The 922,746-nt window shown below is 41.2% G+C and carries 812 protein-coding genes, 8 tRNA genes, 1 other RNA gene, 15 pseudogenes and 1 riboswitch (2 of these 837 only partly in view); of the genes and pseudogenes, 397 read left to right on the top strand and 439 right to left on the bottom strand.

From position 1 onward, the window contains the following. Positions 1 to 356: the beginning of an ABC transporter ATP-binding protein gene (locus tag QE404_RS08125; RefSeq protein WP_307449033.1), read on the bottom strand. Its footprint begins 1,465 nt before the window's first position; the window shows 356 of its 1,821 coding nt (coding positions 1-356); its start codon is at positions 354 to 356; the stop codon falls past the left edge of the window. A gap of 139 nt (positions 357 to 495) precedes the next feature. Further along, positions 496 to 1,209 (bottom strand): AAA family ATPase, encoded by a 714-nt coding sequence (locus QE404_RS08120; protein ID WP_307449030.1) that lies wholly within the window; start codon positions 1,207 to 1,209, stop codon positions 496 to 498. 766 nt (positions 1,210 to 1,975) lie between these two features. Here QE404_RS08120 and QE404_RS08115 point away from each other — a divergent pair. Beyond that, the gene (locus QE404_RS08115; RefSeq protein ID WP_307449027.1) at positions 1,976 to 2,317 is read left to right on the top strand and encodes a DMT family transporter; all 342 of its coding nucleotides are present in this window, start codon (positions 1,976 to 1,978) and stop codon (positions 2,315 to 2,317) included. 108 nt (positions 2,318 to 2,425) lie between these two features. Here QE404_RS08115 and QE404_RS08110 read toward each other — a convergent pair whose 3' ends face one another. Both QE404_RS08110 and QE404_RS08105 read right to left on the bottom strand, forming a co-directional pair. Then, entirely contained in the window at positions 2,426 to 3,163 is a 738-nt protein-coding gene (locus tag QE404_RS08110) for a DNA-formamidopyrimidine glycosylase family protein (protein WP_307449024.1), read from the bottom strand. A 74-nt stretch (positions 3,164 to 3,237) separates the two neighbouring features. Continuing rightward, the gene (locus QE404_RS08105; RefSeq protein ID WP_307449021.1) at positions 3,238 to 3,867 is read right to left on the bottom strand and encodes a class I SAM-dependent methyltransferase; all 630 of its coding nucleotides are present in this window, start codon (positions 3,865 to 3,867) and stop codon (positions 3,238 to 3,240) included. 196 nt (positions 3,868 to 4,063) lie between these two features. Here QE404_RS08105 and dgt point away from each other — a divergent pair, with 196 nt between their 5' ends. The 6 genes from dgt to QE404_RS08075 all read left to right on the top strand — a co-directional run bounded on the left by dgt (position 4,064) and on the right by QE404_RS08075 (position 11,312). Next, positions 4,064 to 5,419, top strand: a complete 1,356-nt coding sequence (gene dgt / locus QE404_RS08100; RefSeq protein WP_307453377.1) for a dGTP triphosphohydrolase — start codon at positions 4,064 to 4,066, stop codon at positions 5,417 to 5,419. A 63-nt stretch (positions 5,420 to 5,482) separates the two neighbouring features. Next, complete coding sequence (locus QE404_RS08095) at positions 5,483 to 6,421, top strand: SPFH domain-containing protein (RefSeq protein ID WP_307453815.1); 939 nt, start codon at positions 5,483 to 5,485, stop codon at positions 6,419 to 6,421. Positions 6,422 to 6,492: 71 nt separating this feature from the next. Continuing rightward, positions 6,493 to 7,077, top strand: a complete 585-nt coding sequence (locus QE404_RS08090) for a Crp/Fnr family transcriptional regulator (RefSeq protein ID WP_307449016.1) — start codon at positions 6,493 to 6,495, stop codon at positions 7,075 to 7,077. Between the two features lie 59 nt (positions 7,078 to 7,136). Further along, positions 7,137 to 7,586: a DoxX family protein gene (locus tag QE404_RS08085; RefSeq protein WP_307449014.1), complete on the top strand. Its 450-nt coding sequence runs from the start codon at positions 7,137 to 7,139 to the stop codon at positions 7,584 to 7,586. 343 nt (positions 7,587 to 7,929) lie between these two features. Next, a complete protein-coding gene (locus QE404_RS08080) occupies positions 7,930 to 9,132 on the top strand; it encodes a GTP-binding protein (RefSeq protein ID WP_307449012.1) in 1,203 nt (400 codons plus the stop codon). A gap of 158 nt (positions 9,133 to 9,290) precedes the next feature. After that, positions 9,291 to 11,312, top strand: a complete 2,022-nt coding sequence (locus QE404_RS08075) for a DUF3857 domain-containing protein (protein ID WP_307449010.1) — start codon at positions 9,291 to 9,293, stop codon at positions 11,310 to 11,312. 206 nt (positions 11,313 to 11,518) lie between these two features. Here QE404_RS08075 and QE404_RS08070 read toward each other — a convergent pair whose 3' ends face one another. Together QE404_RS08070 and QE404_RS08065 are read right to left on the bottom strand one after the other, a co-directional pair. After that, positions 11,519 to 11,881, bottom strand: a complete 363-nt coding sequence (locus tag QE404_RS08070; protein ID WP_307449007.1) for a DUF962 domain-containing protein — start codon at positions 11,879 to 11,881, stop codon at positions 11,519 to 11,521. A 103-nt stretch (positions 11,882 to 11,984) separates the two neighbouring features. After that, on the bottom strand, positions 11,985 to 13,658 hold the full coding sequence (locus QE404_RS08065; RefSeq protein WP_307449005.1) for an APC family permease: 1,674 nt from the start codon (positions 13,656 to 13,658) through the stop codon (positions 11,985 to 11,987). 173 nt (positions 13,659 to 13,831) lie between these two features. On the opposite strand from QE404_RS08065, the pseudogene QE404_RS08060 reads away from it, so the two are divergent. The 3 genes and pseudogenes from QE404_RS08060 (at position 13,832) to QE404_RS08050 (ending at position 18,814) form a co-directional block, all read left to right on the top strand. Then, a pseudogene (locus tag QE404_RS08060) lies at positions 13,832 to 16,796 on the top strand (tetratricopeptide repeat protein). A 94-nt stretch (positions 16,797 to 16,890) separates the two neighbouring features. After that, the gene (locus QE404_RS08055; RefSeq protein ID WP_307449000.1) at positions 16,891 to 18,672 is read left to right on the top strand and encodes a TonB-dependent receptor; all 1,782 of its coding nucleotides are present in this window, start codon (positions 16,891 to 16,893) and stop codon (positions 18,670 to 18,672) included. Positions 18,673 to 18,740: 68 nt separating this feature from the next. Beyond that, positions 18,741 to 18,814: transfer RNA gene (locus QE404_RS08050), tRNA-Arg, on the top strand. A 212-nt stretch (positions 18,815 to 19,026) separates the two neighbouring features. Here the strand turns inward: QE404_RS08050 and QE404_RS08045 are convergent. Further along, positions 19,027 to 19,794 carry an alpha/beta fold hydrolase gene (locus QE404_RS08045; RefSeq protein ID WP_307448998.1) on the bottom strand — a complete coding sequence of 256 codons (768 nt, stop codon included), beginning with the start codon at positions 19,792 to 19,794 and terminating at the stop codon, positions 19,027 to 19,029. Between the two features lie 260 nt (positions 19,795 to 20,054). On the opposite strand from QE404_RS08045, the gene QE404_RS08040 reads away from it, so the two are divergent. Both QE404_RS08040 and QE404_RS08035 read left to right on the top strand, forming a co-directional pair. Further along, on the top strand, positions 20,055 to 21,197 hold the full coding sequence (locus tag QE404_RS08040) for a 1-acyl-sn-glycerol-3-phosphate acyltransferase (RefSeq protein ID WP_307448995.1): 1,143 nt from the start codon (positions 20,055 to 20,057) through the stop codon (positions 21,195 to 21,197). A gap of 66 nt (positions 21,198 to 21,263) precedes the next feature. Beyond that, positions 21,264 to 21,860, top strand: a complete 597-nt coding sequence (locus QE404_RS08035; RefSeq protein WP_307448993.1) for a hypothetical protein — start codon at positions 21,264 to 21,266, stop codon at positions 21,858 to 21,860. 101 nt (positions 21,861 to 21,961) lie between these two features. On the opposite strand, the gene QE404_RS08030 is transcribed toward QE404_RS08035, so the two are convergent. Further along, complete coding sequence (locus QE404_RS08030; RefSeq protein WP_307448990.1) at positions 21,962 to 22,381, bottom strand: VOC family protein; 420 nt, start codon at positions 22,379 to 22,381, stop codon at positions 21,962 to 21,964. A 670-nt stretch (positions 22,382 to 23,051) separates the two neighbouring features. Here QE404_RS08030 and QE404_RS08025 point away from each other — a divergent pair. The 4 genes from QE404_RS08025 (at position 23,052) to QE404_RS08010 (ending at position 26,823) form a co-directional block, all read left to right on the top strand. Continuing rightward, entirely contained in the window at positions 23,052 to 23,630 is a 579-nt protein-coding gene (locus QE404_RS08025; RefSeq protein ID WP_307448987.1) for a CinA family protein, read from the top strand. A gap of 812 nt (positions 23,631 to 24,442) precedes the next feature. Beyond that, positions 24,443 to 24,619, top strand: coding sequence for a histone H1 (locus QE404_RS08020; protein ID WP_034684091.1), 177 nt, complete (start codon positions 24,443 to 24,445; stop codon positions 24,617 to 24,619). A gap of 188 nt (positions 24,620 to 24,807) precedes the next feature. Further along, a complete protein-coding gene (locus QE404_RS08015) occupies positions 24,808 to 25,953 on the top strand; it encodes a hypothetical protein (protein ID WP_307448970.1) in 1,146 nt (381 codons plus the stop codon). Positions 25,954 to 25,983: 30 nt separating this feature from the next. Continuing rightward, the gene (locus QE404_RS08010) at positions 25,984 to 26,823 is read left to right on the top strand and encodes a GLPGLI family protein (RefSeq protein WP_307448967.1); all 840 of its coding nucleotides are present in this window, start codon (positions 25,984 to 25,986) and stop codon (positions 26,821 to 26,823) included. 67 nt (positions 26,824 to 26,890) lie between these two features. Here the strand turns inward: QE404_RS08010 and QE404_RS08005 are convergent, their stop codons facing one another. Beyond that, entirely contained in the window at positions 26,891 to 29,014 is a 2,124-nt protein-coding gene (locus QE404_RS08005; protein ID WP_307448965.1) for a Tex family protein, read from the bottom strand. A gap of 226 nt (positions 29,015 to 29,240) precedes the next feature. On the opposite strand from QE404_RS08005, the gene QE404_RS08000 reads away from it, so the two are divergent. The 9 genes and pseudogenes from QE404_RS08000 (at position 29,241) to QE404_RS07960 (ending at position 42,097) form a co-directional block, all read left to right on the top strand. Beyond that, a complete protein-coding gene (locus QE404_RS08000) occupies positions 29,241 to 29,918 on the top strand; it encodes a YceI family protein (protein WP_307448963.1) in 678 nt (225 codons plus the stop codon). Between the two features lie 560 nt (positions 29,919 to 30,478). Then, positions 30,479 to 34,669 (top strand): type II CRISPR RNA-guided endonuclease Cas9, encoded by a 4,191-nt coding sequence (gene cas9 / locus QE404_RS07995; protein WP_307453813.1) that lies wholly within the window; start codon positions 30,479 to 30,481, stop codon positions 34,667 to 34,669. Between the two features lie 10 nt (positions 34,670 to 34,679). Then, positions 34,680 to 35,560, top strand: a pseudogene (gene cas1 / locus QE404_RS07990) (type II CRISPR-associated endonuclease Cas1). Positions 35,561 to 35,603: 43 nt separating this feature from the next. Beyond that, complete coding sequence (gene cas2 / locus QE404_RS07985; protein WP_307448960.1) at positions 35,604 to 35,942, top strand: CRISPR-associated endonuclease Cas2; 339 nt, start codon at positions 35,604 to 35,606, stop codon at positions 35,940 to 35,942. A gap of 1,238 nt (positions 35,943 to 37,180) precedes the next feature. Further along, complete coding sequence (locus QE404_RS07980) at positions 37,181 to 37,741, top strand: NADPH-dependent FMN reductase (protein WP_295230286.1); 561 nt, start codon at positions 37,181 to 37,183, stop codon at positions 37,739 to 37,741. A gap of 218 nt (positions 37,742 to 37,959) precedes the next feature. Further along, entirely contained in the window at positions 37,960 to 38,190 is a 231-nt protein-coding gene (locus QE404_RS07975) for a hypothetical protein (RefSeq protein ID WP_307448958.1), read from the top strand. 121 nt (positions 38,191 to 38,311) lie between these two features. Beyond that, positions 38,312 to 38,590: a type I restriction enzyme endonuclease domain-containing protein gene (locus QE404_RS07970; protein ID WP_307448955.1), complete on the top strand. Its 279-nt coding sequence runs from the start codon at positions 38,312 to 38,314 to the stop codon at positions 38,588 to 38,590. A 22-nt stretch (positions 38,591 to 38,612) separates the two neighbouring features. Beyond that, positions 38,613 to 40,844, top strand: a complete 2,232-nt coding sequence (locus QE404_RS07965; protein WP_307448952.1) for an McrB family protein — start codon at positions 38,613 to 38,615, stop codon at positions 40,842 to 40,844. 2 nt (positions 40,845 to 40,846) lie between these two features. Then, entirely contained in the window at positions 40,847 to 42,097 is a 1,251-nt protein-coding gene (locus QE404_RS07960) for an McrC family protein (RefSeq protein ID WP_307448950.1), read from the top strand. Between the two features lie 19 nt (positions 42,098 to 42,116). On the opposite strand, the gene QE404_RS07955 is transcribed toward QE404_RS07960, so the two are convergent. Beyond that, positions 42,117 to 42,521 (bottom strand): helix-turn-helix domain-containing protein, encoded by a 405-nt coding sequence (locus tag QE404_RS07955; RefSeq protein WP_307448947.1) that lies wholly within the window; start codon positions 42,519 to 42,521, stop codon positions 42,117 to 42,119. A gap of 1,317 nt (positions 42,522 to 43,838) precedes the next feature. On the opposite strand from QE404_RS07955, the gene QE404_RS07950 reads away from it, so the two are divergent. Then, positions 43,839 to 45,461 carry a hypothetical protein gene (locus QE404_RS07950; protein ID WP_307448944.1) on the top strand — a complete coding sequence of 541 codons (1,623 nt, stop codon included), beginning with the start codon at positions 43,839 to 43,841 and terminating at the stop codon, positions 45,459 to 45,461. A gap of 29 nt (positions 45,462 to 45,490) precedes the next feature. On the opposite strand, the gene QE404_RS07945 is transcribed toward QE404_RS07950, so the two are convergent. Next, complete coding sequence (locus QE404_RS07945) at positions 45,491 to 45,847, bottom strand: hypothetical protein (protein ID WP_307448942.1); 357 nt, start codon at positions 45,845 to 45,847, stop codon at positions 45,491 to 45,493. Between the two features lie 131 nt (positions 45,848 to 45,978). Between QE404_RS07945 and QE404_RS07940 the strand changes: the two genes are divergently transcribed. From QE404_RS07940 to QE404_RS07890, 11 genes are all read left to right on the top strand, one after another. Continuing rightward, on the top strand, positions 45,979 to 46,257 hold the full coding sequence (locus tag QE404_RS07940) for a DUF1294 domain-containing protein (RefSeq protein WP_307448939.1): 279 nt from the start codon (positions 45,979 to 45,981) through the stop codon (positions 46,255 to 46,257). Between the two features lie 86 nt (positions 46,258 to 46,343). Then, positions 46,344 to 46,892, top strand: coding sequence for a type 1 glutamine amidotransferase domain-containing protein (locus QE404_RS07935; protein WP_307448937.1), 549 nt, complete (start codon positions 46,344 to 46,346; stop codon positions 46,890 to 46,892). 231 nt (positions 46,893 to 47,123) lie between these two features. Then, entirely contained in the window at positions 47,124 to 48,932 is a 1,809-nt protein-coding gene (gene typA / locus QE404_RS07930) for a translational GTPase TypA (RefSeq protein ID WP_307448934.1), read from the top strand. A gap of 119 nt (positions 48,933 to 49,051) precedes the next feature. Continuing rightward, positions 49,052 to 49,441 (top strand): hypothetical protein, encoded by a 390-nt coding sequence (locus QE404_RS07925; RefSeq protein WP_307448932.1) that lies wholly within the window; start codon positions 49,052 to 49,054, stop codon positions 49,439 to 49,441. A gap of 214 nt (positions 49,442 to 49,655) precedes the next feature. Further along, positions 49,656 to 50,765: a M23 family metallopeptidase gene (locus QE404_RS07920; protein WP_307448929.1), complete on the top strand. Its 1,110-nt coding sequence runs from the start codon at positions 49,656 to 49,658 to the stop codon at positions 50,763 to 50,765. A 92-nt stretch (positions 50,766 to 50,857) separates the two neighbouring features. Further along, positions 50,858 to 52,438: a glycoside hydrolase family 10 protein gene (locus QE404_RS07915; protein ID WP_307448926.1), complete on the top strand. Its 1,581-nt coding sequence runs from the start codon at positions 50,858 to 50,860 to the stop codon at positions 52,436 to 52,438. Between the two features lie 442 nt (positions 52,439 to 52,880). Beyond that, positions 52,881 to 53,432, top strand: a complete 552-nt coding sequence (locus tag QE404_RS07910; protein ID WP_307448924.1) for a ferritin — start codon at positions 52,881 to 52,883, stop codon at positions 53,430 to 53,432. A 182-nt stretch (positions 53,433 to 53,614) separates the two neighbouring features. After that, the gene (gene ychF, locus QE404_RS07905) at positions 53,615 to 54,706 is read left to right on the top strand and encodes a redox-regulated ATPase YchF (protein ID WP_307448921.1); all 1,092 of its coding nucleotides are present in this window, start codon (positions 53,615 to 53,617) and stop codon (positions 54,704 to 54,706) included. 109 nt (positions 54,707 to 54,815) lie between these two features. Next, complete coding sequence (locus tag QE404_RS07900) at positions 54,816 to 55,868, top strand: hypothetical protein (RefSeq protein ID WP_307453810.1); 1,053 nt, start codon at positions 54,816 to 54,818, stop codon at positions 55,866 to 55,868. 43 nt (positions 55,869 to 55,911) lie between these two features. Continuing rightward, on the top strand, positions 55,912 to 56,859 hold the full coding sequence (locus QE404_RS07895; protein WP_307448915.1) for a helix-turn-helix domain-containing protein: 948 nt from the start codon (positions 55,912 to 55,914) through the stop codon (positions 56,857 to 56,859). 87 nt (positions 56,860 to 56,946) lie between these two features. Then, complete coding sequence (locus QE404_RS07890) at positions 56,947 to 57,711, top strand: SDR family NAD(P)-dependent oxidoreductase (RefSeq protein ID WP_307448912.1); 765 nt, start codon at positions 56,947 to 56,949, stop codon at positions 57,709 to 57,711. Positions 57,712 to 57,773: 62 nt separating this feature from the next. Here QE404_RS07890 and QE404_RS07885 read toward each other — a convergent pair whose 3' ends face one another. From QE404_RS07885 to QE404_RS07870, 4 genes are all read right to left on the bottom strand, one after another. Next, positions 57,774 to 58,922 (bottom strand): methionine aminotransferase, encoded by a 1,149-nt coding sequence (locus tag QE404_RS07885; protein ID WP_307448910.1) that lies wholly within the window; start codon positions 58,920 to 58,922, stop codon positions 57,774 to 57,776. 145 nt (positions 58,923 to 59,067) lie between these two features. After that, positions 59,068 to 59,748, bottom strand: a complete 681-nt coding sequence (locus tag QE404_RS07880) for an XRE family transcriptional regulator (RefSeq protein WP_307448908.1) — start codon at positions 59,746 to 59,748, stop codon at positions 59,068 to 59,070. Between the two features lie 199 nt (positions 59,749 to 59,947). Next, a complete protein-coding gene (locus QE404_RS07875) occupies positions 59,948 to 61,114 on the bottom strand; it encodes a T9SS type A sorting domain-containing protein (RefSeq protein ID WP_307448905.1) in 1,167 nt (388 codons plus the stop codon). Between the two features lie 130 nt (positions 61,115 to 61,244). Beyond that, on the bottom strand, positions 61,245 to 61,958 hold the full coding sequence (locus QE404_RS07870; protein ID WP_307448902.1) for a LytR/AlgR family response regulator transcription factor: 714 nt from the start codon (positions 61,956 to 61,958) through the stop codon (positions 61,245 to 61,247). A gap of 275 nt (positions 61,959 to 62,233) precedes the next feature. On the opposite strand from QE404_RS07870, the gene QE404_RS07865 reads away from it, so the two are divergent. The 4 genes from QE404_RS07865 to QE404_RS07850 all read left to right on the top strand — a co-directional run bounded on the left by QE404_RS07865 (position 62,234) and on the right by QE404_RS07850 (position 67,902). Continuing rightward, positions 62,234 to 64,120, top strand: coding sequence for a DNA topoisomerase IV subunit B (locus QE404_RS07865; RefSeq protein ID WP_307448897.1), 1,887 nt, complete (start codon positions 62,234 to 62,236; stop codon positions 64,118 to 64,120). Positions 64,121 to 64,183: 63 nt separating this feature from the next. Then, on the top strand, positions 64,184 to 64,669 hold the full coding sequence (locus QE404_RS07860; RefSeq protein ID WP_307448894.1) for a hypothetical protein: 486 nt from the start codon (positions 64,184 to 64,186) through the stop codon (positions 64,667 to 64,669). Then, positions 64,666 to 67,236 (top strand): DNA gyrase/topoisomerase IV subunit A, encoded by a 2,571-nt coding sequence (locus QE404_RS07855; protein WP_307448891.1) that lies wholly within the window; start codon positions 64,666 to 64,668, stop codon positions 67,234 to 67,236. The genes QE404_RS07860 and QE404_RS07855 overlap by 4 nt, the downstream gene beginning before the upstream one ends. Positions 67,237 to 67,254: 18 nt before the next feature. Beyond that, positions 67,255 to 67,902, top strand: a complete 648-nt coding sequence (locus QE404_RS07850) for a rhomboid family intramembrane serine protease (RefSeq protein WP_307448888.1) — start codon at positions 67,255 to 67,257, stop codon at positions 67,900 to 67,902. A 43-nt stretch (positions 67,903 to 67,945) separates the two neighbouring features. On the opposite strand, the gene gwsS is transcribed toward QE404_RS07850, so the two are convergent. The 12 genes and pseudogenes from gwsS to QE404_RS07790 form a co-directional block, all read right to left on the bottom strand. After that, entirely contained in the window at positions 67,946 to 69,034 is a 1,089-nt protein-coding gene (gene gwsS / locus QE404_RS07845; RefSeq protein ID WP_307448885.1) for a grasp-with-spasm system SPASM domain peptide maturase, read from the bottom strand. 57 nt (positions 69,035 to 69,091) lie between these two features. Next, positions 69,092 to 69,973: a hypothetical protein gene (locus QE404_RS07840; protein ID WP_307448882.1), complete on the bottom strand. Its 882-nt coding sequence runs from the start codon at positions 69,971 to 69,973 to the stop codon at positions 69,092 to 69,094. Positions 69,974 to 70,074: 101 nt separating this feature from the next. Further along, positions 70,075 to 70,962 carry a hypothetical protein gene (locus tag QE404_RS07835; protein WP_307448879.1) on the bottom strand — a complete coding sequence of 296 codons (888 nt, stop codon included), beginning with the start codon at positions 70,960 to 70,962 and terminating at the stop codon, positions 70,075 to 70,077. A gap of 237 nt (positions 70,963 to 71,199) precedes the next feature. Beyond that, positions 71,200 to 72,075, bottom strand: a pseudogene (gene gwsG, locus QE404_RS07830) (grasp-with-spasm system ATP-grasp peptide maturase); the annotation flags it as partial. 128 nt (positions 72,076 to 72,203) lie between these two features. Further along, positions 72,204 to 73,160 carry a hypothetical protein gene (locus QE404_RS07825; protein ID WP_307448878.1) on the bottom strand — a complete coding sequence of 319 codons (957 nt, stop codon included), beginning with the start codon at positions 73,158 to 73,160 and terminating at the stop codon, positions 72,204 to 72,206. 178 nt (positions 73,161 to 73,338) lie between these two features. Next, entirely contained in the window at positions 73,339 to 73,965 is a 627-nt protein-coding gene (gene gwsG / locus QE404_RS07820; protein WP_307453808.1) for a grasp-with-spasm system ATP-grasp peptide maturase, read from the bottom strand. Continuing rightward, entirely contained in the window at positions 73,934 to 74,242 is a 309-nt protein-coding gene (locus QE404_RS07815) for a hypothetical protein (protein WP_307453806.1), read from the bottom strand. Before QE404_RS07815 ends, gwsG (QE404_RS07820) begins: the two co-directional genes overlap by 32 nt. After that, positions 74,239 to 75,069: a hypothetical protein gene (locus QE404_RS07810; protein WP_307448873.1), complete on the bottom strand. Its 831-nt coding sequence runs from the start codon at positions 75,067 to 75,069 to the stop codon at positions 74,239 to 74,241. Before QE404_RS07810 ends, QE404_RS07815 begins: the two co-directional genes overlap by 4 nt. 120 nt (positions 75,070 to 75,189) lie before the next feature. Continuing rightward, complete coding sequence (locus QE404_RS07805) at positions 75,190 to 75,393, bottom strand: TIGR04139 family peptide modification target (RefSeq protein ID WP_307448870.1); 204 nt, start codon at positions 75,391 to 75,393, stop codon at positions 75,190 to 75,192. Positions 75,394 to 75,926: 533 nt separating this feature from the next. Next, a complete protein-coding gene (gene prmC / locus QE404_RS07800; RefSeq protein WP_307453375.1) occupies positions 75,927 to 76,778 on the bottom strand; it encodes a peptide chain release factor N(5)-glutamine methyltransferase in 852 nt (283 codons plus the stop codon). 4 nt (positions 76,779 to 76,782) lie between these two features. Beyond that, positions 76,783 to 77,541, bottom strand: a complete 759-nt coding sequence (yaaA, locus tag QE404_RS07795) for a peroxide stress protein YaaA (RefSeq protein ID WP_307448868.1) — start codon at positions 77,539 to 77,541, stop codon at positions 76,783 to 76,785. Positions 77,542 to 77,612: 71 nt separating this feature from the next. After that, positions 77,613 to 78,224: an L-threonylcarbamoyladenylate synthase gene (locus QE404_RS07790; RefSeq protein ID WP_307448865.1), complete on the bottom strand. Its 612-nt coding sequence runs from the start codon at positions 78,222 to 78,224 to the stop codon at positions 77,613 to 77,615. A gap of 101 nt (positions 78,225 to 78,325) precedes the next feature. Between QE404_RS07790 and QE404_RS07785 the strand changes: the two genes are divergently transcribed. From QE404_RS07785 to QE404_RS07765, 5 genes are all read left to right on the top strand, one after another. Beyond that, positions 78,326 to 78,398: transfer RNA gene (locus QE404_RS07785), tRNA-Met, on the top strand. A 38-nt stretch (positions 78,399 to 78,436) separates the two neighbouring features. Further along, positions 78,437 to 78,509, top strand: a tRNA-Met gene (locus tag QE404_RS07780). Positions 78,510 to 78,546: 37 nt separating this feature from the next. Continuing rightward, positions 78,547 to 78,619: transfer RNA gene (locus QE404_RS07775), tRNA-Met, on the top strand. Positions 78,620 to 79,000: 381 nt separating this feature from the next. Next, entirely contained in the window at positions 79,001 to 79,372 is a 372-nt protein-coding gene (locus tag QE404_RS07770) for a SpoIIAA family protein (RefSeq protein WP_307448863.1), read from the top strand. A 41-nt stretch (positions 79,373 to 79,413) separates the two neighbouring features. Then, on the top strand, positions 79,414 to 79,824 hold the full coding sequence (locus tag QE404_RS07765) for a hypothetical protein (protein WP_307448860.1): 411 nt from the start codon (positions 79,414 to 79,416) through the stop codon (positions 79,822 to 79,824). A gap of 46 nt (positions 79,825 to 79,870) precedes the next feature. Here QE404_RS07765 and QE404_RS07760 read toward each other — a convergent pair whose 3' ends face one another. Both QE404_RS07760 and QE404_RS07755 read right to left on the bottom strand, forming a co-directional pair. Then, positions 79,871 to 80,077 (bottom strand): hypervirulence associated TUDOR domain-containing protein, encoded by a 207-nt coding sequence (locus QE404_RS07760; protein WP_307453805.1) that lies wholly within the window; start codon positions 80,075 to 80,077, stop codon positions 79,871 to 79,873. Positions 80,078 to 80,193: 116 nt separating this feature from the next. Next, entirely contained in the window at positions 80,194 to 80,775 is a 582-nt protein-coding gene (locus QE404_RS07755; protein WP_307448854.1) for a hypothetical protein, read from the bottom strand. Positions 80,776 to 81,056: 281 nt separating this feature from the next. Here QE404_RS07755 and QE404_RS07750 point away from each other — a divergent pair, with 281 nt between their 5' ends. The 6 genes from QE404_RS07750 to QE404_RS07725 all read left to right on the top strand — a co-directional run bounded on the left by QE404_RS07750 (position 81,057) and on the right by QE404_RS07725 (position 86,694). After that, positions 81,057 to 81,653, top strand: a complete 597-nt coding sequence (locus QE404_RS07750) for a Crp/Fnr family transcriptional regulator (protein WP_307448852.1) — start codon at positions 81,057 to 81,059, stop codon at positions 81,651 to 81,653. Positions 81,654 to 81,729: 76 nt separating this feature from the next. Beyond that, on the top strand, positions 81,730 to 82,431 hold the full coding sequence (locus QE404_RS07745) for a DAPG hydrolase family protein (RefSeq protein ID WP_307448850.1): 702 nt from the start codon (positions 81,730 to 81,732) through the stop codon (positions 82,429 to 82,431). 470 nt (positions 82,432 to 82,901) lie between these two features. Beyond that, positions 82,902 to 83,267, top strand: coding sequence for a BlaI/MecI/CopY family transcriptional regulator (locus tag QE404_RS07740; RefSeq protein ID WP_307448847.1), 366 nt, complete (start codon positions 82,902 to 82,904; stop codon positions 83,265 to 83,267). 2 nt (positions 83,268 to 83,269) lie between these two features. Then, on the top strand, positions 83,270 to 85,135 hold the full coding sequence (locus QE404_RS07735; protein ID WP_307448844.1) for a M56 family metallopeptidase: 1,866 nt from the start codon (positions 83,270 to 83,272) through the stop codon (positions 85,133 to 85,135). Between the two features lie 11 nt (positions 85,136 to 85,146). Next, complete coding sequence (locus QE404_RS07730; protein WP_307448840.1) at positions 85,147 to 86,043, top strand: GLPGLI family protein; 897 nt, start codon at positions 85,147 to 85,149, stop codon at positions 86,041 to 86,043. 90 nt (positions 86,044 to 86,133) lie between these two features. After that, positions 86,134 to 86,694 (top strand): sugar O-acetyltransferase, encoded by a 561-nt coding sequence (locus QE404_RS07725; protein WP_307448837.1) that lies wholly within the window; start codon positions 86,134 to 86,136, stop codon positions 86,692 to 86,694. Positions 86,695 to 86,749: 55 nt separating this feature from the next. Here the strand turns inward: QE404_RS07725 and fsa are convergent, their stop codons facing one another. Further along, positions 86,750 to 87,403: a fructose-6-phosphate aldolase gene (gene fsa, locus QE404_RS07720; RefSeq protein WP_307448834.1), complete on the bottom strand. Its 654-nt coding sequence runs from the start codon at positions 87,401 to 87,403 to the stop codon at positions 86,750 to 86,752. Between the two features lie 190 nt (positions 87,404 to 87,593). Beyond that, a complete protein-coding gene (locus QE404_RS07715) occupies positions 87,594 to 88,157 on the bottom strand; it encodes a tetratricopeptide repeat protein (RefSeq protein WP_307448830.1) in 564 nt (187 codons plus the stop codon). Between the two features lie 180 nt (positions 88,158 to 88,337). On the opposite strand from QE404_RS07715, the gene pepE reads away from it, so the two are divergent. From pepE to QE404_RS07700, 3 genes are all read left to right on the top strand, one after another. Further along, positions 88,338 to 89,030: a dipeptidase PepE gene (gene pepE / locus QE404_RS07710; RefSeq protein WP_307448827.1), complete on the top strand. Its 693-nt coding sequence runs from the start codon at positions 88,338 to 88,340 to the stop codon at positions 89,028 to 89,030. A gap of 114 nt (positions 89,031 to 89,144) precedes the next feature. After that, positions 89,145 to 90,518, top strand: coding sequence for a D-alanyl-D-alanine carboxypeptidase/D-alanyl-D-alanine endopeptidase (dacB, locus tag QE404_RS07705; protein WP_307448824.1), 1,374 nt, complete (start codon positions 89,145 to 89,147; stop codon positions 90,516 to 90,518). 7 nt (positions 90,519 to 90,525) lie between these two features. Next, positions 90,526 to 91,680, top strand: coding sequence for a sensor histidine kinase (locus QE404_RS07700; RefSeq protein WP_307448821.1), 1,155 nt, complete (start codon positions 90,526 to 90,528; stop codon positions 91,678 to 91,680). A 66-nt stretch (positions 91,681 to 91,746) separates the two neighbouring features. Here the strand turns inward: QE404_RS07700 and QE404_RS07695 are convergent, their stop codons facing one another. The 4 genes from QE404_RS07695 to QE404_RS07680 all read right to left on the bottom strand — a co-directional run bounded on the left by QE404_RS07695 (position 91,747) and on the right by QE404_RS07680 (position 97,480). After that, positions 91,747 to 93,603: a M61 family metallopeptidase gene (locus QE404_RS07695; RefSeq protein WP_307448818.1), complete on the bottom strand. Its 1,857-nt coding sequence runs from the start codon at positions 93,601 to 93,603 to the stop codon at positions 91,747 to 91,749. A 174-nt stretch (positions 93,604 to 93,777) separates the two neighbouring features. Beyond that, the gene (locus tag QE404_RS07690; RefSeq protein ID WP_307448815.1) at positions 93,778 to 95,406 is read right to left on the bottom strand and encodes a M1 family metallopeptidase; all 1,629 of its coding nucleotides are present in this window, start codon (positions 95,404 to 95,406) and stop codon (positions 93,778 to 93,780) included. A 140-nt stretch (positions 95,407 to 95,546) separates the two neighbouring features. After that, complete coding sequence (gene tatC / locus QE404_RS07685; protein ID WP_307448812.1) at positions 95,547 to 96,374, bottom strand: twin-arginine translocase subunit TatC; 828 nt, start codon at positions 96,372 to 96,374, stop codon at positions 95,547 to 95,549. Positions 96,375 to 96,520: 146 nt separating this feature from the next. After that, positions 96,521 to 97,480 carry a KpsF/GutQ family sugar-phosphate isomerase gene (locus QE404_RS07680; RefSeq protein WP_307453373.1) on the bottom strand — a complete coding sequence of 320 codons (960 nt, stop codon included), beginning with the start codon at positions 97,478 to 97,480 and terminating at the stop codon, positions 96,521 to 96,523. 158 nt (positions 97,481 to 97,638) lie between these two features. Here QE404_RS07680 and recQ point away from each other — a divergent pair, with 158 nt between their 5' ends. From recQ to lpdA (QE404_RS07655), 5 genes are all read left to right on the top strand, one after another. Continuing rightward, a complete protein-coding gene (gene recQ / locus QE404_RS07675) occupies positions 97,639 to 99,843 on the top strand; it encodes a DNA helicase RecQ (RefSeq protein WP_307448809.1) in 2,205 nt (734 codons plus the stop codon). A gap of 44 nt (positions 99,844 to 99,887) precedes the next feature. After that, entirely contained in the window at positions 99,888 to 100,970 is a 1,083-nt protein-coding gene (locus tag QE404_RS07670) for a glycosyltransferase (protein ID WP_307448807.1), read from the top strand. A gap of 50 nt (positions 100,971 to 101,020) precedes the next feature. After that, positions 101,021 to 101,368 (top strand): hypothetical protein, encoded by a 348-nt coding sequence (locus tag QE404_RS07665; protein WP_307448804.1) that lies wholly within the window; start codon positions 101,021 to 101,023, stop codon positions 101,366 to 101,368. Positions 101,369 to 101,374: 6 nt separating this feature from the next. Continuing rightward, a complete protein-coding gene (locus QE404_RS07660) occupies positions 101,375 to 101,740 on the top strand; it encodes a hypothetical protein (RefSeq protein ID WP_307448802.1) in 366 nt (121 codons plus the stop codon). 114 nt (positions 101,741 to 101,854) lie between these two features. Further along, a complete protein-coding gene (gene lpdA / locus QE404_RS07655) occupies positions 101,855 to 103,258 on the top strand; it encodes a dihydrolipoyl dehydrogenase (RefSeq protein ID WP_307448800.1) in 1,404 nt (467 codons plus the stop codon). A gap of 220 nt (positions 103,259 to 103,478) precedes the next feature. Here the strand turns inward: lpdA (QE404_RS07655) and QE404_RS07650 are convergent, their stop codons facing one another. Continuing rightward, positions 103,479 to 103,928 (bottom strand): hypothetical protein, encoded by a 450-nt coding sequence (locus QE404_RS07650; protein ID WP_307448798.1) that lies wholly within the window; start codon positions 103,926 to 103,928, stop codon positions 103,479 to 103,481. A 126-nt stretch (positions 103,929 to 104,054) separates the two neighbouring features. On the opposite strand from QE404_RS07650, the gene QE404_RS07645 reads away from it, so the two are divergent. The 5 genes from QE404_RS07645 (at position 104,055) to QE404_RS07625 (ending at position 111,710) form a co-directional block, all read left to right on the top strand. Further along, the gene (locus tag QE404_RS07645) at positions 104,055 to 104,879 is read left to right on the top strand and encodes a CvfB family protein (RefSeq protein WP_307448797.1); all 825 of its coding nucleotides are present in this window, start codon (positions 104,055 to 104,057) and stop codon (positions 104,877 to 104,879) included. A gap of 508 nt (positions 104,880 to 105,387) precedes the next feature. Then, positions 105,388 to 105,981 (top strand): TetR/AcrR family transcriptional regulator, encoded by a 594-nt coding sequence (locus tag QE404_RS07640; RefSeq protein ID WP_307448794.1) that lies wholly within the window; start codon positions 105,388 to 105,390, stop codon positions 105,979 to 105,981. Positions 105,982 to 106,076: 95 nt separating this feature from the next. Next, positions 106,077 to 107,444 (top strand): TolC family protein, encoded by a 1,368-nt coding sequence (locus QE404_RS07635; protein WP_307448792.1) that lies wholly within the window; start codon positions 106,077 to 106,079, stop codon positions 107,442 to 107,444. A gap of 9 nt (positions 107,445 to 107,453) precedes the next feature. Continuing rightward, on the top strand, positions 107,454 to 108,515 hold the full coding sequence (locus QE404_RS07630; protein WP_307448788.1) for an efflux RND transporter periplasmic adaptor subunit: 1,062 nt from the start codon (positions 107,454 to 107,456) through the stop codon (positions 108,513 to 108,515). Positions 108,516 to 108,521: 6 nt separating this feature from the next. Then, positions 108,522 to 111,710, top strand: coding sequence for an efflux RND transporter permease subunit (locus tag QE404_RS07625; RefSeq protein WP_307448785.1), 3,189 nt, complete (start codon positions 108,522 to 108,524; stop codon positions 111,708 to 111,710). A gap of 430 nt (positions 111,711 to 112,140) precedes the next feature. On the opposite strand, the gene QE404_RS07620 is transcribed toward QE404_RS07625, so the two are convergent. After that, entirely contained in the window at positions 112,141 to 112,587 is a 447-nt protein-coding gene (locus tag QE404_RS07620) for a KTSC domain-containing protein (protein ID WP_307448782.1), read from the bottom strand. 177 nt (positions 112,588 to 112,764) lie between these two features. Here QE404_RS07620 and QE404_RS07615 point away from each other — a divergent pair, with 177 nt between their 5' ends. After that, positions 112,765 to 113,136 carry a helix-turn-helix transcriptional regulator gene (locus QE404_RS07615; RefSeq protein ID WP_307448779.1) on the top strand — a complete coding sequence of 124 codons (372 nt, stop codon included), beginning with the start codon at positions 112,765 to 112,767 and terminating at the stop codon, positions 113,134 to 113,136. 308 nt (positions 113,137 to 113,444) lie between these two features. Here QE404_RS07615 and metE read toward each other — a convergent pair whose 3' ends face one another. From metE to QE404_RS07570, 9 genes are all read right to left on the bottom strand, one after another. Continuing rightward, a complete protein-coding gene (gene metE / locus QE404_RS07610) occupies positions 113,445 to 115,766 on the bottom strand; it encodes a 5-methyltetrahydropteroyltriglutamate--homocysteine S-methyltransferase (RefSeq protein ID WP_307448776.1) in 2,322 nt (773 codons plus the stop codon). Between the two features lie 703 nt (positions 115,767 to 116,469). Next, a riboswitch (cobalamin riboswitch) is annotated at positions 116,470 to 116,654 on the bottom strand. A gap of 248 nt (positions 116,655 to 116,902) precedes the next feature. Further along, positions 116,903 to 117,451, bottom strand: a complete 549-nt coding sequence (locus QE404_RS07605) for a hypothetical protein (protein ID WP_307448773.1) — start codon at positions 117,449 to 117,451, stop codon at positions 116,903 to 116,905. A 72-nt stretch (positions 117,452 to 117,523) separates the two neighbouring features. Beyond that, entirely contained in the window at positions 117,524 to 118,099 is a 576-nt protein-coding gene (locus QE404_RS07600) for a hypothetical protein (protein ID WP_307448771.1), read from the bottom strand. A 31-nt stretch (positions 118,100 to 118,130) separates the two neighbouring features. Continuing rightward, positions 118,131 to 118,712: a GDP-mannose pyrophosphatase NudK gene (gene nudK / locus QE404_RS07595; protein ID WP_307448768.1), complete on the bottom strand. Its 582-nt coding sequence runs from the start codon at positions 118,710 to 118,712 to the stop codon at positions 118,131 to 118,133. A 57-nt stretch (positions 118,713 to 118,769) separates the two neighbouring features. Further along, positions 118,770 to 119,690, bottom strand: a complete 921-nt coding sequence (locus tag QE404_RS07590) for a TIGR01777 family oxidoreductase (protein ID WP_307448765.1) — start codon at positions 119,688 to 119,690, stop codon at positions 118,770 to 118,772. A 19-nt stretch (positions 119,691 to 119,709) separates the two neighbouring features. Continuing rightward, positions 119,710 to 120,054: a hypothetical protein gene (locus tag QE404_RS07585; protein ID WP_307448761.1), complete on the bottom strand. Its 345-nt coding sequence runs from the start codon at positions 120,052 to 120,054 to the stop codon at positions 119,710 to 119,712. Then, positions 120,051 to 120,665 carry an HPP family protein gene (locus tag QE404_RS07580; RefSeq protein WP_307448758.1) on the bottom strand — a complete coding sequence of 205 codons (615 nt, stop codon included), beginning with the start codon at positions 120,663 to 120,665 and terminating at the stop codon, positions 120,051 to 120,053. The genes QE404_RS07585 and QE404_RS07580 overlap by 4 nt, the downstream gene beginning before the upstream one ends. A 16-nt stretch (positions 120,666 to 120,681) precedes the next feature. Next, positions 120,682 to 120,990: a hypothetical protein gene (locus QE404_RS07575; RefSeq protein WP_307448755.1), complete on the bottom strand. Its 309-nt coding sequence runs from the start codon at positions 120,988 to 120,990 to the stop codon at positions 120,682 to 120,684. Positions 120,991 to 120,992: 2 nt separating this feature from the next. Continuing rightward, on the bottom strand, positions 120,993 to 121,904 hold the full coding sequence (locus tag QE404_RS07570) for an arginase family protein (protein WP_307448752.1): 912 nt from the start codon (positions 121,902 to 121,904) through the stop codon (positions 120,993 to 120,995). Between the two features lie 168 nt (positions 121,905 to 122,072). Between QE404_RS07570 and QE404_RS07565 the strand changes: the two genes are divergently transcribed. The 5 genes from QE404_RS07565 (at position 122,073) to QE404_RS07545 (ending at position 125,824) form a co-directional block, all read left to right on the top strand. Beyond that, positions 122,073 to 122,405: a single-stranded DNA-binding protein gene (locus QE404_RS07565; protein WP_307448749.1), complete on the top strand. Its 333-nt coding sequence runs from the start codon at positions 122,073 to 122,075 to the stop codon at positions 122,403 to 122,405. Positions 122,406 to 122,419: 14 nt separating this feature from the next. Continuing rightward, a complete protein-coding gene (locus tag QE404_RS07560; protein WP_307448746.1) occupies positions 122,420 to 122,878 on the top strand; it encodes an HRDC domain-containing protein in 459 nt (152 codons plus the stop codon). Between the two features lie 130 nt (positions 122,879 to 123,008). Beyond that, positions 123,009 to 124,358 carry a histidine--tRNA ligase gene (gene hisS / locus QE404_RS07555; protein ID WP_307448743.1) on the top strand — a complete coding sequence of 450 codons (1,350 nt, stop codon included), beginning with the start codon at positions 123,009 to 123,011 and terminating at the stop codon, positions 124,356 to 124,358. 2 nt (positions 124,359 to 124,360) lie between these two features. After that, positions 124,361 to 125,008 carry a GNAT family N-acetyltransferase gene (locus QE404_RS07550; protein WP_307448740.1) on the top strand — a complete coding sequence of 216 codons (648 nt, stop codon included), beginning with the start codon at positions 124,361 to 124,363 and terminating at the stop codon, positions 125,006 to 125,008. Between the two features lie 18 nt (positions 125,009 to 125,026). After that, the gene (locus QE404_RS07545) at positions 125,027 to 125,824 is read left to right on the top strand and encodes a class I SAM-dependent methyltransferase (RefSeq protein WP_307448737.1); all 798 of its coding nucleotides are present in this window, start codon (positions 125,027 to 125,029) and stop codon (positions 125,822 to 125,824) included. A gap of 51 nt (positions 125,825 to 125,875) precedes the next feature. Here QE404_RS07545 and QE404_RS07540 read toward each other — a convergent pair whose 3' ends face one another. The 3 genes from QE404_RS07540 to QE404_RS07530 form a co-directional block, all read right to left on the bottom strand. Then, positions 125,876 to 126,145: a YtxH domain-containing protein gene (locus QE404_RS07540; protein WP_294210652.1), complete on the bottom strand. Its 270-nt coding sequence runs from the start codon at positions 126,143 to 126,145 to the stop codon at positions 125,876 to 125,878. A gap of 104 nt (positions 126,146 to 126,249) precedes the next feature. After that, positions 126,250 to 127,092: an isoaspartyl peptidase/L-asparaginase gene (locus QE404_RS07535; protein WP_307448731.1), complete on the bottom strand. Its 843-nt coding sequence runs from the start codon at positions 127,090 to 127,092 to the stop codon at positions 126,250 to 126,252. A gap of 128 nt (positions 127,093 to 127,220) precedes the next feature. Beyond that, on the bottom strand, positions 127,221 to 128,108 hold the full coding sequence (locus QE404_RS07530) for a cyanophycinase (RefSeq protein WP_307454103.1): 888 nt from the start codon (positions 128,106 to 128,108) through the stop codon (positions 127,221 to 127,223). A gap of 200 nt (positions 128,109 to 128,308) precedes the next feature. Here QE404_RS07530 and cphA point away from each other — a divergent pair, with 200 nt between their 5' ends. Beyond that, a complete protein-coding gene (gene cphA / locus QE404_RS07525) occupies positions 128,309 to 130,939 on the top strand; it encodes a cyanophycin synthetase (protein WP_307448723.1) in 2,631 nt (876 codons plus the stop codon). 90 nt (positions 130,940 to 131,029) lie between these two features. On the opposite strand, the gene QE404_RS07520 is transcribed toward cphA, so the two are convergent. From QE404_RS07520 to QE404_RS07480, 9 genes are all read right to left on the bottom strand, one after another. Next, a complete protein-coding gene (locus QE404_RS07520; protein WP_307448720.1) occupies positions 131,030 to 131,491 on the bottom strand; it encodes a hypothetical protein in 462 nt (153 codons plus the stop codon). A gap of 215 nt (positions 131,492 to 131,706) precedes the next feature. Then, positions 131,707 to 132,891 carry a hypothetical protein gene (locus QE404_RS07515; RefSeq protein ID WP_307448719.1) on the bottom strand — a complete coding sequence of 395 codons (1,185 nt, stop codon included), beginning with the start codon at positions 132,889 to 132,891 and terminating at the stop codon, positions 131,707 to 131,709. A gap of 60 nt (positions 132,892 to 132,951) precedes the next feature. Next, a complete protein-coding gene (locus tag QE404_RS07510) occupies positions 132,952 to 133,782 on the bottom strand; it encodes a type 1 glutamine amidotransferase (protein ID WP_307448716.1) in 831 nt (276 codons plus the stop codon). Positions 133,783 to 133,814: 32 nt separating this feature from the next. Further along, positions 133,815 to 134,936 (bottom strand): carboxylate-amine ligase, encoded by a 1,122-nt coding sequence (locus tag QE404_RS07505; RefSeq protein WP_307448714.1) that lies wholly within the window; start codon positions 134,934 to 134,936, stop codon positions 133,815 to 133,817. 32 nt (positions 134,937 to 134,968) lie between these two features. Beyond that, positions 134,969 to 135,925: an ATP-grasp domain-containing protein gene (locus tag QE404_RS07500; protein ID WP_307448712.1), complete on the bottom strand. Its 957-nt coding sequence runs from the start codon at positions 135,923 to 135,925 to the stop codon at positions 134,969 to 134,971. A gap of 38 nt (positions 135,926 to 135,963) precedes the next feature. After that, a complete protein-coding gene (locus tag QE404_RS07495) occupies positions 135,964 to 136,677 on the bottom strand; it encodes an alpha/beta fold hydrolase (protein WP_307448711.1) in 714 nt (237 codons plus the stop codon). 25 nt (positions 136,678 to 136,702) lie between these two features. Then, complete coding sequence (locus tag QE404_RS07490) at positions 136,703 to 137,914, bottom strand: ATP-grasp domain-containing protein (RefSeq protein ID WP_307448708.1); 1,212 nt, start codon at positions 137,912 to 137,914, stop codon at positions 136,703 to 136,705. 139 nt (positions 137,915 to 138,053) lie between these two features. Continuing rightward, positions 138,054 to 139,532, bottom strand: a complete 1,479-nt coding sequence (locus QE404_RS07485; protein ID WP_307453802.1) for a leucyl aminopeptidase family protein — start codon at positions 139,530 to 139,532, stop codon at positions 138,054 to 138,056. Beyond that, a complete protein-coding gene (locus QE404_RS07480; RefSeq protein ID WP_307448703.1) occupies positions 139,453 to 140,598 on the bottom strand; it encodes an alpha/beta hydrolase in 1,146 nt (381 codons plus the stop codon). The genes QE404_RS07485 and QE404_RS07480 overlap by 80 nt, the downstream gene beginning before the upstream one ends. A gap of 206 nt (positions 140,599 to 140,804) precedes the next feature. On the opposite strand from QE404_RS07480, the gene glgB reads away from it, so the two are divergent. The 8 genes from glgB to apaG all read left to right on the top strand — a co-directional run bounded on the left by glgB (position 140,805) and on the right by apaG (position 151,805). Further along, positions 140,805 to 142,754: a 1,4-alpha-glucan branching protein GlgB gene (glgB, locus tag QE404_RS07475; RefSeq protein WP_307448700.1), complete on the top strand. Its 1,950-nt coding sequence runs from the start codon at positions 140,805 to 140,807 to the stop codon at positions 142,752 to 142,754. A gap of 6 nt (positions 142,755 to 142,760) precedes the next feature. Further along, positions 142,761 to 144,167, top strand: a complete 1,407-nt coding sequence (locus tag QE404_RS07470) for a glycogen synthase (protein ID WP_307448695.1) — start codon at positions 142,761 to 142,763, stop codon at positions 144,165 to 144,167. A gap of 65 nt (positions 144,168 to 144,232) precedes the next feature. After that, the gene (locus QE404_RS07465) at positions 144,233 to 144,703 is read left to right on the top strand and encodes a hypothetical protein (RefSeq protein WP_307448693.1); all 471 of its coding nucleotides are present in this window, start codon (positions 144,233 to 144,235) and stop codon (positions 144,701 to 144,703) included. A gap of 13 nt (positions 144,704 to 144,716) precedes the next feature. Then, positions 144,717 to 145,985, top strand: coding sequence for a glucose-1-phosphate adenylyltransferase (locus QE404_RS07460; protein WP_307448690.1), 1,269 nt, complete (start codon positions 144,717 to 144,719; stop codon positions 145,983 to 145,985). Between the two features lie 72 nt (positions 145,986 to 146,057). Next, positions 146,058 to 147,098, top strand: coding sequence for an SRPBCC domain-containing protein (locus tag QE404_RS07455; protein WP_307448687.1), 1,041 nt, complete (start codon positions 146,058 to 146,060; stop codon positions 147,096 to 147,098). Between the two features lie 113 nt (positions 147,099 to 147,211). Continuing rightward, complete coding sequence (locus QE404_RS07450) at positions 147,212 to 150,031, top strand: 2-oxoglutarate dehydrogenase E1 component (RefSeq protein WP_307448684.1); 2,820 nt, start codon at positions 147,212 to 147,214, stop codon at positions 150,029 to 150,031. A 37-nt stretch (positions 150,032 to 150,068) separates the two neighbouring features. Beyond that, a complete protein-coding gene (gene odhB, locus QE404_RS07445; RefSeq protein WP_307448680.1) occupies positions 150,069 to 151,337 on the top strand; it encodes a 2-oxoglutarate dehydrogenase complex dihydrolipoyllysine-residue succinyltransferase in 1,269 nt (422 codons plus the stop codon). An 81-nt stretch (positions 151,338 to 151,418) separates the two neighbouring features. Further along, the gene (gene apaG / locus QE404_RS07440; RefSeq protein ID WP_307448677.1) at positions 151,419 to 151,805 is read left to right on the top strand and encodes a Co2+/Mg2+ efflux protein ApaG; all 387 of its coding nucleotides are present in this window, start codon (positions 151,419 to 151,421) and stop codon (positions 151,803 to 151,805) included. Positions 151,806 to 151,823: 18 nt separating this feature from the next. Here the strand turns inward: apaG and QE404_RS07435 are convergent, their stop codons facing one another. From QE404_RS07435 to QE404_RS07425, 3 genes are read right to left on the bottom strand one after another with little or no spacing between them, the layout of a single operon-like run. Continuing rightward, positions 151,824 to 152,378 carry a 3'-5' exonuclease gene (locus QE404_RS07435; RefSeq protein ID WP_307448675.1) on the bottom strand — a complete coding sequence of 185 codons (555 nt, stop codon included), beginning with the start codon at positions 152,376 to 152,378 and terminating at the stop codon, positions 151,824 to 151,826. Between the two features lie 16 nt (positions 152,379 to 152,394). Continuing rightward, positions 152,395 to 153,396: a glycosyltransferase family 2 protein gene (locus tag QE404_RS07430; RefSeq protein WP_307448672.1), complete on the bottom strand. Its 1,002-nt coding sequence runs from the start codon at positions 153,394 to 153,396 to the stop codon at positions 152,395 to 152,397. A gap of 6 nt (positions 153,397 to 153,402) precedes the next feature. Further along, positions 153,403 to 154,275, bottom strand: coding sequence for a lysophospholipid acyltransferase family protein (locus tag QE404_RS07425; protein ID WP_307453800.1), 873 nt, complete (start codon positions 154,273 to 154,275; stop codon positions 153,403 to 153,405). A gap of 79 nt (positions 154,276 to 154,354) precedes the next feature. On the opposite strand from QE404_RS07425, the gene QE404_RS07420 reads away from it, so the two are divergent. Then, complete coding sequence (locus QE404_RS07420; protein WP_307448669.1) at positions 154,355 to 154,924, top strand: thioredoxin family protein; 570 nt, start codon at positions 154,355 to 154,357, stop codon at positions 154,922 to 154,924. A 62-nt stretch (positions 154,925 to 154,986) separates the two neighbouring features. Here the strand turns inward: QE404_RS07420 and QE404_RS07415 are convergent, their stop codons facing one another. The 4 genes from QE404_RS07415 to rpsF form a co-directional block, all read right to left on the bottom strand. After that, positions 154,987 to 156,012 (bottom strand): DUF7151 family protein, encoded by a 1,026-nt coding sequence (locus tag QE404_RS07415; protein ID WP_307448666.1) that lies wholly within the window; start codon positions 156,010 to 156,012, stop codon positions 154,987 to 154,989. Between the two features lie 287 nt (positions 156,013 to 156,299). Further along, a complete protein-coding gene (rplI, locus tag QE404_RS07410) occupies positions 156,300 to 156,809 on the bottom strand; it encodes a 50S ribosomal protein L9 (RefSeq protein WP_307448662.1) in 510 nt (169 codons plus the stop codon). Positions 156,810 to 156,977: 168 nt separating this feature from the next. Beyond that, positions 156,978 to 157,280: a 30S ribosomal protein S18 gene (gene rpsR, locus QE404_RS07405; RefSeq protein WP_100074406.1), complete on the bottom strand. Its 303-nt coding sequence runs from the start codon at positions 157,278 to 157,280 to the stop codon at positions 156,978 to 156,980. A gap of 34 nt (positions 157,281 to 157,314) precedes the next feature. Next, positions 157,315 to 157,656: a 30S ribosomal protein S6 gene (gene rpsF, locus QE404_RS07400; RefSeq protein ID WP_294210694.1), complete on the bottom strand. Its 342-nt coding sequence runs from the start codon at positions 157,654 to 157,656 to the stop codon at positions 157,315 to 157,317. A gap of 191 nt (positions 157,657 to 157,847) precedes the next feature. On the opposite strand from rpsF, the gene QE404_RS07395 reads away from it, so the two are divergent. Further along, entirely contained in the window at positions 157,848 to 158,372 is a 525-nt protein-coding gene (locus QE404_RS07395) for a hypothetical protein (protein WP_307448656.1), read from the top strand. On the opposite strand, the gene QE404_RS07390 is transcribed toward QE404_RS07395, so the two are convergent. From QE404_RS07390 to QE404_RS07380, 3 genes are all read right to left on the bottom strand, one after another. Continuing rightward, complete coding sequence (locus tag QE404_RS07390) at positions 158,369 to 159,730, bottom strand: chloride channel protein (protein ID WP_307448653.1); 1,362 nt, start codon at positions 159,728 to 159,730, stop codon at positions 158,369 to 158,371. The genes QE404_RS07395 and QE404_RS07390 overlap by 4 nt on opposite strands. A gap of 222 nt (positions 159,731 to 159,952) precedes the next feature. Further along, positions 159,953 to 161,275 carry a dihydrolipoamide acetyltransferase family protein gene (locus tag QE404_RS07385; protein ID WP_307448650.1) on the bottom strand — a complete coding sequence of 441 codons (1,323 nt, stop codon included), beginning with the start codon at positions 161,273 to 161,275 and terminating at the stop codon, positions 159,953 to 159,955. Positions 161,276 to 161,338: 63 nt separating this feature from the next. Beyond that, positions 161,339 to 162,166 (bottom strand): SAM hydrolase/SAM-dependent halogenase family protein, encoded by an 828-nt coding sequence (locus tag QE404_RS07380; protein WP_307448648.1) that lies wholly within the window; start codon positions 162,164 to 162,166, stop codon positions 161,339 to 161,341. 128 nt (positions 162,167 to 162,294) lie between these two features. Here QE404_RS07380 and QE404_RS07375 point away from each other — a divergent pair, with 128 nt between their 5' ends. The 4 genes from QE404_RS07375 (at position 162,295) to QE404_RS07360 (ending at position 165,388) form a co-directional block, all read left to right on the top strand. Beyond that, positions 162,295 to 163,254, top strand: coding sequence for a PhoH family protein (locus QE404_RS07375; protein ID WP_307448646.1), 960 nt, complete (start codon positions 162,295 to 162,297; stop codon positions 163,252 to 163,254). 76 nt (positions 163,255 to 163,330) lie between these two features. After that, on the top strand, positions 163,331 to 163,903 hold the full coding sequence (locus QE404_RS07370; RefSeq protein WP_307448643.1) for a DUF3575 domain-containing protein: 573 nt from the start codon (positions 163,331 to 163,333) through the stop codon (positions 163,901 to 163,903). A gap of 118 nt (positions 163,904 to 164,021) precedes the next feature. Next, a complete protein-coding gene (locus QE404_RS07365) occupies positions 164,022 to 164,519 on the top strand; it encodes a hypothetical protein (protein ID WP_307448640.1) in 498 nt (165 codons plus the stop codon). A gap of 209 nt (positions 164,520 to 164,728) precedes the next feature. Continuing rightward, a complete protein-coding gene (locus QE404_RS07360) occupies positions 164,729 to 165,388 on the top strand; it encodes an outer membrane protein (RefSeq protein ID WP_307448637.1) in 660 nt (219 codons plus the stop codon). Positions 165,389 to 165,585: 197 nt separating this feature from the next. Here the strand turns inward: QE404_RS07360 and ffh are convergent, their stop codons facing one another. Next, positions 165,586 to 166,947, bottom strand: a complete 1,362-nt coding sequence (gene ffh, locus QE404_RS07355; protein WP_307448633.1) for a signal recognition particle protein — start codon at positions 166,945 to 166,947, stop codon at positions 165,586 to 165,588. 159 nt (positions 166,948 to 167,106) lie between these two features. On the opposite strand from ffh, the gene QE404_RS07350 reads away from it, so the two are divergent. The 22 genes and pseudogenes from QE404_RS07350 to QE404_RS07245 all read left to right on the top strand — a co-directional run bounded on the left by QE404_RS07350 (position 167,107) and on the right by QE404_RS07245 (position 186,152). Next, positions 167,107 to 167,376, top strand: coding sequence for a hypothetical protein (locus QE404_RS07350; protein WP_307448630.1), 270 nt, complete (start codon positions 167,107 to 167,109; stop codon positions 167,374 to 167,376). 82 nt (positions 167,377 to 167,458) lie between these two features. Beyond that, positions 167,459 to 168,586, top strand: a complete 1,128-nt coding sequence (gene atpB, locus QE404_RS07345) for a F0F1 ATP synthase subunit A (protein WP_307448628.1) — start codon at positions 167,459 to 167,461, stop codon at positions 168,584 to 168,586. Between the two features lie 35 nt (positions 168,587 to 168,621). Next, a complete protein-coding gene (locus QE404_RS07340; protein ID WP_007844726.1) occupies positions 168,622 to 168,840 on the top strand; it encodes an ATP synthase F0 subunit C in 219 nt (72 codons plus the stop codon). A gap of 104 nt (positions 168,841 to 168,944) precedes the next feature. Beyond that, the gene (locus QE404_RS07335; RefSeq protein WP_307448608.1) at positions 168,945 to 169,439 is read left to right on the top strand and encodes a F0F1 ATP synthase subunit B; all 495 of its coding nucleotides are present in this window, start codon (positions 168,945 to 168,947) and stop codon (positions 169,437 to 169,439) included. Between the two features lie 2 nt (positions 169,440 to 169,441). After that, positions 169,442 to 169,981: an ATP synthase F1 subunit delta gene (gene atpH, locus QE404_RS07330; RefSeq protein WP_307448606.1), complete on the top strand. Its 540-nt coding sequence runs from the start codon at positions 169,442 to 169,444 to the stop codon at positions 169,979 to 169,981. A 63-nt stretch (positions 169,982 to 170,044) separates the two neighbouring features. Continuing rightward, a complete protein-coding gene (gene atpA, locus QE404_RS07325) occupies positions 170,045 to 171,622 on the top strand; it encodes a F0F1 ATP synthase subunit alpha (protein WP_307448603.1) in 1,578 nt (525 codons plus the stop codon). Positions 171,623 to 171,706: 84 nt separating this feature from the next. After that, positions 171,707 to 172,571, top strand: a pseudogene (gene atpG / locus QE404_RS07320) (ATP synthase F1 subunit gamma). A 100-nt stretch (positions 172,572 to 172,671) separates the two neighbouring features. Beyond that, positions 172,672 to 174,030 carry a hemolysin family protein gene (locus QE404_RS07315; protein WP_307448601.1) on the top strand — a complete coding sequence of 453 codons (1,359 nt, stop codon included), beginning with the start codon at positions 172,672 to 172,674 and terminating at the stop codon, positions 174,028 to 174,030. 11 nt (positions 174,031 to 174,041) lie between these two features. Then, positions 174,042 to 174,347 (top strand): ATP-dependent Clp protease adaptor ClpS, encoded by a 306-nt coding sequence (locus QE404_RS07310; protein WP_307448598.1) that lies wholly within the window; start codon positions 174,042 to 174,044, stop codon positions 174,345 to 174,347. A gap of 211 nt (positions 174,348 to 174,558) precedes the next feature. Beyond that, on the top strand, positions 174,559 to 175,173 hold the full coding sequence (gene udk, locus QE404_RS07305) for a uridine kinase (protein WP_100074389.1): 615 nt from the start codon (positions 174,559 to 174,561) through the stop codon (positions 175,171 to 175,173). A 2-nt stretch (positions 175,174 to 175,175) separates the two neighbouring features. After that, entirely contained in the window at positions 175,176 to 175,535 is a 360-nt protein-coding gene (locus tag QE404_RS07300; protein WP_307448595.1) for an FtsB family cell division protein, read from the top strand. A gap of 105 nt (positions 175,536 to 175,640) precedes the next feature. Further along, a complete protein-coding gene (locus QE404_RS07295) occupies positions 175,641 to 176,798 on the top strand; it encodes a methylmalonyl-CoA mutase family protein (protein ID WP_307448593.1) in 1,158 nt (385 codons plus the stop codon). Next, positions 176,795 to 177,238 (top strand): DinB family protein, encoded by a 444-nt coding sequence (locus tag QE404_RS07290; RefSeq protein ID WP_307448590.1) that lies wholly within the window; start codon positions 176,795 to 176,797, stop codon positions 177,236 to 177,238. Before QE404_RS07295 ends, QE404_RS07290 begins: the two co-directional genes overlap by 4 nt. A gap of 47 nt (positions 177,239 to 177,285) precedes the next feature. Next, positions 177,286 to 178,464 (top strand): class I SAM-dependent methyltransferase, encoded by a 1,179-nt coding sequence (locus tag QE404_RS07285; RefSeq protein WP_371935070.1) that lies wholly within the window; start codon positions 177,286 to 177,288, stop codon positions 178,462 to 178,464. A 55-nt stretch (positions 178,465 to 178,519) separates the two neighbouring features. Next, positions 178,520 to 178,813 (top strand): hypothetical protein, encoded by a 294-nt coding sequence (locus QE404_RS07280; protein WP_307448588.1) that lies wholly within the window; start codon positions 178,520 to 178,522, stop codon positions 178,811 to 178,813. 143 nt (positions 178,814 to 178,956) lie between these two features. Next, the gene (locus tag QE404_RS07275; RefSeq protein ID WP_307448586.1) at positions 178,957 to 180,336 is read left to right on the top strand and encodes a dipeptidase; all 1,380 of its coding nucleotides are present in this window, start codon (positions 178,957 to 178,959) and stop codon (positions 180,334 to 180,336) included. Positions 180,337 to 180,426: 90 nt separating this feature from the next. Further along, entirely contained in the window at positions 180,427 to 181,302 is an 876-nt protein-coding gene (locus tag QE404_RS07270) for a T9SS type A sorting domain-containing protein (RefSeq protein ID WP_307448583.1), read from the top strand. Positions 181,303 to 181,382: 80 nt separating this feature from the next. Further along, positions 181,383 to 182,087 carry an SDR family oxidoreductase gene (locus QE404_RS07265; protein WP_307448580.1) on the top strand — a complete coding sequence of 235 codons (705 nt, stop codon included), beginning with the start codon at positions 181,383 to 181,385 and terminating at the stop codon, positions 182,085 to 182,087. 145 nt (positions 182,088 to 182,232) lie between these two features. After that, positions 182,233 to 182,979 carry an electron transfer flavoprotein subunit beta/FixA family protein gene (locus QE404_RS07260; protein ID WP_307448577.1) on the top strand — a complete coding sequence of 249 codons (747 nt, stop codon included), beginning with the start codon at positions 182,233 to 182,235 and terminating at the stop codon, positions 182,977 to 182,979. A 75-nt stretch (positions 182,980 to 183,054) separates the two neighbouring features. Continuing rightward, positions 183,055 to 184,002 (top strand): electron transfer flavoprotein subunit alpha/FixB family protein, encoded by a 948-nt coding sequence (locus QE404_RS07255; protein WP_307448574.1) that lies wholly within the window; start codon positions 183,055 to 183,057, stop codon positions 184,000 to 184,002. Between the two features lie 147 nt (positions 184,003 to 184,149). Beyond that, positions 184,150 to 184,749, top strand: coding sequence for a bifunctional nuclease family protein (locus QE404_RS07250; protein ID WP_307448571.1), 600 nt, complete (start codon positions 184,150 to 184,152; stop codon positions 184,747 to 184,749). 20 nt (positions 184,750 to 184,769) lie between these two features. Further along, positions 184,770 to 186,152, top strand: a complete 1,383-nt coding sequence (locus QE404_RS07245) for a nucleoside permease (RefSeq protein ID WP_307448567.1) — start codon at positions 184,770 to 184,772, stop codon at positions 186,150 to 186,152. A gap of 109 nt (positions 186,153 to 186,261) precedes the next feature. On the opposite strand, the gene QE404_RS07240 is transcribed toward QE404_RS07245, so the two are convergent. Together QE404_RS07240 and QE404_RS07235 are read right to left on the bottom strand one after the other, a co-directional pair. Then, the gene (locus QE404_RS07240; protein ID WP_307448563.1) at positions 186,262 to 186,846 is read right to left on the bottom strand and encodes an O-methyltransferase; all 585 of its coding nucleotides are present in this window, start codon (positions 186,844 to 186,846) and stop codon (positions 186,262 to 186,264) included. A 54-nt stretch (positions 186,847 to 186,900) separates the two neighbouring features. Next, the gene (locus QE404_RS07235; protein ID WP_307448561.1) at positions 186,901 to 187,827 is read right to left on the bottom strand and encodes a helix-turn-helix transcriptional regulator; all 927 of its coding nucleotides are present in this window, start codon (positions 187,825 to 187,827) and stop codon (positions 186,901 to 186,903) included. Between the two features lie 91 nt (positions 187,828 to 187,918). On the opposite strand from QE404_RS07235, the gene QE404_RS07230 reads away from it, so the two are divergent. Both QE404_RS07230 and QE404_RS07225 read left to right on the top strand, forming a co-directional pair. Next, positions 187,919 to 189,229: an NAD(P)-binding domain-containing protein gene (locus tag QE404_RS07230; protein WP_307448558.1), complete on the top strand. Its 1,311-nt coding sequence runs from the start codon at positions 187,919 to 187,921 to the stop codon at positions 189,227 to 189,229. A gap of 223 nt (positions 189,230 to 189,452) precedes the next feature. Further along, complete coding sequence (locus QE404_RS07225; protein WP_307448555.1) at positions 189,453 to 190,439, top strand: hypothetical protein; 987 nt, start codon at positions 189,453 to 189,455, stop codon at positions 190,437 to 190,439. Between the two features lie 90 nt (positions 190,440 to 190,529). Here the strand turns inward: QE404_RS07225 and QE404_RS07220 are convergent, their stop codons facing one another. Then, positions 190,530 to 190,886: a response regulator gene (locus tag QE404_RS07220; RefSeq protein ID WP_307448553.1), complete on the bottom strand. Its 357-nt coding sequence runs from the start codon at positions 190,884 to 190,886 to the stop codon at positions 190,530 to 190,532. Between the two features lie 257 nt (positions 190,887 to 191,143). Between QE404_RS07220 and QE404_RS07215 the strand changes: the two genes are divergently transcribed. From QE404_RS07215 to QE404_RS07190, 6 genes are all read left to right on the top strand, one after another. Further along, positions 191,144 to 191,533, top strand: coding sequence for a hypothetical protein (locus QE404_RS07215; protein WP_307448551.1), 390 nt, complete (start codon positions 191,144 to 191,146; stop codon positions 191,531 to 191,533). Between the two features lie 43 nt (positions 191,534 to 191,576). Next, positions 191,577 to 192,755: an acetyl-CoA C-acyltransferase gene (locus QE404_RS07210; RefSeq protein WP_307448548.1), complete on the top strand. Its 1,179-nt coding sequence runs from the start codon at positions 191,577 to 191,579 to the stop codon at positions 192,753 to 192,755. A 107-nt stretch (positions 192,756 to 192,862) separates the two neighbouring features. Beyond that, positions 192,863 to 194,353, top strand: a complete 1,491-nt coding sequence (locus QE404_RS07205; RefSeq protein WP_307448545.1) for an MFS transporter — start codon at positions 192,863 to 192,865, stop codon at positions 194,351 to 194,353. A gap of 218 nt (positions 194,354 to 194,571) precedes the next feature. Beyond that, on the top strand, positions 194,572 to 195,498 hold the full coding sequence (locus QE404_RS07200) for a mevalonate kinase family protein (protein ID WP_307448543.1): 927 nt from the start codon (positions 194,572 to 194,574) through the stop codon (positions 195,496 to 195,498). Positions 195,499 to 195,507: 9 nt separating this feature from the next. After that, positions 195,508 to 196,437, top strand: a complete 930-nt coding sequence (locus QE404_RS07195; protein ID WP_307448540.1) for a UbiA family prenyltransferase — start codon at positions 195,508 to 195,510, stop codon at positions 196,435 to 196,437. A 61-nt stretch (positions 196,438 to 196,498) separates the two neighbouring features. Then, positions 196,499 to 197,671 carry a proline dehydrogenase family protein gene (locus QE404_RS07190; protein ID WP_307448538.1) on the top strand — a complete coding sequence of 391 codons (1,173 nt, stop codon included), beginning with the start codon at positions 196,499 to 196,501 and terminating at the stop codon, positions 197,669 to 197,671. Between the two features lie 102 nt (positions 197,672 to 197,773). Here the strand turns inward: QE404_RS07190 and QE404_RS07185 are convergent, their stop codons facing one another. After that, positions 197,774 to 198,328, bottom strand: coding sequence for a helix-turn-helix domain-containing protein (locus tag QE404_RS07185; protein WP_307448535.1), 555 nt, complete (start codon positions 198,326 to 198,328; stop codon positions 197,774 to 197,776). Between the two features lie 820 nt (positions 198,329 to 199,148). Here QE404_RS07185 and QE404_RS07180 point away from each other — a divergent pair. Continuing rightward, a complete protein-coding gene (locus QE404_RS07180; protein WP_307448533.1) occupies positions 199,149 to 200,258 on the top strand; it encodes a M14 family zinc carboxypeptidase in 1,110 nt (369 codons plus the stop codon). Between the two features lie 187 nt (positions 200,259 to 200,445). On the opposite strand, the gene QE404_RS07175 is transcribed toward QE404_RS07180, so the two are convergent. Next, positions 200,446 to 200,961: a DUF4920 domain-containing protein gene (locus QE404_RS07175; protein ID WP_307448530.1), complete on the bottom strand. Its 516-nt coding sequence runs from the start codon at positions 200,959 to 200,961 to the stop codon at positions 200,446 to 200,448. A gap of 106 nt (positions 200,962 to 201,067) precedes the next feature. Here QE404_RS07175 and QE404_RS07170 point away from each other — a divergent pair, with 106 nt between their 5' ends. Next, entirely contained in the window at positions 201,068 to 202,483 is a 1,416-nt protein-coding gene (locus QE404_RS07170; RefSeq protein ID WP_307448528.1) for an APC family permease, read from the top strand. Between the two features lie 21 nt (positions 202,484 to 202,504). Here the strand turns inward: QE404_RS07170 and QE404_RS07165 are convergent, their stop codons facing one another. Next, positions 202,505 to 202,750, bottom strand: a complete 246-nt coding sequence (locus QE404_RS07165) for a hypothetical protein (protein ID WP_307448525.1) — start codon at positions 202,748 to 202,750, stop codon at positions 202,505 to 202,507. A gap of 161 nt (positions 202,751 to 202,911) precedes the next feature. Between QE404_RS07165 and QE404_RS07160 the strand changes: the two genes are divergently transcribed. From QE404_RS07160 to QE404_RS19375, 5 genes are all read left to right on the top strand, one after another. Beyond that, entirely contained in the window at positions 202,912 to 203,352 is a 441-nt protein-coding gene (locus tag QE404_RS07160; RefSeq protein ID WP_307448522.1) for a GPW/gp25 family protein, read from the top strand. Between the two features lie 23 nt (positions 203,353 to 203,375). After that, on the top strand, positions 203,376 to 205,250 hold the full coding sequence (locus QE404_RS07155) for a type VI secretion system baseplate subunit TssF (protein WP_307448519.1): 1,875 nt from the start codon (positions 203,376 to 203,378) through the stop codon (positions 205,248 to 205,250). Positions 205,251 to 205,279: 29 nt separating this feature from the next. Then, positions 205,280 to 206,206 (top strand): DUF3829 domain-containing protein, encoded by a 927-nt coding sequence (locus QE404_RS07150; protein WP_307448516.1) that lies wholly within the window; start codon positions 205,280 to 205,282, stop codon positions 206,204 to 206,206. Positions 206,207 to 206,410: 204 nt separating this feature from the next. Continuing rightward, positions 206,411 to 209,239: an excinuclease ABC subunit UvrA gene (gene uvrA / locus QE404_RS07145; protein WP_307448513.1), complete on the top strand. Its 2,829-nt coding sequence runs from the start codon at positions 206,411 to 206,413 to the stop codon at positions 209,237 to 209,239. 159 nt (positions 209,240 to 209,398) lie between these two features. After that, positions 209,399 to 209,533: a bacteriocin-like protein gene (locus QE404_RS19375; RefSeq protein WP_309770526.1), complete on the top strand. Its 135-nt coding sequence runs from the start codon at positions 209,399 to 209,401 to the stop codon at positions 209,531 to 209,533. A 55-nt stretch (positions 209,534 to 209,588) separates the two neighbouring features. Here QE404_RS19375 and QE404_RS07140 read toward each other — a convergent pair whose 3' ends face one another. Continuing rightward, entirely contained in the window at positions 209,589 to 210,158 is a 570-nt protein-coding gene (locus tag QE404_RS07140; protein ID WP_307448510.1) for a hypothetical protein, read from the bottom strand. Between the two features lie 917 nt (positions 210,159 to 211,075). Then, the gene (locus QE404_RS07135; protein ID WP_307448506.1) at positions 211,076 to 211,390 is read right to left on the bottom strand and encodes a DUF4286 family protein; all 315 of its coding nucleotides are present in this window, start codon (positions 211,388 to 211,390) and stop codon (positions 211,076 to 211,078) included. 146 nt (positions 211,391 to 211,536) lie between these two features. On the opposite strand from QE404_RS07135, the gene gyrA reads away from it, so the two are divergent. The 5 genes from gyrA to QE404_RS07110 all read left to right on the top strand — a co-directional run bounded on the left by gyrA (position 211,537) and on the right by QE404_RS07110 (position 218,013). Further along, a complete protein-coding gene (gene gyrA / locus QE404_RS07130; protein ID WP_307448503.1) occupies positions 211,537 to 214,119 on the top strand; it encodes a DNA gyrase subunit A in 2,583 nt (860 codons plus the stop codon). Between the two features lie 30 nt (positions 214,120 to 214,149). Further along, positions 214,150 to 215,181: a tetratricopeptide repeat protein gene (locus tag QE404_RS07125; RefSeq protein WP_307448500.1), complete on the top strand. Its 1,032-nt coding sequence runs from the start codon at positions 214,150 to 214,152 to the stop codon at positions 215,179 to 215,181. A gap of 147 nt (positions 215,182 to 215,328) precedes the next feature. Further along, entirely contained in the window at positions 215,329 to 216,165 is an 837-nt protein-coding gene (locus tag QE404_RS07120) for a 1,4-dihydroxy-2-naphthoyl-CoA synthase (protein WP_169230680.1), read from the top strand. Between the two features lie 75 nt (positions 216,166 to 216,240). Continuing rightward, complete coding sequence (gene menA / locus QE404_RS07115) at positions 216,241 to 217,173, top strand: 1,4-dihydroxy-2-naphthoate octaprenyltransferase (protein WP_307448494.1); 933 nt, start codon at positions 216,241 to 216,243, stop codon at positions 217,171 to 217,173. Positions 217,174 to 217,326: 153 nt separating this feature from the next. After that, positions 217,327 to 218,013, top strand: coding sequence for a metal-dependent hydrolase (locus tag QE404_RS07110; RefSeq protein WP_307448492.1), 687 nt, complete (start codon positions 217,327 to 217,329; stop codon positions 218,011 to 218,013). A 99-nt stretch (positions 218,014 to 218,112) separates the two neighbouring features. On the opposite strand, the gene ffs is transcribed toward QE404_RS07110, so the two are convergent. Continuing rightward, positions 218,113 to 218,210: signal recognition particle sRNA small type (ffs, locus tag QE404_RS07105), an RNA gene on the bottom strand. A gap of 131 nt (positions 218,211 to 218,341) precedes the next feature. Here ffs and QE404_RS07100 point away from each other — a divergent pair. The 10 genes from QE404_RS07100 (at position 218,342) to QE404_RS07055 (ending at position 226,646) form a co-directional block, all read left to right on the top strand. Continuing rightward, positions 218,342 to 218,938 carry a DUF4199 domain-containing protein gene (locus QE404_RS07100; RefSeq protein ID WP_307448489.1) on the top strand — a complete coding sequence of 199 codons (597 nt, stop codon included), beginning with the start codon at positions 218,342 to 218,344 and terminating at the stop codon, positions 218,936 to 218,938. 15 nt (positions 218,939 to 218,953) lie between these two features. Next, a complete protein-coding gene (locus QE404_RS07095) occupies positions 218,954 to 219,904 on the top strand; it encodes a glycosyltransferase family 2 protein (protein ID WP_307448487.1) in 951 nt (316 codons plus the stop codon). A 1-nt stretch (position 219,905) separates the two neighbouring features. Further along, positions 219,906 to 220,289 (top strand): hypothetical protein, encoded by a 384-nt coding sequence (locus QE404_RS07090; RefSeq protein WP_307448485.1) that lies wholly within the window; start codon positions 219,906 to 219,908, stop codon positions 220,287 to 220,289. 1 nt (position 220,290) lies between these two features. Further along, on the top strand, positions 220,291 to 221,001 hold the full coding sequence (locus QE404_RS07085; protein WP_307448483.1) for a GIN domain-containing protein: 711 nt from the start codon (positions 220,291 to 220,293) through the stop codon (positions 220,999 to 221,001). A gap of 85 nt (positions 221,002 to 221,086) precedes the next feature. Continuing rightward, positions 221,087 to 222,802, top strand: a complete 1,716-nt coding sequence (locus QE404_RS07080) for a phospho-sugar mutase (protein ID WP_307448480.1) — start codon at positions 221,087 to 221,089, stop codon at positions 222,800 to 222,802. Positions 222,803 to 222,896: 94 nt separating this feature from the next. Then, a complete protein-coding gene (locus tag QE404_RS07075) occupies positions 222,897 to 224,150 on the top strand; it encodes a pyridoxal phosphate-dependent aminotransferase (RefSeq protein ID WP_307448477.1) in 1,254 nt (417 codons plus the stop codon). 21 nt (positions 224,151 to 224,171) lie between these two features. Next, positions 224,172 to 224,534, top strand: coding sequence for a four helix bundle protein (locus QE404_RS07070; protein ID WP_307448476.1), 363 nt, complete (start codon positions 224,172 to 224,174; stop codon positions 224,532 to 224,534). 23 nt (positions 224,535 to 224,557) lie between these two features. Further along, entirely contained in the window at positions 224,558 to 225,280 is a 723-nt protein-coding gene (gene kdsB, locus QE404_RS07065) for a 3-deoxy-manno-octulosonate cytidylyltransferase (protein ID WP_307448473.1), read from the top strand. A gap of 114 nt (positions 225,281 to 225,394) precedes the next feature. Beyond that, entirely contained in the window at positions 225,395 to 226,060 is a 666-nt protein-coding gene (locus QE404_RS07060) for a histidine kinase (RefSeq protein ID WP_307448470.1), read from the top strand. A 10-nt stretch (positions 226,061 to 226,070) separates the two neighbouring features. Further along, positions 226,071 to 226,646 carry a glutathione peroxidase gene (locus QE404_RS07055; RefSeq protein ID WP_307448467.1) on the top strand — a complete coding sequence of 192 codons (576 nt, stop codon included), beginning with the start codon at positions 226,071 to 226,073 and terminating at the stop codon, positions 226,644 to 226,646. An 81-nt stretch (positions 226,647 to 226,727) separates the two neighbouring features. Here QE404_RS07055 and QE404_RS07050 read toward each other — a convergent pair whose 3' ends face one another. Then, complete coding sequence (locus tag QE404_RS07050; RefSeq protein ID WP_307448465.1) at positions 226,728 to 227,399, bottom strand: NAD(P)H-binding protein; 672 nt, start codon at positions 227,397 to 227,399, stop codon at positions 226,728 to 226,730. A gap of 102 nt (positions 227,400 to 227,501) precedes the next feature. Here QE404_RS07050 and QE404_RS07045 point away from each other — a divergent pair, with 102 nt between their 5' ends. Then, positions 227,502 to 227,855, top strand: a complete 354-nt coding sequence (locus QE404_RS07045; protein WP_307448462.1) for an MmcQ/YjbR family DNA-binding protein — start codon at positions 227,502 to 227,504, stop codon at positions 227,853 to 227,855. Positions 227,856 to 227,867: 12 nt separating this feature from the next. Then, positions 227,868 to 231,620 (top strand): DUF3857 domain-containing protein, encoded by a 3,753-nt coding sequence (locus QE404_RS07040; protein ID WP_307453797.1) that lies wholly within the window; start codon positions 227,868 to 227,870, stop codon positions 231,618 to 231,620. A gap of 38 nt (positions 231,621 to 231,658) precedes the next feature. On the opposite strand, the gene QE404_RS07035 is transcribed toward QE404_RS07040, so the two are convergent. After that, a complete protein-coding gene (locus QE404_RS07035; RefSeq protein ID WP_307448456.1) occupies positions 231,659 to 232,579 on the bottom strand; it encodes a bifunctional riboflavin kinase/FAD synthetase in 921 nt (306 codons plus the stop codon). 207 nt (positions 232,580 to 232,786) lie between these two features. Here QE404_RS07035 and atpD point away from each other — a divergent pair, with 207 nt between their 5' ends. The 3 genes from atpD (at position 232,787) to QE404_RS07020 (ending at position 235,543) form a co-directional block, all read left to right on the top strand. After that, positions 232,787 to 234,295, top strand: coding sequence for a F0F1 ATP synthase subunit beta (atpD, locus tag QE404_RS07030; protein ID WP_307448454.1), 1,509 nt, complete (start codon positions 232,787 to 232,789; stop codon positions 234,293 to 234,295). Positions 234,296 to 234,361: 66 nt separating this feature from the next. Beyond that, positions 234,362 to 234,643 (top strand): FoF1 ATP synthase subunit delta/epsilon, encoded by a 282-nt coding sequence (locus QE404_RS07025; RefSeq protein WP_307448451.1) that lies wholly within the window; start codon positions 234,362 to 234,364, stop codon positions 234,641 to 234,643. A gap of 78 nt (positions 234,644 to 234,721) precedes the next feature. Continuing rightward, the gene (locus QE404_RS07020; RefSeq protein ID WP_307448448.1) at positions 234,722 to 235,543 is read left to right on the top strand and encodes a hypothetical protein; all 822 of its coding nucleotides are present in this window, start codon (positions 234,722 to 234,724) and stop codon (positions 235,541 to 235,543) included. A gap of 157 nt (positions 235,544 to 235,700) precedes the next feature. On the opposite strand, the gene QE404_RS07015 is transcribed toward QE404_RS07020, so the two are convergent. After that, complete coding sequence (locus tag QE404_RS07015) at positions 235,701 to 237,887, bottom strand: B12-binding domain-containing radical SAM protein (RefSeq protein WP_307448445.1); 2,187 nt, start codon at positions 237,885 to 237,887, stop codon at positions 235,701 to 235,703. A 94-nt stretch (positions 237,888 to 237,981) separates the two neighbouring features. Here QE404_RS07015 and QE404_RS07010 point away from each other — a divergent pair, with 94 nt between their 5' ends. Beyond that, positions 237,982 to 239,307, top strand: a complete 1,326-nt coding sequence (locus QE404_RS07010) for a GDSL-type esterase/lipase family protein (protein WP_307453796.1) — start codon at positions 237,982 to 237,984, stop codon at positions 239,305 to 239,307. On the opposite strand, the gene QE404_RS07005 is transcribed toward QE404_RS07010, so the two are convergent. The 5 genes and pseudogenes from QE404_RS07005 to QE404_RS06985 all read right to left on the bottom strand — a co-directional run bounded on the left by QE404_RS07005 (position 239,304) and on the right by QE404_RS06985 (position 245,490). Next, positions 239,304 to 240,965, bottom strand: a complete 1,662-nt coding sequence (locus tag QE404_RS07005) for an MBOAT family O-acyltransferase (protein ID WP_307448436.1) — start codon at positions 240,963 to 240,965, stop codon at positions 239,304 to 239,306. The two genes, QE404_RS07010 and QE404_RS07005, sit on opposite strands and share 4 nt — an antisense overlap. Beyond that, a complete protein-coding gene (locus tag QE404_RS07000; protein WP_307448434.1) occupies positions 240,962 to 242,212 on the bottom strand; it encodes a hypothetical protein in 1,251 nt (416 codons plus the stop codon). The genes QE404_RS07005 and QE404_RS07000 overlap by 4 nt, the downstream gene beginning before the upstream one ends. A 218-nt stretch (positions 242,213 to 242,430) precedes the next feature. Next, positions 242,431 to 242,898: a glucosaminidase domain-containing protein gene (locus tag QE404_RS06995; protein ID WP_307453794.1), complete on the bottom strand. Its 468-nt coding sequence runs from the start codon at positions 242,896 to 242,898 to the stop codon at positions 242,431 to 242,433. 218 nt (positions 242,899 to 243,116) lie between these two features. Beyond that, complete coding sequence (locus tag QE404_RS06990) at positions 243,117 to 244,376, bottom strand: aminotransferase class I/II-fold pyridoxal phosphate-dependent enzyme (RefSeq protein ID WP_307453367.1); 1,260 nt, start codon at positions 244,374 to 244,376, stop codon at positions 243,117 to 243,119. A 75-nt stretch (positions 244,377 to 244,451) separates the two neighbouring features. Beyond that, positions 244,452 to 245,490: pseudogene (locus QE404_RS06985) on the bottom strand (PLP-dependent cysteine synthase family protein). Between the two features lie 220 nt (positions 245,491 to 245,710). On the opposite strand from QE404_RS06985, the gene QE404_RS06980 reads away from it, so the two are divergent. From QE404_RS06980 to purF, 10 genes are all read left to right on the top strand, one after another. Then, the gene (locus QE404_RS06980; protein ID WP_307448429.1) at positions 245,711 to 249,193 is read left to right on the top strand and encodes a protein O-mannosyl-transferase family; all 3,483 of its coding nucleotides are present in this window, start codon (positions 245,711 to 245,713) and stop codon (positions 249,191 to 249,193) included. An 84-nt stretch (positions 249,194 to 249,277) separates the two neighbouring features. Then, positions 249,278 to 250,771 carry a hypothetical protein gene (locus QE404_RS06975; RefSeq protein ID WP_307448427.1) on the top strand — a complete coding sequence of 498 codons (1,494 nt, stop codon included), beginning with the start codon at positions 249,278 to 249,280 and terminating at the stop codon, positions 250,769 to 250,771. A gap of 30 nt (positions 250,772 to 250,801) precedes the next feature. Next, positions 250,802 to 251,329 (top strand): DUF1697 domain-containing protein, encoded by a 528-nt coding sequence (locus tag QE404_RS06970; protein ID WP_307448424.1) that lies wholly within the window; start codon positions 250,802 to 250,804, stop codon positions 251,327 to 251,329. Between the two features lie 103 nt (positions 251,330 to 251,432). Beyond that, positions 251,433 to 252,242: a 3-deoxy-8-phosphooctulonate synthase gene (gene kdsA, locus QE404_RS06965; protein ID WP_307453792.1), complete on the top strand. Its 810-nt coding sequence runs from the start codon at positions 251,433 to 251,435 to the stop codon at positions 252,240 to 252,242. Between the two features lie 44 nt (positions 252,243 to 252,286). Beyond that, positions 252,287 to 254,491, top strand: coding sequence for a TonB-dependent receptor plug domain-containing protein (locus QE404_RS06960; RefSeq protein ID WP_307448422.1), 2,205 nt, complete (start codon positions 252,287 to 252,289; stop codon positions 254,489 to 254,491). A 52-nt stretch (positions 254,492 to 254,543) separates the two neighbouring features. Further along, on the top strand, positions 254,544 to 255,017 hold the full coding sequence (locus QE404_RS06955; RefSeq protein WP_307448419.1) for a DUF3347 domain-containing protein: 474 nt from the start codon (positions 254,544 to 254,546) through the stop codon (positions 255,015 to 255,017). 247 nt (positions 255,018 to 255,264) lie between these two features. Continuing rightward, on the top strand, positions 255,265 to 255,870 hold the full coding sequence (locus QE404_RS06950) for a SatD family protein (RefSeq protein WP_307448416.1): 606 nt from the start codon (positions 255,265 to 255,267) through the stop codon (positions 255,868 to 255,870). A gap of 1 nt (position 255,871) precedes the next feature. Continuing rightward, positions 255,872 to 256,591: a DUF3307 domain-containing protein gene (locus tag QE404_RS06945; RefSeq protein ID WP_307448413.1), complete on the top strand. Its 720-nt coding sequence runs from the start codon at positions 255,872 to 255,874 to the stop codon at positions 256,589 to 256,591. A gap of 12 nt (positions 256,592 to 256,603) precedes the next feature. Continuing rightward, positions 256,604 to 257,326 carry a phosphoribosylaminoimidazolesuccinocarboxamide synthase gene (purC, locus tag QE404_RS06940; protein ID WP_307448410.1) on the top strand — a complete coding sequence of 241 codons (723 nt, stop codon included), beginning with the start codon at positions 256,604 to 256,606 and terminating at the stop codon, positions 257,324 to 257,326. A 130-nt stretch (positions 257,327 to 257,456) separates the two neighbouring features. After that, positions 257,457 to 258,950 (top strand): amidophosphoribosyltransferase, encoded by a 1,494-nt coding sequence (gene purF, locus QE404_RS06935; RefSeq protein ID WP_307448407.1) that lies wholly within the window; start codon positions 257,457 to 257,459, stop codon positions 258,948 to 258,950. Positions 258,951 to 259,046: 96 nt separating this feature from the next. Here purF and QE404_RS06930 read toward each other — a convergent pair whose 3' ends face one another. The 3 genes from QE404_RS06930 to aroB form a co-directional block, all read right to left on the bottom strand. Beyond that, positions 259,047 to 259,760: a porin family protein gene (locus QE404_RS06930; RefSeq protein WP_307448404.1), complete on the bottom strand. Its 714-nt coding sequence runs from the start codon at positions 259,758 to 259,760 to the stop codon at positions 259,047 to 259,049. A 229-nt stretch (positions 259,761 to 259,989) separates the two neighbouring features. Next, complete coding sequence (locus QE404_RS06925) at positions 259,990 to 260,634, bottom strand: porin family protein (protein ID WP_307448401.1); 645 nt, start codon at positions 260,632 to 260,634, stop codon at positions 259,990 to 259,992. A gap of 238 nt (positions 260,635 to 260,872) precedes the next feature. After that, positions 260,873 to 261,919 carry a 3-dehydroquinate synthase gene (gene aroB / locus QE404_RS06920; RefSeq protein WP_307448399.1) on the bottom strand — a complete coding sequence of 349 codons (1,047 nt, stop codon included), beginning with the start codon at positions 261,917 to 261,919 and terminating at the stop codon, positions 260,873 to 260,875. 365 nt (positions 261,920 to 262,284) lie between these two features. Between aroB and QE404_RS06915 the strand changes: the two genes are divergently transcribed. After that, positions 262,285 to 263,202 carry a pseudouridine synthase gene (locus tag QE404_RS06915; RefSeq protein ID WP_371935235.1) on the top strand — a complete coding sequence of 306 codons (918 nt, stop codon included), beginning with the start codon at positions 262,285 to 262,287 and terminating at the stop codon, positions 263,200 to 263,202. Between the two features lie 288 nt (positions 263,203 to 263,490). On the opposite strand, the gene pncA is transcribed toward QE404_RS06915, so the two are convergent. Then, entirely contained in the window at positions 263,491 to 264,096 is a 606-nt protein-coding gene (gene pncA / locus QE404_RS06910; protein WP_100074315.1) for a bifunctional nicotinamidase/pyrazinamidase, read from the bottom strand. Between the two features lie 182 nt (positions 264,097 to 264,278). Between pncA and QE404_RS06905 the strand changes: the two genes are divergently transcribed. The 14 genes from QE404_RS06905 to QE404_RS06840 all read left to right on the top strand — a co-directional run bounded on the left by QE404_RS06905 (position 264,279) and on the right by QE404_RS06840 (position 275,007). Next, complete coding sequence (locus tag QE404_RS06905; protein ID WP_307448390.1) at positions 264,279 to 264,815, top strand: YfiT family bacillithiol transferase; 537 nt, start codon at positions 264,279 to 264,281, stop codon at positions 264,813 to 264,815. Continuing rightward, entirely contained in the window at positions 264,806 to 265,270 is a 465-nt protein-coding gene (locus QE404_RS06900; RefSeq protein ID WP_307448388.1) for a DUF1569 domain-containing protein, read from the top strand. The genes QE404_RS06905 and QE404_RS06900 overlap by 10 nt, the downstream gene beginning before the upstream one ends. Beyond that, complete coding sequence (ytxJ, locus tag QE404_RS06895; RefSeq protein ID WP_307448385.1) at positions 265,267 to 265,644, top strand: bacillithiol system redox-active protein YtxJ; 378 nt, start codon at positions 265,267 to 265,269, stop codon at positions 265,642 to 265,644. The genes QE404_RS06900 and ytxJ overlap by 4 nt, the downstream gene beginning before the upstream one ends. Further along, entirely contained in the window at positions 265,644 to 266,234 is a 591-nt protein-coding gene (locus QE404_RS06890) for a Crp/Fnr family transcriptional regulator (protein ID WP_307448380.1), read from the top strand. The genes ytxJ and QE404_RS06890 overlap by 1 nt, the downstream gene beginning before the upstream one ends. 583 nt (positions 266,235 to 266,817) lie before the next feature. Beyond that, positions 266,818 to 267,414: a Crp/Fnr family transcriptional regulator gene (locus QE404_RS06885; RefSeq protein ID WP_307448377.1), complete on the top strand. Its 597-nt coding sequence runs from the start codon at positions 266,818 to 266,820 to the stop codon at positions 267,412 to 267,414. A gap of 185 nt (positions 267,415 to 267,599) precedes the next feature. Further along, positions 267,600 to 268,385: a KGG domain-containing protein gene (locus QE404_RS06880; RefSeq protein WP_307448374.1), complete on the top strand. Its 786-nt coding sequence runs from the start codon at positions 267,600 to 267,602 to the stop codon at positions 268,383 to 268,385. Between the two features lie 69 nt (positions 268,386 to 268,454). Further along, a complete protein-coding gene (locus tag QE404_RS06875; RefSeq protein ID WP_307448371.1) occupies positions 268,455 to 269,066 on the top strand; it encodes a ferritin-like domain-containing protein in 612 nt (203 codons plus the stop codon). Between the two features lie 71 nt (positions 269,067 to 269,137). After that, positions 269,138 to 269,440, top strand: coding sequence for a hypothetical protein (locus tag QE404_RS06870; protein WP_307448368.1), 303 nt, complete (start codon positions 269,138 to 269,140; stop codon positions 269,438 to 269,440). A gap of 17 nt (positions 269,441 to 269,457) precedes the next feature. Continuing rightward, positions 269,458 to 269,826, top strand: coding sequence for a hypothetical protein (locus QE404_RS06865; protein ID WP_307448365.1), 369 nt, complete (start codon positions 269,458 to 269,460; stop codon positions 269,824 to 269,826). Positions 269,827 to 270,003: 177 nt separating this feature from the next. Next, positions 270,004 to 271,170 (top strand): zinc-dependent alcohol dehydrogenase, encoded by a 1,167-nt coding sequence (locus QE404_RS06860; protein ID WP_307448362.1) that lies wholly within the window; start codon positions 270,004 to 270,006, stop codon positions 271,168 to 271,170. Between the two features lie 46 nt (positions 271,171 to 271,216). Continuing rightward, a complete protein-coding gene (locus tag QE404_RS06855) occupies positions 271,217 to 271,717 on the top strand; it encodes a CinA family protein (RefSeq protein WP_307448360.1) in 501 nt (166 codons plus the stop codon). A gap of 5 nt (positions 271,718 to 271,722) precedes the next feature. Continuing rightward, positions 271,723 to 272,520 carry an SDR family NAD(P)-dependent oxidoreductase gene (locus tag QE404_RS06850; protein ID WP_307448358.1) on the top strand — a complete coding sequence of 266 codons (798 nt, stop codon included), beginning with the start codon at positions 271,723 to 271,725 and terminating at the stop codon, positions 272,518 to 272,520. A 5-nt stretch (positions 272,521 to 272,525) separates the two neighbouring features. Then, a complete protein-coding gene (locus QE404_RS06845; RefSeq protein WP_307448355.1) occupies positions 272,526 to 273,269 on the top strand; it encodes an SDR family oxidoreductase in 744 nt (247 codons plus the stop codon). 208 nt (positions 273,270 to 273,477) lie between these two features. Beyond that, positions 273,478 to 275,007, top strand: a complete 1,530-nt coding sequence (locus QE404_RS06840) for an FAD-dependent oxidoreductase (RefSeq protein WP_307448350.1) — start codon at positions 273,478 to 273,480, stop codon at positions 275,005 to 275,007. A 136-nt stretch (positions 275,008 to 275,143) separates the two neighbouring features. On the opposite strand, the gene QE404_RS06835 is transcribed toward QE404_RS06840, so the two are convergent. Further along, entirely contained in the window at positions 275,144 to 275,650 is a 507-nt protein-coding gene (locus QE404_RS06835) for a pyridoxamine 5'-phosphate oxidase family protein (protein ID WP_307448347.1), read from the bottom strand. Between the two features lie 233 nt (positions 275,651 to 275,883). On the opposite strand from QE404_RS06835, the gene QE404_RS06830 reads away from it, so the two are divergent. Beyond that, complete coding sequence (locus QE404_RS06830; RefSeq protein WP_307448343.1) at positions 275,884 to 276,678, top strand: AraC family transcriptional regulator; 795 nt, start codon at positions 275,884 to 275,886, stop codon at positions 276,676 to 276,678. Positions 276,679 to 276,803: 125 nt separating this feature from the next. Next, complete coding sequence (locus tag QE404_RS06825) at positions 276,804 to 277,754, top strand: nitrilase family protein (RefSeq protein ID WP_307448340.1); 951 nt, start codon at positions 276,804 to 276,806, stop codon at positions 277,752 to 277,754. 289 nt (positions 277,755 to 278,043) lie between these two features. Here the strand turns inward: QE404_RS06825 and pdeM are convergent, their stop codons facing one another. From pdeM to QE404_RS06785, 8 genes are all read right to left on the bottom strand, one after another. Continuing rightward, the gene (gene pdeM, locus QE404_RS06820; protein WP_307448337.1) at positions 278,044 to 278,688 is read right to left on the bottom strand and encodes a ligase-associated DNA damage response endonuclease PdeM; all 645 of its coding nucleotides are present in this window, start codon (positions 278,686 to 278,688) and stop codon (positions 278,044 to 278,046) included. 156 nt (positions 278,689 to 278,844) lie between these two features. After that, positions 278,845 to 281,244: a ligase-associated DNA damage response DEXH box helicase gene (locus tag QE404_RS06815; RefSeq protein ID WP_371935236.1), complete on the bottom strand. Its 2,400-nt coding sequence runs from the start codon at positions 281,242 to 281,244 to the stop codon at positions 278,845 to 278,847. 53 nt (positions 281,245 to 281,297) lie between these two features. Continuing rightward, positions 281,298 to 282,878, bottom strand: coding sequence for an ATP-dependent DNA ligase (locus tag QE404_RS06810; protein WP_307448331.1), 1,581 nt, complete (start codon positions 282,876 to 282,878; stop codon positions 281,298 to 281,300). Next, positions 282,875 to 283,900, bottom strand: a complete 1,026-nt coding sequence (locus QE404_RS06805) for a ligase-associated DNA damage response exonuclease (protein ID WP_307448328.1) — start codon at positions 283,898 to 283,900, stop codon at positions 282,875 to 282,877. The genes QE404_RS06810 and QE404_RS06805 overlap by 4 nt, the downstream gene beginning before the upstream one ends. Positions 283,901 to 283,950: 50 nt before the next feature. After that, positions 283,951 to 284,349 (bottom strand): MauE/DoxX family redox-associated membrane protein, encoded by a 399-nt coding sequence (locus tag QE404_RS06800; protein WP_307448324.1) that lies wholly within the window; start codon positions 284,347 to 284,349, stop codon positions 283,951 to 283,953. Between the two features lie 7 nt (positions 284,350 to 284,356). After that, a complete protein-coding gene (locus tag QE404_RS06795; protein ID WP_307448321.1) occupies positions 284,357 to 284,872 on the bottom strand; it encodes a cupin domain-containing protein in 516 nt (171 codons plus the stop codon). Positions 284,873 to 284,913: 41 nt separating this feature from the next. Further along, positions 284,914 to 285,756 carry an NAD(P)-dependent oxidoreductase gene (locus QE404_RS06790; protein ID WP_307448318.1) on the bottom strand — a complete coding sequence of 281 codons (843 nt, stop codon included), beginning with the start codon at positions 285,754 to 285,756 and terminating at the stop codon, positions 284,914 to 284,916. Between the two features lie 123 nt (positions 285,757 to 285,879). After that, positions 285,880 to 286,314: a PCC domain-containing protein gene (locus QE404_RS06785; RefSeq protein WP_307448315.1), complete on the bottom strand. Its 435-nt coding sequence runs from the start codon at positions 286,312 to 286,314 to the stop codon at positions 285,880 to 285,882. A 634-nt stretch (positions 286,315 to 286,948) separates the two neighbouring features. Between QE404_RS06785 and QE404_RS06780 the strand changes: the two genes are divergently transcribed. The 4 genes from QE404_RS06780 (at position 286,949) to QE404_RS06765 (ending at position 289,303) form a co-directional block, all read left to right on the top strand. Then, on the top strand, positions 286,949 to 287,290 hold the full coding sequence (locus tag QE404_RS06780) for a helix-turn-helix transcriptional regulator (protein WP_307448313.1): 342 nt from the start codon (positions 286,949 to 286,951) through the stop codon (positions 287,288 to 287,290). Between the two features lie 197 nt (positions 287,291 to 287,487). After that, a complete protein-coding gene (locus QE404_RS06775) occupies positions 287,488 to 288,180 on the top strand; it encodes a DsbA family oxidoreductase (protein WP_307448310.1) in 693 nt (230 codons plus the stop codon). Between the two features lie 11 nt (positions 288,181 to 288,191). Next, complete coding sequence (locus QE404_RS06770) at positions 288,192 to 288,773, top strand: 5'-methylthioadenosine/S-adenosylhomocysteine nucleosidase family protein (protein ID WP_307448308.1); 582 nt, start codon at positions 288,192 to 288,194, stop codon at positions 288,771 to 288,773. A gap of 11 nt (positions 288,774 to 288,784) precedes the next feature. After that, entirely contained in the window at positions 288,785 to 289,303 is a 519-nt protein-coding gene (locus tag QE404_RS06765) for a GNAT family N-acetyltransferase (RefSeq protein WP_307448305.1), read from the top strand. 103 nt (positions 289,304 to 289,406) lie between these two features. Here the strand turns inward: QE404_RS06765 and pdxR are convergent, their stop codons facing one another. Next, the gene (gene pdxR / locus QE404_RS06760) at positions 289,407 to 290,888 is read right to left on the bottom strand and encodes a MocR-like pyridoxine biosynthesis transcription factor PdxR (protein ID WP_307448302.1); all 1,482 of its coding nucleotides are present in this window, start codon (positions 290,886 to 290,888) and stop codon (positions 289,407 to 289,409) included. Between the two features lie 66 nt (positions 290,889 to 290,954). On the opposite strand from pdxR, the gene QE404_RS06755 reads away from it, so the two are divergent. The 6 genes from QE404_RS06755 (at position 290,955) to QE404_RS06730 (ending at position 296,451) form a co-directional block, all read left to right on the top strand. After that, positions 290,955 to 291,578: a hypothetical protein gene (locus tag QE404_RS06755; RefSeq protein WP_307448300.1), complete on the top strand. Its 624-nt coding sequence runs from the start codon at positions 290,955 to 290,957 to the stop codon at positions 291,576 to 291,578. Continuing rightward, positions 291,571 to 292,671 (top strand): aminotransferase class I/II-fold pyridoxal phosphate-dependent enzyme, encoded by a 1,101-nt coding sequence (locus tag QE404_RS06750; RefSeq protein WP_307448298.1) that lies wholly within the window; start codon positions 291,571 to 291,573, stop codon positions 292,669 to 292,671. The genes QE404_RS06755 and QE404_RS06750 overlap by 8 nt, the downstream gene beginning before the upstream one ends. Before the next feature lie 9 nt (positions 292,672 to 292,680). Next, entirely contained in the window at positions 292,681 to 293,301 is a 621-nt protein-coding gene (bioD, locus tag QE404_RS06745; RefSeq protein WP_307448296.1) for a dethiobiotin synthase, read from the top strand. Further along, positions 293,291 to 294,280: a biotin synthase BioB gene (bioB, locus tag QE404_RS06740; protein WP_307448293.1), complete on the top strand. Its 990-nt coding sequence runs from the start codon at positions 293,291 to 293,293 to the stop codon at positions 294,278 to 294,280. Before bioD ends, bioB begins: the two co-directional genes overlap by 11 nt. A 106-nt stretch (positions 294,281 to 294,386) precedes the next feature. Continuing rightward, entirely contained in the window at positions 294,387 to 295,664 is a 1,278-nt protein-coding gene (gene bioA / locus QE404_RS06735; protein WP_307448290.1) for an adenosylmethionine--8-amino-7-oxononanoate transaminase, read from the top strand. Positions 295,665 to 295,743: 79 nt separating this feature from the next. Next, entirely contained in the window at positions 295,744 to 296,451 is a 708-nt protein-coding gene (locus QE404_RS06730) for a DUF421 domain-containing protein (protein WP_307448288.1), read from the top strand. Here QE404_RS06730 and QE404_RS06725 read toward each other — a convergent pair. The 5 genes from QE404_RS06725 to msrB form a co-directional block, all read right to left on the bottom strand. Next, the gene (locus QE404_RS06725) at positions 296,444 to 298,288 is read right to left on the bottom strand and encodes a chloride channel protein (protein ID WP_307448285.1); all 1,845 of its coding nucleotides are present in this window, start codon (positions 298,286 to 298,288) and stop codon (positions 296,444 to 296,446) included. The genes QE404_RS06730 and QE404_RS06725 overlap by 8 nt on opposite strands. Before the next feature lie 143 nt (positions 298,289 to 298,431). Then, positions 298,432 to 299,250, bottom strand: a complete 819-nt coding sequence (locus QE404_RS06720; protein WP_307448282.1) for a ferritin-like domain-containing protein — start codon at positions 299,248 to 299,250, stop codon at positions 298,432 to 298,434. Between the two features lie 24 nt (positions 299,251 to 299,274). Beyond that, on the bottom strand, positions 299,275 to 299,982 hold the full coding sequence (locus QE404_RS06715) for a ferritin-like domain-containing protein (RefSeq protein WP_307448279.1): 708 nt from the start codon (positions 299,980 to 299,982) through the stop codon (positions 299,275 to 299,277). A gap of 131 nt (positions 299,983 to 300,113) precedes the next feature. Beyond that, the gene (locus QE404_RS06710) at positions 300,114 to 300,683 is read right to left on the bottom strand and encodes a fasciclin domain-containing protein (protein ID WP_307448277.1); all 570 of its coding nucleotides are present in this window, start codon (positions 300,681 to 300,683) and stop codon (positions 300,114 to 300,116) included. 142 nt (positions 300,684 to 300,825) lie between these two features. Continuing rightward, positions 300,826 to 301,341 carry a peptide-methionine (R)-S-oxide reductase MsrB gene (gene msrB / locus QE404_RS06705; protein ID WP_307448275.1) on the bottom strand — a complete coding sequence of 172 codons (516 nt, stop codon included), beginning with the start codon at positions 301,339 to 301,341 and terminating at the stop codon, positions 300,826 to 300,828. An 85-nt stretch (positions 301,342 to 301,426) separates the two neighbouring features. Between msrB and QE404_RS06700 the strand changes: the two genes are divergently transcribed. Together QE404_RS06700 and QE404_RS06695 are read left to right on the top strand one after the other, a co-directional pair. After that, a complete protein-coding gene (locus QE404_RS06700) occupies positions 301,427 to 301,999 on the top strand; it encodes an RNA polymerase sigma factor (RefSeq protein ID WP_307448271.1) in 573 nt (190 codons plus the stop codon). A 1-nt stretch (position 302,000) separates the two neighbouring features. Next, positions 302,001 to 302,831, top strand: a complete 831-nt coding sequence (locus QE404_RS06695; protein WP_307448269.1) for an anti-sigma factor — start codon at positions 302,001 to 302,003, stop codon at positions 302,829 to 302,831. Between the two features lie 42 nt (positions 302,832 to 302,873). Here QE404_RS06695 and QE404_RS06690 read toward each other — a convergent pair whose 3' ends face one another. Next, entirely contained in the window at positions 302,874 to 304,142 is a 1,269-nt protein-coding gene (locus tag QE404_RS06690; RefSeq protein ID WP_307448266.1) for an NAD(P)/FAD-dependent oxidoreductase, read from the bottom strand. A 142-nt stretch (positions 304,143 to 304,284) separates the two neighbouring features. On the opposite strand from QE404_RS06690, the gene QE404_RS06685 reads away from it, so the two are divergent. Beyond that, positions 304,285 to 305,295, top strand: coding sequence for an aldo/keto reductase (locus tag QE404_RS06685; protein WP_307448263.1), 1,011 nt, complete (start codon positions 304,285 to 304,287; stop codon positions 305,293 to 305,295). 8 nt (positions 305,296 to 305,303) lie between these two features. After that, positions 305,304 to 306,245 (top strand): aldo/keto reductase, encoded by a 942-nt coding sequence (locus tag QE404_RS06680; RefSeq protein ID WP_307448260.1) that lies wholly within the window; start codon positions 305,304 to 305,306, stop codon positions 306,243 to 306,245. Between the two features lie 158 nt (positions 306,246 to 306,403). Here QE404_RS06680 and QE404_RS06675 read toward each other — a convergent pair whose 3' ends face one another. Next, the gene (locus QE404_RS06675) at positions 306,404 to 307,006 is read right to left on the bottom strand and encodes a DNA-3-methyladenine glycosylase (protein ID WP_307448258.1); all 603 of its coding nucleotides are present in this window, start codon (positions 307,004 to 307,006) and stop codon (positions 306,404 to 306,406) included. Positions 307,007 to 307,135: 129 nt separating this feature from the next. On the opposite strand from QE404_RS06675, the gene xth reads away from it, so the two are divergent. Further along, entirely contained in the window at positions 307,136 to 307,909 is a 774-nt protein-coding gene (gene xth, locus QE404_RS06670) for an exodeoxyribonuclease III (protein ID WP_307448256.1), read from the top strand. Positions 307,910 to 307,931: 22 nt separating this feature from the next. On the opposite strand, the pseudogene QE404_RS06665 reads toward xth, so the two are convergent. Further along, a pseudogene (locus QE404_RS06665) lies at positions 307,932 to 308,168 on the bottom strand (succinate dehydrogenase/fumarate reductase iron-sulfur subunit); the annotation flags it as partial. Positions 308,169 to 308,402: 234 nt separating this feature from the next. Here QE404_RS06665 and QE404_RS06660 point away from each other — a divergent pair. From QE404_RS06660 to QE404_RS06640, 6 genes and pseudogenes are all read left to right on the top strand, one after another. Continuing rightward, positions 308,403 to 308,999: a YciE/YciF ferroxidase family protein gene (locus tag QE404_RS06660; RefSeq protein ID WP_307453791.1), complete on the top strand. Its 597-nt coding sequence runs from the start codon at positions 308,403 to 308,405 to the stop codon at positions 308,997 to 308,999. Positions 309,000 to 309,415: 416 nt separating this feature from the next. Next, positions 309,416 to 310,087 (top strand): annotated as a pseudogene (locus QE404_RS06655) (GLPGLI family protein); the annotation flags it as partial. A 432-nt stretch (positions 310,088 to 310,519) separates the two neighbouring features. Next, positions 310,520 to 311,059, top strand: coding sequence for a serine hydrolase domain-containing protein (locus QE404_RS06650; RefSeq protein WP_307448253.1), 540 nt, complete (start codon positions 310,520 to 310,522; stop codon positions 311,057 to 311,059). Continuing rightward, entirely contained in the window at positions 310,981 to 311,616 is a 636-nt protein-coding gene (locus QE404_RS06645) for a serine hydrolase domain-containing protein (RefSeq protein WP_307453363.1), read from the top strand. The genes QE404_RS06650 and QE404_RS06645 overlap by 79 nt, the downstream gene beginning before the upstream one ends. 414 nt (positions 311,617 to 312,030) lie before the next feature. Continuing rightward, positions 312,031 to 312,174 (top strand): annotated as a pseudogene (locus QE404_RS19325) (DUF4256 domain-containing protein); the annotation flags it as partial. 223 nt (positions 312,175 to 312,397) lie between these two features. Further along, positions 312,398 to 312,901: a hypothetical protein gene (locus tag QE404_RS06640; protein ID WP_307448250.1), complete on the top strand. Its 504-nt coding sequence runs from the start codon at positions 312,398 to 312,400 to the stop codon at positions 312,899 to 312,901. A gap of 212 nt (positions 312,902 to 313,113) precedes the next feature. Here the strand turns inward: QE404_RS06640 and QE404_RS06635 are convergent, their stop codons facing one another. Then, on the bottom strand, positions 313,114 to 314,154 hold the full coding sequence (locus QE404_RS06635) for a threonine aldolase family protein (protein ID WP_307448248.1): 1,041 nt from the start codon (positions 314,152 to 314,154) through the stop codon (positions 313,114 to 313,116). A gap of 82 nt (positions 314,155 to 314,236) precedes the next feature. Between QE404_RS06635 and QE404_RS06630 the strand changes: the two genes are divergently transcribed. Continuing rightward, positions 314,237 to 314,893 (top strand): metal-dependent transcriptional regulator, encoded by a 657-nt coding sequence (locus QE404_RS06630; RefSeq protein ID WP_307448245.1) that lies wholly within the window; start codon positions 314,237 to 314,239, stop codon positions 314,891 to 314,893. A gap of 76 nt (positions 314,894 to 314,969) precedes the next feature. Here the strand turns inward: QE404_RS06630 and QE404_RS06625 are convergent, their stop codons facing one another. The 3 genes from QE404_RS06625 to QE404_RS06615 are packed head-to-tail and all read right to left on the bottom strand — an operon-like array spanning position 314,970 to position 318,036. After that, a complete protein-coding gene (locus QE404_RS06625) occupies positions 314,970 to 316,109 on the bottom strand; it encodes a hypothetical protein (RefSeq protein ID WP_307448242.1) in 1,140 nt (379 codons plus the stop codon). 24 nt (positions 316,110 to 316,133) lie between these two features. Then, complete coding sequence (locus QE404_RS06620) at positions 316,134 to 317,036, bottom strand: TssN family type VI secretion system protein (protein ID WP_307448240.1); 903 nt, start codon at positions 317,034 to 317,036, stop codon at positions 316,134 to 316,136. A 55-nt stretch (positions 317,037 to 317,091) separates the two neighbouring features. Beyond that, a complete protein-coding gene (locus QE404_RS06615) occupies positions 317,092 to 318,036 on the bottom strand; it encodes a type VI secretion system baseplate subunit TssG (RefSeq protein WP_307448238.1) in 945 nt (314 codons plus the stop codon). A 346-nt stretch (positions 318,037 to 318,382) separates the two neighbouring features. Between QE404_RS06615 and QE404_RS06610 the strand changes: the two genes are divergently transcribed. The 4 genes from QE404_RS06610 to QE404_RS06595 all read left to right on the top strand — a co-directional run bounded on the left by QE404_RS06610 (position 318,383) and on the right by QE404_RS06595 (position 321,415). Further along, positions 318,383 to 319,174, top strand: a complete 792-nt coding sequence (locus tag QE404_RS06610; protein WP_307453789.1) for a S1/P1 nuclease — start codon at positions 318,383 to 318,385, stop codon at positions 319,172 to 319,174. A 210-nt stretch (positions 319,175 to 319,384) separates the two neighbouring features. Beyond that, entirely contained in the window at positions 319,385 to 320,251 is an 867-nt protein-coding gene (locus QE404_RS06605) for a sigma-70 family RNA polymerase sigma factor (protein WP_002979276.1), read from the top strand. 91 nt (positions 320,252 to 320,342) lie between these two features. Continuing rightward, positions 320,343 to 320,930, top strand: coding sequence for a hypothetical protein (locus QE404_RS06600; protein WP_307448234.1), 588 nt, complete (start codon positions 320,343 to 320,345; stop codon positions 320,928 to 320,930). A 134-nt stretch (positions 320,931 to 321,064) separates the two neighbouring features. Further along, on the top strand, positions 321,065 to 321,415 hold the full coding sequence (locus QE404_RS06595) for a VOC family protein (RefSeq protein WP_307448232.1): 351 nt from the start codon (positions 321,065 to 321,067) through the stop codon (positions 321,413 to 321,415). A 76-nt stretch (positions 321,416 to 321,491) separates the two neighbouring features. Here the strand turns inward: QE404_RS06595 and QE404_RS06590 are convergent, their stop codons facing one another. Both QE404_RS06590 and QE404_RS06585 read right to left on the bottom strand, forming a co-directional pair. After that, entirely contained in the window at positions 321,492 to 322,280 is a 789-nt protein-coding gene (locus QE404_RS06590; protein ID WP_307448230.1) for an SDR family oxidoreductase, read from the bottom strand. Positions 322,281 to 322,435: 155 nt separating this feature from the next. Further along, positions 322,436 to 324,316 carry an endonuclease gene (locus QE404_RS06585; protein ID WP_307448227.1) on the bottom strand — a complete coding sequence of 627 codons (1,881 nt, stop codon included), beginning with the start codon at positions 324,314 to 324,316 and terminating at the stop codon, positions 322,436 to 322,438. Between the two features lie 189 nt (positions 324,317 to 324,505). Between QE404_RS06585 and QE404_RS06580 the strand changes: the two genes are divergently transcribed. The 7 genes from QE404_RS06580 to QE404_RS06550 all read left to right on the top strand — a co-directional run bounded on the left by QE404_RS06580 (position 324,506) and on the right by QE404_RS06550 (position 333,299). Beyond that, complete coding sequence (locus QE404_RS06580; RefSeq protein WP_307448225.1) at positions 324,506 to 325,645, top strand: acyl-CoA dehydrogenase family protein; 1,140 nt, start codon at positions 324,506 to 324,508, stop codon at positions 325,643 to 325,645. A 229-nt stretch (positions 325,646 to 325,874) separates the two neighbouring features. Next, a complete protein-coding gene (locus tag QE404_RS06575; RefSeq protein WP_307448222.1) occupies positions 325,875 to 328,802 on the top strand; it encodes a reprolysin-like metallopeptidase in 2,928 nt (975 codons plus the stop codon). Between the two features lie 1,101 nt (positions 328,803 to 329,903). Next, positions 329,904 to 330,371 (top strand): nucleoside triphosphate pyrophosphohydrolase family protein, encoded by a 468-nt coding sequence (locus QE404_RS06570; protein WP_307448219.1) that lies wholly within the window; start codon positions 329,904 to 329,906, stop codon positions 330,369 to 330,371. Between the two features lie 5 nt (positions 330,372 to 330,376). Then, a complete protein-coding gene (locus QE404_RS06565) occupies positions 330,377 to 330,940 on the top strand; it encodes a TlpA family protein disulfide reductase (RefSeq protein ID WP_307448216.1) in 564 nt (187 codons plus the stop codon). Positions 330,941 to 330,942: 2 nt separating this feature from the next. Further along, entirely contained in the window at positions 330,943 to 331,554 is a 612-nt protein-coding gene (locus QE404_RS06560) for a DUF4230 domain-containing protein (protein WP_307448213.1), read from the top strand. A gap of 162 nt (positions 331,555 to 331,716) precedes the next feature. Beyond that, the gene (locus tag QE404_RS06555) at positions 331,717 to 333,012 is read left to right on the top strand and encodes a hypothetical protein (protein WP_307448210.1); all 1,296 of its coding nucleotides are present in this window, start codon (positions 331,717 to 331,719) and stop codon (positions 333,010 to 333,012) included. A gap of 98 nt (positions 333,013 to 333,110) precedes the next feature. Continuing rightward, complete coding sequence (locus QE404_RS06550) at positions 333,111 to 333,299, top strand: hypothetical protein (protein ID WP_307448207.1); 189 nt, start codon at positions 333,111 to 333,113, stop codon at positions 333,297 to 333,299. A 108-nt stretch (positions 333,300 to 333,407) separates the two neighbouring features. Here the strand turns inward: QE404_RS06550 and leuB are convergent. The 4 genes and pseudogenes from leuB to QE404_RS06530 form a co-directional block, all read right to left on the bottom strand. Then, positions 333,408 to 334,533: pseudogene (gene leuB / locus QE404_RS06545) on the bottom strand (3-isopropylmalate dehydrogenase). Continuing rightward, positions 334,523 to 335,122, bottom strand: coding sequence for a 3-isopropylmalate dehydratase small subunit (gene leuD / locus QE404_RS06540; RefSeq protein WP_307448201.1), 600 nt, complete (start codon positions 335,120 to 335,122; stop codon positions 334,523 to 334,525). The pseudogene leuB and the gene leuD overlap by 11 nt, the downstream one beginning before the upstream one ends. Positions 335,123 to 335,125: 3 nt before the next feature. Next, on the bottom strand, positions 335,126 to 336,514 hold the full coding sequence (gene leuC / locus QE404_RS06535) for a 3-isopropylmalate dehydratase large subunit (RefSeq protein ID WP_307453361.1): 1,389 nt from the start codon (positions 336,512 to 336,514) through the stop codon (positions 335,126 to 335,128). 10 nt (positions 336,515 to 336,524) lie between these two features. Beyond that, positions 336,525 to 337,688 (bottom strand): 2-isopropylmalate synthase, encoded by a 1,164-nt coding sequence (locus tag QE404_RS06530; RefSeq protein ID WP_307448199.1) that lies wholly within the window; start codon positions 337,686 to 337,688, stop codon positions 336,525 to 336,527. Positions 337,689 to 337,835: 147 nt separating this feature from the next. Here QE404_RS06530 and QE404_RS06525 point away from each other — a divergent pair, with 147 nt between their 5' ends. Beyond that, positions 337,836 to 339,386: a hypothetical protein gene (locus QE404_RS06525; protein ID WP_307448196.1), complete on the top strand. Its 1,551-nt coding sequence runs from the start codon at positions 337,836 to 337,838 to the stop codon at positions 339,384 to 339,386. Here the strand turns inward: QE404_RS06525 and QE404_RS06520 are convergent. Beyond that, a complete protein-coding gene (locus QE404_RS06520) occupies positions 339,279 to 340,361 on the bottom strand; it encodes a dipeptidase (RefSeq protein WP_307453787.1) in 1,083 nt (360 codons plus the stop codon). The genes QE404_RS06525 and QE404_RS06520 overlap by 108 nt on opposite strands. A 199-nt stretch (positions 340,362 to 340,560) precedes the next feature. Here QE404_RS06520 and thrS point away from each other — a divergent pair, with 199 nt between their 5' ends. The 6 genes from thrS to QE404_RS06490 all read left to right on the top strand — a co-directional run bounded on the left by thrS (position 340,561) and on the right by QE404_RS06490 (position 346,039). After that, complete coding sequence (thrS, locus tag QE404_RS06515; protein ID WP_307448190.1) at positions 340,561 to 342,486, top strand: threonine--tRNA ligase; 1,926 nt, start codon at positions 340,561 to 340,563, stop codon at positions 342,484 to 342,486. Between the two features lie 174 nt (positions 342,487 to 342,660). After that, positions 342,661 to 343,161, top strand: coding sequence for a translation initiation factor IF-3 (gene infC / locus QE404_RS06510; protein ID WP_307448188.1), 501 nt, complete (start codon positions 342,661 to 342,663; stop codon positions 343,159 to 343,161). Positions 343,162 to 343,318: 157 nt separating this feature from the next. Further along, positions 343,319 to 343,564 carry a hypothetical protein gene (locus QE404_RS06505; RefSeq protein WP_307448185.1) on the top strand — a complete coding sequence of 82 codons (246 nt, stop codon included), beginning with the start codon at positions 343,319 to 343,321 and terminating at the stop codon, positions 343,562 to 343,564. 522 nt (positions 343,565 to 344,086) lie between these two features. Continuing rightward, positions 344,087 to 344,284: a 50S ribosomal protein L35 gene (gene rpmI / locus QE404_RS06500; RefSeq protein WP_034676300.1), complete on the top strand. Its 198-nt coding sequence runs from the start codon at positions 344,087 to 344,089 to the stop codon at positions 344,282 to 344,284. A 118-nt stretch (positions 344,285 to 344,402) separates the two neighbouring features. Then, positions 344,403 to 344,747 (top strand): 50S ribosomal protein L20, encoded by a 345-nt coding sequence (gene rplT, locus QE404_RS06495; RefSeq protein ID WP_103233532.1) that lies wholly within the window; start codon positions 344,403 to 344,405, stop codon positions 344,745 to 344,747. A gap of 113 nt (positions 344,748 to 344,860) precedes the next feature. Continuing rightward, a complete protein-coding gene (locus tag QE404_RS06490) occupies positions 344,861 to 346,039 on the top strand; it encodes a M28 family peptidase (protein WP_307453784.1) in 1,179 nt (392 codons plus the stop codon). Positions 346,040 to 346,117: 78 nt separating this feature from the next. On the opposite strand, the gene hisIE is transcribed toward QE404_RS06490, so the two are convergent. The 15 genes from hisIE to QE404_RS06415 form a co-directional block, all read right to left on the bottom strand. Further along, positions 346,118 to 346,708 (bottom strand): bifunctional phosphoribosyl-AMP cyclohydrolase/phosphoribosyl-ATP diphosphatase HisIE, encoded by a 591-nt coding sequence (gene hisIE, locus QE404_RS06485; protein ID WP_307448158.1) that lies wholly within the window; start codon positions 346,706 to 346,708, stop codon positions 346,118 to 346,120. Further along, positions 346,705 to 347,457, bottom strand: a complete 753-nt coding sequence (gene hisF / locus QE404_RS06480) for an imidazole glycerol phosphate synthase subunit HisF (RefSeq protein ID WP_307448156.1) — start codon at positions 347,455 to 347,457, stop codon at positions 346,705 to 346,707. The genes hisIE and hisF overlap by 4 nt, the downstream gene beginning before the upstream one ends. A gap of 488 nt (positions 347,458 to 347,945) precedes the next feature. Beyond that, positions 347,946 to 348,671 (bottom strand): 1-(5-phosphoribosyl)-5-[(5-phosphoribosylamino)methylideneamino]imidazole-4-carboxamide isomerase, encoded by a 726-nt coding sequence (hisA, locus tag QE404_RS06475; protein WP_307448153.1) that lies wholly within the window; start codon positions 348,669 to 348,671, stop codon positions 347,946 to 347,948. Then, positions 348,668 to 349,252 carry an imidazole glycerol phosphate synthase subunit HisH gene (gene hisH / locus QE404_RS06470; protein WP_307448150.1) on the bottom strand — a complete coding sequence of 195 codons (585 nt, stop codon included), beginning with the start codon at positions 349,250 to 349,252 and terminating at the stop codon, positions 348,668 to 348,670. Before hisH ends, hisA begins: the two co-directional genes overlap by 4 nt. A gap of 5 nt (positions 349,253 to 349,257) precedes the next feature. Next, positions 349,258 to 350,349, bottom strand: a complete 1,092-nt coding sequence (hisB, locus tag QE404_RS06465) for a bifunctional histidinol-phosphatase/imidazoleglycerol-phosphate dehydratase HisB (RefSeq protein ID WP_307448147.1) — start codon at positions 350,347 to 350,349, stop codon at positions 349,258 to 349,260. Beyond that, positions 350,346 to 351,377 carry a histidinol-phosphate transaminase gene (gene hisC / locus QE404_RS06460; RefSeq protein WP_307448145.1) on the bottom strand — a complete coding sequence of 344 codons (1,032 nt, stop codon included), beginning with the start codon at positions 351,375 to 351,377 and terminating at the stop codon, positions 350,346 to 350,348. Before hisC ends, hisB begins: the two co-directional genes overlap by 4 nt. Beyond that, positions 351,374 to 352,657, bottom strand: a complete 1,284-nt coding sequence (gene hisD / locus QE404_RS06455; RefSeq protein ID WP_307448141.1) for a histidinol dehydrogenase — start codon at positions 352,655 to 352,657, stop codon at positions 351,374 to 351,376. The genes hisC and hisD overlap by 4 nt, the downstream gene beginning before the upstream one ends. Beyond that, positions 352,657 to 353,514, bottom strand: coding sequence for an ATP phosphoribosyltransferase (gene hisG / locus QE404_RS06450; protein WP_307448138.1), 858 nt, complete (start codon positions 353,512 to 353,514; stop codon positions 352,657 to 352,659). The genes hisD and hisG overlap by 1 nt, the downstream gene beginning before the upstream one ends. A gap of 254 nt (positions 353,515 to 353,768) precedes the next feature. Further along, complete coding sequence (locus QE404_RS06445) at positions 353,769 to 354,866, bottom strand: glycosyltransferase family 4 protein (RefSeq protein ID WP_307448137.1); 1,098 nt, start codon at positions 354,864 to 354,866, stop codon at positions 353,769 to 353,771. After that, positions 354,863 to 355,639 carry a polysaccharide deacetylase family protein gene (locus QE404_RS06440; protein ID WP_307453782.1) on the bottom strand — a complete coding sequence of 259 codons (777 nt, stop codon included), beginning with the start codon at positions 355,637 to 355,639 and terminating at the stop codon, positions 354,863 to 354,865. Before QE404_RS06440 ends, QE404_RS06445 begins: the two co-directional genes overlap by 4 nt. 1 nt (position 355,640) lies before the next feature. Continuing rightward, positions 355,641 to 356,573 (bottom strand): glycosyltransferase family 2 protein, encoded by a 933-nt coding sequence (locus tag QE404_RS06435; RefSeq protein ID WP_307448136.1) that lies wholly within the window; start codon positions 356,571 to 356,573, stop codon positions 355,641 to 355,643. Position 356,574: 1 nt separating this feature from the next. After that, positions 356,575 to 357,747, bottom strand: coding sequence for a glycosyltransferase family 87 protein (locus tag QE404_RS06430; protein WP_307448135.1), 1,173 nt, complete (start codon positions 357,745 to 357,747; stop codon positions 356,575 to 356,577). Between the two features lie 25 nt (positions 357,748 to 357,772). Beyond that, positions 357,773 to 358,585, bottom strand: a complete 813-nt coding sequence (locus QE404_RS06425; protein WP_307448132.1) for a 2,3,4,5-tetrahydropyridine-2,6-dicarboxylate N-succinyltransferase — start codon at positions 358,583 to 358,585, stop codon at positions 357,773 to 357,775. 132 nt (positions 358,586 to 358,717) lie between these two features. After that, a complete protein-coding gene (locus tag QE404_RS06420; RefSeq protein ID WP_307448130.1) occupies positions 358,718 to 359,290 on the bottom strand; it encodes a C40 family peptidase in 573 nt (190 codons plus the stop codon). A gap of 195 nt (positions 359,291 to 359,485) precedes the next feature. Further along, positions 359,486 to 359,857, bottom strand: a complete 372-nt coding sequence (locus QE404_RS06415; RefSeq protein WP_307448127.1) for a hypothetical protein — start codon at positions 359,855 to 359,857, stop codon at positions 359,486 to 359,488. A gap of 824 nt (positions 359,858 to 360,681) precedes the next feature. Between QE404_RS06415 and QE404_RS06410 the strand changes: the two genes are divergently transcribed. Both QE404_RS06410 and QE404_RS06405 read left to right on the top strand, forming a co-directional pair. Next, positions 360,682 to 361,113 (top strand): helix-turn-helix domain-containing protein, encoded by a 432-nt coding sequence (locus QE404_RS06410; protein ID WP_307448125.1) that lies wholly within the window; start codon positions 360,682 to 360,684, stop codon positions 361,111 to 361,113. A 69-nt stretch (positions 361,114 to 361,182) separates the two neighbouring features. Further along, complete coding sequence (locus QE404_RS06405; RefSeq protein ID WP_307453779.1) at positions 361,183 to 361,350, top strand: hypothetical protein; 168 nt, start codon at positions 361,183 to 361,185, stop codon at positions 361,348 to 361,350. Between the two features lie 67 nt (positions 361,351 to 361,417). Here the strand turns inward: QE404_RS06405 and QE404_RS06400 are convergent, their stop codons facing one another. From QE404_RS06400 to amaB, 15 genes are all read right to left on the bottom strand, one after another. Beyond that, positions 361,418 to 361,966, bottom strand: a complete 549-nt coding sequence (locus QE404_RS06400) for a cysteine hydrolase family protein (protein WP_307448118.1) — start codon at positions 361,964 to 361,966, stop codon at positions 361,418 to 361,420. Positions 361,967 to 361,970: 4 nt separating this feature from the next. After that, positions 361,971 to 363,251, bottom strand: coding sequence for an MFS transporter (locus QE404_RS06395; protein WP_307448115.1), 1,281 nt, complete (start codon positions 363,249 to 363,251; stop codon positions 361,971 to 361,973). A gap of 59 nt (positions 363,252 to 363,310) precedes the next feature. Beyond that, entirely contained in the window at positions 363,311 to 363,910 is a 600-nt protein-coding gene (locus QE404_RS06390; protein ID WP_307453778.1) for a TetR/AcrR family transcriptional regulator, read from the bottom strand. Between the two features lie 98 nt (positions 363,911 to 364,008). Continuing rightward, positions 364,009 to 364,830, bottom strand: a complete 822-nt coding sequence (locus QE404_RS06385) for a 5'-nucleotidase, lipoprotein e(P4) family (protein ID WP_307448110.1) — start codon at positions 364,828 to 364,830, stop codon at positions 364,009 to 364,011. 353 nt (positions 364,831 to 365,183) lie between these two features. Further along, positions 365,184 to 365,257 (bottom strand) — tRNA-Ala (locus QE404_RS06380). A gap of 169 nt (positions 365,258 to 365,426) precedes the next feature. After that, positions 365,427 to 365,906 (bottom strand): MarR family winged helix-turn-helix transcriptional regulator, encoded by a 480-nt coding sequence (locus QE404_RS06375; protein WP_307448107.1) that lies wholly within the window; start codon positions 365,904 to 365,906, stop codon positions 365,427 to 365,429. Position 365,907: 1 nt separating this feature from the next. Next, on the bottom strand, positions 365,908 to 366,399 hold the full coding sequence (locus tag QE404_RS06370; RefSeq protein WP_307448104.1) for a GNAT family N-acetyltransferase: 492 nt from the start codon (positions 366,397 to 366,399) through the stop codon (positions 365,908 to 365,910). Positions 366,400 to 366,554: 155 nt separating this feature from the next. Further along, positions 366,555 to 367,970: a TolC family protein gene (locus tag QE404_RS06365; RefSeq protein ID WP_307448101.1), complete on the bottom strand. Its 1,416-nt coding sequence runs from the start codon at positions 367,968 to 367,970 to the stop codon at positions 366,555 to 366,557. Between the two features lie 71 nt (positions 367,971 to 368,041). Further along, entirely contained in the window at positions 368,042 to 371,188 is a 3,147-nt protein-coding gene (locus QE404_RS06360; protein WP_307448098.1) for an efflux RND transporter permease subunit, read from the bottom strand. Between the two features lies 1 nt (position 371,189). Continuing rightward, positions 371,190 to 372,377 (bottom strand): efflux RND transporter periplasmic adaptor subunit, encoded by a 1,188-nt coding sequence (locus tag QE404_RS06355; protein ID WP_307448093.1) that lies wholly within the window; start codon positions 372,375 to 372,377, stop codon positions 371,190 to 371,192. A 1-nt stretch (position 372,378) separates the two neighbouring features. Next, positions 372,379 to 372,840, bottom strand: coding sequence for a GbsR/MarR family transcriptional regulator (locus tag QE404_RS06350; RefSeq protein WP_307448090.1), 462 nt, complete (start codon positions 372,838 to 372,840; stop codon positions 372,379 to 372,381). A gap of 118 nt (positions 372,841 to 372,958) precedes the next feature. Then, complete coding sequence (locus QE404_RS06345) at positions 372,959 to 373,471, bottom strand: GNAT family N-acetyltransferase (protein ID WP_371935240.1); 513 nt, start codon at positions 373,469 to 373,471, stop codon at positions 372,959 to 372,961. A 211-nt stretch (positions 373,472 to 373,682) separates the two neighbouring features. Further along, the gene (locus QE404_RS06340) at positions 373,683 to 373,913 is read right to left on the bottom strand and encodes a DUF2007 domain-containing protein (protein ID WP_307448084.1); all 231 of its coding nucleotides are present in this window, start codon (positions 373,911 to 373,913) and stop codon (positions 373,683 to 373,685) included. 62 nt (positions 373,914 to 373,975) lie between these two features. Beyond that, positions 373,976 to 375,301, bottom strand: a complete 1,326-nt coding sequence (gene lat, locus QE404_RS06335; RefSeq protein ID WP_307448082.1) for an L-lysine 6-transaminase — start codon at positions 375,299 to 375,301, stop codon at positions 373,976 to 373,978. A gap of 89 nt (positions 375,302 to 375,390) precedes the next feature. Further along, positions 375,391 to 376,941, bottom strand: a complete 1,551-nt coding sequence (amaB, locus tag QE404_RS06330; RefSeq protein ID WP_307448080.1) for an L-piperidine-6-carboxylate dehydrogenase — start codon at positions 376,939 to 376,941, stop codon at positions 375,391 to 375,393. A gap of 137 nt (positions 376,942 to 377,078) precedes the next feature. On the opposite strand from amaB, the gene QE404_RS06325 reads away from it, so the two are divergent. Continuing rightward, positions 377,079 to 377,273, top strand: a complete 195-nt coding sequence (locus tag QE404_RS06325; protein WP_307448078.1) for a hypothetical protein — start codon at positions 377,079 to 377,081, stop codon at positions 377,271 to 377,273. 151 nt (positions 377,274 to 377,424) lie between these two features. Here QE404_RS06325 and QE404_RS06320 read toward each other — a convergent pair whose 3' ends face one another. The 3 genes from QE404_RS06320 to ccsA all read right to left on the bottom strand — a co-directional run bounded on the left by QE404_RS06320 (position 377,425) and on the right by ccsA (position 381,960). Continuing rightward, positions 377,425 to 377,613 carry an Arc family DNA binding domain-containing protein gene (locus QE404_RS06320; protein ID WP_307448075.1) on the bottom strand — a complete coding sequence of 63 codons (189 nt, stop codon included), beginning with the start codon at positions 377,611 to 377,613 and terminating at the stop codon, positions 377,425 to 377,427. 31 nt (positions 377,614 to 377,644) lie between these two features. Then, positions 377,645 to 378,511, bottom strand: coding sequence for an SPFH domain-containing protein (locus tag QE404_RS06315; protein ID WP_307448073.1), 867 nt, complete (start codon positions 378,509 to 378,511; stop codon positions 377,645 to 377,647). Between the two features lie 197 nt (positions 378,512 to 378,708). Then, positions 378,709 to 381,960 carry a cytochrome c biogenesis protein CcsA gene (gene ccsA / locus QE404_RS06310; RefSeq protein WP_307448071.1) on the bottom strand — a complete coding sequence of 1,084 codons (3,252 nt, stop codon included), beginning with the start codon at positions 381,958 to 381,960 and terminating at the stop codon, positions 378,709 to 378,711. Between the two features lie 258 nt (positions 381,961 to 382,218). Between ccsA and QE404_RS06305 the strand changes: the two genes are divergently transcribed. Both QE404_RS06305 and QE404_RS06300 read left to right on the top strand, forming a co-directional pair. After that, the gene (locus tag QE404_RS06305; RefSeq protein WP_307448069.1) at positions 382,219 to 382,977 is read left to right on the top strand and encodes an MBL fold metallo-hydrolase; all 759 of its coding nucleotides are present in this window, start codon (positions 382,219 to 382,221) and stop codon (positions 382,975 to 382,977) included. A gap of 25 nt (positions 382,978 to 383,002) precedes the next feature. Beyond that, entirely contained in the window at positions 383,003 to 383,518 is a 516-nt protein-coding gene (locus QE404_RS06300) for a GNAT family N-acetyltransferase (RefSeq protein ID WP_307448067.1), read from the top strand. 751 nt (positions 383,519 to 384,269) lie between these two features. Here QE404_RS06300 and QE404_RS06295 read toward each other — a convergent pair. Beyond that, positions 384,270 to 384,803, bottom strand: a complete 534-nt coding sequence (locus tag QE404_RS06295; RefSeq protein ID WP_307453775.1) for a Crp/Fnr family transcriptional regulator — start codon at positions 384,801 to 384,803, stop codon at positions 384,270 to 384,272. Positions 384,804 to 385,123: 320 nt separating this feature from the next. On the opposite strand from QE404_RS06295, the gene QE404_RS06290 reads away from it, so the two are divergent. The 4 genes from QE404_RS06290 to QE404_RS06275 all read left to right on the top strand — a co-directional run bounded on the left by QE404_RS06290 (position 385,124) and on the right by QE404_RS06275 (position 390,987). Further along, positions 385,124 to 387,655, top strand: a complete 2,532-nt coding sequence (locus QE404_RS06290; protein ID WP_307448061.1) for an FtsK/SpoIIIE family DNA translocase — start codon at positions 385,124 to 385,126, stop codon at positions 387,653 to 387,655. Positions 387,656 to 387,717: 62 nt separating this feature from the next. After that, on the top strand, positions 387,718 to 388,365 hold the full coding sequence (locus tag QE404_RS06285; protein ID WP_307448058.1) for a LolA family protein: 648 nt from the start codon (positions 387,718 to 387,720) through the stop codon (positions 388,363 to 388,365). 113 nt (positions 388,366 to 388,478) lie between these two features. Beyond that, positions 388,479 to 389,933, top strand: coding sequence for an LptF/LptG family permease (locus tag QE404_RS06280; protein WP_307448056.1), 1,455 nt, complete (start codon positions 388,479 to 388,481; stop codon positions 389,931 to 389,933). 430 nt (positions 389,934 to 390,363) lie between these two features. Continuing rightward, on the top strand, positions 390,364 to 390,987 hold the full coding sequence (locus tag QE404_RS06275) for a hypothetical protein (protein ID WP_307448053.1): 624 nt from the start codon (positions 390,364 to 390,366) through the stop codon (positions 390,985 to 390,987). Positions 390,988 to 391,048: 61 nt separating this feature from the next. Here the strand turns inward: QE404_RS06275 and frr are convergent, their stop codons facing one another. Together frr and pyrH are read right to left on the bottom strand one after the other, a co-directional pair. Further along, entirely contained in the window at positions 391,049 to 391,603 is a 555-nt protein-coding gene (frr, locus tag QE404_RS06270) for a ribosome recycling factor (protein WP_307448051.1), read from the bottom strand. Positions 391,604 to 391,728: 125 nt separating this feature from the next. Beyond that, complete coding sequence (gene pyrH, locus QE404_RS06265; RefSeq protein WP_307448049.1) at positions 391,729 to 392,436, bottom strand: UMP kinase; 708 nt, start codon at positions 392,434 to 392,436, stop codon at positions 391,729 to 391,731. A 170-nt stretch (positions 392,437 to 392,606) separates the two neighbouring features. Between pyrH and porQ the strand changes: the two genes are divergently transcribed. The 5 genes from porQ to QE404_RS06240 all read left to right on the top strand — a co-directional run bounded on the left by porQ (position 392,607) and on the right by QE404_RS06240 (position 395,681). Further along, complete coding sequence (porQ, locus tag QE404_RS06260; RefSeq protein WP_307448046.1) at positions 392,607 to 393,599, top strand: type IX secretion system protein PorQ; 993 nt, start codon at positions 392,607 to 392,609, stop codon at positions 393,597 to 393,599. Between the two features lie 78 nt (positions 393,600 to 393,677). Continuing rightward, positions 393,678 to 394,346 (top strand): (d)CMP kinase, encoded by a 669-nt coding sequence (cmk, locus tag QE404_RS06255; protein WP_307448043.1) that lies wholly within the window; start codon positions 393,678 to 393,680, stop codon positions 394,344 to 394,346. Between the two features lie 101 nt (positions 394,347 to 394,447). Next, positions 394,448 to 394,795 carry a YtxH domain-containing protein gene (locus QE404_RS06250; protein ID WP_307448039.1) on the top strand — a complete coding sequence of 116 codons (348 nt, stop codon included), beginning with the start codon at positions 394,448 to 394,450 and terminating at the stop codon, positions 394,793 to 394,795. Positions 394,796 to 394,871: 76 nt separating this feature from the next. Beyond that, entirely contained in the window at positions 394,872 to 395,180 is a 309-nt protein-coding gene (locus QE404_RS06245; protein ID WP_307448036.1) for a phage holin family protein, read from the top strand. 3 nt (positions 395,181 to 395,183) lie between these two features. Continuing rightward, the gene (locus QE404_RS06240; protein WP_307448033.1) at positions 395,184 to 395,681 is read left to right on the top strand and encodes a phosphoribosyl-ATP pyrophosphatase; all 498 of its coding nucleotides are present in this window, start codon (positions 395,184 to 395,186) and stop codon (positions 395,679 to 395,681) included. A gap of 90 nt (positions 395,682 to 395,771) precedes the next feature. Here the strand turns inward: QE404_RS06240 and QE404_RS06235 are convergent, their stop codons facing one another. Beyond that, complete coding sequence (locus QE404_RS06235; RefSeq protein ID WP_307448030.1) at positions 395,772 to 396,497, bottom strand: TrmH family RNA methyltransferase; 726 nt, start codon at positions 396,495 to 396,497, stop codon at positions 395,772 to 395,774. Between QE404_RS06235 and tamL the strand changes: the two genes are divergently transcribed. Further along, positions 396,483 to 399,089 carry a translocation and assembly module lipoprotein TamL gene (tamL, locus tag QE404_RS06230; protein ID WP_307448025.1) on the top strand — a complete coding sequence of 869 codons (2,607 nt, stop codon included), beginning with the start codon at positions 396,483 to 396,485 and terminating at the stop codon, positions 399,087 to 399,089. The genes QE404_RS06235 and tamL overlap by 15 nt on opposite strands. On the opposite strand, the gene QE404_RS06225 is transcribed toward tamL, so the two are convergent. Together QE404_RS06225 and QE404_RS06220 are read right to left on the bottom strand one after the other, a co-directional pair. Further along, the gene (locus tag QE404_RS06225) at positions 399,086 to 399,703 is read right to left on the bottom strand and encodes a SanA/YdcF family protein (RefSeq protein ID WP_307448022.1); all 618 of its coding nucleotides are present in this window, start codon (positions 399,701 to 399,703) and stop codon (positions 399,086 to 399,088) included. The two genes, tamL and QE404_RS06225, sit on opposite strands and share 4 nt — an antisense overlap. Then, the gene (locus QE404_RS06220; protein WP_307448019.1) at positions 399,700 to 400,824 is read right to left on the bottom strand and encodes a flavin reductase family protein; all 1,125 of its coding nucleotides are present in this window, start codon (positions 400,822 to 400,824) and stop codon (positions 399,700 to 399,702) included. The genes QE404_RS06225 and QE404_RS06220 overlap by 4 nt, the downstream gene beginning before the upstream one ends. Positions 400,825 to 400,856: 32 nt before the next feature. Between QE404_RS06220 and QE404_RS06215 the strand changes: the two genes are divergently transcribed. The 12 genes from QE404_RS06215 to QE404_RS06160 all read left to right on the top strand — a co-directional run bounded on the left by QE404_RS06215 (position 400,857) and on the right by QE404_RS06160 (position 413,532). Next, positions 400,857 to 401,423 (top strand): TlpA family protein disulfide reductase, encoded by a 567-nt coding sequence (locus tag QE404_RS06215; protein ID WP_307448016.1) that lies wholly within the window; start codon positions 400,857 to 400,859, stop codon positions 401,421 to 401,423. A 17-nt stretch (positions 401,424 to 401,440) separates the two neighbouring features. After that, on the top strand, positions 401,441 to 402,424 hold the full coding sequence (locus QE404_RS06210) for a FecCD family ABC transporter permease (protein WP_307448014.1): 984 nt from the start codon (positions 401,441 to 401,443) through the stop codon (positions 402,422 to 402,424). A gap of 13 nt (positions 402,425 to 402,437) precedes the next feature. Further along, entirely contained in the window at positions 402,438 to 403,394 is a 957-nt protein-coding gene (locus tag QE404_RS06205; RefSeq protein ID WP_307448012.1) for an ABC transporter ATP-binding protein, read from the top strand. A gap of 169 nt (positions 403,395 to 403,563) precedes the next feature. Further along, positions 403,564 to 404,007, top strand: a complete 444-nt coding sequence (locus QE404_RS06200) for a MarR family winged helix-turn-helix transcriptional regulator (protein ID WP_307448009.1) — start codon at positions 403,564 to 403,566, stop codon at positions 404,005 to 404,007. Between the two features lie 61 nt (positions 404,008 to 404,068). Next, on the top strand, positions 404,069 to 406,474 hold the full coding sequence (locus tag QE404_RS06195) for a 3-hydroxyacyl-CoA dehydrogenase/enoyl-CoA hydratase family protein (RefSeq protein WP_307448007.1): 2,406 nt from the start codon (positions 404,069 to 404,071) through the stop codon (positions 406,472 to 406,474). Between the two features lie 82 nt (positions 406,475 to 406,556). Then, entirely contained in the window at positions 406,557 to 407,021 is a 465-nt protein-coding gene (gene tnpA / locus QE404_RS06190) for an IS200/IS605 family transposase (RefSeq protein WP_307448005.1), read from the top strand. Positions 407,022 to 407,128: 107 nt separating this feature from the next. Then, on the top strand, positions 407,129 to 408,307 hold the full coding sequence (locus tag QE404_RS06185; protein WP_307448004.1) for a thiolase family protein: 1,179 nt from the start codon (positions 407,129 to 407,131) through the stop codon (positions 408,305 to 408,307). A gap of 30 nt (positions 408,308 to 408,337) precedes the next feature. Then, positions 408,338 to 408,694 carry a four helix bundle protein gene (locus tag QE404_RS06180; RefSeq protein WP_307448001.1) on the top strand — a complete coding sequence of 119 codons (357 nt, stop codon included), beginning with the start codon at positions 408,338 to 408,340 and terminating at the stop codon, positions 408,692 to 408,694. A 49-nt stretch (positions 408,695 to 408,743) separates the two neighbouring features. Continuing rightward, positions 408,744 to 410,522: an acyl-CoA dehydrogenase family protein gene (locus tag QE404_RS06175; RefSeq protein WP_307447998.1), complete on the top strand. Its 1,779-nt coding sequence runs from the start codon at positions 408,744 to 408,746 to the stop codon at positions 410,520 to 410,522. A gap of 87 nt (positions 410,523 to 410,609) precedes the next feature. Then, a complete protein-coding gene (locus QE404_RS06170; protein ID WP_307447995.1) occupies positions 410,610 to 410,906 on the top strand; it encodes a hypothetical protein in 297 nt (98 codons plus the stop codon). A 124-nt stretch (positions 410,907 to 411,030) separates the two neighbouring features. Continuing rightward, positions 411,031 to 411,477 (top strand): phosphohydrolase, encoded by a 447-nt coding sequence (locus tag QE404_RS06165; RefSeq protein WP_307447993.1) that lies wholly within the window; start codon positions 411,031 to 411,033, stop codon positions 411,475 to 411,477. A gap of 18 nt (positions 411,478 to 411,495) precedes the next feature. After that, complete coding sequence (locus tag QE404_RS06160; protein ID WP_307447990.1) at positions 411,496 to 413,532, top strand: M48 family metallopeptidase; 2,037 nt, start codon at positions 411,496 to 411,498, stop codon at positions 413,530 to 413,532. Here the strand turns inward: QE404_RS06160 and QE404_RS06155 are convergent. Beyond that, positions 413,529 to 414,245: a DUF2490 domain-containing protein gene (locus QE404_RS06155; protein WP_307447987.1), complete on the bottom strand. Its 717-nt coding sequence runs from the start codon at positions 414,243 to 414,245 to the stop codon at positions 413,529 to 413,531. The two genes, QE404_RS06160 and QE404_RS06155, sit on opposite strands and share 4 nt — an antisense overlap. 49 nt (positions 414,246 to 414,294) lie before the next feature. Next, a complete protein-coding gene (locus QE404_RS06150) occupies positions 414,295 to 416,106 on the bottom strand; it encodes a TonB-dependent receptor plug domain-containing protein (protein WP_307447984.1) in 1,812 nt (603 codons plus the stop codon). 451 nt (positions 416,107 to 416,557) lie between these two features. Here QE404_RS06150 and uvrA (QE404_RS06145) point away from each other — a divergent pair, with 451 nt between their 5' ends. Beyond that, positions 416,558 to 419,350: an excinuclease ABC subunit UvrA gene (uvrA, locus tag QE404_RS06145; protein ID WP_307447981.1), complete on the top strand. Its 2,793-nt coding sequence runs from the start codon at positions 416,558 to 416,560 to the stop codon at positions 419,348 to 419,350. An 846-nt stretch (positions 419,351 to 420,196) separates the two neighbouring features. On the opposite strand, the gene QE404_RS06140 is transcribed toward uvrA (QE404_RS06145), so the two are convergent. The 3 genes from QE404_RS06140 to QE404_RS06130 form a co-directional block, all read right to left on the bottom strand. Then, positions 420,197 to 420,610, bottom strand: coding sequence for a helix-turn-helix domain-containing protein (locus tag QE404_RS06140; protein ID WP_307447978.1), 414 nt, complete (start codon positions 420,608 to 420,610; stop codon positions 420,197 to 420,199). A gap of 251 nt (positions 420,611 to 420,861) precedes the next feature. Then, the gene (locus QE404_RS06135) at positions 420,862 to 422,034 is read right to left on the bottom strand and encodes a serine hydrolase domain-containing protein (protein ID WP_307447975.1); all 1,173 of its coding nucleotides are present in this window, start codon (positions 422,032 to 422,034) and stop codon (positions 420,862 to 420,864) included. A gap of 209 nt (positions 422,035 to 422,243) precedes the next feature. Next, a tRNA-Arg gene (locus QE404_RS06130) sits at positions 422,244 to 422,315 on the bottom strand. A gap of 386 nt (positions 422,316 to 422,701) precedes the next feature. Here QE404_RS06130 and QE404_RS06125 point away from each other — a divergent pair. Beyond that, positions 422,702 to 423,211: a hypothetical protein gene (locus QE404_RS06125; protein ID WP_307447973.1), complete on the top strand. Its 510-nt coding sequence runs from the start codon at positions 422,702 to 422,704 to the stop codon at positions 423,209 to 423,211. A gap of 124 nt (positions 423,212 to 423,335) precedes the next feature. Here the strand turns inward: QE404_RS06125 and QE404_RS06120 are convergent, their stop codons facing one another. The 7 genes from QE404_RS06120 to QE404_RS06090 form a co-directional block, all read right to left on the bottom strand. Then, positions 423,336 to 423,983, bottom strand: a complete 648-nt coding sequence (locus tag QE404_RS06120) for a hypothetical protein (protein ID WP_307447970.1) — start codon at positions 423,981 to 423,983, stop codon at positions 423,336 to 423,338. Positions 423,984 to 423,995: 12 nt separating this feature from the next. Next, positions 423,996 to 424,631, bottom strand: a complete 636-nt coding sequence (locus tag QE404_RS06115; RefSeq protein WP_307447967.1) for a hypothetical protein — start codon at positions 424,629 to 424,631, stop codon at positions 423,996 to 423,998. Positions 424,632 to 424,639: 8 nt separating this feature from the next. After that, complete coding sequence (locus QE404_RS06110) at positions 424,640 to 425,239, bottom strand: hypothetical protein (protein ID WP_307447964.1); 600 nt, start codon at positions 425,237 to 425,239, stop codon at positions 424,640 to 424,642. Between the two features lie 230 nt (positions 425,240 to 425,469). Then, entirely contained in the window at positions 425,470 to 426,267 is a 798-nt protein-coding gene (locus tag QE404_RS06105) for a Cof-type HAD-IIB family hydrolase (RefSeq protein ID WP_307447962.1), read from the bottom strand. Between the two features lie 73 nt (positions 426,268 to 426,340). Next, the gene (locus QE404_RS06100) at positions 426,341 to 427,393 is read right to left on the bottom strand and encodes a UDP-glucose--hexose-1-phosphate uridylyltransferase (RefSeq protein WP_307447958.1); all 1,053 of its coding nucleotides are present in this window, start codon (positions 427,391 to 427,393) and stop codon (positions 426,341 to 426,343) included. Next, complete coding sequence (galK, locus tag QE404_RS06095; RefSeq protein WP_307447955.1) at positions 427,374 to 428,564, bottom strand: galactokinase; 1,191 nt, start codon at positions 428,562 to 428,564, stop codon at positions 427,374 to 427,376. Before galK ends, QE404_RS06100 begins: the two co-directional genes overlap by 20 nt. 254 nt (positions 428,565 to 428,818) lie before the next feature. Next, positions 428,819 to 429,691: an AraC family transcriptional regulator gene (locus QE404_RS06090; RefSeq protein ID WP_307447952.1), complete on the bottom strand. Its 873-nt coding sequence runs from the start codon at positions 429,689 to 429,691 to the stop codon at positions 428,819 to 428,821. A gap of 173 nt (positions 429,692 to 429,864) precedes the next feature. On the opposite strand from QE404_RS06090, the gene QE404_RS06085 reads away from it, so the two are divergent. Further along, entirely contained in the window at positions 429,865 to 430,461 is a 597-nt protein-coding gene (locus QE404_RS06085; protein WP_307447949.1) for a hypothetical protein, read from the top strand. A 124-nt stretch (positions 430,462 to 430,585) separates the two neighbouring features. Here the strand turns inward: QE404_RS06085 and QE404_RS06080 are convergent, their stop codons facing one another. The 6 genes from QE404_RS06080 to QE404_RS06055 form a co-directional block, all read right to left on the bottom strand. Next, on the bottom strand, positions 430,586 to 432,619 hold the full coding sequence (locus QE404_RS06080; protein WP_307447946.1) for an alpha-glucuronidase: 2,034 nt from the start codon (positions 432,617 to 432,619) through the stop codon (positions 430,586 to 430,588). A 160-nt stretch (positions 432,620 to 432,779) separates the two neighbouring features. Beyond that, the gene (locus QE404_RS06075) at positions 432,780 to 433,754 is read right to left on the bottom strand and encodes a glycoside hydrolase family 43 protein (protein WP_307447943.1); all 975 of its coding nucleotides are present in this window, start codon (positions 433,752 to 433,754) and stop codon (positions 432,780 to 432,782) included. Positions 433,755 to 433,933: 179 nt separating this feature from the next. Then, the gene (locus QE404_RS06070) at positions 433,934 to 435,049 is read right to left on the bottom strand and encodes an endo-1,4-beta-xylanase (RefSeq protein ID WP_307447940.1); all 1,116 of its coding nucleotides are present in this window, start codon (positions 435,047 to 435,049) and stop codon (positions 433,934 to 433,936) included. A 109-nt stretch (positions 435,050 to 435,158) separates the two neighbouring features. Next, positions 435,159 to 436,613, bottom strand: coding sequence for an MFS transporter (locus tag QE404_RS06065; protein WP_307447937.1), 1,455 nt, complete (start codon positions 436,611 to 436,613; stop codon positions 435,159 to 435,161). A 20-nt stretch (positions 436,614 to 436,633) separates the two neighbouring features. Further along, positions 436,634 to 438,553, bottom strand: coding sequence for a sialate O-acetylesterase (locus QE404_RS06060; RefSeq protein WP_307453773.1), 1,920 nt, complete (start codon positions 438,551 to 438,553; stop codon positions 436,634 to 436,636). A gap of 20 nt (positions 438,554 to 438,573) precedes the next feature. Next, on the bottom strand, positions 438,574 to 440,955 hold the full coding sequence (locus tag QE404_RS06055; RefSeq protein WP_307447928.1) for a glycoside hydrolase family 127 protein: 2,382 nt from the start codon (positions 440,953 to 440,955) through the stop codon (positions 438,574 to 438,576). A 525-nt stretch (positions 440,956 to 441,480) separates the two neighbouring features. Between QE404_RS06055 and QE404_RS06050 the strand changes: the two genes are divergently transcribed. Beyond that, positions 441,481 to 442,167, top strand: coding sequence for an NUDIX hydrolase (locus tag QE404_RS06050; RefSeq protein ID WP_307447926.1), 687 nt, complete (start codon positions 441,481 to 441,483; stop codon positions 442,165 to 442,167). Between the two features lie 242 nt (positions 442,168 to 442,409). On the opposite strand, the gene QE404_RS06045 is transcribed toward QE404_RS06050, so the two are convergent. The 16 genes from QE404_RS06045 to QE404_RS05970 all read right to left on the bottom strand — a co-directional run bounded on the left by QE404_RS06045 (position 442,410) and on the right by QE404_RS05970 (position 462,211). After that, on the bottom strand, positions 442,410 to 443,375 hold the full coding sequence (locus tag QE404_RS06045; protein WP_307453771.1) for a DUF294 nucleotidyltransferase-like domain-containing protein: 966 nt from the start codon (positions 443,373 to 443,375) through the stop codon (positions 442,410 to 442,412). Further along, positions 443,281 to 444,318 (bottom strand): CBS domain-containing protein, encoded by a 1,038-nt coding sequence (locus tag QE404_RS06040; protein ID WP_307453769.1) that lies wholly within the window; start codon positions 444,316 to 444,318, stop codon positions 443,281 to 443,283. Before QE404_RS06040 ends, QE404_RS06045 begins: the two co-directional genes overlap by 95 nt. 4 nt (positions 444,319 to 444,322) lie before the next feature. After that, entirely contained in the window at positions 444,323 to 444,967 is a 645-nt protein-coding gene (locus QE404_RS06035) for a 3'-5' exonuclease (RefSeq protein ID WP_307447920.1), read from the bottom strand. A 282-nt stretch (positions 444,968 to 445,249) separates the two neighbouring features. Beyond that, positions 445,250 to 446,710, bottom strand: a complete 1,461-nt coding sequence (locus tag QE404_RS06030) for a hypothetical protein (RefSeq protein ID WP_307453767.1) — start codon at positions 446,708 to 446,710, stop codon at positions 445,250 to 445,252. Positions 446,711 to 446,808: 98 nt separating this feature from the next. Beyond that, positions 446,809 to 448,365, bottom strand: a complete 1,557-nt coding sequence (locus QE404_RS06025) for a hypothetical protein (RefSeq protein WP_307447914.1) — start codon at positions 448,363 to 448,365, stop codon at positions 446,809 to 446,811. 148 nt (positions 448,366 to 448,513) lie between these two features. Then, positions 448,514 to 448,870, bottom strand: coding sequence for a DUF4260 domain-containing protein (locus QE404_RS06020; RefSeq protein ID WP_307447911.1), 357 nt, complete (start codon positions 448,868 to 448,870; stop codon positions 448,514 to 448,516). 71 nt (positions 448,871 to 448,941) lie between these two features. Next, positions 448,942 to 449,520 carry a Crp/Fnr family transcriptional regulator gene (locus tag QE404_RS06015; protein ID WP_307447908.1) on the bottom strand — a complete coding sequence of 193 codons (579 nt, stop codon included), beginning with the start codon at positions 449,518 to 449,520 and terminating at the stop codon, positions 448,942 to 448,944. A 35-nt stretch (positions 449,521 to 449,555) separates the two neighbouring features. Further along, positions 449,556 to 449,798: a hypothetical protein gene (locus tag QE404_RS06010; RefSeq protein WP_307447905.1), complete on the bottom strand. Its 243-nt coding sequence runs from the start codon at positions 449,796 to 449,798 to the stop codon at positions 449,556 to 449,558. Beyond that, entirely contained in the window at positions 449,795 to 450,139 is a 345-nt protein-coding gene (locus tag QE404_RS06005; protein ID WP_307447902.1) for a hypothetical protein, read from the bottom strand. Before QE404_RS06005 ends, QE404_RS06010 begins: the two co-directional genes overlap by 4 nt. Positions 450,140 to 450,257: 118 nt before the next feature. After that, a complete protein-coding gene (locus QE404_RS06000) occupies positions 450,258 to 451,985 on the bottom strand; it encodes a sodium:solute symporter family transporter (protein ID WP_307447900.1) in 1,728 nt (575 codons plus the stop codon). A 2-nt stretch (positions 451,986 to 451,987) separates the two neighbouring features. Then, positions 451,988 to 453,148, bottom strand: coding sequence for an aldose epimerase family protein (locus QE404_RS05995; protein WP_307447897.1), 1,161 nt, complete (start codon positions 453,146 to 453,148; stop codon positions 451,988 to 451,990). 23 nt (positions 453,149 to 453,171) lie between these two features. After that, positions 453,172 to 454,668 (bottom strand): L-arabinose isomerase, encoded by a 1,497-nt coding sequence (gene araA / locus QE404_RS05990; protein ID WP_307447894.1) that lies wholly within the window; start codon positions 454,666 to 454,668, stop codon positions 453,172 to 453,174. A gap of 210 nt (positions 454,669 to 454,878) precedes the next feature. Continuing rightward, entirely contained in the window at positions 454,879 to 455,577 is a 699-nt protein-coding gene (locus QE404_RS05985) for an L-ribulose-5-phosphate 4-epimerase (protein WP_307447891.1), read from the bottom strand. A gap of 20 nt (positions 455,578 to 455,597) precedes the next feature. Next, positions 455,598 to 457,298, bottom strand: a complete 1,701-nt coding sequence (locus tag QE404_RS05980; RefSeq protein ID WP_307447889.1) for a ribulokinase — start codon at positions 457,296 to 457,298, stop codon at positions 455,598 to 455,600. Positions 457,299 to 457,523: 225 nt separating this feature from the next. Further along, the gene (locus tag QE404_RS05975) at positions 457,524 to 459,503 is read right to left on the bottom strand and encodes an alpha-L-arabinofuranosidase C-terminal domain-containing protein (protein ID WP_307447886.1); all 1,980 of its coding nucleotides are present in this window, start codon (positions 459,501 to 459,503) and stop codon (positions 457,524 to 457,526) included. Positions 459,504 to 459,574: 71 nt separating this feature from the next. After that, positions 459,575 to 462,211 (bottom strand): glycoside hydrolase family 3 C-terminal domain-containing protein, encoded by a 2,637-nt coding sequence (locus QE404_RS05970; protein ID WP_307447882.1) that lies wholly within the window; start codon positions 462,209 to 462,211, stop codon positions 459,575 to 459,577. 764 nt (positions 462,212 to 462,975) lie between these two features. Between QE404_RS05970 and QE404_RS05965 the strand changes: the two genes are divergently transcribed. After that, the gene (locus tag QE404_RS05965; protein WP_307453766.1) at positions 462,976 to 464,505 is read left to right on the top strand and encodes a S41 family peptidase; all 1,530 of its coding nucleotides are present in this window, start codon (positions 462,976 to 462,978) and stop codon (positions 464,503 to 464,505) included. Then, positions 464,417 to 464,698, top strand: coding sequence for a S41 family peptidase (locus QE404_RS05960; protein ID WP_307453764.1), 282 nt, complete (start codon positions 464,417 to 464,419; stop codon positions 464,696 to 464,698). The genes QE404_RS05965 and QE404_RS05960 overlap by 89 nt, the downstream gene beginning before the upstream one ends. Before the next feature lie 167 nt (positions 464,699 to 464,865). Here the strand turns inward: QE404_RS05960 and QE404_RS05955 are convergent, their stop codons facing one another. The 29 genes from QE404_RS05955 to QE404_RS05815 form a co-directional block, all read right to left on the bottom strand. Continuing rightward, positions 464,866 to 466,917, bottom strand: a complete 2,052-nt coding sequence (locus tag QE404_RS05955) for a T9SS type A sorting domain-containing protein (RefSeq protein WP_307453762.1) — start codon at positions 466,915 to 466,917, stop codon at positions 464,866 to 464,868. Then, positions 466,910 to 467,590 (bottom strand): glycoside hydrolase, encoded by a 681-nt coding sequence (locus QE404_RS05950; RefSeq protein WP_307453760.1) that lies wholly within the window; start codon positions 467,588 to 467,590, stop codon positions 466,910 to 466,912. Before QE404_RS05950 ends, QE404_RS05955 begins: the two co-directional genes overlap by 8 nt. A gap of 878 nt (positions 467,591 to 468,468) precedes the next feature. Next, the gene (locus QE404_RS05945) at positions 468,469 to 468,855 is read right to left on the bottom strand and encodes a VOC family protein (RefSeq protein ID WP_307447874.1); all 387 of its coding nucleotides are present in this window, start codon (positions 468,853 to 468,855) and stop codon (positions 468,469 to 468,471) included. 30 nt (positions 468,856 to 468,885) lie between these two features. Next, positions 468,886 to 469,653 carry a helix-turn-helix domain-containing protein gene (locus QE404_RS05940; RefSeq protein ID WP_307447872.1) on the bottom strand — a complete coding sequence of 256 codons (768 nt, stop codon included), beginning with the start codon at positions 469,651 to 469,653 and terminating at the stop codon, positions 468,886 to 468,888. 546 nt (positions 469,654 to 470,199) lie between these two features. After that, complete coding sequence (locus QE404_RS05935; RefSeq protein WP_307447869.1) at positions 470,200 to 472,728, bottom strand: glycosyl hydrolase 115 family protein; 2,529 nt, start codon at positions 472,726 to 472,728, stop codon at positions 470,200 to 470,202. 258 nt (positions 472,729 to 472,986) lie between these two features. Next, positions 472,987 to 474,876, bottom strand: coding sequence for a sialate O-acetylesterase (locus QE404_RS05930; protein WP_307447865.1), 1,890 nt, complete (start codon positions 474,874 to 474,876; stop codon positions 472,987 to 472,989). Positions 474,877 to 474,885: 9 nt separating this feature from the next. Further along, positions 474,886 to 476,850, bottom strand: a complete 1,965-nt coding sequence (locus QE404_RS05925; protein ID WP_307453759.1) for a glycoside hydrolase family 97 protein — start codon at positions 476,848 to 476,850, stop codon at positions 474,886 to 474,888. Between the two features lie 2 nt (positions 476,851 to 476,852). Then, the gene (locus tag QE404_RS05920; protein ID WP_307447860.1) at positions 476,853 to 478,229 is read right to left on the bottom strand and encodes a glycoside hydrolase family 43 protein; all 1,377 of its coding nucleotides are present in this window, start codon (positions 478,227 to 478,229) and stop codon (positions 476,853 to 476,855) included. Positions 478,230 to 478,610: 381 nt separating this feature from the next. Next, on the bottom strand, positions 478,611 to 480,020 hold the full coding sequence (locus QE404_RS05915) for a glycoside hydrolase family 43 protein (RefSeq protein WP_307447857.1): 1,410 nt from the start codon (positions 480,018 to 480,020) through the stop codon (positions 478,611 to 478,613). A gap of 6 nt (positions 480,021 to 480,026) precedes the next feature. Continuing rightward, complete coding sequence (locus tag QE404_RS05910; RefSeq protein WP_307447854.1) at positions 480,027 to 482,045, bottom strand: NPCBM/NEW2 domain-containing protein; 2,019 nt, start codon at positions 482,043 to 482,045, stop codon at positions 480,027 to 480,029. 143 nt (positions 482,046 to 482,188) lie between these two features. Further along, positions 482,189 to 483,562 carry a glycoside hydrolase family 43 protein gene (locus tag QE404_RS05905; RefSeq protein WP_307447852.1) on the bottom strand — a complete coding sequence of 458 codons (1,374 nt, stop codon included), beginning with the start codon at positions 483,560 to 483,562 and terminating at the stop codon, positions 482,189 to 482,191. Between the two features lie 15 nt (positions 483,563 to 483,577). Beyond that, positions 483,578 to 486,022, bottom strand: coding sequence for a glycoside hydrolase family 31 protein (locus QE404_RS05900; RefSeq protein ID WP_307447849.1), 2,445 nt, complete (start codon positions 486,020 to 486,022; stop codon positions 483,578 to 483,580). 223 nt (positions 486,023 to 486,245) lie between these two features. Beyond that, positions 486,246 to 488,171, bottom strand: a complete 1,926-nt coding sequence (locus QE404_RS05895; protein WP_307447846.1) for an alpha/beta hydrolase-fold protein — start codon at positions 488,169 to 488,171, stop codon at positions 486,246 to 486,248. 541 nt (positions 488,172 to 488,712) lie between these two features. Then, positions 488,713 to 490,323, bottom strand: coding sequence for a glycoside hydrolase family 43 protein (locus tag QE404_RS05890; RefSeq protein WP_307447843.1), 1,611 nt, complete (start codon positions 490,321 to 490,323; stop codon positions 488,713 to 488,715). Between the two features lie 278 nt (positions 490,324 to 490,601). Further along, the gene (locus tag QE404_RS05885) at positions 490,602 to 492,320 is read right to left on the bottom strand and encodes a glycoside hydrolase family 43 protein (protein WP_307447841.1); all 1,719 of its coding nucleotides are present in this window, start codon (positions 492,318 to 492,320) and stop codon (positions 490,602 to 490,604) included. Between the two features lie 493 nt (positions 492,321 to 492,813). Then, a complete protein-coding gene (locus tag QE404_RS05880) occupies positions 492,814 to 495,276 on the bottom strand; it encodes a glycoside hydrolase family 95 protein (RefSeq protein ID WP_307447838.1) in 2,463 nt (820 codons plus the stop codon). 122 nt (positions 495,277 to 495,398) lie between these two features. Then, entirely contained in the window at positions 495,399 to 496,670 is a 1,272-nt protein-coding gene (locus tag QE404_RS05875) for an MFS transporter (protein WP_307453757.1), read from the bottom strand. Then, positions 496,671 to 497,309: a bifunctional 4-hydroxy-2-oxoglutarate aldolase/2-dehydro-3-deoxy-phosphogluconate aldolase gene (locus QE404_RS05870; protein WP_307447832.1), complete on the bottom strand. Its 639-nt coding sequence runs from the start codon at positions 497,307 to 497,309 to the stop codon at positions 496,671 to 496,673. Next, a complete protein-coding gene (locus QE404_RS05865; RefSeq protein ID WP_307447828.1) occupies positions 497,306 to 498,304 on the bottom strand; it encodes a sugar kinase in 999 nt (332 codons plus the stop codon). The genes QE404_RS05870 and QE404_RS05865 overlap by 4 nt, the downstream gene beginning before the upstream one ends. Positions 498,305 to 498,485: 181 nt before the next feature. Next, positions 498,486 to 499,904, bottom strand: coding sequence for a glucuronate isomerase (gene uxaC, locus QE404_RS05860; RefSeq protein WP_307447825.1), 1,419 nt, complete (start codon positions 499,902 to 499,904; stop codon positions 498,486 to 498,488). Positions 499,905 to 500,061: 157 nt separating this feature from the next. Further along, positions 500,062 to 500,877 carry an SDR family oxidoreductase gene (locus QE404_RS05855; RefSeq protein WP_307447823.1) on the bottom strand — a complete coding sequence of 272 codons (816 nt, stop codon included), beginning with the start codon at positions 500,875 to 500,877 and terminating at the stop codon, positions 500,062 to 500,064. Positions 500,878 to 500,924: 47 nt separating this feature from the next. Beyond that, positions 500,925 to 502,103 carry a mannonate dehydratase gene (gene uxuA / locus QE404_RS05850; RefSeq protein WP_307447821.1) on the bottom strand — a complete coding sequence of 393 codons (1,179 nt, stop codon included), beginning with the start codon at positions 502,101 to 502,103 and terminating at the stop codon, positions 500,925 to 500,927. 87 nt (positions 502,104 to 502,190) lie between these two features. Further along, a complete protein-coding gene (locus QE404_RS05845; RefSeq protein WP_307453755.1) occupies positions 502,191 to 504,146 on the bottom strand; it encodes a RagB/SusD family nutrient uptake outer membrane protein in 1,956 nt (651 codons plus the stop codon). 11 nt (positions 504,147 to 504,157) lie between these two features. Continuing rightward, positions 504,158 to 507,052, bottom strand: a complete 2,895-nt coding sequence (locus tag QE404_RS05840; protein ID WP_307447811.1) for a SusC/RagA family TonB-linked outer membrane protein — start codon at positions 507,050 to 507,052, stop codon at positions 504,158 to 504,160. 78 nt (positions 507,053 to 507,130) lie between these two features. Then, positions 507,131 to 508,459, bottom strand: a complete 1,329-nt coding sequence (xylA, locus tag QE404_RS05835) for a xylose isomerase (protein WP_307447808.1) — start codon at positions 508,457 to 508,459, stop codon at positions 507,131 to 507,133. 121 nt (positions 508,460 to 508,580) lie between these two features. Further along, positions 508,581 to 510,065, bottom strand: coding sequence for a xylulokinase (locus tag QE404_RS05830; protein WP_307447805.1), 1,485 nt, complete (start codon positions 510,063 to 510,065; stop codon positions 508,581 to 508,583). A gap of 16 nt (positions 510,066 to 510,081) precedes the next feature. Beyond that, on the bottom strand, positions 510,082 to 510,807 hold the full coding sequence (locus QE404_RS05825) for an NUDIX hydrolase (protein ID WP_307447801.1): 726 nt from the start codon (positions 510,805 to 510,807) through the stop codon (positions 510,082 to 510,084). 832 nt (positions 510,808 to 511,639) lie between these two features. Then, positions 511,640 to 511,987 (bottom strand): endonuclease V, encoded by a 348-nt coding sequence (locus QE404_RS05820; protein ID WP_307447798.1) that lies wholly within the window; start codon positions 511,985 to 511,987, stop codon positions 511,640 to 511,642. A gap of 165 nt (positions 511,988 to 512,152) precedes the next feature. Then, on the bottom strand, positions 512,153 to 513,202 hold the full coding sequence (locus QE404_RS05815) for a M28 family metallopeptidase (protein WP_307447792.1): 1,050 nt from the start codon (positions 513,200 to 513,202) through the stop codon (positions 512,153 to 512,155). A gap of 87 nt (positions 513,203 to 513,289) precedes the next feature. Between QE404_RS05815 and QE404_RS05810 the strand changes: the two genes are divergently transcribed. Then, positions 513,290 to 514,429, top strand: a complete 1,140-nt coding sequence (locus QE404_RS05810; RefSeq protein WP_307447789.1) for an aminotransferase class I/II-fold pyridoxal phosphate-dependent enzyme — start codon at positions 513,290 to 513,292, stop codon at positions 514,427 to 514,429. A gap of 70 nt (positions 514,430 to 514,499) precedes the next feature. On the opposite strand, the gene QE404_RS05805 is transcribed toward QE404_RS05810, so the two are convergent. The 9 genes from QE404_RS05805 to pdhA form a co-directional block, all read right to left on the bottom strand. Then, positions 514,500 to 517,235, bottom strand: a complete 2,736-nt coding sequence (locus tag QE404_RS05805) for a sodium-translocating pyrophosphatase (RefSeq protein WP_307447786.1) — start codon at positions 517,233 to 517,235, stop codon at positions 514,500 to 514,502. A 203-nt stretch (positions 517,236 to 517,438) separates the two neighbouring features. Further along, a complete protein-coding gene (locus QE404_RS05800) occupies positions 517,439 to 518,050 on the bottom strand; it encodes an inorganic pyrophosphatase (protein ID WP_307447783.1) in 612 nt (203 codons plus the stop codon). Between the two features lie 19 nt (positions 518,051 to 518,069). Beyond that, entirely contained in the window at positions 518,070 to 518,582 is a 513-nt protein-coding gene (locus QE404_RS05795) for a DUF7935 family protein (protein WP_307453360.1), read from the bottom strand. A gap of 35 nt (positions 518,583 to 518,617) precedes the next feature. Beyond that, positions 518,618 to 519,550, bottom strand: coding sequence for a phytanoyl-CoA dioxygenase family protein (locus tag QE404_RS05790; RefSeq protein WP_307447780.1), 933 nt, complete (start codon positions 519,548 to 519,550; stop codon positions 518,618 to 518,620). A 69-nt stretch (positions 519,551 to 519,619) separates the two neighbouring features. Continuing rightward, positions 519,620 to 520,486 (bottom strand): hypothetical protein, encoded by an 867-nt coding sequence (locus QE404_RS05785; RefSeq protein ID WP_307447778.1) that lies wholly within the window; start codon positions 520,484 to 520,486, stop codon positions 519,620 to 519,622. Next, positions 520,483 to 521,160, bottom strand: a complete 678-nt coding sequence (radC, locus tag QE404_RS05780) for a RadC family protein (RefSeq protein ID WP_307447775.1) — start codon at positions 521,158 to 521,160, stop codon at positions 520,483 to 520,485. Before radC ends, QE404_RS05785 begins: the two co-directional genes overlap by 4 nt. Positions 521,161 to 521,229: 69 nt before the next feature. Beyond that, complete coding sequence (locus QE404_RS05775; RefSeq protein ID WP_294204868.1) at positions 521,230 to 521,898, bottom strand: ABC transporter ATP-binding protein; 669 nt, start codon at positions 521,896 to 521,898, stop codon at positions 521,230 to 521,232. Positions 521,899 to 522,072: 174 nt separating this feature from the next. Next, the gene (locus QE404_RS05770) at positions 522,073 to 523,692 is read right to left on the bottom strand and encodes a pyruvate dehydrogenase complex dihydrolipoamide acetyltransferase (RefSeq protein WP_307447769.1); all 1,620 of its coding nucleotides are present in this window, start codon (positions 523,690 to 523,692) and stop codon (positions 522,073 to 522,075) included. A gap of 95 nt (positions 523,693 to 523,787) precedes the next feature. Next, the gene (pdhA, locus tag QE404_RS05765; protein WP_307447766.1) at positions 523,788 to 524,789 is read right to left on the bottom strand and encodes a pyruvate dehydrogenase (acetyl-transferring) E1 component subunit alpha; all 1,002 of its coding nucleotides are present in this window, start codon (positions 524,787 to 524,789) and stop codon (positions 523,788 to 523,790) included. Between the two features lie 125 nt (positions 524,790 to 524,914). Here pdhA and QE404_RS05760 point away from each other — a divergent pair, with 125 nt between their 5' ends. Beyond that, complete coding sequence (locus QE404_RS05760) at positions 524,915 to 525,517, top strand: phosphatase PAP2 family protein (protein ID WP_307447763.1); 603 nt, start codon at positions 524,915 to 524,917, stop codon at positions 525,515 to 525,517. A gap of 9 nt (positions 525,518 to 525,526) precedes the next feature. After that, positions 525,527 to 525,955, top strand: coding sequence for a BlaI/MecI/CopY family transcriptional regulator (locus QE404_RS05755; protein ID WP_307453754.1), 429 nt, complete (start codon positions 525,527 to 525,529; stop codon positions 525,953 to 525,955). A gap of 86 nt (positions 525,956 to 526,041) precedes the next feature. Here the strand turns inward: QE404_RS05755 and QE404_RS05750 are convergent, their stop codons facing one another. Continuing rightward, on the bottom strand, positions 526,042 to 526,413 hold the full coding sequence (locus tag QE404_RS05750; protein WP_307447754.1) for an RNA recognition motif domain-containing protein: 372 nt from the start codon (positions 526,411 to 526,413) through the stop codon (positions 526,042 to 526,044). Positions 526,414 to 526,775: 362 nt separating this feature from the next. Between QE404_RS05750 and QE404_RS05745 the strand changes: the two genes are divergently transcribed. The 8 genes from QE404_RS05745 to QE404_RS05710 all read left to right on the top strand — a co-directional run bounded on the left by QE404_RS05745 (position 526,776) and on the right by QE404_RS05710 (position 535,323). Further along, positions 526,776 to 527,171: an acyl-CoA thioesterase gene (locus QE404_RS05745; protein WP_307447752.1), complete on the top strand. Its 396-nt coding sequence runs from the start codon at positions 526,776 to 526,778 to the stop codon at positions 527,169 to 527,171. Beyond that, positions 527,168 to 527,728 carry a helix-turn-helix domain-containing protein gene (locus tag QE404_RS05740; RefSeq protein WP_307447750.1) on the top strand — a complete coding sequence of 187 codons (561 nt, stop codon included), beginning with the start codon at positions 527,168 to 527,170 and terminating at the stop codon, positions 527,726 to 527,728. The genes QE404_RS05745 and QE404_RS05740 overlap by 4 nt, the downstream gene beginning before the upstream one ends. A 108-nt stretch (positions 527,729 to 527,836) precedes the next feature. Further along, positions 527,837 to 530,680, top strand: a complete 2,844-nt coding sequence (locus QE404_RS05735) for a heavy metal translocating P-type ATPase (protein WP_307447748.1) — start codon at positions 527,837 to 527,839, stop codon at positions 530,678 to 530,680. A 45-nt stretch (positions 530,681 to 530,725) separates the two neighbouring features. Then, positions 530,726 to 531,454, top strand: a complete 729-nt coding sequence (locus QE404_RS05730) for a DUF72 domain-containing protein (protein ID WP_307447745.1) — start codon at positions 530,726 to 530,728, stop codon at positions 531,452 to 531,454. Between the two features lie 85 nt (positions 531,455 to 531,539). Beyond that, positions 531,540 to 531,761 carry a hypothetical protein gene (locus QE404_RS05725; protein ID WP_307447742.1) on the top strand — a complete coding sequence of 74 codons (222 nt, stop codon included), beginning with the start codon at positions 531,540 to 531,542 and terminating at the stop codon, positions 531,759 to 531,761. Positions 531,762 to 531,904: 143 nt separating this feature from the next. Further along, positions 531,905 to 532,564, top strand: a complete 660-nt coding sequence (locus QE404_RS05720) for a YggS family pyridoxal phosphate-dependent enzyme (protein WP_307447739.1) — start codon at positions 531,905 to 531,907, stop codon at positions 532,562 to 532,564. A 56-nt stretch (positions 532,565 to 532,620) separates the two neighbouring features. After that, entirely contained in the window at positions 532,621 to 533,805 is a 1,185-nt protein-coding gene (locus QE404_RS05715) for a sigma-54-dependent transcriptional regulator (RefSeq protein ID WP_307447735.1), read from the top strand. 150 nt (positions 533,806 to 533,955) lie between these two features. Next, entirely contained in the window at positions 533,956 to 535,323 is a 1,368-nt protein-coding gene (locus QE404_RS05710) for an MATE family efflux transporter (protein ID WP_307447732.1), read from the top strand. Between the two features lie 333 nt (positions 535,324 to 535,656). On the opposite strand, the gene QE404_RS05705 is transcribed toward QE404_RS05710, so the two are convergent. Together QE404_RS05705 and QE404_RS05700 are read right to left on the bottom strand one after the other, a co-directional pair. Then, positions 535,657 to 536,160, bottom strand: coding sequence for a GNAT family N-acetyltransferase (locus tag QE404_RS05705; protein ID WP_307447729.1), 504 nt, complete (start codon positions 536,158 to 536,160; stop codon positions 535,657 to 535,659). A 37-nt stretch (positions 536,161 to 536,197) separates the two neighbouring features. After that, the gene (locus QE404_RS05700; protein WP_307447727.1) at positions 536,198 to 536,794 is read right to left on the bottom strand and encodes a Crp/Fnr family transcriptional regulator; all 597 of its coding nucleotides are present in this window, start codon (positions 536,792 to 536,794) and stop codon (positions 536,198 to 536,200) included. 85 nt (positions 536,795 to 536,879) lie between these two features. On the opposite strand from QE404_RS05700, the gene QE404_RS05695 reads away from it, so the two are divergent. Continuing rightward, a complete protein-coding gene (locus tag QE404_RS05695) occupies positions 536,880 to 537,569 on the top strand; it encodes an HAD family hydrolase (protein WP_371935241.1) in 690 nt (229 codons plus the stop codon). Between the two features lie 141 nt (positions 537,570 to 537,710). Here QE404_RS05695 and QE404_RS05690 read toward each other — a convergent pair whose 3' ends face one another. The 8 genes from QE404_RS05690 to QE404_RS05655 form a co-directional block, all read right to left on the bottom strand. Beyond that, positions 537,711 to 540,113, bottom strand: coding sequence for an alpha/beta hydrolase family protein (locus QE404_RS05690; RefSeq protein WP_307447721.1), 2,403 nt, complete (start codon positions 540,111 to 540,113; stop codon positions 537,711 to 537,713). 332 nt (positions 540,114 to 540,445) lie between these two features. Then, the gene (locus QE404_RS05685) at positions 540,446 to 540,874 is read right to left on the bottom strand and encodes a DoxX family protein (protein ID WP_307447719.1); all 429 of its coding nucleotides are present in this window, start codon (positions 540,872 to 540,874) and stop codon (positions 540,446 to 540,448) included. A gap of 66 nt (positions 540,875 to 540,940) precedes the next feature. Further along, complete coding sequence (gene era, locus QE404_RS05680; RefSeq protein WP_307447715.1) at positions 540,941 to 541,816, bottom strand: GTPase Era; 876 nt, start codon at positions 541,814 to 541,816, stop codon at positions 540,941 to 540,943. An 81-nt stretch (positions 541,817 to 541,897) separates the two neighbouring features. Next, positions 541,898 to 542,737: a sugar phosphate isomerase/epimerase family protein gene (locus QE404_RS05675; protein ID WP_307447712.1), complete on the bottom strand. Its 840-nt coding sequence runs from the start codon at positions 542,735 to 542,737 to the stop codon at positions 541,898 to 541,900. A 79-nt stretch (positions 542,738 to 542,816) separates the two neighbouring features. Then, on the bottom strand, positions 542,817 to 544,220 hold the full coding sequence (locus QE404_RS05670) for a carbohydrate porin (protein WP_307447709.1): 1,404 nt from the start codon (positions 544,218 to 544,220) through the stop codon (positions 542,817 to 542,819). Positions 544,221 to 544,224: 4 nt separating this feature from the next. Then, positions 544,225 to 545,472: a sugar MFS transporter gene (locus QE404_RS05665; RefSeq protein ID WP_307447706.1), complete on the bottom strand. Its 1,248-nt coding sequence runs from the start codon at positions 545,470 to 545,472 to the stop codon at positions 544,225 to 544,227. An 11-nt stretch (positions 545,473 to 545,483) separates the two neighbouring features. Then, positions 545,484 to 546,392 carry a carbohydrate kinase family protein gene (locus tag QE404_RS05660; protein ID WP_307447703.1) on the bottom strand — a complete coding sequence of 303 codons (909 nt, stop codon included), beginning with the start codon at positions 546,390 to 546,392 and terminating at the stop codon, positions 545,484 to 545,486. 33 nt (positions 546,393 to 546,425) lie between these two features. After that, a complete protein-coding gene (locus QE404_RS05655; protein ID WP_307447701.1) occupies positions 546,426 to 547,424 on the bottom strand; it encodes a LacI family DNA-binding transcriptional regulator in 999 nt (332 codons plus the stop codon). 337 nt (positions 547,425 to 547,761) lie between these two features. On the opposite strand from QE404_RS05655, the gene QE404_RS05650 reads away from it, so the two are divergent. The 3 genes from QE404_RS05650 (at position 547,762) to QE404_RS05640 (ending at position 549,546) form a co-directional block, all read left to right on the top strand. Then, positions 547,762 to 548,325, top strand: coding sequence for a Crp/Fnr family transcriptional regulator (locus tag QE404_RS05650; protein ID WP_307447697.1), 564 nt, complete (start codon positions 547,762 to 547,764; stop codon positions 548,323 to 548,325). A 141-nt stretch (positions 548,326 to 548,466) separates the two neighbouring features. Beyond that, positions 548,467 to 548,793, top strand: coding sequence for a DMT family transporter (locus QE404_RS05645; protein WP_307447694.1), 327 nt, complete (start codon positions 548,467 to 548,469; stop codon positions 548,791 to 548,793). Positions 548,794 to 548,838: 45 nt separating this feature from the next. Continuing rightward, positions 548,839 to 549,546 carry a T9SS type A sorting domain-containing protein gene (locus QE404_RS05640; RefSeq protein WP_307447690.1) on the top strand — a complete coding sequence of 236 codons (708 nt, stop codon included), beginning with the start codon at positions 548,839 to 548,841 and terminating at the stop codon, positions 549,544 to 549,546. 30 nt (positions 549,547 to 549,576) lie between these two features. On the opposite strand, the gene QE404_RS05635 is transcribed toward QE404_RS05640, so the two are convergent. The 5 genes from QE404_RS05635 to gpmI form a co-directional block, all read right to left on the bottom strand. Further along, positions 549,577 to 550,365 carry a class I SAM-dependent methyltransferase gene (locus QE404_RS05635; RefSeq protein WP_307447688.1) on the bottom strand — a complete coding sequence of 263 codons (789 nt, stop codon included), beginning with the start codon at positions 550,363 to 550,365 and terminating at the stop codon, positions 549,577 to 549,579. Beyond that, positions 550,365 to 551,174, bottom strand: coding sequence for a type I methionyl aminopeptidase (gene map / locus QE404_RS05630; protein ID WP_307447685.1), 810 nt, complete (start codon positions 551,172 to 551,174; stop codon positions 550,365 to 550,367). The genes QE404_RS05635 and map overlap by 1 nt, the downstream gene beginning before the upstream one ends. Before the next feature lie 91 nt (positions 551,175 to 551,265). Beyond that, positions 551,266 to 551,697, bottom strand: coding sequence for a BT0820 family HAD-type phosphatase (locus tag QE404_RS05625; RefSeq protein ID WP_294204840.1), 432 nt, complete (start codon positions 551,695 to 551,697; stop codon positions 551,266 to 551,268). A 90-nt stretch (positions 551,698 to 551,787) separates the two neighbouring features. Continuing rightward, on the bottom strand, positions 551,788 to 552,765 hold the full coding sequence (locus QE404_RS05620) for an acyl-ACP desaturase (protein ID WP_307447680.1): 978 nt from the start codon (positions 552,763 to 552,765) through the stop codon (positions 551,788 to 551,790). A gap of 132 nt (positions 552,766 to 552,897) precedes the next feature. Next, positions 552,898 to 554,439 carry a 2,3-bisphosphoglycerate-independent phosphoglycerate mutase gene (gene gpmI, locus QE404_RS05615; RefSeq protein WP_307447677.1) on the bottom strand — a complete coding sequence of 514 codons (1,542 nt, stop codon included), beginning with the start codon at positions 554,437 to 554,439 and terminating at the stop codon, positions 552,898 to 552,900. 270 nt (positions 554,440 to 554,709) lie between these two features. On the opposite strand from gpmI, the gene QE404_RS05610 reads away from it, so the two are divergent. From QE404_RS05610 to QE404_RS05590, 5 genes and pseudogenes are all read left to right on the top strand, one after another. Then, positions 554,710 to 555,189, top strand: coding sequence for a DUF1203 domain-containing protein (locus QE404_RS05610; protein ID WP_307447675.1), 480 nt, complete (start codon positions 554,710 to 554,712; stop codon positions 555,187 to 555,189). 194 nt (positions 555,190 to 555,383) lie between these two features. After that, positions 555,384 to 555,707 (top strand): translation initiation factor, encoded by a 324-nt coding sequence (locus tag QE404_RS05605; protein ID WP_307447672.1) that lies wholly within the window; start codon positions 555,384 to 555,386, stop codon positions 555,705 to 555,707. 50 nt (positions 555,708 to 555,757) lie between these two features. After that, positions 555,758 to 556,613: pseudogene (locus QE404_RS05600) on the top strand (nucleoside phosphorylase). 322 nt (positions 556,614 to 556,935) lie between these two features. Then, the gene (locus QE404_RS05595) at positions 556,936 to 557,235 is read left to right on the top strand and encodes a hypothetical protein (RefSeq protein WP_307447666.1); all 300 of its coding nucleotides are present in this window, start codon (positions 556,936 to 556,938) and stop codon (positions 557,233 to 557,235) included. Positions 557,236 to 557,353: 118 nt separating this feature from the next. Next, positions 557,354 to 558,164 (top strand): annotated as a pseudogene (locus QE404_RS05590) (enoyl-ACP reductase FabI). 150 nt (positions 558,165 to 558,314) lie between these two features. On the opposite strand, the gene QE404_RS05585 reads toward QE404_RS05590, so the two are convergent. From QE404_RS05585 to QE404_RS05555, 7 genes are all read right to left on the bottom strand, one after another. Beyond that, positions 558,315 to 559,754 (bottom strand): glycoside hydrolase family 30 protein, encoded by a 1,440-nt coding sequence (locus tag QE404_RS05585; RefSeq protein WP_307447661.1) that lies wholly within the window; start codon positions 559,752 to 559,754, stop codon positions 558,315 to 558,317. A gap of 89 nt (positions 559,755 to 559,843) precedes the next feature. Continuing rightward, positions 559,844 to 560,647 (bottom strand): glycoside hydrolase family 16 protein, encoded by an 804-nt coding sequence (locus tag QE404_RS05580; protein ID WP_307447658.1) that lies wholly within the window; start codon positions 560,645 to 560,647, stop codon positions 559,844 to 559,846. 107 nt (positions 560,648 to 560,754) lie between these two features. After that, positions 560,755 to 562,977 (bottom strand): beta-glucosidase BglX, encoded by a 2,223-nt coding sequence (gene bglX, locus QE404_RS05575; RefSeq protein ID WP_307447655.1) that lies wholly within the window; start codon positions 562,975 to 562,977, stop codon positions 560,755 to 560,757. Positions 562,978 to 562,986: 9 nt separating this feature from the next. After that, positions 562,987 to 564,420 (bottom strand): glycoside hydrolase family 30 protein, encoded by a 1,434-nt coding sequence (locus tag QE404_RS05570; protein WP_307447652.1) that lies wholly within the window; start codon positions 564,418 to 564,420, stop codon positions 562,987 to 562,989. Positions 564,421 to 564,458: 38 nt separating this feature from the next. Beyond that, complete coding sequence (locus QE404_RS05565; RefSeq protein ID WP_307447649.1) at positions 564,459 to 565,313, bottom strand: hypothetical protein; 855 nt, start codon at positions 565,311 to 565,313, stop codon at positions 564,459 to 564,461. Between the two features lie 19 nt (positions 565,314 to 565,332). Then, positions 565,333 to 566,853: a RagB/SusD family nutrient uptake outer membrane protein gene (locus QE404_RS05560; RefSeq protein ID WP_307447646.1), complete on the bottom strand. Its 1,521-nt coding sequence runs from the start codon at positions 566,851 to 566,853 to the stop codon at positions 565,333 to 565,335. 12 nt (positions 566,854 to 566,865) lie between these two features. Then, positions 566,866 to 569,760, bottom strand: a complete 2,895-nt coding sequence (locus tag QE404_RS05555) for a SusC/RagA family TonB-linked outer membrane protein (protein ID WP_307447643.1) — start codon at positions 569,758 to 569,760, stop codon at positions 566,866 to 566,868. A gap of 178 nt (positions 569,761 to 569,938) precedes the next feature. On the opposite strand from QE404_RS05555, the gene QE404_RS05550 reads away from it, so the two are divergent. From QE404_RS05550 to QE404_RS05540, 3 genes are all read left to right on the top strand, one after another. Further along, a complete protein-coding gene (locus QE404_RS05550; protein ID WP_307447640.1) occupies positions 569,939 to 571,123 on the top strand; it encodes an MFS transporter in 1,185 nt (394 codons plus the stop codon). A 23-nt stretch (positions 571,124 to 571,146) separates the two neighbouring features. Then, a complete protein-coding gene (locus tag QE404_RS05545; protein ID WP_307447638.1) occupies positions 571,147 to 571,932 on the top strand; it encodes an NUDIX hydrolase in 786 nt (261 codons plus the stop codon). Positions 571,933 to 572,030: 98 nt separating this feature from the next. Next, complete coding sequence (locus QE404_RS05540) at positions 572,031 to 573,209, top strand: acyl-CoA dehydrogenase family protein (protein WP_307447635.1); 1,179 nt, start codon at positions 572,031 to 572,033, stop codon at positions 573,207 to 573,209. A 53-nt stretch (positions 573,210 to 573,262) separates the two neighbouring features. On the opposite strand, the gene QE404_RS05535 is transcribed toward QE404_RS05540, so the two are convergent. The 5 genes from QE404_RS05535 to QE404_RS05515 form a co-directional block, all read right to left on the bottom strand. After that, complete coding sequence (locus QE404_RS05535) at positions 573,263 to 575,956, bottom strand: PD-(D/E)XK nuclease family protein (protein WP_307447631.1); 2,694 nt, start codon at positions 575,954 to 575,956, stop codon at positions 573,263 to 573,265. After that, positions 575,953 to 576,489 carry a DUF922 domain-containing protein gene (locus tag QE404_RS05530; RefSeq protein ID WP_307447629.1) on the bottom strand — a complete coding sequence of 179 codons (537 nt, stop codon included), beginning with the start codon at positions 576,487 to 576,489 and terminating at the stop codon, positions 575,953 to 575,955. The genes QE404_RS05535 and QE404_RS05530 overlap by 4 nt, the downstream gene beginning before the upstream one ends. Position 576,490: 1 nt before the next feature. Next, positions 576,491 to 576,898, bottom strand: coding sequence for a hypothetical protein (locus QE404_RS05525; protein ID WP_307447626.1), 408 nt, complete (start codon positions 576,896 to 576,898; stop codon positions 576,491 to 576,493). 60 nt (positions 576,899 to 576,958) lie between these two features. Next, on the bottom strand, positions 576,959 to 577,594 hold the full coding sequence (gene rsmG / locus QE404_RS05520) for a 16S rRNA (guanine(527)-N(7))-methyltransferase RsmG (RefSeq protein WP_307447623.1): 636 nt from the start codon (positions 577,592 to 577,594) through the stop codon (positions 576,959 to 576,961). A gap of 81 nt (positions 577,595 to 577,675) precedes the next feature. Beyond that, entirely contained in the window at positions 577,676 to 578,497 is an 822-nt protein-coding gene (locus tag QE404_RS05515; RefSeq protein WP_307447621.1) for a GLPGLI family protein, read from the bottom strand. Positions 578,498 to 578,643: 146 nt separating this feature from the next. On the opposite strand from QE404_RS05515, the gene QE404_RS05510 reads away from it, so the two are divergent. The 8 genes from QE404_RS05510 to QE404_RS05475 all read left to right on the top strand — a co-directional run bounded on the left by QE404_RS05510 (position 578,644) and on the right by QE404_RS05475 (position 586,555). After that, positions 578,644 to 579,837, top strand: a complete 1,194-nt coding sequence (locus tag QE404_RS05510; RefSeq protein ID WP_307447618.1) for a pyridoxal phosphate-dependent aminotransferase — start codon at positions 578,644 to 578,646, stop codon at positions 579,835 to 579,837. Between the two features lie 18 nt (positions 579,838 to 579,855). Continuing rightward, on the top strand, positions 579,856 to 582,795 hold the full coding sequence (locus QE404_RS05505; protein ID WP_307447614.1) for a M16 family metallopeptidase: 2,940 nt from the start codon (positions 579,856 to 579,858) through the stop codon (positions 582,793 to 582,795). Between the two features lie 233 nt (positions 582,796 to 583,028). Beyond that, positions 583,029 to 583,832 (top strand): helix-turn-helix domain-containing protein, encoded by an 804-nt coding sequence (locus QE404_RS05500; protein ID WP_307447610.1) that lies wholly within the window; start codon positions 583,029 to 583,031, stop codon positions 583,830 to 583,832. A 49-nt stretch (positions 583,833 to 583,881) separates the two neighbouring features. Further along, a complete protein-coding gene (estT, locus tag QE404_RS05495) occupies positions 583,882 to 584,793 on the top strand; it encodes a macrolide hydrolase EstT (RefSeq protein WP_307447607.1) in 912 nt (303 codons plus the stop codon). Between the two features lie 93 nt (positions 584,794 to 584,886). Then, positions 584,887 to 585,108, top strand: a complete 222-nt coding sequence (locus QE404_RS05490; RefSeq protein ID WP_307447604.1) for a hypothetical protein — start codon at positions 584,887 to 584,889, stop codon at positions 585,106 to 585,108. Positions 585,109 to 585,251: 143 nt separating this feature from the next. Continuing rightward, positions 585,252 to 585,884 carry a peroxiredoxin gene (locus tag QE404_RS05485; RefSeq protein ID WP_307447602.1) on the top strand — a complete coding sequence of 211 codons (633 nt, stop codon included), beginning with the start codon at positions 585,252 to 585,254 and terminating at the stop codon, positions 585,882 to 585,884. A 114-nt stretch (positions 585,885 to 585,998) separates the two neighbouring features. Then, positions 585,999 to 586,304 (top strand): thioredoxin family protein, encoded by a 306-nt coding sequence (locus QE404_RS05480; RefSeq protein WP_307447599.1) that lies wholly within the window; start codon positions 585,999 to 586,001, stop codon positions 586,302 to 586,304. Between the two features lie 2 nt (positions 586,305 to 586,306). Further along, entirely contained in the window at positions 586,307 to 586,555 is a 249-nt protein-coding gene (locus QE404_RS05475) for a DUF6952 family protein (protein ID WP_002980002.1), read from the top strand. Positions 586,556 to 586,667: 112 nt separating this feature from the next. Here QE404_RS05475 and QE404_RS05470 read toward each other — a convergent pair whose 3' ends face one another. Both QE404_RS05470 and QE404_RS05465 read right to left on the bottom strand, forming a co-directional pair. Then, the gene (locus tag QE404_RS05470) at positions 586,668 to 587,354 is read right to left on the bottom strand and encodes a Bax inhibitor-1/YccA family protein (protein ID WP_307453752.1); all 687 of its coding nucleotides are present in this window, start codon (positions 587,352 to 587,354) and stop codon (positions 586,668 to 586,670) included. Positions 587,355 to 587,388: 34 nt separating this feature from the next. Then, positions 587,389 to 588,423, bottom strand: coding sequence for an acyl-CoA reductase (locus tag QE404_RS05465; RefSeq protein ID WP_307447552.1), 1,035 nt, complete (start codon positions 588,421 to 588,423; stop codon positions 587,389 to 587,391). Between the two features lie 59 nt (positions 588,424 to 588,482). On the opposite strand from QE404_RS05465, the gene QE404_RS05460 reads away from it, so the two are divergent. The 8 genes from QE404_RS05460 (at position 588,483) to QE404_RS05425 (ending at position 596,417) form a co-directional block, all read left to right on the top strand. Further along, positions 588,483 to 588,833 carry a 4Fe-4S binding protein gene (locus QE404_RS05460; RefSeq protein WP_294218593.1) on the top strand — a complete coding sequence of 117 codons (351 nt, stop codon included), beginning with the start codon at positions 588,483 to 588,485 and terminating at the stop codon, positions 588,831 to 588,833. A 119-nt stretch (positions 588,834 to 588,952) separates the two neighbouring features. Further along, positions 588,953 to 590,017 carry a 3-phosphoserine/phosphohydroxythreonine transaminase gene (serC, locus tag QE404_RS05455; RefSeq protein ID WP_307447549.1) on the top strand — a complete coding sequence of 355 codons (1,065 nt, stop codon included), beginning with the start codon at positions 588,953 to 588,955 and terminating at the stop codon, positions 590,015 to 590,017. Between the two features lie 116 nt (positions 590,018 to 590,133). Beyond that, entirely contained in the window at positions 590,134 to 591,099 is a 966-nt protein-coding gene (locus QE404_RS05450) for a D-2-hydroxyacid dehydrogenase (RefSeq protein WP_307447547.1), read from the top strand. 2 nt (positions 591,100 to 591,101) lie between these two features. Then, the gene (locus QE404_RS05445) at positions 591,102 to 592,346 is read left to right on the top strand and encodes a DUF1015 domain-containing protein (protein WP_307447546.1); all 1,245 of its coding nucleotides are present in this window, start codon (positions 591,102 to 591,104) and stop codon (positions 592,344 to 592,346) included. A gap of 52 nt (positions 592,347 to 592,398) precedes the next feature. Further along, positions 592,399 to 593,805: a M28 family peptidase gene (locus QE404_RS05440; RefSeq protein ID WP_307453750.1), complete on the top strand. Its 1,407-nt coding sequence runs from the start codon at positions 592,399 to 592,401 to the stop codon at positions 593,803 to 593,805. 58 nt (positions 593,806 to 593,863) lie between these two features. After that, entirely contained in the window at positions 593,864 to 594,319 is a 456-nt protein-coding gene (locus QE404_RS05435) for a hypothetical protein (RefSeq protein WP_307447540.1), read from the top strand. 33 nt (positions 594,320 to 594,352) lie between these two features. Beyond that, entirely contained in the window at positions 594,353 to 595,711 is a 1,359-nt protein-coding gene (locus tag QE404_RS05430) for a M28 family peptidase (RefSeq protein WP_307447538.1), read from the top strand. Between the two features lie 457 nt (positions 595,712 to 596,168). Next, positions 596,169 to 596,417, top strand: coding sequence for a hypothetical protein (locus QE404_RS05425; protein ID WP_294273366.1), 249 nt, complete (start codon positions 596,169 to 596,171; stop codon positions 596,415 to 596,417). A 100-nt stretch (positions 596,418 to 596,517) separates the two neighbouring features. Here QE404_RS05425 and QE404_RS05420 read toward each other — a convergent pair whose 3' ends face one another. The 4 genes from QE404_RS05420 to QE404_RS05405 all read right to left on the bottom strand — a co-directional run bounded on the left by QE404_RS05420 (position 596,518) and on the right by QE404_RS05405 (position 599,489). Then, the gene (locus QE404_RS05420; protein ID WP_307447531.1) at positions 596,518 to 597,093 is read right to left on the bottom strand and encodes a hypothetical protein; all 576 of its coding nucleotides are present in this window, start codon (positions 597,091 to 597,093) and stop codon (positions 596,518 to 596,520) included. A gap of 191 nt (positions 597,094 to 597,284) precedes the next feature. After that, on the bottom strand, positions 597,285 to 598,322 hold the full coding sequence (locus QE404_RS05415; protein WP_307453358.1) for a peptidylprolyl isomerase: 1,038 nt from the start codon (positions 598,320 to 598,322) through the stop codon (positions 597,285 to 597,287). A 78-nt stretch (positions 598,323 to 598,400) separates the two neighbouring features. Further along, on the bottom strand, positions 598,401 to 598,913 hold the full coding sequence (locus QE404_RS05410) for an FKBP-type peptidyl-prolyl cis-trans isomerase (protein WP_307447528.1): 513 nt from the start codon (positions 598,911 to 598,913) through the stop codon (positions 598,401 to 598,403). A 177-nt stretch (positions 598,914 to 599,090) separates the two neighbouring features. Further along, a complete protein-coding gene (locus QE404_RS05405; RefSeq protein ID WP_307447526.1) occupies positions 599,091 to 599,489 on the bottom strand; it encodes a Fur family transcriptional regulator in 399 nt (132 codons plus the stop codon). A gap of 115 nt (positions 599,490 to 599,604) precedes the next feature. Between QE404_RS05405 and QE404_RS05400 the strand changes: the two genes are divergently transcribed. Beyond that, positions 599,605 to 600,129, top strand: a complete 525-nt coding sequence (locus tag QE404_RS05400; protein WP_307447523.1) for a RidA family protein — start codon at positions 599,605 to 599,607, stop codon at positions 600,127 to 600,129. Positions 600,130 to 600,230: 101 nt separating this feature from the next. Then, entirely contained in the window at positions 600,231 to 601,139 is a 909-nt protein-coding gene (locus tag QE404_RS05395) for an NAD(P)/FAD-dependent oxidoreductase (protein ID WP_307447520.1), read from the top strand. Positions 601,140 to 601,453: 314 nt separating this feature from the next. Here QE404_RS05395 and QE404_RS05390 read toward each other — a convergent pair whose 3' ends face one another. Then, positions 601,454 to 602,527, bottom strand: coding sequence for a branched-chain amino acid aminotransferase (locus tag QE404_RS05390; protein WP_307447518.1), 1,074 nt, complete (start codon positions 602,525 to 602,527; stop codon positions 601,454 to 601,456). Between the two features lie 84 nt (positions 602,528 to 602,611). Between QE404_RS05390 and mnmD the strand changes: the two genes are divergently transcribed. After that, positions 602,612 to 603,295 (top strand): tRNA (5-methylaminomethyl-2-thiouridine)(34)-methyltransferase MnmD, encoded by a 684-nt coding sequence (gene mnmD / locus QE404_RS05385; protein ID WP_307447515.1) that lies wholly within the window; start codon positions 602,612 to 602,614, stop codon positions 603,293 to 603,295. Positions 603,296 to 603,501: 206 nt separating this feature from the next. Beyond that, positions 603,502 to 603,918 carry an NUDIX domain-containing protein gene (locus QE404_RS05380; RefSeq protein ID WP_307447512.1) on the top strand — a complete coding sequence of 139 codons (417 nt, stop codon included), beginning with the start codon at positions 603,502 to 603,504 and terminating at the stop codon, positions 603,916 to 603,918. Positions 603,919 to 603,938: 20 nt separating this feature from the next. Here QE404_RS05380 and QE404_RS05375 read toward each other — a convergent pair whose 3' ends face one another. Next, the gene (locus QE404_RS05375) at positions 603,939 to 604,643 is read right to left on the bottom strand and encodes a DUF4294 domain-containing protein (protein WP_307447509.1); all 705 of its coding nucleotides are present in this window, start codon (positions 604,641 to 604,643) and stop codon (positions 603,939 to 603,941) included. 51 nt (positions 604,644 to 604,694) lie between these two features. On the opposite strand from QE404_RS05375, the gene chrP reads away from it, so the two are divergent. Together chrP and rpe are read left to right on the top strand one after the other, a co-directional pair. After that, the gene (gene chrP, locus QE404_RS05370; protein WP_307447507.1) at positions 604,695 to 605,768 is read left to right on the top strand and encodes a chryseobasin maturation metalloprotease ChrP; all 1,074 of its coding nucleotides are present in this window, start codon (positions 604,695 to 604,697) and stop codon (positions 605,766 to 605,768) included. 330 nt (positions 605,769 to 606,098) lie between these two features. Continuing rightward, on the top strand, positions 606,099 to 606,749 hold the full coding sequence (gene rpe / locus QE404_RS05365) for a ribulose-phosphate 3-epimerase (RefSeq protein WP_307447504.1): 651 nt from the start codon (positions 606,099 to 606,101) through the stop codon (positions 606,747 to 606,749). 388 nt (positions 606,750 to 607,137) lie between these two features. On the opposite strand, the gene QE404_RS05360 is transcribed toward rpe, so the two are convergent. From QE404_RS05360 to QE404_RS05325, 8 genes are all read right to left on the bottom strand, one after another. Further along, complete coding sequence (locus tag QE404_RS05360; RefSeq protein WP_307447502.1) at positions 607,138 to 607,554, bottom strand: nucleoside-diphosphate kinase; 417 nt, start codon at positions 607,552 to 607,554, stop codon at positions 607,138 to 607,140. Positions 607,555 to 608,085: 531 nt separating this feature from the next. Next, complete coding sequence (gene rsgA / locus QE404_RS05355) at positions 608,086 to 609,012, bottom strand: ribosome small subunit-dependent GTPase A (RefSeq protein ID WP_307447499.1); 927 nt, start codon at positions 609,010 to 609,012, stop codon at positions 608,086 to 608,088. 122 nt (positions 609,013 to 609,134) lie between these two features. Further along, on the bottom strand, positions 609,135 to 610,214 hold the full coding sequence (locus tag QE404_RS05350; RefSeq protein WP_307447497.1) for a chorismate mutase: 1,080 nt from the start codon (positions 610,212 to 610,214) through the stop codon (positions 609,135 to 609,137). A gap of 371 nt (positions 610,215 to 610,585) precedes the next feature. Beyond that, a complete protein-coding gene (locus tag QE404_RS05345) occupies positions 610,586 to 611,083 on the bottom strand; it encodes a hypothetical protein (RefSeq protein ID WP_307447495.1) in 498 nt (165 codons plus the stop codon). A gap of 104 nt (positions 611,084 to 611,187) precedes the next feature. Continuing rightward, positions 611,188 to 612,279 carry a DNA polymerase III subunit gamma/tau gene (gene dnaX / locus QE404_RS05340; RefSeq protein WP_307447492.1) on the bottom strand — a complete coding sequence of 364 codons (1,092 nt, stop codon included), beginning with the start codon at positions 612,277 to 612,279 and terminating at the stop codon, positions 611,188 to 611,190. A gap of 101 nt (positions 612,280 to 612,380) precedes the next feature. Beyond that, the gene (locus QE404_RS05335) at positions 612,381 to 613,016 is read right to left on the bottom strand and encodes a TetR/AcrR family transcriptional regulator (RefSeq protein ID WP_307447489.1); all 636 of its coding nucleotides are present in this window, start codon (positions 613,014 to 613,016) and stop codon (positions 612,381 to 612,383) included. A gap of 131 nt (positions 613,017 to 613,147) precedes the next feature. Continuing rightward, positions 613,148 to 614,419, bottom strand: a complete 1,272-nt coding sequence (locus QE404_RS05330) for an aminotransferase class I/II-fold pyridoxal phosphate-dependent enzyme (protein ID WP_307447486.1) — start codon at positions 614,417 to 614,419, stop codon at positions 613,148 to 613,150. A gap of 253 nt (positions 614,420 to 614,672) precedes the next feature. Continuing rightward, positions 614,673 to 615,425, bottom strand: a complete 753-nt coding sequence (locus QE404_RS05325) for a response regulator transcription factor (RefSeq protein ID WP_307447484.1) — start codon at positions 615,423 to 615,425, stop codon at positions 614,673 to 614,675. Positions 615,426 to 615,585: 160 nt separating this feature from the next. Here QE404_RS05325 and QE404_RS05320 point away from each other — a divergent pair, with 160 nt between their 5' ends. Continuing rightward, positions 615,586 to 616,161, top strand: a complete 576-nt coding sequence (locus QE404_RS05320) for a DUF1349 domain-containing protein (RefSeq protein WP_307453356.1) — start codon at positions 615,586 to 615,588, stop codon at positions 616,159 to 616,161. Positions 616,162 to 616,847: 686 nt separating this feature from the next. Next, positions 616,848 to 617,264: a hypothetical protein gene (locus QE404_RS05315; protein WP_307447481.1), complete on the top strand. Its 417-nt coding sequence runs from the start codon at positions 616,848 to 616,850 to the stop codon at positions 617,262 to 617,264. 124 nt (positions 617,265 to 617,388) lie between these two features. Here QE404_RS05315 and QE404_RS05310 read toward each other — a convergent pair whose 3' ends face one another. After that, positions 617,389 to 619,116 carry an FAD/NAD(P)-binding protein gene (locus QE404_RS05310; RefSeq protein ID WP_307447478.1) on the bottom strand — a complete coding sequence of 576 codons (1,728 nt, stop codon included), beginning with the start codon at positions 619,114 to 619,116 and terminating at the stop codon, positions 617,389 to 617,391. Positions 619,117 to 619,260: 144 nt separating this feature from the next. Here QE404_RS05310 and QE404_RS05305 point away from each other — a divergent pair, with 144 nt between their 5' ends. Further along, the gene (locus QE404_RS05305; RefSeq protein WP_307447476.1) at positions 619,261 to 619,752 is read left to right on the top strand and encodes a CinA family protein; all 492 of its coding nucleotides are present in this window, start codon (positions 619,261 to 619,263) and stop codon (positions 619,750 to 619,752) included. A 7-nt stretch (positions 619,753 to 619,759) separates the two neighbouring features. Here QE404_RS05305 and QE404_RS05300 read toward each other — a convergent pair whose 3' ends face one another. From QE404_RS05300 to QE404_RS05270, 7 genes are all read right to left on the bottom strand, one after another. Continuing rightward, a complete protein-coding gene (locus QE404_RS05300; protein WP_307447473.1) occupies positions 619,760 to 622,468 on the bottom strand; it encodes a COG1470 family protein in 2,709 nt (902 codons plus the stop codon). Between the two features lie 101 nt (positions 622,469 to 622,569). Next, positions 622,570 to 623,607 (bottom strand): hypothetical protein, encoded by a 1,038-nt coding sequence (locus QE404_RS05295; RefSeq protein WP_307447470.1) that lies wholly within the window; start codon positions 623,605 to 623,607, stop codon positions 622,570 to 622,572. After that, complete coding sequence (locus QE404_RS05290; protein WP_307447467.1) at positions 623,600 to 624,403, bottom strand: fimbrial biogenesis chaperone; 804 nt, start codon at positions 624,401 to 624,403, stop codon at positions 623,600 to 623,602. The genes QE404_RS05295 and QE404_RS05290 overlap by 8 nt, the downstream gene beginning before the upstream one ends. Positions 624,404 to 624,491: 88 nt before the next feature. Continuing rightward, positions 624,492 to 625,013, bottom strand: coding sequence for a hypothetical protein (locus QE404_RS05285; RefSeq protein WP_307447465.1), 522 nt, complete (start codon positions 625,011 to 625,013; stop codon positions 624,492 to 624,494). 313 nt (positions 625,014 to 625,326) lie between these two features. Beyond that, complete coding sequence (locus QE404_RS05280; protein WP_307447463.1) at positions 625,327 to 625,761, bottom strand: hypothetical protein; 435 nt, start codon at positions 625,759 to 625,761, stop codon at positions 625,327 to 625,329. Between the two features lie 56 nt (positions 625,762 to 625,817). Next, complete coding sequence (locus QE404_RS05275; protein ID WP_307453747.1) at positions 625,818 to 626,522, bottom strand: helix-turn-helix domain-containing protein; 705 nt, start codon at positions 626,520 to 626,522, stop codon at positions 625,818 to 625,820. 634 nt (positions 626,523 to 627,156) lie between these two features. Beyond that, a complete protein-coding gene (locus tag QE404_RS05270; RefSeq protein WP_307447457.1) occupies positions 627,157 to 627,540 on the bottom strand; it encodes a Fur family transcriptional regulator in 384 nt (127 codons plus the stop codon). An 89-nt stretch (positions 627,541 to 627,629) separates the two neighbouring features. On the opposite strand from QE404_RS05270, the gene QE404_RS05265 reads away from it, so the two are divergent. From QE404_RS05265 to QE404_RS05225, 9 genes are all read left to right on the top strand, one after another. Continuing rightward, positions 627,630 to 627,968, top strand: a complete 339-nt coding sequence (locus tag QE404_RS05265; protein ID WP_307447454.1) for a MerC domain-containing protein — start codon at positions 627,630 to 627,632, stop codon at positions 627,966 to 627,968. Between the two features lie 137 nt (positions 627,969 to 628,105). Next, the gene (locus QE404_RS05260) at positions 628,106 to 629,527 is read left to right on the top strand and encodes an alkaline phosphatase (protein WP_307447451.1); all 1,422 of its coding nucleotides are present in this window, start codon (positions 628,106 to 628,108) and stop codon (positions 629,525 to 629,527) included. Positions 629,528 to 629,540: 13 nt separating this feature from the next. Beyond that, positions 629,541 to 631,670 (top strand): S8 family peptidase, encoded by a 2,130-nt coding sequence (locus tag QE404_RS05255; RefSeq protein WP_307447448.1) that lies wholly within the window; start codon positions 629,541 to 629,543, stop codon positions 631,668 to 631,670. A 123-nt stretch (positions 631,671 to 631,793) separates the two neighbouring features. Beyond that, positions 631,794 to 632,285, top strand: coding sequence for a helix-turn-helix domain-containing protein (locus QE404_RS05250; protein ID WP_307447445.1), 492 nt, complete (start codon positions 631,794 to 631,796; stop codon positions 632,283 to 632,285). Between the two features lie 112 nt (positions 632,286 to 632,397). Then, on the top strand, positions 632,398 to 633,114 hold the full coding sequence (locus QE404_RS05245) for an IS3 family transposase (protein WP_307447442.1): 717 nt from the start codon (positions 632,398 to 632,400) through the stop codon (positions 633,112 to 633,114). A gap of 358 nt (positions 633,115 to 633,472) precedes the next feature. Further along, positions 633,473 to 634,069: a Crp/Fnr family transcriptional regulator gene (locus QE404_RS05240; RefSeq protein WP_307447440.1), complete on the top strand. Its 597-nt coding sequence runs from the start codon at positions 633,473 to 633,475 to the stop codon at positions 634,067 to 634,069. A gap of 287 nt (positions 634,070 to 634,356) precedes the next feature. Next, entirely contained in the window at positions 634,357 to 635,454 is a 1,098-nt protein-coding gene (locus tag QE404_RS05235; RefSeq protein ID WP_307447437.1) for a glycosyltransferase, read from the top strand. Further along, positions 635,447 to 636,556 carry a UDP-galactopyranose mutase gene (gene glf, locus QE404_RS05230; RefSeq protein ID WP_307447435.1) on the top strand — a complete coding sequence of 370 codons (1,110 nt, stop codon included), beginning with the start codon at positions 635,447 to 635,449 and terminating at the stop codon, positions 636,554 to 636,556. Before QE404_RS05235 ends, glf begins: the two co-directional genes overlap by 8 nt. Continuing rightward, positions 636,540 to 637,733 carry a hypothetical protein gene (locus tag QE404_RS05225; RefSeq protein WP_307447432.1) on the top strand — a complete coding sequence of 398 codons (1,194 nt, stop codon included), beginning with the start codon at positions 636,540 to 636,542 and terminating at the stop codon, positions 637,731 to 637,733. The genes glf and QE404_RS05225 overlap by 17 nt, the downstream gene beginning before the upstream one ends. Positions 637,734 to 637,775: 42 nt before the next feature. Here the strand turns inward: QE404_RS05225 and QE404_RS05220 are convergent, their stop codons facing one another. Beyond that, entirely contained in the window at positions 637,776 to 638,243 is a 468-nt protein-coding gene (locus tag QE404_RS05220; protein ID WP_307447429.1) for an Lrp/AsnC family transcriptional regulator, read from the bottom strand. Between the two features lie 108 nt (positions 638,244 to 638,351). Between QE404_RS05220 and QE404_RS05215 the strand changes: the two genes are divergently transcribed. The 3 genes from QE404_RS05215 (at position 638,352) to QE404_RS05205 (ending at position 641,593) form a co-directional block, all read left to right on the top strand. Then, positions 638,352 to 638,810 carry a carboxymuconolactone decarboxylase family protein gene (locus QE404_RS05215; protein ID WP_307447425.1) on the top strand — a complete coding sequence of 153 codons (459 nt, stop codon included), beginning with the start codon at positions 638,352 to 638,354 and terminating at the stop codon, positions 638,808 to 638,810. A gap of 284 nt (positions 638,811 to 639,094) precedes the next feature. Then, a complete protein-coding gene (locus QE404_RS05210) occupies positions 639,095 to 640,339 on the top strand; it encodes an MFS transporter (protein ID WP_307447423.1) in 1,245 nt (414 codons plus the stop codon). A gap of 6 nt (positions 640,340 to 640,345) precedes the next feature. Then, positions 640,346 to 641,593, top strand: coding sequence for an arsenic transporter (locus QE404_RS05205; RefSeq protein ID WP_307447420.1), 1,248 nt, complete (start codon positions 640,346 to 640,348; stop codon positions 641,591 to 641,593). Between the two features lie 153 nt (positions 641,594 to 641,746). Here the strand turns inward: QE404_RS05205 and QE404_RS05200 are convergent, their stop codons facing one another. Further along, positions 641,747 to 642,133 carry a response regulator gene (locus tag QE404_RS05200; RefSeq protein WP_307447418.1) on the bottom strand — a complete coding sequence of 129 codons (387 nt, stop codon included), beginning with the start codon at positions 642,131 to 642,133 and terminating at the stop codon, positions 641,747 to 641,749. Positions 642,134 to 642,135: 2 nt separating this feature from the next. Further along, positions 642,136 to 643,677: a PAS domain-containing sensor histidine kinase gene (locus QE404_RS05195; protein ID WP_307447414.1), complete on the bottom strand. Its 1,542-nt coding sequence runs from the start codon at positions 643,675 to 643,677 to the stop codon at positions 642,136 to 642,138. A gap of 288 nt (positions 643,678 to 643,965) precedes the next feature. Between QE404_RS05195 and QE404_RS05190 the strand changes: the two genes are divergently transcribed. Both QE404_RS05190 and QE404_RS05185 read left to right on the top strand, forming a co-directional pair. Next, entirely contained in the window at positions 643,966 to 644,646 is a 681-nt protein-coding gene (locus tag QE404_RS05190) for a DUF421 domain-containing protein (protein WP_307447412.1), read from the top strand. Positions 644,647 to 644,695: 49 nt separating this feature from the next. Then, positions 644,696 to 645,829 carry a cysteine desulfurase family protein gene (locus QE404_RS05185; RefSeq protein ID WP_307447410.1) on the top strand — a complete coding sequence of 378 codons (1,134 nt, stop codon included), beginning with the start codon at positions 644,696 to 644,698 and terminating at the stop codon, positions 645,827 to 645,829. Positions 645,830 to 645,876: 47 nt separating this feature from the next. Here QE404_RS05185 and QE404_RS05180 read toward each other — a convergent pair whose 3' ends face one another. From QE404_RS05180 to QE404_RS05115, 14 genes are all read right to left on the bottom strand, one after another. Continuing rightward, positions 645,877 to 648,114: a xanthine dehydrogenase family protein molybdopterin-binding subunit gene (locus tag QE404_RS05180; protein ID WP_307447406.1), complete on the bottom strand. Its 2,238-nt coding sequence runs from the start codon at positions 648,112 to 648,114 to the stop codon at positions 645,877 to 645,879. Positions 648,115 to 648,137: 23 nt separating this feature from the next. Further along, positions 648,138 to 649,157 (bottom strand): FAD binding domain-containing protein, encoded by a 1,020-nt coding sequence (locus QE404_RS05175; protein WP_307447405.1) that lies wholly within the window; start codon positions 649,155 to 649,157, stop codon positions 648,138 to 648,140. Then, positions 649,154 to 649,633, bottom strand: a complete 480-nt coding sequence (locus QE404_RS05170; RefSeq protein ID WP_307447401.1) for a (2Fe-2S)-binding protein — start codon at positions 649,631 to 649,633, stop codon at positions 649,154 to 649,156. Before QE404_RS05170 ends, QE404_RS05175 begins: the two co-directional genes overlap by 4 nt. A 276-nt stretch (positions 649,634 to 649,909) precedes the next feature. After that, complete coding sequence (gene moaCB / locus QE404_RS05165; protein WP_307447398.1) at positions 649,910 to 650,818, bottom strand: bifunctional molybdenum cofactor biosynthesis protein MoaC/MoaB; 909 nt, start codon at positions 650,816 to 650,818, stop codon at positions 649,910 to 649,912. 1 nt (position 650,819) lies between these two features. Continuing rightward, entirely contained in the window at positions 650,820 to 651,260 is a 441-nt protein-coding gene (locus tag QE404_RS05160) for a molybdenum cofactor biosynthesis protein MoaE (protein ID WP_307447395.1), read from the bottom strand. Continuing rightward, entirely contained in the window at positions 651,257 to 652,366 is a 1,110-nt protein-coding gene (locus tag QE404_RS05155) for a HesA/MoeB/ThiF family protein (protein WP_307447392.1), read from the bottom strand. The genes QE404_RS05160 and QE404_RS05155 overlap by 4 nt, the downstream gene beginning before the upstream one ends. Before the next feature lies 1 nt (position 652,367). After that, positions 652,368 to 652,595: a MoaD/ThiS family protein gene (locus tag QE404_RS05150; protein WP_307447387.1), complete on the bottom strand. Its 228-nt coding sequence runs from the start codon at positions 652,593 to 652,595 to the stop codon at positions 652,368 to 652,370. Between the two features lies 1 nt (position 652,596). Next, a complete protein-coding gene (locus QE404_RS05145) occupies positions 652,597 to 653,082 on the bottom strand; it encodes a molybdopterin-binding protein (RefSeq protein ID WP_307447385.1) in 486 nt (161 codons plus the stop codon). An 8-nt stretch (positions 653,083 to 653,090) separates the two neighbouring features. Further along, a complete protein-coding gene (locus QE404_RS05140) occupies positions 653,091 to 653,825 on the bottom strand; it encodes a sulfite exporter TauE/SafE family protein (RefSeq protein ID WP_307447383.1) in 735 nt (244 codons plus the stop codon). A 70-nt stretch (positions 653,826 to 653,895) separates the two neighbouring features. Beyond that, positions 653,896 to 655,074 carry a molybdopterin molybdotransferase MoeA gene (locus tag QE404_RS05135; protein WP_307447380.1) on the bottom strand — a complete coding sequence of 393 codons (1,179 nt, stop codon included), beginning with the start codon at positions 655,072 to 655,074 and terminating at the stop codon, positions 653,896 to 653,898. Further along, positions 655,071 to 655,661 (bottom strand): nucleotidyltransferase family protein, encoded by a 591-nt coding sequence (locus QE404_RS05130; RefSeq protein ID WP_307447378.1) that lies wholly within the window; start codon positions 655,659 to 655,661, stop codon positions 655,071 to 655,073. Before QE404_RS05130 ends, QE404_RS05135 begins: the two co-directional genes overlap by 4 nt. Next, positions 655,658 to 656,476: a GTP 3',8-cyclase MoaA gene (locus QE404_RS05125; protein ID WP_307453743.1), complete on the bottom strand. Its 819-nt coding sequence runs from the start codon at positions 656,474 to 656,476 to the stop codon at positions 655,658 to 655,660. The genes QE404_RS05130 and QE404_RS05125 overlap by 4 nt, the downstream gene beginning before the upstream one ends. After that, positions 656,418 to 656,639 carry a radical SAM protein gene (locus tag QE404_RS05120; RefSeq protein ID WP_307453742.1) on the bottom strand — a complete coding sequence of 74 codons (222 nt, stop codon included), beginning with the start codon at positions 656,637 to 656,639 and terminating at the stop codon, positions 656,418 to 656,420. Before QE404_RS05120 ends, QE404_RS05125 begins: the two co-directional genes overlap by 59 nt. Beyond that, positions 656,636 to 657,772, bottom strand: coding sequence for an XdhC family protein (locus QE404_RS05115; RefSeq protein WP_307447371.1), 1,137 nt, complete (start codon positions 657,770 to 657,772; stop codon positions 656,636 to 656,638). Before QE404_RS05115 ends, QE404_RS05120 begins: the two co-directional genes overlap by 4 nt. A 322-nt stretch (positions 657,773 to 658,094) precedes the next feature. On the opposite strand from QE404_RS05115, the gene QE404_RS05110 reads away from it, so the two are divergent. Together QE404_RS05110 and QE404_RS05105 are read left to right on the top strand one after the other, a co-directional pair. Continuing rightward, a complete protein-coding gene (locus tag QE404_RS05110) occupies positions 658,095 to 659,102 on the top strand; it encodes an aldo/keto reductase (protein ID WP_307447369.1) in 1,008 nt (335 codons plus the stop codon). Positions 659,103 to 659,116: 14 nt separating this feature from the next. Then, entirely contained in the window at positions 659,117 to 660,019 is a 903-nt protein-coding gene (locus QE404_RS05105) for a helix-turn-helix domain-containing protein (RefSeq protein WP_307447366.1), read from the top strand. Positions 660,020 to 660,068: 49 nt separating this feature from the next. Here QE404_RS05105 and QE404_RS05100 read toward each other — a convergent pair whose 3' ends face one another. Then, positions 660,069 to 661,292: a PQQ-dependent sugar dehydrogenase gene (locus QE404_RS05100; RefSeq protein ID WP_371935091.1), complete on the bottom strand. Its 1,224-nt coding sequence runs from the start codon at positions 661,290 to 661,292 to the stop codon at positions 660,069 to 660,071. A gap of 889 nt (positions 661,293 to 662,181) precedes the next feature. Here QE404_RS05100 and QE404_RS05095 point away from each other — a divergent pair. Continuing rightward, positions 662,182 to 664,887: a PAS domain-containing protein gene (locus QE404_RS05095; protein WP_307447363.1), complete on the top strand. Its 2,706-nt coding sequence runs from the start codon at positions 662,182 to 662,184 to the stop codon at positions 664,885 to 664,887. A gap of 856 nt (positions 664,888 to 665,743) precedes the next feature. Further along, positions 665,744 to 665,831, top strand: a tRNA-Ser gene (locus QE404_RS05090). A gap of 405 nt (positions 665,832 to 666,236) precedes the next feature. Here the strand turns inward: QE404_RS05090 and QE404_RS05085 are convergent. The 5 genes from QE404_RS05085 to QE404_RS05065 all read right to left on the bottom strand — a co-directional run bounded on the left by QE404_RS05085 (position 666,237) and on the right by QE404_RS05065 (position 674,290). Further along, entirely contained in the window at positions 666,237 to 667,421 is a 1,185-nt protein-coding gene (locus tag QE404_RS05085; protein ID WP_307447360.1) for an NAD(P)-dependent alcohol dehydrogenase, read from the bottom strand. 89 nt (positions 667,422 to 667,510) lie between these two features. Then, complete coding sequence (locus tag QE404_RS05080; RefSeq protein ID WP_307447358.1) at positions 667,511 to 668,389, bottom strand: helix-turn-helix domain-containing protein; 879 nt, start codon at positions 668,387 to 668,389, stop codon at positions 667,511 to 667,513. A gap of 319 nt (positions 668,390 to 668,708) precedes the next feature. Further along, positions 668,709 to 669,995: a TolC family protein gene (locus QE404_RS05075; protein WP_307447355.1), complete on the bottom strand. Its 1,287-nt coding sequence runs from the start codon at positions 669,993 to 669,995 to the stop codon at positions 668,709 to 668,711. 94 nt (positions 669,996 to 670,089) lie between these two features. Continuing rightward, positions 670,090 to 673,311: an efflux RND transporter permease subunit gene (locus QE404_RS05070; protein ID WP_307447353.1), complete on the bottom strand. Its 3,222-nt coding sequence runs from the start codon at positions 673,309 to 673,311 to the stop codon at positions 670,090 to 670,092. Continuing rightward, positions 673,250 to 674,290 carry an efflux RND transporter periplasmic adaptor subunit gene (locus QE404_RS05065; RefSeq protein ID WP_307447350.1) on the bottom strand — a complete coding sequence of 347 codons (1,041 nt, stop codon included), beginning with the start codon at positions 674,288 to 674,290 and terminating at the stop codon, positions 673,250 to 673,252. Before QE404_RS05065 ends, QE404_RS05070 begins: the two co-directional genes overlap by 62 nt. A 614-nt stretch (positions 674,291 to 674,904) precedes the next feature. Here QE404_RS05065 and QE404_RS05060 point away from each other — a divergent pair. The 3 genes from QE404_RS05060 to QE404_RS05050 all read left to right on the top strand — a co-directional run bounded on the left by QE404_RS05060 (position 674,905) and on the right by QE404_RS05050 (position 677,653). Next, positions 674,905 to 675,498: a TetR/AcrR family transcriptional regulator gene (locus QE404_RS05060; protein WP_307447347.1), complete on the top strand. Its 594-nt coding sequence runs from the start codon at positions 674,905 to 674,907 to the stop codon at positions 675,496 to 675,498. 105 nt (positions 675,499 to 675,603) lie between these two features. Continuing rightward, a complete protein-coding gene (locus tag QE404_RS05055) occupies positions 675,604 to 676,512 on the top strand; it encodes a helix-turn-helix domain-containing protein (protein WP_307447344.1) in 909 nt (302 codons plus the stop codon). 244 nt (positions 676,513 to 676,756) lie between these two features. Continuing rightward, entirely contained in the window at positions 676,757 to 677,653 is an 897-nt protein-coding gene (locus QE404_RS05050; RefSeq protein WP_307447341.1) for a 3-hydroxyacyl-CoA dehydrogenase, read from the top strand. Positions 677,654 to 677,754: 101 nt separating this feature from the next. Here the strand turns inward: QE404_RS05050 and QE404_RS05045 are convergent, their stop codons facing one another. Continuing rightward, positions 677,755 to 678,528 (bottom strand): helix-turn-helix domain-containing protein, encoded by a 774-nt coding sequence (locus QE404_RS05045; RefSeq protein WP_307447339.1) that lies wholly within the window; start codon positions 678,526 to 678,528, stop codon positions 677,755 to 677,757. Between the two features lie 105 nt (positions 678,529 to 678,633). Here QE404_RS05045 and QE404_RS05040 point away from each other — a divergent pair, with 105 nt between their 5' ends. The 4 genes from QE404_RS05040 (at position 678,634) to QE404_RS05025 (ending at position 681,968) form a co-directional block, all read left to right on the top strand. Then, positions 678,634 to 679,146: a phenolic acid decarboxylase gene (locus tag QE404_RS05040; RefSeq protein ID WP_307453740.1), complete on the top strand. Its 513-nt coding sequence runs from the start codon at positions 678,634 to 678,636 to the stop codon at positions 679,144 to 679,146. Between the two features lie 39 nt (positions 679,147 to 679,185). Next, complete coding sequence (locus QE404_RS05035; protein ID WP_307447333.1) at positions 679,186 to 680,187, top strand: alpha/beta hydrolase; 1,002 nt, start codon at positions 679,186 to 679,188, stop codon at positions 680,185 to 680,187. A 129-nt stretch (positions 680,188 to 680,316) separates the two neighbouring features. Continuing rightward, positions 680,317 to 681,183 carry an MBL fold metallo-hydrolase gene (locus QE404_RS05030; protein WP_307447331.1) on the top strand — a complete coding sequence of 289 codons (867 nt, stop codon included), beginning with the start codon at positions 680,317 to 680,319 and terminating at the stop codon, positions 681,181 to 681,183. Positions 681,184 to 681,203: 20 nt separating this feature from the next. Next, positions 681,204 to 681,968, top strand: a complete 765-nt coding sequence (locus tag QE404_RS05025) for a glucose 1-dehydrogenase (RefSeq protein ID WP_307447328.1) — start codon at positions 681,204 to 681,206, stop codon at positions 681,966 to 681,968. A gap of 86 nt (positions 681,969 to 682,054) precedes the next feature. Here the strand turns inward: QE404_RS05025 and QE404_RS05020 are convergent, their stop codons facing one another. After that, positions 682,055 to 682,894: an AraC family transcriptional regulator gene (locus QE404_RS05020; RefSeq protein ID WP_307447325.1), complete on the bottom strand. Its 840-nt coding sequence runs from the start codon at positions 682,892 to 682,894 to the stop codon at positions 682,055 to 682,057. A gap of 143 nt (positions 682,895 to 683,037) precedes the next feature. On the opposite strand from QE404_RS05020, the gene QE404_RS05015 reads away from it, so the two are divergent. The 5 genes from QE404_RS05015 to QE404_RS04995 all read left to right on the top strand — a co-directional run bounded on the left by QE404_RS05015 (position 683,038) and on the right by QE404_RS04995 (position 688,406). Next, positions 683,038 to 684,147 (top strand): L-dopachrome tautomerase-related protein, encoded by a 1,110-nt coding sequence (locus QE404_RS05015; RefSeq protein WP_307447322.1) that lies wholly within the window; start codon positions 683,038 to 683,040, stop codon positions 684,145 to 684,147. Between the two features lie 248 nt (positions 684,148 to 684,395). Next, entirely contained in the window at positions 684,396 to 685,250 is an 855-nt protein-coding gene (locus QE404_RS05010) for an aldo/keto reductase (protein WP_307453738.1), read from the top strand. A gap of 18 nt (positions 685,251 to 685,268) precedes the next feature. Further along, positions 685,269 to 686,633 (top strand): amidohydrolase family protein, encoded by a 1,365-nt coding sequence (locus tag QE404_RS05005; RefSeq protein ID WP_307447317.1) that lies wholly within the window; start codon positions 685,269 to 685,271, stop codon positions 686,631 to 686,633. A 61-nt stretch (positions 686,634 to 686,694) separates the two neighbouring features. Further along, a complete protein-coding gene (locus QE404_RS05000; RefSeq protein WP_307447314.1) occupies positions 686,695 to 687,816 on the top strand; it encodes an L-dopachrome tautomerase-related protein in 1,122 nt (373 codons plus the stop codon). A gap of 41 nt (positions 687,817 to 687,857) precedes the next feature. Then, positions 687,858 to 688,406 carry a VOC family protein gene (locus tag QE404_RS04995; protein WP_307447311.1) on the top strand — a complete coding sequence of 183 codons (549 nt, stop codon included), beginning with the start codon at positions 687,858 to 687,860 and terminating at the stop codon, positions 688,404 to 688,406. 26 nt (positions 688,407 to 688,432) lie between these two features. On the opposite strand, the gene QE404_RS04990 is transcribed toward QE404_RS04995, so the two are convergent. Further along, a complete protein-coding gene (locus tag QE404_RS04990; protein WP_307447310.1) occupies positions 688,433 to 690,616 on the bottom strand; it encodes an outer membrane beta-barrel family protein in 2,184 nt (727 codons plus the stop codon). 24 nt (positions 690,617 to 690,640) lie between these two features. Then, positions 690,641 to 691,660: a CobW family GTP-binding protein gene (locus tag QE404_RS04985; RefSeq protein WP_307447307.1), complete on the bottom strand. Its 1,020-nt coding sequence runs from the start codon at positions 691,658 to 691,660 to the stop codon at positions 690,641 to 690,643. A 606-nt stretch (positions 691,661 to 692,266) separates the two neighbouring features. Between QE404_RS04985 and QE404_RS04980 the strand changes: the two genes are divergently transcribed. From QE404_RS04980 to QE404_RS04960, 5 genes are all read left to right on the top strand, one after another. Continuing rightward, entirely contained in the window at positions 692,267 to 694,639 is a 2,373-nt protein-coding gene (locus QE404_RS04980; protein WP_307447304.1) for a TonB-dependent receptor, read from the top strand. 15 nt (positions 694,640 to 694,654) lie between these two features. Continuing rightward, positions 694,655 to 695,365, top strand: a complete 711-nt coding sequence (locus QE404_RS04975; protein ID WP_307447302.1) for a hypothetical protein — start codon at positions 694,655 to 694,657, stop codon at positions 695,363 to 695,365. Between the two features lie 599 nt (positions 695,366 to 695,964). Further along, positions 695,965 to 696,771: a histidine phosphatase family protein gene (locus QE404_RS04970; protein WP_307447299.1), complete on the top strand. Its 807-nt coding sequence runs from the start codon at positions 695,965 to 695,967 to the stop codon at positions 696,769 to 696,771. A 168-nt stretch (positions 696,772 to 696,939) separates the two neighbouring features. Next, complete coding sequence (locus QE404_RS04965) at positions 696,940 to 697,299, top strand: helix-turn-helix domain-containing protein (protein WP_307447296.1); 360 nt, start codon at positions 696,940 to 696,942, stop codon at positions 697,297 to 697,299. Between the two features lie 69 nt (positions 697,300 to 697,368). Next, on the top strand, positions 697,369 to 698,142 hold the full coding sequence (locus QE404_RS04960; protein WP_307447291.1) for an SDR family oxidoreductase: 774 nt from the start codon (positions 697,369 to 697,371) through the stop codon (positions 698,140 to 698,142). Between the two features lie 314 nt (positions 698,143 to 698,456). Here the strand turns inward: QE404_RS04960 and arsB are convergent, their stop codons facing one another. From arsB to QE404_RS04935, 5 genes are all read right to left on the bottom strand, one after another. Next, positions 698,457 to 699,482: an ACR3 family arsenite efflux transporter gene (gene arsB / locus QE404_RS04955; protein WP_307447288.1), complete on the bottom strand. Its 1,026-nt coding sequence runs from the start codon at positions 699,480 to 699,482 to the stop codon at positions 698,457 to 698,459. Continuing rightward, complete coding sequence (locus QE404_RS04950; RefSeq protein WP_307447285.1) at positions 699,467 to 700,090, bottom strand: protein-tyrosine-phosphatase; 624 nt, start codon at positions 700,088 to 700,090, stop codon at positions 699,467 to 699,469. Before QE404_RS04950 ends, arsB begins: the two co-directional genes overlap by 16 nt. 26 nt (positions 700,091 to 700,116) lie before the next feature. Then, entirely contained in the window at positions 700,117 to 700,608 is a 492-nt protein-coding gene (locus QE404_RS04945) for a GNAT family N-acetyltransferase (RefSeq protein ID WP_307447283.1), read from the bottom strand. An 11-nt stretch (positions 700,609 to 700,619) separates the two neighbouring features. Beyond that, on the bottom strand, positions 700,620 to 701,084 hold the full coding sequence (locus QE404_RS04940) for a DUF6428 family protein (protein ID WP_307447280.1): 465 nt from the start codon (positions 701,082 to 701,084) through the stop codon (positions 700,620 to 700,622). Between the two features lie 83 nt (positions 701,085 to 701,167). Continuing rightward, positions 701,168 to 701,497 carry an ArsR/SmtB family transcription factor gene (locus QE404_RS04935; protein ID WP_307447277.1) on the bottom strand — a complete coding sequence of 110 codons (330 nt, stop codon included), beginning with the start codon at positions 701,495 to 701,497 and terminating at the stop codon, positions 701,168 to 701,170. A gap of 611 nt (positions 701,498 to 702,108) precedes the next feature. Here QE404_RS04935 and QE404_RS04930 point away from each other — a divergent pair. The 3 genes from QE404_RS04930 to QE404_RS04920 all read left to right on the top strand — a co-directional run bounded on the left by QE404_RS04930 (position 702,109) and on the right by QE404_RS04920 (position 705,259). Further along, positions 702,109 to 702,369, top strand: a complete 261-nt coding sequence (locus QE404_RS04930; RefSeq protein WP_307447274.1) for a hypothetical protein — start codon at positions 702,109 to 702,111, stop codon at positions 702,367 to 702,369. A gap of 217 nt (positions 702,370 to 702,586) precedes the next feature. After that, positions 702,587 to 702,991 (top strand): aegerolysin family protein, encoded by a 405-nt coding sequence (locus QE404_RS04925; protein ID WP_307447272.1) that lies wholly within the window; start codon positions 702,587 to 702,589, stop codon positions 702,989 to 702,991. Between the two features lie 57 nt (positions 702,992 to 703,048). Then, a complete protein-coding gene (locus tag QE404_RS04920) occupies positions 703,049 to 705,259 on the top strand; it encodes a hypothetical protein (protein ID WP_307447269.1) in 2,211 nt (736 codons plus the stop codon). 59 nt (positions 705,260 to 705,318) lie between these two features. Here the strand turns inward: QE404_RS04920 and QE404_RS04915 are convergent, their stop codons facing one another. The 4 genes from QE404_RS04915 to QE404_RS04900 form a co-directional block, all read right to left on the bottom strand. Next, positions 705,319 to 705,852 carry a hypothetical protein gene (locus QE404_RS04915; RefSeq protein WP_307447266.1) on the bottom strand — a complete coding sequence of 178 codons (534 nt, stop codon included), beginning with the start codon at positions 705,850 to 705,852 and terminating at the stop codon, positions 705,319 to 705,321. A 324-nt stretch (positions 705,853 to 706,176) separates the two neighbouring features. After that, on the bottom strand, positions 706,177 to 707,307 hold the full coding sequence (locus QE404_RS04910; protein WP_307453736.1) for an FAD-dependent oxidoreductase: 1,131 nt from the start codon (positions 707,305 to 707,307) through the stop codon (positions 706,177 to 706,179). Between the two features lie 24 nt (positions 707,308 to 707,331). Further along, positions 707,332 to 708,078 carry a helix-turn-helix domain-containing protein gene (locus QE404_RS04905; protein ID WP_307447257.1) on the bottom strand — a complete coding sequence of 249 codons (747 nt, stop codon included), beginning with the start codon at positions 708,076 to 708,078 and terminating at the stop codon, positions 707,332 to 707,334. Positions 708,079 to 708,281: 203 nt separating this feature from the next. Then, positions 708,282 to 710,810 carry a fibronectin type III domain-containing protein gene (locus tag QE404_RS04900; RefSeq protein ID WP_307447255.1) on the bottom strand — a complete coding sequence of 843 codons (2,529 nt, stop codon included), beginning with the start codon at positions 710,808 to 710,810 and terminating at the stop codon, positions 708,282 to 708,284. A gap of 421 nt (positions 710,811 to 711,231) precedes the next feature. Between QE404_RS04900 and QE404_RS04895 the strand changes: the two genes are divergently transcribed. Next, positions 711,232 to 711,615: a DUF1905 domain-containing protein gene (locus tag QE404_RS04895; RefSeq protein ID WP_307447253.1), complete on the top strand. Its 384-nt coding sequence runs from the start codon at positions 711,232 to 711,234 to the stop codon at positions 711,613 to 711,615. 270 nt (positions 711,616 to 711,885) lie between these two features. Here QE404_RS04895 and QE404_RS04890 read toward each other — a convergent pair whose 3' ends face one another. Then, positions 711,886 to 714,057 (bottom strand): hypothetical protein, encoded by a 2,172-nt coding sequence (locus QE404_RS04890; protein WP_307447250.1) that lies wholly within the window; start codon positions 714,055 to 714,057, stop codon positions 711,886 to 711,888. Between the two features lie 269 nt (positions 714,058 to 714,326). Between QE404_RS04890 and QE404_RS04885 the strand changes: the two are divergent. Further along, positions 714,327 to 714,548 (top strand): annotated as a pseudogene (locus QE404_RS04885) (DUF2188 domain-containing protein). A 157-nt stretch (positions 714,549 to 714,705) separates the two neighbouring features. Then, complete coding sequence (locus QE404_RS04880; protein WP_307447247.1) at positions 714,706 to 715,611, top strand: hypothetical protein; 906 nt, start codon at positions 714,706 to 714,708, stop codon at positions 715,609 to 715,611. 189 nt (positions 715,612 to 715,800) lie between these two features. Here QE404_RS04880 and QE404_RS04875 read toward each other — a convergent pair whose 3' ends face one another. The 3 genes from QE404_RS04875 to QE404_RS04865 form a co-directional block, all read right to left on the bottom strand. Continuing rightward, positions 715,801 to 717,582: a hypothetical protein gene (locus QE404_RS04875; RefSeq protein ID WP_307447245.1), complete on the bottom strand. Its 1,782-nt coding sequence runs from the start codon at positions 717,580 to 717,582 to the stop codon at positions 715,801 to 715,803. A 499-nt stretch (positions 717,583 to 718,081) separates the two neighbouring features. Then, a complete protein-coding gene (locus QE404_RS04870) occupies positions 718,082 to 718,483 on the bottom strand; it encodes a hypothetical protein (protein WP_307447243.1) in 402 nt (133 codons plus the stop codon). A gap of 121 nt (positions 718,484 to 718,604) precedes the next feature. Beyond that, a complete protein-coding gene (locus QE404_RS04865) occupies positions 718,605 to 718,865 on the bottom strand; it encodes a helix-turn-helix domain-containing protein (protein ID WP_307447241.1) in 261 nt (86 codons plus the stop codon). Positions 718,866 to 719,477: 612 nt separating this feature from the next. Here QE404_RS04865 and QE404_RS04860 point away from each other — a divergent pair. Beyond that, positions 719,478 to 720,044: a hypothetical protein gene (locus QE404_RS04860; protein WP_307447239.1), complete on the top strand. Its 567-nt coding sequence runs from the start codon at positions 719,478 to 719,480 to the stop codon at positions 720,042 to 720,044. Positions 720,045 to 720,660: 616 nt separating this feature from the next. On the opposite strand, the gene QE404_RS04855 is transcribed toward QE404_RS04860, so the two are convergent. From QE404_RS04855 to QE404_RS04845, 3 genes are all read right to left on the bottom strand, one after another. Then, the gene (locus tag QE404_RS04855; protein ID WP_307447236.1) at positions 720,661 to 720,954 is read right to left on the bottom strand and encodes a hypothetical protein; all 294 of its coding nucleotides are present in this window, start codon (positions 720,952 to 720,954) and stop codon (positions 720,661 to 720,663) included. Between the two features lie 412 nt (positions 720,955 to 721,366). Then, positions 721,367 to 721,864: a YybH family protein gene (locus QE404_RS04850; protein ID WP_307447233.1), complete on the bottom strand. Its 498-nt coding sequence runs from the start codon at positions 721,862 to 721,864 to the stop codon at positions 721,367 to 721,369. Further along, positions 721,861 to 722,970, bottom strand: coding sequence for an acyltransferase family protein (locus QE404_RS04845; RefSeq protein ID WP_307453734.1), 1,110 nt, complete (start codon positions 722,968 to 722,970; stop codon positions 721,861 to 721,863). The genes QE404_RS04850 and QE404_RS04845 overlap by 4 nt, the downstream gene beginning before the upstream one ends. A 43-nt stretch (positions 722,971 to 723,013) precedes the next feature. Between QE404_RS04845 and QE404_RS04840 the strand changes: the two genes are divergently transcribed. After that, entirely contained in the window at positions 723,014 to 723,442 is a 429-nt protein-coding gene (locus tag QE404_RS04840) for a hypothetical protein (RefSeq protein WP_307447227.1), read from the top strand. Here QE404_RS04840 and bla read toward each other — a convergent pair. The 3 genes from bla to QE404_RS04825 form a co-directional block, all read right to left on the bottom strand. Continuing rightward, positions 723,404 to 724,306 carry a class A beta-lactamase, subclass A2 gene (gene bla, locus QE404_RS04835; protein ID WP_307447225.1) on the bottom strand — a complete coding sequence of 301 codons (903 nt, stop codon included), beginning with the start codon at positions 724,304 to 724,306 and terminating at the stop codon, positions 723,404 to 723,406. The genes QE404_RS04840 and bla overlap by 39 nt on opposite strands. A 159-nt stretch (positions 724,307 to 724,465) precedes the next feature. Next, the gene (locus tag QE404_RS04830) at positions 724,466 to 724,879 is read right to left on the bottom strand and encodes a VOC family protein (protein WP_307447224.1); all 414 of its coding nucleotides are present in this window, start codon (positions 724,877 to 724,879) and stop codon (positions 724,466 to 724,468) included. A 71-nt stretch (positions 724,880 to 724,950) separates the two neighbouring features. Then, on the bottom strand, positions 724,951 to 725,532 hold the full coding sequence (locus QE404_RS04825) for a Crp/Fnr family transcriptional regulator (protein ID WP_307447221.1): 582 nt from the start codon (positions 725,530 to 725,532) through the stop codon (positions 724,951 to 724,953). Positions 725,533 to 725,716: 184 nt separating this feature from the next. Between QE404_RS04825 and QE404_RS04820 the strand changes: the two genes are divergently transcribed. Both QE404_RS04820 and QE404_RS04815 read left to right on the top strand, forming a co-directional pair. Next, positions 725,717 to 727,555 (top strand): glycoside hydrolase family 35 protein, encoded by a 1,839-nt coding sequence (locus tag QE404_RS04820; protein ID WP_307447218.1) that lies wholly within the window; start codon positions 725,717 to 725,719, stop codon positions 727,553 to 727,555. Next, complete coding sequence (locus QE404_RS04815; RefSeq protein WP_307447217.1) at positions 727,552 to 729,651, top strand: alpha-L-fucosidase; 2,100 nt, start codon at positions 727,552 to 727,554, stop codon at positions 729,649 to 729,651. The genes QE404_RS04820 and QE404_RS04815 overlap by 4 nt, the downstream gene beginning before the upstream one ends. A gap of 84 nt (positions 729,652 to 729,735) precedes the next feature. On the opposite strand, the gene QE404_RS04810 is transcribed toward QE404_RS04815, so the two are convergent. Continuing rightward, a complete protein-coding gene (locus QE404_RS04810; protein WP_307447215.1) occupies positions 729,736 to 730,680 on the bottom strand; it encodes a hypothetical protein in 945 nt (314 codons plus the stop codon). Between the two features lie 313 nt (positions 730,681 to 730,993). On the opposite strand from QE404_RS04810, the gene QE404_RS04805 reads away from it, so the two are divergent. After that, positions 730,994 to 733,573, top strand: a complete 2,580-nt coding sequence (locus tag QE404_RS04805) for a phosphatidylglycerol lysyltransferase domain-containing protein (RefSeq protein ID WP_307447214.1) — start codon at positions 730,994 to 730,996, stop codon at positions 733,571 to 733,573. Further along, complete coding sequence (locus QE404_RS04800) at positions 733,570 to 734,268, top strand: alpha/beta fold hydrolase (protein ID WP_307447212.1); 699 nt, start codon at positions 733,570 to 733,572, stop codon at positions 734,266 to 734,268. Before QE404_RS04805 ends, QE404_RS04800 begins: the two co-directional genes overlap by 4 nt. Positions 734,269 to 734,340: 72 nt before the next feature. On the opposite strand, the gene QE404_RS04795 is transcribed toward QE404_RS04800, so the two are convergent. Continuing rightward, a complete protein-coding gene (locus tag QE404_RS04795) occupies positions 734,341 to 736,143 on the bottom strand; it encodes a hypothetical protein (protein WP_307447210.1) in 1,803 nt (600 codons plus the stop codon). A 319-nt stretch (positions 736,144 to 736,462) separates the two neighbouring features. On the opposite strand from QE404_RS04795, the gene QE404_RS04790 reads away from it, so the two are divergent. Together QE404_RS04790 and QE404_RS04785 are read left to right on the top strand one after the other, a co-directional pair. Beyond that, the gene (locus QE404_RS04790) at positions 736,463 to 736,633 is read left to right on the top strand and encodes a lmo0937 family membrane protein (RefSeq protein ID WP_307447208.1); all 171 of its coding nucleotides are present in this window, start codon (positions 736,463 to 736,465) and stop codon (positions 736,631 to 736,633) included. A gap of 137 nt (positions 736,634 to 736,770) precedes the next feature. After that, the gene (locus QE404_RS04785; RefSeq protein ID WP_307447205.1) at positions 736,771 to 737,382 is read left to right on the top strand and encodes an alpha-ketoglutarate-dependent dioxygenase AlkB family protein; all 612 of its coding nucleotides are present in this window, start codon (positions 736,771 to 736,773) and stop codon (positions 737,380 to 737,382) included. Here the strand turns inward: QE404_RS04785 and QE404_RS04780 are convergent. Continuing rightward, a complete protein-coding gene (locus QE404_RS04780; RefSeq protein ID WP_307447202.1) occupies positions 737,377 to 737,841 on the bottom strand; it encodes an NUDIX hydrolase in 465 nt (154 codons plus the stop codon). The genes QE404_RS04785 and QE404_RS04780 overlap by 6 nt on opposite strands. 160 nt (positions 737,842 to 738,001) lie before the next feature. Here QE404_RS04780 and QE404_RS04775 point away from each other — a divergent pair, with 160 nt between their 5' ends. From QE404_RS04775 to QE404_RS04765, 3 genes are all read left to right on the top strand, one after another. Further along, complete coding sequence (locus tag QE404_RS04775) at positions 738,002 to 738,619, top strand: hypothetical protein (protein ID WP_307447200.1); 618 nt, start codon at positions 738,002 to 738,004, stop codon at positions 738,617 to 738,619. 142 nt (positions 738,620 to 738,761) lie between these two features. After that, positions 738,762 to 738,849: transfer RNA gene (locus QE404_RS04770), tRNA-Ser, on the top strand. 136 nt (positions 738,850 to 738,985) lie between these two features. Then, positions 738,986 to 739,327, top strand: coding sequence for a tyrosine-type recombinase/integrase (locus QE404_RS04765; RefSeq protein WP_373462390.1), 342 nt, complete (start codon positions 738,986 to 738,988; stop codon positions 739,325 to 739,327). Positions 739,328 to 739,420: 93 nt separating this feature from the next. Here the strand turns inward: QE404_RS04765 and QE404_RS04760 are convergent, their stop codons facing one another. From QE404_RS04760 to QE404_RS04750, 3 genes are all read right to left on the bottom strand, one after another. Then, positions 739,421 to 742,426: a helicase-related protein gene (locus QE404_RS04760; RefSeq protein ID WP_307453733.1), complete on the bottom strand. Its 3,006-nt coding sequence runs from the start codon at positions 742,424 to 742,426 to the stop codon at positions 739,421 to 739,423. After that, positions 742,423 to 742,779: a hypothetical protein gene (locus QE404_RS04755; protein WP_307453731.1), complete on the bottom strand. Its 357-nt coding sequence runs from the start codon at positions 742,777 to 742,779 to the stop codon at positions 742,423 to 742,425. The genes QE404_RS04760 and QE404_RS04755 overlap by 4 nt, the downstream gene beginning before the upstream one ends. Positions 742,780 to 743,013: 234 nt before the next feature. After that, a complete protein-coding gene (locus QE404_RS04750) occupies positions 743,014 to 743,616 on the bottom strand; it encodes a master DNA invertase Mpi family serine-type recombinase (protein ID WP_307447195.1) in 603 nt (200 codons plus the stop codon). A 74-nt stretch (positions 743,617 to 743,690) separates the two neighbouring features. Between QE404_RS04750 and QE404_RS04745 the strand changes: the two genes are divergently transcribed. Further along, complete coding sequence (locus QE404_RS04745) at positions 743,691 to 744,932, top strand: Eco57I restriction-modification methylase domain-containing protein (RefSeq protein ID WP_373463148.1); 1,242 nt, start codon at positions 743,691 to 743,693, stop codon at positions 744,930 to 744,932. On the opposite strand, the gene QE404_RS04740 is transcribed toward QE404_RS04745, so the two are convergent. Further along, the gene (locus QE404_RS04740; protein WP_307453727.1) at positions 744,929 to 748,144 is read right to left on the bottom strand and encodes an Eco57I restriction-modification methylase domain-containing protein; all 3,216 of its coding nucleotides are present in this window, start codon (positions 748,142 to 748,144) and stop codon (positions 744,929 to 744,931) included. The two genes, QE404_RS04745 and QE404_RS04740, sit on opposite strands and share 4 nt — an antisense overlap. Before the next feature lie 504 nt (positions 748,145 to 748,648). Further along, on the bottom strand, positions 748,649 to 749,068 hold the full coding sequence (locus tag QE404_RS04735; RefSeq protein ID WP_307447190.1) for a hypothetical protein: 420 nt from the start codon (positions 749,066 to 749,068) through the stop codon (positions 748,649 to 748,651). Positions 749,069 to 749,655: 587 nt separating this feature from the next. On the opposite strand from QE404_RS04735, the gene QE404_RS04730 reads away from it, so the two are divergent. Further along, positions 749,656 to 752,394: a fibronectin type III domain-containing protein gene (locus QE404_RS04730; protein ID WP_307447187.1), complete on the top strand. Its 2,739-nt coding sequence runs from the start codon at positions 749,656 to 749,658 to the stop codon at positions 752,392 to 752,394. Positions 752,395 to 752,970: 576 nt separating this feature from the next. On the opposite strand, the gene QE404_RS04725 is transcribed toward QE404_RS04730, so the two are convergent. The 10 genes from QE404_RS04725 to QE404_RS04680 form a co-directional block, all read right to left on the bottom strand. Further along, a complete protein-coding gene (locus QE404_RS04725) occupies positions 752,971 to 753,753 on the bottom strand; it encodes a helix-turn-helix domain-containing protein (RefSeq protein WP_307447184.1) in 783 nt (260 codons plus the stop codon). A 210-nt stretch (positions 753,754 to 753,963) separates the two neighbouring features. Beyond that, entirely contained in the window at positions 753,964 to 754,728 is a 765-nt protein-coding gene (locus tag QE404_RS04720; protein ID WP_307447181.1) for an SDR family oxidoreductase, read from the bottom strand. A 13-nt stretch (positions 754,729 to 754,741) separates the two neighbouring features. Beyond that, positions 754,742 to 755,209: a thioredoxin family protein gene (locus tag QE404_RS04715; RefSeq protein ID WP_307447179.1), complete on the bottom strand. Its 468-nt coding sequence runs from the start codon at positions 755,207 to 755,209 to the stop codon at positions 754,742 to 754,744. 10 nt (positions 755,210 to 755,219) lie between these two features. Next, positions 755,220 to 755,909, bottom strand: coding sequence for a peroxiredoxin-like family protein (locus QE404_RS04710; RefSeq protein ID WP_307447176.1), 690 nt, complete (start codon positions 755,907 to 755,909; stop codon positions 755,220 to 755,222). A 224-nt stretch (positions 755,910 to 756,133) separates the two neighbouring features. After that, the gene (locus QE404_RS04705; RefSeq protein WP_307447173.1) at positions 756,134 to 757,438 is read right to left on the bottom strand and encodes a spondin domain-containing protein; all 1,305 of its coding nucleotides are present in this window, start codon (positions 757,436 to 757,438) and stop codon (positions 756,134 to 756,136) included. Positions 757,439 to 758,197: 759 nt separating this feature from the next. After that, on the bottom strand, positions 758,198 to 761,653 hold the full coding sequence (locus tag QE404_RS04700; RefSeq protein ID WP_307447171.1) for a hypothetical protein: 3,456 nt from the start codon (positions 761,651 to 761,653) through the stop codon (positions 758,198 to 758,200). A gap of 601 nt (positions 761,654 to 762,254) precedes the next feature. Next, positions 762,255 to 762,428 carry a hypothetical protein gene (locus tag QE404_RS04695; protein ID WP_307447168.1) on the bottom strand — a complete coding sequence of 58 codons (174 nt, stop codon included), beginning with the start codon at positions 762,426 to 762,428 and terminating at the stop codon, positions 762,255 to 762,257. Positions 762,429 to 762,445: 17 nt separating this feature from the next. After that, the gene (locus QE404_RS04690) at positions 762,446 to 763,882 is read right to left on the bottom strand and encodes a hypothetical protein (protein WP_307447167.1); all 1,437 of its coding nucleotides are present in this window, start codon (positions 763,880 to 763,882) and stop codon (positions 762,446 to 762,448) included. A gap of 3 nt (positions 763,883 to 763,885) precedes the next feature. Further along, complete coding sequence (locus QE404_RS04685; RefSeq protein ID WP_307447165.1) at positions 763,886 to 764,413, bottom strand: hypothetical protein; 528 nt, start codon at positions 764,411 to 764,413, stop codon at positions 763,886 to 763,888. A 21-nt stretch (positions 764,414 to 764,434) separates the two neighbouring features. After that, complete coding sequence (locus tag QE404_RS04680) at positions 764,435 to 764,596, bottom strand: hypothetical protein (protein ID WP_307447163.1); 162 nt, start codon at positions 764,594 to 764,596, stop codon at positions 764,435 to 764,437. A gap of 280 nt (positions 764,597 to 764,876) precedes the next feature. Here QE404_RS04680 and QE404_RS04675 point away from each other — a divergent pair, with 280 nt between their 5' ends. From QE404_RS04675 to QE404_RS04665, 3 genes are all read left to right on the top strand, one after another. After that, entirely contained in the window at positions 764,877 to 765,485 is a 609-nt protein-coding gene (locus QE404_RS04675) for a Crp/Fnr family transcriptional regulator (protein ID WP_307447160.1), read from the top strand. 78 nt (positions 765,486 to 765,563) lie between these two features. After that, positions 765,564 to 766,442 (top strand): NmrA family NAD(P)-binding protein, encoded by an 879-nt coding sequence (locus QE404_RS04670; RefSeq protein ID WP_307447157.1) that lies wholly within the window; start codon positions 765,564 to 765,566, stop codon positions 766,440 to 766,442. A 224-nt stretch (positions 766,443 to 766,666) separates the two neighbouring features. Continuing rightward, positions 766,667 to 766,867, top strand: a complete 201-nt coding sequence (locus QE404_RS04665; RefSeq protein WP_307447154.1) for a hypothetical protein — start codon at positions 766,667 to 766,669, stop codon at positions 766,865 to 766,867. A gap of 41 nt (positions 766,868 to 766,908) precedes the next feature. Here the strand turns inward: QE404_RS04665 and QE404_RS04660 are convergent, their stop codons facing one another. From QE404_RS04660 to QE404_RS04650, 3 genes are read right to left on the bottom strand one after another with little or no spacing between them, the layout of a single operon-like run. Further along, a complete protein-coding gene (locus tag QE404_RS04660; RefSeq protein ID WP_307447152.1) occupies positions 766,909 to 767,103 on the bottom strand; it encodes a VOC family protein in 195 nt (64 codons plus the stop codon). A gap of 10 nt (positions 767,104 to 767,113) precedes the next feature. Continuing rightward, complete coding sequence (locus QE404_RS04655; protein ID WP_307447149.1) at positions 767,114 to 767,293, bottom strand: VOC family protein; 180 nt, start codon at positions 767,291 to 767,293, stop codon at positions 767,114 to 767,116. Between the two features lie 46 nt (positions 767,294 to 767,339). Further along, positions 767,340 to 767,816: a DinB family protein gene (locus QE404_RS04650; RefSeq protein ID WP_307447145.1), complete on the bottom strand. Its 477-nt coding sequence runs from the start codon at positions 767,814 to 767,816 to the stop codon at positions 767,340 to 767,342. A 375-nt stretch (positions 767,817 to 768,191) separates the two neighbouring features. On the opposite strand from QE404_RS04650, the gene QE404_RS04645 reads away from it, so the two are divergent. The 7 genes from QE404_RS04645 (at position 768,192) to QE404_RS04615 (ending at position 773,951) form a co-directional block, all read left to right on the top strand. After that, the gene (locus tag QE404_RS04645) at positions 768,192 to 768,788 is read left to right on the top strand and encodes a TetR/AcrR family transcriptional regulator (protein ID WP_307447142.1); all 597 of its coding nucleotides are present in this window, start codon (positions 768,192 to 768,194) and stop codon (positions 768,786 to 768,788) included. A 61-nt stretch (positions 768,789 to 768,849) separates the two neighbouring features. Then, entirely contained in the window at positions 768,850 to 770,253 is a 1,404-nt protein-coding gene (gene lpdA / locus QE404_RS04640; RefSeq protein WP_307447140.1) for a dihydrolipoyl dehydrogenase, read from the top strand. 22 nt (positions 770,254 to 770,275) lie between these two features. Further along, a complete protein-coding gene (locus QE404_RS04635) occupies positions 770,276 to 770,725 on the top strand; it encodes a GNAT family N-acetyltransferase (protein ID WP_307447138.1) in 450 nt (149 codons plus the stop codon). A gap of 135 nt (positions 770,726 to 770,860) precedes the next feature. Then, positions 770,861 to 771,328, top strand: a complete 468-nt coding sequence (locus QE404_RS04630) for a VOC family protein (protein WP_307447135.1) — start codon at positions 770,861 to 770,863, stop codon at positions 771,326 to 771,328. Then, a complete protein-coding gene (locus QE404_RS04625) occupies positions 771,325 to 772,131 on the top strand; it encodes a class I SAM-dependent methyltransferase (protein WP_307447133.1) in 807 nt (268 codons plus the stop codon). The genes QE404_RS04630 and QE404_RS04625 overlap by 4 nt, the downstream gene beginning before the upstream one ends. A 135-nt stretch (positions 772,132 to 772,266) precedes the next feature. Next, positions 772,267 to 772,797, top strand: coding sequence for an alpha/beta hydrolase (locus tag QE404_RS04620; protein ID WP_307447130.1), 531 nt, complete (start codon positions 772,267 to 772,269; stop codon positions 772,795 to 772,797). Between the two features lie 242 nt (positions 772,798 to 773,039). After that, positions 773,040 to 773,951, top strand: a complete 912-nt coding sequence (locus tag QE404_RS04615) for an alpha/beta fold hydrolase (RefSeq protein WP_307447128.1) — start codon at positions 773,040 to 773,042, stop codon at positions 773,949 to 773,951. 349 nt (positions 773,952 to 774,300) lie between these two features. On the opposite strand, the gene QE404_RS04610 is transcribed toward QE404_RS04615, so the two are convergent. From QE404_RS04610 to QE404_RS04580, 7 genes are all read right to left on the bottom strand, one after another. Further along, the gene (locus tag QE404_RS04610) at positions 774,301 to 775,215 is read right to left on the bottom strand and encodes an alpha/beta fold hydrolase (protein ID WP_307447125.1); all 915 of its coding nucleotides are present in this window, start codon (positions 775,213 to 775,215) and stop codon (positions 774,301 to 774,303) included. 7 nt (positions 775,216 to 775,222) lie between these two features. Continuing rightward, the gene (locus tag QE404_RS04605) at positions 775,223 to 775,513 is read right to left on the bottom strand and encodes a hypothetical protein (RefSeq protein WP_307447122.1); all 291 of its coding nucleotides are present in this window, start codon (positions 775,511 to 775,513) and stop codon (positions 775,223 to 775,225) included. A gap of 136 nt (positions 775,514 to 775,649) precedes the next feature. Next, on the bottom strand, positions 775,650 to 775,994 hold the full coding sequence (locus QE404_RS04600; protein ID WP_307447120.1) for a GIY-YIG nuclease family protein: 345 nt from the start codon (positions 775,992 to 775,994) through the stop codon (positions 775,650 to 775,652). A 15-nt stretch (positions 775,995 to 776,009) separates the two neighbouring features. Beyond that, positions 776,010 to 776,423 (bottom strand): MarR family winged helix-turn-helix transcriptional regulator, encoded by a 414-nt coding sequence (locus tag QE404_RS04595; RefSeq protein ID WP_307447118.1) that lies wholly within the window; start codon positions 776,421 to 776,423, stop codon positions 776,010 to 776,012. A 319-nt stretch (positions 776,424 to 776,742) separates the two neighbouring features. After that, the gene (locus QE404_RS04590; protein WP_307447115.1) at positions 776,743 to 777,198 is read right to left on the bottom strand and encodes a DinB family protein; all 456 of its coding nucleotides are present in this window, start codon (positions 777,196 to 777,198) and stop codon (positions 776,743 to 776,745) included. A gap of 137 nt (positions 777,199 to 777,335) precedes the next feature. Then, positions 777,336 to 778,079: an SDR family NAD(P)-dependent oxidoreductase gene (locus tag QE404_RS04585; protein ID WP_307447112.1), complete on the bottom strand. Its 744-nt coding sequence runs from the start codon at positions 778,077 to 778,079 to the stop codon at positions 777,336 to 777,338. Between the two features lie 677 nt (positions 778,080 to 778,756). After that, positions 778,757 to 779,005: a helix-turn-helix domain-containing protein gene (locus QE404_RS04580; protein WP_307447110.1), complete on the bottom strand. Its 249-nt coding sequence runs from the start codon at positions 779,003 to 779,005 to the stop codon at positions 778,757 to 778,759. A 600-nt stretch (positions 779,006 to 779,605) separates the two neighbouring features. Between QE404_RS04580 and QE404_RS04575 the strand changes: the two genes are divergently transcribed. Then, entirely contained in the window at positions 779,606 to 780,076 is a 471-nt protein-coding gene (locus QE404_RS04575; protein WP_307447108.1) for a hypothetical protein, read from the top strand. Positions 780,077 to 781,055: 979 nt separating this feature from the next. On the opposite strand, the gene trxB is transcribed toward QE404_RS04575, so the two are convergent. Next, entirely contained in the window at positions 781,056 to 781,997 is a 942-nt protein-coding gene (gene trxB / locus QE404_RS04570; protein WP_307447106.1) for a thioredoxin-disulfide reductase, read from the bottom strand. 703 nt (positions 781,998 to 782,700) lie between these two features. Next, a complete protein-coding gene (gene holA, locus QE404_RS04565; protein WP_307447103.1) occupies positions 782,701 to 783,738 on the bottom strand; it encodes a DNA polymerase III subunit delta in 1,038 nt (345 codons plus the stop codon). Positions 783,739 to 783,745: 7 nt separating this feature from the next. On the opposite strand from holA, the gene QE404_RS04560 reads away from it, so the two are divergent. From QE404_RS04560 to QE404_RS04550, 3 genes are read left to right on the top strand one after another with little or no spacing between them, the layout of a single operon-like run. Then, the gene (locus tag QE404_RS04560) at positions 783,746 to 784,174 is read left to right on the top strand and encodes a type I restriction enzyme HsdR N-terminal domain-containing protein (protein WP_307447100.1); all 429 of its coding nucleotides are present in this window, start codon (positions 783,746 to 783,748) and stop codon (positions 784,172 to 784,174) included. A 29-nt stretch (positions 784,175 to 784,203) separates the two neighbouring features. After that, positions 784,204 to 784,821, top strand: coding sequence for an HAD family hydrolase (locus tag QE404_RS04555; protein ID WP_307447099.1), 618 nt, complete (start codon positions 784,204 to 784,206; stop codon positions 784,819 to 784,821). A 30-nt stretch (positions 784,822 to 784,851) separates the two neighbouring features. After that, positions 784,852 to 785,595, top strand: coding sequence for a dienelactone hydrolase family protein (locus QE404_RS04550; RefSeq protein WP_307447096.1), 744 nt, complete (start codon positions 784,852 to 784,854; stop codon positions 785,593 to 785,595). A 93-nt stretch (positions 785,596 to 785,688) separates the two neighbouring features. Here the strand turns inward: QE404_RS04550 and QE404_RS04545 are convergent, their stop codons facing one another. From QE404_RS04545 to QE404_RS04530, 4 genes are all read right to left on the bottom strand, one after another. Continuing rightward, complete coding sequence (locus tag QE404_RS04545; protein WP_307447093.1) at positions 785,689 to 786,069, bottom strand: PEGA domain-containing protein; 381 nt, start codon at positions 786,067 to 786,069, stop codon at positions 785,689 to 785,691. A 192-nt stretch (positions 786,070 to 786,261) separates the two neighbouring features. Continuing rightward, a complete protein-coding gene (locus tag QE404_RS04540) occupies positions 786,262 to 786,633 on the bottom strand; it encodes a cupin domain-containing protein (RefSeq protein WP_307447089.1) in 372 nt (123 codons plus the stop codon). Next, a complete protein-coding gene (locus tag QE404_RS04535; RefSeq protein ID WP_307447086.1) occupies positions 786,630 to 787,157 on the bottom strand; it encodes a GNAT family N-acetyltransferase in 528 nt (175 codons plus the stop codon). The genes QE404_RS04540 and QE404_RS04535 overlap by 4 nt, the downstream gene beginning before the upstream one ends. A 32-nt stretch (positions 787,158 to 787,189) precedes the next feature. Beyond that, positions 787,190 to 787,795: a DUF2911 domain-containing protein gene (locus QE404_RS04530; protein WP_307447083.1), complete on the bottom strand. Its 606-nt coding sequence runs from the start codon at positions 787,793 to 787,795 to the stop codon at positions 787,190 to 787,192. A gap of 154 nt (positions 787,796 to 787,949) precedes the next feature. Here QE404_RS04530 and QE404_RS04525 point away from each other — a divergent pair, with 154 nt between their 5' ends. After that, entirely contained in the window at positions 787,950 to 788,819 is an 870-nt protein-coding gene (locus tag QE404_RS04525) for a GLPGLI family protein (protein WP_307447080.1), read from the top strand. A gap of 28 nt (positions 788,820 to 788,847) precedes the next feature. On the opposite strand, the gene QE404_RS19370 is transcribed toward QE404_RS04525, so the two are convergent. After that, positions 788,848 to 789,021 (bottom strand): bacteriocin-like protein, encoded by a 174-nt coding sequence (locus QE404_RS19370; protein WP_409013988.1) that lies wholly within the window; start codon positions 789,019 to 789,021, stop codon positions 788,848 to 788,850. Positions 789,022 to 789,170: 149 nt separating this feature from the next. Here QE404_RS19370 and QE404_RS04520 point away from each other — a divergent pair, with 149 nt between their 5' ends. Further along, entirely contained in the window at positions 789,171 to 789,503 is a 333-nt protein-coding gene (locus tag QE404_RS04520) for a helix-turn-helix transcriptional regulator (RefSeq protein WP_307453726.1), read from the top strand. 551 nt (positions 789,504 to 790,054) lie between these two features. On the opposite strand, the gene QE404_RS04515 is transcribed toward QE404_RS04520, so the two are convergent. The 5 genes from QE404_RS04515 to QE404_RS04495 form a co-directional block, all read right to left on the bottom strand. Next, positions 790,055 to 792,421, bottom strand: a complete 2,367-nt coding sequence (locus QE404_RS04515) for a TonB-dependent siderophore receptor (protein ID WP_307447074.1) — start codon at positions 792,419 to 792,421, stop codon at positions 790,055 to 790,057. A gap of 193 nt (positions 792,422 to 792,614) precedes the next feature. Further along, positions 792,615 to 795,797: a carbamoyl-phosphate synthase large subunit gene (gene carB, locus QE404_RS04510; RefSeq protein WP_307447071.1), complete on the bottom strand. Its 3,183-nt coding sequence runs from the start codon at positions 795,795 to 795,797 to the stop codon at positions 792,615 to 792,617. 58 nt (positions 795,798 to 795,855) lie between these two features. After that, entirely contained in the window at positions 795,856 to 796,206 is a 351-nt protein-coding gene (locus QE404_RS04505) for a four helix bundle protein (RefSeq protein ID WP_307447068.1), read from the bottom strand. Between the two features lie 50 nt (positions 796,207 to 796,256). Then, on the bottom strand, positions 796,257 to 797,330 hold the full coding sequence (locus QE404_RS04500) for a carbamoyl phosphate synthase small subunit (RefSeq protein ID WP_307447066.1): 1,074 nt from the start codon (positions 797,328 to 797,330) through the stop codon (positions 796,257 to 796,259). Positions 797,331 to 797,443: 113 nt separating this feature from the next. After that, entirely contained in the window at positions 797,444 to 798,334 is an 891-nt protein-coding gene (locus QE404_RS04495; RefSeq protein WP_307447065.1) for an aspartate carbamoyltransferase catalytic subunit, read from the bottom strand. Positions 798,335 to 798,576: 242 nt separating this feature from the next. Between QE404_RS04495 and QE404_RS04490 the strand changes: the two genes are divergently transcribed. Continuing rightward, positions 798,577 to 799,038, top strand: coding sequence for an Lrp/AsnC family transcriptional regulator (locus QE404_RS04490; RefSeq protein WP_100077394.1), 462 nt, complete (start codon positions 798,577 to 798,579; stop codon positions 799,036 to 799,038). Positions 799,039 to 799,144: 106 nt separating this feature from the next. On the opposite strand, the gene argH is transcribed toward QE404_RS04490, so the two are convergent. From argH to QE404_RS04450, 8 genes are all read right to left on the bottom strand, one after another. Continuing rightward, entirely contained in the window at positions 799,145 to 800,449 is a 1,305-nt protein-coding gene (argH, locus tag QE404_RS04485) for an argininosuccinate lyase (RefSeq protein ID WP_307447060.1), read from the bottom strand. Positions 800,450 to 800,524: 75 nt separating this feature from the next. Then, a complete protein-coding gene (locus tag QE404_RS04480; RefSeq protein ID WP_307447057.1) occupies positions 800,525 to 801,607 on the bottom strand; it encodes a M20 family metallo-hydrolase in 1,083 nt (360 codons plus the stop codon). Continuing rightward, entirely contained in the window at positions 801,582 to 802,376 is a 795-nt protein-coding gene (argB, locus tag QE404_RS04475) for an acetylglutamate kinase (protein WP_307447054.1), read from the bottom strand. The genes QE404_RS04480 and argB overlap by 26 nt, the downstream gene beginning before the upstream one ends. An 89-nt stretch (positions 802,377 to 802,465) precedes the next feature. Beyond that, a complete protein-coding gene (locus tag QE404_RS04470) occupies positions 802,466 to 803,425 on the bottom strand; it encodes an N-acetylornithine carbamoyltransferase (protein WP_307447051.1) in 960 nt (319 codons plus the stop codon). A gap of 169 nt (positions 803,426 to 803,594) precedes the next feature. Beyond that, the gene (locus QE404_RS04465; RefSeq protein WP_307447048.1) at positions 803,595 to 804,764 is read right to left on the bottom strand and encodes an aspartate aminotransferase family protein; all 1,170 of its coding nucleotides are present in this window, start codon (positions 804,762 to 804,764) and stop codon (positions 803,595 to 803,597) included. 67 nt (positions 804,765 to 804,831) lie between these two features. Continuing rightward, a complete protein-coding gene (gene argC, locus QE404_RS04460; protein ID WP_307447045.1) occupies positions 804,832 to 805,794 on the bottom strand; it encodes an N-acetyl-gamma-glutamyl-phosphate reductase in 963 nt (320 codons plus the stop codon). An 82-nt stretch (positions 805,795 to 805,876) separates the two neighbouring features. Next, complete coding sequence (locus QE404_RS04455) at positions 805,877 to 807,073, bottom strand: argininosuccinate synthase (protein WP_307447042.1); 1,197 nt, start codon at positions 807,071 to 807,073, stop codon at positions 805,877 to 805,879. Continuing rightward, entirely contained in the window at positions 807,045 to 807,641 is a 597-nt protein-coding gene (locus QE404_RS04450; RefSeq protein ID WP_307447040.1) for a GNAT family N-acetyltransferase, read from the bottom strand. Before QE404_RS04450 ends, QE404_RS04455 begins: the two co-directional genes overlap by 29 nt. A 161-nt stretch (positions 807,642 to 807,802) precedes the next feature. Here QE404_RS04450 and QE404_RS04445 point away from each other — a divergent pair, with 161 nt between their 5' ends. From QE404_RS04445 to QE404_RS04390, 12 genes and pseudogenes are all read left to right on the top strand, one after another. Further along, entirely contained in the window at positions 807,803 to 808,219 is a 417-nt protein-coding gene (locus tag QE404_RS04445) for an IS1/IS1595 family N-terminal zinc-binding domain-containing protein (protein ID WP_307447037.1), read from the top strand. A 224-nt stretch (positions 808,220 to 808,443) separates the two neighbouring features. Further along, positions 808,444 to 809,823, top strand: a complete 1,380-nt coding sequence (locus QE404_RS04440; RefSeq protein WP_307447035.1) for a porin — start codon at positions 808,444 to 808,446, stop codon at positions 809,821 to 809,823. Positions 809,824 to 809,871: 48 nt separating this feature from the next. After that, positions 809,872 to 811,452, top strand: coding sequence for an MFS transporter (locus tag QE404_RS04435; RefSeq protein ID WP_307447030.1), 1,581 nt, complete (start codon positions 809,872 to 809,874; stop codon positions 811,450 to 811,452). 42 nt (positions 811,453 to 811,494) lie between these two features. Continuing rightward, a complete protein-coding gene (locus tag QE404_RS04430) occupies positions 811,495 to 811,722 on the top strand; it encodes a DUF6814 family protein (protein WP_307447028.1) in 228 nt (75 codons plus the stop codon). Between the two features lie 58 nt (positions 811,723 to 811,780). Further along, the gene (locus QE404_RS04425) at positions 811,781 to 812,254 is read left to right on the top strand and encodes a GNAT family N-acetyltransferase (RefSeq protein WP_307447025.1); all 474 of its coding nucleotides are present in this window, start codon (positions 811,781 to 811,783) and stop codon (positions 812,252 to 812,254) included. A gap of 2 nt (positions 812,255 to 812,256) precedes the next feature. Further along, positions 812,257 to 812,448 carry a hypothetical protein gene (locus QE404_RS04420; RefSeq protein WP_307447022.1) on the top strand — a complete coding sequence of 64 codons (192 nt, stop codon included), beginning with the start codon at positions 812,257 to 812,259 and terminating at the stop codon, positions 812,446 to 812,448. Next, entirely contained in the window at positions 812,441 to 815,119 is a 2,679-nt protein-coding gene (locus tag QE404_RS04415) for an ATP-binding protein (RefSeq protein WP_307447019.1), read from the top strand. Before QE404_RS04420 ends, QE404_RS04415 begins: the two co-directional genes overlap by 8 nt. Before the next feature lie 22 nt (positions 815,120 to 815,141). After that, positions 815,142 to 815,507: a response regulator transcription factor gene (locus QE404_RS04410; protein ID WP_307447017.1), complete on the top strand. Its 366-nt coding sequence runs from the start codon at positions 815,142 to 815,144 to the stop codon at positions 815,505 to 815,507. Positions 815,508 to 815,627: 120 nt separating this feature from the next. Then, positions 815,628 to 817,517: an AMP-binding protein gene (locus tag QE404_RS04405; protein ID WP_307453724.1), complete on the top strand. Its 1,890-nt coding sequence runs from the start codon at positions 815,628 to 815,630 to the stop codon at positions 817,515 to 817,517. A gap of 51 nt (positions 817,518 to 817,568) precedes the next feature. Beyond that, positions 817,569 to 819,480 (top strand): annotated as a pseudogene (gene acs, locus QE404_RS04400) (acetate--CoA ligase). Positions 819,481 to 819,742: 262 nt separating this feature from the next. Next, entirely contained in the window at positions 819,743 to 820,108 is a 366-nt protein-coding gene (locus QE404_RS04395; protein ID WP_307447014.1) for a hypothetical protein, read from the top strand. Between the two features lie 109 nt (positions 820,109 to 820,217). Continuing rightward, entirely contained in the window at positions 820,218 to 822,428 is a 2,211-nt protein-coding gene (locus QE404_RS04390; RefSeq protein WP_307447011.1) for a RelA/SpoT family protein, read from the top strand. A 157-nt stretch (positions 822,429 to 822,585) separates the two neighbouring features. Here the strand turns inward: QE404_RS04390 and QE404_RS04385 are convergent, their stop codons facing one another. Further along, positions 822,586 to 823,533, bottom strand: a complete 948-nt coding sequence (locus tag QE404_RS04385) for a YihY/virulence factor BrkB family protein (protein ID WP_307447007.1) — start codon at positions 823,531 to 823,533, stop codon at positions 822,586 to 822,588. A gap of 31 nt (positions 823,534 to 823,564) precedes the next feature. Here QE404_RS04385 and QE404_RS04380 point away from each other — a divergent pair, with 31 nt between their 5' ends. Next, positions 823,565 to 824,038 carry a 23S rRNA (pseudouridine(1915)-N(3))-methyltransferase RlmH gene (locus tag QE404_RS04380; RefSeq protein ID WP_307447004.1) on the top strand — a complete coding sequence of 158 codons (474 nt, stop codon included), beginning with the start codon at positions 823,565 to 823,567 and terminating at the stop codon, positions 824,036 to 824,038. A 122-nt stretch (positions 824,039 to 824,160) separates the two neighbouring features. On the opposite strand, the gene QE404_RS04375 is transcribed toward QE404_RS04380, so the two are convergent. From QE404_RS04375 to secD, 5 genes are all read right to left on the bottom strand, one after another. Next, positions 824,161 to 824,979, bottom strand: coding sequence for a tetratricopeptide repeat protein (locus QE404_RS04375; RefSeq protein ID WP_307447001.1), 819 nt, complete (start codon positions 824,977 to 824,979; stop codon positions 824,161 to 824,163). Then, positions 824,976 to 825,542, bottom strand: a complete 567-nt coding sequence (locus tag QE404_RS04370) for a phosphatase PAP2 family protein (protein WP_307446998.1) — start codon at positions 825,540 to 825,542, stop codon at positions 824,976 to 824,978. The genes QE404_RS04375 and QE404_RS04370 overlap by 4 nt, the downstream gene beginning before the upstream one ends. A gap of 3 nt (positions 825,543 to 825,545) precedes the next feature. After that, a complete protein-coding gene (locus QE404_RS04365; RefSeq protein WP_307446996.1) occupies positions 825,546 to 825,881 on the bottom strand; it encodes a Sec-independent protein translocase subunit TatA/TatB in 336 nt (111 codons plus the stop codon). Between the two features lie 124 nt (positions 825,882 to 826,005). Further along, positions 826,006 to 827,286, bottom strand: a complete 1,281-nt coding sequence (locus QE404_RS04360) for a TCR/Tet family MFS transporter (protein ID WP_307453347.1) — start codon at positions 827,284 to 827,286, stop codon at positions 826,006 to 826,008. A 163-nt stretch (positions 827,287 to 827,449) separates the two neighbouring features. Beyond that, a complete protein-coding gene (secD, locus tag QE404_RS04355; protein ID WP_307446994.1) occupies positions 827,450 to 830,359 on the bottom strand; it encodes a protein translocase subunit SecD in 2,910 nt (969 codons plus the stop codon). 218 nt (positions 830,360 to 830,577) lie between these two features. Here secD and QE404_RS04350 point away from each other — a divergent pair, with 218 nt between their 5' ends. Further along, positions 830,578 to 831,948 (top strand): PQQ-dependent sugar dehydrogenase, encoded by a 1,371-nt coding sequence (locus QE404_RS04350; protein ID WP_307446990.1) that lies wholly within the window; start codon positions 830,578 to 830,580, stop codon positions 831,946 to 831,948. A 2-nt stretch (positions 831,949 to 831,950) separates the two neighbouring features. Here QE404_RS04350 and QE404_RS04345 read toward each other — a convergent pair whose 3' ends face one another. From QE404_RS04345 to QE404_RS04325, 5 genes are all read right to left on the bottom strand, one after another. Beyond that, positions 831,951 to 833,189 (bottom strand): hypothetical protein, encoded by a 1,239-nt coding sequence (locus QE404_RS04345; RefSeq protein WP_307446988.1) that lies wholly within the window; start codon positions 833,187 to 833,189, stop codon positions 831,951 to 831,953. 5 nt (positions 833,190 to 833,194) lie between these two features. Next, positions 833,195 to 834,553, bottom strand: coding sequence for an oxygen-independent coproporphyrinogen III oxidase (gene hemN / locus QE404_RS04340; RefSeq protein WP_307446985.1), 1,359 nt, complete (start codon positions 834,551 to 834,553; stop codon positions 833,195 to 833,197). Positions 834,554 to 834,773: 220 nt separating this feature from the next. Next, positions 834,774 to 835,685 carry a sialate O-acetylesterase gene (locus tag QE404_RS04335; RefSeq protein ID WP_307446983.1) on the bottom strand — a complete coding sequence of 304 codons (912 nt, stop codon included), beginning with the start codon at positions 835,683 to 835,685 and terminating at the stop codon, positions 834,774 to 834,776. A gap of 77 nt (positions 835,686 to 835,762) precedes the next feature. After that, positions 835,763 to 836,776, bottom strand: a complete 1,014-nt coding sequence (locus QE404_RS04330) for a WD40/YVTN/BNR-like repeat-containing protein (protein WP_307446980.1) — start codon at positions 836,774 to 836,776, stop codon at positions 835,763 to 835,765. Between the two features lie 55 nt (positions 836,777 to 836,831). Next, positions 836,832 to 838,352, bottom strand: coding sequence for an APC family permease (locus QE404_RS04325; RefSeq protein ID WP_307446977.1), 1,521 nt, complete (start codon positions 838,350 to 838,352; stop codon positions 836,832 to 836,834). Positions 838,353 to 838,515: 163 nt separating this feature from the next. On the opposite strand from QE404_RS04325, the gene pnuC reads away from it, so the two are divergent. The 5 genes from pnuC (at position 838,516) to QE404_RS04300 (ending at position 844,396) form a co-directional block, all read left to right on the top strand. Further along, positions 838,516 to 839,193, top strand: coding sequence for a nicotinamide riboside transporter PnuC (pnuC, locus tag QE404_RS04320; RefSeq protein ID WP_307446974.1), 678 nt, complete (start codon positions 838,516 to 838,518; stop codon positions 839,191 to 839,193). Continuing rightward, on the top strand, positions 839,190 to 839,804 hold the full coding sequence (locus QE404_RS04315; RefSeq protein ID WP_307453722.1) for a hypothetical protein: 615 nt from the start codon (positions 839,190 to 839,192) through the stop codon (positions 839,802 to 839,804). The genes pnuC and QE404_RS04315 overlap by 4 nt, the downstream gene beginning before the upstream one ends. A gap of 91 nt (positions 839,805 to 839,895) precedes the next feature. After that, on the top strand, positions 839,896 to 840,663 hold the full coding sequence (dapF, locus tag QE404_RS04310; RefSeq protein WP_307446965.1) for a diaminopimelate epimerase: 768 nt from the start codon (positions 839,896 to 839,898) through the stop codon (positions 840,661 to 840,663). Positions 840,664 to 840,688: 25 nt separating this feature from the next. After that, a complete protein-coding gene (gene mltG / locus QE404_RS04305; protein ID WP_307446962.1) occupies positions 840,689 to 841,714 on the top strand; it encodes an endolytic transglycosylase MltG in 1,026 nt (341 codons plus the stop codon). A gap of 168 nt (positions 841,715 to 841,882) precedes the next feature. Beyond that, positions 841,883 to 844,396 (top strand): TonB-dependent receptor domain-containing protein, encoded by a 2,514-nt coding sequence (locus tag QE404_RS04300; protein WP_307446959.1) that lies wholly within the window; start codon positions 841,883 to 841,885, stop codon positions 844,394 to 844,396. A 45-nt stretch (positions 844,397 to 844,441) separates the two neighbouring features. Here the strand turns inward: QE404_RS04300 and QE404_RS04295 are convergent, their stop codons facing one another. The 4 genes from QE404_RS04295 to QE404_RS04280 all read right to left on the bottom strand — a co-directional run bounded on the left by QE404_RS04295 (position 844,442) and on the right by QE404_RS04280 (position 847,590). Next, positions 844,442 to 844,903 carry an adenylyltransferase/cytidyltransferase family protein gene (locus QE404_RS04295; RefSeq protein WP_307446957.1) on the bottom strand — a complete coding sequence of 154 codons (462 nt, stop codon included), beginning with the start codon at positions 844,901 to 844,903 and terminating at the stop codon, positions 844,442 to 844,444. A 103-nt stretch (positions 844,904 to 845,006) separates the two neighbouring features. Beyond that, the gene (galE, locus tag QE404_RS04290) at positions 845,007 to 846,026 is read right to left on the bottom strand and encodes a UDP-glucose 4-epimerase GalE (protein WP_307446954.1); all 1,020 of its coding nucleotides are present in this window, start codon (positions 846,024 to 846,026) and stop codon (positions 845,007 to 845,009) included. A 40-nt stretch (positions 846,027 to 846,066) separates the two neighbouring features. Further along, entirely contained in the window at positions 846,067 to 846,465 is a 399-nt protein-coding gene (locus QE404_RS04285) for a hypothetical protein (RefSeq protein ID WP_307446952.1), read from the bottom strand. Beyond that, positions 846,466 to 847,590, bottom strand: coding sequence for a DegT/DnrJ/EryC1/StrS family aminotransferase (locus QE404_RS04280; RefSeq protein WP_307446950.1), 1,125 nt, complete (start codon positions 847,588 to 847,590; stop codon positions 846,466 to 846,468). A gap of 86 nt (positions 847,591 to 847,676) precedes the next feature. Here QE404_RS04280 and QE404_RS04275 point away from each other — a divergent pair, with 86 nt between their 5' ends. Next, complete coding sequence (locus QE404_RS04275; protein WP_307446947.1) at positions 847,677 to 849,281, top strand: S8 family peptidase; 1,605 nt, start codon at positions 847,677 to 847,679, stop codon at positions 849,279 to 849,281. 120 nt (positions 849,282 to 849,401) lie between these two features. Here the strand turns inward: QE404_RS04275 and QE404_RS04270 are convergent, their stop codons facing one another. The 3 genes from QE404_RS04270 to QE404_RS04260 form a co-directional block, all read right to left on the bottom strand. Then, positions 849,402 to 849,971 (bottom strand): Crp/Fnr family transcriptional regulator, encoded by a 570-nt coding sequence (locus QE404_RS04270; protein WP_307446945.1) that lies wholly within the window; start codon positions 849,969 to 849,971, stop codon positions 849,402 to 849,404. Positions 849,972 to 849,991: 20 nt separating this feature from the next. After that, on the bottom strand, positions 849,992 to 850,216 hold the full coding sequence (locus tag QE404_RS04265) for a DUF2798 domain-containing protein (RefSeq protein ID WP_307446941.1): 225 nt from the start codon (positions 850,214 to 850,216) through the stop codon (positions 849,992 to 849,994). Between the two features lie 159 nt (positions 850,217 to 850,375). Further along, complete coding sequence (locus tag QE404_RS04260; RefSeq protein WP_307446938.1) at positions 850,376 to 852,910, bottom strand: phosphoenolpyruvate carboxylase; 2,535 nt, start codon at positions 852,908 to 852,910, stop codon at positions 850,376 to 850,378. A gap of 173 nt (positions 852,911 to 853,083) precedes the next feature. Between QE404_RS04260 and QE404_RS04255 the strand changes: the two genes are divergently transcribed. The 5 genes from QE404_RS04255 to QE404_RS04235 all read left to right on the top strand — a co-directional run bounded on the left by QE404_RS04255 (position 853,084) and on the right by QE404_RS04235 (position 856,861). Further along, entirely contained in the window at positions 853,084 to 853,488 is a 405-nt protein-coding gene (locus QE404_RS04255; protein WP_307446936.1) for a hypothetical protein, read from the top strand. 36 nt (positions 853,489 to 853,524) lie between these two features. Continuing rightward, positions 853,525 to 854,130: a hypothetical protein gene (locus tag QE404_RS04250; RefSeq protein WP_307446933.1), complete on the top strand. Its 606-nt coding sequence runs from the start codon at positions 853,525 to 853,527 to the stop codon at positions 854,128 to 854,130. Between the two features lie 186 nt (positions 854,131 to 854,316). After that, positions 854,317 to 855,480: an iron-containing alcohol dehydrogenase gene (locus QE404_RS04245; RefSeq protein WP_307446931.1), complete on the top strand. Its 1,164-nt coding sequence runs from the start codon at positions 854,317 to 854,319 to the stop codon at positions 855,478 to 855,480. A gap of 193 nt (positions 855,481 to 855,673) precedes the next feature. Next, a complete protein-coding gene (locus tag QE404_RS04240; protein ID WP_307446928.1) occupies positions 855,674 to 856,135 on the top strand; it encodes a lipocalin family protein in 462 nt (153 codons plus the stop codon). A gap of 69 nt (positions 856,136 to 856,204) precedes the next feature. Then, positions 856,205 to 856,861 carry a GDSL-type esterase/lipase family protein gene (locus QE404_RS04235; RefSeq protein ID WP_307446924.1) on the top strand — a complete coding sequence of 219 codons (657 nt, stop codon included), beginning with the start codon at positions 856,205 to 856,207 and terminating at the stop codon, positions 856,859 to 856,861. A 56-nt stretch (positions 856,862 to 856,917) separates the two neighbouring features. On the opposite strand, the gene QE404_RS04230 is transcribed toward QE404_RS04235, so the two are convergent. Together QE404_RS04230 and QE404_RS04225 are read right to left on the bottom strand one after the other, a co-directional pair. After that, the gene (locus QE404_RS04230; protein ID WP_307446921.1) at positions 856,918 to 858,270 is read right to left on the bottom strand and encodes a DEAD/DEAH box helicase; all 1,353 of its coding nucleotides are present in this window, start codon (positions 858,268 to 858,270) and stop codon (positions 856,918 to 856,920) included. A gap of 142 nt (positions 858,271 to 858,412) precedes the next feature. Further along, positions 858,413 to 860,062, bottom strand: coding sequence for an ABC1 kinase family protein (locus QE404_RS04225; protein ID WP_307446918.1), 1,650 nt, complete (start codon positions 860,060 to 860,062; stop codon positions 858,413 to 858,415). 251 nt (positions 860,063 to 860,313) lie between these two features. Between QE404_RS04225 and QE404_RS04220 the strand changes: the two genes are divergently transcribed. Further along, positions 860,314 to 860,478: a bacteriocin-like protein gene (locus QE404_RS04220; RefSeq protein WP_307446916.1), complete on the top strand. Its 165-nt coding sequence runs from the start codon at positions 860,314 to 860,316 to the stop codon at positions 860,476 to 860,478. Between the two features lie 214 nt (positions 860,479 to 860,692). After that, positions 860,693 to 860,860 carry a bacteriocin-like protein gene (locus QE404_RS04215; protein ID WP_307446913.1) on the top strand — a complete coding sequence of 56 codons (168 nt, stop codon included), beginning with the start codon at positions 860,693 to 860,695 and terminating at the stop codon, positions 860,858 to 860,860. A 51-nt stretch (positions 860,861 to 860,911) separates the two neighbouring features. On the opposite strand, the gene QE404_RS04210 is transcribed toward QE404_RS04215, so the two are convergent. The 29 genes and pseudogenes from QE404_RS04210 to QE404_RS04070 all read right to left on the bottom strand — a co-directional run bounded on the left by QE404_RS04210 (position 860,912) and on the right by QE404_RS04070 (position 898,435). Next, complete coding sequence (locus tag QE404_RS04210) at positions 860,912 to 862,414, bottom strand: carbon-nitrogen hydrolase family protein (RefSeq protein ID WP_307453720.1); 1,503 nt, start codon at positions 862,412 to 862,414, stop codon at positions 860,912 to 860,914. 157 nt (positions 862,415 to 862,571) lie between these two features. Beyond that, complete coding sequence (locus QE404_RS04205; protein WP_307446907.1) at positions 862,572 to 862,952, bottom strand: hypothetical protein; 381 nt, start codon at positions 862,950 to 862,952, stop codon at positions 862,572 to 862,574. Between the two features lie 15 nt (positions 862,953 to 862,967). Beyond that, positions 862,968 to 863,612, bottom strand: a complete 645-nt coding sequence (locus QE404_RS04200; RefSeq protein ID WP_307446904.1) for an MgtC/SapB family protein — start codon at positions 863,610 to 863,612, stop codon at positions 862,968 to 862,970. A gap of 670 nt (positions 863,613 to 864,282) precedes the next feature. Next, positions 864,283 to 865,812 carry a glutamine-hydrolyzing GMP synthase gene (gene guaA / locus QE404_RS04195; RefSeq protein WP_307446901.1) on the bottom strand — a complete coding sequence of 510 codons (1,530 nt, stop codon included), beginning with the start codon at positions 865,810 to 865,812 and terminating at the stop codon, positions 864,283 to 864,285. Between the two features lie 134 nt (positions 865,813 to 865,946). Beyond that, on the bottom strand, positions 865,947 to 867,185 hold the full coding sequence (gene purD / locus QE404_RS04190; protein ID WP_307446899.1) for a phosphoribosylamine--glycine ligase: 1,239 nt from the start codon (positions 867,183 to 867,185) through the stop codon (positions 865,947 to 865,949). A gap of 133 nt (positions 867,186 to 867,318) precedes the next feature. Next, on the bottom strand, positions 867,319 to 868,836 hold the full coding sequence (gene purH / locus QE404_RS04185; RefSeq protein WP_307446897.1) for a bifunctional phosphoribosylaminoimidazolecarboxamide formyltransferase/IMP cyclohydrolase: 1,518 nt from the start codon (positions 868,834 to 868,836) through the stop codon (positions 867,319 to 867,321). A gap of 74 nt (positions 868,837 to 868,910) precedes the next feature. Further along, the gene (locus QE404_RS04180) at positions 868,911 to 869,897 is read right to left on the bottom strand and encodes a D-2-hydroxyacid dehydrogenase family protein (protein WP_307446895.1); all 987 of its coding nucleotides are present in this window, start codon (positions 869,895 to 869,897) and stop codon (positions 868,911 to 868,913) included. 21 nt (positions 869,898 to 869,918) lie between these two features. Then, positions 869,919 to 870,482, bottom strand: a complete 564-nt coding sequence (gene purN / locus QE404_RS04175) for a phosphoribosylglycinamide formyltransferase (protein ID WP_307446892.1) — start codon at positions 870,480 to 870,482, stop codon at positions 869,919 to 869,921. A gap of 71 nt (positions 870,483 to 870,553) precedes the next feature. Continuing rightward, the gene (gene purM / locus QE404_RS04170; RefSeq protein WP_294206196.1) at positions 870,554 to 871,546 is read right to left on the bottom strand and encodes a phosphoribosylformylglycinamidine cyclo-ligase; all 993 of its coding nucleotides are present in this window, start codon (positions 871,544 to 871,546) and stop codon (positions 870,554 to 870,556) included. 273 nt (positions 871,547 to 871,819) lie between these two features. Then, entirely contained in the window at positions 871,820 to 872,371 is a 552-nt protein-coding gene (locus QE404_RS04165; RefSeq protein WP_307446886.1) for an NADPH-dependent FMN reductase, read from the bottom strand. A gap of 134 nt (positions 872,372 to 872,505) precedes the next feature. Beyond that, the gene (gene ilvA / locus QE404_RS04160; RefSeq protein WP_307446884.1) at positions 872,506 to 873,774 is read right to left on the bottom strand and encodes a threonine ammonia-lyase IlvA; all 1,269 of its coding nucleotides are present in this window, start codon (positions 873,772 to 873,774) and stop codon (positions 872,506 to 872,508) included. Between the two features lie 54 nt (positions 873,775 to 873,828). Beyond that, complete coding sequence (gene ilvC / locus QE404_RS04155) at positions 873,829 to 875,310, bottom strand: ketol-acid reductoisomerase (RefSeq protein ID WP_307446881.1); 1,482 nt, start codon at positions 875,308 to 875,310, stop codon at positions 873,829 to 873,831. 91 nt (positions 875,311 to 875,401) lie between these two features. Then, positions 875,402 to 875,992 (bottom strand): acetolactate synthase small subunit, encoded by a 591-nt coding sequence (gene ilvN / locus QE404_RS04150; RefSeq protein ID WP_294206206.1) that lies wholly within the window; start codon positions 875,990 to 875,992, stop codon positions 875,402 to 875,404. A 7-nt stretch (positions 875,993 to 875,999) separates the two neighbouring features. Continuing rightward, positions 876,000 to 877,745, bottom strand: coding sequence for a biosynthetic-type acetolactate synthase large subunit (gene ilvB, locus QE404_RS04145; protein WP_307446878.1), 1,746 nt, complete (start codon positions 877,743 to 877,745; stop codon positions 876,000 to 876,002). A gap of 24 nt (positions 877,746 to 877,769) precedes the next feature. After that, on the bottom strand, positions 877,770 to 879,455 hold the full coding sequence (gene ilvD, locus QE404_RS04140) for a dihydroxy-acid dehydratase (RefSeq protein ID WP_307446875.1): 1,686 nt from the start codon (positions 879,453 to 879,455) through the stop codon (positions 877,770 to 877,772). After that, positions 879,448 to 880,356, bottom strand: a complete 909-nt coding sequence (gene ilvE / locus QE404_RS04135) for a branched-chain-amino-acid transaminase (RefSeq protein ID WP_307446872.1) — start codon at positions 880,354 to 880,356, stop codon at positions 879,448 to 879,450. The genes ilvD and ilvE overlap by 8 nt, the downstream gene beginning before the upstream one ends. 271 nt (positions 880,357 to 880,627) lie before the next feature. Then, positions 880,628 to 881,356 (bottom strand): pirin family protein, encoded by a 729-nt coding sequence (locus QE404_RS04130; protein WP_307446870.1) that lies wholly within the window; start codon positions 881,354 to 881,356, stop codon positions 880,628 to 880,630. Between the two features lie 112 nt (positions 881,357 to 881,468). Beyond that, positions 881,469 to 882,638, bottom strand: a complete 1,170-nt coding sequence (locus QE404_RS04125) for an MFS transporter (protein ID WP_307446867.1) — start codon at positions 882,636 to 882,638, stop codon at positions 881,469 to 881,471. Beyond that, entirely contained in the window at positions 882,635 to 884,170 is a 1,536-nt protein-coding gene (locus QE404_RS04120) for a GMC oxidoreductase (RefSeq protein WP_307446864.1), read from the bottom strand. Before QE404_RS04120 ends, QE404_RS04125 begins: the two co-directional genes overlap by 4 nt. A gap of 195 nt (positions 884,171 to 884,365) precedes the next feature. Next, a complete protein-coding gene (locus QE404_RS04115) occupies positions 884,366 to 885,775 on the bottom strand; it encodes an MFS transporter (RefSeq protein WP_307446861.1) in 1,410 nt (469 codons plus the stop codon). After that, entirely contained in the window at positions 885,775 to 886,290 is a 516-nt protein-coding gene (locus tag QE404_RS04110) for a nuclear transport factor 2 family protein (protein ID WP_307446858.1), read from the bottom strand. The genes QE404_RS04115 and QE404_RS04110 overlap by 1 nt, the downstream gene beginning before the upstream one ends. Before the next feature lie 65 nt (positions 886,291 to 886,355). Then, positions 886,356 to 888,215 (bottom strand): glycoside hydrolase family 13 protein, encoded by a 1,860-nt coding sequence (locus QE404_RS04105; protein WP_307446855.1) that lies wholly within the window; start codon positions 888,213 to 888,215, stop codon positions 886,356 to 886,358. A 10-nt stretch (positions 888,216 to 888,225) separates the two neighbouring features. Next, positions 888,226 to 889,269: a succinylglutamate desuccinylase/aspartoacylase family protein gene (locus QE404_RS04100; RefSeq protein ID WP_307446852.1), complete on the bottom strand. Its 1,044-nt coding sequence runs from the start codon at positions 889,267 to 889,269 to the stop codon at positions 888,226 to 888,228. 28 nt (positions 889,270 to 889,297) lie between these two features. After that, positions 889,298 to 890,284 (bottom strand): annotated as a pseudogene (locus tag QE404_RS04095) (bile acid:sodium symporter family protein). Positions 890,285 to 890,388: 104 nt separating this feature from the next. Beyond that, a complete protein-coding gene (locus tag QE404_RS04090; RefSeq protein ID WP_307446849.1) occupies positions 890,389 to 890,559 on the bottom strand; it encodes a hypothetical protein in 171 nt (56 codons plus the stop codon). Positions 890,560 to 890,748: 189 nt separating this feature from the next. Next, entirely contained in the window at positions 890,749 to 892,905 is a 2,157-nt protein-coding gene (locus QE404_RS04085; protein WP_307446846.1) for a glycoside hydrolase family 97 protein, read from the bottom strand. A 95-nt stretch (positions 892,906 to 893,000) separates the two neighbouring features. Further along, the gene (locus QE404_RS04080) at positions 893,001 to 894,074 is read right to left on the bottom strand and encodes a SusF/SusE family outer membrane protein (protein ID WP_307446843.1); all 1,074 of its coding nucleotides are present in this window, start codon (positions 894,072 to 894,074) and stop codon (positions 893,001 to 893,003) included. An 18-nt stretch (positions 894,075 to 894,092) separates the two neighbouring features. Beyond that, complete coding sequence (locus QE404_RS04075; protein WP_307446840.1) at positions 894,093 to 895,691, bottom strand: RagB/SusD family nutrient uptake outer membrane protein; 1,599 nt, start codon at positions 895,689 to 895,691, stop codon at positions 894,093 to 894,095. A gap of 5 nt (positions 895,692 to 895,696) precedes the next feature. Further along, positions 895,697 to 898,435, bottom strand: a complete 2,739-nt coding sequence (locus QE404_RS04070; protein ID WP_307446837.1) for a SusC/RagA family TonB-linked outer membrane protein — start codon at positions 898,433 to 898,435, stop codon at positions 895,697 to 895,699. Between the two features lie 327 nt (positions 898,436 to 898,762). Between QE404_RS04070 and metG the strand changes: the two genes are divergently transcribed. From metG to QE404_RS04055, 3 genes are read left to right on the top strand one after another with little or no spacing between them, the layout of a single operon-like run. Next, complete coding sequence (metG, locus tag QE404_RS04065) at positions 898,763 to 900,799, top strand: methionine--tRNA ligase (RefSeq protein WP_307446834.1); 2,037 nt, start codon at positions 898,763 to 898,765, stop codon at positions 900,797 to 900,799. Between the two features lie 53 nt (positions 900,800 to 900,852). After that, the gene (locus QE404_RS04060; protein WP_307453718.1) at positions 900,853 to 901,269 is read left to right on the top strand and encodes a hypothetical protein; all 417 of its coding nucleotides are present in this window, start codon (positions 900,853 to 900,855) and stop codon (positions 901,267 to 901,269) included. A 12-nt stretch (positions 901,270 to 901,281) separates the two neighbouring features. Next, positions 901,282 to 901,542, top strand: a complete 261-nt coding sequence (locus QE404_RS04055; RefSeq protein ID WP_307446828.1) for a hypothetical protein — start codon at positions 901,282 to 901,284, stop codon at positions 901,540 to 901,542. Positions 901,543 to 901,643: 101 nt separating this feature from the next. Here the strand turns inward: QE404_RS04055 and QE404_RS04050 are convergent, their stop codons facing one another. Both QE404_RS04050 and QE404_RS04045 read right to left on the bottom strand, forming a co-directional pair. After that, positions 901,644 to 902,348 carry a class I SAM-dependent methyltransferase gene (locus tag QE404_RS04050; protein WP_307446825.1) on the bottom strand — a complete coding sequence of 235 codons (705 nt, stop codon included), beginning with the start codon at positions 902,346 to 902,348 and terminating at the stop codon, positions 901,644 to 901,646. A gap of 129 nt (positions 902,349 to 902,477) precedes the next feature. After that, entirely contained in the window at positions 902,478 to 903,023 is a 546-nt protein-coding gene (locus QE404_RS04045; RefSeq protein ID WP_307446822.1) for a hypothetical protein, read from the bottom strand. A gap of 271 nt (positions 903,024 to 903,294) precedes the next feature. Between QE404_RS04045 and QE404_RS04040 the strand changes: the two genes are divergently transcribed. Next, complete coding sequence (locus tag QE404_RS04040; protein ID WP_307446819.1) at positions 903,295 to 904,437, top strand: vWA domain-containing protein; 1,143 nt, start codon at positions 903,295 to 903,297, stop codon at positions 904,435 to 904,437. Positions 904,438 to 904,573: 136 nt separating this feature from the next. After that, entirely contained in the window at positions 904,574 to 906,028 is a 1,455-nt protein-coding gene (locus tag QE404_RS04035; protein ID WP_307446816.1) for a sigma 54-interacting transcriptional regulator, read from the top strand. A 718-nt stretch (positions 906,029 to 906,746) separates the two neighbouring features. On the opposite strand, the gene QE404_RS04030 is transcribed toward QE404_RS04035, so the two are convergent. From QE404_RS04030 to QE404_RS04015, 4 genes and pseudogenes are all read right to left on the bottom strand, one after another. After that, positions 906,747 to 908,339, bottom strand: a complete 1,593-nt coding sequence (locus QE404_RS04030) for an MFS transporter (protein WP_307446813.1) — start codon at positions 908,337 to 908,339, stop codon at positions 906,747 to 906,749. Between the two features lie 260 nt (positions 908,340 to 908,599). Further along, a pseudogene (locus tag QE404_RS04025) lies at positions 908,600 to 909,726 on the bottom strand (HlyD family secretion protein). Between the two features lie 16 nt (positions 909,727 to 909,742). Further along, the gene (locus QE404_RS04020) at positions 909,743 to 911,053 is read right to left on the bottom strand and encodes a TolC family protein (protein ID WP_307446806.1); all 1,311 of its coding nucleotides are present in this window, start codon (positions 911,051 to 911,053) and stop codon (positions 909,743 to 909,745) included. An 89-nt stretch (positions 911,054 to 911,142) separates the two neighbouring features. Next, positions 911,143 to 911,988, bottom strand: a complete 846-nt coding sequence (locus tag QE404_RS04015; RefSeq protein WP_307446803.1) for a helix-turn-helix domain-containing protein — start codon at positions 911,986 to 911,988, stop codon at positions 911,143 to 911,145. 212 nt (positions 911,989 to 912,200) lie between these two features. Here QE404_RS04015 and QE404_RS04010 point away from each other — a divergent pair, with 212 nt between their 5' ends. After that, positions 912,201 to 912,671 (top strand): Mpo1 family 2-hydroxy fatty acid dioxygenase, encoded by a 471-nt coding sequence (locus QE404_RS04010; RefSeq protein ID WP_307446800.1) that lies wholly within the window; start codon positions 912,201 to 912,203, stop codon positions 912,669 to 912,671. A gap of 57 nt (positions 912,672 to 912,728) precedes the next feature. Here the strand turns inward: QE404_RS04010 and QE404_RS04005 are convergent, their stop codons facing one another. The 4 genes from QE404_RS04005 to QE404_RS03990 all read right to left on the bottom strand — a co-directional run bounded on the left by QE404_RS04005 (position 912,729) and on the right by QE404_RS03990 (position 917,018). Further along, positions 912,729 to 913,799: a DUF2891 domain-containing protein gene (locus QE404_RS04005; protein WP_307446798.1), complete on the bottom strand. Its 1,071-nt coding sequence runs from the start codon at positions 913,797 to 913,799 to the stop codon at positions 912,729 to 912,731. Positions 913,800 to 914,343: 544 nt separating this feature from the next. Then, positions 914,344 to 914,655, bottom strand: a complete 312-nt coding sequence (locus QE404_RS04000; RefSeq protein WP_307446795.1) for a hypothetical protein — start codon at positions 914,653 to 914,655, stop codon at positions 914,344 to 914,346. A 220-nt stretch (positions 914,656 to 914,875) separates the two neighbouring features. Beyond that, a complete protein-coding gene (locus tag QE404_RS03995; protein ID WP_307446792.1) occupies positions 914,876 to 915,565 on the bottom strand; it encodes a response regulator transcription factor in 690 nt (229 codons plus the stop codon). Beyond that, positions 915,555 to 917,018, bottom strand: a complete 1,464-nt coding sequence (locus QE404_RS03990; protein WP_307446790.1) for a sensor histidine kinase — start codon at positions 917,016 to 917,018, stop codon at positions 915,555 to 915,557. Before QE404_RS03990 ends, QE404_RS03995 begins: the two co-directional genes overlap by 11 nt. Before the next feature lie 130 nt (positions 917,019 to 917,148). Here QE404_RS03990 and QE404_RS03985 point away from each other — a divergent pair, with 130 nt between their 5' ends. Beyond that, complete coding sequence (locus tag QE404_RS03985; RefSeq protein ID WP_307446788.1) at positions 917,149 to 919,521, top strand: outer membrane beta-barrel family protein; 2,373 nt, start codon at positions 917,149 to 917,151, stop codon at positions 919,519 to 919,521. Positions 919,522 to 919,607: 86 nt separating this feature from the next. Here QE404_RS03985 and QE404_RS03980 read toward each other — a convergent pair whose 3' ends face one another. The 4 genes from QE404_RS03980 to dnaA form a co-directional block, all read right to left on the bottom strand. Continuing rightward, on the bottom strand, positions 919,608 to 919,985 hold the full coding sequence (locus tag QE404_RS03980; RefSeq protein WP_307446786.1) for a hypothetical protein: 378 nt from the start codon (positions 919,983 to 919,985) through the stop codon (positions 919,608 to 919,610). A 206-nt stretch (positions 919,986 to 920,191) separates the two neighbouring features. After that, positions 920,192 to 920,890 carry an SAM-dependent methyltransferase gene (locus QE404_RS03975; protein WP_307446784.1) on the bottom strand — a complete coding sequence of 233 codons (699 nt, stop codon included), beginning with the start codon at positions 920,888 to 920,890 and terminating at the stop codon, positions 920,192 to 920,194. A 68-nt stretch (positions 920,891 to 920,958) separates the two neighbouring features. Beyond that, on the bottom strand, positions 920,959 to 921,417 hold the full coding sequence (locus QE404_RS03970; protein WP_307446780.1) for a low molecular weight protein-tyrosine-phosphatase: 459 nt from the start codon (positions 921,415 to 921,417) through the stop codon (positions 920,959 to 920,961). Between the two features lie 105 nt (positions 921,418 to 921,522). Beyond that, positions 921,523 to 922,746, bottom strand: the 3' portion of a protein-coding gene (gene dnaA / locus QE404_RS03965) for a chromosomal replication initiator protein DnaA (RefSeq protein ID WP_307446777.1). Its footprint extends 231 nt past the window's final position; the window shows 1,224 of its 1,455 coding nt (coding positions 232-1,455); the start codon falls outside the window, past its right edge — the gene reads right to left on this strand; it ends in the stop codon at positions 921,523 to 921,525.

The following is a 922,746-nucleotide window of genomic DNA, read 5'->3' as shown; positions in this document are numbered from 1 at the left end:
GCCATTGAGTGCTTGAGTCCGTCTGTGAAGATGCTGGCACCGAATTTCTGGGTGATCACATTCACCACGTAATCCTGAAAAGCCTTGGCAATCCTGCTTACCATAGCTGTCGCAATAAGAAGCCCGAGAAAATAAAATACACCGTGATAGAGATCCGTACCGTACAGGTATTCATTCAGGGTCCTGGGAAGGCTTCTTTCCTTATCAAAAAAATTGGGATGCGTCACAAGTTGGTCCAGGATCTTTCCGGTAATGGCAGGGCCAAATAAAGAGAATACCTGGTTCACGGTTGCTAAAACAAGAGATAGGATCAGCAGCCACTGATGAGGCTTTAAATATTTGAGTAATGTTTTCATTGCTGTTGTAATAATCGGCCGTAAACTTACGGATATAAAAGACAGGTAGTATCAATAAATATCCTGCCATTCATGAAGGCAATCGGGAAATAATCCGCTGCAGGAATATAATTGACAGGATCTGAATTAAAAACAACCGCTAGAAGATGCTTTTTTCCTCCAGATTACGGATGAGATTTCCTTTTACTGAAGTCAGGGCATGGTCTCTGGCTTCTGCAAAGGAAATATTGTATTTCCGGTCAACGGCTCTTAAGTCTTCAGGAAATTGGGCTAAAATATAGTCGTAATAACGGTTCAGAAATTCCTCTGACGGTAGTTGGTATGTGATTTTTAACTGAAAACGCCTTAAAAGCGCAGTATCGATGATGTCCGCATGATTGGTTGCACAGATCAGCAGGGCATTTTCAGGATAATAATCGATTAGCTGAAGCAGCGTATTGACCAATCGCCTCATTTCACCTACATCCTTATCATCACTTCCTCTGGCTTTCCCGATCTGGTCGAGCTCATCAAGGAACAAAACAGACCTTTCCCGGGATGCTTTATCAAATATCATTTTGATATTCTGGGAAGTTTCGCCGATCCTGGATGATACGATATTGCTTAAATTCAGGATAATGATGCTTTTGCCCAGGGCATGGGCTATAGCTTTGGCCGTCATCGTCTTCCCGCAGCCCGAACTGCCCTCCAGAAGCACTTTGTTGTTGACCGGAAGGCCATATTCCCGGAGCTCATTGATATAGGTGTGCTCCTTGATCAGTTGCCGGAATTGCTCATAATTGCTTTCGCTCAGAAATACTTCATCTAATGCTACTTCTTCCTTATCCTGGATGATGAGATTGTACAGGTTCATTGAATAAAAATATTGAAGTACAAAGATAAGCGGAAATAAAAAAAGCCGGACCTGGGATCCGACCTTACGGCTATAAAAATTAAAATTGTTCTGTATGGGTCTCTTGCTATGTTTTATATGCCCTTTTACTCACTGAGTAAAAGAGCAGCCGCCGTAAAGGCTAAAACATTAACAATATAATTTCATTTGGAGATCCTTAAGATATACTTAAGAAAAGCTCACTAGTTCCCCTCTCTTCTTACGGTTGTAAAATAAGAAGCAAAAACTACTAAACAAGTTGCGATTCCGATGTAAGTGATCATTTTGATTAATTTTTAATTATTTGACTTTTTTTTTATCATTTTTTCAATGGCAAAACTACAGCTTTCAAACGGAATACCAAAACCTATAATGCTGATGTATATCAGTTTATTACGCTTTGTTAATGTTGATATGCAATGCATTTTGTTTACATTAATTTAATATATTATTGTGAATTTATTTACACTTATATTGATTTATCTGTAAAAAATTATCAACCTTTCAACGGTTCTGCGTTCTGCATTTGATAATTGATAATTTGGATTTATCCGGATTTAAAGAAATAGTATCACTATAAGTTGATAAAAATCATGTTTTATATGCAAATCAGGCAGATAATGTGAACAAAATTTATTATTGATTCCTATGGCAGTGATGTACGCTTGAAGGTAAAAATGGCTTCTCAATGCATTGTGGTTGTATTTTCCTTCAGGAAATTGCTTAATTTTGTCAGGAAGAAATCAATATGGGAAAAAGTTATATATACCTGATGCTGGCTATTGTCTTTGAAATTATTGCCACAACCTTTCTGAAAAAATCTTCGGAATTCACACGGCTGGTTCCTTCTGTAATAACTATTATCGGATATTCAGCGGCATTTTATTTCCTGAGTCTTACGCTTCGTCAGATTCCGGTCGGAATCACCTATGCAATCTGGTCCGGAGTGGGTATCGTAGCCATTACGGTCATTGGTATTGTTGTATTTAAGCAGACACCGGACTGGCCTGCAATTCTTGGCATGGCACTGATTGTTATCGGCGTCATCATCATTAATGTATTCTCTAAAATGGGAACGCATGGATCTTAAGCAGAATCATATATGATACAATAATGAATCCATCTATATTTTAGCTACAATACATGAAAATAAGATATGGGCTTAAAGTAAGAAGAAATAAAAGATCAGTTCTGGAATTTAATGATACAGCTTCTGGTCTTTCTCACAGTAAAAGCTTCTTCTTTTACCTACACCGGTCTGTTTATTGACCATTTTTTCGCCGCATTTCGGACAGGTTTTCTTAGTATGAGCCAACCAGTGCTGTTTCAGGACAGAATCTCTTTTCCAGCGCAGGAAATCAAAACTGTAATTCCGGGCTTCTTCAATCAGTTCTTTCAGTTTTTTATCTGGCATTTTTCCCAGCAGGCTTTCAGGCTGTACACCGATGCGGAACAGCACTTCATTTTTAATGATGTTGCCTACCCCTGAAAAGATGTCCTGGTCCATTAGGGCATCACAGACCATCATATCAGGATTGGACTTCAGTTTCTTTTTGGTACTGGCAGGATTCCATGCATCGCTCATTACGTCCGCTTCCCAGTCTATCGTATCCAGAAATTCAGGGTCGACCAGTTTGACGGAGCAGGTATAAAAATAAACGGAATCTTTTCCGAAAAATAAAGACAGCCTCAGGCGTGTATCCGGCCGGATCTGTTCTTCAACGCTGAAAGAACCGAACATCAGCAGGTGGATTCGGATCACCATGCTATCAAATACCAGGTATGTTTGTTTCCCGAATGTTTTGATGTCTTTCAACGTTTGGCCTGTTAAAGGCTCTTTATCAAATTTAGCATCGCCGCCCGCCTCGGTAACGGTTTTACCTTTAAAGGGTTGCAGGCTTTCTTTCATCAGTAATATGGTAGGACCTTCTGGCATGATCTGGTTTTTCCACAAAAATTCAAATAGTGTTCCATTATCATAATCTCTATTCTATGCAGAGATTAATAGGGTCAATAGGGCTTTTGGCCTACGAAACGAATAACAGAACCTGTTCCGTTATGGAATAAGCCTTCATTGAGTTCGATTTCTGTTTCTTTTAATTCTATAATAGTATAATCCGGGAAATCCGCTTTTATTTCGTCAATAGAAAATAGTGACTCAACATCTTTGGGTCCGCCAACCTTCTCATTTCTTGCGATATATTCAAGATGATTTTTACTGAAAGCTTCAAAAATAATATATCCGCCTTTACGGAGATACCGGCTGAGCATCTGGTGTATGGATGATTTAACTGCTGCCGGAAAATGAGCGTAAATAAGAGCAATGGCATCAAACTGGTCTTCGTGATAATCCAAATCAGAAAGTTCCCCGACGCGATAATCAATCGTGATTCCTTGCTGTTCAGCAAGCTGTAAGGCTTTTTTCCTGCCATTTGCACTGATATCAAAAGCAGAAACAGTCCATCCCTGGGTTGCTGCAAAAATTGCATTTCGTCCTTCGCCTTCTGCAGGGAACAATAGGGTACCGGGTTTTAATGTAACCAGTTGCTCCCGCAGGTAATTATTAGGTTTTGTGCCATAGGCAAACTCTTCGTTGCTGTATCTTTCATCCCACCTGTTGAGCCACGTGTTGTCATTCATTGTAAAAGAATTTAAAGTTGTATGAAGAAAAATAAGGAAAATTCTTTAGTGATTTAGTACTATCAAAGGTAGAATATTTCTTTAAGTTTTCAAGTCTAAAGAAGACTGTTAAAATTGATTTTTTACGGCATATTTGGTTAACAAAAATATAATTACTATTCCGTACGATTAAAATTTAAAGTATTTTTGAACAATGATGAATTTAAACCAGATTTTCACCAATCAGCGTACCGGAAACAACCCGCATACAAAAGCGTCCAGGACAGACTTTCAGAGGGATTTTGACAGAATTATTTTTTCATCTCCTTTCCGGAGGTTGCAGAACAAGACGCAGGTATTCCCGCTTCCCGGGAGTGTCTTCGTCCATAACCGTCTTACCCATTCGCTTGAAGTGTCTTCGGTGGGGAGGAGCTTGGGAAGTGTGATAGGTGAGTTCATCGCCGAACATTATACTTCTGAACTTACGGAAGAATCCAAAAGCTTTTACCTTCATAATTTAGGGAACGTTATCGCTGCCGGGTGCCTTTGCCATGATGTGGGCAATCCTGCATTCGGACATTCCGGTGAAGATGCAATTGCCAGTTATTTTGAACGCAATGAAAGCAGCCTGAAGCCTCTGTTTTCGGAAAAAGAATGGGCCGATCTGGTAAATTTTGAAGGAAATGCCAATGCCATCAGGGTGCTGGGACAGCAGCAACAGGGTAAGGATGCCGGAGGGATCCAGCTTACTTTTGCCACTCTGGCCAGTATCGCCAAATATCCTTGCGAGGCAGTGGCCCGTGATAAGAAAATCCTCCACAGGAAGAAATTCGGGTTTTTCCAGAATGAAAAAGAGATGTTTCTCGATATTGCAAAAGCAGTACACCTGATTACGGAAAACGAGGAACCATATATTTTCAAAAGGCATCCGTTTGTCTGGCTGGTAGAGGCAGCAGATGATATCTGCTATAATATTATTGATATGGAAGATGCCCACAGGCTGGGTATTGTTTCCACCGCAGACTGTAAAAACCTCTTTTTTGAACTGGTGAGGTCTGAAACCGATGATGTAGAAAGAATAGAGCGGAAGCTGGGCTCTATTTCCAATGAGAACGAGCAGATTTCCTATCTCCGTGCAAAAGTCATCAACGCACTCATTAATAAATCGATTGAAAGCTACAAGCAAAACTTTGAGGCCATCCTGTCCGGAACACTGGATAAGGCATTGCTGGATATGTATAAATCCGAAAACAACAGCCTGAAGGATATAGAAAGCTTTTCAATAGAAAAGATTTACAATCATAAAGCAGTGGTGGAAATTGAAAATGCGGGCTACAACGTTATGTATGAACTTCTTGACCACTTCATCCCGTCTATCGTCAAACCTGCCCATCAGCTCAAGTCTTACGATGCAAAGGCACTGAAGCTCATCCCGAAACAGTTCATCTACCAGGAAGGCACAGACTACCAGAAAGTGCTTGGGGTCATTGATTTCGTTTCCGGGATGACTGATAATTATGCGACAGACCTGTACCGGAAGATCAAAGGAATAGATATCGGAATGACGGTATAAAAATTTTAAAATAAAATAGGTATCTTTAGGGAGCATACATTATTTTAATCCAAAATTCAGATTATGACTTACCTTTTAGTACCTGTCCTTTTTTTCGGACTCATTATTTTCTTTGCTTCTTTTTTTGTGGTAAAGCAGGAAACCGCAGCTATTGTGGAACGCTTCGGTAAATTTCTGGCTGTAAGGCATTCCGGCCTGCACCTTAAAATCCCGATCATTGACCAGATTGCAAAAAGGCTTAACCTGAGGATCCAGCAGCTGGATGTGATCATTGATACCAAGACACTGGATAATGTTTTCATCAAAATGAAAGTTTCCGTTCAGTACCAGGTGATCCGTGAAAATGTGAAAGATGCGTATTACCGCCTGGAAAATCCCGAAAACCAGATTACTTCCTACGTCTTTGATGTGGTACGTGCTGAAGTCCCGAAAACAAAGCTGGATGACGTTTTTGTAAGAAAAGATGATATTGCCATTGCTGTAAAAAGCGAACTGCAGGATGCCATGCAGAGTTATGGGTATGATATCATCAAGGCCCTGGTAACAGATATAGATCCGGATGAGCAGGTAAAGCATGCTATGAACAGGATCAATGCTGCTGAAAGAGAAAAAACAGCCGCCGAATATGAGTCTGAAGCACAAAGAATCCGGATTGTAGCGGTAGCAAAAGCAGAAGCCGAATCCAAAAAACTGCAGGGGCAGGGGATTGCAGATCAACGCAGGGAAATCGCCAGAGGGCTTGAAGAATCCGTACGCGTACTGAACAGCGTCAACATCAATTCACATGAAGCCTCTGCATTAATCCTCGTTACGCAGCATTATGACACTTTACAGGCAGTAGGTGCAAGCAGCCGAAGCAACCTGGTATTGCTTCCGAATTCACCTACAGCTGCCAGCAATATGCTGAATGACCTTGTGGTGGCCATGACAACGGCGACTACAGTAGGAGAAGCCAGTAAAGGCAATTATCCCGCACCTGAAAAAAAGGATCATGAAAAATAATATGGGATGGCTGTCAGTTTATCCGTGGGATAAAAAAGGGTTAACTGTTTCAAACTTTAATCTGTAGGATCATGGATGATGTGGTACATATGGCCGCCATTCAGCAGTACTTCAGGGAATTGACGGATATTTCTGATCAGGACCTGCTTTTGTTCTGCTCAAAATTGCAGAGGGCAGAGTTTCCCCGAAAATCCGTCATCCTGGAAAGTGGCAAAACGGAAAATTACCTGTCCTTTATAGAAAAAGGGATATTAAGGTTCAATATACCCAAACCGGATTATGACCTTACTTTTGCTTTTGCCTTCGAGAATGCTTTCGTCAGTGCCTACGATTCTTTCCTGACCCGTAAGTCCTGCCTGTACAATGTTGAAGCGATTTCCGACTGTGTTTTATGGCAGATCTCCTACACTGACCTGAATGGGATTTATGAAAATACCCGGATAGGCGACAGGATCGGAAGGAAAGTGGCTGAAAACATCTACCTCAAAAAAATGAAACGGGAAATCTCCCTGCTTGAAGATACCGCAAAACAGAGGTATCTTGACCTGATCCGGGAACAGCCGGAATTGATACGGAATATACCGCTTAAATACCTGGCTTCCTACATTGGTGTGCGCCCCCAGTCGCTGAGCCGCATCCGCAAACAAATTTGTTAACATTTGTTCATTGACTACCGTCTGCCGCGAGCCTAATTTTGCGGATAAAATGACGTACAATGAAACCATTATTTGTTTTAGCCGGTGTATTTGCCTTGTCTTTAATTGCAACAAGGATCTTAAAGCATAATTTTGATTATAAGCTCTCGGGCAAAGTGGCCCTGGCAGTCATGCTGCTGTTCACCTCAGCCGGACATTTCCTGTATGCTAAAGGAATGGCTATGATGCTGCCTGAAGCCATGCCGTTCCGCACGGGACTGGTCTATCTCACGGGCATCATTGAAATGGCAGCGGCCATAGGAATTTTCGTTCCTGCCCTAAAACCCATTACCGGGATACTGCTGATCGTATTTTTTATTCTGATCCTTCCCGCCAACATTTTCGCAGCGATAAGGCATCTGAATTATGAAACAGGTACATTCGACGGAAAAGGGCTTTCATACCTCTGGTTCCGCATCCCGTTTCAACTGCTCCTTATTGTATGGACTTATTTTTTCGTGGTTAAATAACAGGTCATCCGGATGAAAGATTTGCCGGTATGGGATTGTCAGACTTGAACACGATAGCATCAATTCTTCATTGGCAATGCAGTTCTGCTACTAGTATAATGCTTTTAAAGGATGATCCAGTTATGTGATCCTGGTCAATCTGTGCTTGCAGTATCATAAGAGGGTTAAAAAAAATAATTGCAACTTAGTTGCATTAATTATAATTAATCTTTATTTTTGCCGTTAATTACTTCTCCCAAACTGAAATCAGAAGGGCTTATAATGCCGGGATCATTTCCTAAACTCTGTCCTTCAGCTGTGGGGGCAGTGATGGATAAATTGTAAACAAAATCAACCCCTAACGATGCAAAAAAGAATTCCTGTAACCGTGCTGAGCGGTTTCCTTGGTGCCGGGAAAACAACCCTTCTCAATCACATCCTTCATAACAAAGATAACCTGAAAGTAGCCGTTATCGTCAATGATATGAGTGAAGTGAATATCGATGCACAGCTTGTCAAAAATGAGAATTCACTTTCGAGAACGGAAGAAAAACTCGTTGAAATGAGCAACGGCTGTATCTGCTGCACGCTACGGGACGACCTTCTGCTTGAAGTTGAGCGCCTTTCACGTGAAAACCGTTTTGATTATCTCCTGATCGAAGGAACAGGAATCGCTGAGCCTGTCCCTATTGCCCAGACTTTTTCCTATATTGATGAAGAAAGCGGAATTGACCTGTCAAGGTTCAGTTATATCGACACGATGGTCACGGTGGTAGACTGCCTTAATTTCTTCAAGGATTTCGGTTCGGATGAGCTGCTGATGGACCGGGAGCTGACTGATATGGAAGGCGATTACAGGACTATTGTTAACCTGCTGACTGACCAGGTGGAATTTGCCAACGTCATCATCCTTAATAAAACCGATCTGGTCAACGGACAAACAGTGGATTTCCTAAGAGCCGCTCTGCGAAAGCTTAATCCGGGGGCAAAATTCATTACATCCGAATTCGGAAAGGTAGACCCAAGAGAAATCCTGAACACAGGTCTTTTCGATTTTGAAACCGCCCAGAGCTCTGCCGGCTGGCAAAAGGAACTCCGGAATGACCATCACACGCCTGAGACAGAGGAATACGGAATAGGATCTTTTGTATTCAGGCATAAAAAACCATTCCATCCCATGCGTTTCTGGAATTACCTGAACACGGAATATCCTACCGGTGTCATCCGTGCAAAAGGACTTTTCTGGTTGGCTTCCAGGCCGGGAGATGCATTGAATTTTTCCCAGGCCGGCGGATCTTTCCGGCTGGAAAAAGCAGGTGTATGGTGGTGCAGCATGCCGATGAGCCAGCGTGCGATGTATGCTTCCTTTGCAGAGAACCAGAAACTTATAGAAAGCAAGTGGGATAAAGACTGGGGAGACCGGCAGAATGAAATGGTATTCATCGGGCAGGATCTGAACCCGGAAAAGATGATTGCAGACCTGGAAGACTGCCTGTTGAAGGAGGATGAAAAATACCTGTTTGAACAGAATCTAAATTTTGAAGACCCTTTTCCTGTCCATATTTAAAGTTGATTCGTGCAGATAGCCGCTGAAACCTTCCGGATCATAATTGTTTGCATGATCATCATCATTTTTTAATAAGATACTTCGGCTGGCGTTTGGTTTTTATTTTTTTATTGATTAATTTAATAATTTAAAATCAACATCAACAAGAATCAACTATTATGGAAAATCAAATGGTGACGGAAAATTACAGCATTGTAAAACCTGCGGTGTGGGCGGGAAGTATGGAAGATCAGGAAATTGTTGCAGCAATCAAAGATTCTGATTTTGCACAGAAACAGATGAGTGAAGGTAGGGATTACTGTTATTTTCTCAATCGAATCCATTATACTACCAATCAGGAGAACAGTGAATACAGCTGCATGGCCTATACGCTGAATGAACCTTCCAATCTGGAGCGGGCTTCGGTGATGGAGATCGTAGTAGAGGAGAACGAAGTGTACCAGATCCACAGGATCAGTGTCATTAGGGATGGTGTCCTGATCGATAAGATCCCGGATATGAAGATCAAGGTCCTGGACAGCGAGAATGAAAGCAGCGGCGGAATCCTGAGCAGCAATAAAAAAATCAATGTTACCATCAAGGACCTCAGGTTGTATGACATTCTGGTTCTGGAAGACTCACGGGTAAAGGTTTTTACTGAACGTGATTTCATGCGTAAAAAGTTTTCAAAATATGTTTGGGTAAGCCCGGATAATTATTGGGGATACGGAAATTACAGGTTTACCTTCATCAATGAACGTGAGGAACCGGTAGCCTATAAGAAAATGTTTTTTCGGGATGAACAGGGCCATGTAATAGAACCGGAGCTGAATCAGCTTAAAAAAGGAGAACGTTTTATTTTTGAAGCTGAACATTATATCAATACCGTAGACTCAGGAAGGGAAATTTTTCCTTTTATTGATTTTGCGACAGAAAGCACCTGGAAAGATCTTTCGGATTATATTGCAGGCATTTACCAGGAAATTTTTGACACGGCTTCCCTGGAAGCATTTGCGCCGGACCTTGTACAAAAGCTGAATGCCATCAGTGACCAGGACGAAAAGTTGCAGTTTGCCATTGAATATGTGCAGAATAACATTTATTATATCTTCAATGCCGATGAAATGAACGGGCACCGGCCACAGGACCCGGCGATTACCTATCAGAACAAACAGGGGGACTGCAAAGCCAAATCCGTATTGCTGAAAGTGATCCTCGACTACATTGGTGTTGAATCTTCCGTTGTACTGGTGAATTTCCGGGTAGATTACTACATGAAATATTACCTGCCATCCCTGCTTTCCTTTAATCATGTCATCAATAAGATCAGCTATAAAGGGGAAGATTATTTTGTGGATGCTACCATGCGCGATGAATTCGGAAGGATTGAAAAACGGGGATTTATTTACTTCCTGTATTACCTGGAAGTAAAACCCGGATTGGAGCTTCAGCAGAGGAAATCCTATCGTTTCCCGTATTACTGCATTGATGAAAAAGTAGATTTCAGTGTTAAAGGGAATACCGGAACGTTAGAGATGGATACTACCTATAGAGGAAACCGGGCCAACAGCCTGAGAAGGTATTTTAAGCACACCAATAAAAGGGAAATCATTGATTCCTGGAATAACTCCCTGTTTTACACCCTGAATTATTCCGGTGACCGGAACGGGACGGATGTAAGAGGCATTTTCCGTGATGCAGCAATTGAGATTATAAGTGATGATAAGGTGCAGAATGAATTGAAAATCCGGTATACCGCGACCATCGATAATCCTTATTTTACCGATGCCCAGAATAACCGTTTCCTGATGTATTTTGACCGTAGCATCTTAAAATCCGCAGTCAGGGATTATACACACAAGGATTTCCTGTTCTGGCATAACTTCGACAGTGAGAAGTATGAAATCCATCTTTCTACCGATCAGAAAATTGATACGGCAGAAAAATATACCGTGCAGGAAAGCAATATCAATAACCCGTATTTCAGTTATACCAGCCGTAAAAATATCACTAAGAGCGGCGGAACGGTATATATAGAGTATCAGCCTCTGATTAACCTTGAAATTCCGGCCGAAGATTTTGAGCAGTTCAGGAAGGCCCATCATATAGTAGCAGACAGTAATTTCGGTTTAGGGCTGGATATTATTGAACCCGGCTTCATGAATATGCTGAAATTCGGTTTTAAAAAACACTTTAAGTAAATTACAGTTATCATAGTAGAATATAATGGTTGGCCTTATGTATGGCCAGCCATTTCTTTATTCTTTAAAATTTGAATAGGCTTCAGGGTGCTCAGTTCTAAATTCGTATAGGCATTAAAGACTTTAAATAAGAATGTATGATAAATGAAAAGTCCGGGTTTGCAAAGCAAACCCGGACCGTTTTATATATTATTTTTAATGCATTATTAATCTGCATACGCTTCAACATGCCTTACCGTATCCTTTGGTGTCTCATGGCCGGCGTTAAATTTCTGTTTTCCGATCAGCAGTTCAAAAAACAGCCTGAAATCAGAAATAAGAGACCATACAGGATACCTGAATGTAGCAGGTTTATTTCTCTCAATGACCGCATGGCTGAACCATGCAAAGCCGTATCCGAATATCGGTACATACCACAAAAACCGTTCTTTTCCTGAGCTGATCACATATCCGATGACGAAAAAAAACAGCAGTATACCAATGAAATGGAATATCCTTGTACCGGTTTTATGATGCTCAGAGAGGTAAAACTGATAAAACTCTTTATAGGTTTGTATTCTTCCAGACATGACAGTAGTATTATAATTCTCAATTATAAGTGCAATAAGTCAGCCAAAAATGAATCAGCGGAATAAAATTGCTGTTCTGTTTTGTAAGGAAGTTTCCTGTATTTTAAGACTGTTGTCCCAGCTTGCTGTTCCGGTACCCATAGCAGAAGTAGATCACCAGTCCGATGGCAAACCAAAGCCCGAACCAGAACCAGTTGTCATGGCTCATTCCCGTAAGGAGATACAGGCATGAACTTAACCCGATCAGAGGGATTAATGAAAGTTTTTTTACAAATGCAATCACGCACAGCACCAGATTGATCAGGATAAAGAAAAATATTGAGGCTCTAAATTCCCCTTCCGATGGATCTTTCCAATCCATAAGTTTTTCAAAGAAAGAAGGCTGCAGGATATAGAAACCGACCAGCCCGCCGATGAATATCACCGGAAAGATAAACCGGCCGTTAATGTACGGAAGATGGAATCTCCCTTTGATCTTCTGTTTTGCAGGCAGCATCAGGACACCTGCACAAACCAGTACAAAAGCGAATATGGTTCCTATACTGGTAAAGTCAAGGATAAAGCTCTTATCGGTAAATAATATAGGTATTCCGACAACAATCCCGGTGATTATGGTAGCAAAAGAAGGCGTTTTATATTTGGGATGCACGGTCTGGAATTTCTTAGGCATCAGTCCGTCCCGGCTCATCACATACCATATTCTCGGCTGTCCCATCTGGAATACCAGCAATACGGTGGTAATGGCAACGATAGCAACAAACGACACCGTAAGTTCCATCCAGGCTACATTGGCATTTCCTTTCTCAAAAATGAAGGATAGCGGATCACCCACTCCGTCAAACTTTCTGTAGTCTACCATTCCGGTAAGAACCAGAGTCAGGGCGATATAAATTACGGTACATAGAACCAGAGAGATGATCATCCCTTTCGGCAGGGTTTTCTGAGGATCTTTGGTTTCTTCTGAAAGCACGCTCAGTGCATCAAAACCGATATAGGCAAAAAACACTCCGGAAACTGCACTCATCACCCCGGCAAAACCGTTCGGCATAAAAGACTCCACATGCGTCTGCGGATTCATCGGTGTCCAGTTATCGGTGTTGATATAGGCAAAACCTACCAGTACCACAAGGATAATCACGGCCAGTTTCAGGATAACCAGGGTATTGTTAAAATTCTTACTTTCCTTTACACCTACATAGCATAGCCAGGTAATCAGACCGTTAATGACCAGTGCGGGAACATCTACAATACATTTCAGGCTGCCGATGAGCGGGGCTGTCTTCCATGCGTTGACCAGTTCCTGGTTTTCAGAACCGTTCATGAATGCTTTTCTGGCTTCGGTATAGCTGCACGTTAAATAATCAGGGATATGCATGCCGAGGCGTTCCAGGAAGCTGGTAAAATAATCTGACCATGAAAAGGCCACATAGATATTTCCGAAAGAATATTCCATGATCAGGGCCCAGCCGATGATCCAGGCAATCAGTTCACCGAAACTGGCATAAGCATAGGTATAAGCTGATCCTGCGGTAGGGATCCTGCTGGCAAATTCTGCATAGCACAGCGCGGTAAAGCCGCAGGCAAAACCGCAGATCAGGTAGAGTAGAATCACCCCGGGCCCTCCTCGGAAAACAGCTTCTCCCAGACTGCTGAAACTCCCTGCTCCGATAATGGCTGCAATGCCGAAAAAAACGATGTCCCAAACACCCAGAACCCTCGATAAATGAGTGGATGTATCGGTCTCCGAATAAACTTTTCTCTTAAAAAGATGACCCATCAATACCTAATTTTGTTTGAAAAAAACAAATGTAATGATTCATGGCAAAAGTATGTTAAAAAATAGCTAAATTTTCTCCTTTTTTCCTTTAAATCCTTCATCGCGCTTGTTTAAACAATAAGTTTTCAATACTTTCGTTGACATAACAGACTAATTTTTTTATTCAGAAAAGAATGAAATCAGAAAAAATACTTCTAGCGGCTGCCGTATTCTATTTCGGAATCGCCGGGGCGCAACAGTCTCAGTACTTTGCGCAAAGAGAAAACTACCGCTTCAATTTAGCAGAAAACCTTTACCAGACCAAGATATACAATGCTTCCCAGTATGAATATGCAAGACAGTATTTCTACAATCAGAATCTGTCGCGGTCCAAAAAAGAGGCAGCTCAGTTTTTTGATCAGGTCATTGGCGTTATCCTTCAGAAAAACCATGCGGAAGAAGGACTGACCGCCTTTATCAAGGAATATCCCAACTCAGCCTATTTTGCCCAGGCCAATCTTCCGCTTGCAGATTATTACCTGGCTAAAAAAGATTTCGATAAAGCCCTGGAAACTTTAGGCAAAGTAAACCAGTACCAGTTATCCAAAGAAGAGAATACCCAGTATATCCTGAAGCTTGGATATGCGAAATTCATGACCGGAGATTCCAAAGGCGCTACAGATGCCCTGGAAGAAGCATATAAGTCTGCTGACGAATCCCAGAGGGGCGATATTGCCTATATGCTTGGGCATTTATATTATTCCAACCGCCAGAACGACCAGGCTTTCCGATATTTTGATTCCATCAAAGACCAGCCGAAATATTCTAAACTGGTGCGTCCGTATTATGTACAGATGTACTATAATGATAAGGATTATGACAAAGCCATTGCAGAAGGAAATGCATTGCTTAACGAGGATATTTCGGAATCCTACAAAGCAGAGGTCCACAAGATCATAGGAGAGAGCTACTTCATGAAAAATGAATATGCTGAAGCCTACCCACACCTGAAGGATTACCTGAGTGTTCAGCAGAATCCTTCTGAAAACGATTTGTACGAAATGGGTTTTGTAGCCGCACAGCTTAAAAAGTATGACGAAGCGGTTTCCTATTACAATCAGCTGATCAACAGCAATTCCGCGCTGGCCCAGAATGCTTATTACCAGCTGGGAAATGCTTATCTCGCCGTAGACAAGAAGCAGGAAGCCCTTTCCGCATTCCGTTCTTCTTACCAGATGGACTATGATGCCAAAGTGAAAAGGCTGGCCCATGAGCAGTATGCCAAATTAAGTTACGATATCGGTAATCCGTTTGAAAGCGCTTCAACGGTTATACAGAATTATATTACCCAGAACCCGAATGCGTCCAACCTGGCTGAAATGAGGTCCATGCTGGTAAAATCATACCTGTATTCCGGGAATTATAAGGAAACATTGAATGCCATCGACAGGCTGCAGAATTCATCCCGCGATATCGATAAGATTGATCAGGAAGTATCCTATCTCTTGGGTACGGAAGAATTTAACAAAGGCAACTATGATGAAGCCGAAAAGTACTTTTTAAGGAGCCTGGAATTCAACATCAATAAAGAATTTTATAACAGGGCTTTGTATTGGCTGGCCCAGGTATACTACCAGCAGGGCAACTATCCTTCTGCGATTTCAAGGTACGAAAAGCTCCTGAATGAAAATTTCCCGGAGAAACAGCAATTGCCGTATGATTTGGGTTATGCTTATTTTAAAGCGAAAAAATTCGATCTGGCACAGACCTATTTCAAGCAATACCTCACTAACCCGAAGCCGGAGTTTTAAAAACGATGCAGAACTCCGCCTGGCAGACATCTATTATGCCAATAATGACCTGAATGACGCCATTGCCATTTACGATAAAACAGAAGATGCCACAGACTATACGCTCTTCCAGAAATCTATGGCACTCGGCTTTAAAGGCGATACCCAGGCGAAGATCAACAGCATGAAAAACCTGCTGTCAAAATATCCGGATTCCGAGTATTATGATGATGCATTATATGAAATTGGAACCGCTTACGCAGCGCAGGATGATTTCACCAATGCCAATGACTACTTCGGAAGGGTCATCAAAACATCCTCTGACAGGGACCTGGTCGCCAATGCATCCATCTACAGGGCACAGAACTATGTTGACCTGAACCAGAATGATAAGGCACTTTCCGAATTGAAAGCTTTGGGAGAACAGTATAAAAATACAGCTTACGCGGAGAAAATCGTACAGGCAGCGAAACCTATATTCACAAAGAACGGTGACGTATCAGGCTATGAAGCCTTTGCCAGAAACCTGGGTGTGAATGTAGACGCTTCTGAAATTGATGAAATCAACCTGTCTACAGCCAAACAATACTTCACGAAAAAGGATTATAAAAATGCGATTCAGTATTACGAGAAGTATCTGACCCAGAATCCTACAGGAGAAGGCCTGTACCAGGCTAAATATGAGTTGGGCGAAAGTTATTACCAGACCAACAACAGTACTAAAGCATTGCTGGTGCTTCAGGAAATAGGCAGCGTTCCGAACGACTATCAGGATGATGCACAAACCCGTCTCGCCCAGATCTACATGGCTCAGGGAAATACGGCTGAAGCCAAAAAATACCTGGAAAGCATCAGGAATTCTTCAGATGTAAGCATCAGGAACTATGCTAATGTAGAGCTGATGAAGATCTACGCTGATGAAAAAGATTTCTCTCAGGCGGAAAAACTGGCTGATGCCGTTATCGGAAATGCGAAAAACTCAGCAGCGGTCATCGAAACTGCCAAAGCCATTAAGGCCAGAAGCCTGATGAATGCCGGGAAAGATAAAGATGCACAAACCGCTTATGCAGCCCTTGAAAAATCTTCCAATACTTCCGTCGCAGCAGAATCACTGTATGCAAAGGCTTACTACCAGAATAAAGCAAAAGCTTTTAAATCATCCAATGAAACCATCTTCAAACTGGCAAATAATTATGCTTCTGAAGAATATTGGGGAGCAAAAGCGCTCGTTATCATGGCGAAGAATTACCTGGGTCTGAAAGACAATTACCAGGCGAGCTATACCTGTGACCAGATCATTGAGAACTACAAAGATTTCCCTGATATTGTAGCGGAAGCCCGGGAAGTAAAAAAACAGATTAAAAAGTAAAAAATTGTACCCTGTACCAGGCAGAATGTACCGCATGAAATCAATGACTGCATATATGGTACTTCTCACATGATACATTAATACAACCAGAGAAATGAACAGAAAAATTCAATTTTTATCCATCATATTTTTAGGGATTTCATCCGTGGCCTTTTCCCAGATCAAGGAAGAAAAACTGATTCTTAATAAAAAAAGAGAACCGGAAGTAAAAAAGATCGAAAAAAAGAAGACTTCGGTGGAAGTGATTAAAAATTATCCGCCGGAAGAAAAATCCCAGAATCCGGTACGGTATACGATTACGGATGTCCCTACAGTTTCAGACTTTAAGACCTCAACCATCCAAGGGGAAGACGTAGCCCCAAAATTTGATGCTACGGCACAGAACAATTATTTCCAGTTCGGAATGGGGAATTACGGTAAAATCCTTGGTGACGCCAATATTTCCAAGACACTGGATAATAAACTGGAAGTGGGAGGGGATGTACATGTTCTCTCTACCAATGGACTGAAGAAAGATTACGACTGGAAGTCCGGGCAGAGTACCGCTACCATAGGCGCATTCCTGAATTCATACGGGGATAAAGGTAAATTTAATCTTAATGCGGAGTATGGTCTCGATAACTACAATTATTACGGTATTTACGCATTACAGCCCTCTGCGGATGTGGACCTGAAGCAGAAAGTCAATCAGTTCAAGGTCAACGGATATTATGATTTTTATTCCAATGAGATCCTGAACGATGTACGGGTGAAATCTTCTTTCCTAAAAGACCATTTCGATGCTCAGGAAAACCAGGTTTCCATCCTGGCTAATTTTTCAAAGCACGCTGTGGATCTCGGCAAATCCGGCATCGTGATGAATGCAGACCTTGGTGTAGGACTGGAAGCCGTAAAGACAGATTTTGCGATCAGGAATCAGAATTCATCCAACTTTTTCAATACGAACCTGACTCCGAAATTGACGTTCAGGAAAGGAGAATCCTATTTAATGCTCGGTTCATCATTTACGTTCCTGAATGCGAAAAACAATAATACTCTTATGGCCGAGCAGATGAAGAATAACAAAGCCTACTGGTTCCCGCAGGCTGAATTTCAGCTTGCCGCATCAGAAGAATTCAAGTTTTACGGTGGGGTAGACGGCGGCCTGAAGCTCAATACCTATTCAGACCTGCTGCAACAGAACCCTTTTATTCTTTCTGACCAGTATCTGAGGCCGACAGAAACCCAATATCATTTTTATGCAGGTCTAAGAGGGGATTTTGATGAAACCGTAAAATATGATTTCTCTGCAGGCTACGGCAAAATAAGAAATATGATGTTCTTCCAGGCCAACGGCCTTTTCGACAACGATTATACCCTGAACCGCTCGGCATATAATTTCGCCAATACTTTTTCGGCTGTATATGATGACGGAAATGTGAGCGATATTAAGGGAAGTGTACAGTATTTCCCGCTGGCCAACCTGAGTTTAGACGGAGAGATCCGCTTCCAGAAGTATGATCTGAAAAATTATGAAGATATTTATAACGTTCCTTTGCTTACTGCAAGCATAGGAGCAAAGTATACGATGCTGGATAAAAAACTCTTATTAGGCTTCAAGGGAATTTTTGCAAGTGACAGAACTACAAATTCTTATGCTATAGAAGCAGTGCAGACTCCATTGGCTCCTTCCGGCATGATCTTCAGCAGTACGGAAGACCGGAATGATAAAGTTGGCGGTTATGCTGATTTAAATCTTTCCGCAGAGTACAAAATTCACAAAAATTTTAGTATTTTTGCACTCGGAAATAATCTTCTGAGCTCAAAGTACCAGACGTACAAAGGCTACAAAGTTTTAGGTGCACAGGTACTGGGAGGGGTGAAGATTACATTCTAGATATAATTGATAGATGATGATTGATGAATGATCATTTATAAATCATCAATCATCATTTATAAAAAAATGGCTCCGTAGTTCAACTGGATAGAATATTGGATTTCGGCTCCAACGGTTGGGGGTTCGAATCCCTCCGGGGTCACTTGGGACAGTCTTTAATAGGGACTGTCCCTTTTATTTTCATTATATTGGTCATGAGTAGATGAAAGCAGTATATAATACGGTTTAAAAACACCTGCATATCTTCTGTAATACAGCATCCTGGAATAAGAAGATCATTTTTATAGTATCGCTATCAGTCTGTCACGGACCGCTTGCCTAAATCATCCTGATAGCATTGAGATTCCAGATACATCACGATAAAAGAAAATCCTTCACATAAGTCAGGTATAATTCCGGTTCCTCATACATAGGGGCATGACCAGAGAATTTCATTTCTATAAATCGGGCATTCGGGATCAGCGAGGCGACTTCTCTTCCTTCTTCCACAGGATTTAACCCATCGTATGCACCGCTGATTACGAGTGTTTCTGCCCTTACTTTAGGCAGGTCCTTTCTAAAATCAAAACCGGCTATCGCCTTATTGGCGGCGGCAAATTCTTCAGGAGTTAAACCCGTTTCCAGAAGGTCTATATGGTCTTTCATCTTTTCCGGGTCATACACGCAATATTTAAGAAGGGCTAAGACCGAATCATGAAAGCTTTTGCCTTCAATTTCCTTTTTATGCTCCGTGAGCAGCCTTTGTACGGATGATGTAGCTCCGTGCGATTTAGGGACTGTCAGAACCATTTTTGTGATACGTTCCGGTGCTGCGATCGCTACGCCCTGAGCAATGTAGCTGCCCATAGAACCTCCGAGTATGTAAGCCGTTTCATCACTGTAATAATCCATAACGGCCAGAACATCCTGAATATGGTCCTGTAATGTATACTCGCGTGGTTTACTGCTTGCTCCGTGACCGCGGAGGTCAAATGAGATTGTCCTGAATAGTTCCGACAGCGGATTGGCAATAATATCCAGTTGTTTAAGATTTCCGCCGATGCCATGAATAAGCAGCAGGGGTTTTCCGCTTCCTTTAATTTCGGTATTCAGCTCAATACCGTTGATCTTGATAAGTTCCATTATATGTGTTTTTATTTGTGGCTGATTAATGAGTCTGTACAATAAGGTTTGATCCTCATTTAATTAAATCTCAGATATAAAGATACTGATTTTTAGCTTATTGATAATTTTGAAGAGGCCTTTAGATTTTTTGCATCAAATATTGTGCTGAGCATACTGTATGGCAGGGATAAAAATCAGGATTAATTAAATATGAATTAACCTGTTTACCCGGCAAATTTTTTGTTATTTTACAAACCATTAAATTTTTAAATATAACTATGTCGAAATTCGATGAGATCAGGCCCTATCATGATCACGAAGTGAATGCTGCTTTGAACGGTGTAGCAAGGCATCCCATGATGAAAGCACTGATGCAGTTCACATTTCCGGATGAAGAAGAAGGGTTTTGGCTAAGTCAGTTTAAAGGCATCCATTCCATAAGCGAGTTCCAGCACCGTTTTATATCGCAGACCGTCCGGCAGATCATCAGGCAAAGTTCGGAGGGTTTATCCACGTCAGGATTCGATCAGCTGGATAAAAATACGGCTTATCTTTTCATTTCCAATCACAGGGATATCGTTCTGGATACTTCGCTGCTGAATCTTGTTTTGCTGGATCATGGACTGATTATGACTTCTTCCGCTATCGGCGACAATCTGGTTCAAAAGACATTTTTACATGTCCTGGCCAAACTGAACCGTAATTTTTTGGTTCAGAGGGGCTTATCCGTTCGGGAACAGCTGGAAAGCTCAAAGCTGATGTCAGAATATATAGACCATTTGCTGCATTCAGAAAATCGTTCAGTCTGGATTGCACAGCGGGAAGGCCGTACCAAAGACGGAAATGATGCTACACAGCAGGGCGTTTTAAAAATGCTGGCTATGGCAGCATGTGAACAGCCGCTGACCCAGTTCTTTAAAAAGCTTAAAATTGTGCCGCTATCCATTTCCTATGAATATGATCCCACCGACGCACTGAAAATGCCACAGATTATGGCTCAATTCAAAAATGAAGTCTATATTAAGAGCAGCGGTGAAGACTTCAAAACCATGCTGAGCGGAATACTGGGCCAGAAAAAACGCATTCATCTGCATGCCGGTAAGGTCCTGGATTCAGAGTTAGATCAGCTGGAATGCACATCTGAAGGTAAGAACAAGCAGCTTCAGGCGATTGCAAAATTGATAGACCATTCTATTATCCAGCATTACAGGCTGTGGCCGACGAATTACATTGCTTTCGATTTGCTGAATAATTCTGGTCAATATTCAGGGCATTACACAGAAGAGGAAAAACAGCTTTTTGAACGCCGTCTTGAGATGCGGATCAATAGCTCGGATACTGAACTGAAAAAGAGCTTTCTGGCGATGTATGCCAATCCTGTTGTTAATGCCAACAAAGAAAGCAGGATGAGCATGCCATGAATGAAGACCGATAGTGCAGTTTATGAATGGCCAGTATTAAAATGGATGTGATTAAAAAATACTATTATGCTTTTCAAGGAAGTACATCTACAAGATATCAGAGCAGGAAAAATTACACTGGCATTTCGTAAATGGCAAAAGGCATCCGTTAAAAAGGGAAGCCTTCTGAATACATCTGTCGGATTATTGGAAATTGACAGCATTGAAACGGTTAATGAAAGTGATATCACAGACAAAGATGCGAAACAGGCAGGATTCACGGATAAAAAACAGCTGTTAAAATCATTTAGTCATAAGCACACAGGAGAAATTTTCAAAATATCCATCCATTATTATTCTGAAGACCCACGGATTAAGCTCAGAGAGCAAACAGATTACTCAGATCAGCAGTTTGATGCTGTAACAGAAAAGTTAGCGCGCTTAGATCAGTACAGCAAGAATGGACATTGGACGAATAAAGTTTTACTAAGCATCCGGGATCACCCCAATCTGCCTGCTGCAGGTCTTGCAAATCTGACAGGTTTTGAAAAGGAATGGCTGAAGCTTAATATCAGGAAACTGAAAAATATGGGTCTGACCATAAGCCATACGATCGGTTATGAAGTATCTCCTTTAGGAAACAATTACCTGAATAAGCGCAACGACAGTAAAAATAAAAAATAAGATGGTAGATTTGCGGTTCTATGGTCAAATTTCCTTTTAAAACCATCTGCCTGATAAAGCAGATGATTTTAATTAGTAATCATCTGTCACAGATAAAACTACTATTCTCCTATTGCATAATGCCTGAATTTTTCAGCAGCTGCTTCTGTTACAGGGCTAAAAAAGTTGACCAGATTACCATCCGGATCTCTGAACAATAGCGATTTATTTCCCCAGGGCATTATCGTAGGTTTCTGTATCAGGTAAGAATCCAAAAACGGCCGTAAGTGCTCAAATATCCGCTCAACGTCATTAACCATAAATTCTATGATTGCTGTCCGGTTCTCTGCAGGCTTTGCAACGTTTTCTCCACCGAAAAACTGGAGGGTCCTCGTACTGCCGATCGCAAGAGTGGCGGTCGGTGTTTTTAATTCTGCAAAATCAGGCGTATACCTGATGGCCTCAACTCCTGTAATCCGCTCATAAAAACGGAGTAATGCATCGATATCTGCCGTAATGATGCGTATGGATACTAAATTCATAATCTGACATTTTAATTTCCTCAAAGGTAAAGCAGTGTAATGACAACAGGCTGTCAGGAGGTTTTCACGTTTGGAATATTATATGTTCACGATGATTATTCCGTCAGATCAATAATAATACATCTGATAATCTGCTTTTTTCTGACGATTGTACCTGCAATCATCAATAATGAAATATTTTGGCGGAAATTTTGATTTATATCTGGTGTAAATTTTTTACGGGTGCTTTTTTAGCCTCATAAAACATTTAAGAAAGTAAAAATGATGAAACCAATGATCATTCCCATGCAAGATATAAAGCCATTCCATATAGATCCTTCAACGTTACAATGCATTTCCGATATCCTTATGATTATCGCGGTCCCCGTAGTCATTGTTATAATTACCCAGCTTATCCATTCCCTGAGCATCCGGAAAAAGCTTAAGATTTAAAGTTTAAATAAATCTTCAGCCTCGGCTGTGAAAAATCATGGTTAAGATGATGGGTAACAGGTGTTCAATGCTTCGCCAATTATTCTTTTTTTAAGAAATAATGGCTTGATTTTAGATGGTGCCTCTACTACAACACAAATAGCTGTATTTCCGCTCTGTTAACTATCTGCAGGATATTGTAACTGAAATATGGAGCATGTCAAATGAAAAAGAAACGGTACAATAAAACGTTAGCTGTATGATTTTAAAACCTTCCAAAATCGATTTAACCATTGAACAGATTCATGTGAAATCTTTTGTTCATTTTCTTGTAGAGCTGCAAAATCTGCTGGAATTCATAGGAGAGGAGCTCACTGCCCTGAATGAGACGGTTTCCGTTGCGGAAAGCGTAACTTCAGGATTTTTACAGTTCTCTTTTTCACAGGTTAAAGATGCAGGCCGTTTCTTTAAAGGAGGAATGACGGCATATACACTTGACGAGAACATCAGCCTTTTCCACATCAGTGATGATGAAGCTTCCTTCTGTAACGGAGTATCTCCCAATATTGCTGAGGTAATGGCTTTGGAAGTAGCCTCCAGATACGAAAGTGACTGGTCGATTGCAGTAACAGGCTATACGGTTCCTGTTAAAGAATCCCAGAATAAACTCTATGCATTCTTTTCCATATCAAGGCACGGTAAAATAATCCTTTCGGAAAAACTTGACCTGCACTCCCGCACTTTGCCCTTAAAAGCGCAATTGTACTACAGCGAATTTATCCTCGGATGTTTTAAACTGGAACTGGATAAAATAAAGTTCGATCAGCAGGCGGTCTGATCTCATCAAAGAAAAATTAGCCTGATCGTTTTGAATAAATACAAATTGACAAGAATCGGAAAAAACTTTAATATCCTTTCTTCTGTTTTTCTTTACTGATATCCTGGATCAGACATTTCCAATCCGGATGTAATGTCACTTTGGACTTGTTTACAACCAGGCAGATTTTATATGGGATATTCACAGGTGATTGGTTCTTACGTAAGCATCACTTTCTTGTATTGTCTTTAAACAATAATCCTTTTCAACACCCCTTTCAATAGATTACTCATCGTAATAGATTAAGTATAGGTTATCTTTTACGGATATCATCAAGATTTATCGATATTCTAAAAGAATGACCATTTTAATGCATGGTGACTGCCAAATAAAAATCCCCGGAGAACCGGGGATAAAAACTAATAACCATGAAAACTCAAATTAAACATGAGTATATGATAACATGTCAAAATTGTGCCATAAATACTGTGAAAATTACTTTTAATATTATTTTAAGAAAAGGTCGTTTTTAGTAATCTTTGTAGGTTTTACTTTTATGATATGAACTCAATTTTAACAAAAGCAATGCATTGTATATAATTTGTTAAAATACCCGGAATAATTTTTAAGATGATAAATTGAGATTAATTGGCATTCCATAAAAATTATGATTTTTTTGCAATTTTGAGCGGCTGGTTTCGGTCATAACTGGTCACTTTTCAAAAAATGACCTGAAACATGCATTAAATTTTATTAATTATGCTAAATTTTCGCATTACCATTAGGCTGGAATCACCATAAAACCTATATTTGCAGCCTAAATTTTATAAATAATGAAAGAATTAATTGAAAAAATCAACGCGGAATTTGAAGCTTTTACTACTGAAGCAAACCAACAGGCAGAAAAAGGAAACAAAGCAGCAGGGACAAGAGCCCGTAAGTCAGCTTTAGAACTTAGCAAACTGTTCAAAGATTTCAGAAAAGTTTCTGTTGAAGAATCTAAAAAATAATAATGAAGCCGGCTGTTCAGCCGGCTTTGTTGTTCCAGGCCCTTGCTGAATCAAACTTTCATACCGTAGATATCCTTATCATTTCAACGTTTCAAAGGTTAAAAATATTTAAATACTATTAAATATTTCAAAATATGTTGAATTGTGCTTTTTTTTGAGGTTATATTTGTCTCACTTAAAAGCTATACATGAAACAGATTTTTATTCTCTCCTTATTCTCTTCCGTTCTTTTTTATTCGCAGAAAATACAGGTTATTGATGCTGAAAATAACCAACCTGTTGCAGGAGCGAGGATCATCCTGCCGGGTCAGCTGGTGTACACCAATGAAGACGGGTATGCTCCCGTAGCAGCCGATTCCGGAAGCTTTGAAGTATCTGCCCCAGGATACCAGGCTCAGAAAGAAAGTCATTTTAAAAATACCGTACTGCTGAAACCTTCAGTAAAAGATATTGAAGAGGTGAAGATCATCAATGTGGATCTTCAGAAACTCTTTGAAGACCTTCAGAAAAATTACCACAAAAGGTATTATGATGAACCGTCCCTATACGATATTACGTTTAAATCCAGGGGGTTCAATAATGATAGCCTGTTTTTCCTTGTAATTGCAGAAGCCAAACTATGGAGCAAGAGCAATTCCTACGATTTCAGGGATGGCTACCGCAAAAACTATGATGAAATTTTACAGATGCAGCTGAATAAGGTCAGGTATTTTAAAAAAAATGAGGAATCTGTATTCAATGCGAAAAGCAATGAGTTCTCACATTCAGATATGGGTGACTTCTTCTTCAGTTTTGAAGTGCACAGGGTTCTGGCTAATCTGAAGATGAAAAATACGAAGACTTCCGGAAGGCTTCTGTCTGAAAACGGAGATATGCAGACGATCGGGATTAAAATCCTTTCAGGAAGCGGGATCACTATAGAAGGGGAGATGCAGTACAATAAAAAAGATAAGGCTGTAGCCATGTACGACGTCTATTACCAGCAGTCCGGATATCCTTCTTATAAAAGGACCAATACAGCCGGAAAAGAGTATGATTACCAGTTGGGTGATGTACAGATCGTCTATGATTTTTATAAGAAAGACGGAAGCTATATTCCTGCTTTAAAAAAGATGTCCGGAGACCGATTCAAAATTATCCATGACGGAATAACCGATGAACGAAAATTCGATACGGAGATTATCTATCATACCTTCACAAAATCAGACAGAAAGGGTCTGGTTTCTAAGGTTGACTTTAGTAAAAGCATTTGGGAAAATGTTCCTGTGAAAGAAGATAAGGAAGCCGGAATACTGCTTTCTGAAAAGGAGCAGGCCTTTATCAATGGGAATTGAACCGTACAAAATTACACAATCCTCTTACATATGAAAACAATGCTTCTTTCAGCCTTTATGACGGCTGTATTGTGGACCCAGGCCCAGACTCAGACCCACCGCTTTATCTATGATGTACAATACCGGAAAGATTCCGCGCAGCACCTTATGACAAAGGAAAATTACCATCTGGATATCGGCGATAGAGAAATCAGGTATTATCCAAGGGATTTTTATGTCGGGGATTCCCTTGCCGCGAACAATATCCCTATTCCCAAAAATCAGAAGTTCAACACCTCGGAGATCATTTCCCATCAGCCAGGATCAGAGGATTACAATCATTATGATGTTTTGGAAAATGTAATTCTTAAGCATTCTTCCAGATCTCCGCAGAAATGGAAACTGACGGGAGAGAAGAAGAATATAGGAGATCTTGCAGTACAGAAGGCAACAACTACATGGGGAGGAAGAAATTGGATGGCATGGTTTACTCCCGATATTCCTTTTCAGGAGGGGCCGTACAAATTCCACGGCCTTCCGGGACTTATTGTAGAGCTTTATGACGACAAAGACAATTACCGTTTTGAGCTGGTTAAAAGCCTGAAGCTTTCCAGGCCTTATACCAATCAATACATCGATTATATGATTGCAAGGAGTGTTGCCGTAAATGATAGACAATATAAGGAAGCAAAGCTTAAATATTATAATTCGCCGGTTGGCTACCTCAGGAATTCATCAGGCGGGACCCAGTCAAAAGAAGCGTTTTACCTGAATGACGGAACACTGGTCGGGTCAAACAACGCTCGGGAAGTGGATGAAAGGCTGAAAACGGCCATCCGGCAATACAACAATCCCATAGAACTGGATCAGGCGATACGCTATCCAAAATGAGATCAGGAACATAAATAAAAAGGCGGCTCAAAAACTTTGGGCCGCCTTTCGTTTATTTCAAATCAGATTACAGAATCATGCTCAGCTGAATCCTCTTCCTGGCTTCATCTACATCGGTCACTTTTACCTGCACATGCTGGTGCATTTTAACCACTTCGTTGACGTCGGATACAAAACCGTCTTTCAGCTGGGAAATATGGACCAGGCCGCTTTCTTTGATGCCCAGGTCAACAAAACATCCGAAAGCTGTAATATTGTTGACGATACCCGGAAGGACCATACCGGCTTTTAGGTCTTTGATGCTTTTTACATTCGGGTCAAATTCAAATATTTTGGCCGCTTTCCTTGGGTCCAGTCCCGGTTTTTCCAATTCTTTCAGGATATCCCTGATCCCTAAAATACCGATGGTATCGGTTACATATTGTTCAGGTTTAATGGCAGCGATTTTCTCTTTGTTGGCAATCAGTTCATGGGTTTTAATCCCGAGGTCCTTAGCCATTTTCTCCACGAGCCCGTAAGCTTCAGGATGAACAGCCGAATTATCCAAAGGATTTTTGCTGCCCGGGACCCTGACAAATGCAGCGGCCTGCTGGAATGCTTTTTCGCCCAGCCTGGGAACTTTTTTCAGCTGCTTCCGGTCTTCAAACGCGCCGTGTTCACTGCGGTAGTTTACAATGTTTTCAGCCATCTTTTCTCCGATCCCCGAAACATAGGACAACAGTGATTTGCTGGCTGTATTCAGGTTGATCCCGACAGCGTTTACGCATTTCATGACCGTGGCATCCAGCTCGCTCTTCAGCTGCGTCTGATCCACATCATGCTGATATTGTCCCACACCAATAGATTTCGGGTCTATTTTTACCAGTTCAGCGAGCGGGTCAGCAAGCCTCCTTCCAATCGATACAGAACCTCGGACCGTTACATCATATCCGGGAAACTCTTCCCGCGCAATTCTGCTGGCAGAATAGACCGATGCACCCGCTTCCGAAACCACAAAAACCTGCAACGGCCTGTCGAATGCAATTTTTTTGATGAAGAATTCCGTTTCGCGGCTCGCGGTTCCATTACCGATAGAGATTGCTTCAATGCCATAGGCGTTCACCATAGACCGGATTTTCTTGATGGCCATTCCGGTTTCATGCTGCGGCGCGTGGGGATAGATGGTTTCATTATGGAGCAGGTCTCCTTTTTCATCCAGGCATACTACTTTGCATCCGCTTCTGTATCCAGGATCTATTGCAAGGATCCTTTTTTCTCCCAACGGCGGAGCCAGAAGGAGCTGTTTCAGGTTTTCAGAAAACACTTCAATGGCTTTACGGTCAGCTTTCTCCTTGGCTTCCTGCAAGGTTTCATTGGAAATTGCAGGCTCCAGGAGCCTTTTATAGCTGTCTTTGATGGCTAAGGCAATCTGTTCCGAACATTCATTCCTGGATTTGATAACCGCCTGTTCTATGAAATCGATCGCTTCTTCCTTATCAATGCCCGTATTCACTTTCACAAAACCTTCGGATTCTGCCCTCAGCATGGCTAAAAGCCTATGGGAAGGCATTTTGCCCAACTGCTCCTCCCAGTCGAAATACTGGGCAAATTTCTGGGCTCCTTCATCTTCCAGTTTGGCTTTTACGGCTTTTGATGAAATAACGGCTTTACGCTGGAACATCCGGCGCAGGTTTTTGCGGACGTACATATTTTCATTGATCCATTCGGCCATAATATCCCTTGCACCCTGGAGTGCTTCCTCTTCGGAAGCTACCTGGTCATTGAGGTATTTTCCGGCCAGCGACATCAGGTCATTGCCTTTCTGGCTCATGATGATCCTGGCTAAAGGTTCAAGGCCTTTTTCTTTGGCCGCATCTGCTCTGGTTTTCCTTCTTTTTTTATACGGCAGGTACAGGTCCTCCAGTTCCTGAAGGCTGAAGCTGTCCTGTATCCTCTGCTGGAGCTCGGCAGTCAGCACACCCTGTTCTTCCATGGATTTCAGGATGCTTTCTTTGCGTTTTACAATGTCCTCAAACTGCTGGCTGAGCTTGGATATCTGTTCGATCTGGGTTTCATCCAGATTTCCCGTGGCATCTTTACGGTACCGGGAAATGAATGGGATGGTACAGTCTTCAGCTAACAATTGAAGGGTAGCCTTAATGCTTTTTTCGGAAATATTAGAGGATTGTTGTATAAAGCTTGTAGCGTTCATGGTAAAAATTAAACGGCTAAAATAAGTATTTTTCTTATGGACGGCATAGTCTATGGTCACAACTTTTCCTTATTTTAACCTGAATATTAAGATATGGTTAAAATCGTTTCTTGACGTATGATAAGAAATCAACCGGCGAAGTTCTTTAATTTTGACGCTTCTACAGCAGAAATACATGCTGTATTTTATTTTTTGATTGAATAACAACTTTTAAACAATACATAATATGAAAAAACTCAGTGTCATTGCATTAATGGCTATCGGATTGGTGGCAACATCTTGTAACAAAGACAAAGCGGCCGGAGATGCTGCAACAGCTCAGGAGCAGACGGTTGCTGAAGGAAAAGGAGAAAAGCTAGCGGTAGATACTGCTGCATCAGTGGTGAACTGGAAGGCATTCCACAAAGGCGGTATGGCACCTCGTTGGGGAACCCTTAAGGTGCAGTCAGGAGACCTTAGCGTTGAAAACGGCCAGTTAACGGCAGGAAACTTCGTTATAGATATGAACTCCCTGAAAGTAGACCCGGCTTCCGTAACGGAAAAGGATAAAAAATATACCGACCTGGAAGCACACCTGAAAACTCCTGATTTCTTCGACACCGCTAAAAACCCGACCTCAGAGTTCAAGATCACTGCTGTAACCGATCTTAAGGATGCTTCCAAAGATGCAGTTGCCGGAGCCAACAAAACCGTGAGCGGAAACCTTACGCTTTCCGGAAAAACGATGAACGTAACGTTCCCGGCTAAAGTAGAGGTAGCGGATAATGCTGCATCCATCCAGGCGAAGTTCACCGTAAACAGAGCTGATTGGGGCATCAAATTCGGAACTTCCGAAACCGATCCTGCAGAATGGATGATCAGCAAAGACATCGAAATTGGCGTTGATGTAAAAGCGAAAAAATAATATTGTTAGATATAATCTTGTAAAGCTGCCTCTTTTAGGGGTGGCTTTTTTTTGGCTTCCTGTTATCGATGATTTATGATAACGACTGTATAATTTTATAGAGGAAGACTTACGCCTTGACATTCAGATATAAAAAATGCCCCACAGATAGGCGAGGCGCTAAATGTTTTCACAACGGAATAATCCTTATTGTGAATTGCTTTCATGTACAAATGTAGAAAAATAATTTTTTATCCGGTTTATGGTTTTCCGTATTTTAATAAAAAAATTTAAGCATATCTTTCAGAAGTTTATTGTTATAAAAAAGAAATCCTAATAAGAATTAACTTATTAGGATTGAAATGAAAACAATTCACAATAGTTATCAACTGTAAATAACCATTGTATAGAAAAAGCAAAAAACCTTGGGGGATTTTAGAATTAAGTTTGGACCTTAATAACGATTTCTCTTCAGAAATAATCTTTTTCTATGAACAAAGATATAAATTTATCATTTTAGTTGATAACTAAAACGGTAATTGTTTTTATATTTGTATGTTTTTAATTATAAACCATTGAAAATGAACGTAAATAAAATATTGGGATTAGACTTAGGTATTTCTTCGATAGGATGGGCCTATGTTCAGGAAGATTCTAAAAATCCTGAAAATAATAAAATCATCAAACTTGGAGTCCGTGTAAATCCGCTGACTGTTGATGAGCAGCTGAATTTCGAAAAAGGAAAACCCATTACAACCAATGCCGGAAGAACTTTGGCCAGAAGTGCGAGAAGAAATCTTCAAAGGTTTAAATTGAGAAGATCCAATCTCATTGATGTTCTAAAGAAAAATAATATTCTCAAAGAAACAGACCTGCTTGCGGAAGTTGGGAAAAACTCAACCTTTCAAACTCAGGAATTAAGGGCAAAGGCGGCAAAAGAACAAATAGAGCTTTCAGAATTTGCCAGGGTTTTACTTTTAATCAATAAAAAAAGAGGGTACAGGAGCAGCCGCAAAGCTAAAAACGATGAGGAAGGGCAAATTGTGGACGGAATGGCTGTAGCTAAAAAATTGTATGAGGAAAATTTAACCCCCGGAGAATATTCATACCAACTTTTACAGCAAGGCAAAAAGCAATTGCCAGATTTTTACCGTTCAGATTTACAGGCTGAATTTGATAAGATTTGGGATTTTCAGAAACAATTCAATCCTGAAATTTTTTCTCATGAACTCTATGGAAGACTTCAGGGTAAAAATAGGAATGCAACCTGGAAAGAATTAGAGATTCCATTTTCCCTTGTAGGAATCAAGCAAACCGGAACGATGCAGGAGAAAAAAGCTGAAAAATACTTTTGGAGAAGTGAAGCGGTTAAAAAACAGCTGGATTTCGAAAGTTTGGCTATTGTGTTTCAGGAAATCAACAGTAATCTGAATAATTCAAGCGGTTATTTAGGAGCAATCAGTGACCGAAGCAAGGAATTGTATTTTAAAAATCAGACAGTCGGGGAATATTTATTTCATCAGTTAAAAGTAAACCCTCATACGAAACTTAAAAATCAGGTTTTCTACAGACAGGATTATTTGGATGAATTTGAGAAAATATGGGAAACTCAATCTAAGTATCATAAAGAATTAACGCAGGAATTAAAAGGAGAGGTTCGGGATATTATTATTTTCTATCAGAGGAAACTAAAATCACAGAAAGGTTTGATCAGCATCTGTGAGTTTGAAAACAGAGAAATAGAAATTACAGAAAACGGAAAAACAAAAAAGAAAACATTAGGACTAAAGGTTGCACCAAAGTCTTCTCCTTTGTTTCAGGAATTTAAAATCTGGCAGGTTCTGAATAATTTACAGTTTCAGAATGTAGATAACCAAGAAGTTTTTCCAATAGTTTTAGATTGTAAGCAATCAATTTTCAATGAGGTGAATGTGAAAGGAAAACTTTCTGCAAAGGATGTTTTGGATCTTATTGGTTATTCGGGGAAAGAATGGAAGACTAATTTCAAAGAGATTGAAGGAAATTATACCAATGAAAATCTATACAATGCTTTTCTGAAAATTATAGCCAGTGAAGGAATAGCATTTCCAAAAGAATTTAAGTTGACCATTGATGATGAAATTAGAGTTTCTAAGATCAATGCTTCTTCAGAAATCATACAATTATTTGTTAAGGAAAAGCTGTCAGGCTTGGGAATTGATACTTCTGTTCTGGACTTCAATCCGGAATTGGATGGAAATGATTTTGAAAAACAATCTTCTTACCAGCTGTGGCATCTGCTGTATTCTTATGAAGGTGATGATTCTCCGTCAGGAAATGAAAAACTGTATGAGTTACTGCAAAAGAAATTCGGGTTCAGAAAAGAGCATTCCAAAATATTAGCGGAAATTGTTTTTCCTCAGGATTATGGAAGTCTGAGTTCTAAGGCGATGCGAAAGATTTATCCCTATATTAAAGAGCATAAATACAGTACAGCCTGTAATTATGCAGGGTATAATCATTCTAAAAATTCGTTAACAAAAGAGCAATTAGAAAACCGGCCTTTAAAGGAACAGTTGGAGATCCTTCCCAAAAATTCTTTACGAAATCCGGTAGTTGAAAAGATTTTGAATCAGATGATCAATCTTGTGAATGAAGTTTCAAAAGAATACGGAAGACCTGATGAAATAATAATTGAATTGGCAAGAGAGCTCAAATTTAGTGCGGAAGAACGCGCTATAATGACTTCCGAAATTAATAAGGCGACAATACAGCATCAGAAATATGCCGAAATTTTGAAAAAGGAATTTAATATTCCTGCTCCATCCAGAAATGATATCATTCGTTACAAATTATACTTAGAACTGGCAAATAACGGCTTCAAGGATTTGTATACGGATGTGAAAATTGAAAGAGGAAACTTATTTACCGAGAAATATGATATTGATCACATCATACCACAATCCCGATTTTTTGATGATAGTTTTTCCAATAAAGTCTTGGTTCCAAGAAGCGCTAATCTTAAAAAAGGAAATTTTACGGCATTCGATTATCTTGAGATTGAAGGAAAAGACAAATTAGAAAAGTTTTTAAACATCATAAAAGATCTGTATGACAAGGGAGCAATTACCAAAGCCAAATTTGAAAAACTGCAAAAAAAAGGTGTCGAAATAGGAGATGGCTTTATTGAAAGAGATTTGCGAAATACACAATATATTGCAAAAAAAGCTAAAGAAATCCTTTTAGGAATTACAAATTATGTAACCCCAACCTCAGGACGGATAACCGAAAAGCTCCGTGAAGACTGGAATCTTGTCAATACAATGAAAGAGCTTAATCTGGAAAAATACAGAAAACTAGGGCTTACAGAAACGGTCATCAATTCAAAAGGAGAAGAGAAGCAGAGAATTATAAACTGGACTAAAAGAAATGACCACCGTCACCACGCAATGGACGCTTTAACGGTTGCTTTTACAACGCACAATCATATACAGTATCTCAATTACTTAAATGCAAGAAAAAATGAAGCTCATAAAGCGCATAAAATAATTACCAATATTGAAAATAACATTACAGAAGTCATTGAAAAGAAAAATGGTTCAAAGCAGAGAAGATTTAAAGAACCTGTTAAAAATCTTAGAGCAGAAGCCAAAAAACATTTGGATGAAATATTAATTTCTCACAAAGCTAAAAATAAAGTCGTTACCAGAAATATCAATAAAATTAAGAAAAAAGGAAGCGTAATTGAAAAAGCAGAACTGACTCCTAGAGGACAACTTCATAAAGAGACAATTTACGGAAGTTCAAAATTTCTTAAAACAAAAGAAGAAAAGGTGTCGGGAAAATTCGATGTAGAAACCATTCAAAAAGTTCAGAATGAACGATACAGAAATGCTTTGCTGAATAGGCTGCAAGAGTTTGGCGGAGATCCGAAAAAAGCATTTACCGGGAAAAATATAATTTCTAAAAATCCAATATTTCTTGATGCTGAAAGAACGGACCATTTACCCGAAACCGTAACTTTAGCCTGGTATGAAACGGGCTATACGATCAGAAAAGCGGTAAATCCTGATAATTTTAAAGATTTTAAAAATATTGAAAAAGTTATTGATAAAGGAATTCGTGATATTCTGACCGAAAGATTAAAAGAATTTAATGGAAACTCTAAGGAAGCCTTTTCTGATTTGGAAAAGAACCCGATCTGGCTTAATAAATCAAAAGGGATTTCAATAAAGGCGGTTACTATTACAGGAATTAATAATGCCGAAGCTCTGCATTACAAAAAAGATCACTTAGGAAAAGATATTTTAGATGAAGATGGTCAAAGGATAGCCGTTGATTTTGTAAGTACAGGAAATAACCATCACGTTGCCATTTATGAAGATGAAAATGGAAATTTACAGGAAAAAGTTGTGAGTTTTTATGAAGCTGTAGAAAGAGTGAACCAAAAATTACCGGCTATTGATAAAGAATATAATTCCGCATCAGGCTGGAAATTTCTTTTTACCATGAAACAAAATGAAATGTTTTTATTTCCATCAGAAGATTTTGATCCGAAAGAAGTTGATTTATTTGATGAAAAGAATCTGAGTTTTATTTCAAAAAATCTTTTCAGAGTGCAGAAAATTGCAACAAAAGACTATTTCTTTAGGCATCATTTGGAAACTACAGTCGAAGATAATTCTGCACTGAAAGGAATTACCTGGAGAAGGGAAGGATTGAGCGGATTAAAGAATGTTTGGAAAGTCCGTTTGAATCATCTGGGAAAAATCGTTCAGGTAGGAGAATATTAAAACTTTAAAAGTGATCACCCGCTCCATTTACATCGGCAATCCCGCTTATCTTAAACTCAAAGACGAGCAGATGAAAATCATCTGTCCGGAAACCAAAGCGGAAAAGGGGAGTGTCCCGGTGGAAGATTTGGGATTGCTGATGCTGGACCATTTCCCATAACCTGATCCAGAAAATGATGGGCAATAATGTGGTGGTGGTAAGTTGTGATGCGCATCATCTACCCCATGGAATCATGCTGCCGTTGCACGGTCATACTGAACATTCGGACCAGGTAAAAGAGCAGTTGGAAGCCAGTGAACCCCTAAAGAAACAGCTCTGGAAGCAAACGGTGGAATGCAAGATTGAAAACCAGAAAAATGTGCTGATGAAACTGGGGAATTATTATGAACCTATGATTGAATACCAGCGGAATGTAAAATCCGGCGATGTTACCAATATGGAAGGCATTGCTGCTCAGCATTACTGGAAATACCTGATCACCCTAGATTTTTTGAGACAGCGGTTCGGGGATTCGCCCAACCATTTTTTTTAATTTTGGGTATGCCGTACTTCGGAGTATTGTGGCAAGGGCTATTGTTGAAACAGGACTGCTTCCGGTTCTCGGAATCTTTCATAAAAACAAATACAATCCCTACTGTCTCGCAGATGATTTAATGGAACCTTATCGTCCTTTCTTGGACCTTTTGGTCATGCAGTGGCTAAAAGTAAATTCGGAGACGGAAGACCTGACCAAAGAATTCAAAGCGCATATTCTTCAGATCGCGACTAAGGATGTGCTGATTGACAATAAAACAAGACCCTTGTTGATGGCTGTAAAATATACAGCTTCATCGCTTTATAAATGTTACACGGGTGAAAAGCGACTGATCTCTTATCCTGAACTAATCTGATGAATTAAATTACTTTTTACATTGTACATTTTACAAATAAAATATGAATGCCGAAAGGTTTAATACATACCGAATTATGTGGGTTTTAGTATTATATGACCTTCCTACCGAGACCAAGGCCAACATGAAAGATGCCAACCGTTTCCGGAAAGCGTTGATCGATGACGGATTTACCCTGTTTCAGTTCTCGATGTACGTTCGTCACTGCCCAAGCCGTGAAAATGCGGAAGTTCATATCAAACGCGTGAAGTTTATGTTGCCGAAAGCCGGTAAAGTAGCCATCATGTGCATCACCGACAAACAATTTGGGGATATTGAGATCTTCTTTGCCAGGAATAAAGAAGAACCGCCTCCAACCTTCCAGCAGCTCGAATTATTCTGATTTTTTAAATTCTAAATAACAAATAAACCCACTGCAATTCAGTGGGTTAAATATTGAGGTTGTGTTGTATCACGAAGATACGATTAAATGAAAGCAATTCACAACCAACGGCTTCGTTATCCGTTCAAAATATTGGTTGTGTTGTATCACGAAGATACGATTAAATAAAAGCAATTCACAACTGTCCCAAAGCTGGTCTGATAACGTCCCGTGTTGTGTTGTATCACGAAGATACGATTAAATGAAAGCAATTCACAACTTGCGATGTATTGAATCATAACTATACAGGGTTGTGTTGTATCACGAAGATACGATTAAATAAAAGCAATTCACAACTGTCCCAAAGCTGGTCTGATAACGTCCCGTGTTGTGTTGTATCACGAAGATACGATTAAATGAAAGCAATTCACAACTTGCGATGTATTGAATCATAACTATACAGGGTTGTGTTGTATCACGAAGATACGATTAAATGAAAGCAATTCACAACGATGCATTTCCAATATGACAATTTTTAGAAGTTGTGTTGTATCACGAAGATACGATTAAATGAAAGCAATTCACAACGCACTGAACTGCATTCCTATAATACCATTGGTTGTGTTGTATCACGAAGATACGATTAAGTGAAAGCAATTCACAACTGTCTATATTATGTAGCCTTCTGGTGTTTAGTTGTGTTGTATCACGAAGATACGATTAAATGAAAGCAATTCACAACCAGATCTTTGATCTGTGTATTCAGATTACTGTTGTGTTGTATCACGAAGATACGATTAAATGAAAGCAATTCACAACAAGCGAAGGGATTCCAATTCGGAGCATGGGGTTGTGTTGTATCACGAAGATACGATTAAATGAAAGCAATTCACAACTCTGATGTAATTGATTGCCGTATTAGCTTCGTTGTGTTGTATCACGAAGATACGATTAAATGAAAGCAATTCACAACTTGCCAAAACGGATGGAGCCGGCGCAACTGGTTGTGTTGTATCACGAAGATACGGTAAAATGAAAGCAATTCACAACACAAATGAACTCGTTGCTTACAAAACAAAAGTTGTGTTGTATCACGAAGATTTTATGCCTAAAAGGTACGGTAAAATAAATTTAGTTCAAAACAGTTTTTAAAGCTCCCCAAAATCACTGCCTATACGCTGCGGCAAGATACTTGTACTGTTGTGCGGGATCGGGATACCGCCTGATCCGTTGCACAGATACCACTAAATTATATCGATATGGATAAAGTAATTGGAATTCTTGCAGGAAGCCTGCGTAAAGAATCGTTTTCAAAGAAAATTGCACAAGCCATTGTACCGATGGCACCGGAAGGTTACCGGTTTCAGATTGTTTCATTAGACGGGCTGGAAGTCTACAACCAGGATTTTGACGACCACAACCAGGTCCCGGAATCGTACAAAGCTTTCCGGGAAGAAATGCAGAAGGTAGATGGGGTCATCTTCATCACACCCGAATACAACCGTTCGGTACCCGGCGTCCTGAAAAATGCCCTCGACATCGGTTCCCGGCCGGCCGGTAAAAGTGTCTGGGACAAAAAGCCCGCGGCGATCTTCAGCAATTCTCCGGGAAATATTTCCGCATTCGGGGCCAATCACCATTTGAGGCAGAGCCTCGTGTTCCTGAATATGCCCGCTATGCAGCAGCCGGAAGTTTATATCGCCAAAGCCAATGAATTGTTCGATGACAGCGGAGCCCTGAAAGAAGGCGAAACCAAAAAGTTCATTGCAGAAGCAGTGGAAGCGTATATTGCCTGGTTTGAAAAGAATGCGGAGGCTTAAATACAGGAGTAGGGTTTTGATATAAAAACCACAAACAGAATTATAAATCTTTGCTGATCAAATGCCCGGTTTTTGCCGGGTATTTTTATGGAGTATGTTAAGAAGTTGTATTATGGTAGCTATGAGTTGCAATAGAACATAACAGCCGGAATTTATTTTTACAGCTTCCCATCTAATAGAAATTGATTTTTTAGCTATATTTGACAAAACTTTAACCCATGAAAAAACACATGCTCTGCTGTGCAGTCTTTTCTTTTGCACAGGTGACTCCCAAATTCGTTTATGCCGAGATCGTCGGTGAATCGAGATTCCTCAGTACTAAGGTGATCGTGTCTATTGATTACGGGCAGGCGACTTCGTTCTTTGAGAATACGAAAGTTAAAAATGAAGACGGCAGCAACTGGAAGTTTGATTATGTGGTAAATGCGATAGATGAGAAAAGTCAATAGGTTATAAGTTGAAAAAATAGAATATAATCATCCATCTGAAAATTTGATTTTTCCTTTCGGAAGTATCATAGAATACCGATATATTTGTGTTTTAATAGATCAAGAGTAGATTTCAAGGATCTTGGAAATTGATTATGAAGAAAAAGCGTTTTATGATATTCTGGATTCCGTTAGTAAACAATATGGGTTTGATTACGACAAAGAAAAAATGCGGGACTTAGCGCGGGAAATAAAAAAAATAGTAGATAACACCGCCAGATTCCCCGACTATAATGACAGAGAAGACATTAAAGCCCAGTTGAAAATGGAGATCATTGTAAAGCTTCATGAATACGGCTATCCGCCCATTAAACAGGATGATGTGTATAAGAATGTGCTGGAACAGGCAGGGAACTTTTAAAAAAAATAGGTAAATAAACTATATGGCAAGTCTACCCAATCAGGTTACAAAAGAACAGGTTGTTAATGCTCTGGAATTTATTACTACCAATGATGTTCTTCTAAAGGGATCTACTAAATATGATCTTGAATATAAAGGTAAAACGTTTCCTCCTAAAGAAGTTATTCGATGGGCGGCTAGATTAGCTAACATCAAAGATTGGCAGAAAAAAAGATTTTATGGCGGTGATCATACCAATGAACCATTAAGAAAAATGGGCTTTGTTATTAAAAACAGATTAATTAAAGACGTTAATTTAAACATAATTAATAAATACAAGAACATAGTCTTAAAGGGTAATAAAAATGAAATTTATAAATGGAATTTAATCAATAGATATAATGGCCGGCCAGATGTATCAGCTGTTGATTTCGCCTCTGAAATAACTTCAATTAATTTTGGCAATTTAATTTATCACAATGGTATTGCAGTAAGAAATCATATTGCTAGGGAATTTCCGGAAGACTATCGCAATGCTTTTAAAACTCTGTTCGATGAAGATCTGTCATTGGAAAATAGGATTGTAGAGTTTCAAAGCAAAGTTTCGGACATATATAAAAGGATGGGAATAAGTCTGAATCATCATCATGATGAACGTACCATTTCTACCTATCTAACATTTAAATATCCGGAAAAATATACTTTATATAAGAGTTCTATTTATAAATCTTACTGTAATCAATTAGGAATTTTACCCGAGAACAAAAATAAAAAGTATCTGCATTACCTTAGATTAGTTGATAATTTAATTTCTAATTATATCATTAAAGACCAGCAATTGCTGGACATTAAAAGTGAGTTTCTAACTGAAGAATCTTTTGCTGACACTACTAATTTAATATTTGCTCAGGATATACTTTATCAGGTCCTTCAATCTATTGATGAGACAAAAGATTTTGCTGATGAATATATACCAACTGAAATAATGAATAAAGTTTCTATACCACTTAATCAAATTCTTTATGGTCCTCCTGGAACGGGGAAAACCTATTCAATGCAAAAGAATTATTTTCCAAAGTTTTCAGTTGAAGAATCTGACTTAACTAGAGAATCTTACATCGAAGGAATAGTAGCAGATTTAAGTTGGTGGCAAGTCATTACGGTTGCTTTGCTGGATATTGTTTCTGGAAAAGTTAGAAATATTTACGAGCATGAAATAGTACAAATTAAAGAACGCCTTTCTTTATCAAAAACTGTAATGCCTACAATTTGGGGACAACTGCAATCTCATACTGTATTACATTGTAAATATGTAAATGTAGAAAAAAGATCAGAGCCTCTTTATTTTGTTAAAGATGAAAAGTCAAATTGGTCTATTGATATAGAGGCTCTGAAAAATACATATCCGGAAGCCGAAGATTTATTAATTAAAATTAAAAATTTTAAACCACAAGCAGGAAAGTTAGTCAAAAACTATGAATTTATAACTTTTCATCAATCGTTTAGTTACGAAGATTTTATTGAGGGTATAAAACCCAAACTTGACGAAGGAGATAATGAATTAAATTTTGAAATTAAAGATGGGATATTTAAAAAAATATGTTTAAAAGCTATCGCAGATCCAGATAATACTTATGCCATTTTTATTGATGAGATCAACCGAGGTAATGTCTCTGCAATATTTGGTGAACTAATTACTTTAATAGAAAGTGATAAAAGAATTGGTGAAAAGAACGAGTTAAAAATAAAACTTCCATATTCAAAAAAAGAATTTGGTGTCCCTTCAAATCTCTATATCATTGGAACAATGAATACGGCAGACCGAAGCGTGGAAGCTTTAGATACTGCTTTAAGAAGACGATTCAGCTTTGTTGAGATGATGCCTGATATTAATGTGGTAAAAAATAAAGTATTTTTAGATAATTTCAAAAGAGCTGAAATTATGGAAAAGATAAACATAAGAATAGAAGTACTACTTGATAGAAATCATACTTTGGGTCATTCTTATTTTATAAAGGAGGATTTCGAGTCATCTTTTAAAAATGAAATTATTCCTCTTTTACAGGAATATTTCTACAATGACTACAGTAGAATAGGACTTATTTTAGGAAAAGGATTTATAAGGGAGAAAGAGATTTCAAAAGTCAACCAACAAAATATTTTTGCTGATTTCGAAACAAGAAATGAAATGGATATCTCAAAGTCATATGAGTTGATTCCTTTTGATGATAAGATATTTAATTTTGAGAATGCATTGGAAACATTGCTTATGTAAAAATGACAAAGAAAAATATCATCCAAGTTTTCGAACACAGCTTTCTTGCAACTGGTGACAAAGGCTTTAATAACAATCACTTTGTGGCATTATCCAAACTCAATGCTTTGCATAATTACCAATATTTCGACTTGAAACACAACGGTGTCGTATTCAAACAATACGTAGGTGTTATCCAAGTCGATGGATTATCAATTGAGATTCTTCCTAAAATAGACCGTTATGAATCCGATACCGAAGAAAATAAAAGCAAATGGCAGAACGTACTGATCCAAATGCTGAAAGCAACCAGAAAATTGAAAATACAACAGGTCGGTCAGGCCAATGTATCGCGGCAATCAATACACCTTCTGGATATTTACTTTGAATGGTTTTTAGATGAATTATGGCTGCTCATTCATCAGGGATTGATTAAACAGTACTACAGGCAAACCGGAAATGTAAAAGCTTTAAAAGGCAAACTTGAATTTGCTGGGCATATTCAGAGAAATCTTGTTCATAAAGAACGTTTTTATACAACCCATCAGGTATATAAAAAAGACCATCTGATTCATCAGATTCTAAATCAGGCATTGAATATTATTGCTGAGTTTTCAAAAGGAACTTATATTTATAGCAAATGTAAAACCGTACAACTTGGTTTTCCAGAGGTAAAATTGATTAAAGCTAATGACAATACGTTCTCAAAAATTCCGAAATCAAGAAAGACCGCACCCTATGAAACGGCATTGTCCATAGCACGATTAATTATTCTGAATTATGCACCCAATGTTTCCGATGGATCAGAAAAAATGCTGGCATTGCTTTTCGATATGAACCGTCTTTGGGAAGAATATGTTTTAGTGAAATTGAAACAGGCTGCAGAAGGATCTGGAATTAGCATATACGGACAGAATTCTAAACCTTTCTGGAACGGTATTTATATACGCCCTGATATTGTCGTTGAAAAGGAGAGTGAGGTGAAGCTGATTATTGATACCAAATGGAAAAATATCGATCAGTCACAGCCATCTACTCATGATCTTAGGCAAATGTATGTGTATAATGAATACTGGGACAGCGGAAATTCACTTTTGCTGTATCCTGCGAATAATGTTCAGGATAATACAAATGTCTACAATCAGTTTGTCCCTTTAAAAAATAATAGCCATCATCACTGTGGCTTAGGTAAAATATCTGTTTTGGACAAAGACGGAAAGCTCGATCAGGATATAGGGAAAAAAATATTAGATACATTTATAACCAAAGCCTGAGCACTCTCAGGCTTTACTATTATTTTCCAATCAGCTTCTCCATCATTCTAATCTGCTCATCCTTAGACTTCAGCAGCTCCGTATTCAGCCTTTTAATCTCCTCCAAAGCCTCAATCCATTTTTCAATGGGATTAAAATTGAAAGTTGAGTTCGGGTTACCGACACAAGCATTATCTCCAAAAGTATTCGCAATTACATTCACTGCATGTTCCTCATCAAAATTCTGAAATGCCTCTACGGGAATATGCAGTATTTCGGAGATTTTCTGAAGGATCGCTTCTTCGATGACGTCTTTTTGTTCCAGGAGGGAAACTTTCTTCTGGTTCCATTCATCGCCTAAATCGAGGGCGAGGGCTTCCTGTTTGACGCCCAGCATTTCCCTGAAGCGTTTGACGTTGCGTCCCTGATGTATTTTCTGTTCCATGTGTTTTGTTTTTCTAAGCCGTAAAGATACAGCCAATCTTTTAAAAGTGTGACGAGTAAAGGTATAAATTATCCGGTAAAAATCCTAACCCAATGACTATGGTACTCACTTTCAGGATGTAGTTTTGATGGGTATGCCTTGTACAGAAAGGTATGAATTGACAGTGAAGGAAAAACCATGTACTTTCTGATGCATCTTTCGATCCTATGCTGAAAAAACTAATGGATAAAACTGACGGGGCCGCAGTGTTTGCCAGAGATTAATTTCCGTCTCCGTCAGTTCGAGTGCGGAACGGAGTGGAGCGTATCGAGAACTTGTTGAAAAGGATTCCACTTTTGTTTGTTAATCACCGGTTCTCGATACATTTTTCTCCGCCTTGCTGCGAAAAACACTCGAACTGACGGTGCCGCAGTGTTTGTCATAGATTGATTTTCGTCTCCGTCAGTTCGAGTACGGAACGAAGTGGAGTGTATCGAGAACTTGTTGAAAAGAATCCCACTTTTGTTTGTTAATTACCGGGTTCTCGATACATTTTTCTCCGCATTGCTGCGAAAAACACTCGAACTGACGGGGCCGCAGTGTTTGTCAGAGATTAATTTCCGTCTCCGTCAGTTCGAGTACGGAACGGAGTGGAGTGTATCGAGAACTTAGTGCGGATGATAGCCTCCGTTTGTTTGTTACTCATCAGTTCTCGATACATTTTTCTCCGCGTTGCTGCGAAAAACACTCGAACTGACGGGGCCGCAGTGTTTGTCAGAGATTAATTTCCGTCTCCGTCAGTTCGAGTACGGAACGGAGTGGAGTGTATCGAGAACTTTTTGAAAAGAATCACACTTTTGTTTGTCAATCATTGGTTCTCGATACATTTTTCTCCGCATTGCTGCGAAAAACACTCGAACTGACGGTGCCGCAGTGTTTGTCAGAGATTAATTTCCGTCTCCGTCAGTTCGAGTGCGGAACGGAGTGGAGTGTATCGGGAACTTGTTGAAAAGGATCCCACTTTTGTTTGTTAATCACCGGTTCTCGATACATTTTTCTCCGCATTGCTGCGAAAAACACTCGAACTGACGGTGCCGCAGTGTTTGTCAGAGATTAATTTCCGTCTCCGTCAGTTCGAGTACGAACGGAGTGGAGTGTATCGAGAACTTGTTGAAAGGATCACTTTTATGTTTGGCAAACTAAAAAAGAAGCAGAAAGGAAGAATAACCGTTCTGGAGGGATGGGACATCCGTTATTCCGGCTTTCATAGTCTTACAAAAACTTGGATAATCTGCTCCGGTATGGGAAATTCGTTTCACCATCTAAAAAAACACAGCAATGGACACAACAAAAAAAATGATGATTCCCCTGAAGAATGAATACCTTCGGAATCAGCTGCGGCAGGAATGCCTGAATAATCTGATACTACAGATCTATTACCATCCTGCGGATCAGAAAGGCTATAGCCATCTCTTCCTCATGACTCAATCCCATAAGGATGCTGAACTGATCCGCGAAAGAAAATGGGTCACCAAAGCCTTTTCGGAGCATCAGACAAAATTATATGTATCCTGTCCGCAAACGGTAGAATATCAGTTAAAGAAAGGCTATCCTTTGGTGTATTACTATACCCATTCGTCACTGTTGATCTACAGTAAAGATCCTGTTCCGGCCTGTCACCATATGGATAAAGCCGGAAAACATCGGATGAAAAGGTATTCTTCTTTCAGGGAAGAATTTTACCACGACCATGACCTGCTGAAGTCGGAAACAGACCGGTTCCACGCCTTGTATTCACCCATCAGCACCTATTTGATGTACATCAGGCTGATTGAACATGATCTGGATTACCTGGAATATATGTATCTGGGAGACCGGAGGGACCACAAAAATAAACACCAGAGAATAAAAGATTTAACCCTGCATATTCCGCTATTACGGAAACTGCTGGTCAGGAAAAACGGAAATACCTATTACCTGATCTCAAAACTGGAAGCTGCCCTAAACGCTGCGGAATCGGGGGATGAAATGGACATCCGGACAGAACTGTACAGCGCAATACAGCATCTGGAATCGGAATTATACCAGCGGATAGAACACAGGTTCAAAGAACTGAAAACCATGCTGGAGCCGGATGTTCCCGTTTTAGCTGTTGAAGCGGAAATTCCTGAAACCAAAACCGGCGACAAAAACCTGGAAATGATCTTCAATGCCGTCTGTAAAACAGCTGATCCGGAGGAAATTTTCCTGTTTCATACGGCAGATACTTTTGAGAACAGCCGGAAGATCAGGCTGTATTACCTTCTGGTGATCGGGGAGGGGCTGGGCAATGAGAAGATCATCCGGATCCAGGATTCGGTACAGGCGAAAAGCTGCGGTTCAGCAGGTGTTGTTATTCTAAGCCACAGCAGGATTTCCATTCAGGAGCAATTATTTAATGGCCAGCATCTGATGCGGCAGATCATGACTGGCCGGAACAGGATTTTCACAACCGATGACCTGCATCCTGATATTCACTGGGAGGAACCGCATGGTACAGAATATGGGGATATGGATTTATATTATGCCGCTTTACAGGGCTATGTCACAAAATATTTTGCCATGCGGAAATATGTTGAGGACAACAAAGGATACGGCTTTGCAGCCGTTTTTGCCCGGTGTGTGATGAAAGCCTTCCGGGTTTTCCTGTATGGTTCCCTGCATTCGTATATGCCGCATTACCTTAATGCATTCAGCATCTGGAAATTGTGCGTTTTCGCAGACCCTTCGATGGAGAAAATCGAGTTCCTGTTCGGTAAGCTAAGCCCCGATTTTTACAGGACCATAGATGCCGGATTACGATACACTGATAACATCGACCATTGTCCGGGAGAGAAACTGCTTATCATGGATGAAATTTTGGACTGCCTGATGAATAGGATCGGAAATCTTATCGAAAGTAAAAATCTACAGAATAAATAATTACATCATTGTTTTTTCAACGGAGCAAATCAATTCAGGAATTTTGAATCCCGGATCCGTACACAATATTCACTTCCCAGAAACCTCGGGTCACCATACTTCTCAGACCAGAACCCGTCCAGGACATCATTGCTGATCCACCGGTAGACTGCGACACCTTTATATATCTGGCCATCCTCGCCGGTATAATTAAAGTTAATGACTAATATTCCGTCTTTGTAAAATCCGGTCCCGTTCTGCTCATGGTCACCGATGATCCATTGGGCAATAATCCGGTTGTTTTCGTCAAGGGACAGGGTAAGGATGCCTCTGTAGGTCACCTGATCGGTTGCTTCCTGGTTGCTGCCTTCCACGGCATAACTGCCCGCGAGGTTTTGTAAGGTCATTGATTGATGGTTTAAACCTGCAAAAATAAGACATCGGTAATATAAATTCATCAGGAATTTTTTCCTTTTAATATCTGAAAGTCTGGTCTCTTCATCCGCCTCCGGATTTTTTTTATAATTTGCGCTCCTGTATGGAATATATTTTTGTAATCACAACTGTAATTACCTTTATTATTTTCGGTATGGATAAATACCGTGCGGTACGGCATAAAAGAAGAATTTCCGAGGCATTTCTGCTGGCGGTTACTTTTCTGGGTGGAACTGCCGGTGCATTGCTCGGGATGCTCATATTCAGGCATAAAGTGTCGAAAAAATCTTTCCTGTTCAAACTTGCTGTGGTGATCATGATTCAGTGCATTATGACAGGGATTATTTTTAGGCAATCCGGAAATATATTTTACCATTCCTGAGTTTTAACAAATTTTTAGCATTCAAAGGCTTTCGGCGGCATCATTTTTTCTTAGTTATTAACCGTATAACACCAAATCAAAAAATTATGTCTAAGAAAATCGCCATTCTGGCAACACACGGTTTTGAAGAAAGTGAACTGAAATCACCAAAAGAGTATTTAGAACAACAAGGCTGGACAGCCCATATCATCAGCCCGGAAGCGGGAACCATCAAAGCATGGGCAGAAAAAGACTGGGGGAAAGAATATCCTGTAGATAAAACGTTGAACGAAGCCTCCGCTTCTGATTATGATGCATTGATGTTACCTGGAGGAGTGATCAACCCGGATACTTTAAGGACCAATGATACCGCATTAAGCTTTGTAAGGGACTTTTTTGAACAGCATAAACCGGTAGGAGCCATTTGCCACGGACCACAGATCCTGATCAACGCAGAGGTAGTGCAGGGGAGAAACATGACTTCCGTAAAATCCATCAGCAAAGACCTGAAAAATGCTGGGGCAGACTGGGAAGACAGCGAGGTAGTAACTGACAACGGATTGGTTACCAGCAGGACTCCTGAAGATTTACCCGCTTTCAATAAAAAGCTGGTAGAAGAAATCAATGAAGGAAAACACGAAGAGCAGACAGTATAAGCATACTGCAATTAAACTATATAAATTAAGTCAGTTAAGGCCCGGATCTTTGATCCGGGCCTTAACATATAGCCGAAAGGAACCGTCCGGAACTTTGCCGGAAAAAGCGTTTCCTAAACTTTGTGCATATCTGGTTTAAATAATCCGCTCATTATTAAATTGTTAAATAATTATGCATCATACGTTATATTTGGTTTAAAATCACTATTTTTGCACCCGTAAAAATCCTATATGCAAAACATTAGAAATATTGCGATTATCGCACACGTTGACCACGGGAAGACCACTTTGGTTGACAAGATCATTCACGCGACCAACATTTTCAGAGAAAATCAGGAGAGCGGGGAATTAATTATGGATAACAATGATCTTGAAAGAGAAAGAGGGATCACCATCTTGTCCAAAAATATTTCTGTTACTTATAAAGACACAAAAATTAATGTAATCGATACCCCCGGTCACGCCGATTTCGGTGGCGAAGTGGAAAGGGTTCTGAAAATGGCCGATGGGGTAATCCTTTTGGTGGATGCTTTTGAAGGTCCTATGCCACAGACGCGTTTCGTACTTCAGAAAGCCCTGGAACTGGGATTGAGACCATTGGTGGTTATCAACAAAGTAGATAAACCGAACTGTCGTCCGGATGAAGTTCACGATCAGGTATTCGACCTGTTCTTCAACCTGGAAGCTACGGAAGAACAACTGGATTTCCCAACGTTCTACGGATCTTCAAAACAGGGATGGTTCAACACTTCACTGGAGCAGACAGAAGATATTTTACCGTTACTGGATGGTATCCTGCAATACGTTCCGGCTCCGAAAGTGAGCGAAGGAACCCTTCAGATGCAGATTACTTCCCTGGATTTCTCTTCTTTCCTAGGAAGGATCGCGATCGGGAAAGTAACCAGAGGGGAGATCAAAGAATCCCAGTGGATCGGTCTTGCCCAGGCAGACGGAAAAATTGTAAAAGGAAAAGTAAAGGAATTATATGTTTTTGAAGGATTAGGAAAGAAAAAAGTAACCGAAGTACAGGCCGGTGATATCTGTGCCGTAGTAGGTTTCGATGCCTTCCAGATCGGTGATTCATTCGTAGACCTTGAAAATCCTGAGCCATTGGAAAGAACGGCCATCGATGAGCCTACGCTGAACATGACGTTCTCCATCAACAACTCTCCGTTCTTCGGGAAAGACGGTAAATATGTAACGTCTAACCACCTGAAAGAAAGGTTAACCAAAGAATTGGAGAAAAACCTTGCTTTGAAGGTTCAGCAGACGGATGATGCCAACACATTCCTGGTATTCGGTAGAGGTATTCTTCACTTATCGGTTCTTATCGAAACGATGAGAAGGGAAGGATACGAAATGACCATCGGTCAGCCTCAGGTAATCCTTAGAGAAGATGAAAACGGACAAAAATTGGAGCCTTATGAATCTTTGGTGGTAGATGTTCCGGAAGAATATGCTTCCAGAGTAATCGATCTTGCTACCCAGAGAAAAGGGGACCTTCACATCATGGAAACCAAAGGTGAAATGCAGCACATGGAATTCGAAATTCCTTCCAGAGGTCTTATCGGACTGCGTTCCCAAATGCTTACCGCTACTGCAGGAGAAGCGATCATGGCACACCGTTTCACGGAGTACAAGCCTTTCAAAGGCGCTATTCCGGGAAGAAACAACGGGGTACTGATCAGCAAAACCCAAGGTCCTGCTACGGAATATTCCATTGCTAAATTACAGGACAGAGGTAAGTTCTTCGTAGATCCGGGTGAGGAAATCTATGCGGGAATGATCATCGGTGAGCAGAACAAACCGGGAGACCTTGTGGTAAACATCGTAGAAGCAAAGCAGCTGAATAACATGAGAGCGTCAGGAAAAGATAAAGACACCGGGGTAGCTCCGAAAATCTTATTCTCACTTGAAGAATGCATGGAATACATCCAGGGTGACGAAGCTATTGAGGTAACACCGAATTTCATCAGAATGAGAAAGAAAATCCTTTCTGAAGAAGAAAGAAAGAGAGTGGAAAGATCTGCAAAAGCTTAATTGCAACAATCACTGAAAACTAATGGTTTCAGGATACTATATAAGCCTTCCGTATTTATCGGGAGGCTTTTTTTAGTTTCAGTTTTTAATGTTATCAAGAGTTGAGTAAAGGAGTTAATATGAAAAAATATCATAGAATTTTTATTTTGATCTTGTACAGTTTCATGATTGTAGGGTGTCATCTTAAAGAAACAGAGCTGAAAGATTTTGATGAGTACCAGTTTGATGTTCTGATTCCGGGGGAAGGAGTTTTTAATATCGGACACTCCTTTATAATTAATGATGAAAGTTATATTAATAAACAATATAATTTCATGTATTATCCCAGGAATTTTGAAGAAAGAAGATTGCTGATTCCCGGCAGTGTTCAGAATAGTGATTTTCCGGTCTATTGGAGAGAGGTTGAGCTTCCGTTCAGAATCATAAAGAAAGCGGAAGGAGATACATTACTGGTCATCAAAAACAGCAGTGAATTTATTTTTAAAAAGGTCAGAAATTCAGATGAATAATGAAATTTGTTTTGAATTATCTTCCTGAAGCAAAATAAGCGGAAGAAGGTTTTTTTATTTTCAATAACGACAAAGATAAACCTCAAGGGTTTTCAAAACCTGTGAGGTTTGAGTCAGCCATATATGGATAAGAGCATACAGTTAAACCAGGATATTGCTTATGCAATCATCCGTTTCTTTATTGCTACGGCCACATTTTTGCATTTTCCCTGCCATGAGTACATTGAAACCTGCATCACTATTCTTTGCAATCCTGCTCCTAATCCTATCCTGTGACGGACTGAAAGTACCAAAACATATTTTTGAAACCTCAGAACGCAGGAAATATGAACGCAGCTTTTCAGGATCTGATAGTGCCATGGCTAACTGGAAAGGCAGTTTTTCTGCAGCGGTAGCCAACCGGCTTACCATTCCTGAAGGCACTTCATTTGTTGTAGCGGCAGATTCCGCAGCGATGAATGCAATAGGCTATTCACTGGAACTCAAAAAAGGAGATCAACTCATCATCGAAAGCAATACAAATAAGCCTAACGCAAAAATTTTTGTAGACCTTGTGGCTCCGGGTGCAAACATCGATGATGCCGAAAGCAGCCTGATGACCAACAACAGGTTCTCCGCTTTTATAGAAAATACCGGCTTATACAAAGTAGTTATACAGCCTGAAATAGAATTCTCTGAAAATTATGGGCTCCTGTTCTACACGCAGCCATCATTATCGTTTCCGGTAACCGGGAAAGGAAACCGTAATGTGCAGAGCTTCTGGGGTGCGAGCCGTGACGGCGGCGGCAGGAGCCATGAAGGCGTGGATATTTTTGCTTCCCGCAGAACGCCTGTGGTTGCGGTTGCCGATGGGTTCATCACCCGTACCGGAAATCAGGGATTGGGCGGGAAGCAGGTTTGGCAGCGTGATGCCTTGCTGGGGAATTCCTATTACTATGCCCATCTGGACAGCATCCTGACCGAAAGCGGCAGAAATGTAAAGACCGGCGACACGCTCGGCTGGGTAGGCAATACCGGTAATGCCGCAGGAGGGCCTACGCATCTCCATTTCGGAATTTATACCACAGGCGGAGCAGTTGACCCTTATCCCTACATCAGGATACGGCCGGTACCCAAACAGAATTCAAAAACAGCCATTCCTGCATCAAAACACACTAAAGCAGGAACCAACCTCCGTGCAGGTCCCGGAACCCAATATGAAATCTTAACCACAACAGATACCAAAACACGCGTCCGGATTCTTGCGGTAAGCGGATCGTGGTGTCACATAAGGACTCACGATGGTAAGGAAGGGTTTGTTTTGCGGGACAGACTTGATCCTTGAAAATCAAAAAAATCATCCATTAACTCATATTCAGCGCATAATTTGGAAGCGTCGCGTTTCCTAATAAAAATGAATAACATTATTTTTGCTTTATGAACATCAGAAACATTACGTATACAGCCCTGTTTTTCTCAGCTATTGCGATGGGGTCTTGCTCCTCACAGAAAGCCGTGACATCTCAGACGGGTAAAAAGCCTGTTCCGCAGGCAACCTCTCTCCCTAAACCTCCTCCTATAAAAGCAGAACCGGAAGAAACCTACAGGACCAACCTTCCGGTGATCGGCCGTGAATTCCGTGGAGCCTGGGTTGCCAGTGTGGCGAACATCAACTGGCCATCAAGGAATAATCTGTCTGTAGACCAGCAAAAAGCAGAAGCCATCGGGATGCTGGATATGCTTGCCGACAATAATTTCAATGCGGTGATCTTTCAGGTCCGTCCTTCAGCAGATGCTTTATACACCAGTGAGATTGAACCCTGGTCATATTTCCTGACCGGCCAGACAGGCCGTGCGCCTTATCCGAATTACGATCCTCTGCAGTTCTGGATTGAAGAAGCCCACAAAAGAGGCCTCGAACTGCATGTATGGCTGAACCCTTACCGTGCCCACCATTCCAACGGCGGTCCGGTGAGCAACCTGTCAATGGTCAATAAACTTCCCGACATGGTGGTGAGGCTTAAAAACGGGATGTACTGGTTCGATCCTGCCAATCCTAAAACGCAGGGACATGTTTCCAATATTGTAAAAGACCTCGTTAAGCGGTATGACATAGACGGAGTGCATTTTGATGATTATTTTTATCCGTATGCTGCATACAACCACGGTGCTGATTTTCCGGATACCGCAAGTTGGACTGCTTATGTAAACAGTGGCGGTACCTTATCCAGGGCAGACTGGAGAAGGGATAATGTCAACAGGTTTGTAGAGCGGATCTACAAAGAAATTCACGCAGAGAAAGATTATGTGAAATTCGGGATCAGCCCGTTCGGGATCTGGAAACCGGGATACCCTCAGGGGGTGGTTGGTTCATCCCAGTTTGACGAATTATACGCCGATGCCAAATTATGGCTGAATAAAGGCTGGGTAGATTATTTTTCGCCCCAGTTGTACTGGCCCGTTGATTCCAAAGGGCAGGGCTTCGGTGCACTGCTCAACTGGTGGGAATCTGAAAATACCCTGAAACGCCATTTATGGCCTGGTCTGAATACCATTGAGGTAAAGTCCAACGACCGCCCGTCTGAGATCAGAAACCAGATCGACATTTCCCGTCAGGTGTTGGGGAATGATGCCGGTGAAATCCACTGGAGCATTGCCGGGCTCACCAAAAATCCCGGAATGCTGTCTACACTTAAAAACGGGCCATACAAAGAGAAAGCCCTGATTCCTAAATCACCCTGGATCAAAGCCGCTCCATTACAGGTCCCTTCACTGTTCCTGGCGGATGCGGGAAGTACAATACGGGCAAGCTGGAGCACTCCCAACCTGAAAGAAGTTTTCAAATGGGTACTGTTCACCCAGTATAACGGAGTATGGGAAACTGAAATCCTTACCCTGGATCAGCTTTCCAAGGACATTCCGAAATCAAAAGAAGGAAGAGTGCTGAATGGCGTAGCGATTAAAGCGATCGACCGTCTTGGTAACGAGAGTGATTACACGGCCAGGAAGATAAAATAGACCCCTGTAAAAATATGCATACAATCCCGTAAATCTTTTGCGGGATTTTTTGCTGTTTAACTATAACTATTGCTTTACAGTTGAACGATCAATCATCAATCATCAATCATCAATGATCAACTATATAAATCGGCTTATATCTAAACAAAAGACTGCAATCCTAGCCCCGATTGAAGTGAAAATCCTTTTTGAAAAAAAAGATTGCAGCGGAAAGCGGGAAACAGCTCCCGAATTTACTGATCAGCAATGCTGTACAGGTTGAGACCTTAGAAAAATGGCTGGTTCAGCAGTTGAAAGAAGTTTAGAATAACTATAAACTAGAGTATAAGTAATTGTATTACAGGTAATTATTGAGTCGATGAGTATGGAGTTAAAATACAACTCCGGTTTCACGGAACTATTTTTGCATTTTAATACCCATAATCATCAAAAAATATAAATTATGAATACCAACAGACTTTCACCGAGACTTGAAAAGGCGTTAAGCGACCAGATGAATACCGAAGACTTACAGTCACGCGTTTATTTTTCATACGGAATCTGGGCTGCCGATAAAGGGTACGGTGGAATTTCAAATTTTCTGTTCCGTCATGCCCAGGAAGAAAGGGATCATGCCGTAAAATTTATGCAATATGTACTCAACAGAGGGGGCAAGCCGAAAATTACCGAATTACCAGCTCCTGGAGAGGAACCGAAAAGCCTAACCCACTGTTTCGACCTGGTTTTTCAGCATGAAGTGGATAATACAACGGCAATCTATAAACTGGTGGATATGGCTTTTGAAGAGAAAGACTGGGCTTCATGGAATTTCCTTCAGTGGTTTGTAAAAGAACAGATTGAAGAGGAAACATTTGCCATGAACCTGATTGATAAATTAAAAATCGCGGGTGGAGACAGGGCAACCGACGAATCACTATTTGCGCTGGACAAGACTCTCGAGACGCTTCCGGATGACGCAGAACAGGCGCAGGACGCTACCGGAGCCAATCCATAACATCAAGAAAATTCTATCAGATACAGACATCATCTGCCGGTCTCCGGCAGATTTTTTTATTATGAAACTGTCCTTAAAATCACTATCTTTGCGGGCTGAAAGATCAGGGTTTCTGCATCCCGTTGTGATATGGGATCATTCCAGGCCCCGGATGATAAATTTAAAACTTAGAATTTTACAATATGAAATGTGGAATCGTAGGCTTGCCGAATGTAGGTAAATCAACTCTTTTCAACTGCCTGAGCAATGCAAAAGCACAGTCAGCCAATTATCCTTTCTGTACCATCGAGCCTAACCTCGGAACGGTATCCGTACCGGATCAAAGGTTATTCGAGCTTGAAAAGATCGTAAAGCCTGAAAGGGTTTTGCCGGCGGTAGTGGAGATCGTTGATATTGCCGGTCTGGTAAAAGGAGCCAGCAAAGGAGAAGGACTGGGGAACCAGTTCCTGGCCAACATCAGGGAGTGCGAGGCCATTATTCATGTATTAAGATGCTTTGATAACGGGAACATCGTCCATGTAGAAGGTTCTGTAGACCCGTTGAGAGATAAAGAAATCATTGATATCGAACTTCAGCTGAAAGATCTGGAAACCGTAGGTAAAGCGGTTGAGAAAGCAAAGAAATTCATTAAGTCCGGTAAAAAGGAAGACATCCTTACTTATGAAACCCTGCAAAACCTTCAGAAATTCCTCGAAGACGGTAAGAATGCAAGGGAATTTGCAGTGGATGATACCACAAAATCCATTATAGGGGAAGTTCAGCTGTTGACGAATAAACCTGTTCTGTACGTTTGTAATGTGGATGAAAATTCCATTAAGAACGGCAATGAATGGATTGGCAAAATTGAAGAAATGGCAAAAAATGAAGGTGCGGAAGTCGTAGTACTGGCTGCACAGATCGAAGCCGACATCAATGAGCTTGAAACCTTTGAAGAAAGAGAGATTTTCCTTGAAGAACTCGGACTTACGGAGCCGGGCGTGAACCGTTTGATCAGAAAGGCATATGACCTGCTGAAACTTCAGACATATTTTACTGCCGGGGTAAAGGAAGTAAGGGCATGGACCATCGGACAGGGCTGGACGGCACCACAGGCCGCAGGCGTGATCCACACCGATTTCGAAAAAGGATTCATCCGTGCAGAAGTGATCAAATATGACGATTATATGACCTACGGTTCCGAAGCAAAAGTGAAGGAAGCCGGTAAGCTTTCCGTGGAAGGTAAAGAATATATCGTAAAAGACGGTGACATCATGCACTTCAGATTCAACGTATAAGGATACTATTAAAGCTAGTTATAACAGAAAACGCTTCCGGATTTGGGAGCGTTTTTTGCATTCAAGTCGGAAACTTTATAGTATGAAATTCATCTATTGTATTTTTTTCATGGTATCTCTTTACTCCTGTTCTAAAAGTATTGAGGAAAACTGCTTTGTCTCTGATCAAGAAGAGCGCGAATATGTGGAAGAAAAACCATTTACAGTAAAAGAGATCCTTGCTGAGAAACCTTCTTATGTACAGATCATAGATTTGAAGAGCTTCAGGACGTTTAAAGAAGACAGTATCTATACTCATGAATATGACGGTAAAAAATATGAACTGATCTTAAATGAAAAAGCAACTGAATATAAAAACTTCAGGAATTACTTCCATAAAGGTTTTGTGATCTACAAACAGCAAAACTATCGCAATGCTCAATACGCCCTGGCTAAAAATGATTTGGGATACTGGTTGTTGAAAATAGCCAATGGTAAACCATCCGCTTACTTTTTAGGCTTAAGTTTCAGCCATTATTACTTCAATGAAATTCAGGACCAGCCGATTATTAAAGATGGATCTTTACAAATTGAAGGGAGCCTGGTGAAGATTATCCAGGTTGCCGGGCTTCCCGGTTATGATGATTATTCTGCGATTGCCGATGGAAAACTGTTTAAGATCAATCTGACTGCATTAATGAAAGATACAGATCAGGACGGATACAATGATATTTTTGAAAAATGTTTTGGCTTAAATCCTGATCATCAGGATTCTGACGGAGACGGAGTCAATGACTTTGTTGATGTAAATCCAATGTATCAATCAGGAAAAAATAAGTTTACCGAATTGTATGAAATGCTGATTCCGAATTATGCAGGGACGCCTGATTTTCAAAAAGATCCATATCATTTTGTGGTTTTTAAAACAGACTGTGATTATTTCCACCAGATTACTCCCAGTGAGTATAAAGTTTTATTTGCACCTGAAGATAAGGACAAGGAAAGCCGTTACCTCAGGTCTACCGACGTGTATCATTTCGGAATTTCTAAAATTAAAAAGAATAAAGCTTTTCCGGAACGGTTCTATATCGAAAAGTGGGGTAGCAGTTCTTCTACCAATTACGCAGCGGAATACCGAAACGGAAAATGGGAACTTGAAATGCTTGGAGGCATTGTCATTTAATTAATCCAATACTTCGTACATTTGAATTGTACAAATCTTTATCATGGAAAAAACAGTCCATACCTCACATACTTCCCTGGAAGACTTCTACCGTGAAATGACCCTGAAACTCGGTAAAGATGTCAATAGCCTTTTTCCTAAAGGGCTTCACAAGGAAATCGGGCATTTCAACGTATTTGATATCGCACAAACCATCCGGCAGGTAAAACTGACCTCAGAGATGCCGTACAACAGGCGGAAATACTATAAGATCAGCCTCATCCGCGGAAAGAACAGGGCGGAATATGCTGATAAGGTAATCCGCATCGAAAAAAATGCCCTGCTGTTTGCCACTCCCAAAGTACCCTACCACTGGATCCCGGAAGATCCAGCTCAAACCGGGAGTTTCTGTGTCTTTACGGAAGACTTTATGGTAAAGGACCGGCCACGCAACATCCTGGAAGATCTGCCGATCTTCCGGCCAGGAGCTGTGCCGCTCTTTGAAATTGATGATGAACTGGCCGATGAAATAGAATTGCTGTATGCTAAAATCAAAAAAGAAATAGATTCCGATTACGCATTTAAGTATGACCTGATACGGAATTATGTTGCCGAACTGATCCATTACGGGCAGAAGCTGCAGCCTGCTGAAGAACTTCCTGCAACTCATGATGCTTCATTACGGGTCGTATCCATGTTCCTTGAGCTGCTGGAGCGGCAATTTCCTATTGAAAGCACAGACCGCAGGCTACAGCTGAAAACCGCCAAAGATTATGCAGACCGGCTGGCGGTCCATGTCAACTACCTCAATAAAAGATTAAAGGAAAGTACCGGTAAGACAACTACTGAAATTATTGCCGAGCGAGTGGTACAGGAAGCCAAAATCCTGCTGAGACAGACGCGGTGGAATGTTTCTGAGATCGCTTATGCATTGGGCTTTGAGGAAATAGCTCATTTTTCCAATTTCTTTAAGAAGAAGACTGCCCTGACTCCGGTGGAATTCCGCGCCTGATTTGAATTTTGCAAATTTCAGTTTGATTCGGGCAAAGGATTTGCTTCCATTATTGCAGAACTTTGTTGCATTAAAAACAATTGAAATATGGAAGCCAGAACAAAAATTGCACTTATTACAGGCGGAAGCCGCGGATTGGGAAAAAATGCAGCCCTGAAAACCGCACAAAAAGGTCTCGATATCATCGTTACGTATAAAACCAACAGGGAAGAAGCCGAGCAGACCGTGCGGGAGATCCAGGCACTCGGAAGAAAAGCAATTGCATACCAGCTCGATACCAAAGATATAAAGAGCTTTGATGATTTTGTAAAAACCGTAGGAGACCATCTGGAGCCGAATACCGGCAGCCGCAATATCGATTACCTCATCAACAATGCAGGTACCGCACTATATGCGCCGGTTCCCGACGTTACCGAAGAGCAGCTGGATGATATTGTTGACATTCACTTTAAAGGCGTGTTCTTTCTCACCCAGAAATTCCTGCCGTTCATCAATGAAGATGGCGGAATCATCAATATTTCTTCCGGACTGGCCCGTTTTCCGTTACCGGGGTCATCCGTTTACGGTTCTATTAAAGCCGGTGTGGAAATGTTAACGAAATACCTGGCCAAGGAACTGGGACCAAGGAAAATCAAAGCGAATGTAATTGCTCCCGGAGCTATCGAAACGGATTTCGGCGGAGGAAGGACAAGGGACGACAAGCAGGTCAATGCGATGATTGCTAGTGCTACGGCCTTGGGAAGGGCAGGTGTGCCGGATGATATTGGTGGTGTAGTGGCGTTCCTGTGTACTGAAGATGCACGGTGGATCAACGGGCAGAGGATTGAAGCTTCGGGCGGAATGTTCTTGTAATATCTGATATACACTGGAATAAAAATAATCCGGCGGCTGAGAATCTCAGCCGCCGGATTATCTTATAATTTAGAAAGATGCTCGAGTGCACGCTCCAGCGTTTCCTGTTTTTTGGCAAAACAGAGGCGGATCACATGCTCATTTAACCTGTTTTTATAGAAAGAAGAAAATGGTACCGTTGCCACCTTATGGTTTGCCGTAAGTTCTTTGGCAAAATCCAGATCGTTCTGATCTGAAATCCTGCTGTACCGTACGGCCTGGAAATACGTACCTTCGCAATCCAGCAATTCAAAGGAAGTGCCGGAGAGCCCCTGCCGCAAGAAATCCCTTTTCTCCTGGAAAAAGCTGTTCAGGTGCAGGTAATGTTCAGGATTTTTCATGTATTCAGCTAAAGCCAGCTGCATGGGTGTATTAACGGAAAAAACATTGAACTGATGCACTTTCCTGAATTCATCCATCAGGTTTTTCGGAGCCGCACAATAGCCGGTTTTCCAGCCTGTGACGTGGAAAAGCTTTCCGAACGAAGCTACCATAAGGCTTCTTTCCTTCAGTTCAGGATATTTACTGATGCTCAGGTGCGTTTTTCCGTCAAAAACAATATTCTCATACACTTCATCACTCAGGATAAGAATAGAAGTCCCTTTTACGATGTTAATCAGCGCCTGTAAGTCATTTTCATTGAGTATTCTCCCTGCCGGATTATTCGGGTTGTTGATGATGATCATTCTCGTTTTATCCGTAACAAGCCCTTTCACTGCATTCCAGTCAATTTCATAATCGGGAGCCCTCATCTCGAAGCGCTTAATGATACCCCCGAAAAGCTCTACGATAGGCTCATAGCAGTCATAGGCCGGTTCAAAGATAATCACTTCATCATCCTTTTTCACCAATGCCGCAATGGCCGTAAAAATGGCCTGGGTTCCGCCTGCCGTTACCGTAATCTCCGAATCAGGATGGTAAACGGCTTTATGGCTGTCTTCTATTTTCCGGGCAATTTCCTCCTTTAATCCGAGCATACCGCCCATAGGAGCATACTGATTGAATCCTTTTGTAATGAAGTAATGTACATGGTCCAGCAATGCGGAGTCCGGCATGAAATCCGGGAACCCCTGTGAAAGGTTGATGGCCTCATGCTCCTGAGCCAGCTGTGTCATCTGGCTGAAAATGGTCGTCCCCACATCGGAAAGTTTGGATAAAGGAAGTTGTATCATGAATCGGAATTTTTGTCATACCGAATTTACTCGGAATTTTTGTATCACAAAAGGAAAACCAGATACTTTTATGCTGATTTTCTCAAGTGAGGCCCGATATTGTTACAATTCCGGATCATTTAACTATCCATAGGGATTTGACTCTTTAAAAATCCTGAGGGAAAATTCCTGTCGCATATTTCCAGACTTCAATGATTTCGCTCAACGGTATGTCGTATGGCTCGTAAAAGGTATTATCAGCGGCAACCGTAATGGAAGTCGTGTTTTTAGACCTTAAGCGTTTAAACGTAATACCGTCATTCAACGTAATGAAGATATAGGCGTTTCCGGATTTCAAGTCATGGATGCCCTCCATATATTTCCCGATGATAAAAGAACCGTCCTTAAACGGCGGCATGGAATCTCCGTCCGCCGGGAAAGCCCTGAATTTACCATTCCTGAGAAATGGCAAAGAAATTCTTTCCAGGCTTTCGATATATTCCGGGTCGCTATAGCCCCTGAGATAGCCCATGGTCGCTTTCTGAGGCACAATTTCTATGCTTTCATCTCCGTTCTGGTCCACCACAACCGGCAGGACGATTCTGTTGTCCGGAAGCTTGAGCATATCCTCCAGGGCATGTTTCGTTAAATCTACTGAAAGCATGAGATCGATGCTCACATTGAATATCCTGGACATCCTGATCAGGACATCAACAGGAGGCCTGGATTTGCCGTTTTCATAAGAACTGTATCTGGAAGGGGGAATTTGTATCTGTTCAGACAGTTCGCGCTGCGTCTTTCCTGATTTGCTGCGCAAAAGCCTTATGTTTTCTGAAAAAATTGACATGATAAAAAAATCTACCGGCAAAAGTACGAATTGTTTAAGGGAGACGGCCTGTTTTACCCATTGTTGTGGATAAAAATATCGCAGTACAGGAGGGTTAATGGAAGTCTTGGGGGAATTGTATCGCTTTTGCCTTGCTTCATATCAAAGGCTGACCTCTATGGCCAGCCTTTGATATGAAACCTACATCAGAAGGATATACTTAATCTCTGATCAGCATTTTTTTACTGTCAATACTTTTCCCGTTCAGGTTCATCCTGTAAATGTAAGAACCTCCCTGAAGTCCTGTAACGGTAAGGTTGCCACGGCCTTTTTCTTTAAGAGAAACCGTCTGTACCAGCTGGCCTGAAGCACTGTAGATCGAAATGGAGGCTTCTCCGGAGCCCTCGGGAAGGTAGTAAGGTATGGTTGTTTCTCCTTTGGCCGGATTGGGAACATTCTGGAATAGTTTAGGCTCCCGTGAATTAACGGCGCTAAGATCCACAGCTGTTTTGTTCTGATTCAGGAGTTCTTTTAATTCCTGAACCTCTTTTCTGAGCTGGTCAATCTGGCTTTGCAGATCCGCTTCCTGCTCAGGCGACTGCTTATATATTGTGGTGTTGGCAATCATCACATTTCCATCATTGTCTACTACCAGGGCTCTTCCGGCTCCACTGGGCAGATCCTGTAGCCTCACAGTTCCTACAGTGTGGAAATTAGCGGTAGGGGCAGTGGTTCTGATGCCTACCTGCTGATCTTTGATGAGCATCGTTGATGTATTGGACATGCCCAGCATGATGGAATAAGGAATTGTATTTGTCAATTTCATGCTCGAATGAGTTCCGGATCCAATTACAAATGAACGGTTGCCAATGGCTATAAGGTCTACTCCAAATCCTCCTGAGTACGGAGATTTCAGGTCTACACCCACGCCTATAGCAAATTGATTGGGACCTCTCACGATATTGTTCCAGCCCACCGCTACGGATTTTCCTGCCTGGTTCAAGATGGTGTTGCCCTGTCCTGCGACAAGGTTTGCGCCTCCGGAATCTGCCAGGTTATTTTCCCATCCGCCGACCAGGGAACTATTGGCTTCGTCTCCTAAAATATTGTCTGCACCGGCTACAATGCTTCCCTTGGCTTTGGCAACATTGGAATTGTTGACGCTTTCTGTAAGGAACGATCCTGCTTCATTCAGTAAAGCTTGTCCAGGCTCGGGATCCTGTCCGTTCACTCTGAGATACAGGGGTGCGACATCAATCGTTCCGACATAATTGGTATTGTTAGTACCTCCGTTTCCGTTAACCTCCCATGCCTGGGCCTGAGCTTCCGCTGAACAGATAACGGCCACTACCCATAAGGCTTTCATAGAAAATACATGTGCTTTCATAATATTAGTTTTTATGGTTGTTGTTCTCAAAAATAAACCTCTTAAGAAAACTATTCTATAAAAACGGATTAAGTGCCGGCTGTTTTTTGAGTAAGTGTATCGGTTTTAAAGGTAAATGTAGTCGCTCATATTACAAAAATGTATGGAGGAAGTCGTACTTTTTACGAACGGAGACATCCAGGACCGAATTGTCGGTCATGACTACCTGTCCGCCTTTACCCTTGATATACTCTTTCAGGTGGTCAAGATTGATCAGGTGTTTATGGTGGATCCTGAAAAAACGATGCTCTGAAAAAGACTTTTCAAAATCGTATAACGTCCGGCAAACCACAATCCTGGATTTATCCGAAAGATAGATGAATGTGTAATTGGAGTCTGCTTCACATCGTATAATTTCATCTACAGCTACGCGCTTGAATCCTTGTAGGGTAGGAAGATTGATTTTGTTTCGGGATGAAGTACGCGTTAAAGTCCGGTTGGTTCGGATATTTTCTATGGCTTTGTTGACGCTGATGACAAATTCCAGGTCTTTAACCGGCTTCATCAGGCAGCTGCAGACTCCGGTTTTAATGGCTTTGATGGCCGATTTTTCAGAATCCGTAATGAAGATGAGACGGGAAAGATGTTCCCTCAGATTCCTGAAGATCTCTGAAGGGTCACTCATTAGCCGTGTCTCCAGAAAAAACAGGTCCGGGAAGTGTTTTAAAGGATAGTCTGAAGCACGGTCCAGCTTTCCATTCTGGAAGACAATCTCGAATTCAGGATACTCATTTCTAAGCAACCGGGCGATATACTCGCCGCCATCTTGTTCGCCAATGATGCAGGCCTGTAGTTTTGTTTTCATAAAATTTGAGTTTTGGTGGTTAGTTTTATAATGGTGGGTCTGTATTATGTTTTCATTTTTTGTCGGGTATTATGGGTAAATCAAAAATATATTATTTTACTTTTAGTTATTTACATAATGAAATTGCTGATTAAGTGCAATAAAGTGAATAATGTAAATGTAATATTCATATAGGATATATGCAATAAAAAATCGGTTAAAATTGGCGAAAATGCAATGGAAAACTGGCATCATTTTCTTTAATTTCGTATCTTTGTGTGTTCTCTAAATAACATATGTCACAACAAACTAATCCTATTTATTCCGAAGATAATATCAGAACCCTGGACTGGCAGGAACACATCCGCCTGCGTCCCGGTATGTACATCGGTAAGCTGGGCGACGGGTCTTCTGCCGACGACGGGATCTATATCCTCCTGAAAGAAATTCTGGATAACTCTATTGATGAGTTCAGGATGAAAGCGGGAAAAAGAATTGAAATAAAAGTGGATGAAGGAAAAGTAAGCATACGCGACTTTGGCCGTGGAATTCCATTGGGTAAAGTGGTAGATGCCGTTTCCAAAATGAATACCGGAGGGAAGTATGACAGTAAAGCTTTCAAAAAATCTGTAGGGCTTAACGGGGTAGGTACAAAGGCTGTAAATGCCCTTTCCGAGTACTTCCGCGTAAGATCGTTCCGGGATGGCAGGATGAAAGCTGCTGAGTTCTCCCGCGGCATGATCGTGGAAAACCATGAGGAAAAAGACTCTTCCGACCGTAACGGAACTGAAATTTCTTTCGTTCCGGATTCGGGAATATTCCTTCATTTCAAATTCAGGAAAGAATATATCGAAAGGATGCTGCGCAATTATGCATACCTTAATCCCGGACTGAAGATTATCTTTAACGGGGAAACCTATTTTTCTGAAAACGGACTGAAGGACCTGCTGGAAGAGGAGCTGGAAAGCGATATCCTTTATCCTATCGTCCACCTGAAGGATGAGGACATAGAGCTGGCCATTACCCATTCTGATAAATCCCAGACGGAAACCTATTTTTCTTTTGTGAACGGACAGAATACCACTCAGGGAGGGACGCACCTGAATGCCTTCCGGGAAGCCTATGTAAAGACCATACGGGAATTTTTCAATAAAAATTTCGATGCTTCGGATATCCGTAAATCCATTATTGCAGCTATTTCCATCAATGTGGAAGAACCGGTATTCGAGTCTCAGACCAAAACCAAGCTCGGTTCCAATGATATGGGCCCCAATGGTCCTACCGTAAGGACATTTGTAATCGATTTCCTGAAAAGCAAACTGGATAATTTCCTGCACAGAAACCCTGAGGTCGCTGAAGCCATCCAAAGAAAGATCCTGATCTCCGAAAGAGAAAGGAAGGAGCTTTCCGGAATCCAGAAACTGGCGAGGGAAAGGGCTAAAAAAGTTTCGCTGCACAACAAGAAGCTCCGCGACTGCAGGCAGCACTATAACGATCAGAAAGCTGAAAGAAAAGGGGATACCCAGATTTTTATTACTGAGGGCGATTCTGCTTCAGGATCTATCACCAAATCCAGGGATGTGGAAACCCAGGCGGTATTCTCATTGAAAGGAAAACCGCTTAACTGCTACGGACTGACCAAGAAAGTAGTGTATGAAAATGAAGAGTTTAACCTGCTTCAGGCCGCACTCAATATTGAGGAGAGCCTTGAAGATCTCCGGTACAACCAGGTAATCATTGCTACCGATGCCGATGTGGACGGGATGCATATACGCCTCCTGATGATCACATTCTTCCTTCAGTTCTTTCCTGACCTGATTAAGAACGGCCACCTTTACATCCTGCAGACCCCACTGTTCCGGGTGAGGAATAAAAAGGAAACGCGGTACTGCTACACAGAGGCTGAACGCATCAAGGCTCTCAATGAACTGGGCAAGAATCCTGAGATTACACGGTTCAAAGGACTGGGAGAGATTTCGCCTGACGAATTCAAGCACTTCATCGGAAAAGATATCCGGCTGGAACCTGTTGTCTTAGGAAAAGACCAGACCATCGACCAGCTGCTGGAATTTTATATGGGTAAAAATACTCCGGACCGGCAGACTTTTATCCTGGAAAACCTTGTGGTGGAAGATCCGGATATCGACAAAAAGGAAGTTCTGCAGGAGACCCAGAACGGATAAATATCAGACGTATTTAATTTCCGTACGAAGGTACATTACTATAAAACCATATACTGATAACAAATGAGACTAAGTAACCGCAATAAGGCATCGCTTTATAATTTTATAAATACTTTATTGCTTATCATTACTGCAGCGGGTTTCGCAGCATTTTTTCTGGAAGAGTACAAATTCAATATTATGGGTTGGGAAAGCACGCTGTTCATCATCATACCGCTCTTCCTGCTCCTGTTGTTTTATTTCAGCGGAAGGCAGATCTTTGAGTATGACAGTGACGGCGAAGCCCTTCATTTCAGGAACCGGAATGTAATCCCTTTCCTGGGCAAACCTCTGAGTGATGAGTTCCCGAAATATAAGCTGATCAGTTTTGATGTTGTAAGTATTTTCTTTATCAAAAGACTGTATGTAAGGGTTACCAGTAAAAACAGCGGTTCGGCGCTTCTGAAATATGAAGTTTCGTACCTGACCGGAAAGGAAATCAATGATTTAAAAATTTCTCTGAACAAAGTAGTGAAAGCTAACAACGATAAAAAGACTGAAAGAAGATGATAGAAGAAAACCCGCATGACAGCGAGAGCCTTAAAAAAGTTTCAGGACTGTATAAAGACTGGTTTCTTGACTATGCTTCCTATGTAATCCTGGATAGGGCCATCCCATCCGTATATGACGGTTTCAAACCCGTTCAGCGGAGGATTATGCACTCTATGCGAGAACTGGAAGATGGCCGCTATAATAAAGTGGCCAATATTGTGGGAAATACCATGAAGTACCACCCTCACGGGGATGCTTCCATTACAGATGCAATGGTACAGATCGGGCAGAAGGAACTGCTGATTGATACCCAGGGAAACTGGGGAAATATCTATACCGGAGATTCTGCCGCGGCAGCCAGGTATATTGAAGCAAGGCTTACCCCTTTTGCTCTTGAAGTGGTCTTCAACCCCAAAACGACGGAATGGGCCAAATCCTACGACGGAAGGAATAATGAACCGATTGACCTGCCTGTAAAATTCCCGCTGCTGCTTGCACAGGGAGTAGAAGGGATCGGCGTGGGGCTTTCAACGAAGATCCTGCCCCATAATTTCAATGAGCTGATCAATGCCTCTATCTCATATCTTAAAGGCAAAAAGTTTGAGCTGTATCCCGATTTTATTACTGCAGGTTTCCTTGATGTTTCAGAATACAACGACGGCCAGAGAGGAGGCAAGGTAAGGGCACGGGCAAGGATCACCCAGACGGATAAGCATACCCTGGTTATTTCTGAGCTGCCTTATTCCAAAACGACCAGTGACCTGATCGATTCGATTCTTAAGGCTAATGAAAAAGGAAAAATCAAGATCAAAAAGATCGAGGACAATACGTCAGACAGCGTAGAAATCCTGATCCACCTTCACAATGATGTTTCACCGGACAAAACTATTGATGCATTATATGCATTTACGGATTGCCAGGTAACCATTTCACCGAATGCCTGCGTTATCGTTGGCGATAAGCCGATGTTCCTGAATGTGTCCGAAATCCTGAGGATGAATACGGACCATACGGTATCACTGCTGAAGAAAGAACTCGAAATCGAGCTTCACGAGCTTCAGGAAAACTGGCATTTCTCCTCGCTGGAAAGGATCTTTATTGAAAACAGGATCTACCACGATATTGAAGAAGTGAAAACCTGGGAAGAAGTCCTTAAGACCATTGATAAAGGGTTAAAGCCTCATACCAAACACCTTTTGCGCGCCGTGACAGAAGAAGATATCCTGAGGCTCACCGAGATCAGGATCAAAAGGATTTCAAGGTTTGACCTGAATAAATTCAAAGAGAATATTGCTGCGCTGGAAGGCAAGATTGAGCAGGTAAAACATAATCTGGACCATCTTATCACCTATGCTGTAAGCTACTATCAGAACATCCAGAAGAAGTATGGCAAAGACAGGCAGAGAAGGACCGAACTGAGGATTTTTGATACCATTGACGCTACCAAAGTAGCCGTAGCCAATGAAAAGTTCTATGCCAATTTTGAAGAAGGCTTTATCGGGACGTCACTGAAAAAAGACCAGTATCTGTTTGACTGTTCAGATATTGATGACATCATTACCTTCCGGAAAGACGGAAGCATGAAAGTAGTGAAGGTGGAACCGAAGACGTTTATCGGTAAAGATCTGCTGCATGTAGCCATTTGGAAGAAGAATGATAAAAGGACGGTATACAACACCATTTACCGTGAAGGCAAGGAAGGACCGTACTATATGAAAAGGTTTTCCGTAACGGCAGTGACCCGGAATACGGATTATCACCTGGCCTCGGATAAAAAAGGTTCTGAATTCCTGTATTTCTCTGCTAATCCTAATGGGGAAGCCGAAAAAGTCACTATTCTCCTTAAGCCCAATCCAAGGATCCGCAAGAACAAAATGGATGTTGATTTTTCTGAGCTTGGCATCAAGGGACGCGATACAAAAGGGAATCTGGTAACCAAGTATGCCGTAAAGAAAGTAGACCTGAAAGAAGAGGGTGTCTCTACACTGGCTCCGAGAAAAATATGGTTTGATGATACTGTAAGAAGACTGAATGCGGACGGAAGAGGTAGTCTCCTGGGCAATTTCAAGGGAGATGACAGGATTCTGACAGTCAACACCAACGGAGAGGCAAAGCTTGTATCCTTTGATCTTGGCAACCGTTTTGATGATGATTACCTGATCCTCGAAAAATGGAAGCCGAGGCAGCCGATTACATGTATTTATTATGATGCTGACAAGGAAATGTATTTCATCAAGAGGTTCCTCCTGGAAAATACCCCCAATGTACAGACCTTTATGCCTTCCGAACATCCGAAGTCATTCATCGAAAATGTAATTGCCGCGAACAATGCGACAGCTGAAATCGTTTTTGCAAAAGATAAAGGGAAAGAACGGGAACCCGAAACAGTGAATATCGATGAGTTTATTGCCGTAAAAGGGATTAAAGCCATCGGAAACCAGTTCACCAAGTTTAAAGTGAAGGCGATTAACATCACCATTCCTGAAACTGAGGAAGAAGAAGAGCCGGAGCCTGAAGAAGAGCCTGAGACCAACGGAAATATAGATGACGAAGGAGGGATGATCGGGGATCTTTTTGAAAGTTAAAATTTAGAATTAAAGATTATGAACATTCTCATACTGATCATTATTGTTACTGCGGTTATCAGCTTCATTGCTTTTAATAATGCAGCCATTTTTGAACAATACAAGTTTAATGTAGGAGCCATCCGGAACAGGAAAGAATATATCCGCCTGATTTCTGCGGGTTTCCTGCATGCAGATATCATGCACCTTGCATTTAATATGCTTACGCTGTATTTTTTCGGTCCGGTGGTTATAGATGCTTTTGGTAATATAGGTTTTCTGATCATTTATCTTGGATCCATCCTGCTCGGGAATATTTTTTCATTGTTCCTGTATCAGAAACAGCCGTGGTATTCTGCCATCGGTGCCAGTGGAGGTGTCTCAGGCATCCTGTTTGCAGCTATCGCCATGTATCCCAATATCGGAATCTACTTTTTCTTTATCCCGATCGCTATTCCTGGATTTATTTTCGGACTGATCTATTTTGGGTATTCCGTATACATGATGCTGAATCCGAGGCCCCATGACAATATCGGGCATGCTGCCCATTTGGGAGGTGCTTTTTTCGGCGTAGTGTATGCCATCTTAAACCAGCCTGCGACAGCGATGAGCAATGCTTTATATATCGGAATCATGGCGCTGCCGCTGATTTACCTGAGCTATGAAATATTTATCAGGAAAGGATAGGATAGCTTATATTCATTTGAAATATCATAAAAAGCCAGCGGATTCAGCTGGCTTTTGTTTTATCTGATAATGCGTAATGATCCATTGCTTTTTTTTTCAGCGGATGGGTACTCCAGTCTTCCCAGATCCCTGTGTAAGGATCGTAGCCGCATTTTAAAGGCTTGGAAATATCCCGTCCGTCATGATCGGTATCGGTTCTTTCCGTATATGCCCTGCAGTCTGTACAGATATACCTGAATTCACAATCCTTACAGACTTTAATATCATCCTTGGTAACGTTCCAGTACTTTTTAAAATCCTTATGATTTAACGCTTGTTCCAATGTTGTGTTTTTTACATTGCCATAACTCTGAAGCATAGCTGGACAGTTTTTGATATTACCATGGACGTCTATTCCTATCTTTTTGTGAAGGCAGGAATTATGGTTAACAGCTTCCAGGACTTTCGGGAGATTGGTGCTGAAATAATCCAGGTTTACTTTTCCACATGATGAAATTTTCAGAGACTCACCCGTAAAAGTAACAGTAAATCTGAGACTATTTTTAGCTCTGAACGGAGCTTTTTCACAGCTATAAAAAACCAGGTTATAAATTCTGGCCGTATTTTTATCAAGAGCGTGGATGAAATCATTGTCGATGGTCTCGTGAAACTGGGAGAAAATTTCGATGCCTTCTAGTGGAGAACGGGCAAACATACGGTCAATTTCCATAAATTCTTCCAGCAGGAGCGCTCGTTGGCAATAAATGACCATATGTTTTATTTCCAGATTTTCTATGGATTGCTGCAAGGTTTGAAGAACATCAATTGTATCGAGTTCTATAAAAATATTTGACAATATATTGTAGTCCTGATATTCATAGGACAGAGGCGGGAAGTTTTTATCCCAGTCGTCTTGGGTAATGAAGCCGAATTCTTTTTCCAGCAAAAAATCGAGATAGTCCTGAACGATTGTCTTAGATTCCTCATCATAATTGCTGAGGACATCTTCAATGGAACAGGCTTTCAGTTCTTCTATGAGATCATGCAGCTCAAGCGGATATAATTCTGAAACATTCCTCTGAAGGTCTGAAATCAGTACTCTGGTGATCCCTTTGGTGATCATGATATTGCTGAATACATTGAAGTAATTCATAGCATTCTGAAGGTTTTAAAGGTGTTGTTATGATGCTGAAGTTAATTTATATACGGACTATTTGCCCTTAAAAAAATCTTTTCTGATTTTCGCACTGTGCTTCAAACTTGGGAGCCCGATACTCTTTCTGTTGCGATTTACCTGTACAGAATCCATAACAGAATTAAAACTATTATAACCATAGATTGTATTTCCCTTTTCAACATTAACATGGTAGCTGTCAAACATCATAGCATATGATAATGGAGGACAGTCTCCGGATTTAACATACTCTATTAGTTTTGTTTTAAAAGTTGGATAATACTTCTTGGATTCATTCATATGAGTTAATAAACTGTGCATCGGCATTGTTCCTATTTTTTGTACTGAAGGAAAACCATAGTTTTTAAAGGTCCACAATAGAAGTTCTGCATTTTTTCTGACATTTTTTGCCTGCACTGCAGTATCTACATGCCTTTTTTCCTGATCCCTTATCATCGCGATGGAAAAAGAGTCTATCAGTCTCTTATTTAAGTTTTTTTTCCAATCTGCAATCTCCTTCTTCACTTCCACACTATCAATACCATACTTTTTAAAAATAGGCAGATAATCTTTATAAGCATCTCCGTCAGGCGCAATCAGTGGAATAAATTTATATAATGTCTTTTTCCCTCCGAAATCTTTATGGTATCGATCAGAAAGCGTGATGAAGGTCTCAAATTCCTGAATGCGTTCCTGGTTTTTAGCAGGATATTTTTTAAAAAGCTTTTTGTACTGCTTAATAGCTTCGAGGGTGTCTTTTTCAAATCTATATATACTGTCTATTTCATTGACCCTGTTATAATAGGTAATGTAATTGAGGGGTTTGCATTTACAGGAAACAGCAATGAAAAGAATGCCTATTGATACAAGCGTGATGCTTGAAACTCTTTGCGATAGTGATGATATAAAAACTTTCATTAAATCTTTTCTGATGAAAATATTAGTGAACAAATTAAAATAGCTTATAGCATTCTGATTATTGTTTAGAATAATTTTTATTCACAGGATTTTAACTAAGCTTAGTGTTCTTTTTTTAGCTTAGCCATGAGATCCTTTCTGATTCTAGCACTATGTTTTAAACTTGGCAGCCCGATACTCTTTCTGTTGCGATTTACCTGTACAGAATCCATAACAGAATTAAAACCATTATAACCATAGATTGTATTTCCCTTTTCAACATTAACATGGTAGCTGTCAAACATCATAGCATATGATAATGGAGGACAGTCTCCGGATTTAACATACTCTATTAGTTTTGTTTTAAAAGTTGGATAATACTTCTTGGATTCATTCATATGAGTTAATAAACTGTGCATCGGCATTGTTCCTATTTTTTGTACTGAAGGAAAACCATAGTTTTTAAAGGTCCACAATAGAAGTTCTGCATTTTTTCTGACATTTTTTGCCTGCACTGCAGTATCTACATGCCTTTTTTCCTGATCCCTTATCATGGCGATGGAAAAAGAGTCTATCAGTCTCTTATTTAAGTTTTTTTTCCAATCTGCAATCTCCTTCTTCACTTCCACACTATCAATACCGTACTTTTTAAAAATAGGCAGATAGTCTTTATAATCACCTTCGTAAGGCGCAATCAGCGGAACCAATTTATATAATGTCTTTTTTCCTCCAAAATCTTTATGGTATTGATCAGAAAGCATGATATAGGTTTCAAATTCCTTTATGCGTTCCTGGTTTTTAGGAGGATATTCTTCAAAAAGTTTTTTGTACTGCGTAATAGCTTCGAGGGTATCTCTTTCAAATCTATATATACTGTCTATTTCATTAACCCTGTTATAATAGGTAATATAATTTAGGGGTTTGCGTTTACAGGAAGTAACGATGAGAAGAATACAAAAGCTTACCTGCAGAGTATACATAACCCTGGTAGGCAGGAATGAAATTTTCATTTTTGATTGATTAAAATATATATTGCTCATAATATCCTGACTAAGTGTTTATATGGTTCTTCCCTTACGTAAAAGTTGGTTTGATACTTTTCACAGGGGATATAGTATGTTATAGTTTTGCTTTTTTGCTTTAGTTTTTTTCTCTTGATCAATTCAATATATTGAAATGTAATAGGGAGCTGATTTTTTTCATTAAATAAGTGTCTCATCATCTTATGTTTTAAATATGATATAAATTTATAAATACTCTGCTATTTCCTTTTCAAGCATATAATTGCAGTCAAATGAAATGTTTCCGAACTGTCCTACCGGATTAACTTCAAGGAAATAATAGTTGCTTCCGCTTTTGATAAAGTCTAATGAGCCACAGTTTAGATCGAGGGCCTGCATCAGTCTGATAACCTTTTCTTCTACATGATCCGGAAGTTGATACCGAATATTCCTGTTCGGGTTTTCCATATTGTACTTTCTAAAATCCGTTCTTGTCTGTTCATCGTTCTGCGAAAAAATGGCCATAGACCATATCCTGCCGTTTAAATAGAAGGATCGTATTTCAAAGTCTTTCTCAATTTTTTCCTGAAAAAAAGATATGAAAAAATCCTCAATGTTTTTTTTATCAATGACAGAAGTATACATCATACCGTCTGATTCTGAATCTAATAATTCCAGCATTACATTGCCGGTAATCGATTTGGTAATGGTTTTACCTAGTTTTACATCATCAGTATTTTCTGCCAGGTAAAAGGCAGGGACGTCCAGTCCGGTTTTACGGGCCTTTTCCAATACCAGGAGTTTATTCACATGGCTGTTGCGCTGTTTGTTGATATGTTTTTTAGCCTCAAGAATATGCATGACATAGTCCTCAAGCCAGTGCTCAGCTTCATTCATGTGGATATTGATGGATGGATGGTCATATAGCTTCCGAAGGAAATAGATGCCTCCTCTTCTGTACCAGACACTGTTGATATCGTCAACAAAAAATACATTGCGTTGGCTTTCCAGGTATAATTTTCTTCCTTGTATTTTGATTTCAAAAATCTCATCCTCCTGAATGAGGATATACGGCTTACCCATCCTGCGTAACCATTTAAGGACTTCTATCGTGCTCCTGTCTTTCTTTTTAGATTAAAGATAATTTCTTTATTTTGGAAGAGGCTAAAGATAGGAGAGGATTCTTCTCCCATATTTTTGGATGCTGATCCTGCGCAGAGAAAGCATATCTATGATTATCGAATTAATTTTTATTTAAATGAATTAAAAAAATCTTTTCTGATTTTCGCACTATGCTTCAAACTTGGCAGCCCAATAGTTTTACGGTTCCTGTTAATTTTAAGGGTATCCAGTTGGGTGGTGCCATCAATATAACATCCGTATAAGATCTCTTCTTTGCTGATATATAGACGATGCCTGTCTACCATGGTGGCATAATCTCTAGGAAGGCAGTCTCCGGATTTCACGTATTCCAGTAATTTGGTCTTGAAATACGGGTAATATTCTGATCTCGACATATGGCTGAACAGGGTAAGCATAGGCATAAAAACATCATTATTTCCTATGATTCCTATTTTTTGTAATGACGGATACCCGTAGTTTTCAAAGGTCCATTTAAGAAGCTCAGCGTTCTTACGATCATTTTTATCTGTCAGTTCATTATCTGACCTGCGATCCTCCCGGTCTCTCATGAAAGCTACGCTAAACGAATCTATCAATGTTCTGTTTAATTTATCTCTTCTCCATTCTACTATTTCACCTTTCAATGTTAAACTGTCTATCCCGTATTTTTCGTAGAGATCAAGATACTTTTTATATCCTTGACCATAGGGTGCAATCAACGGAATCAATTTATATAATGTCTTTTTTCCTCCAAAATCTTTATGGTATCGATCAGACAGCGTGATGTATGTTTCAAATTCCTGTATGCGTTCCTGATTTCTCGGAGGATATTCTTCAAAAAGCTTTTTATACTGCCTAATCGTTTCGAGAGTATCCCTTTCAAATCTGTAGATACTGTCTATTTCATTCACCCTGTTGTAATAGGTAATGTAATTGAGGGGTTTGCGTTTACAGGAAACAGCCATGAAAAGAATGCCTAAGAACATAAGCATAGTGTGTGAAATCCTTTTCGATAGTGATGAGATAAGAACTTTTACTACATCTTTTTTGATGAAAATTTTACGGAACAAATTAAAATAGCTCATAGCATTCTTGTCAAGGGTTTTGAAGGTTTTGCTCTTACATAACAATCAGTTTGATAACTATTACATTCCACAAAATAGAGGATTGAATTTCTCGACTTATTCTTAGATCCCTTTTTATTAAATGCTTCTATATATTTAAATGTTAATGGTAATTTATTTTTTTCTCTAATTAATTTTTTCATAAATATTCAGCTATTTCTTTTTCCAATGAGTAATTACAGATATGAGATAATCCCAAAAATTGTCCTACAGTATTTATTTCTAAAAAGTAGTAATGATCTCCATTTTTAATAAAATCGAATGAACCACAGTTTAAGTCTAATTTCAGCATTAACAATTGCATTTTCTTCTCAATATCTTCAGGTAAATTATATCTTACATTCCTATTGGGCCGCTCGAGATTATATCTTCTAAAATCAGTCTTGGTTTTCTCATCATTTTGAGAGAAAATTGCCATAGACCAAATTTTTCTATTCAGATAAAAGCTTCGTATTTCATAATCTTTTTCAATTTTATCCTGAAAGAATGTGATAAAGAAATCGTTATGCTCGTAATCCTGTATTGTCGTAGTATACATTATCCCGTCAGTTTTACTATTGAGGTTATCGATCATAGGATTGCCGGCTATTGTTTTTATAATTGTATCATTTAATACGACTTCATTAGTATCCTCTGCTAAAAAAAAATCTGGTACAAGTAAGCCTATTTTTCGTGCCTCTTCTAACACGAGAAGCTTGTTGATATCACTATTACTTTCTTTACTGATATGCTTTTTAGATTCTAAAGATTTTTGTAACATAGTCATATAGCCAGTGTTGAACTTCTTTCATATGTTCATTAACTGAAATATTTTTATATTCAAAATGTCTAAATCTTAATCCTCCACGGCGATACCATACGGAGGTAATGTCGTCCAAAAAGAATTTATTCCTTTTGCTTTCTATAAAAATCCTTTTCTTTTCTACTCTGATATCAAAAACTTCATCTTCATGTACTCTTATAAAATTTTTATTCATTACTGAAAGCCATTTTATAACTTCTGTAGTCGTTCTTTCATTATTGTTTGAAATTATAAGTATCATTTTTTCTTAAAAAAATCTTTTGCAATTTTGGCACTGTGTTTCATGCTGGGAAGTCCTAAATTTTTACGATTCCTGTTAATTTTCAGGGTATCCAGATAGGTATTGTTTCCAATATAATATCCATATAAGATTTCTTCTTTACTGAACTGTAGATGATGCCTGTCAACCATTGTAGCATAATCTCTTGGAAGGCAGTCTCCGGATTTCACATATTCCAGTAACTTGGTTTTGAAATACGGATAATCTTCTGATCCCGACATGTGGCTGAATAGAGTGAGCATAGGCATAAAAACATTATTATTTCCTATGAGTCCTATTTTTTGTAATGACGGATAGCCATAGTTTTCAAAAGTCCATTTTAGAAGTTTAGCATTTTTTTTATCATTGGTCTCCATCAGTTCAATATTATTCCTATGGTCCTGCTGATCCCTTATAAAAGCTATACTAAAAGAATCTATAAGTATTCTGTTTAAATTTCTTTTCCATTTTGCTATTTCATTTTTCACAGTTATGCTATCTATGCCATACTTTTCATAAAGACTGAGATAGTTTTTATATTCTTCATCGTAAGGAGCAATAAGCGGAATCAATTTATACAATGTATTCTTACCTCCGAAATTCTTATGGTATTTATCAGAAAGCGTGATATAAGTCTCAAATTCCTGTATGCGTTCCTGATTTTTAGGGGGATATTTTTTAAAAAGTCTTCTATACTGTTTAATAGCCCTAAGAGTATCTTTTCTGAATCTGTAAATACTGTCAATTTCATTTACTTTATCGTAATAAACAATGTAATTAAGAGGTTTAGTTTTACATGAGGTAACCATTAAAAGAATTAGTAAAAATATAAGCGTATTTCTATTTATTACAAATATAGTTGGTTTCATATGCTGTAAATGTTTTAAAAAATTGCAAAAGAGAAATATATTCCCTTTTGCAATTATCGTTTAGCAATCTCCAACTATTAAAGTATTTACTAATTTATGATCTTTCCATGTTTCTTTATCTGGACAATCTCCTTTATTAGTTTCTACATAATTAATAGCTGTAGCTCCACCATCTACTTGCCCTCCTAGAATCTTGTTCAGATTTTGTAATCTCTTGTTTTCTAATGAAGAAAAATTATTCTTCATCCCTGTTAACTTTTTCATCTTGTAAATTTTTTGTTATAAATAAAATGCGTTGCCGTACAAACCCCGGCATTGGGATTTAAGGTTGTACAGTATTGCGCACATACGGATACAACCTTACGATGATCAGCGCTGATGGGATCAAAACTAAATATTAAAATCTAAGAGAAGGGAATTATGAATTGCGGTTTGTATGCATATTTATTGTTCAATTTGCATACAATTTCATGTGTAAGAAAAACATTGAAGGTTGGAATTTAAGGAAAAAAATGATAGCACAGCGGAATAGAAATGAGTGCCTGTAAAAGATGAGAAATAGATAAATAAAAAGGGAACGAAAGACAGTACTGTCCGTCATAAAATAATTATGTGTGCAAATTTTGCCTTGAAATCTTTGTTTGCAAAACAAATTGTACAACATTTTTTGATCCAAAAATCCTTGAAAACGAAAAAATACTGTAAAGCTAGGCATAGAATCTGAACTCAAAACGAATCCGATTTTCGATGTCTACCTGGTCTTCAATTGTCTTTTGAATATAAATTAAAGGTTTTCTTTATCTGATCCCAACAATAAACCTGTCGTTTCCTGACAGATCTTTGATGAGCTGGGCATCAGCAAAGTGGTCCGTATATAAGCCAAGGGTTTCCGGCCCCAGTTTCTGGTTGATTTCTAAAAAGAGAAGACCGTTCGGGTTCAGGTATTGTACGGAGTCCCTAGCAATCTTTCTGTAAAAGATCAGTGCGTCGGAAGTAGGGGAGAAAAGGGCCATTTCAGGCTCAAAACCTTTCACCGAATCATTAATTTCATCCCTTTCATCAATCCCGATATAGGGCGGATTGGAAATAATGATATCAAAGTTCTGGCTCAGCTCAGAATTAAGGTAATCCGCATGGATAAAGTTGATATCCAGCTTATGATACAAAGCGTTTTTTTTTGCGGTTTCTAGGGCTTCTCTGGAAAAATCAATTGAGCTTACGTCTGCTTCAGGAAAGTGTTTTTTCAGGACCAGGGGAATAACTCCGCTTCCTGTCCCGATATCGAGGATTTTCATTCCCTGTAGGCTGAGGGATGATTTGCTGATGGACTTTACAGCGAGTTCCAGCAGTTCTTCTGTTTCAGGACGTGGAATAAGGACATGCTCATTTACTGAAAAGGTCATTCCGAAAAATTCCGTTTCCCCGAGTACATGCTGATAAGGACGCCCGGACTTTAATCCGGCCACAGCATCAAGCAATTCTTCCTGGTCTGAAATCAGCAATTCCTGATCGGCAAACTTTCTCTGAAGATAAGGATTGAAGCCAACTTTCTTTTGGATAAAAACAGAACACAGGAACTTCATCTCAGAGTCCGAATACTGTTCACTCAGTTCAGCCTTAAAATAATTCTTAAAATCTGCAATCGTCATGGATCTATCGCACAAAAACCAGTTTATTGTCGTTTGACTTTTCCTCATCGATCAGGTAGCCTTCCTCATTAAAGGCTTTAACATCATTCAGCGTTTTGGCATTGGTTTCTGCACAGAACCGCGCCACCATTCCGCGCGCATGTTTGGTGTATACGACGATAGTTTTAGGCTTGCCATCCTTCAACTGGTAAAATTCAACATCAACCACAGGATGGGCGAGCATTTTACGGTTAACGACTTTGCCATACTCGTTGCTTGCCAGGTTCAGCAGGAATTCACCTTTCTTCATTTCTGAATTCAGCTGAGCCGTGACGGTTTCCGTCCAGATCTCATATAAATTTTTATACGATTCAAAGCCGAACGGCCTTCCCATTTCCAGCCGGTACAGCATCACTTTATCGGAAGGTTTCAGCAATCCGTACAGTCCTGAAAGGATGCGGTAATTTTTCTGCAGGTAATCCACAGCATTTTGATCCAGGGATTTGGCGTCAAGGCCTCTGTAGACTTCACCGGTAAATGCATATAAAGCCGGAGCAGACTCTTTAGCGGAAGGTTTGGCTTTCCATTTCTGGTTCCTTTCCCAGTTTTCATCTGCCAGCTTGGAAGAGATTTCCATCAGCTCAGAAAGGTATTTCGGGGACTTCTCACGAAGATGAGACTGTATCTGTTCTGCCTTTTCAATAAAACGGGGTGTTGTAGGCTTCAGCAGTGCTGAAGAGTACTCCGTATTCATTAATTTGGCAGGCGATGTTATAATTTTCATTGTTAAATAATCTGAATCTAATTAGCAGCTTGAGTAATTCAGTATTTCAAATATGCTGCTTGAGTTGGAAATTAAATCTGGCCTTTACCCTGTCTTATGATTTCTGGTTCACCGGAAGTAAGGTCTACAATAGTGGAAGCTACATTATCGCCATAACCGGAATCGATGACGATATCCACCAGATGTTCGTATTTCTCGGCAATCAGCTCGGGATCTGTAGAATATTCGATGATCTCGTCATCATCTTTGATTGAGGTAGAGGCAATAGGGTGGCCCAGTTTTTCTACGATAAGCTGGGGAATCGGGTGGTCCGGCACACGGATACCGATGGTCTTATGGTTTTTATAGGCCAATGGGAGGCTCTTGTTAGCCTCAAGGATAAATGTGAACGGGCCCGGAAGGTGGCTTTTCAGAAAACGGAAAACCGAAGTTTCGATAGGACGGGTAAAATCTGACAGATGGCTCAGATCATTACAAATAATGGAGAACTGAGCCTTATCAAGCTTAATTTTCTTGATCTGTGCAAGCTTTTCCATTGCTCTAATGTCAAAAATATTACATCCCAAGGCATAAACAGTGTCAGACGGATAAATAATCAGCCCGCCATTATTCAGGGTGGTAATAACTTCGTTGATAAGCTTTTCCTGTGGATTGTCCGGATAAATTTTCAATACTTTTGCCATATCACAAAGATACGAATAATCCCATAGTTTTCATAAAAGCCCTTTATTTACAAGAAAAATTAGGAATATTAAAAAAATGTCGTATATTTGCAATCCAATATCGCGGGATGGAGCAGTAGGTAGCTCGTCGGGCTCATAACCCGAAGGTCATCGGTTCGAGTCCGGTTCCCGCTACTAAGTAAACGTTTGTGGTAACGTTTTTAAAAATACACCGCGGGGTAGAGCAGTAGGTAGCTCGTCGGGCTCATAACCCGGAGGTCGCACGTTCGAGTCGTGTCCCCGCTACTAAGTTAACGCTTTCGGTAAGCGTTCTAAAATATACCGCGGGATGGAGCAGTAGGTAGCTCGTCGGGCTCATAACCCGAAGGTCATCGGTTCGAGTCCGGTTCCCGCTACTAAAGTAAATCCGGTATGGCAGTGTCATACCGGATTTTTATTTGCTGTATACCCGAATGGTATTCTGTTACTTACAGAAATCGACCTGATTTTTTAACCTATTCACTAAAATCAGTTACTGATGTTGAGTTAACATACAACCTTGTCAGGATTCCAAACCCTGACAAGGTTTGGGAATACAATAAATTTAGTCATTCGAATCGACTTCATTTTAATCTGATCAGAAATCTATGATCATAGTTAAATATTTTAGTGCATTCTATTGATTTTAAGTTTAAAATAAATATATAAAGGATAATATTGAGTTGGTTTTAATGATTTTTGATGGGGTAAGCGTATAATTTATGGCGCAGTTTATGCAGTTAAGTTGAAAAGATCATATGTTACAACCCATCGCCACAGCACCGAGGAATATCGCCGCATTTGAAGCATCCGGCGAAATTACAAAGGAAGATTTTGACGGCGTGATCAAAATCATTGATGAGAAAATAGAACAGGAAGGTGAATTGAACTATCTTTTAAAACTTGATACACCTCTTAAAAATTTCACCTTTGCTGCCTGGATGAATGATGCCTGGCTGGGAATCAAAAATATCACCAAATGGAACCGTTGCGCAATTGTCACTGATGAAGAGAGCATACAGAAGTTTACTGATATGGTCAGTAAGGTAATGATCGGGGAGTTTAGAGGGTACGATAAACACGAATATGATAAAGCAGAGCATTGGGTAGCAACAGGTCAGGATCTGTAATTGGCATACCATATAAATAATCGACAACCAAATCACAGTTTATGTATAAGAAAATACTTGCAGGTTTAGGAGGTGCTATTGCACTCAACCTGCTGCATGAAACCATCAGAAAGAATTTCAATAATGTTCCGGAAGTGAATAAAGTGGGAGAAGAAGCCCTCAATAAGGCATTGGACAAAGCAGACATGAAAATAACAAATCATGATCAGCTGTACGCGGCTACCCTGGCAGGAGATGTCATTAGTAACGGAATTTATTATGCGACTACAGCAACCAGCGGTTTTAATATTGCATCAGGACTGCTGGCCGGGATTGGTGCGGTAGCATTACCGAAAAAAATGGGACTGGATGACACTCCTGTCGCTGAGACTACAGAGAAAAAAGTAATGACAGTTGCTTATTATCTTTTCGGGGCAGTTGTCACCAAACTCATTTATGATAAAATCAAATAGGATAATATCCCTGTAAAATACAATTGCCACAATATCGTGGCAATTTTTACATTTTCTTAAGTGCTGATGCTTTGTGGACGGCCGACTTACCGGTTTTTTCACTCATTACTTCATACTGCGGTTCATCTTCGGAAGCGCGTCTCTGTCTGTTCATAAAGATAAAGTCCTTTTTATGGACGGCGGTGATTCTACCATGCGTTTCACCATTGCTGGAATTCCATCTTACCATGTCTCCTTTTTTCAGATTGCTCATTGTAGTGTATTTTAAAGATTAATATACCATACTGTTCATCTTCTGTGCCAAGAGGTTACCTCTTAAAAAGAAAAAACCGCCTGAAGAGGCGGTCTGTATTTTTTACTTAGAATGGCTTATTGGGCAATTTCAGCATAAGGTCTTAGGTTGTTGTCCTGTGAAAGGGTCTGTCCCAGGAATTCTTTTTTCTGGCTTCCTTTCATCCTGCCTACTGCATCATTGGCATTGAAATAGGCTTCGCTCAGCTTAGTAGTAATTTCAGAAGGATTAAAATCAATCTTGGTATCACCTTCTACACCTAGATAACCGTTCTTCTTGGTAAGGTAAGTGATGTAATTCTTGTAGTTGATAAAAGTATTTCTAAGATACTGAGTGTGGTACTCCATGCACTTCTTTGCTTTTTTCGAAGAATTATTAAGGATACAGTTGTTCATATTTCCTCTATACAGCATCCATTCAGATTCCAGTTTAGCGTATTCCTTTCCCAGAGCTGTTTTACCGTTGGTAAGGATATTATTGTCTCCTTCTTTGGTTGCTATGGCCTGCAGGTGTCCGATCACCAGAGGAACCGTATTTTCGATCTTCGTTTTGGTTTCCTTTACTACGCTGAGATCAGCGGCAGGAGTATTTTTCTTTTGGGCATTAGTGATGTTGAAAATAAGCAGTAACAGTACAATCAGTAAATTATATCTTTTCATGAGAAATTTTTAAAGCACTAAAATAAATATATTTTCCCACTTTAGACAAATTCATTTCATATTTATTTAATAAATTTTAACAAATTTATAATGAATGTATTCATTATTGTAAAAATGATGAATATATGATATGTATTGTTTGATTTTAAACTGCATTATTCCTCATAGGATTAACATAGCTTCAGCACTTTTTGTTTCTGAAATCTTGGGAATAACGGCCATAGATATTCAGGTCTTTTCTATCTTTATATTAGATTCACATAATATCTGTAAATTATTTAATGAAAAATAAAACTATTGAAGATCATCTGTGTACAATATTTAATCTTAAAGAATTCCTTCAGGATGCAGAGTGGAAAGATTTACTGGATCACTCCGTTCTGAAATCTTTCAGAAAGAATGAAATTATTTTAAAAAGAGATTTCCGCTACAGCGATGTGATATTTGTTGCCGAAGGTGTATTGGCTTCAGAATTTACAATAAACGAAAAAAAAGTGATCGGCAGATTTTTTCAACCGGGCAACCTCTGTACAAACTTTGACAGTTTACTTCACCATACGGTATCCAGATATCAAATTGTAAGCATTACCCCGTGTACGATCATTTCAATAGCCGGATCAGATTTTATGAGGTATTACAATAATGGTATCAGCCTGGGTAAAATACTTAGAAATACTGTTCTTGAGATCATTGCTGAAGATATTTTGATAACCGATATGAAGCTGCTATATGGCAAGAGTGAAATGATTGAATTTATCAGAACACATTATCCTGATATTGCTAAAAAGGTTCCCTATAAATATATTGCTCAGTTTTTAGGAATTACACCAGAAGCGTACAGCAGAATACTTAAGCAGAGCCACCAAAAATCTTCTTAGAAACCTTAACCAAGGTTAAGTTTTTTAGCAGGGCACTTCTGTTACCTTTGATAAACAATAATTAATCAAAGATAATATGAAACTTACTAAAGAACAACAACAGGTATTATTTTCGGATATAGACAAGCTCTTATCCCCTAAACCTTTAAGACTGGAAGCCGGTATAAAGAGGATGGAAAACGGGATGCTCCAGATTTCTATGAGAACGGATCTCCATGGCTGTAAAAGTAAAATGCTCGACTGGTGGTTCACTTTCTTCGAAACAACTCAACATTTGAAATGGTGGCATCCTCATGATCACATCCTGCACAGTGGTTGGGATAGCCAATGGGTAAAAAATAAAAACTATATTGGCGCTACGATCCATGCTACAGAAGCATTAGGAGAGATCGCACCTGTACCTGCCACGATAAAATTCCATGATCCGGCAGAAGTTTTTAATCCTGCTTTGCTAGAGGAAGCTTATGATACAGCACATGTGGGTGCCGTAATTTATGCAAGAATCGGATTTGGAAAAGACACGCCACTGGATGACAATGGTGACCCTGAAGATGGCTTCATGTTTCATGTAGCCAGAGACACACCTTTTGGGTGTACGTTGAGAAGTCACTTTTATTTGGGAGCAATAGCAGCCGATACTACAGCACCCCTGCATGAAGATATAGGTTTTGGATTGATGGAGCACTGTTATACTGAATTTACTTATCTATCACACTTCCTGCCTTCTATATATTATGCAGAAAATAAAAATGGAGATAAGGCTCCTTTACCATGGTGATGCCCATTTGAATTATGCAGGTAAAGACTGAGAATTACCATTAAGCAGCATATCGCTGAAATGGAAATTAGGATCTGCCATTGCCTTTTTCAGAGTACAGAGACACTGACAAAAGTACATCCTGGGAATTTTCACCATTAATAATTGTACTGTCCAGTTTCAAACCAATTCAACTGATAGAAAGAATTACTGTATCCCGGACTCAAATTAAACCAGTTTGTGTCCGGGATTATCTGATATTGTAAAGAAATTACACGTTGCTTGCTGCTGCCTAATGAGCATTCTCTCTTTCATCGAACATAAATAAATTCAAATAAATGAAATTTATTTATTTGATAATCAATATATTATTTAAAAAATTTGTTTATCACTAAAAAAATAGTTGTTTGAATCAGATTTATTTATACATTTGTATAACTATTTAATTAGTGATATAGCCTGAAAGGCATAGTCATACTAAAAAAAGAGATATGAAAATTCAGACATTGACAAAAGCGGAAGAACAGGTAATGCAGTATTTGTGGAAGATTGAAAGAGGGTTCCTGAAAGACCTGCTTGAACTTTTCCCTGAGCCTAAGCCGCATACCAATACCGTATCTACGATTCTTAAGGTGCTGAAGGATAAAGAATTCGTTGATTATCAGGTGCACGGGCGCCAACATGAATATTTCCCGCTGATCTCAAAAGAACAATACTCCGGGAAAACCATGAAAAGCCTGGTTAAAAATTATTTCAAAGGATCTTATAAGAGTGCCGTCTCTTTCCTGGTTGAGAAAAATGAAATGACCGTGGAAGATCTTGAACTTCTCCTTAATGAACTTAAAAACAAAGACTGATTATGGAAGCCGTAAGTCTGTACTTTATAAAAATGATTGTATGTTCCGGTGTAACATTTTTGTACTATCGGTTGTCTTTAAAAGATAAGACCTTCCATCATTACAACAGGTTTTACTTATTGTCTGCAACGGTTTTGTCCATACTGCTTCCCTTCATTAAGGTGGATGACTTTACCGTAGAGGTCAGCAATGATCTATACCTGATGATGGACAGGATCAGTAATTTTAATACCGCTAAAACCATAAATAATGACGACATTTATTTTAGAATTGCTTTTTCAGTTCTGGGCCTGGTTTCTCTCTGTTTTTCAGTGAGGCTGCTCTACGGAATCTTAAAAATACGGCAGTTTAAGAAAACATTCCCGAAGGAAAGTAAAAAAGGCATCAGCTTTTACCATACCAATCTTACAGAAGCTCCTTTTTCCTATTTCAGAAGTCTGTTCTGGAAAGATACCATTGTCCTCAATTCAGAGGTGGGAAGACAAATACTGAAGCACGAAATGGTTCATATAGAACAGAAGCATTCATATGATAAAATCTTTATGGAAATGATCACGTCTCTGCTTTGGTTCAACCCGTTTTTCCATATCATCAAGAAAGAACTTAGTTTAATACATGAATATCTGGCCGATAAAAAGGCCGTAAAGCAATCGGACACCAAAGCATTTGCGCAGATGCTTTTGGCCAGCCACTTTTCCGGAACCCAGTGGCCGGCTGCCAGTCCGTTTCTCAGTTCAAACCTCAAAAAAAGATTAAAGATGTTACAGAAACCTAAAACCAAATTCGGATATGCGCATAGAATTTTAGCACTACCCGTAGTATTTACAGTGGCGTTTGCCTATCTTGTAAATGCCAAAAATCAGGAGATTAAGGCCACTAATAAAGAAATAGAAAAAGCCGTTGCACAGATCGCAAAAGAAGAACACATCACCGTTAAAAAAGATACGATTGTTCCTGATGTTAAAGACAGCATACCAACTCCAAGAGTATATAATAGATCGGATGATAATCAAAGAATTTCAGATTTAAGCAAAAGAATTAAGCAGAAAACCGAAAATCTGCGAAAGCTGAAACCTGAGACAGACGAGTACTACAAAAATCTTGAAGAACTGGGTAAACTTTCCGGTGAGCTTGGAAAGATTGCCAGTTCACCAAATTATCTTAAATCGGCAATGGTAATTAAAATGAACGGAAAAGATATCAATATTAATGACTATTTCAAATCAAAAGAATGGAAAGATGAAGTAAACCATCTTAAAGAACTTAATATTGAAATGCCGGAAATGCCTGAAATAAAGTTTGATTATCCTGAACCTCTACAACAACTTAATTCTTCTGGTATGCGTGAGATACCCAAAGTGAAATTATACACTTTCAAAGATACAAAAGACATGAGATGGTCTCCGGATATGGAAAACGTGATCAGAATATCGCCATCCGGAAAAAAAGAATCACCTACTGTAATTAGAAAAAGAGCCAAGCTTGAAAGGGAAAGGGCCAGACTGGAAGAAAAAAGAGCCAAGCTTGAAGGCGAAAGAGCTAAGCTGGAAGCAGAAAAAAGATCACTGGACGGCAACAGATTGTCTTATTTCTATAGTACAGGTACCACTAATCCGGATGTTAAAATAATAACCGGAACGGGAAACATTCAGAATCCCAGAAGTAGGGTAATTGTAAGTACCAACAAAAATAATTTGTTTGATAAGGATGCCAATTTCAAAATTTATGTAGACGATACTGAAGTCACTAAAAAAGAAATGGATGCTTTGGATCCGGTGATTATCAAAGCGGTGAGAGTTAATAAAAAGACAGACGACGGTAAGGTGAATTCCGAAATCAGGATTGAAACTAAAAATAAAAACAACTAATCAATATCATCATGAAAAACACCGTTCTGCTTTTCATCGTATGGGGAATGCTTATCCAGGCACAAACCAATCGTTTCTTTTACGAATACAAGTTCATTCCCGATGCCAATAATAAAGATGATGTGAAAAAAGAAATGATGCTGCTTGACATCACTCCCAAAGGCTCCAGCTATTACAGCTATGACAAATTTATCTCAGATTCTACCATTGTCGCTGATGTTGAAAAACAGACTAAATCAGGATCGGGAAACATTCAAATCAACAGGAATGATAAACCGGGCCAGATAAATTATAAGGTAGTCAAGGACTATCCCGATTTCAGGACTTACCTGTCTACCAAAATTTCTACAGACAAGTATAAAGTGAAAGAAGATCAGAAACCCGTATGGAAAATTCTTCCGGACAAGCAGAAAATAGGAGAATATATGGCGCAAAAGGCTACGACATCCTATGGCGGGAGAGACTGGATTGCCTGGTTCACTGCAGACATTCCGTTCCAGGACGGTCCGTACAAGTTTTACGGGCTTCCGGGACTGATCGTAAAGATTGAGGATACGACAGGCTCCCATATCATGACACTGGTTGGGAATAAGAAAATAGCAAACCCTTCATCGGACGCCGAATTCAAGCTTCCTTCCGGAATGGTCATGCTTGGAGTGGGCGGCAAAGAAATCGAGGTTACGGAAGACCAGTTCAGAAAAGTCTGGAAAGCCTATGTGAATGATCCTTCAAAAAATATGAGGCAGATGATGGCCGGTAATGGTGATATGAAAATGACGTTCAAATTCAAAGACGCCAGCGGAAAAGAAATTTCCGACCCCAATCAGGTATTGCGGGCCATGGAGAAGAGTACCAAAGAGAGGCTGGCCAAGGATAATAATCCTATAGAACCGGATTTGTATCGTTGATACAGGTATTTAATATACAGCAGGCGGATCATTTCCGCCTGTTTTTTTATCTTTAGGCACAAACATCACATTAATATTGAACACCTTATCATGACGGAAAAAGAAAAGTGTGCACAAGGGTTGCTATACAATGCGAATTATGACCCGGAACTCATTCAAGAACGTATGGAATGCAAAGACCTCTGCCTGGAATACAACCAGCTGAAGAATACGGATACGGACAACCGCAATAGGCTGATCAAAAAGATCATCCCCAATTCAAAAAACAATATCTGCATTGAGCCTTCCTTTTGGTGCGACTATGGCTACAACATCCGGCTCGGCGAAAATTTTTATGCCAATCATAATCTGGTGATTCTGGATTGTGCTGAAGTCAGTTTCGGGGACAATGCATTTATAGGCCCCAACTGCAGCTTCTATACAGCCGGTCATCCTCTGGATGCCAAACAGCGTAACGAAGGCCTTGAATATGCCCGTCCGATCAGAGTAGGGCATAATGTCTGGTTCGGAGGGAATGTTGTTGTACTTCCGGGCATTACCATAGGTAACAATGCCGTAATAGGCGCAGGAAGTGTCGTTACTAAGGATGTTCCTGATAATGCCGTTGCAGTAGGGAATCCCTGTAGGATAGTAAAGATGATCGAACCATAAAAAAGAATCCGGCGAAACTTCGTTTCGCCGGATTCTTTTTTATGGTAAATGTATATTAAGCCAGTTTCTGTGAATCCGCAATAAACTGGGCTAATCCGTTGTCTGTTAAAGGATGCTTCAGCAGGCTCAAGATCGGAGGCAGCGGTGAAGTGATCACGTCCGCACCAATCTTCGCACAATCGATAATGTGCATGGCATGACGGATAGAAGCGGCTAAAATTTCCGTTTCATACATATAGTTGTCAAAAATAAGTCGGATTTCCTGGATCAGGTTCAATCCGTCGGTAGAGATATCATCCAGTCTTCCCAGGAACGGAGAAACATAAGTAGCTCCTGCTTTGGCGGCAAGAAGTGCCTGTCCCGGAGAGAAAATCAATGTACAGTTGGTTTTGATACCTTTATCAGAGAAATATTTCAATGCTTTGATCCCGTCTTTGATCATCGGGATTTTTACAACAATATTCGGGTGGATGGCAGCAAGTTCGTCACCTTCCTTGATCATTTCTTCATAGGTTGTGGAAAGCACTTCGGCAGAAATATCACCGTCTACGATCTCGCAGATTGCTTTATAATGATTTTTAATGGCTTCAGCACCCTGAATCCCTTCTTTAGCCATAAGCGACGGGTTAGTAGTTACCCCATCAAGAATTCCAAGGTCTTTAGCTTCTCTGATTTGTTCTAAATTAGCAGTGTCAATAAAAAATTTCATTTGTTCTATTAGATTTATTGGTGCAAAGATAAACATTCCTTGCTGAGTGGGAAATTAATTTGCTTAACGTTTAATCTTAATTTTCAGGATAAATCCGGAATAAAAAGTTTACTATTACCAGAGCTTCACTTGCGCGATCAAAAAATACGGTCTTAAAAACAAAAAGATCCGGAAATTTCCGGATCTTTTATTATGAATTTAAAGCTTTACTGAGCTTTAAGGCGTCCTGGTTGGAAGGATCATATTGCAGGGACTTGGCAATATGTTCTTTAGCCTTGTCTTTGTTACTCTGCTGTTCAGTGAAGGCCAGGTAAAAATAAGCATAAGCTAAATTTTTCTTATTCTGTTCCACTTCCTCGGGCTTTACCGTAGCAATATACTTTTCATAAGCTATTTTTGCATTGGCATCGTCCTTGGCAGACTGGTATGCATAAGCCTGGCTATAATATGAAGGCGCCCAGTCAGGTAAAATGGCTGAAATCTTTTTCCAGGTATCGATGGCGTTCGTCCAGTCTGAAGCTTCCTGGTATGCTGTGGCTAATTTCGCCATGGATTCAACATCTTTTGGATTGGCTTCAATTTTCTTTTTCAGATCTTCGACTCCGGCATTAGCCTGAGTCTGCTGTACAGCGGTAGTGGTGTTGGCTGTAGCTGCAGTGTCTGTCTGGGTATTCTGTGCCTGCGCAAAAAATGCGCCCCCGGCAAGCATGAGTCCTAATAAAAGGTTTTTGCTGTTCATTCTATTCATTTTCATAATTCCTATATTTTTAAAACTTGATTAAAGGTAGCCAATAAAAATTCGATTAAAAAAAATAAATTTAGAACCTTTAAGTTTTTTTGGAAAATATTAACGGGTTAACATATTTTTTTATATTAATTTTTGATTCGTGTTGATCCTCATTATCTTTGTGATGACCTAAATGAATTATACCATATGAATATTATACTGGCATCAACCTCTACTTTGTTCGGGGGATCTTATCTGGAATACTTAAGGGAAGAATTGATTGATTTATACAGCGGAATCGATGAACTGGTGTTCATTCCGTTTGCCAGGCCGGGCGGAATCTCCCATGATGGGTATACAGAGAAAGCAAGGATGTTTTTTGAAACCCTTGGCATCAAAGTAAAGGGAGTGCATGAATTTGAGGATATGAAGCAGGCGGTTAATGATGCCCAGGCATTTTTTACCGGTGGCGGAAATACGTTTCTGCTGGTGAAAACGCTTCATGAAGAAGGCCTGATGACACTGCTCAGGGAAAATGTACAACAGGGAAAACCCTATCTGGGCTGCAGTGCCGGAAGCAATATCGGAGGGCAGAACATGAAGACAACGAATGATATGCCGATTGTATATCCGCCGAGCTTTGAATGTATGGGGCTAGTTCCCTTTAACCTCAACCCTCATTATCTGGATCCGGATCCTGGATTAAAGCATAACGGTGAGACGCGTGAAACAAGAATACGGGAATTCCTTACGCAAAATGACCTTAAAGTAATTGGATTGCGTGAAGGCAACTGGATCAGGAAGAAAGGAGATAGAATCAGGGTTGAAGGAAGTGAGCTGACCCGGATTTTCGAGCCCGGAAAAGAACCGTATGAAATAGGACCAGGTAGTGAACTGTAAGTCTTCTATCAATTTAAACTCTGTAGTCATAGGTATTGATGCTTATCCTGAACGGTATCTTTCTAATTTTTTATTACATTTGGGTGAAAGCGTAATTTAATCTGAAAAATTTCCATGAGAAAGACTTTGATATTCCTGATATGTTCCGCACCTTTTGTTTTTGGCCAGGATACCGCACAGAGGCTTGAGAAAGCTACCATGAGCCTGATGGATTCTCCGGCAGCAGTTGCATCCGGGCTCTCATTCTATGTCTCTGATGACAGCGGGAACAAAATATATGAATACAATGGGAACAGAGGCCTTTCAACCGCTTCCACACAGAAGATCTTTACAGCAGCGGCAGCGCTGGAAATATTGGGAAGCAATTATACGTATACAACGACCGTAAGCCATTCGGGAAATGTTGCCGGTCAGGTGCTTAACGGAAACCTGTTTGTGGCTTCCAACGGAGATCCAACCTTAGGCAGCTGGCGGTATGATGGCTATAAATCCGAAAACTTTAAGAAAAAGCTGATCGAGGCCCTAAACAGTTCCGGAATCAGGAAAATTACCGGTGACCTGATCATCGATGATTCTTATTTCGATCATCAGACCATTCCGGGCGGCTGGCCGTGGGATGACCTTGGAAATTATTACGGTGCAGGTGTATGGGGAATCAACTGGCGCGAAAACCAGTTTGACATCAACATCAAAGGAACCGAATTCAAAAGTTTTTCTTACCCGCTTGAAGGGGTTAAATGGCTTAACGACCTGAAGGCTGACGGGAATTCGGACCACAGCCTTATTTTTACCGCACCGCATTCCGATGTGGCACTGATCAACGGGACATTGCCCGCCGCAAAGACGGTCACCGTATCAGGAGCAACACCGGATCCTCCGCTCCAGTTAGGAGCAGAGATCAGGCAGTGGCTTCAGGAAGCAGGAATAGAATATTCAGGTAAAGTAAAAACCGTTTCAAGGATGCAGGCGGATGGAGAAAAACTGCCGTCTGATGTAAAAAAACAAACTGTTCTGACGTATAAATCCCCACCTTTAAAAAATATCATCTATTGGTTCCTGCGTAAAAGCATCAATCTGTATGGAGAGACCCTGCTCAAGACTCTGGCAAAAGAAAAGACCGGAAACTCTTCTTTTAAAAGTGGCGTAGCCTACCTAAAGGAATTCTGGAGGTCTAAAGGGATCAACGGCAATATGATCAATTTTGCGGATGGCAGCGGCTTGTCTCCCCAAAACTACGTTTCTGCCAAAGCGGAAGTGCAGGCCCTGTTGTATGCAAGGAAACAGCCATGGTTTGAAGTCTATTATGATGGTTTCCCGGTTCAGGATAACGGGATGAAAATGAAAAGCGGGACCATGCGCGATACCAAATCCTATGCAGGCTATCAGACCGCAAGTGACGGCAGGAAGTACGTGTTTTCCATTATCATCAATAATTACCAGGGCAGTGGCAGTACAGAGCTGCAGAAGATCCTGAATGCATTAAAATAGAAGTGTTTTGAGAAAATCCATTTTAGCGAGATTGAATAACTGGATCATCTTTTCCCTGATGACCCTGATTGTTCTTACCATTGTTATCGCCTCAACCATTCTCTTCAATTTCCTCAGAAAAGAAGAGATCAAAAGGGTGGATATCCTGGTAAGCGCCCTCAAATTCCAACAGGAGGTAACCACACCAAGCCTGGAAATCCAGTCGCTGATCCTTCAGATTTACAGTTCAAATACCACAATTCCGGTCATCATCCTAGATAAGGAGGACCAGATTATTGATTCTAAAAATATCCCCAGGGAAATAGAAAATAATTCCCGGGAAATTATCCTGCTGGCCAAACAGATGGCCCAGCATTATCCGCCTATTGAACTGAAATTCCCGAACCAGAATAACCAATTTGTCTATTACGATAACTCCAGGCTGCTGAACAACTTGAGGTATTCCCCGTATATCCTGGGTTTTTTCATATTGAGTTATTTCCTTTTCTCTTTCTGGTTCCTCAGGACGATTAAAAAGACCGATGAAGGATATCTTTGGGCGGGCCTTGCCAAAGAAACCGCACACCAGATTGGAACTCCTCTGTCTTCCATGATCGGATGGATCGAAATCATGAAACTTGAACATCCGGATTCTGAGGGCGTCTATGAAATCGAAAAAGATATTGAAAGACTCAGGACCATCTCGGAAAGGTTTTCCAAAATCGGTTCCGTACCAGAGCTTAATGACACCGATTTCAATACAACAATACAGGACAATTACAATTACCTCAAAACGCGGATTTCGCGAAAGGTTAATTTCAGCCTTCAGCTTCCGCCTGACGACATCCAGGTGCCCCATAATAAGATCCTCATGAGCTGGGTGATTGAAAACCTGGTTAAAAATGCAGTGGATGCCATGAAAGGAGATGGAACATTAACCATGTCTGTATTTGAGAAGAATAAAAACATTCTGGTTGAAGTGAAAGATACAGGAAGCGGCATGACCAAAAGACAGGCGGCCAATGCCTTCAAACCAGGATACTCCACCAAAAAGAGAGGATGGGGACTAGGCCTTTCACTGGCGAAAAGAGTAGTACAGGAATACCACAACGGTGATATCAAGATTGCCCATACGGAAGTGGGAAAGGGAACAACCTTCAGGATTACCATCAGAAAATCATAAGCAAAACAGAAAAGCAGGGATTCATTTCCCTGCTTTTTGTTTATAACAACCGTTGGTATGGTGTGGTTATTTCTTACCGGTAAGCCACTGATCGCGCAGCTTTTGTTCTTCCGGACTAGGATTAGCCTTCCACTCAAGGGTTTCTATAGTCAGTTTATCCAGTATTGCTTTTCCTTTCAGCTCGATCTTATCCATTTTATCCCCGTTCTTTCTCAAAACGGTTACCGTCACAGGCTGGCCTTCTTTGATGGTCTTGGAATAATTGATGAAATCCTGCACGTTCTGGATATTCACGGTTTTACCGTCCAGGGCAAGGACCTCATCCGTAATCCTGAACCCTATACTCTTTGAAAAAGGAGAAAGCGGTGAATTCTCATCGAATATAAAGGTCTTGTTCTTTTCATTGTAACCGGTCTGATTAGGATCTTTGATGAACCAGAATACCGGCGGCGTCTCCTGCTTTTTCACTTCCACACCTACCATGCTGAGGTATTGCTGGTAAGGCGTTGGCTGGCTGCCTGCAATATATTTGTTATAAAAATCCTTTATCTGGGGATAACCGGTAATGGTTACCAGCTCATCGATCAGCTTGTCATCTTTGAAAGGTTTGTTTTCCCCGAACCGTTGGGATAATTTACGGATCATGTCGCGGTAGCCCATTTCGCCGTTGGAAAGTTTCCTGAGCTCAATATCCATGCACATGGCCAGGAGCGTCCCTTTCTCATATACATTCCTGTACTGGTCTTTATAAGGCTCTTTAAGGACATTTTTACTCATGACCGTAAACGGCATCGTATCATCATAATTTTTAGAGTTTGTGATCTTCTCATTCATCCTTTTCAAAAACTCATTTTTATCGATCAGCCCCTCCTGGATCTGGAACAGGTTGGCAAAATATTCCGTTCCCCCTTCATACATCCAGAGGTGCTGGGACATCTTAGGATTGGCATAATCAAAATAATGGATTTCCTCAGAATGGGTCTTCAGCGGATTCACTGTATGGAAAAACTCGTGGGAAACAACATCGGTAAGCGTTTTGTCAATCATATCTTTCGGCATCATTTCCGGCAATACGACGCTGGTGGATTCATGATGTTCCAAGGCTCCGAAGCCTTTGATCTGCGGACCTTGCGGGCCTGCCAGATACAACATGATCGCATACTTTTTATTGGTATTCATATCGCCCAGGAATTTTTTCTGTGCTACCACCATTTTTTCCAGGTTGTCTTTGAAATCTGCCGCTTTATATGTTCCTGAAGGTGAATAAACCCCCAGAACGAGATCCATTCCTCCTGCATTGAAAGTGATATAATCAGGCTTGGTGTACATAAGCGGAGAATCTGTTACTTTCGCGTAGTTGGCCAGTGTGTAGGTATCGGTAGCATCAGACTGATCCTGATCAACCAATGCCGTGGTTCCGTAAAAATCTGAAGGCTTCTGAATCACGAGCTGATAGGGTACATCCTGCATATTGTCAATATATCCGATGAACCCATGAGTGTTGATCAGATATACTTTACCTTCCTCAATGTCTGTTCCGGAAGGTGAGAAAACCGCTTTATGCTTGGAGGTATCCATTTCATCATCAAAACTGTCATTCACAAGGTAGGTAACTTTGCTCAGGCCTTGGGCATTTTTCAGGGCATAGGTATTATCGTTGACTTTGGTATAGGCAAGCTCCTTTCCCTTACGGTCATAAAATTTAATCCCTTCTATAAATCTTCCGTAATCATCTTCCGAATATGTTCCCGGAACCGTTTTGGGAAAATGGAATTTTACATCACCGGATTTCATGGCAGGAAACTCCATGGTTACAGCCACTTTGTCGTCCTTTACATTCACCAGGTCGATGGTGGTCTTTACAGATTGTGCATGGGCCCAGAAAGCGGCCAGTATTCCTGCACTCAGTGCTAATTTTTTCATTTAAGGATTATATTTATTAGGTAAGTTATTTAAATTCTGGTTTTGTTACAGAAGGCAATATTAAACTTTTCTTAATTTTTTCTTTAATAATTGCGGCATAAACGCTGATCCTTCAGTGCGGATGAAAAGTATAAAAGCAAATCCCGTAAAGGATTTGCTTTTATATTGTGGTTGTTACTGTACTTTTTTGTAATCGATATAGTAATTTTTATCAAAGCTCACCGGTGTTCCGCTGTTTAACTTTACCGTCTGCCAGTCTTCTGTTGGATTGATGGTTTGTCCGGAGTCTGTTCTTATCGGAAGCCTGAAATTTTTAATGGTATTCGTATAGCGGAATTTCAGTTCTTCTCCCTTCTGGGCATATTCCAGGACAGGAACTTTTGTCGTTCTGAGGTATTGGTTAAAGACGGAAGAAAAATCGATTCCCGACTTTTTGGAGATGTACTGTTCTATCTGCTGTGTACTAACGGTCTGATGATAGAAATCTTTGTTCAGTCCTCTTAAAATCTGCCTGAATTTTTCATCATCATTAATCACCTGGCGGATGGTATGGATCATACTTGCTCCTTTAGGATACATGTCTCCGCTGCCTTCGTTACGTACCCCGTATTTGCCGATAATCGGGCTGTCGTTCTGAATAAGTTTCCTGATTCCCTGGGCATAGGTTTCTGCTGATTTTTTATCCATATACCGTTCGGTAAACAGGACTTCCGAATAATTGGTAAAGCTTTCATGGATCCACATGTCTGCCTGGTCTTTTGCCGTGATATTGTTGGCAAACCATTCATGCCCGCTTTCATGGATGATGATAAAATCCCAGTTAAGCCCTACTCCCGTTCCGGAAAGATCCCTTCCCAGATAGCCGTTTTGGTATCCATTTCCATAACCTACATTGCTTTGATGCTCCATACCGAGGTAAGGCGTTTCCACCAGTTTGTAGGAATCCTCATAAAAAGGATATGGCCCGAACCAGTATTCAAAAGCAGAAAGCATCGGCTTCACCTGTTGAAACTGTTTTTTAGCCTTGTCGGTATTGTAGCCCAGTACCCAGTAATCGAGGTCCAGCTTGCCTTTTTCACCTTTGAAAGTATCCTTGAAATTGGCATATTTACCTATGCTCGGAATGATGGAATACGCATTGATCGGATTTTTCACTTCCCAGGTGTATATGGTTTTATCTCCTTCCGTCCTGGTATTGGTCAGCCTTCCGTTTCCTACGCCTGTAAGACCCTTCGGAGCAATGATTTTCATAATGATGCCCTGGTCCGGTTCATCGCTCCAGATATCTTTGGTAGGAAGCCAGACGGATGCCCCGATGCCTTCGTCGGCAACACTCATCCACGGATTTCCCTTTTCATCATGTGTAAAAATCCAGCCGCCGTCCCATGGCGGTGTTTTAGCAATCCTGGGATTTCCCGAATATTGGACATCAATGGTATATTGTTCTCCTTTCTTAAAGCCTTTTTTAGCCGTAATAAAGATAAAATCCCCATCCTGTTGATACTCCATCGGGAAGGACGCCTGAACTTTGTCAGCCTTCATAGGCTGCTGCAGGTCGATCTGAAATACAGGGTTGGTAATATCTTTGATGATCTGCAAGCTGATGGTATTATTGCCTTTGATACTCTTGGAATCAAAATCAGGCTCAACAGACAGGTCATACTTTTTTACATCCCAGAAATCACGGAATTTCGTATTCGATCCTTTCAGGGTATCCTGTTTGGTAAAAGCCTTGTTTTTCTCGAACAACTGCCCAAAGGCCAGCCCGGAAATTAAAACAAGGGTAAACGTCAGCTTTTTCATCGCAATTAAATTATCAGGATCAAAAATATAAAATTAATTTATGTAATCGGGTCTTGCTAAGCGTAAATGCCGGCTGCCGACAATAAAAAAATCCCGCAGGATGGCTGCGGGAATATTATTTTTAAGCCTGATCTAATCAGTTAGTCTCGTACAGCGGGTAAATTGGCTGCTGCTTTCTGAATCTTTTTATAGGTATACGAGCACATCATAATACTGAATTCGTAAAGGATGATCAGCGGGAGTGCAGCCATGATCATACTCAGGACATCCGCAGGGGTAATGATTGCTGCTACCACCATAATGAGTACAATCGCATGGCGGCGGTAAGTTTTCATGAATGTCGGGGTAAGTATGCCCAAAGTAGTCAGGAAGTAAATCAGTACCGGGAAAAGGAAAATTACGCCCATCCCCAGGATTACCTGTAAAAACAGTGTGGTATAGTCGCTCAGGTCATACAGCGGGACAATGATATCCGAAATCTTAAAGATAACCCCGAAATTCACGGCAAAAGGCAGAATCAGGAAATACCCGCATAATACTCCGGTCATGAAAAGGATCCACACGGAGTTGATGATGAAAATAGAGTTTTTTCTTTCCTTCGGATGCAGGGCAGGGCTCACAAAACGCCACAATTCCCATACAATATACGGAAAAGCAGCCACGATGCCTCCGAAAATAGATACGGCCATCATCACGTTAAACTGCTGGTAAAGCCTCTGCACACGTACCGGGAAATCTTTCGGCAGATGGATGCTGTCTTCACCGAGAATCATTCTGGAGTAATGGTTAACTACCCTGAAAGTAGGGAAATCATTACGCGTAGGACCGAAGAAGATATGGTCCATAATCCAGTTGATGTTGAAACCGATAACGAACGCAGCAATAACAATTGCCAGGATTGAACGGATCAGATGACCTCTTAGTTCCCCGATATGTCCCCAGAAAGACATTTCTTTTCCCTCACTCACAGAATACAATTTTTAAGACCCAAATGTATGAAAAAAAGTTCTTATTAAGCAGCAAGTTGAGCACGATATCATAGAAAAAAGTCAGTTGTATTGATGATTTTCTTTGCTGAAGATTTATCATGGTTTAAAACTGCACTTTTCCCGTTTTAATTGATGCCTTCGTCCAGTAATTTATGAAGGTCTATGATTCCGAAATACTTCCCGTTGTCGGTTACCACAAGCTGTCCGATATTATTATCCTTGAGAATTTTTAAAGCTTCACGGGCAAGGGCATCTTTTTCAATGGTTTTGGGATTCAGGGACATGATTTCCTTTGCAGTGATGGTGGAGATGTCTTCTCCTTTCATCAGCATTCTCCTGAGGTCGCCGTCGGTAATCACGCCAACAATTTCATCTTCTCTCGTCACTACGGTAATTCCATGCCTCGAAGCACTGATCGAGATGATGACATCCCTGATGGATGCCGTCTCGGAAACCTGAGGCTTTTGGGAAGACAGGAAATCATTTACCCTGGCCAGAAGGTTCTTTCCAAGGCTTCCTCCCGGATGGAATTTGGCAAAATCATGGGCTTTGAAACCCTTCAGTTCCATCAGTACGATGGCAAGTGCATCACCCAGAGCCATCTGCAGGGTAGTGGAGCTTGTAGGAGCCAGCTGGTTCGGGCAGGCTTCTGTGTCTACGTGCGTATCAATGATCACTTCAGAAAATTCGGCAAGCTTGCTTTTTCGGTTTCCCGTCATGCCGATCAGTGCTGAAGAATAGTTTTTAAGGTATGGGAGCAGGTTGATAATTTCCGGTGAATTCCCGGAGTTGGAAATGCAAAGCACCACATCGCTTTTCTGTATGACGCCCAGATCTCCGTGGATGGCTTCGGAAGCGTGCAGGAACTGCGAAGGTGTGCCGGTAGAATTAAGGGTAGCAACGATCTTATTTGCTACGTGGGCCGATTTTCCGATGCCTACAACAATCAGTTTGCCTTGTGCCGACCGGATGATGTCAACGGCTTTTACAAATTCGTCATCCAGCCTGTTCTTTAATTTCTGAAGTTCTGAGATTTCTATTTCAAGGGTGTTTTTCGCTATTGAGATAATGCCGTCTTTTTCCATTTTCATACGTTTGGTTATATAAAAAATCCATTAAAAACTGTTATAACATTAGAAGGAAATTTTATATAAGTTTTATTTTTTATAAATTCGTTCGCTTTTATTTTAGACAAAAATTTATTAACTTTGGAATAGATGCAAATTTAGCAATAGAAAATTAGATGAACGCAAAAAAAGCCAATTTATCCGGCGAGTTGAAGAAATATTTCGGTTTTTCAACATTTAAGGGTCAGCAGGAACAAATCATACAAAACCTTTTGGATGGAAACGACATATTTGTTCTCATGCCTACAGGCGGAGGTAAGTCTTTATGCTACCAATTGCCGGCGTTAATTTCAGAAGGTACTGCTATTGTAGTATCTCCCCTCATCGCGTTGATGAAAAATCAGGTGGATGCAGTTAACGGACTTTCATCTGATGAAGGGGTAGCCCATGTACTGAATTCATCATTAAACAAAACTCAGACCAAACAGGTTTTCGATGATATTAAAAAAGGTAAAACCAAACTTTTATATGTAGCTCCGGAATCTCTGATCAAAGAAGATTACCTTGACTTTCTGAAAGAAGTGAAAATTTCCTTCTTTGCCATTGATGAAGCGCACTGTATCTCGGAATGGGGGCACGACTTCCGCCCGGAATACAGAAACCTTAAAATGATCATCGACAGGATTGCTGATGTACCGGTAATTGCCCTCACGGCAACCGCTACGCCTAAAGTCCAGGATGACATTCAGAAAACCTTAGGTATGACCAATGCACAGGTGTTCAAAGAAAGCTTTAACCGTCCAAACCTGTATTATGAAGTACGGCCAAAAGTGAACATCGATAAGGAAATTGTTAAGTTTATCAATCAGCATAAAGGCAAATCCGGGATCGTGTATTGCCTCAGCCGGAGAAAAGTAGAGGAATTTGCCCAGCTTCTCCAGGTTAATGGCATCAACGCCCTTCCATATCACGCCGGTCTCGACCAAAAGATGCGGGTGGCCAATCAGGACAAGTTCCTGATGGAAGAAGTTGACGTTATTGTAGCCACCATAGCCTTCGGGATGGGAATTGATAAACCGGATGTTCGCTTCGTTATCCACTACGATTTCCCGAAATCCCTGGAAAGCTACTACCAGGAAACCGGACGTGCCGGAAGAGACGGCGGAGAAGGCTATTGCCTCGCTTTCTATGATCCCAAGGATATTGAAAAACTGGAAAAGTTCCTTGCCCAAAAGCCTGTTTCGGAAAGGGAAATCGGACTCCAGCTGCTGAATGAGGTAGTAGGATATGCAGAAACCTCTATGAGCAGGCGGCAGTATATCCTGTACTATTTCGGGGAAAACTTTGATCCGGTGAATGGAGACGGAGCAAGGATGTGTGATAACGTGTCCAACCCTCCGAAACTGAAAGATGCCACCTCTGATCTTGAAAAAGTGCTTGCACTGATCCAGGATACCGGCGAAAAGTTCAAAGCAAAAGATCTAATTTCCGTCATCGTAGGAAAAGAGACCGCGGTGACGAAATCCTATAAGCTGGAACAGCATCCACAGTTCGGATTCGGAAAGGAGGAAAAGGACAACTACTGGAAAACGATATTGCGCCAGGCGACCGTGCAGGGATTCCTGTTGAAGGATATTGAGACCTATGGTGTGCTGAAAATTTCGGATAAAGGCAAAAAGGTCATCGGGAATAAGAGCAAAGAAACTTTCCTGATCGCAGAGGACCGTGAGTTTGACCTGAACCAGACCCGTGCTGAGAATGAACAAACCCAGATGCAGGCCGGCGGAGGACTGGATCAGAACCTTTTCGGCCAGCTCAAGGAGCTGAGGAAAAAGGTAGCTAAAAAATACGGAATTCCCCCTTATACGGTTTTTATGGATCCAAGCCTCGAAGATATGACCGTCCAGTATCCCGTAAGTTTGGAGGAAATTGCCAAAATCTACGGCGTAGGCGAAGGAAAAGCCAAGAAATACGGGAAAGAGTTTGCCGATTTCATTAAAGCCTATGTTGAGGAAAACAATATTGAACGTACCCAGGACATGGTGCTGAAGCAGGTGGCCAATAAATCCAGCCACAAGGTTTTCATTATCCAGAGTACCGATAAAAAAATTGATCTTGAAGATATTGCCCGGGCTAAAAACCTTTCGATGGATGAACTCCTGAAAGAAATGGAGCGCATCGTCTATCAGGGGACAAAGCTGAATATCGATTACTATATTGAAGATAATTTTGATGAGGATATCGTGGACGGATTTATGGAATTTATGAACGAATCTGAAAGCGACAGCATGAAAGTGCTGCTTGACGAGTTTGGCGATGAACTTTCTGATGAGGAAGTAAGAATGCTCAGGATTAAGTTCATCAGTGATGTAGCGAATTAACTTAAAACAGGACCTTATCTTTTTATGGGTAAGGTTTTATATAGATGAAGAAGATTTCCATCATATTTATATTGCCGGACCTGGAAACCGGGGGTGCAGAGAGGATCGTGACAACTGTTGCCAATCATCTTTCCCGGGATCTTTTTGAGCCCAAAATCCTGCTCTTGCGCAAGGAAGGAGGTTATCTCGATCTGGTAAAAAAAGATGTTGAAATCATTGACATCAAAACACCCAGGATCAGGCATTCCCTGAAGCCTATATTGAAGGAGATCTACAGGAGGAGGCCGGATATTGTCTTCTCAGGTTTTGGGGAAGTAAATGCTTACCTTTCCTTATTCATTAAAATTTTTCCTAAAGTAAAATTCATAGCCCGGGAAACCAACGTGGTTTCCGAACATATTCAGCGTAAAGAAATCAGGTTTTTTTATAACTTCTATAACAATTACCATCAGATCATTGCCCAGAGTAATGACATGAGACACGACCTGATTGACAACTTCGGCATCAGCCGCGACAAGATTGTTAAGATCAATAATCCCGTCGATTTTGAATTTATCGATGACAAGCTGGCGTTTTCAGAAAAGCCTTCATGTTTCAAATACAACTATAAAAATGTAGTGGCCATCGGAAACCTGTCTGCACGGAAAGGGTTTGACAACCTCCTGAAAGTATTCTCAAGGTTAGACAACGAAAATATCCTTCTGCACATCCTGGGTGATGGGAAGGATCGGGAAGTACTTCATCAGATGAAGGAATTCATGGGCCTGAAAAACGTGATCTTCCACGGCAGGCAGGATAATCCATATAAATTCCTGAAATATGCGGATTTGTTTGTGCTTTCGTCAAGGTATGAAGGTTTTCCCAATGTGCTTCTGGAAGCGGGAGCATGCGGTACCTATGCACTGGTCAATAACTGTCCCGGAGGAATCAACGAAATCATTCAGGAATCCGTGAACGGGGAGATTTGTGATATCAGCAACCATGATGAATTTGCACAAAGGATTATCCAGGCATTACAGACCGACCATAATCATGAAGCGATTCAACGCTCTATCAGATCAAGGTTTTCAAAACATATTATTCTGGATCAGTATGAAAAAGCGCTGCTGGATCTGGCCAGAAAATAGTAGATAGCGATGTTGATCATTTCTTATTTTAGCAAAAATTAAATCATTCAATGAAACAAATACCGAAGTTAGGCTGCGCATGTGAAAAACCGCCTCTCAATCATACGGATTTCAGAAGCTCAGTATTAGGAACAGACCATACCAATGGGCGGAATGCCGAAGTAAGCATTCTGCAGTGCAGGCTTTGCCAGAGGATATGGATCCATTACCTGCTTGAATGGGAACATTTTTCCAATTCTGGAAGGTGGTACAGAGGGATCGTGTCTAAGAAGGAGCGTCCAACAATCACACCTGAAAATACGATAGACTACCTGGAAAGCCTTGAATGGTATTTGTACGGCGGATCTTTTTTCAACAGTTCGGGCATGATGGGTGAAGGAAAGATCAATCTGGGCTAATCTGTTATGAACGGATTGGATGCATTAAGGCGAAACAGGCTGATTAAAAAATTGCGCTCCAATGCTATTGCCATTACCACGGGTCAGATTGACGTACATGCCGGATATTTTAAGATGAATTATCTTTTAGGCAGGATCGAAAATATCAAGGCATTGGAGGATATTGATCTCAGTATATTCAAAAAATACTACCTCGAAATTCAGTTTCATCCTATTGGTCAGGAAAGGAAATTATACCGTAAGGATTTTCTGGAAAGGCTTGACAGGAAGTTAAAAGCTGTGGATGAGAGATACAGCGATTTGCTGCATGAGAAATGTTTGGAAATTATTGAAAAATATAAAGACATTAAGGATCTTTGCCAGGGTATCTGATAACCACATGATGGGCGTCATGAAATTTGAACCCGTCTCACTTTCTCAGGTGGTAATTAATCAGTAAATTTGTAAGATCAAGTAAGATAATAATAAACAAATTCATACAATAACATGAGTCAATTCGATGTTACCGTAATCGGTTCAGGTCCCGGTGGTTATGTAGCTGCCATCCGTGCCGCACAATTGGGCTTCAATACTGCCATTATCGAGAAATATCCAACCTTAGGAGGAACGTGCCTTAACGTAGGTTGTATTCCGTCCAAGGCGCTTCTGGACAGTTCCGAGCATTTCGAGAATGCCAAGCATAACTTTGCCGGCCACGGAATCATTATCAATGAGCCTAAAGCAGACCTTGCCAGAATGGTTGAACGTAAGAATGAAGTTATCAAACAGAATACAGACGGCATCAGCTACCTGATGAACAAAAACAAAATCACTGTTTTTGAAGGGGTGGGAAGCTTTGAATCCGCTACTCAGATCAAAGTAACCAAAAATGACGGTTCATCAGAAACCATCGAATCTAAATATACCATCATCGCAACCGGTTCCAAGCCTTCTTCTCTTCCTTTCATCACTTTGGATAAGGAAAGGGTAATCACTTCTACCGAAGCATTGAACCTTAAAGAAATCCCTAAGCATCTTGTTGTTATTGGAGGTGGTGTAATCGGTCTTGAACTGGGATCGGTATACCTGAGACTGGGCGCTGAAGTAACCATAGTTGAGTTCATGGATAAGATCATTCCGGGAATGGATGGAACCTTAAGCAAAGAACTTCTGAAAGTGCTTAAAAAGCAGGGAATGAAATTCATGCTTTCCACTGCGGTTTCTGCCGTTGAAAGAAATGGAGACACAGTAAAAATTACTGCCAAAGATAAAAAAGGGGAAGAAGTGACCGTAGAAGGTGACTACTGCCTGGTTTCCGTGGGAAGAAAGCCTTATACAGATGGTCTTGGCCTGGATATAGCAGGGGTAGAGCTTGACGAGAGAGGACGGGTGAAAGTAAATGATCACTTGCAGACCAACGTTGCCAACATCTATGCTATCGGAGACGTGATTAAAGGTGCTATGCTGGCTCACAAGGCCGAAGAAGAAGGGGTGTTTGTAGCTGAAACATTAGCTGGTCAGAAACCTCACATCAATTATGACCTGATTCCTGGTGTTGTATACACATGGCCGGAAGTTTCAGGAGTTGGTAAGACCGAAGAGCAGCTTAAAGAAGCAGGTGTGGCCTATAAAGTAGGATCTTTCCCGATGAGGGCATTAGGAAGAAGCCGTGCCAGTGGTGATGTAGATGGCCTGGTAAAAATCATCGCGGATGAAAAAACGGATGAAGTTTTAGGAATGCACATCGTAGGCGCAAGAGCGGCTGACCTTATTGCAGAAGGCGTAATGGCCATGGAATTCCGCGCCAGCGCAGAAGATATCGCAAGAAGCTCCCACGCGCACCCTACCTATGCTGAAGCCATTAAGGAAGCTGCATTGGATGCTACGGCAAAAAGGCCCATCCACATGTAAGGTTTTGAAGATTTAAGGATTTAAAAATTTAAAAATTTAAAAATTAAGGCTGCCGTTATTGTAACGGTAGCTTTTTTTATGGTGATGGTGGAAGGGATTTAAGAATTTAAGGGTTGAGGCTGCTGTTATTGCGATGGCTGCTTTTTTATAAAAATCTGTGAATTTGTTTTTTCTGATAGAATGATAGTCTTTTGAAAATGAAATTTTAACTATAAACAGATCACATTATTTTTATCTGATCATAAAATTTTGAATTTCTTACAGGGGCAATATTCAACTGTATCCCAAAAGTTATTCCCTTGAAATACTTGTTTTTGTCTATAGGGAAAGAATATCCGGTGTTGAGAAAGAAAATATTAAGTAGGGAAACGCCAACTCTGGGTTCTATTGAATACTGATTAATTGAAACTCCGTAAAGCTGACCGCTGGTGGTATAATATACATTGGCCTCCGGTAAAAGTTTGTCTTCTTTTTTGGCACGGGTATACAAAAGAGAAGGGCCAAGGATAACTGAATGACCGCCTGAATCTCCGATTCTGAATTCTAACCCTGCTTGTAAAACATTTCTTCCGGTATAGCGGTATCCAAGATTAATTGCTGTTTTTTCAAATATTTGTGCATTTGCCAGCAAGGCAAAAAAGAAAAATATTGTCATCCAGTATTTTTTCATGTCTTTGTATTTACAGTCAAATGTACAAGTTTTTAAAGAACTAATTAACCTGTAATAAATTCTTTAAAAAATTAGAACCTTTATACTCTTCAAATTTCCGTACCTTTGTCAGCTAATTTTTTATCTATGCAACCGGGAAAGACACAGACTTTAACAATTTCAGAAAAGAACACTTCGGGGTGGATCTTAACGGATGGTTCCGGAGAGAAGGCTTTTTTACCTAAAATTTTTACCCGCGATGACCAGGAGATCGATGATGAGATTGAAGTTTTTGTGTATCAGGATGACGGAAAGCTGAAAGCGACTACCGAAATTCCTTTGGCTGAAGTAGGGGAGTTTGCGGTGATGAGCTGTGTCCAAAGCCTGCCGAGCGGTGCGTTTATGGATTGGGGAATTATTAAAGACCTGTTTATCCCGTATAAACAGCAGAAGACAAAGATCATCGAAGGAAAAAGGTATCTGGTATACATTTATGTTGATGAAGAACTGGAGCTGATTACCGGAACCACCAAGTTTAAAAGAAATCCTCAATATGAAGATCTGCCGTTTCAAAAGGGTGACAAAGTAGACCTCATCATGATGAATGAAAGCGAACTGGGCTGGAATGTGGTAATCAATAAAAAATATATCGGGCTGATCTATGCGTCCGATGTATTTAAGAAACTCTATCCCCTGTCTGAAGAAAGTGGCTACATCAAGGCCATCCGTGAAGATGGAAAAATTGATGTCTCCCTGCAGCCGGAAGGATTTGAAAATATTGATGAATTCAAAAAGAAAATCCTCGATAAACTGGAAGAAAATTACGGATTGCTTTACCTTTCGGACCAGTCAAGTCCGGAGGAGATTAAGGAAGAGCTCCAGATGAGCAAGAAGAATTTCAAGAAAGCCATTGGTGGATTGTATAAAGATAAGATCATTGATCTTTCAGAAGACAAGATCAGGTTATTATAAAAAACGGGCAGAATTTTCTGCCCGTTTCTTTATTATAGGACCAATGGTAAAAGTTAAGTCTCATGATCTGCAAGCTACTAATCAATTCCCATATTGCTGAGCTCACATCTCCGATCCCAAATACACTCAAACTACGGCTGGAGATATGCAAAACTATGATTGTATTTGCCGACAGCTGTTTTCGAATATCTTTTGTTAGTCCCAGAGGTAAATATTCCCGGTGAATTAGTGCTGTTTTCCTTACAAACGGTACTAAAATCTTTCTTTATATTCATCCAGGTCTGATCAACCTATTCATTGCCGCTGTTTTTCAAGAATAAAAAAGCATATCAAGCTGTAGTTGGTAGCACCTATTGTTCTGTGTTTTCTATGACATCTGAAATGTTCATGATTACACTGCTGAAATAAACCTGATGCATATCATATTTTTTCCTTAATAATTTTGTTTAACAATTTTGTCAAAAATAAAATTTGACTTATTTTTGCTCCACAAATTTGTTTAACAAAAATGTCAAATCAAACAAAAAAAGACCAGACGCAAGAGCTGATTAAAGAAACAACTAAGAATTTATTCTTTGTTAAAGGGAAATTTGATGCTACTACACAGGAAATTGCCGATGCAGCGGGAGTCAACCGTACACTCATCAATTACTATTTCCGCTCCAGGGATAACCTTATTCAGATCATTTTCGATGAAGCCCATAAGGTGGAGCATGAGAAATCTGAGATCATCATGAACTCGGATCTTCCCTTTAAGGAAAAAATTTCCCAGTTTATCGAAGGGAGCTTGTCCACCAGCCTGCAGTATCCTTATCTGGAAACGTATATTGTTTCACAGATCAACAAAGGAAATTGCCATAAAAAAGATATTGAGGAAGGCGAGCTTGAAAAATTGTATAAAGATATTGAAACGGAAATGGAACTGGGAAATATAGAAAAGATGAAACCCATTCAGTTTGTCCTGAATATGATTTCCCTGTTGGTTTTCCCAAGTGCCATAAGGCCTTTACTCATGGAAAATTTAATGATCGGCGAAGAAGAATTCGACAAGATTATTTCAGAAAGGAAAGACATCATTCTTAATATGTTGTTTAAAAAATAAAGAACTGTTAAAGTAATTTAAGAAATGAACCGTCCTTTAGAAGTAAAAACTGTTAAGAACACAACTATATTAAAAAATAAACGAAGTATTACATTATGAAAGGAAAACGAATAACTGCTAAAAGGCTTAGATTAGGGATAGCCGCAGCATTTATGATTTTCGGCTTTTCATCCCTATCTGCACAGCAGCAGGTGTCTCTTCAGGAGGCCATCAAACAGGCCCTCCAGAATAAGGCAGAAGCTAAAAAGGCGGCTTTGCAGGTGAAAAAGGCGGAATATAAGATAGATGAGGCAAGAGCTGGAGCACTTCCTCAGGTCAGTGCAAACATCAGCAATACATTCAATCCCATTCTGCAGAAATCTGTGCTTCCGGGAGAAATCTTTGGTATGCCCGGGCAGATGATCCCTGTAACATTCGGAACCAAATGGCAGTCTGTGAATTCTGTGTCATTATATCAGAACATTTTTGACCAGAGGGTTTTCACAGGGCTTAAAGCTGCAAAATCCACCAGGGAATTTTACATTCTCAATTCAGAGCTTACCAATGAGCAGATCATTGAAAATGTAGCGACGGCCTATTATCAGGTATTCGTCCAGGAGGAGAACCTTAAAACCGTAGAATCAAGCTATGCGAATACGGAAAGGGTAAGGAATGTGATTAAAAGCCTTGTAGATAACGGATTGGCCAAATCCATTGACCTGGACCGTACCAATGTTCAGCTGACCAATATCGGATCAAACAGGCAACAGCTTGTGAATGCCGTGGAGGTTTCAAAAAACGCCCTGAAATTCTATATGGGAATACCCATCAGTACCCCGATCGAATTGGAAGAAAAAACCATTGAGCCTAATACCGCTTTGCTGAGTACTGCGGCAAATCTGGAAGAACGTTCTGAAATTAGAGTACTGAACAAGCAAAGAGAGCTTTTACAGTACAATAAGAAAGCTACGGAAGCTTTATTGTATCCAACGGTAGGCCTTCAGGCCAATTACGGATGGCAAGGGTTGGGAAATAAATTCCCTTATTTCACAGGATCTTCGCAGGGGACCAATTGGAGTGATTATGCTTCCATCGGTCTGGCTATTAAAATCCCGATTTTTATGGGGGGATCTACCAAAGCCCAGATTCAACAGGCAGAAATTGATATTCAGGACCTTGACCAGGATATCAACAATACCAGACAGAGCCTGGATCTTGACTATAAAAATGCCATCAGCAATATGGAGAATGCCATCATCAATATCCAGAGCATGAAGGATAACGTAGAGCTGGCTGAGAAAGTGCAAAAAAATACCCAGTCCAATTACCAGTACGGTCTTGCTCCGCTTACCGAAGTATTGGATACCGAAAATGCGCTGACGCAGGCCAAACAGAACTATGCGAATGCGTTACTGGATTATAAACAGGCAGAAATAAAACTCATCAAAGCAAAAGGACAACTGAACACATTACAAAACCCATAATAAACTATAATGAAAAAAACTTTAATATATATCATCGTAGCAGCTGTACTGGTCGGCTTAGCCGCATATAAGATTGCAAGCAATAAGGAAAAGCAGACGAAGGAAGTACAGGAAGTAGCCAAACAGGTAGATAAGATCAATGTAAATGTGGTTACGGTTTCCAGGGAGAATATCGATACAGATTATTCGGCTAACGGAACCTTTATCCCTAAGCAGGAATCCAACCAGTCTTCTGAAATTTCCGGCAGAATCGTAAGTGTTCTGGTAAAAGAAGGCTCAAGGGTAAACGCCGGGCAGGTGCTGGCAACCATCAAGAAGGATGCGATCGAAGTGGATGTAGCCCAGGCTCAGAATAATTTACAGAATGCGATTATAGATAACCAGCGATATGAAAATGCCTTCAAAACCGGAGGGGTTACCAAACAGCAGCTGGATAATTCAAGGTTGCAGCTTAAAAATGCGCAGGCCGCAGTTCGTGCACAGGGCGTAAGGGTAAATGATACCAGCGTACGTGCAGGGATCAGCGGTACCATCAACAAAAAAATGGTGGAACCAGGAATGGTAGTGGCTCCCGGAACCGCATTATTTGAGATCGTAAACATCAACTCACTGAAGCTTTCTGTACTTGTGGATGAAAGCCAGATCGGAAAGATTGCGATTGGCCAGGAAGTCCCGATTAAAGTCAATGTACTGCCGGATGATTCTTTCAGCGGAAGGATTACCTTCATCGCTCCTAAAAGTGATGCTTCTTTAAATTTTCCTGTGGAGATTGAAGTTCAGAACAGAGGAAACCTGAAAGCAGGGATGTATGCTACCGCAACATTCAAAACCAACAATGGTGCTGAAACCCAGAATATGCTCACGGTGCCTGCAGAAGCCTTCGTGAATGGAGTAAGCTCAGGACAGTTATTTATTGTCAATAATGGAACGGCAAAATTAATTACCGTTCAAACCGGTAAAGTGTATGGTGATAAAGTTGAGATCTTAAGCGGCCTTAAAGGCGGCGAACAGATAATTACCAGCGGACAGATCAACCTGGATAACGGCTCCAAAATCAATATCGTAAAGTAAGACAAGATGAAGTTAGCAGAAATATCCATTAAAAGGCCGTCTTTGGTGATCGTACTCTTTACGATCCTCACACTGGGCGGTTTATTAAGCTACTCCATGATGGGGTATGAATTGATTCCGAAATTTGAAACCAATGTGGTAACCATTTCTACGGTTTATCCCGGAGCTTCGCCTGCAGAAGTGGAAACTTCCGTAACCCGGAAAATTGAAGATGCCGTAGGTTCTCTGGAAAACGTAAAAAAGGTAGAATCCTCGTCTTACGAAAGCTTATCGGTGATCATGGTTCAGCTGAATACAGGAGCCGATGTCAACTATGCTCTGAATGATGCCCAGAGAAAGGTCAATGCTATTCTGGCTGACCTTCCGGATGATGCAGATCCGCCATCTTTGCAGAAGTTCTCACTGGATGACCTTCCGATCATGACGCTGAGTATTACCAGCAACAAGCTGAATAACAAAGAACTTTATGATCTTTTAGACAAGAAAATTGAACCTATCTTTTCCCGTGTAAACGGGGTGGCCCAGGTTACCTTAGTTGGTGGTCAGGAAAGAGAGATCCAGGTGAACCTGGATGAAAAAAAACTGCAAGGATATGGACTTTCCATAGGGGATGTACAGCAGGCTATCCTTTCTTCCAACCTGGATTTCCCTACAGGAGCATTAAAGACAAGGACATCGAGATCAACGATTCGTCTGTCCGGGAAATATAAAAATGTGGCTGAACTGAACAACCTGGTTATTTCCAATAAAAACGGTGCCCAGGTACGTCTTTCTGATGTTGCCACGGTTTTCGATTCACAGAAAGATGTGGAGAAAATTGCACGGTACAACCAGAATTCAACCATTTTGCTTCAGGTAAAAAAACAATCTGATGCCAATGCGGTAGCGGTATCGGAACTGGTTCAGAAAACCATTGCGCAGGTTCAGAACAACTATAAGGCTCAGGGACTTCAGCTGAATATTGTAGATGACACCACAGATTTTACCCTGGAAGCAGCCGATCACGTAATTTTCGATTTGTTTCTGGCGATTATCCTGGTAGCGGTGGTGATGCTATTGTTCCTCCACAACATCAGAAACGCATTTATCGTAATGGTTTCCATCCCTATGTCCCTGATTGCTACGGTAATTGGAATGTACCTGATGGGCTATACCCTTAACCTGATGAGTTTACTCGGACTTTCACTCGTGGTAGGTATCCTGGTGGATGATGCGATTGTGGTATTGGAAAACGTGTACAGGCACATGGAGATGGGGAAAAGCAGGATCCGTGCGGCGTATGACGGAGCTTCGGAAATCGGGTTTACCGTAACGGCTATTACCTTGGTAATTGTAGTGGTATTCCTACCGATTGCGATGAGTTCCGGCTTGGTATCAGACATCCTTGCCCAATTCTGTGTGACGGTAGTTATTGCGACCATGCTATCCTTGCTGGCTTCATTTACCATTATTCCATGGTTATCTTCCAGATATGGTAAGCTGGTGCATCTTACAGGAAAGAATGTTTTTGAAAGATTTATTCTTTGGTTCGAAAAGCAGTTGGAGAAATTTACCCACTGGATTACAAGCATTCTGGAATGGGTTTTAAAAACCACTTTAAGAAGGGTAATGACTGTGATAATCACTTTTATCATCCTGATTTCATCCTTTATGCTGGTCGCTTTTGGCTTTATCGGAGGAGAATTCTTCCCTAAAATGGACAGAGGACAGTTCCTTGTTCAGATGGAATTGCCTAAAGACGCTTCTGTGGAAAAAACCAACCAGGTAACCCTGGAAGTTGAGAAATTCCTGAGAAACGATAAGGATGTTGTGGATATGATTACCACCGTAGGACAGCAGTCTTCAGGATTTGGAGGGGCGCAGGCTACATTATACCAATCGGAGATCCAGGTGATCCTCGTAGATAAATCCAAGCGTAATGAAAGTACGGACATCAAGTCTGCGAAGATCAAAAGAGCGCTGGAAGAAAAATTCACCGGAGTGGAATTCAAAACAGCACCGATCGGATTGATGGGAGCGGATAATGCTCCGATTGAGCTGGTGGTTACCGCTCAGGATAACGAAACGGCAAATAAGGAAGCCAACAGAATTCTTGGACTTCTTAAAAAAGTTCCTGGTGCTGTAGATGCGGAATTGTCAACGGACTCCGGAAATCCGGAAGTACAGGTGAATATCGACCGTGATAAGATGGCGGCTTTAGGTTTAAACCTTTCCAGTGTAGGACAGACGATGCAGACGGCTTTCAGCGGAAATACAGACGGTAAGTTCAGAGCCGGGGAATATGAATATGATATCAACATCCGTTTCGGTGATGCAAACAGGCAGTCAATTGATGATGTGAGAAACCTGATGTTTACCAATCCTCAGGGACAACAGATCAGGCTGAGCCAGTTTGCTGATGTGAAGATGGGTTCCGGGCCGAGCTTGCTGGAACGTAGGGATAAATCTCCTTCTGTAAAGGTTAAATCCAAGGTTGTAGGCCGCCCGGTAGGAGACGTGGCCAACGAATGGGCCGCCATGTTCATGGATAATGAAAAAACAAAGCCTGCCGGAGTATCGTATATCTGGAGCGGGGATATGGAAAACCAGACCGAAGGTTTCGGTACGTTGGGAATTGCCTTGCTGGCAGCCATCGTATTGGTATATCTTGTAATGGTTTCCTTATATGATTCCTTTGTGTACCCGTTTGTGGTATTGTTCTCCATTCCACTGGCATTGATCGGAGTTATGGTGATCCTGGCCATCACCGGAAACTCACTGAATATCTTTACCATGCTGGGGATGATTATGCTGATTGGTCTGGTAGCGAAAAACGCGATCATGATCGTCGACTTTGCCAACATGAGAAAGGCAGCGGGGTTCAATACACATGACGCGCTGATCCAAGCGAACCATGCCCGTCTTCGTCCGATCCTGATGACCACCATTGCGATGATCTTCGGTATGATTCCAATTGCGATTGCAAAAGGAGCCGGAGCAGAAATGAATAACGGACTTGCCTGGGTAATCATCGGGGGTCTGACATCATCACTATTCCTGACCCTGATTATCGTACCGGTAGTATATTCTCTGTTTGACTCCATTTTAAGAAGAATGGGTAAACATGAAAAAATAGATTATGAAGCCGAAATGAAGGCCGATTACGATCACAGAGAACTCAGTGAAGACGGATTTACTCCGAAACACATCGACTAATATACCCACCTTTTAATTAACCCTAAGCGTATCAGAAATGATGCGCTTTTTTCGTCTTTAAAAGTAATTCTATAACACCTCCGTTACTTCGAGTAGCTTTTGAAAAAAGCGTATCGGGAAGTATTTTAACAGAGAACTATTGCTCAAAAACTTCTCGATACACTCCGCTTCGCTGCGTTACTCGAAGTGACGAAGGATACATTTTGAAGTCAAAAAATTTGTAATAATAAACTTACCGTCACTTCGAGTATCTTTTGAAAAAGCGTATCGGGAAGTGTTTTAACAGAGAACTATTGCTCAAAAACTTCTCGATACACTCCGCTTCGCTGCGCTACTCGAAGTGACGGAGAAGATCATTTTATGGCATTAATTTTTAAAACAAAAAGGCTTCCGGAATTCCGGAAGCCTTTCAAATATGTTTGGCCGAGGATTAAGCCTCCATAGCTTCTCCTGCTTTTCTATACACAAAACTTCCGTAAATATGCCTTCTGGCAAAACGGCTCGGAGAATCGGCATTTACCATTTTGATGTAGGTGTTTCTCGGTACACCAAGGTATTCGTAGATATTTCCGTTCAGGTGCTGTACGGTAAGTATAGCCTTCTCAAGATAGAAATCCTGGATGTTGGAAGTGGTAATTGTTTCCGTATATTCTTCTTTGTATTTTTCCTGTGTTTCCGGGTTGATGCTTACCAGGAAATGATAGGCTTCAATGACAGATTTGCTTTTTTCTTCCGCTTCCAGTTTGCCGGCTTCATCATTGATGAATTTATCAGGATGCGTATCTTTCATCGTATTCCTGTAAATGGTTTTCAGCTCCTTTAATGTTACGTTTTTATCTACTTCCAGAAGCTTTCTGTATTCGCCTAATTTTTTCATATGGTTGGATCCTTATTTCGGGATGCAAAATTAGGGCTTTTAATTTGAAATGAAGTGTTATTTAATGTTAATTATTTGTGTATCATACCTTTTGTACATGTCTGGTGGCAAAATGAAAATCGGTTGAAAGCATTTGAAAAACAAAAGTCTTTTTTTATATTTGTAAAAAGCAGAATTATGCAAAAAGAAAAATTACGTTCGATAAGAAAAAAGAAAGGGTATACTCAACAGCAGATTGCCGAGGTAATTGCTACTGATGTATCCAATTATTGCAGGAAAGAAGGCGGTGACGTGAAGATCATACATGAAGAATGGGAAAAGATAGCCAAGTTTCTTAATGTTCCTGTAGAGGATATTTATGAGGAAGAGGCAGGTGATACGGTTATCAATAATAGTAATGCAACATTTTATGATAGTCCCGGAGCAGGATCTGGTTCAGTACAAAATACTTTTAACAATCATCTAAGCATTGAGATTATTAAAAATCTGCAGGAGTATATCAGCCTGCTGAAAGATGAAGTCAAAAGGCTGAAAGACAATCAGAATTAAGTTACAAGAAATAAAAGCATCCTCGGGATGCTTTTTATGTTTTTTTGCAGTATATGGTTTCCTGAAAATTTTTTGATAAATCAAACCTCACAGGTTTTTAAAACCTGTGAGGTTTAGGCAGCGTTTAGATTTATTATTGAGTAAAAACTGAACAAATCTGATTTCTGCCTTTGGAAATAAAACAACGCTTTATGATTTTAAACCTCATAGGTTTTCAAAACCTATGAGGTTTAGGCAGCGTTTAGTTTATTAAACAGCCTTACATTTAACAATAAAATAAAAACAGGAGCCCTAAAGCTCCTGTCATTCTAATATTCTATTTTTTCTTTTTTAAATTGTCCGCTCATTTCCTTTGAGGCTTCCACCATGGCAATCAGGGCTTTTTCGGTTTCCTCCCAATGCCTTGTTTTCAGACCACAATCAGGATTTACCCAAAGCTGTTCTGCCGGGATAACGGCCTGAGCTTTTTTCAGCAGTTCCACCATTTCTTCTTTGGAAGGAACTCTCGGCGAGTGGATGTCATAAACGCCGGGACCAATCTCGTTCGGATATTTGAAATCGGCAAAGGCATTTAACAATTCCATCTGGCTTCGGGAGCATTCTATGGTGATAACGTCGGCATCCATATCGGCAATATTGTGGATGATATCATTGAATTCAGAATAGCACATATGGGTATGGATCTGGGTGGCATCTTCCACGCCGCTGGCTGAGATCCGGAACGCTTCCACGGCCCATTTCAGATAATCCTGCCAATCGGATTGCCTTAAAGGCAGGCCTTCCCGGATCGCCGGTTCATCAATCTGGATGATGCGGATTCCCGCTTTTTCAAGATCGCAAACCTCATCGCGGATGGCCAATGCAATTTGCCTGCACGTAAGCGAACGGGGCTGATCATCACGTACGAATGACCACTGAAGGATAGTGACCGGTCCGGTAAGCATTCCTTTTACCCATTTTTTGGTTAAAGACTGTGCATATTCAGACCAGTAGACCGTCATCGGATTCGGACGGTGCACGTCTCCGTAAATCACCGGTGGCTTTACACATCGGCTTCCGTAGCTCTGTACCCAGCCGTTTTGCGTAAAGGCAAATCCGGCAAGCTGTTCCCCAAAATATTCCACCATGTCGTTACGCTCAAATTCACCATGAACCAGTACATCGATTCCGATGTCTTCCTGCCAGCGGATGGTTCGCTTGGTTTCCTGTTTCAGCAGTTTGTCATATTGTTTTGCATTCAGTTCACCCTTTTTAAATTTAGCGCGCCAGTTCCTTACCTCTTTGGTCTGTGGAAAAGATCCAATGGTTGTGGTAGGAAACAGGGGAAGTTGCAGCACATGATGCTGGATTTCCTTCCTGATGGAAAATGGATGTTCCCTCCGCGTTTCTTCTTTTGTTATCACTTCTGCCCGGGCCTTTACATCATCATTATGGATCAGGGAAGAAACGGTACGGTCTTCAACAGCTTTCTGATTGTAGGCATATTCAAGTAAGGCATCATAATTTGCATTTCCGGATGCGAGTTTTTTAAGGGTTACCACTTCGCTTAGCTTTTGTTTGGCAAAAGCCATCCACTGCTTGATTTCCGGGTACAAAACATGCTCATTCTTTTCCAGATCCAGGTCAATAGGCGTGTGGAGCAGTGAGCAGGATGTGGCCAGAAAAATCCTTTCAGCCCCGATTTTCCTGATCGCTCTTTCAATGATCTGTAAAGATTTCTGGAAATTGTTCTTCCAGATATTCCTTCCATCCACAATTCCCAGTGACAGGCTCAACGTCTTCGGAAGTACTCTCAAAACATCATTCAGCTGTTCGGGACAACGGACCAGGTCAATATGCAGGACATCGGCAGGAAGCGAAGTGGCCAGGGTAAGGTTATCTTTTACACCTTCAAAATAAGTCGCAATGATCAATTTCAGATCCGGAAACTGTTTTCGGAGTTCTGCATAGATGAACTGATAAGTTTCTTTGGCTTTCTCAGTGAGATCCATGGCCAGGAAAGGCTCGTCAAACTGGATGTATTCTGCACCCTTCTGTTCCAGTTCCTTTAAGATCCGGATATACACCGGAAGTAAATTTTGAGCTAAATCCAATTTATCAAAACCCTCTTCTTTTTCCTTGCCAAGGAGAAGATACGTCACCAAACCAATGATTACAGGCTTTGCATTGATGCCCGCCTCTTTAGCCCGGATAAACTCCTGGATGATCCTGTCTGAAAACAGGGTAAATTCCTGATTTTTATAAAACTCGGGAACGATGTAATGGTAGTTGGTATCAAACCATTTGGTCATTTCCATCGCGGTGATGTCCAGTCCTTCCTGCTGAAATCCTCTGGCCATGGCAAAATACAGGTCAGTTTCTGTTTTACGGGAAGCAATTTCCTGGTAACGTGGAGGAATGGCTCCTACGGCCAGCGTCATATCGAGCACCTGGTCGTAATACGAAAAATCGTTGCAGGGAATCAGGTCGATGCCTGTTTCCTGCTGAAGTTTCCAATTGTGTAGGGTGAGGGTCCTGCCGGTTTCCAGCAGTTCATCCAGTGAAATTTTGCCTGACCAATACTGCTCGCAGGCTTTTTTGAGTTCTCTTTGGCTACCAATACGCGGATAGCCCAGAATGTGCGTTTGCATGTTCTTAAACTTTTTAAATAAAACAATTATCAAAAAGCTCTTCAGATGCTTCGCAATGCCAGCGCAGAAGGATGTAGGGATCAGCAATGATATCGTGAAAATGTATTTTCCCATACCGAACGGCATGGATCTCTTAAATGCAAATTTGTCGTGAAATTTAAATCAGATTTTTAATAATAAGAAGGCAAAGGATGAGTTAATCAAAAAAGTTCATTTGATGAAGTTTCCGACTTCCTTCAGCAGCATAGCCATTTAGCCTTTCTCTAAAAACAAAGAGTCTTCAAAAAATCTGTGCATAAAATTCAACTTCCTGAATTTAGTACCTAGATTTGACGTAAAGCCCGAATCCTAATTTTCCATTATTAAAAGCAAAAAATGAATCAATAAGATCATTATATGAAGCTTCCGATTTCCTCATTAGCAATTTGCCTTCCGCATTAAGAATAAAGAATCTTAAAAATCATTGCATAAAATTCAACTTCCTGAATTTGGTCACTAAATTTTTGACGCAAAGCTGAATCTCAATTCTTCACTATCAAAATGCAAAAAGATCACTAAGGATTATTTAATGAAGGTTCAGACTTGCTTCTTAGCCTTATCAGCTGTGCAGCTACAATGCTTTTCCCTTAAAATAAGCTATCCGAATTTAAACCAATACATTCCGGTATCATCTCTATGGCCAAAAACTCCAGACCGCGAGAGCATTGTCAATCCGGAACAGGCAGGTCTCCTGGCTTGTAACAGTTTTTGTCATCCTTCCCGTTGATACAGTGGATATGCGCGGACAAAAACCTTTGGGGTATTACTTACAGTTGCGCGACAGCCCGTGATTCTCACACGGTTCCCTATTAATCTACTTTACGTAAAACCTTTTCCGTTTGATGAAGTATGTTAAAGAACTGTTTCTGGAACAAATGTAGGAAATATTTGTTTTGAAAAACCGGATGAAACCTGTTTTGGCTCTGTTTTATTCAAATACTTTCAATAAAATTGTGTTTTTCGTCACTTATAAAGGCAGCGGAGCGAAACGTATCGAGAAGTCTGTGAGCAATGGTCTTCTATAAAACCACTTCTCGATACGCTTTACGAACTACCTGAAGTGGTGGCCATTTACATTATAAATAGTAAAAATAAAGTCAGATACTTAGGAATCCAACCGCCAGTTGTATTGAAGCTTTAATGTGCGCATCCAATTCTGTATCATCCTCCTGAGGATAATAGAATTCTTTCGGGTTGACAAAGACATTGTTGTACTTTGTCCTCTCACTGGCGCCGTCTACGTCAATATTCAGGGGATTGCCGTTTGTCTTCCGCTGTACAGTAGATAATCCTTTCGCTGTGACTTTAGATTCAACACAACCTACCAATGCACCTCTGCCCAAAATATCAAAACAAACAGCCGTGTAAATACCATTCGGAACCACCTGGCCGGGCGGAAGGATGCAGGAGTATAAAATGTTGGGAAGATTGGTAATTCCCCTTGAAACCTGAATGGAAAAATCAATATCTTCTACAGCATTGTATCGATGCTCCAAAACTTGCTTTAATCCAAGAAGTGCATCACGGATAGTCATCATTCCCGGATCATGAGTCCGTAATGGCTGCCCTTTAACCACAGGATTCAGCTGCCTGAACTTACAGATGGCATTGAAATATGAATTGATGTTTGAGTAACCGGTAATCATGAATCTAACTGGTCAATGATTTACTTTATCATAACTATTAAAACCAATATGATTGTTTTAATGCAAGATTTATTACTCCTGCTGATAAATATGCGTCAGCTTTGCCTCTTTGATGAACTGTTCTGCAGTAGTAGCATTGGTTGCATTTTTATCTGTAAGTTCAATAAAATAGATAATGGAATTCGGAAACCTGCTGTCTTTGCAGATCATCTTGAATCGCCTAACCTGTGGCCCGGCTTTCAGGAAATTAGCTTCAGTGGTGGGACCGAGTTTAACCTGATTTACATCAAAACCGGCTCTGGGATCTTTCTGAAGCTTTAAAAATCTCTTTTGGGTACGGTCTGTGGTTTCATCAATGAATTTCTGCATCTGATAATCCGTTAACAGTTGCGGATATATCAGTCCCTCTTTTAGCAGCAGGGCAGTGGTTTTATCCGAAGCGTCGTAATAGACCACTTTATCATCAAACCGGACCTCATTAATGCCGGGGATTATTTTACCGTCAAATTTTTTATAATTTTTCTTTTTATAACTGTTTTGAAAATGTTCTGTTGCTGCCTTGTCTTTCGTGCTCAGTTTTTCTGTCTTCTGAGCAAAAGCGTGTGCGCAAAAAAGAAAAGAAAGGCTAAGGGTATACCATAATTTCATGAGAAAAGATTTAAAGTGAAAACGTAAGAATTTATAAAATATTTTTAACCCTGAGATGCTGGATGAGCATAATGGTTTTCGCATCCCTGATTTCTCCGCTGTCAATCATCCGGAGGGCATCTTCATAGCTGAATTCCAGAACTTCGATATCTTCCCCTTCTTCTTCAAGACCGCCGCCTTCTGCTGTTTTCATATCCTGGGAGTATTCGGCAATAAAACAATACAGGATCTCCGTTACGGCACCGGGGGACATATAGGCTTCAAAAACTTTTTCTACGTGAGAGATTTTATAGCCGGTTTCCTCTTCGGTTTCCCGGCGGATGCATGCTTCCGGATCATCATTGTCCAGCAATCCGGCACATACTTCAATCAGCATTCCGGTAGGATTGCCGTTCAGGAAAGAAGGCAACCGGAACTGGCGGGTCAGTATTACCGTTTTCCGTTCTTTATCATAAAGCAGAATGGCAGCACCGTTTCCGCGATCATAGGCTTCTCTGCTCTGGGTCCTGACAGTTCCGTTATGCATAGTCTTGTCATAGGTGACTTTTTTTAATGTATACCATTGGTCTGAAAGGATTTCTGTTTTTGTAATATGAATTGTATTATCTAGCATAAATGGTTTGTTTTAAATAATAAAGTGCAGGTATTATCATGAGAGATTCTTATGATCTCATGATTTTTTTATTTTATCTTTTATTAAATCTTCTAAAGCATTATGGAGATCAGGAAACCTGAAACTGAATCCGGTATTCTGTATCTTTTTTGAAGAAGCCCTTGAACCTTCCAACACGGCTGCGGAGAGTTCACCGAAAATAAATTTCAGCAGGAATGCCGGTACATTCGGCATGATAAACGGCCTGTTCAGAACTTCGGCCACTTCTTTTGTGAAAGCAGCATTGGTCACATGCTGTGGGGCAACAGCATTGTAGGCTCCATCGATGGACTCGTTTTTTACTGCATATACGTACATCAGGGCAATATCATCAAGATGGATCCAAGGCATATACTGCTTTCCGGTGCCCAAAGGAGAACCAATACCATATTCTACGGGAATCATAAGCTTTTTCAACGCGCCTTCCTTTTCAGACAGTACTACTGCTGTACGGAGCTTTACTACTCTTTCTGCCAGTCCGTTTTTTTTGAATTCATCTGCAGCATGTTCCCAGAGTACAACTACTTCGCTGAGGAAATCCTTTCCCGGCGAATCTTCTTCGGTGTATATTTTTTCAGTAGTTTCTGTACCGTAATAATTGATTCCCGAAGCGGAAATGAAGGATTTTAATTTGATATTCTGTTTTTTAACCCCTTCCATAAGAAGCCGGGCAGAATCCACACGGCTGGATATCAGTTCTTTTTTTCTTTCATCTGTCCATCTTTTTTCAGAAATATTCGCCCCTGCGAGATGAATGATATGGGAAATGCCTTCAAAGGCGGCATAATCGACAGTTCCTTTCTTCAGATCCCACTCAAATTCATGTTCTTTCCTTTTTTTTCGGGTGAGAAATCTTACACTATAGTCTTTACTCAGCTTTTCACTCAGTTTGCGGGCAATTAATCCGTTGGCGCCGGTGATCAGGATAATTTCTTTCATAATAGGCATTTTTGTCGGGCTATCCTTGGTTTCTGACAATTAAAACAAAATCTTCTTCCAGGATTTTGTATCCGTAATCATAGATGAATTTATATTCCGAACCGTTTTTATATACTTTAAGATTTGTGAAATAATCAAAATCAAAACCTAAGCCATCAAGTTTTGACCTGGCTATTTTTGTTTTTCCTTCGGTATTCACTTCTTTCAGGATACGATAGTTTTTACGCAGTTTGTTGTTCACATTCCGCATCAGGTTGCTGGAATCTTTATTCTGCTTATTGTTATAGGCATTCCGGCAGGCATCATTACAGAATTTTTTGTCTGACCGGCCGATGATTTTTTCGCCGCATTCTAAACAGTTCATGGCTGATCTTTTTTAATAATAGGATGTGAAAGTTGGTGTTTTTTTCTCAACAGCCTCTTAAAGCGGCTGTGTGCAGGGTAGCTCCTGTTCGGAGTAAGGTTGTTAAAAAATAATGCGGCCAACAGAAGGATAAGGCAACCGCTTAAAACCGGGGAGATTACATACCAATAACCCAGCTCGGGAATTTTTCCTGTGGAGCTCACTGCAATGAGGGCTGTAGCACCTCCCGGCGGATGCAGGGTTTTGGTGTACTGCATCAAAACAATGGAGAAAGCGACTGCGAGAGGCGCAGAAAGCCAGATAATATCCGGAACAATTTTATAGATCGTTACGCCTACCAATGCCGAAATCACATGGCCGCCTACAAGATTTCTCGGCTGCGCAAGAGGGCTCTGGATCGCTCCGTAAATCAGGACACTGGAGGCACCGAAGGATCCTATCAGGAAAATGTTTTCGGTAGCTGCCAGAGAATGAGACTGGATAAAAGCAATGATGCCGATTCCAAAGAAAGCTCCCAGGAAAGACCAGAAATGCTCCTTGTAATCAACCAGTGTTTTACGGTAAATCACATACTTTGAGACTCTGAGTGTTCTTTTAATTGTTTTCTTCAAAATCTATTTTTATTAATCAATATTCAAACGTTTCATAATGGCTGACATTTTCTTCAAATTCCAGTAAAAAATTTTTATCTTCAGGATAATATTTTGCCTTTTCATAATCATCTCCAGCAAATTTCTTAATACTTTCATAAGAGTCCCACTCTGTAACGGTCAGGAAATGACAGATTTCCTGATCCCTTTTTCTCAGTATTTTTGTCGAAAGATTTCCTGAGGTGTTTTTATATTGTACGATACCTGTTTCTTCAACATATCTGAGATATTCATCAGCTTTTTCAATATGGACAATCCCATGCCATATTCTTGTAATTTTTTTCATATTTAGATTCTTTTAGTTGGTTCATTTATAATCTGAATTAAATTTTCAATGAAAGGTTGGGTATAAATCCCTTCTTTATCATAGTCAGGATCAAGGATGGTTATTTCTAACCCGAAACATCTTTTATCTACTATTAATGGCTTCAGTATCTCTTTTAAATTTTCATAATCTATTCCGTCTTCCATCCTGCTGTCTACAACGGGCATAATTTCATCTTTCAGCACATCTACATCAAAATGGATAAAAAATCCGTCAAGATTCTTTTCATCAACCATTCTCAGAAAATCTTCTGTAGTTTTTCTGAAGCCGTTCCTCCTCAGATTCTCCAGGTCAAGATAATGAATTTTTGAATTTAGGATTTCCCCTACATATTGATCATCATCCGTTTCCGCATTTCCTACACAAAAAATATGTTCTTCCTGGAAATATGGTTTGAGATCATTAATATTAGTCAGTTTTTGATGGCCCAATCCTGAAGCAATTGCCAAATCCATTCCTGCAATACCTCCACTGGGGGATAGCTTTGGCAGGATATAATCTGTGTGACCGTCAAGATAAAATAAACCGAAATTCCCAAGCTGCTTTAATGCAAGAGCACTTCCAATCAGTATACTGCAATCACCACCCAACATCAGATGAAAGGTATCTGTGTTAAAATGCTTTAGAATAAGCTCTGATTGCTTTTTTGCATATTCAATAACCTGATAAGTATTTTTAACTCCCGTTTCTTCATCAAAATCCATTCTATATTCCGGAGCTTCCAATCTGAAAATATTTTTAGGATTGATTCTTTTATGAAAACCAAATTTTCTGAACCAATCAGGAAGTTTTTTTACTCCCGGTTCTGTTTCATGCTCTTTCTTGGTGAGTCCGAGATTAAAAGGAAACTCGAAAATGTTGATATCCTTTTTCATAGGTTAATTTTATCAAATATACGCAATTATCCGTTTGCAAACGACTACAAATGAATTTAAATAGTTTTTAACCGGATCCGGGTGTGAACATCTGCAACCTTTGCAACAGAGATCCGGAAAAACAGTGAGCGTCAAGGATCTGAATACTAACTTTTTAAAATTTATATTATGTCACTAAGAAACAAAGTAACCCTGATCGGGTACACAGGAAAAGAAGTTGAAATGGTAAACTTCGACAACGGGAATGTAAAGGCTCAGGTATCGCTTGCCACGAGCGACCATTACACCAATGCAAAAGGTGAGAAAGTAGAGGAGACCCAATGGCATACGCTGATAGCCTACGGCAAAGTTGCGGATATCTTCCAGAAATATGTACATAAAGGGAAAGAAATTTCCGTTGAAGGCAAGCTGATGTACCGGTCTTATGACGATAAGGAAGGCATCAAGAGATATATTACCGAGATCAGAGTAGATGAAATACTGCTGTTAGGAGGAAAATAACCATAAAAACAGGAATGATGAAAGTAAAAGTTTTTAAAATCAGGCTCCCGGAAGAATTCCTCTATGATGATCAGAGCGCATTGGACCGTTTTCTGGCAACCCGGGAAATCATAAAAGTGGAAACGGCATTTGTACATGACGAAAACTACTGGTCTGTCGTATTGTATTTTGAAGATCTTAAAAGCTCCCAGAATACAGTTAAAGATCCGAAAACGGTAAAATATTCTGCTGCGGAAAGTGAACAGCTGAACACCGATGAAGAAAAAATCCTGGATGCTCTTAAATTCTGGCGTTCGGAAAAAGCACGGGAACAGAATCTTCCTACTTATTTTATTGCTACCAATAAAGAACTGCTTTCAGTGGCCAAATACAAACCAGCCAAAAAAGAAGAACTATTGGATATCAAAGGCTTTGGAAAACATAAAATTGAAAATTACGGAGCGGAAATCCTTGAGATTCTTGAAAGCATATGATTCTATAAAACACAAATGATAATCAGGCCGGAGTAGCTTTTGCACTCCGGCTTTTATTATGCCGGTAAGTCCGTTCAAATCACTATTTTTGCAGAAGTATTAATATTAATTATCATTCATCAATTATATAATGAAACCAGGTTTAGCAAAAGGAACAAGAGATTTTACCGCTCTTGAAGTTTCCAGAAGGAGATATATCATCAATACTTTACAACGCAATTTTGAGCTGTTCGGATTCCAGCCGTTGGAAACCCCAAGTTTTGAAAATCTCTCAACTTTAACCGGAAAATACGGAGAGGAGGGAGACCGCCTGATTTTTAAGATTCTTAATTCAGGGGATTATACAGCTAAAGTAAATCAGGAAGACTGGGAAGATAAAAACCATCAGAAACTCACTTCCCAGATTTCAGATAAGGCACTCCGTTATGACCTTACCGTACCTTTTGCGAGATTCGTGGCTATGAACCATAATACATTGACATTTCCTTTCAAACGTTACCAGATCCAGCCGGTTTGGAGGGCAGACCGTCCGCAAAAAGGAAGATTCAGAGAGTTTTATCAGTGCGATGCTGATGTGGTGGGTAGTGAAAGCCTGTTGCAGGAAGTTGACCTGGTTCAGCTGTACCTGAAATCATTTGCAGATCTTGGTGTTTCTGTAGCCATTCATATCAACAACAGAAAAATCCTTTCCGGACTGGCGGAATATGCAGGAATTACAAATCAGTTGATTGATTTCACCGTAGCTCTGGATAAACTGGACAAGATAGGAAAAGACGGCGTAACCAAAGAGCTTCTTGAAAGAGGCATCAGCCAGGAATCCATCGATAAGCTCGATTTCCTGTTCACCCAGTCTGATAACGCTTTGGAAAACCTTAGCCAACTAAAAGAAAAGTTTGTAGGTAATGAAACCGGCCTGAAAGGAGTTGAGGAGCTTGAATTTGTTCTCAACCAATCCATACAGCTTGGCGCGGATGCAAACAAACTTGTTTTTGATATTACCCTAGCCAGAGGTCTAGACTATTATACCGGGGCCATCTTTGAAGTTAAAGCTCAAAATGTACAGATGGGTTCCATTGGCGGAGGCGGGCGATATGATAACCTGACTGAAGTTTTCGGGGTAAAAAATATCCCTGGGATCGGAATTTCTTTTGGTCTTGACAGGATTTATCTGGTGATTGAAGAACTTGGGCTTTTCCCTGAAGGTGCTGACTCAAAAACAGACTATCTGTTTGCTAACTTTGGACCGGAAGGGACGCCAGAAGCCCTGAAACTGATTGTGCAGCTTCGTGCTAAAGGAATTTCGGCTGAATTATATCCTGAAAATGCGAAGATTGCCAAACAGTTTACCTATGCAGAGAAAAAAGGAATAAAGAATCTGGTCTTTTTGGGAGAGGAAGAAATCAAAAATAAAACAGTAACGTTTAAGAACCTTGAAAAAGGTGAACAGAAAACGGTTTCTGTTGATGAATTCCTGGCCTAATTGTGAAACCGGAGGAATCTGAAGGGATCGTTGAAAAATGGCTGAGAGCATGGTCTTTGTCAAGAGACCTGCCCATGCCTCAAAAATATGCTTCCGGATACCGTATCAATGTCGGGGAGCCGAAACAAAAAGTCCGTTATGTATTCCCGGAATTGAATAATGATTTTTTCTCGCTGGCTAAAACTGTTGATGAATCATGGGTTTTTCTGAAGGTATGTGCTCCGTATGAAGAATTCAGGCCCCTGATTCCTACCCATTGGATCGTACAGCCTCAGGGATACATGATGTACTGCAACAGCAGAATGAATTTCGGCAATAATGCTATGCCTGATGGTTACAGCATGGACATTCAGCGTCATAGTCCTGAAAAATGTATTGTCAGGATCATATATGAAAACAAGGAAGCTGCAATCGGAAGGCTTATTATTATTGATGGGATAGCGGTCTATGATCGTATTGTTACAGAAGAGAAACACCGGCGAAAAGGGCTCGCAAAAAAAATCATGGCTGTATTGGAAGATATTGCATTCTCAGAAGGTACACAATATAACTTTCTCGTAGCCACAGAACAGGGCAGACTTTTATACGAGTCATTAGGTTGGAAATTGTATAGTGTATACACTTCGGTGGTGATCCCATCTAATAATTAATAAAAATAAAAATGCATTATGGAAAATTATCTTGAAATCAACAGGAAATCATGGAATGCGAAAGTAGAACCTCACCTGAAATCAGATTTTTATTTTGTAGATGAGTTTATACAAGGTAGAAGTTCCCTGAATTCTATTGAACTGGAACTTCTGGGAGATATTAAGGGTCAGAAGATTCTTCATCTGCAATGTCATTTCGGTCAGGATTCTATTTCACTTTCCAGGCTGGGTGCCGATGTCACAGGAATTGACCTGTCTGATCACGCCATATCAAAGGCTGTTGAACTTGCTAAGCAATGCCGGACAGATACCAGATTTATATGTTTGGATGTATATAGCCTTCCGGATGTTTTGGATGAAAAATTTGATCTTGTTTTTACCAGTTACGGAACAATCGGCTGGCTTCCCGACCTTAAAAAATGGGCTGATATCATAACGTATTTTTTAAAACCCGGCGGCAGATTCATCATGGCAGAGTTTCATCCCGTAGTCTGGATGTTTGATGATGATTTTGAGGGAATCAATTATCATTATTTTAATGAAAAACCCATTGCTGAAACCTATGTGGGAACCTATGCAGATCCTTCTGCAGATTTGGTACAGGAGTATGTGATGTGGAACCATTCTCTGGCGGAAGTACTTCAAAACCTGCTTTTATGTAGGCTGGAACTGAAAGATTTCAAAGAGTTCGACTGGTCTCCGTATCCTTGTTTCAGACACGTGGTTGAATTTGAAAAGGGCAAATGGTGCATTGAAAAATTCGGGAATAAAATTCCATTAGTTTATGCATTGAGTGCACAAAAAAAGTCATCGTAATAAAAAATTACGATGACTTTTTCTATATATGAATGTTAAAAAACTAGTCTACTAGTTGATGGCATTTTCAGCCTGTGACTTTACGTCTTCAGCTTTATTCTGTACCTGGGAAGCTACGTCATTAGCTTTATTCTGAACTTGAGAAGCTACATCATTAGCTTTGCTTTTAAGATCATTTCCCCACTTGTTAAAATTGTCCTTTGCAGTGTTGATTTTATCTTTCACCTTTTGCTGCTCTTCAGGAGTAGATTTTTTGTATTTCCAATATGCTAATGCACCTAAACCTACTAAAGCCAATAAGCCTTTCGTTTTATTTCCCATGATTTCTTCTTTTTAGAGTTAATATTAAGATTTGTTGTTACTTATCATGTAAAATGCATGCCAAAAAACAAAGGAGATATATAAAAAAATGTTAAAATTTTATATTAGCTGAAAACTTTAAAATTTGTACCGTCAAAACTTGCAAATACCATAGTTGGATAAGAATCCTGATGATAAACATTTCCGTTGCGGTCAATAGCAATAGCTCCTGCAAAACCGTCCACTGCTTTTAATTCTTCAAAAGTCTTGTCAAAGGCCGTTTTAAGATCCATTCCGTCCGTTACCCGGGTTACGATTTTTGTAGCGGTAGCATTGCTTACAATATCTTCCCCCACACCTGTACAGCTGACTGCACAGAACGGATTGGCATAATTTCCGGCTACAGTGGCAGAATCTGAGATCCTTCCAGGGATTTCAAATCCTTTCCCTCCGGTTGATGTTGCCACAGCCAGGTTGCCATCGCTGTCGATGGCTACACAGCCTACCGTGCCTTTTCCTCCATTCTTCAGTTTTTCTTCGTACTCTTTTCTTCTCTGAGGGATCTCGGTGGAATAATCACTGAATCCGTGCTTTGCAGCATAAGATTTTGCCCCTTCTCCGCCAAGGACCCTGTCATCTTCCTGCATGAGTGCTTTAGCCACAAAGACCGGATTTTTTACATCCTGGATGTTGATGACCCCACTCAATTTCTGGGTTTTCCCATCCATAATTGCAGCACTCATCCTGATCATACCGTCACTTTGGATCTGTGAGCCTGTACCGGCATTGTATAAAGGGTCGTCTTCTAAGAGTGAAACCGCATAGGCCACTGTATCAAATGCAGAATTGGACTTCAAGTATTCAAATGCTTTTTGCGCGATGTGCTGTAAAGAATCCTGTTTCGCTTTCTTTACTTCGCTGCTCTGGTCGCTTTCCGAAAAAAAACCGCCGTGAATAATAATTTTCATAGGTGATAAGGATAAATGATGAATAATTTAGGAAGTTACATTAAAAATTTAGACAGACAAAAACAATGTGCTGAATCATTTCAGCACATTAATTCTGATTTTATAAAAACTGTTCTCTGTAACAGCCGTTATTTCTCCTGTGGTATCGGGTTGAATTGTGAATTCTCAATGGTGAGTGTTCTGGTGGTAAGGTCATAATGGTCATTCATTGACATCACATGCACCGTTAAGTTATCTATGGAAATAGGTTCTCCAAGGTTGATGTTGGTCAGGTTAGTATCTTTAATGAACCTTCCGTCTACAATAATTACCAGTCCGGAGCCTACAGCTGTCATCACATCATTATAGATGAAAAGTCCCGTATCTTCTCCAAGTCCGATTCCAAGTGTTCTCGGATTATTAACGACGGCCTGAAATAACCTGCCGATTCTTCCCCTCTGTACGAAGTGGGTATCGATAATCACATTATCAATTAATCCGAGTCCCTGTGTGGTTTTGATTTCTCCTTTCAGCAAAGCTTCGGAGCTGCTTCCCTGGTAAATCATATTTTCAGAAGCGGCAGCAGCGCCGGCTGAAGTACCGGAATAAATAAAATTCTGTTCCTGATATTTTAAAAGTATGGTATCATGAAACCGCGTTCCTCCTAAAATAGATGTAAGCCTCAATTGGTCACCGCCGGTAAACATGACTACATCCGCTGCGTTGGCTCTGGCGACCATAGCATCAGAATTGGCCTCTTCCCGGTTATGGATGTCAAGGATATTTACGTTTTTGGCACCCAGAAACTCAAATGCCTTTTTATATTCGGAACCTACGATCTGAGGGATTTGGGAAGCCGTAGTAATGATCTCAATCACAGAATTCTCCTTATGCTTGGATTCATTAATAATTTTCCTTAAGATGCCTCTTTCAAAAAAATTGAGGTTTTTTTCAATATTCTGGTCGAAATCGGTTTCTGAAAAACTCCCTTTGTTTACAGCGCCTCCGATAACGATTAATTTTCCAACGGGTTTCATCATGGCACAAATTTAAAAAATAATTAATAGTTGGGGAAATATAAGGGCAAGCAAATTGATTGTGAGGATTTTGAATTTGTTAATAATTTTTGCTCTTTTTTTTGAAAAACTTGAATGTAGTATGGTTTTTGTTATAGGGTTTTGCATTATCTTTGATAATATTATACGGATAGTTAACTAGGAAAATTTGAGTATTACATATGAAAATTGAGAAAATACAGGCACTACGCGGCCCGAATATTTGGAGTATCAGAAGAAAGAAGCTGATACAGATGAGGTTGGATCTTGAGGAAATGGAAAATTTTCCGACCAATAAAATCGATGGATTCAGGGAAAGGATTGAAAAACTGATTCCTTCACTCATCACGCACCGGTGTTCTGAAGGAAGAGAAGGAGGATTCTTCCACCGGGTAGAGACAGGAACCTGGATGGGACATGTGATTGAGCATATTGCCCTTGAAATCCAGACTCTGGCGGGTATGGAAGTCGGTTTCGGTCGCACGCGCGAAACCAAAACTCCCGGCGTATATAACGTTGTATTTAATTATATTGAAGAAAATTCTGGTATCTATACCGCAGAAGAATCCGTAAAGATCGCAGAAGCCCTGATTGTAGGCGAAGAATATGATCTGAACGCCTGTATAAAAAGGCTTAAAGAAATCCGTGAAAGAGAGCGGCTTGGGCCCTCTACGGGAAGCATAGTTCAGGAAGCGGTTTCCAGGAAAATCCCATGGATAAGGCTGGGCAACAATTCCCTTGTTCAATTGGGATATGGAGTAAACCAGCAGCGTTTCCAGGCAACAATCACCGGTAAGACAAGCTCTATTGCCGTAGATATTGCATGCAATAAGGAGCTGACGAAGAAAATGCTACACGATGCGGCCATTCCGGTACCTCTGGGGGAGCTTGTGATGCATGAAGAGGACCTGGACAGGGTCATCAGAAAAATAGGCTATCCAATTGTGCTGAAGCCATTGAACGGAAATCACGGAAAAGGAGCTTCCATCAACGTTACAGATTGGGAAAATGCCAGGATAGGACTTGAACATGCCCAAAAGTACTCTCAGAAAGTCATTGTTGAAAAATATATTACCGGATATGATTTCAGAATCCTGGTCATCAACAATAAAATGGTAGCCGCTGCCCGAAGGGTTCCTGCACATATTATAGGAGATGGTGAACTTAATATCCAGCAGCTTATTGATAAAGAAAATACAGACCCGAGAAGAGGGTATGGACATGAAAATGTTTTAACAGATATTGCCGTAGATAAAGATACTCTTGAATTGCTGGCCAAACTTCAGTATACCATGGATACGGTTCCTCAGAAAGGGGAAGTAGTATATCTTAAATCTACCGCCAACCTTTCTACCGGAGGGACTTCCATTGATGTTACCGACATGGTGCACCCTGAGAATATCACAATGGCTGAAAGAATATCTAAAATTATCGGACTGGATGTATGCGGGATCGATATCATGGCGGAAAACTTAACCCAGCCCCTGAAAGAAAGCGGTGGTGCCATTATTGAAGTCAATGCTGCTCCGGGATTCAGGATGCATCTGGCTCCTAGCGAGGGACTGCCGAGAAATGTAGCAGCACCTGTTGTTGATATGCTGTATCCGCCGGGAAAACCATTTACCATCCCGATTATTGCCGTAACTGGAACCAACGGGAAAACCACGACAACCAGGCTTATTGCCCATATTGTTAAAAGCAATGGACACCGGGTAGGCTTCACCACTTCTGATGGTATTTATATTCAGAATACAATGCTGACCAAGGGCGATACCACAGGACCCGTCTCAGCTGAATTCATTCTGAAGGATCCTACCGTTGAATTTGCAGTCCTGGAAACTGCCAGAGGAGGAATCTTACGTTCCGGACTGGGTTTTTCACAATGTGACATCGGTGTATTGACCAATGTTAAAGAAGATCATCTGGGTATGAATGATATTCATAACCTTAAAGATCTTACAAGAGTAAAAAGAGTAGTGCTGGACAGCGTTAAAAAGAACGGCTGGAGCGTGATGAATGCCGATGATGAGTATTCCATGAGGATCCTTCATGACATCGACAGCCAGGTTGCTATTTTCAGTATGGACGAACATAATCCCCATATCAGAAAATTCGCTAAAGAAGGAAGGATTACGTGCGTATACGAAGAAGGCTTTGTTACCATTAAAAAAGGTGATTGGAAAATAAGGATCGGGAAAGCAAAAGACTTTCCGATTACTATGGAAGGAAAGGCAAGATTCATGATCCAGAATGTTCTGGCAGCCAGTTTAGCCTGCTATCTCCATGGCTTCGGCATCGAAGATATTTCCAATTCCCTCAGGACCTTTATCCCAAGCGCACAGCTCACTCCGGGAAGACTGAATATTTTCAAGTTCAAGAATTTTAAAGTGTTGATTGATTTTGCCCATAATCCTGCCGGTTATGAAGCAATTGAAGATTACCTGAAAAATGTAGAATCCAATAAGAAGATCGGGATTATTTCCGGTGTGGGAGACCGAAGGGATAATGACATCCGTGAATGTGGCAGGATTGCAGGAAGGATGTTTGATTATATCATCATCAGAAATGAAAAACACCTGCGCGGAAGGACAGAAGATGAAATCAACGGACTGATTATTGAAGGAATCCAATCTTCGGGAAGGGATGTCAGTTATGAGATCATTCCTAAGGAAATTGAAGCATTGAAACACGCGATCAGCATGGCCGAAGAAGGTACCTTTATCACGGCGCTGAGTGATGTTATTTCAAATGCCATCGAACTTGTGCAGGAATATCAGACACGTGAACTGCTGGAAGACGGTAAAATACTTTAAATAACCCTAAAAAATTCCGGGCGGATTCAAAGAATCCGCCCGGAATTTTTATTTTAACAGGATGAATCTGCGTCCATGGATCTATCCAGATTATATTGCTTCCCAGATATTCTGAATCTGCCTCATTTTCTTAAAATAGAAATACAGCGGGATTAGCTCGAGCCTGATGGTAAAACTGATATGATCTACCGTAAACGGAATGAAAAACATCATGATTACGCATATGGCAATACCTAAACCTGCATCAGCAATCGCGGCTTTCACTGCCCATTCCTGTTCAAACCATAAACCGTACGCAACAATACCTTTGAAAACAATAAGGCTGATGACGAATATCCCGGCAGGTGAATACATCTGTGTGCTTTCGATGCCGTAAATAGACAGATTGGTATGATCCGAAAACATCAGGCCTTTCAAGGGTAAGAATACGGCTATTGTACCCATTACGATAAAGATCCATATGAAAATTTTAATCCAAACAGGCAATAGTTTTCTTCTTGCGTTCGGCTGATAGATTTTTTCAAATTCTTCAAAAGTAGATTTTTCCTCCATTAAGTATGTAGATTTAAAGTTGATGTCAGATCTGTTTCAAAGATAATATATTTTGCTTTCCGGAAAAGAAAAGTTCTGGTATTTTTCAAATATTAATGAATTATCTTTTATTTCTCAATAACTGTAAAGCTGCATTCATAAGCAATTACCCTCTACCGAAGAAATAGCAACTGATAGAAAATTTAAGGAAATCAATCGATAGAAGCAGTGTATGTTTATTCCTTTATAAAAAAAGCATGAGAACTTCCGATCCAGATGGCATCCTTCTTATTGAAGCTTACATTAACCATATCCGCTTTGGTCATCCTTGCCAGATTATTGAGCAAAACAGGTCGTTCTTCATCTTCATGCCATACATAGAGCAGCCGGATTTCCGCTTTTGAATAATCACCGTTGATATCCTTGAATGCCGGTTCATACTGTACCTTTCTCTGCAGGATATAATTTTCCTTATCCTTAATAGCTTCTACAACAGCGGCAGCAGGGTGGAGGTCTACACCGGACCCGGCAAAGGAAAACAGGGGTTTCAGGACAAAATTGCCCAGATCCTCGTAATCCGGAAACTCATGAAGGAAATAGCTTTTCGGGACAAGCGGATGCTTTAAAAGGGGTAATATGAATTTTGAGATCTTAAAAAACCAGTTGGGATGGGTTACCCACTGAACATCGAGGTCTTCACGGAAATCAAAGCCTGCTTTAAGATCAGGAATATGCTCCAGCTCATCAAAGATAACGCGGTTGTAGATCCTCCTGATCTCGGTTTGTTTGCCATTATTGTCATAGAACAGTTTCCTGCCTTGCTTTTTGATCTGGGTAAGGCATACCGTTTTAATGCCCAGCATATTTTCAGTACATAAGAAATCAATCGCTGTTTTCTGCTGTTCAGGAAAAATTTCGAGGAGAATAACGTGTTCAGGAGATTCATCTCCGAGAATGACTTTTTTTAAATGATGGATGTAGAGCTCCTCCGGCATGTCATTCCTGATTTCTGAAAGAAAAGGATATGTTTCACAGAACGCATCTTCATACACTTTTTGGAAAGTGTACAGGGAAGGGAAAGCCTGAAGTTCAATTAGCCTGGGAACAACAGTCCCTTTTTCATCAGCACAAATTCCGAAGTCAATGGTGAAAAAATGAGGGTGCTGTGTATCGTTCGGCACATTGTATCTTTCAGGTACCGCCTTACGCAATATTTCAGGTGCAATGGCTTTGATCTGATCAATGATGCTTTCAGCAGCCTCAGTAAGCTGAATCTTCAGTGCATGGCTCAGGAAAACAGGACTTTCTGAAATTCTGAATGCCGGTTCTGTACCGCTTTTTTCTTTCAGGATGCTTTTAAGTTTTGCATACTTTTCCTGTGAAAATTCCCGGTTGAACTGTTCTCTGTATTCTTGGATCATATGTTCAGGCGTTTACAACAAAATTTTTTCTGGTATATTTTTTACAGTGTGGCCGGATTTTCAGTAAGCTCCGGCCCGTTTCAGGATACTTTTAACCGCAGACTGAAGGAAGCCTGGAAGGATCTGTGCCTGTGTCAGCATGATTTTATCTTCGTCGTCCATCCTGTCCAGCGTTTCAAGGTATTTTTCGATCCCGAAGTTTTCAATCATAGCGTTTTTATTCTTCTCATCCTTAAGGTTTTCAAGCATGCCTTCAGGATTAGCTTCAGGATGAAACTGGGTGCCGAAAATTTCATCAGAAAAGCGCACCGCCATAACAGCTCTTTCCAGATCGATATGGGGGCGGGATTTTTCAATGGCCACTATTTTCATGCCCAGCTCCTCCAAGCGTTGATAGTCCGGTTCAATAAACTGATACGCCCTGGAATCTACCGCAAAAAAAGGGTCCGGCAGATTCATGAACAAAAATTCAGTTTCACCTTCCTCTGTCTTGTGCACGGGCATGATGCCAAAAGAATAAGATTTTCTTTTGCAGATATTGCCCAGCCTCCAATGGATGGCTGCCAGCTGAAAGGAATGGCAGATCAGAAACAGGTATTTCTTCTCGGAATGAGTCCGGTTATGGTTAAAAATAGAATCCAGTAATCCGGCGAAACGGTCTTCCCATTCCAGGCCTTCCCGGTGTGGGTCTCCCGGTCCTCCGGAAGATATGAAAATATCAAATGCCGCGGCATCCGGCATCTCATTTTTGTGCCGGACATCAAATGTTTCAATGCTTACGTGTTCCCCGGATTGCTGCCGGAAAGCTTCCGAAATCTCGAGGATGTTCTTGAATCCCTGATTGATATGGTTGTTGTTCATATCCAGCAGGGCAATGCGAATATCGGTCATGCTGATTCGTGTTTCTGCAAAGGTATTAAATATTATGAAGCAGGGAGGCCGTGGGTGATTCCATATTCAGTTTCAGAAATCATATAATCAACTACTTTGGTCAGGTCTCCTGTTTCCCTGAAAATGCTCAGCTGACGGTCTGCTCCGGTTCCGTATTCAAGGATTTTCCAGGCATATTCCACTTCTTTCCTGCATCCTAGCTCATCCACCACATCATCAATAAACTCAAGAAGCTCTTTGAGGAGCACCGGATAAGGAACAGATTCCTCCTTTCCGAAATCGATGAGGTGCGCTTCAATACCGCTCTTGGAAGCCCTCCATTTGTTTTCGTTCAGCAGAAGCCTTCTGTAGCTCCTGAAGCTCAGGTTTTGCTGGTGCAGCTTATAAATTTTTGCCACAAGGCTTTGCATGATGGCGGCCAGGCATACGGTTTCATCAATTCTCATCGGCATGTCACAGATCCTGAATTCTATGGTAGGATAGAAGGGATGGACACGAAGGTCCCACCAGATTTTTTTTGCATTGTCGATGGTTCCTGTTTTTACCAGCAAATCTACATAGCTGTCAAACTCTGCAAGAGAGTTGAAATAACTTGGGATTCCGGTACGCGGGAATTTCACGAAAATTTCCTGCCGGTAAGATTTAAAGCCGGTATACCTTCCGATCCAGAACGGCGAATTGGTGGACAAAGCATATACATGCGGAAGGAAATACCGCATCACATTCTGTATCCGCACACCTTCTTCCCGGTTTGGGATCCCGATATGGACATGCAGCCCAAAAATTAGATTTTCACGGGCGACATCTCCCATATCATCTACAATTTTGGTATACCGCTCTCCCTGGGTTATGGTATTGGCAGACCAGTGTGAAAAAGGATGGGTTCCGCCTCCGGATACCCTAAGTCCCTGTTCATGGGCAATCTGGATCAGATGCCTACGAAGGTTGGTGAGCTCCGTTCTGGCTTCCTGGATATTCTGGCAGATGCCCGTTTCCATTTCAATCATGGATTCATGCATCTCGTGCTTTAGATTCTCACTGAGGATCGCCTTTCCGCCTTCAATGATCTTGGAAACATGGGAAATGAGATCACGGCTTTCCACATCGATGATCTGATATTCTTCCTCAATGCCTATGGTAAACTGATGCTGCATAAGATTTTCATGTTAATTTGTGTTCCGTATTCTTATTTTTCCATCGAATCCTGTACAAAAGTTCCCCAACTGATGTGCGCTTCTCCTGGAACGTAATCTTTTGCCTTTTCTATGGCAAATTGAGCTGCATGCTCTACGATCCACTCAAAGTTCTCTTCCCCTACAGAATTCCTATCGGCATCCGGGGCAGGATTGCAGAAGTCAATGGCGTAAGGAATCCCGTCCCGCACGGCAAATTCTACGGTATTGAAATCGTAGCCCAAAGCTTCGTTCATCAGAATTGTATAATCATGGATGGTTTTCAGCAGTTTCTCCAATTCTTTGCCTTGGGTCTGATGCGTGGTTGCATACCTGAGATGCGTAGGATTCCGCGGTTCGTAAGGCATAATGTGCACATGTTTTCTGCCCAGGCAATATACCCGGTAATAATCTGTAAACACAATTTCTTCCTGAACCATCATGACCAGCTGTTCCGTTTCAGAATGCTTACTCCAGAGATCCTCGGGACTTTCCACGCGATAAACATTCCGCCATCCGCCGCCATCATGGGGTTTCATGTAAGCCGGAAAACCAATGTAATCAAAAATATACTCCCAGTTATGGGGATACTTCAGGTTTCTGAATGAAGTTTCCGAAGTATTTGAAGGCCTCTCAAAAGACGGTAACAGTACGGTTTTCGGCAAAGGAATTCCAAGCTTGGTCATCAGAGCGTTATTGAAAAACTTTTCGTCTGCACTCCACCAGAACGGATTGTTGATCACATAAGTTCCGTTTAATGCTGCATTTTTAAGATATGCCCTGTAGAACGGCACATCATGTGAAATCCTGTCGATGATAACCGCATAGCCATAATCTGCGCCCTGTTCCAGTTGATCGATCAGTACAGGTTCGGCAGTGATTTCTCCTTTTCCGAGTTCATTCACCCGATCGATGAATGCCCATGGGAACGTATCTTCCATGCCGAATAAAATACCCACCTTTTTTGCCATAATTGTTGTTTTTATATTAATATTTTGATAATCCATTATCAGGAGAAGAAACGTCCCATAAACATAGGGAAAACCATTCTCCAGAGTGGCCAGTCATGACTGATCCATTTTCTTTCGTCATACCAGAAATCAATGCCTTTGGATCTCAATATTTCCGCCATTTCAATATTCTTGTCCCTGCAGATATCCTGGTCTGAAGTGCTCAGTACAATATGCATGTGCTTATACTTCCATGCTGCATCATTTTTTACAAATTCATTGGGACAGTTGAAGTACACAAGGTCATCAGAATAGCCATCCATAAAATTTCTGATGCTGAAAGCACCCGAAAGGCAGATCAGGTGAGAAACCAGATCCGGAAACCTGAATGCAAAATTAGCAGCATGATATCCCCCGAAACTTGCTCCTGCAACAGCTATGCGATGGGTTTGATGAAGTTTCTGTATATAGGGTACAAACTCCTGAATCAAAAACTGGATATACCGTTCATAATTTCTGATCCTGTCCTGCGGGGGAATGTTATTATCATAAAAGCTGCTGCTATCTATGGTCTGGATGTTATACAGCTTTATTTTTCCCTGTTCGATCAGCCAGTTGACACTTCCGTTCAGGTGGAAATCATTATTCTGAGTATAGGATCCCTGCGAAGTAGGAAACATAATGACCGGATAACCATAATGCCCCGTAATTTCTACAGGGACATGCATATTTAAAATATGCGAATAATAATCAGAATGTTCTATATGAGGCATGGCAAAAGATTAAGGTTCATTTGGTTTAACTGGTCGGCTTTGTTTTCGGAGGAAGGATGCTCAGCATTTCTGCCTGTATCCTGACAGCTGCATTGTTCAGCTTTTCCTGGATGATGTCCGGATCATCCGACCGGTATACAATCCCGATGTGATGGTCTATAGGAAGGAATTTTACGGCTTCTTCAGATTCAAAATCACGGTAATCCGGGTTTTGATCTTTGATGAGCGCAATAATCAGTCCTGCATAGTGTCCTGCCGGATCAGCTATCTTATATTCCTTGTTTTTTAAGAGTGCATCTTCAATCCTGGCCCATTCACGCCAGATGTTGATATGGGTGGCTGCCTCCACCAGGTCGGGAATATGCGCACCTCCCACTCTGGATGACGTTTCCAGGAAATACCATTTCCCATCTTCTTTTCCTTTGATGAATTCTGTATGGGTAGCGCCGTTTTTTAACCCGAAGGTTTTAAGCAACAGACTGTTCAGATGGTTTAGATCCTTGAAATCTACGGAATCTTTTCCGAGAGTCTTGGTCATGAATACACCGCCTTCATGGGACACCTGCATCGGAGGGGCAAGATACTGGGATGCGGATGTAAAAACAGTGCTGTTATTGTATGTAAGACTGTCAACATGGTACACATCTCCCGGCTTGAAGCTTTCCAGTAAGAAAAGATGGCGTTCATCACCGAGGGCGTTCAGTGCCTCCCAGAGCTCATTTTCCGACCGGATTTTCCTGATGCCTGAAGCGGAAGCTTCAGAACGTGGTTTCAGAACCCAGGGAGCCGGTACTCTCTGTGTAAAATCATGGATCTCATCATTATTAAAAACAGCTGTGAATTCCGGAACCTCTATGGCAGATTGTTCAGCCTTCTGCCTCATGGCGAGCTTATCCCTGAAATAACGGTGGGTTGTCTGTCCCATGCCCGGAATACGAAAGGTTTCACGTACGAGCGCTGCTTTTTCGACATCATAATCGTCCAAAGCGACAACGGCATCTGCCTTCCTGGTCTGCATGAGGTAAGAAAATCCCTGCACAAGATGATCGAGGTTCCAGACAGAGGGTTTCGTTTCAGGCATGTAGAAGGTTTCTTCAATGGCATGCCATGGCCAGTTCTTGTCCTTCAGATTTTCTGAAGTGATCAGGATAACCCTGTTACCGAGTTTCTGCATTTCATCCATGAAATCATAACCCTTGTAGTAGCAGGAAATGCATACAATGATTTTCTCCTTCATATCATGTTTTTTAATATTTGGTGAATTTTCAGAAATGAAAAGCTGTTAGGAGTGGTAATTCAATAACAAAACTTCCGGGAAGTTAATGATCTGAAAATTCATATCAATGATACAGAGAATTTTTGTAATACCCTAATTTTTAATGATAATTTTCAATTAAATCAATCAGCAGCTGGACTCCGAATCCGGTCGCTGCTTTTTCTTTGGCATAACCAACATTTCCGAACGCCACGCCGGCAATATCAAGATGAGCCCATTTTGGATGGCCTTCAATGAAGTGCTGCAGGAATTTAGCTGCTATAATGCAGTCGCCAATAGGTTTCATAGAGATATTTTTGATATCTGCTACGTCCGACCGTATATCTTCGTTCCAGATGTCCCACAAAGGAAGATTCCATAAGCGCTGATGTGTTGCTTCACCGCTTTTCAGCAACAGGTTTTGAAGCGACTCATCATTAGAGAACAAGGCTCCACAGGTATCTCCGAACATCCTAACAGCACTTCCGGTTAAGGTAGCCAGATCAATGAGGAGGTCAGTGGTGTAGTTTTTAGCAAGATAGGCAAGGCTGTCAGCCAGGATCATCCTTCCTTCAGCATCCGTATTGAGCACTTCGATGGTTTTACCGTTGTAAGCCGTTACTACATCACTGGGAAGGAAAGCCTTTTCAGATATGGCATTGTCTGTTACAGGCAGTATAGCAATGATATTTACCGGAAGCTGCATCTCGGCAGCATAGATCAGTGTTCCTAAAACAGCTGTAGCTCCTCCCATGTCAGATTTCATGTAATGCATATTATCGGGATTTTTCAGGGAGATCCCGCCGGTATCAAAAAGCACACATTTTCCGACGAGGCCGAATGTTTTTGCGTTTTTAACATTGCTCTTGTATTCCAGGATGGTAAAGGCGGCATCATAGGCGCTGCCCTGATTAACAGAAAGATAAGCCCCCAGTCCCAGTTCTTCACATTTTTTCCGGTTGAATGCCGTGTATTTAAAATCGTATTTCTTCGCCGTATTTTTAAGATAAGTGCTGAATATATCTGGTTTTTTAAGGTTAGCAGGTTTGTTCAGCCATTCCTGGCAGGCGGTTTGTCCATTGCATAACGCATAGGCGCGCTGTGCAATGATATCCAGTTTTTTCTGGCTGATATTCTGGGAATGTATTTCAAATGCAGGATCCCAAACTGCATGTTTTTTCTCGAAAGGATATTCGTATGTCCCGATAAGAAGGCCTTTGACCCACTCTTCAAACTGTCTTTCACTCAGGAAATCAGCTAAAATCAATGTCGGTACGGCTTTCAGGGTTGCTTTTTGAGTCTGGGAGAATTTTACCGCAGCCTGCTGGACCTCAAAATTCCGGATATCCGCTTTTCCTAGACCGATAAAATAGACGATGCCCTCTTCATGCACATGGATAAAGACCTCATGTTTTTTTCCGTTAAAGAATGCAGAGATGCCAGGATTGAAATTTTTGTGCACTTTGGCCCACTCTTCTTCGCTGAAGAGATGAAATACCTGGGCGTATTTCCTGTTTTTTTTATTGATCAGTTTCATAGGATTGTTTTTTAGCGCTTTGCTGTTGTGGCGGAACTTCCGCGGGATTTTCGCTGTTATCATAGAACAGCCATTCTATGGCTCTGGGGAATTCCCGGGACCAGTAGAACTCGCTGTGGGTTCCTTCAGGGTTGATGCTGGTACGAAACTCGAAGTCAAACAGCTTATGGTCTTCCCATTTCTTTAGGGATTCTTCAAACATCTGTATTCTTCGGACCATCTTAGATCCTTCCTGGCCGCCACCATACAGGTAAATTTTAGTTTTGAACGGTACCCTGAAATTCATCATCGGAAAATTATTGTTCGGTTCCACCCATAAGGAAGGTGAGAAAATCAGCAATTTTGAATAGACTTCAGGATAGAGGAAACCGCTGTAAATGCTGATGAGTGCTCCCAGTGAGCTGCCTCCGATTCCGGTATTATCCCTATCCTTCAGTGTTCTGTACTTCTGGTCGATATGAGGTTTCAGGGTATCCGTGATAAAACGGATGTATTTTTTGCCTTCCGAACCGTTGGAAATATGGTCATTATCAAAAATATATTCTTTAATTCGGTCTTTGCTTCCGTGGTCTACAGCAATAACTATGAGGTCTCCGCGGCCATATTCTGCCAATACAGATAGTTTTTTATCAATTTCCCAGTTTCCGTATTCGCTTCCTTCATTAAAAAGGTTTTGGGCATCCTGAAGGTACAGTACAGGATATTTTTTTTCAGAATTGTAATAATCATGGGGGATAAGTGCCCAGATCTTACGGTAGCGGTCAAGCTGTGGGATATAAAATTGCTCCGAAACCACTTCCACTATAGGAAAGTATTCTTTTTTAAAAGGACCCCAGTTGAGTCTCCAGTTTTCTACGGTATCGGTAGTTTTACCGGCCGACTTCAGGACTCTTCGGTTAGGGGTGATATTGCCGCTGTTATCCAGTTCAACATTTTCCCATCCTCCCCGGGTAAATTTGTATTCTATATGGTCCGGTAAAGTTGCAGCATCTTTTTCAATATAATAAATGCCTGAATCCAGAAGTGTCATTCGGTAACGCTCGTCCAGGGGGTTCCAGCTATTGAAATTTCCGGTGATGTAGACCGGCCTTTCATCCTTTTCACCGGTATGCAATTCAAACCTCATCATAAGCGTTTCATAAAAGTTAACCGTTAAATTTATGAAAAACTTTATAAAGAAGGGCATCCGAATCCACAAATCCCTCAAAGTAAAAATGATATATTTGAGAAGCCTTTGATGCATGCAAGCAGTACGGTAAATATTCATTAAAGATTAACAATTGGTGATGATATTTTTCGTATTTTCAAGGAAAATATAATACAAGATCACAACTGATGGATTCGGTTACAATACACAGTCTTTTTACGGAACAAGATATTTATCTTTTTAAAGAAGGCAAACATTATAAGCTGTACGATAAATTCGGGGCACATTCCATAGAAAACGACGGAATACAGGGTGTTTATTTCTCTGTCTGGGCGCCCAATGCCGCAAAGGTTTCTGTTATTGGGAATTTCAATAGCTGGAATCACCGTGAGCACGTCCTGTATCCCCGATGGGATGGTTCAGGAATCTGGGAAGGGTTCATTGCCGGGCTTACCTGGGGAACTTTGTACAAGTATGCCATAGAGACTGCGCATGGTGAAATCCTGGAAAAAAGCGATCCGTACGCGCTGAGCTGGGAACAAAACCTGCAGGCCGCTTCGCTGATTTCAACAACCTGGTATGAATGGGGAGATGAGGAGTGGATGTCCAAACGTTGGGAAAAGAACAGTATCACGGCACCCATTTCAGTCTATGAGATGCATCTGGCTTCCTGGATGAAAAATGAGTACGATCCTGAAAAGGTTCTTAACTACAGGGATATTGCTGATAAGCTGGTTCCCTATATCCTGGAAATGGGCTTTACCCACGTGGAATTCATGCCTCTGATGGAATATCCGTATGATCCGAGCTGGGGATACCAGATTACCGGTTTCTTTGCTGCCACATCGCGTTTCGGTTCTCCTCAGGACCTGATGTACCTTATCGATACGCTGCACAAAAACAATATCGGTGTGATCCTGGATTGGGTGCCGTCCCATTTTCCCGGTGATGCCAATGGCCTGCACCGTTTCGACGGTTCTTACCTTTACGAACATGAAGATCCGAGAAAGGGGTTTCATCCCGACTGGAAATCCTATATTTTCAACTATGGAAGAAATGAAGTTAAATCTTTTCTGATTTCAAATGCCATGTTCTGGCTGGACCGCTATCATGCTGACGGATTGCGGGTAGATGCCGTAACTTCCATGCTTCACCTTGATTATTCCAGGAATGAAGGGGAGTGGGAACCCAACATCTATGGTGAAAATGTGAATCTGGAAGCCAAAACTTTCCTTCAGGAATTCAATACAGCCGTTTACGGAGTGTTCGGCAACAGCATCATGACGATTGCCGAGGAAAGCTCAGATTTTCCCATGCTTACCAAGCCGGTCTATGCCGGAGGGGTAGGCTTCGGAATGAAATGGATGATGGGATGGATGCATGATACCTTAGATTATTTTAAGGAATCCCCTTCGGACAGAAAATTTTATCATCATAAGCTTACTTTTGCTTCCATGTATGTATTTAATGAAAACTACATGATGCCTCTATCCCATGACGAAGTGGTACATGGGAAATCCAGCCTGATTTACAAGATGGCAGGAGATGAATGGCAGAAGTTCGCCAATCTGCGCGCACTGTACGTTTATATGTTTACCCACCCCGGCGCAAAGCTTTTATTCATGGGAAATGAATTCGGGCAGACCCGGGAATGGAATTTCCGGCAGAGTTTGGACTGGCATTTGTTGCAATACAGCGTGCACAAAGGATTGCAGGCATTGGTAAGAGATCTGAACCATCTGTACAGAACTGAGAAAGCAATGTATGAGAGCCAGTTCAGCAGTGATGGCTTTGAATGGGTACAGGCCGATGATCAGGACAACTCCGTGTATATCTATCTTAGAAAAGGAAAAAATAAAGATGAAGTATGCATGGTCATACTTAATCTCACGCCCAAAGTTATGGATTATAAGATCGGGGTTGATGCGGGAACGCACTGGAAAGTAATTTTCAATTCCGATGATGAACAGTATGCAGGGAGTGGCGTGCATCCCGACATTTTCCGGGAGGATCAAGAAGACTGGATGAATCACCCGAAATCCATCAGCATCAGAATATCCCCTCTTGCCGGAATCGTGCTGAAAAAGAAAAAGGAAAAAACATACCCGCAAAAAAGAATTAAATTACACAAAAGATAAAGTATAATGGTTATTTATCATCTCAGTACGGAGTGTTATCCGGTGGCAAAAGTCGGTGGACTGGCGGATGTCGTAGGAGCACTTCCCAAATATCAGAATACAATTGAGAATATTTATGCAAAGGTTGTAATGCCCTGGTATAACAAACCTTTTGTTCATGAACATGAATTTGATGTTGTTTTCGATGGCTTTATCCATCAGGGGTCAAATATGCTCCGGGCACTGGTCATGAAAGAAAAGACCAATGCATTGGGATTCGAATTATATATGGTGAAAGTTCCCGGTCTTCTGGACAGGGACAATCCTTATGGCTACCAGGATGAAAACTTCCAGTTTATCGCGTTTCAGCATGCCGTATTGCATTGGCTTAGCGCAATGCAGATCCGCCCGGACGTATTGCACTGCCATGATTATCATACCGGCCTGGTGCCTTTCATGATTGAGCATTGTCCGGAATTTTCCTTTTTAAAGGGAGTAAAAACCATCGGAACCATCCACAACGGTGAATACCAGGGGATGATGAGCTGGGAAATGGCGAAATACATGCCGGGGTTCGATTCCTATCAGTGGGGCCTGCTGGACTGGAACGGGCTGATTAACCCTCTGGCTTGCATGATCAAATGCTCGCATGCCTTCACTACGGTTTCACAGGGATATCTTGAAGAATTGTATGTAAGTTTCCATGGCCTGGAACATCTGATCCGTAATGAATATGGAAAGGCTTACGGTATCATCAATGGCATTGATACAGAAGTGTGGAACCCCGAAACGGACCCGATGCTTGACTATAATTTCAACATCCGCAATGCCGTAGAAAAGAAGAAAAAGAACAAGGAAAAACTCTGCAAAGAATATGGTTTACGGCCGGAGCTTCCTCTTTTTGCCTTTATCGGAAGGTTTGCCACCGAAAAGGGAGCTGATCTGCTGCCGGATATGGTCTGGAGGAGCATTACACAAACAAGCGGAGCATTAAATGTTATGATCCTGGGATCCGGTAATATGGCTATTGAGAATAAACTGAAGGAATTCGATTATGTCTATTCCAATTTTGCAGTAGATCTGGGATATAAGGAATATCTTTCCCATAAAATCTATGCTTCTGCCGATTTTCTGCTGATGCCATCAAGGGTGGAGCCTTGCGGCCTGAACCAGATGTATTCTATGAGATACGGAACGGTTCCGGTGGTACGGTATACCGGAGGGCTGAAAGATACGGTACAGGATGTTTCCACAGGCGGAGCTGGCCTTAATTTTACTTATCCTGGCGTAGACGATATTGTTAACGCTATAGAAAGGGCTTTGAGCATTTACAGCCGTAAGGATATGATGAACAGCCTGATTCATACCAATATGAGTTTTGATTTTGCCTGGGAGAAATCGGCAGAAAAATATATTGCTTTGTACAGAAAGTAATCATGTATAGAGGAACCGCTTGTTTATTGCTATGTATATTCTTATGTTCCTGCAGGAAGGAAGTAATGAAAGACAGTGCTGGATATTACAGGATTTTAAGTTATGGGTATCCCAATTTAGCTGTGATAGAAGCCATGGACGGAATTTCTTATAAATGGAAGATAAAACATGATATAATGGCTGAATGCTCGGTTAATCAGAAGTTAATTGACAGTATCAATACCGTTAACAAGGCTACCTATGCTGCAATCGAACAGGAATACGGAAAAGACTGGAGGATAAGATATGATCAAGATATCAGAGATTTTCCGCTGACGAGTGCAATGGTTATGGATATCCTCATCACAAACAGCATGTTCAGGAAAGAATTGGAAAAATATTGCATTAAAATTGATAATGTAGACAAAATGGTAAGAATGTTGAAGGGTAATAGGTATGAGGTCATCATCTACAAAGAAGAACTTAAAGCTAATAACAAAAGATGCTTTACGGTGCATGTAGATACCGGAAGCAGAACAGTAAACTTAATAAAATAAACGCAAGATATTTATGAAACGCAATGTAATTTCCATTGTTTTAGGCGGAGGCAGGGGAACCAGATTATTCCCACTTACATACACCAGATCAAAGCCGGCAGTACCTATCGCCGGAAAATACAGGCTCGTGGATATTCCCATTTCCAACTGCCTGAATTCCGGATTAAACAAAATCCTTGTTTTGACGCAGTTTAATTCAGCTTCTTTAAATTCGCATATCAAAAATTCGTACCATTTTGACATCTTCAGCAAAGGTTTCGTAGACATCCTCGCTGCAGAACAGAATGTAGAGAACGAAAATTGGTACCAGGGAACGGCAGATGCTGTGAGACAGTCGATGAAACATCTTGAAAAGTATGATTATGATTATATTTTGATTCTTTCCGGAGACCAGCTTTATCAGATGGATTTCAGGGAAATGCTGGATTTCCATATTGAAAAGGGAGGTGATGTAACCATTGCAACCATTCCCGTAAATGCCAAAGACGCTACAGGTTTCGGAATCTTAAAATCAGATGATGAGGGGAATATTACTTCTTTCTATGAAAAGCCATCATATGATGCATTGGCTGATCTCAAATCCGAAGTTTCCGATGAAAATAGATATCAGGGGAAAGAGTTTCTCGCTTCCATGGGAATTTATATTTTCACAAAGAATATCCTGAAAAAAATGTTTGAAGAAGGTGCAGGAGATGATTTCGGGAAAGATATTATACCAAGCTCTATCGGAAAATATACGACACTAAGCTATCAGTATGAAGGTTACTGGACAGATATCGGTACTATTGAATCGTTTTATGAGGCCAACCTGGATCTCTGTCAGGACTTTCCTAAATTCAACTTATTTTCCACTTCACCTATTTATACAAGGGCGAGAATGCTTCCGCCATCCAAAATCAATGGTTCTTATGTGAGCAAAGCGGTTTTCGGGGACGGATGCATCATCATGGCAGACAAAATAGAGAATTCTGTAATCGGTAACCGGATGAGAATTGACAAGGGAAGTACCATTGTTAACTCCTATGTAATGGGTGCGGATTTCTACCAGACAACAATGGATATTGTTTCCAATGACAAAAGCGGGTTCCCAAATATGGGAATCGGTAAGTACTGTTACATAGAAAAAGCCATTATCGATAAAAACTGCTATATCGGAGACAATGTCAGGATCATAGGCGGAAGGCATCTGGAAGATGGTGATTATGGGACTTATGCCGTTCAGGACGGTATTGTAGTTGTGAAGAAGGGTGCCGTTCTACCTCCCGGAACCCATATCGGATAAGAAATTAACATACAGCGATAACAAGAGTGATCAGATATTGGTCACTTTTTTTATTTGTCTTACTTTTGTGTGATGCGTGTTTTCAGAATCCTAAGTGTACTTGTCATTATCCTGGTGGGAGCTTATGCCCTTTCCATGTATTATTTCGTTGATGAAAGCAAGAGCTTTACCATCGAAAAAGAAATTGATTATCCGGTAGAGAAAGTTTTCTCCCAGTTCAATAACCTTCAGAATTTTACCCGCTGGAACAACTTTTTCAGCAGCTCTCCTTCCATTGATATTGATTATTATACGCCGTATGAAGGGCAGGGAAGCTCCATAAGTTACGTAGATCCGAAAAATGAAACGGATGGCGAAATGTTCATCCGGTATGAAAATCCCGGCAAAACCCTTCGTTACCAGCTTTTTGAAGACCGAAATGAGAACCCTACTTTGGTTGATGTAAAATTCAAATCCCTTTCGCCGCAGAAAACAAGCATTACCTGGCGGGTACATACCCCTAAACTTTCCCTGTTCAGGAGGGTAGAGAATTTCTGGACGGAAGACCGCTTTGCAGACAATATTGATAAAAGCATGGCTAAGCTCAAAAATGTGCTGGGGAATAAAGTTGAAAAAGACAATCAACTGGCTTCGATAAAGTATGACAGTATCATGGTGGAAAAGGACGAATCCCAACTGCTGTTGGGGGTCAACGTAAGTGCTTCAAATAAAAAAGATGCTTTATACAAAAACATTGTCATGAACTATAATAAAGTGTACAATTATGTGACGATGGACCTGGGTAAGAAAGATGATGAATTCGGGTATGCTGTCCTGATAACGGATGCCGACAATTATAAAGATAAAGAAGTATCTTATTTCATTGGGATTCCGCTTTCCAATAAAACCGGAGTTACGGATAACAATTTCAGTTTCAGGACTATTAACGCGACGGAGAATTATGTGATGTACTATAAAGGAACCTATGCAGGAAGGGTAAAAGCCATCCAGCAGCTGATCCAGCAGGCCAAGAAAGATGAAATGCGTTCCGGAGACATCCGCCAGATGTTCATAGAACGCCCTCTGGATGATCAGGAAGTCAATATGAAACTGTCGCTCTCTGTCTATAAATAGTTTCCGTATCCATAGTTTTTTTAAATGGTTTGAGCCTGTGCCACCTCGGTTTTTTTTATTACATTTGAAGATTAATTCTACAAACAAATTTTAATAACAGATAAACTGTAATAATGGACAGATTTTCATTCCTAAACGCAGCTCATTCTCAGTTAATTGAGGATTTATACCAACAGTATTTAAAATATCCGGACTCTCTCGAACCATCGTGGAAAGCCTTCTTTCAGGGCTTCGATTTTGCTTTGGAGAACTACGGTGATGAAGATAATATCCAGTACATCCAGGCACCTGCTGCCCAATCATCTCCTGCAGTAAATCAGATGGCTCAGGCTGTATCCAACGGAGAGGTTCCTGAACATATTAAAAAAGAGTTCAAGGTTGTTAACCTAATCGAAGCATACAGAACAAGAGGACACCTGTTTACCAAGACCAACCCGGTAAGGGAAAGAAGGCATTATACGCCGACTCTTGATATTGAGAATTTCGGTCTCAGCAAAGAAGACCTGAATACTAAGTTCAACTGCGCAACAGAAACCGGAATGAAAGGCCCTGCTACATTGCAGGAACTTATCCACCACCTGGAAAATATCTACTGTGATTCTATCGGGGTAGAATATATGCATATCAACAATGTTGAAGAAAAAGACTTCATCAAGCAGTGGCTGCAGGTTAACGAAAACCATCCGAACCTTTCCGCGAACGAAAAAACGGAGATCCTTCTGAAACTGAACCAGGCTGTTGCTTTTGAAAATTATCTTCATACCAAGTTTGTAGGCCAGAAAAGATTCTCGCTTGAAGGAGGGGAGACCCTGATTCCTGCACTGGACCAGCTGATTTCAAGATCATCCCAGCTGGGTGTGGATGAAGTGGTTCTGGGAATGGCTCACAGAGGTAGGCTGAATGTGCTTTCCAATATTTTCGGGAAATCTTATAAGCAGATCTTCTCAGAATTTGAAGGAAAAGAATTTGAAGAGGATGTATTTTCCGGTGACGTGAAATACCATTTAGGTTCTTCTAAAAAAATAAAGACTGCTTCCGGAGAGGAAGTATCCATTAACCTTACTCCGAACCCTTCTCACTTAGAGACGGTGGCCGCACTCGTAGAAGGCATCTGCCGAGCTAAAGTAGACGATAAATACAAAGGTGACTACTCCAAAATTTTACCAATCGTTATCCATGGTGACGGAGCTATTGCCGGACAGGGGATTGCTTATGAAGTTGCCCAGATGATGACACTGGAAGGCTACAGAACAGGAGGTACCGTTCATATCGTAGTGAACAACCAGGTATCTTTCACCACTAACTATGCCGATGCAAGGTCTTCAACTTACTGTACCGATATTGCCAAAGTAACAGAGTCTCCGGTAATGCACGTAAATGCAGACGACGCTGAAGCCGTAGTACATGCCATCCACTTTGCCGCAGATTACAGGGCTAAATTCGGGAAAGATGTTTACATCGATCTTTTAGGATACAGAAAATACGGGCACAATGAAGGTGATGAGCCAAGATTCACACAGCCTAATTTATATAAACTGATCTCCAAGCATCCTAACCCGAGAGAAATTTACAAAGACAAGCTGATCAATGACAGCGTTATTTCCGATGATGTGCTTAAAAACATGGAAGTAAACTTCAAGCAGCTTTTAGATAAAGATTTTGATGCCTCCAAGGAAATCGAAAAGAACGTTATGGATGTCTTTATGGCAGATGACTGGACGAATTATCCTATTGCCAAAAGAGGAGCTGTTCTGGAAAAGGTTGATACGCAGTATGATCTTGAAAAACTAAAGGAACTGGCCATTAAAATGTCCACACTTCCGGCAGACAAGAAATTCATCAATAAGATTACAAGACTTTTCGAAAACCGTATCAAAGCAATTGAAGGCAATTCCCTGGACTGGGCTCTAGGGGAATGGCTGGCCTATGCCACCCTGCTTACGGAAGGACACAATATAAGGATTTCCGGTGAGGATGTGGAAAGAGGAACCTTCTCCCACAGGCATGCAGTGGTAAAGACAGAGGATACGGAAGAAGAATACATCCCGTTAAGGCATGTTTCAGAAAACAGGTTTGATGTATATAATTCCCACCTTTCAGAATATGGTGTGCTTGGATTTGATTACGGATATGCGATGGCCTCACCGAATACTTTGACGATCTGGGAAGCACAGTTCGGGGATTTCGTCAATGGAGCGCAGATTATTGTTGACCAATACCTGGCTGCTGCAGAAGAAAAATGGAAAATCCAGGACGGACTGGTAATGCTGTTGCCACATGGTTCAGAAGGACAGGGTGCAGAGCATTCTTCAGCAAGACTGGAGAGATTCCTTACTCTCTGTGCCAATGAAAATATGGTGGTTGCCAACATTACATCTCCGGCCAACTACTTCCACCTGCTAAGAAGACAGCTGAAATGGGGCTTCAGAAAGCCGCTGATCGTTATGAGTCCGAAATCATTGCTAAGACATCCGAAAGTAATTTCTCCGCTTGAAGATTTTGCTACGGGTTCATTCCAGCCTATTCTGGATGATACGACAGCAAATCCTGATAAAGTTGAAAAACTGGTACTGTGCTCCGGTAAACTTTATTTCGAACTCCTTGCGAAGAAAGAAGAGCTGAATGCTGAAAATGTAGCATTGGTGAGATTTGAGCAGCTGTATCCTTTACAGACTGACGTGATTGAACAGATCTTCAGCAAGTACGGAAACAAAAAACAACTGATCTGGGCTCAGGAAGAGCCGGAAAACATGGGTGCATGGTCTTATATCCTGAGAAACTTCAGAGATACGGGAATCCAGGTGATTGCGCCTGTACCAAGTGGAGCACCGGCACCGGGAAGCCACAAAATGTTTGAGAAAAATCAGAACTTGGTTATCAACAGGGTTTTTGACAGAGAAGATATGCCTGCTAAAAGACCGGTAACCGCTTAATTAATAACAATCCATTAAAAAATAAAAAATACTCGATATGTCAGTTTTAGAAATGAAAGTTCCTTCACCGGGCGAATCAATTACAGAAGTTGAAATTGCAACCTGGCTTGTGAAAGATGGTGATTATGTAGAAAAAGATCAGCCAATCGCTGAGGTAGACTCAGACAAAGCCACCCTTGAATTGCCTGCTGAACAAAGTGGTGTAATTACTTTAAAGGCAGAAGAGGGAGACGTGGTACAAGTAGGCCAGGTCGTTTGTTTAATTGATATGGATGCTGCTAAACCTGAAGGAGGAAATACTGACGCTGCCCCGGCCGCTGAAGCTCCGAAAAAAGAAGAAGCTCCTAAGGCCGCTGAACCGGCTAAACAGGAAACACCTAAACCAGCCGCTCAGCCAGCAGCTGCAACACAAACCTATGCTACAGGTGCTCCTTCTCCTGCAGCAAAGAAAATTTTAGACGAGAAAGGTGTGGATGCAGCTCAGGTATCCGGAACCGGAAGAGATGGCAGAATTACTAAGACTGACGCAGAACTGGCTGCTGTTCCTGCTATGGGAGGAACTTCTCTTACTGCAACGGGTTCCAGATCCACTACTACCACAAAACTTTCTGTTTTAAGGAGAAAAGTAGCTTCAAGATTGGTTTCTGTTAAGAATGAGACTGCCATGCTGACTACTTTCAATGAAGTGGATATGTCTGAAATCTTCAGAATCAGAAAGCAATATAAAGATGAATTCGCTCAGAAACACGGAATAGGTCTTGGTTTCATGTCTTTCTTCACGAAAGCGGTAACCAGAGCCTTACAGCTGTATCCTGACGTGAATGCATCCATAGATGGTGATTTCAAAGTGAATTATGATTTCTGCGATATTTCCGTAGCCGTTTCAGGTCCTAAAGGATTAATGGTTCCGGTATTGAGAAATGCAGAGAATATGACTTTCAAAGGGGTAGAAGCCAACATCAAGAACCTTGCTGAAAAAGTAAGAGACGGAAAGATTACCGTAGATGAAATGACCGGAGGTACCTTTACGATTACCAATGGAGGCGTATTCGGTTCTATGCTTTCTACACCAATCATTAACCCGCCACAATCTGCTATTTTAGGAATGCACAATATCATCCAGAGACCGGTAGCGGTAGACGGACAGGTGGTGATCCGTCCAATGATGTATGTGGCGATGTCTTATGACCACAGGATCATTGACGGAAGAGAATCTGTAGGGTTCCTGGTGGCTGTAAAAGAAGCTATCGACAATCCTGTAGAAGTATTGATGGGAGGTGATGAAAGAAAAGCATTAGAACTTTAATTTTTCATCAATATCATATAAACTTATAATCTCGCCTTGCAAAAGGCGAGATTTTTGTATAGATTTGGTAAAATACCTGTTATGTTCTCAAAAACGACTTCAAACATTAAAGTTTCAGTGGTTCCTGAATACGACACTAAAAACAGTTATCCCTCGGAAAACCGCTATGTTTTTAAATACAACATCACCATAGAAAATTCAGGTAATTTTCCTGTTAAGGTTCTGAAAAGGAAATGGCTGGTTTTCGATGTAGGGTTCGGCTATACGGAAATTGTGGGTGATGGGGTGATTGGCCTTACGCCTGAGATTGCCGTGGGTGAAAAATTCGACTATTTTTCCAATGTCATGCTCCGTTCTGGAGTAGGCAACATGAGCGGAAAGTATCTTATCAGAAATATGGAAACGAATGAAAATTTTGAAGTGGATATCCCTAAATTCAATCTGCTTTCGGAAGTTTTAAGCAACTAAATAACCTAAATAGGAAGGTTAAAGTTTTTTAATCTTCATTTTCATCAGGTCATGAACTTCATCATTACTCGTAAGGAATAATTTTTCAAAGGCCAGTAAAGAGATTTTAGCACATACTTCAGCATCAGCACCGGCACGGTGGTGGTTAAATTGAATCTGATGGTATTCAGCCAGGTGTTTCAGGCCATATCTTGGCAGGTAATTCCACGACTGTTTTGCCAACTGGATACTGCACAGATAATTCAGCTTGGGAGAAAACATTCCGTAATGGCCCAGGCATCCTCTTAGCACTCCGGCATCAAAGCTTGCATTATGGGCAATCATGAGAGTTCCGTACATCATTTCTTCAGCTTCATACCAGATTTCATCAAAGGTAGGCGCATCCTGTACATCTTCTGGATTAATGCCGTGAACTGCAATATTCCTTGGATTAAAATAAGGAAAGCTTGGCGGTTTGATCAGCCAGGTCTTTGTCTCCACAATTTTAGAGTCCTGTACAATGCAGATGCCCATCTCACAGGCAGAGCTTCTCTCGTGAGTGGCTGTTTCAAAGTCTATAGCGCAGAAATCCATTGTGTAGGGTTATGAATTAGGGATTATGAGTTATTTTTCTACCTGAGAAATGTTTAAAGATCAGCCACCTGGACTGGTAGAATTTTTTTTCCTGATGGTTCTGTCTCCGTTTCCATGTTCCCGGGATCTGTCCGTAGAAGGCGAAGTGTGCCCTTACTACAGCCCAAAAGTGCGGGAAACCGTATTTAAAGCCGAAATAAAGCGCAGCAAAGGCATCGAGGCACATTCTTAAAAACAATGTCAGAATAAGCTTGGGAAAAGGCATGTTTTTAAGCAGCATGGAAAGATTGTTCCGGATGTTCAGATAGGTCTTTGCCGGGCTTTGTTTATTTAGCGTACCGCCACCTACATGGTAGACCCGGGACTTCCCAGTATAATAAATCTTTTTTCCTAAGTTGATAAGCCTCCAGCACAAGTCAATCTCCTCCTGATGTGCAAAAAATCGTTCGTCAAAGCCCTGTTGCTCCCGGAAATCTTTCACCCGGATGAAAAAACAGCAGCCTGATGCCCAGAAAATTTCGGTTTCGTCATTATATTGGCCATAGTCTTGTTCCAGGTCATCAAAAACCCTTCCCCGGCAGTAAGGATAGCCTAAATTATCTATAAGGCCTCCTGCGGCGCCGGCAAATTCAAAATATTCCGGACGTTCATATGACAGTATTTTTGGCTGTACAGCAGATACTTCCGGCATGGTATCCAGTAACCTGAGAATAGGTTCAGTCCAGTTTTCCGTGACCTCCACATCAGAATTCAGGAGACAGTAATACTCAGCCTCTATAGATTTCAGCCCCTCATTATATCCTCCCGCAAACCCATAGTTTTTAAGGTTGCGTATCACTTTTACCGAAGGAAAATTCGCCTCAAGGTAGGCTATGGAGTCGTCTGTGGAAAGATTATCTATCACATAAATATCTGCATCCTGAGTATAACGTACAACGCCAGGCAGGAATTTTTCCAACCAGTTCCTCCCGTTCCAGTTAAGGATGACAACAGCCAGTTTTTGCTGTATCTGAGCCATAATTGTTTAAATCATGTTTTTAATTGAATCTTCGTATTTCCACTTGCGGTGCGACCAGAGGTAATTATCCGGATGTTTATGCAGGGTGTTTTCCAATAGTTTATGAAACTTTTTCACGACTTCATGTTCCTGGAATTTCTCGCCGTCAGGATAGATCCTATGGTAATTAACCTGGTAAAATCCCCGTTTTACCTTTTTCATTTCACAGTAGATAAAGACCAGGTCCATGCGGGTGGCCAGTCTGTCATAGCCTGTAAATACAGGAGTCTTCTGGTTCAGGAACTCAGTTCCGTAAGTAATGTGTGCAAAGTGCGGAGTCTGGTCTGCCACAAACATATAGGCAGAGCTTCCGTCATTTTTGGATCTGAATATATTCAGGATTACGTCATTGGCTTCAAGAGCTTCATTCCCGAATCTGTTTCTCAGCTTTTTCATCTGGTTTTCCCAGAAATTGCTGTTAACCTTGCGGTAGACGGGATGGCAGTGGTCCTGCGGGACAATGGTGGCCAGCGCGTTAATCCACTCCCAGTTGAACACGTGCCCGGCCAGAAGAATGATGTTCTTACCTTCTGCTTTGGCTTCATGAAAAAGTTCCTGATTGATGTGCTGCATCCTTACCCTGGATTCCGTTTCGGAAATACTGAAAGATTTTATGGTCTCTACCAGGTAATCCGAAAAATTCCGGTAGAACTTCTTTTTGATATCACGGATTTCAGTTTTGCTTTTATGCGGAAATGACCGTTCAAGATTCCGGGTAATGACATTCTTTCTGTATCCTATAATATAATAGTTCAGGAAAAAAATGATGTCTGAAAAAACATACAGGATTTTCAGGGGAAGTTTTGAGACCAGATAAATGATTTGGATGAGAAAATTCATAAAACGTACAAATTTACGCATTATAAAATTATGGTGCCCTTTTTGCTGCAAATAAGTATTATTTTTTTACATTTATACAATGAAAAAGTTATCATTAATTGCTTTCTTGAGTTTCAGCGTTGCCGTTTTCTCACAGAAAGTGAACGGCAGTGCGGAAAATAAAAGCAAAGTCTCAAATACCGTAACAGCTAAGGCTGACGCAGAGAATGAAGCCAAGATGAAAGCTGCTCAGGAAAAGGCACAGCTGCCTAAACCCTACGATGCAAAAGCAGATGCGGAGGCAGATATTCAACGGCTGATCGCAAAAGCAGGAAAGGAGAATAAAAATATAATGATCCAGGCAGGAGGAAACTGGTGTATATGGTGCCTGCGCTTTAATAATTTTGTGCAGACCACTCCGGAACTGAAGAAGTTGGTGGATGACAATTACCTGTATTACCATTTAAATTATTCCCCTGATAATAAGAATGAGAAGGTATTCTCACAATATGGCAATCCCGGGGACAAATTCGGTTATCCGGTATTCATTGTACTGGATAAATATGGTAAGATGATCCATATACAGCCAAGCGATGTTCTTGAAGAAGGTAAGGGGTACAGTTTAGAGAAAGTTAAAGCATTTTTTCAGAGCTGGACATCAAAATCATAAAAAAACCGGGATCATCCCGGTTTTTTTTATTTTAATACAAGAAGGCATCTTTTCTGTTATTATTAATTTTCAGGTATCTCATACCAGTTGGTACCGTCACAAAAGAATTCTGAAGTAAAATAAACGGAAACATAGGTATTGGCAGGAGCAACAGAATTTCCCGCATACATGGACCCTGAAGGTGTTCTAGCATTACAGGCCCAGTTGGTACCACCCTGAAAAGAAGTATAGGAAATTTTAAATTTTACTCCGTTTCCCGCAGTTGCAGGATCTGGTAATGTTAAATTGATGGTTCCCGTATTATTTCCCTGTATGGCTGCCCAGTCGAAAAGCAGGATACCGCCTAAATCCGCTGTGGTTACGGTGTAATAATTATTACCGGTAGTCATTGTTATTTTTTTGAATGGTATTGAGGAGGAGCTTCCGCCGCCTGCCGCCGCCCATGTCCCGTCTCCCCGGAGGAAAGTGGTAGAACCCGGTGTACCTGTTGCTGAAATTTTGCCAATGGTTACGGACTGATTGGCCAGCTTCGCTGTAGTAATTGCATTGGCTGCAATAGTGGCTGCTCCGCTCTCGGTAATACTCAGGTCTCCCGTTACCGTTTTAGGCGTTTGTGGCGCATAAGGGGATGTTGCTGATGTAAGGTAAACCTGGCCACCCGCTGAACCGCTGGAAAACCCCTGGCCATTGCTTCCGTTACAGATATATCGTGTATCAGTGATTTCTGAAGCATCGAGAGTTCCGTTTCCGTCGTTGTCAAGACCGGTTTCAATTTTTAAGCCTCCGTTACTGCAATTGTTGCCAGCAGATTCCGGTGTGGTTTTCACCAAAGCGTTTTTGCCGTTGTTTCCTCCGCCAAGATTTGCTAGAACTGATCCGGAAGCCGTACCGTCATCATTTACGGTAAGCAGATTGGTCCCTGCTGAATTTTCAATTTTTAAGCTTTGGGTAGTGTTGTCGGCGCCTTTTCCTTTGAGGTGCAGGGTAGCCGTTGGGGTAGAAATATTGATTCCTACATTTTTTTCATACTGAGCATGCAGGAAAGCTATGCTTCCCAATAATAGAACTCCTGATAGATGTACTTTCATTAGCCGGGTTATTATATTTTTTTAATGATAAAAACTTTTAAGTATGGTCATCTAATCACAGTCTTTGTTATAAAGTGGATACCATTTTTCCTAAAAGATGTGACAAAAATATCGAAAACAGGAGTTTCTTTGGGCCGGGTTTCAGGGAGGATTTTTATCGGGTGGGCCTGACGTTATATTATGTATATTCCAGTTGGTATCTGTTTGTTTTTTCAGCATGGGCGCAAATAAAAAATGCTGCCTCCGGAGAGGCAGCATGGTATGTGAATATACTATTCTGCTTAATATTAAGCTTCTTCAGACGGAGCTTCTTCCTTTTTAGGAGCAGCAGGAGCCTGAGGTGCAACAGGAGCATCAGATACAATATCAAATTCGAAATTGTACTCAACATTTCTGTGAAGTCTGATGTTTGCAGTAACTTTACCGGTTCTCTTGATGGTGTTCCCTGGAATTTTGATGTATTTTTTCTCTACAGAAACACCAGCTTTTTCAAGAGCAGCAGAAAGATCTGCATTGTTGATAGATCCGAATAATTTATCACCTGAACCTACTTTTGCAGGAATTGTGATAGATGTTTTCTTTAATTGATCTACGATTCCGTTAGCTGTTGCGATTAATTTAGCTTCCTCCTCTTTTCTTGCTTCTAAAGTAGCTTCAAGAGCTGCTCTGTTTTTAGGGGTTGCTAAAAGAGCGTATCCTTGAGGGATTAAGAAGTTTCTGGCATAACCAGGCTTTACGCTTACTGTATCAAACTCAAGTCCTAAGTTTTCTACGTCTTTTTTTAGGATAATGTCCATTGTTGTTGTCCTTTTTTTAGATGTTAGAAGTTAGATGTTAGAAATTTAGATGTATGGCAGTGCCTCTATCTTAAATCTGTATCCGAAATCTAAAATCAAGTTAGAATTAATGATGTATTCAGCAACAAAAAGCCAGAAGCGGAGTGCTCATGGCTAATTGCAATATTTTTATTTTAATAAGTCAGCTACGTAAGGAAGCAATGCAAGGTGTCTTGCTCTTTTGATTGCAGCAGAAACTTTTCTCTGGTATTTCAAAGAGGTTCCGGTATATCTTCTTGGTAAGATTTTACCCTGCTCGTTTACGAACTGTAATAAGAAATCAGCATCTTTGTAATCAACGTGCTTAATTCCGAATTTTTTGAATCTACAATATTTCTTCTCAGATTTTGTATTGATATCAAGCGGAGTAAGGAATTTTACTTCAGATTCTCCTCCAGCTGAGGCTTGTTTAGCCATTTCGTCTATTGCCATGTCTTGTCTTTTTTAATAAAATTGGGTTAATAAATTAAGCTCTAGCTGCTTTTGCCTTAGCTCTTCTTGTTACAGCGTACTCAACAGCATGCTTGTCTAGTTTTGTAGTAAGGTAACGGATCACTCTCTCGTCACGTTTGAATGCCAATTCAAGATCAGCAACAACGTTTCCTTCTCCTTTAAACTCAATCAGCGTGTAGAATCCGTTCTTTTTCAGTTGGATCGGATACGCAAGTTTCTTTAATCCCCAGTTTTCTCTGACAACGATTTCGCAGTTTCTTTCTTTTAAAAGATCTTCAAATTTTTTCACTGCTTCCTCCACCTGTGCGTCAGATAGAACGGGAGTTAAAATGAAAACAGTTTCGTAATTGTTCATAATGTAAATAAATTTAGTAATTATTTCGAGGTGCAAAAGTAAGGTAATTTTATAATCCATACAAGTTTTCAGTAATTTAATTGCACTTTTCCGTATTTTCGTATTTCTTAATAATGACCATGAAAAACAAAAATTATATTGTACCGCTAATGTGCCTATGTTCACTATGCTTTAGCCAGGATAAAATCCAAATGAAAAATGGTGAGCAGGCTGATGTCAGAATTATTGAGGTAAACCCGGATTTGGTCACCTATAAGGAGATCGATAACACGGATGGGCCTCTTCACTCTATTCATAAATCGGATATTTACCAGATCATCTACCAGAACGGAAAGACCGATGTTTTCGGAAAATATGCCAATGCTGAAGAAGCTCGGCGTTTCATCGGTAATGCCATCAACGAATTCGGGATTGACAGAGATTATGATTGGCAAGGGTTACGGGCCGAATTTGAAGGCGGAAGGGTTAAAATCAATTCCATCAATAAGAAAGGGCGTGTTGTGGATGAAGGTGATTTCTGGGACCTGGATAAAGTGATTAAATTCCATAAAATTTCATTAAGAAGCAACAATATTTGTTACCTGAATATTGTAACAACCCGATTTCGGGGCTCAAAGTCTGAAGTGGATAAACTGGTTATTAAAATGACCGATTATCAGGCTGCAGAAGGCGTATTGAATGCAATGAAAGACCTGCAGCTGATGCATAAAGACTAATCCTTTTGATCTTCCGCTCTTATCTCTGCCAAAAAGCTCATTTTTAACAGGTCATATAGGGAATGCCGGCTCACCAGAATCGATGCAATGGAAGAAATCATCCCAGCCAGCATCAGATGAAAGATCAGGGAATGCCTGTCGGTCATTTCAAGGACAATGATAGCAGAGGTAAAAGGAGCCCTTGTAATTCCCGTCAGAAAAGCCACCATACCGCCAAGAACCACAACGTTGGTTTCATGTGATGTTAAATGAAGTGCGCCCGAAATTACAGAGCCGATGCTGGCTCCGGCTGTAAGGGCTGGAGCAAAAATCCCTCCGGCTCCTCCTGAAGTGAAAGAAAGGGCAGGACCTAAGATTCTAAGTACGGGAATATACCATTCTTCGTGCTTGTTTTCAGTAAAAAGGATTCGTTCCATGATTTCTTTTCCGGATCCCAGGATTTCCCGGCTGATGAATACAGATACAGAAGCGATCATCATGGCACAGCCAATTAAAAACCATATTTGAAAACGGTCAGATTTCAGGGCCTTCTTTTTCCAGGAATTGATCTTCATCATACTTACCGACAGCTGGCTGGCCAAGATGCCGGCAATCCCTGCCACAAGGATGATCGGGAACATCACCATCAGAGAGACGTCATTCGTCTTGGGATAACCGAGATAAAGATAAGAGCCGGCAAGCGTTTGTGCGGTGAGTCCTGCAATAATTACAGCGGTGAAGAGTGCTGTCTTGAAGTAATTGATATGCGTTTTAGACAGCTCTTCCACGGCAAATACAATTCCACCGAGCGGGGTGTTAAAAGCAGCGGCAAGTCCTGCTGCAGCACCTGTCATGATCATATTCTTTTTGGAAATCTTCGGCCACCATTCCGGTAGGTATTCGTTTACCTTTCTGAAAACCGATCCGGCAATCTGAATAGTCGGGCCCTCGCGTCCGACGGCACCACCGCCGATCACCAGGACTACCGACGAAAGGATTTTAAAGACAATGATTTTTAAACTTAATAAACTTCGGATTTTCCGGTGCTCCTTAGGATTGGCCAGTTCCACGGCAGCCATTACCTGAGGGATTCCGCTGCCTTTGGCATTAGGCGCAAACTCTTTTACCAGCCACCAGGACAGGACGAATCCCATAGGAGCCATAATAAAAATCATCCAGTCGTGCCAGTTCAGGATGAAATGCAAAAGGCTCTCTCCCCATGCGAAGATCTTAGCATACATCACTGCTATAAAACCGGTAATCACAGATCCGATCCAGAACGGGATAGCCTGAAGCAGGTTATGTTTCAGCTGCTCATTCCTGATATTGTCAAATGATCTCCTGATGCTTTCGCGAAGGCGGGTGATGTATTTCAGCATTGTCTTTATGGTAAAGGTAAAATGTAGCGGTGTTAAAGGTCTGTTATATTTTTTTTGGTTCAGGTAATCTTCCGGATTTAAATTCCGGGAGATACAGTTTGATTAAAGATAAAATTATTTTAATGATAATTCAAATAAAAAACCTCCGGATTTTCCGGAGGTAGTCAGTTATGATATTGATGATCTGATATTAATAATCAATTATTATTCATTTTTTAGTATTTATATCTCTGTGTTCAGATCCCAGTTTTCCAGGTAATCGTGAACATGTTTCAGCATCATTCCTCCTAAAGATCCGTCCACCACTCTGTGGTCATAAGAATGGGACATGAACATCAGGTTTCTGATGGCAATGACGTCACCGTCCGGAGTTTCAAGAACAGCCGGTTTTTTAACGATCGCTCCGATGGCCAGAATGGCAACCTGAGGCTGAGGAATAATCGGTGTTCCCATCAGGTTTCCGAAGCTTCCTACGTTTGAAATAGTGTATGTTGCGCCCTGTGTATCTTCTGGCCTTAGCTTTTTATTTCTCGCCCTATAGGCTAAATCATTGATGGCTTTTGCCAGTCCTGAAAGTGACAGTTGGTCAGCATTTTTAATAACCGGAACAATAAGGTTTCCGTCAGGAAGCGCTGTAGCCATACCGATATTGATGTTTTTCTTCTTGATGATGTTTTCTCCGTTTACCGAAACATTGATCATAGGGAAATCCTGGATGGCTTTCACGACAGCTCTTACAAAAATTGGCATGAACGTTAATTTTTCGCCTTCACGTTTTTCAAAAGGAGCTTTGTTTTTATTTCTCCATTTTACTACATTGGTCACATCCGTTTCAATAAAAGACGTTACGTGCGGAGCGATCTGCTTAGCCTTAACCATATTTTCAGCAATAAGCTTTCTCATTCTGTCCATAGGAATGATTTCATCGCCTGCGGCTGCTGTTACTGTAGATGCAGGAGCAGAAACGACAGCATGCTGTGGAGTAGCAGGTGCAGTCTGAACTGGTGCGGCTTGTTGGGATTGTGTCCCTCTGTTGGCTACGTAAGCCAGAATATCTTCTTTGGTAATTCTTCCTTCCAGGCCGTTACCTTGAATGGATTTAAGCTCAGATTCGGAAATGTTTTCCTGTTGTGCAATTGATTTTACTAGCGGAGACAGGTAAAGGTCACCTGAAAACTCCGTTTTCTGACCTGAAGTAGCTTGTAAAGGCTGCTCGATGGCCTTAATTGTTTCAGTGTCCGGAGTGTCCTGATGAGCAGCTGATTCTGCAGCAGGTTCCTCAGAAACGGAAGTTCCGCCTTCTCCTTCAATTTCTAAAATAGCTATGGCTTCACCTACTTTGGCAACTTCGTCCTTTTGTTTTAAAATTTTAACAATCTTTCCCGAAACCGGTGTAGGAACATCTGAATCTACTTTATCTGTTGCAATTTCCACTACAGAGTCATCTTCTTTAACGCTGTCACCCTCATTAAATAACCAGGTGATAATTGTCGCCTCCATAACACCTTCTCCCATGGAAGGAAGCAATAATTTGTATTCTGCCATTTTTAAATTTTAGATTTTGACAAATATATAAAAAAAAACGATTTTTTTATGAAATATTTAATTTTAGGAAAATTCAATATAAATATTTTCTCCAACATTCAGTCCGAAAAGTGTTTTTGCTCCGTTCTTCCGGCTGCCTTTATAAATGGTAAGTTCCAGCAGCTGGCTGTCATTAAAAATAGCCGCAGACTGCCCGTGGAATTCAGTTTCCCTTTCCCAGTCGGACACAACTTCCGTGTGGCTGGAAAAGACCCTGGAAAGGCTCAGGTTGCGGAATTTTATGGTAAAATTGTCGTAATTCTTACTGATGGTTTCAAACAGGTCCTGATTGATATTGGAAATAATATTTCCGAAATTATCAATATAGGTCACTTCCCCGATAATCATTTTTTCAGATTCATTGAACACTGGTTTTGGAAAAAGCAGCTGCTTGGCAGTATCTATTTTCCTCCCGATCACTTCAGGAAGCCCTCCGTTGGCCAGATGCACCGCAGCAGGGACGAGTATGTCGGTAGAGGTGAAGTTAACGATATCGTCAAATCTGTTGTTCAGTGTAATCTCATAGATGCCTTCCGGTTTGATGTCAAAAAAAACCAGGCTCAGCAATCCGTTGTCGGCAGCCAGGAAATAAGAGCCGTCTGCCTTATACAGGATGTTCTTTCTTGATTTATGGAAAAAGCTGTCTACAGAAAGGATATGGATGGTTCCTTTCGGAAAGTATTTATACGCGTTCCTGACGATGTAAGAGGTCTGGATCAGATTAAAAGCCTGGATATCATGGCTGATGTCAACAATGCTGACCTCCGGATGCAGGGAAAGGATTTTACCTTTCATAGCCGAAACTCTGTAGTCTACATTTCCGAAATCTGATGTAAGCGTTATTATTGACATTGTATCTGATAGAAAGTCGTTATGCAAATTTATTTAAAATTAAAGAAAGCTCTTAAGATTGTGGATAAGAATTTGATATTAATTTAGAAAAAAACTTTAAATTTAAAATCTAATATAAAACTATTTGCATGTTTGAATTGACGTATGATTTGGAAGATATAGACGCAAAAATCTTCTATGGAGTTAATAACCAATATTTCAATGTAATTAAATCTACTTTTCCCACTCTGAAAATAACCGGGAGAGACCATTATATCTTTGCAATGGGTAATCAGGAGGCTCTGGATATATTCAGGCAGAAACTTGATGATATTGTAAAATTCATATCCAAAAACAATTCTATTGAGCTCAAAGACGTGGAAAACATCCTTAATATTAAGGATGAAAACGAGAAACAGCTGGTATTCGACCAGGATATCATTGTAAAGGGGGTTAACGGAAAGATTATTAAAGCCAAAACCACCAATCTGAAAAAGCTTGTTAAGGAAACGGAAAAAAAAGATATGGTTTTCGCGATCGGACCTGCGGGAACAGGGAAAACTTATACCAGCGTTGCACTGGCTGCGAGGGCCCTCAGAGATAAGGAAGTAAAGAGAATCATCCTTACAAGGCCTGCTGTGGAAGCGGGGGAGAGCCTTGGATTCCTGCCCGGCGATCTGAAAGAAAAGCTGGACCCTTATCTACAGCCTTTATACGATGCCCTCCGTGATATGATTCCTCATGAAAAGCTGGAAGGATTCATGGAGAAAAAAGTCATTGAAGTTGCACCTCTGGCCTTTATGAGAGGAAGGACGCTGGATGATGCTTTTGTCATTCTTGATGAAGCACAGAACACTACCCACTCGCAGATGAAAATGTTCCTTACAAGGATGGGGATGAATGCTAAGTTTATCATCACCGGCGACCCAAGCCAGGTAGATTTGCCGCCGAAGCAGCAATCCGGACTGAAGGAGGCTATGAGAATCCTTAAAAACGTAAAAGAAATTGGCTTTGTACACCTTACTGAAGAGGATGTAGTAAGGCATCCTGTGGTAAGAAAAATTATTCTGGCTTATAATGATGAAGAAAAAAGAGTAAAAAACGAATAATTTATAATATTCTCATGCTATGTTGAGTTTTTTTATATATTTGCCATCGAATTAAACAATATATTAAACTTTTATCATGAAAAAACTATTATTAGTTGGTGCTTTGGTAATTTATGGAATTGCTATGGCACAGGAAAATTCTATTAAGGCAAATCCTGCCGCGCTTCTTGGCGGAACAGACCTCGTATCGTTTGAACACAAGTTCGGAGACCGTATCTCCGGTGTTGTAGGAGCGGGTTACGGAGGATTTAAACTTGGAGGATATAAATACAACAGCTATGGAGGAGGATTACAGGGAAGATATTATTTCGATGAAGCCATGACCGGTTTTTATGGAGCATTAGTTGCTGATTATTTAAGCGGGAAAGTTGAAATCGACGAAAATGGATTCAACTTTAATTTTGGGGATACAGAGGCATCCGGAGGTTCAAAGACGGAGATTAATTTTTCCGGATTTGGCGGTGGACTCAGGGTGGGATATCAATGGATATTTGATTCAGGATTTACATTGGACCTTAACGTTGGTGCTTCATACAGAGCTTATAATTATAAATGGAACAACAGTGCAGAAGAAGCTGAATATGAAGGAAGCCTGAAAGGAAACGGCATCCTTCCTACGGGTTCCGTAGGACTTGGATATTCTTTCTGATCTGTTAATTGTTATAACGTCTAAGGCGGAACCAGTCGGTTCCGCTTTTTTTATTGACCCAGATTTCTATTGTCAAAAATTATTCTTATTTTTGAGCATCAAATTAAATTATTAGAACATGAAAAAGTTATTATTACTAGGAGCTTTTGCACTGCTCGGAGGAACAGCTCATGCACAGGAAGGCTTTAAACTTGGCGGACACATTGGTATTCCTGTTTCAGATGCCAGTGATGCATCATCATTTACACTAGGTATTGACGGTGCTTACATGTGGAACATCGTGAAAGGACTTGATCTTGGGGTAGCAACAGGATATTCCCACTTTTTCGGGAAAGACAATTTCGATGATTTCGGATTTATTCCTGTAGCCGTTGCCGGGAAATATAAATTTTCCGGAGCCCCAATATTCGTAGGATTAGACCTGGGTTATGGTATTTCAGTGAAGGACGGTGTAGACGGCGGTTTCTATGCACAGCCGAAATTCGGGTACCAGATGTCAACAGGAGAGCTTTATCTGGGCTACCAGACCATCAGCAACAAGCGTGATCTGGGACCTGTACGATACAGCTGGAATGTAGGTGCGATAAATATCGGGTATAATTTCTTCCTTAAGTAGAAGAATTAAAAACTCAGTCATATTGAACTCCAATTGAAAAATTGGAGTTTTTTTATTGTAAAAAATGACAATACATAAACAGACAGCAGGGGATAGGATTAAATGTTGAAAATGCTAATATTAAAGGGTGATTTCAATCATGTTAACAAATTTTAATATTAGAGCTGACCATTCTAAATTTGCCTCCTGAAAGTATTAAATTTTATACAATGAAAAAAGTATTATTAGCAGGTGCAGTAGCACTATTCGGTTTATCTAACGCTCAGATTTCTAAAGGTACAACTTATCTTTCAGGATCAGTTGGGTACTCTCAGGAAGAAAGAGAAAACGGAAACATTAAACAAGAAAATTTCAATGTATTGCCAACAGTAGGGTATTTCGTAGGAACAAATGTAGCGATTGGTGTTGGTATAGGATATCAGACTAATAAAACAACAACAACTTCTACTACAGTATTGGGTAATACAACAGCGACTAGCAAAAATGAAGTAAAAACTCCTGCTTTTGTAGCAAGCCCTTTTGTAAGAAAATACTGGACTTTAGGAGATAAATTGTACATTTTCGGACAATTGGCAGTACCAATGGAATTCGGAAAAACTGAAACTGAAAACAGCACTACCCTTACAAATACAAATGGTACAGCTGGTACAAGTTCAACTTCTACTGAAGCTAAATACACTAAAATCGGTGTAACCGTAAAACCAGGTCTGGATTATTTCCTTAACAAAAACTGGTCTATTGAAGCAACTATCGGCGAATTTGGTTACAGCAATACAAAACCAAAAGATGGTGAGGCAATCAACAACTATAACTTCGGTTTAAAGCTTTCTTCTGTAACATTCGGAGTTAAATATGTATTCGCAAAATAATAAACGAACATATATCTGTAAAGGTCCCGGAATTTCCCGGGGCTTTTTTTGTTGGATAGAGTAGAACAATTTCTTGTTTTATGACTAGATAAATGCTCTTACATGGTTCAGATTCTGCAAGCAGATGTAAGGGAATATGCAAAAATAAATCCGGCTCTGCTGAACCGGATTTGATATTATTTTAAAAAGTCTTTGTCCTATTTTCCGAACATTCCTCCCATGCCAGGCATATTCGGCATTTTGCTCATCATCTGCATCATTTGTTTTCCCTGTGGCCCCTGCATCATTTTCATCATCTTACCCATCTGGTCAAACTGTTTCATCAGCTGGTTGACATCCTCAATTTTTCTCCCTGCGCCTTTGGCAATCCTTTGCTTTCTCTGCATATTAATGATGGAAGGTCTTCTTCTTTCATCCGGAGTCATAGAGTAAATGATGGCCTCAATATGTTTAAAGGCATCATCGCTGATCTCTACATCCTTGATCGCTTTTCCAACTCCCGGAATCATGCCCATAAGGTCTTTCATGTTCCCCATTTTTTTGATCTGATTGATCTGCTTTAGGAAATCGTCAAAACCAAATTCGTTTTTGGCAATCTTTTTATGTAGTTTTTTGGCCTCTTCTTCATCAAATTGCTCCTGCGCTCTTTCTACTAAGGAAACAACGTCTCCCATTCCAAGGATCCTGTCAGCCATCCTTTCCGGATAGAACAGGTCCAGTGCTTCCATTTTTTCTCCTGTAGAGATAAATTTAATCGGCTTTTCAACAACGGAACGGATCGTTAGGGCAGCACCACCTCTGGTATCACCGTCCAGTTTGGTAAGGACTACACCGTCGAAGTTCAGGGCTTCATTAAAAGCCTTAGCTGTATTTACAGCATCCTGGCCGGTCATGGAATCTACCACAAATAAAGTTTCGTTAGGCTTGATGAAATAATGAACCGATTTGATCTCGTTCATCATCTGCTCATCAATCGCCAGACGTCCGGCCGTATCCACGATTACAACATCGTGGCCATTTGATTTTGCGAAATTAATTCCGTTTTCAGCGATAGTAGAAGGATTGGTTGCTCCTTCTTCGGTATATACGGGAACTCCGATCTGGCCTCCCAAAACCTTAAGCTGGTCGATGGCCGCAGGACGGTATACATCACAAGCTACCAATAAAGGTTTTTTATTTTTCTTCGTTTTTAAATAATTCGCCAGCTTTCCTGAGAATGTGGTCTTACCGGAACCCTGGAGTCCTGCAATAAGAATGACAGACGGCTTACCCGAAAGATTGATGCCCTCCTGGGAACCTCCCATCAGATCCACTAGTTCATCGTGAACAATCTTGGTCATCAGCTGCCCCGGAGTAAGCGACGTAAGGACATCCTGTCCCAACGCTTTATCCTGAACCCTTTTGGTAAGATCCTTGGCTACTTTATAGTTAACATCGGCATCTACCAATGCTCTCCGGATTTCCTTCACGGTTTCCGCTACATTGATTTCCGTAATTTTTCCTCGTCCGGAAATATTATGAAGCGCCTTGTCTAATTTTTCCTGTAAACTATTAAACATAATCTATTGTACATTATAGGTGTGCAAAAATACGGAATAATTTTTAAAATATTTCAAATGCAGTATTTTTAAATGATTGAAACCTGTATGGCTTCAGCTAATCTACCATAACAGGTCACCAGACTTTTTTTATATCTATTATAATATTAATTTCGCATCATGAATATTGGGAACTGTTTAATTATCCTGCTCCTGGCAGTGCTGCTGAATTTGGCTGTATATATGGTTTTCCGGAAATATCTCTATGGAAAGCCCGATGCAGGGATGAAGTTTCTGGCGGTTAATATTTCCAAGGATCTGGTCTGGCTTGTTATTTCACTGATGGTCATTGATAAGACCCGGGAGAATTTTTTGTTTATTGTGATTTGCTTCATCGCTGCTTCCATACTTATTTACGGATCAGTAATAAAACTCATTAATAAATCCTGATTTTTTTGATGATAAAAATCAATTTTTAATATTGGTAAAGTTTAATAAAATCAATATATTTGCACACGATTAAAAAAGAGATATGAACAGAAAGATTTCTTCATTATTTTTCGCATTTTTATTGGTATTGGTGAGCAGTTTTGTTACTGCCCAGCATACTTCTGAAGGCGAAATGCCGGCTGAAAAAATTGAACATAAGGAAGGTTTTAATGCTACTGAAATGATTATGGAACACATTGGAGATTCTAATGAATGGCATTTGTGGACTACAAAAGATGATCAGGGTGAGGAGCACCACTTTTCTATTCCGTTGCCGGTGATTATTAAAGATAATGAAGGATGGCATACGTTTCTTTCCAAAGATATTGCCCATGGTCATGAACATGACGGATACACTTTAGAACACGGGCAGATAGTATCTACTAAAGGAATTCAAAAAGCAACTCTTTTTGCTCTGATCAGCGGGAAACAGAAATCAAATGAAGTTTTCTTTGATCTATCAATTACCAAAAATACAGCATCTATGTTACTGTCAGTTATTTTTATGGCGGTAGTATTTATAGGAATGGCAAGAGGATATAAGAAATCACAGCTTCCTAAAGGGATCGGGAAAGTAATGGAGCCTGTTATCGTGTTCATCAGAGATGAAGTGGCTATTCCGAATATCGGATCTGTGAAATACAAAAGATATATGCCTTATCTTTTAACCGCATTTTTCTTTATCTGGTTCAATAACCTTTTCGGATTGATCCCGTTCTTCCCTGGAGGAGCTAACCTTACCGGAAATATTGCTATAACGGCTGTATTGGCAATCATTACGTTGTTAATTACATTATTCAGCGCCAATAAAGATTACTGGAAACATATTTTTATGCCACCGGTTCCGATCTTATTGTATCCTATTATGGTTCCTATCGAGATCATCGGAATATTTACAAAGCCTTTCGCCTTGATGATGCGACTTTTTGCCAACGTTACGGCAGGTCACATTATGATCTTAGCGATCATTTCCCTGATCTTCATTTTCAAAACGCCATATTTAGGATTTGCTTCTGTACCATTAGCCCTGTTTGTATCTGTACTTGAATTATTGGTTGCAGCATTACAGGCATATATTTTTACAGTTTTATCGGCATTGTTTATCGGTATTGCTGTAGCAGAACATGAGCACGAACATGGTCATCATGAAGAGCATTCAGCAGCTCATTAATAAAAAATAAATTTTAACTATAAATATTTATCATTATGGATTTATCAACTGGAGCAGGATTAATTTACGTAGGTATCGGTTTAGCAGTACTAGGAGTAGGTCTTGGTATCGGTAAAATTGGTGGTCACGCAATGGACGCTATCGCTAGACAGCCGGAACAAGCTGGTAAGATTCAGGGAGCAATGCTTATTGCTGCTGGTCTTATTGAAGGTGCTGGTCTTATTGCGATCATCTTCGGTGCTTTCATCAAGTAATTGATCCTCAGAAAAAAATATTCTTAGCAGTATAGCGGTTGGCTGCTGCTAAGAATTTTTAAAAAATCCATAAAAAATTAGTATTAAAAAAAGAATTTACAGATATGGGAATTATTGAACCTGGAATTGGACTTTTGTTTTGGATGACGCTTACCTTTGTTATCCTGTTGTTTCTTCTGGCAAAATTTGCGTGGAAGCCTATCGTTAACGCTGTTAATGACAGAGAGACTTCTATTGTGGATGCCCTTAATCAGGCTACTTTAGCCAGAAAAGAAATGGAAACACTGAAGGAAGACAATGAAAGAATCATCCGTGAGGCAAAAATCGAAAGAGATGCTATTCTTAAAGAAGCAAGAGAGATCAAGGACAGAATCGTAGGAGAGGCTAAAGATGCGGCTAAAGCAGAAGGAGACAGAATGATTGAAGCTGCTAAACAAACGATTCAAACTGAGAAAAATGCAGCGATGGCTGATATCAAAACTCAGATCGGAACTATTTCTGTAAATATTGCCGAGTCTATCCTGAAGCAAAAGCTGGATAACAGTGAAGCACAAAATGAATTAGTTCAGAATTATTTAAACAAATCAAACCTTAACTAAGCATGCTTACCTCTAAAGTAGCTAAAAGATACGCCCAGGGCTTGCTTGATTTTACGAATGAATCAGGACAGACTGCTACCGTATTTTCTGAAATGAAAGATGTGGCAAAACTGATGTCTGAATCTCAGGATTTAAACAAGTTTTTCCTTACGCCTTACATTGATACCAAAAAGAAAGTGGAAGTAGCATCCCTGATTTTCAAAGGACTGTCTGCTTCTTCCCAAAATCTGATTACCTTAGTGATCAGACATGGACGTGAAAGCCAGATTAAAAATATCGCTCAGGAATTCATCAAGAAAGTTGAAGACATCAACGGTGTGCAAAGAGTAACCCTTACCACGGCTACGCAGTTGACCAAAGAGAATATTGACCAGATCCTGAAGTCTACCAATCTTGTTAAACCGGATTCTAAATTTGATCTTAAAGTGAATGTGAATCCTGAAATTCTTGGTGGATATATCCTTAGAGTAGGAGACCAGCAGGTAGATGCTTCTGTAAAATCTAAGCTTAACGGGATTAAGAAAGATTTCCGTTTGAACTAATAAATATTCAAAATAAAATTTGGATATACATTATCGAAATAATTAAGAAAAAACAACCATACAATGGCAGAAATAAATCCGGCAGAAGTATCTGCGATCTTAAAACAGCAATTGGCCAACTTCGACACTCAATCCAACGTTGAGGAAGTAGGTACAGTTTTAACCATCGGTGATGGTATTGCCCGCGTTTACGGGTTAGAAAACGTACAATACGGAGAGTTGGTAAAGTTTTCTAGTGATGTGGAAGGTATTGTACTGAACCTTGAAGAAGACAACGTAGGTGTTGCTTTATTGGGGGAAAGTAAATTGGTAAGAGAAGGGGATACCGTAAAAAGAACAAACAGAATCTCTTCTATCAAAGTAGGAGAAGGGATGTTAGGAAGAGTAGTGGATACCCTTGGTAACGCTATCGATGGTAAAGGCCCTATTACCGGGGATTTATATGAAATGCCATTGGAAAGAAAAGCTCCTGGGGTTATCTACAGACAGCCGGTAACTGAACCATTACAGTCAGGTATCGTGGCGATCGACTCTATGATCCCTGTAGGAAGAGGACAGAGAGAGCTGATCATCGGGGACAGACAGACCGGTAAAACCACAGTGGCGATCGATACAATCATCAACCAGAAAGAATTCTATGATGCAGGTAAACCTGTATATTGTATATATGTAGCGATCGGGCAGAAAGCTTCTACCGTAGCACAAATTGTTAAGACGCTTTCCGATAAAGGAGCTTTAGCCTATACGGTAATCGTTGCTGCTAACGCATCAGATCCGGTTCCTATGCAGGTATATTCTGCTATGGCAGGTGCTGCGATCGGTGAATTCTTCAGGGATACAGGTAGACCGGCTTTGATCGTTTATGATGATCTGTCTAAGCAGGCGGTTGCTTACCGTGAGCTTTCCCTTCTGTTAAGAAGACCACCGGGCCGTGAAGCATATCCTGGAGACGTATTCTATCTTCACTCAAGATTATTGGAAAGAGCAGCGAAAATAATTGCTGATGACAATATCGCGAGCCAGATGAATGACTTACCTGAATCTCTTAAGCCAATCGTGAAAGGAGGAGGATCTTTAACGGCACTTCCGATTATCGAAACTCAGGCAGGTGACGTTTCCGCATATATCCCAACGAACGTAATCTCCATTACAGACGGACAGATCTTCCTTGAGTCTGATCTGTTCAACTCAGGGGTGCGTCCTGCAATCAACGTAGGGATCTCTGTATCCAGAGTAGGAGGTAACGCTCAGATCAAGTCTATGAAGAAAGTATCCGGTACATTGAAGCTTGACCAGGCTCAGTACAAAGAGCTTGAAGCGTTTGCTAAGTTCGGTTCTGACCTTGATGCTTCTACTCTTGCGGTAATTTCCAAAGGAGAAAGAAACGTGGAGATACTTAAGCAGCCTGTAAACTCTCCGCTTCCGGTAGACAGCCAGGTAGCGATGATCTACGCAGGTACTGAAAACTTGCTGAGAAACGTTCCGATCAGAAAAGTAAAAGAATTCCAGATAGAATATATCGACTTCTTAAGATCCAAGCATCCTGATACCATGGCTGCGATTAAAGCAGGTAAGATTGATGATTCAATCACCAGCGTTCTTAAGCAGGCCGCTAACGATCTGGCTTCAAAATATAACTAAAATTAGTTGATGATTGTTGGCTGATAGTTGACAGAATTTTCTAAAACTAGCAGCCAACAGCCGACAACCAACAACTAACCCAATATGGCAAACTTAAAAGAAATACGAGGCAGAATTACGTCCATTACATCTACGATGCAGATTACCCGTGCAATGAAAATGGTTTCCGCAGCGAAACTTAAAAAAGCACAGGATGCCATCGTAATGTTGAGACCGTACTCAGAAAAACTGCAGGAACTTATCGAGAATGTAAATTCAAGTTCAGATCCTGATCAGGTTTCCGTGTATGCCGAGAAAAGATCTGTAAAAAGAATACTTTTCATTGCTGTTACTTCAAACAGAGGTCTTGCAGGCGCTTTCAACTCATCCATCGTGAAAGAACTGAACATACAGTTTCAGAACCATTCACAATACGATGTTGAGGTGCTTTCCATCGGTAAAAAAGCGTATGATGCAGTAAGAAGGAACCGTAAGGTATTTGCTAATGAAAGTGCGGTTTATGACAATCTGAACTTTGATGTTGTGGCCAACGTTACCGAAGGGGTAATGACGAGCTTCAGAGAAGGGAAGTTTGATGAAGTATACCTTATCTACAATAAATTCGTTAATGCAGCTACGCAGGAAGTAACTACAGAGCGACTCCTTCCGATTTCAATGCCTGAAACCACAGAACCTCAGGTGGAAACAGATTATATTTTTGAACCTAACAGGGCTGAAATCCTGGATAACCTTATTCCTAAGTCTATCAAGACTCAGGTATTCAAGGCCATCCTTGATTCTGTAGCTTCTGAACATGGGGCAAGAATGACAGCAATGCATAAAGCGGACAGATAATGCGCAGGCACTGAAGAATGATCTTGTGATCTATTATAACAAAGCAAGACAGGCGGCTATTACCAATGAAATCCTTGAAATCGTTTCCGGAGCGGAAGCCCTTAAAGGATCTTAGAAGATATACCGATAAAATACTAAAGCACCGATGACCCGGTGCTTTTTTTGTTATTTTTATTTTGTATATATTTGTACCTATAAATTTATATCATTTCTAAATGGACTCGGACATAGTCAGGCTTTTGTTGGCCGTATTTCTTGTTTTACTTAATGGCTTTTTCGTAGCCGCAGAATTTTCGATTGTTAAAGTTCGTTACTCACAAATCCAGATAAAAGCCGCAGAGGGAAATTCTATGGCAAAGCAGGCAGAACATATCATCAAACACCTTGATGAATACCTTTCTGCCACCCAATTAGGTATTACTTTAGCTTCTCTAGCCTTAGGTTGGGTAGGGGAAAGTGCCCTTCACCATATTGTTGAAAATATCTTCAATTCACTTAATGTAAATCTGAGTGGTTCTACCATTACTTCCATTTCAATCATTATCAGTTTTGTGCTGATCACCATTATGCATATTGTATTTGGTGAGCTGATCCCAAAATCTATTGCGATAAGGAAATCTGAAGCTACTACTATGGCAACTGCAGTGCCATTGCGAGGTTTCTACACCGTATTCAAACCGTTTATCTGGTTGATGAATTCTATGTCGAACGGTTTTTTAAGGCTCATTAAAATCCATCCTGCTTCAGAACAGGAGATTCATTCTACCGAAGAACTGCAGCTGTTGGTAAAACAGAGTGCCGACAGCGGGGAAATTGAGGAGGAAAATTATGAGATTATCAAAAACGCCTTCGACTTTACGGATCATTCTGCAAAGCAGATCATGGTTCCCAGACAGAATATCACTTCTATTGATTTTGAAGAGGACGTCAATGAAATCATCAATACCATTATGGAAAGCGGGTATTCCCGTATCCCGGTATATCTGGATTCCATAGATAATGTCATCGGGATTTTATATACCAAGGAAATCATAAGGGAATTTGTAAGGAGAAAAGGGGAACTGACCCATGAGGACCTTAAGGAACTGATGCGTGATCCGTTTTTCGTCGTGGGAAGCAAGAAAATTTCCGACCTGCTGAAAATTTTCCAGCAGAAGAAACAGCATTTAGCCATTGTTATTGATGAATTCGGAGGTACTGAAGGAATTATAACGTTGGAAGATATTTTGGAAGAACTTGTAGGGGAAATTCAGGATGAAGAAGACGAAGAGGATAAGGTGGTAGATAAAATTGGTGACAATACCTATTGGGTACAGGCTACACAGCCTTTGGATGAGATCAATGAGCACCTGCCTAAAAAACTGACCCTTTCTGAAGAGAGCGAATACAATACCCTGGCAGGATTTATCCTTCATGCCCTGGAAGATATCCCTGAAGAGAACCAGGAATTTGACCTTGAAAACTATCATTTCAAAATTCTTAAAATGAATAACAAAAGTGTAGAACTGGTGGAACTGGTCTATGAAGAACCTAATATCGTTAATAATTTGGCCGATACAATCGGTGAAGTATAAACTTTTTCTGTATGATTTTTTATAATAGTATAAGAGATTATGATGATCCGAAACGCCAGTACGAAGAAGAAGTCCTGGTGCTGGATGACACGGATGATGTGTACAAGCTGATTTTACATAATGATGATGTTCATACTTTTGACTATGTGATCGACTGCCTGATAGAAATCTGCAAACACACCCTAGAACAGGCCGAACAATGTACTATGCTGGTGCATTATAAAGGTAAATGTACCGTAAAGACAGGCTCCATGGATCTTCTGAAACCCATGCATGAGAAACTGCTTTCAAGGGAACTGACAAGCGAAATCGTATAAAAACTTTCCGGCATCACAGTATGCCGGATTTTTTTATATAACCCCTAATGTAGATCCATAAAAAAGCAAGATTTCCGATTATTCAGTAATTATTCAATGTATTAAATCTTTCAATTTTTCGATTTTAAATAATTTGATCTTTTAATTTCATGCTCTTCTCCCGTCTTACCTAAAATACTATATTTGTAAAAAGATAAGAAAAGATAAAATAATGCTTGTAATCGGAATTGCAGGAGGAACAGGATCCGGCAAAACTACGGTTGTTGATAAAATCATTCAGCAGCTTGACATTGAAGGAATGAATATCCTTTCACAGGATAATTATTACCATGATAATCATAACCTAACCCTGGTAGAGCGGGAAGCGTTGAACTACGACCATCCGAAATCCATAGATTTTGATCTCCTGATACAGCATGTAAGAGCGCTTAAAAACAGCCAACCCATTGAGCAGCCGATTTACAGCTTTGTGACCCATTCCAGGACCGGAGACCATGTAACGGTAGAGCCTAAAAATGTTTTGGTGGTAGAGGGAATCCTTGTTCTTACCAATAAGGAGTTGCTGAAGGAATTTGACCTGAAAGTTTTTGTTCACGCCGATTCGGATGAAAGGCTGATCAGGAGGATCAGGAGGGATACACAGGAGAGGGGAAGAGACCTGAATGAAGTACTGCACCGGTATCAGACTACCTTAAAGCCGATGCATCAGGAATTCATCGAACCCTCAAAAAATGAAGCGGATCTAATCATTCCGAATATGAGACAGAATTCCGTTGCGATTGATTTTTTAACGACAGTTATCAAAAACTCACTCAGAAAACACTAGACATGTCAGCAAAAGATTTAATTAAAGACATCCAGCCCAAGTCAGAAACACTGAAACTTATTCAGAAATATGTTCTGAATAAATATACGATTACTATAGTCCTGTTTCTAGTATGGATGATTTTCTTTGACAAAACTTCATTCCTTGTAATTAACGAGCTTAACGGCGAAATCGGGAAGTATGAAGAGCAGCTGCAGTACTATAAAACCGAATACGAGAAGAACGACGCGTTTTATAAAAAACTGATGAACAACAAATCTGAAAAAGAAAAATATGCAAGGGAGAACTATTTCATGAAGAAACCGAATGAGGAAATTTTCATCCTGGTCGCAGATAGTACTCATATTGCAAAAAATAAGTAATTGCTGGAAATCAATAGTGAACGGTCAATTTATATCAACATGCTAGTTCACCACTGACTATTCACTATTATCCATAACCTGCCAATCATAAATCACAAACAAACCATGTCAGATACATTCACCCGTTGGGAAAGCCTGGTAAAGAAACAGCTGAAGACAGAAGATATTGATGCCGTGCTCAGGAAAGAAAATCTGGAAGGACTTGAAGTAAAGCCTTTCTACGATACTGTCAGCAAACCGCTGCCTAACATCCCCAAGGTTGAAGAAAATACCCACCTGGTAGCTCTATATCACGAGAGCCTGGAGGAAGATGTATTTGCCTTTATGCTCGAGCATAACGTGGAGCATCTTGAACAGAAGACCATTTTCGTCAACAATAAAGATCTGGCCGGTCACATCAGCCCCGAAGAAGAAGATCAGTATTTTTCCCTGATTGATGTTTTTGATGAACAGAATGCGCTCATCGATGATCAGCTGACAAAAGAACTGCTGGCCAAAAATTTCAGGAGGAATATCGCCGTGGATGTTTCATTTCATCAGAATGCTGGTGCATCCATCAGTCAGCAGTTAGGAATAGCCTTGGCCAAAGCAAAAGAACTGATTGAAGTATACGGACCGGATATCCTGGATCGGCTCATATTCAGGCTGGCCGTAGGAGCCAACTACTTTTTTGAAGTAGCTAAGCTTAGGGCTTTCAGGCTGGTTTTTAATCAGCTTTCAAAAGAATACGGAAGGGATGATATTCCTTATATTTTCGCAGAAACATCGCTTAGGAACAAATCTGTGGCAGATCATGAGAACAACCTTATCAGGTCTTCCCTGGAATTAGCAGCGGCCATGATCGGCGGAGCAGATGCGGTATTCAGCAATAACTATCTGCTAGAGAAAAGTACGGAAAATTCAGAAGAGATATCATTCAAACAGCAGATTGTTCTGGCTTACGAAAGCATCATTAACGTATTTGAAGATGCCGCCAATGGCAGTTATTATGTGGAAGACCTTACGAAGCAGATCGCAGAGAACTCCTGGGCCTTTTTTGTGGCTATTGAGGAAAAAGGAGGATATCTGGAACTCCTCAAACAGGGCTGGATTCAGAAAGAAATCTACAACCATGCTGTAGAAGAACAGCAATGGGTGGAAGAAGGCAGGATAAAGTTGATCGGAGTCAATCTGTACCCGAAATTAGACGTTAAAAAAACAGTGGGTGAACTCTATAGTGAAAAAGAGATAAAACCTGTCCGATGGGCAGAAATGTTTGAATGATGAAAGAAAAACTGATTGATTTATTTGACTACACCCATTATTTCAACCGGGAAATTATTGAGGTGATTGCCGGAAATATAGCAAAGGTAGATGAAAGAATCATCAGGCTGATCAATCATACCCTGAATGCCCAGCAGATCTGGAATGCAAGGATTATTGGTGAAAAGACCTTTGATGTCTGGCAGACCAATCCTTTCGAAAACCTGGAAGGAATAAACAGCAGCAACCATCAAAAAAGTATTGGGATCATCAATGATTCCGATCTTGATCAGAGAATAGAATACCATAATTCAAAGGGAACAACATTTGAAAACAGCATTTTTGAAATGCTTTTCCATGCTGTTAACCATTCTACTTATCACAGAGGGCAGATTAATATGCTGCTGAAAAACAGCAGTATTGATCCCGTACCTGCAGATTATATTTTTTATAAGCGATAATTATCAGCAAATAATCCGTAACCCTAGTAATATGGGACTTTCCATATATGATTGCTGCTAACCGTTTTTACAATACATTAGTGATTAAAATTTTAGAACATACCATTCAGGAATATATTCAGAAAAATCTCCATGCTGATCTTCCTGCATTGCTTTTAAAAAAATCTCCATTTCCTGAAGTAACCATGCAGGAGATCGTCCAGCAGATTAAAGGTAAGCAGGTGGCAGAAAAGAAATTTCCTTTCCTGCTCAAAGAAGGCATTATTTTTCCGCCGCAACTGAATCTTGAGCAGGCCTCATCGGAAAAAACAGCCAGTTATAAATCAACGTTTTTAAAAGGGGAAAAATTCATTGATCTTACAGCCGGCTTCGGCATTGATGCGTATTATCTTTCAAAGGACTTCAAAGAAGTCACGCTTGTAGAGCAAAATTCCGGTCTGCTGGAAACAGTTGAACATAACTGGGGTGTGCTTGGCAGAAAGGCACGATTCATCAACAATCATCTCGAAGATTTTTTACATCATAACAGAGAACATTTTGATGTCATTTATCTTGATCCGGCAAGGCGTGACCAGCAGAAAAATAAAGTATTCCTGTTGGAGCACCTTTCTCCGAATGTACTTGATATTCAGAAAAGACTATTGGCGATTTCTGAAACATTGGTGATCAAACTCTCTCCGCTGATAGACCTTAAATATCTTATTTCGGTGGTTCCTGCCCTGTTCAGAATAGATATTATTGCTGTGAAAAATGATGTAAAGGAGATTGTCATATTCCTTTCCGGCCATCCAAATCAACACGTTAGCGTTTGCTGTATCAATCTTGAAACCGGTGAACGACCTTTTAACTATACCATTGGTGATGAAGAAACAGCCCATGTTGAATATTCTGAACCGCAGAAGTACCTGTATATTCCGAATAATGCCATACTCAAGGCCGGAACGTTTAATCTGGCCTCACAAAGGTTTAATCTGAAAAAACTGCATCCCAACACCCATTTCTATACTTCGGATCACTTTGTAGAAGACTTTCCGGGGCGGATTCTACAGGTGGAAAGCATTGATGGTAAAGAGATTAAGAAAAAAGGGCAGTTTAATATTATTTCCAAAAACCATCCTTTGAAGCCTGAGGAAATCAAGAAAAAATACCAGTTAAAGGATGGGGGAGACCAGTACCTTATTTTTACACAATCCAAAAAAGGTAAAATTATTTTAAAATCAGTGTGAAAATGTTGCCGAAAAATGCAAGATTTCTTACTTTTGGACAATCAAAAATTGGAGCATGAGAAAATTAATCATATGTGCAGCTGTTGCAGCTATGGCCGTAAGCTGTAAGAAAGTACAGGCCGGCGGTAATAAAAAAGTAATCAAGCTGGAAGAAGGTGTAGAAAGGTATTCAGATGATGAGCAAACCAGCGGTGAACAGGATAAACTTTCAGACTATACAGCAGATATGCACGGAGGTCATGAAACGCCTGCCAAAACGGATACTGCAGCAACAAAACCAGCAGATGAAGCTAAACCTGCGGAAGCTGGGAAGCCTGCTGAAACGCATACTCCACAAGCCGGACATTAATAGATATCCATCAAGCATAACTATCCTGCACATCTGCAGGATATTTTTTTGTCCGAAACTCTTTAAGTTTACAGACCAGAATTCTTAGTTTTTTGTTGCCCGAGCAGGGCATTTTTTTTATTTTTAACGAAATAAATTTTACGATGCAAGAGACCTTACATTACATTCACGAAAATAAACAGCGTTTCGTGGATGAATTATTTGAATTACTGAGAATTCCTTCCATTTCCGCAGATCCTGCTTATAAAAATGATGTCTTACAATGTGCCGAAGTATGCGCTCAGCACCTGAAAAATGCAGGAGCAGATCATGTTGAAATTTGCCAGACTAAAGGTTACCCAATTGTTTTTGGTGAAAAAATTCTGGATCAGAGCCTGCCTACAGTACTGGTTTATGGCCATTATGATGTTCAGCCCGCAGATCCGCTTGAATTATGGAAAAAACCTCCTTTTGAACCTTATATTGAAAAAACCGAGCTTCATCCTGAAGGGGCTATTTTTGCCAGAGGATCAGCCGATGATAAGGGACAGTTCTTTATGCATCTGAAGGCATTTGAAGCTATGATGAAAACCAATACACTTCCTTGCAATGTTAAGTTTATCCTGGAAGGAGAAGAAGAAGTAGGTTCTGTAAGCCTGGGTGATTTTGTAAACGAAAATAAAGACAAATTAGCGTGTGACTGCATCCTGATTTCTGATACCCATATTTACAGTAATGAGCAGCCGACTGTTACCACAGGACTGAGAGGATTAAGTTATGTGGAAGTAGAAGTGGAAGGACCAAACAGGGACCTTCATTCAGGACTGTATGGTGGAGCTGTGCCTAACCCTATCCATGTGCTTTCCAGAATGATTGCGCAGCTGATTGATGAGGATGGTCAGATTACCATCGATGGTTTTTATGATAACGTTCAGGATGTTTCAGATGAAGAAAGAGCTGAAATGAACAAGCTAAAAGACAATCCTGAAGAATTTAAGAAATCGATCGGACTGAGTAATGTGGAAGGTGAAATAGGATATACCACTTTGGAAAGAACATCGATCCGCCCTACGCTGGACTGCAACGGAATCTGGGGCGGTTATACAGGAGAGGGAGCCAAAACAGTAATTCCTTCCAAAGCATTTGCCAAGATTTCCATGCGTCTGGTACCTTATCAGACTCCTGAAGAAATTACTGAGAAATTCACTGCCTATTTCAAAAAGATAGCCCCAGATACGGTAAAAGTAAAAGTAACGCCTCACCACGGTGGAATGCCCTACGTCTTGCCAACCGATACAAAAGAGTTCCAGGCGGCCAAAAAAGCAATGGAATCTTCATTTGGTAAGGAAGTTCTTCCATACAGGGGAGGAGGAAGCATCCCGATTACGGCCATGTTTGAAAAAGTACTTGAAGCCAAATCTGTCCTGATGGGATTCGGCCTGGATTCTGATGCCATCCATTCCCCGAACGAGCATTACGGCCTCTTCAATTTTTATAAAGGAATTGAGAGTATACCTTTGTTTTTTGATAATTATGCAAAATGATTGAAATTCAAAAATTTATATAAAAAAATCCCATAAATATTATGGGATTTTTTTATATTTACTAAGTATATCAATAAAATAAAAAATATTATGAAAAAAACTTTTACATTTTTATCTGCATTAGTATTTGCAGGAACGGCTTTTGCACAGGTGATTACGCAAAGTTCTACACCTACTACAGTTAGTCCAACAGGTTCAGTTGCTTGTGGTAGTCAGACAAACGGTTATACAGCGGATAATTCTTACATTAGAGTTTTTAAATTGTCAGATTACGGGATTAATTATACTTATAAGATTACCAATGTTGCCTTTGGAGTTCAAACGGCTAATTCTTCATTTCCCGTTCAAGTACTTGTTTATAACTGGACAGGAGGTACATTTCCAACAGGAACTCCTACTTTACTAGGTACAGCAAATGTAAATATTACTACAGCAAGTGCTGGGACAATAGTAAATACAGGAACAGCTTTAAATGTTAATGTTCCAGCAGGTGGTACTTTTGTTCTTGAAGTCTTTCATGATGGCGATGTTACCCCTCCCCAATCTTTCTATATGGGTACAAATTCTGGCGCACAAACAGGCCCGTCATATCTTGCATCTGACACATGTGGTATTACAACACCAACAGCAACAGGAACGGGCGCTTTAGCGAGCTTTTCCACTGCCAGATGGGTAATGACTGTTACAGGACAAAATTCGACTCTAGGAACTACAGAAGTAATCAATTCAAGGGATTTGCAGATTTATCCAAATCCTGTGAAAGACATTTTAAGATTTAAGTTTGGAAATAATCTAAGATCAGAATCAATAGAGATTAATGATGTAACAGGCAGATCTATTCTTTCAATAAGCAATAGTAAAAATGTAAATGAGGTAAATATGTCATCGTTTGTTAAAGGAAATTATATCCTGAGAGTAAAAGCTAGTGATGGTAAGGTATATATTCAAAAAATTATTAAAGAATAAATGCTGACAAATGTTAGTTAGTAAAAAACGCTCCAAACGGAGCGTTTTTCTTATTTTTAAGAACTAAATTCAAAAATATTATGCTAGAAAACAAAGTTGCCTACATTACAGGAGGAACCAAAGGAATAGGTTTCGGCGTGGCGAAGACCTTATTGGAAAACGGAGTGTCGGTTGCCTTTTCGGGAAGGAAAAAAGAAGATGTGCTTAAAGCAGAAGAAGAACTGAAACAATATTCCGGCAGTGTCCTGGGAATTGTTTCCGATGTAAGAAGCCTGGAAAGCGAACAGCAGGCCATTGATGCTGTAAAAGAAAAATTCGGCAGGCTGGACTTCGTGATAGCTAATGCTGGACTGGGTATTTTTAAACCTGTTGATCAGCTTACAGCAGAAGAATGGAACGACATGATAGGAACCAATCTTACCGGTGTGTTTTATACTCTTAAAGCTGCTGTGGAGGAACTTAAGAAAAGCGAGGGATATTATATTACCATTGCCAGTCTTGCCGGGGCGAATTTCTTTGAAAACGGAACAGGTTATAATGCATCCAAATTTGGAGTGGTAGGCTTTACACAGGCAGCGATGATAGATCTCAGGAAATATAATATCAAATCTACAGTCATCATGCCTGGATCCGTTGCCACCCATTTCAACGGAAATATTCCTTCAGAGAAAGACAGCTGGAAAATTCAGCCGGAAGATATGGGAAACCTTATACTGGATATTTTAAAGATGAACCCAAGAGTTTTACCAAGCAAGGTTGAATTCAGGGCAACTAAACCGGCCTGATTGAACTTCTAATGTATTGAATAATAAATCTATAAGTATTATGCATGCATAATATATATTTTAATTATATTAGCAGAAGTTAAATATAAGAATTTCCGCATGCGGCCCCAGGGTAGCATAAGGCAATAAAAAATTAAAACAACATATGAAAATATTAGTTTGTATCAGTAGTGTTCCGGATACTACTTCCAAAATTAACTTTACAGCAGATAAGTCTGCGTTTGACAAAAACGGTATTCAGTGGGTGATCAATCCGCTTGATGAGTTCGCTTTAACAAAAGCCGTAAAGCTTCAGGAATCTCAGGGAGCCACAGTAACGGTGCTCAATGTTGGCGATGCCACCACAGAGCCTGTAATCAGAAAAGCCCTGGCGATCGGTGCGAATGATGCCGTACGTGTAAACCTTGATCCTAAAGACAGCTTCTCTACAGCTAAGGAAATTGCTGCAGTGGCTCAGAATGGAGGATATGACGTGATCCTTTGCGGTAAGGAATCCATTGACTATAATGGAGGTTCTGTTCCGGGAATGTTGGCACAATTGCTGAACCAGCCTTTCGTAAACGCTGCGGTTGGACTGGATATCAACGGAAGTGAAGCAACAGCCGTAAGAGAGATAGAAGGAGGAAAGGAAACCATTTCTGTGAAGCTACCTGCCGTTATCGCGGGACAGAAAGGATTGGTAGACGAGAAAGAATTGATCATCCCGAATATGAGAGGAATTATGTCTGCAAGAACAAAGCCTCTTCAGGTGGTTGAGACTTCAGCCTCAGAAGTGAAAGTTCAGGGAGTGTCGTTTGACAGTGTTCCGCCTAGGGCTGCGGTAAAGATGGTTTCTGCTGATAACCTGGACGAACTGGTAAGATTACTGCACGAAGAAGCTAAAGTAATCTAAATTTAAAGTTGAGGACTGATTGTTTAAGTCTCTCAATTTTTAATATGTTAATTTTTAATTATTAAATCAAAAAAAATGGCAGTATTCGTATACGCAGAAAATATAAACGGAGTTTACAAAAAAGCGGCTTTTGAAGCAGTATCTTACGCGAAAGCAGTAGCAGACCAGACAGGAGATACTGTAACGGCAGTAACGGTAAACCCAACCGATTCTTCAGACGCATTGTATAAATATGGTGCATCCAAAGTAATTAACATCAAAGATGAAGGCCTTAAGAGCTTCTCTGCAAAAGCTTATGCTCAGGCAGTCAATGAGGTGGCAGATGGTAATATCATCGTATTCCCGCACACGACCGATGCGTCATCCATTGCACCTATGCTTGCTGTAATGAAGAATTATGCTTTGATTACTAATGTTCTTGAGGCTCCGGAAAGCACATCACCGTTTCAGGTGAAAAGAAGAGCGTTTTCCGGTAAAGGATTCATGCATGCTAAAGCTGAAGGGGCCGGAGTGATTATTACCGTTTCCCAAAATGCTTTTGGAGTAAAGGAAAATGCCGTATCAGGTTCAGAAGAGGTAAAAAACCTTTCTGTTGCCAATGAAGATACGAAAGTAATTTCCCATGAACAGAGCTCAGGAAAGCTGGACCTTAAAGAGGCAGAGATTGTAGTTTCAGCAGGAAGAGGAATGAAGGGGCCTGAAAACTGGGGTATGATTGAAGATCTTGCTAATGTATTAGGCGCGGCTACAGCATGTTCCAAGCCTGTTTCAGATATCGGCTGGAGGCCGCATTCTGAGCACGTTGGGCAAACCGGTAAGGCTATTGCCCCTAATCTTTATATCGCCATTGGTATTTCCGGTGCTATCCAGCATCTGGCAGGGGTTAACTCATCCAAAACCATTGTAGTGATCAATAATGATCCTGAAGCACCGTTCTTCAAATCCGCAGACTACGGAGTGGCTGGAGATTTATTCCAGATCGTTCCTGCATTAACGGAGAAGATCAAAGCATTAAAAGCATAAAGGTGAATTGGCAAAAGCCAATTTGCTTTGCCTGTCAATTTAAACCCATTGGTAAGGCAAAATTCACACATAAAAGCCCGTTTTTGGGCTTTTATTTTTGTCTAAAAAGTAAAAAAAACTTTGAAAAATTAATCTATATTTGTACTTATGGATTATAAACAGTTAATTATTCGCGGAATATCGTACAGCCAGACACAATCAGGAGCGTACGCATTGCTATTGGAACATGAAGAATCACATATCAAATTACCTGTTGTGATAGGAAATTTTGAGGCACAATCCATTTCTCTAGGACTGGAGAAAGACATCCATCCACCGCGTCCGCTTACCCATGACCTTTTTTCAAAATTCATCGCATCCACAGGCTATGAGCTGGTTTCAGTAATCATTTACCAGATTGTGGACGGTGTTTTCTTTTCAAATATCAATTTCAGAAATAAGGTGAATGACGAAGAGCTGATCCTTGATGCCAGAACTTCGGATGCCGTTGCCATGGCAGTACGTTTCGATGCACCTATTTTTACCACCCAGCAGGTCCTTAATGAGGCCGGAATTCTCCTGGAACTTGAAGATGTTTCAAAAGAGGAGGAATCGTTCTCGGAAACGCTGCCTGCTGAGGATAACCTGAAATCTATTTCAATGGAAGAACTGCAGAAATTGCTTGATGAAGCCGTAAAGGATGAAGATTATGATACTGCATTGGAAATCCAGGAGGAGATCAAGAGGAGAAAGAGAAAAATAGATTAAGATATTTTGATTACTGAATTATGAATTTAAAATTACGTTTGACCATCCTCAGCTTCCTCCAGTTTTTTGTCTGGGGAGCATGGCTGATTACGATGGCCAATTTTTGGTTCGGAACGAAACATTGGGACGGAACCCAGTTTGGAGCCGTATTCGGCACTATGGGGATTGCTTCCATTTTTATGCCGACCATCACCGGGATTATTGCAGATCGCTGGGTGAATGCGGAAAGGATTTTCTCGGTGCTGCATATTCTGTATGGAGTGGTATTGTTTATACTGCCGCACACCATGACACCGGATTCCTTTTTCTATGTGATGCTGCTTGCCATGTGCTTTTACATGCCGACAATCGCTCTTGCCAATTCCATTTCCTATACGATCTTAAAAAACAGTGACCTGGATGTCGTTAAAGATTTTCCGCCTATCCGCGTGTGGGGAACCGTTGGTTTTATCGTCGCAATGTGGATCACCAATCTTACCGGTAACAAAGCTACGGAAGGACAATTTTATATTGCAGGGGCAGTAGCTGTTTTCCTTGGAATATATGCCCTGACCTTACCAAAATGCCCTCCGCAGAAACTGATTGACCAAAATGCTCCGCTGTATCAGCAGCTGGGACTGAATGCCTTTAAGCTGTTCGCCAACTATAAAACTGCTTTATTTCTGCTTTTTTCCATGCTTTTGGGCGCTGCCTTGCAGCTTACCAATGCTTACGGGGATGTTTTCCTCAGTGAGTTTGAGCATTTTCCTAAATATGCAGATTCTTTTGTGGTGCAGCGTTCGACTATCATCATGTCCATATCGCAGGTTTCCGAAACCCTTTTCATCCTTGCGATTCCGTTCTTTTTAAAGAAATTCGGAATTAAAAAAGTGATGCTGATGTCCATGCTTGCATGGGTTTTGAGGTTCGGCTTTTTCGCTTACGGAATTCCGGAAGGTTTTGGCCTGATGCTTATCATTGCTTCTTGTATCGTCTATGGGATGGCATTTGATTTCTTTAATATCTCAGGTTCTCTGTTTGTGGAAACTACCACAGATAAAAAGATCCGTTCATCTGCACAGGGATTATTTATGATGATGACCAATGGTTTCGGGGCCGTACTGGGAAGCTATATCGCAGGCTGGGCTATTGACCGGTTTTTCACTCATAAGTTCACCAGTGTTTCAGAACTGTCTGCCTATCTTCAGACAACGCCGGATAACCCTACTTTTCTGGGGATCCTCAAAAAGAGCTTCAATGCGGCAGTTAATCCTGATGGCACATTATCATCCATTGTCATGGTAAAAGACTGGCACCAGATATGGCTGTCCTTTGCAGTTTATGCATTGGTTCTGGCTATTCTCTTTGCTGTTTTATTCAGACACAAACATCATCCTGAGGACATTTCTGAGGTGAAACATTAATAGAAATACTTAGATTTAAAATACAAAATGCACTTTATTCAAAGTGCATTTTTTTATTTATGTAATAAATCAGAAATAGGTTGTAAGTATATTTCAATATGGTCTGAAGTTAATCTTTAGTTACCAGTAACAGTCCGGCACCGATGGGCAGTATCGAAAGCGAAAAAGCCTGTTCCTGTTCGATGAGTCCAATAAAACCCTGTACTTCATTGCGGTGAGAAACTACATTATCAACGATCAGCATAGAACCTTTGAAGCTGAGCAGCCTTTTCAGGTCTTTCCAGTAGTCCGTATAGTATCTCCTTTCTGCATCCAGGAATATGATATTGAAAAATGGGTCCGCGTTATGCAGGTATTCTTTTGCATCACCGGTGATGAATTCTACATCAGATTGAATAGAATAGGCTGCAAGGTGATCTTTGGCAAGCTGTGTGCGCTGAGGGTCTATCTCAACTGTAATTAATTTTCCACCCGTGTTTTTCAGCGCATCGGCGAACCATAAGGTAGAAAAGCCGTTGGAAGTGCCCAACTCCAGCATATGGCGGGTGTTTTGCCCTTTGATGATGATCGATATAAATTCTGCCGATTCGGGCTCAAGATTCCTCCAGCGGTCCAATCTGTTTTCTTTGGTATTATCTTCCTCCTTTAACGTCCTGTAGAGCTGAAGAATTTCATTTTTAAGTTTGGGATTCATATTAGATGATTGGATTTATTGGTTTTGTACGTAAGAAGTTTAAGGGCATTCACATCAGTGCTTCATCTTCCCTGGTGATATGCCGAAATTCCTTTTGAAGGCAGTAATGAAATGCTGCGCATTCTGGTAGCCTACATCCCGTGCTATTTCATTGATATGTTTATCTGTATCCATCAGAAGTGTTCTGGCCGTCTGCATTTTTACATGTTTAATGTGCTGGTACACTGTACAGCCAAATAATTCTTTAAATCCCTGCATCAGCTTTCTGGGGGTAAGACCGGATTGCTGAGCGAGTTCAGAAACAGTTAAAAATTGATCTGTATGATGCTCAATCAGTTGTTTTGCATACTGAAACTTATCTTTTTCAGAATTTCGGATCGTCATGGAACGACCAGAAGCGAGTGTCCGGTTCTGCTGAAGTTGAAGGAGGAACAGTTCAGTCATCTTAGCTTCCAGGAACAGGGACTTCATATGACCGGTATAGGCAGTTCTGGTCATCTGAGAAAGCAACAGGCGCATTTCCGGGGTAATCTGTAAAGGGGTCCCTGAAAAATATTCCGGGGAAGGCTGGTAAAAATCACTCATCAGTTTTTCAAAGTGTGAAATGCCGATCCGGATCTCATAAAAGTATCCGTCCTGTACCGGCCGCATATGTACCTTTTGCTGGCTGTCTTTCTGAAAGGTCAGCATATTGTTGGCCTGATGAAGTTCTACCGATGTATTTTCCCGTTGGATACTGCTGGATCCCTGTAATCGGAAATGCATTTCCAGCACCTCATTTTCAATATCAATGCAGATCTGTTCCTCATCATGAAACTGATAACTGCACTCAATAAACTGAAGATGGTTAAAACTTGTTTCAAAAAAAGAAAATGAACCTTCGGAATCTGTTATAATTGAATGCTGTTTTTCTGTATAAGGTGTGAAAGATCTGTCCTGCAAATTTTGCCGTTCAATAAATACATTTTTACAGTTTTGCATAATCGCGTAATTTTTAATCATTTATGCGTTATCTCCATCCCAACCTTAACGCCCAACTTTGTACAAAAATAATAATTTATTCTTTAATCAAATGGATTTTAATAGAGATGTTATCGTGATAGGAGCAGGACAGGCAGGTTTAGCGGCCAGTTATTTTCTTCATAAAAAAGGCATTCCGCACTGTGTACTGGAGCAGGATACAATCGGCAGTTCATGGAGCTCCCAGCGTTGGGATTCATTCAAAATGAACACGCCCAACTGGATGACTTGGCTACCCGGAATGGAACTTCCCGAAGATATATGGGATCAGTTTATGACGAAAGATGGATTTGTAGATTACCTTAAACGATATGTACATGCTTTTCAGCTTCCCATAAAGGAACATTGCAAAGTGGTACGGATTCATGATGAAAACGGCCGTTTTATAATTACGGCTGAAAACGGGAGGCTTCAGAGGCAATGGAGTGCTAAAGCAGTCATTATTGCTTCCGGGATGATGAACCGTATCCGACTTCCGAAGTTATCTGAACGTATTCCTCCTGCGATCCTTCAGCTGCATGCCTCCGAATACAAAAATCCGGATCAGCTTCCTAAAGGAAGTGTTGTAGTTGTTGGAGCTGGCCAGTCGGGCTGTCAGATTGCAGAAGAACTGGCGGTTTCTGGACGCAAAGTGTATCTGGCAAGCAGCAAAGTTCCCCGTGCGCCAAGGCGCTACAGGGGAAAAGATATTATGGAATGGATTGAGATGATGGGCATTCATGACACCACAGCAACCCAGCTGAAGGCTGATCCGAAGCTTGGCGCAACACAGCCGCAAAGTTCAGGGGTAGGTCTTATGGGGCATACCGTAAGCTATCAGTCTCTGCATAAACTGGGTGTAACGGTTTTGGGAAGCCTGAAAGATATAGGAAACGGGGGACTGTATTACCTGGGTGTGAGTGTCCTTGGAGGCCCGAACGATACAGAAAATACAGTGATGTACTTTGCTGAAAATGCAAAAGAACACATTTGTTATGCCGATGCAGCCTCAGCAGCAGTTAAAAAAGCGGTTGATGCCTATCTGGAAAGTCAATCTGATATGATTTCTATCTCCCTTAAGGAGCATGATGAAGCGGATATACCGGATGAAGATTTTCATGCCGCTTCCGATATTAATATGTTGTCTTTTGATTCGGATGGTATCAGTACAGTAATCTGGGCAACGGGTTTCGGGTATGATTTTACGTATATGCCCGATACCTGGCTTGATGCCAATGGAACTCCTAAACATACCGATGGAAAGATAAAAGACGGTGTATATTGCCTCGGTTTTCCATGGCTGAGGAAAAAGAAATCAGGACTGGTGCATGGAGTAAAGGAGGATGCGGAAATAATAGTAAATGATCTATCTCAGATCCTTTAGCCAGGCAATTACAGCAGAATCTGTGTCGTGCTTAGATAGGTATGAATTAGGTTCTGCTGTTGTATTGTCCTAGTTCATGCTGCAATGGAGGTCTATCGGACTGATCTTTAAGAAAAATGTTTAAAAGCAAAGCGCTGCATATTCATTGTAGGACGGGATACGCCGCTTCAACAGGCATAATTTTTGATTCTGGAAGCAGAAATTAAACAGACGGAGCAGTAGTATGATTAAAAGATTTTTTGGATTTTTTTGGGTGATATTGATTTTGTATTTCATTTTTATCCACCCTGCAATTATCTATTACAGTAGTGTAGATTATAGTGACCTGGCAGACAGGAACAGCAGTACAGCCATGCTATACCTTGTTACAAGCATTCTGCTATGGACGGGTATTCTCATACTGGCATTATATACAATCTATAGATATTCTTTCAAGGCACGGCGAAATATCCGCTATATTTCAAAACACGGACAAAAAATTGAGGCACAGATTATTGAATGTAACACATTGGGCACTCTGTCCGATTCGTTTGAACGTAAATCCGTTGTCCTGGAGTTTGAAAATCTAAGGGGTGCTACAGTCTGGCATAAAATGGAGATTAATGATTCAAAGCCCACACAGAAAAGGTTTGAAACAGGAAATAAAATAAGTCTGTGGATTGATAAGACCTTTGAAAAATATCCTTATATTATACTGGATGGCATCCAGACGAGAATCAATTACGGGCTTTATTTGGCCTGGTTGCTCTTTACTTTTTTGATAGCAGGATATTTCCTATATGCATATTCTTTTGAAAGTCATGGATATGGTTGGAATTTCCTGGAAATCGGACATCCATTAATCATATCTCCCTTGGTGATCTATTTCATTATCTTTTTAGGATGGCTGATCTTTTTTAAACTGATAGGAAAAGCTGGGAATGGTTTTATAGTTAGTAAAGATTACCTGAAGCTGAAATGTGCAGGCCTGCAGGCAACAGCAAAGATCCTGAAAACGGAGCAGACAGGAACCTACATCAATGAAAATCCACAGTTCCGTTTTACGCTTGAATATGTGGATGCATCAGGAAAGACGAATCAGGTAGAGCTGACCAAAATTGTCCCGTTTATAGAACTGCATACGGTACAGCATAAAGAAAGAGGTATTTTTTATCTGCCGGAAAACCCGGATCATGTAGCTTTTGTAGAAGATATCAATTCAATTGCTTAATACAGGCTGTAGTGAATTTATCCATTTCAATGCACTGGATTTTGAATATCACAGACCTCCTATACCAATACAGGAGTAGTACAGAAGATTTTAAGTGTTTCTTTTTACCACATCTACCATGTGATCAATGTCAAACGGCTTTTCGATAAAGTCGTCCGCTTTACATTCTTTGGCAATTTGCGGGAGCTCGGTAGAAGTAGATGTTAATACAGAGGATACATCTTCCGTTTCAGGATCCTCTTTCAGGTCTTTGATTACTTCAGAGCCTTTTTTATCCCCTTTAATATAATCATCAACGATAACCACATCGGGATCAATCTCCTCAATGTTTTCAATAGGTTCAGTAGTAAGGGATGAAGTAACATCAAACCCCTTATCTTCCAGGATTTCATCCATAATATTGAGGATGTCTTCATTATCCTGAATCAGCATCACCTTTTTTTTCATACAGCTATAATTTTTAAGCAAAAGTATGAAAAATGTCAATGCAGTGCTGCGGGTCCGTACATGATTATGTCTATTTGCACCATAGCATTCATAAAGTCTCTGTTTTAAATTCTCAATAATCAGGGCGTTATATTGCGGAATATTTAATTAATAAGGAAGTGTATTAATGTATTATTGTGAATTGTACCACAAGGTTCATTTTTAAAATACCCTTATGAGGAATATAATTTTTTTTGTATTTTGGCAAGATAAGAAATATGAAAAATATTCAGTTAGCAGCAGTCTTATTGGTGGTTATCGGCAGTTTTCTTCCGCTGGTGCATATTCCTGTCATCGGGAACTGGAACTATTGGAAGCTTGATCATTTCCTTGCTTCGGGATGCTGGATCCTGTGTGCATTGGCCTTATGGGGAATCATAAACAATCACATTAAGATCATAAGGTATTCAGCCGTCCTGCTTATCATTTTGTTTATTTTCACGCTCTTCGCCGTTAAGGTGCAGGCCTTCCAGTACTTCAGCTTTATGCCGTTTAAATCATGGGCAGAAACCCTGGCGGGAGTTGTAAAATTACGTTGGGGATGGATCGTGGAATTCGGAGGGGCATTGCTGTTGCTTTTGGCTAAAAATAAGAAGCCGGTAGAATAATCAGCATTTCTGATCATTAATAAAGTAAAAGATTTATATACACATGAAAGAAGTATTCATTGTTTCCGCAGTAAGAACGCCTATGGGAAGCTTCATGGGGAGTTTATCCACTGTTCCGGCTACCAGATTGGGAATCGTTGCGGTAAAGGGAGCATTAGATAAGATCAGCCTTGATCCTAAAGAGGTTCAGGAGATTTATATGGGGAACGTTTTGCAGGCAGGAGAGGGCCAGGCACCGGCACGCCAGGTAGCGATAGGAGCCGGACTTTCCATCCAGACCCCTGCTACTACCATTAATAAAGTATGTGCCTCAGGAATGAAAGCCGTAACCATGGCTGCACAGGCCATTAAAGCCGGTGATGCTGAGGTAATTGTAGCCGGAGGTATGGAGAACATGTCCATGGTTCCGCATTATTATAACGCCAGAACCGCCACCAAACTTGGGGATGTGAAAATGCAGGATGGTATGTTGCTTGACGGGCTTACCGATGTCTATAATAAAGTACATATGGGGGTTTGCGCTGAAAAATGTGCTGCGGATTATGGTTTCTCCAGAGAAGACCAGGATAATTTCGCGATTGAATCTTATAAAAGATCAGCAAAGGCTTGGAGCGAAGGCAAATTTTCTGATGAGGTAGTTCCTGTGGAAATCCCTCAGCGAAAAGGGGAGCCGGTGATCTTTGCCGAAGATGAAGAATATAAAGCGGTGAATTTCGACCGGATTCCTACATTGCCTACTGTATTTAAAAAAGAAGAAGGCACCGTAACCGCAGCCAATGCATCCACGCTGAATGATGGAGCTTCAGCCCTGATCTTGGTGTCAAAAGAAAAAATGGAAGAGCTGGGACTGAAACCTCTGGCTAAGATCATTTCTTACGCTGATGCTGCCCAGGAACCGGAAAACTTTACCACTGCACCATCCAAAGCACTGCCGATTGCCCTTAAAAAAGCAGGACTGGAAATCTCCGATATCGATCTTTTTGAATTCAATGAGGCGTTTTCCGTAGTGGGTCTTGCCAATAATAAAATCCTTGGACTCGATGCTGCGAAAGTGAACGTTAACGGAGGAGCTGTTGCATTGGGACACCCGCTGGGAAGTTCAGGATCAAGGATCATCGTTACCCTGATCAATGCATTAAAGCAGAATAACGGCAAATACGGTGCTGCAGCCATCTGTAACGGTGGTGGCGGGGCTTCTGCCATTGTTATTGAGAATATATAACACACTGCTTAGGAATATACTACCATTAAGAAACGGATAATTTTTACAAAACTTTATCCATTTCTTAATGGTTTTTCTATTTTTGTGCAACTAATACTTTATTTGAAATGTCTGAAATTGAGAATCCGCAACAGCAGAATATAAAAAATAACCCGAAGATCATGAAGGCATGGGCCGTCTATGACTGGGCCAATTCGGTGTATTCACTGGTTATTACATCAACCATATTTCCTATTTACTATTCCATTCTTACTACTGCCTATGAGAAGAAAGAATATGTGGCAGAAACCAAACGCTGGATTGATGTTCCGGTGCGGCACCTGATCACCATATTCGGGAAAGAATACCAGCCGGATGCGGTCTATGGGTATTCACTGACCATCTCGTTTCTGGTCGTGGTATTCTTGTCGCCGTTTCTGTCTTCACTGGCAGATACCATAGGAAATAAAAAGTCTTTCCTTCAGTTCTTCTGTTATCTTGGGGCGACTTCCTGTATGGGGCTTGCCATGTTTACCGGTATGCAGAATGTTTTTCTGGGGCTTTTATTCAGCATCACAGCGAGCGTGGGATTCTGGGGAAGCCTTGTTTTTTACAATTCATTTTTACCGGATATAGCCACGCAGGACAAGCAGGATGCCCTGTCTGCAAAAGGATACGTTTATGGCTATATCGGTTCCGTTATCCTGGTGATCATCTGCCTGCTCCTGATCCAGGTTTTTGCCAAAGGTGCTGCCCAGCAGCTGTTGTTTACGAGGATCAGCTTCCTGCTTACAGGAGCCTGGTGGTTCGGTTTTTCACAATATACTTTCAAGCATCTGCCGCAGTTCGGGGATGTTAAAGATAAACTTCCTAAAGACCTGGTATTGCTGAATTATAAAAACCTGTTTAAAAGGCATGAAGAGCAGGGAGGATTTCTGGAAGTACTGAAAGACAACCTTTGTTTTTATAAGGATATTGCCAAAGAAAGTTTCCATGAATTGTTCAAAGTGGGGAATGAGCTTTTCAAGGACAGGAACCTGAAGTTTTTCCTTTCAAGTTTCTTCTTTTACAGTGTAGGGATGCAGACCATCTTCCTGATGGCGACCTTATTTGGAAAAAGTGAAATCAATCTGGCACAGGACAAATTGATTGGGACCTTACTGGTCATCCAGATCGAAGCGATCATCGGTGCTGTCATTTTCTCGAGGCTGTCCAGGAGGATCGGTAATAAAAACGTAATCTCCATCGCCGTATTTTTATGGATCATTGCCTGTATCTGGGCCTTTTTCCTGAACAAGGAAAACCCTACGGTAGAATACCAGTTTTACGGAGTAGCAGCTGTAGTCGGCCTCGTGATGGGAGGACTTCAGGCCATGTCGCGTTCCACCTATTCCAAGCTTCTGCCACAGGATTCCATGGAAAACACAACATTCTTCAGCTTCTATGATGTGCTGGAGAAACTGGCGATTATCCTGGGAACATTCATTTTTGCGACTTTAATCGAGCATTTCAACAATATGCGGATTGCAGCACTTTCCATGACAGTATTCTTCGGGGTCGGACTCGTGCTTATACGGTTTTTGAAATTAAAAACCCTTAAGAATAAGGAAACACTATAAAATTAAAGGCTGTTGTACAACAGCTTTTTTTTATGGGCTGTACTGAAAAATATGGGGCGCAGTATGGAATCGGCACACTCTATTGATCACCCTTATGGATTATAATTGAATTTAAATATCAAAAATGTGTGCAAAACAGGACTTCAATCATATTCGGCGCGGATTTTGCGGTAATGAATGGAATAATTGCTAAATTTGCAAAAAGATTTATTGCCGGTATGACCAACCCTCTATTTTACGCTAAGATCATCTTATTCGGGGAATACGGAATGATAGAAGATTCCCAGGGACTTGTGGTACCTTACAGTTTCTATAAGGGAACTCTCAAGTTTTCGGAGAACCATTCGGAATTTGAAGCCAAATCCAACGGACATCTCCGTAAATATGCTGATTTCCTTCAGGAACTCAAACTTCCGGAAGATTTTACATTAGATGTACAGCGTTTTAAAGATGATATCGATGCAGGGCTTTTCTTTGATTCCAATATTCCTCAGGGATACGGAGTAGGAAGCTCAGGGGCGCTGGTAGCCGCAATTTTTGAAAAATATTCCCTTACCAGACACGATCCTGAAAATATTTCCAAAGAGAATCTTAAAAATTTAAAGGCTGTTTTCGGGGAAATGGAAAGCTATTTCCATGGGAAAAGCTCGGGTATGGATCCTCTGATCTGTTACATGAACCTTCCGATTCTTATTGAAAACAGGGAAAATCTTGACAGGGTGTCTATTCCGGATGGTGAAGAAGGCAAAGGGGCTATTTTCCTTATTGATTCAGGAATGACCGGAGAAACCGGACCGATGATCCAGATTTTCTTTGAAAAAATGAAAACAGAAGGATTCCGCAAAACACTGAAAGAAGAATTTATCCGTTATAATAACGCCTGCATAGATGCTTTCCTAAAAAAAGACATGAATCCGTTTTTCAGGAACCTGAAAAAACTTTCCCATTGGGCTTACGAACATTTCCGCCCGATGATTCCGGAAAGTATTTTCAACATCTGGAAAAAGGGCCTTGATTCCAATGCATATTACCTGAAACTTTGCGGAAGCGGAGGCGGTGGCTATATCCTCGGGTTTACTAAAGACTACGAGAAAGCTGAGAAGATGCTTGAAGGATTCCAGAAAGAGGTGATTTACAGATTTTAATAGACCTGAATGAATTCTGAAAAAGAAAATTTCCGGACTCAGGCTCCTGCATCCAAATCTCTTTTTTACAGATTTTCACAACTGGTGGGCTTCCTGGTAGGAGCAAGGTTTTTTGTGGCTGCATTGCTTACATTTGCCTTATATGTTTCTACATTTTTTCTCTTTAACCAGGATGAATCTTTCAGGAAATTTGTCTTCGATTTTAAAGTTCACGGCATCATTTTCTGTACTGTACTCACCATTTTAGCAGGGGGTATCATCAATCAGTTTTACGATTTCGAAAAAGACCATGTAGTAAAACCATTCCGCACAAGGATCCAGAGTTTTATATCGCAGCGGTATTTCCTCTATGCTTATTTATTTTTAGGAATTATTTCCCTGGGTGTAGCCTTCATAATTTCATACAGGGTATTTATATTTTTCCTGATTTATCAGTTTTTTATGTGGTTTTACAGCCATAAACTGAGCCGTATGCTCATCCTGAATAACCTTACTTTTGTCAGTTTGACGCTGTATCCGTTTTTCGGAATGATGGTGTATTATGAGACATTTTCCTGGAAAGTACTGCTGATGGCTGTTTTTCTCTTCCTGGTCCTGCTATGTATTGATATAGTCAAAGATACGCTTACCAGAAGCGTTGATAAAGCTTTCGGGTACGATACCATCCCAAACAGTTTCCAGCCAAATACTTCAAAAACAATTATCGGGGCACTACTCGTTGTAATCATGGCTGTTTCCGTCAAGCTGATCTGCAGGCAGGGAATTTCAGGCATTATGGGATACTATTTTGAAGCAGGATTGGTAATCATGGCTTTATGCATTTACCTGGTAATCAAATATACCAGGAAGACTAAATTCATCACACTCAATATTTTACGGTTCTGGGTTTTCATCGGCATCCTGGCCATGCTCTTCAACGGAATTGAGAACAAATTGTAAAAAAATCCTTTAATAAAAGAGGTGTTATTATTACCTTTGCAGAACTAATTTAATAATAGTAATGCCCATTTTTAACGATACTAAAATTGCTTTTGCAGACAAATCTGATGCACAGCTTAGGAAAGCTTACTGGATGTTCAGAATGATTGAGCAGCCTTCCCTTACCAAAATAGGAACATCTGTCCTGAATTTTACTGTTCACAATAATTTTCCGATGGTTACCGGGATTGTAAAAAATACCCTATTTGAACAATTTTGCGGTGGTGAAACCCGTGAGGAAAGCATGAAAGTTGTGAAACAGCTTTTCAAAAGAGGTGTAGGAAGCATTTTCGACTATTCCATTGAGGGTAAAGAAGATGAAGAAACCTTTGAAGCTGTATGCACAGAAATTAAGGATATCGTGAAATTCTCGGTTGGTAATCCTGCCATTCCGTTTATTGTATTCAAACCAACGGCTTTCGGAAGAATAGACCTTTATGAAGCTGTAGGAAAAAATCTGGAGCTTACTTCCAGCCAGAAAGAGGAATGGGCCAGAGTGGTGAGAAGGTTTGACGAAGTATGCAGCCTTTGCCATGAGCACGATAAAAAAGTAATGGTAGATGCAGAGGAAACATGGATGCAGGATGCTGCAGACCATCTGTGCGAAGAAATGATGGAGAAATACAACCGCGAAAAACCTATTGTATGGAATACCATCCAGATGTACAGGACCGGAAGGCTGGAATATATGGAAGCCCATCTTCAGAAAGCCCATGAAAAAGGCTATTTTATAGGATATAAAATTGTTAGGGGAGCCTATATGGAAAAGGAACGCGCGAGAGCAGCAGAAAAGGGCTATGCAGATCCTATACAACCGAACAAGGAAGCTACCGATAAAAACTACAATGCAGGAATTGATTTCGTGATGAATCATCCGGACAGGGTTTCTGCGTTTTTCGGTACCCACAATGAAATCTCTTCTGAGCTGGTAATGGATAAAATGAAGCTCAAAGGACTTGAAAATGATAATCCTCATATCTATTTCGGACAGCTATACGGGATGAGTGACAATATTACTTTTTACCTTTCAGATAAAGGATATAATGCAACCAAATACCTTCCGTACGGACCGGTTAAGGATGTTGTTCCTTACCTTACAAGAAGGGCTCAGGAAAATACTTCCGTGGCAGGGCAGACCGGCCGGGAGCTTGGACTGATCAAAAAAGAACTGGAAAGGAGGAAAAGAAGCAGATAATTTTTAATCTTTGTATATAGTAAACCCCGCAGCAATGCGGGGTTTACTTTTTATATAATAATATTTACGAACAGGAATACATATTGAGCCTTATGCTTACTTTTATGGCTCAAAACTTTCAAATTTTCCATTTTCATAAAAAAGTACAATACGTTTTATTTTACTGGTCTGCTTTTCAATGACTTGACTAATTATCTCTTCGTTCACTGGTGCTAATCGCTGAGAATCGGATATTTTAGTCGCATCTTCAGTCCTGGGCGGTATAACGGATTCTCGTGGCGTCTGTACAGGCTGCTCTATAACAGGTTCATCTAACCTGAAATCTTCTTCTTCATTCATCATGCTGAAAAGATCAGACAAGGGAGTAGGTTTTGTCTTTTCCTCAGCTATTACTTCTTCCGGTTCCGGCTCTAAATCCGGATCACTGTTTTCAGGCAATTCAGATTTCAGCATTTCACCTTCACCATTCACCAGCCAGTCCCAGAGGATTTCGGGAAAACGGGATTTAATCTTGATGATAAATTCTAGAGATGGTTTATTTCTCCCTGATGTAATATGGGAAATGGAAGAGCGTTGCACATCAACTTCGTCTGCAAATTCAGAAGGAGTCAGTTTAGAATATTCGATGACTTTGGAAATCCGTTCGTTTAAGCCCATTACATTTGTATATTTATGTATTTACAAATGTAAAGAATAAAGGAAGACAAACAAAATACAATTGTAAACAAATGTAAATAGTAGAAATATACAGTTGTAAACATTATAAATAACTGATTATGAATATATAACGATGTAGATAAAATTTTACCGCTTATTTTATTGCACATTTTTTCCGCAATCACTGTTACTAAATTTTTTCTTAAAATCATAAATGATCTGATACTTTTGCACCAGTTGACTCCTGATGAATAGTCTGCATTTCAACAGGCAAGGTGAATCTTTACAGGCTAAAACCTTATTACGGGGCAGGGGACAGGCATCAGGTATATTAGGCGCTATTCCTGGCTATATAAAGGATGTTTTGATTGCGGTATCGTAGGATGGATACAATATTTAGATAATAAGCTTCATAAGCCCGTACTGGATCATCTGAAAAATTGAAACACAAAGAAGATGCATAAACTGACTGAAAATTTATACACATTTCATAAACGGAATCAGTAAATTATCAGCAATTTACATTTGTATATGATAGTTATTCACAATAATTATCCGCATTTCTGTGTTTAAGTGAATAACCACCAAATATGGATAAGTATTGTATATTACACTTAAAGTAACATTCAATTAAAAATTAAAATAAAGATTATAAAGTATTGATTTAAAATGTTTTAAAGGTATACTATTGAAAATATGTTAATCCACAATTTTATCAACAGTCAATCTGACAATTCCTAATGTTTAATTAAATTACAAATGTAAATCAATAATGTGCTTATTAAAATTTTTTATCTTTGAACGCAATAAACTTTTGTAAATGCAATTTGAACACGCTTATACTTCCTATCCAGGCTTTTTACATCGCTATATTCTGCCTGAAAAATTATTTGATTACCTCCAGGCCAATTTCAGCAACTCAATTCAGCAGATTGGTACCTCATTTTTAGGAAAACCTATTTATAAGCTTACCCTTGGCTCTGGTGCTATTAAAGTGCTTGCCTGGTCCCAGATGCACGGCAATGAATCGAATGCAACCCATGCCATGCTTGACCTTCTTGAAACATGGACCAGGTACCCTGAATTTTCAGAGGAATTGCTTGACCGGTTGCAGCTTGATTTTATTTTCATGCTGAATCCTGACGGTTCGGAAAGATGGACAAGGCTTAACGCCAGGGATATTGATCTCAACCGGGATTACCATAATGAAGCAAGTGTAGAGATCAAATACTTGAAACAGGCCGTTGCTACGAAAAAATATGATTATGCACTGAACCTTCATGAGCAGCGGACCATATTTACCACAGACGGCATCCATCCTGCCACACTTTCATTTTTAGCACCTTCTGAAAATGTTGAGCGTACCGTCACTGAAAACCGGAAAAAATGCATGGCCGTGATTGCAGAAGTTTATAATCATCTTAAAGATCTTATTCCGGAGCAGATCGGAAGGTATACGGATGAGTTCTATCCTTCTTCCACAGGCGATAATTTTACCAGGGAAGGGCTGCCGGTCATTTTATTCGAGGGCGGGCACTTTGCAGAGGACTATTCCAGGAAAGGGACGAGGAAGTATTATACGATAGCTTTGTATTATGCCCTGAAAGCAATGGCAGAACTCAACTCTGGTACGGAAGGCTGGGAGACTTATTTTGATATTCCGGAAAACAGGGAAACGCATTACGATATCATTTACCGCAATGTAAGGCTGAATACGGAACATGAATGCATCCTGGATATTGCCGTACAATACAAAGAAATAAAAGAGGAAGGAAAAGAAGATATATCATTTGTGCCCTATGTGGTGGAAGCCGGCGATGTAAAGGAGAAGAAGGGCTGGCTGGAAATAGACTGTACCGGAAAGAAATTTATTTCAGGAAAGAAATATCCAAAGCTGGATGCGGTGGTTGACTTTAGATTTGAAGATTAAAAAACCTTCTCAAGTATCAAATTTTACAGAGCATTCAATTTTAGCCGTAAACGGCGGAAAAATCAAATAAAAATTAAAAAACCGGCTTTACCCTTACGGTAGCCGGTTTAATTGTTTTATTAAGCCCTGAAGCGGGCCAGTAAATAGTTTTTAGTTCCTGTACCGTAGAATTGAACGGACTTGTGGATTAATCAACCACTTTTATTCCGTTAGCCACAAACCGGATTTCTTCTTTCGGCTGGGTAATGGCATCAATTTCAGCTTGCGGTTTCTTAGCATCTTCAGCATAATGTTTCTGCTCATCCACCGAAGTTACTTTTCTTTCCGCACTTCCTTCCAGGACTACATTTTTACCTTTCAAAGCAGTAGGTACAAAGAAAGCATAGTCTTTCATCTTAACAAAAAACTGGGAGTTGTCTTCCGTTTCTATAGTTAACCAGCAGCCCTTTTTGTCGCACACATCCGTTACTTTTCCTTTGATGGCAACGTTTTCTACTTTCTTGTTATCTTTTTTAAGCTTTTTGTTCAGCTTGTCCACCGTAATGGCTTTTGATTCTGCAGAAGCGTTTACTCCCGATCCATAGGTGTCCCCTACAATGGCATTGCCGGCAGGCGGTGCTATTTTCTTTTGTGAAGTTTCCTGTGAAAAAGCCAGTGCCGAAACACTCAGGGCAGCGGCGACTAATACTGCTTTATATTTCATGTTTTAATATTTTTTCAAAAATACTAATAAAATTTGAATCTGAATCAGATAACGAATTGATAAAAAACACTCCATAATTGTTTATATTTGGCACCTATATTTGAATATGCATAAAAAACTAAAACTTTGGGACGCCGTTATGCTCGTGATGGGATCCATGATCGGGAGCGGGATATTTATTGTAAGTGCCGACATCATGAGAAACCTGGGCTCCGGATTATGGCTCATCATTGTCTGGGTAATCACCGGGATCATGACGATTGCCGCAGCTATCAGCTATGGCGAACTGTCAGCGTTATTTCCTAAGGCCGGAGGCCAGTACACTTATCTAAAAGAAATCTTCGGGAAAAAAATGGGTTTCCTCTATGGATGGGGGCTTTTTACAGTAATCCAGACCGGAACGATTGCTGCCGTTGCCGTAGCTTTCGGAAAATATACTGCTTACCTTATCCCGGCGCTCAATGATGCAGCACCTCTTTTCCAGAGCGGGGAATTTAAAATTACCTGGATACAGATTGTAGCCATACTCGTGATTATGGTGCTGACGTATATCAATACGCGGGGCGTGGAAAGTGGCAAGCTATTGCAGAATGTATTTACAGGCTCTAAAATATTAGCCTTGCTGGGGCTTATCGCTGCCGGATTCTTTATCGTGAATGTTTCCCATCTGTCTGAAAATTTCAGCTTTGGATGGGATGCTTTCAATAACATGAGAAAAGATGCGCTGGGCAATCTCACCAATTACGGATGGGAACGCATCGGCGGCATGACTTTGCTGGGTGGGATTGCTGCTGCCATGGTTGGCTCTGTATTCAGTTCCGTTGCCTGGGAAAGCGTAACATTTGTATCCGGGGAAATTGAGAACCCGAAAAAGAATGTGGTAAAATCCATGATCTACGGAACTTCTGCCGTAATGGTTTTATACATCGCAGTGAACGTGGTTTACCTGAATGCTCTTGATAGGGATACCGTGGCGTTTGCTGCCAACGACAGGGTAGCGGTGGCCGCTTCACAGAATATTTTCGGAAGTGCAGGCACCATTATTATCGCATTGTTGGTGATGATCTCTACTTTCGGATGTAATAACGGGTTAATTCTGGCCGGAGCAAGGGTTTTCCAGACTATGGCCAAAGACGGTATGTTTTTCAGGTCTGCGGCTAAAAACAACACCAATGAAGTTCCCGGCAATGCATTATGGATGCAGGGCATCTGGGCATCATTGTTATGCCTCAGCGGACAGTATGGAAACCTTTTGGATATGATTTCTTTTGTTATCGTGCTGTTTTACATGATTACCGTATTTGGCGTAATTTACCTCAGAATAAAACAGCCGGAGCTGCCAAGGCCTTACAGGACATGGCTGTATCCCTTAACACCGGTAGTTTACCTCATCATTGGGACAGGATTCTGCATTCTTCTGCTGATTTACAAACAGCAGTATACCTGGCCTGGGTTTATTATGGTATTGTTGGGACTTCCGGTCTATTACCTGATCAACCGCAAAGCATCTTCTGCTAAATAATCTCTAAACTGCTGCCCTTGGTCAGCAGTTTTTACTTTCAGCTCCCCTGGAAGCTCCTGTCTTGAGGTTATAGGTATAATTGTCTGTAAGGATATGTACCTTTAAGTTTTCACTTTCAGATTCGGTAAGAAATCTTAGGATTTCATGGGGTGAAAAATTATGGTTGTTATGCTCTATTTCCAAAGAAGATCCGTGACGGTCTTCTTTTCCACCAATAATCAATAGCTTTCCTTTTGGAGCCATCATCATAGTTTGAGATTTGTACATTCAGAGAACCACTATAGGACCAGCAGTATTGAGGCTGTGGTATTTGTGGTACCCATCGTGTATGTTTATTTGAATATTTCTGTTTCGGGTTTCTTTAATTATCCGAATTTGCTTAACTTGGTATTCCATTTTGCTATGATATACCAATAAAAACACAGTTTATGGACACACCCAATTACAGAATGCCCTTTGTGCCATCTACATTAATGACGGAAGGCGGGAGTATTGATACCTGCGACATGGGCGAAAGCATCGCTCACAATATCATGCTGCTCATTACTACCAAAAAAGGGGAAAACAGATATGATGAAAACTATGGCAATGATGTCTGGAACCTTGAGTTCGATAACGGAGTAACGAGTGCTGTCTGGGAAAGCATCTTTGTAAAAAGCCTCAGACGGCAGATTCAGGAATACGAACCCCGGATTATTCAGCCCCAGATTGATGCTCACATCCAGTTTGTAGAGCATAATTACGACACTAAGGAACACACGGAGATCAAGAAAAAAGTAAAAATTGCCATCAATGCTAAAATGGAGGCTAGCGGCGAACGCTTCACCTTCTCCACAGAGTTGTTCCTGAGCCCGATGTCCATAGATTAATATTCCACCACACCTATATTGATATGAATTTAGATCAGAATATCTATTCCAAAGAATCTGTAAAAGCCAGAATGCTTCAGAATGCCACTAAAGTATGGGGCCTGAAAAGCCCTCAATCTCTGGATCCTTTTGTCAAGCTGCTTATTGATGCGTTCAGCACCGAAATCTTTAAAGCCAACAATGAAATCCAGACGGTCAATGCGCGGATCCTGGAAAAGATGGCCAAGCTTCTTACACCATCCATCTATACCCATCCGCTTCCGGCACATGCCGTAGCTTTTACCCATCCGCAGGAATCTTCGGAAATTTTGCTGGAACATACGGAATTCTTCTTCAGGAAGCAGATGACTTCTACGATAAAATCAGAATCGGATAAGCAGATCAATATTCCCTTTACGCCGGTAGGTAATATAAGGATCCATAAAATGCAGACGGCTGTGATGTTTGTGGGAAATACTTGTTACAGCATAGATGAACGGCTGAACAAAATTCCTGTTGCAAGATTCCAGGGCCGTCCTGAAGATTACCGAAAAGTGACAATTGGTATTGATGCCTCAAAATACATCAGTGAGAACTTCCCCAAGTCACTCAGCATATTTTGTTCAAATCCTGCTTTTGAACACCTCGATTTTGTCTACAAGCTCCTTCCGTATATGACCGTAACGGCAAACGGAAATCCGCTGTTTGTAAAAGAAGGCATTACCTATCTTAAAAGCCAGCAGGCTGAAGGTTATGAGCAAATCTTTCATGAGCAGTCCATCAGGGTAAAAACCGTTCAGGATATACAAAGCATCTACCGTCATAAATTCATAGAAATAACAGGGATTTCAGACAGTCTGCTCTCGGAAGCAGGAGCCCTTCCGCATAACCTGGATTTTCTAGACTATAAGGATGATATCCTGAAATACCTGGAAGGCAAACGCTACCTGTGGCTGACATTTGAATTTCCCCCGCAGTTTTCAGCCGAAATCCTGGATAATTTCTCTTTTGTACTAAATGCTTTTCCCGTCTATAACCGTGGCTGGAAGAAAACAGAATACAGCCTTGATATCATGGGCAACAACATTCCGCTTGTGACAGATGAAGGAGAACATTTCCTGTATGTTGACGAAGTACAGGACGGAGAAGGAAGGAAGTACAGGGAAATCCCTTTTACACCGGGAGACCATCTGAGTAAAGGATTGTATACCGTTAGAAAAGGTGGAATGGAACGTTTTACCAACCGGAATGCGGTAGATATGATCGCCAATGTCCTGGAGCTGACGCGGGATGAGATTGCCGCGTTTTCACTCCTGAACCGGGATAATGTAAAAGGCATTCTGAGTGAAATGTCAGACAAAATGAAATCCATGGTCCAAAAGGTAAACAATGCCAAGAGAAATATCAGGCAGGAGCTGAACTATGTGATCATGGAGCCTGTAGAAAAAACGGATCATACTTATGCGGCATTCTGGGTGACGCACTGCACACTGGCCAATCATATGCGCCCGGGAACCGAACTGTCTAACCAGCTAAAGTCCCAGTCCCTGATACTGCTTACTGAAAGCATCGGCGGGGCGGAAGAGCAAAAAGGGTCGGACAGCATCCAGGCATACCGGTACGCACTGACCACAAGGGATAAGATTATTTCCCTTGAAGACGTAAAAAGCTATTGCAGGATGATGCTGAAAGATGAACTCCGGGAAGTGCGTGTAAAAAGAGGAACGATGATCAGCAACAAGCCTAAGGAAGGATTTATCAGAACTGTTGATGTTGAGATCATTCCTCAGAACTATACGTTTTACGGACGGGCTTATTGGGAAAACATGGCCCAGATTTTGCGAAACCAGATCGTTACCAAAGCTATTGACGGCATTGAGTACCGCGTTACCGTTTCCAATGAGGATGCGGAATCATAAGGTAAAATTTCAACCTAAATATCACATATATGAAAAAATTATTGATGCTTGCTGTAGCACTGTCGTTAAGTGCTGTACCGGTAAGCTGTAAAAAAGAAATCGGAAAGTTGGGGAATACGGTCCTCAACGCAGGGAAAAATGAAGCGGATGCCGTGATTGGTTTCAATAATGATTTTCTTGATTCTTACAAAAGAACTTCGGATCATGTAGAAAGTATCCTGAAATATTCAGATGCAGCCGTTACGAAAGCTAAGGGCGGAGACGTGCTGATCATGCCGATGGTAACCGGATCTTTAGATTATGCCATAGGTAAAATCAAAGAGGTTCCTTCAGGTTTTGATAAAAATAAAGCAGCAATTGAAAAGGATTTCCAGACTTACAAAGCTAAAAAAGAAAGCATAGACAAAAAGTTTGAAGAACTCAAATCCTATATGAATGCTGAAGATTTCAAGGATGACAAAGGCGCGAAGGCAGAAACCCTCAATAAAGAGATCCAGGCTGATGCTCAGGTTCTGTTTGAGGCAGGAGAAAGGATTGTGACCAATATTAAACCAGCAACGGATGCAGCCGAGGAAACCATCCTTAAAGATCATCCCATGAAGGAATATATCATTTCCTCCAAAAAGGTCATGAATGCCCTTGATAATGCATACGACACGCTGAATAAACAGCATGACAGTAGTTTCAACGCTGCAGAAGCCCAGAAAAGATATGATGAGCTGGCTGCGGCTGTTGCACAGAACTCAAAACTGGATTTCAAGGTGAAGGGTACACAGTATACATATAAGAAAACTGATTTCGAAAGCATCAATAGGAATGCGGAAAGTTTCTTGGATACGTATAGAAGGCTGATTAGGAATGCCAAGGATTCTGGAAAAATTTCAGACAGTGATATCCGGAGCATAGGGTACGCTTATGATGCTGTACTGAACTCTTATAACATATTTGTCAAGTAGTCCTTTTAAACAAATACCCGCCGGTGATTTTCACCGGCATTTTTTTTGAATACCCATTGTGACTTCCTCCCATGAACAGCAGCCCGGACTATGGTCATAGAATGTGTTAATGGCTTTAATTCATAACACTTTTTAACACAAAAGATTCCATAAAAATTCCGTAATTTTGCACTGCGTGATTTTAAGGTAGGATCGCCACAAATTATGAGTAAATCAACTGAATATATTGAAGTTTACGGAGCCCGTGAACATAACCTGAAAAACATCAATGTAAAAATCCCCCGCAATGAGCTGGTTGTCATTACCGGACTTTCGGGAAGCGGAAAATCATCACTGGCATTCGACACCATCTTTGCCGAAGGTCAGCGCCGGTATATCGAAACTTTTTCTGCCTATGCACGACAGTTCCTGGGCGGGCTGGAGCGGCCGGATGTAGACAAGATCGAAGGATTGTCGCCGGTGATAGCCATTGAACAGAAAACCACCAATAAGAATCCTAGATCTACGGTAGGAACCGTTACGGAGTTGTATGATTTCCTGAGGCTGCTTTTTGCAAGGGTTTCAGATGCATATTCCCTTTCTACCGGAAAAAAACTGGTAAGTTATACCGAAGACCAGATCCTGGATGCTATCAAAGAAAACTATCAGGGAGAGAAAATCATGCTGATGGCTCCCGTGATCCGTTCCAGGAAAGGACATTATCATGAGCTTTTCGTACAGATGGCTAAAAAAGGATACGGACAGGCCAGGATTGACGGCGAACTTCAGGATATTGAATACGACCTGAAACTCGACCGTTACAAAACCCATGATATTGATATTGTGGTAGACCGCTGGATTATCGGGGAAAGTGCTTCCGAATCCAGGATGGAAAAATCATTGCGTACAGCGATGGATATGGGAGAGGGAATTATCGGGATCCAGAAACTCGGCAGCAAGGATATAGAGTATTTTTCCAAAAACCTTATGGATGCAGAGACCGGTCATTCACTGGCGCTGCCGGAACCCAATACTTTTTCATTCAACTCGCCCAAGGGCAGCTGCCCGTCCTGCAAAGGTTTGGGAACCATAAAAAAAATCAACACAGATTATTTCGTAGATAATCCTAAACTATCCGTTAACCAGGGAGGGCTGCTTCCGCTGGAGGATATCAAGTCCAATAAATGGATCCTTTCACAGATTAAAAATATCCTTGAAATTTTTGGTCTGGGATTGGCCACGCCTATCCAGGATATTCCAGAGGAAGCCCTTGACTACATTTATAACGGCTGTCATAAAGAATTCAATAAAGACCTGAAGTATGCAGGCATTACCAAAAAGATCAAAATCAGTTTCGATGGTCTTATTTCTTTTATGGAAGAAATCATTGATGAAAAAGATTCTTATGAAGCCGTGATGCTGGAAAGGCATTTTACAACAGAAGAAACCTGTCCTGAATGCAAAGGCTCACGTCTGCAGGCATCCAGCCTCAGCTTTAAAATCGATGGTAAGAATATCGCCGAGGTGAATGCATTGAGCCTTTCAGACCTTAAAGAATGGCTGAATGATGTTAAAGGTACGTTTTCAGAAAAAAAACAGATCATTGCCCATGAAATCCTGAAAGAAATTGAAACCCGGCTCCAGTTCCTTCTGGATGTCGGATTGGATTACCTAAGTCTGAGCCGGAGCTCTAAGACCCTTTCCGGAGGAGAATCCCAGAGGATCCGTCTGGCAACACAGATCGGTTCGCAGCTCGTGAATGTCCTGTACATTCTGGATGAACCGAGCATCGGATTGCACCAGAGAGACAATGAGCGGCTGATCAATTCCCTGAAAAACCTCAGAGACATCGGGAACTCTGTGCTGGTGGTAGAACATGACAAAGACATGATCCTGGAAGCGGATGAGGTATTGGATGTAGGTCCAAGAGCCGGTAAATTCGGGGGCGAAATCCTTTGGCAGGGCAAACCTAAGGATCTTGTGAAGGCAGATACCATTACAGCTCAGTACATCAATGGTAAAAGAAAAATAGAAATTCCTGCGGAAAGAAGGGCAGGAAGCGGTAAGCATATCATCCTGAAGGGAGCGAGCGGAAATAACCTTAAAAATGTTACCTTGAATGTTCCTTTGGGTAAACTGGTTGTAGTGACGGGAATTTCCGGAAGCGGGAAATCGTCCCTGATCAACGGGACATTATATCCAATCCTTAACAAACATTTTTACCGGGCTGTCCAGGAACCGCTGCCGTATAAATCCATAGAAGGATTGGAACATATTGACAAAATCGTAGATGTGGACCAGACCCCGATCGGAAGGACGCCGCGTTCCAATCCTGCAACCTACACCGGAATGTTTACTGATATCAGGAACCTGTTTTCGGAACTTCCGGAAAGTAAGATCCGGGGGTATAAACCGGGAAGGTTCTCTTTCAATGTTAAAGGAGGAAGATGTGAAACCTGTCAGGGAGGTGGGCTGAAAGTTATTGAAATGAACTTTTTGCCTGATGTGTATGTGCATTGCGAAACCTGCAATGGAAAACGGTTCAACAGGGAAACTCTGGAAGTACGGTATAAAGGAAAGTCCATTTCCGATGTGCTGGATATGACCATTGATGAAGCTGTAGAATTCTTCCAGCCGATTCCGAAGATTTTTGCGAAAGTGAAAACCTTACAGGATGTCGGCTTAGGATATATTACTTTGGGACAGCAGTCGACCACATTGTCAGGAGGTGAAGCGCAGCGTATCAAGCTGGCTACGGAACTGGCTAAGCGGCAGACGGGAAATACACTGTATATTCTGGATGAACCAACTACGGGACTTCACTTTGAGGACGTAAAGATCCTGATGGACGCCATCAATCAGCTGGTTTCGTTAGGGAATTCATTCATCATCATTGAACACAATATGGATGTGATCAAACTGGCAGACCATATCATTGACGTAGGACCAGAGGGTGGAAAGCACGGCGGTCAGATTGTTGCGCAGGGAACTCCGGAAGAAATTGTAAATTCAAAGAAAAGTCTCACAGGAAAATTTTTAAAAAGGGAATTATAAACCCTCCTGTCTGAATAATGTTAAAAGCTCAACATCATGTTGAGCTTTTTTTAGTAAATATTTAAATTACAAATTTATTTTTTGATATAATTTTAATTCAATTGGTAATAATTGAATTTTATTTTCGTTTTCTATAGACTAATCATTAAATCAAAACTTATGAAAAATCTGAAAAAGCTTAATAAAGCGCAATTGAAATCCGTATACGGAGGCGAGCCGAAAAAATATTGTGTATTTTGTGAACGGCTGAACAAGCTGGTGTGTAGTGAAGCTCAAATTGCTCAGTGCCCATAAAAATATAAGGCTGCCCTGAATTTTCAGGACAGCCTTTTTATTTGAAAGTGAATTTTTAATTTGCCTTCGCGGCATCAATAAAATTTCTGAGTTCAGTTTTCAGGTCTGAAGTACTGCCGATACTGTCAAAGTTGATATTGTCTATCTTCCATTCCGTATCAGGTCCGTCGGTTAACAATACCGTATCCGTCCATTGTACTTTAGGGGAAACAGCTGAATTTTCTATTTCCACTTTTACTTTTGCCGTGTATACGGAAGGAATGCTTTCGGAAACATCAATGGATTGGATGTGGTAAGCGGTAAACCCTTCATACAATCCTGTAAACACTGAACCTTCCAGCAATAAAGGCTTATCTTCAGGATGAAGGCTCTTTTTAACCCGTTCAGTATCAATCTTCGATATTTCGAGCGATTGATCCAGCATCCGGTTTAGTTCCGAAGTAAATAAATCCCCGGGCACAGGATGGGAATAAATATCTTTTCCGGCTTTTCCATACAGGGTATAGAGCTGGTTGACTTTTCTTGAAATTTCAGCTTTGGCATTGGCTGCCTCAGGCTTTCGCTTATCGGGATTACAGCTTACGAAGGTTAAAAAGGCAAAAAAAGAGTAGAAGAGTGCTTTCATTATTGTGTTGCAGTTAAATTTTAGAAATTAATTTATTTTGATACTAAGATAGAACATTTAATCTGTTTGCTTCTATCGGACAAGTATATTTTACGGATTACATACCGAATAGTAATGATTACACAATATGAATCATATTTATGGAAGATGTATGTAATAAATGGTCCGTCACTGAAAACTTCCTTTCTGATCCGGTTGAAATCTGCCAAGGAAGCTGTAACAAGATTGGTTACTGGTGTTTATACTTCGAAATCTTATGATCAAAATCAGCTTATTCTTTCCGAAAATTAAATAATTTCATGTAAGAAGTTGATTTTTTTATATTAATTAAGAATTTATACTTAATAAATTTTACATTATTCATTAAGTAACCTGACCTCTTTGGCATCAGCCTTGATCCTATTCATCCCGAATTTGAAAAATGAAAATAATGAAAGGTTTAATGAAAATGATCAGTCTGATGACGCTTATCTTTATTATGGCATCGTGCGTGGCACCTCCGCCTCATCCGCATCGTGGAGTACCGCCCGGACACCGCAAGCATATGCATAAAAAATGGCACCGTCATCCGGGGCCTCCCAGAGGTCCTCACCATCCGGGGCCACACAGGCACAGATAAGAAAAACATCCGCATCAGCTCAAAGCTGATGCTTTTTTATTTCAATCTTTGGCATCAGTGTTGATATCTTAGAAAGACCAAACTTACACCTATGAAAAAGTTGACAAAAATTTCTGTTTTAGCAGCAATAATATTTGCTTTAGGCTCTTGTGCCGCACCACCAAGACCACCGCATGGTAAACCACCGGTACCACCGCATGAAAGAGGACTGCCGGATCATCCGCATCCGCCAGGACCACGTTAAAATTAAAACGCTGCATCGGGATACATCCGTGCAGCGTTTTTTTTGGTATCTATCTTAAAGTTTGTTGATCCGTGGGTTCAGGAAGGTATTAAAGATCATCACTTCCTGCCCGAAGCGGCTTTCTATTCTTTCTGTAATATTAACCAGTTCGCTTTCTATAAAATCATTCCTGAGCTCATCATTATCAAATACCAGAAGAAGGTTATAATTTTTTCCATCCTCAATATAATCACTGCCAATATCAGACAGGATATACTGGCTAACATCCATCAGGTTTTCTGCCATCAGGGCCAGGGTATCATCCATATAATTTTCCCATTCCTGGAGATTATTTTTCGTGCAGTGAAAGGTAATGCTCAGTACGCTCATTTTTTATGACTTTTTAATATTTTTAAGACAAATTCTGAGCCAAAAATCGGTAATTTTTTCGTAAATTAGCCCGTTAATTAAAATGGAAAATAAATAATTTTCAGGTGTCCTGCTAAGGGCCTGACGATCATTGTAATAATTTGTTTATGCAAAAAGAAGGTGAAAGACTGATTCCCATCAACATTGTTGATGAAATGAAGTCATCTTATATCGATTATTCGATGTCTGTAATTGTTTCCAGAGCATTACCGGACGTAAGAGATGGCTTAAAACCCGTTCATAGAAGAGTTCTTTACGGTATGTATGGATTGGGGGTTTTTTCTAACAGGAAATATTTAAAATCCGCGAGAATTGTAGGGGATGTTTTGGGTAAGTATCACCCGCATGGGGACTCATCCGTATATGATGCCATGGTAAGAATGGCTCAGGAATGGAGTTTGCGTTATCCTCAGGTAGACGGACAGGGTAACTTCGGTTCCATGGACGGCGACCCGCCGGCAGCGATGCGTTACACCGAAGCCAGGCTGAAAAAGATCTCCGATGAAATTCTTTCTGATCTGGATAAAGAAACGGTTGATTTCCAGAACAACTTTGACGACAGTTTACAGGAACCTACTGTTTTACCTACCAAAGTACCGAACCTGCTGGTCAACGGAACATCTGGTATTGCAGTTGGTATGGCGACCAATATGGCTCCGCACAACCTTTCAGAATCAATCAACGCGATCTGTGCGTATATTGATAATAAAGAAATTTCCATTGATGAGCTTATGCAGCACATCATTGCCCCGGATTTTCCTACCGGAGGAATCATTTACGGCTACGATGGCGTAAGGGATGCCTTCCATACAGGAAGAGGAAGGGTGGTATTAAGAGCCAAGGTGAACTTTGAAGAAATAGGCAACCGCAATGCGATCATCGTTACAGAAATTCCTTATCAGGTCAATAAAGCCGAGATGATTGCCAGGACGGCAGAACTCGTAAAGGATGAAAAAATCCCGGGCATTTTTGAAATCAGGGATGAATCGGACAGAAAAGGACTTCGTATCGTATACGAACTGAAGAACGACGCTATTCCTAATGTTGTTCTGAACCTTCTGTATAAGTATACCTCTCTTCAGACTTCATTCAGCGTAAACAATATTGCCTTGGTTAACGGAAGGCCGGAACAGCTGAACCTGAAAGACATTATCCATCATTTTGTAGAGCACAGACATGAGGTGATCGTAAGAAGGACCAAGTTTGAGCTTAAAAAAGCAAGAGAAAGGGCCCATATCCTTGAAGGATTCATGAAAGTGATCGGAAGCCAGGCTTCCCTGGATAAAGCGATATCCATTATCCGTCACAGTGCCAATCCGCAGGCTGCCAAAGAAGGACTGATGGAAGCGTTCGAGCTTTCTGACATCCAGGCTCAGGCAATTCTTGACCTGCGTCTGGCACGTTTAACCGGAATGGAGCTGGATAAGATCCGTGATGAGTATGAGGCAATCATGAAAGAGATCGAAAACCTTGAAGATATCCTGGCCAACGAAGAAAGAAGATTCCAGATCATTAAAGATGAACTGATCGAAATAAAAGAAAAATACGGTGATGACAGAAGGACGGAAATCGACTATTCAGGAGGTGAAATGTCAATTGAAGATATCATTCCTAATGAATCTGTAGTCCTTACCATTTCCCATGCAGGGTATATCAAAAGGACCTCCCTTTCAGAATATAAGATCCAGAGCCGTGGCGGTGTAGGAAACAGGGCTGCTACTACCAGGGATGAAGACTTCCTGGAGTACATTGTATCTGCAACCAATCACCAGTACATGCTGTTCTTTACGGAAAAAGGAAGATGTTACTGGCTGAGGGTATTTGAAATCCCGGAAGGTTCCAAAACTTCTAAGGGAAGAGCCGTTCAGAACCTGATCAATATAGAACCGGATGATAAGATCAAGGCATATATCCGTACCAACAACCTTAAAGATGCCGAATATGTCAACCAGATGAGCGTGGTGATGGTAACCAAGAACGGAACCATCAAGAAGACTTCGCTTGAAGCGTATTCAAGGCCTAGGGTAAACGGGGTAAATGCAATTGAAATCAGGGATAATGACCAGCTTTTAAGTGCATATCTTACGAATGGTACATCCCAGATTATGATCGCCACCCGAAAAGGTAAATGTATCCGCTTCCCGGAAGAAAAGGTAAGGGAGGTTGGCAGAAGCTCCATCGGGGTTCGCGGAATTACGCTGGAGGACAACGATGAAGTAATCGGCATGATTGTGGTAAATGATCTTGACAATGATACGGTTCTTGTAGTTTCTGAAAAAGGATACGGTAAAAGAACAGCCGTCCTAGATTACAGGGAAACCAACAGAGGCGGAAAAGGGGTCATTACCCTGAATATTACTGAAAAGACAGGAGATCTTATCGCTATCCAGAATGTAACGGATGAAGACGGTCTGATGATCATCAATAAATCCGGTGTTGCCATCCGTATGGGAATGGATGAAATGCGTGTGATGGGTAGAAATACCCAGGGGGTAAGAATGATCAACCTTAAGAAAAACGATGAAATTGCAGCCATTGCCAAAGTGGAGAAAGATAAAGATGTGGAAGATGAAGCAGAAGAAAATGAAGAAGGCACTGCTGTAATAGATAACCAGGAAAACATTTCAGTTTCTGATCCGGAAAATGAAAATACAACAGAGAACACTGAGGATTCAGATTCCGAAGAATAATATTGTACAATTAATTATAAAATAGTGATTATGAAAAAGCTGATTTTAGGAATGGCGATTATAGCATCATCATTTGTTTTTGGACAGAAAGGGGATGTAAATGCCCAGTTACAGGCTGCCAACAAAGAAGCTATGGATGCCTACAATGCTAAAAACTACGCAGGAGCGGCTCCCAAGTTTATGGAAGTTTACAACCTGCTGAAGACTAACGGGCAGGATGATAAAACATATATGTATTACGCGGGACTGAGCTATGCTTTGGCAAATAACTCAGACCAGGCGATCAAAGTATATACTGATCTTATCAACTCCGGATACACAGGTGTTCAGACCACATATACAGCAAAAGATAACAAAACAGGTCAGGTTATGACTTATGACAAGAATACCTGGGACCTGCTTAAGAAAAGCTCCAAGGATTATTCTGATTTTAAGACAGAGCAGACTCCAAGCGTGGAATCTGATTTGTATGAAACACTGTCTACCTTGCTGATCAACGCTAAAAAGAATGATGAAGCACTGGCGATCATTGAAAAAGGACTCGCTAAATTCCCGAATAACACCAAGCTGAAAGAGTATCAGGGATCTGCATTATACGCTTCCGGAAATACGGATAAGTTCATGGCTAACCTTAAGGAGCAGTTGGCTAAAAATCCTAATGATGCCACTAACTGGTATAACCTTGGGGTACTGCAGTCTAAAAATCCTGCTACCGCTGCAGACGCAGAAGCTTCATTCAAAAAAGCAATCGAGCTTAAGCCTGATTTCTCCAATGCCTACCAGAATCTTGTGCTTACTTCCATCGGTGACGATTCAAAAGCAGTAGAGGAGATCAATGCATTAAGAAAAACCAAACCGGATGAAGCTACAAAGCTGATCGAAGCCAGAAAGGCAAGGTTTGATAAAGCCCTTCCTTATGCTGAGAAATGGTATCAGTCCAATCCTGAAAACCTGGATGCCGTATCCATGTTGAAAGACATTTACGGGATTACCAAAAACCAGGCAAAAATGACTGAAATGAAGGCTAAAGAAGCCGCACTTCAGGCCAAACAGCCTAAATAAGAATTCTTTAAAGAAAACCATACGAAACCGGGACGTAACAGTCCCGGTTTTTTGTGTTAAAAAAAGCGCAAATTACCGGTGATAATCCTGCAATTACAATCCCGAAATTCTTTCCAATTCCGTATCTTTGAGAAAAATTTTTAAAAAATGATCGAGTGGAAAACCGCTAAAGAATACGAAGATATTACCTATAAAAAATCCAATGGGGTAGCAAGGATTGCCTTCAACAGACCTGAGGTCAGAAATGCCTTCCGTCCTAAGACCACTTCTGAATTGTACGATGCATTTTATGATGCCTATGAAGACCCTTCTATAGGTGTGGTATTGCTTTCCGGCGAGGGACCGAGCCCAAAAGACGGAGGCTGGGCGTTCTGCAGCGGAGGAGACCAGAAAGCCAGAGGCCATCAGGGATATGTAGGAGAGGACGGCAGGCACCGTCTTAATATTCTCGAAGTTCAGCGTCTGATCCGATTCATGCCCAAAGTGGTGATTGCTGTAGTTCCGGGATGGGCTGTAGGCGGCGGTCACTCGCTTCACGTGGTATGCGACTTGACCTTAGCCAGTGAAGAGCATGCGATTTTCAAACAGACCGATGCGGATGTCACCAGCTTCGACGGCGGTTACGGATCGGCTTACCTTGCTAAGATGGTGGGACAAAAGAAAGCCCGTGAAATTTTCTTCCTGGGAAGGAACTATTCTGCACAGGAAGCCCTTGAAATGGGCATGGTAAATAAAGTAGTTCCCCACGCCGAGTTGGAAGATACTGCTTATGAATGGGCCCAGGAAATCCTGGCTAAATCTCCTACATCCATCAGGATGCTGAAGTTTGCCATGAACCTTACCGATGACGGAATGGTTGGGCAACAGGTATTTGCCGGTGAGGCTACCCGCCTGGCATACATGACGGAAGAAGCAAAAGAAGGAAGAAATGCATTCCTGGAAAAGAGAAAACCAAATTTCGGGGAAGATCAATGGATATCTTAACATGATTGATTAGTGATGAATGATCATTGATAAAAAAATATCATCATCAATTATCAATTATCAATTATCAATTATATGAAGGATTGGATTAAAGCCGCAAGGCTGAGAACACTGCCGCTGTCGTTAAGCGGAATTATTATGGGGTCTTTCATTGCCAAATGGAGGCTGTACGGAGAAGGCGGTACCTGGGACTGGAGGATATTTGCTCTGGCTCTTCTGGTAACCTTATTGTACCAGATTCTGTCCAACTATGCCAATGATTATGGCGACGGAGTAAAAGGAACCGATGCCAAAAGGGTGGTGGAAGCAGAATCGAGAGCAGTAGCTTCAGGAAGGATTACAGCCGGACAAATGAGAAATGCAGTGATCATTTTATCGGTTATTTCATTTCTGGCTACGGTGGCACTCCTGTACATTGCCTTTATCCCAGGGGGATACCTGAATGAATTTTATATATTCATCGGATTGGGAGTGGCCAGTATTCTGGCGGCCATCGGATACACCATCGGAAAGAAACCTTACGGATATATGGGATTGGGAGATGTATTTGTCTTCATCTTTTTCGGGCTTGTTTCGGTATGCGGAAGTTATTTCCTGTTCACCAAGACATTCAGCTGGGACATGCTGCTTCCGGGGACAGCCGTGGGAATGATGAGTATGGCCGTGCTAAACCTGAATAATATGCGCGATATAGAAAGCGACCGCTTATCCGGGAAACACAGCTTTGCCTTAAGAATCGGCTATAAGAATGCCATGATTTATGAAATGGTGCTCTTGCAGCTTCCGCTGATTTTAATGCTGATGTTTTTAGGAGTCAACGGATTCTTTCAGTCCCAGAATTATTACGTATTCATCGTGATGATCCTGCTGCTGCCGATGATGAAGCTCAGAAGGAAAATAATGACCATTAAAGAACCTAAGGAATTAGACCCTTTTCTGAAGCAGGTAGGCATCCTGACGTTTGCGATGGCTTTGCTTACGGCTTTCGGACTTAATTTCTTCAGGTAGATTCTACATTGATTTTACAGAAAAGATTATGCATGGGGATATTCTAACCGTCTTTCATATCGCTCTCATGCTTATTTCTGGCTGGGCGCTTAATGAAATTTTAATCCGGAATCAGTATCCACCGATGCAGTAACTTTTAAATAATAATAAAAAATGAAAATACAATTTTTAGGACAAAGCTGTTTTTTGTTCACGTACAAGGATAAGACCATCCTGGCAGATCCTTTCTACAGCTACAAAAAAGCGGAATCAGGATTTGATATTACCGCACAGAAGATTGATTATATCCTCCTGACACATGCGCACGGAGATCACACCGCAGATGTGGAAGAAGTATTGCAGCACCATCCGCAGGCAGCAGTAATCGGCGTTCCGGAGATCTGTGGCTATTTTAAAAATGCAGCAAACAAAATTGACCTCAATCTTGGAGGTGCAGCAGATATTGACGATCTGAAAATTTCCATGGTGCCGGCACAGCATACCAGTTCATTTTCCGATGGAAGTTATGGCGGCGTACCGGTAGGCTATATTTTCAGGCTTCCTGAAGGTAAAAACATATATCTGGCAGGAGATACCGGAGTTATGGCAGATATGAGCCTTTTCCCGAAGATTTATGGTCATCTTGATGTTTCTGTTCTCCCGATCGGTGGTCATTACACCATGGATGCTGAACTGGCGGCGTTTGCAGCTTCAGAATTGCTTCAGACCCCTAAAGTAATCGGTTGTCATTTTGATACCTTCCCGGCCATTGAAATCAGCCATGAGGCGGCATTGAAGCATTTTGCTGCTAAAAATACAGAGCTTGTTTTACCTGAACTGGGACAGGTGTTCGAATTTTAATACAGAAATAAAAGGTAATTTGAAAATGAAAAAGCTGGATCGTATAGAAACAAAAAAAGATAATTTTCAAATTACCTCTCTTCACTTAGTACCAATAAAAAATGGCAAGCTATCTACATCACACCGCTACGACCAATTACCTTTGCTGCGTTCCCACCCTGGAGGATTCTCAGGAGCTGGTTGTGTAGGACTTGCCGGTGCAAAGATAGGAATAAATTATAAACTTAAAAATATTATTACAGAAAAATACACCTGAAAATAGGCTTTCAAAGCTAAAATGCTGAGATTAAGCGCAATAATTTTTCAGAATTTTTCTAAAACAAAAGACATGACAAAAAGCCCTTCTACATTAGGAATTATACTTTTCGCAGCCACCATGATCATCTTTTTTGTGGTCTATTCTTTTTTCTCAGGTGTTGAGTATTTTGATACTACCCTGAAAGTGAATGCCTTTGTGCTGCCTGTACTGTATGCCGGTACAGCGTTCTGGTCTGTGAAATCCTATTGGAATAATCACAGGACGGTAAGTTTCAAGGAAGCATTCAAAAGGGCTTTCGTTCCGATGTTTATCGGAGGCATCCTTTCCATCGTCAGTATTTATGCATATCTGAATTTCGCGGATCCCGATGCAAAAAAACTTTTGAACTACCAATATGTGCAAAGGCAGAAATCGGAACTTGACAAAGAATATACGTCTGCCCGTAAGATCCTGAAGCACCAGAAAGACATTGATGAGCTGGACCAGAAATACAAAGAAAGGGTTCAGAGTTTTTCACCGGATGCCGTGAAAGGAAAAGATATGCTTACGGCGAGTCATTTTTCCGGATATTTTGCCGCAATACTGATATTTTACGTAGTTTTGTCATTGTTTTTCGGAGCATTTTTCAGAACGAGAACCGTGTACCAGGAAAACACTCAAGAATAAATGTATTACCATTCAATGAATTTATCCATCATTATTCCGCTGCTGAATGAGGAAGCTTCCCTGGAAGAACTTTTTTCCAGGATCGATACTGTGTGCAGAGCCAGTCAGTTAACCTATGAAATATGGTTTGTAGATGACGGGAGCACAGACCTGTCGTGGAATATTATTGAAAACCTTAAAATACAGCATCCGCAGATCCATGGCATAAAATTTTCCAGGAATTATGGGAAATCACAGGCCCTGCATGCCGCTTTTGCCCGCGCCAACGGAGAAGTGGTGATTACCATGGATGCCGATCTTCAGGATTTTCCCGAAGAAATTCCCGAGCTCTATGCTATGGTGGTACAGGATAACTATGATATTGTTTCCGGATGGAAGAAAAAACGTTATGACAATGTCATGACGAAAAATATCCCGTCCAAACTTTTTAATGCGGCGGCGAGAAAAGTATCCGGTGTCCACCTTCACGATTTCAATTGCGGGCTGAAAGCCTACAAGAAACAGGTAGTAAAATCCATAGACGTCTATGGCGACATGCACCGTTACATTCCAGTACTGGCTGCCAATGCAGGATTCAGGAGGATTACCGAAAAAGAGGTTCAGCATCAGGCAAGGCCATACGGAACATCCAAGTTCGGAACAGAAAGGTTCATCAGGGGATTCCTAGATCTTGTAACCCTGTGGTTTGTCAGCCGGTTTGGAGGCAGGCCGATGCATTTTTTCGGTGCCGTAGGAACGATTATGTTTATCGTTGGGTTTCTGTCTGCATTATGGCTGGGGATATCCAAGCTGATTGATGTAGCCAGAGGGATTTACGGACACCTGATTACCAATAATCCATGGTTCTTCATCGCTTTAACAATGATGATCATGGGAACATTGCTCTTTATTGCCGGTTTCCTCGGGGAAATGATCATCAGGACCAACAGAGAGCATAAAAACTATAATATTGATGAAGTAATCTAAGATGGAGCACAACAGACCAAGAATATATTCCAAACAGGCCATCATCGGATTTTCTGTATTTTTCTCTACAATTTTTGGTGGGGTTTTATTATTCCTGAATCTTAGACAGGCTAAAAAAAACAGAGAATCATACATTGTCCTGGCTGTTTCTGCATTGGCGACCATCATTACGATTCTAATCGGTAACCTACAGGAAAATCCGAGAAGCACATATGCCTATTTTTGCGGGTTCGCGGGAGGATGCTTACTGGCTTACTACTTCTTTCCGAAATATTTTCCGGATGAAACGCAGTATGATAAAAAACCTATCTGGAAGCCATTGATTATCGGCATTGTATTGACTGCGATTTTTGTAGCAGTTTTAATTTATTCTACTATTCACTAACATGACTAAAAGATATTTTTATATACTCCTTACCGTATTTTTATGCATTATTTCCTGTGGTAAAATGTCACCGGAAGGAAATATTACGAAGAAAGATATTAATGTAGCCGATTTTAACAATATCAGCCTGGAAGGGAAATTCCGCGTGTTCTATGCCAGAGGACCGAAAAATTTTGTGGAAATAGAAACCTATCCGAATATTGCCGGTAACCTGGATGTTGATGTTGACAATAAAACGCTTTCGATCAAAGAAAAGAGAGGTGTAAAAGGAGTAGACTTCTACAATGTGACGGTGTACTCAAAATACAGCCCGGCACAGATCAGCATTTCAGATTCCGTAGAGATGAACATTTCCAGCGAAATCAAAACCGATAATTTTAAGCTCAGCCTTAAAAACAACGCCATTTTCATGGGTTCTATCAATACCAGGAAAGCAGAAGTGGAGATGATGAATAAAAGCAGGGCCAATTTCCTGGGGCAGACCAAAGATGCGGTGATTAAAATTTCAGATACGGCAAGCCTTATTGCTCCTTACTGGAAAATAGATAACCTCAAGCTGGATTCCAAAAACGGAAATTATGCAGAACTCAATGTGAAAGATTCATTATCCGGAAATATTCAGAATACGGCAAAGCTATTGTATTATAATGAGCCGATCAAAGCATTCAAGGCAGACAAGACAGCACGTATCGAGCGTAAAGTACTGAACTGATTTTATTCAGTGTTGCTTGAGATCTTAATAATGATACCATTTGATTTTAAATTCATATCAATTACAAACGACTACAAAATATAATATGACAACATTAGAAAAAGCACAACTTTGGTTGAACGAATCATTCGATGAAGAAACAAGAAAAGCCGTTCAGCTTTTGATTGAAGGCAATTCCCCGGATCTGGAAGACTCCTTTTATAGGGAACTGGAATTCGGAACAGGAGGGATGCGTGGGATCATGGGTGTAGGAACCAATCGTTTAAATAAGTATACGTTAGGTCAAGCTACACAGGGACTTGCGAACTATATGTTAAAGCAATTTCCCAATGAAGAAATTAAAGTTGCTATCGCCTATGACGTACGCAACAATTCCAAAGAATTCGGAAAGCTGGTGGCTGATGTTTTAACGGCCAACGGAATAAAAGTACTTCTTTTCAAAGATCACAGGCCGACGCCGGAACTTTCTTTTACCGTACGTGACAGGAAATGCAACGGAGGGATTGTCCTTACCGCTTCCCATAATCCACCAGAATACAATGGCTATAAAGTTTATTGGAATGATGGGGCACAGATTGTTCCGCCGCATGATGAAGCCATTATCAGCGAAGTATATTCTGTAAAATTTGATGAAATCAAATTCAATGGCAACGATGACCTGATCGAATGGATCGGCGAAGAGCAGGATGATGTGTATATCGATGCATGTATCGAAAATTCCACCTATCAGAATGTTGGCAAAGAAAATTTGAACATTGTTTTCACATCCATCCATGGAACTACCTACACCACCGTTCCGAAAGCGCTGAAAAAAGCAGGATTCAAAAAAATAGATCTGGTAACCGAGCAGATGATCCCAAGCGGAAATTTCCCAACAGTGGAGTCTCCGAATCCGGAAGAGCCTGCTGCCCTGGAAATGGCGATGGATTTGGCTAAAATCACCAATGCAGATATTGTAATCGGTACCGATCCGGACGGGGACCGTCTCGGAATTGCCGTAAGGAACCTTGATGGTGAGATGCAGCTGCTGAATGGCAATCAGACCAATGCTATCCTTACTTATTACATCCTTAATGAGTGGAGAAAGCAGGATAAAATTACCGGAAAAGAATTTATCGGTTCTACCATCGTTACTTCCGATATATTCTTTGATATCGCCCAGAAATTCGGAGTTGGCTGTAAAGTAGGCCTTACCGGATTCAAGTGGATAGGGAAAATGATCCGGGATTTTGAAGGCAAAGAAAAATTTATCTGCGGAGGCGAAGAAAGCTTCGGTTTTATGACCGGTGATTTCGTAAGGGATAAAGATTCATGCGGTAGCATCATCCTGGCCTGTGAAATTGCAGCATGGTGCAAAGCCAACGGAAGGACCATGTATCAGTACCTGATCGAGATCTATCAGGAGACGGGAATGTATTATGAAGCATTGGTTAACTTGGTTAGGAAAGGAAAAGAAGGTGCTGAAGAAATCCAGAATATGATGAAAAACTTCAGAGAAAACCCTCCGAAGGAACTTGCCGGTTCACCTGTAGATGAAGTAAAGGATTTTAAAGAACAGACCAGCTTCCTCATCTCTAAAGGAGAGCGCAAAGCAATACTGGATATCCCTAAATCCAATGTGCTGATCTATTATACTCAGGACGGAACGAAAGTATGCGTAAGGCCTTCCGGAACCGAGCCTAAAATTAAATTCTATATTTCTGTCAAGGAAGACCTGACTTCCGAAGCTGAGTTTGAAGATACCCTTCAGGCCCTCGAAGAAAAAGTAGAGCAGGTAAAAAGAGACCTGCAATTAACATAAAAATGTACCGGTGTGGCCGTTTAATGATATACCAATGATTGTTGAACGGTTATACTGTTAGATTGTTACATTAATAACATTAAATAAAAATAAAGTGAAAGTTTCAAAATTAGCGGCGAACCTGATTGGTTCTGAAATTGTAAAAATTGGTAATGAAGTCAATGATTTGAAGGCAAAAGGTGCTGAAATTGCCAACCTTACCATTGGAGACCTGAATTCTAACATCTATCCGATACCGGCAAAACTGAAAGAAGAAATTCAGAAAGCCTATCAGAATAACCTGACGAATTATCCGCCGGCTAACGGACTTTTATCTTTAAGAAAAGAGGTTTCCAAAGACCTTAAAACCAGATGGAACCTGGATTATGCTCCTAATGACATTCTTATCACAGCGGGTTCGAGGCCGTTGATTTATGCCGTATACAAAACTATTGTGGATGAAGGGGATAAAGTAGTATATCCTATACCTTCATGGAACAATAACCATTATGCATACCTTACCTCTGCAGATGCTGTAGAAGTGAAGACTACGCCTGAGAATAATTTCCTTCCTACTGCTGCCGATCTTAAGCCGCATCTGGATGGCGCTGTACTGGTAGCACTTTGCTCTCCGCTGAATCCTACCGGAACAATGTTCACCAGGGAACAGCTTTCTGAGATCTGCGAACTGATTCTGGCCGAAAACCAGAAAAGAACCGAAGATGAAAAACCGCTTTACCTGATGTATGACCAGATCTACTCTAACCTGACTTTCGGAGCAGAACACGTAGATCCTGTTTCTCTTTTCCCTGAAATGAAAAACTACACCATCTACATCGATGGTATTTCCAAATGCCTTGCTGCAACTGGAGTACGAGTAGGATGGGGATTTGGCCCGGCGCATGTTATTGATAAAATGAAAGCACTCCTTACGCACGTAGGTGCATGGGCACCAAAGCCTGAGCAGGAAGCAACAGCCAAATATTATGAAAATCCTGAAGAAGTAAATGCTTTTGTAGAAGATTTCAAAGGAAAACTGGAAGAGAGCCTGAAAGTTCTTCACGGCGGAATTCAGAACCTGAAAAGTAAAGGGCTTGCCGTAGACAGCATTCAACCAATGGGAGCGTTGTACCTCACGATTAAACTTGATTATATTGGGAAAACAAAACCTGACGGAACAGTTATTGAAAATTCTTCAGACCTGGTTTTCTACTTAATCAATGAGGCTGGAGTTGCCCTGGTGCCATTCTCTGCCTTCGGGGAAGAAAAATCTGAGCCTTGGTTCCGTGCTTCCGTAGGAGGACTGGCCACCGAAGAGATTTCAGCGATGATGCCGAAGCTTGAAAGTAGTTTGAATAATCTTAAATAAGTTAGTTATAAGTTATGAGTTATGGCTGAGAGCGTTATTGGGAAAAAGAGTTTTGATTTTGCTGTAAACATCATCAATTTTTATAAAAGATTCAGTTCTGAAAAGAAAGAATTTATACTTTCCAAACAGATTCTGCGGTCCGGGACTTCTGTAGGTGCAAATATTAGAGAAGCCTTAAATGCTCAGAGCACAATGGATTTTATTCATAAATTGTCTATCTCTCAAAAAGAATGTGATGAAACTATTTATTGGCTTGAACTCTTATCCGCTACCGATTATATTTCAAAAGAGGAATTTGAAAGTTTGAAGGCTCCGGCTACAGAAATCTTAAAAATGATCAGAAGCATTATTATAACGACCAAAAACAAGACTCATAACTCATAACTTTTAACTCATCACTATACGAAATGAAAATCATCGCTGTAATTCCTGCACGGTACGAAGCCAGCCGTTTTCCGGCCAAGCTGATGCAGACCTTAGGAGATAAAACTGTTATTGCCACAACCTATCAGAATGTGGTAGAGACCGGTTTGTTTGAAGAAGTTTTTGTAGCTACGGATTCGGAAATCATCTTCAATGAGATTGTAGGTAACGGTGGAAAAGCGGTAATGACCGGACAGCATGAAACTGGCAGTGACCGCATTGCTGAAGCCGTTCAGCACATAGACTGTGATATTGTCATCAATGTACAGGGCGATGAGCCGTTTCTGAAACTGGAACCTTTACGGCAGCTGATCGAAGTTTTCAGAGAAGATCATAACCAGGAGATCTCCCTGGCTTCCCTGAAGATCAGGCTTAGTGAAAAAGAAGAGATTGAAAACCCGAATAATGTGAAAGTAATCACCGACAATAATGGGTTTGCGTTGTATTTCAGCCGCTCTGTCATCCCGTTTCACCGGGAAACATCTTATGAGGTGAGCTATTTTAAACATATTGGTGTATACGCTTTCAGGAAGCATGCGCTCATTCAGTTTTCTAGCTTGGAAATGAAGCCGCTGGAAATAGCTGAAAAGATAGAATGCATCCGCTACCTTGAATACGGAATGAAAATCAAGATGATTGAAACCAATTTTATCGGAGTGGGCATCGATACGCCGGAAGATCTGGAGAAAGCCAGAAAATTAATTTGAAAACTTGAAAGGGAAACGATTTGAATAGACCAGACAAGCGTTACATTTTCAAATGATCCGATTAATAAATTTTCAAATTAAAAAGCATTATATTTGAACTTATAAAAAGAATTAATGAAGAAATTACTGTTGGCATTTATTCTGGTTTGTTCCCAGTGGTGTATGGCTCAGACGGCAAAGGAGATTATTGATAAAAACATCGAACTGTCCGGAGGGCTCACAAACTGGAAGCTTCTAAATTCAGTACTGCTTCAGGGTAAGGTCATTTTGGGTATCAAGGATGAGTATCCGATCAAAATCTACCAGGAACGTCCCAATCTCACCAAGACGGTGATTACCATCGGTAATAAAGAGACGGCAATTGAGGGATATGACGGTACGAAGGGATACGCTATGAACTACGCAGCCAATAAACTGCAGGAGTATGCGGAATATGTCCCGGAAAGTTTTGACAATGATTTTATCGACTGGGAAAATAAGGGCTTTACTGCAAGATACCTCGGTAAAGAAAAGATCGGAAATATGTACTGTCACAAAGTTGAGTTGACTAAGAATGTCAACAAGAATATATATTATTTTGACACCAAAACATATATGTTGCTGAGGGAAATTAAGAAAGATGAAACCCTGGACTATTCCGATTACAAAAAAGTGGGTAATCTGATGATGCCGTTCAGGATAGAATCTTCCAGTACAAAGAAAGATGGGGATTACGTGATGCTGATCAACAGAATAGATACGAATAAGGTATTTCCGGCGAATACTTTCAAATTTAAATAATACCGTTATCATGAAAAAAATTTTTTTACTGCTGCTTTCTTTCATGGCGTTCTTCAACAGCTGTGCCCAGAAGAAAAGTGAAGCATCCAAAACAAAAACCAAAGCGCTTATGGGAAAAACCATTTATGACTACAAAGTAGAAAGCCTGGATGGGAAAGAAATCAACTTTGCAGATTTCAAAGGGAAAAAGATCCTTGTGGTGAATACGGCATCCCAATGCGGGTTTACGCCCCAGTATGCTGATCTTGAGAAACTCTACGAAGAATACAAAGACAAACTCGTCATTGTTGGGTTTCCTGCCAATAACTTTGGAGGACAGGAACCGGGAACCAATACGGAAATCGGTGCTTTCTGCCAGAAAAATTATGGGGTAACGTTCCCGATGGCTGCCAAAGTTTCCGTAAAAGGAGATGATACTGCACCGATCTTCAAGTATCTCACTGAAAAGGAACTGAACGGTGTGAAGAATACCACCATCCTTTGGAATTTTACCAAATTCCTGATTGACGAAAACGGTAAGTTAATTGATTCTTTCGTAAGTACTACAAAGCCTACCGACGAAGCAATTACGAAATATCTGAAATAGATCATTCAATCTAACAATGTAACAGTGTAACAATATAACAATGCCAAGATTGGTAAATTATTACACTGTTACATTACTACATTATTTCATTGTTGCATTATTATTAGCTTTTTCTGCAAAACCAAAAATATTCCCCAGCTTGATACTGGAGTATCCATTGCTTTTTATTTTCGAGGAATTGATCATGGCTTTGGCCAATACTTCAGTTGGCAATGGCTTCTGGCTTTCCAGAAGGCCCAGCTTATTGGCAAACTTAATAATGCGGCTTCCCAGGACTTCTCCTGTTCGGTCTGAATCTTTTCTTTCGAGCATACCGGGTTTAAAAACAGTGATTTTATTGAAATGCAGCCTTTTTACAGCCTCCTCAAGCTCTCCTTTCATCCTGGAATAAAATATTTTCGATTTTGGATTGGCTCCATAGGCTGAAACAAGCACATAATCTTCTACATTATTTTCCCGCGCTGCTTTGGCAAACTGATACTGATAGTCGTAATCCACTTTATGCTGTGCTTCTTTGCTACCGGCTGCTTTAAGCGTAGTGCCGAGGCATGAAAATGCTACATCACCGGTTACGAGAGACTTCCATTGCTCAGGAGCATCAAAATCAATAACGTGTGCGGTAAGCTTCGGATGCCGGATATCAACGGGCTTTCTCACAAAAATATCAACACGGTCAAAATCATGATCGTGCAGCAACTGCTTTACCAGATCTTTTCCTGTGGCGCCTGTAGCGCCAATAACCAGAGCTTTCATATCATTTAGTGGTTGGGTGTGAAAATTAATCTCAAATTGATTACTTCAATTTACAAAATTTTAATAATATTGAGGTTTTAATTTTCAAACTAATTCATTGAAATGGACACTAATGAAATTCTGGATTACTGCCTGGCCAAAAAAGGTGTCACAGAAAGCTTTCCCTTCGATAATGAAACCCTTGTCTTAAAAGTTGGCGATAAGATGTTTCTCCTGATGCCCTTAGAAAGAATTCCATTGCAGATCAATGTAAAAACCGATCCGGAATGGAGTGCCGAGCTTCGGGAGCAATATCCGCAGATCAACGGAGCGTTTCACATGAATAAAACGCACTGGAACTCCGTACAGGTAGATGGCCTGAAACGGGATCTTATCCTAAAGCTTATCGACCAGTCCTATGATCTGGTTTTCAGATCCCTGACCAGGAAAATACAAAATATAATAACTAATGCATAATTATAAAAATACATGAGGAAAATCTTTATTTCTGCGGTCTACTTCTTATCCGTCAGTGCATTTGCACAGTCAAAAGAACAGTCCAAAACCTGGGAACTGCTCCTGAACAATAACAGAGGGGAAGCCAGAGCCTATTATGACAAAAATCTGAAAGAACATAAAACAAAGGATTTTGAAAATCTGTTTCTTGACGCTATGATCGATGAAGAAATGGGACAAATGATTTTTGATGATACATTCATCAGGCGATTTTCAGAATTCAATCTGGACGAATCTTATTTATATCCGATTTTCAAAAAATCCTTTATGCTTTCCGATTATGAAACGGAAGGACTGGATGATAATTCGTATAAAAAAATAGATTTCCTGGCACAGCATCCGGTGTACGGCAACAATCTTTCTGTAATTGAATATAAAGCCACCTTAGACAGAATCAGGAATAATCCTAAGAGCGCGGATGAATATTTATCCAAAATAAAACGCATTGATCACTGGCAGTTTGCAGGAGTTTTTGAAAACCTTAACGGAAGCGGGCTTTATAATGAATATGAGCCGGAAAATCATGCTAACAGCGACCGTTTGTTTAATGCGAACAGTCTTGGAAACGTAGGCTGGTACAACAGGAAGTTTCCGTCAAACGACGGTTTTGAGTTTTTCATGAATGAGACAGAATACGGGAGAGGCATTATGTATGCACAGAGTTTCATTGAGAATCCGGCAGAAAGGAAAATGATATTCGAGGTGGAGATCAACACCGAATTCAGGTTGTTTTTGAATGATGCAGAAGTTCTTTCAAGCACAACAGATGGCTATTCTAATCTGGGCGCTCATATGGTGGAAGTCACTTTACCGAAGGGGATGAACAGGCTCCTGCTGAAGTTTGACGTAAAAGAATCAAAAAATGCCTTTATGGTGGTTCCTTTTGATACCAATTTACAGAGGATATCCGATCTTAAATATTTCGACACATATAAAGACTACCAGAAAAGCTCCCCGGCACAGCTGCAGGCAAAAGAGCTTCCCCTGAAATTTGAACGGTTGCTGAAAGAAAAAGTATCTCAGAATCCGGACAGCTTTTTTTATAAATATCTACTGGCTTCCGGCTATCTTAATAACCATCAGAACGACCAGGCAAAAGAAATCATAGATCAGATGCTGAAATCATATCCGAAATCTTCTGTGGTGCAGGGACTTTTGGCTTCTTATTATACCAATATCGATGACAAGGAAAAAATAAATGAGGTCTTCAAGAATGTTGAAATCAATGATTCTGAATATTTTGTTGTCCCGATCATGAAAATCGGAGACAGTGAAAAATTTAATCATATGTCTATTCAGGAACTGGAAAAATACAGGGACATCCTAAAGAAAACCAAGGCCAAACCTATGGCCAGCTTCTTTGATATGGCAATTGCACTGAGAAACAGGAATATGGATGAGGCTAAGATACATATTGCCGACCTGAAAAAAAACTTTGCCAATAATGAAAAGTTCTTCAGTATTTTCACACTTATGGAAGACATGGACAAAAAGGACCAGACTTCCACAATTAAAAAATTTGAAGACGTGTATGCGGTTAAGAGCAGCCCTGAAGTAATGAATTATCTTTTCAGCCTGTATAAGAAATCAAACAGGGTGGAAGACCAGAAAAAAATCCTCCGGAAATATATAGAAATCTATCCTTCAATTAATACCTTCAGGACACAGTACATTGATCTTCTTGAAGATGACGTTCAAAATTCCGAATATGGGAAGGAACTTGAAGACGCCTTGGCCAATTTTCCATATTCTTACTCACTTCTTGCCACAAAGGCTGACTATCTTGCAAAAATGAACAAAAAGACAGAGGCTGTACAGTTTGCTAAGCTTTCTCTGTCCCATAATACGCAAAATGAACAGATGCACAAACTCATCCGTGATCTTGACCAGACACAGGATGAGATTGATAAAGCAGGCATCAAAGATCTGTATAAGCTGGTAAAAGAACGCAGGAATACGACTGCAAAAGGCAAGAGGGGAGTGACCACACTGCTGGATGAATATATTGTAAATGTTTATCCGGAAGGAGGATTTAAGAAAAGGAGCACCTATGCTTATGAAATCACTTCAGAAAACGGTATTGAGGAATTGAAGGAATATGCAATCAATTACGATGACGACATCATAAAAGCTGAAATTGTAAAGCCGAACGGAAGCATTATTCCCGGAGAAAAATCTGAAGACCAGATCGTCTTTACCAATCTTGCAGTAGGCGATGCGATTGTAATCCAGAAAGAAAGCCTGGAGAGAAATAGCGGCAGGTTTTACAAAGATTTCAATCTCTGTTCTTATTTCAATTCAGAATATCCTGTGGTAGAATCCACTTTTACCGTAATTACTCCGGAAAACCTCAGTTACCAGGTAAAAAGCAATACCAGGGAAGTCCCATCCACAAAGAAGATCATGGGTGGTAAACTATACCAGACCTGGAAGCTGGATCACCTGGATGAAATAGACCTTGATGAATATTTCGGACCGAGTTTCTATGACGCCACCATTTCTGTAACCGCAAATTCGATCAGGACATGGCAGGAGATAGCTAACTGGTATGCAGACCTCACAAGAAAAAGTCTGGTTACGGATAAAGTGGTAGAGAAGGCATTTAAAGAAATTTTTCCTGCCGGTATTTCGGGAATGAGTGATACTGAAAAGGCTGAAAAGATTTACAATTATATTGAAAAGAATATTACCTACAGTTCAGTAGATTTTCGGCAAAGCGGTTATATACCGCAAAAACCGTCAAAAACGCTCAGTACCAAACTGGGCGACTGTAAAGATCTTTCTGCTTTATTCGTAATCCTCGGTAACCAGGCGGGTTTACAGTCTAATTTAGTATTAGTACAGACCAATGATAATTCGGCACAGCGACTGATTTTACCGAATCTAAGCTTTAATCACTGTATTGTTAAGACAAACCTGAATGGCAAAGAAACATTCCTGGAGATGACGAATAAGTTCCTTCCGTTTAATTCTGTGGTCAAAGCAAACTACAGGGCAAAAGCACTCGTTATTTATACCGATAAGAATGCGGCGGGAACTGCCGGCCTCATTGAGATTCCGGCAGATAACAATACCAGGTCGCTGTTCAAGACAGTGAGTGAAGTCAATGTAAGTGGTGATAGCCAGAATTTCATTACCAAACAGTACCTGACAGCGGAATCCAAAAGCTTTTATAACGATTTCTTCCAGGATTCCCAGACCGATGATTCACGTAAGAAGAGCATAGAGGAAGAATTCGGCTCGCTTCTGGATAAGGTCATCAGTGTGAAGACGGTTAAGCTGATTGACGGAAAGGATCTTACTGCCAAACCGCTTTCTTATGAGGTGCAGTTCAGCATCAACGATAAACCACAGTCCGTGGGAAGCCTGAAGATCATGAAAGTACCCTTTATGACCAAGCCTTTCACAAAGGAAGTGGTGGCTACGGAAAACAGAAAGACAGATATCCTGTATACGAAATATGAAAAGCAGAATAAATATACAGAAGAAATTTACCTGAATATTCCCGACGCCATGAAGTTTGTGGAAATCCCTGAGAATAAAACCCTGGTGTACCAGAATTTCACCTATTCGGTTAATTATGAACTGCAGAAAAATAACAGGTTAAAAATCACCAGAACAGCAGATACTCCTTGGAATAATATTAAAGCAAGCCAATATCCTGAGTTTAAAAAATTTGTGGAAGAGGCTATTAATGCAGAAAATCAGATATTAGGTTATAAGTAATCAAAAAAGCTTGCAGATCAATCTGCAAGCTTTTTATTTTAAAAAGGAAAAGTTTTTGTCAGCCTTTTGTCTTCATCCAGTCTTTCAATCAGTTTGTCCATGCCTTCAAACTTGATTTCGTCATGGAGGAAATCCCGGAATTTCACCGTGATGTCTTTCCCGTAAATGTCTCCTTCAAAATCAAGGATATAAACTTCTACAGTGAGTTTTTCTCCATTTACCGTAGGATTGGTTCCAACGCTCAGCATCCCTTTGTATTGCTTGCCGTGTACAAAAACTTCAACAATATAAGCTCCTTTTTTAGGCAGAAGCTTAATGGAATCTGTTTCAATATTAGCGGTAGGGTAACCTATGGTCCTTCCGATCTTTTTCCCGTGAACAACGGTTCCTGAAACAGAATAGGAATATCCCAGCATTTCATTGGCTTCCTTAATGTTTCCCGTTAAAAGTGCTTTGCGGATTTTGGTGGAGCTGATGTTATTTTCGTGAATATTGATCGCTTCCATCTGTTCCACTTCAAAATCCAGTTCCCCGGACAGCTTCTGGAGCAGTTCAAAATTCCCGCTTTTATTTTTACCGAAAGAATGATCGTAGCCGATGATCAGGTATTTCACATTCAGAATATCAATTAAGATTTTCCTTACGAATTCTTCCCCGGTCAGGTTTCGGAATTCAGCGTCAAATTCTTTCAGGAAAAGATTTTGGATACCGTATCTTTCCATCAGGCCGGTCTTTTCTTCCAGCGTATTCAGGAGCTTCAGGTCTTCATCAGGATTGAAGACAAATCTCGGATGGGGCCAGAAAGTTAGAATGGCGGTCTCCAGATTTTTCTCCTGTCCGGTCTTGGTCAGTTCATCAATGATGCTTTTATGCCCGATGTGCACACCGTCAAACATCCCTAAAGACAGGGCCAGAGGCTTGTGTGAAGTGTATTCGGTGAAATTTTTATAAACGTTCAAAACGGAAAAATTTTGACTGCAAATATAGGAAATAATGTATGAATGTATGTGCCTAAGACCAGACCATTAGCATTCATAAAATTTGTGCAGGATAATACCGCTGAATCCTTACGTTACCGCATTCGTAAAAGTATGATAAAAATCTGTTTTTTACCAATTGCGGGTTAATGAAGAATCATTATATTTGCACCAAGAAAAAATTTAGCAATGGCAAACCAAATTAAAGGAAAAATTTCTCAAATTATTGGTCCGGTAATCGACGTAGTCTTTACTGATGTGGAAGCTGTTCCAAGTATTTATGACGCGTTAGAAATTACCAAAGAAAACGGTGAAAAAGTAGTTTTAGAGGTAGAGCAGCATATTGGAGAAGATACAGTAAGATGTATTGCAATGGACGCGACTGATGGTCTCAAAAGAGGTCAGGATGTAATCGGATACGGAAATCCTATTACCATGCCTATCGGTGAGGCTGTAAACGGAAGACTTTTCAACGTAGTAGGTGATGCTATCGACGGAATGCCTAATATTTCCAAAGAAGGAGGTTTACCAATTCACAGAGAAGCTCCTAAATTTGATCAGCTTTCAACTTCTGCAGAAGTTTTATTTACGGGTATTAAAGTAATCGACCTTGTTGAGCCTTATGCAAAAGGAGGTAAAATTGGTTTGTTCGGTGGTGCCGGTGTAGGTAAAACTGTATTGATCCAGGAGTTGATTAACAATATTGCTAAAGGACACGGAGGTCTTTCGGTTTTCGCCGGTGTAGGGGAAAGAACGAGAGAAGGAAATGACCTTTTGAGAGAGATGCTTGAATCAGGAATCATAAAGTATGGTGAAGATTTTATGCACTCTATGGAAAACGGAGGATGGGATCTTTCTAAAGTGGATACAGAAGCCATGAAAGATTCTAAAGCAGCTTTCGTTTTCGGACAGATGAACGAGCCGCCAGGTGCAAGAGCGAGAGTAGCCCTTTCAGGTCTTACATTGGCTGAATACTATAGAGACGGTGGAGAAAGCGGACAGGGAAGAGACGTATTGTTCTTCGTAGATAATATCTTCCGTTTCACACAGGCAGGTTCTGAGGTATCTGCACTTTTAGGACGTATGCCTTCTGCGGTAGGTTACCAGCCGACACTTGCTTCTGAGATGGGAGCAATGCAGGAAAGGATTACTTCCACTAAAAACGGATCTATTACTTCCGTACAGGCAGTATATGTACCTGCGGATGACTTAACTGACCCGGCTCCTGCAACAACGTTTGCCCACTTGGATGCAACTACGGTACTGGACAGAAAGATCGCTTCATTAGGTATCTATCCTGCGGTTGATCCTTTGGCTTCCACTTCAAGAATCCTTGCTCCGGAAATCATCGGTGAAGAGCACTACAACTGTGCACAGAGAGTAAAAGAAATCCTTCAGAGATACAAAGCACTTCAGGATATCATTGCTATCTTAGGTATGGAAGAACTTTCCGAAGAAGATAAGGCAGTAGTATACCGTGCAAGAAAAGTTCAGAGATTCTTATCTCAGCCTTTTCACGTTGCAGAACAGTTTACAGGTATCCCGGGATCACTGGTAGACATCAAAGATACCATCAAAGGTTTCAACATGATTATCGACGGGGAACTGGATCACTTGCCGGAAGCAGCTTTCAACCTTAAAGGAACCATTGAAGAAGCTATTGAAGCCGGACAAAAAATGCTAGCTGAAAACGCTTAAGAAATTTTAAATTTTAGATTGACAATATCATTTAAAATTTAAAATCTAATCTATAATTCATAAAAAATGAATATAAAAATTTTAACACCAGAATACGTAGTTTTTGAAGGAGAAGTAGATTCTGTACTGCTGCCGGGTAAGCACGGTGAATTTCACATCATGAAAAACCACGCAGGCATCGTTTCTTCTTTAGTGGGAGGCAAAGTAAAATTGTATGCGAAAGCCATCAATGAAGCTTATGCTAAAAACTTCACCAAAGAAAATGAAAAAGACTCTGTTTTTTCTTATCCTATTATCAGTGGTGTTGTAGAATTTAATCATAACAAAGGGATTATCCTTTGCGAATAATTAAATGAAAAGCTAAATATATTTTCAAGAAAGTGTAACTTTGGTTACACTTTTTTTTTGATGTAGAAATCTGATTGTATGAAACGAGGTATTATCATATTCCTTACAGTCCTGGGGCTATTCCTCAATGCCCAGAATATTAAAACAAAGCATGGTGTTATACAGCTGGATGGCGTTCCGGTAGCTAAAATTGCCCACAGGTCCAATGAATATACCTTTATGGATCTTAAGGAAACACCTACATATACTATGGAGTTTGTGGATAAAAGCGTTGTGGACTCTGTCCGTGACAGTTATATTAAATTAACCAGGGTATACAATAATGATAAGACACTGGAGCTTGACTATATCTCGCCGTCTGCATTTTCAGGTGAGGAAAAATCAGCAGTATATACTTCCGTAAAAGGATTTAAGATCATCGATAACCGGGGGATCAACATCAAAAACCTCGATGAGCTGTTTAAAAATCCGCCCAAAAGAAAGCTGGATACAAAAACAAAAGATGCCTATACCGTAAGGAGTAAAATTGATAAGCTTAAAATTGAAGTCAATAACGTCGGTGAAATCCTGAGCAATGGTGTGCCGGTAGGATACTTCACTAATCTGCCGGTTAGTTTCGGATCGGATGATACCATTTCTGAAAAAACATTTGTTGACCTTGAGATATACGATGCCAAAAGCAAATACATCGGCAAATACATCACGACTACCAAACAGATTAAGACAGCCGGAGGTAAAACCTTTACCTTATACCGCGAAATATCCGGAAGGCCGTCAATCCTCAAATTCCCAACCTATAAAGCCATCGCGGAACGTTTGGCCATCATGGATCCGAACTTTATTAAAGTTCAGGAAAAAGTGATTGTAGGAGAAGTGACCAAAGACGGTGTTCAGAAATAATAAGGACTAAAATTGATCATACGAATTCCCGGAAGAGCCGGGAATTTTTATTGATCCGATATTTGCTCCCGGATACAAGTCAAAAAGGGATGCAATTTTGCAGGATTCCGGGAAAAATATCCCAAAAAAGAAAATTCAGGTAAAATTTTGTCAAAACTTACAGACACAGAATCACTCCGTTTTCCTTTAATTGCTGCATCGGTTTTGAGAACCAGAACAGCTCGAAATTTTCAAACTGTTCTTCAAAATAAGTTTTAAGTTGCTGAAGCATAAGCTTTTTAGGATTTTCTACCGTATGCTCTTTTAGAATTCCCATCAGCCATTCCGCATGGTCCTGTTCCATTTCCGCCTTCACAATATTGGTTTTTAAGTGGAATGTAAGCAGTGTATACGCACCAGAGTATTTCTTTTTTATTTTTACGCGATTCTCAGCGATTACGTTTTTGGCTAAAAAGATGATTTTTGAGTTAGGTCTGAATTTGAAATCATCATTTTCCAGTAAACAGTCATGGATGTAATCCGGATGTATGGTGGTAGGCGGAATTTTAAAATCAAACCAGTCCTGAAGCGGCAATTCAAAATTAATTCCATGCATATAATTGAACAGGGATTTTTTCAGTCCGAAGCTGAAACGGTTGTGGTCAATACCTGTCCGGTCTTTAAAATCCACATCATTGTGTGCGAACTGAATATCCTGCCGAACCGGAATGACACCGAAGGCTTCCGGGTTCAGTCCGACAGGGGAATGGGCAGTCATCGCAAACTGATGCCAAAAGCCACTCTGTACAATACCCATTTCAAAAAGCTGTCGTACCATCTCTAGGGAATCAACCGTTTCCTGGACCGTTTGGGTAGGGTAGCCATACATGAGATACGCATGGACCATAATTCCGGCCTCGGTAAAATTCCGTGTTACATCGGCCACCTGGGCTACGGAAACCCCTTTATCGATTAATTTCAACAGGCGGTCACCGGCTACTTCCAGTCCGCCGGAAACGGCAACGCATCCGGATATCTTCAAAAGAAAACAGAGATCGCGGGTAAAGCTTTTTTCAAAACGGATGTTCGTCCACCAGGTAACTACAAGGTTCCTTCTCAGGATTTCAAGGGCTACTTCACGCATCAGTGCGGGTGGTGCGGCTTCATCAACAAAATGGAATCCTGTTTCCCCGGTCGTCAGGATCAACTCTTCCATCCGGTCTACAAGGATCTTTGCCGAAATTGGTTCATAGATCTTGATGTAATCCAGGGATATGTCGCAGAACGTGCATTTTCCCCAATAGCATCCATGAGCCATGGTTAATTTATTCCATCGCCCGTCGCTCCAAAGGCTGTGCATAGGATTGGCAATCTCAATTACGGACACATACCGGTCCAGCAATAAATCCGAATAATCGGGAGTACCGATGTCGGCCTGACGGTAATCATGCCTTGGAGAATTATTTTTATAAGTTACCTGACCATTTTCTATCAGGAAAGTTCTTTTGAATTCCGGATTTTCCTGTCCCTGAAGGCTTTGATGCAAAAGTTCAAGAGGAAGTTCACCATCATCAAGGGTTATGAAATCGAAAAACCCGAAAACCCTGGTATCTTTGATTTCCCTAAGCTCCGTATTCGGAAACCCGCCTCCCATGGCAGTTTTTACATGAGGAAAATATTCTTTGATCCACTGTGCACATCTGAATGCGGAATAAAGATTTCCGGGGAAAGGAACAGAAAAACAAACCAGCTTTGGTTGTACCGTATCCATCTTATCTTTAAGGATTTGCAGCGTGATCTCATCAATAAAAGTGGTATTTCCGTTGAGTTTTGCATATAATTCATCAAAAGAATAAGCACTTTTACCCAGTCGTTCCGCATATCTGCTGAACCCGAAATCAGCATCTATATTTTCAACAATATAATCTGAAATGTCCTCCAAGTACAACGTTGCCAGGTGTTTGGCCTTATCCTGCAATCCCATGTTCCCGAAAGCAAATTCCATATCATCCAGCTGGTTGAAACGGGATGCTTCCGGAAGAAAGTTCATACTGCAGACCTGACGTGCCAGGGTTGGGTTTTTTCCCTGAAGAAATAAGATGACCTGATCGATGGTCTTTAGATATTCATCTTTTAAGGTGAAAATTCTCTGTGAATTGTCTGAGACTTCGTGGAGAGCAATGGGAACATCAAAAATATCTGCAAGCCCGTTTTTTGAAAACAAGGACAGGATTACTTCAATTCCGAGATCAGCCTGATAACATGAAACACCTTTTGTATTCAGGAAACCTTTGATATAAGCAGTAGCCGGATAGGGAGTATTCAGCTGGGTAAAAGGGGGAGTAATCAGGAGCAGATCTTTCAACAGGAAAATTTTTGCAAAGTTAAGATTTAAAATTCAGACTTACTTATTTTGTTTCCTGATGTAGGTTTTGCAGAAAAATGTATAAATTCACGGTATGAAAATTACCCGAAAAAGCATCAGCTTTCTTTTTGTATTGTTCTTAATCAACGGCCATGCGCAGGAAATTGAAAATAGTGATGTTCTGAAACCCTTTACGGAAAAACTGAAACAAAATACCGTTTCCACCATTCTGTTTATGGGAGATTCGCATATCCAGGCCGATTGGCTCACTTCCTATTTAAGAAAGAAATTCCAGGATCGTTATGGCAATGCGGGCCGGGGCCTTGTTTTTCCGTATAATGTGGCAAATACGAACGGTGCCGAAGATTTTGAGTCTGCAAGCAACCAAGCATGGGAAACATTCCGTCTGGTGCATGAGCAAAAGCTATTTCCTGAAATGGGAGCAAGCGGTTTTGTTATTGGCAGCAAAGAAAATCCTTTTCTGGAGATCACCTTCAAAAATCCTGAGGACCGTTTTGACAGGCTTTTTATTTATCACGATAAAAATATGGATGGGCAGGAATTCAGTGTCTATACTGAGCAGCAACCGCTGAAGAATTTCATCATCAAGAAAACGGAGCAGCTGAGCCATACGGCTGCAGAAGGGGAAACATTCCATGAAATGGTTTCTAAGTACAATAATACAACGACCAGGTTCAGGCAGCTTAATGGAGACAAAATCCTGAATCCGGTAGCAGGGAACGTATATAAAGTAGAAAGAAATTATTTCGATTACAATCCGGATTTTGAGCATTACATCACGCTCATCCGTAAACAGAAATTCACCGGGTTCAAAACCGAAGTGGATTTTGCACAGCCCCAGAATGTCTTTCTGATGCGCACTAATCTTCCCGGAGGTATATTTTACGGATTCCAGTTTTTAAAAAACACAGATAGAGGAGTCGTTTTCAATACAGTAGGCGTTAATGGAGCCACTTATGGCGATTTCCTTAAATATCCTTTACAGGTGCAGCAGCTGAAGACAATTGCTCCCGATATCCTTATCATTGCCCTGGGAACAAATGAAGCTTTTGCACCCATTGAAAAAGAGGAATTCCAGAATAATATTGCCACATTGATTCAAAAATTCAGGGAAGCAGCACCCGGCCTTCCGGTACTGCTCATTTCCCCTCCGGACAATATGCCGAAGCAGAACCGTGTTCCTGAAATCATTAGCTGGCTTAGGGAATCTGCAGCAGCGAACAAGGCCGCCTTCTTTAATCTGTACACCGCGAGTGGAGGAAAAGGATCTTTCAGGAAGGCACAACTGAAAAAGCAGGCAAGCGGAGATGGCGTACATTACGTAAAGCCCGGCTATGAAAACCAGGCTGAACTGATCTGGAAAGCCTTTTCCAAACTGTTTACCGGGGGCAGGAACTAGAATTGCAGATAGATTGGCAGCACCTGTTCAGCAGACTTGAAGTATCCGTACAGCAGAAGGAAGGCAAAGAAAATGATGATATACATGATCATCGGGAATCTTTCCCTTCTGGCGATCAGTTTGTCCACGGTACCTTCCGGGATAAGATGGATAGCCATTGCCAGGACAATCATTCCCAAAACACCTTTATAATTTTCATAGAATGGTGCAAATGCTTGTACATCAAAGTTAAAGAAGATCTGTTTTAGCATGGAAACTGCCATATCAAAGTCCTCCGCCCTGAAAAAGATCCATCCGAAGCAGACAAAGTGGAAGGTAACAATCCCCATAAAAATCCGGTAAACAATATGGTTATTGAACCCGGAAAATGCTTTTCCGGTGATCAGCATCCATATCTTATGCAGCCCCAGGCCAACGCCGTGAATGGCTCCCCAGATAATGAAATTCCAGCTGGCACCGTGCCAGAATCCACCCAGTAGCATGGTCGTCAGCAGATTGAAGTTGGCTGCGATACCTTTGGTATTCTTTGTGATGATCGCCGGAAGGATAAATATGATGAGCATCAGCAATGTAATGAGGCCGGCATAAAGAGGGGCAAGCTTGAAAAGATTTACGGACATGAAATACGTGCCGGACAGAAATGCCAGGACGAAAATAAACGAAGCTACAGAAAATTTCCGGTTTCCTCCCAGAGGGATGTACAGATAATCCTTCAGCCAGGAAGACAGAGAAATATGCCACCTGCGCCAGAACTCCGTAATATTCTTACTTTGATAAGGCGACCTGAAGTTGGCAGGAATTTTAACTCCCAGCCACAATGCAATCCCTATGGCAATATCACTGTAGCCGCTGAAATCACAATAAATAACCATCGCATAACCGTAAACGGCAAACAGGTTTTCCAGGCCTACATGCAGCGCAGGATTATCAAAAATATAATTAACGAGATTCAGCGTGATATAATCAGAGATGATCAGTTTTTTGATCAGCCCGGAAATAATCAGATAAAACCCCATAGCAAAATCCCTCTCAGACAGGTAATACGGCTGGTTGATCTGCGGCACAAAATCGTGTGCACGGACGATAGGCCCCATCATCAGTTTAGGGAAGAACGAAAGGAAGAGTAGGTAATCCGTAAATTTTTTAGCCGGTTTGAAGTCTCCCCGGTAGACATCTATGGTATAACTTAAATTTTCAAACGTGAAAAATGAAATTCCTATCGGCAACAGGATGTTCAGCGGATGAACATGAGCGCTTGTAAATTCATTGTACAGGGTAATGAAGAAATTGGTATACTTATAATAAAACAGGAGGCCGAGATTAAAAATAATGCTCAGAACAAGAAGCATGGTCTTACCGCTTTTCTTCCGGCTGTGATAGATGACATTGGACAACGCATAATTAACGATAGCCGAAACAATCACCAAACCTACAAACCATCCGCTGGCCTTATAAAAGAAGTACAGGGAGAAAAAGGTAAAAACATACCTTCTTGCCATATAGTGATTCCTTAAGATATAAAAGAGGAGGATGAACAGGGTGAAAAAATACACAAAGAACCCGTTGTTGAAGAGCAAAGGGTTTTTACTGTCATATACAAACTGGTGCAGAAACATGTTCCAGTCGAACGTAGAAAGGAGATCTTGTACCCGGTTCATTGTACGGTTCTTTTTTTAGAAGTGTAATTATGGTAATCTTTCATCATAGCGCGGTATAGTTTTTCGGCGAGGATATCTGCTCCTTTACCGTTCGGATGCACATAATCTTTATTGGCCAGCGGCGGATCTGCGGAAGCCCATTGCACAATGGAATTGTCACCGCCCATGGTTTTGAAAAGGTTAAAAAAGGACAATCCGTTATCAAACGCCATTTTAGCCTGGGTTTCCACCAGCTGATGGATCCCTTTTGCAGACTGGTATTCTCCGTTGTAGCGGAATGCACGGTCGGCAGTACTTACCATCAGGATATCACTTCCCGAAAATACGCTTTTGAATTTGACCAGGTTGGGCGTCATGATTTTGGCATAATATGAATAATCGGTATCATTAGGCCTGAAGAGCAGATTTACGCCATACTGCATGACAATAAGATCATAATGGTTCTTTTCCTGTACTGCTTTCAGGAAATCTTCATCAATTTTCTTGAACTCTACGCCTGTGATTCCACGGAAAGAAAAATTATCTACAATAATCCCGTTATCGGATTCAAAGCTTACCCCATAATAAGGAACCTGGGAACTGCTGCTTCTCAGGGTGTAAGACTGAAGAGTATCCTTTGCCAGCAATTGCCTGTTAACGGCATCAGGCCCGTTCAGGGAGATGCTGCTGCCGTTGTAATCAATGGCTGCTCCTCCTGAGGCATGCCCGAATATAAAATATTTATTGGTTACAATACCTTTTTGCAAAGTTTTATCGGTGAAATGAGTGCTTCCGGGGCCGGTAAAGCTAAACCCTGATATATACATATTATGAGCACTTTTGTCCATGAAGTTCACGATCTTCCATCCGGTTGCTTTGATCTCTGCGGATTCACGTACAGGAGCTACCTTGCTCTGAACAGGAAGAAAGCCTACACCGTAGCCTCCGAATTCCTGTTGAAGCAGTTTCCGTAAGGTACGGGTCAGGAGATCTCCTTCAATCATACTGTCCCCGAAATAAGCAATCCTTATTTTTCCCTTTCCGGTTTTTTTAAGCTGGTATAATTTTTCTGCCAGATGCGGCAATGCTGTAATGCTGTCTCCTTTGGTAAAGTCTGTAATAAGGTTTGGATTCTGATACAGCTCAAAATCCATTTCTTTACTGGCATGTAATGACGCCGCATTTTTAAGGCTGTCCTGTACAAGCTGGTTATTATTATTTGCCTTATCTGGATTGATGATTTCCGATATCAGATTTACATTCTGCAAAGGCTTCCAGTGTATATCAAAAACAGATATGAATATTGAGATAACAAAGTATATGACAAAGCATAAGGTGAGTAAAACAACTACCCGCCAATTTCTGTTTGCATTCATAAAGCTCCAGGAAATTTTTAGCTAATTTAATCAGATAATTTAATCCTTACAATAGCAATCAAAAAAATAAGCCCCAGTCTTGGGGCTTATTTTTATATTCTTAAAATTGTTTACTCGCCTGCGAGTTTATATTTTGAGATAATCAGGTTGATTCTGCGCATCCATTCTTTAGGGCGTGTGGAATATCCTGCTGAAGCAATGGCTCTGATCCATTTGGAGAAATCCAGGTTGCCTTTCAGGGCTGAATAATAATCTTTTTTAATGATGAGCTGGCAAAAAGCTTCGTAAGATTCTCTTACTGAGGAAAAGCTCCTGTATTTGGAATGGGAATTGTTATTTCCAACGATGCCGAAGTGATTGTTGTAAACGGTAGAACTTTTACTGGTACCGCCGCCGGTTTCAACGAACGCTATAGAAAGAATGATGGCTGCGGGGATTCCGTACTTTGCAGAAAGCTCAGAAGCAATAGCTCTGTTTTTCTCTAAGTATTTATGGGTCTGCGCCTGGCTTACTGTAGAAGTTAAACTTAACACTAAACTCAAAATTACAATTCTTAAGTACTTTAAAGGTTGTTTCATAATTGTAGGTTCTGAAATTATGCCAGCAAATGTACCCCTCCTAATGTTAAGAGCCTAATTTTTAACAGAATATAACATGATTTCAATCATATTCAAGAATATTTAGTTAAAAATAGTTAAAATTTTGGAATTGTTAATTGTTTAATAATGTAAGCTAAAATAAACAAAAAGCCGCTGAAAATCTTCAACGGCCAGGTATTTTTAATGAATAATGCAATTTACATCTGCTTGTATTCGATATTCATCTGTTTTTCCATTTCCCTGTAATAACCGGAAGTTAATTTTTCACGGATGCCATCAAATGCAGCCAATGTCTCATTAATTTCAGAATCAGTATGAGAAGCGGTTGGGATTAATCTCAAGAGAATCATGCCCTTAGGGATCACAGGATATACGACTACAGACGTAAATACGCCGTAATTTTCTCTTAAATCTTTAGCCAGAAGCGTAGCTTCAATAGTGGTCCCCTGAATAAATACAGGCGTTACACAGGTATTGGTATTACCAAGGTTGTATCCTCTTTCTTTAAGACCATTCTGAAGTTTACGTACATTTTCCCACAGCTTGTCTTTGATTTCAGGGCGTGTGCGTAATAATTCAAGTCTCTTCAGCCCTCCGATTACCATAGGCATCGTAAGGGATTTTGCAAAAATCTGCGAACGAAGGTTATATCTAAGGAACCTGATGATATTCTCATCCCCTGAAATAAATGCACCGAAACCTGCCATAGATTTGGCAAATGTGGAGAAATATACGTCGATCTGGTCCTGACAGCCCTGTTCTTCACCTGCTCCTGCACCGGTTTTACCCAGTGTCCCGAATCCATGTGCATCATCTACGAGCAGTCGGAAACTGAATTTTAATTTAAGTTCGCATATTTCCTTTAGTTTTCCCTGCATTCCGCGCATTCCGAAAACGCCTTCCGTAATCACAAGGATTCCGCCTCCGGTTTCTTCCGCTACTTTGGTTGCACGCTCCAGGTTTTTTTCCAGGCTGGCAATATCGTTATGTTTGAAAGTAAAACTTTTTCCCATATGAAGGCGTACCCCATCCACAATACAGGCATGTGAGTCTGCATCATATACGATAACGTCGTGTCTCGTAACAAGAGCATCGATCGTGGAAACCATCCCCTGATACCCGAAGTTAAGAAGGTAAGCAGATTCTTTCTGGGTAAATTCCGCCAGTTCTTTTTCCAATTGCTGGTGTTGCTCTGTTTCTCCAGACATTGCTCTGGCTCCCATCGGGTAGAACATTCCGTATTCTGCTGCTGCTTTGGCATCAGCTTCCAGAACTTCCGGGTGGTTACAAAGTCCCAGATAATCATTGGCACTCCAGAAAATTACCTCTTTACCCTGAAACTTCATTCTTGGGCCAATAGGGCCTTCCAGTTTAGGAAAAACAAAATAGCCTTCAGCATAATCAGCAAACTGTCCCAGAGGACCAGGATTTTGTTTTATTCTTTCAAAAATATCCAACATTTCAATAATATTTTTTTAATTAAAAAAGCCTTTTATAATCAAAAGGCCTGATTTGTATCGTGGTTGTTTTTATTATTTGATGAATTCTGTTTTAAAAACTTCATCATAATTGTGAACACAGTTGTTGATGAAGCCTTGTTCAGCCATCCATTTATCGCTGTATACTTTGGTAATGTATCTTGAGCCGTGATCAGGATAGATCAATACCACAAGATCATTTTCAGCAAACTGATGGGATTGTGCATACTGGATCAAAGCCTGTGTAACAGCACCGGTAGTATATCCGCCCATAATGGCTTCTTTCAAAGCGATCTCCCGGGTTCTATAGGCTGACATTTCATCGTTTACCCGCACAAATTCATCTATTTTATCAAACAGAAGGGCAGAAGGGATCAGGTTTTTCCCCATACCTTCAATCTGGTAAGGGTGAACATCTTCTTTATGGATCTCTCCGGTTTCATGATAGCTTTTCAGAATAGAGCCGTCGGCATCTACTCCAATGATTTTGATGTCAGGATTCTTTTCTTTCAGGAATTTTGCAGATCCGGACAGTGTACCTCCTGTTCGCCGTACAGGCAAAAAGATGGGTGATCTTTCCCTGGGTCTGCTCCCAGATTTCCGGACCGGTAGTCTGATAGTGCGCATCAATATTCAGCTCGTTGAAGTACTGATTGATATAAACAGAGTTCGGAGTTTCTGCAGCTACTCTTTTGGCTACTTCATAATAAGAACGGGGATCGTTGGCAGGAACATTGGCAGGGCATACATATACGGTAGCGCCTAATGCCTTAAGATAGGCAATCTTTTCCGGCTTCGTCTTATCGCTTACTGCGAGAATACATTTATAACCTTTGATGATGCATACCATGGCAAGAGAGAATCCAGTATTTCCGGAGGTGGTCTCTACAATTACAGAACCTTCTTTCAATAAACCTTTTCTCTCAGCGTTGTCTATAATATGAAGTGCAATTCTATCTTTAGTGGAATGTCCAGGATTATATGACTCTAACTTGGCATAAACGGTTGCAGGAATATCTTTAGTAACAGTATTTAGCTTCACCATAGGAGTGTTTCCTATAAGGCCAAGGATATTATCGTAAACATTGCTCATTAGTGTATTATTTTCAATAAAAATCTGACGGCAAAAATACAAAAAAATAAATAATTTCTAAACTTTTGTTTGATTTCTCAGCATGCAGGAGATAAAATTTATTTTTACAGCTGTCATCAAAGAGGAAAGTTTTCAAAAAGTGAGCCAAATTTTTAAATTTTGTTAAAAAGAATCTAAAATCATAGAAAAGCCTTATTTTCGCGTAATTGATATTACTATTATGAAAAACTGGACCTTTAGGCAATGGAATACCGTCTCGGGATGGATCATTTTCTTCATTGCATTTTTCACCTATCTGTCAACCATAGAACCCAACTTCAGCTTCTGGGATTGCGGCGAGTATATTTCATCTGCCGTAAAGCTTGAGGTAACACATGCTCCGGGAGCAGCTTTATTTCAGATTGTAGGTGCGGTTGCGGCCATGTTCGCCTTTGGAAGCGGGGAGAATTATTCAATCGTTATCAATGCGATGTCCGCTCTTTTCAGTGCACTTACGATCCTCTTTCTGTTCTGGACCATCACACATTTTCTCAGGAGGTTGCTGAACAAAGACTTTGATCAGGTGAACAGGCACCAGGAAATATCGATCTTATTTGCAGGGGCTGTTGGAGCTTTATGCTTTACTTTTTCAGATACCTTCTGGTTTTCTGCTGTAGAGGGGGAAGTATATTCTATGGCTTCTATGTTCATTGCTTTGCTGGTGTGGCTGATCACTAAATGGGAGAACGAATACCAGGAACAGGGAAATGAAAGATGGATCATTCTTATTTTCTTTATTCTTGGGCTTTCCGTAGGGGTTCACATGATGTGTATGCTTGCGCTGCCGGCTGTATGCCTGGTGTATTATGCCAGAAATTACACCTTTACCTGGAAAAACTTTATCTGGGCGAATGTAATTACACTGGTTATTCTTGCTTTTGTATTTAAAATCATTTTCCCGCTGGTCATGACGATGTTCGGGAAACTTGAGATATTTTTCGTGAACGGGCTGGGGCTGCCGTTCCACTCCGGAACCATAGCCGCATTTGTTTTAACTGTTGTGCTTTGCTATCTGATCATCAAATATGCAAGAAAACTCCAGAAGAAAATTTACCAGACCGCGGCACTGTCTATTGTATTTATGCTGATCGGCTTTTCTTGCTGGATGGTTATTCCGATCCGTGCCAATGCCAATCCGCCGATGAACCTGAATGATCCTGATACGGCTATCGGGATGCTGGATTATTACAACAGGGTACAATATGGTGACTGGCCGACATTCTACGGACAAAACTATACCGCTTTCCTTGATGCCAACGGAATTGAAAAGAATGAAGACGGAAGTTTCAAGACTACAAAGACCGGAGAAATCTATGAAAAAGACGAAAAAACAGGCACTTACAGAAAAACGGGAGACCGTTTTAACTATGTATTCAGCAAGTCTCAGGTGAGCCTGATGCCGAGAATGTTTAGTGAAGACAAAGATGTAATGGCCAATTACATCTCTATGTACGGTGCACCGGATTTTACGTTTAACTATGATAATGAAGACGTGGCGAACAGCCCGGAAGCCAAACAGATTTTTGAGGAACTGAGAAAGAAATATGAAGACCGGTCTATCACCGCTTCAGATTATCTTAAAGTAAAGCCTTATAACCTGATCAATGTTCAGAAGCCTTCATTTGCGCAGAACATGGATTATTTCATTAGCTTCCAGAACAGCTATTATTTCATCCGCTACCTGATGTGGAACTTTGTGGGCCGCCAGAACGACCTTGAAGGAAATATGGAAAACACTAAGGGCAACTGGATTTCAGGGTTCTCTTTTATTGACAATGCCCTGTGGGGAAATCAGGATAAGATGCCGGCAAAATTCAAGAATGAAAGTACGGTGAAATTCTTCTTCCTGCCATTGATTTTAGGACTGATCGGTTTCTTTTTCCAGCTGAATAAAGATTTCGGAAGGTTCTATGCTTTGTTGTCGCTGTTTATCCTGACCAGTGTCGGGATCGTATTCTATACCGGTGTGAAGCCATTTGAACCTAGAGAAAGAGATTACGCAATGGTTGGTTCCTTCTATGCTTTTGCGCTATGGATCGGTCTGGGAGCGGGTGCTATTTTATGGTTCCTGCAATCCAAGGTGAAGTCCAACGCTGCCAATATTGCGGTAGGAGTTGTATTGCTTGGGGTTCCTTTTATGATGGGCTTCCAGAACTACAATGTTCATGACAGAAGCAACCGCTATACTGCGTATGATTATGCGTATTCAGTACTGAAGTCCTTACCTAAAGAGGATATCCTGTTTGTGTATGGAGATAACGATACGTATCCGGTTTGGGCCATTCAGGAAACGCAAAGGTTCAGAGACGATGTAAAAGTAGTGAACTTCACACTGGCTTCAACACCGTGGAATATTGACCAGATCAAAAGAAAAACCTACAACGCGGAGCCTATTCCAAGTCAGCTGACCCATGATGATTACAGGGATGGTGTAAATGACCAGATCTATATGATGAAGAAGGAAGACTGGCAGGGACTTTTCTCTATGGCCAAAGAGCAGGGCGCAGAATCTACTTTTGCAGAATTCAGGAAATACCTGGTTCAGGATTCCATGACACTGAAAGATGCCATGAGATTCATCAAATATAAATCTCCGGCTAAAGATGAACTGCTGAAGCTGTATTTCGGAGAGGAAAAATATGAAAAATACAACATCCTTCCGGTACACAAATTTATCCTTCCGGTTAATAAGGACAATGCTTTACGTGCAGGAATTATCAATGCTTCAGACCTGGCGAATACGGCTAACCAGATCATGATAAATTATAAAGCCAATACCCTTTATAAAAATAACCTGATCATGATGGACATCCTGGCGAATTTCGACTGGAAGAGACCAATCAACTTTTCTTCAGGAGGGATTTATGACAGTGAAAATGTTTTCTACCTGGATGAGTACCTTCAGTTTGACGGGTTCAGTTACCGACTGGTACCGATCCATACGCCACAGACGCCTGACGGTGAAATAGGAAGGGTAGATGCAAACTCATTATATAATATCGTGAAAAACTTCCGATGGGGTAACTTCAAAGACCTGAATGCCCATTTTGATGAAACGGCAACGTCCAATATCATCAGCTACAGAAGTTCGGCAAGCAGGGCAGCAGCTGCCTTGGCAACGATGGGGCAGAAAGCAAAGGCCATTGAACTTCTTGATCTTGCTGCCAGGGAAATTCCTGCTGAAAAATACAACGATCCGCGTTCTTTAAGTTCCATGGTATATGCATACATTGTTGCCGGACAGGAACAAAAAGGATTGCAGCTGGCGGAAATCCTCAAAAAAGGAATTTTCAGTGAGTACGACTATTATCTGAGCCTGAACAAAGCCGACCAGACTTATGTAAGAAGGCAGATGAGGGCAAAACCAATGGAGTATTCACTTGTAGTTTCAGCAGTAACCGATGCCTACAAAAAACTTGGACAGAAAGATAAGGCCTATGAATATCTGGTACAATCGATAGAGCCTATTGATAAGAAATTCAATGTCTTCATAAAGGATCTTCAGCAGATGGGTAAGGAAAAGGCCATGTCGGAGTCTGAAAATGTCCAGAAGATCACGCCATTCTATCAGTATCTGTTTGATATTATGGAGCCTTTTGATTCCACATATTCCAAAGAAAAAGAATCGGAAATTACCAATGCCATCATTAAGGCTACTCAGTAAAAAACTTAAAAACGGAACTTCGGTTCCGTTTTTTTGTTATGGGATTCAAAAATTTTAGGATTATATTTGCAGCAACATACATACATGATGACAGGAATTGATAATCCCAAGCTCCCTTATTATGCTGTAATTTTTACGGTGCTGTTTAAATTGCTTTTTCTCCTTACCCATTACATACAGGAAGATGCGTTCATCACCTGGAGGGTGGCCCAGAACCTTATGGATTACGGCGTGATCGGGTTTAACGGAGACATTAAAATATCAGCTTCCACCACGCACCTGTATGTTATTATTTCTTACCTGTTCAATCTGGTATTCGGGAAAGAGCATTTTATAGAGCCTTTATTGATTTTTAATTCTGTGCTTTTCACACTGGGAACCTTACTGCTGTCCCATCTTATCCTCAAAAATCCTTTACATAAAGCGTTGTTGATCTTCCTGATCGGAATCCTGCCTCCAGCCATTAAGATTTCCATCCTAGGAATGGAATATGGGCTTCTTTTTTTCCTGGAAATGGCGATGCTGTATTATGGATTTAAGAATCATAAAAAATGGGCATTGATTTTATTTCCGGTCTTGATTATACTCACGCGCATTGATACGCTCATATTTTTAGGAGTGGTTTTCCTGGTCGATATTGTCTATTCTAAAAAAATCAGATGGAGTTATATCCTGGGAGGATTCATCGGGCTGGTTTCCATCGTGGCTTTCAACTGGTTTTATTTTGGTGAGATCGTTAACAATACCATTATTGCTAAAAAGCTGATGTACGGCAGCGATTATACCTTTGCCCAGAATGTCGATTATTTCCTGGTGAACTACGGGAATTTCTGGGGAATGCTGAAACTGCCGGACAATTTCAATCCTTTCACTGTAGTTGTTCTGGTCTTTGAAATCTTGTGCTTTATCTATCTGGTGCGGCAGCCGGAAAAAAGAAACTATTTTTTATGGATGATTTTTATCTTCGGATGGGTCAAACAACTGATCTTCATTTCTCAGAAAAGCCTTTTCGACTGGTATTATTGGGTGCCGCAGATCCTTCTTTTTGTTCCGGGGGTAATTTTTATCTTGGAACAGAAAACACGGAAATACCTTTGGCTCGGACTGTTTGTGTTGTTTTATATGATTCCTATGCTGGCTTTCCAGACGGTGCATTCCATAGCAACGGGTAATGGTGAATGGAACTACCGCAGGACAATCGGGCTGTTCCTCAACCATTATGAAAAAGACAAAAACCAATGGATTCTGCTGGAACCCGCCGGCTATGTCCCTTATTTCTCGGGTCTGAAAACTATTGATGAAGTGGGGCTTGTAGACAAGGAAATCCAGAATGAGATCAAAAAAGACAGGCAAAATTACTGGATCAATACCGTTAAGAAGAGAAAACCCAAATATCTGCTCTCTTACGATAATCTGTTTGAACGGAAGGACGGAGCATATTATACAATGCATTACAGGCTTCTGAAAGAGTTCAGGGTTAAGAATCATCTGAAAAGCAGCAATCCATTGCTGGAGAAGATTTATATCCTGAAGCCTTCAGGTACAGATTACAATCTTTATGTAAGAATCAAGGATTAAGAAAACAATGACACCATTAAAAATCAAATCATGAAATACTGTGCTTTTCTCCGCGGCGTTAATGTAAAAGGGACGAATATGAAAATGGCAGACGTCTGTCAGGTATTTTCCGGTGCAGGCATGGAAAATGTCAGTTCCGTATTGGCCTCCGGAAATATCGTTTTTACGTCTGATAAAAATGCTGTAGCATTAAGAGCCGTTCTTGAAAAATCAATGTCAGACCATTTTTCTTATGAAGCATTCCTGTTTGTTAAATCCCGGGAAGAAACAGAAAACCTCAGGAACGGGAATCCTTTTAAAAAAAATGATGATCTTCATGTCTATGCTTTTATCGGTAATGAAGGCATAGAAGAAATACTGATGAAAGAATTCAACGATGCATCCAAAGCAAAACACGAAGAGGCTGCAATCATTAATCATATCTTTTACTGGCAGGTTCCCAAAGGAAGTACTTTAGACTCTTCTTTCGGGAAAATTTTAGGAAGGAAAGATCTTAAAGACCGGGTTACCACCCGGAACATCAATACATTTGATAAAATCCTTAAAAAGATGGCTTGATATATAAGGTAATCGTAAGCATGAAATACCCCACATAAGGAAATTAATTTCCTATTCTATAATTTTTCCAGTAATTTTACTGAACTTTTTAATTACAATAAAAATGATCCAGTATTTAGATAACATCCGTCACAAAGATTCCAAAAACTTTTTCCTGATCGCCGGTCCCTGTATTATAGAAGGAGAGGACATGGCATTGAGGATCGCCGAAAAAGTAATCCAGATTACCGATAAATACAACATTCCCTATATATTCAAAGGAAGCTTTAAAAAAGCCAACCGCAGCCGCGTAGATTCTTTTACATCGATAGGAGAAGAGAAATCCCTGGAAATTCTGAAGAAAGTGGGTGAGACCTTCAATATTCCTACTACAACAGACATCCATGAAAATGAGCACGCAGCTTTAGCGGCGCAATATGTAGATGTTTTGCAGATCCCGGCATTTCTGGTACGTCAGACAGACCTCCTCGTGGCAGCAGCCAAGACAGGAAAATGCGTGACCCTTAAAAAAGGACAGTTTTTATCTCCTGAATCCATGAAATTTGCCGTACAGAAGGTAACGGATTCCGATAATAATAAGGTAGCGATCATCGAACGGGGAAATTCATTTGGATATACGGATCTGATTGTGGATTACCGTGGAATTCCTACCATGAAACAGTATGCCCCTGTTATCCTGGATGTCACCCATTCTTTACAGCAGCCTAACCAGAGTTCGGGTGTTACCGGAGGAAGGCCGGATCTTATTGAAACCGTAGCCAAAGCAGGAATTGCTGTGGGCGCAGACGGGATTTTCATTGAAACCCATCCAACACCGGAAACTGCCTTATCAGACGGAGCCAATATGCTAAGGCTGGATTTATTAGAAGATTTGTTACAAAAATTGACAAGAATTAGAGAATCGATTTTGTAATTGTTAAAAATTACTTAATTTTAGAAATTCTTAAAACATTTCTTTTGAAAAAACTAGTTTTACCACTAAGCCTTATGGTTCCCGTACTGGTGTTCTCCCAGACTAAAAAAAGAGATACCGCAAAAGTAACCGATATTGAGGAAGTTGTTTTCCAGAAAAAAGTCACAGGACAGACCAGTGATATTACAACGGTAAAAATTTCCGCGAAGGATGCTCAGAATGTGGCCAGTATTTCAGGAGGGATTGAAGGGATCATCAAGACCCTTCCTTCCGTTAACTCCAATACGGAGCTTTCTTCCCAGTATATGGTGCGTGGTGGAAACTATGACGAAAACCTGATCTATATCAATGATATTGAAATCTACCGCCCTTTCCTGATCCGGAATTCGCAGCAGGAGGGGCTCAGCATCATCAATCCTGATATGGTATCCACGGTAAACTTTTCTGCAGGAGGTTTTGAGCCCAGGTATGGTGATAAAATGTCTTCAGCTCTGAATATCTATTACCGTGAACCCGAAAAATTTGAAGTTTCCGGGGAGGGGAGTTTGATCGGCGGAAGACTGACGACCGGGTTTGCTACGGAAAACAAGAAGCTTACTGCCATATTTTCAGGCCGGTACCGGAATACCAACCTGGTTCTGAATACGCTGAATGAAGATACGGATTTCAATCCAAAGTACTATGATTTTCAGTCGTATATCAACTACCATCTCAGCCCTAAATTCACCATGTCATTCATCGGGTATTATTCCAAAAATGATTATGAGATGGTCCCTAAAGAAAGAAGTGTGGACTTCGGGTCGCTCCAGAGGCCGATCAATGTAACGGTAAACTATGCCGGGCGCGAAGATGACAAATATAAAAATATGATGGGGACCTTCTCCATGAATTATAAGCCTTCTGACAAATGGCGGTTTACGCTGGACAGTTTTGCCTATCAGAACCGTGAGCGGGAATATTATTCCATTGCTTCTGCCTATATCCTGCAGACCTTTGATCCTATTACAGGAAACCCTGTAACGTCTTATGATGCGGGTGGCCAAATTGAAAGCGCAAGGAACGACCTGTTCGTAAGGACTTACGGGACCCAGTTCAGGACCCGGTTTTCTCCTAATGTAAATACCGATATTGAGCTTGGATTCAAATATGAGAAAGAAAACCTGAAAGACCTTACGAATGAATGGAAGCTGGTAGATTCTGCGGGTTACAGCACTCCGATTCCGGTAGACGACCCCAGGATCGGTAATATATCCGACCTTAAACTGTTTTACAGTATTGCCGGAAACAACCATATCCAACCTACGCGTTTATCAGCTTATGCCCAGTATTCACAGAAATTTTTCTGGGGTTCGAGTAAAGTTTTCGTCAATGCAGGAGCCAGGGTTGCCCACTGGAGCTTCAATAACGAAACCATTTTCTCACCACGGGCACAGTTTGCCATCAAACCGGATTGGGATACGGATATGTTATTCAGGCTTTCCGGAGGGGTCTATTACCAGGCGCCTTTCTACAAGGAAATAAAAGATCTGGAAGGAAATTTCAACAGCGATATCAAATCCCAGCGTTCCATTCAGGTCATCATGGCTAATGATTATGAGTTTCAGATGTACGACCGGCCATTCAAGCTGACTACTGAAGCTTATTATAAAAAAATGGATAACCTGATTCCGTATTATATGGACAATGTGAGAATCCGTTATACAGGAAAAAATAATGCGACCGGCTACGCTTACGGTATCGATACCCGCCTGTTCGGGGAATTTGTACCGGGAGTGGACTCTTGGCTTTCAGCGAGTTATGCAAGGGTGTATGAGAACATCAATGGTCAGGGCGATATACCGAGGCCTACGGATCAGAGATTCAGATTTGCCATGTTTTACCAGGATTATATGCCGAAGTTTCCGTCTATGCGGGTTAACCTGACACTGGTCTATGCAATGGGACTGCCGACCGGAGCACCGGTATTTACCAATCCGTATACGTATCAGAAAACGCTTCCCTCATACAAAAGGGTAGACATCGGACTTTCCAAAGTATTTATCGATCCTAAAAGCAAAGACAAAGCATATGGCTTCTGGGGGAATTTTGAAGAACTAACCCTCGGCGTTCAGGTATTCAATGCATTCAACATCAGAAATACCGTATCCAACCAATGGATTACCGATGCGACCACCAGCCTGATGTACCCGGTTCCGGTGAGGCTTACCGGAAGGTTTTTTAACGTAAAGCTTGAGTTCAGAATTAAATAAAATATCAATCAGCCCGTACTTGCAAAGTTTGTGGGCTCATGAGTATCATACAATGAAAAAACAGATTATTACAGCATTTTTTACCGTATTGGCAATAAGCTTTGCCACGGCGCAGAAGAAAAAAGATGCACAGGTCTCAAAATTGTACCAGAATTACATTGCTATCAAATCTGCTCTGGCTTCCGATGATGCAGGAAAAGCGGCGAAATCTGCCTCAGAATTTGTTCAGACGGCTTCGGCTATGAAGAGCAATACGATACCCGCAAAGAACCTTGCTGATTTAAAAAATGAAGCTTCAGGCATTGCGAAAACAGGTAAAATAGCATCACAGAGGGAAATGTTTCACAATTTATCAAATGATATGTATGCTTTATCGAGGCAATTCATCTTTTCCGACAAGCCGGTATACCTGCAATATTGCCCTATGGCAGAAGCGAGCTGGCTGAGCAATGAAGAGAAAATTGTAAATCCGTATTACGGAAACTCCATGCTTACGTGTGGAACCGTAAAAAGTACCATCAAATAGTCATTGATTATTTAAACATAACAGAATCCGGGTCAGAGTAATCATACTGATCCGGATTTTTTTATATAATTTTTCTAATCAACTACTCAAATATTCATATCAATCAATAGATGAAGTATGCTGTATTAAGTGATTTTTCAGGCCTCATTATAGATCATCGATAAAAGAAGAATGGTCGATAAGGATTTTCTATAAGTCTTCTTTATAATGTATTTTTTATATAAGTAAATATGCTTATATTTGCAACATGATAGCGGTCATTACCGGTGATATTATAAATTCGCAACAGGCAGATACAGAAGTTTGGATTACCAGACTGAAAAATCTTCTGCAACATTGGGGAAGTGCACCGGACGCATGGGAGATCTACAGAGGAGACGAATTCCAGCTCAAATGCGGTATAGATGATGCGTTCTGGCGGTTTCTAGCCATAAAATCTTTAATCAGAAGTCAGGAAAACCTTGATGTGAGGATTGCCATAGGCATCGGGGAAGAGAATTATTCAGCAGAAAAAATTACGGAGTCCAACGGTACTGCCTATATCCATTCCGGAAGGCTGCTGGACGAGCTTAAAAAGGACGGCTGTACGGTAGCTGTAAAAACTTCCAGCGATTCTGTCAACCGCGACCTCAATATCCTCCTGAAATGGTCTTCCAAAGATTTTGACAGCTGGACGGTAGCTACTGCAGAAATCATCCATGAGATGATCATGAACAACACCAGCACGCAGGAAGATCTTGCCAGAAAATTTGCCATTTCCCAGTCATCCGTAAGCCAGAGGCTGAAACGGGCCCATTATGACCTGATCGTGGAAACCAACCAGTATTTCAAAAAGAAAATTGCAGAACTGTAACATGATTTTTACTCAACTCATATTGGCCCATTTACTCGGAGACTTTGTTCTGCAGCCGGATTCATGGGTACGGGATAAGGAAAATCATAAGTTAAGAAGCCGGTACCTCTATATTCATGTGCTGTTGCATACTGCCCTGAGCTTTATCTTCCTATGGGACAAAGATCTCTGGTGGGTAGCTTTGCTGAATGGGGCTTCACATTTCATCATTGATGCCTGCAAGTTGAGTTTCCAGAACATCAAAACCAAAAAGCGTTGGTTTTTTGCAGACCAGATCATGCATATCCTGGTTATTGCAGGTTTCTCGTTCTACTTCGGAGAAATCAGCATCAACATCCTTATGAATAAAGAATGGCTGAAGATAGCTGCTGCTGCTTTGTTTTTAACAGCACCGGCATCTGTTTTCATCAAGATACTGCTGTCATCCTGGACTCCGATTCCGGATACGAAGGATCACCTGCAGACCGAATCTTTAAGCAATGCTGGTAAATACATCGGATATTTGGAGCGCCTCCTGGTTTTTACCTTTATTATGGTGAACCATTGGGAAGGCGTAGGATTTATGGTAGCTGCCAAATCTGTATTCAGATTCAGCGACCTTGCCCAGGCTAAACAGAGAAAGCTTACGGAGTATGTACTCATCGGAACGCTGCTCAGTTTCGGCCTTGCTGTTTTAACAGGAATTTTAATTAAACAATCAATAAATCTAACGACAATCTAGAAAAGTAAAATTATGAGTCAAAAAAAAGAAATGTTGTATGAAGGTAAGGCAAAACAGGTATTTGCTACTGATAATCCTGATGAAGTAATCGTACGCTTCAAAGATGATGCTACAGCATTTAACGCTCAGAAGAAAGGACAGGTGGATCTGAAAGGGGAAATGAATAATGCCATCACGACTTTGATTTTTGAATACTTAAATGCCAAAGGAGTTAAAACCCATTTCATAAAGCAGCTTGATGAAAGGGAGCAGCTGGTAAAGAAAGTATCTATCATTCCATTGGAAATGGTGGTAAGAAATTATTCTGCCGGAAGCATGGCCCAAAGACTGGGTGTGGAAGAAGGAATCAAATCTCCGGTAACCATATTCGATATCTGCTACAAGAAAGATGAATTGGGCGATCCGCTGATCAATGACCACCATGCGGTTTTCCTGGGTGCCGCTACTTATGAAGAGCTTGACGAGATGTATAAACTTACCGGACAGATCAATGAAATCCTGATCGATCTTTTTGACAAGATCAACATCATCCTGGTAGATTTTAAAATCGAATTGGGTAAAACTTCAGACGGGCAGATCATCCTTGCTGATGAAATTTCTCCGGATACATGCAGGCTATGGGATAAAGACACTATGAAGAAACTTGACAAAGACCGCTTCAGAAGAGATCTTGGTGAAGTAACGGAAGCCTATGTGGAGATTTACAACAGGCTGAAAAATTTACTGGCTCAGTAATTCAGCATTATACAGATATACGGGTGATCTTTCAGCGTGGAACAGACCTGTTCATCAAACAAAATTAAATTTGAAGTTAACTTAGCCGCCATTCAGGCATCTAATACCTAACTTCTAACATATAGAAAAAATGGAAAGTTTAGACATTCATAAAAGTGAATATTTAAAACAGTTTAAAGATCATCCTTACGGACGGAATCTTTTCAGGACCCAGGAAGAGGAAAGACTGGATGCACCTAATGAAGAATGCGGGATCTTCGGAATGTATTCGGATAATGATCTTGATACATTTTCCCTTTCCCAATTCGGGCTCTTTGCGCTGCAGCACAGAGGACAGGAAGCCTGTGGTATTTCGGTATTAAAGAACGGAAGAATCAGCAACCTGAAAGATGAAGGTCTTGTATTGGACGTTTATAAAGAAATTCAGGACCCTGAAGCTTATATGGGTAACTCTGCGATCGGACACACAAGGTATACCACGGCAGGAGATAAAAAGAAATATAATTTCCAGCCGTTCTTTGCCAAGAACGAATACGACCAGATTATCCTTTCTATTGCCCATAACGGAAACCTTACGAACGCCAAAGAACTGAAGGCGGAGCTGGAAGCGGAAGGTGTTGTCTTCCGGGCTACGTCAGACTCTGAGGTTATCCTGAGGCTGATCCAGAAAAACCTTGACCTTGGACTTCGGGCTGCAATCAAGATCACTATGGAAAAAATCCAGGGTGCTTATTCTGTAGTAGGAATGACGAGGAATAAGTTTTTTGCATTCAGGGATTTCAATGGCATCCGTCCTTTGGTTTTGGGAGCTATTGATGAGAAATCATATGTTGTGGCTTCGGAATCCGTAGCATTGGATGCCGTAGGAGCACAGTATGTACGTGATATTTTACCTGGAGAAATCATTTATACCAATGAAAATGAGCCTGGTAAGCTGCATTCGTATATGGTAAGCGAAAAAGGAAAGCAAAGGATATGTTCTTTTGAATACATTTATTTTGCAAGACCCGATTCTACACTGGAAAATATCAATGTATATGAGATCAGGGAGAAATCCGGAGAGAAAATCTGGGAACAGGCACCGGTAGAAGCCGATGTCGTTATTGGGGTTCCGGATTCCGGTGTTCCGGCTGCGATCGGTTTTTCGAAAGCATCAGGGATACCTTTCCGTCCTGTCTTAATTAAAAATAGGTATATCGGAAGGAGCTTTATTGTTCCGACCCAGGAAATGAGGGAGAGGGTAGTAAACCTTAAGCTGAATCCTATTATTTCTGAAATTAAAGACAAAAGGGTAGTTATTATTGATGATTCCATTGTACGAGGGACCACTTCCAAGAGGCTTGTAAAAATCCTTAAGGAGGCGGGAGTAAAGGAAATTCACTTCAGAAGCGTATCCCCGCCTATTATTGCGCCATGTTACCTTGGAATTGATACACCTTCAAAAGATGATCTTATTTCCGCCAATATGACAACGGAGGAGCTCAGAGATTATCTTGGGGTTGATTCCCTGGAATTCCTGAGTACGGATAACCTGAAGGAAATTTTAGGATCTTCAGATCACTGCTTCGGATGCTTTACAGAACAATATCCTGTAGCAAAAGGCGAGGAGATCGAACTTTTTTAAGGCCAGATTTTCAGCCCGCTGAACATAATTAAAATCCGGATCTGCAAACATGCAGATCCGGATTTTTATAAAAGGTTAATTGGGTATCTGTTAAAATTAGAACTTATAATTTAGTCCTAACTGGAATACTCTGTTGGTATTTGGGTTCTGTCCTACAGGAGTATCTTTATAGATATGGGTAAGACTGTTCACATATCGTGCATTAATGCCTAAGTGATCGGTGAAGTAATATCCGAGACCAAGTCCTAAACCGAAGTTAAAACGCTGGATCGCATCCTTATCAATGTCCCTTGAAGCTGATTGAATCTGCGTTGATGTTGTTCCATTTGTAGTAGATGAAACTATGGATTCTCCCTTATCTTTACCATCAATGAAATAACTGAATTCAGGGCCTGCTTCAAAATAGAAGTTTTCTGTAGGTCTGAAATGAACCATCAATGGTACTGAAATGTAATTCAGGGTAGTGCTTACGTTCTGTTCTGTTTTTACCGTAGTGTTTCCGGTTTGTACTTCTGAGGAACTAAGAACGCTTTTTGCGCCTATCTGGTTGTATAAAACCTCGGGCTGTAATGCGAATTTTGTTGACAGGGGAATATTAACGAAAACACCTGCATTAAATCCTAACTTCTGATTTTTGGTATTCAGTTGCTGTTCACTGAACTGAGAAGCGTTCGCTGCTCCTTTAATACCGAATCTTACCGGCTCTTTTTCTTTCAGGGTAGACATAACGGCTACCGTAGTCGTTGTTGTTTCCTGTGCATAGGTAAAAGCACCGGCTATGACAGCCAGTCCTAGAAATAACTTCTTCATAATTTTACGTTTAAATTTTACTATTTGAAATGCGTGATATTTCAATCACACTGGATGTATTTTGCAAAACACTTGCCAAAATGCGTTCTGAATGAGCTTTTTAAGATTTTTATAAGAAATTAACCAGTTATTGTTATGCCCTGCATTTTATGTATTTTAGAAAAAAGCCCAGGCTTACGAATAAACCTGAGCCTTATTGAAATCAAAATTCTTTGTTCTTGCTCAGCAATTAGAATTTATAAGCTAAACCAACTTGGAATACATTGTTTTTCACAGAGTCACCGTTATTGTTCTTGTAAATATCGGTAAGACCTGCTGTATATCGTAAGGTAACTCCTAAATTTGGAATAAAATAATATCCTGCACCAATTCCAATACCAAAATTGAAAGTTTGGAAGTCGTTTTTATTTAAAGATGCAAATTGTGTGTTTGAACTGTTATTAACAGTGCTCTTCATCTTATCTTTTGCACTTACCAAGAAACCAAATTCCGGACCTGCTTCAAGATAGAATTCTGGAGTTGCATTATACTGGAACATTACAGGAACAGCAATATAACCTAAATTTCTGGAATATTCTGCTTTATATGTATTTCCTAGAACATTACCTTCTCTTGTTACCTTTGATCCAAGATCATTATAGATAACCTCTGGCTGTAAGCTGAATGAGCTTGCTAATGGTATATTTGCAAAAACACCTGCGTTAAATCCGATTTTAGATTTTGAATCACTTAAATCTGCACCGTCAGACAGAGAGGAAACGTTCATTCCCGCTTTAATACCGAATGTTGCGGAACCTGTTGAAGATGTAGATGTTGTTTGAGCAAATGCTAAAGATCCAGCTGTAATAGCTAATCCTAAAATTAATTTTTTCATGACCTAAATTTTTTAATATTTACTATTTCTCTAATTTTAAATTCTACTCTTGTCCTTTTGGACGAACAGTATCTTTCAAATTGCTTGCCAAAATAGGTTTTCATGATAAATATCACGTTGTTTTGAGCTTGAAATATAAAATAATTTAAATTTAAATGACTGAAAATTAAATAGTTATATATGAAACCTTTATATTGGAGGTAAATTCAGTTTTTGATGATTTTTATGTTTTAAAACATCAAATAGTATTGATTTCACGATAGAATTTCAATGCCTTTCTGATCATTTTTTCACTACATTGATAGTCAAAATTGCATGAACCTATACTGGTGAGCAATGAAAAATTGATTTTGCGGTCAGTGTTCTTTTTATCATTAAATAACAGCGCGAAAACAGCATCATCGCTGAAGTCACTGATGTCCAGATAAGGATAATATTTTTTCAGAGCGTCAATAATGATACCTGACTCTTCTTCAGAAATAAGTCCTTCCAGGTACGATAGATGGGTTTCGCAAATCATACCGGCAGCTACGGCTTCCCCGTGCAATACAGGATTTCCCTGCTCCAGGCAAAGGCTTTCAACAGCGTGGCCTATGGTATGCCCGAAGTTAAGCGTTTTCCTGATATTCTTCTCCTGGAAATCTTTATTCACCACTTCCTGCTTGATATCCATGGAAGTCTGGATGTGCGGGATCACAGATTCACTGTCTGGCTTTGGTAACTGGGTAAGTTCGTTCCAGTGGATTTTATCGGCAATAAGACCGTGTTTAAGCATTTCTGCAAAACCGCTCCTCACTTCTTTGAAAGGAAGGGTTTCAAGAAATTTCGGATAGACAAAAATTTGTTCAGGAAAGGAAAAAGTTCCCACCATATTCTTATAATGCATCAAGTCGATGCCCGTTTTGCCTCCTATGGATGCATCGCACATGGAAAGCAGGGTGGTGGGGATATTGATGAACCGTATGCCCCGTTTATAGGTTGACGCTACAAATCCGCCCATATCCGTAATAACGCCGCCCCCGAGATTGATGACAAGCGCCTGGCGGTCCGCCTGCATTTCCGTAAGGATTTCCCAAAGCTGGTTGGCGGTCTGTACGTTTTTCATTTCCTCACCGGGTTCTATTTCAAGGATTTCAAAAGCAATGTCGGTATCCAGGTTTCCCAGCAATACCGGCAGGCAGTACTCGTGGACATTTTCATCCGTGAGAATAAAAATTTTACTGAAAGACTTTTCAAGGAGAAAATCATTCAGCTGAGAGAAATGATCATCTAAGAATGTTATCATGGGTTCGGTATTTCTTCAGATTATTATTGTATAAAGTACAAAGTTATGATTCTTAATTTTTAACTCGTAACTAAATTACTATCTTTGCAGAAATTTTTAGAATGAGCAGAGACAATAATAATTCAGAAAAACCGAAAAGACCAAGAATTTCAGCCAGGAAAAGTTCTGAAAGTTCTCGTGGTTCTCAGTCTGGAAATTCTTCAGGACAGAAATCGTTTAAAAAATCTTTCCCTAAAGCAGGAGAGAGAAACAGCGAACATAAAGGCAGCAACAGCAAGTTCCCTAAAACAGCTTTCAAAAAGCCACAGGACAGCGCTGAAAAGAATGATGCAGCAGGTGAATCCAAATCGGAGAAAAGATCTTATATCACCCATAAAAGCGAAGAACGTAAGCCGTTCGGGAAATCAAGATCCGGCGGAAGGGGCGGTAAGGATTTCGACAGCAGGGATAAATATGAGCGCGGCAACCTGAAATTCGGCAAAAAACCTTTCGGTAAAACGGATAGGGATGATGACCGTGCAAAATCTTACATCCAGAAGAGAAAGCTGAATAAAATAAGTAAGGATCTTCATAAAGATACCATCCGTCTCAACAAATACATCGCCAATTCCGGGATCTGCAGCAGGAGAGAAGCGGATGACCTGATCATACAGGGGCTGGTCGAAGTAAATGGCCAGGTAGTGACGGAAATGGGATACCAGGTGCAGAAGACAGACCGTGTGGTTTTTGACGGGCAAAGTATTACGCCTGAAAAACCGGTATATGTCCTTCTGAACAAGCCCAAAGGATATATTTCTACGACTAAAGACGATAAGGCCAGAAAAACAGTAATGGATCTGGTAGCCAATGCATCGCCTTACCGCGTATTTCCTGTCGGAAGGCTGGACCGTTCCACCACGGGGGTCATTTTGCTGACCAATGACGGACATATGACGAAGAAACTTACCCACCCGTCTTTCGACATTAAAAAGATCTACCATGTAACGCTGGACAGAAAGCTTTCCGGTGAAGATATGAAGGCTATTTCCGAAGGGATCCGTCTTGAGGAAGGGGTAGCCACCGTTGACCAGATTTCTTATATTGAAGGAAAGCCTAAAAACGAGATCGGGATTGAAATTCATATCGGTTGGAACCGTGTCATCAGAAGAATTTTCCAAAGGCTTGGCTATGAAGTGGAAGCACTGGACAGAGTGATGTTTGCAGGTCTTACCAAGAAAAATATCAAGAGAGGCCACTGGAGAATTTTAACGGAACTTGAGGTGAATAACCTTAAAATGCTTTAAGAGTTATGAGTTAAAAGTTATGAGTGATGAGTTAGCTTTCACTTTGTAATTGTTACTTCAAAATAGAAAAAACCGCGGGAAAATTTCCTGCGGTTTTATTTTTATACTTTTATGACTGTACAAAGTTTAAAAAATTAGCCGTATTGCAAAAAATCGTCACTCTTAACTTATAACTCATAACTCAATACGTAGTCTTATTTTAGATAATCAGGATTGTATAAGGTTTAAATAATTATGTTCATTGCAAAAACTCATAACTCATAACTTTTAACTCACAACTAAATAAGGCTATCCCAGTACAGTAACGCCCTTCTGGATCATTTCATACAGTGCATCCCTGCCATTATCCGGTTTTACATTCACTGCCTTGGTGCCGTTGAAGTGAAGGCAGGTGACATAACCGTTGGCCACAGCATCCAGGCAGGTAAATTTCACACAATAATCCATGGCAAGCCCGACGATTTCAAGCAGCTGGATGTCATGGTATTTCAGGAAATCATCCAATCCGGTTTTCATAAAATGGTTGTTGTCCTGGAATCCGCTGTAGCTGTCGATTTCAGGATTCTTGCCTTTCTGGATGATATGGGTTACCTTGTCACGGTTCAGGTCCTTATGGAATTCTGCCCCAAAGGTTCCCTGCACACAATGATCCGGCCACATGAATTGCGGAATGCTGTTCAGGATGATGCTTTCACCTACTTTTCTGCCGTTATTGCTGGCAAAGCTTTTATGGTTGGCAGGATGCCAGTCCTGGGTAAGAACAATCTGGTCATATTCGTTTTCCTCCATAAGCAGATTGATGTACGGGATGATCTGGTTGGCCTCAGGAACTGCAAGGGCACCGCCTTCACAGAAATCATTCTGCACATCTACGATGATTAACGCTTTTTTCATATTTAGATTTCTCGAATTTTTGATAAATTTACAAAAACTAACTTCAAAAAATTGTCCAGAACGGAATAATCGGACAAATCGGCCATTTGGGAAGAATATGCGCCTGTCCTTCTTTTATTCAAAAAAATTGCAGCCGGAGATGCCGAAATAACAATTCAATACCAGCAATAAGATCAATAAAAATGAATGATTTAGAAAATAAGAAATTTCCCATCGGGCGATTCAACGCACCGGCATCCATTTCAGATGCGGAACTGGAGCATTACACCAGAGTCATCAGGAACTTTCCGGGAAAGCTGAAAAACCTGATTGAAGACTTCACAGACGAACAGTTGGATACCCAGTACCGGGAAGGAGGATGGACGATAAGGCAGCTGATTAACCATCTTGCAGACAGCCATGCCAACAGCTTTATCCGCTTTAAGCTGGCACTCACGGAAGACAATCCTACCATTAAGCCTTATGACGAAGCACGGTGGGCAGAACTTCAGGATAGTACCGCAATCTCCATCAAACCCGCAATGAGAATGATCAAGGGAACCCATCAGAGATGGTATGTACTCCTGAAAACCCTTACCAACCGGCAGTTTGAAAGGACTTTCCACCACCCTGAACATCAGGAAGACCATGACCTGAGATATTATCTTGCTTTGTATGTGTGGCACTGCAACCATCATTTTGCCCATATTGAAAACCTGAAACGCGATCAATGCTGGTAAATAAGAGCCTGCATGATCCTGCCTGTTTCGGAGAACTGGTCCGCAGGATTTCATATATAAGGGAAGATGCACAAGCACAGTGGGGGAAGATGGATGTCTGCCAGATGATGAAGCACTGTGACCTTGTTCTACAGATTCCTTTAAACAAAATAAATCTTCCTGAAATTAATCTGTTTTTTAGGATGGTTGGTATAGCCACGAAAAAAGAAATGAAGATTTTTAACAACGGAATTCCGAGAAACATGCCTACTTTTCAAAAACTAATCGTTAATTTTGAATGTGACTTTAAGGAATCGAAAGAAAGCCTGCTGAATACTATGAGAGAATACCTGAATGCCTATGAAAAACAGCGTTTGCCAGCCCGGCATGTTCTTTTCGGCAACATGACGGCCGAAGACTGGGGTTTTCTGGAGTTTAAACACCTTGACCATCACCTTAAACAATTTAATGTATGAGTTTTTTTAATAAAATATTTGGCGGTAGTGAAGATAAGCCGGAAACAAAATCCTTCTGGAAACCGATAGAATCTGGACAGGAACTGGCAGAAGCCATTGAACGTTCTCATCATAAAAAAATTGCTATATTTAAGCATTCTACAAGCTGCTTCATCAGTAAAACGGTCTTAAGGAATTTTGAGAAGGAAGTAGCCGAGGCCGCTCCGGATGCAGAACTGTATTATCTTGATCTGCTGGCGTACCGGCCGATTTCAAATAAAATTGCGGAGGATTTCGGAATTACCCACCAGAGCCCTCAGCTGATTGTTGTTGAACACGGGAAAGCTTTGAACGACGCTTCCCATCAGAGTATATCTATAAAACAGCTCGACTGATGAATAATATTAACACCTATCTCGCCAGGGTACTGGAAGTCCCTCTGGAAAAGCTGAATCTGTGCAATCTGCACTACGAGGCAAAAAAAGTTTCCAAAAACCAGTTTCTTCTGCAGTACGGTGAAATATGCAGGAATATTTATTTCGTGGAAAAAGGATTGCTGAAAATGTACTCCATTGATAAAAACGGAAAGGAGCACATTATACAATTCGCTCCGGAGAGCTGGCTGATTTCTGACCGCAGCAGTTTGTACTTCAATGAGAAATCCATTTATTATATAGAAGCTGTGGAAGATTCAGAAGTTCTTTTCCTGCATCCTGATTTTTTCAGCCGTCTGGTAGAACAGTTTCCAAACAGTATTGAAAAAAGCGACATTATTGCCCAGAAACATATCAGGAGCCTGCAGGACAGAATCAATTCCCTGCTGGGAGAGACTGCGGAAGAGCGGTATATGAAGTTTATCAAAATGTATCCGGACCTTCTTTTAAGGGTACCTCAGTGGATGATCGCTTCCTATTTAGGCATCACTCCTGAAAGCCTGAGCCGCGTAAGAAAAGAACTGGCGCGCAAAAATTTCGTTCCTGATTAATGTAATAAACTAAGATAGTTGATATAAGCAGAGTTCATACTCTGCTTTTTTATTAATATTTTACATTCAATTGCTGAATTGAATTGAAATATATTAGATTACAAGCTTTTATGATTTAGGTCATAAATATTTTAGAGAGATCTTCATAATTTTGATTTACACCACCAAAGTAAAATATTATGAAATCTGCTCCAAACCTTATGCTTTATAAGGGTATGTCTTTCCTTGACGCATCTCACTACAATGGAAAAACTTCTTCTTTATTTCTAACAATTTGGCTGCCTGATTATTTATAGCAGTAGAATTACTATAATCAACAACTATTTTTCACGTCAGTCACAGAACTTCATCATGATGCAATATTCAAGATCTGTGACCATCTAAATATTTGTTATTGAAATTAATTATAAATCAAATAATTATTGTGTAATTAATTAATTTATCCTAATAAAATTAATTTATTTAATCATATTTAACTTTATATAGTATAAATAACGGTTTGATTTTTGTACTCGTTTTTAATGTATTTCCCAGTGAATTTACTTAATGATTAAGTAAATGTTGCACAACTAAAAGCAAAGCTATGGTTATTCAAGAAGAAATTTTATATTCAATGGGAGCTACTGCAAAAGACTATACTCCTTCGGAATTCATTTTTAATGAAGGTGAGCAGCCCCACTATTATTATCAGATTGTAAGCGGAGAGGTAAAGCTTAATAATTACAGCGAAGATGGCAAGGAGTTTATCCAGGATATCTTGTCTGCCGGCCAAAGTTGCGGTGAAAGTATCCTTTTTATCGATAAACCTTATCCCATGAATGCTGAAACGATTACGGACTGCCGGGTCATACGGCTGAAAAAGTCTTCTTTTTTCAGTCTTCTGGATAGGTCACCCAAATTATGTATGGAAATCAGTAATGTCATCTCACAGGGCTTATACCATAAGTTCATCATGATGCAGAACATTTCCTCTCAGAATCCTACCACCAGGCTGAAAGGACTAATGGATTACCTGAAGAGTTTCGAGAGTAACAAAAAACCTTACTCATTTATGGTTCCTTTAACCAGGAAACAGATGGCCAGCCTTACCGGATTATGCGTAGAAACCGCAATACGGACGATTAAGGCAATGGAGAAAAACAAAATATTAAAGATCCAGGACCGTAAAATTTTATATTGAAACGGAATCCTTATAACTGAAGTCATATAAATGTGATTTATTTGTTTTTATATTTGAGATAGACATTTCTCATATTTCTTCACCTGTTATCGGGATATTTATCCATTTAAACCAAATCTATTGCCGTCCAATACTAGTTACGGATTGCAGTAACCATCACTTAATATTAATATAAAAATTCAGTTATGAACAACAGAAATTCAAACAATCGTGGTTCAAGAGCAAATTCAAATGCATCAGACAGCTTTGAAGAGATTTACCAATTGGGTTACGAGCATGGCTATGAAGACGGCTCCAATGATGAAGAATATGATGATGATTTTTCAGATTATGAAGATGACTTCAACAACAGTTATGATGACGGAGATTATGATAATGAGGACTACGATGATGAAGATTATGACGACGAAGACTATGATGATGAGGAGGACGACGATGATAATAATGGGGGCAGAGGAAGTGGAAACCAGCAGAGGGACAGCCAGGGAAGATTTTCTTCCGGCAGCGTAAGAGGCCGTTCAAAGTCTGGTTCTGGATCCGGATCTGGAGGATCACGGTCCGGTGGAGGAAGAGAAAGATCGTCTTCATCCGGCAACGGCTCTTCCAGAAGAGGTTTTGCTTCAATGAGCAAAGCTGAACGTACAAGGATTGCCCGCATGGGCGGACAGGCTTCCCACAGAGAATCAGGCTCAGGAAACAGCAGCTCCGGTAACTCGGGCCGTGGTGGATCAGGTTCAGGACCAGGAAGAGGAAGATCGGGATTCAGTGGTAACTCTGGACGCGGTTCTAATTCTGGTAGCAGCAGCTCAGGCAGAGGATCTAATTCAGGTTCGGGTTCTTCAGGAAGAGGTTTTGCTTCAATGAGCAAAGCTGAACGTACGAGAATAGCGCGTATGGGGGGCCAGGCTTCCCATGGAGGCGGAAGAGCATCAGGCAGATCAGGATTCGGAGGCAGACGTAATAATTCATAATTCTTTTTAAACGAGTACTTCTTTATTTTTTAAAGAGGTCATCTTATTCATCAAACATCACTTCACATTATGGCAACCAAGACAACAGAAACCAATACTACAGCTGGGAGTAATTCTTCAGCTACGGCTTCTTCTAAAAAAACAACTCAGGTAGACAACGCAACGGTTAATGAAGATAAAATGAAAAGCTCACCGCTGCATAAGTTCTTTCTAAGTGCCCTTAAAGACATTTATTTCGCAGAGCATGCCATTATCGAGGCATTGGAAAAAATGCAGCAGGCAGCAACGACAGAAGAACTTAAAGAAGCCTTTGAAGATCACCAGCTTCAGACCCAGAAGCATGTAAGCCGCCTGGAGAAAATATTCAGGCTTCTGGAAGAAACTCCTGAGAAAAAAGAATGTGAGGCCATCAAAGGCATCATCAAGGAAGGTGAGGAAATCATCAAATCAACAGAAGAAGGCAGTATGACCCGTGATGCCGCATTAATCATTGCTGCACAGAAAGTTGAGCATTATGAAATCGCTACTTATGGCGGCCTGGCCCAACTGGCCATTACCATGGGACATGACAAGGTAGCGGACCTTCTGGAAAAAACACTGCAGGAAGAAGAAGATACAGATTATAATCTAACCGATATTGCAGAGACCTTCATCAATTTTGATGCAGAACAAGAAGATTAGTTTTATTTAAAGCCATATAGGGTGAATTGTACTGCTCTGTATGGCTTATTTCTAACCCTGAAACTTCCGGTATGAACTGCCAGCAAATAGTCAGAACACTAAAGTCCGAGCATTTTACCCGGGTGATCCACCAGGGAATATGCTTTGAAAAAGACGCCACAGTCTATGCAAAAGAGATAAAGGATCATGTTTTCCTGCTCTTTATCATTCTCAAGGAAGCGGGTATAGAAAACGTCCAGGCACAGATCGCCTGCTTCGATTGTTTCCAGAATATAGGCTTTGAAGAACCTGAACAGATCATATTCTGCCTTACGATTAAAGATAAGAAAGACCTCAGGCATTTTGAGACTTTCCTGCACGCATCCGATAATTGATAAACCTGATAAAATATATGAACCCTGAAAACGACGCTTTACCTCTTTCCGGAATATCTGAACAGAATAATGAATACCAATCATCATTCCCGGGTACTGTTAACTCCTATGGAGTAACAGCTTTTCTAATTCAGTCCCTGGAGAAAATCAAGACCAGTACGCATTGTGAGGTCATCAGGGGAGTGATTGATCATTATATTCAGGAATATATTCTGGATGTAGGCACGCATGAGCATCCTGAACTTCCGGACTTAGAGGCGGAAATACAAATGAACAACCCTTCTTTTTCACTTTATGCCAGAACAGCCTATCGAAAAGTCTTAAAAGAAGAGGAATACCTTAATAAAATCATCAGCAGGCTCATCCATGATGCAGAAAATAAATAATACAACATGCCACACCAAAATAGGAAGGGTAGGAAAGACTCAATCCAAATAATTAAAAGCCTAACCACCCGTTCAAATCCATTAATGATGAAAGCAAGACATTTCTAGATTCCACAGCCAAGAGGTATGGACATGAAATTGTAAAAAGATACACACCAAACACCAAATATTAACATTATGAAAGCAGCAGTTTTTCATGCACCTGGCAACATAGCGTGCGATACCGTAGATGATCCGCAAATCCAGGATGCCAATGACATTATCTTAAAAGTAACTTCTACCGCGATATGTGGGAGTGACCTTCACATTTATTCAGGCGGGATTCCGCAGGCTCGTCCGATGGTGATGGGCCATGAATTTATGGGCATCGTGGAAGAAACAGGAAAAAATATTACCAATCTTAAAGTCGGGGACAGAGTCGTTGTTCCGTTTCCAGTGGCTTGCGGTAGCTGCCATTTCTGCCAGAATGACCTTCCTGTAGCCTGTGAACACAGCAATCCGGAATTTTACGGTCCGGAAGGCGGTATTTTCACTGAAAAAGGAGGTGCCCTTTTCGGGTATACGGACCTTTATGGAGGATATGACGGCGGCCAGGCGCAGTATGTCAGGGTGCCTTACGCTCATTTCGGTCCACGGATCGTTCCGGATAATCTTACGGATGAGCAGGTATTGTTCCTTACCGATATATTCCCCACTGGCTATACCGGCGTTAAGTGGGGAGAACTGAAAGGCGGAGAAAGCGTAGCTATCTTCGGAGCTGGACCGGTAGGTTCCATGGCCGCAAAAAGTGCGATTCTTTATAACGCCAAAAAGATTATTGTTGTGGACACCTTACAGTACAGGCTGGACCAGGTTAAAAGGCTTACCGGTTGCGAAACGATCCTGTGGGAAGATGCCGAAAGCACGGTGCAAAAGATCCGGGACCTTACGCATGGAAGAGGCGCCGATGTATGCATTGATGCTGTTGGGTTTGAACCCGAAAGGAATCTTCTGGACAGAGCGAAAGCGGTCGTAAATTTTGAAAAAGGCTCTATTAAGGTTCTTGAAGCCTGTATGAGTGCGGTAAAGCGTGGAGGGATTGTTTCCATAGTAGGAGTCTATCCTGTGAATTATGATAATTTTAAGCTTGGGCAGATTTTTGATAAAGGAATAACCATCAAGGCTGGCCAGTGCAGCGTGCATCCGATCATCGATGAACTGATGGACCATGTACAATCCGGAAGGGTAGTCCTGGATGATATTATTACCCATCGTCTCTCGCTGGATGAAGTTGCCAAAGGCTATGAAATTTTCGATAAGAAAGACGACGGCTGTGTCAAGGTAGTCCTTGATCCGTGGAAGTAAACTCGCAGGCGATATCCATTACCCAAAAGCACCTAAATATCATATTATGGAGTTTCAGAAGAATCTTTTAGATTATATAAGCCATTCGTTAATTACTGCCGGTCAAACCGTATCTGTATCGGAAAGCGTTACATCAGGCTTCTTACAGTTAGCATTTTCACAGATGCCGAATGCGTCCATGTTTTACAAAGGAGGTGTCACGGCCTATGCATTATCTGAAAAGGTAAAACTGCTTCAGGTGAACAGACAGGAAGCAGAAGAATGCGACTGTGTATCGGCAAATATTGCAGAGACGATGGCCCTGAATGTAGCCAGTCTTTTTGAAACCGACTGGTCTATTGCCACTACAGGATACTGTACGCCCAACCGCAATTCGATGTATAAGATTTTTGCCTATTACTGCATTTCCTTCAGGGGAGAGGTGATAGTAACTAAAAAACTTGAGCTCCACCCTAAAACCCAGGCCCAGAATGCCCAGTTGTACTACACGGAATTTATTCTGGGTTGTTTTAAGAGTGAGATCAATCAGCTGTTAATTTTAAAATAAACCACATGGAACGTAAAAATGAATACGCTCTGATCACCGGTGCCACAAGCGGTATCGGGTATGAGCTGGCCAAACTGTTGGCCAAAAACGGATATGATCTTGCTATTGTATCCCGAGACGAGCAGGAAGTGAATCGTAAAGCCGATGAATTTAAGTCATTAGGTGCCAAAGTAACCGTCATCTGTAAAGACCTTTTCAGTCAGGATCAGGTGTATGCCGTGTATTCTGAGCTGGAAGCGAATGGTATAAGCCCTTCAGTTCTGATTAATGATGCGGGGCAGGGTGCTTATGGCAAATTCATTGAAACCGACTTACGGAAAGAAATCGGTGTTGTCAACCTGAATATCATATCAGTAATCATACTGACCAAACTCTTTCTTAAGGACCGGATAGCAAAAGGCTCAGGAAAGATCCTGAATCTGGCATCGGTAGCCAGTAAGGCGCCGGGGCCATGGCAGTCCGTTTATCATGGAACCAAAGCATTTGTATTGTCATGGTCCGAAGCCATCCGTGAAGAGCTTAAAGATACAGGAATCACAGTAACAGCATTATTGCCCGGACCTACAAACACCGACTTCTTCAATAAAGCGGGGATGAACGAAAGTAAAATACTGGAAGATCCGAGCAATCTTTCTTCCCCGGAAGAAGTAGCCCGGGACGGCTTTGATGCCCTGATGAACGGTGATGACAAAATAATTTCAGGGGTAAAAAATAAAATGATGGTAGCCATGACCAACATTACAACAGACAGTATGGCTGCGCACAGAATGTCAGAAATGCAAAAACCAAAAACAGAAAAATAGATTTTATGAGATTAGAGAATAAATCGGTACTTATTACAGGAGGAGACAGTGGAATCGGTAAAGCAGTTTCTTTACGGTTCGCCAAAGAAGGAGCTGATATCGCCATTGTTTATCACGAAGACAGGGAAAGAGCTGAAGAAGTACAAAAGGAGATTGATTCTATGGGCCGTAAGTGCGTCATAATCCAGGGAGATATCAGCGAACATGAATTTTGTAAGCAGGCGGCAAAACTGGCTGCTGACCAATTCGGGAAAATAGATATTCTCGTTAATAATGCAGGAACCCAGACTCCATGCGATGATATTGAGAAACTGGAGGTAGAAAACATCAGGAAAACTTTTGACGCTAACATCATCGGGATGATTATGCTGACCAAAGAGGTTTTCCCATACCTTACTTCCGGCAGCAGTATCATCAATACTACCTCTGCCACAGCCTATCAGGGGCATGAAGAACTGCTGGATTACTCAGCAACCAAAGGAGCTATCGTGGCATTTACCCGTTCTCTGGCTCTGCAGTCCAAACCTAAAAATATTCGTGTTAATGCCGTTGCTCCGGGCCCGGTGGCTACACCGCTTACCAAAGACACCTTCGGAGAGGAAGAAGATGATCCGAATAAACCGCCATTTGAGAGAAATGCAACTCCGGAAGAGGTGGCATCCAGCTTTCTGTTTCTGGCTTCAGATGATGCCATACAGATTACCGGTCAGGTACTTCATCCTAACGGCGGCATCGTAGTAAATGGATAACATTAATGATACAATAAGAGCTATCATATGAAAACAACAACATTAATTTTGAGTGTCCAGGTTGTTGAGCATAAGCTCATGTACGGAATACGATATATAGGAAGATGATCCAGTACAAACAGAACAATCAGACCTCGCTGAAAAGCTGGTGAATGAAACGATAGGGATCAAGCGTTACTGACCAATTTATAAACCAAACAATATAAGCATGTACAGAGACGGTGCAAGAAAAAGCATATGGCAGGAAGAAATTAAAAGATTTCCTTCCGAAAGTGCGCTGGGACAACTATTTGATGTGGCCATCGTAGGTGGAGGGATCACGGGGATCTCCACTGCCATCAAACTTCAGGAATCAGGAAAGAGGTGCATTATACTGGAAGCTTCCAATATAGGATTCGGAACAACAGGCGGAACAACAGCACACCTGAATGATTTTTTTGATACTACCTATTCCCAGGCCATCAGCGATTTCGGACTGGAAAATGCGAAGTTATTTGCAGGGGCTGGTCAGGAAGCGATTTCCATCATAGAAAACAATATTCGGAAATATGGAATCGACTGTGATTTCATGAGGAAAAAGGGCTATCTCTTTGCACTGGATGACAAACAGCAAAAGGAACTGGCTGATATTGTGGACGGGGCTTATAAAGTAGGGCATGAAATGTTATATACCCATGAAATCCCGTTTCCCATTCCTTTTAAAGAGGCAGTCATGATTCCCAATCAGGCGCAATTCCATCCTGTAAAATATATCAGGGCCTTATGTGAAGCATTTCAGAATGCAGGTGGGGTTATTCATGAGCAATGCCTTTGCGAAAGCCATGATGAACAGAAAGGTTTTGTGCAGCTGAATACGACAAAGGGAACCGTACAGGCTATGCATGTGGTGTATGCTACACATATTCCGCCTGGAATCAGTATCCTTCACACTATGAATGCTCCGTATAGGAGCTATGCGATGGCTTTCAGCATGAAGGGAGAACCTCAGGAAAAAGAATTGGGGTATGATCTCTGCGATCCTTACCGATATTACCGGTTCCAGGAAGTTGACGGACAGCAGCTGCTAATCGCAGGTGGCGAGGATCATAAGACAGGACATGAAGAAGATACCGGAGAATGTTTTTCAAGGCTTGAAAACTATGTACGTGAACATTTTGACGTGGAGACCGTGCATTACAGTTGGTCCAGCCAGTATTACGAACCTTCTGACGGATTTCCGTATATCGGGAAACTTCCGTCCAGCAGTGGCAGAATCTACGTATCAACGGGATTCAGGGGCAACGGAATGATTTTAGGAACCCTCACTTCACAAATTTTGAATGATCTTATTGTCAGCGGGAGCAGTAAATATGAGCATTTATTCAGTCCTTCAAGGATTAAGCCCGTTGCGGGGTTTACGGATTTTGTAAAGGAGAATGCTGTTGTTGTCTTCGATTTTGTAAAAGATAAACTTTTCAGGGAAAAAATCACTTCACTGGCCAAAATTAATGAAGGAGAAGCTAAGGTGGTGACATACGAAGGTGAATCCTTTGCTTTATACAAAGAAAAAGGAGGAACAGTGCATCTGGTAAAAAGCACATGTCCCCATGCGCTGTGCGAAGTCCGGTGGAACAGTGCAGAACTTTCGTGGGACTGTCCGTGTCACGGTTCAAGATTTAATGTAAATGGAAAAGTACTTACGGGACCAACGGTTAAAGACCTTCAGAGAATTGACCCTGAAGAAGGCTCGGAAATTTAATTAAAGCCTGTCTTTTTTACCTCAATGAGCTAATATATCGACCGTGAGATCAGAGAAAATATAAATTTCAATTGATCAATACATAAGAAAAGCAGTGAAAATTTTCACTGCTTTATTTTTGATAAGTGGTATTTATCTATACTGTTGCGTTTCCTTCCACACCATCTGAGTTATCAGCTTTTTTTCCGGTGATAGCTGCTGCTACAAAAGTCAGGATGCTCACCAGTTTTCCGGCTTTTGTATCCCAGTAATAACTTTCTTTTGGTTCTACACGGATAATAGAAACGGTAGGGTCATCTTTTCCGTCGAACCAGGCGTTGGCCTTTTCAGACCATTTATCGTCGATAGTCGCTTTATCTTTGTATACGGTAGCATCCCCGTATACAGAAAGATACTGGTAATCCCCATTGTTCATGAAGAAAAGCTGAACTTTCTTATCTTCCTTGATCTCAAAATTTTTATTGCTGGTATCGCTGCTGATGAACCAAAGGTTTCCTTCTTCATCCGTCTCCTGTAAGCTCATAGGGCGTGAATTGATGGGGGCTTTATCCAGTTCAGTACAGAACATACAGATTTTTGCATTTTCGGAAAGTTCCTTGATTTTTTTGATAGCGTCAGCGTGTGTAAGGTTTTCTGTTGACATAATAGTAATATTTAGTGATTGTATTTATCACTGTACCATTCAAAAATCTGACCAATCGGAAACAGGGGAATGAAAGCGGTATACAATCGGCTGGTATGTAAATCTTTATAATACTTAGTGCATCAGGATAGCTTACTGATCCCTTATAATATATCCGTTAGAAAATTACAGTCAGATTTCAACAGGGTATTTTTAAGAAGATAATCTATCGTTTATTTTGTTTAATTTTGACTATGCAGATTTCCCCGCCAAAGCATTTAGCAGGATTTATTAAACATTATATCTTTCTGGAAAATTCTCAAGAGGACACTAGAAATATGCGTTTGTTTGCCGATGGAAATACAGGATTGATCATCTCGGCTGACATGAACATGCACGATGCGGACGGCAATTGCCTGCCGTTGTCATTTTTTTATGGCCAGCCCACTTCCTATAAGAATATTGGGGCGAAAGGTTCCTTTTCCGTGCTGGCTGTTATTTTCCAGCCTTACTTTTTTAACCTTATTTTCGGTATTGCAGCGAAAGAAATCAAAAATGAGATCATTTCTGCAACAGATATTTTAAAAGATCGCCTGGTTCCATTCCAGGACGCCATGGACAGGAAGTTGAGCCCTCGGTATTTAATTTCTTTACTCAATACATTCTTTACCCGGCTAATTTCCTCAAAAAGCAATCCGGAGCTTTGGATAATACAGCTCCAGCAATATATGCTTCTGAATAAAGGGACTTCACCGATGAAGATGCTTGAGCATTTCACAGGGTATTCCGAACGTCATATTGAAAGGACATTTGAAAGCCATATAGGAACCTCTCCCCATAAATATAATTCGATCATAAGGCTTCATCATTTTTTAAGCCTGCTGAAAAATAAATCGGATAAAGAAAATATGGCAGGCCTGGGCTATGAAGCAGGCTATTCCGATCAGTCCCATCTGATCAAAGAATGTAAAAATATCATCGGATTAACGCCCAGTCAATATATAAAAACAAAAAGCAAGCTGGCCGTCAACTTTATTGAACTGGGCTGAATCCTGCATAACGACCATTCATCAACCTCGTCTATCGTAAGATCTAAAAATGTTTTATCGATTGATTTTCATGTCGGGTTTTTACAATTTTTCAAGATCAGGATCATTTAGTTTTACCTGAAAAAATGGTCAATCTTAAAATTGCTACGGCACAGTTTGAAAACAGGAGCGGCGACAAAGCCTATAATCTTTCGGTCATCGAAAAGCTGAGCGGTGAGGCAGCAGCACAAGGCTCAAAGGTCATTCTTTTCCATGAATGCTCTGTAACCGGCTATACATTTGCCAGAAAGCTCAGCAGGCAACAGATGCTGGACATCGCTGAAATTATTCCGGAAGGGGAAAGCATCCGGAGGTTGCAGGAAATTGCTGCACGCCACAATATTACCATTCTGGCGGGCCTGTTTGAAAAGGATGAGAAGAATAACCTTTTCAAGGCATTTGTCTGTGTGGACAAAAACGGACTATCAGCAAAATACCGGAAACTGCATCCTTTCATCAATCCCTATCTTCATTCGGGAAATGAATACTGCATTTTTGAGATCCACGGATGGAAGTGTGGGATTTTAATCTGTTATGATAATAATATTATTGAAAATGTACGGGCGACAAAGCTTTTAGGTGCAGACATTATTTTTATGCCTCATGTCACCATGTGTACCCCTTCTTCCAGGCCCGGAGCAGGATTTGTGGATCCTGTACTCTGGAAGAACCGGGAAACAGATCCCACATCTTTACGGCTGGAATTTGACGGAATGAAAGGTAGAGACTGGCTGATGAAATGGCTGCCTGCCCGCGCTTATGACAACGGCATCTATGTGGTATTTTCCAATCCGATCGGGATGGATGACGATCAGCTGAAAAACGGCTGCTCCATGATCATTGATCCTTTTGGGGATATCATTGCAGAATGCCGCTCATTTGAGGACAGTTTTGCTGCGGCAGTCATCAACCCTGAAAAACTGTTTCAGGCAGGAGGCTACCGCTATCTTAAAGCCAGACGGCCGGAGCTGTACCGGGACATCATCGGTATGGAACACAAGTCTGAACAGAAAGTCGTTTGGCTGGAACCGGAATAGGAACCGGACTAATTTCTCATCACCATAAAGCTTAGCATTTTTGTAGATATAACGAAAAAGCATTTCAGATGTTTTCTCTTACAGCAATTGTATCGGAAAGGTAATCAGAGCCTTTCCGATATTTTTAATTCAGCTTCAGGCTTTGCTGGAGGTCGATTCAGGAAGTTGACAAAGGAACGATTAATTTTAATAAAAGTCAAATACAGGTTCTATTTCAAAAGATGAATAATGCAACAGGAAGAATTCACGGATTATAAATAAGACCTGACAGCATTACATTACCCTATCTTTAAACTTCATGGATTTCGGAATCCGTAAAAACGAAAAATTTCCCGTTTTTAGGTGTATTCACAGTATCGAGACCGGTAAATTCACTGAAAGCGGGGAGGAGGAGCTGATTCGGCGTCAGCGCAAAACACGGCAACCTGAACCGCCTGACTTTTGAATGGAGCACAATACCGGGATGAATATGTCCTGTTACCTGAAATTTCGGATGTCCTTTTCTGAAATCATGCAGGAATGCAACATCATCAATTTCCAGAATATTCTGTTTAAATTCAAGACACAGCTTTTGTTCCAGGGATTTGGAAATCTTGTCGTGGTTTCCTTCAACCAGATAAAAACAAATATCAGGATATTGTTCCTTCCATGCACAGAACTGGTCTACATCTGAGTTGTCACCGGCATGCAGAAGGTCTCCCACGACAATAAATTTATCCGGCTGAAAATAACTGATCAACTGCGATAAGCGGTCGAGGTCTTTTTTCATCACCTGATCGGAGAGGGCTATGCCGTTTTTCCTGAAATGAGCGGTCTTGCCGATATGAAGGTCTGACAGGATCAGTGCTTTTTGCCCGGGCCAGAACGCGGCCCGCTGATTGGTGAGTATAAAAGTCTGCTGTTGGATGGATATGGGTTTGGTTGCAATATTCATAATCTGGGCTCAACGGTCAGGTCTTCATTTGCATTTTCATTTTTACTGGCCTTAAAATCACCGTTGATAGGATTGCAAAATTAATCATTCACAATAACATCTGAAAGAGCCGGTTCATTGATTTCATATATCTGTATTTTTAAGGCCATCCATGCGTTATCCGCTTCGGTTGGCCTGTTGCAGCAGTCGCTGGATCCTTGCATCCAGGCCTTCACTGGATAAGGTTTGCCTGAGGCTGTCGATCTTAATCGGAAAGCTAAGCGGAGTAAAGGTTTTGGCATATTTAAGAATGATCCTTGAATTTTCGATCCTTCTGAAAGCTTCTACAAGCCTAGGCTCCTGAAGCTGGATATTGAAGACCTCAGTATATGCCTGCCTCACCAGGAAATGGTTCGGATCATGATCTTCAAGGACTTTGAAAATCAGGCCTGCTGAGCTCTGCAGCGATTTGTTGGAGCGTTGTTTCCCTGCATAATTCTGGATGACCATTCCCGAAATAACGGCAATATCCCGGAATTTTCGGCTTGCCATTTCGGCTGCGTTTATGCTGGAGATCACATCTGTCATCAGGTTGTCTCTTGTGAGTATACGGTTCAGGTTCTCTTCATTCAGAGGAATTTCCTTATCACTGAAAAGCTCAAATCCGTAATCATTCATCGCCATGGAAAATGAGATCGGGGCAAGCTTGGAAATACGGTAGGCAATAAGGGCGGCCATTACTTCATGCACGAGCCGGCCTTCAAAAGGATACATGAACAGGTGGTAGCCTTCCCGGTTTTTGATCAGCTCTACCAGAAATTCATCATCTTTGGGTATGTGTGACCGTTCTTCCTGCCTGGCGAGCAAAGGATGGAGGAATTTCAGTTCCTTTTCTGATGCTTTGGGATTCAATGCACCGGAAAGCTTTTCCCTTAAAAATACACTGAGGTTGGAACTCAACGGCAGCCTTCCGCCGAGATAACTCGGGACCAGGGCTTTCCCGCTTGCTGCCCGTACAAATACCGTCATATCTTTAATCATCGCAACTTCCAGGGTACGGCCTGCAAGGATGAATTTTTCATCTTTCTTGAGCCTGGAAATAAAATATTCTTCAATCATCCCGATATAGCCACCGGATATGAACTTTACTTTGAGCATGGCATCGCTGACAATCACTCCCATATTCATGCGGTGAAGCATGGCAATTTTCCGGGAGGTTACTTTGTACAGGCCCTCATCTGTAATCACCACTTTATGGAATTCCTCATAGCTCTTAAGGACACTTCCTCCGATCGTCAGGAATTCCAGCATGCCTTTCCACTCTTCATCATTTATATCCCGGAAGGCAAAAGTCTGTTTGACCCTGCTGTAGACTTCATCCGGCATAAAACCGTCTCCCACGGCAAGCGTCATGAGAAACTGCACCAGAACATCAAAGCATAAAACCTGAGGTTCCCTGGGCTCAATGACTTTCTGCTTTACCGCCTCTTTCAGCGCTGCTACTTCGATCAGTTCCAGGGAGTGTGTCGGGACACAATAGATCCTGGAAGTCTCAAAGGGGGAGTGCCCGCTTCGTCCCGCACGTTGTAGAAACCTGGCCACTCCCTTGGAAGACCCGATCTGGATTACCGTATCTACAGGTTTGAAGTCAATGCCCAGGTCCAGGGATGAGGTGGAAACAACCGCTTTCAGCTTTCCGTTGCTGAGGTTTTCTTCAATCCAGATCCGCAGATGCGCATCAATGGAGCTGTGATGGATGGCCAGTTGCCCGGCAAAATCCGGATAAGCATCCAGCAGCAGTTGGTACCACATTTCACTCTGGCTCCGGGTATTGGTAAAAACAATGGTAGATCTGGAATTCAGGATGATCGGAACAATTTTATCCGCCATTTTGGCACCCAGGTGTCCTGCCCACGGGAGGATTTCAATCTCATCCGGGAAAACCGGCAGGATATCAATTTTTTTATGCTCCTTAGCTGTAATCTTTGCTTTTTTAATGTCATATGGAATGAGGACCTCCATTGCTTCATCCAGATTGCCGATGGTTGCGGTAATTCCCCAGATCTTCAGCTTTCTGACATATTTTTTGAGCTGGGCAATCCCCAGTTCGATCATCACCCCGCGCTTTGATCCCAGTAATTCGTGCCATTCATCGACGGCAATACAGTGCAGGTTTTTGAAAAACCGTTCGTGGTTCTTCTGGGCCAGTAGCAGATGTAGGCTTTCCGGGGTTACCACGAGTATTTCCGGCATGCTTTTCACCTGTTGCTGACGTACTTTAGGATCAGTATCACCGTTTCTTACACCGACTACCCAATCCAGCCCGATCTCATCCATGGCTTCCTGCATCGCTTTGGCAATATCCTTGGCCAATGACCGGAGGGGAGTGACCCAGATCATCTTCAAGCCTGTGCCGTATCGTTCGGGATGGCTTAAAAAATCACTGATGAGCGCAAGGAATACAGAAAATGTTTTTCCGAACCCGGTAGGGGCAATCACCATTCCACTATACCCATTGCCGAATTTTTTCCAGGTATCCACCTGGAATTTGAACGGATAATTCCCTTTGTCCTCCATCCATTGGAGAATGATCCTGTAGCCGTTGGTATCTTCGAATGCAGCCAAGTTATTTATTGTATCAGTTTTTTAATTTCTTCCAGGTCATCTATGTCATTCACTGTCTTATCTTTCCGCCATCTCATAATCCTCGGGAAACGGAGGGCTACACCGCTTTTGTGGCGGTTGCTGAACCCGATGCCTTCAAAGGCAATTTCAAAAACAAGCTCTGCTTTGACGGTACGCACGGGGCCGAATTTTTCAATGGCATTTTTGTTTACAAAACGGCTGACTTCCATAATTTCTTTATCGGTCAGACCTGAATAGGCTTTGGCAATGGTAACCAGCGAGTCGCCGTTTTTTACGGCAAATGTGTAATCGGTATAGTAGGCACTTCTCCGGCCGCTTCCTTTCTGGGCATAGATCAATACGGCATCTATGGTTAGTGGGTTGATTTTCCATTTCCACCAGTCACCTTTTTTCCGGCCGGAATGGTAAGGGGAGTCTTTATGTTTCAGCATCAGTCCCTCACTGTTAATATCCCTGGAGCCTTCGCGGATCAGGTCCAGGTTTCCCCATTCATTAAAATCTACGGTTTGGGAAAGCGTTATATTTTCAGGAGACTGGTTGATCAGCAGTTCTTCCAGCATAGCCCTCCTGGCTGAAATAGGTTTTTCCCTGAGGTCGTTATTTTCAAGTTCAAGAAGGTCATAGGCAAATACTTCAACCGGGATTTCCGACTGCATTTTTTTAGTCAGGGTTTTCCGGTTCAGCCGTTTCTGGAGTTCATTGAAATTTAAAACTTTTCCGTTGCTTACGGCAAGTATTTCCCCGTCAATCACAAAATTGCCTTTCATAGCTTTTACGGCCTCTTCAATTTCAGGAAACTGAGGGGTAACAAGCTCTTCTCCACGCGACCAGATGAATACCTCGTCGTTCCTGCGGATGATCTGTCCCCGGATTCCGTCCCATTTATATTCCACCAGCCATTCGTCCGGGCTCCCCAGGTCCTGAAGGTCTTTTTCCAGCGGATAAGCAAGGCAGAAGGGATAGGGTTTGGAATTATCGGGATTGATGTTTTCCGCAGAGATCAGCTCACGGAAGGAGGCATCTTCAGGCTGCCATTTTCCCATCAGGCTGTGCATAAGCGCACTGGATTCCTGTCCGGAGAATTTTGTCAGCGCATTGATCAGCGTCTTATCTGATACGCCGATCCTGAAGCTGCCGCCTAACAGTTTATTAAAGATGAGGCGTTCCGTATAATCCAGGCCATCCCAGGAATTCAGGACAAATGCTTTTTTTTCTGCGTCTGTTTTCTGCTTTAATTCAAGGATATCTGTCATCCATTCTGTCAGGGAACGGTCTATTTTCTGTGTCGGGGGAGGCAGGATCAGGGAAATAGTCTCTCCGAGGTCGCCCACGGAAGAATAGCTTTCCTGAAACAGCCAGAAGGGGAGCCCGGTAATTTCCAGGGCCCATTCTTTCATATAGTTGGTATTGACGTTTCTTTTTGGCCTTTTTCCTGTGAACAAGGCGATAAACCATACTTTGTCTTCATCCGGGGCACGTTCAAGGTAATCGATGATGGCATCGATTTTAGCATTGGTTTTATTCGTGCTTTCAAGGGCATTGATGAGATCTGCAAAATGTTTCATGGCTGTTCCTTTTGGGTTTCAGAGATTTCTGCTTCTTCCTCATCATCATCGCCATATAAGGTTTCCACCACATCTGCTTTGATTCCGATTTCATTCAGGTATTTTGAAAATACTTCCGTTTGTCCGTGGGTTACGTGGACAATCTCGGCTTCTGTTGCTTTGATAGCCTGCAAAAGCCCTTTCCAGTCGGCATGGTCGCTCATCGGGAAACCGGCATCTGCACTGCGCCATCTTCTGGCTCCTCGTACCTGCATCCATCCGGAACAGATTGCCGTGGCTGCCTCCGGGATTTTTTTTATCACATTGCTATCAAGCAAAGCGGGCGGAACAATGACGATCTCTCCCAGAAGATGTTTCACACTTTCCCTGAAATCTGGAATTTCATATTCGGGTAGATCGATCCCAACAGTCTCAAAAGCTTCGTTTAGTTTACCGATAGAGTAGTGTACATGGATCTTGCCTAATTCTTCCACCGCTTTCATGATCCTTTGTGCCTTTCCCAGGGAATACCCCACAAATACAGAAGTTTTTCCGTTCTCTTTGTTTTTCAGCACCCAACTCTGGAGCTTTTTATTAAGATCATCCACCTCAAGCCAATTATAGATCGGCAATCCGAAAGTACTCTCAGAAACGAATTCATTGCATTTTACCAGTTCAAATGGTGTGCTCAACCCGTCTTCCTGTACTTTATAATCTCCGGAAATGACACTTACATAGCCTTTGTATTCCAGCCGTATCTGGGCAGAACCAATAATGTGACCCGCAGGATGAAGCGACACTTTTACCCCATTGATATTGATAACTTCACCATATTCTACGCTCTGGCATACTATATCCGGACTGATCCGCTGATGGAGGATCGGCTTGGTAAAGTGGTGGCAGAGGTACTTTTTCATTCCCCAACGAGCATGGTCGGCATGTCCGTGCGTTATCACAGCAAAGTCTACCGGCCTCCAGGGATCGATATAGAATTTCCCTTTCGGACAGTAAATGCCTTTATTGGTAAAAGTGATCAGTTTCAAGGTATCATTGATTTTAGTATGATGCTTCAAAAACCTAACCATCGATATAATCAGGTAGAAATTTTATCTGTTGTTTCACCTGAATACCTGATGAAAAACCAGAATAAACCCGCCAGGTAAGCTGAATGCAGCAGCTGTGCTTCTATGGCGGTCCAGTTTTCTATGGAACAGCTTCCCATAATCAGCATACTCATGAGTACCAGGCCTGAGTAGATCGCCAGTTTGCTTTTGTACCCAGTTAGCAGTAAGATACCGATGGCTGCTTCTGCAACAGGGAGAAAATAGCTAAAAGGGACAATCACAACCTCTGGTAGGGCAGATTTTTCCATGGTCTTCACCATCCAGTCGCTGAAAGCCTGAAGCTTCGGGAGCCGTACCAGTCCATGGCCTGCCAGTGATACAGCAATGGGAAGGCGCAAAAAGAAAAAAGCTGTTTTAAAATCTTTCATATTTAAGTTATATCCAAAGTTTAAGTAATCCTCCTGCATTTCCAAGTACCGGGTCCTGTTCGGGAACGGTAACCTGCTGTATACGCAGTACTGCCGTATCATGATTGGATTCTTCAGCCCTGATCAAATCAGGACTTTTACCTTCAGGATAAGCACCCACTACAGTAAAACCATCAGACGAGGAAATGCATTTGTGGGCAACACCGGCCGGAATAACAAGGATATCTCCCGCTTCAATCATGATCTTTTTCCCCGTAGGGCCGCCAAGGCATATTTCTGCCGATCCCTGAAAAACACCCAGGACTTCATGGGTATTGCTATGGTAATGATGGAAAGAGTAGATGGTCCACTTCCAGAAATTATGCCATCCGTTTTCTTTGAAAAGGTGTTCCAGCCAAAGGGCACCCTCTGTTCCACGACCGGAAAAAACATTTCGGTACACCAGAATCGGATAGTTGCTGTTAGGGATCTTTCCGTCATCCCTAAATATATAGGTCTCAGGAGAAATGCTTTGAGGTCTCATGTGAAGTGGATTTGATTGTACATAGCTGAGTTCCGAAGCCTTTAAAGTGTTTTAAGATAATTGATAATGCCAATGACATCATCCTTCCCGAAACCGGCATCATGCGCTGACTGGTAGGTTTTAATCAGTGTCTCTGACAGGGGATAATCAGCACCTGCTTTACGGGCGAGCAGAACATCCTTTAACATCAGGTCCAGGGCAAATGCCGGCTTGTAATTATCTTCAGTAAGCAAAGGGGTTTTTACTTTCGTTGCTCCGCTTCCGCTGGCACTTTCATTAATAATTTCAAGCATATCTTTTCGGTCCAGCCCTAAGCGTTCCGATAACAAAACCGTTTCTGCCAATCCCTGATAAATCGCTGATATAAAGTAATTGACAGACAGCTTGGCAGCAATGCCTTTACCGTTTTCACCAAGATGCTTAATGAGTTTCCCCATTTTCTGAAGGTAAGGTTCTGCCCGCTGAAGATCTTTTTCTTCACCGCCAGCCATTATGATCAGAGTACCTTCTGCCGCAGGTTTGGTACTTCCTGCTACCGGAGCGTCTATAAAAGAGGCTTCCTTCACAATAACGGCAGCTGCTGTGTGGGCTGTTGCTTCCAGGGATACGGTACTCATATCCACGAAAAGCTTTCCTGTAACATTCAGGGAAAGTATTTCTTCATAGACCGCCTTCAGGGCATCATCGTTGGTGAGCATAGTAAAAACAATATCACTGTTCTCAACCAGGTCTGCAATACTGCTGCACACCCTGGACTGTGCCTTGAAATCATCTGCCTTTTCCGGTGTCCTGTTGTATACCGATAGCTGAAATCCTGCTTTTTCCAGGTTTTTTGCCATTGGATACCCCATATTCCCTAATCCTATAAATCCTAACTTTTCCATATTTCACTTTTTTAAATCCTCTTCAAGTTAAAAATTAACATACAGATAACCAAACGGGAGGGTGAAAATTAGTATTATTTTAATATATGAAACAGGTAAGTTAGCGTAAAGGCTGCCGAAAGATCAGTTGCAGAACGGATCGCCGTCGTCAAAGATAGTAATAACGGTTTTAGGAGGATGAATGATAAATTCCATTTTGTCATATACTTTGGCATCAATAAGGCGGCCGGAAAGGCTGGTGTCATTTGAGGTAAGCCTCGCATTCAGGTGAATTTCTGCTGATTCTCCATTATGATTGATGGTACCGGAAATTTCGGGAACTTCCATGATATCTTTTGTAGCCGCATCAATAGCCTTTTTTGAAAATGGATCATGTAAGCGCAAACGGGCCTCCTTAACCAGGCCCATACCCGAAATACAGCCGGAATGAATCTTTTGGCGGATCATAAAATCTTTAAATGCAGCAATAATGCTGATGTTATCTTTTATACTGAGGATATAAGTGCTTTCGATTTTTTGAGCCGTCCAGAAACTGGTATGTAATAGGTGAATGTCCATAATGAGTTATGATTGGTTATTGTTTTTACTATTAATATGGGTTTGATGTGTACTTTTTCTTAACTTTCCCGATTACAACTGATAAAAAAGGTTGTTCAGCAGGATACGTTTCAGAACCTAATAATAAAGAAATAACATTTTACAATAATAACCATAAAAAAGCATACCACAAATCTACCACAAAATATGATGTTATGAATTTTTTTAATGAATTTCGTGTATATATTTAACAAATTAATAAACATTGATCATAATCATAAAAAATAAACTCCGATTAAAATACATTTGTATAATTAAAAAAATAATGACTGTCACATGCTAAAAAATCATCAAAATTAAAGAATTGTGAGGTTTCGACAGGACGCGTGGTACCTATGTGGTATTTTAATTTAACAAAAATCTAATCATTTTTTTTTTCTTTGTCTTCACTTATAATTCCGGAATTTTCATTCCAGAGAGGAGTTAGCTTCAATAACAGATAAAGAAACTAATAGTGATAGAATGTGAAATTAATGTCAGATGAAGTATGTACCCCTTGCCTGTATTCATGAAGAAACAGAAGAGGTATCAAGAGAAAAGCGGATTTATTTTAGAGGATAAAACTGCGAGAACTAGTAGAGATGAGAAAAACATTATGAAAAACGAAAAACCTGAATTCAGTTTGGAAGATTTAAACCAGAAAATTTTTGTTCAAGATGAAATTATTACACTGGCCAAGGACAATTCCCCACGCCTTTTGAATAAATTCAGATTGGTTTATCCAGATTTTTTCAAAAAAATATCTGTTATACAGCCTAATCTTAAGAATTCTGAACTTATTTTCTGTATCTACCTGAAGTTAAATTTAACGACAAAGGAAATAGCGACCTATACATTTGTAACTCCTAAAGCCATCCAGAACCGTAAGAACAGGCTGAGAAAAAAACTTTCTATTCCTTCGGAAATGGATATTTACAAATGGTTTAACGATTTATAGTTCATTATAATCCCGGGACACTGTCCTGAATGTCAGATAAAGAAGGCAGCATAAATCCTTAATACGGATTTGTGCTGCCGTTTTCACTTATTAAAGGCTGTTTTATAGGAAGTGAACATCGGATAACAATTACAATATCATTCGCAGGTATGGAATTTTTGGGCTAAATTTGATATTTTAAATAATGATATCATGGCATGAAAATAGAGATCTGGTCTGATGTGATGTGCCCGTTTTGCTACATCGGTAAAAAGAATTTTGAAGCGGCACTGGAAAAACTGCCGTTCAGAGATGAGGTTGATGTGGAGTGGAAGAGTTTCCAGTTGGACCGGACTTTAGATCCCGCAAAAACCATCAGCACACTTGATTATTTTAAACAGAAAAAAGGTTTTGCCGAAGCGCAGGCCGAGCAGATGATTTCCCAGGTAACCCAGGCCGGTAAAAATGCAGGGATCGATTTTAACTTCAACGATGTTCAGATTACCAATACGTATCCTGCACACAGGCTGCTGCATTTATCAAAAAAGTATCACTGCTCATCTGAAACGGAAGAAGCACTGTTCAGCGCTCATTTTACGGAGGGTAAAAATGTTGCCGATACGGAAGTTCTCCTTAGTATAGCATCATCGGTAGGTATCGACAGGGACGAAGCCAAAATAGCCGTGACATCCCATCAGTTTGACGAACAAATAGATCAGGATTTAATGGAAGCGGAACACCATAATGTAAGGGGCGTTCCTTTCTTTATTCTGGATGGCAAATATGCAGTTTCCGGTGCCCAGCCGACAGCCCTTTTTGAGGATGCCCTTCAGCAGACCTATGAAGAAACAGGATCCGGCAGTCCTTCGGCACAGGGCGGAACCTGTGACACTGATGAATGTAGTATGTAAGATTTTGTACGATGATAAGAATAAATGAACATCTTCATTTTCCCGTTTCGGAAACCCTGTTTGTTTTTGCTCTGGACTCTGAAGCCGGAAAAGAATTTGACCATACCCATAAACTGATCACAGGCATAGGAAAAGTAAATGCAGCAATGGCCCTTACCGAAAAGATTCATAGCAGGAAACCTTCCCTGATTGTCAATCTGGGTTCGGCAGGCAGCAAAGGCTTCCATAAAGGAGAAGTAGTCTGTTGTACAAAATTCATCCAGCGGGATATGGATGTAAGAGGGCTGGGCTTTGCCCTGTATGAAACACCGCTCTCCGGAGTTCCGCCTATTCTAGAATATGGTCTGCCTGTTGATCGGCTGCCTCAGGGCATCTGCGGGACCGGCGACAGTTTTGAGATGAACTATGCCGAAACCGTTTACAATATTGTGGATATGGAAGCATATCCTCTTGCACTGATTGCTCAGAAAGCCAATATCCCTTTTGTCTGCCTGAAATACATTTCTGATGATGCCGGAAGCGATGCCGCAACAGACTGGGCAGTACAGGTACATTTGGCGTCAGTAGCTTTTAAAAAAATATTGTTTGATTAAGTAAACGTGTAATGTCAGTGATCATAAAGAAGGCTTCTGTAGCAGATATCGAAATCTTACAGCAGACAGGAAGGCAGACCTTTGCGGAAACGTTCTCAGAAAGCAATGATGAAGCACAAATGAAAAAATATCTGGAAGAAAGCTTTGCTACGGAAAAAATACATTCCGAGCTCAGCAATCCTGATTCTCATTTTTTTATCGCCTGGGAAGAAGGCCATCCCGTTGGATATCTCAAACTGAATTCCGGGGCCGCCCAGACTGAGCTTCAGGACGGAGCAGCCCTGGAAATAGAACGGATCTATGTAAAAAAAAGCCATCAGGGCAAAAAGATAGGGCAGCTGTTGTACGCAAAGGCGCTTGATGTTGCCCATGAGCTTCAGAAATCATACCTCTGGCTGGGTGTCTGGGAAGAAAATCACAAAGCACTCAGTTTTTACCGTAAAAATGGCTTTTACGAATTTGAAAAACATATCTTCAGGCTCGGAGATAATGAACAGACCGACCTGATGATGAAAAAAAACTTGGAATAATTATTATATTTAAGATCAAATATACCTGCCTGATTCTTTAATCAGGCAGTTTTTTCAGACAAATATGAGTGGTAGCCAAACTGCACAGATTTATTGAAGCTGGTCAGATCAGGTCTGCCGCACATTCTGAGAGTATCCTCACGCTGTGCTCCATCTCCTGTTGATTAAGATTGCCGAAACCTAATCGCATAGCGGTGAGATTCCTGTTCTGGTAAAGCAGCGTTTTGGGAATAAACAGATTATTCTGTGCACAAAGACGGCTGAGCTGCATGAGGTTAACAGGGGCTTTCCATTCTGCCCAAATGGCTAATCCGCCGGACGGCTGCTCAAATTGAATATAATTTCCTAAATATTCTTCCAGCAGCAAAGTGAATGCCTCCTTCCTTTCCCGGTATACTTTAACCGATTTTTTCAGGTATCGGTGAATCTCACCTTCGGCTATCATTTCGCCTAAAACCTGTTCCATCAGGATGTCACCCTGTCGGTCTATAATACCCAAGTATTTGCGCATTTCATCCATCAGGTTTTCCGGTGCAACGATGAAACCCGTACGGAATCCTGGTGCCAGAGATTTTCCGAATGAACCGATGTAAATGACCATGCCGGAAGTATCTGCACTGGCCAGAGGCAGGATGGGGGATTTGTCATAGTGGAAATCATAATCGTAATCGTCTTCCAGAATTATGAAACCGTAAGTTGCTGCAAGGCGGAGAAGCTCCAGCCTGCGCTGTGCGCTCAATGTAACTGTGGTTGGATAATGGTGATGGGGCGTCAGGTAGAGCATCCGCACTTTTTGCCTGCTGCAGATTTCTCGTACAGCCCCCACATCAATTCCTTCGCGGTCCACTGGTACACGGTGTATGGCGACTTTCGACTGCTGGAAAATCATATTAACAGAAAAATAACTCAGTTCCCCTACGAGTACCACATCACCTTCAGCCAGCAGGATCTGAGAAGCGATATAGATGCTCATTTCTGTACTGCGTGTGATCAACAGGTTGTTTTTACTGATGGGAAGACCCCTGGAAAGGTTGAGGTATCTTGACAGGTTTTCTTTGAAGAATTCACTCCCGTCATGATTATACTGGTTGATTTTATGGGCTTTGCGTTTGAGGATAGAGCTGTAAATCCTGGAATGCTGGTCGATCTGTGTCAGCCTGATGTCCGGAATACCATCATTGAAAATGTAGTCACATCCCGACTTTTCAAATGGGTTATCCAGGATACTTGAATGTTTAAAGGTAAACCCGGTTGTTTTAGGGTACCGTTGAAGGTCATTCTTTTGGAAATTTATGTCGGGGTTTTGTGTTTCCGGATCACTTCCATGAACGAAAGTACCTTTGTTAGGCACACTTTCTATCCATCCCTGGGCCAGGAGTTCATCATAAGCGGCAACAATTGTGTTCCTATGTACCGTAAGAAGCTGGCTCATCGAACGTGTACCGGGAAGTTTGGTACCGGCCGGGAGAATCCCTCTTTGAATGGCATTGATCAGCTGGTTGCTGATCTGCATATATACGGGAGCATTAGATTTTCGGTCTATATTAATGAAACTGGTATAAGGGACGGTAACCGGACTATCCATAATGTTAAAACTGGCACTGTTGAACCATCCGGCAATATACTACTTTTGAAAACAAAATAAAAAACTATGGATTTACATAGCCTGTTAGAGAAAATAGTTTCTGACCATACTATTCATGCACGATGGCTCAATACCCTTTCTTTTATGGAAAATGCAGGTGCCAGAAAAATTTCGGCCTGTGAACATGTTTCCGAAGTAAGCCTCATCCAGCTGAAACATGCCGCAGAAGAACACCGGCATGCCTATTACCTCAAAAAGCAGATCGGTAAACTTAATGCTGAACTGTGCATGACCTACAAAAGCCATGAACTGCTTGCGGCTACAGCCACCAGGCACTATCTCCATGCTCTTGATATAAGGGCCTGCCGTTATCTTCTTCATCATTTCAAGCTTAATCCCGATGAATTACGATATGCTGCCTACCTTTTTGTCACGTATGCTATAGAAGTCCGGGCAGACCAGCTCTATCCGGTCTATCAGCAAATCCTTACTGAAAATAATTCGAGAATCATGGTAAAATCCATCATACTGGAAGAAGAGGGCCATCTGGAAGAAATGATCAGCCAGCTTTGTGGATTCTCTGCTGATTGGAAAGACCATGCTGATTGCATCGTAAAAATAGAAGAAGAACTGCACCGTGAATGGCTGAATTCCATCGGCCAGGAAATCACTGATCATCATTATGCTTAAACGTTGGCAGAAAGAACTTGGTAAAAGAATTGAAAACGGTACATTCAGGACGCTTAATCCTAAAGCTGAGGGCATTGATTTTTATTCCAATGATTACCTTGGTTTCGCACGCAGCAAAGATCTGCGAGAGCTCATCCTGATGGAAATCTCACAACATCCTGAATGCCTGTCAGGAAGTACGGGGTCAAGGCTGATCAGTGGAAATACAGCTTACCTCACCGAAACTGAAAAGTATATTGCCCGGCAACATGGCTTTTCATCCGCTTTGCTGTTTTCTTCCGGATACCAGGCTAACCTGGCGCTGTACTCTTCTCTGCCGGGCAGGCATGATATCATCATCGCGGATGAACAGATTCACCGTTCGGTCCATGACGGCTCCAGGCTTTCCTTTGCAAAAAAGATCAGATTCAGACATAATGATACCGGTCATTTAGAGCAAATATTAGAGCAAAAGCCGGGTAATTGCCTCATTGCAGTTGAGAGTTTATATTCAATGGAAGGAGATCTTGCACCCTTAGAACAGATAGCAGCCCTTGCGGAAAATTACGGAGCCGGCCTGATTGTGGATGAAGCGCATGCTTTCGGGGTATTCGGGCATGGATTGGTAGGACAATACGGGTTACAGGACAAAGTCGCAGCAGTTGTTATTACGTACGGAAAAGCTTTAGGAATGCATGGAGCCGCCGTGTTAAGTACCGATCTTATCAGGAATTATCTGATCAATTTCGCTTCACCGCTGATCTATACTACTTCATCCCCGGATGTACAGTGGGTGAGCATTAAAGCCGCTTACAATTTTTTTTCAGAGAATAGGCATATTCAGCAGGCGTTGAAAGACAACATCAGGGTATTCAGGCAGCAGGGATTGGTAACGCCGTCTGCGGCTGACAGTCCGGTACAGGCTGTCATTATTCCGGATATAGAACGACTGAAATCATTACAAAAACATCTGGCTGATTTAGGGTTCCTGACGTATGCTGTGTACAGCCCTTCGGTTAAAGAAGGCACGGAAAGGCTCAGGATATGCCTGCACAGCTTTAACACAGAAGCAGAAATCATCAGGCTTTGCGAAATAATACGGGAATCAGCATAACAAAAAAATATGGAAATTTTTATCACTGGAATCGGTACAGAAGTAGGCAAAACCGTCTGCTCTGCGATTCTTACGGCTTATTATAAGGCAGATTACTGGAAACCCGTACAATCCGGGGACCTCCATTACACCGACAGCATGAAAATCAGAGAATGGGCAGGAGAGGATGTGATCCTCCATCCTGAAACATACCGCTTACAACGGGCAGCATCTCCGCATCAGTCTGCAGCGGAAGAAGGACTGAGCATCCGCCTGAGTGATTTCAGGCTTCCGGAAACTTCACATCCCCTGGTCATAGAGGGGGCCGGTGGGCTCATGGTACCGCTTTCTGACGATGCCCTGATGATTGATCTTATCGCAGAACTGAATATTCCGGTAGCACTGGTCATCAGAAATTATCTGGGCTGTATCAATCATACGCTGTTGTCTATGGCGGCCTTAGCACAATGCCAGATCCCCATAAAACATCTGATTCTCAACGGATCTTTCCCTCCCGATACAGAACGGATCATTCTTCATCACACTGCCAAGGAGACGAGCATAATAAGAATCCCGGATATGGAAAATCCGGACAGAGAATCTATTAATAATACTGCAAAAAAAATAATTATTGAAAATTATGAATACTAAACCATCATTAAGAAACGACTGGACCAAACAAGAAATAGAGGAAATTTACCACTCACCGCTACTACAGCTGGTTTACCGCGCTGCTACAGTACACAGGGAATGGCATAATCCTGAAGAAATACAGATGTCTACCTTGCTGTCCATCAAAACCGGCGGATGTCCTGAAGACTGCTCCTACTGCGGACAGGCTGCAAGATACCATACCAATATCAAAGTCCAGGCACTGCTTTCTATTGAAAGCGTTTTAGAACATGCCAGAAAAGCAAAAGACAGCGGTTCATCACGCTTCTGTATGGCGGCTGCCTGGCGGGAAGTGCGCAACAACAGAGATTTCGACCGGGTTATAGATATGGTGAAAGGGGTGAATGACCTGGGTCTGGAAGTATGCTGTACATTAGGCATGCTCACGGAAGAGCAGGCAGTGAGGCTTCAGGAGGCGGGATTATACGCCTATAACCATAACCTGGACACTTCAGAACAATATTATGAAGAGATCATTTCTACCCGAACTTTTGATAACAGGATCAATACCATCAATAATGTACGGAAAGCGGGTATTACAGTCTGCTCAGGCGGGATTATAGGACTGGGGGAAACTCATGCCGACCGTATTTCCATGCTGCTGACACTGGCCAACATGCCAAAACATCCGGAATCTGTCCCGATTAATGCCCTGGCAAGGGTAGCAGGAACACCATTGGAAGAAAATCCTAAAGTGGATACCTGGGAAATGGTGCGTATGATTGCTACTGCACGCATTGTTATGCCGTCATCAATGGTGAGGCTTAGTGCCGGAAGGATCGAGATGACCGAATTTGAGCAGGCCTGGTGTTTCATGGCAGGAGCCAACTCCATATTTACAGGTGAAAGAGAAACCCTTCTGGTTACCCCGAATCCCGGAGTTTCGGAAGACATGCAACTGCTCAATACGCTGGGCCTGAAACCGATGGGAAAGCGGGAAGAGGTAAGAGTTGATTAATTTTAGATTATAAATTTTGGATTCTGATTTCAAAATCATATCATCTATTTATTACCCATTACTCATCGATCATCAATCATCAATCATCATTTATCATTAGCCATCCATGCTCAATTTACAACAACGAGACACTGCCGTGATCTGGCATCCGTATACGCAAATGAAAACAGCCGGAAAAAGCATTCCCATTACCAGAGGAAAAGGAGTTTACCTGTATGACGAAGACGGAAGAAAATACATAGATGCCGTATCATCATGGTGGGTTACTCTGCATGGCCACGCGCACCCGTACATTGCCCAAAGGGTATCTGAACAACTGCATACGCTTGAACAGGTCATCTTTGCCGGCTTTACCCATGAACCGGCCGTGAAACTGGCGGAAAACCTGCTTGCTCTTCTGCCCGGAAATCAGAAAAAAGCCTTCTATTCGGATAATGGATCGACTGCCGTTGAGGTTGCCCTTAAAATGTGCATCCAGTATGCATTTAATTCGGGCAGCAGGAAGAAAAAAATCATGGCATTCCGGAATGCTTATCACGGGGACACCTTTGGAGCGATGTCCGTAAGCGGCAGGAGTACCTGGACAGAACCTTTCGGGGAGATGTTGTTTGAAGTGGTATTTATAGACCCGCCTAATCCCGGAAATATGAAGGATATCCTATCGCAGATTGAATCTATGGCTAATGATACCATATGCCTGATTTATGAACCTTTAGTGCAGGGAGCTGCCGGAATGCTTATGCACAATCCTGAAGAACTTTCACAGCTGATGAAATGCTGCAGGATGCATGGAATACTTCTGATCCAGGATGAAGTATTTACAGGTTTTGGAAGAACGGGAAAGCTCTTCGCAGCAGATTACCTTACGGAAAAACCTGACATCATGTGTTTTTCAAAAGGTCTTACCGGTGGCACGATGCCGATGGGGATCACCAGCTGCTCAGAAGACATCTTTAATGCTTTCCTTTCGGAAGACCAGCACAGGACCTTATTTCACGGCCATTCATTTACTGCCAATCCTTTGGCCTGTACCGCTGCGCTGGCAAGCATGGAGCTGTTGCTGCTGGAAGAAACACAAAGGCAAATCAGGATGATTACAGAGAAACATGCCCGGTTTGCAGAGGTGCTGAAAAGCCATCCGCTTGCTGAAGAAGTGAGGCAGACCGGTACTGTTTTAGCATGGAACCTCGCATCCGGCCAGGCGGCTTCTTATTTCAGTAATGACAGGCAAAAGATTTATGAAGCATTTCTGGTAAGAGGCATTATCATGCGTCCGCTGGGAAATATCATGTATCTGGTACCTCCGTATTGCATTACTGAGGACAAACTGGAATTTTTATATCGGAATATCCTTGAAGTGCTTGACCTGTTCCAGGGTGGTTAAACAAAGCAATAATACAATGAAATGCCTTGAAAAAGGCTATTGATTGGCGTATTTTTTGAACTTCTGTCTTAAAATCTTTATGCAATCATTACTTCTTCTGCAGCTCAACTTAAAAGAGCTTTTACTCGGACAGGAGGACTGGCCTTTCCTGATTGAAATCGTATTGCGTACCGTCATCATGTTTCTCGCGATTATCTTTGGATTGAGGTTGCTGGGGAAAAGAGGGGTAAAGCAGCTGTCAGTTTTTGAGCTGGTGGTCATCATCGGCCTCGGCTCTGCCGCAGGCGATCCCATGTTCTACAAAGAAGTAGGAATTGTTTCATCCCTGGTCGTTTTTGTGGTGATCATCTTTTTATACAGCGTCATTACCTTTTTTATTGCTAAAAGCAAGAATTTTGAAAAAGTAGTGGAAGGTAAACCAATGTGCCTGATCAAAAATGGAGAGTTTTCCATCGGGGATTTCAGGAAGGAAAACTTTGGTATTGACGAATTTTTTGCTGAATTAAGAATCAATAATATTTCCCACCTGGGACAGGTGGAAGAAGCTATTGTAGAGATTTCTGGTGAAATCAGCATCTTTTTTTATGATCCTGAGGAAACAAAATATGGTCTTCCTATTATGCCAGATTCACTGGATCATCCGTATACACGTGTTCCGTCAGAAGGGCATTATTCCTGCATATTTTGCGGCAATACAGAGCTTAAGACTGCAGGAGACGAAATCCAATGCGGAAAATGCGGAAAAGATGAGTGGGTACAGTCCAGCAACAAAAAGAGGATCAGTTAGAATATTCTTTCAAAAGCTGCCTGTAACTCATCAGGATTGATGATTTGGAGATAAATCCTATAAATACATTGTTGCTGTCTACTACAGGAAGGTTCCATGCTCCTGTAGTATCAAATACCTGTAATATTTCCAGCGGCTTGCTTTCCGGGCTTATCAGCGCAGCCGGAGCCCTCATGATCTGACTGATGTTTTTCAAAAGATCGCTGTTTCCAAATAAATACGGACGGATATCATCAATGCTGAAGATGCCTTTTAAAACACGATTTTCATCAACGACCGCAAAAATATTACGGTCTCCTTCTTTAAGCTGTACAAACAATTCTGGTACGGATATATTTTCCGGTACGGTCTGGGAATGATAGTCAATGAAATCCTCTGTCCTAAGTGAGAACAGTAGGTTTTTATCATGCTCGTTAGTAAATATTTTTCCCTGGTCGGCCAGAGATTTCAGTTCCGGAGAGATAGGAGAGAACCATCTGGCAATCAGATAGGAGATAACGGAAACAATCATGAGAGGGATAAAAAGATCATACCCTGAGCTGGACTCTGCAATCAGGAAAATAGCGGTTAGCGGAGCATACAATACACCGCTCATCGCACCGGCCATGCCTACAAGGATGAGATTGGTTACCGGAACTTCCTCAAACCCTATCTTACGGCAGATCACGGCAAACAAGAAACCTACCGTGCCTCCGGCAAATAAGGAGGGTGCAAAATTCCCCCCGTTTCCGCCGCTGAAAATGGTGATTGATGTGGCAAAAGCTTTCAGGAGTACGATCATCAGCAGGAACATAATGACGGTCCAGTCCGTAATGTCGAAATACTTGAACAGGCTGTTTTCAATGATGGAAATCGTATCGCCGTTGGTAAAATCCTTGACCGTTTCATATCCTTCCCCAAAAAGTGGCGGAAAAAGCACGCAAAGCAGTGAAAGGATGGCACCGCCTACCATTGCTTTACGGAGGCGTGACATATTCAATCCCTTCATAAAATGCTCGACCCTTTGGGAGATGATTACGAAATAGCGAGCATAAAGCCCGGTAACTATACCCAGGATAAGATAATACGGAACATTTTTATAATTAAAAGCTTCGCGGGTATAAAACCTGAAAAGAATATCTTCCTGCAAAAGGATCCTTGATAAAAGGCTTCCGCAGACTGCTGCAACGACCAGGGGAATGAAATCCGTGAAAACAACACCGGTTAGCAGGATCTCAAAAGCGAACATAATTCCTGCAATGGGTGCATTGAATGCCGAAGCGATTCCCGCAGTAGCACCTGCTGCGAGCAGAAGTGTCCGTTCTTTATAGCTTAGCCGGTAAGTTTGTGCATAATTGGAACCTATGGCAGCTCCCGTAACTGCAATCGGACTTTCCAGTCCGGCAGATCCACCGAGCCCTACTGTTATGGCACTCTGTACGATCTGTGAATACATTTTTACCGAAGATACAATGCTTGAATTCTGCGCAATCTCATAGAGGATCGCGCCGATGCCTTTCTTATCCTGTCCTTTGAACAGGGTAAGCACCACCATTGTGGTGAGTACGATCCCAAGGAAAGGAAAGACAATATAGAACAGGATTTGATATTCAAAGTGTACTTTATTAACGATAAAATAATGGATATCATGAACAAGCGTTTTCAGCAGGACGCCCGCAAGTCCTGCAGTACATCCCACAATGATCCCCGATAGGATCAGGAACTGATTCCTGCTTAGCCGGTTGCTCAGCCAGTGCAGCACAAGCTCATAACTGCGTGCCTTTTCCAGTCCGTACTTTTGAAAATCTCTTTTAAATTTAAGAAAGCTCAGATATTTCTTCCTGTTATGAATATTCACCTGCGTAGAATTAGGGTAACCGAATTGTTATAATCAGTAAATGTAAGGAATATTATCATACCGTTACAAATATCACTGATGCACAGAATAAAAATCCTTCCCCGGACACCGGGAAAGGATCACACCTAAATATTATGAAAGTATCAGACAATAAATAAAGATGCTATTGCCTGAGCGTCACTTCCAGTGAGTATTTCGTCAAATGAAGCGGAACCTGCTGCTGCTCCGAATGCTGCTGCGGTATTGTAACCCGCCTGGTTGGTATTATCTTCACCGCTGTACACAGGGTTGGTTGCTGAAGGCATATTTCCTCCATTGGCAAGTTCTATCCAGCCCTTGTTGGCTCTCATTCTTCTTACCTGGGATGCATGCCTGGCCTCTACAGAATGGATCTGCAACGCAGCCTGTAAGACCGTTTTGTTGGACATCACGTTTCCAGCCTGGCCTTTGTAGGCCCTTACCCCAGTATCTTCAAATGCCTGTGCAAGAATCAGGAACTGGTTGTAGTTGGTAAAAGGTGTAAAATTACCACTGGCCGTAAAGTCAAAGGTAGGTTTGGCACCCGGAGTTACACCAAGGGATGTCAATGTGCTTTTCAGGAAATTAACGTGGGCAGATTCATGCTTGGAAATCTGCATGAAAACCGTTCTGTCCGAATTTGGGATCAGTCCGGCTGTGGAAAGTCCGATGGCGTAATATTCATTTTCCAGGTATTCCAGTACCAATGCCAGCTGAAGGGCATCTGTAAGTGCAGATTTCAGGAATGTTGAAGAAGCGGCTGTGGTTTCAGTCTCTGCTGCTTTTGCAGGGGTAGACAGTAAAGTTCCCAGTCCTAGCGGAACGGCAGCGACAGCTGCTTTCTTTCCGAATGACGATATTTTTGTTATGGTTTGCAATCTGGTAGCTTCTGTAGAAAAAAACTGATCGTCAGAAAGCTTATCGAGTAATTTAAGAATGTTCATAATAGTGATTTTTAAGGTGGTTAATTACATGATACCTCTTTCTATCCAGGTAAAAGGAGTTTTTATGAAGCCGCCGGCTACTGCAACAATGTCTTTTGGTTCTTTCGCCAGATCCAGTCCGTTGGAATCAATGACATCATCACCGGAGAATGCTGCCGTTCCAGGATTGATAAGGTCCCTGATCGCTGATGCGTGCCTTGCTTCTACAGATACTATTTTACCTGCGATAACCAGATACGCTGCATTGGTGATATATTTTCCGGCACCGTTGTATGCAGCCACACCAGTATCTTCCAGAGCCTTCGCTGTAGCAAGTACAGAATCCCTGCTGTTAAAGTTTACATTCGGATACTGGAATTCAAGCGTAGGAAGAACATTGGATGTCGCACCGCTGATGGCAGCCTTGAAGAAATCCCTGTGGATCACTTCATGATTGTAAAGATCCGTGAAAACCTGCTTTTCAACACTTGAAATGCCGGAATAGAAATTGTTTACTACTTTAGTATAAAAATCTGCTTCAAGCTGTTCAAGAGCATAAGCATAGTTCAGTACTCCTACATCACCGCTTCCAAGGTCAAAAACCTTTCCGTTCATATCCTCGAAATCGTCGTCGTTACAGCCAACCAAGGTAAGTCCTGCCATGGCAAGCCCTATACCGCTGAGCTTTAAAAAGTTTCTTCTGCCTGTATCCAGAGTTGCTCCCTGGTTAGACACGCTGATCGTTTTTTTCATAATATTATTTTTAATGGTTAAGTATGCTGAGACCAGTCTGTATTAAGGTAAAGCTGATCCGTACAATTGTAAACGATAATGGAAAAAACAGCATAAAATGGATTTATGCTGTTTCAATTAACAAACCACTCTTACGGCATCAACACCGTATCTATAACATGAATTACACCATTGGACTGATTGACATCAGCGATGGTAACTTTTGCACTGTTCCCTTTGGCATCCTTTACATACAGGTCTTTGCCTTTAGTCCAGAAAGTAAGCTCTTCACCTTCAACCGTCTTCATCATACTTTTTCCGTTTCCTGCTTTTACGGCTGCCCAGATTTGCTTGGCGCTGTATTTTCCTGGCAGAACATGATACGTTAAGATTTTGGTCAGCATTGCTTTGTTTTCAGGCTTTACCAAAGTCTCTACAGTACCTTTAGGAAGTTTGGCAAATGCTGCATCCGTTGGTGCCAATACGGTGAACGGTCCGGCTCCCTGAAGAGTTTCTACCAATCCTGCGGCTTTTACAGCTGCTACCAATGTTTTATGGTCTTTGGAATTAACCGCATTTTCAATAATATTCTTGGAAGGGTACATAGGAGCACCACCTACCATTACTGTTTTTTCTTTTGACATCTGAGCATTGACATGTCCGCTGAATACGAATGATAATGCTACCATGCTCAAAGCTGTGATTTTTGTTCTTGTGTTCATCTTTATTGAATGTATTAATGTGTTAAACTATTATTCTACTGAGCTTTCGCTCTTACTGTCATTTACGAGACCGGTTTTCATCCGGATTTCTTTTATTTAAAATTTCACCTATATTTTATGTAAAGTATTGATAAACAGAATTTTATTTTTTATTGAGCGGAACGAAATCAAGGCAAACGGAATTCATACAGTACCGTTTTCCGGTGGGTTTGGGACCGTCATCGAAGCGGTGTCCCAGGTGGGAGTCGCATCTTCCGCATAAAACTTCCGTTCTTTCCATATTATAAGAGGTATCTTTTCTGTACTTTACACTGTTCTTACGTATCGGCTGGTAAAAGGAAGGCCATCCGCATGTTGTTGCGAACTTGGAAGTGGACACGAAGAGGGGATTGCCGCAGACTGCGCAGTAATAAGTCCCTTTCTCATCAAACTCGCTGTACTTCCCTGTAAATGCCATTTCGGTAGCGCCTTCTCTGGCCACCTGATACAGTTCAAGCTTCAGGATTCTCTTCCATTCACTATTGCTTACTTTCAGTGGAGTGGTGGCAGTACGAGAGTAGTAAGGGTTATTGGTTTTAAAGTGATTATTTTGTGCTGTAGCTGTAACCGCAATATTCAAAAAACCGATTGCTATTGCTTTTATAAGGATATTTTTCATTTCGCTTGAATTAAATTCTACAAAATTTATGTACGATATAAAAGATTGCCCGGTTTTTGCATGATGTGATTTTTATTCACTACATTTGAACGGAAATACTTTACTTATTAAAACAAATTACTATTCGGAAGAGCAGCTTATCCTTCTACTTAAGGATAAAAACGAAAATGGTTTTCATTATCTGTATGACCATTATTCGGGCGCTTTGTATGGGGTTATCCTCCGGATCGTACAATCCAAAGAGTATACAGAAGAAATCATCCAAGACGTTTTTGTTAAAATATGGAATTCCATTGCCCAATATGATGCCGGCAAGGGAAGATTTTATACATGGATGATTAATATTGCAAGAAATACAGCGATCGATTATTTAAAATCTAAATCATTTCAAAACGAATTGAAAAACCAATCGCTTCCGGATTTCGTATATGATTCTGCAGAGCTTTCTGTTCAGGATAATACATCTGATCATATCGGATTCAGCAGTATACTCGGAAGTCTTGAAGAAGATAAGCAGCAACTTATTGATATGGCCTATTACCAGGGATATACGCAGAATGAAATCTCCGAAAAACTGAAAATGCCGTTGGGAACTGTAAAAACCAAAATGAGAAGCGCACTGATGAAATTAAAAGACTTGCTAAAAGATTACCAATAAATTGAATACTAAAGAATACATATCATCCGGAATCATAGAATCCTATATTCTAGGTCTTGCTTCTCCTGACGAGGCAAGCATTTTGGAGTGTGTGATGAAGAACAATGCTGAAGTGAAAGCAGCATTTGAAGAAGCACAGAAAATATTGGAAGATCTTGCTACAGCTCAGGCTGTCGCACCACCTGCCGATCTGAAATCTAAAATCTGGAATAAGATCCAGCAGGAACAGATTACCGAACTTCCAGCAACTGCTGTTTCTGAAGAGCAACCGGAACATCACATTAAACCGGTTAATGATACCTTTACAGCTGCTCCTGAAAAGAAAAGCGGTTGGAAAACCTATGCTGTTGCTGCAACGGCATTATTCCTTGTAAGTACGGCCGCCAACATCTTCTGGATGAATGAGCGCGCAGAGAGTAAAAAACAGATTGCACAGCTTGAATCTCAGCAAAAAAACAATGCCATTGCCCTGCAAAATATGCAGCAGAAGTGGAATATGATTTCCAGTCCTGAAATGAAAATGGTCATGCTGAAAGGAGTTGAAAAACATACCGAATCTAAAGCTATGGTCTTTTGGGATACTAAAACAAAAGAAGTATACCTTTCCGCAGATACGCTTCCTAAAGCTCCTGAAGGCATGCAATACCAACTTTGGGCTATAGAGGGGGGTAAACCTGTAAGCGCAGGAATGTACTCAGAGGATAAAGATGCTAAAATTGCGCTCTCTACGATACCTCAGGCGCAGGCCTTTGCGATTACCCTTGAAAAGAAAGGTGGCAGTGAAGTTCCTACGATGGAGAACATGTATGTAATGGGAGAAGTTAGTTCATAGTCATATTCTTATGTTATTGAGTGTTCATGGTCAATTAGGTTTTTAATCCTTACTGGTATTTTTCTTGGGCCTTAAAATAAGCCTTATAGAAGGATTGTTCGTTACAAATAAGCGCATCCAATCTAATGCCAAACGTATTTTACTTCCGAAGGTTACCAGAGGAATAATATGGATAAAAAGCCAGGTAAGCCACGCGATAAAGCCTTTGAAGGAAAATTTAGGAAGATCTACCACGGCCCTGAATTTTGAAATGATGGCCATGCTTCCTTTATTATGGTAGCTAAAAGGTTTGAGTTCCTTGTTTTCTTCCATCCGGATCAGGTTTACTGCCAGGTTTTTTCCTTGCTGTATGGCGACCTGGGCAAGCTGCGGATGCCCTTTCGGATACTCTTTGTCTGTCAGCTGAAGCGCAATATCCCCTAAAGCATAAATATCTTCCGTTCCTTGTACTTTATTATAAGCATCGGTGAGAATCCTCCTGCCTCGTCCCAAACTTTCTTCCGGCAACCCTTTTACTTCCCTTCCGATCACTCCGGAGGTCCAGATCAGGGTTTCGGTTTCTATGGTTCTGCCGTCGGAGAGAATTACTTTGCAGTCTACATAATCTTTTACCGATACGTTCAGCAGGATCTTTACCCCGAGCTTTGTCAGGGTTTCATAGGCATCCTCCTGAGCCATTTTGCTCATAGGGGACAGCAGGGTAGGTAGCGCATCAATCAGATAGAGGTTAGAAAGGCTCATTTTAATTTCCGGGTATTCCTTCTGGGCAATATACTGTCCCATTTCTGCAATCATTCCAGCCAATTCCACACCCGTAGGGCCGCCGCCTGCAATCACAATATTCTGTAATCTCTCTGCTTTTTTAACATCTTTATTCCGGGCTGCTTCTTCAAGGGTAAGGAGCATATAATTCCTCAGATAAAGGGCTTCCTCGATGGTTTTCATAGGCAGGGCGCAGCGCTGTACATTTTCCATCCCGAAGAAATTGGTCTCGGTGCCCAATGCCAGGACTAGATAATCGTAGGTTATATTTCCGGTATCTGTTTCCAGCACATGAGCGGCAGGGTCTATCCGTTCAAGGCTTCCCATATGGAAGTGCACATTCTTATAATTGGAGAACATTTTACGGAACGGATAGCTGATATTGGACGATTCTATAAAAGAAGTGGCTACCTGGTAGATCAGCGGAGGAAAGAAATGGTAATTATTCTTATCGACCAGCGTGATGCGGAACCTGGAATCGTTTTTCAGAGATTTGATCAGGTTAATTCCTGCAAAACCTCCGCCTACGATCACGATATGCTTTTTCATATGATTAATATTCTTAGGTGTGCCTAATTTCCTTCAATAATAAGACCAAACGACCGGTAAAAACATGAAATTAAATCTCTGATATTGCATATGTGCACGATGTTTGCAGACCTATAGTAGCCAAATTTTTAAATATAAGAATATGAAACCAGAAATTTTAAATGAAAACCACAGACTTGGACTTGGAGGAGTCGCCATAGGAACCGCTTTCGGAGATATTACTGATGAACAGGCCAATGAAATCTTCAGCAAAGCATGGGATTTAGGCATTCGTTATTACGATACTTCGCCATGGTATGGTCTTACCAAAAGTGAAAGGAGATTCGGCTCTTTTTTAAAAGATAAAAACAGGGAAGATTTTATTCTGTCGACCAAAGTGGGACGAATATTTACCGAAGTACCGGAAGCGGATGTCCCGCCAACGATGTGGCAGAACCCGCTTAATTATGATTTCAAACACGACTATACCGCCGATGCGATCAAAAGATCGATTGAAGAAAGCCTGCAAAGGACAGGACTTGACCGTCTGGATATCGTTTATGTCCATGACCTATCCGAAGACCAGGTGGGAGACCGTTATCCGTATTTCCTCGAGCAGGCTAAGAAGGGAGCTTTCAAAGTGCTATCTGAGTTGCGTGACCAGGGTGTTATCAAAGCCTGGGGAATGGGCGTCAATAAAATAGAACCTATTCTCGACTGTATCGATAATGCGGATCCGGACATATGCCTTTCTGCAACGCAATATTCCATTCTTGACCATGATTTTACGGTGGATGTTTTATTGCCGGCCGTAAAAAAAGCCGGCGTGAAGCTGGTTTCCGGAGCCGGTTACAATTCGGGATTTATAGCCGGCAGGAACCGGTACAATTATAAAGAACTTATTCCCAAAGGTATGACGGAAAAGCGTGACAGGATTAAAGCGATAGCACAGAAATACAATACCAATATTGTGCATGCAGCCCTGCAGTTTGTATTGGCAGCAGACGAATTCGTATCTATTATACCGGGCGCGAGTAAGCCTGAACAGGTACAGGATAATGTTGATGCCCTGCACGCTGATATCCCAGCAGAGTTCTGGAAAGAGCTGAAATCTGAAAGATTAATCTATGAGAAGGCACAGGTTCCGGGTGATCATTCCACGTCTAATCAGTAAAATATAGGATGAAAAAGAGAACGATCAACCATACCGATCTGACAGTAGCGCCGATGAATTTCGGAGGAAATGTATTCGGGTGGACCCTGGATGAGAAGCAATCTTTTGAAATTCTTGACCGATTTGCTGATGCCGGCTTTAATTTTATTGATACCGCAGACACGTATTCCTGGTGGGTCAATGGAAAAGGAGGGCAGTCTGAAGAAATCATAGGAAAATGGATGAAGAGCCGCTCGAACAGGAACGATATGATCATTGCAACCAAAGTGGGCTCTGAAACCCGTGAACATGATTTTGACATCAGCAAAAAACACATCCTTAAATCCGTCGATGAATCACTGAAAAGGCTGGGTACCGATCATATCGATCTTTATTATACCCATTTCGATGATCATAAAACACCGGTAGAAGAAACGCTGGAAGCCTACGATGAAATTATCAGGGCAGGCAAGGTCCGGTATATCGGAGTATCCAATGTTTCTCCGGAACGGATCCGCGAGTCTTTTGAAGCAGCAGAAAAGCACAATCTGCCAAAGTATGTTGCCCTGCAACCGCATTACAACCTCATGGAAAGGGAGAAATTTGAAAATGATTATAATCCGGTGGTTAAGGAATACGATCTGAGTGTCTTCCCGTATTTTTCTCTGGCAGGAGGATTTCTGACCGGTAAATACCGTGACGAATCCGACTTTGATAAAAGTGCCAGAGGAGGCATGAACAAATACCTGAATGATAAAGGCATGAAAGTATTACAAGCGCTGGACGAAATCAGTGAAAAACATCAGGTAGGGCAGGCTTCAATTGCATTGGCCTGGTTGCTGGCAAATCCGGCAGTCACCGCTCCCATTGTAAGTGCCACCAGTGATTCTCAATTGCATACTTTGTTTAAAGCAGTGGATGTAAGTCTTGATGAACAAGATTTGCAGATACTCAACGATTCAAGTAAATAGAATAAATGTAGTACATCAATGAGTAATTGGGTAATCAGTTTTTAAAAAGTTTAAAACTTTAATGATCATCAATTAAACTTGATATAAAAGCCGCTGAAAAATTATTTTCCAGCGGCTCTTTGTATTAATATCATTATTCCTAGTGGTAATGGCTTTGATCAGCTTCTGGGCTTACTGACATACCGGTTGCCTCTGACATAAAATCGCCACGCTAACAGCGCATCTTCCCCGGCATACGCTACCCCGATTCGCGGTCCCGAAACAATCAGCTCAGCAGCATAGGAAATTCCATGGTCTTCAATCCAGATTTCATCTCCGGTCAGATCTTTTCCGTTCAGGGATCGGTCAATTCCCAGTGCCTTGGCTGCCGATCCCGGTCCTGAAGAAATGGCCGGTTTGGAAGCCTGCATATTCCTGCGTAACTGCATCAGTTCCTGTCCTGATAAAGGTTCTACAGCTCTGATCAGCACTGCCTGAGGATCATCTTCCCAAGAAGTAACCACATTGAAAAGGTAATGGATACCATAACAAAGGTATACATAAGCGACACCTCCGTTCTGGTACATGGTTTCTGTCCTGCCGGTACGCCGCCCGCCGTATGCATGGGATGCTTTGTCTGCTATTCCGCCATAGGCCTCAGTTTCCACAATCATTCCCGCAGACATATTTCCTTCCGTACACGTATACAGGATCTTTCCTAAGAGGTCTTTGGCAAGAAAAAGGATATCAGGATTTCGGTAGTAAATTTCAGGTAACTTCATATGTACTGATCGGTTGTTTATGTATTGTAACTTTGAGTTCATAGCAAAAATAATGCACAACAGGACTGTTTTCACCTTACTGCTGGAATACTTATTGCGTTTTCAAATATCCCATTTAAAACAGAGCAAATGAAAATCGCAACCTATAATGTCAATGGAATCAATGCCAGGCTTCCCGTACTGCTGCGTTGGCTGGAGGAAGCTAAGCCTGATATTGTCTGCCTTCAGGAACTGAAAGCTCCACAGGAACGTTTTCCGGAAAAGGAGATCAATACGGCAGGATATCAGGCAATCTGGAAAGGTCAGAAAAGCTGGAACGGCGTAGCTATCCTCACAAGAAACCTGGAGATTACCAAAGTGCAGGATACGTTGCCTGGAGATCCCGGCGATGAACAGAGCCGTTATCTTGAAGCAATCATAGATCAGATGGTGATCTGCTGTCTTTACCTGCCCAACGGAAACCCTTATCCCGGACCTAAATTCGATTATAAGCTGTCTTGGCTGAAACGTCTGAAAAAAAGAACCGATGAACTGATTACCATGGACCTTCCCGCAATAATCATCGGCGATTTTAATATAATCCCTGAACCTATTGATGTCCATAAACCCGAACGCTGGGAAAATGATGCCCTGTACAGGATAGAAATAAGAAAAGCCTATCAAAACCTGCTGAAGAAGGGATGGCTTGATTCTATCAGAACTCTTTTTCCGGAAGAGAAAATATATACCTTCTGGGATTATATGTATAGATCCTATGACCGGGACGCAGGAATCAGGCTTGATCATATTCTTCTCAGTCCTTACCTGAAGTCTGCTTTAAAATCCGGTGGTGTAGACCGGAATGTACGCGGATGGGAAAAAACAAGTGATCACGCTCCAACATGGGTCTGCATCGAAAAATAAAAGCAGGAGATGGGGAAGCCGTTTACCCTCTGTTTACCCACGCCTTCATATATTCCCTGTTCAGGCGTGCAATATTGTCCAGCGAAATGCTCTTCGGACATTCCACTTCACAGGCCCCGATAACAGAACAGTTCCCGAAACCTTCTTCATCCATTGCCTTTACCATATTGAGAACGCGCCTTTGTGCCTCCACCTTATCCTGAGAGAGAAGAGCAAAATGATAAACTTTCGCACCTACGAAAAGCATGGTTGCTCCATTATCATTTAATGGTAAGAATAATTGTGTACAGATCGGATAAACTAAGGAATACAGCAGTCCGGTTCAGTAAATAGGCATCGATATGATCATTCATCGTTCGTGACTAACAGGCTAAAGCCAGTATTTGATGCGTATTTTAGGTACCACATCTTTTCAAATAAGAAAATTATTCTATAATCTGGTCTTATAATTGTATAATTACCAGCAATCACAATTAATCACCAAAATAGTATTATGGAAACGAAATCATCAGCTAAAAAAGCACCTGCGAAAACTGCAGCAAAAACAACACCGTCTAAGACAACCGCAGCTAAAGCCAGCTCAAAAACACCTGCTAAGAAAGATGCTGCCAAAGAACTGAAGGATCTTTTTGAAGATTCACTGAAAGATATTTACTGGGCTGAAAAAGCACTTGTAAAAGCTCTGCCGAACATGATGAAAAATGCTACCGATGAAAAACTGAAGAAAGCGATTGAAGATCACCTGGCAGAAACAGAAACCCACGTGGAGCGTCTTGAAGCCTGTTTTGAATCATTAGGAAAAAAAGCACAGGCGAAGAAGTGTGATGCCATGCAGGGTATCCTGGATGAAGGGAAAAGCATTATTGAAGAGACAGAACCCGGAGCAGTAAGGGATGCAGGCATCATTGCCGCTGCACAGAAAGTGGAGCATTACGAGATTGCTACCTACGGAACCATTTCTGCTTTTGCCAAAGTTTTGAAAGAGGAGGAGTGCCTTCAGCATCTTCTCCAGACATTGAAAGAAGAAAAGAAATGTGACGAACTCCTGACAAAGGTGGCCGACACCAATTTAAACAGCAAAGCTTTATAGCTAATATTGCTGAATATATATTGAGAGATCCGTAAATACGGGTCTCTTTTTATTTATTGTTAATGATGCTGATCGATAAGAAAATATCAATAATCAACGGATGAGTTTACACTTTAAAATCTCATTAAAGTGATATATTAATTGTATATTTACTTACCACCTTTAAACTATGTCCATGAAGCACTTAGAAAGAATTTTAAGAAGCGAGATGAAAAATATACATACAGAAGGATGCATAGAAGAATCACATCATAGGTACTGTTGCAATTTTACCGGATGCAATACATCTATATATTATAATGATAAGGATTTGTTCTGTTTTGATGCTGGAACCCGTTTGAAAAAATATTAAAATGAATGGTCTTTAATTTTAAATTTATATCAGCCTGTGAAAAGTATACTTCTTTTCTGTCTGCTTTTACCATCCATTTACTATTCACAGGATTATTAGATTTACTTATAATTACAAATTTGTTGCGGACACCTTAGAAAAAGATACTGTTTCCGAAGAGCTCGTGGTCTTAGATTTTAATGAAAAAGAAAAATACTCTGTTTTTACCGGCCTTAGGCATATCATTTCCGATTCAACCATGAGGGTACAGGCAGAAAGGGGAGTGATGGCGTTTCCTGATCCTTCCATGAAAGTCAGGTATGTAGTAGAAAAATCTTCTGATGGCCCGGTATATTTTTACAGTCCCAATCATGCGCCGGATGCCGTTATGAAAGTTAAGGAACCAAGAGCGCTAACCTGGAAAATATCAGATGAAAAAAGAAACCTGATGGGTTACAACACTCAAAAAGCAACAACAACATTTGCCGGAAGGCAATGGATCGCTTGGTTCACCGCTGAAATTCCCATTTCGGACGGGCCTTATAAATTTCACGGATTGCCAGGACTAATTCTTGAAGTATCTGATCATACAAATACCCATAGATTCAGCATCGTATCCATACAGAAAAATAAATCTCATTACCTTGTTTTGAATGATCCTACGTATAAAGTGGCGAAAAGTATGACGCTGGAAGAATATGAAAAAATATCACAAGAAAGCCCTCTGGAAAGGTTTAAGAAAAAGGCTTTTACATGAGATATCATCTTTAAGACTGATGAAGAAAAACAAGGATTTTTAAAAAGTATGGACGATAAAATAATGGAAAGTAAAATACATGACAATAATCCTATTGAATTAATTCCAAGTAACTACAATCTATAATGATATAATTCAAATTAATTAAAAATTCTTATAAATAATAATGCATCATCAGGATTTAAAAATACCTGCTAAGAAAACAGAAATTTCACTTACAATTTAGTTCAACATGGTATTAGAAAAACAGAAGGATAGCACCAAACTTTAATTTCTGTGCTTTTTGATTTGAAGGCATTCCGAATTCACTTTATTTTTGTAAGTTAGCCCTGTAAAACACATAGGTTAACTGTCGGTCTGAATAGATTTTCAAGCCAAATCCGTTACTATCGCCAGTCTGCTTTTCCTTATAAATAATTTTAAAACAGAACGATGAGAAGAATATTTTCACTAGTCTTAATCATAACAATTTCAAATATTTCTTTTGGACAAAAAACTCAAAGCCAAAGAATTGATAGTGTATTTACATCACTATACCAGAAGAAAATGTTCAATGGAAATGTATTAATTGCAGAGAAGGGGAAAATCATATTTGAGAAAAATTATGGTTTAGCGAATGAAGAGACCAAACAAAAACTTGATAATAATACAATTTTTGAATTAGCATCAATTTCTAAACAGTTTACCGCTATGGGAATTGTTTTATTGGAAAAACAAGGAAAATTAAAATATGACGATAACATTTCGAAGTATATTCCTGAATTAAGTTTCTACAGAAACATCACGATAAGAAACCTACTTAATCATACCAGCGGGCTTCCTGACTATATAAAGCTTTTTGAAGAACATTGGGATAAAACAAAAATTGCTACCAATCAGGATATTGTCAATCTATTTGTACAATACCAACCAAAGTTATATTTCAACCAGGCGAAAAATATGAGTACAGTGACACAGGCTATACTTTATTAGCACTTATAATAGAAAAAGTGTCACAAAAGACATTTGGACAGTTTCTGAACGAAAGCATTTTTAAGCCATTAAAAATGAACAATACCTTTGTTTACAGAAGGAGATTTGAATCAAAACAAATAAAGAATTATGCTCTTGGTTATATTAATGATAATTTAGGTCAAAAAGTACTTCCAGACAGTATCGAAAAGGAATCTTACACCTATTATCTGGACGGCATTGTGGGCGACGGAACCGTAAACTCTACTACGGAAGACTTGTTAAAATGGGATAGAGCACTTTATACTGATACATTGATTAATTCAAAAGATAAAGAACTCATGTTCAACTCTGTGAAAACAAAAGATGGAGAAGAAACTCAATATGGATTTGGCTGGTTCATAGGAAATTCAAAGAAATATGGCAAAATCGTCTATCATTCCGGAGGCTGGCCAGGATATTCCACCTTTATAGAAAGGCATTTGGATAATGACAAAACAATAATAATCCTTCAAAATACTTCAGATACAAAAATAAATTCTGCATTGCAACTAATAAGAATGATTTTGTATAATTGATTGCTTAATAAATAATTATAGGATTTATTGTAGAAGCAATTGCTTTTTAAAATGAAGAATTAATTTTTAGCAGGACAGATTGGAAGCATCTTTTTGCTCAAAGTATATATAATTTAACATAATATAAATTATAGGATTTTTTGTTATTGTATTGTAGAGCTTAAATATGCGCTCAACTTCTACATATTTATACAGCATAACCATCGTGAGTATCATGCACAAGTTCTATCTACCGCCATAAAGACCCAGATCCTGCTTAAACTGGAACGACATCCCGAAAAGCTTTGGTCTTTGGATCAGATGTAAATTTCCGGCGGCAAATCTAATGTTATCATTTGTAATCCGAATAATTATTGGAAAGTCAGAACATCTCCAGCTATGAGGATTGAAATCCTGACTTAAGATCAATACCGTGAACTACAGTCACAGAGAAAATTTGACCACAAGACTTCCGGCTGGATCAAAACCCCTGATTATGTAAGGAATCTCGTCGCCATTTTATTTTGTGACTTTGGTTATGATGCGCTCTTTATCTATCATAATTTCCGATTTCTATAATGCAGCCAGATGTTTTATAGCATACCTAAAGACATGATCATTCTATGATTACATGCCATCTTAAGAATAATTACTGATTATCAATTCCTTAAGCTAATTTAGAATACATCTCATGTCTATAACTTAACATAATATTATGTAAAATATGTTATTTTTCATTCATATTCATGGTCATAATGTTCAGGATGACTATTTTAGCAGAACAATTGAAATAAGATAAGGTATGAGAAATTTGGTTTTGCTGAGTGCCGTGGCGGTTATTGCATTCAGCTGTAATAAAAAAGCAGAAGCTCCGGTTCCGGAAGAAAAGCCGGATTCTTCGGCAATAGTAGAGGAACCTGTAGTAGATACATTGGGCCCGAAAACATACTGCTATATGGGAGTGACGGGGAAAGATACCGTTTTTGCAAGTATTGACGACAATCTGGGAACCATTACCGGAAAACTAAGGTATAAAAATTCTGAAAAAGACAGTTCTAAGGGAGATATCACAGGTTTTAAATCAGGAGATACCCTGAAACTTACCTACGAATTCGCCTCGGAAGGGACCAAGAGTAAGAATGATATTTATTTTCTTCAGAAAGGCAATACCCTTACAGAAGGCATAGGCGAACATAAGACAGAAAATGGTCAGATGAAATATGCAAGTGATAAGAAAATCAGTTATAAAGACGGCCAGAAACTGCAAGCTGCTGACTGTGCTCTTGTTTCCAAAGCATTACAATAAACCAACGGGAATACAATATCAAAATCCTCCTGAAATTTTTTTTTGACTCCCCTACTTTCTTTTCTGTTTGAATATTAAAACTTAGTTGAGTAAGTAAATAAAATGCATTAATGTCTTGATTTTTAACTATTTATAAAATTGCAACCTATACATTGTATTAAAAATTTCAGAGGGATTTTGCCCTATTAAAACAGCCCCTACCGGCTGTTTTTCTATATTTCTGGCATTTGATGTTCTATGGCCTCTGTAAAACGTATGACCGCTTCATCAGCAGTATTCCATGAAGTTATGAGGCGGATGGCTGAAAAATGCTCGTCCATTTTTTTCCATACGTAAAACTCAAAGTCCTCGGACAAACGCTCAATAAGAGTATTGCTGAGAATAGGGAAAATCTGGTTGGTATAGGTATCAGACAGAAACTCCACTCCCCGCTCTTTCAGGAAATTTTTAATCTTCATCGCCTGTCTGTTGGCATGTTTCGCCAAATCAAAGTACAGGTCTCCTTTCATCAGTTCCAGAAACTGGATCCCAAGCAGCCGGCCCTTGGCCAGCAATGCGCCTTTCTGTTTAATGTTGAATGCAAAATCCTGTTGTAGCAAAGGATTATTAATGACTACTGCCTCTCCTATCAAAGCTCCGTTTTTGGTTCCGCCCAGATAAAAAACATCTGTCAGCCGGGCTACGTCTTCCAGCGTAAGATCACTGGTTGCGGCAGTTAACCCATGCCCCAGCCTTGCCCCATCCATGAAGAGATACAGATCATGAAGTTTACAGAATTCAGATAAGGCTTCCAGTTCTCCCCTGTCATATATGGTTCCCAGCTCTGTAGAATTGGAGATATACACCAGCTTCGGCATTACCTGGTGCGGCCTATTACGGTGGGACTCAAGTACAGGTGTAATATCGGACGGTTTAAGCTTTCCATCTTCAGTCTCCACACTTAACACTTTATGGCCTGTCGCTTCAATAGCTCCTGTTTCATTATTGAGAATGTGGCCTGTAGAAGCAGAAACTGCACACTGATAGGGCCTGAGAACGGAAGAAATGACAATAAGATTGGCCTGTGTTCCACCTGAAATAAAATAAATATCTGAGGCCTTGCTGTTCATGCGCACTTTGATCAGTTCTTTGGCTTGCAGCGAATATTGATCTTCTCCATAACCAGCCTGCTGATCTTCATTATGTTCTGAAAGCGCCCGCAGGATATTGGGATGGCAACCTTCAGAATAATCGTTCTTGAATGAAAATTTCATGGTACAAAATTAAAAAAACTTAAAATAGCAAGGCTGCATTTGACTTATTATTTTGTTAGATTTGTAATGAAAACTGTCTAACATGCCGAAAATAACCTTAACCGAAGAAAATTACCTGAAAGCCCTGTTTCATGTTGTGGACTCAGAAGGTAAAGTGACGATCAATGAACTCAGTAAATTTCTGAACGTGAAAATGCCAAGTGTCAATAATATGATGAAGAAATTTGCAGAGAAAGGCTGGGTAGTCTATGAAACCTATAAACCTCTCCTGGTAACGGAAAAAGGACGGAGAGAAGCGGCCCTGGTGGTTCGTAAACACCGGCTGACAGAAATGTTCCTGGTAAAGAATATGAACTTCGGATGGGAAAATGTGCATGAAATTGCGGAACAGCTTGAGCATGTTCACTCACAGGTTTTCTTTGACAAGATGGACGAAATCCTCAATTATCCTAAATTTGATCCGCATGGCGAACCTATTCCTGATAAAGATGGTAATATCATTGCCCAGGATTTACAGAAACTCAGCAGTTGCGAGACCGGAGAGATGGTTATTTTCACTTCTGTGACGCTTTCTGATGATGCTTTCCTGAGCTACCTGAACGAAAGGAGCCTTTTGCTGGATACTCAGATCAAAGTAATTAAAATTGAGGATTTTGATAAATCAATGACGATTGAGATTGAGGGGAAAAAGGAAATACTCAGTAAGAAAGCTACTGAAAAAATCCTTGTCAGGAAATAGCCTGATCCCTGATAATTTTTTATCATGCAAAAAAAATCCCGGCATAAACCGGGAAACTTATAGATATACAGGGGTTTTAATCCAGAACACTCCACCCTCTTTTCGGGGTGTTGTTCGATGAAACTTCCTGTTCGTTGACGATGATATTCTCTTTTCTCTGACCAATGTAATCCAGTTCGCTGAGTTTGGAAAAAATAGTTTCCAGGCTTTTGAGCATCTGTTGGATGTAAATCAGCGGCTCACCGCAGTTATGATGGTCGTAATTCGTTTCTGCAACAATAGAAAGCTGGTTCAGCAAAGTGTGGGGCGCAATCTCACTCCATTCAAGGCTGTAATTCAGCATTTCTTCCAGTTCTGCCGGAACCATCACCTGGGTGGAATTGTATAGGTGAAGGGCGAGTTTGGCAAAGCATTCGATAAGAAATACCGGCGGTTGCCACGGAATAATATTCCTGAACTGGAAATACATATCCCCGAAAGTATTCACCATCGTTGTACATAAAAACTTAACGTTTTGCGCCAAAGCCGTATTCTGATTTTTATGGGAAGCTTTCTGAATGATCTTGAATGCATACTGTTGCAGGTTACCGATGGACTTGGCAAATCCGTTATAATAATCCAACAATGCCGGATGGCTCTGGATGGATGTACATGGCGGGATAAATGCCGAATCTACCTGGGCAATATTGCCCTTCAGGTCTACCTTGCCGATGATCAGGTAATTCCCTCCTGAGAAACTGCTGTTCAGGGAAGTTACCGGAAGCAGTTCAATATGGTAGTTGGGCTGTGCATTCGGATGGCGTGGCGGAATTTCCTCAGGATCGATGTCGCCAAACGGGACTTTATCAAAAGGATTGACAGAAATCAGGATATAATAGTCTCCGTCTGCCTGTTCTTCGCTCATGGAACGGGCAAGGGACTTTACGCTCACTCTTCTGTCCGTCAGCTCAATCCGGTATCCGGCAAGCGTAAGCGCACTGCACCGTTTGATCACCAGCTGCACATCATTGGTCGCCGTATTGTGAACATCAAAGATCGTACGGTCTGTAAACTCATTGGAAATCGGCAGCAATCCGTAATTGTAGTTGGTAATTTCCAGTGAGTTGGAATCCCGGATCATATCCGTCAGGAAATTATCCTGGTCATTCAGATGCCGCTGGGAAACCTTCATGCCGTCTACCCAGTTGATTGCAAAATGTTTTATTGGCTGTATCATATTATATCCTTTTAAAATGTGTGATTATGACTTTTTTCTGGCTCCCTCCTCTTCATGCTGGATCACTCTCTTGCAGATCACCACTTCATTTTCAGAAATGCTGTTGGCTGTGATATCCTCATTGAAGTCGATGTATTTCCGGAAGCTGAAAAATGACTTTTTGGTGTAAAAAATCCAGTAATAGGGTTCTTTCTGCTGGTCTGTAAGATGGATGATGGAATTGGGGTTTTTATGGTTGTAATCATCCACAACACGGTAGAACCAGTCCCCGAATGTCACCCCCGTCGGCAGCGTTTTAGCTTTGATCCTGAACCGGTTGGCATCTTCCAGATTTTTGCTCAGTTCCACATTCAGTACCATCAATCGATCGAAATCTGCTCCCTCAAAATCAGGAAGTTTCTGGTCCGGGGAATACCTCCATGTCTTGTAAATATCGAACGGGATACTGATGAACTGAATATAGCAGTAGTAAAACACCAACGGAACCAGGAAGATCAGCATGCTCGTTGCTGCCATGGCCGCATAGCCTGTCCCTTTGCTCATCCAGTTGAATATCAGGGTGAAAAGATAGCCTCCGACAACCATACAGGTAATAGAAAGCAGCGATTCAAACAGGATGCTCATGGAAACAGACTTAATATGCTTTTTGAAGTAATAATCCGTCAGGTTCACATGGATAATCCCGAAAATCAGGTAGATGATCTGTGCAATCAGGTACCAGTAAGGATTGAAAAGGTTGCCGGCAAAACCGAAAAATCCGGGCAGTGCCAGGCACAGGCCGCATAACAAAACATATACGATAATCACCCTTATTTTGATGGCCGGCTTGTTCCTTCGGATCACTCCGAGAACCGTCATCATAATAACCGCCAGAAGCGGCATAAGAATATACCTTAAAAAGACTCCTTTAACTGAAGAAATTTCCATGCTTTGTTTTTCAAATTTATATTTATGTTGGTCAATGTAAATATACTAAAATATTTTACAGGAATGTAGAGTATCCGAGGCGGCTGGCATTTCTTTCATCGTCTTCCAGGGAGAAAGAATATTCCTGCTTTTCTGTGATGAAGTTTTCCTCCACTTCCACGGTCACCGGAAGGAAGTGGTTGTATAAAGCCTTCAGTACATTCCTGAACGGGCTGCCGTCTATATAATTTTTCATTTCCTCATATGGGATAGGCCCGATATTCACTACCCAGTTCCGTTCGCCGTCCATATGCCTGCCGCTTGGAATATAGGTAACACCCAGCCTGGAATTGCCGAGCAGCATAGAATCATCTTCCTCTTCGATCCTGTCAATCACGTTCGGAGCGAAAGTTACTTCAACCGTAACCTGTAAAAAGGCACTCATACACCGTTCAAACCAGGCTTTATCACCGCGGATCTGATGGAAGAACGGCAAAATATAGATGAATATGGAAGCGTGATGTCGGTCCAGCATCCGGAGCAACGGCCAAAGTTCACTTACCGTATTCAGAAGTGTGTGGGTATCACTGGCGATGTCAAAGTCAAACTCCTTTAGCAGAGCACTGATCTCCGTAAAGAAAATTTCAAGTTCAAAAGGACGGAAAAATTTCCGTGCATCCTCTTCCACTTTTTTCTGTTTCCGGATTTCCCTTACAATGTGGTCTACATTCTTTCTGGAAGCACCCAGTGATGGCGGATGGAAAAGACCTTCCGGAAGGTAATCGTAAATGCCTTCCCGGTAGGTTTCTATGGTGAATACCTCCTCGTCGAATCCCAGGTACTGGCTGGTAATTCTTCTGATATCTTTGAGATAAGCACGGTCATTAATCCCGATCCGTTCTATAAATATATTGCTGACAGCCCTGTGGTATTTTAAAAGGTTTACCGCCACGGCCTCTGCCCTGAAATCAGTTTGGAGCTGATTGTAATGCAGGGTTGCAATAGAATTTTCATACATCATAGTTTCTGTGATAATTTGGCTGATAAAGGTAGTATTTCTCTTGCTATAGAAAAACACTTTTCCTCTATATCATCCTAAAATTAATGATTTTTTATCAATCTAAAAATAGTCAGGCAAAAAAAAGAGTATATCGATAACTGCATAGTTACAATTAATTATGATTATGAAGACATTACATTATCTCTGCATGATGATTACCTTTAAATAATTTTAAAAGCGTAATCTGAAATACATACAAAACATCATCTGCCGGTATATTAATAATTATTATTACAATAAATTGATCGTACAGAATGCATGGTACCCTTGTGAAACGTATCTTTGCACTTCAAAATGTTACTGAACAATGAAAAGTATGTATTCTAAATTACTGATGCTTGCATTTATCTCCTCATCGTTATACAGCTATGCGTGGGGACTTACCGGGCACAGGATTATCGCAGAAATTGCAGAAAACCACCTTTCGGGAAAAGCGAGAAGGGAAATAAGAAAAATGATGGGCCGGGAAAGACTGGCATACTGGGCCAACTGGCCGGATTTTATTAAATCTGATACCACAGGCGTATGGAAGCAGGCATCAGCGTGGCACTATGTAAATATTGATCCGCAAACTGACTTTAAAACGTTTGAACAAAAGCTTAAAATGCAGGCCGGACCGAGCCTGTATACTCAGGTCAACACCCTGTCCAGCCAGATCAAAGACAGCAAAACACCTGAAAAAGACCGTAAGATTGCCCTGATCTTCCTGATCCATATTATGGGTGACCTCGCCCAGCCGATGCACGTGGGAAGAGCGGAAGATTTAGGCGGAAATAAAATTAACGTGACCTACTTCGGGGAAAAGACCAATCTGCATTCCGTATGGGATGGCAAACTGGTAGATTCACAGAAATACAGCTATACTGAATACTCAAAGCTTCTGGATATAAGATCTGATGATGAAGTGAAAAAAATCCAGTCAGGAACACTCGAAGATTGGTTGTATGATTCCCACACCATTGCCAACAGGATTTATGCGCAGACACCAGACGGTTCAAAACTGTCTTTCGATTATCAGTATAAATTCAACGATGTCATGGAAAGACAATTGCTATACGGTGGCCTGAGACTGGCGAAGTGGCTGAATGATCTTTTTTAGGAAACCCGTTTTAAGACTAAAATTCAAATATAATATAGTGAAGCAGATGCTTCACTTTTTTTATTGTGTAAAATGCTCATCGGTGCCCAGGGCATAAATTACAATATATTTCGTCGCACGTCAACAAAAACAAATATTTTTAAAAACCGTGTAACCTTTTCACCTTTTCAGACGTATTATATATACTAACTCTTTTTTGAGGAAAAATAAATGAGACAGTTAAAAATTACTAAGCAGGTAACCAACAGGGAAACTGCTTCATTAGACAAGTATCTGCAGGAGATCGGTAAAGTGGAACTGATTACCGCAGACGAAGAGGTGGAATTGGCACAAAGAATCCGTGCCGGCGACAGAGCCGCATTGGAAAAGCTGATCAAGGCCAACCTTCGTTTCGTGGTTTCCGTATCCAAGCAGTACCAGAATCAGGGTCTTTCCCTGCCCGACTTGATTAATGAAGGAAACCTGGGGTTGATGAAAGCGGCTAAAAGGTATGACGAAACCAGAGGTTTCAAATTCATTTCCTATGCCGTATGGTGGATCCGTCAGTCAATCTTACAGGCTTTGGCAGAACAGTCCAGAATTGTAAGATTACCGTTAAATAAAATCGGTTCAATCAACAAAATCAATAAAGCATATGCCCACCTTGAACAGGAAAATGAAAGACCGCCTTCTCCGGAAGAGCTGGCTGAAGTCTTGGACATGAGTGAGGAAGACATCAAGGAATCCATGAAAAATTCCGGAAGGCATTTATCGATGGATGCTCCGTTGGTGGAAGGAGAAGATTCCAACCTTTATGATGTACTGCGTTCAGGAGAATCTCCAAGCCCGGATAAAGACCTGATGCTGGAATCCCTTCAGATTGAGATTGAAAGGGCCCTGAATACCCTTACGCCAAGAGAAGCTGACCTGGTAAGACTGTATTTTGGTCTTAACGGAAAGCATCCGATGACGCTGGAAGAAATCGGGGAAACATTTGACCTGACGAGAGAACGTGTGCGACAGATCAAAGAAAAAGCAATCAAGAGATTGAAGCACAATACCAGAAGCAAGATCCTGAAATCTTATCTGGGTAAATAAAATACATAACCATTCAGCGGAGCTTGATTTTTTCAGGCTCCGCTTTTTTTTATATATTAGTCTGATCTACTTAAAATATAAAAAACCGGATATGAAAAAAATAATAATTTCACTTGTGCTTCTATCGATGCTTTCATGCGGAGGCCCTGCTACTGAAAATAAGACTACGGTAGACCAGGCAATCGATAAATCAGAATCCATCTCTTCGGTCGGAAGGTATTCCCGAGATGTTAATCGTGTCATTAGTATTTATAACGAACTTGTAAAAAAAGACCCGCAACTGCAGGCTCTTGAGAAAAAAGTTGATGCCATAAAAGAAGAGACCTCAGCGGTGACCTCAAAATATATAGACATCATTACCCAGTCCGAAACATATTATGAGGATGCACATGCTTTAGCAAAATCCGTTACCGATTCTGCCTCCCGGCACGTTGTTGAAAAACAGATTTCATTCAGTTCAGAACAATATGATGCTAAGATCAAGCCTGTCCGGGACCTGATCAGTAGGATTCAGAATAATGCGGTCAAAATACACGATCAGCACACCCTCTTCATGATTTCCAAAACCCTTCCTGAAATCCGGAAATACCAGGATGCCCACATTTTAAAACCGGATAGCCTCATCAGTTTTATAGAAAAACAAAATGGTTTGCTTAGTGAACTGAAGAAAATGAAGTAGAAAGATTGGCTATTGCATACTTTTACATACATATTTTATACTGGTAACCACTGCTGATATTTACTGAATAGATCAATATTTGACGCAGCCATCTGACAACAAATATCAAGGAATAAAACCTTAAACACAATATAATGAAAATTGGATCAATCGTTATCAGTTGCTACGAGTTTGAAAAGATGCTCAGCTTCTGGCAACAAGCTTTACACTATACTCCCCGGGAACCAGCAAGCGAAGGATGGGTTGTCCTTTGTGACCCACAGCAAAAAAGCCCCAACATTTCATTGAATAAAGTTCCTGAAAAACGTTCGGGAAAAAGAAGCAGACTCCATCTTGACCTATATACGGACGACCGGGAAAAAGAAGTGGCGAGATTATTAAGCATCGGAGCTAAATCTTATCCCTGGCGTTATCCTCCCGGTGCAGATTATGTTGTGCTGGAAGATCCGGATGGCAATCTTTTCTGTGTAGTTGAGAAGCCATAGCTCAGCAGCAAAGGGCGATTTGGGACATTCAGAGTGTACTAATGTCAATCATGTTTACACCGATAAGCTGCAAAACTTAGTACGTGCTGCTCATCCCCCCATCCAGCGGAATACTGGTTCCGGTTATATACGATGCATAATCTGAAGCAAGGAAAGCAACCAATTGTCCATATTCTTCAGGTTTGCCCAGTCTTTTCATCGGGATCTTATCTTCCTTAGCCTTTTTAATCTCTTCAACGGATTTTCCGGTTTTCCCGGCTTCCTCATTGATCAGGCTTTCTATCCTCTGCGTATCGAAGGAACCTGTAAGGATATTGTTAACGGTAATCTGGTGCTGCGCTATCTCAAGAGATAGTGTTTTGGCCCAAGCAGCCACGGCAGAACGGATGGAATTGGACAGCGCCAGATTCGCGATCGGTTCTTTCACAGATGATGAAGAAACATTGATAATGCGCCCACTTCCCTTTTTTATCATTTTGGGAATGGCCAGATGGGTCGTCTCACAGACGGTTTTAAAAAGAAGATCGAATGCAGATTGGTAATCTTCAGTGTTAAGATCAGAATCCTTACCCGGTTTTGGGCCATTGGTGTTATTGACAAGAATATCTACTTCATATTCTCTGAAATAGTCATTGATGATCGTTTTGAAATTAGAAAAATCGGAAAAATCGGCTACCAGGTAACGGTGATGCTGTCCGGCATGTACTACAGGAAGCGATGCTGTAATGTTTTTAAGTTTCTCCTCATTCCGGGCCATAACGGTTACATTGGCTCCGCATTTGGCCAGTTCTGTTGCTATACCGGCTCCGATCCCGCCTGTTGCGGCACCGACCAAAGCATTTTTTGAATTAAGTTGTATGTTCATGAATGATAATTGATAATAGATTAAATGCAGCAATGCGCATACCATTGCAAACATCACGCGTCAGAATAAAAAAAGACTGCCTCTGATGAAGCAGCCTGTTATCTTTGCAGCCCCCAAGATCAGGGAGTGTTTAAAATTAATTGTAAAGGATCGCCTTATTTTTTAATAAACGGATAGGTTTTGCCGTCCAGCCTCAAAAGATAGGAACCGGCAGGTAATCCCTGGACAGAAATACTGCTTTTGTACCTGAACGGGTCTTTCTCCCTATAAATCAGTTTGCCGGAATAGTCAAGAACTTCAGCACTATGGACTTCGCCTGTTTTTCCGGTCACAAAAATAGTTTCGAAAACAGGGTTAGGATACATTTTCAGGGTGTTTTCATTCGAGGCAAACAGTATATCGGAAGTTCCAAGAACACCTAAATTCTGACAATAGTCTGTTCCGTATATATTCCACTCATTGATGTTGAATGTTGCCGTAGGCTGGTTGATGGTACTCTTTCTATACAAAGAAACATTTGCAAGAACCTGGGAATTATTTTGTCCTGTGACCCCTAAGGCATCTACCGTACTGCTGCTTTTATACCTTAGCTCAATATATTGATTCCCCGAAAAGGTCATCTGGGGCGCTGCCGTAACAAATCTGGCCTGATTAATGGTATAGCACGAGAAATTGGCCCCAGGATTCAGGATGACAGCTGTTTCGTTGTTCTGAAGGATACCTTCAAGCTCATAAGGATCCGGAAAATAGTAACTGCTGCTGCTAGGCATCTGGATAGATAACCTGTACTCGCTCAGGTTAACCGGATGCCCCGTCTTATTGGTAATTTCAAGCGCCTTGTTATTGGAAGTCCCCTCCAGGTATTTTGAAAAAAACAGGTCCTTCGCATAAGCATCAGATGCTGTTGTGGTCACGGATGCCGTATTGCTGTCCGCAGAATAAAGATACCCGTTATCATAGGCTTTTACCGTGAAGTTATAAACTGTGGAAGGCGTAAGGTGATCTATGCTGATGGATGTACCTTTGGTAGCACCTACCAGGTTGCCGTTCTGATAGATCTTATATCCAATGACATCACTGCTTGCACTGGCAGACCAGCTTAAAGTTGCAAAATAGGCTCCCGTCTGGCTGACGGTTAAATTTCCCGGGACCTGTGGAGCAACAGCATCAGGAGTCTGTCCCCAGATGGCGCTGACCCATGAAGGATTATCAATAAAAGGATTTCTGTTGTGCTGAATGGCATATACAGCATTATTGCGGTCAATTTCCCGCTGCGAAACCGGATCCTGGGCATGCCATTGCAAAAGCATTGCGATATAGGCAGGATCAAAAGCCCTTTCTTCTGTGCCGTCAAGCGGATTGGTATCTGAAGGAGGGCTCATATTATTATTATAATTGAATGTACCCAGTTTCCCTTCATACCTTACAGCAAAATATAAAAGGCTTCTTGCTATATCACCTTTAAATTCATCAATGGGCTCATAGACGCGGCCGGTATATACCCAGTTAGGAATGGCGCTCTTCCCTATCTTCGACGTATTGGTAAAAGTATAATAGATGTTGGAAGCTGTAGTAGTAGAGATCCCGTACGGGTAGTTGCTTCTGAGCTGGTTGATCCTGGCGTCCGTAGGCACCACATAGAAAAGGTCAGAATACATGGGATAATTGCTGTAGAAAGTACTTTGAGGCATCATATGTTCTCGGTTCCACCCCTGTCCTTCTGCGCTGGCACTGCCGATGATATTGGCAGTAGTATATTCGTAAGCATCCGGTCCGGAAGGAATTTCAGAATACATATCCAGGAGGATGGTGGTATTGCTGGCACCATGGTCATAATACCGGTCCAGATCAGTCTGGTTGTAATAATTGGTGAGATCACCATAATTCCAGTTGATATTTTTAGCTGAGATAATATCATGAAGTTTAGACTTCAGCATGTAGCCGGTAAGGCCTGCTGCTCCGTCGTAATAACCTGCAGGAGCCTGTGCCTGCAGCACTGATGATAATATAATGACAGGAAGTAGTAATTTTTTCATGAGACAAAATTGGGAGGCTAAAATAGTAAATTAATTAACTCAAAATACTTTATTTTCATTAAGAAAGTATTAAATCTTTACACACAAAAATTTGAGAACGAATAGCTTATGCGCAAAATCTTATGACAGGAATAATTTTCTTTGGCATTTCAGCAATTTAAGTATCTTTGGGAACTAACTATAATCTTTATGAATACAGAGACTATTGACAACATTAAAATGATAGCGGAAACGGCAAAAGAGTTTGCTGAAAAAAACATCAGACCCCATATCATGGAGTGGGATGAAAGCCAGACTTTTCCGAAAGAACTGTTTCATCAGCTGGGCGAAATGGGATTTATGGGCATTGTAGTTCCTGAAGAATATGGCGGGTCCGGATTGGGGTATCATGAATATGTTGCAATTCTGGACGAGATTTCACAGGTTGATCCATCCATCGGGCTTTCTGTAGCGGCACACAATTCACTTTGTACGAATCATATTTACGAGTTTGGAAACGAGGAGCAGAAAAACAGGTGGCTTCCCCAGCTGGCAACAGGAAAAGTTATCGGAGCCTGGGGGCTTACCGAACACAATACCGGATCAGATTCCGGAGGGATGTCTACCACTGCGGTGAGAGACGGTGACGAATGGATCATAAATGGAGCCAAGAACTTCATTACCCATGCTATTTCCGGTGATATCGCTGTAGTAATGACCAGAACAGGTGAAAAAGGAGCTAAAAATAATTCCACAGCATTTGTATTGGAAAAAGGCATGCCGGGCTTCAGTTCAGGTAAAAAAGAAAATAAACTGGGAATGCGTGCTTCTGAAACTGCGGAACTTATTTTCGATCATGTTAGAGTTCCTGACGCTAACCGTTTAGGCGAAGTAGGCGAAGGATTCAAACAAGCGATGAAAATCCTGGACGGAGGAAGGATATCCATTGCAGCCCTGAGTCTGGGAACAGCAAGAGGAGCTTACAAAGCAGCCCTTAAATACGCGAAAGAAAGGCATCAGTTTGGTAAGCCGATTTCAGATTTCCAGGCAATCAACTTTATGCTTGCGGATATGGCCACAGAAATCGACGCGGCCGAGCTACTGATCCAGAGAGCAGCAACCTTGAAAAATACCAAGCAGAAAATGACCAGAGAAGGTGCAATGGCTAAGCTGTATGCTTCTGAGGCCTGTGTAAGAATTGCCAATAATGCGGTTCAGATCTTCGGGGGATACGGATATACCAAAGATTTCCCGGCAGAAAAATTCTACAGGGACTCTAAATTATGTACCATCGGAGAAGGAACTTCAGAAATTCAGAGGCTTGTTATCGGGAGGGATATTATCAAATAATCTTTAGACTTTTTATAAGCCGGTTTCTGTATCAGGCTTATCTCTTATCATAAAAAAACAGCACATGCATTTTTGCATGTGCTGTTTTTTTATGATGCTATAAATCCAAACACATATTATACACTACATAATGATTTAAATGAAATATCTAAATATTTCTTAAAAAAATTGCTTTTTCATACTGATTAATTCATTAGATTTGATAATCCACAATCAAGATAAATATTTTATGAGAAAACAATTATTATTGATTGGAATGCTTGTTATATCCGGCATTTCATCAGCACAGACCGACCGGCTTTGGTCTGCATCATCTCCGAAAAGCCCTTCTGCCGTCTTTGAAAATAAAACCGGGATCATCCAGCCCAGGATTTTCAGCCTGGATATTAATGGCTTAAAGAATTCATTGGCAAGAGCACCGAAAAGGCTATCCGCCGGAGAAAAATCAGAGGTAATCATATCGTTTCCGAATTCCGAAGGGAAGATGGAACATTTCAAAGTTCGCGAAAATTCCAATTTTGACCCTCAACTGGCCGCAAAATATCCTGAAATAAAATCTTATGTAGGTGAAGGGCTTGAAGATCCCTCCTCTACCGTCTATTTCAGTATCTCGCCACTAGGCTTGTCATCCATGGAAATCTATGGAGATAAATCAGCTGTTTTTATCGAGCCTTACACCAAAGACTTGTCGACTTATGTGGTTTACAAAAAATCTGACAAGAAAGATAACCTCAGCAAATTTGAATGTACGGTCATCGATGTAGCCCAGAAAGGTGTTGCAGGGAGCGACCTGGCAGCTAGGCCTAATGCAGACGATGCCAAACTGAGGACTTTCAGGCTTGCATTATCCTGTACCGGAGAATATACTTCCTATTTCGGAGGCACGAAAGCCAATGCCCTGGCTGCCATGAACAATACCATGACCCGTGTGAACGGTGTTTTTGAGAAGGATTTTTCTGCCAGGATGGTGCTGATCTCCAATAATGATGCAGTGGTATATACCAATGCATCCACAGATCCTTATTCGCCGGCTTCCGGCATGAGCAACTGGAACTCTCAGCTTCAGAATACGTTGACTTCCGTTATCGGTGAAGCCAATTATGATATAGGACACCTTTTCGGTGCTTCAGGCGGTGGCGGGAATGCAGGATGTATCGGTTGTATCTGCGTTAATGGTTCCAAAGGAAGCGGATATACTTCTCCGGCAGATGCCATTCCTTCCGGGGATAATTTTGATATCGATTATGTTGCCCACGAAATGGGACACCAGTTCGGAGGAAACCATACCTTCTCCATGAGCAATGAAGGAACAGGCGTAAATATGGAGCCTGGATCCGGATCTACCATTATGGGTTATGCCGGGATTACCAGCCAGGATGTACAGCCGCATTCGGATGCCTTTTTCCATGCAGTAAGCATCCAGCAGGTAACTAACAATATAAAATCCAAAACCTGCCCTGTAAGCACGAGTACAGGAAACTCCATTCCTACCGCCAATGCAGGTGCAGATTATACCGTTCCTAAAGGAACGCCTTTTGTACTGACCGGAACAGGAACTGATGCCGATGGAGATGCCCTGACTTATGTATGGGAAGAGATGGACAACGCATCGAACTCCCAGACCGGAGCCAGCTCGGCAGCCAGCGGAACCAAAACTTCAGGGCCAACGTTCAGGTCATGGACCCCTATCGCCTCTCCGGTACGGTATTTCCCGAGAATGGCTTCTGTACTGGCAGGGTCAACAACTACTGCGGGATCTGAAATTACCGTTGAAGCAGTACCAACTGTAGCCCGTACCTTAAACTTTAGGTTTACCGTGCGCGATAACAGGTCTGGAGGTTCCGGAAACAATTCAGATGATATGGTGGTTACCGTTAACGGTACGGCAGGGCCTTTCAGTGTGACTTCACAGAATTCTGCCACCACCTACAGCGGCGGTACCAGCCAGACCATCACCTGGAACGTAGCGGGAACCACAGCCAATGGCGTCAATGCGTCCAATGTTGATATTTTATGGTCAACAGACAGTGGGACGACCTGGACTACCCTTTTATCCGGAACTCCTAACGACGGTTCTCAGGCAGTGACCATCCCGAATGTATCCACATCCACAGGAAGAATCATGGTAAAAGGTTCCAACCATATTTTCTTTGATGTAAACAATGCCAATATTACCGTTAATGCAGGTTCCGGTACTGTTGATACTACAGCGCCTACGGCTCCGGTACTTTCAGCTTCAGGAACCACGGCAACCAGCACCAATCTTTCATGGTCCGGCGCTACAGATGATACCGGTGTTACCGGATATGACGTATATCAGGCAGGAAGCTTATTGGGCTCTACTACCTCTGCATCTTATACCGTTACCGGCCTTAGCCCGTCCTCGACCTATAGTTTTACTGTGAGAGCGAAAGACGCGGCCGGAAATATTTCATCTTCAAGCAATACAGTATCGGTGACAACGAGCACGGGAAGCACCGTAACGTACTGCTCTGCATCGGCAAACAATACGGCTGATGAAAGAATTGGCAATGTGAAGTTCGGATCCATCAATAATTCTTCAACGGGAACTGCAGGATATGAAAACTTCACATCAGTTTCTACGAATGTAACCAGAGGAACGGCATATACCATTTCCGTTACTCCGGTATGGACTTCTACAAAATACAATGAAGCCTATGCCGTATACATCGACTATAACGGTGACGGAGACTTTACCGACAGTGGAGAATTGGCCTGGTCTAAAGCCGGATCAACAACTTCTCCGGCGACAGGAAGCATCACTATTCCGTCTACAGCCGTATTAGGATCAACCAGAATGAGGGTAATGATGCAATACAACTCAGTCCCTTCATCTTCATGCGGAACTTATACTTACGGACAGGTAGAAGATTATACCTTGAATATCGTTTCATCAGGAAGAGGAGAAATCAGTTCAGCCGACCTTCTGACCGATGTTAAGCTTTACCCGAACCCGGCTAAAGACGTCCTTAACATCTCTAATGCTCCCGTTAAGGAATACAAAATTTTCGATATGGGCGGAAAACTGATCCAGTCCGGACAAATAGAACGAGGAGCTGTCAACATCAGCAGCCTGGTCAAAGGAGTCTACACGATCAGCATTGGCGAGGTAAGCAAAAGATTCATAAAAAATTAATCTTAATAACTTAATTGATGTAAGAGGCTGTCCGGAAACGGGCAGTCTTTTTTTGATTTTTGAATTATAAATTTTAGATTATGAATTATGAATTATGAATTATGAATTATGAATTATGAATTTTAAATTTTAGATTTTAGATTTTGAATCTTGACGAATATTGAATAGCAGGCAATAAACTACGACCTAGGAAAGAAAGGCGTTAAAAAAAAATAAAGGCTGTGAACGTTAAGAAAATTCTTATGTCCGAAGCGCGGCACAGAAAATTCAAAGACAGTGCTCATAGCTGATCCGCGCAAGTTTAGAATTTTTAGAGAACAGCGTTTATTTTTAGCCTTTCTTTCCAGTCTTGATCTTTTGTTTCTTTTGTATCAAGACAAAAGAAAGGAGAGTAAGATGATGTAAATTTAGATGATAGACGGGAATCTTGAATTTTAAATTATAGATTATAAATTTTAGATTTTGAATCTTGACGAATATTGAATAGCAGGCAATAAACTACGACCTAGGAAAGAAAGGCGTTAAAAAAAATAAAGGCTGTGAACGTTAAGAAAATTCTTATGTCCGAAGCGCGGCACAAAAAATTCAAAGACAGTGCCCACAGTTAATCCGCGCAAGTTTAGAATTTTTAGAGAAGAGCGTTTATTTTTAGCCTTTCTTTCCAGTCTTGATCTTTTGTTTCTTTTGTATCAAGATAAAAGAAAGGGAGAGCAAAATGACGGGAATCTTGAATTTTAAATTTTAGATTATAAATTTTAGATTTTGAATTATGGATTATGGATTTTGAATCTTGAATCTTGAATCTTGACGAATATTGAATAGCAGGCAATAAACTACGACCTAGGAAAGAAAGGCGTTAAAAAAATAAAGGTTGTGAACGTTAAGAAAATCTATGATTTAGCAATTCATATATAAAATGCAGATCACGCTAGAACTTTACTGACGATTCAAAATCCATAATCTAAAATCTAAAATTCATGCTTAAAATAAGATTACCAGAAGACGGATGATACCATTAAACAACAATTAGCAAAAAGTAACACTCAATTTCTGGCATGTCATGCCTTAAAATTTTATATTTGTCCTTTAATAAACTTACTCATGGATAAAATTGACAGCCTGAACCAAGTAGCAGAATTCCATACTACTTTCAAAGCTCCTATTCTCGAAACCCCTCAGATCCCTTCCGAAGATCGCTGCAACCTAAGAGTGGCATTGCTGCAGGAAGAGCTGAATGAGCTTAAACAGGCGATAGAAGATAAAAACATTGTTGAAATCGCAGATGCGTTATGTGACCTTCAGTATGTATTGAGCGGTGCCGTACTTGAGTTCGGGCTTGGCAGCAAATTTGTAACGTTATTCAACGAAGTCCAGCGTTCCAATATGTCGAAAGCGTGTGACACTGAAGAACAGGCACAGGAAACCGTAGCTTTTTACAAAGAAAAGGACGTGGATTCATTTTATGAAAAATCAGGAGAAAAATACAATGTATACAGAAAGGCAGACCATAAAGTACTGAAGAACAAATACTATTCTCCTGCCGATTTAAAATCAATTATAGAAGATTAAATCTTATGAAAAAATTCATTACCCATATCATCTTTGCCACCGCTTTCATAGGGTCGCTGCAACAGTTCAGTGCTCAGAAAGTTGTTGTTAACCGTGAGGTGGAAACCCAAAAGGATGGCAAAATGCTGTTGGGAGTCCAGACGAAAGACCAGTTTACGAAAGTACCGTATGCCGATTGGTATACCAAGGAGCATGATGAATATGCTCTTGACCAAAAAGCCATCAGCGAGCTTAAAAAACGGAAAATAAATTCGTACAACCTCATTGTTTTCATGGGTACGTGGTGTGAAGACAGCCACAGGGATTTTCCGAGGCTTATGAAAATCCTGGAAGAAGTAAAATATCCGGAAGATAAAATGACAATTATTGCGGTCAACCGTAAAAAGGAATCGCCTTCAGGGGAAGAAGCTACCTACAATATCCAGAAAGTACCGACGATTATTGTACAAAAATATGGAAAGGAAATCGGACGTATAATCGAAATGCCTACTACCGGATATGTTGAAAGGGACCTGGTGGAAATCCTGAACAAAGATGACCAGTCTGTTATTAAAGAAATATTTAAATAAGTTTGAAAAAATATAGATTACCTCTTGCGTTTGTGGCAGGAGCATTGGTGATGCTGATGCTATTTTTTGGCATCCGTTCCTGCCTGAATTTAAGTCCTGTGGAGAAAAAGGAACAGTCGGATTATTATATCCTGACCAACCAGATTTCCAAGATGAATAAAATGGTGGTGATGGAGCAGGATGTTTCCAGCATGCAGAAAACCAAGATGAGCTATGAGCTTTTCGGCAAGGAGCTTTCTGCAAACAACATCATTACCTACACGAAAACCAATGCACAGGTATCTTATGATCTCAATAAGATGAAGATGGTGGTGGATTCAGTCAATAAAAAGCTGATCATTACCGAACTTCCGGATGCCGATATCAGGATCACGCCAAGTGTGGAAATCCAGTCGCTTGATGATTCCTTTTTTAACAGGATTTCTGAAAAAGACATCAAAAATGTAACGCAGAAAGCCAAAGCAACTGCGATACAGTCCATAGACCAGAACCGGCTGAGAAAAGAAGGGCATCAACAGCTGATGGATAACCTGAACCAGATTTTTGTACTGGCAAAAGCATTGAATTATACGATTGAGGACCAAACCGGAAAGATAGGTGTGCTGCCTCTTTAAGTATTAGAAAAAGATTTAGAGTTTTTTCTTACGAATTCATAATGCATTATTTACAGTAGAGAATACACTCATATTTTTTTTTATAAAAAATTCTCGTAAATATTTTATTAGCTTATTTAAGCTTTTTGAATATATTTGATTTATAAAAAATACAAATAAAAAGTGAAAAAATCAGCATTTGTAGCTCTATTATCTGCTTCAATCACCAGTCTTTTCGGACAAGACTTTCAAAATAATAAAACTGATAGCATCTCTTATTATTTCAGAGAAATTAAGGAAGCTACTGCAAAAAGAACCAAGATTTGGAATAAAGATTTGTATGGAGAAATATTGCTTGTAGATCCAGAAAACCGCCAGTTTTACAGCAATGAGAAAGATATAACTTTTGATCCCAATGATTTTAAAAAAATCAGTGAAGGAAAAATACCTGATACTATAAATATAGCGAATACTTCTATACAATGGAGAGGAAGAAATTGGGCAATGATTATGCTTCCACTTCCTGCAGATAAATATGATCGTATAAATCTCATGTCCCATGAGCTTTTTCATAAAGCACAAAACTCATTAGGGTTCACCCAAGGAAATAAGCAAAGTGATCATTTGGATCAGAGAGATGGAAGGGCTTATCTTAGACTTGAACTTGTAGCATTATTGACAGCCATTCTTTCAGATTCGTCAAAAGAGCAAAAAAAATATTTAACTGATGCTATTTCTTTTAGAAACTACAGGCACAGCCTTTTCCCTAATTCTGCCTCTATTGAAAATGAACTTGAACTTAATGAAGGTTTGGCTGAATATACAGGATTTATGATAAGCTCAAGAGATCGAAAGCATATCAAAGATCATTTTACAAAAGCCGTCAATACATTTATCAAAAACCCTACTTATGTACGTTCATTTGCTTATCAAACAATTCCTATGTACGGCTATCTGCTTAATTTAAAGGAACCCTACTGGAATCAGCAGATTACCAACGACTCAGACCTTACAAAATTTTTTATTAATCATTTGCAGATTAAGACACAAAACCTGTCAAAAAAAGATATCGATAAACTTGCTGAAAATTATAATGGACCTTTAATTTTTAAAGAAGAGCAAATTAGGGCGGATAAAATTAAAAAACTCATTCATAACTATAAACTTAAATTCATTGATAAACCCCACCTGGACATACATTTTGAGAAAATGTCCGTATCTTTTGATCCTAGAAATATTTTGCCTATAGAAGATAAAGGTACAGTATACCCACAAATTAGAGTCACAGATACATGGGGTATTCTTGAAGTCCATAATGGTGCGCTAATGAGTAAAAATTGGGATAAGATCACTATTACAGCACCTTTAAGAATGGATGATCCGAAAATTGAGGGAGATGGTTGGACATTATTGCTTAATAAAGCTTATACTATTAGGAAGGATGATAAAACTGGTAATTTTACTATTTCTAAAAAATAAGTTATTGTATTGAAGAATAATCTTTATAATATATAACTCATATTCAATCTTTTTTGGCAAACGCTTTGAATACATTTATACATATAAAATTTACAGCGATGGACCCAAAAGAGAAAAATAAGGATCATGAGTCTGCGAACTCTGCAGAAACTAAAAAGCAAAACGAGGATTTCCGCGATATTCCTGCGGCATCTGAAAAAACCAATCCGTCTGATATTGACAAGGAAGATGTAAAAAAGTCATCTGAAAACAATGAATCAGGCAAAACAGACAATACAGAAGAATGATCTTCATACAGAAAGTTCAGGACCAAAGGTCCTGAACTTTTTTAATAAGCATCACTTAAAAATATATTGAATCCTGTTAATCATAAGAAAGTCATTCCATCAATAATGTCAGACAATGGTGGACTTCCCTATTTTCACATTTTCAAAAATTATAATAAGACTTTTCGGAATACTTGATGTAATCGGCGATGAAGCTTCCTACTTCAGTGGTTGAACAAGGCTGCTCCGCTTTAAGGTCCACCGTTACATACCGGTTCTCAATAGCGTGTTCTACAGATTCCCTTAATTTATCCGCTGCCTGGTCCAGCTGAAGGTAATCCAACATCATGGCTGTACTCAGAATTGACGCGATAGGATTGGCAATGCCTTTACCTTTTGCCTGCGGATAAGATCCGTGGATCGGTTCAAACAATGCATTTTCTTTACCTACAGATGCAGAAGGCAGCAATCCGATAGACCCGCCGATAACGCTGGCCTCATCAGAAATAATGTCCCCAAACATATTTTCCGTAAGGATTACATCAAACTGCTTAGGATTAAGGATCAGCTGCATCGCTGCATTATCTACAAACATATAGTCCAGCTGAACATCAGGATATTCAGCAGCAGCTTCCTGAACAATTTTCCTCCACAGTCTTGAGGTATCCAATACATTCGCTTTATCGATCAGGGTCAGCTTTTTACGTCGCCTCTGGGCTTCCTTAAATGCCATATGCGTAATCGGGAGAATATCTTCCCTGCTGTACCGGCATACATCATAGGCATAAGCGCCGTTTTCTTCCGTAAACTTTTCCCCGAAATAAATACCGCTGACCAGTTCCCTGAAGATCTGGATATCGGTTCCTTCTATGATCTCTTTTTTCAGAGGGCTTTTTTCAATCAGTGAAGCATACGTCTTTAAAGGGCGGATGTTGGCAAAAAGTCCCAATTCCTTACGGAGTTTCAGTAATCCCTGCTCAGGCCTTACCTTTGCGTCTGGGTTATTGTCAAAAGCCGGGTCGCCGATCGCTCCGAAAAGAACCGCATCGGATTCGCGGCAGATGGCCAGTGTTTCATCCGGAAGAGGATTTCCTGTTTTATAAATGGCATCAGCACCCATCAATCCATACTGGTATTTGAAAGTGTACTGGAATGCTTCGCCGATGGCATCCAATATCTTGATGCTTTCCGCTACCACTTCAGGTCCGATCCCGTCTCCCGGTAAAACGGCTATTTTAAAAACATTATCGCTCATATACTTTTTGTGTTTTAAGTTCAAATTCCTGAATTGCTTGTTTCCTGCTGATCAGGAAGTCTATATCATCGTACCCATTTAACAGACATATTTTTTTGTAGGAATCCAGTTCAAAGTGCTCTGTCCTGTCATTGAATGTTATGGACTGCTGTTCCACGTCAACTTTGATTTCAAGTTCAGGATCCTGTGTGATCCCATCCAGGATAACCTTCAGGAAATCCTCGGAAACTTTTACGGGCAGCAAACCGTTATTCAGGGCATTTCCCTTGAAGATATCCGCGAAATAACTGGATACAATAACTTTAAAGCCATAATCGGTCAGTGCCCATGCCGCATGCTCACGGCTGCTCCCACAACCGAAATTATTTCCGGCCACCAGGATTTCACCGCTAAACCCGGAATCATTCAATACGAATTCCTGATTTGGTTCTCCTGTATGGACGTTAAATCTCCAGTCCCGGAAGAGATTGTTTCCGAAACCCTTTCTGTCTATACTCTTTAAAAACCGGGCCGGGATAATCTGGTCCGTATCAATATTTTCTGCGGGCAAAGGAATAGCCCTTGATTGTATGGTAACTAATTTCTGCATGGCTTAATTTAAATGTTGAATGATTGAAATTTTGCCTTCTACGGCTACTTTTGCAGCAGTTAAAGGACTGGCAAGTATGGTTCTCGCTCCCTGCCCCTGCCGGCCTTCAAAATTCCTGTTGGAAGTGGAAACACAATATTGTCCATCCGGAATTTTGTCATCATTCATGGCAAGGCATGCGGAACATCCGGGCTGCCTGATCTCAAAACCGGCTTCCCTGAATACTGCATCCAAACCCTCCTCATAAATCTGCTTCACTACTTGCTGTGAACCGGGAACGATCAGGGCATGAACATGTCCGGACCTGCTTTTTCCTTTGATATATTCCGCTACAGAACGAAAATCTTCGATCCTCGCATTGGTGCAGCTGCCGATGAATACATAATTGACCTGGATATCAGACAGAGACTGTCCTGCATGTAATCCCATATACTGGAGCGCCTTGGCTTCAGATTCATTTCGTGGTGCCGGAATATTTTCATGAACGGAAATACCCATTCCCGGATTGGTGCCATAGGTAACCATAGGCTGGATTTCAGAAGCATCGAAGGTAAATTCACAGTCAAAGACTGCTCCTTCATCTGTTTTCAGGGTTCTCCAGTACGCTACTTTCTCTTCCCATTCCTCTCCTTTAGGGGCAAAAGTCCGGCCTTTCACATAATCAAAAGTAATATCGTCAGGAGCAATCATTCCTCCCCGGGCACCCATTTCGATGCTCATATTACACACCGTCATCCGTCCTTCCATCGACATGTTTTCAAATACGTCTCCTGCATATTCGCAGAAATACCCGGTTCCCCCGTCTGTCCCTATTTTGGAAATGATGTATAAAATCACATCCTTTGGCTGAACATCCTGATTGAGGGTTCCTTTTACGGTAATCCTCATGGATTTTGGCTTATTCAGTAAGAGGCATTGGCTGGCAAATACCTGAGCTACCTGACTGGTTCCAATTCCGAAAGCAATGGCACCAAATGCACCATGCGTAGATGTATGGCTGTCTCCGCATACGATGCTCATGCCCGGCTGTGTAATGCCTAATTCCGGTGCAATGATGTGAACAATTCCCTGGTACGGGTGTCCTAGTCCGAATAGCTCAATACCGTTCTTTGTACAGTTTTCTGTAAGCTGCTCTACCTGGTTTCTGGACAGTTCATCCCGGATTGGTAATTCCTGATGCTGTGTAGGAACATTGTGGTCGGCAGTGGCCACAATCTGTGCAGGCCTGAATACTTTCAGGTCCCTGGCCTCCAGCTCGGCAAACGCCTGAGGGCTGGTCACTTCATGAATGAGGTGTTTATCGATATAAATGATCTGGGGTCCGTCCGGTACCGTTTCAACAACGTGGGCATCCCAGACTTTATCAAAAAGTGTTTTCTTATTGTTATTCATGTTGGTCATCTTATCCTATTTTTCTTGCGAAAACTTCCATCATCATATTCAGGTCGTCATTATTGACTTCTTTTTTACGGTCGGCGATTTTCAGGAATTCCTGGTAAAGGATGTCCAGCTCGTTTTTAGTAACTTCAAAACCGATATGTTTGAACCGGTATGCCAGTGCAGACCTCCCGCTTCTTGCTGTAAGGACAATAGACGATGAGCTTACCCCCACATCCTCCGGGTCAATGATCTCATAGGTTTCCCTGTTTTTGATCACGCCGTCCTGGTGTATCCCTGAGCTGTGTGCAAATGCATTGGCACCTACAATAGCTTTGTTAGGCTGAACAGGCATGCCCATCAATTCAGAAACCAGAGCGCTTATCGGGTTAAGCATTCTGGAATTCACATGGGTATGCAGGTGCAAATCTTTATGTTGGTTGAAGATCATGACGACTTCTTCCAATGCTGTGTTCCCTGCTCTCTCGCCCAGTCCGTTAATGGTACACTCTATCTGTCTTGCCCCGTTGATGGCCCCTGCAATGGAATTGGCAGTAGCCAGGCCGAGGTCATTGTGGCAATGGCAGGATATAACAGCTTTATCAATGCCTTTTACATTTTCTTTTAAATACCTGATTTTAGCCCCATATTCTTCAGGAAGGCAATAACCGGTGGTGTCGGGAATGTTGATTACTGTGGCCCCTGCTTTGATCACAGCTTCGCAGACCCGTGCTAAATATTCATTATCCGTCCTTCCTGCATCCTCTGCATAGAATTCTACATCCTCAACAAACGTCTTGGAGTATTTTACTGCTTTAACCGCACGGTCTATAATATCTTCACGCGTAGAATTGAATTTATATTTAATATGGGAATCGGAAGTTCCTATCCCCGTATGGATCCTGGGTTTTCGGGCAAACTTCAGGGCCTCGGCAGCCACTTCTATATCTTTTTGATTGGCTCTTGTCAACCCGCAAACCGTTGCATTCCTTACCAATTTTGAAATTTCCGAAACGGAATGGAAGTCGCCCGGACTTGAAACCGGAAAGCCAGCTTCAATAATATCAATCCCTAGATCATCAAGCCTTTCAGCTATAATCAGCTTCTGCTCCGTATTCAACTTACATCCCGGAACCTGTTCCCCATCCCGTAAGGTGGTATCAAAAATTTCAACTTTTTCCGAATTCATAATCGTATTTTTACCTAATTTTGAATCAAAACTATGATTTGCATTTGTGTTTATCCATGCGCTTCTTATGAAAATTACAATGCTCGATAATGGAAATAAAAGCTTTAAATAACTAAAAATCAATAGTATAAATACCATAAATTTACAATGGCAGAATTGCAGAAAGATTTTTTATTTGTCCTGATCAAGTCGATGACAACATCCGAAAAGCGGCAGTTTCGGTTATTCGTGAACCGGCTCGGCATTAATACGGATGCAAAATTTCTTTTGCTGTTTTCTGAAATGGACAGGATGAAAGAATACGACGAAAACGTCATCCTGACAAAGAAAATCTCTACCAAGCAGCAGCTTTCCAACCTGAAAGCCCATCTGTACAAACAGATCCTGGTAAGCCTCCGCATGAATCCCAGCCACCAGAATAACAGGATACAACTCCGGGAGCAGCTTGATTTTGCCAATATCCTTTATCAGAAAGGACTGTATAAACAGGCCCTTAAAATTTTGGATAAAACCAAATTGTCGGCACTGGAACTGGACGAAAAAAGTATTGCCATGGAAATCATTGATCTTGAAAAGGTCATTGAATCGCAATACATTACCCGCAGTATTGAGGGACGGGCTGATGAACTCATCCGCCAGTCCAAGGTCATCAGCAAGCAGAACCAGTACACTACGGACCTCTCTAACCTTTCCCTGAAATTATACAGCGAAATGCTGAGCCATGGTTATGTGAAGAATGATGAAGACCGTCTGAAAATCCTGGAGGTATTCAATTCCCAGATCAGAAAAATTAATTTCAATAAACTGAAGTTTACGGAAAAGCTCTGGTATTATAAGGCCCATGTATGGAAAAACCAGTTGCTTCAGGATTATAAGTATACCCTCAAATATGCTTATTTATGGGTGGATCTGTTTCACAACACCCCAGACATGATCCTGAACCATCCCGTATGGTATATTAAAGGGAATACCTATCTTCTGAAAATCCTTTTCCTGTACGGCAATGTAGATACACTGGAACAGCATTTCAGAAATTTCAATGAGACGGTAAGCGCTCAGAACTTCGTACAGAATGAAAACCTCCAGGCACTGATTTTTCTGACCCATTCCAATACCCTGATGAATATTCATTTTATCAAAGGTGAGTTTTTCTCAGGAACAAAGCTGATTCCGGAGATTGAACTTAAAATGAATAAGTTTCGGGATAAGATCGATGAGCATCATTTCATGATCCTTTACCTGAAAATGGCAGCTATGTTTTTCGGGAGCAAAAAATACGCAGAATCCATAGCTTATTCTATGAAGATCATTGAATCCAAAAGGAATGTTCAGGAAGACCTGCTGTTCCACACCCGAATACTGATCCTGATGTCCAAACACGAATCCGGCAATGATGAAGATTATGACGAATTTATCAGGTCAACATTAAAGTTTGCCATGAAAATGAAAAAACCGGAAACCTTCCACTTTGAAAGTATCAATTTCTTTAAAAATCTCAATAGCCTGGTTTTAAGCAACAAACAGGAGGCATTTGAAGCTTTTGATCAAAAGCTGGAAACCTTTTCAGAAAACCAGTACTACCGGAGATCCTTACTGTACATTGATATCCATGGATGGGTAAAAGCCAAGGTGCAGCATGTAGATGTTATTGAAATCATCCAGCGGAAGGTCAAGTATACAAGACGACTGAAAAATTAAATACCGTTCCTGGCTAGAAAATCCAGGACATTCTGATGGCTTATCTTTTCCATGATTTCCTGGGGAAAAATCTTCCGATATCTTTTTATTGATGGTATTATAAGCTGTGGCATCCTTAAATTCATCAAAGAAAAAAGGGATTCTTGATTGGTCAGGATGTTCTTTGTCATAAAAGAAATCACCTCCGTAAGCAATACAGTTTTCTGCTCCCAATGACAGGGCGTACTGTATATGCTCATAAAGCCGTTCAGGGTGGCCGTGATCTATATAATCTTTAATAAAGTTAAGCCCTATCAGGCCTTTTCTCCGGATCAGTTCCTGGACAAGCTCATCCGGAAGGTTCCTTTTGTTGTCGTATACGCTCCTGTAATTGGAATGGCTCGCCAGGATAGGGACAGAATAATTTTTACGGTCAAGGTAATTTAGGATATCATAAGCCAGTTGATCACTGGTATGGGCAAGATCGATGGCTATTTTCCGGTCTGAGATATAGTCAATCAGGACCTTACCATCTTCCTTAAGGCCTGTATCTGTGAAATTACCACCACCAAAACGGTTTTCCGTATGATGTGTGATTCCCATATAAAATATTTTCCTGGTATTTTGAATGATCGTCTCCAGGTTTTTAAATCCGGCGTCGAGATCCATATCTTCCTCACAGAATGCAGACGCATTCTCTATCGCCGAGATTACACCTACTTTGTCCGCATATTCAGGAATATTAATGTTATGCTCATAGAACAGGAAAAAATCGTTGCTGTTCAGGAATTCTCTAAAAATTTCGCTCTGGCGGATCCCATTATGAAAGCTTCCGGATCCTGTAGAAGCATAGATGGCCATCACCTGGAGCTTCACATGGCCTTTTTTAAGGTAAGGAAGTGAGCAGCCCGGTTGCCCGTCATCAACAGAAGTATTGGCTCTCAGCAGATAAGCCAGCAGATCACAATGCAGATCGGTATTAAAAGTATTCATCATATTATAGATTGATTGGGTTTAAACTGAAGAGTAAAAATTAAAAATTCCGGGGTACATAACCCTAACGATACAGCTAAGTGTAGTTTTACAAGCCTATATTGATGGGCCGGCATCATTAATTCTCAATTCAAATATACGCTTATATAGCATATTATCTAAAAAATCCGTATTTTTGCTTTTTAAAATTTCTTAGTAAACAATGATAAAAATTACACTTCCAGACAATAGTGTCAGAGAATTCGATTCAGGGGTAACTCCCCTGGACGTGGCAAAATCTATCAGCGAGGGACTGGCAAGAAATACCATCTCCGCAGTTGTAAATGATAAACAAGTAGAGGTAACCACCCCTATTACCACGGATTCTACGGTACAGCTGTTAACCTGGAATGATGATCTTGGAAAGAAAGCGTTCTGGCATTCTTCGGCCCACCTTTTGGCGCAGGCCATCCTTGAGTTTTATCCTGATGCTAAGCTTACCATTGGACCAGCCATTGAAAGCGGATTCTACTATGATGTAGATTTCGGAGACGAATCATTGTCTGAAAAAGACTTTGAAAAAATCGAAAAGAAGGTCCTTGAAAATGCCAAAAAAGGTTCAACATTCTCTCTATATCCGGTTTCCAAAGAAGAAGCCCTGAAAACGTATGCCGATAACCCATATAAGGTGGAGCTGATCTCCAACCTCAATGACGGGGAAATCACTTTCGTGACCCATGATAATTTTACCGACCTTTGCCGCGGAGGACACATCCCGAATACCGGAATCGTGAAGGCGGTTAAAATTCTGAATGCAGCCGGAGCCTACTGGAGAGGAAATGAGAAAAACCCTCAGCTGACCCGAGTATACGGAATTTCTTTCCCGAAACAGAAAGACCTTACCGAATACCTTGAAAGACTTGAGGAAGCGAAAAGAAGAGACCACAGAAAGCTTGGAAAGGAGCTTGGCATTTTTGCCTTCTCCGAAAAAGTAGGTGCCGGACTTCCATTGTGGCTGCCGAAAGGGACCGCTTTAAGAAGAAAGCTTGAGAATTTCCTTACCGATGCTCAAAAAAAAGGAGGATACGAATTTGTAATGTCTCCGCACATCGGGGCCAAAGAATTGTATGTAACCTCAGGACACTGGGATAAATACGGTGAAGACAGCTTCCAGCCGATAAAAACCCCGAATGAAGGAGAAGAATTTTTGCTGAAGCCTATGAACTGTCCGCACCACTGCGAAATCTACAAGACTTCCCAATGGAGCTACAGGGACCTGCCGAAGAGATATGCGGAATTCGGAACAGTATACAGGTATGAACAGTCCGGTGAGCTTCACGGCCTTACAAGGGTACGTGGGTTTACTCAGGATGATGCACACCTTTTCTGTACTCCGGACCAGCTTCTGGAGGAGTTTGAAAGTGTAATCGACCTTGTACTGTATGTCTTCAAGTCTTTAGGTTTTGAAGATTTCGTGACTCAGGTTTCATTGAGGGATCCTGACAATAAGGAAAAATACATCGGTTCTGATGAAAACTGGGAGAAAGCCGAAAGCGCGATTATCACAGCAGCTAAGAACAAAGGCCTGAGAACCGTTGTAGAATACGGTGAAGCAGCATTCTACGGTCCTAAGCTTGATTTCATGGTAAAAGATGCATTAGGAAGAAGATGGCAGCTGGGAACAATTCAGGTGGATTATAACCTACCTGAAAGATTCGACCTTCATTATATCGGAAACGACAATGAAAAGCACAGACCGGTAATGATCCACAGGGCACCTTTCGGATCAATGGAGCGGTTTATTGCCATCCTTTTGGAAAATACAGCAGGTGATTTCCCTTTGTGGCTGAGCCCAGAGCAATACATCATCCTTCCTATCAGCGAAAAGTATTCAGATTATGCAAAAAAGGTTTCACAATTTTTGGAAAATCACGATATTAGCGGCCAGATTGACAACAGAAATGAAAAAACGGGTAAAAAGATCCGTGATGCCGAATTAAATAAAATCCCTTTCATGCTTGTGATCGGGGAAAATGAAGAAAAGGATGGCACAATTTCTGTTAGAAGACGTGGTGAAGGAGACCTTGGAGTCATGAAGATGGACGATTTCGTTACTTACTTTAAAAAGGAGGCGGCGATAAAATTTTAGATTGAAAGATTAAATAATTAGCAGATTGAAACTTTCTTTTAATCATGGCATTTTTAAATGCTTCAATCTTTCAATTGAACTTAATTAGATATTAACCCATAAAATTATAATACAATAGCACAAAGATTTAACAACAGGGGCCCACAGAGACGTCCACAACAGGAGGACGCTCATTTGATCAACGAAAAAATTCGTGTGAGAGAACTTCGTTTGGTGGGCGATAACGTAGAGCCGGGAGTTTATCCTACGGATAAGGCCAGACAGATTGCTTCAGAGCAGGAACTTGATCTGGTTGTGATCTCAGATAAGGCCGAACCTTATATTGCAAGAGTACTGGACTATAAAAAGTTTTTGTATGAGCAAAAAAAGAAACAGAAAGAGCTTAAGGCTAAGCAGGTAAAAGTGGTGGTGAAAGAGATCCGTTTCGGACCTCAGACCGATGAGCACGATTACGAATTCAAAAAGAAGCATGCCGAAAAGTTTCTGGAAGAAGGTTCGAAGCTGAAGACCTACGTATTTTTTAAAGGGCGTTCCATCATTTTCAAAGATCAGGGGGAAATTTTACTCCTTAAGCTTGCACAGGATCTTGAACATGTAGGAAAAGTAGACCAGCTTCCTAAACTGGAAGGTAAAAGAATGATCATGATGATGAGTCCTAAAAAACCAGCTAAATAATCAATCGGCAGATTTGAAAAAAATCTGACATCCATATAAACCTCAAAGCAATTTGAGGTTTTTGTTTTTTTGATGGATGATGATTAACCGCAATGATCACAAAGATTTTTGACACATAAGAATCATGAAGATGATGGCTTTAAAATAAGAATAACATATGAGTTTTAAAACCTGCGGTTTTTATGGGGAATATAAATTAGCCTCATATGCCAATCTGCGAGCGTTGGATATTTTTACAGGAAGTTTAAGTCACAATAGTTTTTTGACACTTAAGAATTATGAAGATGATAGCTTGAAAAATAAAGATCACATAAGTTTTAAAAAACCTGCGGTTTTTATGGGGAATATAAATCAGCGTCATTTGCCAATCTGTGAGCGTTGGATATTTTTACAGGAAGTTTAAGTCACAATAGTTTTTTGACACTTAAGAATTATGAAGATGATAGTTTTAAAAATAAAAGAACACATAAGTTTTAAAAAACCTGCGGTTTTTATGGTGGGTATAGATCTGCGTCATCTGCCAATCTGCGAGCGTTGGATATTTTTACAGGAAGTTTAAACCATAATAGTCACGAAAGTTTTTTTATACATAAGAATCTAAAGATGATAGCTTGGAAATAAAAAATTTTCACTGAGCATATGTACTGTTTCTCAATAATAAATTTCGTGTTTACTTCTGGAACCCTGACAAGGTTGATGATCTGGATCTGTAATAGATGAACCACCAAAATCGAAAAGTTATTTACAGGGATAGTTTTGATCTTTTGTATGATTGAACAATACAGGGCATAAGTATCTTCCTCTACTCTATTAAATAAATCCTTTTCAGTATCAATAATTTTCCTTAATTTTGCAGACTATTATCCTCAGGTATTTTGAGGAACCAAAACAGATATTGATAACAAAATAATAAAAAAGCAAAACAATGCCAAAATTAAAAACGAAATCAGGTGCTAAAAAGCGTTTTGCTCTTACCGGAACCGGCAAGATCAAAAGAAAAAATGCTTACAAAAGCCACATCTTGACTAAGAAAGAAACTAAGCAGAAGAGAAATCTTACTACTACTTCTTACGTAGCTAAAGTGGATGAAAAAAGTGTTCAGCGTCAATTAGCCATCAAGTAGTTTTTATAAATCTATATCCGGTTTATAAGAATTCAAAATTCAACAATTTAACCCTGAAACGGAGCAGCTAAGTACAATGAAAAAAATTGTCGCCCTTTTCAAAAAAACAATTTAAATTATGCCAAGATCAGTAAATGCCGTAGCCTCAAGAGCTCGCAGAAAGAAAATTTTTAAGCACGCTAAAGGTTATTTCGGAAGAAGAAAGAACGTTTGGACAGTAGCTAAAAACGCGGTAGAAAAAGCAATGCAATATGCTTACCGTGGTAGAAAAGAGAAAAAGAGAAATTTCAGAGCCCTTTGGATCACCCGTATCAACGCAGGAGCCAGAGAGCACGGAATGTCTTATTCTCAGTTTATGGGAACTCTTAAAAAGAACAACATCGAATTGAACAGAAAAGTTTTAGCTGATTTAGCAATGAATCACCCTGAAGCTTTCAAAGCTGTTGTAGATCAAGTAAAATAATGTAGAATTTTTTGTTATCAATATAGTCCCGGGTTTTGCCCGGGATTTTTTTATTGTTACATTTGTGTCCTATCGTTGATTCTCTTTAAAGAAACGCTAAATTAAGTGAAAAGGTGAAAAAATTAAGCACATTCCTTATGACTGTTGCTGCGGCATACAGCTTTACTGCACAGACTTTTATCCAGGCTTACCAGAACAGGGCGAACCAGGTCTCCCAGACCAATATTACCGGCAACCTGCAGGAATTTGGTAATCTGGGTGTGAAAACCACAGGGTCTGCCAATAATACGAATGCCCTGAACTGGCTGAAAGCAAAATACCAGTCCTATGGATATTCCGTCAGCCAGATGCAGGAAGATAGTTTTACTTATGGCAGCAGTACTTCCAAAAACCTTATCATTACCAAAACAGGAACAGTTTACCCGAATGTATATGTCATTATCTGCGGGCATTATGATACGATTACCGGTCCCGGAGTTAGCGACAACGGAAGCGGTACTTCCATCATCCTTGAAGCAGCGCGTATTTTAAAGGATGTTCCCACAGAATATTCGGTAAAGTTCATCCACTTTTCAGGAGAAGAACAGGGATTGGTGGGCAGCTCCCACTATGCCAATAATGTTGTTTTCCAGAATGGCGTAAGGCAACTCAATATAAAACTTGTTTTTAACATAGACCAGGTAGGCGGTAAGATCGGCAACAACAATAATGCGATCAAATGCGAGAGCGACCAGAGCGGTCAAACCGGAAATAATGCGGCTTCCAATGCAGTTACCCAACAGCTGGCTACCTGCACAACCCTATATTCTCCTTTGCAGACTGTTATGTCCAATGCTTATTCATCAGACTATATGCCTTTTGAGCAAAACGGTGATGTGATCACCGGTTTTTATGAAAATGTAAGGAGCTTCAATGAACATACGGTGAATGATACGTTTGCAAATGTGGATCCTGTATACGTTTACAATGTAGGAAAAGCTGCCGTAGGTGCACTTCAGCATTTTGCCGTAGCCACTTCCACACTGGCTGTTAAGGAAGCAGGTGCACAAAAGACACTGGAATCTTCCGTAAAAATCTATCCCAACCCGGCAAAAGATATGATCTATATAGACCTTACGGATCCGGCGGTTAAAAATTTCAGTTTTGAATTAACAGACCTTTCCGGTAAGCTGCTTTTGAAAACGGAAAATGAAAAGAAAATCAATATCTCAGAAGTAAGCAACGGAGCCTACCTCGGGACGTTGAAAGCCAATGACCAGATCGTCGTAAGAAAGATTTTGGTAGGAAGGTAATCATTGAGATTATTTAAAACATACTATAAGAAAAAGTCCGGATTATTTCCGGACTTTTATGTATAGGGCCTTAAGCATTTATCTTGACCTGTCCATAAGTATTTTCTCAATGTCCTGTATAGACATCCCTTTAGCCTTAAGCAGGATCAGGTAATGGTATAAAAGATCCGCTGCCTCATTTTTGAACAGCTCATCCTGGTTGTCTTTGGCTTCAATTACGAGTTCAACAGCCTCCTCACCTACTTTCTGTGCCATTTTATTGATGCCTTTCTGAAATAAAGCGTAGGTATAGGAATTTTCTGCCTTTTCATCGATGCGCTGGCTGATGGTTGCTTCCAGTTCGTATAGAAATCCCTTGGGATCCTTATCCCCGAAGCAGCTGAAGCTTCCGGTATGGCAAACCGTATTTTTTGGAACAGCCCGGATCAGGATGGTATCATGGTCACAGTCGGTGGTAATACTTTTCACGGTAAGGAAATTTCCGGACTCTTCCCCTTTGGTCCACAGCCGGTTTTTGGAGCGGCTGAAGAACGTCACTGTTTTTTCCTTTGAAGTCTTTTCCAAAGCTTCCGCATTCATATATCCTAACATCAGTACCTGAAGGGTTCTGTCATCCTGGATGATCACCGGCACCAGTCCGTCATTATTTTTATTAAAATTAATTTTCATCGTACGGCTATATTTTTTGATTGTAATTCTTTTTTCAGTTCTCTAATCCCAATTTCTCCAAAGTGGAAAACACTGGCGGCCAGGGCTCCTGTGGCTTTCGTTTCAAGGAATACCTGTTGAAAATCCTCCGTTTTTCCGGCTCCTCCGGAGGCGATGACAGGAATACCGATGTGTTCGGCTACCTGCCGTGTAATCCTAAGGTCAAACCCATTTTTCGTACCATCGCCATCCATGGAAGTCAGAAGGATTTCCCCGGCCCCTGCTGCTTCCGCCTGCTGTACCCAATCCAAGGTTCTGAGCCGGGTACGCTCCCTGCCGCCTTTGATATGTACCCAATCCGTACCATTAACTAACCGGGTATCTACCGCGACAACGATGCATTGACTGCCAAATTCTTTAGCCAGCACGGAAATTAAATCAGGATCCCGGACGGCCGAAGAATTGATGCTGATCTTATCGGCTCCTGCTTCGAGAAGAAGCCTAACATCTTCTACAGAAGAAATTCCCCCGCCTACCGTAAAGGGAATGCTGAGTTCCGACGCAATTGTACGGACCAATCCGGCAAAGGTCTTGCGTTCTTCCAGTGTAGCGGTAATGTCCAGAAAGACCAATTCATCTGCACCCTCCAGTTCATATTTTTTAGCCAGCTCCACGGGATCTCCTGCATTCCGGAGTCCTTCAAAATTGACTCCCTTAACGGTTGTTCCGTCTTTGATGTCAAGACAGGGTATGATTCTTTTTTTTAGCATTTTCAATGTTTTCTTTAAAACTTTTATAAGTTTCTGATCCGTCAATCTTTAGTTTGTAGTTATTCCCTCGCAGGTTTGCAGATACGCAGATTTGTGTCCACCATAAAAACCGAAGGTTTTTAAAACTTATGTGTTCTTTTTATTTTCAAGCTATCATCTTCATAGTTCTTATGTGCCAGAAAACTTTTGTAACTGTTGTGGTTAAATATTCTCTCGCAGATTACGCAGATTTATATTCACTATAAAAACCGCAGGTTTTTAAAACCTTATGTGTTCTTCTTATTTTCAAGCTATCATCTTCATAATTCTTAAGTGTCAAAAAACTATTGTGACTATTGTGGTTAAATATTCCCTCACAGATTGGCAGATTACGCAGATCTATTCCCACTATAAAAACCTAAGGTTTTTAAAACTTATGTGTTCTTCTTATTTTCAAGCTATCATCTTCATAATTCTTAAGTGCCAAAAAACTTTTGTAACTGTTGTGTTTAAATCCAAATTTCCATAAAGTCCCGCAGTTCATCCAGGCGTATCTTCCCTTCGTAAATCGCTTTCCCGATAATGGTTCCCGAACAACCAATTTCTTTCATCTTATAAACATCTTCCATGCATGAAATCCCGCCGCTTGCTGTCAATTGAGCTGATGTACGGTTTAAAATGTCCTCATATAATTGGGTAGACGGACCTTCCAGCATCCCGTCTTTGGCAATATCCGTGCAGATGACATTGGCAATTCCTTTTTCCTGATACTGAAGGATAAAATCAATGACATCCAACTGGCTTTCCTCCAGCCAGCCGGAAGTTTTTATTTTGCGCCGGTCACAATCGGCACCGAGAATAATTTTTTCCGGACCAAACTTTTCGATCAGTTGGAAGCAGAATTCAGGATCCTGAACGGCGATGCTTCCAATGGTAATCTGGCTTGCCCCTGAGCTGAAGGCGGTTTCAATGTCTTCAAGGGTTTTCAGACCTCCTCCGAAATCGATCTGAAGATTGGTAGTACGGGCGATTTTTTCTAGCACTTTCTGATTCACGATATGCCTGGATTTCGCTCCGTCAAGATCTACAAGGTGCAGATAGCGAATGCCATGGTCTTCAAACTCCTTTGCTACTTCTGCCGGATTTTCATTGTAGACTTTTTTAGTCTCGTAATCGCCTTTTGACAGCCGGACACATTTTCCACCGATGATATCTATGGCGGGAATAATTTTCATAATGGTAATTTTAAAAAGTTCTTCAGGATTTCATTGCCTGCATGGCCTGATTTTTCAGGATGAAACTGTACTGCGAAGAAATTATCCTTCTGCAAAGACGCACTGAACGGGAGGATGTAATCACAGACGGATGTGGTATATTCCGATAATTCGCAATAATAGCTGTGCACAAAATAGCAGTCGTTTTCCTGTTCAAATCCGGCAAAAAGCGGTGACCGGCGGTTGTGCAGTATATTCCATCCCATATGGGGAACTAAATCTTGCGGAGGAAATCTTTTAACTTCCAGATCAAAAATTCCCATTCCCCGGGTATTGCCTTCTTCATTATTTCCGCACATCAGCTGCATGCCGAGGCAAATACCTAAGACAGGCTGCTGTAAGGTAGGAATGAACCGGTCAAGCCCTTTTTCCCTTAAGAGCGCCATTGTAGATGATGCTTCGCCTACTCCCGGAAAAATGACTTTATCTGCGTTATGGATGGTTTCAAAATCATCAGTCACCACCGAATCGGCATTAAGCCGGTTGAGCGCATTTTGTACGGAGTTTACATTTCCTCCGTTGTATTTAATAATCGCAATCATATGTTTTACAGGCTTCCTTTGGTTGAAGGAATATTAAAATTGGTATCAGTCTGCTGAACAGCCATTTTCAGGGCTTTGGCAAACGCTTTAAAGACAGCTTCAATCTTGTGGTGTTCATTGCCCCCTTCTGCTTTGATGTTCAGATTGCATCGGGCAGAATCAGTTAATGATTTAAAGAAATGAAAGAACATTTCTACGGGGACATCGCCAATTTTTTCCCTATTGAATGCCACATCCCATACAAGCCACGGCCGGCCTCCGAAGTCCAGAGCAACCTGGGCCAGGCAATCATCCATCGGTAATAAAAATCCATACCGTTCAATGCCCTTCTTCTTGCCCAATGCCTTGAGGATGGTTTCCCCTAAAACAATGCCCGTATCTTCTATGGTGTGGTGTTCATCAACATGCAGGTCTCCATTGACTTTAACTGTCAGATCAAGATTTCCGTGCCTGGAAATCTGTTCCAGCATATGATCGAAGAAATGCAGTCCGGTAGAGATATCGGATTTTCCTCTTCCATCGAGGTTGATTTCTATTTCAATCTCTGTTTCATTGGTTTTACGGAGTACCTTTGCTTTTCTCGGGATCTGCTTCAGGAACTGATAGATATCTGCCCAGCTTTCCGTACTTAAAACGGCTTCCTGATCGGTCGTATTACTGATAAAAATGGCTTTTGCCCCTAAATTCTTTGCCAGCCTGATATCCGTAAGGCGGTCTCCGATGACAAAGGAATTTTCAAGGTCGTAGTCACCGTATATGTATTGGTTGAGCATACCGAGACCAGGTTTTCTGGTTGGCAGGTTTTCATGTTCAAAGCTCCTGTCGATAAGGATGTCCTGAAATACAATACCTTCATTCTTAAACGCTGTAAGCATCTTGTCGTGAGGGCCTTTAAAATCATCCATAGGAAAGCTCTCTGTGCCTAACCCGTCCTGGTTGGTCACCATAACCAGTTCATATTCGAGTTCACGGGCGATCCTGGACAGGTTTTGGAATACTCCAGGATAAAATTCCAGTTTTTCCAGGGTATCGATCTGAAAGTCTTCCGGCTCTCTGATCAGCGTACCATCCCGGTCTATAAATAATACTTTCTTCATAGCCTTATATTTTTTAATACATTGATAAGCTTTTGGTTTTCATCCCTGCTTCCTACATTGATCCGGATGCATTGTGGGATCTGCGGCATCCTTTTGCTGGTGAGTATATTTTCATTCAGCAATGCCTGATAGATTATTTCCGCATTGTTAAAGCGAATCAGGAAAAAATTGGCATCGGTTGGAAATACCTTATCAATGCAATCCATATCTCTTAACGACTTCTCCAGCCATTGCTTTTCTGCAAGGATATTTTTAAGGTTTTCATTAAAAAGGGTATTGTCGTCAAGCATCTCTATGATGAGTTCCTGACTGATGCTGTTGACATTGTACGGAGCTTTTACACTATTAATCAAAGTAATTATTTCTTCGGAAGCATAGGCAACGCCTACCCTTGCGCCGGCCATTCCCCAGGCTTTTGAAAAGGTCTGTAGAATGATAAGGTTAGGATATTTTTCCAGAAGTGATAAAGCAGAGTCTTTTCCGGAAAATTCAATGTATGCTTCATCCACTACGACAATGCCATTATAGTTCCGGATGAAAAATTCCAGATCATCTACACTGTTTCCTGTAGGATTGTTGGGCGAACAGATAAAGAATACTTTTGAGGGATTGTTTTTCGTTGTCTCAATAAAATCTTCTTTTTTTATTTCAAAGCGATCATTGAGGTTCAGGCCTATCACCTTATTTTCATTGATGGCGGCATAAAATCCGTACATGGCAAAAGAAGGATTCATGATCATTATCGCATCTTTTTTAGGCTCACAGAAAATTTTTATGACCAGGTCGATCAATTCATCACTCCCGTTTCCGATTGCAATGCATTGTGGGCCTATATTTTTATATTCCGAAAGTTTGTTTTTAAGCTTGCTCTGAGTAGAATCCGGATACCGGTTATAGGCCCCGAAAGGGCTTTCATTGGCGTCCAGCAAGACGGGGTCTTCAAGAGGAAGCTGATCGCGATAGCTTATATAGGGCTGCAGCTGAAGGATATTTTTCCTTACTAACGCATTGATGGTAGATGTTGTCATTGTCTTGATTTTAAACGGATGGTTACGGCATTTTTATGGGCCATCAGGCCTTCGGCTTCTGCCATGATCTCTATAGTATTTCCCAGGTTTTCCAGCCCTTCCTCCGTTAGGTGCTGAAAGGTGATTTTTTTCACGAAACTGTCAAGCGAAACCCCGCTGTAACTATTCGCAAAACCATTTGTAGGAAGCGTATGATTGGTTCCGCTGGCATAATCTCCGGCACTTTCGCAGGAATAATTGCCGAGGAATACCGAACCCGCATTCTGAACATTAGGAATATACTTTTCAAAAGAATTCACTGCCAGAATAAGATGTTCCGGGGCATACAGGTTACTGAACTCCAGGGCTTCTTCCATGCTGTTCAACACAATAAAATGGCTGTTGGCCAGGGATTGTCCCGCAAATTCATTCCGTGAAAGTTCTTTAAGCTGTCTTTCCGTTTCTTCTATAGTCTGATCGAATATTCTTTCATCTGTGGTGATGAAGACCACCTGGCTGTCACTACCGTGTTCCGCCTGGGAAAGAAGGTCGGCAGCACAGAATCCGGGTATGGCATTTTCATCGGCGATAACCAGCACTTCGCTGGGGCCCGCTGGCATATCCATAGCCACCCCGAAACGCTGGGCATATTCTTTGGCAGCCATGACGTATTGATTACCGGGTCCAAAGATCTTGTTGACAGAAGGGATGCTTTCTGTTCCGAATGTCATGGCAGCAACGGCCTGTGCCCCGCCTGCTTTGAAGATCCGGCTGACTCCACACAGCTGGGCAGCATACAGGATAGCAGGATTGATATTTCCGTTCTGATCCGGCGGCGTACAGAGGACAATTTCCCTGCATCCTGCAAGCTGTGCCGGAATGGCCAGCATTAAAACCGTGGAGAAAAGCGGTGCAGTTCCGCCGGGAATATAGATGCCGACTTTTTCAATTGCCCTGTTTTCCCTCCAGCATATTACTCCTGCCGTAGTTTCAATTTTTTCAATTTTGTTCTGCTGCGCAGCATGGAAGAGCGTGATATTTTGTTTAGCCTGAACAATGGCAGCTTTCAGGTCTTTGCTGACCATTTTTTCAGCGGCTTTAATTTCATCATTTGAAACAGCCACTGTTTCCAGATCGGAATCGTCAAACTTTCGGCTGAACTCCAGAAGAGCCCGGTCGCCGTTTTGCTGCACCTGCTGGAATATTTCCTGAACAATCGCCGAGAGTTCTTCCCGTTGAATAACGGGTCGCCTGGTCATTGATTTCCATGCTGATTTTGCGGGATATCTATATGTCTTCATTAGATCACCATTTTATCGATTGGAATAATTAAAATATCCTGGGCTCCTTTTGCCTTAAGCTCATCAATGACCTCCCAGAAGCGGTCTTCATCAATGACAGAATGGATGCTGCTCCAGCCTTTTTCAGCCAGGGGAATCACTGTTGGGCTTTTCAGGACCGGAAGTACAGAGGAAATTTCCGCAATTTTACCATCCGGTACATTCATCAAGATATATTTTGAATTTTTAGCTTTCAGAACCGCTTTGATCCTGAAGAGGAATTTTTGAAGGATGAGCTCCTTTTCAGCACCAAGACGGGTATTTTTCGCCAGGACGGCTTCAGACTGTAACAGTGTGATGGTTTCCCTTAATCCGTTTTTAAAGAGGGTGCTGCCTGAGCTGACGATATCACAGATCCCGTCTGCCAGTCCGATATTCGGGGCGATCTCCACTGATCCGGAGATCACGTGGATATCAGCGGTAATTCCCCGCTCATCCAAGAATTTTTTAAGGGTGTTGGGATAGGACGTAGCGATTTTCTTTCCCTGGAAATAGCTCAGTTCATCAGTATCTACATCTTTCGGAACTGCTAACGAAACGCGGCATCTGGAAAATCCCAGTTTCTGAACGACTCCGCTGTTTTTCTGTTTTTCTGCCAGAAGGTTTTCGCCTACAATAGCCACATCTACTACTCCATCTTCCAGGTATTGCGGGATGTCTGAGTTGCGCAGGTACATAATTTCCATCGGGAAATTGTTGACGGAAACCTTCAGCTGGTCTTTTCCGTTATTGGTATCAATGCCGCAGTCCCTGAGAAGCTGAAGTGAATCTTCATACAGCCGGCCGCTTTTCTGAATGGCAATTTTTAATATACTCATTTTGATGCTTTTGGGCCTGAGCAAATAAAAACTGGTTGAATTGTAGAAGAAAATTCCCGGGATGGTCAAAAACAAAAAAACCGTCTATTTACTCAGACGGTTTTTAATTATTTTGATTTTTAACATGTAGTATCGATCAATCAGTCCCGTCTTAGCAGAGATGATGATGGTGATGTACTGTTAAAAAATTCGGTTTCATTGTTGAAATTTTGTATGGCAAAGGTAAAACATTATTTTTAAGACTAGCAAATTTTTTACAATAATTTTTGATAAAGGTTCATCAGCTGATGTGCTATCGGACGGTCATTGAATTTCTGAACGAACTCAAAACCCTTTTCAGCACGGCGTTTCCGCTCAGATTCACTGTTCCATAAAAAGGTGATTTTTGCTTTTAGATCAAGTTCATTTCCGGGATCGATATAAACGGAATCCGGTCCGCCGGCTTCCGGAAGGCAGCTGGTATTGCTGGTAATGACTACGGTTTTTGAGAAAAGCGATTCGATCACGGGGATCCCGAAACCTTCAAAAAAACTGGGGTATACAAAAATATCCGCGAGTTTATACAAAGCGGCCAGTTCATCCATCGATACCCCTTCCAGGAAAAGGACCTGTTGTTCCATCTTGTTTTTGCGGATGAAAGCCTCTGCTTTTCCGGCATATTTTGTTTTCCTGCCGACAACAACCAAAGGAATAGCCGTATTCCTGATGCTCTTCACGATACTGAGCAGGTTTTTGCGCTCTTCAATGGTGCCTACATTAAGGATGAATCTTTCGGGAAGGCTGTATTTTTTCTTTACAGACTGAATAAAGTCTTCAGGCTGCTGCTCCTTGAATGCCTGATGGCAGCCCTGGTACACCACTTCGATTTTATGTTCCGGAACTTTCAAAAAATGGATGATATCCTGTTTCGTCTTCTCGGAAATCGCAATGATTCTGTCTGCAGCATTCGCTGCTTTCTTAAACTTCCAGAGATGGATCTTACGGTCGAAAAAAGAATAATACTGAGGATATCGCAGGAAGATCAGGTCATGAATGGTCACTACCTTTTTGATAGGCCTGCTGGTCCACTTTAAAGGCAATTCACCCGACAATCCATGGAAAATATCAGCATGCTGGTCCTGTGCATCCTTCCCCATTTTAAGCTGTCTTGACAAACTTCCTTTAGAGGTTTCCACAAACCGGACATCAGGCCGATCAAGGATATCTTGGCCTCTTTGAGATTTATTCTTATTGAGGAGCAGGTATTCATTTTCAGGAAAATATTCAGCTAATATCCGGACCAGATCGCGGGAATAATTTCCCAGTCCTGAAGTATTGTGGAAAAACCTTTTGGCATCGTAAGCTATCTTCATAATCCCATCTGTTTTTGAAATTCCCTGAACGTCCCGAAGGTATGATTATTTTGCTTAAGCCATACAATAAAATCCTCAAAACGATTTACCATATCCAGCCCTGAATTTTTAACCGTAAATCCCGGTAGTTTGTAAGCTTCATCCTTGATTTCAGCGAATTCCCACGGATGGAAATACACATTGAGATATCGGTCTTTTTTAAGCGTATCTGAAGCCAGTTTTTTATATAATGTTAACGGGAAGTTATGGAAACTCAGCCAGAAAAGCGGAATCCTGAAATTTGGCGAAACCGAGGCAGGAACCTGGGTAACCTTCCCTTCCTTAAAATAGGTTCTTGAAACTTTCAGATTATTATATCTTCCCGGAAGAAATGTAGGGTTAACGGATGAATTGTAAGAATAACCCGCCTCTTCCACGGCATTTTGGCTTACCGGCATCATGCGCGGCATCCTCAAACCGGTAACCTGGGTAGAAAACAGTTCCTCCAGCCTGTCTTTGGATTCCTTAAGGTGTTTTTCCTCAAACTCGGAGTGGAACCAGGTGTGGGAAGCCAGTTCATGTCCCTCATCCAGCAATCTTTCAATTAATGGCTTACTGTGTTCCGCAAAAACAACGGTAGAAAAGAAAGTGGCTCTTACCTGGTGTTTTTTAAGGAGATCTAAAATTCTTCCGAGTCCGGTCTGGGAAACGGATATCTGTCTGTCGAAGGGAATTTCACCCTGATATTCCAATGGCATATCAAATTCTTCGATGTCAAAACTCAATAAAACCATGTTAAAATTTTTTGTTTTTGATGATGTAATTAGGGCGGTCTTTTACCTGTTTAAAAATTTTCCCCAAATAGATCCCTATAATGCCTAAGATAATCAATTGTAATCCGCCAAAAAAAACGATGGTCATTATCAATGATGCCCAACCTGAAATTTCTGTTCTGGCAACAAAGGAATAGATGACGTACAGTACATACCCGATTACAGAAATCCCGGAAAAAAGAAATCCCAGATAAGCTGCAATATACAATGGTTTGACGCTGAAAGCCGTAATCCCCGTAAAGGCAAAGGTGATCATCTTTTTAAGGTTGTAACTGCTCTGTCCGGAAAGCCGCTCGTTGGCAGTAAATTCAATTCCGGTCTGCTTAAAGCCCATCCAGCTGGTCAGTCCCCTTAAAAACAGATCGTCTTCATTGAAGTTCCTCATCACCTCCACCGCATTGGCATCCAGCAGCCTGAAATCAGAGCCGCCGCCTTTAGTAAGGTCTACATCGGAAAGTCCGGACAGGATTTTATAGAAAAAATCGGAGGTCTTGCGTTTAAAATAAGAGATCTGCTTAGGATATGTCCTGATCGTGTACACCACATCATACCCCTCTTCCCATTTCCTGATCATTTCCGGGATAAGTTCCGGCGGATGCTGAAGATCGCCGTCCATAGAGATGACAGCATTGCCGTGGGCATGGTCCATCCCCGCTTTCACAGCAGGCTGATGACCGAAATTCCGTGAAAATTCTATAAACTTCACTTCAGCAGGATACTGCCGTGAAAGTTCCTCAAGCTGCTCCTGTGTATTGTCCCGACTGCCATCATTAACGAAAATGATTTCAAAATCATAATTCCTGAGCCCCGAAAATACGTCCTGTATTTTCCGGTGGATCATAGCAACATTTCCTTCTTCGTTGTAGGCAGGAATAACGATGGAAATTTTCTTCATATTAAGAATTCAGACTGTAGTTTTTTTCAAAATCTTTGGTCAGGAGCTCATAAACAACCCTTAGCCAAACGATAATGCAAGGTACAGCTTTTAAAGAATATTTTTTGATATAATTCAGCCTGATATTTTTCGGAAACAGGTCTGAGGTAGAAAAACAGGTAAAAATAATCACAAAAACGAGCAGGGCTATAATCCACGGACTCCTCTCCTTCTGAAGAAAAAACCAGACCATAACTCCCGTTACAGCAATGATATACGTAGGAGACTCGGAACTTGAGCTGAAAAGCACCAGGAACAAGAGTGTAGAAGCAAGGATCATCAACTGGAACGCATAGTTTTTGTACTGGCTGATCCGTAAGTACGGAGCAGCGAAAAGGGGCAATCCGAAAGCAAGGAATACCAGGTTGGAAATAGAAGCATCTCCAAGGATCCTCCTGAAGAAGCCCATCAGGGAAATATCCTGCATATTGCCTAAAACCTGGTTTTCATTGTTTTTTTCAACGATGGAATGGAACCAGTCTGCATAACTCTGGATAACAAACTGCGGGCTTGAATACGCCATCGGCAACACAAAAAACAATCCCGCAATCAACAGTCCGGCGAGGATAAATCTGATTTTATTTTTAATGAAGAAAAACTGTGACAACCCTACGATACCATATATTTTAACAAAAACCCCTATCATGATCGCTGTAGCAGATTGCACTTCTTTCCTTTCATAGATAAAAATTGCGGAAAGCATCAACAGCCCGGTAAGCGCTACATTGAACTGCAGGCTTAACGCCGCTGTGATGTATTCCTGAAGGCAGAGCAATGCAAACAGGGCTTTTTTAGGATCGGAAAGCGGTAACCTGTGAATGGCATAGACAAAAATAAATGTATTGGCCAGGTTCCAAAGCGTAATACCGAGCCAGTCCGGCATTACTGCAAACGGAGCAATCAGCAGGCTGAAAAATACCCCGTAATGGTTCAGGTCAAAGTACAGGTCCGGATAGTGGATGAACAGGTTTTTACCATGAAGGGTATTAAAAAAAACGTTCTTAAAAATCAGGTAATTGTTGATCGCATAATTTCCACGGAAATACTTGGAAATAGCCGTAACCACGGATATAATAAGATAAACCCCAAATATATATTTAGGGTTTAGGATTATTTTTAAAAATTTCTCTTTCAAGATCGTAGATATTGGTGGTATTGAATTAAACCGCTACATTATTCTCTCTCAAAGCGTCATTCAGGGAAGTCTTCTTATCTGTAGACTCTTTTCTTTTTCCGATGATCAGTGCACATGGCACCTGATATTCTCCGGCAGGATACTGTTTGGTATAGCTTCCAGGGATCACTACGGAACGGGCCGGAACCCTTCCCTTGATTTCAATCGGTTCATCACCGGTAACGTCAATAATTTTCGTTGATGCAGTAAGCACTACATTCGCCCCCAAAACAGCTTCTTTTTCTACATGAACGCCTTCTACAACGATACATCTTGAACCAATGAAACAATCATCTTCAATAATTACCGGAGCTGCCTGTAAAGGTTCGAGAACACCACCGATTCCAACGCCGCCGCTCAGGTGAACGTTTTTACCGATCTGTGCACAGCTTCCTACGGTTGCCCAGGTATCTACCATGGTTCCGGAATCTACATAAGCACCGATATTCACGTAAGAAGGCATCATAATTACCCCGGGAGCAATGTATGCACCTTCCCTGGCTATTGCATGCGGTACAACCCTCACCCCTTTTTCAGCATAGTTTCTCTTCAAAGGCATTTTGTCATGGAATTCAAAAGGGCCTACCTCTATCGTTTCCATTTTCTGGATCGGGAAATACATTACGACTGCTTTCTTAACCCATTCATTGACCTGCCATCCGTTTTCCGTAGGCTCGGCCGTACGAAGCTCTCCTTTGTCTACCAGAGCAATAACTTCCCTGATAGCTTTCTGACTGTCTTCATTTTGTAATAAGTCCCTGTTGTCCCAGATATTTTCAATAGTTTGTTGTAACGACATGTTTCTAGTATATATTAAAAAATTATGCGCCCAAAGATACAAAAAAGTTCAGCAAAATATTTTCACTGCTGCGGTATTTGGAAAGTATGGGTTTATTGAGCCCTGTCAAGGTTTTGAACCGTTCTTCCTATTCTACAAAACCCTTTGAGCATGCAGATAAGCCTTATTCCAGTATTTTTCGTTCAGGGAAGAAATAATGACCCCTTTGCTGGTGGAAGAATGGATGAACTTTACTTCTCCGTCCTTGCCAATATCGTGAACTATCCCCACATGGGAAACCCGGTTCCCTCCCGCAGTGGCAAAGAACAGCAAATCACCGGGCTTTACATCACGGATGTCGATTTTTTTTCCGGTTTCGGATTGGTCTGCAGATCTTCTGGGAAGCTTATAGTCATTTTCTTCAAAGACTTTAAGGGCAAGTCCGGAACAGTCGAATCCGGACGAAGTATCGCCTCCGAACTTGTAAGGAGCACCGAGATACTTTTCTGCATCTCTCAGCAATTCGGCAACAGATTGGGGAATTTTACCGCTGAAATCAGAATTCAGAGTTCTCAACTCTTCCGATTTCGATACGGTTACGGTGTATTTTTTTCTTTTTACGGGCATATTTTTAGAACTCCCGCATGAAACAGCCAGTACAGAGGCGATCATGAGAACGCTCATATGCTGTATGGTCAGTTTTTTTTTACTCCATCTGAATTCCATATATGATCTTGTTATTTATTCCGCAAACGGTTATTACAAATATAAAATTTTAAATTTGAATTGTAGAGTAACCAATAATCAAGTTAATTTCAGGATCTGCGGTTTGAAATTCAGAAGCGTTCAAGTAAGCGCAATATGATTGAAATGCATAAAAAAAAGCCTCATGATGATGAGGCCTTATGATGTTCAATTTTATTATTTATCCTTTTTTCCGGTCCAGTCACCAGCCCTGTCCGGGTTTGGTACTGAATTTCTCCATGTACCACTTGCGTTCTTATCTCTTCCTAAGTTTCCTCTGAATTCACCGTCTGAAGGCAGTCCTACTGAGGCACTCAGTTCACCGGACTCTGTAAGATGCCCTGAAATATTGTAATTTTCATTATTCTGATCAGAATGCATGGTTCCGGTAACTTTTCCATCGGTAGCGACAACAATATTCCAGGTTCCTTTATCATTTCCGGTATAGCTTCCGGACCAGGTTCCTATGAAGTCATAAATCGTATCATCATCTGAGCTGCAGCTGAATAAGGTAAAAGCAGTTAAAAAGAGTAAAAACAGTTTCTTCATAGAGGGTTACATTTTTTATTACTGAGTGGTTTAGATTTTAAGCTTCTACAGTAATGAGTTTGTTGATATTACATTTGCCTAATCACCGATATGGATCATAATTGTAAGGCCGGATAGCCCGGAATCATTCACAATCGCGTTAAACGGCGTAAATATAGGGATATTTTTTAATTTGAGAAATTTTATCTTAAAACTTATTTTCTTTTTTAGATTCGTATTTTTTTCTTCGTGTATGATTATAATAATATAGAAATCGAATGATCTTTTTACAATTTGATTTTTAAAAAAAAATTTTGGAATGATCAATAAAGTTTAAGACAAAATGACTGACACCAATCCACAATTTAAAGAAAAGATAATTAAAAATTAATCAGTCACGATTTGCCAGAATAAGAATCAAACCAGTACAATACAAAGCCGAAGATGCAGAAAGGCAATTGCAGCTCAGAAAAAATTATTCATTCGCATAGCTTTGCTGAAAATAGTCAGGTATAATCAATCCAGGACTATTTTAGCTGACATTTAAGGTATGATAAACATTGGTATTCATTCAGGTAATATTTTAAGATTAAAATGAAAATCATGGATTGCTTTTCTGCTCTTTCCTCTCTCATACATTTTCAATTCATAAAATATTTATGCGCACACATCTGCAATGGTACATGTAATGAGTACGTTGTGAAAAACAGGGACATAATCCTTTTTAAAGAAAACCAGGAGAACCACACACGCTGCTGCATCAAAAACCTTACAATGTTCAAAAATACTTACCTCTCTCAATTACATTCACCCTTCAATACTAATTAAACACTATATCTTATACCATGAATTTTAAGAATATCCATATCGGAAACCTGATCGAAAAAAAAGCTGCTGAAAAAGAAATAGAAATATCCCGGATATGCAAATTCATCGGCTGTACGGAAGATCAGGTCTCTGAAATGTATCAGATACGATCGCTGGATACTGAGCTCCTCCTGCGATGGAGTAAACTTCTGGAATACGATTTTTTCCGGCTTTATACCCAGCATATGATTCTCTATGCACCTCCGGCATCAGATGAAAATAAGTCTGCGCTCAACAGGTCTTCCAGCCTTCCGGTTTTCAGAAAGAATATCTATACAAAGGAAATCATTGATTTTATCCTGGAACTGATCACAATGGGTGAGAAAACCATACCTGAGATTATACAACAATACAGAATTCCCAGAGCCACAATATATAAATGGATCAGTAAATACCATAAAAAAAGCTGATACAACGAATGCAAAGCCGGATTATAAAAAAAATATCCTGATAAAGCTTGCCAATGCAGGACGATATTCATGAAAAAAGTCATCAGTATTATGAATGTTATCAAACTTGACCGGATAATCAGCGGTGCAAAGAGCAGAACCGACTCTCATCTTGACCAGAAGCTTAAATCTTATGATCAAAAAACTATTTTAGAAATCCTGGAGTACCAGAAAAAGAACGGGCTGAACAACAGCTAGCTGGCCAGGCATTTTAAGCTGAGCAGAAATACGGTAACAAAATGGAAAATACTTTTTTGTTTCTGATTTATCTCAGCCACTCATTTACAGAGATAACATCGGCCTGTCTTGGGAAAATTTTGTTTATCAGTACGCTGTGCACCTCTTCGTCACCATCTTTACAGCAATCTCTAATCACAGTAAGCTGATAATCCTTATCTGAAGCCTCTCTTATTGTAGACAAAACAACTCCGCTGGTGGAGACCCCGGTCACTACCAGATGTTGAATATCCAATCCACGCAGAACAATTTCAAGGTCACTTCCCGTAAAAGCACTGAATCTTTTTTTAGCAATAATAATATCATGTTCTTCAGGAGTGAGTTCCGGATGTATTGTTGCCCATTCTTTCATGTCAAGATCTGCCATACGGGTCTTCATAGCCGAAAATGCTTTATTGTTCGCACTGATCTCCGGCATTCCCTTTCTGAAGTTTACAGTGATATAAATTACGGGAATCTGATGGTTTCTTGCGGCTTGAATAGCCTTTTTAATGTTAGATACCAATTCTTGTGTATCAGGTAAGGTACTTAATATTGATGACTGCATATCCATCACCAATAGGGCTGTGTTTTTCATTGTATTATATTTTATTGATAAATTGTTCTTCAGATTTTTCTAATAATTCTTCGTCGACGGCTTTTGTTTTCTTATTTTTAAATAATAAATTCCAAAATACGACAGCAATTACAATTCCTGCAATACCTTCCAGCAATAAGGTTGTGGGAGCGCCTATCCTCTCTGAAACAAACCCGATCAGCACACTTCCCAAAGGCAGCATTCCAAATATAGCAGTCAGCAGGATGCTTATAGCTCTTGAACGCATTTCAGGGATGACTTCAGATTGCACAATGATATTGCAGGTGGTAAATTGAGCAACGCCTCCCAATCCCGTTAGCGCAGCAAAAAACATAGACCAGTAAAAGTTTGTGGTATATGAAAAGAGGATCAGTCCGATACTCAGGATCATTGTACTCAGGATGAGGATATTCCTCATGGAGGCACCTTTCTTTAACGAAGCAAGAAATACCGTTCCCAGAACAGCCCCGATACCAATAAAACTTGAGATATAGCCAAATGTTTTAGCATCACCTTTAAAAATCTCCTTTGCATACACCGGAATTAAAGTGTCATAAGGTAAGATCAGTAATCCTGTAATACTCAGCATAATGATTACCATACTGATGGAAGGCTCTTTTCTTAGATACCTGAAGCCTTCTGCCAATTCTGTAAAAGTTCCTTTTTTGGTTTGCTTTTTAGGTATGACAGTTATTTTCATCAGTGAAATGGAAGCCATGACGGCTGCAAAGCTTGCAGCATTGATCAGAAAACATGCTCCTGCACCGAATTTCTGAAGGATAATTCCCGATAAAGCGGGACCAGCTAACTTTGCGATACTCGCCATTGCCGCACTCAGTGAAAGCGCACTCGGAAGGTCTTCATCATCTGTTACAACTTCATTGATCATTGCCTGGCGCGCAGGAACATCGTAAGCATTAATAATGCCCAGAAAGACACTTAATATAATAAAGCTCCAGATATTCTGGTGTCCGGTCATGACCAGAAAGGCCAGCAGAGATGCCTGGATTAATGACAAAATCTGAGTGATCTGTATAATTCTATACCGGTTATACCGGTCTGCTGCAACCCCTCCGAAAGCTGAAAATAAAAAAGACGGAAACTGCTCCGCAAAAATGGTCAGCCCCAGCATGAATGCAGACTGCGTCATGCTGTATACAACCCATACTACTGCTGTACGCTGCATCCATGTCCCAAACTGCGATACAGAACGTCCAAAAAAGTACAATGTATAATTCGTACTTCTGAACGCCCGGAATGTACTGATATTACTTAATTTGTTCATGTTTTAAATTAAACTTTTTGACATATTACGTTAAAATGTCAAAATTTAAATAAAAAATTTTACTTGATATATTTAATAACCATTGATGTCAAAGTGTTTACTGTAGTATTTAAACTTTCAAAACTTTTCTTTAGGCCAAATTCACGCCTGATACCTCTGATACTGCTCTGCAGAATAAAAATAATGGTTTCCTGTTCGTCAACAGAGACTGCCGGGATTTCATGGTTGCTGATACTTGTAGAAAATAAATTGAGCAAAAGACTTCTCTCTGCTTCCATCATTCGGTTGTGGGCATCGGTCATGTGCTTTGACTTTTCTTCATGATCCATTCCCGCTTCTATAGCTCTGAAGAATGAAGACCTTTCTTCCGATGTTTTAATTTTAGAAAGACAAAACTCCTCAATTTTTTCTTTGAACGTGTTTCTCTTCTTCATATTGGCATCAATCTCTGAAATAACTCCCCTGATCAGATTGGCCAGAACTGCCTGGAAAACCTCCTCACGGTTTTTATAATAATAATAAATAGATGTTCTGCTTTTGCCAACCGCTTTGGAAATATCATCCATCGTTACTTTCTTCAAACCATACTTCAGATACAGTCCTGAAGCGGTTTCCAGGATTTGCTGTGAAAGTTGGTCTTGTTCGGTTTGAGATGACATTGTCTGAATTGTGGATACAAAAATACAACATTTTGACGAAAAAACAAATTTTGTCAAAATGTTGTATTGCTATAAGAATTAATTTTTATGTATGATTCTTAGGGATTGGCTTTAACAGCATTATACATCATAGAATCTTTCTGTTGATTGGTATAATCGTATTTGTAATGGTAAAATGATGATTCCCAGTCGCCGTATCCTACGTTGGGTATCATAATGAATCTCTTACCAAAATCATCAGCGGAGCTCTTCACGGCTGCTGAACGCTCAGCTTCTGATTTGTTATCAAACAGGCTGGAAAAGTCAGCTAGATTGTCACCTAACAGCAGAACAATATTGTAATCTTTGGCAATATCTTTTCTTCGGTTCTCCTTACTGCTTTCTTTAGTACGAAGGATAAGATTGGAGTCGCTTTGAAGCGGGAAATTGTATTTTTTTAAATTCTTTACTGTTCCTGCCCGTTCCTGTTCTTTGCGGTTGGTCACATAAAAAACCTGGACACCTTTGCCTGCTGCATACTGATAAAATTCCTGAGAGCCTGTAAGAGGGGTCGCATTGCCTTTTGCAGTCCATTCTTCCCATGTTGCCTGATCATATCCTTTGCCTATTTTTGAGCGCTCAACGGCATAATAGGAATTATCTAGGAAAGTCTCATCAATATCCGAAACAATAGCCAGAGGCTTGTCCGATTTCCTTGCCAAAGCTTCGTCCAGGCGAAGTTTTGCAATATTATATGCCTGAAGGCAAAGTGCCTCATATTCTGCCGCTCGCTGCTGATAAAATGCACTATAAATTTTTCCATGAAGTCCAAGATTTTGATACGGTGTATCCTGGATGGAAGCTTTTGAAACCGGTGTTGCCGTTTTGCATGATGTCAGTGCAAATAGGCTGCCTGCAATAATGAAGGTAAGATTTTTCATTGGAATAAAATAGTAAGCAAATTTAGGATAATTTGATTTTAGGGCAAATATTTTCTGATTGTGGATGTTTTTGGAACCAGATAAAAATAAAAAAGACTCACTATTTATAGTCAGCCTTATGGTGAGCGCGAAAAGATTCGAACTTTTGACAGTCCCGATTAAAACCGGGATGCTCGATTTTTGGATCAATCTCAAAAGTTGGGGGAAGTTTTGTAGATGTATCTTGTATAATGATGAACAATCACGCAAATATTATCTGGGTATCTGAGCTTAATTTTAAACCTGATCAACCTGGGTTTATTCAATACAAAAAGAGTTGCAGATGAATATCATGCAACTCTTTATTATTAATGTGGAGAATACGGGGATCGAACCCGTCACCTTTAGACTGCCAGTCTAACGCTCTAGCCAGATGAGCTAATTCCCCAACTTTCTTAAAGCGGTACAAAAGTAAGTATTTAAACTGCATCTTCAAACAATTTTTCACTTTTTTATCACTTTTTTTTAAACTATTTTCTTATGGTCATCCTGCATTAAAATCTTTTTAAATAAAAGTGTGAAATCTATATTCAGTAATCCACTGGCAATCAAATAAGTTAAGTTTCTTTTTTTATTTTCAATGCTCTCTGGTAAAAAGACTGTTCAGCAATTTTTTCTTCTGCTTCAATAATCGCTTGCAGAAGATTGTTTTTATTATCTGCAATTTCGCCAAGTACTTTTGACATCAGTTCCCAGACCGGCTGCATCTTTTCAATCAGCTGGACGCCTTTCGGAGCCAGTACAATCAATCTTTTGCGCTCATCCTGTTTGTCTTTTCTGGATTGAATAAACTTTTGTTTTTCAAGTTCTTTCAGTAAGCTGATGGTAGATGGATGGGTATACCCTATTTCATTGGCAATTTCCACAACACTCATTATATTTTTATGATGGAGCGTAAAAATCACAGGGAACCACTTCGGTTCAAAATCGATATCAAAAGACTGATAGATCATAGCCCCATCTTTTCTCAATTGCTCACTAAGGCGCTGCAGCCTTGTAGATATAGCCAGAATGCCGGATTTATCTATTATATTCATACTATTGGTTTACATCTAAATAATAAAAAACATTATCTGCATTCATCAATGGAAATCGGGGCGGCAGATCTTCCTTTTTAATCTCTACAAAATAATTGCGTTCATAAAAACGCATGGCTGCCTTTAATATATTAACGGTTCCTAAATATATCTTTTCTATACCATTATTTCGACAAAAAAAAATTAAAACTTCTAGAAGCTTCTGTGCAATATTAAGCTCTTTTCCCCTGAATTCCTTTTTTACGAACATTTTTCTCACTGCTCCTGCTCTTGCATCAAATTTAACCAAAGCTATTGAACCTACAAGTTCACCGTCTACAAAAGCTCCCCAGAAATTTCCTCCTGATTCTATATAAAAAATCTCAATTTCTTTAAGATCCGGTTGATCTTCTATCGTGATGGGTACATTAAATTCTTTTTGCTGTATGGTAAGAATTAAGTTGATCAGTTCTTCAGAATAAGTGTTATCTAACTGTTGTATGCCCATTTTCATATGCGTGTTTATTTATGATCAAAACTACGTAGTTTACTACATATATACGAAATGTTTTTTGCATTTTATAAAAAATTTAACACTCGATACCCAATCTTCAGCAACAAAAAACGTATGCCATTTCTGACATACGTTATTATTTTATGGTTTAATTTTTATTTCCATCCTCCGCCAAGAGCCTGGTACAGCTCAACGGCAGCCTTCATTTTGCTGTATTCCGCATTGGCAATATTCAGTTCCGCATTTAAGGAATTGACACTTGCATTCAATACTTCCAGATAGTTGGCCATACCGTAGTTAACCAGTTCCTGGGAATACTCCACTGAGTTTTTATATGCATTCAGTTCTTTCTGCTTCAATTCAATGTAAGAATCCTGTACAGAGAATACACGGATGGCATCAGAAACTTCTTTACCGGCAGTAAGAACCGCCTTTCTGAAGTTCAGGTAAGCGCTTTCCTGATTGGCCAGGCTCACTTCATAATTGGTTTTGATCTGCCTTCTGTTCAGAATCGGTTGTGCCAGTCCCGTAACGATATTAGCAAACAGTGAATTGACACTGAAAAGATGGTCAATATCCACTGACTGTAATCCACCGCTTCCAGTAATCTTTAATGTAGGATAAAACTGGGCTTTTGCAGAATTGGTCAGTTCAAAAGCATTGATCAGATTATATTCTGCTCTCATAACATCCGGACGGTTAGCCAGGAGCTGGGCAGGATATCCCAGTTTCAGGTCAATCGGCAGCTTCTGGCTTTCCAGCGTTGATCTGGCTATGGATTGAGAAGGTTCACCCATCAGAAGGCTCATGGTATTTTCCAGCAGCTGTATCTGCGTATCAATATCAATCAGCAGAGATTGGGCATTGAAAACCAGGGCTTCACTTTGCTGTACGGCCACTTCCGTTAAAGTTCCGGCTTCTTTCAGTGCCCTGGTGGTTTCCAGATTTTTCTCCCTTAAGGCAATGGTTTCGGTAATAATCTTTTTCTGGGCATCATACGTCAGCAATTGATAGTATGAAGTGGCAATAGAAGCGACCAACTCACTCTTAACGGCTTTATGGGCCGCTACGGTTCCCAGATAGGTGGCCAGCTGCGCTTTTTCCTGTGCTTTCAGTTTGCCCCAGATATCCGCTTCCCAACCAATGGTTGCTGTGATATCAAACTGGTTGATGTATCTTCTTTCCCCGATGATCTGCCCGAACTGGGTATTGATAGATTGGGTCTGGAAGGTATAGTTAGGGCCTACCGACAGGGTGGGCTGATAAGCTGCTTTGCTTTGCCTTAGGTAAGATTCTGCGGAAGCTATATTCTGAAGGGCAATCCTGATGTCCAGGTTATTTTGTAGGGCTTTTGTAATATGTCCCTGAAGTATGGGATCCGTAAAGATATCCTTCCATGGAATATTGGCGACATTGGTACTGTCCGAGGACAGCATATCGGTACGGTATAACTTTTCATCAACCACATTTTTGGGCCTTTCGTACTCCCGTCTTGCCATACACGATGCCACGGTTCCCAGGATGATTGCTGAAAAAGTTATTCCTTTTATAATGTTTAATACACTTTTCATGATAAAAAATTACACGTTGTGAAACCGGAAACTGCAGCCTTAATTTCAGCTTGCAGTTTCCGAGTTAATTTTTATTCTGCTAAACTGATCTCTTCTTTTTTGATAGGTTTTACCTTTTCCTGCAGGGTCTGGAAGATCACAAAGAGCACAGGGATCACAAATAGTCCTAAGACTGTTCCGATCAGCAACCCGATCGCTGCTCCCGTGGCAATAGACCTGTTTCCTACGGCTCCGATTCCGCTTGCCAGTACCAGCGGCAATAATCCGAAGATAAAAGCAAATGAAGTCATCAGGATCGGTCTAAGCCTTGCCTTCGCTGCATTGATAGCGGCCATAACGATGCTTTCACCATGGTGCCTTCTCTGGATGGCAAATTCCACAATCAGGATGGCATTTTTAGCCAATAACCCTACCAGCATGATGAGGGCGATCTGGAAATAGATATTGTTTTCAAGTCCCATGATCTTCTGTCCGAAATACGCTCCCATTACCCCCAGCGGAAGTGAAATCACAACAACCAGCGGAAGGATGTAACTTTCATACTGTGCAGAAAGGATAAAATAGACGAAGATCAGACTTAAAGCAAAAATCAGAACGGTCTGGGAACCTGATGCCAATTCTTCCCTTGATAAACCGGTGAACTCTACCCCATAATTCTGGTTAAGCGATTCACTGGCTACCTGCTGTACCGCAGCAATGGCATCTCCGGAACTGTAACCGGCTGAGTTGGCTCCGGTAATTTTTACTGATGTAAACAGATTATAGCGGCTCACCGACTGCGGTCCATAAGCTTTGGTAAGGGTTACGAACTGGGAGATTGGTGACATGACTCCTGATCCTGTCCTCACGTACAATTCATTAAGGTTGTCAATGCTCTTCCTGTTTTCGGGAAGCGCTTGTATCATTACCCTGAACTGCTTTCCGTATTTGGTGAAGTCGGCACTGTAGATCCCTCCGATATATCCCTGCATGGTACTTAAGATATCACTCACGGATACGCCAAGCTGTTTCGCCAAAGGAACATTGATCTCCATCTGGTATTGAGGATATTTGGTATTAAAGGAAGTCTGGGCAAATTCAATTTCGGGCCTCTGCATCAGTTTCCCGATAAACTCATTGGTTTTATTGTCCAGGTCAGTATATTCACCTCCCGATTTATCCAGAAGCACCATCTCGAAACCGGCACTGCTCCCGAATCCGGGTACACTTGGCGGCTGGAAGAATACGATTTTCGCATCCGGCACTTTTCCGGAAATGCCGAAAAGCTTTTTGGTAATATCTTCAGAATTCAGTCCGTCTTTTTTACGGTCTTCAAAAGGTTTCAGCTTAATAAAGGCAAGACCGTTGTTGCTTCCGTTTCCGGATAAAAACCCTCTTCCGGTAGAAATCGTAACATTCTGTACACCCGGAATCTGTAAGGCATTTTTCTGAAGGGTCTTCAATGCATTATAAGTCCTTTCCATAGAGGCTCCCGGAGGAAGCTGAACATCGGTAAAGATGATTCCACGGTCTTCTGTAGGTACAAATCCCTTCTTCATGGTAGATGCTGCCCAGTACAGAATTCCTCCCGTGATGGCAAATATAATCAGGGTTACCCATTTATGTCTCAGGAGGAAAACAAATCCTCTACCATAACGTTCGGTCGTTGTTCTGAATGCAAGATTGAACTTATAGAAGAACTTCTGAAGGAAATTGAGTTCTTTATATTCTGCATGATGGTGTTCATTCGGTTTCAGGAAAAGAGAACACAATACCGGGCTCAGCGTCAAAGCATTCACAGCAGAAATAACAATCGCTACAATCAATGTAACCCCGAACTGTTGGTAAAATACACCGGTAGGCCCTGTAATGAATGTCACCGGAATAAATACAGATGCCATTACCAGGGTGATTGAGATGATAGCTCCTGTAATTTCATTCATGGCCTCCACCGTTGCTTTTTTGGCATCGGGGATTCCGTGCTCCATTTTGGCATGGACCGCCTCGACGACGACAATCGCATCATCCACCACAATACCAATTGCAAGAACCAACGCAAACAGCGTCAATAGGTTCAGGGAATACCCGAAGAGATTCAGGAAAAAGAATGCCCCTACAATGGATACCGGAACGGCAATCGCCGGAATCAAGGTAGATCTGAAATCCTGAAGGAAAATGAATACTACAATAAATACGAGGATAAATGCCTCGATCAGGGTATGCACCACTTTTTCAATAGACGCTTCAAGGAATTCGTTTGTATCGAAGTTATAGGTATATTTAATTCCCTGTGGAAATGTACTTTCCGCAGACTTCAGATAAGTTTTGATGTTTTTGATGATCTCCTGGGCATTGGATCCAGGAGTCTGGAAGATCCCCATACTGATGGAAGGATAATTTCCGTTTTCTCCGATCCCGGAGTATGAAAGGCCTGCCAGTTCTACCTTCGCTACATCTTTCAGCATCAGGTTCTGCCCGTCACTCAAAGATTTGATGATGATATTGTCATACTGTTCCTTTTCGTTGAATTTCCCTACATACTTAATGATATATTCAAAAGAGCTTCCGCTGTTCTGTCCTATAGAACCTGCTGCTGCTTCCCGGCTCTGCTCATTGATGGCATTGGTTACGTCGGTAGGCGTTACTCCGTAGGCAGCCATTTTCGCAGGATCAAGCCAGACCCTCATGGAATAATTTTTACCCCCGAAAACGTTGGCATCTCCTACCCCGTTAATCCTTTTAAGACTAGGGATTACATTAATATTCAGAAAGTTCTGGAGATAAACATCATCCAGGTCTTTGTTCTCAGAATAAAAAGACATGTACATCAGGGCACTCGTCTGCTGTTTCTGGGTTACCACCCCGGAACGCGTTACCTCACTCGGCAGCAAAGGGGTTGCCCTGGCTACCCGGTTTTGTACGTTTACAGCTGCAATATCCGGATCAATTCCCTGTTTAAAGAAAATCTGAATGTTGGCAGATCCGTCGTTTCCGGCAGAAGAAGTAATATAATCCATCCCTTCCACACCATTGATCTGTTCTTCCAGGGGTACTACTACACTCTTCATCACCGTTTCCGCGTTAGCTCCGGTATAGTTTGCCGTTACACTTACGGTAGGCGGTGCAATATCCGGATACTGCGTAACCGGCAGCGAGACTAGTCCCAAAATACCGAGTATCACAATGAGGATGGATATTACGGTAGATAAGACCGGTCTGTTGATAAAATTCTTAATCATCTTAAAATTTCGGTTTAATTGATTGAACAAGGCTATCCATCTTCACAGGCTGCTTTTTAATGGCCGTTCCCGGCTTCAGTGAGCCGATACCGGAAGCCACTACCGTTTCGCCTTTATTAAGTCCTGACCGGATCAGGGCAAGATTGTCTATCCTCTCAATGACGTTTACAACAACATTTCTGGCAGTATCTCCTTTATCCACTTTATAAGCGTAAACGATTCCCTGCTGCTCATACGTAGCACTTTCCGGGATGACCAGGACGTTATCGTAACGTTCAGGGAAGCGTATCGTTCCGCTGTTTCCGTTACTCAGCAGCTTTTGTGCATTGGTAAAGGCTACCCTGAACTGGATTGTTCCGGTAGTTGGGTCTATCTGCCCGGTAATGGCTTCAATCCTTCCCTTTTCAGGATAGAGGCTTCCATTCGCCAACTGCAGTTCAACCATCGGCAGGTTTTTAATTTTTTCTTTCATGCTTGCACCCGGCGCTTTCTCAAGAAAATCAAAGTACTCCTTTTCATTCATGGAGAAATAAGCGAAGATTCCTGATGTATCTGAAATGGTAGTGATCGGAGTCTGATCAGAAGGTCCTACCAGGCTTCCTACTTTAAGCGGAAGTTTTCCTACAACCCCTGAAATAGGGGCCCGGATAATGGAATATTCAATATTGGCTTCAACCCCTTTGTATGTAGCGGTAGCCTGCTGCTTTGCCGCAACAGCCTGTTGCAGTTCTGCCTGTGCACGGGATAAGTTAGCCTGTGCCGTCTGCAGCTGTACATTGCTGATGATATTTTTAGCAACAAGCGGCTTCAGCTTATTTACTTCCACCTGGGAAGCATTTACAGCAGCCTGAGCGGCAGCTATATTGGACTGAGCAGCACCAATCCCTGCTTTTGCTGCAGCAGCATTCTCATTGAGTATATTGGTTTCCAGGCGGAACAAAGGCTGCCCCTTAGTCACATATTGCCCTTCATCTACCAGCACCTGAGTAATATACCCCTGTATTTTTGCCCTTACATCATTATTGATCCTTCCCTGGATGGTAGCTGGGAAAGTCTGGTAACCCACAATGTTTTTAGTCTCTACAGAAACAACAGGATAAGGTTTCGGCCCATCCTGTTTCGGTGCTTCTTTCTTACAAGCCGTCAACGACAGGGCTGCAACAGAAAGTATGAGTAACTTGTTATTCATTTTATAGTTTATTAAGAGATTCCTGAATATTTTTTATATTTTTATTGAGAAGTTTTTTGTATTCTTCTATTTTTTCGTCACACCGCTTGGGATAGCCCTGATTTTCTTTGAATCTGTCAAGTTCATCAAATAATTCCAGCTCATCATGCATCTTTTTGACGATTTTTTCAAACCTGATCTTTTTATACTGATCATTGATGAAAAAATATCGTTTCCTCTCATCCATTTTATTATGATCTATGATAAGTTCAGCATTCAGCAACAGTGAGATGTTAGTGGAAACAGAACTCTTGCTTGCAGATAATATGTCGACAAACTCATCAAAAGTTACACCTTCCTTATCAAAATCAAAAAGAAGGTATGCGTAAATCTTTGAAGCCAAGGGGGGTATATTAAAAACTGTCCCGTAGAATTTCACAGCATCCTGGAAAATCTTCTGATCAATTTCTATCCTTTTATCCATTTATAAAATTTCATCAAAAATATAAATTAGTTCGGAACAAAACGAACAAAGATAATAGAGTTTATGAATAGATGGTGTTTTATAAATTCAATTGCATTGTGCTTTAACCTTGCGGCTGTTAAGTAATCAATTTCTCATAAGCCTTGCGTATACCGCCGGCAAGACAGACTTCTCCACAGTAAGAATAGCCTTTGCTTTCCAGTATTTTCAGCATCGGGACATTATCGAAATTAGTATCAACCTTAATGCTCTGGATCTTATGAGACCTGGTAAAATCTTCAATATGATCAAAAAGTTTTTTTACCATTCCCTGTCCTGCAAAGCGCTCGTCAACACCTACCCTGTGCACTACCACAAATTCTCCCTCACTGAGCCATGCGCCATCAATAGTGCTGTATGCCGGTTCATCATTCAGGATGAGCGCGGTATATACAGCGACAACACCATCTACTGTCAATACATATCCGAATCCGTTGGCAATATCAGTTTCTACGGTACCCAGATTCGGATAGCCCTGTTGCCACTGACTGCTGCCATCTTTTTTACGCCTGGCAATGGCCTGCTGCAAAATATCCCAAATGATATGTTTATCTTCTTCCTGCGCCTGTCTCAATCTGATTTCCGGATGCATCATAATGTTATAATGTTTTTTAGAAGTGTTTCCTGGTTTTTATATTCTGACAGACTATTAACATGATGCTAATCTGAACGAAGAATGATTATGCCTTAGATTGCCATTCTGATCTATCATAATGTACTACGTGAGGAAACATTAAAAACCGAAAATTAACTAGATTAATTTTCGGTTCGAAGTAGTAAAATTTAAAATTATGAAATTGTTTTTAATGATTTACATTTTGCTGAAGATAAGCGTCAATGACATCAAATGCCTTTTTCTCATCTTCGAGGGCTACCAATAATTTCAATGATGTAGCGGTAGGGGTTGTAGTGAAAGTTAGGTAATTGTTTTCAACACTGTTTTTGATTTTTGCATCGTCCAATTTCGATTTTATAAGCTGGATTTCTGCCGGCTTATCGCTTTCAAAAACTGATACTCTTGTACTTCTTTCCATGTTTCTTTCCTTTTTGAGTATCTAAAAATACAATTTTATTTTTAAAATGACAAATCAGGGTTTTAAATTTTGTTCAAATTGCGTTCAATTTTATCAATGGCAAGATCAATTTCCGCAGGGGAAACATTCAGGTGCGGCCTGAAGCGGAGCGACTGTTCCCCACATCCTAAAATGATCATCCCATCCTTAAAAAGTTCATCTCTAAGAAGGTTTCTCTGCTCATGGGTGGGCAGGTCTATGGCACACATCAGCCCTCTTCCGCGTGCATTAGAAATGGTCTCGGGATGTTTACGGGCCAGTTCCTGTAACTTTTCCAGAAGGTATTCACCCACTGTCCGGGCATTGTCAATAAGGTTTTCCTTCTCAATAACCTCCATTACAAGCTGGAATCTGAGCATATCAATAAAATTTCCGCCGAATGTAGAATTAATCCTGGAACTTTCCCTGAAGACGTTATCCGGAACTTCATCAAATTTTTCACGGTTAGCCAGGATTCCGCATACCTGGGTTTTCTTTCCGAAAGAAATGATGTCCGGTTTGGCCGTGAAATGTTCAAATGCCCACATCTTGCCAGTAATTCCAATTCCTGTCTGCACTTCATCAAAAATCAGCAGGATCTCATTGTCATCGCACAGCTTCCTGAGCTCAGTAAAAAATTCATTCCTGAAATGATTGTCCCCTCCTTCAGCCTGGATCGGCTCAATGATCACACAGGCTACTTTATCCGGGTTGGAAAGGATAGCTTCTTCAATATGAAGCAGTGCCATTCTTTCATTTTTGATGGTTTCCTCCAGGTTTTCTTCCGTAATCGGGAAGCTGAGCTTCGGATTGAGGATCCTTGGCCAGTCAAACATCGGAAAGTATTGGTATTTTCTAGGATCAGCCGTGTTTGTAAGGCTTAAGGTATATCCGCTCCTTCCATGGAAGGCCTGCCTGAAATGGATGCATATTCCGGCTTCTGTCTGAAGACCCTTGGCAAAATTCTTACGGGTTTTCCAGTCGAAGCATGCTTTCATCGCATTTTCCACAGCCATGGTTCCGCCTTCAATGAAGAACGTATACTGCAGCTCTTCAGGGATAGCTACCCGCTCAAAAACTTCCAGGAACGTTGCATATTCTTCTGAATACACATCGGCCAGTGTAGGTTTATTGATGGCCATTTTTCCCAGCCATTCCGATTTTTCCATCAGGTAAGGATGATTGTATCCTATGGAAGCAGAGGCAAACATGGAAAACATGTCCAGATACTCACGGCCGGTAAGCTTATCAAACAGCCACGATCCGTGGGATTTTTCAATATCCATTACAAAATCGAAGCCATCTGCCAGTACGTGTTTTCCTACGGTTTCTTTTACTTTATTAGGATGTATATCAATGATTTGTTGCATTTTTTGTGATTTTAAATGATTAAAAATTCAGAAGTCCGGAATACCGCAGCAGATCATTTTACCTTCCGCAGCGGTTTATGTTTAGAAGTTTATAAATCAAATTTGATTCCCTGGGCCAAAGGAAGCTGAGCAGTGTAGTTGATGGTGTTGGTCTGCCTTCTCATATAATATTTCCAGACATCCGATCCGGATTCCCTTCCGCCACCTGTTTCTTTCTCGCCCCCAAATGCGCCTCCGATTTCAGCACCGGATGTACCGATATTGACGTTGGCAATTCCACAGTCGGAACCGGCATGGGAAAGAAAAAGTTCAGCCTCTCTGAGGTTCTGGGTCATGATTGCTGAAGATAATCCCTGAGGAACATCATTCTGGATGGCAATCGCTTCTTCCAGCGTGCTGTATTTAATCAGGTACAGGATCGGAGCAAATGTCTCATGCTGCACAATTTCGTATGAATTTTCCACTTCGGCAATACATGGTTTCACATAACAGCCCGATGCATACTCTTCTCCTTCCAGAACGGCACCCTCTACAACGAAGTTTCCGCCTTCCTGCTTACATTTTTCAATAGACTTCTGGTATTGATCTACAGCATCACGGTCAATCAGTGGTCCAACATGGTTATTCTCATCCAGAGGATTGCCTATTTTCAGCTGGCCATATGCTTTTACCAGCCTGTTCTTCACTTCGTCATAAACACTTTCGTGGATGATCAGCCTTCTTGTGCTGGTACATCGCTGGCCTGCCGTTCCTACAGCACCGAATACAGCACCGATGATTGACATATCAAGATCGGCATCTTTGGAAATGATGATGGCATTGTTACCGCCCAGTTCAAGGATTGATTTTCCGAACCTTTCAGCCACTTTGGAAGAAACCATCCTTCCTACTCTTGTAGATCCGGTAAAAGAAATCAGGGAAACTCTTTTATCATCCACCAGCTTCTGACCGATTTCATGGTCTGCCACCAGTACACTGGAAATACCCTCCGGAAGATTATTTTCCCTTAGCACTTCAATCATGATGTTCTGGCAGGCGATGGCGCACAACGGTGTTTTTTCAGACGGTTTCCAGATGGTTACATTCCCGCAGATCCAGGCCAGTGCCGTATTCCAGGACCACACAGCCACCGGGAAGTTGAATGCGGTAATAATCCCTACAATGCCCAGCGGATGGTACTGTTCATACATCCTGTGTCCCGGTCTTTCCGAATGCATCGTGAAACCATGCAGCTGTCTGGAAAGCCCTACTGCAAAATCGCAGATGTCTATCATTTCCTGAACCTCTCCAAGCCCTTCCTGAAGGGATTTTCCCATTTCATAGGAGACAAGTTTTCCGAGGTCGTCTTTATACTGTCTTAATTTCTGTCCCAGCTGGCGTACCAGTTCTCCCCTTTTAGGAGCCGGGATTAACCTGAATTCCTTAAATGCGTTCTGAGCAGTCTCAACCACCCGGCTGTAATCACTTTCAGCAGAGGTTTCCACTTTCGAGATCAACTCACCGTCTACCGGAGAAAAACTCTCTATCATCTTCCCGGAAGCAAAATATTCTCCACCTACGGATGTCCCTTTGTTTTCATCTTTTATCCCTAAATTCCTGAGTGTTTTTTCGATTCCGAAATCTTTGATTTTTTTAGACATACACTATTACTTTTCGTTTGCCCTTAAAGTTAAAAATATTATGCGAACCTCAAAATTTAATTTTTTTAACATATTTTTTATTTGGACTAATTATAAACATACTTATCTTTGTATGGTAATCATTCGAAATTTCAGCAATGGAAAAGCAACAGCCTCTGAATGAGCCTGCAGAAGAGAAAAGCTCCAAATGGAAACAGTGGGTAAAGCGTTTCGGGATTGGGGGCATCATTTTTTTTACCGTGAAGGGGATCATCACCTCCACGCTCATCTATTTTCTGGGAAAAAATTTCTGGACGGTGATCAGTAATTACTTTACCACCATTTTTGATTAAATATATTGATATAGTTAAGTAAAAGCAGGGAAAACCTGCTTTTACTGTTTTTAGACGCAATACATAAAAGTAAAATCCCTTCAGAGTATGATCGCTGAAGGGAATTTTGTATCAGGCAACAGATTTCTCATCTGTATGACCGGCGTCGATCTTAGTCTTTCTTTTTCCTTCCGGACTGGAGGAGGCTCTGATTCAGCAGGTATTCTATCTGTCCGTTGACGCTCCTGAACTCATCACCCGCCCATTTTTCCAGAAGCTTGTACGTGGATTCATCAATCCTGATCACAAAGAATTTTTTATCTTTATTTCCGGGCGTTTTTTTAGGAGAATCAGACTTCATTGGACAATCTTAGCGTAATAATAATGGGGTATTAATTGTATAATGTTCCGGCATTCAGGATGGGTGTTGCCGCTTTTTCACCGCAGAGCACTACCATCAGGTTGCTGACCATCGCTGCTTTGCGTTCATCATCCAGCTCAACGATATTTTCTTCGGAAAGCTTTTTCAGTGCAAGGTCAACCATTCCTACAGCACCCTCCACAATTTTGGTCCGTGCGGCCACGATAGCGGTAGCCTGCTGTCTCTGGAGCATTGCACCTGCAATTTCGGAAGCATAAGCGAGATGGGTAATCCGTGCTTCCTGAATAATGATGCCAGCCGGCGCCAAGCGGTCTGTAAGTTCCTGTTCCAGGATTTTATTTACCTGATCGCCGCCATCCCTAAGTGTGATATTAGCATGCTCGTCCTCCAGGTTATCATAAGGAAAGCTTACTGCCAGATGTCTCACGGCTGCTTCACTCTGCATTTTCACATAATCGGTATAACGTTCCACTTCATAGGCTGCTTTATAGGTGTTCCCTACTTTCCACACAATAACGGCTGCAATTTCAATAGGGTTTCCCATTTTGTCATTCACTTTTAACGTCTGCCCCTGCATATTTTCAGAACGCAGGCTCATTTTCTGTGATGAATACAGAGGGTTGATAAAGAAAAGTCCGTTTTCCTTTACAGTCCCGACATATTTTCCAAAAAAGTTCAGGATCCTGGAATGATTAGGCTGAATGATCATGAGTCCTTTTAGGAAAAAACAGGACAGGAAAAAACACAGGAAACCGATAATAACAGAGGTAATACTGCCATCAGTCCCCAGGATAAAGAGGTACAATGAAACAGTAAACAGAATCAGGCATATTACCAGAGCAAGGTATCCTGACATAGGCTTTAATGATTTTTCCATACATGTAATTTTTAAAATGATATTATTTTGATATCATAAAGATAAGTATTTTTTTGATACGCAAACTTTTTTAATTAAAAGTTAAAGGTTATGAGTTATGAAATTATTTGGCCGTTGAGAAGTAAGTACTATCCAACACAATAAAAATCCCGGAAAATTTATTTTCCGGGATTGTATGTTTATCGATTGATTGTATCTTATTTTTTGGTCAGCACCTTAAATTTAAAATAAGATGCGGCAGATAGAAGAGTCATCGTAGCCAGGCCTATATATACCCATGCCGGAACCGGAACAGGATCACCCGCAGCATAGGAGTGAAGCCCGCTTAAATAATAGTTCACCCCGAAGTACGTCATAACCATGGAGCAGAATGCAAACATAGTTGCTACATGGAATGCCCACCTGCTTCTTAATCCCGGAACCAGCCTCATGTGAAGTACGAAGGCATAGACCATGATGGAAATGAATGCCCAGGTTTCTTTAGGATCCCAGCTCCAGTACCTTCCCCAGGATTCATTGGCCCAGATCCCTCCCAGGAAGTTTCCTACGGTTAATGCAAACAAACCGATCGTCAGGGACATCTCAGAAACAATCGCCAGCTCTTTTAAAGTGGTATCATGATGTAGGCTGTAAGTCTGCTTATTGGATATAATATAAAATACCAGACTGATAACAGCAATAATCATAGAGAGTGCGAAGAAGCCGTAACTTGAGGTGATGATCGCTACGTGAACAATCAGCCAGTACGATTTCAGGACAGGTACCAGCGGTGTGATCTGCGGATCCAGTGCTGAACCTCCGTGCGCAAATCCCATCATAATAACCGCTACCATAAATCCGGCTGCCGGAATCAAGGCATTGGAATTTCTGTACAACAGCAATCCGGCAGTAATCCCCACCCAGGAGATGAAAATAATGGCTTCATAACCGTTACTCCATGGAGCGTGCCCGGAAATATACCATCTGGCTACCAGGCCAAGGAAGTGGCAGGCATATCCTACGATTCCCAAAGCAATAATTACCTTAATGATCTTGTTTAAGACCTTGTTAGGTTTGAAGAGTTCAACGAAACCGATGATCAGCAACAGACCACCGATTAATGTATAAAATATCAGAAGTTTGAAGTTGATATTCAATGTATTCATAAAGACTTCCAGATCTACTTTTGATTTGGAAGGCACTACGCTTTTGCCCCATTTCTGCTGGTACTCTGAAAGTTTCTCCAGTTCTTTGTCTGCTTTGCTCCAGTTTCCGGTCTGCTCTGCAGCCAGTACCTCTGCGAAATACGGCCCCATTACTTTCTGGGATTCCATATCCGGTTCAAATTTCTGGTCCAGCCAGGAGTGCCAGGTATGGTTCGCATCATTTTTTACCGGTACAATCCTCATGAACTGTCCGCTGAAAAATTCATTGAAGATCTGAACCCTTTCATTTACGGCAATTACTTCTTTATCATAATTCGTCTGCTCAGCCGGCTTTTTACGGAATGCAGTATTGTAGTCATGTTCCAGGATATAGGTCATGTTTCCGTTGGCATCGGCCGGGAAAAGATTCATTAGCGACGTATAGCCATCATCGTTGGCTTTGGTTTTATTTTTTAATTCATCACCGCCTTTGGAACCCACTTTGATCACCGGAACCATGGTCCAGCTAGGAGTATCGGTATTAACTGAAAGGAACCATTGATTGGCGGTAAGGTATTTCCCGTCCGTTCCTTTGAATTCATCTTTTTTATACAGCTTTCTTAAAACATCCAGGGCTTCGGTATTGATCGGGACAATTCTTCCTTCATAATTCTGTACCAGAAGATACCCGAATTTGTCCGCATGCTCTTTACTGATCCTGTTTCTCGCAATGATTTCATCAGGTGAAATAGACCTCATTTTAGTAAGAGGGGCTGCCAGGGAATTCTGTTTCGGGGCGATATCCGGTGAGGCTGCATGGTTGTGCTCTTCCCCCTCCACATGGATGTGCTCACGGCTGCCGTCTGTGGTGCCGTGGGTTTCAATTTTCTGTGCGTTCAGTCCGAAGCTTAACAAAAGAAGGACCACTAATGCTGTTTTTTTCTTATTGACATCAGAAAGTATCTTATTCAGCTTCCAGAAATGCGTGCCTTTCCAGAAGAAGATCACAAACATTCCGATGAATAAAAATGCATATCCGATATATGAAATAAGTGTTCCCCAGAAATCATGGTTAACCGAAAGCACAGTTCCCATTCTGTCCTGATCGAAGCTTGACTGGAAAAAACGGTAGCCTTTATGGTTTAAGACGTGGTTCATATAAATTTTATAAGGAGTCTGTTTACCTTCATCAATAATCTCTACATGGCTTTCGTAAGCGCTGGGTGAAGAACTTCCCGGATAGGTTTCCATAATGAAGTCATCCAGCTTCAGGGCAAAAGGGGTATTATAGATTTTAGGTCCGAATCCCACCATAATGTTCATACCGTCTATAGCAACCTGCTTATAAGCATTGGGATTGCCTTTTTCTACGGAAAGGTCTACCAGCTGCTTGGTTTTAGGTCCCTGTATTTCGATGGTAAGCATATCCGGAACACTCATATCTTTTTTACGGTCTCCTTCATAAGCCATGAGTCTGCCTTTTTTCAGTCCTTCCGGAACTACGAGTTTTAGCTCGTTGATACTGTAGAGGCTCCTCAGTGCCAACGGTTGGAATTCATCCTTCTTTGTGTTGCCGGTGGCCTGTGTTGCCATGGTCATATAACTGGCGTCCACAGGAGTTTTGATGTATAGTTTTCCGTTATCATTGCGGAATTCTACGGCACCGTCAATAGCCCTGTTAAAAGTGACTAATGTCCCGTTGATGGATTTCGCTTCGCCCGGCTTGATGTAAATATTCTGTCTTCCTGTCTGCCCTGTAGAAACCAGCTGCAGGTATTCTGAACCGTTGGGATCTGCAACCAGGCTGTCTTTTTTACGCTGGATGTATTCTTTGGCTGCTATTTTAATTTTCTTTCCGTGGTATTCATAGACTGCATTGAAATCTTTGTGCAGCGGGGACATCAGGTAAGGAATATCCTTGTAATCCAGTGCTTCGCCGTTTTCTTCGATCTTGATTTTAAAGAAATTTTTGTCAGTAACGATTTCATTGGAAGTTTCGCCTTCACGGATGTGCATGGTTCCTTCAAAGCTGATGTACCTTGTAATGGCACCCCCGATGAAAATAAGAATAAAGGCAAGGTGAAACACCAGTACCGGCCATTTCTCCCTTTTCCACAGTCTGTATCTTGCGATGTTGCCCACAAAGTTGAGAATCAGCAGAACCATGATCAGTTCGAACCATTTCGCTTCGTAAATAAGGGCCTTTGCCGTAGGCGTTCCATAGTCGTTTTCTAGGAATGTTGCATAGGCCATCGCAAATGCATACACCAGCAACAATACCGCCATTGTCCTGGTAGAAATTAGAATATCCTGAAGTTTTTTCATGTACTTTTTACTTGACATGCAAAAATAAGGATGATTAATCAATGAAGGGATAAAAAAACCTGTTATTTGTCACTTCAGAAGGCATAACTCCTTATTTTGAATCATTCTTAATAGTGTTTTTTAAACTTTTTTCCCAGGCTAAAGAATACACTATATAAAACAGTCATTATTATAATAGTCATCACCAGAAAAACAGCCTTATACCTTTTTATATCTGAAAAAAAACAGTTATTTTTATGATTATTATTTACACATATAATGGCAGAATTATTTCACCTGAATTGCGTTAGGATTGTATCCCCTTACCGCGAAAATGTCTGCGGGCACTGCCTGCTGATCCGTGAAGGTAACCGGTTAGTATTGGTTGATACGGGCATTGGTCTAGCAGATATAAGACATGCTGAAGAAAGAATAGGCAAAGAGCTGATTGAAATGGTTGGATACCGGTTCGATGAAAAACAAACGGCTATCAGGCAGATGGAACATTTAGGCTTTAATCCTGATGATGTAAGTGACTGTATCATTTCGCACCTGGACAATGACCATACCGGCGGGCTGGCAGATTTCCCCAATGCTACCGTACATGTGGGCAAAGAGGAATATGATTACTATCTCTCCGGAAATCCCCGCTATTTAAAGACATCTTTATCCCACAATCCATTCATAAAAACATACGGAACATCAGATACGCAATGGTTCGGTTTTGAAGCGAGAAAAGTATCTGTTGCTATCGACACAGAGGTATTCCTGATTCCTATGTTCGGACATACCCTGGGCCATTGCGGAGTCGCCATAAAGGCAAACGGACAGTGGATCCTCTATACAGCTGACGCCTATTATCTCCGGGAAGAGCTGGATCATCCAGACCATCCGGTTAATGAATTAGCAGAAGCGCGTGCCGATGACAACTATTTACGCAAACTTACCTTAGATAAGATCCGTAAACTCATTACTCTGCATCCGGAAATTGAAGTCTTCGGCTACCACGACATCAATGAATTTGAAAAGTACATATGATCAATCAAAAAACACAAACACTTACATGACAACAGAAATAAACAACAGCACAACAGAAGATATTGATGAAATCTTCAGACTCTACCGCATCGCAACAGATTTCCAGAAGGCGAAATCTGCCGTACACTGGCCGGAATTCGACCGCCGGATGGTCCTTGATGAAATCCTTGAAAACCGCCAGTGGAAGATTGAGATAGATGGAAAGATTGCCTGTGTGTGGGCCACAACGTTCAGCGATCCACTAATCTGGGAAGAAAAGAATGAAGATCCGGCGCTGTACATCCACCGGATTGCAACTGATCCTGATTTTCGCGGTCAGAACCTGGTAGCCGGAATCGTACGCTGGGCCAAAGATTATGCAGTCCTGAACAGAAAGAAATTCATCAGGATGGATACTGTTGGAGAAAATAAAGGGCTGATCAGTTATTACGAGAAATGCGGATTCAAATTCCTCGGGCTTTCAACGCTGAAGAACACTGAGGGGCTTCCGGCCCATTATGATAATGCTACAGTATGCCTTTTTGAGATGAAGCTTGATTAAAAGATTAAATCCGGATGAAACATTTTACAGGTTGGTGATGTATGGACAAAAAACGCAGCAGGATTACAAAGGAAATTCTTTATTCTTAAAATATAAGGATAAACATATACCAAGAAATAAACCAGCAACTTTGATCAAAGTTGCTGGTTTCAAAAAATAAAACGGATACAAAAATGAAACATTTTATGCATCCGTCCGATTGAATTGAAGATGTCTCCACTGGCATGAAAAATAATGAGGCAAATTTAACTCAGCTTCATCAAGTCTAATCAAGATGCCATTGTACCTGTTGAACAGCATACAGATGATAAAACAGATTTCGTGTAAAGGATGATCCTGCTGTTTGCCCGGTCCACGAAGACAGACTGCCTGAAGGCCATCATTGCTCATCATGAGAGCACCGAAGATCTGTTCGTATATGGCGGGCATATAATAGATTTTGTGTTTTAAGACAGCCCGGATCATCTTGTAAATCTGTGCAATCACTCCTATCATTACTGTAATGACAGGTCCGGCATGATTTCTTTTCCCTGTTAAACTTACCTCAGACCAGCCGTATATAAAGAAACAGTTTAAATCACCTATGGTAAAATGAAATAAATCAGCATGATTATGATTTTTTCTTTCGGTGCATCTTTATAATATAAGTCCCGATTTCTGCTCCTACAATTGCTACGTCCATCTTTTAATTTTACCAAACAAAGATAAATGCAACAAGGCATAAAAAAAATTAACTTAAGTTTATAAATGCTTATTTCGAAATTCTTTTTCTGATGCGACTCAGGGATTGTGGAGTGATGCCAAGATAGGTTGAAATATATTTTTGTGGGATTTTCTGTAAGATTTCTCTGGATTTACCCAACAGGTTTAAATAGCGTTGTTCCGGTGTATGGAGCAATAGGTCTTCAATTCTTCTTTTTGCTTCTATAAATGCATAGTCTGACATTGTGGTTTTGAAGCGCGTCCAGAAAACATCGGCCTTCTCAAGTGCATCAATAGCCGATCTGGATATTACAAATAGCTCCGTATTGATCAAGGCCCTGATATGAAATCCAGCTTTCCCGCTGGTAATAAATCCCTCGTAATCGCCGGTAAAATCACGGCTAACCAATAGCAACATATTCATCTCTTCTCCTTTTTCAGTTATGATGTAAGATCTCATGGCACCTTGGATAATCAAAGCCAGATGATCTGCCGGATCTCCTTGAGAAATCCATGCTTCACTCTTTTTCAAAGTAATTACAGCTCCCGCTGCCGCCAGTTCCATCGCTTTTTCTTCAGGCATAGAGAGGCCTTTCTGTAGCATCATGATATATTCTCCGTCCATTGTATCTTTTATTGTACCGCTGCTTACCCAATAAATTTTAATCACAAAAATAAAAAATTACACTTCTCTTATCATTAATCAGAAGATGAAAAACAGCACTCTTCTATATAATGATTCATGATCTTTCAGCAAAATTGGCATGCATTTCAGGCCGTCTATCTGAATATTGATCGCGAAATTGTCAAACAACTCCGGTCAGCCTGCTTTTCTGTTATTTTTTGCATGAAAAAAGATGCTTTCAATATTCAAAAAATGCTAAATTTGCCAACACCCATATTATGAATAAAAAGACACAACCTAAACAGACCATAGCACCTGAAAAGGGCAGAATTTTATCTAAACCCCGAATTTTTTTCGGGCTTATGTTTATTCTTTTCTCTATTGTCCTCACATTTTCTTTTGTCTCCTACCTGATGAACTGGAAGGCAGACCAGAGCCAGGCCGGAACAATGCTGGACAAAAGCATACAATCCTCCAACGTCTTTGGGAAAGTCGGGGACTGGCTGGGCAATCTTTTTATTTTTGAAAGCATTGGCGTGGCCTCCTTCATCATCGCATTCCTGTTTCTGGTTTTCGGGCTGATCATTCTGAAGAAAAAAATGTTCAAGCCATGGAAAACAGTAGGACATTCCCTGTTTTTCATCTGCTGGCTGCCTGTTTTTTTTGGAGCTATCACCAAAGGGCAAGGTGTGCTGGGCGGCGTGTATGGGTATCAGATCATGGACACACTGAATTCATTGATCGGTATTGTGGGGCTTTGGCTGGTGCTTGCCGCAAGCATCCTGCTGTATTTCATCCTCGAATTCAATTTACGTCCGAGTTCGATCAAATCCAGGCTGGATGATATCAATGAAAATACCATTGGCAAAGTGAAATCCATGCTTCCAAAATCTGAGGAAAATTTTGAAGCTGATGATGATCTGATCGAAGAAGCAGAGGAAGCCGGTCCGAATGTAACCGTTACCGACATTCCTCAGCCGGAAAAGATCCAGGAACCTGTGGAATTGCCCAAAGGTTTCCCTGAAGTACCTGTAGCACCTACCCTTGCACCTATCGAAACGCCTAACCAGACGTCATTTGAACAGGAAAAGAATACGTTTTCTCAGCCACTGAATGTAGACATGAACTTCAGTTCAAAGCCTGCCGTTCCTATGTCAACTCCTGCTGAAGCTTTTGATATGGATATCCCGTCAAAATCTTCCGGTAAAGAGGAGATCAAATTCAATATAGAAGTAGCTCCCGTTATTGACGTGCTGGACGATTCAGATAGAAAATCCCAGGAATTGGTGGAAAAGCACGGCCTTTACGACCATAAACTGGACCTGGCAGGTTTCCAGATGCCTACGGTGGAACTGCTTAAAGATTACGGTAGCGAGGAAATCCAGATCAATAAAGAAGAACTCGAAGAAAACAAAAATAAGATCGTCGGGCTTTTAAAGAACTTCAATGTAGGGATCTCTGAGATCAAGGCAACAATAGGGCCTACCGTTACTTTATACGAAATTGTTCCTGAAGCGGGAATCCGTGTAGCAGCCATCAAAAAGCTGCAGGATGATATTGCATTGAACCTTTCTGCCCTAGGCATCAGGATCATTGCACCAATGCCGGGGAAAGGGACGATAGGAATCGAGGTACCCAGGAAGAACCCGACCATGGTATCCATGCGTTCGGTTATTTCATCTCAGAAATTCCAGAATTCGGATATGGACCTGCCGGTGGTTTTCGGAAAGACGATTTCCAACGAAATTTTCATGGCCGACCTCGCCAAAATGCCTCACCTTCTGATGGCGGGTGCGACGGGTCAGGGGAAATCAGTCGGAATCAATGCCATCCTAACTTCCCTATTGTATAAAAAGCATCCGAGTGAGCTGAAATTCGTCATGGTAGACCCTAAAAAAGTAGAACTTTCTTTATACTCAAAAATAGAACGGCATTACCTGGCAAAGCTTCCTGATGTGGATGAAGCGATCATCACAGACACCAATAAGGTGATCAATACCCTGAATTCTCTCTGTATTGAGATGGATACACGGTACGACCTCCTGAAGAATGCTTTCTGCAAAAACCTGAAAGAATACAATAAAAAATTCACGGAACGAAAGCTGAATCCTGAAAACGGCCACCGCTACCTGCCATATATCGTGTTGGTTGTTGATGAGTTTGCAGACTTAATCATGACCGCCGGAAAAGAAGTGGAACTCCCTATTGCACGACTGGCGCAGCTGGCAAGAGCGGTAGGTATTCACCTGATTGTAGCGACACAGAGACCGTCCGTTAATGTCATTACCGGGATGATCAAAGCAAACTTCCCGGCAAGAGCGGCGTTCAGGGTAATTTCAAGTGTGGATTCCAGGACGATCCTGGATTCTCCTGGAGCAGACCAGCTGATCGGTAAAGGAGATATGCTCTACTTCAACGGAAATGAAATTTTAAGGTTGCAGTGCGCCTTTGTAGACACTCCGGAAGTGGAAAGGGTTGCAGAATATATCGGCGAACAGAAAGGTTATGCTTCAGCATTCATGCTCCCTGAATATGTTTCTGAAGATTCTTCCAATTCCGTAGGGGCCTTTGACCCTAATGAAAAGGATGCTTTGTTTGAAGAAGCTGCAAGGATTATCGTTTCTACGCAGCAGGGTTCTACGTCTATGCTTCAGAGACAACTTAAGCTGGGATATAACAGAGCGGGAAGGATTATGGACCAGCTTGAAGCCAGCGGTATCGTAGGCGGTTTCAATGGTGCCAAAGCAAGAGAGGTCATCATCAGCGACCTTCATTCTTTGGAACAGTTTTTGGAAGACCTGCGCAGATAAAAAAAAGCGTATTTAACTTTTGAATCCGCCGCTTGTCTAAATAGTATTAAACGTTAAAAGTAATGAAACATTTTATTTCAAAAATTATATTCGGAAGTTTTGCCTTAGGAGCACTTACCCTTGTTAATGCCCAGAAGATTGATGCCAAAGCAAAAAAAATACTGGATGAGGTAACCGCCAATTATAAAGCTAAAAAAAATACTTACTTTAAATTTTCCTTTGGAAGCGGCGTCAATGGCCAGGTGAGTAAAACAGAACCCGGGATTTATTACGCATCCGGAGATAAATATAAGCTGAAGATCATGGATACGGAACAGATCTTTGACGGCAGCAAAATTTACAACATCAACGCGGACGATATGGAAGTTACAGTGGCCAAACCAAACGGAAGCAGTACCATGTTCTCCCCTATCAACTACCTTTCCACCTACAGAAATGATTATAACGTTACGTATAACGGCAGAAAATCCGTTAACGGTGTCAATACCGATTTCATTAAGCTGACTCCGGTAAAATCCAACGGGATCAAATATGTCTATCTTTTCGTAGATCCGGTGAAGAAGCAGATGGTAAAACTGGAGCAGCATGGCAACAACAATGATGTTGCAGTAATTGCAATCAAAGACTATAAAGAAAACCAGAATCTGGATGCGGATATGTTCACCTTTGATAAAAGCAAATACAAAAACTATATTGTAACGGAACTATAATCAGGGAACAGTCTGCCGGTACACGAATGTATCTTCACTGCAAAACTGATAAAAATATAATAAAATTAAAGTCACAAAGTACACTTTGTGGCTTTTTTGATTAATTTTGGCGCATGTTAAAAATACTAGACCGATATATCATAAAAACCTTCTTTGGACCGTTTTTCTTTATATTCAGTGTACTGTTTTTCATCTTTATCGTAAACATCATCTGGGTGCAGCTGGGGCAGTTTATGGGGAAAGGGTTAAGCTACTGGCAGATCATTAAGCTTCTGTTCTATTTGGGGGTCAGCGTTATCAGTATGGTACTTCCTTTGACCATCCTTCTGGCGAGCATCATGTCTTTCGGTGAATTTGGGGAACGGTATGAGCTTGCTGCCATGAAAGCGGCAGGAATTTCCCTGACCAGGGTAATGATGCCTTTGCTGGGCGTTACCGTAATCCTCTCTATCCTGCTGTACTTTTTCTCGAATAACATTATCCCGGATTTCCAGCGGAAAGCCAGGAATATGCTCTTCAATATCGCACAGACAAAACCTGCCTTGAATTTTACCCCGGGACAGTTTATCGACCAGATTCCAGGATATATGGTGAAGTTCGACAAGCTTTACGGGGAGAATGCGGAGAATATTGAAGGGGTATTCGTCCACAGAAAGGCAAGCACGTATGAAAACCAGCAGACCATCCTTGCAGAAAAGGGAAAATTTGTCCCTGCTGCCAACAAAAAGTTCCTGAAGCTGGTGTTATATAACGGATATGTGTTTGAAGACGATTTTGCCGGAAAAGGAGAAAACGCAAGGCTGAAGCAGCCGGACCAGGCAATTAAATTTGATACGCTGACCTCGCATTTTGACATCAGTGAAATCATCAGCAGAGCGATTGAGCAGGAACAGATTACGGATGACTACCGTTTCCAGAGCTACAGCCAGCTTAATGAAACTATTGCCAAAACCAAAAAAGAAAATATAAAGTCCATTGACAATGTAACGGGTGACGTGCTGAACCAGACCAACTCCGTGATTACCTATATGGACAAGAACAAATCTAAAGCAGCTCCTAAAGCACAGCTGAAACTGGATACCGTGAAGAGTGAGAAGAAACTTGAAATTCTTTATAATGCCTATAACAGGCTGGATAACCTTAAAACAACCGCGGATAATAAAGTGAATGATATAGCCCCGAATGTAAAATATTTCAGCAAAGTCATCATTTACCAGCAAAGGATTGTTACCTATTCTTTTACCTGTATCATTTTCTTCCTCATTGGTGCGAGCCTTGGCTCTATCATCAGGAAAGGGGGAATGGGCCTTCCGGTAATTATTGCCATTGTTATATTCATTATCTTTTATGTCATTAATGTAGGTATAGAGAATGTTGCGTGGGCGGGTAAAATCAATCCATATCTTGCGGCATGGATTCCTAATATGATTTTATTCCCTTTCGGAGTGTGGATGACTTACAAAGCGCTTACGGATTCGCAACTCTTCGATGCGGAAAAATACAAAGCATTATTTAAGCCGATCACCAAAAGGTTCTCCAGGAACAAAGAGCATCAGAGATATCAGTAATTGTTATCACATAAATAGATCACAGTCCGGAAATTTCCGGACTTTTTTTATTGGTTTGCTTTTATACATGCAGGCTTACTGGATCCTGTGCCGTTTTAAGGAATTTAAATTTATAATTCAACAAAGAAAATACAACCAGCAGTGAGGCATTTTAAGGACTTGATCCTATTTAGCATACAGTTGATTTTCAAAAATTCACATTTTAGGGTAATATTTTACTGTGGTTATCCGAAAAAAATTATCTTTATGAAAATTTTAAATTCAATATATGAAGAAATTACTACTTATTGCTTTATTAGGTTTTTCCGTACTGTCTTATGCACAGGAAGACAATACGGATTATGAAATCTGATCCGGTGAAAAATACGGATACATTATTGAGAAAAACGGTAAAAAGACGGAGGGCGTTGTCAGGCTTAACGGATCAGAAATGAGTCCTTGGCAAAATCAGAAAAAGGTAAAATTTATTGCTGCCACCGATATTGACAAGTCTAAAAAAAGACAGAAATTCAAAACGTATGATGCCGATGATCTTAAAGGCTATATGGCGGTGGATGATAATACGGAGAGGGTTTTTGAATCCATCAGATATACCAATACAAAGGAAGGTTTCAATACAGCAACTACAGGACTTAGCGGAGGAATAAAAGCGTTTAATAACCTTACAAAAAGCGATCAGTTTGCAGAGGTTGTTACGGACGGGAAAATCAAGATCTATAAGCTATACGGTTATCCGACAACATTTTCAGCCGGAAGCCAGGTAGCTGTTGCTGAAGAGGAAACACAGAGGCTGAGAAACAACCCGTCTTATATCTACTCCAAAAAGAATGGTAAACCGGAGGAGCTTACCATTGCAAAAGCAAAGATGATCGTGGCAGACTGTCCTTTCGTAAAAGGAAAGATTGCCGCAGGTGATTACGGTTCGTTGAAAAATGACACGAAAAAAAGATCCGCATTGGGAAAATTCATTAAGAATGAAATCGACAATGCCATGTCTGATAATCTTTCTATTGTCAATGAAGTAATTTACGATTATAACCAGAACTGTAAATAACGAACAAACGGCGGCTTCAGATGAAGCCGCCGTTTATATTATATAGTCTGAAAAAATGAAATTAAACTTTCATAATTTCAGCTTCCTTCGTTTTAAGATGTTCATCACAAAGCTTTACATACTTATCCGTAAGCTCCTGAATATCTGCTTCCACTCCCTTGATGATATCTTCGGAAACACCGTCCAGTTTTTTCAGTTCCTTAAGACCGTCCTGTCTGGCATTTCGTACAGTTACTTTTGTCTGCTCCACTTCTCCTTTAGCCTGTTTTGCCAGGTCCCTTCTTCTTTCCTCCGTTAAAGGCGGTACGTTCAGGATAATGTTATCTCCGTTATTGGATGGGGCAAAACCTAAGTTGGAATTGATGATCGCCTTTTCAATTGCATTAATGGCACTTCTGTCCCAAGGCTGAATGGAAATCGTCATAGCATCCGGAACAGAAACATTGGCCACCTGATTGATCGGCGTCATGGCACCATAATATTCAACCATTACATCCTGAACCATATTAGTTGATGCTCTTCCGGCTCTGATGCGCTGGAAAGCGTGGTCCAAATGCTTCACGGCAGCTTCCATATCCTGTTTTACAGATTCTAATATAAGATCTAATTCTTCCATTATATAATAAAAATTTGATAGGTTACACATGTATTAAAGATTCAAGTTAAAAGAAAAAGTTAAAAGTATATCGGTCTGCAACTGTATCACCTTGGCTCTTTTTGACTTTTTACTTGGCTCATCATTTATAGGTCAACTAAAGTACCAACATTCTCCCCTTCCACGATTTTTTCGAGATTGCCTGCCTTATTCATATCGAATACAATGATCGGCAACTTATTTTCGTGGCTTAAAGTAAATGCGGTCATATCCATTACTTTAAGGTTTTTCTCAAATACTTCATCGAAAGAAAGAGAATTGTATTTTACGGCATTTTCGTTTTTCTCAGGATCGCTGTCGTAGATTCCGTCAACGCGGGTTCCTTTAAGGATGACATTGGCATCAATTTCTATAGCTCGTAATGTTGCTGCCGTATCGGTAGTAAAATAAGGGTTTCCCGTACCGGCCCCGAAAATCACAACCCTTCCTTTTTCAAGGTGCCTTACCGCACGTCTTTTGATGAAAGGTTCCGCTACTTTATCCATCTCAATGGCAGACTGTAGACGGGTTTTAATCCCTGCATCTTCCAGGGCTCCCTGCAATGCCATTCCGTTGATTACGGTAGCCAGCATCCCCATATAATCGCCCTGCACCCTGTCCATTCCCTTGGCAGCTCCTGCTACACCACGGAAAATATTTCCTCCTCCGATTACGATGGCTATTTCACAGCCTTTGTCAACCACTTTTTTGATCTCTGCCGCATATTCCTGTAGCCTTTCATTGTCGATACCGTACTGTCTGCTTCCCATTAAGGCTTCACCACTGAGTTTCAGAAGGATTCTTTTATATTTCATCTTTATATAGGTAATAACTTTTTTAATCAGGGCATATTTTCCCTGAAATTTAATTTTGCAAATATAATCATTAAAAATATTGCTTAAAGAAAATATTTGAGCAGAAATAATAGGAGAAATATTTTGAAAAGTACTAAAAAGGATTATTTTTGCATTAATTATAAATTGCGTTGAAGAAAATTATCTTTTTTTCATTATTTCTGTCAGGAATTGTTTCTTATGCACAAACAGGAACAAATGTTTATCCTTTCTTAAATATCCCTGTCTCCGCACGGCAGGCAGCTTTGGGCGGCGACGCCATTACCATCCGGGACTATGATGTTTCTTTTGCGATTGCCAATCCTGCCTTGCTTAACCGCGATTCAGACAAGCAGCTGTCCGTTAATGCAGCCTCTTACCTTGCCGATTCCAAGTATGGGACAATTGCTTTTGCCAAGGATTTTGACAATGGCCATATGGCAACGATCAATGCACGGTATATGAACTACGGTGATATTCCGAGAACTGACGAAAGCGGTTTTGAAAACGGGACATTCTCAGCGTCCGATGTTGCCGTAGGTGCAGGATACGCATATCAGTTTGAAGAAGACTGGACCATCGGTGGAGGCATCAATTTCATTACCTCTAAAATTGATAATTTCACATCATCAGCCATTTCAGGAACTGCAGGGATCACCTATCATAATAAAAAGAGCAGAGAGGTAGCATCAGTGGTATTCAGGAACTTCGGATACCAGTTTAAATCGTTCAACGGAACCCGTGAGAACCTTCCGTTCAGGGTGGATCTAGGATATACAAGGACGCTGACAGCCATTCCTCTGGCAATCACCATAACGGCACATGATCTTCAGCAGTTTGATATTTCTTCAGAATATAATGTTAATGGACAGGAAGTCAATGTAGGGAGGAAGATTGCCGACCACTTTTCCATAGGTGCGGAACTGTTCCCGGATAAGGGGTTCAATATACGTCTGGGCTATAATGTTAGAAGAGGAAATGAGATGGCAGTAGCCGATCAGAGGAATTTCTCAGGAATTTCCGGCGGTTTCGGAATTAAGATTTCAAAATTCCGCCTGGATTATGCCCATGTACGGTACCACAATGCCTCCAACGTGAACCAGATCGGTATTTCTGTTGACCTTAGCGGACACCGCGGGGAATAATATTCATACTTTACCCCTCTTGATAACAAATTTTAAGACAGCCCTTGATTTTTAAGAAAATTTCTTGAAATTTGTGGCATGAAAAAACCTGTAATAGCTATCGATGGGTACTCGTCTACCGGAAAAAGTTCAATCTCCAAGGTTATTGCCCAAAAACTAGGCGTCATCCATCTGGATACCGGAGCCCTGTACAGAGGAATCACCTGGTTTGCGCTTCAGAACTGTACCGATGAAGACCATAATATTAATCTCAGCAGGCTTTTTTCATCTCTTCCACAGATCAGCCTCGAATTTAAGAATGATAACGGAGAACTGATCCTCTATCTCAATGACCAGGATGTATCTAAGGAAATCCGCACCAATGAGGTTTCGAGCCAGGTAAGCCTTGTGGCCAAACAAAAAGAAGTCAGGGATTTCCTGCTCAACACCCAGCGCTCTCTGGCCGGAAAAGGCGGGATCATCATGGATGGACGCGATATTGGCACCGTAGTTCTGCCTGACGCGGATTATAAATTTTTCCTTACTGCCAGTATTGATGAACGCACCAGAAGAAGGTACCTGGAGCTCCTGAGCCTTGGAATGGAGGCAGATGAGCAGCAGGTAAGGGAAAACCTTATCCAGCGTGACAGGATAGACAGTGAAAGGGAAATTTCACCCTTAAGACAAGCTGAAGATGCGATCGTTATAGACAATACCGCCCTTGACAAAAGACAGACAATAGATAAAATATTGTCTTACATCAAATAGATCTGACTGTTTTTTTATCTTTCATTTAACTTTTTGGTATGTTAATTGTAGCCTAGTACATTGTAAAAACTAGTGTTTATTAACTATTAAAAAATCAAGAAATGTCTAGAAAATCAAACAATACAGCAGGTGTTTTGGCCGGACTTTTGGCAGGTGCCGCTGCGGGAGTAATTTTAGGAATGCTTTACGCTCCTGAAGAAGGTAAGGAAACAAGAAAGAAAATCAAGACCAAAGCCAACGATTTTAAAGATCAGGCAAAGTCTAAGTATGATGAAGTTTCTGAAAAGGTAAAAGACCAATACGGAAATATCTCTTCCACTTTTAAGGAAACGGCTGAAAATGTAGCCAATACCGTAAAAGACGGATATGATAAATACAAAGACCAGATTGTATCCAAAACTACCGACATGGTAAAAAATGTAGAATCTGAACTGAACGATCTTAAGTAAGACCGTTCTATAAAGTAAATAATAAAGGAACTTTGCGTATTAAAGTTCCTTTTTTTGTAACTTCAAAGGAAAAACAATGATAGAAACTATTAAAGAATATGCTTCCAAAAGAATTGATCTTTTGAAGATTGAAGCTACAGAAAAGTCTTCTTTATCCGCAGGCTTGATAACGTATTTTATCCTGATATTGGTCTCTTTCACTTTTTTTATCGTCCTTTTCAACTTCGGACTTGCCTACCTTATCGGTAGGGCTCTGAACAATACATCGTACGGATTTCTGATCGTTGCCGGTTTTTATTTTCTGATCATGGCTCTTGTAGTTTTGTTCAAAAAGAAAATTGTCAACTTTGTGGCAGATCAGGTCATTAAATTTTTAAATCAGTAAGCTATGGGAATAAAATACGACAGTCTGGAAGAACTAAGAAGGAAGAAAAACCTTTTAAAAAGTGATATCAGCAATCTTGAAGAGCTTCTGACCTTTAAGAATACAAAAGAAAGCTTAAGTGCATTTACCAACGGTCTTACGGATCAGTACCTTCAGGAAAAAGTAGATGAGAACGGAGATGAAAAAGTAGTGCTCCGTAAAGATGTCATTGCCAAGCAGGTCACTTCTGAGGTGAAAGATTTGCTCATCAGTAAAAATACAGCCATGGGCATCGCCGGTTCCGCACTTAAAGGGAATGCCGTAGATGCACTTCTGAAGCTGGCAGTGACTGCCATTGTGGGAAATGTAGTCAAGAAAAATATCAAAAGTTCCAACTGGAAGAAAAAAGTACTCGGCATTGCTCTGGTATACCTTGCTCCTGTAGCCCTGAAATTCATCAGGAAAAAACTGGAGAACTATCAGAAAAATAAAAGTGTTTCCAGTATGGAACAGTTAATATGAATTCGGGAAACAGGATTTAGCAATACGGCAGTTAGCCATTCCTGACTATGTTGTATTGCTGGATCCTGAAATCCGTAAGCGAATGTGCATTTACTTTGAATACAGCTGGCCTAAAATAATTCCTGCGGCCATAGAAACATTGAGGCTTTCCGTTGATTGCGACAGGCCGAAACGCGGGATACTGATGCTTTTATCAAGCAGTTTTTCCGTTTCCGGACGCATTCCGTTGCCTTCATTTCCCAGAATGAGGTTCAGTTTGCCCGGCTTCTCAAAAGCATAAATACTCTCCCCTTCCATATCAGTCCCGATATTGGAATTTTTTGTTTCTGAAAGGTAGTTTACAAGATCGGTATAGACAATATTGACACGGGTAAATGAACCCATGCTTGCCTGGATCACTTTCGGATTGTAGAAATCTACGGTATCTTCACTGCAGATGATCTGTTCGATGCCGAACCAGTCAGCCAGCCGGATGATTGTGCCCAGGTTTCCAGGATCCTGTATCCCATCCAGTACCAGCTGTACATCTTTATCCTCTTCCTGCTTCTCAGGATTGAGGTAACAAACTGCAACACTGTCTTTCGGAGTTTTCAGAAAGCTTATTTTTTTAAGCTCATTTTCAGAGATATGGGTTGCAGGGATATCTGTACGGCCGGTTTTTTGCGGATCCGTTGAAAATATTTCCTTAATTTTAAATTCAGAATCAAGAAGTTCAGCGATAATTTTATTACCTTCAACCAAAAACAAATTGTATTTTTGTCTGAACTTTTTTTTATCCAAAGACTGTAAAACTTTTATTGTATGAGCTGTAAGCATTATAAGAATTCTCCTCAAAAATATTATAAAATTATCTCATTTGCAACATTTGTCGGTCTTCTTTATGCATGCAGTACTACCAAAAAAGTTCCTGACGGTGAGTATCTGCTAACTTCCAATAACTTCAAGTTCGAAGACCAGAAGGAACCTTTTGATGGTGAACTGAAGGGTTATGTACAGCAAAAGCCCAATAAAAAGCAATTTTTCTTCCTGCCATTGGGATTGCTGTTTTACAATGCTGCCAATCCGAAATACGATACGATCCTTAATGAATACATGACGTATCCCAATGAAATGAGGAATCAGAAGCTTAGGGATTCGCTGTTCATTAAATACAATATGAAAAGCAGTGTAGGCAAAAGCCTTTTCATGGACAGACTGTTTCACAGCTGGGGATCTCCGCCGGTGATCCTGGATCAGGCCAGAACGGAAAAAAGTGCTGAATCCATTAAAAAAAGACTTGTATACAGAGGATTCTGGGACGGAGAAGTAAAATTCAGCCACAAGCTGGATTCCGCTGCCAAGAAAGCATCCGTTGACTATTTTATTACCCACAAAGATCCCACGTACATCAAAGAATATTACTACAATATACCTGATGAGCGCATAAAAAATATTTACCAGCAGAAAATCAACGGAACGCTGATCCGTTCCGGTCAGATTCTGGATCAGACCGTCCTGGAAAAGGAGGTCACCAGGCTTAATGATATTATGAGGGATTACGGATATTACAAGTTCAATAACCTGAATGATGAAATCTTCTTCGTAGCGGATTCCCTGAAGAGCAGAAAACAGGTCCCTGTGACACTTGAGATCCATAAAGATTCTCTTGACTCACCATATAAAGTGGCTACCATCGGAAATATTGATGTCGCCATCGTTGACAGGGCCAGCGATTATCCTAAAAATACAAAGAAGGACAGCCTGAGAGGCATCAGGTTCCATAAGGTAGATGAACAGTACAAAACAAGGGCATTGTGGAGGGCTATAATTGTAGCCAACAAACAGGTTTACGATCAGAAAAAGCTTGACCTTACGAAAAGGAACCTTATTGCCATGAACAATTTCAGCATCCTTAAAGCAAGAGATTCTTTAAGGAGAGGCGGCGACGCGGCTCCCAACGACAGTATCATCGATGTGCTATACGTTCTGAAGCCACTGCCAAAATATGACCTTAAAATAGGAACAGACATCAACTATTCTCAGCTACTGAACCTGGGAGTCTCCCCTTCTGTTGATCTTATTACCAGAAACGTTTTTAACGGAGCAGAAAACCTCTCCACGAGTGTATCCGGGACCTTCGGATCTATCAGGAGTACGAAGGACATTGATAAAAGGGTCCTCGCTTATGAGATATCGGCACAGGCATCTCTTAATTTCCCAAGGCTATTATTGCCATTCGATTATTATAAACTCATCCCGAAAAGATACAGCCCTACGTCATCCATTATACTGGGAGCAGGTATCCAGAATAACATCGGATTGGGAAGGACCAACTTTACTACCGGACTGAATTATTTTGCTACGGTAAATGATAAGGTTTCGCATCGTTTAACGCTGTTCAACACACAGCTGAGTTTAACGAAAAACAAAGAAGCTTATTACGACTACTTTGTGAATGACGGAAGGATCCGCGATGAAGTTTTTGCTGATTACTTTCAGTATAACACGAACATTGGGCAACAGTTCGCTGCCGGACAGCTGACTTCCGATGAGGTTTCGCAACGTATTACCCAGGATATCGGATACCAGCAGAACCTGAACCCGGAAGGATTCGGACGGTATTCGGCATTTGTAGGAACTTTGGTTAATAAAGACCGGCAGACCCAGGATGTCCTTATTTCATCCATGATTTATAATTTCATCTATAATGAAATCGGGAAAAAGGATTATCCTAATGCTTTCTACTTCAACGGTAAGGTTGAACTGGCCGGAAATATCCTCAGTGCTTTCAATCAGCGCAGCAATAATGGCGGGGGAATCATTTCCAGCCCTCAGAGAACCATATTCGGCATTCCGTATGCCCAGTTTGTGAAGTTTGATTTTGATGTACGGAAATATTTCAAGTTTTTCAACAACCAGACACTGGTATTACGCCAGTTCATCGGATTGGGTATCCCTTACGGAAACTCATCGGATATGCCTGTGATCCGTTCTTATTTTAACGGGGGCTCTAACGACATCCGTGCTTGGGTGGCTTTCGGAGGACTCGGACCGGCAGATTCGCAGGTAGACGAAAGAGTGAGGACGTACATGACCGATAATATGAAACTGACCACCAATATTGAATATAGAATTCCATTTAACGATATGTATGAAGGAGCTATATTCACCGATATTGGAAACACATGGAGTCTTCGGGGGAACAAAGAAAAATATGTGGATGACCAGTTTAAATTTAACAGGTTCATCAGGCAGATGGGTGTTGGTAGCGGTGTGGGGCTCAGGGTGAATGTAGCTTATATTACATTAAGGTTGGATCTTGCTTACAAAATCTATGATCCGAATAAGCCGGATGGTGAAAAATGGAGGTTCAGAGATTTCCAGCCCTTCAAACCTACGCTTAACATAGCCTTCGGATATCCGTTCTAATCCGGGGATATTCCCAATGCAAAATAGACTACCGCAACCGTTCTGGCGAGAATCTCCCTGAACTGGTTGCGGTAATAGCTTTCAGGCTTTGAAACATCCTGGGCATCGAAGCCCAACGCGTTCATATTGTTGTTCCTGGCAAAAAGCAATGCCCGAAGATTATGGAAACCCTGGGAAACAATGATTATATTGTCTTTTTTGTACACATCTTTGCAGCGCAGAATACTTTTGTAAGTATTGAACCCTTTAGGATCCTCCATAATGATATCTTCCGGGACTCCTTCCTGGTAAACAAGGTAATTTTTCATAGCGGCAGGCTCGTCATACCCTTTACTTTTTTCACCGCTGACAAGAATTTTCCTGATCTTTCCGTGATGGTACAGCAATGCTGCCGCATCCATTCTTTTGGTAAAATACGGATTGGACACCCCGGATCTCATCCTGGGCGAAGTTCCTAATACCAAAGCCACTTCACGCGGCGGAATCTTGGAAATTTTAGTATACGTCCTGCCATCGGTAAGAGCAAACACCCAGGCATTGGCAAGGCATATCAGCAATACCCCGATCTCTGCCGATATAAAAACAAGATTGAATATGTTTCTCAGAATTCTCAACTCAGATCAAAGTTAAGCTTTATTTTCGGGCTTTTGGCAATAGACATGCAAGCTAAAATATGATTTTTTGCTTCTTCATTCTCAGTCAGGTATTCATTTTCCAAAAGCTCGACATCGCCTTCTTCAAGAATACATTCACAGCTGCCGCATATCCCCGACTTACAGGAGTACGGTACAGGATAACCTGCTATGAGCAGCTGCTGAAGGATTTTGTCCCTGTTATCAGGCAGTTCAGCAGTATATGTTTTTCCGAGGCTTTTGAATTCAAGCTCGATATTTTCTAACAGCGGAAACTCTTTTTCTACGGGATAAATATCATCATTAAACTCTTCAAAAAGCTCAAAATGGATGTTCTTCTTTGGAATCCCATGATGGTAGCATGCATTGGCCAATGCTTTGATCATCTCGCCTTTCCCGCAGATCAGCACTTCATCCACAGCATCCCATATGGTAGACTCCTCGTCTGTATCATCCAGGTGAAGGATCTGGTTGATGATAAGGTTTAGTTTCTTTTCGTCCAGTCTTCCATAGAAAAAATGGTTGGAAGGTTTTTCCTGAGAAAAAAAATAAAAGACCTGCAGCCTGTCCCCATGCATGCGCGCCAGGTTATCCAGCTGCTCGCGGTACGCCAGTTCTTCAACAATTTTATTACCGAAAAACAGGAAGAGCCTGGTCCTGCGCTCGTGATGCAGGATATTTTTAAAATGGCTTAGTATAGGAGTTATGCCTATCCCGGCGGCAAATGCAACGATAGTCCTGAATTCGCTGGGCTTGGAGACAAGGGTAAATCTTCCGGCAGGCTCGCTTACCCATATTTCATCCCCCTCATTGTAATGGCTGCAAAAATAGGCGGTACCTCCATCAGGAGAACCGGCCTTTATTCCGAGGCAGATTTTCTTTTCATAAGGAGCAGAGGTGATGGAGTAATCGTGGATGATTTCTTCTCCGCGATGGCGGAACTGTATGCTGACATACTGCCCTGCTTCAAATTCAAAATTTTTCTGTAAATCCCCGGGAACCTCCAGCTCCAGGGAAAAAGTATTTTTGGTCAGTTGTTGCTTTTTCGCTATTTTTAACCGGTAAAACTGCGTAAGTTTACCTTTATAGATTTGTTGTTTCATACTGCAATTCAAAAATAGACAAAATATCACTTATGAAAAAGATAATTTTATCCACGGCCATCCTGATTGCCCTTTCAGGCTGCAAAAAAGAAACCAAAACCGCAGATGCAGATACTGTATCTGCGGCAGCAGATTCAATGGCTGTAGAAAACAATACAGAACCGGCAGCATCTTACGCTTCTAAAGAGGTAGCTCCTGAAAATATAGGGCAATACCTGGCGCAGAAGAACGATACACTATACGTTACCAATTTTTTTGCAACATGGTGTGGCCCTTGCATGCAGGAGATCCCGCATTTCAAAAAGAAGATAGAAGAACTTAAAGGACAACCCGTAAAATTCACTTTCGTAGATATGGATGACTCTTCCGAATGGAACGGTGCCGTAAAAAAATTCGGTGAAGAAAACGGGCTTACCAACCATATCATATTGCTGGACGGCAAAAAACTGGATAAGAATTTCTTTCCCAATAACTTCCAGAAATGGGACGGAGGATCTATTCCGTTTACTTATATGAGGAAAGGTGATAAAACGGATGAATACCTGGGAAATATGTCGGAGGAAATACTGACCTCTAAAATCAATTCGTTTATCAAATAAATCCAGGACTTCCCGGAATGTCAAACCATTTTAAAATCCTGTGTTATGTATTTTTAGTGGCTGTTGCCATTACTGCAATCATCAACCTGAACACAGGATTTTTAACGCTTACGCAAGAAGATTTTTTTTCAGATTCACAGAACAGCCAGATTGCGGAAATACGCATCAACCGGGTACTGGTTATGCTGCTGGCCGGTGTCTCCATTCCGAGTTCCGGGTTCCTGATGCAGGAATACTTCCAGAATCCGCTTGCAGGCCCGGACATATTGGGCATTACTTCAGTCGCAAGCCTGTCCGTAGCTTTCTATATTTTCTTTTCCCATAACATTTTTCTGCCTGATGTTCTTCAGAACGGATTTCTCAGTTTATCTGCCATTGCCGGAAGTGTATTGCTGATGCTGGTCCTGTTATCCGTATCCGGCAAGTTCCAGGATAAATCGTACCTGATCATTTTCGGATTCCTGATATCTGCACTGGCAGGCGCCGTGGTTTCCCTGCTTCAGCTGTATGCGGAAAACCAGAGCCTGAAGAATTACGTCCTGTGGTCTTTCGGGGCCAATAATATGGTGACAAGAAACCAGATTTATGTGCTTGCGATACTGATAGCTTTAGGGCTGGCAATCTGCTTTAAAGCTATTAAACCTCTTATCGGAAATGCTTTAGGAACTTCTTATGCACAAAGTTTCGGGGTTAATCTCAAACACCTGAAATTACTGATCATCACGGCTTCTTCACTGCTTTCCGCGTCTGTGACAGCATTTCTGGGCCCTATCCTATTCATTGGTATTATTGTTCCGCACTTCTGCAGGATGATCTATAATCCAGCAAAGCTATGGCAGCAATGGATCTTAAATATGCTGTTGGGTATGCTGATGATGATGCTTTTTTCGGTAGTTGGCGAGATCACCCAGATACCTCTAAATGTAATCAGTTCGGTGTTCGGGATTCCTGTGATCCTCTTCATGGTACTCAGACAGAGAAATGCTTCAATCCAGGGATAAAACTGTATATTGTATGGATCAAAAAATAGCCGACACCAATCATACGATGCAGTTAAAAATCAGCCAGGCAGATATAGGCTACAAAAATACCCTCATCTCTGAAGCAAACGCTCAGCTTCAGTCAGGAGAAGTATGCCTTCTGATTGGCAACAATGGCGTGGGCAAAACGACACTGATCAGATCCATACTGCATCAGATCCCCCTTCTGCGCGGCACACTGACTATCGGTGATAAAAATATACAGCAACTTTCTGTTAAAGAAATTGCCGAACATATCGCTGTTGTCTTTTCTAAATCTGTGATCCCGCAGAATTATACCGTCAACGACCTTGTTTCACTGGGCAAGTACATCCATTACCCTTTTTACTTCGAGCTGACCGAAAAAGACAAAAAAGAAGTCAGGGAAACCATTGAGGATCTGGGATTGCAGCAGTACCATAACACCCTGTTAAAAAACCTGTCGGATGGTAATCTTCAGAAAGCATTGATCGGCCGGGCCTTGATCCAGAACTCGCCTGTGATTATCCTGGACGAGCCGACCACTCATCTTGATGAACAGAATAAAATCATCATCCTGAAAACCCTCAGAAAATTAGCACGGGAACACCGGAAACTAATCCTGTTCTCTTCTCATGACTGGAGGCTGGCTAAAGAATTCGCAGATAAAATATGGTATATCAAAGACCGTATGCTACATGCAGGAATAGTGGAAGATGTGCTCATTCAGCACCACGAACTTACCGATCCTTCATTATTCCATGTGAACGAATATTTTAAACCTCCCCGAATCATTGCTCCGCCTCTTCAAAAAGAAATGCTTTATTCCCTGCTCCAGAAAAACAGCACTGCGGACCTTTCTCTGTTATCCTTTGAATTCACTGATTACCGATGGAAGATTTCCATTAATGAAAGCAATTATCAATATGAATCTTTCGAAGAAATCCTCTCTTTCATTAAAAAATTGCATTAATTCCACTTTTTTATTATGTAATCCATATACTATGCATGCATAGTGTTATGCTTATCATATAATTTAATTACTTTATTATCAATCCATTAACAAAATTTAACGGAAATAAATGCTATGCATGCATAATATTTACTACATTTGGAATAAACCATTGAACAAAAGAATACTCATGGATCATAAAGACAAAATAGAAAATGTAGACCTGATATTGAAGCAGACCTGGCTGGCAGTGTCCAAAATGTATACTGAAATGGCGCAGGAACATGATTCTACTGCCGTACAGGCACTTACTCTTTTAAAAATTGACCCTAAAGAAGGAACCAGAAGCACGAATTTAGGCCCTAAAATGGCTATTGAGCCCACATCCCTTACCAGAATCATCAAACTGCTGGAAGACAACGGCTATATCTACAAGGAAAAGACGACTACAGACAAACGGGAAGTAATCATTAAGCTTACTGATAAAGGACTGAATTCAAGAAATCTTTCTAAGGAGGTCGTGGTGAACTTTAATAAAAAGGTCATGGAAAAGATATCGCCTGAAAAACTGGAGACTTTTAAGGAAGTCATGCAGGAGATCATGAAAATTGCAGGAGATCTTAACAGGAAATAACATGGCGGACATTCAGCCGCCTATTTACACATAAAGAAATTAAATCAATAAATTATTATCAATGAAAAGAAGAATCAAACATGTTACGGTTCTCGGTTCAGGAATCATGGGAAGCGGTATCGCTGCGCATTTCGCCAACATTGGCGTTCAGGTGTCGCTGCTGGATATCGTTCCTTTTGAGCTGACAGAAGCAGAACAGAAAAAAGGTTTGACTAAAGATGACAAGGCGGTAAGAAACCGTATTGCTACAGAAAACTTTGAGAAACTGAAAAAAGCAAGCCCTGCCCTGCTCTATTCTCCGAAATTTGCAGACCGGATCAAACCGGGGAATTTTGATGACGACCTTCCTAAAATCAAGGATACAGACTGGATTATTGAAGTAGTCGTTGAAAAACTTGATATCAAAAAATCGGTTTACGAAAAAATCGAACAGTTCAGGAAACCGGGCACCCTGATTTCTTCCAATACCTCAGGAATCCCGATCCACCTTCTCACCGAAGGAAGAAGTGAAGATTTTAAAAAATATTTTGCCGGAACGCACTTCTTTAACCCAGTACGGTACCTGCCGCTTCTTGAAATCATTCCGACAAATGATACGCTGCCTGAAGTAGTGGATTTCTATATGTCCTACGGTGCTAAATTCCTCGGAAAAACTACCGTAGAGGCCAAAGATACCCCGGCTTTTATTGCCAACAGGATCGGAGTATTCTCCATCATGGACCTTCTTCATAATGTAAAAAAGCTCGGACTGAATGTTTCAGATGTAGATAAGCTTACCGGTCCGGTTATCGGGCGTCCGAAATCAGCCACGTTCAGGACTGCCGATGTAGTAGGACTCGATACTCTGGTTATGGTAGCCAACGGCGTGCGTGAAAGCGGTGTTGAAAAAAATGATTTCTACAATGTATTCGAGCTTCCGGACTATATCCAGACCATGGTGGACAACAAATGGCTGGGTTCCAAAACAGAACAGGGATTCTATAAAAAAGTGAAGAATGCAGAAGGTAAATCTGAAATTCAGGGATTAAACCTCGATACTCTGCAATATGAACTTCAGGGCAAATCTTCCTTCCCAACCCTGGAACTGACCAAAAATATCGATAAGCCTCTTGACCGTTTCAAAGTATTGATAGGCGGTAAAGATAAAGCAGCAGAGCTGTACAGGAAATCCTTAGGTTCCCTGTTTGCCTACGTTTCCCATAAAGTACCTGAAATTTCCAACGACATCTATAAAATCGATGATGCCATGAAAGCCGGATTCGGTTGGGAAAACGGACCATTTGAAATCTGGGACGCCGTAGGCGTAGCCAAAGGAATCGAACTGGCCAAAGATGCCGGTTATGACGTTTCAGACTGGGCCAAACAGCTGGCTGAAAAGGGCGGCACTTTTTACAAGGTGAATGAGGAAGGACAAAGCATCTACTACAGCAAAGATTCCGGAGATTACAGCAATATCCCTGGACAGGATTCCTTTATCATTTTAGATAACATCAGGAAAAATAAAACGCTCTGGAGCAATTCTGGCTCTGCTATTGAAGATCTTGGCGACGGCATCATCAATTTCGAGATCCGTTCTAAAATGAATTCTTTAGGCGGTGAAGTCCTGGACGGCCTAAACAGAGCCATTGATCTTGCAGAAAAAGAATATGACGGACTGGTAATCGGTAACCAGGGAACCAATTTCTCCGTAGGTGCCAACCTCGCCATGATCCTGATGATGGCCATCGAACAAGACTGGGATGACCTGAATATGGCCATCGCCTATTTCCAGAAATCCATGATGAGGGTACGTTACTCTTCTGTTCCGGTAGTGGTTGCCCCTCACGGCATGACCCTGGGAGGCGGATGTGAGATGACCATGCACGCAGACCGCGTTGTAGCTGCCGCAGAAACCTATATCGGACTGGTGGAAACCGGAGTCGGTGTCATTCCTGGTGGCGGAGGTACCAAAGAACTTACCCTGAGAACCTCCAGGGAATTCCATAAAGACGATGTGAAAAATAACAGGCTGCGTGAAGCTTTCATGAATATCGCCATGGGTAAAGTTGCTACGTCAGCATATGAAGCGTATGATATGGGGATCCTGGAAAAAGGAAAAGATATTGTTGCCGTGGACAAAAGAACCCAGATCATGACCGCAAAAATGCTCGCCAAGAGTCTTGCCGAACATGGCTACACCCAGCCAATCGAGCAAAAAGTCAAAGTTTTAGGAAAAGATGCCCTCGGAATGTTCTATGTAGGTACCGACCAGATGCTTACCGGAAACTACATCTCCGAACATGATAAAAAAATCGCCGACAAACTGGCCTATGTAATGGTCGGAGGAAACCTGTCTGAAGAAACCGTAGTCACCGAACAATATCTTCTGAACCTTGAAAGAGAAACCTTCCTTTCGCTTTGCGGAGAACGGAAAACCCTGGAGAGGATTCAGTATATGTTGCAGAAAGGGAAGCCGTTGAGAAACTAAAAAGAAGCTTCGTAGAAGCGACCTGTTAATAGTTATGAATCGTTGATTTTAACAAGCCCTGTAGGGGCGACCTGTTTATTTCATGGCAAATACATACACTCAAATTTATATTCAGATTGTCTTTACCGTAAAGGGAAGGCAGAATTTAATCCTGAAAAAATACAGAGAAGAATTGCACAAATTTATAACTGGTATTGTTAACCATAGGCGTCAAAAATTATTTGCAGTGTTTGCAATGCCTGATCATATACACATGCTGGTAAGTTTAAGTCCAACAATTTCAATTTCTGAACTGGTAAGAGATATCAAAGCAGGATCTTCCAAATTTATTAATGAAAAAGGATGGACTAACGGAAAATTTAATTGGCAGGAAGGTTATGGTGCATTTTCTTATTCAAGAAGCAACCTGGACTCTGTTGTAAATTATATTTTAAATCAGGAAGAGCATCATAAAAAGAAAACGTTTAAAGAAGAGTATTTGGATTTTCTTCAAAAATTTGAAATTCAATATGATCCGAAATATTTATTCGAATGGATTGATGATTAGCAGGTCGCTCCTACGGAGCTCCGGAAATCACAAGCCATAAAAGCTATTAACAGTTTGCCCCTATGAGGCAAATAATTCTCAAAAACAATTTTTAATCAAATAAAAAAATGAAAACAGCATACATCATAAAAGGATACAGAACAGCGGTAGGTAAAGCACCTAAAGGATCGCTTCGGTTTACCCGTCCGGACGTTATGGCGGCAACGGTCATCGAGAAGCTGATGGCCGATGTACCGCAACTGGATAAGAACAGGATTGACGATCTGATCGTCGGCAATGCTATGCCGGAAGCCGAACAGGGACTGAATGTAGCCCGTCTGATTTCCCTGATGGGATTAAACACCGATAAAGTTCCCGGTGTAACCGTAAACCGGTACTGTGCTTCAGGAAGCGAAGCCATTGCCATTGCTTCTGCTAAGATACAGGCCGGAATGGCCGACTGCATTATTGCCGGAGGTACAGAATCTATGTCGTTTATTCCGATGGGCGGTTATAAGCCGGTTCCGGAAACGGATATCGCCAAGAGCAATCCGGATTACTACTGGGGAATGGGATATACGGCAGAAGAAGTAGCCAAGCAGTATAAAATTACCCGTGAAGAACAGGACCAGTTTGCTGTTGAATCGCATATGAAAGCCTTAAAAGCCAACGCTGAAGGCCGGTTTGCCGATCAGATTGTTCCGATCCCGGTAGAATATAATTTCCTCGATGAAAATCAGAAAATGCAGACTAAAAAGTTTGATTTTTCCATTGATGAAGGCCCTAGAGCAGACACCTCCCTGGAAGGCCTTGCCAGGCTGAAACCCGTTTTTGCCAACGGAGGAAGTGTAACTGCCGGAAACTCCTCCCAGATGAGTGACGGAGCTGCTTTTGTCATAGTAATGAGCGAAGAGATGGTAAAAGAACTCGGACTGGAACCACAGGCCCGACTGGTTTCCTACGCCGCAGCCGGACTGGAACCAAGGATCATGGGTATGGGTCCTCTATATGCCATCCCAAAAGCATTGAAGCAGGCCGGACTTGATTTGAAAGATATCGACCTGATTGAAATGAACGAAGCTTTCGCGTCCCAATCTGTAGCCATCAAAAAAGAACTGGACCTCAATCCTGACATTTTAAACGTCAACGGAGGCGCGATTGCCCTCGGCCACCCACTGGGCTGCACCGGTACCAAACTCACCGTTCAGCTGCTCGACGAAATGAAAAAACGCGGCAGCAAATACGGTATGGTCACTATGTGCGTAGGAACAGGACAAGGCGCAGCGAGTGTTTTTGAACTTCTATAAAAATTATAGATTTTAAATTATAAATTTTAGATGAAGAACTTTAAGAATAATTTAATTCAGATAAAAACATTTGATTTCGCGTTAAATATCATTCAATTTTACATTCAATGTAAGTCTATGAATGAATTTATTTTATCAAAACAAATTCTTCGTTGTGGAACTTCAATTGGCGCAAATGTAGAAGAAGCTATTGCTGCTCAATCCAAGAAAGATTTTATTTCAAAACTTTCTATAGCCAATAAGGAAGCCAGAGAAACAAAATATTGGTTAAGGCTTTATGAATCGTCGAATTTGATCGAAATTGAAACAGATTCGTATTTACAAGAAATAGAAAGCATCATCAATATTCTGACTAAAATTATTAAAACTTCATCAGAAAATTTATAACGACGATCAATAATTTAAAATTTATAATCTAAAATTTAAAATAGCTAACATGAACAATATATTAAAAGGCGGTGAATTCCTCATCAAGGAAGTTCCTGCGAACGAAATTTTCAGTCTTGAAGAACTGAATGAAGAACAGAAAATGCTTCGTGATTCTGCGAAGGAATTCATTGACCGGGAAGTAGTGCCACAGAAAGAGCGTTTTGAAAAAAAAGACTATGCATTTACCGAAGAGGTAATGCGTAAGCTGGGAGAAATGGGGATGCTGGGGATTGCCGTACCGGAAGAATACGGAGGTTTGGGAATGGGCTTTGTGACGACCATGTTGGCCTGTGACTACCTTTCCGGAGCTACCGGTTCACTGGCAACGGCTTACGGAGCACATACCGGAATCGGGACCTTGCCGATCGTACTGTATGGTACCGAAGAACAAAAGAAAAAATACCTTCCGGATTTGGCAGCGGGAACGAAGTTCGGAGCGTACTGCCTGACGGAACCGGATGCCGGATCTGATGCCAACTCCGGAAAAACGAGGGCTAAGCTTTCGGAAGACGGAAAACATTACATCATCAACGGACAGAAAATGTGGATCTCCAATGCCGGATTTGCTGACACCTTTACTCTGTTTGCGAAAATTGATGATGACAAAAACATCACCGGATTCGTGATCAACAGATCCGAACTGGAAAACCCGGACAGCCTGACTTTCGGAGAGGAAGAACATAAACTGGGCATCCGTGCCTCCTCTACCCGACAGGTGTTCTTCAATGACATGAAGATCCCTGCTGAAAACCTTTTAGGAGAAAGGAACAATGGTTTTAAAATCGCGCTGAATGCGCTGAATGTAGGCCGTATCAAGCTTGCTGCAGCCTGCCTGGATGCCCAGAGAAGAATTTTAAACCATTCCATCCAGTACTCGAATGAAAGAAAACAGTTTGGCGTATCCATCGCTACCTTTGGCGCGATCAGGAAAAAAATCGCTGAAATGGCTACCGGTACTTTCGTCAGTGAAGCCGGGTCATACAGAGCGGCCAAAAATATCCAGGACAAAATCGACGAGCTGGTAGCTGGCGGATTAGACCATCAGGCAGCCGAGCTGAAAGGTGTTGAGGAATTTGCTGTGGAATGCTCAATCCTGAAAGTATTCGTATCTGACCTTGCACAGCATACCGCTGATGAAGGAATCCAGGTATACGGCGGAATGGGATTCTCTGAAGATACCCCTATGGAATCTGCATGGAGAGACTCAAGGATTTCCAGGATCTATGAAGGAACGAATGAAATCAACAGGCTTTTATCGGTAGGAATGCTGATCAAACGGGCAATGAAAGGCGAGCTTGATCTTCTATCACCGGCTATGGCAATCAGCAAGGAGCTGATGGGCATCCCTTCTTTTGATGTGCCTGACTATTCCGCATTCATGAGCGAAGAAAAAGCGCTTATTGCCAACCTTAAGAAAGTATTCCTGATGGTTTCCGGAGCAGCACTTCAGAAATATATGACGGAAATTGAAAAACAGCAGCATTTATTGTTGAATGCATCTGAAATCCTGAACCAGATCTACATGGCAGAATCTGCTGTATTAAGGGTTGAAAAACATTTCTCACCGGATTCTGTTGAAGCGGCAATGGCTCAGCTAAACCTTTATAAAGCGGTTGAAAAAATCATTGCAGCGGCTAAGGAAGGAATTGTATCCTTTGCCGAAGGCGATGAACAGAGAATGATGCTTTCGGGACTGAGAAGGTTTACCAAATACACCAACCATCCGAATGTGGTAGCGCTGACAGAGAAGATCGCAGCACACTATATCGGAAAAGGAAGTTATTAGTCTTTTATATAAGGGATATTTGATTCCGGCGCCCCATCAGGGGCGCTTTTTGTTGGAATATTTTTATATTTGATAAAAATATTGCAGATGAAAACACTATTATTGATCCTGAGTCTTGGTTCTGTCATGACTTTTGCCCAAAAGAATCCGGGCCAGAAAAAAAATAACGATAGCATCTGGCTGTTCAGCCCTAAGGATACAGCCCAGAGCAAAAAGGAAACACGGTCTATGGGCGGCATGCCTGTTGCCAAGCCGGATACCTCCGTATATTCGGGATTAAATGCTCCGGTAAAGAATGAAAAACAGTACCGCATACTGAATGGTATGGAACCCAAAAAGCAGGCGAAGCCCATACTAAAGGCAGCACCTAAAAAACCAAAATAAAAATAGGGTGATCACCGTCAGATCATGATGCCCGGAAACAATAATAAAATTGTACAATAAAATGACTCGGAACATACCTTCTTTTGAGTCATTTTTTTATTTTTGTACCACTATTGCTACCTTAATGACAAAAGAAGAGCTGCTGAATAAAGCCATCAAAATTGCTGACAAAGCGCATAAAGGTCAGACCGACAAATACCACACTCCGTACATTGCCCATGTGATGCGTGTGATGGAGTACGGCAAGACCATGGACGAAAAGATTGTAGGTGTACTGCACGACGTGGTAGAAGACCATCCTGAAGAATTCAGTATAGAATACCTGCGAAGTGAAGGCTTTCCGGAATATATCCTTTTTGCCATCAACTGTCTCACCAAACTAGATCCGGAAGAAGATTACGAAGATTTCGTACGCAGAACCGAAAGATCACCGCTTGCCGTTGCAGTAAAACTGAATGACCTGCGTGACAATATGGATCTGAGAAGGGTCAACCGTGAACTGACTCCGAAAGACATTAAAAGATTCAATAAATATTTGAAGGCGTACAGGTATCTGATTGAAAAATACTAATTAAACCAGCAAACACAAATGAAACATGACCTTCCTAAAATCTCTTCAGCTTACCAATCCAAGCTGACGCGTTCCGTTATTTCAGTCACTGTATTTTTTATCGTTTATCTCATACTCATCCTGTTTTCACTCGTGATGATTTGCCTTCTCGGGTATGGTGCCTTAGAAGTTATTTCCCTGAAGGCGGGATTAGTCAGTTTCATCATTGCCATTGGCCTGGTAAGCATTGGTGTTTTCGTATTTATTTTCCTGGTTAAGTTCATTTTTAAGAAAAGGAACTATGTCAAGACAGATTTAATAGAAGTCACGCAACAGATGCAGCCTGAACTTTTTGCTGTCATTAATGAAGTTGCATCAGAGACAAAAGTCAGGCCTCCGAAAAAAGTATACCTTTCACCTGAGGTCAATGCAAGTGTAAGCTATGATTCCGTTTTCTGGAGCATGTTCCTGCCGGTTAAAAAAAATCTTACGATTGGTTTAGGCCTCATCAACACCTGCAGTATCGGTGAGCTGAAGACGATCTTAGCGCATGAATTCGGGCATTTTTCGCAAAGAAGCATGGTTATCGGAGGCTACGTCAACCAGGTGGAAAAGATTATCTTTGAAACGGTATACAACAACAAAGACTATGAAAATTTTGTCCTGGAGGGTTCCGGATATCCGGTCCTTAAATTCTTCGGTGCCATTTCCATACTATTTATCAATGCTTTTCGCCATATTTTAAAAAGTGTTTCAGACTTCCTGTTCAGAAACCATGCCTCGCTCAGAAGGGAAATGGAATTTCATGCAGATGCTGTTTCAACCTATGTCACCAACCCGCATGAACAGATATCAGTACTGCTCAGATCGGACCTTGCTGCTGCTGCTTTCAACGGGACCGTACACTTTTACCAGCAAAGTAAATCATATCCGATGCGGAATATGTATCAGAACCAGGCTTCCCTGATGAAGCTGTTCAGTGAAAGAAATAACCACCCCTATGTCAATCAGCTTCCAAAAGTCGATATAGAAGATCTGAACCGTTACAACAAAACTAAAGTTGAAATTGAAGATCCCTGGGCCTATCATCCCGAAACCAGTAAAAGGATCGCAGCGATTCTCAGGAATGCCACCAAGAATGTGGAAGCAAATAATGAGCTGGCAGAAAAGCTGATCAGAGGATTCGACCAGATCTGTTCGGCCATGACGGCAAAAGTATGTGAGATCAACAATCTTACTGCTGATCCGTCTTATGATGAAGCCCAATTCCTGAATCTGTACAATGAAAAATTCCCCTATCAAAGCTTTGGTTTCAACGGATATTATGAAAACTACAATCCCGTGATTGAAGATCCCGATGCTGCCGTTGCAGAATGGCAGGATGTGCAGATCGATGAACTGTTTCAGGATAATAACGTTGCGCTGGTTTATGAGAAAAATGGTCTTGAAAACGATATCCGGGTTCTGCGCTACCTCAAGGATAATCCTAAAGTGATCAAAACATTTCGGTATGACGGAAAGCTATATAAATGTAGCCAGGCAGGAAAAATGATTCCGCAACTCGAAAAAGAACTCGAAAGAATCACCCGCGTGCTCTCTGAAAATGATCAGAGGATACTGAATTATTTTTACCATCAGGCCGAAACCGGTGACAGAGAGACCCTAATCGGGAAATATCGCTTATTCTCCGTTCTCGATAAGGAATTTGATGTTGTGCAGAATGCGGTCAATGAATTTTCAGGTTATATGCAGTTCATGACTGTTACCACCTCTGTGGAAGACATTCCCAGACACCGGGCATTGCTTTTGAGGCATGAGAAACCTTTTAAGCAACAGATAGCGCATTTCCTGAATCATTCTGCCTATAAAGAATTTTTCACTGAGGAGCAGAAAGATGTATACCGTACCTACGTAGAGTCAGATTATATTTATTTTAACAACAACCGTTATCTTCAAACTGAAGTTGATACCCTGTTTACTGTAGTCAATACCTGTCAGGAAATCCTTAATAAAACATATCTGGATTATAAGCGTGAACTGCTGGATTTCCAGTCAGGACTTTATAAAGTCTCTTAATCTGCTCCCGGGAAATCAAAGGTCTTCACATGATGGTTTGTTCCGTCGATATTAACGTTCAGGGCAAGATAGATAAAATGGAGGTTCCTGTTTCCGGTGGCTTCAAATTCCCTTTGCCATAAATAGCCTGTCAGGATACCGAAATAATCATCGATCTGGTATCCGAACCCACCGTATACCCTGTTTCTCGCAAATGTAGGCTTCATAGGGCTGATAAAGAAAACTTCATCGTAAGCATTGGTAAAAACCGTTCCTTTTTTGACGGTTTTGGAGTTGAGCGGAACCGTAACGTTCAGGCGGTAACGATAACGCATCCTCTGGAAAGTTTTATCGGTGTTCGGTTCAAAGAACCAGCTTTTTTCCACCCGGAAACGGTTCTCAAACTTAACGATCCCTTTTTTAACATCAATGACATCCTGTAACCAAACCCTGAGTTCTTCCCTGCTCAGGTCATGGTTTTTGTAATTAACATACCTTCCGGCACCGATAAAGGGCTTATGGTTCTTGGTAAGGTTGTATCCTACCCCTCCTTTGATCTCATAGTAGTCCGGATACGAATAATCTTCGTTGCCGCGGAGCTGTCCTTCCGCGTAGAGGAAAAATTTAGGATGAAACTTATAGGTAAGTGTTACGGCATTAAAGCTGGAAATATGATCCTGTGCTTTGAACAAACTCATGCCTGCCAGAAGGCACAGACCTAGGAAACGCTTCATAAAAAATTTTTGCAAAAATATCTTTTTTAACAAATCCGTAATATTAAGTTTACTTAACATTAATATTATAGGAAATCCCTACCCTGAACCATCTTCCAGGCATCTGAACACCAAAGGTTTCAGAATAGCGGGCATTGGTGATATTGTTAACAGCAAGATATGCCGTAAAGTCTTTCTGAACAAAATTTAACCTTGAATCCAGCAGATTGTAGCTTCCAAGATTCAGCCTTTCATTGTACCGGTACATTACCTGTGCATTGAAATTCCTAAGGAACGTAAAATGAGCGCCTACAATTACCTGGTGCTTCAGATTGTCCAGCACATACCGGGAAACCAACTCATCGGACTCCCTGAACGTGGTATCCAGATAGGTATAGCCTAAAGAATATTTAAACCACTGCGTCACTTTATGTGCGGCTTCCACTTCGATCCCGCGGGTATTGATTTCATTGACATTGCGCGCATACCAGATCGGGTCGTTCAGGCTGTTCTTAATCCAGTCGATCGGTTGGTCTGCATTCCTGATAAATCCGCTGATTTTGGCTAAGATTCTTGAATTCTGGAACTGGTACCCGATTTCCGCTGAAACGGCTTCTTCAGGCTGAAGGTTCGCATTGCCCTGTTCCGTTTTGCTTGAATAATACAATTCTGTAAAAGTGGGTACACGGTACACCTTTGCAATATTCCCGTAGATCTTATTGGAAGCATTGAAATGATACCCCACATCCAGTCCCGGATAGAAAAAATTACCCTGTGTAGAATAATTGGCCCATGAAATGCCCGGAGCAATGTTCAGCTTATTGTTTAGCAGGGAAAAATGATGTTCAAAGAACAACTGGGATACAAAACGTTCCCTGCTCCCGAGATTGTTGCTGGCGAGGAATTCCTTCCTCAGTTCCACCCCCAGTGCAGTAGTTCCCAGGGCCCATTGATAGCTTGAGTTGACCTCACCGCCAACATTATTCCCGATATGCATATTCCTGTAGATTTCGGGCTTTTCGCGGTTAAAAAGGTACATGTCCTGGCCTCTTCTCCAATATACATCTGAATTGATCTTGAATCTGCCGAATGTCTGATGGTGCGCCACGCTGATGACGGAAGCCTGCGTTTCTTCATACTGTTCGGTAGCTTTAGGCGAAGAATAGAAACCGTTAGCTCCGAATTTCTTCTCTGAAAATCCTGCCTGCAGCCTCACGTCTCCGTTATGGATGGCCAGCCTGCTCTGGTAGAACACGTTGCTGATCTTATAATCCGTATTGTGCATATAGCCCTGCGAGCCCGAAGTATTGGCCTGAAGGGAGTTCGAAAACTTTTCATTACCGGCCTGTGCATTCATACCCAGTCCGTAAGTGCTGAAATCGCCTCCTTCGGCACTGATCTTCACTTTTTCCCCCTGGCTGACCTTGGTAATGATATTGATCACCGCGGCATAGGCATTCTGCCCGAATCTTCGGGCTGCAGGACCTTTAATCACTTCTATCCGTTCCACATCATCAAGGTCTACAGGAACATTCATGGTGTTATGCCCGGTCTGCGAATCATTCATCCGAATGCCGTTCAGTAAAAGCAGTACCTGTTCAAAAGAACTCCCCCTGAATCCCAGGTCACTTTGCACTCCGTTGGCTCCCCTTCTCCTGATATCCATTCCCGGGATTTGCTGAAGCACTTCATCAATACTCTGAGCCGGGGAATGGGCAATGTCTTCTCGGGTAATTAATGTGATGTTCTGATTGGCGTTTTTAAAAGGTGTCGAAATCAGTTTTCCCTGAACTTCTATGCTTTCAATATCAGCGGATTTCTCCTGGGCTTCTGCACAAAGGCAGGCACCGAGGAAAAATACAGGAAGTATTTTCTTGATCATATTCCGGTTATTCTTAATCTTTTGCAGGCGCAAATGTAAGAAGTAAAAGGTCATGAATCCATGACAGATATCATAAAAAAAGATGCAGCGGCTGCATCTTATATGGGAACAGGAAAAATTCATCTTTTCCTCATCAGATGTGTAATTAAATCTCTGAATAATTTTACCATGGCTTAATTACTTATCTAACTGTTACAATTTTATTAAAAATTATGACATGAAACAATACCACACGGCTGAAATCTGTAAAATATCATGAAATTTATCTTTTCGAGGTGACATTTTACTATCCTATAAAACCATGATTCACAAAATACTATCCTAAAATTCATCTTTTATCTCCATTTGAGACTTTAATCCTGTTTGTCTCAGTTTTAATCTGTGGTCTGCGAATTGTACAAATTCATCTTTTACGCTAAAATTTCGTAACTTTGTTAGTCTCAATTTTACTATGGCTTCAATTAAAGATATAGATATAAAAAAGCAGGTTTTCGTTAAAAACGCACACCTCAACAATCTCAAACACATCGATGTACTCATTCCTAAAAATAAGCTGATCGTCATCACCGGAGTGTCCGGAAGCGGGAAATCATCCCTGGCTTTCGATACCATTTATGCGGAAGGCCAGAGAAGGTATGTGGAAAGTTTGAGTTCTTATGCCCGTCAGTTCCTCGGTAAGCTGGAAAAGCCGAAAGTGGACGATATCAAGGGACTTGCTCCTTCCATTGCCATCCAGCAGAAGGTGATTTCTTCTAATCCGCGGTCTACCGTTGGGACTTCCACAGAGATCTACGATTATCTGAAACTGCTTTTCGCCAGGATCGGGAAAACCTATTCCCCGGTTTCCGGTGAGGAAGTAAAAAAAGATTCAGTATCTGATGTAGTGGATTTCATCAAGGCTTCTCCAAAAGACGTTTCTTTTTTGCTGACAGCTCCGCTGGAATATGATGCCGAAGCATTCAATGAAACGCTGAACGTGCTGAAACTTGCCGGTTTTACCCGGCTTGAGATCAACGGCAATGTAGCAGGAATAGAAGACCTTGAAAGCTTTGGGTTTACGCCTGAAAAAGGCATGGCCATCAATCTGGTCATCGACCGTTTTTCTTATGAAGAAGATGAAAGTTTCCTTCAGAGGCTTGCCGATTCCATCCAGATGGCTTTTTATGAAGGAAGAGGATATTGCTCGCTTAAAAATACCGAAACCGGGAAAGTAAAGGAATTTTCCAATAAATTCGAGCTGGACGGCATAGAGTTCCTGGAACCAAATGTCCATTTTTTCAGCTTCAATAACCCTTACGGAGCCTGCCCGACCTGCGAAGGTTACGGCAAGGTGATCGGGATCGATGAAGACCTTGTAATACCGAATAAAACGCTTTCCATATATGAAGATGCGGTAGTTTCCTGGCGCGGCGAAAGCATGAGCGAATGGAAGAAAGCATTCATTAAGGAAGCAAAAGGCTTTCCGGTGCATAAACCGTATCATCAGCTAACAAAAGAACAGAGGACTTTCCTCTGGAAAGGTGACGGTGACAAAAACTTCCCGTCCATCAATAATTTCTTCAAAATGCTTGAAGAAAACCTTTACAAAATACAGTACCGTGTGATGCTTTCCCGGTACCGCGGCAAAACGCTCTGCCCAACCTGCGAAGGCATGAGGCTGCGTGAGGAAACCAGCTGGGTGAAAATAGACGGGCACAACATCCAGTCGATGATCGACCTTCCGCTGGATGAGCTCTTCCCGCTGATCACCGGATTAAAGCTTTCCGATCACGACCAGGAAATCGCCAAAAGGCTGCTGTACGAAATCACGACTAGGATTGAATTCCTGCTGAAAGTAGGTTTGGGATACTTAACGCTGAACCGTACTTCCAATACGCTGTCCGGCGGAGAAAGCCAAAGGATCAACCTGGCCACCAGCCTGGGAAGCTCACTGGTAGGTTCGATCTATATTTTAGATGAACCGTCTATCGGCCTGCATTCCAGGGACACAGAGAATTTAATTGAAGTGCTGAAGAACCTTCGGGATTTGGGCAATACCGTAATTGTGGTGGAGCATGATGAAGACGTGATGCGGGCTGCCGACTATATTATCGACATCGGCCCGGAAGCCGGTTACCTTGGCGGCGAACTGGTTTTTGCCGGAGATTACAAGGAACTGAAAGATGCCGATACACTGACTTCAAAATACCTCACCGGCCGACTGGAAATCAAAATTCCGGAAAAAAGGAGAAAGGCCAAAGAATGGATCCACATCAAAGGCGCCCGGCAGAACAACCTTAAAAATATAGATGTCGATATTCCACTGGAAAGTCTGGTGGTGATTTCAGGTGTTTCCGGAAGCGGAAAATCAACGCTGATGAAGGAGATCCTGACGAATGATATCATGATCCAACTGGGGCTCGGCGGTAAAAAAGGCGATTATGATTCAGTGGAATTCCCTAAAAAGCTGATCAAAAACATAGAGCTGATCGACCAGAACCCGATCGGGAAATCCTCCCGCTCCAATCCGGTGACCTACCTGAAAGCCTATGACGATATCCGCGACCTTTTTGCCAAGCAGAAGACCGCCAAGATGATGGGCTACAAACCGAAGCACTTCTCCTTCAACGTAGACGGCGGAAGGTGCGACGAATGTAAAGGTGAAGGCGTGATCAACGTATCCATGCAGTTTATGGCAGACATCGAGCTGGAATGCGAGGTTTGCAAAGGAACGCGTTTCAAGAGTGAAATTTTAGAAATCAAATACGACGAGAAAAATATTTCGGATATCCTCCACATGACCGTGGATGAAGCGCTGGAATTTTTCGGGGACAATAAGGAAGATAAGATCGTGACCAAGCTGAGGCCGTTGCAGGAAGTGGGATTAGGCTACCTTCAGCTCGGACAGAGCTCCTCTACCCTTTCCGGCGGCGAAGCACAGCGGGTAAAGCTGGCTTCTTTCCTGGTGAAAGGCGTAACGACGGAGAAAACCCTGTTTGTCTTCGATGAACCCTCTACAGGGCTGCATTTCCATGATATCCAGAAGCTCCTTAAATCGCTTCAGGCATTGATTGACCTTGGGCACTCGGTTATTGTGATCGAGCATCAGCCGGACATCATCAAATGTGCAGATTACATCATCGATATCGGTCCGGAAGCCGGAAAACACGGCGGCGAGGTGGTCTTTAACGGAACCCCGGAAGAGCTTGCGAAAAACAAGAAATCCCATACCGCCTACTACATCAAAGAAAAGCTGGAACAGTAAAAACACAGAGCACCGTCCAGGTGCTCTGCTGATTTTATGATGTTACCCGCATAATTTTGTGGATAATATGTGAATTTTAACATTCCGTTTATATGGAAATTAAAAATAATTTTCTACATTTACTATGTAATACAACTGAAGTGGAAATATATTTTGCCTTTTTCATTCCTGAAATTGCAATTAAATTTATAAAAATTTAAGCATAGCATTGTCGGCTATGCTTTTTTATTGTTGTCTAATTAAAAAAATGAGATGTTTTTATCTACTGGATCCGCCTCTAAAGGGCGGATTCTTTTATGGGTGGATATTATTTATCTAAAACTAAACTTCTTCTATATTTAAATTGCCACCAGACTCCATTATATATTCTCAGATATTGTGATTATCGAAGATTTATTAAAAACCTTTAGACTACGGGAATCCGTATTTTTTAACAGCCATCATCCTCTACTTTTACAAAAAGTTAAATTTATTATTTTATTGAATTATGAAAAAATTACTTTTACTATTTGTGCTGGCAATGGCAGTTTGTTCATGTGAAGGATCTGGAAGTTCAGATTATTGTTCCTATAATGGTCATAGTTTGCATACAGGTGAGAAAGGAGGATGTTATTATTACTCAGGAAGCAAAAAGGTATATGTGGATAAAAGTTATTGTAACAGCTGCTATTGATGCTTAGTACTGTCTAAAATAATTCTATACAAATCCATTATATAACATTAGAAGCAATAAAAAATTGGTTCACTGAAAGTGATTACATTTTGTTAAATAATCAATTTACCTGTATATAGATACGGCTCAACCAAAACAGTTGAGCCGTATCTATAAATAGCAATCTTCTAAAATCAGTCGTGCTTACTTTTAATCAAACCTTCCAATCTTTCCATCATATCATCCTTCTCCTTCAGCATCCTCTCATACAGAGCAATCTTCTCTTCGTGCAACTGGATAAATTTATCAATAGAATTAATATTTTGAACGTCAACCCTATTATTAAAGATGGCGTTATCTGAAAATGTACATGAAATTAAATTCACCGCATGCTCCTCATCAAAATTCTTAAAAGCTTCAACGGGGATGTTCAGCACTCCTGAGATCTTTTTAAGCAGGTGATCTTCGATCACGTCTTTCTGTTCCAGCAGGGATACTTTTTTCTGGTTCCATTCGTCGCCCAAATCAAGGGCCAAAGCTTCCTGTTTGATCCCGAGCATTTCCCTGAAGCGTTTTACATTTCTTCCCTGATGTATGTTCTTTTCCATGAGTATCAATTAAGGTTAGTCATTAGGTTGTACGTTACAACCGTAAAGGTAAAAAATATCCAGCACAAATGGTATCCTGCTAATCTATTTATTGATGTTTTTTATGATGCTCTGCTATTACAAGTCGGTTCCAGGCAGCTTTATTCAAATCTCTAGCTATATTTACGCAGATAACGACGTTAAAGCATAGGCGTGAGATAAAATGGATCATAAGATGTGTTTACTTACTATAAAATTATTTTTGCGGGGAATTACCTGGAAGATCCGCCTTTTGTTTTAACCGTCTTTAACCAGCTTTGATAGATGGGAAACCAAACCCGATCACCGTTGGATCCATTACATAGGATAACAAGGCCGCTTTTTGTGGGCAGATCCAGGAACAGAGCCGCACTCCAGCCAGCATTTTCACCGGTATGGCCTATGGTTCTGAAACCTTCGTAATTCATAAACCGGTATCCAAGACCGCTTCCGCCTTCGTCCGAGGATGGAAGAACGGGCGTTTCCATTAACGTTATGGTATTTGGTTTCAGGACTTTGTTCAGTTGATGGGAATCCGGTGTAATAGACAGCTCCGCAAAATGGGCCAGGTCTTTAATCGTGGTCTGAAGCCCTGCCGCTGCTTTTTCAGTGAAAATCCGGTTTTTTATAGGCTTTCCCTGTTCGTCATATGCCGTTGCTGAGGTCGCCATCATATCGGCAGTCCATTCATAACTGGTATGTTTCATTCCAAGCGGCCGGAAAATATTCTGTTTCATATAGGTGGCGAAACTTTGGTGGGTCTTCTCTTCGAGAAGCAGTTGTGCCAGCGTATAGCCGCCTCCTGAATACTCCCATTTGGTGCCCGGATCATTGATCAGATGCACCGTTTCACCATTCCGTTTGGTTTTTCCATTCAGTGATTCTTCCAGGCTGAGCAGAGCCGTACCCTGCTCTGATCCGCCATATCCGTGTACTGAAAGTCCAGCGGTATGGCTTAGGATCCGTCTGAGTGTTACTTTTGATGGGTCAAATTCGGATTTTGGCAGATGCCAACGGGTGAGATACGGATCAACGGGATCGTCTAATTTTACAAGGCCTTTTTCTGTGAGTTGCATAAAGCCCCATGCAGAAACCAGCTTCGAGATAGAACCAATGTTAAAAATCGTTTCAGGCGTTACGGGTTTTCTGCCTGCAAGATCCGCATAGCCTATCGTCTGTATCCAGGCCATCTTCCCATCCCGGAGCACAGCGACGGCAACTCCCGGAACATGGTTCTTTATAGTAAGTTCCCGACCCGATGCTTCAATTTCCATATACAGCGGATCTGCCTGGTAAAGAACTGCATCTTGCGACGGTCTGGTTGCTGAACAGGAAAAAATCATGCCTAAAAAAACATTAGGTAAGGTACCGATGAAGAACGTTTTAAGTCGGATATTATTTCTCATAGATTTTAATTAGACACTACTCAAATGTCCGAAATAATAACCACTTACAAAAAATAATTGCCGTTCATCTTTTCCTTTTGGTTTATACAAAGGATTTAATAGTCATCAATTTTAAGTTTAAAATACAATGCCTGGCTATATACGATTTCTGCCGGCCCTATTCCAAAATAGAAACAGGAGAAGCGATATCAGTCACTTCTCCTGTTGTGTAGCCTCACCAGGAATCGAACCTGGATCTAAAGTTTAGGAAACTTCTATTCTATCCGTTGAACTATGAGGCCTCTTTTTTTGAGTGCTCAAAGATATTAATTTTAATTGGAAAATGCCAATACCTTATGGAGGGCTGCATTAAATTTTATGCTTATAAATTGATTTCAAGACAGATTATTTTCTGAGGGTTTATATATTAAGCAGATCAGGAAGGCAAAAATCCTGAAAAATAAGTTGCTTATAAGGTTGAAATCAGGTCAACTATTCCTGTCTTTGCGTCTACCAATGCAACAGACGAGGTCCCTTCATTTGTCCCAGATATTATAGAAAAAAATTACTTAAATATTTAAAAAGTGGTCCGCAAAAACGAAATTTTACAATGGCACAATATTTTCTCCAAAACCGGAAATCCGTATATTTGTCCCTTTCATTATGATTATAAACCAATAACCTTCGTATGACAGACGATTCCTTGCACAAACTGATCCCTATGACCGATTTCGTCATTGAATATTATGCCAATGAAGGCTATGCCGATCTTCAGACCCTGAACCTGATGAATAATTATGCCGTGTTCCTCAAAAAGCCTTTGCTTCTAGGCATGTTTGTCCCTGTAGATGCTCAGGGCAATATCCTGAAGGAACCGAAAAATTACGCGGCATGGAAAACTTTGGAACATAACCAATTACCCTCCAGTCCGGAATCTGATACTCCTTCATTCCGGGAATACCGCATTTACCAGGAAGCAGAACGACGGTGTTTTTTTCATGGCTTTACCATTGCTTACAACGGCTATTCCGTGGTGAGGATCACAGCCTCGTATGATGAATCTATTGAGCTGTCATTCAATAAATCGGATATGATGTCCCAAACCTTTAAAGACGTGGAGTCACTGCTTCATTTTGAAAACATTTACCTTAATTCCGCCGCCGTTAAGCAGCTTGGTATTTCAGATCATACACCATAAAAGAGCGGATTATTCCGAAAGATATGGAATGAAATAATAATTGGATTCTATATCGGACAGATATAAAAAATCCGGAATAAGGGTATCTTATTCCGGATTTTCATTGATTACAATAATGGTATTTTTACGGTAATACCGGTGCCGGGGCAGATCCTGTCCCTGCCGTATTAGCGCCCATATCCACCGTGATAGTATTGTTTACTGTTGTAAGCATGTCTCTTCTGTATACACTTACACTGAGCCTTATTTCGGGATTCTGATCAAATACACGCCCGTTATTAGGCATGAATTCAATACGCCAGGTTCCGTTCTGTACAAATGCCCGGCATGAATACTGAGGAATATACTGATTGGTGTTCCCAGGCTGTGTAAGTTTAATATTTGAGTTGTTGTTTACACCCCGGATGATAAATCCACCTATCACAACATAGTAGTCGGCTGAAGAAATTCCGGTATCAAAATTGGAAAGTCCCTGAGGATTGATATTGGTAATGAAATATACCGTACTGTTGATCGCGCTGTACCGTGCCGTTGCAGGAACATATCTTTTCAGGACCTGATCACTGTTGTCTCTTACCAGAAGGTAAGAATCGGCGGAGTTACCGGTATGATTCCCTGGATTTTCAAAATAAAGGTCACCGCTAAGCTTCATATTTCCATTCACTTCAAGCGTGTGTGTGGGGGTATTTGTTCCTATTCCTACTCCTGTGGTCTGTGCCCTGCCGATAAAGGCAGCGAATAACAATAGAGCTAAACTTATAGTATTTTTCATGTGTTTAAATCATTAAATTCCACTAGGTGCAGACGGTGCACTTCCGTTATTGCTTCCTCCCAGATCATAGGTAATCGTACCAAGATTTTTATAAAATCTTCTGGAATAAAGGATGACATCAAAATTATACGTATACCGATCCGTGGTGTTCTGCGTATTAAGCGTAGGATACGATATGCTGATATGCCAGGTTCCTCCGGATTCGAAAATGTTAAACACGAAATGTCCTTTATTGATAGGGCTTACCGAAGTATCTGTATAAATTCCGTTATTTCCGTTACTTGGAATGGCCTGGAAATTAGCTACGGTAATAAAGAATTTATCTGTAGAAATATTCAGATTGAGATCGGTAAGGTCATCCCTGTAGATATTGGTAATGGAATACGGCTGTACGATAAGCGGCGTATACAGGTTTTCTACTGCGAGAATTTTCCCGTTCACCACACTTGATTGCGGATCTGTACCCAAAATAGTAAATCCTGAAGCGTTGTTTGCATAATCTACCGGATCGAGGAAAACTGAAGATTGAACGGCCGTGCTTCCTACCACTTCAAGCTTCTGTGAAGGAGTTGTTGTTCCTATTCCAATTTGGGCCTGCATCTGAGATCCTAATCCCAGAATAGCCATTGCAATGATACTTTTTTTCATGTTTTTAATTATTGGAGAATTGGAGAAGCGTCTGTTCCTGTTGAAGTACCTTGTAGGTTGAAAGGGCCCTTTTCGGAATAGATTTTTACATAGGTTTTAGGATATACTGCGCATACAACGGTCCAGGTACCGTTAGTTGTAGAAGCGAGCTGAGAATAATCTGCGTAGATGATCCATTCATTATTTACACTCTTTACGCCGTAGGATGGAATAGCGGTAACATTGCCAACCACATCGCGGTCAAAATATGCAGACAAAACCATTAGGGAATAATCAGTAGAATTGATTTTCGTATTGAAACTTTCCACCCAGTCCAGATCGGCATTAGTCAGCTTATAGGTAATAATACTTGCAATACCGGGAGCATTTCCCTGGCTTGGGTCTATTCGTTTTACACTGTTATCGATATTGCTTTGACCTAATAAGAGATAACGATCTTTTTCGCCGGCGCCTACATTGGAGATATTTCCTGAAATAATTTCCTGAGATTTATAGGTTCCGTTAACATCGAGCTTAACTCGGGGAGTGGTTGTGTTAATGCCTACATTCCCTACTTGGGCGTGGGCAATACAGCAAAGAAAAAATGCCGCAATACAGTAAATTCTCATTTCTATATTTGGTTTTTAATTAGAACAATGGATTAAAATAATTTCGCGGCAAAGGTAATTATTTTAAACTGACATGCAAGCAATTATAAATGAATTAATTATAAATTCATTGAAAAAAATAAATATCCGTAAAACATCGCTATGATTTGTAGAATTTTTTCTACAAACAAGGCAGTAGAATTACGATATCTGTAACACGAAAAATAGATTTACGGGAATTTGAATCTTTTTTATTGCTCAAGAAGTGTTTTAATCGTTTGCAAAACCCCAAAATTGTCATTGGAACAGGCTTCATAACTCGCCGCTTCTTTTACTGAAGGGTGTGCATTTTTCATGGCGAAGGAATATTGTGCGTTTTTCAGCATTTCGATATCATTCATATAATCGCCGAAAGCCATGGTCTGTTCAGGAGAAATATCCAGTGCCTGCTGCAGTTTTTCCAGAGCATTTCCCTTGTTGATGTTCTTATTCATAATATCCAGCCAGTGCTTACCGGAAATCACGATTTCAAGATCATATTGCTCAAATTGTTTTACAAATGGATAGAGATGCTCCTCCGCACCATCCGGATGGTACACTGCAATTTTAAACGCAATGTCATCCACCTCTTCTGTCAGGTCATCCTTTTTCTGGTTTTTAGTATAATACTTTGAAAAGAAGTCTACGAAATCCTGATCATCCGTTTCATAGTAAGCCGTCTTTTTTGCAGACAATACTGCTCTGGCTTTGGGAATATCACGAATAGTCCTGATGATATCTACAATATGTTTATGCTCCAGCCGGTCGGTGAAGAGTTCTTTATTTTTATAGATGACATAGCCTCCGTTTTCTGCAATGAACCCGATTTCATCTTCAATATCTTCGAAATACTGTGTGATTCCCGGCATCTGTCTTCCGCTGGCGGGCACAAATAAAATATTCTTTTTTTTCAGTTCGCTGTAGATGGCTGGGAATTCTGGACTGATTTCATAATTGGAATTCAGGAAGGTCCCATCCATATCGGTTACTATAAGTCTGATATCTTTCATAAAATGATTTCTTTTTTCATCCTGCTTACAGGATGGTTTACAGAGATTCTAATATCTTGCCAAATCCCGATCCCTATTTATCTTTATTCTTATAATGCACTAAAGGAAGAGCTTTCAGAACTTCTGCACTCTGTTCCGGACTTAAGTCACGCTGGGGCTCGGCAAGCATCTCATACCCCACCATAAATTTCTTAACTTCAGCGCTGCGCAGGAGCGGTGGATAAAAATGCATATGGAAATGCCATTCCGGATGATCACTTCCGTCCGTAGGTGCCTGGTGGATCCCTGCAGAGTATGGAAAAGAGGTATTGAAGACATTATCATACTTCACCGTAAGTCCTTTCAGGATTTCTGCCAATGCTGTTTTTTCCGGTTCTGAAAACTGATTGATATCAGATAGTTTCCGCCTGCTTATAACCATTGTTTCATACGGCCAGGATGCCCAGAATGGAACCAATGCCACAAAATGTTCATTTTTGAGAATCACCCGTTCATCCGTCTCAAGCTCCTTTTCCAGGTAATCCTCCAATAATGACCTGCCATGACTGTCAAAGTATTTTTTAAGGTTATGCTGTGTTCTCTGTACAAGGGTGGGAATGGATGACTGCGCCCAGATCTGTCCGTGCGGATGCGGATTGCTGCATCCCATGATCCTGCCTTTGTTTTCAAAGATCTGGACATGGTTGATGAAATCCATGGCGCCCAGCTCCCTATACTGTTGCTGCCAGAGATCCACCACATTGCGGATGTCACCGACTTCCATTTCGGGTAACGTCAGGCTATGGTCGTCAGAGAAACAGATGACCCTGTTGATTCCGCGTTCGGGCTTCATCACAAAAAAATCAGTTGTTCCGGCAGGGTACTCCACTTCTTCCCTCATCAATGATCCGAAATCATTGTCAAAGACATATACTCCTTTGTAATCAGGATTCTTTTCACCACTGATCCTGGTGTTTCCGGGGCAAAGATAACAGCCCGGATCATATGAAGGCTGCTGTTCATGGCCGGAATCTTCAGTCTGTCCCTGCCACGGCCTTTCAGACCGCTGCGGAGATACCAGTATCCACTCATCCAAAAGCGGATTATAGCGCCTGTGCGGATTTTTCTTAGGATTGAATGTATTCATCACTCATGTATTCATGGATTCCATCTGAAATTTTAACGGAATAAATATTCATCGGAATATTAAATCTATCTTTATATTTTTTGCTTATGGCTTCAACGACTCTTTCCACCTGATCCTTTTCAATAAGGTTAATGCTGCAGCCACCAAAGCCTCCGCCCATCATTCTTGACCCTAAAACACCTTCTTCTTTCAGGGTTTCTTCCACGAGAAAATCAATTTCTTCGCAGCTGACTTCATATTCACGGGAAAGCCCGTCATGGGTTTCGTTCATCAGCCGCCCGAGTTCTTCAGGACGATTTTCAGATAGTGCCTGAACGGCCTGCTCTACCCTTCTGATCTCTTTTAAAAGATAACTGCAACGGATATAAGGGATATCCCCCATTTCATCCCTGCATTCTTCCAGCTTTTCCAGTGTAAAATCCCGGAACTTATGTACCTGCGGGAATTTTTTCCATAAAACCTCTTTTCCACGGTCCACATCCTTTCTGCGGTCATTATATCCCGAAGTAAGATGCGTGTGCTTTACACAACTGTCGAACAATACCCAGGCATATCCGTCCAGTTCTGCATCATAGTATTGATAGTCCAGCGAATTGCAGTCCAGCATGATCACCTTATTTTCCTTTCCGAATACGGATGCAAACTGATCCATGATCCCACAGTTGACCCCAACAAAAGTATGTTCCGATTTCTGGCCGATTAAAGCCATTTCACTGTTAGAAAGTCCGAGATCAAACAAAGTATTTAAGATATAAGCAAACCCGCATTCCAGTGCCGCAGATGAAGATAATCCGGAACCCATGGGAATCGTGCTGCTGAAGGCTACCTGGAGGCCGCCGGTACTTTTCCCGTTTTCCTGGATGGCATTGAAAACGCCCAGGAGGTAATTGGCCCATTGCTGATCAACCGGAACCTGTTTTTCATTGGTGTTAAAGCTGAAAAACTGATCAAAATCCTGTGCAAAAAATGTACTGGTATCTGAATCTTCCTGTTTTTTAACGGCAAAGCAGATGTATTTATCGATCGCAGCAGGAAGTACAAAGCCGTCATTATAATCAACATGCTCGCCGATGATGTTGATCCTGCCCGGAGCCAGGAACAAGTACTCGGGTTCTGAATGAAATGTTTTCCGGAATGCCGCTTTTGTATCTTCAATTAATTTTTTCCGCATACACTGGTGTGTTTAAATCGTTTCATTTTTAAATGTTAAAAATACAGCTAAATTCCGGGATTAACAATATTCCTTCCATTTAAATCAGCATGCTTTCAGCTGTAAAACGAATCATCAAGACAAAGTTTTAATGATATGAAAAAACCTTATGAACATATCTAAAAATCAACTGTAGAGTTATGACCTGGCCTCCGTAATTGCCACAGCGATCATTGACAAAGCCATCACAGTTTAATACCAGAGGTCTGTATTATTTACTCAATCAGATAATTGAATTCTTTTCTGTATTGTGACGGACTTTTTTTAACATATTCCTTAAACGTCTTATTGAAATAGCTGAAATTGTTGAAGCCGCTTTCAAAGCACACCTCTGTAATGCTTAAAGGCTGCTCTGCCAGCAGTTTTAAAGAATGGGTGATCCTGTACTCGTTGACAAACTGCGTAAAGGTTTTGTTGGTGATCTTCTTAAAGTAACGGCAGAACGAAGGTACTTTCATGTTGGCAAGATCAGCGATTTCCTCCAGAGTCATCTGCTCCCGGAAGTGGTCTTTTACATAATTGAAAATCACATTGATCCTGTCATTGTCCTCCACCTGGGTCTGAAGATAGTACTTACCCGCATTCAGGATCCTGCAATCCTGAGTAACCGCAAGCTCATCGAGGATTCCCAGAAACCGGATCAACCTGTCCAGAGATGATGAGTCATGCATATCAAGGATTTTTTTTCCGACTTCTTTTTTTACGGTATCCCCGAATACAATGCCGGCTTTTGATTTTTCCAAAAGGCTGACTATACGCTGCATCTCCGGGGTTTCCCAGATTGCTTCCCCTAAAAAATCCGGTTTGAACTGAATGACCATTTCATATTCATTATTGGTGTTTTCATTGGTAAGCCCGCAATGCGGAAGATTACTTCCGATGAGCACCAGGTCTCCATCCGAGAAATAGGATATATTACTTCCGATCTGTCTCTTCCCGGACCCCTTACAGACATAGATCAACTCTATTTCCGGATGGTAATGCCATACATGGGATTTGATATTCTCATTGGTCAGGAATTTCAGGCTGGTAAAACTGCTCCCGATATTGGGTTTAATGGCTTCAAATGAAGGATGTGAATGTTTCATAACCGTTGCAATTATGGTATATTGATCAAATAATGCACAAAATTAACAATTAATATTTAATTAACATACATACATGGTTAATATAAAGCATATATATGAAAATTGTATGGTAGGACACCTCATTTGGCGGCTGTACATTTGTACTATAATTAACTGATCTAAAAAACATTATCATGAATGCAGTTTTAAAATCCGGTTTTCTTCTTGCTTTCTCTCTTATGTCAGCAGGGTTGATGAGTAAAGACAGAGATTTTTCTTTGTCCGTAAAGAAGGCAGAAGCCAAGACACTGCACTTTGAGGTATCCAATGCTAAAAACCTTTCCCTTTTCATTTATAATGATGCCGATGGGGAGATATATGCTGAAAACCTCAATGATGAAGACCAGATCGCCAAATCATATGATCTTCAGGCACTCGCTCCTGGAACCTATTATCTGGTAGCCGAATCTGAATCCAAAGTTGAAAAATACAAAATTACCATCAGTAAAACAAATACTATTGAAATGGATAAGACGCCGGTAAGCAGTGTTACCAAGCCGGAGTTTACCGTTTCAGGCCATATGGTAAAGCTTCATGTGGAGGGCCCGAAATATCCTGTTAATGTTTCAGTATATGATTCATCAAACAATGTTCATTACAGCGGAAACAAAGTTGCTGAAGACGGAGCGGTTGACCTGACCTTCGACCTGAATCCGCAAATTGCAGAAACCTATACCATAAGAGTAGAGGAAAACGGAAATGTCTTCAACAAGATCATTTCTTTAAAATAGGATAGTCCATAACTATTATTATATATACAACCATTCCTGGTTAAACAGGGAAAATTTTACGTACAGTCAAGTTTTGAGGCAACTCTTCTTTTAATCACGGAGAAAGAGTTGCCTCATTTTTTTATCAATTATGATGTCCCATATTCAGCTTGATTTTCTTCAGATCCTCCAGCTCGTTTACCGGACGTTCGATGTCGTACGGAATCGGCCGTTTTGAGAAAGTCTGGAAATATAACAGGCAGGCATCCTTCCACCACACGGAATCTTTTGCCTGGATTTTCAATTTTGACTGAACTTCTGAAAACCGCTGTTCATCAATATAAGGCTGCATTTGGTCCCAGGTTTTCTGGTATTCCCTCACCTGATGAACTCCTGAATCGTATTTGTAGCACAGCTCGTCCCAAAGGGTTTTGCCGTCTTTCATTTTATAATCCCAAGGCACATGGTGGAACCAAAGAAGAAGATCTTCCGGGCAGGTTTCGATGTTTCCATAGATTTCATTCAATGGCGGAAAATACTGGGAAACGGCATTGCTTCCGGTTCTGGTTCTGTCGAAGCCGATTCCTCTTGCATCTGCCTGATGATAATACACTGGAGACCAGTCCGGTCTTCCACCTTTATAGTCACCCCAGGGTTCCGGCCCGTAATGGTGGTTGCCGGCAAAGATATGGTGAAGGCCTAACGGCATCATATAATCCACCACGGTTTCGCGGGAAGTGAGCATGATCTGTTTTACCGGATTTACAAACTCCGGCCTGTCGGTAAAGGTCATTTTAATCCATTCATCGGCGATCTGTTCGGAGGTCAGTTCATGGTTCCAGGCCAGTCTTCCGAAGGCGTACCAGTTGGATTGTGCAAACTGATGGCCGGTCCAGTCCGTATCCTCCCCGATGTTGGCTACTCCGGATATCGCTGTTATTTTGCCCGGTCTTAAAGTACCATCCGTAATCTTCGCAATGGTAGATCCTTTGCCGTCTGCATAAGTATCGCTTTCAAGGGTTTCCTTAAACAATGGTGACAGAAACACCAGGTGATTGGACTGTCCCAAATACTCCTGGGTAATTTGAAATTCCACCATTTCCGGGGTTTTTCTCAATGCTCCGAAAAGGGGATTGAAAGCTTCTCTCGGCTGAAAATCGATCGGCCCATTTTTAATCTGGATGATCACATTATCCCTGAATTTTCCGTCCAGCGGAACAAATTCCAGATAGGCCTGCTTGGCCCGGTCTTCTTTGCTCGGACTGTACACAAACGCCCGCCACATCACGATTCCACCGTAAGGCTTCAGCACATCGGCCATCATATTGGCACCATCGGCGTGGGTTCTTCCGTAATCCTGCGGTCCCGGCTGCCCTTCCGAATTGGCTTTCACCAGAAATCCTCCGAAGTCCGGAATCAATTTGTAAATTTCAGCCGCCTTGTCTTTCCACCATTTCTGTACATCTTTGTTTAAAGGATCTGAATTTTCCGTTTTTCCCAATACTTTAGGGGAGGAAAAGTTCACGGAAAGGTAAACTTTAATCCCATAAGGTCTGAAAATGTCCGCCAGTATTTTCACTTTTTTCAGATAGTCCTCCCGAAGCATATTCGGCGAAGCATTCACATTATTCAGTACGGTTGCATTGATCCCGACAGAGGCATTGGCTCTTGCATACGCTTCATATCTTGGCGAAACGGTGTTGGGCAGATCTTCCCATTTCCATAATGAATGCCCTGCATAACCACGTTCGATACTGCCGTCCAGATTGTCCCAATGGTTAAGAACCCGTACATCAAACGAAGGCTTTTCGGTGATGTTGAGGTTTGCCGTTGAAACATTGGTCTGCTGAAGCCTTAGAATATGATATACACCATACAACAATCCGATTTCTTTCCCCGCAGAAATTACAATTTTGTTCTGAACGGATTTGATGGTGTATCCGTCCTTCAGGTTTTTCAATGATTTTTCCGTGCGGAGTTCCACGGTCTGTCCCTGCCAGTGGCTGCTCAGTTCTTTGCGGGCAATGTTCAGCGTCGGGCTGTTTCCTCTGGAAATGATTTTATCTGCCGAAATGCCGTTCTTCGCCGGAAACCGCAGCCAGAGCTGACTGCCATCTTCTGCGAAAACCGCTAACGGAATCATGAATAATAAGACCAGGTACATTCTGAAATTATGCATCGGGATTTACTTTAATTTTGATTTGAATTAAACAGGGTTTGTCTGTTGTATTTTTTCCAAAGGTTTCACCTGTGGCTATTGTTATTAAACCGTACGGGTTTCGATAATGAGTGCTTAAAACCATGTCAGGATTTAGACTCCTGACATGGTTGATCCAAGATTACTGATTTTCTTCCAGCCCTTCTATGGTTTTAATCTTGCCATCGTTATCATATTCGATTTCAATGACCTTCATGCTTCTCAGCCACGTCCTACCGCCGCTTGGAACGGAATCATGGAAGAACAGATACCACTTCCCTTCAAATTCCACAATGCTGTGGTGAGTGGTCCATCCTACCACCGGTGTCAGGATTTCTCCCTGAAAGGTAAACGGACCGTAAGGATTATCACCGGTTGCATAGCAGATCAGGTGCGTATCTCCCGTGGAATAAGAGAAATAATATTTATCATTGTACTTATGCATCCACGAAGCTTCGAAAAAGCGGTGCTTGTCGCCATGAAGCAGCGGATTTCCGTTTTCATCAAGAATAAGAACGTCTTTTGGCTCTTCGCCGAATTCCAACATATCGTCACTCAACATCACCACTTTTGATGGAATGGCAGGCTCGTCGTTATTCGGGATCACCGCAGATTCCAAAGCTTTGTTGTTGCGGTACCGCTGCAATTGCCCGCCCCAGATTCCTCCGAAGTACATATAATGCTTTCCGTTGTCTTCAAAAAGGCAGGGATCGATGCTGTAACTGCCCATCATCGGATGTTTTTCCGGAACAAACGGCCCGTATGGTTTGTCGCTCACCGCGACTCCAATTCTGAAAATGTCGTTTTTGTCCTTTAGCGGAAAATACATATAATATTTACCGTCTTTATGGGCTACATCGCAATCCCACAACTGTCTTCCCGACCATGGAATATCCTCTACCGAAAGCACTACGCCGTGGTCTGTAATGTCACCGTTTTCCAAGTTATCAAGGGAAAAAACGTGGTAATCATTCATATCGAAATGGTCGCCGTTGTCGTTTTCTTCGATGCCGCTTTCACGGTCGTGGGACGGATAGATATACAGTTTGCCTTCAAAAACGTGTACAGAAGGATCAGCCATATAGTCTTTCGGGAAAAGGTATTTTGCTTTGTTCATTTTTTATAGTTTAGACTTTTAGATAATTGATTTTGTTTTCAACCACAAAAGTCACAAAAGATTTCATTCTGCTTCAAGCTATTCAAAAGTTCAGAAAAGAATTATCATATCGCTTTTTTGTTCTATTGAACCGCTCTATTTTCAAGCATTTCTTTTGTGTCTTTTGCGGTTTATTAATTTTACTTTGTTAATTCAATAATTTTCTCTACTACCGGTTTTGCCTGGTAATTACGGTCGAAAAGAAGCGGATAATCGGTTCTGCCTTTTACCGGGAAATCGTTTTTCCAAGACTGATTGTCGGTAACGCCCCATAAAGTAACCCTCCGGATTTCATTTTTATGCTTCAGGAACAGTCTGAAGAAATCCAGATAACGGGTTTCCCATTCTTTCTGAACATTTTCAGGAAGCCCTTTGGTATAAGGATTCATTTTCGCTTCGTATTCCACTTTGTCGGAAACGTTGGCCGAAGTTCCCCACGGCGAAGGAAGCGCACTGATTTCCATTTCGGTAACATTTACTTTTACGCCGGCCGCGGCATAATCCGTTAAGGCTTTCTCGTATTCTTCCAGTTTCGGATTGTCCAGTCCTACGTGGGTCTGCATTCCTACTCCATCGATCCGGATTCCTCTTGATCTTAAATCCTTAACGATTCTGGTAACGGTTTTCACTTTTTCCGGAAACCATTCGTTGTAATCGTTGTAATACAGTTCGGCATTCGGATCCGCTTCCTGTGCGTATTGGAAAGCAAGCGGAATAAATTCTTCGCCCAGAATCTCGTAAAACTTGGATTTTCTATAAGTTCCGTCTTCCATAATGGCTTCGTTTACGACATCCCAGCCTTTTACCCGGCCTTTGTATCTTCCAACCAACGTGGAAATATGGCTCTTCATCCGCTGTTTCAGGACTTCCGGTGAAACGTCTTTCCCGTCCTTGCCTACAAAAAACCATCTCGGCAACTGGGAATGCCAGATCAGCGTGTGACCGATGATGAACATCTTGTTTTTCTCTCCGAAAGCTACAAACTTATCGGCATCATCAAAGAAAAACTTCCCTTCCTCAGGCTGGATGAACATGGATTTCATACAGTTCTCCGCAACGATGGAACTGAACTGCTTTCTGATGATGTCATCCGATTTTACATCGGTCCCATCAATCTGCGGAAGGCTCATTGCGGTTCCGATATAGAATTTATTGTTGAATGCATTTTTCAGGGAGTCGCCGGAAGATGTGGTCTGTGCCGTTTTACACGACACGGTGAGGGCTAAAATTCCTATTACTGCAATGGCTTTCTTCATAATTATTTTTTATAATTTATTTATTAACAGGTCGCCTCTACGAGGCTTAATTGATGGTATCCTGTAATGGCTATTAACAGGCCGCTCCTAAGGAGCTTAAAGCATGATATCAATCCTCCTTTCTCCTCCTTTCTTTAAGATCGCGTTCGATCTGCACCTCCATTTTTTTATTGATTTTATAGAACATCAACAATCCGCAGGCTGCAAAAAACGGAATGGCCGGGAAAATACTCACCAGCATTTTCGCACCGCTGGCCACCGTTTCCGGCTGAATGACATTTTCCGTTCCTTCGGATGAAATGTAACCGTAATGTCCGATAATGGAAGAAACCAATGAGCTTCCAATACTTAATCCCACTTTTAATCCGACCATCATGGCTGAGAAAATAATCGCTGTAGCGCGTCGGTTGTTTTTCCACTCGGAATAGTCGGCTACATCGGCAATCATTGCCCAAAGAAGCGGTGTGCTGATTCCGTAGAAAAAGCCGTGCAGGATCTGCGAAAGGAACATTAATCCCACCGATTTTGGCGGATAGAATATAAAAGCAACAATGAATAAAGTCGAAATAAAGAGGGAAGCAATAAATGCATCTCTTTTACCGTATTTATCGGCAAATCTTTTAGAAAAGGTAATCCCTACAATCATCATGATGATCCCGCCGGCATTGAACAGTCCGAAACCTGCTGATCTTGGGTCTTCCCCGAAGAAATTCATCCCGATGGAATTGAAAAAGTTCGTAATCGGTGAAATGAATGAAGCCAGAGCCGGCTCGTCTACATAATTGTTGAAGTAATAGACGTACGAACCTCCCTTCATCGCCAGGGTGATAAAAATAAGAGCGGTTACGGTAAGCATAATGATCCAAGGCTTATTTTTGGAAAGGTCTTTCAGGTCTTCTTTCAGGCTTGATTTCTGTTCGGAGGTTGGAATAATCCTTTCTTTCGTCGTAAAAAAAGTAATCAGCAGCATCACCGAGCCGATAACAGCCAGCCAGGTCATTACCGTTTCTATACCGGCTGCTTTGTCGCCATGCCCTACGGAAAGGATAATCGGAAGCATAAATACCTGAACAAAGAACTGGGCAAACATTACCGCTACAAAACGGTAGGAAGAAATGCTGTTTCGCTCTCCCATGTCACCGGTAATTACTCCGCTCAGTGCGGCATACGGCAGGTTATTGGCTGCGTATAGTAACAAAAGTATGGAATACGTAATGGCTGCATAGATCATTTTTCCTTTATATGAAAAACCGGGTGTGCTGAAGGCCAGAAGAGCCGCAATCCCCAACGGAACGGCTGTAAATAAGATCCACGGACGGAATTTCCCCCATTTGGTTTTGGTACGGTCTGCCAGAGCACCGATGACCGGATTGAATCCGAATCCTGCGATAAGACCGACAATAAGAGTAATGATGGAAGCATCTTCCGGCTTGAGTCCGTAAATATCGGTATAAAAATACGCGAGGTAGGTAACCAGGGTCTGAAAAACGAGGTTGGCCGCAAGGTCACCTAAGCTGTAGCCTATTTTTTCGGATACTGATATTTTCTGTGGATGATTATTCATTTTTAAATATGAGGATTAAATTAATTTTTTTCTGTTGTAAAAGGTGAAGCAGGAAGCCCGGCTGTATTTTTGAGATTGCCGTCCGGATTGTCGGCCCAGTCGTAGCGTACGGCTACCGGATTTTTAACCGCATCGTTCCATACAATAACTTTCTTACCTTCCGTTTTTGCCTTCGCCCAGGCCCAGCTTCCGTCTGAATCTTTGATGGCAAAGCCTTTCAGTTCGGCTACTCTTGCAAGATCATCTGTCCCGGTTTTGAAAGAAAGTATGATTTTATTTCCTTCCGTCTTCATCGACTGATATACTGGTCCGTCTGCCACGATATTCTTTTTATCGGCTATTTTCAAAGCCTGGAAAGCCAACCGGTCTCCGACTGCTTTTTTATTCAGCGGGTGGATGTCATTCCACTCTCCTACGTCGATGGTTACGGCCAGTCCGGTATTTGGAACGGTCTGGGAAACTAAGCGCTGCTGATCCCTCAGTTCCGCCCAGTTGCTTTCGATCGGCTGGCTTTTGCTTTCCATGAAGTTGGCCAGCTGCACAATCAGGAATGGCGCGTTTTGCTCATTCCATTTATTGCGCCAGTCGGTGATCATAGTCGTCAGCAGGTCGCCGTATTCTTTCGGTTTTCCGGTATTGCTTTCACCCTGATACCAAAGGAATCCTTTTACCTTATAGTTGGTGAGCGGATTGATCATTGAATTGTACAATCCGGTCGGTTTCCAGCGGATAAAAGTCTGTCCGGGAGCTACTCTCGACATTTTTGCGCCGACTTTATATTTCCAGTCTCCGGTAAGATCTATTTTCTGTCCTCCCACTTCCAGGTAGTACGGTTTGTCAGCAATGAACTGTCCTTTTCCGCTTCCGTTGGTGATGCGGACCGTAATGATGTTCTTTCCGTCCTTCAGTACACCTGCCGGAATGTCGTACCAGCGTGGCGGATATTCATAGGTTACATTTCCGACTTTTACTCCGTTAATGTAAGTAACATCGGCATCCTTTATTCTTCCTAAATTTAAAAATGCCGGTTTACCGGATGATCCGGCCGGTACATTGATTTCTTTTCTCAGCCAAACCGTTCCGTCAAAAGATCCTTCCTGATCTTCCCATGATCCCGGAACCTTCAGGGTTTTCCATCCTGAGTCATCGACATCCGCTTTTTCCCAATGCTGTGCCAATCCGGGATCGTTCTGATCAAGCTCGGTATACCAGGCTCTGCTGGCTGCCTGCTCACCGGATTCGGTAGATTTAATCAGGTCATCGTTCTGCCATTTTTTAGCTTCATCCAGATATTCAGGATATTTTTTCAGGGAATTCGTGTCCATCCAGGCCTGAACCGGAGATCCTCCGAGGCTGGTGTGAATGATTCCCACCGGAACTTTATCTTCGGCATTGATTTCTTTGGCAAAAAAAAACGCTACTCCTGAAAAATCAAGAATGGTTTGCGGATCGGTGGATTGCCATTTACCACCGTCCAGCTCCGTTTGCGGAGTTTTGAAATTGTATTTTTGCGGTACCGTGAAGAACCGGATGTTTTTATTGTTGGCATTTTTAATTTCGTCACTGTACAACGGCGTCAGCCTGCGCATCGGAAGCTCCATATTGGATTGTCCGGAAGCTACCCATACATCACCGATCAGGATGTCTTTCAGGGTAATTTCGTTAATGGTCATTACGTACGGTCCGCCGGCTTTCAGTTCGGGAAGCATGATGTTCCAGTTCCCGCTTTTATCGGCGCTGGTAGTGTAGGTTTTATTTAAAAATTTAACATTTACCTTTTCACCTGCATCAGCTGATCCCCAGATTTTCAGCGGCATGTTTCTTTGCAGGATCATCCCGTCCGAAACCAAGGCAGGAAGCTTTACTTTGGCTTCCATCATGGAAATACTGAAAATGCTGACAAACAGGAAAGAGGCCGTTTTAGACTTAGAAATATTCATGGAATGATCTGTTATATAAATTACTTGATGGATTTTTCATAATTTTGGGTAAGAAGCCGGACTTCAATAATCCTTGAAGTCATGGCCTGGTCCGCCGCAAAGAATTTTACGGTGAGGCTTTCTTTGCTTTTTTCCGAATCCGGTATAGGCAGAAGCAGATACTGAGGCGAATTTCCGGCTTTACCTTCGAGTGTTTTAGCGAAGACTTTCTTACCGTTGATTTCAGCATTCAGCATACGCCCGGCATTATTATCGAAGTACAGTACATACAGGAAAGCTGCGTTTTTACCGGAATTTTTCATACTGTAGCTGAACCAGCCTTTGGCATCACGGAAATGCCGGTCTTCCATATATCCCGTGTTGGAATCTTTGCTTTCGAAGAAATGATCGGATTCCGGCTGCTGTTCTCCGAGCTGGATCTGATCGATGGTAATCTGATCAAGCCTGCGCGTTTCGGCTTCTTCTTCTGCCTTCTGCCTTTGTAAACTCTCAATTTTGTTCTGATCCGCTTGAGGCCAGTACATAATGTACCGCTCTTCCCGGATCTTGTAAAACGGCACAAGCTTGAGTCCCTGGCTGAATTGAGCCGCAGGATAAAGTCCCGTAAGGTTAAAGGTTAGTTTTTCATCTGGCACAGGCTGAACATGGCTGTTTACCATTGTTGCTTCTCCTATAATTACAGGAATATCATTTAGTGGAATCTGCGGACCGTGGGCGATATGTCCGCCGCGGCTATCATCGGCAAACATTCCCTGCTGCTCTTCGGTGCCGTACCGTGCCGCCAGAACTACCGGGCCATATTTAAAGGCATAATATCCTGAATGGTCAGGAAGCTGCTCTGATGAAAGGTGCATCGGCATGTTCATTTCAATGACATCGCCTTTCTTCCATTTCCGGCTCAGATTAAAATACCCGTTACTGTCCGGAGACACATTATATTCTTTTCCATTTACCGTAACTGTCACTTCTGATGAAGCAGTCCATTGCGGGCAGCGGAGCCTGATATTGACGATTGAATTTCCGGCCTGGTCAAAGACCAGTCTGGTTTTTGCGGTTTCCGGATAGTTGTTTTCCTGCCTTAAAACTATCTTTTTCTCTTGCCATCTGAGTGTGGAAGGAATAAAAAGATTTACATACAGATCCTGTCCGGAGTGCGCGTAGATCATTTCACCGTATTTCGCGTGGTTTTCCATTCCGGAGCCTACACAGCACCAGAAACTTGTTTCCGGTTGAGAATATACTCTGTAATGTCCGGGACGCATCGGCGTAAAGTATACAAACCCTCCCTTTTCCCTGTTTTCCGTGGAAAGGATATGGTTATACAATGCCCGTTCATAATAATCCATATAATAGGATTTGGGCAATGTAGCAAATAATGCCTTGGTTAACTTCAGCATATTATAGGTATTGCAGGTTTCCGGGCCTTCAACACTTTTAATCATACTGCTGAAATCATTGATGGGATTGAAATGTTCCCCTACGCTGTTTCCTCCGATGATGGAAGATCTTTTTTCAGTCACATTGTGCCAGAAGAAATCTGCGGCATTGCTCCATGCTGTATTGTTTTCCAGGTCAGCCACCCGTTTATAACCAATCACTTTAGGGATCTGCGTATTGGCATGGATTCCTGTAAGTTTATCTTCGCCATTCAGCAGCGGGTTCAGGATCGCCAGGTGCGAAAACCGGTGGGCCAGCTGAAGGTATTTTTTATTTTTGGTAATGTCATAAACATCGGCAAATACTTCATTGAGTCCGCCATGCTCGCTGCGGAGCATTTCCTGAATTTGCTCATCGGATAGATGTGAAACTTCATTGACCATCCAGTCCGTTAATTTAATCAATATTTTTTCCGCCTTTTTGCTGTCCGTATATTGATAAGCGTCATAAAGTCCGGCATAGAGTTTATGAATATTGTATAAAGGTACCCATCGGTCATTCAGTCCGAAACTGGAAGCCCGGATATTGCCTTCCGCAATTTCCTTCCAGATCTTTTTCCCATTTGGAACACCCGAAACATAACCCTCTCTTGAGGCATTCTGACAGCGTTCCAATTCACTGATCATGTAATCTAGCCGCTGTTTAACCTTGGGATCGCCCGTTGAAGCATATAATAATGATAATGCAGACAGATAGTGTCCTCCGATATGTCCGTCCAGACCTGTATTTTCCCAGTTCGGATAATTAACAGCCTTAGCGGGTAATCCCGCCTCTTTCAGGTAAGGAGCCAGCAGCCTGTCCGGGTCCATGGACATGATGTATTTTTTATCGGTATCCATGGTTACACTAAATACACTTTCTGACAAACGTACATCCTTCAGCGGAAAATAGCTGACTTTACGGTCTGCCTGGCCGAATGAAAATGTAGCGTAACCCAGGAATAGAATCAGTGCTTTTTTATTCATAAATAAATGTTATTTCAACATTTCTAAAAATAGCAGAAAGAATCAACATACAAAACAATACATTGATAATGGTAAAGTAAAGACCCGGACAAAAGGTCAGAAAATGGTCTTAACTGTGTTTAAGGAGTCGGACCTTATCATAAAAAATAAGATTAGAGACGGATCAGCCGACAATCCTCTAATGTTACAATTGACTGTATACAAAATAAACACAGCGTATTGCTTGAGAATATTTAAAAATCACCTCAATAACTTATCGTATTTTTAAGATTAAGGCCGCAAAGATATTTTTTTGATTTCAGAACTATTTCATTGTTAAACTTTAACATAATTTTAACATTGAGTTCATACATATTTAATCTTTTTACTGGTAATTTCATCATGTCAGAGCAATAAGTAAATTCCCAAAAACACACTTTAAAAGGTATTTTTTTGTTGATTAATTTTTTTAATTGAAAAGTGTAAAAAACACATTTATGTAAAATCTTAATTTACAAAAGCTTTATCTTTGCATAAAATATTTCGATGAAACAAGATTATTCACAATATCCCAGACATCTGGTCGCAGTAGACTGTATTATATTCGGATTTGACGGTGAACATCTCAAAATTCTTCTGGTCAAAAGAAATTTTGAACCCCAATTAGGAGAATGGTCCTTAATGGGAGGGTTTGTAGGCAGCGAAGAAACTGCAGATGAAGCAGCCAAAAGGGTGCTCAATACACTTACAGGCCTGAGCAATATTTATATGGAGCAACTGAACTCCTACACTGAAATTAACCGCGAACCCACAGCAAGGATTATTTCAATTTCTTATTATGCGCTGATCCATATCGAAAAGGATTTCCAGCTCAACGAAAACTACAGTGCACAATGGTTTGAACTTCAGAATGCACCCAATCTCATTTTCGACCATAATGAAATGGTAAAAGATGCCGTTCTGAGACTAAGAAGACGGGCATCGACACGGCCAATCGGATTCGAGCTGCTGCCGGAAAAATTCACGATGAAGGATCTTCAGAATCTGTACGAAGCGATTTTCAGTGAAACCTTCGACAAAAGGAATTTTACCAGTAAGATCAATGGAATGGATATCCTCGTAAAAACGGATGAAAAAGACATGACTTCTTCCAAAAAGGGATCTTTCCTCTACCGCTTTGATGAAAAGAAATACAACAAAAAGATTTCCCAGGGATTTATGTTTAAAATGTAGATTTTATTTGGCTCATTACTCAACAGTAAATAGTCTGCAGATAAAACGTTCTTAAAATAAAACTGCTACAAAACCTGAAGGTTAACGATGAATAAGACTAACGCAAAGTCTTATGATCATACCTCATATTGTAAGGGAGCAAAGCAAAGCGGGAGAGCCGCAATGAAGCGGACGGATGATGTATATGCTTCATTAGATCAGATCGCTGATCCTTTCTTTCCTCCCTTTGCAATTCGAGAAAACTACGACAAACTTCCGGTAAATTTCATCCGGATGCCCTGCTGGAAGTTGCTGATGGTTTTAAAAATTTCGGTCAGCGTTACGCGTTCAATTTTAGTGAGACGGCTGATCTCGATGTAATTGTCCGGCATTTTCTTTTCGATATTGATTTGATGAACCTGGTTTTTTAGGCGCAAGGCCATCAGGTAATAATACGAATGATGCAGTTCCTGGTACTGTTCTTTACTGAATACGCCCACTTCCTGTAGTTTTTTCATCCTTTCACCGGTATTTTCATTATTGATACCGTTCTTCAACGCATATACCCTAAGCAGGTCGACAATCGGGCTCATGGCCGTCTTGATGTCGAAAACTTCAGCCTTACCGATCGTCTGGGTTTTAATCCTTTTAAAAAAGGTTAAAGGGGCTTCGTATTGAAGGGCGTTTTTGGCAATAAAGGTGAAAAATCTTTCGTTCGGAACGCGAAGCTGGTCTTGGATGAAATCTTTTAGTTCATTGATGATCGCTTCTTCTCCATAGATATAACGGCAGTCGAAAAGGGTAGAAAATTTCATGGCATTTTCGGGAACGGTTTCATTAATCCATTCTTCGTAGTTCCGCTTCCAGTGGGACAGCGAATGCGTCCATTTCGGATTGCTGGCCATAAATTCTCCTTTGCAGTAGACAAAACCGATGGTATTAAGATCGTCGGAAACCCTTTTGGCAAAGTCCAGGAAATATTCACGAACCATTTCACGCTGTTCATTGGCTTTGTCTTCGTAGATGATGCCGTTGTCCTGGTCGGTGCTTAAGGTCTGCTCTTTCCTACCTTCACTTCCGGTGACCATGAAAACAAATTTCGCCGGCGGTTTCCCGATCTGGCGGATCACGTTTTCAATTACTTTTATGGTGATGGTATCGGCAATGGTAGTAATAATCTGGCTGGCAATTTCCCCGTGAACGCCGCGGCCCAGCAACTGGTTGATCATATCCGGGACCTGAAGCCACTTTTTCCGGAGTTCCACGGTTGTACCGGCCTGCTTTACCGACTGTATAAAAAACCAGCGGCGACTGTGCCTGCTCGCTCAGCAGCCGGTTCCTGCTGAGAAATCCTGCCATTTCACCGTCCTTCTCTACCAATAAGTACCGGGTTTTGGTTTTAAACATCATCAGAACCGCCTCATAGAGATAGGCATCGCTGGAGATGGAAACAATGGGATTATCCATTACTTCTTGTATAGCTTTCTGCGGATCAATGCATTGGGCAATAACGTTGTCCCGCAGGGTAATATCCGTTACGTAGCCTATGATATTCTGATCCTGCTCGTTCCTGATAAATAAACAGCTTATCTTGTTTTTCGCCATGATCCGGGCAGCTTCAAAAATAGGGGTGCTTTCGGTACACGAAACGATATCTTTAAAAGCAATGCTTTCTATTTTCCTGGAATACAGCTGGTCTGCGGCAAAATAACTTTCCTCAAAAGACGCCGGTGTTTTTACAAAATGCGCAAACTCTTCATCCAACATTTTCTTCCCGAAATCTGCGGTGAAATAATGGAAAAAATCTTCATAAGCGTTGCAGAGTTCGGTAAATTCTTTTTTAGGAAGCGTATATACAATGGTTCCTTTTTTCGCCATTACTGATTTTAAAGCCCGGACCCTGTTTAGCACCACGGAGATCCCCCCGAAACAGTAAGGAGGATGGTGAGTTTCAATACATCTTTTATTCTGGGAAGCGTCAAAGAAAAACGTCTGATACTCTCCTTCCATGATCACATCCACGCCCTGTAATTCGGTGACCTCCTGTCGGTAGGCCAATGTTTCTTTAGGAAATGTTTTCTTCTGCATGCTTTCGGAGACTTCCTGCAGCACGCTTTCCGGCAAAAGGCTGAAAGGTGGTGTTTTCTGTAAAAGCGGGATCAGATGTTGCATAAATTTATAGTGGTTTTAAAAGGGGAAAATGTAGTTTTTCTGCTATGAGATGGTGTTTTTCCTCAAGATCTTTTTGAGACAACTCATTCCGCCGACGGATTTCAAAAAAGCAGCGGGCAGTCATTTCTGCATCAATAACAGCATTATGGGAGGGCTCTATCGTTTCGTTCAGAATGTAACGGCAGAGTTCCGGTAAACGCAGACCGGTTTTTGAAGTACCGGATGTATATTGCCGGCTTTTCAGCATCGTACAGTAAAAAGAGCTGTTTTCAAAAGGATTCTGCAGCCCTGCTCTAAGGTAATCAGCAGATAAAATATGAAGGTCAAATTCCAGGAAATGACCTACGATGAAAGGTTGGTATTTAATTATATCTTCAGCAAGATCCGTTAATACTTCCCTTCGGCTCCTTCCTCTGGATCTCAGGAATTCTTCGGTAATGCCATGGACCCTGAATGATCCTTCACTGATGACCAGGTCTTCTTCAAAAATGTACTGATCAGACTTTTTAATTTCAGTTCCATCTTGCGAACAGATAATCCAGGAAACCTGAACGGCAGAGGGCCAGTTTCCGGTGTCAGAATACGGAAGATCCCAGCGTCTGGGAACAGCCGTGGTTTCCGTATCGATAAACAGGAGGTGAGAATTCACAGAAAATGCTTTTGATACAAATGTAAGTATTAAAATACAGTCTTCAATCCTGCTAAATCCATAAAATATAAACGGCAATCATTTCGAAACAACTTTTCGATATTTTCTACACGATCTTACGAATGACTGAACCAGAATCCGTTTTAAATTTTATGCTTTTGACAGAAATTTGCCAGGAGTTGTACAGATTATTATGTATGCTGAAAGCTGCCTAACATCATGTTAAGCAGCTTTCCCTTACATCAAAAGAAAAAAGAAAAGTTACCGTGACATCCGGGATCCTTAATGTACCACCTTCAGAATGTCTCCCGTGCGGTACAGTGCCCCTGAAGGCAATCCGGCTGCCAACGCTGCTGCATTATCACTATACTCGTTACAGCCTGAAATAATGGCCGGAGTAAGATCCGAAGTACTTTTTACCACATGCAGTTTGGCTACGGGTGCATTGGTTCCGAGCCCAACTCTTCCCTGGAAATAATTTTTTGTGTTTTCACCTTCCGAATACAGATTATACGCATTGGCTTCCGTATCCCCGGTAAAGCGGAACGGCTTAATATAAATCCCGTACGACTTCCCGATGGTATTCTGCGACTGTCCGCTGGTTCCTTCAACTAACAATCCGTATAATGCATTGATATTGGCTGAAATAAGATTAGTGGAAGCAAAATCAATATAGGACCTTAAAGGAGCGGCGTAATCGGATACATTTAAAGTTCCACTGGTTCCTGCTACTTCAATGCCCGAAGTTGTCCCTGTAATGGTAGTCGCGTTAACCGTCCCGCCTCTCATATCTGTCTGAGCAACAAGCTTGCCGCCTGAAGCGCTTCCTGATGCATTCAAAACGTATCCCGGCTGGGCATTGAGCGTCCCGTAACCGCTGTAACCATTTAGATCACCGGTGAGGCTCAGATTTCCAGTATTGGCACTAAGCAGTGTGGTAGCAGCATTACCGGATACTGTTCCAGACTTCAGCTCTCCTCCCACTGCTGATACAGATACTAAAGAAAAGAGTCCTGATACTAATTTGGATGAATTGTCTTTCTGACCGGTAAGATAATACGAGAAGCTTGCACTCTGCCCTCCTCTAGCCACTTTTGATACATCGACAGCTGTATTATCTAATCCGACAACACTTCCTGTTCCCGATTCCGAATTATCCAGCAGATAATTATAAATTCCTGTTTTAGTTTCTTCTTTATTTGAAATGAGCCTGTTCTGTATCCCGAATGAAGTTCCGGATCCTCCTGAAGATGTATTCTCATTAACATAGAGATTAGTATTAGGATTTGCCCCTGGATTCAGTCCTATACCAATTTTTCCCTTCTGGTAAATATTCTGTGTATTTGAAGCCGCTGGAAGGTTGGTTCCGGAAATATTCCATGGACCGGCACCTCCTATCTTTTTCCATATATTACCATCGAAATAATAATATCCGATAGTGGTAACCTCTGCTGTCTTTGTAGTAACATCATCGGCAGTAGTAGAACTTGTGGAGTTGGAAGCATCAAGGGCTTCAGTAACATACACCATCGCTCCTGTCTGATCTGTTGCATAAAGCTGATCTTTTGCTTTAAGCTCCGTACCTTTCAGCTTAGGCGCTATAATACCATCTGTTTTGGTAAGGTCTGCCGGGACAGACCGTACATCTAATGTTGCTTTCGGGGAATCTGTATTGATGCCCACTTGTGACATGAGCATACTGCTAAAAAGAATTCCGGCTGTAAGTGTTAAATTTTTAATCATAATTGCTTTTTACAGCAAATAACGATCTACCAGGTCAAGCAAAAAAGAATCACACCTCTGAAATAAGGTATTTCATAGCACAAATAAAAAAATAAAATTTATAAAAACTTATCAGTCAACTCTTTATCTACATTCATTTGTTTAATGAATGAGGAAGGAGATATTCCCGTTATGGTCTTGAAAACGGAGGTAAAAGAACTGTATGGCAGACCGCATTCTTCAGCCAGATAGGTAATCTTGTAATTACGGTAATTGGGTTCGGTGTAAAGTTTATTAACAATATAGGAAATCTTAAGGTTGTTGATGTAATGATTGAAATTGGCAGCCTTATGTCTGTTGATGACAGTAGACAAATAAGTAACATTGGTTCCCAGCGAACCTGCAAGAGACGCGATCGTCAGTTTTTTATGGATGATCATTTCTGATTTTTCAAAATCTTCCAGTTTCTGAAGAATCTCCTGTTCTTTTTCTTCCGAAAGTGATACCACAGGGCAAGTAACCTCCCTTTTTTCCTGAACGGGACGAGTATCCTCAATGAAATGATGCACCAGCCGGTCAACGGCCTGCATGTATAGTTCCCTGTTTTTTTTAGCTTTCTTCCTGTACAGAAAAATAATCATGCCTGAGATGAGCAGTATCAGTAAGAGTAACCATCCCAGAATCATTTTTCCATCTTTCTGAACTGCGATTTCTTTTGTTAGTCCCTCCTTCGATTGTTTGAATGCCAGAGACACGGCATTGTTTTTTTCAGTAGTGTAATTGTTGTTAAGCGTTACATATATATTGTAGTTTTTTCTCGCATTGGCAACATCCCCTAACTCCCCATAAGATTTGGCCAGCACTTCATGCAGAGAACTTCTAAGCTTCGTATCTGGAAAATCCATCAACTGCACCCCCTTTTCAGCATAATTCACCGCCCGCCTGTAGTCTTTTTTTTCATCATAAAGCTTGGCATAGCTTTCCATAAGGTAGGGAACAATAAACTTATTTTTGTATGCAGAAGCAATATTCTGGCTGATCTTAAAGCATATTTCGGCAGAATCATATTTTTTCATGAACAGATAAGACCCGCCCAGCAACAAATAATCCTGGGCTTCCTTCTCTGCCCTTCTGGCATCTTTCTTCAGGTCTTTCAGGATGGCAATGGACTTTTTATAGTTCCCGGCGGCAGAGCGGTATTGATTTTCACCGTATCTGGCATTCCCGATCTCATAAAAGACAGATGCCTTTGTATGGAGGCTTTTATATGTTGCCGGAAGCTGATCGAGCATTACCAACGCCTTGCCGTAATTTTCCAGGGCTTCATGATTGAGGTCCAGGCGCCTGTAACATTCTGCTACCGAACATAATGAAACTGCTGATGAATACGTATCATTAAGCTGGTCCGCAATTTCTTTTGCCTTGAAAGAGGAATGGAGCGATAATCTGTTTTTGCCCATGACAGAATAAGATCCGCTCATCAGCTGATATGCCCTCATTTTCTGCCGGGCAGTGGCTTCCGGGTTCGCAATAATTTTTCTGGCATCAGATATCGCTATTTCAGGATGATTGCACTGATGGTCTGAAAATCCTTTTTCCAGGATGCTGTCAACCTGAGTCTGGGCACAGGACAGCTGAAAAACAACCAGGGCAAGCAGTATGTAGAGTTTCATCATAAATCTTCAATGTTTTGCACAAATATAAAATAAAAGCCTTTATGTAAGCCTAAAATGCTTGTTATGATCATAGGCGGAAAACATTTTTGATGAGCTGATGATGATTTCAAAAAATTAACAAATTAAACTGATTCATTAGAGGGTACCATTAGTTTCTTTTACCGATCCATACCAGATGTGTATGCCTGAAATCATCAGTGAACTTCAGTCCGTAGCCGAAAATCCGATCCATGGAAGAATGCCCCAACAGGATAATTCCTGCCAATTCTACAATCGGAAAATGAAGAATAAACCCGACAATCAGAACAATGACCGCTGTCATTTTATGATGGAAAATATTATACAGCCATGCTCCGGATTTAGGATTGAACAGATAGCCAATCATGGAAAAGTCGGGGAGCAGGATGCAAAGGGGAAAAAGCCACCAGGAAAATTCCAGCTGACTGAACAGAAAGACAGATAAACAGAATTGTGCAATTTCTTCAAGTATCAGGAGATTTTTCATTGGATTTGTGATATGTTGTTTTTGAATGATACAAATATCCGTCGCCCTGAAATTTTTTCGCTTGACAAAAGTCAAGATTTTTCTGCCTGCCGTTTCCTGATCCTGCTGAACGTTTCAGGCGTCATTCCCAATACGGAGGCAATATATTGGAAAGGGACCTGGGTAAAAAGCTCTTTTTGATGGTCAAAATACCTGTTATACCGCTCTTCTGCTGTCATTGACAGGTGAGAAAAAATCCGGTCCTCCATCATCATGAAGCATTTGATGATGAACTGTTTTTCGATTTCGTTCCACTTCGGAAATTCTTTACAAAGTTTCTGATAGTCCGTTTTCGTGATAGTCAGCAATTCTACCTCTGTAAAAGCCTGTATATTCCACCGGTTAGGCTGATTGAAAAAGAAACCCACTGCTTCCGTAATAAAGGAATCGGGAACAGAAAGCCACTGGGTGATTTCCTTACCGTCTGAAAGCGCATAGCTCCGCAATATTCCGGATTTCACCATGCTCAAACGGTTACATACCAGATCCGACTTTGTGAAAAATTCATTCTTCAAGAGCTTTTCTTCCCGGAAATACTTACGGATTGTATTTAAATCCTCAACGCTGAGGGGCCCGAAATGTTGTTGGATGAGTTGGTTGAAGTTGCTCATTTCTTACATTTTCAAGACAAAAATAGACATAACAGTTATTTAAGATCGTCTTTTAAATTTTGCAGAATTTCTGATGCTGAAGGCATGTTTCCGAGATTAGCTTTCAGCTTCTTAAACAAATCGCTAAAACTGGCTTCTCCATTTAAAACTTTAAGTGAATATTCGAAAGGATAGAGTGAAATAACACCACCGTTTTTATTATACTTTAAAGTCATAAATCTTAGAGGAAATTCAGGAGTTTTATCATTAAAAAGCTTAAAGTTCCATTCATTTATCAAAAATAAGAAAATGCAATGGTCAATGTTAAACCAATTTGTTTGTCCTCTTGTTCAAAGATCTTACAATACTCATAAAAGCCCATTCCCTCTTCAATTGCCTGATCAATATTTGAAGGATGGTAAATTGGCTTTTCAATAAGCGGTTTAATCTTATTATCAATAAAAAAGCTTTCAAGCATTTTAAATGACCCACCCACTAACAAATCATCTTCGGATAGTTGCTGTTCAATATATCGATCATTAAAATAGTCATCAGTATATATTTCTTGTATCTTCGGCATATCCTGTCTATCACCATTCGAGCTTTTGTTTTTTGAAAAAATCTTTTTAAAGAAACTCATTTGATTATTTTTTAATAATAGTTTATTACCAAATATATTAAAAACTACAAGGAAATCTATAAAAATAAAGCAGAATGCCATTATTGACATCCTGCTTTATTCTTTATTAAATTAAATATTACCACAATCTTACATAAATAGCAGTAAGCAGCAATAAAGTAATGACAATTAAAACCATCGTTCTTGAGTCTACCTTAAACATTTTGCTGTCGATGGCAAAGGCTTTCGGATTGACTTTCGGTCCGGCAAGGCTGATCAGAACCATTACGACGATGGTAATGAAGAACGACCATCCCATATTGATCAGGAACGGGATTTCGGTGATGGTATGCACTACACCGTTTTCCAGTTTTTCATAGGTAAATGCCGTATACAGCCAGGTTTCTTTTCCGAAAATGCCGATGGCAAAGCTGTTGAAGAAGATTGCTAGTACGAACCCTAAGATTACCCCTACCAAAGCGGCAGTCCCGGTGGTTCTCTTCCAGAACATTCCCAATAAGAACATGGCAAAAACCCCGGGGCTGATAAATCCGGTGTACTTCTGGATGAAGGTAAATCCACCTTCCCCACCAATGCCCAGAACGTCGGTCCAGGTGAAGGCCAGTGCAATAATCATAGCTGAAATAATTACCCATCTTCCTGTTCTTACCATCTGGATTTCGGTAGCATCCGTTTTCAGGTATTTTTTATAGATATCCAGAGTGAAGATCGTTGAAATACTGTTTACTTTTCCAGCCAGGGAGGCTACGATAGCAGCCGTTAAAGCTGCTACGGCAAGCCCCTTCAGTCCTTCAGGTAAAAATCCTAATATTGCAGAATAAGCACCGTCTTTCACTCCACTGAAACCAGGAAGCTGCCCTTTCGTGTACAGCACGTAGGCTGCAATCCCCGGAAGCATTACGATGATGGGCATAAATAATTTCAGGAATCCGGCAAACAGGATCCCGGTCCTTGCCGTTTTCAGGTCGGCTCCCAGCGCACGTTGGGTGATGTACTGGTTACAGCCCCAATAGTTCAGGTTAACGATCCACTGTCCGGCAAAATACATCGCCAGTCCCGGTAACACCACGTATTTCTGAACGTCCATATTCTGAGGCATCCCTAAAGTCGTTGTGGTGGTCGTTGGTTTATTCAGCATTAATTTAAAATGTCCCGGTGCTTCATTCATCAGGGTATTGAATCCGGCCAGGGCATTTCCTACTGCGGCACCGTTGATTCTCTGGTCAACGATCTGCAGGGCCATGTATACGGTAGCAAAACCTCCGATGATCAGTACAGCTACCTGGATTACGTCGGTGTACCCGATTACTTTCATTCCTCCTAAACCGATCAGCAAAGCCATCAGCAGCAGGACGATCATAATGATGTGAAGGTGCTCGCCACCCAATAAGGTATCAATCGCCAAAGCTCCAAGATACAGGATGGAAGTCAGGTTGACAATCACATACAAAAACAGCCAGAATACGGCCATGATCAGGGAAACCGATTTGTTGTACCGGGTTTCCAGAAACTGCGGCATGGTGTAGATCTTATTTTTGAGGTAGATCGGGATAAACCATACGGCGATGATGATCAGGGCAACAGCGGCAATCCATTCGTAGGCGGCAACGGCCACTCCCACGAAAAATCCTTCACCGCTCATCCCGATAAACTGCTCCGCCGAAATATTGGAAGCGATCAAGCTGGCTCCGATCGCCCACCAGGTCAATGAACCTTCGGCAAGGAAATAATCTTTACTGCCCGTAGACTCGGATTTCTTCTTTTTGTAAATCCAGAGTCCGTAGGATGCTACCACCACAAAATAGATTAAGAAGATGATGATATCAATGGTTGCGAGTTTTCCCATACTTATTTTTTAACAGAAAATTTATAAATGGTTTTGGTCTGATATTTTTGTCCCGGCTTCAGCTCCGTGGAAGGGAAAGCAGGCTGGTTCGGAGAATCCGGATAGTGCTGGGTTTCCAGGCAGAATCCGCTTCTTTTTTCATATTTGCCACCGGTTTTGGTATCGAATTTTCCGTCCAGGAAATTTCCGGAGTAAAACTGCACGCCCGGCTGATCGGTAATTACTTCCATTACCCTTCCGCTTGCAGGATGGTACACCGTAGCGATGGTTCTCATTCCGGTTCCGTTCAGGATCCAGTTGTGATCGTATCCGCCACCTAATTTCAATTGTTCGTCTTCTGCATTGATGTCTTTGCCGATCGCTTTGGCAGCCGTAAAGTCAAACGGGGTTCCTTTCACGCTTTTTTCTTCTCCTAAAGGAATAAGCGTCTTGTTTACCGGTAAGAATTTATCTCCGTTGATCTGAAGTTCATGATCCGTAATCAGATTGGAAAAGTTCCCGGAAAGATTGAAGTAGGAATGCTGTGTAAGGTTTACGACAGTCGGTTTATCGGTTTCCGCTTCATAAGAAATTTCCAGGGCATTGTCGTCGGTAAGGGTATAAAGAACCGTAGTTGTTAGTTTTCCTGGATATCCTTCTTCACCGTCAGCACTTACATAGGTTAATTTCAGAGTCGGAAGTTTGGCATCTTTCACCTGTTCTACCGTCCATATTTTGGTATGGAACCCTTCTTTTCCTCCGTGAAGGCTGTTTGGGCCGTCGTTTTTGTCGATGTCATATGTTTTGCCATCTAATGTGAATTTGGCATTGGCAATCCTGTTTCCATACCTTCCGATCAATGCGCCGAAATAATACGGATTCCCGTTGAAATAATCTTCAGGTTTGGTGAATCCTAAAACCACGTCCTGGTATTTCCCGTCCTTATCGGGAGCGGTAAGCGAAGTGATGATTCCACCATAATTGATGACCTCCACCTTCATCCCATTTTTGTTGCTTAAGGTATATTTCTTAATGGAATCTCCTTTTGCGGTAACTCCGTAATCTGAAACCTGTACATTTTCCATGGTATCTGAGTTCGTTTTATTGTTGTTTTCCTTTTTATTGCAGCCGAAAATACATAAAACTGCTAATAAAATGAATAAACTGCCTCCTATTTTTTTCATAATATATGATATTTGTTAAAGAATTAACGGTAATAGATTTCATTCCATCGAAGGGTGTTCTTAAAATCACGGATTTTCGTGTGCTCATCGATCACCAGCGATTCAATTCCCGCCATTTCTGCGAAATCCTCCAGCTGATCCACCGTCAGGTTTTCACTGTAGCAGGTATGGTGCGCACCACCGGCCAGGATCCATGCTTCAGCAGCCGTATAAAGATCCGGAAGCGGTTTCCAGAGCACCCTTGCTACCGGAAGTTTCGGAAGATCTTCGGTAATGTCCAGCGATTTTGTTTTGTTGATCAGCAATCTGAAATGGTTTCCGAAATCCATCAGTGCCGCAACCAGCGAATCGGTATTGCCTCTTGAATTAAAAACCAGTCTTACGGGGTCGGCCTTTCCACCGATTCCCAGCGGGTGGATTTCACATGATGGCTTATCAGCAGCCAGCACCGGATCTACTTCCAGCATGTGGGAACCTAAAATAGATGGGTTGGAAGGATTTAAATGATAGGTATAATCTTCCATGAATGCGTTTCCGCCTTCCAATCCCTGTCCCATGGTTTTCATGGCTCTCACCAGGGCTGCCGTTTTCCAGTCGCCTTCGCCGGCAAAACCATATCCTTTTTCCATCAGTCGCTGTACGGCGATTCCCGGAAGCTGTTCCATCCCGTGAAGGTCTTCGAAAGTATCGGAGAATCCTTTAAAGTTTCCGTCTTTCAGGAATTTTTCAAGACCAAGCTCAATTCTGGCAGCGGTTTCCAGCGATTTTCTGTTGGCACCACCTGAAAGCAGGGATTCTGCCATTCTGTAGGATGCTTCATATTCTTCGATCAGGGTTTTTACTTCGCCCTCTCCGATTCCGTTGATCACACTTACCAGGTCACCGATTCCCCAGGTATTTACGGAGAATCCGAATTTGGTTTCCGCTTCTACTTTATCACCATCGGTTACGGCCACATACCGCATGTTATCTCCGAAACGGGCGAACTTAGCACCCTGCCAGTCATCCCAGCCGGCAGCCACGAGGCTCCAGTCACCAATCTGTTTCTGTACCCTTTCTTCTGCCCAGTGTCCCACCACCACTTTTCTGTTTTTACGTAGGCGACTCACCATAAATCCGAATTCACGGTCGCCGTGCGCGGCCTGGTTCAGGTTCATAAAATCCATATCCATCGTTGACCATGGAATATCCTGGTTGAATTGGGTATGAAGGTGAAGCAAGGGTTTCTGCAAAGCCGACAGTCCGCGGATCCACATTTTAGCCGGTGAAAAGGTATGCATCCAGGTCACCACTCCGATACAGGCTGCGGTATGGTTGGCGGCTACAAGGGTTTCGAAAATTTCTTCCGTTGTTTTCACAGTAGGCTTTAAAACCACTTTTACAGGAATCTGTGACGAAGCATTGAACGCTTCTACGATTTTCGCTGAATGCTCGGCAACCTGCGCTAATGTTTCAGGGCCGTATAAATGCTGGCTTCCCGTAATGAACCAGATTTCTTTCGTATTGAGAGGTGTTAACATAGTTTATAAATGATGATTGATAATTGATGATTGATTTTTAATGCTGTTTCTTATAAAACCTAACGGGTTTTGGAAACCCGTTAGGTTTAGATGATTATTTTATGTTGAACCTTTTGGATTCGTTTTTCGCCAAACCTCATAGGTTTTAAAAACCTATGAGGTTTATATTTTAAAGCAGCCAGAAGCTAAAAGCCAACAGCCAGCCGCCTGCTACTGTCCGTAATAAGCATCTTTGCCGTGCTTTCTTTCGTAATGTTTTTTAATTAACGAATCTTTTAAACGAAGCGCGTCCGGATTGATCTGTCTTGTGAGGTAAGCCATTTCCGCTATGGTTTCCAGGACTTTGCTGTTATACACCGCTTTTTCTGCATTTTTTCCCCAAGTAAAGGGACCGTGGTTCCCGATCAGGACCATTTCCACTTCCTGCGGTGAGAGGTTTTTCTCTCTGAAACAGTCGAGGATCTGGATGCCGGTGTTGTATTCGTAGTTGCCCTCGATCAGGCTGTCGTGCATCGGTGGTGCACATGGAATATCGGAAGTCAGGTGATCCGCATGAGTGGTCCCGAAAATAGGGATGTCCATCTGTGCCTGTGCCCACGCCACGGAATAGATGGCATGTGTATGGGAAATCCCGCCGATGTTTTCCCAGTTTTTGTACAGGTACGCATGGGTCTTGGTGTCGGAAGACGGCCTCAGCTTTCCTTCGATGACATTCGCATCGTAATCCAGGATCACCATATCTTTTGGCTTTAAATCGGCATAGGGAACGCCGCTCGGTTTGATGGCAAAAATGCCTTCGTTGCGGTCAACAGCGCTTACGTTTCCAAAAGTATAAACCACAAGCTTCAATGCATCGAGCTGCATATTGGCTTCGTAACACTCCCGTTGAAGTTCTTTATATTTTTTCATGTTGTTTGTTTTTTGGTGATTTAAGCCCTGTTAAGGTTGAGAACCTTAACAGGGCTCTTAATTACGCTTTCCGTAAAGTCGGCAAGCTGCTGGTATTGCTGCATCAGTCGGGCATACTCCTGCACCTGTTCCGGCTGCGGATGGTATTCCGCTTCAAAATCGGAACCCATCTGACGGCTGGCTTCCTGAACATCAGGATAAACACCTGCGGCCACAGCAGCGTAAATGGCAGCGCCCAAAGCCGGTGCCTGGTCTGAAGCCGCAACAATGATCGGCATATCCAGCACATTGGCCAATGTCTGCATAATAAACGGGGATTTTCGGGCCACGCCTCCGATTCCGATTACTTTATGGATAGAAACTCCTTCTTCCTCGAAACGGTCTACGATTTTCTTGGCTCCGAAGCAGATGGCATTTACCAGTGCTTTGAAAATATGCGGGGCTTTGGTTCCCAGGGAAAGGTGGCTGATGGCCGCCTTCAGTTCCTGATTGGCATCCGGAGTCCTTCTTCCGTTCACCCAATCCAGGGCTACCGGAATGGCTTCACCAACAGGAATTTTTTCTGCTTCCAGGGTTAAATTTTTGATCAGGTTATTTTCAAATTCTTCTTTAAGCTGTGCTTTCTGTTCCGGTGAAATGATCTCGGAATGCTGCAGCATGTTGTTTACCGGCCACATCAGAATGTCGCGGAACCAGGCCAATACATCTCCGAAAGCAGATTGTCCTGCTTCCAGTCCGGCCATTCCCGGGATCACGGATCCGTCTACCTGGCCGCAGATTCCTTTTACGGTTTTGTCGCCAATGATTTCGGTTGGGGCTACCATAATGTCGCAGGTAGAGGTTCCCATAATTCTCACCAGGGTATTTTCCTCGACCTTAACTCCTATCGCACCGGAATGGGCATCAAAAGTGCCGACAGCGATCACTGTAGAAGTGGTTAATCCTAATTTTTGTGCCCATTCTTCATTAAGATGGCCGGCGACTTCGTCCGAAGTATAGGTTTTATCGTATAATCTTCCTCTCAACTGTCCTAAAGACGGGTCGAGCCTGTTGAGAAAATCCTCAGAAGGCAGTCCGCCCCAGCTTTCGTGCCACATGGCTTTATGCCCGGCCGCACAACGGCTCCTTTTGAACGTTTTGAGATCCTGATGATCTGACAACAGGAAAGTAATGTAATCGCAGTGTTCCATCCAGCTGTGCGCTGCATTTTTCACTTCTTCATCCACACGATTGATGTGCAGGATTTTCGCCCAAAACCACTCGGAGGAATAGATACCGCCTTCAAAACGGGTGTAATCTTCACCGCCCCAGGTTCTGGCGAGGGTATTGATTTCTTCAGCTTCAAGAATCGACGTGTGGTCTTTCCACAATACCATCATGGCATTCGGGTTTTCTTCAAAGCCCGGTGTCAGGGAAAGGGCTATTCCGTCATGATTTACGGGAAGAGGCGATGATCCAGTGGTATCGATGCAGATACTGACAATTTCTTCCGGCTGTACACCGCTTTGCCGAACCACTTCGGTGATGGTTTTTTCCAGTCCTTCGATATGGTCTGAAGGATGCTGCCTGAACCTGTTTTTTTCAGGACTGCAGAAACGGCCTTCTTTCCATCGTTTATAATAACTTACCGAGGAAGCCAGCTCTGCTCCGTTTTTGGTATCGATGAGGACTGCCCGAACAGAATCGGTTCCGTAGTCTAATCCTATAACATATTTTTTCATTAATGTATATGCTTAATTTTGATAATCTGTTTTAAATCAGTCTGAATCTTTTTTAGTTTAAACATTTCCGATGAAGTTAATGAAGGTCTATTTAACATCTTCATTTGTTGACCGTATGCTGTTCCACCTCCATTTTAGAGATTCAAACAAATATAAGATTCTTTTTAATTAAATGTAATAAATACACTTAATTTTTATTATTTACTGATTATCAATTATTTAAATTTAATTAATCTTTAAAATTACCAGTGATTGAGATGGAATATCCACAACTACTTTCCCTTTTTTCAGGCTCAAGGTTTCTTCTTTAGGCTGAATGGGTTCATTTTCAAAGCTGTTCTCGGTAGAAAGCTGCGGTGCTGTCAGGGTAATTTTCGTCAACCTGTTCCCTAGCTTTAAGCTTTCCGGATTGATGGTTACGGATTTACTTTCGGCATCCGTATTCACGATCTTGATAATGGTTTCTCTAGTCTTTGCATCTTTTACGGCCGTGGCATACAGCTGATCATGCCCTGTTACCGGTTTTCCGTTACCGGTTATTTTCAGAACCTCTGTTCCTTTGTTGTTGGAAAAAAGTTTCTGAACATAATAATTAGGCGTTGCGTAAGATTTTAAGTTATTGAACCAGATCAGGTCCGGCGTCCACTGCCATCCTTCCGCATGGGCAAACAGCGGCGCATAAGACGTCATGGTCACCACATCCGCATTGCGTTCGAGTCCGGTCATGAAAGCGGCTTCAGAAAGTGCGGTAAGCCAACTGTTTTTATTGTCAGGCTTCACAACGCCAACCGATTGCGCTGCATATTCCCCGGCAAAAACTTTAGGTCCGGAACGGTCGTATGTATCGTATCTTCCTGCATTTTTCATAAACCATTCCGGGGAATTGTAGTAATGCTCGTCGACAATCTGGGCGTTAAGCTTTTTCAGCTCTTTCCATCCGTAATCAAAGAAATCGCCGTCTGGAGAAGGCCCGCTTCCGGAAACGATCTTAATATCCGGATATTTGGTGTGGATGGCCTTTTCAAAAACTTTATAGCGTTCGATATAATCTGCTCCCCATTGTTCGTTTCCAACCCCGATGAATTTCATGTTAAAAGGTTGCGGATGTCCCATTTCAGCACGGATTTTTCCCCATTTGGTATGGGAATCGCCGTTGGCAAATTCAATCAGGTCCAAAGCGTCCTGAACATACGGATTCAGATCTTCCATTTTTACGAGTTCGGCGGTATTAAACTGGCAAGCCATTCCACAGCTTAAAATCGGAAGCGGTTCTGCACCCAAATCCTCTGCCAGCTGGAAATATTCAAAAAAGCCAAGACCGAAAGACTGCCAGTAATCAGGGGTGAGGCGATGCGCAAATCCGTTGTTCCATTTATTGATCAGGTTTTCCCTGTCTTCCACTTTACCAATTGTTTTTTTCCACTGGTACCGTTCTGCCAATGTCCTTCCTTCTACGATGCAGCCCCCCGGAAAACGTAAAAATCCCGGCTGTAAATCATATAATTTCTGCACCAGATCTTTTCTTAATCCCCCTTTTCTTCCTCTCCAGGTATCCTGGGGAAACAGTGAGATCATATCCATATTCACAACGCCTTTTCCGGTAAATGTGATCTGGAGCTTTGCTTTTTCAATGGTTTTGGAAGGATTGAAAACCGCATTGTACTTTTGCCAGCCTCCGCCTTTTATGATGTTGGAAACTGAAGAAACCACCGTTCCTTTTTCGTCGACAAGACTGATGTTGATGGCAGAAATGTTTCCTGAAACGTTTTCCAAATTAAAACTTAAGTCATATTTTTCACCCTGATGCAGCCCGATTCCTCTGAATCCTTCATTTTCCAGCAGATAGTTTTTGTCGTTCCAAACCGTAATTCTTGCGTAATTTCTATTAGATTTAGACTTATCGGTTATGATTGTCAAAAACCCGGAATCCAGGTTTGGAGACAATGTTTTCGTGTTAGGCTGCTTCCATCCTGTCAGCGGTTCGTCGAATTCGAAGCTGCGGTTTTTGATGAGTTCAGCGTACAATCCGCCGTCTGCTGCAAAGTTGATATCCTCAAAGAAAATCCCGTACATCGTTGGCTGGATCTTAATTCCGGTAGATGCACCGTTCAGATCAAGGCTGAAGCTTGATTTTTGAGACTGAGCGGAAAAGAAAGTGGCCGTCAGGAAAAGTGCGGCGGCACAAATTGTATTTTTTGTTTTCATGAAGTCTGCTTATCAAACCTCATAGGTTTTTAAAACCTATGAGGTTTTGTGAGGTTTTGTAAGTTTAATTATTATTTTACCTTGAGCGGAAGGCTTTTTAATCCTGAATCGGCAGAAGTTCCGCCGTACAGGATGGTATAATCGCCGGGTTTGGACACCAGGTCATCCGCTTTTTCGTCATAGAACATAAAAGAATCCGGAGACAGGGTGAGCTGGACAGTTTTAGAGTTTTTGGACGGAACGGATACCCTTTGGAAGGCCCTGAGTGTTTTTACAGGAGCCAACGGATCATTGTTCCGTTTAACATAGACCTCAACGACTTCTTCTCCGTTTTTTCCGGACGTATTAGTTACCGGAACTGAAAGGGTTACAGTTTCATTCGTACCGATGCTGTTTTTGCTGAGGGTCGCATTTCCATAAGAAAATGCTGAATAACTAAGTCCGTGACCGAAAGGATACAACGGTTTTTCTTTCATGTAACGGTAGGTTCGTCCCTGCATGTCGTAATTTTCAAACCCCTCATGCTTGCTGGTTTTAGACAGGGCATTATCCAGCTGTGCGATATTTTTATAGAAAGTAACCGGAAGCTTTCCGGATGGGTTGTAATCTCCGAACAATACATCGGCTACGGCTGTTCCGCCGGATTGTCCGCCGTACCAGGCGTTTACCAAGGCATCGTAATTTTTTTCGTCCTGCTCAAGACCGAGGGCACTTCCGGTACACAGTACAAAAACAACCGGTTTTCCTGTCTTTCTCAATTCGGCCAAAAGCTCACGCTGAACTTTCGGCAGTTCGATATTGGTTTTATCCCCTCCTTTGAAACCTTCGGCATTCACCAGCATTTCCTCTCCTTCAAGGCTTGGGGAAAGTCCGCCTGCAAATACGATCACGTCGGCGTCTTTTACTTTTTCTTTTACGTCGGCAAAATTCACCGGATCTTTACGGTATACCTCAAAACCGATACTTACATATTTTCCTTTCTGGCTGTGACAGAGTTCCACCTGGTATTCTTTTCCTTTCTGCATCTGTACCGGAAATTCCGACGGATGTCTTGCGTCCGGGCCTTTGCGGGTGGCGATTTCCTTTCCATCGATCAATAAGGTGTACACATCGGAGGTAAATGCGGAGAATACCACTTCTCCGGTGTAGCTGCTGGTAAAGGTACCGGAAATCCTGGCGGAAGTATTTTCGCGGTTAACGCCCGGAGCGAGCTGGGTTCCGCCGAAGCTGCTGTAATTAATAGCAGAATTGTTTACTGAAGTATTCGCCGGGGTTCCCTGCCAATCGGGATTGTTGAAGAATTCTACCTTCATTCCCGGTGCCCCGTTTTTCTGGCTTTTAAAATTTTTGGCAAGCAATGTCCTTGCGGAAGGGTCTGCAATTTCGCATCCTTTTTCATAGATGATTTCCGTACTGGGAAGCTTGGCTCTAATACCTTCCAGGATAGTAACCGTAGAAGAAGGGGTTCCGTTGTAGTTGCCCAGCTGCATGATTCCATCATCGGCATTAGGGCCTACAATTGCAATTTTCTTTATGCTTTTATTTAAAGGAAGAACACTTTTCTCATTTTTCATGAGCACGATCGACTTCCGGGCCATTTTCAGTGCTTGTTGCTTATGCTCTTCGGAATCGACTACCGTATACGGAATGCTGTTCCAGCGTACGGCTGATTTCGGATCGAGCATACCGAGTTCAAACCAGCCTTTCAGGATCCGGCGCATGGATGCATCGATGTCTTTTTCAGTGATGAGGCCGCTGGCCAAAGATTTATTAAGATTGTTGTAGGTATCTCCGCATTCAAGGTCGGTAGAATGTTTCAGCGCATCGGCTGCCGTGGATTTTTCATCCGGATGGGTTCCGTGGTATTTTTTCTGATAGAAATCGGCAAGTGCCCAACAATCGGACACCACCATTCCGTCGTATTTCCATTTTCCTCTCAGAATATCGCTTACCAAAAAATCATTGGCGCAGCATGGCTGACCATCGAATGCGTTGTAGGCACACATCACTTCCCTTACATTTCCTTCGATCACCAAAGCTTTGAAAGCCGGTAGATAGGTTTCATAAAGGTCGCGGTGGGAAATTTCAGCGTTGTAAGAGTGCCGGTTCCATTCCGGGCCGCTGTGTACGGCGAAATGCTTGGCGCAGGCGTGGGTTTTGAAGTAGTCGGGATCATTTCCCTGCAATCCTTTTACAGCTGCTACGCCCAGGCTTGCCGTCAGGAACGGGTCTTCTCCATAGGTTTCCTGTCCTCTTCCCCATCGCGGATCACGGAAGATATTGATGTTGGGTGTCCAGAATGTCAGTCCTTCATATCGTCCGGTTTTTCCTGCTTCGTCGAAAGACCTATTGTATTTGGCTCTGGCTTCGTCAGAAATCATTTCAAAAGTTTTCAGATGTTCCGGTACGTCCCAGCTTGCTGCCAACCCGATGGCCTGAGGAAAAACCGTAGCGGTTCCCGCCCTGGCCACACCGTGCAGGGCCTCGTTCCACCAGCCGTATGCGGGAATACCCAACCGGGGAACGGCTTTGGAATTATCCATCATCATTCCTATTTTTTCATCTACGGTAAGCAGTCCGAGAAGGTTTTCAATTCGCTGTTCTACGGATAATTTTGTATTTCTGAACGGTTCTGTACCGACGGTCTGTGCAGATACTGCCGATACCGTACTGATGAGGAGGCCGATGCCTAAAGTGATCTTTTTCATATATGAATGTCAATGGTCAAACGTTCTGTAAGCTTTTTCATCATTTAAAATTCATCAATGGTTTCTTGTAATCTTTGTGAGAAGCACAAATATAGGATTCTCTTTTAAATAAATGTGTAATGAACACTTAATTTTTGAGAATAATATTGATGGACTAGAATTTTTAAAAGTGATGATTTTGATAAATTTAAGTTTAGAAACGTTTAAGCAGGTTTTTTGACGCAAAGCTTTCGTTTCTTTTTCTGTTTTAAGCAGGCAAAGAAGGAATTAGCAAGCTGATTTGATGAAGTGGTTTTATTTTAACCGCAAAAGTTACAAAAGATAGGCTTGCTGATTACCTGGTCTGCTCCATAGGAGCAGTATGTGTGTAGGATGAATGAAAAAAAACAACCGAACTCCGGAGGAGTTCAATCTTTTGCAACTATTGATAAGATGGCACTCCTACAGAGTGCTGTTTCCATTAAAATTTCCCCCTGCTACACGGATGGTATTCCTATGGAATACTGCTTTTCTGAATGATCAGGTCTGATGTTTTATGATACATAAAAGAAAGTAGACCCGATTCCTGATTTTTATCTGCTGATGGAGACCTAAACTGAACTTACCATTTAATCTTTATAAATGTTGATCTGCTTAAAAGGTCATATTTCAAACGCTCTTGTAAACAATAAAAAATAAATGATCGCAGTTTCACAAAATACCACTAATTTAAGCCCTGAAAATTATGACCAGTTATTCATAAATAACAAATTCCCAATATAAACATGAAATCCATTATCCTGATCTTATCTTTAATCACCTCTACCCTGTCTGCCCAGTTGAACACCTTTTCTGATCGTGACCTTTATGAAATGGGAAAAGTCTGGGGATTAATCAAATATTATCATCCTGCCGTTTCCCAGGGAAAAACAGATTGGGATGCCGTTTTATTAGCAAGTTTTCGCCAAGATTCAAAAGCAGGAACCGATGGCCTCATAAAAAATTGGCTGAACACCGCGGATGAACAGAAGTTTGATAAAATTCCTAAGCAGGAGAGCGAATGTGACAGTATTACCCTCCGGAATTTTGATGCATCATGGATCGAAAAATTAAGAAAAGTGAGCCCTGAGAATAAAAACCGTCTCCTCCATCTGGTTAATATACCCGAAAATGTTGGCAGCTTTTATTCCAATACAGCTAAAAGCGGCATCTATTTCAGCAGTGCCAATGAAAAAGTGTACGGTACTTTTTCAAAAGACGTTAAAATGCTGGATTTATTCAGGATCTGGAATGTGGTTGAGTATTTTTATCCTTACAAATACCTGCTTGACCATCAATGGGATGATGTCCTGAAAAAATACATTCCTTTATTTAAAAAGATCAACAATGAGAAAGAGTATGAATCGGCAGTGATGCAGCTGGCTGCTGAGTTGCAGGATACCCATGTCGGAATTGAAAAGACCTACCAATATGATGTGGTCGGGAAGCTGTCCTCCCCCTTTACTTTTCAGATGGTTGAAGATACTGTGCTTATCACCGGAATCAAAGATGAGGCGAAGATGAAAAAAGCCCATCTGGAAGTTGGTGATCTAATTACTAAAATTAACGGCAAATCAATTCTTAAAAACATCAAGGAAAGGTCGAAATATTTTGCCTTTTCCAATGAATCCGTAAAACTGCGTGAGGCATACAGTTACCTTTTTAGCGGGGATGAGGAAACCTTCGTAGTGGAAGGAGTTCACAAGAACGGGGAAAACTTCCGGACCACCGTGGAACGGATGAAGCGCATTTTTAACAATGAATGGGATAAAGACGGAATCCCGGATCTTCACCTGGTATACAAAGGAAAAACCTATAACTATTTAACTTATAATGAGAAAGAAAGCCGCCTAAACCCAAGCTTCCCCATCGATGATAAAGTGTATTTCGAATTTGCATCATTGAAGGGAGCAGAAATCCCTGCCCTGATGGAACAATACAAAAATACCAAAGGGATGGTTTTTGACCTGCGCGGCTACAATGACAATGGTTCCCTGCTTAAAGTGTTTGATTATTTACTCAGCAAGCCCGTTGTTTACGGAATAAAAACCCAGCCCAATTTCACTCAACCGGGTAGATTTTGTTTTGTAGACAATATCGTGAATAAAGAGTATAAGTTTGCAGGAAAAGAGAATCCTGATCCGTACAAGGGACAGGTGGTCGTCCTTATCAATGAACATACCGTAAGTGCGGAGGAAATGTGGGCCATGGTTTTCAAAGAAAGTCCCCAATGTTATTTTTGTAGGCAGCCAGACCGCAGGAGCCGACGGCAATAAAACATCTATAAAACTGACTGACGGCAATAAGATCATTTTTTCTGGACTGGGTATTTATTATCCGGACGGAGGGGAAACCCAGCGTATTGGTATAAAACCGGATGTCGTAGTACGTCCTACCGTTGAAAGCATCCGGAATAAAGAAGATCTTCTTCTTTTAAAAGCGCTGGAACTGATTGATCAGAAAAAATAAATCAGCACTTAGTAAATCGGGCTTACATTAAACCTTATTAATGAGTTATAATGCCTGATAGCACTAAAAACCTCACAGGTTTTGAAAACCTGTGAGGTTTGAACTTCAAAAAACAAAGCCACCGGTTATGGTGGCTTTGAAGTATAAAAAATAATCCTGGTTTAAATTTACTGTTTAATAAACTTTTTCTGAACGGATTTATTTCCGGATTGGGAAATTTCCACTAGATACATTCCTGCAGGAAGATGGCCGATATCGATACGGTTTTTACCGGAATGCAGCGGCGTTTCCCTGATTACCAGGCTGCCTTTGGCATCGAATACGGAAGCTGCGCCCGAAGTTTTCAGGTCGATGAAAATTTCATTTTTTGCCGGACTTGGGTAAAGATTCGTCTCGTTTCTTTCTGCAATAAGGTCTCTCGCTGCCAGTGTCGTAAAACTTAACGGAAGGACTGATGCCGTGTAAGTATTTTCCTCGGTAAGATACGCTCTGAAAGGATTTATCATCGGTTCACTTCCTGCTGCTACTTTAGAGAATTGCGGTGTTCCGTTGACGGTCTGTAAAACATAGCTGTTGGCCGGAACTTTAATGGTGTTGTATACCCCGTTCATCTGGTTGACAGTGATGGCTTTCGGCGTGGAAACATTTCCGGTTCCCTGGAAAGTAATGGCTCCGGTAGCATTCACCAGTACCGGTGTATTCGCCGGAATGGTTCCGGTGGTAATCGCGGAACAGCTGATTCCGGTAGCACTTGGCATCAGCTGATAAACGCTCACGCCGGACGGAATTGTAGCCGTGAAAGGCAGAAGCAGCATTTCAAATCCGTTAAACGTACGGGAATACGACGCTGCCGCAGACGTAAAGGTAAACGGAACCTGGAAATCTTTACCCTGATCTGAAAGAACGAGATTAGAGGCAGCGGTTCCGGAGATCACATTGTTGTTTGAAGAAGTTACCGAAGCTGGTACATAATAAATGTTGTTAGAATTGGCGCTTACCGGCTGCCAGTTGTTGGCGGAGGTTGTTCCTGTCGTATTCCTGAAATCCACCGAAGTGTAATAGCCGTTTTCCAGAGCATCCATCAGGTTGCTGTCGCCATCGGAATAAGAGCCTGCAAATTTGGAAGCCACTTCGTTGCCTACATTGAAATAGACGTCGCCTAAGTTCAGCGTCAGCACGGAACTGTAATTGGAATTGCGGATTCCCAGAATGCCTTTACAACCGTCGGTCAACACCTGTCTTGAAATATCCAGCGTAATATCGAAATTGCCGCCTGCCGGGAAGGTGATCTTTCCGTAATTGTAAGACTTTGTAAGCCCCTGGCTGTTGATGTAATACAGCGTAGTATTATCCGAATAGCTCTGTCCTGCCGTAGTAAAACTGTTTACATGCAATACCATTTTGTTGTAGCGGTCGTTAAGCTGCAAATAGCCGTTGGCTGCCGTCATGTTGTTGCTGATCAGCGGACTGGCATTGGAGAAAGTAGCAGTAGTATTGCTGATGTTGTATCCTGTTCCGAAAGACGAATTGGTCGTCGTCATGGTTTCGATCTTGTTGTACCGGATGTCGCTTCCGGTCATCTGGGAAACCGGGCGGTCGGCACTTTTGTTGAAAACGAAAGTCATCACACTGGAAGCATTGATCGTTACACCCGGACGGAATGTCTGTGCCATTGTGATGGGCGTGGTGGCCATATTATTCTGCGCATCGGTCAGCACTTTGGTTCCGGAAGTGGAATAAAAAGGAAGATCCACTTTAAGGTTATAGGCATTGGCTGAAGGATTAATGACCATCAGCACTACCTGATTCCCATCCAGGGAAATATAGGAAGAACCCTGAAGCACACCTGTATTGTCGCCCCAGGTTGCGGCGATGCGTGTTTTTCCGGTGGTATATTTGGCATAATGGGAAAGAATGTAGCCTCTTTTTGTCATTACACCGGTCGTGGTTCCGTTGCTTCCGTCGCCCATCAGCGCGTAATACCGTTTGGCAGCGTAATGGATCCAGGCATTCACGTTTCCGAGCATGGCATTGTTGATGCTGGATGCGAAATTAAAAGCATCCAGGTTCCAGCTGAAATCGCGCGGGGTCGCGTTGGAAGGATTCCAGTTGATCAGGTATTCCGTCTGCCAGATTTCTTTGTTGTTGTTCTGAAACTGCTTGTAAGCAGACTGCATCAGGCCGTACTGGTGCCCGCCATAGACTTCAAAATTATCCATGGTCGCCTGGTTGAGCATGGCATTGGCGAAAATTGTCTGTAAAGCCTACGCTTTCAGGAGCAATCACTTTACAGTTGATCAGCTGGCCGTAGTCCCGTACGAAATTGGCAATTTGCGCCGGCGTCCAGATGCATCCCTGGTACTGCGCCATTTCGTCAGGCTCGTTCTGGATGGAAATATAATCCAGGTTTACGCCGTTGTTCTGCAGGTAGGTAACAAAACTGTTGAGATACAGGGCATAATCCTGATAATTGGCCGTTTTAAGATAACCGATCTGCTGTACGCCATTAGCATCGGTGTATACCGCGTTCACATGGTTGTTGGTTTTCCAAGCTGCCGGCATGGTCCACGGACTGGCGAAAATCGTTAAGCCCATCGACTTGGCGAGCTGCGCTGTTGCCAGTACCGAGCTCCAGTTGTTACTGTCTTCCGGGATGTAGAGTCTCATGATGTTGTAGCCGGCCTGGCTGTTGGCGCCCCAAAGGGTCTGGATTTCCGAAGTCGTCATGTGGTTGTACCCAAACTGCGGGCTGCAGACAAATCCGCCGAAACCCGTAACTTTCTGGTAAGTAGTGTTTTTGTTGATTCTTACCGTGGTAAGCTGTCCGAACGCGTTAATTCCTGTAAGCAGGGAAACTGCCGTGAGGACGATCCGCTGAGCAAGTTTTTTCATATTCTTATTGTTTTAGGTTAAAGCTTCAGCAAGTTGCTGAAGAATAGTTCATTTTTAATCCGAAATGACAAACCGTTACATGCTGTCACTAAGAAACCTTCCTGGCTGTTGAAAAGCCAGGCTGAAATCGTTCAATAAAGTTGTGGGAAATGTTCCTTACGTATCTTCGGATAGGTTTAAACCGTATCTACATACGAAAGGAAAAGAAGAGTCATGTATTCATAGTATTCTGTTTATCTGGTTCGTGTTTGTATATTATTTTCAGTGAAGTCATTGTATTTCAGAAAACCTTTATTGAATAGACCCCTTCATTATCAGAAAATCACAATGGTTATGAATCATATCTGAAGAAAAACACATGCCCTTTATCGAAAATTCAATAAGTCTGAAATGATATTCTGTTATGAATAAAATTTCATATTCCGTTTAAAACAAATATAACATTCTATTTGAAATAAATGTATAAATTACACTTTATTTTTTAAAACCTTTACAACCTGATATTGAACCCGTTAAGATTAAAATGTATATATCTGAAAATCAAAATTATAAATATCATAAATATAATGATTTAAATTTCATACATTCTGCTTTAAAAAGTCTAATACAGGTCATTTCCATCACCAAAAGTCTTATTTTAATGAAAAAAAATTAACCAAAAACAGGGTCTGTCACTATAAATCAGGCAAGACTTGAAATATGCTGTCGGATTAAGAATGGATGTACAGGATGAGCATTAAGCGGGATTATCCGTCCGGGATTTTTTTGTTCATTTAATGACAAACAATCATCAAAAAAAACTTCCATCAAATGACTTTAATGGAAGTTCGTTTTAGTTAAACTTAAGATCTGCTGAAATTGGTAGTTACAGCTTAATTCTAAGCAGTCTTTTCCTGAAACGGATTGACGCTTATTTCAATCATCAATTGTTCAAAGTAGAAATAAAACCCGAACGTATTCCTGATTTTCCTGGGTTCGGCTTCCAATTTCAGACTTTCTTCCTCTTTGAGTTTAGTGTACATTTCCCAAACCGCTTCTTCATCCGGCTGATAAAATCCGATATGGAAATTCTCCGGATATTCCGGCACTTCTTCTTTCTTATTCAGGACCTGTCCCCAAATAACCAGGGCGAAGTTATGGTCGTTTTCCAGTATGGCCATTTTGCTGTTGCGGTTCACTATTAAGCTGAATCCTAAACAATGGGTAAACAGATGCACGGCCTGATCTACCTCTTTCACGACCAGATTGATATGATTTAAATTCATGATTTCTTTTGTTTGATTAACAAGACAAAATTAGCCTTCAGGCATCATGCTCAATTGGATAAATCGGTCGTTTTCGTTTTTATTTAAAAAGGTGGGATTTACGCCTGCGAATTTCCTGACTTCCCGGATAAAATGGGACTGGTCCCCGTAATTCAGTTCCGGATAAAAATCACCTTTTTTCAGCTGTTTCAGGGAATTTGAAAAGCGGATCATGTTGAGGTATGATTTTAAGGAAACCCCCAGCCAATGATTGAAATACCGGTTGATCTGCCGGCTTTTCCAGCCTACTTGTTCGGATAATTCCTTTACGGTAGTTGCTCCTTTCGAGGAATAAATCAGTTCAAACAGTTTGAGTTTGCGGGGATCCACTTCTTTTGTTAATTGCAATTCAATACGGTTGCAGGCTTTTTCGTAAAAGTGTTCAAAATCCGCAAGATCGTTTGTACAGAATCCCCAGTAATCGCCGGGAAGTTTTTGCCTGTTGTTTTTTAAATCTGCAAAGGACCGTTGAAAAATATATTCAGCGGCTATCGGGTGAAAACTCATTACTCCCATGGTCGATTTTGGAAACGGTGGCTTGATCACCGGACCGGTAAAGATCCCGGATATGAATATGTCAAAACTTCCGTCCTCCATGGCTAAGAATGCTACATCTATTTTTCCGTCCGGAACAATCATGCTTCCTTCTGTTTCATCCGTATGATACTTCATCATCCAGATGCTTTCCACGAGGTCTTTCAGTACGCCATCAGGTTTCAGTGAGGCATATTCCAGTTGATTTTTTGTTGAGTGTATCATAACAGGATGCTTTTAAAGGACGATAAATAAATTTAATTTTAACCCGTTTTGTTTTTAACAATATTTAATTGCTATTTTTCATTTTGCCTTTTAAAGACTGAAGGTGTTTTTCAGCATCAAAATCTTTCGCGATTCCACTGTCGATTTCTTTCTGAATTGCATCTTTGAGGATTTGAATTTTGTTTTCTTCGCTTTGATTTCATTTTATTTATTTTTAATAGTTTCGGTGTAGGATATTATTAATAGGAATGGGCTTTAGCCCATTTACCCTACGATGCATCATAATCGGCTTTAGCCAAAACCTATCATAATTTGGCTAAAGCCGGATTTTAACGACATTCTTTACATCGGGCTAAAGCCCGATGCTATTGATAATCACCTAACGCACTAGTTATTACAGGTTTTAAATTATTTAAACATATAATTTACGTAATTTGACATCGATAGATTAAAGTTACCGAATTTTCCGGTTGAATTGAATTGCATATTAAAATTACCAAAAGAAAAACCACCGGAAAAATTCCGATGGTTTTACATTTTATAACATTATTTTCCGGTGTAATCACTTTCCGGGGCACCGAGATAGCTTGGTTTCAGTCCGACGGTATCGATCAGGATTTTCTCCAGTACGATTCCCGGTTCCAGTACCCTGAACCGCAGCGTATGCTTTCCGGGCTGTGCAATCTGGTGTTTGGTCATCGATCGGATGATGTGTTCCGATTGCCATCTTCCCAATTCTCCTTTGTAATGGCCGTTGAAATTCACCACCTGCGGAGCTTGCCCATCGAATGAGATTTCGTAGCGTAATCCTTTATTGTGATTGAAATTCAACGTTGGAGCCAGCAAGAGTTGTACTTCAAATTCACCTTTGGACTCGAAATTCATGTCGTATTCCAGATACACGTTTTCGTCAGCTTTTGGATAAGCATTTTGTGGAAAAGTCGTTACGCCGGATTTGGTTTTTCCGAAATCGGGAATGACTTCCCAATGGATACGATCCGAATTGTGCAGCCGGGCAAAGTGTTCCGCTTCTATCGAAACATAGCCGTTCTTCTCCTGAAAAACCTTTTCTTTCGGAATATCCGCTTCGGAAACGTAGGTTACTTCAGGCATGATATTTTCCTTTCCGTCGGCCCAGGTTTTGTAACCGATCCGCATCTGGTCCATCATGTGCTGCCATTTTCCGCCGGCCATCACATTGTTATAATAGTTGTCCAGCTCAGCATTTCTTTCAAAACATTGTTTTACCTGATTGGCATATTGATTGGCTTCGGGATCTTTTTTAGCAGCCAGTTCCCTGTTTTTGGCAACGGCATAATACATTTCGTACAGGTTGCTGCAAGCGTCAATTGGGTACAGCACCAGCTGGTAATAGGCATCCTGATATTCCGCCGGAATGTCCTGTTTCAAACGCAATGCTTTTAATGCCAAAGCCCGGTAATCATTGAGAACCGTTTCAAACTCGTTGTAATTCTCGAGGCTGTAGGTTTTCCAGTTCAGGGTTTCAGGTGTTACCCTGCGGTTGTATTTTGCGTAAGTATTGATCATTTCCGCAATTTCTTTTGCGTGTTTTTCACCGAACTGCTGAGCCGACCATTTTTCGGTATACTGGAACAGGTTATTGGCATTGAACTGTTTAGGGTTCCAGGCCATGTCCAGGAAAAAGCTGATCGGGAATTCCATTGGTTTCAGGTCACCGACATTCACGACCCAAACCTTATCTACTTTATGCTCGTAGGAAAGGTTCAGCTGCTCCCAGACGCGCTGGATCGGACTGATGTTGATCCATTTGGAGTTTCTCGGTCCGCCCACATAATCGAAGTGGTAGTACATTCCGTAACCGCCTTTGTGTAGTGGTTTGGAAAGGTCCGGAAGTTTTCTCACATTGCCCCAGTTGTCGTCGCAGAACAGCAGAATCACATCATCCGGTACCCGCATACCTTTGTCGTAATAATCCTGAACTTCTTTGTACAACGCCCAGACCTGCGGTGTTCTTTCCGGTTTTTTCCCGGTGACATCTGCAATGATCTTCCGTTGGTCTTTCACGATTTTCTCAAGTAAGGAAATATTGGTACCCTCTCCCATCGCTTCATCACCGTCGCCCCGCATTCCTACCGTTACCAGCTTTTCCCAATTCTTGCTTCTTTCCAATCCGGATTTCCAGAATTTTTGCAGGGCCTCAGCGTTTTTAGAATAATCCCAGACATTCGGCAGGTTGTTTCTCTTGATGTACCGGTGCCAGTCGGTCTGCGCCAGGGCCATCGGTTCATGATGGGAAGTTCCCATCACGATGCCTATTTCATTGGCCAATGGTCCGCTCAAAGCATCATCGTCATAAAACGCTTTCCCCCACATCGCCGGCCAGATGTAGTTTCCTTTCATCCGCAGGATCAGTTCAAAAACTTTCTCGTAAAATTTGGAGTTGATTCCGCCGAAAGTGGCTCTTGCCCAACTTCCTAATGAAGGTTCTTCATCGTTTAAGAAAATTCCACGGTATTCAACGGCAGGCTCTCCGTCGGTATAGATTCCTTTTTTAAAGTATACATTTTCCTTTTTCGCAACCGGAACATCTGCCCAATAATACCAGGGCGAAACGCCGATCTGCTGCGACATTTCATAGATGCCGTAAATCGTTCCCCTTTTGTCGCTTCCCGCAATTACAATCGCTTCGGAAACACCGGGAAACGGATCGCTTATGTTTTGAATGATAAATTTCTCATTTTTTCCCATCAGGGATTTTCCGTCAATCTTCTTTTGCTTAATTAAAGCATCGATGGTCTCGCTCTTACCTGCCTCGCCGATGATGATCAGCATCCCGTTGACCCCGGAATTCTGGGAAATGAGATGAGGCTGAATGCCGGTAACTTTCTGGAAATCGGACTGAAGGTTCGCCACTGCACGGAGAATCCCTTTATCCGAATCGCTATCCGAAAACAGCGTCAGTCCTGAACTGCCTTCTTTCAATACCATCGAATTTTCCGTCTTCACAAAAGAAATAAACGGGTCGGCGGCTTTTACCATGGTCGTCAAAACCAAAGTGACCAAAAGAGAAAAATAGTTGAATATCGTCTTCATAATCGTTATTTATTGCGTATTTATTTAATAGATCGTTTAAACTTTTTATTTAATCACAAAGTCACAAAAGCTTTTTGACACATGAGTCACATGCGATATATGTTAAAGTATTACGGATATTTTAGACCACATGAGATTAAAAATCAAAAATTTTTATCCTTTTAAGAACTTTCCATATTCTCGTCATTGCGGTATTGTCCTTTGTAACTTTTGTGGTTAATTTTTGAAATTAGTTTAAATAGACTAAGTAATCAAAACTTACCAGTCATCGGTTCTGAACGGCGATGCCAGCAGACCTTCTGCATTTTCCAGATTCGCCTCTTCGGGATTATTGCTCCATGCATACCGTACCGCTACCGGGTTTTTGATTTCATTGCTGCTGACCACAACGGTATTGCCTTTGATTTTGGCTTCGGCCCAGACAAATTTTTTATCGCTTCCGGCAATGGCAAAATGTTTCAGTGCTCCGTTTCTGCTTTTCAATCCTTTTCCTACGTTGTCGAATGAAAGGATCACCGTTGAATTTTCGACCTTCATCGACTTAAAAACAGGGCCGCTGCTGACCAGCTTTTCACCGTATACCAGTTTCCGGGCAGCCAGGAACAGGCGCTTTGCCATATCTTTTTTATTGAGCGGATGAATGTCATTCCACTCCCCGAGATCATAATTCACGCTCATTGCTGTATACGGAACGGTTTGTGAGGTTTTAAACTGAGCTTCGCGGATTCCCGCCCATCCGCTTGGTACGTTGGGATCGTTTGTTTTTTCCATAAAATTGGGAAGCTGAACGAGTAAAAACGGCATCTGCTCCCATTGAAATACTTCCCGCCAGTTTTCAATCAGATTTTTCAGTAAACCGGCATAGTTTTCAGACTGACCGGCGTTGCTTTCCCCCTGGTACCAGATGGCTCCCCGGACTTTATAATCCCGGATCGGGTAAATCATCCCGTTGTACAATCCGGAAGGCGTATTCCGCAAGTTTTTCAGCTTTGATTTATAGTCTTCATCCTTACTCATATCCCGGCCGATGTTGTATTTCCACTCGCCTGTTAGATCGACCACAACACCGTCTCCTACGATTTTATAAGGCTTATCGGCAACGAATTCACCGTTCCCGAAGTTGGAAGTCAGCTGGATGGCAATAGTATTTTTCCCCTGTTTCAATATTCCGCCGGGAATATCATATTTCCTTGGCGGATACGTATATGAGGTGGCGCCTACGAATTTTCCGTTGACGAAAACCGAGTCGCTGTCGACCATGACGCCCAGGTACAGCCGGGCAAACTTCCCGTCCATGGAAGCCGGAAGTTCAAAATTTTTCCTGAACCAGACTGTACCTTTCGCCTGGATGCCGTTGTCTTTCCACTTTCCGGGAACTTTTGCTTTTTGCCAGTCTGCATCGTTAAAATCCTTCTGATTCCAAAGATTCCTTCCTTTGTCGAGTTTTGAGGAATTGAGTGCGGACAATGCCTGCTTGTCAATCAGGTCATTGGGAAAATCCTTCAGATGCTCCTGGCTGACCCAACTCTGAATGGCCGAACCGCCCAGACTGGAAACCAGCATTCCCTGCGGAATTTTGGTATGTTCATACGCTTCAAGCGCGTAAAAATAAGCAAAAGCGGTCCAGTTCATCACTTCTGAAGCCGTTCCGGTGAACCATTTTCCACCGGGTGCAATGTTCTCCTGAACGGATTCCACATTGTTCTGAGTAGGGACTTTGAAGTACCTGATTTTATTGAAATCCGAAACATTGATTTCCGGGAAACGGTCGGTTAGCCGGGCAATAGGCGTTTCCATATTGGATTGTCCCGAAGCGAGCCAGACATCGCCCACCAGGATATCCCGAATCGTAATTTCATTGATTTCCATTACGAACGGACCACCTGCTTTCTGCGGCTTCAACTGTACAGACCATTTCCCGTTCTTATCCGGCGAAGTATTGTAAGTTTCATTCCGGAACCTGATGGTAATGTTTTCGCCCTGATCCGCCCAGCCCCAGATTTTTAGCTCCACATCACGCTGCAGCACCATTTTATCACTGACCAGATCCGGGAGCTTTATTTTCCCGAACAAGAGCTGATGACTGAAAAAAGCCATCAGGAAGAGTATTTTAAAAGTCAGGAACGATCTGAAATATCCGGTTTTCATTTTTAAGATTTATTTTAAGTTGTAAATCAGGATTAATGAATAACAAATCCGCCTTTGGACTGGATTTCTATTTATTAATTCCCCGTTTTTATTGATGGTCACGGATTTCTCTGAAGTCATTCCTTTTGAGTCATCATTGATGAGTTTCACCGTCTTTCCGGCCAACATCGGAAGTTTCAGCGTTAATTTCTGAGCGTTGTTTTCAGCATTTACGCCGACAACATACCATTGGTCCTGATGCCTTCTGGCAATAACGGAATATTTTCCGGGGTAGCCGTCGATGAAAACCGTTTCGTCCCACAAGGTCGGGATTTCCTTCATAAAATCAAGCTCGAATTTCGGAGCGTCCTCCAGGTTGTTCGGCATTACCGCAAACATCTGAACCGGGTTCTGAAATAATACCGCCGTAGCCAATTGGAAGCCGTCTGTCGTGTAGCGTTTGTTTTTTTCTTTATTGGATTTGGTTAAATAGTTGTTCAGGAAAGTTCCGCCGAATTCCATACTTCCGACTGTGTTCCGGATGAATGGGTGAAGTGACGCAAAAAAGGCTTCCTGTTTACGGACATCTTCTGAAAAATACAGCATTTCGGAAGCCAGGACGGCTTCACTCCCGGCATAATTCGGGTACATGACTTCCCAACCTCTCGGTAAAGTGGCCCCGTGGAAAATGATGGTAATACCGAAATCGTTGGCATCGGAAAGGATATCTTCATACAAGCGCATCGTTTCCTGTTTATCACCACCAAAGAAATCCACTTTCAGTCCTTTGATACCGATTTCTTTCAGCCATTTCATTTCTTTTTTACGTTCGATGGCAGAGCTCATTTTATTCCTCGGACCCATTGGTGCATCATTCGCCGCTCCGTTGGAATTATACCAAAGCATAACGCCTACATTTTTAGATCGGGCATACTGAACGAGTTCCCTCATCCGTTCTTTTCCGATATTTTTATCCCAAAGCGCATCCATCAGGATGAACTGGTAGTTCATGGCCGCGGCCAGGTCGATGAATTTCTTTTGGTCGTCGTAATTCATGCTGTTGTCCTGCCACAGGATCCAGCTCCAGGTTGATTTCCCGAAACCGTATTTTTGCGAAGGCGCATACATCGGCTCCACAACATCGAAAGAAACGGTGGTTTCTACAATCGGTTTCAACGATTCCCCAACGGTAATGGTTCTCCACGGTGTTGTTCCCGGCAGTGAAATGGCCGCTCCGGTGCTTCCGAAACCGTTGTTTTCCGCCATATTCGGGTACGCCACCTGGTAGAGATTTTTTTCGGCGGTTGTATCGAGATGGGACGCGCAGTACAGGCTGTTCACACCGGTTTCAGACAGTAAAATCCAGCCGTCGTTCCCGATATGGAACAGTCCCGGGAAAACGTAACCGTAATCCGCTTTTGTTCCCAGTTCCGCATCTGCTTTATAGCCGCTTTCATAGCTTGGGGCGGTTCTCGCGAAACCGGTCATCGGCTTCATCATCGGAGAAAGGAACGTCGTGGTTTGGGAAGGAAAACGATATCCCGTTATTTCCGACTGTACCACAGCGCTTAAACGGTCTTTCATTGGCTGAAGATCATACCTGAAAGCGATGTTGTTGTTGCTTACCTGAAAATCTATACCAAGCTGGTATTGGTCGGCATTGGTAAAATGAACGGCCAGGGTATTGGCGTTGTAAGCCACCTGAGATTTTTTGATTTTTTCGTTGGTGTAGGTTTTTGAGACCCGGTCTGTTTTGCTGTCGGCAAATTTCAGGTTTTGGGAAAAGTCGGATTCGTTGGTTACAAGGCCCAACGGGGATTTTTCCAGCATGGCTTTTCCCTGGAAGGTTACGTTGTACAGCGCTTTCCCGTTCTCCGAATACACGCTCAGTTTCAGTTTTCCATCAGGGCTCGAGACTTCGGCAACCTGCGCCGGCATTGTATTCACTATGAGAATACCCAGGGTAAATGATAGTTTTAAAAAAAGTTTATTCATAATCAGTTATTTTCAAGAAAAGTCCAGTAATCGAAAAACATCACATCCTTTGCTGCTTTCCCATTGAATATAAAATACAGGTCGTGAACCCCGGTGATTTTTTCTTTCAATTGGGTTTTCACGGTTTCCCAACGGTCGTCGCCTCCGGTGAGCGGTACTTTTACCGTAGCAATCACCGGCCCGGTAAGGCTGTCTAGGCAGACATCCATCGTTACATCGCTGTTATGCGTAGTTCCTACCCTTGCGGTAAAACCCGCTGCTCCTTTTTTGCCGAAATCTACATTTTTCACACGGGTGTAAGCGCCACTTTTTTTAGCCTTGACAAATACACCGGCTTCTTTGTTCTGATAGGATTTGACGTTTTCCGACCAGGCGATGGTCTCAGCCTGGTTGAAGCAGTACGGATTGACGGAAGCAATAGCTTTGGTAATTCCATTCGTCATTTTGATAGGCGAAATAGAACCGTCTTTATTAAAGTTAAGTTCCTCTATGCTTACCGACCTTGTAAACCCACTTCCCCCGGGCAAGGCGCCGTTGTGATAGAAAAAGTAGGTTTTGCCTTTGAAATCAATCACTCCCGGATGGTTGGTAAAGGATTTCCCTTCGGTCGGCATCACGATTCCGCCGTATTTCCAGGGTCCCTGCGCACTTTTGCTGGTGGAATAGCCTATGAATTCAGGAAGCGGACCGCCCGGCCAGAAGAGGTAGTACAGGTTTTTCCTTTTGTAGAGCCACGGGCCTTCTTCGTATTTGGTCGGCCTCTCCGGGTTTTCTTTTCCTTCCCTTTTTCCGAAAGATTCTACAGTCATCGGAACTTCCACAATATCGCCTGAATAGGAAATCATATCCTGATTCAGTTTTACATATTTCAGCTTCGGGTTTCCCCAATACATGTGGGCCTGACCGTCATTGTCCACAAAAATGGTCGGATCGATATCGCCCCATTCGCTCTGCACCAGAGGTTTTCCCAGCGGGTCATGAAACGGTCCGAACGGACTGTCACCTACCGCAACACCGATCGCGCCTTTGTTATTGGTTTTGGACCACATCGGAACATACATGAAGAATTTTCCGTTCCTTTCGACACATTGTGCTGCCCAGGCATCGCGTTTGGCCCAGTCGAAATCCTTATAGGAAAGGATGGTTCCGTGATCGGTCCAGTTCACCATATCGTCGGTGGAATATACCTTCCAGTCATTCATCGTAAACCACGTGGAATCGTCTTCATCGTGGGTTGTATAGACGTACAGCCTGCCGTTGTAGACCATCGGTGCCGGATCGGCGGTATAGTTGGTCTGAATGATGGGATTCTGGGCAAATGCATCCGCTGAATATCCGATCAGGAAGAGACAGAGTATGGATTGTAGAGTCTTTTTCATATTTTCTATTTCATTGTTTATTGTTTGAATACTGAATGTCTATTTATAACCACCAACTTTAACACATGAGTCACATTAAATTTTCTTAGTTTTAATTATTGTGTATATTTTTAGAACACATCAGATTAAAAATCTTTGATTTTTAAAAACTTTGTGAGCTTGTTTAACGTATGACATACATCTTTAATAATCGGCGTCACTATCTTTTGTGGCCTTTGTGGTTAAGATTTTCCTTTAATGGTTCAAGTCATCTTTTGGCTGCATTACTGAAAATCTTTGATTTTCTTCTTCTGTGATCTAAAATACTCGCAACGCATAAAAATCTAATCTCGTGTGTCTTATGTGTTAAAACTTTTGTTGATCAAATTCAGACGTTTCATTTTATTTTTTCTTAAAGCTCCAGGAATCGAAGTTGAACAGCTTTCTTCCGGCGGTGATGTTTTTTCCCTGGAATACAAAATAGACATCGTGGACGCCGGAAACAGGCTCTGCTATCGTTGTAGTTAAGGTTTTAAAGTCTTCCCAACCGCTTGTTCTCGGGATTTCGATCTGGGCGATCTTTGTTCCTTTTACCTCATCCAGATGAACTTCCAGGATTCCGCCGTCGATTCCTGCAGCCACCGAAGCTGAAAATTCAGCAGGCCCATTGGTTCCGAAATCCACCGCCCTGACTTTGATGTAGCCTCCGGTCCGGATATCGGAAACGTAGACACCGGTTTTCTTATTTTCGGAAGTGCTGCATTTTTCCGACCAAGCCATGGTTTCGGCTTCGTTTTTCTGATATGGATTTAAGGTTCCTAGAGGATTTACTCCTTCTTTGGTGATGGTGATTCTTGGGATGGTGCCATCGGCATTGTATTTAAATTCTTCGATGGCTGTTGCCCGCCCGTAACTTCCGCCGTTCGGCAATAAAGCATTGTGATAAAACAGGTAGGATTTTCCTTTGTAATCGATGATTCCGCCGTGATTGGTAAAGCTGTTTGTCGGCTGATCGGTCATGATTTTTCCACGGTATTTCCATGGTCCGGTGGGTGAAGCACTGGTTGCGTACGACAGGCATTCCGTTCTGTTGGTCATTCCCGCGTACATCATATAATATTGTTTGTTCCGTTTATAAAACCACGGACCTTCCACATAAACATCGTCGAATTTTTCCTGTTTCTGCAAAACTTCATTGCTTTTTCCGGGCCGTCTGAGTCCGCCGAAAGCTTCCACCGACTGCGGAACTTCCGTGATGGATCCGTTATAGGTGGTCATGTCTTTATTCAGTTTAACGTAAAACAATTTACTGTTTCCCCAATAGAGATAGGCCTGCCCGTCGTCATCCACAAAAGCCGTCGGATCGATATTGTCCCAGGTTCCGGTAGTCACCAACGGCTTCCCCAGCGCATCTTTGAAAGGACCGGTCGGGCTGTCTGAAACGGCTACCCCGATGGCCATATTGTTATCTACCGTCTGCGCGCAGATGTACCAGTAGAATTTGCCGTTACGCTCTACACATTGTGCCGCCCATGCCCGGTCTCTTGCCCAACTGAACGATTCGAGCGAAATCGGAGACCCGTGGTCGGTCCAGTTCACCATATCATCCGATGAATAGACATGCCACCTGGTCATCGTATAAAAATCGAATCCCGGCTGGTCGTCTCCTGTGTAAAGGTACATCTTGCCTTTGTACACCATCGGTGCAGGATCGGGTGTAAAATGCGTCTGGATTACGGGATTCTGGGCAGAAATACCTGAACTTACCAACAACAATGATAATGCTATATATTTTGATTTAAATTGAATCATATTTTATTATTTTGATGAAATAAATTTATAATAAGCCACACCGTGCGCCGGAATATCCAATGATAATGCCTGATTTGATGTATTGATTTTTGCAATATCCTGCTGTCTCCAGATATCTCTTACGGTTTGACGACCGGAAATCCTGAGCTGCCTGAAATCTTTGTAAGACATATTCACTTTTTCCATTCCGAAATTGGCAAAAGCCACCGCTTTTCCGCCGTCTTCAAGGTCTTTGACATAAATTTTCAATTCGCCAATGGTCTGCAGACAAACGCCCTGTTTTCCTAAAGCATCCTGATTTACAGCAATGACCTCATCATTCGTTAAAAGATTTAAAGTAAAATCATCCAGCTTTTCAAGGTCGCAACCAATCAGTAATGGTGCTGAAAATATGCTCCAAAGACTGATGTGTAAATATTGTTCGTCCGGTTTCAATCGGCTCTGGTGCGGATTTCCCCAACCTACGACACCTACCACCAGCATATCCGGGTCGTTCCAGTTGCCGGGTTTTGCGTAAGGTGCGGCTTTATCCTGAGCCAAAGCAATATTTTTAACACTTGCCCAGGTATCGGTAATGTCGTTAGTTGTTCGCCAGGATTGTGCATCGGCATCATTTCCCCATTTCCAGACATCGCCCATCCCGTATTGACAAAGATTGTACACAATATCACGAGGCTGATTTTTTAGTAGATTTCCCATTAATTTGAATGGTTTCACGCCTTTATCCAAATCTCCTCCACCCTGAAAATTGAGGGAAGAAACTTTGTTCGGGTCGTTATCGGGCAAACCGTCAATCACGCCTCCGTAGCTGCACCAATCGTATTTCAGATAATCAATTCCCCATTTGGCATAGCTTTCGGCATCTTGCTTTTCGTAGCCGTAGCTTCCTGCGCAACCGCCACAGGTCCAAGGTCCGGGAGAGGAATAGATTCCTGCTTTCAGACCTATTGAATGAAAGTAATCGGTTAATTCCTTCATATCCGGAAATTTGGAATTGGTCAGAATATAACCATCATTATCCCGGAATTGCCCTTTGAAAAACGGGTCTTTTCCGTCCCTGTTAAATTGCCAGGAATCATCGATGTTGATGTAATTCCAGCCGTGGTTTATAAGCCCTGTTTTAACCAAAGCATCGGCAGCGCGTTTTACTTTGTCGGCAGAAACCTCGTGTCCGAAACAGTTCCAGCTGTTCCATCCCATTGTTGGTGTCAAAGCTATTTTGTCTCCGCTTTCTATTCTTATTTTTTTTGAAACTGAACCTTTAGCATTTTTAGCGGATAAAAGGACTTCATAGGTTGCTTTCGTATCTATTTTTCCGGTAATAATTCCGGTTTTGGAATCTATTGTTAAACCTTTCGGAAGATTTTTTGCTGTAAAAGTCATCGGTCTGTCACCCGTTGCCGCAATCCTGAACAAAAAAGGTGAGCCGGGACGAACGCCGTAAACGCCTGCAGAATTAATTTTTGGTGTTGCCGCAGGTTTTGGTGTCAAAATATATGGTACTGATGAAATCGGGTTAAATGTGATCAGCTGTGCACCTTCTGAAGTTTCAAATTTGGCATCTGCCCAATCGGCGTGGTCATAATACGGTCCGTTTCCGCCATCTGCTACGACCAATTCTAACTGTTTTACACCTTCCAGCAAAACGGAAACAGGCTTTGCCTTATCGCCCAGATGCATAACGCCGCTTGACCAGAGCTTTTTGTTGTCGCCGTAAATCTCAAATTCCACAGCGGGATTTTGACCTTTCATTTCGTCATCCAATCCTACCAAAGCTGAAAAGCTCTTTGCTTTGCCGTTTAATTTAATCAGTAGAGAACTTTCGGCATGGGTTCCGAAACCCCGGTCGAACGTTTTTCCGGCAATGGTCAGTTTTTTTCCGTCCACCGAAGTATTGATGCCGGGTTTTCCATTTCCTTGTGTCGCAACGCTTAAGTCTAATTTATCTAGCCAAACGGTTGACTGCGCATTTAAATAGCATCCGGCAATGAGAAAGCTGAGAACAAAAAGTTTAAATCTGAACATTTTTAAAATTTTAACTAATAATTAATGTAACTCATAACAATAAGTTTTGGCTAAAGCCAATTACCTCTTCTGTATAAAATGGGCTTCCTTCGACTGGCTCAGGATGACAATGCCCATTTCTATTGATATTCCTGAATTCAGCTTTAATTTTCATTAAATTTCCACCAATCAAAATAGAAAAGGTCTTTTTCACCTTTAAAAACAAAATATAAATCGTGGATTCCTTTTACACTTTTCAGAGGTGTATTAATGGTCTTATATAAGTCGCCATCACCTTTTCCTGTAACGTTTACAACTCCCAGCAATGGCCCATTAAGAGCATCTGAACGCACTTCTATTTTCCCTCCGTAAAGAGAAGCAACATTCACATCCAGAGATTTTACGCCTTTGGAAAAATCTACCCCCTGGATTTTAATATAATCACCATTGTTAATTGAGGTAACGATGACACGGTCTGTGATTTTTTTACCTCTGTTATAGGGTTGATTGCGTTCCCATTCTGTGACCATTTCTGTTTTCAGACCTTCGCTGTAAGCCATTGTTTCTGCTTCCACTTTTTTATAAGGGTCCAGAGTACCCACTCTTTTTGCACCATCCGTAGTCCAGAAAGGAAGTTTCTGAATGGTTCCATCTGCATTGTAGGTAATTTCTGTGACACTAACAGACCGGCGTTCGTAATGTTTGCTCATCGTCTGCATTCTAAGCATATGATTGAATCCGAAAACATAAGATTTGCCTTTGAAATCTATGATACCGGGATGATTTCCGCTGGATCTCTGGTCGCCATCCATGATCACACCTCCATAATTCCAAGGACCTGTAGGTGATTTTGCCATTGCATAACCAATTCCTTCCGGACAACATTTAGAAGCGTAAGCCATATAGTAGATTCCGTTTCGTTTCCACGCCCAGGGTCCCTCCTGATATTTGAAAGGATCTGGCTGGTCTTTGACCTTCGCAAACGAAGGGTCTTTGGTAATTGGTCCGGCAAGCGAGATCATATCTTCGTTGAGTTTAGCATACCAAAGATTGGGATTTCCCCAGTACAGATAAGCCTGCCCATCGTCATCAATTAAAACTGTGGGATCGATGTCATCCAGAGAATTTTTGATCAAAGGCTTGCCGATAGGATCGGTGAAAGGACCATACGGACTGTCCGCCACCAAAACGCCAATACCCATATTGTTGGGCATTGGACAGTACATATAGAATTTTCCTTTTCTTTCAACAACCTGTGGCGCCCAGGCACCGTTGTCGGTATTTACCCATTTAAAATCTTTAAGAGAAGCCACTACACCATGGTCTGTCCAATTGACCATATCTGTGGAAGTGTATAGTAACCAGTCTTTCATTTTGAATCCGAAAGCATCGTCTTCATCGTGGCTGGTATAAAGGAAAACCGTGTCTTTGTAAACCATCGGCGCAGGGTCGGCAGTGAATTTGGTCTGGATGATGGGATTCTGGGCAAATGCGGCCTGGAAGCATCCGAATATCATGGTTAAACTTAAAAATTTCATTGTCATACTTTAAGATTATTTAAAACTTACGTTGATCTTTTTCCCGGAATAATTCACGGTTTTCTGCTGACCGCCCGGAAGAAGTAAACTGAAATTTCTTTTTTCAATCATCCCGTTAAATTTACCTTTCCGGGCTTCAACGGTAAGTGTTTTTGATTTTTCGTTCCAGTGAAAAGGAATTTCAGTAAAGGCTCCTTTTTCATAATTGTAATTGTCGAATTCATCTTCGTACAAAACAAAATCGGCATCGGCTCCGGGATAGATTTTTACGGTAAGGTAATCCCATTTTTTCTCCGTTGCATATTGTACATCAGGACCAAACGGAATAATGCTTCCTGCTTTCACGTATAATGGAATGCTCTGGAGGGTAACGGATTTTTCAATCTTCTGACCGCCGCTGTGCTTCTGATTCGTCCAGAAGTCGAACCAATCGGTTCCGGCCGGAAGATAGACTTGCACGGTTTTATTTTGGGTGAAATCGATCCCGGAATCCTGATTTTCTTTCTTTGTACCGTTATCTTTATTCCAGCCCTGGTTTTCATCGGTGGTTATGATTTTTTCCGGGGTGTACTGCGCATGGAGAACAGGTGCTACCAGCAATGACTTCCCGAAAAGATATTCATTATTGATATCCCAGGTATTTTTATCTGATGAAAAATCCATTGACACTGCCCGGAGAAAACTCGAATTGTTTTTGGAAACGTCATGGGAAACGGAATAAATATACGGCAGCATGCTGTAGCGCAGCCTGATGAATTTTTCTATTGCATCATACACGACATCACCTTTTTTTCCGAACTGATAAATTTCCCTGGGAACATCGGTCCCGTGGGAACGCATCATCGGAGTGAAAGTTCCGTACTGGAGCCAGCGAACATACAATTCCTGGAACACCGGGCTCTTCGCACCACCGTTCTTTCGGTAAACACCGGCAAAGAAACCGCCGATATCTGAATTGAAATTCGGGTTTCCGGTAAGGCTGAAATTTAAACCTGCCGGCACCTGGTTGCGCAACATTTCCCAAGAAGAATTGACGTCACCCGACCAGGTGTTGGCTCCGTATCTTTGCTGGCCGGCAAATGCTGATCTGGTGAGAATAAAAACCCTTTTATCGCCTGTCGTTTCGCGCTGATGATCATAAACACCGCCTACCGTCATTAACGGATAGGCATTTCTCACTTTTCTGAATGATCCTAAATACGTTTTGGTATCGAGGTCTTCCGGTTTCTGGCTGAGGTGGTCGGGCTCGGTAGAATCCATCCACCAGGAATCTACTCCTAAGCTGAAAAGGCCCTTATTTAAATATTTCCAATACATATTCCGCGCTTCGGGGTTGTACGCATCGTATACACGCACGCCGGAAGGATAATTCATATCCGGCGGCCATACATCACGTCCCGATTCCGGCCAGGTTTTAAAGTTGAACAGCATTCCTTTCTGATCCATTTCCCGGTACGGATGAGTCATCGGGCCGAATGACGACCATATGGAAACGGAAAGGTGTGCATTGTTATCATGAATATCCTGAATCATTTTTTTGGCATCAGGAAAATCAAGGCTGATGAAATCCATCGCATTCCACTGGTAATTGTTTCCCCAATATTGCCAATCCTGGATGATTCCGTCAAGAGGGACTTTTAATTCCCTGTATTTTTTTACTACATCTACCAGTTCATCCTGACTCTTGTAGCGTTCTTTGCTCTGCCAATAGCCGTAAGTCCAGAGCGGGAGCATCGGCACATTCCCAGTCAGGTTCCGAATTCCGGCTACAACACCGTCGGCATTTTTTCCATAAATAAAATAATAATCAATGCCCTCGCCCACCTCGGAAGAGAAAGACGTCTGCTGCGGCGTATCGGTAAATTGGGTCGGCGATTCGTTGTCCCAGAACACTCCATATCCTTTCACCGACTGAAAGAACGGAATAAAATCCCAGGTGTTGTTCTGAATCATTTTAACATCGGTATTCCGCTGAGACATTTTCCCGTTCTGCAGAATTCCCAGGCCATAGATCGGCTCTTCTTTCTCCAGCTGAAAAGATTGAGAAACGGATAAAGTTTGATTCCCGACATCGTTGAATGGCTTGAAATTACTTCCGGTTTCTTTCAAAAGTTCCTGTCCTGACGGTGACCGGTAACTTATTTTTCCGGTCTTAACATCAATGGAAAGCTGTAGATGATCCGATTTTAATAAAATAACATCATTGTTTTCGGAAACCGAAAACCGGGTCTGCTGTTCCTTTTGGATGATTGCCAGACTGTTTTTCACCCATGATTTTCCGACAGGATATTTCATTACCCTTACCGTGTTCCCACCATACCATTTTACTTCAATAGCCAGATTTCCCGCAGAAAGGCTCAATCCGGAATCCGTTTTTTTATAGGATTGCGCATCGGTATTTCCTGAGAGCATGACCACCGTAAGGAAAAATATTCTGGTTTTTACTGTGTTAAAATTCATTTTTTGTGATTTGGAATAAGACTGAATTTTTACAGACTTAAAGTTTATTTATCTTACCGGATTTTTGTTAACGCAAAGGTTAAATTTTCCTGATGTTTAATGTAAGCAGGCAAAGAAATAATCAGCTGGCTGACCTGATGAAGCGTACATATCATCGATCTGCTTCATCATCGGCACTGTCGCTCCGCATTGCTCCCTTTAAAATGTACGCTTGTCTCCGGATTTATTTGAAAAGCAGCTGCGCAAAGTTGTACAGGTTATTCCTCCATACCGGCCAGGTGTGACCGCCCGGATATTCGGAATAAGTATATCTAATGCCCAGATCGTCCAGTTTTTTCATCATCACCTGGCAGTTTTTGTAAGCGATATCTTCTTTTCCGCCCATCGAAATCCAGAAGTTTTTGATGTTGGAATTGATCTGCGATTGGTTATCGGTCATAAACTGATATTCTTTGTCCGCGACTTCCTGAAGTGAAGGCAGGATCCACCCTGAGCTGAAAACACCCAGCGAGGAAAACATATTGTAATTCTGAACACCTGTGTGCAGCGTGTAGATTCCGCCCATTGAAAGTCCGGCCAATGCCCTGTTGGCGGCATCTTTTTTAATCCTGAAGTTCGCTTCGGCAAATGGGATAACTGATTCTTTCAGTTCCTTGTCAAACATCTGAAGATTACGGTCTCCGAAGCTTCCGAATCCCACAGGTCCGATATTGGCATCCGGCATCACGATGATCATCGGTTTAGCTTTGCCTTCGGCAATCAGGTTGTCCATAATCAGGTTGGTTTTTCCCTGCATCGCCCATCCGCTTTCGTCCTCGCCGCCGCCGTGCAGGATATACAGTACCGGATACGATTCAGCAGTATTTTTATCATAGCCCGGCGGCGTGTAAATAAACACCCTCCTCCAGGAATTGGTTACTTTCGAGAAAAGATTCTGAATCCTGATGTCTCCGTGCGGGACGTCTTTCATCGCATAATAGCCATCGCCAGCAAAAGGCACCTCGATTCCGCTGGCGTATCTTCCCATTCCGTAAAAAGTCTTGCTGGAAGGGTCTGCCACCAGTACATTGTCGATTACCATTGAATAGTAATGGAATCCTTCGCTTAAAGAATCGGTCGTTGTTTTCCAGACACCGTCTGAATCTTTGGTCAGGTCGTATTTTTTTCCAAGATCGATCTGGACTTTCTGCGCTTCCGGCGCTTTTACCCTGAAAATGGCCTTTCCGTTAGGCATGATCTGTGGGTACTGTGCATTCCTTATGTTGGATTCTGCAGGAAGACCCAATACGGTAAAATCGGAGAACGTGGTTTTGTCAACAGGCTTGAAAATCAGCTGAGAGAAAATATACAAATCGTTTTTCCATACCTTGAAATCATGGCCGCCCGGTTCGATGTAGAAAATGTGCGGGATTTTATTCAGGGCCAGGTAATCGTGGGTCCTTTTGCTGAACGGCATCAGTCCGTCGGCATCACCACAAGAAATCCAGAGCAATTTTAAATTCTTTGCTTTAGCAGGATCCGGAAGCAACTTCTGCGGTTCTTTTGTATTCGGAGCGGATGAAAACCCTCCTACCCAGGCAAATTTGTCGATGTTTCCAAGCCCGAAGTTCAGGGTTTGTCCGCCGCCCATCGAAAGTCCCGCAATCGCTCTGTTGTCACGGTCTTTTTTAACCGGAAATTTCTTTTCTACATACGGAATGAGATCGTTCAGCAAATCTTTTTCAAAAGTAGCAAATGCTTCCACTTTGTCTTTGGCCATGATGTTGCCGGTCGCCCGGTCGTCTTTCATCGCTCTTCCGTTTGGCAGCACGACAATCATCGGGGTAAGTTTTCCCTGCGCATACAGGTTATCGAGAATAATCTGCGGCGTCCCGTTTTTATACCATTCTTTTTCGTCCCCGCCTATCCCGTGAAGCAGGTACAGGACCGGATATTTATTCCCCTTTTTGAAGCCCGGCGGCGTATAAATCAGTGCTTTTCGGGTTACGCCTACGGTCTTTGAGGGATATTGAATCGAGTCGATTTTACCATGAGGAATTCCGGTATTGGCCACATCAAATCCTGCAGGAGCCTGTCTTTGTGTATTCTGGGCTGTTAACGGCACCACAATCAATGATGCGCTTATAATAAGTAGAGATGTAATCTTCATTGGTTTTTATTTGTAATTTTTACACTTATTAATTTAGACAAAAAAATAATACCGGCAAGGGTTTATTTTTTTCGCTTTATTTGTAGTTTTTGCAGTTGTTTATTAACAGGTCGCCTCTACGAGGCTTGTGTTAATTTTAATACTATTTGCTATTAACAGACCGCTCCTACGGAGCTTTGATGGATGGTTATTTCGCGCTTTTTATCATAGGCTAACACCTTATTCTGATTTAAACCTTCCTTTCAGGAATTGGTTTTTTCGTTGTGCTTTTTTGTCATAGGGCTAACACCCTATGCTTATTTAAGCCGCCCTTTCAGGGCTTTCAATTTGGTCTGTTACTTATCCTATCTATTTTTCCATAAATTTCATAGGGCTGCACCTTACGCTCATGATGTCGCCCTTTCAGGGCTTAAAGATTCTATCCTTTCATTGCTGTTATAACGCTGTATTCTATGTTCTAATGGTTTTGCTATTTTATGGCTTATCGCATTTTTATTAGTTGAACATCGTAGCATTTAAATTTTTCCGAAATTATTCAATTTTATTTTAAATCTGTTTTAACCCTGAAAAAATCAACATCCACAAAACCGCCCGGATCTTGAGTGGCATAATTGAAGATCGCAAATTTGGAACCCATAAAGAATCTGCGGTAGTCGAAGATCATTTTGTAATCTTTCGCCATTTCCGTCCAGTTTTTCCCGTCGGTGCTGTAATAAAAATCTGCCAGGTCTTTTCCCAGGTTGAAATCAGCATCGATTTTAAAATAGACTTTGTCAGCGTTCAAAGGAATCCGTTTTTTCTGTTCTTTTTTAGCCTCCGTTACCGCCTTGGTTTTATTGTCCAGACTCACTTCGTTGGTTGAGAATACCACATACTTTTTGCCGCCTTCCATTACCACAGATAAAATCCCGGAATCTCCGTTGAAGGCACTGAAACCGGCAACATCGCCGTCCTTCATTCCTTTTACCTCCAAAGCCACTATGCCGCTGGATGTCGGGCCTTCCATTCTTTGGGTCAATGTATTCGGAGCGAGGTACAAATTATCTCCTATTCTGGATGTTTTCAGCCTTAAAAATCCTTTCCGTTCGGATAATGACCATGCGGAATTGACAGGATTGTGGTTCCACTGCCACTGGATTTTCATTTTTTTACCGGAAAATTCATCGCTCTCTACCAAATGATTTTTTGGTTTAAATGGTGAAAGCGGAACCTCTCCTTTCAAAGGCACTCTTCCGTTGTCGCCCAGCACCGGCCATCCGTTCTCCCATTTTACAGGAAGTAAAACAGGAACCCTTCCTACTCCATTTCTGTCCTGAAAGATCAGTGAATACCAGTTGCCATTTTTGTCATCTATCAGGGCACCCTGCCCGGCATAGGAAAATCCAAGGAAATTATCTTCCAGAACGACTTTCTTTTCGAAAGGCCCGGTGACTTTATCAGACCGGTACACGACCTGCCTCCGTTTTCCGCCTCTCGGCCAGGAAATCATCATCATGTAATATTTCCCGTCCTTTTTGATGATCTGGTTGCCTTCCAGAAGTCCTGTTTCAGATTCATCTTTTTGAAAGACCTGCGTACCGTCGGGGTTTCCGATAACCGTTTTAAAATCAGGGCTCAGCTCAAAAACTTTATTGGAAGTAAACACATAGACGCGGTCATCGTCATCAAAGAACAAAGAGGCGTCGTGAAAATGCCTGGTCCTTGTAATAAGTTTCCAGTTGCCTTTTTCGGGATTATCCGTGACATAGAAATAGGATTTGAACGGTTCGTCATTCGGAGAAAACAAGACATAATATTTTCCTTTATGATACCGGATGGACGATGCCCATTGCCCGCGCCCGTAAACGGTTCCGTTCAGCAGGTCATATTTTGAATTGTCATTCAGAGTGTCAAATACATAGCTTGCCACTTCCCAATGCACCAAGTCTTTGGAATGCATTACCGGAGCACCCGGCATCAGATGCATGGTGGTACTGATAAGGAAAAAGTCATCGCCGTTTCTGGTGATCGACAAATCCGGTGCATCTGCCCAGATGATGGGATTTGTAAATGCCGTTGTTGCTTTATGAGCAGGATTTACCTGGGCTGAAAGATCATTCAGCCCGATAAATCCCAAAAAAGAAACTATATAAAATGATTTTTTAATATTCAAAATTTGAAAATTTTATTTTTATACGCAATACCCGCAAAGATTTTTTGATTGCCAACTGCTTTTAGATTTAAAAGCAATTCGGCAGGCTCAGTATAGACTTCAACTCAGCAAAGCAATGTATCAATTTATTGCATCCACTTTGGACTGATAACCAATTTCTGTTTATCATTGGCTTTATTTCAAATCCTGCTTTAGATTTTGGCTAAAGCCAAATGGATGCTGTTTTTTTGAAAACGGGCTAAAGCCCGTTCCTATTGATTATGCTTAATTACTCATTATTAATTCGGTACAATATCGTTAGACGACGTGCTGTACAGACCGATTAAACTTCCGGTGAAACCGCCTGCCACATCGGTTGATAGGATGTCTCCTGAAACCGGTCCGCCCAGATTTTTAAAGTTTTTACCGTCTAATGCATAGTTGAAGCTGATGTTGTCGTTCTCACCCATTAACTGCAGTTTAATGGTTTTTGACAATGAAATTTTCTCACTGGCGATCAGTCGGGATGCTCCTTTCTCTGTTCTTTCCAGAACGATATAATAGTCTTTGCCTTTTTTGGTAATTCCGAAAACATAATTGAACCTTTCACTTTGATAGCAGGTAATTCCGGCCAGTTCTTTTTCAGATTTCGGCTTAAAATCCAGGGTTACGGAAGTTTCAAAATCTTCGTGTTGCAACCTGTGGAACAAGGCGGAAACCGGAGCTAACGCTTTGATATTTGTTTCCATAGGATTCACTTTTACCCCATTTTTAGTGGAAGTGATGAAGTTCTCACGCGGTCCGCGCATGGCGATCCAACGGTAATCCAGGTTTTTATCGGTCAGTTTATCATTATACGTAAAGTTTCCGTTCGGGAAGAATCCGTTCTGTCCGGTCTGGTTTTGAGTGCCTTCGGGTAATTTCAGTTTCGGTTTCATCGGAACCAGCCCGTTCTGGAAAACCGGATACGTTCCGCTCCAGTCTACTGGTAATACGAAGGTTTCCCGGCCTTTGGTAACCCTGTTGTTGACATTCGGACGGATGGCCAGGAATACGCCGTACCATTGTCCGTTCGGGCCTTCCACTAGATCGGCATGGCCTGCCCAGTCTACTTTTTCCTTGCGGTCTTTCGGGAAATAACGCTGCGTCAGGATCGGGTTGTTCTTTGCCGGAACAAACGGTCCTTTCGGCGAATCGGCCATAAAGATCACTTCGCTGTGCCATCCTCCGGTTCCGCCTTCGGCGCACATCAGGTAATATTTTCCTTTGTATTTGTATAAATGCGGACCTTCGATCCAGATCGGTTTTTGGGTGATATCGACACCGGCATTAACAATAATCCTATCAGATCCTGCTACTACCTGGTCTTTTTCCAGATCGTAATCCCACATTTTGATGACGCGGTGCCCCTGATACTGCTCGGTTCCCTTTGGCGGCGCATCGTTGTGAACGATGTACGCTTTTCCGTCGTCGTCAAAGAAGATCGCAGGATCGATCCCGTCAAAATTCAGCTTCTGCACTTCGCTCCAGCCTTTTGCAGGGTCTTTGGTTTTGACGACCATGTTTCCTACTCCCCCCGCAATCTGCGTGGTGATCATGTAGAACGTGTCGTTGTATTTGTTATACTTGATGTCCGGTGCATAAATTCCCTGGGAAACGCCTCCTTTTTCTACTTTTAATTGAGACGGGCGATCCAGTACGTGGCCGATTTGTTTCCAGTTGACCATATCTTTCGACGTGAAGATCGGAACGCCCGGAAACATCGAAAATGAAGAATTCACCAGATAATAGTCGTCTCCTTTTTTGGTGATGCTCGGGTCCGGATAACAGCCCTGAAGGATCGGCGAGTAGAACTCGTCCGGTTTCAGTGGATTGTCATTGTATATTTTATCGTTTCCACGGTAGTTGAAATCGGAAAAGGTCTGAGCAGAAATGTTGCTCACGCTTAAGAACGCTGCTGCCGTCAGCAGGGTGAATTTGTTCTTTAAAAAATTCGGATTCATGGGTCTCTTTTTCATATGTAGATATTAATTATTTTCAAAGGTCATATGGAATCGCTGTATCTTCATTGGTGTGTGCGTTTGCTGCTAATCATCGCGATTTCATATATAAATTTCTTAATTTTTATTTTATTAATTCCCACGGGTTGCGCGTGTGGTTTTACTTATTTGTTATTTATTCCACAGGTTTCACCTGTGGCTATTGTTGTTGAACCCTTCTGTTCTTGTTATTAACAGGTCGCCTCTACGAGGCTTTGATTGCAATTAACTTTTTTCTATTATCAGGTCACTCCTACGGAGTTTTTGTAAATTTTTCTTGTGACTAACATGTTTCAAACCTTTCTACCATAATTATCCGTTGAATCACTCGCAGCCCGGCTTGAGCGGAAATCCTTTTTTGCTTGTATTAAAATTCTTTTTAGTCTGAATCGTCTGCAAAAAAGATTGGGAGCGGAAGACGGATAAAGCTGCCCAAACCTAACAAAGGAGTTATACATAGTCAAATTATTATCTATTTCATTTTTAAAATATATGTTTTTCCTGCTTCAGTCGGGAAATCGTACACCAAACCGTTTTTAATTTCAATCGAATTCAATTTAGCTTTGCTAGAAATCATTGGTTCCTTAATTTCAGGTGTCTCAAAAAAGGGATTCGGATTTTTGCCTTCTGCTTTTTTAAGTTTTGTTTTTCCTCTTAATTCCATTTCGTCCGGAATTCTGATTCTGCAATTTCCGCCTAATGCTGATTGTATGGTAATTTCTTTCGCTTTATGATTTTCCCAAACGATGCTCACTTCAAATCCGCCATAGGTTTTCAGTCCGGAGATATTACCGTTTTTCCATTCGTCGGGAAGTGCGGGAAGAATATCGATGAAACCGTTCTGTGTTTGCAGCAGCATTTCGGTAATTCCCGAGGTACAGCCGAAGTTTCCGTCGATCTGGAACGGCGGATGGGCATCGAACAGATTCGGGTAGGTTCCGCCTTTGCTTCCCCAACCGTCTTTTTCTACCAGGGTCAGTTGATCTTTGATTAATTTATTGGCATGGTTCCCATCCAGTAATTTGGCCCAGAGATTGACTTTCCAGCCCATCGACCAGCCAGTGGAAACATCGCCTCGATGAAGGAGAACGGTTTTGGCGGCGTCTGTCAATTCCGGTGTGGTGAAGGGATTGATTTGGTTGGAAGGAAACAGACCATACAGATGCGAAACATGCCTGTGGCTGTCTTCCGGGTTATCCCAATCGCCCATCCATTCCTGCAGTTGACTATATCTTCCGATTTTCATCGGTGGTAATTTTGAAATGATATTGTTCCAAACCGGGATTTTATCTGAGTTTATATTAAGAATTTCTGCCGCTTTTTTTGTCTTAGTAAAAAGGTCAAACATCAGCTGATTATCCATCGTATTTCCTGCTGCCAAAGCACTTCCCTGATGTCCGTCCGGAATATTCTCGGGAGACATTGAAGGACTCACAACCAGCCAATGATGCGTCGGTTCTTCTATCAGAAAATCTTCATAGAATTGAGCGGCAGATTTTAGAATTGGATAAATGGATTGAAGATAATTTTTATCGCCATTGTACAAATATTTTTCCCAAAGATGCTGGGAAAGCCAGGCTCCGCCCATCGGCCACATTCCTGCGTTGGAAAAATCTACAACGCCTGTGATTCTCCAGATATCCGTATTGTGATGTGCGACCCAGCCTCGGCTTTTGTACATCGTTTTTGCCGTTTCTTTTCCTGATTCGCTTAAGTCTTTTATCATCTGAATCAGCGGTTCGTGCATCTCGGAAAGATTGGTCTTTTCGGCAGGCCAGTAATTCATTTCCGTGTTGATGTTGATGGTGTATTTGCTGTCCCAGGCCGGTTTGTTGGAATTGTTCCAAATGCCCTGGAGATTGGCAGGCTGACCGCCCGGCTGTGACGAGGAAATCAGTAGATAGCGTCCGAATTGGTAATATAATGCAATGAGCTCCGGATCGTTGGTGGTTGCAAAGTTTTTAACCCTGATATCGGTCGGATTTTTTGCTGCCTCCGAAGTGCCTAAATTGAAATCTACTCTTTTGAAATATTTCTGATAGGCCGCCAGGTGATTTTTGAATAAGCTTATAAAAGATTTATTTTGTGCCGCTTCGATGTATTTTTTGCTTTTTGAAACTTCGTCTGCCTGTAAGGTTTTGTAATCTGTGAAATTGGTGGCGATCGAAATGAGGACCAGTACTTCATTGGCATTACTTACCGAAATTCCGTTTCCTGAAACCTGTGTTTTTCCACCTTTGTTGATGAATTTTGCCAGTGCATTGAATTTCACCCGACCCTGAACACCATCCAATGTAGATGATAAACCATCCATCTGTAAAGTATTGGCATCAATGGCCTTCACGCTCTTTTTAAGTTCACCATTGAAGTGAGCGGTAAAATTGAGTGCTTTTTTTTGGTCTGAACTCAGTTTAATAACAATAACATGATCCGGAATGGAAGCGAAAACTTCTCTTTTAAATGTAATTCCGTTTGAAGTAAATATTGTGGTGGCAATGGCTTTTTCGATATCCAATTCCCTGTAGTAATTTTTAACCTCTTTAAGATCGTTAAAATCAAGAATAAGATCGCCGATATTCTGATAAGCTGAACCATGAAGGCTTTTCGCTGTTAGTCCCTGGTCTGCAAGAATCTGCGCCCGTTTATAATTTTCGTTGAATAAATAATACCGGATAGAATCCAGGACTTTCGGCCCGTCCGGGTTATCATTCCGGGAAGGACCGCCGGACCAGAACGTGCTTTCATTGAGCTGAAGCTTTTCTTTGGAAGGATCACCGTAAACCATTGCCGCAAGCCTTCCGTTTCCGACAGGCAATGCTTCCACCCACTGCTTGGCAGGCTTGTCGTACCAAAGCTTGTTTTTCCCTCCTTTCTGGGCAAAGGAAAACAGGCTTGTGAAAAGACAGAATGTGAGTATGCAAGGTTTGAGATTCATTAATTTAAATATTCAATTTTACATTCGTTACGTACTGAACATTATTCTTTCTTCTCTTGTGTTTTTTGCTTCTGCCATTGATATAAGGCTATTCCCTTCTGATCAATGCTCCGTTCCGACAGTTATTTCTTGTTCCTGTTGATCAACCGTATGATTCCCCAGGCTGCGATATAGGAAATTCCGGCAATAAAAAAGATAATGTTGTATCCGCCGTTGATATTGCCTGATTTTTTAAATGCGTCAAGAACAATCCCGATAAATAGCGGGAAAATAATTCCGGCCACTGAACCGAGCATTCCGCCAAATCCGATAACAGAACTAACGTAATTATTCGGTAATTTATCCCCTACTGTAGTCATCAGATTGGCCCCCCAACCCTGGTGTGCAGCTGTAGCAAAGGCAATGATAATTGTTATCAGCCACATATTGTCAACATATTTCGAAAACATTACCGGAACAACCATTAAGGCAAATAAAAGCATGGTAAGGCTTCTTGCTTTTTTAATATCCCAGCCTTTTTTAATCAGCATAGAGGAAAGATATCCTCCTCCAATACTGCCTATTGTGGTTCCGCTGTAGATAATAATCAATGGTATTGAAGGTTTGGTGAGATCCATTTTAAATACATCGGCAAAATACGCCGGAAGCCAGAACATGAAGAAATACCAGATGGGATCTGTCATGATTTTTCCGATGGCAAAAGACCAGGTAACTTTGTATTTCAGGATTTCGGAAAGGGGAACTTTGGATTGCTCTTCGGTCTTTCCATCCTGATCGCTTTTGATGTATCGTAGTTCTTCAGGACTCAGTCTTTTTGTTTTTTCAGGAATGGTATAGAATCTCCACCATAGAATAATCCATAGCAATCCCAAAGCACCGATCCATACAAAGGTTTGCCTCCAGCCGTAATGGCCCAAGATGAATGGAACCAGAAGCGGTGCCAGAATTGCTCCCACAGTAGCCCCGGAATTGAAAATACCGGTTGCCAAAGCCCTTTCTTTTTTCGGGAACCACTCAGCAACAGATTTGATGGCTGCAGGGAAATTTCCTGCCTCACTGATTCCCAGCGTACTTCTTGCCACCAGAAATCCTACGGTACTTTTTACAAAACCATGCCCGATGGAAGCAAGACTCCAGACAATCAGTGAAACCGCATACCCGATCTTGGTTCCTACCCGGTCGATGAACCTTCCCATTGCTAGGTAACCGACAGCATAGGTAGCAGTAAAGGCCATTACGATGTAGCTGTAATCTTTTTCGTCCCAGCTGAATTCTTTTTCAAGAACGGGTTTCAGCAGCCCCATGACCTGACGGTCAAGATAATTGATCGTCGTAGCCAGAAAGACGAGGGACAGCATGAACCATCGTATGTTTTGGTTTTTAGGAGCCTGCATTTAATTTTGATTAAGTTGTTCTAATAAATCCTTCACTTTTTCAGTCAGCTGTTCTGCGCTGAAATCTGCCTGGATCAGGGAACTTCCCAATCCTACTGCTGCGGCACCCCCTTTGAACCACTCATTGATATCCTCAGCATCGGCATGCACTCCGCCGGTCGGCATAAAGTTCATTCCCGGAAATACAGGCCTGATGGATTTGATATAATTCTTTCCCAAAGCATCGGCAGGGAATATCTTTACCATGGTTAATCCGTTCTGAAAGGCGACATTGACGTCGGACGGTGTAAAGCAGCCCGGAATGAGCAGGATATTTCTCTCTGAAGCCTTCTTCACCAGCTCTTCGCTGATTACCGGTGTAATGATGAAATCTGCCTTCACATCGGCATAATCGTCAAGTTCTTTTGTATTTTTTACCGTTCCGATACCCAATAAAAGTTCAGGAAACTCCACAGCGGAAATTTCTTTCAGCCGGGTGAAATTTTCAAGTGCCTGACTGCCGCGGTTGGTATATTCTATAGCCCGGATCCCGACTTTATATAAGGCTTTTATAATATTTTCTGAAACTTCAAACGACTCGTTGTAAAACAACGGAACGATTTTCTGGTTTTTTATCTGCTGAATAACTGAGAGGTTCATAATTGTTCGATATTGATGGTTTCGTTGATGGTATCGCCTTTTACAAAAAGTTTCAGGAAAGCGACTTTTGTGGCATCTTCCAATATTTTAGGTGTAGAATTTCTTTTTAAGATTCCGTGGATGAGTGCGGCCATAAATGAATCTCCGCTGCCTACCCTTTCCTCCACTTTTTCGGAATAGTACTGTTCTGAAACAAAGAGCTGCTGATCTGCATATAATGTTGCATAATAATTCACCTCATCTCCTTGGGTAAACCGGAAAGTATTGGCAATTATTTCAACATTCGGGTAAGCATGTTGAATTTCAGCGGCAGATTGTTCTGCCTGTCTTAAAAGGTTCTGATCGTTGAAAGTTCCGTCTAGTTCATATACTACCGGGATTTCCAGAAACTGCTGAATCGACCAGATGTTTCCCATCAGGACATTGACGAAAGGCATCAGTTCCTTAATGCTGGCAGAAGGGTTTTTTCCTTGCCATAATGCTGCCCTGTAATTCAGATCCAGTGAAACCTTGATCTTCCTGGATGCCGCTTCTTTCATCAGTTCCACACATTTCTGATGGGCTTTTTCACTTAATGCCGGTGTAATGGTACTGATATGGAGCCACTGAACGCCACTGAATACCTCCTCCGGACTGTAAGACGAAAAATCCGATGCTGTAAATACGGAAGGAAAACGGTCATAGATCACCTGTGCATGCTGCATATCGCCATCGGACGACAGGTAAAATGTTCCGAGCCTGCCACTGCTTTTTTCTGCCAGGACTTCTATTTTCTGATCCTGGAGCTTTGACTCAAGCTGTTTTCCGACAAAATTTTCAGGCAGGGCTGAAAGCAATTTTACCGGATGATGCCATTGAGCGAGTGCAGAAGCAACATTGTATTCGGCGCCCCCCACAAAGATCTTCAGAGATTGTTCCCCAAGCCAGTTCCCTCCTAAATCCGGAGCAAAATGGAGAAGCAATTCCCCGAAACAAAGTACTTTTCCTGAATCCATCGTCTTTATTCTTATGCAACCTTTCCGGCTTACACACCGTACAGGTTATTCTTTCAATTAATTTTCATTATCGGCAGGAGCTTTACTGAAAGCTCCTGCGGGATAACTTCTTTCATTAGATTTATTCCAAACCCTTTTTGATAGAGTCTTGTCAAGGTTTTGAACCTCGACAAGGCCTTGCTCAGAATCCGAAATAGTTTTTTGTATTGTAATAGCAAATGTCACGGATAATTTTTCCTACCCATTCTTCATCGTTGGGTAAAAGGCCTCTCTCCATTTCGGAGCCAAACATATTGCACAGCAGCCTCCTGAAATACTCATGCCTTGAGAAGGAAAGGAAACTTCTGGAATCTGTCAACATTCCTATGAAGGTGCTGATTAGTCCTAAATTGGAAACGGCATTCATCTGTTTTTCCATCCCGTCCAGCTGATCCAGAAACCACCAGGCTGCCCCGAACTGCACTTTTCCTTTGATCCCTTCTTCATTAAAGTTTCCTGCCATGGTAGCCAGTACTTCATTGAGGGTAGGATTCAGGGTATAAATAATAGTTTTAGCCAGTTGGTCACTGGCGTTGAGCTCATCAAACATGATGCTCATCCTTTGGGCAAAATAAGATTCGCCGATAGCATCATATCCGGCATTCACACCTATTTTATTAAGCATTTTGGAATTGTTGTTCCGGGTAGCGCCTACATGGAACTGCTGTACCCAGCCTTTGGCAGCATACATCCTGCAAAGTTCCTTCAGAAGATATCCGGATAAAGCTCCAGGATCTGAGAATGTTTTGCGGTCACCACTCAGGAATTCACGGAATTCTTTATCTAAGGTATCATTCCATTTCTCCGTATCGGGGAAAAACTCAAAACCGTGGTCTGAAATCCGCGCTCCGTGAGCATGGAAATAATTGATTCTTAATTGTAATGCTTCCAGAAGATCCGAAGCTGACCTGATGCTGATTCCGCTGGCTATTTCAAGCTTCTGAAGATTGTTCCTATAGGCTCGCCCATCAGTAAACGCAATATAGGCATCCGGTCTGAATGCCGGAAATACACCGATTGTAAAATCTGATTCTTTGATAGCCTGATGGAATTCCAGACTGTCTGAAGGATCATCAGTAGTACAAAGGGTTTCCACATTAAAATGCTGAAGGAGCTGCTGCGGCCTGAAAGGGTCGGATTGCAAGGCATCATTCATTTTGGAATAGACTGCATCCGAATTTTTCCCGGAAAGATATTCTGTGATTCCGAACGGATTTTTAAGTTCCAGGTGGGTCCAGTGGAATAAGGGGTTCCGCAGGGTATAAGGTACTACCTCCGCCCATTGTTGAAATTTTTCTTCGTCCGAAGCACTTCCGGAAATGAATTTTTCTTGCACACCGAAGTTCCGCATGGCCCTCCATTTGTAATGGTCGCCATCCAGCCAGATGGCGGCCGGCGAGCGGAAGTTCTGATTTTTAGCAATGACATCCGGTTCAAGGTGATTATGATAATCGATTACCGGCAGGTCTTTCGCATAGCCGAAGTACAGGTTCTCCGCCTTTGCCGATTCCAGCAAAAATGATTCTCCGAATACTTCTTTATGATTAATGAAATTACTCATTATGATTTTATTTAATTCTGACAGACATTGTTTATTCTTTACTCTTATCCGTCACCAGTACTATTAAAAACAGATTTCTTTAAAAACAAGACCCATCGGACCAATTTTTCCACAGGGTCCTGTCATATAAGAAATAATTAACTCAATCGCGTTCAGGTTAAACACCGCTGAATGCGCTGAAACCTCCGTCTACAGGCAGTAAAGCACCAGTAATAAAACTGGCGGCATCAGAACAAAGGAACTGTACGGCACCATTGAGCTCTTCTACATCACCGAAACGTCCCATCGGAGTTTTAGCAATTACTTTTTTACTCCTGTCGGTTAATGAACCATCCGGATTCAGAAGAATCGCCCGGTTCTGGTCACCGATAAAGAAACCCGGGGCAACAGCATTCACACGGATTTTATCCCCGAATTTCAAAGCGACATCCGATGCCAGCCATTGGGTAAAATTGGTGATCGCCGATTTTGCTGCCGAGTATCCGGCCACTCTGGTAATTGCCGAATAAGCTGCCATGGAAGAAATATTGACAATACTTCCGCTTCCCTGCTCTGCCATTACTTTTCCGAAAACATAGCTCGGATAGACCGTTCCGTTGATGTTCAGATCGGTGACTTCATTCCAGCCTTCTATGTTCATATCAAAAAATGACTGATCCGGAGACAAAGTAGCTGCAGGAATATTTCCGCCTGCAATATTCAGGAGAATATCTATTTTTCCGTATTCTTCAGTAATCTTTTTTGCTGCTTGCTCAAGGCTTTCAATATTCATCACATTTGCTTCTACGGCAAGGGCTTCCCCCCCGTTGGCAGTAAGTTCTCTTACCCTGTTATCAAGGGTTTCCTGTTTTCTTCCCAGCGCTACTACTTTTGCGCCTGCCTCTAAGAAGCTCTTTGCCAGGCTGCCTCCAAGGACGCCTGAAGCTCCTGTAATAACGGCTACTTTATCTTTTATGCTGAATATTTCGTTCATTTTTTATAGCTGATAATTGATGATTGATAATTGATCAAAAACGAATGCTAGTTCTGTCTTGCCATTTCGTTTTGTACGGTGGCCATCACGCCTTCGATTTGTCCTAAAGCCAACATTCGGCCTAAGAATGAATAACCCGGATTATATCCTTTATCGATATCATCCGTTAAAAGCCTACCATGGTCGATTCTCATCGGCAACTTAGGGTTTTCTTTCTCAAAAATGCGCACGACATCAATTAATTTTCCTCTTCCATCCAAATGGTGGGCTTCTATAAAGTCTCCATTTTCAAAGACATTGGTACTCCTCAGATGGACAAATCTGGTACGGCTTGCAAATTTCTGAGCCAGTGCCGGAACATCATTCTGAAGATTCGCACTTAAGGAACCTGCACAGAAGGTAAGTCCGTTGTGTGGATTGTCCACTGCATTCAGGAACCAATCGATATCTTCTTCATTGGTTACGATTCTCGGTAATCCCAGTAAGGCAAAAGGCGGATCATCGGGATGCACACACATCTGAATATTCCATTCCTCACAGACTGGCATTATTTTTTCAAGGAAATACTTCATATTTTCCCGAAGCTGGTCTTTATCAATTCCATTGTATAAAGCCAAAAGATTATTGAACTTTTCTATCGGGTTCAGCTCGCCTTCTTTAATATTTCCATTGACGAATCCCTGGGTCTTTACAATGACAGAATCAATCAGGTCATTATTGTCTTCTTCAGTCAGTGTATTTTTCAGCTCTGCTACTTTCTGAAGGATCTCCGGCTGATAATCATGCTCGGCTCCTTGCCTTTTCAGGATATGAATTTCGAAATAGGCAAATCTTGCTTTGTCAAAATACAGTGATGATGAACCGTCTTCCCATTCGTGAAACAGATCGGTCCTTGCCCAGTCGAGCACCGGCATAAAGTTGTAACAAACAGTTGTTACTCCGGCCTTTCCCAGATTTTCCAAGCTCTGAATATAATTTTCGATTAAAAAATCTCGGTCTTCACCTCCGTATTTGATGGCTTCGCTTACGGGAAGGCTTTCCACTACAGACCAGCGAAGACCGTGATTTTCTATGTTTTGCTTATATTCCTGAATGGCATCCAGCGGCCATACCTGCCCGTTCGGAACATCGTGAAGTGCGGAAACAATGCCTTCCACGCCGATCTGACGAAGCATATTCAACTGTATTTTATCTTTTTTACCAAACCATCTCCATGTCTTTTCCATAATCGTCTCTAAAGTTTTATTCATTAAACAAAGCAGGTGTCTGAAACACCTACTTTGTATGTAATATGAATGTAAAATGTATTTAAATTAATACCCAGGGTTCTGGTATTTTGCTTTCACATCAGCACTAACTTCCATAGCATCCAGCTGGCTCTGAGGAATTGGTCTCAGGTAATGGAACGGCTGTATTGTTCTAGTTACTGTCTGCGGCGTATGATCTCCATACGAAGCTCCTCCAATCTGGTAAGTAGCTGCATATTGCGACCATTTCTGCGTACGTACAAGGTCATACCATCTGTAGAATTCTCCGTAATATTCTCTTGATCTTTCTGCAAGGATATAATCAATAGTAATGGTAGCAGGAGTAGCAGCAATCATGGCAGCACTGTTATCGGCCGTATACGCTACATTCTGTGCATTGTTAAATTTCCATTTTCCAGCTCTGGCACGGATCACATTGATCAGATCTCTCGCGCTCATAGACCCTGAAGCTCCTTTTACAGCTGCTTCAGCTGCGATAAAATAGAATTCAGAGAATTTAGCAACGTTGAACGGACGTGTTAAACCAGCATTCGGGTATCCCAGTCCGTTTGGATCGTCGGTACGGTAAGTTCCGATCTTCCAAAGTCCAGGATATACGATTCTGTTGATCCCGTTTGGTGCAATTACCCAGTCAGCCCTTCCCGGCAATGTACCGGCACCTACACCGTTCTGTCCGGATCCTGTAGGATATGTTGGCGTCTGAGAATCATCGTTCAGGAAGCTTAAAATAGCTCCTCCCGGTTGTACAGGAAGATTATTCGCATTGTACAATACAGGTACAGCAGTTAAACCAGTACCCTGCTTCTGCCAGTTTCCTCTGTAAGTGGTCACGAAGGTACCATCATAACGGGAGTCATTGGTTTTATCTGCAAATGTATTTTTAATCACCCCTAAAGTAGGACACATACGTACCCAAGGACGTCCTAAAGACTGGGCAGCTTCACGCTGTACCGGGCTTACCACATCTGCTGAAGCCCATGAAGTTGTTTTGCTGCTTTTAATAGCTGTATAGTTCCAAGTCTGCATCCATGCGGCAAAGTTATCAGGAGCCCATCCTGACCCGAATCCAACCGGATCACTTTCATTATAGAACACACTTGACTGGGTATGGTCTGCATAAAGCATACACTCGCTGTTACGGTCATTTGCCCCTGCATTAACATCATAAAAAGTAGGTTGCAGACCGTACGATCCAGGATTGTTGATCCCCGCCATAGCCACATCATAAGCCTGCTGGAAGTACCACTGTGCATTATGACCATTTGGGTCAACACGCTGTGCATCCGGATAAGTAGGAATATTATTAGGGTTCTGTAACCACCATCCGTAAGTAAGGTATGCTTTCGCCAGGAATAATCTGGCTACATTCTTCGTCACCCCACCTGTAACTCTTGGTGTCGTAGGTAAATTATCAACGGCCTTTATAAGGTCGGGGAAAATGGCTTTTGTATATACTTCAGGAACGGTGTTTCTAACAGAAGTTGTAGTCGGTGAGCTATTGAATTTCAGCTCTCCGGATCCTAAATCCAAAGGAACTCCTCCGTACGTCTGTACCAGCATGAAATAATCAAATCCCCTGAAGAATCTGGCTTCTGAAATCATGGATTCCGCAATGCCGAAACCAGGGCCTTTTTCAATGATACCGTTGGAAGTATTAATGTAAGGAAATACAGCTCCCCATACCATGCTGGTAGGAAAACTTGCGGCATTGATATTTCCATTACCGGACATATCCAGATCCTTGAAGTTTCCGTCAGCACTCTGGGCGAATGTAGATTCATCCGTTCCGTTCTGGCAGTTACTCATAAAGTATCCGTTACCATATAAAAGTCTCAGCTGTCTGTACAGTGAGGTAAAACTCTGATTAACACCATCTGCCGTACTGAAATAATCTACAGTGTATATTGATCTGGGCTGTTCATCCAGGATTTCATTACAACCGGTAAATGTCAGCGACATAAATATCGCTCCTAACAACAATTTTTTATTGAAATGTATCATGATTGTAAATATTAAAAAGTTAAGTTAATTCCCATTAAATAATTTCTGGTAGAAGGGTTATTGGTTCCGATAACCAACTGACGGGACTGGTATCCGTTTACAGCCTGGTTCTGGTTACCAAAAGAGTTAGGTTCAGGATCCATTCCGGAGAATTTATGGTATGGAGAGAATAGTACTACCGGATTAGTCACTGTGAAATAAACTCTGAAGCTATTGATTTTTAAATCTTTTAAGAAATCTTTGTTGATGTTATACCCTAAGGTAATGGTACGAAGTTTAACATAAGAGGCATCAAACATAGCCAGTGTGGAAGAATATTTCGGGTTGTCACCACTTAAATGTCTTCCCGGACGCGGAAAGTAAGCATCCGTATTGTCTTCTGTCCAGTAATCAACATCAACGTTATTTCCTCTACCGGTCATTCTGTTCAGGTAGCTCGCAGATCCATACAGCGTACTGATCAGGATTCCGCCATGTTGGAATGCTCCTACCGTGCTTAGATCAAAGTTTTTATAAGCGAAACGCATATTGAATCCTCCCTGAAATTTAGGAGCAGTATCGAAAATCTGACGGTCTGCAGGACCAATCGCTCTTACCGGTGTCCCATCTGCATTGTATCCTCCTGTATAAAGGACTTTGATAGATCCTATTACATCTCTCGGATCCCCAGGCTCCAGAATTCCCATGTACTGATCTCCGGCCTGCCATAATCCGATGTACTTATAATCATACAGCGCATTAATATTATGGCCTACAAACCACAGGTTGGATTCATCTTTATCAATTCCTGATGCAAGAGCTAAGATTTTGTTTCTGTTGGTATAGAAATTTACGCCTGCTTCCCAGGTAAACCCTTCAGGATTGTCTAAAATAACACCGTTCAAAGCCACTTCAAATCCCTTGTTTTCTGTTTCAGCAACATTGGAAATCACGTTGACAAGACCGGATGACATCGGAAGGTTTTTGGACGTCAATAAGTCGAACGTATGCGTTTTATAATATTCTACACTACCGGAAAGCCTATTGTTAAACAATCCGAAATCCAAACCGTAATTCTGAGTCTTTGAATATTCCCATCCTAAGCCCGGATTGGGTGCCTGGGTTACATACACCCCTGTGCTGCTTCCGGATCCGAAATTATACGGAGCCACAGCCATCTGGCCTAATGTGGAATACGGCGCTACCGCCTGGTTGGATGTTTGTCCCCATCCTGCTCTTAGCTTCAATAAATTGATCGCTTTAATATTCTGCATGAATGACTCATTCGTCACATTCCATCCTAATGATAATGCAGGATACGTATGCCATTTATTTCCCGGTGCCAGTCTTGATGATCCGTCAGCACGTAATGTTGCTGTAATCATATACTTATTGTCGAAAGTATACATTACCCTTCCCATCGCAGACAGAAGTCCGTTTTTGGTATACACCTGATCTTCCGGTCTTACGGTTATATCCGCCTGAGGAGATTGGCCTAGGTTATAATACTGGAAGAAATCGGCAGGTACATTCTTTGCGCTCATATAAGAGCTGGTGTACTTGTTATCTTCTGCAGAATATAAGGCAACAGCGTTAATTTTATGCTTTCCGAAAGTACGGTCATATGTCAGGAGGTTTTCCAAAACCCAGTGGTATGTCTGGTTGTTTCCTCTGCCTGCAGATGAAGGCCCGAGAGGATTGGTATTGAATACCCCTACTCCTGCATAGTTACCGCTGTTGGAAGTACGGTAGTCCAATCCTACGTTCAGTCGGTATTTCAATCCGTTCAGCGGTAAAGTGAGTTCACCATACATATTGTTATAGGAAGCAAAGGATTTGGTTTCGTCAACGTATTTATCGCCTAAACTTTCTATGGACTGACGGGTATAAATCCATGTCTGATCGATTCCTCCGGCCGTAATCATGGTTCTCTTAAGACTGCCGTCTGCATTGTACGGATTAACTAGTGGAGAATATCCAAGAACAGCTCCGGGGTTCAGCCCGTTGCCTTCTGATTGAGAGTAATTGGTATTGGTGGTGAATCCGAATTTGAAATTCTTACCTACCTGCTGATCAACAGCCATACGCAAGGCAAATCGCTCATAGTTCTGAAGCGGAATCAAGGCATCCTGTTTGAAATAGGATAAGCCAACATTATAGTTTCCGCCTTCCGTTCCACCGGATACGCCGATATCGTGGCTGGTGATCATAGCAGGCTTATAATATAGATTCTGCCAGTCTGTATTATTGTTTACAGATTCGTCCCCGGTAGTGGCGTACAATGGATTCGAACTGTTAAAAGGAGTAGCATAAGCACGAAGTTTCGCAAACTTAGGGCCGTCCATCATCGGGTATTTAGAAAACAGCGTCTGAACTCCGGTGAAGTTATTATAGGTAAAACGCGGTTTCTGGCCTTTAGAACCTCTGTTGGTCGTCACTAAAATAACCCCGTTGGCTCCTCTTGATCCATAAATTGCTGTTGCGGAAGCATCCTTTAAGATATCAATACTCTTGATATCGCTGGAGCTGATGTCACTCAACGCTCCTACAAACGGAATTCCGTCCAGAACGATCAGAGGATCATTGCTTCCGGTTAAAGACCTTGTTCCACGGATACGGATCTGCATGGAAGCTCCAGGTTTTGTGGAAGACTGCGAAATGTCAACCCCTGCTGCTCTACCCTGTAAAGCCTGGGTAATGTTGGCAGAAGGGACTTCTCTTAAAGCATCACCTTTTACAGTGGCTACAGATCCGGTAACCGCTTCTTTTCTCTGGGTACCATATCCGATGACAACAACTTCCTCTATCTTTTTCTCTTTAGGCAGGGTATCTCTCTTGGCTTGTGAATAAGCAAGGCTGGAAGGCAGTAATGCCATAGCAAAAAATACCGTTGCCTTATTAATTTTAATAGGTTTAAATCCTTTCATAATTACTCGTATTTTAATTATACATCCAGGATGAAGTGTTGTGTAACGGCTTCATTCCAAAGTTTTTTGTACTCATGGTTAGATATACATGTTAATAATGGCCTCGAATAATTCCTGCTTACCGCTTTTCGGCTGTGGCTCCCCTATTTCGTGAGCAATTTTCTGAAGGTCTTCCAGTGTAAGTTTACCTTCCTCAAATGCTTTTCCGCTTCCAAGGTCAAAAGAAGAATATCTTTCTGTTCTCAATGATTTATAATCTGAATTTTCCAGGATATCTGCAGCTACAATCAAACCTTTGGCAAAAGCATCCATACCAGAAACGTGAGAGATGAAAAGATCTTCGGCATCAATTGAATTACGACGGATTTTAGCATCGAAATTCACCCCTCCGGTTCCTAATCCTCCTCCCTGAAGAATAACCATCCATGCCTGAGCCAGTTCATAATAGTCGATTGGGAACTGGTCTGTATCCCATCCGTTCTGATAATCTCCTCTGTTGGCGTCAATGCTTCCCAGTAATCCTGCATCCACAGCTGCCTGTAGTTCATGCTCGAATGTATGTCCTGCCAATGTAGCGTGATTTACCTCTAGGTTTAGTTTGAAATCTTTATCCAGTCCGTAATGTCTCAGGAATCCGATTACTGTTTCCGCATCATAATCATACTGGTGCTTTGTTGGCTCCATAGGCTTAGGCTCGATCAGGAAAGTTCCCTGGAAGCCTTGCTTACGGGCATAATCACGGGACATGGTAAGGAAACGTGCAAGGTGCTCTTTTTCACGTTTCATATCGGTATTCAGAAGGCTCATATACCCTTCTCTTCCTCCCCAGAATACGTAGTTTTCTCCTCCGAGTGCAATGGTAGCATCAATAGAGTTTTTCACTTGTGTCCCTGCACAGGCTACTACATCAAAATTAGGGTTGGTAGAAGCTCCGTTCATATATCTTTCGTGGGTAAATACGTTGGCGGTACCCCATAGAAGCTTGATCCCGGTTTCTTTCTGCTTTTCTTTGGCATATTCTACTACAGCCTGAAGATTGCTTTCGTATTCCTTCCAGTTTCCTGCAGGCTCTACAAGGTCAATATCATGGAAACAGTAAAAACCGAAGCCCATTTTCTTCATGAATTCGAAACCGGCGTCCATTTTATATTTCGCTCTGGAAACTGCATCAGTACCCGTGTTCCACGGATGGTGAATCGTTGCACCTCCGAAAGGATCGCTTCCGTCTGCACATAGCGTGTGCCACCATGCCATAGCAAAGCGCGTCCAGTCTTTCATAGGTTTCCCCATTACGATTCTTTCTGCATCATAATAGCGGAATGCCATAGGGTTTCTGCTTTCTCTGCCTTCAAACTTAACTTCTTCAATACCAGGGAAAAACTCTTTCGTTTCTTTTAAAATGTTCATATATATTTATTTTTTTGTTTTGTATTTAATTTATGATGATGCCACTTTAAGGCATATAATTCCCCCTTCCTGCTGATTTTTGCTTCACCACAGGATCAGTTTTTTGCTTTAATATTCAGGTTTATATGATTTCTTTAAGATGTTCTTTCCATCTTGAATAGGCTTCTAAATACTGTTCTCTTTTTTCTGTTTCCGGCTCAAACACGGCTATTTTTTCCAATGAAGAAAAAGCTTCATCAGAGCTGGCGTAAAATCCGATCCCCATTCCGGCTGCCCTTGCAGCTCCTACCGCTCCGTCGGTATCATAAAGTTCAATAACAGCATTGCTGACACTGGAAAGGGACTGCCTGAAAATTGAACTTAAAAACATATTGGCATTTCCGGCACGGATTACGTTGATCTCCATGCCCATATTCCTCATGATATTCATCCCGTACTCATAGGAAAATACGATTCCTTCCTGTGCCGCACGAAGGATGTCTCCTTTGGAGTGGATATTGAAATTGATACCGTGAATAGAACAGTGGGTATCTTTATTTTCCAAAACACGCTCTGCCCCATTTCCGAAAGGTATAATGCTCAGACCTTTTGATCCGATAGGAGATAAAGAGGCCATATCATTCATGTCCCCGTAAGACGACAGTGAAGTGGCAAAGTTATGTTTCATCCAGGAATTTAAAATTCCGGTTCCGTTGATGCAAAGCAGTACGCCCAACCGGGTAAGCTCTGCAGTATGGTTAACGTGTGCAAATGTATTGACCCTTGACAGATCATCATACTCCAGTTTATCCAAAACACCGTAGACCACGCCTGAAGTACCTGCAGTGGAAGCAATCTCTCCCGGGTTGAAGACATTCAGTGAAAGGGCATTATTAGGCTGGTCACCGGCTCTGTAGGAAATCGGGGTTCCTTCTTTAAGCCCCAATTCACGGGCTGCTTCAGAAGATACCGTAGCCTGAATCCCGAAAGTGGGTACAATTTCAGGGAAGAAGCTTGAAGGAATTCCATAATAATTAACTACATCTTCTGAAATACAGTTGTTTTTGAAATCCCAGAAGATCCCTTCCGATAAACCTTCAACCGTCATCCCGATCTGTCCGGAAAGCCTCATAGCGATATAATCTCCGGGAAGCATGATCTTATCAATTTTCTCAAAAATTTCAGGCTCATTCTCTTTTACCCACGCTAATTTAGAAGCGGTAAAGTTTCCGGGAGAATTTAAAAGATGAGACAGGCATTTTTCAGGACCAATCTCCTGGAATGCTTTTTCACCGTAAGGTACCGCTCGGCTGTCACACCATATAATAGAAGGCCGTAGCAGGTTCTGGTCCTTGTCTACCAGGATCAGCCCGTGCATCTGCCAGGTAATCCCGATGGCTTTAATGTCTTCGGCATCTACTCCGGATTCATCCATCACAGATTCGTGGGCAAGTTTAAGGTTGGTCCACCAGTCTGAAGGGTTCTGCTCTGCCCAGCCAGGATGAACAGCAGTAATTTTCATTTCTTTTTTAGGAGAAAAGTCTGATGCAATAATTTTTCCACTGGATGCCTCAATGAGACAAACTTTCACAGAAGAACTGCCGATATCGTAGCCTAGCAAGTACATAATTTCAAAAAGTGATTTATTTTATAAGTTTAGTATTGTTTTTCTTGTACACTTTGGCGTCGAATTTATAGTATCTTGCCGCACGGTGTGCCACATTAGTCTCTATCTCATCCAGAGGGATGATATAATTGAATGAGGAAATCTTTTTATGGAAATTTTTGATATCGATCCGTTTTTCACTGAGGGCACTGTACAACTGATACAGCTGCCTGATGGTAAATCTTTTCGGAAGGAGTTCGAAAATAATGGAAAAGTCTGATTCTATCCATTTTCGGATCTCAATCAGCGACTCGCTGATGATTTTATTATGATCGAAAGGAAGCAAAGGCACTTTGTCAATCGGGCACCAGTCTACCGTGTCGTATTTTGTACTGTTGATCTTATGATCTATTTTACAAAGGGAAAGATAAGCTACGGTAATAATCCTGTCAATATTATGCTTGTACTCCTCTCCCATCCACCTGATGTCATCATTACTGCTGGCCCGCATAGGATCTGCGAAACATTTGAATTGCTTCAATACCATTTTCTTAATACCGGTAAGTTCATGCAGCACCCTTTGTGCGGCATCGTCTACATCCTCTTCGCTAAGAATAAGACTTCCCGGAAGTTTTTTCTGTCTTTCTATTGGTACGTTTTCAAAATGTCGCTGGGCCAGTAAAATATTTAGCCTGTTTTCGTGGTCAAATCCAAAAACAACACAGTCAACAGAAACATACGTATGAATAAAGCTTGGGCTCATTTGATTGTTAACATTTACGTAACATCACAAATATAAAAATTCAAACGAGAAAAAAAAATAAATTTAATTCTATCACCTGCTTATCAGTAGTTTACATATCGATTTTCAATGATAACAATGCCATACAAAATATGATAAGGTTATCATATTTATGATAGTATTAGAATGATAACGCATTCATAAACAGGAAATAAGTTTAAAAATTACACTTAAAAAATCCATTGAAAAAATACAGATAAAAAATGATAAGAAAAATTATAAATTTTATTATAATTTTTAAAAATTAGTGTAAAAAAAGACTATTTTATTGTTAATATCGGGTTAAATATCCAACAAAATTTTACATTTTTTGAATGCTAGTCCAGCATTTTGCCCATATTTCAAAAATCGTCAGCCGTAATCCTGAATTCTCCGGATTCTTCAAGTTAAAAAAGACTTAGCTAAGAACTGAACCCAATTTTTGATCAAACCTGTATAGATGGGAGCTGGCCTATTTGCTTACAACTATTAGAGCATTTAAAACAAAACCGGTAAGATACAGCCCTACCGGTTAAAAACAAAAATTGATATGGATATGATAATTGTGTTTTTGTGTATAATGAATTACTGATGCAAATTTATATTTATTTAGAATTAATAAAAATAATAATCGCATGATATATGTCAGTAAATATATTCACACACTCCGGGACAGCTGATCAAGCTTTTTAAGCAAACTGGGGATTCTGTAGTTTCCGGACATTCTTTCAATACATTTACCTGCCCTATCCACGTCAATTCCCATAGCGGTTACAAATAATGGCGTCTTGCTTTCACCACGATAGACCTTTCTTCATTGATTATTATCTTCCGAGAATCGGTTTTTGGCAATGCCTACAATGGGATATTCCTGATGCATTGCTTCATAAAGATAGCCCCCCAAACCTATTTTCCCATTATTGCCGAGTGTAACATATCCGTCAACAATGATCACATCTCCCTTTTGAACGGGAATTTGACTAAGCAGGCTCAGGATACATGGTAGTTCTCTTTTGTAAAAAGCTCCGCTCTCATAATCTGAAACAACTGGTATCTTTTCACTGTATATCTCTGATTCTGATTCTGATTCCCAGTGTTCAAAAGCAATGCATACAGTATAAGCATATTCTTCATAATAGTATGTGTCAAAAGCATAGATCATGACATTTTTTCTTAAATTCTTAAAATGTATTATTTGAAAAGTTCATTTCAACTCATCTGAATCTACCTATTTTATAGGTTACAGCCCATAAGCTGCTTTATCATTACCGATTTGATAGCAATTGAAAAGCCTGTAATTCTTACAGGCTTTTGCTTTTAGTTTTGATTATTTTTTATCTACCGTTATCCTTTCCGGCCTGTTGGCGATGTCCCATGCTGTAGTAAAAACCAGCTGTGTTCTTTTTTCAAGAAGCGGATAATCTATTTTTTCGGGATCATCCGTAGGCTTGTGGTAATCTTCATGAATGCCGTCAAAGAAAAAGGCTACGGGAACATTATTCTTGGCGAAATTATAATGGTCGGACCTATAGTATAAACGCTGCGGATCGTTTGGGTCATCATATTTATAATTCAGTTCAAGGTTGTTCGTCTTCTTGTTTGCAGCCTCATTAATCACTTTCAGTTCCGAGCTTAACATTTCCGACCCGATAACATAAACATATTGTTTACCCCTATTTTCCGGGTCATCCCGCCCGATCATATCAATATTAAGATCCACAACGGTATTGGCCAGAGGAAAGACAGGATGAGAAGAATAGTATTCCGAACCGAAAAGCCCATGCTCTTCACCGGTTACATGAAGGAACAAAATTGATCTTTTTGGCCCATGACCTGCTTTTTTAGCAGCTTGGAATGCTTTTGCGATCTGCATTACAGCTACCGTTCCGCTCCCGTCATCATCAGCACCATTGTAAACCACACCATTTTTTGTTCCAACATGATCATAATGGGCAGAAACCACTACAATTTCATCCGGCTTTTCCGTTCCTTCAATAAATGCCAGGATATTTTCAGAGTCAGGCAGATTGGAACCTCCTCTTTCCCTCATGAAATCTGCCGGTACTTTCTGGTAATAGGATCCCAATGCTTTAGGATAGGGTATGCCGAGATTTTTATAATAGTTAACCATATAAACTCCTGCTTTCTTCTGACCTGGGCTCCCGGTGTCGCGGCCTTCCATTTCTTCAGAAGCGATTACATAGAGATTTTTTTTCAGGTCCTCTGCTTTAATGGTTTTATAAGCAGAAAGAAATGCTTTATCTACCGAGCCGGCTGAAGCCTCTGACCGGGAAACAGTCTTTCCGTCAGAAACCTTTGCAGTTCCGCAGCTTACTGTTAAAGCGAGCGAAAAAAGAGGGATGATCAGTTTTCTCATTTTAAATAATTTGTTTAAAAATAAAGAAATTTATTTAATTCTAAATGGATGGGTATTTTTATTATATTTGATTTAAATGCATTACGGATGAAAAAAATTTACCGTTTTAGTGATTATTCTTTTTTTACGGAAATGTCTGAGCTTGCGAGGAAAAACAACAGCTTCGACCTTTCGCTGGGTCTTCCTGATTTTGATATTGATGAACGTCTGAAATACTACTTAAAGGAATCAGCGGAAAGTCTCGTGCACCAGTATGAGCCTCTGTCAGGAAATCCATCATTAATTCAAAACATCATCCGTTTTAATTCAGATAGGAAAAATGGCATTAATGTCAACGAAAATGAGATCAGCATTATTCCATGCGCTACTTTTGCCTTGCATACTGCACTTAAAACTGTATTGAATCCCGGAGACGAAGTTGTGATCATACAGCCTTCCTACTATACCTATGGACCTTCGGTGGTGATGAACGGCGGAATACCGGTCTATTATGAGCCGGAGGCGGATTTCTGTACTGACTGGGACCGACTGAAATGCTGTATTTCGCTCAAAACCAAAGCTGTTATCGTTAATTCACCCCAAAATCCAACCGGAAAAATATGGAGCCAAGCAGACTGGAGCCAGCTGTACAATCTTATTGCTGACCGGAATATTTACCTGATATCAGAGGAAATTTATGATCTTTACTGTTATGACGGTACAGAACATTACAGTTCTTTCCTGCATCCTGAACTCAGGAAAAGGACGTTCTGCATTTTCTCGTTTGGAAAAATGTTCCATTGTACCGGGTGGAAAGTAAGTTATATGCTGGCCCCAGAAGACCTGACCACAGAATTCCGCTTTCATCAGCAATACCTCTCCTACGGGGCGAATGCTCCTGCACAATATGCGCTGTCAAAATACCTGGATGGCTTTGATTTTCATCAACATCAGGGTATAATGCAACATAAAAGGGATCTGTTTAATGCACTGATTGCGGACACTCCTTTATACACAGACCACCCATGCGAAGGAAGCGTTTTTCAGACCGTCAATTTCAGACATGTATCAAAGACAATGACTGATGTTGAATTCTCAAAGTGGCTTACTGCAGAAAAGCAGGTAGCCTGCCTGCCTTTATCCGCTTTTTATCATTTAAGGCAAAATTCAGATTATATCCGCTTCAGTTTTTTAAAGAAAGACGAAACCATTATCCAGGCTATGGAACACCTTAAAAAAGTTTTATAATTAAAAAAGCACTGCCTAACGACAGTGCTATATTGTTTATTTTGATATTAATGATCTTGAATTCCCGGAATCAGAAAGAGAGCACACGTATATCAATCCTCCTGTTTCTGGCTTTACATTCATCGGTATCGTTAGCAATACAAACCGGATGTTGGGATCCGTAGCCTTCCGCTTCCATACGGTCTGCAGCGATTCCCATTTCAAGCAGTTTCAGTTTAGCAGTCTGAGCACGCAGATTGGATAAACTTTGATTGCTTTCTTCGTTTCCAGTATTATCTGTATATCCTCCTAACTTTATTTTCAGGTCGGGATAAGCAGTCATGATTTCAGCCAGGTTGAGGAGCTGAGCTTCAGCACCTGCTTTCAGATCACTGGAACCATTCTCAAAATACAGGTTTTCAATAGTGAACCATCGATCCGGATTGAGAAGAGCCTGGTCTTTGCGTTTTAACAGGGTATACATTTGATAGAGCTGAGTGCCGTCACCAATAGAAATTGTTTTTCCTCCTTTCAGCTTAACCTGTTGTACGTTTCCTGTTTCATAGACAAAATCGCCGTTTTCATTTAAATGACCTTTTGTTTCTGGTACAGCAGTTGGAATGGCAGATGCTCCCGCAGGAGCCTGAACGGGCTGGGTTCCCACTGTTCCGGTAAGACGCTCAATTTTTGCCGCCCTCTCCGCCTCAATCTTATCTTTATGAATCACAGCCAATGTAGGGGCTATTACCAGGGAAACAATAGACATCAGCTTGATCAGGATGTTCATAGAGGGCCCCGAAGTATCTTTGAACGGATCGCCCACCGTATCTCCTGTTACCGAAGCTTTATGAGGTTCAGATCCTTTATAATAGGTCTGCCCGTTGATATCCACTCCCTTCTCAAAGGATTTTTTTGCATTGTCCCAGGCACCTCCTGCATTATTCTGGAACATTCCCATAAGAACGCCGGAAACCGTAGCCCCAGCCAGAAAACCTCCCAGAACTTCAGGGCCAAAAATAAACCCGATCAACAAAGGAGAAATAATGGCGATGGCTCCGGGAAGCATCATCTTCCTAATAGAAGCGTCTGTAGATATTGCTACGCATTTTTCATATTCCGGCTGAGCTTTTCCTTCCAGTATCCCGGGTATTTCCCGGAACTGCCTCCTTACTTCCTCTACCATGGCCATGGCCGCCTGACCTACCGCTGTGATGGCTAATGATGAAAAGATAAAAGGGATCATGCCTCCTATGAAAAGACCTGCCAGTACATCGGCACGGTAGATATCAATACCGTCAATTCCAGCAATGCCTACGAAAGCTGCAAAAAGGGCCAGTGCAGTTAATGCAGCGGAAGCAATAGCAAATCCTTTTCCTGTAGCGGCGGTCGTATTGCCTACTGCATCGAGGATATCAGTTTTCTCACGCACTTCTTTGGGAAGTTCGCTCATTTCTGCAATACCTCCTGCATTATCGGCGATCGGGCCAAAGGCATCAATAGCCAGCTGCATAGCCGTTGTGGCCATCATTCCGGCAGCTGCAATTGCAACTCCGTATAATCCGGCACAAAGGTAAGATCCGTAGATCCCGCCGGCTAAAACAATAATTGGTAACAATGTAGATTCCATTCCTACAGAAAGTCCACCGATAATATTGGTCGCATGTCCGGTAGATGACTGCCTCACAATACTGGACACGGGTCTTTTGCCTATGGCTGTATAGTATTCCGTAATAATGCTCATAAGTGTCCCTACAACAAGGCCTACCATAATAGCACCGAAAACGCCCATCTTTGAAAATTCGTATCCTCTCAGTACCATGGTTTCAGGCAAAAGATAGGTTACCAGAAAATAGGATGCGATGGCAGTTATGATGATACTCCCCCAGTTTCCAAGATTCAGTGCGCTCTGTACACTGGAAGTTGAGGAATCCTCGTGATCGTTGATCCTCACGAAAAAAGTTCCGGCAATAGAAAAAAGGATTCCGGTTCCGGCAATCAGCATCGGTAAAAGTATCGGGGCAAAACCACCGAATGCGTCATCAGATACGGTTTCCCTTCCCAGCACCATGGTGGCAAGTACTGTTGCCACATAAGACCCGAAAAGATCTGCTCCCATGCCGGCAACGTCTCCTACGTTATCTCCCACGTTGTCTGCAATGGTAGCAGGATTTCTGGGATCATCCTCCGGAATTCCTGCCTCTACTTTTCCTACGAGGTCAGCCCCAACATCTGCCGCTTTGGTATAAATACCTCCGCCAACCCTTGCAAATAGCGCAATGGATTCAGCTCCCAGCGAAAATCCGGTAAGAATTTCAATAGTTCTCTGCATTTCAACAGAATCCACAGGAGCATCGGAGGCAAAAATCTGCTTGATGATCAGGAAAAGACCTCCTAATCCCAATACAGCCAGTCCTGCTACGCCCATACCCATCACAGAACCTCCTGTAAAAGAGACCTTCAGGGCTTTGGATAATGAGGTCTTTGCCGCCTCAGCCGTCCTTACATTGGCTTTGGTGGCAATTTTCATCCCGATAAAACCTGCGGAAGCGGAAAAAACCGCTCCAACAATGAAAGCAATTCCTATTGTCCAGTGAGAATCCGGATTGGTCATGCCCATAACCGCAAGCAAAACAGCTACAATAATGACAAAATAAGTAAGAATTCGGTATTCGGCTTTGAGAAAAGCCATGGCACCATCAGCAATATGTCCGCTGATCAGTTTCATTTTTTCGTCCCCAGCATTCTGCTTGCTGACCCATTTACTCTGGAAAAAGGTGTAAAGCAAAGCGATAATACCGAAAACGGGTACTAGTGCAAATAGATTCATAGTTTAATATTTTGGTTATAGAAATATAATGAATAATTCTCATACAATATAAAAACATTTTGATTATTTCCACGTTGGCACCTGTAAAGCAGCACAGTACATCAGCTTAAAATGAAATATAATTCAGAATTCCGAAAATCTATATAACAGAATAGGGATAAACAAAATGTTTATCCCTATCAATATATCGGTAAGCCGGCAGATTATCCTCCGAACTTGTCTGCGTAATCCTGTTGGGAAGCCTTAATAACCAATTTGGCATGCTCAGCTCCGTAAATCTCCTGGATTCTGCATTTAGCCGGTTCATCCGGAAGATTTTTATACGTAAGGAAATAGTGCATTAATCGGTTTACTTCCGCCTGTGGCAGTTCAGAAATATCCCTGAAATGTCCGAATGCATGATCATTGATCATCACAGCAACAATCTTATCATCCGCTTCACCCCCATCAATCATTTTAAAACCACCGATTGGAATCGCTTCCATCAGCAGACCTCCTGCATGGATGTTGTGAGAACTAAGTACGCATATATCCAATGGATCATGATCTCCCATAGTCACATCCTGTGCACCTCTCTCCACTGCAAGTTTCATAACTTCATTATTACAGTATGTTCTCGGAACAAAACCATATAAAGCAGGAATGATGTTGGAAAATTTCTGGGGTCTGTCTACTTTAAGATACCCCGTCTCTTTATCAATTTCATATTTAATAGTGTCTGAAGGAACGATTTCTACAAAAACGTTCACTACGTTCGGCGCATCTTCCCCTGCAGAAATTCCATGCCATGGATGTGCTTTAAAATTTGGAATCATTTATTTATCTATTTTTATTTTAAATTAGTATTAAAATTTCTCTTCTAAGATCTTCCATGGTTGCAGCAATATAGTCTTCACCATTGATGTAATTCATGATAAAAACGGTTTTGAACTCCTCCAGGCTCGGGTTGTTGTTCAGATCTTCGTAGGTTTTATGAAGCAGCGCTATGACAGCTGCTTTAGAATCAGCAATATTCTTCCATGCATTTTTTGTAAGATAAAGCTGCTGTGAGGCATTATATTCAAACTCTTCCGTAATAGCTTTCTCAGTAAGGAAAATAAATTCATGAACGGCTAGGTCCCTGTCGAATTTTTGGATCAGGTTAGATGGCTTGATCCTTTCCATAAATAATGTCATCCTTTCGTAAGCGTGGGTCTTGTTTTCAGAACCTGATTTTACAGTAAGAAGCTTAAGTTCCTGATTTTTTAGATTAACGTAGGAATGTACAAATTGCCTTAGCAAAACCAGAAAAGGAATTGCAACAATGAGCGCAAATGCATAGGGCAGATATCCTGAAAAACTTGTCATCATTTTAGGACGCAAAATTAGTAATATTTTCTGAATTACAGCTGAAATAATGCAGGTCTTTGCGTCACTTCATGATAACAGATACTGTCTTTATCAAAATAGTGGTATACAAGGCTTTTCCGTGTTCTGCTTTTATCTAGATGGGGCTCTCCGCCGTGCAGAATATTAGCATGCCAAATGAGAAGATCACCTTTTTTTGCTCTGAAAATTTCTTTTTGAAGACCAAGCTCTTTTACTTTTGCTTCAAGAAATTCCTCATAAGCCTTATAACTTTGTTTGCCAATCTTGAGAGCTGATCCTTCATTATCATAATCAGAATTCAGGAAATAAGGAAGCTTGTGACTCTGTGGAATATAGTGTAGTGCTCCGTTATTCTCATCTACATCTTCAAGAGCAATCCATACTCCCAATAAACCACCTAGAGGATAAGTAGTCATATGAATGCTGTCAGAATGGGTTTTTTGCTGACTTCCGTTAATGAAATTAATACTTTGGAACAGTTTTGCATTCCCATCCAATAAAATAGATAAGAACTCGAGTAATTTTTCATCGTTTCCAATACTACGAATGATTTCAGAATGGTGAATCGCAAACATAAGTTTTCCTCCATACCGGAATTTAAGTGTTCCCTCATTCATCAGCTTTTCAATTTCAGTATTGATCTCATCTGCTGTATTTGTATCTATGTAATTTCTAAGAACTATAAATCCATTTTTATCGTACTCCTGCACACTAGCTTTGTTTTCCTCCGATAGATTGCTGTACAAATCCGTACCTATCAACTTCTCAAAATTTATTTTTCTTTCTGAAAGAGGAAGATGTAAAAAATTTTTGCTTGATATACTGGAAAAATAACTTTTGCGGATGCCAAATTTTCTGTACAGTGGTATGTTATGCTTCAATTTTTTCTTATTGAAAAAATTGTAAATAACATAAGTTAATTTATAATTACGGATCTGCTTTAACATGCTGTAGATTTAAACTTTATAAATTTATAAATTAATAATCGTAATCAATATACATATCAAATTGGTTTATTAAGAAAACTTTTTCATAAATTTATTCTCAATTATTGGAAAACTCTTTAACTCTCCACCAAAACTTTTAAAAAACACTTCTATCCCGCGAATATTCCCTCCCATGAAGTTTAAGGTTTTTTCATGGATATAATTCTTTAGAATTTGGTCAATAAGAAATGATGGTCCATTTTCATCTTTAAATTTCTTATCATTAATCAATGATAATAAAGAAAACTGCTTATCTTCCGATATTAAAACAGCAAGACTGATTAATTGGTCATTAAGATAAGCACAACAAAGTTTAAGAGAATTATTTGTATAAAGAAAATCGAAATAATTCTTAAACTTTTCAAGATCTCTATACTTTGATATTCCTTTGGAATTCTCTGTAATAAACTGCTTAATCGTTTGATCTGGTTGCAATTCCCTATAGATAAGGTGTTGGGACCACTTAACCGTTGATTTTCTTCCTTTGAAATATTTCTTTCTTTTCAATAATAGATAGTCTGAAATAGGAATAATATAGTTCTTCCTGTTTTCAATCTGAGTTGTGAAAGAGTTGCTATGATTAAAACAATACAGAAATATTCTGTAATTATTCTTTAAAAAAATTAAAAATTCACCATTGATTTGCGGATCATCAAATAAGGAAAAGATACCCAGTTGCTGACAGAACAACGGCATATGAACAAAATTAAGTCCGTACTTCTTCTTTATATTAACAGGCATTACAGCCTCGTAGTCATTCAATACCAGGATATGCCAGTTGCCGGAAAGCTCATCAAGAACTTCTCTGCGCGCATACCAGTTTTTCTGTACGGAAGATTCCAGGCAGGCCGAATATTTGTCAAAATCAATTTCGCTGTAGCGTATTTTCCTGATCATATTAATCTTTCGTCTGAAAAACTGAAATAAGCATTTTCGGTAATGATAAGATGATCAAGGAGCTGAATATTCAGGAAGCTTCCCGCTTCTCTGATCTTACTCGTAATGTTCATATCTTCACGGCTTGGCTTCAGGCTTCCTGAAGGGTGGTTATGTGCAATGATAATGCCTGTAGAAAAATGTTCCAGAGCTGTTTTAAAAAGAATCCTGACATCTACAATAGACTGACTGATGCCGCCATGTGTAAGTTTAGAAATATGAATTACCTTATTGCTCTGATTGAGGAATACCGCCCAGAATTCTTCTGTGCGAAGATCTGACAGGTATGTTTTTAACAGGTGATAGGCATCGTCACTATTGCTGATAACAACTTTATCAGGAATTTCCTGATGGGCCCTTCTTCTGCCGATTTCCAAAGCGGTAGCAATGGAAATGGCCTTTACCTCTCCTATACCTTTAAATTTCATCAGTTCTTTTGCAGAAAGCAGGCTCAGCTGATGCCAGCTGTTGTTAACCGAAGCGAGAACTTTCCTGGCAAGTTCTACTGCCGATTCATTCCTGCTCCCACTTCCCATGATAATTGCCAGCAGCTCAGAATCAGAAAGTGAGCTCCTGCCTTTCAGCATAAACTTTTCTCTGGGCCTGTCATCTTGTGCAAGAAATTTTATGGTCATGGATTAAAATATTTATAATGATGAAGTTGAAGTTACAAAATTTGTTTACAATAAGATCAGATGTCATTATTATTCGATGATCATACCGTCTTTCATGACTAATTTACGATCAGTGATTTCAGCTAAGTTAGGATTATGGGTCACAATCACAAAGGTCTGGTTATATTTATCTCTTAGATCAAAAAAAAGTCGATGAAGGTCATCCGCATTTTTAGAATCCAGATTTCCTGTAGGTTCATCAGCAAAGATAATTTTAGGGGTATTGATTAAAGCTCTTGCTACGGCTACCCTCTGCGCCTCACCGCCGGAAAGCTGGTTAGGCTTATGATGCAGCCTTTGTTCTATCTTAAGGTCCTCAAACAGGGCATATGCTTTTTCCAAAGCTTCTTTTTCCTGAGCTCCCGCAATTTTCGTGGGAAGCAGTACATTTTCAAGTGCTGTAAATTCCGGCAGAAGCTGATGGAACTGAAACACAAACCCGATATTCTGATTCCTAAAGCGGGAAAGCTGCCTGTCATTCATATTGATAAAAGATTCTCCTGCAATGCTTATTTCCGTATCATACTGTTTAGAATTGGTCGGCTGATCCAAAGTTCCTAAAATCTGTAGCAATGTAGATTTTCCTGCACCGGATTCTCCTACAATAGAGACTACCTCACCTGTTTTGATGGTGATATCAACACCCTTTAATACATTCAGATTCCCGTAGGATTTATGAATATTCCTTGCTATAATCATATTTCAAAAGTAATGAATCTCAACAGAATTTCCAGCATCCAACCCACCAAATTTTATGATTTTATTCCCCTACTTAATTTTTTAAACCTGATGTTTTCGAGAAGTTTACAGCTTCCTTTAAAAGCATAAAAAAACCTCCCTTTAAGGGAGGTTCATATGATTGAATCTGAATAATTACAGTAACAAAGTTAAAGGATTTTCCAGATAAGTTCGTAAAGTCTGTAGGAATTCAGCTCCTGTAGCACCATCTACCACTCTGTGGTCACAAGCTAATGAAAGCTTCATGGTATTGCCTACAACAATCTGTCCATCTTTTACTATTGGCTTTTCTATGATAGCGCCTACGGAAAGAATGGCAGAGTTCGGCTGATTGATGATACTGGTGAAAGTCTCGATTCCGAACATACCCAGGTTGGAAATTGAGAAGGTAGAACCTTCCATCTCGTTCGCTTTAAGGCCTTTGGATTTAGCTCTTGATGCCATATCTTTTACAGCAGCAGAAATCTGGGTATAGTTCATCTGATCTGTATTTTTAAGAACAGGAACTACCAGTCCGTCCGGAATGGCTACCGCTACACCGATATTGATATTGCCTCTGTGAATGATCTTATCTCCCGCCCAGCTTGAATTTACCTGTGGGTGTTTTCTTAAAGCCACAGCAGTTGCCTTGATAATCATATCATTGAAAGAAACTTTGGTATCCGGTAAGGAATTGATCTCTTTTCTTGCCGCAATAGCTTTATCCATATTGATTTCCACCATCAGGTAATAGTGAGGCGCAGAGAATTTGCTTTCGGAAAGTCTTTTTGCAATGATGTTTCTTACCTGAGAATTTTGAGTCTCGGTATCTTCACCCTGTACAAAGTTTACGGCAACCTGAGCAGCTGCACTGGCCGCCGGAGCTGATGAAGAAGGCTTAGCCTGTGAAGGCTGATAATTTTCTATATCTTTTTTAACGATTCTACCGTTTTCACCGGACCCCTGAATAGCGTTGATATCAACACCTTTATCCTGGGCCATTTTCTTTGCCAGAGGTGAAATCGCAATACGATCTGAAGACGCATGGTCTGCAGCCGGCTCAGAAGCTTTTTCCTCTTTAGGTTCTGTCTTTTCTTCAGCAGCAGGCTTCTGTGATTCATTTTTCGTTTCCGATTTAGGAGCACCTACTGAAGAAACATCAGTACCTTCAGGGCCAATGATGGCCAGTACGGAATCTACCGGTGCAGCACCACCTTCTTCCACACCCTGCTTCAATAGAACACCGTTGAATTCAGACTCAAAGTCCTGAACAGCCTTATCAGTTTCAATCTCAGCAAGAAGATCACCTTCTTTTACCTGGTCTCCAACATTTTTGTGCCATTTAGCCACTTTCCCTTCTGTCATGGTATCAGAAAGCCTAGGCATCGTAATCACTTCCACACCGGCAGGAACTTCTGCATCAGTTTGTTCTACGCTGGTGGCATTATTTTCTGTTTTCAGCTCCTCATCCACTTTTTTCTCTTCAGAGTCACCGGATGCAGGAGCACTTCCACCGGTTAATCCGGAAATATCTTCTCCTTCATTACCGATGATGGCTAGTACAGAATCCACAGCTGCTGCGCCGTTTTCTTCCACACCTACATATAAAAGCGTACCTTCTACCTCAGATTCGAAATCCTGAACGGCTTTATCAGTTTCAATTTCAGCAAGAATATCGCCTTCCTTTACTTTATCGCCCACTTTTTTATGCCATTTTGCCACCTTTCCTTCCGTCATTGTATCGGAAAGACGCGGCATTGTAATTACTTCTGCCATAATTTATTTTAATTTGAAAATGCGGTAATTGGTTAATTCAAAGGTGATAAAATACATGATCCACCTTCCAATTAACCAATTGACTCATTATTTTTTTAGTTTTCTAATTTATCTAAGAACGGGTAGTTTTCCTGAGCGTAAACATACTCATAGATCTTTTCCGGATCCGGGTATGGAGAGTTTTCCATGAATTCTATGCACTCTTCTACAAAGTCTCTTGACTTATTGTCCATAGCTTCCAGTTCCTCTTCAGAAGCCCAGTTGTTAGCTAAAATCCTTTGCTTGATGAGTTCAATAGGGTCATCATTTTTATGAATAGCAACTTCCTCTTTGGTTCTGTACGGTTCAGCATCAGACATGGAGTGCCCTCTGTATCGGTACGTCCTTGCCTCAATGAATGTAGGACCGTCACCTCTTCTTGCTCTTTCAATAGCTTCGTAGGCTGCTTCAGCCACTTTTTCAGGATCCATAGCATCTACGGCAAGACAAGGCATTTCATATCCCAGTCCTAATTTATAGATGTCTTCATGGTTCGCCGTTCTTTTAACGGAAGTTCCCATAGCGTACTGATTGTTTTCTACTACAAATACCACAGGAAGTTTCCAGTTCATGGCCATATTGAATGTTTCATGCAGGGAACCCTGTCTTGCAGCACCGTCTCCGAAGAAACAGATGTTTACTGCCTTTCTGTCAAAATATTTATCGGCAAAAGCAATTCCTGCTCCTAAAGGAATTTGTCCCCCTACAATACCGTGCCCGCCGTAAAAACGGTGTTCTTTGCTGAAAATGTGCATAGATCCACCCATACCTCCGGACGTACCTGTTGCCTTCCCGCAAAGTTCGGCCATGATTCTTTTAGGATCTACCCCCATCGCCATAGGGTGAATGTGGCATCTGTAAGCAGTAATCATACTGTCTTTGGTTAAATCCATTGCATGGGTAAAACCTGCAGGAATAGCCTCCTGACCATTGTACAAATGTAAAAAACCTCTGATTTTTTGCTTTAGATAGAGAGAACGGCATTTGTCTTCAAACCTTCTCCACATTGTCATATCTTCATACCACTTCAGGTATACCTCTTTGGAAAATTCTTTCATGTGTTAGCTGTTGCTTATTTGTAATGAAATAGTAGAGCAAAATTATAAAAAAAACTTTGTTTTTATTGTATTGATGTCAATTGTTTTTTTGGTTATAGTATTATCTTTGGATTTTAAATTGAAGCATGCCAGAAAAGCAACCCTCTTTTGTACAGAAAATATCAAAAATCATTTCAGATTTTTTTAATCCGCTGATTTCTTTGTTTATTTTTTTTATCCTGATGAGCATATGGAAATATTCGCTCACAGACTCCCTGTATTATTTTCTGCCTATTTTGCTGATGGTAATTTTACCCGTGATCATCTGGATTGTATGGAACGTCAAAACAGGAAGGTATGTCAACATGGATGTATCCAACCGTGTACAGAGGAAAACACTGTATATCTTTATTGTTATATGTGTAATGGCATATATGGTGTATTCCTATCTAAAAAACGGGGCTGTTGATCTGGTGATGCTGTTTATTCTCATTCTGTTGCTGGCACTTCAGATCAGCAATTTCTTCATTAAAAGTTCTATGCATACCGCTTTTAATGTGTTGGTGGCTGCCCTGTTTGTACCCATGAGTTGGATAACGGGCCTTATATGGCTGGGAATTGCCGTGTTGGTAGGGGTTACAAGGGTAATCCTGAAAAGGCATACTGTTCGTGAAGTGTTAACCGGAGCAGGAATTGCTTTTGTGGTATCTTTAATTTATCTATATTGCAGTATGCAACTTCAACCGTAAACCCATTTTATGAAAATAAACCATCTTACCGCTGCGGAAGAAAACCTGATGAAACTATTCTGGAAGCTGGATTCATTTTACCTTAAAGACGCTATGGACAGACATCCTGAGCCGAAACCCCACCAGAATACGGTATCTACCTATCTGAAAATCCTTACTGAAAAAGGCTTTCTGTCTACTGAAAAGGAAGGAAGGATCTTTAAGTATACAGTAATCATCCCCTTTGCAGAATACAGGAAATTCCTTCTAAAAGAGCTGTGCCATCATTTTTTTGACAATTCAGGAAAGGAAGTGCTGGAAGTGCTGCTGGACGAAAATTTAATTTCCAAGAACGATTTTGCCGATTACCTGGATCTTAAAATTGAGCTTAAACCTGCTAAGAATAAACAGCCTGATTATGAATTTGCCAATGAGATCCTGAAGACTAAGAAAAAATAAGAAGGAGAAAGACAAGGATAAAAAGAAGAAAAAGAAAAAGATCAACTAAAAGACATAAAAAAAAGCGGCCTGAGCCGCTTTATATTTTACCAACGGTTTCCACCGCCGCTACGGTTATTACTACCACCATAGCCGCCGCCATTACCTCTGTTGTTACCGTAACTTCCGCCACCTCTGTTGTTTCCTCCATTGTTGCTGAAAGTTCTTCTAGGCTTTTCCTCTCTCGGTTTAGCTTCAGAAACGTTTAATACTTTTCCGTTAAATTCTTTTTGGTTAAGAGCTTCAATAGCTTCCTGCCCTTCTTCATCGCTCATCTCGATGAAACCAAAACCTCTGGATCGACCAGTTTCTTTGTCTGTAATAATCTTAGCAGAAGAAACGTCTCCAAATTCTGAGAATAGATCCTGCAACTCATACTCTTTAGTTGCGTAATTGATGTTAGAAACAAAAATGTTCATTTTGAATAAAAAATTAAAAATTAATAACGATTTGGTATATAAAAGAAAAACAACATAAAGAATGAACAAATATTGATTCCAAATATAAACAGGTGCAAGATACGATTAATAATGTCACAACAAAATATTTTTTTAAGAATAGTCTATATATTTTGTATTCTGTCTGTTAAAGCAGTCTGAAATAAGGCATTCCGAGAATAAATTTCTATCCAGAATGGAAAAATAAAGCAGTCTGAACCCTGAAAATGATGAAATAAGAGATCCTTTTGGAGGTATTGATGAGTCCATTTAGTTTGGTGAATCCTTATTTTTTCACGTTTAAACATTATTAATAGTAAATTTGTACTGAAAAACTATAAGAGATGAACTACCATACCAGAAAATGGGTAAAACCCGAAGACCTCAATCCTAATCACTCTTTGTTCGGAGGAAGACTATTGCAATGGATCGATGAAGAGGCGGCACTTTATGCCATCATTCAGCTCGAAAATACCAAAGTGGTAACAAAATTTATTTCTGAGATTAATTTTGTAAGCTCAGCCAAGCAGGGTGATATTGTTGAAATCGGTATTGAAGTATCTTCGTTCGGATCTACCTCCATTACTTTGAGATGTGAAGTACGGAACAAAATGACGCACCAGACGATTATTACGGTAGAAAAAATTGTAATGGTAAATCTTGATGAAAACGGCCTTCCTGCGGCACATGGAAAGACCAAAGTAGAGTTTGTAAAGGACAGGCTCAGCGGCCGGCTATGAAAATCTTCATTAAAAATATGGTCTGCAACAGGTGTATATCTGCCGTTGAACAGGTCTTTAACCTGTCTGGTATATCACTAAAATCTGTAAAACTGGGCGAAGCAGAAACGGATGCTGATCTGAGTAATCATCAGCTGATGCTTATTGAGAAAGGACTTTATGATGCAGGTTTTGAGAGGCTCAAAGATGCTGCACACCAGCTTACGGAAAAAATCCGTACCCTGGTGATCCTGAAAATCAGCGAACTGGATATTGAAGAAGGATTTGTATTATCTGAATTTCTCAGTACTGCCCTTCATAAGGAATACAGCTCATTGTCAAAGACCTTTTCACAGCATGAGAGCACTACACTGGAACAGTTCTTCATTCTTCAGAAGATTGAAAAAGTAAAGGAACTCCTGCTGTACAATGAATTTACCCTGACGGAAATCGCCGGCAAGCTAGGTTATAAAAGCGTTCAGCATTTATCTGCTCAGTTCAGGAATATCACCGGCTTTACGCCTACAGAATTCAGAAAGCTGAAAAACCACCACCGTAAGCCTCTCGACGAAATTTAAATACACTATCGTGATTAAGGCTCCTGGAAGAATTCTGTAACTATTATCCCAATATCTGTAACAGGCTTCGGCATTCATTTTGGAAATTTGTTGTAAATTGATACTGCAATGCAAAAACAATATACAATTCTTGGGATGAGCTGTTCGGGCTGCCAGAAAAAGGTTTCTGAAAAACTGAACAGTCTTGAAGGGATACAGGCAGAAGTAAATCTGGAAGACCATACGGTTATACTGAAATCTGATCAGCAAATTGATCTGGGCACCATAAACAAAAGTTTACAGGAAGCGGGGAATTATATATTGAAAGACCCGGATGTCCCTGAATCTGAGTTTGTCAAACCACAAGACAGGGTTTCTCCATCTTCTGTATACTACTGCCCTATGGAATGCGAAGGGGATAAAGTATACTTCCAGCAGGGCAAGAGATGCCCGGTCTGCCATATGTATCTGGTTCCTGTAGAAGAAAAATTATCCAAAGATCCGAATCATAAACCTGCATTTTCCAAAACCCACCTTCCACAAAACTTCAAAGAGAATATAGGCAAATATTATTGTCCGATGTTTTGTGAAGGAGATAAGGTCTATGATGAAAAGATTGATTGTCCAGTTTGCCATATGCATCTGGAAGAGATTACGGAAGCGCTTGTTCACAATGCCGACTCTCAGCATAACCATCATCATACGCATCATCATGAAGCGAAGGAAATATCTGATGATATGGCGGGAAGATATTATTGTCCTATGTATTGCGAGGGAGATAAGACCTATGAAACAAATGTCGGCTGTCCGGTCTGCGGCATGGACCTGGTGAAATATCCTGAAAAGAAGGTAGCACAGTATACCTGTCCCATGCACCCGGAAGTCATCCGTAATGAACCCGGAAGCTGTCCGATATGTGGTATGGATCTGGTGAAAGTTCCGGATCAGAATGATGATGGTGAAGACAAAACCTACCAGACCCTTAAAAAGAAGCTGATCACCTCCCTAGTTTTTACTATCCCTGTTTTTGTACTTTCTATGGGGGGAATGGTGATTGACCTTCCTTTTTCCCACACCATTCAGGGATATATTGAACTGATACTGACTCTTCCCGTGATTTTTTATTCCGGATGGTTCCTGATGAAAAGGGGCTGGACTTCATTCAAAACCCGCAACCTGAATATGTTCAGCCTGATCGCACTGGGTGTTGCAGCAGCGTTCCTGTTCAGTATAACGGCCTTATTTTTTCCGGATATCATTCCTCATGAAATAAGCAATCACAATCATGAGACCCCGCTTTATTTTGAGGCAGTCTGTGTGATTTTAACACTGGTTATTTTAGGCCAGCTTATGGAAGCGGCAGCCCATAAAAAGACTGGAAATGCTATCCGCGAACTGATCAGCCTCTCTCCCGACGAAGCTCATCTGATTGTAAACGGAGAAGAAAAAAAGGTCCTGCTATCCCAGGTAAAAAAAGGTGACCTGCTCAGGGTGAAGCCGGGAGAAAAAATTCCTGTTGACGGAATCATTACGGAAGGCAATTCATCCATTGATGAAAGCATGATTACCGGTGAACCTGTTCCTGTGCAGAAGGAAAAAGGTGATCAGGTTTCTTCCGGAACCATCAACGGTAATCAGGTATTCATTATGAAAGCTGAAAAAGTGGGTGAAGAGACATTACTCGCCAACATCATCAGAATGGTCCATGAGGCTAGCAGAAGCAGGGCACCCATCCAGAAACTGACGGATAAGGTGGCTAAAGTTTTCGTACCTGCAGTCATTGCTATATCAATACTCACGTTTATCCTGTGGCAGTTTTTCGGGCCCGAAGGCAAAAGGACGTTATTTGCTTTTGTGAATGCAGTGGCCGTCCTTATTGTGGCCTGCCCCTGTGCATTAGGCCTCGCGACGCCAATGTCCCTTATGGTAGGTATCGGGAAAGGTGCCGGAAACGGAATCCTGATCAAGAATGCCGAGGCGCTGGAACATATGAATAAAGTCAATGTCCTGATAACGGATAAAACGGGGACTTTAACGGAAGGTAAACCTTCTGTAGAATCTGTTGAGACTATCGATCGTTCAGATCGTAATGAGGTTATTACCATAGCCGCTTCTTTAAACCGGAACTCCGAGCACCCATTGTCAGGTGCAGTCCTAAGAAAAGCTCAGGAAGAACAGCTTACTTTAGAAAAAGCGGACAGTTTTGAAAATATTTCAGGTAAAGGCGTCAAAGGGAAAATTAATGGGAAAACGGTTTACCTTGGCAATGAAGACTTATTGATCTCAAATGGAATCGAAATCCCCGCAGCACTCAGGCAAAAAGCCTCGGAAGTCCAGTCTGGAGCGCACACAGTTTCTTATGTGGCTCAGGATACTGAAGTCATAGGTTTTATAAGCTTTACGGATAAAATAAAAGACACCTCTGCTAAAGCCGTGGAACAGCTTCTTAAGGAAGGTGTAGATATCATTATGATGACCGGTGATAATGAACATACTGCCAAAGCTGTGGCAGATGCATTAGGCATCAAGCATTTTAAAGCCAGCTGCAGCCCCGAAGATAAACTGAATGAAGTGAAACGGCTGCAAAAGGAAGGTAAAATTGTAGCGATGACTGGAGACGGTATCAATGACTCCCCTGCCCTTGCCCAGGCTGATGTGGGCATAGCTATGGGTACCGGAACCGGTGTAGCCATCGAAAGTGCGGAAATTACTCTGCTGAAAGGCGACCTTTCAGGCGTTGCAAAAGCTAAACTCCTGAGCGAAAAGCTTTTAAAAAACATTAAGGAAAATTTATTCTTTGCTTTTATTTATAACGTACTGGGTATACCTGTAGCGGCAGGATTATTGTACCCGTTTTTCGGAATCCTGCTTTCACCGATGATTGCCGCTGCGGCAATGAGTTTTAGTTCATTGTCCGTAATTCTGAATTCCTTACGGCTGAATTCCGTGGATTTAAGTGGCAGCAAAGGGTAAGCATCAACACCTGCCTCAGGCAACCACTTAAATAAATTAAATTCTATGAAGAAAGACCATCTTTATATTGGATGTTCAGGATTTTATAATACCGACTGGAAAGGGGTTTTATATCCTGCCGATGCTACGAACAAAGATTTTCTCAGCCTATATTCCAAGACGTTTAATGCCGTAGAAATCAATTCCACTTTTTACAGGAAACCTACTTTAAAAACGTTGCAGAAATGGGCAGATGACACACCGGATGAATTCAGCTTTTTCATCAAGATACCGAAAACCATAACCCATGTAGCACGTTTGGAAAACTGCGATAATGAGATCAGGGATTTTTGCAGCCATATTTACGGAGGCCTTAAGGATAAGCTGGCGGGATTTCTGTATCAGTTTCCTCCTTCCTTCAGTAATACCCCTGAAAATATGGGTTTAATCATAAAAACCATTGATCATAACTATCTGAATGCTGTTGAATTCCGGCACGAATCCTGGTGGACCGACGAAGTTTTTAAAACCATGGCAGCGCATAAGATTGTTGTTTCCGGAGTAAGCTTTCCAGGGAATCTGCCCGAAGAAGTTATCAGTAATCATCCCGAAGTGTTGTATTACCGGCTGCATGGCAAACCTGTGCTCTATAAATCCGAATATCCTGAAACGTTCCTCAGAAATCTGGCTGACGAAATCAAGTTGCACAATAAAAAGACGTTTATATTCTTCAACAACACCTGGGGAAGCGCGGCGATCCACAACGCACTGTATCTAAAAAAAATAACAGGATAGTTGTAATTTTTACGTGCTGTAACAGGCAAGATCTAAAGAATAGCCCTCTTTTTGCTTTGGTAAGAACACACTAAAACAAAATATTATGCAATTTATTGATTTTACCACCGATCATCTGACGTATGATGACGGATCACAGAAGTACTACATTGAAATCCCGAAAGATGAAATTGGAGACGCCGACATTACCGTACAACTGAAACAGGAAGACGGCACTTATGCAGAAATGGACTCTGACATTGAGGCAGATTTCAATACGGTGAGAATTTCTATGGACATCCCTGTTGATTTCCGGGTACAGTTCTGACCATTTCTGAATCCATAAAGACGTCAGGATAATCTGACAAAATACACCTTACAGGAAACAATACCTGTAAGGTGTATTGGTTAATTAAGATCTAAACGGTGAAAACGATTGTTTTTTGCCTTTAAAATTCAGAAATTTGCGCTATGAGCATTCAGGAAAACTATCATCATATCAAAAATCAGCTTCCGGAGCATGTGCAGCTGGTTGCCGTTTCCAAAACCCATCCCGTTTCAGCCATCAGTGAGGTTTATGATCTCGGACAGAGAATATTTGGAGAGAATAAGGTTCAGGAGCTGACAGAAAAGCATTCTGAGCTTCCACAGGATATTCAATGGCATCTTATAGGCCATCTGCAGACCAACAAAGTTAAATATATTGCCGGTTTCATTGATACGATCCAAAGTGTCGATTCCGAAAAGATTCTAAAAGAAATTAATAAAGAAGCGGCCAAGCATAACCGCATCATAAAAGTGCTCTTGCAGGTAAAGATTGCCGAAGAAGACACCAAATATGGATTAACTGAGGATGAAGCACGGGAACTGTTCCGGCAGTTTCTGAAAGGGACATTTCCCAATATTGATATTACCGGACTCATGGGCATGGCAACATTTACAGATGATAAGGCACAGATCAGGAAAGAATTCATGAACCTTAAAACGCTTTTTGATGATTTCAGCCGAGATAAAGTATTGGAAACACTTTCTATGGGAATGAGTGATGACTTCCCTGTCGCAATAGAATGTGGTGCCAATTCGGTGAGGGTGGGCTCTGCGATTTTCGGGCAGCGGGATTATGCCTCATAGACATTTAGGAATAGTTTTTGCTGCTCATGAATGAAAAAAATTCTAAATTTGCACCTATGCAAAAAATCCTTATCGTAGAAGACGAAAAAGCCATATCCGGAGTTCTCCAGAGTATTTTATCTGATGAGCTTAGCGGATATGAGTTTACAATTGCCGAAGATGGTCTTGAAGGCTATAAACAGATCGAAAAAGAAGACTTTGCGCTTGTTATTTCAGATATAAAAATGCCTAAACTTTCCGGGACTGAACTGCTGAGGCAAAGCCTGAACCTAAAACCTGAAAGTACTTTTATCATGATTTCCGGGCACGCGGATATAGATTCTGCAGTATCCTGCCTGAGAGAAGGAGCGTACGATTTTATCTCCAAGCCAATCGATATCAACCGATTGATCACCAGTGTTAAAAATGCCTTAGCTAAAGAAACGCTAAAGAAAGAGAATAAAAACCTACAGACCGAAAATAAGACCTTAAAAAGAAAAGTCAGCAAAAAATACCAGATGATCGGTGAATCTCTTGCATTGAAGAAGATTCAGGATATGATCGAAAAGGTAGCTGCTTCTGATGCAAGGGTACTGATTACAGGCCCTAACGGTGCCGGTAAGGAACTGGTAGCCCATGCTATCCACAGTCAAAGTGACCGTGCCAAAGGCCCAATGATTGAAGTAAACTGTGCGGCGATCCCTTCTGAACTGATCGAGTCTGAGCTTTTCGGACACGTGAAGGGTTCCTTTACAGGAGCGATCAAAGATAAGCAGGGGAAATTTGAACAGGCGACCGGAGGAACCATTTTCCTGGATGAGATTGGTGATATGAGCCTTATTGCACAGGCTAAAGTACTGAGAGCTTTGCAGGAAAGTAAAGTTTCGCCGGTAGGAAGCGATAAAGAGATTAAAGTAGATGTAAGGGTTCTTGCAGCTACCAACAAAAACATGCAGACGGAAATAGAAGCCGGAAGATTCCGTGAAGATTTATACCACAGATTATCTGTTATTGAAATCTATGTACCGCCATTGGACGACAGAAAAGAAGATATCAGATTGCTGGTGGAACATTTTTCCGGTATTATTGCTGATGAACATGGTACAGCTGTGAAAAAATTTGACGACCAGGCCATCGACGCACTTAAAGCATTGTCCTGGACCGGAAACATCAGAGAATTAAGAAACGTTGTGGAAAGATTGATCATCCTGGGCGGTAATACCGTTTCGGCAGACGATGTTGCAAGTTTTGTAAGAAAGTAAAAATAATTCTTATACATTATAAAAATTGCAGTATCATTGATTACTGCAATTTTTTTGTTTACACTACTAAACAGAGATACCAAAAACCATCATACAGTCTGATCTTAAAAAAAGACTTGCAATCTAAACCATTATGAATTAAAAACACTCATGAACTTTTTAAATAAAAACTATACTAAAGAATGCTTAACCCTGGCACTTCCAGTTATGCTGACGCAGGTAGGACAGGTTTCGGTAAACCTGTTTGATAATATCATTGTCGGGCAATTGCTGGGCGCTGATGCACTGGCTTCCGTTTCATTGGGAAACGCAGTATTTTTCTCCATGTTTGTGCTTGCCCTGGGATTTTCTTTGGCCATCCCGCCTCTGGTATCTGAAGCGCACTCCAAGCATGACCACGCTACGATCAACTCGGTGTTCAGCCACGGATTTGTTATAAATCTAACCGTAGGAATTCTGCTTATGGGAGTATTGCTGTTGGGAATGCCCCTACTCTATCATTCGGGGCAGCCGGAAAAGATCATTCCGGGTACAGTGGACTTCCTTACGATTATGGCCATCAGCATCGTTCCTTTTATGGCGTTTCAGACGTTAAGGGAGGTATCTGAAGGATTGTCGTACACGATAGGCGTAACTAAGGCAACCATTATTGCCAACATCATCAATATTGTGCTGAACTATATTTTTATCAAAGGGCTTTTCGGACTTCCGCCAATGGGTGTACGGGGATCAGCGCTGGCCGGGCTGATCGCCAGGATTTTCATGGTGGTTTTCCTGTATATCGTACTTCTGAAAGAAAAGAAAACGCAGCGGTATATCAAAGATTTCACGCTGAAACTCGAAGTCTTTTCTAAAAAGATGTTTGACAGGATGGTGAGACTGGGGCTTCCTACTGCCATGCAGATGTTCTTTGAGGTAACGGCTTTTGCCGGAGCAGCCTTCATCTGCGGACTGATTTCCGCACATGATATTGCTTCCCACCAGATTGCCCTGAGCATGGCTTCTTTTACCTTTAATTTATGCGTTGGGTTCAGTGTCGCCTCTACCGTCATGATCGGTAGAAAACTTGGCGAACAGAATTATGTAGAACTAAGAAAAGTAGGCATTAATAACCTGAAAATCGCTTTTATTTTCATGTGTGTCTGCGGGATCACTTTTATTCTCGGACGGCACATTCTGCCGACCTTTTTTACAAAAAGCGAGGAAGTGGAAGTAATTACGTTGGCGTCCAAACTGATGATCATCGCAGCCCTGTTCCAGCTTTCAGACGGTATCCAGGTGACTGCACTGGGCTCATTGCGGGGCATTCAGGATGTTAAAATCCCGTCTATCTATACGTTCATTGCCTACTGGGTCATTACGGTTCCGCTCGGTTATTTTCTTTGTGTCACACTAGATATGGGAGCCTTCGGAATGTGGATCGCTCTGGGACTGGGCCTGACAATTTCTGCGGTGATGCTGGTAAAACGGTTCCTGAATATGTCTGAAAAGAAAATCAGGCAGGCGGAAGGAATTTAGATTTTGGATTCTAAATTTTGAATTCTAGATTTGAGAATATATAACTAGGCGGTCTTCGGACTGCCTTTTTTAATAGGATGCATCAGTGTTGAGAAGGGACATTCTATTTGAAATCAATGGATCTCAGATTCACCATATGATCCGGCTGCTGCATGAAAATCTTATAGAATGACAAAAATGTCGGACCGTCATCAGCCTAGCCCCGATTGAACGGCATGTCTGAGCTCTTTCACCTGTTTTGCGGCGGCTTTGCCGCCGCAAAACAGGTGAAAAGCGAGTAGTGAAAGCGGGAATCAGCTCCTGAAAATCTACAAGCAGGCTAAGAACTGTAATTTATCCGATTCTCTTCCCTAAAATGACCAGTGTACGCTCTACTCCATCCAGTACCGCCACATCCGGAAATACGCCCCAGTCCTCAAACCCGAAATGCCTGAAAAGCTTTAAACTGGGTTCGTTATGCAGGAAAATAAATCCCAGCAGCGTCTTCACCCCAAATTTCCCTGCTTTATCAATGCAATACCGAAGTATTTGCTTTCCATATCCTTTCCCGCGGCAGTTTTCATCCATATAGATGCTTACTTCCACAGTCCCGCTGTATGCCGGACGGCCATAAAATGAAGAAAAGCTGACCCAACCCAGCATATTATTTTCCGCATCTTCCACAATCCAGAGCGGCCGTGTTTCTGTATTATGCTCATGAAACCACTGCACCCTGCTCTCTACCGATACAGGTTCCCTATCAGCCGTAACCATTCTGGAAGCGATGGTAGAATTATAGATCTCAACAATTTTCGGCAAGTCACCAGGAACGGCATTCCTGTACATTAGTTCATTCATAAAGAGCAATAGTTTGATGCAAAGATAAGAGAAGATTTTATTTTTCCCCAGCTTCCTTTTCAGCATTGCTGTTATCCTGAATCTCTTTTAAGGCCCTGTTCAGGCTCCTTACGGTGATCCCCAGGTAAGCCGCCATATCTTCTTTGGAAATTTCCATTTCACGGGATTTCAAATCAAGCAGCTGGCTAAGCGTGTGTTCTGTGGTGTGGAGCTGCTGATAAGACGCTCTGCTTGATGTATTGACGATACGTTCGGCAAAAACATCCAGCAGAAAATGATTCAGCGTCAGATCCTTTTTCAGCAAAGTCTGGAAATACGGTATCGACATAGCGTAGACGGAAACCTCGGTCATAGCCTCGATACTGCATAGGCAGGAAACATTTTTAATGACCTCGATTTCACCGATGATTTCACCTTTTCCTAAAAACTCAACAATATATTCCTTATCATTTTCTTCAACAAAATAGCATTTGGTAATCCCGCTCTTTATAAGCATAATCTTTGTGGATTCCTGGTGCTGGGTGAGGATTCTGTCCCCTTTGTCGTAAGACCTCAGCGTAATATGTTCCTTATGAGCCTGATTCTGATACAGCCCTTCCATATAATCTAAAAACGGTTGATTGGTTCGCAGCATATACTTGTCGGGACAAATGTCCTTTTCTGATTTGTTTTTTATTCTGAATTTTATGCCCGAAAAATACAAAATCTAAGTTTAACATATTATGAATTCTATCAATACCATCGCTTTTGATGCAGATGATACACTCTGGGTCAATGAGCCTTATTTTCAGGAAGCCGAAATTGCGTTCTGCGAACTTCTTGAAGAATACCTTCCTCACGATACCGTTTCTAAAGAACTGCTGGACACTGAAATCAGGAATCTTCACCTGTATGGATATGGGGTGAAAGGATTTATGCTGTCTATGGTGGAAACAGCGACCAGGATTTCAAAAGGAGCCGCTCCATTGTCGATGATAGATAAAATTATCGCCATTGGACACGACCTGCTGCAGAAACCTGTAGAACTTCTGGACGGAGTAGCTGAAACGCTGGACCAGCTGAAAGGGAAATACAGGCTGGTGGTAGCCACGAAGGGTGACCTGCTGGATCAGGAACGGAAGCTGAAAAAATCGGGATTGCAAAACTATTTCCACCATATTGAAATTATGAGTGATAAAAGAAATACAGACTACCAGAAGCTGATCAGGCATCTGGACTGCCGCCCGGAAAATTTTCTTATGATCGGGAATTCAATCAAGTCAGACATCCTTCCTGTCCTGGAAAATGGAGGATATGCAGCCCATATTCCCTATCATATCACCTGGGCACACGAGCATCATGAGCATAAGCCTGAATCGGAGCGATTTATGGAATTTAAAAACATCCGGGAGGTTTTGGAATGTCTTTAACCCTAATGTATGAGCCGCTTAATCTAATGTATGGGAAGAATCTTATTTTATTAGATGAAAAGATGAATCAGTACAATAGGATCAAAATTGATCTTAAAGCTTATGTAAAACAAAAAACCGTTCATATGAACGGTTTTTTCTCTATTTCTTCAGGCATTTCTCCAAGAACTGATCCTGTTCCCAAAGCAGATGCAGGATATTTTCTTTGGCAGCATAACCATGCGCTTCTTTTGGTAACAACACCATTTTTACCGGTGCACCCAGGTTTTTGAGGGCCTGGAAATACCTTTCGGTCTGCAAAGTAAATGTTCCCGGGTTGTTGTCGGCATCCCCGTGAACCAGCAGTAAAGGTGTTTTCATTTTATCGGCATTCATAAACGGCGACATCGTATTATAAATTTCCGGCACATCCCAGTAATTCCTCTGCTCGCTCTGGAATCCGAATGGCGTCAGTGTCCTGTTGTAGGCACCGCTTCTGGCAATTCCGCAGGCAAAAAGTTTGGAATGCGTCAGAAGGTTAGCGGTCATGAACGCACCATAAGAATGGCCTCCCACGGCAACTTTTTTACGGTCGATGTACCCTAACTGGTCTACCGCGTCAATTGCAGCTTGGGCATTGGCTACCAGCTGTGGAATGAATGTATCATTCGGCTCTGCCTTTCCTTCCCCGATGATCGGGAACGCAGCATCATCCAGGACTGCATATCCTTTTGTAGTCCAGTACACGAAAGATCCGTAATACGGGAATGTGAAGTCATTGGGGTTCTGGGTATTCTGTCCCGCCGTGTTTTTATCTTTATATTCGGTAGGATATGCCCAGATCAGCAGCGGAAGTTTTTCTGTTTTCGCTTTTCTGTCATAGTTGGCAGGAAGGTAAAGCGTCCCTGTTAGCGTCACGCCGTCATTTCTTTTATAGGTAATTACCTCTTTATACACATCTTTAATGCTTTCAAAAGGATTGGCAAATGCCGTTACAGCTGATGCTTTTCCGGACTTAATGTTTTTCCTGAAATAATTCGGATACTGGCTGGCTGACTGCTGGATCGTCAGGATTTCCCCTTTCGATGGATTCAGGATGTCTATGATCTCTTCCTTGGCATTTTTGATATTCGAGGTATACAGCCTTTTCTTTTTCAGGCTGTTCATGTCCATTTCATCGATGAACGGATGCTGGCCGTCTTTAGTGAACCCCGCACCGATCAGATATGATTTTCCGCCTTTCATATCCACAACATATCTCCCGTACTGGTTCTTCGTGGTATTGAAATTTCCCGGGTCGCTGTATACATCCTGATAATTGCGGTCATCGATAACTTTTGACTGACCATTGTTCAGATCTATCAGGTAGGATTTTGTATTTCTGGTATCATACCAACCTTCGGAAACAATTGCGTAATGATCGTTCGTCCAGCTTACATCTTCATATCGCTGCCTGGTTTTGAAAAATGATTTTGGGGCCGTATTGAATGGTGCCTCCCAGGTGAAAATCTCGTCCCTGAAATCCGCACTCTTAGACTGGTCGCCACCGTCAAGGGCTTCAGTATACACCAGGGTGGCAGGCATGTCGCTTCTCCATCCCATATCCCTTTTTCCGGTTCTTACGGAGGAGAATCCTTTCGGCATGATTTCATTCAGCGGGATTTCGTTCACAACCTTTACGGCATTTCCATTCAGATCATAGACTGTTGTGGTCATCGGGAAACGGCTTAAAGGCACAATATAGGAAAACGGTTTTTTAATGGTGGTGGCCATCAGGTAATTCCCGTCCGGCGAATAGCTCAGTCCGGTATACATATCCTGATCTTTGATTTTTTTCGTATTTCCGTTGAGATCCACATTGTAAATCTCGGAAGCTGTCAGGATTTCAAAATTTTTCTCATCCTGCGGGTTTTTTAGAAGATCCTGGTAGGTTCTGTTCTGGGAAACTTTACCATCGGAAGTAGAAACTATCGGGCCTGTCGGAAGATCCTTGCTTGCATCTATCAGAGCGGGTCTATTTTGCGGAAGCATTTTGATCAACAGGTTCTGGGAGTCTTTATTCCATACATACGGGCTCCCCAGGTTGGCATTCAGGTTATCGGAAGTGATTTTTTTTGCTGTTGCCGTTTCCAGATCTACAATCCAGAGTTCCACTCCTTTGGCTGTGGTATTTGTAAATGCCATCTTCTTTTCATCCGGTGAGAACGAAGTATAGGTGATCTTCGGATTGGATGGCAGATTTTTAACCTGGATTTCCGTTTTATCATTCAGTTTTCTAACTTTCAGATTGTTGGCATAGCTGGCTGTACTTGAAATATTGGTTACCGGGTTGATCCTTAATCCGCCGAGCTTCATTTCCTGCTGGCTAAGGTCTTCCAGTGTTTTGTAAGTCGGGCGGTAGGTGAAAACAATCCAGTCTTTTTTACTGTTCATCAGCACGCTTGGCGGGCGTTCATAATCGGCAAGTTTCAGGATTTCTGCCGAAGGTTTCTGGTAAGTGATACTTTCCTGGGCATCATAAAAGTTAAGGAAAGCCAGAAGGCAGATGGTTAATTTTATTTTCATTACGATCTTCTTTTGCAACGAATTTAATGAATTTTATGGCGAACAGCAATAGAGGAGATGAGATTCAGCAGATATAAAGACGATGCGAAAAACTGTGATCTATTGGCAGTGAAACAAAAGATGGTTTTAATTTGAATCGGGATCCCGAAAGATGTTTCTTTCATTTTAATACAAAGAGTTTGTGAAACGAGCATATGATCAGAGCAAACCAGGCAACCAACCAGCTTCAAAATGATGGGAAGAAATACTCATGCTTCCAGCCTTAATCTGTCATTCTATAGAGCATAAAAAAACAGCAGGGAAAAACCCTGCTGCTTATATTTTAAAACGGATCACCAGTCACTGGCTCTTTTTCTTTTTTCAATCATATGATCTACTGAAAACTTACCGGCCCCGAATACCATCAGCATCAGATAGATGGAGAGGTAAACCAAGCTCATTTCCTGTTTTTCAAAAGGATCGGCTGAATGAACCACAAACCCTGCAATCAGCATCGTAAAGATCTGAAACCCTAAAGCAATCCTGGAAAACAGGCCCAGGATAAGCAGGATCGAGCAGACAAACTCAGCAAACACCGTAAGGCCCAGAGTAACCTGCGGCCCCATTCCCAGGAAGTTATAGAAATCTGTTTTGCCTTCAATAAGCATCTGGAGCTTGGGAAATCCGTGCGAGAGCATAGCAAAGCCGATAAATACCCTCACTGCCAATAAAATAATATCTTTTACAACTGAATTGGAGTTTGCCGTGTTTAAAGAGTTCATTAAGCTAAAATTTGATTAAAGATAGCGAAAAATCTTTTATTAGAACGGGATATCAGGCAGTTTAGTCTACCTGTAGCCGAAATTCTTCAGATCCCGGTCGTTTTTCCTCCAGTCTTTTTTCACTTTCACAAAAAGGTTCAGGTGGATCTTTTTATTAAAGAACTTTTCAAGGTCCAGTCGGGCTTCTGTTCCCACTTTCTTAATGGCTTCCCCTTTATGACCAATGATGATCCCCTTCTGAGTATCCCGTTCCACATAAATGATGGAATCGATGAAAATAATCCCCTCCTTTTCCTTGAACTGCTCAGTGACCACTTCTACGGAATAAGGAATCTCTTTTTCATAATTCAGCAGGATTTTCTCACGGATGGCTTCATTCACGAAGAATCTTTCCGGCTTGTCTGTATACTGGTCTTTATCATAATAAGGCGGGTTTTCAGGAAGCATGGATTTCAGCTTGGGAAGGATGATATCCGTGTTGAAAGCATTCAGTGCAGATATAGGAAGAATTTCCGCTTTTGGAATCCTGCTGTGCCATTCTTCAACCAGTTTTTCAAGACCCTCCTGATCAGTCTGATCCACTTTATTAAGCAGGAGCAGTACAGGTACAGGAATCTTGTTGAGTTTTTCAATCAGGAATTCTGAAGGCTCTGCTTTATCTGTAACATCAACGATAAATAAGAATACATCCGCATCCTGCAGGGAATCCTTTACAAAATCCATCATTTTTTCTTGAAGCCCGTATTTCGGGTCCAGTACTCCTGGTGTATCCGAAAATACGATCTGCAGATCCTCTTCATTATAAATTCCGAAAATCCTGTGTCTTGTGGTCTGAGCCTTCTGCGTAACAATCGCCAGTTTCTCCCCCATCAACTGGTTGAGCAAGGTAGATTTTCCGGCATTGGGCTTACCCACTATATTTACAAATCCTGCTTTGTGCATAAAAAATTATATTGTGAGCTGCAAAGTTAAGAAAAACAAAATTGGTCTCCTGAAATTAAGTCCGGTTTTACCGGGTAAAAACTAAAGGCAGTTCGATTTCATAAATTCCAGGCTTCCTGCGGCAAGCTCATCCGCATCATATGGAGATGTTTGCCATAAGGAAACCATCTGCTGCATTCCGGGAACGGATGATGAAAAATTTTCGAGCACCAGGTTTCCTTTAAAATCAATGGCTTTCAGTGCGCTGAACAATTCATCCCAGTTGACGGTGCCTTCCCCCAGCATTCCGCGATGTGATTCTGTCATATGGATATGCTTCAGCTTATCCCCTGCTTTCATGATGGGATCATAAAAATTATTCTCCTCAATATTCATATGAAATGTATCAAGGTGCACAAAGAGGTTGTCTTTTCCTGCAGCATTGATCAGATCAAGGACATTCTGCGCAGTGTTGCAGACATAGCTCTCATACCGGTTAATGGGTTCAATGGCGATTCCAACGCCTTTTTCCCGGGCATAATCTGCTGCGTGGCTCCAGACTTCCGTAATGATGCCAGCTTCCTGATCCGTCAATGGATTTCCGGAAAAAACACCGATGCCTCCATGCAGCACACCACCCAGCAGATCAGATTCGAGTGCCGCCGTAATATCGATGGCCCTTTTTATCAGTTGTTCAGCACGCTCAGGATAAAAAGCAATATGGGCTTCTTTGGGCAGGTTCAGGGAGCAGACCACATTTAAATGATGAGAGTCGAGCTGTTTTTTAACTTCAGCCGCATTGAAATCCATAGAAGGGGGAAGCAGGATTTCAATCAGGTCAAATCCTGCATGTGCCGTCTTTTCTATGGCGTATTTTCCTGCTTCAGGCGTCCAGACCGGTGTGATCCATGAGAGCAGCGAAGCCCCGAATTGTATGTCCATACTATTATTTTTTGGTTTATTTATCGATCAGCAAATTTGTTAAGTAGCCTATTCGCTTATTTGCTTTTTAGCTTATGCTCTAAAACACCCACCATTCTGTTCTTACACCCAGATACGTTCCGTATCTTTTAGCACCGGAATGTTGGAGAAAAGGCGAGTAAAGGGTTTTCATCGCTTCATCATTGTACCGGGAAAGCTCGGCGATCAGCCTGATGTGCGGTCTTGCCCAAACACTTCTTTCAGCAGTAGGAACAATAGTAGGAGCCAGCACAAGCTTCACCATGGAAGCCGGATCCTGGGTTCCGTTTTTCCGGACTCCATAATGAAGTTCAGACAGGATATGGAACCAGTTGTTGAAGTAGTACGTTGCCCTCACCCCTGTATTGAACTCGGATTTTTTATTAAAAATATCCCTTTTATAGTAGTCAACAGCCTTATCATTGCTGTCTGCTCCGCCTTTACTGGCGGTAAAAACAGCATATCCGTTCAATGACCACCGGTTTGAAATATTGAACAGCACATGTTCAACCGCGGTAAAGGAATAGGCTCCCTTATACGTTTGCGTCTGCGCATCCGGAGCTCCATAGGTCCTCCAAGTCTGGGTATTTCCGTTATCACCACCATTAGCTATTCCGGTTCCATACCGTACAGAGAACTGATTGAAGGATCCCGGAAGAGCTGTCTTTATTCCGGTATTAAGCTTCGCACCGATCACCCATCCGTTATCTGACGGATATTGTTCTACGGCATTTTTTCCTGTATTGTCCACATGGTGGAATTCTGCCAGCAGTTTCAGGCTGTTATTTTTAAACGGAAGGGTATGTTCCAGGACAAAAACTTCCCGTTGACGGTAGATCAGGTTTTTGGCTCCGCTGATGATATTGGTGTACGAGTACGGCGTTGAATTGCTCGATGCCGTATCAATCACTGCCGGGAAGAACATAGAAAATCTTGTGTTCTTATGTTTTACTCCCCAACCCGTCGCCGAATGGTCATCAAAATAGAAATAATCGGCAATATGGATGTCGTCATATCTCAGCCATCTTGAACCGGCCCATACATCCCAGTCACTTCCCATGATATTTCTGGCTTCTACGAAAGCTTCCGGTAAAGCGACGATCATTCCCTGGTTGGATTTGGTGTCCACATTTCCAAGAAATGTTCCTCCGGAATAAAAGCTAAGCCTGGCCTGCATGTCTATTTTGGTGCTTCGGGAACTGTCTCCTCCTGCTACCGGTGTAAAGTGGAAAGCAGGCAGGAAATCCACATAATCCCCCTGATCCATCCTTCCCCCCAGTGATCCCTGATTGTTCAGATTCAGCTGACGGCCTGTTTTCCCATCCGCATTGGGTGAATATCCGGCTCCTATTCTTCCTGTCGTTCCGAAAGAAAATTTCTTATTGGTAATGACAATCTGGGCATAGGCAACCTGGCTGATCAGCAATACAATAGCCAGGCAGCCTTTAAACATAATATGTTTCATCGGATTACTTCAGGGTTTTAGGACGGTAATATTTTAAAGCAAACAGAATGATAATAACGTAACAGATGATCGGCAGTAAATAAGCATGAGCTACATCAGTTTCTGCTATACGTCCCATAAGCGGCGGAAAGACAGCTCCTCCGAACATCGCCATTACCAGGAATGAGGAAGCCTGCTGAACTTTGCTGCCGAGTCTCTTTAGACCAAGGCTGAAGATAGTCGGATACATCACGCTCAGGAACAGGTTCAGCATAATAAGGCTGACAAACGATACCCATCCAAAGCTCTGCGAAATGATCAGGCACAGCACAATGTTGCAGGCCGTGAAAATCGCCAGCAGCTTATTGGGTGCAATATACCGCATCAGAAAAGTCCCGATAAACCTTCCGATCATCATCATAGCCATGCTTAAGGAAAAGTAATACGATGCCTGGGTCTCCTGAAGGTGCATTTTTTCTACACCGTAATTGATAAAGAAAGCCCAAGTACCTCCCTGTGCTGCAATATTGAAAAACTGTGCGATAACAGCCCAGATAAAATGCCTTTGTTTCCATAACGGAGCATCAGGATTGCTTTCTGGTACCCCGGCATCATTACCTGCGGCATGGTCCAGCAATTCAGCTTCTTCAGCGTGGGGATCTTTGAGGCTCGGTACTTTTATAAATGAAAAAGTAATGGCCAGGAAAAGGATAACAATCCCGATACACGTATACAGGCTTTTTACAGAATCCAATGAATGGTCATCACCTGCTCCTCCGAAAATGAACACTCCTCCTAAAAGCGGCCCGACAATAGCACCTAGACCATTGAAAGACTGTGCAAAATTAACCCTCTGGTCACTCGTTTTTTCATTCCCCAGGGCAGCGACAAAAGGATGGGCAACCGTTTCAAGGGTAGCCATTCCCAAAGCCAAAATAAACAGGGCTATTCTGAAGAAATCGAATGAAGCATGGTTGGCTGCAGGAACAAACAGGAAACATCCGCCGGCGAACAGCACCAGTCCCAAAATAACGCCCATTTTATATCCGAATCTTTTCATGAAATATCCTGCCGGAATCCCCATCAGGGCATAAGCACCGAATATGGACAGCTGCACCAGCCCGGACTTTGACTTGGAAATATGAAGGACATTCTGGAAGTGTTTGTTCAGGACATCCCCCATGGTAAGGGCAATGGCCCAGAAAAAGAAGAGTGAGGTAACGAATGCCAGTACGATCACATATTTTTTTTCGGTAAATTTAGCTGAGTTCATAAGATGATCCGTTAGGTTAATAGGATGTTTGATGCCTTAAACTTCTGAAATTCTTCAACGTCATAATCCGGACAAGCGCCCGGCTTTGACGTTATGAATGCGCCTAATGCAGTTGCTTCGTTCATAATCTCTTCGGGGCCCGCATTCAGGATTCTTTTGGATATGAAGCCCGCCAGGAAAGCGTCACCGCTTCCCACAGTATCTGCAATAGTTACGGGAACGGCCGGAAAGCCGTAATTTCTGTTGCCTTTAAAATACCTTGCGCCTTTGCTTCCTTTGGTAAGGATAATTTCCTGGATATTGAAATGTTCCTGCAGGTATGATGCGCTTTCATCCTCACTTTCAAATTCCTCGCTGAGGAACTGCATGATTTTCCTCATCTCCGCTTTGTTCATTTTAACGATATCGGCACGGTGCAAAAGTTCTTTAACAACTGTAATATCAATGAAAGGCGGCCTGAAATTCACATCAAAAATCTTAAGTTTTGCATGCTCAAGAAGTTGGAATAATGTATTCCTTGTTTTTTCATTTCTGGCCGAAAGGCTCCCGAAGACGAAAGCTCCCGCTTCCGACACCAGTTTTTTATGCTCAGGAAGGAAATCAATATAATCCCAGGCTACATGATTCACGATTTCATAGCTGGCTTCATTATGATCGTCTATACTGGCAATTACGGTACTTGTTGGATGCTGGGTATCTTTCTGGATAAAGTCTGTGGTCATTTCCCAGCCGCTGATCTGTTTCAGCAGCTTTTCGCCGAGTTCATCGTTGCCTACCCTGCTGAGCACTGTTGCATCAATTCCCTTTTTATAGATATTGTATGCTGCATTAAAAGGGGCGCCTCCAGCACGTGATCCCTGAGGAAAGATATCCCAGAGCACTTCTCCGAAGCAAACGACGTAAGGTTTTTGTTCAATCATAGGTTAAACGTTTAAGTTAAATAGTAAAAAATTTTATCGTACAGATTTTTTATGAATTAAGCGGGCTTGAAAAATCATGCTTTGCTGTAAAGATTGACCTCCGATCTGTTCATCCAGCAACTGAACTGCTGCTTTGGCCATTTCGTTCAGCGGCTGCTGAATATAATCTATCTCCACAGGGAAAAGTGAATAGGCATCTGTTTCGTCAAAGGCAATGACGGAAACATCCTCCGGAACACTGATATTATTTTTTATAAAATAGCCCAGTCCTGCCACAGCAAGCTTGTTACTGGAAAAATATACGGCCTTCCTGTTACTGCTGTTCTGAAAATACCGGTCAAGACCCTGATGTACTTCTCCGGCAATATTGTCTAATCCCACGAGGATTTCCTGTAGCTCCACACCATTCTTGGTGCTCTGCTGCTCGAATCCCTGCTGTCTGTCAAGCAGATGGGGCAGTCGGGTATCATATCCTACATAAGCGATATCCTTAAATTTTTTTCCGGCAAGGAAACTGCAGACCTGTTTTGAAACCTCGTCATTGTTGATCCTGACTCCTGCTACTTCAGTATCCTTAAGATAGCGGTCGACTGTAACTACAGGGAACTGATCATTCACCAGTTTCTGCACCGTCTCATCCGAATCCATTACCGGTGCGATGATCATCCCATCCACCTGCTGTTCTGAAAAAAGTTCTGTCAGTTTTTTAAATTTACTCGGATTTTCATCTGAGCTGCCAATCAGGAGCGTATAGCCGAGTTTCATGGCTTCATCTTCGATACACCGGGCCATTCCGGAATAAAAGTCATTGGAAATATCTGCTACTATGAGTCCGATAAGCTTGCTCTTGCTGGTTTTCAGACCTCTGGCCATTTTATTGGGAATATAGTTAATCGTTTCAGCAATTTCTAAAATTTTTTCCCGGGTAGCCTCCCCTATTCTGCTTCCTTCTTTTTTGTTCAGGACATAGGAAACCGTTGCCACAGAAACACCGGCCAATTTTGCTATGTCTTTAATCGAAGCTCTTTTCATTGTAGGAAGTCAAGTGTGCAAAAATATTTCATAAATTGGTAACAAAACAATACACCGTTTTTTTTGCCAATTCATAAAATAAATGTATTTTCGCAACTTTTTACTTCCAACGCCCAATCACATATAAACAACTGATTAATAAGTATTTAAAAAGGGAAAATTTTAAAAATTCAGACATCTGTGCACAGGCTTTACAGTCCGATTGCTGTCTGGATATTATATTTAGGTTAAACGTTTATGCAAATATTTTTAACAATCCTGCGATTTTGTTCAAAACCACCTGTAAGATTGCTAATTATTCCTTGATAAAACTCTATTTTTAACCTAAAAATTAATAATGGATATCGAAGAAATTCTAGACAGGATCTATAGTCTTCCCCAAGCCTCTAAAATCCGCCTGAAACAGGCTGTTACCGAAGTTTCGTATCCCAAAAATTTCATACTGATGGAAGGAAGTAAAGTTATTCCTTACGTCTATTTTATCAAGAAAGGAATGGTGCGGGCCTACGCTGCTGCAGAAGACAGGGATATCACATTCTGGTTCGGTAAAGAGGGAGAGCCTGTGGTATCGATGAAAAGCTATGTTGAAAAACGACCGGGATATGAATATATTGAACTGCTTGAAGACTGCATTTTATACCGGATAGAAACGGAAAGCCTGACAGATTTATATCAGGAAGATATCCATATTGCCAACTGGGGCAGAAGATTTGCCGAAAAAGAGCTGGTAAAAACCGAAGAGCTGATCATTTCCAGACAGTTTAAAACCGCTGCCGAATGCTACAGGGATCTGATACGGGATAAGCCGGACCTGTTGCAGCGTGTTCAGCTCGGACATATTGCGTCGTATCTCGGGATCACGCAGGTAACGCTGAGCAGGATCAGGGCGGAGATGAAGTGAGGGGTTTGAGGGTTGGAGAGTGAAGAGGATTAGGGTTGAGGAGTGTTGTAGGTGGTAAGGTAAATGAATAGGATGATTTTTTAACAATTGTAAAATAGTGTTGCCGTTTAAATCCTGAACTTTGCCTTAAAATTTAGCAATATGAACTGGTTGATCTTAGTAATCGCAGGATTGTTTGAAGTGGCTTTTGCTTCCTGCCTGGCCAAAGTAAGGGAAACTTCCGGAAATGAAATGTATTATTGGTTTACAGGATTTCTGGTCTCATTGACGATCAGTATGCTGCTGCTGATCAAAGCTACCCATACCCTGCCTATCGGTACGGCTTATGCAGTATGGACCGGAATCGGAGCGGTGGGAACCGTTCTTATGGGGATTTTCTTTTTTAAAGATCCGGTAAGTTTCTGGAGGATATTTTTCATCATCACTCTGATTGGTTCAGTAATCGGATTAAAGGCCGTTTCCCATTAAGTACCAAAACAAACTTTTTTCACTATATTTGGAAAAAATCCTCTTATGAAAAAAGCTTTATTTTTGATTGTGATGGGCATATTATCACAAGCCCAGACTCCCGATCTTATTTCTACCAATTGGTATATTTCAGGCATTACATTAAACAACCAATCTATCAGCACTCCCGTAATGGACATTCCTTTAGGCATGTCTTCATTCATGGCAAGCAACACGTCTAACAACTATATCTTCACTTCAAAGTACTTCAATTCCGCACCGGTATCCATTACTTTTATTGCCGGAACCAATACCTTTTCCAAAAACGGTTCAGGCTGCACACTGGCCTATTACACGGGAACTAATCAGGTAGCTGTAAACAGTTACGACCAGAAGAACTGTGATATGTTTGAAAATACGCCTGCCGGAACCATTTATTCTTATCAGCTCGTACCGAATGGAACCGGAAAAACGCTTATCATTACGGCTCCTTCAGGAAACAAGATTTCCTACAACAGTTTTATTTTGGGAACAGCGGACATCAAAACGCAGAAAAAAACATTCAAAGCCTATCCAAATCCCGTACACGAGAGCCTGACCTTAGAAGGCATTAAAAAGACTCTTAGCATAAAGATTTACGATGCTTCAGGAAAACTGGTTTCTGAATCCAGAAGTACGGGTGAAAAAATAAAATTAGACACAGGATATTTGCCGAAAGGACAGTATATCATTGCCATAGATACGTATGAAACGTATGCTTTTATCAAAGAATAAAATACAACCGGTTAAAAATGAAAAACGTCTTCAGTAGGAAGACGTTTTGTTTTTGCTTTTATATACTACAGGGAGAATTTCGTTGTGCCTCAAGCCATATTTCCTGATTTCTTCCTCTGAGAACTGCCGGGAATAATAATTGGGTTCTGCCTGGAATCCTGCTTTCCTAAGCCGGTCAAAATAATCCATCCCATACCAGCGTACATGGTCGTATTGGCCAAAGTGTTTCTGGCGTTCTTTAGGATCTGTAATCGTGAAATCCTCATAGGTCTCCTCCAGGTTGTTTTTCATAGGAACCTGAAAGATTCCCCATCCGCCGGGACGCATCACCCGGTAAAGTTCACTCATGGCTTTGGCATCATCCTGAATATGCTCCAATACGTGATTGCAGAAAATGATATCAAAACTCTCATCTTCAAAGGGAAGATCAAGGATATCAGCTTTCACATCTACAATGGGCGAATAAAGGTCTGCTGAAATGTAGTTCAGATTGCGCATTCTTTTGAACTTCCTGAGAAATTCCTGTTCAGGTGCTATGTGGAGTACTTTATGGTTCTTAATGAAAAAATCGGTTTCATTCTGAAGGTACAGCCACATCTGCCTGTGCCTTTCGAGGCTCAGGGTACCTGGAGAAAGGGCATTTTCCCTTTGCTTTCCGTATCCGTAAGGCAGGAATTTCCGGTAAGATCTACCGTCAATAGGATCATAAAATTCATCTCCCTGGAAAAGGCGGTAAATCACAGGCCTTGCCCAGATACTCATTTTGATGAGCATCGGACGGGGAATTTTATTCAGCAGCAGCCTGGTTAACTTTTTCATTAAAAATCCAATTGAAAAGGCTTTTCCTCATCGCTTTCGATTCCCAAAGCCTCATAAATATATTTAAATGTAGACAGCAATACAGGCTTACCATTGATGACAGCCACATCATGTTCAAAATGGGCGGAAGTCTGATTATCCAGTGTGGTTACGGTCCATCCGTCATTGTGGAACTTCACTTTTTCCGTTCCCAAATTAATCATGGGTTCAATGGCAATGGCAAGTCCGTCTTTGATGACTTTCCCGCTCCCTTGTCTCCCATAATTTGGAACCTGTGGGTCTTCATGCATCTTTCTGCCTAGTCCGTGGCCTACGAGTTCTCTTACCACTCCGTATCCATGTCCCTCACAATAAGACTGGATCGCATGGGAGATGTCTCCGATTCTTTTTCCTCGGACACACTGCTCAATACCTTTATACAGGGATTCTTTGGTTACCTGAAGGAGTTTTTTCACCTCAGGTTTCACTTCACCGATTTCAAAGGTATAGGCATGATCTCCTACAAAACCATTGAGTACTGCTCCACAGTCTACAGAGAGAACATCTCCTTCTTTTACCACTTCCTTATTGGGAAACCCGTGCACTACCTGTTCATTCGGGGAAATGCACAGTGAATTGGGAAAACCTCCGTATCCCAGGAATGCAGGTTCGCCACCGTTATCTTTAATAAATTCGTATGCTAATTTATCCAAATGCAGCGTGGTGATCCCGGGTTTTATTTCTTTAGCCAGCATACCCAGCGTTCGGGATACCAGATGGGCACTCTGCTTCATCAGACGAAGCTCATCTATTGTTTTTAAATGAATCATAAATAATGTAACAATTTATAAATCCAGCAGTGTAACAATAACCAATTAAAAATTTGATGTACTGCTACACTGATAGATGATCAGGTTATTCTTACCAGAACAATCCTTTTTTCTTTTCTTTTTTTAGTTTGGAATATGCCAGGACTTCCTTTCCTTCCACACGGAATTCTATTCTTTCCTGAATGATGTTGTAGATCTCTCCCCATCCCGGGAAACCGCCCAGGTTCCTGTCATCAATAAACCAATCGGCATCCAGTTTTCTGGACTGGGTCTCACAATCGAATACTTCTCCTTCAAAACTTGAGTTCACTGCATAAAATTCAATGCCGTTTTTTCTGCAGAATTCTACAGCTTCATCAAGGGTTTTTCCGTGCCTGTAGGTCCAGAGGATCAGGCGGTACCCTTCAGACTGTAATCTTTTTAATGTTTCAAAAGCGAAGATTTTCGGCTTGCCGATAGCGGGATAGGCATCATCAACAATGGTTCCGTCAAAGTCTACGGCGATTTTCTTATTGTTCATCATTTCGATTATGATTTAGATGGGCAAAGATACAAAAAAAGAGTGCCATGTATATGCAGGCACTCTCAGTTTTATTGTTAACCGGTTTTGGAATTAACTTTTCACCCAGCTGAACTGGAACTGAAGATCCGGAGTAGATACTCTATCGGTGATCTTCTGCAGCCTTCCCGGAAGTTTCATCAGGTATTCCTGTGCTTTTTCAGCTTTTTCTGTTAAACCTTTGATGTGTTCAATTTTCCATTCATCCAGCAGGTCTTTCAGAATGTTGATGTAATCCTGTCCCGTATACACCATGCAACGCTGTGCCGCATCAGAAAAATGCCCCCACAGCTCTCCGGCCTTTTGTCCCGACTGCCTCATCAGGTGAGCCGGCATAACGATTTTCTTACGCATCATATCTTCAAAGGCAAGAATCATTTCAGATGGATCTATCTCAAGGATTTTCTCCACAAAATGCTTGTAGGCTTTAGCATGTCTTGCTTCGTCAGCAGCAATTACACCGCACATTTTAGCGAGTTTTCCGTTTCCGGACTGTTTTGCAAGGGTTCCTACCCTTCTGTGCGAAATATTGGTAGCAGTCTCCTGAAAGCTTGTGTAAACAAAATTCCTATACGGATCCATGCTTGTACCGAGATCGAAACCGTCGTTGATGAGGTATTGTGTGGTAATCTCCACCTCTCTCATGTTTACCCTTCCGCACAGGTACAGGTATTTATTTAGTAAATCTCCGTGTCTGTTTTCTTCAGCTGTCCATGCTCTTACCCAATTTACCCAGCCTACCTGTTCTTCCTGGTTTACCCCGTCTACACCCATCAGCCAGGATTCGTAGGAAGGCAATGCCTCTTCGGTAATACAGTCACCGATTAGGGTTACAAAAAGGTCATAGGGCATTTCCCGGGCAAAAGTCTGTATTTCCTCCAGGTCATATCTGAAATCTTCGCTTGCCGGATCCGGAAGCATATCAGAGGGCTGCCAGATTTTTTCAATCGGCGTTAAAAATTTTTCAAGAAAAGATCCCACTTCCTTTTCCAAAATCCCCATTACTTCTTTCCTTACGAGCTGCTGATACATTATTACTATTTAGAATTAATTGACAAAGATATAACTTATTATTGTAAGCATAACAAGCATTGCTGTGATATTCATCATAAAAAAATACCGTTATGACTTAAATAACGGTATTTTTACAATTATATTGTTATTCTAACTTACTAATATGTCTCCTGTCATTACAGCAGGAATCTCTACCCCCATAACTTTCAGGATCGTAGGTGCCACATCTCCCAGTTTACCCGGTTTCAGGTTCCATGTATGATCCTTATCCATCACGATGAAAGGAACCAGGTTGGTGGAGTGCTGGGTATTTGGTGTTCCGTCCGGGTTGATCATTACATCAGAATTCCCGTGATCGGCAAGAATGAAAACGGCATATCCGTGCTCATAAGCGGCTGTAGCCACTTTTCCGATGCACTCATCTACGGTTTCCGCGGCTTTTACAGCTGCTGAGAAAACACCGGTGTGCCCCACCATATCCGTATTGGCAAAATTCAGGCAGATGAAATCAGCCGTTTCATGCTCAATTTCAGGAATGATAGCGTTCGTAATATCGTATGCGGACATTTCAGGTTTAAGGTCATAAGTAGGCACATCCTTCGGGCTTGGGCAAAGCAGCCTGCGTTCGCCTTCAAACTCTTCCTCACGGCCACCGGAAAAGAAAAAGGTTACGTGCGGATATTTTTCAGTCTCGGCAATACGGATCTGGCTTTTCCCGTTTCTTTCCAGCACTTCTCCCATCGTCTCTTTCAACACTTCCTCATCAAATACCACATGAACATCTTTGAAAGTCTTGTCGTAGTTGGTTAAAGTCACATAGTATAGAGGCAGTTTCCTCATGAAATACTCCGGAAAATCCTGCTGGGTAAGTACTTCGGTGATTTCTCGGCCACGGTCTGTACGGAAGTTGAAACAGATCACCACATCATTGTCATCAATTTTAGCCATCGGCACAACATTACCTACAGGCGTTGTTTTGGTGAGGATGATCGGCTTTAAGAATTCATCGGTTACATTTTCCTGATAAGAAGCCTTGATAGCTGCAACAGCATCGGTAGTCTGAAGTCCAACACCTTCTACCAGCGCATCATAAGCAAGCTTAACACGCTCCCATCTCTTATCACGGTCCATTGCATAATATCTTCCGACTACGGTGGCCAGTCTTCCGACAGTAGTTTCCATATGTTTTTCCAGGTCCTGGATAAACCCGACCGCAGAATGCGGATCACAGTCCCTGCCGTCTGTAAAGGCATGAACATAAACATTTTCTTTAAAACCAAAGGCTTTTGCTGCGGTAAGCAATCCTTTTAAGTGGTTGATATGTGAATGTACACCTCCGTCGGAAACCAAACCGATGAAGTGCACCTTTTTATTTTCTCTCAGTGCATATTCAAAAGCATCCTGAATGACTTTTTCCTGTCCTAAAGTACCGTTTTCCACGGCCATATTGAGCTTTACGAGATTCTGGTAGACCACTCTTCCGGCTCCCAGGTTCATATGACCTACTTCAGAATTTCCCATCTGCCCGGCAGGCAGTCCTACAGCAAGACCGCTCGCCTCAAGGGTTGTATGCGGAAATCTCTGATAGCAGCTGTCTATGAATGGTGTATTGGCTTTATCCAGAGCTGAAACATCAGGGTTGGTGCCCAGCCCCCATCCGTCAAGGATGGCTAATATTGCTTTTTTCGACATTTTGTATAAACTTTATATGACAAATTTATTCAATTTTAGATGAATTCAAGAATCAGGCGTTCTTAAATTTTGATTAAATCCTTTTATCCGGCTCCAACTGATCTGATATTTCTTTTATCTCTGTACATAATATCCTATCTGATTGATGTATACAGGTACTGGTGATAGCATTCATTATACTCCATATGAAGCTTATTGAGATCCTACAACAACATCACAGGATTCGGATTTCATGATAACCATATTACATTCAAATTTGCATAAAAAAAGATGGAAATACATTTCAGATTAAAAGCACTTAATGCAGAAGGCTTCAAAGCATTTTTCACAGGATCAGATTCTGAATTGGAAAAATCAGGAGCCAAAAGAATAATTATTGACTCGTGTCCCGGCTATCCGTGCCGTATCAGCCTGAAAGACCTTGAGCCGGGAGAAGAAGCTCTACTGATGCCTTACCTTCATCATGATGTGCATTCACCTTATCGTGCCAGCGGGCCTATATTTGTAGGAAAAAATGCTGAAACCGCAAATATGGCTGTCAATGAAATCCCACTGATGCTTCAGCACCGTCTGCTTTCAATACGGGGCTACACCAGTACAGGGATGATGAAGAATGCCTCCGTCGTCGAAGGAAAGACACTGAAAGATGAACTGATAAGGTTTTTTAAAAATAAAGAGATAACCTACATCCATATTCACAATGCCAGACAGGGCTGTTATCTGTGTCTTGCAGAAAGGGAAAATGATTGATGTATAATCAGGCCGCTTTACTTGGAAGTAAGATCATTACTTGATTTTAATCATGACAGAATGATTAAAAATGATTCAAGGCAATGTATTGGGAATAACATAATTCTGTTTTGAAGGTCGCTACGGAAGCTCATCAGTATTCGGATCCTATCTAAAAAAGCCTTTTGATAAAAACTTTTTTATACTTTTGCTTCATGGACTTACGAGATCAACTGAAAAACCTTTTTCCTGATCATGAAGAGCAGGAATTTGAAATGCCGGAAGAACAGTTCAGGCAGAAAGAACCACTGATATGCAAATTTGAGAAGAAAGGCAGGAACGGCAAACCCGTAACCCTGATTGAAGGATGGGAAGGCAGTGAGGAGGAACTTAAAAAAATTTCAAAGAAAATCAAGACCACGCTGGGAATCGGCGGTTCGGAAAAAGACGGAATTATCGTTATTCAGGGTGACAACCGTGATAAAATCATGGCTATCCTGAAAGATATGGGATACAAAACAAAAAGAGTCGGCGGATAATTTAAGGAACCTCCTTATAAACGCCTTACCAACAAATACACAATAAATATATGCTTAATAAACTGGCCGCTTCAGAACTTGTTCTGAACGATGACGGAAGTGTTTACCATCTTAATCTTCTCCCGGAAGACATTGCTGAAAAAATTATTCTTGTAGGAGATCCGGACCGGGTAGCCAAGGTTTCTGCCTACTTTGATTCTGTAGAAATCAGAAAAAATAAAAGGGAATTTTACACCCACACCCGGGACCCTGAGGGGCGAAAGGATTACAGTAATGTCCACCGGTATCGGAACAGAGAATATCGACATTGTAATGAACGAACTGGACGCTCTGGTGAACATCGATCTTAAACATAAAGAATTTAAGGCAGAACATTCTTCACTTCAGCTCTTCAGAATGGGAACATGCGGAAGCGTAAACCCTGAAGTACAGGTAGACAATATGCTGGTGACACAGAATGTTGTGGGGCTTGACGGGCTGATGCATTTTTATCAGGACTACCGTTTTGAAAACGAATTCTCAAAAAATTTCATGGACAAATTTCCGTATCCGAATATCAAACCGATGCTTTATTTCTCTGACTGGTCAGAAGAACTGGGGAATCTCTATCAAGATGCGGCATACCACGGAAATACCGCTACGTTCCCTGGATTTTATGCTCCGCAAGGAAGGCAGCTTCGTCTGAAGGCACTCGATAACCGCTTCCTGGAAACACTGAATGATCTCGGAGTTACCAATTTTGAAATGGAAACATCTGCGATTTATGCTTTATCCAAATTATTGGGCCATAAAGCCATTACCGTAAATAATGTCATAGCCAACAGGAGACGTGGCGAGTTTTCCGCCGATCATCATGCTTCTGAAAAGAGGCTGATTACCTGGGTACTGGACAGGATCATTCCATAAATAACCCATTACATAACAGTCTTGGCCGTTTAAGCTGAGCCAATGATGCCGATATTATATTAAATCATTCATTCTACAATGAATGATTTTTCGTTATCCCAATTAACCCAATATGCCAGGAGTTAAAGTAAGACTGTTTCCATAAATCCCGAACAGTAAATGCATTCATCATATTGTTCAATACATCGATTTTTTACAAGCTGACTGGTCAGATAAATATTTCACTACAGCATTAAAAATATTATGAAAATTTTAACAGACTACCCTGTTTTTAGGAACGGTTATTGTTTAATTTCTAATACAATACACAAATATATTTATTATGAACAATTCAGATTATAACAAAGCAGAGAACGCAGTAGAAAGAACGGAAAATTCTTTAAAAAACGCTGCAGACAACACAAAGTGGAAAGTTGAGGATTTAGCTGACAGAGCAAAGGATTATATCAACGAAAAAAGAGCTAATGACCAGGAAGCAAGCCAGGAAGACTGGTTCGATAAAGTAAAAAACAATGCTTCAGACGCATGGGACAATATTAAAGATAAAGCCAACGATGCCTGGGAAAAAACCAAAGATGCCGCAGAAGATGTAAAGGCAGAATGGAACAAAAAAACCAATTAATTTCAGTTTTATAAATATTTTCAAAAAAAACGGAGCCTTTTTATAAGAGGCTCCGTTTTTTATTATGCTGTAAACACAAAATATTGCTACATTTGTAGCTAAATAAACATTAGAAAATATGTCATACGGTTTACTTAAAGGCAAAAAAGGAATTATTTTCGGAGCTCTTAATGAACAGTCTATCGCATGGAAAGTTGCAGAGAGATGCCATGAGGGAGGGTGCAGAATTTATTTTATCCAACGCACCTATCGCCATGAGAATGGGAGAATTGAATGCTCTGGCAGAAAAAACAGGTTCGGATGTTATCGGAGCTGATGCAACTTCTGTGGAAGATCTGGAAAAACTTTTTGATGCTGCAGTTGCCAAATTCGGTAAAATCGATTTTATCCTCCACTCTATAGGAATGTCCGTGAACGTAAGAAAGGGCAAACATTATACTGAAATGAATTACGATTGGTTAGAAAAAGGCTGGGACGTTTCAGCGGTTTCTTTCCATAAGGTAATGCGTGTGGCATGGGAGAAAGACTGTATGAATGAATGGGGAAGCATCCTGGCATTAAGCTATATCGCTGCCCAGAGAACATTCCCGGATTATAATGATATGTCTGACAACAAAGCCTATCTTGAAAGTATTGCCAGGACATTCGGTAACTACTGGGGAGAAAGAAAAGTGCGTGTAAATACGGTTTCACAGTCTCCAACTCCTACTACAGCCGGAAGCGGTGTAAAAGGTTTCGGTGGGTTCCTTGGCTATGCGGAAGACATGTCACCGCTTGGCAACGCTACCGCTCTGGACTGTGCGAATTATTGCGTAACGTTATTCTCGGATCTTACGAAAAAGGTTACGATGCAGAACCTTTTCCATGACGGAGGCTTCAGCAGCTCAGGCGTTACCCAGAAGGTCATCAGCAAGTACGATGCGGAATAAGATCTTTGATTGAAAAATATAGAGGCCGGAAAACTTTGTTTTCCGGCTTTTTTATTGGCTATATATTCAATCAGAAAAAAATACCGGCGGCACTTTCAGTGCCGCCGGTACCGCAAAAATAACTGTTAATATGAAGTTTTGTTATTTGAATTATAATAATACCGTCTGAATGGAGTGGGCAGGTGCCGTTAATGCCGCAGCCATGCCTTCGATCCAGAGGTTGGTTTGAATATCGGTATCGGAATCGTTCATGATAACGGTAACCAGCTGCCCGTTTTCATTCATAAATGTCGTTGAAGTGAGCGCGGCCCTGTTGGAGGAAGTCCCGATCCTCCGTGCAGCAGGTTTTACAAACTTGGAAACATGCCCAATGTAATAATATTCATAGGTATAATGCACTTCTCCGGTCCTGGTATCTGCAATAATCGGTGCAAAGCAGAAATTTCCCACATGGTTCGGACCTCCGGTTTCATCCAGCAATACATTCCAGTCTGTCCAGAGTGCAGTACCTTTATTGAAATCGTTGATCATATTTCTCCCGTACAGCTCACCCAGACTTACTTCGTAAATTTTATCCAGGTTGAATTGCTCTTTGCACCCTTCTGTAAATGCTAAAAATTTATCCGGGAATGCGCGCTGGGTTTCCAGAAGATTATCAAAAAGCTGGGTTTTGTTGTTCCAGGTTTCATACCAGTGGTAACCGATTCCGGAAGCATATTTGGATGTTTCCGGATCACTTAGCGTGGTAGTAGCCCTCTGATAGATCAGGTCACGGTTATGATCCCAGATCATGACTTTTTTATCTTTGTAGCCATTTTTCCAAAGCGTAGGTCCCAGGTTGTTTTTCAGGAATTGCCCTTCTTCTTCAGCTGTATAAATGCAGGATTCCCAGCTCTGTGTAGCCATCGGCTCATTCTGGACGGTTAATCCCCAAACATTGATTCCCCTCTTTTCATATTCCCTGATGAATTTAATATAATAATCTGCCCAGGTCTGGTAATACTGATTTTCAAGCCTTCCGCCCTTCAGCATGCTTTTGTTGGATTTCATCCATGCCGGAGGGCTCCAGGGTGAAAAGAAAAACGTAAAATCTTTACCAACGGCTTTCTGCGCTTCTTTAATCATCGGAATTTTATACTTCTCATCGTGTGCCACATTGAATGACTTCAGCGAATTGTCATTGTCCTGGACGTAGGTATAGGAATCACTTGAAAAATCACAGGAATTCATATTGGTACGCGCAACCGTGTAACCCAAGCCGTCTTTTCCGTAATAGGCTTCAATAATTTCTTTCTGCTTATTCTTTGGTAATTTGTAGAATGTTTCTGCAGATGCATCTGTAATGGCGCCTCCAATTCCGATCAGTTTCTGGTATTTAAAATCAGGATCTACAAAAACACAGGCATCAGTTTCTTTGGGCTGATCCATTTTAACAAATTTCACTACGCCCTTATCCACCATCTTTTCCTGGGTTTTAGCTTGGGTAAGAATAACCCGGGCTGTTTTTCCTGCATTCTTCTTCCAGTAATTTTGTGCACTTGCATTGAAAACCGCCCCCATTAACAGGCAGCTTACGACTATTTTCCTCATAAATTTCTTTTTCTTTTTATATTGCTCCCTTATCAAAAACTTTTCCGATTTGTATTTTTATCGAAAAGAAGAGAATTTTGCTCACTAGTTTATCTGTTCTGGTACACCCGTACATAGTCAATCTCAAACTTTTGCGGAAATATACGGTCATCTATGCCCTCTTTACCGCCCCAGAAACCGCCGATGGCCAGGTTAAGGATAATGAAATACGGCTGATCGAACGGCCATGATTCATAGGTTTTTTCATTGTTTTCATACGTGAAATACTTCTGTTTATCCACATATACATCAATCTTTTCCGGAGTCCAGACCGCTTTGTACACATGGAATTTTTCGCTCGCATCTTTTACGATGAGGGTATCAGTTTTCTGGGTTCCGATGATATGATTGTACTTTTTCGTATGGACGGAAGCATGGATATACCCCTGATGGTAACCTACATGTTCCATAATATCCAGTTCACCGTCATCAGGCCATTTTTTCATGCCCTCACTCATCATCCAGATCGCAGGCCATGTTCCGCGCCCTTTGGGCAGTTTTGCCTTCACTTCCACTGTACCATACTGAAAAGAGAACTTTCCTTTGGTAAGAAGCCTTGCAGAAGTATATTTATTGTCTTTCCACTGTTCTTTCCGGGCTTCGATGATCAGCTTTCCGTTTTCCACCCTGGCATTTTCCAGGCGGTTTTTAGTATAAAACTGCGCTTCATTATTTCCGTAGCCATGCCCACCCACATCATAATTCCATTTCGTGGAATCCGGCAAACCAATCCCGCTGAATTCATCATTCCAGATGAGCCTGCTTCCGGAATGCGACGGACCTGAAATACAGCCGCAAGCAGAAAAAAACAGCAATCCTCCGCCGAGAAGGTTAAGCATATGTCGAATCTTCATCTTCAAAATTTAAGTTCATTATTAAATCCTCACTATGGGATGTATCAGAATGGGATATCCTTTACCGCCAAAAGCGGGTGTTATCCCGCTTCTGATGTAAAAACTATTTATTTTAACCATGTTATTCTTTTGGTCTGCACCTGTTGGGAATCCGTTCCCAACATGATATCAAACTCGCCGGGTTCCCAGTCATAATTAAGTGCATCATCATAGAACCTCAGATCCTGGGTACTGAGTTTGAAATGAACTGTTTTCTGTTCCCCTTTCCTGATGAAAACCTTCTGGAACCCTTTCAGTTCTTTTACAGGCCTCACTACTTTTCCAACAAGATCCCTGATGTACAACTGTACGACCTCTTCGCCATCGTATTTTCCGGTATTAGAAACGGTAACACTGATATCCAGCGTCTGATTTCCTTTAAGGTTTGATGAGCTCAGGTTCATATCGGAATACTTGAAACTGGTATAGCTGAGTCCGTACCCGAAAGGGAATTTCGGATCATTATCAAGATCGATATAGGCAGAAACGTAATTCCTGTCGGTATTATTTTTTGCCGGTCTTCCCGTATTGTAATGGTTGTAATATACCGGAATCTGACCCTCAGTTCTAGGAAAGGTCATCGGCAGTTTACCGCCCGGGTTTACCGATCCGAAAAGCACATCTGCAATAGAGTTTCCAGCTTCTGTTCCCAGCCACCATGTATACATGATCGCCGGAATATGATCTGCTGCCCAATCGAACACCAGGGGTCTTCCTGCATTGATCATGAGGACAATAGGTTTACCGGTTTTAGCAACTTCTTTCAACAGGTCTTCCTGAACACCCGAAAAATGAAGATTGCTCCTGCTCTTCGCTTCACCGCTCATGGCATGCCCTTCACCTAAGGTCATGATAACCACGTCGGCTTTTTTAGCAGTTTCAACAGCCTCAGCAAACATGGATCTGTCCTGGTCATCTACATTGGCTCCTTTTGCATACAGCAAGGTTGAATTTTTATCCAACTGATTCCTGATACCATCGAACTGACTGATAATCCTCTGATTGTCATCTTTAAATGCTACTGACCAGAAGCCATGGTTTGCCGTTGTCTCTTTTCCGAAAGGGCCGATTAAAGCCACTGTCTTTACAGATTTTGAAAGTGGCAGGATGTTTCCCTGGTTCTTCAGCAACACAATACTCTTTGAACCGAATTCCCGGCCGAATTTCCTGTTTTCCTTATTATTGGTCTGTTGCTGCTGTCTTTTTTCATTGCTGAAGCGGTAAGGATCGTCAAATAAACCCATCTCGAATTTCTTGATCAGAATCCTGCGCGCAGCATCATCAATCAGCTTAGGATCAACCTTTCCTTCCTGAACGAGCTTTGGCAGTTCAGCCATATAGGCACGGCTTTCCATATCCATATCACTCCCGGCAATAATGGCTTTTTCCGCCGCCTCTTTATTGTCTTTTGCATATCCGTGCGCTACCATTTCTCCGATGCTCCCCCAGTCTGATACCACAAATCCTTTGAAATTCCACTGCCCTTTCAGCAAATCCCTTAAGATATACCGGTTGGCTGTAGCAGGAATTCCGTTGATATCATTAAACGAGTTCATGAAAGTAGCCACTCCGGCTTCAGCGGCAGCCTTAAACGGCGGCAGATAGGTTTCGTTCAGCTGCCTGAGGCTCATGTCTACAGAATTGTAATCCCGGCCACCAACTCCTGCACCGTATGCAGCAAAATGTTTTGCGCAGGCCATAATTGCGTCGAGATTGCCTAATCCTTTTCCCTGAAACCCTCTGATTCTTGCCAGACCTATTTGGGTTCCCAAATAAGTATCTTCGCCGGAACCTTCCATCACCCTTCCCCACCTCGGATCCCTGGCGATATCAACCATCGGGGCAAAAGTCCAGTGGATCCCGTATGCGGAAGCTTCCGTTGCTGCAATCCTTTCTGACTTTTCAATGAGCGCCAGGTCCCAGCTTGCTGCCTGCCCGATGTTAACGGGAAACGTGGTTCTGTATCCATGGATAACATCCTGACCGAAAAGCAACGGGATTTTAAGCCTGGACTGCAATGCCAGTTTCTGGAAATTCCTGGTCTCCTCGGATCCGGCAACATTGAGCATGGAACCTACTTTTCCTTTTTTTATTTCTTCCAATACGGTTGCAGAATTGGTATTTTGGGGTCCGGTGGCATACTCAAAACCACTGTATTGCACCAGCTGCCCTATTTTTTCCTCCAAAGTCATTTTAGATAACAATTCGGAAACTTTCTGCTCTGCCGTTTTCTGTCCGAATGCATTCATGCCGAATGCGGCAACGGCCAGTAAGAAATAAACTCTCTTCATATGCTGCTTTTAAAAGATATACGTTGCTGCCGAGCTCCCTGAAATGGTTACAGGAGCTGATTTCTGATTATATTTGATGTTAAATGTCTTATCTGTTGAACTACTGTTCTGTACAATAAGAACCGTCTTTCCTGCAGGTGTCCTGAAAGCTACCGTTGAAAGATTATCTGCCTCAGTAGAAGCGATTCTCTGGGAATTTACCGGAACAAATTTGGACGCATGAGCAATGATGTAATAGGCAATATTCTTTTCATAAGTATTTCCTCCACTGATGGTAACTGCTCCTTTGCATTGGGTGCATCCTCCGGGCGTATGTGGCCCGAATGAGGCATTATTGGCGACATTCCATTCCAGTGCGGTTTTGCTCCAGTTTCTCATAGACCCAATAATAATGTTTTTCACGTGCCAATCCAAATCTCCGGAGAAGTTTCCGGTAGAACTGGTCCATTGCTCGGTGAAGTACACATTTTTATCCGGAAATAAATTATGCACCGTACTCAAAGCTGAAATATCACCTGCATAGAGGTGAAATGCAGATCCATCCACATAAGGATTAGCGGCAGCATCATTCAGAACCGCCAGAGGATAAGCCGGATTGTCACAGTTGTGATCGTATGCAATAATTTTGGTGTTGATATTGGCCGCCTGAAAAGCAGGCCCAAGGCTATTTTTGATGAATGCAGCCTGATTGGCAGCTGTCATGTACAGACTGGGATTATTTCCGGCATGCAAAGGCTCATTCTGAGGCGTAACAGCGGTAATATTGATTCCCTGAGCTTTCATTGCCTGGATGTATTTTACGAAATACTGGGCATAGACGTTGTAATATTCCGGTTTTAAACTTCCGCCGATCGTACTTCCGTTGTCTTTCATCCAAACCGGTGGTGACCAAGGCGTTGCCAGAATTTTGATGTTAGGATTGATCACCAGAATATCTTTTAGCATCTGGATGACCGCCTGATCCTTTGTCAGGCTGAACTGTGACAGCGTAAGATCGGTTTGACCTGCCGGCATATCATCATACGAGAATACTTCGCTGTTAAGGTCTGAAGCTCCGATGCTGATCCTCAGATAGCTGATTCCGATTCCGGAACTGCTGAACAAATCATTCAGTAATTCCTGTTTCTTAGCCGCATTCAGCTGATTGATCACTTCCACGCTTCCGCCTGTCAGGGTATAACCGAAACCATCCACTGTCTGAAATACTTTGGAAGCATCGATTTCTATGTTCGGATAGCTATTGGATGCTGATGTAAAGTAAACTGCGGTCTGCTGTTGCAGTTTTACCGACTGGTCTCCTTTCGTGAGCCATACATCCACAGGATCTCCGGTAGTTACACCGCCTCCGTTAGCCGGATTTTCATTATTGGCCAAATCTGATGAAGTGCTGCTGCACCCCAAAAAAGAGAGAAGCGCTACACCGCAAAGTGCAGCACTTCTCATAAATAAACTATATGAATTGTGTGATTTCATAATGGGAATTATTGTGTTCTGCGGAATTCCACCTTATCTACGCTAAGGCTGTTGACTGTTGTTCCTCCGCACTTGATTTCCAGATAAACGGTTCCTGTTGTAGTTGCGGTGAAAACACCTCCGTTTTTAGGACTGTCACAACCTACGGATGACACTTTACCTTTGAATGCCGACTTTCCGCATCCTGCCCAGGTATTGATATTGCGGTAGATCGTTCCGCTGATATCCTGGCCTGTAACCGGCATGCTGTTAAGAACATATACTTCAAACCAGGTATCTACAAGGCCAGAGTCGGAAGACACCACCATATCGATGGAATATTTCTGTCCTGCCACAACGTTCACAGCCTGATAAATACCCTGCTGGCTTCCTCCATTGGCTACAATAGTTGCTTTTCCGTTGGCAAAAACCCATTGGGCTCCGGATGAACTGATGGTATGTTTAGACCATTTGGAAATTTCATCCGGGGTATCAAACCTTCCTCCCTGGATCATATTCCCTGCTACAGGATCGGATGTAGGCACCACGATGGTCCCGCTTGAAGTACCTGTCACAGTACCTCCGACTCCTACAGTCTGGTGCTGGATGACATACGTACCGGCGTCAGGCAGGAAAAGATTTTCTTCATTCTTTCCGGCATTATACCCGTCATCATCGATGTTCCATTTAGAGAAAATATAATTGTTGGAGTTTGCTTTCAGGTTGTACCTGTTTTCCGCTGTTTTGGTTATTTTGAATGAGGCATCTGCAGCAGAAGGTGTAATACCGTTACCATCACCATCAATGGTATCAGGTGTACAGCTGGCCATGAAAAACACAGCTGAGCTAAGCAGAAATCCCTTATTGATAAATTTAGCGATCATACTTGTAATAGAATTTAGATTAATAGCCTGGGTTTTGTTTAAGGATAGTTCCCGTAAGTTCGGTATAAGGAATCGGCAATATTTCGTTTTTGCCCGCAACGAAACCTCGGGCTCCTAATTTAGCAGGAGCATCTCCCCATCTTACCAGATCAAACCAACGGTGCCCTTCACCAATCAGCTCCCTTCTTCTTTCATCTTTTATAGCCTGCATGGAAACCGGTACGGAAGCCAGGCCCACTCTTGCTCTTACCGCATCCAGCAACGCCTGAGCCCTGGATCCTGTTCCGTTAAGTGCTTCAGCCTCCATAAGATACGTATCTGCCAATCTGATGTAAATGTAATTCTGCCTGTAGTTCAGTTCAGAGGCACCCGGTAATGTGGTTACTTCGTCTTTCGTAGGCATATATTTATTCAAAAAATATCCTGAGTCCATGTATGCAGGTGAATATACTGCCTTACCCTGCTGCTCAAGAGCCTTTACATTCAGGATGCTGGCATCCATTCTCGGATCACCCTGCATAAAGTTGAAAAGATCTGTTGAAACAGGATTGAATGCCCAGCCAGCAACAACGTCAGGAGCATCAGATGTTTTTCTGGTGTATCCTCTCGGGGCAACCATAATATTAATTGAATTCCCTTCATCATTTCCTTGTCCCCAGAATCCCCAGTCTGAGTTTCCTTTGTTGGTATGCATGACCTCGAAAATTGATTCTGAGGTAAATTTATTATCAGTTACCCAAAGGCTTGCAAAATCGCTGACAAGTTTATATCCGTACTGACTTGTCCCGCCCGGAGTTCCGTTAACTTCAGCAAACTGCGCTGCTGCCTCTGCTTTTTTATTCTCATACAGATATACCTTACCCAGTAACGCTCTTGCTGCACCTTGGGTAAACCGGCCTCTCTGATCACCGGATACGGTCATTGGGAGATTAGGGATGGCAGCGAGAAGATCAGCTTCAATCTGTGCATACACTGCTGTAGCAGGAGACTGAGGAATGTTATAGTAATCATCAGTCGCTTTGATCTCCTTGGTAATAAGAGGAATATTTCCGAACATTCTTACCAGTTCGAAATAATATAAAGCCCGTAAAGTCTTTGATTCTGCCGTAAACCTGTTTTTTATGGCATCACTCATATTGGCCTGAGGGATTTTCTCGATCAGAACATTGGTCCTGGAAACCCCCTGATAATAATCTCTCCAATAGCTTACCGGCATTGTATTGGGATTCAGCTGGTAATTAGACAGACCCTGTATTCCGGCTCCGTCTGTGGAACTTCCTCCTCCGGCGTAGAAATCATCAGATCCTGCATTGAAAAAAGTTACCATATTTTCAAAGCCGCCTGCATATTTTCTTACCGGGTCATACGCTCCTACAAGTGCGAAAAAGCATTCCTGTTCATTTCTGAAGAAATTATTGGTATCAAATGCCCCAAGATTTTTAACATCTTCAAGGTTATCTGTATTACATGCAACGTTAATCAGTCCTGTCCCTACAAATAATGATGCTGCTATGCTTATTTTAAATATTTTGTTTTTCATTTTAAAATCATGTTAGAATGTTAAATTAGCTCCGAAAAGGAATGTCTTGGCCTGAGGATAGTAAGCCCTGTCGATACCGAAACTATCACCGGCTGCAATTTCAGGGTCATACCCTGTATATTTGGTGAACGTGAAAAGGTTTTCAGCAGTAATATAAAGGCGAAGTTTGCCCATTCCTAAATTTTGCGTCATCGTCTGAGGTAACGTGTATCCCAGCTGAACCAGCTTTACTCTCACATAATCTCCTTTCTGAAGATAATAATCCGACATCCAGGTATAGTTGTGGTTGGTATCGTTCGTAGTAAGCCTAGGCGTGGAGGTACCTTCACCCGTCCATCGGTCAAGAATAGCCGTCTGATAGTTTGCATTCAGAATATCCAGACGTCTCAGTCCCTGGAAAATCTTGTTTCCAGCCTGTCCCTGAGCAAAGACCATCAAGTCCCAGTTTTTGTAATTCATGTTTACCGTTAAACCAAAGGTATATTTAGGCACTGAATTTCCTAAGTTCACTTTATCGGCGTCCGTGATTTTACCATCACCGTTGGTATCCTGCCAGATAAAATCCCCAGGTTTTGCGTCCGGAAGGATCAGCTGTCCTGCAGCGTTCCTGTAAGCGTTGATCTGATCCTGATTCTGGAAAATACCCAATGTCTTATAACCGTAGAATGAACCATACGATTCACCCACCTGTATTCTGGAAACAGGGCCCATAGACTGGAATCCAGGTCCGTCAATATACAGCCTTCCCTGCTCCAGACTTGTAACGGTATTTTTAAGGTAGGCGAAGTTTCCGTTTACCGATACTCCAAAATCCGTCCAGTTCTTTTTGTATCCAAGTTCTACTTCCACCCCTTCATTCTCCATGTCTCCGATATTGGCAGTAGGCGCAACGGTTACCCCCACATATCCCGGAATCTGAACCTGTCTGAGGATATCAGAAGTTTTCTTTTTATAATAATCTACCGTTAAGTTGAAATTGCTCAGGAATCTGATGTCTGTTGCTATATTCAGCTGGGAAGTAGACTCCCATTTAAGATCCGGATTAGCAAGCGTATTTGGAATGTATCCAGGCATAATCACGTTATTTCCGTTGGTATAGTTAGCACCCGGAACATAGAAATTGGCAAAAAGGAAATCACCGATACCGTCGTTTCCTAGTACACCATAGCCACCACGCAATTTTAAAGTATTAATCACTTTATTTTCAGGCCAGAAATTTTCCTTGTCTACATTCCAACCTACTGAAAAGGCAGGGAAAGTACCCCAATGGTTATTGGCACCGAATTTAGAGGATCCGTCACGTCTTACCGTACCCGTGAACAGGTACTTGTTGGCATAGTCATACACAATTCTACCGAAATAAGATGCTTTGTGGGTATTGATATTATCCCATGCATTCAGGTTCTTCTGATCCTGAGGGATGTAGAAATTGAAAGAAGCATCCTGATAACTGCTGATCGGTAAGTTGGTGTGGGTTACCGTCTGACCAAAACCAATATTGTACTCATAGTAACCGGTACCGGCAAGAATATTCAGGTTATGTTCTCCGAATTTCTTCTGCCAATTGATTGTATTTTCAAAACTCCATTCAAGCTTCTGCTGTGTCGTTCTGCTCAGGCTGTTGAAATTCAAATTACTGTAGTTGGGGTTGAGATAGAACAGCGGCGTAAAGCTCTGATTCCCCCAATATGATTTCTTTCCGTTAATGGATGATTTAAAAGTGAAATCTTTCAGAAACTTTACTTCTGCAAAAATATTCGCGATGAAATCATCAGACCATCCGGAGTTTCCAAGCTGGGTATAACGGAAAGCTAACGGGTTAGACATTTCCTGGCCAACCAGTGTAGAGATTCCATATGGATTTCCGTAAGGGTCTCTTACGATATTAGGATTTGAATAGGTATTGGAAGCTGCCATTGCAGGATCTGTTACCACTACAGGAGTTGTAGGATCCAGGTTCACGGCAGAACTTAAAGGTCCTCCGAATTCCCCGTTGGAATTGATCCCCTGAGATTTGGTATGGGTATAGGCAAATGTCTGGCCTACAGTTAACCAGTCCGTTAGTTTGTGGGTAGAGTTCAGACGGCCCGTTAGTCTTTTGTAGTAGGAAATATCGCTCATGACAATACCGGTCTGATCGAAATATCCGAACGATCCGTAGAAAGTCGACTTTTCATTTCCTCCGCTGATGCTGATTTCATGGTTTGACCGTTCGCCGGTACCGAAAATCACATTCTGCCAGTCGGTGCCCGCACCTAAAGACTGCGGATTCTGGAACACAGGAGCCTGCCCTCCGTTCACATACGCTTCATTAAGGATTGTTGCATATTGAGTAGCATTAAGAAGGTCCAGTTTTCTGGCCGCTCTTGCTGTCCCGTAAGATCCGTTATAGGAAAGATTCAACCTGCCTTTACGTCCTTTTTTGGTAGTAACCAGGATAACCCCTCTTGCCGCAGAAACTCCATATATAGCAGAGGAAGCACCGTCTTTAAGCACTTCTATGCTTTCGATATCAGACTGGTTCAGCCAGCCGATTCCATCCACTACAATCCCATCCACTACCCAAAGCGGATCATTGTTGGAATAATAACTGGTAATCCCTCTTACCCGGATCGTTGCTGATGAACCTGGCTGGCCGGAGTTGGTAATCACATTCACCCCCGCAGCACGTCCCTGTAATACCTGTTCCGGTTTTCCGGCAGGAATATTTTCAATATCACTGGCTTTGATACTTGAGATCGCTCCCGTTACGTTACTCTTCTTTTGGGTACCATAACCAATCATCACCACTTCCTCTATTTTGGTTTCTTTGGAAACAGTGTCATTCGTTCTGTTCTGGGCATTGAAATTTGCCGTAAAATAAAGCACGGCAACCATCCCTAAACTTCTTGATAGTTTTACATTCATATACAGTTAAGTTTTTTAATTCTCAAAATGAGACAATAAAAATATATTTTTTTTTAATTATTTAACATTGTCTTAATAAATATTTTAATTTTTCCTTTATTTTTGGGAGTTCAAAGGCATAAATTTTACCTAACTTTTCATAAAAAAGTTAAAAAAAACATTAAAATCAATCCCCAAAATGACGACCAAGACAGGCAATTTGTCGCTTCCGCTAAAGTTGAGTTTTCTTATATTTTCGATGGTGCTAAACTGCATGGGCATTGTCATTCTTCAGCTTTCGGAGGCAAAAATCACCTATGAAAAGCTGGGTTTCCTGGAATCGTTCAAAGACCTTCCTATTGCTTTTATTTCGCTTTTCGCAGTAGGCCTTATCAGTAAAACGGGGACAAAAAAAGCACTGCTTACGGCGCTGCTTACCGTTGGCATATGCTCGGCAGTTTTGCCTTTTGTGGAGGTATTCTGGTTTTATAAGCTATGGTTTGCTATTATCGGGGTATGCTTTGCGATCGGAAAGATCTGCATCTTCGGGATCATCCGGAACAATATTGCGGATGAAAAGTCCCTGGCTAAAACCATGAACAATGTAGAAGCATCTTTCATGATCGGTATCTTCGTTGTAAATACGGGCTTCGGATGGTTGATATCAAGTTCATATTCAGAATTCTGGAAGCTTGGATTCCTGAGTGTTTCCCTCCTCTCATTCATCACTGTATTTCTGTTTTCAAAACTGGATATCTCAGAACCGGCAAGTGATGGTAAAGGGCTTATTGAGGGCATATCTGCAATGATAAAACTTCCGATACTGCTGTTTTTCCTGGTGATTTTCTGTATCGTATTTATTGAGCAAAGCTTTAATTCCTGGCTGCCGTCCTATTATAAAACGCATCTGAAGGTGAACTCCTTTTTTGCCCTCCAGGCGACATCGTTTATGGCTCTTTTTTCGTATTCAGGCAGGGTTGTTACAGCCCGCCTGATCCACAGGTTTTCCCTGGTCAGATATTACTGGATATGCCTGGCTTTCATCTTGATCCTGCTGTGCATCATTTCCGGTATCCAGTATTTTTATTCTGTGCAAAGCGAAATCCTGCTCTACCTGTTCCCGGTAATAGGCCTCTTCCTGTCTCCGCTCTACCCTGTGATCAATTCTAAGATGATTGCAGGTATGGAAAGGGAGAAAATCAGCCTTCTGACTTCCTGTATTGTCATTTTCTCCTCCCTGGGAAGTTCTGTAAGCTCCATTATGATGTCCATACTGTTTGGAAACAGAATGCTTGACTGGTATTCCCTCTACATTTTAGCTACTGTTATTGTGCTACTTACGGTAAGTTCATTATATTTTTATGCCGCAAAGAAAAACTTATAAAAAATAATTTTATTTTTACTCCCATGAAAATTAAAGACACAAAGAATAAACAGACGCTTCGTGAACTCATTGATACAAAAGACTTTGTAGCCCATGTATCTGTTGACTGCACCATATTTGGTTTTCATAATAATATTCTCAAGGTTTTACTGCTAAAATACCATGATCTTGATCTGTGGTCTCTTCCGGGAGGATTTGTCTTCACAGATGAGGACCTGCGTGAAGCAGCTGCCCGTGTACTGTATGAAAGAACCCACCTTAAAGACCTGTTTCTGAAACAGTTCCACACATTCGGAAGGATTGACCGGACGGAAAATAACGTCCATCAGATCCTGCTGGAAAATAAAGGAATCACAGTGCCGAAAGACCACTGGATTTTCCAGAGGTTCATCACTGTTGGGTATTGCAGCCTGATCGATTTTTCCATCGCCAATACTTTTCCGGATGCTTTTAACGAAAGCTGCGAATGGTTTGAAGTGAATAACCTGCCGAAAATGGCTTTCGACCATGACCGGATTATAGAAACAGGGCTGGAGTACCTCCGTATGAACATCAACACAGAAGTGGCTGCCAGTAACCTGCTTCCTGAAAAATTTACAATGAAGGACCTTCAATGCCTCTACGAAACCATCTTGGGTGAAAAATTCAGAAGGAACAACTTCCAACGTAAAATTTTAAGCCTTAACATCCTGGACAGGCTGGAAAAGCTGTATGACGGTTCGGCCAACAAGGCACCCTATCTCTATACTTTCAAAAAAAGATTCAGCACGGACAGCCCTAATCCTATTTCCGGCAAGGAAAATAAATAACCGCTGCCCATCAGACTTTAGAAAGCGTAAAATCAGGCATAGAAAAAAAATTTTTACGGAATACTGAAAAGTATTACTTTTAGGAAAATTAAAATCATATGTCATACTATCCTCTTACAAGCATTCCCGATTACTACGGAATTGATGCTTTGCTTACAGAAGAACACAAACTGATCCGCCAATCTGTAAGGGACTGGGTGGAAAGCTTTGTTATGCCGCAGATTGACCAGGCAGCTCAAAACCATACGGATTTACCGGGCTTGATGAGAGAATTGGGAAACATAGGAGCACTGGGTCCTTACATTCCTGAAGAATACGGCGGTTCCGGACTAGATCAGATTTCATACGGACTCATCATGCAGGAACTGGAACGCGGAGATTCTGCGGTGCGCTCTGCTGCATCCGTACAGAGTTCATTGGTGATGTTCCCTATTAACGAATACGGTTCTGAAGAGCAGAAAAGAAAATATCTTCCCAAGCTCGCTTCCGGTGAAATGATCGGTTCTTTCGGGCTTACCGAGCCTAATCACGGATCAGACCCGGGATCTATGGAAACGAATTTCAGGGATATGGGAGACCATTACCTTCTTAACGGGGCTAAAATGTGGATTACCAACGCTCCACTCTGTGATATTGCCGTAGTATGGGCAAAAAATGAAGACGGAAAAGTACAGGGACTTATTGTAGAACGCGGGATGGAAGGCTTCACAACGCCTGAAACCCATAATAAATGGAGCTTAAGGGCTTCCAAAACAGGAGAACTGGTTTTCAACAACGTCAAAGTTCCGAAAGAAAACCTGATGCCGGGCGTCACGGGTTTAAAAGGACCGCTTTCCTGCCTTAATTCTGCACGGTACGGGATTTCCTGGGGTGTAATTGGTGCTGCCATCGATTGCTACTGCACAGCCGTACAGTATTCGAAAGAAAGAAAACAGTTCGGAAAACCGATCGGTTCATACCAGCTTCAGCAAAAGAAACTGGCAGAGTTCCTGACCGAAATTACCAAAGCTCAATTGCTCTGTCTGCAACTGGGAAACCTTAAAAACGACCATAAAGCAACTCCTGCCCAGATTTCTATGGCTAAAAGGAATAACGTGAAAATGGCCATTGACATTGCCCGCGAATCCAGGCAGATTTTAGGTGGAATGGGAATCATGGGTGAATTCCCGATGATGAGGCATGCAGCCAACCTGGAATCTGTTATTACGTATGAAGGAACACATGATGTGCACCTGCTGATTACCGGTATGGATATTACAGGCATCAATGCTTTTTAGCAGAAAATAACACTATAATCCGGTCCGGCTTGCCGGACCTTTTTATTCTTTTTCTAATTACTATAGGACTGGATATTCTCCGTAAAAGGAATATCAGGATTCAGTATTTCTTCGATCAGGTACTTAACAGCAATCATAGCTTCATCAATACCCCCTTTTTCAAACTGCAGGGACCTTACGCCTTTTTTTACTTCAGCAAAGCTCCAGATTCCCGTTTCCACAGGAAGACCCCAGAATTCGGGCAGGCTCTGGATGACATACTGGTAAATACAGAGTTGCAACGCCTGTTTCCTGTCGCTGTTATGGAAATACTCACTACAGTTATCCTGGTCAATTTTTACATTAAGGTTTTTAATTTTGGCAGTTTTGTAATCAATGATCCTCAGTGTCCCGTTGAGGCGGTCAATCCGGTCTATGAATCCGAAAAAAGAAACTTTGTCCTGACCGGCGAGATAAAAATCTACATTTTCAAATCTCTTTTCAATGTCAATAATCTCAAGGGAATTTCCGCTCTGGATGAGTTCAAGATCATAAGTAAGGACGCTTTCGATGACTTTCTTGGCAATGGCTTTATGAATGAAGTTCATCCCTTTTTCATAGAATTCAGGCTGGTGTTTGAGCTTTTGTATACCGATCTCTATGTATTGATCAACTGCTTTAATTGATTCTTTTAAATCACTTTCCTTTAATATTTTACCTTTAAGCACTTCATATACTTCCTGAAGTGAATAATGGACCAGGTTGCCGTAATTTCTTACAGACAGTTCTTCTTCTATTTCATCCGTTTCGGATGTATTCAGGATCTTTGACAGGTAAAAATCTATCGGATTATACAGGTAACTGGTGAGATGGGACGCTGATACTTTTTCTTTCCATTTCAAAAGCCGCTCCATCACCACCGGAGTTTTCCTGATCTCTATTGGTTGGGTAACGATGGGTTCTGAGGAGTTTTCAATGATCAGGTGTTCGATCTTATGAGAACTCTCCATTTCGATCTGGGTGATAAACCTGCTCTTTTCACCGGTATTGATGCCGGAACTCAGCGCATTAAACAGAAGATGCACATTCTTGGCATCCTGAATCAGCCTGTAAAAATGATAGGCATAAATACCGTCATTTTCCAGGAAGGTATGCATATTGAAAAATTTCCTGATATCGAAAGGAACATAAGTGTTGTGCGAATTCCCCAACGGCAGCTTACCCTCATTGACGGAAAGCATAATGACATTCTCAAAATTCAGCAGACGCGTTTCAAGAAGCCCCATTACCTGCAATCCCCTTAAAGGCTCTCCCTGAAAATCGATGCACTCCGAATTGATGTGTTGGTTAATAAGGATTTCCAGGGTTTCCATCCTGATTTCAAAAGAATAAGGCGTCAGCTGGTTTTTCAGCACCCTGAATGCATTTTCAAAATGGGAAACATTTTCATACTGGATGTCGTCTATTTCCAGCCATTTTACCTGCTGGCAGAATTCCACCAGAAGATCAAGGTATTCGTTGGTGGAATCGGCCTTTTGGAGCAGCCGGTAGTACGAAAGAGTACCCAACAGTTCCTGGAGAAGCTTGCGGGATATATAGACAATATTCCGCTCCTCTATTTTCGCTTTAAAGTTATTGATGATTGCCTCATCCTCGGCAGAACGGGGAAGCTCTTCCAATATGGGATAAATATCCCGGTAATAGTAGGAAGATTTATTCTTTTCGAGCTGCTTCTGAAGGTAAAAGAGCTGCTTCACCGCATTGGAAAACGAAAGGTTTTTCAAGGGGAATCCCATGGTGATATTCAGGTACTCAATCTCATGCATCACATCCAGTGTGGCAGGGAGAAGGTTTTCATCCAACAGCACTACAGCGGTATTGGAAAAGGTCTTATCTTCTATTTCACTGAAAATTCCCGGCAATATCTTGGTTTGGGTGATATTTCCGGAAACTTCGTATACTTTAATATTCTTGGGCTGAACGAAATCATCTTCGATCCATTGGAAAGGCCTGTAATCGCTGAATTCTTTCCAGCTTTTATGGTCACGGAGGAATTTTCCGGCCTCCTGCCTTTCATCCTCAAAATAATACCGGTCGGCCTGGAAAAAACATTGGCCTTTGTCCCACTGGAGCATTTTACGAATCAGGGATTCTTCTGCGGGAGTCATTGCATTGAGGCCACAGAATACAAATTTCTGTGAAGTATTTTTCACAAAGCTGTCCAGCCCCGATTTCGCAGCTTCATTGATCATGCCGTGGGTAGCCCAGTTATTCTCATGCAGTTTTTTTTTCAGCACAGGCAGAAAGATATTCATATTCCGCCAGAAGTTGAGGAACTTTTTCCTCGGTGCCTCGTCATCTTCGCCAAGGTCCTGTGCCCATTCCTTGATGCGCTCTTCATCAAACATATACTGAAGCACCGCCTCATCGCTATCAGAAAACATCATCATATCATCCCAGTCCTTCTGCAGGGTCGGGAACCATTTCAGGAATTCTGAAAAATCCTCTTTTGGGGTCAGGTTCAGGTTTTTATAAACATCAAAAGCAAACAGCCACAAGGCAATGCCTTTGATTTCCTGTCGGTCTGCAATGACGTCGATAAGTTCTGAAATCGTAAAGAAATCAGGGAGAAATCCTGAATAGTTCCGTTCGGCCAGGATCTGCCTGATAAAAACAATGGGACGCTTGCCGGGCAGGACGATACTGAACACAGAAAGATCTTCACTTTGTGCCAGAAGCTCGTCCACTATTTTGTTCAGGAATTTCAAGAGGCAGCGTAGCTTTTAAGGTTTTCCAGCTCTTCACTGACCAGCCGGTTGTATTCCGCCTGTTTTTCTTCGTTCATCCCGTGGCGGGTCTCACGGTCATACACAGCCTGGAATTTTCGGTAATCATTTAAAACCCTGTTGTAAACAGCCTGAAAATATTTGGTATAGTCTCCTGAAGTCCGGATCTTTTCCGAAATTTCTTTCCTCAGTTTACGGGCGTGGATTTCGGCAATATCAAAATGTTTCTGCTCATGAAGGAGCACATAATCATTAATGCGCTTGACATCTTTCCATGACTGATTCTCATTGAAGATCGTCGTTACCTCAATCCTTACAGGAATTTTAGGATCACTGGACTTGACTACTGAATACTCCCAGCCACAATGGGTATAGGCAACCACATTGTCACCCTGTTGGCTGTTGATTTTGCTTTTGAAATTTTCCCATTTCAGCCTGTTATTTTCCTTCCAGATGATTTTCTGGCTGAAAAGGCTTCCGGAGATCAATACCGGAACTAAAAAAATCCACTTCATTTTACTGCACTACAATCGTTTTGGTAATCCAGCTGCTTCCGCCGTTCCAGAACTTGAAAGTATATGTTCCGGTTGTCTGGGGGCTGAAATTAATCTGGTTGGCACCGGTGTACGTATTTGGGGTACACGGTCCGTTGGTAATATATTTATAAGCCGTTACGGTACGGGTCTGGTTATCACCATAGATATAATCATATCCATAAAAACCCTGACAATGGGACGGATACGTTGAATAAGTCCGGATGCTCTGTACGGCAAAGACACTCATGGTGTCATTAACGATCTTCACACTGTCGATCTTTATCTTATCAATGGATTCAATGGTCTCGTAGTCGTCATCCGAGGTACAGGCCGTCATCAGAATTGCTAAAATAACGGCTGAGAAACTTATAGAGATCTTTTTTTTCATGTTATAAAATTCTGATTATGTTGATTAATTGATCAAAGCATATTCCTAAATGATGTTAATTTAAGAATTAAAATTACCTTTTGAAAGATAAACCACTTTTTTGGTTTCAAAAAATTCTTCTTCAAAATAATTTTTGAGGCTGATGATTTCACACTTAATCCCGGCAAGTTCCTCTGCCAAATCTCCTCCTTTCAGGTAAAGTACCCCGTTGTGCCTAGGATTAAACTGTTCCTTCTCAAATTTCCCTTTCAGCCACCGCAGGAATTCTGGCATCTGCGTTACCGCACGGCTCACCACAAAATGGAACTTTTCCTTTACTTTCTCGGCCCTTCCGTGAATAGCAGTTACATTGGTAAGTCCTACGCCTTCAGCAACCGCCTTCACCACAGTGATCTTTTTACCAATAGAGTCAATCAGCGTAAATTTAGACTCCGGGAAAAGAATGGCCAGCGGAATACCGGGAAAACCTCCGCCGGTTCCGATATCCAGGACCTTTGTTCCGGGTGCGAATTCCATAGCCTTCGCAATCCCCAGGGAATGCAGGATATGTTTTTCATACAGGGATTCCATATCTTTTCTGGAAATGACATTGATTTTTTCATTCCATTCATGATACAGTGCTTCCAGTCCGGCAAACTGTTCCTTCTGAGTTTCTGTAAGATCCGGGAAATATTTTAATAGTAACGGTATAGACATGAGAATTATTATAAAAAGCAAAAATAAGTTTTTTATTGCGGGAATTCAAGATGAGTTTCCGTAAACATTCTAATACGGTCATCAGTCCTTTTCAATAGGGTTATTGGTTCTTCTTAGCCGTTTTGAAATTTCAGCATCCATGTTCTTAAACTTTTTCATTTCATCAAGCCCGAACCTGGCTGTATAACCGCCTTTAAGCTGTAAATCTGCATTTCCGGTTTGCTTATCGATATTCATGCCTTCAATATCCTCAATACTGAACGTAAAACCGTTCATGATCTTCCTGTATTCCGCGAAAGAGACTTTCTTACCTGATTTGGGAAGCAGGGAAAAAACAGAAGGGATCTTTTTAACCTGGGTGAGGGTAAAAATATGATCCTGGTCAGAATCCTGAATCTGCACCACGATCCCCGGAAGGCCTGTAAAGGTGTAAGGTCCGTCACTGACAGGATATTCCTTGCTGAACCAGGCTTCCCAAATCCGTCCCTTGTACTGCGCCGTTGCTTTCTGACAGTAGATATTATGGAGAGTCCTGAACTCTTTCTGGATGTTCCAAACCGGAGCTTCAAGGCCAGAAACTGAAAGGTTGGCCGTTTTAAAACGGTCGTATAACTGGATGGCCTTCCCTGAATAATCTTTCTTGATAATATAACCGAGATTCTGATCAAAGGTTTTGGCTGAAAGCAGTTTTGCATAACTTTTATCTTCCTGGTATACGGAATCCCGTTCATATTTTGCAGCATTATAAAAATAGGAGGTTCTGCCATCGGTATCGAGGTTCATATAATCAGTGACCGCTGAATCTTTTTTATGGATGTCCGGCTTCATGGTATATTCATACACAAAACGGTAATACTGGGCAGAAACAATAGAAAACAGAAAAAGGAATAAGACTTTGTACATTTCAGATGGGATTAGGGTGATAATTCATTTTATAACTACAAATATAGTTATAAATTCATTCTGTACACTCCTATTTCAAACAAGTTTGATTTTAATTTTTCGACCAATAGTTTTTATTATATTTGTTCCTATTTCAAAAAGACAATATGAACAAACTTTCAGACCGGGTAAACAGACTGGGTTATTCGCAGACTTTCGTGATGTCCAACAGAGCCAGAGAAATGAAGGCCAGCGGAATAGACGTCATTAGCCTTACTTTAGGCGAACCCGATTTCGATGTACCGGACACGATCAAACAAGCAGCTTTCGATGCTATTAATGAAAATTACAGCCATTACTCTCCCGTTCCCGGATTCCTGGAACTCAGGCAGGCTATTTCAGAAAAACTGAAAAGAGACAATAAACTTGACTATAAACCATCGCAGATCTGCGTTTCCAACGGAGCGAAACAAGCAATCCTGAATGTGCTTGCCGCACTGATCAACGACGGCGATGAAGTCCTTCTTCCTGTACCTTACTGGGTGAGCTATGATGAAATGGTAAAAATGATGGGCGGAATCTCTGTCATGCTTCCTACCTCATATGTCACCGATTTTAAAATCACAGCGGAACAGCTGGAAGAAGCCATTACAGATAAAACCAAAGTGATCCTGTTCAGCTCACCGTGCAACCCGTCCGGAGGATACTATACCTATGACGAATTATGGTCACTGGCTAAAGTGATTGCCAAATATCCGCATGTAACCGTGATTTCAGACGAAATCTATGAGTTTATCAATTACGAAACCAGCACCACTTCCATCGCCCAGTTCCCCGAAGTTTACGAACAGACGGCCGTAATCAACGGAATGTCAAAAGCATTTGCCATGACAGGATGGAGAATCGGGTATTCTGCCTGCCCTGAATGGCTGGCAAAAGCCTGTGAAAAAATTCAGGGGCAGATGACCAGCGGCGCCAATACCGTTGCGCAGAGAGCCTCTATTACAGCTTTACAAGCTGATCCTTCGGAATATAAATACATGATTGATGCCTTTAAATCCAGAAGGGATCTTGTATATGACCTGATGAAGGAAATCCCTGGCTTCAAAGTTCTGCTGCCGAAAGCCGCCTTCTACTTTTTCCCGGATATATCCTATTACATAGGGAAAACGCTAAACGGCGTTGAAATTAAGGATTCCGATGACTTTGCCATGTTTATTCTGGAACATGCCCATGTAGGATGTGTAGGCGGAGTTTCTTTCGGAAGCCCGGAATGCATCCGGTTTTCCTATGCCGCTTCGGAAGAAGAACTGAAAGAGGCCATGAGGAGGATCAAAACCTTGCTTGATCAGTTTAATTAAAAAAATACAAATTTATTTATGAACATCTTAAAAAGAATAACCATTGTTTCCAGTATTGCTGCGGCGAGTTTCTGCGGATATGCATACGGACAGGACTTCCAGTGGAAAGAAGCCACTTCCAATGGATATACCTACCGTTACGTAACTAACGACCCTACTGCTGCGCGATACTACAAACTCAAAAACGGACTTACCGTAATCCTGAGCCCCACCAAGAAGGATCCCAGGATACAGGTTTATGTAGCCACTAAAGCAGGAAGCAAAACAGATCCTGCAGACCATACCGGACTTGCCCATTACCTGGAGCACATGCTTTTCAAAGGTACAGACCAGTTCGGGTCTAAAGACTGGTCTAAAGAAAAGCCTCTGCTGGACCGTATCGACGCTTTGTATGAGCAATATAACCAGACAAAGGATGAGGCTAAAAGGAAAGAAATCTACAAAGAGATTGATAAAGTATCCGGGGAGGCAGCCAAATATGCGATCGCCAATGAATATGACAAAATGATGTCCGGAATGGGCGCCGATGGTACCAATGCCTTTACATCATTTGAGCAGACGGTATATACCGAGGATATTCCGGCCAATGTGGTGGATAAATTCCTGGCCGTTCAGGCTGAGCGTTTCAGGCAGCCGGTTCTGAGGCTTTTCCATACCGAGCTTGAAGCCGTATATGAAGAAAAAAACAGATCCCTGGATGACGACGGTGACAAAGTGTTTGAGGTAATGTTCGCTAATTTGTTCCCGAATAACAATTACGGTAAGCAAACGACTATCGGGACTATTGAGCACCTTAAGAATCCATCCCTGAAAGCGATCCGGGAATATTTCAACACATATTACGTACCGAATAATATGGGAGTAATCATGTCCGGAGATTTCAATCCGGATGAGATGATTGCCAAGGTGGACAAAGCTTTCTCCTACATGAAGCCTAAAACCATTCCTGCCTACAACATCGGCCAGGAAAAAAATATTTCAGCACCTGTTGTGAAGGAAGTGGTTGGCCCGAATCCGGAGAATATCATGCTTGGATTCCGTTTTCCCGGAGCTACAACCAGAGATGCCAGAATGCTGAACCTGGTAGGCAATATGCTTACCAACGGACAGGCCGGCCTTATAGACCTCGATCTTGTTAAAAAACAAAAACTTCTTTCCGCCTACGCTTTTCCTTACGTCCTGAAGGATTATTCTGTCCTCCTTCTTCAGGGAAGACCTACGGAAGGACAGTCGCTGGATGAGGTAAGGACCCTTTTATTACAGGAGATTGATAAGCTGAGAAAAGGGGAATTTTCAGAAGACCTGATCCAGTCAATCGTCAATAATGAAAAGAAAAGCCTAATTGAGAAAAGCGAAAAATATTCTTCCAGAGCAAGCATCCTGATGGATGAATTCACATCTGATATCGACCACAGGACTTCGCTGGAGTATATTGAAGAAATTTCCAAAATTTCTAAAAAGGATATTATGGATTTCGCTGCAAAATACCTTCAGGACAATAATTATGTAGCGGTATACAAACGTAAAGGTGAAGATAAAGGGATTGTAAAGGTAGATAAGCCGACCATCACCCCTGTTTCTGTAAACAGGGAAGATCAGTCACCATTCCTGAAAAAGATCGATGCCATGCCTGAAAACAGCATTGCACCGGTATGGCTGAATTACGATAAGGATATTGCTAAAAATAAACTGGGCAGCATAGATGTGCTTTCGGTAAAGAATACGGATAATGATCTGTTCAGGCTATATTATCATTTCGATTCTGGTAAATGGAACAATAAAATACTTCCACTGGCTGCGGAATACCTGCAATATTTAGGAACGAAAGACAAATCATCAGAAACCATCAGCAAGGATTTCTACAGGCTAGCTTCAAGTTTCAGGGTAAATGCCGGGAATGAAGAAACTTATGTGACACTGGAAGGGCTTAATGAAAACTTCAGCCAGACCTTATCCCTTTTTGAGGACCTGATTAAAAACTGCCAGGCAGACCAGGCTGCACTTGATGCCTATAAAACAAGGCTGAAAAAAGCCCGCGCCAATGCCAAACAGAATAAAGGGACCATCATGGCCGGATTGAGAAGCTATGCTCAGTACGGACCACAAAACCCTTTCAATAACGTTTTAAGCGATGCCGAACTGGATGCCCTTAAGGCAGAAGACCTGATCAGGGTGCTTCATGATCTTTTCAGCTATCAGCATAAAGTATTGTACTACGGACCGAAAACAGGAAATGAACTTACGGCTTCCCTTAAACCGATCCATATTTTGCCTGCTAAACTGAAGGAGCTGCAGAAAACCAAAACATTCGTTCAGATTCCTACGGATAATAACAAAGTGCTTTTTGCGCATTACGATATGGTGCAGGCAGAGATTTTCTGGGTGAGGAACTCCGATCCTTACAATGTTTCTATCACACCTACCGTAAGCCTGTTTAACAACTATTTCGGCGGCGGAATGGGATCTATCGTATTCCAGACCATCCGGGAATCCAAAGCACTGGCCTACTCTACTTATTCTTATTTCTCGCTTCCGGGCAAAAAAGAAGATAAGGATATGATTATGGCCTATGTAGGAACCCAGGCAGATAAGTTCAATGAATCTACTACTGCCATGAACGAACTTTTAAACGATCTTCCGAAGTCTGAACAGCTGTTTGAAACTGCCAAGAGCGGATTGAGAAAGACCATCGCTTCTGAAAGAATCACACAGGACGGTATTATTTTCAATTATCTCAGAGCACAGAAGCTCGGCAACAATTCCGACATCAGGAAAACGGTGTATGAAACGGCTCCAAAGCTGAGCTTTGCCGATATTCAAAGCTTCCATGATAAGGAAATGAAAGGTAAAAATTATACCTACTGTATCGTAGCCTCTCAGGATAAAGTAAATGAAGCTGAAATGAAAAAGCTGGGCGAAGTGAAAAAGCTGAACCTGACTGAAATTTTTGGATACTAAATAAATGAAAGCCGGTGTATGATCTACACCGGCTTTATTTATAGATAAAATTTGTCAATTCTCTATCAAGGGCTTTGAGTCAGACATGCTGATTATTGTTGTCAATGAAATCGAGTGCATTAAAAATGACTCAAACCTGCAGGATTTGGTACCATGATAATGATTCTATATCTAATAACATTTGGTCATCACATTATATTGTTGTACATTCTGATTTCAAAATAATACAAGTGATGGAATACGAAAAGATATATCCTAAATCAAGCATTAGACATCTAGTCCATTTCTTTTGGAATTTTGAGGGAGATTTTACAGAAACATCACTCTATTCTCATTCATCTGTTGCATGTGTTTATCCTAAATTGGCATTTCAATATATTCCTGGGATGATGATCATGGAAAATGGTGAAAGTAAAAAGTTGTTTGTAAGTGGTGTTCAGTCACAAACAAACGCTTATTATGAATTATCATCCAGCAAAAAAGCGGGGATCTTTGGCGTTTATCTTCAACCTTATGCTATCCCGATACTTTTTAACATTCCGGCAGATGAAATGACTAACCAAAACATTGAAATAACCGAACTTTGTGGGAAAGAGGGATTATTTTTAGAAGAACAAATATTAAATTGTCGAAGTACTCAGGAAAGAATTGAAACCATTACTTATTTTATTGAAAAAAGAGTGTCTGATTTACCATTTAATTTGCAAATGATGATGAATGCTATACATCATTTAATTATGAATAATGGAAATATAAAAATGCCCGAATTGCTTGCAGACCATTTTTTATCTCAAAGACAATTTGAACGTAATTTCAAAACCTTAACAGGATTTTCTCCTAAATATTTTTCCAGAATTATTCGATTTGAGAAGAGCATCACAGCTGCATATCATAATCAACAATTATCATTAACAGAACTTGCTCTGCATTCAGGATATTTTGACCAAGCACATATGATTAGAGATTTTAGGGAATTTTCTGGCAAAAAACCGTCTGCATATTTTTCTCAAGACCAATCTCTTTTTGTTATCGAATAAATGTCGAATATATACAATTTCAGTCTGTCTGCATAAAATAATTTTGCGTATGAAAAGATTTGGATTTTTTGTACTCATTTTTATTTTGACGAACAGCTGTATGAAAGCACAAAAAGAAAAGATAATTAATAACGGCAATGTATCTATTTGCACTGAGAGTTTTGGGAACTTTAATAATCCTGCAATTTTATTAATTGGAGGAGCAACTGTTTCTATGCTGTATTGGGATGCCGACTTTTGCAATAAATTAGCTAACAAAGGATATTTCGTAATTCGTTACGATAACAGGGATGTAGATAAATCTACTACCTACAGTCCTGGCTCTATTACATATAATATTGTTGACCTTGCAGATGATGCTGTTAATATTTTAGATGCTTATAAAATTAAGAAAGCGAATATTATGGGAATTTCCTTGGGGGGCCTGATTGCACAGATTTTAGCAATTAAAAGTCCCAATAGAGTTAATTCACTTATCTTGATGTCTACGGGCATCTGGGGAACACCGGATCCTACAATACCAGAAATGGATAAAGAGATATTCAACTTCCAAAGTAAAGCAGAAAGTATAAACTGGAATGATAAAAAAGAAGTAGTCCACTATATGTTGCAGAACTCGCATCTTATGGCTGGCCGTAAACCAGTGGATTATTCAAGAGAAGAAAAACGCATTGAACATGAAATTGACCGAGCAGTCAACTACCGTAGCATGTTTAACCATTCTTTGATACAGGGTGGAGAAGCTTACTATGATAAAATGGATGAAATCAAAATGCCTACTTTGATTATTCATGGTACGGATGATAAAATCTGGCATTTCAAAAATACTGAAAAACTATTGGCAGATATTAAAAATTCACAGCTTTTAAAATTGGAAGGGACCGGGCATGAATTGAATTATAATGATTGGGACATTATAATAACTACGATAAACAGGTTTATAAGTAATTATCCAGCATAGTTACTATTTATTTATGCAAAAAATCCTGTGTGTACATTTTTCCATAAAATAAGCGGTAAAATCGGAAATTCTAAAAAAATAGATTTCTTACTAATGGACAAAGTTTGTCAATTTTTTGATAAGGATTTTGAATATTTTTTGGATGCAGGAATGGTTAACAATGTACATGAAAATCATGGGCAGGTTGGTGAAATTGGGATCGTGAATAATTTTCCAGAAAATTTTTTAGAAGAATTCAAAAAATTAGTTGAAAAAAATCAGGCAAACGAAATGGTAATTCAAGATCTAAAGCAAAAACTAAATACTAAAAATTAAAACAAAGCTCTTAAAACAGAGCTTTTTTCTTTTACTTACCATCAAAAACACACATAGATTTTATTTATCAAAAACATTAGGTTCGATAGATGGTCTGTTTTTAAATTTGCAGCAGAAAATTATAATATAAAAAATATACAATTATGTCTTTAGTAGGAAAAAAATTCCCGAGTTTAACGGTAGATGCGATGTCTGAAATGGGTGATGATCTTAGAATCAACATCTTTGAAGAAGCTACTTCCAACCAGCAGAAAGTTTTGTTATTCTGGTATCCGAAAGATTTCACTTTCGTATGTCCTACGGAACTTCATGCTTTTCAGGAGGCTTTAGGTGAGTTTGAAAAAAGAAACACTAAAGTAATCGGTGCTTCATGCGACACCAACGAAGTGCATTTCGCGTGGCTGAATACCCCAAAAGATAACGGAGGAATAGAAGGTGTTACCTATCCCCTTCTGGCAGATACCCACAGACAACTGGCGAATACTTTAGGTATCGTAGACCAGGATTTCGAATATGATGAAGAAGGAAATGAAACGTTCACAGGGTCTAATGTTACGTACAGAGCTACATACCTGATTGACGAAACAGGAAAAATCTTCCATGAATCTGTAAACGATATGCCACTGGGAAGAAACGTAAAAGAATATTTAAGACTGATCGATGCTTATACCCATGTACAGAAGCATGGAGAAGTTTGCCCGGCAAACTGGGAAGAAGGAAAAGAGGCTATGAAAGCAGACCGTTCTTCTACTGCCGAATATTTAGCAAAAAATTAATGTAACAGTGTAACAAATCTAGCGGTGTAACAATAATGTAGCAGGAAGTAATATTGGTAAACTGTTGCATTGCTGGATTTGGTACATTGTTAAATTTATTCTAAAATTTAACTTATGTATACAGAATTAACAGAAGATACACTGCAAAACATCGTGAACGACAATGAAAAGGTAGTGGTACAATACGGTGCTACCTGGTGCGGGAACTGCAGGATCATGAAGCCGAAATTCAAAAAACTGGCAGGAGAAAACGACAGCATCCCGTTTTTATATGTGGACGCAGAGAAACTGCCGCAAAGCCGTAAGCTTGCCAAGGTGGATAACCTGCCTACGTTTGCCATTTTCAGGAACGGTGAACTGGTTAACCAGGTGCAAAGCAACCAGGCAGAAAGTTTAATCAACTTATTTAACGAATTATAGTTATGAAGTTACCTGTAATTAGACAATTCTATCAGAACCAGACTCCGGAAAACCTTGAGAAAACGCTGGAAGTGCTGGAAAGCTTCTGCGAGTTCAGGGGAACCAGTGAAGAGGACCTGAATGTTGCCGGAGAACTGATTACCAATATTTGCGGAGCCCTTGAAGTGCATGCCAATGTACAGAACGGAATGAGTGAAAAGGATGCTTTGAATTCATTTGCCCAAAAGGTATTAGGTTCTATCGATAAGTAAACATTCTGAATGCATTTTCAGATCCAATAAAAAATCCCGGTACTATTGAATAGTACCGGGATTTTTTATGTATAGCGGCTACAAGCATTCATAGCTCATAACTTAAACCCTACTAGCTTCTCCTGCTCATTAAAATCCTCAGAATATACCAGAACAACAGCATAATGGAAGCGAACAACTGTAAAGAAGCTCCTACGTACTGTCCCGTAGTATATGTGTTCTGAAGCTTATTGGTTTCGTAAAGGATTCCTGCAGATGCCAGGATCACCATTCCTACGGAAAACCAAAGGCCAAGGTCAAACCCGAAGATCGAGCCGGCAACAATCAGTCCGATAGCAATAAATCCTCCGATAATCATGATATTCCTTAAAAAAGAAAAATCCCTTTTGGAAGTGAACGCTACAATAGACAGTCCTGCAAACATCGCGATCGTCAGCATCGCAGCCTGGAAGATCACCTGTCCTCCTGCCGTAGCGGCAGCCATATAAATCAGTGGTAAAAAGATTACAGCTTCAAGAACGATGTAAAATCCTAACCCGAAGTACTGTGTGCTCCTGCTCTGTGATAAGGACCAGCGGCTTGCCAGAACGGAAGCGAGCCAGAATACCCCAATAATCAGCAGCCAGGTATACCTCTGGCCAAACATCATGGCGATAACTTCTACAGGCACTGTACGGAGAAGAATGGTTTCAACCCCGATAAATGCAAGCACAGAAAGGGCAAGATGCAGATACGTTTTCTTATAAAAGTCTGCCTTTTCGGTATCCGAAGAATGGGCGACTAAAGTGTTTGTCAACATAGTGTATATTTTTTTGTCTAAGATATTAAATTTTTCAGAGTACTTCAAGAAATTTCATGGTGTCTACATTGTCGGCATAGGTATTGAGCCCCGGATGCTGAGCTTCTCCCAGCGGAACGGAATCCAATCCCAACTCATCCTTCGCCACAACACACTGGATGTCCTCCGAATGTTCTGCGAGGAATTCTTTAACCTCATCCAGGGACTCATACCGGCTGAAATTGATTACGGATAAAGGGCTGAAAAGTTTCTCATCCTCTTTCAGCATCACAAAATTATTGTCCCAGAACTGATCCTGGTTCAGCAGGTATACTGCACGGTTATAGTCATAATTGTTCGCATACTTGTGATGGTTGATGATATCACTGAAATTCAGGAAGTTTTCAAAGAGACGGTCTATAAGGAAATCTTTTGGAATAAACAGACGGGTTACATTCCTGCACCCCAACCCGAAATAGTGGAAAATATCTTCTGCCAGAAGCTGAAGCTCCTCATTGGTTTCATCCCCTTTCAGAACAGCAACTGAGGTCCTGTTCTTACGGATGATGCTCAGGTGGTTTTTAAAGTAATATTCCAGGTATCTCGCCGTATTATTGCTTCCGGTGGCTATCACAGCATCAAAGCTTTCAAGCTTTTCAACCATTTCATACCGGATTCCGCCATCGGTAAATTCATTCCATTTTCCGAGTAGAAAAGGAATCATATGGCGGTCTTTAGAGGAAAGTTTGATGAGTGGGATATGGTTGCTGAGGATCACAGAGATCACATCATGAAATCCAACGAGCGGAATATTGCCGGCAAGGATCAGGCCTACCTTTTTAGGCGTTTTGGAAACTGTATAGCCCTCCAGCCAATGGCGTAACGTACCTTCCGTAAGAAGTCCGGCCCACTCTTCAAGGGCAAACTTCTGGCTTTCAATGGTAAACCACGGATTTTCCATCTGTGATTTCCTAATCACAGTTTCCAGTTCAGAATAGTTCTCTGCCTGGCTTTCAGGATCTTCCGTTAAGTAGGTATGGATATAGCGGCCCAGCTTCGTAAGCCCTAAAACTTGATTTTCGGTATGCATAATTACTGTAAATTTGGGGAATATTTTGTAATTTTGTGCAAATTTAAAAAAAATTAGCGATGGCTATTAAAATAACTGATGAATGCATTAACTGCGGCGCCTGCGAACCGGAATGCCCGAACAATGCGATATATGAAGGAGCCGTAGACTGGAAAGCTTCTGAAGGGACCGCTCTCAAAGGAACGGTGACATTACCGTCCGGACTTACGGTAAATGCGGATGCACCGCAGGAACCGGTGAGTGACGACGTATATTTTATTGTTACAGACAAGTGTACAGAATGTAAAGGCTTCCACGAAGAACCTCAGTGTGCCGCGGTTTGTCCGGTAGATTGCTGTGTTCCGGATGAGGACCATGTGGAGTCTGAAGAAGCACTGCTTAACAAAAAAGCATTTTTACACGGTGAATAATACATGCCGTCTCATCCAGTATGAGGCGGTTTTTTTAAGTCTTTCACTATTGTAAGCACCCTAATATCCAAATAATAATGAATCTACAGGCACACCAGGTCCTGTAAAAAAATAAAAATATGAGTAAAAAACATAATTTTAGTGCAGGACCATGCATCCTGCCTCATGAAGTATTTGAGAAATCTGCAGAAGCTATTTTAGACTTTAACGGCATAGGGCTTTCCATCCTGGAAATCTCTCACAGAAGCAAAGATTTCGTAGCCGTAATGGATGAGGCAAGAGCCATCGTAAAGAGACTGATGAACCTTGGTGATGAATATGAAGTACTTTACCTGGGAGGCGGTGCAAGCCTGCAGTTTGCCATGGTACCGTACAACCTGCTGAAAGTTGGCGGGAAAGCCGCATACCTGGATACAGGTACCTGGGCTGCCGGGGCGATCAAAGAAGCCAAAAAACTGGGAACGGTTGATGTTGTAGGTTCTTCAAAGGCAGATAATTACTCATACATCCCGAAAGACTATACGGTAGGTGCAGAATATGATTATTTCCACTGTACTTCCAACAATACCATTTACGGAACCCAGATGAAATCCTTCCCAGACGTGGATACACTGATGGTTTGCGATATGAGCTCCGATATATTCTCAAGGCAGTTGGACTTTTCAAAATTTGACCTGATTTATGCCGGTGCCCAGAAAAACATGGGTCCTGCCGGAGTAACACTGGTGGTTATCAAAAAAGATATTTTAGGAAAAACCGGAAGGGAGAATATGTTCTCTATACTGGATTATTCCCAGCACATTGCCAAGGAATCCATGTACAATACCCCACCGGTATTCCCTGTATATGCATCTCTTCTTACTCTTCAATACCTGGAAAGAAACGGAGGCATTGCGGCAGCTGAAGAGAGAAATAAAGCAAAAGCACAACTGCTGTATGATGAAATCGACAGGAATCCTTTATTTGAAACTTTCTGCGCAAAAGAAGACCGTTCTCTTATGAACGTATCTTTCAGAATTACGGATGACGGCAGGAAGGAAGAATTTGATGCCGCCTGGAAAGCAGCAGGTGTAAGCGGACTGAACGGCCACAGGAGCTTGGGCGGTTACAGAGCAAGCCTTTATAACGCCCTGCCTATCGAAAGCGTTCAGGTTTTGGTGGACGTTATGAAATCTCTCGGATAATATCTGCCTTAAAGACAGGAGATTAAAAATAATTTGAATTATTTTAATTTTTCTTAATTTGCAGACCGGTCAATTCCTTACATCTTAATAAATTATAAACCCTAGATCCCGTACATATGAGAGTTTTAGCAAACGATGGTATTTCCGAAGCCGGAGCATCCGCCCTTAAACAGGCCGGCATTGAATTGCTTGACCACAAGGTTGCCCAGGACCATGTTATTGGTTTCATCAATGAAAACCAGGTAGATGTCCTGCTCGTAAGAAGCGTGACCAAAGTGCGTCAGGACATTATCGATGCCTGCCCCGGACTTAAGGTGATCGGCAGAGGTGGGATCGGGATGGATAATATTGACGTGGAATATGCCCGGAGCAAAGGAATCCGTGTCATCAACACACCCAATGCATCGTCGAAATCTGTGGCAGAACTTGTTTTCGGGCATTTCTTTTCCCTGGCCAGGTTCCTGCATGAATCCAACAGGCTAATGCCGCTGGAAGGTGAAACCCATTTCAACGCGATGAAAAAGTCATTCAGCAAAGCATATGAGCTTTCCGGAAAGACTTTAGGCGTCATCGGTTTCGGAAGCATCGGACAGGAAGTTGCCAAAATGGGGATTGCCCTGGGTATGAAAGTAAAGGTCCTGACCAGAAAGCCAAGAACAGAAACACTTACCCTGGAGTTTTTCGATGGACAGTCGGTAAGCTTTGAGATTACCTCTTCCAATGATACGGATGAATTCCTTAAGGATACAGATTTTATCAGCATCAATACGCCTAAAACGAATGAATATATCATAGACACCGAACAGTTTGAAAAAATGAAAGACGGCGTCTATATTGTGAACACTGCAAGAGGCGGTGTTATTAACGAAGTAGCTTTAATCGACTTTATCGAATCCGGAAAAGTGGCCGGAGCAGCACTGGATGTTTTTGAAAACGAACCGGCGCCGGAACTGCCACTCCTGATGAATCCTTCCTTATCGCTTTCCCCGCATGTAGGAGGAAACACAGTAGATGCCCAGGAGAAAATCGGAATCGAACTTGCCGAACAGATTATCAAACTTCAAAAAGAAACTATACACTAAATATGCCTGTTTTTAAACCTTTTCGCGGAATAAGACCTCATAAAGACCTTGAAAGTACTTTCCCTACCCATCCCCTGGATAATTTTACCCAGGAGGAGATTGCAGAGAAAGCTCAGGTTGAGAATACCTATATTCACATGATCAAGCCTTATGTAGTAAGCAAATCAAAGGATGTTGACCGGAACCTCAGAAAAATCCGCGCAACATTTGAAGAGCTTCTGGATGAAAATAAGCTCGTTCAGGACAGTTCCGCTTATTACCTTTATGAGCAGATATACCCGAACAAGCAGGTTTTCAGGGGGCTTTTAGGACTGGCCAGCATTGAAGATTTCTGGAACGGAAAGATCAAAAGGCATGAAAGTACCATTCCCCAGAAAAAAGAGAAACTGGCCCATTACCTTGAAAAAGTAAACCTGCAGGCCGAACCGGTACTGCTTACCTACCCTTCCAATTCCAAGATCGAACTGCTCATGAACCATGAGGAGAAAAATGTCCCGATCTTCAACCATGTTGATACAAAAGGCATCCGCCATAAAATCTGGAAGATCGACAACCGCCTTAAACTTCAGCAGTTTAAGGAAGTTATAGACCAGATTGACTCATTTTATATTGCAGACGGCCACCACAGGATCGGCTCCACGGCATTGAATGCCAAACATCAGAAAGATAAAAACAAAAGGCATAACGGTACGGAACCATATAATTTTGTATACAGTTTCATCGTATCCAACCAGTCCATCAAGATCCATGATTATAACAGGATGGTCAGTGACATCGGGGAACTAAGTACTGAAGAATTCCTGAAACAGCTGGAAGAGTATTTCCTGATCCATGAAAAAGGCGAAACCCCTTATTACCCTTCCCAGAAATTCCACATTTCCATGTACATGGATGGTAAATTTTATTCGCTTCACGTGAAGCATGACCTGCGTTCACAGGAAATGTCTCTGGATAACCTGGACCACCACCTTCTGGATAAATATATATTTAAAAACATCCTGAAGATTGAAGATCCGGACAGTTCTGAAAAAATCAGCTACGTTAAAGGGACTTCAAATCTTGAAGGTATTACCCTTTTGAAAGAAAAAGTGGACAATGGTGAAGGTAAGGCAGGATTTGGGATTTACCCGGTAAGCTTTAACGACATGATCAAAATATCGGACCTTAAACTAAGCATGCCCCCTAAATGCACATTCATTGAGCCTAAATTGGTTACAGCCCTTTTAATGTATGATATGAAGTCCTGATATTCCTGTTTTTTTCCTACTTTTATCAATGGAAAAGATAGGTTGATAAAAAATGAAAAAAGCATTCATTATAATTCCACTCTTTTTGAGTGGATTTTTATTTTCTCAGAAAAAACCGCTGAAGAAATCATCAAAAAAACCTTATTCATCAGTAAAGTTCAATTATCATGATGAATTCAAAAAGATTTCCGATGAGATCATGACCAACGGCACAGCATATGACAATCTGGGGGAACTGACCAAAGGAGTCGGACCACGGTTCAGCGGGACGCCCGGCTATGCCAGAGCTGTGGAATGGGCAGAAAAAAAGCTTAAAGACATCGGCATTGAAATGATCTGGAGGCAGGAAGCAAAAGTACCCATGTGGATCAGAGGAAAGGAATCCTTACAGATCAAAGCCGGGAATGGAGACTGGAGAAATATCAGGATGCTTTCATTCGGAAATTCTGAAGGTACCGGCGGAAGAGACCTTACAGGAGAAATCGTCCTGATCAGTAGCACTGCTGAGCTTAATGCGTTGTCAATAGGAAAACTGAAAGATAAGATTGTTTTCGTCAACCTGCCAATGGACCCCACAGTCATTAACACCAGTGATGCGTATCTTGCTGCTGCCAAATCCAAGTTGATTTCAGCCTCGGTCATTGCCAAAACTGGAGCCAAAGCGCTGATCATACGGTCTCTGACTACTGCTTTCGATGATACACCCCATGCCAAGATGGTTTATTATGAGCCGGATGATAAAACACGGATTCCGGCTTTAACGATTGGTGTGAGATCTGCGGATGAACTGGAAAAACTGCTGAAAAAGCAGAAAGTTACCGGAAAGATTAATATGTCTGCTGAACCCAAAGGAGAGACAACCAATCCCAATATCATTGCAGAAATTCCCGGAAAAAAAGATTCTAAAGTCATCATGATAGGTGCACAGCTGGATTCCTGGGATTTTGCAGAAGGTGCCCATGATGACGGCTCCGGTGTAGTACAGTGCATCGAAATTCTGCGGACCCTTAAAGCACTTGGAATACAGAATAACCATACGATCAGAGTAGTCCTGTTTGCGAACAGTGAAAATGGCGGCCAGGGCCATGATCTCTATACTGCCTATGTGAAGAAAAAAGAAGAAAAGCACGTTATTGCTTTGGGAACGGATGCCGGAGGGTATTCCCCGAGAGGTTTTTCCCTCGATATGCCGCCACAAAGGAGAAGGCAAATCTTTGAGTGGAAAAATTATTTCCTTCCTTATGGCGTCTATGACTTTGACCAGACCAATGCCATTCAGGATATTTCTCCCCTGAAGCAGCTGGACATCCCGCTGGCTGAGCTGGTGGTAGATCCGCAACGGTATTTCGATTACCACCACTCCACTGAAGACAGTTTCGACAAAGTGAATAAAAGGGAACTTTTACTGGGAGCAACAGTACTTACCCAAATGGTCCTGATGATTGATAAAAACTGGTAAACAACTACTTCAGAAATTTGAAATATTGTACATAAAACCAAATCAGATAAAAAAAATAATGACACTCCGGCTTGATCCCGGACTTTTAACAGATAAGAGATCTGAAATGCTGTATCAGCAATTGCAGGCCTTACTGAATGAACTTGAAAAGAAAGAAATATCCGATCAGACCAAAGATACTATTAATAAGCAGGTAGAAGCAATGAATTCCACTTCTTTAAAGGATAAAGCCTTATCAAAACTCTTAAAGGACAAACAGACTGGCATCCTAAAAATGCTTGAAAAAGAATATAAGCTGGTTCCTAAAAATTATTACCGTAATATGTGGCTGGCGGCGGGTCTGGCAACATTCGGAGTGCCAATCGGAATCGCCTTCGGGTTTTTATTGGGCAATATGGCATTTCTCGGTATAGGACTTCCGATAGGAATGACCATAGGAATGGTGCTGGGTGCTTCAATGGATGAAAAAGCAGCGGCAGAAGGCAGGCAGCTTGATGTCGAAATTAAATATTAAAACAGGAACAACAATAATTATGCATGACAGATCATGAAGAATATACTATGCACTGCTGTGCTCATCAGCAGTATGATGGCTTACGGCCAGCAAAATGAAGATTCCCTGCAGTTTGCTAAAATTTCCACCGAAATCCTGAATAACGGAAAAGCCTATACCGAATTAAGGGATCTGACCCAAAATATAGGCCATCGCCTCAGCGGTTCAGCATCGTATGAAAAAGCAGTACAATGGGCAGCAAAAGAGCTCCGGGAAGCCGGTGCTGATAAAGTCTGGCTGCAGGAAGTCATGATCCCTGTATGGGAAAGGGGAAAGGAGTCTTTACAGATCCGAACCAGAGATGGCAAGTGGAAACCCATAAAAATGCTATCATTAGGGAATTCTGAAGGTACCGGAGGTAAAGATATTTCAGGAGAAGTAGTCATGGTGCATTCATTGGAAGAATATGAGAAACTTCCGGCAGATCAGGTAAAGGGTAAAGTTGTCTTCTTCAATTATCCGTTCAGTCAGTCTTTCGTGGAAACTTTCAGAGGCTATAGCGATGCGGCAAAGTACAGGGTCAATGCTGCTTCTCTTACCGCAAAGAAAGGCGGAAAATTTGCCGTGATCCGCTCTCTTTCCTCAGCTTTTGATAATGTACCGCATACAGGAGGCATGCGTTATGACGAACAGTATCCTAAAATTCCTGCCGTAGCAATTGGTACTGCAGCAGCAGATGAGCTTGCAGAGCTGCTGAAAAGCCAGAAAATAACCCTCAAACTGAACTCCCACTGCGGCATGAAAGGGGAAAAGCTTTCGCACTCCGTAATTGGTGAAATTACGGGCCATCAGGACCATGAAGTTATTGTAGCAGGAGGACATTTAGATTCATGGGATGTGGGTGAAGGCGCTCATGATGACGGTGCAGGAATCGTACAAAGCATAGAAATCCTCAGGACATTCAAAAAACTGGGCATCAACAACCGGCATACTATTCGGGTGGTATGTTTTGCTAACGAGGAAAATGGCGTAAAAGGCGGAATAGCATACGGTAAAGCAGCAAAAGAAAACAACGAAAAGCATCTTTTCGCTATAGAATCGGATGCAGGAGGATTTGCGCCGCGGGGAATTTCCATGGAAATGGACGCACAGAAGATCAATCAGATCAAAAGCTGGGCGAACCTTTTCTTCCCGTATGGAGTATATAATTTTGAGGGAAGGTTTTCGGGAACCGATCTTTATCCGCTTCACGATATGGGCGTCCCGACTGCCGAACTGGTTCCGGATTCCCAGCGTTATTTTGATATTCACCATACGGAAGAAGATACGTTTGATAAAGTTAACCGGAGAGAGCTTTTGCTTGGGGCAGTAACCATGACCCAGCTGATCTATATGATTGATAAGAATTGGTGACAAAATAAAAGATACAGGTGTATCGAATTATCCATACATGCCCGCTGATGTTCAGCGGGCTTTTATATTAAGAATTCAGATCTGCGATCAGATACCGATCAGATACCGTATAATCATCATTTTCACCTCTGTTTTCGGCAAAATTCTCTGGTTTAATGAAATTTGGCACGGAAATGGCTGCATAATGCCTTAATAAAACAAAGCTATGATGATGAAAAATAAGGTCTTACCACGGATGTTCCGTATCAGGCTCTGAAAAATTACTGGCTGTTTTAAACGGCCGTTTTCTGAGTTTAAAAACCACATTGCTATATCATGAATCAACTTTCTGGAATATCTATTCCATGAGAGTAGGTATATTATAAAATAAAGTCAGACCGAATAACCCTATCTATGGCTTTAGAACCCTCCTCATCAAGACACCAAAATTTTAGTTTAATTTTTAAAATAATTAACAATGAAGAATGTAAAAGAAATGACGATCAACACACCAAAAAGTTTAACTCAGACTCACATGTTGAGTATTGCCTTATTATTTGTATTTGCGGTATTTTCCGTTTTACTATACGTATCCAACATCAGTTTTAATAACCTGATGGTTTACCTGGTAGCTTTGCTGGCTTACGGAGGATTCAGTGCCCTATTCATCAGTTCACTGAACAGAAAGAGAATGCAGATCAGAAAAAAATTTGAGAGGAATACATAACTCTACAATTTCAGTTTTTCAAACCAAAGGCTGTCTCGTACGAGACAGCCTTTTTAACGGATATGGATTGTGGATTAAGATTATCTCATCATAAATAAGGTTAAATTTTATCAATGATTTTCCTGGGCAGTATCTTGGACAGCTTTGACTGGTATTCCTTGTCTGCAAAAACGAGTTTCCATGATTTCCTATCCTTAGATATGGCGCAGGTTTTCATAGAGGCATTAATCAGATACGAACCTTCAGCCGGAAGGTACTTTACATTATTCTTGTCGTATTTGCTGACCAACATGGTAGCAATATTCTTCTTCATTTCATCGTTCAGCGATCCGGTATTGCATTTCAGCTTTAAATAATAGTCAGCAATGGAATAATAAGATCCGTTGATAAGCTCAGGCTTGGTAACGCTTCCCGGCTGCATGCCCAGTATATCAACCTTCATAAACGGATTATTATATGTCATTTCAAGGATCTGTGTCAGCTGATCCTTAGGAATAATTGTAAAAAACTTCGGATCAATATAGCCTACAGCCTGGTTTGTATTTTTAGCTTTAATAGAGTTAAAAAAATAGGTTACTGATTTTTTTATGGCTGCCTCATCGGGATTCACCTTCGTCTGGGAAAATACTGAAAATGATAGCAGGATAAACAGGAACAGAAGTGTTTTGGTTTTCATTATGTTTGAGATATTATAATTTAAAAATATTAATTTTTCAAAAGCTAATACTGTAACAATCTAAGATCATTGTAATGATATTCTTTTGATGTAAAATCTGTCGAAGGTTAATGGCAGATCGTTACAAAATATAATTCAGGAAACGAAAAAGCCATCCTTACGGACGGCTTTCAGATTATATTTTAGTTCTATTAATGTACTTTTACAAGCTCAACATCAAACACCAGCCATGCATTCGGCGGAATTACGCCTCCTGCACCTCTTTCCCCGTAGCCCATTGCAGGCGGGATCAATAAAGTAGCTGTTTCACCTTCTTTCAGCAAAAGGATTCCTTCGTCCCAGCCTTTGATCACTCTTCCCATTCCGATCGGGATGTCGATCGGCTCATTTCTTTTGAATGAAGAATCGAATTCCGTTCCGTCAACCAGTTTTCCTGCATAATGTACCGATACATTATCTCCGGCTTTCGGAGCTTTTCCGGAAGTGGTCTTCGTAATCTTATAATACAGTCCGGATTCTGTTTTCTGCATTCCAGCCTTCAGGTCTTCCACCATTTTCAGCTGGTTAGCTTTAAACTCCTCCTCTTTTCTTTTTTTCTCAGCTTCTTCCTTGGCAATATATGCTTTATTGTTTTCTGCTATTTTTGCTTTTCCTTCATTGAAAGTCTTTGCAGGATCATAGTTCTTGTATTCGTCCCCTTTGCTGAATACGGATACCTTTTCAAGAACAACATCGGTTTTAGGCTTGTCCTGAGGTCCTTTTTCAACATTGGCAATCGCGTCGATCACATCTTCTCCTTTTACAACTTTACCGAAGATGGTATGTCTTCCGTCCAGCCAAGGGGTAGCTACTTCTGTAATGAAGAATTGTGACCCGTTGGTATTAGGTCCTGAATTTGCCATGGAAAGCGTTCCTTTTCCGGTATGCTTCAGGTCGTTTTTTTCATCCTCGAACTTGTATCCCGGATCTCCCATCCCGGTTCCCTGAGGGTCTCCTCCCTGGATCATAAAATCCTTGATCACCCTGTGGAAGATGGTTCCGTCATAGAAAGGAACACCTTTCGCCTTTGCCTTATTATCAATTTTACCCTCAGCAAGACCGATGAAGTTGGCCACGGTAACCGGAGCTTTTTTATCCTCGAACTTTACAATCATGTTTCCTTTGGACGTCTGCAGATTAGCATAGAGTCCGTCATTAAGACTTTCGTAAGTTTCTTTGTCTACGTTCATTTTTTTATAAATTGGTGTACAACTCATCAGCGAAACGCTTGCCGCTGCCAGAATTATATTTTTGTTAAACAATTTCATTTATAATGCTTTTAATTTTATGATCAGGGGAATGTCGTTATCTATTTTCTTCTCATCTCCGTACGTACCGTAGGCCAGAGCAGACGGAACCAACAGGGTAACTTCCTCACCATTATGGATATACCGCAAAGCATTTTCTACCGCTTTCAGTTCATCAAAGTGTCCGAATTTTGCCTCTCTCCGCTCAATGGGCTGATCATAAATCTTGGTCTGGTCAAAATCATAGAGATCATAAGAGTAAGAGATCAGCGTATTGTCTTCCCTTCTCGCTCTTCCGCTGAAATCCTGTACATCCACCCAGTAATTAAGCGGCATGGCATAAAACTTCACCGGTTGAGTAGCCATCCATTCCTGGATCTGCGTCCTCTCTGTGGCATTGAGGTTTTTCATCCTTTCCCTGGAAATATCCAGGTCGCTGCGGCTCAGGACTCCTCCTACGGGAGGATGTGTTTCGGCAGCTTTCCGGTTGCATCCGGCCAGTAGAAGAATGGATAAGAAAACAATGTTTTTCATAGGTTGTGCGAAAATACACATTTCGGGAATGAATTACAAAAACAAAGACTTTAAAATAATAAAACGTGCTGTAAAATCTTCTTTCGCTTCACAAAAAAGAATTTCCACAGGAATCTTCAGAGAAATACAAGCGTAAATGATCTGAACTAATTGCTGTTCTTCTTATTGTACTAAACATTACTTAAAAGTCTTGTCATCTTTCATAGAGCAACGCTTACAAAGTCCTGTGAGGATACAATTCACACTTTCCACATGATAGCCATCGGGAACCGAAAAGTGAACTGCTTCAGGCAGGCATTCTATGGTCTGGCAATGGGTACAGCGGAAATGAAAATGATTGTCTGTAAAACTATTCTCATCACATTTCATACAGACAGCAAAATACTGCTTGCCATCTTCGGCTACTATTTTATGGATCACTCCATCTTCACAGAAGCGGTTTAATACTCTGTAAATAGTGGCCCTATCAATTTTGACATCAATTTTTTCCTCGATAGCGTCACGGCTCATCGCCTTCCCGGCTTTTATCAATAAATCCAGGACTGCTTCTTTTGACGGTGTATTTCTGCGTTTCATTTCTTGTCTTCTTCTGCTACAAATTTAATGCAAATTATTTGCAATAAATTATTGCAAATTTGTCGCAATAGTAAAAACTTGTGTACCTTTGTGAAAACCATTTAAAATTAAAATTATGAAGAAATACATCCACTTAACAAACCTTGTTTTTAAAGGCATATTCGTCTTTCTGTTAACCTTTATACTTTTCAGTTGTTATCAGCAACCTCAAAAAGCCAGTGAAACTTCCAGTAAAACTGGAAAAACAGAAAAGCCGGAGTATTTTCTTCTTCATCCCGAACTGGAAAAAACATATGGTTATACACAAGCCGTCAGAGTTGGCAATATTGTAAAAATAGGAGGAGTAATCAGTATTGATGAGAAAGGAAATCCAACCGCCAAAGGCAATTATCTGCAGCAAATGAAAAATTGTTATGAAAACCTGGATAAAGTCTTGCAACATTACGGTTGCACTTTTGATGACGTGATTCTTGAAAACATGTATACCACAAGTATGACAGAACTTCAAAAAAATGCTTCGTACAGACGGGAAATTTACAAAAATCATTTTCCTACAGGAAGCTGGATTGGCATTAAAGAACTCGGTATGCCGGAAGCGATGATTGAAATTGAATTAGAAGCATTAATAAATAAAAAATAAATCCGGCTGTTAATCAGTCGGGAATCTACTTAAAAAGATGGGATTGTCAATAGTTTTTATCCCTTGTCTTTCCATTGACCACATTAAAAAAAATCAACAATATGACAGGCAGCAAAAAATTCGATGTAATCATCATTGGCGGAAGTTATGCAGGGCTATCATCGGCAATGGCTTTAGGCCGTTCCATGCGGGATGTTCTGGTTATCGATAGTGGTTTGCCATGCAACCGGCAGACACCGCATTCACATAATTTCATCACCCATGACGGAGCGAAGCCCAGCGAAATAACTGAACAAGCCAAGGCCCAAGTTTTAAAATATGACACAGTACGATTTCTTGACGGCCTTGCTGTGAGAGGAACGCAAAACGAGGAGGGTTTTGAAATTACCGTTAAAACCGGCGAGATATTTAGGTCTGAAAAACTCATTTTCGCCACAGGTATAAGCGATACAATGCCTGATATCAAAGGATTTTCAGACTGTTGGGGTATTTCCGTTATCCATTGCCCGTATTGCCATGGCTATGAATTCCGCGATCAGAACACTGCAATCATGTCAAACGGAGAAAAAGCATTTCACATCACCTCTCTGGTTAATAACCTGACAAATAAAATTACAATTCTAACCCGGGGAACGGCGGAATTTACTCCTGAACAAACTGCAAAGCTGAATAAACATAACATTCAGGTCATAGAAGATGAAATTACAGAAATAGAACATGAAAACGGGCATGTTAAGAATGTAATCTTCAAAGACGGAAAAAAAATGAGTTTTGATGCTGTTTATTCACCTCTTCCGTTCCGGCAACATTCTGATATTCCTGTTTCTCTAGGCTGCGAACTGACCGAGCAAGGGTATATCAAAGTAGATCATTTTCAGAAAACAACAGCGAAGGGGGTTTTTGCCTGTGGAGATAACTCAGCCATGATGCGTTCTGTTTCTTATGCTGTTGCCTCAGGTGGAATTGCAGGAAGTATGGCCAACAAAGAACTGACTGATGAACAGTTCTGAATTCAGATTTTACATGGTAAATAAAAGAAAAAACCTGCTTAAAAAGTCGGTTTTTTTACTTAACAAACTTAGTACCTGATGGCTACATTCTGATCCGGAAAGTTTAATATTTTGTCACCTGAACTCTCTGTAATGAAAATATCAAGAGTACTATGAATTATGAAAAATGTCATCTTATCATATGAAAGATGACATTTTTTATAATCAAAGGCTGTCTCAAAAAAATTTCCGTTCGCAAATTCCTTTCAAGAAATTCTCAGAGCGATATTTTACCTTTTGAGACAGCCTTAGTATAATATAATCGTTATATAACCTTATACCGTTTCAAGAATATTTTTTTCTACCAATACCCTCCATCCGAAAGGATCTTCCGAAAGGTTGCTCTGCAGGTCTACCAGGTCTTTCTTAAGCTGTGCCGCATAACTTTCATCATCGGAAAGCTGAGGAAGAGGCAGTTTTTCACCTTTATACCCCAAAGCCTGGAAAATTGTAGTGACTACTGCTGTTCCTACACCCCAAACTTCTTTTAGTGTACCGTTTTGCTGGGCCTCAATAACATCAGTTACTTTAATAGGCTCTACTTTCACATCGATTCCTTTCTTCTTGGCAAGCTGGATAAAACTGTCTCGGGTAACTCCGTCAAGGATTTTTTCAGAGGTAGGCGGGGTATAGATTGTATCATTGATTCTTACAAACACATTCATGGTTCCGCTTTCTTCAAAATACTCGTGGGTAGAATCATCGGTCCAGATGATCTGCTCATACCCCTCTTCAATAGCCAGCTGGGTAGGATAAAAAGAAGCTGCATAGTTTCCTGCTGCCTTGGCAGAACCTACTCCACCGTTTGCCGCTCTTGAATAGTGATCGGAAATCTTTACAGAAACCGGCTCAGTATAATAGCTTTTTGCCGGAGAGGCAACAATGGCAAACATATATTTATTGGCTACTCTTGCTTTAAGAGCTTCTTCCGTAGCAAAAATAAGGGGTCTGATATATAAAGACATACCTTCTCCGGATGGAATCCAGTTTCTGTCGATATCTACCAATGCCTTAAGTCCGTCAATGAACATCTCTTCCGTTACTTCCGGCATGGCCAGACGCTTAGCTGATTTATTGATACGTTCAAAATTCTTTTCAGGCCTGAAAAGGAAAACCTGCCCGTCCTTGTCTTTATAAGCTTTCATTCCTTCGAAACAAGCCTGTCCGTAATTTACCCCCATCATTGCAGGTGTAAAAGGGATCGGACCGTACGGTACCAATTTTACATCGCCCCACTTCCCGTTCTCATACTCACAAATGATCATATGATCGATGAAAGTATTTCCGAATGAGAAGTTTTCCGGATCGAATGCAGAAATCCTGGAGTTTTCAGTTTTTTGAATTATCATTTCTAAAATTTTTTATGATGTTCCACAAATTTAATATAATTTTCCAAATATAAAAATTTTGGAGTAAATTTGGCAAAAAAACGATTGAAAAGAGAAATAAAAACTACTAACGACGGCAGCAAGACACTGTATATCAATGATTTGAATGAAAACTATCATTCACATCACGGAGCGCTACAGGAAGCCGAACACGTGTTTATTAAAAATGGAATGAATCTCGTTAATGATTACGAAATTAATATTTTAGAACTCGGTTTTGGTACAGGTCTAAACGTTTTGGTAACAATTAATGAATATTTAAGAACTGACAAAAATCATATAATACACTATTTTTCTCTTGAAAAATATCCGGTCAGTGAATCAGAAGTTAATGATCTTGCTTATTTTGAGCTCTTTGATAACCCTGAATTCAAAAATATTTATCATAAAATTCATGACGCGGAATGGGAAAAACCGGTGGAAATCATTAAAGGCTTTTATCTGCATAAAATACAATGCGACTTTTTCGATCTGAAAACCATCGATTTACCGAAGATCAATCTGGTCTATTACGATTGCTTCGGAGCAAGAGTTCAGCCCGACCTCTGGGAAAAACCATTATTTGAACTTGTTTCGGAAAAAATGAGCATCAATGGATTGTTAACCACATATTCATCTAAAGGCAGCGTACGAAGGATCCTCCAGGAATTAGGCTTCAGTGTTGAAAAAAAACAGGGTCCTCCCGGAAAAAGGGAAATGATCAATGCGGTGAAGGAAAGAGAGGCATGAGTAATGAGCAATGAATAATGAGTAATGAGTAATGGTAAATAGTTCTTAGAGCTATAAAAGTAAATTTTTACTTTTTACTTTTTACTTTTTACTTTTTACTTTTTACTTTTTACTTTTTACATTATACATTATTACGTAAATACATCAATACCACCACCATCCACTTTAATCATTTTTGCGTATTTTAGCCTTACAAAATAGGACATATGATAGACAACATCAACATCAGGGTGTATGCCTGCGTTGTAAAAGACCATAAGGTACTAACCTTATTTGAAGAATATGCCGGTGAACCGCTGATGAAATTTCCGGGCGGCGGACTGGAATACGGAGAAGGAGTGCTGGACTGCCTCCACCGTGAATTTGACGAGGAGCTTAATGTAAAAATAGAGGTTGTAAGCCACTTATACACCCAGGAGAACTTCCAGGTTTCACGTTTTAAGGAAAATGAGCAGCTGCTGACGATTTATTACCTCGTTAACATCATCAATGAAGAAGACTTCCTGATCCTGGATCCGTGCATAGAAAAAACGGAATGGATCGATATTAGAAGGCCGGATAATCCATTTGTCCTTCCGATAGATAAAATTGTATTTGATCTGCTAAAAGAAAAATTCCTGTAATGCTACAGGAATTTTTCTTTTTATTTTCTTACTCTGAACTCGCTGGCTCCCGGATAAGGCTGAAGATAGCCTGAATTCCAATTGGATTGCAGCAATGATTCGAGGAATTCATCGGTACGGTTGACGTGAGGATTATACTGGTCCTTGAGGTCTATATCGGCCATTTTACCTTTCACATTCCACCAGAAAGCACTCCATCCTCCCCTGAGTTCCTTGATAATTTCATACACATTTTTACCGGTAGCGCGGTTCATCAGCTTTGCAAATACCTGCCCTTCTGTAGTGGTAAGGTCCCTCAGTTGTTTTTCGTACTGATCCGCAAGCATATTCTGCCGGTCCTTCATAAACTTCCTTTTGGTCTTGCTATCCATATTAGACATATCTTTCTGGATATCCCTGTATTGTTGTAAAGCAGTGAGGAATAATGGATAGACCCTGTATAATTTTTTATTGAGAAAATAATAGTAATTCCTGTCAAGCTGGTTGTTAAACCGGGGTTTATTCAGCAGGATCAATTCATCCATAACCACTACTGTTTCTCCGTTGATTTCATAGATTTTGGCTTTCTGCTTTTCGTCGTAATAATATCTGTTCCCGAATTCATCTGTTTTCAGCAGCTCCTGTGGATACTGGCTTAACGGCTTGGCAATGACAGAATCCCGTTGCCCGAAAACAGCTGTACTAAAAAACAGCAGGAAAAGGCAGGTGATCTTGTTAAAATTCATTATTTTTACATTCATAATAACAAATATTCATATCAAAAATCATTCCTTCTTATGAAATTTGAAAAGAAATCTTTAGGATTTTTAAAAAATTACTTAAACACTTCATCACCAACCGGTTACGAACATCAGGGACAAAAAATATGGATGGATTACATCCGGCCTTACGTAGATAAAATTGAAGTGGATCATTACGGAACCTGCTATGGAATCATAAATCCCGAAGCTGAATTTAAAGTGGTCATCGAAGCTCATGCTGATGAAATTTCCTGGTATGTTAATTACATTACGGATGACGGGCTTATCTATGTTATCCGCAACGGAGGATCAGACCAGACCATAGCGCCTTCCAAAGTTGTGCATATCCACGGAGAAAAAGGTATTGTAAAAGGCGTGTTCGGATGGCCGGCTATTCATACCCGGACCAACCAGAATGAGCCTGTTCCTAAAATTGAAAATATTTTTATCGATTGTGGCGCCACTACGAAAGAAGAAGTTGAGGAACTCGGCATTTTTGTAGGCTGCATGATTACGTATCCGGATGAGTTCTTTGAAATGAACGACCGATATTTTGTATGCAGGGCTCTGGACAACAGGATCGGCGGATTTATGATTGCTGAAGTAGCCAGGCTGTTAAAAGAAAACGGAAATACACTACCTTTCGGCTTGTATATCACAAATTCCGTACAGGAAGAAGTCGGTTTATATGGTGCAGACATGATTGCCGATACCATAAAGCCTAATATCGCCATTGTAACAGACGTCACCCATGACACCAGTACACCGATGATAGAAAAGAAAAAAGAAGGTGACCAGAAATGCGGAAACGGTCCTGTTGTATTCTTTGCACCAAGTGTTCATCACACAATCCGGGAGCTGATCATTGAAACAGCCAAAGAAAAAGAAATACCATTCCAGAGAGCCGCTGCAAGCCGTGCCACAGGAACAGATACAGATGCTTTCGCCCATTCCAACGGCGGTGTGCCTAGCGCCTTAATCTCTTTGCCATTGCGGTATATGCACACCACGGTAGAAATGGTAGCTAAGGAAGATGTAGGAAATGTCATTCAGCTTATTTATGAAACACTGCTAAAGATCCAGCCGGAAATGAAGCTGAAGTATCATTAAGATGAAAAGGGTCGTTCACTTTTTAATCCGCAAGCCTACTTTAATATCGGTTGCTGTTGGACTATACTTCATCTATATTCTGTTTCTGATCATATATAAACAGTTTAACCCGCCAAAAATTGGTTCAGCGTATAATATGATCCTTGAAACATTGTTAATTGTTAGTTTTTTCCCACTAGGATTATTGGTCATCGACAGATTATTGGTACTTAAAATAAAACCTATTAAACTGACAATCATAGAAGCTCTGATATTGGGAAGCTTTTACCTTTATCACTTCCCGATTGTTCATCTGTTTTAAAAAAAAGAAAGTAAACTATATAAGTAAAAATGAAAACAAAACTTATTGCTCCTTCCCTGTTAGCCGCAGATTTCGGGAACCTGCAGAGAGACATTGAAATGATTAATCATTCACAGGCAGATTGGTTCCACGTAGATGTAATGGATGGAAGGTTTGTCCCGAATATCTCATTCGGTTTTCCGGTCATGAAAACGGTACAGCAGCACGCCAAAAAATTTGTTGATGTCCATCTGATGATTGTAGAGCCTGAAAAATATGTGGAAGAGTTCATTGATCATGGTGCCGACCTGGTTTCTGTACATTATGAAGCCTGTACGCACCTTCACAGGACCATTCATCATATCCAGAGCAGAGGAGCAAAAGCCGGCGTTGTATTAAATCCTTCTACGCCTGTTTTGTTGCTGGAAGATATCATTGCAGACGTAGACCTGGTACTCCTGATGAGTGTAAACCCGGGATTCGGAGGGCAGAAATTCATTGAGAATACCTACAAAAAGATTTCTGAAACAAAAGACCTGATCCTCAGCAACAATTCCACAGCCCTGATCCAGATTGACGGAGGGGTTAATCTTGATAATGCGGCAAAGCTTTTTGAAGCGGGAGCTGATGTACTGGTTGCCGGAAACGCCGTTTTTTCTGCTGATAGTCCGGAAAAAACAATTGAACTGTTAAAAATATAATCTTTATACTGTAAAGATAAAATAAAAGGCAGCCTCCAGGCTGCCTTTTTCTTGTGTAGAGTAGTAAAATTAAGCTTACATGGTTATCAATCTATATAAGATTGAATGCTTAAAAGTTGTTTATTGTAACACAAAGATGCATATATAGATCCGAAATTACATCCGTATAAATACGTAATTTCAGATTACGTATTTTTCCATTTACCTTGAAAAAAGTCATGACAAGCATGAACCCGTTAGGTGTTTAAAGAACAATGAAAAAGTGAATTATGTTATTCTTTGTCACATTTATGCCAGTGTGACACAAAGCAATACAGGCTTTCATATTGACAATATGTCACAAAAAAGCCGGGAAAATTCCCGGCATTCTTTATCATATAGAATATTCTTAGAATATTTCTCTTCCTGAAAAGTGGAATTGCGCTTCGATCAGTGCATTCTCATCAGAATCGGATCCGTGTACTGCATTCTCACCTACGCTTCTTGCAAACATTTTTCTGATGGTTCCTTCAGCTGCATCAGCAGGATTAGTAGATCCGATCAGTGTTCTGAAATCTTCTACTGCATTATCCTTTTCCAATACTGCCGCTACAATAGGACCTGAACTCATAAATTCTACCAACTCCCCATAGAAAGGCCTTTCTGAATGTACTTCATAGAATTTTTTAGCATCAGCAACAGTAAGTTGTGTCAGTTTCATTGCTTTGATTTTGAAACCTGCCTCAGAAATTTTCCCTAGTATTGCACCAACGTGACCATCAGCAACCGCATCAGGCTTAATCATAGTGAATGTAATGTTAGACATAAATATAGTATTTTTTTAGTGGCGCGAAATTACGAAAAAATATTCTTGAATTGTGCTTTAATTTTATTTTGCGTGAAAAAAGCATAAAAATCCAGCCAACTTAAAATATTTTGGCACAGTAATTGTTTAATCATTTGCGATTCTCATGTTTAATTTGAGTTTTCATGGTTATTAGTTTTTACCCAGCTTCGGCTGGGTTTTTTATTTCTGTTTATTTTCACATCCTTATCATAGCATATGAAATCTCGTTAAAAACAACGTGGTTATGTAAACTACAACAAGAAGAAAGGCAAATTTTATGAATCCCGACTGAGAATCAAATAGTTTGTTTATAAACTAAAGATAAGAAGTACAGGTTACGCAAATTTCCGCTGTCATGTCTGCAAAAATATCAGTAATAACCTTTGAATATGTGAATATTAAATCTGAACGATTATTTCAGTAAATACAGTCTTTCTTTCACATGAGGAACTTCAAAAGAATCATTTTTCAGGAATACATTGTACGTTTTACATTGTACATAAATACAACTTACTTCTGCACCGCCTCTTCAGCCTCATCCATCAGCTTAATATAAGTCGCATATCTCGATTCGAAAATTTCTCCGGATTCCAGGCCTGCAATCACGGCACATTTCGGTTCATTGATATGAAGGCAGTTATGGAATTTACATTCTTCCCTTTTTTTAAAAATTTCCGGGAAATAGTGCTGTACCTCTTCTTTCTCAATATCAATCATGGCAAATTCACGCACTCCTGGCGTATCGATAACATTACCCCCGAAGTCCCAGAAATACATTTGGGCAAAAGTGGTCGTATGTTTGCCTTTGAGGTGTGTGTCCGATATTTCAGAAGTCCTGAGATTGAGTCCGGGCTGAAGCGCATTTACGAGTGTAGACTTACCACATCCCGAATGCCCGAAAAATACGGAGGTCTGATCCTTAAGCAGATCCTGCAGATGGTCAAGGTGGAGGCGTGTATAAGAAGAGATTTCCAAAGTACGGTATCCGATATTTTGGTACAGGAATTCAATATCTTTCACCAATTCTGCCTCTTCTTCATTAAGGACATCCATTTTATTGAAAAGAATCAATGGTGTAATATTATAGGCTTCGCAGCATGCCAGAAAACGATCAAGGAAGCCTAAGGAAGTTTCCGGATGTTTAAGGGTAAAAATGAAACAGGCCAAATCGATGTTGGAAGCAATGATATGCGCTTCCTTGGAAAGGTTAACAGATTTCCTGATCAGATAATTCCTGCGGGGTTCTATTTTAGTGATCCAGGCGATATCATCTTTCTCCAGCTGAAATTCAACATGATCTCCTACAGCAAGAGGGTTTGTAAGCCGTGTTTTCAGCAGTTTAAACTTGCCGCGTATCCTGGCTTCAAAAATGGCACCGGTTTCAAGATCGAGGACCTGATACCAACTTCCTGTGGATTTGATGATTTTTCCTTTCATATTTTACAGGTACAAATATAGGAAATTAGAAAATAGCAATCACGGCAGAAAATCTGACTATAAAGCAAAAATACCCTCTATACCCTGATTTTCTGACGTGATCGATGTATGATGTTAACGGCTTACCGTTCAATCATGATATTGTTCTGAACCTCGATCGACTCTTCATGGATCGCTTTGAATACTTTTTCCATGAACTCCTGAGACATTCCGGTTTCGCCGGCTTTCTGTCTTGCGTATTCGGTAATAACTTTCCATCGCTCAGGCTGGAAAATAGCGATATCATTTTCCTTTTTCAGCTTTCCTATTTTTTCAGAAACTTTCATTCGCTGGGCCAGGAGTTCGATCAGCTGGAAATCGATGTCTGAAATCAATGTCCTGTGACGTCCCATTTCATCTTCAAAACCAGCCATTTCCGTAGTCCTTATTTTAAGGTTGGAAATCATCTCTGCAAGCACTTCCGGTGTAATCTGCTGTGCGGCATCGCTCCAAGCTTCATCCGGATTGCAGTGACTCTCTATGATCGCACCCTGGTAGCCCACATTCAGGCCTTCCTGGGTAATATCTGCCAGACCCGTCCTGTTGCCGCAGATATGGGAAGGATCAATCAGCATTGGAATATTGGGAAACTGGCTTTTGAAATCCAGGGCAATCTGCCAGTTTGGGTTGTTTCTGTATTTTGTTTTCTGGTAGGTTGAAAAGCCTCTGTGAATGGCTCCGAGTTTTGTAATTCCCTGTCCCAACAGCCTTTCCAGTGCACCAATCCATAAAGCGAGATCCGGGTTTACCGGGTTTTTCACAAACACCGGTTTATCTACCCCTCTCAATGCCATAGCGATTTCCTGAACCGTAAAAGGGTTAACCGTTGAACGGGCACCAATCCACAGGACATCCACATCCGCTTCAAGGGCAGCAAAAACATGATGGGCATTCGCGACTTCCGTAGCTGTTTTGAACCCGTATTCCTCTTTTACTTTCTTCAGCCAGTTCAGCCCGATTACCCCTACTCCTTCAAATCCGTTCGGCTTAGTCCTGGGTTTCCATATTCCGGCACGGAATACAGGTACAGGCGCTCCGCTTTCTTTGATCCTGCGTGCGGTTTCCAGCATCTGTGATTCACTTTCTGCGCTACAGGGACCGGCAATCATCATCGGCTGCGGAAATTCGTTGATCCAATCGCTGTTTAATTCTTTTAAATTCATATTTGTCTGTTATGTTTAGATTAATGTCAATAGTATAATGATTATAAACTTACTTTATAATTCTTTTCAAAAAATGCCGTTAAAAATTATTTAATGAATGCGGAATACCTGAAGATATATTCCTTTATTTTTTGAGAAAGAAAAGTCAGTTAGCAGTACCAATAAAAACGGTAATACGTTCTGAAGTTTCTGTGATAGGAAGTAAAAAAGCTAAATCGTCCGCTAAAATTATTAGCGGAAGCAAAACCGAATCGGTTTTCAGCGGACTGATATGATAGCAATTTTGTATTCACTGGTTATGGCCGGCTTGCGGCTCCTCCGGAGCAGCATTAGATGATCCGGATCAAATTATCTGACAAATATATAAAAAATTATGACAAATCAAACTTCATGAGGTTATCAAGTTCTTTAAGGAGCGGATTTTTTTCGGCCAGCTTTTCAAAAATCTTCCTTTTGGTCATTACTTCAATCTTCAGGTTTTCAAAATCGCGATGGTAATCTACCTTAATCATGTAGTTGTGAACCTTTCTTTTGAAATGATTGAAGAATTCCCCGCTTATCTTATCAAATTCTGCTTTGGCAGACTCCGAAGGATACAGGACACGTACCGTATGTTCTTCGGCTTTGACCAGACTGAATGTTTTTATGGCATTAAAAACAAACGGGTCTTTAGACTGCAGCTGTTTAAGAAAGAGATTCCACTCCATCTGCAGGTCTGTTTCGGTAAAGTGGCTTTGGGGAAGGTTTTCATCTTTTACAATAGTTTCTTCCTGCTTTTCCTCTTTGTCTTCTTTGCTGAGAAATGAATTGATGCTGAAGCCGGAAGAAATTCCCTGTTTTGATAGTGGCTTGGTGGTTTTTTTAACCATGACTTCACGAACCTCCTCTACTAAAGGTTTTTCCTGAGGTTTTTCTATAACCTCACGTGGTTTTTCCTGGGTCTTCGGTTCTGTAGCTTCGCTGGGATGCGGTGCTAAGATGATAAACTTTTTTTTTTAGGACCGTCTGTACCAGCGGTAAGGGAAGACAGCTGCATCAGGGCAATTTCCACAGTCAGCCTTGGGTTTTTGGAGTTTTTATAGTTGATGTCCGCATGGTTGCAGATTTCAATGGCATCTACAAGTTGCTGGGCATTCCATTTGCCAGCCTGTTCTACAAACTTGGCCTTGGTTTTCTCCCCTACTTCGATAAGGTCCATCGTGGAAGTATTCTGAGCCATCATGAGATCCCTGAAATGATTGCCAAGACCGGCGATAAATATATGCGGGTCAAAGCCGCGCTTTACGATTTCGTTGAAAGCAAAAAGCACTTCCGGGATCTTGCCCTCTTTAGCGAGATCAACAATGTTCAGGTACTGGTCATAATCCAGGATATTTAGCACCTCTGCCGCTTTCGCCAGTGTAATATTCTTCTGAGAGAATGTGGAAAGACGATCAAAGATCGATAAGGCATCCCTTAATGCCCCATCTGCTTTCTGGGCAATAAGATACAGGGCATCATCTTCATAAAGGATATTCTCTTTTGAAGCGATGCCCCTTAAATGGTCCTGAATACCCTCAATGGTAATCCTTTTGAAATCATAGATCTGGCAACGTGATAAAATCGTTGGAATGATTTTATGCTTTTCAGTAGTTGCCAAAATGAAAATAGCATGCGCAGGAGGTTCTTCAAGTGTTTTCAGAAAGGCATTGAAAGCCGCTGAAGACAGCATATGAACCTCATCAATGATATATACTTTATACTTACCTACCTGGGGCGCAAAACGCACCTGGTCGATCAGCTCCCTGATGTCATCCACGGAATTGTTGGATGCTGCATCAAGTTCATAAATATTATAGGCAAATCCGTCTTCTGAAACAGAGCCGTCCTTTTCATTGATCTTCCTTGCGAGAATTCTGGCACATGTGGTTTTACCCACACCGCGGGGCCCGCAAAAAAGCAATGCCTGTGCCAGCTGATTTTCTCCGATTGCATGCTCTAAAGTATCCGTAATATGGGATTGCCCAACAACGGTATTGAATTCCTGTGGGCGGTATTTCCTTGCAGATACTATGAAATTTTCCATTGGTCAAAAATAAGGAATAAAGTTTTAATCTGAAAATTTTAGGTTTTCAAATTTTGAATAAACAATAATCTTTTTAATGGGGTAACTGATGCCTGATCCTCTTATTTATTTTTCCTTTTTTCGTAGGCAGAATCTATGATCTCTTCAATTGCCAGTTCAATTTCTCTTCTTCCCGCCTCTGTTTTCAGATCGATTCCACAAAACTTACTTGCATTATGCCCGGTATACATATTAAGATAGTAAGCTCCTGAAACCAGCAATGCCGTAATGGCTCTGTAACGAGTAGCTTCTTCTCCAAAATGAGGGTCAATAGCCGTAAATAATTCTTCTCCCACTTCTTCCCTTTCGTCAGCAATTTTTTTAAGGATAGGCTTGGATTCAGAAAGTCCCCAAAGAATAATCTTCTGGAGTTCTTTATTTTTCTTAAGCCTGTCATACTGAGCAATGATCGCCATCTTAGAAAGTTCCTGCCCTCCGTCTGACATATCAATTTCAATAGGTTGCTGATCCAGTCTACTCCAGTAATCCTGAGACCTGATGTATTCATCGATCAGTTTTTCCGTACTTCCGAAGTATTCATAGATGAGCTTTTTGTCAAAACCGGCTACGGCAGCTATCTTACTAACCTTTAATCCGGAATATCCTTTAACTCTTAAGATTTTACCCACTGCAGCAAGCAGTTTCTGTTTGGTTTTTTCTTTATCCCTGATAGGGCCCTGTACAACTTTTCTAGGCATTTTCATTGTTTTATCCGCTAGACGCAATTTTTTATTTATATGTGTTCTGAATCTGACGGCTAAAGTACAAATAATTTAGTGAATTATTTAATGTTTTTATGATGATTTATAATACATTCGAGTATAATATTTCACTTTTTGACTCTCCTTTTTTTTTCGGTAATAGGAAACATTTTACTGATGCCCTCAAAGGCATTCAGGGTTTTATCCAGATGTTCTTTTGTATGTGTTGCTAATACGCTCATCCTGATTCGTGCATCTTTTCTTGCTACCGCAGGATAAATAATAGGATTGGTATAGATTCCCTGCTCGATAAGCAGCCTGCCAACATCACCTGTAATATGAGGATCACCGATTTTTACCGGAATTATAGCCGAACAGGTTGTACCTGTATCTAACCCTATGCCATTAAGTTCTTTTTTAAAATAATTTATATTCTTCCAGAGCCTCTCGCGCCACTGCGGTTCTTCATCAATAAGTTCTAAAGCTTTGATGATTCCCATGGAAGAAGGCGGAGCCGTTGCTGAAAATATTTGTTGCCTGGACTGGAACCTTATAAAATTAGCCAGTGTTTTATGGGTGATGATGTAACCGCCGAGATTACCGAACGTTTTACTGAATGTACCGCTGATAATATCTATATAATCCAGCAATCCGGTATCTTCTATGGTCCCTCTTCCTGTTTCCCCTAAAATACCTACACCATGTACATCATCTATCATCAGGTACGCATTGTATTGTTTTACCAGACTGTAAATTTCCCTTATAGGCGCAATATCGCCATCCTGAGAATATACGCCATCAATTACCACAAGTTTGGTACGGTACTGCCTTTGGGCAGCCTTCAGGATAATTTCCAGTGCATCGAGATCATTATGCGGGAACGTTTTCCTATTGGTAAGGATACATCCTTCGTAGACGCTCGCATGCACTGCTCTATCCACAATCGCAATATCTTCTTTCTGCAACAGGATCTGAAGTGTAGCACTGTTAGCCGTATACCCGGTTGTAAAAACAACAGATTCGTCCCGGCTTCGGCCAAAAAAAGAGGCTATTTTTGCCTCCAGTTCCTGATGAAATGAATAATAACCTCCTATGAGCGGGGTCGCCGCCGTACCCGTCCCGTATTTCTCTATGCCTTCAATTGCTGCCTGCTTTACTTTGGGGTGCTGGGTGAAGCCCAAATAATCACTGGTAACAAAACTGATGTAATCTCTGGGTGATTTTTCACCGACATTGATTACAGAACCACAGCCAGTATTATTTTGCAGGCGGTAATGATGCCTGCCTTTATATTTCATATATTCCAGAAATTCATAATAATAATCGGCACGCTGCATCATATCGTAGCCGGGAATATTCTCAAAGTCCTTAAACGATGCGTTTTCAAAGTTAATGTTCATCCTTAGTTTATTTTTAGTGTGTATTAACAAATATACGATATACCCATATTTTATATTGTGAATTTTAAATATAAATTTATTATGGGTGAAATATTTAAATATTATTCCCGGAAAACAAGATTATTTCATATTTAGCAGCCATTTAATTAATAATTTACCTAATTCATATAAAATCACGATAAAATTTAGTCTAAACGCTATAAAAACGCATCATTTTGGCTGGTTTACAATCTGGTATTATAGACAGGGGATTTCAGGGCAATTGCGTATATACTGCCTTAATAGAGTTTTTCACGCGTAATTTTTCAAGAATATTCTGACGATGGCGGTTGACGGTATTGATACTGATACAAAGTTGTGCTGCAATTTCTTTACTTGTATAGCCTTCGCCGATATGTTTTAGAATTTCCATTTCTCTTGAGGTAAGAATATGGCTGTAATCCAGACGGTCTTCATAGATGATTTCGCCAGAAATACTGTTAACGATTAAAAATTCAGGGTTCTGCAATTTATCTTTCATATGGTTTTCCATATGATAAAGGCAGAGTGCAAACCGCAAATGATGATTAACCGGCGAGTAGACGTAGAACATTCGGTGACGTACATTCATATACTCAGCAATGCTATCTTTCATTCGGATTCTTGATGAAACATAACATGGCGCATGCTCCGAAAATTGAATTGTCTGCAGGTAGGTAAAGAAACGCAGTTCATGAACATACTTTTTAAGCCTGTCTTCAGGGTGTATCCTGCTAATAATTTCCTCTTCCCAGATAGAATCGATCTCTGTAGGATGATCGGCGAGGCTCAATCCCAATCTCCGGGAAAGAGCAGAACCATAAATAAAGCTTTTTCCAGCCTGCATATCACTTAAAACTACCATGGCATTTTCTATACGTGAATACATAAGCGCCATCTGTTGATAGGTATTGATATCCAAATGGCAGCCTTTTCCGTTGGGACTGTTATTGAGTAAAGCCTGATTGAGGGTTTCAAGGATCTCCATAAAATGGTTATTTATCAGTATTGACGAAACAGTATGTGCAGGTTAACTTTGCAAAATTAATCATTTATATTCATCTATGTTCAGATCATCAGTATGCAAGATTGCAATTTCAGGGCTTTTATGTACGTTCGGTTCGGGCTTTGCCCAGACACTGGAAAAAATGACATGGTTCAATGAGCCTGCGCAATGGGAAATCAAGAATAGTACTTTATCGATGTTTGTTACTCCGCAAAGTGATTACTGGAGAATTTCACATTACGGCTTTACGGTTGATGATGCACCGTTTTACTATGGTACGTATGGCGGAGAATTTGAAGCTAAAGTAAAAATCACGGGTCAGTATAAAGCCAGATTTGACCAGATGGGACTGATGCTTAGAATCGATAAGGAAAATTACATAAAAGCAGGAATTGAATTTGTAGACGGAAAATACAATTTAAGCACGGTAGTTACCCATCATACCAGCGACTGGAGCGTCATTGCCCTGGATAAGATCCCTCCGGCGGTATGGATCAAAGTGGTAAGAAGACTGGATGCGGTTGAAATCTTTTATTCATTCGATGACCGCACTTATACGATGATGCGTAATGCTTACCTGCAGGATAACACGCCTGTTATGGTTGGGCTTATGGCAGCCTGCCCGGACGGACAGGGATTTAAAGCGCTGTTTGAAAACTTTACCGTACAGCATCTGCCCGATCAACGCCGGCTTCAGTGGCTTAAAGATCACAAATAAGATTCCTTACTTTATGTTGTTTTCTGTATAAATCCAGCCGGAAAATGACGGCAGTACGCCGAAGAAGAACAACAGGTTTAAGTTTAAATAAGGAATCTGAACAGGAAAGACTGAAAGTACATTATGGGGAACTTTACCAACAGTCTTATCATATTGCGTTTTTAGAATCTATCTTCGGCGACGTCATATCATCTGAAGTTTCCTATATAACAGAGTCTTTAGGGCAGCTCAGAATAACACGGCAAAAGTAAGACTGTTTAAAGAAATGGAAAAATAATTACTGTAGAATTAAATCCGTACCGCGTAGAAAGATTTCTACAGACTTTCGCAGATAAGACCGGCAGTCTTCTATTAAGTTATACTTTGACTTATACCTATCTTAACATAGTTTATCCTTATCTGAATCTTCAGATAGGGATGAATGCTTTTCATATACTTCTATGTAAAGGTAATTTCCCTGAAACTGTTGTAGATAAACAGCTGAATCATTCCCGGAAAAAGCATTTTAGGACTATCCTCCCGGTATTTTTTTACCATCATTAAATTTTATCCCTATACATTTTATATTTATTCACGTTATATTTATTTATTTTTTCCTTAAATAGTATATCAGGCATAGTATTTGCAAATTAAACATAATATAAAACAAACTCAATTACTTAACTACCATCTTAACACAGAATATTATGAACGTTGCTGATTTAAAAATTAAAAATCTTGTTGAATACAAGAATGATACTTTCAGGATTACTGAGATATTTCAGAATCATGAAAAGGATTATTTTGTAAGAATTGAAAATGATATTCGCAGTGTTTCGGTTCCGGCAGAGTCCATCAAACCGATCCAAATTACAGAAGAATGGCTGGAAAAATTCGGTTTCTCAAGAACTTATACTTCTGAACAGAGAATACGTTACGAGAGACCAGAACCTTTCATCAAGTATGACATTGATCTTAATTCAAGAAAGATTGTGGAAGGTTTAAAAATTTATGGAAATGCAATCAAATGCAAATACATCCATGAATTTCAGAATATCTTTTCTTGTCTTTTTGGAAAAGAACCTGCTGTGATGACGTATGATATGTTACAGACCGGATCTTAGCAGCATCATTACATCATTACAACAAGACCCGCAGCTCAAATCTGCGGGTCTTGTTGTATCCTTTTTTATACTTACGCCGTAATCTAAGTTTAAATTGTCACGGCATAATTTCAGAAATTATGGATCAGGCCATTTCCTTCAATCTGTTTTTCAATGCTTTTACAACTACCTTCCCGGCAGTATCACAGAAATCCAGCCCAGAGTAATCAGGATTTAAACCTCCTATGTAAGGGACAGCCATAATGAAGAGCTCCGGCGTAGGATGTCCGTAATAATCTAGGGCCTGAAAATAATCATTGATATTAAGTCCTTTCACTCTCAGGTAATAATTTTCCTGGTCTGCTTTGATGATATTGGAATGGTCTTTCTCGTAGCTTTCTTCCCCTTTTTCAGCACTTTTAAAGCGAAGGTATCCGGAGCTGATGGTTCCGCTGTCCTTGAGGCCTTCAAAAGGGACCTGGTTAAACTCTATCGGCTTCTGACCTGTTGCATCAATATACATTCTATAGTACTCCTTTTTTTCATTTCCATTTTCATCTGTAAAATGGTATACTCCTCCTTCTTCAGGATGAGGCTCTACATGGCTTTTTTCATCTACATCAATAAGACGAACTTTCCCTGCATTGTAAAGGGCAATCAGTTCACGGTATGAAGATTGCGGAAGAGAAGCGATAATAATAGAAATAAGAGGCATCAAAGTTTTGCGCAGCCTGAGCATATCTTCCGCAGAGAAATGCTTGGCAGGATAATTAACTGCATAACTGAACGCAGAAAGCGCCTCTTTCCAGGTGATGGACTGATGCCTTCTGATCGACTTTTCCGCTTCTGCATATTCTGCCTTGAAAAGTTCAAAGCCATCCAGCTTATCACGGATCTCCATCATGGTTTCCACAAATTCCTCTATGCTAAGCGATTTTATCTTCTCATAAAAATCGGGATCGCGTTTTTGAAGCGGCTGCTTGAAATTGATCTCAAACACATAATCCAGGTCGACAAATCCATTATGGGATTTCTTATATTCATAAATATCATCCAAAGACATAATCCAGCCCTCCGAATAAGCGCTTTCTTCGGAATGGAATCTTAAAGCGGGAAGATATCCACCCAACGAAAACAGGCTGATCGAAAAATTCTCACTTCCTTCATGGGTAAAATACTGAAGTTCGTCCCCCTGAAAATCAAAATATCCATTTTTACGGGCAAGGGTTTTCACCGCATCCACGGCCGTAAGTGACGTTCCTTTTATGGCTACAGGATAATTTGTCGGTCCGGTAAACTTGGACGGAGGATATGGAGAATCGTACCACCCTTTGACCTTCTCTTCATTTCGTTTCGGCCAGTAATGTCCTGTGCAGATAATGATGTTACCGGTATGATGATGGTCCCCGTTTTCAGTTACAACCTTAAAGCAGGTTTCCTTTTCTACCCTAATAATGTCTACTACGGTTGAATTGGTAAAAACCTGCACATCAATCCCCAGTTTTTTTGCTTTGGAAATATAGTGGCTGAATTGTTCCTCAAGATAATTCCCCAGCAAAAGCCTCGGAATTACCTGGTATTCATTGATTCCGTCTGAATGATAGAAGTCTTTGAATTCAGCAGCAGGATGTCTGCTGATGTAGCTTGTAAAGTCCTCGGCAAGCTCCGGAAGTTCATTAGCCGAAACATTGGCCACATGCTCTATACCGGCGCCATACTTTCCATATGGCATTCCTGCACCCAGCCGGTCATTCTTTTCAAAAATACAGACTGTTTCAGGTTTTAGGTCTTGTTCTACAATGTGTTTCATGACAAAAAGAGATGCGGGACCTCCTCCTATCAATGCTATTCTTTCAGAATATTTGTTTTTCATAGCGTGTTATGGTATCTCAGGCAGTCCTTCAAAACCCATTCCTTTTTTATCAATTTAAAGAAAAGATGTAAATTTTTAACCAGCACTATAATAATACAGAATATTGGCTTGCTTATTGTATCCTGATTTTTAATTACAAAGGTTATGGAACTGAACAACAGACTACTGAATTTCATTAATGATATGCTTACTACAGAACACGAAACAGTGTCTGTTGCAGAAAATATAACTTCCGGGTTATTGCAGTTTTCATTTTCGCAGATGCGAAATGCCTCAACTATTTTCAAAGGCGGATTTACTTATGCCAACAATGGAGTACATGCTCCCGAAATCTTTAATGAACAACCTGACATTACTGGGGATTCTTCCGATATGCCAATAGCGGAACGAATGGCACTAAATATTTCCAGAATATTCCGGTCAGACTGGGGCATTGGTGTACATGGTAACCTGATTTCCGACGGATTAAAAACTATTCATGCACATTACTGCCTTTCCTATCGCAATGAGGTCGTACTTTCCAAAACACTGGAACTCCACCCTAAAACTTCTGCCATGAGTGCCCAGATGTATTTTACCGAATTTATTTTAGGATGCCTGAACTGTGAACTGAAAAAGCTACTTGTTCTAAAATAACACGGGACTAGTCTTCACCGAATTTTTTCACCCGTATATTTTTGGTCTTTACCCTGATCATAAAGGGTTCAAGGTGTTTGATCTTACCGGCCTGAACGTTCACCTCCACTGCAGTACGCTCGCAATAAGTATTGGCAGGCAATGAATTTTGATTGAGTTCTATCCTGTAAACTCCAGATTCCAAAAAGGAAACAAATTCACCGTTATCATCGGTAATCGTTCGCTGTAAAAGCTTATCATTCCTATATATATTAAATACGATACCGCCTGTCTTCGGGCTGAATTCCAACGCGGTTTTTGCATCGTAGTCATACAGGATGCTGCCCTGGACCGTTCCGTTCTGATGCAATGGAATATCCATAGAATAATTGTACTTATTTAACTCAACATCGCATTCATCGTAATACCATCCCTGCTGAATAATCTGCTTCATGGGATATTTTCCAAAAGGAACGGAATTATAGGCCAACGTTCCCTCCTTATCTGTTTTAAAGGAAATATTATTCAGCATGATAAGGTAACCCTCTGCCGGCTTATCCCCATCATCATAGATATTATTATCATTGTAATCATAATAAACAAAGGCATGAATGTCTCCTTTTTTGCCTGCATTCAGAGTATTGGACGCGAGATACAGGCTAACCCCCGCTTCTATGGTAAAAATATTATTTCCTGTACTTCTTGATGCATAGTTGAACCATGAGGAATTCAGGAAGACTCCATACCGTTCTTTATTGTATTTCAGATTGACAAAACCTGATGGTGATTTTCCGTACAGGATATCATCTGTATAGGAAAGCCCCGAATTGAGATTAAGCGTATGATTGAAAAAATTCTGGTTGACAAATGCCGAAGCGAATACCTTTTTATAGGTATTGGCCTGGTTAAAAAGTTTTGAAAAAGCATATTCCGAAAGAAAATAGCTGCCGTACTGATACGAAAAGCTTACACTAAGCCACTTATAATTATAATTTCCAACCGCTTTCATCTGGTATTTCGGTCGTTGCATATCAGGATAATTGACCAATCCGGCTTCAAGTCCCAGCCCTGCTGAATGCCTAAGGTCCGAACTGGACCAGTTGAGGTATTCCGTTAGCCTTCTGGATACAAGCTGTTTTGATTCCTCATTTAAGGTGGTATCGAAAAAATTATTGTAGGTATTGGACTTTTCCTGCTGGTACTGAAAGCTGACTCCAAGCCCGAAATTTCCTTTCCTCGGGAAGTTAAGACCTCCGTCAAATCGTGTACTGTTGGATTGAAGGTTGGTATTTAAAAAATAATATTTTGGTGAAAAATCGGAAATTGTGAGGTTACCGTACACTGAATATTCCTTATACAACTGAGCTGAAATATTCTGCTGGATCTGCAGGACTCCCCGGCGGTTCCCCGGATAATAATCTGAGCTGTAAAAATAATTACCGTTAAGATTTACTTTTTTGATGATTCCGGAATATTGAGATTCCACAGCAAGGGAAGGTTTGGTAAGTTTGAGGTCCTGGTAGGAACTTAGTCCTCCATATATTCTTCCGTTCATCCTCCAGTCTTTGTTGAAGGCATACCGGAAATCTGAACCCGCGAGATTATGGTCCGCATGTTCGTAAGGATCATTCCTGAACACATAGCCTGCAGAGATGCCGCGTTTGTCGTTCAGCTCACCAACAGCACCGCGTACATAAAAGCCGTAGCCATATTTAAGGAAAGCATTCCGCTCGATAAGACTGAAGGTCTGGTCTACAAAGCCCATCTCCAGTTTTCTGTTTTTATCAGGTGTGGTATAAGAGTATTCAGCTCCCCTTCCGAACAGGGACATTTCCATCAGCCTGCTGATATTTCCTAATGTGAAGGTACTGCCTCCGCGATGGTAGGATATATAGGTATTGTTGACAATAGGATCATTCTGATTGTTGATGGTATAAATGTTCCCTCTGGCAAAAAGATAACCGGAGGGCAGATTAAATCCTCCGGAACCCGTCAGCTGATACATGTTAGATGTCTCACCTATCCGTCTGTAACTTGCCGTAATCGTGTTTTTTGTGGAATTAGCAAAATCGCTGTTCTGCTCGTACCGGTACCGCTGGCTTGAAGAGACATTCTGAATAGATATTGAAGCATTGCCGAAAATTTCTTTATCGGGCTCCCTGAATGCTGCAACATTAATCGTAAATTCAGGATTTTTAAGCATATTTGGCGTAGGGAGAAACCGGACGATAAAAACAGTATCCTTCTGCACGCCAATACTCCCCTTTTGTTCTGTGAACAGATTGCCCTGATCAGCATCCGGCAGTTTGAAAACAACCGTAACATCCTGTTTTTTGTTTCCCAGATTAGCTACCCTTGCACGGACAATGATAGAATCGTGTTCACTATTAATAAATATCACCGGATTTTCTGCAGTGATCCTCATGGTGGTGTTCTCAGCAACCCGATACTCTATTTTTTCTCTGTCCACTACTCTGCCCTGCATATCCCTGAGGTCAAAAACAACATTTGAAAGCCCGGAAGAAGCATTGTTGGTGACAATTATTTTTACCGGCAGGAAAGCACTTTCACCAGGCCCAAGATCAGCTTCCATATCTGTATCTAAAATATTCCTGAACCCGGAAGGTACGGAAATGTGCACATGGCCTTTAAAACGGTTGTTACCCTGGTTTTTCAGAACAACAATAAGATCAAGGATACCAGATCTGTCTGTACTGGTTTCGTTGCGGATCTCCATCGTGACCCCGGAAAGATTCTGCGCAGGTATGTAAATGCACAGAAGTAACGCAAAAAATACAAATATTATTTTCCTAAACAGATAATCGGGCATTATAGTATTTATTGGGGTGTTATTTCATACTGTAACGTAGTGGAATAATCTGCAGGTTTAGCACTAATAAATCTCTGATCATTAGAGCCCGTGGAATACGTAATATCAAAATAGACACTGGAGCCCTGGGTATAGCCGCCTTTGGCGACAAGCTGGGGCATTGTGCTTAACGTAACAGGATATACGGTAGCCGCATTTCCAGATACTGCCTTTAAAGCGAGATTAACCGTTTCAAGCGGAAGCGTATCTCCCGCCTGGGAAACAAACTGGCTTTGAAGCGATCTCATTTTGATCTGGTAATTGGTATTGCTTTTTACGATCAGCGAGCTTGGATAGGTGGTACTTACACCATTCATATAATCATTCCTGCTGTTGAATTCCAACAGGCCATTAACGGCATTTCCTGAAAACTTCAGCGAAAGCTCGGGAACATCCGGAGGCGTACCTGAAAGCGTCCCGATCTGGAACTTAAAATAATGGTCCATCCTACCGATCACATTGTTATACCGGTCATAAGCAGTAAACTGCATAGGTGCCACAAAATTAGTCCATGATGGATAATTTCCAAGGTAAGCACCACCCAACAATGTTAAGCTGTATTTAATCTGAAGATTATAATAATAACCAAAGAAGAGGAATGGGAAATTGTACAACGCAGCATTGGATTGAGGAACAAGGAAAATTTCCTGTCCTTCCTGAAGCGTCACATTAAGGGGCATCCCGATCTGAGAAATCGTGGGTACATTATAAGGATAGGCGGTCCCGGAAGTGGAAACAGGCCGGAATGCTATCTTATTAGCCGGAATTGTGTAATTCCCGTCAGCAGAGGTAACAGGAGACATCAACCGGACGGAAAGCCTCCAGTAAGGTATATTGATATATCCATTTCCTGATAGGTTGACAGTATAGGCTTCGGTATTGGTATTACCGCCAAAAGAATTAATCATCAGGTAATCATTGACCCAGGAATTGTAAGAAATCTGCCCGAAACAATTCAGATAAATACCCAATAATAATATGATATAAAATAATTTCTGCTTATTCATATGTGAATTTTAGCTCTCCAACCTCGAGGTTATTGCTGTCACCATAGTCAATCAGTACAGACGCAGTATATTTTCCTTTTTCCAGAGAAGCAGGAAGTGGGATGTCCATTTCTCTTTTATTTCCGGGCATGGTGTAAAAAATAATCTGGTCCAGAGAAATCTTTTTACCGGTCTGTGTATTCACCAGGTCCCCGGACACTTTTCCATCTACCCATACATTCCCCTGATTTTCAAAAAAGAGATTCAGCGTCTTTGCTGATTTTTCAAAGGTGAGATTTTTAATTTCTATTTTCTTCGTATTGGCAGATGGCAGCTTATGGAATATCTTAATTCCTGAGCGGATGCTTACCTTAATATTGGCTCCTTTATTATCCACATCATCTATCGGGTTCATCTGGCTTACATACAGCACTGCCGTGTGAGCTCCCAGCTGATCTGATAATGTATTGGGTACCGTTACGGTTACATCGATATCCTTTCTCTGGCCCGGTGCAAGCGTAAAATAATTATCTTCTTTTTTCACTGAAATCCAGCCGGCACATGACACAGGCAGGGAACCCGCTGCAGACATCAGATTCTCTCCTTTGTCATTGTATTCCCAATCACCCAGGCTGATCGCCAAATCCAGTGAATTTTTTGCACTTACATTGGTTACCGTTATCTTTTGTGTACCGCTGTTTTCGAGCCCGGATTCAAAATAAAGTCTGGGAGGAGATACGGAAATACCTGTTTGTGCGTAAGTTAGAGAATACAAAGAACAGATAAGGCAGAGAATAATAAAATGCAGCTTCTTCATTAATAGTTATTTAATATTAAAATTACAGAAAAAGTGTTACAATATTACTTGTAACACTTTATATTTTTAATATTTTGAACAGTTTCTGTTATTGAGAAATGATCGTATAGGTAAGTTCTGTACTATATACTGTAGGTGTCTGTCCTGCAATATAATTGTCCAGATATGCATTAGCACCCGCCCCCTTATATTCTATATTGATTTTTTTATCCACACCACCTACAGTAGAAGTTACCAAGGTTGCTTCCGTTGCGGATAACTGAACATTCTGGGCATACTGTGCTCCTGTAACAGCTTCCGATCCTGCTGTAGCTTTGATCTGGATACTACTGGCCTGAATACTTTTAGCTCCGTTCTGAAGAACAGCATTGGCACTTTTAACTTTCACCTGGAATCCACCTGTACTGTAGACGCTTAAGTGGTCTGCATTTACCGATGATACTCCATTGGCGTAATCATCTTTAGTAGTATAATCTAAATTTACTACTTTTTGGGCACTGTTGATCACCAAAGTTTGGATTGGTTTTAATCTCACATTAAGAGTTACGCTTTGAGCGTTTACAGTGACCAACCCGAAAAGAACTAGAGAACCGAAAATGATCTTTTTCATAATTAAGTCTGATGTTGTATTAAGTTATTGTTAAAAATTCTGTTGCAAAATTAAACAGAAGTAACATCAGCGCTTTTGTGAAAAAATACTTATGATTTGTAAATTTGGTTTTTAAGGCTGTAATGAACAGTGAGATAGTATTCCGTAACAAACGGCATAAAGTAAATTTTCATAAATATTTATAATTAAATATTAAATAATAATAATACGCTTATATTAAAAATTATTCAATACAAAACATTAATTAACAGTCATAATTAGTTAAAAACTGCTATTCAATACATATAAAAATCACACATATTATGTTAAATTACTATTGAGAAATTAGAGTTAACACCAAATGGTCGGAATTTTCATTATCAGAACAGCCGATTTTCTGTATTATTTTCTCCATACTCTTATCAATGCTGTATTTTTTTTCAACAGCCCCTCTCGCGGTCTCAAAAAGATGATGCACCCTATTGCATAATGTCTTTACTGAAGACCTTTTTGCTCGAAGATCATGCATTTTTTTTGTATACTCACTACCATGGCTGGCATCTACTTGAAATCCTGAAGGACTTGAGATAATCAATTGCCTTTTTTCAGGCATCACCATATCCATATTCTCATCAACTTCGGGCTGAGCCTCTAAAGTCAGCATTTGTACAGGATAAAGATTGATAGTCAAACGAATGGCATCATTCTGCGCAAAAACCCTTATACAAACGAAAAAGAACACAACTAACAAAAAATATTTTATACCCATATAACCAAACTTATCATTTTACGGTTATTAAAGTAAATATACAATATTTTTCATTATTATTTCATTTCAGAAGGATTTTTTCCTGTATGTTTTTTAATAAAGTTACTAAAATTCCCTTCGTTACTGAAACCCAGCTCATAAGAAATTTCAGAAATGGTCTGGTTTGAGAAATGTACGGCTTTTTTGCATTCACTGACAATTTTTTCAATTATTATATGTTTTGCTGTTTTTCCTAAAACATATTCCGTCATTTCAGTAAGTTTTCTTGATGATATATTAAGCTCACCAGCATAATGAGAAACTTTTTTAGCCTTCCTGAAATCTCTTTGCAAAAGAACTTTAAACCTGTTTACATAGTAGAGGTAATCAAATTTAATATCCTTCTTCATTTCATCAGCAGGTATATGCAAAAATGCGTCCAAAATAAGCCTTTCTATCGCATTATGGGCAGCAGAAATATAAAGGCTCTCATCCTTAAGCTGAAAACTTTCCATACGTTCCATAAAAACGGCTCTTTTTTCTTCTAGATTGGTAAATGGGGCAATGAAAATTTCAGAATTATAATTAAAAAAAAGCTGTGAATTAAGAAATAAACTATCCTTAGAAGAACGCTCATAGAAACTGGAAGAAAATACAATGATATAGATTTCTTCTCCTAAAGCTTCACCAAAAGTAACCTGTTTGTGAGGACCTATAAATGCAATGTGCCCGGATTTTATACTGTAATGCATATTTTCAACCTCAAGGCGAATATCCTCCATGATAATGTAAATGCAAAAATAATCAAGTGTATTGAATGTTCTGATATGATTATTCCTGCTTATAAGGTTATTAAGTTTGTTAACGCTGAAACCCAAACTTCTCAGCTGATCTGTAATAATATACATATATAATAGCCAGTATTATTTAAGCACTTATCTTATGAATATAAAATTTCATCTAATGTTCTATGTGTTCTATAGGAAAATATTCAAATCCATTTTAAAATCATAAGAACTAAGTTAGACAGGTCAAATACCAACTTGTTAAATAATAACTGTTAAAAATCCTTGAAACGTTACAAACATTTCATTAATATATCTTAAATCATAAAAAATGCATTTATTAATAAACACAAAACATGCCAGTATAAAATTATCTGTGAACAAGTTTGTTTCTGTACTTAAAACACCATAAACGAATTAGGAGAAAAAACATCTTATAAATCACTATTTTATGATAAGGAACGATGTTTTAATTAATATGATCATTCATATCATGAGGTAAACACATACTATATTAATGAGAAGCCCCTCAAAATAAAATGATTACATCAAAAAGTGTTGATTTAAAATATATATAAGCCTAAATCGAAAAAAAATAGTAATTGATAGACAAAAAGTCAGAATATATGATTCACGAGCACTTTGGACAAATGCCGCTTATGACAAAATTGTACTCTTTCGCAATATAATTTTCCGGGAGGCTTATAGCAGGAATAACATTTTCTATACAGGTTACCGAATGGCATATTTCACAATTAAAGTGAAGATGGTTATGTTCATGGTGCTTTTCAGAACAGGTTTCGCTGCATCGTGCAAAATTGATCACACCGTCAATATTGGTCACTTTATGAATCTGCCCCTCTTTTTCAAGACGTTCAAGCACTCTGTAAATAGTGACACGATTACAGAGGTCCCCCACCTTCTGCTGAATATCCGAATGTGAGAGCGCTATGTCAGAATGATTAATAAGATTAAGTATTTCTGTTTTTGCCTGAGTATTCCTTACCTGTTTCATATGTCGATCTAAAGCAACAATGTTGCATTATATAATTATTTTAAATAGATTTGCAACAAAGTTACAATACTAATTTAAATATTTTTGATATGAAAAACAAGATTCTGGATGCGGTAGGAATATCTGCTGCTGTTCTATGCTTAATTCACTGCATTATTTTTCCTCTACTGATGGTCATTCCTTTAGGAATATCTCATAATCCTTATATCGACCTGTTTTTTCTACTTACAGGAACGGTGGTTGTTTTACGGATCATAAGAAGAATCCATAATAAAAAGCTGAAAGCACTTTTCTGGTTATCACTGCTGCTGATTGCAGTTTCGGTATTCATAGATCTCATTTTTGAAATACATGTTCCACTGATTTATGTTGGTGCTGCAGGCCTGATCACGGCTCATATTATTAATTTCAGGTCTCATCAACATTGAGTCAACTTCACAAATTATAATGCATTATCCTTATTAGTTATGAATATGGCAACTATATATGTATTTTAATTTTTTTTTAACGATCACCCATAAGTAGCAATCAAATATATATCTTAAATTGCAATACCATTATTATCATGAATCGAAGAAAATTCTTACAAAGTTCTGCATTATTTTCAGGAGCATTTGCATTAAGCCCTCTGGAGCTTGCAGCTATTCCAAGACCCCAGGCTTCATTAAGAAGTCCTGAAAAGGCAAGGAATATCATTTTTATGATCAGTGATGGCATGAGCCTGGGTACTTTAACCATGTCTGATCTTTATTCCAGGAATATTTTAGGGAAGACCAGTCATTGGATCAGCTTATATGAAGATAGAAAAGTATCCAGAGCACTGATGAGTACCGCTTCAGCCAGTTCCATTGTTACAGACTCGGCAGCAGCGAGTTCGGCTTTCGGTGGTGGTATAAGGGTAAAAAACGGAGTCTTAAATACAGGACCCAATGGTGAAAAGTATTTACCGATATGGCAGCAATTCAAAGAGAATGGTAAAAAAGCAGGTTGTGTGACTACGGTTACCATTACCCATGCTACTCCCGCAGGGTTTTGCGTTAATTCAGAAAAAAGGAATGCAGAACCCGCAATAGCAGAAATGTATGCAGAACTAGGGATGGATGTAATGATGGGTGGCGGGGATGAATTTTTCAATCCTGAAAAAAGAGAAGACCGAAAAGATCTCTATTCTGTCTACAGACAAAAAGGTTATCAGGTGATCCAGGATGCATCGGGCCTCGAAAACTTGAATCGGAATCAGAAAACACTTGGCGTTTTTTCTACCGGAGCGCTTCCCTATAGCATAGACCGGGCAAATATGAATGAATTAAAAAATACGCCTACCCTGGCAGATATGACGAAGGCAGCGATCAGTCAGATGAAGGATCACCCTCAGGGGTTTGTGCTACAAGTAGAAGGCGGAAAGGTAGACTGGTCAGCCCATGCGAATGATGTGGCAGCCCTTATCCATGATCAGCTGGCTTTTGATGAGGCTGTAAAAACAGTCATAGATTTTGCTGAGCGTGATGGAAATACTCTGGTCATTATCACAACAGATCACGGGAACGCAAACCCGGGAACCATTTACGGGCCGGATGCCACACAGAACTTTAATAGTATTGCTGATTATAAATATACCAATGAATATCTTTTGAATAAGATCCATGCGGACTTCAATCTGCAGCAGGTTAAAGACTGGATTTACGAAGGTAACAGCATCAGGCTGACTGATGATGAGGCACGGCAGATTCTTGGATTTTATACCGGGATTGAAAAGGAAGACGGGCTGTACAATTATAAGAAACTTCCTTTTAAATTGTATTCTGAAATCCAGAAAAAACATAATTCAGTGGGCTGGATCAGTATGGATCACTCCGGGGATTATGTTGAAGTAGCAGCGTATGGTCCAGGCAGTCAACTGCTGAAGCCTTTTGTAAAAAATACGGAGCTCCATGATCTGATGCTGCATGCTGCTCAGATCCCTCAAAAACAGAAAAAAATATCTTAATTTAATATTGTCAATGAAAAAATACCTACTAACGGCAGCCGCACTAATGGCTGTATTGGTCCAAGCACAGGATAAGAATACAATCCTTAAGCAAGATTTTGCAAAGCAGAATCAGGAAAATAACCGGAAATTTGATGCTTACGTGGCTAAAAAGTATGGGAATGACAAATCTCCGGAGCTGCTACAGTCTTTAGAAGAAAAAAGAAGCAATCTGGCAGGATTTACACCCGATGGAAAGCCTTTCTTTTATAAAACCCAGGATCTCCGGCAGGTAAAAAATGCCAACGCAGACCTTATCAATACAGCAGGAGGCGTAACCGGCCTTACCAATGCCTATAATGGTGAAGGCATAAAGTATACTATTTTTGATGGCGGCAGGGTTTATGCAGCTCATACTGCATTTAACAATATTCCCGGAAGAATTACGAACAAAGAAGCTTCCTCCCAGATTTACAGTTCGCACTCTACCAGCGTAGCCGGATTTATCGGTGCCAAAAGTTTTACGGTCAGTGGTACTGTTGGTGGCACACCTGTTTCAGGTGACATCAAGGGAGTTGCTTCCTCATCTACTATGGATTCTTACCGTTTTGCCACCACCACTTTACCTGGAAACACAGCTCCAAGCACAGTATTTGATAAAATCCTGACTGCACAGCCTGCTATTTCCAACCATTCATACGGAAGCAATCTGGGTTGGGATATAACAACGGTTAATGGAGCAAATGCATTAGTATGGAACGGTGCTTTCAGCAGCCCTTCAACATCCTATGACCTTCAGGGAACTTATTTTACTAATGATCAAAACTATGATAATATTGTTTATCAGAATCCTTATTATGTTATCGTGAAATCTGCCGGGAATTCATATGGTATGGGACCGGATTATCCTAACGCGGGTTCACTTCCTAAATATTATGAGGATGATAATGGAAACGACGTGCAATTTACATCCACTGATGTACTGCCACAGTCTAACTGCGCACAAGGCTTCGATTGCATTGGGCCTGGTTCACTGGCTAAAAACATTATTGTTGTAGGAGCTACGGATGTGATCTCTACCAATAACTATCGGTATACCTCTCAATATGATGTGGTACATTCAGATTACAGCAGTGCAGGGCCAAGGGATGACGGTGCTATAAAACCGGATATTGCTACTACCGGTACCAATGTATTCTCTCCGGCAACGGCAGAAAATACTACAGGAAGTAATACATATGATTATGGCAGCGGGACCTCATATTCTGCACCGGTAGTGACAGGGGTTATCGGGCTCTGGATGCAGATCAGCAAAGATCTTTTCTCCGGCCAGTCGCTCAATGCCGCCAGTGCCAAGACCCTGATGGTGCATTCTGCTTCCGAAGCAGGTAATATAGGCCCTGATCCATGGTTCGGATGGGGATACATTAATGCCAAAAAAGGTGCTGAAATCCTGGTAGGAAAAGCAAACAATACCGTTATTTTCAAGGATGAAACCTTAACCAGCGGTACGGTCAATGCTAAAAATATCATTGCATCAGGCAGCGAACCGATTAAAGCTACCATTTCATGGATTGATCCTGAGTATGTTGTTCCATCTAACCTAACCTGGCAGACTGCCTATAATAATAGGATTTCAAGGCTTGTCAATGATCTTGACGTAAGGATCATCGATACGACAACCAATACCGTGTATTACCCATGGAAGCTGGATGCCAACAACCCGATGACTCCTGCCACCAAAGCAGACAATAAAGTCGACAATGTAGAACAGGTAGTTATCGACAACCCGGTAGCCGGAAGGAAATACAGGATAGAGATTACCAACAAAGGTACTTTGGTGAACAATTCAGGAGCTGCAGCACCACAAAACTATTCTGTTATCGTAACGGGATACAGCCAGTTGCTGGGAACAAACGACACCGGCTCGGTAAAAGATGGCATAGCTATAGCCCCATCCGTCACCCATGATGTGGTTAATATTTTAAAAGCACCTGAAAAATCCGTATTCAATGTATATGACACATCAGGTAAAAAGCTACAGAGTGGAAGCATCCGTAACAGCAAGGAGCCAGTTGACCTGTCATCCTATCCTAAAGGTATTTACATCATTGAAATAAAGACAGAGCAGGGCACTGTTTCAAAGAAAGTGATCAAAGAATAGCATATCAATTAAAAAGATATAAACATAAAATCCTCCGGTATGTGAACTGCCCCCAAAAAGTTAGACACTTTTTAAGGGCAGTTTTTTATGTATAGAAAAGAAAAATTTAGCGTTGCTTTCAAATTGGAATGTATCGAACTTCACAAAAATTCTTATCGTTCGATTGAATCTATAGCAACAGAAAAAGGATTTAACGAGAGTAATCTTCGCAAGTGGATCGGCTTTTATAACAAGTACGGAATATCGGGATTAGAGCCGAGAAAAAACAAAAGCTATTCCGCATGGTTCAAGCTTAAAGTGTTGAAAGCCATCAATACGGAGTTCATCTCACAAAGAGAAGCTTGTGTCAGGTTTGATATCCCTGCCCAGTCTACCGTCTTGAATTGGCAGCGTGATTACGAGAAAAGTGGTATTTTAGGTTTGGAAAACAAACCTACAGGAAGACCAAAAAAAATGAGTGATTACAAACGTAAGAAAAGGAAGTCCGACAAGCCATTGACAAGGGAAGAAGAACTTTTATTGGAGAACGAAAGGCTGCGTGCCGAGAACGATTTTCTAAAAAAGCTAGACGCCTTAACTCTCAAAAAGAACAAGCAGAGGCCATCGAAGAATTAAGGCAAAAATATGATCTGTCAGTCCTACTGGATTGTACAGGTATGGCCAGGAGCAGTTTCTATTACCATCAGAAAATGCTTCAGAAGAATGATAAATATGCAGAGATTAAACCTTGATAAAACAGATCTATCACAGGCACAAAGGGCGGTTCGGATATCGTCGCATCACTTTGGTAATGAAAGAAAAAGGAATTATCATCAATCACAAGACAGTCATGAAACTAATGAAAGTTCTGGGACTCAAAAGTATCATAAGGGTCAGGAAATACCAGTCCTATAGAGGCGAACAAGGCAGTATAGCGCCGAATGTTTTGGAGAGAAACTTCCAGGCAGACCGCCCGAACAGCAAATGGGCAACTGATGTGACGGAGTTCAATGTCTCTGGAAATAAACTGTACCTGTCCCCGATAATTGACCTTTATAACGGAGAGATCATCAGTTACGATCTTTCAGAAAGGCCAGTCTTTGCACAAGTGGTGAATATGCTCAAAAAGGGGCTTAGGAAAATCAGAAATACGGAAAATCTCATTCTCCATTCGGACCAGGGCTGGCAATATCAGATGAAAGCCTATCAGATACTTTTGAAAGAAAAAGGAATCATCCAAAGTATGTCCAGAAAAGGAAACTGCCTGGACAATGCCGTGATAGAGAATTTCTTCGGGACGTTAAAATCTGAGATGTTCTACACCAAGAAGTTTGGAACAATTGATGAACTTAAAAAAGAAATAAAAGAATACATTAATTACTACAACCACGACAGGATAAGACTCAATCTAAAAGGAAAGAGCCCGGTAATGTACCGAACTCTTTCATCTAATAATATTGTTTAATTTTGTCTAAAATTTTGGGTGCAGTCTAATGACCGGAGGATTTTATGTTTATATTATTGAATGCATTATATTGAATTGCAACAAATGGCCTTTGTTTTTATTTTAAAGTCATACATTCAAAAATCAATAATTAAACTGTTATAATTCGTGCTCTACCAGTACTGAACAGAGATATCAGACAGTAAAGTCAATCAGATAATCACAAAACTTAAAATCCGGTATAAATTTGGCTTTATTTTATTTAATACGAAATAATTTTATCTTAATTGAAATGTAAACGAATAAACAGATCCGGATATGGTTTTTTTGTATAAAAAAACAATAACTTGCATGATCAATACACCTAAAAACTGTCACAATGCTAATCGAAGAAGAACTTTTGCTTTCCTACGGAGCTGTTATTGAAGATTATGGCCGTTCGCACATTATTTTCGACGAAGGCGATATCCCCAAATTTTATTACCAGATCGTTAAAGGCCGCATTAAGCTTAATCATTACAATGAAGACGGAAAAGAGCTTATCCTGGCTATCTTAAGCCCTGGACTCAGTGTATGTGAGCTGTTACTCTTCATTGAGAAAAAATACCCCGTTAATGCTGTGGTTTTCGAGCAGTGTACTGTTTTGAAACTTCCCAAATCTAATTTTGTACGATTAATGGATGAAAATCCGCCAATTTCTCGAGACGTTAATAAGTTCCTGTCTGAAAGATTATATTACAAATACATTATGCTGCAAAACAATTCCTCTATGTATGCAGACGTACGGATCATAGGCGTATTGGATTATCACAAAAGTTTTTATGAAGATCAGAGAAAATTCTCTTTTGAAGTGCCTTTAACAAGGCAACAACTGGCTTCCATGACCGGACTTCGGGTGGAGACCGTCATCAGGACCATAAAAAAACTGGAGCAACAGGGAATTGTAAAGGTAATCAACAGGAAGATCTATTACTGATACCATCATTAAATTACAGGCCCAATCTATTGATCAAAATCTATTTTGTTAAATTGTACTGAAAATGTTTGATAAAAGATAAAAATTCCGGACATTTCATGAACAGAATTCTCCATACCGGATATGACTCTAATCATATCCGGTCTTTTTTATTTATAAGTACTTTTACTTACAGCTAAGACCTTTTGAGGCCTTATTTACACATTAATTAATATTGATTATGTCGGTTTCCTCAAGAGGTCATCTTATGATTCCGGAGAGGATATTGACTCAAACACCACCACTTTATGCAAAATATATTATGTTTCAGCCACCTGTCGTGGAATTTTGTCTATCAGCGGCCTCAACATTTATTGAGCCGTTTCGCCAGAAACTATCACATTTATTATTTCGAGGAACCGCGTTTTGGAGAGTGTGATGAACTGACGGTAAGTTCGCAGGACGGGATTTCCCTTGTTCAGTTCACTATAACGCATGAAGGTGAAGAGCGCAACCTAAAGCTCAGGAATATGATCGATCTTTTCCTGAAGCAGCAATCCATCAGACATTTCTCCTGCTGGTACTATACTCCGATGGCTCTTGAATATACCGCTCATCTGGAACCGGATATTGTTATTTATGATTCCATGGACGAGCTTTCCGCTTTCCGTTTTGCTCCGCCTCAGCTTATTGAGCTAGAAAATGAACTTTTCAAAAAAGCGGATGTCGTATTTACAGGAGGACATACGCTGTATCAGGCCAAGAAAAACAGACACCACAACATTCATCCGTTTCCAAGCAGCATCGATAAAAAACATTTCGAAGCTGCACGTTACAACAGAGTAGAGCCGGAAGACCAGAAAAACATCCCACATCCGAGATTCGGGTTTTACGGGGTTATTGATGAAAGGTTTGACATCGAGCTCCTGAAAGAGGTTTCAGCCAAAAGACCCGAATGGCAATTTGTGATCATCGGACCGGTAGTGAAAATAGATATTAATGATCTTCCAAAGGCAGAAAACATCCACTATCTGGGTTCTAAAAAATATGATGAACTCCCTGTATACATCAGTCACTGGGATATTGCACTGGTTCTGTTTGCGCTTAATGAATCTACCGAATTCATCAGTCCGACAAAAACTCCAGAGTATCTGGCCGCAGGCCTTCCGGTTATTTCCACACGCATAAAAGATGTAGTTAATCCTTACGGAGATGCCGATCTGGTATATATCGCTGATGATGCCAATACATTTATCCAGCATGCAGAAAATGAACTGAATAAAAAATCTCGTGAAGAGTGGCTGATGCAGGTAGACGAATTCCTTTCTGACAATTCCTGGGACCATACCTTTGATAAAATGAATAAACTGATTAATAACCTTAAAATCCCCGTAGCGAATGTATGATTTTCTCATTGTAGGCTGCGGATTCGCAGGTGCCGTACTGGCAGAACGACTGGCCGATGCAGGAAAAAGAGTACTCCTTGTTGACAAGCGTGACCATATAGCGGGTAACGCGTATGATTATTATAACAAAGACGGAATCCTGATCCATAAATACGGTCCCCATATTTTTCATACCAATTCGGAGGAAGTATTTAAATACCTAAGCCTTTTTACAGAATGGCGGCCTTACGAACACAGGGTCCTGGGAAGTGTAGACGGACAACTGGTTCCCATTCCTATTAACTTAACTACCATAAACAAACTTTACGGAAGAAGCCTGACATCTGACGAGGTTAAAGATTTCCTTGCATCTAAAGCCGAAGAAAGAAGACCTGTATTAACTTCGGAAGATGTTGTATTGAATGCTGTAGGTAAAGAGCTCTACGAAAAATTCTTCAGAGGGTATACCAGAAAGCAATGGGACCTGGATCCTTCGGAACTGGATGCTTCGGTAACGGCAAGAGTTCCTACCCGCACCAACAGCGATGACCGTTATTTCACAGATACCTATCAGGCCATGCCAACAAACGGATATACAGAAATGTTCAAGAAAATGCTCACGCACAAGAGTATTCATGTTATGCTAAATACAGATTACAGGGATATTACGGAAATAATTCCCCATAAAAAATTAATCTATACCGGTCCAGTTGACGCATTTTTTGACTACCGGTTCGGAAAACTCCCCTATAGATCCATTAATTTCCGTTTTGAAACACTAGACCGGGAAAATTACCAGCCGACCGGAACGGTCAATTATCCTACGTCTAACCTCTATACCAGAATTACAGAATTCAAACATCTTACAGGACAGACCCATCATAAAACCGCAATCGTCTATGAGTACCCTACTGCTGAAGGCGATCCCTACTACCCTATTCCGAGAAAGGAAAATCAGGAAGTATACAATCAGTACAGAAAACTGGCAGAAGAAGAAAAAGATGTTTATTTTACAGGACGCCTGGGAACATACAAGTATTATAATATGGACCAGGTGGTTGCTCAGTCACTGGCTTTATTCAGAAAGATCATAAAAGAAGATTTAGATGGCCTACAGCAATGATTTCACTTATGGTGGTAATCCATTCAAATCTTTCCTTATGGGAGGATTTGAGTGTGCCGACCATCAAAATGCCTTCGGAGAAAGAATCGATATGATTAAACTTACCGGCCACAATGCATTTCTTAAAGAGGATTATGAGCGGCTAAGGGTGTTCGATATCCGGACAGTGCGTGAAGGCATCCGCTGGAGCCATGTGGAAAAACACCCGTATCAGTATGACTGGACGGAGGTGGATACAATGATCATGTATTCTGGTGAAGCAGGCATACAGGTGATCTGGGACATCTGCCATTTTGGTTTCCCGGATGATCTTACTCCTTTGCATCCCATGTTTCCAAGGCGGTTTGCACACCTTTGCAAAGCATTTGCAGAGCATTACAGGAGCATGGTCCCGGACGACACCTTAATTATCACGCCAATCAACGAAGTCAGTTTTTTATCCTGGTTAGGCGGTGACGCCAAAGGAACTTCACCATACTGTACTACACAGGGATGGGAAGTAAAATACTGCCTGATGAAAGCATATATCGAAGGAATCGAAAGTATGAAAGAAGTTGATCCTGGAATCCGCATTATGACAACGGAACCACTTATCCATGTGGTATCTCCTTATCCTTCAGATGAAGAATCGATTCTGAAGGCTGCGGCTAAACATGAGCAGCAGTTCCAGGTCCTTGATATGTTAAGCGGGAAAATCTGCCCGGAGCTCGGTGGGAAACCTGAATACCTGGATATTATGGGTGTTAATTTCTATTTCAATAATCAATGGACCAGTACTCATCACGACCTGATCCCATGGGGCGAACTCCCTCCACATCATTTATGGAAACCTCTCCATACGTTGATTGAAGAAATGTTCCTGCGGTACGGAAGACCTGTCGTTATTTCAGAGACCAGCCACCCCGGCGAACATCGTCCCCAATGGCTGGATAGCATAGCTGAAGAATGCCTTTCTATGCTGAAAAACGGGCTGCCTTTGTATGGCTGCTGTATTTATCCCCTGATTGACAGACCAGACTGGGATTTTCCGGCTCTGGAATGGCATCATAGCGGAATATGGGATATATATAATCCGCAAGGCCTTGAAAGAATCCCACATGCGGAAAGTATACGCAGTCTTGAAAAGTTCAGCCGTGCTGTTTCTGATCTTGTCCTCTCTACCTCGTACGAGCAATAATATACTACCAATCCATCCTTCATACAATGGACGGTATGATCTTTATGACTTTTTCAGTTTACTTTTATGAAGAGTAAAAAAATTAGGCATTCCGACCTCTGAAAGGCGGATTGCGGTAGAAGGAATCCCATAACGGATCAGTCTGTCAATAAGATGTTCCAGGTGGCTGTTATCTTTTAGAACCGCTTCCGCGACAAGGCAGTATTCTCCGGTAACCCTTTTACAACTTGTAATTTCCGGAAACTGCTGCAGCTGATTGAGAAATATTTTGAAATCATCATTTCTGAATTTCAGATGGATTAAAACAGGCAGTGAATACCCGATCAGGCTGTAGTCCACTTCTATTCCAAATTTCTTAATCACACCCCGGTCTACCAATGAAATGACACGTTCTTTAGCCGCTGACTGCGAAAGCCCAATCAGCCTGCCAATTTCAGCATAACTAAGCCTTGCATTATCATTCAGCAATTCCAGAATATTATAGTCATAATGATCTAAAACGATTTTCACTTTACAATTATTTTAAAAAAGCGAATTTAGTTTAAATTTTATATGATGGCAATTAAAACCATTTGACCGAAGACTTTTTTAAGTGGAACTTTGCTGAAAATAAACAAAATGACAAGAATTGAATTTTCAGACAACGGCAATACTGCATTTGAAAAATTATTAGGACATAACCCGCTGATACTCGATCAGTGGAACAGGCTTGAAGGAATATTCTGGAGAGATACTACTCTTGATTCATTGCTATTGGAGCAGGTACGACGGGCAATGGCCTTTGAAAACGGCTGTGAATACTGTATGGTTAAAGGAGGACGACCGGATTTTGATCCTGCCCAGCTTAAGATGTCAATCGCCTCAGGTTTTGCTGAGCTCTTCTGCAAAGATCACCGTGCTATACAAAAGGCCCATTTCGATATGCTGAAAGAATATTTCAGCGACCGGGAAATTTCAGAACTCTGTGCATTCATCGCTTTTATCCATGCTTCACAAAAACTCGGCAGGATTTTCAACCTTACTGAAGAATATCAGCAACATGCGGTAACCAACATGAATGCACTCAATAAGGATTAGCATGAAATCTATACTGATTTAAATTTTAAAAGACGATGCCGGGAATAGTATTTTTCGGCATTGTTTTTGAACCGAGCCAATGCGGAAGGAGTGATCAGGAGGTAGCTGACGGAATATGTACAAGAAAGAATAAAACCCAACTCCATATGTTTACCTAGGGAAATAACCTCTGAATAATATAATGGTTGGCTAGTTATTTATTATGGCTAAGGGTACAGACATAATCATCTCCATCTTCTGCGTAACCATACGTCAATACAGCACAAAATACTGATTATACATTTATGAAAACAGCTTCTCCAAATGCACCGCGCGTGCTGTGGGCATTGCAGGCCTTAAATTTCTTTATGGCAGATATGCAGGCAGGAATCGGACCTTTCCTGGGTATTTTTTTACTGGCCAATGGCTGGAAAAGCGGGCCTATCGGTACTGTGATGACTATAGGCGGTGTAGCCGGAATGCTGATGACGGCACCCGCAGGAGCTGCTATCGATGCCACCACCCATAAAAGGCGGTATGTTATTATTCCCGGCATCTGTACCGTTCTGGCATCAGCGCTCATCCTGATCTCACAAAATTTCTGGCTGGTAACACTTTCTCAGGTCGCCACCGCGATTGCCGGTGCAGCTATAGGGCCTGCCGTAGTGGGGATTACCCTAGGGATTGTAAAGCAGAAAGGCTTTAACCGCCAAAATGGATATAACCAGGCTTTTAACCACGCCGGTAATGTGGTAGGAGCAGGTCTGTCCGGTTATCTGGGAATGAAATTCGGGATGCCGGCCATCTTTGCGCTCTCTGCACTATTTGGCGTTTTGTCTATGATCAGTATTCTGATGATCCCTGCCAAAAGTATTGATGATAAAGCCGCAAGAGGCCTTAAAACAGATGAGTCTGGTGATGAAAAGGCCAGTGGGCTAAAGGTCCTGCTGAACTGCAAGCCTTTGCTGATCCTGGCAGCGGCCCTGGCGTGCTTCCACCTTGGAAACGGTGCACTGTTACCTCTGTATGGGATGGCTGCGGCTGAAAAAATGCAGAATAATGCTTCTATGTTTGTAGCCCTGACCGTCATTATTGCGCAACTCGTTATGATCGTAGCTTCTATTGTTGCAATGAAAATGGCAGAAAGCAAAGGATATTGGCTTGTCATGCTCATTTCATTTGTTGCTTTACCACTCAGGGGATTCATTGCCTCACATATGATCAGCCATATCGGCCTGTATCCTGTACAGATTCTGGATGGGATTGGTGCAGGTCTCCAGAGCGTTGCGGTGCCTGGACTGGTGGCTCATATCCTTAATGGAACGGGAAGGATTAATGTGGGACAGGGAGCGGTAATGACCGTTCAGGGGCTGGGTGCATCCCTTAGCCCGGCTATCGGCGGTTGGATAGCCCAAAAAATTGATTACAGTTCTGCTTTTCTCCTCCTGGGCGGTTTTGCTCTTGTTTCCATCGCACTCTGGCTGGTTTATTCCAAAACCATGATCCGGGAATGTGGTCATACTGTTAAAGAACAACTTATCAAAGAATAAAATCCCATGGATTCTACTATTTTTATCTGCATCATTGCTGCATTGGCTACGGCAGGCGTCATCATCAGACCGTTTAAACTTCCGGAAGCTGTCTGGGCCGTAAGCGGAGCCGTATTGATGCTTCTGTTAGGCTTAATTTCATGGTCGAATGCGTGGACCGGGGTAGCAAAAGGAACGGATGTTTACCTCTTTCTTATCGGAATGATGATGCTTGCAGAATCTGCTCGGCAGGAGGGCCTTTTCGACTGGCTGGCCTGCCATGCGACCAAGGTTTCCGGTGGCTCCGCAGTTAAACTCTTTATACTGATCTACATAGTTGGACTGGTCGTTACTACTTTTATGTCTAATGACGCTACCGCAGTGGTTCTTACACCGGCAGTGGCAGCAGCCATGCAAAGCGCCAAAGTAAAGCAGCCACTTCCCTATCTTCTGATCTGCGCCTTTATAGCAAATGCCGCTTCTTTTATCCTGCCGATTTCCAATCCGGCCAATCTTGTGATTTACGGAAGCCATATGCCTACCCTTACCACATGGCTCAGTACCTACCTTCTTCCATCTTTCTTTGCAGTAACCATAACCTTTATCATGCTGATGCTTACCCAGCGGAAACATCTTCGTGAATCCATCGCTACAGATATTATGATCCAGCCTCTGCAGAAAGGCGGCCGTATAGCACTGGCAGGCATTATTATCACGAGCATTGTACTGATCACGGCGTCTGCGCTCAATTGGGAACTTGGACTTCCAACCGCTATTGCCGGAGTCGGTACGGCATTTATTGTTGCTCTTGGAGCACGGCAGAATCCATTACGGCTGATACGCCATATTTCATGGTCGGTACTTCCGTTGGTAGCCGGGCTGTTTGTTTTGGTGGAAGCATTAAACAGTACAGGACTTATTGGTTCCCTGAGTAGCATTTTAGCCGATCACGCACGCACCTCTCCCGATACTACGGCCTGGGTAAGCGGTTCTGCCCTGGCCTTCGGCAGCAACCTGATCAACAATCTTCCTGCCGGACTTATTGCAGGCAGCACAGCTTCAGCTGAACACTTTCCAGCCATTGTAAGAAGCTGTATCCTTATTGGAGTGGATCTGGGACCTAATCTTTCTGTAACAGGATCCTTAGCCACCATCCTTTGGCTTACGGAACTGAGGCGTCACGGGCATTCCATCAGCGCCTGGCAATTCCTGAAAATAGGCTCACTGGTAATGATCCCTGCCCTGATTGCAGCGTTTGCAGCATTGTGGATATAACCTGCTGAAATCAATAGTGAAGTATAAGGCCTGGATTTTAATCACAACAAGATACAATACCATTTATCTATCATAACAAATCCTGCCTTCTATCAGAAAGCAGGATTTTAATTTTGCAGATTTTAGGAACGGCCTGTATTCCAGAGAATCGATTTATAGACTTATACTTCCTTGTTTATTTTTTAACAAATCTTCAATGGTATCAATCAGTTCGTCCATATCAAAAGGTTTGGAGAGAAATGCATCTGCTCCGGCATCCATAGCGATGTCATCCCCGTCCCTGCTGGCTGAAAGGATGATCACCGGCAAGTGGCTGATGTTCTGATCGGCCCGAATAGCCCTTACTACCTGGTCACCGGATAATACCGGCATCCATAGATCCAGAAGGATCAGATCTGGCTGATTTTTTTTAATTTCAGAAATAAGATTGGTACTGTTGATTTCCGTAAAAGCAGTGTAACCGCTGGAATCAAGCATCATTTCAATAACGTCCAGCACTCCCTGGTCATCATCACAAACCATAATTTTTTTAGCTTCCATATTTATTTTTTGCTTATCGGTAATGTAAAACTGAATGTCGAACCTTCTCCCACCTCACTTTCCACCCAAAGGGTTCCGTTATGGTTGGCAATGATCTCATGGCTGATATACAGCCCTATCCCCATGCCAGGAAATTTTTTCTGTATATCTCCTGCCCTGTAAAAGCGTTCAAAAATCCTCGGCTTATCCTGAGCACTTATGCCCATCCCGAAATCCCTGATTGAAATTTTAACAAAATTGCTCACCTTGGCAATATGGATTTCTATTTTCTTGGACCCCGGAGAATACTTGATAGCGTTGGAAACAAGATTATTAACCACTTGGGAGATCTGGGATTCGTCACCCCTGATAATTGCCCCTGATTTTCCTGAAACATTGATTTCGTAGCCCGGAACCGTCAATGCAATATTATCCACCGTATCTTTAACAAGATGATCGATATCAAACGGCTCGATATGCAACTCAATATTCCCGGACTGTATCCTTGAGGTATCCAGCAGTTCAGAAATCAGGTTATTGAGCCGGTCTACATAAACTGCTACCTTCATGAGGGTAGCCTTGTACTTTTCTGTAATTCCGCCTTCCTGCATCCGCTGAAGGAGCTGTACCAGGCCCTTTATCGTAGTGAGTGGCGTTTTAAGCTCATGGCTGGCAATAGAAAGGAAATCATCTTTGCGGCGCTCTATTTCACGGCGATCCGTAATATCTTCTATAGCCAGCAAAATCCTGTCTTTGTACTGACCGTCATGTTCTATACGATAGGCGTTAAGCAGCATCAGCTTTTTTCCGATATGGGGAAAGTTGTGCTCTACTTCAAAGTCAATTACCGGATTGTTGGTAGGGAGGATCTTTACAAGGAGTTCTTTCAGCAAGTCGATATCCCATTGGTGATTTCCAAGTTCGTACAATATCTTGCCCACTGTTTCCTCGGATGAAACCTTAAAGGTCTTCAGAAAATGGCCGTTGGCACTCAGCACCCTGAAATCCGGGTCAAGTACCAATAGGCTTTCCCTTACCGTCTGGATGATACTGGACAGAAAGATTTGATTTTCCCTCAGCTCCTTGGTCCTTTCCTGAATTTTATGTTCTACGGATGCCTTCTCTTCAATAAGGTCGTGCTCAGCTTTCTTGCGCGCAGTAATATCATTCTGGACCCCTATAAAGTGTGTAATTTCTCCCTGTGGATTTTTTACCGGAGAAAGGTAAAGTTCATTCCAGAACAAATCCCCGTTTTTCTTGTAATTACGGATTTCTACTTTACAATCAAGACCCTTTTCAATGCAGTCGCTCAATAATTTACGTTCCGGCTGAGACCTGTCCTGCGCCTGTAGAAAACGGCAGTTGTGCCCTATGATTTCATTCCTTGAATAGCCTGTAATTGTTTCAAAAGCACGGTTACAGTATACAATGGGATTGTCAGGTTGGTTGTTGTCTGTAATGATGATCCCTGAATTAGCTGAATCCAAAGCCTTGATATAGAGATCAAGGTGGTGATCGCCCTGGCTTCCGGATAATTCATGGAAATTGGTTTGTGAAGTATTCAATATGATAATTTTTACTGTGTTTATACAAAAATCCGGAACTGAATTTTATGACTCGGATCAGGAAAATCATCAAGTCCTAACCAAAAACTATGCCTCAAATGAGCTACCATTCAGAAAAATGTAAAGTCCTGAGAACAGACGATATACTGGTTTTTCGATATCCGCAATTCTTTTTAAACAAACCTCTTGTATCAATGCTGAAGCCTCTTCACGGCATATATCTTGTAATATGATGAAGTACTGCAACAGGTACAGGATTTGCCATTCTGTACTTTTAAAACAAAAAAAATGAATTGGGATGAAGTTTTCGTCGGTGACCTGAATTTTGATTTTGCCATTGAAATCATCGTCCGGACATTGATCATGTTTAGCATGGTTTTAATCGTGCTGCGGTTATCAGGCAAGAAAGGAGTACGTCAGCTTTCCTTATTCGAAGTCGCTATTATTATCGGATTAGGTTCGGCAGCAGGCGATCCTATGTTCAACAAGGAAACATCAATCCTACAGGCTATTGTTGTTTTCATTACGATTATTCTCCTCTACCGCGTCATTACCTTCTTTGCCGGCAAAAGCGAATTTTTTGAACGTATTGTTGAAGGCGATCCTATTTATGTTATTGAAAACGGGGAATTTGTACTGAAGAAAAGCGGTGATCATACTTTTGCGAAAGATGAGTTTTTTTCTGAAATGCGCCAGCAGAGCATTGACCATGTAGGACAGGTGAAAACCGCGATACTGGAGACTACCGGAAACATCAGCTTTTATTACTTTGCTGATGAAGATGTAGATTACGGATTACCGGTTCTTCCCAAGTTATATGCCAAAAAACTGAATGTTATTGATGAACCGGCTGTCTATGCATGTTCTTATTGCGCAAAGCCGGCCAGGCTGGAGCAAGGTAAAAATCGGTGCCCAAGATGCAATCGTCATGAATGGGTACTTGCCATCAATGACAAAAGACTGAACTGATAAAGATTCTCTCCTATTTTTTATCCACTTCTAAAAAAAGAAAATACCATTGAATCCTGAAAAAATCTACCTTGATAACAATGCCACGACCAGAATGGATGACCGTGTTCTGGAGGCTATGATCCCTTTCTTTACAACATATTATGAAAACGCAGGCAGTAGCCATCTTTCAGGAATGACTGTACAGGAATATGTTGAGGAAGCAGCCTGGAATATCGCTGAGCTTACCGGAGGACAACCGGAGGAATATATTTTTACATCCGGAGCAACAGAAGCAATTAATCTTGCCATTTCAGGCCTCGAACATTCCGGGCGGAAGCATATTGTTACACTATCTACAGAACATAAAGCAGTCCTTGATACCTGCCGCAACCTTGAGGATAGGGGTTATAATCTAACCGTACTGAAAGTGGAAACTACCGGCCTTATTGATCATGAAATCCTGAGAGCAGCCATTACGGATGAAACGCTTCTGGTCTGCGTGATGATGGTTAATAATGAAACCGGAATCATACAGGATGTGCAGACCATCAGTTTAATGGCGCACGAAAAAGGAGCGTTATTTTTGTGCGATGCTACTCAGGCTGTAGGCAAGATCCCGGTGGATGTATCCTCAATGGGAATTGATCTCATGCCTGTTTCAGCCCATAAATTCTATGGCCCGAAAGGTTCCGGGGCATTATACGTTTCAAGAGCGGCAAAAATAAAATTACAGCCGCAGATCCTGGGTGGCGGACAGCAGAAAAACAGGCGGAGCGGAACATTAAATGTACCCGGAATCATAGGATTAGGAAAGGCCTGTGAAATTGCAGCCCTCGAGATGGATACTGATGCAGCCAGAATCAGAGATCTCCGGGATACTCTTGAAAAAGAACTGCTTACCGTAAAAGGATCATTCATCAACGGAGTTCCTGAACACAGGCTGCATACAACTGCCAACATTTGTTTTCCTGGTATCAATGCGGAACAGATGATTATGGGTCTGCAGCATATCTCTGTATCCAACGGCTCGGCATGTTCTTCCGTTACAAGCCAGCCTTCACACGTTCTGACGGCAATGGGCCTGAGTGACGAAGAGGCACTCAATTCCATCAGGTTCAGCCTGGGAAAATTCAACACAATTACGGAAATCCTGCAAGCCGCTGCCAAAGTAAGGGAACTCATTGCCCAGTTCAGTTTATAAAAAAATCCTGCTTATAAAAAGCAGGATTCTCAAAGGTCTTTTATTTTTTAAAGTAATTTATCAAAATGTATGGGAAGATCATAAATCCTTTTTCCCGTAGCATGATAGATTGCATTGGTAACAGCAGGCGGCATTCCCACTCCACCAATTTCCCCTACTCCCTTTACGCCGAGATCATTAACAAAATCATCATTCTCCTCAACGAAAAGCACCTGTAAATCATGCACATCCGCATGAACCGGAATATGATATTCCCCAAGGTTCTGGTTCATGTATTTACCAAGCCGGTCATCCAGAATGGTTTCTTCATGCAATGCTTTGCTGAGTCCCCAGATCATTCCTCCCAACACCTGGCTTTCCGCTGTCTTAGGATTGATGATCCTTCCTGCTGCTACAGCGGTCAAGGCTCTTTTCACTTCAATCATGCCCAGTTCTTCATCCACTTCCACTTCTACAAAAACAGCACTATGAACGGCTCTTGCTTTCTTTCCGTAAGTCAGAGGATTGGGCATTGCCGTACTTTTGACCTTGATGGGTTCATGGTTATTTGCTGCCATAACATCTTTAATGCTGATTCTCTTTGAATAGTCACTCCTGAGCATGATAAAGCCCTCCCTGAAATCAACGTCTTTCAGCTTGGCGTCTTTCAATACAGAATTTGCCATATTCCTTGCTTTTTTAAACAGCTTCTTATTCAACGCCTTGCAGGCTTCCTGAACGGCAGGACCAACCGTAGCGGTAGTAAAGGAACCTCCCTGGATGGGTGCAAATGGCATTTTACTGTCTGCATATGAAAATGTAATTGCCTCTATCGGAAGCCCTAGCTCATCTGCTGCAATCTGGGTCATAACAGTCAGTGTACCGGTTCCGATATCGGTAACGGCATTTTTTATCTCTACCGTTCCATCAGGTTTCAGAATGGCTTCTGCGCGGCCCAGCATCCGGTTGGCATCCCACATTCCTGTTGCCATTCCGTATCCTACGAGTTTATTGCCCCTCCTCATGCTCCTCGGTTCAGGATTTCTCTGGCTCCACCCGAACTGCTCTGCCCCTTTCAGGTAGCATTCCCGTAATTGCTTGCTTGAAAACTCCTTATCGCTGCTTTTATCAATTTCAGAGTAATTGATGAGCCTAAGCTCTACAGGATCTATATTCAGTTGATAAGCGATCTCATCCATAGTCACTTCAATCGCATGCATACCGGTACTCCCTCCGGGTGCCCGCATATCAAGCGGCGTATAGACGTCCAGCGGCACAACCTGATGCTCCAGCAAAGTATTTTCTGCCGGATACAGCATATTGGCCCAATTGACTACAATTTCAACGTAATCTTCAAACTTTGAAGTTTCTCCGGTCGCCTTATGGTAAATCGCATTCACCTTCCCATCTTTATCTGCCCCGAAACGGGTATGCTGCAAAGTCGGCGGCCTGTGCCCGATCATATACATCTGTTTACGGTCAAGAGTAACGCGTACATTCCTTTTCAGATCCAGTGCTGCCATCACGGCCATAAACAACTGCTGCTGAGGGCGCAAACCTGAGCCGAATCCACCCCCAACGAATGGGGAAATGACCTGCACATTTTTCATTTTCAGCCCAAAAACATTGGCTACATACATCTGTGAATTGATGGTTCCCTGGGTCTTGTCAAATATTTTAAGCTTATCTTTTCCTTCGTAAATGACGGTACTGGCATACATCTCCATCGGATTATGATGCTCGGTACCGTGGCTGAACATCAGGTCGGTTTTTACAAATGAATCTTCATAGGCCTTATCAAAATCGCCGGTGGGCTCCGGCGGTGGCGGTTTAAGCAGTGAGGCCAAACCTTTCTTAGGATCTTTAGATTTCTCCAGATTGACTTCCAGATCGGTTTCAAAGGTTTCTTCTTCATATTCAATACCCAGTTTTGTCGCTGCATAGCGGGCCATTTCAAAAGTTTCGGCTACTACCAGTGCAATGGGCTGTCCGTTGTAACGGATTATATTATCTTTCAGAGGTTTAAAGACGGTTCCCGGAGGTGCGTCCATATCTGCATACTGAAAGTCAAACCAGGCCGTTGAAGGGCGGTTTTTATGGGTGAACACTTTGATTACACCGTCCATCTTTTCAACTTCCGAAATATCAACTGATTTTATTTTTCCTTTGGTAATAGTACTGTTGACAACGTATCCATATAACAGATCCGGAGCATCATATTCACCTGCATATTTGGCAGTACCCGTTACTTTCAGGCGTCCTTCGAGCCTGCTTACAGGAGTTCCTATTGATGGTGCTTTTTCCATATTTTTGTCCTTAGATTAAATAGTTATAATGATGGTTTGGCACCGGGTCTCTGGGATTCCGGATGCAGAGCCATTGCAGCATTACGGATAATCGCCTTTTTAGCCAGGCCTATTTTGAATTCATTATGTTTAAATGCGCTTGCTCCCTGCAAAATAATGTCTGCAGCCTGGGCAAAGTTCTCTTCTGAAGGTGTTTTACCAGCGAGAAACTGTTCAGCCTCTTTTATCCTCCACGGCTTATGGGACACTCCTCCCAGGGCTATCCGGACTTCTTTGATAAGCTCATTTTCCAGGGTAAATGCCGTTGCCACGGAAACCAATGCAAAGGAATATGAGCTTCTGTCCCTGAGTTTAAGGTAAGAATAATGATCTGAAAATGTTTCAGCAGGCAAATCAATGCCTATGATCACTTCACCTTGTTTCAGGTTATTGTCGATTTCAGGGGTATCCCCAGGTAACCTATGAAAATCCGCAAATTGGATTTCCCTATTTCCATCCGGACCCGAGATCTGTACTACAGCATCCAGTGCGGCCAGTGCCACACACATGTCTGAAGGAAAAACAGCAATGCAGTTTTCACTATGCCCTAAAATGGCATGGATCCGGTTATGCCCTTCTTTTGCAGGACATCCTGAACCTGGCAGACGTTTATTGCATGGAACTGCAGGATCATAAAAATAATAGCACCGGGTTTTCTGCAATAGGTTACCTCCGTTGGTGGCCATATTCCTGATCTGTGCAGATGCACCGGCCAGAATAGCTTTTGACAACAGCGGATATTGCTGTTCTATAACTGGGTGATAGGCTGTGTCAGCATTTGTCATCAGGGCTCCTAAGCGTATCCCGCCTTCGGCATGTTCCGTAAGGCTGCTGAGTTCTTCAATTGTATTGATGTCAACAATAGTCTCCGCCTCTGTAACAAAATATTTCAGCAGGTCCAGAATATTGGTTCCGCCTGCAACGATTTTATGTCCGGCATTGCCGTTAATGAGATCAACTGCCTGGCCGATATCGCATGCTTTGGTATACGAGAAGTTATTCATACGTAATTTTGTTTTACATCCATAATTGCATTGATAATCCCTCTGCTGGCTCCGCAACGGCAAAGATTTCCGCTCATGAGTTCCTGGACCTCTTCCCTTGTTTCCGCCTTGCCTTCATTCAGCATTCCGATAGCACTACAGATCTGTCCGGGTGTGCAGTACCCGCACTGGAATGCATCATGGTCTATAAATGCCTGTTGTACAGGATGTAAATCATCTCCGTCTGCAATGCCTTCAATGGTAGTAATTTCAGAGCCATCTCTCATCACAGCAAGATTGAGGCAGCTTAATACACGTTTCCCGTCTACCAGAACCGTACAGGCCCCACATTGACCGTGATCACAGCCCTTCTTTGTTCCAGTGAGGTGAATCCTGTCACGGAGGGCATCAAGAAGCGATACCCAGGGCAAGACTTCAAGATGGTAATCCTTCCCGTTTACCTTAAGTACAATAGATTGTTTTTCGTTGTAGGTCATAGAGTTGTTATTTGGTGTATCTGTTACGATACAAAAAAAGAACCGTTATTACGGAAGAAATACTGAACAGGCAGCCTTTTAATGAAAAAAAAATGCCCCATACATTGGGGCAATATCAGATAAATCGTTTTTAAAAGACAGTATAGTTAATATAAAGGGCTATGACAAGTGAAATCAAATAAGTATAAAATAAATTAAAAACCGCATTTCAATAGCAAAATATTAATTTAGAATAAAGAAAAATAAAATATAACTCAAATTATTTTAAAAATCTGATTAATGTTTATAATGATCATTCAGCTCAAATACATGAAGGATTTGCGGGAATAATGCTTCCATATTTTCCTCTACTGCCTTTCTCGATCCTGGAAGGGTAAGGATCAGTGTTTTTCCCGAAAAACCGGCTACACCTCGTGAAAGCATAGCTGTTTTGATGCGTTGCTGACCGTAGTTCCTGGCAGCTTCCATGACTCCGGGGATTTCCCGGTCGATAAACGGCATCACTGCCTCTGGCGTTATATCCCGCGGAGAAAGTCCTGTACCTCCCGTAAAGATCAGTAGGTCAGTATGGTTATCTTTATTTTGTCTGATAATAGACTGTATGGTTTCAAATTCATCGGGAATTACCTGATAGTTAGCATCAGGAATACCATGTTTTTCAAGGGCAGCCAGAATCGCTTTCCCTGAAGTATCTTCCTTCTCTCCTTTATATACGCTGTCTGAGCAGACAATTACAGCTGATTTCAGTCCGGAACCGAGATTTTTAGGATCTGAAGACTTTCCGCCCCGTTTTTCCTGAAGCCTGATATTTTCTATTTCTACCTTTTTATCTATAGGCTTCAGCATATCGTACATAACCAGCGCAGCAACGGATGCTCCATGCATGGCTTCCACCTCTACACCGGTCTTGTAAATCGTGTGAACCTCAACAGTAATGATAACAGACAGATTGTCTATGGTATAGGTAATCGCTGTGTACTCAACAGGCAGCGGATGGCAGTCGGGAATCACATCGCTGGTCTTTTTTACGGCAAACAGCGCAGCCGCCCTGGAAAATTCAAAGATGTCTCCTTTCGGTACCTTTCTCTGTTCAATAGCTTCGATGGTGGAAGCAGATGATGTTTTCACGGTTGCTGTTGCCACAGCTTTCCGCAGTGTAGATGTTTTATGTGTAATATCAACCATATCAATTGTTTACTTTCCACTGATGGGTTTCGTCGTTAAAAATTTCCTTTCCCCAGATCTGGAGTTCAGATTTGATGCGTTCCACCAATTCATCACAGGCATCCATGGCCACTTTCCTGTGCCGGGAAGAAGTGAATACAAACAGGCAGATTTCACCGGCATTCACGGTTCCCAGGCTATGGTAGACATGCATGCAGGTCAGTTCATATTTTGAAAAGATGTCTTCACGAATTTCATGCATTTTCTCCAGTGCCATTTCTTCATACGTAGTGTATTCAATCGCCCGGACCGTCCGGTCATCAATGACATCCTCCCGGATCTGGCCAAGAAAAATGCTATGGGCACCGATATTCTTTTTCACAGAATGCTTGGCAATGCTGTCTGAGATGAAATCCGGGGTAATGGCACCCTGGACAAAAATATTTTTTATTTCTTTATTCATAGTTCAGTATTCTGTAAAGCCAGTATTCCGTTTTTGAGGTGGCTGATCCTTTTTTCAGCCCCGAAATGATGCATCAAAATCCCGGCCGCTTTCAGGCTACGTTTTCCGCTCTGGCAGAAAAGGATAATGTCTGAGCTTCTGAATTCTGACAGGTTTTCGTTGAGACGGGACAGCGGAACTGATCGATGAGGAAAATCTGCCAAAGGAAGCTCGCCCTGCTCACGGACATCTACGACCATTGTTTTTTCATCTTTCATCCTTTCATAAAATTCTTCGGGACCCAGGTCTTCAACCCCGCTGGCTGAAAGGCCGCAAAGCAGTCTGTAATCAGTAGTTTCCAAAGTCTCCCGGTCTTTAGGAATCAGGTTTGAAACCTGATTCTCATCCGTGAGTTCTGCTGTGAAGAGATCATAGGTAAGCATGCTGAAGGTCAGTAATTGTCCTTTCAGGGCCTTACCGATGCCTGTAATAAGTTTGATAGCTTCATTAGCCTGCATTATCCCGATCATTCCCGGCAAAACACCGAGTACACCGGCTTCATTGCAATCCGGGATTTCATCAGGCGCAGGAGGTTCCGGAAACAGGTGCCGGTAATTGACTTTACAGCCATTTTCCCCGGCTACATTGAAAACGGCTACCTGTCCTTCGTACCGGTATACAGCCCCGAAAATCAAGGGTTTATCCAGCAGCACGCAGGCGTCGTTAATCAGATATCTTGCGGAGAAGTTATCCGTACAGTCGATAATCAGATCGTATCCGGCAATAATTTCCCAGGCATTCTCAGGTGTGAGCGCCACAGGATAAGTAATCAATGATACCTCAGGATTCAGTTTCTTCAGGCTCTCCGAAGCACAATCCACCTTTAAAAGTCCTATGTCATCACTACGATAAAGCGTTTGCCGTTGCAGGTTGCTGATTGAGACGGTATCATGGTCTATGATCCCTAAAGTCCCTGTTCCTGCTGCCACAAGATACTGAAGCACCGGACAGCCCAAACCTCCGGCACCTATGACAAGTACGCTGGCTTTAAACAGCTTCTGCTGGCCCTCTATTCCAAAATCCCGAAGCGAATAGTGGCGTATATATCGTTCATTATCAGCATTCATACTATCCTCCTGAATATGGCGGCATCAACGCAATGGTATCTCCTTCATGCAATGCCAGGTTTTCTTCTGTAATTTTTTTATTGACTGCTACTGCAAACTTTTTATATTCCAGTTCAGGAAAACGCTCTTTCAACTCCTTTTTCAGTGCCGAAATATCTACGGCATCCAAAAGGAGTTCTTTTCCTGTAATCTCGGCAATCTGTCCGAAAGCTATAATCCTGATTTCCATATTAGTGTATTTGCTGAATAATGATTTCTGATAGGTTTTTCACATACCTTCTGCCTGTGGCCCGGTCTGTAGGCGTAACCAAAGCAAATCCTTCTTTTAGTCTTCCTTCAGCCTGTATAATGATCATAGCCTTATCCCCTGCTTCACCATTAAAAAGTTCATTCCACGAATATACGACCTGATATCCGTCTTTTGCCCTGCACACCAGATAAAAAGTGCTCAGCTCCTTCGGAGAGGCGGTTTTAAAAATGGCCTTTGCCAGAACATCCTTCAGAAGGACTCCCCTGAGTTTCCTTAGGGTGCTTTTATATTGCATTGCGTGGTTCAGGATAACCAAACTATCGAGCTCGTGTACAGGAAGTGTTGAAAGGCTTTTCTGTGTAACGGTAAACGGCTCCTTAATATTTCCGCTTACTTGCACTGTTTCAGAATACTGCGCATGTGCAAAGGAAAAAAGAAGCAGCATGATGATGGTAAAAATTCTCATATTGTTTTTTATGCTTTGGTGAATAACAATTTGTAAGAAGCCATAAGCAGCACAATGGCAAGAATATATTTCAATACATTCTGATTGAATCGTTTAGCTCCGAAATAGGCACCTAGCAATCCGCCGGTAAAAGCTACTGCAATATACATCAGCATATTGCCGGTAAAACTGATGCCCTGGGTCAGCATTCCGCCCAGGCCTGCCAGTGAATTGACGAATATAAATGCAGCACTGATGGCCGCAGTCTGCTTCTGATTGGTCCATTGCAAAAGAAGCAGTACCGGAGAAAGGATGATTCCACCACCGATACCGATCATACCTGACAGAAAACCGATGATCCCACCAATGATAACTGCAACAGCAAGGTTCTGGTCCTTAAGGTCACTGTCTTCCACATTACGGAAAAAGAAAAACCGGAAAACCGGAAAAAGTAACAGGACTCCCAGAATTCTTTTATAAATATTTTCTTCCACCGTGATCATTCCGCCGATGAATGCCAGCGGAACCGAGGCGGCTGCAATCGGAATAAAGAGTTTTTTAAGGAAATACCCTCCCCGGTAATACTGTATGAAAGAAGTTAATGATACAAAAAGGTTAAGCATCAGTGCAGTGGATTTCATCTCTTCAGGAGCGACTCCGTACAGGGCCATCAATGCAAGATAGCCACTGGCTCCTCCATGGCCTACAGCAGCATAAAAGAAAGCAACCAGAAATAAAATACCATAAAATAGTTCTACAGGCATAATTCAATTAAATTTCATATAAAATCTATAAATATCTTTAAAATAAACAGTTAACATACATAACTTCATGTTAACCAGGAAGTACATGTACTTTTACCCAATCACCCGCCGAACAGCCTGTTGATTCTTCCGGCAAAACAATAAAGGCATTGGCCCGGGCAAATGAATGCAGCCGAAAAGATTCCTGAGCATGTAATGGCGTTACCTTGCCATCTTGATAAAATGCTTTAAGGAAATGAGTAAGTCCCGAAGGTTTGGAATAATCGTGAGTGACAGTTGCCTTAATCTTTTTCAGGTGACTATCATGACGCATCCATTGTTCCAATGCAGGCAATACATACTCATAAAAACAGGTAAGTGACGAAGAAGGATTCCCCGGAAGCCCGAAAACCATTTTATCTCCCATAATGCCAAAAAATAAAGGCTTCCCGGGTTTTTGTCTGATTTTATGTATCTTTTTTGTAATTCCGCAGGCTTCAGCAGCCTGGACTACAAAATCATAATCGCCCACGCTTACACCACCGTTCAGCAATACCAGGTCACTTTCGGCAAGAGCAGCTGATAAAACTTCCTGCAGTTTTTTTGGGTCATCCTCAGCGGTACGAACTCGGATATTGCTGATGCCGACCTGGTGAAGGACTGCTTTCAGCTGAAAAGAATTGGCTTCGTACACCTGTCCAAAGCGCAATGGATTTCCCGGCTGCTGCAATTCGTTTCCCGTAAGGATAATAGTAACATCAGGCGGATAATATACCTCTACTTCATGACAGCCTATTCCTGCCAGAAAGCCGATAGCCGCGGGCGTAAGTAAGGTATCTGGAACCATGGCCGTTTCTCCCTGCTTTATTTCGGAACCCTTCGCACGCACATTCATACCGCTTGTAAACTGCTCATCCTGAATAGATAAAGTATTTCCTGAACATTTAACTTTTTCCTGCATAACTACAGTATCCGCTCCTTCAGGCAGAGGTGCTCCGGTAAAAATGCGGGTTGCCTGTCCTGGCCTGATAACCAGCTGACAGGATGTTCCTGCCGCCATCTCCCCGATCACGGAAAGATTTATATCTTTATCTTCATAGCGGAGTGCATAACCGTCCATGGAAGACTGGCTGAAATTTGGGATGTCGACAGTGGCAACCACTTCCGCTGAAAGTACCTTTCCGGCAGCTTCAGAAAGGCTGATCCTCTTTGTTTTCGAGATCGGGACAGATGCTGAAATAATCCCATGTGCTTCGTGTACTGAAATCATAATGTACCGGTTAATTTTTGGTAATCTTCCATTGTATCGATATCGATAGCTCCTTTTTCGAACCGGACGTCTGCTGTGTCATGCTGATATTTGGCAATCAGCATTTTAGCTCCTCCCGAATCAGGTAGGTTCAACAGATCATCAAAATATCCGGAATTAAACAATACCGGTACGCCGGAAGTAGCAGCATAAGCAGAGGCTACGATCCCTTTTCCCGAAGATTCCTGCTTTTCAATGAGGCTCTGAAAAATACATGCATTGATAAATGGCTGGTCACAGACGGTAATAATGCATCTGTCAAGGCCCGGATGCAACAGAAGCATTTCCTGCAGCCCTTTGCAGAGTGAAGACCCCATTCCGCTTTCCCAGTCTTCATTACTGATATTCACAACAGAATTCAGCTGCTGTTCAATTTCTATTGGTTGGGCACCGGATACTACGATCACATTATCCGTTACTTTAAGTGCCTGCTCAACTGTATGAAAGAGCAATGTTTTTCCGTTAAATTCAAGGAATTGTTTGGGTTGGCCAAGCCGGGAAGAGCTTCCCGCAGCCAATATAATAATACCTGTTGTTCTCTTTTTCATCCTCCTATGGTTATCATGCTCCGGTTCTCGAGTGCGGCCGTGTCTATACTTTCAAAGACACCGCTGAACTGCCCTCCCAGAGCTTTAGCTTTTTCGTTAATGTTCTGCTGGATCAGAGGCAGAATCTCTTCTCCATTTCGCAACGCCGTCAGCAGGTCTGTTTCACCTTTTGAAAAAAGGCAGTTTTTCAACTTTCCGTCTGCCGTGAGACGCATACGGTTACAGGTTCCGCAGAAAGGTTCACTCATGGTGCTGATGACAGCAAAAGACCCTATATAGCCGGGAACCTTGTATTTTTTAGACGTATCATTGGGTTCCTGTGGTAAAGGAATGATTTCATATCTTTCAGCAGCTTTTAAAAGAATTTCCTGCAAAGTAAAAACCTGATTGCTTGTCCATCGGTTTCCACTGAAAGGCATGAATTCAATAAACCTGATTTCAAGGCGGTTATCCCTTGTCAGTTCAATGAAATCTAAAATCTCGTTTTCATTAAGGCCCTTCATAACAACGACATTGATTTTAAGCCTGATCTGATGCTGCAAGGCAAGATCAATATTCCGTTTAACCCTGTCAAAAAGGTCCCTTCTGGTTATTTTCAGGAATTTCTCTCGCTCCAGGGTATCCAGGCTGATGTTAATGGCTTTTACGTTTGCCTGAATCAATTCATCCATCATTTCATCAATACGTATGCCGTTGGTCGTAATAGCGAGTTCAATACCCAGCTGGCCGAGGCAAGCTATGATTTCAGGAGCATCCTTACGTACAAGCGGCTCGCCGCCGCGTAAGCCGTATCTTTTTAACCCCCTGTGAGACAAATAATTTTGCCAGGGTATTGATTTCTTCTGTCTGCATCAGCCGGGAAGCCGGTGCAAAAGCATATTTTTCTTCCGGCATGCAGTAAAAGCAACGAAGGTTGCAGTGATCAGTCAGTGAGATCCTGAGGTAATCATGTACGCGTCCAAAGCGATCCTGTATCATACTTTGGTATTTATAGTTTGGTTAATCCCGGTATGGATTTTACCGGTCCTGTATTTCAGTGAGGTTCCCGTTCTGCCGTTCAAAACGGCCATAATTTCGGAAACCACCGAAACTGCTATTTCTTCCGCTGTCTCAGCACCGGTATCCAGTCCAACAGGACCATAGATGCTGTTCAATTGTTCTTCATGCATGGTAACCTGATTATTATTCAGGTCTTCCAGCATTCGCTCCAGTTTTGTCTTCGGTCCCAATACCCCGATGTACCGGCAACCCCTTTCGAGGAGTGCTGAAAGAAGACTAAGGTCATACTGATAATTATGGGTCATCAGCACAAAAAATGTAAGGTCATCAATAACTATATCATCCAGGAAATCTGAAGCTTTTACTGTCCTTACCTTCTTTGCAGCAGGAAACCTGCGCTGTACGGCATGGGTGGTTCTCCCATCACCTATATGTACTTCCCAACCCAGAATGGCAGCCATTTCCGATAAAGGAATGACATCATTGCCGGCACCGGCTATGACAAGGGATATATTAGGCGTCTGATATTCAATCAGAGCCTCATAAGATATTCCATCAACCGTAATGGTCTTCACTGAGGATTCTTTTTTGTCAAAGGCTTCTTTAATATCAGAGGAAATGATTTTAAATTCAGGACTCTTTACCGATACATCCGTTCCGCCTGAAAAAGCGACCGTTCCCGGCTGTGAACTTCCTCTTTTCATTGAGAACAGGTTGACCAGAACCGTTTCCTGACGTTTCTCCTGTAGTTTCCTGAGAAAATATATAGGATTATATTCCTCCGAGGAATCAATATATTCAAATAATATGTGTACGATTCCGTTACAGCCCAGCTGTACACCAAATTCGGCGTCGTCTTCATTAGTCGTATCATACGTTACAAGCTTATTCTGCCGCTGACTGATGGCCAACAGGGCCTTCTTTAAAGCATCACCTTCCAGGCATCCTCCACTGATGGCGCCTGTAAGTTCTCCGTCTTCGGTCACCAGCATCCGTGCGCCGGGCTGACGGTAGGATGAACCTTCCACCTTAACCACAGTGGCCAAAGCTGATTTTTTACCCGCCGATTCCGCTCTGGAATAAGCCTCAAGAATGGTATTGATTTCTTTCATGCAAGAATATATCTCTCCCCGCAGGACATGCATCATATGCTTTCTACATTGAAAAACGGCAGTCCTGGACGGGTTTAAACAGGGAACAAAAATAATGCTAGCTTTCCGAATTGGTCAAGATAAATAAAAATTTTCACTGGAAGAATGTTCCAATTTAAATTTTAATCCCGCTACTGATAAGACCTGATCGTTTTAAATCCCAATACATCAACCGTTTATTAATCTTTATAAGATATCAGGGATTTACATTCAATCCTCTTGGTTTTGCATACAGCCGTTAATCTATTTCTGCAGAATTTTACACCAATAAAAAAATAACAATATGAATCTGAAACAAATTCAATTGGGCAGTCAGGGACTCATCATACCTCAAATTGGTTTAGGCTGCATGGGAATGACCGGCTTTGAAGAAGCTGATACATATGGCAAAACAGACGAAACTGAAGCTATTGCTACTATTCACCACTCTCTTGAACTGGGCGGAAATTTCCTTGATACAGCAGACCTTTACGGCCCGCTGAAAAATGAGCAGCTGATTTCCAAAGCAATTGGAAACAACCGTGACCGCTATATCATTGCCACCAAATTCGGCTGGGAAATTGATGATCAGAACAAAATTACCTGGAAGATCAACGGGAGCAGTGCTTATGTAAAAAAAGCAGTGGAAAGATCACTCAGAAATCTTAAAACAGACTATATTGATCTGTATTACATGCACAGGCTGGATAAAAATATCCCGATTGAAGAAACCGTGGGGGCCATGAGCGACCTTGTGAAAGAAGGAAAGGTAAAGTACATCGGTTTATCAGAAGTATCTTCCGAAACCGTTAGAAGAGCACACGCTATACATCCTATTACAGCAGTTCAAAGTGAATATTCCCTTTTTGAAAGGACAGTGGAAGAAAAAGGAGTCCTGAAGACGCTTCAGGACCTGGGAATCGGCTTTGTAGCCTATTCACCTTTAGGAAGAGGATTCCTGTCCGGACAGATCCGTTCTGTGGATGACCTTCCTGAAAAAGACTTCCGCAGAGGAATTCCCCGTTTTCAGGAAAAACACTTTCATAAAAATATAGAGTTGCTGGAAGCCATTGAAACCATGGCAAAGGATAGACAGGTTACCTCATCTCAACTGGCGTTAGCATGGATCATGAACAAAGGCATTGTTCCGATTCCAGGAACAAAACGAAGGACCTACCTGGAGCAGAATATTGAAGCCTGTTCCGTTAGGATCAGCGAAAATGACATGGAGAAACTGGAAAGTATCTTACCTTTAGGAACAGATACCGGCGCCCCGTATGATGAGTTCAGCATGGGCCTGCTGGATTATTAAAAAGGATTACGGTTATGAATATTATCCACTCGCTTTCTGCGTTTCACCGCCTGCTGTCTTTGCCTGAGCCCAAACATCCGCTGGTCAGCGTCATCAACCTTTCCGAGAGTATCTTCCTCGAGGATGAAGTATGGAAAGGCTTCGTGAACAGGTTTTACTGCATTGCCCTGAAGCGGGATGCTACCGGCAAGATCAAATACGGACAGCAGCACTATGACTATGACAAAGGGGTTTTAAGCTTCACCGCCCCCAATCAGGTACAGTATTTGGATGTGCAACACATGGACTGTGGGCAAGGTTACCTTCTGGTGATCCATGAAGATTTCTTGCTTAAGCATCCTCTTGCAAAAACCATATCAGGATACGGTTTTTTCTCTTATGCCGTCAATGAAGCCCTTCACCTTTCTGAAGACGAAGAAAACGACCTGATCAGTATTCTTCATAAAATAGACAAGGAGTGCAGACATATCGACCGGCATACACAGGAAATCATTGCATCCCAAATAGAGCTGTTGCTTAACTATTCCAAACGGTTTTATGAGCGCCAATTCATTACCCGCAAAAGCCATAATCATCAGCTGCTGGTTAAATTTGAGAAATTCCTGAATGATTATTTTGATGAAGAAAAAAATATGCAATCCGGACTTTTAACTGTTCAGCATGCTGCCGAATCCATAGGGCTTTCACCTAATTATCTGAGTGATCTGCTGAGGATCCATACCGGACAGAACACCCAGCAGCTTATCCATGAAAAACTGATCAGTAAAGCCAAGGAAAAATTATGCACGACTCCTTTATCCGTTAGTGAAATCGCTTATATGCTGGGATTTGAACATGCCCAGTCTTTCAGCACACTGTTTAAGAAAAAAACCAAGCTTGCACCTTTGGAATTCCGGGCAAAATTCAAATTTAACTGAGACCTAAAAAAATACCTGGTTTCCCAGGTGTTTTTCTACATGTTACATATTACTGTTTACGGATCCTGTACAGCTTTCCGCCGTCCGTTACCGCATACAATGCATTGTCTTTCCCCTGGGTAATATCCCTGAAACGCTGGTTTTCACCCACGAGAAGACGCTCCTCACCTACTACTTTATTATTTTCGATCACCAGCCTTGCAATGTGCATTCCGCTTAACGATGCTATAAAGAGGTTATTCTGCCATTCCGGCATCGCATTTCCTCTATAGAATGTCATCCCGCTCGGAGAAATCACGGGATCCCAATAGTATACCGGCTGCTCCATACCCTGCTTTTGCTGTATTCCATCGCCTATTACTGCACCACTGTATTCTATGCCGTATGTAATGGTCGGCCAGCCATAATTGGCTCCTCCCTGCACACGGTTGATTTCATCTCCGCCTCTCGGTCCGTGCTCACTCTGCCACAATTCCCCGGTCTGCGGATGGATTGCCAGACCCTGTGGATTCCTATGACCCATGCTGTACAATACAGGCAATGCTCCCGACTGGGAAAATGACGGATTTCCCGGAGCTGGCTGGCCACTTGTAGTAATACGAAGGATCTTGCCCACGGCAGCTGTCACAGACTGGGCCAGCGGACGGGTAGAAAGATCTGAACGCTCTCCGGTACTTACAAAAAGGTTTCCGGTACTGTCAAACAGGATCCTTCCTCCGTAATGCAGATTACCTACATTAGCAGAAGGGGTTGCACGGTAAATAACAACAGGATTTTCGATCATGGTCTCGGAATCGGAAAGCCTTCCTTTTGCTACTGAAGTCAGGTTTCCTCCGCTTACGTTCTCAGAGAATACCCAATATACCATCCGGTTGGAGGCAAACTGAGGATCTACACACAGGCCTAACAATCCGCCCTGTCCGGCAGAATTAACAGCGGGAATTCCTGTAATGGCATTGCTCAGAGTTCCGGTTGTGCTCATAATGCGCATCGTTCCGGCTTTTTCAGTGATCAGAAGCCTGCCATCAGGCAATGCTGTAATTCCCCAGGGAGAAGACAGTGATGAAGTAAGTACTTCACTCACAAAGGGTGTAGATGTCCTTACACCGTTGGCTCTGGTCTGACCCGGAAATGCAGGAGGATAACTGGTATTGGCAGGATTGTTTTCTACCGGCGGAAGCACAGGTTCCTCTCCGCTGCCATCCATGGTGTCTGAACAACCGGTGAATAATACTGCTGAAGCGATCAGCAAATGATAAACTTTTGCATTCATACTACTAATATTTTGGTGATTTGGTGAATAATTTTCATTTTTAACAGCAAATTACCTGCCGTAACATCCTTATCGGTATCATTTTGTTAAAACCATTTCATATTATTGTCAGCATTTACTTCTAACGATATCGCGAATCATTTCAGTAAATTCTGCCGTGGCTAGGAGTAAGGCAGCTGACAGGCCCATCCCATTGTGGAACTCTTACATCTATAAACAAGAGTAATAGCAATATCAAACTTTTAGTCCATTCCTTTATGGTGAGACAGCGTCCTTGGTAGCTGCGCTAATAGCTGCAAGAATAATCTTTATTGATTGTCTTGGAATTCTATGCATTAGAAAACAGCAGAAGGATTAAAGCCTTGCTTTAATATTGACAGGAAGCAGCGCAGGCTATTCCCGAATGATGATTTTTTTTCATTGAATGAATCAAGCCAGAGCTATTACAGCAACACCGACTGTTAAGAAAAATTAATATTAAAAAGTTACGATATCATAGTCCGGTTCCTTTCAGATGCCTATCTATTTCTTGTTTTAATTTTGAGTGTAATTATCCAGTGAAACTTCAGTATATCCAGACCTGTTAATGAAAAATATTCTACAATACATCCATTTTAATAGTGCTTTTTGGATTTTGTACATTAAAATTATTAATCATGATGTTTTTTTATTTCTCCTAAATGTTTAAATTTGTGGTATAGCAGTATTCTATTTAATAAAACAACGATTATTTTTCAGTGCTCAATATCAGCAATTGGTATTGTTATTTTCAGCTGATATTCGGCCACAGAGATTTGTGTTTCAGAATAAGGCCATATTGTATATTTTGCAGTCCCGGATAATTCGTTTTACAGGGTTGCTGGAAAAAAACTAATTTCTTTTTAAATTGATGGTAAACTTTTCTTCCTCTCCGGATCATAATACCCTGTTAGAGATCCTTAAACAGTCTGATGATGCCACGGCCATCTACACGGGGCAGGACCTGATCATACAATTCGCCAATGATGCGATGCTCAGGATCTGGAGGAAAGACTCGTCCGTATACGGAAAAAAATTCGGAGATGCATTGCCTGAAATGGAAGGACAGCCTTTTATCAGTATCCTTCAGGACGTATGGAAGACAGGCAAAACATACCAGGCACGCGACACGCCGGCTGACCTGGAAATCAACGGGATAAGCACTACTTCTTACTTCGACTTCATATTTAAGCCCATCAAAGACCAGCAGGGATCTGTGTATGCTATACTGCATACTGCTGCAGATGTCACTGAACGGGTACATGCCTGGAGGCTAATACGTGAAAAAGAAATACGTAAACAAAAGCTGAATGAAGATCTTATCGCTGGCAATGAAGAACTGAACAATGCCAATACCCAACTTAATACCATCCACAAACAGCTTGTTTCTGCGGAACACCGGATAATGCAGCTCATCAACACCTCTCCTATCGGACTTGCCCTGTTGCAGGGAAAAGACATGATCATTGAAGCAGCGAATGAAGAGATGCTGAAGATCTGGGGCTACCGGGAGAACATGATTATCGGTAAAGCCCTGTTGGATGTTTTTCCGGTACTGAAAGGTCAGGCATTTTTTGATCAGCTGAGTCTGGTCTATTCATCCGGGGAAATTGTCTCCCTGGAAGAAATGGTCTTTGGCTTCAAGGACAAAAAATACCTCAACATCAATTTCCATCCGCTTTTAAAGCCGGACGGTATGGTAGATGCTGTAATGGCTACCGTACAGGATGTAACGGAAAAGGTAATCGCAAAAAAAATCCTGGAGAAAAACGAAATCCGTTTGCAGGAATCCAATGAAGAACTCGGTACGCTTAACGAAGAGCTGAAGACCGCCAATGAAGAGCTGGGAGTCCTGAACGACCAGTACTCTGAAGTGAACAAAAAGCTGGAAGAAGCTAACCGGACCACCATCCTCCTCAATGAAGAGCTGGAACAGAAAAATATAGACCTCCGCTTTTCCAACAGAGGTTTCAAGGAAATCAACCTCCAGCTTACCACATCCAATCAGAAGCTTAATGTAAGGAATACGGAGCTGAAAGCCTCCAACGATACCATTACATACCTCAATAAAAAACTGACGGACAGTGAAGCCAGCTTTAAAAACCTGATCGCCCAGGCTCCTGTAGCTACCATGCTGTTGAAAGGGGAACAGTTTATCGTTACCATGATCAATAAATCCATGCTGGATCTGATCGGGAAAGATGCCAACCTGATCGGGAAGCCTCTCTTTGAAGAACTCCCTGAACTCAGAGGCCAGAAGGCAGCAGATATGCTGATGGAAACCTATACCCGGGGAATTCCCCATTCAGATTTTATAAATCCGATTGCGATCAACCGGAACGGAAACCTGGAAACCGGATTCTTCAATTTCACTTATACACCCTATATAGAGAACGGAAAAGTAACCGGCGTTATCGATATGGCAGTTGAAGTAACCCATCAAGTGCTTGCCATCCAGGAGCGTGACCAGATCATCGCAGAAAAGAGCCAACTAGAGGAAACACTGCGCAAAAGCCAGCAGCGCCTCGAAGGCATTCTTGAAACCATGGCCGAAGGTGTAGGCGTTATTGATGCTGCGGGCCGTATGGTATATGCCAATCCTATGGCACAACAGATTCTTGGACTTTCGGAAAGCTGCATCAAAGAACGCACATACGATGACCCACGATGGCAGAATCTCAGGCTGGATGGCTCTCCGCTTCCTTCTGAAGAACACCCAATGTCCATTATGATGCGTACGCAGCGCCCTGTTTATGACCATGAAATTGCCGTACAGCCTCCGGACCGCGACCGTATGTATATTTCAATCAATGCTGCGCCTATATTCGACACTGAGGGCAATCTTACCGGAGGTATCGGAACCTTTATGGATGTCACCACAAGAAGGATGATTACTCAAGGCAAAGAAGATTTCATCAGCATAGCCAGCCACGAACTGAAAACGCCGGTTACTGCGTTAAAAGCTTCCCTACAACTGCTTCAGCGCTCCCACCACAAGCTTCCGGAAGAGTCCAGGACGAAGCTGGTGGAACAGTCAATCCGCAGTCTGGATAAGTTGTCTCATCTTATTACGGACCTTCTGGATACCAGCAGAATTGAGCAGGGACATATGAAGCTTAATCGACAGCCGTTTTCGCTTTCTGAACTTTTTGATGATTGCTGCAAGACTCTGGCTCAGAATACCGGCCAGAAAATCCATTTCGAAGGCGATACACAGCTTACTGTGGAAGCAGACCACCAGCAAATCGGCCAGGTGATGGTCAATTTCATTACCAATGCCCTTAAATACGCCCCGGAATCTGAACAGATCCTCATCCGGGCACAAAAACTGAATGATCATGAAGTGAAGGTAAGTGTATCCGACCAGGGACCGGGCATTCCACAAGAAAAACTGACGCATCTTTTTGAACGGTATTACCGCACAGAATACAAAGGCCAGAAATTTACCGGACTCGGATTAGGGCTTTACATCAGCGCACAGATCATCAAGCATCATGGGGGTCATATTGGAGTGGAAAGTGAAGTCGGGAAAGGAAGCGAGTTCTGGTTTACTTTGCCGTTACAGGAGTTACAGTAGTGTTTTTGGTGGTGATTGGGGGCTTAGAATCAAGATTCAAGAACCAAGAACCAAGAACCAAGAATCAAGAGCCAAGATTCAAAATTCATAATTCATAATTCATAATTCAAAATCTATAATTTATAATTTAGGATCTCAGTCTATCATCTCTCATCTAAACTATAAAATCAACTTCTCTCTCCCTTTTCTTTTGTCTTGATACAAAAGAAACAAAAAATCAAGACTGGAAAGAAAGGCTAAAAATAAATGCTGTTCTCTAAAAATTCTAAACTTGCGCGGATTAGCTATGTGCACTGTCTTTGTATTTTTTATTCCCGCGCTTCGAACATAAGAATTTTCTTAACGTTCACAGTCTTTATTTTTTAACGCCTTTATTTCCTAAGTCGTTATACCTACTGTCCAACATTCGTCAAGATTCAAAATCCAAAATCCATAATTCAAAATCTAAAATTTATAATCTATAATTTAAGATTTCCGTCTATCATCTCTCATCTAAACTATGAAATCGACTTCTCTCTCCCTTTCTTTTGCCTTGATACAAAAGAAACAAAAGATCAAGACTGGAAAGAAAAGCGTTATACCTAATGTTCAACATTCGTCAAAATTCAAAATCCAAAATTCATAATTTAAAATCTAAAATTTATAATCTAAAATTCAAGATCCCCGTCTATCATCTCTCATCTAACTTATAAAATCTATGTCCAACCTCTGAAACCTTACATCCTATCTCAAAAAATCCACCTGGTTTTTAACACCTTATTGTAGTCTCTTAAAATTTATGAAAGAAATATTTTGCATTAACGTAAAATGATTTTATATTTGCACCACTGAAAACGACGGTATCACCGGAGTTCAGGGAGAGTTGGCAGAGTGGTCGATTGCGGCAGTCTTGAAAACTGTTGACTGTAACAGGTCCGGGGGTTCGAATCCCTCACTCTCCGCCAGTTGGGAAACCAAAATAAGCTAAAACGCTGTAAACATCAATGTTTACAGCGTTTTTTGTTTTAGCGCAAGTATCAAAAAAAATCAAAATAGGTCACGATTTTTATATCTTACTTCGTGACCCATTCGTAAAATTTAAAAATGGGCACGAAAAATCAAGGGAAAACCGACCAATAGGCAGTCTGATGACTGTACATTTTTTCAGAAGTCAGTTTTGAATGTAGTCCGTTTGTTTGAAAATATCATTATTCCTTGCAGTAAAATCAAATTTACCAAAATTTGCGTTGAGCCCCAGATTTATCAGGTACATTGCATTGTATTCAAAAACACCTCATTTATCATCTTTAGGGAGTTAGATTAAACGGTTTGAGATTTTGTAATTATACGGATTCAAAATGTTGCCTAAGTTAAAATGTTGCTGCATCAATCACATACCGGTAGCGCGCTTCTTTATTCACGACTCTGTCCCAAGCATCGTTGATTTCACTGGCCTTAATAATCTGGATTTGCGGGTAGATCTTATTATCCGCGCAGTAATCCATCACTTCCTGTGTTTCAGGAATTCCGCCAATCAGCGAGCCGTTAAAGTTGACCCGATTGAAGATCATATTAAAATTATTGATCGTCAATTCTCCGTTGACAGGCTGCCCGACCTGTGTAAAATAACCGTACTTTTTCACACAATCGATGTAGGGTGACATATCATACGCATATGGAACTGTAGAAATCATAAAGTCCAATTTCCCTTTGTAAGGCTTTAAATCTTCCGCCGATTTCACAACGATCACTTCTTTTGCACCGAAACTTTTAATGTCATTTAATTTTGAAGGTGAAGTGGTAAAAGCATAGACTTCAGCGCCTTTGGACACTGCTAATTTAACAGCGAGATGTCCTAAACCACCGATGCCGACTACTCCAATTTTGTCACCTTTCTTGAAATTGACCTTCATCATGGGCGAGTACGTGGTAATTCCCGCACAAAGCAGTGGTGCCGCATACTTCAGGTCAATGCTTTCCGGAATTTTTATGGCAAAATGCTCTGTTACCACAATATTGTTGGAATAGCCACCTTGCGTAATTCCCGAAGGCGATGTTTTATCCGGTGTGCCGTATGTGAGCACCGTTTCATTGTTTTCACAGTGCTGTTCTTCGCCGTTCTTACAGCTTTCACATTTCATACAGCTATTAACCATACAACCAACGCCCGCTTTATCACCTACTTTAAATTGGGTTACATTTTTCCCTACAGCTGTTACAATTCCTGCGATTTCGTGACCCGGAACTTGTGGATAAGGCTGTTTTCCCCAATGTCCTTTGATGGTATGAATATCGGAGTGACAGATTCCTGAAAACTTAATTTCAATTAAAATATCATTGTCGCCCACTACTCTGCGCTCAAAATTCCAGCTTTCAAGTTTTCCGCTTTCGTCTTTTCCTGCGAAGCCTCTTGATTTTATATTTTTACCCATATATTTTGATTGATTATTTTTTGCTAAGATCTGTAAAGGGTTAATAAGCATTAAACCAGTGCCGGCCAAAGCCGTTTGCTGAATAAATTTCCTTCTTGAATTCTGATTGTTATTTCCTTCCATTTCTATTTATTTTAAAGTGATTACTGACACAAAATTAGAAATGGCAGAGAATTAACCGTTAACGATAATCAAACCAAAAACTAAGAAAATCAAACATCGCCTAAACGAAATGTCTTAGGATTAGTTCCTGTTTGTTTCTTAAAGAAATTATTAAAATAAGTAGGATATTCATACCCGAGCGAATAGGCAATTTCTGAGATGCTCCAATCAGTATGCAGCAGTAAAGCTTTGGCTTCGGTAACAATACGTTCTGTGATGTGTGCGGTTGTTGATTTTCCGGTGGTCTCTTTTACAGCACGATTTAAAGAATTGACATGCACATGCAGATGCCGCGCGTAATGCTGTGCGTTTTTTAGCTTTAGCGGCGTATTTACCGTTTCAATCGGAAATTGCCTTTCAAGCAGCTCTATAAAAACAGAAGTCAGCCGTAAAGAAGCATTCTTGTTTTTTTCATAATTTTCAGAAGGTTCCAGCTTTAGCGATTCATGTATGATCAGGCTGATATAATTTCTAATCAGCTCATCTTTGTATACATACCCGCTTTCTTGCTCGGCAATCATTTTTTGGAAAATCTTAATGAGGAACTCGCGTTGTTCGGTTGTGATCTTCAAGACAGGCGTACCTCCAATCTTAAAGAATGACGATTGCTGAAGGCTTTCAGACCGTTCTGAATTTTTAAAGAATTCCTCAGAAAACAGAATAGCGTAGCCAACATAAGACCTAGAAATGGATTCCCAGGAATAAGGAATGTGAGGGTTACCAAAAAACAGGATGGTTCCCTCCTGCTCAAAGCTTTTATCTGAATAATGGATTTTGCTTCTGCCTGTTGTCAGGCAGATTTTATAGAATTCTTTTCTGCTGTATACCCGGATATCAGCATCTTCCTCTTCTATTTGAAACGCCTTGAATCCTTGTAATTTAAGCTCGCTGTTAAATTCCGACACAATTCTTTTGACCTTGCCTTTCATTTGTTCAAAATTAAGAAAATCAAACCAATCTAAGCTTAAATCCTCACTTTCCTTATAAAAATGCCTTAAATGTTACTGACAAATATTTTTTAAAGAAATTATTAAAAGCCTAGTTTCTTTAAAACCAACTGGGCAGGCATTTTCCAAGCCATTTCATGCCAGATCGCATCAGAAAAAAGATCTCGCAAATCACTGGCTTTGCGAGATTATTCTGATGACTTTTAGCCAATTATAAATATATTTCTAATTTGAGAAGCCCATGTTAAGAATAAAAGAGTTTTAAACCAGATCAATGAAGATGTATACCTTTCTAAATTATTTAATACTCAACATTTGTCCCTGAAGCTTTTTTGTATTTAGCCTCATTGATCTTATATTCTGCCTTGGCATCTAAAATTTCAGATTTAGCTTCCTGCCAAAGAACCTGGGCTTTCAATACTTCCTCTGCTAAAACGGTTCCGGCATCATATCTGTCCTGATTCAAACGTAGATTTTCCGTCGCCTGGACAAGAGATTTTTCAGCAAGCTCAATACGTTTAACAGACTGATTGAGTTGCATAACTGCATTCTGTAACTCCAGAACAAGTAGCTCACTTGTTTCTTCCATTTCAAGCTTCTGAGCATTGGTTTTATACTGCTGTTCTTTCACTTTCTCTTTTCTTGCCCCCCAGTCATAGATCGGAATGCTCACAGACAACATTCCTATGAATCCCTGCATATTATTTTTCAGGTTGACAGGGTTAATATTTTTACCAAAGCTCGTGAAACCAATTCCCGAAAGAGCTACCGTCGGCTTTCGGTCTCCATCCAGTAATTTTTCCTGAAGTTCATTCATTTCTACTGCTTTAGCAAGAATGGATAATTCAGGACGGTTTGTTGGCTGTACCTGATTATCTGCTAAAATACCGTTGAAGCTGCCGCTTACAGAATCTTCCACATCAAAATCGGAATTGGGAAGTCCTGTAATTTGGGCAAGATTTAATTTGGTGATGCTAAGGCCATCTTCTGCACGTTTGAGATTGAGCTGTGCCTCGTTCTGCTGGACTTCTATTTTCAATAGATCATTTTTATATGTCAATCCTGCATCAAAGGAATTCTTCACATTGGTATGCAGCTGATCCAAGAGTTTGATGTATTCTTTTGCCAGTGCTATCTTTTCCTTGGCATTTACAATTTGCCAATACATGCTTTCCGCAGAAAGTTTTACCTCCTCTTTGGTAAGGTCTTTCTGCGCCATCTGCAGATCGACTGCCGCTGAAGAGATCTTTTTCCCGGTTTCTACTTTCCCACCGGCATATAGAACCTGGGTAGCATTCAAATTGGCGCTTCCAATTACTTCCGGCACAAGGTTTGAGAGCGGTTTGGAAATATAATACCCTCCAGCACTTCCGTCCAAAGTGGGTTTTCCTCCTGTTTCCGCAGCCGTTCTGGCAGCTTTGGCGGCTTCTATATTCTGTTGTGCTTTTTTGATCTTCTTATTGTTCTGTAATGCCAGATTTTTGACTTCATCCACTGAAACCACACGTTCTTGCGCCTGAGAGCCTATTGCCGCCGTGAACATCAGCACCATAACTATTTTTGATATCGTATCGTATATGATTTTCATTTTTTTTATATAAAGGTTGTCCTGTAACACTAAATGACTGATATTATGAACAAGGATCTATACAGGACAACCGGTTAAAAAATTGATATTGTAATTATTCGTGATGAGGTTTTGGCTTATATAAAATGACCTCATCGTCCAATTGATCTTCAGGGGTTTCATCTTTTGGTACAGGATCTTTCAGAAGCTTGTAATACATTACCGGAACAATGAAAAGCGTAAAGATCATGGAGAAGATCAGCCCGAAGGCAAGCACACTTCCCAAAGGTGCCCACATCGGAGATTTACCAAGGATCATCGGAACCACCCCTACAGCCGCAGCAGCTGAGGTAAGGAATATCGGACGCATTCTTCGTTTGGCAGCTGCCATCGCTGCCGCTTTGTGTGTGTACCCATGATCGCGAATCAGTTCATCGGCATAATCTACCAGGATAATCCCGTTCCTTACAACGATGCCTATCAGACTGATGATTCCCATAAAGCCTGTCATCCCCAATGGATTTCCGGTAATGAAAAGTCCGAAGAAGGCTCCGAAGAGACTCAGAAGAAAGGTACACAGGATAATGAGCGCTTTCCCCAGACTCTTGAACTGGAACAGCAGCGTAAGGAAAATCAAGATAAGGCTGACAGAAAGCGAGAGCATCATTCCCGGGCTGTTGTCAGCTGTTGATTCCGCATCTCCTCCATATTGGATGGTCGTGCCCGCCGGGAGCGCAAGCGCCTCAATTTTTGGTTGCGCTTCTTTCAGGATTCTTGACGGCTTGGGGCCAAGTTGCGCTTCTGCCAATACACTGACGTACTTGATGCCGTTCCTCCTTGAAATTACTCCTGTGTGCCATTCCGGCTGTAAGGTCGCCACTTCTTTCAGCGGAATCTTTCCACCGAAATTAGACTGTATATGCAGGTTTTCCAAAGCATTCATATCTTTCCTGCTTATGGAATCATATCTCAGAAAAATATCTACCGGTTTGTCTCCTTCCCACAATGTAGAAACAGAATATCCTTTCAGCCCTGTACCGAGTGTTTGTGTAATGGCCTGATTCGTTACACCAAGGCGATTGGCTTTCACATCATCTACATTCAGCTTAACGCCCATATAATCATATTCACTGCTCAGACGTACATTATTCGTACCGGGTGTATTTTCGAGAATCTTTTTAATCTCCAGTGCGACTTTCCTCTGATCGGATTCATTATCACTTACCACGCGGATATCAATGGGTGAACCTTCCTGAAAGCTGAGCTGCTTCAATTTAATATAACCATCAGGTATAAAGTTTTTCAGTTTATCCAGGTATTCTTTGACCATTTCATTAGATGCATCGCTACTGATCGTCGTAATGAAAACCTGTGCAAAATATTTTTTTGGAGATTCCGGTGCATAGGAGGTATGAAATCGTGGTGAGCTCGTTCCCACAAAGCTGGTGACATCAGTTACCCGACGATCTTTTTTAAGGATCTTTTCAAGTTCTTCTACCTTGACTTCAGTTTTCTCCAACGAGGTTCCGTTAGGCATCCAGACTTCCATATTGAACTGGTTTCGCTCAGTAAGCGGAAAAAACTCCGGATCTACTTTGGTAGCAATGAATATGGCGCTGATCACTGACAGCACGCCAATAAACATCGTTGTTTTCGGCCATTTGAAAGCCAGCCCTACCCCATTATCGAATGCTGTCTGAAGATAGTCCAGCATATTTTTCTTCAGGGGCCTGTCGCTTACTTTATGCTTTAATCCTTTTTTAATGAATACATAGCAGGTGTATGGTGTAAGGAACAGGGCGACCAGCATTGAAGTGATCAATGCAATAGCTACCGTGACAGGAAGTGAAAGCATAAAATCTTTTGCAATGCCATCCATAAATAAAGCTAATGGAGCAAAAGCAAATATAATGGCCATCGTTGCCGTAAAGATCGGAAGAGATAGCTGCTGGGCAGCCTGCCAGGCTGCTGTCCATGGTGTTGTCCCTTCATCAAGCTTTTCAATATAGTTATCTACTACCACAATGGCGTTATCCACCACCATTCCAAGGACAATGATCAAAGCTGCAAGTGTCACCTGGTGAAGCTCCAGTCCTACGATCTGCATGAGACCAAATGTAATAATGATCGATATGGGCGCTGCCGCAGAAGCCACACCGGCCACCCGTATGGGAAGCAACAACATCACGACCAACACTACGGAGCCTATAGCCATCGCAAACTCAACCATGAAATGACTGATACTTTCGCCTACTGCTTCCGGCTGGTTTACGATCGTTTTCATATGAATATCCGGTGGAAAGTTTTTCTGGATATCCTCAATCTTTTGTTCCACTCCTTTCCCGAAAGCCACAATATTGTTTCCGGGCTTCATATCTACCGTCAGTATCATTGCCTTTTCGTCACCTGCACGTACCAATGAAGTTGGTTCTTCAAAACGTCTTTCAAGTTCAGCAACATCTTTAAGGCGTACTACATTACCGGCCGGCGTAGTGTAGACGATCTGCTCGGCAATATCGGATATATTCTTGTACCGGCTGTTGGTAAAGACCGGGATGATCGCATTGGAACCGGAGGATATTTCTCCATTATATCCGGTCACGTTCTGCTGTTGTATGGCACTGACCAATGTGTTAATTCCAAAACCGTACTGCTGTAGCTTCTGATCGTTGATCTTAATGTAGATCTGCTGTTTCTGCCCACCGGAACGGTTGATCTTGGAAACCGTAGGGATTACCTTCAGACCATCTTCCAGCTTATCCAAATATTTTTCGATCTCAGCGTAAGTCCTTTCTTTGGAAGATACGGAGATGATCATTGCCGTTACGTTGGCAAAATCACTGTTGATAAACGGCCCCACCACTCCGGCAGGAAGCTTTGAACGGAGATTCGCATCCATATCAAGCTGAAGCGTATGCCAGAATTTCTTACGGTCTTTGACATCAGTATACATTTCCACGGTGAAAAATACCTGTCCTTCTTTCACTTCAGCTTTAACCTTTTTCTTTTTGATCTCTTCAAAGGAGAAAAGGTATTGTTCTATTTTTTTTGCCACTTCTTCCTCAACCTGATGCTCATCGGCTCCGGGATAAAGAGCGTACACAGCAGCAGTGGGAATCTCGATCCGTGGATTTTCGCTTCGGGGCATATTCATGAGGGAATTGATCCCCATCACCATCAACAAGACTACCAGCACGATCACTACCTGCTTGTATTTCATCGCAGCTTCCAGAAAATGCACTTTTTTATTCGTCATTTCTTCTATTTCTTTTGAATTAAAACTTAACAGGCTGACCATCTTCCAGACGCGTCTGCCCGGAAATAATGACCTGGTCATCCGGAGCCAGTCCGCTTTTGATAACTACATCGCTGGCGCCTGCCATGCTTTGCATCTCTACCCTCTTTTTAAATGCTGTGGCCTTATTTTTAGCAGATTTTACTGCATAAACATAGCTTGAACCGTCAGCATCTTTGAGTACTGCCTGAGCAGGAAGGATGATTGCATCTTTGCTTTTACCGGTATTGATGTTGATATCCGTGATCATCCCGGGAAGGATCTGGCCTCCGGGATTGTCGAGACGTATCTTTATCGTATAAGTTCTGGAATTGTCATCCGCCTGAGGATTGATAATCGTAATATTTCCATGGATCATACGATCGAGACTGGGAATAGAAACCTCAACGGGAACTCCGATTTTAAGGGAGCTGATCTCATTCTCCGTAATCGATGCAACGGCATATACCTTATCGGTTTTCACAATCGTAAATGCAGGAACTCCTGGTGCTGCCGTGGCTCCGGCTTCGGTAAGTTTCTGGGAAATGATGCCTGAAAACGGAGCGTACAGCTTGGTGTCTCTTAGGTTTTTCAGGGCAATATCCCTGTTGGCTTTAGATTGTGCCAGTTCCACTTTTGCGGCGATATAATCCCTTTCCGGTAAACTTTTTTTAAGATAAAGCTGGTTAAGACGGTTGAAATTGTCCTGCGCCTGCTCCATTCCTGCACCGGAAACGGCCAGGGCATTCTGATAGGCATTGGTTTCAATGGCTGCCAAAAGCTGACCTTTGGATACGCGCTGCCCCTCCTGAACATATACCGCGGTAACACGGCCGGAAATCCCAAAACCAATGTTCACACTGTTATCCGCCAGAATATTTCCACTGTAAGACAATGTCTCAGGGCGGGAAACCGTTTCTATTTTCTGTACGCCCACCTTTACAGGAGCGGCCTTGACCGTAGGTTGCTCTTTTTGACCACACGCTGAAAGCAACAGCAGGCTTCCTAACAAAAAAAGACTATTCTTTCTTTTGACTATCATAAAATTAATTTTTACTCTAAGAGAATTCAACTGTAGAATTGTTCACCGTGCAAATTTGAGGTATGGTAATACAGGATAAAAGGTCTGTTTATGCCTGATATTGGTCTATAACGAAACATTTCCTTCCAGTGCTCACCACTATCATTTCAGATCGTATCAAAATTTAAAGGAAAATGAAAATCCTGTATTTCTGATGGTCCTGGAAATACTCTTTGAAAGAATCAGCAATAAAGATTTAGTTCAGATTTTGACCATTTTCAACCGTATTCTGACCTTTTATTTTAACATTTTAATAAAGAAATTCGCATTATCAACCAGTATGGTGGCAAATCCCGGAAGATCATACCATAATCGTTGATCAGATAAAAAAGATATGATAAATAGTATACTTTTTAAGACTAGATTTAAAATAATAATAGATGCTTTCTGGCTTAGAGAAGATATTCTGGAAACAATCCCCAACTGCCGGTGCGAGTATCTCGATAATAGTTTCAAGCTATTATATGTAGCTTCTGAAACCTTATTTTCTGAAAATGATCTTAAATGGTTATTTGAACTGTATAAAATGGAGTTTTCTATTATAGAACAAAGTATCTCAAAATTGAAGATCAGTTATGTTACAGCAGGATAATCGGCCGCTATCTATTTCAGGTGCGAAAGAAAAAATAAAGGATACCGCAAAATATCTTTTGTTTACAGATGGCAGGTTCAGTGCCACCACACAGCAGATAGCACAAACTGCTCATACGGACAGAACGGCAATACACTATTATTTTCGTACCAGAACAAATCTTGTCCGTACCATCATTAAGGAGATCACCAATGAGTTTCCGGCTCCTTCCTGGTCAGACATTAAAGATCTGCCCCTGAAAGAGAAGCTCATAAGATATGTCATTTACAATGCCCAAAAAAGTAGAAAATATCCTTACTTAAATATTTATATGATTACTCAAAAAGAATTTGCAGAGTACACAGAGAAATTGTTTTTCCCGTTGACGGAGATGATTCCCGAGATCATGGTCTGTATTCGTGATGGAAGACTACACTATACCAGCCCTATCGAGTTTTTGGCCGATCTGATTTCCATAGTTTCCGGATATCAGATCTCTGCCAACTATTTTCAGAGAAGATCAGAAAGTGTGATGTCGCCGACACCCCATCATCACCGAACTGAAAGGATCATAAATTTCTTTTTAAAAGATATTTGAATCCATGATCATTTTCATCAGTAAAATCATCATGCAGGATTTCCAGAAATATCAAATGAACCGTCTTTTATTCAGTAACTTTACTAATACTCCTATTACTATCATATGATCCATAAAGATATAGTCTTCCATAATCTGCATGATCTTTTCAAAATGTTTGATAAGAATGATGATCATCAAAAAACCAACAATGACTTCTTTATCATTAGGGAAACTTATGGTCTTGATGAAAATGATTATCAGTATCCTTTCAGGACGGATAATACTGCTATTATGCTGATCACAGACGGTGAAGCGGATTTCCAGATCAATTTTGAACTGATAAAACTTAAAAAAGATGACATCCTGATCGTGACGCCAAATTCGATATTCTATCCCGTTAAAACAAATTCCCTCCTGAAAGCAACTGGTATTGTCTTTAACGATTCATTCGTACAGCAGAATGTCCAGCTTCACATGCATTACATTAATGAAATCATCTTCTTCTCAGAAAGAAATACTCCGGTTTTACGCAGCGGTGCCAATGAAAGGGCTGCATTCAGGTTTTTAATTGATAAGATCCGTATCGCTGATGAGCAGGAAAATTATTATTCCAAGGATATTATCAGTCATTATTTCAATGCTTTGCTTCTGGAGCTGATGGTTATGTACCGTTTCAATGATAAAAGAATGATCGATATGAAGACATGGAGAAAAAAAGACCTGATCAATCAGTTTTTGGTCCTTCTTTCCGAGCATTCAAAAAAGGAGCGGGCCGTTGAGTTTTATGCAGAGAAACTTTCTGTGTCCCCAAGTTATCTGACACGCATTATAAAAGAAGCCTCGGGTGAATCTACACGGACCATTATTACCAATTCGGTCATTATGGAAGCCCGTGACCTACTTCTGTATTCAAACCTTTCGATCACACAAATCGCAGAAGAACTCAATTTCAGTGACCAGTCTTTCTTCGGCAAATTCTTTAAAAAGAAAATGAAAATGTCTCCCAAGATGTTCAGGGCAAGAAACAAATGAAAATTACATCAAAGGAATGCTTTAAACTACAAATCATTTGTATGGGCTGAATTTCTACAGTCATGAATGATCGTTGCATCATTGAAAGAATATAGCATTATTTAACACCCATATAACCCTGAATCAGGGCTTTATTTCTTTGTTTAAAACTATAACAAAGTATCTGAAAGCAAGAAAAAATTGTCAACATAGATCATGGATTTCCCATAGGACAAATAGTATTAACAATAAATTTTTTTTAATTATGAGCATTAAAAATGTAACCGTTGCAGGAAGCGGCGTTTTAGGTTTTCAGATTGCCTTTCAAACTGCATTTCACGGATTTAAAGTGTCTGTTTACGATATCAGCGATGAAGTTTTGGAAAAAGCAAAAGCAAAATTTCAAAATTTGGCAGAACGCTACACAGCGGATATTCACGCTACACAGCAGCAAATAGATGCTACATTTACCAATTTAAGTTACACATCAGACCTGGCAGAAAGTGTAAAAGATGCGGATCTCCTGATAGAAGCCGTTCCCGAGCTCCCGGAAATCAAAATTGAGTTCTACAAGAAATTGGCTGGCGTAGCACCGGAAAAAACAATTTTTGCCACCAATTCCTCAACCCTGTTACCAAGCCAGTTTTCAGAATTTACGGGCAGGCCTGCAAAATTCATTGCCCTGCATTTCGCGAACGAAATCTGGAAATATAACACCGCCGAAATAATGGGACATCCCGGAACTTCGTCCGAAGTATTCGATACATTGGTCGCTTTTGCAAAATCAATTGGAATGGTTGCTCTACCCGTTTACAAAGAGCAGCCGGGCTATATTATCAACTCGCTGTTGGTTCCGCTTATAAACGAAGCAACCCAACTTTGGGCTAACGAAGTTTCTGACTATAAAACGATAGACAAGACCTGGATGATAGCCACAGGTGCGCCTAAAGGACCATTCGGATTTATTGATATGGTAGGCATCAATACCGCCTATAATGTCACTAAAATGACTGCCGAAAGAGAGCATAACCCTGTTTTACAGAAAGTAGCAGAATTGTTCAAAAACGATTTCATCAACAAAGGAAAATTAGGTGCTGCCACAGGCGAAGGTTTTTATAAACATCCCAATCCTGAATATCTCGAACCAGATTTCCTAAAATAGTTCAATATACTCAGCTAAGATATCAAGGGCGGCAATGAATCATTACTGCCCTTTGACAATCTCTTGTTGAAATATGTGTGTTCCATTGTACCGGAATGATCTTATTTAATACTCCAGGTTCGGTTGTTTTTTACAAAATAGCTTGGAGAGTGCCCCGTAAATTTTTTAAACGCCCGGCTAAAATTGCTTGCCGAATTATATCCCACTTCATAAGCAACAGAAGAAATATCCCCATGGTTTTCTGATAATAGCTCAATGGCTTTTACGATCCTCAGATAATTGATATAGCTTACAAAACTGATATTCTCTTTTTTGAAAATACGTGTCAGGTTGCGGGGCGTAAATCCAAAAATACCTGATATTTTCTTCAAAGAATTTTCTTCATGAAAGTGCTCTTTAAGGTAACTAAGAACAGCTTGCAACCTTTCGTTTTTAGGAGCAATCATGCCTCTTACAAAACCTGTATCTGACTCCCGGGCCATACTGCAAAGTAAAACTGAAAAAGCATAACAAAATTGATAATGCACAGCATCCTCATCCGGATTCAATTCACGTTTCAGTTTGTTTAAAAACCGCATATTCTCTATAATAAAATCATTTGCATTTAAAGCCGAATAGTCATTATTCCCGGTTATTGGAGGGACATATAGTAAGAACATCTTTATTTTTTCATTATTACTTTTAAGGCTATGCATTGTTCCCGATGGAATAATTCCGATAAATCCCTCCGGCAGAAAGAACTCCTTATCACATAAGTTTATCCTGAGTGTCCCTTTTATCATATAAACGAACTGATGATGGTGGTTGTGAACGTGTACAGGCATGTTCAGGTATTCAAAATCTGTTGTCTTGGTGTATATATGGTTGGTTGTCATCAATTGTCCTTTTTTGTCAATTATTTGTCCAAATATACGACAAAGGACTTATTTAGGGTACGTAACTTTACTTTATTAAATTATTAAACCTTAAAAAGTACGAAAATGAGCAATATTAAAAACTTGGAAGACTTCATTGGCCTACATCTTATATACACCTATGACAATGGCTGGAATTATGAAATATACGTTAAGAATGAAGATACGATAGATTACCGAATCCACTCAGGAATGGTGGGAGGACGCTGGGTAAGAGACCAGAAAGTCGATATTGTAAAACTGGTGGACGGAGTGTTTAAAATCTGTTGGACAGAGCCTACGGGAACCGATGTTTCCTTGGATTTCATGCCCAATGAAAACAAGCTTCACGGCGTTATTTTCTTTCCAAAATGGGTACACGAACACCCCGAAATTACGGTAAGATATCAAAACGATTTCATTCCTTTAATGGAAGAATCCCGAGAAAAATACGAGACCTACCCCAAATATGTGGTTCCGGAATTCGGTACAATTTTCTATACTAAAAACGAAGGGAAGAACAATGAAAAAGTGATTTCGGAAGCTCCTTATGAGGGAATGATCGATAAAATGGTGAGCGGAGAATTGTCTTTTTCTTAAATTATCAGGACAGAAATTACTTTAAATAAAATCCTTATTATGAAAAATATTGTCCTGGGATTTTTTTTAACCTTAAGTCTTCACACAATGGCGCAAAGCATTCCGAACACAGAAGAAACCATCCAGGTACCGCTAAAAAACGGCATGATCGATTTGCTTACGGGAATTACCTATACGCAAATCATAGATCAGCGAAGGGTAACACCACTGAAGATGACGATTCTGGTACCCCGTACTGACCGTCTCAAGCCGGCAATCGTTTATTTTCCGGGAGGAGGATTTACTTCTGCGGACTACGATAAATTTTACGAGATGAAGGATGCCCTGGCAAAAGCCGGTTTCGTAGTGGCGGGCGCTGAATACCGTGTGGTTCCCAATCTTTTTCCCACATTGCTTCAAGACGCAAAAGCCGCTGTGCGTTATCTAAAAGCGCATGCGTCAGAACTGGGGATTGATCCTGATAAAATCGGGGTTTTAGGTGATTCTGCCGGCGGTTATCTGGCCCAGCTCATGGGCACAACCAATGGCGAAAAGGCTTTTGATGTAGGCGAAAATTTAGACCAGAATTCTACGGTTCAGTCTGTGGTAAGCCTGTACGGGATTAGCAATCTGACCAATATTGGCGAGGATTTTCCGGATAAGATTAAAGCGGTGCATCAAAGTCCTGCTGTTACCGAGGCGCTTCTTGTTAACGGACCTGCTTTCGGGGATTTTGCCGGAGCACCCGTTCAGAGTAATCAGAAAAAAGCTTTGGAAGCAAGTCCGATTGGACACCTAAAAAAGAACCTGCCCCCGTTTCTTTTGATGCACGGAGATGACGACCAGCTGGTTTCTCCAAGCCAGAGCCGCCAGATGTACGAGGCATTGCTGAAGGATGGCAATACCGCACAGCTTATCACGGTGAAAGGTGCCGGACACGGAAGTTTCCATTTTTATCAGCCGGGCATCATCAAAAGAGTGGTAGACTGGTATCTTCTGACTTTGGGCGACCCTGTAAAAGCCAAAAAGAATCCTCAAAAAGTAAAAAACTCCAATCTTTAAGATTTTGAATCTTTTACGGATACGAACAACGTTTCTTCAGATAGGCCCTTACTATAATATCAGTTAGTGAGATCTTGTATTTGAAGTTGCGGAACAAACATTTATTAATACCTTAAAACAATCATCAATATGTCAAATTTAAAAATCAAAGTATTTAATGGCGGTGATACGCCGGGAGGTTTTGCAGTCAATTCCACCCTTATATATGGCGAAAAAGACGCCATCCTTCTTGATGCCCAGTTCGCTGAATCCAGTGCCCACCGTCTGGTGGCAATGATTACTGAAAACGGAGTGAAACCTTCACGGGTGTACATCAGCCATTTCCATCCCGATCATTTTTTGGGATTAAGCGTTCTCAAGAAAACATTTCCGGATATCCGGGTTTTATCATTGCCCTCCATTGCAGACGACATCAACTCGGCATTCGATTTTAAAATTAAATACTGGGGAAATACCGTTCTTGGTCTGGATGGTGCCAAAGAAAAAGTTCTGGTGGAACCTTGGGACAAAGATCATCTGGAACTGGAAGGGGAAAAAATAGAAATCCTCGGCCCTTTAAGAGGTGATTCGGACGATGCTTCTGCACTGTGGATCCCTTCTATTAAGACATTGCTGGCTGCTGATACCGTTTTTGCCGATGCCTATGTATGGATTGCTGATGCCAAAACGAAACAGGCCAGAAAAGACTGGTATGATATACTGGACCGTTTGGAAAAATTACAGCCTGAAGTGGTGATACCGGGGCATTCCCCAAGCAATGACCCGAAATACTTTCATCCGGACAACATCAAATTTACCAGAAAGTACATCCGGGATTTTGAAGAGACCTGGAGAGAAGCTTCAGACAGTCAGGAAATCATTGACAAAATGAATGCAAAATATCCCAATCTTGCTGCCAAAATTTGTCTGGAAATGAGTGCTAAAATACTGAAAGACAGATTTGACTGGCCAGGAGAATATCCGCCATCGCTAAAAGATACTGTGCCGGAAATTTAAACCTTTAAAAAGAAAATACTATGTCAAATACAACCTATAATTATTCAGGCAAAACAATCATCATTACAGGTGCGGCGACAGGAATCGGGCGTGCCACCGCCGTGGCTTTTGCTGCCAACGGCGCCCAGGTCATCATTGGCGATGTAAATTTGGAAGCTGAGGAGACCGTTCGTCTAATTACAGAAGCAGGTAACAAGGCTATCTTTATTAAAACCAATGTGGCAGATGCCGTATCCGTACAAAACCTTATTAATGAAACTGTCTCACAATTCGGTACAATTGATTTCGCCTTCAACAACGCAGGTATCCTTCCGCCTTCGGCACCCTTAGCGGAAATGGAAGAAAGCGATTTCGATAAAGTGATCGCGGTAGATCTTAAAGGCGTGTTCCTTTGCATGAAATATGAAATCCAGGCCATGCTGAAAACAGGGGGCGGAGCTATCGTAAACACAGCTTCCGTGGCGGGAGTAGTAGCAGATCCGGACATGTCCCCTTATGCTGCGGCCAAACACGGCGTAATAGGGCTGACCAAAGCGGCCGCTTTGGATTATGCCACCCAAAATATCCGCATCAATGCCGTTGCACCAGGCCTGATCCGCACACCAATGACCGAAAGGTGGCTTGCCGATCCGGATATAAGCGCATCCCTGATGAACAACAGCCCGATGAAAAGACCTGCAGAACCTACTGAAGTAGCAGCACCGGTTTTATTTCTGTGTTCTCCTGAAGCATCATTTGTAAACGGATCTGTATTTGTAGTGGATGGCGGACAAACCGCTCACTAAAAATACTATTATGACCGATAATAAAATTTAAGTGATACGTTGTTTTCACCTGGAAGAATTAGAATTGAAAAAAGTAAGAGATATCATCATCCCTTACTTTTAATTTTTTTTAACTGGCCGATGGATTGATTCCTCCTTCTTTTATAATAATGTGAGAGATGACTTTCATCGTTAAACCCAAACTCATCGGCAATTTGCTTTAAAGTCCCCTGCCCTGTCTCTACACGCTTTTCAATAAGTGAGAGCCGGTAGCTGCTGATGTAATCCCGCAGGGAAATTTCAAAATTCCTTTTGAAGTAATTGCTGAAATAGCTTTCTGAAATATTAAAGTGGGCAGCCAAATGGTTGATCCTGGTTTTTTCAGGTTTATAGATGTTATGATGAATATAAGTTATAATTTCTTCCTTTCCGGGTAAACCGTTATCTATCCTTATATCCATTTTAGAGATAGTTTCTCTGACCAAAGCAAAGATTGAAAAAATCTGATGCAGTATTATTGGCGAATTGGATATATTTTCCTGATCACTATAGTCCAGAATGTTTTCGATAATGCGTCGTAAAATGGCTTTGGACGGGTTATCGAATTTCAGTTTAAGTTCTTTCAGCATTCTATGGCGCATTATTTTTTCAGGGGTCGTATGGAAATTATTCTGAGAAAAAGACCTTAATGTTTCAAAGTACTGATCGGTGAATTTAATAAAAACCATTCTGGAAGCTGATGCAAATTCAAAATAATGCTCATCTTCCAGGGAAATAAAGAACAGATCACCGGGCTTATACGATGTTACAAGATTATTCAGGTAATGCCTGCCTTTTCCCTTTAAAACATAAACCAGTTCATAGTAGGTATGGCTGTGGTTAGGCAGATGAAAAGTATCTGCTACAAGGTCGTGAATGACCAATGTACTGAACTGTCTTTTCTTCACAGGACTTCATTTGTAACAAATGTACAAAAAGATACATTATTTATACAAGATTCTCCTTTTCAGTTCTCTTTAACTTTATCTTATACAATTTCCGGTTTTTTCTTCAAATACAATCACATCGTATCACTAATACAATATCAGGTATGAAAAAATTTAAATTTATCATTCTGTTCTGCGCCACTATCACGATGATACGGGCACAAAACTCCAATGCACAGATCATCGCATCAATTAATCCGCCAAATCCTGATATGTCCGGTATCGCGGTAAGTTCCGATGACCGTGTTTTTCTTGGTTTCCCGAGACACGCAGACAACCACAAGGAATTCGCATTGGCAGAACTGAAAGACGGAAAGTTAATTCCCTGGCCAGACAAAGAATATGTTTATCCGTCAGCCAAACCCGTGAAGGAATGGCTGGTTTCCCCACACGGAATGTATATGGACAAAAATGATGTGCTGTGGATCATCGATGATGGCAAACGCTCCGGAACGGAAGAAATTTCCCAGGGCGCTGCAAAAGTGGTTGCTATTGATATCAAAACAAAAAAGATCGTCCATAGCCTGGAAATCCCAAAAGGTATTTTAAGAAGTACAGCACATTACAATGACCTGCGGGTAGATCTGTTGCACGGAAAAAATGGTATGGTTTACATTGCCAATTCGGGTTTTGGCAAAGATTTTTCCCTGGTCATCATAGATGTTGCTTCCGGAAAAGCTAAAGAGGTTTTGAGGAATCATAAAACAACATCGCCGGACCAAAACTATATGGCATTCCTGGAAGGGAAGCCAAGAAGAGGCGATAACAAGCAGCTCACACTTCCGGGCGGGGGTGCAGATGGAATTTCCATAAGTCCTGATAGCCAAACCCTGTACTGGACCACTATTTCCGGGCGAAATATGTACAGCCTGTCAACGGCAATTCTCAGTGATTTTTCTAAATCGGAAACGGAAATCGAAAATGCTGTAACGTTTGAAGGCCAGCATCCGGCTTGTGACGGCATAGCGGAAGATGAAAACGGCAATATCTATTTTGGGGCTTATGAACAGCAATCACTGGTAAAACGGACACCCGATGGCGAATTTGAAGTGGTTTCCCATGATCCGGCAAATTATGTCTGGCCGGATGGATTGGCCTTCAAAAACGGCTATCTGTATGTGACTTTGGGTCAATGGAACCGCTTAGCCAGCTTTAATAATAACAAAGATCTGCGTAAGCCTCCTTATTTAGTCGTTAAAATTAAGATCAATTAAATTGTCCAGGTTTATGATTACAAAAATAAAATCTAAAAAAGGGCTTTTAAAATAATTCAACCGTATCGCAACAACAATTGGTCTTGATGTATATAGACTTAACGGCTGCATTGAGGATATTGGTCCTTCCGATGTGCAATATTCAGATCAAAGATGATAATTTGGCTTGAAACCTGAAATACCGGCTGCTCTCTCAGAAGGTTTAATTGACGAAGAACCCCTTATTCCCTGTTAAAAAATTTAAAATTATGATTGAACTTACCACACTAAACGACGGAAATCAAATCCCGAAACTGGGTTTCGGAACCTATAAAGCGACTGAGCAGGAATGCATAGACAGCGTGAAATTTGCATTGCAAAACGGATACAGACTACTCGATACCGCAGCGATATACAAAAATGAAGAAGCTGTAGGAAAAGGAATCGCGGAAAGCGGTATTCCGAGAGAAGAGGTATTTTTAACCACGAAACTACAGCGTGAAAATCTGGGGTATGAAAATGCCAAGGAAGATTTTCAGGAGTCTTTGGAAAAGCTGAAGCTGGACTATGTTGACCTCTACCTCATCCATTGGCCTGCTAATGCCAAAAATTATGCTGACTGGCAGAAAACCAATGCTGAAACCTGGCGGGCAATGGAAGAGCTGCAAAGAGAAGGCAAGATCAGGTCCATTGGTGTCAGTAATTTCTGGAAAGAGCATCTGGATGCCCTTTTACAGACAGCAAGGGTCGTTCCGGCGGTTAACCAGATTGAGTTTCATCCTGGTTACTGGCAACCGGAACTTACTGAACTCTGCAAAGATCTGTCAATAGCTATAGAAGCATGGTCACCTCTGGCAAGAGGAAAAGTTTTCGATAATAATGTATTGAAGAATATCGCGGAGAAGCATGGGAAATCCGTTTCTCAGATTACATTAAGATGGGTTATCGAGCAGGGTGCCATTCCCATCCCGAAATCTTCAACCAAGGATAGAATCCTTGAGAATCTGGAAGTTTTTGATTTTGTTTTGTCACAGGAAGAAATTTCAGCCATCAATATCCTCCCGGAAATGGGTTTCAGTGGCGAACTGCCAAATGAATGGCCGGATGTTTTAAAATTTGATTAAACGTTAAATAACATAATTATGAAACAAATATTTTATTCATCAGCAATAGCTTTCGTTCTTATGACATTTTTGATTTGCTGCAAAGGCAAAAAAGACAACGAGGGCAGAGCTGTTTTATACAAGAATGCGACTGTTATTTCCGGCAACGGAGACAATCCGAAAGTGTGCGATATCCTCGTAGAAAACGGAAAAATAGTAAAAATTGAAGCGAATATCTCCGATGAGGCTGCTGAAACGGTTGATCTTACAGGGAAAACCATAATGCCGGCAATCCTTTCAGCCCATATCCACCTGGGATTACTGAAAGGAACCAAAAATGCGGCAGAAAATTATACGGAGCAAAACATTCTATCTCAGTTAAAAAAATATCAGGATTATGGTATTCTGAACGTTTTGGCAATGGGAAGCGACCGTCCCCTGATTTTTGAAAACGGTTTCCGGGATAAGTCTGCCGCTGGCAAACTGGATGGTGCAAGAATGTATAGTGCCGGTTATGGCTTCGGCGTCAAAAATGCTGCTCCGCCTTATGAGATGGGAATGGATAAAGTATACCGACCTGAGTCACCCGGGCAGATCCCTGCGGAAATGGATAGTCTTACCAAAGTAAAACCAACCGTCGTAAAACTCTGGGTAGATGATTTCAACGGGAAATACCCTAAAAAGATGGATCCCTCCATCTATAAGAAAATCATTGATGAAGCCCACAAACATAATTTGAGAGTGGCTGCCCACGTCTATTATCTTGCTGATCTTCAGCAATTGGTTGAAGCCGGCATTGACATCATCGGCCACAGTGTCCGGGACAAGATTATTGATGATGCCACTCTGATGCTAATGAAATCGAAAAACGTCACTTATATCCCTACGTTATCTCTGGATGAATTCGCCTACATCTATGCCAAAAAACCGGAATGGATCAATAACGAATTTTTCAAAAAGTCCCTGGAGCCTGGTGTCTACGAAAAAATTACATCGCAGGCGTACCAGGACGAATTGAAAAACAGTCCGCTTTTCCAAACCAATACCAAAGCATTCGCTACCGCTTTGCAAAACGTGAAAAAAGTCTATGATGCGGGAATTCCGGTAGCTTTCGGAACAGATTCCGGTGCAATGTTTCTCCGGGCTCAGGGTTTCAGCGAACATCTTGAACTTCAGCTCCTTGTCGAAGCGGGCTTAACGCCAAACCAGGCGATAACCATTGCTACCAAAAATGCGGCAAAAGCCATTGGCATTTACAAAGACTTCGGAACGCTTGAAGCCGGAAAGACGGCTGATTTCCTTATCCTGAATGCCAATCCGCTGAACAATATTAAAAACACAGAGCAAATCTATGCCATTTACAAAGCGGGCAAAGAAGTAAGCAGAGGGCCTTTGGCAAAATAATTTTAATGATCTGATGTGAGGATCAACCCTGCCGCAAGAGTTTTCACAATACTATAACATTATGAGAAAGACAGTACCATTAGCGATAGCGACATGTTTGCTTTCAGCAATATCCGTTATCAGAGCACAGATGCCGATCCAGGTACCTCAAAAAATCAGCCTTGAATACCAGCTTCAAAAAGAAGCCGCAGGCATTGCTGTAAGCGATGACGGGCGTGTTTTCCTTGCTCTTCCCAGAGGCGGTGAAAATCACAATCTCCCATCTGTTGTAGAAATGACCGGGCAAAAAATGACCGCATTTCCGAATGAAGAAATCAATAAAAACATTAATTCAGACTATGACAGCCACCTGGTTTCCGTGCTTGGGATTACGATCTACCAAAACACGCTCTGGATTCTCGATCAGGGAAAACGGGCAGGCTTAGAAGACATCCCCGATGGCTCCACAAAGGTAGTTGCGGTTGACATCAATACCAGGAAGGTGATTAAAAACATCCCTATTCCGAAACCTTTTTTCCGTGAAACAATGCAGTTGAATGACTTGCGTTTTGATCCTACCCACGGTAAGCAGGGGATGGTATATATCACGAACAACGGATTCTCAAAACCTGACCAGTCGATCATCCTTTTGGATGTGGCAAGCGGAAAATTACGGGAACTCTTCAAAAATATTCCCGAAGTTTCCCCTGCCCCAGGCTTCATCACTTATGTAGAGGGAAAGCCATACCTGCTGGATATGGAAAAGCCGACAATGCCACAAGGCGGTGTCAATGGGATTGAATTATCTGCCGATTTCAAAAAGCTGATCTGGACCACACCTACAAACCCTAATTATTACAGCATTTCAACGGATAAAATCAGTGATTTTCATGCATCTGAAGCCGATTTAAAAAAGGAAATCACATCAGAAGGACAGATTGTTTCCAATGGCGGAATAGCAGTTGATGAAGAAGGCAGCATCTATTTTGGAGACGCTTCCCGCTACAGCATCATCAGGAAAAACACAAAAGGCGAAGTGAGCCTGGTGGCTTACGATCCAAGGCTGATCTGGCCAGACGGAATGGCCGTTAAAAACGGCTCTCTCTACGTTACGATAGGCCAATGGCATCGCCTTCCAAATCTTAACAACGGAAAAGATGTCAGAACACAGCCCTATCAGGTACTGAAAATTCCGTTGAAATAATAAGTAACACTTCTCTATTTTAATCATACAATTTAATGAAAATGAATTATCAAACTTCCGAAGTAAGAGCAATTGACCATATAGGCATCACTGTGCCTGATCTGGAAGCCGCGGCACTATTTTTAGAACAAGCCTTTGGCGCCGTTGCAATCTACGACAATGTGATTCCAACGGATGAACCGCAACAGGGTGCAGATGCTGAGGCCAAGCTGGGCTTGGCAAAAGGTTCGGCCATCATCCATATGCGGATGATGAGAATTGGTGACGGCGCCAGCATTGAACTTTTCGAAATGAAGGTTCCGGGCAAACGTAAAAAAGACATAATCCCGTCAGATATCGGGTTACAGCATTTTGCAGTTTATACCGAGGATATTGATGAAACCAAAAGAAAATTCACAGAGGCCGGCGGAAAAGTACTGAAAGGCCCTAATAAAATGCTCGGCAGAGAAGGCGGTGATGGCAACTGGTTTATGTATGCAGTAACGCCCTGGGGAACTTTTGTAGAATTCATCACCTATCCGTCTGAGCTGGAAATTGAAAAAACAACAACTCTAAGAAGATGGAAGCCCCAGCCCGGCAAAGATGAATAAACGGGTAATCTACCTATCTTTAAACATTAAAGCCTTTCCTGCTCTTCAGTTTTTCTGTTGTTTGATTTGATAAGCTCTCCTCCAAAATGGTATTTCAATGATAAACTCACTACCCTGCTGTACGGTTTGTCGTTATAGTAGTAATCGGCAATATCAGTCTGGGATTTCGCTTTGTAACGAGTGGTATTGAATAGGTCGCTGACAGAAAATTGCGCAACAAATTTTTTGTTAAAAAACGATTTTTTAACACCAATGTTCACAAAGCCCATAGGTTCTGTACTGTAGATGCCCCGCAATTCTGATGTGGTAAATGAGGCAACGAGATTAACTGAAAAATCTTTTGGCAAAGTAAAATCCTGTTCCAGCATTGTTGTCAATGACCATTTTGAGACCTGCTTTTCGCCCAATTGCAGGGAAATAGGATAAGCAGTGTAGCTTAAGTCGTTGAAAAGCTGGAGATCCCAGAATTTTAATGGTTTTACGGAGACCGACGTTGTAAAATCAAAACGCTGCCTCTTCCCGAAGTTATCACTCATGCTTCTTACGGTGAACCCGTTATCGTCAATGGCCAGCCTCCGATTAATAAAATGATTGCTCCGGTTATAAATAGCAGTAAAGATATATCTGCTTTTCAGACTGTAGGTAAGGGAAGAGACCCACGTCATTTCCGGTAAAAGATTTGGATTGCCCGAATAGTAAAAATACTGATCCGTATACCAGCGGACAGGATTTAAGTCACTGTAAGACGGGCGGTTTATCCGTCGGCTCACAGAAAAATCCAATTTGTGATCATCACTGATAATTTGTTCTACGGTAAGTGAAGGAAACAGCTTGGTGTATTGCCATTTGTTGGTGAGATCCTGTTTTATCATATAGCCATCGGCATTCGTATATTCCAGGCGTAAGCCGGCTTCAATGCTGGTTTTGCTGAAAGTTTTAGATCCGGACAAATAAACCGCCGCAATGCGTTCCCTGTATTTAAAATGATTGCTTAAAGCATCAATTTTCACATAATTTCCGGCCTGCAAACTATCGAAACGGAATTGGTTATCATTCTCTACCTCCGCATATTTTACACCCGTTTTGATGCGGAATTTTTGGAACGGCAAATCGGCATCGGCTTTAAAGGATTTGATCTTTACGAATCCCGGCTGATGCGATTTCTGAACTTTCCGATTCAGGAAAACGTCGTTTAAAGTGTAAATGTCAGTTGTCATAAGCCCGTCAGAAAAATTACGGTTTGAAGTATAATTGGCATCAGCTGTGATATTTTTGCCAAGCGAATCAATGTCAAATTTATATTTCATACTGACGTCATCGTAATGGTACGGCTCGATCTGTGTATTTTCGGAGCGGATATACGATTGCAGGTTTCCCGAATGAGCCAGTCGGTCTACGGTAGAATAATTGAAACTTTTGAAATCATCAAAATAACCGTTGTAGCTTATGCCGATGCTGTGCCTGTTCAAAAACTGCCAGTCTGCCCCTACTCTCCAGGTGTAATATTTGACTTTATAGATGCTTTCATTGTTACGGCTCAGCTGCAACACATTACCGTTGTCATTGATGGTATTTCCACTTTGATTTTTCGAATAGCTGTGGGGAGTATTAAAATCGAAAGAACCATAAAGACTAAGCTTTTTAGTGCGAAAGCTTGACGTGATATTTTGGTTGTTCATCCAGTATTTTCCTTTTGAAACTGAACTGCGCAGATCAATCGCATAGCCCTTTTTTATATTTTTTTTGGAAATGATATTGATTATTCCGGCATTTCCGGCAGCATCAAATTCCGACGATGGCGTGGTCATGATTTCAATTTTGCTGATGTCTTCAGCACTCATCCCCATCAGGAAGCTGGCTAACTGGCTGCCTGACAGATAAGTCATTTTTCCGTCAATCACTACATTGATGCCCGCTGAGCCGCGAAATAAAATCTGGTCGTTCTGCCCCACACTAACGCCCGGTACCCTTTTGAGCAGATCCAAAGCCGTTTGCCCTGTGCTGAGTGCAGAATTTTGTACATTGAAGATCAGCTTGCCTTTATCGGTTTCAAAAACTTTTTTCCTGGCATTGATGCTTACTTCCTTGATAAGTTCAACTTTTGCCACCGTATCTTTTCGCACCCCTGTACTGTCCGTTTGCGCAGATGCCCAGCTTGCCGAAAACAGCAGGCATAGAGCAAAAATAATAGTGTTTTTATGATCATTCATGTTATTCATCATTTATGTTTATATTTATTTATGTGTTCTTTTAGCCAATAACTGCTTTAACATTTGCTCAATACCTTTTGATTTCAGATCCCTGCCGATAAATACCATGCGGCTCCTGCGTATTTCATCCGTTTTCCATTCATTGCCCTGGCTTATTGCCAGCATTTTGCTGACAGACTGCACAATGACTTTATGTTTTTCCTCCATTGCCCAGATAACACCTTTTATCCTGTATATATCTTTTGCCTGAAAACGGAGGAACATCATCAACCTGTGCTGGAACCATTCAAGGTCAAATGGCTCATCAAATACAAAACTTAATGAACTGAGACCTCTGTGATGGTGTTCCTGATGACCATTTTCAATTTCGTTCTCAGCAGCATTTCCGGATGAACATTCCATGGCTATTTTATGATCAAAATCATTCCTGCTCAGTGCCAGCAGTTCTGTGAACGGGTAGCCTGTTTCTCTGTTTCCCGATCGTATTACAGCAGACGGGTTGATGCTTTGCAGCAGCGCTTCCAGGTGTTTATTATGTCCATTCCTTACGGTATCGACTTTATTCATAAGTATAAGGTCTGCAAAAACAATCTGCCTGCGGGCATCTTCCGTCTCTGCAAGCTGCTGCTCTATAAGCTGTGCATCTACTACACAGATAACACTTTCCAATCGGTAGCTGCTTTCTATGTTCGGATTGGCTAAAAAAGGCAGTGCCACCATGGCGGGATCGGCGATGCCGGTAGTTTCAATAACCAATTCATCAAATTCACTTTTTCGTCTCCATATTGTTTTCAGCAAATCTGAAAAGCCTTCATTAAGGCTGCAGCACAGGCATCCGTTATTGAGCTCAAATATACCATCATGAGGAGCTGCAATCAATTCCGCATCGATCCCTTCGCTGCCAAATTCATTTTCAATAATGAACAACCGCCGGTTTTTCTTATGTACAATCAGCTCATTGAGGAATGTTGTCTTCCCCGCACCAAGAAAGCCTGATATAATGGTAACAGGTTTTGCTTGTTTTCTGTCTGATTCACTCATCATAAAGATTATTGTTAGTGTATAGCTTGCAAAAATAATAATTGCATCTTTAAATGCAACAAAGTTGCTTTAATATTTAATAAAAAATTGATGGATGATTAAACATTATTTCTGAAAATATAAGGGACCATAATTGACCGCATTTTTCCAGCCAGGTTTGGCTATTCCATTTTTCACACTTATCTTTATTTGCTGCCTTTATATTCCACAGTTTAAAAAATCCATCATTAGTCTGATATTGGTTATGATTTTTTTGCTGGCTGAAAAGGATGATGAAATATATTGAAAAACATGCTGATCAGGCTTTCTGAGTTCCTCTGATAAGCATTCTTTTCAGACAGCATTGTTTCGGAGCTGAACCATTTTCCTTCCGTTAAAATTTTATTTTTATTTTCCGGACATTATTCATGATTCGGAACATTTTTTTATTTACATTTGCACCTTATTAATAATTGGTCTAAATAAATTTAATAAAACACTTCATGACTCAACCCAAAAGGAATTGAAGTTCCATGTAAGCATCCACCTCATCACAAAATATTTTGAACGATATAAGTCTCACTGATTCCTCTCCATAAAAGAGAATAAGGAATGTATATTTTATAAATTATGATGAAACGTTTAATCTTTTTGATTTCTTTTTTGTGCTTTTCATTTTTTATTGCACAGACCAACACCGGATCGATCTCCGGAACCATTACCTCAGTTGATAACGAACCCTTGGAACTTGTTTCCGTTTCACTTGTAGATCAGGATAGAAATACCATCACTGATATTCATGGAAATTTCAAGTTTTCTGATATTACACCCGGGAATTATATTGTTAAAATCCAGATGTTGGGGCTTAAAGAGCAGCAAATCCCCGTTCAAGTAAAGCAGGATGAGGATACCGCAATCAAATACCAGCTGTCCAAAGAAAATATTCAGGTATTACAGGAAGTAAGAATTGTGGGCAATACACCTAAAATCACAAGGAAAGAAAGTCCTTATGTTGCAAAATTACCTATAAAATACCTTGAAAATCCACAGGTATACAATACCGTCCCTAAAGAGCTGATCACTCAGCAAATGGCCGTTGACCTGGGAAGTGTTTCCAAAAATGTTCCCGGAGCCGGGATTCCGGTGATAGCCAATCAGGGAAGGGTAACCTTTCGTTCCCGGGGTTTTGAAACCGAGCCTAATGCAAGAAATGGTGTTGCCGGAGCCGCATTTTCATTTTTAGACAATGCCAATCTGGAAAGGATAGAAGCTATTAAAGGCCCTTCCACTACCCTTTTCGGGACACAAGTGTCAAGCAGCTATGGAGGATTATACAACAGGGTTACTAAAAAACCATACAACGGAAAAGGAGGAGAAGTAAGCTATACGGGCGGAAGCTGGAATTTCAACAGGCTTACTTTTGACGCCAATACTCCGATTAACGCAGATAAAACAGCACTGTTCAGGCTGAACGGAGCGACAACATTTGAAAAAAGTTTCCAGGATACTGGCTTTACAAACAGCCTGGCCCTTGCTCCAAGCTTTTCCTATCAGATCAATGACAGGTTAGCCTTATTAGTGGATGTTGAATTCGGGATTGCAAAGGGAACTTCGGTAGTCCGTTTTAATCCTTACACAAAAAGCAACAAAATCCAGTCTATTGCCGATATGAATTTCCCTTACAACAAAACATTTTTGGGAGACGATATCACCTACTCTACCCAGATGATGAACATCTTCGGGCAATTGAATTATAAAATATCATCCCAATGGACTTCCCAAACCATATTCTCCAGGGCAAGATCTACCATCAACGGCTATATTACCGCTCTGAACGGCCGCTCTGATACCACATTACAGCCGAGTGTGATTGTAGGAAATACCAATTTTATTGCAACTGATCTTCAGCAGAATTTTATCGGAGATTTTTATATCGGCAAGTTCCGGAACAGAATGGTTTTCGGACTGGATTACTACAACAATTTCAACAGTTTCGACAGGACTACCGTCAATGCACCCGTGGTTGATTTTGTGAATACGCCAAGCACCTACAGGGTGACAAGAGATATGCTGGACAACCTTACCAATACCGGTACGCCGAGAAAAGAAAAAAGCAGCGATAACACATATGCGGCCTATATTTCTGATGTATTTGATATTACTGACCGGCTGAAAATAATGGGAAGCCTCCGCGTCGATAATTTCCATTACAAAGGAGTCTATAACATCCTTACAGGCCAGACCGCCGGAGGACTCAGTGTAAGCGGGCTGCAGGCCGGGCCTTACACACAGACGGCACTGTCTCATAAATCAGGTTTGGTTTACGAAGTTGTGAAAGATAAAGTATCACTTTTCGGAAACTACTTAAACGGGTTCTTTAATATCAGCGGAGTGGATAAGAATGGAAATAATTTCGTTCCCCAAAGAGGAAATCAGCTGGAATTCGGAGCTAAAGCAGATCTGTTCAACCACAAACTTGTAGGAACCGTGAGTTACTATGACATTAACGTTGACCATGTGTTGAGGACAGATCCGGATGATGCCAATTTCTCCATCCAGGACGGCTCTCAGTACAGCAAAGGTGTAGAGGTGGATATTACAGCCAATCCTGTTGCGGGCCTGAATATCATTGTAGGATATGCGTACAATGACAGTAAATTTACAGAATCGGATGCTTCTGTTCTGAATTTACGCCCTGCTGCTTCAGGGCCTCAGAATATGTATAATTTCTGGGTAAGCTACAGCTTTGTAAAAGGAAAATTAAGTGGCTTAGGCGCTGGTTTCGGCGGAAATATCGGAAGCATGTCTTACCAGACCAATACGCAGACCGCAAAAGTAATTATCCCGTCATACAAAATGTTTGATGCCAGTGTTTTCTATGACCGACCGAAATACAGGCTGGGTCTGAAGATTGACAATATCACAAGCGAGAGAGCATGGTCTGTACGATTAACGCCTCAGGCTCCTATCAGATATTTAGCCAGCATTGCTTTAAAATTTTAAATACTCTTTAACCGCATGCATAAACTTTTTTATCTTGTTTTGTTCCTGTTTCTCGGTAATCTGGTTTATGCTGACGGATACTGGCTGGAACTGGAGGGTTCCGGAAAAAAGGGCGACCTGCTCGCTATAAAAATCCGGTACGGAGGAGTGAGTGACAGTAAAGAAAGATATATCAAAAGTGGCCATGACCTTGACAAAATGAAAGGCTTTACCTTGACCGTCATTGATCCGGATGGTAAAACAACGGATATTTCTATCCGGCAGGAAAAAGATTACTGGCTGGGCAGCTATATCCCTAAAATGGACGGAACCTATCATATTTATGCGGTTAACAATCAGCTGCCCGTTGTCGAAAGAGACGAACAGAAAAACAATATCAGGCCCGTTCAATACCTGCATACGGTTTATGTAATCGCCAAAAACACAGAACAGCCTATTAAAATGCCGTATCTAAATGTAGAGGTAAAAATCAAACACAAATTGGCAACCGTTTTTGCCAGTATTGATGGCAGACCTGTAAAAAAAGATACGCCGTTGCGGGTTTTCCTGCCGGACAATCACGATATCAGAATTAATACTGATGAAAACGGAACAGCATCCTTTCCGTTGGCCTCCAGAGGCAGGTATCTGATCAGACTGGATCAATACATTCCGCATGAGGATGTGTTTGAAGGCAAACAATACTTTTCAGAAAGACACAGGTGTGACTATAGCCTTACATACTAAACGATACAGAGACTGCCCCGGAAGGCAGTCTTTTTTTATTCTTTACACCAATGATTTTAAAAGAATTTTTCTTTGAATATGCATGATCAGCTTCATTTTTAAAATCTGAAATGCATGGTTATAGTCTGCCTAGGCCCTTCAATACCATTCTTTAAACTGTTGAAAGATTACTGGTCCAACCCCAATTTACCTGATCACTGTATCTTTCGGAATATTAACATTCCCCGGCTGTTTAAGAGTAAAATTCAACTACATCTTACGATACTTGAAAAACAGAATTTTTTACAATACATCACCTAATGGATAGTAAATTTTTGCATCCAATGCATTGATTTACCGGTTTTAATCTATATTAATTGATTTTGCTAATTATTGTTTGCGAATCTGACTGAAATCCGATAATATTGAATCGCTTCTTAATGAAGCAATGAAGATAACAGACACAACTATAATGAATAGGATTCCTAAGATATAATCTGTCTGAATTGTATGGAGGTTAAATGAATCAAATTATGCAAAACCCTTCAAAGAATAAGTATTCCGATCATGATCCTTATTGCTCATAGCAAACCATCAATCTATAACTAATTATTGAAAATATGAAAAAATTACAGTTCATTCCCACACTTCTTTTTATGATGTTTCACACCTGCTTATTTGCCCAGTCTCAAAAGGCTGCAAAACCCGCTAAAGACAATACCGTTGTATTCTATTTTGTACGCCATGGAAAAACCATCCTCAACACCATGGACCGCGTACAGGGATGGGCAGATGCGCCATTAACCCCTGAGGGAATCAAAGGAGCAAAAGATCTTGCCAAGGGGCTCAGGAGTGAAAAAATCAATTTCAAAGCAGCCTATTCCAGCGATCTGGGACGTGCACGACAAACAGCCCGTCTGGTTCTTGATACGAAAGGGCAGCAAGATATATCCGTTCATGAAGTACCCGACTTACGGGAGACCTGCTTTGGCAGTTATGAAGGTGGCGAGAATACAAAAATGTGGACAGACGCAGCATTATACCTCCATTACAAATCATCCGCAGAGCTGTTCGAAGCGCTAAAGACGAAACATGAAAGTATCGAAAATGTAATGGCCGCTTTTAAGGCCCTCGAAACATTGGGCATAGCAGAAGATTACGACCAGGTTAAATCAAGAGGTCAGCATGCCATTCTTGAGATAGCGCAAAAAGAGCAGAACAATGGGGGTGGTAATATCCTGGTTGTAGGGCATGGCATGTCCCTGGTGATATTCTTGTCAGATCTGGATAGTTCGGGTAAGAAAACCACAGGTGGCCTCATGGCTAACGCAGCCGTATCCAAAGTAACCTATAAAAATGGCAGGTTTACGGTGGAAACCTTTGGCGATGTCAGTTACATTCAGAAGGGGGAGAAAATTGCAGACTAAATTCTGCAACAGGATTAATATGCTTTAATGGATTAATTGACCAGGAATCAACGGCGATCATTCGTACTGTAGAAATTTTAACGTCTGATTCAGGATTTATATCAATCTGAAACATGTATTTTAAACTTTAAAATGTATATTTAGCTTTACATTACAGACATAAAATCAATGACCCGGCCATCTGACATTACGGAATCTTTTGTGATCCTAATTGAGAAGCATCTTGATGATTTAACAAATTCAAAAGAAGAAACCATGTTTGAAATCGAAAAGTTTGCCGAGCTGTTGTGCATCCATCCTACGCATTTAAGCAATACCATTAAACAGGTAACAGGGGAAACACCTTGCGGCATCTATCAGATGAAAATACTGGAAACGGCGAAGAAACTGCTTTCCGATGAGAATTTAGCCATTAAGGAGATCGCCTATATCCTGTCCTATGATCCGTCACAGTTCACCAAATGGTTCAAGCGGTTTACCGGTGAGACCCCGAAGTCTTACCGACGGTCTATTGCCGAAAAAATTTGAAATACTGAAATCATGACCATTTTTTCTGGTCCGGCCGATATACCTTTGCCTTAAAATACCATTCAAATTATGGATCTAAAGAAAAAATCGGTTCTGATTACCGGCGGCAGCGACGGTATTGGAAAAGGCCTGGCTATCCGGTTCCTTAAATCCGGCAGCAAAGTACTGGTTACCGGAAGAAACAGGGAGAAACTGGACAAACTTGCCCTGGAAAATCCGGGCTTACATACTGTCGTTAATGATATCGGCAAGGCAGAGGAGCGCGAATTGCTGGCAAAATACGTAAAAGATCAGTTCAGTGATCTCAATTTACTGATCAACAATGCTGGTATCCAACGCAGAATTGCCCTCGCTGAGGATCATTCGCCCTGGGATGAAAGGCAGCAGGAAATAGATATTTTGTTATCTGCTCCCATTCACCTGAATGACCTGCTGATACCGCACATCCTGAAAAATGATCAGCCCGGCATGATCATCAATATTACTTCAGGCGGAGCATATATACCCCAGGTGTTCGCGCCGGTCTACAGTGCCTGTAAGGCAGCACTCCATAGCTATACCCTAACACTGGCACATGCATTGTCCAGGACGAAATGTAAGGTTGTTGAACTCATTCCGCCCGCAGTGCAGACGGCCTTAGCAGGACCGGGGTTACGTCACGGCGTGCCCCTTGAAGAATTTTGTGACCACGTTTTTGAAGAAATAACCAACGGAAAAAATACCACAATCGGCTTTGGCCCTACAGGTCATTTAAAAGTGGAAATTTCCGGCCGCCCCGTTGATGATTTACTTGCTGAAAGTGCAGAGAGATTCCCGGTGAAGACTTACAGCGATTTTTACTGAACTGCACAACAGGAAATGTTGTATAGAAAAGTTTTTTTAAATGAAAAAGTAGCACAGCAACAGAAAATGACTCTGCTACAAACTTTGCCGGAATTGAGTGTATTCAAAATCAAATCTTTTAACTTGAATTTACATTACTCAGTGGGCAGCCTGAAGAATGAACCGGACCAGATTCTGTTTAAATAGGGGTAACGAAATCTGTTATGGTGAAAAATGGAAAGGTCTTTAAAAATGCTAATCTTTATATTATCTTGAAAACTGACGGGCTGTCAGGTACCAACAGCACCATTTTAAGATCAAATACTTCAACCGCATTAATACCTTTCTTTTAACCATAAGCTCACCTTTACCAATACGATCAGCACCGGAACTTCGATCAGCGGTCCGATGATGCCCACAAATGCCTGCTGGGAATGAATACCGAAAACAGCGATGGACACAGCGATCGCCAATTCAAAATTATTTCCTGTGGCAGTAAATGATATGGATGTGTTCTTATCATAAGGGATCTTCAGGGATTTATTGACCATGAACGATACAAAGAACATAAGTATGAAATAAATACTTAACGGTACGGCTACCTTAAGCACATCCATAGGCAATTCCAGGATCTGGTTCCCTTTCATACTGAACATGATGACAATGGTAAAAAGCAGAGCATACAGGGTAATAGGTGATATCCCGGGAATAAATCTCCTCCTGTACCATTCGCTGCCTTTTGATCTGATGAGGAAATAACGGCTCATAAAACCTGCCAGGAAAGGAATGCCCAAATAGATCAATACGCTTTCGGTTATCTCTTCTACAGACACCCTGATATTGAAATCTGTCAGTCCTAATTTTCGCGGCAATACATTAATGAACAGCCAGACCAAAAAACTGTAGGCAAGGACCTGGAAGATACTGTTCAAAGCGACCAGGAGCGCAGCATATTCGTGGTCGCCTTTTGCCAGATCGTTCCAGACAATGACCATGGCGATACATCTGGCAAGACCAATCAATATCAGGCCTGTCATATAACCGGGTTCATCCCGTAAAAACAGGACAGCCAGCCCGAACATGAGCATTGTACCAACTACCCAATTGAGCAGCAGCGATATACCGATTGATTTTTTATCCTTTAGCACATCCGGCAGGAGCGTGTAATCGACTTTCGCCAGCGGCGGATACATCATCAGGATCAGCCCTGCGGCCAATGGAATATTGGTAGTTCCTACGGAAAGGCTGTTGGCGAGTCCTGAGATCTCCGGAAAGAGATAGCCCAATCCTATCCCTGCCGCAATGGCAAGGAAGATCCATAAAGTCAGGTAGCGGTCGGTAAATTTCAGTCTTTGCTGCATGGGTTATTTTTAACGGAGGAAAAAACGTGGAACATTTCCGATGCGATCTGTAAGCTCCTTTCTGCGTATACTTCAGATTGCCATTGGGTGTGGTCTGAACTTTTAGGGTCTTCAAAAGTTAACGGTATCCTTTCCTGGGCTCCTGCAATAAAAGGACAGCCTTCGTCTGCCTGGGAACAGGTAAGCACAGCGGCAAACCCCGATACAGGATTGAAAGGACTGTCATATTTTTTAGAAAACCCGATGACAGGTAAAGCATTGTCTGCATACTTTATAGCATATACAGCATTGTCTGCGGACGTGATTTTAAAAACCTTGAATCCCTGACCGGTTAATGTTTCCGCGACTTTAGGAAATAAAGCCGTTTCCTCCGTACCGCCGGAGTAGCAGTAGACATCGCGAATGCCGTAATGTGATGCTGCTGCCTGTGCCCATACCTGCGCCAAATGGCTTCTGCGTGAATTATGGGTGCAGATGAAAGTAAGGATCACGTCCTCCCGGATGTTTAGTTTTTGCTGTATAAAGCGGACCAAAGGCTCCAATACAGTTTTACGTTCTTCTTTAACGTCCTGTAATTGTGCTATGGTTTCTGATAATGCTGGATACATGATTATTTTTTTGATTGAATACCTGTTTAGTCTGTCCCGACTATTTTGCTTCTGCGTTCCATGAATACCGTATCTTTCCAGATACCGTTTTTCTTTGCTATCCGCTCCCGGTAGCCTACTTGCCTGAAACCGCATTTCTCGTGCAGCCTGATGCTGCCTTTGTTCTCTGAAAATATACCGGATTGCAGCGTCCATATTCCGTTGGCTTCACTCTGCCCAATCAACTCATTCAATAGCAGAGTACCTATCCCCTTTCCTCTTTCTTCCTCTGCAATGTAAATGCTTACTTCAGCAACTCCTGCATATACAGATCTGCCAGAGGCCGGTGTTAATGCGGCCCATCCCAGAATCTTGTCGTTTTCGCTTACGGCAATCCTGCAAAAGGCAAGATGGCCCCTGTCCCACTCTTCCCACGACGGCACTTCGTTTTGAAAGGTAGCAATCCCGGTAGCCAGTCCCTGTCTGTAGATTTCCGCTACTTCGGAAAAATGGTCTTGGGTAATAGTCTTTATTTCCATAGGAATGGGGTTTAGCAGCAACCGGAATCCGGATTGCAGCGGGGTTTACTCAGGTCTGATAATTTGACCCTTTGTTTTTCCGCAGGAATACCGCAGGCATCCCCGGCCAGGCAGGCCGTCTGCCTGTTTTTCAGCAGGAAATTCTTCCCGTTGAATTCCAGATCATATTTCCCGATTGTCTCGGTCTGGTATTCCACTTCTATCCCAGCATCTTCGATGCCCAGCTTTTGTTCAGACAGCTGAATGATGTTCAGGAGTTTACCAGGTTTTAGACGGTGCTCGAAATCGTCAGCGTTCCACAACTGGAAATTGACGGCTTTTTCAGTTCTGATTTTGCCTCCGCAGTCTATGAAATGTTTGGTTACCATGCACACTTCTGTCACATGGAAATGCTCCGGAACATACATTCCGTTCTCCAGCTGGAACTCAACATGATCCAGGGTGGGCAGAATCGCTTTGATTTGTGATAATGTCATACGCATTCAGATGATGATTATTGATTATATTTTAATGATATGTCATATTGCAATATAACGATATTAAAGCTTAAAAAAAGCGTTTAACAGCATTGATTCACCTTCACATCCTGATTGAAAAAGACATTGAATTCATCCTGGATCCCTTTCCAGACTTTTTCGTCAATGCAATAGCAAACAGATTTACCTTCAATAGACCCTTTGATGATGCCCAGGTTTTTCAGCTCCTTCAGATGCTGTGATATGGTAGCCTGTGCCAATCCCAGTTCTTCCACAAGGTCATTGCAGATACATGCCTTCTGGCTGATAATATACTGAAGGATGGCGATCCTGGCGGGATGCCCTAAAACTTTAAGGAGCGAAGCCAGCTTATTCTGCCCGTCCGTATAAATTTCTGTTTTAGTAATTCCCATAATGAATATTTTAATATCGCAATATTACGATATTAAATTTATATAAGCAAATGTTGCGGTTGCAATTTCAAGGCTATTTTCATGTGGTCAGAGGCAATTTAAGCATCCATACAATTCATTTCTGTACCCGAAACAATAAGAACTCTTATTGTTCGATGAAAAAGGTTTGAAACATGATCTACAATTAGAAAAATACCTGACCGGGCCGCTTCAGAGCAATATTGATATGGTTTGACACCTTAGATCTGATATTGATATGCCTGCAATATTAAATATTCTTTATTTTATTTTTAAGAAAAATAAAATTTTAAAGAGTTTATATCTTATAAACAAAAAAAATATCTAAATTTGAATCATCACGATCTGCTGGTTGAAGACACCATAGCAAGATCAATAATCAGAGCCAGGGAACGAGCTGCTATTTTATCCGTTGACATATGCAGCTGTACCTCAATTCTAAATAATGATACAGAATATTTAAAACTACGGTTTAAAGACGGGCTGACCACCCGAAATGATATCAAAACCAAATGGTAAAGCTTACACCACTGACCAATGGTTTTGCCTGTAAAAATTATATTTACAGAAATATTTATAAAAACTAACCACCCATGAAAACAACCCATTTAAGCCTCCCTATTTCCAATAGGTGCATCTGGGGTCCTGTGAGAACAATTCAACAGGAAATTCCCGCAGCAACTAAACTTCCGGAAATCAATAGTAATCCTGTTGCAACCGGCCTTTATTTTCACCATACAATATTCGACTGCTTGTCTATTCCGGACCAATATAGCCCTGTTCTGCTGTATGATAGTATTTACAGGTGCTGTCTGAAAAGTCCGACAGTCGCTTTCCTTAACCATTACAACTGATAATTTTCATAGCAGACCTCTCAGGCCCGGCAAATTCCGGGACTTTAGCATGGCAGCCTAAGGAAAAATTCAGATTACTGCATCATCGCTTCTTTTAGGCGTTGAAGATCGCTCACAGACTAAAAAAATAATTTACATACAGTGGAGCAGCCCCCACTTAAAAAAACGGATTAACATTCCTGAAAAACAAAAACAGGAATTAAAACATTACAAAATTATGGCATACGCACAATGGATTGAAGTTAAGATCGTATCAGAAAATATGACCTTACAAGTAAAAAATGCAACCTTACAATGGGGCAAATTCTATCAGGAGGGTGATAAGGATAAAGAAATCAGCACTGATGACATCAATAAGATTACCGTGGATTCAGGCAAAAGTGCCTCAATCTGCTCATGCGGAAGGTCAGACGCCTCTTCCGGCACGCAGGGAAGCTTCGAGCTGTATAACGGGGATACCAAGATCGGGAAATTTGTATGGGAGTGCCCGTGGGGTAAAAAAGACAATAGCTTCAGCTGGACCCAGGATGCCAGTGACAAATCTTATTATTCGAACAGGGAGGGCGGCAATAAAAACTCCGGTGCCATTGGTAATGTAACCATCAGCTGTATCAAACTCTAGGCCCCTGCAAAAGCAATCAATTGAATCTATTTTCTAAAACTAATAACAATAATAATCATGAGTAATATAAAAAGTACAAACGGAACAATCAATCCTTTTTACGCTGTTGAGATCGGAAGCATTGTAAAAAGTGATACAGGCCGTTTCTTCACCTCCGTCATAAAAGGAGATATCACCAAGATGGTTCCGGACAAAGAGGTTAAACAAACCATGACCGGAGGCAGCTCCTATGTCTATACAGACCGCCTGAACCAGGGTTCTATAGGTGTATCGGGATCATATGGTATTTCCGGGCTTGCAAGTATTAACGCAGGTTTATCCGTGTATGCAGGTAATTCAGCGGCAGAACTGACGAAAAAGGTAGCCGTTAATTATAATGTACAAATGCTTTCCGGGGTAGAATACATTAATTTCAATGATTTAAAAGCAGAGGACTTAATTAATTCGCTTCAGGCAAATCCCAAGCAGATGGCATTGCAGGCATTGGACAATTATAATGCTTTGATGAAAAAATTAGGAACAGATAATCTTTTAACCGTTATGCAGTCACCGGATGCTCATCCGGAAATTGTGAGCCTGGTCAATGCATGGGTTAAATCTGTCCAGCTTTTCTTTCAAAAACACGGTGATGGGATGGTAGTAGGCGTAGTTTGGGGAGGCATGGGTACCGTGTCTCTTGAAATGATCAGCTCATCAGGTGAAAGCAGCTGGAAGTATGGTGGCAAAGGAAACTTTACCTATTCAGGAGTCGGAAAGGCGATTACTGTAGAAGCGGCTTATGACGGAAGTAATTCCCGCAGGGAATCAACCGTGAATGTGACCACATCTTCCTGGTCAAGCGGCGGATGCGTGCAGCAACAGATTGCTGCGTGGAGCCAGGTGGTAGAAGGCAAGGCATTCAGTGACATCAGTTCAATCAGCCTGTTGGAAAAAGCGCCGCCGGTAAGCTCAGTAGCGAATGCACCCAAAATACCCGAATTCAAAACACCGGAAAAGGACCCGAAAGTGACCGAAAAGGTAAACGAAATAAAGAACCTGACTAATCTGGATGCACTGGCAAAGACCTCCGCCTTTGAGGAAGCTAAAAAGAAGGAAAAAGACCTGACCTTAGAGGAGTTTTTGAAACGCTCAGAGAAGAAGGCAGATCCGAAACCGGTTGATGACCTTAAAAAAGAAGTTGCAAACAACAACCTTGATGTCCTGAAAAGAAATGATGCTCTGAAAACGTTAGTGCCCGACAACGAACTCATGGTAATGAGGCCATCAGGGGCTGCTCTTGCTAAAGAAAAAGTCCAGTTGGGGAAAAAGGACGACAACTATACCGTGCTTGGGGTATGGATCAGCAACTGGCCGGACCTGTTCCCGTGGATGGCCACCGGATACCTGAATGCCATAGATGACCTGAGTTCCACACAGGAACTGCTGAAAAAACAATCCATGATCCAGGATTTCCTTTCACTGGGCAAAACATATTATATGCTGGATGCCAGCGGAATATCCGCTTCCAATTTTAAAATGTCCCCGTTCAACCAGATTGCGGCATCGTTCAGCCAGCAGGCAGGATATATCAGGGATAATTTTGATGATGAAAGTGTTATTGAGAACGCTTATAACCAGCTAAGCACAGATGCCCAGAAAATTTATACAAAATGGAATGAAATCAAGTTCCTGCGCAGTGCAGAACTGGGATTGGGTGTATTGTATAAAGGAGAAAAATCCATTACAAACGATATTGTAAAAACAGAATTTAACTCCGGATATACCAATGTATGGTACAAGACTGAGGACTGTTCTTTTTTACCGAATAATTACAGTGCCTTCAGTGGATTTTTAAAAGTACTTCCGTTCTTAACGCCTTCCGGGGATATTTATGCTTTCGGTCCTTCTCAGATGGTTTTGAATCAGATCAATAGCGATGGGGCAAAATTTTCTAAAAACCCGTTAATTGCAGCAAAATTCGAAGTGGATATGGAGAAGCGTGTATTGAAAAAGGGAGATGTTGTTCTGTATCCGGTAAAATTCAGTGCGGCTAAAGATATCTCATCTACATGGCAAGGCCAGAGTATCAGTACCAATATCGCATCCATTAAAAATATTAATGAGCACCTTGAGAATGCGGTGAAAAAAATGAAAGACCTGAACGTGTACAGTTTCAGCAGCAGCAGCTGGCAGCCGGACTGGACGCCTGAAGACTACTACAGCATCAATTCCATTAAAAAGCAATATATTGGAATTGTGGATGAGCTGCACAATGTGTTTGGCAATTGATACCCGGTATTAATTAAACAATACAATCATCAGGAGAATGATCTTTCTTCTGATGGTTTTTAATTGGTATCAAGCAGATCTGTTATTTTTTCCTTTGCATCCGGCTCCTGCTGTTCATATTTTTTATTAAGGATCAAATAGGAACCTCGCTGGTCTGAGCATGAATGAGTAAAATGGTCGGAATCGAAGAAAAAAACGGCAAAGTACTGATATACGGAAAGCCGCTTGTTCCTTCCCTTGCCTTCTTTGCCCAGTTTATCAGCAGTTGGTCTTGCGGTAAAAAAGAATGATGCCAGGGGATTTTCTCTGAGAATGGACAACCCAATGGATGCACAGGTCACAAGAACCTTTTTTGCAACGGCAGGTCCTACGTTGGCAATCCGGTCAAATTTATCGTCAGTTTCACTACTTTCTTCCAGACAGAACTGAAGGACATAAACATGGCGCTCATATTCCTCAAAGGTAGCCAGATAGCGTGTGCCGCCAGCATTAAATTTATAGACATGCACTGCTTTAAAATAATGGTCCGGATCATTGGCCTTCAGGACTTCATAAAATTCAACCGGATAGAATGGCAGTTCAGAAAGCGACATAAGAACGGTTTGAATCGTTAAGCATTGGATTAGTTTGTTATAAATATACAAAAAAAGATATGCTGAACCGGAATTAGCATCCAATAGAATTTTAAAAGTGGTAAATCACTTTCCCATGCAGCTTTTTGCCTACTCTCCTCTACCAGTGATTACTTTCTGATGATGCAAATTTTTAGCAAAAAAGAAACAATAAAATCCTAGTGAGGGCCTCTATACAGACTATCCAAAAACCTTTCTGAAAGCATTAGCGGAAAAAGAGCTGATGCCAATGGCTTCCATAGGATCAAAGTCACTCCTTCACTGCCCGGATGTATTCTTTTAGAACTACCTTTTATCCCTCAGCCTTTCATCAAATTCCTTTTCGGAATGTACACTTTCTTCTGCCTTCGCGCCATCTTCCTGTGCTTTTGATGCATAGATAAACATCTTTTCTTCATAGGCCTGTATGGCTGCATCAATGTTTATGAACGATTCATCCAGAAGGTTTTCAGACAGGTACAAGGCATCCAGAAGACCGATGTTCACTCCAATACCCGAAAATGGAGGCATTACATGGGCCGCATCTCCTATCAGCGTGATGTTATGGTGAGGCTTCCAGTGTTCGGGATGCAGCCGCCGCATCGGCAGCAGGGTGTATTCATCCGTTGCCTTAAACAGCTCGTGGTATACCTGATTCCAGTTTACAAACAGGCTGCTCAGGAACAAAATGGTTTCCTGACGGTCATTAAAGTTGATCCCGCTTTCCCCGATCCAGTGTTCAGGTTTCCGGAAGGAGATGTAGTAGGTTAACGCTCCGTCGGATTTGGTCTGGGAAAAGAAAAAGATGCATTCTGCATTGGCTGCCATATTTCCGGATCCGCACAGCAGTTTAAATTCCGGGCATTGAAAATCCGGCTGCCGGACCTCACCCTGGATCACAATGGTTCCGGTATATTGCGGAATGGCATCCGTCACCAGTTTCCGGACATTGCTCATTCCTCCGTTGGCACCTACTACCAGATCGGCATAGGCTGTATCGCCGTTTTCAAAATGCAGAAAAAAGGTTCCGTTGGACTGTTGTTCCAGGGAAATCAATCTGCGGTCCCAGCAGACCGTCCCGGGATCCAGGTGTTCCAGAAGCATTTTTCGCAAATCATTCCGGTCTATTTCCGGCCGGTCGTAGAGATGGCCCTCTGCCGGATAATCTTCAAGCAGCAGGGTGCCGTGTTGATCAACCGAGCGTTCTCCCGTTGGCCTGGAATACCTGTAAAATTCGTCTAAAAGCCCCGCTTTTTCCAGAGCGAGCTGGCCGTAATCGTGATGGATGTCCAGGGTACCGCCTTTAATGCGCGTATGTTGATCCTTATCCCGTTCATACACACTGATATCTGCCCCGGATTGCTGCAATAATCTTGCGAATGTAAGGCCTACCGGGCCTGCCCCGATAACGGCTACTTTTTTATGTTGTAAAACCATAACATCTTTTTAGTTATGGCAAAATTATTTCAGATGACGTCCTGAAAATTGAATAAATCGGTCATTTTCGTTCTTGGAAAGCTCTTTGGGCGAGACGCCGGATAATTTCCTGACTTCCCGGATGAAATGCGCCTGGTCTGAGAAATTCTGTTCCGGATACAGCCTTCCCTCTTTCAGCTGGCGGTAAGAAGACCTGAAACGCAGAAAATTACAATAGGATTTAAGGGAAACCCCAAACTGGCGGTTAAAATACCGGTTGATCTGCCGGCTGCTCCAGCCTGTTTTTAAAGATATTTCAGAGACCGTAACAGAACCATTGGATTCGTACACGAGCTTAAACAGCTGCCTTTTCCTGGTATCGGTTACCGCCGGGATCAGATGCCTGATTTTTTGGGTGGCCTTTTCAATCAGGCGGACGGTATCATCCAGGTCGTCCTCACAGAACCCCCAGAAGTCCTTAGGCAAACCCTGTGCAGAATCCACAAGGTCCGCAATGGGATGCCCGAAAATATATTCCGAAGCCATAAGTGTGAAGCTGATTCCAAACATTCTGGTGACCGGCATTTCGATATCGGCTTCAAACCTGGTTCCCAATCCTACTAAGGAAACTTCAAACTCCCGGCCCTCCTCTTTTGATAAGATCAGTTCAAAATAGGCATCCGGAACTACAGTGACTACAGACCCGTTCACCGCATTTTCCACCGTCCAGTAACAGCTGACAAAATCGCTGATATCCGGATCGGGCTGATAATAAATGGCTGTAAAGCTCATGGAGTAGATTCAAATGCTCTGTAAAAATACGCAATTCGGCATATACCTGTTCTGAAAATCAGCGTAAGGAATGCAGTTTCCGATATCAGGATTTTTTTCAGGAATATTTTTTTTGCTCAAAATTTTTACATTAGCCAATACATCTTTTTGATACCACAAAAAAGGGTGGCCTTTTGGGCCACCCTCAGAAAAAATCTAAAAATTTACTTTTTAATGGTTTTAATGCTTTTTGTTGTTCCGTCATTCATTTCGATAATGATGGTATAGAAACCGGCGTTGAGGTCTCTGAGTTGAAGCACGGAACCCGGACGGGCAATCTTCTTGATGATTCTGCCGGAAGCGTCTACCACAAGGACATTTTTCGCTTCTGCTGTACCGGAGATATTCAGCACGTCTGTAAACGGATTCGGATATAGGCTGATACCGTTTTTATGGCCTGAAATATCAGAGGTACTCAGAGAGGCAGGCTCCCAGTTGACATCGTCCCAATAAATGTTTGGTGAAGTGGTTTGCGCAGGCATTCTCACAGCTACCCTTGCATTAGCAGGAACAGAAGTCGGGAAAGGGACAATGGTGTCTGGACCATAGGATGTATTCGTGATATTCAATGTGTTCACTAATGTAAACGTACTTTCATCCGCAGGATTCGTCATGTACCCGATTTCCAGAACGGCGGCAAGGCTTGCTCTCACCTTAAACCTCAGCTGATATCCTGAGTTGATCGTGCTGAACGGCGGCAGTATCACAATATTGGTTTGTCCCGGGATACTGTTGCTCTGGTATAAATTCCTGCTTCCGGATGCCGGAGTTGTAGAATTGATTGCCTGTGTGGCAGCACTTCCGGCAACCAGCCTGTTCCAGCAAGATGGGACAATGGCTGCTATGGAATACGATTCAAAACCTTCTGTCATGGTTGCCACTGCGTTGCATAAAGTAGTCAGGGTAACAGCAGGAGACCATTCGCTCTTATCTGTTGAGCTGCATACTGACCGTACCCATACATTGTAAGTGGTTGCTGATGACAACGTCAATGAAACCGATGTACTGGTAGTGATTCCGGACGGAACAGTGGTAGCGGTAGGCGCTGTACTGTTGTCTGCATAGTAATATTCGTAACCACCTGCAGGCGCAACAATAGGTGCGGTCCAGCTAACAGTGGCCGAAGTCTGGGTGACATTGGACGCTACTAAAGAATATGGGAACAGACAAGAAGGCGAAGGGGCCCATCTTACATCATCCCAATAAATGGTTCCCGCGGTAGCCTGTGGAGGCATTCTTACCGCCACCCTTGCACTGGCAGGAACGGAAGTAGGAAAAGGAATAGTAGAGGCATTTCCATATGAAGTATTCGTTATATTGAGGGTTTGCACCACAACAAAACTACTGGCATCAAACGGATTGGTCAGATATCCGATGTCTAATACAGACGGTTGGGTTGCGCGCACTTTAAGTGACAGCTGATAACCTGCATTTACGGTATTTAATGGTGGAAGTGTTACGATATTCACCTGACCTGCCGTATTGTTGTACTGGGAGATATTCCTGGTTCCAGATGCAGGTGTTGATGAGCTGATGCTTTGTGTGACATTGGCTCCGATAAGTATTTTATCCCAACAGGTCGGTACGATAGATCCCGTGCTGTAGGAATCGAAGTTTTCCATGATGGTATCCACGGTATTGCATAAGGTCGTGAAGGTACCCATAGGAGACCATCCGCTTTTATCGCTGGTTGTACAGAGCGAGCGCACCCAGATGTAATAGGTGGTTCCGGCAGTAAGGCCGCCGATGGAAACGTTTAAGGCAGTCGTAGAATTGGAAGGTACCGTAGTACTGGTAGGCGGCGTGTTGCTGGTGGAATAATAATATTCATATCCATTGGCCGGTACGGGAGCCGGAGCTGTGATCTGGATGTCTGCAGACGAAGATGTTGCGCCTGTCTGGGCTACACTGGAAGGAGCCAGGCAGGTAGGAGGAGTCCACGTATAGGTAAGTCCGTTAGCTGGTAATCCCGGTGTTGCACTGGCAAAACTGAATGCCTGTGATGAACTGTTGGAGGTTCCTGCGGTAGAACTGCCGAAGCTTACCGTGTTTGAATTCAGCCGGTTGTTGAAATCAGTATTGGTAGATCCGCGGAGGCCTATCTGTCTCGAACCTGTATTGGTAAGCGTACCTAATGCGATACCGCAATCGTTGTAGACTGTGGTTATTTTATTGGTCGTTTCTTCGAGCCTGATCTGGAAGCTGATTTTAGCAATGTTGGTGGTACTTAAATTGTAAAATGGCCTCCATTCCTTAAACTGGATCACAAAAACCCTGTTGGGAGCCGATCCTACGGTTTCATACCTCAGCTCGCTGCCGATGGCACCAGATACAAAACTGGCATTAAGGTCACCGCCGAATGCTGAGACGGCTCCGGCAAACTGGTTGGTGGAACTCAGCGGAACCGTATTAAAGGTTTGAGGCAGGTTTGACCCGAAGGTTATAAATCCGTTACTGTTGATCGTCAGTCCGGAATAGAAAACACCATTAAAATTGAAGTAGAACGGAATGGTTCCGGTAGGCAGCGTCCAGTTCTGGGAATCAAAATCATTGGCTGTGGACGCTGTGGCCAGCACGGTACCTCCCGTGATGGGCGTATAGGTCCCCGAAGTCTGGGTAAACGTATAAGCGTTCACCTGCGCCTGGGCAATTCCTGTTGCCAGGAAGAGGCAAAAGAATAATAGTTTTTTCATTCATGAAAAGTTTAAAAGTTAAGTACCAAATGTATTTAAAATAATTAATATTTACTAAAATAAAAGTCAATTAAATACAAAATTACCAATTTAAGTAACAATTATTTTACAAATATTCAAAAATAAGAAAAATTTTAAACCTAAAAACACATAATTATTTATATTATTTATAACCTTACGTTATGTTTTCGGGGAATTTAACCTATTTCAAGACCTGAAATTTATAAAAAAACACCAGATTATACTTTTATAAAAGTTTTTTTAACTAGCAAACAGCATTATTTCAAAATACTTATCTGTGAAAAAAATCCATGGAAAAGGAAGTTTGATCTGATGATTTTTAGACCTGGTGACCGGATCCGGCAGCGTGCTTTTCAGGATGATGTAACCGGCAGAAAAAAGTGGAATCCATGCTGACATTATGTTGTCAATCCCCTGCTCTATTTTTGTATCAGCATCCACGAATGATGAAAAAGAAAAAACCTTAGTTGACAAAACAGCCGTCCTTGAAAAATTCCAGGGAAAAGGAGGCTGGACCTTCGTCCGGATTCCTGAAGTGGAGCCCGGTAAAGATACACCCTTCGGCTGGGTACGGGTCTGCGGAACCGTCGACGGCTGCGAGATCAGGAGTTATCATCTCCAGCCGATGGGCAGCGGCCTGCTTTTCCTTCCTGTGAAATCTGAAATCAGGAAAAAAATTAAAAAACGGGAAGGCGATACCGTGCACATTACGCTGTATGAAGATCAGGCTCCCGCTGAAATCCCGGATGAAACAATACTTATTATTAGAATTAAGAAAATCTAAATAAAAAAAGAAGCAAAGTAATTAAACTCTGCTTCTAATTTCTGTGTTGACCTGATAAAGATCTGCAATGTTGGATTACATTTTCTAAACGGCCTAAGCGCATTCTAGTATAAGCTCTCACGAACACTGGTTTCCCACCAGCACATTGTACACATGTTGTCATAATAAATGGGGTTTAAGTTAATAATTATAACATCCACCCTTATGACTTGTCTGCATTTACAAATGTATTTTTATTTTACCACTTATCAAATAGATTATAAAATATTTCTATTTCAGATTTTTGGTTTCCTGATATAAATTAAGTAAATGATAAACGGACATATCTATTAATGGTTCGTACATAAATGAATTTACATGTATATTTTCAGGTGTCATTAGGTTAACCTTGTCTATAATTCCTAAGTTGAGACTTGTAGGATATTTTTTCTTGTACATATTAGACAGTACTCTTGTTTGAACATGATTTATTTTAGTAAGGTCTGCTTCTGGCAACTTAGATATCATATATTGTTCAGCTTTTAATCTACTAGCAATCGCCAAAGTAATTTTATTTTCCAACAAAATTTCATTGATGTTTTTTTCTTCAATTATTGAATCCGCAGTATCGAAAATAAAATTCTGAATTTTAATAGTTTTATCAAAATCAACTTCCTTGTCCTTCAATTTAGTGATTCTATTCTTATAAATAGTAAAAACATCATCAATTGTAATATCTTTTGAATTCGTTTTTTCGTGAAGGCAGCTTGTAAGTTTTATGCAGTCATCTGTCTCCGATGAATCTGAATAATCAATTATATTACGAATAAAAGAGATAAGACTTATGAAAACTTTGGGATCATGTGGACTTTTCAAAAACTCTTTAAAAAGATCTTTTTTATACAAACCTTCAACAATATTTATCGTTCGATTTTCATCTTTTGATGTCATATATGTTTGCTTATCCATGTTTAATCGTGATGCAATTGTTCTATAAAAATCGAAGTTATGTGTAAGAATGAGTGATTTAAATTTTTCTGATTGATGAAGTTCAATAATATATTCGATTATAGCATATTTATTTTTATAATCAAAAGAGTCTGCTATGTCATCAAAGATTAGCAATGTTTCCTTAGAATTATTTTTTCTTGATTCTATCTCAAACAAAAACTGCAAAATAAAATATGCCCGTTGTTCACCTTTACTAAGTATTTTTAATAAATTTTCTTTTGTCTGGGGTTTAGATTCTTCATTTTTATCTGTAAAAATAAACACCAAATTAGCTGTTTCTCTTTTTAAAATTACGTCTTGCAGATTCCCCATTTTTACTTCAAATGGTACATAAAATCTATCATTAAATTTTTTAATTATATCTTTCCATAGTTCTACCTCTTTTTTAGATTCTGAGATAATAATATCTAATTCTTTCTTTTTCTCTTCGTACATTTCAGATAATGCTTCAGCATCATTCTTAACCTCAGACACGAAGCTAGTCCAAACCTTCTTTTTGAACCCTTCATAATCTTTTAAATTTACCAATAAGGAATTATCTTGCTCAATAACCTGTTTGAATGCCCTCAGATCTACGTTTGCTCCAATAGCTTTGTCGACTTTGTTAAAAGATTCTTTTAACTTCTCATCAGCTAAAATTCTTTCAAGCTCTGCATTATATATTTCTTTTAATTGTGATGATTCTGTAATTTCTGTTCCATCTTCCAAAACAAATTTATGACCGGCATCAAAGTAAGAGTTATCTTCTATGGATTTCATAATTTCATTTGCCTGATAGGTTCCGAAAGTATTATCACCGGATAATTTAAATAACTTGGAATTTGAAAGGATTTGATTGTAGTTTTCTACATAATCATCTAACAAGTTCTCATTTTTATCTAAGAATTTTTTTACAATTCCTTTAGTATCAAATACTGTATTATACTTAAATGTAACCTTATCTGAGTCCTCAGTAAGCTGATCCACATTTGAGGATAATACGTCAAAGAAGTTTTTATCAGAATCGTTGCTAAAAGTTCCCATGTATTCAACTTCACAATCAGTACTCTTTGATATTGCTTTAAGCTTTTTTAAAAGTTCAGCTTTAGCAGTATTCAGTTCAGAATAAATTTGATCATATTTTTCTTTAAGTTCCTTACGAGCTATAAATGATGTTATTTTATTTGTCGCATCATACGAGTTGTCTTCCGCATTGATAACAAAAATTGACTCTGGATTTATTTCTAAGTCATCTGATAATATTTCAAATTTTGACTTCTTATTATACACAACATCTTTTGGAAGATCTTTTTTGTCATTCTTAGAAATCAAATCAAATGTTTTAGCGAATGAAGTTTTCATTGTTCCGTTCGGCGCATAAATAAGGTACGAATTAACCTTACTAAAATCAAATTCATGTTTTAGTTTTCCTATACCGAAGCAATTTTCAAAATCTAATTTTATAATTTTCATGGGTTTTTATTTTAAAAAATATGAGTTTCAATAATAAGATTTATTTCGATAATAAATATACGTGAAACCGTAATATGGAATTTTTCTTCAAAAAAATTCCATAAAACTTTCATGTACGCAAAATCATTGCGTAGTATAGTTCTAATTTCGTATTATGATTAGAAAGTGTAATAGATAACTCATTTTTTTTTAAAATAGTCGAATTATCTGATAATATGCACTTGCTTAATTACTGAAAGTAAAATTGTAATAAATTAAAATTTTCTATCATGAAAAAAAATCAACACGTCGTGCCGCATCAAGGAAAGTGGGCAGTAAAAGGAGCAGGTAATCAAAAGAATACCGTAATTACAAATACACAGAAAGAAGATATTGATAAAGCAAGGAATATTGCTATCAATTAAGAATCTGAGCTCTTTATTCATGGAAAAGATGGCCAGGTCAGAGCTAAAAATAGTTATGGTAATGATCCAAGTGATATAAAAGGCTAATTATCAAAAATGAATGAAATCAAATTATCAGTGACGTTTTTCCACTGTTGGTGAAAAGCAAAATTTAAAAATAATTAGGTATGAGTTATATATATATATATTAAAAATAGATGATGAACAAAAGTTCAGAGAAATAACAATTTAATAAAATAACAAAATGGAAACATTTAATACTTATTTTACAAAGTTAAGAAATCAAGATATAGACTTTGTAGATATTCCTTTAGGGGAAGATTTAGAGGCATTTATTTGCCCATTCTTAATTGAAAATAATAAACATAGTAATCCTGTTGCTCTTAAAGTCTATGAAAGAGTACATCAGTTTTTAATAAAACTCAATAGAGATTTTATTAAGCCAAACAAAAGAAATGAGGGAATAGAATTTCTTTCTCATCTGCACGAACCAAATGAATATCATTTAGGATATTCCGATAGAAACAAAGGCAAAGCAGTTTCAGATGTTAGAGCAGAAGTAATTTACGATGCTTTGAGAAATAACTCATTGGCAAAACAAAATATTGCAATTACAAATGAAGCGCATTTTGTCTTACTACTTGTAAAAGGCATTGGTCAAGATATTATGTCAGATATTATCGCAAATGTTTGTAGAGATATTTTTGCTGAATCAACTTTGAAAATATGTAGAAGGCATAAAGTTTCTACAATTTCAGTTAAGATTGAGTTTTATAATGCAATTGCTAAAAAGTGGGAAAAAAAATCTGCTGATTTACCAAATTTTGCAGGTAAATCAATCATATTATTACCAAAATTTATTATTAGTGGAGGAAGAGCCTACTCAAATTTATATAATTGGTTTATTGCAAGAAATTATCTTGCTTTTGAAATTCTTAATAGAAAAAAACCGCTTTCTTCAGATGGTAAGTTTATCTTCAAATTGAAGAATGGCACACAGAAAGCTATTATTAAGAAAATTTACAAAGCGTACAGAAAACCTAAGGATGAACTTATAGATTTCGTTAAAAAATTTAGAGGTTCACTGGATGAATTTGTGTGGTATGCAAAGGAAAATTATCCGGAGCTGAATTTAGATGATTTAAGATAGAATATTGATTAAATAATTGCGGTCAAAAAGCCGCAATTATTAATTTGAATTAATCAAATCTTAAATAGTGAGATGATAACTATAAAATAATCATTTCCAATTTGAACAACAAATATCTATATTACTAACAATTATTTTTAAACCATAACTGTCAGATAAAATCGTGGCTACTACAATTCATATTTCTAGTTAACTCTCGATTCCTAAGATAACTTCTTTATAATTTTTTATAGTTAATTCTTCACTAATATGCTTTTCTAGTAATTCAGAATGATATTCAATATTAATTTTCATTTCCAAAACTATTTCTTCTATCGAGACAAATTTTTTTTGACTAGAATAATATATGATTTTTGATAAAAAAATATCTAGATAATAATGTAGATGCTCTATTAAGATTGTTGTGTAAGATGGGTATGTTCCTGAATGTACAATTAAACTTCTTGTTCTATAAATACGTCTTAAATGCCACTCTAATTTTTGCTTATGACTATTTAAAGATTTTTTGATTGTTGCAGGAGATTTGAATGCGCTATTTAACTCAAAAATTCTAAATTTTAATAATGGAAAATCATCTAAATCATTATATATACTATTCCTAAAATTTGAATTCTCTTTAAGAGTTATTAGTGCAACTGTTTTTTCAAAGTTGTTTTTAGCATTATCATGTTTTACTTTATTAAGAATTGATAACATTTTTGCTTTATTCCAACTTTGTAGGTCTTGGAATATTTGCCTAAATAATTTATCAGTATAATTAATTTGTAAGAAAGGAATTAACTTTGATGTGATTTGTACTATTCTATCTTGATTTAGCTCTGATGATTTGGGAATTAACGTTTCAATAGATGCCCACAAATCAAGTATTTGATTTTCAATAGCTGAAGTAGATAACGCAGCACTATGTAAATCAACACATCTTAAAAAACGATATAATGAATCACTTTTAAGCTTTAGATCTTTAAGTACGCGTTCAACTTTTATTGCAGCACTTGCAGGGTTCTCCTCAAATTTTGTTTTAAGAATTGACTTTAATGGTTCATTTATTACTACAACATAATTATCTTCTTTTCTTGCAACAACACTTTTTTTTCTTAATTCCGGTTTCTGTTTATGATGATAAAAGTTAAACAAATTTACAGCTTGTTCAAGGAATTTCTCGGCCTGTACTTTAGCAGAATGATGATCAAAATCTTTAATTTTACTACTGATGATAAATGATTCGTTATTCTTTCGACTTTTTTTGAAGTTTTTATCCTCTTGCAAGTTAGAAAAACATGAGTAATTTTTAGTTACTACTATATCAAATCTATTTAATGTATCTTTAAATTGGGTAAATATATAGCTACCAATAAAAACAACAGTAAACTCCTTTACTTCAAAGTCAAAAATGTTAAAAAAATCATTAATATTTTCAACTTTATCGATAATTTTTGATTGATTAAAGAAAAAATTATTATTTTGAAAATATATCTGATTTGGATTATATCCATAATTGATTAATTCAGAAACATAGTAGCTAGCTAGCTTTTTTATATTTTTCTTTTCCTTATTGCCTTTAATTAATTTGATTAAATTTATTTTTATTTGCTCTAAGTATTTTTTATCATCAAAAAAACCGTATATATGATTTATTATTATTTCAAGCTCTTTTAACCTAATTTCATTTGGATTTAATTGTCTTAAATAGTACTCAAATTTTTTACCTAGTAATTCTTTAGCAGCAATATCTCGATTAAGGCTCCACTTTAACTCTTCTATGATGGATGATAGATTTCGCTTAGGCATAAAATCTCCTTTAATCTCCTCAAGTATATTTAAACATTCTATACACAATAATCTACTATTTAGCGCCAATGGTTTATAGGAATCTAAAGTATAATCAAAAAGCATTTCATCAATAGATTGAGCGAAAAAAAGCAAACAATCTAAATTAGGTTGTTCCCAATGCTTATTATTAGTTTTTCTCATGAAAATAATTAACTATAGGATAATTTAAAATTTAACCATTTTATTAACACAAAGTAACCATATAATCAGAATAAATTTGATTATTATCAAGTCTATTAATAAATTTCCTGCAGAATTCAATAAAGATATAAGAATCTTCTAGATTCTTGGTAGTTATATCTTCAATCAGATTTCTCAGTAAATTACGATTGGTTTTTTCCAACATTTCTATTTACTGTATTTAATTTTATTATATATGCTGAAAGTTTTGGTTCATGTGCCATCTAATGTTTTTTTACTCTTTAATAGTTTTAAAGCTTTGTATTCTATCCAAAAATACAAAACCACCAACTCACCTTATTGCGGCTTTCCGTAAAACACAAAAATAAAAACCATTACAAAATTCCCGTTCAGTATTTTCACTGAATTTCATATTAAACAAGTAGACATCTTCCATCTAAAAAACAAAAAACCTGGCATAAGCCAGGTTTTAAATTTTATTTATCTTGAATTGAATTCATTATCTTCTTCTTGGAGCACTTCTTGTGTGCGAACTTACACGAGTTCCATCTTTTTTAGTGTAGCCTTTTACATGAACCGTTCCCCCGCTGCTTGTGCTTGGCGTATAATGATAGGAAGGTGTTGATGCATTATAGCTTTTGGCTGGTGAGTATGCACTATAAGAAGTATAACTTGGATTATAAGCCAGACCATAATAATTTCCCCATTTTATTCTTTTGTAGTTTTTTTTATTTGCTTTAGTGGAAATGTAAACTTGGGTATCTTTAGGTATTGTAGTTATAATACTTTCATTACTACTACCTGCATATACATTGGTATCTTCTGTTAGTAGTACCGTATAGTAATTTGTACAAGAGACCATTGATACTAGAATGATTAAAAAGAAAGCGATTTTTTTCATGGATTTATTATTTAGTTATAATTAAGATATCTTCATGTTTATTACTGCAAACTTATTTCATTATTTCTTTTAAATATTACGGGTTTCCGTAAAGCAAAAAAAATCCTGACTTTCGTCAGGATTATTCTTCAATTTTATACTTCTCAATATCGAATTCAAAGTCAAACAACTCTTTAGGAGGGATTTTAAATGCTGAAGCCATTTTAAGTATGGTTTCAATAGTAGGATTTCCCTTACCGTTTTCATATTTATTATAATTACTGGAATCAAAAACTGAATTTTGTGCAACAGCATCCATAGAATTATATTTTTCCTTTCTTATCTCTCTGAGATGTTCAGAAAAACACTGCATATACAATTTTAAAACGTCTTTGCTATCCATTAATTTATAATTAACAGCAATTTTGTAATTTCATCAAAATATTTCATGGTAATATATTACCATATCTCAGATTTTTTCTTATATTTGTAAATGTATTACATCCAAAGATGTAATTTTGCGATACTTCAACGATTATTAGAAGCTATTGCTTAGAATCTCAACTTGAAAACTGGTAATTTAAAAGGAACGAGACGATAAGCAGGAAGCTCACGACCTAGGCGTGAGTTCTCTTATTTGTTCCAGGGTATACCAGTACCTCAAGTTAGATATTGTAGAACTCCACGCCGTTTTTATTTCATGCAGTCCGCTGTATCTACAAATGTTCTAAGCCAATCCTTCTCAACGATAAAGTGTTATATAAGTGTTAAGTGTGTTTTTTAGGATGTACCGGCTTGCAGCCGTGTATGTCTGCTTTCCGGTGCCCGGAGGCCACTGTTTTTGATCCTTTGGTTACCCGGTTCTTTTCTCCGCCAATGGGCATCAGGAAAGCTTTTTTAAAACATCAATAACTTGTTTTTAAGTTTGCCGTTACAAAAGAACAGTTCATAAAAACAAACCGTTCCGGGAATTCCTATGCACAACCGGAACCTCATCAACACAAAAAAACATAGTATGAAAAAAGAAACCACAGATTTACAATCCCGGCTTAAACCAAGCCCTAAAAAGCATTCCAGCCTGAAAATGATGGAACATTTCTTTCAATCTGTTGACCTCAACACAGCCAAAGACCTTTTGAACACCATCATGCAGTATGCCGTGCAGAAAAGAGACTGGATCAATGAAGACCTTTCCGTGATGGTCCATTTCCACCAATCGATGCGATCATTCATCCGTGCCGGGTATTTTCTTCGGATGAAAGCCAAAAAATGGATGCTCAGCAATTCAGCTGAAATCTCATCCCCACTCATGCAGGGCTTTCTTTCCGATGCAGAATACCAAAATCCCCTGCTGGTTTTTCATTCCGCTTTCATCGATTATAGAGTCAAGGAATTTGATTATTTCCTGGGCGGGATGGTCTACTTTTCCCTCGGCGCCTACCGCTGCGGACCGGAAAAGAATATGGTGGGTCCTTATATCCATCTGATGAAGATGCTGGATGCCGGGTTTATCATTCTGGAACGGAGGAAGGCTTTTTTAGAAAGTAAAGAGGGTGAAGAAGGTGAAGAATGCGAAAGGTGAAGGTTTGGTAGATGGAGATTGTCTTTCATTTTATCTGTACAGGCTTGTGTTGCAGTGAGAAAAACCTCATAGGTTTTGAAAACCTATGAGGTTTGAATACCTGTCAGATCATTTTATTTTTGCTCGCTGATGGTGCAGATTGCGCAGATTTTTTATTTATATCCCGGACAGAGGAGATTGATAAAGTAAAGGGTGGAATTTTTCTAATGAAATGTGTACTCAGTATTTCATTTTTATAGGCTTATTTGCAGTAAAAAAAACCTAACGGGTTTCCAAAACCCGTTAGGTTTAGAAATAGATGATCTCTAATTGGGAAACCTTGAAGGTTTAGAGAGGAAAGAACAGATGTTTTCATCATCATTTTTATCCTGCACCTACCTCTGTTGTCGTCTTAAATTTTGCTGCGATGGGAAAACCTCATAGGTTTTGAAAACCTATGAGGTTTGAATGCCTGTCAGATCATTTTGAAATGTGTACTCATTATTTCATTTTTATAGGCTTATTGGCAGTAAAAAAACCTAACGGGTTTCCAAAACCCGTTAGGTTTAGAAATAACACAACACCCTAAGCAAACTGATTTTTGCAGAAGATATTTGCCTGCATTACATTGTCTGTTTTAAACCAGGCCCTTATTCCAGTTTTCTGCTACAAATGCATTGAGCTTATCCCGCATCACTATAGCACTGGCTTGCGGAAGCCTGATCAATTTTTCCACTTTTTGAAAACTTTCCTTAGTTTTGGGAACGTCGTATTTTTTTACAAATGCATCGCAAAAATAAACCACTTCATAGCGTTCTCTTTTGCTGACACGTTCCCGATCACGAATAGCGATGTAATCCGGGTTATCTGCATTAGTTGTGGTGTTAATGTAATCGTGGTGGAGCAAATCCTCCTCAGTGTAATTTACCATAATGTATCTATTTTGTGCAACAAATATATTCTGGTCTTTTTTCACAACCATACGGAAATCCGTAAGGCAGTTTCAATATATCAGCTTAATGCCATACCTTCATATTTCAATGAAAAAATATTCGCGGTCTCTGACTTGGGAAAATAATGTAAATCAATCCAGAAAACCCAAACCTGAAAAATAATTGCTGTATTTTTTTTATAGTTCGCAGATGGCACAGGTCTCACAGATTTTCTTTATTTACATCCTGGACAAAGGAGGCTGATAAAGCAAATGATGGAGTTTTCTGATGAAATGTGTATCCGGTATTTGACTTTTATAGGGTTAAACCTCATAGATTTTGAAAAACTATGAGGTTTGAATGCCTGTAGATCATTTTATTTTTATTTTTCCGCTCGCGGATGGCGCAGATTTACTCAGGTTCCGGGAAAAATTTTGCGTTTTCTATAGAATAAATAACACTCACAATTTTCCATTTTCCTGCTGCTTTGATCAGGTGCCAGGATTCACAGCCCCAATTGGTGACGGTCTGGCCTTCACGAAAGGTATAATCGAAAGTTACGCTTGCCACAACATCATCGTTGATGATGCGGATATTCCTGAATTCTTCTTCCTTCTTTCCCGGTTTCAAAACATAGCGGAAGAAGTTTTCATACGTATCTTTAAAGTCATTTTTAATGTTCAAAGGATTCACTTCCAGACGTTTTGCCTGCGATCTGTTTTTAACCATACCGATCCATACCACTGGATTTTCATGGAACAGGCTGTAAAATGTTGCCGAATCTTTCCTGATGATGCTTTCTTTAACCTGCCGGACAACGGTTTCGATTTCCTTTTTTTCTGTGGTGTAGTTCTGAGCCGTCGCAAAACCGGACAGCAGCATGAAGATGAGCAGATGAATGTTTTTCATAAATGGTATTTATTAAGGATTTTATTTTTGATCTGAGCAGACGGCTTTTCGATGGTATACCGGTACAGCAGCCCAACCATGACACAGCTGATCAGGCAAAGGAGCAATACGATAGTATCTGAAACCGGGATGTTATACTGATCCAGAAAGCGCTGTACCAGATGGATGATTCCTTTGTGGGACAGATAAATGGCATAGGACAGGACAGCCAGTTGCGATGTGATCATATTGGGATTCCGGCCGAGGAACGAAGACCTTGAAAGCGCTCCCGCTACCAGGAGCCCGTAACTGGCTGCCACCAGAGTAAACCCGAAAACCGAAGCCTGTGCGGAATACTGGTCTTTACAGAACCACAAGGAAAAAACAATGGCCAGAACTCCTGCAACAGTCAGGAGATTTCCATTTGTATGGATGATAGCTTTAAACCTGGATGAAAATTGATACCAATATCCCATCAGCACGCCGATGGCCAATCCGTCCAGGCGAGTATAGGTGGGATAATAGATCTTCATATACCACGCTTTCCAGAATTCAGGCGTTTCCCGGAGCGGAAGGACAGCATGCGCCCAGAAAAAAAACCTTAACAGCATAGTGAGAATAAGCAGGAAAAGAATGGCGGACTTCACATATTTCATCGCCTTGAGCCGCACCAAAAGCAATAACGACAACGGAAGCACCAGGTAAAACTGTTCCTCGATGCACAATGACCAGGCGTGCGAAAATGTCCCGTTGTCAATCACATTCAATCCATAGTTCTGCGTAAAGGAAAGGAATTTCCACAACGGCGGAAGCGCTTCCCTTTCCCGGAATGCGGGAAAGCAGAAATACAGCAACAACGTTAACGCGTATGGCGGAATGATCCTGAAAAACCGTTTGGTAAAAAAACTTTTCAGCCGGATAGTACCGTATTGGCTGATTTCCCCGAACAACTGGCTGGAGATCAGGAAGCCGCTCAGCACAAAAAACAGATCCACGCCGGTCCAGCCAACCCAGCCAATGGTATCAATCCACGCCGGATGTTCAAACATTCGGTAATGATACAACAGCACCAGCAGAATGGCAACAGCTCTCAGGTGGTCCAGCCCGTAAAATTTTTCTCGCTCCATTATTTTTTTGAGCAAAATTGCTCTTATTGACAATACCAAATAGATGGAAGATGCAGAATGCCTCAGACTGGATGCAGATGCCTATATTTTCTGTATGAATGTAAATTGTTGTAAGCGGATGTTAAGAGAGAAATGCAATCCTACTCAACAGGAAAGAACTGAAAATATAACCAACAGGCACGGAGCCCATGTTTCTGCTATAGCTGGCCGTAATGCTTATGCCATCTGCTGTAATGGATGCCTCATCTTTGTTGATGAAAATAATAATCCTCCTGACTTTCCATGTGGAGAAAGGAATGAGGATCCCGCAGCCGGCGGTTTGAAGTACATAAAAAAATTAGCATACCTTCATTTCAGGTATGCTATATTCTTTTATAAATGCCGTGTAAGTAACTGTTTAAAGTTGCTGACTGACTATTTTATACGCATGATACTATTTCTTTCTGTTGAAATAATCCCAGGCTGCCTTTGAGATATCGGCGATGATTTTCTCGTTCGTTTCTGCATTTTCCGTGGACTTTGTGACAAAAACAGTAATGAAATAATGCTTTCCGTTAGGCAGAAAGACAATTCCCATATCATTAACAGCAGCAGTAATGCCCTCTTTATTGGAGCCTGAAGACCCTGTCTTATGTGCCACCACTGTTTTCTTAGGCAGCTGTCCCCGGAGCCTGTTCTCTCCCGTTTCAGTTTCCCGCATCACCTTCCAGATGAAATCGTAACTCTTCTTCGAGAGCAGTTTGTTGGGATTGGCATAGAAAAGTTCCAGGATTTCGTTGCCTGCTTTCGGGGTAGTCCAGTTCAGGAATTGGAGGTCCCAGTTGGCCTGTTGGGTTTCTTCATTGATTTTAATGGAAATATCTTTCACTCCGCTGTCCTTACAGTACTTTTCTACTACTTCCGGGCCGCCGATCATTTTCAGCAAAAGTTCACAGCCCACATTGTCGCTTTGTGAAACTGTATATTCCAGTATTTTAGACAATGGGAGCGTTACCCCGTTAGGATACTGATCTCGGATCGGGCTGTACAGATCCGGTAATAAATCCTTCTTCCCTATCTTTATTTTCTGGTTGAGGCTGAATTTACCCTGGTCAACTTGTGAAAGGACCGCTAATGCAATATGGAACTTAAACACGCTTTGCAGCGGAAAATGCCTGTCGCCGTTAATGGATAAGGTATCCCTGCCGTCCTGGCTTTTAATGGCAACGCCTACTTCAGCATTCTTTGATGAAATAATCTGCTGTATTCTTTCTTTCAGGTTATCTGTAGTCTGGGCAAAAGCCTGGCAGCAGATCATAAAGGCAAACAGAACGGTGAGTCTGAATCGGTGTATCATTGTGGTATGTTTTTATTGTAAAGTGCAGCTCAATTACTTTCCGGAAATGTTTTTACAATATTCTATCCGAAATAAACATTGAAACAATTTTCAAATATAAACATACCAACTCAAACCACATCATTCCCTATGCAGGCAGCAGCCTAAATGCCCTTTACGTCATGATTCCGAATGCAGACCGATCCTATTGCCCTCACTGTCAATGATCACAGCAATCAATCCTACGGGGCCGAAAAGCTGCTTCGGTTCCGCAATCTTTCCTCCGGACGGCACTACCCTGTCCAGGACGGCCTGAATACTCGGGCTGGCATTCAGGTAAATGATGGTCCCCTGATCTGAAGGATGGTTTCCGGCAGATTTGGCCAACACTCCGGTTACCCTTCCGGAAGTAGCCTGAACCACATCAGGATCAGCAGGAAAGAAAATGCCTTCATCTTCACCGTCCCCTTTCCTGACCATTTTGATGTCTAAAATAGTTTCATAAAAACTTTTTGCCCGGTCCAGGTCTGATACCGGGATTTCAAACCACGTGATCACATTGGTGTGTTCGTCGATCTTTCTTAATTTTTGCATAATGACTTATTTTTTTGTACAAAGGAAGATCTTTTAAGAAACAGTGCCCTGTGACAATCGTCACATAATTTTCACCTTGAAACCCTGCGCCTCCTGATGCGGCTTAGAGTTTCCCTTCGGACTCCAAGAAATGAAGCCAGCTGGGAAAGCGGCACCCGCTGTACAAGTTCCGGCCTGTTCTTCTCGAGGTATTCCAGCCTTTCTTCAGCAGAATACAGCTGAAAAACGGTCAGCAGTTCTTCCTGCCGAACCGCATACCTCCGGATGCAGCTCCTTCCCAATGCTTCAACCTCCGCCGAATGTTTTGAAATCTCAAACAGCTTTTCCCGGTCAAAGACAACCGCTGACAAGTCTTCACAGGCAACGATGTTGAAGTCAGATTTCTGCCCGGAACCGAAGCTGTTGATGTTCGTTACGATTTCATTCTCAAAGAAAAAACCTGTATTTTTAACCTCACCTTCGATCTCATAATACGTCTTGCAGTAGCCTTTTACTACAAAAAACAGGGAACGGCAGACCGCTCCTTGCTCCAGAAGGAAATCATTCTTCCTGAATTCACGGCTCGTAAGTGCAGGCCTGAGGATGTCCCAGCCCTGGTCTGAAAACGGCATCAGCGAACGGAGGAAATGCAGCACTTCTTTTTCTCCAGTCATTATTTGAGTATTTTTAAGGTTTAAATGTAAAAAATTCCGGCTGGATGACCATCTGTACAGGTAGCTTTTATTGCTTTATCTGACATCCCGTTTTCATATTTGTTCCGGATTCGGTAATATTAGTATCTTGCCATACGCATTCCGGCCTCTGATACAGGCTTGGACAACAGCCCAACAACCCATTATGAAAAGACTTCTTTTTATTCTCGGCAGCCTCTTTTGCTGTATTATTACACCCTGCTACAGCCAGCAGGCACATCACACGTTCACCCTGGGCGATTCCGACTTTTTACTCGACGGAAAGCCTTTACAGATGATCTCCGGGGAAATGCACTGTGCCCGCATCCCAAGAGAAGCCTGGCGCGACCGGATGAAAATGGCCAAAGCCATGGGACTGAATACAATAGGCACCTATGTGTTCTGGAATGTACATGAAGAAGTACCGGGAACTTATGATTTCAGCGGGAACAATGATATTGCCGCATTTGTGAAAACCGCTCAGGAAGAGGGTTTATGGGTAGTGCTTCGGCCCAGTCCATATGTCTGTGCTGAATGGGAATTCGGGGGTTATCCGTGGTGGCTTTTAAAAGACCCGCAAATGAAAGTAAGGAGTACCGATCCTAAGTTTGTGGCTGCTTATACCCGATATATCAATGCTCTGGCAAAGCAGCTTGCTCCGCTTCAGGTTACCCATGGCGGCAATATTCTGATGGTGCAGGTTGAAAATGAATACGGATCCTACAGCGATGATAAAAATTACCTCGACCTGAACCGGAAAATATTCAGAGAAGCCGGGTTTGACGGGATTTTGTTTACCTGTGACGGAGCAGACCAGATGCCGAAAGGCTACCTGCCCGGCTATCTGCCGGCAGTCAACGGTCTGGAAGACCCTGCAAAAGTGAAAGCACTCATCAACCAGTACCACAATGGTAAAGGACCGTATTATGTCGCGGAATGGTATCCCGGATGGTTTGATGACTGGGGTAAAAAGCACGCGCATGTTTCGGCAGAACAATCTGCCAAGACGCTCGATGCACTTTTATCAGCCGGCATTTCCGTGAATATGTATATGTTCCACGGCGGTACCACCCGCGGATTTATGAACGGAGCCAATATGAATGCACAAAATCCGTATGCTCCGCAGGTATCCAGCTATGATTATGATGCTCCCCTTGATGAAGCGGGAAACCCGACTGAAAAATTCTTTGCCTTCAGGAATGTCATTGAGAAGCATCTTCCTAAAGGACAGGCTATTCCGGACGTCCCGGCAAAGAAACCTGCCGTTAAGATCGCCGATATTCCACTGGACGGTTTTGCCAATATTTTCAGTCAGCTCCCTAAACCGCAGCAATCAGCAAAACCACTGTCTTTTGAGGATCTGGGACAGGCGTATGGTTTCGTACTCTACCGGACAACGCTTAGCAAAGGCGGATTGCTGAAAATCAGGGAGCTGAGAGATTATGCCCTGGTCTATGTTAACGGAAAGTACATCACCACTCTGGACCGGCGGCTGAAACAGGACTTAGTAGCGTTATCCGGCATCCCTTCAGGAGCCACCCTGGACCTTTGGGTAGAAAACAACGGCCGCATCAATTACGGTCCATACCTCGCAGATAACCGTCATGGCATCACAGAATCCGTTTCCGTTGACGGACAGGAGATTTCAGGATGGAAAATGTACCGCTTCCCGTTTAGTACTGTAAACAACTTCTCTTTCAGCCGGACAGCTGAGCAAAAAGACGGGCAGCCTGGCCTGTATAAAGGAACTTTTACCCTAAATCAGCCTGCAGATATGTACCTGGATATGCGGGATTTCGGAAAAGGATTTGTATTCCTGAACGGACATAACCTTGGAAAATACTGGCAAATAGGTCCGCAGCAGACGATCTATGTGCCGGCTTCCTGGCTTAGGAAAGGTAAGAACGAGGTCATTGTTTTCGATGAACTGAAAAGCGGACACACCCGTCTTTCTACCGTCGACCATGCCATCCTGGATCAGAACAATACACCGGAAAGTAAATGAAAAAGTGGATCTTCCTGAGCGGACTGATGGCAGGTATCCTTCCCTGTGCCGCACAAAATGCTCCCCAGCCTTACGGAGCCCTTCCTACCCAAGCTCAGCTGGACTGGCATGAAATGGAAATGTACTGCATCATACACTATGGCGTAGACACGTACACTGACCGTGAATGGGGCTACGGAGATGAAGACCCCGCACTCATCAATCCTGCACGGTTTGATGCACGCCAGATCGTGGCAGCAGCTAAAGCCGGCGGGTTCAAAGGTGTGATAGTCGTGGCCAAACATCATGACGGGCTCTGCCTGTGGCCTACGGAAACTACTGCACACAGCATCCGTAAAAGTCCGTGGAAAAACGGAAAGGGCGATATGGTACAGGAATACCGGGAAGCCTGTGAGCAGCTGGATATGAAACTGGGCATCTACTGCTCTCCCTGGGACCGCAACAGCCCTTATTACGGCACACCGGAGTATGTTGAAATATACCGCAGGCAGCTGAAAGAACTGTATAGTAGCTACGGTAAAATCTTTATCTCCTGGCATGACGGTGCTAACGGAGGAGACGGATATTACGGCGGCAGCCGGGAGACCCGGAAAATAGACCGTTCATCCTACTACGGCTGGGAAACCACCTGGGCAATGATCCGGAGCATGCAGCCGGGAGCGGCGATTTTTGGCGATGTGGGTCCGGATGTCCGCTGGGTAGGCAACGAAGAAGGCCATGCCGGCGAAACCTGCTGGGCTACCTACGAACCCCAGGCTCCGGAACAAGGAAGGCAGCCTTCCAACGGCTTCACCCGATATGAACTGGGTACCGAAGGCACCCGGAACGGAAAATACTGGATGCCGGCGGAGTGCGATGTCTCCCTCCGTCCGGGATGGTTTTACCACGCCCGTGAAAACAGCCGCGTCAAAACACCCGATGAACTGCTGGATCTTTATTACAAAAGTGTAGGCCGCGGAGCCAACCTGGATCTTGGACTCTCCCCAAACCCTGATGGACAGCTGAATCCGGAAGATGTGGCATCGCTTCAGCAGTTCGGATATCTCCTCCGTAAGACTTTTTCCAAAAACCTTGCAGCGGGTGCTTCCCTGTCCGCCAGTAATACCCGCGGAAATAATCTTTCCCAATACGGGCCGCAGCACCTGCTGGATGATGACCGCTATTCTTACTGGGCAACCGATGACAACGAAACCACACCGGAACTTACAGTATCACTCCCCGCCGAAACAACTTTCAATGTCATTCGGCTGCGGGAAAATATCAAGCTAGGCCAGCGCATTGAAGCTTTTACAATTGAAGCTTTTTCCGGAGGAATATGGAAAAAGATCGCTGCTGCTACAAGCATCGGTCCCAACCGCCTGATACGGCTTCAAAATCCGGTTACAGCCTCCAGGATCAGGCTTATAATTACCATTTCTCCCGTAGCTATTGCGCTGAGTGATTTCGGATTGTATTATGAACCTGAATTGCTCAGAAAACCAGTTATTACAAGGAATCAGAACGGGCAAATCAGTATCGAATCTTCACAAAATGGTTCAAAAATCTATTATACGCTGGATGGCAGTACACCTACCCGCTCCTCTTCAAGGTACCGCAAACCACTCCGGTTACCTGATGGCGGATTGGTAAAGGCTATGGCCTTTCTCGAAGACCAGCAGAGCCAGGTGGCTGTCCTACAGTCAGGACCCGTAAAAACAGGATGGAAACCCGTACAGCCGAAACCTTCGGGCAAGACAAATCCTGCTGAATATGCTATCGATGACCGTCCCGAAACATTTTATCAGGCTTCATCCATGCCTTCTGAAATAGTGATTGACATGGGCCGGAAGCAGAACGTAAAGGCCGTTACCTATCTGCCACGACAGGACGGAGACCTATCCGGGACCGTTACTCATTACAGTATAGAAACAAGTGAGGATGGCATACGGTGGCAAAGGGCAGCAGACGGAGAGTTTTCAAACATTAAAGCGAACCCGGCTGAACAGGTCATGATCTTGAAAAAACCGGCTTTGGTACGCTTCATCCGTTTCAAGGCTTCTGAAATTCTGTCCGGAAAAGGGATGACTGCCGCAGAAATCGGTATACAGATGAAGTGATTGAAAAATTAAGATACCTCATTAAAATATAAAAACTGCCTTAATTACTAAGGCAGTCCCATGTATTTTTTCATCTTAATAATATTAATCCTGGATCTGGAAAGTCTGGTTGCCCCAGCATCCTCCGATCGTAGCTTTTACATTATAGCTTTTGAGTGCTTTCCAGTGTTTGTAAATCGTAAAGGAAGCCCTGTTACCGTTATGAATATAATCTGGTCCGAAGTTAAGCGGATTTCCGCTCCAGCTCTGGGTATATCCGCATCTTTGGGTTAAAGTGTAAGATACATAAGGGATAGTTGGATACTGGCTGTAGTCATTCCACCATATCAGCCATTTTTTCTGGGCCCTGGCCTCTGCTTTCACTTCAAAATAAATGCCCGCATGCTGATAAGCCAGCATCTTCCTGGTCCTTTTCCTGCTGCTGCAATAGGTATTCGTGGTGATGTTTTTATACAATGCCCAACGGTCTTTACATAAAACAAGATGGAATAGGTAGCCGATCATCTCCTCCTTGGTACTGAACGGCTTAACGGCACTGTTCGCAGGATCATTGAGAAGGATATGTACGGCATTGGCATTACCGGCATCCACGGCATAGGCTTTTTCCGCAGGCACATCCACACGCACAATATAATCGCCCATTTGTACCAGTTTATCACGGTTCAGGATAAGAGGCAACAGTTCAAAATCTTCGTAGATGGTGTCGTTTATCGCCGGGTCCTGATCGATATCCACGGTATCGGCAGACTTAAATCTGGCATCGAATTCATCGAGGGAACTCCTGAGTGAGGAATAATCGGTATTGGCTATTTTATCGTTCCTGAAATCTGCATCCGATAAAAAGTTATCGTATTCGTCCAAACTCGCGAACTTCAGCATCTTATTGGGGTCAGGTGCTGCTTTCATGGATGATTTGGCCGTATTCTGTGGATTTTCTTTAGCAGGATCTTCGAGGTTCTGCTGACAGCTGTATAGGAACAGCCCTGTCATCAATGCAAAAACTGCATTCATTAATGATGTTTTTTTCATGATAATTAGTTTGTTTATGGTTGATGTATTGTGAAAAAATACATGTATTTAAATGTACACATTATAATAACATCACAACAGGGAGAATTCACATTATAGAAAAATTCATTTAACTCTGTCAAACCGATTGAATAACACAATAAAAGTCAAGACATTACAATCTAAAACCATTCAAATTCAACGTAAATAACTATGGTCAATGACTACTATCGCATCTTACGGAAAAATATTTAACTCATGAAAATTAATCCCGCAGGTCTTGGGATTTTATTTATTTTTATGCCTGCAAATAAGAACAGATAAAAAACTGTACATGAAAAAATTCAAACTGTCGGCAATGTTCAGGCAGATCCGCTGGAAAGAGCTGCTCGCTTTCCTTGTTTTACTGCTTGCCTTTGTCTTCTTCAGAAGTGAACGGCATGAGCTTGCTTCTATTGGGCCGCAGCTTAAAAGTTCCAAAACGGAATGGATACTCGCAGGGATCGTCCTGTCCGTGATCTATATTATTCTACAGGGCCTTATGTATGTTACCAGCTTCCGGAGTGCCGGCCTTGCCCTGAAACTGCCTGAAGCAGTCAGCTTATTCCTGAAGCGCAATTTTCTGAGTGTTTTCCTGCCGGCCGGAGGCGTAAGTTCTCTGGCTTATCTGCCGAGAAACATCAGGACCAAAGGTTACAATACGGCTTCTATTCACCAGGCCAGTGCCGTGTATGGTTTTGTAGGGCTGCTTACCGTTCTGGTTGTTGGCCTGCCGCTGATGGTGTATGCGCTTTTCATCAATAAAAACTTCAGCAGCAGCTGGTCCGGAATTGCGGTGCTTGGTATTTTGGTATTCGCACTGTACGGTATTTTTATCTCATTCCGGAAAAAGAACGCATTGTACCGTTTTACGGAGAGAAAATTTCCCCGGCTGATCCGTTCATCTGAAGAAATCTTCAACAGTGAAATAGACCGGAAAAGTTTCATGATTACCGTATTGATCTCTGTAGGAATAGAATTTTGCGGGGTATTCCACCTGATGATCGCCATGTACGCCTTAAGTACACCGGCATCTTTTTCAGCCGCTGCCATTTCTTATGTGGTGTCCGTTGTACTGATGATTATTTCGCCTTTCCTTAGGGGATTGGGAGCTGTGGAATTTTCTCTGACCTACATTCTGGTTAGCTTCGGATACGAGCATGCAGACGGACTCGGAATTACTCTTTTGTACCGGTTGTTTGAATTCTGGCTTCCCCTGCTGGCCGGTATTGCTGCCTACCTCTGGAGCGGAAGGAAGCTTCTTGCCCGCATGATTCCGGTGGTCATGATTTTTTTTCTCGGCATCATCAATATTCTTTCTGTAATCACACCTGCCCTGGCAGACCGTCTTCACATTATCAAGGGTTACCTGGCTCTGGATGTCATCCACCTTTCCAAGACACTGACGCTGATTGCCGGTGTGCTGCTTCTGGTTACCTCAGCCCATCTGTTTAAAGGTACCCGGAGAGCCTGGTATTTCGCAGTAGCTTTTACGGTGATGTCTATAGTGTTCAACCTGGCAAAAGCCCTGGATTATGAGGAAGCCCTTTTTGCCCTGGCTACCCTGGGACTGCTGATCTACAGCCGAAAAGAATATATCCTCAGGACGAAAAGGATTTCGCTTCAGCGCGGGTTCGGCTGGTTTACGGGAATCTTCGTCGCTATTTTTATTTTTAATTACCTCAGCTTCTATTTTATCAGCAAATCCCATTTCGGAATAGATTTCACCAAAGAGGAAGCTTTTTATTATACCCTCCATACTTTCCTTTTGTTCAGCGATTCCGGACTGGTGGCCCGTACAGGTTTTGCAAGGGACTTCCAGAACCTGAACTTTATCCTGGGTGCCATTTCCTGGCTGATCCTTATTTTTTCCCTGTACAGGAGCAATATACACAAAGGGACGGATGACAATACGGAAAAATATGAGGATGCCGAAGACCTTGTGGAAGAATATGGGGCCTCATCCCTGGATTATTTCAAACTGGCGCAGGATAAGCAGCTGTTCTTTTCCGAAGAGGCAGAAGGATTCGTATCATTCCGGACCGCCAACGGCTTTGCCGTTGTTCTGGAAGAGCCGGTATGTGCCGCAGAAGATAAAGTGACCGTGATTGAAGAATTTGAAAATTACTGCCGGAAGAACAGCCTTAAAACCTGCTATTACCGGGTAGGTGAAGATGGACTCTCCTATTTTCCGTCTTCAGGGAAACAAAAGCTCTTTATCGGCCAGGATGCATTGCTGGATGCTGAAAATTTCAGCCTTTCCGGAAAAGAAAGGAAATCGATCAGGAATGGCGTCAACGGGCTCGAAAAAGCCGGATATACCACAGAAATCAGGTTTGCGCCCCAGGATGATGCCACGATAGACCAGATTCAGGCGGTTTCGGATGAATGGCTGACAGAATCTGACAAGAAGGAAATCGTGTTTGCAGAAGGGATGTTTGACCGTGAAGTGGTCAGAAACCAGGACCTGATCCTTATTCTTGATCCTGAAGGCCGCTGTGTCGCTTTCCTGAATATCATCCCGCACTGTGCGCCGGATGAATGCAGCTATGACATGATCCGTAAGAAGGAGGATACCCCCAACGGAAGCGTTGATGCCTTAATCATCAAGCTCGTTGAGTATGCCCGCGCCAAAGACCTTAAATTTATCAATATGGGAATGACGCCGATGGCCGGAGCCCGCCATCCTGATAATACGGCTGAACAGCTTTTAAAGATTGCCTATGAAAGACTCGGAAGCTTTAAGCATTACCAGAGCCTGAGGAACTTTAAGGAAAAATATGCTGACCTCTGGGAAAATAAATACCTGGTGTATAATAATGACCTGGACCTGCTGCTGCTCCCGGCTGCCTTAAATAAAGTAATGAAACCATGAGCGAAGCATTAAGATTGTCAAGGCTGGGTACTTTTCTTTTTTTAATCTTTATTCTTTCCGGTTGCGGAAAGGGAACGGATTTTAAGGTAACGGAATGGAATGACGACTATGATACCCGTCCCATCATTTTTTACCTGAGCGGCGATGCGGGGTTCAATACCTTTTCCAAAAATCTGGGGAGGGATCTTCACCGTTTCGGCTACGATGTTTTTGCCCTGGATACCAAAGCGTATTTCTGGAGCAAGAAAACACCCGTACAAACCTCTTCAGATGTTGAAAAGTATATTAACAAACAGCTGAGGGGCCGTAAAAATAAAGAGGTCATCATTATTGGGTTTTCCTTCGGTGCAGATATTACCGCATTTGTATACAACCGCTTTACCCCGGACCTGAAAAATAAAATTGACAAGGTATTCATTATCGGGCCTTCCAAAAGCAACGATTTTAAAATCCACCTTACGGAATATTTCGGCGAAGAATTCAAGGGAAGCTTTGAAGTGATCCCGGAAATCAACAAAATGAGGGGTGTACCACTGACGCTGGTGCTGAGCGATTTTGAATTTGCCCATTTTCCGTACCGGGAAATTACGCTCAGTCCAAGGACCTATCAAATGGTACATATCAAAGCAGACCATCATTACGGCGGAAATACGGAAATGCTGGCCGGCTTTATCCATCAGCATATTCCGAAGTAGATTATAAAATGAAATATCTTACAATATAAAAGGTTTCGGCTGCCTCCGGCAGCCGAAACCTTTTTTAGAACACTACTGAGCTTCCGGGATTTCTATCTCAGACAGCATATTCTTATAATCTCTGAGCTGCCTGTTGATAACGTTGATCTCAGTCCAGAAAAAGCCGGTATTGGCAAACATGTCTTCATAATAGGCAATCCCTTCAAACAGATTGTCTCTGAATGTTTTCCATTTTTTCTGCTGAACGCTGCTTATACCATGAGTGCAGGCTGAAACCTCCTTCAGATGCCGGACATACATTTTAAGTTCATTGATAAACATATTGGGGCGATTGCGTACGGAAAGTACGTCACCGTTACCATAGATATGGCGTACCATCTCCGACAGGGAAACTTCTTTATCAAAATAAGCCAGATTAGGGCCAGGGCATACCACTACACCCTGCGGTTCGCCTTTGATTTCCATATCCTGTTCAAGATAAGCGGCATTAACCAATCCCACACACAGGCAAGCTTTCTCGGTGATGGTGTTCTTTTTCTGCTTAAACTGTTCGGGGCTGAGATGAGGTTTCTCTGCATCCAGCTCTGCAAGCCTCATATCCTGGTATTTTTTTGATGCCGTGCAGGTTCCTTCGGGAGAGAATTCCTTGCTGAGGGCCAGCAGTTTTTTCGGGCATGAGCTTCCATACCGGCCTGCTGCACCTCTACGAGTTCTGATGATCTCATTGGAGGTCCCTTTAACGGTATTAAAAAGGACGCCTAATGGCGAAAGGTTGCTGACGTAAAAGTCATTTTCTCCGGACTTTCTAAGCAGTTCCCTGGTTTCACGGTCCACGGAAGTGGCTTCCGGAACCAGCAGGAAGGGTGATCCCCATCCTACGCTGTCTACATGGAACTTTTCAAGCAGGAAGGCGTGTTCTTCGGAAGTTCCTACCCCACCCTGTACCGTAATCTTCATTTCCGGGGGACCGGACAACGCAGGTTTGCCCTTCTGCTCCAAAGCTGCACACATCAGGGAATAGGCGGAACGGATCAGCTCCTGTTTTTTCTGCATGAATTCCTCCATAATGGGTCCCAGCAATAAACCATCGGTCGCAAAAGCATGGCCGCCACAATTGAGTCCGGATTCAATTCTGTATTCCGATACCCAAAGGCCTTTTTTGGCCAGGAAATTCCCCTGGATCATGGCAGACCTGAAATCGCTCACTTTCAGGATAATTTTCTTTTTGATCCGGCCCTGGTCATCCGGAAAGAAATCATCAAATGTTTCTATGTAGCTGTACAGCCTTGGGTTCATCCCCGCAGAAAGTACAACAGAGGCGGATAACCTGCTGTTGGCAAAGCCGCGCAGCGAGGCATGGGCATCATTGTACATGACAGGCAGCTGTTCATGGCCCCTGTAATTGTCCTTGTCCACTTTGGTCATGATATTCACATCGATACTGCCCGGACTCAGGTAAGTTTCAATACTGCGTCTGATGGAAGCAGTGAAATCACCGCTTTGCCCCAGAAAGCTTTGCAGGCTTTTCCTGAGCTCTGAGGTGTTAGGAAGCATTTCTGTAAATTTGTTGAGCACTGCTCTGTTTTTGACCAGGTCTTCTTTAAAGGTACTGAACTTTTCCGTGACGATATCATCTACCATATTCAGGTAATCCGTGATCCTCCTGGCCCGGTAATCGTCTGTTTTCACAGGAATTTCAGCATACTTCAGATTGAATTTTCTGCTGTAAAAATTTTTCATTTTTTCTATAATCTCATCATCGATTATAGAAATGACGGAAGATATTCCGTACTGTGCCACACGGATAGGACTGTCTATCGTGTATGCCAATCCCATGACGGGAATATGGAAATTGTGCAAAGGTTTGTTGATCATTTTTATATTGAATAAAATAATTGTCCTTACCAATTCCCATCAACTATTCACTGCTGCAAAAGTATCGGTTTCCTATGAATTATGCACTAAATAGCATGCGAATTATTCTTAAACCTGCATGAAATCATTATCCCATTTTAAATACTATAAAAATTGTAAAACAAAAAGTCCCCTGAAATCCATTTCAGACCGTAATCTGACAGATTAATGAATAAAAAAATGAAAAAATCTTGTTTGTCAGATACCACATTTTGATGTTGAGCTATAAAAGGCATAAAATATGCTATAAATCTCATATATAACTTTAAATTTTACAGTCATGAGAAGTATTTTATGGTTAGTTGCAGTGATCTGCATCGTCGTTTGGCTTTTAGGAATTTTAGGAATTGTACCGGGTATGGATACAGGATATCTTGTTCACATATTATTGGTCATCGCAATTATTGTAGTCCTTTATAACCTGATTTCAGGCAGAAGGCCGCTTGATTAGCAAACTGCAACTTTTTACAACACCACACCAGTCATTGTATTAATATGTCAATGATTTAAGCAAGAACAATTCATAGTGTTACTCTACTTTAAGTAACACTATGATTTATTTAGAACCTATAATTTCTTTCTACTGCAATGCAACAGCTCAGCCTTTTCAATTCTGACGAATTTTACCGTTTTCCTGACCAACTGCTGGATTATACAGAACATTTTCTATCCAAAGAGGAAGCGGACGGGCTTATCAGGTTACTCATTGATACGGTTCCATGGGAGCAGACTTTGCAGAAAATCAGGGATAAAACTGTGATCACTCCCCGCCTGACCGCCTGGTACGGAGATCCTGAAACCTCTTATCAGATCGGGAAAAAGGCAGTGACCGCCCATCCATGGCTTCCGGAACTCTTGGCCCTGAAAAAACGGATTGAAAACGAAACAGAATTCCGGTTCAATTCTGTACTGCTGAATTTATACCGTGACGGAAATGATTCCGTTGCCTGGCACCGCGATAAGACCCATGCAGCGGAGACTTTGTCCTCTATTGCTTCACTGAGCTTAGGACAGGTAAGAAATTTCGATTTCAGGAAACTGGAGGACCACAGTCAGAAACACTCCATTTCTCTGGCCCATGGATCTCTATTGATTATGAAAGGGAATTTACAGACGGAATGGGAGCATCGCATCGCCAAATCTTCCGAGCTCATGCGTCCCCGCATCAACCTTACCTTCCGTATGATCAGGGAATTATGATTTGTTCATCAGTTCTTCAAGTTCATCAATGAATGCAACCTGCGCAGGATTGATTTTAATCCGGGCCTCTTCCGGAGAAAACCACTCCCATCTGTCAACCTCAGGAATTTCCATCATTTTTCCGGACCTTGGCGGCCACTGGATCTGGATAGTGTTGCTCGACAGTTTGGAGGCTTCCAAATTTCCTTCCACAGCCCAACAATAAACCTTTTTCCCACCTTTTTGCGTTACAGCAGCCAACGGAATATAATTTCCGGTAATCTCCTGGCCGGTCTCTTCTGAAAATTCAGTACGCGCACGTTCCAACGGATCTTCATCCTCCATTATTTCCCCTTTGGGAACTGACCATGCTCCGGCATCCTTATTTTTCCAGAAAGGCCCGCCGGGATGCACCAGGAGGACAGACAGCTGACCTCCGTTTTTTCTGAACAATAAAATACCTGCACTTTTTTTAGCCATAGATCGTATTTTTAAGGCATTGATAACCGGGTTCTGTTTCCGGGATTTCTCCATCCTGTATGAGGAAGCCGCGCCGTCCGTAACAAAGATAAATATTATATTGTGACCCTGCTCATAATCTGCTTTGTCTATTTCCTGTATTTTTAGGGAAACAAACGATATGAAGCCTAAAAAGATAGCCGGTGTTCCACCACAAAAAACGGGAGGCTTCCACGATACGGAAAGCCTGAAAAAGTTCGACAGTCCGGAAAAAGCTGCTGAAAACTTCCATCTGCTGAAAGAGCGGCTCTTTTCCGTTAATGAATGGAAAAGTTACTGCGGCAAAGGTTCGGCAGACTTTCAGCTCTATGATTCCGCCGGCCATCCGGTACAGCGCATTCCTAGAATAAGTGATTTCATCAGGATCAATATTCCCGGCCCCGGAGACCAGGCGGGAAAAGGTTTTGACTGGGTAGAGATCATCCAGATCACCCACCAGAATACTGATCAGAAAGAAAGCATCTTAATCACTTCCAGCCCCTGCAGCAACCCGGAAGAAAATAAAAACTCTTATATCGCCCACTTCTATTCTGAAAAAGCGACTTCCAATTTTCGCATCTCCCATTCAGGGTCTATCCTTAAAGCAGGAATCCATGGCCGTAATGAATCCCCGAATTTCAAGGCAAAGCTGACAGACAAAATCCGTAACCTGATGGTAGCCCTGGTCGGCATCTTCGGATTCTCAAAAATTCAGTGGAAATGCCTGACCGACGGACTGCTGGATTTCGACAGCCATTGATGTCTGCTTCTCCGATTAGTTATAATACCCTAAAAATCAATTGATTTGGATTTAAAAATCTTCGGATGCAAAAATATTTTTGTAATACAATAAATAATCCTATATTTGCACCACTGAAAACGACGGTATCACCGGAGTTTAGGGAGAGTTGGCAGAGTGGTCGATTGCGGCAGTCTTGAAAACTGTTGACTGTAACAGGTCCGGGGGTTCGAATCCCTCACTCTCCGCCAGTTGGGAAACCAAAATAAGTTAAAACGCTGTAAACATTGATGTTTACAGCGTTTTTTGTTTTAACGCAGGTATCAAAAAAAATCAAAATAGGTCACGATTTTTATGACTTATTTTATGTCCTATTTGTAGTTGCCTGTGGCTCAGGAACTGGTTTTAAAATATGAGAACCATCTGCAATGCGTCAATTCAGATGTGCTGTTTCCTGTTTTGAGTAATCAGAAAATGAATTCATATCTGAAAGAAATTGCGAGCTGTCGGCGGGATCAACAAAGATTTGACATTCCATATCACAAGGCATACATTTGCCACTACCGTTACTTATCTAATGGGGTTCCAATTGAAAGTGTGAGTAAAATGCTGGGTCATATGAATATAAAAACGACACAGCATTATGCGAAGATTCTGGATAAGAAAGTGAGTGATAATATGGCGGTTTTAAAGAAAGCTTTAAATAATAAATTTGGAATATCAGATTAGTTGAATTAGCCAATACAAAATCACTTAAGTTCTTCAATTGAATATAATTATCATATTAAGTATTGGCTAAAATTCTAAATAATAATAAATTAATTATAACAATTCTCTCAAATCATTATTCTCAATAGCAATAATTACTTCTTTACTTTTATATTTTGTTCTGGATTCAATATCATCCAAGTAGTTTTCACCCAGATTATGTTTCAGATATGCTATTTCTTCTAAAAAGTAACGAACTGACTTCTTATCATCAGATAATTCCTGAGCGCCAATACGTCTAACACTTTTTGTTGAAAGAGTATGATAATAACGTAGGTCTTTAATCAGCATTTGTATAAAATGAAGATTTTCAAAGTTTAAGTCTTTTAAAATTCTTAGTGATTTTTTGAGATTCGCTTCTGCTTTTTGTTCCAAAGAGATTTCACTTCTACCCATTTTATATTTAGGTTTAAATTCTTTTACTTCATCGTACAAACCCCAAAATACAGACGAAAGTTTTAAAGTCGGTTCGTCGATTGAACACGCTATTTTTACTAAAAGTTCTTCAAAATCAATCTCTCTGACTGTTCTGTTTTCTTCTTTTCCAATAGTCTGAGCAAACAAACTTAGACCTTTACGTCTTAGTACATTTAATTCGTATTCCGGATGTTTTTTAGCGGTTTTAACACGAGGGGGAAGCTGACTAATTTTATCTATGATCTCAGGATGTTTCTTCTGTAAGTCCGCATAAAGGTTTCTTATCTTGGTAATTGTATTTACTTCTCCTTCCTCTTGGGGATTGCTATTAATTTTTGAACCTAATGCAGCTGGTGTAGGCTCTTCGTCCTCATCAAAAATCTTTGCATCTTCTCCTAGAGCATTATGAATTAAAAACATTTTTTGCTGGGCAATTTCTCTTGATTTTACAATATCAGCTCCTTTTAATGAAGGAAAAAAATTAAGAATGAATAATTCATCATAAACTTTGGAACCAATACGATTGATACGTCCTACACGTTGAATAACTCTAGTAGGATTCCATGGAATGTCATAATTGATAATAACACCAGCTCGGTTTAAATTGAATCCTTCAGATAACTTATCGGAGGTTAGCAATATTCTAAAGTGATTTGTTTTTAAACCTTTGTTATATTGTGCATTAAAATCACTATTCAAGTGTTTTGCCAAATCTTTTGAAACCTTTCCATTACAAACTAACACCTCATTTTTGAATTCATTTTTAAACCTTTTCTCAAGGTGAAGAATGGTATCTACATATTCTGAAAACAGAATAATTTTTCTTTCCGGCTCTTTATTTAAAAGAATTTTAATTTTTTTTATAATTTCTTCCTGTTTAGGATCTTTATCAACTAATTTTAAATCTTTCAAACGTGTCTGAATTTGTATAAACAGCTGTATATCCGAATCAATATCATCTAAAAACTCCTGCTTTCTTTGAAAATTGCTAACATCATAAACTTCATTATTCTTAGGTGTTTTACGTTTTAAATCGCCTGCAGCATATTTTTCAAGATTGGCTTCAATATCTTCGATTTCATAATCTTTAATTCTGTCAATAAAAGAACGGTCTAAAATAAATTTTCCTGTTTTATCAATAAAATCTTTCACCAATAAATGTACTTGCAAAAATCGATCTATAGATTTTTCAAAGGAACCAAAAGATGATTCAAAACGTTTTACCAGAATACGACGCATAAAATCATATAGGTTTTTCTGTTGATTATATTGTCGATTTCCAAATTCGTCAAGTTTATCACTCAATATCTTTTCATAGCTAAATGGCTGATAAATAGCTCCCGTAAATGCCCCGTTTTCTGCAAAGTATTTACTAATTATATTATCGTAAAACTCGTCCTGCTCTGCATCCAGATAATAAAATACTTCTTCCGGATCTTTTACAACAGATAAATTACCAACCTCTTTGGAGTATACATAATCTTGCTTTAAATCCAAACGATTTCTTCGTATTACCACAGGGCTTATAATACGTTTGATATCATTTGAAAGACGTTGTGTTTCAACCTTTACTTTTTTAATATCGATTGGTAATTTATCATCGATTAATTGCACGTATAATCTTTCTGCTGCTTCTCTTTTCAAATCGTCGGCAGAGTTCCAATTCTTAAAAATAGTAGATAATTGTTTATATTCATAGTTAAGACGACTGAATTTTCCTGCCAAGTTATCCTCTAATGATATGGTAGATTTCCCTGGGACAATAAATAGCTTTAAAAGAGAGAAAATATCAGCCGGAGAATTATTAAAAGGTGTAGCCGATAAAAGAATTACTTTTTTATTGCGACAAATCATTGATAACGCTTCGTAATCGGAAGTGTCCTGATTACGAAAATAATGTGCTTCATCTACTATAACTACCTCAAAGTCCCTTCCTTCAATATTATCTGCAATACGATCGATAATTCCACGGCTGTAAACCTGCCAGTTATGTAATCCAAATTTTTCTAAATATTCCCACCAACCACTATCTTTTTTTTCAGCATCACCCATTAGACCAGGAGGACAGATAATAATGCCCCTTTTGTTCATCTGCCGAGCAATCATGGAAGCTATGACCGATTTACCCAACCCTACCACATCAGCAATAATACAGCCGTTGTGCTCTTTAATCATTTGGATGGCTTGGTTAACCGCGTCTGATTGGTAACTGAATTTTTTAAGTTCTATCTTATCCAGTAGAGCATCCAAATCTACTTCTTCGTTCTCTTGATTTTGTAGATCCAAATAGGTTTTTATTACCAAACAATAAGCTTCAAAAGGCGTTATAGTTGCAACTTGTGTTTTATTTTTGATAAAGTCAATTAATATAGCTCGATTTTCTAAATGGTCAGTAATAGAAATTGCTCGATCCCATAATTCATTAAAGTATTGGACAGCGTCAGCATAACCATAGTCTTTAATCTCTACATTAAATTCTTCCTGATTATGTAAACCAGAACGTGTGAGATTACTACTGCCGGTGATAAATTGTCCTGGCATACCTTGCTTCTCTGCTTGATCTTCATTGAGATGAAAAAGGTATAACTTTGCGTGATTAGGGTTTTCAGTCTTGCGTATTTCTAACCTACCTTCTTCAATCATTTGCACAAAGAATCCCACACCTGATTGTAAAATTCTTCCGTGTCCATCTCTTCGTTATTTAGTGCAAATCCAAGAGAGACAAGATATTTCTGAAATTCTTCATCCATTGAAGTCTCTTCCTGTTTCTCAGCATATTCAATGATATTCCCAAGGTAATTACAAACTTGCAACCCTACTAATAATTTTAACTTTTGATGTGGATTTTTTTGAAGGTTTAAATAAATATCCGACCAGCCTGAAAAATAGAAATAACCTACTAAGAATTTCAACTCATCACTAATAGAAATCAAAGTATTCAACCTACTCTTTAGAGTCTTTTGCTGTTTATTATTGGTAATAAAATTATTTGCCATTATGTTTATTTTATAAAATTTCATCCCATTTGGATGAACCTCAAATTCAATAATAATTTAGTTGATTAAATTACACCCCTGGTATAATTGCTAAAGTTATTTAAATTTACTCATTAAGTTATCCGTCAATTTTATATTATTTAGATTATGAAAAAAACAATCCTAAAATTTTATCTTGTTATTTTTTCTCACTACTAATAAATTAATTATACGAAAATACTAAATTGATTAATCTTATCCTATTTCGCTTTGACGTTTTACAAAACTACTTACCGTTAGGCGATGCACTCCTAAAATTCTACCAATAGCAGAATAAGATACTTTCCTATCCAATAATTCTTGTATCTTCTTTTCTTGACCCGTTAATTTTGTTTTGGAGGATTTACTACCGACCGGACGACCAAGAATAACACCTTCAGCACGTTTCCTGGCCAGCGCTTCTTTAGTACGTTGTGAAATTAAGTTTCTTTCGATTTCCGCGGATAATCCAAAGGCAAACGCCAAAACTTTGGAATTGATATCACTTCCTAACCGATAATTATCTTTTATAGTCCATACCTGAATGTCACGATTCATACATTCATTGAGTACACCCATAATCATTAAAAGGTTTCTGCCCAAACGGGAAAGTTCCGAACAAATAAGTATGTCGCCAGTTTCCATTTTTTTCAAAATTTTACCCAATTCTCGCTCCTCTACCTTTTTTGTTCCGGAAACGGTTTCATCTATCCATATATCGACAAGCAATGAATTGGATTGACAAAACTGGTTGATTTCAAATCTTTGATTTTCTACATTTTGATGGTCTGTGCTGATTCTGATGTATCCGTAAGTCATTTTTATATTAATTTATACAATTATTATGAACAATAAATGTATAAAAGAAGTTTTAATAACCATTTTTTAATGAAATTAACTCTATAAAATATGGTGGTTTAAATTCTGCAGACGATGGATATTTTGATATTGTGATTGGCAATCCGCCGTATGTAGACTCTGAAACGATGATAAGATCGGGACAAGAAGTTTTTCGTAAATATTTAAAAGAAAACTACAGTTATGCTGAGGGAAATTGGGATTTGTTTATTGTTTTCATTGAGTTGGCAAAGAAACTTACTAAAATAAACAGTATATTCTCTTACATTATTCCTAATAAATTAATTTCCGCCAAATATGGAACTAAGGCGAGAAGCGATTTAAAAAGAAATGATATTATAGAAATTAGAGATTATTCTCGTTTAAACGTATTCACTTCGGCAGATGTTTATCCGGTTACATTCGTCATCAAAAAAAGTAATAATCCGTCTGACATCTCTCCTAAGTTTACTATAATGAATGATATTAAAAGTCCTCAGTTTAGTAATAATATAGGAGATGTAACATTAATTACTGATAACAGTTGGGATATTTGTTTTTATAATACAGATGTCTTTAATCTATTAATGAAATTAAGGACTAATAACAATGTTTTAAAAAATTTAGGTAGTAAGGTATTAGGTGCGGCAACCGTGAATGAAGCCTATTTAATAAAAGATAAATTGAAAGATAGTTCATATCTTCCAACGTCATTTAAGCTTATCAATACGGGTACTATTGATTCATTTATATCACTTTGGGGAATAAAAAAGACACAATATATAAAGGGGCAATACAATACTCCTGTTATAAACAAAGAAGAAGTAAAACTTATTAATGAAACAAGATTTACACAATCATCAAATCCTAAAATAATCATTGCGGGAATGTCATCTACCATAGAGGCTTTCCTCGATGTTAAAGGAGAATATTTAGCGGGAAAATCAACATCAATAATTACGGATACAATAGAAAATTTAAAAGTATATTTAGCAATATTGAACTCCAAAGTAGTCCATTTTTATGTTAATCAAATATATAACTCTTTAAAAATGGCAGGAGGTTATTTGAATATTACGCCTGAAATCATTAAAAACATACCCATTCCTCTTGAATACAAAAATTCAAAACTTATTGATATTGTTAATCTAATAATAAGTAATGATAGTCCGTCATATTATATTGAAGAACTGAATAAAGTGACATTTAAGTTATATAATCTCACTTATGAAGAAGTAAAAATCATAGACGTTGATTTTTCATTATCTAAACAAGAATATAATGAATTTGAAATTTAAGTATTTTCTATAATAGATATTTCCTCACTGGTTAGTTCATACAATTTGTAAACTAATTTATCAATTTTATTTTCTATTTCTGTGGTATCAGATTTTGGATTTTGTTTTTTGGAACTAAGAATTTTTTCTACCAATGATATAATAGGTTGTTGTTTTTCTTTACTTATTGTTGGAATTGGAATTTGCTCTAATTGATATGCATAAATATCTTTATTAAGAAAAGATTTCAAGAAAAGATAATTAATCGTGTTAGAGTTAAGGATTCCTAATATAAATTTTATCAAGAAGTCTTCGTTTCTTATAATTCCAATCCTCAATGTATTCGTACACAGATAATTATTATCATCAAAACAACAAACAAGTCTTTGTTTCAAAGACAGATTCCGTATTCTTTGAATTAATATTTTATTTGATTTATAAATTGAAATATCTTTATAAACAGATTTATTTGTACAATCAAACTCAATAAACCTATTTTTAAATTCTATTGTATATCTTGAAATATCTTTCCCTACTAATAATTTTTGTGCGTTCTGTGTGTTTTCATCACAAATTAAATCAGAATTTGAACCGATTTCAATTCCTCTGGGAAGTTCCATTATTGAAGATAGTAAAGTTTTATCCCTATAAATCTTTTCAATAATTTTAAAATCTTTTTCTGTACAATTAAGTTTAAATTCAAACTGATTTTGCTTTATATTATATTTTTGTTGTTTAATCAAGTCATAATTTCTATTTATAAAATCGTTTTTACAACGACTTATTCTAATAGTATTATTCTCCAAAAAAATCCCTTTTGTTAAAGTAGTTATAGCAACATCGACTTGGGCTGTCTCAAATATTGATTCATCTAAATTAACAATACTTTGGATATTTGTTTTATTTAATAAATATTCTCTTAAAGTTGAAAAATCTTTATTGTTCAAAAATGTGTTAGAAGTAATAAATGATAAAACTCCTTTTAATTTCAAAAAATCAATACTCTTTTCAATAAATAATCCATAAAGATCAAACTGACCAACTGCAGTCTTATAAGTTTTTGAAAATATCAATTTATCTTCTATGGAAATTTTTTTTACACTTACATACGGCGGATTGCCAATCACAATATCAAAATATCCATCGTCTGCAGAATTTAAACCACCGTTTTCTTTCGACAGCCCAAACATCCATTCAGGGTCAAAGAAAGGAGAACTTGCATTTTGGTCATAAGGATTCCATTGTGAAAATTGTATAGCGTCTTCGGGTGCAAACTCATCGTTATCCTGTAAAAGTTTTGAGAGTTCTGCCCTCAATTTTGCATCTTTTTCCCGTAGTTCTTTTTTCTTATAGGCAGATTTAGCATAGAAGTGTTCTTTTCGCACTTCCATTAATTCCTGTTTGGTTTCGTCTATACGAGGGTCAGTAAACAGACTATTTACAAAATCGCCCTCTTTTTTCTTTTTCATTCCAATCAATGTATTCGCTGCCACAAACTTTGTTTCCAGATTAGGCAAAGTCAATACACCATAGTTTTCTACCGGCTTAGACAAATCCATTGCTTCCTGCTCTACAATCAAGGAGATAAAAAAACGCAATTTACTGATTTGCGCCGCAATAGTCTGTATATCAACACCATAAATACATTCTTCAATCAAATGCAGTTTCAAATCGTGGTGCGATGCTTTGTTTTTAGCGTCTAATTTCTCCAAAACCTCAACCATTCGGTTCAGTATTCCCATTGGGAAAGCTCCTGAACCGCAAGCGGGGTCAAGGATTTTTACACAGCGGAGTGTAGCCGCTATTTTTTCACATAAATTGTGGTCATTAACCAAAGATTCCGGTAAATCCTCCTGTTCAAAAAGTTGACGAACGGTTTCCTCATCTAAATCGGATAACACATTATTTAAATAAGCAATTAAAGATTCATCCACCATATAGGCAACAATCTCTTTCGGTGTATAAAAACTACCGGATTGTTTACGTGCCGATTCCTGTGTTTCAGGATTGAAAGCCCCCAAAAGGTTTTCGAAGACGTTTCCCAATAATTCTGGATCTAATGCCACCTGGACTTCATTAGGCACATTTTCTTCAACGGTAAAATTATAGCGCTCTAATAGAGGAATTAAGCCCTCATTCTTATCATCACCAAAGAAAACAGCGTTGGGTATAAATGCCCGGTGCTTGAAATTCCCATTTGGAAATCTCTTATCACTTCTACTAAAGCCATCTAAATGATATTTTATACCGTCTGTGCTTTCTTCTTTATCCAGGCACTCGAAGAGTCCTCCGTTCAAAAACGGAATAGGACGGAATAAATTCAGAACTTCCTCTTCAGAGATTGTAAACATTTCTGCGTAACGATACCTGGTTTTAATATCCCTCTTATCAACTAACTTTGCAAACTCCCTTTCTGTAACAGCTTTGTTTAAAGTCGCAAAGAAGAGGTTTTGTAAAACAGCATTGTAATAACTTCCATCTGCAGTATCTTTAGGATCAAATTCTTTTAAAATCTCGGATAATTTATCTGTTTTAAATAATACATCCGGTACCAAATGTTTTTGTTTAATAAACCATACAAACAGTAATCGTGTAATCAACCTAATCATCTGTTCTTCCAACTTCAAGCGATCATCATCGGATGTTGTGGTATTATTTGGAAACGTGATGCCCACTTCTGGGGTAAGTGTCCACTGATACCATTTAAACAAATCATTGTAGAATTCCTTTGTCAGTTTTTCAACCGAAAATGCCTCCTGAATACTATCCAGATCTTTAAATGTACAATTTCCTATTCTTTGTTTGAAAGTCTTATTTGTATCATCAGGAGTAACAAAGTAAGTAAAGCGTTTCCAGGAAGAATATTTTTCATTAGCTTTTCCGTCCCAATTTCTTCTAATAAAAGAAAATCTAAACTTTCCAGCTTCATCATAAAAAACAAAAATAGCCCCATCCTTAAAATCTTCTTTCAAAACTATTTTTGCAATCTCAAATTGCTTTTTCTTGGAAGAACGTTCCGACAATATTCCATTATATCTACAGGTAAAAACAATGAGTTCATCAGAATTTTTGAATGGTACATTTCCAATTCTAGTTAGTTCAGAAAATTGTTGAAAATCTTTATCCTCTATATAATAATCTAAATCTTCTGTTTCAATTTTAAAAGAAGGAATAGCATTCCTGAAAAAAGCTGCTAATTCTTTTACTGAAAAATGGTTTATAAGTTTATTCATATTTGAGCTCAGATATGTTAGTTTTATTTGATAAAGATAGTAAAATCTTTAATTAGATAACAGAACCACATTTTCATCTTGGACGGAATAAAACTACATTGTAAGCTTCCCAACTTTGTTATCATTTTAAAAGATTGATTGTTTTAATTTTTATTTATATTTTGTAGGACTCACATTTCCTAACTATTCGTGAGGTCTGTTATAATTGTATTCAATCCACTTATATCAATTTCCATATACAGTAGTTCCCTGTTATAGTCATCTACAATATTTAATATTATAAACCTTCTCCCGTCATATAACCGGTCAATCAAGCACAACAGATCAAATCTGTTTATTTGTATAAACAACTCCTACGTGATTTGAATCAGAGACAAAATACACTAAAGCTGATGTGATATCAACATAATTTTGCTTCGGCTAACATCAATGAATTTCCTTTCGTTTTATAAAAGAGTAAGGTAAGCGATAGCATATGGTAAGACTGGTACTGAAGCTATCTTTTCATTTTTCTATAAATACGTTCAATTCTTTTATTTTTAAGCCACCAAAATCTTTTAAACAATGATCACTGTAATCTTCAATTTCTTTTTTAGCTAATAATTTAAAAGCCTCATTGGCCGATGCTTCTTCGGTATCAAAATAAACTGTTATCAATGATGGGGTTTTGTCTCCTGCTCTTTTTTCGAAATAAGTTTCCTGGTCATCAAAGTACAAAATTATAAATGCATGGATATCGGTCATATTCAATTTGTATGATCTTATATAATCATTAAGATCACTAAGCAGTATCTTGAAATCTTTTCCAATATATTTATTTTCAGCAGATCCCACCTTTGCTATTTGATTCTTAACATCAACTTTTGCTTGCGCAAATCCCAGGGTACAACATAGGCAAAAAAATAGGATACTTATACTTTTCATTATTATGTACATGTAGTTTAAGTGTGAATATTTCAATTTTAAAAATTCAAAAGTAGAGCTTTTATAAATGCAGGACAGCAATGTTGTAAAACTTGATGTAAAGTTAAAACTCCTCGGCCTGCCTGCATTTTTCTTACTAAAACTGTTTTTTTAGAACGGGTTTGCAATTACGGGAAGAGTATTTCTCCTTTTTTAAAGATAATAGATCTAACATCCCTACTATCTGCTTTTTAATTGACAGGAAATGGAGCGAGAGGCTGATTCAGATTTTGTTTAAATGTCATATCATATTCTTTGCAGCCTGCTTACCTAAGCCTCTTACAAACAACAGTTTTCAAATTTAACCACAATCCATTATCCTTGAAAATTTAAACAGTTTCTCAAGGATTATGATGACAAGGATGTATTTGCTTTTATTAGATATAGCATCAGGGACAACATCATGTCATAATTGACTTACTGTTAAAGCATAAGCAACACATAGTTCATATTCCGAGCCTACTTTTGCTGAGTCTGATCATAAAAATCTTCCCTAACATATTTCAACTATATAACATTTCATCTATACCTAACTAAAACCAACAATAATGAAGTACATCTCATTTTTCATTTTTTTTATTGTGCAGTGGGCATTCGGCCAAGCCTTGTATCCTTATTTACAGAATCCGACACCAAACTCAATGATCGTCAATTGGAAAACGTCGTCAAATAACGAAACCACGGTACTTTATGGAACTAGTCCAACCAATCTGAATGTTACCTTTACCGGAACGACAAACATCTTTTCGGATACCGGGTATAACAATAATTATTATTATCATACCGCAAAAATTGCCAATCTACAGCCTAATACCAAATATTACTATAAAATTAAAACCGGCACCAGTGAGTCTGCCGTGTATAATTTCAAAACGCTTCCATTGCCAGGACAAGCGGCTACTGCAAACGGAAAAATCCGATTTTTCATAATGGGAGACAATCAGATAAAAGCGGAACCAAGATATGATACGCTGACCCTGAATGCTTATAAAAAATTAAAAGAAAAATTTGGAGCATCTTCAGATCCCTCAGACAATATCGCCTTAACATTTATGGTCGGTGATCAGGTAGATGTTGGAACGCTGGATCATTATGAAAATGTTCATTTTAAAAAGAATATTAAATTGTCACCTTATATTCCGATCCAGACCACTGTAGGAAATCATGAAACCTATGGCAGCCTGGGGATGAATGCATATAATGCCCACTTTTACACGGACGAAGTTAAATATCAGGGGATTGCTTCCGGAAGTAAAAATTATTATGCGCAACAGGCAGGCAATGTTCTATTTATAAGCCTGAATACCGAAAAGACGGAACCCGCTCAAATGGCATGGCTCCAGCAGGTTTTAACTGCAGCCAACAACGATTCTACAGTCGCCTGGATTATTTCTCTGGCACATAGGCCATACCAGGCTGAGCAATATGTAGGTGATATTTCAACCTGGGTAAGAAATACGGCGGTTCCTCTAATGGCAACTTCCTCCAAATATCTAATGCATATAGGAGCACATCATCACTTATACCACAGAGGCCAACTCAAAAACTCACCTACCTATCAGCTTATCTCAGGTGGGGTTGCCTGGGACCAATATTGGGGAATGTCAACAGAGCAGGATTTTGACGATGTCCAAAAGACATTGACAGACTGGACCTATCAGATTGTGGAAGTTGATGTACCTGGTGGTAAGGTTGATGTAGAGTCCTACTCGATTGGAGGAGTATATCATAAGAAAAATAATGAATTGATCGATAGTTTCCACAGGTATAAAAATATGCCTAAGCCTGCGAAGCCATCCATCTCAAATACCTTTACAGGTCCAGTTACCCTACCTTTAACCCTTAACGGAAGTGCTTTCTCTTCAGCGAATGGAGAGCTGCTGAATACAACACAGTTCTTAATCAGTAAAGTCGCCGATTTTTCTGTTGTAGACAAAGAAATATACCGCGACTTTGAAAACTGGTTCGGAAAAGATGGAAACGGTACACCGGATATTACAAAGAACCAAAATGCTAATGTCGACATTACCAAAGCAACCATTGCGGGGAATTCCATAACCAACGGAAATTACTATGTTAAAGTTCGGTATAGGGATAGAAATCTGGAATGGAGTGACTGGAGTGACGTTAAGCAGTTTACTGTGACTGGAAGTGTAGTTTCAAATCCTTCTTTCACACTTAACAAAACCGAATATCTGCAAAATGAACCGATCATTGCCACTTATACAGACGGTCCTGGAAATAATCAGGATTGGGTCGGAATATACAAAAAAGGGCAAAACCCCTCCTCAACCACTTCTCAGGCGTATATTTATACTAATGGCCAGACAGCCGGAACAGCTGCTTTCACAAATGGTATCGCTGCTAAAGGCCAATACTTCGCAGGTTATTTTGCAAACAATGGTTACACGGATATTGCACCGAAGAAAAATTTCTATGTTGGGCCGAAAGTACAGCTTCAGACTACAGCAGATACCTATCCGATAGGCGGAACAGTAATTGTAAATTTCAGTAATGGTCCGAATCTTACTAAAGACTGGATTGGTATTTATAAAATGGGACAGACTCCCGGTAGCATTGGTGCTTCAAAATGGAGCTATGTGACTACTGAAGCAGGAACACTTAATTTTACCGGACTATCAAAAGGTTACTATTATGCACAGTATTTTCTGGAAGACGGATATACTCCCATTGGCGAAAAGGTCTTCTTTAAAGTAGGAAATCTTATTACTGAGCTTCTGACCAATAAACCAGTATATACATTGGGGGAAAACATTACTGCTTCTTGGACAGATTCCCCGGGAATCGTTAAAGACTGGATCGGGATTTATCCTCAAAATATTTCGATTCCGGATGATAATTTTGTTTCATACACCTATTTCGGCGGAATAACTGAAGGTACAAAAACAATCAGCGGTTCTGCCCTACCGGCGACACCTGGAAATTACTACATGGTAATGTTCACCAACGATTCTTATACGGAAGTTTCAAACAGAGTTCAGTTTCAGGTAACGGGAGCAACATTAGGAACCGGAGAAGCAAAAAGCACTGAAAAAAATGTGGTTTTGTATCCTAATCCTGCGAAACCCGGCGAGCCAACTTTCATCAAAAGTGATTATCCCATTGAAAAGATTGAGTTACTATCAGCCAATGGAGATATGCTCTACGAGTCTAAGAACATTAACAACCAAAAATTTTCGTTAGTGAATGAAAATCTTCCACAAGGCGTTTATTTTGTAAAGGTCTACTCCAGAAAATTATTCACTTTGAAATTAATTATTAAATAGTATAAGCTTCAAATTACATAGTATACCCACTGATAATATTCTAATCCTCACTGTTTCAATAATAGTGGGGATTTTTAAATGACCTCTACCCTTTTTTCCATGATCTGAAAATAGTATTGATAGTAAAAACAGCTGCATTTGAAATTTTCTTTATCAAATGAGTTTCCCAGGAAGGTTCATAATGCCCAAATTATTTGATATATGCTTTGGATTAGCAGCGGATGACGATCTGTTTGTATTTCTGAATAAACTTTAAATCAATGCTTATCGTCCATTCTAACGATGGTTGAGTCTACCCCAGGCTCCGCAGCTTTACCGTATAGAATCTCTCTTGAGCGTGGAAAAAGCTTCAAAGCCTGTAATTTTTGAATTGCAGGTTTTTCTTTTTTATTAAAAGATTCGCCAAAATTTCCAAAATCGCTGATAATCTTTATGGCACGTTCTTGCCGAAGTTTTGAGTAATTTATAAATAGATCTTAAAACATCCATATCGGAAGACTGATCAGGCAAGCCGTTACAGAGCGCGAGATAAAAATATCCCGCACCTGTAATTTTTTATATCATATGCAGATCATTTTATTCCTCCGTTTTATTTTTTTGAAGGTTCATTTCTTTAAATTCGGAGATACTTAATCCGACATGGAGCTTAAAGAAACGACTAAAATGCGCAGGACTTTCAAAACCGATCTCATATGCAATTTCCTTTGCCGATTTATCAGTATAGTGTAGGTATCTTTTAGCTTCCAGTATTATTCTGGCCTGAATGATTTTGGATGGAGAAGGCTGGCCCAGGATGGCAAAAATATTACTCAATGTCTTAGCAGATTTATTAAGTTGTTCCGCATAATATTTTACCCCGTGCTCGGTCTTAAAATTCTCCTCTATAAGCAAAGAAAATTTGCGAACAATGTCCATTTTTTCATCCGGGAACTTCTGGTAGCTTTCGCTTTGAAATTTAGCGGCTCTTGTCGTTTTTATAATAAGGTATTTCAATAATGTTCTCAGCATCTCTCCCTGAAAATTATCTTTTGAAGGCCATTCCAAAGTGAACATCTTTTGCAGCTGTTCCATTTCTTCAATTTCCGATGGGCTGAGTTGAATAAACATTGGATGCTCAATACCATAAAATAAGAACCCCACACAGCCTACCTCTGCATCATGGTCTACAATACAGTAAAATTCTCTGTTAAATTGCCAGGCTACAAGGCGGTCCGGTTGTTCAAATACAAAATTCTGGTTGGCAACCAATGGCAAAATAGAACCCGCCGGCATTGTATATTTGATTTCATCAATCAATACCCATTGTTCATCACCTCTATTGTAAACAAAAGTATTTATCGGCTTGGTTGGCTTTAGCAAACCGTCGCCTTTTAACCGGTGACAATTAACATGCATTAAAAACTTTGCGAGAATATTATCCTTATATTCCTTTACCATTGTGTATCATTTGTATTTAACATCTTTCCTTTCAGATTTATTAGACTGATAACTTTTCCATGTATTAGAAAAGAAGTCAAAATCTGCTGATTTTATAGATGGCAACAGAAAAGCATTCAGTTAGCGTTAAATTTACAAAATTGCCGCCGTTGCGCCACCATCTACAACAATATTTTGCCCATTTACAAAAGATGCCTTATCCATTGACAGGAAAGCTATTACCGCTGCTATTTCTTTATCCTCCGCTACCCTTTTTAATGGTGTTCGATCGATTATTTTTTTTAATTTTTCCTCGTTTGATAAAACACGCTCTGTTGCAGGTGTCATGGTAAACCAGGGGGATACCGTATTTACTCTTATATGGTCAGCTGCCCATTCATTGGCTAAATTTCGCCCTAATTGAATTAATCCTCCTTTGGACATTCCATAAGGAGCTCCGGTGCGGGCATCCATGATACCCGCTACTGAAGCAACATTAATCACCACGCCCAACTTGGCCTTTTTTAAGTAGGGATGCAATAACATAGCTAATTCAAATGGAGCAATCAGGTTTATTTCCAGCAACTGCCTGTATTCACGCTCTTGGTATTCCATCGTTGGTTTCCGGATATTAATACCCGCATTATTTACCAAAACATCCAGAGATTTCCAGTTTTTCCCAATCCACTCGGTGATTTTATGGCGATGGTCGCTGCTGGTAACATCCGCCATTATTCCGCTCACTTCTAATCCCATCTCCTGTAACTCCTTTTCTACAAGGTTCACGGATTCCTGATCCCTTCCGGTAAATAATACCTGTGCTCCTAAGTCTGCTAACTCTATTACCGTAGCCTTTCCTATTCCTTTGGTTCCTCCGGTAACGAGAATCCGTTTATTGTTCAGATTCCAATGGCTCATTTGTATTTACTTTTTATATTTTTGCCATTGATTGTTTTCCAATCTCAATGAGTTTCTTTCCTTCTACAAATCCTATCTGCTTCATAACCAGTTTACCGTCAGGGGTGAAAAACAACAGTGCAGGATAAGAATTTACATCCCATTTTTGGGCTAATGTCAAACCTTCACCTTTCTCCATATCAACAGTTACATTAATGAAGTTTTTATTAAAGAAAGTAGCGACTTCCTTTTCTTTAAAAGTATGTGATTTCAGCAGTTTACACGGCCCGCACCAAGTGGTATACGCATCCACAAATACATACTTTTTATTCTTTTTAGCCATTGCTGCAATATCCTTCCACGTACCATCGGAGAACTTAATTTCTTTAGCAGTAGTCTCCATTTTCTTATTGGGCATCTGCTGTGCTATACCCGTATTTCCTAAAGCAGTCAATAAGAAGAATGCAAGGACGAGCGGTATGATTGATTTTAAACTTTTCATTTTTTTGATTTTATAAATCGTTGATAATAGTTTCAGCAACTACCTTAAGTAATTGCGGCTTTAGCCTTTGGGTAAAATCAGGATTGATGTATTCAAAATTGATTTTACCTTTACGATCGAGAATAAAAACAGACGGTACCGGTAAAAGTAAATCTTTGTTTTTACCCCCACTTGACTTCGGGAGCAGGTCCCAATATGACTTTGGAGCCTTAAAAGCAATTCCGAACTTTTTAGCCAGAGACACATCAGCATCTGAGAGTAAAGTATACGTTAAATTTTCTTTTTGTACAGAGGCCATTAATCCGTCCGGCTTATCTGTACTAACGGCAAGCAGTTGATAACCCGTTTTGTTCAAATCTTCAGCTATACCTTCCAAACCGGCCAATTGCTTCGAGCAGTAAGGACACCAGCCACCACGGTAAAAAATCAGAATAGTTGGTTTTTCCGAAACCAATGTATTGAGGTCAATCATTTTCCCAGTCTGGTCTGCTAACGTAGCCATAGGTATTTTTTCACCCACCAGTAATGGACTTATATCCTCTGCCTTCTGAGGAATCATAGAGGTGCCCATTTCCACGTGCTCCATTTTCATATCCTTCTGCATAGACCTCTTTTTTTCTTGCGCATTGACTGTTTGTCCTACTATTAAGAAGAACAGACATCCCATTAGGACACTGATTTTTTGTCTGATCTTTTTCATTTGATTGCTTTTTTTAAACTGATTTTGCAATTGGGAAATCGATAGGAACCTGAGTTACGGCATTCTAAGTATTTTCTGAGTATGCTGTGACGTTGTATGAATTAGGGACCTTTCTTTATTTTACCAGAAACTCCTTTGTTCTTTGCTGATCATTGTCCTTTATTTAAAATACCGAATTGATTTTTCCACTTTTTTATGCATAAATGTTTGCCGGTAATATATCCTTACTCCAGTGTAACTTTAATGATATTGGGTATGGATGGTAGCGTGGTAAATGCATTAGGATTAGGGACCTCCTCAATATTTTTATCTTCTGCGATAGGTGTCCCAGCTAAATTGAACTGGGTGATGCTTGCTCCGGGAAATTGATTTACTGCTGTTCCATTATCAAATAGACTGATCGTGTTTGAAATGTCACCTTTTAACATCGCATCTACGCCATTCCCTTTGGAAGCAAAAAACCAATCATTGGATAGACCATACATGGTAGCTACGGCAATTCTATCACCATTAGAGACATCAAGTTTTTGCGACACCTTACTACCGTCCTGATTACCGATTCTTGGCAACAATACTGTACTTCCCTCAGCACTTAATACATACACATTCTTAACGCCTTTAACGGTTTTCAGATAAGCTGCAAGATCAGCGGCATTTCCCATTTGTGCCAATTTTTTCAAACCTTTCCCGGCGTCTTTTTGTCCAACGGTATAAATTGGGTTTTCTATTCCGTTATAGACTACAACAAGTACCGGAGATAGCGGAGTAAAAATCCCAGTCTGTTCCTTCACATAGTTGCCAATAAGGCTATTGTCTCCCATTTCAGAAAGGTTGGTCAATCCATTGGCGGTAAGCGTACCTGCTTCAAAAAGAATTTTTGGATTTAGTAAATTTCCCCCTGCTATATAAGAAATAGCCCATACACCGGGACTAAAAGGTGTAGGATTGGCTGTATTACCGGATGTGTTTTTTATGGTTAAGGTAAAAAGAGAATTTCCATCATAGTGTAACGTAGCATTCAGCAAATCCTTAGCAGGTGCATAGGTGTTTCCCTGATCATCAGTACCGTTTACCTCTTTGATGTTCTTACTACTTGCTTCCGCAACACCCGGATGTGAGACTGATTGTCCTGGATGCTGGTTAATTCTAGTACCATTATCCCAAAGTTTAATTTGAGCCGATATATCACCTTCAATAGGTGTACCATCCTCTTTATACAGTTTGATTCCCGGATTCTCTGGTGCAAAAAATAAATCATTTGACCAACCGTACATCGTTGCAAAAGAAATAGCCTGACCTTTACCCGCCGAAAACTGAAAGGATACAGATTCCCCAGGCATGATTAACGGAGAAGCTCCGGTATTTTTAAAGGTTCCTGATTCTACCAGTGGTTTTGAATCTAAAACATTCTGAATTGTAATGGTATTGGATAAAGCCATATTATCCATTTCATCCTCATTTTTGCTACAGGCAGTTATCAATAAAGTAAGTCCTAAAATTGAAAGCAGGCCAAGTGATTTTGGTTTCATGTTAATCTTGTTTAATAATTATGAAACAAAATTACCCTGAACCTATCTTGCAATCGTTGTCTGTTTTTCCCAAGAATATGACAGATTTTCCCGAATGCTCAACTTTCTTAGTTTTTGTTTGATAGACCGTATCGAATAGATGTAATTCATTCAAACCATATCCTTTTCTTATTTGTATATAGCTTATTACGAAACAATAGGAATGTTTAATAAAGATTTTTAGCGTGTGAAATAATGGTCATCGATTCAGGGAATCAGTCATCGACAAATTCGACGTTAGCTTTAACTTTGTAAATATCCATCATAAGCACCTAAATAAACTCCTTTATTCTTTTCCCAAACTTTCCTCGGAACCAGCATATAGTCAGACTTCTCATAATGTATTGCAGCGACGCCAGGAATAATTGATCCGGCATGCCCTCTTCTAAAATGAGTAAAACTTTGAATTCAGTACACTTAAAAGCTCGTTGAGAAAGCGATAAGAACACTGAAAACACTAATAAAATGATATCGCAGAGACTACAGAATTATGTATATTTAGTTATGCCAGATTCCCAATAGCACCACTTTCAACTCCTTCTATTACAGCCAGCTTAAAGGGTAAGCTGTAATCTTTCTGGCTACGTCTTACATACCGATTTTTAAACTGTTCCATAAATTTAATTCATTTGTATAACGATATGTTAGGATCAGACATAATATTGATTTAAAAAAGGGCGGCTAAGAAAACCGCCCTTGAAATGGATTAAACAAAAATTATTATTCTAAAGCTTCTTTAAGATCATCCAAAGATAGCTGTGCAATGACCTGGTGTGGATTGTCATTATTCGTCAACTGCAGATAATCATTATTGATCTCTATATTCTCTACCAGTCTGCTTTTCTCAGCTTCCATCTGATCGTCGGATGTATAGAAGCTACTTTCGATAATAACCTCCTCGGGGTTTTCAAAATCCAATGGATCTTCTTTTGTAAATGGTAAAGCATGCTGCACTTCCAAACCAATGTTCTGCGCCTGGAGAATGGTAAGTGATGTCGGGATCCTGGTGATCCAAGCTTTTCCTTGTGCTTCTGCTTTGATATCTTTCATTTCATCTACGATAGACAGATACATCGGATCTCCGATAACCGGTACCTCGCCACCGTTCCATAATCTGCCGGTTGCCATATAGAACTGAACGGCATCTTCGAAACCAGGACGAACGGTAACAACCACTCTTGCCATACCACTTCTGAGGAAAGATCTGAACAAAGGATCTATATTTTCCTGCTGGTACATATCATCCCAGTCATCTCTCTTGCCCCAATAGTAAGGGTAATAGTTGTATGCCATCAGATCCCACTCGAAGGCCTGCTCCATAAATTTGGCGAGTGAAGCATAATCATCCAGTCCGGTTCTTGCAACTTCGAAGCCTGCAACTGTTGTCCCATTGTAAAGGGTTTTTCCCAATACTTTGTTAGATGTGCTGTCATCTACCAGGTAGGCAATACTGTTGTGTTTCAGTACTTCCTGCTCGATCTGGCGGTAGAACATCGGATTGGCGTCTTTGATATTGCCGGCTTTGGCTTCTTCCTGAGCGACTTTATCGTTATAATCTGCCAATGCCTCTTCGTAGGCTTCGATGATGGCGTTGAAGGTTTTTTGTTGCCATTGTTTTTTTGCTTCATCAGTGAGTTGACATTTGATATTAATATTTACACTAGATGCTAAGAGTCCTAATTGAGAATAGGAAATAGGAATTTTGCCAATAAAAGTATTAATATCCTTATAAGTATCATTAACTAAGGTATTTCCAACCAAAACCTGAGCGTCTTTCCATAAATCTGGATTATTCTGATCCCAATAATCTCCAGAATTTTTAGTAATGGCAGAAGCTAGAAGGGTTTGATATCCTGTTGGAATTTCTAAATCTGCAGATTCTGAAGCGAGTTCTGAAGGATTTCCTTTAGGCTCGCCTGTTGCTTTATAATTAAAACTTTTTCCAATAAAAATTTCATCTTGTGGTTTATCTTCCATTTCTACATTATAGAAACCGGACCAGTATCTTACCGTGTCATCAGAAATTTTGGAGAAATCCGCTAGTGTAAATTTGTCAGCTATTCTTGGATCAACAGGCTTTTCAATAATCTTTTTCACAGATGCTGCTGCAAGTGTATGTAGTTTGGAAGGCTGAGGAATTGCAAACTCAAACATCATACGTTTCCCATAGTTCCAAACCTGGTTTTTCATCAGTTTATCTACCCATCTGTATACACCGACCACGTGCTGGTCTCCTTTCCTGTTATCAAAACCGTGGGAATTGTTTTCCTCAAATTCTTCAATCATTTTTTCCACACGCTCCTGATGCACTTTTGTAACCACTCTGTCTAAAGCCCTCGCAGTCACTTCCTGTGCCTGGGACACGGCCTGTCTCATGCTCTCTTCTTTTGATCTGTGGTTGGCATAGCTTCCGGCAACATTCATACTGAATCCTGTAACCTGATTACTGTATCCAACATTTGCATTAATTCCCATATCGGTAGCTTCCTGAAGAATCTTTGCTATCTCGGATTGCATCTCGAAACGGCTGGATGTGGTGGTATCTGTGGATCGTTCTCTTTCCGTATCGGAAGATTGGGTGTCAATGGTTTCGCTTCTTCTTAATCTTCTTGTAGACTGGCTGCGGTATTCACGGGCCATAATATTTTCTATAGCAGCTACTTCGCCTTCCACATAGGCGTGAGTGGTTTGCTCTACTTTCAGATAATCTGCAATTCCTAATCTTTTGATTCCGAAGCCTTTTGGGATGAAGGAGTTGGTAGATTTAGGTGGCGTTGTAGTTCCCGGATTGCTCGGCGTTCCTGTATCGCCAGGATTGGTAGGGTTGTTTGGATTGCCGGTTCCTGGATCAGTCGGGGAATTAGTTGGTGTAAGATATGAATTATACCCCCTATTATTATATTGATTTTCAGACGCATCAATAGCAACGGTAAAATCTCTAATTAAAGTAGTATCTAACCTATAATAATTGCCATCTGACATTTTAAGGATACCATTTACAATAAATCCGCCTTCACTAACATCTGTTGGTTTGATAAATTTTAAATCATTAAATATGGTGTAAACTCCATTTCCTAATTCTGCTAAATAGTCATCACTAATATCTTTTATTTTTCCTTTTGCAGTATAGTTTGCATTTACAATTTTAACAGTTTTATCCTGAAACGTAAGCATAACTTTCCAATAATTAGCATTTGCAGCAACTGTTTTGATATTAAAATATAAATTTTGTGCACTGACCGATGCGCCTCTATTCACCGGAATCAAAACTCCACCAACACTTGCATACTCTTGTTTTTCAATTTCGGTATTCTGGTAGATTTCTTCGTTTACTTCGGATAACCTTGCATTAAGCGTTTCCAGCATCTCTTCAAAACTCAGATTTTCATCTGCAGGAAGAATGTATTGATCCTCGCCAACTGCCAGAATATTTTCTGCCAGAACATCCCCGTTGGAAAGCCTGTCGGAAACATCTTCTCCGGCTGGTTCCGCAATAAGCTTTGCAAACGACTGTAATGAAGATTCGGATAGCTTAGTCTGCAAATACGTAGTATCTCTCTCTGCACGGAATTCGAATTCGAAGTCAGGAAACTGTGGTTTGGTTACCTGACTCAGTGCTAACCTTTTAGCTGCGTCATTCATCTCTTCTGTAAAGGTTGCCCGTACTTCCAACAATCTCTGTTCATAATCTTCCCGCTCCGGCATAATTGATTTCTGATACTGCTTTGTAGCCAGATCGTATGCCTTAGAGTATTCTTTATTATAAAGCTTTTGTGCTTTGGAAAGTTCCTTTTTCAGTTTTTCCAACTGCTCTTTTTCCACATTAGCCAAAGCTACTTTCTGACGCTTAAGCATAGATTCTGTTGGAAGAAATACTGCTGGATTTTCTAAAGTATTGTTTTCTGATTCGGTTCTCAATATTGCATTTTTATGATTACCATCACTAATAGTATCACTGGAACCTACTTCGGATACACCAACCGTGAAATCCTTACTTTGTATAAATGTAGGAACTGCTATATTATCTACGAAAAGATAATCCGGAATTACCACCTTGGCATTAGAGACTTCTTTTTCTTTTTCTAGTCTCTTTTTTGCATTGGATTCTGTAGAGATAACATTGTAATTTTTTACATAATGAATTAGCTGTAAAAGCTGGGACACTAATTCCTTCAAATAAAAATCTTCTTGTAAAACAATTTGATAAAAAATAGTATTCCAAACGTACATCATATTCGGATGAAAATCACGCAAATATTGCAAATACGATTCTGACAGAGATTCTATACCTTCTGTAGAAAATTTCTTAACTATCTGGTATAGCTCCGGATATAGTTCGTCGAAGTGGCTTTCACTTTTTATCCTATTCTGAAACCATTCAGGATTACTATTTAATTTTTTCAGATAATAATCTATTTTACTTTTTGCAAGTGTTGGATGCTGATCCCACTGAAAGGCTAAAAAGTCGAAAGTATCTATAATATTATCCTCTCTGAAAATAAATTTCAGATTACCTTCTTTTTTCGCCAATTGTGGATTCCTAAGGCTAACAAATCTGAATAAAGTTTGTGTAGCAGGATTTGCATCTGTTTTTTGATTTTGATCTACCGGAAGTGCTGACTCCGGATTTGTGTTGTTTTCTGTTGTCATTGTTGTTTTGATTTTAATTGTTGTTTTTTTGACATTTCTCTGGCTGTTCCAGTAATTTTTATTATTGGATGTTTGAGAATTTATTTTTGTTATTGATTAGTTTTCCTTCTATAAAAAGAAGAGTTAATTATTCTACAAGATTATTTTCTGATATATAATCTTCCAGCTCCTGCGCAGTGTCGAATTCTGCCGACTGATAATTATTGGGACAATAAGTTGTTACATTATCTGATAATTGGACTATGATTGCTTTGGTTTCTTCGTCATAGATCACAATAAATTGCTTTGTCAATATTTTCATTACTTTGATTTTTAAAATTAATTTATTGAGACTATTACGCCACTTCCCTTTGATGCTATAATTGATGCATAGTTTTTACCGGTGGCACTTGGTGTAGAACAATTACCTTTAATGGTACAAACTCCGCCAGCTGGATTCCAGCTTGCCTCTGACAAATCTTTCAGCAGCTGATCAACCTTTGCCTGATCCAATTCTGCCAAACCTTGCAGAATGAACCTTGACATCGTTGGATATGTTCTGGAGGTGTAGTTATTAACTTTATTGTTCCCTTGAATAACAATAGTTCTAGCTTTAGGAAGATACTGGAAAGGATTTCCTGAAATTGTATTATTACCCTGTAAAGTAAAAGAAGTACAATTACTTAATAATTCTAAGCCCTCTATCTGATTATTCCCTGCAATATTGAGTGTTGTAATTTTCGAGCTTGTCTTTATAACGCCAGATAACATACTGATTCCTGTCACATTGATAGTTTCTGCATTTGGTAAATTAATATCATTATTAAGAAGCCCACTAATGTTGCAATTAGAGCTCATAACAGAAAAAGATGTGCATAAAGGCATCGGTTTTAGAGTCCCTGAAATCGTGTTATTACCCTGTACATTAAAAGTAGTACACAACGGAAAACTTTTTAGATTTCCAGATAAGCCATTATTTCCCAGCACGGTTAAATATTGTAGATTATCATTAAGCCCCTCAACATTAGCCGTAATGGTATTTCTACCCAATCTCGAAAAATAAGTTACCCAATTTGGTATAACACCACTAACACTATTAGTTGTATTAGCCGGATTATCACCTCCTAAATTTATTATTTTCAAAGTATTAGGAATATTACTAATATTACCTTTAACAATAAAATTAGCTCTAAATGTAGTGGCATATCCAGGTAGCGTTAAATTTTCTAAAATAGAATTTGTCGGAATTAAATCGAAATCAAAAGTAGGATCTGATGTCGGATAATCTGATGAAGCAAAAGCAAGAACTTTTAATTTATCTCTGCATTTCGTTGCCCATTCTCCAGTAACTTTTCCTTTTAAACTGCTATGGATACTACCATAACTATAATGGTTGAAATAAAAATAATCTGCATTAGGGAAATAATCTAAAATTTCTGGGGTCAAGACCACGTTTTTAACCGTTAGATAATCAGGATCCGAGGAATGCCCATCCAAACCAAAATCTATTACAATCTTTTTAATTTTTTGGGGGTTATTATAAATCTTTATCTTTCCAGTGAAATAATCTGAATAAGTTTTGCTACTTGTGCCCACATAAGATCCTGAGCCAATAATTCCAGTACCGTTTCTTGTAACGCCATCTCCAAAGTCCACCTTGGTAATATAGATATTGTTATCCTCTGATTCAAATCTAAGTCCGTGAATACCTTTGGTATCGAGCACATCCAATGCATAATAGCTATTATTCGCATCATATTGTTCAACTATATTCATGATCTAGGTGTTAAAAATTCTTAAGTAATAATCATTTCCTATCCGTTGCAACTTGGCGGTACTCCCTACTCCACCATTCAAGACGTTTGTATAATCCACAGATTTGATACTTACTCCTGAACCATTCTTGATTGTAATGCTTCCTGTACCAGCCTTTGTAATGGTACACATAAAATCCTGTTCAGAAGATTGCAAACATTGCAGCTCAATATTTGCATTTCCATTTTTGACTACCATGTTCTTTCCATGCATTTTCATCCCGTTTATCAATTCGTTCGTATGAATGTTTGATGATGTTTCTATCGTAATTTGCGACGGCTCATTAAGCTTTGCCTTCCAACTTGCAATGTTTTCCGCAGAAAGATTTTCCGCTGTTCTGTCCGCTTTTGTAGATACATCAATGTTCAGGTTATCCATTGGGATTTTCTCATCCTTATGCCAATAAGAATCCATCCAATCTTGAAAATCAGCTTGTTCGGGCGTATCATTTGTTTCAAATTTTTCTTTTAAGTAGTTAATGTCTCGTTTCATAATTGTTAAAATTTTAAAAGGTTAATAAATAATGTTGTTGTCAAAATCTTTCCTGAAAAATCTTTTAATCTTATTCAGGTAGAAATCATAGTCTGATTCCTTATTCTTAATATCTTCCCAATCGACACTATAGATCGGATTTTGGGAAAACTTTTTGTTTATTATTTCTTTTTGGGTTCCCATATTATATTTTGGTTTTGGTAATAGTTGTCCTTACCAGCTATTTTGCTGATATCATAATTGGTTTTTGTTAAAAATGACTTAAATTAAATTGAGGCCTTAATTAGAATCTAAATGTAGTTGCCTCTGACGCCAGAACGCGTCGTATTAAATTTTATTTTTAATTAATTTTTCAGCAATTTTATTCAGTAATTTAAGCAATACGTTAGTTAAAACCCTATCATCAATCTACGGTATAAAAGTGTGGAAATTTATATTGGTCAGATTAATGCAATGCGTAACTTTGGGAACTGCATGCGGTTTAACAAATTATAAATTTAAAGTGTATCACCAATTAGAAGAATATTTTAAAGCAAGAACTGAAATTGACGATAAGACCCTGTCTCATATTGCTTCATATTTCAAATTGAAAAAAACCAAAAGAAACGAATTTCTTTTGAAAGAAGGCGAAATCTGTAAACACTTCTATTTTATAAACAAAGGTTGCATCCGGCTTTTTAACGTGAATAAAGAAGGCGAAGAGGGAACAAGATATTTTCATTTTGAAGATGCTTTTGGGAGTGCGCTATCAAGTTTGATCAATCAAAGACCTGCATTTGAATTTATGCAGACTATTGAACCTTCGGAACTCTTATTGATCAACCGCGAAGACTATTTTCATCTGGTTGAAACGGTTCCACAGTTTGGCTTTGTTTACAGGCAGATTTTAGAATTGGCTTATATAAAATCCCAGGAACGCATTTATTGTTTTCAGGGTTTGGAAGCAATAGAAAAAGTTCGGTGGGTTCTTACAAATCAGACAAAATTACTGACCAGACTATCCAACAAAATGGTTGCATCCTACTTGGGACTTACCCCTCAAACCTTAAGCAGATTGAAATCAAAGCTCTAAAAATGTGAACATAGGACAATGTTTTCAAAATATACTCTCATCATCTTTGTACTGCACTAAACAATTAAAAGTTCAATTATGATTTTAGTAACAACGCCAACAGGCAATACAGGTTCAATGGTTTTACAGCAATTGCTGGCACAGGGACAGCAGATCAGGATTTTTTTGAGAGACCCAAAAAAAATATCGGCAGATGTTTTGGAAAAAGTAGAAGTCGCCACGGGCTCCCTGCTGAATGAATATGAATTCACACAGGCGTTGCAGGGTTGTGATACCCTTTATTTTTGCGTGCCTCAAAGCAATACTCAGGAAGATGTACATGCCTATTATGAAGGTTTTGCAAAAGTAGCTTCACAGGCCATTAAAAAGGCAGGTACAAAAAGAGTGGTTTATCTATCCGGCGGCGGTAAAGCAAGTAATTTGCAGGCAGGCCTTATAACAGCACTGCACAGAGGCGAGGATATCATCAGCCAATCGGAAGCATCAGTAAGAGCATTGCGTTGCCCGGTATTTTTTGAGACCCTTCTGTATCAGATTGCATCTCTAAAAAAAGCCGGAATATTCTCTTTGCCAATTGACGGAAATCACAAATCGCCTCAAATCGCAGTAAAAGACATAGCATCAAAAGCAGTAGAACTTCTCATTGATAAAACCTGGACAGGCGTTGAAGGATGTGCGATTCATGGTCCGGCAGACATAAGCTACAATGAGATTGCGCAACTAATGAGTGAATTAACAGGTAAGCCTATTCGTTTTCAACAGGTTTCAAAAGAGGACTATATACAAACGCTTTTAGGGCAACATCATACAAGCGAAGCATTTGCAATCTCTTTAACAGAAATGTTGACAGCCATTGGTAACGGTTTGTATGACACAGAACCGAGAACAGAATCAACGACCACACCAACAACCATTAAGGAGTGGATGATTGAAAATTTAGTTCCTAAAATAAATTAAATCCAACTACCACAGAGAAACCGGTGAAGTGGCAAATGCTACCCTGCTTTTGCATTAAATATTTTACTTTTCAGACTTTACCGTGGTCACTTAATCTTAAAAGTTCTGCCATGATGGATTTTTATGTATATTTATAGATCTCAGATATATCTGAACATACTTTTAAAAACCAATCCTCTACGCTATGAAAAACTTAAAAGAATCATCAAAAAAACTTACTAAAAATGATCTTAAAAAGATCACCGCAGGCAATGGCCCAGATTTGTCGCATCCTATGTGTACACCTGCACAGTGCGAAACTTTGGATGCAAAATGCGATTACCAGAGCTGCCCGGGCTTATACCCTGATCCCGGATAAAAGGTCTGCAATGCAGCCTTTCAATTCAACCTATACTTATAATGGTCCTATCAGAATCAGGAACTGAACATACAGTTCCTGAAATTCTTAGGGCCTTTATTGTGCGGCCTAAAATTTTCTTTCAATCAGATCCCATAAATTACCATATAAATCTGTAAATACAGCTACGGTTCCATAAGATTCAACGATGGGTTCGCGGACGAATGAAATGCCATTCTCCAGCATAGAATGATAGGACTGATCAAAATTATCCGTCTCCAGGAACAGGAATACTCTTCCCCCACTCTGATTTCCTACTGCCAAAAGTTGCTGTTCATTCGCTGCCTGAGCTAATAGGAGGCAGCACCCTGAGGAACCGGGAGGTCACCCACCGTTTAGTATCTGAAAGGCAGGTATCTTCAATAAGATCAAATCCTAATTTTTTGCTGTAAAAATCAATGGCCTCATCGTAGTCCCTTACTAAAAGTGAAATATGAATTATGGACTGTTTCATTTTTATCAATACACTGCATATTTAATGGAAAGCATCAGGCAGGCAATTACTTTTTTAAATACTTCACAGAGATACCCAGCTGACCAAGATGATACAGGTCATGATGTACAAGTCCCTGTAAGAAATACCTGAAATCTTTTTCGTAATCAACCGAAAAAGTATCGAGATAATCATCATCTTTATCGTTGAGCAAGTCGATGATCTCCTGTTTGCTTTGGTAAAAATCTTTTTTGAGCGCTTCCCATCCGGCAAGACGCAGCTCATCGTTGGTTTTCCAATTGCTGGGATCATCCAATTCCAGACGGACCACCTGACCATTCAGTCTTCCCATAACTGCCCTACGCCAGACAATAAGGTGAGAGAGCAGTTCTGCAGGACTGTGCAGATCAGGAAGCGGCCGGGTAAAGGCCTGGATCTCATTTACCTGGTCTATTTTCTTTGCAAAAGTTTCATCCAGCCATAAATCGCCGTCATGGAGATCATGGATTTGCCTGATAATATCTTTGATAAGGGTTGTTGCCATACCTTGTTATTAACTGATAAAGTACGGAAAAAATTTAAAACAGGTACTCGGTTTCTATCAGTTTTCTAAGGATTTCGGACGAAATATACCTTCCTTAAGCTGAATTCAGCCCATGTTAATTGCATGATCATACCAATACTTTCCAATGACTCATTTTACGGTTTCGGCTTCCGGTATAATCGTGTTTTTACCGGCCCTAACCATTATAACTGATCTTGTACACCATCTCAATAATGACATATCGTCAACATTCATTCCCTGAAAAAGAAAATAGCGGATCAGAAAAGGACCGATAAATCTGAATGGCTCAATAAAAAAAAGACCGATTGTTTTATTTTTTTATTTACCTTTGTCACAGATTAGAATTTCTGCTGCATGAAAACTGCAAAATCCGAGAATACCAAGCGCCTGATTATCGAGAAAACCGCATCCGTATTTAATACAAAAGGCTATGCGGGCACATCGATAAATGATTTAATGAACGCCACAGGGCTTTCAAAAGGCTGCATCTACGGTAATTTCGAGAACAAGGACGAGATTGCACTGAGTGTGTTTGACCATAACTTCGCCAGGATTACTCAGCATATGAAAGAACGCATACTCGCTACGGAGCATTCAATAGAACGGTTACTGGTTTATCCGCAGACCTATAAAAATTATTTCAGGTATCCTTACCTTCAGGCAGGCTGCCCGATTTTAAATACCGCTACAGAAGCAGATGACACGCATCCTAAACTGAAAGAAAGCGCACAGAAAGCACTGGGCTTCTGGAAAACGTCTATTGAAAACCAGATAAAGCGAGGCATACAAAGGAATGAAATCAAGGCAGATACCGATCCAACTGAAATGGCCGTGATCATGATTTCAATGATCGAGGGGGCATTCATGCAGGCGAAGGTCAACAGCCATATGGCAGAGCTTACTATAGCCATGTCCTTTTTAGAAAAACTGATTAAAGGCATTAAAGCATAATTTTTTTGCCTTAAAAAAGACCAATCGGTTTATTTTATGGATATAATTTTAGATCAATACAATGGAAGAATTTGATATTACCGTTATCGGGTCAGGTCCCGGCGGATATGTAGCTGCGATCAGGAGCGCTCAATTAGGTTATAAAACAGCTTTGGTTGAAAAATACAGTACATTGGGAGGCACCTGTACAAACGTTGGCTGCATTCCTACCAAAGCATTGCTGGACAGCACGCATCATTATGCAGAAGCGGCAAAGAGCTTTAATGCGCATGGAATTGAGTTTTCCGGCCTCGGGCTCAATTTTGAACAGATGTACAACCGAAAAAAAGAGGTAGTGGCTAAAAATACACAGGGCCTTGATTTCCTAATGCGAAAAAACAGGATCAAAGTTCTACAGGGCTCGGGATCTTTCCTCAACAATGATTCCCTGAAAATATTACATGCTGATCAGACGGAAACCGTAATAAAGTCACAGAAATTCATTATTGCTACCGGATCAAAACCCGCCACGATTCCCGGGGTCACCATTGATAAAAACAGGATCATTACCTCTACCGAAGCCCTGGCTCTGAAGGAACAGCCTGAGAGCATTGTGATCATCGGCGGAGGCGTGATTGGTGTAGAAATGGCTTCCATATTCAATAGGATCGGCACAAAAGTAACGATTGTAGAATATGCTGACACTCTGATTGCCAATATGGACCGTGAACTGGGAGTAACCTTAGCAAAAATATTAACCAGAGAAGGCGTAGAAATACAATGCGGGGAAGCCGTCTACAAAGCCGAAAACCTCGGCAATGCAGCTAAGGTTTATTTCAGAAATAAACAAGGTGAAGAACAGGAACTTACTGCCGACTATATCCTCGTTGCTGTCGGCAGAAAACCTTATGTGAATGGTCTGGGGCTGGAAAACACCAATGTGGAATTGAATGCCAACGGTACAATTAAAGTCAATGAACTGCTTCAGACAACAGTTTTAAATATTTTTGCCATCGGAGATGTAATCGGCGGCGCCATGCTGGCCCATAAAGCAGAGGAAGAAGCGGTATTTGTGGTGGAAAGAATCAATGGTCAGAAACCTCATATCAATTATGGCCGTATTCCTTCGGTAGTGTACACCTGGCCGGAAGTTGCTTCTGTAGGAGTTACGGAAGAAGAATTAAAAAAACAGGGACTGGAATATACTATTGGTAAATTTCCATTTGCCGTAAATGCCAGAGCAAGGGCGGGTATGGAGCCTGACGGTTTTGTAAAGGTGCTTTCCGATCCGAAATATGGAGAACTTTTAGGAGTGCACATTATCGGCGCCCGGGCGGCGGACCTGATCGCACAGGCAGTTGTCGGCCTGGAATACGAAGTAACAGCAAGCGATATGGCTTCCCTCTGCTATGCCCACCCGACGTATTCAGAAGTGCTGAAAGAAGCCTATACCATCGCAGCCGGGAAACCATCTGTGAATATTTAAGTATACCATCAACTTTAGTATTATGTCACAACAAATCAGGCTCGCAACCTTTGACGATTATACCAGAATAATGGAAATCTGGGAATCTGCGGTACGGGCAACGCATGACTTTCTTAAGGAAGAGGATTTGATCCATTTCAAAAAAGCGATTCCGGCAGATTACCTGCCCAACCTAGATGTATTCCTGCTTATTGAAGAAGGCGTCCCCATCGGATTCTCAGCCGCCTCCGAAGGAAATCTTGAAATGCTTTTTATCCATGACGGAAAGCGTGGAAAGGGCTACGGGAAGAAACTATTTTATTTTATGAAGGAGACGCAGGGCGTTACCCGGGTGGATGTGAATGAACAAAACCAACAGGCTATAGGCTTTTATGAGCAACTGGGCTTCAGAAAAGCAGACCGGTCGGAGAAAGATGGCTCAGGTAAAAATTACCCCATCATCCACATGCTTCTCCATGATAACAAAACATAACCTATTTTAGTATTTTTAAGAACGGAATCCGGATCAGATGCGTGTTGCCGGACTGCTCAAATTAATAGTGGCTAAAGGTGATATTTAATATATCCGGATAAATCATCTAATTTTTACTCATTAAACATATAAAAAATGATCGAAGGACTCTATGAAACGCATGTTCAGGTAAAAAACCTGAAAAAAGCGGTGCAGTTTTACACTGAAGTGTTGGGACTCGCATTGGCGCATTATGATGAAACCAGGCCTATCGCCTTTCTCTGGATCGGAGAAAATAAGAAGGCGATGCTTGGTTTGTGGGAACAGCCGGAGAATCTACAGAAGAGGCATTTCGCTTTCAGCTGCTCTAAAGATTTTATCTTACAGGCTGCCAATATTTTCCTGGAAAACAACGGATTGCAGGCGTATAATTTCCTTAAGAATGGTACCCAAGCGCCAATGGTCTTTGCCTGGATGCCGGCTCTTGCGCTGTATTTTGATGATCCGGACGGAAACCAATTGGAATTCATCCATATCCTGGAAGGCGAAGGCAGGCCGGAACTGGGTGTCGTAAGCTATGAAGAATGGATCAAAATCAATTCAACCCATCAGAATAAATCATGAATATCGAGGATAACTACGTAGACATCAACCGGAGGTCCTGGAATGACCGCACAGAAACCCATATCAAATCCGGTTTTTATGATGTGGACGGTTTCTTAAAGGGCAAAAATTCGCTAAAAGATATCGAACTGAATATACTGGGAGATCTTTCCAATACCTCTGTCCTGCATTTACAATGTCATTTCGGGCAGGACAGCATATCGTTAAGCCGTCTAGGAGCCGAGGTAGTGGGCGTTGATCTCTCGGATGTGGCGATTGCGAAAGCCCGGGAACTGGCAAAGCAGGCCCACTCCACTGCATCGTTTATCTGCAGCGACGTTTACGACCTGCCCAATCATCTGGATCGTCAGTTTGACATTGTTTTTACGAGCTATGGGACCATCGGCTGGCTTCCCGACCTGGATCGGTGGGCAAAGGTGATTTCAAAGTTCCTGAAACCCGGCGGTAGATTTATCTTCGTGGAGTTTCATCCTGTGGTGTGGATGTATGATGTCCGGTTTGAAAAAATCGAATACAGGTATTTTAATTCCGGTGCCATTATAGAAACGGAAAAAGGAACCTACGCAGATAAAGAGGCGCAAATTGAAGTAAAAACAATTGGCTGGAACCACAGCTTAGGCGAGGTAATCAGCAGCCTGATACAAAACGGCCTCGGCATAACCTATTTTGAAGAGTTTGACTATTCACCATATAGTAACTTTGATCATTCGGTAGAATCTGAGCCCGGCAAGTTCAGAATTGCTCACCTGGAAGACAAAATCCCGATGGTTTACGCGTTGTCGGCAACAAAAACCAATATATGACAACACTGATTAATAATTATGTAAAATGATCTGATGCAGAAGCTGTTATTTTTATGGGTATTGTTTTTTTCATGGAATATCAATGCTCAGAAGTCTTCCGGAAAGGAATACGTATTTTTTTTGCATAATAAGTTTTTGGAGGAGCATAGGCTGGATGAACTGCACCCTAAATACGGATTAGCGGCCTATTTAGCAATCTTACATAAACTTCAAGAGAAAAATACCTTGATACTATCTGAAAAGAGAAAGCCCGATACGGACCCTACCGTGTATGCAAAAAAAATTGTCCTTAAAATTGACAGCTTACGTGGCCACGGAGTTCCTTATGACCATATTTCAATTGTCGGGACTTCGCAGGGAGGCTATATCGCACAATATATTTCGTATTATGCTAAAAATCCAGATTTGAAATTTGTTTTTATCGGCGCAAGCTTTAAAAATGATTCGATGAATAAAGATCGGGAGCTCAAACTTTACGGCAAGGTTTTATCAATTAATGAAAAAACAGATGCCGGCGCAGAGTTATTATCAAGGCAACTTAGATTTAAAAATTCTGATTTAAAGTCTTTTAAAGAAATCACCCTTGACACAGGTTTGGAGCACGGCTTCCTGTTCAGGGCATTGGACGAATGGATAATCCCCACCAAGGAATGGATACAACAATGAAAAATACGCTAATCATCAGGGCGCCATGTAGGTAGGATTGCTTTGCAAATTGGCAAACACCTCCATCGAAACTGCCCAGTTGATCCTCATCAGGAAGGCTAAACTTTTACATCGCTAGAATGGAAAATCAATTCTTACAGACCGATTTTCAATAATGGACTTGAGGGAAAAAACTTAAACCTAATCAAAGGATATTTTTCGGCAGTGATGGAAGAAAAGCCACTATGTTAACCTGTATAGTTATGACCTTAAGAGGTGGTCAAGCGAAAGAGCGTTACTATAATTCTTATTATACAGAAATATTTATGAATAAAGCAGTCTTTAAAAGCCCTGAAGGGAAAAATAAAATTATCCGCGCCTACGAAGATGCGATAACGAATTCATCATTGAATTTGAAAACCAATAGGTTGAAAACAACTTATGGAGACACCTATTTTTTGGAGGCCGGCAGTCAACAGCAAGAAGTTTTAATTTTATTGCATGGCGCGTCCTCTAATGCGACGTCATGGATATCAGACATTGCCGAATATTCAAAACAATATAAAGTCATAGCAATAGATATTATCGGAGAAGCGGGAAAAAGCGCAGAAACCAGACCTTCTTACCAAACAAGAGATTTTGCGGAATGGCTAAAAGAAATTTTCGACATGCTCAATATCCGTAAAGCAAGTATAATCGGATTATCGCAAGGGGGTTGGCTGGCATTACGTTTTACAATAAGCTATCCTGACCAAGTCGATCGGCTGATTTTGCTGACACCTGCAGGGGTGATTCCTACTAAAACATCATTCATCATAAAAGCCCTGTTTTATTCCCTCTTGGGAACAAACGGACGTATCAAGATTAATAGCCTGGTTCTGGGAAAGCAGCGTGTGGATAGTAAGATTATCTCATTTATGGATTTAATACAAACCAATTTTAACGCGAGGATAGAAAAAGAATATATTTTTTCGGATGATGAACTCAGCCGTTTAACGATGCCTGTTTTACTTATTGGCGGAGATCAAGATGTAATCCGATCGACTCAGGCAATTGCCGCCCGATTGCAAAATATTGTCAAGGATATTACCGTAAACATCATTCCTAAGACGGGACATGTCTTGGTTGGATTGACATCACCAGTATTAACCTTTTTAAAAATGACAAAAAGCTGATAAATCGCACTACTTTATTGAAAACGTAAACCACCAACAGTCACCTCAAGGTTCCATTTGATAGTTTGAAAATCTACATTCTTTCCTATGGATTTTTTGATATTGGGCCATATCAGCACGTTATTACAACTGATGCAGCATCTATAGAGCTTCAATAGGAGCTCAAGTGACTGCATTTGCGTGCTGATATTTACGAACTTCCTTTTAATGCTATGCTTATCCGAAAAAATGAAGATTAATACTGGTAGATACTTACTGGAAAGACTTTTAGGATAAAAAAATGTCGAGAAGTTACTATTATAGTCTCGAAAGTACCGGATTCAGAGCCGGTGATATTCGGATATGCTTATTACGATTGCTCACCTTGATCATATTGTGTAGCGATAAGATTTGAAATATCCTGCACCAATGATGGAAACAGTGCCTGCGGTATCGCGTGCCCCATCCCTTTTTTGATGATAAGCTGACAGCCGGGTATATTGTTTTTTAAATCAATCGCATGTTCAATACTGAACAATGGATCTTCGTTCCCGTGTATAACCAGTGCAGGTACCTGAAGATCTGTGAGAAGACCTGGATTAAATACATAACTGATGAGGGCAATGATCTGACGATAAGGCCTGACTGCAGAAGATTGCCGGACTTGATCTTCAATAATTAATGTCCGCTCTTTTTCTTCATTGAGAATATATCTGCTGCCATAAATAGCTTTCATAAAGTCTATTCTTTCTTTCAGGTATGCTTCCGGATTATCTTCAAAATTTACAGATGAGCTGGTCATTTTTCTTACCAGTGCATCATCAGGTTTCGGAAGAGCCGGATTAAAGCTTGAAGACATCAATAAGGTCAGTGTCTGAGTCATTGCCGGATACCGTGATGCAAATAACTGCGCAATGATCCCTCCCATGGATCGCCCGACAATGTGTGCCTTTTCAATATTCAGCGATTGCAGCAGATCCCTGATGTCATCCGCCATATCATGTAAAGAATAAGCAGGAGGATATTTTTCGGGGTCCTGTAAAAAACTGTTCAGCGAAAAATTGAACGTATCGCTATGGCGATCTGTTGTAAACGTACTTTTTCCGCAGTCCCTGTTATCAAAACAGATAACCAGGAACCCTTCGTCGGCAAGCATCTTAACGAATGTTGCTTCCCAGCGTGTCATCTGCGTATTCAGACCGCTAACCAATACAATAGTATCCTTGTTTTCAGCACCGTATATCTGATAATATATAGCGGTATTTCTTAGTTCAATATAACCCATCTGTTATTTAAAATGATAGCATTTCTAAGGGCAAAAGTCTGGAATCCAATATAGAAGCCGAACGATGCCCTGTAATCTTCATATAATCTGGGTTCTGCTCGAAAGCGAAAAAATCTGATACGCTTTTTTGCTTGATCAGCATACAGATATCCCACTGCCCATTTTCCGGACCGATAAGAAACCGGTCTCCCTTTCCTACCAAAAGTATTTCTCCTCCACCCTGCTCCACAAATGGTTTAGCGAGTTGTATGTAGCTCATAAAAGCATCATACCCGGAAATCGCTGTTTCCGGTGCCATATCAGGAAAATCGGAATAATCTGCGAATTCTTTTAACCGGATCAGGTTCAGGTTTACGATAGAACCCTGGATTTTCTTTAACGCCAGATGCTTCCCGGCTTCATACGTGGGGTAAGTATAGGTTTTGTTTGGCGTATCAGTATATATCTATTGTTTTACTCAGCTTTTCTTTCATATCATTTCCGGCTTTTTGGACCTGTTTTTTATAGTCAATCATTTTATTCTCCTCAGGTGCAATGATGATGGGATGATCAAATACGAAATTCCCTTCACCAAGCCGTTTCCAGTCTTCCTGTAAAGTTACGTTGTCAAATTGCCCGCTGTTCAGTGTAAATTTTATCTTATTGGAAAGAGCGGTTAAATGCATGCTTCCGGCAACGTATATCTTATTTTCTGCGGTATTGAGAATGGTTAAAACTCCCATCAAAGGCTTATTTTCCAGAAACCTGGCTTTCAACTGTTTTTTATAATTTTTATCCATGTGTTTGTTTTAATATTACAGGTCTCCTCCTAACCCTTTCAATTGAGAAGCGAAAACTTTTAGTTCATCGTTGGATATTCCAGCTAAAAGGTTTTTAGAAATGTGAGCCGCAGTAACCTTTGCTTCCTTAAACACACGCTCGCCGGCAGAGGTGAGTTTCACATAGCTGACTCTGGCGTCTCTTTCGTTTGCTTCTTTTACAACAAGCCCCATCTTTTCCATAGGCGAAATAATCCGGGTAATGCCGGATGCCGTTAAACCAATGCCTTCTGCCAGATCAATTCTCTTTAAGCGATTGCCGGGAACACTGCTTAAGATATGCAGGATCATAAAATCTGTAAGGCTTATTCCATGAAGGCTCAGGCCATCAAACTTTTTTGTGATGAGAGACTGAACTTTCAGCATGTTTAATATAATATTAACTTCCATATTTAATTTGCATAATACTTGACTAGTCAAGTATTATGCAAATATAAGAGATTTTATTGAATGATGAAATAAAATGATAAAATCAGCCTCATCTCTGGAAAGTCAAGAAATAGAATAATGAAAATCAGTATGGGATAAGGCATCGTTGTACCAGCAGAATTCAGTTTTAAATTCAGCAGTGGAAAATCCGTATCCGGCGCAATGAGATGGTATTTAAAGCTAGCCTGATACCGAAAATAGAAGTTATATTCTTCTGTGTAGCAATAGTACAGCCAAATGTTGATCATTCGTTCTCAGCCGTATTATGCCAGTCTGGGTTTTAAATAAATTTTCTTATGCCCATCATATAACCTAAGTGCAGTCCCTCATGGAAATTATTACACTCAAAGGCATCGTAGACAGATGTCAGATGAAAGCCTATACCGGTTGTACGCTCGGTATAGCTTCCGAAAATACCTTTGTTGAAATCACGGATCGTGGGTTCAATCTGTGAAATCAGCAGTTCCTGTAGGGTATCCGCCTCTTCCTGAGCAACGGGTGATTTAGGAAATGTGCCGGATTGATACCGATTAAAAAGTTCATCCGAAAGATACCCTTCCTGGCCCGAACCGATATAAATCAGTTTATGCTGCGTAGCGATGATGTGCCCGATATTCCAGATAAGGTTATTATTAAAACCATCCGGAATCGTATTCAGCTGTTCTAACGAATACTTTTCGAATAAACCCAAATATGTCCTTCTGCTCGTTTCCCACGCTTTAAAGACTGCATCCATGTTCATATTTTTTTTACAAAGCTAAAAAATATTACTATCAGATCTGTGCCGCATTAGCCATGCTTATATTGCATCCCAATCCCTGAAAGTTGATAGGAACCCTCAGCATGATCAACCGTAAAGGGTCCTGTCTAAAGTCAGGTCAGCAGATATCCACCGTCCACCAGATAAGAAGACCCGGTGATGAAACTGGCTTCATCGGACAGTAAAAATAATGCCAGTGCAGCCGCTTCTTCAGGTTCGCCAATGCGTTTCAGAAGAAGTGTTTCGGCCAGGTGGTCCTCCAGTTCTTTTTTCATTTCAGGGGGCAGCCCGGCACGCAGGTTGGATTTGATGGGACCCGGAACCAATGTATTTACGCGGATCTTTCTGGGAGCAAGCTCGGACGCCCAGCTTCTGGCGGCCGATAAAACCGCTCCTTTCGTTGCGCTGTACAATGAAACGCCGGCCAGGCCTTCGTACACCGCCGTTGATGAAGTCACCAGGACAGCACTTCCCTCTTTCAGCAAAGGGGACAATGCAGCCAGCTGAAGCATCGGGGCAAAAACATTGACATTAAACATCCCGGTAATGGTTTCCATATCCAGCACCTGCAGTTCTCCTCCGGAGGCAAAGCCGGCATTCAGCCAAAGCCCATCGAGCCCGCCTATTTTTTCCACCACCGGAACAATTCTTTCCGCAGACTTCCCGTCTGAAAGATCATCTTCAATAACAATGGTATTGCTGCCCAGAAACTGTTTGGCCTCTGCTAAGCGTTCTTTGTTTTTACCGGTAATAATTACCGTTGCTCCTTCTTCAGTCAGGCGTTTTGCCCCGGCAAGACCAATGCCGCTGTTACCGCCAGTAATAAGAATCTTCTTGTTGTCGAAACGTTTATTCATCACTTTGATTTTTAATTGTTTATGTGTGTATAAGATCCTACTAAATTAAAAAACATCAGGATTAACCATGATATAGAATTCAAACAGAAGTTTATAAAATTCAAACGAAGCATTACCGGTTTTGTAGAAATATTGGCGGCACAATGAACGTATGAGATAAAAAGTACGCTTAAAATATCCGGGTTTTTACGGATGTTGCGGTATCATTATCTCTGCTATCTTTGCATCATCACGACTTCATTCCGTGGTTTTATTTAAAGTTTAAGTTATTGACCCTCCCTGCCCGGAGGGTTTTGTTTTGATGGTAAGGCTGTTTGATTTTGGGCTGAGTATATTTAAGCCTGTTTATAGAAATTTATTCACTAATTTTTTTCATTAAAATCATATCTTAAAAGCTCAACAGGTAAAATACCTAAGCCTTTAACTAAATCTTATAGTGGTAAATTCCGGATTTGTTTTTCTGTTTTCTATATCATTGAGCTTTGCTTTAGCCCATGTAGAACTGTTTGCCACAACTATATCTTGACTTAAGCCTTTCCTTTCTAAGTTTACGAACATGATTTCCAAGCCTTAATAACAAATTATCCTTTTCAGTCATATATAGATTTTTTCTAAAAAATCATGAGAAAGCTATTTGGAAATATCAAACCTAAAAAGATCTTAGTTGTTTTCAGGACCTATTTAAATAGTGGGTCATCAAAAAAGTCTTTCAATGTTATATTGATGATTTTGCAAATTCTATTTATACTATAAATAGTCATACCTCTGTCATTGTTGGTATTCTCCCAACTATTCAAAAGTTGACGGTCCATTTCATTTTCAGTGGCAAACTTTGCTTGAATATCTCCTGAGTTCTCTCTCAAAGATTTTAAGCGTTTTGCAATCTGAATTCTTAACACTTTATCTTCTTCGCTTAATCTTGCCATACAGCAATTTTGTAAAATAATTAGAATTATTTGTAATGCACTTGCATTACGATATTATTTTTACTTATATTTGCTAAATCATTACATCTAAAGATGTAATTTTGCGATACTTCAACGAACAAAAGAAGCTATTGCTTAGAATCTCAAACTGAAAACTGGTAATTTTTTGACACGAGACGATAAGCAGGAAGCTCACGACCTAGGCGTGAGTTCTCTTATCTGTGTCAAGGTATACCAGTACCTCAGTTTAGATATTGTAGAACTCCACGCCGTTTTTATTTCATGCAGTCCGCTGTATCTACAAATATTCTAAGCCGATCCTTCTCAACGATAGAGTGTTATATAAGTGTTAAGTGTGTTTTTTAGGATGTACCGGCTTGCAGCCGTGTATGTCTTATGCTTTCCGGTGCCCGGAGGCCACTGCTTTTGATCCTTTGGTTACCCGGTTATTTTCTCCGCCAATGGGCATCAGGAAAGCTTTTTAAAACATCAATAACTTGCTTTTAAGTTTGCCGTTACAAAAGAACAGTTAATAAAAACAAACCGTTCCGGGAATTCCTATGCACAACCGGAACCTCATCAACACAAAAAAAACATAGTATGAAAAAAGAAACCACAGATTTACAATCCCGGCTGAAACCAAGCCCTAAAAAGCATTCCAGCCTGAAAATGATGGAACATTTCTTCCAATCTGTTGACCTCACCACAGCCAAAGACCTTTTGAACACCATCATGCAGTATGCCGTACAGAAAAGAGACTGGATCAATGAAGACCTTTCCGTGATGGTCCATTTCCACCAGTCGATGCGATCATTCATCCGTGCCGGGTATTTTCTTCGGATGAAAGCAAAAAATGGATGGTCAGGAATTCAGCTGAAACCTCATCCCCAATCATGCAGGGCTTTCTTTCCGATTCAGAATACCAAAATCCCCTGCTGGTTTTTCATTCCGCTTTCATCGATTATAAAGTCAAGGAATTTGATTATTTCCTGGGCGGGATGGTCTACTTTTCCCTCGGCGCCTACCGCTGCGGACCGGAAAAGAATATGGTGGGACCCTATATCCATCTGATGAAGATGCTGGATGCCGGGTTTATAATTCTGGAACGGAGGAAGGCTTTTTTAGAAAGTAAAGAGGGTGAAGAGTACGAAGAAGGTGAATAATGCGAAAGGTGAGGGTTTGCGGATGGAGATTGTCCTTCATTTTATCTGTACAGGCTTATCTTGTGGTGAAAAAAACCTCATAGGTTTTAAAAACCTATGAGGTTTGAATGCCTGTCAGATCATTTTATTTTTTGCTCGCTGATGGTGCAGATTACGCAGATTTTTTATTTGTATCCTGGACAAAGGAGATTGATAAAGTAAAGGGCGGAGTTTTGCTGATGAAATGTGTATTCGGTATTTAAACTTTACAGGCTTAATTTGTGGTAAAAAAAACCTAACGGGTTTCCAAAACCCGTTAGGTTTAGAAATAGATGATCTCTAATGGAAACCTTGAAGGTTTAGAGAGGAAAGAACAGATGTTTTCATCATCATTTTTATCCTGCACATACCTCTGCTGTCGTCTTAAATTTTGCTGCGATGGGAAAACCTCATAGGTTTTTAAAACCTATGAGGTTTGAATGCATATCAGATCATTTCATTTTTTTGCTCGTTGATGGTGCAGATTACGCAGGTTTTTTTTTTATATCCTGGACAAAAGAGATTGATAAAGTAAAGGGTGGAGTTTTGCTGATGAAATGTGTATTCGGTATTTAACCTTTACAGGCTTAATTTGTGGTGAAAAAACCTAACGGGTTTCCAAAACCCGTTAGGTTTAGAAATAGTTGATCTCTAGTTGGGAAACCTTCAAGGTTTTAAAACCCTTGAAGGTTTAGAGAGGAAAGAACAGATGTTTTCATCACTATTTTTATCCTGCACCTACCTCTGCTGTCGTCTTAAATTTTGCTGCTACGGGAAAACCTCATAGGTTTTAAAAACCTATGAGGTTTGAGAAGAAAAAAGGCCGCTTTTCAAAAAGCAGCCTATCTTGTATATCAAGAGAGCATGTATTACTCCAATTCGCCTAAATATTTTTCAGCATCCATCGCCGCCATACATCCGCTTCCGGCTGCCGTAATGGCTTGTCTGTAGATATGGTCCTGAACGTCTCCTGCAGCAAAAACTCCCGGAAGGTTGGTTTTTGCCGTTCCTTTTTCTGTCACGATGTATCCGTTTTCATCCAGGTCAATCTGTCCGGCAAAAACATCGGTATTCGGTTTGTGACCGATGGCGATGAAGATACCATCTACACTGATGGTAGAAACCTGCTGTGTCTGGTTATCGATCACGATGGCTCGTTCCACCAGGTTGTTTTCTCCTTCAATCCCGATCAGTTCATGGTTGAATTTCACCTCAATATTCGGGGTATTCTCAACACGGTGCACCATGGTTTTTGAAGCCCTGAAAACATCTTTCCTTACCAGCATCGTTACTTTATTGCACAGTTTGGACAGGTATGTTGCCTCTTCTGCGGCAGTATCTCCAGCACCTACCACAACTACATCTTTTCCTCTGTAGAAAAATCCGTCGCAGGTAGCACAGGCGGAAACCCCTCCTCCAGCATATTTCTTTTCATCATCCAGTCCGAGATATTTGGCTGTAGCGCCGGTAGAGATAATTACCGTTCTGGCCAGGATTTCTTTATTTCCTGCGTATACCTTGTGGATCCCTCCTACTTCTTTGGAGAATTCCGCTCTGGTAATCATTTCGTAATGTATTTTGGTATCAAATCTTTCTGCCTGCTTCTGCAAATCCATCATCATTTCAGGGCCGGTAATGCCGGCTGGATATCCAGGGAAATTTTCAACTTCTGTAGTGGTGGTCAGCTGTCCGCCCGGCTCCAGGCCTGTATACAATTCAGGTTTCAGGTCTGCTCTTGCCGCATAAATGGCTGCTGTAAAACCGGAAGGTCCCGATCCTATGATCACACAATCTAAAATGTTTTGCTCCATAATGTCTTTGTCAAAAAGATTTAAATTCAGGCCGCTAATTTCGGAATTTTTATCCTTTATTTAAAGTTATTTTAATGATAGTTGTCAATATGAGATATGTTTGCTGTCAATGGAGGTTTTAAATTTTAAATTTTAGATTTTGGATTTTGGATTTTGAATCTTGACGAATATTGAATAGCAGGCAATAAACTACGACCAAAGAAAGCAGAGGAATGTGATTTTGAATTTTAGATTTTAAATTTTAAATTTTAGATTTTGAATGATGGATTTTGAATCTTGACGAATATTGAATAGCAGGCAATAAACTACGACCAAAGAAAGCAAAGGAATGTAATTTTGAATTTTAGATTATAAATTTTAAATTTTGGATTTTGGATTTTGAATCTTGACGAATATTGAATAGCAGGCAATAAACTACGACCTAGGAAAGGAAGGCGTTAAGAAAATAAAAGCTGCGAACGTTAAGAAAATTCTTCTGTCCGAAGAGCGAGGCGCATTGAATCTTCAATTTAGAGACAAAAGAAAAGAAGAAAAATAATACGATTTTGATATCTAAAATTAAAAAGCCAAAATTTAAAATCAAAGTATACGGTCCATCATCTATCCGTCTATCATCTTTAATCTAAAATCTTGACTCTTGGTTCTTGATTCTTGGCTCTTGGTTCTTGGCTCTTGACTCTTGACTCCTGGCTCTTGACTACTCCTACACTTTCATCTTAATCTTATCCACATGAATAATCTTATACACAAGCTCCTTGATGAGCTCCGCTTCCGTCATGTTCACGGCACCGAGGCCCTTCCCTTTCATATCGAACTCCCGTAAAATAGAGATAACCCTCGTTGCGTGTTTCAGAGGATACAGCCTGGCAGATTCTGCATAATCCTTGATGAAATAAGGATGGACTCCCATTTCGGAAGCAATGGCCTGTTGCGGCTGCCCGGTCATGGTCTGGTAGATGATGACATTGGAAAAATAATTGTAAAGGCTGGACAGCATCATGACGAAAGGATTATTTTTCGGGTTTTTCCCCATAAAGTAAGCAATCCGGAATGCGGCATTGGCATTTTTGGTACCTAAAGCTTTCTGAAGCTCGAAAATATTGTATTCCTTACTGATCCCGATGTGGTTTTCAACGATGGTTCCGTCCAGCACCTGTCCTTCTTTCACGATGATCTTCATTTTATTCAGCTCATTGGCAATCCTGGAAAGGTTGTTCCCCATATATTCTGCAAGGAGGTGAGCGATATTCGGGGCGGTTTTGATGTTCAGCTTTGTGCATTCATCGGCAATCCATTTCGGAAGGTTGTTTTCCTTTATTGATTCACTGAGGAAGAGTGCTTTGGCTTTGTCCAGGGCTTTGGCCGCTTTCTTACGGCTGTCGAGTTTTTTGTGCTTGTGGGCGAATACGAGTACGGTGGAAGGAACGGGGTTTTCCGCATAGGCTTCCAGGATCCTGTTTTCTTCATCGTTCAGCCTCAGGTCCTGGGCTTCCTTCACAATGATTACCTGCTTATCCCCCATCATGGGAAACTGCCTGGCGAGTGAAAGGATGTCCTGGTAGGACGTATCTTTTCCATAGACTACGGTCTGGTTAAATGCTTTTTCATCTTCGGTAAGAAAGTCGTGTTCCAGAGCTTTCACAGCGACATCAATAAAGTAAGGCTCTTCTCCGTGAAAAAAATAAATCGGTAAAACTTCTTTATTTTTAATATTTTTGAGGATTAAATCTAATTCTTTCATCGTATTAATGGAACTTCCAAAACTGAATTTTCAGGAAACTTTTGATTTTAAATTCAAGCAGGACAAAGATAAGTTTTTTATTTATGATCCCATCCGGAAAACCTACCTTTTGCTTACTCCTGAAGAATGGGTGCGCCAGCACTGGATCCATTATTACCTTACCGTAAAATCTTATGCCGCTTCGGCACTGATTACGGAGAAAAAGATTATTTTGAACGGACTCACCAAGAGAATAGACCTTATGGTAACCGAAAAAACACAGCCCAAGATCCTGGTGGAATGTAAGGCACCCCAGGTTAAATTAACGGAAAAAACATTTGAGCAGACCGCCCGGTACAATTCAATCATCGGGGCGGAAGAAATTATACTCACCAACGGCCTGCACCATATCCATGCACGGTATGAAGACGGGCAGTACAGGTTTTACAAGCAATAAAAAAACACAACAGATTAATAAAAACAATTATGGCAATCAAAAACATTATTTTCGATTTTGGCGGAGTCCTGATGGACTGGAATCCAAGGTATTTTTTTAAGACCTATTTCAACGATGATGAAAGGATGGAATATTTCCTGGAAAACATCGCCCAGACAGAATGGAACGAAGAACAGGACCGCGGGAGAAGGCTTGCTGAAGGCACAGAAATCCAGATTAAAAAATTCCCTGAATGGGAAAAGGAAATCAGAGCTTATTACGATAACTGGCCGGTAATGCTGAAAAGCGACATCCCTCATAATGTGGAAGTTCTGAAAAAACTTGCGAATACGAATTACGAACTGTTCGGACTGACCAACTGGTCTGATGAAACATTTCCGTATGCGCTGGAAAATTATGATTTCTTCAAGCTTTTTAAAGGCAAGATCGTAGTTTCCGGAACGGAAAAGCTGATCAAGCCTGACCCGAAAATATGGCATCTTCTTCTTGACCGGTACCAGATCAAGGCAGAAGAATCCGTGTTTATAGATGACAATGGTAAAAATATAGAAACCGCAAAGTCATTGGGTTTCCATACGGTGCATATCACGCCTGAAACAGACCTGGAAAAGGAACTGATTGATTTAGGCGTAAAATTTGATCAGTAGCAATACAATCAACCCACACAAATTACCTATATGATACGTTCAATTTTACTTGCCGGAATTTTGATGGCTTCAGGGACTGTATTCAGCCAGAAGCTTAAAACTGTAAACTACCAGGACGGTGCTCAGAAACTCAGCGGACTGGTAACATCCAATGCCGGAAAAAAGCTTCCGGGCGTCCTTATCCTTCCTGCATGGAAAGGAATTGACGATGAGGCCAGAAATGCAGCCACGGAACTTGAGAAAGAAGGCTACGTGGCATTTATCGCAGATATTTACGGTGTAGGAAATGTTCCTGCCGACAATGCTGCAGCGGCGAAAACTTCAGGATATTACAAACAGAATTTTGAAGCCTATCAGAAAAGGATCAGTCTGGCACTGGAACAGCTGAAGAAAAACGGGGCTATTCCTGAAAAAATTGCCGTTATCGGTTATTGCTTCGGAGGTACGGGTGCCCTGGAATCTGCGAGGGGAAAACTTCCTGTTGTAGGTGCAGTATCCATCCACGGAAGCCTGGCCAAGGACCAGTCCAGAACCAACGGACCATTAGCTGCAAAAATCCTGGTGGAACATCCGGCAGATGATCAGAGCGTTTCCAGGGAAGATTATGACAATCTGGTAAAAGAGATGAATGAGGGAAATGCCGACTGGCAGATCATTACCTATGCGCACTCCAAGCATACGTTTACAGACCCGAAATCCCCCGACTATAATCCTGTAATGGCCAAAAGAGCCTGGAACCATACATTGATGTTTCTGAAAGAAATCCTTAAATAATGAAGCAATGGATCAGTGTAACAGTGTAACAGTGTAACAATACATCAATTTTCATCATGGGTATACTGTTACACTGTTATATTGTTATACTGATTATTGTTTTGCCTCCAACTCTACGGTATAGGCTTTAGGGGAATACTTGGTCAGTGATCCTGTAGCAGCATCAATTCCCACTCCAATAGCTCCGCCTAAAACGATATTAACCAATGTTACCGGATTAAAGGTCTTCGTAAGCTTCATTTCTTTGCTGTTGTATCCTTCTTTTTCGAAGGTTACCATCTGCTTGCTCAATGATCGCGGGATTTCAGCTGTACACGGAGTGATGCACTTTTCAATTCCTTTGTGGATCACTTTGGCACCTTCCGGGCTTGAGGTAAAAGATATTTTATCTTTCGTACCGGTAATGATAGTTGCACACGAGGTTAAAGAAACAGCAACGCCCAGCAACAGGGCAACGGGTAAAATGTTCTTCATATATAGAAAATTAGTTGTCAGTTTTTCAGCCGCGAACATACGAAATAATTCACATCCCTGAAACATAATTAATGAAAAACTCTTATTTAAAAGCTATTTAAGAAGTTTTCCCATTCAGCACAACTAATTTTAATCCAATTTAAGTGATTTAAAAATACATTAATTACCGTATTTAATCCGTATTATGTTCCCTCAATCTACCCCCTCTTCTTCCCTGTGTACAGATTCCATAGAAAATGCAGGAAGGCATACCGACAGATACTCGCATTCTTCAGGGAAAGGATTGCTGTATCGTATCCTCGCTCCTTTACCGATCCTGATGCTCTGTCCCTTCTCAAGGACAACCGTTTCGCCATCAATTTCAAACTGCTTTTTCCCTGAAATAATAAATGTAAACTCATCAAATTCCGGGGTCTGATGCGGTTCGCTCCACCCGGCTGGTGCAACCATGTGGGCAATGGATACTTCCGCATTTCCGGTTGAATTTCCCCAATGCTCTTCGATCAGCTTGCCGTCTGTAGTGGGAACTACAAAGGGCGTTTGCTGGATGGTGTATTTTTTCATAGCCAATTTTCTTTTTTGATTTGATAAACAATATTCGTCCTTGTTGGTTCACCGATGTAGGCTACTTCCAGTTCACCAGTATTTTCTGCCCCAAGCCTCTCCACCGCGATACGGGAACGCATATTATCCTTTCCTACGTGTAAATGAACCTTATCCACAAACTGGAAAACGTAATCAAGCATCAGTTTCTTGATCTGCGGGTTGATCCCTTTTCCCCAGAATGCTGTCCCGTAAAACGTATATCCTACGAAGATGCTGTTGTCTTCTTCATTGTAAGCGTAATAACGGCTGCTTCCAATGATATTTCCGGTCGCTTTTTCCACAATTTTAAATGCTCCCTTACTATCCATGGCTCCTTGAAAAAAAACCTTGAAGACTTCCCGCTGATAACGGTCTTTGTTAGGGTGCTGCTCCCAGACGTTAGGATCTGAAGCTACTTCGTATAGAGATTCAAAATCCCCTTGCTCTAAGGGGATTAATTTATAGTCCTGATTTTCAAGGATGGTCTGAACTGAAAATTTCATCTGTATTTGTTGTTTTTTTATGTGAATAATGTCTAGCCTTTTGTTTTGGCTGCGTCAGCTTCAATTTTCTTAATTTCCTTCAACTTGTCGGCAATTTTGGTTACGGCTTCTGGTTTTGCGGGTTTAATAGGAACTTCTGCCTCTGCCATATCCCATTTAATCACCAGGTTTCCTGAATTTTCATCCATAGGATCCAGGGTAATTTCAAACCATTCCTGCTTATCTGCTAACTTGTTCACCGGAACGGTAACATCTACCACATCCTGTTTAGGATCGTAGGTATAGGCACCCCACTGCTGAAAGTCTTTATTAAGAATTACCTTCCATTCTTTTTCAGTAGGAACAATAAACAGTCCGTATGTTCCGGCCTGAACAATCTTTCCGCCAAAATTCACCGACTGCCCGAAAGTAATTTTAGTAGACGAGTTGGCTCCCGCTCTCCAAACCTGTCCGTAAGGCACCAGTTCCCCAAAAATTTTTCTTCCTTTTACCCCCGGTCTCCCATAATCCACAGTAATTTTAGACATGGAAAATTGTTGCTCCACTTTCTGGCGCGGACTCACCGCAGGCACTGAATAATCCTGAGCAAAACTTAATGCAGATGCTGATATGCAAACTGCGAATACTAACTTCTTCACGTGATAAATTTTTGTTTAAAAATACGAATTCAAAAAAGAATATCATTCCACAACTCAGATAATTTTAACTTTCGGAAAAATTCTCTTTATAATCGTTTTTTAGAAGTTAAATATGCATACCTGCTCTTACACTAGCATAGTAACACATCCATATATGATAAAAATAAAATATTTTTACAAAAAAAATATGATTTCTCATAGAGTCAGAACGTTATTAATTTCTTTTGTCTTTTTAGCATCCAATCTAATTGCTCAAAATAGCAGGTTTGCATATGAATATACTTTTATTCCGGATTCTACCGATATAAAAAGCAAACGATCTGAAATTATGATCCTGGATATCATGAAAAACAAATCAGAATTTTACAGTCTGGATAGGATGAAATTAGATTCTGTCCGGGTGGAAGATCATAAGAAGAAAATTTTTAAACCTTACCAATTGGAAAAGGAAATGATATCTGATAGAGTTATTAAGTATTCAGATAATAATGACATCGATTATATAACCTTTGTAGGTACAAATCGTTTTTTAGTTAAAGATGATCGAAAATTAACCTGGAAACTTTTGCCGGAATTCAGTACAATATTAGATTTCAAAGTTCAAAAAGCAACTGTTACTTTTGCGGGAAGAAAATGGATTGCCTGGTTTTCGGCAGAAATTCCAATCCAGGATGGACCTTATAAATTTAAAGGGTTGCCTGGACTTATTTTAAGAATAGAGGATGATAAAGCGCAACACATCTTTGAATTAAAGAGCATTGGGAAATTTACTCAAGACTTTGTTTATCCCGGTACTGACTATTATCAAGCTCCCCCTAAAATAAGCTATTTACAATATGTTCAGGCTTTTAATAATTTCAGAAAGAATCCTATTGCTGATCTCATAGGTAAAATTCAAGATCAGCCAGATAAAAATGGAAAGATGCGCACGGCAAATGAAATTTTAAAGGAAATCGAAAATAAAGAAAAGGAAAAAATGAAAAAAGAAAATAATATTATTGAAATTGATTTATTAAAAAAATAGAGTTGTAAATAATTACAACTCTACTTTTTTATTTGCAACTGCCTCCTTCATTTTGGCAATAATAATAATCATTTTGCATACAACATGTTGCCGTATCGTAGCAATAAATTGGACCACATTTCTGAGTTGGATCTGTCGGAAGTTTTTTGCCACCAGATATTGACTTTAACTCATTTCTTGAAATTTTTTTTAAATTTCTCATAACTTTTTCTTTATTGTTCTGTACCAGTATTGGTATTTCAAAACTAAAAAAAACGCATTATAATGGAAGTAATTCTTATGCAAAACTTATGCATATTTCATTCATATTAGAATTATTTATACATTTGTTCCAATAAGTATAAACGGCATATGTTAAAATCAAAATTGCATGAAGTAAGGATTAGAAAAGGATTATCTCAGGAACAAGTGGCTCACTTAGTAGGCATGACTCAATCAAACTATAGCAGAAAGGAACGCGGAACCACAAAAATTTTCAAAAGGGAATGGATATTACTTGCAAAGAAACTAGAGGTAACGCTTGAAGATATTTATGAAGAAGAGCTAATCATTGTTATTAATACGGATAAACAATCTTCACAGAAAAACGATTTTGAAACTGTTGATGTAAAAATCCCACAAATTTTTAATAGATTACATAGAAATGCTAAAGGCAAAGAACAAACAGTTAGAAGAAGAAAATAAAATTTTGAAAAGTTGTCAATAACAGGTAAAAATATCCTAATATCCACTCTTTTGTGGTTCCACAACGCAATTTTAACATCAATTATAGATTCCTGATCTATTCTTCTTTTAATAACCCTGTTATGATTTCAGCCTTAATTTTATGATCAGCCAGCCAACGTATTTTTGCCGCTTTTTTCTCTCCCTTTTCTTTTGTCTTGAAATCGAAGATTTGACGTAGTCAAACAAAAGAAACAAAAGTTCAAGACGGGAAAAAAAGGCTAAAAATAAACGCTGTTCTCTAAAAATTCTAAACTTGCGCGGATAAACTGTTTGCACTGTCTTTGTATTTCTGTGCCGCGCTTCGGACAGAAGAATTTTCTTAACGTTCAAAGCCTTTATTTTCTTAACGCCTTTATTTCCTAAGTCATTATACCCCCTTTTCAATATCCGTCAAGATTCAAAATCCAAAATCCATCATTCAAAATCTAAAATTTATAATCTAAAATTCAAAATCCAGCGTCTATCATCTTTAATCAAATTCTGTCATCTAATGTCTGCCATCTATTCAACTAAAATTTCAGTGCAACACTTCCCACAACCTGCCTCGGCATCTGCGGGTAGATCGTTGTATATCCCGTCCAGATATTGGCATTGGTTAAATTGTTGATCCTTACTGTGAATGAATACGAAGGCTTGTCATAGGATATTTTCGCGTTGACAAGGGTATAAGCGGGAGACACAAGAGCTCCATCGGGATACTGATTCATCACTAAAGTTTCGCCTACATAGTTTGCCCCGGCACCGATACTGAAGTTCCTCATAAAATTCGTGTTCTCGAAATGGTAGTGGACCCAGATATTGGCCTGGTTTTTTGCCCCTGCAGAAACCGGCCTCAACCCGTTCACGGAAGAATCCGCTTTCTGGTAGACACTGTCGTTGTATGCATAGCCGAACATGACATTCAGGTTTTTGGTCACATTTCCTAAAACTTCTGCTTCAAAACCTGAACTTTTCTGGGTTCCGTCCTGAATATTGAACAGGGCATTATTAGGATTTGTCCTTACTTTGTCTTCCACTTTTATGGTATAGTAACTCAAAGTACCTGTAAAATTTCCGTTGAAAAAGGCGTATTTCACTCCGGTTTCAAATTGGTAAGAATGTTCCGGCTTAAAGACATTTCCGTTTTCATCATTGCCACCCACATTGGAGAATCCGGTCTGGTAATTTCCGAAGATTGAAATCTTATTTAAAACCGGCTGATACACGATACCAAACCTGGGCGAGAATGCGCTCTGATTATATCCGTTTTTATACTCATTCTTGGTACCGTCAAAAATTCCTTTAGCATTGAAGCGGTCAAAACGCAACCCTGCATTAACCAACAGATTATCAGTGATATTCAGGACATCATTGATATAGGTGCTGTATATATTTGTAATGCCCCCAAAAATGGTGGCTGCCACCTGCGAACTTTGGTACAATCCATCCAGCCTGTTTCTCTCAAAGTTGTAATAGTTGGTATTAGGCTCTTTGATGTTAACCGTATCGAAAATATTCTGGTACGGATATCCGAATAGTGAACCATATTTGTTGCTCTGGAAGTTTCGCCAGGTGGACTGAATATTCTGATGGTAGTAATCGAGCCCTATTACCATCCTGTTTCTCAGTTCTCCGATTTTGAAATCTCCATTGAAGTTCTGCTGAATCTGATGGGATTCAAAAGCATCTTCAAACCGCCTGGACATCCTGGCCATATAATCGGCTCCAGGTGTGCCGTAATTAATGCCTGCCAGATTTCCGGACAGCAATCCTGCAACAACGCCTTTTACCACATTGGGGAGAAGAATCATCCTGGTTTCATATCCGTCATCGCTGCCCTGCGTGAATTTTATAGAGGTTAAAGATTTCCACCGGTCAGAAATCTTGTATTCCACATTTCCGTTCAGATTTAATGTCGTGGACCTGGACACAAGATTTTTATCATAATAGGACATTTTCCTGTCTAAATTGAAATCTGAAACACTGTTCGTTCCGAAACCTTCCTGAATCGTTGAGGGCATTTTTGAAGTTACCGAACTGATGTAGGAAGCCGGGACACCATTCCCTGCCAGCAGCGCAGCAACATATTGCTTCAGTACTGCGGGGGTAAGGGTAAACATCACATTAGACCCCATTCCGGAAACTTTTTGAGCATTGAATTCTGTATTCAGGTCAATTTTAATTCTGTCATTTAACTGATAGGAAAAAGATGGTGCTACAAAAATGTTCTGAGTATAACCGCCGTTATCCGTAAATGTTCCCTGATTATTATAGGCAATATTGGTCCTGGAAAGCAGGGTTTTCTCTTTATTGACGGGTAGGTTTAAATCCACTCCAACCCTTCCGAAATTGAAGCCTCCTGCACTCATGTCTACCGAAAGGCTTTGCTGCTCATACGGCATTTTGGTTACCCTGTTGATCAACCCGCCATAAGAAGTAATGATACTCCCGAACAGGGTTGCCGAAGGGCCTTTAATAACTTCTATTTTTGAGACGTTCTGAATATCCCCTACCACAGCAATATTATTGGCCAGGCCGTTCAGGGCCTTTATCTGAGTCTGAAAGCCACGGCTGGTATATTCTGTACCGCCATAAATCACATTTCCTGCCCAACCTTCTGCTCCTTTGCTGATCCCCGGTGCGTTTCTTACCACATCATCAAGGTTGTAAATTTTCTGCTGGGTGATCAGCCGGCTCGTAATGCCTGTGTATACCTGAGAATTTTCCAGGTTTTTTAGAGGTATCCTTCCTACACTTTCACTTTTGTCGGTAATCACGGATTTTGTTCCTATGATCTCTACCTGATCAATATTAGCCGATTTTATGGAATCTGATGTTTCTTGCTGTCCATAGCATAATCCGGAAAGCAATACACAAGGGATAATGATTTTATTCATAAATATAAATTTCCGTAAATTTATTATTTTTATTTTTTCTAAATAAAATCTATTAATGATTTTTATCATTATTTATATTAAATTTTAGCAATATTTCAATCATATACCAAAATTAAAGCACTGTCGTTAATCTGACAGTGCTTTATTTATAGATTGAAGATCGAGAATGATGTTATCTATTCTTCAAGATAAGTTACATAGTCTCCATTTTGAAACTCATGCTTTCAATCACTTTCAGGATGGCTTCCACAGTATCCATGGAGGTTAAGCAAGGAACCCCGTTTTCAACGCTCATCCTTCTGATCTGGAATCCGTCTCTTTCAGACTGCTTACCTTTGGTCATGGTATTTACCACATACTGTACTTTTCCTTTCTGGATCAGGTCGATCAGGTTAACATCTTCCTCTCCGATCTTGTATCCTATTTTGCAAGGAATCCCTTTTTCTTCAAAGAATTTAGCCGTTCCTTCCGTAGCCCAGATCCTGAAGCCCACTTCATGGAACCTTGCCGCCAGATCAGCTGCTTCTTCTTTATGCTTATCTGCTACCGTGAACAGGATGGAGCCGTGCATCGGCACTTTTCTTCCTGCCGCTACCAGTCCTTTGTAGAGGGCTTTTTCCAGGGTAGTATCTTTACCCATAACTTCTCCGGTCGATTTCATTTCCGGTCCTAAGGAGATGTCCACTTTTGTGAGTTTTGAGAAAGAGAATACCGGAACTTTTACAAACACCCCTTCTTTATTCGGAACCAGCCCGCTTTCGTAACCTAAATCCTTCAGTTTCTGGCCCAGGATTGCTTTGGTCGCCAGGTTAGCCATCGGAACATCCGTGATTTTAGATAAGAAAGGAACCGTTCTTGATGAACGCGGGTTAACCTCGATCACATATACATTGCCTTCAAATAAGACATACTGGATGTTCATCAGTCCTATTACATTAAGTCCTTTGGCAAGTCTTTTCGTATAATCTACCAGCGTGTCGATTTCGCTTTGTGAAATATTCTGGGGAGGATATACTGCGATAGAGTCTCCGGAGTGCACTCCTGCTCTTTCGATGTGCTCCATGATTCCAGGAATCACTACCGTTTCACCGTCGCAGATGGCGTCTACCTCAACTTCTTTTCCAACCATGTATTTGTCGACCAACACCGGATGTTCAGGGCTAGCTTCCACCGCATTTTCCATATAGTGGGCCAGTTCCGTTTCCGTATATACGATCTCCATGGCACGTCCTCCTAAAACGTAGCTTGGCCGAACCAATACCGGATATCCGATTTCGTTGGCAATCTTGATCGCTTCTTCTTTTGAAACAGATGTCTTCCCAAGTGGCTGAGGAATCTGCATTTCCTGAAGCGCCTTTTCAAATTTATCCCTGTTTTCCGCTCTGTCCAGATCTTCCAGCGTAGTCCCTAAAATCTGGACTCCGTGTGAAGCTAATTTATCTGCCAGGTTAATTGCGGTCTGACCCCCGAACTGCACCACGACTCCTTTTGGCTTTTCGAGTTCGATGATGTTCATCACATCTTCCTCTGCCAGCGGCTCGAAGTACAATTTATCTGAAATGGAGAAGTCTGTGGAAACCGTCTCCGGGTTATTGTTAATGATAATCGCTTCGTAACCCATTTCTTTAATTGCCCAAACTGAGTGAACCGTCGCGTAATCAAACTCAACCCCTTGTCCGATCCTGATCGGTCCGGAGCCCAGTACGATGATTTTTTCTTTGTCTGAAACCACACTTTCATTTTCTTCTTCGTAAGTTCCGTAGAAATAAGGGGTTTCAGATTCAAATTCAGCAGCGCAGGTATCTACCATTTTATATACCGGCATGATTCCGTTTTCCTTTCTGAAATTGAATACTTCTCTTTGCGTAACGTCCCAGAGGTGAGCGATATTTAAATCTGCAAAGCCTAATTTTTTAGCTTCCAGCAAAATTTCTTTGCTGAATTTATTTTCGGCAATCGTTTTTTCGAAATCCACCAGCTTTTTCAGCTTCCAGATGAAGAACTTGTCTATTTTACTCCATTCTACGATCTGTTCCCAGTCATACCCTCTTCTTAAAGCATCACCGATGATGAACAATCTTTCGTCATCACAGACCCTGATTCTTCTTTCAATCTCTTCTGCCGTTAAAGCCTGAGCCTGTTTGGTTTTCAGTCCTAAGTGCCTGATTCCTGTTTCCAGGGAACGGATGGCCTTCTGCAAAGATTCCTCGAAATTTCTTCCGATAGCCATTACTTCACCGGTGGCTTTCATCTGGGTAGACAATCTTCTGTCTGCCGTTTCAAATTTATCGAACGGGAACCTAGGGAATTTTGTTACCACATAATCCAGAGCCGGCTCGAAGCAGGCGTATGTTTTTCCGGTTACCGGGTTCATAATTTCGTCAAGGGTAAGTCCTACCGCTATTTTCGCAGCAATCTTTGCGATCGGGTAACCTGTAGCCTTTGATGCCAAAGCGGATGAACGGGAAACCCTAGGGTTTACCTCGATGATATAATAGTTGAATGAATGCGGATCCAATGCCAGCTGTACGTTACACCCCCCTTCAATTCCCAACGCCCTGATGATTTTCAGGGAAGCGTTCCTCAGCATCTGATACTCTCTGTCTGAAAGGGTCTGGGAAGGCGCAACTACGATGGAATCTCCTGTATGCACACCCACCGGGTCGATGTTTTCCATGTTACACACTACAATCGCATTGTCGTTGGCATCACGCATTACCTCATATTCAATTTCCTTGAAGCCTGCGATTGACCGTTCAATCAGACACTGCGTTACCGGGCTGTGTTTCAATCCCAATTCTGCAATTTCTTTCAGTTCTGTTTCATTGGAAGCGATTCCGCCTCCTGTTCCACCCATGGTGAAAGCCGGACGAACAATTACGGGATACCCTATTTCTTCTGCAAACCTTAAGGCTCCCTCTACAGTATTCACGATATCCGATTCAGGCACCGGCTCGTTCAGCTCCCTCATCAGTTCACGGAACAGATCCCTGTCTTCCGCTCTGTTGATCGCTGAAAGCTTGGTACCCAATACTTCTACCTTACACTCTTCCAGGATACCGGATTTCTCCAGCTCTACCGCCATATTCAGTCCGGTCTGTCCTCCCAGCGTCGGTAATAACGCATCCGGACGCTCCTTTCTGATGATGTGACTTACAAACTGAAGGGAAATCGGCTCGATGTAAACTTTATCCGCGATTTCAACATCCGTCATGATCGTTGCCGGGTTGGAGTTGATCAGGATAACCTTATAGCCTTCTTCTTTAAGAGAAAGACACGCCTGCGTTCCCGCATAATCGAATTCAGCCGCCTGACCGATGATGATAGGTCCGGAACCGATAACTAAAATTGTTTTTATATCTGTACGTTTTGCCATTTTTCTTTTTTATTAGAGAGTCAAGATTCAAGAACCAGGAGCCAAGATCTTAGACTTTTTATTTTAAATTATTTTTAAATGAATAAATCATTCGTTGAATTTCAGCAATGTCACCTAACAATACATTTACTTCGTCTTCAGATAAAAGATTTAACTCTTTAATCAGGATTAACTGTGTTTGTACTTCAAATGCAGAGCCTAAAGCAATTGCCAGGAAATGATTGAATTCTTTATTACTGTTTCTACCTGAGCCTTCTGCAATATTTGACGGAATAGAGATAACAGATCTTTTAATTTGAGCAATCAATCCAAATTTTTCATCATTATGGATTTTTTGACAGACCAGATAAATATTTTTTGCTAATACAATAGATTTCTGCCAAAACAATAATTTTTCAAAATGATGCATATGTAATCTGTTAATCTTAATTCTTGTGTCTTGCTTCTTGGTTCTTTGCCTTATTTCTTAAAATCCTCCATCATCTGGATAAAATCATCAAACAGATAGTTTGCGTCTTCCGGGCCGGGGCTGGCTTCCGGGTGGTACTGCACGGAGAAACAAGGGTGGATCTTGTGTTTCAGACCTTCATTGGTCCGGTCGTTCAGGGCGATATGCGTTTCAACAAGATCGGTATCTTGTAAACTTTCCTGATCTACGGCATATCCGTGGTTTTGGGAAGTGATGGCCACCTTGTTCTTTTCCAAATCTAAAACCGGGTGGTTTCCTCCCCTGTGCCCGAACTTCAGCTTGAATGTTTTTGCGCCGCATGCCAGACCGATCAGCTGATGTCCCAGGCAAATTCCGAAGATTGGAACTTTACCTAAGATCCCGCGGATCATTTCCAGGGCGTGCTGATTGTCTTCAGGATCGCCGGGACCGTTAGACAACATTACTCCATCCGGATCCATCAATAAGATTTCTTCTGCCGTTACATCCTGGGAAACCACTGTGATATCGCAGTTTCTTTGGGAGAGCTCGCGGATGATCCCTAATTTGGAACCGAAATCTACCAGGACTACTTTGAAACCTCTTCCCGGGTTAGCATAAGATGTTTTGGTAGACACCATTTCCACCTGATTGGTTGGGAATGTTGTTGAAGCCAGTTCCGAAACCACTGCATTTTCATCTGCATCGGCATTCACAATCTTTCCTTTTACTACCCCGTGGTTACGGAGCACTCTGGTCAGCCTTCTGGTGTCGATGCCGGAGATTCCGGAAAGATTTTTCTTTTTAAACAGTTCATCCAGTGTAATCTGAGTACGGAAGTTGGATGGAAAATCGCAGAGTTCCTTTACGATCAGCCCCTTGATAGCCGGCTCAATACTCTCATAATCATCACGGTTAATACCATAATTACCGATAAGCGGATACGTCATGCAGACGATCTGCCCGCAGTAGGAAGGGTCGGAAATAAGCTCCTGATACCCTGTCATTCCGGTATTGAAAACCACTTCTCCTGCCGTTTCCAATTCTGTTCCGAAACCTTCTCCATGAAACACTTCACCGGACTCCAGTATTAATTTTTTCTTCATTGTAAACTTTTATCTCTTATTATTTTTTATTTTATACTATGTCGGTTGTAAGATGTAGAATGTATTTTAATCATGTTGACCTCTATATACGTTGTACATCATACATTTTACAGTTATTTAAACGTATGCCCCTCTTTCTCCAGTGCTTCTTTTAAAATCGCCATTCTGGCAAAGACACCGTTCTGCATTTGCCTGAAGACCCTTGACCGTTCACATTCCACCAGGTCGGAATCAATTTCCACTCCCCTGTTGATCGGTGCCGGATGCATGATAATAGCCTCTTTTTTCATGGCTTTCTCTCTTTCTTTCGTCAACCCGTATTTTCTATGGTATTCGGCAGCAGAGAAACTCATTTTAGCATCGTGCCTTTCGTGCTGTATTCTCAGCAGCATCAGCACATCCACTTCATGAATCATTTCGTCAACGCTTAAGTAGGTTCCGTTGATTAAAGCTCCTTCATCGAACCACTGTTCCGGACCTGAAAAATAAACTTTTGCCCCAAGCCTCCTGAGGGCTTCCGCGTTGGAATTAGCGACCCTGCTGTGCTTTACGTCGCCTACGATGCCTACTTTCAGGCCTTTAAATTTCCCGAATTCCTGGTAGATCGTCATCAGGTCGAGCATACACTGCGATGGGTGGTTCCCGGTGCCGTCTCCTCCGTTGATCATAGGAATGCTGATGTTTTTCAGCTCATCAAAATACCGGTCTTTTTTATCCCTGATTACGACGAGGTTTACGCCGAGGCTTTCAATGGTTTTCACTGTATCATATAAGCTCTCCCCTTTGTTTACCGAACTGTTGGATGCATCAAACGGAACCACCTGAAGGCCAAGTTTTCTTTCGGCGATATCAAAGCTGGTCTTGGTTCTGGTGCTGTCTTCAAAGAATAGGTTGGAACAGAAAACCTCGCCTTCAATTCTTGCTGTCTTCCCTTCCGCAAATGCCAACGCTTCTTTTACTATACGGTTGATCCTCTCTGTACTTAGTTCTGTAATCGTAAACATAATTTTTAAATTTTTTACAAAAAAAAAGCGAAGAAAATATCTTCGCTTAAAATAAATAAATATCGTAAAGGGCGTCTTCGCCCGGTAATCCTAATGATATAAATACTGTGTTATTCATTAGGTGCAAAGATACAACAAACAGCGAAAACAGCAAAATCATATGACAATAATTTAAAGAAATTTATCAATTTTATTTCATTTTTTCTTAATACTTTTGTTGCTACCCATTGTTATTCTTATTTATGGACTTAAAAGACAAAATGATTCTCAGCATCATCCAGAATGATTCTACTCTATCTGTTAAAGAAATCTCGGAAAAAATAGGGCTTACCTTCACCCCTACTTACGAGCGCATCAAACAGCTTGAAAAGCAGGGCATCATAGAAAAATACGTTGGGCTGTTAAACCGCGAAAAACTGGGACTGAATATTGTAGTCTACTGTAATGTGCGCCTTAAAGAGCAATCCAAGAAGGTCCTCGAAACCTTTGAGAAAAATATCGGGAAATACGATGAAGTCCAGGAGATCATCAGCCTTTCCGGCGAATATGATTATATGTTGAAGATTATTGCCAAAGACATCAATTCCTATAATGATTTCGCCGTAAATGTCATTTCCAATATCCCGAATATCGGTCAGTACCACAGCTCAATCGTACTTCACGAGGTGAAAAAATCGACCCGGTTTAAGATTGACCTGGAGTGATTTCAGGATTCAGTATATATAAGAGGTTAAAAATCCACTGAGGAAATCAATCAGGTTTATTTTCGGTTTATCTGTTAACCTCTTATACGATTGCAATACCGGACGGTTATCCCAGCAATTTGTGCTTTACTTTATTAAACTGGTATTCGATCTTATCCAGGCACAGGTTCCCGATGCTTCCCTGATGGGTATGGTTCAGCTCCTTTGCTTCAAAATCAAACGCATTGTTTTCAATTTCCTGTCCGACTTTAATATAAGCGTCCCGGAATGAACTCCCCTTTTTTACTTCTTCATTAATCTTTTCCACGCTGAACAGGTATTTGTATTTTTCATCTTCTAAAATTCCGTCTTTCACCTGAATGTTCGGCAATGCATAATTCAGTATTTCCAGGCATTCTTTTAAGGAGTCAATAGCCGGAAAGAGAATTTCTTTGGTCAGCTGCATATCACGATGGTATCCTGAAGGCAGATTGTTGGTCAGCAGGATAAACTCATTGGGCAGGGACTGGATTCTATTGCATCGTGCGCGGACCAGTTCAAAGATGTCCGGGTTTTTCTTGTGCGGCATAATGCTGCTTCCGGTTGTAAACTCTTTCGGAAAGCTGATGAAATCAAAGTTCTGGCTCAAATACAGGCAGACATCATATGCGAATTTCCCCAATGTTCCTGCCAGAGCAGCCATGGCCATGGCCAACAGTTTCTCTGTTTTACCCCGGGTCATCTGGGCATAGACTGAATTGTAATTCATGGACTGAAATCCTAAATGGTACGTTGTACTTTCACGGTCAATCGGGAATGAGGAGCCATAGCCAGCTGCAGAGCCCAGAGGATTTTTATTGATGATATTTTTAACCGAAAACAACAGTTCAGCGTCATCCAGCAGTGCCTCTGCATAAGCACCGAACCAAAGCCCGAAGGAGGAAGGCATCGCAATCTGCAAATGGGTATAGCCTGGTAACAGGACATTTTTATGCTGTTCAGCCAGCTGAATCAACAACTGAAAGAATTCATCTGTCCGTGCTGTAATTTCACGGATTTCATCCAATATATAAAGCTTGATATCCAGCAAAACCTGGTCGTTCCGTGACCTTGCCGTGTGGATTTTCTTTCCGGTATCTCCCAGCCTTTCAATCAAAACAGATTCAATCTGCGAATGGATGTCTTCTGCTCGGGGATCTATTTCAAATATCCCGGCTTTAATATCCTGCAGAACTTCTTCCAGCACTGCAAGCATCTGTTGTGATTCTTCGGGAGAAATAATCCCTATTTCAGCCAGCATGGTACAGTGGGCCATAGAACCTTTAACATCATATTTTGCCAGGCGTTCATCGAACTCAAGGTCTTTTCCTACTGTAAATTTGCTGACGAGTTTATTGGCGGCCACATCGTCTTTCTGCCATATCTTTTTCATATTCTTTTAATTTAAAGGGTTAGATTTCAGATCTCCGATAACAGATTTCAGGTCTACTATCTTCTGTTTTGCGGTTCACAAAACCTTTTCCAAAATCCTGATGTAAATGTCGATCCCTTCTGCAATTTCATTGATGAACACAAATTCATCCGCAGTATGGGAGCGCGTACTGTCTCCGGGCCCAAGCTTAACCGATGTACAGGGAATGATAGCCTGGTCCGATGATGTAGGCGAGCCGTAGGTAGTCCTTCCGATCTCCAGTCCGGCCTGTACAAAAGGATGGTCCATAGCGATCTTTGATGAATTTAACCTGAATGAACGCGCCGTTAAAGCAGATTCCATCTGAGATTGTATGATCTCAAACGCTTCCCGGTTGGAATATTCATCCGTCACCCTTACGTCAAGCGTAAATGTGCAGGATTCCGGAACCACATTATGCTGCATACCGGCATGAATTCCGGAAAGGGTGATCTTTACTTCACCCAAATGTTCAGAAACCTTTGGAAACCTGAAATTCAGGATATTCTGAAGATCCGCCATGCATTTTACGATTGAATTATCGTGGTTAGGATGCGCTGCATGAGATGCTGTTCCTTTCATTTCTCCGTCAATCACCAGAAGCCCTTTTTCAGCAATTGCAAGATTCATCTGCGTAGGTTCCCCGACAATAGCCAGCTCGATATTCGGAAGTTGAGGAAACAATGCTTCTATTCCGTCAAAACCGGAAATCTCTTCTTCAGCAGTGAGGGCAATGATCAGATTATAGGTAAGATTTTCCTGTTCATAAAAATGCAAAAAAACCTGTGCCATAGAGACGAGGGAGGCACCAGCATCATTACTCCCGAGCCCATATAATTTGCCTTCTTTTTCCACTGCAACAAAAGGATCCAATGTATATGCCTTGTTAGGCTTTACCGTATCATGATGCGTGTTCAGCAATATTGACGGCTTGAAAACATCAAAATGTTTGTTTACTGCCCAGATATTATTTTTAAAACGTTTGGTCGGAATCCTGTGTTTTTTGAAAAAATTTTCAATCTCTACAGAGGTGTTAAATTCATCTTTACTGAATGAAGGGATTTCAATCAGTTTCTTCAGCAATTCAACGGCGTTATTCAGCAATTCCTCTCTACTATAGACAGATTTCAGTTCCTGCATGATGGTTTTCTATATGGTTTTTAAGTTCGGTCTCTTTGATCAGGAATACTCTGCCAACATTATTTTTTACGGCTCCTATGGCATTTTCAAGCTTAGGCAGAATTCCTTTATGCAGCTTACCTTCGTTTTTAAGCTTGGAGAATGCCTCCTCAGAGATATTTTTAATAACGGATTCCGGTTTATTAACATCTTCCAAAACTCCTTCTTTATCAAAGCAATATAATAACTCCACATCAAACTTTACAGACAGGGCCTGTGCAAGCACTGATGCAATCGTATCGGCATTGGTATTGAAAAGATGGCCTTTTTTATCATGGGTAATGGCCGAAAATACCGGAACCAGCTTTAGCTTAAGCAATTTTGAGATCAGTTTCCTGTTTACGCTTTTCTCCGTAATATCACCTACAAACCCGAAGTCAATTTCTGCATGCACTCTTTTTTTTGCTTTAATGAGATTTGCATCCGCACCTGAAAAACCTATTGCCTTACATTTTTTTTGCTGTAGTTTTGCGACAATATTTTTATTGATTCCGCCAGCATAGACCATAGCGACAATATCCAGTGTATCTTTATCGGTAATCCTACGCCCGTTGACCATTTTCTGTTCCACACCCAGTTTATCAGCTAATGTATTGGCCAGCTTTCCGCCTCCGTGAACCAGGATTTTTTTCTCCTGAATTCCGGAAAACTGCTCAAGGAACTGTTCCAGCAGCTCCTCATCATCGATGAGCGCGCCCCCTATTTTAATAATGTATAATTTTTCTTTCATTACTGATGCATTAAATGTCTCCTGATATCCTTGTCAAGTTTTTTTAACCTTGACAAGGACCACTTCAGTTCAAGTCCTATGTAAAGGTGCTACTGGGAATCCAGTCCATCCAATATTTCGGAAAATACTGCCTGGGCTGAAAATATCCTGTTTTTTGCCTGCTCATAAATGATGGAATTTTTTCCGTCCATCACCTCATCACTCAGTTCCACATTCCGGCGTACCGGAAGGCAGTGCATGACTTTAGCATTGTTGGTAACAGAAAGCTTCTCATTGGTCAGCATCCAGCTATCTTTTACTTCAGGCATGGCCGCATACTCATCAAACGACGACCAGTTTTTTACATAGATAAAATCTGCATCTTTCAAAGCTTCTTCCTGATCATGGATCACTTCAACATCTTTTGTGAAATTCCTGTCCAGATCATAACCTGCCGGATTGGCGATAACAAAATCCACCTCCATTTCCTGCATCCATTCTGCGAATGAATTTCCTACTGCATGAGCGATAGGTTTGATATGCGGCGCCCACGTAAGTACCACTTTCGGCTTTCGTTCTTCTGTCCAGTTTTCTGTGATGGTGATACAGTCTGCCAGGCTCTGCAAAGGGTGTCTCGTAGCAGATTCCAGGGAAATGACCGGGACTTTCGCATGTTTTTCAAACTGGCTTAAAATACTTTCGTTAACATCATCTTCCTTGCTTTTCATTCCTGCAAAACAACGCACTGCAATGATATCGCAGTACTGGTTCAGAACTTCAATAGCGTCTTTGATGTGTTCCACTGTATCCCCGTTCATGATAGCTCCGTCGGCAAATTCAAGGTTCCAGGCTTCCTGGGCAGCATTTAGAGTCAGGACATTCAAGCCTAAATTCTGTGCTGCAATCTGGCTGCTGAGGCGGGTTCTCAGACTGGAATTCAAAAATACCAGTCCGATGGTTTTACCTTTTCCCTTCTCTGTTTCCGAGAGGGGATCTTTTTTGATCTGTAACGCTTTTTTTATGATTTCCTGTAAGTTTTCTACATCACTTACACCGGTGAATTTTTTCATTGTAATACATTTTATGAGCTTTAGCCATCAGGATTTTAATTATAACACAGATATCCCTGATATATCAAAGCTGTTGCTAAGTTGTGGTTAAATTATGCCCCACAGGTAACACAGATGTTCACAGATGCCTGTAGTCTGTGTTCTTTTTATATTGAGATCAAAACTGTTCTTAATGTGTCAATGCTTTTGCGGCTTCTGTGGTTAAGCCTTCCAAAACTGTTTTCAGTGCATTTATAAACAGATCAGTTTCTTCTTTTTTAATATTGAGTGCCGGAAGAATCCTCAATACAGCCTTATCATTGGAATTTCCTGTGAAAATATGATGGTCATACAAAAGCCTGCTTCTCACTTCCGCGCAATCTCTGTCGAGTTCAATTCCAATCATCAGTCCTTTGCGCCTTATGGAGCGGATATGCGGCAACATTTTAATTTTCTCTTCGATATAATCACCCATAATCCGGGCATTTTCCATCAGGTTTTCATCCTTCATCACATCCAGGACGGCGATGGCTGCTGCACAGGCCAGATGGTTTCCTCCGAATGTGGTACCCAGCAATCCGTTCGTAGCCTGAAATTCAGGATGGATCAGGACGCCTCCGATCGGGAATCCGTTGCCCATTCCCTTCGCTGTGGTAATAAGATCCGGCTGGATCCCATATTCCTGGTGGGCAAAGAAATAACCGCTCCTTCCGTAGCCCGACTGTACTTCATCCAGAATCAGCACGGCATCATATTGTTGGCATAATTCCTTGATCCGCATTAAGAATGCCGCATCAGGAATCATTACTCCTCCTACACCCTGGATTCCTTCAATGATCACAGATGAAATTTCAGTTCCCTCCTTTTCAAAAATATCTTCAAGCTGTCCGGTATTATTCCATTCAGATCTGATGAATCTTTCATCATAATTCACCGGAGCTACTATTTTCGGATTATCTGTTACGGAAACAGCCGCTGAAGTCCTTCCGTGAAAAGAGCCGGAAAAGTACACAACCTTGCTTTTACCGTTATGAAACGAAGCGAGCTTTAATGCATTTTCATTGGCTTCCGCACCGGAATTGCAGAGAAAAAGGCTGTAATCCTCATATCCTGATATCCGGCCGAGCTTTTCAGCCAACTCAGTCTGCAGTTCGTTCTGCACAGAATTGGAATAAAAAGAAATCTTGTCTAACTGCTCTTTTAAGGTCTTCTGATAATGCGGATGGTTATGCCCGATGGAAATCACGGCATGGCCTCCGTAAAAATCAAGGTATTGCTGTCCTTTGTCATCCCAGAGAAAAGAGCCCTGAGCTTTTACAGGATTAATGTTGAATAATGGATATACGTTGAATAAATTCATGTTTTGTTATAAATAATGATTGATAATTGATGAATGATAAATTCACTATTGATTTATTGCCATTCACCTAAAACACTACTGCTTTCAGGTTCAGTGCCAGGTTTTCTTCCCAGCCCATGGCAATATTCATATTCTGCACCGCCTGTCCTGAAGCACCTTTCAGCAAATTGTCAATCGCTGAGTGAACTACCAAAACATTTCCACTCATTTCTATATGAATCACACAGCGATTGGTATTGACAACCTGCTTGAGATCAATTGCTTTTTCACTTACCTTTACAAAAGGTTCTCCTTCATAAAACTCTTTAAACAATTGCTCGATATATGAACGTCCTACTTCTGTTTTTACGGTAGAACTGGTAAAAATCCCCCTTGTAAAATCGCCCCTCCACGGAACAAAATTCAGCTGTACATCGCTATGATTGAAAGCATCCAGCTGCTGCACGATTTCATCCACATGCTGATGGGTCAAGGTCTTGTAAGCCGAAATATTATCATTCCTCCAGGTAAAATGCGTCGTAGACTGTAATGATTGGCCGGCTCCTGTAGAACCGGTAATTCCTGTGGTATATACCTCCTTCAACAATCCCTTTTCAGCCAATGGCAGCAATGCCAGTTGGATCGCAGTGGCAAAACATCCCGGATTGGCAATGCTTTTGGCACCTGCGAGCTGTTTTCTGTTGATTTCCGGCAATCCGTAGATAAAATCCCTGTTCCCGAAATTCGCATCAAGACGGAAATCATTGCCCAGATCTATAACCAGTACCTCATCTCCCACCGGATTCTGACTGAGCCAGTTCCTGCTTTCTTTATGTGGCAGGCAGAGAAAAAGAATATCGACTTCTTCCGGCCGGTCTGTCAGCTCCATATCACATATTTCCACCAGATCAGGATAAAAATCGGAGATTTTAGTTCCAGGATGCGAACGGCTGTATAAAAAACGTAATGACACCTGAGGATGAAAAGCCAGAAGGCGGATCAGCTCACTGCCTGTATAGCCGTTAGCGCCTATAATTCCTGCTGTTTTCATATATTTAAAATGATCATTTTGCTTATCAGAATCAAATTCTGCATTTTTTAAAATTTATTTTTTAAACCCATCTATGTTCCGATCAGTTATTCGTCTTATTGATCTGATGATAGATATTCAGCGAATTACTTAGAATTTTGGTATATCCTTTTACATCATCTCCCGTCCAGGCCCTGTTAGCTTCTCCATAGCTTCCGAATTGATCAGACATCAGATCATGGTCAGATTCTATTCCGTTCAGGATAAACCTGTAGGGATGAAGGGTTATGAAGACCTTTCCGGTCACTGTTTTCTGGGAATCGGTCAGGAGGCATTCTATATTCCGCATCACCGGGTCAAGGAAAAGGGCCTCATGAAGCCAGTTACCATACCAGTCGGACAATTGCGACTTAATCATCTGCTGGTATTTTGAAAGCGTGTGCTTTTCCAATAAATGATGGGCTTTAATAATCACCGAGGCCGCCGCAGCTTCAAAGCCTACCCTTCCTTTGATCCCCACAATAGTATCCCCTACATGGATATCACGTCCTATTCCATATGCTGAAGCCAGTTTCTCAATAGCCTGTATCGCATAGACCGGATGATCATAGGGTTGTCCGTTAACAGACTTAATCTCTCCGTTCTTAAATTCAATTTCCAGCTCCGAAGGCTCTCTCTGGCTGATCTGTGAAGGGAAAGCCTCTTCCGGCAGGTAATTCCTGGAGGTGAGCGTTTCTTTTCCGCCTACCGAAGTTCCCCAAAGCCCTTTATTAACAGAATACTGCGCTTTTGCAAATTCCATTTCATAGCCATGATCTTTCAGAAATTCAATCTCGTCCTCACGGGATAAAGCCAGATCACGGATTGGCGTGATGATTTCCACATCCGGACACATCACCTGAAAAATCAGATCAAAACGCACCTGGTCATTTCCTGCCCCCGTACTTCCATGAGCAATGGCATCAGCTCCGGTCTCAATAGCATATTCGGCAATTTTCTGCGCCTGAATGGTTCTTTCTGCACTTACGGAAAGCGGATAGGTATTATTTTTCAGCACATTCCCGAAAATGAGGTATTTTACACATGAATTATAATAATCCTCCTGAGCTTTAACGCACCTGTACTGTCTTACGCCGAGATTCAGGGCTTTCTGTTCCAGTTCTTTTTCCTCTTCCTCAGAAAAACCTCCGGTATTCACGGTAACGGCATACACTTCATATCCCAAGGTTTCACTGAGATATTTGGCGCAGTATGAGGTATCTAAACCTCCGCTAAATGCTAAGACGACTTTTTTCTTCATTATATTCATTTTTGGGCTGAACTTTTTCAGCAGCTTTCGTTGTATGTATTTCCGGAACAAACAGCATGGCTGTGCACAGGCAGTTTTTACGTTCCTTTTTCATTAATATTTCATAGTTTACACAGCTTTTACAGCCATTCCAGAAGTCCTCATCCTGAGTCAGCTCAGAATAGATCACCGGCTTGTACCCCAGTTCACTGTTGATCTTCATCACGGCAAGACCTGTAGTCAATCCGAATATTTTTGCATCCGGATATTTTTCCCTGGACAGCTTAAATACCTTCTTCTTGATCAGGGTGGCAACACCGCCGTTCCTGAATTCAGGAGAGACAATGAGCCCGGAATTGGCCACAAACTGCCCGTGAGACCAGGTTTCTATATAACAGAACCCTGCCCACTTCCCATTCTGGGTAGCGACTACGGCATTGCCTTCCGAAATCTTTTTGCTCAAATATTCCAGTGAACGCTTGGCAATTCCTGTTCCTCTCCGCTGCGCAGAGTCATACATTTCCTGCTGTATTTCATGTACATACATCAGATGTTTGCATGAGGAAATTTCTATTTCCATTTATTTATCTGAATTTTTCGACAAATTTAAAATATTATTACTTTAAAAAACAAATATTAGAGATAATTTTTAGCTTAAAATATTATTAAAAAGTTAATTTATCTTTGTGTTAAATTAATATATTGCTAGATTATTATATATTTGCTAAAAAGATATAGGTTATGGAAAATATTTGCCCGAAATGCGGAAGCAGCAACACCGTAAAAAGCGGTATCATTAACGATAAACAACGGTTCCACTGCAAAAACTGCGGGTATTACTTTACAGTCAGGAAACTTGGAAAGCAAATTGATGACTATTATGTAACCAAAGCGCTTCAACTGTATCTGGAAGGCTTAAGCTACCGTGAGATAGAACGCATCCTGGGTGTTTCCCACGTCACCATCAGCTCCTGGATCAAAAAATACAACATCACCCGGCCGCCGCATTCTGAATTTCACCCGGTCTACAAAATCCTGAAGCAAAACGAACTTACCGAATATATTTCTAAAGAAGAAAACCTTACCAACGCCGGCCTGATCATTACGCAGTTTGCAGATAAGTATATGCTGATCAAATGGGAAAGATTTAAACGCTGAGCCATGAATAATTATGGATTATGGATTTTATATGGTGTTACGATAATCAACCGTTGTTGTAATTATAATAATATCAATCATTATTCATCATTTATCAATCATCATTTTAGTTATTGCTTATCACCCACCTATACCATTACCACTAATATATATTAAATTTTCATAACTAAATTATTAATTACAATTTGGCATTCATAAAAAACAATGCCAAATATTAATAATTTATGAAGAAAATACTCACTTGCATTGGATTGGCTCTAATGGGCACTTCCCTATATGCACAAGGTTCTCCTGATTATGGCAGCGGACTGAAACTCAACCTGAACCAACAGGGAGATAAATATGTCCGGTTCATTTTATGGGACCAGTTCTGGCTGAGAAATACCGAAATGAATCCGGGAAGTATGGTAGGCGGCGAACCTACTGACAACTCCTGGAACGTGGGAAACCGCAGACTAAGAGCACTGGCATATGCACAGATTTCTAAAAGATACATGATTCTCCTGCACTTCGGGATCAATAATCAAACCTTTATCAATGGCGGGGCACCCGGAACTACGGGAACCGGAGGAAACGGAAACGGGAAAAAGACCCAGCTGTTTTTTCATGATGCCTGGAATGAATATGCTGTATTAATGCCGGGAGAAGCCGGAAAATTCAGTTTATCTTTGGGTGCAGGGCTACATTATTATATGGGACTGTCCCGGATGACCATGGCATCCACGCTTAATTTTCTGACGCTGGACTCTCCTGTTTTCAGCTGGCCACTGATCGATAGCTCTGACCAGTTTGCTAGACAGCTAGGCTTTTTCGCCAAAGGAAAATGTGGAAAATTGGAGTACCGATTCAGTCTCAATAAGCCTTTTGCAACAGATTTAACACCGGTTAATGCAACTGATCCTGCCCGTGCAGTAGCGGTAGACAACAACGGAAACCCTAGTTTTTCAAAAGCAGGTTATATTGAGTACCAGTTCCTGGATGAAGAATCCAACACATTGCCGTTCAAAGTTGGTTCTTACCTCGGGACTAAAAAAGTATTTAATCTGGGTGCCGGATTTTACCATCAGGCTGACGGAACCAGGACCTCAGTGAATTCCAATATTGAAAAGCATGACATCACCCTTTTCGCAGTGGATGCATTCGCCGATATCCCGTTGGGGAATGCCAAAAATAAGATGGCTGTTTCCGCTTATGCAGGATACTATAATTATCAGTTCGGACCCAATTACGTCCGCAATCTCGGAACCATGAATATCGCAGCCTCCGATCCGAATTTTGTAGGGAACAGAGCCATTGCAGGCCCCGGAAACCTTCAGCCGACGATTGGAACAGGGAATATTATCTATGCACAGGCAGGCTTACTGTTACCAAGCCAGGCAGAAAAACCAAAGATCAGAATTCAGCCTTTTGCGGCATTTACCCATAAGGATTTTGAAGCATTCACCAAATCTTCCTCCCAGTTTGATGTAGGAGCCAACTGGTTCATCGATGGCCATCATGCGAAAATCACCACTCAATATTCCACCCGGCCCGTCTACACAAGTCCAACGGAAAGTCCGACCTCCAAAGGAGAGTTCATTGTCCAGTTTCAGATTTACCTGTAACAATTCCGCATAACCCTTTAATTTATTAACAAAACAAAATCAAGCACTATGAGCGAAAAGCACTATGAAAGCTACGAAAATATGACCGAGAAGCAGAAGAACCGCACCATCTGGAGCGTGATCACTGCTTCCTCACTCGGTACCCTGATCGAATGGTACGACTTCTATATCTTCGGAAGCCTGGCTGTGGTCCTGGCCACTAAATTTTTTCCGGCAGACAATCCTACTGCTGCATTTTTATCCACTCTGGCTACTTTTGCGGCAGGATTCGTGGTAAGACCCTTCGGCGCCTTGTTTTTCGGGCGGCTGGGCGACCTGATCGGAAGAAAGTATACTTTTTTGGTTACCTTACTGATCATGGGGTTCTCTACCTTCCTTATCGGATGTATCCCAAGCTATGAAACCATCGGATTTTTGGCTCCCGTACTGGTACTGATCCTGAGATTACTGCAAGGACTGGCTTTAGGGGGCGAGTATGGCGGTGCCGCTACCTATGTGGCAGAATATGCACAACCCCACCGGCGCGGTTACTGGACCTCATGGATCCAGACGACTGCCACGGCAGGGCTCTTTATTTCCCTGATTGTCATCCTGGTGACCAAAACCACCCTTTCTGCAGAAGAATTTGATGGCTGGGGATGGAGAATTCCGTTCTGGATTTCGATCCTTATGGTAGGGATTTCCTATATCATCAGAAAAAACATGAAAGAGTCTCCGCTTTTTGCTAAAGCTAAAAGTGAAGGGAAAACATCCAAAAATCCTTTAAAAGAAAGTTTCGGGAACAAATTCAATTTCAAATTCGTTTTGCTGGCCCTGTTCGGAGCGGCCATGGGACAGGGTGTAATCTGGTATACCGGACAGTTCTATGCGATGAGCTTCTTGCAGAAAGTCATGAATGTGGAATCTGCACAGGTGGATTCCCTGATGGCTACGGCCCTGTTTCTGGGAACTCCCTTTTTCGTGTTCTTTGGATGGCTTTCGGATAAGATAGGAAGAAAAGCCGTGATGATGACCGGAATGCTGGTCGCCATTTTAGCCTACAGGCCGATTTATGGCTCCATGTTCAAAAGCGTAAACTTTGAAAACAAAACCGTAGCCGCCAATGGCATTACGGAAAAGAGGACCGCAAAAATTCATGATAAAATCACAACGGACAGCTTGATTACCTTCCATAAAGAAACGCTTTATACCGATGGGACATTAGCGAAAAAAGACAGTATCGTACACTGGTCTCCAAGCGGTCTGGTAATAAAAGAAGGTAAAGCTGAAGAACCTAAAGTCACCCAGTCGGTAAAGCTTAGTGATGACACAAAATGGTATTTGGTTCTCATGGTATTCCTCCAGGTGATTTTTGTAACGATGGTATATGGACCAATTGCGGCCTTCCTGGTGGAAATGTTTCCTGTACGCATCCGTTATACGTCGATGTCGTTACCATACCACATCGGAAACGGGGTGTTTGGCGGACTGCTTCCTGCCGTAGCCACTTACCTTGTGACAACCGGAAAAGAAGCGGGGCATAGCAGCTGGTACCTTGAAGGACTCTGGTATCCTATCGGTGTTGCAACCGTCTGCCTCATCATCGGATTATTTTATCTTAAAAATAAGAACAATAATCTCCATGATTAGTACTGAATCACTCAAATTTTTATTAATTTTAAAACTATTAAAATGAATATAGTAAAAAAGTTATTAGGCATCCTCTGGATTGCTGTCGCAGTAATCGTGGGCTATTTCGGAATTACAGTATTGGGAATCCCGAAAATAGCATCCGGAAAACAGGAAGACCTGGTGTTTGGCATCATCATTCTCTTTGTACTGATGCCGATAATATCAGGCGGGATGGCGGTTTTCGGATATTATGCCTTAACAGGAGAATATTCCGACGATAAGATTTAACAACAATATAAACAGATAATTGATGAATGCCCCATTCATCAATTATCTTTTATCAAACATGACCAGTATAAAAATGGACATCACCATTAAAGCAATTTCTCGTCCCTCTGATGACAACAGAGTTCGTGATCTGATCCACAGATTAAATGATTCTCTTATTACAATCTCTGGTGAGAGCGGAAGCAAAGGTGCAAACCTTGACGACTTTGCTCAGGAGAATGCTCTATTTCTCATTGCTTTACATGATGACCAGGCTGTAGCCTGCGGAGGTTTGCGCCCTATTTCATCGGAAGTATGTGAAGTTAAACGAATGTTTTCCCTTAAAAAAAACATAGGATTAGGCGGAAAAATTCTTTCAGCATTAGAAATGGCGGCAAAACAATTTGACTACAAATACATCTGCCTGGAAACCCGCAAAAAAAATGATAATGCCGTGAAGTTCTATCTGAAAAAAGGATATGAAGTCATTGAAAATTATGGTATTTACATTGGACGTGAAGAAGCTGTATGCTTCAGGAAAGAACTAAAATAGTTATGAAAAAGAGACATGAACAGAAACTGATCTTGCTGAGTATCGGATTGATGGTGGCTTTCAGCATTCCGGTCTCTTTGCTTTTTAACAGTGAGCAGGAGGTCCTGGGATACCCGATGCTGCTGGTGTATATTTTTGCTTTATGGATGGCTGCGGTCATCATCGCCTTTGTAATCGTGAAAAAATATGAGTAGTTTCGCACTGTTCTCCGTGGTTTTGCTGTATCTGGCCCTTTTGTTCTTCGTTGCCTACCTGGCAGAGAAGAAGAAAAGCAAGCTCTGGATCAACAACCCGTATATTTATGCCTTATCCCTTGCCGTGTATTGTACAGCCTGGACGTATTACGGAAGTATTGGCGTTGCGGCGACCAGCGGACTCAACTATCTCCCGATCTACATAGGACCTATTATTGTGATTCCGGCCTGGATCTATATCAATACCAGGATCGTCCGGATTTCCAGGATCAACAAGATCAGCAGCCTGGCCGATTTTATTTCCCTCCGTTATGGTAACAGCAGAAGCCTGAGTGCAATTATTACCCTGGTCTGCCTTTTTGCCATCATTCCGTACATCGGATTGCAGATCAAAGCCATTTCTGAAACATTCCACCTGGTTACGGAAACCAGAGTATCAAAAAATATTTTAACAGACAGCGCAACATTTGTCGTAGTACTGATCGCCGTCTTTTCTTCTTATTACGGAACAAGGTATGTGGACGCTTCTGAAAAACGACTGGGAATTGTCTCAGCCATCGCCCTGGAAAGTTTTTTAAAGCTTTTTTTCATCATCATCCTGGGATTATTCGTTATTTATTTCGTATTTGACGGATTTTCAGACATCTATCAAAGAGCCAGCCGGTTCAGCGACTTTAAAGCCAAAAATACCTTCAACGGAATCGAGGGAGCCTTAAACTGGATGGTCCTGTGCATGATTTCCGGTACCGCCATCTGTCTTCTGCCAAGGCAGTTCCATACTGCCATTATTGAAAACAGGCAGGAAAAACATATCAAGACTGCCATCTGGTTTTTCCCGCTCTATCTTTTGGTCTTCACTTTATTTATCTTCCCGATTGCCTGGGGAGGAAGATTGATTTTTAACGGACAGAACGTTAACCCGGAGTTTTACTCGATCCTCATTCCACAGTACTTTAACAATACATTAGTTACGGTACTGGTGTTTCTGGGAGGGTTAAGTTCCAGCATTTCCATGATCATCATTTCATCCATCACCTTATCCATCATGCTTTCCAATAACATGATCATTCCGTACGGGCTGCTGGGGAAATTCAAGGCAGAAGATGAAGCCAATAATAACCGGAATATTACACGGATCAGGAAGTTCAGCATTTTTGGGCTGATCATCATGGCATTCGTTTTTTATAAATATTTTATCCTGAAAACGTCCCTGGATTCGGTGGGACTGATTTCTTTTGTGATCATTGCCCAACTGGCACCTGCTTATTTCGGAGCTATTTTCTGGAGGCGCGGAAGCTATAAGGGTGTGCTTGCGGGTCTGGTGGCAGGAGTGGTTATCTGCTACTTCGGATTGATCATCCCGCAATATTATTTCTCCTACAACCAGGAGTTTAAAGGGGTCCTGAGGATCATGTACGATTCATTCCGTTTTTTTGACATTCCTTACCTGGGAAGGATCCCGGAGATTTTTTTCTGGTCATTACTGGTCAATACCGGTCTTTTTGCGGTAATCTCGGTAAGTAAAAGGGGCAATTACCGGGAACGGAATTTTGCAGAACTGTATGTGGATATCGACAAATACATCCAGAACCATGAGAATGCCTTTATCTGGCGCGGAACTGCCTATGTATCGGATATCCGGAATATCCTTGTCCGTTTTTTAGGCCCGAAGAAAACCGAACAGGCGATGCGCATATTCAATCTGAAATACAATATTGATTCAGAGGCTGAAACGGCAGATTCCCGGTTCATTAAATTTTCCGAAAACCTTCTCGCGGGAAGGATCGGGACGGCTTCAGCTAAAATCCTTATTGAGGGCGTAACCAAAGAAGATAAAATTTCACTTAAGGAAGTACTGAATATCCTGGAAGAATCTAAAGAGAACATTATTTTAAATAAAAAACTGACAGAACAGTCTCAGGAACTGAAGAAGCTTTCTGATGACCTGAGGAATGCCAATGATAACCTGATCATCAAGGACCGGCAGAAAGACGACTTCCTGGATTCTGTAGCCCATGAACTGCGGACACCGATTACCGCTATCCGCTCTGCCGGAGAGATCCTTGCTGACGACGATGATATCCCCCCGGAAATCAAAAAGGAATTTTTAAACAACATCATTACGGAATCGGACCGGCTAAGTGAAATAATCAACGATATCCTGTACCTTGACAAACTGGAGCACGGGGAAATTGCTCTGAACATCAGTGAAAATAACATCCTTGAAACCTACAGGAAAGCCCTGAATCCCCTTCTGCACCTTATTCAGCAGAAAAATATCCACATCAGTGAGGTTAATCTCCTGAATCATTTTATCTTTGAATATGATGAAGCCCGGATGATCCAGCTTTTTCAGAATATTTTGGGAAATGCCTTAAAGTTTACCGATGAGCAGGGAACAATACAGGCCAAGTTTTTCACACGGGAACAGGAGCTGATCATCACCATCTTCAACACAGGAAAACATATTCCTGAAGAAGACCTGGAAATGATTTTCGACAAATTTTACCAGTCGAAAAACCAGAATATTTTAAAACAGGCCGGCAGCGGGCTCGGGCTGGCCATCTGCAGGAAAATCATCCAGAATCATGGCGGAACAATCCGGGCAGAGAACAGCGGGCTGGGTGTCACTTTCATCATACACCTTCCCGCCCAGACACAAAAAACATGAAGTTGAACGATAAGAAAACGCTATGAAAAAGATCATTATTGCAGATGATGAACACAAAATATTAATGTCACTGGAATACAGTTTTAAAAAGAACGGTTATGATGTCTATATTGCACGCGACGGAACAGAAGTCCTGGATTTCCTTAAAACCATGGTTCCGGATGTCATCCTCCTGGATATTATGATGCCGAATCTGGATGGATACAGCACCCTGGAAATCATCCGTAAGGAAGAACGGCTGAAAAATACAAAAGTGATTTTCCTGAGTGCCAAAAACAATCCGAAAGATATTGAAAAAGGCCTGGAAATGGGTGCAGACGCCTATGTCACGAAGCCTTATTCAATCAAGCGGCTGATGCAGCAGATTGAGGAGATGAGCAATGGATAATGGGCAATGAGCAATGGTTAATGAGTAACAAAGCGAATTAAAGGAGTTTTAGCATTCTGTCGGATTCATTACTCTGCAGGTAACCAGACAATAAAAGCTGCCTAAAAACACAAAATTATTATGGATATGGAAGATTTGTTTAACAGAAGCATAGAACACAAAGCACAATTCTGGAAAGAACAGGCCGGAGAAATCCGCTGGACGAAATTTCCGGAACAGATCCTTACGGACGGTGAAAACGGTTATCCACAATGGTTTGCTGATGGTGAACTGAATATCTGCCACCTCTGCATCGATCAGCACATCGAAGATGGCTTCGGCGACCAGCCTGCTGTTATTTACGACTCCCCGGTAACCGGCAAGAAGTCAACTTATACATTCAGCCAGGCTAAGGAAGAAATCTCAAAACTGGCCGGCGGCCTCATTTCACTGGGTTTAAAGAAAGGCGATACCGCTGTTATTTACATGCCGATGATTCCGCAGACCCTTTTTGCCATGCTGGCCTGTGCGCGGATTGGCGTGATCCATAATGTGGTTTTCGGCGGTTTTGCACCGCATGAACTGGTAGTACGCATTGACGACTGCAAGCCCAGGGCTCTGATTACTGCCACCGCAGGCATAGAAATAGCAAGGAGGATTCCTTATCTGCCGCTGGTGGAAAAAGCCATCGAACTGGCACAGGATAAGGTGGAACATATTATCGTATACAACAGACATCTTACCGAGAACCGGCATGAATTGTTTGAAGGGATTACCGATTACGAAGACCTCGTTCAGCGTTCGGAGCCGGCAGATTGTGTTCCGGTGGAGTCCACCCATCCGCTTTACTTACTGTATACATCCGGAACCACCGGAAAACCGAAAGGCATTACCCGCGACACCGGCGGCTACGCAACTGCACTGAAATTTTCGATGAAATATATTTATGGAGTTGCACCGGGAGAAACCTATTGGGCCGCTTCGGATTTCGGATGGGCAGTTGGACACAGCTTTTCCGTGTACGGCCCGTTAATTAACCGCAATACCACGGTTATTTTTGAAGGGAAGCCTGTGATGACTCCTGATGCAGGAACGTTTTGGAGAATCATTTCGGAGTATAAAGTGTCTGTGATGTTTACGGCTCCCACTGCCATCCGTGCCATTAAAAAAGAAGATCCGGATGGCGAACTGGTAAAAAAATATGACCTGAGCCATTTCAGGAAACAGTTCCTGGCCGGAGAACGATGCGATGTGTCTACCCTCGACTGGTTTGAGAAACACATTGGTGTTCCTGCCATAGACCACTGGTGGCAGACGGAATCGGGCTGGCCGATGCTTGGGCTCATGACCTTTGATGAGCAGTATAAGATCAAAAGGGCTTCTGCCGGTAAGCCCATTCCAGGTTACGACATCAAAATATTTGATGAAAACGGTTACGAACTGGATGCCCATCACGAAGGATATCTGGTTATTAAACTCCCCCTTCCTCCAGGTGCATTGCTCGGGATCTGGAATGACCATGAACGCTTTTTTAACAGCTATCTATCTCAATATAAAGGCTATTATTTCTCAGGAGACGGAGCGATCCGAGATGAAGACGGCTATGTATTTATTACAGGAAGAGTGGATGATGTGATTAATGTTGCTGGACACCGATTGTCTACTTCGGAAATGGAGGAAATCGTTTCATCCCATCCCGATGTTGCAGAATGTGCTGTGGTCGGGATTGATGATGAACTTAAAGGCCAGATTCCCTTTGCCACCGTTGTGGTGAAAAACGGATCCGCTATTTCAGAAGAAGCTTTGGAAGCAGACATTGTAAAGATGGTACGGGAGAAGATCGGAGCAGTGGCATGCCTTAAGAATGTGATGACGGTAAAACGCCTGCCGAAAACACGTTCCGGCAAAATCCTGAGGAAGCTGATCAGGACACTGCTGGACGGGAAGGATTTCCAGGTGCCATCCACCATTGATGATGAAAAAATTATTGAGGAAATTCAAGAAAAAATCCAATTGTACAGGTCTAAATAAGAAATTATATATACATTAAATAAACAAACATTCAAAAAAAACAAACGGGATATGAGAAATTACCTGATAGAAGATTTACCGCATTATTTTGAAGAATATAAGAAATCCATTAAAAACCCAAAAAAATTCTGGGACAAAATTGCAGACCAGAACTTTGTATGGTATCAGCGATGGAGCAAAGTGGTAAAATATGACATGAACGAAGCCAAGATTGCTTGGTTTAAAGGAGCAAAGCTGAACATCACCAAAAACTGCCTGGACCGCCATCTTTCCGTACGCGGAGAAAAAACTGCTATTATCTGGGAACCTAATGATCCGAAAGAAGAAGCGCAGCATATTTCCTACAACGAATTATACACGAGGGTTAATAAAACCGCCAATGTGCTCCGGGATATGGGCATTGAAAAAGGCGACAGGGTCTGCATCTACCTTCCCATGATCCCCGAACTGGCAGTAGCTATGCTGGCCTGTGCAAAGCTGGGTGCCGTACATTCGGTAATTTTTGCCGGCTTTTCCGCATCCGCAGTTTCCTCCAGGGTTAATGATTGTGGTGCTAAAATGGTGATCACTTCAGACGGCAGCTACAGAGGCAGTAAGGTCCTTGACCTGAAATCCATCGTAGACGAGGCCCTTGAAAAATCGCCCAGCGTAAAAAAGGTACTCGTTGTAAAAAGAACGAAGAACGAAATTAAAATGAAGGACGGCAGGGATTTCTGGATGGAAGACCTGTACGAAAAGGCTTCCCCGGATTTTGTTACAGTGATTATGGATGCGGAAGATCCGCTGTTCATCCTGTATACATCCGGCTCCACAGGCAAGCCGAAAGGCATGCTGCATACCTGCGCCGGCTACATGGTGTATACCGCTTACACTTTCAAGAATGTGTTCAATTACAAAGAAAACGACATCTACTGGTGCACAGCAGATATCGGATGGATCACAGGGCACTCTTATATCCTGTACGGACCGCTGCTGAACGGCGCAACAACGGTTATTTTTGAAGGGGTTCCTACTTATCCCGAACCTGACCGTTTCTGGGAAGTGATTGAAAAGCATAAGGTAACACAGTTTTACACCGCTCCTACTGCGATCCGTTCCCTTGCCAAGGAAAGTTCGGAATGGGTGGATAAGCATGACCTCAGCACTCTGAAAGTCATCGGCTCAGTAGGTGAACCCATCAACGATGAAGCCTGGCATTGGTTCAACGATCATGTAGGAAAGAAAAGATGCCCGATCGTAGATACCTGGTGGCAGACTGAAACCGGAGGAATCATGATTTCTCCGCTTCCGTTCGTAACCCCTACCAAACCTACCTACGCTACCCTTCCCCTGCCTGGAATACAGCCGGTGCTGATGGATGACAAACGCAATGAAATCATGGGTAACCAGGTTACCGGAAACCTGTGCATCCGTTTTCCATGGCCGGGAAATCGCAAGAACCATCTGGGGCGACCATCAACGCTATAAGGAAACATATTTCACCGCTTTCCCGGGCAAATACTTCACCGGTGACGGTGCCTTACGTGATGAAGTCGGATATTACCGGATCACAGGGCGCGTGGATGATGTGATCATTGTTTCAGGACACAATTTAGGGACTGCTCCTATCGAAGACAGCATCAATGAGCATCCGGCGGTGGCAGAATCTGCCATTGTAGGATATCCTCACGACATCAAAGGAAACGCATTGTACGGCTTTGTCATTCTTAAAGAAACCGGGGAAAGCCGCCAGAAAGAAAACCTTAAAAAAGAAATCAATCAACTGATTTCCGAGCAGATAGGACCTATTGCCAAGCTGGACAAGATCCAATTCGTTCCAGGGCTTCCGAAAACACGTTCCGGTAAAATCATGCGTAGGATTTTAAGGAAAATTGCCGAAGGTGATTTCAGTAATTTCGGGGATATCACTACCCTGCTTAATCCAGAGATTGTAGAGGAAATTAAAAACGAAAGACTTGATTAATACACAAACGGGCTTATGCCCGTTTTTTTAGAAATTTTAGCCGGTTTTAAGAGTGTATGACGCAGCGCAGAAAATAGCCAAATACGGAATAAAACATATTTAAAATTAAATTTACAATTTTTAAACAATAGTTTAATAGATTTCATCAAACAAACCATTAAAATGTATAGAACATATAATTAATACCGTTAATTAATATAAATAAATTAAAAATAAACTTATATTTTCATATATTTAAATAGAAATTATTAAATCTTTAGCTATGTCGAATATAGTAGCCGGGTTATTTGCCCCCAACAGCGATTACAAAAAACTCGAGACAGACCTTGAAAATTCAGGATTTGGAAGTTCAGATTACATTGTTTACCTCGATGACAACCATCTTCATTCACAGTATATGGCCAGCGTAGCGGTAAAAGACCTTGAACAGGCAGAAAATGCCAAATATATTTTCAGCCGCAACGAAGCTCTTAAAACCTATACTTTCGAAAATATGAATATAGAGCAGGCTCATTATAATACCATTAAAGGATATATTGATGCGAGGAATAAGGCGGAAATCCATACCAGCCCCGATATTAAAATCAAAGGAACGAGTAATGGAATGGATTCCGAAGTGAAATTTTAAAATTACTTCATGTCACCTTTTATATAATCCGTAAGAACGCTTACGGATTTTGTTATTTGAAAAGTCTGGAAAATTTCGTATTTTCGTTAGAATATAGGCTTTTGAACCGATGAGTTACGACTTAGAACAGGAAAATAAAGAGATTCTTGCCAGATATAAAGATCTGATCTCGAATACATACAGGACTTTGGATGAGGAGAATAATAAACTTATCCGAAAGGCATTTGATATTGCATTGGATGCCCATAAAGATCAGAGAAGAAAAACTGGCGAACCTTACATTTACCATCCTATTGCCGTAGCAAAAATTGTTGCGACCGAGATCGGATTAGGAGCCACTTCCATCGCATGTGCCCTGCTGCATGATGTCATTGAGGATTCCGATTATACCTATGATGACCTGAAAAAGATTTTCGGGGAAAAGATTGCGGATATTGTTAATGGTCTCACGAAGATCTCCATCATGAACCATCAGAACATTTCGGTACAATCTGAAAATTACAGGAAGCTGCTTCTTACACTGTCCGAAGATTTCCGGGTGATCCTGATTAAAATTGCAGACCGGCTGCACAATATGCGTACGCTGCAGAGCATGGCTCCGGATAAGCAGAAGAAAATCGCTTCTGAAACCGTATACATATACGCACCCTTAGCTCACCGCCTGGGCCTGTATAACATCAAATCTGAACTGGAAGACCTTTCCCTGAAATACAATAATCCTGAGGTTTATAACGAAATTACCTCCAAGCTTGAGCTGGCAAAGGAAAACCGTGAACGGTATATCGAGGAATTTAAAAAAGAAGTTTCGGAAAAACTGAAGGAAGAAGGCCTTAATTTCACCATCAAAGGTCGTGCAAAAGCCATTTCTTCGATTTATCGGAAGATGCTGAAACAAGGGGTAACTTTTGAAGAGGTTTTCGATAATTACGCCATCAGGATCATTTATAAATCGGATGCGAAGAATGAAAAATTCCTGGCCTGGAAGATTTACTCTATCGTAACGGATGTATACCACAGCAATCCTTCCAGGATGCGGGACTGGATTACACAGCCACGCTCCACCGGATATGAAAGTTTACATTTAACGGTGCTTGGACCTGATAAGAAATGGATCGAGGTACAGATCCGTTCCGAAAGGATGGATGAAATTGCTGAGAAAGGGGTCGCTGCACATTACAAATACAAGGAAGGCTACAAACAAAGTTCGGAAGACCGTAATTTCGAGAAATGGGTAACGGAAATCCGTGAAGTGCTGGAACAGCAGCAGAACCTCACCACTTCAGAGCTTCTGGATAATATCAAACTTAACCTGTACTCCAAAGAAGTATTTGTCTTTACGCCGAAGGGGGAAATCAAGATCCTTCCTACAAATGCAACCGCACTCGACTTTGCCTTTTCCGTCCACTCAGACCTGGGCATGAAATGCCTCGGTGCCAAGATCAACGGTAAACTCGTGCCCATTTCCTATAAATTGCAGAACGGAGACCAGGTAGAAATCCTTTCTTCCCAAAACCAGAAACCTAAATCTGACTGGCTGGAATTTGTTGTGACCTCCAAAGCGAAGTCCAAGATCAAAAGCTATCTAAATTCACAGAAAAATCAACTGGTAGATGACGGGAAGGAAATCCTTCAACGGAAACTCCGTCATGCCAAGATTAACTTTAATGATGAAGAAGTCAATAAGCTGCAAAAATTTTTCAACCTGAAAACATCCCAGGAACTGTTTTTAAAATTCCAGAGCAATGAACTGGATGCCAGCAGCCTGAGGAAGTACATCGAAAGCAAGAATGTATTCAACAACCTGCTTTCCAGGTTTAGGAAGTCGCCTACGAAAGCCCAGCATATCGAGGAACCGAAACAGCAGAATCTTGACATGATTGTCTTCGGAAAAGATGAAGAAAAACTGAATTACTCTTATGCCAAATGCTGTACGGTAATTCCCGGAGATAAAATTTTCGGCTTTATAACCATTTCCGAGGGCATTAAGGTGCATAGTGACAACTGCCCGAATGCCATCAATCTCAGGGCCCAGTATGACTACCGCGTGATCCCCGCCAAATGGGTGAATGAGGAAAGCTTTAAAAACAGGGTGAAAATAGAGATTGAAGGGCTGGACCGTATGGGAATGATCAACGATATTACAACCGTAATCAGCGGCTCCATGGGAATGGATATGAAGAGCATGTCTATTGAATCCAATGACGGTGTATTTACCGGAAGCATTAACCTCGAAGTGAAAAATAAAAGCCAGCTGGAACAGACATTTAAAAAGCTGAAAGACATCAACGGCGTTTCCAGAGTAAGACGGCTTCAGTCATAATGGATTATATAATCCCCATCATCTAAAATTTTAAACAGCAGCAGCAAATTTACCTGCTCTATTTTACTTGCCGGTTGATGGATTTCTTCCGGAACGTATTCTGCATCTATCGGAAAGCCTGAACTATGTATCTGACAGTTCTGGATCCGTAAACTATTTACGCTTCCGAGTGGTCTTTGTTTTCCTTTTTAAGCTGGTCAGAAAGGATCTTCTCCGTTCTCAGTTTTCTGATTGCCAGATTGAGCTCATTTCCGAACAGCAGCAGATAAACATTTACGTTGATCCAGATCATCAGCAGGATCATACTTCCAATGGATCCGTACAAAACGTTGTAACGGGCAATATTTTTAACATACAGCGCAAACAGGTAGGTAGTAAGGACAAATAAGACTGTCGTTAAAATAGCCCCCGGGACAGCCTGCCTGAAACGGGTAATCTTCACCGTTCCCAACCAGTAAAACATCGCCAGAAGGATAAAATAAAACAAAGGGAAAGAAACAAACCCGATGATTTTGGAGAGGTTTTTTACCAGCCAGGAAATGTCATAGGATGGGGTAAACAGCTTCAGCACCACCTCAGAATAGTAAATCCCGAAAATGGCAAGGAACACAATAGTGATAAAGCCGATGGTGATAAAAAACGATAGGATGAACTCTTTTACATCTGGGAGTTTCTCTTCCGAATTTTCATTGAATCCATTGATGAGGGAAAAGGTTCCATTCGTGGCAAATACCAGGGCCAGGATGATTGTAAAGTTGCTGAGCCCTTTCATGTTCGGAATAATGCTGTCTTCGATATACCCTTTGACATCACTTTCCATATTGGTAGGAATAATGTTATGCAGCAGGACTTCAAAAATATAAAACTGAAGCTTATCGTAATGCGGCATATAAGGCAATACCGATAACAGGAACAGGATCATGGGAAAAAGACTTATGGTAAAGCTCCAGGAAATAGCCGCTGCCTTACGCCCTATTTTATCTTTGAATATCCCTGTAAAGTAAATCCTGAACATTTCCAGAAGGGATATCCCCAGAAGAGGGATATGGATGCTGTCGAAAAAGTCTTGAATTTTCAAGATAAATTTAGGAAGTTTTATACCCATAAAGTATATTTGCGCTTAGCAAATATAAGAAATGCAGATTAATTTACTTTGCATCGGCAAAACAGACGATAAAGAGATTACGTCACTCATCAGTTATTACCTTAAGCGGCTGCCGAAACACTGGAATTTCGACATCATTGAAATCCCCGATGTGAAAAATGCACGCAACCTGTCCCCGGAACTCCTCAAAAAGGAAGAAGCCCGGCTTTTCCTCTCCCATACGGATAAAAATGACCTGATCGTTCTCCTGGATGAAAAGGGGAAACAATACACAAGCAGGGAGTGGGCGCAGAAGATAGATTCGTGGATGGGTTCTTCCATAAAAAAAATCCATATCCTGATCGGAGGTGCTTACGGATTTTCAGAAGAAATCTATAGCAGGGCCAATGAAAAGATTTCCCTCTCTAAAATGACTTTTACCCATCAGATGATCCGCCTGTTTATTGTGGAACAAATCTACAGGGCAGATCAGATCCTGCAAGGAAAACCGTATCATAATGATTGATGTACAGTGTACAGTGTACAGTGTACAATGTATAATGTATCTAGGATATTAAAAAGGCTGTCTCACTATTGTAAGGCAGCCTTTATTTATGTTTTGAAAGCTTAGAAACAGTTTATATTCTCCTACTTGGATTTCGCAGCGCATTTAGCATAATAGTCTGCAAGGACTGCTTTCTCATAGCCCAGGCTTACAGCCTTATCAAGTGTTGTGCAGGCTTCTTTAGGCTTAGCCGTATCAAACAGAATCATGGCTTTGGTCACATAAGACTGTGCAAACTTAGGATCTATGGCAATAGCTTTATTAATATCCGTAAGCGCTTCCTTAGACTTTTTCATCTTAAGATAGATGTCCGCTCTTCCGTTGTAAAGCAGAGATTCAGGTTTTTCGGAAATCAGCTGGTTATAATCTTTTAATGCGCCTTCAAGATCTCCATTGTTTTTTTTGAGATTAGCCAGTCCGGTCCTGGCATAAATATTATCAGGCGCGAAACTTAACACCTGGTTGAGGTCTTTCATCGCAAGATCTTTCTTTCCCTGGCTATCGTAAATCTTTGACCGGGTAAGGTACATGTCGGCATTTTCCGGATCTACTTTCAGTCCCTGGCTGATGTATTGCAACGCTTTCTCTTTACTTCCTTTCTGGCTGTTCAATGACGCTAGATTGGCATATACCGATGCAGACATAGGATTTGCTTTCAACGCATATTCATAGGATTTAAAGGCCTGGGTAATTTTACCGAGCCTTCTCTGCGCAGTTCCGAGATTGTTATAATATTCCGACTGGAGTTTCTGGATGTGTTCCTTTTCAGCCAATTGGGTATACTGCTGTTCGGCACACTGATAATCTGCCTTTTTGAAACATTCCTCTGCCTGCTTGGCATCCTGTGCAAAGCCATACCAAGAAATGCATAAGAAGGCTAAAGATAATAGATGTTTTTTCATTCGGTTATTTTTTGTTTGTGGATTACTTTTTTGGCCAGTGCAGCAAAAGCACCTCCCAATAAAATTCCAACAAACGCCCCCACCAAAATATCTATCGGGAAATGCACACCTAAATAAATTCGGCTGTAAGCGACTGCCGCTGCCCATACAAATATAGCATAAGGAAACCATTTAAGTTTCTTTCTCAATAAAATACTTAAATAGGTCGCAAGAAAAAATGTATTGGAGGCGTGCGCGGAATAGAAACCATACTGCCCACCGCATTTCACAATTCTCATATGGTGCTCCAGAGAAGGGTCATGGCAGGGCCTTAGCCTGGCCACACCGTATTTAAAAACTCCGGCAAGCTGATCTGATACCACAGTACCGATCGCTACAAAAACAAGGATGAAAACCAGAGCTCTCAGCTTGTAATTTTTATACAGGAAATAAAGGAATATAATGTATAATGGAACCCAGACCCATGTTCCGGAAATCATCATCCAAAACTGGTCAAAAGACGAGTTTCCCAGATTATTGAGAAATAAAAAGACTTTTTTGTCTTCCTGAATAATCTCTTCCATGGGTTATCTGCTTACGGGGCCTTCATGCGTCTCATCTTCTGAAGGTTTAGGCTTTTCCGGCTCAGCAGTTACCGGTATATCACTTACCGTACTTTTCTGAAGCTCGTGCATAGGATTATACTCTTTCGCAGCGTCTTTTACCTTTTCGATTTCGCGCTTGATCTCGGAAACAGGATTATCCGTTTCCTTCATGATTTCGGTTTTGATATCTTCCACAGCACCACGCATTTTTCTTACCCCTGCCCCAAGGTCACGCGCAATCTGCGGGAGCTTATCAGGCCCGAATAAGACTACGATTGCAATGGCAATTAGTGCCATTTCTCCAAAACTTAGTTCCATGAAGTAAAATTACAAAAGATTATACATATAATGTACTTAATCTTAAATTTTAAAGAAATTTTAAGACCGGTAGGTATCCTGTTCGTATTCAATGCTACAGCTATGCATACCATGCAGACTGAATTTATTCTATTTTCTTCTCAATTCCATTGGTTTTCCTGAAAGCATAATAGGTCATCACCACACTTACAGCCATCAGGATAAACGCAAGAAAGAACGGTGCCCCCGAAAATTTAAATGGTGCATCTTCGTGTGTAAAATAGTAGAACAGATTCGTCATCAGTGGCGGACCGATAATGGAGGTAGCACTCATCAGGCTGGTCAGCGCCCCCTGCAATTCCCCCTGCTCATTGGACGGAACGCTTTTAGTAATGACAGACTGAAGGGCCGGACCACAGATACCACCCAGACAGTATGGAATCAGAAACACAAACATCATCCATCCCTGTGAAGCAAATGCAAACAGCAGCATCCCGATCGCATAGAGAATAAGTCCGTAATAGATGCTTTTCTGTTCACCTAGTTTTGGTGTTGTCCACCGGATCAGCACTCCCTGTACAAGCCCTACCAGAAGGCCAACTACGCCGAGTGAAATTCCCACCATCCGCTCTGTCCAGTTGAACTTATACATGGCAAAAAAGTTCCAGTTGCTCTGTACGGCATGTCCTGCAATATAGATCAGGATCAGTGCGGCAATCAGTCCCGAAATTTCAGGATGCTTACCCAGGAATCTAAATGAACCTACAGGATTAGCCCTTTTCCAGCTGAATTCTCTTCTCTTGTCCTTATCTAGACTTTCAGGAAGGATGAAATACCCATACAGAAAGTTGAGCAGGCATAATCCCGCTGCTGCATAAAACGGTACCCTTGCACCATAATGGCCAAGCAGTCCGCCGATCACAGGCCCGATAATGAACCCAAGGCCAAAGGCAGCACCAATAAGCCCGAAATTTTTAGCCCGGTCTTCATCCGTAGAAATATCAGCAATATAGGCACTCGCAGTCGTAACGCTTGCTCCGGTAATCCCGGCAATCACCCTTCCGAGGAAGAGCCACCCGATGGTGGGAGCCAGTGCGAGGAATATATAGTCTACAGCAAACCCGAACAGGGATATCAGAATAATTGGCCTGCGCCCGTATTTATCGCTCAGGTTTCCTACAACCGGTGAAAATACGAACTGGGTGAATGCATAGGCGAAACCAAGCCAGCCTCCATACTTGGCAGCTTCGCTGATGTCGCTGTGGATCAGTTCCTCAATCAGTTTGGGAACAACAGGAATGATGATTCCCCAGCCGGTAATATCAATCAGTAAAGTAATAAATATGAAGCCGATAGCCGCTTTTTTCTTTGTGTTTTCCATAATGGTGCAAAAATAATGATTTTGGGGATATGAGAAATAAGTTATGAGTAGAAGTTAAGAGTTTTACAATCTGGCAAACTTCAGATATTCAAATGAGAACTGAAATAGAGGTTTATCACCCAATCTATCATCTATAATCTATAATCTATAATCAAAAAAAACAGACCACCTTTTCAGGCAGTCTGTCTTATCTTATTTATTGTAGTTCTTATTTTGAAGCAAGGACTTCTTTACTGGTTGTTGATTTACCGTGTACTTCATCTTCTTTTCCTGTTTTAAGGAAATCGTAGGCTATAGCCGAAGCGATGAAGATGGATGAATAGGTACCGAACGCAATACCGATCAGCATGGCAAACATAAATCCTCTCAGGTTGTCTCCACCAAAGATGAAGATGGCCAGGATAACAAGGATCGTTGTAAATGAAGTATTGAAGGTTCTTCCCAGTGTACTGGAAATGGAATCGTCAAACAGCCCTGCCAGCGTCAGTGACTTTTTCTCTTTCAGGTATTCACGGATACGGTCAAAGATGATTACCGTATCGTTGATGGAATATCCTAATACCGTAAGGATCGCCGCAACGAAATCCTGGTTGATTTCCATGTTGAACGGCATAAATTTATGAAGCAGTGAATAAGCACCCAGGATAATAACCGCATCGTGGAACAATGCTGCTACGGCACCTAAGGAGAACTGCCATTTTCTGAATCGTACAAGAATGTAGATAAAGATTCCGGCTAATGCTGCAACAACTGCCAGGATACCGTGTTTCTGAATATCGTCCGCTACTGTAGGTCCCACTTTTTCGGAAGAAATGATACCTGCATGGTCTTTATCAGCAGATTTGAAATCAGCAAGAGTCATATTAGCCGGTAAGCTGGACTTTAAGCCTGTGAACAATTTCTGCTCTACAGTCTGGTCAGCTTTCAGAGATTCATCCCCGATCAGGTAATCGGTAGAGATTTTCAGCTGCTTATCGTTTCCGAAAGTCTTGGCTTCCACAGAAGAGTTTTTACCGTCTTCAGTCTGGAACACCTTCACCAGGTTACCTTCAATATCCTCCGCATTAACAGCTTTATCGAATCTTACCACGTAATTTCTTCCTCCTGTGAAGTCGATACCGTATTTAAATCCGTGTATAGCGATCGAAGCGATACTTACTACGGTTAAAACCGCAGAAATGATGTAGGCATATTTTCTTTTCCCGATAAAATCGATCCAGGTATTTCTGAACATATTTTTCGTAGGAGCCGTCCAAACAGAAAGATGTTTTCCTTTGTCCAGCCTGGAGAAGATCATTACTCTGGAAATCAATACTGACGTAAAGAATGTCATTAAGATACCGATACCCAGTGTAAGGGCAAATCCTTTAATAGGTCCTGTTCCGAAAAGGAAAAGAACACCGGCCGTTAATAATGTAGTTAAGTGACCATCAACAATAGCATTTAAAGCGTGTTTGAAACCGTCTTTATAAGCTTCGAGAATACTTTTTCCTGCGAAAAGTTCTTCTTTGGTTCTTTCATAAATAATTACGTTCGTATCTACTGCCATAGCCATGGTTAATACGATACCTGCAATACCAGGAAGCGTAAGGGTAGCATCTACGGAATCCATGATCCCGAAAATGTAGAACAAGTTGATCATCATGGCAATAACCGCATATACTCCGGCACCGCCATAATAGAAGATAATGTAGGCAATAATGATTAAGAAAGCGATGGCAAAGGACATCATCCCCGCATCAATCGACTCCTGCCCGAGTGACGGACCTACCTGAGTCGCCTGAACAACTTTCGCTCCTGCCGGAAGTTTACCGGCACCCAGAACGTCTACCAGTTCCTTAGCTTCCTCCTGTGAGAAGTTACCGGAGATCTGGGTTCTACCGTTCGGGATGGCATTCACTACATTCGGAGCAGTATACACTCTGTTATCCAGAGTTACCGCAACCGGTTTGCCAACGTTTTTCTCGGTAAGGGTTTTCCACTCTTTGGCTCCCTTGGAATCCATCTGCATGTCTACCACTACCCTTCCCAGCTCATCATAGCTGATGTTGGCACTTTCAACTGCACCGTCTACCGGGGCTTTCTGATTGATATTACTTCTGATGGCATACAAAACCAGGCTTTCAGGATCGTTAGCTTCAGGTTTGTATCCCCACATGAATTGTGTATATTTAATATTGGCCGGACGTAAAGACTGGGCTACTTTGCTGTTCAGAATCTTGTTCACAACAGCAGTATCAGACAGTTTCACATTGGCTACACCATTGGTTCTCAGTTTATCGATATGCAAGAGGTTCATGAAGTTGGTGTTTTTTGCAACCCCCATAGAATCCGCTTTGGCAGCAACTATCGTACCCAGAGTCTGGAAATAAGGTGCCACCTCAGGAACTTGCTGTACTTCCCAGAACTGAAGTTTAGCGGAAGTCTGAAGCATTTTCTTCACTTTGTCGATATCTTTCATCCCCGGCATTTCCACAGAAATCCTGGCAGTACCCGGAACTCTCTGAACGTTAGGCTGCACAGCACCCATCTTATCGATCCTTGTTCTGATCACCTCAAAAGCGGTTCCTACAGAAAGATCGATCCTTCTTTTGATGATGCTCTTTACCTGATCATCGGTGGTGTTGTACTTGATCTCGGAAAGATTCGTATTTCCGAAAAGCTCAGGATCAGCCAGTTTCAGGTTGGTCCCTTTTGCCTTGTTGATCGCATCGAACTGCTCGAAAAAGTTGTCGATATACGATTTGGTGGAATTTTTCTGCACTTCATCTGTCTTATTCAAAGCCTCGATCAGTACAGGATTGGTAGAATAATTGGTTAAATCATTCACTAAGTCTCTCTGATTGATTTCAAGAAGAACGTTGATCCCTCCTTTAAGGTCAAGACCCAGTTTCATTTCCTTGTCTTTCGCTTTGGTGTAATACAGTTGGGTAAACCCTAAGTTTAGCGTATCCTTAGAAAGCTTTGCAATCTCTTTCTGATACTTTTCCGGATTGTCTCCTGCGACAGCAGCTGCCTGCCTTTCAATTTTGCTCGCGTACCAGGTGGGTAACAGCTCATTTAAGCAAATTAGCCCCAGTACAATAGCAACAATTGTAATAAGTCCTTTTCCTTGCATTTTGTTATAAACTACGTTAAATTAAGTCGGCAAATATAATGATTTTCTTGATAGTTTATGAATTTTTAACAGCAGAAATGGTTTATTTCCAGATATATCGGCCTTTTCACCTGTATTAGATATTTATTAAATATTCCGCTGTATTTTCACCGATTTTTCAATTTCACTTGGTATGGATTTTTCATACTTATTTTCAAACCATTAAATATCAAAATATTATGAAAAAACTACTTTTTGCGGGGAGCGTATTTTGTTCTCTAATTTTTAACGCGCAGACCATCAATCTGCAGGAGTTTGCGACAGGGCTCACCAGTCCCGTGGAGATCGCCCACGCTAACGACAGCCGCCTTTTCGTGGTACAGCAGAATGGAATTATTAAAATCATACAGCCCAGCGGAGCAATTAATGCCGCTAATTTCCTTAACATCAGCTCGAAGGTCACTTATGGGGGCGAGAGAGGGCTTTTGGGACTGGCATTTCATCCGCAGTATTCTACAAACGGATATTTTTTCGTGTATTATAACGATACTTCCGGCAACCTTACCGTATCCAGGTTTACGGTAAGCGCTTCTGACCCCAATGTTGCTGATCCTTCAACGGAAAAAATACTGCTCAACATTCCAAAGCCATTCGATAACCATAACGGAGGCAGCATCCATTTCGGTTCTGACGGCTATTTGTGGATCGTTACCGGCGACGGGGGCAATGGTGGAGATCCTAACAACAATGCCCAGAACAAGAATTCTTTGCTGGGGAAAATGCTCAGGATCGATGTCAATACCAATACCGCGCCTTATAACATACCCTCAAATAATCCTTTTGTAGGCGTGGACGGTGCCGATGAAGTCTGGGCTTACGGGCTCAGGAATGCCTGGAAATTTTCTTTTGACCCGGTAACCGGTAATGCCCTGATTGCGGACGTAGGACAGGGCCAGATTGAAGAGATCAACAGGGTTCCGGTAACTCAGGCAGGCATAAACTACGGCTGGAGGTGTTATGAAGGAAACAATGCTTATAATACTTCCGGTTGTGCGGCTGCATCCACCATGACTTTCCCGGTGGCGGTGTATGATCATTCCGGAAACAGATGCTCTATTACCGGAGGATATGTATACCGCGGATCTGCTTACCCTGCCCTGAGCGGAAAATATATCTTTGCCGATTACTGTTCTACTCAGATCGGCATGCTGAATGCTGATAATACCATTACCTGGACACCGGCTTTCAGCGGAAATAATTTTTCAACGTTCGGGATCAACAATCAGAATGAACTTTTTGTGGCAGCGGTAAACAACGGAAAAATCTACAGGATTACCACCGGAACATTGGCAACCCAGGAAAATGAGGGGTTTGCAACACCGGTAAGGCTATACCCTATTCCGGCCTCCGAAAAAATATTTATTGACGGTTTTTACGGAACCGATATGACCGCAGATATTAAAACAACCGAAGGAAGAAAGGTGCTGGATTCTGCAAAGGTCGAAAGTGACTATAGTGTTAATATCACCGGCATCCCGGCAGGAACTTACTTCATCAATATCAAATCCGGGGACCTCAGATCATACAGCCAGAAGATCATCATCAAATAGCTTTATTTTTTAATACTTTCATGCACGTCCCGGCTGTAAACGGCCGGGACCTGTTTATTCAGATAGAATACCGCTGCCAGCATAGGCAGGTCAATGATCAGCCTCACAGGAAGGGAAAAACGTTCGCTTTGACCATCGAACAGGAAATTCGGAATCAGCGTGATCAGCAAAAACGCAACCGTAAAAAAAACAGTTTCGGCAATAGTCAATCTCCTCTTGTCTGCCGGCTGTGTCCTGAGTTGGGAACCTGTGATATAAAACCCCAGGAACAGGACCATAAACGGAAACGCCCATATCCTGAAGGTATCCCAAGCAATGGCATGCAGCAGCAGCGGGACAACGGAAACAGCCAAAATGAAAATGAAAATTGAGATGTAATCTTTTTTCATGATCTTAAACAACATCAGCATCATAAAAAGGATCGGCAGTCCGTACCAGACGCTGCACCGGGAAACGAATATACGCTGAAAAAAATGTTTGCTTTCATCAGCAAAATAATAACTGAAGCTCTTGGTGTAGGCAGAGGCCACGGAATCGGCATATTTTGGTGTAATAAATCCTGTGTGGATCAGGTACTGGTGGATCAGCGGATAGAGGTTTCGTTCGTTGGATTCCTGAAACGCATATACTGAAATAAGCGTTAAAACAGGCAAAACAGAAAACAGCACAATCCTTTTTATAGCTCCGCTGTTCCGCAAATGCAGAAAGGATAGCTTTTCACCCGAAAGAAAAGGTATCAACAGCGCGAGAACGCTTATCGGAAACATGATAAAAAAAGAGATCTCATGAACCAGGATGCTTACTGAAGCCAGAAGCGACGGTAGAAAAACCTGTTTTTTCCCGATGAGATAAAGGATCAGAACTGCCATCAGAAAAACCACATGGTCCAAATATCCTATAAGGTGTGCTGAAAAAACCATGTACTGTGATAAGAAAAATATAAGGCAGAACGCAACACTGTACATGCTGCAGTTCTGCCTGTAGGTTTCTTTTACGGCAATCAGAACTATACAGAGGTATAAAAGCCCGAGAATCACGGCTGAAAGAATTCCGATACTGGATTCATTCTTTGTAAAAAACAATCCGAAAGTTTCTCCGGCCAATCCTCTTTTAATAAATCCAAACCGGTAATCCAGCATCCAGTGTGCTACCGCCCATTGATTTGGAAGGCGTAGGGTTTTCAATACGCTGAATGCAAGGGCATACAGGTACAGCAGCGGGATAAGGACCTTCCTGCTCATATAACCTAGATGGTCATCGAGAAAATTCTCGTCTCCGGCTTGTTCCTCATCATCCTGAGGTCAAAAACCATGGCAACGTTTCTGGTGAATGCCCTTCCTTTTTCAGTAATTTTTATCTGATGGTCATGGAGTTCAACCAGTTCATCTCGTTCCATCTCTTTAAGCATGTCCAGTGCATTGCTCAGCTCAGGGAAAGCATTCTGCAGGTCCCAGGAAGTCTCCAGCTGACACATCAGGTTCAGGATATGCCTTCTTATGACCAGGTCTTCCTCATTCAGGATATGGCCTTTAACAACAGGGATCTTACCCTGTTCTACCATAGCCTGGTATTCTTCAACGGTTTTCACATTCTGGGCAAAGGCATACCAAGAGTCTGAGATCGCTGACATTCCAAGGCCTACCATCAGCTGGGTCTTGCTGGAAGTATACCCCATGAAGTTCCGGTGAAGGTTTTTATGGATAAGTGACTGGTACAGATCGTCATGCTCAAGGGCAAAATGGTCCATTCCCACCTCTATGTATCCCAGTTCCTGCAATAAACGTTTACCATCTTCATACAGCCTTCGTTTCTCTTCTCCGCTAGGAAGATCGTTTTCATCAAATCCTCTCTGTCCCACACCTTTTACCCAGGGAACGTGTGCATAAGAATAAAATGCCAGCCGGTCCGGTTTAAGCTCCATTGTTTTGCGGATGGTGTATTCCATCGCATCCCAGTGCTGGTGAGGCAAGCCAAAAACAAGATCGTGGCTGATGCCTGTATACCCTATTTCGCGTGCCCATTCTGTCACCTGCTTTACATTTTCAAAAGGCTGTATCCTGTTGATGGCCTTCTGAACTTTAAGGTCATAATCCTGTACCCCGAAGCTCACTCTTCTGAACCCCAGATCATATAAAGTCTGAAGATGGTCTCTTGTGGTATTGTTGGGGTGTCCTTCAAAAGAAAATTCAGGATGGTCTACTATATCAACGCCGGCAAAGATCCCCTCCAGCAATGTTTTCAAATTCTTAGGGGAAAAGAAGGTTGGTGTTCCTCCTCCCAGGTGCAGTTCTTTCAGCTTCGGTTTCTCATTAAAAAGATTCAGGTAAAGCTTCCACTCTTTCAACACGCTTTCCAGATAAGGAATTTCCACGCTGTGCTGCTTGGTGATTCTTTTGTGACAGGCACAGAACGTACACAAAGCCTCGCAGAAAGGCAGGTGGATATAGATGGAAATGCCTTCCTCCGCATTGCTTTCCCGGAATGACCTGATCACCGTTTCTTCCCATTGCTGAGGCGAGAAACTGCTTTCATCCCAATACGGAACCGTAGGATAAGAAGTATAACGGGGCCCGGGAATATTATATTTATCTATTAAAGAATTCATTGTAAGTTAAAATTTAAATCCCGTTTAAACGCATACGGAATTCTATTCTGCAAAATTAACCATTACTGATGAATTTTAAATGGTGAAATGCCGGAGACTTCATTGAAAAAGTAAAATATCATGATTTGCTGTTATGATTAAGGATATCTCAATAATACAAAACCCTTTCAGAAGTCTTATCCTGAAAGGGTTTTGGAATTAAAGTTCTACCACTCGGCGGCTAAGGGCGTTGCTCAAAACTGATCAAAAGCCTGTGAAGCTCTTCGGCAAAGTTTTTCCCGAGATCAATATATCCGGCACTGTCATAATGCCATGGATCATTACCATAGTTGTATTTTTTGGTGGTACGGACAATGGCAGCATGCCTGTCTGTGGATGCAAATTTTTCCTGTGCATACTGTACCAGCTCACCCATCGGCCATACTTTTCCGGCTTCGTTTTTTCCTGAATCTGAAATTTTTCCAATGACTACGGGCAGATCATCGGTCAGTAAAGCAGCCCTCATCTGGTTCATCAGCGTTTTAAGGTGCATGTAATAGCGGCCTGCGATTTCTTCGGTATAACTGGCATCGCCTTCGCCCTGCATCCAAACTATGCCGGAAGGAATTATTTCATCTTTCTTCCCGTCTTTATCAATATCCGTTTCGGACAGTGCATTTTTTAATGTTTTTATAAAATGGTCATACTGATTGAGTCCGTTTTTACCTTCAAAATCAGCATCCCAGCATCCGAAACCAGCCGCCGCAAGACTGTCTATGGACGTGCCTTCACGGGCGTATTTAATCAGGGCTATCTTTTCGCCCGGGAAAAGTTCTTTCATCTTTTTAGCAAAAGACAACTCCGGCCCGAACCGGTCTGAAAGCGTATTGGTTTTACCGTCTGTCTTGAAACCTGTGCCATTACCAGGCCTAAGTACGTCCCACTTACCTCTTCCTCCGCCGGAATCCCCATCCGGAACGGAGCTGCCCTGAAAGATATACACATCTTTAAAGGTCTTCAGATCTTCCGGAAGGTCTTTATTATAGCCAAATCCATTCATATTGGATTGCCCGGCCAGAATAAAAACCCTGATTTTCTGGCTGTATAGTACCACCGGAAATATCAGTAAAAGAAAAAATGCTTTATTTCTCATAGGTATTTTTACTTAAAATTAAATATTCCGGGCGAGAAAACCTATTGCATTGATGAAGAATGAATGCTGAGGCTGGTTTAGAACCTGAGTTGCAATAATGCTATCCTATCTTTTCCGGCTAGCACTACTGTATCTTTACCGGTCCATTCGCAGACATACAAATTCTTTTCATCAGAAATTTTGGTCCAGCTCTTCCCGTAATCTGAAGAGTAGCTGATATGCCGGTCACCTACAGCAATCATCTCCTTTCCTCTTGAACCCGGCCTGATCCTCACACAGGTCATATACCCTGCATTCTTTCCTGATGCCTGGATCTGCCATGTCCTTCCTCCATCATGCGTTGTTGCGATATTGTTGATATTCGCCTCCTGTTGGGTATAATCACCACCAACTGCAACTCCGAATGCATCGTCAGCAAAGTCGATGGAATAAATTCCCTGGGAAGATGATCCCTGAATGAAAGGGGTACTGAATATTTCAGGCTGATCGTTTTTCAGGTTTATCCTGATAATCCTCGAAGATTTGCCCCCGGTGGCAATCCATATATAATTTTTTGTTGAGGATATATTGGTATTACTGGCGGCAAATGCGGCTTCACCTTCATTTAGCTTTTGATTATTCTGGAACATCTTCCATTTCCCGTTTTTGAAAACAGCTAATTTTAAGCGGTTATCCTTATCGGAATCACTCAGGGTGAAAGCCAGCTGATGATTGACAAAGTGTAAAGCATCGTAAAATGCTGTTTTTGCCGTATCCCTGAATACGACTTCATGTTTCCAGTCTTTTTTACTGATTTTAAAAAATTCAGCTGGGTTTTCGATATTGATGGTATAAAATGCGTTCTTATCCTGTCCCAGGGTACGGAACTGTAGCTTCTTATCAGACAATCTGATCTGCTTCCGTTCTTTCGGGTCTTGTAAATCTACGAACCCAAACTTAGAGTCGGTCCCGCTGTACCAGACTTTGTGATCGTAGATTTCTAAGGCACGGATGCTTATCTTATCGTTCAAAATGGTTTCAAAGCTTGTTACCTGTTGAGAAAACACAGCCATTCCTAAGAACGAACACAGAAGAGGAAAAATCTTTTTCATAGAAGGCAAAAATAAAAAATCCACAGCGTCCGCCGTGGATTTAAAAGTATGTTTTTTATAGATCTATATCTGTTTTCTGCAATGGTTCCTGTTCTGCTTTAAAAGTTTCTCCGTAGCCTACTTTATGAAGCTTGCTGTTGCTCAAACTGTATGTGAAATAGATAATCACTCCCAGGAACAGCCATGCCATTGACAAAAGCTTTGCTTCGTGGCTCAGATTCCAGATCAAATATACATTGATGCAGATTCCCAAGGTTGCGATTACAGGCAATGCAGGAACTTTAAAGTTTCTTGGCAGCTGAGGCTCTTTCTTTCTTAGGATCCATACCGCTACACAAACCATTGTGAATGCAAAAAGGGTCCCGAAACTCGTCATATCGGCCAGCTTGCTGATCGGTGTGAACGCCGCTACGGTAGCAATAACAATTCCCAGCATCATAAGGCTTTTTGCCGGTGTTTTCCTTACCGGATGTACATCGCTGAATATTTTAGGAATTAGACCGTCTTTGGACATTCCAAGGAAAATCCTGGATTGCCCCATGATCATTACCATTAACACAGAAATCAAACCTACCGTTGCAGCAATCGTAATAATATATCCAGCCCAGCCTTGTCCTGCAATTTCAAAAGCATAAGCTACCGGTGCCTTTATAGCATCCGGATATTTGCCATGAGGATCGAAATCACTGTAATTCATCATCCCCGTAAGAACCAATGAAACCAGGATGTAAAGTGCTGTACACACCAAAAGAGAAACAATAATGGCAAAAGGCACATCTTTTTTAGGATTGATGGCTTCACCAGCCTGGGTAGATACCGCATCAAAACCAATATAAGCAAAGAATATGGCAGCAGCTCCGGAAACAATTCCCTGAAAGCCGTACGCTTCTTTCATCTGGTCTCCTTCCATCACCATTCTCTGTGCAGGAACAAAAGGATCCCAGTTTGATGTATTGATAAAGAATACTCCAGCAATGATCACGAACAATACAGCAGATACTTTCATCATTACGATCAGGTTATTTGCTTTTGCAGCTTCTTTCGTCCCTTTGATCAGAAGACCGATCACTACAAGCACAATAACAAATGCCGGAAGGTTCATGGAAAATCCTGTGCCGGTATAACTTGCCGGATCTGACGTAAGATATTCCGGAAGGTGAAGACCGAACATCTTCAGCAGTTTATTGAAATATCCGGACCAGGATACGGCAACCGTCATGGATCCCATTGCGTATTCCAGAATGAGCCCCCATCCGATAATCCAGGCAAAAATCTCCCCTACCGTTCCGTAAGCATACGCATAGGCAGATCCTTCCACAGGCAATATAGAGGCAAACTCAGAATAGCAAAGCGCTGCAAAAATACAGGCAATGCCGGCAATGATGAACGAAACTGCCAATGCAGGTCCAGCATGGTAATAAGCACCAGTACCTGTCAGTACAAAAATTCCCCCTCCGATAATCGCTCCGATCCCGATCGCTGTAAGACTCCATTTACCGAGTACCCTTTTGAGCTGACTGCTTTTCATATCGTTCTCGAAAGCGCTCATGGGTTTTTTGGTCCATATTTTAGACATATTCATTTTTTTTAAAGATTTACGAAAATATAAAAATTTTAGAAATCTTAACGTTTATTGACAAAATATAAATATTATTTTTAAATTCCGAGAATTAAATCACTGTGTTTCACGATATTCAAACCATTTCCTGGTCTGCTGATTTTTCATTATTTTTGAACACATGAATGCATACGATCTATTCGTAAAACCTTATGAAAGCTACCAGACAGGGCAGATCTTTCTGGAAATTGCCGGAACCTTTTTCGGAATCCTGAGTGTCTACTTTTCCATAAAAAAAAATATCTGGGTGTATCCCACCGGTATTGTTTCCACGCTTATCTATGTTTATATCCTTTTCCAGTTCGGGCTCTTCGGAGACTGCCTGATCAATGTATATTACACAGCCATGAGCATCTATGGCTGGATATTATGGGCAAAAAGCTCACAGGATAATATTCATGTAGAGGTAAGCTGGGCCACCGCAAAAGAATGGCTGATGGCAGGATTGCTATTTACAGCCAGCCTGATCCTTGTGACCATAGTATATTATTACAAGCCTTTTATAGACCATCAGTTCTCTATGGAAGGGGTCAGCTTGGGACTTTATCATCTGGACTGGGCCAACTGGATGGACGTATTTACCACATCTGTCTTTTTGGCAGGTATGTGGCTGATGGCTAAAAGAAAGATTGAAAACTGGATATTCTGGATCATTGGAGACCTGATCTGCATTCCTATGATGATTTTTAAAGGTCTGGGAATCACTTCGGTTCAATATTTGGTATTTACTATAATGGCGGTCTCAGGATACGTCAACTGGAAAAAAAGTTTTAAAGAAAAAAATGATGTAATATTATGAAAAGTGTATTAAAAATAGCATTCAGTATTCTCACTATAGCTAGCTTAACATCCTGCGCGATGTACTCAGACAGCGGATACTCTTACGGAGATCCTTATTATAACGACGGATATTATTACGCTCCCCAAGGTTATTACGGAGGCGGCGGATATTGGGGCAATGACGGTTATTATTACCGTAATGACATCAACTACTATTATGACAACGGCATTCCTTATTATTTTTACAACAATGGGAATGAAAGAAGAAGAGTCTACGTAGAAAGGAGGGGCAATGGTACGGTATCCCAAAGACCTAACAACGGCTTCAGAGGTTCGACCAATAACGGTAGCGGTTTTAACAACGGAAATTATAATAACAGAAACTATAACAACGGGAATTATAACCGCAGGAACAACAGCGGAGGATTCAGGAACCAGAATTCAGGCACTTCCAGCAACCAGAATAGCGGATTCAGGAATACGGCTCCTCAGCAGACCGCTCCACGACAGGACAACAGCGGAGGATTCAGAAATTCAAATCCAGGAAATACCAATACCAATTCAGGAAGCGGTTTCAGGGATGCACCGCAGAACAACTCTTCCAATCAGGGAAGCGGATTCAGAAGATAATCATTCTAAATAAGCAAAAACGGACAGCTCAGCCTGTTCGTTTTTGTTTTAAATGCAGTAATTTTGCAGCTTCATTGTTATATTAATAGTTATGGAATTTTATAAATACCAGGGTACAGGAAATGATTTCGTTATGATAGACAACCGTTCCGGTGAATGGGATGGCCTTGAGATTTCGGACATCCGTAAACTTTGTGACCGTCGATTCGGCATTGGTGCAGACGGGCTCATCAAAATCAATACTGCGGAAGGATATGATTTTGAAGTGGATTATTATAATTCAGACGGGTCTAAAAGCTTTTGTGGAAACGGTGCCCGCTGTTCTGTAGCTTTTGCATTCTTCCTGGATATGTTTGAAGGCAATTGTAAATTTGTCGCCATAGACGGACCCCATGAAGCGGAAATCCATAACGGTATTGTAAAACTGAAAATGAGCGACGTGGAAGTAATTTCCGCAGACGGAGGAGATATGGTAATGGATACCGGTTCACCACATTATGTGAAGTATGTGGAAGACCTCATCAACTATAACGTCTTTGCAGAAGGAAAAGGCATCAGGAATTCTGACAATTACAGAGAAAAAGGCATCAACGTCAATTTTGTGGAAAAAACAGAACAGGATGAAATTTTTGTAAGGACCTATGAACGTGGCGTTGAAGATGAAACTTACAGTTGCGGAACCGGAGTTACGGCTGCTGCTTTAACTTTTATGCAAAAAAACAATCTAATCTCTGTAAAAGTAAAAACTCTGGGAGGTAACCTTGCCGTACATGCCGAAAAAGATGGGAACTCTTTCCGGAATATATGGCTTGAAGGTCCTGCAAAACAGGTTTTTAAAGGAAAAATCAATCTTATTTAATTATAGATACGTTTACTCATCGTTTATGAAAAAAGCTCTTCTCGTTATCATCCTGATTATCTTTGTTGCAGGTGGGTTTTTCGGATTCAGATTTTATTCGAAATACTACAGGAACAATATTGCTAAAGACGGATATGTACTGATTTCGCATAAAGCAGATTTTAGCAAAATCCTGGATTCTGCAGCACGATATGTAGATAACAGAGCATCTTTTGAAGCGGTGGCGCGCGAAAAAGATCTTGAAAAGTATTTCAAGCCGGGACGTTACCATTTTCAGAAAGGTATGGGAAACTCGGCGCTGGTCAATATGATCAAGGCCGGTAACCAGTCTGAGAACAGCTTCAGGATCGGGGATTTCGGCGATGTGTACCAGATGCTGGGGAAAGTAACCAAAAAAACCGAACAGGATTCTCTGCAGTTTGTGAATGGCCTGAACGGAATTGCCATAAAGAAAGGATATAACAATGCTGAGGACCTTAAAAAATATTTTTTTATAGATACCTATAATTTCTTCTGGACCGTTACTCCTGAAGAATTCTTCAAGAAATTCGAAAACCAGTATGATGAATTCTGGAACAGTGAAAGAAAAGCTAAAGAAAAACAATCCGGCCTTAACAGGGATCAGATTTACGCTCTGGCCTCCATCGTCTATAAAGAATCCGGGGGGAAACCTGATGAAATGAAAAGAATTGCAGGCTTGTACCTCAACCGGTACAGGAAAGGGATGAAACTTCAGTCAGATCCTACTGTCATCTATGCTGTTAATAAGGAGACGAATTTTAAGCAACCTATTAAAAGGGTATTTTTTAAATATCTTTCTACCCCGTCGCCATATAATACCTATGCAAATAAAGGTATTCCTCCGGGGCCCATCTGCATCGTGGATAAAAATTCTGTAGATGCTATTTTAAATGCTGAAAACAATAACTATATATTCATGTGTGCCGATCCTGCGAGGCTGGGATACCATAAATTCACAGACAACGCTGAAGAGCATGCCATCAATGCCAAAGCATATCAGGACTGGCTGAATTCTAAAAATATCAAATAAGAATTTAATTTAACTTTATTTTAACAATTCAGCAATTAACATTTGAAGTTTTAAAGCGACATATTTCTTTAGAATAATAAAATCATCTTAATCTTTTGAAAAATAGCATATTATTAATTTCACAGGATTAAGAGGGAACCTTTCACGATTTTACACAAACAATACCTTATGAATCAGACGGAAATCATTAACATTTTTACAAAGAAAACCTTAGGGCTAACTTTTGTACTTTCGGCAGCAGCGCTGGCCTTTGCACAGGAGAAAGTAGGTATTTCCGGGACGGTGGTCAATAAAAATAACCAGCCTGTACCTTACGCTTCTGTTACCTTCAGTAACAAGGCCAATAAATTATTAAGCGATGCTACGCTCACTGATGAGAAGGGGCAATATACGCTGGAGCTTACACCTGGAAATTATGATATCAGCATAGAAGCTATTGATTATAAAAAAGCTGTGGTCAACAAACAGATTGCTGCCGCAGGAAATATCGGAGCTTTTTCTATTGAACCTGAAGCCAGTGCCACTAATCTTAAGACACAGGATATTCAGGCTGTGGTTATTACCGCACCTTCCACAAAGCCTTATAAAGTTGAGCTTGATAAAAGGACATATGATCCGTCGCAGGATATTGTAAGCAGAGGAGGAAACCTTCAGGATGTACTTTCCAATGTACCTTCAGTTTCTGTAGATACAGATGGTACGGTATCCATGAGAGGAAGCTCCAATGTGAAATTCCTGATTAATGGTAAGCCTTCTGCCCTGCTTGGTATCGATGACGGAGCCAATGCGCTGCAAAGTATCCCGGCAGACCAGATTGAAAGGATCGAAGTCATTACCAATCCTTCCTCTAAATTTGAAGCCAGCGGAACTGCCGGTATCCTGAACATTATCCTGAAGAAAAACAAGAAAATGGGCTTCAACGGAAGCGTTACGGGAACACTGGGCTATCTTCCGCAAACTAATATGAACACCAATCTCAGCTGGAGAAAAGGTAAATTTACCTGGTTCCTGAATGGCGGTGGCGGATACAGAGAATCCAAAAATACCAACCGCAATACCAACTGGTTCAACAATGCCGTAGCAGCTACAGACGAAACCTACACAGATCAGGAGTCTATAACGAAGAGCAAAAGCAACAACTATAATGCTTCAGGGGGTTTGACATTTGATATTACAGACCGTACGTCTGTTAACGCATCAGGAACGGTGAGAACTTTTGACAGCGAAAATGATGGCAGAATCAATTATCTTTACCAATACCTTAACACTCCGGATGCCTTCAGGCAGCGACTGAATACGGGAAGCAACAATAACCTTGCATTTCAGGGAGATTTTGGGCTGGACCATAAATTTGATGATAAAGGACAAAATATATCCTTATCCTTAAGCATTCAGAGAAACAGGTCTTATAACGATACGGATGTCAATGACCAATCCAACAACATTTTCCTCTTACAGGATGACATCAGCCAGAAAACCGTTAACAAAAGTATCGTAGGAAAAGCTGACTATGAATTACCTATTGGGGAAGCATCCAAACTTGAAGCAGGGTACAGACTGGATGTCAATAATAATGACTACAACAATATGGTACTGGAAAGTACAGCGACCAATCCCATCCAGACGTATTTAGGCAATTACTCATATAATGCTATATATAAGGAAATGTTTAATGCTTTTTACCTGCAGTTTAAGAGCAAGATAGGCAAGCTGGGCTATCAGTTAGGTTTAAGAGACGAAATTTCCAAGATTGATATTGATTACCTTAACCTAAACGGCCTAGGGAAGACGCAGACAAAAAATTACAACAACCTGTTCCCAAGTGTTTTCTTAAGCTATGACATTGCAAAGGACAATCAGTTCCTGGTTAATTATTCAAGGAGAATTGACCGTCCGCGCTCATTCTTCCTGATTCCTAATCCGAGCTATAGCGATAACCAAAATATCTTTGACGGAAATATTGATCTGAACCCTTCTTATGTGGATTCTTATGAGTTCGGATACAGCATTTCAAAGAAAAGTTTCACCATTAATCCTACCCTATATTACAGACATTCTACTGATGATGTGAAAATGCTGGTATACAGAACGAATGAAAACGATCTGCCTGTTTTCCATACCAAACCTGTCAACCTTGGAACTGATGACCGTTATGGCCTCGATTTCAATTTCAACTGGGATGCCACCAAATGGCTCAGGCTAATGGGTAACCTGGATTTATTCGGGTATAAAACGACAGGCTCCTATTATGATGCAACAGTAATGGATAAACCAATGTCTTTTGAAGGTAGCGGGTTCTCTACCAGAGCAAGGCTTACATCAACATTTAAAATAGACAAAACTTTCAACTTCCAGCTTCAGGGCTTCTACAGAGGAGGACAGAAGACGCAAAGCCAGGACAGAAAAGATATGTATGCCATCAATTTCGGAGCCTCAAAAACAGTACTTGACGGTAACGGAACGATCAGCTTTAACATCCAGGATATTTTCAATACCCGGGCGATGAGATCTACCACCTACTCTGCAGATTTTACCAGAGATTCTTATATGCAATGGCAGCCAAGACAATTTGCCCTCTCTTTTACCTACAGGTTTAAGCAGGGTGAAAAAATTGACCAGCCAAAACGGAAAAAAGATATCAACTCCAATGCAGCGGGTGACGACCAACAGGCACCAATGTAATAAAAACTCAAAAAAATATCCCGAAACTTACTTCGGGATATTTTTTTATTTAGCAGTTTCTGCTACTTCTTTCTCGCTGACTTTATTCTTTTCAGCTTCAAAGATTCTTCTTCTCAGGTCGCTGGATGAAAACCGGTGGTCTCTTTTATTGTAATAGATCTCGATTCCTTTTTCTTCGCAGTATTTCTTACCTGTAAAATCCCTGTCCATATAATCGTCCCCAATAATCCTTACATCAATCACAAACGATTTCAGGATATCCAGAAGATCTTCTTCAGTATAATAAGGGATGATTTCGTCCACAGCGTTGACAGCTTTCAGCTGAATGTATCTTTCTACAATGGTCTGCGTAGGCTTATTTTTGTTGGGACGGTCGTGGGAAGGATCGATCTGTAAACCTACAATAAGGTAATCACAAACGGTTTTGGCTTCTTCAAGCATTTTAATGTGCCCTGCATGCAGCAAATCAAATGAGGAGAACGTAATACCTATTTTATGTGTTTTCATAATTTTGTTAATTTGTGCCGGTTAGCTGCTGATCACTGAACTCCGGCGGTTAAAATATTAGTGTAGTGTGTAATCTATTTTTATTCATCTGTGTTTTCTTCCGTTAGTTTCTTGAAGCCAGGTACTTCTGCCATTCCCATACTGTCCTCAGAGCTTCCTCAAGGGTAGTTTCCGACTTCCATCCCAATTCCTGTGCCGCTTTATCTGCATTGGCATAGGCTACCACAATGTCTCCCTCTCTCCTGTTACAGATCTGATAAGGCACTTTAACATTATTGGCCGCTTCAAAAGCTTCTACAACTTCCAGTACAGATGATCCTTTACCCGTTCCAAGATTGTAGATATCAATGATAGTTTCCCCTTCAGGATGTCCCATTAATTTTTTAAGGGCAGCCACATGGGCTTTGGCAAGATCTACAACATAAATATAATCACGAACAGCCGTACCGTCATGCGTATCATAATCATTTCCCCAGATGCTCAGCTTCTCTCTGATTCCTGCAGCCGTCTGAGTCACGTAAGGAACCAGATTATTCGGTATACCTACAGGAAGTTCGCCTAATAAAGCTGAAGGGTGTGCGCCAATGGGGTTAAAATATCGCAATAAAGAGATTTTTCTCCGGTAAGCTTTAGCAAAATCCGCCAGTATCTCCTCTCCCATCTGCTTTGTTTTTCCGTAAACACTTTCCGGTAGTTTCAGGGGTGTGTTTTCATCTATCGGCATCACATCTGCCTGACCATAAACCGTACATGATGAACTGAAAATGAAGTTGGAGATATTTCTGCTTTTAAATTCCTGTAAAATATTGATGAGCGAAAATAAATTGTTCTCATAATAGTCTACCGGTTTTTCCTGGCTTTCACCCACAGCCTTAAATGCAGCAAAATTGATGCATCCATCTATCTTGTGTGCGTCAAAAACCTGTGCAAGAAGTTCCTTTCTTTTCAGGTCAAAAGGATAAAATACAGGCCTCTTTCCCGTAATCTCCTCGATATTATGTAATATAAATTTTTCAGAATTGGATAAATCGTCCACTATAACGACTTCAAAACCGTTATGTAGAAGTTCCACTACCGTGTGGGAGCCGATGTATCCCAAACCTCCTGTTACAAGTATTGCCATTAGTATAATATATTTTTACTATTCGTGTTTTTTTCCTATTTCATTGATATCTTATCTCTGACACTTTGAATCTATTAAGAATATATAATGATAATACCAGCAAAACAATTCCGAAAAGTATGCCATTTGTATCATTATTGTATATTTTCATACGCATTAAATCAATAAAATTATGAACTGATTCGTAAATGAACAAGCAAAGTAAAGCTCCAAGATGGATATTGGTGAGTAAAATGGCTTTCCGATCCTTCATAATCAGAAAGTAAATTTGTAAACCGCTCAACACGGCCATTGAAGCAAAAGCCAGCCAAGCAATCCCCTCATTAGGTGTATTTAATATTCTTGCAAATAATACTGTCAGATAAATAAAAAAGGTGAATGTCGTCAGCATTAAACTGACCACATACACCCATTTATTAGAAAAAAGCTTCTTTCTCATTTATTTCATGAATTCCAGCACAGCATCTGTAATAAACTTCAGCTGTTCGTCGTCCAGTTCCGTATGCATCGGAAGGGAAATTACCTGATCCAGGAGCTGGTCTGTATTCTTAAAATCAACATCATTACTATCCTGGAAGTAAGCCTTCTGCTTTCTCAAAGCTACCGGATAGTAGATCATGGCCGGGATATCTTTTTCAGCAAGGAATTTCTGCAGTTCATTGCGCTGCCCGTTAAGGACCCTTAAGGTATACTGGTGGAAAACATGGCTGGAATTTTCCGCTCTTTTGGGAGTGAGGATATGTTCATGACCTGCAAATGCTTCGTCATAATATTCTGCGGCCTTTCTTCTGGCTTCATTATAAGTATCCAGGTGAGGAAGCTTTTTTCTCAGAATAGCTGCCTGAATACTATCCAGACGTGAGTTTACCCCCACTTCATCATGGTAATAACGTTCATACATCCCATGGTTTACAATTCCGCGTAAACGGTGTGCCAATTCATCATCATTGGTAAATATAGCTCCTCCGTCCCCGTAACAGCCCAGGTTTTTAGACGGGAAGAAAGATGTCGTACCTAAGGTACCTATTGTTCCGGATTTCTTCACAGAGCCGTCTGCTAAAGTATATTCTGCACCAATTGCCTGTGCGTTGTCTTCAATAACATAAAGGTTATGTTCCTTGGCAATCTTCATTATTTCTTCCATATCGGCACATTGTCCGAAAAGGTGTACAGGAATAATGGCTTTTGTTTTTGGGGTAATGGCTTTTCTGATCTGTTCCGTTGAAATGGTAAAAGTATCATAATCCACATCTACCAGTACCGACTTAAGCTTTAGCAGGTGAATAACTTCAACGGTAGCGGCAAACGTAAAATCGGCTGTGATCACCTCGTCCCCTTCTTTCAGATCCAGTGCCATAAGGGCAATCTGAAGGGCATCTGTCCCATTACCGCAGGGAATAACGTGTTTTACATCAAGATAAGATTCCAATTCATTCTGGAAAGACTTTACCTCAGGGCCATTGATGAAAGCCGCTGAATCCATTACATTTAAAACCGCATTATCTACATCATTTTTTATTTTGTAATACTGACTCTGTAAGTCGACCATCTGAATCTTTTTCATAAAATAATATTTGTGTAAAAATAAGGAAATTAAAATCGTGTCAAAAATTTTATTGATTTTGTTTTATCTTTATCCAAAAGAACCGTATGAAAAAAGCTGTACTTCTGGGACTTCTCGTAGCCTACTCGGTAATTTTTGCACAAACCCAGCTGGTGTTTGTGTATTTTACCGGGAAGCCTAATAAAGCTGCCTTTTATGCCAACCCGCTTTCTGAACTCAGTCAGAAATCCCTCAACCGGCGTACAGCGCTGGGAATTGCTCTGAACGACCAGGACGCTCCTGTTGAACCTGCTTATATCCAGAATATCCAGAATCTGGGATTTACCGTAGTCGATTACTCCAAATGGCTGAACGGTGTTGCCGTCAATGCTACGCCGGCACAGATCCAGCTGCTGCAATCCCAGACATATGTACAGTCAGTGGAAAGTTTTGCAAAAAACACCTCCGGCACCACTAAAACATGGCAGACTGATAAATGGCAGACTCAGACAGACATCCAGAGCCTTCAGACCACCTTTGATTATGGTTCCGCTACCCAACAGATCGATCAGATCAACCTGAAGCCTTTACATCTCGCAGGATATACCGGCATAGGAGTTACGATAGCTGTAATCGACACAGGATTTCCCTATGTAAATACCGGAGCTGCTTTTTCAAGATTATGGACCAATAACCACATCAAAGGCGGATATGATTTTGTTACGAAGGGCACGGACATTTACAATACAGCTCTGAATAACCATGGTTCCGTAGTTTTAGGTGCCATAGGAGGCTATATCACCAATTCGTTTGTAGGTTCTGCTCCTGATGCAGATTTTTACCTGTACCGGAGCGAAAACGCCACAGTAGAAATCCCGGAAGAAGAATTGTACTGGATTGAAGCAGCGGAAGAAGCCGACCGGAAAGGGGTTGATATGATCACCACTTCTTTAGGCTATTCTACTTTTGACGATTCCCGGTACAATTATACGTATGCCAATATGAACGGAACCACTTCCTTCATTGCCAGGGCAGCCGGCATTGCTGTTAGTAAAGGTATTTTTGTACTCATTGCTGCGGGGAATTCCGGACAGACCAGCTGGCATTACATTACCACACCGGCAGACAATGCGCAGGTATTTACGATAGGCTCTGTTGATTCAGCCGGTGCATCTTCAGGATTTTCTTCATACGGGCCCAATTCCGTCGGAGTCATTAAACCGGATGCCAGCGCGAGGGGAACCTTATCTGCAACAGTGGACAATAATTCAACGGTCACCGTGAGCGGGACCTCCATTGCCACGCCTATTGCTGCGGGCGGCGTTGCCTGCCTGATCCAGGCTTTTACAACCATGAACAGGGATCTCATGCGCAACCGGCTGAGGCAGACAGCCTCTCTTTTCCCCGGGCATACCGATCAGATGGGTTACGGAATCCTGAATTTCGGGCAGTTTTATAATATGACCCTAAACACCTCTGAGCTTACAAAGGAGAACAGCATTACCATATTCCCGAATCCTGTCCGGAATGTTTTACATATCGCATCAGAAAGCGAAATCATGCATCTTGAAATATATGATCGTTTGGGTAGGCTGATCGCGAAAACGGATCATCAGAAATCATTGTCAGTCGAAGATCTTGCAGTAGGAATATACTACCTGAAAATCCAGACGAAGGATGCTGTGTATTATGAAAAATTCATTAAAGAATAACCCTGTTCAAATGTTTTTTTATCGTTGCTGCTCCGTTTAACTGTATATCCCCGGTCTTCTTTGACTTATTTAGCATCCATTAGCATGTACTCTCATAGACTTTCTACAAACCTGAAACTGTCAGACTTTTGATTTCACGCGGCTGAGTGTTTCATGGGAAATATTGAGAAAAGAAGCAACCATTTTGTTCGGTAACCGCCTTACAATATCCGGATTTTCCTCAAGAAGCATACGGTATTTTTCGGTGGCATCCTGCGTCAGAAAAGACATCAGCCGTTTTGTATTGTTTACGTAAGCATGCTCAAGATAATAACGGTAAAACTTTTCCCACTGTGGGATCATCTCGAGCAAATGATGAAAGTCCTGATGCCTAATGTATAATATCTCCGAATGTTCAACAGCTTGTATGAATTCTTCAGACGTTTCTCCTGTAATGAAACTGACCAAAGCAGTAGCAAACTGATTTTCAAAAGCAAAATACCGGGTGGCCTCCTGCCCGTCTTTATTGATAAAGAATATCCTTAGGCAACCGTGACCAACGAAAAAAGTTCGTTGGCTGGTTTGTCCATGTGTTACTAAAAGTTCATTTTTCTTTAATTTCATAGGACTGAAATAAGAAATAATCATCTTCAATTCATCTTCACTGACTGTAATCTTGCTGCTGATGTACTGTGCAAGTTGTTCGTGCATATAATAACCGAATTGCTAATTCATTCTTTTACGGCTAATTTTTCCGCCAATTTTCTGGCATTGGGGATAATCAGGAAGGCCACGGCATATGCGACCGGCAGCATAACGCTCCATGCCTTCATAAATTTTAAAAACCAGCCTTCACCAAAACCGTAATTGCGCATCAGACCTACAAATGCCATGATTAAGGTCATTGGTATCACCACAAACAAAGTGTTAATGTACTTAAAATGTTTCTTTTTCATTTTCGAATTGTTTAATAAATTAATTAACCATGCAAAAATGCAATGATTGCCAATTTTAAACTTTGATATAAGTCAAAAAATGAATAAATCTGAATTTTTAATACAAACACCCTATTTGGATTTATGTGATAGGGCCTAATATTTCTGAATTAAAGAATATTAAGCCGAATTCCTGCTCGCATTAATATTCCCGAAAAGGGATCTTGTCACCAGTTTTTCATAAGCCTCCTTATTGCCTTCCCCTTTCTGAATTTTCATCAGCGCATACTGCTGGATGCTTAAGAGCGGCAGTACTATACGTTCTCTGATTTTCACAGATTTCCTGGATAGTGTATCTTCCTGCTGAAGCATATGGAAACCGGTAAGCTCGAGCATTATCTCTTTGGAAAGCCTGTATTCATGGAAAAGGATATTCCAGAACTCCCCGAATTTCGGGTTATTCCTGATATAATAGGTCAGCGGGAAATAGGTTTTGTTCATGCTCATCATGGAGTTCAGAACGAGTGTCTTGAAAAAATCCGATCCTTTATACAATTCTATCACTTCCTCAAACCTTCCCTGCTCTTTCATCTGCTGCATGGCGTAGCCGAATCCGAAAAACCCTGGCACATTCTGTTTCAGCTGAGACCAGGAACCCACAAAAGGGATCGCACGAAGATCTTCAAACTTCAGCTCGTTACCGTTTCCGCGCTTGGAAGGCCGGCTTCCGATATTGGTTTTGCCATAATATTCCAAGGTACTCATTTCCTGGAGGTAAGGCACAAACATAGGATGCGCTTTCAGGTCAGAATATTTCTGATAACTGATTTCTGCCAGTTCAATGATCAGGGCTTTTTCATCATCCGTAAGATCTTTTTTTGAATTTTTAAACACATCATTTTCGATTCCTGCGGTCAGCAACTGCTCAAAATTGAAGGTAGCCTGTTCCTTATTTCCAAAAATACTGGTAATCGTCTGCCCCTGGATGGTCAGCTCAATCTTATGGTTGGCAATGGTTTTTCCCTGGGATGCATAGAAATCATGCGTCTTTCCGCCACCTCGTGCCGGCGGGCCTCCCCTTCCGTCAAAGAATACAACCTTAATTCCGTTTTCTTCCGAAAGCCTGGTCAGCACTTCTTTGGCTTTGTAGATTTCCCAGTTGGCTTTCAGATATCCGCCGTCTTTTGTTCCGTCTGAAAACCCGAGCATGATGGTCTGCTGATTTCCTCTCCTTTCCAGGTGTCTCTGATATACCGGATGTTCATAAAGGTCGCGCATCACTTTTTCAGCATTGGCAAGGCCTTCCATCGTTTCAAAAAGCGGAACAATATCCATTTTGATCTCTTCATCCTTGTACCCGCAAACCTTAAAGAATGCATAGACGTTCATCACATCTTTTACTGCATCGGAATTGGAAATGATATATCGGTTCATGCCTCTCATTCCGTTCTGCTGCTGGATTTCTGCAACCTGGGAAACCGTAAGCAGGGTATCTTTAACGATATCTTCAAAATCATCGGGATTCACCTTCTCCTGCTGTTGGATCAGCTGGCTGAATTTTTCTTCAAAGCCGGCTTCCCGCTCGCCATGCAGCTTTGCAAAGACCTCATCAATCACTTTCTGATTGATCCTGCTGTCCTGGCGGACATCGAGGGTAGCAAAATGTGTCCCAAAAATCTTAACACGGTCCCTGAAATTGATCAAAAGATCCAGAAACAGGCCATTGTGCTGGTTAATAAGTATATTTTCTGCCTCTTCTGCCCTTTTCAGAATGTCTTCTGCGCTGATGTCCCGGCCATTGAAAATGGCTCCGTACAACTCGTCATTCAGCTGATTCAGAACCTCAGAAACGCCCCGGAAGCTCAGCCTTCTCCTGATGTATTTCAGATGGCTGTAATAAGATTTCAGGATGGCAATATGCAGTTCACACGCCACTGTTTTTGTTACTTCAGCGGTTACAAAAGGGTTTCCGTCCCGGTCACCGCCAGGCCAGAAGCCCAGCTGTATAATATCCTCAGGCAGATGGAAGTTACCGTTTCCGAACATCTTCCGGATCTTGGTGAATAATTCTCCGATGGTATCATAATAGACATACCTCAGATATGAAATAATGCTCATAGCCTCATCTACAGGCGTAGGCTTTTGTTTATTGACGAACGGGGTTTTTCCCAGCTGCTGCAACAGCATATCGATGTTGGTAACGGAATCTGCAGCAATAGCCCTTCTCAGGTCCTGGATGATCCGTTGTACCGAACTTGGATAAAATTGGGTGGGATGCGCCGTAAAGACCACTTTTACAGAGAAATCTTTCAGCTTTTCCCTCACTTTATCCAGTTTATTGTCCTGCACAGAGCGTTCATACAAATTCGTTATCGTCCCGCTGTCGCTCTCCGAATGAAGATTGGGAAACGCAGCATCTTCTATACTGTCAAACAATACCACCTGGCGTTCGATATATTGGATGATCTTGAACAGCAGCTCAAGTTTCTGCTCTTCCGTCTGCAGGTCGGTATGGTTTTTAAAAAATTCTTCGACAATTTCTTCAGGGGTTTTCCCGGCTTCATAGCCTGCCTTGCTTTCTTCGCTGAGGAAGGGCAACAGCATCCCGATATTAGTCATTTTATCATAAGGCAAACTCATGAAGAGTGAGTTGTAGATCTGGTATTTATTTTCAACGATCTGCCTGAATTTTTCTGCGCGCTGGTCGTGTATCATATAACAAATGTAATGGATTTTAAAGTGAATTCAAATGGTATACCGCTGAAAGCCGATTAAATTTTGATTAATTTCTTTTTTATGATCTGCTATTTACATTTTATCCGGAAAAAATAATTTTAAGGTTAAAATTTTATTGACTAATTTTAATTGCACAGAAATCAGTGCACCACATGAAACAACTGCTATTATTTCTCTTTGCATGCTTAATGCTCACGGCGTGTGGCGAGACGTGCTATAATGCGCCTCAGCCCATCATTTTTGAATTTGTGAATTCAAATAATGAAAACCTGATCACCAACGGAAGCCTTTCTCCCTATTCTGTAACTGAGGAAAACCAGAATAATATACAGCTGACCAAAACCTCCGACGACAGGATTATCCTTGAAAATGTAGGGGCTTATAACGGCACAAAAAACTATACCTTTCAGTCTGCCTTAAAAAATTTCAATTTTTCGATCCAGTCATCCGAATTCAAAGGAGGTTGTGACGGATACCAGATTAATAAACTGACATTTACCGGGATTGGCATCGATGTTAAGGATGAAAATGGATATTACAAAATCATATTGGAATAATATATGCTTAACTACCTCTGCAAAAATGTATTTCCAATGAAATTACTTCTTCCGGTTCTTTTTTTATATTCGGTTTTAGCCTGTGGTCAGAAATCCATTCCTTCTGATTTTAAAAGAATCCCGGAAATTCTCGATAATACGGAACTGCTTTATCCTTTTGTAGTTCCAGATCAAAAATACGATTACTGGTCTGTACTGCACAATAATACAGATCCGGATAAGGCCGTGATCTACGAAAGCCAGATGCCTCCCTACATGACACTTAATGACCCGGCTCCGGAAAAAGGTTTCTTCCAGCAATGCCTGGGAGAAAACTGTTATTCCTATCTGATGGCCTGTGAAAGCGGAAGGACAAAATATTTTTCTACCGAGCGGCAACTCAGGGATTTCATCGGTTCTGTAGATAACCTGCCAGAAGCCGTCCTGATCGCCAATACGTACGGATTTCTCGTGGATACAGCCGATATCCTGGGCAGTTCTTACAGGATGGATGATCAATATGTCTTTCTCTATCTTTCAAAAATGAAAAAATGCCCTTTTACCAAAGAATCGTTTTTCATCACCATCAACAGAAAGACCGGCCATTTAAAAAGCAAAAGCAACGGGGTCTATTTTAAAGGGGAAGACTGCATAAAGAATTAAGATATTGTTGAACCTTGTCAGGGTTCGGAACCCTGACAAGGTGTAATGGGCTTAAGAATAGTATATTTTACATTTCCTAATCCATGCAATAGCTTTCATAAAAACGTGTCATATCAATTTTAAAACTTTATTAACTCAATTTTCATCGGGCATTGCGTACATTTGGTCTATCATAAATTTAGAACAATGCTTAATTTCGAGTTTAAAAATCCAACTAAAATACTTTTCGGAAAAGGCGAAATTGCCAAGATTGAAAAAGAAATTCCTGAGGGAGCTAAAATATTAATGATTTACGGAGGCGGAAGCATCAAAAACAATGGCGTGTACGACCAGGTAAGAAAAGCTCTTGCTGACTTTGAATTCTATGAATTCGGCGGTGTGCCGGCTAACCCGGAATATGAAGTACTGATCAATGCCCTGACCTTCATCAAAGAAAAAAACATCAACTACCTCTTAGCTGTGGGTGGCGGTTCTGTAATCGACGGAACAAAATTTCTATCCGCAGCAGCACAATATGAAGGTGAACCTTGGGAAATACTGAAGAAACCGGTTAGGACTTTTGAAGGCCAGGGAATGCCCTTCGGAACCATCCTTACGCTACCGGCTACCGGCTCTGAAATGAATTCCGGATATGTGATTTCCAGGAGGGAAACGAACGAAAAGCTGTCTTCCGGCGGTCCAGGATTATTCCCGCAGTTCTCCGTGCTTGACCCTGAAGTGGTACGTTCTATCCCGAAAAACCAGATTGCCAACGGGATTACGGATGCCTATACCCATGTCCTGGAACAGTATATGACCGCACCTTCATCAGCAGACCTGCAGGAAAGGATCGCAGAAAGCATCCTGATCAGCCTGCAGCAGACTGCGCCTAAGGTGATGGAAGAAGACTTTGATTATGATGCCGCTGGAAATTTCATGTGGTGCTGTACCATGGCACTGAACGGGCTGATCCAAAAAGGGGTTATTACCGACTGGGCAGTACATGCTATGGGACATGAACTGACCGCATACTACGGTATTGACCATGCCAGAACACTCGCGATCATCGCTCCGTCGCATTACCGATACAATTTTGAGACGAAAAAAGAAAAACTGGCTCAGTATGCGGAAAGAGTATGGAATATAACTGAAGGTAGTGTGGAAGAAAAAGCAGAAGCGGGAATCAGAAAAATGGAAGACTTTTTCCACAGCCTGCACATCCAGACCAGGCTTTCAGACTATGTGGAAGACTATCAGAATACCGCTGAGCGGGTGAAGAAAGCCTTTACGGAAAGGAACTGGCTGGGATTGGGTGAATATAAAGCGCTTAGTCCGGAAGATGCCTATCAGATCGTAGAAATGAGTTATTAATACATCATGAATTCAGATCAGGATTCAAAGGTAAAACCATTATTTTTGAAAATTCTGATCTGGATGATGTGAAATTTCCCATCTATACTTCTTTTATATATCTTTTATCTGTATATATTCATTTAAAAAACCGTTATTTCATTACGGATATTTCAAATTTATTTATATTTTAGCATATTCTAAATTTGTAAAAATGAAAAAACAGCTACTTTTATTTGCCTTTTCCGCATTGGCTCTTACTTCATGTAATGATGATGACATCCAGGGATATGAATTAGATATGATGAAAGGAGATTGGAAAGAAGTTAAAAAAGAAGTTATTTCCGGAAAAGACAATAAAACAGTACTGTCAACTTCCACACCTACCGGATGTGCTGCAAATGACACATACTATTTCAGTATTGATTATTCTACTTCTTATACTTATTATTCAGGCAACGGTACCAACTGCCAGATAAACGGAAAAACGGAAGGAACGTACACCTATGATACAGACACGAAAGACTTGAATATCAAGTACCTGAATGACAGTGAAAGAAAATATAAAGTAGTGATCCTCACCAGCACGGAACTGAAACTGATGAAATTATTTGATAATATAGATGAAAACGGAGACCAGGTTGTTGATGTCACCTATATTTCTTACAAAAGATAATAATAAATGCTCCCGAAATATCGGGAGTTTTTTATGAAACGAAGAATTAATGTATTAAAACAGTAAACAATGAAGAAGATCTTATCAGCATTCCTTTTGCTAGCCTTTGCCTTTTTCTTTACCCAGGAAAAAAAACCGATGTACTGGCAGGACATCCAGAATTTTAAAAAATTGGATCAGGAAAACCCGCCGCCAAAGGATGCCATCCTTTTGATCGGGAGCTCGTCATTTACGAAATGGACTGATGTTGCCAGCTATTTTCCTGATAAAACGATTATCAACAGAGGTTTCGGAGGATCCAGATTAACGGACCTGAATAACTATGCCGATGACCTCCTGAACCCTTACCGGCCTAAGCAGATTATTATCTACTGCGGCGAAAACGATTTTGCTGATGATAAGGATTTAAAAGCCCAGGCTGTTGTAGACCGCTTTAAGACTTTTTATAAAAAGATCCGGGCACGGTTCCCAAAAATTGAAGTCGATTATATTTCCATAAAGTATTCGCCAAGCCGCGAAAACCTTTGGCCTCAGATGAAGGAAGCCAACAGGGAGATAGAAGCTTTTATGAACAGGGAACCGAATGCTGAATTCATTGATATCACCAAAGTGATGCAGGATGCTTCGGGAAAGGTGAGGAAAGAGCTTTTCGTAGGAGATATGCTCCACATGACGCCTGAAGGCTATCGCCTCTGGACTTCTGTAATGAAGCCTTACATGAAATAATATTGCTCTCCATCTGCAATAAAAAACTCCCGGAAAATTTTTCCGGGAGTTTTTTATTATTTCTTTCTTTTGGATTTCGATTTTGCTTTCTGCTGTGCACGGTTGGCTCCGAATTTCTTGGGAGCTTTTCTTTTGGAAGGCCCGCCCCAGTTTTCTTTCTTATTTTTATCCTTTTTATCATGGAATGCGCCTCCTCCATCATTCAGTTTTACCTGAGCAGGATTTTTCATCGCAATATGCTCTTCTTCATCAGCGATCTTTTTTGGATTGATCTTAACCGCTTCAGGAAATTCAAGATACTTTAGTTCCTTATCCATCAGCAATTCAATATCCAGGATGAGTGTTTCCTCTTTTTTAGTCACCAAAGTAATGGCTTTACCATCCTTATCTGCCCTACCTGTTCTTCCGATCCTGTGAATATACTGTTCAGGAACATCCGGAACTTCAAAATTGATTACATGGGTAATGTCTGAGATATCCAGTCCCCTGGCCATCACATCTGTGGTAATCAGCCCGCGGATTTCTTCATTTTCAAATCTTTTCATGGCTTTCAGCCTGTAATTCTGTGATTTATTGGAATGGATCACATCAAACTGCTCCGGGAAAAGCTCATCTATTTTGTTGAATAAAAGATCGGCATGCCTTTTATTATTGTTAAAAATCAGGACCTTGGACATTTCTGCATCGTTTTTCAGCAAATGCTCGAGGAGATTGATCTTGGTATTGAAGTTTTCTACCTTATAGGCAGACTGTTCTATTTTTTCCAGCGGAGTTCCGGATTTGGCCAGAGAAATCTCTACCGGACTGGCAAAATACTCGTCCAGCATTTCGTCTACAGCTTCCGTCATGGTAGCGGAGAAAAGAATGTTCTGCCTTTTCTCTTTCATCATTTCAAAAATATGGGTCAGCTGTGGCCTGAATCCCAGGTTCAGCATTTCGTCAAACTCATCAATAATCAGCTTTTGGACTTCCCTGAGTGAAATGGCATTGTCAATGGCTAAGTCCATAACCCTGCCCGGTGTTCCCACCAGAATATCACAGCCATCATTGAACAACAGTTTTTGGGTATTGATGTTTTTCCCGCCATAGATACCGATTACTCTTGCCGTAATATTTTCGGTCAGTTTTTCCAGAATTTCCGTCACCTGTACCACGAGTTCCCGAGTAGGAACCAGGATCACAACAGTAGGATTGCCGTTTTTATTATATTTCCAGGTTTTGAGCACCGGTAAAAGGTAAGCTAAGGTCTTTCCGGTTCCGGTCTGGGCAATTCCCATAACGTCTCTTCCGGAAAGTATAGGTTTTAAGCTTTTTTCCTGAATAGGGGTAGGCTCAAACAATTCCATATCCGCCAAAACATCAAGGATCTTAACCGGAAGATCAAAATCTGCAAAAGTGAGTTTTTCCATGGTGCAAAGATAGGTATTAATTATTTGTCATTCACAGCAGCCTGATTACCTTGCACAAGCCACCGCTACATTTTAATTTTAAACCCGATCATTCCTTAAACCAACATTGCCTAATGATTACTCATTACTACTTACTCATCCCTTATTTCCTGTTAACCCTCAGCAAAAGCACCAGAACCAGGAAAACAGAAAAGACAAATCCTAATATGGCAATCAAAGACATCTCCCCTATTTTCGGTCCTTTTTCCGAGACCATAACAACGGCTGTTGCAATGATGTTGGCTCCCAGTACAATGGCTAAAATAATATTGGTAACGCTTGACCTGATCAGCTTTCCGATGGTATCCATATTCTTAATTTCGCTGGAAATGGTGAACTTATTCTCATCCAGTTTCTGAAGGACAGACCGAAGTTCTCGTGGGATCTCATCTACGCTGTCTGTAAAATCCATCATACGGTCCATCCCGCTTTTAAGAAGATTTTTAGGATTTATTTTCCGGGCAAGGATTTTTTTGGTGTACGGATGCAGGCTTTTCACGATATCCAGATCCGGATTGATGTTGCGCCCTACCCCTTCTATCAGGCTGATGCCTTTAAACAAAAGGTAGAAATAGCCGGGCATATACAAGCGGTTTTCCTGCAGTACGTCCTTCATGGTATTGATGATATCCTGCACATCAATGTCCTGCAATGAGGCACTATGGATATAATTGATGATTTCCTGTACATCGGATTCAAACTTTCTTTCATCGGGAATTTCATACCTGATGGCCATTTTTTTGAGGGACCGTACGATCTTGCGTGCATTTTTAGCCACGAAACTTACGATAAGCTCTTCCAGGATCTCCTTGTCATTCGGCTGAATTTTACCTACAGCCCCAAAATCGATGAATACTACTTTTCCGTCTTTTTTCACCAGGATATTCCCGGCATGCGGGTCTGCATGGAAAAAGCCGTAATCCAGGATCTGGGAAACGAAAAGCCTCAATCCTACTTCGGATATTTTTACCGGATCCAGCCCGTGGTTCCGAAGCCCGGAAAGATCCGTTACTTTGATCCCGTCGATGAACTCCATACACAGCACATTGTTATTGGAAAGTTCCTCGTAGACCTTCGGGACGTAGGTTTCAGGTTCATTTTTAAAATTCCTTGCAAACTGCAGGATATTTTCTTTTTCGTTAATCAGGGAAATTTCTTCCAAAAGAGATTTTTCAAAAGTGGAAATCGCCTGTTTCAGGTTCAGCCGCTCCCCTATATCGGAATAGGAAGAAACCAGCTTTTCAAGGTCTTTGATCAGCAGCAGGTCATCTTCAATAACAGCCTGTACATTAGGCTTTTTAATTTTAAGGATAACCGGGCTTCCGTCTTTCAGTACGGCACGGTATACCTGGGCGATGGATGCGGTAGCCAGTGGCTTTTCATCGATTTCAAGAAAGTGATCCTCTACGGAAATATCAAGCTCATTTTCAAGGATTTCCCCTACGTTCATGGCTACTGTTTCCACTTTATCCTGAAGTTTTTCCAGTTCGCGGATCAGTTCAATCGGCAACAGGTCCTCCCGGTTACTGAATGACTGCCCGAGTTTAACAAAAGTAGGTCCCAATTCTTCCAGAACCATCCGTATTCTCTCATATACTGTTCCTTTTGAACTATCCAGGTCGACATCTCCGCCGGCATCCTCCTGTTTATTGCCGCCATTCATTCTGGCAAGCAGATCCCTGAATCCGTATTTGCTGAGCACTGAGATCAGCCGCGCTGATCGTTTCAGCTTTCTTTGTTGCTTATCAAACATAAGTGTTTATTAATGGCTGCAATGTAATTCAAAAATTGTTCCCAAGGGTTGGATTCTGTATTTGCTGCGTTAAGTTCATTGATTTTAATATAATACGACAAGTTTTTGTTAGTTTAACTGAAAATTAATACGAATCATAAAACCACTTATCCTGCTAATTAATCAATAGAAATTTCAATTATTTCCCACCCGATTGATACTGCGTCAATTTTTTTTATATTTATAGGAATTAATACACAAATATTTGTCTTATGAAAAATTTAAAAAAACTTTCAAGAACTGATCTCAAGAATGTAACTGGAGCCGGATCTGTAGGGCCGGTTACCTCTAAATGTTCTTACAAATGCTGCCCTGATGAAGGTAGGCCAAAATGCCCGGGACTGATCTGTCCCCCTGTAGCCTGCCCGCAGATTTAACAAACTTTGTAAAAGAGAAAACAGAATGCCTGAGCATTCTGTTTTTTGCAGAATATGATGCAGCAGGTTTTATCGGTCTATGATTAACTGAAAAATTAATAATAACCATAAAGCCACTTAATTTATCAATAAAGCCACAATTATTTCTATCCAACTAAATACTATTCTAAAATTTATTATATTTACAGAAATTAATTCACAAAATATTTATCCTATGAACAATTTAAAGAAACTTTCAAGAACTGAACTGAAGAATGTTACCGGAGCCGGATCTGTAGGACCGATAGCTTCTAACTGTTCCAACAAATGCTGTCCTGATGACGGAAGACCAAGATGCCCGAGACTGATCTGTCCGGCTGTAGTTTGCCCGCAGGTTTTATAAGCTTTGTCAATAATAAAAAGAACCAGAATGTCATAGACATTCTGGTTCTTTTTATTTTAAGTAAGTTTCATACAAGTCCTTTCTCCGGTCTTTCATGACCTGTACGGAGCCGTTATGGTGGAGGTCTTTCAAGAGGTTCAGGTCTACGTCTACAATCAGGGTCATTTCTGTATTCGGGGTTGCTTCTCCCTTGATGGCGTTGGAAGGGAAAGCAAAGTCGGATGGCGTAAACACAGCAGCCTGACCGAACTGGATATCCATATTGTTTACCCCCGGAAGGTTGCCGACACAGCCTGCAATAGCTACATAACATTCATTTTCAATCGCTCTGGCTGCGGCGCAGTGGCGAACCCTCATATAGGCATTCTGGGTATCGGTGAGATATGGAACAAACAGGATCTTCATGCCCTGATCCGCTAAAATCCTCGGAAGTTCCGGAAACTCGACATCATAACAGATCACAAGTCCTATTTTTCCGCAATCCGTATCAAACACCCTGATTTCGTTTCCGCCTTTCATTCCGTAGTATTTCCTTTCGTTTGGCGTAATATGGACCTTGCGGTATTCATCTATCCTTCCGTCACGGTGAAGAAGGTAGCTCGCATTATACAGTTCATTATTTTCAAATACAGGCATGCTGCCAGAAATAATATTCACATTGTAGCTGATGGCGAATTCGGAAATTTTTCTTTTGATTTCATCCGTCATCTTCGCAAGTTCAATCATACTGTCCCGTTCAGAAAGATTATTAAACGGAGCCAGCAACGGAGTATTAAAGAGTTCCGGAAACAGGACAAAATCAGATTTGTAATCGCCCATCACATTCACAAAAAACTCAACCTGCTCATAGAACGCATGGATGTCTTTAAAGTGCCTCATCTGCCATTGTACCAATCCGAGGCGGATGATGCTGTCCTGCATGGTATTTGGTTTCTTGCTGTAATAGATGTTGTTCCATTGCAGCAATACCGCGTTTTCTCTTGAAGATTCGTCTTCAGGAAGGTATTTTTTCAGGACGCGGATCGGTAAAAAATTGTTGGAAAGCTGAAATGACAGCACGGAATCATAAATTTCCTTATCCCGAACCTTACGGATGTATTCCCTTGCCGACAATTCGTGGCTGTATTTATGGTAATCAGGGATTCTGCCGCCCAGGATAATGGATTTAAGGTTCAGCTGCTCACACAGTTCTTTTCGGGTATCATACAGCCTTCTGGCCAGCCTTAGTTCACGGTATTGAGGATCTACAAATACTTCGATCCCGTACAGGACATTTCCGCTGGATGTATGGGTATTAAAAGTATAATTCCCTGTAATATCCGCATATGTATGATCGTCTCCGAACTCATCATAGTTAACGATGATGGAAAGGGCTACTGCAGCCAGTTTTCCGTCTACGGTAATACAGATCTGTCCTTCAGGAAACATTTTAGTCAGCTTTTCAATGCTTTTTTTAGACCAGACATATTCTGACATATTAGGATAAGCACGCCTCATGGTAGCTACCAGTTCTTCATAATCCCCGACATTGAGGGCTCTTGTTTCTATTTGCATCTGATGTATTGTAAATTTACATTAAATATAAGTAAAAAAAATTCAGCTAAAGTTTTACCGGTTTTACGATGATCTTTATTCATCATTTATAATATATCATAAATAGCCATCTTTGATTAGATAATCATTCTATATAGATGTATGATCATTACAGAACTTAAACCAGCCTGCAGGGAACTTCCAGGTCTTCTGTGAGATAATAACTGCAACACAGCCTGTGGTAACCGTCTGCTATGATCAGCCTTTCCTTACCTCTGACGAGCAGAATGGGAGAAAGTTTTTTCTTGTTCTTAACTTTTTTAAGGTTTTCCTTCACATGGATATTATCCCTGGGAAGCAACGGAAGCCTGCTGGCCCGGAAAAGATCTTTAGCTTTTTTCCGGATGGTTTTGGCCTGCTTGAGCTGCGTTACCAAACCGGCAGCAGTTTCGGGTTCAAAAAGAAGTTCCAGATAATCCAAAGCAGCGGGAAAATCATGTTCTTCCGGTTCTTTAAGCCATAGATCATTATACCGGATGCTTTTTTCTTTGATGTCCATAAATATATTTTTGAATTAAAATTGATACGCACGAATGCGGCTGTCACGCATCATCTGATTTACCATTGCATCATGATTTTGCATATTGCCCGTGATTTTCCATGTTGTGGAAAGGCTGTCCGGACTATACTGCTGCCTGAGTACAGAAAATTTCAGGTGATGCCTGATAAAAATATTTTCACAATATTCAAGTCCATCCTGAACATCTACGGTAATGTGGTACTCCCGGATTTTATGCCGGCTGTCAATATAATCCTGAAGATAAGTGAGCGATGTAAGGACCAGCAATACCAGCACCATCCCGAGTAAGGAAAGGTAGATATGCCCTGACCCCAGGCACATACCTAAAGAGGCAGTAGCCCAGATGGTGGTTGCCGTAGTGATCCCTCCTATTTTGTTATCGTCTTTGAAGATAACCCCTGCCCCGAGAAATCCGATTCCCGTAATAATATTGGCAGCAAGACGATCCGGATTGGCAATTCCGATTTTCAGGGAAAGTATGGTGAACAGACAGGAGCCGAAGCTCACGAGAATAAACGTCCTGAGCCCGGCCGATTTATTCCGGTATTCCCGCTCAGCCCCGATCATAAGCCCAATAAGAACAGAAATAAAGATCAGTAAAAAATCATTGCCCAGTGTGAATGCTCCCAGTAATTTCATAATAGAATAAAGATTAAAATTATGAAATAAATGATTACGATCATATGCTGACAACATCAAAAAAATGTAAAATTTCCGGATCGTAACACTGAAACAATAAGGCCATATATGAATGATGATTAACATACAAGAAAATTTAAGATACAATTTTGAAAACAAGAAGAACACATCCTAGCAAACTTCTATGAAATTTGTGAAATTCTTTACGAGTGAAAGGAGATGATCTAGGTTTTAGAATAAAAAATATCTGCATAATCTCCGAAATCCGCGAGACATCCATAAAATAAAAACCACAGCAGATTTAACATATAAGAAAAATAACGATAACAGGAAGAACAAATCAATGAAAATCCTCTATGTGATTAACGAATTTCTTTATGCGTAAAGTGAAAATGATGAAGGTTTCAGAATATCAATTCAAAAATCCGCTTAATCATCTTATCCTGTGAACGATAAAAAAATCAATATATAATCTATAGATCACATAAAAAAGAAATTTCTAAAATGTGAAAAACATATTGGTTTTCAGGCATAAAAAAACCTCCCTTACGGGAGGCAAAAACACAAATGATGAAAAAAAAATTATTTCGGATTGAATTTCTGTTACAAAGATAACAGCTATAAGACCGAAATTTTATGAGCGTGGTCATAAAACACCACTTTTTTTATATTATTCCCATTCTATGGTTGCTGGCGGCTTACTGGAGATGTCATAGGCAACCCTGTTGATTCCTCTTACTTCATTAATAATTCTGTTGGAAACCGTTTCCAGGAATTCATATGGCAGCTTGCTCCAGGTGGCCGTCATAAAGTCTATGGTATTGGCGGAACGTACCACTGCAGTATATTCATAAGTTCTTTCGTCACCCATAACGCCTACGGATTTTACCGGTAAAAGAACTACAAATGCCTGTGAAACCTTTTCATACAGGTCATTCTTATACAACTCTTCAATAAAGATGTCATCAGCTTCCTGAAGGATCCTTACTTTTTCGGCATCTACAGCGCCTAATACACGGATTCCTAATCCCGGGCCTGGGAACGGATGCCTGTGCACCAGGTGATGAGGAATTCCAAGCTCCTCTCCTACCTTTCTCACTTCATCTTTAAAGAGCTCTCTCAAAGGTTCCAGCAGCTCAAATTCCATTTCTTCAGGCAATCCGCCTACATTATGGTGGGATTTGATCACTGCTGAAGGACCGTTCACCGACTGGCTTTCGATCACATCCGGATAAATGGTTCCCTGCGCCAGGAACTTAGCTCCTTCAATTTTATGGGATTCTTCATCGAAAACATGGATGAATTCATTTCCGATGATCTTTCTTTTCTGCTCAGGATCATCAACACCTTCCAGTTTGGAAAGGAATCTTTCGGAAGCATCTACCAATTTGATGTTCATGTGGAAATGCTCTCCGTAATTGTCCATTACTTTCTTCCCTTCGTCTTTTCTCAGCAATCCGGTATCCACAAAGATACAGGTTAGCTGGTCACCGATGGCTTTATGGATCAGTACCGCTGCCACGGAAGAATCCACGCCGCCTGAAAGTCCCAGAATAACTCTGTTGTCTCCCACTTTTTCACGGATTTCCGATACTGTTTTTTCAATATAGTTGGTCAGCTTCCAGTTTTTCTCCGCATCGCAGATGGCAAAGACAAAGTTTTCCAGCATTTTCCCTCCTTCTTCGGTGTGTGACACTTCAGGGTGAAACTGTACGCAATAAATCTTTTTCTCTTCATTGGAAATAGAAGCAATAACACCTGATTTAGCATTCAGCTCAAATCCGGGAGGCAGCATACCTACTTCATCGAAATGGCTCATCCATACAATAGAGTTCTGCGCTACTCCCTTAAGCAAAGTGCTCTCTTTTACAATATCCAGGAGAGCTTTTCCGTATTCCCCTTTTACACCTTTATGCACCGTACCTCCCAGAAGGTGTGCAGTAAGCTGCATCCCGTAGCAGATACCCAGTACGGGGATTCCCTGCTCGTATAATTCCTTTTCAATCAGGTGTGCGTTTTCCGCATTGACGGAACTCGGACCTCCGGAAAGGATGATCCCTCTCGGTTGTTTTTCCAGGATGGTCTGTAAAGGAGTGTTGAATGGTAAGATTTCCGAATACACGCCCATCTCACGGATTCTTCTTCCGATAAGCTGGTTGTACTGTGATCCGAAATCCAATATGATAATACCGTTGTTCATTTTTTGAATTATGAAATTTTTTGAATTATGAATAATAAGTAATGAGCAATACTGCTATTCAGCTGCAAATGTACTCTTATATGTTGTACAAAAAAAGACCTGGAAGTGATCCAAATCTTTTTTTGCAGCTGCTATCAGAACTTTCCGATGTCTTCTCTGTAGAAGCAATAGTCAAAATGCACATGGCCGGCGTCTTCGTAGACTTTTTTACGGGCATCCTCGAAGGTCTCTCCCGTAGCCACGATATTTAGCACCCTTCCGCCATTGGAAACCACTTTATCTCCTCTTCGTACGGCTCCGGCATATAATAGCTTGCTGTGTTTTACTTTATCTTCTCCTACGATCTCGAATCCGGTTTCAATGTTTCTCGGATATCCTCCTGAGCACATCACCAGGCAAACCGCTTTTTCATCTTTGAAAGTAAGGTTGAGGTCTTTTCCGCTCATACAGTCATTGATGACATCCAGAAGGTCGTTTTCCATAAGAGCCATCAACACCTGAGTTTCAGGATCTCCGAATCTCATGTTGTATTCCAACAGGTATGTTCCGTTCTTGGTCACCATCAGTCCGAAGAAAATAATTCCTTTGAAGCTGAATCCTTCCCCTTTCAGACCTGTGATTGTAGGTTCTAAAATATTCTTTTCAAAATCAGCATAATGCTCCTGAGTAAATTCCGGGCTTGGTGCCACGCAACCCATTCCGCCTGTATTCGGTCCGGTATCTCCGTTTCCTGCTTTTTTATAATCTTTAGCTGCGATACATGGGAATAATTTTTCACCATTGGAAAATGCAATGATAGAAGCTTCAAATCCCTGTAGATATTCCTCGATCACCAGACGGATCCCGGCATCGCCGTAAATTCTTCTGATCATAAAGTCGTGGATGGTTGCTTCCGCTTCTTCCACATTATCACAGATCACCACGCCTTTTCCGCCTGCCAGTCCGCTTGCCTTGATTACCAGAGGATATTCATGGTCCTGAACATAGTCTTTAGCATCGTTATAGGAATCAAATACCACAGCCTTTGCCGTTTTAATATCATAGGTCTGCATGAATTTCTTAGAAAATGCCTTGCTTCCCTCCAGGCTTGCTACTTTCTGGTTCGGACCGAAAACTTTCAGGTCATGCTTTTTAAATTCATCCTTAAGGCCGGCTACCAGAGGTGCTTCCGGGCCAACAATCGTGAGGTCTACTTTTTCCTTGATTGCAAAATCCCTAAGTTCCTTAATTTCTGACAAATGAACATTTTTCCCAATGACATCTGTAGTAGCATTTCCGTTGGCAAAAAACATTTTGGTCACCCTGGAATCGTTCTGAAGCTTTGCAGCCAGTGCAGATTCCCTACCACCTTCACCTATGATTAATATTCTCATACTTTATTTATTATCTAGTCTATAATTTACAAATATATAATTTTGAATTAAAATATGAAGCGATTCAGAAGCCGGGAAATCGGAAAAGTCCAAATTCCTGCCTCCTGAACCCCTCATGGTTCTGATTGATTTATCAATGTAAAAAATGCCTGATGCCGGTAAACATCATAGGAATACCGTGCTCATTGGCTGCTTCGATGCTGTCCTGGTCTTTCACACTTCCGCCGGGCTGTATAATCGCTTTGATACCTTCCTGATGACAGAAATCTACGACATCACGGAACGGGAAGAAAGCATCCGAAGCCAGAACAAGATCTCCTGAGAATTTCTCTTTGGCTCTTTCAACAGCCTGTTGTGTTGCCCAGATCCTGTTCACCTGTCCGCCTCCGATCCCGAAAGCCTGGATCCCGTTGGATACCACAATGGCATTGGACTTTACATATTTCACCACCCTCTGGGAGAACAGCAATGCTTTTCTCTGTTCTTCCGTAGGCTGGATATCTGTCACTACTTTGATATCATCCGAGAATACGGAATCATTATCCTGAACCAGAATTCCGCCGTCGATCTTCACCCAGGTCTGCTGGTCTGAAACCGGATTAACGATTTTGATGATCCTCAGATTTTTTTTCTTTCTTAAAACTTCCAGGGCATCCTCATCAAATTCAGGAGCCATTACGATTTCAAGGAATGTTTTGTTCAGTTCTTCTGCTGTTGCTGCATCAATCTTATAGTTCATGGCAACAATTCCGCCAAAGATGGAAACCGGATCACATTCAAAAGTTTTCTTGTAGGTTTCCAGTGCGGATGTTCCTATTGCAACTCCGCAAGGTGTTGAATGCTTCACGGCGCAGCATGCCATTTCTTCTTTAAATTCAGTCACCACCTTCCAGCACAGGTCCATGTCCCGCAGGTTATTGAAAGACAGCTCTTTTCCGCCCAGTTGCTCAAAATCCTTCATCGCCCCGTTTTCAAAAGTGGAAACATAGTAGGCTGCTGTCTGATGAGGGTTTTCACCGTAGCGTAAGTCGGAAACTTTTTTGTAAGAGGCATTAAGATAAGCAGGATACGCTTCATCCAAAAGCATTCTGGAGATGGCAGCATCATACGCAGAAGTAAGGTTGAATACTTTCCCGGCCAGTTTCTTACGGGTTTCAATATACGTGTCCCCGTTCTGCTCCATTTCGATTTTTACGGCTGCGTAATCTGCCACATCGGTAATTACGGTTACAGAATCAAAATTCTTGGCTGCAGAGCGGAGCATGGAAGGCCCGCCAATGTCGATAAACTCAACTTTCTCGTGCAGGGAAATGTCTTTGTTCACATTTTCAAAGAACGGGTAAAGGTTTACGATCACCATGTCGATAAGGCCGATACCGTGCTCTTTAACCGTATTCATGTGTTCCTCATTGGAACGCACGGCCAAAAGGCCTCCGTGAACTTTGGGATGTAAAGTCTTAACTCTTCCGTCCAGCATTTCCGGAAAATCCGTTACTTCATCGATCTGGATCGGATTCAAACCTGCTTCTTTCAGGTGTTTGAATGTTCCTCCGGTAGAAATCAGCTCATAGCCCTGTGCTTCCAGAAACTGTGCGAATTCCGTTAGTCCGCTTTTGTCCGACACGCTGATTAAAACTCTCTTTTTGCTCATCTTTTCTTTCAATTTTTTACTTTTTACAGCTATTCCAAACTGTAGACCGGTTCTTTCACCTCCGGTCTTTATTTTTACTTAGATTTCTTATTGATCACTTCCGGGTTGGCAATATTCTCCGGATAGCCGTTCAGGAATGCCATAACATTTTCAAACGCCTTCCCGAAATACAGCTCATATCCATTTTTTTCAACATATCCCAGATGCGGGGTGCAAACCACATTCTTCATATTCAGCAGCTCAAAATCCGTATGGTATACAGGTTCCTCTTCATAGACATCGACTCCTGCATATCCCGGTGTTCCGTTTTTCAACGCATTAACCAGCGCATTCTTTTCTATCAGCTCAGCTCTTGCGGTATTGATCAATGTGGCATCTGGTTTCATCATCATAAGATCCGTTTCCTTTACAATACCCGATGTGGCCTCATTCAGCCGCAGGTGGAGGCTAACCACATCAACATTTTTAAAAAAGTACTCTTTGCTTTCAGCTCTTTCAAAGCCGTCATGTACTGCAGCTTCCCTGGAGTTTTCACTACCCAAGACCAGGACATTCGCCCCGAAAGCTTTTGCGTATTGCGCAATCTTCTTTCCTATTTTTCCATAGCCCCAGATCCCAATCGTTTTACCGTAAATGGTTTCTCCGATTTCACTCTGCCATTTTCCTTCTTTCATGGATTGTATGGACTGAGGGATCCTACGCACGGTATTCATGATCAAAGCCCAGGTAAGTTCTGCCGGAGCAATGGGAGAACCCACGCCTTCTGCAACGGCTACTCCGAACTTTGTACAGTCTGCCAGTTTCAGATGACTGGATATTTTCCCTGTCTGGCTGATCAGTTTCAGATTAGGCAAGCGTGAAAGGAGGTCTTCATTAATCTCTGTCCGTTCCCTGATCAGTACCAAAACTTCCGCATCCTTCAGTTTTTCCGCTAAAACGACAACATCTTTATATGTTTCAGTAAGCACCATCACGTTCTGCTCTCTTATGATGTCAAAACAGCGTAAGGTTTTTACGGCATCCTGATAGTCATCCAAAATAGCGATGTTTGCTTCCTTCATACTTTTATTTGTGTTTTAATTTTAAGGATTCAGAACCATGTCGATCGCTTTGGGAAAGATCTCATACTCCACTTCATGAATCTTCTGGGTCAGGGTTTCCGGTGTTTCATCTTCATTCAGCGGAAATGATTTCTGCATGATGATTTCCCCTTCGTCAATACCCGGCGTTACAAAATGAACGCTTACCCCACTTTCTTTTTCCCCGGCTTCAATCACCGCATGATGAACATGGTGCCCCCACATGCCTTTCCCCCCATACTTGGGAAGGAGTGCCGGATGGACATTGATTATTTTCCCGCTCCACTTTTGACAGAACTCAGGTTTTAAAATCGATAAAAATCCTGCCAGGACAATTAAATCCGTATGTTCCGGGATGGTTGTGTCCAGTTCACTGCTGAAATTTTTCCCTCTTGGGATCAGCACATGGTCTATGTTATGTTTTTTTGCCCTTTCCAGCCCGTAGCAGTCTCTGTCTGCCACTACCAAAGATATCTTGGCATTGCGGATTTCTCCCTGGTCAATGGTATCGATAATCCTTTGCAGGTTAGTTCCTGAACCAGAAACAAGTACAACAATGTTTTTCATAATTAAGATGCTGTACCTCAGGCCTCAGGTGTTAAATACAGTCTGAGGTCTGAGATCTCATATCTGATGTCTTAAAATTTCAAATCTATTTTTTCACTTCCCTCTGTAATTTCTCCGATCTCATACGCATCGTCCAGAAGGTGGAGGATTTTTTCGGCATGTTCTGCATCCACTACCAGCGTCATTCCGATTCCCATATTGAAGGTACCGAACATTTCTTCACGGGCAATTCCGCCTCTTTTTTCCAGCTCAAGCATGATATTCGGGATCCTGATTCTGGAAGCGTCAATAGAAGCACACAACCCTTCAGGGATAATCCTAGGAACGTTTTCGTATAAACCTCCCCCTGTGATATGGGCGATACCGGCTACCTCAACTTCTTCAAGGATTTTATGAATATCCTTGAAATATAATCGCGTAGGAACCAATAGGGTTTCATAGAGAGGTTTCCCTTCAAATTCTTCTTCAAAATCCGGGAATATTTTTCTTACCAGTGAGAATCCGTTGGAATGGAAACCTGAACTTGGCAATGCAATGATTTTATTTCCGGCTTTAATCGCTGAACCGTCAATGATCTGATCTTTTTCTACAATACCAACGCAGAACCCTGCCACATCATAATCTCCCGGCTGGTACATGCCCGGCATTTCAGCCGTCTCACCACCGATAAGTGCACACTGGTTGTCTTTGCAGGCTTTCACCATCCCCAGTACAATTTCAGCTGCCACTTCAGAATCCAGCTTTCCGCAGGCCAGGTAATCTAAAAAGAAAAGTGGTTTTGCTCCGTGGCAAAGGATGTCATTGGCACACATCGCAAAACAGTCGATCCCGATAGAGTCATACTGCTTGGTATCCAGAGCAATTTTCAGCTTTGTTCCTACCCCGTCTGTTCCTGAAACCAATACAGGGTTTTTGTACCCTCCGATTTCATAAAAGGCTCCGAAGCTTCCCAGCTGGTTCAGCACACGGGAATTGTGGGTTTCCCCAACCGCTTTTTTGATTTTATCAACCGTTTTATATCCTTCTTCTTTGTCTACACCTGCAGATTTGTAAGTATTGCTCATTGTATTCGGATTTTTAGATGTCAGATCCCAGATTCCTGATGCATGTCCCGGCCTGGTTTCCGATCTTGTATTTCTACTATTATTTACGTTTCAATTTTAAAATTTCGGAAACAAAAAAGCCGACAATCTTAGTAGATTATCGGCCGTTGTTTTATCTCAGAATTTCAGAGCCCACAATTTTGCCTTTTCCGGAAAAACATAGCTTGCAATAGGTCTGAATTTTCATCTCTTTTCTTTTTGCAAAAATAGTAATTTAAAATGAATATTCAAATTCTATTTTTCAAGGATCGATTCGATTGCAGAAATCTTCTGTACCATTTCCTTTAATTCATTGTCTTTCTCTTCGTTCGATATTTTCTGATTTTCTTTATCGAAATTATCATTGAAGAACGGAAGGGAAAATGTACCCACAATATTTCCTCCATGAAGCGGGAATCGTTTTTCTGCGGCTTCCAGAACGCCTAAACCACCTCTTCCACCTGGAGCGGTAGACATCAAAAGCATCGGCACTTCATTCCATACTGCGCGGTTTTTGATCCTCGAGGTCCAGTCGAACACATTTTTAAATGCGGCCGAATAGGTGCCGTTATGTTCGGAAAGAGCGACCAGAAGCACATGGGCTCCATCGATTTTGGATGCCAGATCCACGGCCTGCTGCGGCACTCCGCTTTCCACTTCACGCTGATGCTTATACAGCGGCATTTCGAAATCGTTCATGTCAACAGTTTCAATTTCTGCATTTTCAAATAACGAAGCGGCATATGTTACCAATTGTTTATTAATGGAGGTCTCTGAATTGCTTCCTGCTATAGCTAAAATTTTCATTATATATTTTGTTTAAAATAAATTATCCTTTAAAAGTTAATAATATCCGGCGATTACAACCGGTTATTTCCGGCAAAATTACGCAAAGCGAATCATTATATTCTTGATATAGGATAATTATCTGAAAATTTTGATCAGATCAGGAGGTTCAGCACCTGTGGACTGCTGTTGAGGTAGGCTTCAAAGTATCCCTGTTCCTGCATCCTCTGCTTCAAACCTTCAAAATCGGATGAATTGGCCAGCTCGATGCCTACAGTTGCCAGAGCAGTTTCCCTTGAATTTCTTTTGGTATACTCAAAAAAAGCAATATCATCATGGGTTCCAAGGACGTTCAGGACAAACTCTTTCAGGGAGCCCGGACGTTGGGGAAATTTTACAAGGAAGTAATGCTTGATGCCTTTGTACAGCATAGCCCGCTCTTTGATCTCTTCCATCCTGGTAATGTCATTGTTGCTTCCACTAATGATGCATACTGCTGTTTTACCTTCCAGTTCTACGGTATACTGCTCCAGTGCCGAAAGTGACAGGGCGCCGGCCGGTTCCAGGACCACGGCATCTTTATTATACATTTCCAGAATCGTGTCGCATACTTTTCCTTCATCTGCCGTAATGCTGTCGCTGAGGTAATCCTTACAGATTTCAAAAGGCAGGTCACCGACTTTCTGAACGGCAGCACCATCCACAAATTTATCAATGAACGGCAGTTCCACATTTTCACCGGCTTCAAGAGCCGCTTTCATAGAGGCGGCGCCTTTTGGTTCCACCCCGATGATTTTGGTATGTGGCGACAGCAGGGAAAATACGCTGACAATGCCTGAAATCAGGCCTCCCCCGCCAACCGGTGCAAAAAGGTAATCTATTTTTGTATCGGCCTGCTCGAGGATTTCCATGGCCAGAGTAGCCTGCCCTTCGATGATTTGAGGATCATCAAAGGGATGGATAAACATGGTATGATTTTGCCTGCTGTACTCCAGCGCTGCCTGCTTGGACTCGTCAAAGGTATCGCCGGTCAGCTGTAAGCTGACGTATTCGCCCCCAAACATTTTGACCTGTTCCAGTTTCTGCTTCGGAGTGGTTACCGGCATGAAGATCACCCCGCTGATCTTCAGCTCGTGGCAGGCAAATGCAACCCCCTGCGCATGATTTCCTGCACTGGCGCATACCACTCCACAGTCGGTTTTTCCCTGATCGAAAAGGGTTTTGATTTTGTGGTATGCCCCCCTCAGCTTGTAAGAACGCACAGGCTGCAGGTCTTCTCTTTTCAAGAGGATTTTTGCTTTCAGGTTTTTGGAAAGCCGGAAGTTTTCCTGTAGTGGTGTAGTGACTACAACACCGGCAATATTTTGCCTGGCTTTGTTGATGGCATCTATCGTTAAACGATTCTGACTTTCTGTCGTCTTCATTTTTTCATTCTTTTTTTAATTTTCTGCGGCCTGAAAAGGCCTGTAAAACCTACTTTATGCAGTTTTTATGGATTTCATAGCGGTCATGGCTTTCCTCAGTTTCCTTCCCACCACTTCCACAGGATGGTTTCTGAGTATTTCATTAACCTTAACAAGCGTTGCATTATCTACGGAACCGTCTTTGCCTTCATTGAAATTCCTGCCGGCCAGATCTGCATCCACGCTTTTCATAAAATCCGCCAGCAGAGGCTTACATGCCTGATCGAACAGATAACAGCCATATTCTGCGGTATCTGAAATAACGCGGTTCATCTCAAAGAGTTTTTTCCGGGCAATGGTATTGGCGATCAGCGGCGTTTCGTGTAAAGATTCGTAATAAGCAGATTCTGCTTTGATCCCTGCGTCCACCATGGTTTCAAAAGCCAGCTCTACCCCGGCTCTTATGAAAGCCACCATCAGGGTATAATGGTCAAAATACTCCTGTTCAGGGATAGGAGTAGTGGCTGCCAGAGTTTTTTCAAAGGCTGTTTCTCCTGTTTCTGCCCTCCATTTCAACAGCTGGGCATCGTCATTGGCCCAGTCTTCCATCATGGTTTTAGAAAAATGTCCGGACATGATATCATCCTGGTGTTTCTGAAACAGCGGACGCATAATATCCTTAAGTTCTTCGGACACTTCAAAAGCTTTCAATTTTGCAGGATTGCTCAACCGGTCAAACATTCCACTAACCCCTCCATGTTTCAAGGCTTCAGTGATAACCTCAACACCGTATTGCACGAGTTGCGAAGCATAGGCAGGATCAATCCCTTTTTCCACCATTTTATCAAATGAAAGGATGGAACCGGTCTGTAATAGACCGCAAAGAATGGTCTGTTCGCCCATTAAATCAGATTTCACCTCCGCTACGAAGGAAGATTTAAGCACACCGGCTTTATGCCCGCCAGTTCCTGCACAATAGGCTTTTGCTTCTGCCCAGCCTTTCCCCTGAGGATCATTTTCCGGGTGTACGGCAATAAGGGTAGGTACCCCGAATCCTCTTACAAATTCTGCCCTTACTTCTGAACCCGGTGATTTCGGAGCTACCATGATAACCGTTAGGTCTTTTCGGATCTGCATACCCTCCTCTACGATATTGAATCCATGGGAATATGATAGAGTAGCCCCCTGCTTCATCAGAGGCTGAACGGCGTTGATCACGGAAGTATGTTGTTTATCCGGTGTAAGATTAATAACCAGGTCCGCCGTTGGGATCAGTTCCTCATAAGTCCCTACAGGGAAATTGTTTTCAGTGGCGTTTTTCCAGGATGCCCTTTGGCCATCAATAGCTTCCCTTCGTAAGGCGTACGATACATCCAGGCCGCTGTCCCTCAGATTAAGGCCCTGGTTGAGGCCCTGTGCACCGCATCCTACAATTACGATTTTCTTTCCCTTAAGCGCTTCCACTCCATCTGAAAATTCTGAAGAGCCTAAAAATTCTGCCTGTCCTAATTGTAATAATTGTTCACGAAGTGAAAGTGTATTGAAATAATTTGTCATTTTTTTAGTTTTAAGTTGAAAAAGTCAGAGCATTTTTGCCAATGACTTCATAATGAATATTTATGGTAATAATAAATTGAATACTGAAGGCTTACATGGTAAAAACACTTCCCCGCTGGTCCAGGTATTCGTTTTCCACCAGATTCGGAGATGGCTCACGATGGTCAAACTCCATTAGTTTCTCATGGAATCCTGCACTGTTTTTAATAATGGCAATCCTTGCTCCCCGGACAAATTCTATGAGTCCGTATTTGTTCAGTTCTTCCGTAAGCCGGTCAATTTCTTCCCGGTGGCCTGCCGTTTCAAACACAATATAATCCTGGCGGATCACTACAGTACTCGCTCCATACTGCCGGAGAAGGCGTTCCACATATAATTTTTCAGTAACAACATCTGCGGGAACCTTGTAGAGTGCCTGCTCCTGCCAGACAATTTCCTCATCTGTATTATAGTATGCTTTCAGCACATCCACCTGCTTTTCCAGCTGACGGCAAAGTTTTTTCACTACTTCTTCGGATTCATTGATAACAATGGTGAACCGATGGATTCCCTCTGCCTCAGACGGCGATGTATTTAAGCTTTCTATATTGATTTTCCTCCTGGAGAAAATTCCGGATATTCTCCCTATCAGCCCGATTGAATTTTCTGTGTACAGGGTGATGGTATATTCTTTTTTTTCCATGATCGTATTATTTTAAACGGATATCTGAAACGGATGAACCCTGGGTAACCATCGGGAAAACATTGTTTTCCTTACCTACCATTACTTCCAGCAGGTAAGCTCCGTCATGGTCAATGGCTTTTTTAAGTGCTTCTTTGAGGTCTTCCCTTTCCGAAACTTTCTGCCCTTCGATATGGTAGGCTTTCGCAAGAGCTACGAAATCGGGGCTGGTAATGTCTACAAAAGAATAACGTTTCTCATTGAACAATTGCTGCCATTGGCGCACCATGCCTAAAAATTCATTGTTCAGGATGATGATTTTAACTTTGGCCCCGAACTGCATAATCGTTCCCAGTTCCTGCAGGGTCATCTGGAAACCTCCGTCTCCCACTATGGCAATAACGGTTTTCTGAGGAGCACCATACCACGCTCCGATCGCTGCCGGAAGCCCAAATCCCATTGTTCCGAGACCTCCGGATGTTACGCTGGATTTTGAATGGTTGAATTTCGCATACCGGCTGGCCACCATCTGGTGCTGTCCTACATCTGTCGTGATAATAGCGTCACCGTTAGTGAGCTCATTCAAAGCTTTGATCACTTCTCCCATGGTCATTACCGGTCCGGAAGGATTCAGTTCATTATGGATCACTTCTTTTATTTCTTCTTTCTCCAGTTCCCGGAACTGATCAAGCCAGGCTCCATGATTATTGGATTTTACCAATTCCGTAAGCAACGGAAGGGTCTTTTTGCAGTTTCCCCAGACTGGTACTGTTGTCTTTACATTCTTGTCAATCTCCGCAGGATCAATATCTAAATGAATAATTTTGGCCTGCTTGGCATACTGATCCAGACGGCCGGTTACCCGGTCATCAAAACGCATTCCAACGGCGATAAGGACATCGCATTCATTGGTCATCACATTAGGAGCATAATTTCCATGCATACCAAGCATGCCAACGTAAAGACTATGATCAGAAGGCAGAGCACTCAGCCCTAACAGAGTAGATGCTGAAGGAATACCTGCTTTTTCTATGAATGCCTTGAATTCAGCTTCAGCCTTACCGAGAATCACACCCTGGCCGAAAAGTACGAACGGTTTTTGAGCCTGGTTGATAAGTTCTGCAGCTTTTTCAATATACTCATTCCTGATTTCAGGTTCCGGACGGTAACTCCTGATATGGCTGCATTTCTTATATCCCATGTAGTCAAACAGCTGCAGCTGTGCATTTTTGGTAATGTCAATTAAAACAGGACCCGGACGGCCGGTTGCTGCAATATGGAAAGCCCTTGCAATGGCTTCAGGAATTTCGGAGGCATCCGTTACCTGGTAATTCCATTTGGTAATGGGCGTTGTAATGTTGATGACATCCGTTTCCTGAAACGCATCCGTTCCCAACAGCGAGGCAAAGACCTGCCCCGTGATACAGACAATTGGATTGCTGTCGATCATGGCATCTGCCAGTCCGGTCACCAGGTTGGTGGCACCGGGACCGCTGGTGGCAAAAACCACACCCGTTTTCCCGGAACTCCTGGCAAAGCCCTGGGCGGCATGGATGGCTCCCTGCTCGTGCCGGACCAAAATATGTTTCAGCTGACTGTTATAATCGTACAAAGCATCATAAATGGGCATAATAGCTCCTCCCGGATATCCGAAAACGGTATCCACGCCTTCTTCCAGCAATGCTTCCAGTACGGCTTTAGAGCCTGAAATCTCTATCGCCTTACCGCGTTCCTCCACCTGTGGCTTATAGCCTGTTTTCTGAATGGTGTTCATATATATTCTGTTTAGTTTTTCTATTTAAAGATCGGTTACACATCCCTGTGAAGCATCCGCTACGGATTTTGCATATTTATAAAGCACTCCGTATTTCACTTTATAATCAGGCTGTACAAAAGCGGCTTTTCTTTCCGCAATTTCTTCCTCGGGAACCATGAGGTTGATGGTATTCTTCTCGGCATCAATTTCTATGATATCTCCTTCTTTTACCAGTCCGATGAGCCCTCCGTCAAAGGATTCAGGAGTGATATGCCCTACCACAAATCCATGCGTGCCTCCGGAAAATCTTCCGTCTGTAATCAGGGCTACATTTTTCCCTAACCCTGATCCCATTAAGGCGGAAGTCGGCTTCAGCATTTCCGGCATGCCTGGTGCTCCTTTTGGTCCTTCATTTTTAATCACCACCACATTGCCTTCCTTCACTTTCTTTTCTTCAATTCCCTTAATGAATTGTTTTTCGCCGTCAAAGACAACGGCAGGCCCTCTGAAAAACCGGCCTTCCTTACCGGTAATTTTAGCTACACAGCCTTTTTCAGCAAGGTTTCCGTACATGATCCTGATGTGGCCGGTATCTTTTATGGGATTGTTAATATCCCTGATGATGTCCTGTTCCCTTTCTATTACTGATGTTACCAATTCCAGGTTTTCGGCAACGGTTTTGCCGGTAACGGTCATACAGTCTCCGTGAAGCATGCCCAGGTCCAGCAGGTATCTCATTACTGCCGGAACTCCGCCTACCATATGCAGATCCGGCATCAGGTATCTCCCGCTCGGCTTCAGGTCTGCAAGAAGCGGCGTTTCGTCACTGATCTTCTGGAAGTCGTCAATCGTAAGTTCTACACCGATGCTTTTGGCAATAGCCAGAAAATGCAGTACAGCATTGGTGCTTCCTCCGAGTACCATAATAAGCCTCAATGCGTTCTCAAAAGCTTTCGGCGTCATGATGTCTGATGGTTTGATATCTTTCTCCAACAGGTTTTTGATATAATGCCCTGCGTACGAACATTCTTCCTTTTTTTCCCTGCTCAACGCAGGATAGGAAGAAGAATACGGGAGGCTCATTCCTAAAGCTTCGATGGCAGAAGCCATGGTATTCGCCGTATACATTCCTCCGCAGGCACCCGCACCCGGACAAGCATGCTGTATGATCCCTTTATAATCCGTATCCGAAAGTTTGCCGGCAAGTTTATTTCCCAGGGCTTCAAAAGCAGATACAATATTCAGGTCCTCTCCTTTATAATGCCCTGCTTCTATGCTTCCGCCGTATACCATAATTGAGGGGCGGTTCAGTCGTGCCATAGCGATCAGCGAGCCCGGCATATTCTTATCGCATCCGGGAACGGTGATCAGGGCATCGTAATACTGCCCGGCACATACCGTTTCTATACTGTCGGCAATAATATCCCTGCTGACAAGTGAATAACGCATGCCGTCTGTTCCGTTGGTCATCCCGTCACTGATCCCGATCGTATGGAACATAAGCCCCATAAGGTTTTCTTTTTTTACCCCTTGTTTTACCAGTTCCGCCAAACTGTTTAAGTGCATATTGCACGGATTACCGTCATAACCCATGCTTGCGATCCCTACCTGAGCCTTGTCAAAATCCTTATCGGTAAATCCGATCGCGTAATACTGTGCCTGAGTTGCCGGCTGGGTAGGATCCTGGGTAAGGGTCCTCGAATATTTATTTAATGCTGAATCAGGCATATTTCAATTTTAGTTGTGATTTTAAATAAGTATAGTCTTCTTCCACTACGAGATGCCTGTAAGCTTTCTGAACTACTGACGAAAGGGTGTCTTCCCACGGCAAAGAGAAAGGCACGCTGTCCATGGATCCCAGAGCAACGATTTCAGCTGCGGTACCACAGAAAAATGCGGCATCGGATCCTCTCATTTCCTCAGGAGTGAAGAGTTTTTCTGTATAAGGAATTCCCAGTGCGTCGCAGATTTCAAATACTGTTGCCCGGGTAATTCCTGGCAGGATACTTCCTTTCGGAGGTGTATAAAGGACTCCGTCCTTTTCGTAAAATACGTTGGCACCGGAACTTTCCGCAACAAAACCCTGATGATCCAGTACCACCGCTTCATCAAAGCCTTTGTCTTTGGCTTCCTGACAGGCCAGGATAGAATTCACGTAATGCCCGCTTACTTTAGCCTCTACCTTAAAAGCTTTGGGATTCGGCCTTTCAAAAGAGGAAGTCATTACATTCATCTGATTGGCCAGGTAACCGTTGTCCCAATTCCATACTTCAATGGCGAGATAGCTTTCTTTGCCTTTGGACAGCGACATATTCGGTGAGCAGACCACGATAGGACGGATATAAGCATTAGACAGCCCATTTTTTTCAAGCAACTCATAAGTGATTTCCACCATTTCGTCTGCTGTATACTCAAAAGGCATCAGCATCAGCTCTGCAGACCTTTTCAGTCGTTCATAATGTTCTTTTGCTTTGAAAATTCTGGTTCCCTGAGCGGTGCTGTAAGATTTTATACCTTCAAATACGGCATAGCCATAATGCAGGGATTGGCTGTACAAATCTGTTTTTGCTTCTGCTGCCTTTACATATTCCCCATTAAAATAGAGGACGCTGTTCTCATTGTAATACATGTATTGCTGTTTTGATTAAAATTCTGATCATAAAAAAAACCATCCTCACACGAGGATGGTTGAAAATATTTTATACATTATTATTTATAAGCCACCTCGCATTATTGGATTCCAATAATGATAATGACAATAATAATAAGGTTGAATATCCTGTTCATTTTATGTATAATTCAATACAAATATAGGAAGTATATTGAAATAAACAATATGTAAATGCATAAATTATCATTTATTTTGTTTTCACGAACATTCGTTAGGGATATAGTATATTCTATTTCAGGTATTCCGGTAATTCCATGGGAACTTCCATTAACAGGATTTCTGTGTCCTCTACTGCTTCAATATTGAAGCTCTGGGTATCCCAGATTCCTAGCCCGTCCCTTTCATTCAGAATTCTATCGCCGATTCTGGCACTGCCTTTCAATACAAATGCATACACCCCGTTCCCTTTTTTGTTCAGCGTGTAATTTTTCCCGTTTCCTTTCGTAAAATTAGCAAGATTGAACCAGGCATCCTGATGAATCCATACCCCATCATCATTTTTATCCGGTGAAAGAATCTGCTGGAAACCATTAATTTTCTCCCCTTCCCTGATGCTTTTCTGATCGTATCTTGGCTGAACACCTACTTCTCTGGGAAATACCCAGATCTGCAAAAATTTAACAGGTACGTCTTTATTCTTATTATATTCGCTGTGCATCACTCCGGTTCCGGCACTCATCACCTGGATTTCGCCTTTTCTGATCACCGCTGTTGTGCCCATAGAATCTTTATGCTCAAGGTCTCCTTCCAGCGGAATGGAAATGATTTCCATATCGCGGTGCGGGTGCGTGCCGAATCCCATTCCCTGGGTAACGGTATCGTCATTCAATACTCTCAACACACCGAAGTTCATCCTGTCCCTGTTCTGGTAACCGGCAAAACTGAAGGTGTGGTAACTGTTCAGCCATCCGTGATCAGCATGGCCTCTTGAATCTGCTTTATGATAAACTGTTTTCATATCTTTTATTGTATGGTACAAAAGTACATCAGGCCTTCGGAGATCCTGTTGACGTAAGATAAGAAAGGATCATTTATGGTCTGCCGCTGCATTTTGAAACCTCATTCGGATATCAAAACGCCTCTTTTATCTTAGAGTTCTTTTTCAGCAGAAAAAGACAAATACAGATCAGCGCAGACAGAATAGCAAGTCCATAAAGAATAAAGGAGGTCCGGCTTGCAAAGTGTCCTAAAACATTGGTTACAATACCGGTTCCGACCTGGTTGGCTGCCATCAGAAATCCCGACACCATTACGGTAAGCGTAGGAAATTCCACAGTACCCCATCCTATTGTTCCCGGGAATATGCTTCCCATGAAAAAGCCTGTAAGGAACATCAGTGAAAGCATCCACCCGGATCCGGAAAGCAGCAGCAGCAGCAATACAATGCCTGCCCCGACACCTATAGGTGACAGCAGATAAATCAGTGACAGGTCATTTTTCCTGGCAAAAATACCGAAAAGCAGGCGGTTAACTGCTATGCCTCCCCAGAACAGCGACAGCCCGAGGCTGGCTTCCGAATTGCTTAGCCCGCGGCCCTTCAATATAATCGTCCCGAAACTTCCAAAAGTCCCTTCAATGAATCCGTACAAAACGATCAGTCCGAAAAATAGCCATAATTTTGGCGGTATCCGCAATTGTGCCGGAAGCTCAAAGAACTTTTCTTTAGGCAGGCTGATAAACAGAAAAGCAATAAAAGAACAGCCCACTGCTATGACAATAATTCCGGGGACATACATCCAGTGATGCACATCTCCGGCAATGCTCATCATAAGTGGTGAGGCGGAAGTTCCCAAACCTACCAGAAACTGAAGGATAAGAATCGCCGATGAAGGGTTGTCCTTAAACAGGCTTGCTGCTAATGGGTTGAGGGTAGTAATGGAAAGCCCGAATCCGGAACCAGTGAAGGCTACCAGCACCATAAGCACCGGAAAGAGCAGGCTTTTATCCTGCATGAAAAATTGTAATGACCATAAAACTCCTGTTGAAAGAATCATGAGCGCAATACCGGCTGCCAGGATGACTTTAGGCCCGAACCTGTTCACCAGAAACGGTGCTGAAAGGCATGAGATAATAATACAGACTACCTGCGGAAGAAAGAGACTGCCAAATTGTGAAGATGAAAGAGCGAAAACCGAAGGATCGGTAAATGCTGTTCCCAATGCCGGAAATACCACAAAATTAACTCCGGTAAGGAAAGCAAGTAAAAAGATCAGTCCGGTTTTCACAATTTCAGTTTTCATGATGCTAAAACATTATTTTTGATATGTTTTCCTACGCGCAATGCCATTGCAATAATCGTAAGTGCAGGGTTCACTGCGCCACTGGATACAAAAAACCCTCCGTCTACGATGTATAAATTATCCAGGTCGTGGGCTTTGCAATAAGGATCCACTACGGAAGTCCGTGGATCGGTCCCCATCCGGGTGGTACCATTCTGGTGTGCAGGGGAACCGATATCCATCCCTTTACTAAAGTAGATGCCTTTAAAGAAAAAAGAATCAAATTTCCCGGAAGCCTTAAGGGCCTTGATCAGCTCTTCTTTAAGAAGCTTATGTCCTTCGGTATTGTTTGGGGTATAGCTAATCCTGATCTGCCCGTTTTCTTCAACGGTTACTCTGTTTTCGGGATCCGGAAGATCCTCTGACGTGAGCCAGAAATCTACCGCATGCTTGGCCATCAGCTCAAATGTAAATCCCGGAGCCGGAACAGGGCTATCTGCCTTGATCTGATGTTCATCCGACTTCCCGAGCATCTGAATGTGTCCCAACGGGAATTCGTATCCTCTGGCAGCATGGTAAAAATCATTGATCCCAAAAGTTTTCCCGAATTTGGTATAGTTAGGCTCCGTATATAAGGCTACGAGTGCGGAATTCTGATGGAACATATAATTCCTTCCCACCTGGTCGGAAGAATTGGCGAGACCGTCAGGAAATTTTTCACTTCTGCTCTGTAAAAGCAGAGCGGCAGAATTGATAGCCCCTGCAGAAAGCACCACATAACCGGCTTTCAGGGTTTGGGTTTCTCCGTCTTTTTCCACGATAATTTCTGAAATCCTTTTCCCGTCTTCGTCGGTGACCAGCTTCAGAACTTTGGTATTGATCATCAGTTCCACATTCGGATGTTCGAGCGCTTTGGAGAGCGAACAGAGATGGGCATCACCCTTTCGCTCTGCTGCATCGGGAAATCCGTCGAAACGGTCTAAAGTATAAGGCGCATTGATAAAGGGATGCGGTGTGAAATTAACCCCGATTGGCAGTTCAAAAGGCTTCAGCCCATACTGCTTTAATTCATCAAATATTTCCTGAATCCTGGGTTCGTGGGGAAGTGCTTCATAAGGATAAGGTTCAGAATCGTAAGGTTCAGTAGGGTCTGATCCTCTTTTTCCGTGGACATAGAATAATTTTTCCGCTTCCAGGTAATGGTCTTTCAGGTCTTCGTATCCTATAGGCCAGGCCGGTGAAGTTCCGCCATAATGCCTGATCTCTTTAAAATCCTCTTCTCTTAATCTGAACAGGGCCGCACCATAAAATTTGGTATTGCCCCCTACATTGTAATGCATGCCCGGCCTGAATTCTTTTCCGTGTTTATCCAGCCAGAGATCTGTGGTCGTATACCTGTCCTTCTGGAATACTTCCGTGGAATCCCAGTTTTCTTTTTCTACGGGAACATAGCCTCCCCGTTCTACAATCAGGATCTTTTTTCCGCTGTCGGCAAGTGCATAAGCCATGGTGGCACCTCCTGCCCCGCTTCCTATAATAATGATGTCATACATTTTTCAAAATTTGGTATTTGTAATTAAGATTTATGTTTTGAAATACCTGATCGCTTTAAGAATTACATCCCTAATTGTAAAAAGTATTCCTGCAATCTGAGAATCTAAAAGCAGGCCAGAACGGATGTTTTCCGCATAAAAAAAAGAGAACTTTTTCAAGCCCTCTTTTTCAGGTTAAATTACTATTCCCATACATCAGAAATGCACCTGCTGAATTTCCTCTCCGATCTCTTCAGGAGTTTCATGATCAGGCTTAATAAAGACCAAGGTCATCACTGCTCCGATGATCATGCACACTCCTCCCACAACGATATAATCTATTGCGTAGTTCCCAAAGAAACGGCTGACTACCGGTCCTCCGAAAATCCCGTTAACGATCTGCGGAATAACGATGAAGAAATTAAATATCCCCATATATACACCCATTTTTTTCTGCGGGATCACTTCAATAAGCATCGCATAGGGCATGGCCAGGATACTTGCCCAAGCAAACCCCAATCCGATCATCGAGATCCAGAGCAGGCCTGTGTCTTTTATAAAGAACATGGAAATAAGCCCCAAACCTCCACACAGCAATGCCAGTGCATGCGTCTGCTTCTTTCCGATGGCTTTTGCCAACGGTGTCAGCAGGAAGGCAAAAGGAATGGCCCAAAGGTTATACATTCCGAACAGCTTGCCGGTAAGATCGCCTGCATCATTGAAAGCTTTGGAATGGGTATCCTGGGGAGAAAGCCCGAAATGATGCGTAGCCAGTGCACTGGTGGTAAACACCCACATGGTAAACAGCGCAAACCAGGAAAAGAACTGCACAGTACCGAGCTTCTTCATCTGAGACGGAATATTGGAAAAGTCTTTAAATATATCAGAAAACTTAGAAACATGAACGGCTTCCGGGTTCTCATTGGCAAATTCAGCGAACTGCCGCGGCGAATATTCTTTTGTGGTGATAATGGTATACAGGATGGTGAAAAGCAATAATGCCGCACCTATATAAAATGAATAGATGACATTATCAGCGACGAAACCTGCCGGTGCCGTATTGGAAATTCCAAGTTTTGTAAGCCAGTCCGGCATGTAGGATCCAATAACCGCTCCGATCCCGATCAGGATTGTCTGTACGGAAAAACCAAGCGTCCCCTGATGTTTCGGAAGCATGTCACCCACCAAAGCACGGAAGGGCTCCATAGCGACATTAATGGATGCATCCATCATGGCCAGGAATATGACGGCCAGCAGCAATACATTGGCTGCCATCATGTGGGTGGCAGAAGCTGCATTCGGGAGCATAACCAGGCCGATGGCACACAAAACTGCCCCGATCAGAAAGTAGGGTTTACGCCTTCCCAGCGGGCTCCAGGTATTATCTCCCATATGCCCGATAATCGGCTGAACGATCAATCCGGTAACCGGTGCAACCAGCCAGAACCATGACAGTTCATGGACGTCTGCCCCGAAATTGGCCAGTATACGGCTAGCATTACCGTTCTGCAGCCCGAAAGCCATCTGAATACCCAAAAATCCCATGCTCATATTAATGATCTGAAGCATGGATAGATCAGGTTTCTTTTTTGCTAAGCGCTGGCCTGATACATCGATATGTTCCATTATTTAGTTTTCAGTTTTTGAATTAATACATCTTCCATAGGGGCTTTTTCTGCTACTACCTTATCCACGATTTCATTGGGAACTGTCATGGAAAGGACATACTGCCTCACTTTCCACTGCCCGTTGATTTTTTCCACGACTCCGGAACCACGGCAGATTTTCATCTGGGTATCCAGCAGTTCATCAAACCAGGCCAGCTTTCCGTCTTTGCTAAAATAAATATTTCTTTTGAGGGCGCTGAAATTCCAGGTCTTCTTTTTATCGAAGTATGGTTTTGCCCACACCATAAAGGCCTTTTTGTCCCAGATTTCCGTAGCATCAGTGCCTATAAAGGTTGATTCATCAGCAAAGTAGCCGAAATAGGTATTGAAATCCGCCTTTGCTGCAGCGGTATTAAACCCATCGAGCATCGTGCTGATCGCCGTCTTTTCATTTTCATATTTTGCCTGTGCTGAAACTGCCGAAAAGTTCAGCATCATCAGAAGAAAGGCAAACATCAGGGGTATTTTTTTCATTTTAAATGTAATAAAGGATCTGTATTAAAATTGTCAGGATTAACTGGTCCTGCTCAAATTAGTGATTATTTCAATTCTATGATCATGGAGCTTTTCGGAGGGATGATCAGGTTACCCTGAAAGGAAATCTCATTGCCGGAAATAATATCTTTACCGCCTGAAAATCCGTTCAGTGATTCTGCAAATCGCTTTAAGTCCAGTTTCTGTTCTTTTTCATTATTATTCAGGACAACCATGACGCTCTCCCGGCCATCATACCTGAAATAAACGAACGTATTATCCTGCGGAAGGTAATTTTTGGTTTTACCGGTATGGATTACTGCCTTATTTTTCCTCCAGTTCAGCAGTTTCCGGGTAAAATCATGGAATTCTTTCTGTTCAGGAGTCTGACCGGAAGCATAGAACGCATTCTTAGGATCCGACTTCCATCCTCCAGGGAAATCGCGTCGGATATCTGCATCGCCGCCTTTATTTTTATCGCCTCTCATTCCTATTTCCGTCCCGTAGTAGATCTGCGGGATCCCACGAACGGTTGACAGAATGGTCAGTGCCATTTTATAGGCTTTAGGATCTGCGTTGAAGATTTCATTCCACCGTGCCGTATCATGGTTTTCAATGAAGACAAGTACATTATTGATATCAGGATAGAGGAAATCGCTGGTAAATCCGTCATACAGGCGCATCATGCCGGTGTCCCATCCCTGCTTTTCAGTGAGCGCGGCTGGGATATTTCCGTACAGGATAAAATCCATTACCGAAGGCAGGTTGGAATTGTAATGGGCCGCTTCCCCGGTTTTGGAATCTTTCTGCCAGGCTGAAATGTAGGCGGGGCTGCTTAGCCAGGTTTCCCCGACAATATTAAATTTAGGATATTCATCGGTGATGGCTTTCGCCCACTTTGCCATCGCTTCTTTATCATTATACGGATACGTATCTACACGGAAGCCACCTAATTCAGCGTATTCAATCCACCAGATGGCATTTTGGGTAAGATACTTCAGGACCAGCGGATTTTTCTGATTGATATCCGGCATAGTGGTATCGAACCATCCGTCCAGTGCAATTTTTTTGTCCGCTTCAGCGGCATTGCTATCGAACTGAGTAGTGATCTTGTAATTGGAACGTTTAAATCCGTTTTCCCCATCATTAAACCAGTGGATCCAGTCTTTTGAAGGCAGGTCTTTGATCATCCAATGGGAAATTCCCCAGTGATTGGTCACATAGTCCATCACGAGTTTCATATTTCTTCTTTTAAGCTCACGGGAGAGCTCACGGTATTCCTCATTGGTACCATACCGGCCATCGATTTTATAGAGATCGGTCTGAGCATACCCGTGATATGAATATACCTTTTCGTTATCTTCATTTACAGGGGTAAGCCAAACTGCCGTTGTACCCAGATCCTGTAGGTAATCCAGATGATTGATAATGCCGCGCAGGTCTCCGCCATGTCTTCCGTTTGGCAGACTCCTGTTGGCTTTTTCCGTCAGATTTGGCATAGAGTCATTCTTCTCATCGCCATTGGCGAAACGGTCTGGCATGATGAGGTACATCACATCTTTGGAAGAGAAGGATTCCCGGTCTGCGGAACCCTGATTCCGCGTTTTAAGCTCATAGGTATAGGAACCTACATTTTTTCTTCCGTTTTTAAGGCTGATCTTAAATTTCGGAACGTTGATTTCATTGGTATTGACGGTCACAAAGACGTAATTTGGATTTTCAACTTTCTGAATATCCTTAATCTGAATTCCATCTGAAAGCTCAACCTGGTAGTTGGCAATATCTTTTCCATACACCAGTATCTGGAGGTCTGGGTTTTTCATGCCTTTCCACCAGAATGCAGGCTCTACTTTTTCCAGAGGCTTGGTCTGGGAAAAAGCTAAAGCAGCGGCAGAAAGCGCACAGAGTACATATATCTTTTTCATATTATTTATTTTATTGATGGTAGCCGATACAGAACAGGGTTTCTCCCTGATTAACCGGCGGGGTGCCTATTTTATAGAGGATGATTCCGTCTGAAGTAGCGATGATATCCTGTTTTCTATGACCGAATTCATCGGTGATGAAACCAAGTACTTCACCCTTTTTTATGGTATCGCCACTTTTAAAGCTGCTGTAGAATATTCCTGACTGTGGAACACGGATATATTCCTGGCGGTTCAGTAGGATCGCTTTTGAAGTTTCCTTTTTTGTTTTTTTGCTGGTGATGTAGTTTCCGGTATGTTCAAGCATGCGGTAAACAGCATTTTTAATCAGGGCTACCTGGTCTTCCTGAACATTTCCCAGTTTTCCCGCTTCTATGCTCAGTGCAGTAATGCCCTGCTGTACGGCCTGCTTAAAGGCATATTTTGCCGGTTCTGATGCAGTAATGGTATAAGGATAGGAAATAATATAAGGTATTTGCGACTTTACGGACAGTTCGTATGCCGCAGCGGTCTGCTCCGGTGTGTCTGTCCTGTTGTAATAGCACACAAAAGGAATCAAATCTTCATTGGCATCACCTCCGTGGATATCCAGAAATACATCGGAGTTTGAGATGACTTCTTTTGTAATCAGATGGGCGATCAGGTCTGTAGGTGTACCTTCAGGTGAACCCGGAAAGGCATTGTTTAAATTCTTGTTGTCCAGCGGGCTGATGAATGGTGTCCTCTTATTAAAGGCTTCGATATTGGCGATCGGAATGATGATGAGCGTCCCCCTGACTGAATCGGAACTGATTTCTTTAAGGAGTTCCTGCACAGCAATCACAGGCGGATATTCATAGCCATGGATTCCGGCAACCATAGTGAAAACGGGACCTTTCTCTTTTCCTTTGATAACGGTAACAGGAATGTGGGTATCATATTGTCCGCTTTTAACAGCAAGAATGATATCTTTCCTGAAGCTTCCCGCACTATTCATCACAGACGCTACCTGTTGCGAGGAGAGCGATGAAGCCAGAGCCAACATAGACACTACAGCCGCCTTACTTACTTTCATACTGTTTAAAGATAATCAAATAATTTTTTTAAGCGGTAATTTCCGCAGTTCTTTTTGCTATTTTGCTGGCAAGCCAGCTTACATAAAAGAGCTGAAAGCTATGGTAAATCATTACCGGGAGCAGAAAAAGCACTTTCTGGTCATCCGGAATACCGAGTACCAAAAGGAACAGGCTTCCATGAACCAGAGATTTTTTGGATCCGCAGAAGGTCGCCGTAATAATGTCCTGCCGCTTAAATTTCAGTTTCTGTGCCACATATTTTAGGATATGGTATACCGAAAAAAATAGAAACACCACGCTGGAAGCCAGTATAAGGAAAGTTACCGGAGGAACCGATGCAAAAATATGCTGTGAGAAGGCGGTAGAAAAACTTTCATAAACGATCAGCAGGATAATCAGCCGGTCGAATTCAGCAATGACCGAGGAATACCTGGTTACCTATCTTTTAAAGACAGGATTCAGCAGAATTCCCAAGACAATGGGCAGCAGGACCTTTATAAGTAACTGCTGAATGATTGCTCCCTGATCGCCTGAACCTTCTGCCGGGATAAGAAAAAAACTCATGAGCAAAGGCGTCATCACTATACCTATCAGTCCTGAAACGGATGCGTTAAAAATAGCTGATGTCACATTTCCCCGGGCTATGGAAACCATCACTACGGATGATGAAACTGTGGAAGGCAGGCAGGCCATAAAATATACGGACAGCCATACGGTGGTGTATTGTGAATCTTTCACAAGCGGGTAAAACAGCAATGCCAGTAACGGAAACAGGATAAAAGTCCCGGACTGGATAAGGAGGTGCAGCTTCCAGTTGGCAATGTCCTTCACCACTTCCTTCAGGTTCAGTTTAAGGCCGTAAAGCAGGAATATCCCTGCAATTCCCCAGTCTATGAAGCCTGAAAGGTTAAAATATCTGTTGTAAGATTCCAGAAACGGGAAAAATCTTGCCAGAACCACCATCATGATCAGCAGGAACAGAAATACGTTCTGTTTGTTAAAAAGTCGGGTCATCATCTTTAATATATCCGGGATAAAATCATTAAAACAAAAATCCTTAAAGGAATAAAGCCTTCAAGGATCATAAAGTTATGAAATATTAATTCTACAGCCTATTATTATTCTTTTTCAATATAGCTGTCATTAAATAATTTATTGGGTTTGAGATAGACTGCGTTATGCTGAAAATCCAGAAAAACATTGAACCGTTTCAGAATTTCGTTGTCCGGAATATTCATCATCTTACTGTAAGAAATCAGTAATGAGATAAAGGCTAAAACATATTTCATTTCATATTTTGATTAGGAATACGAAATGCTGAAATTAGATTTTTAAAACAGCTTCCTATCTATCTAATAAAAATCTCTCCGCTCTAACCCCTGTAGGTATTATTCAGAATGAGAATAAACCTGAAGATAGGAATAAGAGCGGAGAGCAGCCATCAGCTTTTGAAATTAGTTCTTTTCGTCAGCTTTTATTTATTGTACAGGCTTTACAGAGATTGCAAAACCACCACTTCTGGCCATATTGACCTTAATTTTAGATTTGCTCGTTACTGCCTTTTTGTAAATATTATAGCTTTGTGGATTGTTGATGTAGTCTGCATCCTTACCGTCTTCATATACTGTCACCTCATATTTCCTGCCTTTGTCCAGGAATGAGAAATCAACGGTGTAATCACGTTTGTTCTCATCGGTAATCCCACCTACAAACCAATTCTCCGTGCCTTTTGCCTTTCTGGCTGTAATGATATAATCCCCAGGTTCAGCTGACAAGATTTTCGTATCATCCCAGTCTGCGGCTACGTCTTTGATGAATTGGAAAGCATCCATATGCTTCTGATAATTCTCCGGTAGGTCTGCGGCCATTTGAAGCGGCATATACATCACCACATACAAAGCCAGCTGTTTGGCAAGGGTGGTCTTTACAAAACGTTTGTCTCCAGGGAAATAATAATCCAGTTTCGTCTGGAAAATTCCAGGTGTATAGTCCATTGGTCCGCCCATCCATCGGGTAAACGGAAGGATAGTCTGGTGGTCCGGATTGTTTCCGGCAAAAGCCTCGAACTCGGTTCCTCTGGCGGCTTCCGCTGAAATCCAGTTTGGATATGTCCTGCTTTCCCCTCCAGGACGAACGGACTCATGGGAATTCACCATGATCTTATATTCATTTGCTTTTTGGGCAATCCTGTAGAAGTGGTTAATGGTCCACTGTGAATAATGGTGTTCCCCTCTTGGGATGATGTCGCCTACATACCCGGTTTTTACAGCATCGTAGCCGTAATCATTCATCAGTTTGAAGGCTTTGTCTGCCCATCGTTCATAATTGGTTGCTGAGCCTGAGGTTTCGTGGTGCATGATCAGCTTGATGCCTTTGGAATGAGCATAATCATTCAGCATTTTAAGATCGAAATCAGGATACGGCGTGATGAAATCGAAAACGAATTCCTTAGAGTGTCCGAACCAATCTTCCCAACCTATATTCCAGCCTTCGATCAGAAGACCTCCGAAGCCGTTGGCTGCGGCGAAGTCAATGTATTCTTTCACCTTTGTATTGTTGGCAGCATGCTTCCCGTTTGGTGTCAGTTTGCTGAAGTCGGTTTCTCCGATATGTACGTTTTCTGCCGTGGAATACGCCCACTGTGATTTTCCAATGATCATTTCCCACCATACACCCATGTATTTTGTCGGATGGATGTAAGAAGTATCCTTATATTTTGTCGGTTCGTTCAGGTTGAACATCATTTTGGAAGCCAGTACTTCTTCTGCTTTCGGAGAGACGATAATGGTTCTCCACGGTGATACGGTTGAAGTCTGCATGTAGCCTTTCGCACCTTGTCTGTCCGGTGTCAGATGGGTTTTGAATTTGAAATTCACGGCATCTACTTCAAGGTTGGAAGCAGGATAATCCAAAACGGCAGCTTCTCCCAGATTGACGTATAGCGGATCTTTACCTTCCTTTTTAAGCATCAGCGGCGATTGTACCGCATTCTGAACCATCTGCTGTGATGCATTGCTGTCAAATGAATTCGGCCATCTTGCCGGAATTTCAGAAATTTTTGTGGTCTGCGGCTGGTATTCCTGGGAATCATAGTCGGCTGCGATCCACCAGGCTTTCATATCAGTCGGGAAATCAATTTCTGAATCTTCTTCACGGATCACAAAATAATTAAGATTCTTCTGCTGCGGGAATTCATACCTGAAGCCCAATCCGTCATTAAACAGTCTGAATTTTAACACTATATCCCTATCAGTAGCATCCTGGTGAAGGGTTACCGCCAATTCATTATAATGGTTGATATAACTTTTCTTCTCACCCAGTACCGGCTGCCAGGTTTCATTTTTGGAATCCCTGTTCTCAGCTTTTTTGGTGAAACCATTGTTCAGGTCGAATTTTGCATCTTCAGGCTTGGCAATTTCAGAAGCAAACTTAATGGCGGTATCTTTGAATAACCTCAGCCCCAGCTTTGAGTCTTCTACTACCACTGCTCCGTTGTATTTCAGGTTGTAATACGGTACCCCTTGCTTCAGCTGAAAGTTCATTTCAAACTTCCCGTCAGGCGACTGTAAAGTCTGGGCATTAACGCCTGCAAACATCATCGAGAACAATACTGCTCCCATCGTAATTTTCTTCATAATGACTATTTATACGCTTTAAAAATAGAGAAAGTGCTGCCGAAAAGCAACACTTTTCCCTAAGTATTCTATGTTACTTATTATTTATATTTATATTAATTCACCGGGATCAGAGTGTAGTCCCCTGTAGCATCATTAAAATAAACATCGTAATGGAATGTTGTGGTTAAAGGGATGTTAGCTCCACCTAACGCAGCTGTCCCGAAAAATTCCTGAGCTACCCCCCAGCTGGTTCCCCAGTCATGATTGGCTCTGAATTTAAATTCTCCTGAACTCAGCATTACGTTTTTCCTGGTCCATACGTGCGGATCAAAAGTAGATTTCTGAAGATCAAGATCTGTACTCCATCCTCCTGCTGCAGGCCCGATCATGGAAATCGCAGTGTATGTAGCCGTTGGTGTTGCAACCGGCACAAAAGTATATGTAAGCGCAGAGGTGTTTACCGTAAGTTTGTAATATCCTGCTGCAGCCACTGAAATATTCCCTGAACCTCCGCTGGTGTCCAGCACTCCTGCTGAACTTCCCGAACCATATTGGGTAGCCCAGCTTCCAGGGGTTTTTATGATTTTAAATCCTCCCTGTGCAAAATATCCTGTATAGGTATAGATGCCAGCTGTGGTAGTCTTCACAAGCGGATAGATTTTGGTATTGCTTGCAACATTATCCCACGCTCCTGCTGTAGCATCACCGATGAGGTAGAGGTCTGTGAAATTGTACACAGGTCCTAAGATGTAAGGCGTAATCTTTAAGGTTGTTACATTAGAGTAGAAAGCAGCAGCTCCAATTAAAGTTTTTAACCTAACTTCAAGCTCAATAACAACATCCGGGCTTCCTCCAAAACTTAAAGCCATACTGTTAAGTTGTTTATTGGTAAATGTTATAGGCGATGTCACAGCATCCATAGCTGTAGCTCCCACAAAATTTTTACCTTTAACTGCAAATTGCAGTTGCTGACTTGAAACTACAGGCAAATCAAAAGCCGATTTATTCCATGTAATATTTAATGCAATATTATCCTCATTATTTTTATCTAAAACAAGTGTTGTCTTATCTGCAGAGATATTACTTTTGGTTGTTTCAGTAATTACCGCCTGATCTTCATCTTTTTCACATGAAATGACAAAAAAACCTAGTACAGCAATAATTAATATTTTAAATAAATGTTTCATTTTAAGATGTTTTCAAAATTAATAACCAGGATTTTGAACTAGATTAGGATTGGCTACGATGTCGTTAGCAGGTAACGGGAATAGATTTCTGTAATCTTCGACTGCTTTACCTTCTTTTACGCCACCTTTCCAAGGCCACAGGTATGATCCGGAAGTAAATTTACCATATCTGATAAGATCCGTTCTCCTTGTTCCTTCCCAAGATAATTCTCTCGCTCTTTCATCCAAGAAAAAATCAGTATTAACAGAAGAAACAGTATTCGCGCCAGCTCTTGCCCGCAATGCATTGACGTATCCTAAAGCAGTGGTAAGATCTCCGCCAGATCCACCTCTGGAAACAGCTTCTCCATACATTAAGTAGATATCAGCCAAACGATATAAAGGAATGTCTGCATCCACAAAATTACCTGAAGGATCTGAACCTGGAGCATTGTTAGAATATTTTATATTCTTGTATTTAATGAATGCATATCCGTCATTAAAAGAACTGATGGTATTAATTTCGAGGTTCTGACCATTCGTATAGAAATTTCCTCTTTGATCATTAGGTGAACCTGAGAATAAATTAACGAAGGATTTGGTAGTTCTAAGACCACCCCAGCCTCCGTTAATACCAAACTGAGAAGCTGGCATAGAGCCTCCTACTGCTGCATGTACCATGAAAGTTGAGCCTCCGTAGGTTTTTGTACTGGTCCCATCATAATTAACTGACAAAATAACTTCAGGATTATTCACATTATTATCCGCCATAAATAATGAACCATAATTTGATTTTAATGAGTACCCAGAGCTAATAACTTTATTACAGTAAGTTATACAATCTGTATATCTGCCTGTCCCGGTATAGGTCTGAGCATTCAGATATAATCTCGCTAATAACGCCCAGGCAGCAGCTTTGTCTGCTCTTCCGTATTCATTTGTTCTTGCATCTTTTAATTCATTAGCACATGCTAAAAGTTCAGATTCAACAAACTTAAATAGTTCCGCTCTTGCAATCCTAGGAGGAGGATTGCTGATAATATCGGTCGTTTCGAGTACATAAGGTACATTTCCAAACAGATCCAAAGCATGGTAATAGGACTGCGCTCTCAGAAAACGTGCCTCGGCTCTCATATATTTAGCTTCTGTAAGATTGTTTCCGGAAATACCATTTGATGATAATTTTTCATCAGTCGTATTTTTAATAAATTCATTACTTATAGCAATCACATTGAATATTCTGTAATAAATTGCAGCAATAAAAGGATTGGATGAATTCCAGGTCATATTATGCATTTCAGGTAATCCTGCATCTGCCCATGCTATTACTGCTTCATCAGTCGTAAGTACCTGTGTACTATAAATCTGACGGAGATAGTTTGAAAATCCTCCATCAATACCTCCAATATCGGTATTGGCATCACCATTGTTTTGGTCTCCCTGCCCACCAATTGCCAAACCTGCATAAATTTTAGCCAATGCCGGTTTATAATTATTGAAATCTTTATAGAGAACAGCAGAAGTAAGCCCTAAAGAAGGTTCTCTTTCAAGATCCTTTGTACAAGAGGCTGTAGAAATAAGGGTTCCTAATGTAATAGTTCCCAAAATTATTTTTTTATATAAATATCTATTTTTCATTTTGATTAAAATTGGAAGTTAAAGCCTACTGAATACACCTTTGGTCTCTGATAGAATCCATTATCAATTCCTCCGAAAACCTCAGGGTCTACCCCTTTATATTTAGTAATTACAAATACATTCTGAGACATTGCATTGACTCTTAAATTGGTCCCTTTACCCATAAACTCTCCTGCATTATATGCAACGCTGAAATTATCCATTCTCAGGAATGATGCATCTTCAATAAACATATCGGAGAATAGTTGTGTCGTGGCAAATTGAGTATTTAGAATACTTGTATTGGTATTGCTCAAAAAGTTATTGGCCTGAATATTAGCTATAGAACTGTTGGAAGCTGAATTGTTATAAACATAATTACCCAGTACAGCTCTTAATGATGTGGAGATTTCCCACTTTTTATAGTTGACTTTAGTTGAAAAACCTAAAATTACATCAGGCGTCGGAGATTTATAAAAATATTTATCATCTTCTGTAATTTTCCCATCCCCATTTCTATCTATATAAGCACCTTCCAGTGCTTTTCCATTAGCATCATACACCTGTTGATAGACATAAAATGCATTCAACGGCTGACCTACACTAATGGCTTGGATATAGTTATTAATACCTGAGATAGATCCTACAGGAATTTTGTAAGAAGAATCCACATATTGTGAAAGACTGGTAACTTTAGGATTAAATTTAGTGGCATTTACATTTACGTCCCAGGTAAGATTTTCATTTTTTACCGGAACAAAATTCAAACTGGCTTCAATACCTTTATTTTCTATTACACCTACATTTTTAACATTGAAGTTATTTAAATCTCCGGCCCAAGTAGGTACTCTGGCAATCAAGTTTTCAGACTTTTTATCAAATAGGTCAACTGAACCGCTAATTCTATTGTTCAGGATACCAAAATCAAGACCTATATTCTTTGTAGTAGTTGTTTCCCAAACCAAATTTGGATTATATACATCAGGACGAAGCAAAGTATAAAAATTACTTCCGAATTGGTACTGTGAAGTACTGCTGTTACTATAAGAATAAGATCCGAAAGCAGGATAAAAATTACCTGTTTCCTGTTGTCCCGTTTTTCCCCAGCCAGCTCTTAACTTCAAAGAATTGATGGTGTTAATATTCTTCAGGAAGCTTTCCTCATTAATTTTCCATGCAAGGGACACCGCCGGAAAGTTGCCCCATAAATTATTTTTATCTGTTCCGTTCCAGAATGTGGAAGATCCGTCCCTTCTTACTGATGCATTGATCACATATCGGTCAGCAATAGTGAATATACCCCTTGCATAAAAAGAGACTAAAGTTCTCTGAGTATCACCCGGTGTTGAAAAGTCGGTTTTCTGTCCATTCCCATAATATGTGGGTGCCTCAGGAGTAATGGATCGCGTATCCTGATAAGAATATCCACCAATGATATCTACAGTAGTATTAATTGCATTGATGTTTTTTACATAATTCAAATAGGACTCGAACAATTTACTTTTTATTTCCTGAGAATAAGAACGGTAGGATCCCAAAGTACCAATTCCCTGAGCAAAATTTCTGGAAACATTAACTGAACCATCACTTTTTGCATAATCATAAGACCCTGTTATATTTAATCTTAAATCAGGTAAAAAATGAAACTTATAGTCTAATTGCAAACTGGGAATAACTCTGAATACGGAAGATAAATCTCTCTTACTGTACAATAACCCTAATGGATTTCTTGTTCCGTTAACATTTAATCCTGTTGCAGAATTCGAAGCATCCAGCCATTCATAATATCCTCCATAGTTTGAATTTCCTGAATATACAGGTTGTGTAGGGTCAAAATAAATGGAAGCACCTATCGCTCCTCCATCAGGAAATCTGTTTTCAGTGAAGGTACCTTTGAAATTACCATTAACAGTTAAGTGGTTATCAAAAAATTTTGGAGAAAAGTTTAGACCTAAGGACGTTCTTCTAAATTCATTGGTTCTTACAATACCATTTTGCTCATTATAGCCTAAAGAGACTCTGTAAGGCAAACCTTTCACACCACCCGAAAAAGCTACATTATTATCGGTTCCCCAAGCCTGTTGATAAATCAGATCCTGCCAGTTTGTATCAGCAGAGCCTAAATAAGATTTTTGCTGCGCAGTACCGTATGTATTAACAAAATCTCTGAATTGCCCTGCATTAAGCACATCAACATTTCCCATTTTGGTAGAAACAGAGAAATTGGTATTAAAATTTACTCTGAATTTTCCTGATGAACCTTTTTTAGTTGTAATCAAAATAACACCATTGGAAGCTCTGTTTCCGTATATTGCTGCAGAAGATGCATCCTTTAGGATATCAAATGTTTCAATATCGTTAGGGTTAATAAGGGATAAAGGATTTGTTGCACCGCTTAAACTATTGAAATCAATGGGTACTCCGTCAATAACTATCAAAGGATCGTTATTAATAAATGATGAACCACCTCTCACCCTGATGGTAGATCCGGCTCCTGGAGCTCCGCTATTCCCGGTAATTTGTACACCCGGCGTTTTTCCGACAATTAACTGATCTGCTGTAGAAGACCCGGCATTAAAATCTTTGGAAGATACGGAAGTAATAGAACCCGTTAAATCAGTTTTCTTCTGCCGCCCGTACCCAATCAATACTACCTCTTCAATTTTTTTCTCTTTTGTAGCTGAGTCCTTTGTTTGTGCATGGACCATTGTACCGGCGAGTAAAAATGCCGGAGCAATTTTTAATACTGTTGTAAATTTTTTCACAATATCTTTTTTATATAGTTTATTCTTCTTTTATAAAAGCTAAAGCTTTTGCAATTTATAAAAAAAAGTTAACGATGGTAATTTTATTTTAAATTAAGTTAATTTTGTATATATTTAACAGGTTCTGATACATTAATATATTGATTGTCAAAATGATAAATTTAAATATGCTTAGCATAACATATGGTTTATTCCATCAAATAGTTAAACAACTGTTTAACTATTTGGTAACATTCCGTTAACATTCCAGCTTATGGATGCCAAAAAACCGTCCATAAATTTTCCACGGATATTCCTTATCTTTGCCCTATAAAACTAAACGATAAAATGTCGAACAGAAAAATGATTACGGCGGCGTTGCCTTATGCCAACGGGCCGGTTCATATAGGACATCTGGCAGGGGTTTATATCCCGGCGGATGTTTACGCTAGATTTCAGAGAAGATCAGGAAAAGAAGTTGCCTTTATATGCGGTTCAGATGAACATGGGATTCCTATTACCATCAGGGCTAAAAAAGAAGGGGTAACACCTCAGGATATTGTGGACAAGTATCATGAAATCATTAAGAAATCTTTTTCAGATTTAGGAATTTCATTTGACGAATATTCCAGGACCACATCTCAGAAACACTACGAAACCAGCCAGGAATTTTTTAAAGTATTATATGAAAAAGGAAAATTCACCGAAGAAGTTTCTGAACAATACTTTGATGAGCAGGCCGGTGAATTTCTGGCCGACCGCTATATTGTAGGAACCTGCCCAAATTGCGGCAATGAAAATGCCTATGGCGATCAATGTGAAAAGTGTGGTTCTACCCTGTCCCCTTCTGAGCTGATCAATCCGAAATCCATGCTCAGCGGAAATGTACCCGTCCTTAAAGAAACCAAAAACTGGTACCTGCCACTGAATGAATATGAAAGCTTCTTAAACGAATGGATCATCGAAGGCCATAAAGACGACTGGAAACCTAATGTGTACGGACAGGTGAAATCCTGGTTGAATGACGGGCTGAAACCAAGGGCGATGACCCGTGACCTTAACTGGGGTGTTCCGGTTCCTTTACCGGGTGCAGAAGGTAAAGTGCTTTATGTATGGTTTGATGCCCCGATCGGGTATATCTCATTTACCAAAGAATGGGCAGAGAAAAACGGAAAAGACTGGAAAGACTACTGGCAAAGCGAAGAGAGCGACCTGGTTCACTTTATCGGAAAAGATAATATTGTGTTCCACTGCATTATTTTTCCGTCAATGATGAAAGCCCATGGCGATTTTATCATGCCAGACAATGTTCCGGCATTCGAATTCCTCAACCTTGAGAACGACAAGATCTCCACCTCCAGAAACTGGGCGGTGTGGGCACATGAATATGTAGAAGATTTCCCGGGACAGCAGGATGTGCTGAGATATGCACTTCTGTCTTCCGCTCCGGAAACCAAGGACAATAATTTTACATGGAAAGATTTCCAGACAAAGAATAATTCTGAGCTGGTAGGAATTTTCGGGAATTTTATCAACCGTGTTGCTGTTTTGATGCATAAATATTATGATGGCGTCATTCCACAGGGTGATGCTAATGCCCCTGAACTTCAGGAAATCAACAAATCAGCCAGAGAAATTTCAGAATTCCTGAACCGCTATGAGTTCAGAAATGCATTGTCTGCGCTGATGAACCTTGCCCGATTCGGAAACCAGTACCTTCAGACCGAAGAGCCATGGAAAACCATTAAGGACAATCCTGAAAAAGCTGCGCATTCCTTATTTGTGGGTGCCCAGATCGCTGTAGCTTTGGCCCAGCTGTGTGAGCCTTTTATGCCTTTCAGTTCCGATAAGCTTCTCAATATGTTCAATGTCGGAAAAATAAACTGGAATGATGTTGAAACAAAGCAGGTCTTAATTGAAACCGGACATCAGATTAACGAAGCTTCTCTTTTGTTCTCCAAAATTGAAGACGACGTTATCGAAGCCCAGATCCAAAAGCTCGAAGATACCAAACAAAGCAACAAAAAAACAAACCCTAACGCCAATCCTATGAAAGAAGAAATCACTTTTGATGATTTTACGAAAATCGATCTGAGAACTGCAACCATTCTGGAAGCCGAAAAAGTAGAGAAAGCAGACAAGCTGCTGAAACTGAAAGTGGATACCGGAGTGGATGTAAGAACCGTAGTTTCTGGGATTGCAGAGAGCTTTACACCGGAAGAAATAATTGGAAAGCAGGTAATGATCTTATTGAACCTCGCTCCAAGAAAAATCAGAGGTATAGAATCACAGGGAATGTTATTGCTAACGACCAAACCGGATGGAAAACTGTCTTTCGTAACACCGGACGACAGCACTGTAGAAAATGGTATTGAAATCGGATAATTTTTTTATCGCAATATTTTGAAATGGGCATTTTTGCCCATTTTTTTATCGGTATGGTACAGAGAAAAGTTTTAGGAAAACGTACAGACTCCGAACTTGAGTGCTACCTGAAGGAAGGCAACAGGTTTACACCGGAAGCAGTTAAGATGGCTTTTGAAATCCTGGAAAGAAGAGGAAGAATTTTCAGTGAAGAGGAAAAGAAGTCGGTTCAACGGATGATCAGGGAGAAGACGGAATCAGAATCAGTCAGTCTGGATGCAGAAAAGGAAGTATGGAAAGACTATATCACAGATGATCCGGATGCCGTACCGCTCTATCCGAGAGAACTGATCATGATCTTAGGTTTTTTCCTCGGCACTGTTCCCGGCGCTGTCTTACTGGGTATGAATCTCATCAGGCTTAAAAATACGTTCCGGCCATTTTTACCTTCATCATGGGCTTTGCTTTTATTAAGCTGCAGAATATTGTAGTCCCTATCCTGTATGAGCGGCATTCAAGGGAAATTATTATTTAAAAAGAGTCCGGAGTTTTTTGTTTCAGCAGCCGGCGCAATTATCCTGATGATCTTATGGGTGGTATTCATTCCTAAAAAGCTTCCTTACCGGACGGCTTCTTATCTATTACCAATCATCATCTCATGTATTATGCTTTACCTGATTGCAGTGAATGATCACAATTTCTTTTCGTACAATATCATCAACAGTCTGATCCGTAATTATCATGAACTATTTGCGGAATCATAATGATGTACAATTACGGGATCCCGGTTTTATTAAATATACTATAAAAACTTTTAAATGTCTTGATAAGTATGAGTCAGCACATCTAATTTACTTTTTGTACGTTACTTCTTTGTCAGCCTTGCAAGATAAGAATCGTCTTGCTGCAAAACTTTTTCAATCCTGAAGCCGTTGTGTTCTGCAGCATTTTTCAGGGTATTGAAATCAAGGTAAAGCCATTTAATCGGGTCTTCCGATTGCCCTTTATAATGTACGATGTAATCCAGTTCGCCGTAATAGCCTTCTGCCGGGATGTAGACCCCACCGTCTTCATCTTCATCAAACATATAAATAATATCCGTACTGTCGATCAGGATCTGTCCGTTTTTAGCCAGAAGCGCATAGAGCTTTTTGAGGTAAATATCAATTACCTGGAGGCTCTGGAAAATCCCGGTACCGTTCATCAGCAATATAATAGTATCAAATTCTTCTTCCGGGAACTGCAGCATATTTCCGCAGACTGCCTGCCGAACGCCTCTTGATTTACAGATCTCGATGGATTTAGGTGAAATATCGAGTGCCGTTACGGCAAGACCTTTTTTATCCTGAAGGTACAGGGAATGTGAACCGGCACCAGCACCGATATCCAGAACTTTTCCCTTGGATAGGTCAAGTGCTTTCTGTTCAAGGATATTCATTTCCTCAAATTCCCGGAACAGATACGCTACCGGCATTTCATCAAGTTCCGAAATGGATGTTTCGGTCTGTAAATCTTCAGGATTGTTGTTATGATAATAGTCGTGGATGGCTTGGCCCATCAGGTCTTTCATGATGCAATTTTAATGAATGCAAAGATAAGGCTTTAAACAGGAAAAACGAATACCCATACTTTTCTCCGGTTAGAAAGTACTTCTATCATACATAAGTTGGAGCAAAGATTCCCGTCTTTAAAACTTTCTCTATTTTACTTTTTCAAGCAGATACAGTTTAGCCCCGGAAAAGGCCAATTTCGGCATCAGATTCCCCTCAAGGACCATGGTTTTATTAGTGACATCAATCACCGAAATATAATTATCAGAATTGTATTCTATATAATTCTCTTTCTCTTTAGTTACAGGATTTTTACCGAATTCAAAAGAATATTTTACCCAGTCTTCTTTTTCCGAGCTGCAGTGAACCGGCTGAAATTTGGATCTTTTGGCTTTGAAAATTATCTGATCATAAGCGTCCGTACATTCTGAAGTAAACGAACTTTCTGGATTCTGGTCTTTGGTAAAGTCTTCAAAAGAGCCATGATAAACGCCTACCACTCTCCAGGTTCCGTCGATACGGTCTCCGTCAATTTTCCCATTGGCTTTGCGAACGGCCCAACTGATTCCGTTAACAGTGCCTTTAACGGCCTTGTAACTCAGGTTGACCGCTCCTTTTACCGCTTTAGCGGCTGTAGATACGACACAGGAATTCAATGTTAAAACGGATAAGGTAAGCAATACTGTTTTTTTCATTATAATCAGATCTGGTTGATACAAATATAGCAAATAGAAATTTTGGTTGTTATCATTACAAGCATTTTTACACGTCACGCTCCGGAGGTATTCAGAAAATTATGTTCAGTGATAATGAACAAAATAATGATATTTGATGGAGGGCGTATGTACAGGATGTTCAATATAGATTTTTCGTTCCCATCACCATCATAACCAAATTCTATCTTTCAGACCACAAAACTTATCATAATATTCCCTAACTTGTATTGTTCAAAAGAAGATTGATTGAATGAATAATAAAGAGTTTAATTTTCAGAAAGGATACATCTTCAGTAAACATATACCGGAAGAAATGTCTCATTTCGACCGGGTTTTTGATGTATTCAAAGATCTGCTGACACATACTTCCGGAGATATTGAGGAGGCCTTTGAATGGCTTGATATGCTGGATCAGGAGTATGATATCTTCACGGATGAATACACCCTGGAAGATTTTGAGGAAGACCTTAGGAAGCGAGGCTACATACGGGAAGAAATTGATGAAGAGGACGGAAATACCGGAACGGGAAGAGGAAAGAATGTCCTGACTCCCAAACTGGAATCCGCACTGCGTGAATATGCCCTGGATCAAATATTCGGAAAGCTGAAAAAAAGCGGGATCGGCAACCACCGTACTTCCAAAACAGGTATTGGTGATGAAAAGGATGGCGACCACCGGTCATTCCAGTACGGCGATGACCTGTCACTGGTCAACATGACAGAAAGTCTTAAAAATGCCCAGGTCAATAACGGCATTGGTGACCTTCAGCTGACGGAAGATGACCTCATCGTAGAAGAAACGCGCCATAAAGCCCAGATGAGCACGGTACTGATGATTGATATCAGCCACTCCATGATCTTATATGGCGAAGACCGGATTACTCCTGCCAAAAAAGTAGCCATGGCCCTTGTAGAACTGATCCACCGCAAATATCCGAAAGATTCGATTGATATTATTGTTTTTGGAAATGAAGCATGGCCGATCAAGATCAAGGACCTTCCCTACCTGAAAGTCGGGCCTTATCATACCAATACGGTGGCCGGACTGGAACTGGCGATGGACATCCTCCGCAGGAAAAGGAATACCAATAAACAGATCTTCATGATCACCGATGGAAAGCCCAGCTGCATCCAGCTACCAACCGGGGAATTTTATATGAACAGCGTCGGGCTCGACCAGATGATCGTGTCGCAATGCCTCAACAGAGCTGCGCAGGCCCGGAAACTTAAAATACCGATCACCACCTTTATGATCGCCCAGGATCCTTACCTCAGGAAATTTGTGGAAGAATTTACGGAACAGAACCAGGGGAAAGCATTCCTGACGGGACTTTCCGGATTGGGGCAGATGATTTTTGAGGATTATGAAAAGAACAGGAAGAGAAGGATATGATGGATAGATTTCAGATATCTGATGCAAGATACCAGACTTCAGACTTGAGGTGTTAGATTTGAAATCTGATATCCATATAAATTTTAGGATAATTAACAATGTACTATATTATTAAATGATTACTGCTCAAAATACAATGAAAAACGATACGACATTTAAAGAATTAAAAAACTCAGGATATACCCACAAAACCATTAACGAAGAAATCCAGGAGAACCTGATAGCAAAGATCAGAGCAAAGGAACCTGTATTTGAGGGACTTTGGGGCTATGAAGATACCGTAGTTCCGCAATTGAAGAAAGCATTGCTTGCAGGCCATCATATTAACCTTCTCGGATTGCGCGGACAGGCCAAAACCAGGATTGCAAGAAGCATGGTACATCTCCTCGATGAATATATGCCGATTGTAAAAGGCTCTGAAATCAACGACAGCCCGTTCCAGCCTATTTCTAAATATGCCAGGGACCTCATTGCCGAAATGGGTGATGAAACTCCAATTGCATGGGTACACCGCTCAGACAGGTTTTTTGAAAAACTTGCTACACCGGATGTGAATGTGGCCGACCTGATCGGAGATATCGATCCGATTAAAGCTGCAACACTGAAACTTCCGTATTCCGACGAACGTGTACTGCATTACGGCATGATCCCGCGTGCTAACCGCTGCATATTCGTGCTGAATGAACTGCCGGATTTACAAGCCAGGATCCAGGTTTCCTTGTTCAACATCCTTCAGGAGGGGGATATCCAGATCCGCGGATTCCAGTTAAGGATGCCATTGGACATCCAGTTTGTGTTTACAGCCAATCCGGAAGATTATACCAACCGGGGCAGCATCGTTACACCACTGAAAGACAGGATCGGTTCCCAGATTTTCACGCACTATCCACAGACTATTTCCCTGGCGCGTCAGATCACAGAGCAGGAAGCACAGGTTCCTGCCGAGGACCAGTCTAAAATCCATATTCCGGACCTTGCAAAAGACCTCCTGGAGGAAGTATCTTTTGCCGCCCGCGACAGTGAATATGTGGATGCTAAAAGCGGGGTAAGTGCCCGTCTCAGCATCAGTGCCATGGAAAACCTGATGGCCGCCGCCAGGCTCCGCCTGATTGAATCCGGGGCCGAACGCACCACTGTCCGCCTGCTTGACTTTTTATCTATTGTCCCTTCCATTACCGGAAAAATAGAACTGGTCTACGAAGGTGAACAGGAAGGCGCCGATTACGTTGCCAAGATCCTGATTGACAAAGCGGTGATGACTCAATTTGAAAGCCTTTTCCCACGCATTTCCAAGCTGGAGAAAGAGAGCATCAAAACACCTTACACCGATCTGATCAAATGGTTCAATAAAAACCAGCTGGAACTGCATTATAATGATACGGACGAAGAATTTTACCGCAAGCTGGACAGCATTGCTCCATTATCAACCGTAGTGGAAGAAAACGTTCCAGACCTAAGCCCGGAAGACCAGAATTTCTGCAAAGAGCTCGTTTTATGGGCACTGACGATCAGTAAAAAGCTGGATAAATCTGAAAACAGCAATGCCTTTACTTTTGATTCTGCGGAAATCAACCCGTATTACAGGAATTAAAATTTTTGGCTTAACTTATAAATTCTGTCCCCTGAATATTTCGGGGGATATTTTTTTGACTGTCATTAAACCTTATAGGTTTTAAAAACCTATAAGGTTTATTATTATGATTATTGTTGTACCTGACAGCCACTTTGTCTCCAGTCAGACGTCTATTAACTCTTCAAAGCCAGAAAATTTAACCTGCGTAATTTCGAATAATAAAATCTTCCAGCTTTTTCATTATCAGAATCATATTATTCTCTGCATCAACATCGTTGATGATAAAACGGTAATACTAGAATAGCCACTCCGTCTCCTGCCTGCGGCCGGATCCACCCCTCCAAGAGAGAGGATTTTTTTTGCAGATATACAATTAATAATAGTATAGAGCATTATATAATTCCCCTCCCCTCGCAAAGGTGGCGAAAATTCGAAGAATTTTTTGACGGGGTGATCTTATAATTGAATTTTGCTCCGAAAAGCGAATCCTTAACAGTCAATTTTATTGCATTTAGTATTTTGGAAATATACTTAAGATGACTTATAATTCAAAAAAGGAGTATACCCTAGCCCCGATAGGAACGGCATCCTTTTTTGTTGCGGCCGGAGCAAAGCGGAGGCCGTAATAAAAAAGATACAGTGGATAGCGGGAAAAAGCTCCAAACCAAACCCCATTACCAACGCAAAGCCCCACTCTTATCATAAGAACAGGGCTTTGCTGGAAAACAAGGTTTCTTCAGACGGCAGGACCTGCAGCGTCTCTTATTTCTTCAATTAATTTTTTCCTTTCGCGGAGCCTTCTCCTGGCAATCACTGACTTTCCGGTCAGTACCCTGATGAAGCGCAAGTATTCAAACCGCTCTTTACCGAAATGGTGGGTAAATACATAGATCAATACACCGCAACCGGCCAGGATAATGTATCCGAACAGTTTTTTACCCGCAATAATGATGGCATTGAGCTGGACAGTTTTCATATTTCCGGCGACATTCTGAGGCGTGATCGTCATCCCGTCCAGATAAACCGCAAGATCTCCCACCGCAATCACCTGAAAGCGATACTGGAACCATGAATACAACGCCGAGAATATTCCTACTGCCAGAAACGTTCTCCAAACCAGCACCAATCCGATCGCAGCCAGCATCTCATCCATTTCCAGCTTGTCCAGGGTATAAAACCAAACAGAGATGAACAATGAACACATTCCGTAGCCTTTCAGGAACATCGGCAGGTACCAGTAATCATAGTTGAATTCCAAAACCATGGAAAAGTACATGATGATGGAGTACCCCATCATGGCCGAAAAACCAGAAAAAATGAACATTTTCAAGGGAATTTCTTTTTTGAACCAGAATATGGCGGTTACCCCGGCCAAAATAAGCCCAGGAATCATCAGGAGATTAAGGCGTGCGTTAGTCAGCTGGTCATATCCCAATACGCCTACAGCAAAAGTATTCTGGATGGAAGTCGTTCCCAGGAACATCCCGAGGCAGAACAGCATGAACAATCCATGCAATACATTGTTTTTGGAAAATATTTTAAATGACAGGTACGGCCGTTTTAAAGTCAGCTGGCGGATTACGAGCAGGGCAAAACTTACAAAGGCAGCTATGCTGGCGTCCACAATTTTCTTTGAATGAAGCCAGTCCTGCTGTTTGCCGAAGGAGAACACATACGCCGAAAACATAAATGTGGACACGAAAAGCAACGTGCTGAGCCAGTCGATGTAATGCAGAGGAACTTTCAGGGCAAAATATTTATCGTGCATTAAAAGCCAGTGCACCAACGCTAATGCAAAACATCCTACTGCAACAATAATATAGAACTGCTGCCAGTTATACCTGATAGAAATATCTACGGCATAATAGGCTGATATTTGGTTGAGTACCAGTACAAAAGTATAAAAAGCACCGTAAAACATCCCGCGATTGCCCATCATAGCCATCAGGGGAAGGAACAGTTCTATCGTAACCATCATTTTAAAGAATCCGATGATTAATGAGCTGAATACAAAAATCATCGGTTCGTAGGTTGTGGAATTGATGTAACTCAGCAATCCCAACATCACCAGGAGCAACGTCATTTTATCCCGTACCTTGAACCTCATCTTCATTCTGAGGACGATCGGCATGCAGGCTCCCATCCCAATCGTGGAAGCGTAGTTGGCCCACATGAAATATTCTGTCATGGAACCGGTTCCGCTGACCAGGTAACTGATGTTCCCGGTGTACACACCCCCGATTGGCATCACTACAGCAAGCAGCAAAACGATCAGCAGGAGCTGTATGGGTTTCGGTACCCAGTCTTGGTAAAGTCCTTTGTTGTACATTGTTTAGTTTTTAGAGGTAAGATATCAGATTTCAGATACCAGACATCTGATTGTCAGATTTTAAAAATTCTGTTTTTTATTAACTGGTGATTTTCTATTTTTTCAATATTAATTTGATGTTAGATATCAGATTTCATATTTCAGACGATAACATTTTTAAATTCTGGTTTATGTCCAGCTTTATCGCAGATAATCAGATGTATTTGTACATATGAGATTCATCTCACTTATCTGACATCTGAAATCTAATATCTAAAAAATCATTTCTGGCCCTTATTGATATTCACATTCATATTCATCCCTGCGCTCAGCCTTGCAATATCTTCTTTTTTGTTGGAGGAAGTAAATTCAATCCTTACCGGGATACGCTGCTGTACTTTGATGAAGTTTCCGGTGGAATTATCTGTCGGCACGCTGGAATACCGAGACCCGGTTGCCGCTGAAATGGCGGTTACTACGCCTTCAAAAGACTTTCCGCCTAAAGCGTCAGCAGTCATCATCATCTTTTCACCGATTTTCACATCCGGCATCTGACTTTCCAGGAAATTGGCCGTTACCCATTTCTGTCCGTTTAAAACGATTGTGGCTACCTGTTGCCCGGGCTGGATCAGCTGGCCCTCGGAAATCGTCCTTCTTCCCATCACTCCATCGTAAGGAGCCGTAATCACGGTGTACGATAAATTTATTTTTGCCATATCCAATGCAGATTTGGTCCGTTTGATCTCCGCATCGATAATTCCGAACTTACTTTTTACTTCCGTTGTAGAAAGATGGGCGGATTGCCTCTGGTTCAGCAACGTTTCATAAGCTGCTTTCTGTGCATCATATTCCGTTTTTACCTGATCGTATTGCTGTCTGGTTACTGCTTCGGAGGCCAGCAGATTTTTATAACGGTTCAGGTTCTGTTCGGCATTCCATAAGCGGGCTTTGGCACCGGCAATATTGGATTCCATTACGTTAACGTTATTAGAAACGGTGTTGACGGATGAGCTGGTCGCATTACGCTGCGCCAGTGCATTCTGATAAGCGGCTTCCGCCTGCCCGAGCTGAGTCAGGATTTCACGGTCATCTAAAATCACAAGGGTATCCCCTTTCTTCACCCGCGCTGATGCTCTATGAATTTAATCTCTTTAATATAGGCAGAAACCCTGGTATTGATCGGGTTGATAAATTCCTCCACCTGCGCGGCTTCCGTATATGTTTTGTCACCTATGTGAAAATATTCCCTTACCAGCCAGAACAGGCCGAATCCAATCACCAGGAATACCACGATGTTTGAAATAATGGCCCTGATCTTATTTTTCTTAGTTTCTTTTTTCTTCGCTGCCGTGCCTGATGAAGCAGGAGTTGGCTGAGCGGTGGTCGTATTATGTTCCTTATTTTCCATTGTTTTCCTTGTTGAATTAAAGTGTTCCGGTTGTTTTCAGAAGGTTGTAGTATTGATATAAAACGTTGATTTCCGCATTGGCAAAATCAAGTTCGGACTGGAGCTTCTGGTTCTGGGCATCAATCATTTCTGCCTGCACAGCAAGCTGGTTCAGGTATTTGGCTTCCGTAATCTTGTAGTTTTCTTCAGCCAGTTTCTTAGCATCGTTCAGTATTTCTGCCTGCTGGATTGATTCTTGATATTTCACATAAGCTGCATTCACCGCCATATCAATATTCTGTTGGGTAAGTGTCATGGCATCGTAAGCCTGATTTTTCTGGAGTTCCCCTAATTTTACCCTTTCCTTCGTTTTGTACAGGTTATCGATATTATAAGTCAGGGAAACCCCGGTTTGCCATCCTCCGGAATACATGTCCAGGACAGGATTCCTTGTGGTGATGGGCTTTTGCAGGGAATAGCCTCCAAATCCGGCTATTGTCGGTATCTTGTCTGTTTTAATAATGTCGATATTCTTATCGGCGACATCAATGTTGGTCTTCGCTGATTTCATAACCGGATTACTGTCGTGGGCAAGGTTCAGGTAATAGTCCATTCCGATTCCCGCTTCTTTATTTTCCAGATTTTCTACCGGAACAATTTCGGTATCTTCCGGTAATCCCAGGGCTATATTGAGATTATAGTTTAATATTTTACGGTTATTTACCAAAGAGAGGATGCCCTGATCCAGATTTTTGATCGCCAGTTCTCCACGGATCACCTCATTCCGGGTCACCATGCCCTGCTCATAGAACTTCTGAATGTTTTTCAGGCGTTCCTGAGCCAGTTTTTTGTTGTTCCGAAAAACTTCGTATTGATTGACAATCTTGTAGACATCCAGATAATTGGAAATAACCAGAAATTTCACATCCTGCTTATTTTTCTCTAAATCAAGCTCAGAAAGCTGTTCACGCAGTCCGGCCAGCTCAATTGATTTGTTTACCAATCCGCCTTTGAAGATCAGCTGGGTAGCCTGAACCGCATATGAACTCCCGTAATGGGGCATCTGTACCGTTGTTGTATTTGAAAAATCCTTGTCGATAACCACTGCATTCCCCAGATAGAACTGGCTCGTAGAGGCAGTTATCGTTGGTAGTTTCTGGAGTTTTACTACCTGGGTGTTCTGCCTGGCTATACCAATATTTTGTGCTGCGACTTTCAGCTGCTGGTGATTTTGCACCGCGAGCTGCGCCACCTCTTCTGCGGTCATCTGCCTGATATGCTGTGAAAAAAACAGCGCAGGAAAGACCGCTGCCACAATTGACAGTGCTGTTTTTATATTCTTTACCATTGTACCTTGTTTTACGGTTGCAAAGTTAGGGCACAAAGAAAGTCAAACAAATGTTTGAAGTTTGGAAAAAGATGTTCAAATGTAAGATTTCAGCTTTCGAACTGATTTCTGTATTGTGAAGGACTTTCGCCTAAATGTTTCTTGAAAAAATGTGAAAAAGAATAAGGATCGCTGAATCCAAGGACAGAAGAAATTTCTGAAACCGGCTTTTTGGAGGAGTTTAATAAGACTTTAGCTTCATTGAGGACGACAAGTGCGATGACCTGGCTCGCAGACTTCCCCGTCACTTCTTTTACAACTGCCGACAGATGTCTGGTTGTAATCGACTGCCGTTCTGAATAGAATTCCACACTGCGCTCCGTATGATGGTATTTAGCCAGGTCATTCAGGAAGGTAAAAACAATCTCCTCCTGCCTGGTCATCTGATTCATTGCATTGCTGTCTTCTTTGGAGATAATTCCTGCCATCTGGTAGCAAAACACGGAAAAAAGGTGCTCTACAATCTCTTTCTTATAAATCATGTCTGTCTCCGAATCCAGAATGTATTTCAAAAAATTGACGCTTTTCCACACCACTTCCATTTCATCAGCCTGAAACGGAACACCGATATTCATCTGCTGCCGGAAATACCGGTAGGTAATCAGCCTGTTAAATTTTAATGACAATGCTGAAATGAATTCCCGCTTGTACGATACCATCCTGGACTGGAAATCATCGCTCACGGAAATCATTTCATAGACCGTTTGCGGATCTGTTACCATAAACATATTGGCGGAAAGCTCCAGGTCCCTGAAATGCTGTTTCATCTTAATGGTTCCGGTCTTGATAAAAATGAAGGCCGGATTATCGGTACGGAAAGGTTTATCAAGCGCAATACGCTCGAAAATATTGTGTTGTGTGAAAATTTCAACGCCGAATTTTTCCAGGACAGACATACCGCAAATGTAAGGAATTCAAAGGAGGTGATGATTGATTGTCTCCCTATTTTTCAGCAGTTGTGGTCTGGAGTTAAAGACGATTATTTTTATTGGAATTCGTATGGATTATTACTATTTACTTTCTTTTTTGAGTAATCCTGAGTTTTCAGCATAGATCATTTAATTCAATTATAAAATTTTATTATTTTAGTGTTTTCCAAATGACCGATATGAGAAAAATTGACCTGCTTTTTGCTGAATATGCGGAAAGCCACAGAAATGCAACCAACAAACTGATCCACTGGATCTGTGTGCCCCTGATATTCTGGACTATCCTGGGCTTCATTTCGCTGATTCCATCCAAGTCCATATGCTTCATCTATATCGGATGCATCAGTTATGTAAGTCTTGTGGCCATGGCTCTGGTCACCCTATTCTATATGCGGCTGTCTTTTCTGATCGGCAGCATCATGCTGCTGTTGATGGTCTTGATGGAAAGTTTTGCATTCGGGGTGAATACCCGTTCGGAAAGGCCATGGCTAGTCTACCTTTCCGTATTTATTTTGACGTGGATATTCCAGTTTGTAGGCCATAAAATAGAAGGTAAAAAACCATCCTTCCTTAAAGACCTCCAGTTTTTGCTTGTTGGGCCCATCTGGCTGCTGAGCTTTATCCTGAAAAAAGCGGGCATCAGATACTGATGTAATCTACCGCCGATTTCCATCCTGAAATCCAATCCATAGTATTTATGTAATCATTTACTCTTCTTCCAGCGCATAAACCGCAAAACTGGCAAGCCAGTGGTCGCCGCCGTAATTCCCCTGAAACAGCAACGGTAAGCCATTGGACAAAAATGTGCCGGCTATGGCATTGAATTGCTTTTTCAGCGGATGGCCTGCAGGAAGTGATTTAGCAATGCCTTTCATGCACCAGGCTTTGGAAAACGACAGTCCTACCAGGTGAACCGTCTGGTAATCGCTCAGGTCGCTCACTACAGGAATCTTTTCAATATTCTCCAGGCTGCGTTTTTCATAAAATTTATTCAGCCACAATACAAATTCTTTCTGAGGAAGCACCCTTCGCATCAGGTCTGCGATTTCCAGGCTCGGGGAAAAGAAATCTGAGCCATCGGGTTCCAGATAAGCCGGTGTTTTTTCATCTTTCAGGTAAAAATATTTCGCCTTTTCCATAAGCTGGGTTTCAAAAGCTTTGTCACGATTGGCTCTGGCCCAGTCAATGGCAAAAGCCATGGCAAATGCTGTGTTGGGATGAACGCCGGTCCGGTTCGGATAGGTCTGCTTAGGCAGGAACGTTTTCCACGAGTCCAGGATTTTATCCGTCAAAGGCTTAAGGTTCTGGTGCCATAGTTTAGCCTTGGGATGGTTCCAGGTGGTGAGTTCTTCATCCAGTTTAAGGAGCCAAGCCCAGCCGTAAGTTCGTTCAAAAGTGGTGGTAAGCTGATATTTAGTGAAATAATCTGCCTCTGCCTGAAGGTTTTCTTTGGTCAGGGAACGGTCGAGAATGGCCTCAATTTCTTTGGCCGCTTTCAGATTAGGTTTTGTTTTCAGCAGCCGGACCAGCATCCAGTGGCCGTGTACAGAGCTATGCCAGTCGAAACATCCATAAAAAGCGGGATGCAGGTCCCTCGGGCTCAGCGAAACCTCAGCTGAATTGTTGATGATATGGGCCGTTTTATTAGGATATTCCTGATTGATGCAATGCACAGGCTTTTCAGCCAGTTTCATCGCCATTTCATCTGTAAGTTTCTGCGTTTCCTGTGCACAGACTGAAAACGGGATTCCCAAAAGGATTAAAAGACTGTTTTTCATAGGATAAAAATAGAAAAATATATGGTTGATTGTATTCCTTGACAGTGGTTCTGGGTAAAAACCTTTTAAATTGATCAAGGATCAAAAGATTTTCAACATATACTGCTAAAATCTCTTTTAGGAATATCAGTATTCAGCAGAAAATAATTTGCGTGAAAAAAATAACGATAGGCCATGTAAGAAAGGCTTATGATTACATCAATTCCCTGTCCAACATGAATTCATGCCTGGAAATATATAAAACTCACGCAAAGTATGATAATCATGAAGCAAATTAAAAGGAGGAAAACTGAGCAGAGAGTCGCTGATAAAGCCTATATGCTTACAGTATGCATGGTAAAAGCCAGCTTTGCATTAACAAAAATGTGGACCTAATGTAAACTGGAAATGGACGAATACTTTAGCCAGATTAACTTATCCTATCTTATTTTTCTTTAATATTGTAAAAACAGTATTATGAAAAAATCTCTACTGCCTATATGTTTTCTGATGTTTGTCCATTGCAGCAAATCCGGAGATAAAGTTGCATTAAATGCTGACTTTGTCAACAGTGCCCCTGAAACTGTTGTCGCGAAGAATGAAATGCCTCCACCGCCTCCACTGGAAGAACCTTCACAGGATAAGGCCATAAGCACTGCTGTTTCCAATGCACCAAATGATGGACAAAAATCTTGATGCTGTCAAGATCTTCCTGTTCGAAAGATTTAGCATTGAACGACTCTACCTGCTGCAGGACAATGAGCCGGATCAGGCTTTCTACCGAGAGCTGTACTTCTTCAGAGGAAATGGACATTTTTTCTTCATTGAGAAGCGGGTGCTTTCTTCCTAGCTGCTTTACTGTTACGCTTATTTCCATATCTAAAATATTATAACTAATGTATCAAAATTTACTGAAAACTGTATTCCGTGTTTGATAAATGGCAGGTTTCAGCCTGTATATAAACGGTAATCATTCATATTTTTATCATGGATTTAATGAAATGACTGAATTTTATCAGGAACCAGCATCAAGATACCGTGTGCATCACATAAAATCTGTATTCTGGAAAGTCTAATAGCGATATCGGTAATGTATATCAGCAAATCAGCTTATACCCTACTCCCCTGATACTCATCAGTTCCACATCCGGATCATCTCTAAGCATTTTCCGCAGGTGCGACATGAAGACATCCATACTTCGGGCGTTATAATAGCTGTCATCACCCCAGATTTTCAGGAGTGCTGCCTGCCGGGGCAGCAAATCATTGCAGTTTTCCAGCAGCATTTCAAGAATAGCGGTTTCCTTGTAGGAAATTTTATAGCTTTCTTTTGGCGTTTTCAATTCCTGGCTAACGAGATTCAGCTCACAGCCACCAAATATCCGGGTATTGGAAGACGAAGCGTGCTGCGGAGGAGCACTCCCAAACCTGGTGAGAAGGGCCTCCATACGTACCAGCAGTTCACCCATAGTAAAAGGCTTTTTCAAATAATCGTTTCCACCGCTTCTGAATCCTTTTACCACATCCTCACCCAGAGATTTGGCACTGAGAAAAATAATCGGGACTTTACTATCCAGTTTGCGGATATCTTCTGCTAAGGTATAGCCATCCTTTACAGGCATCATGATATCAAGGACGCAGATATTAGGTGTTCCGGACCGGAATAGTTCCAGAGCCTTTTGTCCGTCAGTTGCCAATTGCACATCATAGCCGCTGGTTTTTAGTCCATCAGTGATAATTTCAGCCAGGGTAGCTTCATCCTCGGCATACAATACTTTATATTTCATGGTAAGCGGGTAAATAAATAATAAAAGCGGCTCCTCCTTCAGGCCTGTCTAAAACCTTGATGCTTCCACCATGCATGGCAATAATCTCTTGTACATAATGAAGGCCGAGACCGGTTCCTTTTACGGTATGGATATCAGCATGTTCAGGAATCCGGAAAAACCGTTCAAAGATACGCTCGTGATATATCTTTGTAATCCCGGGACCATTATCCTGGATTGTTACCACAATCTGGTCATCCACCGATGTACACAAAACCTGAATGCGTACTTCAGGGCCACTGTATTTAATGGCATTATCCATCAGATTATAAAAAACATTGGTGAGATGAACGGGATCCCCATTCACGAAACAGGGTTCTTCAGACGGGATATATTCAATATGTACCGAACCATTGCTGTTACGTAATCTCATCGAGGATACTACACTTTCTAATCCCTGCTGCACATCGTACAGTTCAGTTCGCAGGTTGATTTTACCGTTGTCCAGTTGTTCCAGGCTCAATACTTTATCAATCATCAGGTTCAGTCGGTTAATTTCGTTTTTACTGATGGCCAGATAATTTTCCATCCGGACAGGGTCTTCAGCCAGCTTATACCGGGTAATGGAATCCAGGGCCGCTTCGATGACAGCAACTGGTGTTTTCAGCTCGTGCGTCATATTTCCGGTAAAGGCAAGGCGGGCTTGGGTATACAGCCGCTGGCTGCGCATTACTTTAAAAAGAAACCGGAAAACCAGGCCGGTGAGCAGGATCATCAGCAATGAAGAAATCAGGTAATACCGCATCCGGTAAACCACTGTATAAGTAATGGAAGGCACCACCAGCTGATAGGTATGGATAAAAAAATTAAGGTTATACCCTAATTGCCTGCTTTGATAATCTGCATTCTTTGCTCTCTTAAAGTCTTTTTCAGATTCAGGCCGGCCTGTGTTATAATCGTACAGGATGAAAAACCGGTCTTCATTGATATTCTGCTTTCTGCATTCAACTTCTACCAGACTGTCCATTCGCCGCATGTCTTTTTTATCTGCCGCCATCACTGATCCGAGGGTTTCGCCATCATCAAAAACAGAAATCACCTTCCTTTTTTTCGGACCGGATCTTTTATTGGCAATCAGCAATCTGATATTAATCAGTGTACTGTCGTTTTTCAGTTTCGTCTCAAACCGGCTGCTGACTCCCATATTCAGCATACTGGCATAGGCCTGCTTCAGCTGTAACCATTCCGGAGAAAGGAAGAAATTCCGGAAATTGTCATTGTTTTCATGGCCCGGAGCTACACTGAGGTATTCGCTCATGCGGGCAGCATCGGCTACGGCCTGGTCCAGGTCTCTCTTCACCTGTACCTGTTGGGCATGGAAAAGCTGGATCAGCCAGGCAGTCTGTAGACCGATACTGGCGATCATGGCGAAAATAACAAGAGGATAAGCATATCTGTTGGAGAGCCATTTCATACCGCTAATTTGATGATAATTAGCCAAAATAAACAGCCTTCCGGTGAAGATTTAACCTTAATTAACCTTGGTTAATGATGTTTAACCCTGCTTAACGGGCCTTAACATGGAACTGCCGTAGGTTTGCCTTATGAAAAATACAATTTTATCTCTCCTGCTATTTTTATCAGGACTTCTGTACGCCCAAACCGTTCAACCAGGCATCATACAGGATGCCGAAGGACGGATGCTGGATGCCGCAACGATTACGTTATCCAAAGACCAGAAAAATGTAACCACAGTATTTTCCGATCTTGGAAATTTCAGCATGTCTTATCCTGCCCCCGGAACTTATACCCTGATTGCTACACTTTCTGGCTATCAACAGGTAGAAATACCTCTACAGCTTCCAAAAGAAAATCTGGTTATTGTTTTGCAGAAAAAGGAGCATGTCATAGAGGAAGTAACCATGACCAAAAAAAAGCCTCTGATCGAAAGGAAAATCGACCGGGTAAGCTTTAATGTTGAAAACAGTATAATTGCTTCAGGCGGAAGTGCCTGGGAAGCCCTCATGAAAGCGCCGGGCATTCAGATCACGTCTGCCAATGACGTAACAGCCAACAGAAAGAATGTCCGGATTTACCTTGACGGAAAGCCGTTGCAGTTATCGGGAGATGATCTGGCAGCCTATCTACAGGGAATGCCTTCGGACCAGGTCGCCCAGGTGGAGATTTTTTCCAATCCTCCGGCAAGGTTCGATGCTGAAGGAGCTTCAGTCGTCAATATCATTACTAAAAAAGCAAAGAAGCAGGGCTTTAACCTGAGCCTGAATGGCGGAATCAATCAGGGCACTTACACCGGCTATACAGGAAATACGACCTTCAGTTACCGTAAAAACAAATGGAATATCTATGGAAATTACGGATTTACCCATCGCCAAACCATCCAGGATCATAATATTTTCGTCAATTACGGGAATTCTTTATGGAACAGCACCAGCCGTAGTGTATACCGTTCAAACACCCATGATTACCGTCTTGGGGTTGATTACCAGGTTTCTGATAATCAGGTACTCGGTTTCCTCATGACTGGAAATAACCGGAAAGGTAAATTCGGGGGCAGCAGCCCTACCCAGATCACTTCGCCGGCCATGAAGCTGGATTCTATTTTAAATACGGATAACTATGCTACTACCCTGGGAGACCAGTATGCTTATAACCTGAATTACAACCTCAAACTCGATTCTGCAAAAAGCAGCCTAAATATTGATCTCGATTATTCTCCTTTCCGGAATACCAACCGGTCTTTTACAGACAATGTCACCCTGCTGCCCGATGGTAGCAAGACATCCTATTTTTTCAATATTTACACCCCAAGTTCACAGGATATCAGCCTTTTGTCAGGGAAAGCGGATTATCATTTTAAATCTGTGAAAGGGCTTGAAATAACATCGGGAATCAAATACAGCAGCACAAAAAGCATCAGTATTTTCGATTATTTCAACCGTGATGGCAGCACATTGACAGCAGTGGAAGCCAACCGCAACCATTTCACTTACCTTGAAAATGTAGCTTCGGCATATATCAGTGCATCGGGCAGTGTTGGACCCTGGAGCTTCCAGGGGGGACTGCGGGGTGAATATACCCGTACCAGAGGATACGAGCAGAATATGGACCTTTTGAATGAAAGGAATTATTTTAAACTGTTCCCGACAGCTTTCATTCAGTATAAACCTCATGACAACCATGAGTTCCAGCTTAATTATGCCTACCGCATAGAACGCCCGGAATACAACCGGCTGAATCCAGCCAAACGTTTTTCTTCTCCGTACAGTGTCTATGCAGGAAATCCGGCTTTGCAGCCTGCATTTGTCCACAGTGTGGAAGCAGGATATACCTACAGGCATAATTATAACCTTACGGTATATTACACCTCTACCCGCGATGTATTTACCAATATTAACATTCAGGATAACGAGACGAAAAGATATTATGGTACCCAGGCTAACCTCGGCCTCAGTGCCATGGCAGGCATGCGTCTATCGGGACAGGTAAAGCCTGCGAACTGGTGGGATGTGAATGTCTTAGCCGATGTTTACCGCCAGCGTGAGAAGTCTGATTACTTATCGGGCAGTTATGACAACCATATGATTTCCTTTTCCGGATCGATCAACCAATCTTTTTCGATTGATAAGAAGACGGGACTGAAAGCTGAAATCAGCGGAACTTACAATAGTGCATGCATCCAGGGCATCTATCGTGTTCGTGCCAATTCTTTTATAGATATCGGAATTAAAATGAATGTACTGAAAAACGCCGGGACACTTAAACTTACTGCCACTGATGTCTTTAATACCAACAATAATTTTGTCAGCATCAACTTTAGAGATCAGCAGAGCCACTTTTTCTATCAGCGCGAAAGCCGGTTCGTCACACTCAGCCTGCTGTACCGGTTTGGAAACACTACCGCTTCTCCCCGAAACAGAAAGACGGCAGGCGAAGAGGAACGTAAAAGGATGCAGTAATTTTCCTCTCATATGATTTTTTAATACATAAAATAAAAATCCGGATGTCTTCGACATCCGGATCCGTTAATATTGCATTATCATTTTTAAGCATTGAAATATTCCTTGACTTTTTCAAGTACCTGCTCATCACTCATCTGCTGTGCAGTGTCGAGATGAACTTTTAAATTTTTGAATTGTGCCGTCTCATGGAGGTAGTTCTTAAACTCTTCCTGAATGTTCCCCGGACCGGTAATATACACTTCCTGGGAATTAATCAACAGGTGTTCAACCTCTTTGAAATATTTGGCTTTATTTGTTTTTTCAGCATTGTTACCCGCATTCTCACTGGAGTTTCCATGCTGTATTTCAGCTTTCACAGGGTTACAGAGGAAGAATTTAAATGCATTCTGCGCATCATGGTTTTTAACGACAATAGCCTTTTCTTTATCCATCCAGATCCCTGCTAATTTTTTTTCTGACATAATTTTGATTTTTGATGTTATGTGCTAAGATTAACAAGAATGATGCAAAGCATACGTTAACAGCCTGTTAAAAAGTAGTATTATTTATGATAAGTTAGATTAAGTGAAGGATATTGCTATGTTGTTCTGATAAACGATGCTATGACACATTTTTAATGAGCAATCCGTTCAAAAATGCCACCCTAGTATTATTTTTTATAAAATTGTTATTTCCCCAGTACAAATACTGCCGGTATCTTATGCAGCTCTGGTTTTTGTTTCTGCCAGTCTTTCATTGTTTTTGTTTTGATGAACTCGTCTTCCGGATCGTTGATATTGGCCGCGATGCAGAGTCTGGTATTAGGAGACAGGAATTTGATCAGGTCTTCCAGCAGCTGATTATTGCGGTAGGGTGTCTCCATGAAGATCTGGGAATATCCGGTTTTCTGCACCATGGCTTCCAGATGCTGGATGTGTTTTTTCTTCTCGCCCTTATCAATAGGAAGATAACCGTTGAAAGTAAATTCCTGACCATTAAATCCGCTGGAAATTAAAGCCAGAATAATAGAGGAAGGGCCTGAAATGGGAATAACCCTGATGTTTTTCTCATGGCACCACTTTACCATCAGGTTGCCGGGATCTGCAATACAGGGAAGTCCGGCTTCAGACAGCAACCCGAAATCCTGCCCTTTCAGCATAAGTTCCTGAGCCTCTTTAATGTCTGCATTTTCCGTATACTTATCCAGAAGAAAAAGCTTCAGATCAGACTGTTTTTTTTCAGGGGCAAAGAATTTCACCACTTTTCTTGCTGTCTTTTCGTTTTCAACAAAGAAATAGTCGGTCTGCATGATGTAATCTCTGATCACCGGTGAAAAATGAGTGATGGACGTGTTTTCGGAAAGGTAGGCAGGGAGAAGGAAAAGCATTGGAAGTTATGAGTTGTGGGTTATATAATCAATCTTAAATGGTGAATGGTAAATTCAGATGTTGAAATTTATAATGAACGGCTTTGTAACTGACGGGCAATCTGTTCACAACCTCTGTCGAGCAGCTGGTATACGTCTTCAAAATCTTTCATATCGCCCCAGTAAGGATCTGGTACTTCAGCATTCTCATGGTTTCCGGCAGCCTCAAGGAAAAGGGCTGTTTTCCGGCGCTGTCCTTCATCAGCGGCTTTGGATATCACATCTTCGTACACATCAATATCCATGCAGTAGATTTTATCAAAATCCTGAAAATCCTGGGAAGTAATTGGCCTGGAAACCTGTCTGGAAATATCTATTCCATGATTGGCGGCAGTTTTAACAGCTCTTCTGTCCGGGTGCTCGCCTTCATGTTGTGAAATGGTTCCTGCAGAATCTACGAAGAATCCTTCCGGAAGTTTGGTTTTCATAATTCCTTCGGCAAGCGGGCTACGGCAGATGTTTCCCAGGCAGACCATCAGTATGTTCATCAGTTCGTTACTTTTTAAATGTTAAATCATTTTTAGCTTACAAAACTAAACAAAAAATGAAGAATACGGATATTCTTCATTTTTCGATGTATGCAGATGCAAAGTTTAGTGCTTTATTTTTTCAGTAAGCTCCTTTACATATTTTTTTACTTCCTTATCGATTTTAGAGACATCTTTAATGGTATCGCAGGCGTACATTACCGTTGAATGGTCTTTCCCTCCCATCTCTTCACCGATTTTAGTAAAGGTGGCGTTGGTGAATTCTTTGGCAAAATACATGGCCAGCTGTCTTGGAAGGGCAATTTCCCTTTTTCTGGTTTTTGAAAGCAGCTGCTCTCTTTTGATTCCGAAATAATCGCACACCACTTCCTGGATATACGGGATGTTGATGACTTTTTTCTGGTTGGCCGCAATCTTATTGATGGTATCCTTCAACAGTTCCAGGCTCAGGTCAGACTTATAAATGGTTGAGTAGGCAATCACGGAATTGATCACCCCGATCAGCTCTCTTACATTGGTCTTGGTTTCAGAAGCAAGGAAATCCAGCATGTCGTCGGTAAGAACGATACCGTCTCTGCTCAGTTTGTTGATGATGATCTTTTTACGGGTATCATAATCCGGGGATTTGATCTCTGCAGAAAGACCCCATTTGAAACGGGATACAATCCTGTCCTGAATATCCATAATATCTGCCGGCGCCTTATCGGAAGTCAGGATAATCTGTTTTCCGTTCTGGTGCAGGTAATCGAAAATATGGAAGAAACTGTCCTGGGTAGCAGATTTTCCGGAAAGGAACTGAATATCATCGATAATCAGCACATCTACCATCTGGTAGAAGTTGGCAAATTCAGTTTGCTTATGGGCTTTCGCCGCAGAAATAAACTGTTGGATAAATTTCTCTGAAGAAAGGTATAAGACCACTTTATCCGGGAACTGGTTTTTTACTTCCAGACCTACCGCCTGTCCAAGGTGGGTTTTCCCTACTCCATATCCTCCGTATAAGAATAATGGGTTGAATGCTGTAGCACCAGGCCTTTTTGCAATAGACCTTGCTACGGTTGCCGCAAACTTGTTGCTTTCTCCTTCTACATAGTTATCAAAAGAAAAATCGGACTTCAGATTGGAATCAATATTAACCTTTTTTATTCCGGGAACAACAAAAGGATTAACGATATTGGATGAAAAGCCCGGTGGCAAAGTTTCCTGAACTTTGGGCGTAGGAACACTTTTGCCTTTCATATTCATAGTGACAGGTTTTTCCAGCCCTGCCGGCTTGTTTTCCATAACAGAATACCACAGCTTAACCCCTTTTCCGATGTTTTTCTTAAG

The sequence above is a fragment of the Chryseobacterium camelliae genome (assembly GCF_030818575.1).
In the GTDB taxonomy this organism is placed as follows: domain Bacteria; phylum Bacteroidota; class Bacteroidia; order Flavobacteriales; family Weeksellaceae; genus Chryseobacterium; species Chryseobacterium camelliae_A.
This window is presented reverse-complemented; position numbering and strand designations above follow the sequence as displayed.

What these genes read in the sequence shown, in the direction of transcription:
- QE404_RS03985 (WP_307446788.1), top strand. Translation starts at nt 917,149, where the DNA reads ATGAAAAATACAATTTTATCTCTCCTGCTATTTTTATCAGGACTTCTG.
- QE404_RS07280 (WP_307448588.1), top strand. Translation starts at nt 178,520, where the DNA reads ATGAGAAAATTAATCATATGTGCAGCTGTTGCAGCTATGGCCGTAAGC.
- QE404_RS04205 (WP_307446907.1), bottom strand. Translation starts at nt 862,952, where the DNA reads ATGGACATCAAAGAAAAAAGCATCCGGTATAATGATCTATGGCTTAAA.
- QE404_RS07500 (WP_307448712.1), bottom strand. Translation starts at nt 135,925, where the DNA reads ATGGCAAAAAAGGTGGGTATTTTATTCGGCATGGAAGATACGTTCCCA.
- QE404_RS04755 (WP_307453731.1), bottom strand. Translation starts at nt 742,779, where the DNA reads ATGGCAAATAATTTTATTACCAATAATAAACAGCAAAAGACTCTAAAG.
- pepE (WP_307448827.1), top strand. Translation starts at nt 88,338, where the DNA reads ATGAATATTATACTGGCATCAACCTCTACTTTGTTCGGGGGATCTTAT.
- QE404_RS05880 (WP_307447838.1), bottom strand. Translation starts at nt 495,276, where the DNA reads ATGAATCTCAAACCTTGCATACTCACATTCTGTCTTTTCACAAGCCTG.
- QE404_RS06155 (WP_307447987.1), bottom strand. Translation starts at nt 414,245, where the DNA reads ATGAAGCGTTTCCTAGGTCTGTGCCTTCTGGCAGGCATGAGTTTGTTC.
- QE404_RS04005 (WP_307446798.1), bottom strand. Translation starts at nt 913,799, where the DNA reads ATGAAAAACAGTCTTTTAATCCTTTTGGGAATCCCGTTTTCAGTCTGT.
- QE404_RS04105 (WP_307446855.1), bottom strand. Translation starts at nt 888,215, where the DNA reads ATGAAAAAGATATATGTACTCTGTGCGCTTTCTGCCGCTGCTTTAGCT.
- QE404_RS07945 (WP_307448942.1), bottom strand. Translation starts at nt 45,847, where the DNA reads ATGACCTTACAAAACCTCGCGGGCAGTTATGCCGTGGAAGGCAGCAAC.
- QE404_RS07725 (WP_307448837.1), top strand. Translation starts at nt 86,134, where the DNA reads ATGACGGAAAAAGAAAAGTGTGCACAAGGGTTGCTATACAATGCGAAT.
- QE404_RS07865 (WP_307448897.1), top strand. Translation starts at nt 62,234, where the DNA reads ATGTCACAACAAACTAATCCTATTTATTCCGAAGATAATATCAGAACC.
- QE404_RS05475 (WP_002980002.1), top strand. Translation starts at nt 586,307, where the DNA reads ATGAAGTTACCTGTAATTAGACAATTCTATCAGAACCAGACTCCGGAA.
- QE404_RS03970 (WP_307446780.1), bottom strand. Translation starts at nt 921,417, where the DNA reads ATGAACATACTGATGGTCTGCCTGGGAAACATCTGCCGTAGCCCGCTT.
- QE404_RS07365 (WP_307448640.1), top strand. Translation starts at nt 164,022, where the DNA reads ATGAAAAAGTTATTATTACTAGGAGCTTTTGCACTGCTCGGAGGAACA.
- argC (WP_307447045.1), bottom strand. Translation starts at nt 805,794, where the DNA reads ATGAAAACAGCAGGAATTATAGGCGCTAACGGCTATACAGGCAGTGAG.
- QE404_RS06900 (WP_307448388.1), top strand. Translation starts at nt 264,806, where the DNA reads ATGCTGGTAAATAAGAGCCTGCATGATCCTGCCTGTTTCGGAGAACTG.
- QE404_RS06675 (WP_307448258.1), bottom strand. Translation starts at nt 307,006, where the DNA reads ATGAAGTTACCTGAAATTTACTACCGAAATCCTGATATCCTTTTTCTT.
- QE404_RS05215 (WP_307447425.1), top strand. Translation starts at nt 638,352, where the DNA reads ATGACAAGAATTGAATTTTCAGACAACGGCAATACTGCATTTGAAAAA.
- QE404_RS04230 (WP_307446921.1), bottom strand. Translation starts at nt 858,270, where the DNA reads ATGGAAAAACTCACTTTTGCAGATTTTGATCTTCCGGTTAAGATCCTT.
- QE404_RS05490 (WP_307447604.1), top strand. Translation starts at nt 584,887, where the DNA reads ATGGACAAAGTTTGTCAATTTTTTGATAAGGATTTTGAATATTTTTTG.
- QE404_RS06785 (WP_307448315.1), bottom strand. Translation starts at nt 286,314, where the DNA reads ATGGACATTCACCTATTACATACCAGTTTCTGGACGGCTCAAAAAATC.
- QE404_RS05625 (WP_294204840.1), bottom strand. Translation starts at nt 551,697, where the DNA reads ATGATGAACAATAAGAAAATCGCCGTAGACTTTGACGGAACCATTGTT.
- QE404_RS06420 (WP_307448130.1), bottom strand. Translation starts at nt 359,290, where the DNA reads ATGGAATTCAGATGGAGTAAAAAAAAACTGACCATACAGCATATGAGC.
- QE404_RS05785 (WP_307447778.1), bottom strand. Translation starts at nt 520,486, where the DNA reads ATGATCAGGAAAATACGCTACAGCGAAATTGATTTTGACAAATATTCG.
- QE404_RS05035 (WP_307447333.1), top strand. Translation starts at nt 679,186, where the DNA reads ATGAAAAATATTGTCCTGGGATTTTTTTTAACCTTAAGTCTTCACACA.
- ilvB (WP_307446878.1), bottom strand. Translation starts at nt 877,745, where the DNA reads ATGAACACCATTCAGAAAACAGGCTATAAGCCACAGGTGGAGGAACGC.
- QE404_RS07935 (WP_307448937.1), top strand. Translation starts at nt 46,344, where the DNA reads ATGTCTAAGAAAATCGCCATTCTGGCAACACACGGTTTTGAAGAAAGT.
- QE404_RS06060 (WP_307453773.1), bottom strand. Translation starts at nt 438,553, where the DNA reads ATGAATATTTCTAAGTCTAAAACGGCCTCTTTCCTGTTTGTCAGCATT.
- araA (WP_307447894.1), bottom strand. Translation starts at nt 454,668, where the DNA reads ATGTTAACACCTCTCAATACGAAAGAAATCTGGTTCATTACGGGAAGC.
- QE404_RS04615 (WP_307447128.1), top strand. Translation starts at nt 773,040, where the DNA reads ATGACCTTAAGAGGTGGTCAAGCGAAAGAGCGTTACTATAATTCTTAT.
- purD (WP_307446899.1), bottom strand. Translation starts at nt 867,185, where the DNA reads ATGAGAATATTAATCATAGGTGAAGGTGGTAGGGAATCTGCACTGGCT.
- QE404_RS04085 (WP_307446846.1), bottom strand. Translation starts at nt 892,905, where the DNA reads ATGAAGAAAATTACGATGGGAGCAGTATTGTTCTCGATGATGTTTGCA.
- QE404_RS04490 (WP_100077394.1), top strand. Translation starts at nt 798,577, where the DNA reads ATGGACTTAAAAGACAAAATGATTCTCAGCATCATCCAGAATGATTCT.
- QE404_RS07605 (WP_307448773.1), bottom strand. Translation starts at nt 117,451, where the DNA reads ATGATTACCGGTTACTCAAACATCAATTCATATTTCAATGCCATCTGT.
- QE404_RS08045 (WP_307448998.1), bottom strand. Translation starts at nt 19,794, where the DNA reads ATGGAACTTATCAAGATCAACGGTATTGAGCTGAATACCGAAATTAAA.
- QE404_RS06080 (WP_307447946.1), bottom strand. Translation starts at nt 432,619, where the DNA reads ATGCATAATTTCAGAATGTACCTGGTCTTATTATTCATGATTCCGTTA.
- fsa (WP_307448834.1), bottom strand. Translation starts at nt 87,403, where the DNA reads ATGAAATTTTTTATTGACACTGCTAATTTAGAACAAATCAGAGAAGCT.
- QE404_RS05180 (WP_307447406.1), bottom strand. Translation starts at nt 648,114, where the DNA reads ATGGAAAAAGCACCATCAATAGGAACTCCTGTAAGCAGGCTCGAAGGA.
- cas2 (WP_307448960.1), top strand. Translation starts at nt 35,604, where the DNA reads ATGAATGCCGAAAGGTTTAATACATACCGAATTATGTGGGTTTTAGTA.
- QE404_RS07535 (WP_307448731.1), bottom strand. Translation starts at nt 127,092, where the DNA reads ATGAAAATTATTATTCACGGCGGTTTTTTTTCGGAAAGCGACCAGAGC.
- QE404_RS06040 (WP_307453769.1), bottom strand. Translation starts at nt 444,318, where the DNA reads ATGCAACATCTGATCCCGCTTTTACAGAAAACACCACCTTTCAGCCTT.
- QE404_RS06440 (WP_307453782.1), bottom strand. Translation starts at nt 355,639, where the DNA reads ATGGTTTTATTGAGTTTTGACATCGAAGAATTTGATATGCCATTGGAA.
- QE404_RS08075 (WP_307449010.1), top strand. Translation starts at nt 9,291, where the DNA reads ATGGAAAATCAAATGGTGACGGAAAATTACAGCATTGTAAAACCTGCG.
- QE404_RS04515 (WP_307447074.1), bottom strand. Translation starts at nt 792,421, where the DNA reads ATGAATAAAATCATTATCCCTTGTGTATTGCTTTCCGGATTATGCTAT.
- QE404_RS05325 (WP_307447484.1), bottom strand. Translation starts at nt 615,425, where the DNA reads ATGGAGATCCTTGAAACCCTCAATCAGGCTTTACTCAATAACAGTCCC.
- pnuC (WP_307446974.1), top strand. Translation starts at nt 838,516, where the DNA reads ATGAATGCATACGATCTATTCGTAAAACCTTATGAAAGCTACCAGACA.
- QE404_RS05175 (WP_307447405.1), bottom strand. Translation starts at nt 649,157, where the DNA reads ATGAATAACTTCTCGTATACCAAAGCATGCGATATCGGCCAGGCAGTT.
- QE404_RS05240 (WP_307447440.1), top strand. Translation starts at nt 633,473, where the DNA reads ATGCTAATCGAAGAAGAACTTTTGCTTTCCTACGGAGCTGTTATTGAA.
- QE404_RS04550 (WP_307447096.1), top strand. Translation starts at nt 784,852, where the DNA reads ATGATACGTTCAATTTTACTTGCCGGAATTTTGATGGCTTCAGGGACT.
- QE404_RS06240 (WP_307448033.1), top strand. Translation starts at nt 395,184, where the DNA reads ATGGGAATAAAATACGACAGTCTGGAAGAACTAAGAAGGAAGAAAAAC.
- QE404_RS07300 (WP_307448595.1), top strand. Translation starts at nt 175,176, where the DNA reads ATGTCAGCAAAAGATTTAATTAAAGACATCCAGCCCAAGTCAGAAACA.
- QE404_RS05255 (WP_307447448.1), top strand. Translation starts at nt 629,541, where the DNA reads ATGAAAAAATACCTACTAACGGCAGCCGCACTAATGGCTGTATTGGTC.
- QE404_RS06945 (WP_307448413.1), top strand. Translation starts at nt 255,872, where the DNA reads ATGATTTTTACTCAACTCATATTGGCCCATTTACTCGGAGACTTTGTT.
- uxuA (WP_307447821.1), bottom strand. Translation starts at nt 502,103, where the DNA reads ATGGAAAAGACATGGAGATGGTTTGGTAAAAAAGATAAAATACAGTTG.
- QE404_RS04970 (WP_307447299.1), top strand. Translation starts at nt 695,965, where the DNA reads ATGAAAAAATTACAGTTCATTCCCACACTTCTTTTTATGATGTTTCAC.
- QE404_RS05450 (WP_307447547.1), top strand. Translation starts at nt 590,134, where the DNA reads ATGAGAGTTTTAGCAAACGATGGTATTTCCGAAGCCGGAGCATCCGCC.
- QE404_RS04930 (WP_307447274.1), top strand. Translation starts at nt 702,109, where the DNA reads ATGAAAACAACCCATTTAAGCCTCCCTATTTCCAATAGGTGCATCTGG.
- QE404_RS04685 (WP_307447165.1), bottom strand. Translation starts at nt 764,413, where the DNA reads ATGAAACGAGACATTAACTACTTAAAAGAAAAATTTGAAACAAATGAT.
- QE404_RS05205 (WP_307447420.1), top strand. Translation starts at nt 640,346, where the DNA reads ATGGATTCTACTATTTTTATCTGCATCATTGCTGCATTGGCTACGGCA.
- hisH (WP_307448150.1), bottom strand. Translation starts at nt 349,252, where the DNA reads ATGATTGCGATTATTAAATACAACGGAGGAAATGTAAACTCCGTACAA.
- QE404_RS05815 (WP_307447792.1), bottom strand. Translation starts at nt 513,202, where the DNA reads ATGAGAAAACTGATCATCCCTCTTTTTTCGCTCGCTTTAACAGTAAGC.
- QE404_RS05510 (WP_307447618.1), top strand. Translation starts at nt 578,644, where the DNA reads ATGAACAAACTTTCAGACCGGGTAAACAGACTGGGTTATTCGCAGACT.
- QE404_RS04855 (WP_307447236.1), bottom strand. Translation starts at nt 720,954, where the DNA reads ATGGTAAATTACACTGAGGAGGATTTGCTCCACCACGATTACATTAAC.
- QE404_RS05055 (WP_307447344.1), top strand. Translation starts at nt 675,604, where the DNA reads ATGATCCATAAAGATATAGTCTTCCATAATCTGCATGATCTTTTCAAA.
- QE404_RS05830 (WP_307447805.1), bottom strand. Translation starts at nt 510,065, where the DNA reads ATGTACTTGCTAGGCTACGATATCGGCAGTTCTTCTGTGAAAGTTTGT.
- QE404_RS05430 (WP_307447538.1), top strand. Translation starts at nt 594,353, where the DNA reads ATGAAGAATATACTATGCACTGCTGTGCTCATCAGCAGTATGATGGCT.
- QE404_RS04535 (WP_307447086.1), bottom strand. Translation starts at nt 787,157, where the DNA reads ATGAAATTTTCAGTTCAGACCATCCTTGAAAATCAGGACTATAAATTA.
- hisG (WP_307448138.1), bottom strand. Translation starts at nt 353,514, where the DNA reads ATGAGTATATTAAAAATTGCCATTCAGAAAAGCGGCCGGCTGTATGAA.
- tnpA (WP_307448005.1), top strand. Translation starts at nt 406,557, where the DNA reads ATGGCAAATACATACACTCAAATTTATATTCAGATTGTCTTTACCGTA.
- QE404_RS07315 (WP_307448601.1), top strand. Translation starts at nt 172,672, where the DNA reads ATGGACTCGGACATAGTCAGGCTTTTGTTGGCCGTATTTCTTGTTTTA.
- QE404_RS04590 (WP_307447115.1), bottom strand. Translation starts at nt 777,198, where the DNA reads ATGGATGCAGTCTTTAAAGCGTGGGAAACGAGCAGAAGGACATATTTG.
- QE404_RS07180 (WP_307448533.1), top strand. Translation starts at nt 199,149, where the DNA reads ATGCAATTTGAACACGCTTATACTTCCTATCCAGGCTTTTTACATCGC.
- ychF (WP_307448921.1), top strand. Translation starts at nt 53,615, where the DNA reads ATGAAATGTGGAATCGTAGGCTTGCCGAATGTAGGTAAATCAACTCTT.
- QE404_RS04785 (WP_307447205.1), top strand. Translation starts at nt 736,771, where the DNA reads ATGCAACAGCTCAGCCTTTTCAATTCTGACGAATTTTACCGTTTTCCT.
- QE404_RS07215 (WP_307448551.1), top strand. Translation starts at nt 191,144, where the DNA reads ATGAAAAATATTCAGTTAGCAGCAGTCTTATTGGTGGTTATCGGCAGT.
- QE404_RS05705 (WP_307447729.1), bottom strand. Translation starts at nt 536,160, where the DNA reads ATGAATGAACTAATGTACAGGAATGCCGTTCCTGGTGACTTGCCGAAA.
- QE404_RS06100 (WP_307447958.1), bottom strand. Translation starts at nt 427,393, where the DNA reads ATGAATACATTCAATCCTAAGAAAAATCCGCACAGGCGCTATAATCCG.
- QE404_RS04890 (WP_307447250.1), bottom strand. Translation starts at nt 714,057, where the DNA reads ATGAAAATTATAAAATTAGATTTTGAAAATTGCTTCGGTATAGGAAAA.
- QE404_RS07910 (WP_307448924.1), top strand. Translation starts at nt 52,881, where the DNA reads ATGAATACCAACAGACTTTCACCGAGACTTGAAAAGGCGTTAAGCGAC.
- QE404_RS07010 (WP_307453796.1), top strand. Translation starts at nt 237,982, where the DNA reads ATGAAAATTACCCGAAAAAGCATCAGCTTTCTTTTTGTATTGTTCTTA.
- QE404_RS08020 (WP_034684091.1), top strand. Translation starts at nt 24,443, where the DNA reads ATGAAAGAATTAATTGAAAAAATCAACGCGGAATTTGAAGCTTTTACT.
- QE404_RS04295 (WP_307446957.1), bottom strand. Translation starts at nt 844,903, where the DNA reads ATGAAAACACATAAAATAGGTATTACGTTCTCCTCATTTGATTTGCTG.
- trxB (WP_307447106.1), bottom strand. Translation starts at nt 781,997, where the DNA reads ATGGAGCAAAACATTTTAGATTGTGTGATCATAGGATCGGGACCTTCC.
- QE404_RS06650 (WP_307448253.1), top strand. Translation starts at nt 310,520, where the DNA reads ATGAGAAGAATATTTTCACTAGTCTTAATCATAACAATTTCAAATATT.
- QE404_RS04100 (WP_307446852.1), bottom strand. Translation starts at nt 889,269, where the DNA reads ATGAAAGTAAGTAAGGCGGCTGTAGTGTCTATGTTGGCTCTGGCTTCA.
- QE404_RS07740 (WP_307448847.1), top strand. Translation starts at nt 82,902, where the DNA reads ATGAAAATTCAGACATTGACAAAAGCGGAAGAACAGGTAATGCAGTAT.
- QE404_RS05425 (WP_294273366.1), top strand. Translation starts at nt 596,169, where the DNA reads ATGAAGAATGTAAAAGAAATGACGATCAACACACCAAAAAGTTTAACT.
- QE404_RS05190 (WP_307447412.1), top strand. Translation starts at nt 643,966, where the DNA reads ATGAATTGGGATGAAGTTTTCGTCGGTGACCTGAATTTTGATTTTGCC.
- QE404_RS06875 (WP_307448371.1), top strand. Translation starts at nt 268,455, where the DNA reads ATGGCAACCAAGACAACAGAAACCAATACTACAGCTGGGAGTAATTCT.
- QE404_RS07230 (WP_307448558.1), top strand. Translation starts at nt 187,919, where the DNA reads ATGGATTTTAATAGAGATGTTATCGTGATAGGAGCAGGACAGGCAGGT.
- galK (WP_307447955.1), bottom strand. Translation starts at nt 428,564, where the DNA reads ATGCGGAAAAAATTAATTGAAGATACAAAAGCGGCATTCCGGAAAACA.
- QE404_RS07165 (WP_307448525.1), bottom strand. Translation starts at nt 202,750, where the DNA reads ATGTACAAATCTCAAACTATGATGATGGCTCCAAAAGGAAAGCTATTG.
- QE404_RS05275 (WP_307453747.1), bottom strand. Translation starts at nt 626,522, where the DNA reads ATGGAGGATATTCGCCTTGAGGTTGAAAATATGCATTACAGTATAAAA.
- QE404_RS08115 (WP_307449027.1), top strand. Translation starts at nt 1,976, where the DNA reads ATGGGAAAAAGTTATATATACCTGATGCTGGCTATTGTCTTTGAAATT.
- gpmI (WP_307447677.1), bottom strand. Translation starts at nt 554,439, where the DNA reads ATGTCGAAAAAAGCAATATTAGCCATCCTTGACGGATGGGGGCTGGGC.
- bioD (WP_307448296.1), top strand. Translation starts at nt 292,681, where the DNA reads ATGGAAATTTTTATCACTGGAATCGGTACAGAAGTAGGCAAAACCGTC.
- QE404_RS03995 (WP_307446792.1), bottom strand. Translation starts at nt 915,565, where the DNA reads ATGAAATATAAAGTATTGTATGCCGAGGATGAAGCTACCCTGGCTGAA.
- QE404_RS05505 (WP_307447614.1), top strand. Translation starts at nt 579,856, where the DNA reads ATGAACATCTTAAAAAGAATAACCATTGTTTCCAGTATTGCTGCGGCG.
- QE404_RS05730 (WP_307447745.1), top strand. Translation starts at nt 530,726, where the DNA reads ATGAAGAAAGACCATCTTTATATTGGATGTTCAGGATTTTATAATACC.
- QE404_RS07695 (WP_307448818.1), bottom strand. Translation starts at nt 93,603, where the DNA reads ATGAAAAAATTAGCACTGAGTGCAGGAATACTGGCCGCTTTCTGGGCC.
- QE404_RS05545 (WP_307447638.1), top strand. Translation starts at nt 571,147, where the DNA reads ATGAAAATTAAAGACACAAAGAATAAACAGACGCTTCGTGAACTCATT.
- QE404_RS05085 (WP_307447360.1), bottom strand. Translation starts at nt 667,421, where the DNA reads ATGGAAGGAAATAACAATCAGAATTCAAGAAGGAAATTTATTCAGCAA.
- QE404_RS06000 (WP_307447900.1), bottom strand. Translation starts at nt 451,985, where the DNA reads ATGGGAAAACTCGCAACCATTGATATCATCATCTTCTTAATCTATTTT.
- QE404_RS04850 (WP_307447233.1), bottom strand. Translation starts at nt 721,864, where the DNA reads ATGAAAAACATTCATCTGCTCATCTTCATGCTGCTGTCCGGTTTTGCG.
- QE404_RS07110 (WP_307448492.1), top strand. Translation starts at nt 217,327, where the DNA reads ATGAAAATACAATTTTTAGGACAAAGCTGTTTTTTGTTCACGTACAAG.
- QE404_RS06355 (WP_307448093.1), bottom strand. Translation starts at nt 372,377, where the DNA reads ATGAATAACAAGTTACTCATACTTTCTGTTGCAGCCCTGTCGTTGACG.
- QE404_RS06625 (WP_307448242.1), bottom strand. Translation starts at nt 316,109, where the DNA reads ATGATACAGCCAATAAAACATTTTGCAATCAACTGGGTAGACGGCATG.
- QE404_RS05390 (WP_307447518.1), bottom strand. Translation starts at nt 602,527, where the DNA reads ATGATAATTCAAAAAACTGAAAACTCCAGGATTTCTGCATTCGATCCG.
- QE404_RS07485 (WP_307453802.1), bottom strand. Translation starts at nt 139,532, where the DNA reads ATGATAACAGCGAAAATCCCGCGGAAGTTCCGCCACAACAGCAAAGCG.
- amaB (WP_307448080.1), bottom strand. Translation starts at nt 376,941, where the DNA reads ATGTCTAAAAAAATCAAAGATTTCGGAATCGAAAAAACACTCAGGAAT.
- QE404_RS06980 (WP_307448429.1), top strand. Translation starts at nt 245,711, where the DNA reads ATGAAAAACTGGACCTTTAGGCAATGGAATACCGTCTCGGGATGGATC.
- QE404_RS06200 (WP_307448009.1), top strand. Translation starts at nt 403,564, where the DNA reads ATGGATCATAAAGACAAAATAGAAAATGTAGACCTGATATTGAAGCAG.
- aroB (WP_307448399.1), bottom strand. Translation starts at nt 261,919, where the DNA reads ATGATAACATTCTTAGATGATCATTTCTCTCAGCTGAATGATTTTCTC.
- QE404_RS06160 (WP_307447990.1), top strand. Translation starts at nt 411,496, where the DNA reads ATGAAACATGACCTTCCTAAAATCTCTTCAGCTTACCAATCCAAGCTG.
- QE404_RS06755 (WP_307448300.1), top strand. Translation starts at nt 290,955, where the DNA reads ATGGATTTACATAGCCTGTTAGAGAAAATAGTTTCTGACCATACTATT.
- QE404_RS04240 (WP_307446928.1), top strand. Translation starts at nt 855,674, where the DNA reads ATGAAAAAACAGCTACTTTTATTTGCCTTTTCCGCATTGGCTCTTACT.
- QE404_RS04990 (WP_307447310.1), bottom strand. Translation starts at nt 690,616, where the DNA reads ATGAATGATCATAAAAACACTATTATTTTTGCTCTATGCCTGCTGTTT.
- QE404_RS05570 (WP_307447652.1), bottom strand. Translation starts at nt 564,420, where the DNA reads ATGAGAAGTGCTGCACTTTGCGGTGTAGCGCTTCTCTCTTTTTTGGGG.
- QE404_RS08065 (WP_307449005.1), bottom strand. Translation starts at nt 13,658, where the DNA reads ATGGGTCATCTTTTTAAGAGAAAAGTTTATTCGGAGACCGATACATCC.
- QE404_RS05805 (WP_307447786.1), bottom strand. Translation starts at nt 517,235, where the DNA reads ATGAATCTATTTGCACTAGTACCCGTTTTCGGTATTATCGCTTTGCTT.
- QE404_RS05715 (WP_307447735.1), top strand. Translation starts at nt 532,621, where the DNA reads ATGCAAAAAATCCTTATCGTAGAAGACGAAAAAGCCATATCCGGAGTT.
- QE404_RS05790 (WP_307447780.1), bottom strand. Translation starts at nt 519,550, where the DNA reads ATGTTAAAGCAGATCCGTAATTATAAATTAACTTATGTTATTTACAAT.
- QE404_RS05320 (WP_307453356.1), top strand. Translation starts at nt 615,586, where the DNA reads ATGACATGGTTCAATGAGCCTGCGCAATGGGAAATCAAGAATAGTACT.
- QE404_RS04055 (WP_307446828.1), top strand. Translation starts at nt 901,282, where the DNA reads ATGAGCGGCATTCAAGGGAAATTATTATTTAAAAAGAGTCCGGAGTTT.
- QE404_RS05555 (WP_307447643.1), bottom strand. Translation starts at nt 569,760, where the DNA reads ATGAATGTAAAACTATCAAGAAGTTTAGGGATGGTTGCCGTGCTTTAT.
- QE404_RS05915 (WP_307447857.1), bottom strand. Translation starts at nt 480,020, where the DNA reads ATGATTCAATTTAAATCAAAATATATAGCATTATCATTGTTGTTGGTA.
- QE404_RS04950 (WP_307447285.1), bottom strand. Translation starts at nt 700,090, where the DNA reads ATGTATCCAGCATTATCAGAAACCATAGCACAATTACAGGACGTTAAA.
- QE404_RS04695 (WP_307447168.1), bottom strand. Translation starts at nt 762,428, where the DNA reads ATGAAAATATTGACAAAGCAATTTATTGTGATCTATGACGAAGAAACC.
- QE404_RS05375 (WP_307447509.1), bottom strand. Translation starts at nt 604,643, where the DNA reads ATGAATTTTAACAAGATCACCTGCCTTTTCCTGCTGTTTTTTAGTACA.
- QE404_RS05905 (WP_307447852.1), bottom strand. Translation starts at nt 483,562, where the DNA reads ATGAAATTTTTAAGTTTAACCATGATATTCGGATGCTTCCAGGCCGCA.
- QE404_RS05560 (WP_307447646.1), bottom strand. Translation starts at nt 566,853, where the DNA reads ATGAAAAACAAAATATTTAAAATAAGCATAGCAGCATCATTATTTGTA.
- QE404_RS05470 (WP_307453752.1), bottom strand. Translation starts at nt 587,354, where the DNA reads ATGTTGACAAACACTTTAGTCGCCCATTCTTCGGATACCGAAAAGGCA.
- QE404_RS04045 (WP_307446822.1), bottom strand. Translation starts at nt 903,023, where the DNA reads ATGAAAAAAACAGTATTGCTTACCTTATCCGTTTTAACATTGAATTCC.
- QE404_RS07850 (WP_307448888.1), top strand. Translation starts at nt 67,255, where the DNA reads ATGAACATTCTCATACTGATCATTATTGTTACTGCGGTTATCAGCTTC.
- QE404_RS04480 (WP_307447057.1), bottom strand. Translation starts at nt 801,607, where the DNA reads ATGCAGGAACTGAAATCTGTCTATAGTAGAGAGGAATTGCTGAATAAC.
- QE404_RS07375 (WP_307448646.1), top strand. Translation starts at nt 162,295, where the DNA reads ATGTTTGAATTGACGTATGATTTGGAAGATATAGACGCAAAAATCTTC.
- metG (WP_307446834.1), top strand. Translation starts at nt 898,763, where the DNA reads ATGTCGAACAGAAAAATGATTACGGCGGCGTTGCCTTATGCCAACGGG.
- cas9 (WP_307453813.1), top strand. Translation starts at nt 30,479, where the DNA reads ATGAACGTAAATAAAATATTGGGATTAGACTTAGGTATTTCTTCGATA.
- hisC (WP_307448145.1), bottom strand. Translation starts at nt 351,377, where the DNA reads ATGACAACATCTACCATCAATGCGTTAGTAAGGAAAAATATCCTTCAG.
- QE404_RS04880 (WP_307447247.1), top strand. Translation starts at nt 714,706, where the DNA reads ATGGAAACATTTAATACTTATTTTACAAAGTTAAGAAATCAAGATATA.
- QE404_RS07005 (WP_307448436.1), bottom strand. Translation starts at nt 240,965, where the DNA reads ATGAACCGGGTACAAGATCTCCTTTCTACGTTCGACTGGAACATGTTT.
- QE404_RS06775 (WP_307448310.1), top strand. Translation starts at nt 287,488, where the DNA reads ATGAAAATAGAGATCTGGTCTGATGTGATGTGCCCGTTTTGCTACATC.
- QE404_RS06565 (WP_307448216.1), top strand. Translation starts at nt 330,377, where the DNA reads ATGAAAAAATTCATTACCCATATCATCTTTGCCACCGCTTTCATAGGG.
- QE404_RS06015 (WP_307447908.1), bottom strand. Translation starts at nt 449,520, where the DNA reads ATGAGCAACTTCAACCAACTCATCCAACAACATTTCGGGCCCCTCAGC.
- QE404_RS05420 (WP_307447531.1), bottom strand. Translation starts at nt 597,093, where the DNA reads ATGAAAACCAAAACACTTCTGTTCCTGTTTATCCTGCTATCATTTTCA.
- QE404_RS05795 (WP_307453360.1), bottom strand. Translation starts at nt 518,582, where the DNA reads ATGACAAGTTTTTCAGGATATCTGCCCTATGCATTTGCGCTCATTGTT.
- QE404_RS07870 (WP_307448902.1), bottom strand. Translation starts at nt 61,958, where the DNA reads ATGAAAACAAAACTACAGGCCTGCATCATTGGCGAACAAGATGGCGGC.
- QE404_RS06110 (WP_307447964.1), bottom strand. Translation starts at nt 425,239, where the DNA reads ATGAGAATTTACTGTATTGCGGCATTTTTTCTTTGCTGTATTGCCCAC.
- QE404_RS07390 (WP_307448653.1), bottom strand. Translation starts at nt 159,730, where the DNA reads ATGCTGAAATACATCACCCGCCTTCGCGAAAGCATCAGGAGATCATTT.
- rpmI (WP_034676300.1), top strand. Translation starts at nt 344,087, where the DNA reads ATGCCAAAATTAAAAACGAAATCAGGTGCTAAAAAGCGTTTTGCTCTT.
- QE404_RS08120 (WP_307449030.1), bottom strand. Translation starts at nt 1,209, where the DNA reads ATGAACCTGTACAATCTCATCATCCAGGATAAGGAAGAAGTAGCATTA.
- pdxR (WP_307448302.1), bottom strand. Translation starts at nt 290,888, where the DNA reads ATGGATAGTCCGGTTACCGTCCCTTATACCAGTTTCATTAATATAGAC.
- QE404_RS04780 (WP_307447202.1), bottom strand. Translation starts at nt 737,841, where the DNA reads ATGGCTAAAAAAAGTGCAGGTATTTTATTGTTCAGAAAAAACGGAGGT.
- QE404_RS06610 (WP_307453789.1), top strand. Translation starts at nt 318,383, where the DNA reads ATGAAAAGTATGTATTCTAAATTACTGATGCTTGCATTTATCTCCTCA.
- QE404_RS04040 (WP_307446819.1), top strand. Translation starts at nt 903,295, where the DNA reads ATGAATAATAAAGAGTTTAATTTTCAGAAAGGATACATCTTCAGTAAA.
- QE404_RS04010 (WP_307446800.1), top strand. Translation starts at nt 912,201, where the DNA reads ATGAGAAAAATTGACCTGCTTTTTGCTGAATATGCGGAAAGCCACAGA.
- pdhA (WP_307447766.1), bottom strand. Translation starts at nt 524,789, where the DNA reads ATGAAAGAATTTTCCAAAGAGGTATACCTGAAGTGGTATGAAGATATG.
- ilvN (WP_294206206.1), bottom strand. Translation starts at nt 875,992, where the DNA reads ATGGAAAAAAAAGAATATACCATCACCCTGTACACAGAAAATTCAATC.
- QE404_RS07495 (WP_307448711.1), bottom strand. Translation starts at nt 136,677, where the DNA reads ATGCCTCATATAGAACATTCTGATTATTATTCGCATATTTTAAATATG.
- QE404_RS07310 (WP_307448598.1), top strand. Translation starts at nt 174,042, where the DNA reads ATGATTTTTTATAATAGTATAAGAGATTATGATGATCCGAAACGCCAG.
- QE404_RS04710 (WP_307447176.1), bottom strand. Translation starts at nt 755,909, where the DNA reads ATGAAAAAGATCAGACAAAAAATCAGTGTCCTAATGGGATGTCTGTTC.
- dnaX (WP_307447492.1), bottom strand. Translation starts at nt 612,279, where the DNA reads ATGGAAAATTTCATAGTATCTGCAAGGAAATACCGCCCACAGGAATTC.
- cphA (WP_307448723.1), top strand. Translation starts at nt 128,309, where the DNA reads ATGAAAATTGAGAAAATACAGGCACTACGCGGCCCGAATATTTGGAGT.
- QE404_RS07520 (WP_307448720.1), bottom strand. Translation starts at nt 131,491, where the DNA reads ATGGAGGAAAAATCTACTTTTGAAGAATTTGAAAAAATCTATCAGCCG.
- QE404_RS06520 (WP_307453787.1), bottom strand. Translation starts at nt 340,361, where the DNA reads ATGATGAATACTTTTAATACCGATCTGCATTGTGATCTGCTGGCTTAT.
- QE404_RS07195 (WP_307448540.1), top strand. Translation starts at nt 195,508, where the DNA reads ATGAATTCTGAAAAAGAAAATTTCCGGACTCAGGCTCCTGCATCCAAA.
- QE404_RS05070 (WP_307447353.1), bottom strand. Translation starts at nt 673,311, where the DNA reads ATGACCAGGTCATTATTTCCGGGCAGACGCGTCTGGAAGATGGTCAGC.
- QE404_RS04420 (WP_307447022.1), top strand. Translation starts at nt 812,257, where the DNA reads ATGAAAAAGAGACATGAACAGAAACTGATCTTGCTGAGTATCGGATTG.
- yaaA (WP_307448868.1), bottom strand. Translation starts at nt 77,541, where the DNA reads ATGAAAATTATAACATCGCCTGCCAAATTAATGAATACGGAGTACTCT.
- QE404_RS05360 (WP_307447502.1), bottom strand. Translation starts at nt 607,554, where the DNA reads ATGTCTAACATTACATTCACTATGATTAAGCCTGATGCGGTTGCTGAT.
- QE404_RS04330 (WP_307446980.1), bottom strand. Translation starts at nt 836,776, where the DNA reads ATGAAAAAGATTTTTCCTCTTCTGTGTTCGTTCTTAGGAATGGCTGTG.
- QE404_RS04805 (WP_307447214.1), top strand. Translation starts at nt 730,994, where the DNA reads ATGAAAAAATTCAAACTGTCGGCAATGTTCAGGCAGATCCGCTGGAAA.
- QE404_RS03975 (WP_307446784.1), bottom strand. Translation starts at nt 920,890, where the DNA reads ATGCTTTTCCTTCTCCCTGCCTACCTTTCCGAAAACACGTCCATCACT.
- QE404_RS05000 (WP_307447314.1), top strand. Translation starts at nt 686,695, where the DNA reads ATGAGAAAGACAGTACCATTAGCGATAGCGACATGTTTGCTTTCAGCA.
- QE404_RS06045 (WP_307453771.1), bottom strand. Translation starts at nt 443,375, where the DNA reads ATGATCAACCAGTTGCTGGGCCGCGGCGTTCACGGGGAAATTGCCAGC.
- ilvD (WP_307446875.1), bottom strand. Translation starts at nt 879,455, where the DNA reads ATGCCTGATTCAGCATTAAATAAATATTCGAGGACCCTTACCCAGGAT.
- glgB (WP_307448700.1), top strand. Translation starts at nt 140,805, where the DNA reads ATGGATTCGGTTACAATACACAGTCTTTTTACGGAACAAGATATTTAT.
- QE404_RS04000 (WP_307446795.1), bottom strand. Translation starts at nt 914,655, where the DNA reads ATGGAAATAAGCGTAACAGTAAAGCAGCTAGGAAGAAAGCACCCGCTT.
- era (WP_307447715.1), bottom strand. Translation starts at nt 541,816, where the DNA reads ATGCACAAAGCAGGATTTGTAAATATAGTGGGTAAGCCCAATGCCGGA.
- QE404_RS05800 (WP_307447783.1), bottom strand. Translation starts at nt 518,050, where the DNA reads ATGATTCCAAATTTTAAAGCACATCCATGGCATGGAATTTCTGCAGGG.
- QE404_RS04285 (WP_307446952.1), bottom strand. Translation starts at nt 846,465, where the DNA reads ATGAGAAAGAAGCTTTTTTCTAATAAATGGGTGTATGTGGTCAGTTTA.
- QE404_RS04395 (WP_307447014.1), top strand. Translation starts at nt 819,743, where the DNA reads ATGTCGAATATAGTAGCCGGGTTATTTGCCCCCAACAGCGATTACAAA.
- QE404_RS06375 (WP_307448107.1), bottom strand. Translation starts at nt 365,906, where the DNA reads ATGAATATAATAGATAAATCCGGCATTCTGGCTATATCTACAAGGCTG.
- ccsA (WP_307448071.1), bottom strand. Translation starts at nt 381,960, where the DNA reads ATGAAAAAACTTCAGGATATTCTAATTTCTACCAGGACAATGGCGGTA.
- QE404_RS06930 (WP_307448404.1), bottom strand. Translation starts at nt 259,760, where the DNA reads ATGAAGAAGTTATTTCTAGGACTGGCTGTCATAGCCGGTGCTTTTACC.
- QE404_RS07395 (WP_307448656.1), top strand. Translation starts at nt 157,848, where the DNA reads ATGAAAAATGGTGAGCAGGCTGATGTCAGAATTATTGAGGTAAACCCG.
- QE404_RS06065 (WP_307447937.1), bottom strand. Translation starts at nt 436,613, where the DNA reads ATGAATAATCATCCACAGAAAATATCAGTATCCGAAAAAATAGGCTAC.
- serC (WP_307447549.1), top strand. Translation starts at nt 588,953, where the DNA reads ATGAGTAAAAAACATAATTTTAGTGCAGGACCATGCATCCTGCCTCAT.
- QE404_RS05075 (WP_307447355.1), bottom strand. Translation starts at nt 669,995, where the DNA reads ATGAAAATCATATACGATACGATATCAAAAATAGTTATGGTGCTGATG.
- QE404_RS05970 (WP_307447882.1), bottom strand. Translation starts at nt 462,211, where the DNA reads ATGAAAAAGATCACTTTAGGCATCGGCCTCCTCATCAGTACGGTATCG.
- QE404_RS07625 (WP_307448785.1), top strand. Translation starts at nt 108,522, where the DNA reads ATGAAGTTAGCAGAAATATCCATTAAAAGGCCGTCTTTGGTGATCGTA.
- QE404_RS06885 (WP_307448377.1), top strand. Translation starts at nt 266,818, where the DNA reads ATGGTTATTCAAGAAGAAATTTTATATTCAATGGGAGCTACTGCAAAA.
- QE404_RS06530 (WP_307448199.1), bottom strand. Translation starts at nt 337,688, where the DNA reads ATGAATTCGGAAAAAGTTGAAATTTTTGATACCACCTTACGGGATGGG.
- QE404_RS04075 (WP_307446840.1), bottom strand. Translation starts at nt 895,691, where the DNA reads ATGAAAAATAGATATTTATATAAAAAAATAATTTTGGGAACTATTACA.
- QE404_RS05315 (WP_307447481.1), top strand. Translation starts at nt 616,848, where the DNA reads ATGAACGTTGCTGATTTAAAAATTAAAAATCTTGTTGAATACAAGAAT.
- QE404_RS07480 (WP_307448703.1), bottom strand. Translation starts at nt 140,598, where the DNA reads ATGATGAGGTTTGAATTGCATACCGGTGAAAAGGATGAAAGGCCGGTC.
- QE404_RS06855 (WP_307448360.1), top strand. Translation starts at nt 271,217, where the DNA reads ATGGAGTTTCAGAAGAATCTTTTAGATTATATAAGCCATTCGTTAATT.
- QE404_RS04500 (WP_307447066.1), bottom strand. Translation starts at nt 797,330, where the DNA reads ATGAAGAAAAAATTAATACTGGAGTCCGGTGAAGTGTTTCATGGAGAA.
- QE404_RS07465 (WP_307448693.1), top strand. Translation starts at nt 144,233, where the DNA reads ATGAAAGACAGTGCTGGATATTACAGGATTTTAAGTTATGGGTATCCC.
- QE404_RS07915 (WP_307448926.1), top strand. Translation starts at nt 50,858, where the DNA reads ATGAACATCAGAAACATTACGTATACAGCCCTGTTTTTCTCAGCTATT.
- QE404_RS06385 (WP_307448110.1), bottom strand. Translation starts at nt 364,830, where the DNA reads ATGAAAAATCTTACCTTCATTATTGCAGGCAGCCTATTTGCACTGACA.
- QE404_RS04935 (WP_307447277.1), bottom strand. Translation starts at nt 701,497, where the DNA reads ATGGGAATTACTAAAACAGAAATTTATACGGACGGGCAGAATAAGCTG.
- QE404_RS06570 (WP_307448219.1), top strand. Translation starts at nt 329,904, where the DNA reads ATGGATAAAATTGACAGCCTGAACCAAGTAGCAGAATTCCATACTACT.
- QE404_RS04920 (WP_307447269.1), top strand. Translation starts at nt 703,049, where the DNA reads ATGAGTAATATAAAAAGTACAAACGGAACAATCAATCCTTTTTACGCT.
- QE404_RS06605 (WP_002979276.1), top strand. Translation starts at nt 319,385, where the DNA reads ATGAGACAGTTAAAAATTACTAAGCAGGTAACCAACAGGGAAACTGCT.
- QE404_RS07515 (WP_307448719.1), bottom strand. Translation starts at nt 132,891, where the DNA reads ATGATCCAAGAATACAGAGAACAGTTCAACCGGGAATTTTCACAGGAA.
- QE404_RS06865 (WP_307448365.1), top strand. Translation starts at nt 269,458, where the DNA reads ATGAACCCTGAAAACGACGCTTTACCTCTTTCCGGAATATCTGAACAG.
- kdsA (WP_307453792.1), top strand. Translation starts at nt 251,433, where the DNA reads ATGATCCAGTATTTAGATAACATCCGTCACAAAGATTCCAAAAACTTT.
- QE404_RS04410 (WP_307447017.1), top strand. Translation starts at nt 815,142, where the DNA reads ATGAAAAAGATCATTATTGCAGATGATGAACACAAAATATTAATGTCA.
- rpsR (WP_100074406.1), bottom strand. Translation starts at nt 157,280, where the DNA reads ATGGCAATAGACGAAATGGCTAAACAAGCCTCAGCTGGAGGAGAATCT.
- QE404_RS06300 (WP_307448067.1), top strand. Translation starts at nt 383,003, where the DNA reads ATGACAACAGAAATAAACAACAGCACAACAGAAGATATTGATGAAATC.
- atpA (WP_307448603.1), top strand. Translation starts at nt 170,045, where the DNA reads ATGGCAGAAATAAATCCGGCAGAAGTATCTGCGATCTTAAAACAGCAA.
- QE404_RS04560 (WP_307447100.1), top strand. Translation starts at nt 783,746, where the DNA reads ATGGAACTTCCAAAACTGAATTTTCAGGAAACTTTTGATTTTAAATTC.
- QE404_RS08110 (WP_307449024.1), bottom strand. Translation starts at nt 3,163, where the DNA reads ATGCCAGAAGGTCCTACCATATTACTGATGAAAGAAAGCCTGCAACCC.
- QE404_RS04470 (WP_307447051.1), bottom strand. Translation starts at nt 803,425, where the DNA reads ATGAAAAAATTCACCGGTGTAAGTGATGTAGAAAACTTACAGGAAATC.
- QE404_RS06220 (WP_307448019.1), bottom strand. Translation starts at nt 400,824, where the DNA reads ATGAAACAACAAATCTATAAAGGTAAACTTACGCAGTTTTACCGGTTA.
- QE404_RS05225 (WP_307447432.1), top strand. Translation starts at nt 636,540, where the DNA reads ATGGCCTACAGCAATGATTTCACTTATGGTGGTAATCCATTCAAATCT.
- QE404_RS04405 (WP_307453724.1), top strand. Translation starts at nt 815,628, where the DNA reads ATGGATATGGAAGATTTGTTTAACAGAAGCATAGAACACAAAGCACAA.
- QE404_RS06835 (WP_307448347.1), bottom strand. Translation starts at nt 275,650, where the DNA reads ATGTCAACAGAAAACCTTACACACGCTGACGCTATCAAAAAAATCAAG.
- QE404_RS04430 (WP_307447028.1), top strand. Translation starts at nt 811,495, where the DNA reads ATGAATATAGTAAAAAAGTTATTAGGCATCCTCTGGATTGCTGTCGCA.
- QE404_RS04715 (WP_307447179.1), bottom strand. Translation starts at nt 755,209, where the DNA reads ATGAAAAGTTTAAAATCAATCATACCGCTCGTCCTTGCATTCTTCTTA.
- QE404_RS07135 (WP_307448506.1), bottom strand. Translation starts at nt 211,390, where the DNA reads ATGAGCGTACTGAGCATTACCTTTCACTGCACGAAAAATAATCTCCAG.
- QE404_RS07765 (WP_307448860.1), top strand. Translation starts at nt 79,414, where the DNA reads ATGTATAAGAAAATACTTGCAGGTTTAGGAGGTGCTATTGCACTCAAC.
- QE404_RS07755 (WP_307448854.1), bottom strand. Translation starts at nt 80,775, where the DNA reads ATGAAAAGATATAATTTACTGATTGTACTGTTACTGCTTATTTTCAAC.
- QE404_RS07255 (WP_307448574.1), top strand. Translation starts at nt 183,055, where the DNA reads ATGGCAGTATTCGTATACGCAGAAAATATAAACGGAGTTTACAAAAAA.
- msrB (WP_307448275.1), bottom strand. Translation starts at nt 301,341, where the DNA reads ATGAAAAATATCCTTATAAAAGCAATAGCAATCGGTTTTTTGAATATT.
- QE404_RS04495 (WP_307447065.1), bottom strand. Translation starts at nt 798,334, where the DNA reads ATGTTTACGATTACAGAACTAAGTACAGAGAGGATCAACCGTATAGTA.
- QE404_RS04575 (WP_307447108.1), top strand. Translation starts at nt 779,606, where the DNA reads ATGAAAAAAGAAACCACAGATTTACAATCCCGGCTGAAACCAAGCCCT.
- QE404_RS06845 (WP_307448355.1), top strand. Translation starts at nt 272,526, where the DNA reads ATGAGATTAGAGAATAAATCGGTACTTATTACAGGAGGAGACAGTGGA.
- QE404_RS06285 (WP_307448058.1), top strand. Translation starts at nt 387,718, where the DNA reads ATGAAACATTTTATTTCAAAAATTATATTCGGAAGTTTTGCCTTAGGA.
- QE404_RS06030 (WP_307453767.1), bottom strand. Translation starts at nt 446,710, where the DNA reads ATGATTAAAAATTTAACACTTACAGCCGGAATTCTTTTTAGCAGTATG.
- QE404_RS04840 (WP_307447227.1), top strand. Translation starts at nt 723,014, where the DNA reads ATGGAAGATGCAGAATGCCTCAGACTGGATGCAGATGCCTATATTTTC.
- QE404_RS05655 (WP_307447701.1), bottom strand. Translation starts at nt 547,424, where the DNA reads ATGAAAAGAGCTTCGATTAAAGACATAGCAAAATTGGCCGGTGTTTCT.
- QE404_RS07565 (WP_307448749.1), top strand. Translation starts at nt 122,073, where the DNA reads ATGTCACTAAGAAACAAAGTAACCCTGATCGGGTACACAGGAAAAGAA.
- QE404_RS04260 (WP_307446938.1), bottom strand. Translation starts at nt 852,910, where the DNA reads ATGATACACGACCAGCGCGCAGAAAAATTCAGGCAGATCGTTGAAAAT.
- QE404_RS08035 (WP_307448993.1), top strand. Translation starts at nt 21,264, where the DNA reads ATGCTTTTCAAGGAAGTACATCTACAAGATATCAGAGCAGGAAAAATT.
- QE404_RS07900 (WP_307453810.1), top strand. Translation starts at nt 54,816, where the DNA reads ATGGTATCTCTTTACTCCTGTTCTAAAAGTATTGAGGAAAACTGCTTT.
- QE404_RS07070 (WP_307448476.1), top strand. Translation starts at nt 224,172, where the DNA reads ATGGCTGAGAGCGTTATTGGGAAAAAGAGTTTTGATTTTGCTGTAAAC.
- QE404_RS04810 (WP_307447215.1), bottom strand. Translation starts at nt 730,680, where the DNA reads ATGAAAAAAACATCATTAATGAATGCAGTTTTTGCATTGATGACAGGG.
- QE404_RS04120 (WP_307446864.1), bottom strand. Translation starts at nt 884,170, where the DNA reads ATGTATGACATCATTATTATAGGAAGCGGGGCAGGAGGTGCCACCATG.
- QE404_RS06290 (WP_307448061.1), top strand. Translation starts at nt 385,124, where the DNA reads ATGAATAAAAAGACACAACCTAAACAGACCATAGCACCTGAAAAGGGC.
- QE404_RS07260 (WP_307448577.1), top strand. Translation starts at nt 182,233, where the DNA reads ATGAAAATATTAGTTTGTATCAGTAGTGTTCCGGATACTACTTCCAAA.
- QE404_RS06005 (WP_307447902.1), bottom strand. Translation starts at nt 450,139, where the DNA reads ATGAGTTTCTTTAAAAAGATTTTTTCAAAAAACAAAAGCTCGAATGGT.
- QE404_RS06600 (WP_307448234.1), top strand. Translation starts at nt 320,343, where the DNA reads ATGAAAAAAATAATAATTTCACTTGTGCTTCTATCGATGCTTTCATGC.
- QE404_RS07285 (WP_371935070.1), top strand. Translation starts at nt 177,286, where the DNA reads ATGATTGCTGCTAACCGTTTTTACAATACATTAGTGATTAAAATTTTA.
- QE404_RS05110 (WP_307447369.1), top strand. Translation starts at nt 658,095, where the DNA reads ATGAATCTGAAACAAATTCAATTGGGCAGTCAGGGACTCATCATACCT.
- QE404_RS06370 (WP_307448104.1), bottom strand. Translation starts at nt 366,399, where the DNA reads ATGAAAATGGGCATACAACAGTTAGATAACACTTATTCTGAAGAACTG.
- QE404_RS05585 (WP_307447661.1), bottom strand. Translation starts at nt 559,754, where the DNA reads ATGAGGAAAATAGTCGTAAGCTGCCTGTTAATGGGGGCGGTTTTCAAT.
- ilvE (WP_307446872.1), bottom strand. Translation starts at nt 880,356, where the DNA reads ATGTATTACAATGAGAACAGCGTCCTCTATTTTAATGGGGAATATGTA.
- QE404_RS05635 (WP_307447688.1), bottom strand. Translation starts at nt 550,365, where the DNA reads ATGAAAAAGTTAACCAGGCTGCTGCTGAATAAAATTCCCCGTCCGATG.
- QE404_RS07270 (WP_307448583.1), top strand. Translation starts at nt 180,427, where the DNA reads ATGAAAAAAACTTTTACATTTTTATCTGCATTAGTATTTGCAGGAACG.
- QE404_RS06250 (WP_307448039.1), top strand. Translation starts at nt 394,448, where the DNA reads ATGTCTAGAAAATCAAACAATACAGCAGGTGTTTTGGCCGGACTTTTG.
- QE404_RS06150 (WP_307447984.1), bottom strand. Translation starts at nt 416,106, where the DNA reads ATGATCAAGAAAATACTTCCTGTATTTTTCCTCGGTGCCTGCCTTTGT.
- QE404_RS04580 (WP_307447110.1), bottom strand. Translation starts at nt 779,005, where the DNA reads ATGGCAAGATTAAGCGAAGAAGATAAAGTGTTAAGAATTCAGATTGCA.
- QE404_RS05610 (WP_307447675.1), top strand. Translation starts at nt 554,710, where the DNA reads ATGGAAATACATTTCAGATTAAAAGCACTTAATGCAGAAGGCTTCAAA.
- QE404_RS06790 (WP_307448318.1), bottom strand. Translation starts at nt 285,756, where the DNA reads ATGGAAAAGTTAGGATTTATAGGATTAGGGAATATGGGGTATCCAATG.
- QE404_RS06235 (WP_307448030.1), bottom strand. Translation starts at nt 396,497, where the DNA reads ATGCTTACAGCTCATACAATAAAAGTTTTACAGTCTTTGGATAAAAAA.
- QE404_RS07250 (WP_307448571.1), top strand. Translation starts at nt 184,150, where the DNA reads ATGGATTATAAACAGTTAATTATTCGCGGAATATCGTACAGCCAGACA.
- ilvA (WP_307446884.1), bottom strand. Translation starts at nt 873,774, where the DNA reads ATGAAGACGACAGAAAGTCAGAATCGTTTAACGATAGATGCCATCAAC.
- QE404_RS07730 (WP_307448840.1), top strand. Translation starts at nt 85,147, where the DNA reads ATGAAAAACACCGTTCTGCTTTTCATCGTATGGGGAATGCTTATCCAG.
- QE404_RS04605 (WP_307447122.1), bottom strand. Translation starts at nt 775,513, where the DNA reads ATGGCACCGGAAACAGCGATTTCCGGGTATGATGCTTTTATGAGCTAC.
- QE404_RS07380 (WP_307448648.1), bottom strand. Translation starts at nt 162,166, where the DNA reads ATGTCAATAATAACGCTTACATCAGATTTCGGAAATGTAGACTACAGA.
- QE404_RS05030 (WP_307447331.1), top strand. Translation starts at nt 680,317, where the DNA reads ATGTCAAATTTAAAAATCAAAGTATTTAATGGCGGTGATACGCCGGGA.
- dgt (WP_307453377.1), top strand. Translation starts at nt 4,064, where the DNA reads ATGAATTTAAACCAGATTTTCACCAATCAGCGTACCGGAAACAACCCG.
- QE404_RS05745 (WP_307447752.1), top strand. Translation starts at nt 526,776, where the DNA reads ATGAACTACCATACCAGAAAATGGGTAAAACCCGAAGACCTCAATCCT.
- QE404_RS07415 (WP_307448666.1), bottom strand. Translation starts at nt 156,012, where the DNA reads ATGAAAGTACATCTATCAGGAGTTCTATTATTGGGAAGCATAGCTTTC.
- QE404_RS06690 (WP_307448266.1), bottom strand. Translation starts at nt 304,142, where the DNA reads ATGAAAAAGCATATCGTGATCGTAGGCGGAGGTTTTGCAGGAATTAAC.
- QE404_RS04350 (WP_307446990.1), top strand. Translation starts at nt 830,578, where the DNA reads ATGAAAAAACTACTTTTTGCGGGGAGCGTATTTTGTTCTCTAATTTTT.
- QE404_RS05620 (WP_307447680.1), bottom strand. Translation starts at nt 552,765, where the DNA reads ATGTATCAGCAGCTCGTAAGGAAAGAAGTAATGGGGATTTTGGAAAAG.
- QE404_RS06710 (WP_307448277.1), bottom strand. Translation starts at nt 300,683, where the DNA reads ATGAACACAAGAACAAAAATCACAGCTTTGAGCATGGTAGCATTATCA.
- QE404_RS04020 (WP_307446806.1), bottom strand. Translation starts at nt 911,053, where the DNA reads ATGGTAAAGAATATAAAAACAGCACTGTCAATTGTGGCAGCGGTCTTT.
- QE404_RS06070 (WP_307447940.1), bottom strand. Translation starts at nt 435,049, where the DNA reads ATGAAGAAAGCCATTGCAGTAATAGGAATTTTAGCCCTCACCGTGTCG.
- QE404_RS07150 (WP_307448516.1), top strand. Translation starts at nt 205,280, where the DNA reads ATGAAAAAATTATTGATGCTTGCTGTAGCACTGTCGTTAAGTGCTGTA.
- QE404_RS06275 (WP_307448053.1), top strand. Translation starts at nt 390,364, where the DNA reads ATGAGTCCTTGGCAAAATCAGAAAAAGGTAAAATTTATTGCTGCCACC.
- metE (WP_307448776.1), bottom strand. Translation starts at nt 115,766, where the DNA reads ATGCAAACGCACATTCTGGGCTATCCGCGTATTGGTAGCCAAAGAGAA.
- QE404_RS05260 (WP_307447451.1), top strand. Translation starts at nt 628,106, where the DNA reads ATGAATCGAAGAAAATTCTTACAAAGTTCTGCATTATTTTCAGGAGCA.
- hisIE (WP_307448158.1), bottom strand. Translation starts at nt 346,708, where the DNA reads ATGAAAATTAATTTTAATAAAAATAATGACGGACTGGTGCCGGTGATC.
- QE404_RS07295 (WP_307448593.1), top strand. Translation starts at nt 175,641, where the DNA reads ATGTCAGATACATTCACCCGTTGGGAAAGCCTGGTAAAGAAACAGCTG.
- QE404_RS05950 (WP_307453760.1), bottom strand. Translation starts at nt 467,590, where the DNA reads ATGAAAAAACTTGCTCAGCGGATCGTCCTCACGGCAGTTTCCCTGCTT.
- QE404_RS07665 (WP_307448804.1), top strand. Translation starts at nt 101,021, where the DNA reads ATGAAACAAATACCGAAGTTAGGCTGCGCATGTGAAAAACCGCCTCTC.
- QE404_RS04265 (WP_307446941.1), bottom strand. Translation starts at nt 850,216, where the DNA reads ATGAAAAAGAAACATTTTAAGTACATTAACACTTTGTTTGTGGTGATA.
- QE404_RS04760 (WP_307453733.1), bottom strand. Translation starts at nt 742,426, where the DNA reads ATGATTGAAGAAGGTAGGTTAGAAATACGCAAGACTGAAAACCCTAAT.
- QE404_RS07885 (WP_307448910.1), bottom strand. Translation starts at nt 58,922, where the DNA reads ATGATACAACTTCCTTTATCCAAACTTTCCGATGTGGGGACGACCATT.
- QE404_RS06205 (WP_307448012.1), top strand. Translation starts at nt 402,438, where the DNA reads ATGGATCAAAAAATAGCCGACACCAATCATACGATGCAGTTAAAAATC.
- QE404_RS07860 (WP_307448894.1), top strand. Translation starts at nt 64,184, where the DNA reads ATGAGACTAAGTAACCGCAATAAGGCATCGCTTTATAATTTTATAAAT.
- QE404_RS04050 (WP_307446825.1), bottom strand. Translation starts at nt 902,348, where the DNA reads ATGAAAGACCTGATGGGCCAAGCCATCCACGACTATTATCATAACAAC.
- QE404_RS05270 (WP_307447457.1), bottom strand. Translation starts at nt 627,540, where the DNA reads ATGAAACAGGTAAGGAATACTCAGGCAAAAACAGAAATACTTAATCTT.
- QE404_RS04445 (WP_307447037.1), top strand. Translation starts at nt 807,803, where the DNA reads ATGGAAAATATTTGCCCGAAATGCGGAAGCAGCAACACCGTAAAAAGC.
- QE404_RS06890 (WP_307448380.1), top strand. Translation starts at nt 265,644, where the DNA reads ATGAATAATATTAACACCTATCTCGCCAGGGTACTGGAAGTCCCTCTG.
- QE404_RS05685 (WP_307447719.1), bottom strand. Translation starts at nt 540,874, where the DNA reads ATGAACTCTTTAAACACGGCAAACTCCAATTCAGTTGTAAAAGATATT.
- QE404_RS07570 (WP_307448752.1), bottom strand. Translation starts at nt 121,904, where the DNA reads ATGAAAAAGGATATCAACATTTTCGAGTTTCCTTTTAATCTCGGACTC.
- QE404_RS06115 (WP_307447967.1), bottom strand. Translation starts at nt 424,631, where the DNA reads ATGAAAAAAAGTATCATTGCAATGGCTATTCTGGGATTAGGATCTCAG.
- QE404_RS04730 (WP_307447187.1), top strand. Translation starts at nt 749,656, where the DNA reads ATGAAGTACATCTCATTTTTCATTTTTTTTATTGTGCAGTGGGCATTC.
- QE404_RS05465 (WP_307447552.1), bottom strand. Translation starts at nt 588,423, where the DNA reads ATGCATACCGAAAATCAAGTTTTAGGGCTTACGAAGCTGGGCCGCTAT.
- pyrH (WP_307448049.1), bottom strand. Translation starts at nt 392,436, where the DNA reads ATGAAATATAAAAGAATCCTTCTGAAACTCAGTGGTGAAGCCTTAATG.
- QE404_RS07050 (WP_307448465.1), bottom strand. Translation starts at nt 227,399, where the DNA reads ATGAAAGCTCTGGTTATTGGCGCTACAGGCGCCACAGGAAAAGATCTG.
- QE404_RS07575 (WP_307448755.1), bottom strand. Translation starts at nt 120,990, where the DNA reads ATGAAAAAAATTACAAGAATATGGCATGGGATTGTCCATATTGAAAAA.
- bglX (WP_307447655.1), bottom strand. Translation starts at nt 562,977, where the DNA reads ATGAAGAGAGTTTATTTCTTACTGGCCGTTGCCGCATTCGGCATGAAT.
- QE404_RS05955 (WP_307453762.1), bottom strand. Translation starts at nt 466,917, where the DNA reads ATGGATAATTTTGAAGTCTATGGCGGGCACCAGTACGGCCTGATGCAG.
- QE404_RS04900 (WP_307447255.1), bottom strand. Translation starts at nt 710,810, where the DNA reads ATGAAAAAACTATTATTCTTTTGCCTCTTCCTGGCAACAGGAATTGCC.
- QE404_RS04865 (WP_307447241.1), bottom strand. Translation starts at nt 718,865, where the DNA reads ATGGATAGCAAAGACGTTTTAAAATTGTATATGCAGTGTTTTTCTGAA.
- QE404_RS07340 (WP_007844726.1), top strand. Translation starts at nt 168,622, where the DNA reads ATGGATTTATCAACTGGAGCAGGATTAATTTACGTAGGTATCGGTTTA.
- QE404_RS05820 (WP_307447798.1), bottom strand. Translation starts at nt 511,987, where the DNA reads ATGATCTATGCTTTTGACACATACTATTATGAAGAATATGCTTATACT.
- QE404_RS05015 (WP_307447322.1), top strand. Translation starts at nt 683,038, where the DNA reads ATGAAAAAATTTAAATTTATCATTCTGTTCTGCGCCACTATCACGATG.
- QE404_RS06925 (WP_307448401.1), bottom strand. Translation starts at nt 260,634, where the DNA reads ATGAAAAAATTAATTTTAGGATTAGCTATTACAGCTGGATCTTTAGCA.
- QE404_RS05410 (WP_307447528.1), bottom strand. Translation starts at nt 598,913, where the DNA reads ATGAAAAACATTGTTTTCTTATCCATTCTTCTACTGGCCGGATGCAAC.
- tamL (WP_307448025.1), top strand. Translation starts at nt 396,483, where the DNA reads ATGAGCTGTAAGCATTATAAGAATTCTCCTCAAAAATATTATAAAATT.
- QE404_RS06780 (WP_307448313.1), top strand. Translation starts at nt 286,949, where the DNA reads ATGAAAAACGAAAAACCTGAATTCAGTTTGGAAGATTTAAACCAGAAA.
- QE404_RS07955 (WP_307448947.1), bottom strand. Translation starts at nt 42,521, where the DNA reads ATGGAACAGAAAATACATCAGGGACGCAACGTCAAACGCTTCAGGGAA.
- QE404_RS06305 (WP_307448069.1), top strand. Translation starts at nt 382,219, where the DNA reads ATGGCAGAATTATTTCACCTGAATTGCGTTAGGATTGTATCCCCTTAC.
- QE404_RS06165 (WP_307447993.1), top strand. Translation starts at nt 411,031, where the DNA reads ATGACAAAAGAAGAGCTGCTGAATAAAGCCATCAAAATTGCTGACAAA.
- QE404_RS05300 (WP_307447473.1), bottom strand. Translation starts at nt 622,468, where the DNA reads ATGGAGATCCGCAACGAAACCAGTACAGACAGATCTGGTATCCTTGAT.
- QE404_RS07505 (WP_307448714.1), bottom strand. Translation starts at nt 134,936, where the DNA reads ATGCAGCATCAGTTTACCATAGGCATTGAGGAAGAATATCAGATCATC.
- QE404_RS04440 (WP_307447035.1), top strand. Translation starts at nt 808,444, where the DNA reads ATGAAGAAAATACTCACTTGCATTGGATTGGCTCTAATGGGCACTTCC.
- QE404_RS05345 (WP_307447495.1), bottom strand. Translation starts at nt 611,083, where the DNA reads ATGGTTAAAAAAACCACCAAGCCACTATCAAAACAGGGAATTTCTTCC.
- QE404_RS06295 (WP_307453775.1), bottom strand. Translation starts at nt 384,803, where the DNA reads ATGCCTGAAGAAAAAGCGATGGAACTGGCGGCAGCGGGAGCTGTAATT.
- chrP (WP_307447507.1), top strand. Translation starts at nt 604,695, where the DNA reads ATGAAATTTGAAAAGAAATCTTTAGGATTTTTAAAAAATTACTTAAAC.
- QE404_RS08085 (WP_307449014.1), top strand. Translation starts at nt 7,137, where the DNA reads ATGAAACCATTATTTGTTTTAGCCGGTGTATTTGCCTTGTCTTTAATT.
- QE404_RS05580 (WP_307447658.1), bottom strand. Translation starts at nt 560,647, where the DNA reads ATGAAGATTCGACATATGCTTAACCTTCTCGGCGGAGGATTGCTGTTT.
- QE404_RS05500 (WP_307447610.1), top strand. Translation starts at nt 583,029, where the DNA reads ATGGAATACGAAAAGATATATCCTAAATCAAGCATTAGACATCTAGTC.
- QE404_RS07490 (WP_307448708.1), bottom strand. Translation starts at nt 137,914, where the DNA reads ATGAAGGAGAAAATCATTGTATGCATTTCCTGCTACTACAAGGGTTAT.
- QE404_RS05045 (WP_307447339.1), bottom strand. Translation starts at nt 678,528, where the DNA reads ATGACAACCAACCATATATACACCAAGACAACAGATTTTGAATACCTG.
- QE404_RS07175 (WP_307448530.1), bottom strand. Translation starts at nt 200,961, where the DNA reads ATGAAATATAAAGCAGTATTAGTCGCCGCTGCCCTGAGTGTTTCGGCA.
- QE404_RS05080 (WP_307447358.1), bottom strand. Translation starts at nt 668,389, where the DNA reads ATGAAAGGCAAGGTCAAAAGAATTGTGTCGGAATTTAACAGCGAGCTT.
- QE404_RS05770 (WP_307447769.1), bottom strand. Translation starts at nt 523,692, where the DNA reads ATGGCAGAAGTAATTACAATGCCGCGTCTTTCCGATACAATGACGGAA.
- QE404_RS04800 (WP_307447212.1), top strand. Translation starts at nt 733,570, where the DNA reads ATGAGCGAAGCATTAAGATTGTCAAGGCTGGGTACTTTTCTTTTTTTA.
- QE404_RS05870 (WP_307447832.1), bottom strand. Translation starts at nt 497,309, where the DNA reads ATGAACCTCTCAGTTATTCAGCAGATAAAAAACCAGAAAATCGTTCCG.
- QE404_RS05405 (WP_307447526.1), bottom strand. Translation starts at nt 599,489, where the DNA reads ATGAAACGCAGAAATACACCGTCAAAAGAAGCAGTCCTGGATTTATTG.
- rplT (WP_103233532.1), top strand. Translation starts at nt 344,403, where the DNA reads ATGCCAAGATCAGTAAATGCCGTAGCCTCAAGAGCTCGCAGAAAGAAA.
- QE404_RS04210 (WP_307453720.1), bottom strand. Translation starts at nt 862,414, where the DNA reads ATGCAAATAGAAACAAGAGCCCTCAATGTCGGGGATTATGAAGAACTG.
- QE404_RS07940 (WP_307448939.1), top strand. Translation starts at nt 45,979, where the DNA reads ATGGAATATATTTTTGTAATCACAACTGTAATTACCTTTATTATTTTC.
- QE404_RS04790 (WP_307447208.1), top strand. Translation starts at nt 736,463, where the DNA reads ATGAGAAGTATTTTATGGTTAGTTGCAGTGATCTGCATCGTCGTTTGG.
- QE404_RS05480 (WP_307447599.1), top strand. Translation starts at nt 585,999, where the DNA reads ATGTATACAGAATTAACAGAAGATACACTGCAAAACATCGTGAACGAC.
- QE404_RS05380 (WP_307447512.1), top strand. Translation starts at nt 603,502, where the DNA reads ATGATAGACAACATCAACATCAGGGTGTATGCCTGCGTTGTAAAAGAC.
- QE404_RS07120 (WP_169230680.1), top strand. Translation starts at nt 215,329, where the DNA reads ATGATCGAGTGGAAAACCGCTAAAGAATACGAAGATATTACCTATAAA.
- QE404_RS04645 (WP_307447142.1), top strand. Translation starts at nt 768,192, where the DNA reads ATGAAAACTGCAAAATCCGAGAATACCAAGCGCCTGATTATCGAGAAA.
- QE404_RS07420 (WP_307448669.1), top strand. Translation starts at nt 154,355, where the DNA reads ATGAAAAAGTTATCATTAATTGCTTTCTTGAGTTTCAGCGTTGCCGTT.
- apaG (WP_307448677.1), top strand. Translation starts at nt 151,419, where the DNA reads ATGTTCTCAAAAACGACTTCAAACATTAAAGTTTCAGTGGTTCCTGAA.
- QE404_RS04345 (WP_307446988.1), bottom strand. Translation starts at nt 833,189, where the DNA reads ATGAGCAGGAAGGTCCTTATCCCGCTGCTGTACCTGTATGCCCTTGCA.
- hisS (WP_307448743.1), top strand. Translation starts at nt 123,009, where the DNA reads ATGAAACCAGGTTTAGCAAAAGGAACAAGAGATTTTACCGCTCTTGAA.
- QE404_RS07630 (WP_307448788.1), top strand. Translation starts at nt 107,454, where the DNA reads ATGAAAAAAACTTTAATATATATCATCGTAGCAGCTGTACTGGTCGGC.
- hisD (WP_307448141.1), bottom strand. Translation starts at nt 352,657, where the DNA reads ATGAAGACATATAGATATCCCGCAAAATCAGCATGGAAATCAATGACC.
- QE404_RS06635 (WP_307448248.1), bottom strand. Translation starts at nt 314,154, where the DNA reads ATGAAATTTTCATTCAAGAACGATTATTCTGAAGGTTGCCATCCCAAT.
- bla (WP_307447225.1), bottom strand. Translation starts at nt 724,306, where the DNA reads ATGATACACCGATTCAGACTCACCGTTCTGTTTGCCTTTATGATCTGC.
- QE404_RS05760 (WP_307447763.1), top strand. Translation starts at nt 524,915, where the DNA reads ATGCCAGAAAAGCAACCCTCTTTTGTACAGAAAATATCAAAAATCATT.
- QE404_RS07635 (WP_307448792.1), top strand. Translation starts at nt 106,077, where the DNA reads ATGAAAGGAAAACGAATAACTGCTAAAAGGCTTAGATTAGGGATAGCC.
- QE404_RS08095 (WP_307453815.1), top strand. Translation starts at nt 5,483, where the DNA reads ATGACTTACCTTTTAGTACCTGTCCTTTTTTTCGGACTCATTATTTTC.
- QE404_RS05665 (WP_307447706.1), bottom strand. Translation starts at nt 545,472, where the DNA reads ATGAACTCAGCTAAATTTACCGAAAAAAAATATGTGATCGTACTGGCA.
- QE404_RS05670 (WP_307447709.1), bottom strand. Translation starts at nt 544,220, where the DNA reads ATGAAACATATTATGTTTAAAGGCTGCCTGGCTATTGTATTGCTGATC.
- rpe (WP_307447504.1), top strand. Translation starts at nt 606,099, where the DNA reads ATGAAAACAAAACTTATTGCTCCTTCCCTGTTAGCCGCAGATTTCGGG.
- QE404_RS06425 (WP_307448132.1), bottom strand. Translation starts at nt 358,585, where the DNA reads ATGTCGTTACAACAAACTATTGAAAATATCTGGGACAACAGGGACTTA.
- QE404_RS07220 (WP_307448553.1), bottom strand. Translation starts at nt 190,886, where the DNA reads ATGAAAAAAAAGGTGATGCTGATTCAGGATAATGAAGACATCCTCAAT.
- QE404_RS06850 (WP_307448358.1), top strand. Translation starts at nt 271,723, where the DNA reads ATGGAACGTAAAAATGAATACGCTCTGATCACCGGTGCCACAAGCGGT.
- QE404_RS05285 (WP_307447465.1), bottom strand. Translation starts at nt 625,013, where the DNA reads ATGAAAAAGATCATTTTCGGTTCTCTAGTTCTTTTCGGGTTGGTCACT.
- QE404_RS07600 (WP_307448771.1), bottom strand. Translation starts at nt 118,099, where the DNA reads ATGAAATTATGGTATACCCTTAGCCTTTCTTTTCTTTTTTGCGCACAC.
- QE404_RS07615 (WP_307448779.1), top strand. Translation starts at nt 112,765, where the DNA reads ATGCAAAAAGAAAAATTACGTTCGATAAGAAAAAAGAAAGGGTATACT.
- QE404_RS04275 (WP_307446947.1), top strand. Translation starts at nt 847,677, where the DNA reads ATGAAAAAAGCTGTACTTCTGGGACTTCTCGTAGCCTACTCGGTAATT.
- QE404_RS07370 (WP_307448643.1), top strand. Translation starts at nt 163,331, where the DNA reads ATGAAAAAACTATTATTAGTTGGTGCTTTGGTAATTTATGGAATTGCT.
- QE404_RS08005 (WP_307448965.1), bottom strand. Translation starts at nt 29,014, where the DNA reads ATGAACGCTACAAGCTTTATACAACAATCCTCTAATATTTCCGAAAAA.
- QE404_RS07875 (WP_307448905.1), bottom strand. Translation starts at nt 61,114, where the DNA reads ATGAAAGCACATGTATTTTCTATGAAAGCCTTATGGGTAGTGGCCGTT.
- QE404_RS05135 (WP_307447380.1), bottom strand. Translation starts at nt 655,074, where the DNA reads ATGATTTCAGTACACGAAGCACATGGGATTATTTCAGCATCTGTCCCG.
- QE404_RS04720 (WP_307447181.1), bottom strand. Translation starts at nt 754,728, where the DNA reads ATGAGCCATTGGAATCTGAACAATAAACGGATTCTCGTTACCGGAGGA.
- QE404_RS07650 (WP_307448798.1), bottom strand. Translation starts at nt 103,928, where the DNA reads ATGAAAAAATACTGGATGACAATATTTTTCTTTTTTGCCTTGCTGGCA.
- QE404_RS05965 (WP_307453766.1), top strand. Translation starts at nt 462,976, where the DNA reads ATGAAATCCATTATCCTGATCTTATCTTTAATCACCTCTACCCTGTCT.
- QE404_RS07825 (WP_307448878.1), bottom strand. Translation starts at nt 73,160, where the DNA reads ATGAGCTATTTTAATTTGTTCCGTAAAATTTTCATCAAAAAAGATGTA.
- QE404_RS07815 (WP_307453806.1), bottom strand. Translation starts at nt 74,242, where the DNA reads ATGATACTTATAATTTCAAACAATAATGAAAGAACGACTACAGAAGTT.
- QE404_RS04435 (WP_307447030.1), top strand. Translation starts at nt 809,872, where the DNA reads ATGAGCGAAAAGCACTATGAAAGCTACGAAAATATGACCGAGAAGCAG.
- QE404_RS06810 (WP_307448331.1), bottom strand. Translation starts at nt 282,878, where the DNA reads ATGAAACATTTTGCAGATCTCATCAATGCCCTTGAAAGCACGAATAAA.
- QE404_RS06085 (WP_307447949.1), top strand. Translation starts at nt 429,865, where the DNA reads ATGAATGCAGTTTTAAAATCCGGTTTTCTTCTTGCTTTCTCTCTTATG.
- QE404_RS05995 (WP_307447897.1), bottom strand. Translation starts at nt 453,148, where the DNA reads ATGAAAAAAATAGGAGGCAGTTTATTCATTTTATTAGCAGTTTTATGT.
- holA (WP_307447103.1), bottom strand. Translation starts at nt 783,738, where the DNA reads ATGAAAGAATTAGATTTAATCCTCAAAAATATTAAAAATAAAGAAGTT.
- QE404_RS07425 (WP_307453800.1), bottom strand. Translation starts at nt 154,275, where the DNA reads ATGAATTTTCTCATCCAAATCATTTATCTGGTCTCAAAACTTCCCCTG.
- QE404_RS06345 (WP_371935240.1), bottom strand. Translation starts at nt 373,471, where the DNA reads ATGCATCCGGAAATCAGATTGAGACAGGCGCAGGAAGAAGATAAACAT.
- QE404_RS05865 (WP_307447828.1), bottom strand. Translation starts at nt 498,304, where the DNA reads ATGGATTCAGGAAAAGTACTTTGTTTCGGGGAATTGCTTCTCCATTTT.
- QE404_RS06715 (WP_307448279.1), bottom strand. Translation starts at nt 299,982, where the DNA reads ATGAAAAAAACGATCAGCGTGTCTAACCAGGGAGCAACTCTGGATACA.
- QE404_RS05840 (WP_307447811.1), bottom strand. Translation starts at nt 507,052, where the DNA reads ATGAAAGGATTTAAACCTATTAAAATTAATAAGGCAACGGTATTTTTT.
- QE404_RS04940 (WP_307447280.1), bottom strand. Translation starts at nt 701,084, where the DNA reads ATGACATTATCACAAATCAAAGCGATTCTGCCCACCCTGGATCATGTT.
- QE404_RS06215 (WP_307448016.1), top strand. Translation starts at nt 400,857, where the DNA reads ATGAAAAAGATAATTTTATCCACGGCCATCCTGATTGCCCTTTCAGGC.
- QE404_RS05485 (WP_307447602.1), top strand. Translation starts at nt 585,252, where the DNA reads ATGTCTTTAGTAGGAAAAAAATTCCCGAGTTTAACGGTAGATGCGATG.
- QE404_RS06660 (WP_307453791.1), top strand. Translation starts at nt 308,403, where the DNA reads ATGGAAACGAAATCATCAGCTAAAAAAGCACCTGCGAAAACTGCAGCA.
- QE404_RS05885 (WP_307447841.1), bottom strand. Translation starts at nt 492,320, where the DNA reads ATGAAAAAGAGACCCATGAATCCGAATTTTTTAAAGAACAAATTCACC.
- QE404_RS07890 (WP_307448912.1), top strand. Translation starts at nt 56,947, where the DNA reads ATGGAAGCCAGAACAAAAATTGCACTTATTACAGGCGGAAGCCGCGGA.
- QE404_RS07460 (WP_307448690.1), top strand. Translation starts at nt 144,717, where the DNA reads ATGAAACGCAATGTAATTTCCATTGTTTTAGGCGGAGGCAGGGGAACC.
- QE404_RS06825 (WP_307448340.1), top strand. Translation starts at nt 276,804, where the DNA reads ATGGTCAATCTTAAAATTGCTACGGCACAGTTTGAAAACAGGAGCGGC.
- QE404_RS07735 (WP_307448844.1), top strand. Translation starts at nt 83,270, where the DNA reads ATGGAAGCCGTAAGTCTGTACTTTATAAAAATGATTGTATGTTCCGGT.
- uxaC (WP_307447825.1), bottom strand. Translation starts at nt 499,904, where the DNA reads ATGAGTAATTTCATTAATCATAAAGAAGTATTCGGAGAATCATTTTTG.
- QE404_RS07745 (WP_307448850.1), top strand. Translation starts at nt 81,730, where the DNA reads ATGAAACTTACTAAAGAACAACAACAGGTATTATTTTCGGATATAGAC.
- QE404_RS07140 (WP_307448510.1), bottom strand. Translation starts at nt 210,158, where the DNA reads ATGAAAGCACTCTTCTACTCTTTTTTTGCCTTTTTAACCTTCGTAAGC.
- QE404_RS07040 (WP_307453797.1), top strand. Translation starts at nt 227,868, where the DNA reads ATGAGGAAAATCTTTATTTCTGCGGTCTACTTCTTATCCGTCAGTGCA.
- QE404_RS07960 (WP_307448950.1), top strand. Translation starts at nt 40,847, where the DNA reads ATGACAAAGAAAAATATCATCCAAGTTTTCGAACACAGCTTTCTTGCA.
- QE404_RS07680 (WP_307453373.1), bottom strand. Translation starts at nt 97,480, where the DNA reads ATGGAAAAAGACGGCATTATCTCAATAGCGAAAAACACCCTTGAAATA.
- QE404_RS07275 (WP_307448586.1), top strand. Translation starts at nt 178,957, where the DNA reads ATGCAAGAGACCTTACATTACATTCACGAAAATAAACAGCGTTTCGTG.
- QE404_RS05160 (WP_307447395.1), bottom strand. Translation starts at nt 651,260, where the DNA reads ATGAATAAAGAAATAAAAAATATTTTTGTCCAGGGTGCCATTACCCCG.
- QE404_RS07200 (WP_307448543.1), top strand. Translation starts at nt 194,572, where the DNA reads ATGACCAACCCTCTATTTTACGCTAAGATCATCTTATTCGGGGAATAC.
- QE404_RS06795 (WP_307448321.1), bottom strand. Translation starts at nt 284,872, where the DNA reads ATGAGACCTCAAAGCATTTCTCCTGAGACCTATATATTTAGGGATGAC.
- QE404_RS04630 (WP_307447135.1), top strand. Translation starts at nt 770,861, where the DNA reads ATGATCGAAGGACTCTATGAAACGCATGTTCAGGTAAAAAACCTGAAA.
- QE404_RS04740 (WP_307453727.1), bottom strand. Translation starts at nt 748,144, where the DNA reads ATGAATAAACTTATAAACCATTTTTCAGTAAAAGAATTAGCAGCTTTT.
- QE404_RS05235 (WP_307447437.1), top strand. Translation starts at nt 634,357, where the DNA reads ATGCAAAATATATTATGTTTCAGCCACCTGTCGTGGAATTTTGTCTAT.
- QE404_RS04610 (WP_307447125.1), bottom strand. Translation starts at nt 775,215, where the DNA reads ATGGGTTATATTGAACTAAGAAATACCGCTATATATTATCAGATATAC.
- typA (WP_307448934.1), top strand. Translation starts at nt 47,124, where the DNA reads ATGCAAAACATTAGAAATATTGCGATTATCGCACACGTTGACCACGGG.
- QE404_RS05330 (WP_307447486.1), bottom strand. Translation starts at nt 614,419, where the DNA reads ATGAACATTAACTTTGAAAACGCATCGTTTAAGGACTTTGAGAATATT.
- QE404_RS06175 (WP_307447998.1), top strand. Translation starts at nt 408,744, where the DNA reads ATGAACAATATATTAAAAGGCGGTGAATTCCTCATCAAGGAAGTTCCT.
- QE404_RS05415 (WP_307453358.1), bottom strand. Translation starts at nt 598,322, where the DNA reads ATGAACGTAGACAAAGAAACTTACGAAAGTCTTAATGACGGACTCTAT.
- QE404_RS07020 (WP_307448448.1), top strand. Translation starts at nt 234,722, where the DNA reads ATGAAACGAGGTATTATCATATTCCTTACAGTCCTGGGGCTATTCCTC.
- udk (WP_100074389.1), top strand. Translation starts at nt 174,559, where the DNA reads ATGCTTGTAATCGGAATTGCAGGAGGAACAGGATCCGGCAAAACTACG.
- QE404_RS05265 (WP_307447454.1), top strand. Translation starts at nt 627,630, where the DNA reads ATGAAAAACAAGATTCTGGATGCGGTAGGAATATCTGCTGCTGTTCTA.
- atpD (WP_307448454.1), top strand. Translation starts at nt 232,787, where the DNA reads ATGGCAAACCAAATTAAAGGAAAAATTTCTCAAATTATTGGTCCGGTA.
- QE404_RS06750 (WP_307448298.1), top strand. Translation starts at nt 291,571, where the DNA reads ATGCTTAAACGTTGGCAGAAAGAACTTGGTAAAAGAATTGAAAACGGT.
- QE404_RS06445 (WP_307448137.1), bottom strand. Translation starts at nt 354,866, where the DNA reads ATGAAGATAGCTTACGATGCCAAAAGGTTTTTCCACAATACTTCAGGA.
- QE404_RS04180 (WP_307446895.1), bottom strand. Translation starts at nt 869,897, where the DNA reads ATGAAGGAAGCAAACATCGCTATTTTGGATGACTATCAGGATGCCGTA.
- QE404_RS07640 (WP_307448794.1), top strand. Translation starts at nt 105,388, where the DNA reads ATGTCAAATCAAACAAAAAAAGACCAGACGCAAGAGCTGATTAAAGAA.
- QE404_RS04390 (WP_307447011.1), top strand. Translation starts at nt 820,218, where the DNA reads ATGAGTTACGACTTAGAACAGGAAAATAAAGAGATTCTTGCCAGATAT.
- QE404_RS05945 (WP_307447874.1), bottom strand. Translation starts at nt 468,855, where the DNA reads ATGAATTTAAATCATATCAATCTGGTCGTGAAAGAGGTAGATCAGGCC.
- thrS (WP_307448190.1), top strand. Translation starts at nt 340,561, where the DNA reads ATGATAAAAATTACACTTCCAGACAATAGTGTCAGAGAATTCGATTCA.
- QE404_RS06365 (WP_307448101.1), bottom strand. Translation starts at nt 367,970, where the DNA reads ATGAAAAGTGTATTAAACATTATAAAAGGAATAACTTTTTCAGCAATC.
- QE404_RS06860 (WP_307448362.1), top strand. Translation starts at nt 270,004, where the DNA reads ATGAAAGCAGCAGTTTTTCATGCACCTGGCAACATAGCGTGCGATACC.
- QE404_RS07155 (WP_307448519.1), top strand. Translation starts at nt 203,376, where the DNA reads ATGAATTTAGATCAGAATATCTATTCCAAAGAATCTGTAAAAGCCAGA.
- QE404_RS04255 (WP_307446936.1), top strand. Translation starts at nt 853,084, where the DNA reads ATGAAACAACTGCTATTATTTCTCTTTGCATGCTTAATGCTCACGGCG.
- QE404_RS04895 (WP_307447253.1), top strand. Translation starts at nt 711,232, where the DNA reads ATGTTGTCAATCCCCTGCTCTATTTTTGTATCAGCATCCACGAATGAT.
- QE404_RS06680 (WP_307448260.1), top strand. Translation starts at nt 305,304, where the DNA reads ATGAAAAAGAGAACGATCAACCATACCGATCTGACAGTAGCGCCGATG.
- QE404_RS04245 (WP_307446931.1), top strand. Translation starts at nt 854,317, where the DNA reads ATGCTTAATTTCGAGTTTAAAAATCCAACTAAAATACTTTTCGGAAAA.
- QE404_RS07090 (WP_307448485.1), top strand. Translation starts at nt 219,906, where the DNA reads ATGGAGCACAACAGACCAAGAATATATTCCAAACAGGCCATCATCGGA.
- QE404_RS04225 (WP_307446918.1), bottom strand. Translation starts at nt 860,062, where the DNA reads ATGTTTGATAAGCAACAAAGAAAGCTGAAACGATCAGCGCGGCTGATC.
- QE404_RS05875 (WP_307453757.1), bottom strand. Translation starts at nt 496,670, where the DNA reads ATGCAGGCTCCTAAAAACCAAAACATACGATGGTTCATGCTGTCCCTC.
- QE404_RS05525 (WP_307447626.1), bottom strand. Translation starts at nt 576,898, where the DNA reads ATGAAAAAAAAGATCTCTATAAGTTTCTCAGCCGTTATTTTAGCAATT.
- QE404_RS04795 (WP_307447210.1), bottom strand. Translation starts at nt 736,143, where the DNA reads ATGATCAACAAACCTTTGCACAATTTCCATATTCCCGTCATGGGATTG.
- QE404_RS06870 (WP_307448368.1), top strand. Translation starts at nt 269,138, where the DNA reads ATGAACTGCCAGCAAATAGTCAGAACACTAAAGTCCGAGCATTTTACC.
- QE404_RS06395 (WP_307448115.1), bottom strand. Translation starts at nt 363,251, where the DNA reads ATGAACAAATTAAGTAATATCAGTACATTCCGGGCGTTCAGAAGTACG.
- QE404_RS06195 (WP_307448007.1), top strand. Translation starts at nt 404,069, where the DNA reads ATGAAAAGAAGAATCAAACATGTTACGGTTCTCGGTTCAGGAATCATG.
- QE404_RS04200 (WP_307446904.1), bottom strand. Translation starts at nt 863,612, where the DNA reads ATGAAATTACTGGGAGCATTCACACTGGGCAATGATTTTTTACTGATC.
- estT (WP_307447607.1), top strand. Translation starts at nt 583,882, where the DNA reads ATGAAAAGATTTGGATTTTTTGTACTCATTTTTATTTTGACGAACAGC.
- QE404_RS06280 (WP_307448056.1), top strand. Translation starts at nt 388,479, where the DNA reads ATGTTAAAAATACTAGACCGATATATCATAAAAACCTTCTTTGGACCG.
- QE404_RS07335 (WP_307448608.1), top strand. Translation starts at nt 168,945, where the DNA reads ATGGGAATTATTGAACCTGGAATTGGACTTTTGTTTTGGATGACGCTT.
- QE404_RS06905 (WP_307448390.1), top strand. Translation starts at nt 264,279, where the DNA reads ATGAATGATTTAGAAAATAAGAAATTTCCCATCGGGCGATTCAACGCA.
- pncA (WP_100074315.1), bottom strand. Translation starts at nt 264,096, where the DNA reads ATGAAAAAAGCGTTAATCATCGTAGATGTGCAGAATGATTTCTGTGAA.
- QE404_RS07170 (WP_307448528.1), top strand. Translation starts at nt 201,068, where the DNA reads ATGCATAAAAAACTAAAACTTTGGGACGCCGTTATGCTCGTGATGGGA.
- rsgA (WP_307447499.1), bottom strand. Translation starts at nt 609,012, where the DNA reads ATGAAAGGAAAAATCATCAAATCCACAGGAAGTTGGTATCAGGTCCTC.
- argB (WP_307447054.1), bottom strand. Translation starts at nt 802,376, where the DNA reads ATGAAAGAAAAATTATACATTATTAAAATAGGGGGCGCGCTCATCGAT.
- QE404_RS04965 (WP_307447296.1), top strand. Translation starts at nt 696,940, where the DNA reads ATGACCCGGCCATCTGACATTACGGAATCTTTTGTGATCCTAATTGAG.
- QE404_RS05975 (WP_307447886.1), bottom strand. Translation starts at nt 459,503, where the DNA reads ATGAAAACAAAAAATACAATTTGTGCCGCCGCACTTTTCCTGACGGCC.
- QE404_RS07245 (WP_307448567.1), top strand. Translation starts at nt 184,770, where the DNA reads ATGAATTTAAAATTACGTTTGACCATCCTCAGCTTCCTCCAGTTTTTT.
- QE404_RS03990 (WP_307446790.1), bottom strand. Translation starts at nt 917,018, where the DNA reads ATGAAATGGCTCTCCAACAGATATGCTTATCCTCTTGTTATTTTCGCC.
- QE404_RS05150 (WP_307447387.1), bottom strand. Translation starts at nt 652,595, where the DNA reads ATGGAAATCAGGATTATAGCTTTCGGACAGATTGCCGAGATTACAGGA.
- QE404_RS06580 (WP_307448225.1), top strand. Translation starts at nt 324,506, where the DNA reads ATGAATACAGAGACTATTGACAACATTAAAATGATAGCGGAAACGGCA.
- QE404_RS05440 (WP_307453750.1), top strand. Translation starts at nt 592,399, where the DNA reads ATGAAAAAAGCATTCATTATAATTCCACTCTTTTTGAGTGGATTTTTA.
- QE404_RS06575 (WP_307448222.1), top strand. Translation starts at nt 325,875, where the DNA reads ATGAGAAAACAATTATTATTGATTGGAATGCTTGTTATATCCGGCATT.
- QE404_RS04735 (WP_307447190.1), bottom strand. Translation starts at nt 749,068, where the DNA reads ATGAAAAGTATAAGTATCCTATTTTTTTGCCTATGTTGTACCCTGGGA.
- QE404_RS04270 (WP_307446945.1), bottom strand. Translation starts at nt 849,971, where the DNA reads ATGCACGAACAACTTGCACAGTACATCAGCAGCAAGATTACAGTCAGT.
- QE404_RS05145 (WP_307447385.1), bottom strand. Translation starts at nt 653,082, where the DNA reads ATGAGAATTTTTACCATCATCATGCTGCTTCTTTTTTCCTTTGCACAT.
- QE404_RS06525 (WP_307448196.1), top strand. Translation starts at nt 337,836, where the DNA reads ATGGCAGAATTGCAGAAAGATTTTTTATTTGTCCTGATCAAGTCGATG.
- QE404_RS05010 (WP_307453738.1), top strand. Translation starts at nt 684,396, where the DNA reads ATGATTGAACTTACCACACTAAACGACGGAAATCAAATCCCGAAACTG.
- QE404_RS05750 (WP_307447754.1), bottom strand. Translation starts at nt 526,413, where the DNA reads ATGAACATTTTTGTTTCTAACATCAATTACGCAACTAAAGAGTATGAG.
- QE404_RS08030 (WP_307448990.1), bottom strand. Translation starts at nt 22,381, where the DNA reads ATGAATTTAGTATCCATACGCATCATTACGGCAGATATCGATGCATTA.
- QE404_RS05650 (WP_307447697.1), top strand. Translation starts at nt 547,762, where the DNA reads ATGGATATCGAAGAAATTCTAGACAGGATCTATAGTCTTCCCCAAGCC.
- QE404_RS05065 (WP_307447350.1), bottom strand. Translation starts at nt 674,290, where the DNA reads ATGATAGTCAAAAGAAAGAATAGTCTTTTTTTGTTAGGAAGCCTGCTG.
- purN (WP_307446892.1), bottom strand. Translation starts at nt 870,482, where the DNA reads ATGAAAAACATTGTTGTACTTGTTTCTGGTTCAGGAACTAACCTGCAA.
- QE404_RS07620 (WP_307448782.1), bottom strand. Translation starts at nt 112,587, where the DNA reads ATGAAAAAATTAGGCGAATACAGAAAGCTTCTGGAAGTAGATAAAAAC.
- QE404_RS06400 (WP_307448118.1), bottom strand. Translation starts at nt 361,966, where the DNA reads ATGAAAAACACAGCCCTATTGGTGATGGATATGCAGTCATCAATATTA.
- uvrA (WP_307448513.1), top strand. Translation starts at nt 206,411, where the DNA reads ATGAGTAAATCAACTGAATATATTGAAGTTTACGGAGCCCGTGAACAT.
- QE404_RS04540 (WP_307447089.1), bottom strand. Translation starts at nt 786,633, where the DNA reads ATGAAAAAATACACCATCCAGCAAACGCCCTTTGTAGTTCCCACTACA.
- QE404_RS07660 (WP_307448802.1), top strand. Translation starts at nt 101,375, where the DNA reads ATGAACGGATTGGATGCATTAAGGCGAAACAGGCTGATTAAAAAATTG.
- QE404_RS05155 (WP_307447392.1), bottom strand. Translation starts at nt 652,366, where the DNA reads ATGAATGCTGATAATGAACGATATATACGCCACTATTCGCTTCGGGAT.
- QE404_RS06435 (WP_307448136.1), bottom strand. Translation starts at nt 356,573, where the DNA reads ATGAAGAAAATTTCCATCGTTATTCCTGCCTACAACGAAGAAGGAAAT.
- QE404_RS06140 (WP_307447978.1), bottom strand. Translation starts at nt 420,610, where the DNA reads ATGGAAAAGAACATACATCAGGGAAGAAATGTAAAACGCTTCAGGGAA.
- rpsF (WP_294210694.1), bottom strand. Translation starts at nt 157,656, where the DNA reads ATGAACAATTACGAAACTGTTTTCATTTTAACTCCCGTTCTATCTGAC.
- QE404_RS06950 (WP_307448416.1), top strand. Translation starts at nt 255,265, where the DNA reads ATGATAGCGGTCATTACCGGTGATATTATAAATTCGCAACAGGCAGAT.
- QE404_RS07190 (WP_307448538.1), top strand. Translation starts at nt 196,499, where the DNA reads ATGCCCATTTTTAACGATACTAAAATTGCTTTTGCAGACAAATCTGAT.
- QE404_RS07545 (WP_307448737.1), top strand. Translation starts at nt 125,027, where the DNA reads ATGGAAAATTATCTTGAAATCAACAGGAAATCATGGAATGCGAAAGTA.
- QE404_RS05105 (WP_307447366.1), top strand. Translation starts at nt 659,117, where the DNA reads ATGAATATTATCCACTCGCTTTCTGCGTTTCACCGCCTGCTGTCTTTG.
- QE404_RS06340 (WP_307448084.1), bottom strand. Translation starts at nt 373,913, where the DNA reads ATGGAAAGAAGTACAAGAGTATCAGTTTTTGAAAGCGATAAGCCGGCA.
- bioA (WP_307448290.1), top strand. Translation starts at nt 294,387, where the DNA reads ATGCTCAATTTACAACAACGAGACACTGCCGTGATCTGGCATCCGTAT.
- QE404_RS06075 (WP_307447943.1), bottom strand. Translation starts at nt 433,754, where the DNA reads ATGAACAAAGCAAAATACCTTTTCCCGAAAGACTATATGGCTGATCCT.
- QE404_RS04975 (WP_307447302.1), top strand. Translation starts at nt 694,655, where the DNA reads ATGCATAAACTTTTTTATCTTGTTTTGTTCCTGTTTCTCGGTAATCTG.
- QE404_RS04655 (WP_307447149.1), bottom strand. Translation starts at nt 767,293, where the DNA reads ATGAAACAGTCCATAATTCATATTTCACTTTTAGTAAGGGACTACGAT.
- QE404_RS07835 (WP_307448879.1), bottom strand. Translation starts at nt 70,962, where the DNA reads ATGAAAATTTCATTCCTGCCTACCAGGGTTATGTATACTCTGCAGGTA.
- QE404_RS07880 (WP_307448908.1), bottom strand. Translation starts at nt 59,748, where the DNA reads ATGTCAATTTTTTCAGAAAACATAAGGCTTTTGCGCAGCAAATCAGGA.
- QE404_RS07645 (WP_307448797.1), top strand. Translation starts at nt 104,055, where the DNA reads ATGCAACCGGGAAAGACACAGACTTTAACAATTTCAGAAAAGAACACT.
- QE404_RS05095 (WP_307447363.1), top strand. Translation starts at nt 662,182, where the DNA reads ATGGTAAACTTTTCTTCCTCTCCGGATCATAATACCCTGTTAGAGATC.
- QE404_RS04545 (WP_307447093.1), bottom strand. Translation starts at nt 786,069, where the DNA reads ATGAAGAACATTTTACCCGTTGCCCTGTTGCTGGGCGTTGCTGTTTCT.
- leuC (WP_307453361.1), bottom strand. Translation starts at nt 336,514, where the DNA reads ATGAATAACAATAAGAAAACACTTTTTGATAAAGTCTGGGATGCCCAC.
- QE404_RS04335 (WP_307446983.1), bottom strand. Translation starts at nt 835,685, where the DNA reads ATGAGAAATAAAGCATTTTTTCTTTTACTGATATTTCCGGTGGTACTA.
- bioB (WP_307448293.1), top strand. Translation starts at nt 293,291, where the DNA reads ATGAATACTAAACCATCATTAAGAAACGACTGGACCAAACAAGAAATA.
- QE404_RS04870 (WP_307447243.1), bottom strand. Translation starts at nt 718,483, where the DNA reads ATGAAAAAAATCGCTTTCTTTTTAATCATTCTAGTATCAATGGTCTCT.
- QE404_RS06135 (WP_307447975.1), bottom strand. Translation starts at nt 422,034, where the DNA reads ATGAGAAATAATATCCGACTTAAAACGTTCTTCATCGGTACCTTACCT.
- QE404_RS06170 (WP_307447995.1), top strand. Translation starts at nt 410,610, where the DNA reads ATGAAAACACTATTATTGATCCTGAGTCTTGGTTCTGTCATGACTTTT.
- mltG (WP_307446962.1), top strand. Translation starts at nt 840,689, where the DNA reads ATGAAAAAAGCTCTTCTCGTTATCATCCTGATTATCTTTGTTGCAGGT.
- QE404_RS06185 (WP_307448004.1), top strand. Translation starts at nt 407,129, where the DNA reads ATGAAAACAGCATACATCATAAAAGGATACAGAACAGCGGTAGGTAAA.
- QE404_RS07045 (WP_307448462.1), top strand. Translation starts at nt 227,502, where the DNA reads ATGGACACTAATGAAATTCTGGATTACTGCCTGGCCAAAAAAGGTGTC.
- QE404_RS05310 (WP_307447478.1), bottom strand. Translation starts at nt 619,116, where the DNA reads ATGAAAAACAAATATTCTGAAAGAATAGCATTGATAGGAGGAGGTCCC.
- QE404_RS04845 (WP_307453734.1), bottom strand. Translation starts at nt 722,970, where the DNA reads ATGGAGCGAGAAAAATTTTACGGGCTGGACCACCTGAGAGCTGTTGCC.
- QE404_RS05755 (WP_307453754.1), top strand. Translation starts at nt 525,527, where the DNA reads ATGAAAATAAACCATCTTACCGCTGCGGAAGAAAACCTGATGAAACTA.
- xth (WP_307448256.1), top strand. Translation starts at nt 307,136, where the DNA reads ATGAAAATCGCAACCTATAATGTCAATGGAATCAATGCCAGGCTTCCC.
- rplI (WP_307448662.1), bottom strand. Translation starts at nt 156,809, where the DNA reads ATGGACATTATCCTAAAAAAAGACGTAGAAAACTTAGGACTTGAGTTT.
- QE404_RS08090 (WP_307449016.1), top strand. Translation starts at nt 6,493, where the DNA reads ATGGATGATGTGGTACATATGGCCGCCATTCAGCAGTACTTCAGGGAA.
- QE404_RS07810 (WP_307448873.1), bottom strand. Translation starts at nt 75,069, where the DNA reads ATGGTTACCTCATGTAAAACTAAACCTCTTAATTACATTGTTTATTAC.
- QE404_RS07210 (WP_307448548.1), top strand. Translation starts at nt 191,577, where the DNA reads ATGAAAGAAGTATTCATTGTTTCCGCAGTAAGAACGCCTATGGGAAGC.
- QE404_RS07055 (WP_307448467.1), top strand. Translation starts at nt 226,071, where the DNA reads ATGAAAAAAATTTTTTTACTGCTGCTTTCTTTCATGGCGTTCTTCAAC.
- menA (WP_307448494.1), top strand. Translation starts at nt 216,241, where the DNA reads ATGAAGGATTGGATTAAAGCCGCAAGGCTGAGAACACTGCCGCTGTCG.
- QE404_RS04690 (WP_307447167.1), bottom strand. Translation starts at nt 763,882, where the DNA reads ATGAATATAGTTGAACAATATGATGCGAATAATAGCTATTATGCATTG.
- QE404_RS04455 (WP_307447042.1), bottom strand. Translation starts at nt 807,073, where the DNA reads ATGAAGAAAAAAGTCGTCTTAGCATTTAGCGGAGGTTTAGATACCTCA.
- QE404_RS04585 (WP_307447112.1), bottom strand. Translation starts at nt 778,079, where the DNA reads ATGAATAAACGTTTCGACAACAAGAAGATTCTTATTACTGGCGGTAAC.
- purM (WP_294206196.1), bottom strand. Translation starts at nt 871,546, where the DNA reads ATGAGCAATACTTACAAATCTGCAGGTGTAGACAAAGAAGAAGGATAT.
- glf (WP_307447435.1), top strand. Translation starts at nt 635,447, where the DNA reads ATGTATGATTTTCTCATTGTAGGCTGCGGATTCGCAGGTGCCGTACTG.
- QE404_RS06590 (WP_307448230.1), bottom strand. Translation starts at nt 322,280, where the DNA reads ATGAACATACAACTTAATTCAAAAAATGCTTTGGTCGGTGCCGCAACA.
- nudK (WP_307448768.1), bottom strand. Translation starts at nt 118,712, where the DNA reads ATGCTAGATAATACAATTCATATTACAAAAACAGAAATCCTTTCAGAC.
- QE404_RS06595 (WP_307448232.1), top strand. Translation starts at nt 321,065, where the DNA reads ATGAAAATTGGATCAATCGTTATCAGTTGCTACGAGTTTGAAAAGATG.
- QE404_RS06880 (WP_307448374.1), top strand. Translation starts at nt 267,600, where the DNA reads ATGAACAACAGAAATTCAAACAATCGTGGTTCAAGAGCAAATTCAAAT.
- QE404_RS04235 (WP_307446924.1), top strand. Translation starts at nt 856,205, where the DNA reads ATGAAGAAGATCTTATCAGCATTCCTTTTGCTAGCCTTTGCCTTTTTC.
- QE404_RS05985 (WP_307447891.1), bottom strand. Translation starts at nt 455,577, where the DNA reads ATGAAAAAATATAAAGAACTTCAACGGGAGTGTTACGAAGCCAATATG.
- cmk (WP_307448043.1), top strand. Translation starts at nt 393,678, where the DNA reads ATGAAAAAACCTGTAATAGCTATCGATGGGTACTCGTCTACCGGAAAA.
- QE404_RS06405 (WP_307453779.1), top strand. Translation starts at nt 361,183, where the DNA reads ATGAAAAAAGTCATCAGTATTATGAATGTTATCAAACTTGACCGGATA.
- QE404_RS04030 (WP_307446813.1), bottom strand. Translation starts at nt 908,339, where the DNA reads ATGTACAACAAAGGACTTTACCAAGACTGGGTACCGAAACCCATACAG.
- QE404_RS04910 (WP_307453736.1), bottom strand. Translation starts at nt 707,307, where the DNA reads ATGGTTTTACAACATAAAAAAGTAGCCGTTATCGGGGCAGGCCCGGTA.
- QE404_RS04665 (WP_307447154.1), top strand. Translation starts at nt 766,667, where the DNA reads ATGATCTTAAAAAGATCACCGCAGGCAATGGCCCAGATTTGTCGCATC.
- QE404_RS07750 (WP_307448852.1), top strand. Translation starts at nt 81,057, where the DNA reads ATGAAAAATAAAACTATTGAAGATCATCTGTGTACAATATTTAATCTT.
- QE404_RS04015 (WP_307446803.1), bottom strand. Translation starts at nt 911,988, where the DNA reads ATGTCTGTCCTGGAAAAATTCGGCGTTGAAATTTTCACACAACACAAT.
- QE404_RS08055 (WP_307449000.1), top strand. Translation starts at nt 16,891, where the DNA reads ATGAACAGAAAAATTCAATTTTTATCCATCATATTTTTAGGGATTTCA.
- QE404_RS06350 (WP_307448090.1), bottom strand. Translation starts at nt 372,840, where the DNA reads ATGGATAAAAGGATAGAAATTGATCAGAAGATTTTCCAGGATGCTGTG.
- QE404_RS06360 (WP_307448098.1), bottom strand. Translation starts at nt 371,188, where the DNA reads ATGATTAAGAATTTTATCAACAGACCGGTCTTATCTACCGTAATATCC.
- hisB (WP_307448147.1), bottom strand. Translation starts at nt 350,349, where the DNA reads ATGAAGAAAGTATTATTTATAGACCGGGATGGTACGCTGATCAGAGAG.
- QE404_RS04980 (WP_307447304.1), top strand. Translation starts at nt 692,267, where the DNA reads ATGATGAAACGTTTAATCTTTTTGATTTCTTTTTTGTGCTTTTCATTT.
- QE404_RS07430 (WP_307448672.1), bottom strand. Translation starts at nt 153,396, where the DNA reads ATGGCTCAGATACAGCAAAAACTGGCTGTTGTCATCCTTAACTGGAAC.
- QE404_RS07025 (WP_307448451.1), top strand. Translation starts at nt 234,362, where the DNA reads ATGAATATAAAAATTTTAACACCAGAATACGTAGTTTTTGAAGGAGAA.
- QE404_RS07840 (WP_307448882.1), bottom strand. Translation starts at nt 69,973, where the DNA reads ATGAAAGTTTTTATATCATCACTATCGCAAAGAGTTTCAAGCATCACG.
- QE404_RS07805 (WP_307448870.1), bottom strand. Translation starts at nt 75,393, where the DNA reads ATGAAAAAGTTAACAGGGATGAAGAATAATTTTTCTTCATTAGAAAAC.
- QE404_RS07060 (WP_307448470.1), top strand. Translation starts at nt 225,395, where the DNA reads ATGAAGAAATTACTGTTGGCATTTATTCTGGTTTGTTCCCAGTGGTGT.
- QE404_RS07385 (WP_307448650.1), bottom strand. Translation starts at nt 161,275, where the DNA reads ATGGCAGAATACAAATTATTGCTTCCTTCCATGGGAGAAGGTGTTATG.
- QE404_RS05845 (WP_307453755.1), bottom strand. Translation starts at nt 504,146, where the DNA reads ATGATACATTTCAATAAAAAATTGTTGTTAGGAGCGATATTTATGTCG.
- QE404_RS04280 (WP_307446950.1), bottom strand. Translation starts at nt 847,590, where the DNA reads ATGAAAAAGATTCAGATGGTCGACTTACAGAGTCAGTATTACAAAATA.
- QE404_RS07455 (WP_307448687.1), top strand. Translation starts at nt 146,058, where the DNA reads ATGCGTGTTTTCAGAATCCTAAGTGTACTTGTCATTATCCTGGTGGGA.
- ffh (WP_307448633.1), bottom strand. Translation starts at nt 166,947, where the DNA reads ATGTTTAATAGTTTACAGGAAAAATTAGACAAGGCGCTTCATAATATT.
- QE404_RS04600 (WP_307447120.1), bottom strand. Translation starts at nt 775,994, where the DNA reads ATGGATAAAAATTATAAAAAACAGTTGAAAGCCAGGTTTCTGGAAAAT.
- lat (WP_307448082.1), bottom strand. Translation starts at nt 375,301, where the DNA reads ATGCAACAAATCATTGATATACATCCTAATAAAGTAAAAGAAACCGTA.
- QE404_RS07350 (WP_307448630.1), top strand. Translation starts at nt 167,107, where the DNA reads ATGAATATTGGGAACTGTTTAATTATCCTGCTCCTGGCAGTGCTGCTG.
- QE404_RS04415 (WP_307447019.1), top strand. Translation starts at nt 812,441, where the DNA reads ATGAGTAGTTTCGCACTGTTCTCCGTGGTTTTGCTGTATCTGGCCCTT.
- QE404_RS05460 (WP_294218593.1), top strand. Translation starts at nt 588,483, where the DNA reads ATGGCTATTAAAATAACTGATGAATGCATTAACTGCGGCGCCTGCGAA.
- QE404_RS05900 (WP_307447849.1), bottom strand. Translation starts at nt 486,022, where the DNA reads ATGAATTTTAACACAGTAAAAACCAGAATATTTTTCCTTACGGTGGTC.
- odhB (WP_307448680.1), top strand. Translation starts at nt 150,069, where the DNA reads ATGTCAGTTTTAGAAATGAAAGTTCCTTCACCGGGCGAATCAATTACA.
- QE404_RS05140 (WP_307447383.1), bottom strand. Translation starts at nt 653,825, where the DNA reads ATGCCTGTAGAACTATTTTATGGTATTTTATTTCTGGTTGCTTTCTTT.
- QE404_RS05435 (WP_307447540.1), top strand. Translation starts at nt 593,864, where the DNA reads ATGACACTCCGGCTTGATCCCGGACTTTTAACAGATAAGAGATCTGAA.
- QE404_RS04625 (WP_307447133.1), top strand. Translation starts at nt 771,325, where the DNA reads ATGAATATCGAGGATAACTACGTAGACATCAACCGGAGGTCCTGGAAT.
- QE404_RS05675 (WP_307447712.1), bottom strand. Translation starts at nt 542,737, where the DNA reads ATGGACATACAATTCGGGGCTTCGCTGCTCTCATGGATCACACCGGTC.
- hisF (WP_307448156.1), bottom strand. Translation starts at nt 347,457, where the DNA reads ATGCTAAAAAAAAGAATCATACCCTGTCTTGACATCAAAGACGGAACA.
- QE404_RS06975 (WP_307448427.1), top strand. Translation starts at nt 249,278, where the DNA reads ATGATGACAGGAATTGATAATCCCAAGCTCCCTTATTATGCTGTAATT.
- QE404_RS07895 (WP_307448915.1), top strand. Translation starts at nt 55,912, where the DNA reads ATGGAAAAAACAGTCCATACCTCACATACTTCCCTGGAAGACTTCTAC.
- QE404_RS05700 (WP_307447727.1), bottom strand. Translation starts at nt 536,794, where the DNA reads ATGCTGCGAACCAATCAACCGTTTTTAGATTATATGGAAGGGCTGTAT.
- QE404_RS07185 (WP_307448535.1), bottom strand. Translation starts at nt 198,328, where the DNA reads ATGGGCTTAAACGAACGGATTTCCAAAGTCATCGAATATTCTAAACTG.
- QE404_RS19375 (WP_309770526.1), top strand. Translation starts at nt 209,399, where the DNA reads ATGAAAAATCTGAAAAAGCTTAATAAAGCGCAATTGAAATCCGTATAC.
- QE404_RS06620 (WP_307448240.1), bottom strand. Translation starts at nt 317,036, where the DNA reads ATGGAAATTTCTTCAGTTAAAGGAGTCTTTTTAAGGTATATTCTTATG.
- QE404_RS07760 (WP_307453805.1), bottom strand. Translation starts at nt 80,077, where the DNA reads ATGAGCAATCTGAAAAAAGGAGACATGGTAAGATGGAATTCCAGCAAT.
- map (WP_307447685.1), bottom strand. Translation starts at nt 551,174, where the DNA reads ATGATTCATTTAAAAACAATAGATGAGCTTCGTCTGATGAAGCAGAGT.
- dacB (WP_307448824.1), top strand. Translation starts at nt 89,145, where the DNA reads ATGAGAAAGACTTTGATATTCCTGATATGTTCCGCACCTTTTGTTTTT.
- QE404_RS04555 (WP_307447099.1), top strand. Translation starts at nt 784,204, where the DNA reads ATGGCAATCAAAAACATTATTTTCGATTTTGGCGGAGTCCTGATGGAC.
- QE404_RS04115 (WP_307446861.1), bottom strand. Translation starts at nt 885,775, where the DNA reads ATGGAACATATCGATGTATCAGGCCAGCGCTTAGCAAAAAAGAAACCT.
- QE404_RS05605 (WP_307447672.1), top strand. Translation starts at nt 555,384, where the DNA reads ATGGACTTACGAGATCAACTGAAAAACCTTTTTCCTGATCATGAAGAG.
- guaA (WP_307446901.1), bottom strand. Translation starts at nt 865,812, where the DNA reads ATGAACAACGGTATTATCATATTGGATTTCGGATCACAGTACAACCAG.
- QE404_RS07240 (WP_307448563.1), bottom strand. Translation starts at nt 186,846, where the DNA reads ATGAATCCCAAACTTAAAAATGAAATTCTTCAGCTCTACAGGACGTTA.
- purH (WP_307446897.1), bottom strand. Translation starts at nt 868,836, where the DNA reads ATGAGCAAAAAGAGAGTTTTAATCAGCGTGTCGGACAAAAGCGGACTA.
- QE404_RS06105 (WP_307447962.1), bottom strand. Translation starts at nt 426,267, where the DNA reads ATGAAAGATATCAGACTTATAGTAACCGATATGGATGGGACCTTCCTG.
- QE404_RS07100 (WP_307448489.1), top strand. Translation starts at nt 218,342, where the DNA reads ATGACAAAAAGCCCTTCTACATTAGGAATTATACTTTTCGCAGCCACC.
- QE404_RS06415 (WP_307448127.1), bottom strand. Translation starts at nt 359,857, where the DNA reads ATGAAGAAACTGTTTTTACTCTTTTTAACTGCTTTTACCTTATTCAGC.
- QE404_RS04995 (WP_307447311.1), top strand. Translation starts at nt 687,858, where the DNA reads ATGAATTATCAAACTTCCGAAGTAAGAGCAATTGACCATATAGGCATC.
- QE404_RS04680 (WP_307447163.1), bottom strand. Translation starts at nt 764,596, where the DNA reads ATGGGAACCCAAAAAGAAATAATAAACAAAAAGTTTTCCCAAAATCCG.
- hisA (WP_307448153.1), bottom strand. Translation starts at nt 348,671, where the DNA reads ATGAAAATTATTCCCGCCATAGATATCATCGGTGGAAAATGTGTCCGG.
- QE404_RS04315 (WP_307453722.1), top strand. Translation starts at nt 839,190, where the DNA reads ATGAAAAGTGTATTAAAAATAGCATTCAGTATTCTCACTATAGCTAGC.
- QE404_RS05530 (WP_307447629.1), bottom strand. Translation starts at nt 576,489, where the DNA reads ATGAAGTGGATTTTTTTAGTTCCGGTATTGATCTCCGGAAGCCTTTTC.
- QE404_RS05735 (WP_307447748.1), top strand. Translation starts at nt 527,837, where the DNA reads ATGCAAAAACAATATACAATTCTTGGGATGAGCTGTTCGGGCTGCCAG.
- uvrA (WP_307447981.1), top strand. Translation starts at nt 416,558, where the DNA reads ATGGCTTCAATTAAAGATATAGATATAAAAAAGCAGGTTTTCGTTAAA.
- QE404_RS08015 (WP_307448970.1), top strand. Translation starts at nt 24,808, where the DNA reads ATGAAACAGATTTTTATTCTCTCCTTATTCTCTTCCGTTCTTTTTTAT.
- QE404_RS06325 (WP_307448078.1), top strand. Translation starts at nt 377,079, where the DNA reads ATGGAAAAGCAACAGCCTCTGAATGAGCCTGCAGAAGAGAAAAGCTCC.
- QE404_RS06025 (WP_307447914.1), bottom strand. Translation starts at nt 448,365, where the DNA reads ATGATGAAACTCTACATACTGCTTGCCCTGGTTGTTTTTCAGCTGTCC.
- atpH (WP_307448606.1), top strand. Translation starts at nt 169,442, where the DNA reads ATGCTTACCTCTAAAGTAGCTAAAAGATACGCCCAGGGCTTGCTTGAT.
- QE404_RS05060 (WP_307447347.1), top strand. Translation starts at nt 674,905, where the DNA reads ATGTTACAGCAGGATAATCGGCCGCTATCTATTTCAGGTGCGAAAGAA.
- QE404_RS05290 (WP_307447467.1), bottom strand. Translation starts at nt 624,403, where the DNA reads ATGAAGAAGCTGCATTTTATTATTCTCTGCCTTATCTGTTCTTTGTAT.
- QE404_RS04215 (WP_307446913.1), top strand. Translation starts at nt 860,693, where the DNA reads ATGAACAATTTAAAGAAACTTTCAAGAACTGAACTGAAGAATGTTACC.
- hemN (WP_307446985.1), bottom strand. Translation starts at nt 834,553, where the DNA reads ATGAATTCTTTAATAGATAAATATAATATTCCCGGGCCCCGTTATACT.
- QE404_RS07235 (WP_307448561.1), bottom strand. Translation starts at nt 187,827, where the DNA reads ATGCAAAACTGTAAAAATGTATTTATTGAACGGCAAAATTTGCAGGAC.
- QE404_RS06125 (WP_307447973.1), top strand. Translation starts at nt 422,702, where the DNA reads ATGACAGACGATTCCTTGCACAAACTGATCCCTATGACCGATTTCGTC.
- QE404_RS05335 (WP_307447489.1), bottom strand. Translation starts at nt 613,016, where the DNA reads ATGCCTAGAAAAGTTGTACAGGGCCCTATCAGGGATAAAGAAAAAACC.
- QE404_RS05130 (WP_307447378.1), bottom strand. Translation starts at nt 655,661, where the DNA reads ATGAAAAAGAGAACAACAGGTATTATTATATTGGCTGCGGGAAGCTCT.
- QE404_RS05825 (WP_307447801.1), bottom strand. Translation starts at nt 510,807, where the DNA reads ATGAGCCCAAGCTTTATTCATACGTATGTTTCTGTTGACTGTGTTGTT.
- QE404_RS04650 (WP_307447145.1), bottom strand. Translation starts at nt 767,816, where the DNA reads ATGGCAACAACCCTTATCAAAGATATTATCAGGCAAATCCATGATCTC.
- QE404_RS04220 (WP_307446916.1), top strand. Translation starts at nt 860,314, where the DNA reads ATGAAAAATTTAAAAAAACTTTCAAGAACTGATCTCAAGAATGTAACT.
- recQ (WP_307448809.1), top strand. Translation starts at nt 97,639, where the DNA reads ATGAACGCAAAAAAAGCCAATTTATCCGGCGAGTTGAAGAAATATTTC.
- QE404_RS07265 (WP_307448580.1), top strand. Translation starts at nt 181,383, where the DNA reads ATGCTAGAAAACAAAGTTGCCTACATTACAGGAGGAACCAAAGGAATA.
- QE404_RS07950 (WP_307448944.1), top strand. Translation starts at nt 43,839, where the DNA reads ATGGACACAACAAAAAAAATGATGATTCCCCTGAAGAATGAATACCTT.
- QE404_RS05550 (WP_307447640.1), top strand. Translation starts at nt 569,939, where the DNA reads ATGACGACCAAGACAGGCAATTTGTCGCTTCCGCTAAAGTTGAGTTTT.
- QE404_RS07590 (WP_307448765.1), bottom strand. Translation starts at nt 119,690, where the DNA reads ATGAAAGAAATTATCCTGATCACCGGCGCCAACGGATTAATTGCCCGC.
- QE404_RS07670 (WP_307448807.1), top strand. Translation starts at nt 99,888, where the DNA reads ATGAAGAAGATTTCCATCATATTTATATTGCCGGACCTGGAAACCGGG.
- QE404_RS05050 (WP_307447341.1), top strand. Translation starts at nt 676,757, where the DNA reads ATGAGCATTAAAAATGTAACCGTTGCAGGAAGCGGCGTTTTAGGTTTT.
- QE404_RS06995 (WP_307453794.1), bottom strand. Translation starts at nt 242,898, where the DNA reads ATGAAACAACCTTTAAAGTACTTAAGAATTGTAATTTTGAGTTTAGTG.
- QE404_RS07920 (WP_307448929.1), top strand. Translation starts at nt 49,656, where the DNA reads ATGAGTACATTGAAACCTGCATCACTATTCTTTGCAATCCTGCTCCTA.
- QE404_RS04090 (WP_307446849.1), bottom strand. Translation starts at nt 890,559, where the DNA reads ATGAAATATGTTTTAGCCTTTATCTCATTACTGATTTCTTACAGTAAG.
- QE404_RS07470 (WP_307448695.1), top strand. Translation starts at nt 142,761, where the DNA reads ATGGTTATTTATCATCTCAGTACGGAGTGTTATCCGGTGGCAAAAGTC.
- dapF (WP_307446965.1), top strand. Translation starts at nt 839,896, where the DNA reads ATGGAATTTTATAAATACCAGGGTACAGGAAATGATTTCGTTATGATA.
- QE404_RS04250 (WP_307446933.1), top strand. Translation starts at nt 853,525, where the DNA reads ATGAAATTACTTCTTCCGGTTCTTTTTTTATATTCGGTTTTAGCCTGT.
- QE404_RS03980 (WP_307446786.1), bottom strand. Translation starts at nt 919,985, where the DNA reads ATGTCAGAAAAAAAATTAGCAGGGATCTGGATGGATAAAGAAAAGGCT.
- QE404_RS06720 (WP_307448282.1), bottom strand. Translation starts at nt 299,250, where the DNA reads ATGAACATTCTTAAATTACTCGATAAGCTTTCTGACGATCAGTTTTTT.
- QE404_RS05100 (WP_371935091.1), bottom strand. Translation starts at nt 661,292, where the DNA reads ATGAATGCAAAAGTTTATCATTTGCTGATCGCTTCAGCAGTATTATTC.
- QE404_RS05280 (WP_307447463.1), bottom strand. Translation starts at nt 625,761, where the DNA reads ATGGGTATAAAATATTTTTTGTTAGTTGTGTTCTTTTTCGTTTGTATA.
- QE404_RS05395 (WP_307447520.1), top strand. Translation starts at nt 600,231, where the DNA reads ATGACAGGCAGCAAAAAATTCGATGTAATCATCATTGGCGGAAGTTAT.
- QE404_RS05940 (WP_307447872.1), bottom strand. Translation starts at nt 469,653, where the DNA reads ATGATACACTCAACAAAAAATCAACTGGAATATGCCTCACTGAAACCT.
- QE404_RS04875 (WP_307447245.1), bottom strand. Translation starts at nt 717,582, where the DNA reads ATGAGAAAAACTAATAATAAGCATTGGGAACAACCTAATTTAGATTGT.
- ytxJ (WP_307448385.1), top strand. Translation starts at nt 265,267, where the DNA reads ATGAGTTTTTTTAATAAAATATTTGGCGGTAGTGAAGATAAGCCGGAA.
- QE404_RS07965 (WP_307448952.1), top strand. Translation starts at nt 38,613, where the DNA reads ATGGCAAGTCTACCCAATCAGGTTACAAAAGAACAGGTTGTTAATGCT.
- lpdA (WP_307447140.1), top strand. Translation starts at nt 768,850, where the DNA reads ATGGAAGAATTTGATATTACCGTTATCGGGTCAGGTCCCGGCGGATAT.
- QE404_RS05295 (WP_307447470.1), bottom strand. Translation starts at nt 623,607, where the DNA reads ATGAATAAGCAGAAATTATTTTATATCATATTATTATTGGGTATTTAT.
- QE404_RS05925 (WP_307453759.1), bottom strand. Translation starts at nt 476,850, where the DNA reads ATGAATAAACTTTTTTTAAAACTATCATTTACCCTGGGTATTCTCATA.
- QE404_RS04595 (WP_307447118.1), bottom strand. Translation starts at nt 776,423, where the DNA reads ATGGAAGTTAATATTATATTAAACATGCTGAAAGTTCAGTCTCTCATC.
- QE404_RS06245 (WP_307448036.1), top strand. Translation starts at nt 394,872, where the DNA reads ATGATAGAAACTATTAAAGAATATGCTTCCAAAAGAATTGATCTTTTG.
- QE404_RS05040 (WP_307453740.1), top strand. Translation starts at nt 678,634, where the DNA reads ATGAGCAATATTAAAAACTTGGAAGACTTCATTGGCCTACATCTTATA.
- QE404_RS05660 (WP_307447703.1), bottom strand. Translation starts at nt 546,392, where the DNA reads ATGATTGAACAAAAACCTTACGTCGTTTGCTTCGGAGAAGTGCTCTGG.
- QE404_RS05920 (WP_307447860.1), bottom strand. Translation starts at nt 478,229, where the DNA reads ATGAAAAAGACTCTACAATCCATACTCTGTCTCTTCCTGATCGGATAT.
- QE404_RS04060 (WP_307453718.1), top strand. Translation starts at nt 900,853, where the DNA reads ATGGTACAGAGAAAAGTTTTAGGAAAACGTACAGACTCCGAACTTGAG.
- QE404_RS06585 (WP_307448227.1), bottom strand. Translation starts at nt 324,316, where the DNA reads ATGAAAAAATTACTACTTCCTGTCATTATATTATCATCAGTGCTGCAG.
- QE404_RS04165 (WP_307446886.1), bottom strand. Translation starts at nt 872,371, where the DNA reads ATGAAAATTTTAGCTATAGCAGGAAGCAATTCAGAGACCTCCATTAAT.
- QE404_RS05725 (WP_307447742.1), top strand. Translation starts at nt 531,540, where the DNA reads ATGCAATTTATTGATTTTACCACCGATCATCTGACGTATGATGACGGA.
- QE404_RS05350 (WP_307447497.1), bottom strand. Translation starts at nt 610,214, where the DNA reads ATGAATTTAAAAGAATTAAACAGCGATTGGATCAACGAATTTCCGCAG.
- QE404_RS04985 (WP_307447307.1), bottom strand. Translation starts at nt 691,660, where the DNA reads ATGATGAGTGAATCAGACAGAAAACAAGCAAAACCTGTTACCATTATA.
- QE404_RS04110 (WP_307446858.1), bottom strand. Translation starts at nt 886,290, where the DNA reads ATGAAAAAAATACCCCTGATGTTTGCCTTTCTTCTGATGATGCTGAAC.
- QE404_RS04130 (WP_307446870.1), bottom strand. Translation starts at nt 881,356, where the DNA reads ATGAAAACAGTTTATCATAAAGCAGATTCAAGAGGCCATGCTGATCAC.
- QE404_RS05935 (WP_307447869.1), bottom strand. Translation starts at nt 472,728, where the DNA reads ATGAAGACGATATTCAACTATTTTTCTCTTTTGGTCACTTTGGTTTTG.
- QE404_RS04525 (WP_307447080.1), top strand. Translation starts at nt 787,950, where the DNA reads ATGATAAAAATAAAATATTTTTACAAAAAAAATATGATTTCTCATAGA.
- gwsS (WP_307448885.1), bottom strand. Translation starts at nt 69,034, where the DNA reads ATGAATTACTTCAATGTATTCAGCAATATCATGATCACCAAAGGGATC.
- QE404_RS05930 (WP_307447865.1), bottom strand. Translation starts at nt 474,876, where the DNA reads ATGAAAACCGGATATTTCAGATCGTTCCTGACTTTTAAAATACTCTTC.
- QE404_RS06730 (WP_307448288.1), top strand. Translation starts at nt 295,744, where the DNA reads ATGCAATCATTACTTCTTCTGCAGCTCAACTTAAAAGAGCTTTTACTC.
- QE404_RS07975 (WP_307448958.1), top strand. Translation starts at nt 37,960, where the DNA reads ATGAAAAAACACATGCTCTGCTGTGCAGTCTTTTCTTTTGCACAGGTG.
- QE404_RS04860 (WP_307447239.1), top strand. Translation starts at nt 719,478, where the DNA reads ATGAAAAAAGAAACCACAGATTTACAATCCCGGCTTAAACCAAGCCCT.
- QE404_RS05515 (WP_307447621.1), bottom strand. Translation starts at nt 578,497, where the DNA reads ATGTACAAAGTCTTATTCCTTTTTCTGTTTTCTATTGTTTCTGCCCAG.
- QE404_RS06020 (WP_307447911.1), bottom strand. Translation starts at nt 448,870, where the DNA reads ATGAAAAATCTCCTGATACTTGAAGAAATTGCACAATTCTGTTTATCT.
- QE404_RS05115 (WP_307447371.1), bottom strand. Translation starts at nt 657,772, where the DNA reads ATGAAAGAAATCAATACCATTCTTGAGGCTTATTCCAGAGCGGAATCG.
- QE404_RS07225 (WP_307448555.1), top strand. Translation starts at nt 189,453, where the DNA reads ATGATTAAAAGATTTTTTGGATTTTTTTGGGTGATATTGATTTTGTAT.
- moaCB (WP_307447398.1), bottom strand. Translation starts at nt 650,818, where the DNA reads ATGGTTGATATTACACATAAAACATCTACACTGCGGAAAGCTGTGGCA.
- QE404_RS04670 (WP_307447157.1), top strand. Translation starts at nt 765,564, where the DNA reads ATGATTTTAGTAACAACGCCAACAGGCAATACAGGTTCAATGGTTTTA.
- QE404_RS05445 (WP_307447546.1), top strand. Translation starts at nt 591,102, where the DNA reads ATGCCTGTTTTTAAACCTTTTCGCGGAATAAGACCTCATAAAGACCTT.
- QE404_RS05980 (WP_307447889.1), bottom strand. Translation starts at nt 457,298, where the DNA reads ATGAAAAAATATGTTATAGGATTAGACTACGGAACCGATTCTGTTCGG.
- QE404_RS04815 (WP_307447217.1), top strand. Translation starts at nt 727,552, where the DNA reads ATGAAAAAGTGGATCTTCCTGAGCGGACTGATGGCAGGTATCCTTCCC.
- QE404_RS06410 (WP_307448125.1), top strand. Translation starts at nt 360,682, where the DNA reads ATGAATTTTAAGAATATCCATATCGGAAACCTGATCGAAAAAAAAGCT.
- QE404_RS05170 (WP_307447401.1), bottom strand. Translation starts at nt 649,633, where the DNA reads ATGACCTACAACGAAAAACAATCTATTGTACTTAAGGTAAACGGGAAG.
- QE404_RS04635 (WP_307447138.1), top strand. Translation starts at nt 770,276, where the DNA reads ATGTCACAACAAATCAGGCTCGCAACCTTTGACGATTATACCAGAATA.
- lpdA (WP_307448800.1), top strand. Translation starts at nt 101,855, where the DNA reads ATGAGTCAATTCGATGTTACCGTAATCGGTTCAGGTCCCGGTGGTTAT.
- radC (WP_307447775.1), bottom strand. Translation starts at nt 521,160, where the DNA reads ATGACCATAAAATTTCTTGCACAAGATGACAGGCCCAGAGAAAAGTTT.
- QE404_RS07095 (WP_307448487.1), top strand. Translation starts at nt 218,954, where the DNA reads ATGAATTTATCCATCATTATTCCGCTGCTGAATGAGGAAGCTTCCCTG.
- QE404_RS04960 (WP_307447291.1), top strand. Translation starts at nt 697,369, where the DNA reads ATGGATCTAAAGAAAAAATCGGTTCTGATTACCGGCGGCAGCGACGGT.
- QE404_RS07450 (WP_307448684.1), top strand. Translation starts at nt 147,212, where the DNA reads ATGGACAGATTTTCATTCCTAAACGCAGCTCATTCTCAGTTAATTGAG.
- QE404_RS06550 (WP_307448207.1), top strand. Translation starts at nt 333,111, where the DNA reads ATGGACCCAAAAGAGAAAAATAAGGATCATGAGTCTGCGAACTCTGCA.
- QE404_RS04915 (WP_307447266.1), bottom strand. Translation starts at nt 705,852, where the DNA reads ATGTCGCTTTCTGAACTGCCATTCTATCCGGTTGAATTTTATGAAGTC.
- QE404_RS04425 (WP_307447025.1), top strand. Translation starts at nt 811,781, where the DNA reads ATGACCAGTATAAAAATGGACATCACCATTAAAGCAATTTCTCGTCCC.
- QE404_RS06090 (WP_307447952.1), bottom strand. Translation starts at nt 429,691, where the DNA reads ATGAAACATTCACATCCTTCATTTGAAGCCATTAAACCCAATATCGGG.
- QE404_RS04385 (WP_307447007.1), bottom strand. Translation starts at nt 823,533, where the DNA reads ATGGGTATAAAACTTCCTAAATTTATCTTGAAAATTCAAGACTTTTTC.
- QE404_RS06765 (WP_307448305.1), top strand. Translation starts at nt 288,785, where the DNA reads ATGTCAGTGATCATAAAGAAGGCTTCTGTAGCAGATATCGAAATCTTA.
- QE404_RS04450 (WP_307447040.1), bottom strand. Translation starts at nt 807,641, where the DNA reads ATGGAAATAGAAATTTCCTCATGCAAACATCTGATGTATGTACATGAA.
- QE404_RS05540 (WP_307447635.1), top strand. Translation starts at nt 572,031, where the DNA reads ATGTCATACTATCCTCTTACAAGCATTCCCGATTACTACGGAATTGAT.
- QE404_RS06955 (WP_307448419.1), top strand. Translation starts at nt 254,544, where the DNA reads ATGAAAAAACAGATTATTACAGCATTTTTTACCGTATTGGCAATAAGC.
- ilvC (WP_307446881.1), bottom strand. Translation starts at nt 875,310, where the DNA reads ATGACAAATTATTTCAATACACTTTCACTTCGTGAACAATTATTACAA.
- kdsB (WP_307448473.1), top strand. Translation starts at nt 224,558, where the DNA reads ATGAAAATCATCGCTGTAATTCCTGCACGGTACGAAGCCAGCCGTTTT.
- QE404_RS05740 (WP_307447750.1), top strand. Translation starts at nt 527,168, where the DNA reads ATGAAAATCTTCATTAAAAATATGGTCTGCAACAGGTGTATATCTGCC.
- QE404_RS08105 (WP_307449021.1), bottom strand. Translation starts at nt 3,867, where the DNA reads ATGAATGACAACACGTGGCTCAACAGGTGGGATGAAAGATACAGCAAC.
- QE404_RS04825 (WP_307447221.1), bottom strand. Translation starts at nt 725,532, where the DNA reads ATGACTGGAGAAAAAGAAGTGCTGCATTTCCTCCGTTCGCTGATGCCG.
- QE404_RS04750 (WP_307447195.1), bottom strand. Translation starts at nt 743,616, where the DNA reads ATGACTTACGGATACATCAGAATCAGCACAGACCATCAAAATGTAGAA.
- QE404_RS04830 (WP_307447224.1), bottom strand. Translation starts at nt 724,879, where the DNA reads ATGCAAAAATTAAGAAAGATCGACGAACACACCAATGTGATCACGTGG.
- QE404_RS05910 (WP_307447854.1), bottom strand. Translation starts at nt 482,045, where the DNA reads ATGTTCAGATTTAAACTTTTTGTTCTCAGCTTTCTCATTGCCGGATGC.
- QE404_RS06055 (WP_307447928.1), bottom strand. Translation starts at nt 440,955, where the DNA reads ATGAATAAAAAAGCACTGATTCTATTCCTGGGTTACGCTACATTTTCA.
- QE404_RS19370 (WP_409013988.1), bottom strand. Translation starts at nt 789,021, where the DNA reads ATGAGAAATTTAAAAAAAATTTCAAGAAATGAGTTAAAGTCAATATCT.
- QE404_RS06050 (WP_307447926.1), top strand. Translation starts at nt 441,481, where the DNA reads ATGAAACAAGATTATTCACAATATCCCAGACATCTGGTCGCAGTAGAC.
- QE404_RS07360 (WP_307448637.1), top strand. Translation starts at nt 164,729, where the DNA reads ATGAAAAAAGTATTATTAGCAGGTGCAGTAGCACTATTCGGTTTATCT.
- QE404_RS07125 (WP_307448500.1), top strand. Translation starts at nt 214,150, where the DNA reads ATGAAAAAGCTGATTTTAGGAATGGCGATTATAGCATCATCATTTGTT.
- QE404_RS04905 (WP_307447257.1), bottom strand. Translation starts at nt 708,078, where the DNA reads ATGAGCTTTACAGCCATTTATTATCAGCCCGATCCGGATATCAGCGAT.
- QE404_RS05895 (WP_307447846.1), bottom strand. Translation starts at nt 488,171, where the DNA reads ATGAAGATTACATCTCTACTTATTATAAGCGCATCATTGATTGTGGTG.
- QE404_RS04035 (WP_307446816.1), top strand. Translation starts at nt 904,574, where the DNA reads ATGAAAAACGATACGACATTTAAAGAATTAAAAAACTCAGGATATACC.
- QE404_RS06320 (WP_307448075.1), bottom strand. Translation starts at nt 377,613, where the DNA reads ATGAAGTCTGATTCTCCTAAAAAAACGCCCGGAAATAAAGATAAAAAA.
- QE404_RS04505 (WP_307447068.1), bottom strand. Translation starts at nt 796,206, where the DNA reads ATGCATCATTTTGAAAAATTATTGTTTTGGCAGAAATCTATTGTATTA.
- QE404_RS04465 (WP_307447048.1), bottom strand. Translation starts at nt 804,764, where the DNA reads ATGAATTTATTCAACGTATATCCATTATTCAACATTAATCCTGTAAAA.
- QE404_RS07290 (WP_307448590.1), top strand. Translation starts at nt 176,795, where the DNA reads ATGATGAAAGAAAAACTGATTGATTTATTTGACTACACCCATTATTTC.
- QE404_RS05305 (WP_307447476.1), top strand. Translation starts at nt 619,261, where the DNA reads ATGGAACTGAACAACAGACTACTGAATTTCATTAATGATATGCTTACT.
- QE404_RS06630 (WP_307448245.1), top strand. Translation starts at nt 314,237, where the DNA reads ATGCCGAAAATAACCTTAACCGAAGAAAATTACCTGAAAGCCCTGTTT.
- QE404_RS04380 (WP_307447004.1), top strand. Translation starts at nt 823,565, where the DNA reads ATGCAGATTAATTTACTTTGCATCGGCAAAACAGACGATAAAGAGATT.
- QE404_RS06800 (WP_307448324.1), bottom strand. Translation starts at nt 284,349, where the DNA reads ATGAAAGATTTTAAAACAGCTTTTTTCTTTTTGCGCCTTCCCATTGCT.
- prmC (WP_307453375.1), bottom strand. Translation starts at nt 76,778, where the DNA reads ATGACGATTGCAGATTTTAAGAATTATTTTAAGGCTGAACTGAGTGAA.
- QE404_RS05640 (WP_307447690.1), top strand. Translation starts at nt 548,839, where the DNA reads ATGAAAAAAGCTTTATTTTTGATTGTGATGGGCATATTATCACAAGCC.
- QE404_RS07205 (WP_307448545.1), top strand. Translation starts at nt 192,863, where the DNA reads ATGTCTGAAATTGAGAATCCGCAACAGCAGAATATAAAAAATAACCCG.
- QE404_RS06615 (WP_307448238.1), bottom strand. Translation starts at nt 318,036, where the DNA reads ATGATGTATGAAAATTCTATTGCAACCCTGCATTACAATCAGCTCCAA.
- gyrA (WP_307448503.1), top strand. Translation starts at nt 211,537, where the DNA reads ATGCAAAAAGAAGGTGAAAGACTGATTCCCATCAACATTGTTGATGAA.
- QE404_RS05120 (WP_307453742.1), bottom strand. Translation starts at nt 656,639, where the DNA reads ATGATACAGGATCGCTTTGGACGCGTACATGATTACCTCAGGATCTCA.
- QE404_RS06815 (WP_371935236.1), bottom strand. Translation starts at nt 281,244, where the DNA reads ATGGAGGACAAAGGGAATTATCCGTTCAAATTCCAGGTGGATACCTGG.
- QE404_RS05200 (WP_307447418.1), bottom strand. Translation starts at nt 642,133, where the DNA reads ATGGAAGCTAAAAAAATTATGGTTTGTGATGATGACCAGGGAGTGCTG.
- QE404_RS06830 (WP_307448343.1), top strand. Translation starts at nt 275,884, where the DNA reads ATGCAGATTTCCCCGCCAAAGCATTTAGCAGGATTTATTAAACATTAT.
- pdeM (WP_307448337.1), bottom strand. Translation starts at nt 278,688, where the DNA reads ATGAATATTGCAACCAAACCCATATCCATCCAACAGCAGACTTTTATA.
- QE404_RS04705 (WP_307447173.1), bottom strand. Translation starts at nt 757,438, where the DNA reads ATGAAACCAAAATCACTTGGCCTGCTTTCAATTTTAGGACTTACTTTA.
- QE404_RS08000 (WP_307448963.1), top strand. Translation starts at nt 29,241, where the DNA reads ATGAAAAAACTCAGTGTCATTGCATTAATGGCTATCGGATTGGTGGCA.
- QE404_RS06770 (WP_307448308.1), top strand. Translation starts at nt 288,192, where the DNA reads ATGATAAGAATAAATGAACATCTTCATTTTCCCGTTTCGGAAACCCTG.
- QE404_RS04945 (WP_307447283.1), bottom strand. Translation starts at nt 700,608, where the DNA reads ATGGAAATAAAGACTATTACCCAAGACCATTTTTCCGAAGTAGCGGAA.
- QE404_RS07980 (WP_295230286.1), top strand. Translation starts at nt 37,181, where the DNA reads ATGGATAAAGTAATTGGAATTCTTGCAGGAAGCCTGCGTAAAGAATCG.
- QE404_RS07085 (WP_307448483.1), top strand. Translation starts at nt 220,291, where the DNA reads ATGACTAAAAGATATTTTTATATACTCCTTACCGTATTTTTATGCATT.
- QE404_RS05400 (WP_307447523.1), top strand. Translation starts at nt 599,605, where the DNA reads ATGAAGAAATACATCCACTTAACAAACCTTGTTTTTAAAGGCATATTC.
- QE404_RS08070 (WP_307449007.1), bottom strand. Translation starts at nt 11,881, where the DNA reads ATGTCTGGAAGAATACAAACCTATAAAGAGTTTTATCAGTTTTACCTC.
- QE404_RS07855 (WP_307448891.1), top strand. Translation starts at nt 64,666, where the DNA reads ATGATAGAAGAAAACCCGCATGACAGCGAGAGCCTTAAAAAAGTTTCA.
- QE404_RS07690 (WP_307448815.1), bottom strand. Translation starts at nt 95,406, where the DNA reads ATGAAAAAGCTGACGTTTACCCTTGTTTTAATTTCCGGGCTGGCCTTT.
- QE404_RS07510 (WP_307448716.1), bottom strand. Translation starts at nt 133,782, where the DNA reads ATGACCGATATTCGCATTGCCCTGCTGGATATGAACAACAACCATATC.
- carB (WP_307447071.1), bottom strand. Translation starts at nt 795,797, where the DNA reads ATGGCAAAACGTACAGATATAAAAACAATTTTAGTTATCGGTTCCGGA.
- QE404_RS05710 (WP_307447732.1), top strand. Translation starts at nt 533,956, where the DNA reads ATGAACTTTTTAAATAAAAACTATACTAAAGAATGCTTAACCCTGGCA.
- QE404_RS04080 (WP_307446843.1), bottom strand. Translation starts at nt 894,074, where the DNA reads ATGAAACATTTATTTAAAATATTAATTATTGCTGTACTAGGTTTTTTT.
- QE404_RS08040 (WP_307448995.1), top strand. Translation starts at nt 20,055, where the DNA reads ATGTCGAAATTCGATGAGATCAGGCCCTATCATGATCACGAAGTGAAT.
- QE404_RS06210 (WP_307448014.1), top strand. Translation starts at nt 401,441, where the DNA reads ATGTCAAACCATTTTAAAATCCTGTGTTATGTATTTTTAGTGGCTGTT.
- QE404_RS05210 (WP_307447423.1), top strand. Translation starts at nt 639,095, where the DNA reads ATGAAAACAGCTTCTCCAAATGCACCGCGCGTGCTGTGGGCATTGCAG.
- QE404_RS04125 (WP_307446867.1), bottom strand. Translation starts at nt 882,638, where the DNA reads ATGAAAACTGAAATTGTGAAAACCGGACTGATCTTTTTACTTGCTTTC.
- QE404_RS07770 (WP_307448863.1), top strand. Translation starts at nt 79,001, where the DNA reads ATGTTACAACCCATCGCCACAGCACCGAGGAATATCGCCGCATTTGAA.
- QE404_RS07585 (WP_307448761.1), bottom strand. Translation starts at nt 120,054, where the DNA reads ATGAACTGTTTAGAATGCGGCGAAAAAATCATCGGCCGGTCAGACAAA.
- secD (WP_307446994.1), bottom strand. Translation starts at nt 830,359, where the DNA reads ATGCAAGGAAAAGGACTTATTACAATTGTTGCTATTGTACTGGGGCTA.
- QE404_RS06505 (WP_307448185.1), top strand. Translation starts at nt 343,319, where the DNA reads ATGAGTTTTAAAACCTGCGGTTTTTATGGGGAATATAAATTAGCCTCA.
- QE404_RS07080 (WP_307448480.1), top strand. Translation starts at nt 221,087, where the DNA reads ATGACAACATTAGAAAAAGCACAACTTTGGTTGAACGAATCATTCGAT.
- QE404_RS05720 (WP_307447739.1), top strand. Translation starts at nt 531,905, where the DNA reads ATGAGCATTCAGGAAAACTATCATCATATCAAAAATCAGCTTCCGGAG.
- QE404_RS07530 (WP_307454103.1), bottom strand. Translation starts at nt 128,108, where the DNA reads ATGAAACCCGTTGGAAAATTAATCGTTATCGGAGGCGCTGTAAACAAA.
- QE404_RS04365 (WP_307446996.1), bottom strand. Translation starts at nt 825,881, where the DNA reads ATGGAACTAAGTTTTGGAGAAATGGCACTAATTGCCATTGCAATCGTA.
- argH (WP_307447060.1), bottom strand. Translation starts at nt 800,449, where the DNA reads ATGAAAAAGATATGGCAGAAAGACGATGTGGCCGCCAATAAACTCGTC.
- QE404_RS07715 (WP_307448830.1), bottom strand. Translation starts at nt 88,157, where the DNA reads ATGAAAATGAATAGAATGAACAGCAAAAACCTTTTATTAGGACTCATG.
- QE404_RS07560 (WP_307448746.1), top strand. Translation starts at nt 122,420, where the DNA reads ATGATGAAAGTAAAAGTTTTTAAAATCAGGCTCCCGGAAGAATTCCTC.
- QE404_RS04520 (WP_307453726.1), top strand. Translation starts at nt 789,171, where the DNA reads ATGTTAAAATCAAAATTGCATGAAGTAAGGATTAGAAAAGGATTATCT.
- QE404_RS04375 (WP_307447001.1), bottom strand. Translation starts at nt 824,979, where the DNA reads ATGAAAAAACATCTATTATCTTTAGCCTTCTTATGCATTTCTTGGTAT.
- QE404_RS06390 (WP_307453778.1), bottom strand. Translation starts at nt 363,910, where the DNA reads ATGTCATCTCAAACCGAACAAGACCAACTTTCACAGCAAATCCTGGAA.
- QE404_RS05595 (WP_307447666.1), top strand. Translation starts at nt 556,936, where the DNA reads ATGAACAATTCAGATTATAACAAAGCAGAGAACGCAGTAGAAAGAACG.
- QE404_RS06970 (WP_307448424.1), top strand. Translation starts at nt 250,802, where the DNA reads ATGAAATACTGTGCTTTTCTCCGCGGCGTTAATGTAAAAGGGACGAAT.
- galE (WP_307446954.1), bottom strand. Translation starts at nt 846,026, where the DNA reads ATGGCAATACTTGTAACAGGAGGTTTGGGATACATCGGCTCCCACACG.
- QE404_RS05005 (WP_307447317.1), top strand. Translation starts at nt 685,269, where the DNA reads ATGAAACAAATATTTTATTCATCAGCAATAGCTTTCGTTCTTATGACA.
- QE404_RS08080 (WP_307449012.1), top strand. Translation starts at nt 7,930, where the DNA reads ATGCAAAAAAGAATTCCTGTAACCGTGCTGAGCGGTTTCCTTGGTGCC.
- QE404_RS04925 (WP_307447272.1), top strand. Translation starts at nt 702,587, where the DNA reads ATGGCATACGCACAATGGATTGAAGTTAAGATCGTATCAGAAAATATG.
- QE404_RS05645 (WP_307447694.1), top strand. Translation starts at nt 548,467, where the DNA reads ATGAACTGGTTGATCTTAGTAATCGCAGGATTGTTTGAAGTGGCTTTT.
- QE404_RS05025 (WP_307447328.1), top strand. Translation starts at nt 681,204, where the DNA reads ATGTCAAATACAACCTATAATTATTCAGGCAAAACAATCATCATTACA.
- leuD (WP_307448201.1), bottom strand. Translation starts at nt 335,122, where the DNA reads ATGCAGAAATTAGTTACCATACAATCAAGGGCTATTCCTTTGCCCGCA.
- QE404_RS04325 (WP_307446977.1), bottom strand. Translation starts at nt 838,352, where the DNA reads ATGTCTAAAATATGGACCAAAAAACCCATGAGCGCTTTCGAGAACGAT.
- QE404_RS04300 (WP_307446959.1), top strand. Translation starts at nt 841,883, where the DNA reads ATGAATCAGACGGAAATCATTAACATTTTTACAAAGAAAACCTTAGGG.
- QE404_RS06640 (WP_307448250.1), top strand. Translation starts at nt 312,398, where the DNA reads ATGAGAAATTTGGTTTTGCTGAGTGCCGTGGCGGTTATTGCATTCAGC.
- QE404_RS07925 (WP_307448932.1), top strand. Translation starts at nt 49,052, where the DNA reads ATGAAAAAATATCATAGAATTTTTATTTTGATCTTGTACAGTTTCATG.
- purF (WP_307448407.1), top strand. Translation starts at nt 257,457, where the DNA reads ATGGAAAGTTTAGACATTCATAAAAGTGAATATTTAAAACAGTTTAAA.
- QE404_RS04775 (WP_307447200.1), top strand. Translation starts at nt 738,002, where the DNA reads ATGAAGCCTAAAAAGATAGCCGGTGTTCCACCACAAAAAACGGGAGGC.
- QE404_RS06840 (WP_307448350.1), top strand. Translation starts at nt 273,478, where the DNA reads ATGTACAGAGACGGTGCAAGAAAAAGCATATGGCAGGAAGAAATTAAA.
- QE404_RS05810 (WP_307447789.1), top strand. Translation starts at nt 513,290, where the DNA reads ATGAAAAAAATTTACCGTTTTAGTGATTATTCTTTTTTTACGGAAATG.
- QE404_RS07790 (WP_307448865.1), bottom strand. Translation starts at nt 78,224, where the DNA reads ATGGCAAAAGTATTGAAAATTTATCCGGACAATCCACAGGAAAAGCTT.
- QE404_RS06315 (WP_307448073.1), bottom strand. Translation starts at nt 378,511, where the DNA reads ATGGAAAAATCATTAAAGCCTATGTCAGGATACCTTGCTCTGGTAATA.
- QE404_RS07160 (WP_307448522.1), top strand. Translation starts at nt 202,912, where the DNA reads ATGGACACACCCAATTACAGAATGCCCTTTGTGCCATCTACATTAATG.
- QE404_RS05855 (WP_307447823.1), bottom strand. Translation starts at nt 500,877, where the DNA reads ATGAACGAAATATTCAGCATAAAAGATAAAGTAGCCGTTATTACAGGA.
- QE404_RS08025 (WP_307448987.1), top strand. Translation starts at nt 23,052, where the DNA reads ATGATTTTAAAACCTTCCAAAATCGATTTAACCATTGAACAGATTCAT.
- atpB (WP_307448628.1), top strand. Translation starts at nt 167,459, where the DNA reads ATGAACAGAAAGATTTCTTCATTATTTTTCGCATTTTTATTGGTATTG.
- QE404_RS05565 (WP_307447649.1), bottom strand. Translation starts at nt 565,313, where the DNA reads ATGATCGCTAAATTTATCAATAAGGGATTTCTGCTTAGCTCAGCTGTG.
- QE404_RS06180 (WP_307448001.1), top strand. Translation starts at nt 408,338, where the DNA reads ATGAAGAACTTTAAGAATAATTTAATTCAGATAAAAACATTTGATTTC.
- arsB (WP_307447288.1), bottom strand. Translation starts at nt 699,482, where the DNA reads ATGCAGCAAAGACTGAAATTTACCGACCGCTACCTGACTTTATGGATC.
- QE404_RS05775 (WP_294204868.1), bottom strand. Translation starts at nt 521,898, where the DNA reads ATGATTATAGCAAGGAATATTCATAAATCCTACGGGAATCTGAATGTA.
- frr (WP_307448051.1), bottom strand. Translation starts at nt 391,603, where the DNA reads ATGGAAGAATTAGATCTTATATTAGAATCTGTAAAACAGGATATGGAA.
- purC (WP_307448410.1), top strand. Translation starts at nt 256,604, where the DNA reads ATGAGTCAAAAAAAAGAAATGTTGTATGAAGGTAAGGCAAAACAGGTA.
- rsmG (WP_307447623.1), bottom strand. Translation starts at nt 577,594, where the DNA reads ATGTCTATACCGTTACTATTAAAATATTTCCCGGATCTTACAGAAACT.
- QE404_RS04370 (WP_307446998.1), bottom strand. Translation starts at nt 825,542, where the DNA reads ATGGAAGAGATTATTCAGGAAGACAAAAAAGTCTTTTTATTTCTCAAT.
- QE404_RS05690 (WP_307447721.1), bottom strand. Translation starts at nt 540,113, where the DNA reads ATGAAAATAAAATTAACCATCTGCCTTCTGGCTTTCCTTAACTTTTAT.
- QE404_RS06685 (WP_307448263.1), top strand. Translation starts at nt 304,285, where the DNA reads ATGAAACCAGAAATTTTAAATGAAAACCACAGACTTGGACTTGGAGGA.
- QE404_RS07435 (WP_307448675.1), bottom strand. Translation starts at nt 152,378, where the DNA reads ATGGATTTCTGCGCTATAGACTTTGAAACAGCCACTCACGAGAGAAGC.
- QE404_RS07540 (WP_294210652.1), bottom strand. Translation starts at nt 126,145, where the DNA reads ATGGGAAATAAAACGAAAGGCTTATTGGCTTTAGTAGGTTTAGGTGCA.
- gwsG (WP_307453808.1), bottom strand. Translation starts at nt 73,965, where the DNA reads ATGACTATGTTACAAAAATCTTTAGAATCTAAAAAGCATATCAGTAAA.
- xylA (WP_307447808.1), bottom strand. Translation starts at nt 508,459, where the DNA reads ATGAACATTTTAAAAGAAACGAAAGAGTTTTTCCCTGGTATTGAAGAA.
- QE404_RS08010 (WP_307448967.1), top strand. Translation starts at nt 25,984, where the DNA reads ATGAAAACAATGCTTCTTTCAGCCTTTATGACGGCTGTATTGTGGACC.
- QE404_RS06120 (WP_307447970.1), bottom strand. Translation starts at nt 423,983, where the DNA reads ATGAAAAATACTATAAGTTTAGCTCTATTGTTATTCGCTGCCTTTATC.
- QE404_RS04820 (WP_307447218.1), top strand. Translation starts at nt 725,717, where the DNA reads ATGAAAAGACTTCTTTTTATTCTCGGCAGCCTCTTTTGCTGTATTATT.